The 922,746-nt window shown below is 33.4% G+C and carries 791 protein-coding genes, 1 tRNA gene, 1 pseudogene and 1 riboswitch (2 of these 794 only partly in view); of the genes and pseudogenes, 428 read left to right on the top strand and 365 right to left on the bottom strand.

Annotation, left to right across the window (positions count from 1 at the left end):
• The 6 genes from FN795_RS04725 to FN795_RS04700 all read right to left on the bottom strand — a co-directional run.
• A protein-coding gene (locus tag FN795_RS04725) for a DUF5107 domain-containing protein (RefSeq protein ID WP_142449593.1) crosses the window boundary here: on the bottom strand, positions 1-3,070 show its 5' portion. The gene continues 26 nt to the left of window position 1, outside the view; the window shows 3,070 of its 3,096 coding nt (coding positions 1-3,070); the start codon lies at positions 3,068-3,070; its stop codon lies off the left edge, out of view.
• 199 nt (positions 3,071-3,269) lie between these two features.
• Positions 3,270-6,266 carry a glycoside hydrolase domain-containing protein gene (locus FN795_RS04720; protein ID WP_244289942.1) on the bottom strand — a complete coding sequence of 999 codons (2,997 nt, stop codon included), beginning with the start codon at positions 6,264-6,266 and terminating at the stop codon, positions 3,270-3,272.
• A gap of 45 nt (positions 6,267-6,311) precedes the next feature.
• The gene (locus FN795_RS04715; protein WP_142449592.1) at positions 6,312-7,313 is read right to left on the bottom strand and encodes a c-type cytochrome; all 1,002 of its coding nucleotides are present in this window, start codon (positions 7,311-7,313) and stop codon (positions 6,312-6,314) included.
• 12 nt (positions 7,314-7,325) lie between these two features.
• Positions 7,326-8,738 (bottom strand): aryl-sulfate sulfotransferase, encoded by a 1,413-nt coding sequence (locus FN795_RS04710; protein WP_142449591.1) that lies wholly within the window; start codon positions 8,736-8,738, stop codon positions 7,326-7,328.
• 101 nt (positions 8,739-8,839) lie between these two features.
• On the bottom strand, positions 8,840-10,351 hold the full coding sequence (locus tag FN795_RS04705; RefSeq protein ID WP_142449590.1) for a RagB/SusD family nutrient uptake outer membrane protein: 1,512 nt from the start codon (positions 10,349-10,351) through the stop codon (positions 8,840-8,842).
• Positions 10,352-10,389: 38 nt separating this feature from the next.
• A complete protein-coding gene (locus tag FN795_RS04700; RefSeq protein ID WP_142449589.1) occupies positions 10,390-13,476 on the bottom strand; it encodes a SusC/RagA family TonB-linked outer membrane protein in 3,087 nt (1,028 codons plus the stop codon).
• Between the two features lie 676 nt (positions 13,477-14,152).
• Here FN795_RS04700 and FN795_RS04695 point away from each other — a divergent pair.
• Complete coding sequence (locus FN795_RS04695) at positions 14,153-14,791, top strand: sugar-binding protein (RefSeq protein ID WP_142449588.1); 639 nt, start codon at positions 14,153-14,155, stop codon at positions 14,789-14,791.
• A gap of 113 nt (positions 14,792-14,904) precedes the next feature.
• Here the strand turns inward: FN795_RS04695 and FN795_RS04690 are convergent, their stop codons facing one another.
• Positions 14,905-15,942 (bottom strand): LacI family DNA-binding transcriptional regulator, encoded by a 1,038-nt coding sequence (locus FN795_RS04690; RefSeq protein WP_142449587.1) that lies wholly within the window; start codon positions 15,940-15,942, stop codon positions 14,905-14,907.
• Between the two features lie 232 nt (positions 15,943-16,174).
• Here FN795_RS04690 and FN795_RS04685 point away from each other — a divergent pair, with 232 nt between their 5' ends.
• The 7 genes from FN795_RS04685 to yidC all read left to right on the top strand — a co-directional run bounded on the left by FN795_RS04685 (position 16,175) and on the right by yidC (position 26,140).
• Positions 16,175-17,266 (top strand): mevalonate kinase family protein, encoded by a 1,092-nt coding sequence (locus FN795_RS04685; protein WP_142449586.1) that lies wholly within the window; start codon positions 16,175-16,177, stop codon positions 17,264-17,266.
• Between the two features lie 10 nt (positions 17,267-17,276).
• Complete coding sequence (locus FN795_RS04680; RefSeq protein WP_142449585.1) at positions 17,277-18,152, top strand: sugar phosphate nucleotidyltransferase; 876 nt, start codon at positions 17,277-17,279, stop codon at positions 18,150-18,152.
• 174 nt (positions 18,153-18,326) lie between these two features.
• A complete protein-coding gene (locus FN795_RS04675; RefSeq protein WP_167498051.1) occupies positions 18,327-19,700 on the top strand; it encodes a sugar MFS transporter in 1,374 nt (457 codons plus the stop codon).
• 32 nt (positions 19,701-19,732) lie between these two features.
• On the top strand, positions 19,733-21,661 hold the full coding sequence (gene nagB, locus FN795_RS04670) for a glucosamine-6-phosphate deaminase (protein ID WP_035648869.1): 1,929 nt from the start codon (positions 19,733-19,735) through the stop codon (positions 21,659-21,661).
• A gap of 224 nt (positions 21,662-21,885) precedes the next feature.
• Positions 21,886-22,122, top strand: a complete 237-nt coding sequence (locus FN795_RS04665) for a DUF3820 family protein (protein ID WP_035648867.1) — start codon at positions 21,886-21,888, stop codon at positions 22,120-22,122.
• A gap of 411 nt (positions 22,123-22,533) precedes the next feature.
• Entirely contained in the window at positions 22,534-24,147 is a 1,614-nt protein-coding gene (locus tag FN795_RS04660; RefSeq protein WP_035648853.1) for a CTP synthase, read from the top strand.
• A gap of 79 nt (positions 24,148-24,226) precedes the next feature.
• On the top strand, positions 24,227-26,140 hold the full coding sequence (gene yidC / locus FN795_RS04655) for a membrane protein insertase YidC (protein ID WP_142449584.1): 1,914 nt from the start codon (positions 24,227-24,229) through the stop codon (positions 26,138-26,140).
• Positions 26,141-26,199: 59 nt separating this feature from the next.
• Here yidC and FN795_RS04650 read toward each other — a convergent pair whose 3' ends face one another.
• The gene (locus tag FN795_RS04650; RefSeq protein WP_142449583.1) at positions 26,200-27,174 is read right to left on the bottom strand and encodes a fasciclin domain-containing protein; all 975 of its coding nucleotides are present in this window, start codon (positions 27,172-27,174) and stop codon (positions 26,200-26,202) included.
• Positions 27,175-27,481: 307 nt separating this feature from the next.
• Here FN795_RS04650 and FN795_RS04645 point away from each other — a divergent pair, with 307 nt between their 5' ends.
• Positions 27,482-28,186: a toxin-antitoxin system YwqK family antitoxin gene (locus tag FN795_RS04645; protein ID WP_142449582.1), complete on the top strand. Its 705-nt coding sequence runs from the start codon at positions 27,482-27,484 to the stop codon at positions 28,184-28,186.
• Positions 28,187-28,308: 122 nt separating this feature from the next.
• A complete protein-coding gene (locus FN795_RS04640; protein WP_142449581.1) occupies positions 28,309-28,866 on the top strand; it encodes a DUF4956 domain-containing protein in 558 nt (185 codons plus the stop codon).
• Here the strand turns inward: FN795_RS04640 and FN795_RS04635 are convergent, their stop codons facing one another.
• Positions 28,867-30,744: a PEP/pyruvate-binding domain-containing protein gene (locus FN795_RS04635; RefSeq protein ID WP_142449580.1), complete on the bottom strand. Its 1,878-nt coding sequence runs from the start codon at positions 30,742-30,744 to the stop codon at positions 28,867-28,869.
• Positions 30,745-30,887: 143 nt separating this feature from the next.
• Here FN795_RS04635 and mnmA point away from each other — a divergent pair, with 143 nt between their 5' ends.
• The 4 genes from mnmA to FN795_RS04615 are packed head-to-tail and all read left to right on the top strand — an operon-like array spanning position 30,888 to position 35,109.
• A complete protein-coding gene (mnmA, locus tag FN795_RS04630; RefSeq protein WP_142449579.1) occupies positions 30,888-32,075 on the top strand; it encodes a tRNA 2-thiouridine(34) synthase MnmA in 1,188 nt (395 codons plus the stop codon).
• A gap of 45 nt (positions 32,076-32,120) precedes the next feature.
• Entirely contained in the window at positions 32,121-33,722 is a 1,602-nt protein-coding gene (locus tag FN795_RS04625; protein ID WP_142449578.1) for a S8 family serine peptidase, read from the top strand.
• Positions 33,723-33,733: 11 nt separating this feature from the next.
• Positions 33,734-34,678, top strand: a complete 945-nt coding sequence (locus FN795_RS04620) for an NAD(P)H-dependent flavin oxidoreductase (RefSeq protein WP_142449577.1) — start codon at positions 33,734-33,736, stop codon at positions 34,676-34,678.
• Positions 34,679-34,698: 20 nt separating this feature from the next.
• Positions 34,699-35,109, top strand: coding sequence for a hypothetical protein (locus FN795_RS04615; RefSeq protein ID WP_035648834.1), 411 nt, complete (start codon positions 34,699-34,701; stop codon positions 35,107-35,109).
• A 140-nt stretch (positions 35,110-35,249) separates the two neighbouring features.
• On the opposite strand, the gene FN795_RS04610 is transcribed toward FN795_RS04615, so the two are convergent.
• Entirely contained in the window at positions 35,250-35,687 is a 438-nt protein-coding gene (locus FN795_RS04610) for a DUF4268 domain-containing protein (RefSeq protein ID WP_035648832.1), read from the bottom strand.
• Positions 35,688-35,778: 91 nt separating this feature from the next.
• On the opposite strand from FN795_RS04610, the gene FN795_RS04605 reads away from it, so the two are divergent.
• Together FN795_RS04605 and FN795_RS04600 are read left to right on the top strand one after the other, a co-directional pair.
• A complete protein-coding gene (locus FN795_RS04605) occupies positions 35,779-36,429 on the top strand; it encodes an NUDIX hydrolase (RefSeq protein WP_142449576.1) in 651 nt (216 codons plus the stop codon).
• 126 nt (positions 36,430-36,555) lie between these two features.
• Positions 36,556-37,365, top strand: coding sequence for a lysophospholipid acyltransferase family protein (locus FN795_RS04600; protein ID WP_035648828.1), 810 nt, complete (start codon positions 36,556-36,558; stop codon positions 37,363-37,365).
• A gap of 103 nt (positions 37,366-37,468) precedes the next feature.
• On the opposite strand, the gene FN795_RS04595 is transcribed toward FN795_RS04600, so the two are convergent.
• The 3 genes from FN795_RS04595 to FN795_RS04585 are packed head-to-tail and all read right to left on the bottom strand — an operon-like array spanning position 37,469 to position 39,708.
• Positions 37,469-38,101, bottom strand: a complete 633-nt coding sequence (locus FN795_RS04595; RefSeq protein ID WP_142449575.1) for a hypothetical protein — start codon at positions 38,099-38,101, stop codon at positions 37,469-37,471.
• A gap of 8 nt (positions 38,102-38,109) precedes the next feature.
• A complete protein-coding gene (locus FN795_RS04590) occupies positions 38,110-38,604 on the bottom strand; it encodes an RNA polymerase sigma factor (protein WP_035648824.1) in 495 nt (164 codons plus the stop codon).
• Positions 38,605-38,646: 42 nt separating this feature from the next.
• Positions 38,647-39,708 carry a DUF3810 domain-containing protein gene (locus tag FN795_RS04585; protein WP_142449574.1) on the bottom strand — a complete coding sequence of 354 codons (1,062 nt, stop codon included), beginning with the start codon at positions 39,706-39,708 and terminating at the stop codon, positions 38,647-38,649.
• A gap of 197 nt (positions 39,709-39,905) precedes the next feature.
• On the opposite strand from FN795_RS04585, the gene FN795_RS04580 reads away from it, so the two are divergent.
• Positions 39,906-41,366: an aminoacyl-histidine dipeptidase gene (locus FN795_RS04580; protein WP_142449573.1), complete on the top strand. Its 1,461-nt coding sequence runs from the start codon at positions 39,906-39,908 to the stop codon at positions 41,364-41,366.
• 253 nt (positions 41,367-41,619) lie between these two features.
• Here the strand turns inward: FN795_RS04580 and FN795_RS04570 are convergent, their stop codons facing one another.
• Positions 41,620-42,186 carry a hypothetical protein gene (locus FN795_RS04570; protein WP_142449571.1) on the bottom strand — a complete coding sequence of 189 codons (567 nt, stop codon included), beginning with the start codon at positions 42,184-42,186 and terminating at the stop codon, positions 41,620-41,622.
• A 137-nt stretch (positions 42,187-42,323) separates the two neighbouring features.
• On the opposite strand from FN795_RS04570, the gene FN795_RS04565 reads away from it, so the two are divergent.
• The gene (locus FN795_RS04565) at positions 42,324-43,214 is read left to right on the top strand and encodes a winged helix-turn-helix domain-containing protein (RefSeq protein ID WP_142449570.1); all 891 of its coding nucleotides are present in this window, start codon (positions 42,324-42,326) and stop codon (positions 43,212-43,214) included.
• A gap of 62 nt (positions 43,215-43,276) precedes the next feature.
• Here FN795_RS04565 and FN795_RS04560 read toward each other — a convergent pair whose 3' ends face one another.
• The 8 genes from FN795_RS04560 to FN795_RS04525 form a co-directional block, all read right to left on the bottom strand.
• The gene (locus tag FN795_RS04560; protein ID WP_142449569.1) at positions 43,277-44,011 is read right to left on the bottom strand and encodes an ankyrin repeat domain-containing protein; all 735 of its coding nucleotides are present in this window, start codon (positions 44,009-44,011) and stop codon (positions 43,277-43,279) included.
• A gap of 161 nt (positions 44,012-44,172) precedes the next feature.
• Positions 44,173-44,874 carry a hypothetical protein gene (locus FN795_RS04555; RefSeq protein ID WP_142449568.1) on the bottom strand — a complete coding sequence of 234 codons (702 nt, stop codon included), beginning with the start codon at positions 44,872-44,874 and terminating at the stop codon, positions 44,173-44,175.
• A gap of 190 nt (positions 44,875-45,064) precedes the next feature.
• Positions 45,065-45,454 (bottom strand): hypothetical protein, encoded by a 390-nt coding sequence (locus FN795_RS04550; RefSeq protein ID WP_142449567.1) that lies wholly within the window; start codon positions 45,452-45,454, stop codon positions 45,065-45,067.
• 146 nt (positions 45,455-45,600) lie between these two features.
• The gene (locus FN795_RS04545) at positions 45,601-46,257 is read right to left on the bottom strand and encodes a hypothetical protein (protein WP_142449566.1); all 657 of its coding nucleotides are present in this window, start codon (positions 46,255-46,257) and stop codon (positions 45,601-45,603) included.
• A 322-nt stretch (positions 46,258-46,579) separates the two neighbouring features.
• Positions 46,580-47,353, bottom strand: coding sequence for a carboxypeptidase-like regulatory domain-containing protein (locus FN795_RS04540; RefSeq protein WP_035648807.1), 774 nt, complete (start codon positions 47,351-47,353; stop codon positions 46,580-46,582).
• A gap of 208 nt (positions 47,354-47,561) precedes the next feature.
• A complete protein-coding gene (locus FN795_RS04535; protein WP_142449565.1) occupies positions 47,562-49,466 on the bottom strand; it encodes a DEAD/DEAH box helicase in 1,905 nt (634 codons plus the stop codon).
• A gap of 194 nt (positions 49,467-49,660) precedes the next feature.
• The gene (locus FN795_RS04530; protein ID WP_142449564.1) at positions 49,661-50,239 is read right to left on the bottom strand and encodes a non-canonical purine NTP diphosphatase; all 579 of its coding nucleotides are present in this window, start codon (positions 50,237-50,239) and stop codon (positions 49,661-49,663) included.
• Between the two features lie 12 nt (positions 50,240-50,251).
• On the bottom strand, positions 50,252-50,608 hold the full coding sequence (locus tag FN795_RS04525; protein WP_142449563.1) for a ribosomal maturation YjgA family protein: 357 nt from the start codon (positions 50,606-50,608) through the stop codon (positions 50,252-50,254).
• Positions 50,609-50,731: 123 nt separating this feature from the next.
• Between FN795_RS04525 and FN795_RS04520 the strand changes: the two genes are divergently transcribed.
• The 3 genes from FN795_RS04520 (at position 50,732) to FN795_RS04510 (ending at position 52,970) form a co-directional block, all read left to right on the top strand.
• Complete coding sequence (locus FN795_RS04520; protein ID WP_142449562.1) at positions 50,732-51,910, top strand: glycoside hydrolase family 88 protein; 1,179 nt, start codon at positions 50,732-50,734, stop codon at positions 51,908-51,910.
• Between the two features lie 10 nt (positions 51,911-51,920).
• Positions 51,921-52,322 (top strand): hypothetical protein, encoded by a 402-nt coding sequence (locus FN795_RS04515; RefSeq protein ID WP_035648801.1) that lies wholly within the window; start codon positions 51,921-51,923, stop codon positions 52,320-52,322.
• Between the two features lie 210 nt (positions 52,323-52,532).
• Positions 52,533-52,970, top strand: coding sequence for a hypothetical protein (locus FN795_RS04510; protein ID WP_035648799.1), 438 nt, complete (start codon positions 52,533-52,535; stop codon positions 52,968-52,970).
• Between the two features lie 78 nt (positions 52,971-53,048).
• Here the strand turns inward: FN795_RS04510 and FN795_RS04505 are convergent, their stop codons facing one another.
• On the bottom strand, positions 53,049-54,563 hold the full coding sequence (locus FN795_RS04505) for an FMN-binding glutamate synthase family protein (RefSeq protein WP_142449561.1): 1,515 nt from the start codon (positions 54,561-54,563) through the stop codon (positions 53,049-53,051).
• 37 nt (positions 54,564-54,600) lie between these two features.
• A complete protein-coding gene (locus FN795_RS04500) occupies positions 54,601-55,380 on the bottom strand; it encodes an NYN domain-containing protein (protein ID WP_142449560.1) in 780 nt (259 codons plus the stop codon).
• A 200-nt stretch (positions 55,381-55,580) separates the two neighbouring features.
• On the opposite strand from FN795_RS04500, the gene FN795_RS04495 reads away from it, so the two are divergent.
• The 7 genes from FN795_RS04495 (at position 55,581) to FN795_RS04465 (ending at position 63,090) form a co-directional block, all read left to right on the top strand.
• Positions 55,581-56,027, top strand: a complete 447-nt coding sequence (locus FN795_RS04495; protein WP_035648793.1) for an RrF2 family transcriptional regulator — start codon at positions 55,581-55,583, stop codon at positions 56,025-56,027.
• Between the two features lie 45 nt (positions 56,028-56,072).
• Positions 56,073-56,600 carry a plastocyanin/azurin family copper-binding protein gene (locus FN795_RS04490; RefSeq protein WP_142449559.1) on the top strand — a complete coding sequence of 176 codons (528 nt, stop codon included), beginning with the start codon at positions 56,073-56,075 and terminating at the stop codon, positions 56,598-56,600.
• 90 nt (positions 56,601-56,690) lie between these two features.
• Entirely contained in the window at positions 56,691-58,925 is a 2,235-nt protein-coding gene (locus FN795_RS04485; protein ID WP_142449558.1) for a nitric-oxide reductase large subunit, read from the top strand.
• 23 nt (positions 58,926-58,948) lie between these two features.
• Complete coding sequence (gene ric / locus FN795_RS04480; protein WP_142449557.1) at positions 58,949-59,680, top strand: iron-sulfur cluster repair di-iron protein; 732 nt, start codon at positions 58,949-58,951, stop codon at positions 59,678-59,680.
• 117 nt (positions 59,681-59,797) lie between these two features.
• Positions 59,798-61,003: a hypothetical protein gene (locus tag FN795_RS04475; protein WP_142449556.1), complete on the top strand. Its 1,206-nt coding sequence runs from the start codon at positions 59,798-59,800 to the stop codon at positions 61,001-61,003.
• Positions 61,004-61,228: 225 nt separating this feature from the next.
• Positions 61,229-62,488: an aminotransferase class I/II-fold pyridoxal phosphate-dependent enzyme gene (locus tag FN795_RS04470; RefSeq protein ID WP_035648775.1), complete on the top strand. Its 1,260-nt coding sequence runs from the start codon at positions 61,229-61,231 to the stop codon at positions 62,486-62,488.
• Between the two features lie 119 nt (positions 62,489-62,607).
• A complete protein-coding gene (locus tag FN795_RS04465; RefSeq protein WP_142449555.1) occupies positions 62,608-63,090 on the top strand; it encodes a hypothetical protein in 483 nt (160 codons plus the stop codon).
• A gap of 314 nt (positions 63,091-63,404) precedes the next feature.
• Here FN795_RS04465 and FN795_RS04455 read toward each other — a convergent pair whose 3' ends face one another.
• Both FN795_RS04455 and FN795_RS04450 read right to left on the bottom strand, forming a co-directional pair.
• A complete protein-coding gene (locus tag FN795_RS04455; RefSeq protein WP_142449553.1) occupies positions 63,405-64,523 on the bottom strand; it encodes a GTP cyclohydrolase in 1,119 nt (372 codons plus the stop codon).
• A gap of 49 nt (positions 64,524-64,572) precedes the next feature.
• Positions 64,573-65,541 carry a transporter gene (locus FN795_RS04450; protein WP_142449552.1) on the bottom strand — a complete coding sequence of 323 codons (969 nt, stop codon included), beginning with the start codon at positions 65,539-65,541 and terminating at the stop codon, positions 64,573-64,575.
• Positions 65,542-65,665: 124 nt separating this feature from the next.
• Here FN795_RS04450 and FN795_RS04445 point away from each other — a divergent pair, with 124 nt between their 5' ends.
• The 5 genes from FN795_RS04445 to FN795_RS04425 all read left to right on the top strand — a co-directional run bounded on the left by FN795_RS04445 (position 65,666) and on the right by FN795_RS04425 (position 71,944).
• Positions 65,666-65,953 (top strand): DUF4834 family protein, encoded by a 288-nt coding sequence (locus tag FN795_RS04445; protein ID WP_026729181.1) that lies wholly within the window; start codon positions 65,666-65,668, stop codon positions 65,951-65,953.
• Positions 65,954-66,003: 50 nt separating this feature from the next.
• Positions 66,004-68,445, top strand: coding sequence for a YfhO family protein (locus FN795_RS04440; protein WP_142449551.1), 2,442 nt, complete (start codon positions 66,004-66,006; stop codon positions 68,443-68,445).
• A gap of 36 nt (positions 68,446-68,481) precedes the next feature.
• Positions 68,482-69,768 (top strand): glycosyltransferase family 4 protein, encoded by a 1,287-nt coding sequence (locus FN795_RS04435; protein WP_142449550.1) that lies wholly within the window; start codon positions 68,482-68,484, stop codon positions 69,766-69,768.
• A gap of 30 nt (positions 69,769-69,798) precedes the next feature.
• A complete protein-coding gene (locus FN795_RS04430) occupies positions 69,799-71,268 on the top strand; it encodes an oligosaccharide flippase family protein (protein ID WP_142449549.1) in 1,470 nt (489 codons plus the stop codon).
• Between the two features lie 376 nt (positions 71,269-71,644).
• On the top strand, positions 71,645-71,944 hold the full coding sequence (locus tag FN795_RS04425) for a hypothetical protein (RefSeq protein WP_026729185.1): 300 nt from the start codon (positions 71,645-71,647) through the stop codon (positions 71,942-71,944).
• Positions 71,945-72,055: 111 nt separating this feature from the next.
• On the opposite strand, the gene uvrA is transcribed toward FN795_RS04425, so the two are convergent.
• A complete protein-coding gene (gene uvrA, locus FN795_RS04420) occupies positions 72,056-74,851 on the bottom strand; it encodes an excinuclease ABC subunit UvrA (protein ID WP_142449548.1) in 2,796 nt (931 codons plus the stop codon).
• A gap of 195 nt (positions 74,852-75,046) precedes the next feature.
• On the opposite strand from uvrA, the gene FN795_RS04415 reads away from it, so the two are divergent.
• The 9 genes from FN795_RS04415 to FN795_RS04380 all read left to right on the top strand — a co-directional run bounded on the left by FN795_RS04415 (position 75,047) and on the right by FN795_RS04380 (position 89,444).
• Positions 75,047-77,842, top strand: coding sequence for a triple tyrosine motif-containing protein (locus FN795_RS04415; RefSeq protein ID WP_317131754.1), 2,796 nt, complete (start codon positions 75,047-75,049; stop codon positions 77,840-77,842).
• A gap of 241 nt (positions 77,843-78,083) precedes the next feature.
• Positions 78,084-81,149: a SusC/RagA family TonB-linked outer membrane protein gene (locus FN795_RS04410; protein WP_142449547.1), complete on the top strand. Its 3,066-nt coding sequence runs from the start codon at positions 78,084-78,086 to the stop codon at positions 81,147-81,149.
• Between the two features lie 11 nt (positions 81,150-81,160).
• Positions 81,161-82,660 (top strand): RagB/SusD family nutrient uptake outer membrane protein, encoded by a 1,500-nt coding sequence (locus FN795_RS04405; protein ID WP_142449546.1) that lies wholly within the window; start codon positions 81,161-81,163, stop codon positions 82,658-82,660.
• A gap of 12 nt (positions 82,661-82,672) precedes the next feature.
• Complete coding sequence (locus FN795_RS04400) at positions 82,673-84,286, top strand: hypothetical protein (protein ID WP_142449545.1); 1,614 nt, start codon at positions 82,673-82,675, stop codon at positions 84,284-84,286.
• 11 nt (positions 84,287-84,297) lie between these two features.
• Positions 84,298-85,968: a family 16 glycosylhydrolase gene (locus tag FN795_RS04395; RefSeq protein WP_142449544.1), complete on the top strand. Its 1,671-nt coding sequence runs from the start codon at positions 84,298-84,300 to the stop codon at positions 85,966-85,968.
• Between the two features lie 82 nt (positions 85,969-86,050).
• The gene (locus FN795_RS04390; RefSeq protein ID WP_142449543.1) at positions 86,051-86,809 is read left to right on the top strand and encodes a glycoside hydrolase family 16 protein; all 759 of its coding nucleotides are present in this window, start codon (positions 86,051-86,053) and stop codon (positions 86,807-86,809) included.
• A gap of 291 nt (positions 86,810-87,100) precedes the next feature.
• Entirely contained in the window at positions 87,101-87,685 is a 585-nt protein-coding gene (locus tag FN795_RS04385) for an RNA polymerase sigma factor (RefSeq protein ID WP_035648741.1), read from the top strand.
• Between the two features lie 49 nt (positions 87,686-87,734).
• Positions 87,735-87,878, top strand: a complete 144-nt coding sequence (locus FN795_RS21405) for a hypothetical protein (RefSeq protein ID WP_167498050.1) — start codon at positions 87,735-87,737, stop codon at positions 87,876-87,878.
• Positions 87,879-88,382: 504 nt separating this feature from the next.
• Entirely contained in the window at positions 88,383-89,444 is a 1,062-nt protein-coding gene (locus tag FN795_RS04380; protein ID WP_142449542.1) for a tetratricopeptide repeat protein, read from the top strand.
• 129 nt (positions 89,445-89,573) lie between these two features.
• Here the strand turns inward: FN795_RS04380 and FN795_RS04375 are convergent, their stop codons facing one another.
• Positions 89,574-90,230, bottom strand: a complete 657-nt coding sequence (locus FN795_RS04375) for an endonuclease III domain-containing protein (RefSeq protein WP_142449541.1) — start codon at positions 90,228-90,230, stop codon at positions 89,574-89,576.
• Positions 90,231-90,505: 275 nt separating this feature from the next.
• Here FN795_RS04375 and bcp point away from each other — a divergent pair, with 275 nt between their 5' ends.
• Positions 90,506-90,958, top strand: coding sequence for a thioredoxin-dependent thiol peroxidase (gene bcp / locus FN795_RS04370; RefSeq protein WP_142449540.1), 453 nt, complete (start codon positions 90,506-90,508; stop codon positions 90,956-90,958).
• Between the two features lie 142 nt (positions 90,959-91,100).
• On the opposite strand, the gene FN795_RS04365 is transcribed toward bcp, so the two are convergent.
• Positions 91,101-92,561: a TonB-dependent receptor gene (locus tag FN795_RS04365; protein ID WP_142449539.1), complete on the bottom strand. Its 1,461-nt coding sequence runs from the start codon at positions 92,559-92,561 to the stop codon at positions 91,101-91,103.
• Between the two features lie 90 nt (positions 92,562-92,651).
• On the opposite strand from FN795_RS04365, the gene FN795_RS04360 reads away from it, so the two are divergent.
• The 3 genes from FN795_RS04360 to FN795_RS04350 are packed head-to-tail and all read left to right on the top strand — an operon-like array spanning position 92,652 to position 94,414.
• Positions 92,652-93,416, top strand: coding sequence for an MBL fold metallo-hydrolase (locus FN795_RS04360; RefSeq protein ID WP_142449538.1), 765 nt, complete (start codon positions 92,652-92,654; stop codon positions 93,414-93,416).
• A 12-nt stretch (positions 93,417-93,428) separates the two neighbouring features.
• Positions 93,429-93,932, top strand: coding sequence for a hypothetical protein (locus FN795_RS04355; RefSeq protein WP_142449537.1), 504 nt, complete (start codon positions 93,429-93,431; stop codon positions 93,930-93,932).
• A gap of 47 nt (positions 93,933-93,979) precedes the next feature.
• Entirely contained in the window at positions 93,980-94,414 is a 435-nt protein-coding gene (locus tag FN795_RS04350) for a hypothetical protein (protein WP_154275318.1), read from the top strand.
• 72 nt (positions 94,415-94,486) lie between these two features.
• On the opposite strand, the gene FN795_RS04345 is transcribed toward FN795_RS04350, so the two are convergent.
• From FN795_RS04345 to FN795_RS04325, 5 genes are all read right to left on the bottom strand, one after another.
• Positions 94,487-95,053 (bottom strand): cysteine hydrolase family protein, encoded by a 567-nt coding sequence (locus FN795_RS04345; protein ID WP_142449536.1) that lies wholly within the window; start codon positions 95,051-95,053, stop codon positions 94,487-94,489.
• A gap of 40 nt (positions 95,054-95,093) precedes the next feature.
• Positions 95,094-95,738, bottom strand: a complete 645-nt coding sequence (locus FN795_RS04340; RefSeq protein ID WP_142449535.1) for an alpha/beta hydrolase — start codon at positions 95,736-95,738, stop codon at positions 95,094-95,096.
• 29 nt (positions 95,739-95,767) lie between these two features.
• On the bottom strand, positions 95,768-96,094 hold the full coding sequence (locus tag FN795_RS04335) for a membrane protein (protein ID WP_026729205.1): 327 nt from the start codon (positions 96,092-96,094) through the stop codon (positions 95,768-95,770).
• 4 nt (positions 96,095-96,098) lie between these two features.
• The gene (locus tag FN795_RS04330) at positions 96,099-97,349 is read right to left on the bottom strand and encodes a dihydroorotase (protein WP_142449534.1); all 1,251 of its coding nucleotides are present in this window, start codon (positions 97,347-97,349) and stop codon (positions 96,099-96,101) included.
• Positions 97,350-97,417: 68 nt separating this feature from the next.
• Positions 97,418-99,346, bottom strand: coding sequence for a vWA domain-containing protein (locus tag FN795_RS04325; RefSeq protein WP_142449533.1), 1,929 nt, complete (start codon positions 99,344-99,346; stop codon positions 97,418-97,420).
• A gap of 260 nt (positions 99,347-99,606) precedes the next feature.
• Here FN795_RS04325 and FN795_RS04320 point away from each other — a divergent pair, with 260 nt between their 5' ends.
• Positions 99,607-100,719 (top strand): lactonase family protein, encoded by a 1,113-nt coding sequence (locus FN795_RS04320; RefSeq protein ID WP_142449532.1) that lies wholly within the window; start codon positions 99,607-99,609, stop codon positions 100,717-100,719.
• A gap of 110 nt (positions 100,720-100,829) precedes the next feature.
• On the opposite strand, the gene FN795_RS04315 is transcribed toward FN795_RS04320, so the two are convergent.
• From FN795_RS04315 to FN795_RS04280, 9 genes are all read right to left on the bottom strand, one after another.
• Positions 100,830-102,182, bottom strand: coding sequence for a DEAD/DEAH box helicase (locus FN795_RS04315; RefSeq protein ID WP_142449531.1), 1,353 nt, complete (start codon positions 102,180-102,182; stop codon positions 100,830-100,832).
• Positions 102,183-102,292: 110 nt separating this feature from the next.
• The gene (locus tag FN795_RS04310; protein ID WP_142449530.1) at positions 102,293-102,661 is read right to left on the bottom strand and encodes a response regulator transcription factor; all 369 of its coding nucleotides are present in this window, start codon (positions 102,659-102,661) and stop codon (positions 102,293-102,295) included.
• A 16-nt stretch (positions 102,662-102,677) separates the two neighbouring features.
• Positions 102,678-104,888, bottom strand: a complete 2,211-nt coding sequence (locus tag FN795_RS04305) for a DUF4838 domain-containing protein (RefSeq protein ID WP_154275317.1) — start codon at positions 104,886-104,888, stop codon at positions 102,678-102,680.
• Between the two features lie 5 nt (positions 104,889-104,893).
• Positions 104,894-106,153, bottom strand: a complete 1,260-nt coding sequence (locus FN795_RS04300) for a YaiO family outer membrane beta-barrel protein (RefSeq protein WP_142449529.1) — start codon at positions 106,151-106,153, stop codon at positions 104,894-104,896.
• 7 nt (positions 106,154-106,160) lie between these two features.
• The gene (locus tag FN795_RS21530) at positions 106,161-106,502 is read right to left on the bottom strand and encodes a hypothetical protein (RefSeq protein WP_244289941.1); all 342 of its coding nucleotides are present in this window, start codon (positions 106,500-106,502) and stop codon (positions 106,161-106,163) included.
• Positions 106,486-107,595 carry a glycosyltransferase family 2 protein gene (locus FN795_RS04295; protein ID WP_244289940.1) on the bottom strand — a complete coding sequence of 370 codons (1,110 nt, stop codon included), beginning with the start codon at positions 107,593-107,595 and terminating at the stop codon, positions 106,486-106,488. The genes FN795_RS21530 and FN795_RS04295 overlap by 17 nt, the downstream gene beginning before the upstream one ends.
• Positions 107,592-108,653: a HEAT repeat domain-containing protein gene (locus FN795_RS04290; RefSeq protein ID WP_142449528.1), complete on the bottom strand. Its 1,062-nt coding sequence runs from the start codon at positions 108,651-108,653 to the stop codon at positions 107,592-107,594. Before FN795_RS04290 ends, FN795_RS04295 begins: the two co-directional genes overlap by 4 nt.
• A gap of 72 nt (positions 108,654-108,725) precedes the next feature.
• Complete coding sequence (locus FN795_RS04285; protein WP_142449527.1) at positions 108,726-109,490, bottom strand: TIGR02757 family protein; 765 nt, start codon at positions 109,488-109,490, stop codon at positions 108,726-108,728.
• The gene (locus FN795_RS04280) at positions 109,483-110,169 is read right to left on the bottom strand and encodes an ABC transporter ATP-binding protein (RefSeq protein WP_142449526.1); all 687 of its coding nucleotides are present in this window, start codon (positions 110,167-110,169) and stop codon (positions 109,483-109,485) included. The genes FN795_RS04285 and FN795_RS04280 overlap by 8 nt, the downstream gene beginning before the upstream one ends.
• A 221-nt stretch (positions 110,170-110,390) precedes the next feature.
• Between FN795_RS04280 and FN795_RS04275 the strand changes: the two genes are divergently transcribed.
• Positions 110,391-110,690, top strand: coding sequence for a hypothetical protein (locus FN795_RS04275; RefSeq protein WP_142449525.1), 300 nt, complete (start codon positions 110,391-110,393; stop codon positions 110,688-110,690).
• Here FN795_RS04275 and FN795_RS04270 read toward each other — a convergent pair.
• From FN795_RS04270 to FN795_RS04245, 6 genes are all read right to left on the bottom strand, one after another.
• Entirely contained in the window at positions 110,687-110,989 is a 303-nt protein-coding gene (locus tag FN795_RS04270; RefSeq protein ID WP_035648689.1) for a DUF6787 family protein, read from the bottom strand. The two genes, FN795_RS04275 and FN795_RS04270, sit on opposite strands and share 4 nt — an antisense overlap.
• 32 nt (positions 110,990-111,021) lie before the next feature.
• On the bottom strand, positions 111,022-111,462 hold the full coding sequence (locus FN795_RS04265) for a DUF6146 family protein (RefSeq protein ID WP_142449524.1): 441 nt from the start codon (positions 111,460-111,462) through the stop codon (positions 111,022-111,024).
• Positions 111,463-111,635: 173 nt separating this feature from the next.
• Entirely contained in the window at positions 111,636-112,199 is a 564-nt protein-coding gene (locus FN795_RS04260) for a DUF937 domain-containing protein (RefSeq protein WP_142449523.1), read from the bottom strand.
• Positions 112,200-112,302: 103 nt separating this feature from the next.
• Complete coding sequence (locus tag FN795_RS04255; protein WP_111286641.1) at positions 112,303-113,253, bottom strand: D-2-hydroxyacid dehydrogenase; 951 nt, start codon at positions 113,251-113,253, stop codon at positions 112,303-112,305.
• A gap of 138 nt (positions 113,254-113,391) precedes the next feature.
• On the bottom strand, positions 113,392-114,462 hold the full coding sequence (gene serC / locus FN795_RS04250) for a 3-phosphoserine/phosphohydroxythreonine transaminase (RefSeq protein ID WP_142449522.1): 1,071 nt from the start codon (positions 114,460-114,462) through the stop codon (positions 113,392-113,394).
• Between the two features lie 93 nt (positions 114,463-114,555).
• Positions 114,556-115,620, bottom strand: coding sequence for an acyl-CoA reductase (locus tag FN795_RS04245; protein WP_142449521.1), 1,065 nt, complete (start codon positions 115,618-115,620; stop codon positions 114,556-114,558).
• A gap of 136 nt (positions 115,621-115,756) precedes the next feature.
• Here FN795_RS04245 and FN795_RS04240 point away from each other — a divergent pair, with 136 nt between their 5' ends.
• Both FN795_RS04240 and FN795_RS04235 read left to right on the top strand, forming a co-directional pair.
• On the top strand, positions 115,757-116,107 hold the full coding sequence (locus FN795_RS04240) for a 4Fe-4S dicluster domain-containing protein (protein WP_035648673.1): 351 nt from the start codon (positions 115,757-115,759) through the stop codon (positions 116,105-116,107).
• Positions 116,108-116,267: 160 nt separating this feature from the next.
• The gene (locus FN795_RS04235) at positions 116,268-117,431 is read left to right on the top strand and encodes a peptidase associated/transthyretin-like domain-containing protein (protein ID WP_142449520.1); all 1,164 of its coding nucleotides are present in this window, start codon (positions 116,268-116,270) and stop codon (positions 117,429-117,431) included.
• A gap of 170 nt (positions 117,432-117,601) precedes the next feature.
• Here the strand turns inward: FN795_RS04235 and FN795_RS04230 are convergent, their stop codons facing one another.
• Complete coding sequence (locus FN795_RS04230; protein ID WP_142449519.1) at positions 117,602-120,235, bottom strand: TonB-dependent receptor; 2,634 nt, start codon at positions 120,233-120,235, stop codon at positions 117,602-117,604.
• Between the two features lie 298 nt (positions 120,236-120,533).
• On the opposite strand from FN795_RS04230, the gene ychF reads away from it, so the two are divergent.
• The 9 genes from ychF to FN795_RS04185 all read left to right on the top strand — a co-directional run bounded on the left by ychF (position 120,534) and on the right by FN795_RS04185 (position 131,941).
• Positions 120,534-121,628 carry a redox-regulated ATPase YchF gene (ychF, locus tag FN795_RS04225; RefSeq protein ID WP_142449518.1) on the top strand — a complete coding sequence of 365 codons (1,095 nt, stop codon included), beginning with the start codon at positions 120,534-120,536 and terminating at the stop codon, positions 121,626-121,628.
• Between the two features lie 353 nt (positions 121,629-121,981).
• Positions 121,982-122,659, top strand: coding sequence for a TIGR02117 family protein (locus FN795_RS04220; protein WP_142449517.1), 678 nt, complete (start codon positions 121,982-121,984; stop codon positions 122,657-122,659).
• Positions 122,660-122,666: 7 nt separating this feature from the next.
• Positions 122,667-123,347 (top strand): hypothetical protein, encoded by a 681-nt coding sequence (locus tag FN795_RS04215; RefSeq protein WP_142449516.1) that lies wholly within the window; start codon positions 122,667-122,669, stop codon positions 123,345-123,347.
• A gap of 91 nt (positions 123,348-123,438) precedes the next feature.
• The gene (locus FN795_RS04210) at positions 123,439-124,356 is read left to right on the top strand and encodes a YihY/virulence factor BrkB family protein (RefSeq protein WP_142449515.1); all 918 of its coding nucleotides are present in this window, start codon (positions 123,439-123,441) and stop codon (positions 124,354-124,356) included.
• A 21-nt stretch (positions 124,357-124,377) separates the two neighbouring features.
• Complete coding sequence (locus FN795_RS04205; RefSeq protein ID WP_142449514.1) at positions 124,378-124,902, top strand: NADPH-dependent FMN reductase; 525 nt, start codon at positions 124,378-124,380, stop codon at positions 124,900-124,902.
• Positions 124,903-125,883 (top strand): transglutaminase domain-containing protein, encoded by a 981-nt coding sequence (locus FN795_RS04200; protein ID WP_142449513.1) that lies wholly within the window; start codon positions 124,903-124,905, stop codon positions 125,881-125,883. It abuts the gene before it with no gap.
• Positions 125,884-125,963: 80 nt separating this feature from the next.
• Positions 125,964-127,139 (top strand): nicotinate phosphoribosyltransferase, encoded by a 1,176-nt coding sequence (gene pncB, locus FN795_RS04195; protein ID WP_142449512.1) that lies wholly within the window; start codon positions 125,964-125,966, stop codon positions 127,137-127,139.
• Positions 127,140-127,302: 163 nt separating this feature from the next.
• Positions 127,303-129,171, top strand: coding sequence for a DNA topoisomerase IV subunit B (locus FN795_RS04190; protein ID WP_142449511.1), 1,869 nt, complete (start codon positions 127,303-127,305; stop codon positions 129,169-129,171).
• Between the two features lie 52 nt (positions 129,172-129,223).
• Positions 129,224-131,941, top strand: coding sequence for a DNA gyrase/topoisomerase IV subunit A (locus tag FN795_RS04185; RefSeq protein WP_142449510.1), 2,718 nt, complete (start codon positions 129,224-129,226; stop codon positions 131,939-131,941).
• 56 nt (positions 131,942-131,997) lie between these two features.
• Here FN795_RS04185 and FN795_RS04180 read toward each other — a convergent pair.
• Positions 131,998-132,663 (bottom strand): annotated as a pseudogene (locus FN795_RS04180) (AAA family ATPase); the annotation flags it as partial.
• On the opposite strand from FN795_RS04180, the gene FN795_RS04175 reads away from it, so the two are divergent.
• On the top strand, positions 132,664-134,430 hold the full coding sequence (locus FN795_RS04175; RefSeq protein WP_167498049.1) for a type VI secretion system baseplate subunit TssF: 1,767 nt from the start codon (positions 132,664-132,666) through the stop codon (positions 134,428-134,430).
• Between the two features lie 18 nt (positions 134,431-134,448).
• Here the strand turns inward: FN795_RS04175 and FN795_RS04170 are convergent, their stop codons facing one another.
• The 7 genes from FN795_RS04170 to murQ form a co-directional block, all read right to left on the bottom strand.
• A complete protein-coding gene (locus FN795_RS04170; RefSeq protein ID WP_142449509.1) occupies positions 134,449-135,075 on the bottom strand; it encodes a 3'-5' exonuclease in 627 nt (208 codons plus the stop codon).
• Between the two features lie 2 nt (positions 135,076-135,077).
• The gene (locus FN795_RS04165) at positions 135,078-137,000 is read right to left on the bottom strand and encodes a DUF294 nucleotidyltransferase-like domain-containing protein (protein WP_142449508.1); all 1,923 of its coding nucleotides are present in this window, start codon (positions 136,998-137,000) and stop codon (positions 135,078-135,080) included.
• Between the two features lie 176 nt (positions 137,001-137,176).
• Positions 137,177-137,548 carry a DNA topoisomerase IV gene (locus FN795_RS04160; RefSeq protein WP_142449507.1) on the bottom strand — a complete coding sequence of 124 codons (372 nt, stop codon included), beginning with the start codon at positions 137,546-137,548 and terminating at the stop codon, positions 137,177-137,179.
• A gap of 282 nt (positions 137,549-137,830) precedes the next feature.
• On the bottom strand, positions 137,831-138,406 hold the full coding sequence (locus FN795_RS04155) for a DinB family protein (protein WP_142449506.1): 576 nt from the start codon (positions 138,404-138,406) through the stop codon (positions 137,831-137,833).
• A gap of 2 nt (positions 138,407-138,408) precedes the next feature.
• Positions 138,409-138,981 carry a pentapeptide repeat-containing protein gene (locus FN795_RS04150; protein ID WP_142449505.1) on the bottom strand — a complete coding sequence of 191 codons (573 nt, stop codon included), beginning with the start codon at positions 138,979-138,981 and terminating at the stop codon, positions 138,409-138,411.
• Positions 138,982-139,007: 26 nt separating this feature from the next.
• Complete coding sequence (locus tag FN795_RS04145) at positions 139,008-139,229, bottom strand: DUF6095 family protein (protein WP_142449504.1); 222 nt, start codon at positions 139,227-139,229, stop codon at positions 139,008-139,010.
• A gap of 58 nt (positions 139,230-139,287) precedes the next feature.
• A complete protein-coding gene (murQ, locus tag FN795_RS04140; protein ID WP_142449503.1) occupies positions 139,288-140,100 on the bottom strand; it encodes an N-acetylmuramic acid 6-phosphate etherase in 813 nt (270 codons plus the stop codon).
• A gap of 169 nt (positions 140,101-140,269) precedes the next feature.
• Here murQ and FN795_RS04135 point away from each other — a divergent pair, with 169 nt between their 5' ends.
• The 3 genes from FN795_RS04135 (at position 140,270) to FN795_RS04125 (ending at position 145,152) form a co-directional block, all read left to right on the top strand.
• A complete protein-coding gene (locus tag FN795_RS04135) occupies positions 140,270-141,418 on the top strand; it encodes a helix-turn-helix domain-containing protein (protein WP_142449502.1) in 1,149 nt (382 codons plus the stop codon).
• Between the two features lie 54 nt (positions 141,419-141,472).
• Positions 141,473-142,618, top strand: a complete 1,146-nt coding sequence (locus FN795_RS04130; protein WP_142449501.1) for a helix-turn-helix domain-containing protein — start codon at positions 141,473-141,475, stop codon at positions 142,616-142,618.
• A gap of 152 nt (positions 142,619-142,770) precedes the next feature.
• Positions 142,771-145,152: an outer membrane beta-barrel family protein gene (locus tag FN795_RS04125; RefSeq protein WP_142449500.1), complete on the top strand. Its 2,382-nt coding sequence runs from the start codon at positions 142,771-142,773 to the stop codon at positions 145,150-145,152.
• Positions 145,153-145,326: 174 nt separating this feature from the next.
• Here the strand turns inward: FN795_RS04125 and FN795_RS04120 are convergent, their stop codons facing one another.
• Together FN795_RS04120 and FN795_RS04115 are read right to left on the bottom strand one after the other, a co-directional pair.
• Positions 145,327-145,995, bottom strand: a complete 669-nt coding sequence (locus FN795_RS04120) for a ZIP family metal transporter (RefSeq protein ID WP_142449499.1) — start codon at positions 145,993-145,995, stop codon at positions 145,327-145,329.
• A 92-nt stretch (positions 145,996-146,087) separates the two neighbouring features.
• A complete protein-coding gene (locus tag FN795_RS04115) occupies positions 146,088-146,852 on the bottom strand; it encodes a class I SAM-dependent methyltransferase (RefSeq protein ID WP_142449498.1) in 765 nt (254 codons plus the stop codon).
• 135 nt (positions 146,853-146,987) lie between these two features.
• Between FN795_RS04115 and FN795_RS04110 the strand changes: the two genes are divergently transcribed.
• From FN795_RS04110 to FN795_RS04100, 3 genes are all read left to right on the top strand, one after another.
• A complete protein-coding gene (locus FN795_RS04110; protein ID WP_142449497.1) occupies positions 146,988-148,145 on the top strand; it encodes a THUMP domain-containing class I SAM-dependent RNA methyltransferase in 1,158 nt (385 codons plus the stop codon).
• A 145-nt stretch (positions 148,146-148,290) separates the two neighbouring features.
• Positions 148,291-148,527, top strand: coding sequence for a hypothetical protein (locus FN795_RS04105; RefSeq protein WP_142449496.1), 237 nt, complete (start codon positions 148,291-148,293; stop codon positions 148,525-148,527).
• Between the two features lie 17 nt (positions 148,528-148,544).
• The gene (locus FN795_RS04100; RefSeq protein ID WP_142449495.1) at positions 148,545-149,237 is read left to right on the top strand and encodes an aspartate/glutamate racemase family protein; all 693 of its coding nucleotides are present in this window, start codon (positions 148,545-148,547) and stop codon (positions 149,235-149,237) included.
• A gap of 73 nt (positions 149,238-149,310) precedes the next feature.
• Here the strand turns inward: FN795_RS04100 and FN795_RS04095 are convergent, their stop codons facing one another.
• Genes FN795_RS04095 through rlmD form a run of 3 tightly spaced genes read right to left on the bottom strand, consistent with a single transcriptional unit; the run spans position 149,311 to position 152,078 of the window.
• Complete coding sequence (locus FN795_RS04095) at positions 149,311-150,126, bottom strand: DUF6048 family protein (RefSeq protein WP_142449494.1); 816 nt, start codon at positions 150,124-150,126, stop codon at positions 149,311-149,313.
• Positions 150,098-150,655, bottom strand: coding sequence for a DUF6452 family protein (locus tag FN795_RS04090; protein WP_142449493.1), 558 nt, complete (start codon positions 150,653-150,655; stop codon positions 150,098-150,100). Before FN795_RS04090 ends, FN795_RS04095 begins: the two co-directional genes overlap by 29 nt.
• A gap of 10 nt (positions 150,656-150,665) precedes the next feature.
• Entirely contained in the window at positions 150,666-152,078 is a 1,413-nt protein-coding gene (gene rlmD, locus FN795_RS04085; protein ID WP_035648611.1) for a 23S rRNA (uracil(1939)-C(5))-methyltransferase RlmD, read from the bottom strand.
• 334 nt (positions 152,079-152,412) lie between these two features.
• Here rlmD and FN795_RS04080 point away from each other — a divergent pair, with 334 nt between their 5' ends.
• The gene (locus FN795_RS04080) at positions 152,413-153,288 is read left to right on the top strand and encodes a sensor histidine kinase (protein ID WP_244289939.1); all 876 of its coding nucleotides are present in this window, start codon (positions 152,413-152,415) and stop codon (positions 153,286-153,288) included.
• A 15-nt stretch (positions 153,289-153,303) separates the two neighbouring features.
• Here the strand turns inward: FN795_RS04080 and FN795_RS04075 are convergent, their stop codons facing one another.
• From FN795_RS04075 to FN795_RS04060, 4 genes are all read right to left on the bottom strand, one after another.
• Positions 153,304-153,708, bottom strand: a complete 405-nt coding sequence (locus FN795_RS04075) for a hypothetical protein (RefSeq protein WP_142449491.1) — start codon at positions 153,706-153,708, stop codon at positions 153,304-153,306.
• A 148-nt stretch (positions 153,709-153,856) separates the two neighbouring features.
• The gene (locus FN795_RS04070; RefSeq protein ID WP_142449490.1) at positions 153,857-154,843 is read right to left on the bottom strand and encodes an aldo/keto reductase; all 987 of its coding nucleotides are present in this window, start codon (positions 154,841-154,843) and stop codon (positions 153,857-153,859) included.
• 118 nt (positions 154,844-154,961) lie between these two features.
• Positions 154,962-155,849, bottom strand: coding sequence for a cysteine synthase CysM (gene cysM, locus FN795_RS04065; protein ID WP_142449489.1), 888 nt, complete (start codon positions 155,847-155,849; stop codon positions 154,962-154,964).
• A gap of 1 nt (position 155,850) precedes the next feature.
• Entirely contained in the window at positions 155,851-156,642 is a 792-nt protein-coding gene (locus tag FN795_RS04060) for a serine O-acetyltransferase (protein ID WP_142449488.1), read from the bottom strand.
• Positions 156,643-156,824: 182 nt separating this feature from the next.
• Here FN795_RS04060 and FN795_RS04055 point away from each other — a divergent pair, with 182 nt between their 5' ends.
• Positions 156,825-157,526: a DUF1003 domain-containing protein gene (locus FN795_RS04055; protein ID WP_142449487.1), complete on the top strand. Its 702-nt coding sequence runs from the start codon at positions 156,825-156,827 to the stop codon at positions 157,524-157,526.
• 12 nt (positions 157,527-157,538) lie between these two features.
• On the opposite strand, the gene FN795_RS04050 is transcribed toward FN795_RS04055, so the two are convergent.
• Complete coding sequence (locus FN795_RS04050) at positions 157,539-157,823, bottom strand: DUF2752 domain-containing protein (RefSeq protein WP_142449486.1); 285 nt, start codon at positions 157,821-157,823, stop codon at positions 157,539-157,541.
• Between the two features lie 106 nt (positions 157,824-157,929).
• On the opposite strand from FN795_RS04050, the gene FN795_RS04045 reads away from it, so the two are divergent.
• Complete coding sequence (locus FN795_RS04045) at positions 157,930-158,115, top strand: hypothetical protein (RefSeq protein ID WP_142449485.1); 186 nt, start codon at positions 157,930-157,932, stop codon at positions 158,113-158,115.
• Entirely contained in the window at positions 158,105-158,656 is a 552-nt protein-coding gene (locus tag FN795_RS04040) for a Smr/MutS family protein (protein ID WP_142449484.1), read from the top strand. Before FN795_RS04045 ends, FN795_RS04040 begins: the two co-directional genes overlap by 11 nt.
• Positions 158,657-158,804: 148 nt before the next feature.
• On the opposite strand, the gene FN795_RS04035 is transcribed toward FN795_RS04040, so the two are convergent.
• On the bottom strand, positions 158,805-159,800 hold the full coding sequence (locus FN795_RS04035; RefSeq protein ID WP_142449483.1) for a hypothetical protein: 996 nt from the start codon (positions 159,798-159,800) through the stop codon (positions 158,805-158,807).
• An 86-nt stretch (positions 159,801-159,886) separates the two neighbouring features.
• On the opposite strand from FN795_RS04035, the gene FN795_RS04030 reads away from it, so the two are divergent.
• Positions 159,887-161,011 carry a cysteine desulfurase family protein gene (locus FN795_RS04030; RefSeq protein WP_142449482.1) on the top strand — a complete coding sequence of 375 codons (1,125 nt, stop codon included), beginning with the start codon at positions 159,887-159,889 and terminating at the stop codon, positions 161,009-161,011.
• Positions 161,012-161,082: 71 nt separating this feature from the next.
• On the opposite strand, the gene FN795_RS04025 is transcribed toward FN795_RS04030, so the two are convergent.
• Complete coding sequence (locus FN795_RS04025; RefSeq protein ID WP_035648591.1) at positions 161,083-161,643, bottom strand: L-threonylcarbamoyladenylate synthase; 561 nt, start codon at positions 161,641-161,643, stop codon at positions 161,083-161,085.
• A gap of 189 nt (positions 161,644-161,832) precedes the next feature.
• Here FN795_RS04025 and FN795_RS04020 point away from each other — a divergent pair, with 189 nt between their 5' ends.
• Together FN795_RS04020 and FN795_RS04015 are read left to right on the top strand one after the other, a co-directional pair.
• Complete coding sequence (locus FN795_RS04020; RefSeq protein ID WP_142449481.1) at positions 161,833-162,606, top strand: DUF5672 family protein; 774 nt, start codon at positions 161,833-161,835, stop codon at positions 162,604-162,606.
• Between the two features lie 15 nt (positions 162,607-162,621).
• Positions 162,622-163,389, top strand: coding sequence for a protein kinase family protein (locus FN795_RS04015; RefSeq protein ID WP_142449480.1), 768 nt, complete (start codon positions 162,622-162,624; stop codon positions 163,387-163,389).
• Here FN795_RS04015 and FN795_RS04010 read toward each other — a convergent pair.
• The gene (locus tag FN795_RS04010; protein ID WP_142449479.1) at positions 163,370-164,137 is read right to left on the bottom strand and encodes a glycosyltransferase family 2 protein; all 768 of its coding nucleotides are present in this window, start codon (positions 164,135-164,137) and stop codon (positions 163,370-163,372) included. The genes FN795_RS04015 and FN795_RS04010 overlap by 20 nt on opposite strands.
• Positions 164,138-164,148: 11 nt before the next feature.
• A complete protein-coding gene (locus FN795_RS04005; RefSeq protein WP_142449478.1) occupies positions 164,149-165,213 on the bottom strand; it encodes a glycosyltransferase family 9 protein in 1,065 nt (354 codons plus the stop codon).
• 127 nt (positions 165,214-165,340) lie between these two features.
• On the opposite strand from FN795_RS04005, the gene FN795_RS04000 reads away from it, so the two are divergent.
• The 3 genes from FN795_RS04000 to FN795_RS03990 all read left to right on the top strand — a co-directional run bounded on the left by FN795_RS04000 (position 165,341) and on the right by FN795_RS03990 (position 167,852).
• Positions 165,341-166,090, top strand: coding sequence for a glycosyltransferase family 2 protein (locus FN795_RS04000; RefSeq protein WP_142449477.1), 750 nt, complete (start codon positions 165,341-165,343; stop codon positions 166,088-166,090).
• A gap of 350 nt (positions 166,091-166,440) precedes the next feature.
• Entirely contained in the window at positions 166,441-167,097 is a 657-nt protein-coding gene (locus tag FN795_RS03995) for a polysaccharide deacetylase family protein (protein WP_317131753.1), read from the top strand.
• Between the two features lie 8 nt (positions 167,098-167,105).
• Complete coding sequence (locus FN795_RS03990) at positions 167,106-167,852, top strand: glycosyltransferase family 2 protein (RefSeq protein ID WP_142449475.1); 747 nt, start codon at positions 167,106-167,108, stop codon at positions 167,850-167,852.
• Positions 167,853-167,915: 63 nt separating this feature from the next.
• On the opposite strand, the gene FN795_RS03985 is transcribed toward FN795_RS03990, so the two are convergent.
• On the bottom strand, positions 167,916-168,731 hold the full coding sequence (locus tag FN795_RS03985; RefSeq protein ID WP_035648576.1) for a 2,3,4,5-tetrahydropyridine-2,6-dicarboxylate N-succinyltransferase: 816 nt from the start codon (positions 168,729-168,731) through the stop codon (positions 167,916-167,918).
• 279 nt (positions 168,732-169,010) lie between these two features.
• Here FN795_RS03985 and FN795_RS03980 point away from each other — a divergent pair, with 279 nt between their 5' ends.
• The 3 genes from FN795_RS03980 to FN795_RS03970 all read left to right on the top strand — a co-directional run bounded on the left by FN795_RS03980 (position 169,011) and on the right by FN795_RS03970 (position 171,836).
• Entirely contained in the window at positions 169,011-169,643 is a 633-nt protein-coding gene (locus tag FN795_RS03980; protein WP_142449474.1) for a PAS domain-containing protein, read from the top strand.
• Positions 169,644-169,796: 153 nt separating this feature from the next.
• On the top strand, positions 169,797-170,213 hold the full coding sequence (ruvX, locus tag FN795_RS03975) for a Holliday junction resolvase RuvX (RefSeq protein WP_142449473.1): 417 nt from the start codon (positions 169,797-169,799) through the stop codon (positions 170,211-170,213).
• A gap of 126 nt (positions 170,214-170,339) precedes the next feature.
• Complete coding sequence (locus FN795_RS03970; RefSeq protein WP_035648569.1) at positions 170,340-171,836, top strand: malate:quinone oxidoreductase; 1,497 nt, start codon at positions 170,340-170,342, stop codon at positions 171,834-171,836.
• Positions 171,837-171,875: 39 nt separating this feature from the next.
• Here FN795_RS03970 and FN795_RS03965 read toward each other — a convergent pair whose 3' ends face one another.
• Positions 171,876-174,098: an FUSC family protein gene (locus FN795_RS03965; protein WP_142449472.1), complete on the bottom strand. Its 2,223-nt coding sequence runs from the start codon at positions 174,096-174,098 to the stop codon at positions 171,876-171,878.
• A gap of 203 nt (positions 174,099-174,301) precedes the next feature.
• Here FN795_RS03965 and def point away from each other — a divergent pair, with 203 nt between their 5' ends.
• The 3 genes from def to mazG all read left to right on the top strand — a co-directional run bounded on the left by def (position 174,302) and on the right by mazG (position 176,305).
• Positions 174,302-174,892: a peptide deformylase gene (gene def / locus FN795_RS03960; protein ID WP_035648563.1), complete on the top strand. Its 591-nt coding sequence runs from the start codon at positions 174,302-174,304 to the stop codon at positions 174,890-174,892.
• 61 nt (positions 174,893-174,953) lie between these two features.
• A complete protein-coding gene (locus FN795_RS03955; RefSeq protein WP_142449471.1) occupies positions 174,954-175,436 on the top strand; it encodes a DUF5606 family protein in 483 nt (160 codons plus the stop codon).
• 98 nt (positions 175,437-175,534) lie between these two features.
• On the top strand, positions 175,535-176,305 hold the full coding sequence (gene mazG / locus FN795_RS03950; RefSeq protein WP_142449470.1) for a nucleoside triphosphate pyrophosphohydrolase: 771 nt from the start codon (positions 175,535-175,537) through the stop codon (positions 176,303-176,305).
• On the opposite strand, the gene FN795_RS03945 is transcribed toward mazG, so the two are convergent.
• Positions 176,306-176,986, bottom strand: a complete 681-nt coding sequence (locus FN795_RS03945; protein ID WP_142449469.1) for a Crp/Fnr family transcriptional regulator — start codon at positions 176,984-176,986, stop codon at positions 176,306-176,308.
• Between the two features lie 204 nt (positions 176,987-177,190).
• On the opposite strand from FN795_RS03945, the gene FN795_RS03940 reads away from it, so the two are divergent.
• The 8 genes from FN795_RS03940 to FN795_RS03905 all read left to right on the top strand — a co-directional run bounded on the left by FN795_RS03940 (position 177,191) and on the right by FN795_RS03905 (position 185,824).
• Positions 177,191-179,578, top strand: coding sequence for a heavy metal translocating P-type ATPase (locus FN795_RS03940; protein WP_142449468.1), 2,388 nt, complete (start codon positions 177,191-177,193; stop codon positions 179,576-179,578).
• Positions 179,579-179,695: 117 nt separating this feature from the next.
• Entirely contained in the window at positions 179,696-179,887 is a 192-nt protein-coding gene (gene ccoS / locus FN795_RS03935) for a cbb3-type cytochrome oxidase assembly protein CcoS (protein ID WP_035648550.1), read from the top strand.
• A 2-nt stretch (positions 179,888-179,889) separates the two neighbouring features.
• A complete protein-coding gene (gene ccoN, locus FN795_RS03930; protein ID WP_142449467.1) occupies positions 179,890-182,088 on the top strand; it encodes a cytochrome-c oxidase, cbb3-type subunit I in 2,199 nt (732 codons plus the stop codon).
• Positions 182,089-182,092: 4 nt separating this feature from the next.
• The gene (locus FN795_RS03925) at positions 182,093-182,269 is read left to right on the top strand and encodes a CcoQ/FixQ family Cbb3-type cytochrome c oxidase assembly chaperone (RefSeq protein ID WP_035648546.1); all 177 of its coding nucleotides are present in this window, start codon (positions 182,093-182,095) and stop codon (positions 182,267-182,269) included.
• A gap of 18 nt (positions 182,270-182,287) precedes the next feature.
• Positions 182,288-183,229: a cbb3-type cytochrome c oxidase N-terminal domain-containing protein gene (locus FN795_RS03920; protein WP_142449466.1), complete on the top strand. Its 942-nt coding sequence runs from the start codon at positions 182,288-182,290 to the stop codon at positions 183,227-183,229.
• 5 nt (positions 183,230-183,234) lie between these two features.
• Complete coding sequence (ccoG, locus tag FN795_RS03915) at positions 183,235-184,653, top strand: cytochrome c oxidase accessory protein CcoG (RefSeq protein ID WP_142449465.1); 1,419 nt, start codon at positions 183,235-183,237, stop codon at positions 184,651-184,653.
• 12 nt (positions 184,654-184,665) lie between these two features.
• Complete coding sequence (locus tag FN795_RS03910; RefSeq protein ID WP_142449464.1) at positions 184,666-185,115, top strand: FixH family protein; 450 nt, start codon at positions 184,666-184,668, stop codon at positions 185,113-185,115.
• Between the two features lie 7 nt (positions 185,116-185,122).
• On the top strand, positions 185,123-185,824 hold the full coding sequence (locus FN795_RS03905; protein ID WP_142449463.1) for a sulfite exporter TauE/SafE family protein: 702 nt from the start codon (positions 185,123-185,125) through the stop codon (positions 185,822-185,824).
• Positions 185,825-185,842: 18 nt separating this feature from the next.
• Here FN795_RS03905 and hemN read toward each other — a convergent pair whose 3' ends face one another.
• The 5 genes from hemN to FN795_RS03880 all read right to left on the bottom strand — a co-directional run bounded on the left by hemN (position 185,843) and on the right by FN795_RS03880 (position 190,563).
• Positions 185,843-187,207, bottom strand: a complete 1,365-nt coding sequence (gene hemN / locus FN795_RS03900) for an oxygen-independent coproporphyrinogen III oxidase (protein ID WP_142449462.1) — start codon at positions 187,205-187,207, stop codon at positions 185,843-185,845.
• 123 nt (positions 187,208-187,330) lie between these two features.
• Positions 187,331-187,807 (bottom strand): hypothetical protein, encoded by a 477-nt coding sequence (locus tag FN795_RS03895; RefSeq protein ID WP_142449461.1) that lies wholly within the window; start codon positions 187,805-187,807, stop codon positions 187,331-187,333.
• Between the two features lie 115 nt (positions 187,808-187,922).
• Positions 187,923-188,270 (bottom strand): hypothetical protein, encoded by a 348-nt coding sequence (locus FN795_RS03890; protein WP_142449460.1) that lies wholly within the window; start codon positions 188,268-188,270, stop codon positions 187,923-187,925.
• Between the two features lie 118 nt (positions 188,271-188,388).
• The gene (locus FN795_RS03885) at positions 188,389-188,811 is read right to left on the bottom strand and encodes a DoxX family protein (RefSeq protein WP_035648523.1); all 423 of its coding nucleotides are present in this window, start codon (positions 188,809-188,811) and stop codon (positions 188,389-188,391) included.
• Between the two features lie 123 nt (positions 188,812-188,934).
• Entirely contained in the window at positions 188,935-190,563 is a 1,629-nt protein-coding gene (locus FN795_RS03880) for an acyl-CoA carboxylase subunit beta (protein WP_142449459.1), read from the bottom strand.
• 186 nt (positions 190,564-190,749) lie between these two features.
• Here FN795_RS03880 and FN795_RS03875 point away from each other — a divergent pair, with 186 nt between their 5' ends.
• The 4 genes from FN795_RS03875 to FN795_RS03860 all read left to right on the top strand — a co-directional run bounded on the left by FN795_RS03875 (position 190,750) and on the right by FN795_RS03860 (position 192,394).
• Positions 190,750-191,340 (top strand): TetR/AcrR family transcriptional regulator, encoded by a 591-nt coding sequence (locus FN795_RS03875; protein ID WP_142449458.1) that lies wholly within the window; start codon positions 190,750-190,752, stop codon positions 191,338-191,340.
• Positions 191,341-191,409: 69 nt separating this feature from the next.
• Entirely contained in the window at positions 191,410-191,868 is a 459-nt protein-coding gene (locus tag FN795_RS03870; protein ID WP_142449457.1) for a hypothetical protein, read from the top strand.
• A gap of 2 nt (positions 191,869-191,870) precedes the next feature.
• Positions 191,871-192,182, top strand: coding sequence for a DUF3817 domain-containing protein (locus FN795_RS03865; RefSeq protein ID WP_142449456.1), 312 nt, complete (start codon positions 191,871-191,873; stop codon positions 192,180-192,182).
• A gap of 5 nt (positions 192,183-192,187) precedes the next feature.
• The gene (locus tag FN795_RS03860; RefSeq protein WP_035648515.1) at positions 192,188-192,394 is read left to right on the top strand and encodes a hypothetical protein; all 207 of its coding nucleotides are present in this window, start codon (positions 192,188-192,190) and stop codon (positions 192,392-192,394) included.
• Positions 192,395-192,447: 53 nt separating this feature from the next.
• Here the strand turns inward: FN795_RS03860 and lpxD (FN795_RS03855) are convergent, their stop codons facing one another.
• From lpxD (FN795_RS03855) to prfB, 3 genes are all read right to left on the bottom strand, one after another.
• Positions 192,448-193,446 (bottom strand): UDP-3-O-(3-hydroxymyristoyl)glucosamine N-acyltransferase, encoded by a 999-nt coding sequence (lpxD, locus tag FN795_RS03855; protein WP_142449455.1) that lies wholly within the window; start codon positions 193,444-193,446, stop codon positions 192,448-192,450.
• 340 nt (positions 193,447-193,786) lie between these two features.
• Positions 193,787-194,230: a peptide-methionine (R)-S-oxide reductase MsrB gene (gene msrB, locus FN795_RS03850; protein ID WP_142449454.1), complete on the bottom strand. Its 444-nt coding sequence runs from the start codon at positions 194,228-194,230 to the stop codon at positions 193,787-193,789.
• An 83-nt stretch (positions 194,231-194,313) separates the two neighbouring features.
• A protein-coding gene (gene prfB, locus FN795_RS03845) for a peptide chain release factor 2 (RefSeq protein ID WP_142449453.1) occupies positions 194,314-195,412 on the bottom strand; the annotation gives its coding sequence in 2 pieces (ribosomal slippage) (positions 194,314-195,348 and positions 195,350-195,412; 1,098 coding nt in all).
• A 396-nt stretch (positions 195,413-195,808) separates the two neighbouring features.
• On the opposite strand from prfB, the gene FN795_RS03840 reads away from it, so the two are divergent.
• Positions 195,809-196,828 carry a threonine aldolase family protein gene (locus FN795_RS03840; RefSeq protein WP_142449452.1) on the top strand — a complete coding sequence of 340 codons (1,020 nt, stop codon included), beginning with the start codon at positions 195,809-195,811 and terminating at the stop codon, positions 196,826-196,828.
• A 152-nt stretch (positions 196,829-196,980) separates the two neighbouring features.
• Here the strand turns inward: FN795_RS03840 and FN795_RS03835 are convergent, their stop codons facing one another.
• The gene (locus FN795_RS03835; protein ID WP_035648504.1) at positions 196,981-197,301 is read right to left on the bottom strand and encodes a YbaB/EbfC family nucleoid-associated protein; all 321 of its coding nucleotides are present in this window, start codon (positions 197,299-197,301) and stop codon (positions 196,981-196,983) included.
• Between the two features lie 144 nt (positions 197,302-197,445).
• Here FN795_RS03835 and FN795_RS03830 point away from each other — a divergent pair, with 144 nt between their 5' ends.
• From FN795_RS03830 to FN795_RS03815, 4 genes are all read left to right on the top strand, one after another.
• A complete protein-coding gene (locus tag FN795_RS03830; protein WP_142449451.1) occupies positions 197,446-199,506 on the top strand; it encodes a S9 family peptidase in 2,061 nt (686 codons plus the stop codon).
• Positions 199,507-199,576: 70 nt separating this feature from the next.
• A complete protein-coding gene (locus tag FN795_RS03825; RefSeq protein ID WP_142449450.1) occupies positions 199,577-200,617 on the top strand; it encodes a PLP-dependent cysteine synthase family protein in 1,041 nt (346 codons plus the stop codon).
• A 381-nt stretch (positions 200,618-200,998) separates the two neighbouring features.
• Positions 200,999-201,919 carry a LamG domain-containing protein gene (locus tag FN795_RS03820; RefSeq protein ID WP_142449449.1) on the top strand — a complete coding sequence of 307 codons (921 nt, stop codon included), beginning with the start codon at positions 200,999-201,001 and terminating at the stop codon, positions 201,917-201,919.
• Positions 201,920-202,244: 325 nt separating this feature from the next.
• The gene (locus tag FN795_RS03815) at positions 202,245-203,159 is read left to right on the top strand and encodes a LamG domain-containing protein (RefSeq protein WP_142449448.1); all 915 of its coding nucleotides are present in this window, start codon (positions 202,245-202,247) and stop codon (positions 203,157-203,159) included.
• 62 nt (positions 203,160-203,221) lie between these two features.
• Here FN795_RS03815 and FN795_RS03810 read toward each other — a convergent pair whose 3' ends face one another.
• The 4 genes from FN795_RS03810 to gcvT form a co-directional block, all read right to left on the bottom strand.
• Entirely contained in the window at positions 203,222-203,437 is a 216-nt protein-coding gene (locus FN795_RS03810; RefSeq protein ID WP_142449447.1) for a hypothetical protein, read from the bottom strand.
• 144 nt (positions 203,438-203,581) lie between these two features.
• The gene (locus tag FN795_RS03805; RefSeq protein ID WP_026729302.1) at positions 203,582-204,295 is read right to left on the bottom strand and encodes a YebC/PmpR family DNA-binding transcriptional regulator; all 714 of its coding nucleotides are present in this window, start codon (positions 204,293-204,295) and stop codon (positions 203,582-203,584) included.
• Positions 204,296-204,450: 155 nt separating this feature from the next.
• A complete protein-coding gene (locus tag FN795_RS03800; protein ID WP_142449446.1) occupies positions 204,451-206,481 on the bottom strand; it encodes a carboxy terminal-processing peptidase in 2,031 nt (676 codons plus the stop codon).
• A gap of 184 nt (positions 206,482-206,665) precedes the next feature.
• Positions 206,666-207,748 carry a glycine cleavage system aminomethyltransferase GcvT gene (gene gcvT, locus FN795_RS03795; RefSeq protein WP_142449445.1) on the bottom strand — a complete coding sequence of 361 codons (1,083 nt, stop codon included), beginning with the start codon at positions 207,746-207,748 and terminating at the stop codon, positions 206,666-206,668.
• 405 nt (positions 207,749-208,153) lie between these two features.
• Between gcvT and FN795_RS03790 the strand changes: the two genes are divergently transcribed.
• The 3 genes from FN795_RS03790 (at position 208,154) to FN795_RS03780 (ending at position 210,455) form a co-directional block, all read left to right on the top strand.
• Positions 208,154-209,011 (top strand): NAD(P)H-hydrate dehydratase, encoded by an 858-nt coding sequence (locus tag FN795_RS03790; protein ID WP_142449444.1) that lies wholly within the window; start codon positions 208,154-208,156, stop codon positions 209,009-209,011.
• 288 nt (positions 209,012-209,299) lie between these two features.
• The gene (locus FN795_RS03785) at positions 209,300-210,082 is read left to right on the top strand and encodes a HipA family kinase (RefSeq protein WP_142449443.1); all 783 of its coding nucleotides are present in this window, start codon (positions 209,300-209,302) and stop codon (positions 210,080-210,082) included.
• On the top strand, positions 210,072-210,455 hold the full coding sequence (locus tag FN795_RS03780; protein ID WP_142449442.1) for a DUF3037 domain-containing protein: 384 nt from the start codon (positions 210,072-210,074) through the stop codon (positions 210,453-210,455). The genes FN795_RS03785 and FN795_RS03780 overlap by 11 nt, the downstream gene beginning before the upstream one ends.
• A gap of 135 nt (positions 210,456-210,590) precedes the next feature.
• Here the strand turns inward: FN795_RS03780 and FN795_RS03775 are convergent, their stop codons facing one another.
• The 12 genes from FN795_RS03775 to thrA form a co-directional block, all read right to left on the bottom strand.
• Entirely contained in the window at positions 210,591-211,139 is a 549-nt protein-coding gene (locus tag FN795_RS03775) for a HutD family protein (RefSeq protein ID WP_142449441.1), read from the bottom strand.
• Positions 211,140-211,155: 16 nt separating this feature from the next.
• A complete protein-coding gene (locus FN795_RS03770) occupies positions 211,156-211,662 on the bottom strand; it encodes a GNAT family N-acetyltransferase (RefSeq protein WP_142449440.1) in 507 nt (168 codons plus the stop codon).
• 47 nt (positions 211,663-211,709) lie between these two features.
• Positions 211,710-213,242, bottom strand: coding sequence for a S10 family peptidase (locus tag FN795_RS03765; RefSeq protein ID WP_142449439.1), 1,533 nt, complete (start codon positions 213,240-213,242; stop codon positions 211,710-211,712).
• 530 nt (positions 213,243-213,772) lie between these two features.
• Positions 213,773-214,408, bottom strand: coding sequence for a hypothetical protein (locus FN795_RS03760; RefSeq protein ID WP_142449438.1), 636 nt, complete (start codon positions 214,406-214,408; stop codon positions 213,773-213,775).
• A 52-nt stretch (positions 214,409-214,460) separates the two neighbouring features.
• Positions 214,461-216,977: an FAD-binding protein gene (locus FN795_RS03755; protein WP_142449437.1), complete on the bottom strand. Its 2,517-nt coding sequence runs from the start codon at positions 216,975-216,977 to the stop codon at positions 214,461-214,463.
• Between the two features lie 17 nt (positions 216,978-216,994).
• On the bottom strand, positions 216,995-217,936 hold the full coding sequence (locus FN795_RS03750; RefSeq protein ID WP_142449436.1) for a class I SAM-dependent methyltransferase: 942 nt from the start codon (positions 217,934-217,936) through the stop codon (positions 216,995-216,997).
• Between the two features lie 261 nt (positions 217,937-218,197).
• Positions 218,198-219,019: a hypothetical protein gene (locus FN795_RS03745; RefSeq protein WP_142449435.1), complete on the bottom strand. Its 822-nt coding sequence runs from the start codon at positions 219,017-219,019 to the stop codon at positions 218,198-218,200.
• Between the two features lie 599 nt (positions 219,020-219,618).
• Positions 219,619-220,188 (bottom strand): hypothetical protein, encoded by a 570-nt coding sequence (locus FN795_RS03740; RefSeq protein WP_142449434.1) that lies wholly within the window; start codon positions 220,186-220,188, stop codon positions 219,619-219,621.
• 144 nt (positions 220,189-220,332) lie between these two features.
• The gene (locus tag FN795_RS03735; protein WP_142449433.1) at positions 220,333-221,565 is read right to left on the bottom strand and encodes a DUF2971 domain-containing protein; all 1,233 of its coding nucleotides are present in this window, start codon (positions 221,563-221,565) and stop codon (positions 220,333-220,335) included.
• A gap of 247 nt (positions 221,566-221,812) precedes the next feature.
• Positions 221,813-223,102, bottom strand: a complete 1,290-nt coding sequence (thrC, locus tag FN795_RS03730) for a threonine synthase (protein ID WP_142449432.1) — start codon at positions 223,100-223,102, stop codon at positions 221,813-221,815.
• A gap of 160 nt (positions 223,103-223,262) precedes the next feature.
• On the bottom strand, positions 223,263-224,186 hold the full coding sequence (locus FN795_RS03725; RefSeq protein ID WP_142449431.1) for a homoserine kinase: 924 nt from the start codon (positions 224,184-224,186) through the stop codon (positions 223,263-223,265).
• Positions 224,187-224,370: 184 nt separating this feature from the next.
• Entirely contained in the window at positions 224,371-226,818 is a 2,448-nt protein-coding gene (gene thrA, locus FN795_RS03720; RefSeq protein WP_142449430.1) for a bifunctional aspartate kinase/homoserine dehydrogenase I, read from the bottom strand.
• Positions 226,819-227,380: 562 nt separating this feature from the next.
• On the opposite strand from thrA, the gene hutH reads away from it, so the two are divergent.
• The 4 genes from hutH to FN795_RS03700 all read left to right on the top strand — a co-directional run bounded on the left by hutH (position 227,381) and on the right by FN795_RS03700 (position 234,101).
• Positions 227,381-228,895 carry a histidine ammonia-lyase gene (hutH, locus tag FN795_RS03715; protein WP_142449429.1) on the top strand — a complete coding sequence of 505 codons (1,515 nt, stop codon included), beginning with the start codon at positions 227,381-227,383 and terminating at the stop codon, positions 228,893-228,895.
• 48 nt (positions 228,896-228,943) lie between these two features.
• A complete protein-coding gene (locus FN795_RS03710) occupies positions 228,944-229,588 on the top strand; it encodes a DUF47 domain-containing protein (protein ID WP_035648449.1) in 645 nt (214 codons plus the stop codon).
• A gap of 30 nt (positions 229,589-229,618) precedes the next feature.
• Complete coding sequence (locus tag FN795_RS03705) at positions 229,619-230,965, top strand: inorganic phosphate transporter (protein ID WP_142449428.1); 1,347 nt, start codon at positions 229,619-229,621, stop codon at positions 230,963-230,965.
• A 253-nt stretch (positions 230,966-231,218) separates the two neighbouring features.
• Entirely contained in the window at positions 231,219-234,101 is a 2,883-nt protein-coding gene (locus tag FN795_RS03700; RefSeq protein ID WP_142449427.1) for an ankyrin repeat domain-containing protein, read from the top strand.
• 60 nt (positions 234,102-234,161) lie between these two features.
• Here FN795_RS03700 and FN795_RS03695 read toward each other — a convergent pair whose 3' ends face one another.
• From FN795_RS03695 to FN795_RS03685, 3 genes are all read right to left on the bottom strand, one after another.
• Positions 234,162-234,680, bottom strand: coding sequence for a DUF421 domain-containing protein (locus tag FN795_RS03695; RefSeq protein ID WP_142449426.1), 519 nt, complete (start codon positions 234,678-234,680; stop codon positions 234,162-234,164).
• 99 nt (positions 234,681-234,779) lie between these two features.
• On the bottom strand, positions 234,780-236,147 hold the full coding sequence (rimK, locus tag FN795_RS03690; RefSeq protein ID WP_035648442.1) for a 30S ribosomal protein S6--L-glutamate ligase: 1,368 nt from the start codon (positions 236,145-236,147) through the stop codon (positions 234,780-234,782).
• A 140-nt stretch (positions 236,148-236,287) separates the two neighbouring features.
• Entirely contained in the window at positions 236,288-238,834 is a 2,547-nt protein-coding gene (locus tag FN795_RS03685; protein WP_142449425.1) for an ATP-dependent Clp protease ATP-binding subunit, read from the bottom strand.
• Positions 238,835-239,092: 258 nt separating this feature from the next.
• Here FN795_RS03685 and gyrA point away from each other — a divergent pair, with 258 nt between their 5' ends.
• Together gyrA and FN795_RS03675 are read left to right on the top strand one after the other, a co-directional pair.
• Entirely contained in the window at positions 239,093-241,735 is a 2,643-nt protein-coding gene (gyrA, locus tag FN795_RS03680; protein ID WP_142449424.1) for a DNA gyrase subunit A, read from the top strand.
• A 41-nt stretch (positions 241,736-241,776) separates the two neighbouring features.
• Positions 241,777-243,045, top strand: coding sequence for a tetratricopeptide repeat protein (locus FN795_RS03675; protein ID WP_142449423.1), 1,269 nt, complete (start codon positions 241,777-241,779; stop codon positions 243,043-243,045).
• 74 nt (positions 243,046-243,119) lie between these two features.
• Here FN795_RS03675 and FN795_RS03670 read toward each other — a convergent pair whose 3' ends face one another.
• The 7 genes from FN795_RS03670 to FN795_RS03640 all read right to left on the bottom strand — a co-directional run bounded on the left by FN795_RS03670 (position 243,120) and on the right by FN795_RS03640 (position 252,148).
• Positions 243,120-243,539 carry an OsmC family protein gene (locus FN795_RS03670; RefSeq protein WP_142449422.1) on the bottom strand — a complete coding sequence of 140 codons (420 nt, stop codon included), beginning with the start codon at positions 243,537-243,539 and terminating at the stop codon, positions 243,120-243,122.
• A 181-nt stretch (positions 243,540-243,720) separates the two neighbouring features.
• On the bottom strand, positions 243,721-245,709 hold the full coding sequence (locus tag FN795_RS03665; RefSeq protein WP_142449421.1) for a DUF349 domain-containing protein: 1,989 nt from the start codon (positions 245,707-245,709) through the stop codon (positions 243,721-243,723).
• A 282-nt stretch (positions 245,710-245,991) separates the two neighbouring features.
• Entirely contained in the window at positions 245,992-246,741 is a 750-nt protein-coding gene (locus FN795_RS03660; RefSeq protein ID WP_142449420.1) for a lipid A phosphoethanolamine transferase, read from the bottom strand.
• 66 nt (positions 246,742-246,807) lie between these two features.
• Entirely contained in the window at positions 246,808-247,557 is a 750-nt protein-coding gene (locus FN795_RS03655) for a shikimate dehydrogenase family protein (protein WP_142449419.1), read from the bottom strand.
• Positions 247,558-247,559: 2 nt separating this feature from the next.
• Positions 247,560-248,954: a tetratricopeptide repeat protein gene (locus FN795_RS03650; protein WP_142449418.1), complete on the bottom strand. Its 1,395-nt coding sequence runs from the start codon at positions 248,952-248,954 to the stop codon at positions 247,560-247,562.
• A 261-nt stretch (positions 248,955-249,215) separates the two neighbouring features.
• Positions 249,216-250,409, bottom strand: coding sequence for an aspartate aminotransferase family protein (locus FN795_RS03645; protein WP_142449417.1), 1,194 nt, complete (start codon positions 250,407-250,409; stop codon positions 249,216-249,218).
• Positions 250,410-250,504: 95 nt separating this feature from the next.
• Positions 250,505-252,148, bottom strand: a complete 1,644-nt coding sequence (locus FN795_RS03640) for an OstA-like protein (RefSeq protein ID WP_142449840.1) — start codon at positions 252,146-252,148, stop codon at positions 250,505-250,507.
• Positions 252,149-252,546: 398 nt separating this feature from the next.
• On the opposite strand from FN795_RS03640, the gene FN795_RS03635 reads away from it, so the two are divergent.
• Positions 252,547-254,415, top strand: a complete 1,869-nt coding sequence (locus FN795_RS03635) for an alpha-amylase family glycosyl hydrolase (RefSeq protein WP_142449416.1) — start codon at positions 252,547-252,549, stop codon at positions 254,413-254,415.
• A 58-nt stretch (positions 254,416-254,473) separates the two neighbouring features.
• Here FN795_RS03635 and FN795_RS03630 read toward each other — a convergent pair whose 3' ends face one another.
• The 8 genes from FN795_RS03630 to rsfS form a co-directional block, all read right to left on the bottom strand.
• Entirely contained in the window at positions 254,474-255,532 is a 1,059-nt protein-coding gene (locus FN795_RS03630; protein ID WP_142449415.1) for a glycoside hydrolase family 130 protein, read from the bottom strand.
• A 66-nt stretch (positions 255,533-255,598) separates the two neighbouring features.
• Positions 255,599-256,381, bottom strand: a complete 783-nt coding sequence (locus tag FN795_RS03625; RefSeq protein ID WP_142449414.1) for a superoxide dismutase — start codon at positions 256,379-256,381, stop codon at positions 255,599-255,601.
• Between the two features lie 7 nt (positions 256,382-256,388).
• Positions 256,389-256,658, bottom strand: coding sequence for an acyl-CoA-binding protein (locus tag FN795_RS03620; protein ID WP_035648415.1), 270 nt, complete (start codon positions 256,656-256,658; stop codon positions 256,389-256,391).
• Positions 256,658-257,311, bottom strand: coding sequence for a phosphatidylserine decarboxylase family protein (locus FN795_RS03615; RefSeq protein WP_142449413.1), 654 nt, complete (start codon positions 257,309-257,311; stop codon positions 256,658-256,660). Before FN795_RS03615 ends, FN795_RS03620 begins: the two co-directional genes overlap by 1 nt.
• Positions 257,301-258,191 carry a phosphatidate cytidylyltransferase gene (locus FN795_RS03610; RefSeq protein ID WP_142449412.1) on the bottom strand — a complete coding sequence of 297 codons (891 nt, stop codon included), beginning with the start codon at positions 258,189-258,191 and terminating at the stop codon, positions 257,301-257,303. The genes FN795_RS03615 and FN795_RS03610 overlap by 11 nt, the downstream gene beginning before the upstream one ends.
• A gap of 1 nt (position 258,192) precedes the next feature.
• Entirely contained in the window at positions 258,193-258,798 is a 606-nt protein-coding gene (locus tag FN795_RS03605) for a lactate utilization protein B/C (RefSeq protein WP_035648408.1), read from the bottom strand.
• A 114-nt stretch (positions 258,799-258,912) separates the two neighbouring features.
• Positions 258,913-260,838: an ATP-dependent zinc metalloprotease FtsH gene (gene ftsH / locus FN795_RS03600; RefSeq protein ID WP_035648406.1), complete on the bottom strand. Its 1,926-nt coding sequence runs from the start codon at positions 260,836-260,838 to the stop codon at positions 258,913-258,915.
• Positions 260,839-260,853: 15 nt separating this feature from the next.
• On the bottom strand, positions 260,854-261,225 hold the full coding sequence (rsfS, locus tag FN795_RS03595) for a ribosome silencing factor (protein WP_007809313.1): 372 nt from the start codon (positions 261,223-261,225) through the stop codon (positions 260,854-260,856).
• 93 nt (positions 261,226-261,318) lie between these two features.
• Between rsfS and FN795_RS03590 the strand changes: the two genes are divergently transcribed.
• A complete protein-coding gene (locus tag FN795_RS03590) occupies positions 261,319-262,059 on the top strand; it encodes a biotin--[acetyl-CoA-carboxylase] ligase (RefSeq protein WP_142449411.1) in 741 nt (246 codons plus the stop codon).
• A gap of 69 nt (positions 262,060-262,128) precedes the next feature.
• Here the strand turns inward: FN795_RS03590 and FN795_RS03585 are convergent, their stop codons facing one another.
• The 3 genes from FN795_RS03585 to pyrE form a co-directional block, all read right to left on the bottom strand.
• Positions 262,129-262,788, bottom strand: a complete 660-nt coding sequence (locus FN795_RS03585; RefSeq protein ID WP_142449410.1) for a hypothetical protein — start codon at positions 262,786-262,788, stop codon at positions 262,129-262,131.
• Positions 262,789-263,046: 258 nt separating this feature from the next.
• Positions 263,047-263,439 carry a hypothetical protein gene (locus FN795_RS03580; protein ID WP_035648399.1) on the bottom strand — a complete coding sequence of 131 codons (393 nt, stop codon included), beginning with the start codon at positions 263,437-263,439 and terminating at the stop codon, positions 263,047-263,049.
• 105 nt (positions 263,440-263,544) lie between these two features.
• Positions 263,545-264,189 carry an orotate phosphoribosyltransferase gene (gene pyrE / locus FN795_RS03575; protein ID WP_142449409.1) on the bottom strand — a complete coding sequence of 215 codons (645 nt, stop codon included), beginning with the start codon at positions 264,187-264,189 and terminating at the stop codon, positions 263,545-263,547.
• A gap of 7 nt (positions 264,190-264,196) precedes the next feature.
• Between pyrE and FN795_RS03570 the strand changes: the two genes are divergently transcribed.
• Positions 264,197-264,835, top strand: a complete 639-nt coding sequence (locus tag FN795_RS03570) for an NUDIX hydrolase (RefSeq protein WP_142449408.1) — start codon at positions 264,197-264,199, stop codon at positions 264,833-264,835.
• Between the two features lie 90 nt (positions 264,836-264,925).
• Here FN795_RS03570 and FN795_RS03565 read toward each other — a convergent pair whose 3' ends face one another.
• From FN795_RS03565 to FN795_RS03450, 24 genes are all read right to left on the bottom strand, one after another.
• Positions 264,926-265,822: a hypothetical protein gene (locus FN795_RS03565; protein WP_142449407.1), complete on the bottom strand. Its 897-nt coding sequence runs from the start codon at positions 265,820-265,822 to the stop codon at positions 264,926-264,928.
• A 249-nt stretch (positions 265,823-266,071) separates the two neighbouring features.
• Complete coding sequence (locus FN795_RS03560; RefSeq protein ID WP_142449406.1) at positions 266,072-266,293, bottom strand: hypothetical protein; 222 nt, start codon at positions 266,291-266,293, stop codon at positions 266,072-266,074.
• A 103-nt stretch (positions 266,294-266,396) separates the two neighbouring features.
• On the bottom strand, positions 266,397-266,765 hold the full coding sequence (locus FN795_RS03555) for a hypothetical protein (protein WP_142449405.1): 369 nt from the start codon (positions 266,763-266,765) through the stop codon (positions 266,397-266,399).
• Between the two features lie 95 nt (positions 266,766-266,860).
• Complete coding sequence (locus FN795_RS03550; RefSeq protein ID WP_142449404.1) at positions 266,861-267,751, bottom strand: hypothetical protein; 891 nt, start codon at positions 267,749-267,751, stop codon at positions 266,861-266,863.
• Between the two features lie 226 nt (positions 267,752-267,977).
• Complete coding sequence (locus FN795_RS03545) at positions 267,978-268,379, bottom strand: hypothetical protein (protein WP_142449403.1); 402 nt, start codon at positions 268,377-268,379, stop codon at positions 267,978-267,980.
• Positions 268,379-269,020: a hypothetical protein gene (locus FN795_RS03540; RefSeq protein ID WP_142449402.1), complete on the bottom strand. Its 642-nt coding sequence runs from the start codon at positions 269,018-269,020 to the stop codon at positions 268,379-268,381. The genes FN795_RS03545 and FN795_RS03540 overlap by 1 nt, the downstream gene beginning before the upstream one ends.
• A gap of 6 nt (positions 269,021-269,026) precedes the next feature.
• Positions 269,027-270,871, bottom strand: a complete 1,845-nt coding sequence (locus FN795_RS03535) for a hypothetical protein (RefSeq protein ID WP_142449401.1) — start codon at positions 270,869-270,871, stop codon at positions 269,027-269,029.
• Positions 270,871-271,683 carry a hypothetical protein gene (locus FN795_RS03530; RefSeq protein WP_142449400.1) on the bottom strand — a complete coding sequence of 271 codons (813 nt, stop codon included), beginning with the start codon at positions 271,681-271,683 and terminating at the stop codon, positions 270,871-270,873. The genes FN795_RS03535 and FN795_RS03530 overlap by 1 nt, the downstream gene beginning before the upstream one ends.
• Positions 271,680-272,048, bottom strand: a complete 369-nt coding sequence (locus FN795_RS03525; RefSeq protein ID WP_244289938.1) for a hypothetical protein — start codon at positions 272,046-272,048, stop codon at positions 271,680-271,682. The genes FN795_RS03530 and FN795_RS03525 overlap by 4 nt, the downstream gene beginning before the upstream one ends.
• An 85-nt stretch (positions 272,049-272,133) precedes the next feature.
• The gene (locus FN795_RS03520) at positions 272,134-272,973 is read right to left on the bottom strand and encodes a nucleotidyltransferase (RefSeq protein WP_142449398.1); all 840 of its coding nucleotides are present in this window, start codon (positions 272,971-272,973) and stop codon (positions 272,134-272,136) included.
• 1 nt (position 272,974) lies between these two features.
• Positions 272,975-273,265: a hypothetical protein gene (locus tag FN795_RS03515; RefSeq protein WP_142449397.1), complete on the bottom strand. Its 291-nt coding sequence runs from the start codon at positions 273,263-273,265 to the stop codon at positions 272,975-272,977.
• The gene (locus FN795_RS03510) at positions 273,243-273,611 is read right to left on the bottom strand and encodes a hypothetical protein (RefSeq protein WP_142449396.1); all 369 of its coding nucleotides are present in this window, start codon (positions 273,609-273,611) and stop codon (positions 273,243-273,245) included. The genes FN795_RS03515 and FN795_RS03510 overlap by 23 nt, the downstream gene beginning before the upstream one ends.
• On the bottom strand, positions 273,612-274,115 hold the full coding sequence (locus tag FN795_RS03505) for a hypothetical protein (RefSeq protein WP_142449395.1): 504 nt from the start codon (positions 274,113-274,115) through the stop codon (positions 273,612-273,614). It lies immediately after the preceding gene.
• Complete coding sequence (locus FN795_RS03500; protein WP_244289937.1) at positions 274,115-274,993, bottom strand: DUF3568 domain-containing protein; 879 nt, start codon at positions 274,991-274,993, stop codon at positions 274,115-274,117. The genes FN795_RS03505 and FN795_RS03500 overlap by 1 nt, the downstream gene beginning before the upstream one ends.
• An 86-nt stretch (positions 274,994-275,079) precedes the next feature.
• Positions 275,080-275,679 (bottom strand): DUF6046 domain-containing protein, encoded by a 600-nt coding sequence (locus FN795_RS03495; RefSeq protein WP_142449393.1) that lies wholly within the window; start codon positions 275,677-275,679, stop codon positions 275,080-275,082.
• Positions 275,679-277,511 carry a hypothetical protein gene (locus FN795_RS03490; RefSeq protein ID WP_142449392.1) on the bottom strand — a complete coding sequence of 611 codons (1,833 nt, stop codon included), beginning with the start codon at positions 277,509-277,511 and terminating at the stop codon, positions 275,679-275,681. The genes FN795_RS03495 and FN795_RS03490 overlap by 1 nt, the downstream gene beginning before the upstream one ends.
• Positions 277,512-277,734: 223 nt before the next feature.
• Entirely contained in the window at positions 277,735-278,319 is a 585-nt protein-coding gene (locus FN795_RS03485; protein WP_142449391.1) for a hypothetical protein, read from the bottom strand.
• A 79-nt stretch (positions 278,320-278,398) separates the two neighbouring features.
• Positions 278,399-278,818, bottom strand: coding sequence for a hypothetical protein (locus FN795_RS03480; protein WP_142449390.1), 420 nt, complete (start codon positions 278,816-278,818; stop codon positions 278,399-278,401).
• Entirely contained in the window at positions 278,818-279,993 is a 1,176-nt protein-coding gene (locus tag FN795_RS03475; RefSeq protein WP_142449389.1) for a DUF2586 family protein, read from the bottom strand. The genes FN795_RS03480 and FN795_RS03475 overlap by 1 nt, the downstream gene beginning before the upstream one ends.
• A gap of 3 nt (positions 279,994-279,996) precedes the next feature.
• Complete coding sequence (locus FN795_RS03470) at positions 279,997-280,509, bottom strand: hypothetical protein (RefSeq protein WP_142449388.1); 513 nt, start codon at positions 280,507-280,509, stop codon at positions 279,997-279,999.
• On the bottom strand, positions 280,478-280,891 hold the full coding sequence (locus FN795_RS03465; protein ID WP_142449387.1) for an N-acetylmuramoyl-L-alanine amidase: 414 nt from the start codon (positions 280,889-280,891) through the stop codon (positions 280,478-280,480). The genes FN795_RS03470 and FN795_RS03465 overlap by 32 nt, the downstream gene beginning before the upstream one ends.
• A gap of 1 nt (position 280,892) precedes the next feature.
• A complete protein-coding gene (locus tag FN795_RS03460; RefSeq protein ID WP_142449386.1) occupies positions 280,893-281,189 on the bottom strand; it encodes a hypothetical protein in 297 nt (98 codons plus the stop codon).
• A gap of 1 nt (position 281,190) precedes the next feature.
• Positions 281,191-282,033, bottom strand: coding sequence for a hypothetical protein (locus tag FN795_RS03455; RefSeq protein WP_142449385.1), 843 nt, complete (start codon positions 282,031-282,033; stop codon positions 281,191-281,193).
• A gap of 31 nt (positions 282,034-282,064) precedes the next feature.
• Positions 282,065-283,066, bottom strand: a complete 1,002-nt coding sequence (locus tag FN795_RS03450; RefSeq protein ID WP_142449384.1) for an HK97 family phage prohead protease — start codon at positions 283,064-283,066, stop codon at positions 282,065-282,067.
• A gap of 175 nt (positions 283,067-283,241) precedes the next feature.
• Here FN795_RS03450 and FN795_RS03445 point away from each other — a divergent pair, with 175 nt between their 5' ends.
• From FN795_RS03445 to FN795_RS03410, 8 genes are read left to right on the top strand one after another with little or no spacing between them, the layout of a single operon-like run.
• Complete coding sequence (locus tag FN795_RS03445) at positions 283,242-283,529, top strand: oxidase (protein WP_154275396.1); 288 nt, start codon at positions 283,242-283,244, stop codon at positions 283,527-283,529.
• 13 nt (positions 283,530-283,542) lie between these two features.
• Complete coding sequence (locus FN795_RS03440; RefSeq protein WP_142449382.1) at positions 283,543-284,001, top strand: terminase gpP N-terminus-related DNA-binding protein; 459 nt, start codon at positions 283,543-283,545, stop codon at positions 283,999-284,001.
• Positions 283,994-285,589: a hypothetical protein gene (locus FN795_RS03435; protein ID WP_142449381.1), complete on the top strand. Its 1,596-nt coding sequence runs from the start codon at positions 283,994-283,996 to the stop codon at positions 285,587-285,589. Before FN795_RS03440 ends, FN795_RS03435 begins: the two co-directional genes overlap by 8 nt.
• A complete protein-coding gene (locus FN795_RS03430) occupies positions 285,586-286,062 on the top strand; it encodes a hypothetical protein (protein WP_142449380.1) in 477 nt (158 codons plus the stop codon). The genes FN795_RS03435 and FN795_RS03430 overlap by 4 nt, the downstream gene beginning before the upstream one ends.
• 1 nt (position 286,063) lies before the next feature.
• Entirely contained in the window at positions 286,064-286,495 is a 432-nt protein-coding gene (locus tag FN795_RS03425; protein ID WP_142449379.1) for a phage protein Gp36 family protein, read from the top strand.
• Positions 286,485-286,985 carry a phage morphogenesis protein gene (locus tag FN795_RS03420; RefSeq protein ID WP_142449378.1) on the top strand — a complete coding sequence of 167 codons (501 nt, stop codon included), beginning with the start codon at positions 286,485-286,487 and terminating at the stop codon, positions 286,983-286,985. The genes FN795_RS03425 and FN795_RS03420 overlap by 11 nt, the downstream gene beginning before the upstream one ends.
• A gap of 1 nt (position 286,986) precedes the next feature.
• Positions 286,987-288,258, top strand: a complete 1,272-nt coding sequence (locus FN795_RS03415) for a phage portal protein family protein (protein ID WP_142449377.1) — start codon at positions 286,987-286,989, stop codon at positions 288,256-288,258.
• Between the two features lie 11 nt (positions 288,259-288,269).
• On the top strand, positions 288,270-289,058 hold the full coding sequence (locus FN795_RS03410; protein WP_142449376.1) for a phage head morphogenesis protein: 789 nt from the start codon (positions 288,270-288,272) through the stop codon (positions 289,056-289,058).
• Here FN795_RS03410 and FN795_RS03405 read toward each other — a convergent pair.
• From FN795_RS03405 to FN795_RS03390, 4 genes are all read right to left on the bottom strand, one after another.
• A complete protein-coding gene (locus FN795_RS03405; RefSeq protein ID WP_142449375.1) occupies positions 289,055-289,285 on the bottom strand; it encodes a hypothetical protein in 231 nt (76 codons plus the stop codon). The genes FN795_RS03410 and FN795_RS03405 overlap by 4 nt on opposite strands.
• Positions 289,286-289,366: 81 nt before the next feature.
• Entirely contained in the window at positions 289,367-289,843 is a 477-nt protein-coding gene (locus FN795_RS03400) for a hypothetical protein (RefSeq protein WP_142449374.1), read from the bottom strand.
• Positions 289,844-289,971: 128 nt separating this feature from the next.
• Positions 289,972-290,784: a hypothetical protein gene (locus FN795_RS03395; RefSeq protein WP_142449373.1), complete on the bottom strand. Its 813-nt coding sequence runs from the start codon at positions 290,782-290,784 to the stop codon at positions 289,972-289,974.
• A 16-nt stretch (positions 290,785-290,800) separates the two neighbouring features.
• Positions 290,801-291,640 (bottom strand): hypothetical protein, encoded by an 840-nt coding sequence (locus FN795_RS03390; RefSeq protein WP_142449372.1) that lies wholly within the window; start codon positions 291,638-291,640, stop codon positions 290,801-290,803.
• A gap of 126 nt (positions 291,641-291,766) precedes the next feature.
• Here FN795_RS03390 and FN795_RS03385 point away from each other — a divergent pair, with 126 nt between their 5' ends.
• Both FN795_RS03385 and FN795_RS03380 read left to right on the top strand, forming a co-directional pair.
• Positions 291,767-292,195 carry a hypothetical protein gene (locus FN795_RS03385; RefSeq protein ID WP_142449371.1) on the top strand — a complete coding sequence of 143 codons (429 nt, stop codon included), beginning with the start codon at positions 291,767-291,769 and terminating at the stop codon, positions 292,193-292,195.
• Positions 292,196-292,206: 11 nt separating this feature from the next.
• Entirely contained in the window at positions 292,207-292,578 is a 372-nt protein-coding gene (locus tag FN795_RS03380; protein WP_142449370.1) for a hypothetical protein, read from the top strand.
• Between the two features lie 63 nt (positions 292,579-292,641).
• Here the strand turns inward: FN795_RS03380 and FN795_RS03375 are convergent, their stop codons facing one another.
• The 12 genes from FN795_RS03375 to FN795_RS03325 form a co-directional block, all read right to left on the bottom strand.
• Entirely contained in the window at positions 292,642-293,076 is a 435-nt protein-coding gene (locus FN795_RS03375) for a hypothetical protein (RefSeq protein ID WP_142449369.1), read from the bottom strand.
• 136 nt (positions 293,077-293,212) lie between these two features.
• A complete protein-coding gene (locus tag FN795_RS03370) occupies positions 293,213-293,545 on the bottom strand; it encodes a hypothetical protein (RefSeq protein ID WP_142449368.1) in 333 nt (110 codons plus the stop codon).
• A 162-nt stretch (positions 293,546-293,707) separates the two neighbouring features.
• The gene (locus FN795_RS03365; RefSeq protein ID WP_142449367.1) at positions 293,708-294,058 is read right to left on the bottom strand and encodes a hypothetical protein; all 351 of its coding nucleotides are present in this window, start codon (positions 294,056-294,058) and stop codon (positions 293,708-293,710) included.
• Positions 294,059-294,184: 126 nt separating this feature from the next.
• Complete coding sequence (locus FN795_RS03360) at positions 294,185-294,880, bottom strand: DUF3164 family protein (protein ID WP_142449366.1); 696 nt, start codon at positions 294,878-294,880, stop codon at positions 294,185-294,187.
• A gap of 15 nt (positions 294,881-294,895) precedes the next feature.
• Positions 294,896-295,225 (bottom strand): hypothetical protein, encoded by a 330-nt coding sequence (locus FN795_RS03355; protein WP_167498048.1) that lies wholly within the window; start codon positions 295,223-295,225, stop codon positions 294,896-294,898.
• Entirely contained in the window at positions 295,219-295,362 is a 144-nt protein-coding gene (locus tag FN795_RS21400; RefSeq protein ID WP_154275397.1) for a hypothetical protein, read from the bottom strand. The genes FN795_RS03355 and FN795_RS21400 overlap by 7 nt, the downstream gene beginning before the upstream one ends.
• Positions 295,363-295,364: 2 nt before the next feature.
• Positions 295,365-295,766, bottom strand: coding sequence for a hypothetical protein (locus tag FN795_RS03350; RefSeq protein ID WP_142449364.1), 402 nt, complete (start codon positions 295,764-295,766; stop codon positions 295,365-295,367).
• Between the two features lie 21 nt (positions 295,767-295,787).
• Complete coding sequence (locus FN795_RS03345; RefSeq protein ID WP_142449363.1) at positions 295,788-296,432, bottom strand: hypothetical protein; 645 nt, start codon at positions 296,430-296,432, stop codon at positions 295,788-295,790.
• The gene (locus FN795_RS03340) at positions 296,407-296,856 is read right to left on the bottom strand and encodes a helix-turn-helix domain-containing protein (protein WP_142449362.1); all 450 of its coding nucleotides are present in this window, start codon (positions 296,854-296,856) and stop codon (positions 296,407-296,409) included. The genes FN795_RS03345 and FN795_RS03340 overlap by 26 nt, the downstream gene beginning before the upstream one ends.
• A complete protein-coding gene (locus FN795_RS03335) occupies positions 296,856-297,701 on the bottom strand; it encodes an ATP-binding protein (protein WP_142449361.1) in 846 nt (281 codons plus the stop codon). Before FN795_RS03335 ends, FN795_RS03340 begins: the two co-directional genes overlap by 1 nt.
• A gap of 43 nt (positions 297,702-297,744) precedes the next feature.
• Positions 297,745-299,628: a hypothetical protein gene (locus tag FN795_RS03330; RefSeq protein ID WP_142449360.1), complete on the bottom strand. Its 1,884-nt coding sequence runs from the start codon at positions 299,626-299,628 to the stop codon at positions 297,745-297,747.
• Positions 299,629-299,704: 76 nt separating this feature from the next.
• Positions 299,705-299,938, bottom strand: a complete 234-nt coding sequence (locus tag FN795_RS03325) for a hypothetical protein (RefSeq protein ID WP_142449359.1) — start codon at positions 299,936-299,938, stop codon at positions 299,705-299,707.
• Between the two features lie 56 nt (positions 299,939-299,994).
• Between FN795_RS03325 and FN795_RS03320 the strand changes: the two genes are divergently transcribed.
• Positions 299,995-300,813 carry an XRE family transcriptional regulator gene (locus FN795_RS03320; RefSeq protein WP_142449358.1) on the top strand — a complete coding sequence of 273 codons (819 nt, stop codon included), beginning with the start codon at positions 299,995-299,997 and terminating at the stop codon, positions 300,811-300,813.
• A 587-nt stretch (positions 300,814-301,400) separates the two neighbouring features.
• On the opposite strand, the gene FN795_RS03315 is transcribed toward FN795_RS03320, so the two are convergent.
• From FN795_RS03315 to FN795_RS03290, 6 genes are all read right to left on the bottom strand, one after another.
• Entirely contained in the window at positions 301,401-301,904 is a 504-nt protein-coding gene (locus FN795_RS03315; protein ID WP_142449357.1) for a hypothetical protein, read from the bottom strand.
• 386 nt (positions 301,905-302,290) lie between these two features.
• Positions 302,291-302,764, bottom strand: a complete 474-nt coding sequence (locus tag FN795_RS03310) for a hypothetical protein (protein ID WP_142449356.1) — start codon at positions 302,762-302,764, stop codon at positions 302,291-302,293.
• A 3-nt stretch (positions 302,765-302,767) separates the two neighbouring features.
• Positions 302,768-303,007 carry a hypothetical protein gene (locus tag FN795_RS03305; RefSeq protein WP_142449355.1) on the bottom strand — a complete coding sequence of 80 codons (240 nt, stop codon included), beginning with the start codon at positions 303,005-303,007 and terminating at the stop codon, positions 302,768-302,770.
• A 346-nt stretch (positions 303,008-303,353) separates the two neighbouring features.
• The gene (locus tag FN795_RS03300) at positions 303,354-303,701 is read right to left on the bottom strand and encodes a hypothetical protein (protein WP_142449354.1); all 348 of its coding nucleotides are present in this window, start codon (positions 303,699-303,701) and stop codon (positions 303,354-303,356) included.
• A 10-nt stretch (positions 303,702-303,711) separates the two neighbouring features.
• Positions 303,712-304,242 carry a hypothetical protein gene (locus tag FN795_RS03295; protein ID WP_142449353.1) on the bottom strand — a complete coding sequence of 177 codons (531 nt, stop codon included), beginning with the start codon at positions 304,240-304,242 and terminating at the stop codon, positions 303,712-303,714.
• Between the two features lie 107 nt (positions 304,243-304,349).
• The gene (locus FN795_RS03290; RefSeq protein ID WP_142449352.1) at positions 304,350-306,077 is read right to left on the bottom strand and encodes a M14 family metallopeptidase; all 1,728 of its coding nucleotides are present in this window, start codon (positions 306,075-306,077) and stop codon (positions 304,350-304,352) included.
• A 242-nt stretch (positions 306,078-306,319) separates the two neighbouring features.
• Here FN795_RS03290 and FN795_RS03285 point away from each other — a divergent pair, with 242 nt between their 5' ends.
• Together FN795_RS03285 and FN795_RS03280 are read left to right on the top strand one after the other, a co-directional pair.
• Entirely contained in the window at positions 306,320-307,681 is a 1,362-nt protein-coding gene (locus FN795_RS03285; RefSeq protein WP_142449351.1) for a DEAD/DEAH box helicase, read from the top strand.
• 177 nt (positions 307,682-307,858) lie between these two features.
• The gene (locus FN795_RS03280; protein WP_142449350.1) at positions 307,859-308,305 is read left to right on the top strand and encodes a hypothetical protein; all 447 of its coding nucleotides are present in this window, start codon (positions 307,859-307,861) and stop codon (positions 308,303-308,305) included.
• 115 nt (positions 308,306-308,420) lie between these two features.
• Here FN795_RS03280 and FN795_RS03275 read toward each other — a convergent pair whose 3' ends face one another.
• The 4 genes from FN795_RS03275 to FN795_RS03260 all read right to left on the bottom strand — a co-directional run bounded on the left by FN795_RS03275 (position 308,421) and on the right by FN795_RS03260 (position 311,311).
• Positions 308,421-308,999 carry a PhnA domain-containing protein gene (locus FN795_RS03275; protein WP_142449349.1) on the bottom strand — a complete coding sequence of 193 codons (579 nt, stop codon included), beginning with the start codon at positions 308,997-308,999 and terminating at the stop codon, positions 308,421-308,423.
• 72 nt (positions 309,000-309,071) lie between these two features.
• Positions 309,072-309,674 (bottom strand): zinc-ribbon domain-containing protein, encoded by a 603-nt coding sequence (locus tag FN795_RS03270; RefSeq protein WP_142449348.1) that lies wholly within the window; start codon positions 309,672-309,674, stop codon positions 309,072-309,074.
• A gap of 74 nt (positions 309,675-309,748) precedes the next feature.
• Positions 309,749-310,207: a pantetheine-phosphate adenylyltransferase gene (gene coaD / locus FN795_RS03265; protein ID WP_035648368.1), complete on the bottom strand. Its 459-nt coding sequence runs from the start codon at positions 310,205-310,207 to the stop codon at positions 309,749-309,751.
• Between the two features lie 132 nt (positions 310,208-310,339).
• Positions 310,340-311,311 carry a D-alanine--D-alanine ligase gene (locus FN795_RS03260; protein ID WP_142449347.1) on the bottom strand — a complete coding sequence of 324 codons (972 nt, stop codon included), beginning with the start codon at positions 311,309-311,311 and terminating at the stop codon, positions 310,340-310,342.
• A gap of 417 nt (positions 311,312-311,728) precedes the next feature.
• On the opposite strand from FN795_RS03260, the gene FN795_RS03255 reads away from it, so the two are divergent.
• Positions 311,729-312,346, top strand: coding sequence for a PASTA domain-containing protein (locus FN795_RS03255; protein WP_142449346.1), 618 nt, complete (start codon positions 311,729-311,731; stop codon positions 312,344-312,346).
• The gene (locus FN795_RS03250; RefSeq protein WP_035648359.1) at positions 312,336-313,379 is read left to right on the top strand and encodes an RluA family pseudouridine synthase; all 1,044 of its coding nucleotides are present in this window, start codon (positions 312,336-312,338) and stop codon (positions 313,377-313,379) included. The genes FN795_RS03255 and FN795_RS03250 overlap by 11 nt, the downstream gene beginning before the upstream one ends.
• 114 nt (positions 313,380-313,493) lie before the next feature.
• Here FN795_RS03250 and FN795_RS03245 read toward each other — a convergent pair whose 3' ends face one another.
• The 5 genes from FN795_RS03245 to FN795_RS03225 are packed head-to-tail and all read right to left on the bottom strand — an operon-like array spanning position 313,494 to position 317,872.
• Positions 313,494-314,735, bottom strand: coding sequence for an ATP-binding cassette domain-containing protein (locus FN795_RS03245; RefSeq protein WP_142449345.1), 1,242 nt, complete (start codon positions 314,733-314,735; stop codon positions 313,494-313,496).
• 23 nt (positions 314,736-314,758) lie between these two features.
• Entirely contained in the window at positions 314,759-315,607 is an 849-nt protein-coding gene (locus FN795_RS03240; protein WP_142449344.1) for a sulfurtransferase, read from the bottom strand.
• Between the two features lie 8 nt (positions 315,608-315,615).
• Positions 315,616-316,458 carry a ThuA domain-containing protein gene (locus tag FN795_RS03235; protein ID WP_142449343.1) on the bottom strand — a complete coding sequence of 281 codons (843 nt, stop codon included), beginning with the start codon at positions 316,456-316,458 and terminating at the stop codon, positions 315,616-315,618.
• 11 nt (positions 316,459-316,469) lie between these two features.
• Positions 316,470-316,859 (bottom strand): DUF1398 domain-containing protein, encoded by a 390-nt coding sequence (locus FN795_RS03230; RefSeq protein WP_142449342.1) that lies wholly within the window; start codon positions 316,857-316,859, stop codon positions 316,470-316,472.
• Between the two features lie 20 nt (positions 316,860-316,879).
• Complete coding sequence (locus FN795_RS03225; protein ID WP_142449341.1) at positions 316,880-317,872, bottom strand: alpha/beta fold hydrolase; 993 nt, start codon at positions 317,870-317,872, stop codon at positions 316,880-316,882.
• Between the two features lie 282 nt (positions 317,873-318,154).
• On the opposite strand from FN795_RS03225, the gene FN795_RS03220 reads away from it, so the two are divergent.
• On the top strand, positions 318,155-318,847 hold the full coding sequence (locus FN795_RS03220) for a hypothetical protein (RefSeq protein WP_142449340.1): 693 nt from the start codon (positions 318,155-318,157) through the stop codon (positions 318,845-318,847).
• A 1-nt stretch (position 318,848) separates the two neighbouring features.
• On the opposite strand, the gene FN795_RS03215 is transcribed toward FN795_RS03220, so the two are convergent.
• The 9 genes from FN795_RS03215 to FN795_RS03175 form a co-directional block, all read right to left on the bottom strand.
• Positions 318,849-319,685: a mechanosensitive ion channel family protein gene (locus FN795_RS03215; protein ID WP_142449339.1), complete on the bottom strand. Its 837-nt coding sequence runs from the start codon at positions 319,683-319,685 to the stop codon at positions 318,849-318,851.
• Between the two features lie 88 nt (positions 319,686-319,773).
• Positions 319,774-320,211 (bottom strand): acyl-CoA thioesterase, encoded by a 438-nt coding sequence (locus FN795_RS03210; RefSeq protein ID WP_026982233.1) that lies wholly within the window; start codon positions 320,209-320,211, stop codon positions 319,774-319,776.
• A 152-nt stretch (positions 320,212-320,363) separates the two neighbouring features.
• A complete protein-coding gene (locus FN795_RS03205) occupies positions 320,364-321,146 on the bottom strand; it encodes a peroxiredoxin family protein (RefSeq protein ID WP_142449338.1) in 783 nt (260 codons plus the stop codon).
• A 91-nt stretch (positions 321,147-321,237) separates the two neighbouring features.
• Positions 321,238-322,341, bottom strand: coding sequence for a nuclease-related domain-containing protein (locus FN795_RS03200; RefSeq protein ID WP_142449337.1), 1,104 nt, complete (start codon positions 322,339-322,341; stop codon positions 321,238-321,240).
• A gap of 43 nt (positions 322,342-322,384) precedes the next feature.
• A complete protein-coding gene (locus FN795_RS03195) occupies positions 322,385-322,846 on the bottom strand; it encodes an SRPBCC family protein (protein WP_142449336.1) in 462 nt (153 codons plus the stop codon).
• A gap of 31 nt (positions 322,847-322,877) precedes the next feature.
• The gene (locus FN795_RS03190) at positions 322,878-323,345 is read right to left on the bottom strand and encodes a hypothetical protein (protein ID WP_142449335.1); all 468 of its coding nucleotides are present in this window, start codon (positions 323,343-323,345) and stop codon (positions 322,878-322,880) included.
• Between the two features lie 82 nt (positions 323,346-323,427).
• Entirely contained in the window at positions 323,428-324,708 is a 1,281-nt protein-coding gene (locus FN795_RS03185) for a Na+/H+ antiporter (RefSeq protein ID WP_142449334.1), read from the bottom strand.
• A gap of 40 nt (positions 324,709-324,748) precedes the next feature.
• Complete coding sequence (locus FN795_RS03180; RefSeq protein WP_142449333.1) at positions 324,749-325,504, bottom strand: hypothetical protein; 756 nt, start codon at positions 325,502-325,504, stop codon at positions 324,749-324,751.
• 36 nt (positions 325,505-325,540) lie between these two features.
• Positions 325,541-327,031 carry a TlpA family protein disulfide reductase gene (locus FN795_RS03175; RefSeq protein WP_142449332.1) on the bottom strand — a complete coding sequence of 497 codons (1,491 nt, stop codon included), beginning with the start codon at positions 327,029-327,031 and terminating at the stop codon, positions 325,541-325,543.
• 301 nt (positions 327,032-327,332) lie between these two features.
• Here FN795_RS03175 and dnaK point away from each other — a divergent pair, with 301 nt between their 5' ends.
• On the top strand, positions 327,333-329,216 hold the full coding sequence (gene dnaK, locus FN795_RS03170) for a molecular chaperone DnaK (protein ID WP_142449331.1): 1,884 nt from the start codon (positions 327,333-327,335) through the stop codon (positions 329,214-329,216).
• 62 nt (positions 329,217-329,278) lie between these two features.
• On the opposite strand, the gene FN795_RS03165 is transcribed toward dnaK, so the two are convergent.
• A complete protein-coding gene (locus tag FN795_RS03165; protein WP_142449330.1) occupies positions 329,279-329,929 on the bottom strand; it encodes a carboxypeptidase-like regulatory domain-containing protein in 651 nt (216 codons plus the stop codon).
• Between the two features lie 159 nt (positions 329,930-330,088).
• Between FN795_RS03165 and corA the strand changes: the two genes are divergently transcribed.
• The 13 genes from corA to FN795_RS03100 all read left to right on the top strand — a co-directional run bounded on the left by corA (position 330,089) and on the right by FN795_RS03100 (position 352,003).
• Positions 330,089-331,162, top strand: a complete 1,074-nt coding sequence (gene corA / locus FN795_RS03160; RefSeq protein ID WP_142449329.1) for a magnesium/cobalt transporter CorA — start codon at positions 330,089-330,091, stop codon at positions 331,160-331,162.
• Positions 331,163-331,215: 53 nt separating this feature from the next.
• Positions 331,216-333,309, top strand: a complete 2,094-nt coding sequence (pta, locus tag FN795_RS03155; RefSeq protein WP_035648315.1) for a phosphate acetyltransferase — start codon at positions 331,216-331,218, stop codon at positions 333,307-333,309.
• Between the two features lie 145 nt (positions 333,310-333,454).
• The gene (locus FN795_RS03150; RefSeq protein WP_142449328.1) at positions 333,455-334,639 is read left to right on the top strand and encodes an acetate/propionate family kinase; all 1,185 of its coding nucleotides are present in this window, start codon (positions 333,455-333,457) and stop codon (positions 334,637-334,639) included.
• A 102-nt stretch (positions 334,640-334,741) separates the two neighbouring features.
• Positions 334,742-337,486, top strand: a complete 2,745-nt coding sequence (locus FN795_RS03145) for a helix-turn-helix and ligand-binding sensor domain-containing protein (protein WP_142449327.1) — start codon at positions 334,742-334,744, stop codon at positions 337,484-337,486.
• A gap of 244 nt (positions 337,487-337,730) precedes the next feature.
• The gene (locus tag FN795_RS03140) at positions 337,731-340,769 is read left to right on the top strand and encodes a SusC/RagA family TonB-linked outer membrane protein (protein WP_142449326.1); all 3,039 of its coding nucleotides are present in this window, start codon (positions 337,731-337,733) and stop codon (positions 340,767-340,769) included.
• Between the two features lie 4 nt (positions 340,770-340,773).
• Entirely contained in the window at positions 340,774-342,228 is a 1,455-nt protein-coding gene (locus FN795_RS03135) for a RagB/SusD family nutrient uptake outer membrane protein (RefSeq protein WP_142449325.1), read from the top strand.
• A gap of 19 nt (positions 342,229-342,247) precedes the next feature.
• Positions 342,248-343,147: a LamG domain-containing protein gene (locus FN795_RS03130; protein ID WP_142449324.1), complete on the top strand. Its 900-nt coding sequence runs from the start codon at positions 342,248-342,250 to the stop codon at positions 343,145-343,147.
• A gap of 68 nt (positions 343,148-343,215) precedes the next feature.
• Positions 343,216-344,601: a glucoamylase family protein gene (locus FN795_RS03125; RefSeq protein ID WP_142449323.1), complete on the top strand. Its 1,386-nt coding sequence runs from the start codon at positions 343,216-343,218 to the stop codon at positions 344,599-344,601.
• 9 nt (positions 344,602-344,610) lie between these two features.
• Entirely contained in the window at positions 344,611-345,324 is a 714-nt protein-coding gene (locus FN795_RS03120) for a carboxylesterase family protein (protein ID WP_142449322.1), read from the top strand.
• A 10-nt stretch (positions 345,325-345,334) separates the two neighbouring features.
• Entirely contained in the window at positions 345,335-347,635 is a 2,301-nt protein-coding gene (bglX, locus tag FN795_RS03115; protein ID WP_142449321.1) for a beta-glucosidase BglX, read from the top strand.
• An 81-nt stretch (positions 347,636-347,716) separates the two neighbouring features.
• Positions 347,717-348,502 (top strand): glycerophosphodiester phosphodiesterase family protein, encoded by a 786-nt coding sequence (locus tag FN795_RS03110; protein ID WP_142449320.1) that lies wholly within the window; start codon positions 347,717-347,719, stop codon positions 348,500-348,502.
• A 31-nt stretch (positions 348,503-348,533) separates the two neighbouring features.
• Positions 348,534-350,459, top strand: coding sequence for a discoidin domain-containing protein (locus FN795_RS03105; protein WP_142449319.1), 1,926 nt, complete (start codon positions 348,534-348,536; stop codon positions 350,457-350,459).
• 152 nt (positions 350,460-350,611) lie between these two features.
• Positions 350,612-352,003, top strand: a complete 1,392-nt coding sequence (locus tag FN795_RS03100; RefSeq protein ID WP_142449318.1) for a M20/M25/M40 family metallo-hydrolase — start codon at positions 350,612-350,614, stop codon at positions 352,001-352,003.
• 72 nt (positions 352,004-352,075) lie between these two features.
• Here FN795_RS03100 and FN795_RS03095 read toward each other — a convergent pair whose 3' ends face one another.
• The 16 genes from FN795_RS03095 to FN795_RS03020 all read right to left on the bottom strand — a co-directional run bounded on the left by FN795_RS03095 (position 352,076) and on the right by FN795_RS03020 (position 365,418).
• Positions 352,076-352,753 (bottom strand): YiiX family permuted papain-like enzyme, encoded by a 678-nt coding sequence (locus tag FN795_RS03095; protein WP_142449317.1) that lies wholly within the window; start codon positions 352,751-352,753, stop codon positions 352,076-352,078.
• 125 nt (positions 352,754-352,878) lie between these two features.
• A complete protein-coding gene (locus tag FN795_RS03090) occupies positions 352,879-353,784 on the bottom strand; it encodes a hypothetical protein (RefSeq protein WP_142449316.1) in 906 nt (301 codons plus the stop codon).
• A 20-nt stretch (positions 353,785-353,804) separates the two neighbouring features.
• Positions 353,805-354,623 carry a 3-deoxy-8-phosphooctulonate synthase gene (gene kdsA / locus FN795_RS03085; RefSeq protein ID WP_142449315.1) on the bottom strand — a complete coding sequence of 273 codons (819 nt, stop codon included), beginning with the start codon at positions 354,621-354,623 and terminating at the stop codon, positions 353,805-353,807.
• 252 nt (positions 354,624-354,875) lie between these two features.
• Positions 354,876-355,298 carry a hypothetical protein gene (locus FN795_RS03080; protein WP_142449314.1) on the bottom strand — a complete coding sequence of 141 codons (423 nt, stop codon included), beginning with the start codon at positions 355,296-355,298 and terminating at the stop codon, positions 354,876-354,878.
• A 53-nt stretch (positions 355,299-355,351) separates the two neighbouring features.
• Complete coding sequence (locus tag FN795_RS03075; RefSeq protein ID WP_142449313.1) at positions 355,352-355,804, bottom strand: 2-dehydro-3-deoxyphosphooctonate aldolase; 453 nt, start codon at positions 355,802-355,804, stop codon at positions 355,352-355,354.
• A 96-nt stretch (positions 355,805-355,900) separates the two neighbouring features.
• The gene (locus FN795_RS03070; RefSeq protein WP_142449312.1) at positions 355,901-356,578 is read right to left on the bottom strand and encodes a lysoplasmalogenase; all 678 of its coding nucleotides are present in this window, start codon (positions 356,576-356,578) and stop codon (positions 355,901-355,903) included.
• The gene (locus FN795_RS03065) at positions 356,575-357,858 is read right to left on the bottom strand and encodes a sterol desaturase family protein (protein WP_142449311.1); all 1,284 of its coding nucleotides are present in this window, start codon (positions 357,856-357,858) and stop codon (positions 356,575-356,577) included. The genes FN795_RS03070 and FN795_RS03065 overlap by 4 nt, the downstream gene beginning before the upstream one ends.
• Before the next feature lie 64 nt (positions 357,859-357,922).
• Positions 357,923-358,198 (bottom strand): ATP-dependent Clp protease adaptor ClpS, encoded by a 276-nt coding sequence (locus FN795_RS03060; protein ID WP_035649330.1) that lies wholly within the window; start codon positions 358,196-358,198, stop codon positions 357,923-357,925.
• Between the two features lie 32 nt (positions 358,199-358,230).
• Positions 358,231-359,064 (bottom strand): 50S ribosomal protein L11 methyltransferase, encoded by an 834-nt coding sequence (prmA, locus tag FN795_RS03055; protein ID WP_142449310.1) that lies wholly within the window; start codon positions 359,062-359,064, stop codon positions 358,231-358,233.
• A 153-nt stretch (positions 359,065-359,217) separates the two neighbouring features.
• On the bottom strand, positions 359,218-359,970 hold the full coding sequence (tpiA, locus tag FN795_RS03050) for a triose-phosphate isomerase (protein ID WP_035648280.1): 753 nt from the start codon (positions 359,968-359,970) through the stop codon (positions 359,218-359,220).
• A gap of 45 nt (positions 359,971-360,015) precedes the next feature.
• On the bottom strand, positions 360,016-360,516 hold the full coding sequence (locus FN795_RS03045) for a TlpA family protein disulfide reductase (protein ID WP_035648277.1): 501 nt from the start codon (positions 360,514-360,516) through the stop codon (positions 360,016-360,018).
• Positions 360,517-360,824: 308 nt separating this feature from the next.
• Positions 360,825-361,277: a hypothetical protein gene (locus FN795_RS03040; RefSeq protein WP_142449309.1), complete on the bottom strand. Its 453-nt coding sequence runs from the start codon at positions 361,275-361,277 to the stop codon at positions 360,825-360,827.
• A gap of 73 nt (positions 361,278-361,350) precedes the next feature.
• Entirely contained in the window at positions 361,351-362,019 is a 669-nt protein-coding gene (locus FN795_RS03035) for an alpha/beta hydrolase (RefSeq protein WP_142449308.1), read from the bottom strand.
• Positions 362,020-362,087: 68 nt separating this feature from the next.
• A complete protein-coding gene (locus FN795_RS03030) occupies positions 362,088-363,572 on the bottom strand; it encodes a hypothetical protein (protein ID WP_142449307.1) in 1,485 nt (494 codons plus the stop codon).
• A gap of 108 nt (positions 363,573-363,680) precedes the next feature.
• The gene (locus FN795_RS03025; protein ID WP_142449306.1) at positions 363,681-364,802 is read right to left on the bottom strand and encodes a BT_3928 family protein; all 1,122 of its coding nucleotides are present in this window, start codon (positions 364,800-364,802) and stop codon (positions 363,681-363,683) included.
• A gap of 76 nt (positions 364,803-364,878) precedes the next feature.
• A complete protein-coding gene (locus tag FN795_RS03020; RefSeq protein WP_035648267.1) occupies positions 364,879-365,418 on the bottom strand; it encodes a DUF1599 domain-containing protein in 540 nt (179 codons plus the stop codon).
• Positions 365,419-365,643: 225 nt separating this feature from the next.
• Here FN795_RS03020 and folP point away from each other — a divergent pair, with 225 nt between their 5' ends.
• Together folP and FN795_RS03010 are read left to right on the top strand one after the other, a co-directional pair.
• Entirely contained in the window at positions 365,644-366,468 is an 825-nt protein-coding gene (folP, locus tag FN795_RS03015; protein ID WP_142449305.1) for a dihydropteroate synthase, read from the top strand.
• 146 nt (positions 366,469-366,614) lie between these two features.
• Positions 366,615-367,262 (top strand): hypothetical protein, encoded by a 648-nt coding sequence (locus tag FN795_RS03010; RefSeq protein WP_142449304.1) that lies wholly within the window; start codon positions 366,615-366,617, stop codon positions 367,260-367,262.
• 40 nt (positions 367,263-367,302) lie between these two features.
• Here FN795_RS03010 and rlmH read toward each other — a convergent pair whose 3' ends face one another.
• The 7 genes from rlmH to FN795_RS02975 all read right to left on the bottom strand — a co-directional run bounded on the left by rlmH (position 367,303) and on the right by FN795_RS02975 (position 372,782).
• Positions 367,303-367,776, bottom strand: a complete 474-nt coding sequence (gene rlmH, locus FN795_RS03005) for a 23S rRNA (pseudouridine(1915)-N(3))-methyltransferase RlmH (RefSeq protein ID WP_026729408.1) — start codon at positions 367,774-367,776, stop codon at positions 367,303-367,305.
• Positions 367,777-367,778: 2 nt separating this feature from the next.
• The gene (locus FN795_RS03000; protein ID WP_142449303.1) at positions 367,779-368,081 is read right to left on the bottom strand and encodes an antibiotic biosynthesis monooxygenase family protein; all 303 of its coding nucleotides are present in this window, start codon (positions 368,079-368,081) and stop codon (positions 367,779-367,781) included.
• An 86-nt stretch (positions 368,082-368,167) separates the two neighbouring features.
• Positions 368,168-369,583, bottom strand: a complete 1,416-nt coding sequence (locus FN795_RS02995) for an amidohydrolase family protein (protein WP_142449302.1) — start codon at positions 369,581-369,583, stop codon at positions 368,168-368,170.
• Between the two features lie 253 nt (positions 369,584-369,836).
• Positions 369,837-370,121: a GNAT family N-acetyltransferase gene (locus FN795_RS02990; protein WP_142449301.1), complete on the bottom strand. Its 285-nt coding sequence runs from the start codon at positions 370,119-370,121 to the stop codon at positions 369,837-369,839.
• Positions 370,122-370,125: 4 nt separating this feature from the next.
• Entirely contained in the window at positions 370,126-370,521 is a 396-nt protein-coding gene (locus tag FN795_RS02985) for an OsmC family protein (RefSeq protein WP_142449300.1), read from the bottom strand.
• Positions 370,522-370,523: 2 nt separating this feature from the next.
• The gene (locus FN795_RS02980; protein WP_142449299.1) at positions 370,524-371,405 is read right to left on the bottom strand and encodes a pirin family protein; all 882 of its coding nucleotides are present in this window, start codon (positions 371,403-371,405) and stop codon (positions 370,524-370,526) included.
• 276 nt (positions 371,406-371,681) lie between these two features.
• The gene (locus FN795_RS02975; protein WP_142449298.1) at positions 371,682-372,782 is read right to left on the bottom strand and encodes a DNA alkylation repair protein; all 1,101 of its coding nucleotides are present in this window, start codon (positions 372,780-372,782) and stop codon (positions 371,682-371,684) included.
• Between the two features lie 204 nt (positions 372,783-372,986).
• Between FN795_RS02975 and nadC the strand changes: the two genes are divergently transcribed.
• The 5 genes from nadC (at position 372,987) to priA (ending at position 378,521) form a co-directional block, all read left to right on the top strand.
• A complete protein-coding gene (gene nadC / locus FN795_RS02970; protein ID WP_142449297.1) occupies positions 372,987-373,844 on the top strand; it encodes a carboxylating nicotinate-nucleotide diphosphorylase in 858 nt (285 codons plus the stop codon).
• Between the two features lie 84 nt (positions 373,845-373,928).
• Positions 373,929-374,852, top strand: a complete 924-nt coding sequence (locus FN795_RS02965) for a YihY/virulence factor BrkB family protein (protein WP_035648244.1) — start codon at positions 373,929-373,931, stop codon at positions 374,850-374,852.
• 1 nt (position 374,853) lies between these two features.
• Positions 374,854-375,279 (top strand): DUF2147 domain-containing protein, encoded by a 426-nt coding sequence (locus FN795_RS02960; RefSeq protein WP_142449296.1) that lies wholly within the window; start codon positions 374,854-374,856, stop codon positions 375,277-375,279.
• Between the two features lie 16 nt (positions 375,280-375,295).
• Positions 375,296-376,042 carry a subclass B1 metallo-beta-lactamase gene (gene bla-B1-FLAV / locus FN795_RS02955; RefSeq protein ID WP_142449295.1) on the top strand — a complete coding sequence of 249 codons (747 nt, stop codon included), beginning with the start codon at positions 375,296-375,298 and terminating at the stop codon, positions 376,040-376,042.
• Between the two features lie 28 nt (positions 376,043-376,070).
• Positions 376,071-378,521, top strand: a complete 2,451-nt coding sequence (priA, locus tag FN795_RS02950) for a replication restart helicase PriA (protein ID WP_142449294.1) — start codon at positions 376,071-376,073, stop codon at positions 378,519-378,521.
• On the opposite strand, the gene FN795_RS02945 is transcribed toward priA, so the two are convergent.
• Complete coding sequence (locus FN795_RS02945) at positions 378,518-379,216, bottom strand: LytR/AlgR family response regulator transcription factor (protein ID WP_026729423.1); 699 nt, start codon at positions 379,214-379,216, stop codon at positions 378,518-378,520. The genes priA and FN795_RS02945 overlap by 4 nt on opposite strands.
• Before the next feature lie 178 nt (positions 379,217-379,394).
• Between FN795_RS02945 and rpsF the strand changes: the two genes are divergently transcribed.
• The 9 genes from rpsF (at position 379,395) to FN795_RS02900 (ending at position 399,366) form a co-directional block, all read left to right on the top strand.
• A complete protein-coding gene (rpsF, locus tag FN795_RS02940) occupies positions 379,395-379,736 on the top strand; it encodes a 30S ribosomal protein S6 (RefSeq protein ID WP_026729424.1) in 342 nt (113 codons plus the stop codon).
• 5 nt (positions 379,737-379,741) lie between these two features.
• Positions 379,742-380,038 (top strand): 30S ribosomal protein S18, encoded by a 297-nt coding sequence (rpsR, locus tag FN795_RS02935; RefSeq protein WP_002987043.1) that lies wholly within the window; start codon positions 379,742-379,744, stop codon positions 380,036-380,038.
• 69 nt (positions 380,039-380,107) lie between these two features.
• Entirely contained in the window at positions 380,108-380,548 is a 441-nt protein-coding gene (gene rplI, locus FN795_RS02930; protein ID WP_035648232.1) for a 50S ribosomal protein L9, read from the top strand.
• Between the two features lie 140 nt (positions 380,549-380,688).
• Positions 380,689-381,162 carry a DUF6495 family protein gene (locus tag FN795_RS02925; RefSeq protein WP_142449293.1) on the top strand — a complete coding sequence of 158 codons (474 nt, stop codon included), beginning with the start codon at positions 380,689-380,691 and terminating at the stop codon, positions 381,160-381,162.
• Positions 381,163-382,359: 1,197 nt separating this feature from the next.
• Entirely contained in the window at positions 382,360-393,501 is an 11,142-nt protein-coding gene (locus FN795_RS02920; protein ID WP_142449292.1) for an Ig-like domain-containing protein, read from the top strand.
• A 47-nt stretch (positions 393,502-393,548) separates the two neighbouring features.
• Complete coding sequence (locus FN795_RS02915; protein WP_035644976.1) at positions 393,549-394,481, top strand: PorP/SprF family type IX secretion system membrane protein; 933 nt, start codon at positions 393,549-393,551, stop codon at positions 394,479-394,481.
• 11 nt (positions 394,482-394,492) lie between these two features.
• Positions 394,493-396,430 carry an OmpA family protein gene (locus FN795_RS02910; RefSeq protein ID WP_142449291.1) on the top strand — a complete coding sequence of 646 codons (1,938 nt, stop codon included), beginning with the start codon at positions 394,493-394,495 and terminating at the stop codon, positions 396,428-396,430.
• 247 nt (positions 396,431-396,677) lie between these two features.
• The gene (gene ligA, locus FN795_RS02905; RefSeq protein WP_142449290.1) at positions 396,678-398,684 is read left to right on the top strand and encodes an NAD-dependent DNA ligase LigA; all 2,007 of its coding nucleotides are present in this window, start codon (positions 396,678-396,680) and stop codon (positions 398,682-398,684) included.
• Positions 398,671-399,366, top strand: a complete 696-nt coding sequence (locus FN795_RS02900) for a lysoplasmalogenase family protein (protein ID WP_142449289.1) — start codon at positions 398,671-398,673, stop codon at positions 399,364-399,366. The genes ligA and FN795_RS02900 overlap by 14 nt, the downstream gene beginning before the upstream one ends.
• Here FN795_RS02900 and FN795_RS02895 read toward each other — a convergent pair.
• Both FN795_RS02895 and FN795_RS02890 read right to left on the bottom strand, forming a co-directional pair.
• Complete coding sequence (locus FN795_RS02895; protein ID WP_035644967.1) at positions 399,352-400,263, bottom strand: bifunctional metallophosphatase/5'-nucleotidase; 912 nt, start codon at positions 400,261-400,263, stop codon at positions 399,352-399,354. The two genes, FN795_RS02900 and FN795_RS02895, sit on opposite strands and share 15 nt — an antisense overlap.
• 52 nt (positions 400,264-400,315) lie before the next feature.
• Entirely contained in the window at positions 400,316-401,095 is a 780-nt protein-coding gene (locus tag FN795_RS02890) for a 5'-nucleotidase C-terminal domain-containing protein (RefSeq protein ID WP_142449288.1), read from the bottom strand.
• A 47-nt stretch (positions 401,096-401,142) separates the two neighbouring features.
• On the opposite strand from FN795_RS02890, the gene FN795_RS02885 reads away from it, so the two are divergent.
• The 15 genes from FN795_RS02885 (at position 401,143) to FN795_RS02815 (ending at position 416,218) form a co-directional block, all read left to right on the top strand.
• Positions 401,143-401,655, top strand: a complete 513-nt coding sequence (locus tag FN795_RS02885) for a DUF6913 domain-containing protein (RefSeq protein WP_142449287.1) — start codon at positions 401,143-401,145, stop codon at positions 401,653-401,655.
• Between the two features lie 15 nt (positions 401,656-401,670).
• Positions 401,671-402,552 carry a 4-hydroxy-tetrahydrodipicolinate synthase gene (dapA, locus tag FN795_RS02880; RefSeq protein WP_142449286.1) on the top strand — a complete coding sequence of 294 codons (882 nt, stop codon included), beginning with the start codon at positions 401,671-401,673 and terminating at the stop codon, positions 402,550-402,552.
• Between the two features lie 135 nt (positions 402,553-402,687).
• Positions 402,688-403,482: an outer membrane protein assembly factor BamD gene (locus tag FN795_RS02875; protein WP_035644955.1), complete on the top strand. Its 795-nt coding sequence runs from the start codon at positions 402,688-402,690 to the stop codon at positions 403,480-403,482.
• Positions 403,483-403,490: 8 nt separating this feature from the next.
• Positions 403,491-403,808: a DNA-directed RNA polymerase subunit omega gene (locus tag FN795_RS02870; protein WP_007807938.1), complete on the top strand. Its 318-nt coding sequence runs from the start codon at positions 403,491-403,493 to the stop codon at positions 403,806-403,808.
• Positions 403,809-403,818: 10 nt separating this feature from the next.
• On the top strand, positions 403,819-405,030 hold the full coding sequence (gene coaBC / locus FN795_RS02865; RefSeq protein ID WP_142449285.1) for a bifunctional phosphopantothenoylcysteine decarboxylase/phosphopantothenate--cysteine ligase CoaBC: 1,212 nt from the start codon (positions 403,819-403,821) through the stop codon (positions 405,028-405,030).
• 57 nt (positions 405,031-405,087) lie between these two features.
• Positions 405,088-405,972 (top strand): type IX secretion system protein PorD, encoded by an 885-nt coding sequence (gene porD / locus FN795_RS02860; protein WP_142449284.1) that lies wholly within the window; start codon positions 405,088-405,090, stop codon positions 405,970-405,972.
• 60 nt (positions 405,973-406,032) lie between these two features.
• Entirely contained in the window at positions 406,033-407,685 is a 1,653-nt protein-coding gene (recN, locus tag FN795_RS02855; protein ID WP_142449283.1) for a DNA repair protein RecN, read from the top strand.
• A 103-nt stretch (positions 407,686-407,788) separates the two neighbouring features.
• Positions 407,789-408,979 (top strand): enoyl-ACP reductase FabV, encoded by a 1,191-nt coding sequence (gene fabV / locus FN795_RS02850; protein ID WP_142449282.1) that lies wholly within the window; start codon positions 407,789-407,791, stop codon positions 408,977-408,979.
• A 125-nt stretch (positions 408,980-409,104) separates the two neighbouring features.
• Positions 409,105-410,103 carry a glycosyltransferase gene (locus tag FN795_RS02845; RefSeq protein WP_142449281.1) on the top strand — a complete coding sequence of 333 codons (999 nt, stop codon included), beginning with the start codon at positions 409,105-409,107 and terminating at the stop codon, positions 410,101-410,103.
• Position 410,104: 1 nt separating this feature from the next.
• The gene (gene coaE / locus FN795_RS02840) at positions 410,105-410,701 is read left to right on the top strand and encodes a dephospho-CoA kinase (protein ID WP_142449280.1); all 597 of its coding nucleotides are present in this window, start codon (positions 410,105-410,107) and stop codon (positions 410,699-410,701) included.
• Positions 410,702-410,760: 59 nt separating this feature from the next.
• Entirely contained in the window at positions 410,761-412,347 is a 1,587-nt protein-coding gene (locus FN795_RS02835; RefSeq protein ID WP_035644937.1) for a sensor histidine kinase, read from the top strand.
• Positions 412,348-412,350: 3 nt separating this feature from the next.
• The gene (locus FN795_RS02830; protein ID WP_035644935.1) at positions 412,351-413,067 is read left to right on the top strand and encodes a response regulator transcription factor; all 717 of its coding nucleotides are present in this window, start codon (positions 412,351-412,353) and stop codon (positions 413,065-413,067) included.
• Between the two features lie 543 nt (positions 413,068-413,610).
• A complete protein-coding gene (locus tag FN795_RS02825; protein ID WP_142449279.1) occupies positions 413,611-415,014 on the top strand; it encodes an RtcB family protein in 1,404 nt (467 codons plus the stop codon).
• Positions 415,015-415,017: 3 nt separating this feature from the next.
• Positions 415,018-415,707, top strand: a complete 690-nt coding sequence (prfH, locus tag FN795_RS02820) for a peptide chain release factor H (protein ID WP_142449278.1) — start codon at positions 415,018-415,020, stop codon at positions 415,705-415,707.
• The gene (locus FN795_RS02815; protein WP_142449277.1) at positions 415,694-416,218 is read left to right on the top strand and encodes a tetratricopeptide repeat protein; all 525 of its coding nucleotides are present in this window, start codon (positions 415,694-415,696) and stop codon (positions 416,216-416,218) included. The genes prfH and FN795_RS02815 overlap by 14 nt, the downstream gene beginning before the upstream one ends.
• Before the next feature lie 74 nt (positions 416,219-416,292).
• Here the strand turns inward: FN795_RS02815 and FN795_RS02810 are convergent, their stop codons facing one another.
• From FN795_RS02810 to FN795_RS02770, 9 genes are all read right to left on the bottom strand, one after another.
• Positions 416,293-417,039 carry an acyl-[acyl-carrier-protein] thioesterase gene (locus FN795_RS02810; RefSeq protein ID WP_142449276.1) on the bottom strand — a complete coding sequence of 249 codons (747 nt, stop codon included), beginning with the start codon at positions 417,037-417,039 and terminating at the stop codon, positions 416,293-416,295.
• A 42-nt stretch (positions 417,040-417,081) separates the two neighbouring features.
• The gene (locus FN795_RS02805; protein WP_142449275.1) at positions 417,082-417,675 is read right to left on the bottom strand and encodes an outer membrane beta-barrel protein; all 594 of its coding nucleotides are present in this window, start codon (positions 417,673-417,675) and stop codon (positions 417,082-417,084) included.
• 2 nt (positions 417,676-417,677) lie between these two features.
• The gene (locus FN795_RS02800; RefSeq protein WP_142449274.1) at positions 417,678-418,367 is read right to left on the bottom strand and encodes a peptidase associated/transthyretin-like domain-containing protein; all 690 of its coding nucleotides are present in this window, start codon (positions 418,365-418,367) and stop codon (positions 417,678-417,680) included.
• 50 nt (positions 418,368-418,417) lie between these two features.
• Positions 418,418-419,341: a tRNA (adenosine(37)-N6)-dimethylallyltransferase MiaA gene (gene miaA / locus FN795_RS02795; RefSeq protein ID WP_142449273.1), complete on the bottom strand. Its 924-nt coding sequence runs from the start codon at positions 419,339-419,341 to the stop codon at positions 418,418-418,420.
• Positions 419,342-419,494: 153 nt separating this feature from the next.
• Positions 419,495-420,334 (bottom strand): ion transporter, encoded by an 840-nt coding sequence (locus tag FN795_RS02790; protein ID WP_035644914.1) that lies wholly within the window; start codon positions 420,332-420,334, stop codon positions 419,495-419,497.
• Positions 420,335-420,364: 30 nt separating this feature from the next.
• Positions 420,365-421,726 carry an exonuclease domain-containing protein gene (locus FN795_RS02785; RefSeq protein ID WP_035644912.1) on the bottom strand — a complete coding sequence of 454 codons (1,362 nt, stop codon included), beginning with the start codon at positions 421,724-421,726 and terminating at the stop codon, positions 420,365-420,367.
• A gap of 60 nt (positions 421,727-421,786) precedes the next feature.
• Positions 421,787-422,446, bottom strand: coding sequence for a YggS family pyridoxal phosphate-dependent enzyme (locus FN795_RS02780; RefSeq protein ID WP_142449272.1), 660 nt, complete (start codon positions 422,444-422,446; stop codon positions 421,787-421,789).
• Positions 422,447-422,458: 12 nt separating this feature from the next.
• Positions 422,459-423,346: a 3-hydroxyacyl-CoA dehydrogenase family protein gene (locus FN795_RS02775; protein WP_035644908.1), complete on the bottom strand. Its 888-nt coding sequence runs from the start codon at positions 423,344-423,346 to the stop codon at positions 422,459-422,461.
• Positions 423,347-423,437: 91 nt separating this feature from the next.
• Positions 423,438-424,403, bottom strand: coding sequence for a Gfo/Idh/MocA family protein (locus FN795_RS02770; RefSeq protein ID WP_035644905.1), 966 nt, complete (start codon positions 424,401-424,403; stop codon positions 423,438-423,440).
• A gap of 190 nt (positions 424,404-424,593) precedes the next feature.
• Between FN795_RS02770 and FN795_RS02765 the strand changes: the two genes are divergently transcribed.
• The gene (locus tag FN795_RS02765; protein ID WP_035644903.1) at positions 424,594-425,235 is read left to right on the top strand and encodes a protein-L-isoaspartate(D-aspartate) O-methyltransferase; all 642 of its coding nucleotides are present in this window, start codon (positions 424,594-424,596) and stop codon (positions 425,233-425,235) included.
• 28 nt (positions 425,236-425,263) lie between these two features.
• Here FN795_RS02765 and FN795_RS02760 read toward each other — a convergent pair whose 3' ends face one another.
• From FN795_RS02760 to smpB, 3 genes are all read right to left on the bottom strand, one after another.
• The gene (locus FN795_RS02760) at positions 425,264-426,313 is read right to left on the bottom strand and encodes a Fic family protein (protein WP_142449271.1); all 1,050 of its coding nucleotides are present in this window, start codon (positions 426,311-426,313) and stop codon (positions 425,264-425,266) included.
• 87 nt (positions 426,314-426,400) lie between these two features.
• Complete coding sequence (locus tag FN795_RS02755; protein WP_142449270.1) at positions 426,401-427,039, bottom strand: DUF4136 domain-containing protein; 639 nt, start codon at positions 427,037-427,039, stop codon at positions 426,401-426,403.
• A 79-nt stretch (positions 427,040-427,118) separates the two neighbouring features.
• Positions 427,119-427,574, bottom strand: a complete 456-nt coding sequence (smpB, locus tag FN795_RS02750; RefSeq protein WP_026729458.1) for an SsrA-binding protein SmpB — start codon at positions 427,572-427,574, stop codon at positions 427,119-427,121.
• A 140-nt stretch (positions 427,575-427,714) separates the two neighbouring features.
• Between smpB and FN795_RS02745 the strand changes: the two genes are divergently transcribed.
• Entirely contained in the window at positions 427,715-428,353 is a 639-nt protein-coding gene (locus FN795_RS02745; protein WP_142449269.1) for a porin family protein, read from the top strand.
• Positions 428,354-428,461: 108 nt separating this feature from the next.
• The gene (locus tag FN795_RS02740) at positions 428,462-428,692 is read left to right on the top strand and encodes a VF530 family protein (protein ID WP_142449268.1); all 231 of its coding nucleotides are present in this window, start codon (positions 428,462-428,464) and stop codon (positions 428,690-428,692) included.
• Here the strand turns inward: FN795_RS02740 and FN795_RS02735 are convergent.
• The 3 genes from FN795_RS02735 to FN795_RS02725 all read right to left on the bottom strand — a co-directional run bounded on the left by FN795_RS02735 (position 428,687) and on the right by FN795_RS02725 (position 430,781).
• Positions 428,687-429,247, bottom strand: a complete 561-nt coding sequence (locus FN795_RS02735; RefSeq protein WP_142449267.1) for a DUF3575 domain-containing protein — start codon at positions 429,245-429,247, stop codon at positions 428,687-428,689. The genes FN795_RS02740 and FN795_RS02735 overlap by 6 nt on opposite strands.
• Before the next feature lie 128 nt (positions 429,248-429,375).
• A complete protein-coding gene (locus FN795_RS02730) occupies positions 429,376-429,924 on the bottom strand; it encodes a GNAT family N-acetyltransferase (protein ID WP_142449266.1) in 549 nt (182 codons plus the stop codon).
• A gap of 5 nt (positions 429,925-429,929) precedes the next feature.
• Complete coding sequence (locus tag FN795_RS02725; RefSeq protein WP_142449265.1) at positions 429,930-430,781, bottom strand: aldose 1-epimerase family protein; 852 nt, start codon at positions 430,779-430,781, stop codon at positions 429,930-429,932.
• A gap of 186 nt (positions 430,782-430,967) precedes the next feature.
• Between FN795_RS02725 and FN795_RS02720 the strand changes: the two genes are divergently transcribed.
• The 11 genes from FN795_RS02720 (at position 430,968) to argH (ending at position 444,616) form a co-directional block, all read left to right on the top strand.
• Positions 430,968-433,235: a M1 family metallopeptidase gene (locus FN795_RS02720; protein ID WP_142449264.1), complete on the top strand. Its 2,268-nt coding sequence runs from the start codon at positions 430,968-430,970 to the stop codon at positions 433,233-433,235.
• A gap of 469 nt (positions 433,236-433,704) precedes the next feature.
• Complete coding sequence (locus tag FN795_RS02715) at positions 433,705-434,352, top strand: GNAT family N-acetyltransferase (protein ID WP_142449263.1); 648 nt, start codon at positions 433,705-433,707, stop codon at positions 434,350-434,352.
• A 54-nt stretch (positions 434,353-434,406) separates the two neighbouring features.
• On the top strand, positions 434,407-435,600 hold the full coding sequence (locus tag FN795_RS02710; RefSeq protein ID WP_035644876.1) for an argininosuccinate synthase: 1,194 nt from the start codon (positions 434,407-434,409) through the stop codon (positions 435,598-435,600).
• Positions 435,593-436,570, top strand: a complete 978-nt coding sequence (gene argC, locus FN795_RS02705; RefSeq protein WP_142449262.1) for an N-acetyl-gamma-glutamyl-phosphate reductase — start codon at positions 435,593-435,595, stop codon at positions 436,568-436,570. The genes FN795_RS02710 and argC overlap by 8 nt, the downstream gene beginning before the upstream one ends.
• Before the next feature lie 151 nt (positions 436,571-436,721).
• Positions 436,722-437,861: an aspartate aminotransferase family protein gene (locus FN795_RS02700; RefSeq protein ID WP_111423420.1), complete on the top strand. Its 1,140-nt coding sequence runs from the start codon at positions 436,722-436,724 to the stop codon at positions 437,859-437,861.
• A 96-nt stretch (positions 437,862-437,957) separates the two neighbouring features.
• Positions 437,958-439,151: a glutamate-5-semialdehyde dehydrogenase gene (locus FN795_RS02695; RefSeq protein WP_142449261.1), complete on the top strand. Its 1,194-nt coding sequence runs from the start codon at positions 437,958-437,960 to the stop codon at positions 439,149-439,151.
• Between the two features lie 99 nt (positions 439,152-439,250).
• On the top strand, positions 439,251-440,012 hold the full coding sequence (gene proB / locus FN795_RS02690) for a glutamate 5-kinase (RefSeq protein ID WP_142449260.1): 762 nt from the start codon (positions 439,251-439,253) through the stop codon (positions 440,010-440,012).
• A 31-nt stretch (positions 440,013-440,043) separates the two neighbouring features.
• On the top strand, positions 440,044-440,991 hold the full coding sequence (locus tag FN795_RS02685; protein ID WP_142449259.1) for an N-acetylornithine carbamoyltransferase: 948 nt from the start codon (positions 440,044-440,046) through the stop codon (positions 440,989-440,991).
• Positions 440,992-441,089: 98 nt separating this feature from the next.
• Positions 441,090-441,863, top strand: coding sequence for an acetylglutamate kinase (argB, locus tag FN795_RS02680; protein ID WP_142449258.1), 774 nt, complete (start codon positions 441,090-441,092; stop codon positions 441,861-441,863).
• Between the two features lie 270 nt (positions 441,864-442,133).
• Positions 442,134-443,204, top strand: coding sequence for a M20 family metallo-hydrolase (locus tag FN795_RS02675; RefSeq protein ID WP_142449257.1), 1,071 nt, complete (start codon positions 442,134-442,136; stop codon positions 443,202-443,204).
• Positions 443,205-443,335: 131 nt separating this feature from the next.
• Complete coding sequence (gene argH / locus FN795_RS02670; protein WP_142449256.1) at positions 443,336-444,616, top strand: argininosuccinate lyase; 1,281 nt, start codon at positions 443,336-443,338, stop codon at positions 444,614-444,616.
• A gap of 83 nt (positions 444,617-444,699) precedes the next feature.
• Here the strand turns inward: argH and FN795_RS02665 are convergent, their stop codons facing one another.
• On the bottom strand, positions 444,700-446,013 hold the full coding sequence (locus tag FN795_RS02665; RefSeq protein WP_142449255.1) for a pectate lyase family protein: 1,314 nt from the start codon (positions 446,011-446,013) through the stop codon (positions 444,700-444,702).
• Positions 446,014-446,261: 248 nt separating this feature from the next.
• Between FN795_RS02665 and FN795_RS02660 the strand changes: the two genes are divergently transcribed.
• Together FN795_RS02660 and FN795_RS02655 are read left to right on the top strand one after the other, a co-directional pair.
• A complete protein-coding gene (locus FN795_RS02660; protein ID WP_142449254.1) occupies positions 446,262-447,281 on the top strand; it encodes a DUF2157 domain-containing protein in 1,020 nt (339 codons plus the stop codon).
• Complete coding sequence (locus FN795_RS02655) at positions 447,278-448,441, top strand: hypothetical protein (RefSeq protein WP_142449253.1); 1,164 nt, start codon at positions 447,278-447,280, stop codon at positions 448,439-448,441. The genes FN795_RS02660 and FN795_RS02655 overlap by 4 nt, the downstream gene beginning before the upstream one ends.
• A gap of 82 nt (positions 448,442-448,523) precedes the next feature.
• On the opposite strand, the gene ytxJ is transcribed toward FN795_RS02655, so the two are convergent.
• Entirely contained in the window at positions 448,524-448,913 is a 390-nt protein-coding gene (ytxJ, locus tag FN795_RS02650) for a bacillithiol system redox-active protein YtxJ (RefSeq protein ID WP_142449252.1), read from the bottom strand.
• Between the two features lie 205 nt (positions 448,914-449,118).
• Here ytxJ and clpB point away from each other — a divergent pair, with 205 nt between their 5' ends.
• From clpB to FN795_RS02630, 4 genes are all read left to right on the top strand, one after another.
• Positions 449,119-451,722, top strand: a complete 2,604-nt coding sequence (clpB, locus tag FN795_RS02645; RefSeq protein ID WP_142449251.1) for an ATP-dependent chaperone ClpB — start codon at positions 449,119-449,121, stop codon at positions 451,720-451,722.
• Positions 451,723-452,077: 355 nt separating this feature from the next.
• Positions 452,078-452,968, top strand: coding sequence for a DUF808 domain-containing protein (locus FN795_RS02640; protein ID WP_142449250.1), 891 nt, complete (start codon positions 452,078-452,080; stop codon positions 452,966-452,968).
• Between the two features lie 334 nt (positions 452,969-453,302).
• Positions 453,303-453,716: a hypothetical protein gene (locus FN795_RS02635; RefSeq protein WP_142449249.1), complete on the top strand. Its 414-nt coding sequence runs from the start codon at positions 453,303-453,305 to the stop codon at positions 453,714-453,716.
• A gap of 184 nt (positions 453,717-453,900) precedes the next feature.
• A complete protein-coding gene (locus tag FN795_RS02630) occupies positions 453,901-454,791 on the top strand; it encodes a carbon-nitrogen hydrolase (RefSeq protein ID WP_035644835.1) in 891 nt (296 codons plus the stop codon).
• A 76-nt stretch (positions 454,792-454,867) separates the two neighbouring features.
• On the opposite strand, the gene FN795_RS02625 is transcribed toward FN795_RS02630, so the two are convergent.
• Together FN795_RS02625 and FN795_RS02620 are read right to left on the bottom strand one after the other, a co-directional pair.
• Entirely contained in the window at positions 454,868-456,133 is a 1,266-nt protein-coding gene (locus tag FN795_RS02625) for an OmpA family protein (protein WP_142449248.1), read from the bottom strand.
• A 201-nt stretch (positions 456,134-456,334) separates the two neighbouring features.
• On the bottom strand, positions 456,335-457,852 hold the full coding sequence (locus FN795_RS02620) for a choice-of-anchor I family protein (protein ID WP_142449247.1): 1,518 nt from the start codon (positions 457,850-457,852) through the stop codon (positions 456,335-456,337).
• Between the two features lie 187 nt (positions 457,853-458,039).
• On the opposite strand from FN795_RS02620, the gene FN795_RS02615 reads away from it, so the two are divergent.
• On the top strand, positions 458,040-459,080 hold the full coding sequence (locus FN795_RS02615; protein WP_142449246.1) for an agmatine deiminase family protein: 1,041 nt from the start codon (positions 458,040-458,042) through the stop codon (positions 459,078-459,080).
• A gap of 178 nt (positions 459,081-459,258) precedes the next feature.
• Here FN795_RS02615 and fahA read toward each other — a convergent pair whose 3' ends face one another.
• Complete coding sequence (gene fahA / locus FN795_RS02610) at positions 459,259-460,542, bottom strand: fumarylacetoacetase (protein ID WP_142449245.1); 1,284 nt, start codon at positions 460,540-460,542, stop codon at positions 459,259-459,261.
• A gap of 109 nt (positions 460,543-460,651) precedes the next feature.
• Here fahA and glyA point away from each other — a divergent pair, with 109 nt between their 5' ends.
• The 4 genes from glyA (at position 460,652) to FN795_RS02590 (ending at position 464,453) form a co-directional block, all read left to right on the top strand.
• A complete protein-coding gene (gene glyA / locus FN795_RS02605; RefSeq protein WP_142449244.1) occupies positions 460,652-461,926 on the top strand; it encodes a serine hydroxymethyltransferase in 1,275 nt (424 codons plus the stop codon).
• Between the two features lie 136 nt (positions 461,927-462,062).
• Positions 462,063-462,656, top strand: a complete 594-nt coding sequence (gene miaE, locus FN795_RS02600) for a tRNA-(ms[2]io[6]A)-hydroxylase (RefSeq protein WP_142449243.1) — start codon at positions 462,063-462,065, stop codon at positions 462,654-462,656.
• 256 nt (positions 462,657-462,912) lie between these two features.
• Positions 462,913-463,953 carry a GMP reductase gene (locus tag FN795_RS02595; protein ID WP_142449242.1) on the top strand — a complete coding sequence of 347 codons (1,041 nt, stop codon included), beginning with the start codon at positions 462,913-462,915 and terminating at the stop codon, positions 463,951-463,953.
• Between the two features lie 2 nt (positions 463,954-463,955).
• Positions 463,956-464,453, top strand: a complete 498-nt coding sequence (locus tag FN795_RS02590) for a GNAT family N-acetyltransferase (protein WP_142449241.1) — start codon at positions 463,956-463,958, stop codon at positions 464,451-464,453.
• A 1-nt stretch (position 464,454) separates the two neighbouring features.
• Here the strand turns inward: FN795_RS02590 and FN795_RS02585 are convergent, their stop codons facing one another.
• Both FN795_RS02585 and FN795_RS02580 read right to left on the bottom strand, forming a co-directional pair.
• Positions 464,455-464,925, bottom strand: coding sequence for a hypothetical protein (locus FN795_RS02585; RefSeq protein WP_142449240.1), 471 nt, complete (start codon positions 464,923-464,925; stop codon positions 464,455-464,457).
• Positions 464,926-464,953: 28 nt separating this feature from the next.
• Positions 464,954-465,532 carry a pentapeptide repeat-containing protein gene (locus FN795_RS02580; RefSeq protein ID WP_142449239.1) on the bottom strand — a complete coding sequence of 193 codons (579 nt, stop codon included), beginning with the start codon at positions 465,530-465,532 and terminating at the stop codon, positions 464,954-464,956.
• Positions 465,533-465,689: 157 nt separating this feature from the next.
• Here FN795_RS02580 and aspA point away from each other — a divergent pair, with 157 nt between their 5' ends.
• The 6 genes from aspA to FN795_RS02550 all read left to right on the top strand — a co-directional run bounded on the left by aspA (position 465,690) and on the right by FN795_RS02550 (position 472,772).
• Complete coding sequence (gene aspA / locus FN795_RS02575) at positions 465,690-467,099, top strand: aspartate ammonia-lyase (RefSeq protein WP_142449238.1); 1,410 nt, start codon at positions 465,690-465,692, stop codon at positions 467,097-467,099.
• Between the two features lie 150 nt (positions 467,100-467,249).
• On the top strand, positions 467,250-468,521 hold the full coding sequence (locus FN795_RS02570; RefSeq protein WP_142449237.1) for a BamA/TamA family outer membrane protein: 1,272 nt from the start codon (positions 467,250-467,252) through the stop codon (positions 468,519-468,521).
• Positions 468,522-468,748: 227 nt separating this feature from the next.
• Positions 468,749-469,423 carry a response regulator transcription factor gene (locus FN795_RS02565; protein WP_142449236.1) on the top strand — a complete coding sequence of 225 codons (675 nt, stop codon included), beginning with the start codon at positions 468,749-468,751 and terminating at the stop codon, positions 469,421-469,423.
• A gap of 1 nt (position 469,424) precedes the next feature.
• Positions 469,425-470,828, top strand: coding sequence for a sensor histidine kinase (locus FN795_RS02560; protein ID WP_142449235.1), 1,404 nt, complete (start codon positions 469,425-469,427; stop codon positions 470,826-470,828).
• Between the two features lie 77 nt (positions 470,829-470,905).
• Positions 470,906-471,628 carry an adenine nucleotide alpha hydrolase family protein gene (locus tag FN795_RS02555; RefSeq protein ID WP_142449234.1) on the top strand — a complete coding sequence of 241 codons (723 nt, stop codon included), beginning with the start codon at positions 470,906-470,908 and terminating at the stop codon, positions 471,626-471,628.
• 196 nt (positions 471,629-471,824) lie between these two features.
• Positions 471,825-472,772, top strand: a complete 948-nt coding sequence (locus FN795_RS02550; RefSeq protein WP_035644804.1) for a bestrophin family protein — start codon at positions 471,825-471,827, stop codon at positions 472,770-472,772.
• A 70-nt stretch (positions 472,773-472,842) separates the two neighbouring features.
• Here FN795_RS02550 and FN795_RS02545 read toward each other — a convergent pair whose 3' ends face one another.
• Positions 472,843-474,270: an aminotransferase-like domain-containing protein gene (locus FN795_RS02545; protein ID WP_142449233.1), complete on the bottom strand. Its 1,428-nt coding sequence runs from the start codon at positions 474,268-474,270 to the stop codon at positions 472,843-472,845.
• Positions 474,271-474,368: 98 nt separating this feature from the next.
• Here FN795_RS02545 and FN795_RS02540 point away from each other — a divergent pair, with 98 nt between their 5' ends.
• From FN795_RS02540 to FN795_RS02515, 6 genes are all read left to right on the top strand, one after another.
• Complete coding sequence (locus FN795_RS02540) at positions 474,369-475,286, top strand: EamA family transporter (protein WP_142449232.1); 918 nt, start codon at positions 474,369-474,371, stop codon at positions 475,284-475,286.
• 135 nt (positions 475,287-475,421) lie between these two features.
• Positions 475,422-477,683, top strand: coding sequence for an acyl-CoA dehydrogenase family protein (locus tag FN795_RS02535; RefSeq protein WP_142449231.1), 2,262 nt, complete (start codon positions 475,422-475,424; stop codon positions 477,681-477,683).
• A gap of 126 nt (positions 477,684-477,809) precedes the next feature.
• Entirely contained in the window at positions 477,810-479,450 is a 1,641-nt protein-coding gene (locus FN795_RS02530) for a DUF6377 domain-containing protein (protein WP_142449230.1), read from the top strand.
• 208 nt (positions 479,451-479,658) lie between these two features.
• Positions 479,659-481,875 carry a glycoside hydrolase family 3 C-terminal domain-containing protein gene (locus FN795_RS02525; RefSeq protein WP_142449229.1) on the top strand — a complete coding sequence of 739 codons (2,217 nt, stop codon included), beginning with the start codon at positions 479,659-479,661 and terminating at the stop codon, positions 481,873-481,875.
• Positions 481,876-481,997: 122 nt separating this feature from the next.
• Entirely contained in the window at positions 481,998-482,645 is a 648-nt protein-coding gene (locus tag FN795_RS02520) for a DUF1349 domain-containing protein (RefSeq protein ID WP_142449228.1), read from the top strand.
• Between the two features lie 63 nt (positions 482,646-482,708).
• A complete protein-coding gene (locus FN795_RS02515) occupies positions 482,709-483,836 on the top strand; it encodes an acyltransferase family protein (RefSeq protein WP_142449227.1) in 1,128 nt (375 codons plus the stop codon).
• Between the two features lie 233 nt (positions 483,837-484,069).
• On the opposite strand, the gene FN795_RS02510 is transcribed toward FN795_RS02515, so the two are convergent.
• A complete protein-coding gene (locus FN795_RS02510) occupies positions 484,070-485,176 on the bottom strand; it encodes an NADH:flavin oxidoreductase (protein ID WP_142449226.1) in 1,107 nt (368 codons plus the stop codon).
• A gap of 7 nt (positions 485,177-485,183) precedes the next feature.
• Positions 485,184-485,486, bottom strand: coding sequence for an ArsR/SmtB family transcription factor (locus FN795_RS02505; RefSeq protein WP_073414322.1), 303 nt, complete (start codon positions 485,484-485,486; stop codon positions 485,184-485,186).
• Between the two features lie 310 nt (positions 485,487-485,796).
• On the opposite strand from FN795_RS02505, the gene FN795_RS02500 reads away from it, so the two are divergent.
• The gene (locus FN795_RS02500; RefSeq protein WP_142449225.1) at positions 485,797-486,288 is read left to right on the top strand and encodes a TlpA family protein disulfide reductase; all 492 of its coding nucleotides are present in this window, start codon (positions 485,797-485,799) and stop codon (positions 486,286-486,288) included.
• 139 nt (positions 486,289-486,427) lie between these two features.
• The gene (locus FN795_RS02495; RefSeq protein ID WP_142449224.1) at positions 486,428-487,519 is read left to right on the top strand and encodes a hypothetical protein; all 1,092 of its coding nucleotides are present in this window, start codon (positions 486,428-486,430) and stop codon (positions 487,517-487,519) included.
• 109 nt (positions 487,520-487,628) lie between these two features.
• Here the strand turns inward: FN795_RS02495 and FN795_RS02490 are convergent, their stop codons facing one another.
• On the bottom strand, positions 487,629-488,012 hold the full coding sequence (locus FN795_RS02490) for a hypothetical protein (protein WP_142449223.1): 384 nt from the start codon (positions 488,010-488,012) through the stop codon (positions 487,629-487,631).
• Positions 488,013-488,233: 221 nt separating this feature from the next.
• Between FN795_RS02490 and galA the strand changes: the two genes are divergently transcribed.
• From galA to FN795_RS02465, 5 genes are all read left to right on the top strand, one after another.
• A complete protein-coding gene (gene galA, locus FN795_RS02485; protein ID WP_142449222.1) occupies positions 488,234-491,059 on the top strand; it encodes a beta-galactosidase GalA in 2,826 nt (941 codons plus the stop codon).
• A 144-nt stretch (positions 491,060-491,203) separates the two neighbouring features.
• The gene (locus FN795_RS02480; RefSeq protein WP_142449221.1) at positions 491,204-492,076 is read left to right on the top strand and encodes a helix-turn-helix domain-containing protein; all 873 of its coding nucleotides are present in this window, start codon (positions 491,204-491,206) and stop codon (positions 492,074-492,076) included.
• Positions 492,077-492,381: 305 nt separating this feature from the next.
• A complete protein-coding gene (locus tag FN795_RS02475) occupies positions 492,382-492,789 on the top strand; it encodes a cupin domain-containing protein (RefSeq protein ID WP_142449220.1) in 408 nt (135 codons plus the stop codon).
• Positions 492,790-493,044: 255 nt separating this feature from the next.
• Entirely contained in the window at positions 493,045-494,097 is a 1,053-nt protein-coding gene (locus FN795_RS02470) for an NAD(P)-dependent alcohol dehydrogenase (protein ID WP_142449219.1), read from the top strand.
• A 154-nt stretch (positions 494,098-494,251) separates the two neighbouring features.
• Positions 494,252-495,235: an aldo/keto reductase gene (locus tag FN795_RS02465; RefSeq protein WP_142449218.1), complete on the top strand. Its 984-nt coding sequence runs from the start codon at positions 494,252-494,254 to the stop codon at positions 495,233-495,235.
• 209 nt (positions 495,236-495,444) lie between these two features.
• Here the strand turns inward: FN795_RS02465 and FN795_RS02460 are convergent, their stop codons facing one another.
• Entirely contained in the window at positions 495,445-496,032 is a 588-nt protein-coding gene (locus FN795_RS02460; RefSeq protein WP_142449217.1) for a DUF4142 domain-containing protein, read from the bottom strand.
• Positions 496,033-496,321: 289 nt separating this feature from the next.
• On the opposite strand from FN795_RS02460, the gene FN795_RS02455 reads away from it, so the two are divergent.
• The 9 genes from FN795_RS02455 to FN795_RS02415 all read left to right on the top strand — a co-directional run bounded on the left by FN795_RS02455 (position 496,322) and on the right by FN795_RS02415 (position 501,759).
• A complete protein-coding gene (locus tag FN795_RS02455; RefSeq protein WP_142449216.1) occupies positions 496,322-496,942 on the top strand; it encodes a hypothetical protein in 621 nt (206 codons plus the stop codon).
• Positions 496,939-497,202, top strand: coding sequence for a phage holin family protein (locus FN795_RS02450; RefSeq protein ID WP_142449215.1), 264 nt, complete (start codon positions 496,939-496,941; stop codon positions 497,200-497,202). Before FN795_RS02455 ends, FN795_RS02450 begins: the two co-directional genes overlap by 4 nt.
• Positions 497,203-497,218: 16 nt before the next feature.
• Positions 497,219-498,091 carry an XAC2610-related protein gene (locus FN795_RS02445; protein WP_142449214.1) on the top strand — a complete coding sequence of 291 codons (873 nt, stop codon included), beginning with the start codon at positions 497,219-497,221 and terminating at the stop codon, positions 498,089-498,091.
• A 25-nt stretch (positions 498,092-498,116) separates the two neighbouring features.
• Entirely contained in the window at positions 498,117-498,512 is a 396-nt protein-coding gene (locus tag FN795_RS02440) for a hypothetical protein (protein WP_142449213.1), read from the top strand.
• 8 nt (positions 498,513-498,520) lie between these two features.
• Complete coding sequence (locus tag FN795_RS02435; RefSeq protein ID WP_142449212.1) at positions 498,521-499,207, top strand: hypothetical protein; 687 nt, start codon at positions 498,521-498,523, stop codon at positions 499,205-499,207.
• 209 nt (positions 499,208-499,416) lie between these two features.
• Positions 499,417-499,656 carry a DUF7218 family protein gene (locus FN795_RS02430; RefSeq protein WP_142449211.1) on the top strand — a complete coding sequence of 80 codons (240 nt, stop codon included), beginning with the start codon at positions 499,417-499,419 and terminating at the stop codon, positions 499,654-499,656.
• A 10-nt stretch (positions 499,657-499,666) separates the two neighbouring features.
• Positions 499,667-500,752: a DNA topoisomerase IB gene (locus FN795_RS02425; RefSeq protein WP_142449210.1), complete on the top strand. Its 1,086-nt coding sequence runs from the start codon at positions 499,667-499,669 to the stop codon at positions 500,750-500,752.
• Positions 500,753-500,861: 109 nt separating this feature from the next.
• Entirely contained in the window at positions 500,862-501,023 is a 162-nt protein-coding gene (locus FN795_RS02420; protein ID WP_073481941.1) for a DUF1328 domain-containing protein, read from the top strand.
• An 88-nt stretch (positions 501,024-501,111) separates the two neighbouring features.
• Positions 501,112-501,759, top strand: coding sequence for a DUF5661 family protein (locus FN795_RS02415; RefSeq protein ID WP_142449209.1), 648 nt, complete (start codon positions 501,112-501,114; stop codon positions 501,757-501,759).
• A gap of 100 nt (positions 501,760-501,859) precedes the next feature.
• Here FN795_RS02415 and FN795_RS21395 read toward each other — a convergent pair whose 3' ends face one another.
• Positions 501,860-502,399, bottom strand: a complete 540-nt coding sequence (locus FN795_RS21395; RefSeq protein WP_154275345.1) for a hypothetical protein — start codon at positions 502,397-502,399, stop codon at positions 501,860-501,862.
• 187 nt (positions 502,400-502,586) lie between these two features.
• Between FN795_RS21395 and FN795_RS02405 the strand changes: the two genes are divergently transcribed.
• The 3 genes from FN795_RS02405 to FN795_RS02395 all read left to right on the top strand — a co-directional run bounded on the left by FN795_RS02405 (position 502,587) and on the right by FN795_RS02395 (position 504,669).
• Complete coding sequence (locus tag FN795_RS02405; RefSeq protein ID WP_142449208.1) at positions 502,587-503,159, top strand: YciE/YciF ferroxidase family protein; 573 nt, start codon at positions 502,587-502,589, stop codon at positions 503,157-503,159.
• A gap of 68 nt (positions 503,160-503,227) precedes the next feature.
• Positions 503,228-503,959: a DNA-formamidopyrimidine glycosylase family protein gene (locus FN795_RS02400; protein WP_142449207.1), complete on the top strand. Its 732-nt coding sequence runs from the start codon at positions 503,228-503,230 to the stop codon at positions 503,957-503,959.
• Entirely contained in the window at positions 503,956-504,669 is a 714-nt protein-coding gene (locus tag FN795_RS02395) for a DUF72 domain-containing protein (protein WP_142449206.1), read from the top strand. Before FN795_RS02400 ends, FN795_RS02395 begins: the two co-directional genes overlap by 4 nt.
• A 105-nt stretch (positions 504,670-504,774) precedes the next feature.
• Here FN795_RS02395 and FN795_RS02390 read toward each other — a convergent pair whose 3' ends face one another.
• Positions 504,775-505,278 (bottom strand): pyridoxamine 5'-phosphate oxidase family protein, encoded by a 504-nt coding sequence (locus FN795_RS02390; RefSeq protein WP_142449205.1) that lies wholly within the window; start codon positions 505,276-505,278, stop codon positions 504,775-504,777.
• Positions 505,279-505,479: 201 nt separating this feature from the next.
• Between FN795_RS02390 and FN795_RS02385 the strand changes: the two genes are divergently transcribed.
• Positions 505,480-505,911 carry a response regulator gene (locus FN795_RS02385; RefSeq protein WP_142449204.1) on the top strand — a complete coding sequence of 144 codons (432 nt, stop codon included), beginning with the start codon at positions 505,480-505,482 and terminating at the stop codon, positions 505,909-505,911.
• A 62-nt stretch (positions 505,912-505,973) separates the two neighbouring features.
• Here the strand turns inward: FN795_RS02385 and FN795_RS02380 are convergent, their stop codons facing one another.
• Complete coding sequence (locus FN795_RS02380; protein WP_142449203.1) at positions 505,974-509,180, bottom strand: PAS domain S-box protein; 3,207 nt, start codon at positions 509,178-509,180, stop codon at positions 505,974-505,976.
• 226 nt (positions 509,181-509,406) lie between these two features.
• Here FN795_RS02380 and FN795_RS02375 point away from each other — a divergent pair, with 226 nt between their 5' ends.
• The 3 genes from FN795_RS02375 (at position 509,407) to FN795_RS02365 (ending at position 512,309) form a co-directional block, all read left to right on the top strand.
• Positions 509,407-509,745: a hypothetical protein gene (locus tag FN795_RS02375; protein WP_142449202.1), complete on the top strand. Its 339-nt coding sequence runs from the start codon at positions 509,407-509,409 to the stop codon at positions 509,743-509,745.
• A 273-nt stretch (positions 509,746-510,018) separates the two neighbouring features.
• Positions 510,019-511,287, top strand: coding sequence for a hypothetical protein (locus tag FN795_RS02370; protein WP_142449201.1), 1,269 nt, complete (start codon positions 510,019-510,021; stop codon positions 511,285-511,287).
• Between the two features lie 227 nt (positions 511,288-511,514).
• A complete protein-coding gene (locus tag FN795_RS02365; protein WP_142449200.1) occupies positions 511,515-512,309 on the top strand; it encodes a hypothetical protein in 795 nt (264 codons plus the stop codon).
• A 159-nt stretch (positions 512,310-512,468) separates the two neighbouring features.
• Here the strand turns inward: FN795_RS02365 and FN795_RS02360 are convergent, their stop codons facing one another.
• A complete protein-coding gene (locus FN795_RS02360; protein ID WP_142449199.1) occupies positions 512,469-512,729 on the bottom strand; it encodes a SemiSWEET family sugar transporter in 261 nt (86 codons plus the stop codon).
• A 148-nt stretch (positions 512,730-512,877) separates the two neighbouring features.
• Positions 512,878-513,726 (bottom strand): SDR family oxidoreductase, encoded by an 849-nt coding sequence (locus FN795_RS02355; RefSeq protein ID WP_142449198.1) that lies wholly within the window; start codon positions 513,724-513,726, stop codon positions 512,878-512,880.
• 289 nt (positions 513,727-514,015) lie between these two features.
• Here FN795_RS02355 and FN795_RS02350 point away from each other — a divergent pair, with 289 nt between their 5' ends.
• Genes FN795_RS02350 through FN795_RS02330 form a run of 5 tightly spaced genes read left to right on the top strand, consistent with a single transcriptional unit; the run spans position 514,016 to position 520,628 of the window.
• A complete protein-coding gene (locus FN795_RS02350; protein ID WP_142449197.1) occupies positions 514,016-515,230 on the top strand; it encodes a hybrid sensor histidine kinase/response regulator in 1,215 nt (404 codons plus the stop codon).
• A 16-nt stretch (positions 515,231-515,246) separates the two neighbouring features.
• Complete coding sequence (locus FN795_RS02345; protein WP_142449839.1) at positions 515,247-518,816, top strand: response regulator; 3,570 nt, start codon at positions 515,247-515,249, stop codon at positions 518,814-518,816.
• Between the two features lie 60 nt (positions 518,817-518,876).
• The gene (locus tag FN795_RS02340; RefSeq protein ID WP_142449196.1) at positions 518,877-519,242 is read left to right on the top strand and encodes a response regulator; all 366 of its coding nucleotides are present in this window, start codon (positions 518,877-518,879) and stop codon (positions 519,240-519,242) included.
• A 7-nt stretch (positions 519,243-519,249) separates the two neighbouring features.
• Complete coding sequence (locus FN795_RS02335; protein WP_142449195.1) at positions 519,250-520,059, top strand: CheR family methyltransferase; 810 nt, start codon at positions 519,250-519,252, stop codon at positions 520,057-520,059.
• Positions 520,041-520,628, top strand: coding sequence for a chemotaxis protein CheB (locus FN795_RS02330; protein WP_142449194.1), 588 nt, complete (start codon positions 520,041-520,043; stop codon positions 520,626-520,628). The genes FN795_RS02335 and FN795_RS02330 overlap by 19 nt, the downstream gene beginning before the upstream one ends.
• 1 nt (position 520,629) lies before the next feature.
• Here the strand turns inward: FN795_RS02330 and FN795_RS02325 are convergent, their stop codons facing one another.
• On the bottom strand, positions 520,630-521,400 hold the full coding sequence (locus tag FN795_RS02325) for a porin family protein (RefSeq protein ID WP_142449193.1): 771 nt from the start codon (positions 521,398-521,400) through the stop codon (positions 520,630-520,632).
• 12 nt (positions 521,401-521,412) lie between these two features.
• A complete protein-coding gene (locus tag FN795_RS02320; protein WP_142449192.1) occupies positions 521,413-522,534 on the bottom strand; it encodes a hypothetical protein in 1,122 nt (373 codons plus the stop codon).
• A 299-nt stretch (positions 522,535-522,833) separates the two neighbouring features.
• Here FN795_RS02320 and FN795_RS02315 point away from each other — a divergent pair, with 299 nt between their 5' ends.
• The 5 genes from FN795_RS02315 (at position 522,834) to FN795_RS02300 (ending at position 531,247) form a co-directional block, all read left to right on the top strand.
• A complete protein-coding gene (locus FN795_RS02315; RefSeq protein WP_244289935.1) occupies positions 522,834-523,157 on the top strand; it encodes a DUF6660 family protein in 324 nt (107 codons plus the stop codon).
• Between the two features lie 105 nt (positions 523,158-523,262).
• Entirely contained in the window at positions 523,263-526,406 is a 3,144-nt protein-coding gene (locus FN795_RS02310; protein WP_154275346.1) for an efflux RND transporter permease subunit, read from the top strand.
• Positions 526,407-526,427: 21 nt separating this feature from the next.
• Positions 526,428-527,675 (top strand): TolC family protein, encoded by a 1,248-nt coding sequence (locus FN795_RS21525; protein WP_154275347.1) that lies wholly within the window; start codon positions 526,428-526,430, stop codon positions 527,673-527,675.
• Between the two features lie 2 nt (positions 527,676-527,677).
• On the top strand, positions 527,678-528,949 hold the full coding sequence (locus tag FN795_RS02305; RefSeq protein WP_142449191.1) for an efflux RND transporter periplasmic adaptor subunit: 1,272 nt from the start codon (positions 527,678-527,680) through the stop codon (positions 528,947-528,949).
• Positions 528,950-529,246: 297 nt separating this feature from the next.
• Positions 529,247-531,247, top strand: coding sequence for a heavy metal translocating P-type ATPase (locus FN795_RS02300; protein ID WP_142449190.1), 2,001 nt, complete (start codon positions 529,247-529,249; stop codon positions 531,245-531,247).
• Positions 531,248-531,251: 4 nt separating this feature from the next.
• Here the strand turns inward: FN795_RS02300 and FN795_RS02295 are convergent, their stop codons facing one another.
• The 10 genes from FN795_RS02295 to FN795_RS02250 form a co-directional block, all read right to left on the bottom strand.
• Positions 531,252-532,523, bottom strand: coding sequence for a DUF6624 domain-containing protein (locus FN795_RS02295; RefSeq protein WP_142449189.1), 1,272 nt, complete (start codon positions 532,521-532,523; stop codon positions 531,252-531,254).
• A gap of 81 nt (positions 532,524-532,604) precedes the next feature.
• Positions 532,605-533,255, bottom strand: a complete 651-nt coding sequence (locus tag FN795_RS02290) for a VOC family protein (RefSeq protein ID WP_142449188.1) — start codon at positions 533,253-533,255, stop codon at positions 532,605-532,607.
• A 268-nt stretch (positions 533,256-533,523) separates the two neighbouring features.
• Positions 533,524-534,978, bottom strand: a complete 1,455-nt coding sequence (locus tag FN795_RS02285) for a sulfatase family protein (RefSeq protein ID WP_142449187.1) — start codon at positions 534,976-534,978, stop codon at positions 533,524-533,526.
• A gap of 168 nt (positions 534,979-535,146) precedes the next feature.
• Positions 535,147-536,289, bottom strand: a complete 1,143-nt coding sequence (locus FN795_RS02280) for a cytochrome-c peroxidase (RefSeq protein ID WP_154275348.1) — start codon at positions 536,287-536,289, stop codon at positions 535,147-535,149.
• A gap of 106 nt (positions 536,290-536,395) precedes the next feature.
• A complete protein-coding gene (locus FN795_RS02275; RefSeq protein ID WP_142449186.1) occupies positions 536,396-537,868 on the bottom strand; it encodes a hypothetical protein in 1,473 nt (490 codons plus the stop codon).
• On the bottom strand, positions 537,855-539,336 hold the full coding sequence (locus tag FN795_RS02270) for a RagB/SusD family nutrient uptake outer membrane protein (RefSeq protein WP_244289934.1): 1,482 nt from the start codon (positions 539,334-539,336) through the stop codon (positions 537,855-537,857). Before FN795_RS02270 ends, FN795_RS02275 begins: the two co-directional genes overlap by 14 nt.
• Positions 539,337-539,340: 4 nt before the next feature.
• Entirely contained in the window at positions 539,341-542,697 is a 3,357-nt protein-coding gene (locus FN795_RS02265; protein WP_142449184.1) for a SusC/RagA family TonB-linked outer membrane protein, read from the bottom strand.
• Between the two features lie 10 nt (positions 542,698-542,707).
• Entirely contained in the window at positions 542,708-543,811 is a 1,104-nt protein-coding gene (locus tag FN795_RS02260) for a FecR family protein (RefSeq protein WP_142449183.1), read from the bottom strand.
• A gap of 66 nt (positions 543,812-543,877) precedes the next feature.
• On the bottom strand, positions 543,878-544,477 hold the full coding sequence (locus FN795_RS02255; RefSeq protein WP_142449182.1) for an RNA polymerase sigma-70 factor: 600 nt from the start codon (positions 544,475-544,477) through the stop codon (positions 543,878-543,880).
• Positions 544,478-544,730: 253 nt separating this feature from the next.
• Positions 544,731-545,165, bottom strand: a complete 435-nt coding sequence (locus FN795_RS02250) for a DUF1810 domain-containing protein (protein ID WP_035644592.1) — start codon at positions 545,163-545,165, stop codon at positions 544,731-544,733.
• Between the two features lie 411 nt (positions 545,166-545,576).
• On the opposite strand from FN795_RS02250, the gene FN795_RS02245 reads away from it, so the two are divergent.
• Positions 545,577-546,326, top strand: a complete 750-nt coding sequence (locus FN795_RS02245; protein WP_142449181.1) for a 4-hydroxy-tetrahydrodipicolinate reductase — start codon at positions 545,577-545,579, stop codon at positions 546,324-546,326.
• A 62-nt stretch (positions 546,327-546,388) separates the two neighbouring features.
• Here the strand turns inward: FN795_RS02245 and FN795_RS02240 are convergent, their stop codons facing one another.
• From FN795_RS02240 to FN795_RS02225, 4 genes are all read right to left on the bottom strand, one after another.
• Positions 546,389-547,135, bottom strand: coding sequence for a succinate dehydrogenase/fumarate reductase iron-sulfur subunit (locus FN795_RS02240; protein WP_142449180.1), 747 nt, complete (start codon positions 547,133-547,135; stop codon positions 546,389-546,391).
• 70 nt (positions 547,136-547,205) lie between these two features.
• Positions 547,206-549,113 (bottom strand): fumarate reductase/succinate dehydrogenase flavoprotein subunit, encoded by a 1,908-nt coding sequence (locus tag FN795_RS02235; RefSeq protein ID WP_142449179.1) that lies wholly within the window; start codon positions 549,111-549,113, stop codon positions 547,206-547,208.
• Positions 549,114-549,324: 211 nt separating this feature from the next.
• Positions 549,325-552,246 (bottom strand): PQQ-dependent sugar dehydrogenase, encoded by a 2,922-nt coding sequence (locus FN795_RS02230; RefSeq protein ID WP_142449178.1) that lies wholly within the window; start codon positions 552,244-552,246, stop codon positions 549,325-549,327.
• A 76-nt stretch (positions 552,247-552,322) separates the two neighbouring features.
• Positions 552,323-552,694 carry a winged helix-turn-helix transcriptional regulator gene (locus FN795_RS02225; protein WP_051951324.1) on the bottom strand — a complete coding sequence of 124 codons (372 nt, stop codon included), beginning with the start codon at positions 552,692-552,694 and terminating at the stop codon, positions 552,323-552,325.
• A 111-nt stretch (positions 552,695-552,805) separates the two neighbouring features.
• Between FN795_RS02225 and FN795_RS02220 the strand changes: the two genes are divergently transcribed.
• Entirely contained in the window at positions 552,806-553,417 is a 612-nt protein-coding gene (locus tag FN795_RS02220; protein ID WP_142449177.1) for an FMN-dependent NADH-azoreductase, read from the top strand.
• A 93-nt stretch (positions 553,418-553,510) separates the two neighbouring features.
• Here FN795_RS02220 and FN795_RS02215 read toward each other — a convergent pair whose 3' ends face one another.
• The 3 genes from FN795_RS02215 to FN795_RS02205 form a co-directional block, all read right to left on the bottom strand.
• Positions 553,511-554,791, bottom strand: a complete 1,281-nt coding sequence (locus FN795_RS02215; protein WP_142449176.1) for an acetyl-CoA C-acetyltransferase — start codon at positions 554,789-554,791, stop codon at positions 553,511-553,513.
• 84 nt (positions 554,792-554,875) lie between these two features.
• A complete protein-coding gene (locus tag FN795_RS02210; protein WP_142449175.1) occupies positions 554,876-555,796 on the bottom strand; it encodes a bifunctional helix-turn-helix transcriptional regulator/GNAT family N-acetyltransferase in 921 nt (306 codons plus the stop codon).
• A gap of 242 nt (positions 555,797-556,038) precedes the next feature.
• Positions 556,039-559,968, bottom strand: a complete 3,930-nt coding sequence (locus FN795_RS02205; protein WP_142449174.1) for a hybrid sensor histidine kinase/response regulator transcription factor — start codon at positions 559,966-559,968, stop codon at positions 556,039-556,041.
• Between the two features lie 390 nt (positions 559,969-560,358).
• Between FN795_RS02205 and FN795_RS02200 the strand changes: the two genes are divergently transcribed.
• From FN795_RS02200 to FN795_RS02160, 9 genes are all read left to right on the top strand, one after another.
• The gene (locus tag FN795_RS02200; protein ID WP_142449173.1) at positions 560,359-563,364 is read left to right on the top strand and encodes a SusC/RagA family TonB-linked outer membrane protein; all 3,006 of its coding nucleotides are present in this window, start codon (positions 560,359-560,361) and stop codon (positions 563,362-563,364) included.
• An 18-nt stretch (positions 563,365-563,382) separates the two neighbouring features.
• Positions 563,383-564,906 (top strand): RagB/SusD family nutrient uptake outer membrane protein, encoded by a 1,524-nt coding sequence (locus tag FN795_RS02195; protein ID WP_142449172.1) that lies wholly within the window; start codon positions 563,383-563,385, stop codon positions 564,904-564,906.
• 85 nt (positions 564,907-564,991) lie between these two features.
• The gene (locus FN795_RS02190; protein WP_142449171.1) at positions 564,992-566,167 is read left to right on the top strand and encodes a cellulase family glycosylhydrolase; all 1,176 of its coding nucleotides are present in this window, start codon (positions 564,992-564,994) and stop codon (positions 566,165-566,167) included.
• Between the two features lie 144 nt (positions 566,168-566,311).
• The gene (locus FN795_RS02185) at positions 566,312-567,349 is read left to right on the top strand and encodes a glycoside hydrolase family 43 protein (protein WP_142449170.1); all 1,038 of its coding nucleotides are present in this window, start codon (positions 566,312-566,314) and stop codon (positions 567,347-567,349) included.
• Positions 567,350-567,568: 219 nt separating this feature from the next.
• On the top strand, positions 567,569-569,377 hold the full coding sequence (locus FN795_RS02180; RefSeq protein WP_142449169.1) for a glycoside hydrolase family 2 protein: 1,809 nt from the start codon (positions 567,569-567,571) through the stop codon (positions 569,375-569,377).
• A gap of 98 nt (positions 569,378-569,475) precedes the next feature.
• A complete protein-coding gene (locus FN795_RS02175) occupies positions 569,476-570,498 on the top strand; it encodes a glycoside hydrolase family 43 protein (RefSeq protein WP_142449168.1) in 1,023 nt (340 codons plus the stop codon).
• Between the two features lie 21 nt (positions 570,499-570,519).
• Positions 570,520-571,698 (top strand): aldose epimerase family protein, encoded by a 1,179-nt coding sequence (locus tag FN795_RS02170; RefSeq protein ID WP_142449167.1) that lies wholly within the window; start codon positions 570,520-570,522, stop codon positions 571,696-571,698.
• A gap of 72 nt (positions 571,699-571,770) precedes the next feature.
• Positions 571,771-572,748, top strand: a complete 978-nt coding sequence (locus FN795_RS02165; protein WP_142449166.1) for a glycoside hydrolase family 43 protein — start codon at positions 571,771-571,773, stop codon at positions 572,746-572,748.
• A gap of 178 nt (positions 572,749-572,926) precedes the next feature.
• The gene (locus FN795_RS02160) at positions 572,927-575,338 is read left to right on the top strand and encodes a TonB-dependent receptor (protein ID WP_142449165.1); all 2,412 of its coding nucleotides are present in this window, start codon (positions 572,927-572,929) and stop codon (positions 575,336-575,338) included.
• A 144-nt stretch (positions 575,339-575,482) separates the two neighbouring features.
• On the opposite strand, the gene FN795_RS02155 is transcribed toward FN795_RS02160, so the two are convergent.
• The 4 genes from FN795_RS02155 to FN795_RS02140 all read right to left on the bottom strand — a co-directional run bounded on the left by FN795_RS02155 (position 575,483) and on the right by FN795_RS02140 (position 578,972).
• Positions 575,483-576,505 carry an LLM class flavin-dependent oxidoreductase gene (locus FN795_RS02155; protein ID WP_142449164.1) on the bottom strand — a complete coding sequence of 341 codons (1,023 nt, stop codon included), beginning with the start codon at positions 576,503-576,505 and terminating at the stop codon, positions 575,483-575,485.
• Positions 576,506-576,656: 151 nt separating this feature from the next.
• Positions 576,657-577,046: a DUF1634 domain-containing protein gene (locus FN795_RS02150; RefSeq protein WP_035645172.1), complete on the bottom strand. Its 390-nt coding sequence runs from the start codon at positions 577,044-577,046 to the stop codon at positions 576,657-576,659.
• 4 nt (positions 577,047-577,050) lie between these two features.
• A complete protein-coding gene (locus tag FN795_RS02145) occupies positions 577,051-577,887 on the bottom strand; it encodes a sulfite exporter TauE/SafE family protein (protein WP_142449162.1) in 837 nt (278 codons plus the stop codon).
• Positions 577,888-578,057: 170 nt separating this feature from the next.
• Positions 578,058-578,972: a DsbA family protein gene (locus tag FN795_RS02140; RefSeq protein WP_142449161.1), complete on the bottom strand. Its 915-nt coding sequence runs from the start codon at positions 578,970-578,972 to the stop codon at positions 578,058-578,060.
• A gap of 164 nt (positions 578,973-579,136) precedes the next feature.
• Here FN795_RS02140 and FN795_RS02135 point away from each other — a divergent pair, with 164 nt between their 5' ends.
• The 3 genes from FN795_RS02135 (at position 579,137) to FN795_RS02125 (ending at position 580,646) form a co-directional block, all read left to right on the top strand.
• Positions 579,137-579,454, top strand: coding sequence for a winged helix-turn-helix transcriptional regulator (locus FN795_RS02135; RefSeq protein ID WP_142449160.1), 318 nt, complete (start codon positions 579,137-579,139; stop codon positions 579,452-579,454).
• A gap of 100 nt (positions 579,455-579,554) precedes the next feature.
• Positions 579,555-580,031 carry a TlpA family protein disulfide reductase gene (locus FN795_RS02130; RefSeq protein ID WP_035644566.1) on the top strand — a complete coding sequence of 159 codons (477 nt, stop codon included), beginning with the start codon at positions 579,555-579,557 and terminating at the stop codon, positions 580,029-580,031.
• Positions 580,032-580,034: 3 nt separating this feature from the next.
• Positions 580,035-580,646, top strand: a complete 612-nt coding sequence (locus tag FN795_RS02125) for a thioredoxin family protein (RefSeq protein ID WP_142449159.1) — start codon at positions 580,035-580,037, stop codon at positions 580,644-580,646.
• A 59-nt stretch (positions 580,647-580,705) separates the two neighbouring features.
• Here FN795_RS02125 and FN795_RS02120 read toward each other — a convergent pair whose 3' ends face one another.
• The 3 genes from FN795_RS02120 to FN795_RS02110 are packed head-to-tail and all read right to left on the bottom strand — an operon-like array spanning position 580,706 to position 582,793.
• Positions 580,706-580,999: a DUF3861 family protein gene (locus FN795_RS02120; RefSeq protein ID WP_142449158.1), complete on the bottom strand. Its 294-nt coding sequence runs from the start codon at positions 580,997-580,999 to the stop codon at positions 580,706-580,708.
• A gap of 19 nt (positions 581,000-581,018) precedes the next feature.
• Positions 581,019-581,750: a LytR/AlgR family response regulator transcription factor gene (locus FN795_RS02115; protein ID WP_142449157.1), complete on the bottom strand. Its 732-nt coding sequence runs from the start codon at positions 581,748-581,750 to the stop codon at positions 581,019-581,021.
• A complete protein-coding gene (locus tag FN795_RS02110) occupies positions 581,750-582,793 on the bottom strand; it encodes a sensor histidine kinase (protein ID WP_142449156.1) in 1,044 nt (347 codons plus the stop codon). Before FN795_RS02110 ends, FN795_RS02115 begins: the two co-directional genes overlap by 1 nt.
• 267 nt (positions 582,794-583,060) lie before the next feature.
• Between FN795_RS02110 and FN795_RS02105 the strand changes: the two genes are divergently transcribed.
• From FN795_RS02105 to FN795_RS02090, 4 genes are all read left to right on the top strand, one after another.
• Positions 583,061-584,224, top strand: coding sequence for an efflux RND transporter periplasmic adaptor subunit (locus tag FN795_RS02105; RefSeq protein ID WP_142449155.1), 1,164 nt, complete (start codon positions 583,061-583,063; stop codon positions 584,222-584,224).
• Positions 584,225-584,230: 6 nt separating this feature from the next.
• Positions 584,231-587,395 (top strand): efflux RND transporter permease subunit, encoded by a 3,165-nt coding sequence (locus FN795_RS02100; RefSeq protein ID WP_142449154.1) that lies wholly within the window; start codon positions 584,231-584,233, stop codon positions 587,393-587,395.
• Positions 587,396-587,412: 17 nt separating this feature from the next.
• Positions 587,413-588,819, top strand: coding sequence for an efflux transporter outer membrane subunit (locus tag FN795_RS02095; protein WP_142449153.1), 1,407 nt, complete (start codon positions 587,413-587,415; stop codon positions 588,817-588,819).
• Positions 588,820-588,992: 173 nt separating this feature from the next.
• The gene (locus FN795_RS02090; protein WP_142449152.1) at positions 588,993-589,436 is read left to right on the top strand and encodes a hypothetical protein; all 444 of its coding nucleotides are present in this window, start codon (positions 588,993-588,995) and stop codon (positions 589,434-589,436) included.
• 78 nt (positions 589,437-589,514) lie between these two features.
• Here FN795_RS02090 and FN795_RS02085 read toward each other — a convergent pair whose 3' ends face one another.
• The 5 genes from FN795_RS02085 to FN795_RS02065 form a co-directional block, all read right to left on the bottom strand.
• Entirely contained in the window at positions 589,515-591,863 is a 2,349-nt protein-coding gene (locus tag FN795_RS02085) for a mechanosensitive ion channel family protein (RefSeq protein WP_142449151.1), read from the bottom strand.
• Between the two features lie 165 nt (positions 591,864-592,028).
• Complete coding sequence (locus tag FN795_RS02080; protein ID WP_142449150.1) at positions 592,029-593,036, bottom strand: FAD:protein FMN transferase; 1,008 nt, start codon at positions 593,034-593,036, stop codon at positions 592,029-592,031.
• A gap of 12 nt (positions 593,037-593,048) precedes the next feature.
• A complete protein-coding gene (locus tag FN795_RS02075; RefSeq protein WP_142449149.1) occupies positions 593,049-595,232 on the bottom strand; it encodes a PepSY domain-containing protein in 2,184 nt (727 codons plus the stop codon).
• A 48-nt stretch (positions 595,233-595,280) separates the two neighbouring features.
• On the bottom strand, positions 595,281-595,763 hold the full coding sequence (locus tag FN795_RS02070; RefSeq protein ID WP_142449148.1) for a DUF2271 domain-containing protein: 483 nt from the start codon (positions 595,761-595,763) through the stop codon (positions 595,281-595,283).
• A gap of 88 nt (positions 595,764-595,851) precedes the next feature.
• Positions 595,852-597,330, bottom strand: coding sequence for an ankyrin repeat domain-containing protein (locus tag FN795_RS02065; protein WP_142449147.1), 1,479 nt, complete (start codon positions 597,328-597,330; stop codon positions 595,852-595,854).
• A 330-nt stretch (positions 597,331-597,660) separates the two neighbouring features.
• On the opposite strand from FN795_RS02065, the gene FN795_RS02060 reads away from it, so the two are divergent.
• From FN795_RS02060 to FN795_RS02030, 7 genes are all read left to right on the top strand, one after another.
• Positions 597,661-599,262, top strand: a complete 1,602-nt coding sequence (locus FN795_RS02060) for a Na+/H+ antiporter (protein ID WP_142449146.1) — start codon at positions 597,661-597,663, stop codon at positions 599,260-599,262.
• Between the two features lie 103 nt (positions 599,263-599,365).
• Positions 599,366-600,406 carry a LacI family DNA-binding transcriptional regulator gene (locus tag FN795_RS02055; RefSeq protein ID WP_142449145.1) on the top strand — a complete coding sequence of 347 codons (1,041 nt, stop codon included), beginning with the start codon at positions 599,366-599,368 and terminating at the stop codon, positions 600,404-600,406.
• Positions 600,407-600,932: 526 nt separating this feature from the next.
• A complete protein-coding gene (locus tag FN795_RS02050) occupies positions 600,933-604,100 on the top strand; it encodes a SusC/RagA family TonB-linked outer membrane protein (protein WP_142449144.1) in 3,168 nt (1,055 codons plus the stop codon).
• 13 nt (positions 604,101-604,113) lie between these two features.
• Positions 604,114-605,745: a RagB/SusD family nutrient uptake outer membrane protein gene (locus FN795_RS02045; protein WP_142449143.1), complete on the top strand. Its 1,632-nt coding sequence runs from the start codon at positions 604,114-604,116 to the stop codon at positions 605,743-605,745.
• 36 nt (positions 605,746-605,781) lie between these two features.
• Positions 605,782-607,146, top strand: coding sequence for a glycan-binding surface protein (locus FN795_RS02040; protein WP_142449142.1), 1,365 nt, complete (start codon positions 605,782-605,784; stop codon positions 607,144-607,146).
• 12 nt (positions 607,147-607,158) lie between these two features.
• Positions 607,159-609,360: an endo-1,4-beta-xylanase gene (locus FN795_RS02035; RefSeq protein ID WP_142449140.1), complete on the top strand. Its 2,202-nt coding sequence runs from the start codon at positions 607,159-607,161 to the stop codon at positions 609,358-609,360.
• An 89-nt stretch (positions 609,361-609,449) separates the two neighbouring features.
• A complete protein-coding gene (locus FN795_RS02030; protein WP_142449138.1) occupies positions 609,450-611,078 on the top strand; it encodes a GH35 family beta-galactosidase in 1,629 nt (542 codons plus the stop codon).
• 142 nt (positions 611,079-611,220) lie between these two features.
• Here FN795_RS02030 and FN795_RS02025 read toward each other — a convergent pair whose 3' ends face one another.
• On the bottom strand, positions 611,221-611,652 hold the full coding sequence (locus FN795_RS02025) for a DoxX family protein (protein WP_142449136.1): 432 nt from the start codon (positions 611,650-611,652) through the stop codon (positions 611,221-611,223).
• Positions 611,653-611,728: 76 nt separating this feature from the next.
• On the opposite strand from FN795_RS02025, the gene pdxR reads away from it, so the two are divergent.
• Both pdxR and FN795_RS02015 read left to right on the top strand, forming a co-directional pair.
• The gene (gene pdxR / locus FN795_RS02020) at positions 611,729-613,195 is read left to right on the top strand and encodes a MocR-like pyridoxine biosynthesis transcription factor PdxR (protein ID WP_142449134.1); all 1,467 of its coding nucleotides are present in this window, start codon (positions 611,729-611,731) and stop codon (positions 613,193-613,195) included.
• Positions 613,196-613,275: 80 nt separating this feature from the next.
• Entirely contained in the window at positions 613,276-613,713 is a 438-nt protein-coding gene (locus FN795_RS02015) for a GNAT family N-acetyltransferase (protein WP_142449132.1), read from the top strand.
• Positions 613,714-613,782: 69 nt separating this feature from the next.
• On the opposite strand, the gene FN795_RS02010 is transcribed toward FN795_RS02015, so the two are convergent.
• Positions 613,783-614,145 carry a winged helix-turn-helix transcriptional regulator gene (locus FN795_RS02010; RefSeq protein WP_142449130.1) on the bottom strand — a complete coding sequence of 121 codons (363 nt, stop codon included), beginning with the start codon at positions 614,143-614,145 and terminating at the stop codon, positions 613,783-613,785.
• An 80-nt stretch (positions 614,146-614,225) separates the two neighbouring features.
• On the opposite strand from FN795_RS02010, the gene FN795_RS02005 reads away from it, so the two are divergent.
• Entirely contained in the window at positions 614,226-615,104 is an 879-nt protein-coding gene (locus FN795_RS02005; RefSeq protein ID WP_142449128.1) for an NAD(P)H-binding protein, read from the top strand.
• 236 nt (positions 615,105-615,340) lie between these two features.
• Here the strand turns inward: FN795_RS02005 and FN795_RS02000 are convergent, their stop codons facing one another.
• The 6 genes from FN795_RS02000 to FN795_RS01975 form a co-directional block, all read right to left on the bottom strand.
• Positions 615,341-616,390 (bottom strand): alpha/beta hydrolase, encoded by a 1,050-nt coding sequence (locus tag FN795_RS02000; RefSeq protein WP_208743570.1) that lies wholly within the window; start codon positions 616,388-616,390, stop codon positions 615,341-615,343.
• A gap of 79 nt (positions 616,391-616,469) precedes the next feature.
• Positions 616,470-617,342, bottom strand: coding sequence for a helix-turn-helix domain-containing protein (locus FN795_RS01995; RefSeq protein WP_142449126.1), 873 nt, complete (start codon positions 617,340-617,342; stop codon positions 616,470-616,472).
• A gap of 20 nt (positions 617,343-617,362) precedes the next feature.
• The gene (locus FN795_RS01990) at positions 617,363-618,610 is read right to left on the bottom strand and encodes an RNA polymerase sigma factor (RefSeq protein WP_142449124.1); all 1,248 of its coding nucleotides are present in this window, start codon (positions 618,608-618,610) and stop codon (positions 617,363-617,365) included.
• Between the two features lie 9 nt (positions 618,611-618,619).
• On the bottom strand, positions 618,620-618,958 hold the full coding sequence (locus tag FN795_RS01985; RefSeq protein WP_035644505.1) for a YciI family protein: 339 nt from the start codon (positions 618,956-618,958) through the stop codon (positions 618,620-618,622).
• A 350-nt stretch (positions 618,959-619,308) separates the two neighbouring features.
• Complete coding sequence (locus tag FN795_RS01980) at positions 619,309-619,761, bottom strand: carboxymuconolactone decarboxylase family protein (protein ID WP_035645151.1); 453 nt, start codon at positions 619,759-619,761, stop codon at positions 619,309-619,311.
• A gap of 84 nt (positions 619,762-619,845) precedes the next feature.
• Positions 619,846-620,418, bottom strand: coding sequence for a GNAT family N-acetyltransferase (locus tag FN795_RS01975; RefSeq protein WP_142449122.1), 573 nt, complete (start codon positions 620,416-620,418; stop codon positions 619,846-619,848).
• A 750-nt stretch (positions 620,419-621,168) separates the two neighbouring features.
• Between FN795_RS01975 and FN795_RS01965 the strand changes: the two genes are divergently transcribed.
• Together FN795_RS01965 and FN795_RS01960 are read left to right on the top strand one after the other, a co-directional pair.
• Positions 621,169-622,182: a zinc-binding alcohol dehydrogenase family protein gene (locus tag FN795_RS01965; protein WP_142449118.1), complete on the top strand. Its 1,014-nt coding sequence runs from the start codon at positions 621,169-621,171 to the stop codon at positions 622,180-622,182.
• A gap of 125 nt (positions 622,183-622,307) precedes the next feature.
• Complete coding sequence (locus tag FN795_RS01960; protein ID WP_142449116.1) at positions 622,308-624,521, top strand: TonB-dependent receptor; 2,214 nt, start codon at positions 622,308-622,310, stop codon at positions 624,519-624,521.
• An 83-nt stretch (positions 624,522-624,604) separates the two neighbouring features.
• On the opposite strand, the gene FN795_RS01955 is transcribed toward FN795_RS01960, so the two are convergent.
• The 5 genes from FN795_RS01955 to FN795_RS01935 form a co-directional block, all read right to left on the bottom strand.
• Entirely contained in the window at positions 624,605-625,417 is an 813-nt protein-coding gene (locus FN795_RS01955; RefSeq protein ID WP_142449114.1) for an SDR family NAD(P)-dependent oxidoreductase, read from the bottom strand.
• Positions 625,418-625,512: 95 nt separating this feature from the next.
• Positions 625,513-626,100, bottom strand: a complete 588-nt coding sequence (locus FN795_RS01950; RefSeq protein WP_142449112.1) for a TetR/AcrR family transcriptional regulator — start codon at positions 626,098-626,100, stop codon at positions 625,513-625,515.
• A gap of 69 nt (positions 626,101-626,169) precedes the next feature.
• Positions 626,170-627,720 carry a DHA2 family efflux MFS transporter permease subunit gene (locus FN795_RS01945; RefSeq protein ID WP_142449111.1) on the bottom strand — a complete coding sequence of 517 codons (1,551 nt, stop codon included), beginning with the start codon at positions 627,718-627,720 and terminating at the stop codon, positions 626,170-626,172.
• 55 nt (positions 627,721-627,775) lie between these two features.
• The gene (locus FN795_RS01940) at positions 627,776-628,222 is read right to left on the bottom strand and encodes a PaaI family thioesterase (RefSeq protein WP_167498047.1); all 447 of its coding nucleotides are present in this window, start codon (positions 628,220-628,222) and stop codon (positions 627,776-627,778) included.
• A gap of 153 nt (positions 628,223-628,375) precedes the next feature.
• Positions 628,376-628,966 (bottom strand): TetR/AcrR family transcriptional regulator, encoded by a 591-nt coding sequence (locus tag FN795_RS01935; protein ID WP_142449109.1) that lies wholly within the window; start codon positions 628,964-628,966, stop codon positions 628,376-628,378.
• 258 nt (positions 628,967-629,224) lie between these two features.
• Between FN795_RS01935 and FN795_RS01930 the strand changes: the two genes are divergently transcribed.
• The 5 genes from FN795_RS01930 (at position 629,225) to FN795_RS01910 (ending at position 634,795) form a co-directional block, all read left to right on the top strand.
• The gene (locus FN795_RS01930) at positions 629,225-630,091 is read left to right on the top strand and encodes an AraC family transcriptional regulator (protein WP_142449107.1); all 867 of its coding nucleotides are present in this window, start codon (positions 629,225-629,227) and stop codon (positions 630,089-630,091) included.
• A gap of 103 nt (positions 630,092-630,194) precedes the next feature.
• Entirely contained in the window at positions 630,195-631,523 is a 1,329-nt protein-coding gene (locus FN795_RS01925; protein WP_142449105.1) for a TolC family protein, read from the top strand.
• A gap of 25 nt (positions 631,524-631,548) precedes the next feature.
• On the top strand, positions 631,549-632,589 hold the full coding sequence (locus FN795_RS01920) for an HlyD family secretion protein (RefSeq protein ID WP_142449104.1): 1,041 nt from the start codon (positions 631,549-631,551) through the stop codon (positions 632,587-632,589).
• Positions 632,586-634,178 (top strand): MFS transporter, encoded by a 1,593-nt coding sequence (locus tag FN795_RS01915; RefSeq protein WP_142449102.1) that lies wholly within the window; start codon positions 632,586-632,588, stop codon positions 634,176-634,178. Before FN795_RS01920 ends, FN795_RS01915 begins: the two co-directional genes overlap by 4 nt.
• An 11-nt stretch (positions 634,179-634,189) precedes the next feature.
• The gene (locus FN795_RS01910; RefSeq protein WP_142449100.1) at positions 634,190-634,795 is read left to right on the top strand and encodes a TetR/AcrR family transcriptional regulator; all 606 of its coding nucleotides are present in this window, start codon (positions 634,190-634,192) and stop codon (positions 634,793-634,795) included.
• Between the two features lie 64 nt (positions 634,796-634,859).
• On the opposite strand, the gene FN795_RS01905 is transcribed toward FN795_RS01910, so the two are convergent.
• The 4 genes from FN795_RS01905 to FN795_RS01890 form a co-directional block, all read right to left on the bottom strand.
• Complete coding sequence (locus tag FN795_RS01905; RefSeq protein ID WP_142449098.1) at positions 634,860-635,495, bottom strand: carbohydrate-binding protein; 636 nt, start codon at positions 635,493-635,495, stop codon at positions 634,860-634,862.
• A gap of 15 nt (positions 635,496-635,510) precedes the next feature.
• A complete protein-coding gene (locus FN795_RS01900; protein WP_142449097.1) occupies positions 635,511-636,974 on the bottom strand; it encodes a glycoside hydrolase family 30 protein in 1,464 nt (487 codons plus the stop codon).
• A gap of 24 nt (positions 636,975-636,998) precedes the next feature.
• Positions 636,999-637,994: an L-glyceraldehyde 3-phosphate reductase gene (mgrA, locus tag FN795_RS01895; protein WP_142449095.1), complete on the bottom strand. Its 996-nt coding sequence runs from the start codon at positions 637,992-637,994 to the stop codon at positions 636,999-637,001.
• Positions 637,995-638,068: 74 nt separating this feature from the next.
• The gene (locus tag FN795_RS01890; RefSeq protein WP_142449093.1) at positions 638,069-638,494 is read right to left on the bottom strand and encodes a GlcG/HbpS family heme-binding protein; all 426 of its coding nucleotides are present in this window, start codon (positions 638,492-638,494) and stop codon (positions 638,069-638,071) included.
• Positions 638,495-638,693: 199 nt separating this feature from the next.
• On the opposite strand from FN795_RS01890, the gene FN795_RS01885 reads away from it, so the two are divergent.
• Positions 638,694-639,287 (top strand): Crp/Fnr family transcriptional regulator, encoded by a 594-nt coding sequence (locus FN795_RS01885; RefSeq protein WP_142449091.1) that lies wholly within the window; start codon positions 638,694-638,696, stop codon positions 639,285-639,287.
• A 4-nt stretch (positions 639,288-639,291) separates the two neighbouring features.
• On the opposite strand, the gene FN795_RS01880 is transcribed toward FN795_RS01885, so the two are convergent.
• Positions 639,292-639,639: a winged helix-turn-helix transcriptional regulator gene (locus tag FN795_RS01880; RefSeq protein WP_142449089.1), complete on the bottom strand. Its 348-nt coding sequence runs from the start codon at positions 639,637-639,639 to the stop codon at positions 639,292-639,294.
• Between the two features lie 143 nt (positions 639,640-639,782).
• On the opposite strand from FN795_RS01880, the gene FN795_RS01875 reads away from it, so the two are divergent.
• From FN795_RS01875 to FN795_RS01865, 3 genes are all read left to right on the top strand, one after another.
• Entirely contained in the window at positions 639,783-640,274 is a 492-nt protein-coding gene (locus FN795_RS01875) for a GNAT family N-acetyltransferase (protein WP_142449087.1), read from the top strand.
• 2 nt (positions 640,275-640,276) lie between these two features.
• Positions 640,277-640,762 carry a MarR family winged helix-turn-helix transcriptional regulator gene (locus FN795_RS01870; RefSeq protein WP_142449085.1) on the top strand — a complete coding sequence of 162 codons (486 nt, stop codon included), beginning with the start codon at positions 640,277-640,279 and terminating at the stop codon, positions 640,760-640,762.
• A 273-nt stretch (positions 640,763-641,035) separates the two neighbouring features.
• The gene (locus tag FN795_RS01865; RefSeq protein WP_142449083.1) at positions 641,036-642,004 is read left to right on the top strand and encodes a hydrogen peroxide-inducible genes activator; all 969 of its coding nucleotides are present in this window, start codon (positions 641,036-641,038) and stop codon (positions 642,002-642,004) included.
• 134 nt (positions 642,005-642,138) lie between these two features.
• On the opposite strand, the gene FN795_RS01860 is transcribed toward FN795_RS01865, so the two are convergent.
• Together FN795_RS01860 and FN795_RS01855 are read right to left on the bottom strand one after the other, a co-directional pair.
• Positions 642,139-642,909 carry an alpha/beta hydrolase gene (locus tag FN795_RS01860; protein WP_142449081.1) on the bottom strand — a complete coding sequence of 257 codons (771 nt, stop codon included), beginning with the start codon at positions 642,907-642,909 and terminating at the stop codon, positions 642,139-642,141.
• Between the two features lie 51 nt (positions 642,910-642,960).
• Complete coding sequence (locus FN795_RS01855; protein ID WP_026729627.1) at positions 642,961-643,377, bottom strand: OsmC family protein; 417 nt, start codon at positions 643,375-643,377, stop codon at positions 642,961-642,963.
• Positions 643,378-643,658: 281 nt separating this feature from the next.
• On the opposite strand from FN795_RS01855, the gene FN795_RS21390 reads away from it, so the two are divergent.
• Positions 643,659-643,799, top strand: coding sequence for a hypothetical protein (locus FN795_RS21390; protein WP_167498046.1), 141 nt, complete (start codon positions 643,659-643,661; stop codon positions 643,797-643,799).
• Between the two features lie 100 nt (positions 643,800-643,899).
• Here FN795_RS21390 and FN795_RS01850 read toward each other — a convergent pair whose 3' ends face one another.
• The 7 genes from FN795_RS01850 to FN795_RS01815 form a co-directional block, all read right to left on the bottom strand.
• Positions 643,900-644,361 carry a TIR domain-containing protein gene (locus FN795_RS01850; protein WP_142449079.1) on the bottom strand — a complete coding sequence of 154 codons (462 nt, stop codon included), beginning with the start codon at positions 644,359-644,361 and terminating at the stop codon, positions 643,900-643,902.
• Complete coding sequence (locus tag FN795_RS01845) at positions 644,330-646,432, bottom strand: COR domain-containing protein (RefSeq protein WP_142449077.1); 2,103 nt, start codon at positions 646,430-646,432, stop codon at positions 644,330-644,332. Before FN795_RS01845 ends, FN795_RS01850 begins: the two co-directional genes overlap by 32 nt.
• A 13-nt stretch (positions 646,433-646,445) precedes the next feature.
• A complete protein-coding gene (locus tag FN795_RS01840; RefSeq protein WP_142449075.1) occupies positions 646,446-647,345 on the bottom strand; it encodes a hypothetical protein in 900 nt (299 codons plus the stop codon).
• A 460-nt stretch (positions 647,346-647,805) separates the two neighbouring features.
• Positions 647,806-648,975, bottom strand: coding sequence for a DUF2931 family protein (locus tag FN795_RS01830; protein WP_142449073.1), 1,170 nt, complete (start codon positions 648,973-648,975; stop codon positions 647,806-647,808).
• Positions 648,959-650,893 (bottom strand): phospholipase effector Tle1 domain-containing protein, encoded by a 1,935-nt coding sequence (locus tag FN795_RS01825; protein WP_142449072.1) that lies wholly within the window; start codon positions 650,891-650,893, stop codon positions 648,959-648,961. The genes FN795_RS01830 and FN795_RS01825 overlap by 17 nt, the downstream gene beginning before the upstream one ends.
• A gap of 2 nt (positions 650,894-650,895) precedes the next feature.
• A complete protein-coding gene (locus FN795_RS01820) occupies positions 650,896-651,240 on the bottom strand; it encodes a hypothetical protein (RefSeq protein WP_142449070.1) in 345 nt (114 codons plus the stop codon).
• Between the two features lie 5 nt (positions 651,241-651,245).
• Positions 651,246-653,054: a type VI secretion system Vgr family protein gene (locus tag FN795_RS01815; protein WP_142449068.1), complete on the bottom strand. Its 1,809-nt coding sequence runs from the start codon at positions 653,052-653,054 to the stop codon at positions 651,246-651,248.
• 349 nt (positions 653,055-653,403) lie between these two features.
• Here FN795_RS01815 and FN795_RS01810 point away from each other — a divergent pair, with 349 nt between their 5' ends.
• The 12 genes from FN795_RS01810 (at position 653,404) to FN795_RS01755 (ending at position 664,274) form a co-directional block, all read left to right on the top strand.
• The gene (locus tag FN795_RS01810) at positions 653,404-654,147 is read left to right on the top strand and encodes an SDR family NAD(P)-dependent oxidoreductase (protein WP_142449066.1); all 744 of its coding nucleotides are present in this window, start codon (positions 653,404-653,406) and stop codon (positions 654,145-654,147) included.
• A gap of 405 nt (positions 654,148-654,552) precedes the next feature.
• Complete coding sequence (locus FN795_RS01805) at positions 654,553-655,494, top strand: nitrilase-related carbon-nitrogen hydrolase (RefSeq protein ID WP_208743569.1); 942 nt, start codon at positions 654,553-654,555, stop codon at positions 655,492-655,494.
• 31 nt (positions 655,495-655,525) lie between these two features.
• Positions 655,526-656,809: an epoxide hydrolase family protein gene (locus FN795_RS01800; protein WP_142449062.1), complete on the top strand. Its 1,284-nt coding sequence runs from the start codon at positions 655,526-655,528 to the stop codon at positions 656,807-656,809.
• 115 nt (positions 656,810-656,924) lie between these two features.
• Positions 656,925-657,344 carry an organic hydroperoxide resistance protein gene (locus FN795_RS01795; RefSeq protein WP_142449061.1) on the top strand — a complete coding sequence of 140 codons (420 nt, stop codon included), beginning with the start codon at positions 656,925-656,927 and terminating at the stop codon, positions 657,342-657,344.
• Positions 657,345-657,414: 70 nt separating this feature from the next.
• Positions 657,415-657,633: a DUF2798 domain-containing protein gene (locus FN795_RS01790; protein WP_142449059.1), complete on the top strand. Its 219-nt coding sequence runs from the start codon at positions 657,415-657,417 to the stop codon at positions 657,631-657,633.
• Positions 657,634-657,806: 173 nt separating this feature from the next.
• Positions 657,807-659,117 carry an epoxide hydrolase family protein gene (locus FN795_RS01785; protein WP_142449057.1) on the top strand — a complete coding sequence of 437 codons (1,311 nt, stop codon included), beginning with the start codon at positions 657,807-657,809 and terminating at the stop codon, positions 659,115-659,117.
• A 34-nt stretch (positions 659,118-659,151) separates the two neighbouring features.
• Positions 659,152-659,565, top strand: a complete 414-nt coding sequence (locus FN795_RS01780) for a cupin domain-containing protein (protein ID WP_142449056.1) — start codon at positions 659,152-659,154, stop codon at positions 659,563-659,565.
• 204 nt (positions 659,566-659,769) lie between these two features.
• Positions 659,770-660,786, top strand: coding sequence for an alpha/beta fold hydrolase (locus FN795_RS01775; RefSeq protein ID WP_142449054.1), 1,017 nt, complete (start codon positions 659,770-659,772; stop codon positions 660,784-660,786).
• Between the two features lie 80 nt (positions 660,787-660,866).
• The gene (locus FN795_RS01770; protein WP_142449052.1) at positions 660,867-661,277 is read left to right on the top strand and encodes an organic hydroperoxide resistance protein; all 411 of its coding nucleotides are present in this window, start codon (positions 660,867-660,869) and stop codon (positions 661,275-661,277) included.
• 93 nt (positions 661,278-661,370) lie between these two features.
• Positions 661,371-662,132: a DUF1223 domain-containing protein gene (locus tag FN795_RS01765; RefSeq protein ID WP_142449051.1), complete on the top strand. Its 762-nt coding sequence runs from the start codon at positions 661,371-661,373 to the stop codon at positions 662,130-662,132.
• Positions 662,133-662,509: 377 nt separating this feature from the next.
• Positions 662,510-663,526 (top strand): sensor histidine kinase, encoded by a 1,017-nt coding sequence (locus FN795_RS01760; RefSeq protein ID WP_142449049.1) that lies wholly within the window; start codon positions 662,510-662,512, stop codon positions 663,524-663,526.
• Complete coding sequence (locus FN795_RS01755) at positions 663,507-664,274, top strand: LytR/AlgR family response regulator transcription factor (protein ID WP_142449047.1); 768 nt, start codon at positions 663,507-663,509, stop codon at positions 664,272-664,274. The genes FN795_RS01760 and FN795_RS01755 overlap by 20 nt, the downstream gene beginning before the upstream one ends.
• Positions 664,275-664,581: 307 nt before the next feature.
• Here FN795_RS01755 and FN795_RS01750 read toward each other — a convergent pair whose 3' ends face one another.
• Entirely contained in the window at positions 664,582-666,171 is a 1,590-nt protein-coding gene (locus tag FN795_RS01750) for an ABC-F family ATP-binding cassette domain-containing protein (protein ID WP_142449045.1), read from the bottom strand.
• 211 nt (positions 666,172-666,382) lie between these two features.
• Positions 666,383-666,781, bottom strand: a complete 399-nt coding sequence (locus FN795_RS01745) for a DoxX family protein (RefSeq protein ID WP_142449043.1) — start codon at positions 666,779-666,781, stop codon at positions 666,383-666,385.
• Positions 666,782-666,944: 163 nt separating this feature from the next.
• On the opposite strand from FN795_RS01745, the gene FN795_RS01740 reads away from it, so the two are divergent.
• The 16 genes from FN795_RS01740 to FN795_RS01665 all read left to right on the top strand — a co-directional run bounded on the left by FN795_RS01740 (position 666,945) and on the right by FN795_RS01665 (position 682,988).
• Positions 666,945-667,517: a Crp/Fnr family transcriptional regulator gene (locus FN795_RS01740; protein WP_142449041.1), complete on the top strand. Its 573-nt coding sequence runs from the start codon at positions 666,945-666,947 to the stop codon at positions 667,515-667,517.
• 187 nt (positions 667,518-667,704) lie between these two features.
• Positions 667,705-668,259, top strand: coding sequence for a YceI family protein (locus FN795_RS01735; RefSeq protein ID WP_142449039.1), 555 nt, complete (start codon positions 667,705-667,707; stop codon positions 668,257-668,259).
• A 4-nt stretch (positions 668,260-668,263) separates the two neighbouring features.
• Entirely contained in the window at positions 668,264-668,482 is a 219-nt protein-coding gene (locus FN795_RS01730; RefSeq protein ID WP_026729644.1) for a tautomerase family protein, read from the top strand.
• A 5-nt stretch (positions 668,483-668,487) separates the two neighbouring features.
• Positions 668,488-669,219 (top strand): SDR family NAD(P)-dependent oxidoreductase, encoded by a 732-nt coding sequence (locus FN795_RS01725; RefSeq protein ID WP_035644419.1) that lies wholly within the window; start codon positions 668,488-668,490, stop codon positions 669,217-669,219.
• 5 nt (positions 669,220-669,224) lie between these two features.
• Complete coding sequence (locus tag FN795_RS01720) at positions 669,225-669,674, top strand: nuclear transport factor 2 family protein (RefSeq protein ID WP_142449038.1); 450 nt, start codon at positions 669,225-669,227, stop codon at positions 669,672-669,674.
• Positions 669,675-669,691: 17 nt separating this feature from the next.
• Entirely contained in the window at positions 669,692-670,777 is a 1,086-nt protein-coding gene (locus tag FN795_RS01715; RefSeq protein WP_142449036.1) for an NAD(P)H-dependent flavin oxidoreductase, read from the top strand.
• A 271-nt stretch (positions 670,778-671,048) separates the two neighbouring features.
• A riboswitch (SAM riboswitch) is annotated at positions 671,049-671,149 on the top strand.
• Between the two features lie 285 nt (positions 671,150-671,434).
• Positions 671,435-672,433 carry a TlpA disulfide reductase family protein gene (locus tag FN795_RS01710; RefSeq protein ID WP_142449035.1) on the top strand — a complete coding sequence of 333 codons (999 nt, stop codon included), beginning with the start codon at positions 671,435-671,437 and terminating at the stop codon, positions 672,431-672,433.
• Between the two features lie 42 nt (positions 672,434-672,475).
• Positions 672,476-673,957 (top strand): aminotransferase class V-fold PLP-dependent enzyme, encoded by a 1,482-nt coding sequence (locus FN795_RS01705; protein ID WP_142449033.1) that lies wholly within the window; start codon positions 672,476-672,478, stop codon positions 673,955-673,957.
• A gap of 261 nt (positions 673,958-674,218) precedes the next feature.
• The gene (gene metN / locus FN795_RS01700; protein ID WP_142449031.1) at positions 674,219-675,250 is read left to right on the top strand and encodes a methionine ABC transporter ATP-binding protein MetN; all 1,032 of its coding nucleotides are present in this window, start codon (positions 674,219-674,221) and stop codon (positions 675,248-675,250) included.
• On the top strand, positions 675,243-675,896 hold the full coding sequence (locus FN795_RS01695) for a methionine ABC transporter permease MetI (RefSeq protein WP_142449029.1): 654 nt from the start codon (positions 675,243-675,245) through the stop codon (positions 675,894-675,896). The genes metN and FN795_RS01695 overlap by 8 nt, the downstream gene beginning before the upstream one ends.
• Before the next feature lie 97 nt (positions 675,897-675,993).
• Positions 675,994-676,812, top strand: a complete 819-nt coding sequence (gene metQ / locus FN795_RS01690) for a methionine ABC transporter substrate-binding lipoprotein MetQ (RefSeq protein WP_142449027.1) — start codon at positions 675,994-675,996, stop codon at positions 676,810-676,812.
• Positions 676,813-677,332: 520 nt separating this feature from the next.
• Complete coding sequence (locus tag FN795_RS01685; protein ID WP_035644401.1) at positions 677,333-677,584, top strand: hypothetical protein; 252 nt, start codon at positions 677,333-677,335, stop codon at positions 677,582-677,584.
• A 584-nt stretch (positions 677,585-678,168) separates the two neighbouring features.
• A complete protein-coding gene (locus tag FN795_RS01680; protein WP_154275350.1) occupies positions 678,169-679,392 on the top strand; it encodes a DcaP family trimeric outer membrane transporter in 1,224 nt (407 codons plus the stop codon).
• A gap of 49 nt (positions 679,393-679,441) precedes the next feature.
• Positions 679,442-680,890 (top strand): aspartate ammonia-lyase, encoded by a 1,449-nt coding sequence (locus FN795_RS01675; RefSeq protein WP_142449025.1) that lies wholly within the window; start codon positions 679,442-679,444, stop codon positions 680,888-680,890.
• 23 nt (positions 680,891-680,913) lie between these two features.
• The gene (locus tag FN795_RS01670) at positions 680,914-681,981 is read left to right on the top strand and encodes a type II asparaginase (protein WP_142449024.1); all 1,068 of its coding nucleotides are present in this window, start codon (positions 680,914-680,916) and stop codon (positions 681,979-681,981) included.
• Between the two features lie 263 nt (positions 681,982-682,244).
• On the top strand, positions 682,245-682,988 hold the full coding sequence (locus FN795_RS01665) for a ZIP family metal transporter (RefSeq protein ID WP_142449022.1): 744 nt from the start codon (positions 682,245-682,247) through the stop codon (positions 682,986-682,988).
• 11 nt (positions 682,989-682,999) lie between these two features.
• Here the strand turns inward: FN795_RS01665 and FN795_RS01660 are convergent, their stop codons facing one another.
• Positions 683,000-684,073 carry a BamA/TamA family outer membrane protein gene (locus FN795_RS01660; protein ID WP_142449020.1) on the bottom strand — a complete coding sequence of 358 codons (1,074 nt, stop codon included), beginning with the start codon at positions 684,071-684,073 and terminating at the stop codon, positions 683,000-683,002.
• 258 nt (positions 684,074-684,331) lie between these two features.
• Between FN795_RS01660 and FN795_RS01655 the strand changes: the two genes are divergently transcribed.
• From FN795_RS01655 to FN795_RS01635, 5 genes are read left to right on the top strand one after another with little or no spacing between them, the layout of a single operon-like run.
• Positions 684,332-685,666: a TolC family protein gene (locus tag FN795_RS01655; RefSeq protein WP_142449019.1), complete on the top strand. Its 1,335-nt coding sequence runs from the start codon at positions 684,332-684,334 to the stop codon at positions 685,664-685,666.
• Between the two features lie 11 nt (positions 685,667-685,677).
• Positions 685,678-686,739 carry an HlyD family secretion protein gene (locus tag FN795_RS01650; protein ID WP_142449018.1) on the top strand — a complete coding sequence of 354 codons (1,062 nt, stop codon included), beginning with the start codon at positions 685,678-685,680 and terminating at the stop codon, positions 686,737-686,739.
• A gap of 3 nt (positions 686,740-686,742) precedes the next feature.
• The gene (locus tag FN795_RS01645; protein WP_142449017.1) at positions 686,743-688,311 is read left to right on the top strand and encodes an efflux MFS transporter permease; all 1,569 of its coding nucleotides are present in this window, start codon (positions 686,743-686,745) and stop codon (positions 688,309-688,311) included.
• Between the two features lie 41 nt (positions 688,312-688,352).
• A complete protein-coding gene (locus FN795_RS01640) occupies positions 688,353-689,045 on the top strand; it encodes an ion channel (protein WP_142449015.1) in 693 nt (230 codons plus the stop codon).
• 36 nt (positions 689,046-689,081) lie between these two features.
• Positions 689,082-690,176 (top strand): AI-2E family transporter, encoded by a 1,095-nt coding sequence (locus FN795_RS01635; RefSeq protein WP_051951312.1) that lies wholly within the window; start codon positions 689,082-689,084, stop codon positions 690,174-690,176.
• An 85-nt stretch (positions 690,177-690,261) separates the two neighbouring features.
• Here FN795_RS01635 and FN795_RS01630 read toward each other — a convergent pair whose 3' ends face one another.
• Positions 690,262-690,882 carry a conjugal transfer protein TraF gene (locus FN795_RS01630; RefSeq protein ID WP_142449013.1) on the bottom strand — a complete coding sequence of 207 codons (621 nt, stop codon included), beginning with the start codon at positions 690,880-690,882 and terminating at the stop codon, positions 690,262-690,264.
• A 225-nt stretch (positions 690,883-691,107) separates the two neighbouring features.
• Between FN795_RS01630 and FN795_RS21385 the strand changes: the two genes are divergently transcribed.
• Genes FN795_RS21385 through FN795_RS01620 form a run of 3 tightly spaced genes read left to right on the top strand, consistent with a single transcriptional unit; the run spans position 691,108 to position 692,886 of the window.
• Complete coding sequence (locus FN795_RS21385) at positions 691,108-691,245, top strand: hypothetical protein (RefSeq protein WP_154275352.1); 138 nt, start codon at positions 691,108-691,110, stop codon at positions 691,243-691,245.
• 39 nt (positions 691,246-691,284) lie between these two features.
• Positions 691,285-692,529 carry a hypothetical protein gene (locus FN795_RS01625; RefSeq protein ID WP_142449012.1) on the top strand — a complete coding sequence of 415 codons (1,245 nt, stop codon included), beginning with the start codon at positions 691,285-691,287 and terminating at the stop codon, positions 692,527-692,529.
• Positions 692,530-692,886: a hypothetical protein gene (locus tag FN795_RS01620; protein WP_142449010.1), complete on the top strand. Its 357-nt coding sequence runs from the start codon at positions 692,530-692,532 to the stop codon at positions 692,884-692,886.
• A 353-nt stretch (positions 692,887-693,239) separates the two neighbouring features.
• Here the strand turns inward: FN795_RS01620 and FN795_RS01615 are convergent, their stop codons facing one another.
• From FN795_RS01615 to FN795_RS01600, 4 genes are all read right to left on the bottom strand, one after another.
• Positions 693,240-693,815 (bottom strand): phospholipid scramblase-related protein, encoded by a 576-nt coding sequence (locus FN795_RS01615; protein ID WP_142449008.1) that lies wholly within the window; start codon positions 693,813-693,815, stop codon positions 693,240-693,242.
• 199 nt (positions 693,816-694,014) lie between these two features.
• Positions 694,015-695,943, bottom strand: coding sequence for an OmpA family protein (locus FN795_RS01610; RefSeq protein WP_142449006.1), 1,929 nt, complete (start codon positions 695,941-695,943; stop codon positions 694,015-694,017).
• Positions 695,944-695,954: 11 nt separating this feature from the next.
• The gene (locus FN795_RS01605; protein WP_142449004.1) at positions 695,955-696,878 is read right to left on the bottom strand and encodes a PorP/SprF family type IX secretion system membrane protein; all 924 of its coding nucleotides are present in this window, start codon (positions 696,876-696,878) and stop codon (positions 695,955-695,957) included.
• 20 nt (positions 696,879-696,898) lie between these two features.
• Positions 696,899-708,520, bottom strand: coding sequence for a PKD domain-containing protein (locus tag FN795_RS01600; RefSeq protein ID WP_142449003.1), 11,622 nt, complete (start codon positions 708,518-708,520; stop codon positions 696,899-696,901).
• Between the two features lie 486 nt (positions 708,521-709,006).
• Here FN795_RS01600 and FN795_RS01595 point away from each other — a divergent pair, with 486 nt between their 5' ends.
• From FN795_RS01595 to FN795_RS01545, 11 genes are all read left to right on the top strand, one after another.
• Entirely contained in the window at positions 709,007-709,411 is a 405-nt protein-coding gene (locus tag FN795_RS01595; RefSeq protein WP_142449001.1) for a hypothetical protein, read from the top strand.
• 112 nt (positions 709,412-709,523) lie between these two features.
• A complete protein-coding gene (locus tag FN795_RS01590) occupies positions 709,524-711,179 on the top strand; it encodes a peptidase domain-containing ABC transporter (protein WP_142449000.1) in 1,656 nt (551 codons plus the stop codon).
• Between the two features lie 2 nt (positions 711,180-711,181).
• Complete coding sequence (locus FN795_RS01585) at positions 711,182-712,537, top strand: HlyD family secretion protein (protein ID WP_142448998.1); 1,356 nt, start codon at positions 711,182-711,184, stop codon at positions 712,535-712,537.
• Positions 712,518-713,936 (top strand): TolC family protein, encoded by a 1,419-nt coding sequence (locus FN795_RS01580; RefSeq protein WP_142448997.1) that lies wholly within the window; start codon positions 712,518-712,520, stop codon positions 713,934-713,936. The genes FN795_RS01585 and FN795_RS01580 overlap by 20 nt, the downstream gene beginning before the upstream one ends.
• Before the next feature lie 380 nt (positions 713,937-714,316).
• Complete coding sequence (locus FN795_RS01575) at positions 714,317-716,302, top strand: GAF domain-containing hybrid sensor histidine kinase/response regulator (RefSeq protein WP_142448995.1); 1,986 nt, start codon at positions 714,317-714,319, stop codon at positions 716,300-716,302.
• 75 nt (positions 716,303-716,377) lie between these two features.
• Positions 716,378-716,743 (top strand): response regulator transcription factor, encoded by a 366-nt coding sequence (locus FN795_RS01570; RefSeq protein ID WP_035644357.1) that lies wholly within the window; start codon positions 716,378-716,380, stop codon positions 716,741-716,743.
• Positions 716,743-717,957, top strand: coding sequence for a YaiO family outer membrane beta-barrel protein (locus tag FN795_RS01565; RefSeq protein WP_142448994.1), 1,215 nt, complete (start codon positions 716,743-716,745; stop codon positions 717,955-717,957). Before FN795_RS01570 ends, FN795_RS01565 begins: the two co-directional genes overlap by 1 nt.
• A 1-nt stretch (position 717,958) precedes the next feature.
• Complete coding sequence (locus FN795_RS01560; RefSeq protein ID WP_142448992.1) at positions 717,959-718,780, top strand: hypothetical protein; 822 nt, start codon at positions 717,959-717,961, stop codon at positions 718,778-718,780.
• Between the two features lie 10 nt (positions 718,781-718,790).
• Positions 718,791-720,224: a glycosyltransferase family 2 protein gene (locus FN795_RS01555; protein WP_142448991.1), complete on the top strand. Its 1,434-nt coding sequence runs from the start codon at positions 718,791-718,793 to the stop codon at positions 720,222-720,224.
• Between the two features lie 42 nt (positions 720,225-720,266).
• Positions 720,267-721,079: a helix-turn-helix domain-containing protein gene (locus FN795_RS01550; protein WP_142448989.1), complete on the top strand. Its 813-nt coding sequence runs from the start codon at positions 720,267-720,269 to the stop codon at positions 721,077-721,079.
• Between the two features lie 79 nt (positions 721,080-721,158).
• Positions 721,159-721,779, top strand: a complete 621-nt coding sequence (locus FN795_RS01545; RefSeq protein WP_142448987.1) for a DUF417 family protein — start codon at positions 721,159-721,161, stop codon at positions 721,777-721,779.
• Between the two features lie 60 nt (positions 721,780-721,839).
• On the opposite strand, the gene FN795_RS01540 is transcribed toward FN795_RS01545, so the two are convergent.
• Complete coding sequence (locus FN795_RS01540; protein ID WP_142448985.1) at positions 721,840-723,783, bottom strand: glycoside hydrolase family 97 protein; 1,944 nt, start codon at positions 723,781-723,783, stop codon at positions 721,840-721,842.
• Positions 723,784-724,070: 287 nt separating this feature from the next.
• Here FN795_RS01540 and FN795_RS21380 point away from each other — a divergent pair, with 287 nt between their 5' ends.
• The gene (locus tag FN795_RS21380) at positions 724,071-724,247 is read left to right on the top strand and encodes a hypothetical protein (protein ID WP_154275384.1); all 177 of its coding nucleotides are present in this window, start codon (positions 724,071-724,073) and stop codon (positions 724,245-724,247) included.
• A 125-nt stretch (positions 724,248-724,372) separates the two neighbouring features.
• Here the strand turns inward: FN795_RS21380 and FN795_RS01535 are convergent, their stop codons facing one another.
• The 5 genes from FN795_RS01535 to FN795_RS01515 form a co-directional block, all read right to left on the bottom strand.
• A complete protein-coding gene (locus tag FN795_RS01535; protein WP_142448983.1) occupies positions 724,373-725,596 on the bottom strand; it encodes a sensor histidine kinase in 1,224 nt (407 codons plus the stop codon).
• 20 nt (positions 725,597-725,616) lie between these two features.
• Complete coding sequence (locus tag FN795_RS01530; protein ID WP_208743568.1) at positions 725,617-731,991, bottom strand: HAMP domain-containing protein; 6,375 nt, start codon at positions 731,989-731,991, stop codon at positions 725,617-725,619.
• A gap of 63 nt (positions 731,992-732,054) precedes the next feature.
• Complete coding sequence (locus FN795_RS01525; protein ID WP_142448981.1) at positions 732,055-732,486, bottom strand: response regulator; 432 nt, start codon at positions 732,484-732,486, stop codon at positions 732,055-732,057.
• A complete protein-coding gene (locus FN795_RS01520; RefSeq protein ID WP_142448980.1) occupies positions 732,473-733,933 on the bottom strand; it encodes an ATP-binding protein in 1,461 nt (486 codons plus the stop codon). The genes FN795_RS01525 and FN795_RS01520 overlap by 14 nt, the downstream gene beginning before the upstream one ends.
• A gap of 84 nt (positions 733,934-734,017) precedes the next feature.
• Positions 734,018-734,395, bottom strand: a complete 378-nt coding sequence (locus tag FN795_RS01515) for a response regulator (protein ID WP_142448978.1) — start codon at positions 734,393-734,395, stop codon at positions 734,018-734,020.
• A 741-nt stretch (positions 734,396-735,136) separates the two neighbouring features.
• On the opposite strand from FN795_RS01515, the gene FN795_RS01510 reads away from it, so the two are divergent.
• The 21 genes from FN795_RS01510 to FN795_RS01410 all read left to right on the top strand — a co-directional run bounded on the left by FN795_RS01510 (position 735,137) and on the right by FN795_RS01410 (position 772,935).
• On the top strand, positions 735,137-737,320 hold the full coding sequence (locus tag FN795_RS01510) for an alpha-N-acetylglucosaminidase (RefSeq protein ID WP_142448976.1): 2,184 nt from the start codon (positions 735,137-735,139) through the stop codon (positions 737,318-737,320).
• 242 nt (positions 737,321-737,562) lie between these two features.
• Positions 737,563-740,571, top strand: a complete 3,009-nt coding sequence (locus tag FN795_RS01505; RefSeq protein ID WP_142448974.1) for a SusC/RagA family TonB-linked outer membrane protein — start codon at positions 737,563-737,565, stop codon at positions 740,569-740,571.
• A 19-nt stretch (positions 740,572-740,590) separates the two neighbouring features.
• A complete protein-coding gene (locus FN795_RS01500; protein WP_142448972.1) occupies positions 740,591-742,201 on the top strand; it encodes a RagB/SusD family nutrient uptake outer membrane protein in 1,611 nt (536 codons plus the stop codon).
• Positions 742,202-742,325: 124 nt separating this feature from the next.
• Positions 742,326-744,632, top strand: coding sequence for a GH92 family glycosyl hydrolase (locus tag FN795_RS01495; protein ID WP_142448970.1), 2,307 nt, complete (start codon positions 742,326-742,328; stop codon positions 744,630-744,632).
• A gap of 66 nt (positions 744,633-744,698) precedes the next feature.
• Entirely contained in the window at positions 744,699-746,975 is a 2,277-nt protein-coding gene (locus tag FN795_RS01490; RefSeq protein ID WP_142448967.1) for a GH92 family glycosyl hydrolase, read from the top strand.
• A gap of 12 nt (positions 746,976-746,987) precedes the next feature.
• Positions 746,988-747,554 (top strand): hypothetical protein, encoded by a 567-nt coding sequence (locus tag FN795_RS01485; protein ID WP_142448966.1) that lies wholly within the window; start codon positions 746,988-746,990, stop codon positions 747,552-747,554.
• Positions 747,555-747,638: 84 nt separating this feature from the next.
• Positions 747,639-749,435, top strand: coding sequence for a hypothetical protein (locus tag FN795_RS01480; protein ID WP_142448964.1), 1,797 nt, complete (start codon positions 747,639-747,641; stop codon positions 749,433-749,435).
• 163 nt (positions 749,436-749,598) lie between these two features.
• A complete protein-coding gene (locus tag FN795_RS01475; RefSeq protein ID WP_244289933.1) occupies positions 749,599-750,369 on the top strand; it encodes a DUF4861 family protein in 771 nt (256 codons plus the stop codon).
• 220 nt (positions 750,370-750,589) lie between these two features.
• Positions 750,590-752,419 (top strand): metallophosphoesterase family protein, encoded by a 1,830-nt coding sequence (locus FN795_RS01470; protein WP_142448960.1) that lies wholly within the window; start codon positions 750,590-750,592, stop codon positions 752,417-752,419.
• A gap of 58 nt (positions 752,420-752,477) precedes the next feature.
• Positions 752,478-756,515: a hybrid sensor histidine kinase/response regulator transcription factor gene (locus tag FN795_RS01465; RefSeq protein WP_142448958.1), complete on the top strand. Its 4,038-nt coding sequence runs from the start codon at positions 752,478-752,480 to the stop codon at positions 756,513-756,515.
• 122 nt (positions 756,516-756,637) lie between these two features.
• Positions 756,638-757,510 (top strand): inositol oxygenase family protein, encoded by an 873-nt coding sequence (locus FN795_RS01460; RefSeq protein ID WP_035644309.1) that lies wholly within the window; start codon positions 756,638-756,640, stop codon positions 757,508-757,510.
• Between the two features lie 97 nt (positions 757,511-757,607).
• Positions 757,608-760,754, top strand: a complete 3,147-nt coding sequence (locus tag FN795_RS01455; protein ID WP_142448956.1) for a glycoside hydrolase family 2 TIM barrel-domain containing protein — start codon at positions 757,608-757,610, stop codon at positions 760,752-760,754.
• A gap of 67 nt (positions 760,755-760,821) precedes the next feature.
• A complete protein-coding gene (locus tag FN795_RS01450; protein ID WP_142448954.1) occupies positions 760,822-761,967 on the top strand; it encodes an acyltransferase family protein in 1,146 nt (381 codons plus the stop codon).
• 75 nt (positions 761,968-762,042) lie between these two features.
• Positions 762,043-763,680 carry a sodium:solute symporter family transporter gene (locus FN795_RS01445; RefSeq protein WP_142448952.1) on the top strand — a complete coding sequence of 546 codons (1,638 nt, stop codon included), beginning with the start codon at positions 762,043-762,045 and terminating at the stop codon, positions 763,678-763,680.
• 46 nt (positions 763,681-763,726) lie between these two features.
• Complete coding sequence (locus FN795_RS01440) at positions 763,727-765,277, top strand: glycoside hydrolase family 28 protein (protein WP_142448949.1); 1,551 nt, start codon at positions 763,727-763,729, stop codon at positions 765,275-765,277.
• A 34-nt stretch (positions 765,278-765,311) separates the two neighbouring features.
• On the top strand, positions 765,312-766,754 hold the full coding sequence (locus FN795_RS01435; protein WP_142448947.1) for a glycoside hydrolase family 28 protein: 1,443 nt from the start codon (positions 765,312-765,314) through the stop codon (positions 766,752-766,754).
• A 51-nt stretch (positions 766,755-766,805) separates the two neighbouring features.
• Entirely contained in the window at positions 766,806-768,794 is a 1,989-nt protein-coding gene (locus FN795_RS01430; RefSeq protein WP_142448945.1) for an alpha-L-arabinofuranosidase C-terminal domain-containing protein, read from the top strand.
• Positions 768,795-768,926: 132 nt separating this feature from the next.
• Entirely contained in the window at positions 768,927-770,108 is a 1,182-nt protein-coding gene (locus tag FN795_RS01425; protein ID WP_142448943.1) for a serine hydrolase domain-containing protein, read from the top strand.
• A gap of 133 nt (positions 770,109-770,241) precedes the next feature.
• Complete coding sequence (locus FN795_RS01420; protein ID WP_142448941.1) at positions 770,242-771,237, top strand: SDR family NAD(P)-dependent oxidoreductase; 996 nt, start codon at positions 770,242-770,244, stop codon at positions 771,235-771,237.
• A 93-nt stretch (positions 771,238-771,330) separates the two neighbouring features.
• Positions 771,331-772,152 carry an AraC family transcriptional regulator gene (locus FN795_RS01415; protein WP_142448940.1) on the top strand — a complete coding sequence of 274 codons (822 nt, stop codon included), beginning with the start codon at positions 771,331-771,333 and terminating at the stop codon, positions 772,150-772,152.
• Between the two features lie 15 nt (positions 772,153-772,167).
• A complete protein-coding gene (locus FN795_RS01410) occupies positions 772,168-772,935 on the top strand; it encodes a methyltransferase domain-containing protein (protein WP_142448938.1) in 768 nt (255 codons plus the stop codon).
• A 26-nt stretch (positions 772,936-772,961) separates the two neighbouring features.
• On the opposite strand, the gene FN795_RS01405 is transcribed toward FN795_RS01410, so the two are convergent.
• On the bottom strand, positions 772,962-774,104 hold the full coding sequence (locus FN795_RS01405) for a PepSY-associated TM helix domain-containing protein (protein WP_142449833.1): 1,143 nt from the start codon (positions 774,102-774,104) through the stop codon (positions 772,962-772,964).
• 225 nt (positions 774,105-774,329) lie between these two features.
• Here FN795_RS01405 and FN795_RS01400 point away from each other — a divergent pair, with 225 nt between their 5' ends.
• Entirely contained in the window at positions 774,330-776,732 is a 2,403-nt protein-coding gene (locus FN795_RS01400; protein WP_142448936.1) for a TonB-dependent receptor, read from the top strand.
• A 91-nt stretch (positions 776,733-776,823) separates the two neighbouring features.
• Here the strand turns inward: FN795_RS01400 and FN795_RS01395 are convergent, their stop codons facing one another.
• The 5 genes from FN795_RS01395 to FN795_RS01375 form a co-directional block, all read right to left on the bottom strand.
• Positions 776,824-777,603, bottom strand: coding sequence for a bestrophin-like domain (locus FN795_RS01395; RefSeq protein ID WP_142448934.1), 780 nt, complete (start codon positions 777,601-777,603; stop codon positions 776,824-776,826).
• A gap of 142 nt (positions 777,604-777,745) precedes the next feature.
• Positions 777,746-780,958, bottom strand: coding sequence for a TonB-dependent receptor (locus FN795_RS01390; RefSeq protein WP_142448932.1), 3,213 nt, complete (start codon positions 780,956-780,958; stop codon positions 777,746-777,748).
• A gap of 297 nt (positions 780,959-781,255) precedes the next feature.
• Positions 781,256-782,623, bottom strand: a complete 1,368-nt coding sequence (locus FN795_RS01385) for an ATP-binding protein (protein ID WP_142448931.1) — start codon at positions 782,621-782,623, stop codon at positions 781,256-781,258.
• Positions 782,613-783,305, bottom strand: coding sequence for a response regulator transcription factor (locus FN795_RS01380; RefSeq protein ID WP_142448929.1), 693 nt, complete (start codon positions 783,303-783,305; stop codon positions 782,613-782,615). The genes FN795_RS01385 and FN795_RS01380 overlap by 11 nt, the downstream gene beginning before the upstream one ends.
• Before the next feature lie 36 nt (positions 783,306-783,341).
• Positions 783,342-784,064: a polysaccharide deacetylase family protein gene (locus tag FN795_RS01375; RefSeq protein WP_167498045.1), complete on the bottom strand. Its 723-nt coding sequence runs from the start codon at positions 784,062-784,064 to the stop codon at positions 783,342-783,344.
• Between the two features lie 338 nt (positions 784,065-784,402).
• Between FN795_RS01375 and FN795_RS01370 the strand changes: the two genes are divergently transcribed.
• Both FN795_RS01370 and FN795_RS01365 read left to right on the top strand, forming a co-directional pair.
• A complete protein-coding gene (locus FN795_RS01370; protein WP_035645111.1) occupies positions 784,403-785,038 on the top strand; it encodes a hypothetical protein in 636 nt (211 codons plus the stop codon).
• Between the two features lie 140 nt (positions 785,039-785,178).
• On the top strand, positions 785,179-785,631 hold the full coding sequence (locus tag FN795_RS01365; protein ID WP_035644277.1) for a hypothetical protein: 453 nt from the start codon (positions 785,179-785,181) through the stop codon (positions 785,629-785,631).
• Between the two features lie 76 nt (positions 785,632-785,707).
• Here FN795_RS01365 and FN795_RS01360 read toward each other — a convergent pair whose 3' ends face one another.
• Positions 785,708-787,315: a class I SAM-dependent methyltransferase gene (locus FN795_RS01360; RefSeq protein WP_142448925.1), complete on the bottom strand. Its 1,608-nt coding sequence runs from the start codon at positions 787,313-787,315 to the stop codon at positions 785,708-785,710.
• 205 nt (positions 787,316-787,520) lie between these two features.
• Between FN795_RS01360 and FN795_RS01355 the strand changes: the two genes are divergently transcribed.
• The 4 genes from FN795_RS01355 to FN795_RS01340 all read left to right on the top strand — a co-directional run bounded on the left by FN795_RS01355 (position 787,521) and on the right by FN795_RS01340 (position 791,977).
• Positions 787,521-789,245: a tetratricopeptide repeat protein gene (locus FN795_RS01355; RefSeq protein WP_142448924.1), complete on the top strand. Its 1,725-nt coding sequence runs from the start codon at positions 787,521-787,523 to the stop codon at positions 789,243-789,245.
• An 84-nt stretch (positions 789,246-789,329) separates the two neighbouring features.
• Entirely contained in the window at positions 789,330-789,908 is a 579-nt protein-coding gene (locus FN795_RS01350; protein ID WP_142448922.1) for a Crp/Fnr family transcriptional regulator, read from the top strand.
• Between the two features lie 164 nt (positions 789,909-790,072).
• Positions 790,073-790,930, top strand: a complete 858-nt coding sequence (locus FN795_RS01345) for an SDR family oxidoreductase (RefSeq protein WP_142448921.1) — start codon at positions 790,073-790,075, stop codon at positions 790,928-790,930.
• 42 nt (positions 790,931-790,972) lie between these two features.
• Entirely contained in the window at positions 790,973-791,977 is a 1,005-nt protein-coding gene (locus FN795_RS01340; RefSeq protein WP_142448919.1) for a VOC family protein, read from the top strand.
• Positions 791,978-792,048: 71 nt separating this feature from the next.
• On the opposite strand, the gene FN795_RS01335 is transcribed toward FN795_RS01340, so the two are convergent.
• From FN795_RS01335 to FN795_RS01325, 3 genes are all read right to left on the bottom strand, one after another.
• Positions 792,049-792,921, bottom strand: coding sequence for a helix-turn-helix domain-containing protein (locus tag FN795_RS01335; protein WP_142448917.1), 873 nt, complete (start codon positions 792,919-792,921; stop codon positions 792,049-792,051).
• Positions 792,922-792,923: 2 nt separating this feature from the next.
• On the bottom strand, positions 792,924-793,394 hold the full coding sequence (locus FN795_RS01330; RefSeq protein WP_142448916.1) for a nucleoside deaminase: 471 nt from the start codon (positions 793,392-793,394) through the stop codon (positions 792,924-792,926).
• Between the two features lie 168 nt (positions 793,395-793,562).
• The gene (locus tag FN795_RS01325; RefSeq protein ID WP_142448914.1) at positions 793,563-793,928 is read right to left on the bottom strand and encodes a DsrE family protein; all 366 of its coding nucleotides are present in this window, start codon (positions 793,926-793,928) and stop codon (positions 793,563-793,565) included.
• A gap of 237 nt (positions 793,929-794,165) precedes the next feature.
• Between FN795_RS01325 and FN795_RS01320 the strand changes: the two genes are divergently transcribed.
• Entirely contained in the window at positions 794,166-795,254 is a 1,089-nt protein-coding gene (locus tag FN795_RS01320; protein WP_142448913.1) for an NADH:flavin oxidoreductase, read from the top strand.
• A 70-nt stretch (positions 795,255-795,324) separates the two neighbouring features.
• Here FN795_RS01320 and FN795_RS01315 read toward each other — a convergent pair whose 3' ends face one another.
• Positions 795,325-796,113, bottom strand: coding sequence for a polysaccharide lyase (locus FN795_RS01315; RefSeq protein WP_142448911.1), 789 nt, complete (start codon positions 796,111-796,113; stop codon positions 795,325-795,327).
• Positions 796,114-796,805: 692 nt separating this feature from the next.
• Between FN795_RS01315 and FN795_RS01310 the strand changes: the two genes are divergently transcribed.
• From FN795_RS01310 to FN795_RS01290, 6 genes are all read left to right on the top strand, one after another.
• The gene (locus FN795_RS01310) at positions 796,806-797,936 is read left to right on the top strand and encodes a hypothetical protein (protein WP_142448910.1); all 1,131 of its coding nucleotides are present in this window, start codon (positions 796,806-796,808) and stop codon (positions 797,934-797,936) included.
• Positions 797,937-797,960: 24 nt separating this feature from the next.
• Positions 797,961-798,413: a hypothetical protein gene (locus tag FN795_RS01305; RefSeq protein WP_142448909.1), complete on the top strand. Its 453-nt coding sequence runs from the start codon at positions 797,961-797,963 to the stop codon at positions 798,411-798,413.
• A gap of 276 nt (positions 798,414-798,689) precedes the next feature.
• Positions 798,690-798,845, top strand: coding sequence for a hypothetical protein (locus FN795_RS21375; RefSeq protein ID WP_167498044.1), 156 nt, complete (start codon positions 798,690-798,692; stop codon positions 798,843-798,845).
• A 65-nt stretch (positions 798,846-798,910) separates the two neighbouring features.
• Complete coding sequence (locus tag FN795_RS01300) at positions 798,911-799,426, top strand: PRC-barrel domain-containing protein (protein ID WP_142448907.1); 516 nt, start codon at positions 798,911-798,913, stop codon at positions 799,424-799,426.
• Between the two features lie 51 nt (positions 799,427-799,477).
• Entirely contained in the window at positions 799,478-799,855 is a 378-nt protein-coding gene (locus tag FN795_RS01295; protein ID WP_142448905.1) for a nuclear transport factor 2 family protein, read from the top strand.
• A 261-nt stretch (positions 799,856-800,116) separates the two neighbouring features.
• Entirely contained in the window at positions 800,117-800,923 is an 807-nt protein-coding gene (locus FN795_RS01290) for a DUF2490 domain-containing protein (protein ID WP_142448903.1), read from the top strand.
• 150 nt (positions 800,924-801,073) lie between these two features.
• Here FN795_RS01290 and FN795_RS01285 read toward each other — a convergent pair whose 3' ends face one another.
• The 4 genes from FN795_RS01285 to FN795_RS01270 all read right to left on the bottom strand — a co-directional run bounded on the left by FN795_RS01285 (position 801,074) and on the right by FN795_RS01270 (position 804,402).
• Entirely contained in the window at positions 801,074-801,718 is a 645-nt protein-coding gene (locus FN795_RS01285; protein WP_142448902.1) for an FEKKY domain-containing protein, read from the bottom strand.
• 26 nt (positions 801,719-801,744) lie between these two features.
• On the bottom strand, positions 801,745-802,971 hold the full coding sequence (locus FN795_RS01280) for a hypothetical protein (protein WP_142448901.1): 1,227 nt from the start codon (positions 802,969-802,971) through the stop codon (positions 801,745-801,747).
• A 7-nt stretch (positions 802,972-802,978) separates the two neighbouring features.
• Complete coding sequence (locus FN795_RS01275; protein ID WP_142448900.1) at positions 802,979-803,407, bottom strand: hypothetical protein; 429 nt, start codon at positions 803,405-803,407, stop codon at positions 802,979-802,981.
• 116 nt (positions 803,408-803,523) lie between these two features.
• Entirely contained in the window at positions 803,524-804,402 is an 879-nt protein-coding gene (locus FN795_RS01270) for a helix-turn-helix domain-containing protein (RefSeq protein ID WP_142448899.1), read from the bottom strand.
• A 213-nt stretch (positions 804,403-804,615) separates the two neighbouring features.
• Here FN795_RS01270 and FN795_RS01265 point away from each other — a divergent pair, with 213 nt between their 5' ends.
• The 3 genes from FN795_RS01265 (at position 804,616) to FN795_RS01250 (ending at position 808,313) form a co-directional block, all read left to right on the top strand.
• A complete protein-coding gene (locus FN795_RS01265; protein ID WP_142448898.1) occupies positions 804,616-806,259 on the top strand; it encodes an alpha-L-fucosidase in 1,644 nt (547 codons plus the stop codon).
• A 414-nt stretch (positions 806,260-806,673) separates the two neighbouring features.
• Complete coding sequence (locus FN795_RS01260; RefSeq protein ID WP_142448897.1) at positions 806,674-807,396, top strand: DUF2278 family protein; 723 nt, start codon at positions 806,674-806,676, stop codon at positions 807,394-807,396.
• A 218-nt stretch (positions 807,397-807,614) separates the two neighbouring features.
• Entirely contained in the window at positions 807,615-808,313 is a 699-nt protein-coding gene (locus FN795_RS01250; RefSeq protein WP_142448896.1) for a DUF1826 domain-containing protein, read from the top strand.
• Positions 808,314-808,344: 31 nt separating this feature from the next.
• Here the strand turns inward: FN795_RS01250 and FN795_RS01245 are convergent, their stop codons facing one another.
• From FN795_RS01245 to FN795_RS01235, 3 genes are all read right to left on the bottom strand, one after another.
• Entirely contained in the window at positions 808,345-808,725 is a 381-nt protein-coding gene (locus tag FN795_RS01245) for a hypothetical protein (protein WP_142448895.1), read from the bottom strand.
• Positions 808,726-808,876: 151 nt separating this feature from the next.
• Complete coding sequence (locus FN795_RS01240; RefSeq protein WP_142448894.1) at positions 808,877-809,572, bottom strand: LytR/AlgR family response regulator transcription factor; 696 nt, start codon at positions 809,570-809,572, stop codon at positions 808,877-808,879.
• Positions 809,569-811,281, bottom strand: a complete 1,713-nt coding sequence (locus tag FN795_RS01235; RefSeq protein WP_244289932.1) for a histidine kinase — start codon at positions 811,279-811,281, stop codon at positions 809,569-809,571. Before FN795_RS01235 ends, FN795_RS01240 begins: the two co-directional genes overlap by 4 nt.
• Before the next feature lie 58 nt (positions 811,282-811,339).
• Here FN795_RS01235 and FN795_RS01230 point away from each other — a divergent pair, with 58 nt between their 5' ends.
• Positions 811,340-813,715, top strand: a complete 2,376-nt coding sequence (locus FN795_RS01230) for an outer membrane beta-barrel family protein (RefSeq protein WP_142448893.1) — start codon at positions 811,340-811,342, stop codon at positions 813,713-813,715.
• Positions 813,716-814,587: 872 nt separating this feature from the next.
• On the opposite strand, the gene FN795_RS01225 is transcribed toward FN795_RS01230, so the two are convergent.
• The 5 genes from FN795_RS01225 to FN795_RS01205 all read right to left on the bottom strand — a co-directional run bounded on the left by FN795_RS01225 (position 814,588) and on the right by FN795_RS01205 (position 818,841).
• Positions 814,588-815,379: an SDR family NAD(P)-dependent oxidoreductase gene (locus FN795_RS01225; protein WP_142448892.1), complete on the bottom strand. Its 792-nt coding sequence runs from the start codon at positions 815,377-815,379 to the stop codon at positions 814,588-814,590.
• Positions 815,380-815,429: 50 nt separating this feature from the next.
• Complete coding sequence (locus tag FN795_RS01220) at positions 815,430-816,011, bottom strand: TetR/AcrR family transcriptional regulator (RefSeq protein WP_142448891.1); 582 nt, start codon at positions 816,009-816,011, stop codon at positions 815,430-815,432.
• An 83-nt stretch (positions 816,012-816,094) separates the two neighbouring features.
• Positions 816,095-817,009 carry a helix-turn-helix domain-containing protein gene (locus FN795_RS01215; RefSeq protein WP_142448890.1) on the bottom strand — a complete coding sequence of 305 codons (915 nt, stop codon included), beginning with the start codon at positions 817,007-817,009 and terminating at the stop codon, positions 816,095-816,097.
• A gap of 17 nt (positions 817,010-817,026) precedes the next feature.
• A complete protein-coding gene (locus FN795_RS01210) occupies positions 817,027-817,860 on the bottom strand; it encodes an SDR family NAD(P)-dependent oxidoreductase (protein WP_142448889.1) in 834 nt (277 codons plus the stop codon).
• A gap of 351 nt (positions 817,861-818,211) precedes the next feature.
• Entirely contained in the window at positions 818,212-818,841 is a 630-nt protein-coding gene (locus tag FN795_RS01205) for a nitroreductase family protein (protein ID WP_142448888.1), read from the bottom strand.
• A gap of 268 nt (positions 818,842-819,109) precedes the next feature.
• Here FN795_RS01205 and FN795_RS01200 point away from each other — a divergent pair, with 268 nt between their 5' ends.
• The 4 genes from FN795_RS01200 to FN795_RS01185 all read left to right on the top strand — a co-directional run bounded on the left by FN795_RS01200 (position 819,110) and on the right by FN795_RS01185 (position 822,956).
• Positions 819,110-820,162, top strand: a complete 1,053-nt coding sequence (locus FN795_RS01200; RefSeq protein ID WP_142448887.1) for a DUF1852 domain-containing protein — start codon at positions 819,110-819,112, stop codon at positions 820,160-820,162.
• A 31-nt stretch (positions 820,163-820,193) separates the two neighbouring features.
• Positions 820,194-821,225: a methionine synthase gene (locus FN795_RS01195; RefSeq protein WP_142448886.1), complete on the top strand. Its 1,032-nt coding sequence runs from the start codon at positions 820,194-820,196 to the stop codon at positions 821,223-821,225.
• A 58-nt stretch (positions 821,226-821,283) separates the two neighbouring features.
• Complete coding sequence (locus tag FN795_RS01190; protein WP_142448885.1) at positions 821,284-822,276, top strand: bile acid:sodium symporter family protein; 993 nt, start codon at positions 821,284-821,286, stop codon at positions 822,274-822,276.
• A gap of 227 nt (positions 822,277-822,503) precedes the next feature.
• Positions 822,504-822,956, top strand: coding sequence for an Lrp/AsnC family transcriptional regulator (locus tag FN795_RS01185; RefSeq protein WP_035644147.1), 453 nt, complete (start codon positions 822,504-822,506; stop codon positions 822,954-822,956).
• 326 nt (positions 822,957-823,282) lie between these two features.
• On the opposite strand, the gene FN795_RS01180 is transcribed toward FN795_RS01185, so the two are convergent.
• Positions 823,283-823,356, bottom strand: a tRNA-Arg gene (locus FN795_RS01180).
• A gap of 114 nt (positions 823,357-823,470) precedes the next feature.
• On the opposite strand from FN795_RS01180, the gene FN795_RS01175 reads away from it, so the two are divergent.
• Positions 823,471-823,983, top strand: a complete 513-nt coding sequence (locus tag FN795_RS01175; protein WP_142448884.1) for an adenine phosphoribosyltransferase — start codon at positions 823,471-823,473, stop codon at positions 823,981-823,983.
• Position 823,984: 1 nt separating this feature from the next.
• Here the strand turns inward: FN795_RS01175 and FN795_RS01170 are convergent, their stop codons facing one another.
• The 4 genes from FN795_RS01170 to FN795_RS01155 all read right to left on the bottom strand — a co-directional run bounded on the left by FN795_RS01170 (position 823,985) and on the right by FN795_RS01155 (position 826,472).
• The gene (locus tag FN795_RS01170; protein WP_142448883.1) at positions 823,985-824,635 is read right to left on the bottom strand and encodes a response regulator transcription factor; all 651 of its coding nucleotides are present in this window, start codon (positions 824,633-824,635) and stop codon (positions 823,985-823,987) included.
• On the bottom strand, positions 824,625-825,284 hold the full coding sequence (locus FN795_RS01165) for a sensor histidine kinase (protein ID WP_244289931.1): 660 nt from the start codon (positions 825,282-825,284) through the stop codon (positions 824,625-824,627). Before FN795_RS01165 ends, FN795_RS01170 begins: the two co-directional genes overlap by 11 nt.
• 98 nt (positions 825,285-825,382) lie before the next feature.
• Positions 825,383-826,030, bottom strand: coding sequence for a hypothetical protein (locus FN795_RS01160; RefSeq protein ID WP_142448881.1), 648 nt, complete (start codon positions 826,028-826,030; stop codon positions 825,383-825,385).
• A 10-nt stretch (positions 826,031-826,040) separates the two neighbouring features.
• The gene (locus FN795_RS01155; protein ID WP_142448880.1) at positions 826,041-826,472 is read right to left on the bottom strand and encodes a hypothetical protein; all 432 of its coding nucleotides are present in this window, start codon (positions 826,470-826,472) and stop codon (positions 826,041-826,043) included.
• 270 nt (positions 826,473-826,742) lie between these two features.
• Here FN795_RS01155 and FN795_RS01150 point away from each other — a divergent pair, with 270 nt between their 5' ends.
• From FN795_RS01150 to FN795_RS01120, 7 genes are all read left to right on the top strand, one after another.
• A complete protein-coding gene (locus FN795_RS01150) occupies positions 826,743-827,588 on the top strand; it encodes a hypothetical protein (protein WP_142448879.1) in 846 nt (281 codons plus the stop codon).
• Positions 827,589-827,606: 18 nt separating this feature from the next.
• The gene (locus FN795_RS01145) at positions 827,607-828,011 is read left to right on the top strand and encodes a hypothetical protein (RefSeq protein ID WP_035643967.1); all 405 of its coding nucleotides are present in this window, start codon (positions 827,607-827,609) and stop codon (positions 828,009-828,011) included.
• An 18-nt stretch (positions 828,012-828,029) separates the two neighbouring features.
• Positions 828,030-828,764 (top strand): hypothetical protein, encoded by a 735-nt coding sequence (locus tag FN795_RS01140; protein WP_142448878.1) that lies wholly within the window; start codon positions 828,030-828,032, stop codon positions 828,762-828,764.
• 63 nt (positions 828,765-828,827) lie between these two features.
• Positions 828,828-829,418: a hypothetical protein gene (locus FN795_RS01135; protein ID WP_142448877.1), complete on the top strand. Its 591-nt coding sequence runs from the start codon at positions 828,828-828,830 to the stop codon at positions 829,416-829,418.
• The gene (locus tag FN795_RS01130; protein ID WP_142448876.1) at positions 829,415-829,876 is read left to right on the top strand and encodes a hypothetical protein; all 462 of its coding nucleotides are present in this window, start codon (positions 829,415-829,417) and stop codon (positions 829,874-829,876) included. Before FN795_RS01135 ends, FN795_RS01130 begins: the two co-directional genes overlap by 4 nt.
• 10 nt (positions 829,877-829,886) lie before the next feature.
• Positions 829,887-831,560 carry a S8 family serine peptidase gene (locus FN795_RS01125; RefSeq protein WP_142448875.1) on the top strand — a complete coding sequence of 558 codons (1,674 nt, stop codon included), beginning with the start codon at positions 829,887-829,889 and terminating at the stop codon, positions 831,558-831,560.
• Positions 831,561-831,572: 12 nt separating this feature from the next.
• Complete coding sequence (locus FN795_RS01120) at positions 831,573-832,802, top strand: peptidoglycan-binding domain-containing protein (RefSeq protein ID WP_142448874.1); 1,230 nt, start codon at positions 831,573-831,575, stop codon at positions 832,800-832,802.
• 52 nt (positions 832,803-832,854) lie between these two features.
• Here FN795_RS01120 and pheT read toward each other — a convergent pair whose 3' ends face one another.
• The 5 genes from pheT to FN795_RS01095 form a co-directional block, all read right to left on the bottom strand.
• Positions 832,855-835,275 carry a phenylalanine--tRNA ligase subunit beta gene (pheT, locus tag FN795_RS01115; RefSeq protein ID WP_142448873.1) on the bottom strand — a complete coding sequence of 807 codons (2,421 nt, stop codon included), beginning with the start codon at positions 835,273-835,275 and terminating at the stop codon, positions 832,855-832,857.
• Between the two features lie 183 nt (positions 835,276-835,458).
• Positions 835,459-836,322 carry a bestrophin family protein gene (locus tag FN795_RS01110; RefSeq protein WP_035643951.1) on the bottom strand — a complete coding sequence of 288 codons (864 nt, stop codon included), beginning with the start codon at positions 836,320-836,322 and terminating at the stop codon, positions 835,459-835,461.
• Positions 836,323-836,351: 29 nt separating this feature from the next.
• On the bottom strand, positions 836,352-837,662 hold the full coding sequence (locus FN795_RS01105) for a TolC family protein (protein ID WP_142448872.1): 1,311 nt from the start codon (positions 837,660-837,662) through the stop codon (positions 836,352-836,354).
• 65 nt (positions 837,663-837,727) lie between these two features.
• On the bottom strand, positions 837,728-840,826 hold the full coding sequence (locus FN795_RS01100) for an efflux RND transporter permease subunit (protein WP_142448871.1): 3,099 nt from the start codon (positions 840,824-840,826) through the stop codon (positions 837,728-837,730).
• Between the two features lie 111 nt (positions 840,827-840,937).
• A complete protein-coding gene (locus FN795_RS01095; protein ID WP_142448870.1) occupies positions 840,938-841,996 on the bottom strand; it encodes an efflux RND transporter periplasmic adaptor subunit in 1,059 nt (352 codons plus the stop codon).
• Between the two features lie 541 nt (positions 841,997-842,537).
• Between FN795_RS01095 and FN795_RS01090 the strand changes: the two genes are divergently transcribed.
• From FN795_RS01090 to FN795_RS01080, 3 genes are all read left to right on the top strand, one after another.
• Positions 842,538-843,134 (top strand): peroxiredoxin family protein, encoded by a 597-nt coding sequence (locus FN795_RS01090; RefSeq protein WP_142448869.1) that lies wholly within the window; start codon positions 842,538-842,540, stop codon positions 843,132-843,134.
• Between the two features lie 25 nt (positions 843,135-843,159).
• Positions 843,160-844,026 (top strand): hypothetical protein, encoded by an 867-nt coding sequence (locus tag FN795_RS01085; protein ID WP_035643943.1) that lies wholly within the window; start codon positions 843,160-843,162, stop codon positions 844,024-844,026.
• A gap of 61 nt (positions 844,027-844,087) precedes the next feature.
• A complete protein-coding gene (locus FN795_RS01080) occupies positions 844,088-844,690 on the top strand; it encodes a PAS domain-containing protein (protein ID WP_142448868.1) in 603 nt (200 codons plus the stop codon).
• Positions 844,691-844,975: 285 nt separating this feature from the next.
• Here the strand turns inward: FN795_RS01080 and recG are convergent, their stop codons facing one another.
• The gene (recG, locus tag FN795_RS01075) at positions 844,976-847,084 is read right to left on the bottom strand and encodes an ATP-dependent DNA helicase RecG (RefSeq protein WP_142448867.1); all 2,109 of its coding nucleotides are present in this window, start codon (positions 847,082-847,084) and stop codon (positions 844,976-844,978) included.
• A 295-nt stretch (positions 847,085-847,379) separates the two neighbouring features.
• Here recG and FN795_RS01070 point away from each other — a divergent pair, with 295 nt between their 5' ends.
• The 3 genes from FN795_RS01070 (at position 847,380) to FN795_RS01060 (ending at position 851,721) form a co-directional block, all read left to right on the top strand.
• Positions 847,380-847,790: a hypothetical protein gene (locus tag FN795_RS01070; protein WP_142448866.1), complete on the top strand. Its 411-nt coding sequence runs from the start codon at positions 847,380-847,382 to the stop codon at positions 847,788-847,790.
• Between the two features lie 81 nt (positions 847,791-847,871).
• Positions 847,872-848,420, top strand: a complete 549-nt coding sequence (locus FN795_RS01065; RefSeq protein WP_142448865.1) for a DUF1697 domain-containing protein — start codon at positions 847,872-847,874, stop codon at positions 848,418-848,420.
• A gap of 16 nt (positions 848,421-848,436) precedes the next feature.
• Positions 848,437-851,721, top strand: coding sequence for a T9SS type B sorting domain-containing protein (locus FN795_RS01060; RefSeq protein ID WP_142448864.1), 3,285 nt, complete (start codon positions 848,437-848,439; stop codon positions 851,719-851,721).
• A gap of 27 nt (positions 851,722-851,748) precedes the next feature.
• On the opposite strand, the gene FN795_RS01055 is transcribed toward FN795_RS01060, so the two are convergent.
• A complete protein-coding gene (locus FN795_RS01055) occupies positions 851,749-852,492 on the bottom strand; it encodes a Dph6-related ATP pyrophosphatase (protein ID WP_142448863.1) in 744 nt (247 codons plus the stop codon).
• A gap of 95 nt (positions 852,493-852,587) precedes the next feature.
• Between FN795_RS01055 and FN795_RS01050 the strand changes: the two genes are divergently transcribed.
• Positions 852,588-854,648, top strand: a complete 2,061-nt coding sequence (locus FN795_RS01050; protein WP_142448862.1) for a M1 family metallopeptidase — start codon at positions 852,588-852,590, stop codon at positions 854,646-854,648.
• A 123-nt stretch (positions 854,649-854,771) separates the two neighbouring features.
• Positions 854,772-855,671 (top strand): patatin-like phospholipase family protein, encoded by a 900-nt coding sequence (locus tag FN795_RS01045; protein ID WP_142448861.1) that lies wholly within the window; start codon positions 854,772-854,774, stop codon positions 855,669-855,671.
• A 70-nt stretch (positions 855,672-855,741) separates the two neighbouring features.
• Here the strand turns inward: FN795_RS01045 and FN795_RS01040 are convergent, their stop codons facing one another.
• A complete protein-coding gene (locus FN795_RS01040) occupies positions 855,742-856,263 on the bottom strand; it encodes a DUF7935 family protein (protein WP_035643924.1) in 522 nt (173 codons plus the stop codon).
• 126 nt (positions 856,264-856,389) lie between these two features.
• Between FN795_RS01040 and FN795_RS01035 the strand changes: the two genes are divergently transcribed.
• From FN795_RS01035 to FN795_RS01020, 4 genes are all read left to right on the top strand, one after another.
• Complete coding sequence (locus FN795_RS01035; protein WP_142448860.1) at positions 856,390-857,157, top strand: sulfite exporter TauE/SafE family protein; 768 nt, start codon at positions 856,390-856,392, stop codon at positions 857,155-857,157.
• Positions 857,158-857,451: 294 nt separating this feature from the next.
• Positions 857,452-859,788, top strand: a complete 2,337-nt coding sequence (locus FN795_RS01030; protein WP_142448859.1) for an ATP-dependent helicase — start codon at positions 857,452-857,454, stop codon at positions 859,786-859,788.
• Positions 859,789-859,868: 80 nt separating this feature from the next.
• Positions 859,869-860,489 (top strand): L-threonylcarbamoyladenylate synthase, encoded by a 621-nt coding sequence (locus FN795_RS01025; protein ID WP_132991064.1) that lies wholly within the window; start codon positions 859,869-859,871, stop codon positions 860,487-860,489.
• A 78-nt stretch (positions 860,490-860,567) separates the two neighbouring features.
• A complete protein-coding gene (locus FN795_RS01020) occupies positions 860,568-861,605 on the top strand; it encodes a carboxypeptidase-like regulatory domain-containing protein (RefSeq protein WP_142448858.1) in 1,038 nt (345 codons plus the stop codon).
• 225 nt (positions 861,606-861,830) lie between these two features.
• On the opposite strand, the gene FN795_RS01015 is transcribed toward FN795_RS01020, so the two are convergent.
• Genes FN795_RS01015 through FN795_RS01005 form a run of 3 tightly spaced genes read right to left on the bottom strand, consistent with a single transcriptional unit; the run spans position 861,831 to position 864,191 of the window.
• Complete coding sequence (locus tag FN795_RS01015) at positions 861,831-862,664, bottom strand: OmpA/MotB family protein (RefSeq protein WP_035643915.1); 834 nt, start codon at positions 862,662-862,664, stop codon at positions 861,831-861,833.
• 34 nt (positions 862,665-862,698) lie between these two features.
• Positions 862,699-863,718 carry a glycosyltransferase family 2 protein gene (locus FN795_RS01010; RefSeq protein WP_142448857.1) on the bottom strand — a complete coding sequence of 340 codons (1,020 nt, stop codon included), beginning with the start codon at positions 863,716-863,718 and terminating at the stop codon, positions 862,699-862,701.
• A 20-nt stretch (positions 863,719-863,738) separates the two neighbouring features.
• Entirely contained in the window at positions 863,739-864,191 is a 453-nt protein-coding gene (locus tag FN795_RS01005; protein ID WP_142448856.1) for a type I restriction enzyme HsdR N-terminal domain-containing protein, read from the bottom strand.
• Between the two features lie 94 nt (positions 864,192-864,285).
• Between FN795_RS01005 and holA the strand changes: the two genes are divergently transcribed.
• The 3 genes from holA (at position 864,286) to ettA (ending at position 867,285) form a co-directional block, all read left to right on the top strand.
• Positions 864,286-865,290, top strand: a complete 1,005-nt coding sequence (gene holA, locus FN795_RS01000) for a DNA polymerase III subunit delta (protein ID WP_142448855.1) — start codon at positions 864,286-864,288, stop codon at positions 865,288-865,290.
• A gap of 63 nt (positions 865,291-865,353) precedes the next feature.
• Positions 865,354-865,536, top strand: a complete 183-nt coding sequence (locus tag FN795_RS00995; protein WP_035643908.1) for a CAL67264 family membrane protein — start codon at positions 865,354-865,356, stop codon at positions 865,534-865,536.
• 57 nt (positions 865,537-865,593) lie between these two features.
• Positions 865,594-867,285 (top strand): energy-dependent translational throttle protein EttA, encoded by a 1,692-nt coding sequence (ettA, locus tag FN795_RS00990; protein ID WP_111291005.1) that lies wholly within the window; start codon positions 865,594-865,596, stop codon positions 867,283-867,285.
• A gap of 94 nt (positions 867,286-867,379) precedes the next feature.
• Here ettA and FN795_RS00985 read toward each other — a convergent pair whose 3' ends face one another.
• Both FN795_RS00985 and FN795_RS00980 read right to left on the bottom strand, forming a co-directional pair.
• Positions 867,380-867,793 carry a thiol-disulfide oxidoreductase DCC family protein gene (locus FN795_RS00985; protein WP_142448854.1) on the bottom strand — a complete coding sequence of 138 codons (414 nt, stop codon included), beginning with the start codon at positions 867,791-867,793 and terminating at the stop codon, positions 867,380-867,382.
• A gap of 276 nt (positions 867,794-868,069) precedes the next feature.
• Positions 868,070-870,235 carry an endonuclease MutS2 gene (locus tag FN795_RS00980; protein ID WP_142448853.1) on the bottom strand — a complete coding sequence of 722 codons (2,166 nt, stop codon included), beginning with the start codon at positions 870,233-870,235 and terminating at the stop codon, positions 868,070-868,072.
• A 112-nt stretch (positions 870,236-870,347) separates the two neighbouring features.
• On the opposite strand from FN795_RS00980, the gene FN795_RS00975 reads away from it, so the two are divergent.
• The gene (locus FN795_RS00975) at positions 870,348-871,019 is read left to right on the top strand and encodes a uracil-DNA glycosylase (protein WP_142448852.1); all 672 of its coding nucleotides are present in this window, start codon (positions 870,348-870,350) and stop codon (positions 871,017-871,019) included.
• An 11-nt stretch (positions 871,020-871,030) separates the two neighbouring features.
• Here FN795_RS00975 and FN795_RS00970 read toward each other — a convergent pair whose 3' ends face one another.
• The 5 genes from FN795_RS00970 to porX all read right to left on the bottom strand — a co-directional run bounded on the left by FN795_RS00970 (position 871,031) and on the right by porX (position 875,273).
• Entirely contained in the window at positions 871,031-871,417 is a 387-nt protein-coding gene (locus FN795_RS00970; RefSeq protein WP_142448851.1) for a DUF4258 domain-containing protein, read from the bottom strand.
• 36 nt (positions 871,418-871,453) lie between these two features.
• Positions 871,454-872,653, bottom strand: a complete 1,200-nt coding sequence (locus FN795_RS00965; protein WP_035643897.1) for an alanine dehydrogenase — start codon at positions 872,651-872,653, stop codon at positions 871,454-871,456.
• Between the two features lie 85 nt (positions 872,654-872,738).
• Positions 872,739-873,212 carry a GNAT family N-acetyltransferase gene (locus FN795_RS00960; protein WP_142448850.1) on the bottom strand — a complete coding sequence of 158 codons (474 nt, stop codon included), beginning with the start codon at positions 873,210-873,212 and terminating at the stop codon, positions 872,739-872,741.
• 37 nt (positions 873,213-873,249) lie between these two features.
• On the bottom strand, positions 873,250-873,657 hold the full coding sequence (gene tsaE / locus FN795_RS00955) for a tRNA (adenosine(37)-N6)-threonylcarbamoyltransferase complex ATPase subunit type 1 TsaE (protein WP_142448849.1): 408 nt from the start codon (positions 873,655-873,657) through the stop codon (positions 873,250-873,252).
• Between the two features lie 62 nt (positions 873,658-873,719).
• Positions 873,720-875,273 (bottom strand): T9SS response regulator signal transducer PorX, encoded by a 1,554-nt coding sequence (gene porX / locus FN795_RS00950; RefSeq protein ID WP_142448848.1) that lies wholly within the window; start codon positions 875,271-875,273, stop codon positions 873,720-873,722.
• A gap of 211 nt (positions 875,274-875,484) precedes the next feature.
• On the opposite strand from porX, the gene FN795_RS00945 reads away from it, so the two are divergent.
• The 12 genes from FN795_RS00945 (at position 875,485) to FN795_RS00890 (ending at position 891,265) form a co-directional block, all read left to right on the top strand.
• Positions 875,485-876,714 (top strand): HD domain-containing protein, encoded by a 1,230-nt coding sequence (locus FN795_RS00945; RefSeq protein WP_142449831.1) that lies wholly within the window; start codon positions 875,485-875,487, stop codon positions 876,712-876,714.
• A 39-nt stretch (positions 876,715-876,753) separates the two neighbouring features.
• Positions 876,754-877,797 (top strand): UDP-3-O-(3-hydroxymyristoyl)glucosamine N-acyltransferase, encoded by a 1,044-nt coding sequence (lpxD, locus tag FN795_RS00940; protein WP_035643888.1) that lies wholly within the window; start codon positions 876,754-876,756, stop codon positions 877,795-877,797.
• Positions 877,790-879,178, top strand: a complete 1,389-nt coding sequence (locus tag FN795_RS00935) for a bifunctional UDP-3-O-[3-hydroxymyristoyl] N-acetylglucosamine deacetylase/3-hydroxyacyl-ACP dehydratase (protein ID WP_142448847.1) — start codon at positions 877,790-877,792, stop codon at positions 879,176-879,178. Before lpxD (FN795_RS00940) ends, FN795_RS00935 begins: the two co-directional genes overlap by 8 nt.
• 72 nt (positions 879,179-879,250) lie before the next feature.
• Positions 879,251-880,036, top strand: a complete 786-nt coding sequence (lpxA, locus tag FN795_RS00930) for an acyl-ACP--UDP-N-acetylglucosamine O-acyltransferase (RefSeq protein ID WP_029270176.1) — start codon at positions 879,251-879,253, stop codon at positions 880,034-880,036.
• A gap of 95 nt (positions 880,037-880,131) precedes the next feature.
• Positions 880,132-880,698, top strand: coding sequence for an elongation factor P (gene efp, locus FN795_RS00925; RefSeq protein ID WP_142448846.1), 567 nt, complete (start codon positions 880,132-880,134; stop codon positions 880,696-880,698).
• A gap of 134 nt (positions 880,699-880,832) precedes the next feature.
• On the top strand, positions 880,833-881,762 hold the full coding sequence (locus tag FN795_RS00920; protein WP_142448845.1) for a UDP-3-O-(3-hydroxymyristoyl)glucosamine N-acyltransferase: 930 nt from the start codon (positions 880,833-880,835) through the stop codon (positions 881,760-881,762).
• A 64-nt stretch (positions 881,763-881,826) separates the two neighbouring features.
• Positions 881,827-882,126 carry a nuclear transport factor 2 family protein gene (locus FN795_RS00915; RefSeq protein WP_238567930.1) on the top strand — a complete coding sequence of 100 codons (300 nt, stop codon included), beginning with the start codon at positions 881,827-881,829 and terminating at the stop codon, positions 882,124-882,126.
• An 84-nt stretch (positions 882,127-882,210) separates the two neighbouring features.
• Positions 882,211-883,083, top strand: coding sequence for a succinate--CoA ligase subunit alpha (gene sucD, locus FN795_RS00910; protein ID WP_035643878.1), 873 nt, complete (start codon positions 882,211-882,213; stop codon positions 883,081-883,083).
• A 143-nt stretch (positions 883,084-883,226) separates the two neighbouring features.
• Positions 883,227-883,655: a hypothetical protein gene (locus tag FN795_RS00905; protein WP_142448844.1), complete on the top strand. Its 429-nt coding sequence runs from the start codon at positions 883,227-883,229 to the stop codon at positions 883,653-883,655.
• 122 nt (positions 883,656-883,777) lie between these two features.
• A complete protein-coding gene (locus tag FN795_RS00900) occupies positions 883,778-886,306 on the top strand; it encodes a DUF7619 domain-containing protein (protein ID WP_142448843.1) in 2,529 nt (842 codons plus the stop codon).
• Positions 886,307-886,414: 108 nt separating this feature from the next.
• Positions 886,415-888,769: a T9SS type A sorting domain-containing protein gene (locus FN795_RS00895; protein ID WP_142448842.1), complete on the top strand. Its 2,355-nt coding sequence runs from the start codon at positions 886,415-886,417 to the stop codon at positions 888,767-888,769.
• A gap of 96 nt (positions 888,770-888,865) precedes the next feature.
• A complete protein-coding gene (locus FN795_RS00890) occupies positions 888,866-891,265 on the top strand; it encodes a T9SS type A sorting domain-containing protein (protein WP_142448841.1) in 2,400 nt (799 codons plus the stop codon).
• 54 nt (positions 891,266-891,319) lie between these two features.
• On the opposite strand, the gene FN795_RS00885 is transcribed toward FN795_RS00890, so the two are convergent.
• Positions 891,320-894,421 carry a T9SS type B sorting domain-containing protein gene (locus FN795_RS00885; protein ID WP_142448840.1) on the bottom strand — a complete coding sequence of 1,034 codons (3,102 nt, stop codon included), beginning with the start codon at positions 894,419-894,421 and terminating at the stop codon, positions 891,320-891,322.
• Between the two features lie 151 nt (positions 894,422-894,572).
• On the opposite strand from FN795_RS00885, the gene FN795_RS00880 reads away from it, so the two are divergent.
• From FN795_RS00880 to FN795_RS00820, 14 genes are all read left to right on the top strand, one after another.
• A complete protein-coding gene (locus FN795_RS00880) occupies positions 894,573-897,035 on the top strand; it encodes a DUF7619 domain-containing protein (protein WP_142448839.1) in 2,463 nt (820 codons plus the stop codon).
• A gap of 262 nt (positions 897,036-897,297) precedes the next feature.
• The gene (locus FN795_RS00875; RefSeq protein WP_142448838.1) at positions 897,298-897,912 is read left to right on the top strand and encodes an RNA polymerase sigma factor; all 615 of its coding nucleotides are present in this window, start codon (positions 897,298-897,300) and stop codon (positions 897,910-897,912) included.
• Between the two features lie 89 nt (positions 897,913-898,001).
• Complete coding sequence (locus FN795_RS00870) at positions 898,002-899,114, top strand: FecR family protein (protein WP_142448837.1); 1,113 nt, start codon at positions 898,002-898,004, stop codon at positions 899,112-899,114.
• A gap of 241 nt (positions 899,115-899,355) precedes the next feature.
• Positions 899,356-903,063: a SusC/RagA family TonB-linked outer membrane protein gene (locus tag FN795_RS00865; RefSeq protein ID WP_142448836.1), complete on the top strand. Its 3,708-nt coding sequence runs from the start codon at positions 899,356-899,358 to the stop codon at positions 903,061-903,063.
• Between the two features lie 11 nt (positions 903,064-903,074).
• Positions 903,075-904,562 (top strand): RagB/SusD family nutrient uptake outer membrane protein, encoded by a 1,488-nt coding sequence (locus FN795_RS00860; protein WP_142448835.1) that lies wholly within the window; start codon positions 903,075-903,077, stop codon positions 904,560-904,562.
• A gap of 19 nt (positions 904,563-904,581) precedes the next feature.
• Positions 904,582-905,442 carry a zinc-binding metallopeptidase gene (locus tag FN795_RS00855; protein ID WP_142448834.1) on the top strand — a complete coding sequence of 287 codons (861 nt, stop codon included), beginning with the start codon at positions 904,582-904,584 and terminating at the stop codon, positions 905,440-905,442.
• Between the two features lie 12 nt (positions 905,443-905,454).
• Positions 905,455-906,798 (top strand): DUF4302 domain-containing protein, encoded by a 1,344-nt coding sequence (locus FN795_RS00850; RefSeq protein WP_142448833.1) that lies wholly within the window; start codon positions 905,455-905,457, stop codon positions 906,796-906,798.
• 642 nt (positions 906,799-907,440) lie between these two features.
• Complete coding sequence (locus tag FN795_RS21370) at positions 907,441-907,596, top strand: hypothetical protein (protein ID WP_154275386.1); 156 nt, start codon at positions 907,441-907,443, stop codon at positions 907,594-907,596.
• 184 nt (positions 907,597-907,780) lie between these two features.
• A complete protein-coding gene (fabG, locus tag FN795_RS00845) occupies positions 907,781-908,527 on the top strand; it encodes a 3-oxoacyl-[acyl-carrier-protein] reductase (RefSeq protein ID WP_142448832.1) in 747 nt (248 codons plus the stop codon).
• A gap of 98 nt (positions 908,528-908,625) precedes the next feature.
• The gene (locus tag FN795_RS00840; RefSeq protein WP_142448831.1) at positions 908,626-910,653 is read left to right on the top strand and encodes a hypothetical protein; all 2,028 of its coding nucleotides are present in this window, start codon (positions 908,626-908,628) and stop codon (positions 910,651-910,653) included.
• A gap of 66 nt (positions 910,654-910,719) precedes the next feature.
• Entirely contained in the window at positions 910,720-911,553 is an 834-nt protein-coding gene (locus FN795_RS00835) for a DUF4846 domain-containing protein (protein ID WP_142448830.1), read from the top strand.
• Positions 911,554-912,300, top strand: coding sequence for a M15 family metallopeptidase (locus tag FN795_RS00830; protein ID WP_142448829.1), 747 nt, complete (start codon positions 911,554-911,556; stop codon positions 912,298-912,300).
• Positions 912,301-912,369: 69 nt separating this feature from the next.
• A complete protein-coding gene (locus FN795_RS00825; protein WP_142448828.1) occupies positions 912,370-913,266 on the top strand; it encodes a LysR family transcriptional regulator in 897 nt (298 codons plus the stop codon).
• Positions 913,267-913,341: 75 nt separating this feature from the next.
• A complete protein-coding gene (locus FN795_RS00820) occupies positions 913,342-914,307 on the top strand; it encodes a YeiH family protein (RefSeq protein WP_142448827.1) in 966 nt (321 codons plus the stop codon).
• A 4-nt stretch (positions 914,308-914,311) separates the two neighbouring features.
• Here the strand turns inward: FN795_RS00820 and FN795_RS00815 are convergent, their stop codons facing one another.
• Positions 914,312-915,265, bottom strand: coding sequence for a hypothetical protein (locus tag FN795_RS00815; RefSeq protein WP_142448826.1), 954 nt, complete (start codon positions 915,263-915,265; stop codon positions 914,312-914,314).
• 175 nt (positions 915,266-915,440) lie between these two features.
• On the opposite strand from FN795_RS00815, the gene FN795_RS00810 reads away from it, so the two are divergent.
• A complete protein-coding gene (locus tag FN795_RS00810) occupies positions 915,441-916,439 on the top strand; it encodes a zinc dependent phospholipase C family protein (RefSeq protein WP_142448825.1) in 999 nt (332 codons plus the stop codon).
• Positions 916,440-916,569: 130 nt separating this feature from the next.
• On the opposite strand, the gene FN795_RS00805 is transcribed toward FN795_RS00810, so the two are convergent.
• Positions 916,570-918,702 (bottom strand): LTA synthase family protein, encoded by a 2,133-nt coding sequence (locus FN795_RS00805; protein WP_142448824.1) that lies wholly within the window; start codon positions 918,700-918,702, stop codon positions 916,570-916,572.
• A 204-nt stretch (positions 918,703-918,906) separates the two neighbouring features.
• On the opposite strand from FN795_RS00805, the gene FN795_RS00800 reads away from it, so the two are divergent.
• The 4 genes from FN795_RS00800 to hisD all read left to right on the top strand — a co-directional run.
• Positions 918,907-919,572, top strand: a complete 666-nt coding sequence (locus FN795_RS00800; protein WP_142448823.1) for a response regulator transcription factor — start codon at positions 918,907-918,909, stop codon at positions 919,570-919,572.
• Entirely contained in the window at positions 919,573-920,958 is a 1,386-nt protein-coding gene (locus FN795_RS00795; RefSeq protein WP_142448822.1) for a sensor histidine kinase, read from the top strand.
• A 325-nt stretch (positions 920,959-921,283) separates the two neighbouring features.
• Entirely contained in the window at positions 921,284-922,141 is an 858-nt protein-coding gene (hisG, locus tag FN795_RS00790) for an ATP phosphoribosyltransferase (RefSeq protein ID WP_035643834.1), read from the top strand.
• 102 nt (positions 922,142-922,243) lie between these two features.
• Positions 922,244-922,746 carry the start of a histidinol dehydrogenase gene (gene hisD, locus FN795_RS00785; protein ID WP_142448821.1) on the top strand. The gene runs 781 nt beyond the window's last position, so 503 of the gene's 1,284 nt are visible here — the first part of the coding sequence; it begins with the start codon at positions 922,244-922,246; the stop codon falls past the right edge of the window.

The following is a 922,746-nucleotide window of genomic DNA, read 5'->3' as shown; positions in this document are numbered from 1 at the left end:
CACCGTCTTTTTCATCTTCGCTTAAAATATTCGATTGTTTTTTGGTGTAAGCCAATAAACTCCACTGAATTATTTTATTTGTCGGATACAAATCTGCCTGAGTTTTAATCCATTTTTCAGCTTCCTGAGCAGAAGAAGTTTTTTCGATAGCCCAAGCCGAAACCAATTGATTTGCAGGAAGAAAGTTCATAACCGTATTATCTACTTTTGGATGAAAAGCCACGATTTTCTCTAAAGATTTTGAAGCCATTTCTTTGTTTCCAAGATTGGTATAACATTGATAATCCAGCCAATTTTCTAATCTTTCATCGATATTTTCGTCATAAGGTTTTCCTACGCCTAAATTTTCTGGGAACAGTTTGGCATCGGCAATAAATTGTAATGCTTTTTTGTACTGTTTATTTTTCATTTCAGCTAAAGCCTGCATTAATTTGGCTTCGTGATACAATTGTCTGCCCGCCGTTGCACCTTCGAAAGGAAGGATTTGCAATTTGGTTAAAAACGCATCAGCTTCACGATATTTTTTGTTCAGTAATAAAGTTTTAGCGTAAAGCATTCCAATCAAATAATTGTCTTGATGTTTTTTATAAAAAGATTCAGCGGTTGTAAGCGCTTTGTCAAATTGTTTTTGAGCGATATAATGTTCTGCCAGCATTTTATGATATCTCCAGCCTTGCGGATCCAATTTTATTGCTTGTTGAAGACTTGCCAATACTATTGAAGCATCGTTTTTAAATAAAGAAGCTTTTGCGCCGTAAAAAGCAGGATCATTTAGTTTTGTACCGCATTGCGAAAACAATTCTTTAGCTTCTGAAATATTGTTGCGATTCCATTCAATTAAACCTAAATGATATTTTAATTGATACTGATCGTTTGTTTTTATTAATGATTTCAGGATTTCAGCCGTTTCATTTCTGAAAGGGAAACTTATTCCAGGTTTGATTTTGCTTACATCAACTGGTTTGTTTTCTAAGAAAGCTTTCCAATAAATGATTTCAGCAGTTGGTTCTGCAATAGAAAATACTTTTAAAGCTTCTTCTTTTCGGCTAAGATTATTATACCAGATTCCGAGTTCAAGAAAAGTCTGTTCTGGCATTTCGTTTTGAATGGCAGCAGTAAAAGTGTTTTTTGAATCGTTTGAATTGTTCCAAAGGTATTTTTCAAAATCGGCAAAATGATTCAGAGGATCAAGTGCTGTAATTGTTTTTAAAACAGAAGTTGCTTTATCTGAATTATTTTGAAGACGATATAAAACGGCTAAAACTTGTAAACCTTCTACATTGTATTGATTATAGATTAAGCTTTTCTCGGCATATTCAACTGCTTTAGACAGATCGTTTTCGGCCAAATAAATTTTGCTTAAAGCAGTGTAAGCTGGGCTTCTAAATTCAACACTTGCAGCCGCAATATCAAAACCATCTTTTGCATCGGTATTATTTCCTAAATGGAAATTTGCCAAAGCATAAAAATAATTTGCAGCAGGATCGTAAGTGTCTATTGATAGGGCTTTGCTTGCCGAATTTATAGCTGCTTTGTATTCCAATTTTCTAATTTGTAAAGAAGCCAATGCAGAAAGGGCAGGAGCGAAGTTTGGATCTTTCTGTAAACAAGCTGTAAGGTTTTCTTCTGCTTTTACATAATCTTTAAAGCTTATATAGTTTTTACCTTGCTGATACAATCCGTAAACCGAATTATGATCAAAATCTTTTGGAATTTCGACAGGGCGATTGATATTTCCATCTTCTGGAGCTGAATTCCAAACGAGTTTATTGTCTCCTAAAACAAATTTCAATTTATTAGAATCGACTTTTATCTGAATAGAATCTTTAAAAGTTTGCATCGTATTCAAAGCAATATCTTTAGAATACACTTTTTTATCGTTGTCAAAAACTTCAATTTTTTCATTTAGCTTTTGAAGCGGAGAAAAATAGATTTTCAGCCAGCCGTTTTCGTTTTTAATATTGACAGAACCATAATTATTGGCTTTTACAAAACCTTTTGTCTGTTTTACAGGAAACCAATATTCGGTCCAAGTATCAGTTTGATAAGGTGCAAATGAACGCTGTTTGAAAGGTGTGAGATTACTGCCTTCGCTTGCTTGATTAAACAATCTTCCGCTTTGTACTTCTACATATTGTCCGTCAGTATCGGTTAATAATTTTTTCCAAATCATTCCTTGCTGTGACAATCCCCAAATCCAGATTTTTTTACCTGGTTTATCGTCGTGATTGCCATATCTTCCCATTCCGAAATCTTCGTCATGATAATATCCTCCAAAAAAATCATCGTATTTCCCGAATACGTGATATGATTTATAACCACCAAAATTGTTGTTTTTGTAGAATGACAAATCTTTGCCGTTTTCTTTGTCAATTGGCCACGAATTGTATTCTCCGTTATGACCAATATAAGTTTGTCCCGGATAAATAAACTGTAGATTTTCGGCAGCTTTAATTCCTGTATTCATCCAAGTATAATATGGCTGTTCGAATTCGGTTGTGTTCGACCAAAACGAATTTGTAGTAAAATAAGCTTTGTCTTTTGGCAGATTGATGTCTAATTTCCAAGAAGTTCTCGTTAATAAATCCAAAACTCCGATCACACAACTGATGCTTCCGTCTTCTCTGTTTATGATTTTATAATCGACAGGAGTTGCGCAATTTGGCGTGTGGCCAATAATTCCATAATTGCCTTCAACACCGCCGCTTGTCCAAGGGCCGCGCATCGCAATATCTCTGAATTTTACAACATGATTATTGTAAACAATGTCTTTTCCAGTTGATTTTTCTATAGCCGACCATACTTTTCCACCAATTTCTGGCAGAATCATTAGTTTGATATAATCGTTTTCAATTTCGATTACTTTCCATTCTTTTTGAACGGGTTTGTCTGTAAAACCGTCAAAACGGAAATAAGGATAAAACTTAGTATCTGGTTTCGGAATCGGGTCAGGATCTGAGAATGGATATGTGGTAAATACTTTTTTGTATTCTTTTACAGTGGGTTTGTTTTGTGCTGTGACAAAGAGGCTTCCAAAAAGTAGAATTGATAATAGTGGTCTAAATTTCATGGTGGAGAGCTAGTTTTTGTGGTTTTTTTTGCCACTCCCGATAGCTATCAGGAGTGGCATTAAATTTTTTGCATTTTTGTCATTTCGACGAAGGAGAAATCACACTCGTAAATCGATAAAGATTGGCGATTTTCTGTATGGAATTTCTTGTGTGATTTCTCCTTTGTCGAAATGACAAACAGTACGAGGTAATTGTTGATTATTTAATAATCAACAACCAGCCTTTTCCTTTAGAAACTGGTATTTCGTCTTTAGCTGTAAACGTTTTTGCGGATTGGAAATTGGTAACTTCCGGAGCTGTAATTGTTGCTTTTGCAGGATTGATTCCTAGTTTTTTCCAATCGATATTTAATTTCACATTTACATCAGCATCTGCCCAGCTTGCAATTGAAATTAAGGCTGTTCCATTCTTTTTGTAAACTGTCGCCAATACTTTATCGTTGTTTGTTTTTACAGGACAGTTTTCGCTCCAATATCCAATCATTTCAGAACCTTTAATTCCGAAAGAATCCCAAACTTTCCAGATATTTCTTGGGTCAGCACCGTCGCTCCACGGCAATCTGTTTGTCATTCCGTAAACCATTCCTCTCCATGGATTTCCACCATCTTGAAGCATTTCTCCCATTAATCCAAACGGAATTCCGCTTACTTCGGTCAAGAAAAAGTCAGGTTGATTTTTCTCGTAATCGAAATATTCTCCAAACCATAATTTGTTGATGTACGGAAAGTGCTCCATGTATAAATTGGCACTGTTATTAAATCCGTCGCTTTTGTTGTATTGATTCGCACTGTGCAAATCGATAATTCCCGGATGACCGTCTTTAGTTAAAACTCTTTTGATACGTTTCATTGTGATTCTGTCGAAGGCAACGTCGTCCAGATAAATTCCGTCAATACCAACATTTTGAGTTAACCAATTCATTCCTTCCACATAATAATTATGCCAACGGTTCATGCCGCTGTTTACGATTGCAGCATCTTTAATTTCTGGCACAAACCAAGCTGCGATATAATCGTCGCCAACGTGTTCTTGCAACCAAGAGAAACCGCCTCCTTTTCCTGGAGAATAAATTTCGTGACCTAAACTTCTTAAAGCGAAAGTTTCATAAGCTTTGTTTGAAACTTCTCTAACCGTATTATAGATTTTCACTTTTAATCCTTTTTCATGGGCTTCATCAATATACGATTTCATCTTTTTAAATTCGATAAAAGGATAATTGATATATGGATTAATTGCATTTGCGTGGTGAATATTGATTACCGTTGCACCAGTTTTAGCAATAGAATCGATTGGGCTGTATTTGTGATAAAACTTTGTATCCCATTGAAAATCTGTATTGATAGTATGGAAAGGCGTAATCAACAAGTTGAAGTTATAATATAAAACTTCACCTTTTTTCATTGTTCTAGCTCCGCTGTACGCATTTACTAAAACTGATTTTTGATTAGGCGTAATCGTAATTCCTCCTTTATTATCGTTACCCCAAGAAGTTGGCAATAACAAAGGTTTTTGCAAATAGAAATTTGTGTTTAACGGACGGCTGTATTTTTCGTCTCTCAAAGAAAACTGCAATCCAGAATTTACAGCGCCAATCCAAGCGCCATCTTGATTTTTATGAGCGACATCCCATTTCCAGTCAAAAGTTGCAGGACGATCTCCACCTTTTTGGCCTAATCCCATCATGTATTTTGCAGAAGTTGGCTGTATTGGCATTTGGAAATTAATGTCACTGAAAGAAACATCTTCAAGAGCAGTAACTTTTACAATATAATGTACGAAACCATCAAATTCAACAGAAGCATTTACATCCATTTGAACCGATTTTGAAGTCGAAGTATTTTCCCAAGAAACGGTTCCAGCTTCTTTTTTAGTGAATTTTATACCGCTGTTTTTCCATTGTGCTTCTTTTCCAGATGCATCAACAAAATGAAAATCGATTGGTGAGCTTAAAACATCATTTGCTTTTGCTGTTACAGAAGTCATTTCTGGAGTAAAGAAAGTCTGGATTTGTGCAGGGAATCCATTCGCTGCCAAAATCAGTTTTCTTCCTAATAATGAAATTTCAGAATTGTTTATTGTTAATGGAGTATAAGGAGCAATAACTGTATTTTCCTGTGCTAACGTTGAGTTTAACCATTTTAAACGCGTCATTTTTTCTGGACTGTCTATTCCTCCGTTTTTTGTTACTTCGTTAGAAACCGTAATTTGAAGTTCAATTTCTTTTGATTTTCCGTCAGCAGTAACTGTCGCTTTTCCTTTGTAAGTTCCAGCCGTTGCAGTTTGAGGAACATCAATTCCGCACCACATTGCCTGAATTTTTCCTTTTGAAACTGAAACAGTGTTGGTAAAAGGATTACCATCATATTTAGTTCCGTCAGTGTTGATACAACTAATATTTTTTGCATCAATTGTTCCTGTTGGGCTAACTAAATTTGAAAAAGTCACCTTGACATTTTTGATATCTTCAAGAGCATAAACACCTAATTGAAAAGCTAAATATTCACCTTTCATTGCCGTATCAGAAAAGCTATTTTGAACACCTTTCTGAATCCATCTTTGCGGTAAATCCGATTTTAGTTTGATAGAATGTTCTCTGTCTTCTGGAAAAACTAAAAATGAATTTCCACTGTTTTTTGCCACAAGAGCTGAAGTTTCAGATGCTGTTGCAATCACTTCCATAGGATAAAAACTATTGAAAGCATTTACACTCTGAATTTCAGTTACTGATGTATTGTCTTTTAAGTTTGCTTTTATATTAGAAAGCCATTGTGCATCAGCTTTGTTTTCAGGTTTTTGATAAATTCCTTTCGGATAATTAGCAGTTCCTTCATCAACATAAGGCATGTAATAAACGTAATATGTTCCTTTTCCTGAAATAGGTTCAAAGAAAATAGTTCCGTTTTCTCTATTGATGTTTTCTGTTTTTATATTCTGAATTTCCTTTCCAGATGCATCCTGAACAATAATTTTTTTAAGTTCCGGATTTGTGTCTCTTCTTCGCCATTCGATTGTTGTTTTAGCAACATTTCCTGAACCAGAAAAGGTAACTACAGCGCGGTGATTTCCTAATTGATTCGGATTCCAGCTGTCATTTCCATCTGAATATTTTATTTGTGCAGTCAATGAAATACTGAATACGAAAAAGCACGCAATCAATATTTTATTTATGAGTTGTTTGTTTAGGTTTAGTTTCATTTTGTTTTTTGTTCAGATTATAATAGTGTAGTAAGATTTTTGAGATTAATAAACGGCTTTCCAACCATTTTTCTGCCAATACGCGATTATTGGTTTGTAAGGCCCGTATTTGTGTTGTTCTTCAGTAAAATTGTCCTGAAAAGGACTGTGTGAATAGTCGATTGGTTTTCCCATTTTATTTGGATAATCAAATGTTTTTGGGTTTGGTCTTGTATGTTGAGAATCGTCATTTACATAAGCTGCAATGTCTAGTGCTTCTTTATCAGTTAAATATGGTTTTCCAAGTTGTACTTTATCATAAGGCATATTGCTTTTCAGCCACTGCGCTTGTTTGATTACACGGTGCATGCTTGAACCTGGCTGATAACCGTATTCGCCCCAAAGTGGAGGATAAGTATAACCTGATTTATCGGCATTATATACGCCTTCACCGTTATTTCCGTGGCAACGTGCACAATTTTCTACAAATAATGCTTTTCCTCTTTCCGGACTCGCCGCAACATCTGGAAATTCGATTTCTAGATTTTTAGCTCCTTTAAAATTACCATCTTTTGGAACAAATTTGCTGATCCATTTAAAATAAGATAAAAATGCAACCATTTCTTTGCTATCCAACGGAAGCGGTTTTCCAGAATGTGGGCGCATAATGCAGTTATTAACTCTTTCTGCCAGTGTAAGCACTTTATTTTCTCGCCCGCGATATTGTGGATAATTATCATGTGAAGACATTAAATTGAACGCATGCGGTTTTGTTCCCGCATCCTGATGGCAGTTTGTGCAATTCATTTTATTGCCTAAATATTTTCCGTTTTTTCCGTTTGGACCAATATAATAAGCGGTTTTCATCATCAATTCTCTTCCGTAACGAACCGATTCTCCAAATTGATCGTCTGGGATTTTCGATGTATCAATTGTGATATAACTTTCATCTTCTTCACCTTCTTCAGTTGTTTGTGAAGCTAAAGTTTGAGAATTTGATTTGGTACAGGAATTGAAAACAGTCATTGATAATGCTGAAAAAAGTCCGATTAGAATTGTTTTTTTCATGGTTACTATTTTTTAATTTAGAAGAAAAGGTTTTAGTTTTTCTTCAGGAATAAAGATTGTTCTGTATGGCGGAATTTCAGATTCTAAAGCCCAAAACAAAACGCCTTTTTTATTGGTTAAAACCGTAATATGTCTTTTTGAACAGCAAACTAAAAAGAGATCTTTATTGATCATGTAAGCGCTTCCCATTCTATCATTATAAATATCTTTTGGTAGTTTTATTTGGAAATCCAGTTTAACTGAATTCTCTTTTTCATTTACTTTTAAAGCAAAAACTGAAGATTGTTTTTTGTCAACACCATTATCAAAAAACAACAAGCTTCCTTCTTGATCAATATGCGCGGCATGAGCCTGAGAGAAATTAGTATCTGGAGCCATTTTCATATTGCCGCCTTTTCCTAATTTCCAGATTACTTTTCCAGTTTTAGAATCGATTTTCCAAATTTGGCCGTTGTTATAGAAAGAAATTAGAAAATTTCCATCTGTATCATAATTCAGACTGTTGGCGTGTGTCCAATCTTTTTTGGTTTTTAATAAATCTTTATCTTTCAGTGGATCTAAATCGTCAAAAACACTCCATTTCCAAAGTTGTTTTCCCTTTTTATCCATAATCAGGATTCCGTCACTGTTAATAGTATCTTGTTTTTTTCCTCCAATAGAAGTTAAATCGATTATTTTTTGGTCAACGGTTATAGTCACAAGTTCGTTAGCCGATTTTTTTAAAATTTCATGATGAATAGTTTGTTTAAAATCGCCCTGACCTTTTTTGATATGTGTTAATGTATCTCCTTGAAGATTGATTTCCAAGATTTCACTTCCGTAACTTGTTGGTTCGTCATTTGTTCCTAAAATAGAAAGAATCGTTTGGTCTTTTGTAAAGTGAGTAACTTTAAATCCAGTTCCTTCAAGCGTATGATACCATCTTAGGTTTCCTTTGTAATCAACAATATAGGCTGTTCCCGGAGTTTCTCTTTTTGCCAAAAGCATAAAACCTTTTTTGAAATTTGCTGGCAATAATTCTGGTTTTGGACAATTGGCTTTGAATTGTTTTTGAAGCCATTCTGGAAGTTTTCTTGATTTGAAAGTGTAAACTTTACTTGGTTTTTTTTCACCATCCTGAATCGTAATTAATTGATAGCTATAATTCGTTTCTGGAATAATATTGCATAAAACCAAAGAATGCTCAAGACCAGCTTTTGAAATTGGAGAAGTTATTTTATTCGTAATTCCATTTTTATCCGACCAATATTCTGCATATACCTGAACATTGTCCTTCGTAGTAACATCGATCTGAATTTTCAGTTCGTTGTTGCTATGAGTCCCAATATTGATATTTGTGATACCATTGCCCTGATTTTTGGAACAGCTTGCCAAAACAAGCAAAACCAAAATAAAACTCCATTTTAATACTATTTTTTTGATCATCTTAAAGGCTTTCTTTGTGAAACAGAAAAGTGCTTTTTTTGTTTAAAAAATCAAGAATAGACAGACAACTTTAACTGTCTATTCTTGATTTAAAATTTTATTTATTGTCTGTCGGCATTACTTAATTTAGGGTTAAGATTTACCTGACTTTGTGGATAAGTGTAATACTTATTTTGTGGCATTTTGATTTGTGCTGCTTCTCCAACTCTAAGGTGGTAAGCGTTTACAAGAACATCATATTTGTTCATTCTGATCAAATCGGCACGACGTTTTCCTTCATAGAAAAGTTCCCAGCCTCTTTCTTGTAATATCGCATCTCTTAGCGTTTCTTTCGTCAAACCTGCTAAAACCAATAATTTAGCGTGTGATCTTCCTTTTACCTGATTAATCAAGTTAATAGCTTCAGGAGTAGGACCGTTGATTTCATTTAAAGCTTCAGCTCTGCTTAACAAAACATCAGCATAACGTAAAATATTCACACTATGTCCGTCATAATAGGTTGTTGTTTCATCATCAGCATATTTTCTTGTTGATACGTCTGGCATATAAAATTCACCAGCTGGTGGCTGAGCTCCTAATGATGGCGCTTGTTTATGAAGAAGACCGTCAGTTCCCATAAATTCTGGGAAGAAACATTTTTTTCTATCATCTTCGTCACCAAAAGTGTTGTAGAAATCCCAGTTTACCGTATAATACTGCCATCTGTTTTCGACAACTGGGTGATCAATTGGTCCAAAATGATTCAATAATTCTGTTCCGTTTGTGTTAGCATCACTCAAAGAAGAGAAGATGTTTTCACTGCACCATTTATTACTTTCTTTGAATAAACCTAAGTAAGAAGGATATAAACTATATTCGTTTAAAGCCATTACTTGTTGTGTCAATGTCACTACTTTTTGCCAATCGTGGCTGCGCATATAAAGTTTTGCCAATAAAGTAAGTGCGGCTCCTTTTGTAGCTCTACCAACGTCATTTGTACTATAAATAGCATTGCTTTTATAGTTTACTGGCAATACATCAGCAGCTTCAGTTAATTCTTTTACAAGGAAAGCATCAATTTCTTCAACAGATGATGGTGGTGTCTGATCTAAATAACCAGGACTTCCTAAATTGGCCTCAGTGATTAAAATTACAGGCCCCCAAGAATCAGTCAAATCCATATAAGCAGAAGCTCTCAAAAATTTAGCTTCAGCTATAAATTGTGCTTTTTCTGCTGCTGTAATTCCAGACATTGGTGTAATGTTGAAAATTGCGTTGTTTGCATTGGCAATCAATTTGTACATCGCGTTCCAGTCTTCAGCCAGCAATCCGTTTGTCGAACTCCATGTTCCTAATGATAATTGTCCTGGATCTCCTCCATATTGACAATGTCCTAAATCTGTAGCTATATCAGTCAAGGCGAAGTGTCTTGTTGCCCAGTATGAAAAGTTATCGCCTACAGCAGGACCTTTCAGTCTTCCGTAAATGGAATTGATTGACGCAATAGCATCTGACTTGGTTTGATACCCATTCGTATTAGTCAAATTGCTATATACTGTTGGATCCAAATCTTCGTTGCACGAAAATTGTACTCCTGCAGCGAGTAAAAGGAATAATATTGTATATTTTTTCATTTTCATAAATTTAATGTTACTTAAAAAAGCTTTTTAGACTAGTGAATTGCTACTTTAATACCAAGTATAAAAGTTCTTGAAGCTGGGAACGAGTTAAAATCGATTCCACCGCCTAAATTGTTTCCTGAGTGCCCATTAACCTCTGGGTCATTTCCAGAATAATTTGTGATCGTCAATAAATTTTGTCCGATAGCATATAATCTAATGCTGTCAATAAATTTTACTGTTTTTAAAGCGCTTTCAGGAATCGAATAGCCAATAGAAACATTTTTTAAACGCAGGTAAGACGCTTCTTCAACAAATTTAGAATTCACATAACTTCCATATTTGCTTTTGTAGTAACCATCTCTCGGAATATCAGTGTTTTCATTTGTTCCGGCAACCCAACGGTTCAAGGCATCTGTGCTTGTAGATGATTCGCCCACCATTGCAGTCATATTATATACTGAATAATCAAAAGCACCTTGGAAAAAGATATTCATATCAAAGTTTCCATATCTGAAATCATTATTGAAACCAGCAATATAATGCGGAATAGAATTTCCTAAATAAGTTCTGTCTGCAGCAGTAATTGTACCGTCTCCGTCAACATCCACATATTTTGGATCTCCTGGTTTAGAAAGCGGTTGTGGAGCATAAGTTTCTCCAGTTTTGATAACTCCTGCATATTTATAACCGTATAAAACGCCCATTTCTTTTCCTGGTTCTAATCTTGTGAATTCCTGTCCAGAAACAGTTCCGCTTGGATTTGAAGTATTTGTACTGATGATTTTTACGTTATCAGCAAGAGATACAATTTCTTGTTTGTTGTAAGCTAAGTTTAAAGATGAACTCCAAGTGAATTTATCTGTTTTAAAGTTTACTGTGCTGATTCCTAACTCAATTCCGCTGTTGTCGATAACTCCAGAGTTAACTCTTTGCGTTCCGAATCCCCACCATCCTCCAACAGGAACGTTCAAAAGAGCATCTGAAGTTCTTTTTTTGTAGGCATCAATTGTAACTGTAACATTGTCATTAAAGAATCCCATGTCCAAACCTAAGTTCGTTTGAGCTGTTTGTTCCCATTTTAAATTCGGGTTTGCCAAGTTGGCTGGTTCAGTACCTGCAACAAATTGATCAGGTGCAATTGTTACGCCCCATGATTGCAGTCTGCTCATGTAAGAGTAATCACCAATACCGTCACTTCCTGTAATACCGTAGCTGGCTCTTAATTTAAGATCAGAAAAAGTGTTCAGATTTTGAATGAATGATTCATTAGACAATTTCCAAGCCACAGCTCCTGATGGGAAAATACCAAATTTGTTGTTTGGCCCAAAACGAGAAGAACCATCTTTTCTTATTGTAAAAGTGAAAAGATATTTGTCATTGAATGCATAATTTAGCCTTCCAAAATAAGAAGTAAGTTTTGTTTCTGTTTTTTCAGTTTCTGGTTTTAAATAAACTGCAGCTCCCTGAAGATTGTAATATGTAAGCAAGTCACTTGAGAAACCAGTTCCAGACGCTTTTACTCTTTCGTAAGTATCTTTTTGATTTGAAGTTCCAATCATTGCAGTAAATGCATGTTGCTCTGCGATATTAAATTTATAAGTCAAATATTGTTCCGTACTCCATCTGAAATACGTTCTGTTTTCCTCAGATCCAGATCCTTTTAATGCAGCTCCGGCTACTAAAGTACTTGGTGTATATTTTCCCTGAATAACTTCCTGCCATTCAGCACCAGCACCAAAGTGGTACGTTAAACCTTTAATGATTTCATAATCTAAAAACATATTTCCGTTCACCATTCTGTTGATCGTGTGGTCAGTAGGTTCTAGTAAAAGCGCCAAAGCATTGTCTTTACCTTGATATTTGTAATAAGAACCATCAGCATTATAAATAGGAATTGTTGGAGGTGCAGTCTGGATAGAGAACATCGGAGATAAAATATTGTCTCCAAAATCACTGTTATTTCCTTCACTCACAGCGCCATAAACATTCGTTCCCATGTTTAATTTGTCATTAAATCTTTTCTCGCCGCCCATTCTTACAGTATATCTTTCAAAATCTGTATTTTCAATAGCTCCGGTTTGTTTTAAATAGTTTCCAGAAAGGAAAAATTTAGACGTTTTATCGCTTCCACTGAAAGTAAGCGTTCTGTTTAAAACCTCACCAGGACGCGTTGCAGCTTCAAACCAGTTTGTGTTTGCAATAGGAAAACTTGCAGGGAAAACCGGTGGTCTTCCGTTTTCTAATGCAATTGCGTTTTGAATATCAGCATATTGTTGTCCCGTAATTAAAGATGGCTCTTTGATGATATTTTGAAAACCATCAGAAATTTCAGCCTCAACCTGCATTTTTCCTGATTTTCCTTTTTTGGTAGTAATCAAAATAACCCCATTTCCACCTCGTGCACCATAAATTGCTGTAGAAGCGGCATCTTTCAGGATCTGGATATTTTCAATATCATTTGGACTGATAGATCCTCCGGTGCTGGTAATAAACCCGTCAACTACGTACAAAGGCGCATTTGAAGTATTAATAGAGTTTCCACCTCTAATTACAACAGAAGGATTAGTTCCAGGCGCGTAGCTGTTTTGCTGTACCTGAACTCCAGAAGCACGACCTTGTAAAGCCTGCCCAACGTTTGAAACGGTTCCGCCTAAGTTTAAGTTGTCTTTACTGATAGAAGCAACAGAACCAGTAAGATCTTTTTTCTTTGATTTTCCGTATCCAATAACAACTTCGTCTAATTTTTGTCCTGCTTCTTTCATGACAATTTTTAGAGGAGAGCTTCCTACTGATACTTCCTGATCTTCCATACCAATGTAGGTTACAACAAGTTTAGTAACGTTGTCTGCTACAGTAATCGAGAAACTTCCGTCAACATCTGTCTGAACTCCTTTTGTGGAACCTTTTACGACAACATTTGCACCAGGAAGAGGCAGTCCGTTTTGATCTGTTACTGTACCTTTTACTGTTTTCTCAAAAAATAATGAAGTATAATTTTTGTTTGAAGTGCTTATTGATGTAGCTGCCGAAGCTTGAAATGTCAAAGCTAATAGTGAAAGAACTGTTAGTTTAATTTCTTTACGGGATAAATTGTTAATCCGAAAATCTCTTGGCTTTTTTTGGGTTAATAATTTCATACGAAAATTGGTTTTGGTTAATGATTAATTTGTTTTTTGTTGTTTGTAGGTTTTAGACTTCTTTTTTGATTCTCAAATTCATTTTTGTTTTTTATTTGATTTCTGTTGTATTGTTTTCTTCTAAAAAAAACCGTTTAATTTTTCAGTCGAAATACAGCTTGTTCACTTCATTTTTGATCATTTTTTAGGCTTCAAAATCACCAAAAATTTTACTGATTTAACTCAGTTTTAAGATTAATCTCTGACGAAACTATAGATTATATTTTTATAAAACAAGAAAAAACATAAAAAATGTGCTCGAACACACAAAATTTATGTTCTCGAGCACATAAAATTGTGCGATACATTTTTTTTACGCTAAAATGATGTGATATTTTAAAAAAAAATTAGAAATTAGCAGACATTTAAAAAGTGTGCTTTTTTAAATAATAAATGGTGTTTTTAAAAATAGTTATGAATTTCGCAATGACTGACTCAAAATCGTATAAATTAAGCAGGGTTTTCTGATGTCTTTTTAAAAGGAATTTTTCGGTTTATTTAAGAAAAGCAAAAGTTTTTTATTCATCTTTAAAGCAGATTTAGTTTCTTTAAAAATGAATAGTTTCAGAAGCGGAGTTTAAAGATGTTTTCGGGTTTTTTAAAAATCAAAAATTAACAAAAATTTTAAATCAAAATCATGAAAGAATATCAAGTAGTTTTAATCACAAAAAATGTGAAAAATGAAATGGAAATTTTGGATCAGTCAATTTGGGAAAATGCAAATTGTCTGACTGATTTTTCATCGCCATGGAATAATGATTTGGTTTCTAAAATTGAGTTTCGTGCACTTTGGAATGCTCAAAACCTCTATTTTAATTTTAGGGTTTTTGATACTGATATTTATATTGATGAAAAAGACAATAGTATTGATAGTATTGGAAACTCAGATCGTGTTGAGCTTTTTTTTAGAGCAAATGATTCTCTGAATCCGTATTATTGCCTTGAAATAGATACTTCGGCAAGATTAATGGATTTTGAGGCAAAGCCGAATAAAGATTTTGATTTCAGCTGGAAATGGCCAAAAGAAGATTTAAGCATAACAGCTTCAAAAGATGAAGTTTCTTTTACTGTTGAAGGGAGAATTAGTATTGAATCATTGAACAAATTGAATTTGATTCAGAACAATATAATTGAAGCGGGTATTTTTAGGGCAAAATTTTCTAAAGATGAAAATCAAAACTACGAACCAACATGGATTTCATGGGTAAATCCAAATACCGAAACTCCAAATTTTCATATCGCTTCGTCTTTTGGTAAGTTGATTTTGATCAAATAGTTTAGATAAAGTGATAAAGAAACAGAGGAGCAAAGGTTTAGAAGTTAATTTACCAGAAATAAAAAACCTTAGAATCTTAGTGTCTTAGTCCCGATAACTATCAGGATAGCAGCTTAAAAATAAAAAGATGCATTTTCAGAATTGATAATATCAATTGGAAGCAAAATAGTGTCCGGAAACTCTTTTCGGAATAAAAAATGCTCCACTAAAGTGCTGACCCCCAAATAAGCCTGTCTTTTTTGATTTTGATGAATTAAAAAATGAACTTTTCCCTGATTTAAGAAATTTACATTCTTTTCAATTAAATCGTAACCAATAAGTGCAATTTTTTTGGTTGTTGCCAATGATAAAACAGAGGCGATTTGATACGCTTTTGAAGTAGTAATAAAAATCCCGCTCAAATCTGGATTTTCTTCCAGAAATGCGGTAAACTTAGTTTCAATATTAGAATATTTGAGTTTCAGAGTGGTTAAAGAGAAATCAGAAAGTTCTTTTTCGTCAAAATAATTTCTGAATCCTTTTTCCTTTTCCTGCATGTGAACTGCGTTTTTAAGACTTTCGTCAATGTGGATAATCGCAATTTGGCCTTTGTTTAAAATTAAATTCATTAAACTCGCCGCAACGCGTCCGCTTTTGTGCAAATCCTGTCCAACAAAACTTTTAACAGATGAAGATTCAACCTGGTTGTTGAAAGTATTTACCATAATTCCCAATTCATCGTACTGTTTGATGATCTCGACAGTTTCTTTGTGAAATAGCGGAGTTAGTAAAACAGCATCAGGAGATTGTGAAATAATGGTTTCGTTAACCTTTAAAAATGATTTAGTACTTTCTGGATTAAAATAATGAGTTTCAATAATAACGCTATATGCTTTGAATTCTGTAATGGCATCTTGAATTCCGTTCACGCAAGGAAGCCAATAGGGGTCAAATGCCGGATCAGGAAGCAAAACACAAACGCGATAAATTTTAGTGCTCTTTAAATTGCGTGCAATTAAGTTTGGTTCGTAGTCAATAACATTCAAAACTTCATTGATTTTCTCAAGCGCAGCCGGAGAAACTTTTCCTCTATTATGTAAAACGCGATCTACAGTTCCCTTAGAAACACCAGCCATTTGCGCAATATCCTTGATTGTGTACTTTTTATCCATATAAGCAAATATAAAAACTTTGATTTAATTATCGGAAAAAAAATTGATTGATTTGAATTATGTGCTCGAGAACATAAATTTTGTGTGTTCGAGCACATTTTTTGTTTTTTTCTTGTTTTATCAAAATTTAATATATAGTTTCGTAGAATCAAAACCGGAAATATCAAATAAATTTATAACCAATAAATATTGTAAATTACTGATTTATAATATTCTAATGTAAGTTGTTTACATGAAAAAAATTACTTCACTCGCCCCGGGCCGTACTTGTCTCTTTGGAGATCATCAGGACTATTTAGGATTGCCTGTTATAGCCTGCGCGATAGATCGAAATATAAAACTGACCGCAGAGCAAAATAACACAAATACATTTATTATTAATATGATTGATATCAATGAAATTAGAGTCATTGATATTAATGCATCTTTTGAAAAACTCGAGCCAAGAGATTATTTCGCTTCATCATTGCGTGTTTTGCGCAGGCATGGCTGTATTCCTACAAGTGGATACACAATTACGATTACAGGAGATATTCCAATAAATTCTGGTACATCAAGTTCATCGGCATTATTAATGGCCTGGATTCGGTTTTTAATCGAAGCCTTTGGAGTTAATGAAGAAGTCACTCCGGAATTTATTGCCAAAATAGGATATGCATCTGAAGTTTTAGAGCACGGAGAACCTGGCGGAATGATGGACCATTTTAGTATTGGAGTAGGGAATATTGTTTTTATCAATACAAAAGATCCTTTTTCCTATCGTTCTATCGGCACAGAATTAAAAGGTTTGATTACAGGAGTTTCCGGAGTTCCAAAAGAGACTATCGGATTAATTGGAGAGTTAAAAGGAAATGCTTTAATGGCTATTGATCTCGTAAAACAAAATTATCCTGATTTTGATTTGAATGCTTCTGAAATTGAAGATATTGGCCGTTATAAAAATTGTCTTCCAGATCGTTTGATTCCGTTTTTTGAAGCGGCATTGAAAAATTATCATTATACTAAAGAAGCATTAAAAGAATTTGAAAAACCCGTTTTAGATCTGAAAAAAATTGGTTTTTGGATGAATCAACATCATGAAGTTTTACGTGACTTATTGAAAATCACCGTTCCACGAATTGATGCTATGATAAATGCGGCTCTTCGCGCGGGCGCATTCGGAGCAAAAATTGTAGGTTCTGGAGGCGGAGGAAGCATTGTTGTAATTGCAGATCCTAAAAATGAAGCTTCAGTTATTGAGGCGATTTTGAATGCTGGCGCACAAGAAGCTTATAGTGTAACTGTTGATCCAGGCGTGAGAATTATTGAAAATATTGAAATTTAGAGAAAGAAATATGCACAACAATTTAGTTATTCTTGCGGGCGGAGCATCGTCGCGTATGAAAAAAGAAGCCGTTACAGATAATTTATCTGCTGAAGAAATAGCTCAGGCAAATGAAAGAAGTAAAGGTTTGATTGGCGTTGGATCAAGTGGAAGACCTTTACTGGATTACCTTTTATTGAACGCTAAAAAAGCAGGTTATCAAAATATTTACATCATTATAGGAGAACAGGGCGAATTGTTTAAAGAATTTTACGGAAGTCATGATACTGATAATGATTTTCATGGATTAAATATTTCATTTGCAGTTCAATATATTCCAGAAGGAAGGATTAAACCTTTTGGTACTGCCGATGCGCTTTTTCAGGCTGTTGAGCAATTTCCCGAACTGAACGAATTGGAATATTCTGTTTGTAATAGCGATAATTTGTATTCTGCAGAAGCTTTGTTGGCTTTAAGAGAAACGACCAGTCCGAATGCATTTATAAGTTATGATCGTGATGCTTTGGAATTTCCTTTGGAAAGAATTTCGCGTTTCGCCATTGCAAAATTGGATGAAAATAATCAGTTATTGGATATTTTAGAAAAACCAGAAGCTTCTGATTTGGAACATTATAAAGATGTGGAAGGGAAAATAAGAGTAAGTATGAATGCTTTTAAGTTTACTGGAAAGACTTTATATAATCATCTTAAAAATTGTCCGGTAAATCCTGAAAGAGATGAAAAAGAGTTACCTACAGTTCTTTTGAATACTGTAAAAGCAAATCCAAACACCACAATCGGAATTCCATTTTCAGAGCATGTTCCTGATTTGACGGCAAAAGAAGACATTGCCGACGTCAAAGAATATCTTAAAAAGCACTATCCAGTACTTAACTGGGAGTCTTAAAAATATTAACAAAAATTTCATATCTATTTTAGGGATTAGTACAACTTATTACATTACTTTTGTATTGCAAAAAAAACGCAAATTTTTGCGTAAAAAACGCAAAATAGTTTGATAGTGTTGATTCTACTATAGATTGAAAGCAAATAATCTATTAACAATCAACCCAAAAGTATTATGTCGAACATTGAAAATGTTATCCAGGTAGAAAAAAGGAATTCAATAATTCCGATGGTTATTTTGACCGCATTATTTTTTATTCTCGGATTTGTAACGTGGCTTAACGGACCATTAATTCCATTTTTTGAATTAGCATGTGAGTTATCTCCATCTCAGGCTTACTTTGTAACTTTTGCTTTTTATATTGCATATTTTGTTATGGCTGTGCCATCATCGTGGGTTATCGAAAAAGTAGGCTACAAAAATGGTATTTCGCTCGGATTATTGATTATTGCTTTAGGAGCATTTTTATTTTATCCAGCCGCCGAAAGCCGTACTTTTTTATTGTTTTTAATAGCGCTCTTTGTCATGGGAACTGGTTTAGCGATTTTACAAACGGCTTCAAATCCGTATGTAGTTGTAATTGGTCCAAGGGAAAGTGCTGCAGCAAGAATTAGCGTTTTAGGAATTGCTAATAAATTAGCAGGATTTGTAGCGCCAATTATATTAACAGCTTTGGTTTTGTCAAATATGCAAGAGTTCACGGCAGACAAAATTGCAATGCTGGATTCTGTTTCAAAATCAAATGCATTAAATTCCCTTGCTTTGCAATTACAAAGACCTTACCTTTATATGGGGTTGATTATTATTGTGTTGGCTTTGTTTGTGAAGCTTTCACCTCTCCCAGAGATTGATTTGGATGAAGATGGAAATGTAACAAATTTGAGTGTTTTTAAGCAAATTAAAAACGCATTCAAACGCCCTCAATTGGTTTTAGGAGTTGTAACTTTGATGCTTTATTTGGCAGCCGAAGTTTTGGCGGGAGATTCAATTGGAGGTTTTGGAAAACAATTAGGTGTTTATGGAGATGAAGGGAATTTTTACTTAAAATTAACTTCTTTCACAATGTCGGCGATGGTTGTGGGCTATATTTTAGGAATAACTTTGATTCCAAAATACCTTTCGCAAGTAACAGCTTTAAAAGGATCTGGAGTTTTAGGAATTATTTTGGTTCTGTCAATTGTTCTGATTTCACCAAAATTAATGATTCAGTTGCCGGGAATTCCAAATTTGCCAATTGTAATTCTTTTGGTAGCTTTATTAGGTTTAGCAAATGCACTTTGCTGGCCGGCGATTTGGCCAATGGCATTAGAAGATTTGGGTGGATACACTAAAATAGGAAGTGCTATTTTAATTATGGGAATTATTGGAGGTGCAATCTTTCCTTTGTTTTATGGCTTGATTACCGAAACTATAAATACATCAAATATTGCAGCCGGGACAGAAGCAACTTCAAGAAGTGGCAATCAGCTTGCATATTTAATGCTTTTACCATCTTATGTAATGATTCTTTTTTATGCTGTAAAAGGACACAAATACCGAAAATGGTAAAATAAATTAGAGAAATTAAAAAAAACTATATCATGTTAAAAAGTAAAATCGACAAGGCAACGGGATTCGAAAAACGATTCGAAAACATCAACACGGTTGTTTTTGAAAATTCTTCAGAAGCTTCAAAAGCAGTTGCTCAGGAAATTGCAGCTTTAATTCAGTCAAAACAAAAAGAAAATCAGCCTTGCATTTTAGGTTTGGCAACCGGTTCTTCTCCAAAAGGACTTTATGCTGAATTAGTTCGTTTGCATAAAGAAGAAGGTTTGAGTTTTAAAAACGTAATCAGTTTTAATTTGGATGAATATTATCCGATGGAACCAAACTCAATCAACAGTTATGTTCGTTTTATGAAAGAATTGCTGTTTGATCATGTCGATATTTTGCCTGAAAACGCTCATGTTCCAGACGGACTTTTAACAAAAGAACAAATTGCAGATTATTGCCATGAATATGAAGCTAAAATTGAAGCTTTAGGCGGAATCGATTTGCAGATTCTTGGAATTGGAGGAAACGGACATATTGGTTTTAACGAATCAGGTTCGCTACAAAACTCTAAAACCCGTTTAGTGGCTTTAGATCATATAACAAGAGTTGCAGCAAGCAAAGATTTCTTCGGATTAAATAATACGCCAAGAACAGCAATCACGCTTGGAGTTAAAAAAATCATGGAAGCTAAAAGAGTAATTTTATTGGCTTGGGGAGAAGGAAAAGCAAATATTGTAAAAAGATCTGTTGAAGATGAAGTTACAAACCGAGTTCCAGCTTCGTTTTTGCAAGAACATGATAATGCTGTTTTTATTTTGGATAAGGAAGCTTCTTCAAAACTTACCAGAATTAATAAACCTTGGCTGGTTGAAAAAATTGTCTGGACAGATAAATTAACTCGTAAAGCGGTTTTAGGATTGGCATTAGATCTTAAAAAACCAATTTTAAAGCTTACTGATGCTGATTACATCGAAAACGGAATGAGCGATTTATTGGCAGATTCTGGTCCGGCGTATGACACTAATATTAAAATTTTCAATAAACTTCAAAATACAATTACAGGTTGGCCAGGTGGAAAACCAAATGCAGACGACACAAATCGTCCTGAAAGAGCTGAGCCGGCTAAAAAACGTGTATTGATTTTCAGTCCGCACCCAGATGATGATATTATCAGTATGGGTGGAACTTTCATGCGTTTGCAAGAGCAGGGACATGAAGTGCATGTGGCTTACCAAACTTCAGGAAATATCGCTGTCGCGGATGATGAAGCGTTGCGTTTTGCAAGATTCGTAATTGATTACAATGAGAAATTCGGAATCAAAAGCGCAGAGGCTGACAACATTTATCAAAAAGCACACACCTTTTTAGAGAATAAAAAGAATAGTGAAATTGATATTCCAGAAGTTCGTTACATTAAAGGATTGATCAGAAAAGGAGAGGCGAGAGCAACAAGTCATTTTGTTGGTTTGCCAGATAGTCAAATTCATTTTATGGAATTGCCTTTCTATGAAACGGGAACAATTGAGAAAAAACCAATCGGACCAGAAGATATTCAACTAACGGTTGATTTAATTGAAAAAATCAAACCACATCAAATTTATGCAGCTGGAGATTTAGCAGATCCACATGGAACGCATAAAGTTTGTTTGGACGCTATTTTTGAAGCTGTAAAAGTTCTGAAACCAAAATCATTTATGGATGATTGTTGGTTATGGTTATACCGCGGAGCTTGGCAGGAATGGGGAATTGATGAAGTTGAAATGGCAGTTCCAATGAGCCCGGATCAAGTTTTAGCAAAACGTCACGGAATCTTCAAACACCAATCTCAAAAAGATGGCGTTGTTTTCCAAGGAACTGATGCCAGAGAATTTTGGCAAAGAGCTGAAGACAGAAACAGCGAAACAGCAGCTTTGTATCAACAATTAGGTTTAGCGACTTATGCAGCAATGGAAGCTTTTGTGAGATGGCATTATTAAGATGCTAAGGTTCTAAGGAGCTATCCCGATAGCTATCGGGACTAAGATTTTATATTCGCCACTATTTACGAATTGATTTAAATATAATTCGTGAATAGTGGCGAAATCTTTTAAATCCTTTTAATCTGTAGCAAAAGAAAAAATAAGTGATAGTTTTGTATTCAATTAAATTAAGCGGAATAATCTATTTTCTTTGTTCTAGCTTCTTTCTTCTCTAAAAAAAAATGGAACAAGACAAAAAACTTCTCATAAAATTAGCACATACTAAAATGCCTTTCGGAAAATATGAAGGACGTTTTTTAATTGATTTACCCGAATATTATGTCGTTTGGTATCATAATAAAGGTTTTCCAAAAGGAGAATTAGGGCAGCAATTGCAGCTTATTTATGAATTAAAACTAAACGGATTAGAAGAATTAATACGTAATATTAAGAAGCAATATCCGAAACCGATTAAATAGTAGGAAAAATCTTTGCAAGTTTGATTTTTTTTATTTAAGTTTGAAATACAAAAATATTATAATTTCCAAAAACAAAGTGATACCACAGAATTCAAGCCTGAATTCATAAATGTGTACAAGTCAGTGTTTTTTAAATTATAATATTTTTTTTTTGCTTTAAAAACTGCCTTATAGTAACGTTCATCAATATGCTTCTTTATTTTAAAGCCCTTTCTAAATATTTTAAACTCAGAAATAAGGACATTCTTCAAAAATATTCCCAATTAAAACTTAAAATTATCGATTACAGAAACAACTAATCGATTTGTTTAAAAATTTACAAAATTATCTCATTCTCTATTTGATAAATTGTCTAATTAAATTTGTACTTTTGCCAAGTTTTTTACACAACTACTTACAAACAACAACAGAATGAATCAAACAAAATATATTTTTGTTACAGGAGGTGTGACCTCTTCATTAGGAAAAGGAATTATCGCGGCATCTTTGGCAAAATTGTTACAAGGAAGAGGATACCGTACAACTATTCAGAAATTTGATCCATACATTAACGTTGATCCGGGGACACTAAACCCATATGAGCACGGAGAATGTTATGTGACAGATGATGGAGCTGAAACTGACTTAGATTTAGGACACTATGAGCGTTTTTTGAACGTTCCTACTTCTCAGGCTAATAACGTTACTACAGGAAGGGTTTATCTTTCGGTTATTGAAAAAGAAAGAAGAGGCGAATTTTTAGGAAAAACAGTTCAGGTCGTTCCTCATATCACTAACGAAATCAAAGACAGAATGCAATTGCTGGGTAAATCTGGCGATTATGATATTGTAATTACTGAAATTGGAGGAACTGTTGGTGATATTGAATCGTTACCTTATATAGAATCTGTTCGTCAGTTAGTTTGGGAATTAGGAGAAAATAATGGAATTGTTATTCACTTAACTTTAGTTCCTTATTTGGCTGCTGCTGGTGAGTTAAAAACAAAACCAACACAGCACTCTGTTAAAACTTTGATGGAAAGTGGTATCAAAGCTGATATTTTAGTTTGTAGAACTGAGCACGAATTATCTCAGGAATTACGTCAAAAACTAGCTTTGTTTTGTAATGTTAAAAAAGAAGCGGTTATTCAGTCAATTGATGCTTCTACTATATATGAAGTTCCAAATTTAATGCTTGAAGAAGGATTAGATGTTGTAGCTTTAAAGAAATTAGATTTGCCTAAAAAAGCTTCTCCGGATCTTAAAAACTGGAATACTTTCTTACGCAGATTAAAAAGTCCAAAACATACCGTTAACATTGGTTTAGTTGGTAAATATGTTGAAATGCAGGATTGTTACAAATCTATTTTAGAAGCATTTATTCACGCAGGTGCAGCAAATGAAACTAAAGTAAATGTAATTTCTATCCATTCAGAGCATATCAATGCTGATAACGTAGAAGAAAAATTAGGAACTCTTGACGGAGTTTTAGTTGCTCCAGGTTTTGGAGAAAGAGGTATTGAAGGAAAAATTGAAGCAGTTCGTTATGTGCGTGAAAACAATATTCCGTTTTTCGGAATTTGTTTAGGTATGCAAATGTCTGTTATCGAATATTCTAGAAATATTTTAGGTTACGCAGAAGCAAATTCTACTGAGATGAACGATAAAACGCCTCATCCGGTTGTGAATTTAATGGAAGAACAAAAAACAATTACTGATAAAGGAGGAACAATGCGTCTTGGTGCTTGGAAATGTGATATTAAACCAAACACTTTGGCACACAAAATTTACGGTCAAAAAACAATTTCTGAGCGTCACCGTCACCGTTATGAGTATAACAATAAATATGCTGATGAATTACAAAAGGCTGGTTTAAAAGCTTCTGGAGTTAATCCTGATACAGGTTTAGTAGAAATTGTAGAGCTTGAAAATCACCCATTCTTCATCGGTGTACAATACCATCCGGAATATAAAAGTACAGTTGCAAATCCGCACCCTATTTTTGTAAACTTTGTGGCAGCTGCTGTAAATGCGCATAAAAAATAATAATTATATTCTAAGAGACTGTAACTTTTAAATTAAACGAATACTAATAGCCTCAAACGAATAACTTTTTTAATTAATAATGGAAGAAAAAAAATTAGACCTTAATTCAATCATTGGTTTTGTATTGATATTTGGAATTTTGATTTGGATTATGTACCAAAATCAACCTTCTGAGAAGGAAATTGCTGCTGAAAAAGCCAAGAAAGAATTAGTTGCTAAACAAGAAGCTCAAGCAAAAGCTGATAAAGCTAAAACTGTTGTTGCACCAGTAACAGCTGCAACACCTGGTGATACTGTTCAATTAGCGCAATTGCAAAAAACTTTAGGTGGTTTTGCTTATTCTGCAACGCTTCCTTCTGCAAAAGAATCTTTTACAACAATCGAAAACGAAAAGATTAAATTAAAAATTGCTAATAAGGGTGGTTACATCGTTGAGGCAACTTTAAAAGAATTCGAAAAGTTTAAAAAAGGGTCTAAACAATTAGTTGAGTTAATTAAAGACAATAATTCAAACTTAAATATTCAGTTACAGACTGCTGACAACAGAACTTTAAATTCTAAAGATTTGTATTTTGAGCCAACATTAGAAAAAGTTGGAGCAGATCAAGTTTTGTCAATGCGTTTGAAAGCAGGGGCTAATGAATTTTTAGAGTACAAATATGTTTTAAAACCAAATGATTATTTAGTTGGTTTTGACGTTCGTTCTCAAGGATTGAATAAAGTTTTAAATTCTTCTAAACCATTGGATTTACAATGGGATTTAAGAACATACAGAAACGAAAAAAGTATTTCGTATGAGAATCGTTTTTCTCAGATTGATTACAAATACGAAGAATCAAAATACAGTAATGTAAATTCTACAGGACAAGGAAAAGAGGAAACTCCTGAAAAAGTTAGCTTTGTTGCTTTTAAACAGCATTTCTTCACTACAATTCTAGCAACTGAAAAGCCTTTTGAAACTTCAAAATTGCAATCAGATAACTTAGTTAAAGACGAAAAAATTGATACTGTTTTTACAAAACAATTCAGAGCTAATTTGCCTTTAGCATTCTCAAATGGAGAAGTTGACTATAAAATGAGCTTGTATTTTGGTCCGGCAGATTATAAAACATTAAAAGCTTACGACAAAAATTTTGAAAAAATTATTCCATTAGGATGGGGGATTTTTGGATGGATCAACAAATGGATTTTTATTCCATTGTTCGGGTTCTTAAGTTCAACAATCGGATTGTCATTAGGTATTGCGATTATCATTTTTACGATTATCATCAAATTGGCTATGTCGCCAATTACCTATAAATCTTTCTTGTCTCAGGCAAAAATGAAAGTTTTAAGACCTGATATTACAGAGTTGGGAGAAAAATACAAAAAAGACCCAATGAAAAAGCAACAGGAAACAATGAAACTGTACAACAAAGCAGGAGTAAACCCAATGGCAGGATGTATCCCGGCTTTGATTCAGCTTCCTTTTATGTATGCATCGTTCCAGTTTTTCCCGGCAGCTTTTGAGTTGAGACAAAAAGGTTTCCTTTGGGCAGACGATTTATCATCATTTGATGCTGTTGTAAAATTACCATTTACAATACCTGTTTATGGAGATCATATTAGTTTATTCCCAATCTTAGCTGCGGTTGCAATTTTCTTCTATATGAAAATGACTTCTGGAGATCAGCAAATGGCTGCGCCTCAACAGGAAGGAATGCCGGATATGGCGAAGATGATGAAAATCATGATTTATGTTTCGCCATTAATGATGTTGCTTTTCTTCAATAATTACGGTGCTGGTTTGAGTTTGTATAACTTTATTTCAAACTTAATTACAATTGGAATTATGTTTGTGATTAAGAATTATATCGTGGACAGTAATAAAATTCACGCTCAAATTCAGGAAAACAAACAAAAAGAGCCAAAAAAGCCAAGTAAATTCCAGCAACGTCTTCAAGAAGTTATGGAACAGCAAGAAGCAGCAAAAGCTCAGAATAAAAAGAAATAATTTTACTTATTATATAAAAAAAACCGTCTCGTTTTTTTAACGAGACGGTTTTTTTGTGGTTAAAATTTAGGCAATAGGACTTTATCAATTACATGAATAACTCCATTTGAACATTGTACATCAGTAGCTATAATATTACTGACTCTGTTGTTTGCATCAGTAATTTTTGCTCCGCCGGTTAATCCAATCGTAAAATTCTGTCCAGCAAAAGTGCTTACGATTTGTCCGTTTGTCAAAGAACTTGATAATACATTTGCACCGGCAACCACATGATATTTTAGGGTTGTTTCTAAAACATTAGCAGGTATGGCAGCAAGTCCAGAATATCCAGTTTCAGTTAAAAAACTCGAAAAAGCAGTATTAGTTGGAGCAAAAACAGTGAAAGGTGAACTAGGAGTTCCTGATAAAATTCCGGCAAATCCTGACGATGGATTGTAAGTTAAAGCCGCTACAAGAGTAGTGAAATTTTTATTGGCAATTGCATGATTTACAATAGTTGGCAGACCAATTACGCCATCTACAACATGTATAATGCCATTAGAAGCAGGGATATCAGCAATAGTCACCGTTGCTCCGCCATTTGTTTTTCCACCATTAATATCAACACCAGAATTTTTTTCGAGATACATACTTATGTTGTTTGTGGTTGAAGCACCTCCTTTGGCCAGAGTTTTTACATAACCTGTTGCAATTTCAGTTGATTTTACTTTAGTACTTAAAACATGATTTAATAATATTTCCTTAAGTATAGGAACAGGCACGGCATTGAGGTCGGCATATCCGTTTGCAGTTAAAAAAGCACTAAAGGCTGCATTTGTTGGGGCAAAAACAGTGAAGGAACCAGAAGATTTTAATGTTGTGGCTAAATCTGCTTTTTGTAAGGCAGCAGTTAAAGAGCTTAAATTTGGATTTGCTTGCGCAATTGATACAATTGTTTGGGGAGTCTGACTGGAATCGTCATCATTGTTGCAGGAAACAGTGACGAAAGTAATTAACGCTAAAAAAGCAATTAATTTAATTTTAATTGTTTTCATGATATTGTTTTTTTTCGTTTGTCTGGCTAAATTATAAATTTTGTTTAACATTTTTGATAAAATATTAAACAAATATTAAATTTAATAAAGATTTAACTCTTTTGTTTAAAAGTTTAAAATGTTGATTATTAGTAATTTGGTTGTGTTTTGTGCTGTTGTGTAGTTTTTGTGTTTTTAATTAACCAAATAAAAAGTAAACAATATTTAAAATAAATTTTGAGCCTTTAAAAATCAGGATAAAAGTAAAATTGGTTATACTTTTGCAATACTAAAACTGAATATTTGTTGTTATAAAGAAAAACGAATTATGAAAAAATTTTGGATATTATTTTTAATAAGTAGTGTAGCTTTTTCTCAGGATTTTAATAAAGTTGATTCTAACGGAAAAAAGGATGGGGTTTGGAAAGGAACATATGAAATCTCTAAACGTCCTCGTTATGAAGGAACTTTTGATCACGGAAAAGAAACCGGAATTTTTAAGTTTTTTGATGACACTAAAAAAGGTGACGTAATTGCAAGTCGTGATTTTACTGCAAATGACGGAAGTTCGTACACGATTTTTTACGATCAAAATAAAAACAAAGTAAGTGAGGGAAAAGAAATTGGAAAATCGCGTGAAGGCGAATGGAAATATTACCACAAAGCATCAAAGGTTGTGATGACACTTGAAAATTACAAAAATGGAAAGCTCGAAGGTATAAGATCTGTTTATTATCCAGATGCGAAAATTGCCGAAGAAATGACCTATAAGAATGGTTTGAAAGAAGGTATTTATAAAAAATATGGGCAAAATGCGATTCTTTTAGAGCAATCAATTTTTAAAGATAATTTATATAATGGCGACGCAATTTTTTATGATTCGGATGGTGTAATGGCTTCTAAAGGGAAATTTCTGAATGGAAAAAAAGTCGGAAGATGGCAGTTTTACTTAAAAGGAAAATTAACCAAAGAAGTTAATATGAGCGACCCAAAAAGCAATTACCAGGCAGACTCTAAGCCTAAAATGGAATAAATTAAACTGCTGGAAAGAAAAATATTTTTTTGCCACGAATTCACGAATTAATTTTAGAATGAAAAAAATCGTGAATTCGTGGCAAACTTTTTTTAAATTTGATTGTCTAACACTTTGAAAAAATGAATTTAAACGAACTAATAGGTAGATTTTTATTATTGTTTTTTTCAATTTTGGTTTTGTATTTTTTCTCAAACAGAAAAGATAACGAAACCATAAATCCATTGATGGTCATTGTTGGGTTGTGTACTTTTTCACTGTGTTATTTGTTTACCAAAATTGAAATTGGAGTTGGAATAGGTTTTGGCTTATTTGCTATTTTTTCCATTTTACGATTCAGGACACAATCTTTTACCGTAAATGCAATTATTTTTCTTTTTGCGACAATCACGCTTTCGATTTTAGATATCATGTATCCGTATGAAAAAATCGAAGTTCTTTTGTTTTTTCAGTTGATCATTATCGGATTTTATATTGCAGCTTCACTTATTGTCAACAGGAAAGTTTCAAAATATTTGAACACAGTCGATTTGAAAATTTCGGTTGAAAGCAATTTTTCATTGAATAATGGAAACATAAGAAAAACAATTGAAGAAAAGATCCAAATCTCTGATTTTGAATTCAAAATAATTCTCGTAAATACGATTACAAACGAAATCGATCTACAAGTTTTTTATTGATTATTCATTAAAAGGCCTAACTTGTTTGATATATAAATCCCTGTTTTCGCCAACAATTTTAAACTCAATATCTACAGGATGAAATTGGTTTTTGCGCCAATATCGATACATTTTTGATTCGATTGTTTTGCTGACAATATAAAGCCGGTTCATCTCTTTTCGTGTTAGTAATGGCTCGTTATTGTTTAAATTTGAGTTTGAGGTATAATCAATTTCAAAATCTTCATCATCGTTTCCTTCGTTGATATGATAAGCAGTAAATTGTTCGCAAACTTCTCCTTTTTCAGGTTTTACAACTGAATTTTCTCCCTTTTGAACATTGACCGTAAATCCGGGAAAGTTTCTTCGGAATATATTTTTTGTAATTACAACTCCATTGGCAATTTCCTCAGGAAAAGAACGATGTACTAAAACTCCCATTGCAATTTGTTGTTGATCGATTCCAAAAAGTTCTCTTTCATTATAAGAAGCTTCGTTCCATACACTCGCCCAAACTTGTTTGATTGCTTTTTCGAAACTTTTTATGCTGTCGCCTAAAATTCCCGTTTTAGAATCATACAATCCGGCGCCATTAAAATCATCTAAATCTTCTGCATTTGTTGATGATCTGAATCTGAAATTTTTAAAAGAAGCATTTTTAAAAGTCTGATTTAGTTTTGCAATTAACTCTGGATCAATTTTTTCTGTTTTGATAGCTTCCCGAATTTCTTTTAGCTTTTTATTTCTCCAAGCTATTGAATCCTTTTTCGGATAATTAAGCAACTCATTTATTAAAACAGAAATAGAAGGTTTCTGAATATGTTTTGTATAATAATAAAAAGGAATGGCATGAGCATTTTCAGGAGTTTTAAAAGGCGTATCTTTTGAAATAGCAATTAAATATGCCATATTTTGCGCTTTTGAACCAATATAATTTACTCCTTTTTTTGGAATCGAAGAAAGATCAATTATGTCAGTTACTGAATTGTCGATTGTTAGTATTTTCTTTTTTGAAGTATTTTTTTGAGTGATTTTTTTTGTTGTTTCTTTCAAATAAAAAGTATCAATTTCAGTTTTGAATTCTACTTTTTTAGAAAGCAATCTTTTGATAGTGTTGTCTTTATCAATGTTTTTATAAGCCATTATGGGGATTTTTCGGTTTTTACCCAAAAGCACTAAATGACTCAGCGGAGTTTGAAGTTCGTTTACAATCATGCCCTTCGCCTCTGGTAATATGTTTGGAGTTCCGTCAAGGATAATAATTTCATCCGGATTGGGTTTAATTTTCTCTAAATCCTTTATTTTGTATTGTTTGAGGATTCCAATTGCTGATCCGCCGGCAACTTGCTGATAGGTAATTTCGTTAAAAATATAATCTGATTTTACACAGGGAATTTTAAATTTTCCTTCTTGAAATAAGGCTATTTTCTCAGGATCATTCAAATAAAATTTAAGATTGTCGCCAATAAAAGAGCTATTTTTTACCTGATTATAAAACCATTCAATTTGTGAAACTTTCATATGATCTGAAGCTGCAAGCTCAAAAATCCATTTTTCTGTTCCTTTAATGTGATTTAAATTCCCAAGCAAATAGTCTCTGTCTTTTTCACTATCGCTGTAATTTTCATTATTAAATACGTCGATATCTTTGTCATAACCCAGATACTCAGTTGCAAATTGATAATGATGCGAAATAAGTTGGCTGTTAAAGTAGTACATTTTTTTCTGCCTCAAATCGTAAACAATTTTAACAGACTCAATATTGGAGAATTTATCAGATAGTGGTTTACCTTTAAAAGCTTTATAAGATTCATAATCTGGTAACGAAGCACGGAATCGCTGAGCACTCAAAGATGCGGTCAAAAAGAGAAAAATTAAGCTGTAAACAAGTTTTTGCATGACATTTTTATTGATTATTAAAAGTAATTAAAAAAAACGATAGGTTTTGTCTACTGCGGGATTATATAAACTAATCAAAACGACTATAATTTTCTATTATTTGGCTTATCTTTGCACCCTTGTAAAAATATAAACGATTTAGAATGAAACGTGTAGTTGTTGGACTTTCTGGTGGAGTAGATTCTAGTGTTGCTGCTTACTTATTGCAGCAACAAGGATACGAAGTTATTGGCCTTTTTATGAAAAACTGGCATGATGATTCAGTTACTATTTCTAACGAATGTCCTTGGTTAGAAGATAGTAATGATGCTTTATTAGTAGCAGAAAAACTTGGAATACCGTTTCAGACTGTTGATTTAAGCGAGGAATACAAAGAAAAAATCGTTGATTATATGTTCAACGAATACGAAAAGGGAAGAACTCCAAATCCTGACGTGCTTTGTAACCGCGAAATCAAATTTGATGTTTTCATGAAAATTGCCTTAAGTCTAGGTGCTGATTATGTGGCAACTGGACATTATTGTCAAAAAAATGAAATTGAAGTTGATGGCAGACCTGTTTATCAATTAATTGCAGGAAATGACATTAATAAAGATCAATCGTATTTTTTATGTCAGTTGTCGCAAGAGCAATTGTCAAAAGCATTGTTTCCAATTGGAGCTTTAACTAAACCAGAAGTACGAGAAATTGCTGCTGAAATGGAATTGGTAACCGCTGAAAAGAAAGATTCACAAGGATTATGTTTTATCGGGAAAGTTCGTTTGCCGGAATTTTTGCAACAGAAATTACAGCCAAAAGATGGCAAAATCGTTCAGATTGATAAAAATGACCCGATTTATGAAGTTGAAGATATTTCTGGATTATCTTTAGAAGAGCAATTAAAAATCGAATCTAGAAAACTGAATTATCTGCCAACAATGGGCAAAATAGTTGGAAAACATCAAGGTGCTCATTATTTTACTGTAGGACAAAGAAAAGGGTTAAATGTTGGAGGAACCACAGATCCTTTATTTGTAATTGCTACTGATGTTGATACAAATACCATTTATACAGGTTTATCGAGTAATCATCCAGGTTTATTTAAAAAAGCATTATTTGTTGGAAATTCTGAAATTCACTGGGTTAGAGAAGACATGACTTTAAAACCAGGTGAAACAAAAGAAGTAATGGCAAGAATCCGTTATCGTCAGCCTTTGCAAAAAGCTATTTTGTATCAATTTGAAGACGGAATGTATGTTCGTTTTGATGAACCTCAATCTGCGATTACTGAAGGCCAATTTGTTGCATGGTATTTAGATAATGAATTAGTTGGTTCGGGAGTAATTTCTTAGCTTTATACTTTTTTACAGGGATTTTCCCTTTTTAAAAAGTAGGCTATGAAATACTGTTTCACCTTTTTTCTATTACTTTTTTTTTCTGTGATGTTTTCGCAAGAAGATGCATGGGTTTATTTTAAAGATAAACCGAGTTCGCAATCCTTTTTAGACAAACCTTCTGATATGCTGACACAGCGTTCTTTAGCTCGAAGAACAGCTCAAAATATTGCTTTAGATATTGCCGATGTTCCTGTTGAAAAAAGTTATATTTCACAAATAAAATCAAGCACAGGAATTACGGTTTTGGCTAAATCAAAATGGCTGAATGCGCTTCATATACGAGGAACTCAAACTAATGTTTCGGTACTTAAATCATTATCATTTGTTGATAAAATAGTTTTCACAAATAAAACGCTGAATACAGGAAAAAAGGTTAATCAAAATAGCACCGTTCAAACAAAAAATAAGCTTAAAACGACTATTGATTATGCGTATGGAAATTCGGCAAATCAAATCCAGATGCTTAATGGACAGGCTTTACATAAGCAAAATTACACCGGATCAGGAAAAATTATTGCGGTTTTAGATGCTGGTTTTCCTGGTGTGAATACAGCTCAGCCTTTTCAGAATCTTCAAACAAATAACAGAATTTTAGGCGGATACGATTTCGTTAATAGAAATACCAATTTTTATACTGGCGATGATCACGGAACTTTAGTACTTTCGACAATGGGCGGCTATAAAGAGAATTCTTTAGTTGGTACAGCACCAGATGCTTCCTATTATTTATTTATAACTGAAAATGATGCATCAGAAAATCCTATTGAAGAATCGCTTTGGGTTGAAGCTGCTGAAATAGCAGACAGTCTTGGAGTTGATATTATTACAACTTCTTTAGGTTATTTTGAATTTGATAAAGCCGGTGAAAGTCATACATACAGTGATATGAATGGTAGTACAACTTTTATTTCAAGAGGGGCAGAAATCGCCTTCAATAAAGGAATGATTATATTGGCTTCGGCAGGAAATGAGGGAAGAACTCCCGAACCGCATATTGGCGCTCCGGCCGATGCAGTTTCAGTGCTAGCTATTGGTTCAGTCACTGCGGCAAAAGTAAAATCTGATTTCAGTTCTATTGGACCAAGTTTTGACAATCGGGTAAAACCAGATATTATGGCGCAGGGAAGCGCAACAACAGTTTCGGATGCTTCTGGAAATATTGGCACTGCAGACGGAACCTCTTTTTCATGTCCTGTTATGGCAGGAATGGTTGCATGTCTTTGGCAAGCGTTTCCAACAAAAACAAACAAAGAAATCAGGCAAATGATTTTAGAATCATCTGATCGTTATACGGCTCCAAATTTTAATTACGGTTACGGAATTCCAAATTTTGGCGCTAATTTAGGCATTAATGATTTTGTCATAAATTCGACTTTTTCAGTATTTCCGAATCCAGCAAAAACAGTAATTTCGTTTTCATTTCCTGAGGAAAATTACAGTGCTTCAGTTGCAATTTTTTCGGTTTTAGGCCAAAAAGTAATTGAAAAACAAATTACAAATCAAAATCCATTTCTTTCTGTAGAAACATTAAACAGCGGTCTTTATTTTTATACTTTTGATGCCGATGGTTTACATAAAACAGGAAAAATAATCAAACAATAATAGCATATTGCATGAATAAAATTACGCAGCTTTTTAATATAAAATATCCAATAATACAAGGCGGGATGATTTGGAACAGCGGTTACAAACTAGCTTCTGCGGTAAGTAATTCGGGAGGTTTAGGCCTTATTGGCGCTGGATCAATGTATCCGGAAGTTTTGAGAGAACATATTCAAAAATGCAAAAAAGCTACTGATAAACCTTTTGGAGTCAATATCCCGATGTTATATCCTAACATTGAAGAAATTATGAATATAGTTGTGGAAGAAGGCGTGAAAATTGTTTTTACTTCGGCTGGAAATCCTAAAACATGGACTTCATTTTTGAAAGAAAAAGGGATTACGGTTGTTCATGTGGTCAGCAGCAGTGCTTTTGCTTTGAAAGCTCAAGATGCTGGCGTTGATGCTGTTGTAGCTGAAGGTTTTGAAGCAGGAGGACATAACGGGCGTGATGAAACAACAACATTAACGTTGATTCCGATGGTGAGGGAAAAAATCCAAATTCCGCTTATCGCAGCGGGTGGAATTGCAACCGGAAGAGGAATGTTAGCAGCGATGATTCTTGGTGCCGATGGCGTTCAGATAGGAAGTCGTTTTGCAGCATCATTTGAATCTTCAGCCCACAATAATTTTAAAGAAACGATAGTTAATATCAAAGAAGGTGATACTCATTTAACTTTGAAAGAATTAGCTCCTGTACGATTGGTAAAAAATAAATTTTATCATGACGTTCAGGCTTTATATGAAAAATGTCCATCTAAAGAAGAATTGGTTCAGCTTTTGGGCAGAGCCAGAGCCAAAAAAGGAATGTTTGAAGGAGATCTTGAAGAAGGCGAGCTTGAAATTGGACAAATTGCAGGACTTATTCATGAAATCTTGCCTGTTGAGCAAATTATGCAGCAAATGATAGCTGAATTTGATGCTGCATCCAAAGAAAAGTCTAAATTTGAATTTTAATTACCTGTAAGAAATATTTCATGAATTTTATTCGCATCTCTATATTGCTATTGTTTTTTGGTTTTGGACTGCAAGAAGCTCAAAGTCAGTCGTATAATTTTAAGACATCTGGTTTTAGTGTTTTAGAGAAAAATCAAAAAGGAAAGTGGGGCGAATGGTCTAACCTGGATTTGGTAAACCTGAGTGTTGTTTTAGATACAAATAAACACAGAATTGTAGTTTATTCTCAAGAGATTCAGCTTTTCAATATTTTGGATTACATCGAAAGAGAAGAAAATGACACTGATATTGTCTATTCTTTCATGTGTAAAGACAATGACGGAAAAGAATGCAAACTTTCAATTATTACCCGTAAAAAACAAGATTTCCGAAAACAACTTTATATCAATTACGACGATCATATTATTGTTTATAATATTTTTAGTGTGTAATTAGATTTTAAGGTGCTAAGGTTCTGAGATACTGAGGGACTAAGTTTTTTTGAACTTAAATTAAATAATAAACCCGACAGATTTAAAAAACCTGTCGGGTTTGCTATATAAATTACTTAGTACCTTAGCATCTTAGAACCTTAGTTTTCAATATCCTTAATAAACTCATCATACTCCAAATAAAACATTTCCAGAGCGTGCATGTTTTCGTTGAAGAAATCAAAAATCGCATCCCAGTTATTTCGATTGCTAAAACCAACTCCTAGTTTTTCAACCCAGATTCGGCTGATGGTTTTGCCACTTTCCAGCGTGTAATTTTTTTCGAAAACCAAATCTTTGATAAATTCTTCTTCCAGAATATTTTTTAGCGCTTCAATCTTTTCAAAATAGGCAGTTCGTTTTTCATCACTTCGGTGTTCGATGTCAATTAAAACTTGTGCTTTTTTATTATCTACAAAAAACTTAAAAGAGAAGTCTTTGATTTTTGTATCATAAAGAACCCATTTTCTCGGATACTTTTCTGCAAAAGCTACCCAAAATTCTCTTTTTATTCGTTGTGATTCTTCTCTGCTGTACATTATTTATGGCTTTGTCTTAGAAAATTTGTAGAACCGCATTTTCTAGAGTATATTTATATTTTATTTGAAAGTACAAAAATAAACTTTGAATATGGATTTTCAAGATTTTTTGCAATATGTTCCTAATTTAATTCCTGTTGAACTGCCAGCGACGACATCGCATATAAAAATGGCACCCAAAGAACGAATGCAAGAGCTTAAAAATCTTGATTTAAGCGCTAAAAACCCAAGGATTGCTGCTGTTATGATGTTGTTTTATCCTAAAAATGGAGAAACACATTTAGTTTTGATCGTTCGAAATGCATACAATGGAGTGCATTCTTCACAAATTGCATTCCCAGGTGGAAAATATGAAATTTCAGATTTTGATTTTAAAGATACCGCTCTCAGGGAAACCAATGAAGAAATTGGTGTTCTTCCTGAAAAAATAGAAGTTGTAAAACACTTTACCCCAATGTACATTCCGCCAAGTAATTTTTTAGTGCATCCTTATATGGGAATTGCAAAAGAAGAGCTTTCATTTTATCCGGATATTCGGGAAGTTGCTGATATTATTGAGTTGCCTTTGTCTGTTTTTTTAAATGATGAAATTATTATTGAAGCCACATTGTCAACTTCTTATGCAATAAATGCCTTGGTTCCGGCTTTTAGTATTCAAAATCACGTTGTTTGGGGCGCGACAGCGATGATATTAAGTGAGCTGAGAGACGTTCTGAAAAGTGTTTTAGACGAAAATTCGTAAAAATGAAAAATTAACGATTTGATATTCATTATTATAACGATTTATTTCCGAAATTGCTTTATAGTATTGCTAAAAGAATAATTTTTGTATGTTTGCGAACTAACAAAAAAAATACAATAAACAGCTATGGGATTGTTTAAACGAAATCCTTTTGGACATATTTTATTCATCAAGAAATGGTTAATCCGTGTCTTGGGAGCCATGACGCACCGCAGATACAGAGGATTTAATGAATTGCAGATTGAAGGATCTGAAATTATTAAAACATTGCCTGATACAAATGTGCTGTTTATTTCCAATCATCAAACTTATTTTGCTGATGTTGTGGCAATGTTTCATGTCTTTAACGCAAGTTTAAGCGGACGTCAAGATACTATTAAGAACATTGGTTATTTGTGGCAGCCAAAAATGAACATTTATTATGTCGCTGCCAAAGAAACAATGCAAGCAGGTTTGTTGCCAAGAATTCTTGCTTATGTTGGAGCAATTACGGTTGAAAGAACATGGCGTTCAAAAGGCGTAGATGTTACTGAAAAAAGAGATGTAAATCCAAACGATACTGAAAATATCAGAATTGCACTTGAAGATGGCTGGGTAATTACTTTTCCGCAAGGAACCACAAAGTCTTTTAAGCCTGTTCGTAAAGGAACTGCACATATTATCAAACAGCATAAACCAATTGTAATTCCTATTGTTATTGACGGTTTCCGACGATCATTTGATAAAAAAGGTCTGCGAATGAAGAAAAAAGGAATTCTACAGTCTTTCATTATCAAAGAACCTCTTGATATTGATTATGAAAATGATACAATTGAAGAAATTGTTGAAAAAGTAGAATACGCAATCGAACAACATCCATCATTCTTAAAAGTTATTCCAGCCGAAGAAATCAAAGCGCAAGAAGAACTTAACAGATTAAGACAATGGGAATACTAAGAAGTTTAGTTTTTTAGAGTTTCAAGTTTCAAGTTTCAAGTTTGAAAAAACTTAGAATCTAGCACCTTAGAGCCTTAGCACCTTAGAACCTTAGTATCTTGAATTAGAAATCAATTTTCTTCAACTCTTTATAATTCGAATACAATCTTCGTAATAAAGTTCCGTACAATAATCTGTAAATACACCAGAATAAACCCAATATTCCTAATATTATGAGAAATAAAATTCCGACAGTAAAAAACATTGTTTTCCCGCTTTCGGCAAGTTGTTCTCTAAAAAATGCCATATCTGGATTGTAAACAAAAGCAATAAAGTAGCTTAAAATAGTTATTAAAACTAGCATTCCAAGATTATACCATACATAATACTGAACTGTTTTTCGAGTTCTTAAAATCGCACCCATGAGAGATTTCGTCGCTACTGTAGTTGAGATTGTTTTATAGTTTTTATAAAAAATAACGATAAAAACCAGAACAACTACGTAGTTAAAATAGGTAAGTATTTCCATGGCTAGGACAATCTCTGGATGATTCATTTTTTGTAATAAATCATCGGTATTGATGAATAAATTTGAGAAAGTCCAAAAGCATACTTCCAAAATACTGATAATCAAAATCCACTTCACAATGGAAGATGATTTTTTGTGAATCATTTTGTAGATTTCTTTTTCAGAAATTTGCTCAAAAGAATCCGAGTTCTTTTTCCAGTCTTTTTTTAATAAATCCAGTTCTTTCATAATAATTTTTAAGGATTTAGTATTTTTTTAAGTTTCCCTTTAATTCTGTTCATTTTCACGCGCGCATTCACTTCACTGATTCCTAAGGTTTCAGCTATTTCTTGATAATCTTTGTCTTCTAAATACATAAAAACTAATGCTTTTTCGATGTCGTTGAGCTGATAAACAGCTTTATACATCAATTTAATCTGTTCTTCCTCTTCATAATTGTAATCAACATCTTTTACAAAATGCTGATGACTTTCATATTCAATAGTCGATATTGTTCGTTTGGTTTTTCGGTATAAGGTAATTGCAGTATTTAAAGCAACACGGTAGGTCCAGGTCGAAAATTTACTGTCGCCTCTAAATTTTGGATAAGCTTTCCAGAGCTGAATGGTAATTTCCTGAAACAAGTCTTTATGAGCATCTTCACCAGCAGTATATAATCTACAAATTTTGTGGATTATATTCTGATTTGCCTGCAATTGCGCAACAAATGACTGTTCTAGATTTTCGCTCATATAAGTATTAGTAGTTATGAAATCATTTTTGTTACAGTTGGATCAAAATTTTCTCGTTTTATAATAATTTATCATCAAGTCAATAAACTTGCTGTAACTTTCCATTCCGTCTTTTTGATTATTGGTTTTTAAGAAATTATCCCATAAAAAATGAAAACCTTTATCAATAAATGTGTCATATTTTTTCCAGAAATCCTGACTTTCCTGATAGTTTTTTAAGATTCCGATATGAACTGATTTCTTCAATTCGTTAAAAACTTTTTCGTTTTTAAATTGCCAGATTCCAAGACAATAACGCAAAGCGAAGCTATATCCTGAATATTGATAATAAAGATTGTCGTTTTTAACCGAGGCTAAAACACCAATAAAATTGCATTCGTTTTCACTGGCAAAACCAATTTGATGGGCCATTTCGTGTGAAGTTGTTATTGGGAAATTATACATTGGCAGCAAATCATTTACTTGAGCCTCATTTGTAAACGGATTCAAATAACCGCCAAATCCCATATAAGTAAGAGGAACGCTGAATAAAGATTTTTTGACGCTCAATGTTTCATATTTAAAATAAGGATGTTCTTTAGCCAAGTTATTATAACCATTTAAAATCATGTGAAATGATTCTTTTTGAGAATATGGAAAAACTACTTTTGAACTATCGTTTTTTGTAATTTGAAACTGAATTTCATTCGTTTTTGCAATCAATCTTTTTGTAAAAGCTAAAAGTTCAGCATCAGAATATTCTCTTTTGATTTCCATTTTTTCGAAAAGCGGTTCACGATAATAATTGAAAGCCCAAAGCACGTGGAAGAGGAAATAAAAAATAGAAATTTTGCCTAAGATTTTCAATAGATGATCTTTCCAATTAGTTTTCCAACTTTTTCTGATTTTCCAAAACCAACTGATAATCGAAAGAATTAATAAAGCATAAATACAATCTCCAACAGAGAACGGAACTTTACCTAAAAGTGTTCTTAAAAAATGTGAAATTCGAACAAATAAATTGTTGCTGTAAAATCCTTCGACATAATCTGGGAAGTATTGCAGAATTTTTAAAAAGATAATCTGAACTAAAAGAAATAGAGGTAGAATATATTTTGATTTCACAGTATATTTTTTGGATACGTAAATATAAATACAATTAAAAAAAGTTTGCCACGAATTCCACAAATTTTCACTAATTGCTGATTTGTTTAATTTTAGAGCCATTATAATTTGTGCTAATTCGTGCAATTTGTGGCGAAAAAAGCATTTAAACTTTGTAACTTTGGGACTCTTAATTGTTAAACTTCAAACAAAATATAATGAGTCAGGAAATTAGAAATCTGGAGCCAAAAGCACTTTGGAACAAATTCGCAGATTTAAATGCTGTTCCGCGTCCGTCAAAAAAAGAAGAACGTGTTATCGAGTTTATGAAAAACTTTGGAAACAGTTTAGGTTTAGAAACTTTTGAAGATGAAATCAGAAATGTAATCATCAGAAAACCTGCAACTCCAGGAATGGAAAACCGTAAACCAATCGTAATGCAGGGACACCTTGATATGGTGCACCAAAAAAATGCAGATACTGTTTTTGATTTTGATACGCAAGGAATCGACATGTATGTAGATGGTGATTGGGTTCGCGCGCGAGGAACAACTCTTGGAGCTGACAATGGGTTAGGAGTAGCGACAATTATGGCTATTTTAGAGAGTACAGCTATTCCGCATCCGGCAATTGAAGCTTTGTTTACAATTGATGAAGAAACTGGAATGACAGGTGCTTTAAACCTAAAAGGAGGAATTCTTCAAGGTCAGATTTTATTGAATCTGGATACTGAAGAAGATGACGAAATTGATATTGGATGTGCTGGTGGAATTGACGTTACTGCAACAAGAACGTATCACGAAGAAGAAGTCCCGGAAGGATCTGTTGGATATACGATTACAGTAAAAGGCTTAAACGGAGGGCATTCAGGAATGGATATTCACAAAGGTTTAGGAAATGCTAACAAAATAATGAACCGTTTGTTGTTTGATGCTTTTGAAAACTTCGGTTTGCAGATCGTTGAAGTTAACGGAGGAAGTTTAAGAAATGCGATTCCGAGAGAAAGTGTTGCTAAAGTAATTATTTCTCAAATGTTTGATGAAGCTTATGTGTACGATATGCAAGAAATAATTGCTGATATCAAAGCGGAATACAAAACAACTGAACCGAACTTATCGATTGAAATCGTAAAAGGTGATTTACCTGAAAAAGTAATGGATTTAGGAGTTCAGGAAGGAATTATCAGAGCCATTTACGCAGCACACAATGGCGTTTACAGAATGAGCGCTGATATGGCCGATTTGGTTGAAACTTCGAATAATATTGCTCGTGTTGTTATTAAAGACGGAGAAGTGTTAATTGGATGTTTGACACGTTCGTCTGTTGAATCTTCAAAATTTGATTTGGCTAATTCTTTGCGATCGGCTTTTGAATTAGTAGGTTGCGAAGTTGAACTTACAGGTTCTTACCCAGGATGGACGCCAAACGTAAATTCTGAAATCTTAGAAGTTTTAAAAGAGATCTACGAAAAACAAAATGGAGAACAGCCAAAAGTTGTAGCTTGTCACGCTGGTTTAGAGTGCGGAATTTTAGGAACAAATTATCCAGATATGGATATGATTTCTTTTGGTCCAACTATTCACGGAGCCCATTCTCCAGACGAAAGAGCAAGTATTTCATCTGCTCAAAAATATTGGAAATTTGTATTGGAAATTCTTTCGAATATTCCGGTTAAATAAAGTTCTCAGTTTTTAGTCGCAGTTTTCAGTTTCCTTTGAGATTGAAAACTGCGACTGAAAACTAATTAATCCCTTTTAGGAGAATTTTTCTTTTCTCTTTTTTCTTCTTTCTTCTCTTTTGCCGTTTTTAACGGTTCTTTTTTTACTGTTTTTTTAGCATCTTGACCTTTTGACATGATTTGCTTGTATTAGAGTTAATTACAAGTAAATATAGTGTTTTATGGTATGTAAATGTATTTCATGATTTATTTACTTAACAACCATCTTTGCTAGGTTCACGCATATAAATTGTTTTATTATCTCGTTCTACATAGTCACCCATTATTATTGGGTATGAATATTTTGGCGCTTGCGATATGTGATGACTTCTTATAATTATTTTGTCGTTAACTTTTAGTGTATGCAATTGCTCAAAACCGTTGTTGAAATTAAACATATTCTCACCAGACTTTTCTGGTCCAAAAGCAAGAATATAATCGTCACTATTAATCCTCACCATCATACCGAAACCTAACCTTGCGCCAGCCGGAAGAGAAAGAGAGGTTACAACTGCTTCCATATTGGTATAATTCTTAATGGATTTGCTTATTTTAATAGCACTGTTATGTACTTTCTGACCCGCCTCAGAGGCTTCCCATTTTTTGTACATTATACCATCAGGTGTAGCTTCCCATTTTTTTAATGCAGCTTTCCTTTCTGCAACAGAGAGAGGTTTTGAGATTGTATTTTTAATGGTTTCATTTTTAATTTTACGATTAGCAAATACCACTCCGCTTACTACAACCAATAATAAGATCAGCAAATAAATGATTTTTTTCATGTTTTTTGATGTTTTAATTAATACTCTAATTTTATCTCTTTTTAAAGTTTATGAAGCAAATTACTTTATTATTTTGCGGATTATGAGCTTAAAATTGTAAATAAAAATGTAAACTTTGTAAATAAAAACTTGATACTATGTTTAATAGCAGAAATTTACTTTCAGGAAAACGCAAATACGTGTTGGGATTGTTATTTCTCTCCTTTATCTGTGTAATCTGTGCTGCTTTTAGCGGTAAGGATAGTGATGACTTTGACTATGCCAGAAGAGAAATTTTGCTCCGCAGAATTGGACATGAAATATTGCTACAGTCGGGCGATAGTATTTCAAGAGTGCTGCCTGTGAAAAAAATCGCAGAAAATGAGTATCTGATTAGTTTTGAGAATGACTTTACTTTTCAACCGGACAGTTTAATGGCTGCGACGAGTCGTTTTTTGGACAACTCCCCGTTTGGAAGTAATTATATTGTTAAGGTTCTGAACTGTAACGATTCAAGTATAGCTTATGGATATGCCATATCCAAAAACAAGAAAGATAATATTATAGCCTGTATAGGAAGAAAGCAGCCCAAAGCTTGTTATATGATTAATATTAAGTTTGAATCAACAAGCATAAATATAGTTAAGAATGGATATCTTCTGGGTGGTCTGTCTTTTTTAGGATTTTTAGGTTTTATTCTTTTGAGATCTTTTAAGCCGCAAAAGGCTTTATCTTATAATGAACATAAAGACAGTATCGTTTTGGGCTCGGCGTTGTTTGATGCGATGAACAAGAAACTTTTTGTAAACGGAAAGCCAATTGACTTAACTGGAACGGAAACCCGTTTACTGCTCATTTTTGCATTGTCTCCCAACGAGATTATAGAAAAAAACCGTATTCAGAAAGAAATATGGGAAGATGAAGGTGTTATCGTGGGACGTAGTCTGGATATGTTCATATCAAAACTTAGAAAAAAACTGGAATTTGATCCTAATCTAAAAATTGTTGTTGTGCGTGGGAAAGGGTATAGGCTTGAAATCAGCGCTTAATAAAAAATACAATTATAACTTTGATTGAGCCTAAAATTCAAATCTTGCAAAAATCGCTGTTATTATTGATTTAGTATTTCATAAATTTCAGTATGGTTAAATTTTTTAGAATAGAATAAAGCATCATTACTGAAACTGTCTTTAATTTCTTTTTTTGCACCTTTTTCCAATAAAAATTTCACTACCTCTGCATGTCCTTGTATTGAAGCTCTCATTAATGCAGTTTCCCCATAAGTATTTTGATGATTAATATCATCTGTTTTTTGAAGTGTTTTTTTTACTAATTCAATATCTCCAAAATTAGAAGCCATAATTAATCCATTCAAGCCAATTGCATTTTTGTTTGTATTTAGATCGATTCCTCTATCAACTAATAACAGAGCTACTTTATTTTGTTGAGCAGAACAAGCTTCCATAAAAGCATTTTCGCCTCCTTTCAAATACAAATTCATATTTGCATTGTTATCTAGCAGTAATTTAACAGCCTCAAAACTTCCACTTTTAGATGCATATATTAGAGCTGTCCATCCTGATTGTGTCTGTTTGTCAATCTCTGCTTTATACTTGATAAGTAAGTTGATGATTTCTGTTCGGTTGTATAAAGAAGCTGTCATAATTGGTGTAACTCCTGAATTTATTTCACAATCGACATTAAAATTATTTTCGAGATGATAGTTTACTTCAGAAATATTATTACTAGCAACTAATTGATGAAATTCTTCATTTGAAATAGGTTTGTATTTACAGCCAAAAAGAGATAAAAACATAATAAAAAGGAGTATGATTTTTTTGTTCATATAATGGAGCTAACATTTAGGTGCTGCATTGTGTTTGGGACTAAATTAAGTTCTATTTTCGGATTTGCCAAATAATCCCAAATACAAAACTAACTTTCCATTAATCCATTTGCCTAAATCCGTTGTAGTAGCTATTTGGCGTAGTGTTTTCGGCATTATGTTTATTCTAACTCAGTTTTCTTTATTATGTGAATTCCGCCAATACTATATGCAACATCAATAGGAATGGGTTTATCTTTCAGTTGAAAATTTCCGTTTTTAAAAGGAGTAATTCTTTCGTCGATTAGAAAAAAGTAATCTTCTTTGTTTGTCAATATGTCTAAATTGTCATCTGTTAGTTCTATGGGTTCAACATATTCAACCATCCCAAGTTTATTTAATTCAGGAATCGTTATTTTTTGACCATTTATTTCGCAAACGCATTTCTCTCCAAGTCCTGGCATTCCAAACCAAGGCATTGCTTGTGCAGTTTGTAATGAAATGTTTGAAGTATTGCCAACAAAAAGAAAGTTTTTAATTTTAAAAGTTTCAAATACGGGAGGCAATGATTTTTTAGGAAACGGTTCTTCGGCTTTCCAAAAGAACATAACTTTATTTAGCCATTCTTGATCGTTTAGGTCCGTACAAACTAAATTTTCAGTCCAATAGTGCATATATAGTTGGCTTGCTCGAAGTAAAATTGTTGATTTGTCAACACTTTCTCTTTGTTTTTCGGTTAATTGTCTAATGACTTTATATCCATAATTATCTCCAGTCGAAATAAATTTGTCGCCTTTTTCTAATTGAATAGTTTCAGTTTCTGCTAAATTTTGCGAATTGTCTTCTGTTTGTTTCTTTCCAAAAAGATTGTCTAAAAATCCCATATTATATTTTGTTGTAAAATGTCTTATTTTCTCAGTAGTTCTGTAGTGTTATGCCCAACGTTCTTGAACTACAGTGTATTTTAGACTAAATTAAGGCCATTATTTGGATTTGTCAAATCATCCCAAATATTAAACCAAATTTCCATTAAGCCAATTGTCTAAATCTGTTGTAGTAGCGGTTGGCAATAGTTCATCTTTTAACTCGTGTACTTTCTAGTATTCTTCCATTTTCCAAGTCCTTCAATTCAAGTTTGTTGTCGGTAAGTTTCTCTATTTGAAATTTCTTTTTGATTTTTTTATCAAGGATAATTTCCAAGGTATTCTCGATCGTATCTAATTTATAACTCATTCTGATGGTTCCTTTCTGTTTGTTTTTTTTTCGTCTATCAGTTATATATATTTCGCTGATAATAGAACCATTTTTGAAATAAGTAGTTTTGTCTGTAACATTTTCATCTGGAGAATTAGAAGCATTTACCATTATCCAAGTCCCTAATATTTTATCTTTTTGAATCTGTAATTTTGAGCATTCTAGGAATAAAAGTGAAACAATTAATAATATAGTTACTTTCATCTTCATACGATTGTTATTTGAATTATTGCCAACGTTCTAGTACTACAGCGTGTTTGGGACTAAATTAAGCCCATTATTCGAATTTTTAAAATCATCCCAAATGCAAGATCAACTTTCTATTAAGACAAGCGCAAAATTTTTTGTAGTAGCTCTTAGGCTATGTGTTTCTTTTTTCGGTTTCTAAATAATAAAAAAATAATTCCACCAACTATTACTGTGTAAAAAAATAAGGAACCTATAAGTTCACCCCATTTAGTTGCTCTTTTGCTATTTTCGTAGTGATTAAATTGATTATTAATATTTAATCCCTTTTGGAATTTAATTGATGAAATTATTTTCTCTTTTTGAATTTTAAAATTTTTATCCTCATTGATAGAATGAATGAAAGAAAAGGTATATGTATAATTATCTAAGAATAAAATATAATTTTCGTATAATTTTTGTTCATCATTTATTGATACTTCGGTATTAAGATTTAAAATTTTCAATCCTTCAATATTAATAATATCTTTTTTTAATATTTTACCTTTAAGACTTTCATAAAATCCTTTTTGTGCGCCTTCATAAAATTTCAGTAAATCTTCTTCACTTTCAATGGTAACTATAGTATCTTTTTGAATAGTTTTTGTTATTATAACTACATTATCTCCTAAAAATCCTTGGATTGTCTTTAATTGCAAAGTATCGGATACTTCCAAGTTTTGAGGCATCCTTAGAGAAATATTTTTATCTATCTGGTAATTCTCTAAACCCTGAGCAAAATTATTTGATATAAAAAGAAGTGAGAATAATAAAAATACTTGTTTCATAATTTATTGTTTTTTTTTGGATGTCTGCCAGTTTTTATATAAGTCTCATGAAACCAGACTTATTATCCTTAAATAGGATGGCTTTGTCTTATAAGTGTCAGTTTTTATTTATTTTATAAAATTCAAATATAGAATATTTGTCTAATAAACAATCTTATGAATTTTCAATTTATTAAATACTTTTCGTGCTAATTTTTATGAGTTTTCATAGTTTTACTACATGACTAAAAGTAAAAATCCCTGACCGTTTTAACAATCAGGGATTATTTGTATATAGTTCAGTTATTAATATTACTGAAAACTGTGACTGCGACTGAAGACTTTAATTACGCTTCAACACTTTATACTGTTCATAACAACCACTAATAGCATCAAGAATCTGCAAGTCATTTGCTTGCTGAACAAACGATTCTGAGTAGTTGCAACGCTGTAAAATCTCCGGAATTTCTTCTTTTGTGATTCCTAAAAGCAAAGCAAGAGTTTCTCTGTCGTATTTTGTTTCAAGAAGATTTCTGATGGTATCATCTTTCTTCATGTCTTTAAGTTTCTTGAGCTCTTTTCCATTTTTTCCAAAGAAATTATAGAGCATATCGGCTGGATTGAAAATCGAACCTAATACTTTTCCAAATGCATTTGGAGCATATTCACCAGCTTCATAACCTTGAGTAAGCCCAGAAATACTGTAACGATAATTTTCCTTGGTCGGAATTAATTTTGAGTCGATTTCAAGGTACCCAGTCAAGCTGAAAGGAGCAATAACAACTTCTTCAAGTGCAATTGCTTTTTCAGTAAGCTGAATTCTTGTGATTTTGTTTTTTATCCAGTCATTGGTAACTCTGATACGTAAAGATTGGAATCCTAGAAGAGAGAATTGCAGTGTGTCATTTTGTTGCACATCAATTTCAAAATAACCTTTAGCGTCAGACTTTGCGCCTAATACTTTGTTTTTGTTGATGATATTTACGTTTGGAAGAGGTTGTTTGCTATTATCATTAAAGATATAACCTGAAACTCTTTGTGGAGTTGTTGATTCTGTTTCTTGGGCAAAACCAATACTCGTAAGTAATACAAAAAAGAAAACTGCGAAATATTTCATATCCTGATTTAAAGCACTAAAAGTAGTAAATCGGGATTAAATATTTTGTAGTCTTGGAATATAATTATAAGAAAATTAACAAAGCAAAAAAGTCTTGCTTTAGTATTTAACTAAAAAGAGGCAAGGAGAAAGGTTTTTGGTATAAAAAAATCCCAAATTCCAATTATGTCTGGAATTTGGGATTTTATATTTATAAGATATTAAATAATTAATCTCTTCTTGGTCTTCTTGGTCTTGATGAATCACCAAAGCTTTCAGAACGTCTTGGAGCTCTGTCTGAACCACCTTCATTTCTTCTGAAACCACCTTCTCTTGGAGCAGAATTTCTTTCACCTCTGAATCCTCCGCCAGAACCTTCACGTCTTGGAGCAGAATTTCTGTCACCTCTGAAGCCACCTCCAGAACCTTCGCGTCTTGGAGCAAAGTTTCCTTCTCTTCTTGGTCCGCCAGAATTTCTTCCACCACCACGGTTGTTGTGATCGCGTCTTCCGCCACCATCATTTTTAGAAATTTCAACATTAATACGACGTCCTTCTAATTGAACGTTGTTTAAGATTTCCATTACTTTATCAGTATGTTCAGGATCAGTGTTAAAGAAAGAGAATCCTTCTTTTACATCCACTTTGAAAACGTCATCACGACCTAAGTCTAATGTTTCTTTCAAATAATCTTTAAGAGACATCCAATCGAAATTGTCTCTTGAGCCGATATTTACAAAATAACGAACTGCTCCATTATTATTGAATTCTCTTGGCTCAGAATCATTTCTTTCGCGTCTTTCTCCTGAAGATTGAGCAGAAATATCTCTGTTCTTTTTGTAGTAAGCAATAAAACGGTTAAATTCTACTGAAACCATTTTCTTAATCAATTCTTCTTTAGATAAATCTTCAAGAACATTGTTGATTGCTGGCAAGTAGTTGTCAATTTCGTGATCAACTTCAGTATCTTTAATTTTGTTTGCTAAGTGCAATAATTGAATTTCGCAGATTTCGATTCCAGATGGAATAGTTTTTTCTTCGAATTTTTGTTTGATGATTCTTTCGATAGAAGAAATTTTACGCAACTCACTTTTTGTAACGATAACAATAGAAGTTCCTAATTTTCCAGCTCTACCAGTACGTCCAGAACGGTGGTTGTACGTTTCGATTTCATCAGGTAATTGGTAGTTTACAACGTGTGTTACGTTGTCAACGTCAATACCACGTGCAGCAACGTCAGTAGCAACAAGCATCTGAATTTGTCTTCCACGGAAAGATTTCATTACCCCATCACGTTGTGCCTGAGATAAATCTCCGTGTAACGCAGCAGCACTATATCCATCTTCAATTAATTTTTCAGCAATAGCCTGAGTGTCTCTTTTTGTACGACAGAAAACTACAGAGAAAATATCTGGATTAGCATCAGCTAAACGTTTTAAAGCTTCGTAACGATCACGTGCATTTACTAAATAAAATTCGTGAGAAACTGTAGATGAACCTGAATTTTTAGTTCCAACAGTAATTTCAACTGGTTCGCTCATGAATTGTTTTGCAATTCTTGCAACCTCTTGTGGCATAGTTGCAGAGAACAACCATGTGCTTTTTTGATCCGGAGTATCTGATAAAATCGATACGATGTCTTCATAGAATCCCATGTTCAACATCTCATCTGCCTCATCAAGAATACAGTAATCTATATTTTTAATGTTAACCAAACCTCTGTTGATCATGTCTTGCATTCTTCCTGGAGTTGCCACAATAATTTGTGCTCCTCTTTTAATCTCTCTAGCTTGCTCTGTAATACTAGCCCCGCCGTAAACTGCTACCACATTAATACCTTTTTCGTATTTTGAGTAGTTTTTAAGTTCGTTGGTAATCTGTAAACAAAGTTCTCGTGTTGGCGATAAAACTAATGCCTGTGTATTTCTGTTGTCAGCATCAATTTTTTGAATTAGCGGAAAACCGAAAGCTGCCGTTTTCCCTGTCCCTGTCTGAGCCAACGCAACCATATCTGTGTCTTTTTCCAATAATAGGGGAATCGCCTTTTCCTGTACCTCTGACGGATTTTCAAATCCTAGATCTAAAATCGCCTTCAGTAACGATTCATTCAATCCTAATTGTTCAAATTTGTTCATATGTATTTTTAAAATAGGGTGCAAAATTACTGTTAATTATTCAGATAAACTAATGCATTTTTAAGATTTATGGATTTGTTATGATTTGATTATCAAAAAGTTATGTTTGAAGTAAAATCATTTTCCAAAAGAAATCAAAAAAAATACGTCGTGAAATATCAATTTTACTCAATAAAATGTTGTATTTTAAACAATTATTTTGTTGAGTTCAGAAAATCAATTAGTTGTTCTATTGCTTTTGCGCGATGGCTTATTTTATTTTTGATTTCTGAAGATAATTCAGCAAAAGTCTCTGAATAATTTTCCGGCTGAAATATCGGATCATATCCAAAACCTTGATTTCCAGTTTTATTTAAAGTAATAGTTCCTTTGGCTAAACCTGTAAATAGATGTTGTTTTCCATCTAAATTTAAAGCAATAACGGTCTTAAACTGAGCGCTTCGATTTTCTTTATTTTTTAAAGCTTCCAAAAGCTTATTCATATTATCGTCAGCATTTTTTTGTTCGCCCGCATATCGTGCTGAATAAACTCCGGGTTCTCCATTTAGGGCTTTAACTTCTAATCCTGTATCATCAGCAAAACAGTCATAACCGTATTTTTCAGTTACGTAGTTTGCTTTTAAAATAGCATTGCCTTCAATTGTATCTGCTGTTTCTGGAATTTCTTCATGACAGCCAATATCTTCTAAACTTAATAATTGTATAGAACCGTTTAGTATGCTTTGAATTTCTTTGATTTTATTTTTATTGTTTGATGCGAAAACGAGTTTCATATATAGTATTTTTTAAATAGTTTTTTCGATTAAAAAAATGAATAGTATTCCGAATGTATAAGCTAAAATATCTGACCATAAAAAGCCCTGGCCTAAAACATATCGGCCAAAAAGTGTTTTTCTGAGTTCAATAATCCATTGTGCTTGATAAAGCTGTAAAAATTCAATTGCGTAACAAATCAATAAAGAAAGAAGTGCAATTTGAAAGATTTTTTTATTAATCAATATAATTCGTACAAGAACATAAATCATTACAGCATATAGAAAATCACCAATCCATAAAGGTACAAAGGAAATTTTTCTTGAAATGATCCCGAGAAAAATAATCGACAAGAATAAAATGAAATATTGAAACCGGGATTTTTTCAAACGTAAATTTTTGTTGGTAGTATTAGTCCTTTATTGGGTAAACAAAAATACAAAGATTCGTATAGGTTTACTTTATTTTATAAATTTATCGATTCAAAAAACTATTTATTTAAAAATAACCACATGAATGTAAAATTTTTCGCTTTGATTTCAGCTTTGTTTTTGCTTGGAAATCAGAGTTATGCTCAAAAAGACAATTCGTTTAATATTAAAAATCAGTTAAATTATTGCGCTGAACAGGCTTCAAAAACATTAAAAGTGATTCCGAATGACGGAAGTTCGCCAAGAACAGTTCCGAATGGAAGCAATGAATGGAAATTTGTTGGTTATAAAGATTGGACGAGCGGATTTTGGCCAGGAGAATTGTGGTATTTATACGAAGCAACTCGTGATAAAAAATGGGAAAAAGAAGCCGATAAATTCAGCCGATTTTTAACACCTTTATCTGTGAGTAAAGCCGGAGATCATGATTTAGGTTTTCAGGTTTTCAATAGTTTTGGAAACGGATATCGTTTGACAAAAAACAAAGAATACAAAGAAATTATTCTAAAAACAGCAGATACATTAGCAACGCTTTTTAATCCGAAAGTAGGAACAATTCAGTCTTGGCCTCACAATAAAATGGGCGGTCATAATACTATTATTGACAACATGATGAATTTAGAAATGCTTTTCTGGGCTTCTAAAAACGGAGGAAGTAAAAAATTGTATGATATTGCTTTGAAACATGCCGAAACAACAATGAATAATCATTTTAGACCAGATTATACTTCTTACCATGTTGTAATTTATGATTATGAAACAGGAAAAAAGATAAAAGGAAGAACGGCTCAGGGATACAGTGACGACAGTATGTGGGCGAGAGGTCAGGCATGGGGAATTTATGGATTTACAATGGTTTACAGAGAAACAAAAGATCCTAAATTTTTAGATTTTGCACATAAAATAACCCGAGTTTATTTGGACAAATTAACAACAGAAGATTTGATTCCGTATTGGGATTTTAACGCGCCAGATATTCCAAATGCACCAAGAGATGCTTCAGCGGCAGCGATTGTGTCTTCAGCACTTTTAGAATTGAGTTCTTATACAAAAGATAAAAATCTGAAAAAAGAATATCTGACAAAAGCTAAAAAAATGATTGTTTCGCTTTCAGATAATTACCAAAGTCATGATATTAATTCTGCATTTTTGCTTCATTCAACAGGTCATAAACCAGCGGGAAGCGAAATTGATTGTTCTATTAATTACGCAGATTATTACTATCTTGAAGCGCTTTTAAGACTTCAAAAAATAAAATAATTAAAAAACTATGAAAAGAATAAGCCAAATTTTATCGGCAATTATAATTGTATTGATGTTGGTGAGCTGCAAAAATGCCAAACAAAAATTGCAAGAATACGTTGCAGCATATAATGCAGCTGCGCCAAGTTTTAAGGCAGATAATGTTACGTTGACAACTGCAAGAGGTTATATTAATGATGATAAAATTGAATTGCGATTTGAGACTGGTTTGGAACAAAATAAAGCAAATATGATGGCCGGAGATATGGCGTTTTCAAAACTATTAAAGGAAATGATAAATAAAAATCAAATCCCAAAAGATTTAGTTGAAGAAGGAATTCGGTTTGATGCTTATTTTTTGGCTAATGACAATACAGTACTTTCAAAAAAGATTATCGACAAAGAATCTATTTCGGAAATATTAAAATAAAGAAATTCCCAATATATTAGGCATTTCAAAATAATCAAGAACCTCTTTATGTTTTTAAAGAGGTTTTTTTATTTAATGTATTTAGTCTTATTTGACCGCAGTGTATTTGTAATCAAATAATTACTAATTTTATTTTTTCGTTCTAATGTTGTTTTTGTGTTGGAAGTTTGTTATGTTTGAGTTAAAAAATAACCAAAAACCTAAAAAATTATGAAAAAAATTACCCAAATCGCATTTGCATTTATTTTAATTTTAGTATTGGCCAGCTGTAAAAACACGAAGCAAAAAATTCAGGAGCACGTTAGCAATTACAATACGACAGCTTCTATAAAAGGAGGAAATGTTGTATCGACAAGTGCAAAAGCATTTTTAAATGATAATAAAATTGAAATTAGAATTGAAACAGATTTAGAAGGGACTGAAGAAAATAGATTAGCCTATCAGCAGACTTTCCCAAGTTTGCTTGCAGAAATGATTAAAAATGATCAAATCTCTAAAGAGTTAATTGAAGAAGGAGTAAAGTTCGATGTATATTTTATCTCTTATAATAATGTCATTCTGGCAAAACAATTAGTTGATAAAGAAGAGTTAGCAACTATAGAAGGTTCTGAAGGTGCTGGAAACGGAAAAGAAACTGCAAAACTTTAATGCCTGGAAAATAAAATTACTTTTAAAAATTGATAAAATTTAAAAAGCCTCTCTGATTATTCAAAGAGGCTTTTTAATTTAATTTCGTTTAGTAACGTTGGTTAAATTATCTGGAAAATATAATTCTGAAAGATTCGTAAATTCATCACCTCGCATAAATATATTAATGTCAACATCAGCAAAAGAAGTTTTTCCGGCTGCAGCCAAAAGTTCGTTTGCCGAATGAAGTGTGTTTTTATGAAAATGATATACACGTTCTGACTTATCGGTAACAACCAAACCTTTCATCAACATTTTGTTTTGTGTTGCAACTCCTGTTGGACATTCGTTATTATGACAACGTAGCGCCTGAATACAGCCTAAAGAGAACATAAAGCCTCGTGCGCTGTTGCACATATCAGCACCTAGAGCAATAGCATGTAAAATAGAATATCCAGAAATAATTTTTCCGCTTCCAATAATTCTGATTTTATCTCTGATGTTTAATCCAATTAGCGTTTTATTGACAAAAATCAAAGCAGGTTCAAACGGCATTCCAACGCCATCGGCAAATTCTAATGGCGCAGCGCCTGTTCCTCCTTCAGCTCCGTCAACGGTAATAAAGTCAGGATAAATATCCTCGGCAATCATTTCGTGGCAAATCGCTTCAAATTCTGCTGTATTTCCAATACATAATTTAAATCCGATTGGTTTTCCATTCGATAAATCACGTAATTTTTTTATGAAGTGAATTAAACCTTTCGAATCAGAAAAAGCATGATGACCAGGAGGAGAAAGAATCATGGTATGTGGCTGAACACCTCTTATTTTTGCAATCTGTTCGGTATTTTTTCTGGCTGGAAGAACACCTCCATGACCTGGTTTTGCACCTTGAGAAAGTTTGATTTCAATCATTTTTACATTTGGAAGATTGGCTTTTTCTGCAAAATTTTCCGGACTGAAATTCCCTTCTGCATCTCTGCATCCAAAATATCCTGTACCAATCTGCCAGGTAATGTCACCGCCACCAGCCAAGTGGAATTCGGTTAAACCTCCTTCACCGGTGTTTTGGTAAAAATTCCCTTTTTGCGCGCCAATATTTATAGCACGAACTGCATGCTCGCTCAAGGAACCAAAACTCATTGCTGATACATTAAATAAAGAAGCTGAATAAGGCTGTTTACAATCTTTTCCGCCAACTAATACACGAGGCAATTCTTCATTGACTTTTGCCGGAAAAATAGAATGTTTGATTCCTTCGTAGCTTTCTGTATTTAGATTTTGCTGCGTTCCAAATGGCGTGCTCGAATCTATATTTTTGGCTCTTTGATAGACTAAAGAACGTTGGTTTCTTGAGAAAGGTTTTCCATCTGTAGATCTTTCGATGAAATATTGTTGGATTTCCGGAGCAATCATTTCAAATAAATATCGGAAATAGCCCAAAACCGGAAAGTTTCTTAAAATAGCATGTTTTTCTTGTGATGCATTATAAACTCCAACGATTAGGAGTATCGGAAGAATGATAACAAGCAAAAATCCGCGTCCAGTGTAAAAATAAATTGCTACAACAATTAGAAACAATAAGAATCCGTAAATGAAGAATTTTTTTCTCATGTTTTTAAAAATTTAAATAGATAATAAATGCGATAATTTAGTTGAATCGTAAACGTACGTAGACGTGCTTGATTCCTTTTTTGTCTGATTCTCTTTCATCGATTTCAAGAAAATCTGTCAATGATTTCAGCATTGGCGTAAGCTTGGAATAACCATAATTTCTTGGGTCAAATTCTGGTTTTTTCTTTACAATCAAATTTCCAACGTCGCCTAAAAAAGCCCAGCCATCATCATCTTCTAAGTCTTCAATTGTGGTTTCGATCAATTCAATAGTTTGTTTGTCTACTTTATGTAAAGCTTTTTCTGCAGGTTTTTCAATTGGTTTTTTAGTATCTGCTACGGCTGTTTTAGGTTTTTTCTTCTGAGTTGCACCATCCAAAACTTCAATATAAATAAAACGGTCACAGGCAACAATAAAGGAATTTGGTGTTTTCTTTTCACCTATACCAATGACTTTCATGCCCGATTCTCTTAAACGAATTGCCAAACGTGTAAAATCACTGTCGCTGGAAACAATACAAAAACCATCTAATTTTCCGGAATACAGCAAATCCATTGCGTCAATTATCAAAGCAGAATCCGATGAATTTTTCCCAACCGTATAACTATATTGTTGAATAGGAGTAATGGCATGTTCGAGTAAAACGCCTTTCCAGCCATTTGCATTTGGTTTTGTCCAGTCGGCATAAATTCGTTTTGTAGTTGGTGTTCCTAGTTTTGCAATTTCTTCCATCATACCTTTTACATTGCTGTAGGGAACATTATCGGCGTCTATAAGAACAGCTAATTTTAAATCTTTTGAAGTGCTGAATGCCATTATTTTGATATTAGAAAATTAAGTATCTCAAAGTTAAAATTAAAATTTGTTTTTATATGATTTTAGTAGTGAATTAGTGTTTTTGGCCTACTTAATTATTTTGGTTATAAATAAGTTTGTCCGTTTGTAAAATTAATTAAAGATAAATTTGTCTTTTATTGCAAACCTGTATATCTTTGTATGGAATTAATAAAAGAGATATGTTTTCAAAAGCGTGTGAGTACGGAATTAGGGCTTCGATTTTTATTGCCACAAATTCTTCAAAAGGAATTAGGGTTGGAATAAAAGATGTTGCCAAAGAAATTGATTCGCCTGAACCTTTTACGGCCAAGATCATGCAGATTTTGACCAAAAACGGAATCATACATTCGGCCAAAGGAGTCGGAGGTGGTTTTGAAGTTTCTAATGAAGCTGTAAAAACAATTAAATTAATTCAGATCGTCGATGCAATTGACGGCGATAAAATTTACAGAGGCTGTGGAATTGGATTAAAAGAATGTTCTGAAGCACATCCGTGCCCAGTTCATTTCGAATTTAAGAAAATTAGAGGACTTCTTCACGAAATGCTTTCAAAAACAACTTTAGAACAACTTGCTTCCGGCGTAAAAAAAGGAGATTTTTTTCTCAAAACATTAAATTTAGAATAAATAGCAACTATTATAAAACGATTAACATTTAATTATTATCATAAAATGAATACAAAGACCAAAATTTCAATACTAATCCTGATGGGATTTTTTGCAGTTACTTCTTGCGGTAAAAAAGAAACACCACCCGCTGATCAAACAGAAACGACTGAACCATCTACAGAAGGAGAAAAAGCACCAGCAACACCAGCAGCTGAAGAAAATGTACTATTGATTGAAGGAAATGACCAGATGCAATATAATGTAAACGAACTAAAAGCCGTTGCTGGAAAACCAATTAAACTGACTTTGAAACATGTTGGAAAAATCCCAAAAGAAGCAATGGGACATAATTTAGTGATTTTGCAAGAAGGAACTGATCAGGCATCGTTTGCTTTAAAAGCAAACGATGCCAAAGCAACAGATTATATTCCGGAATCTGAAAAAGCTTCAATCATTGCTCACACTAAATTATTAGGTGGCGGAGAAGAAGATACAATCGAGTTTACAATTGATAAAAAAGGATCTTATCCATTCATTTGCTCTTTTCCAGGTCACGTAGCAATGATGAAAGGTGTATTAATTGTTGAGTAAATAACGAAGACTCCAAATGCTGAAAATAGGTTTGGAGTTTTTTTAAAAACTAATAAAGGATAAAATTATCTTTTATTGAATTAAAGTAAAATGAAAAGAGAAAAAAAATTATGGATTGTTTTTGCATTGGTAATGAGTGTTTCATTTGCAGTGCTGGGTTATTATGGTTATGAGATTTATCAGCAGGCGCCACCGATTCCAAAAGAAATTGTAACCGATTCTGGAAAGATTGTTTTTAGCGAAAGCGAAATTAAAGATGGACAAAATATCTGGCAGAGTATAGGCGGCCAGGAAGTGGGATCTATTTGGGGGCACGGCGCCTATGTGGCTCCAGACTGGACCGCAGATTGGCTGCATAGAGAAGCTGTATTTATACTAAATATTTATGCCCAAAAAGATTTTAATAAAAAGTATGATGAATTGGATGCCGAAAAACAATCGGCTTTGAAGGTTCGACTTCAGAAGGATTTAAGAACCAATCGTTATAATTCAGATACAGGTGTTCTTACCATTTCTGAAAACCGTTTGGCTGCGATCGAAAATTTAAGCGAATATTATAAAGGCCTTTTTACAAATGATCCGAAATTCGATAAACTGAGAGAAGAATATGCAATTCCGAAAAACTCGATTAAAAATGCTGAGAGAATGCATAAAATGAATGCCTTTTTCTTTTGGGCAACTTGGGCAACAGTTACGAATCGCCCAGATAATACTATTTCTTATACACACAACTGGCCGTCAGATGAATTGGTTGGAAACACTGCAACAACTGAACTTTTGGCTTGGTCTGGAGTAAGTATTATTTTATTGATTTTAAGTGTCGGGATTTTAGTTTTTTATCATGCAAAATCGGGTGAAGAAGAAGAATTTCCGCTTCCAAAAGAAGATCCAATTATTAAGCAGGGCAAAACAAAATCAATGGGATTGGTGACCAAATATTTCTGGGTTGTGAGTCTGCTGATGGTTTTACAAATGGTTTTCGGAATTATAACAGCGCATTATGGCGTTGAAGGAAATGGTTTGTACGGAATTCCGATTGATAAAATTCTTCCTTACGCTGTAACACGTACATGGCATACACAATTAGCTATTTTCTGGATTGCAACGGCTTGGCTGGCAACAGGATTATATATTGCGCCGGCAGTTTCGGGTAAAGATCCTAAATTTCAATGTTTTGGTATTAACTTCTTATTTGTGGCTTTACTGATTATTGTTTTAGGTTCAATGGCAGGCCAATGGTTTGGTGTCATGCAAAAACTGAATTTAGTTCAAAATTTCTGGTTCGGACATCAAGGTTACGAATATGTTGATTTAGGTCGTTTTTGGCAGATTTTCCTTTTAGTAGGTTTGTTTTTATGGTTGGCTTTAATGATTCGACCTTTACTTCCGGTTTTAAAGAAAAAAACAGAAGAGAAAAACTTAATCATTTTGTTCTTAATTTCTTGTACTGCAATTGCCATGTTCTACGGAGCAGGATTAATGTGGGGAAGACAAACCAATTTGGCCATTGCCGAATATTGGAGATGGTGGGTTGTTCACCTTTGGGTAGAAGGTTTCTTCGAAGTATTTGCAACCGTTGTGATCGCTTTCTTGTTTGTTCGTTTGGGATTATTGAAAACGAAAACTGCGACTTTAAATGTTCTTTTTGCAACAATTGTTTTCATGTCTGGAGGTATTTTAGGAACATTCCATCACATCTATTTCGCAGGAACACCAACTGCAATTATGGCGCTTGGAGCAACTTTCAGTGCCTTAGAAGTTGTGCCTTTAACCTTAATCGGATTTGAGGCTTATCAAAACTATAAAATCTCAAAATCAACACAATGGATTGCCGATTACAAATGGCCGATTTATTTTATGATTTCCGTAGCGTTTTGGAATTTCCTTGGAGCCGGAATCTTCGGATTCATTATTAATCCGCCAATTGCGCTTTACTACGTTCAAGGCTTAAATACGACACCTTTACACGGACATACTGCTTTATTTGGAGTTTACGGAATGCTTGGAATTGGTTTAGTATTATTCGTCTTGAGAAGTTTATACAGAAATGTAAACTGGAATAATAAACTGCTTAAAATCACTTTCTGGTCATTAAATATTGGATTATTTCTGATGGCAATTTTGAGTTTGCTTCCAATTGGAGTTTGGCAAGCCATTGAAAGTATTAATCACGGAATGTGGTATGCTCGTTCATCAGAATTAATGCAACAACCAGAAATGATTACGCTCAAATGGCTTCGTGCGATTGGAGATTCAATATTCGGAATCGGATTTATTACAATGGCTTGGTTTGTATTTGAACTCACATTAAAAAACAAAAAATAAAAACATATTTAAAATTGATTATCATGGAAAATTTAAAAAACAAAACAATAGGATCTTTCGTAGCAGAAGATTTTAGAACAGCTGCAGTTTTTTCAAAATACAAAATAGATTTTTGTTGCAAAGGAAATCGAACAGTAACTGAAGTTTGTGAAAAACAGAATATTGACGCTGATATTTTATTAGAAAATGTATTGCAGGTGGCACAATCAGAAAACAATGGAAGCATCGATTTTAATTCATGGCCTTTGGATTTATTGGCAGATTATATCGAAAAAACGCATCATCGTTATGTCGAAGAAAAAACAAATGTGTTGCTTCCGTTTTTAGACAAACTTTGCAAAGTGCACGGTGCCAATCATCCTGAATTGTTCAGAATTAATGAATTGTTTATTGGCTCTGCAGGTGAATTAGCACAGCATATGAAAAAAGAGGAATTGGTTTTATTTCCTTTTGTAAAACGAATGGTAAAAACTAAAGATTCTGATGGAATTTTATCTCAACCAGCTTTTGGAACTGTTTCAAATCCGATAGCGATGATGATGAATGAACACGACAATGAAGGCGAACGTTTTAGAGAAATTGCCGAATTGACTAATAATTATACTCCGCCAGTAGATGCCTGCACAACTTACAGAGTGACTTTTGCGATGTTAAAAGAGTTTGAAGCAGATTTGCATAAACACATTCATTTGGAAAATAATATTCTATTTCCAAAAGCAGTTGTTTTAGAAAAAGATTTTGTTGTAGTAGAATAAAGGTTGATTTAATAGTTCGAAAAACACCGATAACAATCTTTTTAACATGATAATTATCGGTGTTTTCTATTTCAAAAAATGGTTTTGTAATTATTCTATTTGTTTAAGAATCACACTATGAATTCTCAAAAAGCCTGGATTATTTGCTGTTTTTTTAATTTTCTGATTGCCTGTTTTTTCGGATTATTAATGCGGTTTATGTATCTGTTTCCTTTAGATTTTTTGAACTACAGTTTTTTGCTTCATGCGCATTCACATGTGGCGATGTTGGGCTGGGTTTATATGATTGTGTATGTTTTGATTGTTCTTTTTTTTATCCCAAAAGAAAAAAGCCAAAAACCAATTTATAACCGTCTATTTTGGCTGACAGAATTTTCGGTTGTCGGAATGATGATTGCTTTTCCAATTCAGGGATATGCTTTGTTCTCGATTGTTTTCTCAACTCTTCATATTTTACTGAGTTATGTTTTTTGCCGTTTGGTTTGGAAAGATTGTTCCAAAGATAAATCACCCTCACAAAGACTTTTACTGACTTCAATTCTGTTTATGATTTTATCAACTTGCGGAGTTTGGTGTTTAGGTCCCGCGGTGAGTACATTAGGAAAACAAAGTGCTTTTTATCAGATTGCGATTCAGTTTTTTCTTCATTTTCAATTTAATGGTTGGTTTATTTTGGCAATTTTAGCTTTGTTTTTAAAGCAGTTTCAAGATGAAATTGATGCGCTAAAGTTTAAGAAGTTTTACTTTTTAATCATTATTTCGGTATTATTAACGTTTGCTTTTCCAGTGCGATGGTTCATAGAAAATGACGTTTTGAGTTATATCAATATTTTTGGAGTTTTACTTCAATTAGGGGCTTTTATTTATTTCTATAAAATGCTAAAACCTCAAATTAATCATTTCAAAAGTACTTTGGACAAAACCACAAAAATCGTTTATGGGTTAGCCTTGTTTTCTCTGTTTTTGAAAGTTGGAATTCAATTGCTGACGATTTTTTCAAATTTGGCCGAAGTTTCGCATCAAATCAGAAATTTTGTAATCGGATTTATTCATTTAACGACTTTGGGAATTATCACAGGATTTTTGCTTGGAATTATGCTTCAGAATAAAATACTTTCTGTTAATTCTTTCTTATTAAAAATAGGAGTAAAGTGTTTTATTTTAGGATATATTTCGACTGAAGTTTTATTGTTTCTTCAAGGTGGACTTATCTTTTTAGGAGAAGAAAGTATTCCAGTATATTTCCAAAGTGTTCTGATATTCAGTATATTTCTGGTTTTAGGGCTTATTTTAATTATGGCATCTATCATAAATAAAAAATAAGAACTGTCTATTGTTTAAAATTTGCTTTTTATTATGATGAATATGATGCTTAAAGAGCAAGTATCTCACTAAATTTGAAAGGATTGACAGTTTTAAATAAGATTAGTCTTGCTAAAAAAATCAAAACGAATTATTTTCAATAAAAATAATTGAGGTTCTTCATTTTAAATTAATAATGATTATTTTTGCTCGCTGATTAAGTTAAAATTATTACTACACTATATTATGGTAAAAGATTTATTCGAGAGAATTCAGGACAATAAAGGACCTTTAGGAAAATGGGCTTCTCAAGCAGAGGGCTATTATGTTTTCCCAAAGTTAGAGGGTGAGTTGGGTCCTAGAATGACATTTCACGGAAAGAATATTTTAAACTGGAGTTTAAATGATTATTTAGGTTTAGCTAATCATCCAGAGGTTCGTAAAGCAGATACAGATGCCGCAATTCAGTTTGGTGCCGCTTATCCAATGGGAGCTCGTATGATGTCTGGACACACAACGTATCACGAACAATTAGAAAATGAATTGGCTGATTTCGTAATGAAAGAATCTGCTTATTTATTGAATTTTGGTTACCAGGGAATGGTTTCGATCATTGATGCTTTGGTAACAAAAAATGACATCATTGTATATGATGTTGATTCACATGCTTGTATCATTGATGGTGTTCGTTTACACATGGGTAAACGTTTTACATACAAACACAATGATCTTGAAAGTATGGAAAAAAACCTGCAGCGTGCTACTAAAATGGCCGAAGAAACAGGCGGAGGTATTTTATTTATTACCGAAGGTGTTTTTGGAATGCGCGGACAACAGGGAAAATTAAAAGAAATTGTTGCTATGAAGCAAAAATACAATTTCCGTTTATTAGTAGATGATGCACACGGTTTTGGTACACTTGGTAAAACAGGAGCTGGAGCAGGTGAAGAGCAGGGAGTTCAAGATGATATCGATGTTTACTTCTCTACTTTTGCAAAATCTATGGCTAATATTGGTGCTTTTGTAGCGGCTGATAAAACGGTAATTGATTATTTAAAATACAACTTGCGTTCTCAAATGTTTGCAAAAGCGTTGCCAATGATTCAAACAATTGGTTCTTTGAAACGTTTAGAATTGTTGCGTAATTCTTCTTCAATAAAAGATAAACTTTGGGAAAACGTAAATGCATTGCAAAACGGTCTTAAAGAAAAAGGATTCAATATTGGAGATACAAATACTTGTATTACTCCAGTTTACCTTGAAGGAAGTATTCCTGAAGCAATGGTAATGGTAAACGATTTAAGAGAAAACTACGGTATTTTCCTTTCGATTGTGGTTTATCCGGTTATTCCAAAAGGAATTATTTTGTTGAGAATGATCCCAACAGCTTCTCATACTCTTGCTGATATTGAGGAAACTTTAACTGCTTTTGAAGCAATTCGCGAGAAATTAGTTAACGGAACTTATAAAGAAATTGCAGAACGTACAACTGTTGACGTTTCGTAATTCATTATAAAAATAAATTCTCAGAAGTGGGAATTATGTAAAAAAATCCATTTGTTCTACGAATGGATTTTTTTTATTTGGGCTAACTTTATCTCATCAACAAAGTAAAATAATGAATTATGAAAAAAGTATTAGCAATATCAACTCTTGTTTTGACTGTTCTTATTTCTTGTAAAAAAGCGACTGATACTGAGCCAATCCAAATTGAACCAAAAGCTCCAAAAGAAGCTGAAATTGTAGAACCTGCAGGCGATCAATGTTATGCATCAAATGCAGATGGAAATGCAATTGAATTGAGTTTTAACGTCAATTCGCATCAGGAAGTAAACGGAAAATTGAGTTATAACATAACAGGAAAAGATAAAAACGAAGGAACTTTAATTGGTAATATGAAAGGTGATACGCTGATTGCTGATTACACCTTTATGTCGGAAGGCGTTTCATCTGTTAGAGAAGTTGCTTTTCTGCAAAAAGACGGAACTTTAATCGAAGGATTTGGAGATGTAGTTCAGGTAAATGATAAGTTTGCTTTTAAAGACAAATCAAAATTGAAATTTGATGCAAAAAATACCTTGAGTAAAGTTGACTGTAAAGTAGAATAAATATAGTTTATAAATTGAAAAATCCATTCGTTTGGGGGCGAATGGATTTTTTTATTTTTAGAATTACTTCTTAATCTTGTTTGCATAATCGCTAGAATTTCCATTCCAATAGCAATTTTTACAGCGATTATTTATAAATTCATGATTACAATTTTCATAGCCATATAAAATATGTGCACATTCAGGACATAAGTTTTTCATTATTGATGATTTCTCGTAAAACTCGCTTTTACATTCATCACAAACAATTATTGAATGTTTAATATCCATTTTGATTATAGCTTGGCTACTCACTTTTTACTAATCACTTAGAACTAAAGATGTTTCAAATACGTTTTTCTCTGACAGTGAATTTTTGGATCAAAGTTTTTCCATAATAAATGTATCGCATTATTTTCTAGTAATTCAGGAGTTCGGATACAATTTCTAATTCCTTTTTCTGAAAAAGTCTTGTAATATTCGTCAAAAATTAATGCAGTAACGCCTTTATTCTGATAATCAGGATGAACTCCAATTAAGTAAAAAACAACATCTTTGCTGTGTTTTTTAGCTTTCAACAATTGTAGAAAGCCAAACGGAAACAATTTTCCTTTTATTTTTTGCAAAGCTTCTGTAAAACTTGGCATTACAATACTAAAAGCTACCAAATTATCATCTTTATCAACAATAAACTTAATATATTCAGGGTTGATGAAACTGATGTATTTCTTTTTAAAATATTCTTTCTGAACATCTGAAATAGCGACAAAAGAAGCTAGTTTTTCATAAGATTCATTAAACAAATCAAACATTTTGTCTACGTGAGGCATAATGTCTTTTGTTTTAGTAAAAGTAAGGGATCTTACTCCGTAACGTTTTTTGATTAGCTCCACAGCTTTCTGAAAAAACTCTGGTTTTACATTCGAAAAAGGGAAAATACTTTCGATATATTGTTTCTCAACTTGAAAACCTAATTGTTCAAGATGCGTGACATAATAAGGATGATTGTACCATGTAATCATAGTCCCAACCTGATCATATCCTTCTGTCAAAACACCAACTTTATCTAAGTTAGAAAATCCCATTGGACCTTCTGCATGTTCTAAATTGTGCTTTCTTCCTAATTCAAAAACTTTTTCAAGCAATGCTTTTGTCACTTCAATGTCATCAATAACGTCAAACCAGCCAAAACGAACTTTCCTTTTATGCTGATTATTAACTTCAGCCCAATTGATGATAGCAGTTATGCGCCCAACAGGCTCATTGTTTTTATATGCAATATAAAAATAAGCCTCTGCATTATCAAAAGCCGGGTTTTTAGTTTTATCAAAAGATTCCAGTTCATCAGCAATGATAGGAGGTACCCAATAAGGACTGTCCTTATAAAGTGAAAAGGGGAATTTTATATATTCGGTTAATTCTTTTTTTGTTTTGGCTTCTTTTATTGTGATCATTAAGTTGGAGTATAAGTTTCTCTTTTTTGAAGAGACTTAGTTATAAAATTTATTCGTATTTAGATTTTCGTTTTCTTTCTTTTTCCTGATAATCAATTTCTTTCTTGTTGTCAGAGTTCTTATCTGCTTTTTCCTTGCTTTTGATTGCCGTCAATTTTTCTTTATACCAACCATCATAACGCCAGGAAACTCCAATTCCGCCATATAATAATGAAGGAGTATTTTTAAAATTTGTGCTTATAGAGGCATCGACCTGCATATTTGATGAAAGAAGATAAGCTGCACCGCCACGAACAATTGCGTCACTGTAAAAATCGCTTTTGTAACCTTGATTTTCAATAAATCCGGACCATTTATCGTTAAATCCATGGGTCAAAGTTAATACATATCCGTAACTTGGGTAATCTGTTCCAATATAATCTGCAATAATATTCGTTACAAAAACCCATCTTCCTCCGCCGAATAAATTTTGGGTAACCAAAGCTACTTTAGGAGAAATAGCGCTTTGTGGAGAAAAATAATAAGGATTGTCGGCCCCAACAAAATTTGCTCCTGCAAATATAGAAACTGCCGGAATTAATTCACGCCAGTTAAAAGCATGATTTGCTTTGTAGCTGTAAATATTGGCTTCTTTTTTATAATTTTTATAAGGATCGTAAATTAAATATTTCGCTCCTAAAACCGTTTGTCTGAAATTGTTTTTTTTGTAGCTGGTGTACGGGGTATCAAAGTTTTCCATTTGATATTGCACATCCAGAATAAATTCTAATTGTTCTAGAAAAGCACCATATCTAAGCGTGAAATCGGTTCCGAAACCGCTGGCATCATAATCAAGTAAATCGTGTTTTTCTTTGATTGCGTAAATGCCAAGTTCACCTTGAATTACTGATTTTCCGACTGCATAAGCCGACATGGTTTCGCCGGGGCGGTTAGAATTTATGACATCAGTGTATTGTCCGAAAAAGAAATGGGGCACAAGAAAAAGAGCTGTGATAAATAATTTTTTAACTTTTAACATAAATGTATTTTTGGATTAAAAAGTTATAACGCATTTCAAATGTACTATATTTTATTATTTATTTAAGATTGATATTTTAATTTTAAACAGCGGATTTACTAATTTTGGCAAAAATTATATAGTTATGCAAGAAGCATCTTTTACAAATTTGTTTAAAACGATAATGTGGATCATTGCGTTTTATTATATTTTTAAATTTTTAGCTAGAATCTTTTTGCCAGTATTGGTGAAAAAAGCAGTTGAAAAAGCAGGCGAAAATTTTCAGAGACAACAACAATATAGCCAGGACAACTCTTGGCAAAGAACTCAAAATAACAACAATGATGAGATAATCATCAACACTGCTAATGCAAAAAATCCTCGCGAAACCAAAAAAGTGGGCGATTATGTTGATTACGAAGAAATAGATTAAGTTTGTATCCTGATAAAATAGGATTCATCATTTAACCAAACCTGCCAAAATTGAAAATAGTAAATAAGTTCATTCCGCACGCCCTTGTTGTACTGGGTTTTATTCTCGTTTCATTAATTTATTTTTATCCAGTTCTGCAAGGAAAACAAATTTTCCAGTCAGATATTGCTCAATACACCGGAATGGCAAAAGAGCAAAACGACTTCAGAGCTGCTGAACACGCGGAACCTTATTGGACAAATTCTGCTTTTGGCGGAATGCCGACTTATCAGTTGGGAGCTAATTATCCATACGATTTTGTGGGTAAAATAGATGATGTACTTCGTTTTCTGCCTCGCCCAGCAGATTATCTGTTTTTATATTTCTTAGGCTTTTATGGATTGTTATTAGTACTAAAAACAGATCCGTTAAAAGCTTTTATTGGCGCGATTGCGTTTGGATTTTCTACTTATTTGATTATCATTCTTGGTGTTGGACATAACGCAAAAGCGCATGCTATTGCTTATATGCCCCTCGTTATCGCCGGATTTATACTTGTTTTTCAGAAAAAATACATTTGGGGAGGTTTACTCACCATGTTTGCGGTTGCGTTGGAAGTTAATGCGAACCACTTTCAAATGACCTATTATTTATTGATTTTCTTATTGATACTTTCAGGTTATTACGCCTTTACTTTTATAAAAGAGAAAGAATACAAACCGCTTTTAATTTCGATCGGAACTTTAGCGGTAGCAGGTATTTTTGCTATTGGTGCCAATGCAGGAAATTTATTAGCAACAAGTGAATATGCTAAATACAGTATTCGTGATAAAAGCGAGCTGACTTTTAATCCTGACGGAACTAAAAACGAGACAACCGCAGCAATGACGACAGATTATATCACAGAATATAGTTATGGAATTGCAGAGAGTTTAAATTTAATTGCTCCAAGAATTTTTGGAGGTTCAAGTCATGAAAATGTAGGTACAGACAGCCGTATGTATTCGTTTATGATGGAACAAGGCGTTCCTTCAGATCAGGCACAGGATTTTGTTTCTGGAATGCCGACTTATTGGGGAGACCAGCCGATTGTTTCAGCTCCGGCTTATATTGGAGTAGTAGTTTTCTTTTTAGCCGTTTTAGCATTGTTTATTGATGACCGAAAAATAAAATACGTTTTTCTTTCAGGAGCATTATTTACTTTGGTTCTTTCTTGGGGTAAGAATTTTTCATTATTGACTGATTTCTTCATTGAATATGTTCCAATGTATGATAAGTTTAGAGCTGTATCGTCAATTCAGGTGATTCTTGAATTATGTTTTCCAGTTTTGGCGGTTATGGGACTTCAGTCATTTTTTAAAGCAAAAGATGAACCTAAATTACAGCAAAAGGCACTAATTCAAACAGCCGTTTTTGGATTGGGAGTTTTATTGATTTTATTATTTGCAAAAGGTTTCTTCCATTTTACAGGAATGAGCGATAAGAGTTATTTGGAAGCATACGGGCAAGCTTTTATTGATGCGTTAGTTGAAGATAGAAAGAGTCTTTATTCTGCAGATTTATTACGTTCAGGATTCTTTATTGTAGTCACTTTTGGTATTTTATGGTTATTTATCAAAAACAAATTTTCGCAAACAACAGCATTAATTATTATTGGAATTTTAATGATTTTTGATTTGTTTTTTGTTGATAAAAAATATGTTTCAGCAAAAGATTTTGTGAGTCCTGTTCAAATAGCAGCTCCATTTCAGGAAACTCCAGCCGATACTAAAATTCTAGAGGATAAATCAATTTATCGTGTATTTGATTTACAAGGACAACTGCAGGGAAGATCTTCTTATTTTCATAAAACTATTGGTGGTTACAGTGCTGTTAGACCAAGAAGAATGCAGCAATTGTACGATTATCAAATTGCAAAAAATAATTTAGAAATACTTAATATGTTAAATGTTAAGTATGTAATTCAGGTTGATAAAGAAGGAAATCAAATTCCAACAATAAATCCTGAAGCAAACGGAAATGCTTGGTTTGTAAGTACTGTAAAATTGGTAAACAAACCAGATGATGTTATGAAAGCTTTAGATCATATTGATACTAAGCAAGTAGCTGTTTTTAACGTTCACGAACATGAAGCGAAGTTTAAAAACGCTCGTATGAAAAAACAATGGGATACAACCGGAACGATTAAAGTTGTGGAGTATAAACCAAATTACATTAAATATCAGTCTGATAACAAGAATGACGGTTTAGCTGTTTTCTCTGAAATGTATTATAAAAATGGATGGAATGCTTACGTTGACGGTAAGTTGACAGATCATTTCCCTGTTGATTATGTTTTAAGAGCAATGGAAATTCCTGGCGGAAAACATACAATTGAGTTTAAATTTGAACCTCAGGTAATCAAAACAGGAGGAACAATTACTCTTGTTAGTTCAATTGGAATGTTTTTGCTTTTAATTGGAGGTGTTTATTTTGAGAGAAAGAAATTGTTTGGTAATAATCAATCAGTTTAATTTCGGTACAACTTTTAAATATTAAATCCATTTTTCTTGGAACAAAAAAAGCTCTTAATAATTACGTATTACTTCCCGCCAGCAGGAGGTCCAGGCGTTCAGCGTTGGTTGAAATTTGTAAAATATTTGCCTGAATTTGATATTCAGCCAATAGTTTATATTCCTGAAAATCCGACTTATCCAATTGTCGACGAAGGATTGGTAAAAGAAATTTCAGATAAAGTAATTATTCTTAAAAATAAAATATGGGAGCCTTATCAATTGGCTTCCATATTTTCAAAAAATAAAACCAAGAAAATCAGTTCTGGAATTTTTCCACATAAAAAAAAGCAAACATTTTTAGATAAAACTTTTCTTTGGATTCGTGGTAATCTTTTTATTCCAGATGCGCGAGTTTTTTGGGTGAAACCTTCTGTTTCTTATCTTGAAAAATACATTAAAGAGAATAATATCGATACTATTGTAACTTCTGGGCCGCCACATAGTTTGCACTTGATTGGTTTAGAGTTACAACAAAAATTAAACGTAAAATGGTTCGCCGATTTTCGTGACCCTTGGACAACAATTGGTTATCATAAAGCGCTTCGTTTATCATCTCATGCTGAAAAAAAGCATAAAAATTTAGAGCATAAAGTTCTTAATTCAGCAGATGAAATTATTGTAACAAGCAAAACTACAAAGACCGAATTTGAGGCAATTACCAATAAACCAATCACGGTAATTACAAATGGTTATGATGTTGAAACAGTTGATAAACAAACTTTAGACAGTAAATTTACTTTAGCGCATATTGGTTCTTTTTTATCTGATAGAAATCCGCCTTTTTTGTGGGAAGTTTTAGTTGAATTGTTGAAAGAAGTTCCAGAGTTTAAAACTCATTTAGAAATTAAACTTATAGGAGCTGTAAGTCAGGAAGTCTTAGATGCTTTAAATGAAAATCAATTAAATGATTATTTAAATTTAGTTGGTTACGTTTCTCATAAAGAAGCGGTTGAACACCAAAGGAAATCTCAGGTTTTGCTTTTAATAGAAATTAATTCAGATGATACAAAAAGTATTATTCCTGGAAAATTATTTGAATATATGGTCTCAAACCGACCAATAATTGCGATTGGACCAGAAGGTTCTGACTTCGCAGATATTGTTACACAGACAAATACTGGAGTATTTTTTGATTATTCTGAAAAAGCGAAATTAAAAAGTGTAATTTTGGACTTTTATAATCAATTTTTAGAGGGAAAATTACAGTCTAATGGCGTTGGTTTACAACAATATTCACGAAAAAACTTGACAAAACAATTAGCACAGCTGATTAAAAAATAATTCATAAAAATCTACATCTAAACTCAAGAAATGGGTATTGTCTTAAATCAGTCTTTTAAAAATACAATTATAACTTATATAGGTTTCGCAATTGGAGCCATTAATACGCTTTATTTGTATCCTGTTTTTTTGGGTGCAACTTATTATGCCTTAACAAATTACATTACTTCGGCAGCGAATGTTATTATGCCTTTGTTTGCTATCGGGATGCAAAATACTTTGGTCAAATTTTACTCACAGTATAAAACCGAAGAAGAAAGGGAACAATTTTTGTCGTTTACGGCTCTTTTTCCAGTTTTGATGTGTATTCCATTAGGAATTATCGGAATCTTCTTTTTTGATGATATTACGGCTTTTGTTTCAAAAGAAAATCCTGTTGTAAAAGAGTTTATGTACCTGATTCCGTTTATTGGAATTTGTATGGCTTATTTTGAGATTTTTTATGCTTGGGCAAGAGTTCATATGCATTCTGTTTTTGGAAATTTTATAAAAGAAGTCGGTTTAAGACTGCTTTCGACGATTGCTTTAATCGGATTGTATTTTAAATGGATTTCATTGGTTCAGTTCGTGTATGTTACTGCTGCAATCTATTTTCTGGCTTTTATGATAACAATGTTTTATGCGTTTTACATTAAAAGACCAAATTTCCAGATTTCAATTCCAGAAAATGTAAAAGCCGTAATGGAATATACATTTTACATTATCTTGTCAGGAAGTGTCGCTAATTTGCTTTTAGATGGTGATAAGTTGATGCTGAATCAATACATGAAAATTGAGAATATTGCTTATTATTCCGTGGCGACCTATATTGCTCTGGTAATTTCGGTTCCAAGTCGTGCCATGCACCAAATTGTTTATCCAATTACAGCAAAACTGATGCATGAGAATAAACATGATGAATTGAATTCGTTATACAAAAAAACATCGATCAATTTGCAAATGGTTGGCGGATTTGTAATGCTGTGTATTTTTGTGAATATCCGTCAGCTTTATGAATTGGTTCCAAAAGAATATAGCGGTGGTATTGCCGTTGTGTTTATGATTGGATTGTCAAAATATTTTGATTTGATTTTAGGAAACAACAATGCGATTATTTTTAATACCAAATATTACCGAATGGTGCTGTATTTAGGTTTGATGCTTGTGGTTTTGACAGTGATTCTAAATATGATTTTTATTCCAATTTTTGGAATTTTCGGATCTGCATTTGCGACTTTATTGTCTATCACGTTATACAGTTTGGCAAAATTGCTTTTTGTGGTTAAAAAACTGCATTTGTATCCTTTTACAAAAGAAACCATCTATTCAGCATTGCTGACTTTCGTTTTGTTTTTAGTGTTTTACTTTTGGGAATTCCCATTTTTTCAATTAATCAGCATTGCTTTGAAATCTATTTTAGTTACGATTTTATATGTATATCTGAATTATAAATTTAAAATCTCTCCAGATATTAACAAGGTGATTGATACTATTTTAAATAAAATAGGAATTAAAATTTAACTTCTTTTTTGTTAAAATAAGAACTATATATAATTGTCGGCCAATAATTTTATTGGCCGATTTTTTTGTTTCATAACACCTTCAAGTTTTGATATGAAATTTTAAGTTTTTACTGTTGAAAAAATGGGTTAAGGTATTGATACTAAGTTGTTAAGTTTGAAACTTTAACAGTGTTTTACTTTGCAGTTAATTTTATTAAAACTAACTTTAGCTAAGAATTCAGCAATACTTTGTTGAGAATGATAAAAAAATACGTTCATAAAGCAATAAAGTTAGCTGATTTGTGTTTTATTGAGGTTGAAATACTTTTCAGAATCTGAAATGTATTAAGTAGTTGTAGTAGTATAAATTAATATTTTAAAATTAATTAATGATTATGAAAGGCAATCCACTTAGTCAAGAACAAAGCTTACAAGTATTTTCTAATATGATCTCAAACAAAGTTCATAATGGATTTACACTAGAAGAGAGAAATGATGAATTGCTTTTTGCAGTGCTTTCAAAAGGCGGAAAAGCAGTAAATCATGGTTTGAATTTTATTATTTTTTGCTTGACTTTAGGATTGTGGTCGTTCGCGTGGCTTTATCTTACTTTAGAAGCTTCAAAGCAGAAAAAAATATTAGTTGCCATCGATGAAGATGGTGTTCCTTTTGAAGAAAGATGTTTAGTCGCTTAGTGCTATAGGCTTTACGCCATAAGTTATAAGCAGAAGTAACTTAAAAAAAAACAGCCATATGATTATCATATGGCTGTTTTGTATTATTATGAAATGCTCACTGCATAAGCATTAAAGTTTGTCTTTCAAATAAACTCCAGTAACAGATTTTTTTACTTTTACAATATCTTCAGGGGTTCCTGTGGCTAATAAATGGCCTCCGTTTTCGCCACCTTCAGGACCAAGATCAATAATCCAGTCGGCACATTTTATTAAATCCAGATTGTGTTCAATTACAATAATAGAATGTCCTTTTTCAATTAAAGCATCAAATGAAGCCAATAATTTTTTGATATCATGAAAATGAAGTCCAGTTGTTGGCTCATCAAATACAAATAAAGCTTTGTCTTTTGTGGCTCCTTTTACTAAAAATGAAGCTAACTTAATACGTTGAGCCTCACCACCAGAAAGAGTAGAAGAAGATTGTCCTAATTGTACGTATCCCAAACCAACATCTTGTAAAGGTTGTAATTTTTGAGTGATTTTAGATTGTTTATTTTTTTCAAAAAAAGCAATGGCATCATCAATAGTCATTGTCAGAATATCATTGATGTTCTGATTGTCAAAAGTAACTTCTAAAATCTCTTTTTTGAATCGTTTTCCACCACATGTTTCACACGGCAGAGAAACATCGGCCATGAAAACCATTTCAACGTTTATAGAGCCCTCTCCTTTACAAGTTTCGCAACGGCCTCCATCAACATTAAAAGAAAAATGTTTGGCTTGATAACCTCTTATTTTTGATAATTTTTCTTTTGCATACAAATCTCGAATATCATCATAGGCTTTGATGTATGTTACAGGATTTGATCGCGAACTTCTTCCTATCGGATTTTGATCTACATATTCAATATGTTTGATTTGAGAAAAAGAACCTTTTATTTCACTAAACTGACCTGCTTTTTCGGCAGCGCTTTCCAGTTTTTTCTGCATGGCAGGAAACAAAATCTTTTTGATCAAAGTACTTTTTCCGCTTCCGGAAACTCCGGTAACAACTGTTAAAACATCAAGTGGGAAAGTAACATCAATATTTTTTAAATTGTTTTCTCTTGCACCAATAATATCAATATGATTTTTGAATTTTCGTCTTTTTTTCGGAACAGAAATTTCCAGATCACCGTTCAGATATTTTGAAGTCAATGAATCCGATTTTAATATTTCGGGATAAGTGCCTTGAGCCACCAGTTTTCCTCCAAAAGTTCCTGCTTCAGGACCAATGTCGATAATCATATCGGCTGCTTTCATGATATCTTCATCATGTTCAACGACAATTACTGTATTTCCTAAATCACGAAGAGAAAGTAAAACTTTGATGAGTCGCTCTGAATCTTTTGGATGCAGACCAATACTCGGCTCATCTAAAATATACATAGAGCCAACCAAACTGCTTCCTAACGAAGTTGCAAGATTAATACGTTGTGATTCACCTCCTGATAACGTTGACGAATTTCGGTTTAACGTTAGATAATCCAGACCAACTTCTGTCAAAAAAGATAATCGATTATTGATTTCAACCATTAAACGTTTTGCGATTTGTGTTTCATAAACGTTTAATTCAATATTTTTGAAAAAAGTAACCAAATGTCTGATCGGCAAATCAACTAATTCTGAAACCGTTTTGCCATTTATTTTTACGTAAGAAGCTTCTTCGCGAAGACGTCTTCCGCGACAAGAGTGGCATTTTGTTTTTCCGCGGTAACGCGATAACATTACGCGGTTTTGTATTTTATAATTTTTTTCTTCTAATTCTCTGAAGAAATCGTTTAGCCCTTGAAAATACTGATTCCCTTTCCAAATCAAATCTTTTTGATCATCTGTCAACTGGAAATAAGGTTTGTGAATTGGAAAATCAAATTTATAGGCATGTTTTACAAATTCATCTTTGTACCAACTCATGCTTTCGCCACGCCAAGGATAAATTGCACTTTCAAAAACAGATAAGGAAGTATTTGGAACTACTAAATCGGCATCAATGCCAATGATATTTCCGTAGCCTTCACAAACCGGGCAAGCGCCATACGGATTATTAAAACTGAATAAATGAACATTTGGCTCTAAAAATGTAATGCCATCAAGTTCAAAATTATTGGAATATGAAAAACGTTTTTCTGAACCTAATTCTTGCAGAAAACAAATTCCTTTTCCTTCAAAAAAAGCAGTTTGTACCGCATCAGCCAGACGATTGTAGAATTCCTCTTCCTCTTTGACAACAATCCTGTCAATAATTAACAATATATCTTTATTGTCTAACGAATGCATTTCTGAAGCTGTAAAATCATCCAGACGAATCATTTCGTTGTCGACCAAAATACGCGCAAAACCTTGCTGCAAAAGTACTTTTAGTTTGTCTTCAAGTTGTCGTCCTTCTTCTAAATGAATAGGAGACAATAAAAGCCATTTGCTGTCTATTTCTAATGATTTTACATCTGAAATGACATCGCTTACCGTATTTTTTTTGACTTCTTGTCCAGAAATTGGAGAAAAAGTACGCCCAATTCTGGCATATAAAAGTTTAATATAATCGTAAATCTCAGTTGACGTTCCAACAGTCGAACGAGCATTTGTAGTATTTACTTTTTGCTCAATTGCAATTGCAGGCGCAATACCTTTTATGTATTCGACTTTTGGTTTATCCAAACGCCCTAAAAACTGACGCGCATATGACGATAAACTTTCTACATAACGGCGTTGTCCTTCGGCGTACAAAGTGTCAAATGCTAAACTGGATTTTCCTGATCCTGAAAGCCCTGTAATCACAACAAGTTTATTTCTCGGAATGGCAACATCTACATTTTTTAAATTATGTACCTGTGCTCCTTTAATGATTATATTTTGTTTCGGGTCGAGTGTAGAAAGATCAATTTGCATAAAAAAAGTCAATTTTTACAAAAGTAATCAATTTTGAATTGAGTTTAGTTAAGGAGATTGTTCCAAATTTTAACTAATTCAATAAGTTAAGCTTCGTTTCTGGCATTGATGCTTTTTTTACTAAAAACTTGTTGTTTCAACATAAAATAAGCTATTTTAGGACTGTTTTTGTAATAAATTAATACCCCGATAGATTTGAAAACAAAACTTTCTGCCTTGTTTATTTTGATGAGTTTTTTCCTGTCAGCGCAGGAATTTCCGCCAATTATTAAATATTCTTCAGCAGTTTATGGCGCTGGAAATCAAAGTTGGATGATTTCGCAGGATGATCAAAATTACTTGTATTTTGCTAATAATGACGGACTTTTAGAATATAACGGAACGAATTGGCAGTTATATCCAGCGCCAAACGAAACGATTTTGCGTTCTGTAAAAGTAATTGGGAATAAGATTTATACGGGAACTTATATGAATTTTGGTTATTGGACAAGAAATGCCGATGGAAAACTGAAATACAAGTCCTTAAGTGACGCAATCAAAAACAAAATCCTGGATGATGAACAATTTTGGAACATCTTAAAATACGATCAATGGATTTTGTTTCAGTCGCTTAACCGCATTTATATTTACGATACCAAAACGGGACAATTCAAAATTATTGCACCAAAAAATGGTGTCATTAAATCATTTGCGCCAAAAAATGCCATTTATTTTCAAACCATGAAAGAAGGTCTTTTTGAAATTGAAAGTGGAAAAGCAAAATTAGTTTCAGATAATCCAATTCTTAAAAAATTTACGATTGCCAATATTTTTATCATTGATGACGGTTTGCTAATTCAAACACAACTTGACGGAATGTATAAACTTACTGGAAATACATTGACACCTTTTTTGACTGATGTTGATTCGGAATTAAAATCGAGTTTTGTTTATAGTAGCCAGCGACTTCAGAATGGAAGTTTTGCTTTGGGAACGGTTTCGAATGGAATTTTTATTTTATCTGATAAAGGAAAATTAAGATACCATCTTTCGCAGAGCAAAGGATTGAGCAACAATACAGCTTTGTCGCTTTTTGAAGATAAAGATCAGAATTTGTGGGCAGGACTTGATAACGGAATTAATTGTATTAATATGCAGTCGCCAGTGCACAGTTTTACTGATGATTCGGGTGTTTTAGGAACGGTTTACGCTTCGGCAGTTTATAAAGGACTTTTGTATATTGGAACAAATCAGGGCCTTTTTTGCAGACCGCTTCAAAGCAACAGCGATTTTAAATTTATAAACGGAACAAAAGGGCAGGTTTGGTCGCTTTTTGTTTATGAGGATACGCTTTTCTGCGGCCATGATTCGGGAACATTTGTTGTGGTAAATGATACGGCTAGAAATATTTTCGCTGCTTCCGGAACATGGAAATTTGAACCGGCTCCAAACAATAAAAATCTTTTGTTTCAGGGGAATTATTACGGGATTTCGGTTTTAGAAAAAATAAACAATCAATGGGTATTTCGGAATAAAATTCACGGATTTGATTATTCTTCGCGCTATTTTGAAATTTCAAACCATTTAGAAATTTATGTAAGTCATGAATACAAAGGTATTTTTAGATTAAAACTTGATAATTCATTACAGAAAACAAATGGTTTTTATACTTATAAATCGCCTAAAAATGGGACGCGTGCGAGTTTGACTAAGTTTAATAATTCTATTTATTATGCTTTTAAAGGCGGGATTTTTAAACTGAATTCAAAAACCAAACAATTTGAAAAAGATGCTGTTTTGAGTTCGATTTTTGAAAAAGACGAATATACATCGGGTAAATTAATTGTCGATAACTCCAATAAAATCTGGCTTTTTTCAAAAAACTATATTCATTATTTCTCGGCGAGCAAGCTAAGCAATCAGTTGAAGCAGAATGTAATTCCTATTCCGGCATCTTTGACCAATTCGATGCTTGGTTATGAGAATATTACACAGATTTCCAAATCCAATTATTTGATTGGTACAACAGATGGCTATTATACTTTAAATATCGATGATTTAGTTTTTAAAAATTATAGCGTTCATATCACTGATATCGCGATTAACAAACAAAACGAAGTTTTAAAAGATGTTGCTATTCAGGAGGAAGGAAGTTTTCATTCAAATGATAATAATATAACGTTGAATTATACGGTTCCGGAATACAATAAATATATCAATACAGAATATCAATATTTATTGGAAGGTTTTCAGAATGAATGGAGTGAGTGGAGTACAAAAGCAACAGTAAATTTCAAAAATCTTTCTCCGGGAAAATATACGTTTAAAGTTCGCGCGAAATATGCCAATAGTATTCTTGAAAATACAGCAGTCTATACTTTTGTAGTTTTAAAACCTTGGTATTTAACTAATCTGGCTGTTTTTATTTATTTCTTGTTGATGCTGGCGATTGCTTATTTTATCAATAAGGCATACCGAAATTATTATCAGAAACAAAAAGAAAAATTAATCGAAGAGAATAATCTTTTGCTTGAAATCAAAGAATTAGAAAACGAACAGCAATTGATGAAATTGAGAAATGAACAGCTTTCTCAGGATGTGGATACAAAAAGTAGAGAATTGGCAGTTTCAACAATGAGTTTGAATAGTAAAAATGAATTGTTGGCTTTTATTAAAGAAGATTTGCAGAAAACGGGTGAAGGTAAAAACATCAAATCGGTAATTAGTACGATTAATAAAAATATTACGGAAGAAGATTCCTGGAATGTTTTTAAGGAAGCTTTTGATAATGCAGATAAGGATTTCTTAAAACGCATCAAACAACAGCATCCTTTATTAACTCCAAATGACCTTCGTTTGTGCGCGTATCTTCGCTTGAATCTTTCTTCAAAAGAAATAGCGCCATTGTTTAATATTTCTGTTCGAAGTGTTGAAATTAAAAGATACCGTTTACGTAAAAAAATGGATTTACAGCACGAAATCGGTTTAGTTGAATATATTTTGGCTGTATAGTAGAACAAAAAATGGCGCAAAAAAACTATACATTACCACAACATTCTGCATTTGTAAGGGTTTTGTAATGTAAATGTTAAGAAAATTAACATTCGTAAATATTAGTTAATTCGAGATATTTTTTACGATATATTGAATTTAGTAACATTTTTTTTGTGATGTATGTTTTTTGTTGAGGTTAAATTTAACGGATTCCTAATAGGAACGAATAAATTTATCTTTCAATAAAAACTAACTAATTATGAAATCGAAATTGTTACTAATTGTACTATCGTTGTGTACATCATTTGCCTTTGCGCAATCCTATGATGTAAGCGGAACGGTAGTAGATGGGTCAGGATTATCATTGCCTGGCGTAAATGTAAAAGTTAAAAGTTCGTCGCAAAGTACAACCACAGACTTTGACGGATCTTTTAAGTTAACCGGAGTTCCAAAAGGAGCTTCAATTATCTTCAGTTATATAGGTTACAGAACGCAGGAAATTGCAGTTTCTGGAACTAAAATGACTGTAAAAATGGCCGATGATGCAAAATCACTCGAAGAGGTTGTTGTCATTGGTTACGGTACTCAGAAAAAAAGAGAAATTACCGGAGCAGTATCAGTAGTTGATAGTAAAACACTGGACATCTTGAAACCAGCAAGAATTGAACAGGCTTTACAAGGAACAGTTTCAGGTGTAAATGTAACCACGCAATCTGGGGCGCCAGGTGCGGGATTAGATATTCGTATTCGTGGTATTGCTACAAACGGACAAAATTCACCAACTGCAATTATTGATGGTTATGTGGGAGATTTTAGTTTGCTAAATCCAAATGACATTGAAACCATTACTGTTTTAAAAGATGCTCAGGCAGCAATTTACGGAACAATTGGAGCAAACGGAATTATTTTGGTAACAACCAAAATGGGTAAAAAGAACTCAAAAACAAAAGTTTCTTTCAACAGCTACGCAGGATTTCAAGAAACTTCTAGAAAGCTTCCAACGCTAAATGCGACAGAATATGCACTTTTGTTAAATGAAAGTTATGCCAATGGAGGAAAAGCACTTCCTTATCCAAATGTAAGCGGACTAGGAAAAGGCACAAACTGGCAAGATGAAGTTTTCCAAAAAGGAGCTCCTATTATTAATAACGATTTAACCATCTCCGGAGGTTCAGAAAATATTACGTATTCTATCAGTGGATCACATTTAGACCAGGAAGGAATTGTTGGCGGAGATAAATCGGGCTATTTGAGAAATACGGCAAGAATTGGTTTAGGCGCTGATTTAAGCAGTAAAATTAGATTAAAGACAAACGTAATTTATACTTATTTCACCAGAAGAACATTAAATGAAAATGGTCTTGGATCTGTATTATTTAATGCGTTAAACGTTCCGGCAACTTTAAGTCCATATAATGCAGATGGCAGTTTTACGCTTGTGCCAAACACTACAGGATTAGGAAATGAAATTATTAATCCATTGGCGCAAATTGAAAATTCATATAACGATTATAACTATAAAAAAATAAACGGAAATTTTGGACTAGATTATAAAATTTTCAAAGGATTTACTTTAGCAAGTGCTATTGGTTTCAATACTTCAAACAGCGAGTCAAAAACATTTAATCCACAAATAAGCTACGGTGGAAAAGTTTTTGATGTACAAAGAAGTTCGGTTACTCAAGGTGCGGTAAATGATAACAATTATTCATTTGATCTTTATGGTACCTATACAACAAAAATTGCCGAGGCTCATAATATTACAGGAACTGTAGGGACAACAATTTTCAAAGAATGGGGTAACGGACTTACAGCAACTGGTTTTGATGTTCCAAATAACTCATGGCAATTTGCGGATATTTCTTTAACCAAAGGAATTTCAGAAACATTGACAAACAGTTCTTATAATTATGATCAAAGAAGATTGTCATATTACGCAAGACTTCAATACGATTATAAAGAAAAGTATTTATTGTCTGGAATGACGCGCCGTGATGCTTCGACTAAATTTGGACCAGGAAATAAAATCGGATATTTTTCATCTGTTACTGGTGGATGGATCGTTTCTAAGGAAGAATTTTTTGGTGAGCCTAAGTTTATCAATTTCTTAAAGCTGAGAGCTAGTTACGGAACGTTAGGAAATGACCAAATTCCGAATTATGGTTATTTGGGACTTTTGAACGGTGAAGCAACTTATGTTTTTGATGGAGCAATTGTAAATGGAAGCTCAACAGGACAGGTTCCAAATCCGGACTTAAAATGGGAAGAAGCGAAAAAATTCGATGTTGGTTTGGATATGAAAATCTTAAACGACAAAGTGTATATCGTTGCTGATTATTTCAATGATGTTAGAAAAGATTTATTGGTGCCAAATATTCCGGTTTCAGGAATTAACGGAACAGGCGCTCCGGGCGCAAGTGCTCCAACTTTAAATGCTGGATCGGTTAAAAATTCAGGTTTTGAATTTGCAATTGATTACAAAGATAAATTCTCAGATTCTTTCAATTTTAGTGTAAGTTATAATGTTACTTTACTTAAAAATGTTGTACAAGAAGTTAACAATGGTACAGGATTTATTGAAGGCGGTGCCTTTGGAGTTGGACAGCCAGCGCCTTCGCGTATGGAAGTTGGAAAACCAATAGGATATTTCTACGGATATAAAACAGATGGAATTTTCCAAAATCAAGCAGAAATCGATGCGCATCCATCTCAACTTGCTTTAGGTGCAAATGCAGCTCCTGGAGATCTTCGTTATGTTGACGTAAATGGAGATGGAAAAATCGATACAAATGATAAAACCAATATTGGAGATCCAATTCCATCTGCTACAATGGGTTTCAATATCCAAATGAATTATAAAAATGTTGATTTTGCCATGTACACTTTTGCATCTGTAGGAAATGATATGGTTCGCAATTACGAAAGAACACTTTCTGACGCCAATCGTTTAAATTATGTTTTAGACAGATGGACAGGTGAGGGATCAACAAATTCAACTCCAAGAGTTACAACTGGAGCAACTGCAAACAATGTTTTTTCTGATTATTTTGTAGAAGATGCATCTTATTTAAGAATCCAAAATATTCAATTAGGATATTCTCTTAATCCAAATGTGGCGCAAAAAGCGGGACTTACAAAATTAAGACTTTACGTTGGGGTAAATAATTTATACACATTTACAAAGTATAGAGGTTTTGATCCTGGTGCTTCATTTGGTCCTGGAAATCGTGATAATGTTTCTCAGTCTCCTATTGGTGCAGGAATCGATTATGGTTTCTATCCAATTCCAAGAACCTATTTAATGGGACTTAACCTTAATTTTTAATTTCAATTAAAATGAAAAAATATTTATATACAACCGTTATAACGCTTACTCTGTTTTCGACTTTATGTATTTCTTGTTCGGATGAGTTTGTAGATCCTACACCAGAATATTCTATCGATTCTGAGAACTATTTCAACTCAAAAGCAGATTACGATCAGGCGCTTATTGCTGCATATGATCTATTGCAGGCTTCATATGCAAATGTCATATTGGGAGAAATTGCATCTGATAATACATTATGTGGAGGGGAAAGTCCAACAGATGTAATTGGCTGGCAACAAATTGACGACATGATTCATACTCCGGTAAACAGTAATTTAAGAGATATCTGGAATTGGATGTTTGCAGGAGTTCAAAGAGCAAATTACATTCTTGAATTTAAAGATAAAACTGATTTTCAGGGAAAAAACCAAGTTATAGCCGAAGCACGTTTTTTAAGAGCATACTACCAGTTTGAGTTAGTGAAATGGTTTGGTGGCATACCAATGAAAGGCGATGCGAGGTTTAAAATTGGAGATGAAAAAACAATCCCGCGTTCAAGTAAAGAAGAAGTTTTCGCTTCAATTGAAGCTGATTTGACTTTTGCGGCTGCTAATTTATCTCCAATTGCTTCTCAAAAAGGGCGCGTAACAAAAGGAGCAGCTTTGGCACTTCTTGGAAAAGCGTATTTATATGAAAACAAATTTGCTCAGGCAGCAACTGCTCTTGATGGTGTAATTACATCAGGAAAATATTCTTTAGTTACTGATTACAATTCTATTTTTGAAATGGATGGAGAAAACAATGCTGAATCTGTTTTTGAAGTGCAATACACAGATGTTGAAGGAGCTGGATTTGGCTGTCTGCAATGTAGTGAAGGTAACGTTGCCGTTGGATTTAGTGGTGTAAGAAATTTTTCGGGACCACTTTTCTCTTCAGGATTTAGTTTTAATGTTCCAACAAAAGAAGGCGCCGATGCTTTTGAAGCAGGTGACAAACGTAAAGATGTTGCTATCCTAGATATTGCTGCTTTTGCTGCTGCAAATACTAATTATGATGGAGGAAAAGGTGTTAGCTACGGAAAAGGAAATGAAGACACAGGATATTTCAACAGAAAATATATTCCAAGAAAAAGAAGTTCAGCTGCAGCTGGAGATTTGAATCTAACAAATCCAAACAACTACAGAGCTATTCGCTATGCAGATGTTTTATTGATGGCAGCCGAAGCTTACAGTCGTGCAGGAAATAATGACGCGAAAGCAAGAGACTATTTAAATCAGGTGAGAAGACGCGCTTTTGGAGATAATAATCACGATATAACAGCTTCTGGACAAGCGTTGACTGATTTTATTTATGCTGAAAGAAGAGTGGAGCTTTTTGGTGAAGGACATCGTTTCTTTGATTTGGTAAGAACTGGAAAAGCTGTTGGAAAAATTCCTGGTTTTACAGCGAATAAAAACGAATTATTTCCGCTTCCAATAGAAGAAATTCAATTTGCAAACGGAAACTGGCAACAAAATCCTGGATACTAAAAAAATACAATTATGAAAAAAATATATTTAATATTAAATCTTTTCGTTTTGGCAACGCTGATTGCTTGCGCAAACGATGATGCCCTTGATGTTGATTTAGACAGTGCGGCAGCGCCGACTAATGTTTCGGCATTGACGACCGTTACACAGGATAATACCGGGAAAGTAACTTTTATCCCTACGGGAGAAGGAGCAACGCAGTACAAAATCAATTTTGGAGATGGAACTGCGGAATCTGCTTATATTGCTTCGGGCGGTACAGTTGCACATACATATAAAGAAGGAACATATAAATCGAAAATTACAGCGATGAATGTGAACGGAAAAACAACCGAAGTAACACATGATGTTGTGGTTTCATTTAGAGCTCCGGAAAATTTGGTAGTTGAAATAACAAACGATTTATCAGTATCTAAAAAAGTAACGGTTAAAGCAACTGCAGATTTTGCTTTATTTTATGATGTATATTTTGGAGAAGCTGGAAAACCAGATCCAATTTCGGCAAACAACGGCGAATCTGTTTCTTATACTTATAAAGAGGCTGGAGTTTATACAGTTCGTGTGGTTTCAAAAAGTGCTGCAATCAAAACAACTGAATATACAGCTCAGGTTACTGCAAAATTAGTTGTAGCACCTTCAGCATCAGCACCAACACCTCCTAACAGACAACCGGCAGATGTTATTTCGATTTACGGTACGAAATACACTAATGTTGCAGGAACAAACTATTTCCCAGATTGGGGGCAGGCAGGACAAGGAAGCAGCTGGGCAGAGTTTGATTTGAATGGAGATAAAATGCTGAATTATATTAAACTAAGTTACCAAGGAATCGCATTGGCAGACAATGTAACAATTGATGTTTCAAAAATGGAATATTTACACATGGATGTTTGGACAGCTGATTTACAAAAAATTGAAACTTCATTGATTCAGACTGGGCCTTCAGAAAAACCTGTAGTAAAAGATCTTACAGCTAATCAATGGACAAGTATTGATATTCCAATTTCGGCATTTACAAGCCAAGGATTGACAGTGGATAAAATTTTCCAATTGAAATTTGTTGGAACGCCTTGGGCTGGTGGAACGGTATTTATTGATAATATCTATTTCTATAAAGCGCCTGCAGAATCAATCGCATTGCCTATTGATTTTGAATCGGCAAACTTGACTTACAATTGGGGCGGTTTTGGAAATGTTATTGCTTCTATGGCAACAAATCCTGATAAAACCGGATCGAACGTATCTGATAAAGTGGTTAAATTGGAAAAAAAATCAGGTGCAGAAACTTGGGCGGGAGCAAGTTTAAACCTTGATGCTTCACCGGATTTTTCAAAAGGAACTAAAGTAAAAGTAGCAGTTTGGTCCCCAAAAGTTGGCGCTGATATTTTATACAAAATGGAGCTTTCTACTTCTCCAAAAGACGGAAACGGAAATCCAAGCGTTAATTTTGAAGTACATGCATCGACAACAGTAGCAAATGCCTGGCAGATTTTAACTTTTGATCTAACAAGTGCCGCGAGTTTTGATGCTAGTGTAAAATACGACAGAGTAATTTTGTTTCCAGATTTTGGACAATCAGGAACGGGAGCGACTTATTATTTTGACGACATAAAACAATCCAATTAATACAAGAAATCATGAGCAAAAATATAATTATAAAAATAGTATCCATATTTACGATTCTCTTGATGATGGGATGTCAAAAAGACGATTTTACTTTTGGATCAATAGATTCACCAACGAATCTGAAGGTTACAGCCGAGATTATTGGTAAAACTGCCACAGCTCCAAACGGAGACGGTTCAGGAACTGTAAAATTTACGGCTACAGCAGATGATGCAATATCATACAAATACGTGTATAGCGACGGAACATCTGACAATGCGCCAAATGGAGTAGTAACAAAACGTTTTACAAAAACTGGAGTTAATACCTATACAGTAACAATAATCGCTTCTGGAAAAGGAGGGGTGAGCAGTACAATTACAACTGATGTTACGGTTAAAAGTGATTTTAGTGATGCCGAAGCTGTGCAATTCTTGACTGGTGGTACTTCTAAAAAATGGTATTGGTCGGCTTCAGAAGCAGGACATTTAGGAGTTGGTCAAAATGACGGAGATGCAACTAAAAACTATTATGGAAACTATTATCAGGCTGGAGCTTGGGAAAAAGCAGGTTCGCCAACCAGCAGCTGTTTATACGAAAACGAACTGACATTCTCTCTTGAAGGTGGCCAGCTTAAATTTCAGTTAAACAATGGTGGAGCAACATTCTTCAACGCTGCATTTGAAAGTGTAGGAGGAGGAAGTTCAGGATCTGATGCTTGTTTGGCTTATGATACTTCCGGAAAGAAAACAGTTTCATTGAGTCCTTCAGAATCTGTTGTAATGCAAAATCCAAATCATGCAACACAAACAAGAGGAACAATGATGAATTTCTCTGATAACGGATTTATGGGTTACTATATCGGTCAGAGTTCATATGAGATTTTATCGATTACAGCAAATAGAATGGTTGTAAGAGCTGTTATGGGCGGAAATGCATCATTGGCTTGGTATCATATTTTTACGACTACAAAACCAACGCAAAACCCAACAACGCCAGATAAAGATTATACTAATTTAGTTTGGTCGGATGAATTTAATACTGATGGAGCGCCAGATGCTTCAAAATGGGTTTATGATTTAGGACGTGGCGATAACGGATGGGGAAATAATGAAAAACAGAATTATACTAATTCTTCAACAAACGTAATTGTTCAGGGAGGTAATTTAAAAATTACGGCTAAAAAAGAAGCTTCTGGTGGAGCTGATTATTCTTCAGCTAGATTGAAATCTGAAGGAAAATATAAATTCACCTATGGAAAAGTTGAGGTTCGTGCAAAACTTCCAATAGGAGGAGGAACTTGGCCTGCAATATGGATGCTTGGCGCAAATTATGCAACAAATGCATGGCCGGCGTGCGGAGAATTAGATATTATGGAACATGTTGGAAACAGCCAGAATGTAATTCATGGAACGCTTCATTATCCTGGTCATTCGGGAGGAACAGCCAATACAGGTTCTAAAACTATTGCAAATGTTTCTACAGAATTCCATATTTATAAAACAATTTGGAGTCCTGAGGCAGTAAAAATATATGTAGATGATGAGTTAATTCATTCGGTTCCTAATGATGCGAGTTTACCTTTCAACAAAGACTTTTTCTTAATTTTGAATGTTGCTATGGGAGGTAATTTTGGCGGTAATATTGATGCGGCTTTCACACAATCTTCTATGGAGATTGATTATGTAAGAGTGTATCAATAGAATATAAATTAATTAGTAAGAATGAAATGAGAAGGTCAGTTTAGGCTGGCCTTTTCAATTTTTATAAATTTAAAAGTAGACTATGAAAAAAGTGTTTATACTGCTGTTAATCAGCAGTGCTTGTTTTGCACAGGAAGTAAAAAGAAAACTTGTCTGGGAAGAAAATTTCAACAAAAAAGAATTAAATGAAAAAGATTGGAATTTTGAACTTGGAGACGGTTGTCCTAATCTTTGCGGCTTTGGAAACAATGAAAGACAAATTTATACCAAAACAAATCATGAATTTAAAGACGGAAATTTAGTTATAGAAGCCAGAAAAGAAGGTCCTAAATACACCTCGACTAAAATTACAACTAAAGGGAAAAAAGAATTTAAATACGGCCGAATTGAAGCCAGAGCAAAATTGCCAGTTGGTCAGGGAATCTGGCCTGCATTCTGGATGTTAGGTGCTAATATTGATGAAATTCATTGGCCAAAAGCAGGCGAAATTGATATTTTGGAATATATCGGGCGTGATCCAGGAATGGTTTATACCACTTTGCACACACAGGATAGTCACGGAAACACAATAAATACCAAAAGAACACCATATCCTAATATTGAAGAAGGTTATCATGTGTACGCAATTGAATGGACAAAAGAAAAAATGGATTTTTTTGTAGACAAAACTTTGGTTTATACATTTAATCCTCCAATCAAAAATGAAGATACATGGCCTTTTGACAAACCTTTTTATATTATTGTCAATTTAGCAGTTGGAGGAAATTTTGGCGGACCAGAAGTTGATGATAAAATTTTTCCGCAAAAATACTATGTTGACTACGTACGCGTTTATCAATAAAAAATTAATAAAAGAGATATAAATAACTATAAGTGTTTAATTGTAAGTTATTTATGTCTTTTTTTATTTGCACATTATTTAATGATTTAACGGACTTTTCCAATAAAAATTAACTTATGTGTCTATTTTTTAAGTTTTTATTGTTAATTATTCTGTCTTTTATTTGCTTTTTAAAATAATAATTTGTTAAATTTGATGACTTAATTAACATAACTAAAAAAAGAGAAGCCTATACAATAAAATTACTTTTTAGAAAATTACTCCAAATTAAAAACCTAAAAAAGTAGTATTATGGCTCATCTGCACATTCCAGACGCTCTGTTAGTCAAAAATTATATCGATGGCAATGAAGTTGCGCTGTCGACATTAATTAAAAGGCACGAATCTAAGATATATGGTTTCATATATTCCAAGATCGCCGATAGAGATATTTCAAATGATATTTTTCAAGACACTTTTATTAAGGTAATCAAAACCTTAAAAAGTAATTCCTATAACGAAGAAGGTAAATTTTTGCCTTGGGTAATGCGTATATCTCACAACTTAATTGTAGATCACTTTCGTAAAACCAAAAAAATGCCAATGTACAGAGAAACAGAAGAGTTTTCAATCTTTTCTGTAATGTCTGATGATTCATTGACTATTGAAGGAAAAATGATTCTTGATCAAGTCGAAATTGACTTAAAAAAACTAATTGAAGAACTTCCGGATGATCAAAAAGAAGTATTGGTAATGCGTATGTATCAAGATATGAGTTTTAAAGAAATCTCTGAACTGACAGACGTTAGCATAAATACAGCGTTAGGAAGAATGCGTTATGCGCTAATGAATTTGAGAAAAATAATTGATAAACATCAAATTATTTTAACCAACTAATACTATTTTGAGTATTAACTCGTTATACTGTATATAAACATTTTACAGTATGGCAAAAATTTACTCTAAAAAAGCGTTAGCTTCTAAAAATTTAAAACCTAAAAAAGAAGTTGTTTCTTTTTTACTTAGCTATTCACAAGCGTTAACTGTTGTGAAAATTGAAAATAAAAGTTTTGATATTATAGCAAATTAAATAATAGGCTCTCTAGGCCGAAGGTTGATGCTAACGAAAAAGCCAAATGGTCGTTTTGGTTAAAAAGCTCACTATCTGTATATAAAATATTGATAGTGAGTTTTTTTTATGCTTTTTTTTTAATCTTCAATAATTATGATATATTAGCAACGTTAAAAAAATGTTATATTTTAACAAAAAAAAGAATGGTATTCTATTGCGTATTCACTTTTTAATTCTATTTTAGATAAAAAATTAGATTCTTTGCAGAAAAAAGAGAAAATAATGATATTTATAATGTAAATACTGTTAAAGTTTGATTTTTTAAAAAACAACAAAAGAAATGTTTAATTCTCCTAATATGTTTAATTATGATAAAAAACTACTCTAACTAACTATTCAGTTTGATAACTTTTGAATCCATGGCGAGGATGTCAAAAGTGCAATTTTGTCCAATTTCATGGATAACCAGCAAAATTGCTCAGAGAAGAACCCAATCTATTTAACTATCAAACTTGATCTACAATGAAAATGAAACTTATGATTTTATCAATAGTATTGATAAACGTTGCGGCTTATGCCCAAAAAGCACAAATAAAGGATGCACAGGCTATTTTTGATAAAGGTAATTCGCAAGAAGCGATAGCTATTTTAAATAAGACAGAATATCTTATCATAAATGCACCAGATGAAGATAAATCTGATTTTTATTTTTTGAAAGGAAATGTATTAAAGGATTTAGCTAGTAAAAATGTTGATGCAGCAAACAACTTCAGCCTTGCTTCACAAGCTTATCAGGACGTATTTTTATTCGAGAATGAATCTGGAAAATTCAAGTATACGGTAAAAGCTGGTATTGCTTTGAAGGATATGAAATCTAATTTAGTGAACGGTGCAATGGCCGATTTTAAAGCAGGTAAATTTAAAGAAAGTGCTGAAAAAAGCTACAAAGTATATTTGTTTGACAAAAAGGACACATTAAATTTATTCAACGCGGCTTCATCATCAATAAATGCAAAAGACTTTAGTTCTGCAATTAAATATTATGAAGAGTTGAAGAAAAAGAATTATTCTGGACAAGGTGTTATTTATTATGCTACGAACAAAAAAACAAAAGAAGAGGATGCCTTTATTTCACCAAAAGCAAGACAATCTGGAATTGATCAAGGTCTTTATGAGAAACCAAGAACAGAATCTGTTCCTTCAAAAAGAATAGACGTAATCAATAATTTAGCCTATTCTTATATGGAAAGTAAAGATTACGCTAAAGCAGAAGCGACATATAACTCTCTTTTAGAAGTAAACCCAAATTATATTGATGCTTATATTAATCTTGCTTATTTAAAATTGGAGCAAAAAAAGGCTTTGGCTGATGAAATTGCTAACTTAGGAACTACTCCAAAAGAAATGCAGCAATACGATAAACTAAATGCTAAAAAAGATGATATAGCAAGAAGCGCAATTCCGTTTCTTAAAAAAGCACTTACTATAGAGCCTAAAAATGCAGACGTAACAAAAACGCTTTTAGGAGTTTACAGGTCTCTTGATATGACAAATGAATACAATGCTTTAAAAGCGGGGATGTAATTAAAATTAGAAAATTAGATAATTAGAAAATTGATAATACTAGTTCGTCTTAAACACATTATCTAATTATTAAATTGGCACATTAAAAAATAAAAAAAGGCACAAAGTTTTAAATCTTTGTGCCTTTTTTTATTTTATTGCTTTTGTCATTTCCTCAATTATAGATTTCTTTCCTACAGTTCTTGTTATAATATCTTTTTCAAGACTCCAACCTCTTGCAGGGGAATATTCTCGTCCGTACCAAATAATTTGCAAATGAAGATCGTTCCAAATTTCTCTCGGAAATAATCGTTTTGCATCTTTTTCGGTTTGCACAACATTTTTTCCATTAGAAAGATTCCATCTGTACATTAATCTGTGAATATGTGTATCTACCGGAAAAGCAGGAACACCAAAAGCCTGAGACATAACAACACTCGCTGTTTTGTGTCCAACTGCAGGCAAAGCTTCAAGTGCTTCAAAACTTTGAGGAACTTCGCCGTTGTGTTTCTCAATCAAAATTTCAGATAAACCGTGAATTCCTTTAGATTTCATCGGAGACAATCCGCACGGACGAATAATTTCTTTGATTTCCTCCACAGACATCTTCACCATATCATACGGATTATCTGCTTTAGCAAACAACAAAGGCGTAATTTGGTTCACACGAACATCGGTACATTGTGCCGAAAGCAAAACAGCAATTAATAAAGTATAAGGATCTTTATGGTCAAGCGGGACAGGTATTGTAGGATAGAGTTCTTTTAACGTATTTATAACAAATTGTACGCGAGCTTCTTTATTCATTTCCGTATTTTTAATCCCGTAAAAATAGTATAATTTTTATGATGTGCCTAATCCAGCTTTCCGTTACAACTCCTCATTATACCAGTAACATTTTTAAGTATTTAAAAGAGCTTCCGTTGGTCGCTTTTTAAATACAAAAAATGTAAACTGTCATAATTCCGGGGTTTTCACTGCAATCTGGGGCATGTAAAAAGTTATGAATTATGAGTTTTGAGTTATCTTTATTCTTTGCTCTTCATTCTAAAATCAACAATCTAAAATCTAAAATAAAACATATGACAACATTAAAAGCAGGCGATAAAGCGCCAAATTTTTCTGGAGTAGATCAAGAAGGGAAAACGCATAAATTGGCAGATTACGCTGGAAAAAAATTAGTGGTTTTCTTTTATCCCAAAGCAAGTACGCCAGGTTGTACAGCTGAAGCTTGCGATTTAAGAGATAATTTTCATCGTTTTCAGGCGAATAATTATGAGCTTCTTGGAGTAAGTGCCGACAGCCAGAAAGCGCAGACAAAATTCAAAGAAAAATACGAATTGCCATTTCCTTTATTAGCAGATGAAGATAAATCTGTTATTAATGCTTTTGGAGTTTGGGGACCAAAGAAATTCATGGGAAGAGAATACGATGGAATCCATAGAACAACATTTGTAATCAACGAAAACGGAATTATAGATGAGGTAATTGAAAAAGTAAAAACAAAAGAACATGCAGAGCAGATTTTGAAATAGTTTTTTTTGTTTCAAGTTTCATGTTTCAAGTTATCTTGACGAGTAAAATTAACCGCAAAGCATGTAACTTGAAACTTGAAACATGAAACTTGAAACATGAAACTTGAAACAAAAAAAAGCCCCTTTAACTGGGGCTTTTTTATTAAGAATTTTGTTCTACTTCTTTTTGTGGATGATATCCAAAAAGATGATGTTCTTTTATAATCTCAGCAACTCCAGAAGGAAGCATTGGTTCCCATCCCGATTGTCCTTGGCCAATCATTTTCAATACCTGACGAGAGAATACATTTAATATGTCTGGATTGTAGTCTTTAATGTCAACCACTTTTCCGTTGAATTTAAAGAATTTGTACAATTCCTTCATTCTAGGATGCACTTTTAAGTTGTCTGAAGTAATAATTTCGCCATTATCACCTAACATTGGATACAGGAATACTTTCATGTCTCGGTAGAATAATTTTCCGAAGGCTTCCAAGATTCCACCACTTAAATGACGGTAATATTTCTCATCAAAAATATCAACAAGGTTGTTTACACCCATTGCTAATCCCATTCGGGCTTTGGTATAATTAGAGAAATATTCTACTACTTTATAATATTCCTGGAAATTCGAAATCATTACAGTCTGACCTAGCGAACAAAGTAATTCGGCTCTGTCCATAAAATCACGTTCGTCAATTTCACCGTCAGAACGCAGATTCGAAAGTGTAATTTCAAAAACGGTTAATGTATTGTCTTTGTCAACTTTATTCTCGCTGAGAAACATTTTTAATGATTTCTCATACATGTCAAGATTTACATTCGTAACAGGACGGAAACTTCCTCTAAAAGCAAGAAGATTCTTTTTGTATAAAACAGCAGCTGGTAATACGTTTTTCCCCTCTGGATTAAACATTACGGCGTCTGTCATTCCGTTTTTAACTAATTGCAAACTCATCAATCGGTTGTCAACATCAGCAAAACGAGGTCCAGAGAAGTTGATTGTGTCAATTTCAAGTTGATCTTTGTCTAAGTGATCGTATAAATAACGAAGTAAACGTTTTGGATCATTGTATTTGTAGAATGCGCCGTAAATTAAATTTACACCTAAAATTCCAAGGGTTTCTTGTTGTAATCTAGCGTCAGTTTCTTTAAAACGAATGTGAAGTATGATTTCGTTGTAAGCTTCGTCTGGTTCAATTTGGTATCTGATTCCTACCCAGCCGTGACCTTTAAATTGTTTAGCGAAATCAATTGTTGCTACTGTATTGGCATAGCTAAAGAAAAGTTTATTTGGGTGTTTTTCGCGACTCAAACGTTCTTCGATCAATTCTCCTTCAAACGTTAGCATTTTTTTGAGTCGATTTTCTGTCACATAACGGCCGTCACCTTCAATACCGTAAACGGCGTCACTAAAATCTTTGTCATAGGCAGACATCGCTTTTGCAATTGTTCCCGATGAACCTCCGGATCTGAAAAAGTGCCTAACGGTCTCTTGTCCAGCGCCAATTTCGGCAAATGTTCCGTAAATATTCTCGTTTAAGTTAATGCGTAACGCTTTGTCTTTTATAGAAGGAATCTGTTCGATGACCTTGTCACCTTTGAGTTTTATTTCTGTACCCATTTTATTTTAAATAGATTTGTTACAAAGTTAGTAAATTAGGCTTCTAATGAAAGAGAAATAATCCTATTTTTGTAAAAAAATTAAGTTCAATTGAAGGTCTATTTTTTAGGTACAGGTACTTCTCAAGGTATCCCGATTATTGGGGTTGATCATCCCGTTTGCAAAAGCACTGATGCTAAGGATAAAAGGCTCCGCGTATCCATCTGGATTTCGTGGGACGACCATTCTTATGTTGTAGATTGCGGTCCGGATTTCAGACAGCAAATGCTTTCCTGCGGATGTCGAAAACTCGATGCTATTTTATTTACTCATGAACATGCCGATCATACAGCTGGTCTGGATGATATTCGCCCGTTTAATTTCAGACAAGGCGAGATTCCGGTTTATGCACATCAGCGTGTGATTGATAATTTACGTCGCCGTTTTGATTATGTTTTTGAAACTGTGAACAAATATCCGGGCGCGCCAAGTGTCAAAACAATCGAAGTTGTAAATGATAAACCTTTTGCTGTTGGAGATAAATTGGCAATTCCAATAAATGTTATGCATGGTGATCTGCAGGTTTTTGGTTATCGCATTGACGATTTTGCTTATTTAACCGATGTCAAAACAATTGAAGATGCTGAAGTTGAGAAACTGAAGAATCTGAAAGTTTTAGTTGTAAATGCACTTCGTGTTGAACCTCACGATACTCACTTTAATTTACAGGAAGCACTTGATTTTATAAATCTGGTAAAACCTGAAAAAGCTTATTTAACCCATATTAGCCATGTTTTAGGTTTTCATGAAGAAGTTCAAAAAAGCCTTCCTGAAAATGTTTTTCTGGCTTACGATAATTTAGAAATTACAATTTAATTATACCACAAAATGAAAAAATCCTTAATGCTTTATCTTTTTCTCCTTGCAATATTAATGAATGTTTTTACTTATACGTTTTACAGCGGCCAAGTAAAATTTGAGCAGGAAAGATATGATAAAACAACTAAGAAACTTAGAGACAGCATCAGTCTGGTTTCTGAAAAACTAGCTGAAGCTGATTATTTTTCGCTGGAGCATAACGAAAATGCACAAAATTATTTTGACAACAGTGCTTCTGGCGGGAAAGTGATTTTATATGAAAAACTGATTCCGGTTGTAACTGAAAAGTTATTAGATTTAAATGCAAATCCGAAAGGAAACCCATATACAGGTCAGGATATGATTGGAGGAAAGAAATTCATCATCAACAAAATAAAAATTTTAAACCATAGATGGATTATTGCAGATTATAGTAATGGTGAATTGTGGGGAGAAGTCTTGTTAAAATACTTTGTTGATAATGATGATAATATTACCTTTGAAGTAAATCAAACTTGGTTATATCAAAAATAGGATTTTTTAATCCTATTTTTTTTGCTCAATTTTAAAATTATAGGATTATGAAAAAGATTATTTTGTTTGCAATTATGCTCACCGCTGCATTTTCTTGTGCAAAAAAAGTATCACCAGAAAAAACCGATTCTCAACAGTCAAAAAGTGAATCTAAAAAAGAAACTTTAGTTGGTGCTGATTCTGATGTTCACGATTGCAAAGCTTCAGCCGGATATACCTGGTCAACGCTTAAAAAAGAATGTGTCAGAGTTTTTGAAGGAACAAAACTATCTCATTACGATGACGGAAAAGAATATACTACAGCATCGTATGTAATTTTTGAAGGAAATAAAGCTGAACTTTTCTTAGATACTCAAAAAGAATCTATCATTTTAGAGAGAAAATCGGAAGGTGATTCTTGGGTAAATGGTGATTGGCAATTAATTCCTTGGAAAGGATATGTTTTGAAAAAAGGAGAGAAGATTCTTTATACAGGACAATAAAAAGTAAAATGTAAAAAAGTGAAATGTAGTCTGGTTTATCCATTTTACATTTCACTTTTTTATTTCAAATATTTAAATAATTTCCTTAATAAAATCAGAAGTAACAACCTGAGCAAATTCTTCATTTAAACTTGCTAAAGCGGTTTGATGAATTATTTCCGCAGAAAACGCTTCGCCATTTATGCCCTTTTTGTTGAAAGTTGCAGTTGCATCAGAAATCAAATGTACAGAATAACCAAAATTTCCAGCCATTCTGGTTGTGGTCGAAACACAATGATCTGTTGTTAATCCAACAATAATAAGATTTGTGATTTTGGCATCATCAAGAAGCTCTTTTAAATTTGTTCCGATAAAAGCGCTGTTTACATTCTTTTTAATGACAGTTTCATTTTCAAGTGGCTTCACAACATCCTGAAATTCATTTCCAGGATTTGTTTCATTCAAAATCGAATTTGGATTTGAAGAACAATGTTGAACATGAAAAATGGGCCACTTTTTTGATCTCCAAATTTTCAAAAGTTCACTAGCTTTTTCTTCTGCGGTAACATTATTTCGGTCTCCGCCCCAATATTCAACATCATGAAAACCTTTTTGGATATCAATTAAAATTAATGCTGGATTATCAAGTTTTGTGCTCATTTTTAAAGGTTTAAGTTGCTGTTAAATGGCGACTGAATACTTAATTCCCTAGCCAATTCTTAAAATCAAAGAAATTCTGTGGCGCAACACCGTGTCCTATAGGGTATTCCTTGTAAGTTGCCGGGATATTTAATTTCTCCAAAATTGCTGGAGTTTTTCTTGCCCATTCAATTGGAATAACTTGATCTACAGTTCCGTGTGAAGCAAATATTTTTAAGTTTTTAAAATTGTTATTTTCAAACCCTTCTTTTATGATTTCTTCATTGAAATAGCCGCTCATTGCAACTACTCGCTGAATTTTTTCCGGATAAGAAAGTGCAGTAGCATAACTTAAAATTGATCCTTGGCTGAAACCGATCAAAGTTACATCATTAGCATCAATTGGATAATTTGCAACTAATTCATCTATAAAAGAAGCAATTATATCACGAGAAGTTTTTGCTTGTTCGTTATCTGAAAATTTATTCTGATCGGCATCAAAATTAATTGCGTACCAAGCATAAGCTCCGTATTGTAGATCATAAGGCGCTCTTGCAGAAATGATATAATAATTATCTGGAAGTTCAGAGGCAAAAGAGAATAAATCGGCTTCGTTGCTTCCGTATCCGTGTAATAAAAGCAATAACGGATTTTTATCTAAAATTACTTTTGGTTCTTGTATTTTGTATTCTAAAGATAGATTCATTTTTAATTATTAATTATGAATTGTAAATTTTATCCAATGCTTTTAAACCATTTTTGAAATAAATTTCCAACTAATGGAATTGGTCTCATTTGTCCCTGAATAGCATTAAAAATACCAAAAGTCCACAGAATTGAAATACAAATCCACATTGGGAAAGTGATAAAAAAGCTGTCGAAATTGCTGATGATAGCTCCGAAAGAAATAAAAGTCAGCGATAAACCTAAAGCCTGACGGATATGAAAAGAAGCAAAACTGTTTTTGTTTTCAGAATTCATGCTCATGGCAATCAAAACACCAATAATTAAAATGTAACTGGTAATGGCAATTGATTTTCCTTCTTCGACTGTATTGTTCATTTTATTATTTTGTAACAAGTTGATTTTGATTGAAAATTCCGTAAACAGAACCTTTGGTTTCAGTTCCTAAAAAAGCAGAATTTTTAGATTTTGAAAGAATGTTTTCTTTCGTAAAAGTTGATTTTCCTTCAGTTGTAAATAGAGTGAAATTAGCTTTTTCGCCTTCTTTAATTGGATTGTTTTCTAAACCGAAAACAGCTCTTGCTGAAGTTAGTTTTGCAATAATAGTTTCAACTGGTAAAACTGTTAATAAAGCTCCAAAAGCACTTTCTAAACCAATAGTTCCATTTTTGGCCATATCAAATTCCATTTTTTTGAATTCAATATCTATCGGATTGTGGTCTGATGTTATCATGTCGATGGTTCCATCAGCAATTCCGTTAAGTAAAGCTTGTCTGTCAACTTCAGTTCTTAATGGTGGAGTTACTTTAAAACGTGTGTCAAAACCGTCTAGTTTTTCATCGGTTAAAACCAAATGATGTACAGAAACACTTGCAGTTACGTTTAAACCTTTTGTTTTAGCTTCTCTAATCAGTTGAACCGATTTTGCTGTAGAAATTGTTGGAATATGAAGTTTTCCCCCTGTATATTCTAATAAAAATAAGTTTCTTGAAATTTGCAGTTCCTCCGCTAAATTCGGAATTCCTTTTAAACCTAATCTTGTAGAAACAATTCCTTCATTTGCAACTCCGTTTCCTTTAATATTTGGATCTTGCGAATAGGCGATTACTAATCCGTCAAAATCTTGCACATATTGCAAGGCAATTTTCAAAATATTAGCGTTGTCGATACTTTTGTTGTAATCTCCAAAAGCAATTGCTCCAGAATTTTTCATGTCAAAAAGTTCTGCCATATCTTTTCCTTCGCTGGCTTTTGTTAAAGCTCCAATTGGGAAAATTTCAGTTGCAAAACCATTTGCTTTATTTTTTACAAAATTTACTTGAGATTGATTGTCAATAATAGGTAAGGAGTTTGGCTGTAATGCAATTGCCGTAAAACCGCTTTTTGCTGCAACATTTAATCCGTTTGCGATAGTTTCTCTGTCTTCATAACCTGGCTCTCCGAGAGAAACGCTGCTATCAAACCAACCTTGAGAAATGTGAAGATTGTCAAATCGTACTACTTCGGCATCATCGTTTGGAAGTGAAACACCAATTTTTTCTATTAAACCATCTGCAATTAAAAGATCAACTGTCTGATTATGAAACGGACTTTTTGAGTCGATAATTTTGGCGCTTTTGATGATTAGTTTCATATGTAGATTATTTTATATCGTAAAATGATTTTGTAAAATGTCCCATGTTTTAAGAATCAAAACAGGTTCTATTTTACAAATTTTATAATTGCCATTTCTAATGCTAAAAATAACAGTGCAAAGATAACAAACCATTTCCAAATTTGGCTGTCTGTTCGTTCAGTTTGTAACGTATTAAAAATGGTCGAAATTGTATCGGCTGTTTTGAAATCGGAAACTACATTTGTGTTTACCTGACTCAAGTCGCTTTCCGTTCTTTTGTAATTAAAACTCAAGTTTTCAACCCATTCTTTTTTGTCAAAAATGCTGTAATTTCCTGCAGTTTCCGGGAAATCATTAAATGTTAATTTGACTTTATTGTTTAATATTTGTTGAATTGGAATAAATGAATCTTCTGTTCCTTTAACCTCTAAAATGGCATCTTTTGTCAATAGAACATCCACAAAATAAGGTTGATTATTTCCAATTGTCAATGCGTTTACGCCAGTTTTTTGATTGTTTTGCGCTATTTTATAGAATAGCGGAACAATCAAAGGCGACTGCTGAAAATTCGAATTCACACTATTTATTGGTGCCGAAAAAATAGTAATTCCGGAAACCGAACTTTGAATTTCCGTTACAAAAGGACTTTGATCTTCATAAGACAAAACAGCCGGATATGGACTTGAAACCGCAAATGAAGAATTTGTTTTTGGATATTGGAAATTCGTTATTTTATTCTCAAAAACACCAGAGAATAATGGATGATCGAAGTTGATTTTCGTAATCAGTTTACTTTCAGTTTTTAAATAGTTAAACTGAATTTTTCCAAAATTCCCTAAGAAAGAATTAAAGTTCGAAACTGAAGTTTTTTCAGAAGGAATGATGACCAAATTTCCGCCTTTTGAAACAAAAGCTTTTAAAGTAGTTTGCAGCGCCTGAGGAATTTCAATTAATTCATTTAAAATGATTGTATTTTGTTTTTCTAAACTATTATAATCCAAAGAACTAATTGAATAATTGTTGTAATTGAATTCGGCTGGCGTATAAATTCTAGATAAGAAATTATTTTTTTCCGGTTCGCCAATACTGATTACGTTCGTTTTTTTGTTTTTAGAAATACTGAAATACAATTTGTTATCGTAAGTCAAGCCATTATCTTCAATGGAAACATAACCGTGAAAAGCTTCTTTTGGAATTGTAAAATTGATTTTCTTTTTCTTTGCATCAAAATTGATGATCGTTTTGGCAATTAATTTATTTTGATTATATAAAGCGGTTGAAATCGGACTAAAATCATCGCCGTAAGCAGATAAACTTACGCCAATTTCATAGAAATTTTCTAAAGTCTGATTAATATAAACGCTGTCAATTGAAACGTTATTTTTTTGTTCGGCTTCAGGAATTATGAAATATGGTTTTTCCTCAAAATCAATATTTTTCACGTCTTTTTCAGCCAGTCCAACTGCATCAGTAATAATAACGATGTCTTTTTTATAGGCCGATTTGTGCGCTTTTATCTTTGCCAAAATAGAAGAAAGTTCAAAAGGAGTAGCACTGTAATTTAGATTTTGCAACCCACTCTTTGAAGCTTTAATATCAGTATTCCAATAATTTTCGGTGTTTGTTAAAAGAGAAAATTGAGTGTTTTCCGGCGTGTTTTCCAGTAATTCCTGAACGGCACGTTTTAGTAATTCTCCTTTTTTTCCTTTTGCCTGCATACTGAAGGAATTATCTAAAACGATATACATTTCATTTGTAGCATTTTTGCTGTCTTTGGCCTCAAAAAAGGGTTGTGCAAAAGCAATAATTACACATGTCAGAAGCAATAATCTTGTGGCAAGTAATAATCGTTTTTTGATTTTTGAGCTTTTACGAGTCTGAATAGCAAGTTCTTTCAGGAAACGAACATTGGTAAAATAAGAAGTCTTAAAACGTCGTAATTGAAATAAATGAACCAAAATTGGAACAATCAATAAAAACAGAAAGTATAGAATTTCGGGATGTTTAAAATGCATTCTGGCTTCGATTTACTTCGCTACGTTTTGTTTTTCGCGAAGATGCAGGTCAAAAATACAAATTAATGTCCAAAGTCGAAAGTCATAAAGTGGAAAGTGAATAATTGATTAAATGAATGCAGTTTATATAACTTATTTAACTTATATGTTTTACGGAAAAACATCAAAAAAATGTAACTTTTGTAATTTCTTTTGTAACAAAGAAGCTATATAAAAAAGATATTAATGCGTATTTTAGCCTATTCAAAAAATAATGGAATATGAAAAAAATATATGTAATCTTATTTTCAGCTTTGGCAGTGGTAACTGGAAAAGCTCAAAATAAATTCAACTTATTAGTTGGAACTTATACCAATAAATGCCAAAGCAACGGAATTTATGTTTACGAATTCAATGCTGCATCAGGAGATTTTAAGCTTAAAAGTTCTTCTGAAAATGTAATAAGTCCAAGTTATTTATCGGTTTCTGCGAACAATAAATTTGTATATGCTGTAAATGAAAACGGAACTCAAAGTGCAGTAAGCGCATTTGGCTTTGACTCGGCTTCGGGAAAACTTAAATTTTTAAATACAAACGACGCTTTAGGAGCTGATCCTTGCCATTTAATTAATGACGATAAAAATGTGATTGTTGCGAATTATTCTGGTGGAAACATCGTGGTTTATAAAAAAAATGCTGATGGAAGTATTTCGACTGTACAGCAATTGATCCAGCATGAAGGAAAAGGTCCAAATGTGGCGCGTCAGGAAAAAGCGCATGTGCATCAGGTTGTTTTTTCTCCAGACAAAAAGTTTGTTTTGTCGAATGATTTAGGACTTGACAAAGTTTTTATTTATAAATACAATCCAAGTTCTAAAAATGAAATACTGACTTTAAAAGGAAGTGTTGATGTAAAACCAGGAAGTGGGCCAAGACATTTGACTTTTAGTAAAGATGGTAAATTTGTATATCTGGTTCAGGAATTGGATGGAACGCTTACATCATTTAGCTATGATAAAACTGGAGTTTTAAAAGTAATTGCTGAAACGAGTATTTTGCCACAAGGTTTTAAAGGCGGAACAGGAGCAGCAGCAATCAAGATTTCTCCAGACGGAAACTTTTTATATTTAACAGATCGTGTAGATGCAAACGCTATTTCGGTATATAAAATTCAAAAAAACGGAAGTCTTGAATTAGTGGAGCAACAAAGTACACTAGGAAAAGGCCCAAGAGATTTTGCGATTGATCCAACAGGAAATTATCTTTTAGTTGGACATCAATACACAAATGATATTGTTATTTTTAAAAGAGATAAAACGACAGGAAAACTTACTGATACTGGAAAACGAATTGAATTATGTTCGCCGGTTGGTCTTGTGTTTACTAAGATTTAAGTTGCTAAGGCTCTAAGGAACTAAGATACTAAGAAAAAAGGCTCAAATATTCTTTGAATATTTGAGCCTTTAATTTTTTAAAAACCTTAGAACCTTAGAATCTTAGCACCTTATTTGTTACTATCTTTTCTCTTTTTATCTCTCGTTTTCAACATATTTCGATTGACAGAGCCATGAGTTTTCTTTTTTGTTTTAGAAGGTCCACCCAAGTTGACTTTTTTATTCTTTTTAGATTTTTCATGAAAAGCACCTTCACCTTCAAGTTTTACTTTTTTCATTAAAAACTTAATCGGTTGTCTGTCTTTTTCAGGTTCAATAAGTTTGGTTGAAACTTCAACTTCTTCAGGAAAATCAGAGACTTCAAGTTCCTGATCCATCAAAAGTTCGGTTTCGATTTTGTATTCTTCTTCTCTTGGAGCAACAAAACTAATTGCAGTTCCGGTTGCGTCTGCACGACCTGTACGACCAATTCTATGCATGTACAATTCTGGTAATTCCGGAAGCTCGAAGTTGATAACGTGTGTGATATTAGAAATATCCAAACCTCTCGCCATAACGTCGGTGGTGATTAAACCGCGAAGATTTCCTTCCTGAAATTCAGCCATTGTGCTCAAACGGTAATTTTGAGATTTATTCGAGTGAATTACGCCAAATTGTCCTTCAAAAAGCTCATCAATACGATTGAAAAGCATATCTGAAATCTTTTTATTATTTACGAAAACCAAAACACGACTCATACTTTCGTCTGTTTCTAATAAATGTTTCAGCAGATTTACTTTCGTATTGAAATTAGGAACATTGTATGTAATTTGAGTAATTTTTTCAAGAGGCGTTCCTGAAGCTGCAAGCGTAACTTCTTCAGGGAAATCAAAATAATCATTTAAAATATCATCAACTTCATCTGTCATCGTTGCAGAAAACAGAATGTTTTGACGTTTCGTTTTCATCATTGCCAAAAGTGATGTAAGCTGTGGTCTGAAACCCAAATTCAGCATTTCATCAAATTCATCAATAACTAATTTTTGTGTTTCGTCAAAACGAACAACTGCGTCTAAAGCTAAATCCATCGTACGTCCAGGAGTTCCAACTAAAATGTCAACGCCTTCATAAACGGCTTTCTTTTGTGTATTGATGTTTACACCTCCGTAAATTCCTAAAGTTTTAACCGACATATATTTAGTCAATTTCTCAACTTCATCGACAACCTGAACTACTAATTCACGAGTTGGAACAAGTACAACAATTTTTGGAGTATTGGTATTGGTAAATTTATATAATTTTAAAAGAGGCAATAAATAGGCAAATGTTTTACCAGTTCCGGTTTGTGCAATTCCCATCATATCACGTCCAGACATGATTACAGAGAAAGATTTTTCCTGAATAGGAGTTGGTGTAACAAAACCTAATTCGTCTACAGCTTTTTGTAATGATTTTGGAAGATTGAATTTTTCGAAAGTGCTCATTTGCATTAAATTTTGCGCAAAGATAGCTATAAATAGCTGAAAAATTGGCATCTGTTAAAAATTACAACCGATTAATGCTTTGGTATTTCTCAAAAACAGACTTTAAAAAGCTATAATAATCGCTTTATTCGCAATAAAAGTTCATTTGGATTAAATGGTTTTGCAATAAAATCATCAACGCCCAATTCAAAAGCTTCTTCTACTGTATTTTCCTCTTCGCCAAGTGATGAGAGCGCAATAACACGAATATTTGGGAAGTTTTTTTTAATATGATTGATAATCTCCAATCCAGATTTGAGCGGTATAATAATCGTTGTAATGACCAAATCAGGCAAAATAACAGGAATGCGTTCCAATGCATTCATGCCATCTTTGGCAACACTTATTCTGTAACCTTCTTTTTTTAAAATGAATTTTAGAATTTCAATTGCCATATCATCATTTTCGATGATCATAACTTTTTTCTCGTTGGTATTCATTCTGTTTTTTCGGCTTTTATTTTTTGTAAAGTTCAATTTCGTCAATCATTACCATTGGTTTTTTGTTTTTTCTGATTCTCCATTCCGGCAATTTGGATTGATTTTCTACAAGTACTTTTATTTTAGCAAAACTACTAAAGCTCAGATCTTTAAATTCCCATGATTTTGTTGTAATTTCATAGTCTTCTGTTAAAATATCATAAATTTTCTCTTGTAAGAGCTTCCATTTCTGATCTTTAAAACCGTAAATTTTTATTTTTTTCGGTGGAAAAATCCAATGTCGCTGATCTTCGAGGAAATTCAATTTTAGAATATTAAAATTCAATTTTTTGGTTTCAATTTCAAAAGAAGGATTAGTTCCATACCAGCCAATCCAGTTGATGTTGAAATCTTTGTAACCTCGATTTCCATCAACGAGTCCGTAACTTCCTTTACCTTTAAAATCCTCAGAAGGTTCAGTTAAAAAATTTACTTTCAAATCTTCGCCTAAATGTGTTGTTGTATTTTCGCAAATTTTCAGCCATTCCTGATAATATTTATCGGGCGAAATCCCGTCTTCACTAAATTCGTAAATTCCAAAATCATTACAAGATTTGCTGAAATTCAAAACTCTTTCTGTCAATTTTTCTTTGACTTCTTTTTCTCCTTTATTATTTACGGTAAACATCCCATGTTGGTTTTTTCCGTAAAATTTAGATTGTTCAAAATAAACAAATTCGAGAGCCAAACGAAGTTTTAGAACTCTAGCTTTTAATGTAGTATCATTAGAAACAGCATCTGCAGCTAGTTCAAGCAATTTATCATATTGATCCATTGCATCGGGCCTCAAAAACGTATTTCGGGCTTGAACCGGACCAGAATAAATGTCTAAATAAGAATTGCTTTTATTTTGGTTTTCAGTCAAAAGTTTCAGATAATCGCTTACGTGTGGTGCGGCTTTTCCGTAAAAACCTCTTAAAAAATCAGCTGTGACGGCTTTGATATCAATGTTTGTGTCCCAAAGCAGTTTTGCTAAAAGATATTGTCTTAATTCTGAAAAATCTCCCGGAACATCAGCGTAACCCTGAACAAATAAACCTCTCACTTTGTTTTTTTCAAAAAGTTTATAATTGTTCTGAAATGATTCAAAATTTGGAAAAGGTGACATATAATTAGAAAACTGAACAGTGTAATCCCAAAGGAATAAATGTGGAGAAGTTTTGTTCCAATTTTCTAAATTTTTCACAAATGAAGGAGCGCTTTGTGCGGAAATTGCTTTGCTGCGGTTTAATTCAATTGGACATAAAATAGTATAAATATTTGAAGCTATTTTTAAATTAACGGGAGGTTTGAAAGTATACAGATAGGCGAGCGTCGTAATTTTTGTTTTTGGAAAATGAGAAGCAATTTTATTTAAAAAATAATAAAATGAGCCTTGAGGGCCACCATATTTCTCGTTTAGCTTTCGACATTCGGTACATTCACAATATACAACATCGTCATTTTGGCTTATAGAATAAAATTGTGCGTCTGGTTTTTCGGCAATAATTTTGGCCATTTTTTTCTCTACTAAATCAACAACCGTATCATTTGTCATGCATAAAGATTCGCCGTTTCTTTTTCCTGCATATAAAGCAAAAAGTTTTGGATTACTTTTAAAATATTCTTTTGGCGGCACAAGAACGCTAAAAGAATGTCCCCAAATACCAAAATCATCAATGTGCCAGTCGAGTTTATGCCAGTCCCGAAAAGCTTCATCATAGCAATCTGGAAAAAATAATGCGCGATAATCAAAAGAAGGTTGATATCGTTTTATGGAGTTTTTAGGAAATGAAAATTCAGTGACTTTTGGAATATACGTTTCTGTAGCAGTGAATTTTCTGAATTCCCAAATTTCCAGTAAAGTATAAACAGCATAACGCAGGTATTTTGGATTTTGAGCGATCAGATAAATGGATTTTGAATCGCTTTTGATTAGAAACTCAGTTGGTTTTAATTTTTCTTCATCAGAAATTTGCAGAATTATTTCAGACGCATCGTCATTTTTGTTTTGCGAAATATTTTCAAATTCTTTTGCAAAAGCCTTGTTGATGTATTTTTTTAGAATCAAAGCGGCATCACGACTTTCATCAGATTTAGAAATAATGCTGTTTTTGTGCGTTATAATAATTTCAGACTGAGCCATTATATTTAGGTTAAAAAGGGAAAAGAAGAGGAGCAGTAATTTGATGTAAAGCTTCTTTTTCATGATTTTTAAAATTTGTATTGCAGTAAAAATGCAAAATCAAGTTCTGTTTGAAATTTATTTGCTGTGTATTCCTGTTCATTGTCAGTAATCATAAATCCTGCGATGTAATGACTTTTTATCAGCTTAAAAAAACCGGCGCTTAATCGGTATGATTTTAAAGACAATCTACTTTCATAATCTGCTGACCTAGTTTTGTCATCTGGGGAAGTTCCGTAACCAGCAATTAGTGTAATATAATCAAATTTTGTTTTATAATAATATCGCGAAGTCAATGTTAGTGAAGTTCCTTCGCTTTGAATATAAGATCTTAAATTAACCCAATAAGAACCAAAATATTTTCCGAGGCCGATATTTAAAGTTTTTACGTCGCTATCATCATTCATTAAAATATAACGAACGCCTAAATCAGCTTCCCAGCCTTTGTTGAAATTGTGAAAATAGGAGTAGCCTAATCTCAATTTCGGAAACGCATTATCCTGACTGTAAGCGACATCAATATAAGAATAATTATTTCTTTTTGCAAAAAGATAGGATTCGGCTTCAAACTGTAGTCCGCTTGTCATTACAGAATTCGCCGAAAGTCTTTTGGCATAACTGACTTTCCCAATTAGACTTCCCCAAGAGCGCTGTCGCAAATAATCAACACTTCCTAAATGCCACGGACCAATGCCATCGCGACTGATTGTAGTATAATTATAATACACGCCAACACGATCCATGTTGATTTGCGAATACAATTCATAAAGCAATTGTTGAATTTCCGGATCATTTGGGAATTTTGCCTTGATTGATTTTAGATATTTGGCTTCATTTTCAGTGTCGTTCTGCAAAGAATAAAAAGCAATTCGTTTAAGCCGATACACTTTTTCATCAGGATATAATTCGATAGCTTTATTTGCGACTGTAATACCTTCATCATATTTTTTTTCATCAATATTCAGGTTAATCAAATAAATAAAAGCTTCCTGATATTTTGGGTTTTTCTCAATTACATAATTGTAATAATATCTTGCGCTGTCTTTTGCATTTGTTAAATCATAATTGCGTCCTAAAGCCAGATAAAAATCGAGATAATCCGGAGCTGTCTTTTTTCCTAATAATGCTCTTTGAATATTGAGTTTATAGTCAGGATGTGCATTTTTCATGTTGTTGGTTATGACAGTCAAAAGGCTGTCAGTATCTATCTTCTGTGCTTTAATATTTTGAACAGAAAACAGGGTCATCCAGATCATCAGGCTTGTATGTAAAATTCTGTCGTATTTCATAATCACATTATTTTTTATTTGGCTGATCAAAACCTTTTCGGACCATAACGCCCCATTTTTGTTCTTTTTTTCCAAAGAAATACCAATATCCTTTCAAAGCTGCATAAACAGTAACAGGATGATAGACAAACGGTTCAATTGCCGCCATTCCGATTAATGTAAGGAGCTCTTTATAATTTGAATACGTCCGATATAATGTTTCATCAATCAATATCGAAATGATGGTTATTGAGAGATAAAAAAGATAAATCAAAAGACTGACAATCAGTAAAAACTGAAAATTAATCAATCCTAATACAAAGCTGACAATCAAAGTTATAATGCTAATAAATTCAATAATAGGAACCATGAATTCGAAGGAAAAAAAGAACGGTAAAATTAAAAATGCAGTTTTTCCATATTTTGGATTCAAAAACATTTCTATGCAGATAAAGTGTTTGAATGAGTCCGCGTGCCCAGCGTATTCGTTGTCTTAAAAAAACGGTTTTTGTACTTGGAACTTCAGTCCAACAAAGCGATTCGGGAATGTATTTGATTAAAAACTTTTTATTGTTGTCATGCATGTATCTTCGCATGCGGGTAATTAATTCCATGTCTTCGCCTAAAGACTGATGCCAATATCCTCCTGCATTCACCACAATCTCTTTGTCAAACATTCCGAGTCCGCCAGAAACTAAAAGCAATCCGTTGATTTGGCTCCAAGCCATTCTTCCAAACAAAAAAGAGCGCACATATTCCAATTCCTGAAAACGCGGATACCATTCTTTTGGATAATGAACTTTAAGCAAAAAACCTTCTTTGACATCACACGAATTTGAAATTCTGATTCCCGCGCCACTTGCAATAACACGTCTTGGACTTTCCATAAAAGGTTTTGCAAGTTTCAAAATAGTATCCCGTTTTAAAATGCAATCTACATCGGTACATAAAAAAAGAGGATATTGCGAGGAATTTATGCCAGCATTTGAGGCATCTGCTTTGCTCTTTCCGTTGATTTTATCTACAACGAGCAATTTAGAATAAACAGGGTTTTTGGATCTATAATGTCCTCTTACAGGCTGAGTTGGAATTTTTTCCTGATAATAAAAATCGATTTTGGCTAAATCAAATTCGGAGATTAATTTTTCAAGTGTATCATCTGTACTTCCATCATTTACAATAATAACTTCATACTTTGGATAAGTCAACGAAAGCAGTGATTTTACGTTATAAACAATATTGACTCCTTCATTGAAGGCAGGAGCTACAACAGAAACGCCTAAAATATGATTGGAACGAAGTAAAACTTCCTCCTCAAGATAACGCTGATATTTGACGTGTTTGATGATGGCGAAATAAGATAGTATGGCCAAAAAAACATAAAATAAAATGTAAGCAATAGAAAATATACCCGCAAAAATAGCATAGCAATGAATCAGCAGGTATAAAAAATCTATTATCATAATTCTATTTTTCTAATATGATTAATCATTTTTTGCGTGTCAGCATCCTGACTTCCTAATTGATCTGCACCAGCAGGGTCTAACGTATTGTAACAAAAAACCATTTTCAACTTTAAATCTTTTGTTTCTTGTTTTGGAATTTCATTCTTTAAAAAAGAAATTGTTTTTTCTGATCCAATCACAGCTAATGTTTCTAGTATTTCTAATTGAACATCAATAGCTTCTTTGTCAAATAAAGAGAGAAGTTCTTCTTCAGCCTCATTTAAATAAAGATCGCGAATGGCGATAATAACATCAATCCTTAACGCTTTGTGTTTGTGGTGAAGGAGTTTTATAATCTCAGCCGATTTGTTTCTGTAATTGTAAAATACCATCGTCATGACAGCGAGTTTTAAAATGGCTTTTTTTTCTGAATGTATCCAAAGATCAATGTCTTTCGGAATTGGGATATTTTCAGAATGCAGCACATCCATTACTTTTATGGTTGTGATGCGCGATACTTTTACCGGAATTTTATCCAAAGCCAGCCAGTTGCCTTTTGAAAGTGCTAAAAAGGCGATATTGGCATTAGAAAGAATAATTTGGTTGGGATGTAGCAAATATTTTTTAATCATATGTATTCCGGGTCTATATCCTATAGCCTGAAAATGATAAAACCCAAGGCATTTTTTATATTTTCTGAAGTCCCGAATTAAGCTGGCAGAATAATGGTTTAGTTCGAGCTGTTTGTAGATGGAAAGAATATTTTTTGCCGTTTTTCCTTTTAAATTGCTTTTCATGAGAATCATATTGCTGATCAGCATGTCTTTGCACCAGTTTTTATGTATCGGAATTTCAGATTTAAATTTTGAAATTTTGTATTTTAAAGTATTTTTATCTGGGTTTGAAAGGGTAATTTCAGTTAAAAAAATTTCTGATTTTCGAATAATTTGAGATCGATAAGGCAATGTGTATTGATAACGTATTCTTTTAAAAAGCAGAATTGCGATCAGAGATAAAGTTATGATTAAGAAAAATGGAATGACAAAATGTTTGATATAACCTATAAGTTGCTCCATACCAATAGCTTTATACTGTAATATTACGAAAAAAAACAGAAAAAAGCTAGGGAAAAAGAACTCAGTTTCGGATTAAAATCCTTCAAAAACACCTAAACCGAAAAGCGCAAAATCATATTTTACAGGATCGTGTTTGTCCATTTCTCTAAGTTTTGAATCTAGTTCGGCCAAAGCTTTTCCGTCGTTTTGTTTTCGCGAAAGCAATCCTAATTTTCGGGCAACATTTCCAGAATGCACATCTAAAGGGCAAGATAAAATAGAAGGAGAAATAGTTTTCCAAATACCAAGATCAACGCCTTTAGCATCTTGACGTACCATCCATCTCAGGTACATGTTGATTCTTTTTGCAGCCGAATTGTTCAGCGGATCTGAAATATGTTTTTGAGTTCGAGGTAAATGATCAATTTGGAAAAACAATTTTTTGAATTCGTGAATACTTTTCTGCAAACTGTTTTCTTCCTGATTTTTGGCAAAAACAGCTTCGAGGCCATTATGGTTTTTGTAAATGTGTTGAAGCCCCTTTATGAAACCGCCCAAATCTTTTCCGTTAAAAGTACGATGTACAAAATTTTCTAAACGCGCTAAATCTTCTTCAGAATGTGACATGACAAAATCATAAGGCGTGTTGCCCATTAATTCCATCATTTGATGCGAGTTTTTAATGATCATTTTGCGATTTCCCCATGCAATTGTTGCGCTCAGAAAACCAGCAATTTCAATATCTTCTTTTTGGGAAAATAAATGTGGAATTTGTACAGGATCACTTTCAATAAAATCCTGATTGTTATATTGAATGACTTTTTCGTCAAGAAAATCTTTGAGTTCTGTTTTATTCATTTTCAGCTGTTCCTGTGTTGCTGATCTGACCATCAACCATTACCAATTTTCTGTCGGCCATATTTGCCAATTCTTCGTTGTGAGTTACAATTACAAAAGTCTGCCCAAATTCATCTCTCAATTGAAAAAATAATTGATGCAGATTTTCGGCTGAATGTGTATCTAAATTTCCCGAAGGTTCATCGGCAAAAATCACATCAGGTTTATTGATTAAAGCTCTGGCAACGGCTACACGCTGTTGTTCTCCGCCCGAAAGTTCATTTGGTTTGTGATTGATACGATGTGATAATCCTAAAAATGTTAGCAATTTTTTAGCTTCCGCTTCAGTTTCCGATGGTTTTTTACCAGCGATGTACGCCGGAATACAAACATTTTCTAAAGCTGTAAACTCAGGCAAAAGCTGATGAAACTGAAAAATAAAACCTAAATTCAAGTTTCTAAAACTAGATAATGCTTTATCGTTCAGTTTAAGAATATTTTCTCCATTTATAGTTAATGAAGTATCTGTATTGCCATTTGAAGGTTTGTCTAATGTTCCTAAAATGTGCAGCAAAGTAGTTTTTCCGGCACCTGAAGCGCCTACAATCGAAACAATTTCTCCTTTTTTAATATGCAAATCAACTCCTTTTAAAACCTCAAGCTGATCATAGAATTTATGTATATTTTTTGCGTGTATCATTTTTTGAAACTGTTTCTACAAAGAAACGAAGATTATAGTCAAAATTCAAATTCCTAATAGAAGTTAAAAGTTAAAAGTGAGAAGTGAAATTTCTAAATCCAATTAAAAACCTCAATTCGGTATGTTTATTGATTATGGGAATTTAGAAATTAAAATCAAAAAAGAAATAATTGAGTTTGATCAATTATTTTTAATTTAGATGAACTAAAAATAAATGTAACATGCAGGATTTGAAAGTAATAGATGAAGATGATAAAAGCAGAAAACTTATAATCGGCTTGATTTTGGATGGAATTGGTATGGCAACTTCAGCAATTACAATTTTCGGCGATGTTGCCGATGTAATCTGGGCTCCGATTGCCGCTTTTATAATGACGAGAATGTATAAAGGAAGAGTAGGGAAAGTGGCTAGTATTTTAACTTTTATTGAAGAAATTCTCCCTTTTACAGATATTGTTCCGTCATTTACACTTACTTGGATTTATACCTATTATTTCCAGAAAAGAAACAAAGAAGATTAGTCTTTAAACAGAAAACCTAATCCCATGTTTTTAAGCATTTTCTTTTCGAAACTCCAAAAGAATTTGAATTGGCCAAAAATAGTTCCAATGGCAACCAGTAAAACTTGATAAATAGGAAAAATAATAAGTAGACGAATTAAAGTAAACCAACCTCCAAAATCTTCTTTTGTAATTCCGAGCCAAACGCAGAAAGGTTTAGACAGCCACGCAGATGCCGATCCGGTGATGGCAAAAACGATAAGAATGATAATGGCTTGAAAATTTGAGGTTATTCCCCAGCGTTGCTTTAATTTATTCATTGCTATTTGTAATGATTACAAATATAATAACATTATCTAGATGGAACGTACCCCCAAAGCTTTTGTTTATAAGTATTTTGAAAATAAATCATGTAGTTGTAAATAAGGTAATTCACTTCATAGCCATAATGAATCTCAGGACGATAGTCAATCAACATTTCATATAAGTTCGGATTGTAAAGCTGAGGCTGGCGTACACGATTATTCCATTCAGTTATATACAAGAAGTTTTTGTTTTCAAGATAAGGTAAAGAATAATAAAAACGAGGTTGTGCGACTGATGCCAACCAGGTCGAAAAGCCATTGTCGATAATAATTACTTCATATTCAAGAGAATCATTTGCAATTCGGACAGTATCATTTACGCCAGAATTTGGCTTTGACGAATTTTCTGCAACTGCATTATTTTTTGAAGCTGTAGAACACGCTATTACTGTAAACAAAACAATCAATATGTAAATGAATTTCTTCATGATTTTTGTTTTAAACAATTAAAGTTACGAATTTTTTTTGAGGTTTTGAGATTCTAAGGTTCTAAGATGCTAAGTTATTCGCGACTATAAAAAAAGCTGTTTATTTTAATAAACAGCTTTTTGAATATTTTACAAAGAGACTAAAACCTTAGAATCTTAGCAACTTAGAGCCTTTACTTGCTTCCAAACAATTTACCAATAAAACCAGCAATGCCTCCTTTGCTTTTAGTGACAACAAGAACATCTGCTACATCAACTTTTCCATCGCTGTTTTGGTCAAGGCCAAATTGCATTCCATATTTAGAAATCGTATCCATTATTCCTGAAGCTTGTCCGCTGTTGCCAGAAATCGAATTGATAATATCAGAAATTTGAAAACTACTGTCATTAGGATCTTTTGCTTTATTCACTAATGAACCTAAAATCTGGGGAATCAAATTGGATGCAACTCCATTTGAATCGGCACTGCTTAAACCAAATTTTTCGCCAAGGCTTCCGCTTAATTGTTGCTGAATTTGTTGTACGACAGGATTTGAGCTGTCAATTGGTGAGTTTCCATTAAATAAACCGGCAATTTGATCAGTTCCACCTTCAGAAACAATCTTTTTTAATCCTTCAAAAATAGAATTGCTGGTTTCGCCAATTACAGCTTCATTATGCTCATTTGGGACAGCGGCATTATTTACAACAGCATCGCCTCCGTATTGTTGTACTAATTGGGTTAATTGTTCAAACATAATATTTAAGGGTTTAAATTATACACCAAAATTAATAAAAAAAGAAAGGGATTTACTACAAATAAGTAGTAAATCCCTTTAAAGATAATCTATTTTTTAATTACTAGCTTAACAAAGTAATAATTTGTGATGCTAATTCAGTACCAATTCTGTCTTGTGCTTCTCCTGTTGCAGCTCCAATGTGTGGAGTCAATGAGATTTTAGAATGCATTAAGATTGCCATTTCTGGTTTTGGTTCGCTTTCAAAAACGTCTAAACCTGCAAAAGCAACTTTTCCTGAATCTAAAGCTTTTACTAAAGCTACTTCATCAATAACACCACCACGAGCACAGTTTACGATTCCAACACCATCTTTTAAGATTTCAAATTCTTTTTCTCCAATGATGTAACCATCCTGAGCAGGAACGTGTAATGTAATGAAATCAGCTTCTTTGAATAAAGACTCTAATGATTGAGAAACTATTTTAGTTGTGATAGATTGTCCGTCAAAAAACTCAACTTTTACATCTACTTCAGGAATAAAACTATCTGCAGCGATAACTTTCATTCCTAAACCAAGAGCCATTTTTGCAGTAGCTTGTCCGATACGACCAATACCAACAATACCTAAAGTTTTTCCTCTTAATTCAGTTCCGTTAGCGTACGCTTTTTTCAAACCGTCAAAGTTTGAATCTCCTTCTAAAGGCATGTTTCTGTTTGAATCATGCAAGAAACGAACACCAGAAAATAAGTGACCGAATACCAATTCAGCAACAGATTCTGAAGATGAAGCAGGAGTATTGATTACATGGATTCCTTTGCTTTTAGCATAATCCACATCGATGTTATCCATTCCAACACCACCACGACCGATGATTTTGATTCCAGGACAAGCGTCGATAATATCTTTACGAACTTTAGTTGCGCTACGAACTAAAATTACGTCAACATTATTTTCATTAATATAGTTAGCTACTTGTTCTTGAGCTACTTTTGTAGTTATAACTTCAAATCCACCTTTTTCTAAGGCTAGAATTCCGCTTTTAGAAATTCCGTCATTTGCTAATACTTTCATTGTGTGTTTATTGTTTATTTGGTAAATCGTTTAATGTTTAATCGATAACCAGCTATTTGATTTTTCTTTTTTGATATTTTAAAGAACCACTTTTACGATTAAACAGTTAAACAAATTAACGATTAACCGAAAAAAAGATTAAACTTTAGATTCTAATGCTTTCATTACATCAACCAAAACCTGAACGCTTTCAATTGGCATAGCGTTGTAGATAGAAGCTCTGTAACCACCAACAGAACGGTGTCCTGGCAATCCTGAAATTCCTGCAGCTTTCCATAAAGCATCAAAAGTTTCAGTATGTTCCGGATTGTTCAATAAGAAAGTTACGTTCATTTTAGAACGGTCTTCAATATTTGCAGCCCCTTTGAAAAGTGGGTTTCTGTCGATTTCAGCGTAAAGTAAATCTGCTTTTGCGTTGTTTAATTTTTCAACAGCAGCAATTCCGCCTTTTTCTTTAATCCATTGTAATGTTAATAAAGAAACGTAAACTGAAAATACAGGAGGAGTATTGTACATACTTTCTGCTTTGATATGTTTAGCGTAATCTAACATACTCGGAATTGTTCTTCCGTTTTTCTCTAAAATTTCTTCTTTGATTACAACTAAAGTCGTTCCTGCAGGTCCCATATTTTTTTGAGCTCCAGCATAAATCAAATCAAATTTAGAGAAATCCAACTGACGTGAAAAAATATCCGAACTCATATCGCAAACTACCGGAATAGACGTTGAAGGGAATTCGTGCATTTGAGTTCCAAAAATGGTATTATTACTTGTACAGTGAAAATAATCAGCATCACCAGGAATTTCGTAACCTTTTGGAATATGAGTATAATTGTCTTCTTTTGAAGATCCTACAATAACAATCTCTCCAAAAAGCTTAGCTTCTTTAATAGCCGCAGTTGCCCACGTACCTGAATCTAAATAAGCTGCTTTTCCGTCTTCTTTCATCAAGTTATAAGGAGCCATTAAGAATGCAGTACTTGCACCGCCTTGTAAAAATAAAGCTTGGTATCCTTTTCCTTGTAGTCCTAATAATTCTAAAGCAAGGGAACGAGCTTCATCCATAACAGCAACGAAATCTTTACTTCGGTGCGAAATTTCAAGGATAGATAATCCTGAATCATTAAAATTTAAAATTGCTTTTGATGCTTTCTCAAAAACTTCCTGAGGTAAAATACTTGGTCCTGCGCTGTAGTTGTGTTTTTTCATGGTTGTTGTTAATAGTCGAAAATTTTAAAGACGCAAATTTCGGCAATAGGAGACGAAAAAGCGATAAATTATTCGAAATAATTAAACATATTTTTACTTTGTTGTTAACAAAAACGTTATAGTATCAACGTTATCTGCGTAATCCCACAATTGCGGTTTTTGAGTTTCCCCGAATGTGATACTATTTTCGATTAAATCGTTGCTAACGATACACTGAATTTGTTCAGAATCAGTTTCAAGACGCGACTGTAAATCTTCAATATTTTCATAGAATTCATAGAAAACGCTCGAAATAGGAGAGGCATAACTCGAATCTTCTTTAATAGTCAAAAATCCGTTATCTAATAATTTGAAATTACTCATTAAAAATACTGCTTTATTATAATCATAATTATTAGCATATTTTTCATAATGAATAACATCCTGATATTTGAACATGGCTTCAAAAAATCCATCAAACGAATATCCTTTTGGAACAAAAAGTTTGGAGACATTTCGGCATCCTAATCCGAAATATCTGAAAATATCTTCACCTAAATTTTCTAATTCTTCTTTAGATTCTTTTCCGTTCAAAACAGCAACCGAATTTCTATTTTTTCTGATAATAGAAGGTTTATCCTTAAAGTAATATTCAAAATAGCGAGCCGTATTGTTGCTTCCGGTTGCGATTACAGCATCAAAGTTTTCCAGTTTTCCTTCAACGAAAGTGATTTTATCTTTTAAATTTTCATCGACAGCAATTAGATATTTTGCTAAAAAAGGAAGCAAATGCTGATCGTTTGAAGAAGTTTTAACCAAAGCTTTATTTCCAGTAATTAAAACAGATAAAAAATCATGAAACCCAACTAATGGAATATTTCCGGCCAAAATCAAAGCGACTGTTTTTTCACTTTGAGCAGAATCGATAGAATAAGCTGAAAGCCATTTGTCAATGTTTTCTGCAGTCAAAGCTTCTGCCCAGGAATTTAGAGCAAAATAAACCTGTTCAGGTGTGTACCAGCCATTATGAGATTGTGATAAATGAATCAGATTTTCAAAATCATCAAAAAAAATGTCGTTATATAAAACGTCAGATTTTTTCACAGATTCCTTTTCAGAGAACTGACCTAAAAATTTTCCTAATTCAACAAAAACACTTTTTTTTGTTTCTAATGTCATAATGTTTGCTTATGAATTGTTTTGATTGTAATTTTGCACAAAAATAAGCTATATTAAGTTATAAGGCAAAGCCGATTAAAATGTTTGGCATTTTTAACGTAAAACCTATAACTTTTAACACGTAATCAAGAAAAAGATGGCAATTATTATAACTGACGAATGCATTAATTGTGGGGCTTGCGAACCAGAATGCCCAAATACAGCAATATATGAAGGAGCAGATGATTGGAGATATAAAGACGGAACAAGCCTTAAAGGAAAAGTAGTTTTACCTGACGGAACTGAGGTTGACGCTGAAGATGCACAAACTCCAATTTCTGATGAAATCTATTATATCGTTCCTGGAAAATGTACAGAGTGTAAGGGTTTCCATGATGAACCTCAATGTGCTGCTGTATGTCCTGTTGATTGCTGTGTACCAGATGATAATCACGTAGAAGATGAAGAAACTTTGTTGAATAGACAAGCGTTTTTACATGGCGAATAATATTCAGAATATTTAAATTTAGATATTTTGAAAATCCTGAGTATTGTACTCAGGATTTTTTTTATCTTATTTTTCGCATATTTTTATTTTTTATTGCATAAAATACTGTAACTTAATGATTTATTTTGTTAATTTGATGATAATATTCTAAAAACAGCCTATGAGGAGACTGGTACTTTTATTTATTGTATTATTTAATTTTGCCGCCTTTGCACAAAATGCAGAGTATTCAATTGTTGTTAAAGATATTGAGACACAATTACCTATCGAAAATGCTACCGTTTTTATCATGAAAACAAAGCAGACATTACTAAGTAATGCCGACGGCAAGGTGACTTTTATGCTAAGCGGGTCTTCAAGTCTAGAAGTTACTCAAACCGATTATGAAAAAATAACACTTCGTTGGGGACCTTTGAAACCAGATATGTTTGTGGTTTATCTTAAAAGCAACAATACTAAATTAGACGAAATTGTAGTCTCTAAAGAAAATCCGCAAAAAATCCTCCAAAAAATTGTTGTCAATTCACGACAAAAACTATCTTCATCTTACAGATTAAAAGTATTTGTAAGAGAGTTTTTTATGCTTAACAATAAATATTCATATTATAATGACGGATTAGTAAATTTTCAATTTACGGCAAATCAGAAAAAATCAACTACAACATTATTAGTCGAGCAAAACCGTTCTTACGGACTTCTTGATACCGATGTCAGTGAAGATTTAAAAGGTTATAATCTGAATGATATCATGGAAAATTATTGTAATTTGAAATATTTTGATCCTCTTTTAGATTCTAAAACCAGAAAAGAATATGATTTTATTACGCGGGGTCATCCAAATAATAAAAATTATTACATAATGGCAATCACGCCTCGGGATAAATCAAAAAAAGCATTAGATACTTTTGAAGTTATTTATGATCCTGTAAAAAAACTAATTGTTGAATTTAGTATTATAATTACGCCGCAAAACTTGCTTCAGGTTGAAGAACAAACAAAAGTGGGATCAAAAAATGTGACCAGATCAATTGTTAAAGTTAATTATAGAATCGACGGGGAAAATTATTATTTGTTGAGTTCAAATGAAGAAATTGCTTATGATCTTATTTTAAAAGATCTCATTAAAAATATTCAGGTGCGAAATAACTTTGTTACAACTTTTTTTAACCGACAAAATTTCACTTATAAGGAAAGCGATGTTTTCAAAGAAAAATCACTTTTCAATAAAAAGAATAAAGTTATGACCAATTATTGGGAAATATCCGGATTTACTCCTACTGATGAAGAAAAAGCTATAGTAGATTCATTAGAATTTAAACTTTAATTTTAGTATTTAAGCATAAAAAAAATCCTGAACGATTGTTCAGGATTTTTTGTTTTATAATTTCAGGCTGAGTGAAGTCTAAGCCCGGAAAAGATTCGCAATTTATATTGTGGAGCTATTCGTGTGTCCTTCGACTTCGCTCAGGATGACATATCTAGAGATAAGTTCCATTAGAAATTAAACCCAAGTCTTGCGTAGTAATAAGCTCCGCTGAATCCCATTTGAACTGCATCCCAGTAACCTCCGGCTTCTGTATTGCCTTGTTCATCTTGTTTAGTTGGGTAAACGTTGAACAAGTTATTGCTTCCAATACTTACTTTTAAATTTTTAGAAATTCGGTATCCTAAAGTCAAATCGGTTACTAATCTTGGGTTGTAAACGTCTTCTTCATCAGCATAATCAACTAAAACTACTTTGCTGAAACGCGTAAATGCTAAACCTCCGTCAAATTTATTTTTAGCGTAAGTAAGATTTAAACCAAATTTGCTGTCTGGAGCAGAAGCCAATAAAAAGGCTTTCTCACGATTTCCAAAGAAAGTATCAGCATCAAGAGAACCATTTTTTACATTATCAATTTTCATATCGTTAATATTTCCAACTAAAGTTGCTCCGATATTTCCGAAATCATACGTTTTTTTCCAAGAAAAAACCAAATCTAAACCGTGTGTACTTGTATCTACACCATTAGCAAAAAACTGCGCTTCAGAAACACCAAGATTCAGTGAACTTGCATCAAAATATCCAGTAAGGACAATACGGTCTTTTACTTTAATATAATATCCATCAACAGTTGCCGTGAAATCGCCATAAGTTGCCGTAAAACCTAAAGAGGCATTAACTGCTTTTTCTTCATTTAATTTTTCAATTCCGAAAGCTTTTGTAACCGGGCTGTCATTTGGCGCTAAAAGAACTTCTGTAGCACCGCTCGCATTAAAGTTGGTAAAACGTAAATTATAATAAATTTGAGCCAATGAAGGTGCGCGGAAACCTGTACTTACAGAACCTCTTAAGTTGATATGGTCATTAATTTTAAGTCTGGATGCTAATTTTCCGTTTACGGTACTTCCAAAATCACTATAATTTTCAAAACGTACAGCGCCACTTACCATAAAAGCTTTGGTCACATCTAATTCGGCATCAGTGTATAAAGAGAAATTGGTACGACTTTCATTTACTTCATTTGCAGGACTGTATCCAGGAAAACCTTGTGAACTTCCAGGTCTCGGATTTCCAGAAATTGGGTCAATCGGTGCACTTTGAGTTGTTGGATCAGTAATTGGTTTTCCATTTGTATCGTAAGTAGAATAAGAACCTTCTTCACCAGCAAAAATTTCAAATTTCTCTACTCTGAATTCTGTTCCAAAAGCAATATTAAAACCATCCATGATATCATCATAGTTTTTAGAAATATCAAAATTGGTTGTATTTTGAAGCAAACTATGTCCGCCAGCATCAAATTCTGTTGGAGATTTTGCTTCAAGTGAAGCGTTTAAAGTCCCTTTAATATCGTATTCAAATTTATTTTTTCCAAAAGTATTACTTAAGTCAAATTTCCATCCGCCTCCAGTTGTTGTTCTAATTCCTGCAGCTAATGAATTATCGGTAATATGCGAGGTGATTCTTGGAGTGTAACCGCCAGGATAAATTTCTTCTACAACTCTTTCTCCGTCATTTCTTGTAAAAGCGTATGCATCAGTATCTCTAAAGTTAGTACCACCAAAAGCATAAAGTTCAGTTTTGTCAGACAATGGAAGAGAAAAATTTCCAAAGAAATTTAAACCTCTAATTTGTGCATCACCAAAACCTTTTCTGAAATCGTACGCAGGTCTTAATGTTTTGTCTTTATTAATAAATTCTCCGGTAAAGTTGGCATAACCACCTTTGCTTCCTACCGAAATTCCATAATTTGCTGCAATTTTTAACGATTCTCCGTCAAAAGATTTGTCTTTTCCATACGAGTTTCCAAAACCTTTTCGATCCAGTCTGAAACCATCAGTATTTGGTGTTCCCGGTAGGAAATCTCCTTTTGCATTCGTGTTAAAAAAGCCATAAGTAACAGAACCGGTTAATTCTTTTACATTATCATTCGTAATAATATTGATAACCCCAGCAATCGCATCAGAACCGTATTGTGCGGCTGCACCATCTCTCAAAATCTCAATTCGTTTGATTGAAGAAGCTGGAATTGCATTTAAATCGGTTCCTGTATTTCCGCGGCCACGAGTTCCAAATAAATTGATAAGAGAAGATTGATGTCTTCTTTTTCCATTGATCAAAACTAAAGTCTGGTCAGGTCCCATACCTCTTAAAGAAGCCGGATCAACGTGGTCAGCTCCATCAGAACCGGATTGTTTGTTGGCATTGAAAGATGGAGCAACATATTGTAATAGTTGATTAATTTCGATTTTACCACTTTGAGTTGTAACATCTTTTACATTGATTACATCAATAGGTACAGCCGAATTTACAACGGTTCTTTTAGTGCTTCTGGAACCTACAACCACTACATCGCTTAAAACTTGCCCGCCGCTTTCGTCTAGTGTAACGTCAATTTTTCCGCTTAAAGCCGGTCTTTCAACAGTTGTATAACCAACATAAGTAAAAAGCAAGGTTGCGCCTTCTTTTACTTTAATGATATAGCCGCCTTCAAAATCAGTTGAAACGCCATTAGTTGTTCCTTTTTCTACAACATTTACACCTGGTAATGGTGCGCCCGATTTATCTTTCACAACACCTGAGACTTCTTTTTGCGCAAAAAGAAACGCCGTATTCAGTAGAAATAATAATAAAATAATTTTTTTCATCTTAGTTTGGTTTTTTGGTTTGTTTTTCATTGGTTTAGTTTATAAAAGTAGTATTTTTTAACAAAAATTTAATTAAATGTTTAAAAATTTTCAAGATTAGCCTTAAAATTATATTATTGAACATTTTTACTTCGTGCAAGAGCTATTAAATCTTATATTTGCAAAATTTTAAAGCCGAAAAATATCATTTTGGCAGAAATCAATAAAAGAACATTTAAATTACAAAACATTAAAACACAATATTTAATGTTTTAGGCCGAAGCATAAAAGGTCGAATAAATAATATAGAAACAAACAGATGAAAGCAGGAATTGTAGGATTACCAAATGTTGGAAAATCAACATTATTTAATTGTTTATCTAATGCAAAAGCGCAGAGTGCAAACTTTCCGTTTTGTACAATCGAACCTAATATTGGTGTTGTAAACGTTCCAGATCCAAGAATCAACAAATTAGAAGAGTTGGTAAAACCAGAGCGTGTACAAATGGCAACTGTTGATATCGTTGATATCGCTGGTTTGGTAAAAGGTGCAAGTAAAGGTGAAGGTCTTGGAAATCAGTTTTTAGGAAACATTAGAGAGTGTAATGCTATTATTCACGTTTTACGTTGTTTTGACAATGATAATATCGTTCACGTTGACGGGAACGTAAACCCAATTCGTGACAAAGAAACGATCGATATCGAATTGCAGTTGAAAGATTTAGAAACAATCGAAAAACGTTTAGAAAAAGTAAAACGTGCTGCAAAAACAGGAAATAAAGAGGCTCAAACTGAAGAAGCTTTACTAAACAGAATTAGAGAAGCTTTGTTGCAGGCAAAATCAGCAAGAACAATCATTCCTCAAACTAACGACGAAGAAGTTTTAATGGAAGGTTTCCAATTGATTACTGCAAAACCAGTTTTATACGTTTGTAATGTTGACGAAGGTTCAGCTGTAAACGGAAATAAATATGTTGATCAAGTTCGCGAGTTAGTTAAAGATGAAGATGCTGAAGTAATTATTCTTTCAGTAGGAGCAGAGGCTGATATTACAGAATTAGAAAGTTACGAAGAGCGTCAGGTTTTCCTAGAAGATATGGGATTAACTGAGCCGGGAGCATCAGTTTTAATTCGTGCAGCTTACAAATTATTGAAACAACAGACTTACTTTACGGCTGGTGTAAAAGAGGTTCGTGCCTGGACAATCAACATTGGAGCTACAGCGCCTCAGGCAGCAGGAGTTATCCACACTGATTTCGAGAAAGGTTTCATTCGTGCAGAAGTTATTTCATACGAAGATTACGTTCAATATGGTTCTGAGGCAAAAGCAAAAGAAGCTGGAAAATTCAAAGTAGAAGGAAAAGAATATATTGTGAAAGATGGTGATGTAATGCATTTCCGTTTTAACGTTTAATCTTTTTTTTAGAATAAAGAATAAAGAGTAAAGAACAAAGAATAAAGAATAAAAACTAAAACTGCTGGAGAGATTCAGCAGTTTTTTTTATGTCTAATACTTAAGTTCTAGATCGTCAGGCTGAGCGAAATCGAAGCCCGCGCAAAGATTGGAGATTTAGATTGTGGAGCTACTTGTGTGCCCTTCGACTTCGCTCAGGGTGATAAAAAATAGAAAAAAATCCGTTTAAATCTGCGCTTTCACGAAAGCGAATCTGTAAAATAGGTGTGCAATTTCAGGAAGTGAAAATTTTTGGCTTAAAAATTGGTTACAGAAAAATCAACCAATTACTAATCTAAAATCAACCAATCAAAATGTTAAAAAAATCTTTCAAATTTCTAGGCTGGATACTCTTCGGATTTTTCACTTTCCTTGCTTTGTACATTTCATCTGTTTTGATTATTTCCAGAATCACAGTGAATTCAGATATTGCTCAAGTTGATGAACAAGATGCTATTCCAATTTACATTCTTTCAAATGGAGTTCACACTGACATTGTAGTTCCCATTAAAAATGAAATTAAAGACTGGCGAAATCAAATTCAATTCAGCCAAACTCAATCTAAAGATTCTTTAATGAATTATATTGCTTTTGGTTGGGGCGACAAAGGCTTTTATTTGGAAACTCCAGAGTGGTCAGATTTAAAAGCAAGTACAGCATTCAAAGCTGCTTTTGGTGTTAGCTCATCAGCTATGCATACAACATTTTTTAAACAATTGAGAGAAGGCGACGACTGCAAACGGATTCTGGTTTCAAAAGAAAATTATCAAAATTTAGTCAATTATATTTCTAACAGTTTCACAGATCCAATTCATCCACAATGGATTGAAGGTCATAGCTACGGAAAAAAAGATGCTTTTTATGAAGCAAAAGGAAGTTACAGCCTTTTTAATACCTGCAATACTTGGGCAAATAGTGCGCTAAAAGCCGCCAATCAAAAGGCGAGTTTGTGGACAGTTTATGATAAAGGGATTTTTTGTCATTATAAATAATTCTGCTATGAAAAAGATAGTTTTAATTTTAGTGATAATAGCACTCAGCATTTCCTGTAAAAAAGCAGATGCAGCAGCAGAATGCGTAGAAGGTTGTGCCGTTTTTTATTTTGAAAATCCGCAACCTGATAATGATGCTGAGTTGGATCATTTTCCGAATAAATTTAGAGGATTATATGTCAATAACGATTCGACTTTTATCAGAATTGATGAAGATAGAATTCTTGAAGAATACTTTTATAAATTCAAAATTCATAAGCTTAAATTAGATTCACTAAAAGCTGATTGTGATATTGTTGATGGCAAATTAATGGTAAAGGATACAAAATATTGCTATGACATGTTTCCAAAAGGAGATTCGATAGAGTTAGTTCAAAAAAATATCGATACGCTATTTAGGTTTTCTCTTTATCAAAAAGCAAAGCGCATTGACGGACAATTAATTTTGAGCAGAAAAGATTCAATATTTTGGAAAATTCGATTTGTTTCGCTTGATAAAAATATACTCAAATTTAAAAATATTTATGATCTAAAAGACTTGAAAAAGCTTGATTCTGTAACTAAAATAAAAGCAAAAAAGCTTGATTCTATTTCTTATTTAATGAAACCAGCAAGAAGCGAATTTAAAAAGATATTCAAAATTAAACATTTAGGATACGATCAGGAATATAAAAAGGTATCTAAATAAACATGGTAAAAATATAAAATTCGGTTAAAAATCAAGAATTTAAAATTTTTCAAGATTGCGTAAATTTGAGAGAATATCAAAAAATAAGCAAATGAAAAATCAAAATATATTTTCAAAATCTTGGTATTTATTAAAAACCACATTTTTCGAATTCAATGATGATAATGCCATAAAATTAAGTGCGGCGTTATCCTATTACACCATTTTTGCTTTGCCTCCTTTATTAATAATTATCATTACTATTTGTGGCGTCTTTTTTGGGGAAGAGGCAGTCACAGGTCAATTATACGGCCAGATAAATAGATTGGTAGGAAATAATGCTGCAGTACAGATTCAGGAGGCAATCAAGAATGTTCAATTATCAGACAGTAATGTTTTTGTAACTGTTTTTGGAGTTATCATGCTATTAGTTGGGGCTTCAGGAGTTTTTGCAGAAATTCAGAGTTCAATAAATTACATTTGGGGATTAAGAGCAAAGCCCAATAAAGGGTTGAAAAAATTCATTCAAAATCGTATCATGTCGTTTTCAATGATTGTTACAGTTGGATTTTTAATGCTCGTTAGTTTAATGGTAAATGCCACGCTTGATGTGATGAACGAGCGTTTGAAAATGTATTTACCAGATAGTACTGTTTATCTGTTTTATGTCATTAATTTAGTAATCGTTTTTGCAAGCATTACATTGCTTTTCGCGATTATATTCCGAACTTTACCTGACGGAATTATCAAATGGAAAGACGCTTTTATTGGCGCTTCATGCACGGCAATTTTGTTTATGATTGGTAAATTTGCAATCGGACTTTATTTAGGGAATTCAACAATTGCAAGTGTTTATGGTGCGGCAGGTTCTGTAATTATAATATTGGTCTGGGTGTATTATTCGGCTATTATTTTGTATTTTGGAGCAGAATTTACAAAAGTTTACGCAAAAGCTTTTGGCGGAAGTATTTCACCAAATGACTATTCCGTAGAAATACAAAAAGAGATTTTTGAAATCGAAAGTGTCTAAAAAAAACAAAAATACCACGATATGAAAATAATAGCCTTTGGAGGAAGCAACAGTACACAGTCAATCAATAAACGTTTGGCAACCTACGCATCAAGTTTATTTGATAATGCAGATGTTGAAGTTTTAGATTTGAATGATTTTGCAATGCCGGTTTTTAGTGTTGATCTTGAAAAAGAAGTAGGACAACACAAAGTCGCGCAAGCATTTTTAAACAAACTCAAAGAAGCTGATATTTTGGTTGTTTCAATGGCAGAAAATAATGGAAATTATTCAGTTGCTTTCAAAAATGTTTTTGATTGGAGTTCCCGAATCGAAAAAGATGTTTTTCAGCATAAACCAATGTTATTGTTGGCAACTTCTCCAGGAGGAAGAGGTGGAAGTTCTGTTTTAGGAATTGCCCAAAATCTTTTTCCTCGTTATGGCGCAGAAATTAAAGGAAGTTTCTCATTACCAGCATTTGGCTCGAATTTTGATTTACAGGAAAATAAAATATCTAATGTTGAGTTAGATAATGAACTGAAAAACATTATTAAATCAAATTTCTAAATGCCACCAAAAAAGATTGCTTTTATTTTCCTTTTTCTAAATGTTATTTTACTGAATTCTACTTTTGCACAAAAAAATACTGAAGTGGATAAAATTGTTGCAAAGTATCCAAAAAGCTTTGCCAGTACCGAGAAGTTAGCTGATAAAATTGAAGGAGATTTTTCATCTGATTATGATCGTGCACGAGCAATTTATAGCTGGATAGCTTTCAATATAAAATATGATTTCAACGCTTTTTTGAATCCACCGAGAACACAAGGTTTCAGTTATTCTTCTGAAGCAGAAAAGCAACGAAAAATAAAACAGATTAATGATAATCTGATTCAAAAAACTTTTACTTCTAAAAAAGCGGTTTGTGAAGGTTTTACAGCTTTATATCAGCATTTGGCTTCATTAATGGGGATAAAATGTGAAATTATTCGCGGAGATTCTAAAATTTCCGTAAGAGATATTGGCCGTAAAACAACTTCTTCAAACCATGCATGGAATATGGTTTTAATTGATAAAAAATGGCGTTTGGTTGATGTTACTTGGGGACAGGGTTATTATGACAGCAGTAAAGGCCGAATGGTAAATGATTTTTCTCCAATTTACTTTGATACAGATCCTGATTATTTCTTTGCGAAACATTTTCCCGATTCAGGAACTTTTTTAGGAGATGGATTAAGTAAAGATGATTTTTTGAATGGGCCATTGATTTATAATAAAACCATAGAAAACGATTATCGAATCAAAACTCCGGATTCTGGAATAATAGAAGCCAAGAGAGGTGATAAAATTACTTTTGAGATTAAAAATGTCTCAAAATCAAATCAGGTTTTTTATTTGAATAAAAGAAACCAGCCTGTAAAAATTCAAAATGCGAAGGAAAAACGTGGAGGTTTAGAATTTCAGATTCTTTATGATACTAATGTAGGCGAATACATTACCATTTTTGTAGACACAAACAGCATTGTATCTTTTAAAATTATTTCCAAATAATTAAATATGTTCCTTGTTGGGATTTTCTTCTTTTATTGAATTGGCGTATCTTAGCAATTCAAGATTTGAACTAATATGCCATGGAAACAACTTTTTTGAAGTCGATCTTAGACAATGATTTCTATAAATTTACGATGCAGCATGCCGTAATTAGGCTTTTTCCGAAGGCAAAAGTTCGTTATGGATTTATAAATCGTGGGAAACATGTTTTTCCTGATGGCTTCGCAGATTTACTTAGAAAGTCTGTAGATGAAATGGCTGATCTTCGTTTAACAAAAGAAGAAAAAAATTATCTGTCGCATTATTGTCCTTATCTCGATCCAACTTATTTAGATTTTCTGCAAGGCTATAGTTACGATCCATCTGAAGTTCAAATCAGTCAGGAAGGCTCAGAAATAAAAGTTACTGTTGAAGGTTTTTGGTACAGAACTATTTTATGGGAAGTACCGTTAATGGCTTTGATTTCGGAACTTTTTTATAAATCAAATCATTTAATTCGACTAAATGACGAAGCGATTAAAAAGCTCACTAAAGATAAAATTGATAATTATAATAAATTAGGTGTTTCTATTTTAGAATTTGGAACAAGACGCCGTCATTCTTATGATGTACATGTTTTAGTCAATGAAACTTTACAGGAAAATGGCGGACAAAGCTTTATTGGAACAAGCAATGTGCATTTTGCAATGGTTAATAATAGAAGACCTTTGGGCACGCACGCGCACGAATGGTTTATGTTTCATGCGGCGCAATATGGCTTTAAAATGGCCAATTTGATAAGTCTCGAACACTGGACACAAGTGTACGGAGGAGATCTCGGAATTGCCCTTACAGATACTTATACTACAGAAGTATTCTTCAATCAATTTGATAAAAAATATTCCAAACTTTTTGACGGGGTTCGTCATGATAGCGGTGACCCGATAGAATTTGCCCAAAAAGTGATTTCGCATTATACAAAAATGGGAATCGATCCAAAATCGAAAGCGATTGTTTTTTCAGATTCTTTAAATTACGATAAAGTAAAAATGATAGTTGATTTCTGTCATGATAAAATCAAAATGTCTTTCGGAATTGGAACAAATTTCACAAATGATGTTGGTCTTCCTGCCATGAATATGGTGATAAAATTAACCGATACAAAACCTGATAATACACATTGGCAAGGTGTTGTAAAACTTTCTGACGAAAAAAATAAAAACACGGGAACGCCTGAAATGATTGCGCTAGCAAAAGAAGTGCTTGGAATCAAATAGTATTTTTTTGTTTCATCGCTTCTTTTTTATATTTTTAACGGTTGTATTTTTTTAAAATCAATTTAAATAGATTGAAAAACTGTTATTATTCGTAACAAAAGAAAAAATACGCTTTCATTTTTTGCCGATAAATGGTACATTAGCCAAAAATCCAATTCACCTTATGCTAGAGCAAAATCAATATACCGAAGATAATATCCGATCACTCGACTGGAAAGAACATATCCGTATGCGTCCGGGAATGTACATCGGAAAATTGGGAGATGGTTCTTCTCCAGATGATGGTATTTATATTCTTTTAAAAGAGGTTTTAGATAACTGTATCGACGAGTTCGTAATGGGCTCCGGAAAAACTATTGAAGTGACTATCAAAGATAAAACGGTTTCTGTTCGTGATTACGGACGTGGAATTCCGTTAGGGAAAGTTGTTGATGTAGTTTCGAAAATGAATACAGGTGGAAAGTACGATTCTAAAGCTTTCCAGAAATCAGTTGGTTTGAACGGTGTCGGAACAAAAGCGGTAAATGCACTTTCGAATTATTTCCGTGTAGAATCGGTTCGTGATGACAAACAGAAAGGAGCAGAGTTTTCTGCCGGAAATTTGGTTTTAGAAGAAGATATTGTTGATACAACAAAACGCAAAGGAACAAAAGTAACTTTTACGCCAGATGAAACGATTTTCAAAAACTATAAATTCCGTTTAGAATATGTAATCAAAATGGTCAAAAACTATTGTTATTTGAACAATGGTTTGACTATTATTTTCAACGGAGAAAAATATTATTCTGAGAACGGACTTCGTGATTTATTAGAAGAAACAATTAGCGAAGAAGATTTAGAATATCCAATTATTCATTTAAAAGACCATGATATCGAGGTTGCGTTAACACACAGTAAAACGCAATATAGTGAAGAATATCACTCTTTTGTGAATGGTCAGAATACAACGCAGGGAGGAACGCACTTAGCGGCCTATCGTGAAGCCGTTGTAAAAACAATCCGTGAGTTTTACAATAAGAATTTCGAAGCATCAGATGTTCGTAAATCGATTGTGAGTGCGATTAGCATTAAAGTAATGGAACCAGTTTTTGAGTCTCAGACCAAAACAAAATTAGGTTCTACCGATATGGGTTCAGATGATGGAACGCCAGCGGTTTCTGTTCGTACTTTCGTAAACGATTTTATCAAGACCAAATTAGATAATTACCTGCATAAAAATCCAGCAACTTCGGAAGCCTTATTACGTAAAATTCTTCAGGCAGAACGCGAGCGTAAGGAATTATCAGGAATTAGAAAACTGGCAACAGATCGTGCTAAGAAAGCGAATCTTCACAATAAAAAATTAAGAGACTGCCGTGCGCATCTTCCAGATACCAAAAACCCAAGAAACTTAGAAAGTACGCTTTTTATTACCGAGGGAGATTCGGCTTCCGGATCGATTACAAAGTCACGAGACGTAAATACTCAAGCGGTTTTCAGTTTGCGTGGTAAACCTTTGAATTCATACGGAATGACCAAGAAAATTGTGTATGAAAACGAAGAATTCAACTTACTTCAAGCGGCATTAGATATTGAAGATGGATTAGAAAAATTACGTTACAACAACATCGTAATCGCAACCGATGCCGATGTCGATGGAATGCACATTCGTTTGCTTTTAATCACTTTCTTTTTACAGTTTTTCCCTGAGTTAATCAAAGAAGGACATTTGTATATTTTGCAAACGCCACTTTTCAGGGTTCGAAACAAAAAAGAAACGATTTATTGTTATTCTGAAGATGAAAGAAAAGACGCGATTGAAAAACTAAAACCAAAACCAGAAATCACCCGATTTAAAGGTTTAGGAGAGATTTCTCCAGATGAGTTTAAAAACTTTATTGGAGATACCATTCGCCTTGATCCGGTTATGATGGATAAACATACTTCAATTGAGCAATTGCTATCTTTCTATATGGGTAAAAATACTCCGGACAGACAAGAGTTTATTATCAAGAATTTGAAGGTGGAGATTGATGAGCTTGAGGAAGCTTAACAATTGAAAGAATTATAGAAGAATTTTTTAGTAGTTATACTGAACAAAATATATGAAAGACGAAGAAGACGATAACATAATTCCAAACGACGAGGAGAATAACTCAGATGAAAATCAATTTGATGAAAATCAAGATGATTCAGATGAGATTATAAATTTAGATGCAAAACATTTCGAAGGAGCACATTTTTACGAAAATCAGGAAGAAGAAGGAGAGGACGTTATTACCAAAGTAACGGGAATGTACAAAGACTGGTTTTTGGATTATGCTTCGTATGTAATTCTAGAACGTGCAGTTCCTGCTATCGAGGACGGATTTAAACCAGTTCAGCGTCGTATTATGCACTCTTTAAAAGAGCTGGATGATGGTCGTTATAATAAAGTTGCCAATGTTGTTGGTCACACCATGCAGTATCACCCACACGGAGATGCGAGTATTGGTGATGCAATGGTTCAGATTGGTCAAAAAGATTTATTGATTGACTGCCAGGGAAACTGGGGAAATATCTTAACGGGTGATGGAGCTGCAGCTTCGCGTTATATTGAGGCACGTTTATCTAAATTTGCTTTGGAGGTTTTGTATTCTCCAAAAATTACAGATTGGGGTGTTTCGTATGATGGCCGTCGTGCAGAACCAAACAATCTTCCGGTAAAATTTCCATTGCTTTTGGCACAAGGAGCAGAAGGTATTGCAGTTGGACTTTCGACAAAAGTTTTGCCTCATAACTTCAATGAATTAATTGACGCTTCTATCAAGATTTTAAAAGGAAAACCTTTTACATTATATCCTGATTTTATGACACAAGGTATTGCTGATGTGTCAAATTATAATGACGGATTGCGTGGCGGACGTGTGCGTGTACGTGCTAAAATTTCACAATTAGACAAAAATACACTGGTAATTACGCAGATTCCGTTTTCGACCAATACATCGAGTTTAATTGATAGTATTTTGAAAGCCAATGAAAAAGGTAAAATCAAAATCAAGAAAATTGAAGACAATACCGCTGCTGATGTTGAAATCTTAATTCATCTTTTTCCAGGCGTTTCTCCAGATAAAACAATTGATGCTTTATTTGCTTTTACTGCCTGCGAGACGTCTGTTGCGCCTTTAGGTTGTGTTATCGAAGACAATAAACCATTGTTCATTGGAGTTTCTGAAATGTTGAAAATTTCAACGCACAGAACGGTTGATTTGCTTCGTCAGGAATTAGAAATTCAGTTAGAAGAATTAAAAAATAAGTGGCATTTCTCTACATTAGAAAAAATCTTCATTCGTGAAGAAATGTATATTGATTTCAAATTATACGGAGATAGAGAATCACTTTACAAATATTTATACGATCGTTTTGAGCCTTTCAAAAAATCATTCGTCAGAGAAATTACCGACGATGATTTACAGCGTTTGACTCAAATTCCAATGATTCGTATTACGCGTTTCGACTCTGATAAAGCCGATGAATTGATTTCAAGGTTAGAAGAAGAAATGAAAGAAGTAGAGCATAATCTGGAACATTTAACCGATTTTGCAATTGCTTATTTTACAAAATTAAAAGAGAAATACGGAAAAGGCCGTGAACGTCAAACAGAACTTCGTGTTTTTGATAATGTTGAAGCAACAAAAGTAGTTTTAAGAAACACAAAACTTTACGTAAACCGTGAAGAAGGTTTTGTCGGAACGAGCTTAAAGAAAGACGAATATGTAGGCGATTGTTCTGATATTGATGATGTTATCGTGTTTTTACGAGACGGAACATTGATGATTACAAAAGTTGATGCCAAAACTTTTATTGGAAAAGACATTATACACGCCGCCGTTTTCGATAAAAACGATAAACGTACTATTTATAATATGATGTATCGTGATGGAAAATCGGGACCATCTTATATAAAACGTTTTAATGTTACTGGTGTAACACGTGATAAAGCTTACGATTTAACAAATGGAACAAATGGTTCTCAAGTGGTTTATTTTTCACATAATCCAAATGGAGAAGCTGAGGTTGTAACTATTTTACTGCGTCAGGTTGGAACTATTAAAAAGCTTAAATTTGATATTGACTTCGCTAAATTAGCGATTAAAGGTCGTGCATCTAAAGGAAATTTGGTTACTAAATATCCAATCAAGAAAATCGAATTAAAAGAAAAAGGAATTTCAACTTTACTACCAAGAAAAGTTTGGTTTGATGATACTGTAAAACGTTTAAATGTTGATGCGAGAGGTGAATTGTTAGGTGAATTTAAACCAAGCGATAAAATCTTAGTAATTAGCCAAAGTGGTAAGCTAAAAGTTATTATTCCGGAATTATCGACTCACTTTGAGGAAGATATGATTGTTTTGGAAAAATGGAAACCTAAAAAACCGATCTCAGCCATTTATTACGATGGAGAAAAAGAGCGTTATTTCTTAAAACGTTTCCTAGTTGAAAATGAAGGAAAAGAAGAAAGCTTTATTACAGATCATCCAAATTCGCAATTAGAAATTGTATCTACAGATTATCGTCCTGTTGCGCAATTGGTTTTTGCGAAAGTAAAAGGTGTTCAAAAAGAAGATCTTCACATTGATGTAGAAGACTTTATAGCCGTAAAAGGTTTTAAAGCTTTAGGAAATCAATTAACAACTGATAAATTAAAACAAGTGAATTTGTTAGACCCGCTTCCTTATGAAGAGCCAGTCGAAGAAATTCCTGAAAAACCAGAAGTATCAGAAGATGATCCTGTGGAAACAGAACTAGATGACGACGGACAAATAGGTTTGGTTTTAGACTAAAATAGAAAACGCTAAGATTAATTTCTTAGCGTTTTTTGTATAAGTGATTTAGAGAATTAATTTTCAATGATTGAAATGATTTCTTCCTTAATCCATTTAACTTCATTGTTTTCAATACTAACAGAAATGATATCTCCGTCTTTTACTTCTCCAGAAATTATTTTTTTTGCGAGAGGTCTTCGTAAATGCGTTCTAATAATACTTTTAATGGGTCTTGCTCCATATTTGGCATTATAACCATTTTCGGCGAGATAAAGTTTCACTTCCATTGGAATTTCAACTTGGATATTAATGTTTTTCAATAAATCAGTAAACTCTTTTTTAAGATGGGTCTCGAAGATCTTCAATGCATTTTCTTTACTGATAGGAGCAAAAGGCACTATTTCAGTCAAACGTCCCAAAAATTCAGGCCTGAAATAATTTCCCATAATCTCCATTAAAGAATTTGAAGTCGGAATTTCACCCTTATTGAAAGTATCAACAATATGATCTGCACCAATATTCGAGGTAAAAAGTATGATTGCGTTTGAGAAATCGCCTTCTTTTCCTAAGCGGTCATGAAGTTTTCCTTCATCCATTATTTGCAAGAAAATATCAAAAATAGAAGGGTGTGCTTTTTCAATTTCATCAAATAAAACAATTGAATAGGGCTTTTGTCTGATCTTGTTTACTAGCAAGCTGCCCTGCTCATATCCGACATAGCCAGGAGGCGCCCCTAAGAGATGGAAACTTCCTTCGATCCAGTTGTGGCCATGATGCTGAATGCATTATCGTATGAACTCGAAAAAGTAGCACACGAACTCGAGGATTCAAAAACACGTGTAGTCGAAAGAGTTTTAGAAATTATGTTTCCGGAAGTTACTTCAGCTGCAAAGCCAGCAAGAGCAATTTTGCATGCTTTGCCAATAGAAAATAATATAAAAGTTTCTTTGCAAAACCAAATGCTAACAAACAGGAGAATTCATAATATTTACAATCCGTTGGCGCCTATTACAAAGGAGATTGCTCTTGCACCAACTTTGGAAGTAAAGTTATCCGCCTGTGAAGTTAAATATATTGCATACGAGAGAAGTTTATATCAAATATCGAATCTTTTTTATAAAGATGAGGTTAGAAATTACAATCACACTTTGCCATCTGGAGAGATTGTTTTAGGAATAGAATTAAGCAATACTGATGTATTGGAATTGGAAGATTTGATGTTTTACATTGATATCAAAAATACACATCAGAAGGAAATGTTTCATTACTATTTAAAACAAATGAAATGTTTTCATGATGATAAAGAAATAAAAGTAGAGGAAGGTTATAATGTATCTCTTAATAATATTGATATTGAGAGTATTATCAATCGGAATTATGCTAATTTGAGCGAAATCATGCAGGAGGTAAATGAATATTACTTTGATAATTTTTATACTTTAAAAGGAATTTTAAAATATAAAAACATAAATGAATATACCACAGAATATAAACATTTTGACTATGCAGCTAATAAAGACGGTAATTCGATTATTTGGCTAAAAATGATATTTCTAGAATCATTGACTCCGCAAATTATTGATAACGTTTCTTTTACCGCAAATTGTTTTCCTGCAATTAATAAAAAGAAGCATGTTTTTATCAAGACGCTTGATACTTTTCTGTCGTATGTTGCTTTAGATACTAAAAATGATATTTTTCTGGATATTGATTCAGTCGTCGATGGATTACATAAACATTATGAGATAAAAGAATTTAAAGATGGTATTCTTGAAGAAGGAAATGCGGTGTTGAGAACTGGAGGAGTTTCAAGATTTGATTCTCGAAGTGCTTCGGAATTATTGCAGAACTTATTAGATCTCTTGAAAGATGAAAGTTCCTCATTTGCGGGCTTAGGAAAGGACTTTATGAACAGTTCACTGGTGCAAATCAACCAACTTTTAGCATCGGTTTCTCAACAAGCAAAGGAAAGCAGTTTTTCTAAAAATAATGATCCTTACTTGATGATTAAGCCTACAGCAGAAGATTCGGCAGGAAAATCATTTACGATTACTTATTGGTCAACTTGTGCTGAAGAAGGAAATGATATAAAAGCTGGAACTGTTTTAGAATCTAAAGATGATTTATTTTTCATTGGAAAAACGGTTACTTTAATGACAAATACCGTTGGCGGTTTAAACAAACAGAATAATAAAGATAGAATACTGGCTTACAGAAATGCATTATTAACCAGAGGCCGAATTGTAACTTTTGCAGATATTAAAGCATTTGGATTTAATCATTTTAAAAATTCGATAGAAGATATTAAAATTGAAAAAGGAACACGCAAAGAAATCTCTATGAAAGCAGGTTTCAGCCGAACAGTTGACATTTATATTAGGACAAATACGGAAGAAAAGCAGCATTTATCTAATTCAGAATGGGATTATTTGTGTGATAGCTTCATGAGAAATTTGAAAAATAGATCATCAAATGTATTTCCGTATCGATTATTTATAGATAATTGAAATTGAGAAAAACGTTTTCTATTTAAAAAGATAATTCAAATTGATCTTTTTTTTCTCTTTCAGTTTTTTTACAATTTTCAGGAAAGCGATTGCTGTAATATACGCGTCGCCCAACGCCGTGTGACGATCTTTTTTAGAAATATCAAATTTATCTGCAAGATCGTCTAAAGTATAATGATCTTTTCTTTCGAATAAATGAGATTTGATTAATGTCTTTTTGTATAAAATTGCTGTATCTAATCTTTTGTTGGTTAGTTCTGGTAAACCGTTTCTTTCTAGCGCTTTATTAATCATTGTAACATCAAAAATAGTATGATGTGCAATAATAACAGAATCGCCTAAAAAAGATAAAAACTGTTGTAAAGCTTCTAATTCCGTTGGACGCTGAATTACAAATGCTTTTAAAATACCATGAATTTGAGCCGTTGATTTATCATAATGGTCTTGTTCGATATAGACTTCAAGACTATTTTGTACAGATATAATTCCGTTTTGTAAAATTAGTGCTCCAATGCATAAAATTCGATCATTTTCATAGTCAAAACCAGTTGTTTCAGTATCTAAAACTACAAATCTTGTTTCTTCAATCGTAGTATTTTCATCAAATAGATTTTCTTCTTTTTTCCAAAAATTAAATAAACTCATAATTAGACCAGATTTGAGATATTAAAACGAACCGAAATAAGCTCTTGAAGTTCTTTAATAGTTTTGAAAGTACGTTTCAGCTTAATTTTTTCCATTTTAGTTAAAGATTCTAATTCGATAAATTGTCCAGAATCATGATGTAGAAGTCCTTGTTTCGTTCTAAATTTTAATAACGCTTTAAAGGAATAAGAACATGATAAATACAATTCTCGGTTATTAGGTTCAAGTTCAGCCAGTTTTTCAAAACGTTCTGCAGTGTTACTGATTCCTTTTATTGAATGTGATAAAATCAAAACACGCGCAGCATCTGTTAAAGGCATTAAAGCTCTTCTTTTAATATCAAAATTATCTTTATTGGCACCATCTTGTTCAACCAAAAATTGCCTGAAGAATCCAGTAGGAGAAGGGCTTTGCAAAGCTCCACTCACCAAATGCATGTAAAAAATCGGATTGGCTTTTACATCTTCAAAAATAGAATCTGATAACTGATTTACAATTTCTGAATCGCCATAAGTTTTACTATAATCAAAGAAAATGAATGAAAGCAAAACTTCATTTTTCCCCGGATTTGTAATCCAGTGATGTACCTGGTTTTTCCATTCATCAAGACTCATGCACCATTTTGGACTTGAAGCCATCATATCGGCCGGACAATAATCATAACCGATATCAAAAAGTCCTTTGTTGACTAGAGAGGCAAATTTCAAAAAATAAATTCTCGTTTCATCTCTAAAAACTTCTGAGACATTTTCATAAACAATTGCATTATCCTGATCGGTGTGAAGCATTTGTTCTCCACGACCTTGACTTCCCAACGCAAGCCAGGCAAATTTTACCGGCGGCGGACTGCTCATTTTTTCTAAACAAATCTCAATTACACGAGTGGTGCAGGCTTCATTCAATTCAGTTATGATTTTTGAAATCAAAGTCATCGGAATATTTTGGTCTAAATATCCCTGAAGCAATTGCATGATGCGGTTTCTAATTGGTTTTATTTCCTTTGTTTTTTTAGCTCTTTTTAATGCTTTTATTAAAACGGCAGGATTATTTCCCAGCGCGACCATTACATCATGTTTGGATAAAATCCCAACAGCTTTTGTATTGACCGTACCATCTTTTGTTAGACATAAATGACTGATATTACTTTTCATCATTGCCATTTGCGCCTCTGTAACCGTCATTTTTTTAGGATACGTAATAACGGGTTTTGTCATTATGGTTTCGGCGGTTGTCATAATAGAATATTCGCCAGTAACTATTTTGTTTCGAAGATCTTTATCTGTCAAAATACCAATCGGAAGCATTTCATCAACAATCAAAATGGCTCCGACTTTCTTTTTATTCATAATCTTAGCAACTTCCTTAACCGTTGTTGACGGACTGCAGGTCACAATTTTTTTTGAATATTTTATAGGAGTTAAATCAAATGAATCATTATTAGAATGTCTGTTTTCATTTAATAAATCATCATCGCCATACAATTTATCTTTATGAATATCTGAATATGGATTTCTTGTATTCGAAGCATAACTTTCGATTAAGAAATTTCCAACATTTCTGTTTTCAAGTGCGTAAGGTTTAAAAACTGCAATCGGAATTGCATATAAAATTGTTTCTTCATGTGCCACAGCTTCCATGATGTAATTTTCCTGTGCCAAAAGCGGACGTAATCCAAAAATGTCGCCTTCATCGCACATGTCCAGAACCGTATTTTTAGTGCTTTTTTTCAAAGCAATAGCTCCTTTGTGAACCACATAAAATGAATCGTGAGTTTTATCATTTTCTGCAAAAATCACCGCGTCTTTTTCTTTATAAATAATAGAAATCTGTTCCGATAATTTTTCTAGATCCATTTGATGAAGAAAATTAAACGGCGGAAAGCTCTTTAAAAAGTCGGCAACTCTTTGCGAAATGGTATTTTTCATTTTACTAGATTTAGGTTCTAATGTACTATTTAAAATAGAAATGTAAAAGAAACATTTTTATTTTTTGAGGTGCAAAGAAACAAAGGAACAAAGGTTCAAAGGTTTTTTGTTCGTACGATAATGAAGTGACAAAAAAAAAGCTCCTAAAAGGAGCTTTGTATATTTTAAATACAGTTTTAATCAACTTTAAAAACTTTACCGCGCTGTTTTTCTTCAGAACCAACCAATCCAAACTCAAAAGTATAAGAATCTTTCGAAGTCGTTAAAATTTTCATGCTGATTGCTTTTTCCTCAGCCATGTTTTTTGGATGTTTTTTCTGCAAAACATATTCACAATCACTTACCCAGCGAATTGTTGCTGTATCTGTTTTTCCTTCAAAAGTCTCGATTTCAATACTGTCTTTTCGCTCAAAGAAAGTTGTTTTTTTAACTCCATTGACTTCGGTTTCAAATTTGAACTTTCCGGTTTTGAAATCTTTGCAATTGTGTTCGGCGTTATAGCAAGATACTAAAGCCAGAAAAGGAAATAAGAATATAATTTTTTTCATTTTGAATTAAGTTGTTTTTTAGGAGCTAATCCTGCTGTCCGCTAAATCTTTTCCTTGCTAAAGAAGCAAGAAAAAGGATACCACTTCCATCAGGGCTAGGGCTCTAGTTTTCAAGAGCTCTTTTTTAATTAAAGAACAAGAAGAAAATTACAAGAGTTATAAAAGTTAGAAAAAGCAAATTCCGTTTTTTGTTTTTAGAACTCTGCTCTTCAGTTAAATTTGTCTTGCAGAATTTAATTAAGATCCACCAACATGTGCCACCAAAATTTGCATAATATTCTATCATTTCAATCTTTTTAATTCATCATCGGTAAAGTTCTTGATTTCTTTTTCTTTGGCAAACTTTTCAGCATTATAATTTCCTGATTTATTCTTCGGAATCGATAAACTTTCCCAAGAACTATTTTTTAGTTGTTTAGCATAAAATACAATTTGTCCAACATGATAAGGATAATGTGCCAATTGTCTGTTTATTGCTTCAATAACCGTGTGACCTTCATTTCGGATATAAATAATATCCGAAAGTTGTTCTGGGTTTAAACTTTCCAAAGCATTTTCTAAGCAATCCCAACCTTTTTTCCAGATTTCTAAAACTTCTTCTTTTGATTGCAAATCATTTTCAAATTCTGCATCGCGGTTTCGCCATTCTTTTTCGCCATCAGAAGTTAAAAAATCAGTCCAACGCGAAAGCATATTTCCTGAAATATGTTTTATAATTGTAGCAATACTGTTGGTGTCTTCATTTGTTTCGGCAAAAAGTTGTTCAGGTTCTAGTTGAGCTATCGCTTTTTCGCCCAACATTTTATAGTATAAAAACTGTTTTTTTGCACTTTCTAAATAAGAGGAATCGGCACTCATAATTATACAATTTTAATATCATATTTATCTAAAAGTCCTTCGATTCCCTGAGTCGAAAATTGTGCTTTTTTCATTGGGTTGAACTCAGGATCGATTTTGTAATTGTAAGCCGTTTTAAAATTTACTCCGGCCAATTGCGTTTCGTTAAAAATAGCACCGTCGAGATCACAATTATCAAAAAGCGAACTTGTTAAATTAGTTCCAATGAAAGTTACTTCGCGCACTGAAGAATTGATAAACTTGGTTTTAGGCATTTTTTTGTTCGAAAACAAAGCATAATCCAAAACACATTCTTCAAAATGAACCTGAAACAAAAAATCATCACATTCATTAAAAGCAATTCCAAGAAGTTTGCAGTTTCTAAAAGTGACGTTTTTTAAACTCGTTCCTGCTAAACCTGTCATCGATAAATTGCAGTCAATGAATTCGCAGTCAAGAAAAGTGTTAGAATTAAAATTACTATTCGAAAAATCGCAGTTTTTAAAAACACAATCTTCAAATTCACGATTGTTGATTTTTTTACTGATGTAAACAACCTTTTCGAATGTTTTTTGAATATGGATTATATCTTCCATGAATGTTTTTTTAAATATTTCATTTATTAGTCATTAAATAAACCTTTCATGATAGTTTTCAATCCATAAAAAATCAAAAACATCGAACTTAAGCAAGCCACAATTCCAATTCCTAAAACAAGATAATGCCAATTTGTATGCTGATTCTGAAAAGCATTATAAATCAGTGATGGACCAATAAACATTAGAGGCAATGCGCCTGTTAAATATTTAATTCCTTTTCCTAGTAATTGTTTGTTTGTTGCCATCTTTTTTGTTTCAAGTTTAAGGTTTCAAGTTTTTAAATTATCTGAAACAAAACTTTTTTTATTTATTATAATTGTCAACAGCATTTCTTACGCTGCCATATTTTTTTAATAATTCTGAAGCTTCTTCATATGAAACCGGAATTTCTTCCATAATCATTTTTACGCCGCGATCAACCAATTTTACATTGCTCAATTGCATGTCGACCATTTTATTTCCTCTAACTTTTCCAAGTTGAATCATTGCTGCTGTCGAAATCATGTTTAAAACTAATTTCTGAGCAGTTCCGGCTTTCATTCTGGAGCTTCCTGTAATAAATTCTGGCCCCACTACTACTTCAATAGGGAATTGAGCAGTCAATGCCAGCGGACTTCCTGCATTACACGTAATGCAACCTGTCACAATATTATTTTGATTGCAAGTTTCTAAACCACTAATAACATAAGGTGTTGTTCCAGATGCTGCAATACCGATTACAACGTCATTAGAGTCAATTTTATATTTCTGAAGATCAATCCATGCGTTTGTTGTACTATCTTCAGCGTTTTCTACTGCACGTCTTATGGCTGTATCGCCGCCAGCAATAATTCCGTTTACTAAATCAAAAGGAACCCCAAATGTTGGAGGACATTCTGAAGCATCAACAACGCCAAGTCTCCCGGAAGTTCCTGCTCCAATATAAAACAATCTGCCTCCCAGTTTTAATTTTGCAACTATTTGCGGAATCAAAGCTTCTATTTGAGGTAGGGCTTTTTCTACTGCATAAGGAACAGTTTTGTCTTCTTCATTAATATTGATGAGCAGTTCCTGAACTGACATTTGTTCTAAATGCTGGTATTTTGAGGCTTGTTCTGTTGTTTTTGTAAATGTCATTTTATCGTTATTTAGACTGGTCAAAATTAATATTTTTTTCTCTCAATCTCGAAATTTAGATTGCAAAGTCACAAAGATTTAAAGTTTTGTTTAGGAAGTTGCGAATCCTGTCTTACAACCCTATAAAAAGAACGAAAATATTATATTTGTTGAAATATTAAAAAGATAAATGGATAAACTAGTTTTTTTGGATAGTGTTGCTCGCATTGCTGTCTTTGTTTCATTATTACTTGCACTTTTTTTACTTACGGTAAAAACGGAAAATAAATTAGCTAATAGACTATTTGCTTGTTTTATTATTTTTTCAGCAATTGATTTTAGTGGGCTTTTAACTTATTCATTTCCTTTGGAATATATAAATATCGAGTTTTTCAGAAGTACAGTGTGTTTGCTGGAAATGCCTTTAATTTATCTTTATGTTTTGGCAGTCTGCTATTCTGATTTTCGATTAAAATGGAAACATTTGATTTATACAATTCCTTTTATTGTTATGAATCTTGTTTTTATGCCGAGAGTTTATTTGAAATCCGGCGCTGAAAAGCAATATGTTTTAGCTCATTTTAATGAAATGTCTGAGATTTACTTTTTTCAGATTTTAATTGAATTTCAATATTGGTTTTATATTATCAGTATATTTTTAATTTTAAGAAAATACAAAAGAATTTATCTGGAAAATTACACGAACCCAAGTACTTCTACCTATAAATGGCTTTTTCAGATGACTTGTGTTTTTGTGGTTATGCATTCTATTACAGCTTCAAAAAATCTATTGCGTTATACTGCGTCACGGGAAATTTTTCTATGGGGAAATGTTCTTATGGTAGTCATGGCTTTAAGTGTAATATGCTGGTTTGTCATGAAAGCGTTAAATCATCCGGAACTTTTTAGAGGAATTAATTCTAGATTGCAATCAACAAAAGAGTTTCTTTCAAAAGAAAAAGAAGACGTCACTGAAAAAGCAATAATTACTGAAGATAAAGTCATTTCTTCTCAAATTTTGGCATTAAAAAATTATATGAAAGAGAAAGAACCTTATCTTGATCCTTCGCTTACGATTCAGGATCTCGCAAATCAATTTAATTATCCAGTTCGTGATTTATCGATTTTGATTAATCACCATATGAAGCAACATTTTTTTGATTTTGTGAATGAATATCGCATTCAGAAAGCGATGGATATTTTAAAAGATCCATCAAAAAATCAATTTACTGTGTTGGAAATTTTATACGAAGTGGGTTTTAACTCTAAATCTTCTTTTAATACTTCTTTCAAAAAACATACAAATTTAACGCCCACAGCTTATCGAAATGCGTCATAATAAATGAATAGTTAAAGATCTAAATATTATATTTCTTAAATAATCAAAAAAATAATGGATATAGGTAGCCTTTTAAGTGTTTTGAGCGGAATGTCGGTTTTTGTTTCGTTATTGCTGGCTTTTTTTCTATTCACAGTAAAAACCGAAAATAAATTAGCAAATCGCTTATTTGCTTTCTACTTAATATTTTTTGCAATTGATAATGTCGGAATTTTTATTAATGAAGATTTCATCAAGAACCATTTTAATCTGGAATTTTTCAGATGGAGTACTTGTGCTTTGATAATTCCTGCTTTCTATTTGTATATTATATCAGTTTGTTTTACTGATTTTAGATTACAGGCGAAACATTTACTTCACGCTATTCCATTTTTAATCACAAATGGAGTTTTTCTACTTAGATTATATTTTTTAAATAATGCAGAAAAGCTACAATTTTATGACCATCGAAATCAAATGCCCGAATTGTACGGTTTTCAGTTGATGTTAAGCATACAAATTGTATTTTATAGCATTACCGTATTTTTGGTTTTAAAAAAATACAAAGAACTTTATCAGGAAAATTATGCGAATCCTAAAACTTCTATTTTTAAATGGTTATTTCAAATATCGATTGTGCTCTTTATTTTGTATTATTTATCAATAGCGAAGAACGTTTTAAGATATATTGATCTTGAAGTATTATGGATTTGGGCCAATGTAATAATGCAGGTTTTCGTTTTAACAATAACCTGTTGGTTTGTTTTAAAAGCGCTGAATCATCCTGAGCTTTTTAGAGGTATCGATTCAAAATTGCAATTAGCTCGTGATATCGTGCATGAAGATGAAAGTATTGTCGAAGTTAAAGACAACCAAAGCGAAGAAGTTATAGCTAAAATAGCTGTTTTGAAACAATACATGACAGAGAAAGAACCTTTTCTGGATCCGTCGCTTACAATTCAGGAGCTTTCTAACCAAATCGATATTCCGGTTCGGGATTTATCAATTTTGATTAATCATCATATCGACCAGCATTTTTTTGATTTTGTAAATGAATATCGCATTCAAAAAGCTATGAGTATTTTAAAAAATCCCTTAAAAAGTGATTTGACCGTTTTAGAAATTTTATACGAAGTGGGTTTTAATTCAAAATCATCTTTTAATACTTATTTTAAAAAGTACACTAATTTAACGCCTACAGCTTTCCGAAATGCTTCATAATTAAAGGTTTGTAAAAAGTCGTACTTTGTAGAGAATAAAGTCGAACCAATTTCTTTCAGAGAAAATGGTTCGACTTTTTTTGTCGGTCGCACAGGAGGATTTTCTAAGGCAACTTTGCTTCAAATTAATCGAACAAGTTAAAATTAGAAACCATGAAAAAATTAAATCTCCTTATCTTTTTAATATTGCCTTTATTTTGTTTGGCACAATCATTTCAGTTAAAAGGAAAAATATCTGACGAAAAATCTCCATTAGAATGGGCCGATATTTCGATTTCAAATGTAGAAGGAAAAATTATTGACGGAACAACAAGTAAACAAGATGGTAGTTTTGAAATCAGTCTTAAAAAAGGAACTTATAAAATAAACATCAGCCTTTTAGGATTTACAGATTATGAAAAGGAAATCTCCTTAGAAAAAGATACAGATCTTGCAATAATTACGCTCAAAGAAAATGAAACAAAATTAGTTGAAGTTGTTGTTCAGTCTAAAAAGAAAACAATTGAGCAAAAAATAGATCGTTTAGTTTACAATCCTGAAAATAATGCAACAACAGTTGGGGGAGATGCTTTGAGCGCTATAAATACAGCTCCTGGCGTTGTGGTACAGAATAATGCGATCAATATATTAGGAAAAGGAACTTCGCGCGTCATGATTGACGGAAGAATGATCGAATTAACAGGTGAAGAACTGAATAATTTCTTGAAATCTATTTCGGCAAGCGATATTAAGAACATTGAAATTATAAGTAATCCATCTTCAAAATATGAAGCCGAAGGAACTGGCGGATTAATTAATGTTGTGATGAAAAAAGGTGCTCGTGATTCCTGGAAAAATACAACCACAGCTTCTTATGATCAAAATAAATATGGAATTTTTGCTTTAAGAAATAATTTCTTTTACAATAAAAATAAGTTTAGGTTTTCGGCTACAATTAATGGAAAAACGGGTTATAGAAATATTGAGGAAAATCTGGATATGTATTTCGTTGAAGGCCCATCAAAAATGAAGGCAGTAACAAAATTAGATGAAGATAATGTATCGGGAAAAATAGCCTTAGATTATGATTTTTCGGAGAAAACGACAATCGGGTTTCAAATTTTAAAAGATAAAAGCAATCCTAATTTTAATACCGATATTAGAATTGACAACTACAATGCGCAAAATGAATTAAATAACTATATACTTAATGAAAGTTTCTTAGATAGAGAATCGGGCAATGAAACCTATAATTTGCATTTGATTACTAAACTTGATCCATTAAACCGTAAATTATCTTTTGATGTGGATTTCTTTAATTATAATTCAAAATTTGACAGAGAGTTTATTGCAAATAATTATGCACCAGACGGCACTTTTATAGATGTCAATCAATCTGGACGAAATATTTCGAATCAGGATATTGATAATTTGAGTTTTAAGGCTGATATGGAACATCCGCTTAAAGCGTTGAATTTATCATATGGAGCAAAAGTAAGTTTTACAAACAGTAAAAGTGATGCACTTTTTTATAATACCATTACCGGAACTCCAGTATTAGACACAAATCAGTCCAACCAATTTGAATATACAGAAAATAATCAGGCGATTTATATTAGCGGAGATAAAAAAATCAATGAAAAATGGAATTTTCAATTAGGATTGCGATTAGAAAATACACAAACGAGCGGCTTCTCTAAAACTTTAAACCAGGAAACGATAAATAATTATTTTAAATTGTTTCCAACTCTTTTTGCTTCTTATCAGAAAAATGAAAACAATAGTTTTAGTTTTAATTATGGAAAGAGAATTCGCAGACCTAGTTTTTCTTTACTAAATCCGTTTCGAGTTTATATTAGCAGCAATAGTTATTCAGAAGGGAATCCATTTTTGAAACCTTCTTTTAGTGACAATTTTGAATTTGCATATTCATATAAAAAGATATTGAGAACCAGTGTTTTTGCAAATTATATTACAGATGGTTATGGCGTAATATTTACTTCGAATCCGGAAACATTGACACAGGTTGTAACGCGAGAAAATTATTTTAAAGGTCTTAATTATGGAATTGGAGAAACATATTCTGCGACTTTTGCAGATTGGTGGGAAAGCGAAAATTCATTGTATTTTTCAGGTTCAGATATTAAATTCATAAAAGATATTAATGCAACACCAGTAAACGGTCTTCAAGTTGATTTTTCGACAAACAATACATTTTCATTTGGCAAATCAAGTAAATTACAAGTTGATTTTAATTATACTGCGCCTTATAAAAGTGGTTTGTATGAAACGGGTTATACTTCTAGTTTGAATATTGGTTTTAAGCAGGATTTGTTGAGCAAAGCAATGCAGATTTCCTTTTTAATAAATGATATTTTCAATACATCTTATTTAAAAAATGATGTTTCGGTTGTAAATGGTGTAAAACAAGTTTATAGCCAAAACGAAAGCAACAGATTTGCTCGTTTAACAGTTGTTTATAATTTCGGAAATAAAAAAATCAATATGAAGGAACGCGCTTTCGGAAATCAGGAGGAGAAAAAGAGAGCGAATTAGATAAAATTATGAATTTTTAATTGTGAAACTTGAAACTTGAAACCTGAAACGTTTTTTTGCGTGAGGGATAGGAGCTAGCTACCGAAGTAGCGCGGATAGCCCGACAGCATTTAAGAAAAGGCCCAATGAACGCAAAGTTTATTGGGCCTTTTCTTAAATGGTGGCACGCCCAGATTATAAAAAGAATGCCAATAGAATTCCGAGAACGATCATTGAAACTTTGGCAACATTAAATTTATGTCCTTCACTGCTTTCAAAGATAATTGTGGATGAAATATGGAATAGAATTCCGATAACGATAGCCGTTATTTCGGTGTAATATTCGTTTAGAAAAGCTAAATATTCAGAAGCGATTGTTCCAAGTGGCGTCATGATTGCGAAAGTCAACATGAAGGCAAAAATGGCTTTTTTATTCAAATCGGCATTAATGAAAAAAGTGGTTAGAATCACAGCAATTGGCAAATGATGAATCGCAATTCCGATTGCTAAACCATGATGATGACTCACTGGAAAACCTTCTAAAAAGGCATGGATGCACAAACTAATGAATAACAACCATGGAATTTGTGACATTTTTGCATGGCCGTGTACGTGGCCATGTTCAGCACCTTTGGAGAAAAATTCCAATACAATCTGGAATAAAATCCCGACCATAATGAAAATCCCGATATTATGATTATGCGATTCGTAAACTTCCGGCAAAAGATGCATTACGGTTAAAGACAACAAAAATGAACCGCTAAAGGCAAGCAGTAATTTTAAATTGGTTTTGTTATTTGGTTTAATAAACAAAGCCACGCTATATCCTAAAAGTACAGAAAATAAGGGTAATAGATAATTCATTTTTTAGTTTGTTTAATCGTTGATTTGTTTAATCGGTTAATTGTTTTTTTGTTTAGCGATTAAACGGTTAAACAATTAAACGATTCACCAATTTATTTAAAAATCATGATTAATCGTTCACTTTCGGTTTTATGGAATTTTTTGAGTTTGTAATCGCCAAAAATATCTAAAAGATAAATTCCTGCTTCATCCATTAGATCCTGAAAATCTTTTAAAGTTAAGGCTTTTACTTTTTCAGTAAAATGAAATTTTCTGCCTTGATCTTCAAAATCAATTTCTTTAAAAATATGTCCATCTTCTACATATCTTTTGATATGAAAATCGATTCCTTCAACTGTTTTTACTTCTTGCGGAACCAAAGTTTCAATAACCTGAGTCACATTCATAAAATCAATTACGGCAAAACCATATTCAGACAAACTTTCTTTGATTGCTCTTAAGGTCGTTAAATTGTCGTCATCGCTTTCAAAATAGCCAAAACTGGTAAACAAATTAAAGATTGCATCGAACTTTTCTTCAAAAGGTTCGCGCATGTCGTGTACTTTAAAATGTAGGGTTTCGTTGCTGTTTTTGCTGGCTTCGGCAATGCTGTTTTCAGATAAATCAGCGCCTAAAACATCAAAACCAAGTTGGTTTAGATAAATTGAATGACGTCCTTTCCCGCAAGCTAAATCTAATACTTTTGCTTTTTCAGGAAGATTTAGATAATGAGTAAGATTATCCATAAAAATCTGAGCTTCTCTGTAATTTCTGTCTTTATAAAGAATGTGATAATACGGAGTGTCAAACCATGAAGAGAACCAGTTTTCGGTGTTACGCTCCTGATTTGGTGTTGATGAGTTTGGTGCTTCAGACATTTATTCTATTTCAATTAATTCAAAGTACCGCAAATTTAGTGTATTTTTGCCGAAAAATAACTATTTCGCGAGGATACCTAAATAAACGTTTGGATACAGCTGCGATTGGGGTTGTTTTTTAATACAAAAATAAAGATGGAAGAAAATTTTAGAATGATAGCCAAATGTTTTTTTGGTTTTGAAGAAATATTGGAGAAGGAATTGCGTGCTCTAGGCGCTCAGGATATTGAAAAGGGAGTAAGAATGGTGAGCTTTAAAGGCGATAAAGGTTTTATGTATAAAGCCAATTTGTCGCTTAGAACAGCGCTTAAAGTTTTAAAACCTATTTATTCTTTCAGAGCCAATAATGAGCAGGCATTATATAAAGGAATTTCGGGTGTAAACTGGTCTAAATTGTTAAATGCGAATCAAACTTTTGTGATTGATGCGACAGTGCATTCGACTTATTTTAATCATTCTGAGTTTGTTTCTCAAAAATGTAAAGATGCTATTGTTGACCAATTTAGAGAAAGAACGGGTCAACGTCCAAGTATTGATAAACAATATCCAGATTTGAGAATCAATGTTCACATTGATAAAGATCAGGTTTCAGTTGCTTTAGATACTTCTGGAAATTCACTTCATCAACGTGGATACAGAACGGCAACGAATATTGCACCAATAAACGAAGTTTTGGCAGCTGGAATTCTGTTATTATCAGGTTGGGACGGACAAAGCCATTTTCTTGACCCAATGTGCGGATCTGGAACTTTTCTTGCTGAAGCTGCAATGATTGCTTGTAATATTCCGGCAAATATCAACAGAAAAGAATTTGCTTTCGAAAAATGGAAAGATTGGGACAATGATTTGTTCGATACTATTATCGAAAGTCTGATGAAAAAAACAAGAGAATTTCATTATACCATCAAAGGTTTTGACAAGGCGCCAAGTGCAGTGAGTAAAGCTAAAGATAATATCAGAAATGCCAATTTAGAAGATTATGTAACAGTTTCTGAAGATAACTTTTTTGATACTGAAAAAGAAGTAGAAGGAAAACTTCATATTGTTTTCAATCCGCCGTATGATGAGCGTTTAGATATTCATATGGAGAAATTCTACGCTAATATTGGCGACACTTTAAAGAAAAATTATCCTGGAACAAATGCTTGGTTTATAACCGCAAACCTTGAAGCTTTGAAGTTTGTAGGATTAAAACCTTCAAGAAAAATCAAACTTTTCAACGGAAGTTTAGAAGCACGTTTGGTTAAATACGAAATGTACGAAGGAAGCAAGAGAACGAAATTTCAACAATAAGATTCTAAGGAGCTAAGATTCTAAGGTACTAAGAAATTTAGCTATCAAATTAATATTAAAATAATTTAGGTTCAAAGTTTAAGTTCAAGAAGGAAAAAAACCTTAGAACCTTAGTGCCTCAGAACCTTAGCAACTTTAAAAAAAAATGACAAAACTACAAGTAAGAGCTTTTTTATATCAATTAGGAACATTTGCAATTCTGTTTATTGCAGGGAGGTTTATTATTGCGCAATACACTGGTTTAACAGGGTTTTGGATTCCAATGACTTCATTTGTTGTTGCAACGATAATTGGACCTAAATTTCAGGCTGTAAAAACAAAAGATGGAGAAAAGCTTTTTATGAAATGGATTTTTATAAAAGGAATTAGAGAAATTGGATAAATTTTTAAATTGGCAATATGAGGAAAATTGGTCTTATTGGAGGAATCAGTTGGGTTTCAACAGCAGATTATTATAAACTTATTAATGAGGGAATAAATGAAAAATTAGGAGGATTGAATTTCTCTGAATGTTTGATTTATTCGTTCAATTATGCTGATATAAAAAAAAATAATGAAAACAACGACTGGGATTCGACTTTCAATATGCTCTTTAAAGGATGCGAATCCTTAAAATCGGGCGGGGCAGAAGCGATTGTTTTATGTGCCAACACCATGCATTTTATTGCTGACCGATTAGAGAAAGCAATTGATCTTCCAATTATTCATATTGCAAGTGAAACTGCAGCTGAAATTCAAAAACAAAAAATTAAAAAAGTTGGATTATTAGGAACCAAGTTTACAATGGAATTGGATTTCTTTAAAGATAAATTGACACAAAAAGGAATAGAAGCTATAATTCCAGAAAAACAAGAAGATAAAGATTTTATTCACCACACTATTTTTGAAGAATTAGGCCGCGGACTTGTAACTGATGAAACAAAAAAACGTTATTTAGAAATTGCAGAAGAATTAATAAAAAAAGGTGCTGAAGGAATTATTTTAGGTTGTACTGAAATTCCATTAGTGATAAAACCTGAGGATCTTTCGGTTCCGGTTTTTGATACTGCTTTAATTCATTCAAAAGCGGCTGTCGATTTTCAGCTTTCATAATTTTCATAATAAAATAAAAAAGCGACGGATTCTCAATTTGAATTCGTCGCTTTTTTATATTTAATGATTTATCTTATTTTTTAGGCGCAGTTTTAGCAGATACAGGAATTATTGTTTTTTTCTTGTAAATTGGTATGAAATAAGAAACAGTATAGTTAAAACCTATTCCGAAACTTCCATCGTAAGTTCTATTAAAACCAGGAATGTACAAATTGTCAAAACTAGCAGGTTTTGAATTGGCAACCAACATTTTTAGCTGAACACCAAAACCTACAAACACATTATTGAATACTTTTGCTTTTATGCCCGTTGCAACTTCAATCCAGCCAGCTGTAAGTCCGTTGTATTTTTGATGATCTACAATTACAGGTTGTTCACCCCAATACGGATTCGGATTGTAAATTTTATAACTGTTTAATTCCTGGCTAAAAGTACTAAAACCTCCACGTAAACCTATTGTAATTAAATTTTCCATATCTAGCCAGTTTTGATACAAATTGTAATCAAAACCGCCTTTAATATAGGTTCCTGTTGCCGTTGAATTTAGTCGGTCGTCATCAGTAGTTTTGTCTTCAAAACCAAGTTCTGCAGCTAGATAGTATTTTTTTGTTAAACGCCAGTCAGCAACAAATTCAATTCCTTTGTAATCCTTGTCGTAAAAACCACGAGTCAATTTATACAAATCAACTCCAACACGAAGTCCATAGCGATCAGTTTTGATGCTATCTGCTTTAACTTCCTGAATTGCTGGTTTCGCTACAACAGTTGTTTTAGGTTTTTCGGGAACAATTTCTTTGGTTACTGTAGTTGTTGGTGTTTCCTGAGCTTGTGCCAAGAACATTGAAAACAATAAGCAAAAACTAGAAATATACTTCAATGTGTGTTTCATTTTCTGTTTCAATGTTATATTCTTTTACATAAATTTGTTTCATCCAAAAGCCTTTAGAATCACTGTCTACCTTAATAAATGGTGAGGAAACTGGAGGTCCATCTGAAAGCGGATCAAGTGCGAAAATAGTTTTAAAGCCACACGCTCTTGAAACATAAAGATCTTGATGTGTATAGTTAAATCTTACTTCATCTGAATTTATAGCTGCTGCATTTTCATTACCAGAATCTAGAGTAAAAGTAAATGTCGAAAAATTTTCATTTGTTCTTAATGGAATAGAAATAGAGCTGCCGTTTGTCAGATATTTTGCTTCACCAGTTGCAGTTTCATTAAAAATAATCGCTTCAGGCATATCCTTTCCGGTTATTTTTAAATTAGTAACATTTTTAGGTGTTGATGGACTATCAGCATTAAAAAATTTAATGACTAATCGAGGTGTTGTTGGAGTAGCTGGATCACAAATGTCATCTTTTTCACAACTTGATAAGCCAAAAGTAAAAAGCAATAAAATTGAAATTATTTTTCTCATTTATATTTTATTATCGAAGTTCTAAAAGTACAACATTTTCAACATGATGCGTTTGCGGAAACATATCGACCGGGCGTACTCGGGTAACCTTATATTTTTCGTCCATTAAAGCTAAATCACGCGCTTGTGTAGCCGAATTACAGCTTACATAAACTACTTTTTTTGGAGCGATTTTCAGAATTTGGTCGATTACTAATGCATGCATTCCGTCTCTTGGTGGATCTGTAATAATAACATCTGGTTTTCCGTGCTGCGCAATAAAACTTTCGTTGAATACCACTTTCATGTCTCCAACAAAAAACTCACAATTTGTAATATTATTGCGTTCTGCATTTGCTTTAGCATCTAAAATAGCTTCAGGAACACTTTCTACACCAATTACTTTTTTTGCTTTTTTAGAAACAAACTGAGCAATAGTTCCCGTTCCGGTATATAAATCGTAAACGGTTTCATTTCCGGTTAATCCTGCAAAATCACGTGTAATTTTGTATAATTCGTAAGCTTGATCTGAGTTTGTCTGGTAAAATGATTTAGCATTAATGCTGAATTTCAAACCTTCCATTTCTTCAAGAATGTAATCTCTTCCTTTGTAAAGTTTAATGTCCTGATCATAAATCGTGTCGTTTTGCTTGGCATTGACAACGTACTGTAATGAAGTAATTTGAGGAAACTTCTCGTATAAATTATCTAAAACCAACTCGCGATTTGCTTTGTCATCTTCAAAAAACTGAATCAAAACCATGATTTCGCCTGTTGAAGCAGTACGAATCATCAACGTTCTCAATAATCCAGAATGTTCTCTTGGATTAAAGAAAGCCAGATTATGTTCATTGGCAAAAGCTCTAATTTCGTTTCTGATGGCATTTGAAGGATCTTCTTGTAAATGACATTTTTGGATGTCCAGAATTTTATCCCACATTTTTGGAATATGGAATCCCAAAGCATTTCTATTTCCTAAGTCTTCCGTGCTTCCGATTTCTTTTTCAGTTAACCAACGGCTGTTTGAAAACGAAAATTCCATTTTATTTCTATAGAAAAATTGTTTTTCTGAACCTAAAATATCTTCAAATTCAGGAAGTTCAACTTTTCCTATTCGTTGCAAATGATTTTTTACCTCATTTTGTTTGTAATACAGCTGTTGGCTGTATTTCATATTTTGCCATTTACATCCGCCGCAAACGCCAAAATGATCACAGATTGGTTCGATACGGTGTTTTGATAATTCATGAAACTTTACGGCTTTTCCTTCGTAATATGCTTTTCTTTTTTTGAATGTTTGTACATCCACTACATCTCCAGGAACAACATTTGGAATAAAGATTACTTTTCCATCTGGTGCTTTTGCTACTGATACACCTTTTGCTCCTGCGTCTAAAACTTCAATTTGATGAAAGACAACTTTGTCTGTATTTTTTCTTCCCATAGCGCAAAAATAAGGGTTTGTAAACTTTTATAAATTTAATTTTCAAAATATTTTATCAAATTGTGTAATTTAACACATAAATCAAGTTTAAAAGTTACCTTTGTTTTTTGGTAAATACCCCAGTTACCAGATTTTTAACCTATAGTATTGTTATTTTTTTATGAAGTTATATCATAATCTGTCACAAATAAGCTTTCTTAAAAAAAGCTATTCTTTTAAATTTTTATTTGTTGCATTTATTGGAATTCATATCCCTTTAATAGGTATATTATTTTTTGTACTCTTTTCATCTTACGATATTTCTTCTGTTTCTATTTTGATTTTCGCTTTAATAATGACATTACTGGCAACTCTGGTAACGTTATTGGTTTTGAGACAATTGATAAAACCAATTTCTCTTGCTTCAAAATCTTTGGATGATTATAGAAACAACCGAAAACTTTCTGTTTTACCTACTGAATATACTGACGAAGCTGGTTTGTTGATGTGTAACATTCAGGAATCAATTTATGAATCTGAAAGTTTTATCAACGAAAAACAAGATTTGATTTATATGCTTTCGCATGATTTGAAAAATTTTGCCGGAAATCCACAAGGATTAGCAAGATTAATTTTAAGCGAAAACCCGTCAGAATCTGTTAAACATTTAGCCGAATTAATTTGTGAATCGACTAATTTGCAGTTTCGATATATTGAAAATTTCATAAAACTCCTGAAAGAACAAGATCAGGTGGTGAAAATAAATCAGGAAGCTAAAACTGTTGTTTTTCCGAGTATTGTGCCGTTTATTAACGAACAAGTTGAACAGCGCTTGATAGACAAAAATATTACGTTAGATTTAAATTTGGAGATTTCTGAAGCCGATCTTAGAATTGATGAAGGTTTGCTAGTTCAGGTTTTGGTAAATTTAATTAGTAATGCAATAAAATTCTCTTATTTCGACAGCGAGGTTAAAGTTCGTATTTACAAAGAAGAGTCTAAATTAGCGATTGTTGTAGCTGATAAAGGTATTGGTTTCGATAAACATCAAATTGAGGAATTATTCAAAAAATTCACTAAAATGAGCCGATTAGGAACTGCTAATGAGTTGTCAACCGGAATTGGTCTTTATTTATGTAAAAAAATAATTGAACGCCATAAAGGAACATTGAGCGCAGCCAGCGAAGGAAAAAATAAAGGAGCTGAGTTCAAAATTGAATTTGAACTCTAGCTTTATATTACACTTTTAAAAAGCCGTATTTTTTAAGAATACAGGTTTTCCCTCAACGCAACCAATTCCATCTGGTGGAACGGGAACATCACAGGTTGAAGAAACATTCCATTTTACATTAAATGCTGCTTTTGCATCAGTATAGGTTTTTACTTTTGCCAGAAATTCAGCTGTGTTTGTTTTTTTAGAATAAATAATGAATTTTTCTGGTCCGCCACAAGCTTTTGCGCCAATTGCAGTGAAATCCCAATCTTTAGAATCTGTACAGGTTTGTGAATTCACTTGGGAAAGTGTTACAATTTCCTGATACATTTTTTCTAATTTTTGGACGTCTTCTTCTTGGTTATTATTACTTTCATCATTGTTGCAGGACATAAATAGTGCACAAAGCGTAGCTAGTATAAAACTTAATTTTTTCATGGTTAGTGATTAACGGTTAGTTATATACATAGATGTGTGAATTCGAAAAAGGTTGCGTGAATTTTAAAAAAGGGGCTAAGTTGCTAAGGTACTAAGATAAAAAAAAACTTAGAACCTTAGTACCTTAGAACCTCAGTGCCTCAAAAAATCACCATAAATGATGAACAGATGGTTTTATATACTTTTCATAAATCGCATTCATTGCGATGATTTTTTCCGGACTTATTTTAGGAAGATCATAAACCGATAAATTCGATAATACATGATCTGCTTTTGAAGCGCCAGGAATAATACAGCTGATTTCTTCAAAATTCAAAATCCATTGCAACGCAATAGGTGCAAGGTTTGGATTTTCTGGAAATAATGCTTTTAATTCTTCAACAGCTTTTAATCCTAATTCATAATCAATTCCTGAAAATGTTTCGCCTTTATCAAAAGCATCTCCGTTACGATTAAAATTACGATGATCTTGAGGGTCAAAAGTAGTTTTCGTATCAAATTTACCCGTTAAAAGACCGCTTGCTAATGGAACACGTGCAATGATTCCGATATCTTTTTTCTTTGCTTCAGAGAAAAATAATTGAGAAGGTCGCTGACGAAACAAATTGAAAATAATCTGAACCGTAGTTACATTTGAATATTCGATTGCTTTCAAAGCTTCCTCAACTTTTTCAACACTTACGCCAAGATTTAAAATTTTCCCCTGATCTTTTAATCGATCAAAAAGTTCAAAAATTTCCGGACGATAATAAACTTCGGTAGGAGGACAGTGTAGCTGAATCAAATCGAGAGTTTCTAATCCTGTTCTTTTTAAACTGTCTTCAACAAATTTTTGAAGCACTTTTGGCTGATAGCCATCGTTTACATGCGGATTAATTTGGCGTCCGCATTTTGTAGCCACATAAATTCGTTCTGATCTTGAGCGTACAACACGTCCAACGGCAGTTTCACTTAAACCATTTTCATAAACATCAGCTGTGTCAATAAAATTAACGCCATTGTCAATTGCGGTATTTATAAGCGCATCGGCTGTTTTATCATCAAATCCTGATCCCCATTTCCCTCCAACTTGCCAAGTTCCAAGTGAGATTTCTGAGATATTAAAGTTCGTTTTTCCTAGTTTTCTGTAGTTCATTTCTTTTTAAGGTGCTAAGTTGCTAAGGTTTTTTATTTTAAGTTGCTGAGATGCTTAAATTGTAGATAAAGTATGGAAACCTTAGAATCTTAGCAACTCAGAACCTTAGAATCTTTTTTTAATCAAATAAATCCGAAGACAAATAACGATCGCCGCGATCGCAGATAACTGCAACCACAACACCGGATTCTAATTGTTCAGCGATTTTAAGGGCAACGGCAACAGAACCACCACTGCTCATTCCAGCAAAAACACCCTCTTCAAGTGCTAATCTTTTAGTCATTGCTCTGGCTTCTTCTTCGCTTACATCTATAACGCTGTCTACTTTTGAAGCGTCAAAAATTTTCGGCAAATATTCCTGAGGCCATTTGCGGATTCCTGGAATTTGAGATCCATCGCTTGGTTGTGCACCAATAATCTGAATTGCTGGATTTTTTTCTTTTAGATAAGTCGAAGTTCCAATAATCGTTCCTGTAGTTCCCATTGCAGAAACAAAATGCGTTACGGTTCCGTCAGTATCATTCCAAATTTCAGGTCCGGTTGTTTTATAATGTGCTTTCCAGTTGTCATCATTTGCAAACTGATTTAGCATTAAATAACCGCCTTCTGCAACTTTTTTGTCGGCATAATCTCTTGATCCGATAATTCCGTCTTCGGCAGGCGTTAAAATTACTGTAGCGCCATAAGCACGCATTGTTTGAGTTCTTTCTTTAGTAGAATCTTCAGGTAAGACTAATTCGATTTCTATACCAAATAATTGTGCAATCATTGCCAAAGCGATTCCAGTATTGCCGCTGGTTGCTTCGATTAGTTTATCGCCTTTTTTAATTTCGCCTCTTTCTAGGGCAGATGCAATCATATTGTATGCAGCTCTGTCTTTTACACTTCCGCCAGGATTATTTCCTTCGAGTTTAAGCAAAAGTTTTACGTTTTTATTTTTAACCAAATTGACAGTTTCCATCAATGGAGTATTTCCAATTAGGTTAAGCAATTTCTGTGGACTCATTTTATTTTTTTTCTTTTATTTTTACTTCAGTTGTAGTGGTATTTAAAACAATAGAATCTGCCGGAATTGATTTTGTAATCCAGGCATTTCCGCCTACAATACTATTTTTTCCAATAATAGTTTCTCCGCCTAAAATTGTAGCATTGGCATAAATGCAAACATTTTTTTCTACAGTTGGATGACGTTTTGCATTTTTCATGTCTTTGCTAACACTCAAAGCACCAAGAGTTACACCTTGATATATTTTTACATGTTTTTCGATAACAGTTGTCTCGCCAATAACAATTCCCGTCGCGTGATCGATAAAAAATGGCGATGCGATCTGAGCGCCTGCATGAATGTCAGTTCCAGTAATTCGGTGCGCGTATTCGCTCATTAATCTGGAGAATAACAATAAATCAAGCAAGTATAATTCGTGGCTTAATCTGTAAATGGCAATCGCGTAAAACCCCGGATAGCCTAAATAAACTTCATTAATACTGTTTGATGCCGGATCATTTTCTAAAATATAAGCTGCATCGTGATTTAGTTTTTCTAAAACCGCAGGAAGCTTTTCCAGAAACTTGTCCCAAATTGATTCGCATAAATTTTCAGGTTTTTGACAGGCCAAAACTGCGATCTCTTTAAAACGAATTTCAAGATCATTAATACTTTCGTCTAAAGCGGCATTCGAATCAAAAAGGGTATAAAAAAGCTTCTCGGTAAAGTCTTCTGTTTTAGTTTTGATTCCGTAATTTATGTTTGAATGGCTTTTTAAAGCTTTGATATTTTGTATGATAGTGTCTTTTGTCACAATTGATTAAATTGATTGGATATTTTGAAACGTTAAAAGTAAGGCGTTTTTTGTAAATACAGACAGGTTTTAACTAAAGAAATTTTGTATTGATTGCCGTATTTGTGATAAATCAGCGAAAGATAATTTATTGTAAAACTTAAAAACTTAAATGCTTAAATTAGCATGTAAAATTTATAAAAATGAAAAACAATTCAAGTTTTAAAAGCGCTATTTCTGGTATTGAATTTTCGGAAAACGAGAAAATCTATGGAAAATCAATTCATGATCCGATTTTAGGTCTAATTATAAAAGATCATCCCGATTTTTGTGATGATGATTGTATTTCGGTACAGGAATTGAGTGAATATCGCCAAATGTATATTTCGAACTATTTGTCCAGAGAAATCGGAATGCTTTCAGATCTTGAACAAAGCGTTGTTTCCTCTTTAAAAGAAGATAAATCGATTGTGAGCATTGTTGAAGATGAAGACGAATCTCGAAATTTTGGACAAAAAGTGGCCGATCAAGTGGCTGATTTTGGAGGAAGCTGGACATTTATAATTTCGTTTGTTGTTTTTATCGTAATCTGGATTGGCGCAAATGTTTTTGTTTTGATGAACAAAGGTTTTGATCCGTACCCATTTATTTTGCTGAATTTAATTTTATCCTGTATTGCAGCATTGCAGGCGCCGGTCATAATGATGAGTCAAAACCGTCAGGAAGAAAAAGACAGAAGCAGGGCAAAAAAAGATTTTATGATTAACTTAAAATCAGAATTAGAAATCCGAATGATTCATGATAAAATCGATCATTTAATAATGCATCAGCAACAGGAATTGATCGAAATTCAAAAAGTGCAAATCGAAATGATGAACGATATTTTAAGTCAGATCAAAAAATAATTCTTACAAAAATTACAAGTAAAAGTGTTTAAGGAAATAGCCAGCAATTACAAAAACAAGATTCAGCAGAGCGAAATTCCAAACCAGTTTTTTATTTTTTTTTGATTTGTTTAAAAAATAAAAAACAACAAAACCTAAAAATAAAAGAGTAGAATAAAGTGCAGGATACATTTTGAAAGCGGCTAAAAACTCACCCTGAAAAAGTAAGAATAAAGCACGCTGAAAACCACAGCCGAGACAGTCAAATCCGAAGTGGGTTTTGAACAGGCAGGGGATCATATAATTTTCTAAATTCAAGTGGATGTTTTTTGCAATTTTACAAAAAAATATTGGATAACATTTTGGGAGAACCAAACTGCTATTTTAAAGTTTTATACTTTTGAATTCTTATAAGCTAAAAAAAATGAAAGTTTTTAAAATTTTAATAATGATTCTTGCGATTGGAGTAGCGTTGTATGAGCAAGTTTCTGAAGACAAAAATATCTATATCATGATTATTGCAATTGTAGTTTTCATGTATGGAATGATGCAGTTGAGTGCGAAAACACCAAGTAAAAATCAAGATAAAGAAGAAGACGATGTTGAGTAAAGGAGATAAGGTTTCGGTTTTAGACGAAGCTATAAACGGAACGGTTGTTTCTGTAAAAAATAAGGAAGTTTTGATTGAAACTGAGGATGGTTTTATGATGACATTTTTTGTCAACGAATTGATTAAAATTCAAGAAACCAGTAATTTAATGAATTCTATTAAAAGAATTGATTTAGATTCTGTTTCAAAAGAAAAAGCAGAGCCAAAACCAAGAAGTTTTGTGAAAGAAAAGAAAGATAAACGCGAAATTTCGGCTCCAGAATTTGATTTGCACATCGAAAAACTGGTTCCAAATAAACGTGGAATGTCAAATTATGATATTCTGACTTTGCAAACTGAAACAGCAAGAAGGCACATTGAATTTGCAATCAAAAACAGGATTCCAAAAATCGTTTTTATTCATGGTGTCGGCGAAGGAATTTTAAAAGCCGAACTTGATTTTTTATTAGGCCGTTACGACGGAATAGATTTTCAGGACGCCAATTATCAAAAATATGGACTTGGCGCAACCGAAGTTTATTTTAGACAAAACAATAAATAAGTTGTTTTTTATGTTTTAAAATTGTTGTTTTAAATGCATAAAAAAACTTCCGTTTTTCTTTCTGATTCTGTTGTGAAATCAGTTTGAAAAACGGAAGTTTTTTTGTAGGAATTAAAAAGTGGTTTTTATCCTTCTTTTTAAATTACTTTTAAGGTTTAATAGTTGTCACTGTTCCTAGAACAAATTCGGTTGCCAGTTTAAAAGTACTGTTTCCTTGTTTCATACTTGCATTTCGTAATACGACTTTATGCTTATAAACTTGATTTGTATGTGTTGTAGTGACTTCAATAATACCACTTACATTTTCTTTACCTGTAACACCTATCCAAGTTTCTTTTACAGTTGGGCTTGTTGGTGTAACATCGTTACAATAATAATCTTTTACTGGTTCAGGTAAATTGTTGTTGTATGTTCTGTAATAAACATTATTTGACACAACTGCCGGACTGCCACTGCTTAAATTGATCAAGCTTTTTCTTGGTTGTCCAATAGGAGTATCTACATCTTGAATTAAGTTTTTATCTAAATTTTCAATTACTAATGAATTTGATAAATTGTTATTGTAAACTTTTTTCTGAACATTACAATACTTTGCAACTTCATCTGTAAAAGCAATAACGACTGGAGAAACTGTAGTTTTAAAATCTCCAAAAACAAAATTATCTTCAACCTGAGTTGGTCCCGGTTTAGAAAAAGTTATTCCGTTGAAAGTAATATTATGATTATAACCTTCAATTTCTGTATGTCCGTCTGAAGGAGGAGGAGTTTTGTAAATTGCTGAAGTAATAATTTCTATTTCTCCGCCAATTGCGTACCATTCCTGATTAATATTTGGAGTTGCTGGTGGTATTGCATCACAAATATTTGATTTTGTTATCGCGCCATCATAAGTTCTGTAAAAAAAGCGATAAGTACTATTGTTAAGATTGTAAGTTAAAGTATCAGGTTGAGTTGCAAGTGTGCCTGTTGGCATTTGCAAAATTATAGCTTCCTGAGGCTTAAGTTTATAGATCAATGTATTGGTATTAGGGTCACAACTTGTTGCAGTGACATCTTTAAAATCAATCGTTTCTACAGTTAAATCACCATCATCACAACCGTTTAGTAAAAACGCAAAGAACAGAAGGCTTACATATTTTTTCATCGTAATTTTATTTGGGTCAAAAATAGTGAAAATTTTGGCAAATGATATTGAAGATTGGACAATTGATATTTCATAACTTTGCAGTAATGAAAAAAGTATATCTAGACAACGCCTCTACAAGCGCAATGCGCCCTGAAGTAATTCAGGAAATGACAAAAGTTATGACTGAAGATTTTGGAAATCCATCTTCTACGCATAGTTTTGGGCGAAATGGAAAAACGATTTTAGAACTTTCCAGAAAAAGCATTGCAAAACACTTAAATTGTTCGGCTCAGGAAATTATTTTTACTTCTGGCGGAACTGAAGCTGATAACTGGATTTTACGTTCAGCAGTTGAAGATTTGAAAGTGGAGCGAATTATTACTTCAAAAATTGAGCATCACGCTGTTTTATATACAGTTTTAGCGCTGGAATCAGATTATGGAATTCAGGTTGATTATGTGAATGTAAATCCGGATGGAAGTATCGATTTAACGCATTTGTCTAATTTATTGTCTGAAAATAAAAAGACGATTGTTAGTTTGATGCATGTTAATAATGAAACTGGAACAATTTTAGATTTGGAAAGAGTTGGAGTAATCTGTAAACAATATAATGCTTTATTTCATTCAGATACTGTGCAATCTGTTGGAAAAACGGAGATTGATCTTCAAAAAATTCCTGTTGATTTTATAGTTGCAAGTGCGCATAAATTTCATGGTCCAAAAGGAATTGGATTTGCTTTTGTTCGCAAAAATTCAGGTTTGCAGCCTCTTATTTTTGGCGGTGAACAAGAAAAAGGACTTCGTGCCGGAACCGAAGCCGTTCATCAAATTGCGGGCATGGCAAAAGCATTAGCTGTTTCTTATGAAAATTTAGATCAGGAAAGAGCTTATATTTCAAATTTAAAAACATACCTGATCGAGCAGTTAGAAATTCATTTTCCTGGTTTTAGAATTAATGGAAAAAAAGAAGATTTCTACAATATCATCAATATTATTCTACCTTTTTCTTCAGATAAAACTTCGATGCTGTTGTTCAGTCTCGATATGAAAGGAATTGCGGTTTCAAGAGGAAGTGCCTGTCAGTCAGGAAGTATTAAGCCATCACATGTTTTAAAAGAAATGTTATCGGAAACGGATCTAAAATTACCAAATCTCCGAATTTCATTTAGTCATTATAACACCAAAGAAGATATCGATTGGCTTATTGAGAGTCTTAAAACTGTTTAAAAGTTTCAAGTTTCAGGTTTCAAGTTTCAAGTTTTAAGCGAACTTGAAACTTGAAACCTGAAACAAAAAAATTATTTACGAATCACTTTTACCTGTGAATCGTTTGTCAATTTGATGATTGTAGAAGATTTTCCGTTGATTTTATCCTGGTTCAGTTTTACAACATAATCTACACCATTAATAATTTCGGGACTAATATCTTTAAAACTTAAAGGCGTTGGTTGTCCTGAAATATTGGCTGAAGTTGAAACTAAAGGTTTTTTCATTCTTTCCATCAATTTGAAGCAGAAAGGTTCTTTTACCAAACGTACTCCCAGAGATTTGTCGGCAGCAATAATATTTGGAGCAACATTTCTGGCATCGTCAAGAATTAAAGTTGTTGGTTTTTCAGATAAATCCCAGATCTGCCAAGCAACTTCGGGAATGTTTTTGAAAACATTGTATATCATTTTTTCTCCGTTCATCAAAACAATCATACTTTGAGTTTCGGCACGTTGTTTTAATTTATAAATTTTTGCAACAGCTTCAGCATTAGTTGCGTCACATCCAATTCCCCAAACTGTATCAGTTGGATAAAGGATGATACCGCCTTCTTTGATAACTTCGTAAGCTTTGATTATTTCTTCGTTCATTGTAAAAAAAGAGTATTATTATAATGCAAAAATAATCTTTCTAGTTGGTAAAAAGTTGAAATTTAATTCAGAATAATGAAGTTTTTGTAATTTATAAGGTTATTTTTGTTGCTCGAGTTAGAATTCGCAAATAAGACGCTTGATGAAGCAACATTTGAGGTTCAATTTAATATCAATTTTAAACAAAATATGTCTAAAAATCTAGTAAAAGTTGCTATTCCTGTGTATAAGGAATATTTTGGTGAACTTGAAGAGAAATCATTTTTGCAATGTTGTAAGGTCTTAAAAGATTATGAAATTGTAATTGTGCATCCTGAAGGATTAAATCATTCTTATCTTTCGGAGAAACATCAAAATTTGACTTTTAAAAGCTTTTCTAAAGATTATTTTGCGACTATAGATGGTTATAATGAATTATTATTACGACCAGTATTTTATGAAAGCTTTTTGGATTCAGAATATATTTTAATTTATCAGCTGGACGCTTTTGTTTTTAAAAATGAGTTGACAGAATGGTGCAATAAAGGTTATGATTACATTGGAGCGCCTTGGATTGCAACTTCAAAAAATGCTTTGTCAAATAAAATAGCAAGTTTGTTTTGGTCAAAAAAGAAAAAAGAACGTCAGCAGATTTTCTTTAAAGTTGGCAATGGAGGTCTTTCTTTACGTAAAGTTGCTTCACATTTCGCTATTGCAAAAGAACAGGAGCAATTTATCTCTGAGTTTTTAGCTGAAAAAGAAAAAAAAATATATGCAACTGAAGACGTTTTTTGGTCTTTGAAAGCAAATGAATTTGATTCTGATTTCAAAATTCCAGATTATAAAGAAGCCGTTTATTTTGCAATAGACAGAAAACCTGATTTGGCAATGAAATTAACAAACAACGAACTCCCGTTTGGTTGTCACGCTATAAATAAGCCAAAAGTGATTGATTTTTGGAAACCAATACTAAATCAATATTAATTTTTTTAATTAAGTATGATTACAAAATTTAAATTTTCTGATTCAATAGTAAGTTCAAAAGATGTTCTTTCAGCTATCAAAAATTTTGATTCTGAGGGTGAACTTTTTGGCTATGGCGTTCGAAATAAAATTAAATTGATTCCTGTAAATGGGAAAACAATTAATATCAAATCGTTCAAAATTCCGAATATCATCAATAAAATTGCTTACAAGTATTTCCGAAAATCAAAAGCAAGACGTTCGTTCGAATATGCTACAATTTTGCTGGAAAAAGGAATTGGAACGCCTATGCCGATTGCTTTTCTTGAAAACTTCAATTTTATTGGTTTGAAAGACAGTTATTATGTAAGCGAGCATTTGGTTACAGAATTAACGTATAGAGAATTGGTCGAAATTCCTGATTATCCGGATCGTGATAATATTTTAAGACAGTTTACAAAGTTTAGTTTTGATTTGCATGAAAAGGGAATTGAATTTTTGGATCATTCGCCTGGAAATACGCTAATTAAAAAAAGAGATGAAGGTAAATATGATTTCTTTTTAGTGGATTTAAACCGAATGAATTTTCATGAATTCATGCCTTTTGAAATGCGCATGAAAAACCTTTGCCGCTTAACTCCTCTAAAAGAAATGGTTGCCGTTATGAGTAACGAATATGCCAAATATTATCCTGAATCTGAACAAAAGATTTTTGATACTTTATGGAAAATGACAGCCGATTTTCAAGAACAGTTTTATAGAAAAAAACGTCTAAAAAAGAAACTTAAATTCTGGAAGAAGTAATTCTGTCAAGTTCTTTATAACGCACAAAAATACTATAAGCATTTAGGTAACAAATCGTAATTCCTTTAGCACCATCTAAAATGCCAAGCCGAATTAGATATTGATATAAAAAAGTATAAACAGGATGGAAAACCATTAAAAAAAGAGATGGTTTCTGTCCTTTTTTTAATTTTTCATTAGCCTTGAAAACTCCATATTTATACATTTTTTCTTTATAATCCTGAAAAGAAATATAAGAGAAATGAATAATTTTATTTTTTAATACAGCAATTTTGCCATTTACAATAAGCTTTTCGTGCACCATTCTTTCTTCATTGTATCTGCATTTTGATTTATTGAAAAGCCTAAAAATTTTATCAGTTTGCCAGCCGCTGAAATTCAGTTTTCTATTTTTGAACATAAAAGTTCTGTATATCAAATACGCGCTTGCAGCATTTTGATTATTAATTGTAGAAAGAATTTCCGTTTTTAATTCAGGCGTTAATTTTTCATCTGCATCAAGAAATAAAATCCATTCATTTTTTGCCTGATCTAAGGCAAAATTACGCTGAGAAGTATAGTTTATAAATTGATTTTGAATGAGTTTAACATTTGTAAAAGACTCCACGATAGCGACAGTTTGATCATTGCTGAAGGAATCTACAACAATTATTTCATCCGCAAAATCAATATCTTCTAAAAGTGATTTTATGCGATGTTCTTCATTTAGCGTAATAATCAGAACGGATAATTTTTGCTTTTCATTCATTTGAATGCTTTTCAATTTTTATATTCCTGAAAATAAGCTTCCAATTTTTTTAGCATAAGTTCTAAAGGATATTCCGCATAATATTCAAATGTATGCTCTTTAATATATTGTTCTGTGTGCTGCGCGTAAATTTCTGGTTTTAAATCTTTTAAATGGATTGATACATTTTTTGCTTCATTTTCAAATGTTTGCCAGGTTTCTTTTCGTACCGATGGCGTAAAAATAGAGAAAGTCGGGATTTCTAATGCTTTTGCCATATTTACGGCTCCGCCTTCGTTTCCTATTAACATTTCACATTGAGAAAGCAACGCTAAAAATGGACGAAGTTCAGTGCAATACAAATCAAAAATAATGTGTTTTTTCGTTTCTTCAGAACAATTATTATAAACTTCTAAAGCTTGTTCTTTCTGATCCGGGATATAATTGAAAATAATCGTCGCATTCGTTTTAGCAACAGTAAAGTCGATAATTTTAGCCATTCCGTCTAAAGGATATGTTTTGTAGAATTCGCTTCCTAAAATACCAAACATAATTAATGGTTTTTCAGTATCGACATTATAGCTTTTTAGTAGATTTTTAGCTTCATTAATTTCAGATTCTTTTAAAAAGATTTTTGGTTTTACATCTGTAATTTTTTCTGAAATGAAAGGTTTTAGAAGCATTAATCTGTTTTCAATTGCCAATCCAAATTCTGATTTTACGGCATCTAATCTTTCGTAGCTATAATTATAAAATACATTAGAATACCATTTCGAATACGAAACTTTATACTTCGCACCAGAAAATAAGGTAATCAAATTCGTTTCTAATTTACTGTAGACATCAATTACAGCATCGTATTTTTTTCTTCTAATTTGAAAAATAAATTTAAATAAAGATGGAATTGCTTTTCGTACCGTATTTGTCAACGGAATAATAGTATCAATATTCGGATTTTCCTTTAGTACATCCACAGAATTTGGATAACACATATAGTCTATCTTTGATTCTGGAAACTTGGCTTTTAAGTTGTTACAAATTATTGTACTTGTTAATACGTCTCCAATTCTTTTCTGCTGAATAACTAATATCCTCATTTATTTCTATGTTCAATTTGTAGGCTAAAGTACAAACAATTTTATCAAGTGTACAAATCGAATACCGAATAAGGATAGACAAGTTTAAAAAAAGACGTATTTTTGCTTTCACCAAATCAGATTTAGAATGAAAATTAGCGGCCTTGTCATTACATTTAATGAAGAAAAGAATATAGGAAAATGTATTGATGCTTTGTTTAAAGTATGCGATGAAGTTATTATTGTAGATTCTTTCAGTAAGGATCGTACAGTTGAAATTGCCAAAGAAAAAGGCGCAACAGTAATTGAACAGGCTTTTTTGGGCGACGGACCACAACGTACTCATGGTTTACCTTACTGCAAAAATGACTGGATTTTAAATCTCGATGCCGATGAGTTTTTGGATAAAGATGCTGAGCAATTCATTCTCGATGGAAAATATTTAGAAGGAAATTATGATGCTTTCAGTTTTAGAGTAAAAAACTTTTTAGCAGACAAATTAATTGATTTTTCGGGCTGGTATCCGGATAACAAAGTTCGTTTTTTCAACAAGCAAACGGCTCATCCTTCTGAATCTAAAGTACATCAGAAAATCATCACTCAAAATGAAAAAAAAGTAGCCGTACATATTTTGCATTATGGCTGGGATTCTTTGGATCAGATTATTGCCAAGAAAAATCAATATTCAGGCTGGCACGCACAACAATTATTTGATCAGGGAAAAAGAATTAATGCTTTTAAACCCATAATTAACGGTGTAGTATCTTTTGTACGATGTTACTTTTTTAAGAGGGGAATTTTTAACGGAATAGACGGGTTATCCATCGCAATGATTCAAAGTTTTTTCTCTTATATGAAATATGCTAAGCTTTTAAAACTTCAAAAAAAGCTAAAATAAAATACAGACAACTAATATTTTATTTTTTGCGTAAAATGTTTCTTTACTAGAGTAAAAAAAATTTAAGTGTATCTAAAACATTATTTAATTTCTCCTAAATAAAGCTATTTAGTTTTATTATTGGTTATTTTTTTATTGAGTATATTTTTTTTTAATTTGCTGATTATTAGTGTTTTTGTAAAATAAAATGGAGCTGACAAACGCGTATTTTGCATCAATATTATTTTTAACATAATTTTTTAATTTTTGTTATAAATAATGCTATTAATATATAGATTTGCAAAAAAAAATACATGTCAAAGTTACCAATCTTAATGTACCACAACGTAGTTGAAGATGAAGCTAAATCTTTGAACTTAAGTATTTCTGTGTCAAAGTTAGAATCGCAATTAAAGTTTCTTCGCGATAATAATTATACAACATTTCATTTTAAGGATTTAGAGAATTTAAAAACTCTCCCTTCAAAAAGCATTATTATCACTTTTGATGATGTTACAGAGTGTCAGCTTTTGTTCGCAGTGCCTTTGCTTGAAAAGTATCAAATAAAAGCTTCTTTTTTTATACCATTTTCGTTCGTTGGAAATTTTGATTACTGGATTGAAGGGAAAGAGAAAATAATGAGTGTTGAGCAGTTGAAAGGTTTAGACGGTAATTTAATCGAGTTAGGATATCATTCTTTTGAGCATAAAAGATATAGTTCATTATCAAAAGAGGAATTAGAAGCTGATTTTATAAAGTCAAATAATTTTATTAAAGAACATCAATTAGATATAAAACCTGTTTTGGCGTATCCATTTGGTAACTATGCTAAGAAAGAGGCTCAATTTGCTGTTTTTGAAAAAATTATGCATGAAAATGGCATAAAATATGGTTTAAGAATTGGAAACAGAGTAAATAAATTTCCTTTTAAAAATAATTATTTGGTTAAAAGAATAGACATAAAAGGAGAAGACAGTCTGTTTAGATTTAGGTTAAAATTGAAGATTGGTAAACTTAAATTATTTTAAAGAAAAACATGGAAATCAGCGGATTGGTAATAACCTATAATGAGGAAAAAAATATTGGGAAATGTATAGATGCTCTGTTTAGAATTTGTGACGAAGTAATTGTTATAGATTCATTAAGTGCTGATAATACTGTAAAAATTGCAGAAGAAAAAGGAGCTAAAGTTATCTCTCAAATGTTTTTAGGAGATGGACCGCAAAGAATTCATGGACTTCAATATTGTAAAAATGACTGGATTTTAAATCTGGATGCTGATGAGATTTTGGCCGAAGACGCCGAAAATTTTATATTGTCGAGAAAATACGAAAATCAAGATTTTGATGTTTTTACTTTTAGATTGTATAATTATTTAGGCGGAAAGAAAATTGACTTTGCAGGTTGGTATCCTGATAAAACAGCACGATTTTTTAATAAAAAAACAGCTTCTCCGTCAAAAGACAGAGTGCATCAAAAAGTTTCAGGAAATAATAAAGCACATTTAAAAGTGCATATCAATCACTATGCGTGGGAAAGTTTTGATCAATTTATAAATAAGAAAAATTTATATTCAACCTGGCATGCACAACAGCTTTACGAGCAAGGAAAAAGAATAAATAGTTTTAAACCGATATTAAACGGAACGGTAGCTTTTGTAAGATGTTATTTCTTTAAAAAAGGTTTTGTAAATGGATTAGATGGGCTAACATTTTCAATGATTCAGGCTTTTTTCTCCTATATGAAATATGCTAAGCTTTTAAAACTTCAGCGAAAAAAATAAATGATAATAAAAAAACGGAATGAGTAAATATTCATTCCGTTTTTTTTTATTTAAGACTGTAAATTAAACAGCAACATCGTATTCACGAAGTGCATTATTTAATGAAGTTTTCAAATCTGTAGATGGTTTACGAGTACCAATAATTAATGCGCATGGAACTTGGAATTCTCCAGCAGCAAATTTCTTAGTATAACTTCCAGGAATCACAACTGAACGTGCAGGAACAAAACCTTTCATTTCAACTGGTTCATCACCAGTAACATCAATAATTTTTGTTGAAGCAGTTAAACAAACGTTAGCGCCAAGAACAGCTTCTTTTCCAACGTGAACACCTTCTACAACAATACAACGTGAACCAATAAAAGCACCATCTTCAATAATTACCGGAGCAGCTTGTAATGGTTCTAAAACACCACCAATTCCAACACCACCACTTAAGTGAACGTTTTTACCAATTTGTGCACAGCTTCCAACAGTTGCCCAAGTGTCAACCATAGTTCCTTCGTCAACATAAGCACCAATATTTACATAACTTGGCATTAAAATAACACCGCTAGAAATATAAGCTCCGTAACGTGCAACTGCGTTTGGTACTACACGAATTCCTTTTTCAGCATAATTTCTTTTTAGTAACATTTTGTCGTGGTATTCAAAAATACCAGATTCCCATGTTTCCATTTTTTGAATTGGGAAATACATTACAACAGCTTTCTTCACCCATTCGTTTACTTGCCATCCGTCACCAACTGGTTCAGCAACACGTAATTTTCCCGCATCTACTAATTCGATAACTTCTCTGATAGCATCAGTTGTAGCAGTTTCTTGTAATAAAGCTCTGTTTTCCCAAGCTTGTTCAATTATAGTCTGTAAAGAATTCATAAGTTTTAATTTTTGGCAAAGATAACGTATTTGTAGAAAAGCGGAAAAGTAAAACCTTTTTGAAAATGTTATATATGTAACATTTTGTTTTTAATTTGATAAATTAAAGAGTTTGATTCATGTTTTTATTTTCATACGAGTTATTAAACGTTTTTTTATATCAAAGTATGACAAAAATCAGATTTTACCTTTTTTCTTCGGACTACTTTCGCGGCGTTAATTCTGAAAAAACAGAATTAATAAAAACCATTCCAAAACAAATTATATAAGCAGTAGATCATGAATCAGGAAAATCAGCTCCAGAATAAAGTTACAGTAATTGACAAAGAAGTTACTTGGGATAAAACGCAAGTCATAATGAGTAAAACAAATGCTTTTGGTATTATTGAATATGCCAATGAAGTATTTGTTGATGTTTCAGGTTATGAAGATTATGAATTGATGGGGCAGCCACATAATATTATTCGGCATCCAGATATGCCAAAAGTTATTTTTAAAGTGCTTTGGGAAAATCTTAAACAAGGAAAGAATTTTCATGCCATCGTGAAAAATTTAGCAAAATCTGGAAGATACTATTGGGTGATTACCGATTTTGAAATTGCAAAAGATGAAAATGGAATAATTGTCAATTATTTTGGTAGAAGACAATCTGTTCCGCACGAAGTGGTTTCTTTACATATTGAACCTTTATATAAAAAGCTTTTGCAAATTGAAGCAGCAAGCGGTGTTGAATTTAGTGAAAAGTATTTAATTGGATTTCTGGAAGAGAAAAAGAGAACATATGTTGAATATATTAAGGAGTTAATTCTTGAACATGAAAAATCTCAATCTAAATTTTTGCAGTACGAACAACAAACGGAAGAGGAAGAAGAGGAGGAAAGAGGTTTTTTTAGAAGACTATTTAATAGATAACTGAATTTTTAGGTTTTTGAATATTTTGGAAAAGATCCGCTTTGAGTTTTTAAAGCGGATTTTTTTATTTTCTTTTTGAAATAAATAAAAAGCTTGCTTTTGATATTCTTGAAAAGAAAAAACTAAAATGATTACCTTTGAAAAAAATATAAAATGCCAAGAATCCTTTCCATAGATTACGGACAAAAACGTACCGGAATTGCTGTTACCGATGAAATGCAGATTATAGCATCGGGCTTAACTACAATCCCGACCAATACCGTAATTGATTTTTTAAAAGATTATTTTGCCAAAGAAAAAGTTGAAGCCGTCTTAATTGGTGAACCAAAACAAATGAATGGTCAGCCATCTGAAAGTGCTTCCATAATAAAAGGTTTTGTTACTCATTTTTCTAATATTTTTCCAGATATGAAAGTGGTTCGCGTCGATGAGCGTTTTACTTCAAAAATGGCTTTTCAGACCATGATCGACAGCGGACTGAGCAAAAAACAGCGTCAGAACAAAGGACTGATAGATGAAATTTCTGCAACGATTATGCTTCAAGACTATCTTTCTTCTAACCGATTTTAAGTTTACGGCTTAAAAATTTCACTTTATTTAGAAAAAAATATGATTTCCTAACTTTTATCATGCAAATTTTAGTTTTTTTTTGCGATTGAAAAAAGTACCTTTGCATTTTTAAAAACAATTACTGTTATGCCTGACAATACAATACGTTCTAATAGTGAAGTAGTGCTTATTGGAGCTGGAATTATGAGTGCAACTCTTGGATTAATTTTGAAAGAGTTGCAACCTGATATTAAAATTGAAATTTACGAAAGACTTGATGTTGCTGCAGCAGAAAGTTCTGATGCATGGAACAATGCGGGAACCGGACACTCGGCTTTTTGTGAATTAAACTATACACCAGAAAAGGCGGATGGAAGTATCGATCCTAAAAAGGCAATCAGCATAGCAGAATCATTTGAAGTTTCACGCCAGTTTTGGTCTTATTTGGTGCAAGAAAAGAAAGTGCCATCTCCTGAAAATTTTATAAAAAGTGTTCCTCATATGAGTTTCGTATGGGGTGATAAAAATGTCGAATATCTAAAAACAAGATTTGAGGCATTGCAAAGCAATCCAATTTTTTCTGAAATGGAATTCAGTACTGATTTTGAGCAGTTGAAAAAATGGATGCCATTAGTGATGGAAGGCAGAGAAAATAACGAAGCATTAGCTGCAACTCATATGGAAATTGGTACCGATGTTAATTTCGGGGCTTTGACCAGAAGTATGTTTAATTATTTGGAGAAACTTGATGGTGTAAGTTTGTATTTTAATCATGAGGTTAAGAAATTAAAACAACGTGAGGACAAATCATGGAGAATTAAAATCACAGATCTTTCTACAGGACAAAAACGAAAAGCCTATACTAATTTTGTATTTATTGGAGCTGGTGGTGGTTCATTGCCATTATTGGAAAAAGCTAACGTTCCTGAAGGAAAAGGTTACGGCGGATTCCCAGTAAGCGGTCAATGGTTGAAATGTACAAATCCAGAAGTTATTGCAAAACATCAGGCAAAAGTTTATGGAAAAGCCAGTGTTGGAGCCCCTCCAATGTCTGTTCCACATATTGATACTCGTGTAATTGATGGTGAAAAAGCATTGCTTTTTGGACCATTTGCAGGTTTTTCAACTCGTTTCTTAAAAAATGGTTCTTATTTGGATTTACCATTATCGATAAAATCAAATAATTTAATCCCGATGTTGGCTGCAGGATATCACAATATTCCGTTGACAAAATACTTAATCGAGCAAGTGCGTCAGTCTCCAAAAGACAGAATGAAAGCGCTTAGAGAATATTTGCCTTCTGCACGTTCTAAAGACTGGAAACTTGAAAAAGCAGGTCAACGTGTTCAGGTTATTAAAAAAGATGAAAAAGAAGGTGGGGTTTTAGAATTTGGAACTGAAGTAATCAATACGCATGACGGTTCTCTAGCAGTTTTGTTAGGAGCTTCTCCAGGAGCGTCAACTGCTGTGGCAATTATGGTAGATTTAGTAAGCAGATGTTTTACAAATCAAATTAAAACACCAGAATGGGAAGCGAAACTGAAAAAAATGATTCCTTCTTATGGCCAGACATTAAATGACAAACCAGAGCTTTTGGCTAAACTTAGAAAAGAAACTTCTGAAGTTTTGAAACTAAATAATTAAGCTTTAAAATTGATATAAAAAGCAGCAAATCCAGATGAATTAATCTGGATTTGCTGCTTTTAGTTCTTTCGTAATTTTTAAAATCTTCTCGGCCAGATTGCTCATCCAAATTAATTGTTCAATAACCAATTGAGCCTCTTGCATTTTCGCCTGACGCGTTTCTTTATCAAGTTCGTCATCTTCGGCAAGACGAGTAAAGTTTTTACGTTTAAGTTCTTCAAATTGAAGTGTTACATCTTCTTTATCGAAAAAAGTATCTTTAAGGATTATCTCATTTTTCAGAATAGAAATTGACTGATCTAAATTAGATAAGATTGTTTTAATGATATAATTAAAAGAGTCTGAAGCTCGTGTTGTTTGATGTGACTGGATATAAGTTGATAGAGAAGCTAAAGCTGATAAAATAGAATGATTCAGCACAACTAATTTATTGACTAATGGCAATGTTTTTTGCTTGGATTTTGGCTCCTGCATCATTCGCTGAAAAGAAGTCATTAAATTACCAATTTCTACAAAAGCATGTTTTCTGGCTAAACGGTAGGAAGTTGGTATTTCTCCTTTTTTATTATAAAAATCTGCAATTTCTCGCAAATAATTTCGGTTAGCTCGAATGGAATTTTCAATGTGAATTGGTGTATTGATGAATTCCCAGGCAGGCCATAAAAACTGATTGGCCAAAAAAGCCAAAATTGCTCCTGCCAATGAATCCAAAATCCTGAATTGGATTACTTCAACAACATCTGGCGTCAAAATTCCATAAATAAAAACGACATACATCGTTACAAAAGTCGCACTGATTTTGTAATTAATTTGCGTAAACGAAATTCCCAAAAGCATACAGACAATTGAAAATATGCTCAGTGCAACATGATTTTGGATGACAGACACGATTCCGAAAGCAATCAATCCACCCAAAATAGTTCCGAAGATTCTATTGTAAGAACGTTCTTTTGTCAATCCATAGCCCGGACGCATAATCACAACGATCGTCAATAAAATCCAATACACATTTTGGAACGGAAGAATTTTTCCGATCAAAAAACCAATTAAAATGGTAATTGTTAATCTGATAGAATGTCTGAAAATTGATGATGAAAAAGTTAAATTTTCAGTCAGAGTTCGCAACGGATAATATTGTGGCGTAAGGAATTTTTCTAGTTCTTTATCTTTGTCTTTTAGTTTATAAGACTGCATTGCTAATGAAAAAGCACGCTGAATAATTTTGATTTTTCCAACTTGGTTTTTAGCATAATTCAGCATATTGGTGAGCATCAAAACGCCTTCTGAAGATTCTTCTTTTCCTAAAGTTTTTTCATAATCAAAAATGGCGAATTCAAGTGCGTCTAACTCATTTTTCAAATCATTTTTGTCGACATAAACCGCAATGTGATGTACATTTTTAGAAAGTTTTTTCAAAGTTGAAGCCAGTTTGTAGGCTACATTTTGATACGTTCGGAGTACTTCTGGATGTTTTGCGAATTTTTCATGAAGTTTGCTGTGATCAAAAGAAGTATATAAAGCAAGTTCCTGAATTTCGACTAAAGTGATAAAAACCAAAAGCATTTTTCGGTTTTGAGCCGTTGCTGCCGAAGTGTTTTGATTGCCAATAAGCATTTTTCGCAAATCTTCGTGAATCAAATTTAGTTCGACCTGAACTGCTAATTGTTTTTCTGTAATAGCATCTCTATTGGCTTCGGGATTCCATAAGTCACCTCTTAATTTCAGGTATTTAGCGGTAAGTTTTATTCCTTCTGCAATTTCTAATTCAACATATTTATAAGGTTGTATAAAGTGAAAAACAAGTGATACAATTAAGTATAGAATTCCTCCAATAAAAATGAATCCAGCATATTCAAATGCTTCCAAACCTTGATGTAAATGCCCGAATGATAATGAAATCGAAAGTAAAGCAGAAAAAGATACTAATGTTGCACGCTGTCCGTAAACCGAAATCATCGAGCATAAAAACAATAAAAATCCTAAGAATGGATAAAATAAAATCGGATATGGATATGTAAAGTTTACTAGCAAATTAACTCCCGAAACAATAAAGGATGCAACAACAAGTCCTTTTATTTTATGGCTTAATGAACTCGGAATATCGCTGGGATAGGTATAAAAAGCCCCAAGCGCAATGGTAAACCCTATTTCAAAATGCCCCAAGAAGTTTAAAATCAGCACAGGAACTACAGAAGCAATAGTTACTTTAGACGCGTTTAAGAAAGAAGTACTGTTCGTGAATTTCGTGATGCGGTCAAACATATATAGAGGTTTACTAACAAAGGTAAGAATTGTACGAATCAATTTGGCATAATTATAGATGAGATTTTAACATACTGTCAAAAAATAAGATATAATATGCGGTTTAGAATTATTCGTAGACTATTTTTTATTATTTTTGCCAGCTGAATTATAGGAAACTAAAATTCAGTTTTTACAATAGATAATGCAATAAAAAAATACAAATGATTTTACCAATTGTAGGATATGGTGATCCTGTTTTAAGAAAAGTGGGAGTGGATGTTACACCAGAATATCCAAACCTAAAAGAAACAATAGCAAACATGTATGAGACCATGTATAATGCATACGGTGTTGGGCTTGCTGCTCCGCAGGTAGGTTTAGCAATTCGTTTGTTTGTTATTGATACAACTCCTTTTAGTGAAGATGATGATTTAGAATCTGATGAGGCTAAAGAATTAAAAGGATTCAAAAAAACTTTTATCAATGCTAAAATTGTTAAGGAAGAAGGAGAAGAGTGGAGTTTTAACGAGGGTTGTTTAAGCATTCCTGATGTTCGTGAAGATGTTTATAGAAAGCCAACGGTTACGATTGAATATTGCGAAGAAGATTTTGTAATGAAAACAGAGGTTTTTGACGGATTGATTGCAAGAGTTATTCAACATGAATATGATCATATTGAAGGAGTTTTGTTTACAGATAAAATATCTTCATTGAAAAAGCGTTTGATTCAAAAGAAATTAAAAAATATTACAGAAGGCAAAACTTTTCAAGAATATAGAATGAAATTTGCTGCCGCTAAAAAAGGAAGATAATTGTTCAGAAAAAGAACAAAAAAAGACAATAAAAAATTCTTAATACTAATATTAATACAACATGAATTTAGACAAAATTTTAGCCATTTCAGGGAAACCAGGTTTATATGTACTAAAAGTGCAAACTCGTACAGGTTTTGTGGCAGAATCATTAACAGACGGAAAAAAAATTACAGTAAACTTAAAAAGCAATGTAAGTTTATTGTCGGAAATCTCAATTTATACATACGAAGGAGAAAAGCCACTAACTGAAGTAATGCAAAAAATTGCGACTAAAGAAAATAAAGGTCAAGCTATTTCACATAAAGAAGATAATGCAACTTTAGCAGCTTATTTTAAAGAAATTTTGCCTGATTATGATGAAGAAAGAGTTTATCCTTCTGATATCAAAAAAGTATTAAACTGGTACAACACACTTCAGGCAAAAGGATTGGTAACTGATTTAGCTCCTGCAGCAGTAGAAGCAACTGAAGAAGCTCCAGTAGCTGAAGAAAAACCAAAGAAAGCGCCAGCTAAAAAAGCAAAAGCTAAAAAAGAAGAATAGTAGTTCGTACTTTTAAATATATTAATCCTGTTGAGATGTTTTCTTGACAGGATTTTTTACTTTTACACTATTCGGTTACAATTCAAAATAAAATTAAAATGAGCAAAGAACTTCAGCTAAAAGCTTTCGAAAGATTATTAATAATAATGGATGAACTTCGTGAGCAATGTCCGTGGGATAAAAAACAAACGCTACAGACTTTGCGCCATTTGACAATCGAAGAGACGTATGAGCTTGGAGATGCTATTTTGGATAATGATTTAAATGAAGTTAAAAAAGAATTGGGAGATTTATTGCTCCATATTGTTTTCTATGCTAAAATAGGCTCAGAAACTAATGATTTTGACATAGCTGATGTCTGCAATGAAATCTGCGATAAATTAATTCACCGTCATCCTCATATTTATAGCGATACTGTTGTAAAAGATGAAGAAGAAGTAAAACAAAACTGGGAAAAACTTAAACTTAAAGAGGGTAAAAAATCAGTTTTGGAAGGTGTTCCAAGAAGTTTGCCGGCATTAGTAAAAGCGAGCCGAATTCAGGACAAAGTAAAAGGCGTTGGTTTTGACTGGGAAGAACCACATCAGGTTTGGGATAAAGTTCAGGAAGAACTGGAAGAACTTCAAGTTGAAGTGAAAACAGGAGATCAGGATAAAATTGAAGCCGAATTTGGAGATGTTTTATTCTCCATGATCAATTACGCCCGATTTTTAAATGTAAATCCCGAAGATGCATTAGAACGCACGAATAAAAAATTCATTAAGCGTTTTCAATACTTAGAAAGCAAAGCAGGTGAATTAGGAAAACCTTTATCAGAAATGACTTTGGCAGAAATGGATGTTTTTTGGAACGAAGCTAAAAAGCTTTAATTATTCTGCTATTTTTTTTAATGCTTTTACGTTTTTCAGCATAATTTTTTTTCCAACAAGTTCAATTAGTTCCAATTTATTAAAATCAGATAAAAGTCGAATACAGCTTTCAGTTGCAGTTCCAATTATTCCTGCAAGTTCTTCTCTTGTAAGCTGGACTTTAAGGGTTTTATCGGCATTTTCGCCAAATTCATCATGCAAATGCAGCAAAGTTTCTGCCAAACGTTGTTTTACTGTTTTTTGAACTAAAGCAATTTTATCGTTTTCTGATTCTTTCAAATCTTCACAAATTGATTGCATCAAATTCAATGAAAATTGATTGTTGTTATTAAAGAAATGTATGATTTCAGATTTCGGAATAAAGCAAACTTCCATATCGGCGATCGCTTTTGCAGATAAATTAGCAGGTTCATTACTGATCATAGAACGCTGTCCTAAAAGTTCACCAGATTTTACCAACTTTACAATTTGGTCTTTTCCGTTTGCACTCAATTTTGATAATTTGCCAACACCGTCTTTTATACAAAAGACACCATTAGTAACTTCTCCTTCTTCAAAAATAGCATCTCCTTTTTTAATTGAATAACTCGTTTTGCTATTGGCTAACTTTACAACTTCTTCTTTATTAAGGGCTTTTAAAGACGACAACTGGCGTACAATACATTGATCACATTTATTCATCGCAATATAATTTAGTGCAAAATTAACCAATATTCGTATTGTAAGGCATTGTTTTTTCTTAAAATATGCAGAAAAATTTTACGGATGTAATTCGCCCATTTTATTTTATTAAATTAGAATTTGATTTCATTTTCATATGATAAATATCATATTTATAGTTAATTCTTATTTGGAATATTTGTTACATTAAAAAAGAAACAAATTATGACTGAGCAGAGCTGTTTTCATTGCGGGATTGACATTCCTAAAAATGAAGAAATCAATTTTGATGAAAAAAAGTTTTGTTGTGCCGGCTGTAAAACCGTGTATGAAATTTTTAGTCTTCATGATTTAACCTGCTATTATGATTTCGAAAAATCGCCAGGTGCAACTCCTCAGGATATTCAAGGGAAATATGATTTCTTAGATAATGAGGCTATTACGTCAAAAATAATCGATTTTCAGGAAGGAAATACTTCTATTGTTTCTTTAAATATTCCGCATATACACTGCAGTTCTTGTATATGGATTCTGGAAAACTTAAACAGAATTCAGCCGGGAATTTCAATTTCACAAGTTAATTTTCCACAAAAAAGAGTCCGTATTACTTTTAACTCTGAGCTTGTATCTCTTAAATCAATTGCTTATTTATTGAGTTCAATAGGTTATGAACCTTATATAAGTCTTGAAAACTATGAAACCGGAAAAAACAATGTTGATCGAAGTCTTACTTATAAACTTGGTGTAGCCTTCTTTTGCTTTGGAAATATTATGCTGCTTTCATTTCCGGAATATTTTGAAATCAAAGAATTTTGGTTGGACAATTACAAGCCTTTTTTCAGGATTTTGATTTTTCTGTTGGCTTTACCGAGTTTTTTATATTCAGCGAGCGGTTATTATGTTTCGGCTTATAAAAGCATCAAATCAAAAATGCTAAATATTGATATTCCAATCGCATTGGGAATTATTGTCATGTTTATTAGAAGCACTTTTGATATTGTAATGAATTATGGCGGAGGTTTTTTTGATAGTTTAACAGGTTTGGTTTTCTTCATGCTTCTTGGAAAAATGTTTCAAACTAAAACCTATAGTTTTTTAAGTTTTGAAAGAGATTTTAAATCCTATTTTCCAATTGCGGTTACCAGAATTAATTCGGATACTTCCGAAGAAAGTGTGCCGATTTATGATGTTTTGAAAGGAAACAGATTATTGATCAGAAATCAAGAATTGATTCCGGTTGATGGAATTTTGATCAGTGAAAAAGCGGATATTGATTACAGTTTTGTGACTGGTGAAGCAGTTCCGATTACGAAAAAATCAGGAGATAAAGTATTTGCCGGCGGAAAACAGATTGGAAAAGTTATTGAAATGGAAGTATTGCATTCGGTTTCCCAAAGTTATCTTACCCAACTGTGGAGCAATGAAATTTTCCAGAAAAAAGTAGATCAAAAACACAAAACAATTACCGATAAAATAAGCCGTTATTTCACTCCTATACTATTATTAATCGCTTTTGCAGGATTTGGCTATTGGATATTTATTGATGCCAATACTGCTTTTAATGTTTTTACAGCAGTTTTAATTGTCGCCTGTCCATGTGCGTTGGCGCTTACTGCACCATTTACTTTTGGAAATATTCTAAGAATTATGGGCAAGCAAAAAATGTATCTTAAAAATGCTTTAGTAATCGAACAATTAGCAAAAGTTGATACAATAGTTTTTGATAAAACGGGGACAATTACGACAAATAAAAAATCAAATATTCTTTACGAAGGAACGACGATTTCTGATGAAAATATGATTTTACTGAAAAATGTTTTGCGAGCTTCAAATCATCCTTTGAGCAGAATGCTTTATGATTTCCTGCCAGAAACTAAACGAATCAAAATTGAAGAATTTGAGGAGATTACAGGAAAAGGATTATGGGCTAAAACGGAAAATAAGACGATAAAAATCGGTTCAGTTGCATTTGTTGAAAGCCCGGATTTGGATTCTTCTGAAATTGAAAAAACGGCATTGCATATTAGAATTGGAGAAATCTATTTTGGCCGATTTAATTTCCAAAATCAATATAGAGATGGTCTTGCAACGTTATTTTTAACTTTAAGTAAAAAATACAAATTAAAAGTTCTTTCAGGAGACAATGACGGAGAAAGAGCAAATCTCGAAAAAATTCTGCCAGAAGGTACAGAGCTTATTTTTAATCAAAAACCAGAGCAAAAATTAGAATTCATTAAAAACCTTCAAGATGAAGGTCAGAATGTCATGATGGTTGGAGATGGTTTAAATGATGCCGGAGCGTTGGCACAAAGCAATGTTGGGGTATCTATTTCAGAGAATGTAAATGTCTTTTCACCGGCCTGCGATGCGATTTTAGATGCAACTGAATTTTCACGCTTAAATTACTTTTTAAAGCTTTCTCATAAATCGATTTTAATCATCAAAATGAGTTTCGTTTTATCCCTACTTTATAACGTGGTCGGACTTGCTTTTGCAATAACTGGAAATCTTCTTCCGTTAGTTGCGGCCATTATTATGCCATTGAGTACAATTACCATCGTAAGTTTTGTGACTTTCATGTCTAACTACTTCAGTTCTAGTAATTTAAAATGATTTTAAATAATTCCGAAGTATTTTTTTACTAAATTTAACATAAGTCTTTTGACTATGATAATTATCATATTTTATGCGATACTAACCTGTTAATTTTGTTAACATAATTTTAAAGGTATGAGTGTAATTTATCTATTAATTTCAGTTAGTATTTGCGTAGCAATTGGCTTCTTCATTGCTTTTATCATCGCTGTCAAATCTGGACAGTACGATGATGATTATACGCCATCCGTCCGAATGCTTTTTGATGACGAGACAAAAAACATCCCTCAAAAAAATAATCCACCAACCGAAGAAAAACAAGTTTAATTATGGAAATGGAACAGTTTTATTACGACAACAAAATTGTAAAAAAATTCATTTATGCCACTATTCTTTTTGGAGTAGTAGGTATGTTAGTAGGGCTGACCTTAGCGGTTATGTACCTTTTTCCCAACATGACAGATGGGATTTCGTGGCTAAGCTACGGCCGATTAAGACCTTTGCACACTAATGCAGTTATTTTTGCCTTTGTCGGAAATGCCTTTTTTGCGGGTTTGTATTACTCGCTCCAGCGTTTGCTGAAAGCCAGAATGTTCAGTGATTTTTTAAGTAATCTGCATTTCTGGGGCTGGCAGTTAATTATTGTTGCTGCTGCTATTACCTTGCCATTAGGTTATACTTCATCAAAAGAGTATGCCGAGTTAGAATGGCCTATTGATATTGCAATTGCCTTGATTTGGGTAGTGATGGGAATCAATATGATAGGTACAATGCTTCGCCGAAGAGAAAGACATTTATATGTTGCTATTTGGTTTTATTTAGCCACTTTCGTAACTGTTGCTGTTTTACATATCTTTAATAATATTGAGTTACCGGTTTCTGCTTTAAAAAGTTATTCAGTTTACGCAGGTGTTCAGGATGCGCTTGTACAATGGTGGTACGGGCACAATGCGGTTGCGTTTTTCTTAACAACTCCGTTTTTAGGATTGATGTATTATTTTATTCCTAAAGTAGCAAATCGCCCTATTTATTCGTATAGATTATCTATTATTCACTTTTGGTCATTAATCTTTATCTATATCTGGGCTGGGCCTCACCACTTGTTATATTCAGCTTTGCCAAACTGGGCTCAGAATTTAGGTGTAGTATTTTCAGTAATGCTTATCGCTCCTTCTTGGGGAGGTATGATCAACGGACTTTTAACTTTAAGAGGTGCATGGGATAAAGTTCGTGAAGAACCCGTTTTGAAATTCTTCGTTGTGGCTATTACCGGATACGGAATGGCAACTTTTGAAGGTCCAATGCTTTCTTTCAAAAATGTGAATGCTATTGCACACTATACAGACTGGATTATTGCACACGTACACGTTGGAGCTTTAGCATGGAATGGATTTATGTCATTTGGTATTATCTATTGGCTGATTCCACGAATGACAAAAAGTACTTTATTTTCTAAAAAACTAGCTAATTTCCATTTCTGGATTGGAACTTTAGGAATTATATTGTACGCATTGCCAATGTACGTTGCAGGTTTCCAACAAGCTTCTATGTGGAAACAATTTAATCCAGACGGAACTTTAACCTACGGAAATTTCCTTGAAACAGTTACCGCAATTATGCCTTTATACTGGATGAGAGCAATTGGAGGAAGTTTATACTTAATTGGGATGCTGACTTTGGTTTACAATATCATAATGACAGTAAAAGCGGGAAATACAATTGAGGATGAATTAGCACAGGCTCCAGCATTAGAAAGAATTAGCAGCAATAGATTAAGTGGAGAAAAATTTCATACTTGGCTAGAAAGAAAACCTATTCAATTAACCATATTGGCTACGATTGCAATCTTGATTGGAGGAATTATTCAAATTGTACCAACAATTATGGTTAAGTCAAATATCCCGACAATTTCAAGCGTAAAACCTTATACGCCTTTAGAACTTGAAGGACGCGATTTGTATATCAGAGAAGGATGCGTAGGTTGTCATTCGCAATCAGTACGTCCATTTAGAAGTGAAGTTGAAAGATATGGGCCACAAGCAAAAGCTGGAGAATTTGTTTACGATCATCCATTTTTATGGGGATCAAAACGTACAGGTCCAGATTTGTTGAGAGTAGGAGGCAAGTACAATGACAACTGGCACTTCAATCACATGTGGAATCCGCAAAGCACTTCTTTCGGTTCAATTATGCCAGGTTACAAATGGTTGTTTGACAACAAACCGCTGGATATTTCCTTGATTGAAAAGAAAATGCAAGCGATGAAGACTCTTGGAGTTCCTTATGATAAGCCAGGTCAGGCACAAATTGCAAATGCATTGAAAGATTTAAGAACTCAAGCTCTTGCTATTGAGAAAAGCTTAGAAAATGATCCTGATTACGTAAAAAGTTATGCTGACAGTAAGAAGAAAGCAGCAGCAAAAGGCGAAAAATTTGTTCCAATGAACGAAAGAGAAATTGTTGCTTTGATCGCTTATATTCAAAGACTTGGTACTGATATAAAAGTAAAAGATACTGCTAAAAAATAAGGCTATGTTTGAACAGATAAAACACAATATGGAGACAATATCGGGTATAGAAATTTACCCGATTCTTTCTCTCTTGATCTTCTTTTTATTTTTTGTTGGATTAGCCTTTTGGGTGTTTTCATATAAAAAAGACAAGATTAAAGAAATGAGTGAAATTCCTTTAAATGAGGACTTGGTATAATTTCTAAAGATAAATAAAATGAAAAAATTTTTCCCAGTATATGTAAGAGTACCACTTATTTTCTTCATCGGTTTTGCTTTGATGGAGTATTTTATTGATTCAGGTGATAAACCAGCTTTTATAAAATTCCCAATGGTTTCTGTCTTTTTGATTATATTTCTATTTGTCTTGGTTGCGATTGAAATTACATTAAGTGCAGTTAATCGAGTGATGTACCATTTGATGTCGCCTGAAGAAAAAGCAAAATTGGATTACGAAAATAGCCTAAGTTTAAGCGAAAGCACTTGGTTCAAAGAGTTGATGCACAAGCTGACAAAAACTCCACCAATGGAGAAAGAAGGCGAGTTGCTAATGGATCATGATTATGACGGAATCAAAGAGCTTGATAATAATTTACCGCCTTGGTGGGTGTATTTATTCTATATCTGTATCATTTTTGGAGCTGTTTATCTTGTTCATTATGAAATTTTAGGAGGAGATGACCAGGAAACAGAGCTTAAAAAAGAAATGGCTCAGGCTAAAATTGATGTTGATGAATACCTAAAAACAGCACCAGATTTAATGGATGAAAAAACAGTTGTTTTACTTACAGATGAACCAAGTTTAGCAGCCGGTAAAGAGATATTCATGACAAATTGTGCGGCTTGCCACAGAGCAGATGCGGGAGGACAAATTGGCCCAAACCTGACCGATGATAAATGGATTTTAGGAGGAGGAATTAAAAATGTTTTCCACACTATTACAAATGGAGGTCGTGATGGAAAAGGTATGGTTTCCTGGAAAACAAATGGTATGAAGCCAAAAGATATTCAAAAAGTGGCAAGTTATATTTTGTCTTTACAAGGAAGCAATCCTAAAGATCCAAAAGAAGCGGAAGGAGAAGTTTGGGTTGATGAAAGTGCTCCAAAAAAAGATGCGGCAACAACTAATACAAAAGATAGTACAGAAGTTAAAAAATAAAAATCATGTCAAATTTACCAGACGAAGCTTTTAGAGATACCATTGGAACAATCGATGACAGTGGTAATAGAAAATTTATTTTTCCTAAAAAACCGTCTGGTAAGTTCTATAATTACAGAAAGATTGTCAGCTATGTTTTATTAGCTATTCTTGTCGCTAATCCTTTTATAAAAATCAACGGTAACCAATTTATGATGTTCAATGTTTTAGAACGTCGTTTTAATATTTTTGGTTTTCCTTTTTGGCCACAAGATTTTTATCTTTTTGTCATTTCAATGCTGGTTGGCGTTGTTTTCGTAATCTTGTTTACAGTTGTTTTTGGAAGGATTTTTTGCGGCTGGATTTGTCCACAGACTATTTTTTTAGAAATGGTCTTTCGCCGAATCGAATATTGGATTGATGGTGACAGAGGCTCTCAATCACGTTTAGCTCGACAAGAATGGAATGCCGAAAAAATTAGAAAAAGACTTTTTAAATGGACTGTTTTCTTTTTGATTTCGTTCGGTATTGCAAATGTGTTTTTAGCTTATTTAGTTGGCAGTGATCAATTATTTTTAATGATTGAACAAGGTCCTGTAAAACAGGCAAGTAATTTTATAGCATTGCTGATTTTTACGGGTGTTTTTTATTTTGTTTTTGTTTGGTTCCGGGAACAGGTTTGTATAATTGCTTGTCCATACGGCAGACTTCAGGGAGTTCTTCTCGATAATAAATCGATCAATGTTGCCTATGATTTTGTTCGAGGCGAAAAGGAGGAGGGACGCGCAAAATTCAATAAAAAAGAAGACCGTGCATTAACCGGAAAAGGTGATTGTATTGATTGTCTTCAATGCGTGCACGTATGTCCAATGGGAATTGACATTAGAAACGGAACACAATTAGAATGTACAAACTGTACGGCTTGTATTGACGAATGTGATAATATAATGGAAAGCGTAGGTTTGCCAAAAGGCCTTATTCGTTACGCTTCAGAAGATGAAATAGCTAAAAAAGAAACTTTTAAATTCACAAATAGAATGAAAGGCTATACAGCCGTTTTATTCATTTTATTAAGTGTTTTTGTTGGAATGCTATTTTTAAGAACTAATGTAGAAGCGATTATTTTGCGTTTACCAGGGCAATTATTTCAGCATAAAGGAGATAAAATAAGCAATGTTTACACTTACAAAATCGTTAATAAAACAATGAATGATTACAACGATATTCATTTTGAGTTAATCGACCAGAAAGGTGAAATCAAAAATGTAGGGAATAAAAACTTCAAAATTAAAAGAGAAGAAACTGCTCAAGGAACTCTGTTCATAGAAATCAACGAGGCAATTTTGGAAAGCGATAAAACCACAGTGAAAATTGGTGTCTACAACGGAAAAGAATTGCTTGAAACCACAAAAACAAATTTTTTAGGTCCTAGAAGTTTTAATTAAAATACTATTATCATGAAAATAAATTGGGGAACCGGAATTGTTATAGCTTTTGCTCTTTTTATGAGTTTTATATTGTATTTCGTTTTTGAAGTTCAGTCTAATGCTAAATACGACAATGATTTGGTTGTAGAGGAATATTATAAACACGATTCACATTTTCAGGAAGAAATGGCTCGTGTTCAAAACGCACATGATTTACAGCAAAAACCTTCAATTACTTTTGGAGAAGAAGGTGTAAAGGTGGCGTTTCCATCAACTTTTGAGAGCGATAAAATCACGGGAAATGTTTTATTATATCGCCCTTCAAATAAGAAATTTGATTTTAATACTAAAATTGCCTTGACAAACTCAGCTTTATTTATTCCGAAAGATAAATTGATTAAAGGACGTTGGGACGTTAACATGGAATGGCAGTATAACGGAACAAAATACTTGACTAAAGAAGTGATTTACGTAAATTAATTTACATATGTTGTATTCTGCATTCATATTAGGTATTATCAGTAGTCTGCATTGTGTGGGAATGTGTGGGCCAATTGCTGTAATGCTTCCAGTTGATCATCAGAATGAGGCAAAAAAAGTAACGCAAGTTATCACTTATCATTTAGGGCGTTTGACCGCTTATGCTACAATAGGTTTAATTTTTGGTTTATTAGGACGTGGTTTTTTTATGGCAGGAATTCAACAGAAAATATCAATTTTTATTGGTTTAGCAATGATTGCTGTGGTTTTGATTCCTGAAAAAACATTTGCTAATTACAACTTCTCAAAACCGGTTTATAAAGTTATCTCAAAAATTAAATCAAGTTTAGGAAGCCAGTTTAAAAAGAAAAGTTACAAATCACTTTTTATAATTGGTTTGTTAAATGGTTTTCTTCCTTGCGGAATGGTATATGTGGCTTTATTTGGTGCAATTGCGATGCAAAGTGCCAGTTTAGGCGTTCTCTATATGTTGCTTTACGGATTAGGAACCATTCCTTTAATGACCATTGTGGTCTATATTCATTCATTATTAAAATTACCGTTTCGAAATAAAATTCAAAAGGCAATTCCTTATGTTGCCGTTTTTATTGGTGTATTGTTTATTTTAAGAGGTTTGGGATTAGGAATTCCGTATTTGTCTCCTTCAAATATGAGTTTGTTTGTTCAGCAGACACCAAATTGTCATTAAACTGTCATCAAATAATGATTAAACTGTCATCGAAAACAAGTTCGTTTCAGGTGATTTTCTTTTTAAATGTAAATCAAAAGCCATACAAATATTGCGGACGAAAGGTCTTCCGGCTTCTGTGATTTTAATTTTGTTTTCTTCGATTACAATCAACTCATCATTTTCAATTTCTTTTAAAGCCAATAAAACTTCTGGCAATTCTTTGAAATATAAAGAATCTTGATTCCAGGAAGTTTCAAGTTCGCAGGTTAGATTTAAAATGTGTTTTCGAATAATCAGATCTTCATCATTTAAAATATGACCTTTCACAACAGGTAATTGATTACTTTCTAAAATTTGATAATATTCTTCCAGATTTTTAGTGTTTTGGGCAAAACTATACCAACTGTCACTTATTGAAGAAACACCTAAACCAATCATGAGTTGTGTTTTTGAAGCGCTGTAACCCATGAAATTTCGATGCATCTTTCCGTTGTGTGCAGATTGAAATAAGCTATCTGAAGGCAATGCAAAATGATCCATACCAACTTCATGATAACCATTTGCAGAAAGCAATGTTTTTCCGATCTCATAAAGCATTCTTTTTTCGGCATCTTTTGGCAAGTTTTCTTCGTTAAAACCGCGTTGTCCATTTCCTTTTATCCACGGTACGTGTGCGTAACTGTAAAAAGCTAATCGGTCTGGTTTTAATGAATTTGTTTTTTCAATTGTATCGACAATATTTTCTAAAGTTTGGAACGGAAGTCCGAAAATAATATCATGGCCAATTGATGTATAACCAATTTCTTTAGCCCAAAAAGTTACTTTCGCAACATTGTGGAAGGGCTGAATACGGTGAATGGCTTTCTGTACTTTTTCGGCATAATCCTGCACGCCAAAACTTACTCGGCGAAAGCCTAAATCATATAATTTTTTAAGTTGCTCGTAAGTAGTATTATTAGGATGTCCTTCAAAACTGAATTCATAGTTTTCGGCTTTATCTGCTAGTTTAAAAATACCATTTATAAGATTTTCTAGATTTGAAATTGAAAAAAAAGTTGGAGTTCCTCCGCCTAAATGAATTTCTTTTATAAGCGGTTTTTCAGGAAGAAGTTCGCAATACAGTTTCCATTCTTTTAAAACCGCGTCGATATAAATTTCTTCAACAGAATGATTTTTTGTGATTCGTTTGTTGCATCCGCAAAAAGTACACATGCTTTCGCAAAAAGGCAAATGGATATATAAACTGATTCCGTTTTGCGTATTACTTTCTAAAAATGATTTTTGAAAAGATGCTGTCCATTTTTCCAAAGTAAAATCGGTTTCTTTCCAATACGGAACGGTTGGATAACTTGTATATCTTGGACCAGGGACGTTGTATTTCTGAGTCAGTGAAATTTTCATAAATAAAACATTTAGAGAGGTATCAAAATTACTTTACTGTTTCAAAAATTAAAATGATAAATATCATATTACTGACAAAAAAAAAGAGACTCAAAAATTGAGCCTCTTTACTGAATTAAATAACTAACGTGAAATAGAATCTTGGATGATTTTAAGCCATTTTTTTGCAAACATATGATCTTGATAAGCGCTAATTTGTTTGATGCGATCATCATCAAAATCATAGAATGGTATGGTGATTTTTTGAGAAGTTTCGTTTTGCTGAAATTCGAAATCTATTTTTAGAATAGTATCAGAATTTCCGTCTGTTGTTAAAATTAATTTACAGGAAGAAACACTTTTTAAGTCTACAAAAGTTGATTCTTGCTGATTTGGATTGAAATTCATTAAAATGAATCTTTTGTTTTTCTGATCCAGAGTTAGCGTTTTATTGCTTTGAGATTCAGTCAAATCAAAATCTTCAGGATGAGTTGAGTTGAATTTCTTTTTGATATTTAGGATTTTAGATTTGTTTGCAGCGTTCGTTCGTGCTGAAAAATAAATTGGAATTGCGACTATAATTGCAATCACAACACCAATTATGGTTACACTTGTTTCCATTTTTGATTTTTTATTTGATAAATAATATGAAATTATAAACAGTTTTCAGATAGAAAACGGTCTTAAGACTTGTGAAAGAAAAGATTTCTTTCGAATAAAAATTTCACGGATTTATTTACCAGAAAAAATGGAAAGCGTAGAGCATTAAAGAGATTTTCTTGCTCTGAGTCGAAAATTGACGTGTAAAATTAAACGCTGATTTAACAGCTTTATGTTGAGGAATAACTGACAGTAAAGAATCAAACCATCTTAGTACTGCAGGGTACTCTGTTTTAATACTTGCCGCAAATTGATAACTTGCCTGCGGTTGAATAAATGCAGAAGAATCAGGAGTATCTTTGGAGAAGTTAGTATCTTTTTTTTGACTTTCAATTTGTTGCATAGGAACATCGCTTGCCTGTGTGGCAAAGAATGCTATAATCAAAAGTGATATAAACAAGATGGTCTTACGAATCCAATTCATGGTGGCGAATTTAGTTCATAAAACACAATAAATAAAATTTTGAAGTGCTAATTAAGTCTTAAAAATGCTTTTTTGTTTTATCCTCAACCTAAATAGATAAGTTGAGGATAAAAGTATATTATTGTTGCATTTTAAAATAATAATCGGCGGAATGCTTTCCCCCGCCATAAAATAGAAAGAAAATGCAAAGCAGCAAAACTGCGATTGCAAGAATTAGGCTTTCAGAATGCATTCGTCCCATGAAGTTTACTAAAACAGCTCCAAAAAGAATAGGTAGCTGTGCGGCAATAGCCCAACGGGTGAGCAGACCGAAAACGATCATTATTCCTCCAATCATATGTGCTGGCGCAATATAATGCAGAAGGAACATTCCGCCTCCAAACTGATCGATTGGAGAAATTAAATCATGCAGATATTGAACGTTAGTTACAAATGAAACTCCTTTCATAAATAAAAAAACACCCAATACGATACGTACTAAATCTACCGGTAAATAAGTGTGCGCATTTGCCCATTTATTCAAGCTTTTTACATTTTCCATGACATTGCGTGATTAAAAATTGTTTATTAAAATTACGAAATTTTAATAACATATTTAATAATAAGTCGTTGAAAATGAGTTTTTTGGTGTTTATTTGACTTAAAATGAGAATTTCGGAATGCTTTAAACCTGAATAACACCTAAATTGAATGGTTTTTGAATGGGAGCGTGGTTTGCAGCTTCGATTCCCATTGAAATCCATTTGCGTGTATCGAGCGGATCAATGATTGCATCTGTCCATAATCGTGAAGCAGCATAATAAGGCGAAGTTTGTTCGTCATAACTTGCTTTTATTTTATTGAAGAGCTCTGTTTCTTTGGCTTCATCTACAACTTCTCCTTTTGCTTTAAGCGAAGAAGCTTCAATTTGTGCCAAAACTTTAGCAGCTTGCGTTCCACCCATCACGGCAAGTTCCGCGCTTGGCCAAGCAAATATTAATCGAGGATCATAAGCTTTTCCGCACATTGCGTAATTTCCTGCACCATACGAATTTCCAACAATTACAGTAAATTTCGGTACAACAGAATTACTCACAGCGTTTACCATTTTTGCACCGTCTTTGATTATTCCTCCATGCTCAGATTTTGAGCCTACCATAAAACCAGTAACGTCTTGTAAAAAAACTAATGGAATTTTCTTTTGATTACAATTGGCAATAAAACGAGTTGCTTTGTCGGCACTATCAGAGTAAATTACACCTCCAAACTGCATTTCGCCTTTTTTAGTCTTAACCACTTTTCGCTGATTGGCAATAATTCCAACTGCCCAGCCGTCAATTCTGGCATAACCTGTAATAAGAGATTGTCCGTAACCTTCTTTATAAGCTTCAAATTCAGAATTATCAACCAAACGATTGATGATTTCCATCATATCGTATTGTTCTGTACGTGCTTTTGGTAAAATTCCGTAAATATCTTTTGGATCCAAAGCAGGTTTTTCAGCTTTGATTCGGCTATAGCCAGCTTTGTCGAAATCGCCAATTTTATCTACAATATTTTTGATTTTGTCTAAAGCATCCTTGTCATCTTTAGCTTTATAATCAGTAACTCCAGAGATTTCACAATGTGTTGTTGCACCTCCTAAAGTTTCATTGTCAATCGTTTCACCAATTGCAGCTTTTACCAAATAACTTCCGGCAAGGAAAATACTTCCGGTTTTGTCTACAATCAAGGCTTCATCACTCATAATTGGCAAATAAGCGCCACCAGCAACACAGCTTCCCATTACGGCGGCGATTTGCGTAATTCCCATACTGCTCATTTGGGCATTATTTCTAAAGATTCGTCCAAAATGTTCTTTATCTGGAAAAATTTCATCCTGCATTGGCAAATAGACTCCTGCGCTGTCAACAAGATAAATTATTGGAAGTCTGTTTTCTATAGCGATTTCCTGTGCGCGAAGGTTTTTCTTTCCTGTAATTGGAAACCATGCACCAGCTTTTACAGTAGCATCATTAGCAACAACAATGCATTGTTTGCCTTTGATGTAGCCAATTTTTACCACGACGCCACCAGAAGGACAACCGCCATGTTCTTTGTACATTCCTTCGCCGGCGAAACCTCCAATTTCAATATTTTCTGAATTTTCATCCAATAAATAAGCAATGCGTTCACGAGCTGTCATTTTTCCTTCGGAATGAAGTTTTGCAATTCGTTTTTCGCCTCCGCCCAGTTTTACTTTGGCAAATTTTTGTTTTAATTCTGAAAGTAGTAATTTATTGTGATCTTCGTTTTTATTGAAGTTTAAATCCATGATATAATATTGATTTTACAAAATAGTGTTGGCTAATTTACAAAATCAATTGAAATAAATGAGTTGCTTTACGAATTAAGAAAAAAGTTTGTAAATGTTTTTTTAGATTTTTTCAAAACGACTTCAAGAATCATAAACCGATTATTTTTCTTTAATTTGCTTTTTCATACTAATTAGTATTTTTTTATGTCTAAAGCTGCAAACACCCGATTAAACATTCTTCATAAAGCATTTGAATTGATCTATACAAAAGGCTATCAAACCACAAGTATAGATGAAATTATTGCGACAACTCAAGTTACAAAAGGTGCTTTTTATTACCATTTTAAAACCAAGGATGAAATGGGAGTTGCTATTATTGAAGAAATTCTAAAACCGACAATGCAGGAACATTTTATAAAGCCTACAGAAGCCTCCCAAAATCCAATAGAAGATTTTTATAATATGATTTCATATTTATTGCTCGATGATCCTTTTTTACAAGTAAAATATGGCTGTCCAGTTGGAAATCTTACGCAGGAAATGACGCCTTGGAATAATAAGTTTAGTGAAGCTTTGGCAGAATTGGTCGATTTATGGAAAGCAACGATTATAAATTCAATTGAAAAAGGGAAAGAATATGGTTTGATTAGAAAAGATGTTGTGGGCGAACAAGTTGCTTTTTTCATCCTTTCGGGGTATTGGGGAATTCGAAATTTTGGAAAACTTCAAAACGATAATTCTTCTTATCTAGTTTATTTAAAGGAACTTAAAAGTTATTTAAATGGTTTGAAATAAAATTATTTTCCAAAAACATACTACTTAGTATGTTTTTAAATATATTTGCATTGTCTTAATCAAAAAACAATGTATCAAACTATTTTAGAAGGCCATTCTTTTATAAGATGGCTCGTATTGGTAAGCTTGTTATATTCTATTTATATCGCTTACAAAGGTTATTCTCAAAAACTTCCTTTTACTAAAAAGGATAATCTCATCCGTCACTGGACGGCTACAATTGCTCATATTCAGCTTATTTTTGGAATATTAGTTTATGTACAAAGCCCAATTGTAAAGTATTTCTGGAAAAATTTTAATGAAGCGATTCAAAATGTGAATGCTTCATTTTTCGGAATTATTCATATTTTTTTGATGTTAATTGCAATAGTTTTGATAACGATTGGTTCGGCTTTGGCCAAAAGAAAATCTTCTGATGAACAAAAGTTCAAAACTATGCTTATTTGGTTTTCTCTTGCCTTATTAATCATTTTTATTGCCATTCCGTGGCCATTTTCTCCTCTTGCAAACCGACCTTATTTTAGATAATTATGAAAAATTTACTGAAGACAAATACTGGAAGATTACGAATTATTGGATTCCTTGAAGGAACTTCGCTTCTGATTTTGCTTTTTATAGCAATGCCTATGAAATATATTTTTGAAATGCCTTTTTTAACACGGCCGGTAGGAACAATTCACGGTGCTTTATTTTTACTTTTTATTTTTAATACATTGAGTGTTGGGGTAGAGCAGAACTGGAAATTTGCCACCACAACATGGAAAGTACTTTTGGCGTGCATAATTCCGTTTGGTACTTTTTATATCGATTCTAAAATTTTAAGTAAAATTCAAAACCAGTAAAAATTATGATTTTTGTGTTCAAGACAAATGTTGACAGCATTTCGAAAGTGAAGAAAGTTACACCAAAACTAAATAGATTATTTCCTAATTCTAAATGGAATTTTGATCTCGAAGACTGCGATAATATTCTAAGGTTTGAATGTAAAGATGATATTATCGAAAAAGTAATTTTTTTAATGAAAGCTATTGGCTTTGAATGTGAAGCTTTATAAAAACAAAAAACATCCGTTACAGCGGATGTTTTTATATATAAAACAAAGTATAATTATTTTTTAGGAGCGCAAACCATTCGTTTTAGCATTGCCCATTGTTTAAGAGCATCTCTGGCTTCAACTGCAGGATAACCAAGCATTGTTTTTCCTGCCGGAACGTCTCCAGTGACACCTGATCCAGCGCCAATTACGGCTCCATCTCCAATATTTGTATGATCTTTTATTGATGCGCTTCCGCCAATGATAACGCCGTTTCCTAAAGTTACAGAACCTGCCAAGCCACTGTTTCCAGCCATAATGCAGAATTTACCTAATTTACTATTATGTCCAATTTGAACTAAATTATCAATCTTACAGCCGTCTCCTAAAACTGTTGAACTGAATTTTCCACGGTCAACACAAGTATTTGCACCAATTTCGACACCGTTTCCAATAATAACATTTCCAATTTGCGGAATTTTTACAAGTCCGTTTTCTTTGCAGGGACGGAATCCAAAACCATCAGCGCCAATAGTTGCATTTGGATGAATAATAGAGTCACTACCAATATGACAACGTTCGCGAACCACTGTTCCAGACCAAATAACGGTGTTTTTTCCGATAGTGCATTCGTCTAAAATAGTAACATTTGGGTATAAAGTAACATTTGCACCAATTTCTACTTTTGGACCAATATAACAGCCAGCACCAATTTTTGCACCTTCAGCAATTACTGCGGTTTCATCGATATTGGCTGTTTTGTGAATATTACTGCGAAATATTGGCGCAGGAGGAGCAAAAAGGGCAAGTATTTGAGACATTGCCAAATCAGCATTTTTTACTTTGATAAAAGCACGATTTTCGCCAGGCTCGATCGAAATATCTTCATTTACAACTGCTATTGATGCATTTGATGCAGACCAATGTTTTTCATACTTTTTATTTCCTATAAATGAAATTTGCGAAGTAGTTGCCTTTTCCAGTTGCTCGGTTGCATTAATGCTTTGAGAAGTTGAGCCGTATATCACGCCATTAATCACTTCGTTAATTTCTTGAATTGAATAGGATTTCATTTAATGTATTTAAGAGTATTTGGGATTAATTTTTGCCAAATAAAATAAATTACATTTTAATTACCTAATATTATTAGCGTGTTTATTGAAAGATATTTAAAATAATAGTTTAAATATTACAAAATTAACACTTTAGATATTAAAATTTTGTTGGTTTTCTAATTTTTAGACAAGTCCAAGTGTTGGTTTATATTGCTTAAAACGAAGTGTTTAGTTTTTTTGAAGCAATAAGAAAAGTTATTTTTTATTGATAAGCAGTAACTTACATTTTTTTTGTTAATGGTGTAAATGCAAAAAAAAACGATTCACTTTTAAAGGAATCGTTTCTTACTGTTTTTTATTATTTAGTTTTAGAAAGAGAAACTGCATTTATGCAATAACGCAGACCGCTTGGTGGCGGGCCATCTGGGAAAACATGTCCTAAATGTGCATCACAGACATTGCATACAACTTCAACTCGAATCATTCCGTATGATTTATCGGCATGATATCCAATTGCATTTTCTTTAATTGGTTGTGTAAAAGAAGGCCAACCAGTTCCTGATTCAAATTTTTCACTTGCGTCAAAAAGAACCGTTCCACAGCATTTACATTCGTAAATTCCGGGATCAAATAAACTGCATAATTCTGAGCTGAAAGATCTTTCGGTTCCTTTTAAGCGAGTTACCTGAAATTCTTCTGTCGTCAGAATTTGTTTCCATTCTTCTTCCGTTTTTTCTACTCTTTTATCTGGAGCAGGATTTCCTTTGTTTGTAAAATGAATTACATCGGCCCATTTTATCATAACTTCCTCTTTTAGGTTTAAAGTTGTTTCAAGTTTCAGGTTTGAAGTTTACTATGACTGCAAACTTCGGCTTTGATCGAAAACTATTCTTCCTCCTTTTGTCCCATCATCATTAAATATGCTTTAAGAAATGGGTCTATATTTCCGTTCATTACACCGTCAACATCGCTGGTTTCGTAGCCTGTACGAACGTCTTTTACTAATTTATAAGGTTGCATAACGTAGTTACGAATTTGCGAACCCCATTCAATTTTCATTTTTCCGGCTTCAATATCGGCGCGTTGTGCTTGTTGTTTTTTCAATTCAATTTCATACAATTGAGAGCGAAGCATTTGCATGGCACGTTGTCTGTTATCTTGTTGCGAACGTGTTTCAGAACATTGAATTTGAATTCCGGTTGGTTTGTGAACCAACTGAACTTTTGTTTCAACTTTATTTACATTCTGACCTCCGGCACCACTCGAACGAGAAGTCGTAATTTCGATATCGGCAGGATTAATATCGATTTCAATACTATCATCAACAAGCGGATAAACATAAACCGAGACGAATGAAGTATGACGTTTTGCATTACTATCAAAAGGTGAAATTCGAACCAAACGATGAACTCCATTTTCTCCTTTTAAATAACCAAAAGAATAATCACCTTCAAATTCTAAAGTCACGGTTTTGATTCCGGCAACGTCGCCTTCCTGAAAGTTAAGTTCCTTGATTTTATAACCATAACTTTCACCCCACATCATGTACATACGCATCAGCATTCCAGCCCAGTCGCAACTTTCAGTTCCGCCCGCTCCAGCGGTAATTTGAACAACTGCGCTCAAACTATCACCTTCGTCAGAAAGCATGTTTTTGAATTCGATGTTTTCAATATGCGATTGCGCACCGCTGTATTGTTCGTCTAATTCCTCTACAGAAAGTTCGCCTTCTTTATAAAAATCATAAGCAAGTTGAAGCTCATCTGTAAGTTCGACGGCTTTATCGTAATCTTCAATCCATTTTTTCTTGTTTCGAAGATTTTTTACGATGTTTTCGGCTTCTTTTGGGTTGTTCCAAAAATCTGGCGCAAAAGTCTTTTCTTCTTCGTTTGCAATTTCGATTAGCTTGGCATCAACGTCAAAGATACCTCCTCAACGCACCAAGGCGCTCCACAATACCTTTTACTTGTTCGGCTGTTGTCATAAATTAATAACTGTTGTCATAAATTAATAAGTAGTTTTGTTTGTTTTTTGCAGAAATTACATTCAGTTGTTTGTATAATTTCGTTCTACAAAAATAAGATTTAGTTTTTAGAATACAGCAATAAATTTAACATACAATCATTTGTGTGTAAATGATTAAAGCTTAGTTGTTTTGCATTATTTTTTATTTTCTAAAAGATGCTATTTCTTGTCAAATAAGATAGTTTCTAAGCTTGGAAATCAATTTTTGAATTATTAATACTAGTTTTATATGTTTTTTATAAATATTACGTTAATTTGGTTCTAGGTAATCCGCAAGTTAAAATTTATTAAAACTTGGGATTAATAACAAACAGTAATACGTAATTTTGCTGTCCAAAAAAGATATAAGTTTTATATGGAAATAAATTTAATTAGCGATACCATTACAAAACCAACATATGAGATGCTGCAATATATGTTCAACGCACAAGTTGGCGACGATGTATACAAACAGGATCCTACGGTTATTGAACTAGAAACAAGAGTAGCCGAATTTTTTGGTATGGAAGCTGGACTTTTTTTTCCGTCTGGAACTATGGCAAACCAAACTGCAATTAAACTGCATACGCAACCAGGTGAACAATTAATTGCCGATAAATTTGCACATGTTTACAATTATGAAGGAGGCGGAGTGTCTTTTAACAGTGGTGTTTCATGTTGTTTGTTAGATGGTGATCGAGGCATGATCAATGCATCGCAAGTCGCTGCAGCAATCAATGACCCAGAATTTTATCATAGTCCGTTAACGAGTTTGGTTTGTGTGGAAAACACAACAAACAAAGGTGGTGGTGCTTGTTATGAATTGGAAGACTTGAGAGAAATCAAAAAAGTATGCGATGCTAATAATTTGAAATTCCATTTAGATGGAGCGAGAATTTGGAATGCATTAGTTGCTAAAAGACAAAATCCGAAGGAATTCGGAGCAATTTTCGATACAATTTCGGTGTGTTTGTCAAAAGGATTAGGTGCGCCAATTGGTTCAGTACTTCTTGGAAGTAAAGCTGATATTCATAGAGCATTAAGAATCAGAAAGATATTAGGTGGTGGAATGCGCCAAGTTGGTTATTTGGCTGCCGCTGGATTATATGCTTTGGCAAACAATATAGAAAGATTGGCCGAAGATCATAGAAGAGCTAAAGAAATTGGGGCGATTTTAAGTACGAAATCATGGATTGCTTCTGTTGAACCAGTAGAAACTAATATTCTGATTTTCTCATTGGCAGAAGGTTACAGCGATACACTTTTAATCGAAAAATTAAAACAAAAAAATATTTTAATAAGCTCGTTAGGTCATAATAAACTAAGAATCGTTACTCACTTAGATTATAAAGAAGTCATGCATACATATGTAATGGAGATCTTCTCGAAGATTTAGAAAAAAGATACTAAGGTTCTAAGTTACTAAGATTCTAAGGTTTTTGAATTGCTAAAAAAAAGACGCACAATTTGTGCGTCTTTTTTTTTTTTTTAAATCTTGCTATGAAACTTAGTAACTTAGAACCTTAGTATCTTAGTATCTTAGAATCTTTACTTAAAAAGATTATCCATTCCAGGAATCATTGGCATATCCATTTTTGCTACTGCATCAAGTTCTCTTTCGTTTATGTTTGTAGCTTTTTCAATTGCTTTATTTAACGTTACGATTAGATAATCTTCTAATTGTTCTTTATCTTCTAAAAGAGAGTCGTCAACAGAGATTGTTTTTATTTTTCGGCTTGCTGTAATCGTAATTTTCAATAATCCGTCAGCGCTTTGTTCATCAATTAAAACAGTATCCAAGCGCTTTTTTGTATCTTCAATTTTTTGTTGGGTTTCTTTAAGTTTCCCCATCATTCCCATTAAATCCATTTTCTTGATTTTTTAAATTATTTCAGACAAAATTAGTATATTGCTATGGTAAATCAATAGAATATTTTATGAAAAAATTAATTTTCGTTCTCTTTTGATTGTAGTACTTTTGCCACTTCGTATTTAAAAATAAATGCTCAATCAATGCAAAACAATATAATGGCTCCAAAAGCCACAGAAATTCCAAAGAAACTTAAAAAACATAAAGAGACTAGAATTGATAATTACTTTTGGCTGAATGACCGTGAAAATCCAGAAGTTATCGATTATCTGAATAAAGAAAACGATTACTATCAAAACATGACCTCTCATACTAAAGGTTTGCAGGAATCTTTATATGAGGAAATGAAAAGCCGAATTAAAGAAGATGATTCTTCAGTACCTTATTTCTACAACGGTTATTTCTACATCACACGTTTTGAAACCGGTCAGGATTATCCAATTTTTGCCAGAAAAAAAGCAAGCCTTTCGGCAGAGGAAGAAATTCTCTTCAATTGCAATGAAATGGCAAAAGGACATGCTTATTTCAAATTAGGAGGCTTAAGTATTAGTCCGGATAATAAGTTTGCCAGTTTTGGGGTAGATATAGTTGGAAGAAGAATTTACACAGTTCAAGTCAAGAATCTGGAAACAGGAGAAATTCTTTCAGACAAAATTGAAAACGCTACCGGAAGTTCAGTTTGGGCAAACGACAATAATACATTGTTTTATACCAGACAAGATGAAGTTACTTTAAGAGCAGATAAAATTTTCAGACATAAATTAAATACAGAGTCTAAAGATGATGTTTTAGTTTATAATGAAACAGATGATACATTTAATGTTTCTGTACACAAAGAAAAATCTAAAAAATACATTGTAATCAGTTCTGGAAGTACTTTAACGACAGAATACAGAATTTTAAATTCGGATAATCCAGACGGAGAATTTGAAGTATTCCAAACACGCGTTCGTGGATTAGAATATAGTATTTCACATTTTGAGGATTCGTTTTATGTTTTAACTAATAAAGACAAAGCGACGAATTTTAAACTGATGAAAACGCCAGAGAATAAAACGGGCAAGAGAAACTGGGTAGATGTAATTCCGCACAGAGAAGATGTTTTGTTAGAAGATATTGAAATCTTTAAGAACTATTTAGTTGTAGAAGAGCGCTCAAACGGATTGAATCATATTAGAATCATGCCTTGGAATGGCGAACCAGATTATTATTTGCCTTTTGGAAGCGAAACTTACAATGCTTACACGACAACAAATATTGATTTTGACACCGATATTTTACGATACAGTTATCAATCGCTTGCAACGCCTTCGTCTGTAATTGATTTTAATATGAAAACTAAAACCAAAGAGATCTTAAAAGAACAGCAGGTTTTAGGTGGAAAATTCGATAAAGAAAATTATGTAGAAGAACGAGTTTGGGCAACTGCAAGAGACGGTGTAAAAGTGCCAATTTCGATGATTTATAGAAAAGGATTAGAGAAAAATGGCAAAAATCCGCTTTTGTTGTATGCATATGGTTCATATGGAATTACAATGGATACTTATTTCTCGTCAACAAGACTTTCGCTCTTAGACCGCGGATTTGTTTACGCTATCGCTCATATTCGTGGCGGCGAAGACTTAGGAAGACAATGGTATGAAGACGGAAAACTGTTAAAAAAGAAAAATACCTTTACAGATTTCATCGATTGCTCTAAATTTGTAATAAACGAGAAATACACATCTTCTAAACATTTGTACGCAGAAGGCGGATCAGCAGGAGGGCTTTTAATGGGAGTTATAACAAATGAAGCTCCAGAATTATACAACGGAGTAATTGCTCAGGTTCCTTTTGTGGATGTCATAACAACAATGTTAGATGATACCATTCCGTTAACAACAGGAGAATACGACGAATGGGGAAACCCAAACAATAAAAAGTATTATGATTATATGTTATCGTACTCACCGTATGATAATGTAAAAGCGCAAAATTATCCAAATATGTATGTATCTACAGGATTGCACGATTCGCAGGTACAATATTGGGAGCCTGCTAAATGGGTAGCTAAATTGAGATATATGAAAACAAATGAAAACCTTTTGTTTTTAGATACCAATATGGATGCCGGACATGGCGGAGCTTCAGGACGTTTTGAGGCTTTGAAGGACTTAGCAAAAGAATTTAGTTTTTTATTAGATTTAGAGAAAATTAAAAGCTAATTAGAAAAATTTTGTTAAATTTGCAACCTATCGGGGGTTTTAAAAAAAACCTTTGATTAACTATTTTTTTATGAAAGAAGAAATAAATGCTTATAATAATGTTTTAGAATTAATAGGTAACACCCCGCTTATTAAGCTAAATAAAATCACCGAAGAGTTAGAAGGAAATTTCTATGCAAAGGTAGAAGCTTTTAATCCAGGTCATTCCTCAAAAGATAGAATCGCGTTATATATTATTGAAGAAGCTGAGAGAAAAGGAATTTTGTCGCCAGGTGATACTATTATTGAAACTACGTCAGGAAATACAGGATTTAGTTTAGCAATGGTCAGCATTATTAAAGGATATAACTGTATTTTAGCAGTAAGTTCAAAATCATCTAAAGATAAGATTGACATGTTGAGAAGCCTTGGAGCAAAAGTTTATGTTTGCCCGGCGCACGTTTCAGCAGATGATGAAAGATCTTATTATAACGTAGCCAAGCGCTTACACGAAGAAACAAAAGGCTCTGTTTATATTAATCAATATTTTAATCAACTGAATATTGATGCACACTACAATACTACAGGTCCTGAAATCTGGGAACAGACAAAAGGAAAAATCACACACTTAATTGCTTGCAGCGGAACAGGAGGAACAATTTCTGGAACTGCAAAATTCCTAAAAGAACAAAATCCTAATATTAGAATTCTGGGTGTTGATGCTTTTGGTTCGGTATTAAAAAAATATCATGAAACAAGAGAATTTGACAACAAAGAAATTTATCCATACCGTATTGAAGGTTTAGGTAAAAATTTAATACCGTCAGCGACTGATTTTGATATCATTGATAAATTCATGAAAGTAACGGACGAGGAAAGTGCGCACTCAGCAAGAGAGATTACTCGTAAAGAAGGATTATTTGTTGGGTATACATCTGGAGCAGTAATGCAGGCGATTAAACAATATGCCGAAGAAGGTGAATTTACTAAAGATAGTAATATCATTGCTATTTTCCCAGATCACGGTTCGCGCTACATGAGTAAAGTATTTAGTGATGACTGGATGAATGAACAAGGATTCTTTGATAGCATCAATGAAGAAGAAGTTCAGAAAATTGAATTTGTTAAGTAATTAAAATACTTTTCCATATATAAAGCTCCATCTTATTGATGGAGCTTTTTTTTGGAGTAATTCAAGTGTATAATTTTCATAAATTATGAGTTCATAAGTCAAATTATGTCTTTTGTAATGAATGGTTATAATCTCTTAATTATTGTAAATACCGTATTTATACGTAAGAAACTTTATGTTTGATTGAAGTAAATTTAAAAATTTAATATTATTGTTAAGAGTATAAATAAATACAATTAAGTGTTTGAAATCATCAATTTTTGTTATTTAAACGATTATTTAGGTTAGTTATCGAAAAAATTTCTGCTGAAAAACATAAAAATATAGTTTAGCAGTGTTAAAATGACACAATGTTTTTTAATAACCCTTAAATCTATCGCTATGAAAAAATTACTACTCTCTTTAATGTTTGTAAGTTATTTGAATGCTACTGCGCAGAATCCTATTCAGGAGTTTAACTTCAACGGAACCTTAAACAATACTCAAAATACAATTACTTTCATGGGAGCGAATAATTTCGTTTCTGATCGTATGGGAAATCTTAATGGGGCTCAGCGACTAAATAACAAAGCTATGGAAGCTGTTATTGACGATTTGCCTCAAAATAATTCAGCAAGAACAATTAGCGTTTGGGTAAAACTGAATGATATTTCTAAAGCAAATTATATTTTGGGATATGGTACAGCTTATAATGCACAATATTATGGATTATTGCAGCAAGGTACGTCTTCTTCAAATTCAGATTTAAGTATGGCAGGATGGGGAGCAAGCAATGATGTGATTGTTTCTACTCCTTTGGCAAAAGCGACCTGGTACCATTATGTTATTACATTTGATGGAAAAATATCTAAAATTTACCGTGACGGAATAATGTTGAAATCCGTAACTGGAATTGAGCGTTCTACGAAAGGTACTATTTTTAGACTTGGAGAAATAAATACTACCGTAGGCATTAATGCTGATATTGACGACTTAAAAATCTACAATGTTGCAATGACAGATGAACAAGTTACAGCTCTTTATGAAGAATCTAAACCTATAGTTGCTATTGTTGCGGAAGTTACAGCGTCGAAAACTGTGTCAGCCAAAACGGTTACAGGAAAAACTAAAGTTGCTGTTAAAGCGGCGCCATCAAATGCAATTATTGCAAATAGTGATGTAAATGGAGATAAAAATGTTGAAGTTTATTCACAAGGACAGAAAATCATTGGAGATAATTCCATGAGCATTAGTGATTTGCCAGAAGGTACTTATTTGTTGAAAATTACAAATGCACCATCAAAAAAAATCACATCAAAGTAAAGAAATTTGGTTAATAGAAATAGTTAGTTAGTTTTTAGTTTTTTTATCATGTTGTTTAGTGAGCAATTTATTTTGGATAGTAGAAAAAAGCCTTCTGTATCTCAGAGGGCTTTTTTTAAAGTTGTTTTGTAAAAATGTTTTTACAAATTCCGAAAACAAATATTGGCTAATTTTTATTTTCATAATTTTAATAAGAATATCTTATTTTTTCATGTAATGTTTTTTGTAGCTTTGAATTAAAATTATATTTTTAACAAAATATTTGAAATAACAGAATACTTTATAAGTGTTAAGAAATACCCTAAATCCCCCTAAAATATTAAATATGAAAAGATTATTACTTACGTTAATGTTTGTAACTTTTTTGACTACTAATGCCCAAAATCCTGTGCAGGAATTCACATTTAATGGAAATTTAAATAGTACTGATAATTCCATTTCATTGCTGGGTGCTCCAAATTTTGTTGCTGATAGAACAGGGACTCCCAAAGCAGCTCAGCGACTTACAAATAAATTTTTGCAAGGTGTAGTAGGAGAACTTCCTCAGGAAAATAAACCGAGAACTATATCTTTTTGGGTAAAATTTAATACGGTTGCTTCAGCAAATTATATCTTGGGTTACGGAGCTCCAACAAATTCTCAATTTTTCGGATTATTGCAGCAACCTGCAGTTTCAGGAAATTCAGATGTAAGCCTTGTTGGATGGGGTGATGCTAATAACGTTATTGTTTCTGTTCCCCTTCAAAAAGAAATTTGGTACCAATATAGTATGACATACGATGGTACTAATTCTAAATTATACCGTAATGGAGAATTGTTAAAATCGGCAACAGGAATTGCGCGAGCGACGAAAGGTTATATTCTTAGATTAGGACAAATAAATGGAACAACTACGATTAATGCTGATATAGATGATCTAAAAATTTATAATGTTGCTATGACTGATGAGCAGGTATTGGAATCATATAATAGCTCAAAACCAGTCGCTGGACGTGTCGCTGAAGCTGCTCCGGTTTCGAGTGGAGTGAAAAAAGTTGCAGTTGCTGCGCCACCTGCAAAAACTGTAGCGCCTTCAAAACCAACAACATCTGTAGCAACGCCTTCAACAGATAACAATACAACTACAACTAAAACTGTAGAGGTTTTTTCTCAAGGAAGAAAATTAACTGGAAGTAATGCTTCTAACATTGGGGATTTACCAGAAGGAACCTACTTATTGAAAATAACAAATAAAAAATAATACGTTTAACTTTTAGTAACGTCAAATAAAAAAGCCTTCTGAAATTTCAGAAGGCTTTTTTATTAGTGTTTTTTCTGTTGTCCTGGTGCATAAGCTTTTGCGCTTTTGTCTCCATTCATTTTTTTTGCTTGCCCTGGCGGTACTTTTTTACCTGTTGGTGCAGGCCCCCCCGGCCCCAGACCTGTATGTACATGAGTGCTACAGCTTATTACGCTTAGTACTAAAAATAAAAGTACCATTACAATTACCGCTATTTTTGTGTATTTTGATGTTTGCATTTTGATGATATATTTTTTTTGTTTGAGGTGTTGCAAATATAACGGTTAAAATGTTTTTCGGAAAAATTGACTCTAGTTTAAAATCATTACAAACAAAAAAGCTCTGGAAAAATCCAAAGCTTTTAAATATTTTTCAGAAAGAAATTATTCTTCTTTCATTGTATGATAAACGTTCATAACGTCATCATCTTCTTCGATTTTCTCGATTAGTTTTTCAACGTCAGCGATTTGAGCTTCTGTCAATTCTTTAGTTATTTGCGGAATACGCTCAAAACCAGAAGATAAAATTTCTAAACCTCTATTTTCTAATTCTTTTTGCAAAGCACCAAAACTTCCAAAAGGAGCATAAATTAAGATTCCGTCTTCGTCTTCAAAAACTTCTTCAGCACCAAAATCAATTAATTCTAATTCTAATTCTTCAGCGTCAAGGCCATTATTAGCAATTCTGAAATTACAAGTGTGATCAAACATAAATTCAACAGAACCCTGAGTTCCCATTGTTCCGTTGCATTTGTTAAAATAACTACGGATGTTTGCTACTGTTCTATTATTATTGTCAGAAGCTGTTTCAATCAAGATTGCGATTCCGTGAGGCGCATATCCTTCAAAAAGAATTTCTTTATAGTTGGCAGTATCTTTATTACTTGCATTTTTAATCGCGCGCTCCACATTGTCCTTAGGCATGTTAGCAGCTTTCGCGTTTTGTATTACAGCTCTTAATCTAGAATTGGCATCTGGGTTTGGTCCGCCTTCTTTAACAGCCATAACGATATCTTTACCAATTCTGGTAAATGTTTTGGCCATCGCTGACCAACGTTTCATTTTTCTTCCTTTTCTAAATTCGAACGCTCTTCCCATTTCTAATTTTTAGTTTTGTGATGCAAAAATACGGTTATTCCTTATTTTTCCAAAAACAATACTATTCTTTTTTTTAATGTTTTAAGTTTCAGGTTTCAGGTTTCAAGTTCAGATTAGAACGTGAAACCTGAAACCTGAAACCTGAAACAAAATAGTTATTTCGAAGCATTAAATTCATTGATAACATTTACAGCTTCATTCAAATACGGATTCGTTTTTAAATTGTCAATCTGATATTGATTTACGGTTTTGTCGTTAGGATAAACTCCAAGCAAAAATTGATTTACAGTCGAATTGTAAACATCCAGCGGATTGTTTTCGTCATTGAAAGTATTGATTTCTTTCCAAAGGGAATTGACTAGTTTTTTTTGCTTGAAAACTGCATCTAAAGTCATCGGAAGTTCAGCTTTTGGCGTATTTACAATTTGATCAATTTTTTGGTTTATTTTTTTGATGTCGTTAAAATAATAATTATCAGCCAGTCGCGCCGCTGAATTTTTAGCTAATTTATCAATCAGCGGACGTTTTGCATATGGTTTGTATTTTAAGAAAGGTTCAATGCTGTCGTTTTTAATCGCGGTTGGGAAATCGCTTTCTTTTTGATAAACGTCTTCATAAAATTCAGGAAGAATCACATCAGGTTTTACGCCAACATATTGATGACTTTTTCCTGTAACACGATAAAATTTGTTAATTGTAATTTTTAAAAAGTCTGTATTTTTTTGCTCATCAAGAGAAAGAATAGTCTGCATAGTTGCTTTTCCAAGAGTAGTGCTGCCTATTAAAAGAGCGCGATTATAATCTTGCAGAATAGAAGCAAAAAATTCACTTGCCGATGCCGTATTGCTGTTTACAAGAATTACGATTGGGCCTTTATAAATTAATCCTCTATAAGGATCGTTTATTACAGATTTCTCTTTTTTATTATCAATTACAATTGAAATCGGACCGTAATCGATAAACATTCCGGCTAGTTTTATCGCTTCTTCCATCGAACCGCCACCGTTGTCAATCAAGTCAATTACTAGACCTTGTATATTGTCTTTTTCAAGTTTCATTACCTCGCGGGCAACATCATCAGCGCAGCCTTTTCGGTTGTTTTCGTCTAAATCAGCATAAAAACTAGGAATTTTGATGTAGCCAATTTTACTGTCTTTTCCGATAATAAAACTGTAAACCGAATTATCTTCATCTTTCATGACTTGTTTTTCAATATAAACATCAAAGCTCTTTCCTGAATTTCGTTTCAGCGTAAGCGTAATACTTTTATTGGATTCCGATAAAATCATGGTCGAAATCGATTCTAATGATGAACAGGAAACCTTTAAAGTTTCTTTTTGGTTTGATATGGAGATAATCTGATCACCTTTTTTAATTAGTCCGGTTTGATATGCAGGTCCGTTAGGATCAATTTCCGCAATAATAATTTCATTTTTTTCATTCAGATTTACGCTCATTCCCAATGAAAGATGTTCTTTAGATAATGAAGCCACAAAACTGGTTTTTGAATCATCACTGAAATAAGCAGTATGCGGATCAAAATAAGTGCAGAAGTAATTATAAAGGTTTTCTTCTTGTTTGATTTTGTTTTCTAACAACGTGTTTATTCTGCAAATTTCATTAGATAAAATCATCTGTTTTGTTGCCGTTTCAATTGATTTGAAGTTGGCTTTTACAGAATCAAGATTTTCACTGCTTTCGGCCATTTCATCTAAAATCTGATAGCGCAGTTTTTTAAGCCATACTTTTTCCAGATCTTCTTTTTTTAAATAAAAAGGAAAAGCTTTTTTGTAAAATCTGATGGTGTCTTTTGTAGTATAATCAATATTTGTTGATTGAATTTTTTCTAAAACCGCTTTCGTTCTCAAAAGTCCGTTTTTATATTTTGAAGTAATATCGTCTAAAAAACTACAGTCGTTGTTCAGAATTAAATCATCTAAATTAAAACGATATTTTTTAGACATTTCGTCGTATTCGGTTTTAAAAAAGATGTTTCGTGACGGATCTAATTCATTGATTAGGTTATCAAAAACAAAAACCGACAAGCTGTCGTTTACAGGTTTTGGGCGAATATGCTCACTCTGGACAAGCGCATTAATTTTATTTAAAATCTCGCATGTCTGAGTGCTATTTTGACTAAATAGAACAGTTGAAGTCAGCAGAAATACTAATAATAGGCTTTTCATAAATCTGTAAATCATCGGTTACATTAAAATTACGGTAATTTTTTGATAAAAGACAGTAATTTCTCAAGAATATCGATGACTAAAAGATTTTATCTATGAATGACATCTTATGAATAAAATTCGGCATAAAAAAAATGCATTGCAATTTATATCGCAATGCATTTCTGTATTATTTAGTCAAAAATTATTTTTTGTAAAAAGGCAATTTCACCACTTTAGCAGCAACATCATTTTTTCTGATTCTGATAAAAATATCGCTATCAATAGCACTATTTGCAACAGTAACATATCCTAAACCAATTCCTTTATTCATAGAAGGTGACATAGTTCCAGAAGTTACAATTCCAATAACTTCGCCAGAAGCGTCAACAATTTCGTAATCGTGTCTTGGCACTGCACGTTCCTGCATTTCAAAAGCAACTAATTTTCTTGTAACACCAGCTTCTTTTTGTTTTTTAAGTGCTTCAGAATTCGTGAAATCTTTAGTGAATTTCGTAATCCATCCTAAACCAGCTTCAAGTGGAGAAGTAGTATCATTAATATCGTTTCCGTAAAGACAGAATCCCATTTCCAGACGTAAAGTATCACGAGCAGCAAGACCAATAGGTTTAATTCCGAAAGCCGCTCCAGCTTCAAAAACTTTGTTCCAAATTGCTTCAGCATCTGCATTTTTGCAATAGATTTCAAAACCTCCTGAACCTGTATATCCTGTAGCAGAAATGATTACATCACTGAATCCTGCAAAATCAGCCACTTCAAAATGATAATAAACAATAGAAGACAAATCAACTGAAGTTAATGATTGCATAGCTTCAACCGCTTTTGGTCCCTGAATCGCCAATAAAGAATAATCATCAGAAAGATTCTTCATGTCAACTCCTAAATCATTATGAGAAGAAATCCAGTTCCAGTCTTTATCAATGTTCGAAGCATTTACCACAAGTAAATACTCTTCTTCTTTCATTTTATAAATAATCAAATCGTCAACAATTCCGCCTTCATTATTTGGAAGACAAGAATATTGTGCTCTTCCAATTGTCAAAGTTGATGCATCGTTAGAAGTTACTTTCTGAATCAAAGCCAATGCATTTGGACCTGTTAACAAAAATTCACCCATATGCGAAACGTCAAAAACGCCCACACCGTTACGAACTGTTTCATGTTCAGCATTAACTCCTTCATAAGTAATAGGCATGTTATAACCAGCAAAAGGAAGCATTTTTGCTCCTAAACCTTCATGTATGTGCGTAAGCGCAGTATTTTTCATTGTGTTGTTTTATAAAATTGTTTTGCAAATCTATTCAAAAAATATCTAATTTGAATGGCTTAAATTATAAATTTCGCAATAATTAGGAGCAATTCCAGCTTTTCGTTACATCCCGATAGTTATCGGGACATAAAAAAAATCAAAGTTTCTAATGTTCTAAAAAGAGCTTGCGTTGGTCGCTTTTTTAGAACAAGAAACTTTTGCTTTTTTTACTCCGGGCTTTCCTCTTCAATCTGGGCTAGGGTCGTCAGTTTCAAAAGAAGAATTCGTGATTTCGATTTTTTACGTAATTTTAATGTTGAATTATGCTTTTCAGGTTTAGCTATGTTTATTTAAACAAGTGAAACTCCTTTATTCGCAAAGTAAAGCTATGATTCTATGTGTTTAAAATAAAAAGCTATTGAAATGAAATCACCGTATTTAATCACAAAAGAAGAAATTCTAAAAATATACAAACCTGTAGATTCCAAAGCACATAAAGGAACACAAGGTCATGCCGTGATTATTGCCGGAAGTTATGGGAAAATTGGAGCAGCCGTTTTAGCATCAAAATCCTGTTTAAAATCGGGTTGCGGACTCGTAACGACTTTTATCCCAAAATGCGGTTATCAAATTCTTCAAATCTCGATTCCCGAAGTGATGACTGTAACCGATGAAAATACAAATTTCATTACCAATATTCATTTACCATTAATTCCGCAAGCCATCGGAATTGGTCCGGGAATAGGAAAGGAGCTCGGAACACAAAAAGCCTTATTTGAATTTTTACGGATTAATAAAATGCCTTTGGTTTTAGATGCGGATGCGCTAAACATTATTTCCGAAAATTTATCTTGGTTAGAATTAGTTCCCGAAGACACCATTCTGACACCTCATCCTAAAGAATTAGAACGTTTAATTGGTAAATGGAATTCGGAATCAGAGAAATTTCAAAAAACAATTACATTTTCAGAAAAATACAAAGTCATTGTTGTCATGAAAGGCGCGCCCACATTTATCATAAACAGAAATTCAATTTACGAAAACACTACTGGAAATGCTGCGCTAGCAACCGCGGGAAGTGGCGACACTTTAACGGGAATCCTGACAAGTTTGCTCGCTCAAGGTTACGAACCTAAATATGCGTCTAAATTAGGAGTTTATCTTCATGGATTAACGGCTGATTTAGCTCTACCAAAAACAGGTTATGAATCTTTTACCGCTTCAACAATTATTAAATATTTAGGAAAAGCTTTTATTGAATTAGAAAATGTGTCAATTTGATCATTAGATAATTTTTTATCGCGGAGCTTGTCACCCTGAGCGAAGTCGAAGGACAGCAGGTAACTCGACAAAGTAAATAACTTTGAGGCATATCTTTGCGGCACTTCGACTTCGCTCAGGATGACAAAAAATGAGAATAAATCGGCTTAGATCTGCTTAAATCTTTTTAAATCTACGTGAAACAATTTTGTGACCACAAAAATCTAAAATCAAAAAAACGTAAGTTTGTAATATCAAAGATTGAAAACTTAGCATCTTAGTTTCTTAGCATCTTTGAATCTTTAAAAAATGAAAAACAACTTCGATCTCAGAACGGTAAACGTCATGCGATATATAACGCCACTGCGCGAAGGCGGATCATTACCCGCTTTGGCAGAAGCCGATGACGATTTTAAATACGTATTAAAATTTAGAGGTGCCGGACACGGCGTAAAAGCCCTTATAGCCGAATTAGTTGGCGGACAAATCGCAAAAGCTTTAAAATTACAATTACCAGAATTAGTATTCGCAAATCTGGATGAAGCTTTCGGAAGAACCGAAGCTGATGAAGAAATTCAGGATTTACTACAAGGTAGTCAGGGATTAAATCTTGCACTTCATTTCTTATCTGGCGCAATCACTTTTGATCCTGCAGTAACAACAGTTGATCCTAAATTAGCGTCGCAGATTGTTTGGTTGGACGCTTATATCACAAACGTTGATAGAACTTTCAAAAATACCAATATGCTAATTTGGCATAAAGAATTATGGCTAATTGATCACGGCGCTTGTTTATACTTTCATCATTCTTGGAACAATTGGGAACAACATTCAAAAAGTCCGTTTGTATTGATAAAAGATCACGTTTTATTACCTCAAGCCTCACTTTTGAAAGAAGTCGATGCCGAATTTAAAGCAATTCTAACTCCAGAAATTTTGGAAGAAATTGTAAATACGATTCCTGTAGACTGGCTTCAATGGGAAGATGCGGATGAAACGCCGGAAGGATTGCGAAACGTTTACTTGCAGTTTTTAAAAACAAGATTAGAGAATTCAGAAATATTTGTAAATCACGCTCAAAATGCAAGATAACCACTTATACGAATATGCTGTGATTCGTGTTGTGCCAAGGGCAGAGCGCGAAGAATTCCTGAATATCGGAATCATTTTGTTTTGCAAAAAAGCCAAGTTTATAAAAGTTCTTTTTCATTTGAATAAAGAAAAAATTCAAGCACTTTCTAGCGATTTTGACATCGAACAATTAGAGTGCAATTTAACTTCATTAGAAAAAATCGCAAACGGAGTCAAAGATGGCGGTCCAATTGCTGAATTTGAGATTCCGGAGCGTTTTAGATGGTTGACGGCAATTAGAAGTTCTGCGATACAAACGTCGAGACCTCATCCTGGTTTGTGTCAGGATTTGGAGAAAACGATTCAGCGTTTGTTTGAAGAACTTGTACTTTAATTATATAAGATAATTAAGTTTTGACTTAAAATAATCTCGTAAAGACGTGAAGTCGCAAAGAAAGATAAAACTTTGCGACTTCGCGTCTTTACGAGATTAAAAAAAAACTTAGATTCTTTTTCAATGATAATCGGATTAAAAATCCAATATTCCAGAGAGACATTCATTAGAAAAATGAAGCATTACATTTTCCTTTTTCTGATTTTCAATAACTAATAAATCATAAGGTTTTAGATCGAATGGCTTCTCATTAATTTTAATAACTGTCGTATCTAAAGAAAATAGAATTATTATTTGAGCATTATAATGCTGCTCACTTTTAGTTATTATCAGTTTGTGATGACTTATTTTTTCAGAAACCATCCAATTAAAATCAATCCCTTTTGTATAAGAAATCACGTCATCATCCGAATTAAATTCCATGATTTCATATTTCTCATATTTTTTTTTCTCTTTGTTTATCTCAATATCTAAATAGTTATCAAGCATAACCAAGTATCGGTGATAGCCCTTAAATTTGGTAAAACCTGAAGGCACTTCCTCTATTGTAGCACTGCTTATTCTGAATAGAAAATCTCTATCGGTATAGATAGCAGTTTTCGGATATATCATATATTCATATGTCAATCCGCCACTCCAAACAGAGGCTGTACTATTTTTTTTAGGTAAAAGATGTATGTTCATTTTGTTTTCTAAATTCTCAAAGCTGTTTCTCCAAGAAAATAAACTCTAAAGGTTCTTCAGAAACCGTAACATGAATTCCGCTTTCAGGAAAAGCTTCTCTTTCGCCAGTATCAACATAGCCATGACGTTTGTACCATGCAATAAGCTCTTCACGAACCGAAATAACTGTCATAATAATACTTGACAAATTCAAGGATTTAGCATGATTTTCGGCTTCGGCCAAAAGCTTTTTCCCGATTCCGCTATTTTGAAGTTCTGGTGAAACCGTCAACATTCCCAAATACAATTGATGTCCTTTTTCAACTAATAAAACCGAACCAATAATTTTGTCATTTTCAGTGAATTTCAGAATCGTATTTTTTGGATTCTGGAAAATTTCCGTCATTTCTTGTTCGTCGGTTCTTTTTCCTTCTAATAAATGTGCTTCGGTTGTCCAGCCTTTTTTAGAAGTTTCTCCTCTGTATGCAGAATTGATTAATATATTCAAAGCAGGAATATCTGCTAATGTTGCTTTTGAAATCATGAATTATTGTACTTGTAATTTAGTCTCTTTATGATTAGAAATCAGATTTAATATTTTGCTGGTTCGCTAGCTTTAGGTAATGATTGTTTTATGAATGTTCTGATGTCTTCATTTGCAGTTTCCAGGTCAGCTTTTCTCAAATACATCATGTGACCGCTTCTGTAGCCTTTCCATGACATTCTATCCGTTAGTCTTCCACTTGGATCCATTTGCCATAAATCGTATTTAGCATTAAAGTAGTCACAAGCACCATCATAATATCCTGATTGTACCATTACATGCAAATATGGATTTTGAGCCATGGCTTGTCTTAGGTTTTCACCTGTTTTATCATTAGATCTGTCCCAAGGATGTACAGGACCAAACATATTGTATTTAAAATCCGTTTTGTAGTTAAGATTATTACGTACATACATATTGATAGCAGGCGTAAACGAGTGTAACCAAGACGTAAGTTCTGCATTAAAATCAACGCTTTCTCCAGCGTCTTTACGGTCAATTCCTTTGTATCTTGAATCAAGTCTTCCTACTGTGTAACCTTTATCTCTTAAAAGTTCTTTCCAAAAATAATCATAAGGAACATCTAAATTGTTTTGCAGAATAACTTGTTCTGATATACCAGAATAACGTGCCATTTTAGAGGCAATTTCTTTTCTTTTTTGTTCCTCCAAAAATCCTCCTTTACTCAATGCAGGAAGAAGTTCGTTGATAGTAAAATCTTCAACCTCGGGTAACATATCAGTTAAGTCTTTATTTTGGAGTTCAGGACTAAGTTTTTTGTGATACCAGGCAGTCGCTGCAAAATAAGGTAATTTAAGAGCGGCATCAGAAACAACTCCACGCGTTATTCCTAAATCAGTTGGAGACACTAAAATTACTCCGTTAAGATACATCCATTGATTGTTTTGTAATTGAAGCGCTAATCCTGAAACACGAGTTGTACCATAGCTTTCACCTATTAGATATTTAGGTGAAGCCCAACGATTAGTGCGGGTTACAAAACCATTAATCCAATCGGCTAAGTATTTAATGTCGGCATTTGTGCCGAAAAATTTTGCAGCAGGGATTTCTTTGCTTGTAGGTCTTGAGTAAGCTGTATTAACAGGGTTTACAAAAACGATATCGGCAACATCTAAAATAGAATATGGATTTTCTTTTATTCCGTAAGGCTGCAAAGGATATCCTTCGTCATCAATATTTAACAAACTTGGTCCCGTATAAGCAATCTGCATCCAAACTGAAGCAGATCCAGGACCGCCATTAAATGAAATAACTAAAGGACGTGAATCTCTATCTTTTACATCAGAACGCTCATAATACGTATAAAATAATCCGGCGATTGCTTTTCCATCTTCGTCCCAAACAGGCATAGTTCCGGTTGTTGCTTTATAAGAAACTTTTTGTCCTTTTATTGTGGTTGTATGATTTGTGACAACTTGAGAGTCCGGATTGAAAGTAAGGTTAGCAGGTGAATTTTCTTCTTTTGCAGCCGGTGTTTTTGGTTTCGAATCCGGTTTTGATTCCTGAGCGTAGGCAGTTAAAAATCCAGCTAAAAGAAATGAAAGTACTGTTTTTTTCATAGAATTAGGGTGTGTTATTGATTTGCAACGTTCTAAATAGATGATTATAATTAGAGTTTTTAAAGATATAAAAAAATTGTAAGTGATGATTTCTAAGTTGAATAACAAAGAAAGCTTTAATGGGAAGTTGGAAAAGTAAAATTTGGATCGGCTAAGATTTTGTATTTGTTGGGAACGAAAAAATGATTTTATTGTAATAAACCTTTTCCAGTTGTCTTATACATAAAGTATAAAACAAAAAATACAATTAGAATTGAAAACAGAACAGATACAACTATTTTTACTGATTTTGCAACCTTCCAAGTTTTTAAAAGTTGAAAAATAAATATAGCAGGCAATATTGTAAATAGAAAAAAAAGTAATAATACTAATAAGATAGTTGAATCATTAATGTCTAGTGAAATCATTTTTTTTCAATTAATATTTTGGGGTATTACTATATGCTTTACGAAGTCTTCAGACTTCGTAAAGCGATTTTAATTCATGAGAAAGAACTCCTCGTTGAATTTGGGTCTTAAATAATTTAATAACTATTGTTTGAATTTTTTAGTAAATTTTGAATTTTTAAAAGCATCCAACATTGCTTTTTTATCCTCATCATTATTGTAGTTAATATTTACACCAAAATCAAAACCATTTATTAGTCTGTTGTACATTATTTGGTTGAGAATTACTTTTCCGTCTGGAGCGTAAATAGTGGTACGAAAAACATTAAACTCAAGTCCTTGAATAATTTCTTTTCCTGACGAAGAATCGGTTTTAATTTTGTTATCAATATAAGTCTGATAAATCATATTACACAATTTCTTACTGTTTTCCTGATATTCTCCCGGATACTCTTCTTTAAAGGGTTCTGATGTCGAAGCAAAAAGATTAAACTGATTCTTTTGAAAGCTGATAAGATGTTTTAATTGACTCATATCTACTTTTTGCCCTGATGATTTTTCAATTGCCTCTTTGCCTTTTGATTCTTGACTATCAATATGATCTTTTGAAATTACTGACCATCCTTTCGGAATTTCTATGGTCCAGCCAATATCACTGCTCTTATAAGTTTCACCTTTTATAGTGCCTTCATCAATTTGTTTGTTTGGATCTTTTTGTCCGCAGGAAATAAATATAGAAAGGAGAAAAAATAAAATTGTTTTTGTAATTCTTTGGATCATGGTTTTTTATACTGTTTTGGTTTAAAGAAATAATGTGATTTAAAGTTTTGACTTAATAATCATAAACATGTTCAATGGTAATCTTGTTCTTTTTCGAATCTTTTATAAAAGGCAATAACTTTTCAACAGATAAAAGATAAATATTTCGTGTCAAACTATCATCCGTTACAATTTTAGATTGATATAATAGTTTTACATCTTTTAAATTTGGTTTATTTAAAGCATTCTCGATTGTTGAAACCGCAATTTCATCGTTTCCAGAAATCTCATAGATTTTCACATTCTGATTCGAAAGTTTTATCATTTCTTTTGTGAAAATTTCCCAACGTGTAACGGCAATAATCATTTTATCACGATCTCTACTGATGATTTTTAAGTTCGGATTTTCTTTGATGGTATCAACATTCGAAACAATTAAATAAATCAAATTAGAAGGCGTTTCGTAGCTTGATTTTGCGCCCCACTCAATAAGTTTCGAATAGAAAGCTTTAAATGAAAATTCTAAAGTAAAAATAAAAGTTCGTTCCCATTTGCGAAGAATGCTGTGATCTGAATTTTCAGAAGCCGTCCAGACTTTTTTAACCCACGGTAAAAATTTAAACTCGTACCAAGCCGTTTGATAAATAAAATCACTATACGCGCGTTGTGCTTCAATAATTGTTTTTTCAGTCTCAGAGTTTTTTTCTTCGGAAAATAAATTAAAGAACCTTCCAATAGTATTTTCATAAAGGATTTTCGCGCCATATTCCATTGTCATGCTTACGCCAATAACCTGTAACATGGTTTTGTATTCGCCGTTTTCAGGATACGCTTCAGAAGTCAGTTTTATCGATCGGTCATACAATTTCCAATATTCATCAATCGATTTGTAAAAAGGAAAATCAGACGGATTTTTACCACTTTCCAGATAATCCGCATATTCTTTCGGATTGTACACTAAATACCATTCCGGAACCGTCAAAACAGTTTGTTCTTCGGCTCTGAAATAATCTTTTATCTTTTTCTTTTCTTCAGCAATTTTACTTTTTGCGTAAGGATTATATTTATCTAAAAGTTTGTTTGTAAATCGCTGCTCAGGATCTAATTTGTTTTTTAGAGCAAAATATTTATCGCTGTCTGGATATCCTTTTTTAAACTGTTCAACCGTTGCGTGTGGTTGATACGGAAGATACCAGGTTCCGTTTTCGCTCAAAATGGCATCCGTCATTTCAAGTGTCCATTTTTTTACCTGATCTTTTGCTTTCTGATCGGTATTTTGCTTGTAATAAACCACAAAGGCAAATACTTCTTTCCTTGCCCACGACAAATAACTTTCATGATCTGGAAGCGCATGTCGCAAGGAAACATTAATCACATTTACTTTATTCTTCTGAAAAACTTCAGTCATTTTCGGAATAAAAGATTTTATATTCTCCACCGGAATAAAATATTCCTGCAAAACATAAGTATCTTTTTCGCGTGACGAAGGTTCTAATTCTTTTACATCATAACTAGCTTCTTTATTTCGCCATCGCACTGTTTTCGGAATAAAATATAAAGGATCAATAGCATATTCGCGAATCCATTTTCCTGAATTTCCCCAGGAAACCACTCCAGCTAAATGCGATTCAACCCAATAATTTTCATCTTCAGGAATTAATCGATCGGTATCTGTTAATGGGTTTGTCGTTTTTTGCCACGAAACGCTCATTATTTTGTCATATTTTGGCGGATACAAATTACCATTCTGAAAAACGACATCTTTGTTGTTTCTGATGTTTTTATCGAAATACGCTTTGTACTCTTCAATTGGCATTACCTCATGAAATCGTTCTACTTTTTCATTATCAACCAATTGCAAAGTAACTTCGGCTATAACGCCAATTCCGCCATAACCGCCAATTACAGCGTTAAAAATATCCTGATTTACTTCGCGGTTCGCAGTGATAATTTCGCCGTTTGCCGTAATAATTTTAACTTCTAAAACCGATGAAATAATCGGGCCGTGACCAATGTATCTTCCGTGACAATTTACAGATATCGCGCCTCCAACCGTAAAATTAGAATACGTCTGCATGATTTTTATCGATAAATTCAAAGGGTCGATTACCTTTTGAATATCTCGCCAACGAATTCCGGCTTGTACCGTAATTTGTTTTTTCTCTTTATCAATGTTGATGATTTTATTGAAAGAGCGCATATCGATGTGCAGACTGTTTTCAAAAGCAGTTTGTCCGCCCATGCTGTATTTTCCACCGCCAATAGAAATTGGTCCCGTTGTATTTTTTATGGCAGAGACAATTTCGTTTACCGTTTTTGGTTTGATAATCTGATTGACTTGAATCGGATTTAATTGCGTGACATCGTTTAAGGTTTTGCTTTCTAAAGTAGTATCAAATGCTGAATCTCCCGAAAACTGAATCAATAAAAAGATATAAATCGCAAAGGCAATAAAACTGTAAAACGGAATGAATAAGCGTTTTTTGCTATTAATATATCGGATTGACTTTTTGATTCCGGCGTATATAAATTTTAGGATTTTTAGAATATAGACGAAGAGAAGCTTAACCAAACGGTAGATTTTTTTCATAGAAGAAAGTACAATGATTAGATTTTGGTGAAAAGCATTAATGCATTTTTGGTAGGATCGCCTTTTTGATACAAGGTTTTTTTATGAAATTTAAACCCGATATTTTCCACAAAAGCAATGATGAAATCCAGAGAATAAAAGTTTCGAACTTCTTTTTCATTGTATTCCCAGGTTTCGTTTACGCCTAAATTGAAAACATCATGCGCCAATGCCACCAATATTTTTTGATCTTCGGTATCGCAATTATGATCTCTTAAAATCATTTTTCCGCCAACTCGCAAAGTATCGCGAATCGAAGAGATATACTGCGTTCGCAACTCTAAAGGGCAATGATGAAAACCAATATAAATCGTAACCAAATCAACACTATTGTGCGGGACATGATCGCCAAACTTGGTTTTGTAATTCGTAAACGGAATATATTCTGCACCAACGGCAATTTGACCGCGATCGACCATTTCAGAGAAAGAATATTTGGGTTTTCGTCCATCAGCATAATATCTTTTTCCTTTGATGGAAACACTTTCTTCCAGATAATCTAAATAGCGCCCCGAAGAACCAATTTCTAAATAACCATTATATTTAGTGCCTTCGCCAAGCAAAGAAACCGTTTCGACAGACATTTCGTTTTTTTGATGCATCAAAGCCGGAAGTTGATAGCGAAAACTTGACATAAAAGGAGTAATGTCGTCAAGTTTTGCCTGCGTTGCCAAATAAATCTCTTTATCTGTATTTTTCGAAATGGTATTTTGGTAAATCAACTCGTGGAATTCCTTTTCAGGATATAAATTGAAAACGTTTTTTAAAAACAAAAAGAACTGATTTTTAAGCTTCGCATTGGTATAAATATATTTGAAGTTGTTTCGAACTTCCGTCGCGAAATTCAATACTGTATTAGGAAACATTTGCGCTGAGGCAACAAAAAGTAGTGTTGTTTTGAGAAAATTGCGTCTCTTCATAAGTAGGTTTTGGTCTTTCAAACATAATGATTTTGCTTACAAAATGCTAATTCAAAATACATAAAGAAGCATGTTAGATTTTATTTCTATTTTCATCATATCACGTTGTTATATTCCGATAATAGAAAAGAATCTCGATTGAGTAAATATTTAGGCAACGATAGCGCAGATTACAAATCTGCGCTATCGATTGAGAGTAGATCTGCGCGAGCAGTTTTTTTGCTCATGCTAGCAGAGAACTGCTGAAAGCGTTATTTAGTCCTATTGTTTAGCCAGCGGAGGACTTTTTTTTGCTCTCTTTTTTAATTGCTCATTAATGTTAATCACAACATATTCGCTAATATTTATTGTAGCATATCTTAAAAAGCTTTTAGCCATTACAATTGCTGTTTTATCCGTTTTTTGAATATAGTTTTTGGGATTGTAATTGTTATTACTAGTTTGTACCGAAATTTCTTCAGGTATTTCCTCGTTGAGATCATAGTCCCAGGTCTTTTCAATAAAGATATTACTTGCGCCAATTTTTTTGAATCCATAAAAAGAAGCCGTTAAATCTTCATCATAATAAGACGAATAGTCGCGATCATGATAAGACGTTTTGTAATTTCCGTTTTTGCTCACGGCGATAGAATCTAGAACTAAATTCAGTTTATTGGTATCTTGTAATTCCTTTTCAAATATTTTTTTGCAAATCAAGAAAGAATCAATTTTAACATAGGAATCAGCATGTATTTCCAGTGCCTCCATAGGATTCGCTTCTGTTCCATCCGATTGAAATTCCACGTTGAATAAGATGAATTCATTTTTAGAAGTATTTAAAATTCCGTCTTTATCAGAAACTCTAAATTTTAAAGGTTTTGAGCCGTTGATTGTAACTTCGTGATTACTATAAGAAGAAAGCCTGATTGTGTCTAAAACGCCATGCGTAATCAAAGTGTCTTCGGAATTAAAAATTAACGTGTCCGATTTGCCATTCCCTACAATTGTGATTTTGGGGTTATCTCTTCTGCAGGAAACCAAAGAAATAAAAAAGATAATAATTAAGGAATTAAGAATGGTTTTTTTGAGTAATTTTTGTTGCATTTCTTTAAAAGGATTTATTAAATTTTAGTTTATTGGTAGTGTCAAACATAGCAATTTTACTTACAAAAAACTAATTTGTTTAAAATTAAAAAGCCACTAACAAAGAGCGTAAAAATCTCTTTATTTGTGGCTTAAAACTATTTTAAAAGGATGAAATATTATTAGATTGCTAACACGAGCGTCATTCTTTTGAACGTTTTCGATTGGTTTTGAGTTTCTTTGTGTTTACGAGCGGGACGCTTGCGGTAGCTGGGGGATAAATCTGTGTGATCGGGGTATACAATATAAAACCAATGAAGATAATTGCTAGTATTATGACTACGATTGTAACTATAATGTGCATATAATTTTTAAGGCTTATTTTAGTTAGGCTGAAAGATTTTTCGGGGGTATTTTTCTTTTAAAGATAATAAAAGTGATGGAAAATAAATGCTTATTTGTGGCTTCGCTTTTTATTTTAATATTCCTTCTGCTAGCGCGAACGTCTCGCTCGTGCCTGTTCCAATGGTTTTTTGAATTTCTTTGTTATTACGAGTGGGACGTTCGCGCCAGCAGGAGATCATAATTAGAGTTTTTAAAGGTATAAAAGAATAAAAGTTTTATTCATTTATACTTTTTAGTTTTAGTATCAATGTACCTGATATTATTTCTTTCGTCCAACCAAAATTCATATCCGGATTTCTTTCTACAACAATAAGTTTTATCTCTTTTGGTAGTTTTGTATATCTTAAAGTTTTTCTGTTATCATTAATTCCACCATTTTGATTGTCTTCTATATTATTAATCATAGGGATGAAATTGAAAAGAAATTCATCTGTAGATTTTTTAAAATCTATCACAATATTATAACCATGGTTATTAACTACCTTGGTGTTGTAGTCGTCGCTAAAGCAATCATCAGTATTGTAACGCCATACTTTTTCAATCCAGATATTTCCGATTTCTATTTTTTCGGTATTGTATTTTAGATTAAACTCAGAAATATCACAAGTATAATATCCATAATAAAATTTATTTTCTTTTGATTCTTTTTCTGACTTAGAAGTTTGATCACAGTCTTTGCATTTAACGCTAATCTCGCATATAAATATTGTTCCATAATAATATATAGCTCCCAAAAGAGTTAGTATTATCATGATAATTAAAGCGATTTTTAGTTTTCTATTCATGCTTAATTTTTCGAATTTCTTTGTGTTCACGAGCGGGACGCTCGCGCTAGCGGAGTGGGTACGAAGTCAGGAGACTTTGCACAGCGGTCGCAACACTTTATAGATCTGAGGCTGGCAGCTGGTTTTTTGTTAATTCTATTTTAATTATGAATTGTCTTTGACAGCTTTTATTGCACCAAATATTTCATCATCAATTTTCATCTGATAAAATTCAATATCTTTTTCTTCTTTTATCTTTTCTGTTTTATCACCCGTCCATTGATGTTTAAAAGATATGCATTTTCTGCCTTTCAATATGCTTTTTATTGTTTGCTTATCCTTGTCAGAACATTTAACACCAAAATAAACTGCTTCTATGCAATTTGATATTGGCAAAGAAATGTGGGAATCAGAGCTAGTCGGATTGTAATATAAAAGCCGTAATTCATTTTCATATTTCCAAGATTCTCCTTTTGCAAAAAAAGCATCATTCGTATTTATTGAATTTTGTTCTGAGTGTTTTTTCAAATCTGAAGTGTACTCGACGTCTTTGAAGTAAGATACATAGTTTTTATTATCATTGCCAGCGGTCGTTACATCGCTAGGAAACTTATATCTTATACAGATGCCATTATGTGAATCAGCATAATGAGCCCACATTAATTCGTTAAGATATTCATCTTTGTCGCTATCATTCTTTTTGTCATTAGTTATTGGAGCGTCCGATATATTATTTGAATATGGTAACTTTTCATTTTTTACAAAACATGCCACTTTTACACCACTTAAATATGCTTTTCTTATCAATTGTGAAATTTCATCGTCATTATTCATCAATTCTATTATAGGGCAATCAAATATATCGTTGAATGTCGAGGGTGACGAAAGATTTAAAGATTCATTTACTAATGATTGAAAAAGAAATTTAGAACAATTACGAAATGAATAACAAGTTAAACCATTATAACTTGTATGATTAGAAAGTGTTAATTGGTAAAATATATATTTTTTGAATGCTTCAATAGCCAAATTATCATATAACTGACCTAATTTATGCCAACAAATTCCAAGATTAGAATAAAGTGCTAATTTTATTTCAAACATATATTTAACCTTGCTTTCGTAATCTTGTATTTCTTTAAATAGAGTATCAATAATACCTTCTGTTATAGAATTTATCTCAGAAATTGCTACTGAAAAAATGATAAGGACATTTCCATACTCTTTTTCACCGTCTTTTGTCTTTCCATCTTGGTCGTTCACTAAATGACCAACAACATTCTTCCAAGTAGAATAATCTTTCAAAAATTTATCTACAGCTTGTTGTGCATTTGAAGCAGTTATGTTTTCGTTGTAATTATTGATATATGTTTGAATATTATTCATTTGTGTTTGCATTCTCTGTCATTTTTTAGGTTTATTTAATCGGGATGAGTCGTCCGTAAACTTGTTGCCAACTCATTTATAGGCGAAACAAACCTGCGCATGTATGCCTAAAATCGGGTAGATAAGCGAAAGTTTGTTTCGTTTTCTTACTTTTCAAAAGTATGGGTTTTTTATTGCCAATTTTTACGGATTTCCGTACTTGATATAAAAAAAGCGAGTAATTTTTTTTACTCGCTTTAATCATTTTTGTATATGTTTTTTAACCCAAGAACTCTTTCAACTCCTCATAACTCCCAATCTTCACACTAACTTTCTTCTCATTAATAACACTCTCAATTTGAGCAGGAATCGGAAGCGTAATTCCCAAAGCAGGTTCAACAACATCCAAAAATTTAATAGGATGTGCCGTTTCTAAGAAAATACCAATCGCGTTACTATGTTTCTCTAATTCTTTTTTCAAACCTAAATAACCAACAGCGCCGTGTGGTTCTGCGATATAACCGTCTGTGTTATAGATTTTCTTTAGAGCAACTAATGTTTCTTCATCAGTATAACTATAAGAAGAAAAGTCTTTTTCGAAAGCTTTTAAGTCGTTATTGTATAATTCCTGAATTCTAATAAAGTTACTTGGGTTTCCAACGTCCATGGCGTTAGAAATAGTTGCTTTAGAAGGTTTTGGATCATATTTTCCGTTTTCTAAGAATCTTGGCACCGTGTCGTTCACGTTTGTAGACGCAACAAAATGCTCAATTGGCAAACCTAATTTCTTTGCCATAATTCCAGCGCAGATATTTCCGAAGTTTCCGCTTGGGCAAGAGAAAACTAAAGGTTTGTTCTGGCTTTTCAGTGCTTTGTAAGCAAAGAAGAAATAAAACATTTGCGGTAACCAGCGCGCAATATTAATAGAGTTTGCCGAAGTCAGGTTTTTATGCAGTAAAGTTTCATCTAAAAACGCTTTTTTCACCATATCCTGACAATCATCAAAAACGCCGTCAACTTCGAGCGCTTTAATGTTTTGCCCTAAAGTAGTCAATTGTTTTTCCTGAATATCGCTCACTTTTCCTGACGGATATAAAATGACAACATCAACACCGTCAACGCCTAAAAATCCGCTGGCAACTGCTCCACCTGTATCTCCGGAAGTGGCTACTAAAACTGTGTTTTTAGCGTCTTTTTTATCTTTATTGAAATATCCCAGACAACGTGACATAAAACGCGCTCCCACGTCTTTAAATGCCATTGTTGGTCCGTGAAATAATTCTAACGAATAGATTCCGTTTTCGACTTTCACGACCGGGAAATCAAAAACTAAAGTTTCAGTAATGATTTCTTTTAGTTTTTCTGCAGGTATTTCATAGCCAACGAATTGTTTGATTGCTTCAAAAGCGATTTCTTCGTGGCTTAAACTTTCGATTTTATCAAAAAATGATGGATCTAAAGCGGTAATGTTTTCTGGGAAATATAATCCTTTGTCACTCGCTAATCCTTGTATTACGGCTTCTTTGAAAGAAACTTTTGGGGCATTATGGTTTAAACTGTAGTATTTCATTTTTTTTTTTTTGGCTTTAGGCAGTAAGCTTTAGGCTTTAGGCTTTTTCCTAATGTTGCGTATAGCTTCTTTCTCTTTTTTCTTTCTTCTTTTGGGTTCTATTTTTCGCAAAGGTTTTAAGCTTATTGCCTAAAGCCTATTGCTTATAGCGCACGAAGTGCTAAAGTATGCGGACACCGTCAGGGTTTATCTTCGAAACGTGAATTTCATACGGTAAATTCATTTTTTCGTAAACGTCGCTCATGGCTTTTGCGATTTTTTCAGCGGTTTCTTTTCCTCTGCTTAAAGCGAAAATCGATGGACCCGAACCTGAAATTCCAGAACCTAAAGCACCGTTTTCGTAAGCCGTTTGTTTGATTTGATCAAATCCCGGAATCAAAACACTTCTTAAAGGCTCCACGATTTCGTCGTGAAGCGATCTGCCGATTAATTCATAATCTTTTGTGTAAAGACCAGCAACCAATCCTCCAACATTTCCCCATTGCATGATGGCGCTTTTTAGGGAAACATTTTGCTTTAAAACCGAACGCGCATCTGAAGTTTTTAATTCAATCTGTGGATGGACTACCGTTGCGTACAATTCTTCCGGACTGTCAATTCTGATAATATCCAGTGGCACATAACTTCTTACCAACGTAAATCCGCCTAAAAGGGCAGGAGCAACGTTGTCGGCATGCGCGTTTCCGCTGGCTAATTTCTCGCCCTGCATCGCAAACTGCACCAAATCTTTACGAGAATATGGTCTTCCTAATAATTCATTAATTCCGAAAACCGCTCCGGCAGAACTTGCCGCACTGCTTCCGATACCGCTTCCAGCCTTTATATGTTTATAAATTTCGATTTCGAATCCAAAATCCAGTTCGTCTAAAGTTTCCAACATTGCCAAAGCCGCAACTCCGGAAACGTTTTTCTCGGTTTCCAAAGGCAAATCGGCACCAACAATTTTAGTGATTCGAACTCCTTTTTGATCGACTTTTCGAACAATCATTTCATCGCCCGCATTATCTAAACAAAGTCCAAGTACGTCAAATCCGCAAGAGAGGTTGGCGATTGTAGCGGGACAGAATAATTTTATTTCTTTCATTTTTGGTTGTTTCAGGTTTCAGGTTTAAAGTTTCAAGTTGCCAAACTTTGCGAGCTTAACCGCAAAGTTCGCAAGGTTTTTTCGCAAAGGGCACAAGAAAAAACAAAGCTTTGCGAACCTTGTGTTCCCGATAGCTATCGGGATTGCGTGCTTTGCGGTTAAACTTTAAGCCTGAAACAAAAATTTATATGTTTCCGATTCTAATAACGTCTGCAAAAATTCCAGAAGCAGTAACAGCAGCTCCAGCTCCGGCTCCTTTGATCAATAAAGGCTGATCTACATAACGATCTGTGTAGAAAAGAACGATATTGTCTTTTCCTTCTAAATTGTAGAAAGGATGATCTTTTGGAATGAATTGCAGACCAACGCTTGCTTTTCCGTTTTCGAATTGTGCCACGTATTTCAATCTTGAATCTTTCGCTAAAGCTTCGTTGTAAATGCCTTCAAAATGAGAAGCATGTTTGGTTAACGATGCGAAGAAATCTTCGTTATTTGTTGTTGCTAAACATTCGGCAGGTAAAAACGATTCGTTTGCAATGGCGTCAATATCCATTTCGTAACCGCTTTCGCGAATTAGAATCAGGATTTTACGAGCTACGTCGATTCCGCTTAAGTCGATTTTTGGATCTGGTTCTGTGAATCCCTGAACTCCTGCTTCTTTAACCACATCGTGGAAAGAATTGTCTTTATCGAAATTGTTGAAAATGAAATTCAAACTTCCTGATAAAACCGCCTGAATTTTATGCACTTTATCGCCAGAAGCAATAAGGTTTTTTACAGTATCAATAATTGGTAATCCCGCACCAACATTCGTTTCAAACAAAAACGGAGCGTTGTATTGACGAGATAAGCTTTTTAGTTTTTTATAATTGTCGTAAGCAGATGAGCAGGCAATTTTATTACAAGTAACAACGGCAATACTTTCTTTTAAGAATTTCTCATACATTTCAGAAACGCTTGAATTTGCTGTAATATCTACGAAAATACTGTTACGTAAATTCAATTCTTTGGCGCGTGCAATGAATTCTGTCGGAATTGCTGCTTCACCTTTGTCTAAAGTTGATTGCCAATCTTTTAATGAAATTCCGTCTTCGTCAAAAAGCATTTTTCTTGAGTTTGATAACGCAATTACACGAACATTAATCTTTAAATTATCTTTTAAAAACTTTTTTTGATTGTGAATTTGCTCGATGAATTTTTCTCCGACATTTCCAACTCCCATTACGAATAAATTCAGCTGTTTAGTGTTTTCTTCGAAGAAATTTTCGTGTAAACTATTCAGTGCTTTTTTAACATCTCTTTCGTTAATTACAGTCGAAATGTTTCTTTCAGAAGCACCTTGCGCGATGGCACGAATGTTTACGTTGTTTTTTCCTAAAGTACTGAACATTCTTCCGCTTAAACCTTGGTGATTTTTCATGTTTTCACCAACCAAAGCAATAATGCAAAGGTCTTTTTCTACATAACAAGGGTCGATTTTGTTTTGGGAAATTTCGATTTCAAAAGCTTTGTTAATCGCAGCTTCGGCATTATCAGCATCCGAATTTAAAATTCCGATACAAATCGAATGTTCAGATGAAGCCTGAGTAATAAAAATCACGTTGATTTTTTCTTGAGATAATACTTCAAATAAACGTCTTGACGAACCTGCAACTCCAATCATTCCTGGGCCTTCAAGAGTCAGTAATGAAATATTATCGATATGGCTGATTCCTTTTACAACAGTATCTTTTGATAAAACGGTATCAGAAATTAAAGTACCTACAGCTTCTGGTTCAAAAGTATTTTTGATCATAATTGGAATGTTTTTTCTTAAAACAGGTTGAATTGTTGGCGGATACAAAACTTTTGCACCAAAATGCGATAATTCCATCGCTTCCTGATAAGAGATATTGGCAATTGGCTGCGCTTGTTTTACGATTTTTGGGTTGGCAGTAAACATTCCGTTTACGTCAGTCCAGATTTCAAGTTGTTCCGCATCGATTGCTCCGGCGATAATTGCTGCAGTATAATCAGATCCGCCACGACCTAAAGTCGAAGTAATTCCGTCTAAAGTTTGCGCAATAAATCCAGGAAGAATATTGATTTTTGATTCATTTGAAGCAAAATATTCCTGAATTAATCTGTTTGAAATTTCGAAATTCACAACCGCTTTTCCAAAATCAGCATTTGTTTTAATTAACTCACGGCTGTCTTTGTAAATTGCGTCATTGTTAATTTGCTCGTAGGCTTTAGCAATAATGAATGAAGATAACAATTCTCCAAAACTTAAAATAGTATCGGCAGTTCTTGGAGATAATTCGCCAAGCAAGAAACAACCGTCTAATAGAGTTTCTAAATGATTGATAATTCTTTTTACGTGACTCAGCAAGCTGCTTTGTTCACTTACCGGAATCAATTCTTTTAAAGTGTCAAGGTGTTTTTTCTCGATTTCGGCAACAACTTCTCTAAAGCTTTCGTCATTTGCTGCTGCTTTAGCCGCTGCTGATTGAAGTAAATCGGTTACTTTACTAAGTGCAGAAACTACAACAACTAATTTATCTTTTTCAGCTTTTTGTTTAACAATTTCGAGAACGAGTTTTATATTTTGAGCATTGGCAACCGAAGTTCCGCCAAATTTTAATACTTTCATTTTGATATTTTTTTCTTTTTATGCAAATATTTTTATGTATCCAATAACTCTCTTCTTTCATGAAAAAAGTATAGGTAACCTAGGATTATATGTGAAAATGTATACCCCTAAGGGGTAGTAGTTGTTGTAGTAGAAATAATGGTAGCAGCAATTGCAGTTCTAGTTTGAACTGTCATTGTAGATTGATATTTTGTGCTGTTACTTTTCATTTTTGATTTTTCAAAAGTACAGCTTTTAAGTAGGATTAAAAACTCTGAAAGGCTTTTTGCGAATATTTTAATAATTCAAATTTCAAAAAATCAATATTGAGTATTTGTTAAAATTCTATAAGCTAAATTGAGGTTTTGACATATTTAAGATTGGTTCTTTTGCGGATAAAACATATATAATGAATTGATTTTTAACAAAAGTCTTGTTGAAAAATCTTGATTTTGGCCAAATTTCGGATTGCTGAATAAATAAAACTTAAGAATTGCTCTGATGTAATTTTTAATTATTGTGATAAAATGTTGCTTTTTAATATTGATTTGTTGAATTTTGACGTCTTAAATTTAAAATAATCATGAGAGAGATTCATTATATAAGTACTGAAACCATAACTTTAGAAACATTACAAGAGATTTTAGTTAATGATAAAACGCTTGAATTATCTGAAGAAGCAAAAGTTAATGTTCAGAAATGCCGTGATTATCTAGACAAAAAAATGTCGACGCATTCTGCACCTATTTACGGAATCAATACTGGTTTTGGATCGCTTTACAGTGTAAAAATCTCAAATGAAAATCTTTCTAAACTTCAGGAGAACTTAGTAAAGTCACATGCTTGCGGAACAGGAGAAGAAGTTCCTTCAGAAATCGTAAAAATAATGTTGCTGCTTAAGATTCAATCTTTAAGCTATGGACATTCTGGAGTACAGTTAATTACTCTGCAACGTTTAGTTGATTTTTATAATAATGACATTCTTCCTGTTATTTATACACAAGGTTCGTTGGGAGCTTCTGGCGATTTGGCACCTTTGGCACATTTATCATTGCCTTTACTAGGTGAAGGCGAAGTGCTTTTTGAAGGAAAGAAAATGGCTTCTGCCGAAGTTTTAAAACATTTTAACTGGGAACCAATTGTTTTACAGTCAAAAGAAGGTTTGGCTTTGTTAAATGGAACTCAGTTTATGAGTGCTTACGGAGCTCATATTTTAATCAAAGGTTATAAATTATCTTATTTAGCCGATTTAATCGGAACAATTTCGCTTGAAGGTTTTGATGGAAGAATCGAACCTTTTAATGAATTGATACATTATATACGTCCGCATAAAGGGCAAATTGTAACCGCGCAGCGAATTGCAGAATTTTTAGAAGGAAGTGAAATTATTGCTCAAGAAAAGAAACATGTTCAAGATCCGTATTCTTTCCGTTGTATGCCACAGGTTCACGGGGCTTCAAAAGATGCGATCGATTACGTTCGAAAGGTATTCAAAACCGAAATTAACTCGGTTACAGATAATCCAAACATATTTGTTGAAGCTGATCAGATTATTTCGGGAGGAAATTTCCACGGACAGCCATTGGCTTTAGCTTTAGATTTTATGGCAATTGCTTTGGCAGAATTAGGAAGTATTTCTGAAAGAAGAACGTATCAATTAATTTCAGGATTGCGTAATCTTCCTGCATTTTTAGTTGATAATCCGGGATTGAACTCAGGATTTATGATTCCACAATATACTGCGGCAAGTATTGCGAGCCAGAATAAACAACTTGCAACTCCGTCAAGTATTGATAGTATTGTTTCGAGCAATGGTCAGGAAGATCACGTAAGTATGGGAGCAAATGGAGCTACAAAAGCTTTACGTGTTTTAGATAATTTAGAGCGAATTTTAGCAATCGAATTAATGAATGCATCACAGGCAATTGCGTATAGAGAGCCTTTGAAATCAAGTGATTTTATCGAAATGTTTTTAAGCAGTTATCGTGAAGTTGTGCCTTTGGTTAAAGAGGATAGAATCTTACATTATGATATTGAGAATACAATTTCGTTCTTAGACAGTTTTCAAATTGAAAACGATTTGTTAACAATGGCTTAACATTATAGAATATTATTGAAGTAATTTTGCACTATCAAAAATATAAAAATGTCAATAAACAGTATTTTCCAATTTTTAGTGCCGAAAGACAAGAAATTCTTTCCACTTTTTGAAGAGGCTTCAAGCAATTTAATTGAATTAGCATCTAACTTACACGAAGCTGTAAACTTACCATTAAAAGAAAGAGAAGTTCTTTTTCAGAAAATTGATGAATTAGAGCAAAAAGGAGAAGATATTACACGTCAAACTAATTTGGAATTGAGTAGAAACTTTATTACTCCATTTGATAGAGAAGATATTCACACCTTAATTACTTCAATTGATAACGTTGCAGATTACCTTCATGGAGCTGCAAGCCGTATGAGATTATATCAAGTTGATAAAATTACGAAATCGATCAGAAAAATGACAGAAATCAACCTTGAAGCTTGTCAAAATATTGATAGTGCAGTAAAAGAGTTGAGCAACTTGAAAAACATGAAAGTTATTAAAGATTCATGTGCTAGAATAAACAAGCTAGAAAACAAATCTGATAACGTATATAACAAAGCAGTTTTTGAAATTTTTGAAAACGAAACAGACGCTAAAAATATCATTAAATATAAAGAAGTGTTATCTGTTTTAGAATCAGCAACAGATAAATGTAAGAGTGTTGCGAATATACTAGAATCTATTTCTGTAAAACATTCTTAATTCAATTTTTCATTCTGAAGTTATAATTTTATGACGCTACTTATATTAATTATAGTATTAGCTTTAATTTTTGATTACATCAACGGTTTTCATGATGCGGCAAATGCTATAGCGACAGTTGTTGCAACAAAGGTTTTAACGCCTTTTCAGGCGGTTCTTTGGGCAGCATTTTTTAACTTTTTAGCTTATTGGGTTTTCGGATTTGGTGTTGCAGATACTGTTGCTAAAACAGCGCACACAATGGAAATTAACCTGGTTGTTATTCTTGCCGGAGTTATTGCGGCAATCTGCTGGAACTTATTGACTTGGTGGTTAGGAATTCCTTCAAGTTCTTCACATACACTTATTGGAGGTTTTGCGGGAGCGGCGGTTGCGCATGCTATTGCAGTTCACGGTTTTTCTGGATATGTTGGTGAAGACGGAGCTACTCATTACTGGTATCAAATTGTAAGCTGGTACAAAGCCGGAAAAGATGGAGGAATGCCTTCAGGAGTTCTTATTATTATTGCTTTTATTGTTTTAGCACCGCTTTTAGGAGCTTTGGCATCGTATTTAATTTCTATTTGGTTGTTGAATGCTTCTCGTAAAAGTATTTGGCCTAAAGTATTTACTGTAGCTTTAATGATTGCAACTGTTTGGTTTGTATATGCGCAAATGGTTCCTTATGAGGAAATTATAAAAGATGGTCATAAAGGAAGGTTTGATTCTCATTTTTGGAGCGTAGCTTTTGATCCTCATAATATTAAATGGTTTTTAGTAGCATTTATTATATTAACTGTAAGTGCATTTTGTTTGATATTTAGCAGTTTAAATCTTCATCAGGCTGATGCTGCTTTGAAAAAAATGCAATTATTATCTTCTGCGGCTTTTAGTTTAGGTCACGGAGGAAATGATTCTCAAAAAGTAATGGGTATTATTGCTGCGGCTGTAGCAGTTTATATCAATACAAATCCTGGAGTTCATATGGATTCTTGGTTAGATGTTGTTCTTCCAAATGATGATTTGGGAATAAAAGGAGTGATGCCGGGATGGATTCCGTTAGCTTGTTATTCTGCAATTGCAGCGGGAACTTTAAGTGGTGGATGGAAAATTGTAAAAACAATGGGATCTAAAATCACAAAAGTAAGTTCATTTGAAGGAGTTGCTGCTGAAACTGCCGGAGCATTGACGCTTTATTTTACAGAGCATTTGAAAATTCCGGTAAGTACAACGCATACTATCACAGGATCTATTATTGGTGTTGGATTAACAAAACGTGTTTCTGCAGTTCGCTGGGGAGTTACCGTAAGTTTAGTTTGGGCTTGGATTTTGACTATTCCAATTTCAGCTATATTAGCAGGTTTGGTTTATTTTGTGCTTAGCGTGTTTATTTCGTAAAACGATTATTGTGAAATGTGAATTGCATTTCTTTTAAATATTAAAAAAGCCGATTTCAATTTGAAATCGGCTTTTTTTTTATGTAAAATATTTGTCTTAAAGTGATGTTTTTAAAACTTTTACTAGATATGAGTTAAGTTTTATAAAAAGACTTTTGTGAAATTATTTAATAACAAATAATAATCTTTGAAAGATGAAGAAGAGTATGTGGAATTAATTTATTAAGAGTAAATAATTAAAAAAATATAATAGAATGAGTGCGGATTTTTTTAAATTATGTTCAAATAACAAGCTAGAAGAAGTAAAAATGTTATTTAGTGAAGATGTCAATTTAGAATGTACAGATGGAGCTGGTAGAACTGTACTTTCAATTGCAGCTGCTAAAGGATATGATGATATGGTTATTTGGTTAATAGAAAAGGGGGCATTAGTTGATTCTCTTGATTCAAATGCCCGTACACCATTAGCAAGAGCTTCAATGATGGGACATTTATCAACCGTAAAAATATTATTAAGTGCGAATGCAAATATAAATTCGCTTAATAATAATTTACGATCTGTTTTATCAGATGTTATTACAGAAAAGAAAGAGGAAGTAGCATTTTTTTTTATTGAAAAAGGAGCTGAACTTAATTCTAGTGACTATATAGGAAAAACAGCAATGCATTTTGCTGTACAAAATGATCTTTTAAGCATTGTTAAAAAACTTCTTGAAAAAAATGCTCTTTTTAATAAACCTGATAAATACAATGTTACTCCATTAAATTATGCAATACAAAGTCAAAGACTTGATATGGTATCAATACTAGAAAAAGCCGAAATTGAATTGACTGATGGGAAAAAAGTGATTGAAAATGAAGATGAAAGTTCTTCTAAAGAAGTAAGTGATTTAGTTTCATTAAATGAAAGTAAATCGTTAAATAGTCAATTTATTGAAGCAATAAATAATAAAAACATTAAACTCATAAGATTATTAATTGATCTAGGTGTCGACATAAATGAAAAATTTATTTATGAAGATAAAGATCGTAGTTATGACTATAAATTTGATTATCTTACTAGGGCTATTTCTTCCATGCAGTCTAAAGTAATTGAAATATTACTTGAAGAAGGCTTCAAACTTAAAAATGTTCAAAATGATATAAATGCATTTTTTTACATTAAAAAAATTTTGGAAATCTATTGCTTTAATGATCTGCATGATGATTTGATGGAGTTACTACCTCTTTTCTTCAGAGAAAACATTGTTTTTGATTATGAGGAAATTTGCACTTTGAAAAGATTTAATTTGAATCAGTATCAAAGGGTTTTTTATGATATGATTTTAGAAAAATGTTCTGATGTAAATGAAATCGAAACACATACAGGTAAAACATTATTGCATGATGCTTTAAATGATTTTAAAAACTGCTTTGATTCAAGAGGAAAAGATAAAGTTGTTCCGCCTGAAGAAAACAAGGACGATCTTTTTATTGATGCTTTATTGAATTGCGATAGTATTGATATTAATAAATTTGATTTTTCGGATAATTCACCTTTATATTATGCTTGCGAAAATACTACTGGAAGGATCGTTCGTCATCTTTTACATAAAGGTGCAGATTTAGAAGTTTTATGCGGTGAAAAAAGTGTTTCATTTGCTATGACTGCTTGTAAAAATTCTAATATCGAAGTTTTGGATGTTCTTTTTGAATTTGGGGCTGATTTTAATGTTGCAGATGATTATGGGAAAACTTTATTGCATATTGCCTTTGAGAAACAAGATTTTAAGTTAATAGATTATCTTATTGAAATTGGTGTAAATGTTAAGGCAATGGATAAATATGGCAATACTGCTCTTCATATATTGAGTTGTTGTAATATGTCAAATACGATTAATAGTATAAACCTACTTGTTGAAAAAGGAGCAGATCTAGCTGCTCTCAATAACCATCTGCGCACACCGTTTTTTAGCAGTAGCTCTACGGTAAGTTCTCAATATTGTGAAAATATTCCAATTTTGAAACATTTGATTTTATTAGGCGCTAGTGTAAATATACAAGACAAAACAGATTGTACACCATTACATTATGCTGTAATGTATGATGATATAGAACTTGTTAAGTTTTTAATTGCTAACAATGCTGATTGTAATATTGAAGATGATCAAGGAAAAAGCCCTTACAAAATAGCTTTAACATCTAACAAGAGGAGTATTCTTTCAATTATAGAAAAATCAAATGTTAGTATTGTAATGGATGGTGATGATTTAGACGCAGCGTTCATGCGCGCTTGTAAAAATGGTTGCCGTGGTATTGCTGAAACATTGGTGAGAAGCGGGAACATTGATATAACATATGTTGATGATATGGGGAGGACTCCTCTGCATTACATTGCTAAAATGGGTATGATAGCATTGGCTAAGTTTGTTGTTAAAAATGGAGTAAATGTTAATTATACAGACAAACATAATCAAACTGCTCTGCATTTGGCGGCATCTAATTTTCAAAAAGAAATGTTTAAGTTTCTTGTAAGTAATGGTGCTGATTTAAGTATCGCAGATGCTGATGGATTACTGCCAATTCATTTTATTGCTAATAATGGACAGCATGATCTTTTAGAATTGCTACTTCAAAATGGCGCAAATATCAACACAATGAGTAATGAAGGTGAGTCATTGCTGCATATGGCTTGTTATACACGTAGTAAAGAATGTGTTCGTATCTTACTAGAAGAAGGAATTAATCCTAATGTTTTAGATAGCAGTGGCATTACTCCATTAGTATTGTGTGCAAACTTGAATCAGAAGGAAATGGTTAAAATGTTGATTTCGAATGATGCCGATATTAAATCAAGAGACCTAGATGGAGACGAGGCAATACATATTGCTGTAATGAAAGGCTTTAAGGATATGATATCGTTACTTGTTGATTTAGGAAGTGATATTAATTCATTAAATAATAAAGGTTTGTCTCCATTACATTTGGCTGCTTATTTTGGATTTAAAGATATCTTTAAGTTTTTATTAGATAAAGGTGCTGATTTTGAGATAAAAACTGGAGCTGGAAAATCTTGTATCGACATTGCATCAGAAAATAATCAGAAAGAACTTGTCGAACTTATTGGTATAATTCAAAAAAGAAGACAATTATTGTAAAATATATTATAGTATAGTTTAGATTAAAAGCTGATTTCAATTTGAAATCAGCTTTTTGTATTAAAAATTCTGAAGGTTTTTACGATTATGTTTTCGTTTGTAATGTGTTTGTTTTAGATTTTTTTCATCCTCAGAAATAATACTGATTGTTCCGTCAATTTCGAGCATTGCCAGTTTTACATTTTTAAAGAATTCTATTCCGTGTTCTCTCATGGCTTCTTTTAATTCGTCATGCGAAATGTCTAGTTTGCTAAGTGCTTTGAAGTCTAATTTTCCGTCGTGAATTAAGATTTCAGGTTTGTCCAATAATAAATCTCCAAAAACCTTGTATTTGTGAGTCAGTTTTTTGATGATGAAGTTGATTATGAATAATACTAATGCTGCAATTAAACCGCCAGTCAAACTTGTATCAGGGCCGACCATGGCATTCTGAACGGAGTTGCTAATTAATAAAATCAGAATTACATCGGCGGTATTCAATTGCGAAAGTTCTTTTTTTCCAAAGATTCTTAAAGCAATCGTCATGAAAAAATAAACGGCGATACTACGTAAAACAATATCTAAATAAGGAAAAGCCATATTTTTTATTTTAAAATTAAATAAAAAAGCTTTGCCAAAGTTAAAACTTCGACAAAGCTGCTAAATTATTTATACAGAATTAAGTTTAAATGAACTTAATTATAGTTTAAAATTCTTTTCAATTGCTTTGATCATTTCTCCGGCAACGTCTTTGTTTGTGGCGCCTTCAATTCCTTCAAGACCAGGAGAAGAGTTTACTTCAAGTAATAACGGTCCTTTAGAAGAACGAATAATATCAACACCGGCAACTTTTAAATCCATTGCTTTTGCTGCTTTAATTGCGATTTTTTTCTCTTCTGCGGTTACTTTTATAACTGATGCCGTACCGCCCAAGTGAATATTGGCTCTAAATTCGCCAGGCATGGCTTCACGCTGAATCGCTGCAACTACTTTTCCGTCAATTACAAAACAACGAATATCTTTTCCATTGGCTTCTTTAATGAATTCCTGAACCAGAATATTTGCATTTAAACTTTTAAAAGCATTGATAACACTTTCTGCAGCTTTTTTGGTTTCGGCCAAAACAACCCCTTTACCTTGTGTTCCTTCTAATAATTTTACAATTAGAGGTGAACCGCCAACCATCTTGATTAAGTTGTCTGTATCAAGCGGAGAATTAGCAAATCCGGTTGTTGGGATATCAATTCCGCTATTCAAAAGTAATTGTAACGAGTATAATTTATCTCGTGATTGTGTTATAGCTGTAGCCGAATTTAAAACGAAAACCTTCAACGCTTCGAATTGGCGTGTTAATGCGCAACCATAAAAAGTAATGCTTGGTCTTATTCTAGGAATGATTGCGTCAAATTGATTTAATATTTTTCCGCCTCTGTAGTGAATTTCCGGAGTTTTAGCGTCCAGTTTCATGTAACATTCCTTGATGTTTAAAAAATGCATTTCATGACCGCGCATTTCGCCGGCTTCCATGATTCTTTTATTACTGTACAATTCTGGATTGCTGGCTAAAAGTCCAATTCGTAAACCAGAACTGGCTTTTTCGGAGTTTTGATATAATTCCTTAAGAGATTCTGGTGTAGGTTGTCCTAATAGATATTTTTCTTCAGGATCAACTAATACGCGTCCGCTCATGGCTTCACGCCCTAAAAGCATGCGAAAACCCATCGAATCTCGATTTGTCAAAGTCATTTCGATCGGCCATTTTGAATCGCCAATTTTAATGCTTGTCTGAATTACATAACGATGTTCTCTAAAACCGCTTGAGCTTTTTACAATTCTTTTATCCACCAGCGGCGCTTCGCAATGAATGATAGTTTTAATATTATTCTGAATTGGATTAATATCGAATTTTACCCAATTGGCATCATTTTTTATAAAAGGAGCTATGTTGATAGCGTGCATTGCCGAAGTTTTGGCACCAGAATCGACACGAGCTTTAATCGTTGGGATTCCGAGTTCAGGAAATGAGCACCATTCTTCGCTGCCTAAAATGACTTTGTGTTGAAGCATACGTTAATTTTTATTATAGAATTTAAATTCAAAAGTAGCTATTTGCTTTTACTAAAGATAGTGATTTTTACAAAAAAAAATACCCGTTATGTTATGAAAACGTAACGGGTAAGTTATTTGTGTTATAAATTTTAACTAATTTATTGATTTGTCGGCTCTTCAGCTTTATGAATTTCTACCGATAATTCTTGTGAATCATCTTTTAAATCCATCATGATTTCATCACCAGAATGTATTTTTGAAGTGATGATTTCTTCAGCTAACAAATCTTCAACGTATTTCTGAATTGCTCTTTTCAATGGTCTGGCTCCAAATTGCTTATCAAAACCTTTTTCAGCAATAAATGCTTTTGCTTTGTCTGTTAAGCTTAATTTGTAACCTAACTCAGCAATACGAGAATAAAGTTTTTTCAATTCGATTTCGATAATCAAATCAATATCAGCTTTTTCCAATGCATTAAATACGATTACGTCGTCAATTCTGTTTAAGAACTCAGGAGCAAAAGTTTTTTTCAATGCATTTTCGATAATGCTTTTTGAGTTTTCATCAGCCTGAGCTGTTCTTGCTGCAGTACCGAATCCAACACCTTGTCCAAAATCTTTCAATTGACGTGCGCCAACGTTAGATGTCATGATAATGATAGTGTTTTTAAAGTCAATTTTACGACCTAAACTATCTGTCAAATATCCGTCATCTAAAACCTGAAGCATCATATTGAATACATCTGGATGCGCTTTTTCGATCTCATCTAAAAGAACAACACAATATGGTTTTCTACGAACTTTTTCGGTTAATTGACCACCTTCTTCGTATCCAACATATCCCGGAGGAGCACCAACTAAACGAGAGATTGCAAATTTTTCCATGTATTCACTCATGTCGATACGAACTAATGCATCTTCAGAATCAAATAATTCTTTTGCTAAAACTTTCGCCAATTGTGTTTTACCAACACCAGTCTGACCTAAGAAAATAAACGAACCAATTGGTTTGTTCGGATCTTTAAGTCCGGCTCTGTTACGTTGAATAGAACGTGCAATTTTAAGAACAGCTTCATTTTGTCCAATTACTTTATTCTGAATCAATTCAGGTAATTGAGCCAATTTGTTGCTTTCCGTTTGTGCAATTCGGTTAACAGGAATTCCGGTCATCATCGAAACAACATCGGCTACATTGTCTTCTGTAACTTCAATTCTGTTGTTTTTAGAATCTTCTTCCCATTGTTCCTGAGCTAAAGCAAGGTCTTTCTCGATACGTTTTTCATCATCACGAAGTTTGGCAGCTTCTTCATATTTTTGTTTTTTAACTACCATGTTCTTCATTTCGCGAACTTCTTCCAATTGACGTTCTAAATCCAAAATTTGTTTTGGAACATCAATATTAGTAATGTGAACACGAGATCCAGCTTCGTCCATAGCATCAATAGCTTTGTCTGGTAAGAAACGCTCAGACATATATCTGTTTGTTAGCTTAACACAAGCTTCAATAGCTTCTGGAGTATACGTTACATTGTGGTGATCTTCGTATTTGTCTTTTACATTGTTCAAAATAGCGATTGTTTCTTCAACAGAAGTTGGTTCTACAATTACTTTTTGAAAACGTCTTTCTAAGGCGCCGTCTTTTTCGATATATTGTCTGTACTCATCAAGAGTAGTAGCACCAATACATTGAATTTCGCCTCTCGCTAAAGCAGGTTTGAACATGTTTGAAGCATCAAGCGAACCTGTTGCTCCACCAGCACCTACAATAGTGTGAATTTCGTCAATGAAAAGAATAATGTCATCATTTTTCTCAAGCTCGTTCATTACGGCTTTCATTCTTTCCTCAAATTGGCCTCTGTATTTTGTTCCGGCAACTAAGCTGGCCAAATCAAGAGTCACAACACGTTTGTTGAAAAGAATACGAGATACTTTCTTTTGGATGATACGTAAAGCCAGTCCTTCTGCAATAGCAGATTTACCAACTCCAGGTTCTCCGATAAGAAGCGGGTTGTTCTTTTTTCTTCGGCTTAAAATTTGAGAAACGCGTTCAATTTCTTTTTCGCGTCCTACGACAGGATCCAGTTTTCCTTCCTCAGCCATTTCTGTTAAATCTCTCCCAAAATTATCTAACACCGGAGTCTTAGATTTTTTGTTTGACTTATTGGCGGGATTATTAAAACTGCTTTCTTTAAGACTGTCATCTTGTCCTGAATCGTCATTGTATGACTCGTTTCGTGGCAAGTTTTCTAAAAATTCTTCTTCGTTTGGCGTCATGTTTAGATATTGTTCTTTAGCTATGTCATAATCTATTTTTAGTTTATTCAATAGCTTGGTTGTTGGATCGTTTTCGTTTCGTAAGATGCATAGAAGCAGGTGTGCCGTGCTAATCGATGAGCTTTGAAATACTTTTGCTTCAAGAAATGTTGTCTTAAGGGCTCTTTCGGCCTGGCGTGTAAGATGAAGGTTTTTCTTTTCAGTGTTTATCTCAATGCTGTGATTGGCTGGACTCAGTATTTCTACTTTCCTGCGTAAATGATCTAAATCAACTGCTAGGTTATTAAGTATATGAATAGCTTTTCCGTTACCATCTCTTAAAATGCCTAGCATCAGATGTTCAGTACCAATAAAGTCGTGCCCCAGACGCAGAGCTTCTTCCTTACTGTATGTAATAACATCTTTTACTCTTGGTGAAAAATTATCATCCATAATATAGAATTCGTAATGTAAATTTAATTATTTACTGGTTGAAAAACAAAAATCATACCTATTGAGATCTGTTGTCAGCTAATTGACAAAAAAAATAACAATAAAAGAGTTAAAAAACGCTTAATTTATTAACTAAAACCGAAAATAAAGTTGTTAATAAATCATTGAAATAAGTGTAAGGAAATAGCTGAAAAAATTTCAAAAAAACGTATCTTGGCACGCTTTGAAACTAATATAATTATTTAAACATAACAACTTATGTCTGAAGGAGAAAAGTTAATTCCTATTAACATTGAGGATGAAATGAAATCAGCTTACATCGATTATTCGATGTCAGTAATTGTATCGAGAGCACTTCCGGATGTTAGAGATGGCTTAAAACCAGTGCACCGAAGAGTTCTTTACGGAATGTATGATTTAGGTGTAACTTCAAGATCTGCCCACAAAAAATCTGCAAGAATCGTAGGAGAGGTTCTGGGTAAGTATCACCCACACGGAGATACTTCAGTTTATGATGCGATGGTTCGTATGGCTCAGGAATGGAGTATGCGTTATTTATTAGTTGATGGTCAGGGTAACTTTGGGTCTGTTGATGGTGACAGTCCGGCAGCAATGCGTTATACTGAGGCTAGAATGCGTAAGATATCTGAGGATATTATGGCAGATATCGAAAAAGAAACAGTTGATTTTCAATTGAACTTTGACGATACTTTATATGAACCAAAAGTAATGCCTACAAGAGTTCCTACTTTATTAGTGAACGGAGCAACTGGTATTGCAGTTGGTATGGCAACAAATATGCCTCCACACAATTTAACAGAAGTTATCAATGGTACATTAGCGTATCTTGATAATAACGATATTGAAATTGATGAATTAATTACACATGTAAAAGCTCCAGATTTTCCAACTGGAGGTGTAATTTATGGATACGAAGGTGTTCGTGAGGCTTTCAAAACAGGAAGAGGACGTATCGTAATGCGTGCTAAAGTTGGTTTTGAGGAAGTTGACGGAAGAGAATGTATCATTGTTACTGAAATTCCATATCAGGTCAATAAAGCCGAAATGATCAAACGTACGGCTGATTTGGTTAACGAGAAAAAAATTGAAGGTATTGCCAATATCCGTGATGAATCGGATAGAAATGGTATGCGTATCGTTTATATCTTAAAACGTGATGCTACGCCAAACGTAGTTTTAAATACCTTATATAAATATACTTCATTACAATCTTCTTTCAGTGTAAATAACATTGCATTGGTTAAAGGACGTCCTCAATTGTTGAATCTAAAAGATATGATTCACTATTTTATTGAGCACCGTCATGAGGTAGTTGTGAGAAGAACGCAGTTTGAATTGCGTAAAGCCGAGGAAAGAGCGCATATTTTAGAAGGATTAATTATTGCTTCTGATAATATTGATGAAGTAATTGCGTTAATCAGAGGGTCTAAAAATACAGATGAAGCAAGAGAGAAATTAATCGAAAGATTTAAGTTGTCTGATATTCAGGCTCGTGCAATTGTTGAAATGCGTCTTCGTCAGTTAACTGGACTAGAGCAGGATAAACTAAGAGCTGAGTTTGACGAATTAATGAAATTAATTGAGCATTTGAAAGCTTTATTAGCAGACGTTAATTTAAGAACAGATTTAATTAAAGAAGAATTAATTGAAATTCGTGATAAATATGGTGATGCTCGTCGTTCTCAGATTGAATATTCTGGTGGAGATGTAAGTATTGAAGATTTAATTGCCGATGAAAATGTGGTAATTACGATTTCTCACGCAGGTTACATCAAACGTACAAATCTTACTGAATATAAAACTCAAAATAGAGGAGGAGTTGGACAAAAAAGTGCAGGAACAAGAGATCAGGATTTTCTTGAGCATATGTTCGTTGCAACCAACCACCAATATATGATGTTCTTTACGCAAAAAGGAAAATGTTTCTGGATGCGTGTTTACGAAATTCCGGAAGGAAGTAAAACAGCTAAAGGAAGAGCAATTCAGAATTTAGTAAACATTGAAAGCGATGATAAAGTAAAAGCTTTCATTTGTACACAAGATTTAAAAGATAAAGATTATATCAATACACATAATCTTGTAATGGTAACTAAACAAGGACAGGTTAAGAAAACTTCTTTAGAGAAATATTCTAAACCTCGTGTGAATGGTGTTGCTGCTATTACAATTAAAGAAGGCGATGAGTTGCTTGGTGCTCAGTTGACAAATGGAGAAAGCCAAATTATCTTAGCTGTTAAATCTGGTAAATTAGTTCGTTTTGAAGAAACTAAAACACGTCCGATGGGAAGAACAGCTTCTGGAGTTCGTGGAATTACATTGAAAGACGAAACGGATGAAGTAATCGGAATGGTTACAGTTGATAAAAATGATATTTCTGAATCACAAATTTTAGTTGTAACTGAAAACGGCTACGGAAAACGTACAAAATTAGTTGACGACGATGGTGAAGATGTTTACAGAATTACAAACCGTGGAGGTAAAGGGGTTAAAACGCTTAATATTACAGAAAAGACAGGTAAGTTAATTTCTATTAGTGCTGTAACAGATGCTGATGATTTAATGATTATCAATAAATCAGGATTGACAATCAGAATGGCGATTGAGGATTTACGTGTTATGGGACGTGCAACTCAAGGTGTTAGATTGATCAATTTAAAAGGAAAAGATTCTATCGCAGCAGTTACAAAAGTAATGAAAGATGATGCTGAAGAGGTTGTTGTTGATGAAGATGGAAATATTGTTGAGTCTGGAATAGAAAGAGTTAAGCCAGATCTTGATGAAGTTCTTGAGGATGACGGAACAGCAGATGACGATGATGATGCTGATGATGTAGTTGAGGACGAAGAAGAGGAATCTGATGAGGAGGAATCTGAAGAATAATAAAAAAGAAAAATTAAAATTAAATATACAAATTGAATATTATGAAAAGTAAATATCTATTACTTGCTTCAGCATTATTGATTTCAGCAGCAACTTTTGCTCAGAAAGATCAAATCAAAAATGCTGAGAAAGCTTTAAAAAGCGGAGATGCTCAAGGAGCAATTGCAATATTAAAAGATGCTGAAAATTTAGTAACAAATGCTAAAGATGTTGAGCAGGCTCAATACTATTTTGTTAAAGGGAATGCTTACTTGGATTTAGCGAATAAAAAAGTTGAAGAAGGTAAAAATTTATCTGCTGCTGCTGAAAGCTACAAAACATTGATTGACGTTGAAAAAGCTTCTGGAAAACAAAAGTATTCAACTCAGGCTGCTTCTTCAATTACAGAGATTAAAGGAAAATTAATCAATTCAGCTATTGCTGATTCGCAAGCTAATAAACACAATGAAAGTGCAAAAAAATTATATGATGCTTATCAATTAGATAAAAATGATACAATTAACTTGTACTACGCAGCTTCTACAGCTGTAAATGCTCAAGATTATGATACTGCTTTACCAATGTATGAAGAATTGAAAAAACTAAATTACTCAGGAAAAGGAACTCTTTATACTGCAGTAAATAAGATTTCAGGAAGCGAAGATGGTTTTGCTAATGCAAAAGATAGAGATTTAGCGGTAAAAATAGGAACTCACGAAAAACCTAAAACGGAAGCAGTTCCTTCTAAAAGAGGAGAAATCTACAAAAACTTAGCTTTAATTTTAGTTCAAAAAGGAAAAATTGAAGAGGCTAAAAAAGCAATTGCTGATGCAAGAAAAACAAATCCAGAAGATACTTCTTTGATTCTTACAGAGGCTAACTTGTATCTTGAAACTAAAGATTTCGATACATACAAGAAATTAGTTAGCGAAGCTTTAGAGAAAGATCCTAACAATGCGGATTTGATTTTCAATTTAGGAGTAATCAGTGCTAATGCTAAAAATACAGCTGATGCTGAGAAATATTATGCTAAAGCAATTGAAATCAAACCTGATTATGTAAATGCTTATATTAATATAGCTGCTTTGAAATTAGAGGCTGAAAAACCAATCATTGACGAAATGAATAAATTAGGTACTTCAGCTAAAGATATGAAGCGTTATGATGTCTTAAAAGCGCAAAGAGAAGGTGTTTTCAAAAGCGTAATTCCTTACCTTAAAAAAGCGAACGAATTAGATCCTCAAAATGATGATGTTAAAAAGACATTATTAGGAGTTTACAGTGCGCTTGAAATGACAGCTGAAGCTAAAGCATTGAAAGCTAAAGGATAATAAAAAACCTGAATTTATATAAAAAAAAACCATCGGCTTAGGCCGATGGTTTTTTTTATGCATTAAAATTTTATTTAACTTTCTAAAGTTGCATTCAATGTTATTGTCGTATTTAAAAGCTTGGAAATTGGACAAATTTCCTTTGCTTTTGCCGCTATGGTGTTAAATTCTTCTGAAGAAATTGAAGGTACTTTTCCTTTTAATTCCAAGTGGATTAGTGTTATGGTTCCATCTTCAAAAGTTACTGTCGCTTCTGTGGTTAAATCATCAGCTGTAAAACCTGCCTCATTCAGCAAAAAGCTTAATTGCATCGTAAAACAGCCCGAATGAGCAGCAGCAACAAGTTCTTCTGGGTTTGTTCCAACACCATCAGCAAATCTTGTTTTAAATGATAATTGTGCATTATCTAAAGTTGTGCTTTGTGTACTTATTGTTCCTTTTCCTTCCATGCCAGTTCCCTGCCAGTTGGCGTGTGCTTTTCTTGTAAATTTCATTATTTGAGTATTTTGATTAATAAAATATATTTAAAGTATTGATTGTCAGTTGTAATCAATCTATCAAATATAAGCATTATTTCGAAGTGTTGTTTTATCAATTTGTTATCAGAAAGTCAACTGCAAAAAAAAAGTGTAATGAATTTATCACTACACCTTTTATAATTATTTAAATCGAGTTTTATTCTTGATTTAAATTACGAAGCTGTTTTAATTTGTCTTTCCATACATCAAGGCTTTCTTTATGGATTGCAATGTTTTTACGCACTTCAAGAACAATTGAGTTTTCTTTTTTAGCGTTTTTAGTATTCGTAAAGAACTGAATGTTGTTTTCTAATTGAAAAATTTCATTTTGAACTTCTTCGATTTTACGCATTATAAAGATCTTTTCATTATCTAATTTGCGTGTATCATTGCTGTCAGAAAGCGAATCAATACGATTAGAAAAACGCATCATCTCGCTTTCTTTTTTGCTTAAACTTAATTTTTCAAAAAGCGCATCAAGGATTTTATTGAATTTTCCTTCGATATGACGTCTTGAAAAAGGTACTTTTCCGTAACCTTTCCAGATTTCAATGTGTTGTTTAATGGCATCTAGATCTGTTTTGTGGTCTCCAGTAAGTTGGTATGCTCGTAAAATGTCTAAATAAGCCTTTTTGTTGTCAAAAGCCGCAACTTCATCCTGATTTTCCTCAGATTTATGTTCTTTTAATTTGTCAAAATAATGGTTGCAGGCATCTTTAAATTCTTTCCAGATTTTATCTGAATATTTTTTTGGAACGTGACCAATTTGTTTCCACTCTTCCTGTATTTGTTTCATGATCGGAGTAGTGCTGCCAAAATCAGTACTTTCCTGTAATTCTTTGGCTTTTGCAACCAAAGCCATTTTTTTATTTAAATTATCGTTTTGATCTTTTTTAATGTCTTTGTAAAACGAATTTTTAAATGCATTGAAATTTCTAACAGCAGTTTTAAATGCTGCCCAGGTTTCTTCATTTACATCCGAAGGCACTTTTCCGGCTGCAAAAAACTCATTTCTCAATGCTTCAACTTTTTGAATCTGTACAAGCCATTGCGAGTGAGAATTGACTTTTTCAGTTCCTAAAACTTCAATTTTGCCTATTATTTCTTTTTTAATTTCAAGATTTTGCTGTTCGTTAGCTCTTTGGCTTTCAAACAATACTTCTCTCTTGTCGTGAATTTTTTTAGTCAGTTCACTGAATTTGTTCCAAATGACATCACGGTGTTCTTTTGAAACAGGACCAATATCTTCTTTCCAGATTCTGTGTAAATCCTGCAATTCACGAAATGCTTTGCTGATATCAGTTTCGTTAGCTAATTCTTCAACACGTGTGATGATTTTTTGTTTTTGTTCCAAATTGTATTTGAAATCTAAATCTCTCGCTTCGCGGTCTAAATGCAAATAATCATAAAAATTTTCTACGTGAAAATGATAATTATTCCAAACATGATTGTATTTATCTTTTGGAATTGCTCCGGCATTTTTCCATCTCTCTCTAAGTTCATTAAAGTGCTTAAGAGTATCTTTGATGTTCTCCTGTGGATTTATAAGTTCTTTGAGTTCTTCAACAATCGCAAGTCTGTTTTCTAAATTTGCTTTTAAATTAGTTTGTAAATGTTTAAAATGAACATTTCTTTTTTCTCTAAAAACATTATAATATTCATCAAATTTAGATTTTAAAGGAGAATGATATTCAAATTCTTCATTCGGATCTTGTTTTGAAGCATTGAATTCCTCTTTTTTCTCTTCAATTAAATGATTGTATTGTAGTAAAAATGATTTTTTAATTTCTTCGATATGATCTTTAACAGACATTACTTTATCTGTCTGAATCAGTTTTTTTAGCTCATCAACAAGTGCATCTAATGAAAAAGTATCATAATCCTGCATAGGAATATCATGACGCTCTTTTAGCGTCTCATCTTCACCTTCTTCAGCATTAGAATTTGTGATGGCATCTAACGCATCTTGATGATCATCTTCGGTTGTTATTTCTTCTGCTGCAGTTTCTTTTTCTGAAACTGAATTTTCAGTAGTTTCTTCTGTACCCAATGTTTCTTCAATTGCGTTCTCTTGAATAGAATCAGTAGTGTCGATTCCTAATTTTCCGTCTGCTTCTTGCAGGTTATCATTCTTTTCTTCTAACATTTTAAATGTATAAGGTTTTTACTTTTAACAGTGCGAAAGATAGTAAAGGTGTTTCTAAATACAAAATAAATCACTTGTTTATAACCTATTTTACGATGAAATCCTTAATTTATAGAATTACATTGTATAGATGAGACAGTCTTTTTATCCTTTTCTTGAAATATATGTAAATTTAAAATAAAGAATAAATTAAGTTAAAAAACAGATTAAGCTTAATGAATGCCAAAATGATTATATCTTAAATGAAATCAGACTTTAGTATTTGCTATAAATAAAAACAGTTTAAAATAAAATAAGAACTCCGCCTTCGAGCCCCCAATTGTAGGTTTTATCACCTCCAAATGCAACACTTGGATGAATGTACACTAAATTGGTTGGAGTTATTTTTCTTCCATATTCTACATAAGCATTATTTTGATAGCCTTTTATAGTGCTATTGTATCTTAATGCTACGTCACCAGCTACCCAGTTTTTTCCAAAAAAATGAAAAAATACGCTTTCTAGAACACCAATGCTGACATCCTTGCGTTCACTTGATCCAGCAAAACTCTGCTGGTATTCAATAGATGAAATCCATAAAAATTTTTTGTCATTAAAATAACGACCATAAAAAAAGGCTGGCATAAATACCCATTTTCCGGATCCAAAGGCCGGATCTGTGGCGGAATTGGAATAAACTCTCGCTCTTACCGCTATACCTTGGTGATTCTGCATATAAGGTATGTAACTGATACCTGCACCAACATCACCTAGTCCTGTTTTGTTTTGTTCGTTTGTATTTGCTGATACAACAGGAAGATCAAATCGTAAATTCCATGCTTTACTGCCAATAGGGACTAAGGCACGGACTTGGGTGGTATTAAAGGAACCATTATCGGTGTCCAAGTATTCATTATAAAAAAGCAGTGTTTGGAGATAGTATCTAAAACGCGGTTCAGTAAACGGAATTTTTTCCTCAACTTCTGTTCCCTGAGCATATGCTCCGATATTTACAAAAAAACCTAATAAGAAAAGTGGTAGAATATTTTTCATAACTAGCTATTAATGAGTAGTCTAAGTTATGAAAAATACTTTAATATTTAATTTTGAATGTTTTTTTTATTTGTTCCAAATTTTCCAGGCTTTTTCGGCTTGAAAAATTAACATATCATAACCATTTTTTATGATTGCGCCTTTTTCTTTAGCGTTTTTCATAAACTGAGTTTCAGCTGGATTATAAATCAAATCGTAAGCAATATGCTTGTCGGTAAAGAATTCATAAGGCAAATCTGGACAAGCTTCAATATTTGGGCTTGTTCCTACTGGTGTACAATTGATTATGATTTGAAAATTATCAAAAGTGGTGGCATTGATTAAATCATAATCGATGATATTTTCTTTGGCTTCTCTGGAAACAAAAGTATAAGGAATATCAAGCTCATCAAGTGCAAAAGCTACGCCTTTTGATGCTCCTCCAGTTCCAAGAATTAATGCTTTTTTATGATGAGGCTCCAAGAGAGGTTTTAATGATTTTTTAAAACCATAATAATCTGTATTGTAGCCTTTTAATTTTCCTTTTTTGGTGAATTTAATTGTATTTACTGCACCAATCAGTTTTGCTTTTGTTGAAAGTTTGTCTAAAAAAGGAATAACTTGCTCTTTGTACGGAATCGTTACATTTAAACCTTTCAAATCAGGGTTGTTTTTAAGCAAACCCTTGAAATGGCTGATTTCAGAAATGTCGAAATTTTCATAGGTATTTCCGGCAAAAACTTCATTATTAAATTTTTCGGTAAAATATCCTTTAGAGAAAGAGTAGCTTATATTACGGCCTAATAAACCGAAACGTCTTTTTAAAGTATCAATCATTCTTATTTCTTATGTTTTTCAATATAATTTTTAACCATTTTTTTCGACCAGACAACCGGAAATAAATCTTCGATCAAAATATAATTATCAAAGTTTAATCGCAAGCCATTGCTTAAATGAAATTTTGCTTTTGTATTGTCCTGAATCATGAAATACAGTCCTGCCAAACGATATTCGATTTCGTTTTCTTCAGGAAAATATTCAGTTGCTTGCAATAAAGTCTGAATAGCGCTTTCAAATTCACCTAAAAACTGAAGAATATCAACCCAAAATAACCAGGTGTCTAAAGCATAATCTCCAAATTCCACGGCTTTTCTGTATCCAAATTCAGCTTCTTCAAAAAAGTTCATTTGTTTGTTAATCGTTGCGTAACGTTTCCAATACAAACGATTTTGATTGTCGATTGCCAATGCTTTGTTTACAAAAAATAAAGCTTTTTGAAAGTTTTTCTGGCGAACATAAAAATCGGTAATGGCAATCCAGCCTTTGTCTAAAAGCGGATCTTCATGAACGGTCTGATTATAGTATTGAAGTGCTTTTATAGCATTTCCAAGTTTTTCATAACATTTACCAATACGCAATAATGCATATGAAGTCGCATCATCTAACTCGATTGTACGATTGTAGCTTTCAATTGCTTCATTGTATTTTTTAAGGCGTTCGTAAGCTTTTGCTTTTTCCATAAACGCACCTAAAAATTCGTCATCAATCAGTGTGGCATAATCAAAAGCTCGAATGGCAGCTTCGTATTCTTTTATGCCATAATGAAGGCGTCCCAGCTGATGCCAGGCAATTTCGCTATACGGATTTCTGTTGATGTATTCGTTAAGATAAATGATAGCTTCCTGATTTTGATCTAAAAATTCAAAACAGTAAACTACGTTATATAAAGCCGATTGATCTTCTAAGTCTTCTTCAAGACATTTGATGAAGCTGTCTTTAGCCATCTCAAGATTATCCATAAAAAGATATTCCATTCCAATCAAGTTGTACACATCAGCATAGTCATCTGTATATTGCAGGGCAATTTTAAGTAATTCTACGGCTTTTTCGTGTTGATCTCTTTTGGAACAAATATTAGCTTTCTGGATATAAATTTCCTCGTTGTTGGGTTCAATTGCATACAACTCGTTTAAAAGCTTTTCAGCGATGTCGAGTTTATCGTCGTAAACCAGCATTTCTACTTGTACTAATTTTAAGCCTGTAGATTTTGGATGCTGATCTAATGCAAGTTTTAAGGCCTTTTTTGCTAAATTAGCCTTACCTATGTCTAAATAATGAAGAATAATTTCTTCGAATTCTTCAGAATCAAAAAAGAGTACTTTGTTAGTTTTTAACATCGACTCAAATTTAGATAGGGATAGGTTATAATCTTCTTCTTCGTTGCTTAATTGCATACTTTCTCTATTTGAAATTAGCCTGTTATAAATTTAGGCAACCATATAATTGTTGTAAGGAAAGAGAATTAATTGTTTTGAACAATTTAATTAACAAAATATGGTGTTTTTTATTCTATTTTGGGAAGAAATCTCCTTTGTTCTTAAGGGATTAGCTTCGTTTTAATTATTTTTTAGATTGCAATCTCGATTTTAATAGATTGTAAATCTGTTGTTTAATATTCTGTGTCGATTAACAAAAGCAAAAAAACGAATAAAATTTTATTTGTTATTCTTTTTTAAAATTTCGTCCATAACTGCCAGTATTATTGAACAGCCTTCTCTGATTTCATCTTCAGAAATAGTTAAAGGAGGCGTAATTCTAATTGCACATCCTTCGAATAAAAGCCAAAATAAAATCAGTCCTTTGTCCTGACAATTTAAAATGACTTCGTTGGTAATTTCAGCCGATTCTGTCATAGCTGCCAACATTAATCCTTTTCCTCTTACTTCTGTAATCAAAGGATGTACCAAAAGTGATCTGAACAATTTTTCCTTCTCCAGCGTTTCTGCCATTAAATTTGTTTCAGTTAATTCCTGCAAAGTGGCTAAACAGGCTGACGCAATGACAGGATGACCTCCGAAAGTAGTAATATGACCGAGTTTAGGATTTTCGGTTAAAAGATCCATTTTTTCTGCTGATGCTGTAAAAGCTCCTACAGGCATTCCGCCACCCATACCTTTTCCCATTACGACAATATCTGGAACAACATCATAGTTTTGAAAACCAAAAAGTTTTCCTGTTCTTCCAAAACCAGGCTGAATTTCGTCCACAATCATTAATGCGCCAACTTCATCACAGCGTTTGCGGACTTTTTGCAGATAATTATCATGAGGCTGAATAAATCCAGCACCTCCCTGAATGGTTTCTAACAGAATTGCTGCAGTTCTGGTGGTTATTTTTTGTAAATCTTCTTCATTGTTGAAAGTTACAAAATCAACATCTGGCAATAAAGGTCTAAAGGCTTGTTTGCGTTCTTCAAATCCCATAACGCTCATTGAACCCATTGTGTTTCCGTGATAAGCATTATGACAAGAAATCAATTGACTGCGTCCTGTGGTTCTTTTTGCTAATTTTAAGGCTCCTTCGATAGCTTCTGTACCTGAATTTACCAAATACGTTTTGTTTAACGATTCGGGAAGGAGCGAAGCCATTAATTTACAATATTGTACAGCCGGACTTTGCGAATATTCGCCATAAACCATTACGTGCGAATATTTGTCCAACTGATCTTTTATCGCTTGATTTACACGCGGATGCTGATGTCCTAGTGTACAGGCAGAAACGCCTGCAACAAAATCTAAATATTTTTTATCGTTTGTGTCGTAAATATAAGAGCCAATGGCGTGAGAAACTTCCATTCCTAAAGGATAAGGAGAAGTTTGTGCCTGATATTTTATAAAATCTGGATTCATTTTTTTAAGGTGCTAAGTAGCAAAGGTACTAAGGTTCTAAGGTTTTAATTTTAGGCTTAGGTTAAGTTTTGTAAACTGAAAATTGCGAGTGAAAATTATTTTTTCTTAGGTTTTGCCTCTGTCTTTACAGTCGGTTTTTTCTTGTCATAATTCAAAGTCTCTTTCCTGACTTTCATTGGGACATTTTTATCTTTTTCTTCCTGATCTTTTCCTTCCTGAATTAATTTTTCATTCAGTTCATTATCTTCGGCGGTAAAAATATCGTCTTTGGATTTAATACGTTCGTCACCACGCCAACGCATTCCTCTTAGTTTACGAGCATTTTCGGGCAAGTCGGCCTCTGGGTATAAATCACCGTCCACATTGTTAAACAGTGTAAGTGTTTCAATTTGATTGTCTTCTAAAATCAGATTGATTTTACTGCTGACACTTTTATCAATTCCAACAAGCTCGTTTTGCTCATTTCGGCTGTAATAAATAACTTCGGTATTTTTGACTATATCTACATCATGAAGTTTTCCGTCTTTAAATTTTCCAAATAAGTTAAGCCCTTTTACTTGATTGTATCCGGTGCCTAATGTATCTTTAGAAATCAGGAAAGTATTATTGAGCACTTTTAAAGAATCTATTTTTTTTGTGTTGTTGTCGCCAATTAAATGCATAACATCGCCTGTTATCTGGCTTTCTCCACTCCATAAAATCGGATTTCCAATCAATTTTGTCAATGCTGTTTTTGAGTTCGAATGAATAGAATCGCATTTACCGCTCATATCGGTTTTATAAAAACGGACATTTTTGAATGCTCTCAAAATTCTTTCGCCTTCTTTTCCAGTCACCATTAACTTTTGTCCATGAATGTAAACTGAATCATTTTCAACAAAATTCACTGCTACAGCTCTTTTGGTCACAAACATTGAATCTTTCAATTTGAAAATCTCAGCATAATGACCTTTTACGATACCGCGATTTATGGAATCGGTTATTTTTACATTTCGCGTCGCCGATGCAAATTCGGTATTTCGGTTATAATACAAACTATCGCCTTCAATGCGTCGGTCATCGTATTTTATGTATGATTTTCGAAGGAAGTGCGCAAGGTTCTTTTTGGTATCATAAAAACCTTTTTCAGTATAAATATAATTGGCCTTGCTTGTGATTGTCGAAGGACCAAGTAAATAAGTATGTCCGGAATTACTGTAATAATCCAAATGATTGGATTTAATAACATATTTAGGGTTTGTAATTGTTACCTCAGTCAAAAACTGAAACTTTTTCTCTGCAACAAAATAACGCCCTGATTTGCTTACTAAAGTATTGTCTTTATTGACGATTGTCCCTTTGGTGTTGTAAAAAACCTGTTGAACATTTCGATCAAAATTAATAGTATCAGTTTGTAAAGTTGCATCTGGCGAAGTCATTACTGCATCTCCCGTTGCAAAAGCTTTCTTAAAATTTCCGTTATATTCAGCATATTTACTGTTCAGATATAAAGTGTCACCTTGCACCAATTGTACATTTCCAAAAGCTTTTAAGTAATTTTCTTTTTGAAAAAAATAAGCCTTATTACAAGTTAAAACTACTCCGTCGTGATTTATTTTTACATTTCCAGTTAATAAAACCGCATCTGGCGCTATTTCCTGGTTGACATCAGAAAAGTCAGCGTTCTCGATAATTATTTTTTTAGTTCCCGGCTTATTTTTTGATGCCTGTGCAAAACCAAATTGCGCAGTTAAGAACATCAGACAAAAAGATATGAAAAAGAGTGATTTCTTCAATTGATTAAATTTTTGTCAAATTTATGAAAAAGGATACAACCTTAGATTGTTATTAGGATTAATTTATATTTTTAGGTTCAGAGGTACAAAGGGGAAAAGTTTTAAAGTTTAAAATTGATTTTTTATTGCATTTTTAATGCTATTTAAGAGTTTTTGTGTCTTCCTTATTCTGGAATTCTGAATCTTTAAATTTTATCAACAAAACATCAAACTCTCACGTTGTAGTAAACTATTTTTCCGTGATTTTAAAACAATTTGAAATCACTTTTATTTCAGTTTTAAAAATTAGACTAAATTTAGTAAATGGTTTTAGAAGCCAAATTTATTCTGAAATCTCAAAAAAGCCTGATTATATAAAGAATATGATAAATAAACGAATTTTTGTTGCAGGAATGGCAGCAAGTGTGCTTTTTTCGGCATGCAAAACAAAAGATTTAAAAATGAGTACGTCAAAAGAAGAAAATGCTCCAACGAATAAAGTTGTGGTTTATCAAGTTTTTACACGTTTGTTTGGAAATAAAAATACGACAAACAAACCATGGGGGACAATTGAAGAAAATGGCGTTGGAAAGTTTAATGATTTTACAGATAAAGCGCTTCATGAAATAAAGGATTTAGGAGTAACTTATATTTGGTACACAGGCGTTCCGCATCATGCATTGGTTCGTGATTACACTGCTTTCGGAATTTCTAATGATGACCCAGAAGTGGTTAAAGGACGTGCCGGTTCTCCTTATGCAGTAAAAGATTATTATAATGTAAATCCAGATTTGGCAGAAAATCCGGCAAACAGATTGCAGGAATTTGAAGCTTTAATTTCGCGCACGCATAAAGCAGGCTTGAAATTGATTATTGATATTGTTCCAAATCATATTGCCAGAAAATATGAAGGAAAAAACAATCCAGAAGGCGTGCGTGATTTCGGTGCTGATGATGATGTTACCGTTGAATATAAAAGAGATAATAATTTCTATTATATTCCAAATTCTCCTTTTGAAATTCCAGATAACGATGTTCCTTTAAACGGAGAAAAAAATCCGCTTATTGATGGGAAATTTTTAGAAAATCCGGCAAAATGGACAGGAAATGGCTCCCGAAAAGCAAGACCAGACCAAAACGATTGGTATGAAACTGTAAAAGTAAATTATGGTGTTCGTCCAGATGGCTCGAAAGATTTTCCTGAACTTCCAGCAGGATATGATCAAAAATCGTATCAAGAACATTTTGCTTTTTGGCAAGACAAAGATGTACCAAATTCATGGAAAAAGTTCAGAGATATTGCTTTGTATTGGACGGCAAAAGGTGTAGATGGTTTTCGTTATGATATGGCCGAAATGGTTCCGTATGAATTTTGGAGTTATATGAATTCTGCGATCAAAATGAAAAATCCGGATGCTTTTTTATTGGCTGAAGTTTATAATCCGAACGAATATCGAAATTATATTCGTTTAGGAAAAATGGATTATTTATATGATAAAGTAGAAACGTATGATAAATTAAAAGATGTAATTCGAGGAAAATCGTCGCCAGATGGTTTGTCAGATATTCAAAATAGAATGTCAGATATTGAACATCATATGCTTCATTTTTTGGATAATCACGATGAACAGCGTTTATCAAGTCCTGAATTTGCAGGAACTCCAGAACGCGGAAAACCTTTAATGGTTGTTTCGGCAACGATTAGCACTTCACCAACGATGATTTATTTTGGACAAGAAGTAGGAGAGGCCGGAAATGAGGACGCTGGGTTTGGAAAGCGTTCCAGAACTTCGATTTTTGATTATATTGGAGTTCCCAATCATCAAAAATGGATGAACGACGGAAAATTTGATGGAGGGAAATTATCTGATTCAGAGAAAAGCTTGCGCGATTTTTATAAAAGACTTTTAAATTTTTCGATTAAAAGTTCGGCTTTGATGGGAAGTTTTCAGGAAATACAATCTGTAAACCGTCAAAATAATAGTTATGGCGAATTGATTTACTCGTATGTTCGTTGGTCTGAAAAACAAAAACTGATTGTTGTTACTAATTTTTCTTCAGAAAAAACAAGTGAATTTGAGTTAAAAGTTCCAGCTGATGTTATTTCAAAATGGAAATTGAAAGACGGTTCTTATGTACTGGTAGATAAATTATATTCAAAAAGCAAAACGTATTTTACCGTAAAAAATGGAGAAGGAACAGCGCTAGTAAAAATAGGGCCTTCGGAATCATTTATTTATGAAGTAAATTAATTTAAAAATTTAAATAAAAAACTGGTTTAGAATGGGTTAATTTCTAAACCAGTTTTTTTTATATATCTATTAAAAGCGATAGTATTTCTTTAATTGAAAAGAGAGCGCCGCAAACAAATTCATCCGAAGCGCCATAATAAATCGTTAGAGTATCTCCGTCTGGCGCGATAATATGACCATTTGTAAAAACAACATTTCCAAAAAATCCGCTTAATTCGTAATCTGTTTTCGGATACATAATTGGATTTTCAGTTCTTGAAATTACTTTTGAAGGATTTTCAAGATCCATTAAAAAAGCTCCTAAGCAATATTGATGATGTTCATTGGCTCCGTGGTAAATTTCCAGCCAACCTTTTTCTGTTTTTATTGGTGCAGCGCCGGCACCAACACGTTTACTGTCCCAGAGTTCTTTTCTTGTCTTGATAATACATTTGTGATTTCCCCAATGAATGCCATCAGGTGACGAGGCGATCCAGATATAATTTCCACCAATATCAACACTACTTGGACGGTGTAGTGCGTAAAATAACCCGTTTATTTTTTCTTCAAAAATCGCACAATCTTTATTATGAGGAGGCAAAATCATTCCGTGTTTTTGAAAAACTTTCCAATCAGTCGTTGTTCTTAAGCCAACTCCAACGCCGTTTCCTGACACTGAGGTAAAAGTTAGGTAATATTTTCCTTCGATAAAAGAAACACGGCAATCTTCAATTCCGAAAGTTTCGAGAATTCCTTCTCCCACTAAATGCGGATAATCATCCGGTTCATAGAAATGTTTTCCATCATCACTGCATAATAATCTAATATGCGATAATGTTGTCAGAAAATCAATTCCTTGGTAATTAATAACACGGGCATCGTTAGCAATTAATTCGGGATGATCTTTTAGGATTTCTATGATTTGAATTGTACCTGTTTCAGTTAAAATTGGAAACGAAATGAGGTTTTCTATTTGTTTTGGCCTTTCTGCAACCCTTACTGCCAGCCATATTTTATTTTGAAATTGAAATACGCCAGGATTCAACAGGCAACTAATTTCTAATCCTTCTCTGCTTGGAGGAATATCTGTAGGCGACAGCAGCGGATTTTCGATAAATCGATTGGCAATATCTTTCATGTTCTTTAAATCAGAACATTAAGTTATAAAAAAAAGCTGATACTTATTTTAGTATCAGCTCTTTAATTATACTTTTTTAACTTTTTTCAAAGCTTCTTTGTAGTTTTCGTTTGCTTTTTCCCAATTTATATGTTTGTAAAAAGCATCAATATAACTTCCTTTTCTGTTTTGGTAATCAAGATAATAAGCATGTTCCCATAAATCGATTCCTAAAATTGGAGTTCCGCGAATCACGGCATTTTTCATTAAAGGGTTATCTTGATTCTCTGTTGTTGTTACTTGTAGTTTTCCATATAGGTCAACTACCAACCAAACCCAGCCCGAACCAAATTGTTTTTCGGCTTGACCTTTAAACTGATTAGTAAGATTGTTAAAAGAACCAAATTCTTTATTAATTGAACCTGCCAACGTATCTTTTGGGGTCTGTTCTTTTTGCGTCAGTAAGTTAAAATACATAGTGTGATTGTAATAACCACCAGCATTTTGACGAAGTTTAGCATTACTTAGATCCATCTTTTTTAAGATATCCTCAATCGGCATATTTTCATACTCGGTTGAAAGAATTTCTTTATTTAGATTATTCGTATAGGTGACATAATGTTTTGAATAATGTGTTTCTAAAGTAAGAGAACGAATATCCGGGGCTAATCCATCATAAGAAAAAGGCAGTTTTGTAAGCCCAAAAGAACCTGGCGCTACCGTTACTTCATCAGGAGATCCGATAGTAATTTTTTCTTCTTTAGTTGGCAAAGGAACCTCAACAACTTCAGTCAGTTTATTACTGTCGTTACAAGAAAATAATACAAAAAATGAAGCTAAAATGCCAAAACGAGTAATGTTTGCCTTCATAATTAATTTATTTTGATGTTAGTGAATTAATGATTTCGATATAATTTTCTTTCGCTTCATCAATTGAAATGTGACTTATTTGCATCCATGCATTTGTTTTGAATGCATCTCTTAAATCAAAATTTTGTGATTGATTATAAACCGCTGTTCCAAAAGTAGCTTGTTTATAATACGCATAAAGTCTTAACTGCACATCTTGTGGCAATGATGCCTGAGTCATATGCATTGCAGCTTCAACAGCTTCAGAAAAACGTGTATCTAAATCTTTTTCAGTCATTAAGCTTTTGTAGCTATAATCGTTTTTCCACCAATTGCTTTTTGGCCTAAGACCACATCAATTGGAGTACCTAAAGGTAAAAATAAATCTACTCTTGAACCAAATTTAATAAAACCGGCATCAGTTCCCTGAACAACCTGCATTCCTTCTTTAGCATAATTTACAATTCTTCGTGCCAAAGCTCCTGCGATTTGTCTGTAAAGAACAGCCCCAAAAGTATCATTTTCGATTACAACAGTAGTTCTTTCATTTTCCTCGCTTGCTTTTGGATGCCATGCAACCAAAAATTTTCCAGGATGATATTTACTGAATTTGATAATTCCGTCCATTGCGTAACGCGTAACGTGTACGTTTATTGGCGACATAAAGATTGAAACCTGTAAACGTTTGTCTTTGAAAAATTCACCTTCGTAAACTTCTTCAATAACCACAACTTTTCCGTCAACAGGAGCAAGAATATGGTCGCTGTTGCGAATCGCAATTCTTTTAGGGTTTCTAAAGAATTGTAAAATAATAATCAAAACTACTACGCCAAAAATTTGAACTAGCATTCTAAGCCATGTAATATCAATGAACTTTTCAGCTATTAAAAGCAAGGCTACTGCAAAAACGGTACCTAATAAAATGGATGGTCCTCCTTCTTTATGAAACATAATATAAAATTTGATAAAATAAAAATATAATTGGTGCTACAAATATAACACTATCTAAGCGATCTAGAATACCTCCGTGTCCCGGCATTATTGAGCCACTGTCCTTTACGCCAGCAATTCTTTTAAATTTGGATTCAATTAAATCGCCAATTGTGCCAAAAATACTCACAATTACAGCAATTATAGTCCAGATTAAAATGGATCTGCTGCTAAACTCAGGATTAGGCTGAATGTATAATTTTGATATTAAATAACCAGCAAAAGCTGCAAAAACAGCACCGCCCAAAAATCCTTCGATCGTTTTTTTAGGAGAAACTCTTTCAAACAATTTATGTTTTCCCATTGATTTTCCAACCAAATAAGCAAATGTATCATTTGTCCAAATCAAGATGAATAATCCAAGAATAATTTTTGGATTGTAATCATTTGTTCCAAATGAGATTTTAACAATAAAAATAAATGGAAGTGTTACGTATCCTAGTAAATATAAATATTTTGAAGAGGTACTTATTTTTTGAACCGAATCATAAAATAAAAATAAAATACATTTTATAGAAATTACAATTGTTACAGCAAGTAAGACTAAATCCAACTGCTGAATATTGGTAGTTAAATCGAAATCTGAATTAAAGGTTTTGTTCAGAAATAAAGTAGTTTCTTTATTGTAATGACTAATTAATAAAACTGTTGAATACAGCAGAATTCCAAAGACAATTGAAAATGCTTTATTAAGATTCACAAGATTGCAAAATTCATAAATTGTAATAATCAAGAAAATTCCAAAAAGAATGATAAAGCTTTCAGTAGAAAACAGAATAGAGGTAAGCAGTAAAGCGATATAAACAGCACCAGAAATGGTTCTCTTCAATGTTTCGTTCATCTTAAAGATCTTCTAAAAGCAGTAAATAAAGATTTTTGGCAACACTTCCGTATTGGGTAAAATCTTCCTCTTTTGCCTTTTCGAAATATTTTATAGTGGTAATGTTGGTTGGGTAGTCTCTTTCGTATTTGCGTTTAATTGCGCTTAATCCGTCGCTTTTCATTGGCAGAATCTGGCTTGTAGTAGCAATTATTACAATGTTTGCAGGAAGTTCGTTAGGTTTGTCCTGTCTGATTTGTTTTGATGAAAATAAAATAGAACCTTCATCGGCAATTAAGTTTTCGCAGGAAGCCAATAAAAATTTAGGGTTTCTAGGTGAAATATAAAGTAATTTATTTTCTTCTAATAAATGAAAAAGAGCAGGTTCATAACACAGAACTTCATTTTCAAACCAATCATTTTCTTCTAAAATATTTTCAAATTGTTCAGCAACTTCTTGTGTGTTTTCACAATACAAAAATTTACCGCCATTTTTCTTGAAATTAAAAATGAATTGCTCATCTATAGATAAATGACTGTTTTGAATAGGATTCCCTCCATATTCGCTTTCATTCTCCTCATCAGAAGCGGCATCACTTGAGCCAAATATTTTTTTGAAAAAATTCATTTTTATATGAAATACTTTACATGTTAATTGAAAACGTTCAAAGATAAAAAAATCTTAATTCAAAAGGCTATTTTGAATTAAGATTTTAAAAAATATTACATATTTCTGAATAATTTACGAAACCACTTCTTCTAGATTTTTATCAAAAGTGCGTTTTCCGAAAATTGTTTCTAAGTCATCTTTAAAAATAACTTCTTTTTCTATTAAGATATCAGCAAGCTGATTCAATTTGTCTTTGTTTTCCTCAAGAATTTGAATAGCTCTTTGGTATTGGCCTTCAATTAATTCTGAGATTTCAGCATCGATAATTTTTGCAGTTTCATCAGAATATGGTTTTGAGAAATTGTATTCACTTTGTCCTGTTGAATCGTAATAAGTAACATTTCCGATTTTATCATTTAAACCATAAATAGTTACCATCGCACGAGCTTGACGTGTTACTTTTTCTAAATCGCTTAATGCTCCCGTTGAAATTCGGTCAAAAGTTACTTTTTCAGCAGCTCTACCGCCCATTGTAGCACACATTTCGTCTAACATTTGATCTGTTCTTACGATTTGTCTTTCTTCTGGAAGGTACCATGCAGCTCCTAAACTTTGTCCACGAGGAACGATTGTTACTTTAATAAGTGGAGCAGCGTGCTCTAACATCCAGCTTACAGTTGCGTGACCCGCTTCGTGAATTGCAATTGCTCTTTTTTCGTCTGGAGTAATGATTTTATTTTTCTTTTCAAGACCACCAATGATTCTATCAACTGCATCAAGGAAATCTTGTTTGTCAACAGCATCTTTATTGTTACGAGCAGCAATTAATGCAGCTTCGTTACATACATTTGCGATATCTGCACCAGAGAATCCTGGAGTTTGTTTTGCTAAGAAATCAAGATCTAAACCTTCAACTTTTTTGATTGGTTTCAAGTGAACTTGGAAAATTTCAGCTCTTTCGCGAATGTCTGGTAAATCAACAAAAATTTGTCTGTCAAAACGTCCAGCACGCATTAATGCTTTATCAAGAACATCAGCTCTGTTTGTTGCAGCTAAAACAATTACGTTTGAGTTTGTACCAAAACCATCCATTTCTGTCAATAATTGGTTCAAAGTATTTTCTCTCTCGTCGTTTCCTCCAGACATATTACTTTTTCCTCTTGCTCTACCAACAGCATCAATCTCATCAATAAAAATAATTGCTGGAGATTTTTCTTTTGCTTGTTTGAATAAGTCACGTACACGAGATGCACCAACCCCTACGAACATTTCAACGAAATCAGAACCTGATAAAGAGAAGAAAGGTACTTGAGCTTCTCCTGCAACTGCTTTTGCAAGCAAAGTTTTACCAGTTCCCGGAGGTCCTACAAGTAAAGCTCCTTTTGGAATTTTACCTCCAAGATTCGTATATTTTTCTGGATTTTTAAGGAATTCAACGATTTCCTGAATTTCTTCTTTTGCACCTTCTAAACCTGCAACATCTTTAAATGTTGTTTTGATATCTGTTTTTTCATCAAAAAGCTTTGCTTTAGATTTTCCGATATTGAAAATCTGTCCGCCTCCGCCAGCGCCTCCGCCAGACATTTTACGCATAATGAAAATCCATACACCAATAATGATAATGATAGGAAGTAGGCTGATTAAAATATCACTCCAATTGTTTTTTTGAAGAAAATTAAAATCTTTCAGTTTTCCTTCACCAACCGCTTTTTCAAGTTTGGTTTGGAAAATCTGATCGTTACCGATTTCTAAGGTATAATGAGGTCCTTTGTTTGGATTTTTAAAAATATCTTTTGAAACCTTTTCGTTTGCTTTGTCTTTTAATGCAGCAGCAGTAAGGTATACTTCAGCTTCAGCTTTATTATAAACGATAACTTTTTCAATTTGTCCTTTTTCTAAAAGCGTATTGAATTTAGAAGAAGTCAATTGAGCAGGTTCGCTTAAGTTAGATCCTCCGGTTGCAAAACTTATAAATAAAAAAACTAAAAGTATTGCGGTATATATTAACCAAGGACTTATTTTAAATTTATTCGGATTTGGATTATTATCTTTAGCCATTAGAAAATTTTTTCTTTAGTATTTGTTTTCGATTGTAGTTATTTTGGCGTCACCCCAAAGGCTTTCGATATTATAGTATTCACGAATGTGTTTTTGGAAAACATGTACCACGATATGCACATAATCCATCAGAACCCATTCCGCGTTATCGGTTCCTTCTACGTGCCAGGGTTTATCTTTTAAGTCTTTAGATACTGTTTTTTGAATTGAGTTTACAATGGCGTTAACTTGGGTATTTGAGCTACCGTTGCAAATAACAAAATAGTCGCATACAGCCGTGTCAATTTCTCTTAAGTCAAGAATATCGATATCATTTCCTTTTACTTCCTCAATCCCTTTGATTATGTTCGCCAATAGAACATCATTATTAATAGTCTTTTTCGCCATGAATTATTTTTATGAATTTGTAAAGTTACCAAAATTTGTGATTATTTTTGAACCTTAACAAAATATTAAATTAAGTTAATTTAAATTACCTGAATGAAACTAATCAAACTCGATGCCATAGATTCTACAAATGACTTTCTAAAAGCAATATCAAGCAAGGATGATTTGGATAATTTTACTGTGGTAACGGCTGAAAATCAGACAAAAGGAAAGGGGCAAATGGGCTCGAAGTGGCAGTCGGAATCAGGTAAAAACTTAATTATGAGTGCCTTGATAAAGGATTTCATGTTTGACAACGAACAGTTTTTTAATTTAAGTTTAATAGTTTCATTAAGTGTTATTGAAGCCCTGAAATCATTAAATATTCCTGATTTAAGTATAAAATGGCCAAACGACATTATGTCATACAATAAAAAAATTGGTGGCATACTAATTGAAAACACCATCAAAAGTGATGGCAGAATCGTGTCAGTTGTTGGCTTGGGTCTGAATGTTAATCAGACTAATTTTGATGAATTGCCAAATGCCTCTTCTTTGGCCGTAATTTTAGGAAAACCTCTTGATAAGACAGTATTGCCTGAATTGATTATCGAAAAAATCAAAGAAAAAATCAATTCCTGGGAAACCTCAGCATCTGTTTTTTGGAGTGAATATTATAATACATTGTTCCGAAAAGGTATTCCAATGCCATTTAAAAATCTTAATTCTGATAATTTTGGACAAAATTTCATGGGAATTATCCAAGGTGTTTCATCAACTGGAAAATTGCAAGTTTTGCTTGAAGATGATTCAGTTTCAGAATTTGAGATTAAAGAAATTCAGATGCTTTATTAAAAAAGGCGCTTAGTTTCTAAGATGCTACCCCGATAGCTATCTGGACTAAGGTTTTCCTAATGAAACCGCTTAACTTGGGTTGATTATTGTTTTTGCTTTTGGCTCTATTTTTCTGTTCCAGTAAATGATATAGAATGTGCCTAAAATTGATGGCATTATCCATGCAATTAAACTGCCAATTCCTAATCCGGCAACTATGTAGGCTGTAATTGAAGCGATTAAAGCGCCAACCATTTTTCCAATGTGTTTTGAAAGCCAATTTCTATTGGTTTCTGAAAAATTTCTGAAAAAGATAAAATCCTTTACGGTCATGAAAAGCCCAAATCCGCCGAAAAATGTGAATAATATTCCGTTTGAAATGTTGTTTAGCTGACAGTATAAACCAATTGAAATCATTATTATAGAAAAGAAAAGCATAGTTCCCGAGATTATTCTGTCCAATAAATCAGCTTTCGTTTTTGTTTTAAAACTCAAAGCTCTGTTTCCTGAAATAACTAAATAGATTGTAAATAATCCGATAAGGAATAAAAAGATATTTTGATGTTTTGGCATCCAGCAAATTGGCAGTGAAATTAAGGAGCTGGTTATCATTCCGATGGAAAATAATTTTCCCATTCTTTTATGAAGTTTTCCGCCTTTTTTAACAACGATACTTCCAATTCCTGTAATTAGTCCAATTCCGCCAAAAAAAGCATGAATGTAAATTAAAATCGTAATAGCTGGTTCCATTTTGATATGTTTTAGTTTGATGATTCAAACTTCGATCAATATTTCAATGGAGAATAATTTTTGTTTCTGAACTGTAATTTTTTACGGATGAAGTGTTTTTTTTGGAAGGTTCTAAGATGCTAAGATTCTAAGGTTCTAAGTTTTTTAGCTATACTGGGAAATAAATCTCCTTAATCTGCAAGATCTGCGTGAAACAAAAAAATGCCCGATTTTAATCGGGCATTTCATTTATAATTCACAATTAATAATTCACCATTATTAAAGTTTATTCATATTGTTAGCAAGAGTTTCGATAAACTTGCTGATTGGTCCTTTGATCATCATGGCCATCATCGCATTGAATTCACCTTCAAAAAATAACTGAACCGCACTTTCTGAATCAGAAATACTATCAATATTTGAAGTCAAAGTAAACGGAAGTTTATCACTCGCAGCACCTAAAACAATTTTGTTTGGAGCCACTTTGTCTTTCATTTTTAATTTGATTTCCGGCATACCTTTCAATCCAAAAATAAAAGCGTCTTCGCCAGTCACTTCAAATTTAGCAATGTTATCCGGCATTAATTTTTCAAAATTCTTTACGTCAGTCAGTTGGTCAAATAAATCCTGAGCTGATTTCTGAACTGTAACTTTTGGACTTTCTAAGTTCATATTAAATTTGTTTTTTATTTGTTTTAAAGAATGACAACAAATTAAATTCCAAAATTTTAAATCGTAAATTCTAAAAATCAGAAATCGACGATTTAAAACCTGAATTTATTCCTGTCCCCAAGTTGATGGACTTGCGTTCCATTCAAGTAAGGTAGATTGTTGATCTTCTGTTATATATTGTTTTTGAACGGCCAAATCAAGAAGATTTTCGTAGTTGCTTAATGTGAATAAATCAATATTAGCTTCTTTAAAATTTTCTTCGGCAACACTAAAACCGTATGTGAAAATTGCAGCCATACCTTTAATGTTTGCACCTTCACTTCTTAAAGCTTCAACAGCCATCAAACTGCTTTTTCCGGTACTAATCAAATCTTCAACAACAACAACATTTTGTCCTTTTTGTAAAAAACCTTCAACTTGGTTTTGTCTTCCGTGTTTTTTTGGCTCCGGACGCACATATACGAAAGGAAGACCTAAACTTTCGGCAACCAAAATTCCAACACCAATGGCTCCGGTAGCAACACCAGCAATTACATCAGGCTTTCCAAATTGTTTTTCAATGTTTTTAGCAAATTCATCACGAACATAGTTTCTGATGCTCGGAAATGAAAGAATTAACCTATTATCACAGTAAATAGGAGATTTCCAACCAGAAGCCCACGTAAAAGGATTTTCGGGATTCAATTTAATTGCATTTATTTGCAAAAGCAATTCGGCTGTTTTTTCGGCAGTATCTTTATTAAAAATCATAATACAAATGTATAAAGTTTTTGTAAACGACAAACCACTTTTTTTGACAAATGAAATCTCGAAAGAAACAGATTTCCAATTGTTCTTGTTGGAGAGTATTGATATCGAACAGCTTATCATAAAAATTTTTCAAAATAAAATTCAAAAAGCTATTCTTTATCATCCAGATGAAAGTGAGATCATGAAGACCCTTAAAGCCAAAATTCCGGTTAACAAAGCCGGTGGAGGTTTTGTATACAATAAGAAAGGAGAGGTTTTATTTATTTTCAGAAACGGAAAATGGGACCTTCCAAAAGGCGGAATCGAGAAGGGCGAGGACATTGAAGCCACAGCAATGCGTGAGGTAGAGGAGGAGACAGGGGTAAACAAGCTTCGTATTACGAATAAACTTCAAAAGACCTATCATATCTTTAAACGTAACGGAAAATACAAACTTAAAATTACGCATTGGTTTGAAATGCAATCTGATTTTGAGGGAACACCACACGGACAACTTGAAGAAGGAATAGAAAAAGTTGCCTGGCTAAACCCAGAACAAATCAAGGAAGCGCTTAAAAACTCCTATGAAAATATTAAATTATTGTTTCAAGAAGAAAATCGCGCTTCGGTAGATATTAAAAAAAAAGAAGAAAATTTAGAATCTTAAATTCCTAAACAAAAAGCTACAAAAAAGCCCGGTAACAAATGTTATTGGGCTTTTTTAATATCTTAAAATGTTAAAGACTCATAAAAAGAGCTATTCATATTTATATGAAATTTCAGTTCGTGAGTTAACATCAACGATTCCGTTAGTTGTTGCCGTACGTAAGACAGTCTGTTTCTCCATTTGATTTTTGTCATTCATGTTATAAATGAACTTTGTGATATCTGTTTGTTTATCAGGATTTATCGGGTTTCTAAAAGTAGTCAAATATTCAGAAATCAAGTTTTCAGAAATCCCAGTTAAAATAGAATTACCAGGATGTAAACGACATAAAAAACTATTTAGCTTCCATTCTTTTCCAAAAATGAATTGATTGATCTGAAGTTCATTTTTTAAATTGCTATACTTGTAATTTACAGAAGTACCTTTACTATTTTTATTAAATTCAGAAGCCTCTGTGAGATTGCCATTTTCATATGTAAAAATGTAGCTATAGTCGCTATTTGCTATTGTTTTTTTGATAATATTATAGTTTGCATCGACGAAAAACTCGATTGTTTCGGAGTATCCTGATTGGGATTTAAATGCACGAAGTATTCTATCTGAAAGATATGTAAAGGTATATTTAAAAGCACTTAAATTAAGATCAACGTTACCTGGAATCTGGTTGTATTCAATTATTCTGCCTTTATCATCGTATGTGTATGTTGTTGTTTTTAAAACTTTGCCAATGTCTACATTTTCAACTACTTTAGAAACTAATCCTTTTTCATTATAAGTATATTCATCGCCAAAATCAGAGTTTTCATATTTAATATTTATCAATTTATTGTCATCAAAATTGTAAACTTTATGTATCCATAATTCATTATCCAGATATTGATTTTCCTCAATACTAATAAGTTTACTTTTAATTTCAGAATTACCCAATTCTTCATTCGAGCATGAAATCATGCAAAGTCCAATAAGTAATATTGCTATTTTTTTCATTTTACTTTTTGTTTACGTTATATTTTATAAGTACAAAAAGCTTGAAAAGGTTGCGTTGCGGTTGATGATTAAAATTTGAAGTTTAAATAGTTGGGCGTGCCACCATCCCGATAAAAGGGCTAATTCTCTTTGCGCGTATTCGCCCTTTTATCGGGATGCTGTTATAATCGGAAAAACCAAAAGTAAGGTTTTACGAAGCCAAAAGTATCAAAAAAAACTAAAAGCCAATACATTTGTATTGGCTTTTAGTTATCCTCTTATTTTTATGGTATAATGCTCTTCTAGACCAGCAGTTATTTGTTCTATATGATCAATCATCAAAGGTTTTTCATCTAAGCCAAACTCATTGATTAGATCACGATTATTTACTGGGTCATTTATTCTATATAAACGCAAATTGTTTTGGATTTGATCTCTAGTTGCATGCGAGGCATTTTCCACTTCTATTGTAAGATGTAATGTAATTTTCATATGTATGTTTTTTAAGTATATACTAAAAATATATAAAAGTTTAGTCAATTGGTAAAAAAAATTAAAAACCGATACATTGTATCGGCTTTTAAATACAGTTTAATCATTGTGTAAATCGTCTTTCGTTCCAACCAAGTTTTCCTTCTTCTGAATCCATTTTCCCTAAGCGATGTTCTTTACTTTCTTGCTGATATACTTTAGGTTTTGGTTTATTCCTGTACATAACTAAGTAATAATAATCTAATTTGCTGTTCTCACGCAATTGTAGACCACCGCTTACATGTTCATATCTAAAATTCAGGTAAATCAACACTTTTGCTAATTCAAGAGTATTGTCCTTGCCTAGACACCAGTACAATAAATTTCCTTGCTCTAGTAAGATTTTAAGTGCTTTATAACCTCGTGAAGTTGTTTTTAACCGAGATGATGCAAGTATATATGCATCAACCTCTAATTCTTGTGATGATGTCATGATCGTAATTTTTTGAACAGTAAAATTACGTTAGATTTTAATTGTCAATTAAGAAATGTATGTGCTAAATTGGAACAAAAATATATTTATTTTTTTTAGGTGGCATTTTCCTTGTTGGTAATTATAGTATGGACGTAGCTTATAATCATAGTAAGTAAAAATGAAAATATAAATATATTATGAATAAAAAATATTGTGTTAGCAATTTTGCTTTTTGGGACTAAATTACTAGTAATGAAAATATTCATCGAATACGGTAGTACGTTTTTATAAGACCAAAATTTATTTGAATTAATTTCATCGATAGCCTTGTTTTTTCTAACTTCTAAATCTTTAAGATTAGCTATTTCACTAATAAGTAAATTCTTTAAGTTAATATAATCAATATCTGCATTCACAGATAACAAGAAAGATCCATTTTTCTTATAAATATTAAAACAGTTTATTGGTTCTGGTGGGTGTTTACCACCTCTGTCTATCGTTCTGAATGTCGAAATTACAATATAGTTTGACAAAATAAACATTTGATTTTCGCTTATCTTTTCTTGTGTTAGATTTATAAAATCTTTTTCATTTTTAATTAAATCATTAAGAACTCTTTGTTTAACAATGTTAGATTTTCCATAAATTTTCCTAACCAGCAGATATTGATTTGATTTTTCAGATTGTAATATGTCTTGTTCAATTTTTAAATTATTTGGATTTGAGTTAAGTAAGAAAGTATAACAAAAAGGGAAGACAACAAAATGAAAAAAAACGAAAATAGAAATAAGAAGATACAGTATATTTTTCTTAATTAGGTATAGATAAATAAATGCTCCTGCGAGTGCAACGAAGACAATAATAATCATTATGTCAAATATATACTCTTCACCTTCTTGTTTTGTATAAATAATATAAGGCAAAGTAGTTGCTAAACCTATCATTGCCATTATTAAACTAAGGATAGGTTCTATAGCTTTCAGTCTGTTGTGAATTGAATTCATTTTTTAACTATTTGTACGAAATTATCTTTTTAAATTGAATCTGCATAAAATCTTTTCTTTTATTTTGAATTAAAACTAATTATTTAAATCTTTTGCGCAACTAAAAATACAGCAAAGCCAGCGTTAGAAGACTTATTGTCATCCAACGCTGGCTTTGTGCTAAATTAAATTACTCTGAGAAAGTATTAATTTGTTGGAGGACTTTTTTAAGTTCCGTCCCCTGAAACTATCTTTTTAAAAACTCTTCAATTTCCCTATCTAGCATAATTGAAGCGATACAATGTCCTTTATTTTTCCATTGGCTGAAGTCAATTGCATACAGGATGTAATACAATAGTAAACCTGACCATGAGAGTGTTTTTTCTATTTTCTTCTTTCCTATACAGCTAGACAATGTTTCACCAAAGCGTCCAAACGCATATCCGCCTGTTGAAAAAATTAGCGTCCAAAAGTCACTAAACAAATAATTTGCAAAAACATCAATCTTAAATGCCTTTGTAAACTTTCTTTTTGATATTACTTTAAACCATTTTCTCTTACGAACATTTATAAATAAAGATGTTAATTCATCCAAAATGTAAATAATTACAAAAAGGATTAACGCTATAATTGACAGTAAAAAACCCATTATTGAAGATTTAAGATAATAAGTTCTTTCACCGTCATCGGCTCCATACCAAAAACCTGATTATTAAAAACAGTCAAGATTGCAGGATCAGTCTCAGAATCAAAAGCGTTTATTAATTCATCTTTATATCCTGTTCGCAAATATGCTTGATAAATCACACCGTATTTTGCATATAGCATGGCATATAATTTCGGGTTTTGAGCATTTAACCATTCATCAGCCGAATAACGTTCCTCTTTTAAGATTTTACGCTGTTTTTGACTTGAAAAACCACTAATCGTTTCAGTTCCGTCTCCAACAAAAACAGGTTGCAAACTGAAATAATAAGGCTGTAACTTTTTAGTATACGCAATTTCACCCGCCCAATCATAATAGTGAATGGATTTACCCATACCAAGGAAAATATTATTGTATGTCGTTTCTTCGAATGTGAAATCACCTAGAATTTTTTCATATATAATACGAACCGCCTCGCGTCCGCTTTTATCATAGTATGATTTTGAAACCTTACAGCCTTTCATGTTGTAATCCGGTTCCTGAGCATATAAAAATGGTAAACAGTCAAAGCTAATGTCTGTACTCATGTTTCCCATTGTTTGAAATTTCTCTAAGTAGTATTCAATAACTATTTTTGCACTCATATTTTTTTAAGTCGTTTCTACGTATTTAATATTAAAAATGTCTAACATCTTTGTTCTAAATTGTATTTTAAGATTGTTAGGAAATGATGTTGTCAAGGTTATACTTCCTTTAAGTACACCATTGGCATAACTTGATAATATTCGAGTTGAAGCGTTGTAACGATACTCAATAATTACATGTGTATTCCAAAATTCTATAAAACCTGTACCGCTAAATAAAAATGCATTTGAAGGAGTATATGCACCAGCCTCTAAGTAAGAAGTTGAATTACCGACAAACACATGACGCATTTGTAATGCATTATTTGTGACATCCAAAAAACATAAATTCATAAAAGCATCTACACCAGTATTTGGAACTTGATTGTTGGTAAGGTTTCCATAGTAAGGAGAAACACCAACATAGAAGGAAAATCTCCAATTTTTTGTTACATCAAGAGCTTTAGATGATATTGCCTGATTTACAACTGTTACATTTGAAACAATTAAATTAGAATCTACTGACGAAATTGCGCTAGTTAATGAAGGAAAATCACTTGATGAATAATTGTAAACATTTCCTAAAACAATTAGCATTCTGCCCGGAAAGGTTGCACTCAAACCATTATTCAAAATGACATCAAAAAAGCCTTCCGCACTTCCGGTTGTAACATTAACACGAACCTCATTATCACTAATAAACGTTTTGTTGTTGATCGTTTGTCCAACAATTTGAACAGTCATTGATGGTGTAAAAAAAGCGCCTTTTAAAATGAAGTTACCTGTGTTTGTTGGTAAATAACTATCCGGTATTAACATATCTAAATATGGTGCCGGAGCTGTGGCAATAGTGTACATTCTTAAATTACCATTAGCGTCGGCACTTAAAACTTTATTGGTAGGCAATTGTCCATCATTACGAGTATTGGGATAATTGCTCAATGTTAAATCTTTGTTCATCCATAAAGTTACGGCTTCAACATTCGAAGTTGTTATAGCAGGTTGTCCTATTCCAAAACTACGCCCATTTAAAAGCAGCTTAAAAGTACGTCCAGTGTCTGATAATTGATATTCCACAATTTCATTTGAAGCAACAACCAATACGGGATTTAAAGCATTAATGTAAGATACAAAACCAGCAACATCTTGCGTTGTTAAGTTCGCTGATGTAATCGTTTTCAATGTTTGGGTTAACCCAATACTCATATCACCACTGCCTAATAATGAATTCCCATTGATGGTTTTGATATTGTTACCTGAAATCAAAGAAGCTTGTTTTCCTGATAAACCTGTTGTTAATGCATCTACTGCAATCTTCAAACTTTTCCCCATTTCAGCCGTCAAGGCTTTGGTTACACCTCCTGTTGTTAAATCATTAACTAGTATCGTATTAAGTGAAGTTTGCACCACTTCAATTGCATCAACTATCTCCTGAACTGTGTCAAGATTTACATTGTCTGAGGTTAAAAGATTATTAATTGTATTGATTTGATTTTGTAAAATCTTACCCTGTTCTGCTGACAACAAAGCATGTTCACCTCCTGAAATCAAATCATTAGTAATTGTTAAATATTCAGAGGCAATTTTGACAACTTCATTTAAAGGAGCATATCCATTTGCAACACCTCGTTTTGACTTATCTTCTTTTAAATTAAACTGTTCACTATGAGAATTTGGATTTGAAATATGGTCTTCAAAAATTTCATTCTCAACTTTGTTTAATAGAAGTTCATCTATTCCATCCATATCAGTTAAAGAAATTTTTTCGCTTTTATGGCGAAAACTATCCCATGTGTCCCAAAACTGTTGCTGAGTTGGAACAAAACCGGTTTTGAACCAGTTTTTAATTGTGTTTAAAGCTGTTATTGCCATTATCCTTTGTATATAATAAAATGTACAATTCTGTACGGATTCATAATGCTAAATGGTTGATCTCCACCTATTGTATTTGTATTGGCTTCTTCAAATTGCTGGAAAGGAAAATCGTCTGATGCGGTTCTGTAACCACGTCCTGCTTTAGCCTTCATATATTTAAAGAAATGGCTTGGCAATTCACCGATAGACAGTGTTTTTGATTTCGAACCGTTTGCACTTCCTAAATTGGCAAAATCAGGATCATCAGGATTTAAACCGACTGGCATTCGTCCACGCAAGTTTACATATTCTTCCCATCCGGCTGGAATTTCTGCCAATGGTCTGCCCCAAATAGCAATTAAGCCTAATGGGATATTACTTGGTTTTGCTTCGAGTATTGCGATTCTTGAAATCAATGAGTCTAAAGCTGTTTGAGTTGCTTTTTCTGCTAATGCTTTAGGAATATTTTTAGTTTCAAAACCTCGCTTAAAATCAGCCCACGGATACTGCGTTGTTGCACTTCCAAATTGGGCATGCCTGATAAATTTTACTTCGTGTGAGTTACCATCTTCAAATTCGAGAGACTGTTTTGTTTCAACAATTATAACATTTGTTGTCGGCACACCTCCCTTAAAAGGTAGAGGTTCGCCATTAATAAAAACCACACCATCCGAAATACCGTTTCCGTTCGCCTCGCAACCTTGTATAATTGAAAAATTCCCAACAATCCAGCCAAAGGCTTTAAACAGCTCATAGGCTGTCTGCATATCTGCTAGAATATCAGTTTCAAATGGAAATCCAACACTTTGATTAAAATTGAATCTATTCATATTGGGTAAATTTTATATCGTTTTGATGCCAGTTTGTAAAAAACAATTAAGGCATCTAATTGATGTTTTGATTGATTAATAATTTCAGACGGAACATAGACGTTAAAATCTGCTCCTGTATTTAGGTATTCGGCATTTTGATAAATGAACATTTTACCTAAAAACACAGGCTTTTTTTCTGCTCTTGTATAAATGTATTTTCGTCTGAAGGAATTTCCTTCGTCAATGTAGATCCGTCTAAGTGAAGGGTCTAGATTGTCGTTAAGCACTTTCCTTAAATAACAGACCTGTCCGGTATGTTTAAGTTTGTACCAATCACTTAACCTTTTTACTTTCCATTGATAGTGAAGGTTTGAAATAGGCAATACGAGTGAATTTAGATAAGCTATAAGACCCTTTTTCCTTAGAAAAGTTGGTGTTAAAAGCAATACCAGTTTTTCAAAATTTATATTAAACCACATAGCTTACAGAATCAAAGTTTACAATTTCAAAATATCCGGCAATTGGTATCGTCTTTATATTAATTGGTGTAAACTCTGTATATTGCGAGGTCAAAACATCGTAATAACTTGAAGTTGCTGTAACTATATGTGCATTGATTACACCTGATACAGACCTTAATTTTTCTATAAGGTCGTTTATTACTAACTCACCATCAAAAGGCAGGGATTTCATGTAACTTTTGATTTCAGCTTCAACTGGCTTTCCACCATTTAATATACTGCTGCCGTTTTCATCAAGTACCAAAACATCCCTGTAAATTATCATGTTTAGAAGCAATTTATCTGCTGGATTGTTAACGACGGCTATTTTTACACCTGCGTACTTAATCTCATTTAAGTATTCTGTAAAACTTGCTATTTGTGTATTATCTAAAGGCGTTAAGAAATCGCTTTCCTCGCTTGCAACTTTTATGATTAGTCTGTTGCTTTCTGTAGATTCTTTCACAGAACAGTATTTTATAATTTTAGATGCTTCAATGGCATCATCATTAAATCCGGTATTATCAAACTGATCACTATCAGCTATTAAATCAAATCCGTACTGAAATGCTAACGACATGTTTCTATACCATCTCGGTGTTCCTGATTTCTGCTCGTAAATTGCAGTGTCAATTTCTTTTTTGTGATTATCAAAAACTACTTCAAGCGCCCATATTGAAAACGAGATTACATGAGCATATAAACGATATATAGCTACTTTACTGGTCGAATTTAAAGCTGATAACGTTTCATCTGAAGCAACCCGATCTAAAATTTCTTTTTGTATTAATTCGATTTGTCTTGCCATTTTATCCTACTATAAAATCATTTTGGATTATCATAAAACCAATTCCGGTTGGTCGAACCTCTAAAGTATCGATACCGCCTGTAGCGACTACCTGTTCTTTTACTGCTAAATAATCAACCAGTTCAGGAAACACTAAAGGGCTTTTTACAACTTCTATTTTTTGTGCTGGCTCGATATTATCGGTGATCGACATTCCATTTAATAATGCTAATTCAAAAACGGTCAAAACATTGCCATTCTCCTGAATAGCAATGTCAAATAAGTTTTGATTATGAAGTACGGTTAATTGCATGTTTTCTTAAGGTTCTGTTTTCTCGTTTGAGTTCAATAATTTCCTGCTGTTGAAGCTTAATTTTTCTGTCTTTTAGCTTTAGTTCTTCTTCCAACTGTAAAATTTTACGATTCATAAGATCTTCAAACTCTTTGTATCTTGTTTCATACCTGTTTTTCAGATCGTCTAAAATTTCTTTATAATGACCTGATAACTTAATATCATTATCAATTGCAGTGGACTCAGCATTTTCTTGGGCTTGTAATACTTCTACTTTATATTTGCTTTTTGCAAAAAGGAAAGTAAAATAACCTGTGCCACCTATGGCAGTTAGAATTGAAGAGATATAAACTAAAATATTATCCATTTAAACATCATTTAAAAACTGATTAAACTTTTCTTTAACTGCCGAAAATTGTGATGCATTTATTAATGTTGTAGTATTTCCAGCTCCGGCACTTGTAGTTACAACAAAACTCATATTTTCAACTGCTGTTATTAATTCAGCAATTAAACTTTTGAGCGTTTCATTCTCTTTTTTTAATAAAAAGCCTTTTTCAGAAACTTTAAATTGTACTGCTTTTATATTCAGATCTAAACTTTCTATATCTGAATAAGTTTCGATGTACAACCTTTTAAGATCTTCATTAATCGGGCTGACTAAAACAGAACTTCCAACCACTGGAAACAAAAAAAACTTATTTTCTTTTCCATCAATGATAGAGCATAATTGTACGTCTGTATATTCAATCTCGTCATCAGAAACAATACATGTACCTTGCGTTTTATTTACTGAAATCACTGTTACTGGAAAAGTGTCTACATCTCTTTTTTTAAGTTTTCTTAAAGCGTCTTGTAGTTCCTTTTTCATTATAAACGATTTCCAATTGTTACTTTTCTTCTTGCGCCTCCTGTACTTAATGTTGTCACAACTTTTTTAATAAAATAATTGCCTTCACGGTTTTGGTGGTCACTATCAATAAATTTGGCTTTCATTCCTCTTGTTGCATAGGGAATTAAAAAACTTGTAATATCACCATCAAAGCCATCGTATTTAAGCTTTTCAATTTCAGCTAATGCCATTTCTTCAAGTTTTTTCAAATCCGAAATCACAGAAGTATGGTATTCTCGTTGCTCGCCATCAGGATCACCAACCTCAATACTTTGACGCTTATTTTTTGTATCTATATAAGTGTATTTGATCTTTATTTTCCGATCATCTTTACTCTTAAATTCTAGATTATTTTCAACAAGGTTATAATTCAAATCGTAAACAACTGTTTGCCCAATGTTCGTTAATTGTTGTAAGCCACAATAAAGTTTTCCTTCATCTGTAATGAAAACAGACATCAAAAGATCTTTTTTTAAACTTTCTAAAACTTGTGCACCATTTGCATTCCTTATAATCCATTTATTAAGTTGAACAGCCGGAATACGATCGGCAAGTTTCACAGGAGTGTCTTTAACTACCTCCTGTAAAATTTCCTTCATTGTGGTTTTTTCCCAAGTTTTAGTAATTTTTTTTCTTCTTAAAAGCCAAATAGCGTCTTCACAATGAATTTCGAGAGGAACTTTAGGACTTATCTTTTTTACAAATCCGGTAAATTCGACACCTGAATATTTACCTTCATATCCTAAAGTGATTGTTACTGGATCGCCAACCTTAATTGCATTTTCAGTAAACTTTTGTTCGCCATTCTGTTTTACTTTAAATCGTGTAGGAAGCTTAATAACTGCGGTATCTCCCATTTCCTCAACTGATTTTGTTATTTCAATATCATTTACGGCATTAAAAGTAAAATCGCCTATTTCAACCTTTCCCTCGAGTATAAACATTATGCTAATAAGTTAATTTTTGTTTGATCCTTTTCGTTTAAATCAGCAAAGAAATCAGTATCGCTGATTGCTTTAATTGTGTATCTCTGCATTCCTGATTCGCCTATCATTTCATCAAATTGGATATCTTCAATGACGATACTTCTAATCCCGAAAAGCTCGAAAAAAGCATTTTCCTCCACTTGAAGCGCATCATTGATATTTACCAATTCATCAAGAGCCTTAACCTGATCTGAAGGGTAAACTTCAGGATCATACTTGTCGACACAAACACCTTTTATTGAGATTATGTAATCATCTGTATTGATGTATTCTTTTACAGTTCCTTTTTTGTATTTACCAACTGTAACAGTCTTGACAATTGTTTTAGTCAGTCCAATAGAAACTAATGGCTCATTTGGAAGCATGTACATTTGTCCTTTATAGGACAACTTTAATTGCATGAAATACTTTGCACCTAAAAGCTGTTTTGAGTTTATTGCACCCAAATCCGGCAAGCCATATTTTATTTTGTTCTTTTTCCACCATTGTGGAAAATGTGGTCCGACATAATCAAATGCCGCTCTTATCAGGATTTCTTTAATATTAAATTCAGCCATTAGTCAGTTTGCATTTGGTTTACACTATTGACAGCTCTCAAAATCATTTCTTGAATTTTTTCGCCTAAGCTTTCAATTCCTTTCTCTGTATTTTCAACAAAGATTTTTGTATCGTCCTGAAGCTTGCCAATGTTAACCGTTATGTGTGTCATTTTAGAACCTCCCGATACGATAGTATCTTTTTTGTCCTTTGTGTCCGTACCTTTGCCAGCTCCACCAGCCAAACCTTTATTTTTTGCTAAATAATCGTCATAAGCTCCTGTTCCGGTATCCTTTTTCCCGCCAGCATTACTGAAGCGGTCTTTTAAAGATTGGAAGTCTTTTTTTATGCCGTTAGTATCAACTTTGATCCCGACCTGACTAAATTCATTTTTGGCTTTTGATGCGCTGTCAAGCATTTTTTTGTAGCCGTCTGAAATGGCTTTTTTTCTTGCTTCAACATCGTTGTTTATTTGAGCGATCATTTTTTGATTCTCACCTGAATCGCCCATCCCTACGGCATCTTTGAATTTATACCAGCCAAGTTTAATTTTATCAATACCAATCATTAAAGTATTTACCAGTGCTGTAAAGTTGAGTTTAACGTAATCGGTATAAGTCTGCCAAAGAAATTTTGCGCCGTTAACGGTATGCTTCCAGCTTTCGCCCCAACCGCTAGTATATTTTGTTACCATTCCGATAACAAGAATCAAAGCCATAATTCCCAATACAATCCAAGTAACCGGATTGACAAGCATTAAAGCGTTAAAAACTCCAATTGCATTATTCCACAACCACCATGCACCAGTTACTATTAATATCTCTCTGCCAAAAGGAGAAAGAATATCAATTACGGTTCTCAGTCCAGTTGTTAACCAGTCCACTACAAGCAAAACACCAACCATAGCATTTCCAAACATTCCAAGAGCGTCACTTGCTTCATTAATGCCGAAAGCTACTCTTAGAAATTCGCTTAGTGCTATAATAACAGGCTGTATCATTTCAAAAAGTATCGAAAACCATTCTGAGATGTAACTTAAATTGTCGCTTAAAAAAGCTAGTCCAACACTCAAAACTGTCAGTACTCCGGTAAATATTTCGCCCGATTCTCCTCCGACCTGAACTAAAAATGTATTCCATTGATCACCGAGATTTGAAATCTTGCCGCCTAATGTTTTAGACACGGCTTCCATTGATCCGGCAACTCCTTTCATTTGTCCATACTGTAAAAGTGCCTCTGTAATGGCATCGGAATTGTTTTTTACTTCCTTTGTAACACCTTTGAAAGATAACTTGACCATATCACCACTTTTAGAAGCTTTAATACCAAACTCTTTCAATCTTTCAAATTCGCCCGTTTGAGCATCAAGCATTGCTTCGGTTAACTGGTCAAAGCCTTTTCCTTGTGATGATGCTAAATCACCCAGCTTTGTCATTTCGTCTTGAGTGGGTAGTACACCACGGTTGACGAGTTTGACGAACGATCCGGTTAACTCATTAAGCGCAAAAGGTGTTTTAGTAGCGAAGTCATTCAACATATTTAAAGCTGCTGCTCCAACCTTATCCGATTGAAATGTATTTACTAATACGGCATTAAATTTTTCATACTCACTCCGAGCCTCCACGACTTTATTAGTAAATGACCAAATCGCTGTTATCGCAAAAATGCTAGTGACCAGACTTTTTAATTTATTCCAAGAATTTTTTAAATTATCGGAAACCTTTACAGTATTATTAAGACCGTTATTTAAATTGTTTACATTGTTGACGCTCTGACCAACTGATGAAGCAATCTGCCTTAATCCGTTGCTGGCATAATCTTTTAATTTAACCATGAATTCGTAAGCAGTCATAACATCTAACTTTGTGAGGATTCTTTTTCTTTTGTTCTTATAAAATGCAGATTTTGAATTTCCTCACACCAAGTAGAATCGCTCAGTTTTTCAGGTTTTCTTATGTGCATATAATATTTTAAATAGGCATCAAACAGCCTTATATTTATGTGAATTTTTCCTTCAGGACTTGTATTAGCAAGTTCATAAGACGAGGTGTCACGAGGATCAATAACAGCCCCGTCTAAAGCTTTTTTAGCAGGGCAAATTTTTTGTTCTGCAACTTCTCAATAGCCTGATATAATGGGAATCTAATCGATGCATTATCTCGATCATTAAAAGCTTCGTCTTTTTCAAGGCATACAGCTTCAAAAAGTTTTTCCTGAGTTACGAAAGGCTTATCGCTTGGGTTTTTCTTCTCAGCAAGTTTGATATCATTTCTTGTAATGATTCGCACCTTACATTTGTATTCGCCGATTGTGATAATTGAATTGTTGCCTTCTGATTCGATCTCAGCTTCATCAAAATTGAAGAAATCTTTCATCTCTTTACGTGCCGGAAGAAAGTAATCATCATTTGTTTTGATCTCTTCATCACCGCCAATAAATAAAACATTGATCATTTCTTCACCAAAGGCTAAATTTCCGCCGTTGGTCATAGCCGTAAAAGCTCTTTTGAAATCTTTCATTTTTGGCTCACGCAGATAAGCGGTTTTGTCATCAACTGGTAATTCGTAAACAGCTCCGTGTTTTTCTTTCCATTCTGCAATTATAGCTGGTGTAATTGTCGGTTGACCTGCTGCAATTACTGCAATATTTTTTGTACTCATAATTTCTGTTTGTTTTTTAAAAAAAACCATTCTTTCGAAAAAGAATGGTTTTTAAATGTTTGAATGATTAATTTTTAGATTACTGCTGGTGTTTAACGTCAAGGAAAATAATCGGTAATTCAACAAGCATATTTTGATCTCCTTGTTTCATTCCTTTCTTGTATTCCTTAACCTCACAAGTTGTCAGAACATCTGTTACTGTTGCTCCACCGTCATTTGGCGTAAAACTCCAAATAATATCGAAGCTTAAGGCTAGAAGATCCTGATTAGGAGCGTCGGCAATCATAGCCTCAATTTCGCTTTGCCATAAAGTAATTTTTCCTTCAAAATCCTTGTTACCTCTTGTGATTTTATGACCTTTTCCACCACGACCACGGAGAACGTTTTTTTCTTGTTTTGCAGTGTATTCGATTTCCTCTATACCTTCAACGATTCTACCACCAAAAGCTATTGAAATATCATTCCAAGAATAGTTTTGACTTTTGTATGTTCCTGCCATTATTCAAGTGTTGTTGTGAATCCTATGTTCACAGTTATGAAATCGCTATATCCAACTGGTAAAAGCTGAAGCTGTACATCAACATTGTTAGATGTTAAAACGTCTTGATTTTGGTCGATGTATGCCTTAACGCCTGAAAGTTTCCCTTCTTCAACCATAAGCCCTTTTAGTTGCTGTTCAATTGAATTTTGCCAGCCTTTAATAATTGCAGGATGAATAGTTCCAGTTTCCGTTACGGGAATTTCATCAGAAAGCTCTTCAACAAGAGTTGTATAAGCGATCAAAACAGCTTCATCCATTACCAAACCTCGTGCAAGACTGTTGAAATCGTCAGTTGATTTGGTTAATGTTTTATCGCCTGTAAAGTAAAAGCCGGACTTATTTGCAAAGCTTCTAAGGAACGTGTAATTTTTGGTATCGATAGCATCCCAAGCGGTGTCAAGAGTCGAAATCGATTCGCCATTTGTAAAGTATGCGGCAAAAGGTTCTACAGCACCATCTTTTACACGGCTAATTTTTCTTTGTGTTGGAATACTTGCTAATCTTCCCAATGCTAAACCGACAGAAGCCTCTTTTGAGCCGTCGTTGTTTGCAATTAGAATCGAAACCTTATTATATTCAGTTGTTGAATAATCTTTAAGGTTTGCAACTGTTCCATCAAACTTATTTCCTGATAATATGACACGTACAGGGAAATAACGATCGCTGAAGTCTTGTGCTAATGCATGAGCTTTTGGAACTGCTAAATGAACATCATTATCAAGACCGTTTGTAATGGTTTCGGTCGTTCCTGATTTTTTCAACAGACCAAGGATTCTGATTTTACCGCCTGAATCAGATAATAATTTTTTTGCAAAGCTTTCGGTTAAATCGGCTTGATCTTCCAAAGTAACTGTTGAAGCAACAAGCATAAACCATAATTCAGCACCTTTCTTTGCTTCATCATAAAAGCTCTTGATGTGTTTGTAAGCAAAGGCATTTGTTCCGGTTTCTTCTATACCAAGATTTACAGCTTCTTCAAGTGAAAATATTTGATAAGAATTGCCTACAGTAACCTTGTTTGATCCGGTAACAGTTGAACCAGTCAAAACGATTCCTGGTATTTTCTGAATGTCCGATTGTAAAAGCCCTAAGCCACTACTGGAGATATTAAATTTTATATTTGGTAAACTCATATCTTATATTAATTTGAGCCATTTCAATGCATAACAAACCGCAAATCCGATTATAAACATCAACAGCATATTTAAGAAAGTAAAACCTTTTTGTTTGGAGCTTTGGGTATTATCTCTTAATAATTTATTCCGGTACTCTTTTTCAAACTGATTTTTTATTTTGGCTACAATTGCTAAACTATCGCATGTGGCAGTAACAGAAATATGATCGGGCAGAATTTCTACTTTGGCAGTTGCATTGCCGTTTTTCTGAGTAAATATTTTAGGCTTTTCAACCTTATTTAAACGGGGTTTAAACACTAATTCAGAAGAAGCAATTTTTAAGCTGGTTTCTGATTTTGGAGTAAATAAAATTGTGTCCTTATAAGTCACAATTTTTTCGTGATTTGTTTCGATCGTGGTCTCAACTTTTTGAGTTTCCTGTCGTTTGGAACGACAGGAAGTCAAAAAGCAAAAACAAACTAACGTAATTAACAGTATTGTCTTATACATCTTTATATTCTTTAATGGCATCAAAACTCGGACATGCTTTGTGAACATTTGGGAAATCCCTGTGACCTTGAATTTTTGCGAGTGGATATTTTACTTTTAACTCTTTTAGCTTTTTAAGCAGTGTTGCTTTTTGAGCAGGTGTCCGGTTGTCAACGGGTTTATTATTTTGATCTACGCCTCCGATGTAGGAGATATTTATAATTTGACTATTAAAACCTTGGACACCGTTTGAAACCTGCTCAATTGGCAACAGCTGAACTAATTCGCCATCGGGCTTGATTATAAAGTGATAGCCGGGCATTTTCCAGCCTAATTGCTTTTGCCAATAGCTTTGAATTGCGCTAATGCTCGTAGTTTGAGAAGTTGCCGTACAATGCACGGCTAAATACTTTATATTTCTTGCCATTTTATTGTGTGATTTTTTGTGTTGCCGCAACTCCTGAAGGCGGAGTCGGATCTTCTTCTTCTTCCTCTTCTTCAATCGTTACATCAATTTGAAGTGGATTCTTTGCGGTTATAATCTCTTTATCTTCTAAAGTGTCACCGTGATTGGTTGCGAACTTTTTAACTTCAAAAAGATAGCCGTCTGAAGAAACATATACTTTTTTCTTCTTTGGATTTTCAGCAAAATAGTTTTCTACTTTTTCGGCAAATGCATCACTAATTATTGACGCATTTACTTGATTTTTTTTCTTGTCTGACATCTTAGTCCAAAATTGCTCCTAAATATTTAGGATTGGTTGCACGAATATTACCTACTAAAGCTCTTTGAGCAAAAGAAATTTCGTCAGCCTGAGTTGCGGCAGTTGCTAAAGTTTCGTAAACTTCAGTATCTCCTAAGCATCTGAAAGTCTCATCTGAACACCAAGTAAATGAGCACATTTTATCGCCAGCCTCTAATACAGAACCGAATGGTTTTTTTACACCAGCGGAAGTGTAAATCGCATTTTTGTTGTAACGGAAAACTTTAAAGCCATACATTACATTAGTATTCAAAATTTCTTTATGAAGTTTCGCATCTTCTTTTTTGATTTTTGCCATGTGGGAAGCAGTCAGACAGATGTTTAGATTCTCAAACATATCCAAGCCATTGTAAAACGCTTCCATATCAATGATTGTATCAATGATAGAACCTGAGCCAACAAGTGCAATTTTGTTGAAGGTATTGTTCTGAGCTGGTGACCAAGAATGCGCTGCTCTTAAACCGATGTTCTTTGCTAAAGCCTTTTTATGGCGCTCTAAAACTGACTGACGTTTATTGTAAGACAATTCGATTTCTTGAAGCTTTCTGTGTCTAGTTCTTTCAGTAGAATAGGTTTTCAATAAAACCTCATTCGGGATATCTTCAATTGTTGCTAACGGTAAATCGTCTTCATTACCAGCAAAATAATCTTCGTGAACGCCCGGCTCTAAACCTGCTTCAGCAAGATGTAACTTATTGTTTTCCACGTACTCTGATTTGTCAGTAGATGCGAAAACAAAACTATTATTCGGGATTGGATTCTCTTGAATACCTGCTACCCATACTTCTTTTTGTAAACCTGCCATTTATATTTTTTTTTAATGATGATTAATTGATTTATTTCTTCTCAGGATGTCTAACCCCATTGGCATAATCCTTTGCTAACTGAGTATATTTCGTTGGATCTTCGTCTCTGATTTTGCCCAATTTAACAGTATCAAATTTTTGCAAATAGTCAAATGTTTCTTCTGTATCAGTTACAGCACCAAAAGCAGTTTTACCTTTAAGGACTACCTCCTTAATTACAGTATGGTTTCCATTTTTGCCAGCTTCCGATTCATGATCAGTGATAAGTTTGCTTAAAATTGCTTTTTGTCCAATTGGATCAGCCTCATAAGCTGATAATTGAACAGCTTTTAAAGCTTCATTCATTAAGCCTAATGAAATGACTTTTTCAATTAAACTTGTACCTTCGTCTTTAGCAAGCTGAGTAATTTTAGTTTCAAGATCCTTAACCTTTGCTTCCGCAGTTTCTTTGGCTAATTTCACAGTTTGAAATGTTTGAATAATGGCACTTTCATCAGCATCAGCGCCTAATGATAATGCAATAGCAATTGTTTTAAAATTTGACATATTTTCAGTTTTATTAGTATTTACTTTGTTTAGTTTTACCGGATCAAACCCAAACTTTGAAAGCTTAAGTGCATCATCATTTCCGCCAATCGGCACAATTGATATTTCAACCAGTTTTGATTTCGTTACGGTTGCATAAAGCTGACCTTCTAAAATCAGTTCAGAATCCATTGAGGTTTCAATAACATCAGCATATATTGAAGTCATTCTTAGATAACCTCGCTGAACTTTTCCAGCAATCTTTTTAGCGAAAGGATCTTCTTCATCAAACTCGATCGTAGCAATTAAATCTGTGCCTTTTACTTTTAGCGCAATGCATCTGCCGACAACCTCACTGCCTCTGTTTTCATCGTCCTTATTTTCTCTTGTGTGTATATAAAGAACTACGGGGTTTCGTAGATACTGTTGGTAATCAATACCGCTTGTGAGAACCCTGAATTTATATTCATTAACATTTTCTGTATTAACTACAAAATCGTACGTCATTGGCAATTATTTTACGTGTTTCTGATTGTTTGATGAGGCAAAATTGAAGCGTTTTTGAAGCAAAAAAAAATACGGGATCAATGGTTGTACTAAAAACAAACAAGCTTTGTATCAAAACTTTACAAGGCTTGGGAAGTAAATTTTTAGAGCCTTATTATATATCGAATTTTGCCTCATGACTGATATATTTTTAAACAAAACAGGGGATTTAGATATTCAAAACGGGGATATTGTAATAGACTATTCAGACAACCAGCATCAAGAGCACATTTTATTGGCAAATAAGGGAGATTACAAAGAGTTTCCTGAGCTGGGTGTGGGAATCAACAACATGCTAAATGAAGATGATTTTTTGCCCTTCTTAATTGAAGCCAAAAAGAATCTTCAGTATGACGGAATGAAAATTAATAACATAAAGTTTGAAGAAAACGGAAATCTAAACATTAATGGGGACTACCAATAAAACAAAAGGCAGAATGACAGCCTCCGAAAGTGATTACAAAAAAAGTCAGGGAAAAGATTTATTTGTCAAGGGTTTTTCTATGACAAATATTGCTGAAATCATTGACGTAGGGATTAAAACATTATCGAAATGGCGTGAGGATTACAATTGGCAGGATGAAAAAGATTTAAATAGTTTAAAACCTTCAACCATTCGAAATCTTACACTTAAAATGGCATTAGCCATTGAAAAAGGAGAGCCACTACCATACAAAGCTGATGATGTTTCAAAAATTGTTGCTGCATTTGACCGTATTTCCGATTCAAAAAAGAAAGCGGTTTATACTATGGAAAGTATAGACGGTTTTAGTCAATGGATGATCGTACAAGCAGGTAACAACACAGGTAAAAAACGAGATGAATTATTGGAAGAAATTAAGACAATTAGACCATACTTCGACAGGTATGTAACCGAACTACTTCAAAATGACTAAAACGGAACTAAAAGAAGCGAAGGAAAGATATTTCATGCTTTCCAAAATGATTAAAGATAGTACGTCTAAATCTTTAGAAAATGAGACTGTAGATCAACAGGAACATAGAAAAAAACATCTATTAAAACCTGAGAACTATGTTGAATTTTTCGATTACTATTTTGGAGTTAATTCAGGAATGCCTTTGGCTGATGCGCCAAGTTCAAAATTTCATCAGGCGAGTTATGAGAAGGTTTTTCATGATAACAAAATTAGACAATTTCGTCAATGGTTTAGGGGTGCGGCAAAATCGATTCATACAAATGTTGGTAACATATTACACCTAAAAGAAAATGACGAATTATTCTTTGCAGTGTTAATTGGTGCTAATGAAGGGCTTTCCAAAATCCTTTTAAGTGATTTACAAATGCACTTAGAAAGTAATGAGCGAATTATTAAAGATTTTGGATCTCAGTTGAGTTATGGTAATTGGGCAGATGGCGAATTTCAAACTAAGGACGGCAGATTTTTTAAAGCATTAGGTTTAAACCAACCTTTTAGAGGACTTCGTTTCGGTCAATATCGTCCTGATTTCGCAAGTGTTGATGATTGTGAAGACAGAGATCGAGCCAAAAACCCTGTTATGATTAGAAAGTACGGCGAAAAAATAACTGGAGATTTAAAAAAAGCTTTTCACAAACAAAGAGGTCGTCTTATAATTCCAAACAACTATATCGTAAAAGATGGTTTAATTGATTTTCTAACAGATAAATTCAAAGAAAGTAGTCATTATGATTTAAGTAAAGTCGATTTGGCTACAAAGAATATAACGAAAGAAAATTGTCGAAAATTAACTAATTGGAAACCTTCATGGGATGAAAGATATAGCAGAGAAGACGTAATAAACATTGTTGAAGATGATGACTTTTACACATCTCAAAGAGAAGATTTTAATAACCCAGTTGAGGAAGGAAAGTTATTTAAAGCTGATACCATAATTCATACTCGTATAGCTGAAAACGAAGTTTTTGACGGTCTTTTGGATCACTGGGATTTATCATATACAGGTACAGGAGACTATAAAGCAGGAGTTCTTTTAGGAATCAAAGGAATTAAGCTGTTTGTTTTAGAAGTTTTTTGCCAAAAATGTGAAATAAACTCAGCAATGGAAGTCAGATACAAATGGTTTAAAAAGTATTTAAAGAGAGGTTATAACATGATGGGCTTCTTTGATGCAACAGCGGCTCAACAGGCAGTTTATACACCAATTATTTTGCAGTCTGCTGAAGACAATAAATGTCCAAATATTCCAATGCCAATGCATCAGGATGGCGATAAACATAATAGAATTGCAGCAGGTATTGGTAATGCTTTATTTAGAAAAATACTTTTTTGGGATGAGACTTTAAAGGAACGTTCAGATGATTATGAACTATTCATGAAATTGATTTTAGCATTCGAAAAAGGAATCGCCACGGGTGATGATCCTGCTGATACTTTAGAAAGAGCAATCACTTTAGCTCAAACTTTTTTTGGGTACTCTACAGAAGAAAACAACAGCAGTACGAAACCACTTATAGGTAAACAAAAAAAGAAACGCAGAGTATGACACCACGTAAAGAATTATTCATAAAAGTAAAAGAAAGTCTCGCAACTTTATCCGAATTAGAACTTATCGATTTACAGCGAAAACAGTTCAGTAATGGAAAAGAAAACTATCCAAGTTATTTTACGGCGGCACTTATAGAAATAAGGTCAATTACATGGGCAATGATGGTTGAGCAAAAGCAGGAAGGAAATTGCACACTCGATGTTACATTTTATTGCAAAGATGGCTGGATGGAACAGTACAACAATACCTCAGATCCTGAACACGGTTTAATTGAAATTGACATTATTGACAAGATAGTCGAAAAACTTCAAGGTTTTCAAGGGGATCAATTTAAACCATTGAATCTTGTAAATGAAGAACCAGTCGAAGAAGGAGAAGAAATAATGAGCTACAGACTTTCTTTTGAAACTATGATTTACAGATCCGTAAATCCCAAATACAATTATAAAAAACTCAAAATAACTGAATGATATGTTTTTAGAAAAATCCGAATTACAAACTGTGGGAGTTGAGGAAATCATTAATAAAATTATCAATAGTGATGATGCTATTGTTAATGAAATAATTGAGGAAGATATCGACCTCGCAAGCGGTTATTTATTCCAGTATTACGATGTTGAGGCAATATTTAACGCAACAGGAGATGATCGAAATAAAACATTATTACGACACTTAAAAGGGCTGGTTATTTTTGACATATACACCCGAAGAAACAAGGCAATTAACGAGGTTACAAAATTACGTTATGATGAAGCAATGTTGTGGCTTGAAAAAGTTTCTACAGGTAAATTAAAGCCGGACTTACCGCCAAAGAAAATAGATACTGACGGAGATGGAAATCCCGATAGTCCGGCTACATTTTTGAAATTGGGAAGCCGAAAAAACTATCAAAATGGCTGGTAGTTTAACTGATCTGCAAAATCTGCTTAATCAAGCCGCTAAAGAACTGCCCGATAAAGCACTTAGAATTATAGGCGTTGAAGGTTTAAAGTTTATTAAGAAGAATTTCAGGGATCAGGGTTTTAATGATACCGGACTTGAAAAATGGCAGAAAAGAAAAACCACTGATAAAAACGGTAGGGATTTAACGAGGTATTCAACAAATAGAAATGGAAGAAGTGCCGGAAGCTTAACCAAATTTGGACTTCGAGATGTTAATCGGGCAATTTTAGTTGGACATGATACCGGAGGCGACAAACTTATAAACTCCTTTAAATACAATATAATCAGAGCCAGCAGTCAGGTAAATTTTAGAACTACAAAGAAATATGCAGGACGTCACAACGAAGGTCTTGACGGAATGCCTAAACGTCAATTTATGGGTAAGTCCAAATATTTAGATAATCAAATAAGCCAAAAAATAAAAAAAGAACTGGACAAACTCCTAAGATAATATGAAATCAATTTTTAACAAATTACAAGAGAAAGCAAAAATAGCTATCAGCAACAGCAGATTAAATTTTTCAGGAAATGCCTTTGGTAAAACGGTAAGTTTATCCGGTAAAGATTCAGAAAATATAAGTAAGATCACAAATCTTATGGTTGATGTAATTAGAAGACAGCGCCGTTTGTGGCGAAAAGAAATTACAGATTGGCAAGCGGCAAGATATGCCTTCTATCAATCAGAAATACCTAAGAACTACCAAATGCAGGAAGTTTATGATGATACCTTATTAGATGGACATTTAACGGCTGTTACAGAAGATCGCACTTTAAGAACAACAAATAAGAATTATATCTTTACTATTAATGGAATTAAAGATGATAGACTATCAGAATTCATTGAAGACAAGGAATGGTTTGATATGGTTCTTGATGAGGCGCATAAATCAGTCTACAGAGGTGAAACCTTTATTTTTATTAAAGATTTTGATAAAGGTAATATTAGAGAGGTCGAATTGATTGATCGAGGTCTCCATATTCCTGGACAAAAAATACTTTTATCTGATATCAATGCTAACAGCGGAATTGATGTTTCTGAGGTTAATGACGTTTTGCTATATGCCAAATTTTACAACAATATTGGAATACTTGAAAAAGCTGCAGTTTATACAATATTAAAACGCCATAGTTGGGGAAGCTGGGATGAGTTTGAAGAATTATTCGGTGTGCCAATTAGAATTGCAAAGATAGCTTCACAAAGTGATGCTGTAAAAAATGAAGTAGCTAATTGGCTTGAAGAAATGGGAAGTGCCGCTTACGGAGTTTTCCCAATTGGTACAGAAGTCGAAATAAAAGAGAATTCTAAAACAGATGCTTTTAATGTATTTTATATGAAAATTCAAGCATTAGACAAAGAATTGTCAAAATTGATTTTGCATCAAACAATGACTACTGAAAATGGTTCTAGCAGATCTCAGGGTGAAGTTCACGAAAACACATTGGAAGAAGTTGTAAAATCTGATAAAAAGAAAATGCTGTCTTTTTTAAACAAAAGACTTGTTCCGGCAATGCGGATGATTGGTTACAAAATTCCCGAAAATGCAAAGATCACTATTGAAAAAACTGTAGATCCAAAAGAGCAGATAAAAATCGATACTGAATTAATGGGTAATGGTTACGTTCTTAAACAACAATATGTTGAGCAAACTTATGGTGTCGAAGTTGAAAGAATGCCGTCTGAAGATAAACCGCTAAAAGAAAAGACTGCCACGGGAAAGGCTTAAGCCTGCTAAAAATGCATTATCGTTCCCACTGCTGTGATCACGAACACAGCTCAATTGAATTGAAAAGTGATAATATTTTTAGCAGGCTAATTGAAAGCTACATTCGTGAAGTATTTGACGGTGTATTGGGAAGCAAAGGAGCTACAAACAAATTATTTCAATATTACTTCGATCATTTAAGCGAGGCTTTAAATGTCGGTTATAATACTGATTCAGTATTTTATGATACAGATCTTGCACGCTCTTTAAAAAATGATATTGCATTATTTTCCGCATTTAAAGAAACTAGCTTCAGAAAACAATTAGAATCATTTCTAACTGAAAGTGGCGAAGTTGTTCCTTGGAATAAGTACAGAAAAAAAGCATTAGAAGTAAGCGAGGAATATAATGTGCGCTACTTAAAAACGGAATATCATCATACAGTCGCAACCGCCAACAATGCAGAAAGATGGAAAAGTTTTGAAGCTGATTCGGATTTATATCCAAACTTGAAATACGTCGCAATACATGATTCGAGAACACGTGAGAAACACCGTGCTTTAGATGGTATTATATTGCCAATAAATCATCCATTTTGGAAAACGCATATGACTCCGATTGATTGGGGTTGTCGATGCGATGTTGAGCAAACAGACGAAGAACCTAGTGATTTCGTACCTGATTTTGATATTAAAAACAGCTTCAAAAACAATGCAGCTTTAACTGGAAAAATATTTGGTGAAATTGCTTATAAAGAAACTTTAAATAGTGATGAAATAAAAGAAGCCGAAGAAATGGCAACTACACTATTAAGTTCTTAAATAAACTGAAATAAGGAAATTTGAGAAGTTTCTACTGGTTTTGCATTATCATTGTAGATCCCTTCATAATTGATTATAGCTTCAACAGTTCTGTTGGCTAAAAAGGTTTTGTTGCCAACCTCTTCAATAATAGCATCAATACGCCATTTAGGATTTTTTGCCTGTAGATCGTAGAAAAGCTTTCTTACTTGGTTGTTTCTTTGGGTAAGTCTTTCTTTGCGTGTCATGTGGCAAATATATGTAAGTTATTTCTATTTTCAAACGGACTTAAACCCCAAAAAAAAAACCACTTTTTACAGTGGTTTTTTTTATACCTTAAGCTTTTCAAAGTACACTTTAAATTCGTCTATCGATTTAAATGTATTATTTATGACTGCAATGTATGGTTTACCATTATTAAAGTAAAACTTTGCTACATCTTGACCAGTTAAGAGAGAAACATCTGCATTTCCGGCGGGAGCTGTAAAATTTTTACTTGTCTGCCAAAACTCAACAAAAAATGAAATCAATCGATCCTTTGAGCCTGTTATTTTTAGATTCTTAATTGTATACACATTGTCAATCAATCCGACATCGTAACTAAATATCAGTTTCTCATTTCCTGATTGACTGATTTTGTCTGTATAAGTTATTGAGTATGTACCGCCATTGTGAAGTAATTTTGTGTTGTCACTTTTTGTGACTGTCATATTCATTCTATAAGTTAAAAATTCACTTATATTATTTGAAATGTAATTCATGTCGAAATAAGTGATTTGACTTGTAAAGGCGTATGGATCATTCACAACATTTTTAGCCGGATAGTATGGTGAGACATCTTGAGCTTTGCAAGTTATTGAAATTGTAAAAATGCCTATAATTATTATCCTATTCAGAAAAATATTTATTTTCATGTTATTATTTTATTGATTAATTATTCTATTGTCATTTCTTTGATTACTGAATATAATTGTTGTCCTAAAGATGTTAGAGTGTAATTATTATGCTTCATTTCAACTAACCCTAATTCTGTTAGAATAGGAAGTCGGTCTTCAGGAATGTGAGTTACATAATTTAAATTATAATAACTTTCTCCCATCTGCTTAATAATTCGAATATCAAACTTATCTAGTTGTACTATAACTTCTAATATAATTTTAATTGAAGTGAAATTACTCTGACTTTCGTTCAGACTTACAAGTAAGTCTGAAATTTTTTGATTTTTTGATTCTACAGTTTCACTAAATGTATTATTAGCCTCCTCTAATTTTTCCGTAAGGTTTGAAACAATTTTATTATTAGTACCTTCTATTTGATTTTTAGATTCTTCTAAAGATTTTATTTGATCCAAAAGAGCTTGTCTATCTTTATTTCCACTTTCAGCACTTTTTAATTGAAATTCTTTTTCAGCATGCACGATTTTTTTATCCGTAGTAAAACCTTTATTTTGGTAGATATTAGCTATTCGCTTTCGCTTCATTGGCATTAATATATAGTCTAAACCGATCATAATTAAAGGGATTAATACTGTATAACCAATTGAAATACATATTGGAAGAAGTATTTTCCATTTGGTATTCATGAACTCAATTCTTTCCTCAATTGACATGTCAGAAAAAGACAAAATAAAAATCGGCTGCCAATTGCATACAAGAAAGGAGCAAATAAAAGCACCTATAATTGGATTTTTTATTCGTTCTTTTGCTGTATCATTTAATTCTTTAAATAAATCTGGAAATGTCATCATTAATTTAATTTATAAATCAGAATAATTTTGCTGATTCAATTATATCTAAAATGTTCTGACCATTAAATGTTATAGAGTATTTACTTAATGATACTTCTTCAATTAATTTATGCTTTTTTAATCTTTCTACAGAAGTATAGTCATAAATCGAGTGGACTGTTTTCTCTTTCTGATCAGGTTTGTCACGGAGTTCATCTAAAATTTTAATATCCTCGGCATTTAAATCACTTATTATGCGAATACTATTATAAGCGTTATAGAGATCATTACTGACTGTCCTTTGAGAATTTTGTAGTTTTTGAATCTGTTGTGTGTTTTCTCCAATAGTAGCTTGATAAGAATTAATGGTTGAGTTCAAATCCTTTATTATTTTTGAATTACCGTCATTTGAATCAAGAAGTTCATTTTTTAAAACCGTGATTTCTTTCTTTAGTAAATCTTTTTCTTTTATCATTTCTTCACGATCCTTATTTCCACTTTCTATGCTTTTAAGTTCAAATTCTTTTTTTGCTAGTTCAATTTGCTCTTCAGTTTTATGGTTTTTATGAATATAAAAATTTGTGATTTTTTCCTTTTTTGGATCTTCTAGATTTTTGTCAATTAGTACCATTAATAATGGTACATAATTCGTATAAATAACTCCGAATAATATTGGTAGTAGAATAGCTAAGGGATAACAATAAACATGATTGATAACTATAATTTTCTCTTCTATAGGTTGCTCAGAAAACAAAAGAAAGATAATTGGTCTCCAATTGTAAATGAGGAAAGAAAAAAGGATTGAACTAAAAAGCGGATTTTTTATGCGTTCTTTCGATGATTCTATTAAATTACTAAATAAATCGGCAAATGTCATTCGTTAGTTTTTTTTGAAAACAAACATAATAAAAACAGCTTAATAATACTATTATTATTACAAATACAAAATACAATCATTCAGTTTTAAGAATATTGCTTATGTTTGCTGGATAGATAAAATATTATGGTTATACTCGATTTCATCATTAATTTCATTGCAAATGCAATGACGATTGTCACAGCTGGTCTGGCAATCTATATTTTCATAACCAATAAGGATAAAATCAAAACTGCATTTAACTTCATACTGAATTATTCAAATCAAATCACTTTATCTGATTTGAAATACAAAATTGAAAAAATTAATGATTTTAGAACGACAATTCCTGAGCAAAAGGAAGAAGTTATAAACCTTCTCCATGATATAGAAGGTCATATATTAGGAAACAAGTTTCTAAAAGACAAACTACCTGATCAACTTAAAAAAATTAATAATTTTACTCGTAATCCAGCAAAATTAGAAGAGCCTCAGAAAAGAAGCTTAGTAAGTGAACTTAAAGAATGTGTACGTAATTTAGATGTCTCCAATTTTGGCGACACAATATCACAATAATTTATAAGAATATGAAAATAGTTTTAGTTTTAAACACCATTATAGCTCAAAGAGAAAAGATTTCAAATGTAATTCCTGAGGAGAATGAATTTTACTTTTTGTATGATAATAAATATAAGTGGTCTATCAAAAAAATTCTTGGTGATTGGGATGATGAATTCATAGTTGATTTTTTTCCTGATGCTAAAAATGAAATAATACCAGACACTATAGATCAAATTGCGAGTAATCGCAAATGGGGTATAAAAGTAAATTACGCTAGATATAGTACTAAAGAAATAGGAACGAAAGAAGCCTACGAGACTTTCAAAGATTTGTATGATATTCTATTTAATGTGGTTTACGGAATTGATGATATCTTTAATGATATAATTGATATTTAGTAATTCACAATCAGTTAAAATTAAGCAATAAAAAAGCGACTCACCTAATTGTGAGTCGCTTTTTTATTGATCCCACCAACGCTGGTGAATATAAACTTCAGCATAAGGAAACCTTTCATTTTGCTTGTTTTTTTCCTTTATATATTCAGGTGTTCTTAAAAATAGCCTAATTTTTTCTGCTTCTTTTAATTTGTTAAATCTTTCAGTAACTATCTTCTTTTTTGATAAAGGATTGTATGGATACAATTTTAAAAAGTTTGCAACAGATAGATCCGGCTCGCCAATTTCAACCGTCGTTGTTTTATAATTTTTTGACCACAATTTAATATGATCTTCTTTCCATGGAAATTTACCATCGAGATAAAGAAACTTCTCTTGTTTAGTTGTTAAATCACCATCTAAAACACTGAAGAATATTAAAACACCGTTTAAATTGTATTTAAACTGCCAAATATCGCCTGATTGCATTTTTACGGTATATGTTCTAACAAGACTCATTTCAGTAAGTATTTAATTGGTTTAACATGTACGAAATTTTGCGCAATGGCTACAGCTTCTTTTCTTAGTCGCGTGTCAGTTTCAAAAATCGTTTCGGTCTTTGATACCGGTCTTCTTTTCTTGATATTCTTATGCATTACACTAATTTTTGATTTAAAAGATTAATTGTGTTTTGAATTTGAAGCCTCATAAAATCATCTTGAACATATTTAATTTGATCAATTAAAATAATTTCTAACATATCAGCTTCATGATGTTTGAAAGTGATCTTTACCTTTTTTTTTGCATCAAACAAAGTCGATTGTTTTTTAAATGAACTCGCTTTTGATTCGATTTTATCAAGTACATCAATTGCAATTGACAATGTTGATTTTTCCTTTCTTGTTTGTGGTTTTGTATTGTTTATTGGTTGTAATGTTGCGCTTATTATAATATACACTTCCGGCGCAAGTTTCAAATCTATTTTCATATACAATCTGTTTTAGGTTCTGATAATTGTTTTTCACAATCTTTACAAATGAGTACTGTTTTTTCAGAGGTTGCGACACTTTCAATAACTCTCAGTACTCGATTATTGTGTGGGCATTTTTCTACTTTAAAACTGTTCATGATATTACAATTGCATTCATAATTATTTAAATTTTTTATTTATAATTGAATCGAAGCATGAAATGATAGTTGAAAGCTCGACGACTGTCATTTTTTTAAGGGGCTTGCTAACTGGTGAATTTTCGCTCTTTAAAAAATCACTCAATCGCTTGATATCAGGTATTTCACTATTGTTTTTTGACTTTGTAATCCATTGTAATGTCCGCAATTGTGACAGTATTGTTCTGTGTTGTTTATTCTTATTATCAAAGAATCCCCAATTATTTTCTTGTAATGTTTGATTTCCTAGAACTATATTTGCCAGTTCTGTTTTAGGCTTATTGTAATCATCAATTGCGGAACCTGAACCAGTATATATGTATGCTTTTTTCATAATTATTTTTTACTGTTTTGATGATGTTTGTAAAGCATTTTAATTCGGAAGAAAAGCCACTCCTTAAAAGTGGCTATTCGTGTCCAATTTGTTAGCACAATTACGATTACTAACAAAACGATTGTACTAAGATTTGACTGGTTCATTATGAAAATCGAATTGATAACCTGAAACAAAATCGACTGAACTTAAAGAAAGTGGAATCGATACTTTAGAACCATCATCTTTAATGGTTGAAGCTTCGCAGAAATAAACCGATTTTTGAGGCTTATAAGCTTTCGAAATAATATCAACGCCATCAGTAAATTCATCATTATTAAATTCTTTTGTAAGTTTTTGAAGTTCTAAAACCCTACTACCTTTTAAGTTTCCTTTTGAGTCTTTTTTAAGGAGATTAAAAACCATTTTAACAAGAGAGCCTGACGCTTCATCCTTTGCTAGAGAAGATATATAATTTTCAACTTTTGCTATTCCAGTGTTAACTGTATCATCCCAGCCGTCATTGATTCGGAAACCTAATGTTATTTCGCCTTCTTCACTTGAAAATGTATGAGACATTTGTTTTTCTTTAATTCCATAGAGATTAGCTTTAATTTGGAGTACATTTTCAAAATATTTAAAAGCTTCTGTTTTTGCTTTTGACAATGTTTCCGATGCTATAGCCAGTTCAAAAAGCACTTTAGGAACAGTTTGTTCAACAAGCTCTTTATATGCTGTTCTGTCTTCTGCTGTTTTAGCCGCTTTTTCAGCAAGTGCCGCTTTTAGTTGTGCAGGGGTAAAACTTGATAAATTTATATTTGATTCTATAGTGTTTGAATTCATATTAATTAGATTTATTTAGTAATTTCTTTTATAGGTTTTATGCCAGTTGGTTTGTTTTATGATAATAACACAGGCGTTTATCTTGTCTTCAATTTTTTGAGAAACTTTGTAATTTCTTACTTGTTTTTCATTGATTTCACCGTTTTTGTGTGAGATAAAATCTCTTAGGGATGCTCTTTCCTGACTTATGCAAATTTTTTCACCATCGGTTAGAATGTTTCGTTTTCTATATAGTGTCACGCCTTTAATTTCAACTGGAATATCTTCGAAAAGAAAAGAGTTTATTACATCTAGGAAGTTTAAGCGGTTTTGAACTTCGTGTTCGGTCATATAGGTGTTTAGCATTTTGTCTTTTGTTCTATTAGTTTATCAATAATATTTCTTAAGTCTCGTTGTATTTCTAACTGATTTGGGTGAGTTGGATTATCAATTAACCATTGCTCTAATTCTGCTTTTTTGTTTTTCAATTGTTGTGTTGTCATAATTAATTTTGTTGTTCGATTGGGATTAAAATTTTACGACCATTGATTTTTATTGGTTGTTCTTTTTGTTCTCTTTTTTTAGCAAAATCAACTAATGATTTGGGGAAGCGAGACATTAATTTTGCAATACATTTACAATAAAGCCAATCTCTATCACGTCCTTTGATTTCAGGATCTTCAGATATTGTCATTTTAAAAATTAATTCTTGTTTTCTTAGTTCAAGTAAAAACCATTTATTTACTGCTGAACTCGATAAAACCTTTTGAAATTCTACCGCATTCGTTACGACGCTGTCAACCCAATACATCCAAAAAGCGAGAATTAGGTCTTCTTTACTTTTGCATATTTCTAAATGGCTCATTAAATAATCTTCTGGTGTTTCTTTTTTAATTGTTAGTTTCATTTTTAAGTGTTTAAATGCTGTTTAAATAATTTCTTTCCAATATTTAGCCGCTTTCTGAGCCCATATAACAAATGGCTCACCGCCTCCGTTTAATCTTCCATCAGGAAATAATTTGAATCCTTCAACCCATAATTTCAAATCGACATCAAACATTATATCGTCAGCCAGTGATCCTTTGGGTAGTTTTCCTTTAGCTTGTGAAATCCAAATAATTCCTTTTCCTTTTTTGAGCATCAGTTCTTTTAATTGATAGTACTGTGCTTTAGTTATTCGTGTGTACTGGACAGAGTCGATAAAAAGAAAATCCGGTGATTTCGGTTTGCTCATTCGTTCAATTAAGTCATCAAATGGCTCACGATCTAACAGAATGAACGAATTTCCTAGAGTGTCCATGTGATTTCTTATAAGAGCTTGCTGAATAGTTGCCGAAAGCCCTTGTTCCAAAGAATCGTATGCAACCTTTCCAAAATTTGTTAAATACTTAGCAAGTTTTATCGCTGCTTCGGTTTTACCATTCGTTGTATTTCCCCATATAATTGCTGAAAAGGCTTTGTCAGGTTTTCCAAGTGTTGCCTCCCAATCGCCTGAGAAGGAAAGCGGATTAAATTTTTTAGAAAGAACATTTGAAACTGAATAAGCTCTATTGATCTTCTTTATTTTGGTCATATTTTCTTTTGATTCTATAAATTGTTGCATCATGTACTCCGTAAGCGCTTGCGATCTCTTTTATTGGTTTATTACTCTTAATTAGTTCAGTAATTTCCTCCGTATCTTCAAGCTTTAATTTCTGTTTAAATACACCTACACCATTGGAAGAACCTTCTTTCCATTCTAAATTTGAATAATGATTATCTGCTAGATCATTAATTTTACTTACTCTTAAACCTGTATTCGCTCTTAAACCATTCCAAGCTTCACAAACCAATTTTGAGACTGAATGAGCTTTGTTTATAAAATTTACTTTTAAAGTGGGATTCTTGCGATTTTTATCATTTACAAAAGGTTTTAATAAAACACCTTGATAGTAAATTTCAGTGCCATCTTCATTTATTCTAAGTCCAGCGATAAGGGGGTGATTTCTAAATTCCATTAAGATGCTCTTTTATGTGAAAAAATTAATCTTCTTACTCTACGTACATCACCATCGCATTCTTTTGATATAGTTCGGATAATGTCTTTTTCTTCAATACCGTTAGCAAGGCAAATGTTTTCAACATCACTATAGCCAGTTCCTTCTAATTCAATAAAGCGAAGTCCAACACGGCTATAAATTTCTCTGTATCCTTTTTTCTCCATTGCAACACCTCTTTTAATTCGTTTCTCTAAGAAGTGAGTTGCCATAAGTACAATTCCACAATGATTTTCAAGTGCGTTGTAAAGAGTGATAAAGAATAAAAGAACATTGTCCGCAAGTTTATCAGCTTCATCTAAAATGATAACCGGAGATTCTAAAGACTTCAAAAGTTGTACTGCTTTATGCATCATTTCTGGCAACGTCAATCCTGCATGATCTTTTCCCATTTTACCCAGTAACTCACGAAGAAACCAACGCTTATCCCAGTATTCATTGCATGATAAAACAAAGGCGTTTTTGTTTTCTTCTTCATATTTTTTTGCTGTTTCCGATTTTCCAGCTCCCGCTTTTCCAGTTATAGCCATTACAAGGGCGAATTGTTGACTATCATTAAAAAATTGTAATAAATCTTTTGAGTTACGTGTTTCAGCATAATTCCAGCCATTGGCAGTCACTCCAACGTACTTTGCCACTTTTCTCCACATTTCGTCTGAAATCAAGTCCCAATTGTGATTTCGCATTTGTGATAATAATGCGGCTGATACTCCAGCCATCCCTGCTGCAACTTTATTTGCAGATCCTTTTTGGATAATAAATCTCTCTAATGCTTCTACTGTTTGTATTTTGTTTTGATGTGTCATTTTTATAGGTTTAATAAGGGTTTAAATAATGTTTAAAAGGTTTTTAATAGCGTGAATAAAAGCTCGATGCGTCCGCTTCCATCTGTTGTTCTTTTGGTAAATGCCCTTGGAACTTGACTAATAATTCCTGTTCTTCAATCAAGCTTTCTCGACTGATTCCGGTACGCTGAATTAATCTTTCATATGCTTCGTGGTCTCGCTTCAATTCTAAATCACGAACAGAAATGTCTTGAAGGAGTAAAGCTTTTGAATTATCTTTCATTAAGACAGGGATTGATTCATGCATTCGTTTAGATTGAGCATAAGCAATAAATTTCTTTTCTCCTGAGTGAGTCAATTCGTATAGTCCAACAAATTCATCCAGTCGTTCGGGGTCATATCGAACTATGAGGTTTTCGCCAACATATTTTTGTCTAAAATTCAGATCAACGTTATTTGTTTCGTCATAAACTTCATAGATGTAGTCTTTACCTTCAACAGTTAGAGGCATGCCGTGAGCGTAATACTTTTTAGCCTTAGTTTCGTCAATCCAAAACATTGATAACTGATCCATAATTCCAATTTCTTCACGGTGTTCAGTTTCTTGGTTATACATCTCTATTCTGCTATATTCCCAATCTTCCTGTTTTCCTTCATTCCATTTGTTAACTAATGTTTGGAATATTTTATTAAATTCTTCAACAGTTGGTAAAGCTGATTTGTACTCGACGATAAAATCTGTGTTTGGCTTGTTTGTTGTTTTTTTGACCTTAATACTCTGTTTGTCAGAAAACCACATTTTAGAAATTACTTGCTGTTGCAAACGGTTAAAAATTTGTTCTGCCGGACTTGATTTTCTTCCAACCTTGTGACTGTAATGAGTACCGCCTTGCGCTGGTAGTTTATCATATAGATCTTGCATTCGTCCTGAAGTGTGACCCGATTGTTTATCGTATGTAAACAAAAATGGTCGACAACCGGCATCATTTACAGCCATTTTAAGCGCTCTAAAGTGTGAAGCGTGATTTTCAGTGTAAGCAATATCCCAACCAATAATTTTTTCGCTGTAAACATCGAAAACAACGTTTATTTTCAATTCCGCAGCCATTTTCTGTTTGTTGTTTGCAAAGTGTACCAAATCCAGCTTCGTACCGTCAATTGCCCACCATGCATTTGGAAACCATTCTGAACGTTTTCGTGAAACTGTGTGACCAAAGTGTTTCATGTATTCATCTCGACCATCACGTGCTAACATCCAAATTCTTTTTTGCTCTGTTTTATCTAACCATGTACCTATAGCACGTTCAGTCAAAGTTTTCCAACCTTTAGATTCACGAACAGAATCATAAATTTTTAATACTTCAGAAATGGTATATTTTACAGGTAGACAATATTGAGACATTATGAAATCGGCTACGTCATCGATAATTTTAGATGGATTATTATTCATCCATTTACCTGAAACTATTGAACTATAACCTTCAAGGTCATATTTTTGGATTGCTCTTTTGAACGAAATAACATTTTTATAGCGTGTGTGCATCCATGTTTCAGGCAAATTGCTAATTGCTTCTAACATTCGTTCCCACATTTGTTTTCTTCCTCCGAAACGTTTTTGAACAACCACATTTGTAGAAATGTGCTTTACAGTGTTAAACATTATTGCTTGATGTGTGTACTCTTTTTGTTTTTCTTCCGGTAAATGAGATCCATTTTCTAAGAGATAATCACGAAAATATTGCTCTGCTTTATGATCCCAGTCCATATAATCACTAAACACGATGTTTTTTACACTGGCGTATGGATCAATTCCTTTTTCACGAATCACCTTTTTAAAACGATCAGGAATCGATTCGTAAGCTACTAATGCTTTACGTCCATTTCCGCCAGTAGTTACTTTTTTTATTTTTCCCTGAGAACACAAGTATTTATAATTAGCTTCTGACATTATGCCTTCATTATAAAGCCAAGTACTAGCTACGCAGAGAGTGTTGTGCTGAAACTCAAACATACTTTTCGGGTAATTAAATGTTATTTTTTATGTCTTGGATAGCTTGTTCTCTACTGGTTATTATTTTATCCAGTGCATTGTAAGCTTCAACATTTCCACGAAAGAATCTTTTTTTTGCTGTGTCTGGACTACAACTCATTGCAGTTCCGAGTGTTGTAAAATCTCCGTACTGCAATCTTTTCTCTAGAGCATTAATTTCTTCCTTAGTTTTTAGTCCGTTTGTTAGGACATTGTTTTTTTTCTCCATAGTTTTGTCTTGTTGTCGTGACAAATATAGATAAAATATTATCCCAAAAACAAAATATGGATAAAAATATATCCCTTATAAAGGAAAGAATATTACAATTCGCTGAATTTAAAGGAGTTGGAAAAGAAAAATTTATTGAAAATTTAGGTATGACCTATGGAAATTTCAAGGGAAGACAAAAATTAACTTCCGTAAATTCTGACTTATTAGATACACTTTTATCTAAATACCCTGAAATTAACATGGAATGGTTGATTTCAGGACATGGAAGTATGCAAAAAAGTACAAGCATTAAAAATTTTAATGATGAGGATCGTGATTTCGACTTTACCATTAAATTAAGTGATGAAATTCATAGCGAAGCAAAACTTTTTGATGACAATCAAGAACCTGAAATCCTTCAAAATTCAAATGGAAATAAATATTTTGTTTATCCTGATGGCACAATTAGAATTGAAGTTTTAAAAATACCATTTCAAGCATATGCCTCTTATGTAGAGTGTTATCATGATGAATTAGTCCTTAAAGATGAATTTTCAACCATGACCTTTAAGGTTGATCACATTGGTAGAGGGCATTATTTGGGATTTGAATCAGTAGGGGATAGCATGTGGAATGGTGGAGGCTATGACACACCTTCCGGCGCTGATATGCTGGGTCGAGAAATAGGTAAACATTTATGGTCAAATGGATTCCATAGTACAAAGTATGGCTTTGTAATTATCGGAAAGAAAGGGATTTGGCACAAAGATATAACCGAATTAAAAGAAAATGGAAAGATTACGTTATCATCTAGAAATCCTGACTCTAAATCATTTGATTATCCTTTAAATGATGTATTTCAGATATTTCACGTAATAAAACGATCTTTTTAAGCGTAATTACTTGTAAATTAATACTTTAAATAAATGCTTATCTGTACTAAAAAGGGCATTATCCCCTATGGTACGGATATTTTTTTATCCATAAAAGACATGTTTTAGTTAACATCTGTATTTACATAGATAGAAAAATATCTTTTATCCTAACTGCAACACTAACCCCAACACTAACTGCAAAACTATTTGTTTATGATTTTAATAATATTTAAATCAGTCTGCTATTAGTGCAAAAAAAGCTGTTTAAAATTAATTTAAACAGCTTTTAAATGGTTTTTAAACCTTATTTTATGGTATTTAAGGGCTTTATTATGCTATAATTTGAATTAGTAGCACTTTACTTCGTTTAAGGTGTTTAATTATGGAAATAAAAAGGTATATAAAAGGTACTTATTTTACTTTTCGTTTTGAGTTGGCTTCAGGACTATTTGGCTCTAACAACCTTATTTTACTGGTTTTTTTGGGTTTTTTATGTTTTGACTATTGATACTTTTGGTTATACCCCCTATACTGTCGGGCTTTCGCCTCCGCCGCGGCGGATTAGCTCTATCCCTCACGCGGTACCAAGTTACACGAGTAATTTTCTATTTCATTGATTTGAACTGAAGCAAAGTATCATCAATTATATGCTCAATCTCCAAAAAGTTGTCGCAGATTTTTAAAATTTCTGCCTGATAATTTTCCAAATCTAAACGAATCCAGCCTTCCATTAAAGTCAGCGGACCGTAATTTGTGCTGACATTCGGCCATTTTTGGCTGTAATTTTCAAAAAGATTCCTAAATTTTTCAGCAAATTTTCGGCTTTCTATAGCATAACCTTTTAGCTTTCTCAACTTTAAGGCATGAATATTATACATGATTTTTTGTTTCTGAATACTGGAATCATTAACCCAAACAGAAAAGAAAATTCTCGATTCAGCTGTCAAAGCTTCCTTTGGATCATTTGCCCATGGTTTTTTGTATAATTTTATAAAAACAGAATCCAAATAAACACCAACAGAAACCTCAACTGATTTTTCGTTTAGAAGCTTTCGATCAAGTTGATCTGCTATTTTTTGAAAGTTTTCCAGATAAAACGGAGTGTCCATTTATGTTGTTTTGGTTTCTGAAATATAGTATTTATTCTAATTAACTCAACATCAGTTTAGCATACGCAAATCCAAACAGAAATAAAGATAACATAATATCAATATTTCTTATCAACTTCCAATTTTCTGAAAAAAATAATGCAAAACTAGTCAACGGCCTAAGAATCAATTGTGAGGCAAAAGCAATAAACAATAGCAAAAATCCAATATTCAAATCAGAAAAATCATTGTTTATGATTTTCCGAAATGAAGTCGTAAGTCCGCAGGTTTTGCATTTTATTCCAATTTCAGAATAAGGACATTTAATGCTGATGATATTTGCTTTTAAATAGAAAATCAAAAACAAGATTGCCACAAATATCAAAAGATTGAAAAAATGATATTCTTTATTTTTTCGAAATAGAGTCTTTTTGGATAGAATCATTTTTGGCTTCTTGTATCGAATCTTTTCTTAGTTCTTCTTCCAATTTTTCTCCCACTTTTTCCAAAACCTTTTTTTGAATCGTATCGATAACATGTTTTTCAGTATTGTTAAGCGATTGTTCGATTTCGGCTTTAGTTTCAAAAACTGTTTGATATTCATAATATTGGTAAGCTCCAATTGAAATGGCAGCAGCTCCAACGATCAAACCTGCAAGCGAAACAGAAGTGTTTTCGTTTCTTTGTTTTAAGCCAGCGTATGAAATTCCGCTAAAAGCCAAGGCGAATAAACTCGGGCCAACGGCATAAAATCCAATGCATGGAATCATGGAGAAAAGAAAAGCAATAATGGCAAATACTAAACCTATAATAGCAAAAGGTTTCGGGTTTCCTGAAGATGAGTTTCCTGGAGATGAATTTCTTGAAGGTTGTGGATTCATTTTTTAGTTTTGATTTAGGTATTTTTTGATTAGATAAAGGATTAAATGTAAAACTTCATTTTTGAAGAGAATAACAATCAAAACGAGAACAATAATTCCGATTATTGAGTTTATAAAACCGCTTTCAAGCACTTTTTGAAACGATTTTCTACCGAAGAAAGCGAGCCAGTGAAAAAGCGCTCCCAAATAATTTAATCCGTAAAAGATTCCCTCAACAATAGTGTCGCCGGTTTGGTTATTCATAGTTTTTGGTTAAGCAGGTTGGAATTGGGTAATAAATTCTAAAACCAAATATAGAATGTTGGAATTGAATATGGTTACGGGAAGCCGTAAAAAAATGAATTATTTCGTAATTATTAAATAACCATAACGTTAGCGCGGATTTGCAATCCGTGCCCGCAAAGTATATGGTTTTAGTGTTTTGATATTGCTTCTCTTTGCAAGCACGGATTGCAAATCCGCGCTATCGGGAAAATATTGAAAGATAAATAACTTTCTTTCTTAAAAATTAAAACCCTAATAAAATTGTTTTTTATTAGGGTTTTAATGTAGTTTGACTTTTCTTTTTTGCTCATTTCTAAAGGATATTTTAAATATCTTTTAGGATATCACTTAAAATGTCTAATCTTTCAAAATCAAAATATTCTTTTGTAGTGTTATATAATTCTAAAATCTTGCCTTTTGTTTTTTCGTCAGAATTTTCTGTATGAACTTCAAGTAAAGCAATTTGATTATTGACATCCCACATTCTAAACATTATATTTCGAGAATTGTTAACATTACTATTAATAGTTTTAGGTTGTAACACAATGTTAATTGGTTTTTTTGATGAGTCAAATGTTTTCCAAATAAAATTTTCTTTCATTTTCTCCCATTTAATTTTTCCATTTTGAGTTCCTGATATTAATTTATCAATATTCTGTATTAAGCTTTCCATTTTATCATTTTTATAAAGTACGTTGTTCTAGTAAGCCAGCTAAATCAGCTAGATGACCACTTAAATTTGAAAATTCGCCTTCTATTGCGTAAAAAATATTAATCCCATCTGCGGTAGTATTATTTTGTCCTACTTGTCTAACCTCGTCTAAGTTGTTTTTAAGTGCTGCTAAAGTTAGTAATATTTCAGATGTTTTCTGAGTATAAGATGGCTCAACGGTTAAAACTGATGTAATTCTACGCAATCGTCTATTGATTTCACTATAAAAATCACGAGCATCACTATAAGTTAAATCAATACTAATTTTATCTAATCTTTGAGTAATTTCGGTTAAATCAATAGTAATTGATTGAATTTTTACAATATTTCCAGCTGCTTTGGCAGCTTTTTTTGCCTCCTTAGCTTCCCTATAGGCAACTATTGAAAAATAAATACCAATAATACCAATAATTGTTGATATCCAAAAAGACCAATCTTGATAAAATGGGGTTTCAATATCTTTTATATTATTAATTAATGTATGATATTGTTTTTCGTTCATTTTGATTCAGTTAAAATTAAAATTCAATAGTATTCATAAATGGGAGATAAAAAAGGGTCTTCAAAAATAATAAAATATCACTATTTTTATAATGATTTTCAGAAATGTTACAAAACCCTATAAACAGGATACTGTAAATGCGCCTTCTCATAATAAACAGAATGCTTATAAATCCAATCCAATTGCGCTTCAGAACTTTTAGCAAATTCACGATCGTTTTGTTTTTTGGTTTCTAATTCTGCTTTTAAAGCTGGATTATCTTTTAAAAGTTGTGCTGCAGTATCTTCAAAAATATATTCCGAATAATGTTCTTTTTGCTGTAAAATCGGATCAAAGAAATTCCAATTAAAAAACGAATCAACACCTTCTGGTTCAAAAGCTTCAATTAAATATTTAACGCCTTTTTGGTTTGTTGGAACATAATAATCACCTTTGGCGAAAGCCATTTTTACTATTTTAGAAGTTACTTTTGTGTTTCTATGTGTATAATGTCCTTCATAAGCTGACGGAACCGTTTTAAAATCAGCAATTTTGTAGCTTTCGACTTCTATAATTGTATCGTTTTTAAGCTGACGAAACGAAATATTATTGTTTTTCAAAAGATCAATAATATTCCAATAACCTCGCGGAACTATATACGCCGTAGGAATCACAACTTCTTTAGCCGATTTAAATTCTTTGATATACGGAACATCTTTTTTATATGGTTTGCTTCGGTCATAATACAAACGATCTCCCGTTGTGGCTTCGCTTTTTTTGTAACCCGCTTCGTAGCCTAGAAAAGTAAATTTTGTGGTTTTTGTGCTATCCATTTCCCATTGTAAAGTGTATTTTTTCTTAGGCTGATATTGCTCTAAATTTTTTACACGAAGTTCTTTGATTTTCTGATAATTGGCATCAGTAAAATCTAGAGTCGATTTCATGTATTCGTAGGTCATTTTTACACGCTCGGCATATTTTTTTAGCATGTGCGTTTCTACCACAAAACCAATAGTATTAAATAGGGAAGTGTAGCCCGTAGTATATCTCGGACTGTCAACAAATTGTCCAAAACCTTTGTCTGGTGTATCTTTAAATGAATCTACATAAGGCGTCGTTTCGATTTTTTTGTTTTGAAGATCTTTTACCAAAGCCGGCATCATTTCGTTATTCATAAAATCACCCAAAACCGTTCCGAGTTTATTATGTTGTGTCATAATGTACGTCAGTTTGTATTGATAATCAGAACCGTTGCTTACGTGATTATCGATAAAAACATCGGCATTTATTTTCTGGAAAATTTCTACAAAACTCTTTGTATTTCGAGTATCCGATTTCATTAAATCACGATTCAAATCGTAGTTTCTGGCATTTCCTCTAAAACCATAAATTTCGGGTCCGTCCTGATTCGCACGAGTTGTCGAATTTCTGTTTAAAGCTCCGCCAATATTATAAACCGGAATCGTAACCAAAACGGTGTTTTTTGGAGCTTTCATTTTTCCGGTTGCTAAATCTCTGTAAAACTGCATTGTTGCGTCGATTCCATCTGGTTCTCCGGCGTGGATTCCATTATTTACAAAAAGAACGGCTTTTGTTTTCTGAATTTTATCAAAATCAAATTCTTTGTCCGGATTAAAAGTTATCATGTGTAATGGTTCGCCAGAATCGGTCAATCCCATTTCTTTCATTTGAATTGTTGGAAAATCATTCGCCAACATTTTAAAATAAGCTATAGTTTCCTGATAAGAAGCCGATTGATTTCCGTTTCCTTTTTCGAAAAACGTATCGTATTTTTTGTTGTTTTGAGCGAAAATGCTGATTGTGAAAAGTGAAAGGAGAAGGGTAAAAAGTTTCATGAGTTTAATTTTAATAGGAATCAAATATAAGTTTTTTTGTTTCAAGTTTCAGGTTTAAAGTTGATGTGCTTTGTGGTTATTTGTTTCACGCAGATTTTGCAGATTTTGACTGATTTATTTTTTTAAATTAAAATTTGATCTGCTTAAATCTGCAAAATCTGCGTGACACAAAACTTTTGCGTTAAATAACTTGAAACTTGAAACCTGAAACTTGAAACAACTTTTTTCCCTACTTTTGCAAAATGAATAAAAAACACCATTCCAACAACATACTTTCGAATTTAGGGATTGAGAGCCTAAACGAAATGCAAGAAATGGCACAAGATGCTATTTTGAACGAAAACAATGTTTTATTGCTTTCTCCAACAGGATCAGGAAAAACATTGGCTTTTTTGCTTCCGGTTTTAGAAATGTTGCAGCCTGAAATTCTATCTGTTCAATGTTTGATTTTGGTTCCTTCGCGCGAACTTGGGCTTCAAATCGAGCAAGTTTGGAAGAAAATGGGAACACAATACAAAGTAAATATCTGCTACGGCGGACATTCAATTGATACCGAGATCAAGAATTTAAGCAATCCGCCTGCAGTTTTAATTGGAACTCCTGGAAGAATTGCCGATCACATTGACAGAGAAACTTTCAGAACCGATAAAATTCAAACTTTGATTTTAGATGAGTTTGATAAATCGCTTCAGTTAGGGTTTCATGAACAAATGTCTTTTATTATTGGAAGATTGCCGAAAGTAAATAAAAGAGTTTTGGTTTCTGCAACTTCAGATATTGAAATTCCGAAATATACACGCGTTATAAATCCAACTGTTTTAGATTTTATTCCAGAAGAAGAGGAAAAAGCGAATCTGTCGATGAAAATGATTGTTTCGCCAGCAAAAGACAAATTAGGGAGTTTATTCAATTTGATTTGTTCTTTGAAATCAGAATCGGCTATTATTTTTTGCAATCATAGAGATGCCGCAGAACGTATCAGTGATACTTTGAATGAAAAAGGAATCTATTCAGTTTATTATCATGGTGGAATGGATCAGGACGAACGCGAGCGCGCTTTAATTCAGTTTAGAAACGGAAGTATTAGTTATTTGGTCACAACAGATTTAGCGGCGAGAGGTTTGGATATTCCAGAAATGAAACACGTTATCCATTATCATCTGCCATTAAAAGAGGACGAATTCACACACAGAAATGGTCGTACAGCGCGTATGCAAGCAAGTGGAACGGCGTATGTGATTATTCATGAAAGTGAAAAACAGCTGGATTATATTGATTATGAAATGAATGTTTTAGATGTCGAAGGAATTGTTTCGTTGCCAAAACCACCACAATTTCAAACCATTTACATAAGCGGCGGAAAGAAAACAAAACTGAATAAATTTGATATTGTTGGTTTCTTTTCTCAAAAAGGAAAATTAGAAAAAGAAGATTTAGGATTGATCGAGGTAAAAGATTTTGTTTCGTTTGCAGCTGTAAAATACAATAAAGTCAAAGATTTGTTGAAGCATATCAAAGACGAAAAAATGAAAGGTAAAAAGTTTAAAATTGAAGTGGCCCGTAATGTCGTAAAGAAAGAAGACGAAAAAAACAAAAAATACTAGATTGAGGAAAAATAGAACAGTTGAGTAATTTTTGTTCTATTGTATTGTTTGTCAGTATTTTATAAAATTAAAATTAAGTTTTACAATTTTGTGTTAAAAAAATAATGATTTGATAGCGATTTTTTCATTATTTCTATGTTTTTTTGCTACAGTAAAATTGTAAACCCCAAATACGTTATGAAAAACATTATTACCATTGCTACTTTGTTCTTAAGTTTCGTTTCATTTGCACAAATTAAAGTTCTTGAAACAGTTCCGGTTGAAAAATTAGGAAAAGTAAATAACAATTACATTCAGAAAATTGGAGACGAATATACTGTGTATTACACTAGTATTCAGAATGATGACGATTCTTCGGCTTTGAGAAAATTTTCATTCAAAAATGTAAACAATGATTACGCAAGTCTTTACTCTATTATCATGAATGGTTTTACTGCAAGCCCATTATATGATATTAAATTAGAATTGCCTAACAACTATATCTGGTTGCATTACACAGGAAGTGTAATTCCAGAGAAAGCTACAGTTCAATTTATGGTTTCAAGCAAAGAAGCTACTTCAGCAACAAGCAGTGTTTCTGAGCCATTTGTAAAAGATCAAATCAATAAATTATTCCAAAAATAATTTATTTAAACATAAAAAAAGCTGTTCAATCGAACAGCTTTTTTTATGTTTAAAAGTTATGAGTTATAAATTATGAGTTTAAAAAAAACTTAGAATCTTAGTAACTTTATAATCTTTAAATCTTCTTTACGTATTGCGTGATAATTACAATTTGCTGACCATCGACTTTTCCTTCAATATATTCAGCGTTTTCGTGGTCTAAACGAATGTTTCTAACGGCAGTTCCTTGTTTGGCTACCATACTAGAGCCTTTTACTTTAAGATCTTTAATCAAAACTACAGAATCTCCGTGTTGTAAAACAACGCCGTTGCTGTCGCGGTGAACGAGTTTGTTTTCGTCATCTTCACCTTCTCCTGTTGCTTGTGCCCATGCCAGCGTATCTTCGTCTAAATACATCATGTCAAGTAATTCCTGAGGCCAACCTGCAGCGCGCAAACGGCTTAGCATTCTCCACGCCACAACCTGAACCGGAATATTTTCGTTCCACATGCTGTCGTTTAGACATCTCCAGTGGTTTAAATCAACATTATCTGGGTTTTCAATTTGGTCAATACAGGTGTTACAAGCTAAAATGCTTTCGTCAAGTCCGCCTTTTTGAGTTGGTAAAACTTGATATACTTTTAGATTTTCCTCGGCGCCACAAAGTTCACATTTAGATCCGCTTCGCTTGTTTAATTCTCTCTCGATGCTCATTATTTCTTGTTTATTTTAAAAATGCGAAATTACTTATAATTTGCTTCGCTTACAAATTTATGGTTTGAAGTGTTAATGCCTAACTACTTCATAAATTTTATTTTCGGTGAAAAGTTTTTGCAGCTCTTTTTTGGCTATAGTTTTTTTGTTTACATAATTTTCTTTCAGATCAATTTTTCCAGTTTCCTCTTTGTTATCAATTTCCATATTATTGACTAGCAATACCAAACTGTCTTTTGAAATTTCATCCAGTTTCATTGTTGAATAAAATCCAGTTGAGCTATTAATCAGGTAAACGTCACCAATTTTTGGGCTTTGAATAAAATTTTCAGTGTCTTTTGTTGTTTGAACTGAACTGTAAAAACCGTATAGAACAAAAGCTCCTATAATCATTAATCCTGAAAACATCCAAAAAGGACTGTTTACTTTTCCTTTTGATCTGTCAATTTTTTGCTGAGTCGGCGTTGGAAGTTCGTGTCTTTCAAATGTCTTTTTACAGGAATTGCACTCTGCAAAAATTAATTTTTTGATTGGAAAAAAAGGAATCCAATAGATGTGAACATATTTTTCAAATATGCTGTATCTCATGGAAACTTTCGAATCGCAATGTGAGCAATCTACGTTTAAAACTTGGTCATTTTTGATGTTTGCAGCTTTGGTTCCGTAAAAAATCATTATTTAGGTTTTAAGGGTTAGGTAAACAAAAATAACGATTTATCTTACCTGTGCAAATAAGTTTGTTTATTCCCTTATTTCGTAACTCTTACAGCGTCTGGAACTAACATTTCATATTCGCCGCCATTTCTTAATACATCACGAACAATACTCGAACTGATGAAAGAAGTTTTTGCAGCGGTCAATAAAAATACCGTTTCAATTTTTGAAAGTTTTCTGTTGGTGTGAGCAATTGCTTTTTCAAATTCGAAATCAGCTGGGTTGCGCAAGCCTCTCAAAATGAAATTGGCTTTTTCTTTTTTTGCCAAATCAATTGTCAATCCTTCATAAGTTATTACTGAAATTTTCGGCTCGTCTTTGAAGGTTTCTTCGATGAAACGTTTTCTTTCTTCTAATGAAAACATGTATTTTTTCTCGGCATTTACACCAATAGCAATTACGATTTCATCAAATAACGGAACTCCTCTTTTGATGATATCTTCGTGTCCTAACGTAATTGGGTCAAATGATCCTGGGAATATGGCTTTTCGCATTTTTTTGAGGTTCTAAGGTTCTAAGTGGTTAAGGTTTTATTCTAAGGTTGAAAAAGGTTGATAAGCTAAAATCTTGAGATAAAAAAAGATGCTAAGATCTTAGAACCTTAGCATCTCAGTATCTTAGCACCTTTAAGAAAGCGCTAGCTCTATCGCGTTTGTGAATAAATCTTCCAGAGAAATTCCTGCTGCTTTTGCTTGTTGCGGAATCAAACTTTCGGTTGTCAATCCTGGAATCGTGTTCATTTCAAGCATGTATGGTTCGTTGTTTACAATAATGAATTCGCTTCTTGAGAAACCTTTCATTTTTAAAACTTCGTAAGCACGTTTTGCTGTTTCTCCCACTTTTTGTGTCAGTTCGTCAGAAATTCTCGCTGGAGTGATTTCCTGAGATTTTCCTTCGTATTTAGCTTCATAATCGAAGAAATCATTGTCAGATACAATTTCTGTGATTGGTAAAACTTTGATTTCGCCTTTGTAATTGATTACGCCAACAGAAACTTCAGTTCCGTCAAGGAAACTTTCAATGATGATTTCGTTATCTTCTTTATAAGCAACTTCAATTGCGATTGGAAGTTCAGCTTCAGATTTTACTTTTGAAATTCCGAAACTTGAACCTGCTTTATTTGGTTTTACGAAACAAGGAAGCCCTACTTTTTTAACGATTTCGGCAGTATTGATTTCGTCGCCTTTGTTTAGATAATATGAAATTGCCGTTTTGATTCCGTATGGTTTTAAAACCGATAATAAATCTCTTTTGTTGAAAGTCAAAGCCGATTGATAATAATCGCAAGATGATTGTGGAAGACCAATTAATTCAAAATAAGCCTGCATTAATCCGTCTTCGCCCGGAGTTCCGTGAATGGCATTGAAAACACAGTCAAAAGTGATTTTTTCTCCGTTTACGGTTACAGAAAAATCGTTTCTGTCAATTGGGAATTCGGCGTCGTTTGCGTCTACATAAACCCATTTTTCTTTGAAAATATGAATTCGGAATCCGTTGTATTTTGTTTTGTCAAGATATTGGTACACAACGTTTCCGCTGATAAGCGAAATTTTGTATTCGCTTGAATATCCGCCCATTATTATGGCAATGTTTTTCATTGACTTTTTATTTATTTGTTTAATCGTTTATTTGTTTAATCGTTTAATCGTTTTGTTTGTCAGGCTGAGCGAAGTCGAAGCCCCGTTTGCTGCATCACTTTACGTGGGCTTCGACTTCGCTCAGCCTGACAATATTGTGATTAGTTTAATAAAATAAAAACAAAATCTTCTTTTGAAACCGAGTGCCCTAGCCCTGATGGTAGCGACATCCTTTTGTGCCGGGGTTCGGCGCAAAAGATACAGCGGACAGCAGGAAATAGCTCCTTAAAATTGAAATTTTAAATTCTAAAATACCAAATTCCAAAGATTTTAGTTTTTAATAGAAATAACAATCGCAGGGCATTTTTGTTTTAAACAAAATTATCATTTTTTTTGAAATGAAATACTTTATCTTTGCGTTCAACTAAAAATTAATTTATGAGTTTACGTAAGTATTTAACTAGCCGCGTATTTTTTTTACAATTATTGGGTGCGGCTGCTATCATTGCAGTTTTGGGTTATTTGTTTATGCATTGGCTGACTTTTACAACTGATCATGGACATGAAATTGCGGTTCCGAATTTAGCAAGATTAACTGAAGAGCAGGTTGAAGAGAAATTAGACGAACTGGACTTAGATTATGTGCTTTTGGATAGTGTTGATTACCGAAGTGAATTTCCGAAATTCAGTGTTGTTGAGCAAGATCCATTGCCGGGAACGAAGGTGAAAGTTGGAAGAAAAATATATATTAAAATTAACGCTTCAGGATTTTCATCTGTTAAAATTCCTGATTTGATTGAAAAAACATATCGTGAAGCGGTTCCTACTTTGAAAGCTTTAGGGCTTGAGCCGGGAACGATTACTTATATTCCAAATCTTGGAAAAGATATGGTTTTGGAAATGCGTTACAAAGGAAGAAACTTAAAAGTAGGAGACCGCGTATTGAAAGCTTCTAAAATTGATTTGGTTTTAGGAGACGGAAAAGCGAGTTATGTAGATGATAGCCAGGCAGACAGTACGGCAGTGCCTGTAGAAACCCCACAAGATGAACAATAATATTGAAGAAAATTTAGATCTGGAAGACGAATTATTCGAGCATTACAGATTTGAAGTCCCTAAAGGTCAGGCGTTTTTGCGTATTGACAAATATTTAATGTATTTGATTCCGAATGCTACACGAAATAAAATTCAAAATGCAGCAACTAATGGAAATATCTTTGTAAATGATATTCCGGTAAAATCAAATTATAAAGTAAAACCTTTTGATGTGATAACGGTAATGTTGTCACATCCTCCATTTGAAAATCATATTCTTCCTGAAGATATTCCGTTGAATATTGTTTATGAAGATGATGCACTTTTGCTAATCAATAAAGAGCCAGGAATGGTGGTTCACCCAGGTCACGGAAATTACACGGGAACGCTGGTAAATGCTTTGGCACATCATTTTGATAATTTGCCAATGAACAGCAGTGAACGTCCGGGATTGGTTCACCGAATTGATAAAGATACGTCAGGACTTTTGGTTGTTGCCAAAACTGAAGCGGCAATGACGCATTTAGCGAAGCAATTTGAAGCTAAAACTACCGAACGTGAATATATTGCTCTTGTTTGGGGAAATGTAGCTGCAGAAAGTGGAACAATTGAAGGAAACTTAGCAAGACATTTGAAAGATCGTATGCAAATGGCTGTTTTTGCTGATCCAGAAATCGGAAAACCGGCTATTACGCATTATAAAGTTTTGGAGCGTTTTGGTTACGTGACTTTGATTTCATGTAAACTTGAAACAGGAAGAACACACCAAATTCGTGCACATATGAAACACATTGGGCATCCATTATTCAATGATGAGCGTTACGGTGGACATTTGATTTTGAAAGGCACGACGTTTACTAAATACAAACAGTTTATTGAAAATTGTTTTAAAGCATTGCCACGTCAGGCGCTTCATGCTAAAACGCTTGGTTTTGTTCATCCAAATACAGGAGAATTGATGCGTTTTGATACAGAATTGCCTCAGGATTTTCAGGATTGTATTGAAAAATGGCGTACTTACGTGAAGTCGCATAATACTGAAGATGAAGAATAATTAGATAATTTGTCAATTAGATAATTTCTTTAATAGAAATAATAAAAAAGCTCCTTATTGGAGCTTTTTTATTTTGGACATGAATATCAAGTAATTTTCTAATTTACACATTATCTAATTAACTAATTTTTGAAATTTTATTTTTCCAATTGAGCCTGTTTCTGATGGCAAAAGCTCGAAAACAGAAGTAGGAGCGAGACCGACTTCAATTCGGTGTGAAACGTATAAAATAGCAACATTTGTTTCTTGTTTTATCGTATTGATAAGCTGAATTACTAAATCTACATTTTCGTCGTCTAAACCTTCTACAGGTTCATCTAAAATCAATAATGGCGGATGTTTTAAAACGGCGCGAACAATCAAAGCAACTCTTTGCTGCCCGATTGAAAGGTCGATAAAGCGTTTTTTGCGTAAATGAGTCATTTCAATTACATCAAGCCATTGATTTACAATTTGCAGTTGATGTGTTGTCGGTTCGTTATAAAGTCCGATGGAATCAAAAAAACCGGAAAGAATCATTTGTTCCAAAGTATGACCTTTCTGAAATAAATCGGTCATAGAAGTGGTGAAGATTCCGATTTGTTTTTTGATGTCCCAAACGCTTTCTCCGCTTCCTTTTTTTCTTCCAAATAAATACAAATCCTGACCAAAACCTTTTGGGTTGTCGCCAGTAATCAATGATAAAATAGTACTTTTTCCAGAACCGTTTGGGCCGATTAACTGCCAAAATTCGCCTTGCTTTATTGTCCAGGAAATTTTGTCTATAATTTTGCGTTCTTCGTAACTTACCGAAACTTCCTCCATTTTGATCAGCACACTTTCATGGAAAGAATGTGGTTCAATTGCTTTTGGAATTGCAGCTGTATTTAAGGTTTTAAAATGATTTTCGGTTTTTGAAATAGGATGTAATTCAAATGAGTTGTCTTTTATTTGCGCTTTATTAGGAACAAATTCTAAAACATCTGAAACGCGATTTACGATTTGGATTATGGCAATTTCATCCGTCAGCTTTTTTAGGGATTCTGCTAGCACAACACGCGATGCCTGATCCAAATGATCAAATGGATTGTCAAAAATGATAAAATCAGGTTTTTGGCTTATGCAGTATTTTAAAAACTCTTTTTTACGTTCGCCCGAAGAAAAAGTCCTCAATTGACGATGCGATTCCGGAGAAGCTTCTACGATGTCATATTGATACTCTTTTTCAATGAATTTTTCAATTGCGATATCTGAGAACAGAATTCCTTTTTTATTGTTGAAAAAGGCTAATTCTCCTTTTGCTTCGCTATTGATTATATTGTCTATAAAAGCTTTTTTGTTTACCTGGTTAGATAAAAGTATGTCCCAGTGTTGCATTATAAAATCTTAAAATAATTATTCTAGTTTTTTGTTGCCATTTCGCGGCCATTTCTTGACCATTCGCTCCATGAACCTACATAAAGTTTTGGAATTGGAATTCCGGCATAATCCATTGCAAGTAAGGTGTGGCAGGCTGTTACGCCTGAACCGCAATGTACGATTACATTTTCGGAATTAATATCGCCTAAAATGGCATTGTATTTTTCTTTTAAAATTTCAGGAGATTTGTATAATCCATCTTCATCTAAATTTTCACTAAACGGAACATTAATTGCACCTGGAATATGTCCGGCGATTAAATCAAGTGGTTCTGTTAAGCCATCAAATCGATTTTTGTCTCTTACATCTATTACGATATTTTCATTGCTTTTTCGGGCTTTTTCAACTTCTTCAATATCGGCTAAAGCTAATTTCCAATTTGAAACTGGATAATGGCTTTGTTCAAATTGTTCAATTTCTGAACTTGTAGAAAATCCTGCTTTTACAGCTTCTTGCAAACCTCCATTTAAAACCTGAACTTTTTCGTGTCCAATTGCTCTTAACATCCACCAAAATCTCGATGCTGCATTGGAGCCGTTTTTGTCATCATAAATTACGATATGACTTTCTGGCGAAATTCCTATTTTAGAAAGTACATCAGCAAATTTTTCTAACGATGGAAGAGGATGTCTTCCGCCATTTTTCGGATTACAATCAACTGTTGCTAAATCTTTGTTCAAATCAACATAGCGAGCGCTTTTTAAATGCTCTTTTTGATAATTTTCCTGCGCATTTAGTCCGGCTCTGGCGTCGATTAAAACAATAGATGTTGAATGTGACAACTGAATTAATTCTTTAGAATTTATAATTGGAGAAAGTTTGTCTGACATTTTGAAATTTATTTACTTTTTTTATTTCCAAACAAAAGCAAAGCATTCAAAATTACTTTGTTTTGTGTTTCATTTTCAAATGTATACGAAAGCGTTTTGTTTGTTTTTCCTTCATAATCAATATCATTATGTCCCATATTTACATAAAGCATTTTGTACTTTTTATTCGTCCAAACGACAGGATAATAACCGCTATGCCAAATTTCATGTGCTTTTGGGCCCGTTCCTAACGGAAAACTGCTTTCGTCAATTGCTAACAGAATTTTGATGTCTGGATTTTTTGTCAAATCATTACCCCATCGATACCATTCGTTTGGCTGTGATTTGAAAGTTTTAGGAATGCCTTTAGTTATCGGATCCTGATTTTCAACTCTTAAAATTGCCGATGTCGGTCTCCATGTATTACTTCCATATTCTCCTGATCCCAGAAAAGTATTATGGTACCAATCCCAGTTTTGTGGGTAAGAAGAATTATTTAATGCAAAAGCTGAAAAATGAAAACCAATAAAACCTCCGCCATTTTCCATATATTTCTGAAAAGCTTCGCGCTGAGAGGGAGTTTCTGGTCTTGTGTCTAAAAACAAAACGACTTGATAATTAGCTAAAAACTTTGCGTTCAGATTGTCCCAATTGCTTGTTGAATCGTATACAAAATGATTTTCTTCGGCAATTTTTGGAAACCATTTATTGGCTTCGTGCACAAAACTAATGTGTGCCTGATCATTTTTGCCTGTATAAAATGCAATTACTTTAAATTTTGTTTTTTCTTTTTTATGTTGTGAAAAACCTGTTAAACAAATTAGAAAAAGTGCTGCTAAAACTAAATTTATTCTTTGATTAAAAATCTTCATATTTTTAAAAATTAACTAGGGATTTTTTCGATTAGAATTTCGTTCTCTGATTTATCAAAATAAGTACAAGTCATTTCGACAATATTAACACGCCATTTTGCGATTCCGCATTGTGCACAATGTGTACAGAAAGTCATATAATCGGTTTCACCATGTTGATGTTTTACTAAAAGTTCGATGAAAAGTTCTTTGTTAGGAAAATCAGCGACTTTTATTTCAGGATATTTTTCTTCAGCTGAAGCAGTATAGTTATTTAATCCAAAATAAACAACACTTCCGTCATGTACAAAAGTATCATAACCTTTTACGCCAAGAATGATTAAATCTTGAATATAGTTTGGAAAATCAGCACCGCTTTTTACTTTAGAATGTGCTTCTTTGATTTGGTCGATAGTAAACATAATAGTGTGGTTTTAATTAATTATTCTTTCAAAAATACGATTAATGGTTTTATAAATTGATCAAAAGATTCAATATGTGGCAAATGTCCCGTATTTGGAATTTCAACCAGTTTTGAATTCGGAATTGCTTTTTGAGTTCGTTTGCCTAATTCGGCGTAATTTCCCATTGTTGCCTGAATATCTTCTGAAACTAAAGGTTTTCCTAAAGCCGTTTTGTCTCTCGTGCCAATAATTAAAAGCGTAGGAACCTGAAGGTTTTTGAATTCATATAAAACGGGCTGTGTAAATATCATTTCATATAAAAGTGCCGAATTCCACGCAACTTTTTCATATTCCGGATCTGTTGTCCAACCGGCACTGAGTTCGGCCCATTTTTGATAATTGGCGTTCCATTTCCCGTTATAATAATTAGCCATTTGATAATTTTTGATGGTCTGAAAGTTCTGTTTCAATTCTGACTCGTACCACCAATCTACAGGCTTGTAAGGAACTACTAATTTCCAGTCTTCCAAACCAATTGGGTTTTCTAAAACTAATTTTTCCGTCATTTCAGGATACATCAAGGCGAAGCGAGTTGCCAGCATTCCGCCCATCGAATGTCCTAAAATAGTTGCTTTCCCAATTCCAAGATGATCTAATAATTTTTTGGTGTTTTCTGCCAATTGCTGAAATGTATATTGAAAATTATCGGGTTTAGATGATTTTCCAAAGCCAATCTGATCGGGAACAATTACTCGAAAACCTGCTGCGTTTAAAGCTTTTATAGTAGTTTCCCAATATGCTCCGTTGAAATTTTTTCCGTGAAGAAGTACCACATTTTTGTTGTTGTAATTTTCCGGAGTTACATCCATATAAAACATTTGCATGTATTGGCGCTGGCTGGTCAATTCTAAAAATTGAACGGGATAAGGATATTCGTAATTCGTCAAATTAATATCTAGAGGTTTAATATTGGCATCTTGCGCGAAAACCAAAAAAGGAAACAGGAACAATAAAAGCTTTGCAATTTTCATTTCAGGGCCAATTATGGGTTAAGAACTATAAAATTACCGTTAACCATTTGGAAATGCAAAAATTAATGTCTTAAAGTTATCAGAAAAAGAGCATTCGGAATAATTTAATGATTTTTAATGTTAATAATCGATGATTTTTTGAAATTTTATCGATTAAATGATGCTGATTTTGAAAATAATGCATTTTGACGGGTAATGTAGCATTTTAGGGAAGTTCTTTTATTAATAAGGAAAATGTATGTAATTTAGTATCAGAATGTTGTAAGCTAAAAAAATAGTATTATGAAAAAAACGATACTTTTATTCCTGCTCACAGTCCCCACATTTGCCCAAGAAATCAACACATTTGATTTCGCCGTTATAAACTCAACCTTAATTTCTGCAAATATCGATCTGGATAAAGGCCGAAGCGTTGTCGCGGCCAATGAAAATCAATATTCGGCTTATTTTCAGTATGCTTTTAGTATGTGTGATGATGACATTATTTTTGGCGCTGGAATTGACAAGTCGGAAATTGATCGGACTTACATTGGCTACATCGGAAAAATTTGCGGTAATTTCAGAGCCACGATTGGTGTGGGATATCTCGAATCGCGGAGTGGTTACGACGGAACTTTTACAGGTTTTAGTGTTTCATGGCATTTTTCTGAAAACACTTATATTGGCGGAAATCTTGAAAATCTGCATTCAACAAGTGTGGATTATGAAACCGATGAAAGTTTTGATTATTATAAAAAATTGGTTCCGAAAGTTTTTGGAAGTTATGAAATTATACCCCATGTGATTGCTTTTGGGCAACTTAGTTCAAGAGTGAATGATATTGCTTTGAAATATCAGCTTCATCGATTTTCAGCCGGCGGATTTTATTCAGGACATTCAGTGGGAGGAATCTTCGGAACTGTAAATGTTGGCCGATTTGCCTTTTCATGCAGTACGACTTTTGAGAAAGTAAACTTCGGACTTAAGTTTGAGTAAATTACTGCTTAATTGTCACCACTCTTTGCTGATACGGAATATCGATTTTGGCTTCATCAAAACGTTTTTTAATGCTTTGCAGTAGATCACAATACATTATAAAACCGTCTGTAGAGTTTTTTGCCCAAGCCCAAGCTTTTAAATTCACGCTTGAATCGGCGAGAGCTACAACTCGCGCCACAACAAGAGGTGCTTTTTGACTTTTGGCTTCTTTAGTGCGTGTATCAATAAAAAACGGATGTTTGGCAATTTCATCTTTCATGATTTCCAATGCTTTTTCGAGATCAGAATCATAACCAATTCCAATTTCAATTATTTTGCAACATTTGGTATCGTGCATGTTTGTATTGACAATAATTTGGTTACTGATAACGGAATTTGGAATTATAATTCGATTGTTTTCAGCATCTTTCAAAACGACTTGTCTTAAATTGATATCTTCAACTGTTCCGACAAAATTGTTGATTGTGATTTTATCGTTGATTTTGAAAGGTTTAAAAATCACCAAAAAGATTCCGCTGACAATATTGCTTAAAGCTTGTTGCGAAGCTAAACCAGCGACGAGAGAAATAACACCGGCGCCAGCTAAAAATGAATGTCCGATGATTTTAAATTCAGGAATTTGGATTAAGGCAAAAGCAAATCCAAGAATGTAGATTACGGTTATAACTAAATGTTTTAAGAATCTAAAACCAGTGGCATCATATTCTTTGTCGTTTAGTTTTCGGTATAAAAAATAACGAAGAATTTTATCTGTTAAAGCGCCCAAAACTATAGTTACAATGGCGATAATAACGATAAAAAATACAATTCTAAAGTCTTTTACGTAATCAATCATAGATTTTGATTTTGAGAAAAAAAATCCAAAAAACAATTGTCAATATTGTTTTTTGGATTTTATAAAGTTAAATAAATTTTGCTAGTTTTTATAGTCCAACAAAATCATCGCTTTTTGGAAAGATACTTAACGCTTCGATTGCAATTTCTGGTGTTGGAGAAGCCAGTTTTCTCAATTTTGTGTCCATCCATGCACCGTCAACAGTAATGGTTGCGCAAAGTGTATCGTCTTCTCTTCTAAATTCATGAATGATGGACCAGCGTGAAGCATCGGCTTTCATTTTTGAAGTTTTGGTATGAATGAAAATTTTATCCGAAAGTTTTAATTCTTTTCTAAAAACACATTCTTCTCTAAATAAAACTGGACCAAAACCTTGCGTTTGCATTACTCTCAAAGTCAATCCCAGTTCTTCAAGGATTTCGATACGATGTTGTGCACCAAAATCGTAATAAGCACTATGACGAACGTGAAAATTTGGGTCTAAATCTGACCAGCGAAAAGAAATTTCTTTAATAAATGAAGCCATTTTGTAATTGTAATTTAAATTTTATTGCGATTGCCTGCCTATTTTTTTCATCTAAAAAGACAATCATTTTTTAAAAATCGAAATTACGAATAAAAACAAATGGAATTTCCAGCAAGCAAAATTTTATGAATATTTAAAGAAAGTACTTTGGCTTATTTTGAAAGTAGTTTTTTGATTTCAGCGGCAAGATTATCTAAGTTTTCTTCTACATTTCCAGTTGTTGCAAATTTTATAACTCCATTTTGGTCAATAAGGAAGTTTTTTGGAATTGAATTTGTTGCATAATCATTCCATATTTTTTTATCTGGATCGATTCCATAATTAAAATCAAGACCATCTTTTTTTAGTTTTGTTGCTTTTTTTACAACGAGATTTTCAGCTTCGCCACTTGAGATCGCCAAAAATATAAAATTATCGTTTTTAAATGGTTCTGTAATTTTTGCCGGGACATCATAAAATTCCTGAAGACATGGTGCGCACCAAGTTGCCCAAAAATTGACAAGAACTACTTTTCCTTTTAAATCAGAAAGTTTTATTGTTTTGCCATCAAGGAGTTTCAAAGTAAAATCTTTAGCAGTATCATTTATGTTTAAAAGATATTCTTCAGTTTTCTTTGGAATTTCATTTTTTGGTGCATCAGCAACGCTGCTTTTTTTTCCAAGGTTTTCTTGTTCGGTAAAAACTTCAACAACCGTTATAAATTCTCTGTCTCCAATTTTATCACCATATTTTTCGGCTAATTTGTTTCTTTCTTCTTCTGTAACGCCTTTATTCATTGATTTGATTCTGCCTTCCTGAGCATATTTCTCAACTTGTGCCATTGTTACAATTTCATTGTTGATTATAATGACAGTTTCAGGTTTTTTGGCAACTTTATTTTGTGCGTAAAAGAATGGTGTAATTAACAGAAGAGTGAAATAAATTAATTTTTTCATGTGGTTTGATTTGATAGTTTTTTGATAAATATACTATTTTTTTTAAAGAGAATTTTTAAAATTTATGGAGTAAAACCAAATGACATTTGCGTTAAGCACTTAATCTAGAGCGGTTTTTTCTTTGTTCAGAAAATTTAAGAAGAAACTCAGCAACCATTTCAATCTCGTCATTTAGAAAGCTTGCGTCAAAGTATTTTATATAAGGAAGTAATTCGTCTAATGTGACAATTTTTACAAATTCAAATTGCTCAATAGGTTTATTGTTGGTAAAAACAATCACGTTTTTGATAGGCACTTTTCTGTTTCCCCAATATTGCCGGGCAAAATTTTTATTTAAGCTGCCTAATTCATTATTAAGCATTTTATATAATGCAAAATTAGTTCTGAGAATTTGCTGAACAGGAGATCGAAAATCTGGATTATTTATGGAATTGTTGTTCCAATTTTTTGTTTCAATTAAAAAGATACCAGCTGGCGACAAAAGCAGATGATCAATTTGAATAGAATGGATATGATCTTTATTGTTTTTATTATAGATTGGAGGATTGAAAGAGCAACAAAAATCATTTATCAAAATATAATCGTTAGAGAGTTTTTTGAGTGCGGTTTCTACTTTTTGCTCTCCAATTGCGCCATAAATTGTGTTGTTTAAATTTTCAACGATTTCTTTTTTCTTTTCGAGTGCTTGTATATCAGGGAAACAGCTTTCATTTACAGCATCCTGAAAATGTGAAGAAAGGTATTCTAACTGTTTGCTTTTTTTGGAAAGTAGTTTTTTTGCCTGATAATTAAAATGTAAAATATCAAAATGGAATTTAAGTTGTACCAGCCAAAATTTTATGCAAATGACAAGGTTGAACCAATAATCTTTTATTGTTGGAATAATTCTGGAATGGGTTTCGGGGAGGTATTCAATTTCCAGATTTAAATCGTCAAGTTTTTGTTTTAGTTGTTCTTCAAGATCAATTTTCTTTTGTGGAATAGCAAGGTTTAGTTCAGCAATATCTTTTTCGAGGCTTGTTTTTTCTTCTTCTATAAATAGAGAATGATCAGCAATAATCTGTTCTTCATTTGCACGATAATTTTTCCGAAAATTAATCAGCTCATTTAATGTGTGAAAGTGATCAGCATTATATCTGATAAGTTGAATTTGTAAAGTATTCAGACATCCAATGGTATTATAAACTCTACACATAATCTTTCTCGATTAATTACCATATGATATATTTTATAGATGTTTATGACTTCATTTTCGATAATTCAACTTCGAGTTTATCAAAGTTTTCTTCATTTTTATCGACAACGTAAGGTTTCAGTTTTTGGCATTCTTCAACAGTTTCAAAAAGCATTTTAAAAACTACTTTCGTTTGATTTTCGGCAACGGTTTCAAATGTTGTCAGAATTTGGAACAGCGGTTTAGAATGGCGTTTCCACGCAATAAGATTCGGTTTGTCTATTTTTATGAATTCGCATTCATTGGCATAATTTCCAACTTCGGGACCGTGCATAATAAAGCTCCATTTTCCGCCTTCGCAAAAATTAAATTCATGAAAAGTATTGGTAAAACCTTTTGGTCCCCACCAATTTTTTAAATGATCAGGATCACTCCAGGCTTTAAAAACCAGTTCTTGCGGAAAATTCAGAATTCGTGTCGTAACAATTTCTGATTCTGGTGTGGTTACTGTAATTTCTGATTCCATTTGATATAATTATTTAATTAAAAAGATAGCATCAGGCTCTTTCTAAGTTATCCCATTCATATTCAATTTTATTAATTTTAATGAAATAAGGAATTAATAATAGAAGTTCTAAACGTAATTGAATATGTCCGTCTCCAGAAGTAAATGGAAGTACAAACATCGAAATAACACAAATTACAACACCAATAATCGCATCAATTTTGGCAATTGAAATCGCATTTGCTTTTTCGAACCAAAGAGAATATCCTGCATAACCTTTTAAGGCCATAACTGCTATAAGAAAAATTCCGATACCAGAGTAGGCAGTGTTGGTTTCAAAGCCATATAACGAAAGTTGAACATTTGTAGAAAAAGCACTTCCTATCAAGGTTCCTAATCCGCAAACTGCTAAAATCATAAAAATCCAGGAAAATGTTTTAATCCACCAAGGAAGTAGATTTCTTCGGATGATTTCTGGTTTGTCAAACTCGTCAAATTTGCTTTGTAATTCTTCGCTCATTTTTTTGTTTTTGGGGCGTTCGTAAATGGATTATCGAAAGTACGTAAAATATTAAAATTCGTAAGCGTATTTACTTATAAAATTACTTCTGAGTGAGCTCTTTATCTTTATTGGTTGAATTTATTTTTTTAACTACCCACGGTAAAGTGAGTCCTTGTCCAATTATAGTGATTAGTACAACTGCTACAGAAATGAAAATAATGGCATTTCGTTGAGGAAAAGCAGTTCCGTCATCTAGAAATTTTGGTAAACCTAAAGCAATTGCCAGCGAAACAATACCGCGCATTCCTGACCAGCTTATAATTAAACTATTGCCAAAATCAAGCAAGGCATTCTCACTCACTTTTCGTTTTCCTTTTTTGTTCTTTTGAAAAGCCTTTTGTAGATTCTTTTTTTGAAAAAATACCCTCACCATTCTGGTTAATAAGGCAACAATGGTAATTATTGCAGCATAACCAATGTAAGGTAAAATCATGCCGTCGTCAATATCTTTCAGAATATATCTAAAATTGAGTCCGATTAATATAAAAATCAAACCATTAAGCAGAAAAATGATAACATCCCAAAGACTTCGGGCATTGTTTTTTAAATTTTCAGGAAAGATTTTATTACTTAAACGTGCCATTGCCAAACCTAAAACCACAACTGCAATTACGCCCGAAACATGTAAATGCTCGGCAATAAGGTAAGTGACAAAAGGCATAAGCAGCATAAAACTAACCGTGACATTTATATTATTGCGGACTTTTTTTAGAATAAAAGCTAAAATTTTGCCCGTAACAAAACCAATTAAAAATCCGCCTCCGAGCAAGAGCACAAATTGAAATGTAGCTTTCCAAATAACAAAAGCCGAGCCCATTACTGCAGCAACAGCAAAACGATAGGCAACAAGGGCAGAAGCATCATTTATAAGACTTTCGCCTTCGAGTATCGTAATTGTTTTTTCAGGAATGTCAAGACCTTTTGTAATGTTTACTGCTGCAACGGCATCAGTAGCTGAAAGTATGGCGCCGAGAACAAAAGACAATGGCCAGCTCATTCCGGGAATCATATAATGTGAAACCACTGCAATCCAGAAAGTAGTCAGAAAAACCAAAGGAATAGCTAATGTACTGATAGTACTAAGGTTTGTTTTGAAATGTTTAGGCGAAATATTAAAGGAAGCATCATACAATAATGGCGGGAGAAATATCAGGAAAATAATTTCCGGATTAATCTCGATTTCATTCATTGTCGGAATAAATCCAATGGCAACTCCGACAATTACCAAAAGAATAGGGAAAGGTAGTTTTGATTTTTCGGCAAAAGCAGAAATACCAATTACAATGGCTAATATGAAAATGATTATGGTGTAGTTTTCCATTTTTTAAAGTTTAAAAAGATAGTAAACATATTGTAAAATTTTAAGATTCGTCACTATCTCCGTTATAGAATTCGGTAAGGGCAGTGTCTTCAAAAATATGAAGTTCTTTTTTTACTGGGAAAGTTTCAGATGTTGACGGCATATTTTCTTCCATTGTATTGGTTTCCTTTGTTGTGCTTTCACTTTTTTCAAAATCATAAGACATTTCGACGATACTTCCAGCACCACCAGAATATGCAGTTAAAGCGTTTAAAACAAGATCTTTTTCTATATATTTAAATGTACTGGAAATGGCATTATGCGGCCCACCAAAGAGATAGATACGAAGCTCCTCTTTTTCTATACTGATAGTTTCAGTGTACATTTTAAAATCATTTTCGTTATATTCAGGGGGCATCACAATATTGGATATTTTATCTAAACGATATGATTTATCTGCATTTTGTAAAAGGATTAACATTGGTCTTTTTAATGTATAGTTTTCTTTGTGTTTTAATACAACAGCGATATCAGGTAAATTGTCATTATTCAAATCTCCCTCAGCTTTATATTGCACTTCATAAACGTCGGGTTTAGGAAGAAAGTCTGCAATTTTATTTCCTGTTTCAGGATAAGTGACATTATCAGGTTCTCCGGAAGTGCTTTCCTCATATTCTTCTTCTCCTGTACAGTCATGCTCTGGGAGGCTGTCGATTACAGAAGTATTTTTCTTAGCGCTTATTGTTTCTTTTTTGTTGCAGGACAGAATTGTTAAAGCAAGTGAAATTGAAAGGATAAAAAAGACTTGTTTTCTCATTAAATTTATTTGATTTCTAGGTTGTAAAATTTCCGGTTAATTTTCGTTAAGCTGTTTTTCTAAATTTTCAATTTCAGATGGCCCGCTTAGTCTTTTTTTAATGATATTTCCATTTTCATCTGTCAAAAAATGCCACGGAATTCCCATTGACTGACTGCCATATAATTGTCTTAAATCGGCATCTAATTTTTCATTTGCTCTTATGTGAAAACCTTCTAAATTATAAAAATGAATCATTTCCAGCCATTGTTTTTCGCGATTATCTTTGTCGATTGAAACGTAAACCATTGTCATGTTTTTGGATTTCAGCAATTCATACAATTTTGCATTATCTTTAAATTCTTCTTTGCATGGCCCGCACCAAGTTGCCCAGATATCAACATAATATTGTTTACCATTTAATGTTTTTAGTGCATCTTTTACCGAATTGAAAGTTGTTGTATTAGTGATGAATTTTATTTTTTCATTTAATGGTTCAGCTTGTTTTTTATGAAAAGCAATAATGGGAATAATTACAGGTTCTAAGAAATGGGTGTACGAACTTGATGAATATTCCTTTTTGAATTGCTCAAAAAGCGTTATCAGTTCTTTTTCATAATTATTATTAATGGCTTCGTAATAAATGTACGCAGCGAAGTAATATTCTAATTGAAGACCTGATAAATGTTTTTTAGCGTAGTCAATATTGTGCGTATGAATAAGTCCTTGTTTATTAAATTCAGTTAAAGTTGACCTGTCTATCGCATCTATTATTAACTCGTTATAACGCAAATAATTTTCAACATAAAAATAAAACCAAGGCGAGCTTAAAAGATTAAGATTTGTTACAGGATTTGTTTCGAAAATTCCTTCCCAAAGCTTTTTATATTCAGTAGGAGAAAGTGAATTGTTTTTTTGTGCTGAAATCAAATAATTTATAAAAGCAAGACTTCCTTGCATACCTTTATAGAAATAATCTCGGTCTGATTTTACCAGATTATAAAAATCTTTAGAAATGGTTTTGTCTTTTAATAATTGTTGAAATCCGGCAATTTCGAGTTCTCTTTGGTATTCAATTTTTTGTTTTGCTTCAGAGGAAATACTGTCATTTTTATATTTTTTTGTTTCGGATTCAAAATGACCATCACCAGTAATCATGTTTCTGGTTTTAATTTGATTATATAAAGCTTGTCCTTTTTCATTTTTGGAAGCAACCCTAAATTTATTTTCAGGAGATTCAGTATTGATGGAAATATTATAAGTCATTTCAGGTTCTACAATTACAGTTCCGAATGATTTATAACTATTTGATAAATCTATGAAACAAGCTTTACTAGAATAAACATTAATTTCAAAATTTCCTGCCGAATCCGGCTGTATAGAATTGGTAAAACCAAAATATTCAATTCCGTTAATGGGTAAAGTATATTCAATTGTTTCAGGGATTTTACCGGCTATTTTTCCAATTATCTTAATATTGTCCTTTTTGGTTTGGCAAACTGCAAAGAAGGGGAGCAGCAGTACAAGTATTAATTGAAACAACTTCATGGTTTAAGGTTTAATTAATTTTGAATATCTCAAATATAGATTTTTTATTCGGAAAAGAAAGAGCTTTCAAAGAGATAACTCCCTTGTAATTATACCATAACCGGAAAGTTTGTCGAATATAATGACAGCTGAAATACTAATATGCCATGCATGTCAGGTATTTAAAATGTCATGTTGTCAGATGATTTTTAAGGCACTGACGCTAAAACTGACAATTTTATTTAGTTTTTTATATTGGCACAAAGATTGACTTATGCCACCTGAGTTAATAAAATTAAATCAAAAATTAAATATATAAAAAATGGGTAAAATAATCGGAATTGACTTAGGTACGACGAACTCTTGTGTTTCTGTAATGGAAGGTAACGAAGCAGTTGTTATCCCTAACGCAGAAGGAAAAAGAACTACACCATCTATCATCGCTTTTGTTGAAGGTGGAGAAATTAAAGTAGGTGATCCTGCAAAAAGACAAGCAGTAACGAATCCTACAAAAACGATTGCTTCTATTAAACGTTTTATGGGACACACTTTTGCTGAAACTCAAGATGAGGCAAAAAGAGTTCCTTACAGTGTTGTAAAAGGTGACAACAATACTCCACGTGTGGATATTGACGGTCGTTTATACACTGCTCAAGAATTGTCTGCAATGACACTTCAAAAAATGAAAAAAACTGCTGAAGACTATTTAGGTCAAACAGTTACTGAGGCAGTTATCACTGTTCCTGCTTACTTTAACGATGCGCAACGTCAAGCTACAAAAGAAGCTGGTGAAATCGCTGGTCTTAAAGTTATGCGTATCATCAACGAGCCAACTGCTGCTGCACTTGCTTACGGATTAGATAAAAAAGGAACTGATCAAAAAATTGCTGTTTACGATTTAGGTGGAGGTACTTTTGATATTTCTGTTCTTGAATTAGGAGACGGTGTATTCGAAGTATTATCTACAAATGGTGATACTCACTTAGGTGGTGATGATTTTGACCAAGTTATTATTGACTGGTTAGCTGACGAATTCAAATCTGAAGAAGGAATTGATTTACGTTTAGATCCAATGTCATTACAACGTTTGAAAGAAGCTGCTGAGAAAGCTAAGATTGAATTATCATCTTCTGCTGAAACAGAAATCAACTTACCATACGTAACTGCTACTGCTTCTGGACCAAAACACTTAGTGAAAAAATTATCTAGAGCTAAATTTGAGCAATTATCTGATTCTTTAGTAAAACGTTCTATGGAGCCAGTTGCTAAAGCATTAAAAGATGCAGGTTTATCTACATCTGATATCGACGAAGTAATCCTTGTTGGAGGTTCTACTCGTATGCCAAGAATCGCTGACGAAGTTGAAAAATTCTTCGGTAAAAAAGCATCTAAAGGTGTTAACCCTGATGAGGTTGTTGCTATTGGAGCTGCTATTCAAGGTGGAGTTTTATCTGGAGATGTTAAAGATGTATTGTTACTTGACGTAACACCTCTTTCTTTAGGTATCGAAACTATGGGTGGTGTTATGACTGTTCTTATCGAAGCTAATACAACTATCCCAACTAAAAAATCTCAAGTATTCTCTACTGCATCTGATTCTCAGCCATCTGTTGAGCTTCACGTATTGCAAGGAGCTAGAGCAATGGCTGCAGATAACAAAACTATCGGTCGTTTCCACTTAGATGGTATTCCACCAGCACCAAGAGGAGTTCCTCAAATCGAGGTTTCTTTTGATATTGATGCAAATGGTATCATCAAAGTAACTGCTACTGATAAAGGAACAGGAAAATCTCACGATATCCGTATCGAAGCTTCTTCTGGATTAACAGCAGATGAAATCGAAAAAATGAAGCAAGATGCTGAGGCTAATGCTGAATCTGATAAAATTGCAAAAGAAAGAGCTGAGAAATTGAACGAAGCTGACAGTACTATTTTCCAAACTGAAAGTCAATTGAAAGAATTGGGAGATAAATTGACAGACGATCAAAAAACAGCTATCGAATTTGCTTTAACTGAATTAAGATTTGCTCACCAATCTCAAGATCTTGAGGCAATCCAAAAAGGATTAGACAATGTAAATGCAGCTTGGAAAACAGCTACAGAAGCAATGTATGCTCAAGGTGGTGAAGGACAACAAGCTGCTCCACAACAAGAGCAGTCTTCTGGAGACAATGTTGAAGACGTTGAATTCGAAGAAGTAAAATAATTTACTCTTAAATTGAATATAAAACCGAGTCAGAAATGGCTCGGTTTTTTTATAAAAAATGATTATTTTTTAGGTTTAAACACTCCGTAACCCATAATTAGATTAAAATTATTAGAATCATTATGAGATTTTAGCGTAATTTTTATATTTTTTAGTTCAGTGACTATGAATTCAATTTTGTCGTAATCGCCATATGAAAACTCTAAAATATCTCCTTCTTTAGCGTCTATAAAAAAAATCCCATCAAAATCTGTTTGTATTATATTTTTAGATGTTTTTTGCATCACATTTACTCCAGGTATAGGAATATTATTTTCGTCAAACACAATTCCTGAATATTTACCAGTAGATTTAACTTTAACTGAATCATTAAGCTGTTTTTTATCAGTTTGTTCAATTCGTGCTTTTCCTTGCGCTTGCGCAGTTTGGTTTCCTAAACCTAAAAATGTAATTATTGAAGCCGCTGCAACCATCCAGATTGATTTTTTTTCTTTAGGAATAATCATATCACGGTCTAATTGCGATATTCTAAATCGGCCGCATAGTTTTTCTTCTTTTTGATAAGCTAAAATAATTTCTCGATCTGAGGATTTTGTAAAATCAATTACATTTTTTTGACAAGCACTGCAGAATTTCCCCTTTTCTATAGGTGACATTTCTAACCAATTTTCATGACAAGGTTCTGGGATTGAGATTTTAATTTTGTTTGTCATTTTATTTTGCACCGTTTAAATGTATTTTTAAAAGAAATAAGTGTTTTATAAATGTAATTATTATTTTGAATTTTCAGACAATAGATTCCTATCAAAATGATAAATGTCATTTCTCAATCCGATTCTTTTTCGTAATATTACTATTGTAAATTTTCATGAATGAGAAAGATTAAATACAAGAAAGGACGTAAAGTTCAGCATATAACATTAGAGTATACAGGATCACATAAAGAGCATGAAACTGAAATGCAACTTTTTGTTTATGATGATGCAGATGTTGTTGAATATGACAAGTTTACGGTTTTAGCATTAAATTCTTGTTTTGATTATACAAAAAACAATTGGTTAAATGTTCATGGCTTAAATGACATTGGCTTGCTTAAAACAATTGGGACACATTTTAAGCTTGACGATTTCCTTTTAGCAGACATTTTAAACACAACCAAGAGAACTAAATTAGAAGAACAGCCAAATATTTTATTTTTCAATATAAAATCACTTTTGCCTTCTGAATACTCTGATAATATTAGTGTTGAGCAGCTTAGTTTTATTTTGAAAGATGGAATCTTAATTTCATTTCAAGAAAAACGAAGTGATTTCTTTACACATATTCGTGAGCGACTTCGCACACATGCAGGAATCGTAAGAACTAAAAAAGTAGATTATCTTTTGTATTTGCTCTTAGATGCCGTTATGGAAAACTTTTACATTACCATTGAAGATGAAGAGGACAAAATCGAAGAATTAATTAATCAGGCCAAAAAAGGGGCGCATCCGGTTATTCTGGAAAAAATTGAGAATCACCGAGATAACTTTAATTTTTTAAAACGTTCAATTGTGCCGCTTCGAGATTCGTTGTATTATCTGAAAACAATTAAAGATGATGATGAAAATAATGGCTTGATTCAGAAGGAAACATTTAATTTCTTTATTAGACTTCATCAAAAGAGTTTAGAGCTCTTAGAACAAATAGAATCGGATATGAGTGCATTAGAAAGCGCATCCAATTTTTATTTTTCGGAACAAAGCCGAAAGATGAATGAGATTATGAAAACGCTGACTATTATTTCGGCGATATTTATTCCGCTTACCTTCATAGTTGGAGTTTATGGAATGAACTTTGAAAATATGCCAGAACTCAAAACCCAAAACGGCTATTTTATAGTCATGGGAATCATGTTTTTATTAGTTGTTGCCCTGATTATATATTTCAAAAAAAGACGTTGGTTTTAATGCCAATTAATAGAACATCAGCAAATTAAAAATTTAGTTTAAAAATATAAATTATGAGCAAAGCAATTTATATTGCCACAAGTGATCACAATAGCGGGAAATCGATTATTACGCTGGGAGTGATGAGCATTTTGATTGGCAAAACGGCCAAAGTGGGATATTTTAGGCCAATAATTGAAGATTTTGTAGACGGAGAAAAGGATAATCATATTGAGACTGTTTTGTCTCATTTTAATCTCGATATTAAGTTTGAAGATGCTTATGCGATTACAAAAAGCAAACTGATCAAGAAGAAAAATAAAGGCAAAATTGGAGAGGTTTTAGACCTGATTATTGAAAAGTATAAAAAACTCGAAGATCGTTTTGATTTTGTTTTGGTCGAAGGAACTAGTTTTACTGGCGAAGGAACATCAATCGAATTAGATTTAAATGTTTTAATTGCTAAAAATCTTGGAATTCCAACGATCATCATTGGTTCAGGAGTTGGAAAAACACTTGAAGAACTAGTAGATAGCTTATATTTGGTTTATGATTCTTTTAAAGTAAAAGAGGTTGAGGTTTTATCTGTTTTTGCTAATAAAGTACAGCCAGAAAACATCAAATTGGTAACAAAAAGTCTGCAAAAAAGCCTTCCACCAAATGTTTTGGTTAATACAATTCCGCTAATATCAAGCTTGGACAATCCTACAATGCAGGAAATTGTAAATGAGCTTGGTGCCAAAGTCTTGTTTGGAGAAAATTATCTAAATAATGAAATTGGACATTATAGCGTTGGAGCCATGCAATTGCATAATTATTTGGTTCACTTGCATAATAATGCTTTAGTAATTACTCCAGGAGACAGATCTGATATTATTTTGGGTGCTTTACAGGCCAATGAATCGGCAAATTATCCAACAATTTCCGGAATCATTTTGACGGGAAATATTGTTCCGGAGGAAAGTATTTTAAAACTAATTGAAGGACTTTCAGCCATTGTCCCAATTATTGCGGTTGATGGCGGAACGTATAATATTACAAATAAAATCGGTTCGATAAAATCAGAAATTTATGCTAATAACACGCATAAAATTGAAACTTCGATAAGTACATTCGAAAAATACGTTCAAATAGAAGCTTTATCTGAAAGGGTAATTACATTCGAACCAGAAGGAATGACGCCAAAAATGTTTCAGTACAACATGGTAAAAAGAGCCAAACAGCACAGAAAACATATTGTACTACCAGAAGGAAATGATGACAGAATTATTACTGCTGCATCAAGATTATTGGATATGAATGTAGTTGATATTTCTATAATTGGCGACAAAAAACAAATTGAAAGCAAAGTGGCAGAACTCGGACTAACGTTTGATTTCTCAAAAGTCAATATCATCAATCCAAAAGAATCTCCATTGTATGAGGATTATGCCAATACGTATTATGAGCTTAGAAAAGCGAAAAACGTAAGTATTACCATGGCAAGAGATTTAATGGAAGATGTGTCGTATTTCGGAACTATGATGGTCTATAAAGGTCATGCAGATGGAATGGTTTCAGGAGCAGCACATACTACTCAACATACTATTTTGCCCGCTCTGCAGTTTATTAAAACAAAACCAAATTCATCTGTAGTTTCTTCTGTATTTTTTATGTGTCTGGAAGATAGGGTTTCTGTTTTTGGTGATTGTGCTATCAATCCAAATCCAACTGCGGAACAATTGGCAGAAATCGCAATTTCATCTGCAGAATCAAGCTCTGCATTCGGAATCGAACCTAAAATTGCCATGCTTTCGTATTCATCTGGAGCGTCTGGAAAAGGTGACGAAGTTGATAAAGTAAGAACAGCAACTGAAATCGTAAAACAAAAACGCCCAGATTTAAAAATCGAAGGTCCAATTCAATATGATGCCGCAGTCGATCGCGCTGTCGGAAAAAGCAAAATGCCAGATTCAGAAGTTGCAGGACAAGCGAGCGTATTGATTTTCCCAGATTTAAATACAGGAAATAATACCTACAAAGCCGTTCAGAGAGAAACCGGAGCTTTGGCAATTGGACCGATGCTTCAAGGTTTAAACAAACCCGTAAACGATTTAAGTCGTGGTTGTACAGTTGACGATATTATTAATACAGTTGTAATTACAGCCATTCAGGCGCAGGGATTATAGCTAATTGTAAATTATAAATTGTTAATTGTGAATTTATACTTTGTCTTGAAAATTGCTTTTATTTCAATCTAAATTCATAATAAAAAGAAGTCTTAAAAAAAAGCTCAGTACCTTAGAAACTTAGCACCTTAGTACCTTAAAAAAAATGAAAATACTAATTATAAACTCAGGAAGTTCATCAATCAAATATCAATTAATGGTTATGCCGGAAAATGAAGTAATTTGTTCTGGTATGATTGACAGAATTGGTTTAGAAACTTCAAATATTACTTTTAAAACTTCGGCTAATTCACATGAAGAAACATTGCCGATTCCGAATCATAAAGTAGGTCTGCAAAAAGTAGCCAACATGCTTTTAGATGCTGAAAAAGGCGTTATAAAATCAACTTCAGAAATTACAGCAGTCGGGCATCGCGTGGTGCATGGCGGAAGTGATTTTAGCGATACTGTAAAAATCGATGAGAAAGTAAAAGCAAAAATTAAACAGCTTTTTGAATTGGCTCCTTTACACAATCCGGCAAATTTAGAAGGAATTAATGTGGCAGAGGAAATTTTCAGTTCGGCAGAGCAAATTGCAGTTTTTGATACCGCTTTTCATCAAACAATGCCAGAAGTAGCTTATAAGTATGCAATTCCGAATTATCTTTTGACAGAAAACAAAGTTCGTGTTTACGGTTTTCATGGAACAAGCCATAAATATGTTTCTGAAAAAGCAATTAATTATTTAGATCAGAATTCTAAAATAATTACGATCCATTTAGGAAATGGCTGTAGTATGGCTGCAATTAAGGATGGAAAATGTATCGATACTTCAATGGGATTTTCGCCTTCAAATGGTTTGATTATGGGTACACGTGCGGGCGATATTGATCAGTCAGTAGTTTTTTATATGATAAAAAATCTAGGTTATACTCCAGATGAAGTAAATTCGGTTTTGCTAAAACAAAGCGGTATGCTCGGTCTTACTGGTTACAGCGATTTGAGAGATATTGAAGCGGAAGCAGAAAAAGGAAATAAAGACTGCCAATTAGCTTTATTGATGAATGCTTATCGAATTAAGAAAACAATTGGAGCTTATGCAGCTGCTTTAAATGGATTAGATGCTATTGTTTTTACGGCTGGAATTGGCGAAAATTCTTCGTATATGCGCAATCTGGTTTGTACAGATATGGATTATTTTGGAATTGAAATTGATTCTGAAAAAAATCAAATTCGTTCAAAAGAAGTGAGAGAAATTAACAAAGCCAATTCAAGAGCAAAGGTTTTAGTTGTTCCGACAGATGAAGAATATGAAATTGCGAATCAGGTTTATCAGTTATTGAACAGTTAAGATTTAAGCCAGATTTACATAACAAAGCTTCTCGTCAGAGAGGCTTTTTTTACGCCCAAAATTAAATATTTGTCAGTATCTTTGACTATAAAACCGAATATCTTGAAATCGATACTTTTTAAATTACTCTTCTTCTTTTTCATTGCTTCGAACTTACAAGCACAAGAATTACTTCCTTTTGTCGAAAATTACAATAAATCAGATTACCAGGGCGATAATCAAATCTGGAATATTGTTCAAGGACAGGATAAAGCCATGTATTTTGCTAATAATCATTATCTATTGCGATATGATGGTGTTGTTTGGGAAAAATATTCGTTGCCCAATAAAACAATTATTCGCTCCATTTTAATTGAAGGAGATCGAATTTATTCCGGTTCTTATAAAGAGTTTGGTTATTGGCAAAGAAAAGATGGAAAAATGCATTACGTTTCTATCACCAAAAATTTGCGTTTGTTTGATGAAAAAGATAATGAAGAAATCTGGAAAATTTTTAGATTCAATGGTTCATTGTATTTTCAATCTTTTAATGATGTTTTTATTTATGATGGAAAACATATTAAAAAAATCAAATTTCCTTTTTTAATTTCCTATTGTTTTGTTGTCGATCAAAATCTCTATGTAGCTTCTGTCGACAAAGGAATTTTTAGAATGAACGGATCAAAAATTGCAAATCCAAAAGGGTGGAATATTTTAAAAAACACGGTTGTTCACGCTATCGAAAAATACAAAGGCAAAACTTATATTTTTACCCATAAACGCGGCATTTTTACTGTTGAAAAAAATGGATTATCAGCTTGGAATAATCCATTAAATGAAACGCTGAAAGGGACGGGGATTAATGTTGCAAAATTTATTAAAAACAATAAATTGGTCATTGGAACAGGAAATAAAGGTGTTTTTATTTATGATTTCAGTACTCAGACTTTTAAAAATATTGACCGAAATAATGTTTTGATGAACAATTCGGTTTTGTGCATTGGTTTTGATAAAGAAGAAGATTTGTGGCTCGGACTTGATAACGGAATTGCGCATGTTGAGGTAAATTCGCCAATTTCCTTTTTTTATGACAATTCGGGTATTTTAGGTTCTGTTTATTCGGTTGCCACAATCGATAAAGGATATTTAATTGCCTCAAATCACGGTATTTTTGAATTTGATTCTGGTAACTTTAAAATGTTGCCTAATACACAAGGACAAGGCTGGAATATTACAAAAATTGGAAATAAATATGTTATAGGTCATAATGACGGAACTTTTGTTTATGAAAATGGTGCATTGACGAAAATCAATAATGTCAGCGGTGGATGGAATTTATCAAAAAGTATTATTAATGACACTTATTTCCAATCTACTTACAGCGGAATTTTAGTTTACAATGATGCTTCGAAATTGACAGAAAGTTCCAAGTTTAATGATCTTTCAAAACCAATAAAATATGTTGCTCAGAACAAAAGAAATGAAATTTGGGCCGCAGATAATTACCGCGGATTATATAGAGTTCTTTTTGATGACAATTTTAAAACTACTAAAGTTGAAAATATCACTCAACAAAGTAAAATTGAAAATGACTTTGGCGTTAAGATTTTTGAATTTAGAGAAGAAATTCTTTTTTTGATTAATAATGTTTGGTACACTTTCAATTCGATTTCAAATAAATTAGAAGAGAATGAATTGTTTAATACAAACTTTAAAAATATTTCTGATGTCGTTGCTATCGACGAGAACCATTTTATAGTACTTCAGGAAGGAATCTTATATCATATTTATGCAAATGGAAATAAGTTTGTCTGGAATATGATTCAAGAAAAATATTATAAAGGAAAATTAATTAATGAAAACCTGCGCATCTTCAAAAGCAAGAATCATTATTTAATGAATCTTGATGATGGTTTTATTTCGTTGCAGCTGTCATATGAAAACAAGCAAAACAAAGGAGTAAAAGTTGAAGCATTCAACAATAATATTTTGTTGCCGAATGAAGGTAAAATAAAACATAATACTGAATTACGTATTAATGTGATCTCAGGAATTTATGGAGCAAGCAAGCCAAATTTGTTTTACCAGATAAATGGAAGTAAAAATTATATTCCAATTTCAAATGGAACAATTGTCTTAAATAACCTTAACAGTGGTTTTCATTCTGTCGAAATTTTTAAACACGACGGAGCGAATTATGATAATGTTGCAACATTTGAATTCAAAGTTGCTCAACCATGGTATTTTTCCTTTTGGATGATTCTGCTTTATTTATTGGTGATAGGAGCCGTATTGTTCTTTTACTACAAATGGAATAAACTTCGATATACTCAAAAACTAAAATTGCAGGCAGAAGAGTTGAAACACCAGCGTGAAATTCTTGAAATGGAATTGAAAAAGGAGAATGAATTGAATGTTCAAGAATATGAGAAACATATTTTAGAATTAGAATTGCAAACAAAATCCTCAGAAGTTGCAGGTAAATCACTGTCTATTGCAAAGCAAAGTGAAATGATTGAGAATATTCAAAATATTCTGGACTCTGAAAAAGATTTCAATAAGCTTAAAAGCGAAATCAAAAAAGCGATTAAAATTAATGAAGTAAATAAACACGAATGGGAGATCTTTGAAACCAATTTGAATCAAATCCATAATGAGTTTATTATAAATCTTTCGAAGAAATTCCCAAATCTTACTCCAAAGGATATAAAGCTGTGCGTTTATCTAAAAATGAACCTTTCTTCAAAGGAAATTGCCCCTATGATGAACATCTCTTTTAGAGGTGTAGAATTACACAGATATCGTTTAAGAAAGAAGCTAAACCTTACTCAGGACGAAAATCTATCAAAATTTTTATTAACTGTGTAAGATTCGTATTTAAATTTTAAAGATATTCTATTTTTTCAGTTCTTTTTTTATATAATTCCAATACATCATTACTACATCATAAGGTTATGTTAAAGAAAATAAATTAACATTTATATTGTTGATTTTTAGAAGTATACATTAAGTTTTTAACATAATGATGTAGCTGTGTAGTAGTGCTATTTGATGTACTACAACGTTGTAATTGTTTAATTTGGCTCTACTAACTTAAACGATTACATACTGTATGAAAAATTTTATTTTTAGCTTTTTAGCGCTATTGCTGCTTCCGGCTTATATGTCTGGACAAGTGCAAGCAATTAAAGGAAAAGTAGTTGACAGCAGCGGAATGGGAATTCCTGGCGCAGTTATAAGTGCTGCCAATTCACGTACATCTGCTGATGCTGATTTTGATGGAAATTTTACAATCAATGCCAAAGCGGGAGAGACATTAAAGGTCTCAATGTTAGGTTTCGACGCTGTCTCTGTTGCGGCAACTTCGACTCCTATGACAATTACCCTAAAAGAAGCAGGCGATACTGCTCTTAAAGAAGTAGTGGTAATTGGTTACGGAACAAGAAAGAAAGTAGATAACACTACTGCTATTTCATCTATAAAAGCAGAAGAAATTACAAAAACCAAAGTATTGAATGCTTCACAAGCTATTCAAGGTAAAGCGGCTGGTGTACAAGTAATTTCATCTGATTTGCCAGGAAGCACTCCTTCTGTTGTTATTAGAGGTTTAGGAACTGCATTAGGGGGAAGAAATCCTCTATATATAGTTGATGGTATGCAAACGGAGAATATCAACAATATCAATGCAAATGATATTACTTCTTATGAAATCTTAAAAGATGCTTCTGCGTTAGCAATTTACGGAACTCGTGCTGCAAACGGAGTTATTATTATTACAACTAAAAAAGGTACGGGAGATAAAGTTTCTGTAGAAATTGAAAGTTTTGGAGGTGTAAGACAGCCACTTAAAAAAGTTAAGATGGCAGGAAGTAATAATTATTCGTATTACTCAAATGCTGCATTACAATCTACAACTTTTTCTCAAGATCAGCCTGTAAATACAGACTGGTTTGATGAAATTACAAGAACTGGAAGTTATACTCAAAATAATATCTCAGTTTCTGGAGCTACAGAGAGCGTCAAATACTTCTTTAGTTTAGGAAATTATTCAGAGAAAGCTGTTTTAAATGGCTTGGATTACGGAAGAACTACGTTTAGAAATAATAATGAATATAAAATTTCTAAAAAACTTACTTTAAGCCAAAATTTCAGCATTACATCTGCTAACTCAACTCCAAAACCATTAAGTGCATTTACAAATGCTTACAAACAATCTCCTATTGTGCCGGTTTATTTTCCTGATGGTAAATATGGTGTTTCTCGAGTAGGCGATAATGGCTTTGCAAGTGAAACAGGTTCTTCATTTAACAACGTAGGAAACCCAGTTGCTCAATTAAATTTTTATGATGAACAGCAAAAAAGTGTTACGTTGCAAGGAGGATTGAAATTAGATTACGAAATTTTGAAAGGATTAAAATTCACTTCACAATTTAATGGTGAATATTATACTTGGAAACAGTATAATTATGATGATACTAAAAATATTTGGTTAGCTGCTAACCCTAATAAAGTTGATAGCGATTATGCTAAAGAATTTCCTAATAGCAATATAAATTTATTAACTCAAGGAAGATCAGATTATTTTAACTGGAATTTATCAAATTATTTAACTTATAACAAGGTATTTAATGAGATCCACGATGTTGAAGTGACAGGTGGTATTGAAACTTCGGTAAAAGGCCCTAGAGAAACGCTTACTATTGCAAGAAAAAATGTTAATGCGAATTCTAATTACTGGTCATTAAATGATCCTGTTGCTAATCATGGAGTAGAATATGCTCCAACTGTAACAAGTTTTTATGATGTTGTTTATAATGAAACGAAATTAGCATCTTATTTTGGACGTTTTCAATATAAATTAATGGATAGATACTTAATTACCGGAACTGTTAGACGTGATGGTTCGTCAAATTTTGGTAAAGATTATCGTTGGGGAACTTTCCCAGCTTTTGGTTTAGGTTGGATTATTACCAAAGAAAGTTTTATGGCTGATGTAAAAGCTATTAATTTATTGAAATTAAGAGGAGGCTGGGGAAGATTAGGAAATCAAAATGTTCCGCTTAATGATCAATCATATACTTCTGGAGGTAATGCTTACCTAGGAGGTTCCCTTCTATATAACGGTACTACAATTAGTTCTCAAATTGATCCTAGCTTATCGTGGGAAATTACAGAAGAGTCTTCTGTAGGTTTAGATTTCGAACTTTTAAATAACAGATTAAAAGGAACTTTTGATGTGTACGACAAGAAAACATCTAATGTAATTTTAAATACAAAACCTTATTTTACATCTGGACTAACACTCCCATCACCTGCACATGTTGGAGAAGTATCTAATAGAGGTTATGAAATTTCATTGCGTTGGGATGATAAAATAGGAGAAAACGTTAGATATTGGGTTGGAGGAAATTTCTCTAACAATAAGAATGAACTTACAGGTTTAAAAAATGTTATTTTAACGGATCTTATTGGTGGAGGTTTAGGAAATGGACAAAATACGAAATTGCTTAATAATACTACAATTGGCCAACCTTTAGGAAGTTTTTATATTTATGATTATGCTGGTTTTGATGCTACTAATGGAAAAATGCTTTATTACAATGCTGCAGGAGATAAAGTTACTCAAGATGCATTAGATGCTAATAAAGATAGAAAGTATGTGGGGTCTAGCTTACCAAAAACGAACTATGGTGTTACTTTAGGAATTACTTATAAAAACTTTGATTTTTCTGTTGACGGATACGGAACAGGCGGCGCTAAAGTTTACAATGGTAAAAAAGCACAACGTTTTTCAGGAGAAAATATTGAAAATTCACTTGCTACTGATTTCTGGACACCAAATAATTTAACAGCTTCAAACCCTGCACCTTTTAATCAAGTACCTGTTGCTTCTACTTACTATTTAGAATCAGGAGATTTCTTCAGAATCAATAATATTACATTAGGTTACAAATTGCCAATACAAGAAAATAATTTTATCAGCGCTTGCAGAGTGTATGTAAATGCTATTAACCCATTTATTACACAAAAATTCTCAGGATTTTCTCCAGAATTAAATGGAGATGGAAATCCTTATGGTTCTCAGGGAATTGAGCTTGATGCTTATCCAACAATGAGATCATTTGTAATTGGTGCTAATTTAAAATTTTAAAAAGATGAAAAAGATATATATTACCGCGTTTGTTCTTTCGACATTCTTTTTTACAGGATGCGCAGACGATTATTTAGATGTTCAGCAAACCGAGACTGTTTCGACAAAAGATATTGAGTTATACAATAACAACACAGGAGCAGAAACGTTTGTTACTTCGATTTATAACAAATTTTTAAATTGGGATATGACCTCTTTTGGTTGGATCGGTTTATCAAGTATTACATCTGATGATGCTGATAAGGGATCTTCTCCTGGTGATACAGGAACAGATAAAGACGTGTTGGATGCTCTGACTTATAACGCTTCTAATCCTTCTTGCGAAAGTACTTTTATTGCCAACTATGATGGAATTAATAGATGTAACCAGGCTTTAAACATACTTCCAAAATTAGATAAAGCAGATGCTGCTTTGAGAAATAGATTAGCTGGTGAAGCTAAATTTTTAAGAGCTTTTATGTATTTTACTTTAGTAAAATGTTATGGAGGAGTACCAATTGTAGATCATTTACCAGTACCAGCTTTAGAAGCTGATAGAGTTATGCAGTTAACACGTAAAACATCTGCAGAAGTTTATGCTTTTATCGAAGCTGATTTAAATGATGCTATTGCGGCATTACCTGAAAAAACAGCTTATTCAGCAAATGAAAAATCAAGAGTTTCAAAGGGTGCTGCTTATGCTTTATTAGCGAAAGTAAGTTTATACCAAAAGAAATGGCAGCAAGTAATTGACAATTGTAATAAAGTTACGGGCTATTCTCTTGTAAGTGATTATGCATCTATGTACAAAGCAACAGGAAAGTTTGACTCTGAATCTATTTTCGAAATCTATGCACAAGGAGCAGTACCTGCAAAAGGAATCGAAGGTTACTCTAATACGCAAGGCGCTCGTGGTACTGGAGGCTGGGGCTGGGGTTTCAATACACCATCTCAAAGTTTAGTAAATGCATACGAAACAGGCGATGTTAGAAAAGCAGCAACGATCATTTTTAGAGGACAAACTTTATATGATGGAAGAGTAGTGCCAAATACTGTTGAAAACGAAAGATACAACTACAAAGCATACTCATCAGCCTATACAGATGCTTGGGAAACTGATGTTGATATTAAGTATTTAAGATATGCTGAAGTTATATTAATGAAAGCTGAAGCATCAAATGAATTAGGCCAAACCTCTGCAGCGATTCCGTTATTGAATCAAATCAGAAACAGAGCTGGTTTAGGAAATACAGGTGCAAGTTCTCAGGCTGATGTTAGAACTGCAATCTGGAAAGAAAGAAGAGTAGAAATGGCTTTTGAGCACGACAGATTCTTTGATTTAGTTCGTACTGGTCAGGCTAAAGCTGCTTTTGCAATTGATGGAAAAACTTTTACAGAAGGTAAAAATGAATTATTCCCAATTCCGTCGTCATTCCTTAGTCAAGCAGGTGGGTTATCATCTCAAAACCCAGGTTACTAATCCTTAAATAATAAATAAAATGAAAAAAAATAAATCTATTTTATTACTTTCTTTTGCTTTGGCTTCACAAATTTTTGTAAGCTGTGAGGATAGTATAGATAAAGTTAACAGTCCAGTTCCATACGAGTCAATTGGCGGATATGAGAATTCAGATGATATTGCACCAAGTCATTTGCTTGCGAAGTTCAGTTTTGATGGTAATATCAATGATTCGAAAGGCGGAATAACTGGTGGTACAGGAACAAACGTTTCTTATGACACAGGTGTAAAAGGTAGTGCTTACAAAGGTTCTGCAACTTCATTTATTGCTTATAACAATGTTGCAAGTTCTGTATCAGGCTTAAAAAATATAACAGTTTCAATGTGGATCAAAACTGATCCGCATACTGCAGGAGCTCAATCATTGTTTATGCTTCCAAAGAAAACAGATTTCTGGGGTAATATTTTTACACTTATTGAAGGAACTGGACCAGCAACAACAATGTTGATGAAAAACCATATTCAAAGAGATGTAACTCCTAGTATTCCTTGGGCTGGACAATTTATAGAACATAGTGGTGCAAATGTTTTGCCTAATATGTTTGGTGCATGGAAACATGTTGTTTGGTCATATAATGGTACAAGCTCTACTTACAGCCTTTATATTGACGGACAAAAAATAACTTTACCAGCATCGATTTCAAAAAGATACGCAAGTGATCCTGCAACGGGCGGTGGTCCTTTTGGAGAATTAGCTAGTTCTGAAGTTTCTAAATTTATCATTGGAGGGTATCAGCAGCATTTAGGTGCTCCATGGGGCGCTCCTGATAGCTGGATGCTTAACTATACAGGATTAATGGATGAATTCAGAATATATGATGCTGCTCTTTCAGATAATGAAGTTACAGCTTTATATAAACTGGAAAAGGACAAGAGATAAGTATTTTTCAAATACACCTGGAGGGTTTCCTCCAGGTGTATTATTTAGTTAATATTATTTAGAATAAAATGAAAATTTCAATATACATAGTTGCTTTTTTGAGCTTTTTTAATTCATGCTCATCATCGACGCCAGACGGAAAAGGAGGAGGAACTCCATTACCAACAAATCCAACTACACCAACAAAGCCTCTGACAGACGCTGAAGCAATGGATCAGGTTCAAAAAGATGCAATAAAATATTTTTGGGATTATGCTGATCCTAATTCAAAATTAGCAAGAGAAAGATACTTGACAGAAGATCCAAATTTTGAGTCAAACATTATAACTACAGGAGGTTCTGGATTTGGTTTGATGACAATTGTTGTAGGCGTAGAAAGAGGTTTTTTGCCAAGAGCTGAAGCTGTTTCTAGACTTACCACAGCATTAAATTTTCTTGAAAAAGCCGACAGATTTCACGGTGCTTGGCCACATTGGATGGACAATAAAGCGGGAAAAGTTATACCATTTGGAACAAAAGATAATGGCGGAGATTTAGTGGAAACTTCTTTCGTTTGTCAAGCTTTAATTACGATTAGAGAGTATTTTAAAGATGGAAGCACATCTGAAAAAGCATTAGCTGCAAAAGCAGATGAACTATGGAAAGGTGTAGAGTGGGATTGGTACACAAAAGGAGAAAATGCGTTATACTGGCATTGGTCACCAAATTATGGTTGGGAAATGAATTTCAAGCTTGAAGGTTATAACGAATGTTTGATTACGTATGTAATGGCAGCTTCATCACCAACGCATCCAATTTCTGCTGAAGCTTATCACCAAGCTTGGGCAAGAAATGGTGCTATAGTAGACGGCAGATCTCAATATGGAATTCCGGTAGTTTTAAACTATAATGGAGCTTCAGGAAATGTAGGACCAATGTTCTGGTCACATTATTCTTATTTAGGTTTAGATCCAAATTCATTAAAAGACAAATATGCAGATTACTGGCAATTGACGCAAAATCATGCTAAAATTATGGTTCAATACAGTGTTGCTAATCCAAAAGGTTTTAAAGATTATTCAGATAAATGCTGGGGATTAACAGCAAGTTACACTCGTAATCCTGATGGAACAACGGGTTATACAGCGCATCAGCCAAATAATGATAACGGTGTAATTTCACCAACTGCGGCATTATCATCTTTCCCATATACTCCAGTAGAATCTATGAAGTTTTTGCATTATATATATGATGATAATAAAGCAAAACTTGTTGGAATTGCAGGGCCATATGATGCTTTTTCACCACAGTTTAATTGGGTAACAGCTCGTTATTTGGCAATCGATCAAGGAACTATTGCTCCTATGGTCGAAAACTATAGAACTGGCTTGTTATGGAAGTTGTTCATGAATGCATCTGACACGAAACAAGGTTTGAAAAAACTTGGATTTACATCAGGTAAATACGGAATTTAATTCAGAAAAATGAAACAAAAAATAACGCTTCTAGTCTTATTGTTTTCTGTATTTGGTTTTGCCCAAAGTGAAACAACGGGAAAAATAAATACAGTAATAATGACAAAGTATGAGCTGGGTTATGCACTGCATAAACCTGCAAATACAAAAGAGAAGAAGCCTTTGATAGTTTTTATTTCTGGAGATGGAGAAAAAGGAACCGATATTGAAAAGGTAAAAATTCATGGACCTTTTAAGTATTTAAAAACACATCAATTAGATGCTTACGTTCTGGCTCCGCAATGTAAAGAAGATGAAAATTGGGATATAGAATCGATTTATGAGTTGATTTTAAAAATTCAGAAGGAAAATAAAATTGATTCAGAAAGAATATATGTTACTGGTTTGAGCTCAGGAGGCTGGGCTTCGTGGAATTTGGCTTTTGCACATCCGGATCTATTTGCCGCAAACGTACCTGTCGCTGGTTTTGTAGATTTAATTCAATTAGAAAAAGCTTGTGAAATAGCCAATATTCCAACCAGAATTTTTCACGGATTGCTGGATGATGTCGTAAATGTAAATTATGCAATGACGATTTACAAAGAATTGAAAAAGTGCAATGCAAAAGATGTAAAGCTTACCATCTTTGATGATGCAAATCACGACAGCTGGACAAGAGTTTATGATAATGCAGCTATCTACGATTGGATGTTGCAACAGAAAAAAACGAATACAAACAAATAAATTAAATAGAATGAAAAACAAATTAGTCTTACTTTTTTTAGGATGTGCTGTTTTGGGTTACGCTCAAAAAAAGAGCACAAAAAGTACAGTGAAAATTAAACCTAAGTCAGAGTTTGTGGCAGAGTTAATGTCAAAAATGACATTAGATGAAAAATTAGGACAGCTAAATTTACCAACCTCTGGTGATATTACAACTGGTCAGGCAAATAGTTCAAATGTTGCAAAAAATATTGCTGAAGGAAAAGTAGGCGGTTTGTTCAATATAAAATCAGTACAGAAAATTAAAGAAGTACAAAAAATTGCTGTTGAAAAAAGCCGTTTAAAAATTCCATTGCTTTTTGGAATGGATGTTATTCACGGTTACGAAACAACATTCCCAATTCCGTTAGGATTGTCTTGTACTTGGGATATGGCATTAATTGAAAGAAGTGCTCAAATTGCGGCAAAAGAAGCAAGTGCCGACGGAATCAACTGGACATTTTCTCCAATGGTTGACATTTCTCGTGATCCAAGATGGGGAAGAGTTTCTGAAGGTTCAGGAGAAGATCCTTACTTAGGAAGCCAGATTGCAAAAGCGATGGTTAATGGTTACCAACAACATGATCTTTCTAAAAATAATTCAATTTTAGCATGTGTTAAGCACTTCGCATTATATGGAGCGCCAGAAGCCGGACGTGATTATAATACAGTTGATATGAGTCATATCAGAATGTTTAATGACTATTTCCCACCTTACAAAGCAGCAGTTGATGCTGGTGTAGGCTCAGTTATGGCGTCTTTCAACGAAATTGACGGAATTCCGGCAACTGGAAACAAATGGTTAATGACAGATGTTTTAAGAAAACAATGGGGATTCAAAGGTTTTGTGGTAACAGATTTTACTGGAATTCCAGAAATGATCGAACACGGAATGGGGAATCTTCAAGATGTTTCGGCTTTAGCTTTAAATGCTGGTGTTGAAATGGATATGGTTGGAGAAGGTTTCTTAGGAACTTTGAAAAAATCTCTAGATGAGAAAAGAGTTTCTATGGAAACAATCGACAATGCTGTTAAACTTATTTTAGAAGCAAAATACGATTTAGGATTATTCGAAGATCCATATAAATATTGTGATGAGAAAAGAGCTAAAACTGAAATCTTTACAATGGATAGCAGAAAAGAAGCACGTCAAATTGCAGCTCAATCATTGGTTTTATTAAAAAACCAAAACCAATTATTACCGCTTAAAAAATCGGGGACTATTGGTTTAATTGGACCATTAGCAGATGCTAAAGAAAACATGCCAGGAACTTGGAGTGTTGCCACTAAAATGGAAAACGCGGTTTCATTATTGGCTGGAATTAAAGAAGTTGCCGGAGCAGGAACGAAAGTTTTATATGCTAAAGGAAGCAATTTAGATTACGACGAAACTTTTGAAACTAACGCGACAATGTTTGGAAAAACATTACATCGTGATGGCCGTTCAAAAGAAGAATTATTAGCAGAGGCTTTAAAAGTTGCTAATCAGTCAGATGTAATTGTTGCGGCACTTGGAGAATCTGCAGAAATGAGCGGAGAATCAAGCAGCCGTACAAATTTACAGATTCCACAAGCACAGAAAGACTTATTAAATGCTTTATTGAAAACAGGAAAACCAGTTGTTTTAGTTTTATTTGATGGTCGTCCGTTAGTGATTACAGACGAAGAAAAAACAGTTCCAGCTATTTTAAATGCTTGGTTTGCTGGTACAGAAGCTGGATATGCAATTGCAGATGTTTTGTTTGGAGATGTTAATCCTTCAGGAAAATTGACTTCGACTTTTCCAAGAAGTGTTGGGCAGTTGCCAATTTACTATGCACACAAAAATACAGGAAGACCACTTTCTAACACAGAAGGGAAATTCGAGAAATTCAGATCAAACTATATTGACGAAAGAAATGAGCCTTTATTTCCATTCGGATTTGGTTTAAGTTATACCACTTTTGATTATTCAAACTTGAAAATTTCTTCTGATAAAATGGATTCAAACGGAAAATTGAAAGTAACGGTTGATGTAACCAATACAGGAAATTTTGACGGAAAAGAAACGGTTCAATTATACATTAGAGATTTAGTTGGTTCTGTAACAAGACCAGTTAGAGAATTGAAAGGTTTCCAAAAAATAGCACTTAAAAAAGGTGAAAAACAAACAATAAGTTTTGACATTACTGTTGAAGATTTAAAATTTTATAACTCTGATTTACAATTCGTAGCAGAGCCTGGACAGTTTGATGTTTTCGTCGGAGGAAATTCAACTGCCGACAAGAAAGTTAGTTTCGAGTTAACTAAATAGTTGGTTTATTGGTTAGTTAAAAGCCCTTCATTTGGAGGGCTTTTTTTCTAAAAGACGAAATCTTTTTAATCTTTAAATGTTATGAATGTTTTCAAAAAATCCCATGCTTTCTTTTTTTTAAGTTTATTATTCGCGTTCTCTTCTTGTTATGCGCAGAAGAATGCAATTGTAGCGCATAGAGGTGCGTGGAAAAAAAATAATCTTCCAGAAAATTCGATTGCTTCCTTAAGACATGCAATTGATTTAAAATTGCCTGGATCAGAATTTGATGTTTGGCGCACTGCCGATGATTCACTGGTAATTAATCACGATGCTCATTTTAATAAATTATTGATCGAACAAACCAATTACGCTGATTTAATTAAGTTTAATTTATCGAATGGTGAAAAGCTGCCAACACTTTACGAATATATTTCAGAAGGAATAAAAAAGAACAAACACACGCTGTTGGTTTGTGAAATAAAACCTTCAGAAATTAGTAAAGAGCGCGGAAAAGAAACGGCTATAAAAACTGTAGAAACAATCAAAAAACTTAAAGCCAATAAAAAAACATGCTACATAAGTTTTGATTACGATATTCTAAAACAAATTAGAGCTATAGATTCTAAAACTTCGCTTCAATATTTAGAAGGAAATAAGTCTCCGAAAGAAGTTAAAGTAGACAAGATCAATGGTGTTGATTATCACTATTCGGTATTTAAAAAACATCCTGATTGGATACAGGAAGCTAAAGAAAACAAAATTATATTAAACGCCTGGACTGTAAATGAAGCCGCAGATATGGATTGGATTATCGATCAAAAATTCAATTATATCACGACAAATGAACCTGAACTTTTAAAGGAAAGATTAAAAGCGAAAAAATAATCTTTTAGCCTTTATAAATACAAATCAAATCATGAAAAAAATAAATAAACAACTGAGACTGCCAATTTTATTGTTTTTGATCGTTTTCAATAACAGTATTTTGGCTCAAAATGCAACTGGCAAAACAGAATGGTTTGACCCTAATAAACCTGCAACGACTTATTGTAATCCGATTAATATAGGCTACAATTATACGACTTTCAATCATAATGGAATTCCGTATTCACGCCGTTCTAGCGCCGATCCCGTTATTATTACATATAAAGGTGAATATTATTTATTTGCTACCAATCAGGCAGGATTTTTTTGGAGTAAAGATATGTCAGACTGGAATTTTGTTTACGGAAGTTTCCAAAGACAGCCTGGCGATGATGATCAATGTGCTCCGGCAGCCTGGGTTGTGAATGATACATTATTTTATGTGGGTTCAACTTGGAAAAGAGATCATCCAATCTGGAAAACAGCAAATCCAAAATCAGGAAGATGGATTCGTCATGTTGACAAAGCAATGTTGCCAACTTGGGATCCTGCGATTTTTCAAGACGATGACAAAAAAGTATATATGTACTACGGTTCAAGTGGAAAACTACCGCTTGTAGGAACAGAAGTAGATTATAGTACTTGGCTTCCAAAAGGAAATCAGGCGGATTATGCACAATTATACAAAGCCACAGAAGTAGAAGATATTCAGCGTCCTTATGGGCAAATTAAAGAAGTTGCAATTCTAGATCCTTCAGCTCATGGATGGGAACGTTTTGGACCAAATAATGATATGGAACCAGCGCCTTGGGGAAATTTCATTGAAGGTGCCTGGATGACTAAACATAACGGAAAATATTATATGCAATATGGCGCACCAGCAACTGAATTTAAAGGTTATGCAAATGGTGTTCACGTAGGTGATAATCCTTTAGGACCTTTTACGTATCAAAAACACAATCCAATGTCATATAAACCGGGTGGATTTGTAATTGGTGCCGGTCACGGAAATACGTTTGCAGATAATTATGGAAATTATTGGAATACAGGAACGTGTAAAATTTCGATTAAAGATCGTTTTGAGCGTCGCATTGATATGTTTCCTGCTGGATTTGATAAAGATGACGTAATGTATTCTATTACAGCTTATGGAGATTTTCCGATTGTGCTTCCAACAAGCCAGCGTGATCAAACAAAAGGAGCTTCATCTGGTTGGATGTTGCTTTCATACAAAAAGCCCGTAACCGTTTCTTCTTCTGAAGAATGTATGGAAGTAGAAACACACAGAATGGATAATGGTGGTAAAAAAGTATATGAAAAGTTCTGTTACGGACCAGAAAACTTAACAGACGAAAACATTCAAACCTATTGGTCGGCTAAAACAAGTAATCCAGGAGAGTGGCTTCAAATGGATTTAGGCAGAAAAATGGAAATAAATGCGCTGCAAATTAATTACGCAGATCATAAAGCAACGCAGTACAATAAGGCAATGGATATTTATTATCAATATAAAATATTTATGTCTGATGATGCCATAAACTGGACTTTGGTTGTAGATAAATCCCAAAATGACAAAGATGTACCGCATGATTATGTAGAGCTTTCAAAATCGATAAAAAAGCGTTATATCAAAATGGAAAATATTCATAATGCATCTGGTTTATTTGCAATCTCTGATTTTAGAGTTTTTGGAAATGGTTTGTCAGAAAAACCAAAAGCAGTTTCCGGATTTAAAGTTGACAGAAACAAAACGGATTCTCGCAACGCTATGATATCATGGAAAAAGCAGTCAGATGCAATTGGGTATAATATTTTTTATGGCATAACTCCTGATAAACTATATAACAGTATTATGGTTTACGGAGAGAACTCATATGATTTTAGAGGTCTTGACAAAGGCACAAAATATTATTTCACGATTGAGCCTTTTAATGAAAACGGGATCGGTACAAGAAATAAACTTATTGAAGTAAAATAAATTTTATTTAATAAGATATAAAAGCTCTGATTTGCAAATCGAAAGATAATTGCAATCAGAGCTTTTTTTTTGACAAAAGTCTGCAAAAAAACTCTGACAGTTATAAAGATTTTTGTTCCTTTGTAAAACAACCCAAAAATGCTATAAAAAACATGAAAAAAACCATTCTTTTAACTGCTTTAGTTTTAAATGGATTGACCGCATCGTTTGCACAATCAAATGATGAAAAAAACATTAAATTATTTTACAAAAAAGCTTTAACCGAAGCTAAATGTTATTCTTGGTTAGAATATTTATCAAATGATATCGGAAGTCGTTTATCTGGATCAAAAGGTGCTGCAGAAGGTGTAGAATACACAAAAAGACAATTAGAAAGTCTTGGTCTTGATAAAGTTTATTTACAAGAAGTTATGGTCCCTCACTGGGTTCGCGGCGAGAAAGAAACTGCTTTTATCGTAGACGGAAAAGTAAAAACTGCTGTACCAATCTGTGCATTGGGAGGTTCAGTTGCAACTCCAAAAACTGGAATTACAGCTGAAGTAATTGAAGTACAAAGCCTTGATGAATTAAAAGGATTAGGCGATAAAGTAAAAGGTAAAATTGTGTTTTTTAATAGACCAATGAATCCTGAATATATTGGAACTTTTAATTCTTATTCTGAAGCAGGAGATCAAAGAAGAAGTGGTGCAAAAGAAGCAGCTAAACTTGGTGCAGTTGGAGCGATTGTACGTTCTTTAAACTTACGTTTAGATGATTTCCCACATGCAGGGGCTCAAAGCTATGGTGATTTGCCAAAAGAACAATATATTCCGGCGGCGGCAATTAGTACAAACGGAGCAGAATTATTGAGTAAAACTTTGAAAGCCAATCCGGGGATTAAATTATATTTCAAACAATCTTGCGAGACTTTGCCAGATGTATTATCTTATAATGTGATTGGAGAATTAAAAGGAACAGTAACTCCAGAGAACATTCTTGTTGTTGGTGGACATCTAGACTCTTGGGATTTAGCCGATGGTTCGCATGACGATGGAGCAGGAGTGGTACAAAGTATGGAAGTAGTTCGTATCCTGAAAAACTTAAACTATAAACCTAAAAATACGATTCGTGTTGTATTGTTTATGAATGAAGAAAACGGTGGAAAAGGTGGAGCAAAATATGAAGAAGTTGCAAAACAAAAGAACGAGAATCATATTTTTGCTTTAGAAAGTGATTCAGGTGGATTTACACCAAGAGGGTTTTCAATCGAAGCTGATGATGCTAACTTCAAAAAATTGCAAGAATATAAAAACCTTTTTGAGCCTTATTTGATTCATAATTTCACAAAAGGACACGCAGGATCAGATATTGAGCATTTAACTTCAAAAACAATTGTAAAAGCTGGTTTACAGCCAGATTCACAGCGTTATTTTGATTATCACCACGCAGCAAACGATAAATTTGACGCAATCAATAAAAGAGAATTAGAACTTGGTGCAGCAACTATGACTTCATTAATCTATTTAATAGATCAAAACGGAATCGTTCTTCCTGCTTCAAATTAATTTTTGATAATTCTAAAAACAAAAAAGCTATGAGTTTTGCTCATAGCTTTTTTGTTTTAATATCTATATAAGTTAATAAGTGTCAATAACTGTTTTCAATAAATCAGAATCTGCAAGGTCAGAAGGCGCAACTACTTTTTCTTCCAGTGGAATTTCATTTCCATATCTTTCCTTTAATATTTTCTGAACTTTTTCATCAGTTAAATTAAAATCTTTCAGCTGTTTGAGTTTTGATAATTCGATGCCGGCAGCGTTTTTGTATATTTTCCAGATTAATTCAGAACAATAAATTCTAGTATCTGTCCAGTCAAAATAAGCATCATATTCTTTACCATTAAATTGCTGACTGTAATCTTTCATTTTTTGCAAAGTTGAAGGAGTCAAAATTTCAGCAGCATTTTTCAATCTTTTTATAAGATATTTATTGTCTTTTCCATGCTGGATCCAATCTTCCAAACGAGTTAATTTTACAGGCTGTACGGCTTCAAAAACAAATAGATTTCCGTTTATTTTGTAGATAATGCCACAATGAGAAAATTTAGAATTTGTGGCAATTCGTACTGCTTCGCATTGTGGAGATTCTGAAGTTTGAAAAATAATATCGCCATCCTGAATTTTATCTAAAACTGTATTTTGAGGCTTATTTCCCGAAAATGGATTGTTCGGAAAAACTTTCATCGCGACAAATAACGCGCAACCAAAACTCAGTAAAAAGGTAATTATCAGAAAGAGGTATTTTGATTTTTTCATATTCAAATTTTAAAAATTTAAAAGTATAATTTATTCTTCAGTTTTCATTCGGAATTAACACAAACAAAAAAGCAGAATTTCAAATGAATGAAATTCTGCTTTTATTATTTTATAAAGTAATCTTTTTAGATTCTGAAAATTCCTCCAACAGCAATAATTCGTTGAAAATAAGTAAAGTGCTGAGAAGCCTTATCATCATTGCTCATTGTAGTTTTAATATCTGGCATATTGATATAACCACCTTTTAACTCTCCCTGAACATAGAAATGTTTAAAAAAGGTAATGTTTAAACCAGCTTTTGCAGAAACACCATAACCAGAAACGTGAAAATCATCGTGACGTTCTTTACCTAAAATTGTAGTATTGGTTTTAGGATATAAAACTCCAGCACCAATACCTTCGGTTAAGTTAATCTGAACTTTATCAATATTTGGCAATCCAAACCATTTTGAAACATCATCAAATCTCGCCACCTCAGTATTAATGTAGTTTAAACCGTCTGTATGTTCATACATTAAAAAAGCAGGACCGTTTGGATTTATTTCACCTTTGTTATAACCGCCTTCTATAGCTCCTCCCTGAGACATATCTACAGGTGTGTTATTGTAATTTCCATTGTAAATTGATGCAGGATCATCTGCAGGTAAATTGATGTTTCCGTTCACGTTAGCAATTTGATTTTGTGACATTACATATTTCATGTGGTCAACACCAATTGTAACACTATAATGATCACTAAAAAAATAACCCAATCTCAAATTCGTTTGAGGAATAGTCATATTTGCAGGATTGATATAATCTACATGCCATCCTTTTGGTTTATCATGAGCTTGCATGTTCTCAACTGTAAAGTTGTAATCTTTACCTCTGAAATTTACATCAGATTTAGAGTAACTTTCTCTGTTACCACCCCACATCACAAAGAATTTTCCTTTATTGTGTGCAGCGTATTTTTGTACCGGAATTTCTTCCTGAGCAAAAGCGCTTAGTGAAACGCAAGCCAGAAGGAAAAATAAAATTTTTGTTTTCAAAGAACTTAAGTATTATAAATTTAGAATGAGTTAACTGTTTTTCTAATAGCAACTAATTTTGTCATCAAACCTTCAAAATAGTCTAAATGAAGCATATTGGCACCATCACTTTTTGCATTAGCAGGATCAAAATGTGTTTCGATAAAAATACCGTCAACACCAACTGCAATACCCGCTTTAGCAACCGTTTCAATCATATCAGGTCTTCCGCCTGTAACACCTGCAGTTTGATTTGGTTGTTGTAGAGAATGCGTTACATCCAAAACTGTAGAAGCATATTGCTGCATAGTAGGAATACCTCTAAAATCAACAATCATGTCCTGGTAGCCAAACATAGTACCACGATCAGTAACCATTACGTTTTCATTATTACAGTCTAAAACTTTTTGAACAGCATGTTTCATGCTTTCCGGACTCATAAATTGCCCTTTTTTCAAGTTAACCGTTTTTCCTGTATTTGCCGCAGCAACAACAAGATCAGTCTGACGAACCAAGAAAGCCGGTATTTGCAATACATCAACGTACTGCGCTGCCATATCAGCATCTTCGTTTGTGTGAATATCAGTTACAGTTGGAACGTGAAAAGTTTCTGAAACTTTTCTTAATATTTTTAAAGCTTTTTCATCTCCAATTCCAGAAAAACTGTCAATTCTAGAACGGTTTGCTTTTTTAAAAGATCCTTTAAACACATAAGGAATCTGAAGATTGTCGGTAATACCAACTAATTTTTCAGCAATTCTCAGCGCCATTTCTTCTCCTTCGATAGCACAAGGCCCCGCCAATAAAAAGAAATTTCCGCTGTCAGTATGCTTAATTTGTGGAATATGTTGTAAGTTCATAAAATTATTTTTTTGCACTGCAAAGGTAGTTATGATTTATGAGTTTAGGATTAAGATTTAAGATTATTTTATGAACCCCGATAGCTATCGGGGCTGCTATTGGTTTCAATATTTTTTTCTACAACTTTTTTTCCAAAGTCTGTTCAGGAGCTTCCTCCGGTCGCTCTGCCCAACCAGGAAAAAATAAGTTTTAGAGAAAAATGATTTCCACTTCTATCAGGGCTAAATTTAGTAGAATTATGAGAAATTAAGTTAATTTAAGTTTTGGATAAGCTGTTTTTTGGAGTTTATCTTAGTTTGAATTTCTTTCAATTCTTCTTCAGCAGGAATTCTATTAGCAATAGTTTTAATAATTAAAAAATCATTATCAGAGACAGCTATAATCTCACAGTATTTTTTTTCATTTTTATGAATACTCAATTCTTTAATATCACTTAATGCCATTCGTTTTTTTATTTTTATAAAACCAAATGGAGAAAGATGAATTCCACGAATTATTTCGCTTCCTTTTAATTTCACAGAATCACTACTATTTAGGAAAATTAAAATGAAACAAACAAACAATGCTTTTTCAGAAAAATCAGAATGATAATCAAAAATCAGCCCAATTATTGGAGCTGAGATAAATAGTAAATGAAATATTGGATGTATTAATTCTTTTCTATTTAATGTCATAAATATTTTATGAGAGAATAACTTTCTTAAGTATAAAATTCGAATAGTAATATTTAATTCTGTTTCAAACTCAATCCCATCGGAACCATTAGAATTCCTTTTTCATAAATGTTTAAATAAAGTATCACAGGTTTTTTTTGTCCTTCCCACGTTAATTCATAAACATTTAAAAATCCTGCACCCATATCGCTTCTTTTTGTTGGAAACGGACAACATGTTTCTAATCGTTTATAAGTGATTTTTTCACCTGCAGGACCAGCAAGCGCATTTAGAAAACGAGTTTCATTCAAAGCTTCGTCTTTAGTATTTCGGTAGAAAATATTTATGGGATAATCAGGATCGTAGCCATATTTTTTGTCTTTGGCAAAAAGTGTAATGGCAAACGTATTGTCTTTCTTCAAAATTAAATCAGGAGCATTATCATCTACATTTTTTAATGTCGATTTTGTACTAATACAAGAAGTTGCACTGATTAATAAAATTAAAAAGATGAATATTTTTTTCATGGTTATGCTTTTTTTGTCATGCAAATTTAAAAGGTTTTTCCGTCACTGCTAACAGCTATCAGATAAATCATTTTAAAGATTTTAAATCTATAAATGTTATTCTGCCTTTTTGGGATTCAGTTTCAATATTCCAATTACAATCAGATATTGTGCCACAAGATAAGTAAGCATAATGAAAAATGAACTTTTTTCAATTGGTGTGTAGAATTTGTTTATGGCCAAAATACTATCAGAAATGACAAATACCGCTGCTCCTGAAAAAACATATAAACTTCCTCGTTTTTCCCAGATTAAGTAGCCATTAAAAGCAAATAAAAGCATAATTGAAATGACACTTGCATATACTATTACCGGAATTTGCAAATCGCCTAAAGTGGGTAATAAAAGCGAAAGCATTCCAACTAAATAAAGGGCAATTACAACACTTCCAATTCCAAAAAATACTAAGTTTCTCTTGACTTGCCTTCTATTCTGTTTGTTGAACAAAACGCAATAAGTAATATGTGAAATAAGAAAAGCAATCAATCCTAAAATAAAGTAAATTTCGCCTAAATCAGTAAAAAGTAAAATTACATCACCTATCCATGAAAAAAGCAGCGCAAGCAACAGAATGTTTTTTGTTGGGAATGTTCTGTAAAAATAAATTCCGAAACTCAATAGCGGAATTAAAATTGGTTTTAAAAACAAATCTAAGTTTTCATACCCCAAAAGTAAAACAATGAGGTATACGAGGCAAAATGCGATGTAAATTTTAAAATAGGTAGCGTTTCTCATAAGGGGTTGAGTGAGTTTATGGTTTGGTTTTGGTTATTTTTAAAATCAACGGTTACAAAATATATTGTGGTTAAAAATGATAAACCTAAATAAATTAAAATGACAAAATTACTTAATGAAAAAACTGTATTTAAGCCAAACCAGTCACCATTGTAAACTATAATTGCTGCAGCTGTACTAAAACGAAATCCTTCCCAAAAAACTGCATATTTACTTTTGTCCATTAACTCGCTGTAGCTATAAATTGTTATAAAAATAAAAAATCCATAAATGAAGATGTTTGGTAAACCAATTTTGGCAATATTGTCAAAAAGATAACTCACAAACAAAAGCGTAATCAAGACTTGTGCAACCGACCAATAAATAAGTTTTTGAGAGTTTTGAGTTCCGTATTTTTCAAAGTCGAATACATTTTCGATTTTATTTACGGGATATTTTTCTTCAAAATTTTCTGGTCTCCAGCCAGTTGGTTTAAACCAAATTGTTAATTTGTCTTTCCAGTTTTCGGCACGCCAAGCATCTTTGATAAGAAGCGTTAAATGCTGAAAGTTAATTTTAATTGGATTCCAGGTATTTGCTGGCCTGGTAATTCCAAAAACCGGTGGAACCTCGTCTAATTCTGCTTGGAAAGTGCCAAACAGTTTATCCCAAAAAATAAAAATCTGCGAATGGTTTTTATCTAAATATTCCGGGTTTATAGCATGATGCACACGATGATGTGATGGCGTCACGATAATATGCTCCAAAAATCCCATTTTGTTGATGTGTTTGGTGTGATACCAAAACTGCAAAAATAAATGCAAAGGAAGCGTAATGGCAATTACAGAAGCCGGAACTCCCAAAAGCGCTGCAGGAATCAGCAAAAAAGTAAACAGATTTACCAAGCTTGCAATTGGCTGGCGAAGCGCACAGGCAAGATTAAACTCTTCACTGCTGTGATGAATTGCATGTTTGTTCCAAAGAAAATTGATTTGATGTGCTAAGCGATGACTCCAGTAACCATAAAAATCAATTACAAAAAAAGCAATAAAATAGGAGAGAACACTTGGTTCTAAATGTTGTAAAGCAATTTTAGAAACCAGCCATTCATAGGAAAGAAAAGTAATGCTAAGTCCCAAAACATCTTTTACTGAATTTGTGATTCCGGAACTGATGCTCGATACGCTGTCAATTAAAGGCGCAGTGTCATTTTTTTTATAAATGCCGTAAATTTTTTCAATAATAATTAAGGCCAAAAAAATAGGCATCGCAATGATTAATATTTTTCCGTATTCTTCCATAAAAAAAGCATTCTATTTTATCCAAATATAGAATAAAATAGAATGCTTTTTAAATTATTTGCGATTAAACAATCTCGGCGCTCAATCCAGCTTCTAAAAGTTGTGTGCATTGCGGTTTTAACTTGTCAAGCGGACCCGTTTTTACAGTGCATTTTCCGTTGTAATGTACAATTAAGGAACATTGTTCTGCTTGTTCTGCGGTATGGCTGCAAACACGCATTAAAGTATCAATTACATGATCAAAAGTGTTTACATCGTCATTATAAACAATAATTTCGTTATTGAAAACTGTTGCTTCCTTCTCGCGAACTCTTTCTTTTACTTTTTCTTTAGTACTCATCTCATTTGGTTTTTGTACTTTGTAACTTGTGACTAATTTACGTATTTTAATGAAACCCAATTATTTCTTTGAAATTTTTTAACATACGTTAACCCTTTTTCAACGCAGGATGCATCGATAAACGGAATGTCTTCTTCATAAAAACCGCTGAATAATATAATTCCTTTTGGGTTCAAAGAATCGACATACGCTTGCATATCATTTAGTAAAATATTTCTATTGATATTGGCAATAATCAAATCGTATTTTTTACCTGCTAATAAAGCTGCATCGCCCTCATAAACGCTGATATGTTTGCAATTATTGCGTTCAGCATTTTCGATAGAGTTTAAATAACACCAATTGTCAATATCAATTGCATCAATTGGTTCAGCGCCTTTCATTTCGGCTAAAATGGCCAAAATAGCTGTTCCGCATCCCATATCAAGAGTTTTCAGACCTTTAACATCCATTTCTAATAAATGTTGGATCATCATGTGAGTTGTCTCGTGATGACCAGTTCCAAAACTCATCTTTGGTTCAATTAAAATATCAAATTCGGCATCTGTTTTTGGGTGAAAAGGAGCGCGAACATGACATTTTCCGTCTACATCAATTGGTTCAAAATTCTTTTCCCATTCTTCGTTCCAGTTTACCTGATCGATTTCTTCAATAGTATATTCAATTTTAAATTCTTCAGACTGTAAAATATAAATATCATCCAGAATATTTTCGTCCCATAAATCTTTCTTCACAAAAGCCGAAATTCCGTTTTCTGTTTCTGTAAAACTTTCAAACGCTTTTTCGCCTAATTCTGCCACTAAAATTTCTGATCCTAGTTCTTTTGGCTCAATCGTAAAATGATATCCTAAATATATATTTGACATAAAAAAAATTTTTGCAAAGGTAAGAATAGAAAGCAGAAGTTGTCTAAAAAACTCAAAGAACATTCTTAATTTAAGAATAATTTAAAAAACAAAAAGCGTACGCCGTGGCGAACGCTTTTTTATAAAGCTTGATTTTAAAATCTAAAATTTTAATTAGATAGCCGTTACAATTGCTAAGAAATCATCAGCTTTTAAAGCTGCACCTCCAATTAAACCTCCGTCAACGTCTGGTTTAGAGAAAATTTCTTTAGCGTTGTCTGGTTTAACTGAACCACCATATAAAATAGAAACTTCATCAGCGATTTCAGCTCCAAAAGCTTTACGGATAACTTCTCTGATAAATTCGTGCATTTCCTGAGCTTGCTCTGGTGATGCAGTTTCTCCGGTTCCAATAGCCCAAACTGGTTCGTAAGCCAAAACAATTTTCGACCAAGATTCTTTTGCAATATGGAAAACACCATCACGTAATTGGTTTTCAACAATATTGAAATGATTTCCAGATTGACGATCTTTTAATTCTTCACCAAAACAGAAAATTACTGTCATATCATGTTTCAATGCAGTATCAACTTTGTTTGCGATTAATGCATCAGTTTCGTGGAAAATAGCTCTGCGCTCAGAGTGACCTAAAATTACTGTATTAACACCAATGCTTGTCAACATATCTGCAGAAATTTCTCCAGTAAAAGCACCACCTTCAGCTTGGTGAACATTTTGAGCAGAAACTCCGATAGTTGTATTTTTTAATTTTGTAGCAGCAGCTTGTAAGTTTACAAAAGTTGGCGCTACAATTACTTGTGCATTCGTTTTTGCTGGAATTTTAGCAATTAATTCGTTTAATAATTCTTCAGTCTGTGCAGCATTTTTATGCATTTTCCAGTTTCCTGCAACAATCGATTTTCTCATTTTGGTAGTTTTTATTATTCTTTTAATTTTTTGTTTTTAAAGTAATTAAGCTTGTTTTAAACCTTTCAAAGCTTCGTTGATTTTATCAAAATCAGTTTCAATAGCGCGGTAAAGCACTATATTTCCTTTTTTATCAACGATGATGTAACGTGGAATCCAATCTAAGTCGATCGCTTTTCCGAATAAGCCTTTCATTCCGTCATTCATCATGTAATGATCGCCTTTTAATTCATGTTTTTCGATTCCAGCTTTCCATTTATCAGCTGTTTTATCAGCAGAAATGAATAAATAAGATACATCTGGATTATTGGCTTGTAATTCTTTTACTTTTGGCATTGCTTTTACACAATCACCACACCATGAAGCCCAAACTTCAATAACTAAAGTTTTTCCTTTGTATTTTTTCAAAATGCTTTTGAAGGCAACCTGGCTTCCATCTGAAGCTAATAATTTTTCAGACAAGGCTTCTTTTGAAAATTCTTTTTTCTGAGCCTGAGAGCATGAAAATGTAATAAACGCAATAACGACTAGGGCTAATTGTTTCATATTATATTAAAATTATTTTTATTTAGTACTGAATTCACAAAGTTAAACAAACAAATTGAATGCCAATTGTACATTAACAAAATTTGAAGAATCGTTTATTTTGTAACAAAATGTGAAATTTGGGTTACAAAAAACAGAATGAAATCGTAATAGTAGATAATCAAAATTGAAGATTCTATTAAAGAGGTCTTCAAAAGATTTAAAAAGGAGTAAATTTAGATTAAAATAAAATGCGTTTTGGGCAAAAAAACGTCGTGCTTTTATTCTATTCAAAGAAGAAAAGCATTTTGTTTTTTAGAATGATTTTATTATCCAGCTTTGAATAAAATTTTATAGCTCCCAGTTTTGTCATCAAATCGATATGAGGCATTTTTAATTTCAATAGATCTAATTTTGGTTCCAGAGCAATGATTATCTTTTATTTTTTCTGTAGTAACATGCAATTCGAAAATATTTTTGTCATCGTAACGTATACCGTAATTAAAAGTTCCGACTTCAAATCCTATGGAATTTATTACAAGACGATTTAATTCATCGGTTTTCATGTAAGCAGTTTGTATGATTTTATTTGTATCCAAATCAGTTACAGTAATCGCTTTTTTTGAATCAAAAGCACCATTCGTAAATAAATTTTGACCAGAATCAACATCAACAAATTCAAAATTAAGAGAGACAGGAGGTGTTGTACAATCAACAGCGTTGTCGCAACCAAGCGTTGTGATAAAGAGAAATATAAATGATAATTTTATGATTTGTTTCATTGAGTTGAAATTGTTTTTGTTTTCGTTAAATAATTAAGATGGTTACCAGTTTTTAAAGTTGCCAATTAGATCCTTAATTCAAATCATAATTTCCATTTGCCCATTTTTTGCTTGGAGCAATCCAGTTATCGGCAGCTTTATATAAAAATCCATGTTTTAGTCCTGTATTGAGTTCAATTTCTTTAAAGTGATTTATTTTCAGTTTTGAAGTTTCTTTCCTTTTAATCGCCGAAACACCATAAATATCTGATTTTTCATAAATTGTCAAAATGTTTCCGCAGAAATTAATCTCTGGGAATTCTTGAATATCTACATCTCTGAAACAGCCAATAAAAACAAAATTTACATTTGGATTAGCTAAATAAGTAGAAATAAATTGCGCGATATAACCGCCTTTTGAAGTTCCGATTACGGTTATTTTATCTGGAGAAACACCTTTTTTTAATAATGCTTTTACTTGTTTTACAATTTTTTCAGCGTATTTAGAGGTATTGGTGTTTTTCTTTCTGATTTCGCTGTAAACTATGAAATTATCTTTTCTGAAAGAAGCCAAAATTTCGTTATATTCAGCTTTTCCATATTCCGGATGTGGAACATTTAATGGATTTTGCTCTACATATGCATTGTGCAAAAAGAAGATGTAACGTTGGTCTTTGTTTGATGTTTGAGTTTGGCCGAAGCTTAATTGGCTGAATAGAAAAGCCGCTAAAAAAGTAAATAAAAACTTTGAGATTTGTTTCATAGAAATGTTTGGTTTCTTACAGTTGGTTTTAACAAATGTAAGAAAGAAAACCGTTTGGGAAATACTTTTTATTTAGCTGATTGTTTTACAATTAATGGCTGTGGAGTATCATTGTAAAAACTCAAAACTTCTTCTGCCTCTTTTTTAGAAAGGTATTCTAAATTGGCGTTTTCTAAAGTTTCTTGAGAACTCATCATAGAACGAGATAAAATCAGTTTAAAAACTTCTTTCTTTTCATCTATATTCTTTTTGTTTTTACTAAGATAGCCTTTGTATGCGTCTGCCATCTGCATCCAGATTTCGATTTCATTTTCGGGGTGTAAATCTCTCTTAAAATCAGTTATAGTTTGCTCTAAACTGCTTTTGTCAACTTCCGCAAAAATGGCATGTATAGTTTTGATTTTTTCAATTTGTTCTGGACTTAAATCCGAAACAACTTCATTTAAGTTGATATTCTCGGGATTGATTTTTATATTTTTTTCCTCTTTATTCTGGCAAGAAATAAACAGAACTAAAAATAGGAGATAAGCAAATCTTTTCTTTCCTGTAACACGATTAAAAAGATTTAGAATCACAGGAAAAATTACAAAGCTTATCCAAATTATAAATTGTCTGGAAACAAACTCATAGTAATAGTTTAAATAGAAAACAGAACCTATAAGAACAATGCAGAAAATGGAATCTAAATAATTTACCTGTTGTTCAGAATATCGATCAATATGTTCGTCTTTGAGTTCTTGTAGTTCTCTAAAATATCTTGAATTGAAAAACCTTTTCCATCTTGGCAGAAAACCAATAAGCATCATGAAATTCTGAATCATATAAATACTTGAAATTCCTAAAAGAAAATATTGAATTGCAATATATATTCCCTGCAAAATATCATTTGAATTGATAATGTTTTGATTATAAATTGAATTTAAATTATCTACGGCAAAAAACATCATGATTATTGAACTCCAAATACTTAGGATAAGTTTGTTTCTATCAGATAAATAAGTTCTTGTAAAGGCATGGAAAAAAGAAAATAATGAAAATAAAATACCAATAACCATTAAGGTTTGGGAGATTATATTGTCAAAGTTGATTAATCCGTTATCAGCTACCCAGTATATCATGGCAATCGAGAGAAATAATGTTATACCCTCGGTTAATTTTGGCGTTATATTTCGTTCATTAAATATGCGTGAATACATAACATAAAATATAAAGAAAATAAAAGGCCAAAACGTAAGACTTCTATCCAAAATGAATGAAAAATTACAATCTGATTCACCAACTATGGTGCATAAAAAAACACCAAATAAAAATATAAAAACAAAAGAAATGATCCCTATAAGAACTGATGTTGTCCATTTATTTGAAATTCTTTTACTTTCAAAAATTACACCAGCAATTAACGCCAAAACCTGAAGAGAAACTAAGTGTGTACCAGAAGATTTGTGAACAGAATAATCATAACCGGCATAAATAAGTAAAAATACTATAAATGAAAAAAGGAAAGGATTTTCATAAAACGTTTTGGTCAAATTTTTTCTTATCGCAGTTATCATTCTATTTTGTTTTTAATTGGAATTGGTTTAGTTTGATTTTCAAAAAATAACGCCAATATATCTAAAAAAAAATAGAAATATTGGCGTTATTTATATTGTTAAGATTTTTTAAATCCCATAAGCTACATCAGATAACTTTAAATCATCAACATCGTTGTAATGTACTTTTTGAACAATTGTTCCTTTGTGCAACACAACAATACTCGGATTTGCTCTTTCAACCGTTTTTAAAGCTGTTGCATCGCAGAAATAGAAATCAACATCTAAATTATATTGTTTTTTAGCTTTTGTAATTTCTTCAGTTCCAGAAGCCGTCATTCCAATAACTTTATAACCTTTAGCTTTTGCATCCGCAGCAACTTTTGCTAATTTTTTCATTCCTTCAGGATTTGACAAAGCCAAATCGTAAGTAACAAAAATTACTAATTTTGGTTCTTGCAATAATTCTGCTTTATAATCAGAATCGTCTTTTGTCATCGTGAAATCGTGAATTGGCGGTACAAAACCTTCAGTGATCACTTTGTCTTTTCTATCCACGAAAGTTGCACCTTCGGGAATATTCATTAAATCTTTTTCTGTAAATTCTTTGTCAACGCCGTTTACTTTGTAAATGAAAATCATTTCTACAACCGATTTTGGTGCGCCTTCCGGAATTTCCATTCCTTTCTCGATGTTTGTTCCAACTTTATACGGACGGAAATCTTTTATCGGATTATGGTTTAAAACCCAAACTGCCATGAAAACACATAAAACAATGCTTAGCAAGGTAAGAATGTTGGTCACCATTTTTGAAAATAATGGTTTTACTAATTTTTTATTGATGAATAAAATCAGGATAAAGAAAAGCAAAACAACATCTTTTGTGAAGGATTGCCAAGGTGTTAAGTGTAAAGCATCTCCAAAACATCCGCAATCTTTTACTACATCAAAATAAGCAGAATAGAAGGTAAGGAAGGTAAAGAAAACAATTAAAAGCAATAATGCCCAAATGGTTAATTTTGATTTATAACCAACCAACAACATTACACCTAAAACTACTTCCAGAATTACTAAAAAGATAGCTAATCCTAAAGCCAATGGCTCTAAAAAAGGCATATTAAAAACCGGTTCGCTAAAATATTCTGCCAATTTATAAGAGAAACCAACAGGGTCATTTAGTTTGATTAATCCGGAAATGATAAATAATACACCGACAAATATGCGGGAGAATTGGGTAAGGATGTTTTTCATAACAAATATTTAAGTATTAAAATTCTAAACTCCAATTTTAGCATTGGAATCTAAAATTTCTTTTTTTGAATTTGATTTATTTTATCGGATTTAGAATTAACGCAAAAACAGAATAATTAATCATATCCTGATAATTAGCATCAATGCCTTCAGAAACTAAAGTTTTTCCTTTGTTGTCTTCAATTTGCTTAACGCGAAGGAGTTTCTGCAGAATCAAATCGGTTAAAGAACTCACGCGCATATCACGCCAAGCCTCACCGTAATCGTGATTTTTCGCTTCCATTAAGTCTTTTGTCAGTTTTACTTTAGCGTCATACAATTCTGTTGCTTTTTCAACGTCAAGATCCGGCTGATCAACAACGCCTAATTCTAACTGAATCAAAGCCATAATCGAATAATTGATAATTCCGATGAATTCTCCTTTTTCATCTTCATCAACTTTACGGATATCGTTTTCCTGTAAACTTCTGATTCGTTGCGCTTTTATGAAAATTTGATCGGTTAGAGAAGGAAGTCTTAAAATTCTCCATGCACTGCCGTAATCTTTCATTTTATTGATGAACAAGGTTCGGCAAACCGCGATAACATTATCAAATTCTTGGGAAGTATTCTTCATTTATATGCTGTATATTTGCTTAAATTTTTCCAAAAATAAGGATAATTTTTTAAGAGTTTCAAGTTTCAGGTTTTCTTTGTTCCAAGTTTTTTCTAAACAAAGTGTTAACGGTTATAACTTGAAACTCGAAACTAGTTTAAAAAGTTTCAGGTTTCAGGTTTCAAGTTCCAGAACTTTCGCAATCTGTATCAACTTGAAACTTGAAACCTGAAACAAAATAAACAAATGACAATTAACTGCAAAGGCGAACTTATAGATTTATCGATTCCTAAAGTAATGGGGATTTTAAATGTTACGCCAAATTCTTTCTTTGATGGAGGAAAATATAAAAACGAAGACGAAATCATTTCACAAGTCGACAAAATGCTTTCTGAAGGCGCTACATTTATTGATATCGGCGCTTATTCAAGTAAACCAAGTGCCGAATTTGTTTCGGAACAAGAAGAAATCGACCGTATTGTTCCTGCGATAGAATTGATTTTAAAGCATTTTCCAGAAACATTATTGTCAATCGATACTTTCAGAGCCGAAGTTGCAAAAGCAAGTATTGAAAGCGGTGCAGCGATTATAAATGATATTGCAGCGGGAGAACTTGATGATAAAATGTTTGATGTTATTGCAAAATACAATGTTCCTTACATTATGATGCATATGCGTGGAAATCCGCAGACAATGCAGAGTTTGACGCAATATGATGATATTGTAAAAGAAATGCTTTTTTATTTTTCGGAAAAAGTAAAAAAAGCAAGAAGTTTAGGAATCAATGATTTGATTCTCGATCCTGGTTTCGGTTTTGCTAAAACAACTGATCAGAATTATGAAGTGATGCAAAAAATGGAACTTTTTAATTTGTTGGAATTACCTGTTTTAGCAGGGATTTCCAGAAAATCGATGATTTATAAAACGCTTGATATTACAGCGCAGGAAGCTTTAAACGGAACAACGTTTTTAAACACAATTGCTTTGACAAAAGGCACGAAAATTTTGCGTGTTCATGATGTGAAAGAAGCTGTGGAATGTGTTGCTTTATTTAATAAATTAGATTTATAATTAAAATAATCGCTTGGTTTTGTCATTTCGACGAAGGAGAAATCACACTCGAAACTCGACAAAAATTGGCGAATTTCTTTGAGGAAATACTAGTGTGATTTCTCCTTCGTCGAAATGACAAACTGTATGTGAAAATTAATAATAAAATGAAATATTTTACCTTAATTATTGCTTTTATTCTTTTCTCCTGCGGAGAAAAAAAAGACGTTTTACTCCCAAAATCAAACGTTACAATCGTAAAAGACATTCAAGATCATTCTCCAATTTACATCTTTTTTAAGGTAGAAGCAAAAGATACAATTGCCGACGTAAACAGAAAAAACAGCATCATTTCAACGAATTGGATTTTCAATATTGACAAACGTTTACCATTGAAATTGGTAATTCCTGAAGTGATGAAATTACAGGAAAAAAAGCGTGGCGACAGCGCGCATAAAAATGAAAACGCACAAAATTACTATTCCTACGCAGATTCAATCGGAAAGAATTTAGCCTTTCTACCTTTCACGAAAGTGCATTATAAAATGGAAATTGCGAATAATAGAAGCCAGCTGTATTTTAAAAAGAATGGAATGATAAAATACAGTGGAGGGAAAGCTTATGATTTTCCAAAAAGTAATTTAAAACCATTTTTAGATAGTTTAGTTATCAACCCAAAAGCTCAAATTACATTTTCATATGATAAAAACATGAGCTATGAAGAATATATTCAATGTAAGATTTTAGTAAAAACTATAATTGATAAAAAGATTCCATTCGTTTTTATAAATGAAGACGAAGAATTCATTTTTTAGAAACTGCGATTAAACAATTAAACAAATTAACGATTAACCGTTACTGATGATGATAAGGTTCATTTCGTAAAATCGTAAATCCGCGGTATAATTGTTCGATAAAAAATAAACGAACCATTTGATGTGAAAACGTCATCAGCGAAAGCGAAACTTTTCCTTGCGCTTTTTTATAAACCGTTTCAGAAAAACCATAAGGGCCTCCAATAACAAAAACCAACGTTTTTACACCAGAATTCATTTTCTTTTGCAATTCTTCAGAAAAACCAACGCTGGAAAAGTTTTTTCCGTTTTCATCCAATAAAATCAGTTGATCTGTTGCTGAAAGTTTTGACAAAATCAATTCGCCTTCTTTTTCTTTTTGCTGACTTTCAGATAAGTTTTTTACGTTTTTGATATCCGGAATAATCTCTAAATCAAATTTGATGTAAAACGACAAACGTTTGGTATAATCGTCAATTAAAGTCTGAAGCGATTTATTATCTGTTTTGCCTATTGCGATGAGTTTGATGTTCATGTCTATTTTTTATTTTCAAAAACGGTTTCAAAATGTTCTACAACAGGAAATGGTTCATAATAATGATGCAAAATCTTTTTCCATTCTAAATATGCCTCAGAATTTCTAAATCCGATTGTATGATCTTCTAGTGTATTCCAATCAACTAATAAAAGATATTTATTTTCGACTTCAATACATTTCTCCAAACGATGCCCTGAATAGCCATCAATTGAAGAAATGTATTGACTTGCTTTTGTAAAATCAGTTTCAAATGTTGATGCTAATTCTGGTTTTATAAAAAGATATACTGCTTCTAAAATCATATTTAATTAATTTTTTATTTACCAGATCTGCTAGATCTGCTAGAAAAAATTATACTCTCGCAGATTTAGCAGATTTTATGTTTTTATTAGTTTTTAGAAAACTTCGATTCAAAAACCTTAAATCTATTATCAAGATCTTTAATTAATTGTTTTTTAACTGATTCATCCTGAATAAAACTATAATTGATACTATTGTAAACATATTTTTTTATAGCAGCATACGAAACGTCCTGATATCTTTTTGCTAATAAAACATATTGCTCTGTCATATTACTTCTTAAAATTCCTGCATCGTCTGTACTGATTACAATTGGCACATTGAATTCTTTGTAAAGCGTAAACGGATGTCTGTTTTCTTTTACTTTTAAAATGAATTCGTTGCTAGCTAAATTAATCTCAATCGGAATATTATTTTTCGACATATATTTCAATAAATCATACGAATTAGCTTCGTAAGCGATATCAACGCCATGACCAATTCTGTTAGCTCCGGCAACATAAATGGCATCGTTAATATGCCAGGTCAATTCTTCTGGCTGAACCAAACCTAAAGTTAATTCGCCCGCGTGCAGCGTGTATTTTACATTCGGAAATTTATCGTGGCAATATTTAAACATCACCATATGAAGCCAGTAATCTTTCATAGAATTCTCGCCATGTTCCGGAGAAACAATGTTCACTCCTGCAGTTAATTTACTTTCGTTAGAAGAAATAAAAGCAATAACCAGATTTTTGAATAAATCTATAGGTTCCATAAAACGAAGCACAAAATTTTGATAACGCATCGTGAATTTTTCGTCATCAATTTTTAAGTCTTTGTGAAGTTTTGCTAAGAAATTTGTATTGAAATCTTCGGCGTATTTTTTTGCATCTTTTTTCTGAAGCGATTTGTATAAATCGTCTAAAAGTTTTAGAACTGCTTTTTCATCTTTTTGAGAAGATGCCTGACGCAATTTTGAATTAAAATCCGATAAATCTGAAACATTCATGTTACAAGGAATTGTAGATAATTGTGTTTCGATATAACTTACATTTTCTGCAATGGCACGTTTTTTCAATTCGAGCATTCCTTCTGCAAAATGTCCTTGAATTGTCGGTTCGAATTTCATAAAAGAGTCAAAAAATTGATCGTCAGAAGGAACATAACCATTATAATCTTTTATTGACCAAGTCTGCATAACTTGTTGTTGATAATGGTCTAATTTGCCTTCGTTTTTTATAGAAGAAAAAGTCTGCCAATTTCCGTTTGCAGGTTTTGTTTTAGAAACTGCCATGGTTTCTACATTCAAATAAAAGTCTTCAGAAATTGCTCTTTCTAAAAGTGGCTCGGCGTAAATTGATCCTGAAAAATGGTGGTGTAAATCGCCTCCTTTTGGCATTTGTTGAAAAAAAGCTGTTAAGAGAGCTTCATTATTTCTGATTTTTTCTAAATAACTTTCAGCCGATTGAGAAAAGCCGATTTGTGCTATAAAAATACAGAAAAACGTAATTATCCTTGTCATACTCTAAGTTTAAATTACGCGCAAATATACGAGTTTCTGCGGAGATTTTAAAATTCAATTTTTTGATGAGGGAATTTAACCGCAAAGAACGCAAGGTTTTTATTATCTGTAAGACTTAATATAAACGCAAAGTTCGCAAAGCTTTATCAAAAAAAACTTTGCGAACTTTGCGTAATCTTTTGCTTCCGATAGCTATCGCGATTGCGGTTTAAAAAAAAACTTAGAACCTTAGGATCTCAGAATCTTAGAACCTTTAAGAAAAAAGTACATCACGAATTTCTTCAACCTTATCAAAAACGCTTTTGGCAAAAGGACAAAGCGGAATAATTTTCAAATTATTAGCCCTTGCATAATCTACAGCGGCCATAACTAATTTTTTCCCAACACCTTTTCCGTTAAAATCAGGACTTACTTCCGTGTGATCAATTATAAATTTTGTATCTCCTGCCCATGTATAGGTCATTTTGCCAGCTTCTTTTCCGTCCTCTACAGCTTCAAAATAGCCTCTTCTTGTATCGTTTATTTGTTGAATTTCCATGTTTTTAAATTAATGTAGTTTTAATTTCGATTGAATGCGTTAGTGTTTTGTGAATTGGGCAGCTGTTTGCGATTGTTTCTAAACGTTGTCTTTGTGTTTCGTCAACTTCGCCAATTACTTCAATTCTTCTGGTAAATGAGGTACAATTTCGCTCTGAATCTCTTTCAAAATCAATTTTGATATTGATTTCTTCGACATTCCATTGTTTGCGATTAATGTACATTCGCAAAGTAATCAATGTGCAAGAAGCCAATGATGAAGCCAAAAGCTCTGTTGGATTTAAACCCAAATTTTTCCCTCCAAGTTGTTGCGGTTCATCTGAAATTAAAATATTTCCGCTTGCAGAAGTAATTTCGGTACGATACAAACGTGTATCTATTTTTGCTGAAACTGTATCCATAATTATTTGATTCTTGGTTCAGGTAATGGAACAAATTCGGTTTCGCCTGGAACTTTCGGGAAAGTTTGTTCTGTCCAGTCTTTTTTTGCTTTTTCGATTAATTCTTTATCTGAAGAAACGAAGTTCCAAAAAATAAAATGTTCCTCAGGAAATGGCTGTCCACCAAAGATATAAACCGTTGAGTTTTCAGAAATTTCAAACTCACAAAGAGAAGCTTCAGTTGTAATTAAAATTTGTCTCGGATCATAAACATGTTCGCCGTTTTTAATACTTCCTTCCAAAATATACAAACCACTTTCGCCGAATAAATGGCTTCCAATATTGATTTTCTTCGCTTCCTTACTTTTAATTTCAATAAAATAAAGCGGACTATAAACAGGTACCGGTGATTTTTTACCAAAAGCTTCTCCGGCGATTAATTTGTACGAAACGCCATCTTCTTCCCAAGCCGGAATATCGTCTGCTTCGACATGCGTAAAATTAGGGTCCATTTGCTCTAATTCTTTTGGAAGCGCCACCCAAATCTGTAATCCGTGAAGCATTTTGTCTGAATGTCTTAAGTATTCTGGAGTTCTTTCAGAATGAACAATTCCTTTTCCGGCTGTCATCCAGTTTACAGCGCCGGGTTTTATTTCTAATTCTGTTCCTAAACTATCGCGGTGCATAATGCTTCCTTCAAACAAAAAAGTCAATGTTGAAAGTCCGATATGTGGATGCGGCGGAACATCCATATTTTCATGATCACTTAAATGCGCAGGCCCCATATGATCGATAAATACAAATGGTCCAACGGCTCTTTTTTCGCGGAAAGGCAATAAACGTCCCACCATAAAATTGCCAATATTGGCTGAGCGTTCTTCGATAATTAAACTGATATTTGACATGTGGTATTTTGATTTGATTTGATTTGAAAACAAAATTACAGTTGTGATAGAAATCTGTAACTTAATTTAGATTAAGAAAAGTTGTTTTTGGTATTAACTATAAAAGTAGTGAAAATGTGGAATAATTCAAATGCTTCTTTTTATGCAGTTCTGTTTATCATTCCGAGGAACGAGGAATCTCCACGAGAAGCTCGACAAAGATTGGAACTTTAGATTGCGGAGATTCCTCGTTCCTCGGAATGACAAACTAGCTCGTTAAACTGGAATAATTTGTGTTTAATCAATCAATTCAAACTCCAAAACCTCACTCTCCGTTCCATTAATAATAATCGATAATTGATGAATTCCAGTGTGAAAAACTCTCGTTGTAATTAACTTAAAAGATTGATTTCTTTCAATCTTAGTCAATTGATTCGGATGATAAACTTTCTCACTGATTTTAAAGACTTTTTTTGCTAAATGTCCCTTTGCTTTTTTGTAATGAACGGCATATTCTAAACGAATCGTTTTAGCTTCTTCGTTTTTATTATTTAAATGAAATTGAAACTGCAAATAATCTCCAATTTTCACTAGAGGTGTTTTAATTTCAAAAGAAGAAAGTTCAATATTGGTGCTTTCTAAACCGTAATGACTTAAAATTTCTGGATGTCCTTGTTTTAATAAAGTTCTGCATCCGTGTTTTATAATTCCGTCCGTTTCTTTGCTGTGATTTTTCCATTTATTGGCAATTTCTAATACAATTTGTGGATTATCTTTTGCAATATCATTTAAACTATTGGCAACGCTTCGACGGACATATTCTGAAGAATCATTTTTTAGATTCTCTAAAATAGGAAGAATAGAAGAAGGATCTTTTTTTAGAAACGGAATCGCCATTGCCCACGGTAATCTCGGGCGTGAACCTTCGCTGGCTAATCTTCGAACATGATGATTCTTGTGTAAAGACCATTTTATCATTTCATCAATCATTTGTTCTTTATACTTTAAAATAAAAGGGCGAACGGCAAATTCACAGCTTATAAACTGTGTGATAGAAACAAAGGCTTTCGCCGAAGTTTTAAAATCGTCTAAACCATATATTTCGATATAATCAGCAAAAAATATGAACGCCAGATTGCTGTCTGCAAAGTTGTTTTTCTTTAAATTTTCGATGATTTTATCAATTGCAGCAACAGCTTCGGGAAAATTTTGAGGCATAAATTGGTGAAACACAACAGTTGTATGTTTCATTCTTTCTTTCCATTCTTTTTGTGCAAAATCGCCTTCGTAAATGGCTTCAATAAATTTTTGCTTGTTGAATGTTGGATGCACTTCGGCGACAGCCTGACTAAATTTTTCGTAAAAAGAAACCGAATAAATATCTTTAATTAATCCCATGATTTTGTTTGAATGAACCTCAAAGGTATTTAATTCAACGCTTATTAAGGGAGTAAGTCTTGTTAAGAATTGTAACTTTTTTTTCTGAATATTTTAATGGTTAAAAAAGAAAATTTTAATGTTTTGAAAAATTTTTCATGTTAATGAAATTTTCAAATCCATAAAATATGTGCTACTTTAGCATCTTATAAAATTTAGAAAAAAATGATTAGCGAAGCACAATTTCAAACCGAATTACAGTTAATGATTAGTAATGCAATTCGAGAAGATGTAGGTCCGGGAGATTATAGTTCATTGGCTTGTATTCCTGATACGGCGCACGGACAGGCTAAATTGTTAGTGAAAGATCAGGGAATTATTGCGGGTGTTGCCTTGGCGAAAATGATTTTTGAATTTGTCGATCCAAAATTAAAAATAAAGACTTTTATCGAAGACGGAACACATGTAGAATACGGCGATGTCGTTTTTGAAGTTTCCGGAAGTTCGCAGTCTATTTTAAAATCTGAAAGAGTGGTTTTGAATACCATGCAACGTATGTCGGCGATTGCAACAAAAACCAATCATTTGATGCAACTTTTAGAAGGAACGGGCGCTAAAATTTTAGACACACGCAAAACAACTCCAAATTTCAGAGTGGCAGAAAAGTGGGCGGTAAAAATTGGCGGAGGCGAAAATCACCGTTATGCTTTGTATGATATGATTATGCTGAAAGATAATCATATCGATTTTGCTGGCGGAATTACGCTTGCAATCAAAAAGACTAAAGAATATTTAAAAGCAAATAATTTAGATTTAAAAATTATTGTTGAGGCTCGAAATCTAGACGAAATTCGTGAGATTTTGTTAAGCGAGGGCGTTCACAGAATTTTGATCGATAACTTTAATTATGAAGATACTAAAAAGGCTGTGGATTTAATTGGCAAAAAATGTCAGACAGAATCTTCAGGAAATATCAACGAAAAAACAATTCGCGAATATGGTCTTTGCGGTGTAAATTACATATCTTCAGGAGCTTTGACGCATTCTGTTTATAATATGGATTTGAGCTTAAAAGCGTTTTAGTTAAGTTATGAGTTTTGAGTTATAAGTTATGAGTTGAATTTTGTGATCTAAAATTTAAACTCAGAAATCTAAAATCAAATAAATATGTCGCAAGAGATAGAAGCTCGGATTGAGAAATTGCCTGTGGTGCGTTCTTTCGCCCGACTTTTAAAGAAAATAAAATTGCCTTGGCTGGAAGGTTTTTCGCTGTATGATTTGATCGAAATGTACGTTATCGGTATTATTGATGGTGCATTTTCTTATCATGCGAGTGCGGTTTCTTTTAGCTTTTTTATGGCTTTATTTCCGTTTGCTTTATTTATTTTAAACTTAATTCCCTTTATCCCAATTGATAATTTTCAGGAGGATTTTCTTCAGTTTGTACAGCAAGGAGTTCCTCCCAATACGTACGATGCTATTAGCAAAATTATCAGCGATATCTTAAATAATAGTCACTCGGGATTATTGTCAACCGGTTTTTTTCTTTCGATTTTTTTGATGGCAAATGGTATTAACGGAATCTTGAGTGGTTTTGAATCTTCCAAACATGTTTTTGATAAACGTGGGTTTTTGCATCAATATTTAGTGGCGTTGGCAATTTCACTTGTAATGACCATAATTTTGTTTGTAACGGTAGCTACGATTGTCGTTTTTGAGGTATTTATCCAAAAAACAATTATTCAGGATGTACTTAGTGATCGAATTCCGTTGATTATTTTGGGCCGATATTTGTTTGTTCTTTTGATGATTTTGATAACATCTTCAATATTATTACGTTATGGTACAAAACAGTATAATAAAGTGCCTTTTATTAGCATCGGATCTGTTTTTACAACGGTCTTAATTGTTATATCTTCGTTCTTTTTTGGGATTTGGGTTATAAAATTCTCAAAATATAACGAACTTTATGGCTCAATTGGGACATTATTAATTCTAATGTTTTACATTTGGATAAACTGTATGATTCTGCTTTTAGGGTTCGAATTGAATGCTACTATCAGAAAATTAAAACAAAAAAAAAATAAATAGTATGAAAAATTGGATGTTAGCAATTGGTGTTTTTTTCTTCGCGATGAGTGTTCAGGCTCAAAGTGTTATTGGGAAATGGAAAACAATTGACGATGAAACTGGAGAAGCAAAATCAATCGTAGAAGTTTACGAAAAATCAGGAAAAATTTACGGTAAAGTAGTAGAAATACTTCGTGAAAATCATAAAAAAGATGTCTGTTCTAAATGTGACGGTGCTGAAAAAAACAAACCAATTTTAGGAATGGTGATTATTAACGGACTTAAAAAAGACGGAAACGAATATAACGACGGAACTATTTTAGACCCAACAAACGGTAAAAAATACAAATGTTATATCACTTTAGAATCTGCTGATAAATTAAAACTTCGCGGTTATGTTGGGATTTCTTTAATGGGAAGAACACAATATTGGACACGAGTGAAATAATTAATTCAAATAATACATGCGAAAATTAGCTTCGATAATTTTATTCTTAGTTTTAGTTTCAAATAGCTTTGGACAATCTAAGAATTCTCCATTACAAATAAGTCATCTTACAGGTGACTTTTATGTTTATAAAACGTTTCATGATTATAAAGGAACGATGATTTCTGCCAATGCCATGTATCTGGTTACTGATAAAGGTGTTGTTCTTTTTGATGCTCCTTGGGACGAAGCGCAATTCCAGCCTTTGTTGGATAGCATAAAGATAAAACATAACAAAGAAGTTGTAATGCTTTTTGCTACGCATTCTCATGATGATCGCGCAGGCGGATTTGATTTTTATAGAAAAAAAGGAATTAAAACATATTCTATTAAGTTGACTGATGATATTCTGAAAAAAGAAAAGAAACCGCGAGCTGAATTCATAATTCCTAATGATAAAACTTTTACAGTCGGCCAACATACTTTTGAGGTTTATTATCCAGGAAAAGGACATGCGCCAGACAATATTGTGGTTTGGTTTGATAAAGAAAAAGTGCTTTATGGAGCTTGTTTTATCAAAAGTGCCGATGCTCAGGATCTTGGTTATTTAGGCGATGCTGATGTCAAAGAATGGAAAACATCTATAAAAAAAGTACAAACGAAGTTTAAAAGTCCAAAGTATATTATTCCGGGTCATGAAGATTGGATAAATATTCAATCTTTAAATCATACTCAGAAATTGGTTGATGAGTATTTGGCTCAAAAATCTTTAGGAAAAAAATAGTTTTCCAAATCATATTTAAAATTGTTGCATGTTTTTTATCGAAGTTATTTTACCGCTTTCCTTAGCAAAAACGTTTACTTATCGAATTTCTGAGGCTGAATATCATTTCATAAAAAAAGGAATGCGAGTGGCGGTACCTTTTGGTAAAAATAAAATTTACACAGCACTTGTTCTGGATATTCATGAAAATGCGCCGACATTATATGATGCCAAAGAAATACATCAAATTCTGGATGAAAAACCAATTGCAACCGAAATTCAGATAAAACACTGGCTTTGGGTGGCTAATTATTATATGTGCGGAATTGGCGATGTTTATCGCGGTGCCTTTCCAAGTGGATTATTATTAGAAAGTGAAACAATCGTTTCGCATAAACCAGAAGTTATTGTAAATGACAGTGAACTTTCAGATGACGAATTTTTGGTTTATGAAGCTTTACAACATCAAAGTTCGTTGAAGGTTCAGGAAATTGCTTCAATTTTAAATAAGAAAAACATACTTCCGGTTCTTCAAAAATTGATAAGTAAAGACATTATTGTTTTAGAAGAAGAAATTAAAGAGAGCTACAAGCCAAAATTGGTTCGGTATGTAAAACTACATTCCAAATACGATTCTGATAATGGTTTAGCAGAATTGCTTGAAGTATTAAAAAGTGCCAATAAACAAAAAGAAATTGTTTTGGTCTATTTTCAGCTTAATGCCTCAGAAAAAAAGCCAATCACAGTAAAAAAACTTACTGAAGTCGCGAATGTGACATCAGCGGTTGTTAAGGCTTTAATCGAAAAAGAAATCTTTGAAGAGTATTATTTGCAACACGATCGAGTTTCATTTAATGGAGAAAAATCAGAAAAAGAACTTCATTTAAGTGAAGCGCAGGAAAATGCTTTTAAAGCTATAAAATCGAGTTTTTCTGAAAAAGAAGTTTGTCTGCTTCATGGCGTTACTTCAAGCGGAAAAACTGAAATATACATCAAATTAATTGAAGAATATCTGCAGACAGGAAAACAGATTCTGTATTTGCTTCCTGAAATTGCACTGACAACTCAATTGGTTTCTCGTTTAAGACTTCATTTTGGAGATAAAGTGGCTGTTTTTCATTCGAAATATAGCAACAACGAAAGAGTTGAGGTTTGGAAACAAACGCTCGAAAATTCTGAAAAAGCTCAAATTGTAATAGGAGCGAGGTCGGCTTTGTTTTTGCCTTTTAATGATTTAGGACTATTAATTGTTGATGAAGAACACGAGCAAACTTTTAAGCAAACAGATCCTGCGCCGAGATATCACGCAAGAGACAGTGCAATAGTTTTGGCTAATTTTCATAATGCCAAAGTTTTATTAGGTTCAGCTACGCCAAGTATTGAAACTTATTTTAATACACAGAATGACAAATACGGTTTAGTTACACTAACAGAACGTTATAAAAATGTTCGTATGCCTGAAGTTGTTTTGGTTGATTTGAAAGACAAGCATTTCAGAAAAAGAATGACCGGACATTTTAGTGATCTTTTAATTGAAGAAATTGCAGAAGCGTTGTCTTTGGGCGAACAAGTCATTTTGTTTCAAAACAGAAGAGGATATTCTCCTATAATAGAATGCTTAACTTGTGGGCATGTTCCGCATTGCCAGCAGTGCGATGTAAGTTTGACTTTTCATAAACATAAAAATCAGCTTCGTTGTCATTATTGCGGATATTCGATTGCAAAACCAACAAATTGCCACAGTTGTTCAAGTATAGATTTGACAACAAAAGGCTTTGGAACCGAACAAATAGAGCAGGAGTTAGTATCGCTTTTCCCAAAAGCTAAAACGGCCCGAATGGATCAGGATACAACGCGAGGAAAATTTGGTTTTGAGAAAATCATCGATACTTTTAAAAATAGAGAAATTGATATTTTAGTTGGAACACAAATGCTGGCCAAAGGTTTGGATTTTGACAATGTAAGTTTGGTCGGGATTATGAATGCCGATAACATGTTACATCATCCGGATTTTAGAGCTTTTGAGCGCAGTTTTCAAATGATGACGCAAGTTGCTGGAAGAGCTGGAAGATCAGAAAAACAAGGGAAAGTTGTGATTCAGACATACAATCCAAATCATAATACAATTCAGCAGGTTACCAATCATAATTATATAGGTATGTATAAGGAGCAATTATACGACCGTCAAATTTATAAATACCCACCTTATTTCAGAATTATAAAACTTACTATAAAACATAAAGATTTTGATAAATTGAAAGAAGGATCAATGTGGCTGTATCAGGTTTTGAGCCAAAACTTGAATATGCCAGTTTTAGGCCCGGAAGAACCAGCAATAAGCCGAATCAGAAATGAATATATCAGAACTATATTAATTAAGATTCCGCAAAACCTGCATTTAGGAAACACAAAAAAAACTATTCAGAAAATGCTGAATAGTTTTGAAGCTGTTGCTCAATACAGAGCTATAAAAGTTGTTGTGAATGTCGATTTTTATTAAGACGAAGTAGATAATGCTTTTACTAAATCTTCTTTTTTGTTTCGGCTTAAAGGAATTTTTGTAATTCCAATTTCAGCAAATTTGCTGTTGAAACGCTCTACTTTGTCAATATTAATAATATAGGACTTGTGCACACGAATAAATTTATCTTTTGATAAATCGTTTTCAAAAGATTTCATAGTAGAAAGAACCAAATTACTATCATCTTCAGTAACCACTCTTACATAATCTCCAAATGCTTCGATCCATTTGATTTTAGCGGTGAAAATTTTAAGTTTTTTAAGATTACTTTTGATGAAAATATGTTCGCCTTCTTCTTCTTTGACTTCTTTTTTAAGCAAGTGCATATCGATTGCCCTTTTGACAGAAGCGTTGAATCGATCGACGGCAATTGGTTTTTGCAGATAATCGGTAGCATCATAGTCAAAGGCTTTTAAAGCGTATTCAGCTTTAGAAGTGATAAATATAATTTGAGGCTTTGATTTTAGTCCGTCAAGGAAGTCAAAACCATTAATAACAGGCATTTCGATATCAAGAAATATTAAATCGATATTATTTAAAGAGATACAGCTTTTTGCTTCTATTGCATTAGAAAAGTCCCCGATTAAGTGCAAACCTGGGTGATTATTAACTAATTTTGCAATAATGGTCCTTTGTATAGAACTATCATCTACAACAACACAGTTTAGTTTCATAACATTTAAATTTAGAATAAATTCAGGATAGCATTAGTAAAAGTATTATTTTTTTTGTAAAAAAAACTAAACTGAGCATATATTTTTTGCAGTATGACGAATAAAAGCAAAAATGTGTTGTTTATTTAAATTTTATGATTACTTTTGCACCCAATTTTAACAAATAAATATTGTATTTATGAATCATTATGAAACTGTTTTCATTTTAAATCCCGTTTTATCTGAGGTTCAGGTGAAGGAAACAGTAACGAAATTTGAAGAATTTCTTACTAGTAGAGGAGCTGAAATGGTATCGAAAGAGGATTGGGGTCTGAAAAAAATGGCTTACGAAATCCAAAACAAAAAAAGTGGTTTTTACCATTTATTCGAATTCAAAGTAGCTGGAGAAGTTCTTGTAGCTTTTGAAACTGAATTTAGACGTGACGAAAGAGTTATGCGTTTCTTGACTGTAAGTTTAGATAAACATGCTATTTCATGGGCGGAGAGAAGAAGAGCTAAATTAAAATCTACTAAAGCGTAATTATTATGTCTACAATCGAACAATCTGCAAAAGGAAAAAAAGACGGAGATATCAGATATTTAACGCCTTTAAACATTGAAACTAACAAAACTAAAAAGTATTGCCGTTTCAAAAAATCAGGAATCAAATACATCGATTATAAAGATGCTGATTTCTTATTGAAATTCGTTAATGAGCAAGGGAAAATTCTTCCTCGTCGTTTAACTGGAACTTCATTAAAATACCAAAGAAAAGTTTCTGTAGCTGTAAAAAGAGCTCGTCACTTAGCTTTAATGCCATACGTGGCCGATTTATTAAAATAGTATAAAAAAAATCTAGTCGCTGGTTTCTGCTTGATCAGAACCTAACTTCTAAAATATAAGGACAACAACATGGAAATTATTTTAAAACAAGACGTACAAAACCTAGGGTTTAAAGATGATGTAGTATCTGTAAAACCTGGTTACGGTCGTAACTTTTTAATTCCTCAAGGTTTTGCTACTTTGGCAACTCCTTCTGCTAAAAAAGTTTTAGCTGAAAACCTAAAACAAAGAGCACACAAAGAAGCTAAAGTTGTTGCTGATGCTAAAGCATTAGCTGAAACTTTAAAAGCTCTTGAAATTAAACTTACTGCAAAAGCTGGTGGAGAGAAACTTTTTGGTTCTATCACTAACATCGATATTGCTGAAGCTTTAGAGAAATCTGGTAATGCTATCGATAGAAAATTCATCACTAGTGGTGTTGTAAAACGTTTAGGAAAATACAATGCTACAGTTCGTTTACACAGAGATGTAATCGTTGAATTAGCTTACGAAATTGTTGCTGAAAAGTAATAGTTTTAAAAACGATATAAAAATCCCGATGAAAATCGGGATTTTTTTGTTTAGTGAAATATTGGATTAACAAACTTAAGGTTATTTGCATAAGTGTTTAGCTTATTGCTTATAGCGTAAGGCATAAAGCCTAAAATAAAATGAAATACGCAAGATTAACAAAAGAGCAATTTGATGAATTGCATGCTGAATTTGCCAGTTTTTTGGCGACACAAGCAATTGATAAAGCAGAATGGGATTCTCTTAAAGAAAATAAACCTGAAGTTGCTGAACAGGAATTGGATGTTTTTTCAGATTTGATCTGGGAAGGTGTTTTGTCAAGAGCTGAATTTTTGGAGCATTTTTCTAAAAATCATATTTTCTTATTTCAGTGTTTTGAAACGCATGTTCAGTCAATAGTATTGAAATCGTTAGTGCCGGAAACAGATTTCTTAACTCAGGAAGGTTTGCAGTGGCTTAGTGATAATATGTTTACAGAAACAATTGAGATGAAAGTTGGTAAAAAAGTTTTTACAGAGGACAGAAATGCTTCTATTTTTGAATTGATTCAGCAAGGTGCTTTTTTAAGTGATGGACAATTATTTAAACAGATTAATTTGATTATAGAATCATAATAGGTAAAATCTGTTTTAAAAATTGATTAAAGGTTAAACGATTTGTGTTCTAATTGTTTAACCTTTTGTTATTTTTTTAACATTTGTTTAATCTTTAAAATTTTTATCAGCACGTACTTTTACGCATTTATTTGAGATTTCTCAATATTTTAAGATTTTGGACTTAAAATTGTAGGTTTTTACGGCCTGTTTGTCTTTATTGTTAAATCTATATCGTTTGAAATATATTAAATATAGGTTTTGTATTACTTTTTTTAAATTTAACGTTAAATAAACGTATTTTTTACACACCTTATGAAATGCTTTTTTTGTACTAAAAACCCGGTTTTTTCTTATATTATTTGATGCTTTTGGTAGTTGAGCTGCTTATTACTTCAAAAAAAATTAAAAATATTAGATTGTTTTTTGTTTTTATTTTATTTATTTTTGATATAGAAATGTTAAACAAAATAATTTGGCCCTGTTTTGATAAACCTATTTTTACAGTGTTTTGTTTAATGTTTTGCTTTGACAGAAAATATTTGCCTAAATGTTTTAAGTAACTTAATTATATGCGTATGGAATTGACAATTACTCTCATTATCAAGTTTGCATTAAGTGTTCAAGTTATTTTTGCTTTATTTAATGCCGCGAAATTTGTTCGTAAAATTTCTTTCTATTCAAATCTAAGTTTATTTCAAAATCATAGTCGAGACATTCATTTATTATCATTGCCCAGTTGGCGGCTAGGTTAATAAATGATGATTTGTCGTGTTTAATTTTTAGTGAATGCGATAAATAATTATTTATTAAACACTGTTTCAATTTTTTTAAATCTTATAAAAAACCTTGAGAGTCTAATCAGCTTTCTTGATATATTGAACCAGTATTTTTTTATTCCCCCACAACATAACGTTTAAATTTTCTTAATAGAAAATTATGCAACAAACAAATCACTTCATCAGGAAGATTGGTCTAGATCAGTATTTCCTAAAAGTTTTGAGGGATTTTTTATTCAGGATGAATAAGAGTACTCTTTGGTATACATAAAAATGTCTACCCTATATTTTTTTTTTTAATAAAACAAGATTTTAAAGTCAGCCCCAAATGCTTTATATTTTGTATTAACTAGTTGATTATTAACGTTTTTTAAATTGCCTAAGCATTCGTGCTTATCGCAACAGGTATTTTATTGTCCATTTTCTAATCTTCCAAATTATGAAAAAAATCTTTACTTTTTGTAATCTCATTATTCAGAAGAGATTATTGGGGCTATTATTTTTATTCCTATTATGTAGTAATGCTTTTGCTCAGACTGTTTGTAGACCAGTGTCACAAACAAACAGTCAGGGAGGCTTATTGTGTGTAGGTTTAGATGTAAGTAATCCCACGTTGGCCTATGACAACGATCCGGGGCTAACGACATTTGCGACTTTGCAAAATGCGGTCGGACTTCTATGTGTGGTTGAAGAGACCATGACGCTGAATCAGACCGTGAAAGCAGGAGACGAAATTGTACTTTATTTAGGTACAGGAAATGGTTTGCTTGATGTTGGATTATTATCCAATGTATCAATTCAAACAAAGCTTTCAGGCACAGATGTAGGTCCAAGAGTGGCGCTTAACAGCCCAGTTTTGAACCTAAGTTTGTTATCTGGAAATGCTATTGGAGAAGTCCGATATACAGTTCCTGGCGACGCCAATCAAGTGCAAATTCAGGTAGGTGGTCTTTTAAGTCTGCTTGTTAATTTACGAGTTTATGATGTTCGTCTTGATTTTGCAAAACCAACTGTAACAGGTGGTTTAAATCAGACGATTTGTTCAGGAACTTCAACGACTCTAACTGCTACTCCGGCGGCAGGAACAAATTTAGCATGGTATAGCTCTGCTTCTTCTACTACGGCACTTGCAACTGGAAATACTTTAGTTACTCCAACTTTAACTGCGAATACTACCTATTATATAGGAGTAGCCCGAGCAGGTGGCTGTGAAGGAAATAATCGAGTGCCAGTTGTTGTTAATGTGTCTAATCCTGTTGCTCCCGCAATTAGTTCTTCTGGAACTGCTGTATGTTCTTCAGGAGCAACACAACAAACTACTTTATCATTAATTAATCCAATTCCGGGAACAACTTATAATTGGTATTCAGTATCATCTGGAGGAACAATATTGGCTTCAGGAACTTCGTATTCTCCAACAGTTCCTATTGGTACTACTACTTTTTATGTTGAAGCTGTAATAGGAAGTTGTGTAAGTCCAAGTAGAGCACAGGTTGATGTAGTATCAGTTGCGATTCCGGCAGCGGCAGCGGCTTTGACGCAAAATGTAACGATTCAATCTGGTCAAAATGCCACTTTGAATGCATCAACATCTGAAGCTGGAGTGACGCTGAATTGGTATGATGTAGCAACAGGAGGAACAGCTCTTGCGACAAATACCTCAACCTTCACAACTCCGATTTTAACTGCTACAAAAACTTATTATGTAGAAACTCAAAGTGCAACTGGTGGTTGTGTAAGTACTTCAAGAACTCCAATCACAGTGAACGTAGTGAGTACTCCACTTGGAGGATGTTTACAAGCAAACAGTCAGCAGACTAATATTAATGGTCTTTGTTTGTTATGCAGTAGTACAAATCCGGATTTATCTGTTGACGGAGATATTAATACTGCAGCGCGCTTAACCGTGCCTGTTGGTTTAGTAAATGGATGGATTCAACAAACATTGCAATTCAATAATCCAGGAAAAACTGGTGATATTGTTGATGTTGAATTGGAATTGCCAGGCGGCGTTCTGGATTTAAGTTTATTGAATTATATTAGTTTGGCAACTTATAACGGAGCCACTTTTAATAATGACAGAGTTTCGATAAATAACCTAGTAAGTGTTCAATTATTAGGAGGGAACCGTTTTAGAGCTAGTATAACTGCAGGAGCAAATTTTGACAGAGTTGAAGTTCGCTTGGGTGGTTTAGTATCAGCATTGACGAGTTTGGATATTTATCAGGCAAGTTATCACTATGGTAAAACAAATGTTACTGGAAATACAAATATTTGTAGTGGACAAAATACAGTATTAACTGCAGGCCTTGCTGTTGGAGAAACCGTTAATTGGTATTCTGCAGCCACTGGCGGTGCTTCATTGGCAAGTACTGCAGCTTTTACCACACCAAATTTAACTGCTGATACAACGTATTGGACAGAAGTAACCCGAAATGGTTGTGTTAATACTGTGCGTTATGCCGTACCAATTACGGTAAATAATCCTGTAGTAGCAACTGTGACTGCAGCTTCTTCAAGTATTTGTGAAGGACAATCTACGACAATAACAGTTCAGTCTCCAGTTGTAGGTACCACCTATAATTGGTACGATGCAGCAACAGCTGGAAATTTATTGTTTACAGGAACTACTTTTACAACTCCAGCTTTAACTTCTTCAACAAGTTATTATGTTGAATCAGTAATTGGAAGTTGTACTACTTCAAGCAGAGCGCAAGCGAATATAACAGTTAATCCACTGCCAGCATTGCCAACAGTGGCTGCTTCAACAGTAATTATTCCTTCAGGACAAGTTGTTACTTTGCAAGTTTCAAACCCTGTGGCAGGTATCGCTTATGATTGGTACGATGTACCAACAGGAGGGACAGCTTTAGTGACGGATAATCCAAGTTATACTCCAAGTCCAGCTTTGATAGTAGACAAAACGTATTATATTGAAGCAAGAAATGCCTCAAATTGTGTTAGTGCATCAAGAACAATAATCAATGTTGTTGTAACGCCACCAGCACCAGTAACTACATGTTTACAGGCAAATGCACAAACCATTTCAACAAGCGGTATTGCTTGTGTTGGTTGTGGTGCTGCTTTAGGAACAGCTAATTTATCTGTTGACGGTGATAATAGTACTGCGACTACTCTTCAAAATCCTGTTGGAGTAGCAGGCTATGTACAACAAAGATTAGATTTTGCGAGTTCTGGCTTTGCAGGTGATATAATAGAAGTTGAGCTTGGATTACCAACCGGACTTTTAGACGTAAGTGCCCTTTCTTATATTACTTTAGAAAGTTATAATGGAGGAATTGATAATGGAGATGGCGCAGCTATTAATTCATTACTTAATGTACAGTTATTAGGTGGAAACCGTTTCCGAGCTACTTTTGCAGCAGGCGCAAATTTCACAGGTGTACAAGTTAGATTAGGAGGAGTACTTTCGGTATTAAGTGAATTAGATATTTATGGAGCTTCATTTAGATATAAAGAAGCTACAATCACTGGAGCATCTTCACCAATTTGTTCGGGAGCATCTACAACATTGACAGCTTCAACTACAGGAGGAGATGTACTTAGCTGGTATGATGTTGCTAGCGGAGGGACAGCTTTGGCTTCAAATACAAATACTTATACAACGGGTCCTTTGACAGGTTCTAAAACCTATTATATTGAAGCTGTTCGAAGCGGTTGTATAAATAGTGTTCGTCAGCCAGTAACAGTAACGGTGTTGCCTTTATCAGTTGCAGCAGATATAACTATTGCAAGTCCAGTAACATCTTCTTGTGATGGAACAGCTGTTTTGAATCCAACTTCTGGTTTAGCGGGAGCACAATTTAAATATTACACAGATCAGGTTAAAACACAAGAAATTATTACAGGATCAACAGTTGTTGCTCAGCCTGGAATTACTTTTTCTAAAGATGCATCAACTGGAGCACTTACCATAAACGGACTTGCTTCAGGAGTGTCATATACTTATTATATCGCTGTCGGAAATACAGCAAGCTGTGATAATGCAATAAATACTTTAAAACCAGTCGTTGTTAATTTCCCGGCAACTACTACAACTTTGGCAGTAACATCGCCACTAGTTGCCTGCGGAAGTGCTAATCTAAAAAATGCAATCACAGGACTTGATACAAGCGGAAATACAACTTATACTTTTTTCGATCCTTCAAATACAATTATTACAGATGAAGCAGCATCGAATATAACGATTAGTGGTGTTTACTCAATTCAGGCTCAAGGCAGCGGAGTCGATTGTCCATCTGCAAAACAAGCAGTAACAGTGACAATTAATACGCTGCCAAGCTTGACTGTCGATCCAGCACAGTCTGTAGCTCAAGGCACGAATGTAACGCTGAATGCAACTTCAACAGGTACATTAGCCTGGTATGATCCACAAGGAAATGCAATCGCGGGACCTCCGTTTAACACAGGAGCGCTTAATGTTCCTGGAATTTATACTTATACAGTTGTAGCGACATTAGGAACATGTTCAGTTACAGGAACACTTTCTATAAATGTTAAAGATCCAGACAATTGTCAATTATTAACTGAAAGAGTATATGCAACAGGACAAAGCTCAGGATCAATTATTACGGGAGGTGTGACAAATGGGCCAAATGCTATTGATGGAAATCCACAAACATTTTCAACTATTACTACCGGAGTAGGGCTTTTAGGAATCGGTACAACTTGGCAAAACTTAACTTGGCCTTCAAATATTGCAAAAGGAACACCAGTAACTATTAAATTGGGTTCTGAATATAGCGTATTAGGAGTAGCACAGGGCGTTTCAGTAATTGGAACTAAAGCAGGTGTTGATATTGGTACATTGCAATCTATCTCAGGAGCGTTATTGAATGTACTTCCAGGAGACAATGCTTATGAGTATACTTTTGTACCATCAAATGCTGCAGGTCCACAGGATTACGACGGAATCCGAATTGTGTCAGGTGCAGTTTTAAGTGTTGCTCAAAACACTAAAGTTTATGAAGCGTATTATAATAAATCTGTTTCTACAGTAACTTGTACACCAGGAGATATTCAGGATATTTTTTATGGAACAACTGATTTAGGGCTTCCTGTAGGAGCGCTAACTGCGACAGTTGGAGTAAGTGATGCCTGGAATATAGCTGATAATGATGTTACGACTTATGCTACAATGTATAGTGGTGTTGGTGCTCTTGCAGCAGCAGATATGACAGTACAATTCAAAACACCTTCAGTAGTAAGTGATACTTTAAGAATAGTAATTTCAAAACCAGGTACGTTGTTAAATGTTAATTTGTTAACTGGTTTTAGTATTCAGCGTTATTTAGGAAACGTTGCAGTTGGAGCTCCTATTCAAAATAATAGTACATTATTAAGTTTAAAATTATTATCTGCGAATACTATGGCAATGGTGTTGGTATCTTCTCCAACAGAATCATATGATAGAGTCAGAATCCGTTTTGGCGGAGTAGCAGGTGTTTTAGAATTCTTAAGAGTTCACACAGTAGAGCGCGTTGCTAATACTTCGGTTATAGGCGGAGGAACTGATAATAAGGTTACGGTTTGTCCGGGAAGCACCGTTACACTTCAAATACCAGAAGAAGCTTGTTCAACCTATGTTTGGTATGATTCACCTACGGGAGGAGCAATTGTGGCGAGTGGTATTACTTATACTGTGCCAGCAAATTTAGCGGCAGGTATATACAAATATTATGTTCAGCCAGTACGTTATGGTTGTGAGGCAATGACCCGAGGCGAAGTTACTGTTGAAGTTAGAGCAACAAGTCCAGAACCTACTTTGACAGATATTACTCTAAATGGTGCTGCAACAACTGCGATTTGCGCTCCTTCAGGAACTGTGACTTTAGCCACAAGTTTAGTCGGTACTTTTACAAATCCAGTTTATCATTGGTATAAATTTGATGGAAGTGTAAGTCAGCCAGTAGCTAGCGCGACAGGACCATCATTAATAGTGAATGGTTTAGTTCCGGGAACTTATACTTATTTTGTTGGCGTTAGTTCAGATGAATTTTGTGAAACGGCTGAAGCGGATAGAAAGCAAATAACTTTTACTATTTTGCCTCCTTCTGTAGCAACTGATATTGTAGTTGATGATTTAACAGTGTGTAATGGTGTTGCTGCATCATTGACACCAACTGCACCAACATTGACAAATCCTATTTTCACTTGGTATGCAGATGCTAGCAAAACTCCTCTTGTAAATGGAACACCAACAGGTGTATCTTATACAGTAAGTTCAACAGGAGTCTTGACAGTTACTGGTTTAACACGAGCAGTGAGTCCAATAACTTATTATGTTGCTGTTTCTAGTGATACAACTTGTGAAAATCTAGCAGGAACATTACAAGATGCTGTAATTATTATAAGTGATCCTAATACACCAACGACAACAAATTCTACTCAGAATTTTTGTTTAATTGATAATCCAACTGTTGCAAATATTCAGGTAAATGAATCGAATGTGGTTTGGTACAGTACAGATACTTCTACAACGCCTTTGTTGTCTACTGACGCTTTAGTTACGGGTACCTATTATGCCACAGCAAAAGATCCAGTTACTAATTGTGAGAGCAGTGTTCGTTTGGCGGTTGCAGTTAATGTAAACGATGCGGGAACACCGACATTGGTGACAGCAGGAACACAAAACTTCTGTTTGGTAAATGCTCCAACATTTGCAAGCGTTCAGTTTAATGAGACAAATATTGTTTGGTATACTGCCTTGACAGGAGGAACATTGATTCCATCAACTCAGGCATTGACTAACGGAACTTATTTTGCAACAATCAGCGATCCTGCAACAGGATGTGAAAGTGCAACAAGATTAAGCGTAACAATCAATGTAAACGATCCTGGCACACCGACATTGGTGACAGCAGGAACTCAAAACTTCTGTTTGATTAATGCACCGACTTTTGCAAGTGTTCAATTCAACGAAACGAATATTGTTTGGTACACAGCTTTGACAGGAGGAACATTGATTCCATCAACTCAGGCATTGACAAGCGGAACATATTTCGCTTCAATTAGTGATCCTGCAACAGGATGTGAAAGCGCAACAAGATTAAGCGTTACCATAAATGTAAATGATCCGGGAACACCTACACTAGTAACAGCAGGAACACAAAACTTTTGTTTGATCAATGCACCGACTTTTGCAAGTGTTCAGTTCAATGAGACAAACATTGTTTGGTACACAGCTTTGACAGGAGGAACATTGATTCCATCGACTCAGGTATTGACAAGCGGAACGTATTTTGCTTCAATTAGCGATCCTGTAACAGGATGTGAAAGCGCAACAAGATTAAGCGTTACAATAAATGTAAACGATCCTGGCACACCGACACTAGTAACAGCAGGAACACAAAATTTCTGTTTGGTTAATGCACCGACTTTTGCAAGTGTTCAGTTCAATGAGACAAATATTGTTTGGTATACTGCCTTGACAGGAGGAACATTGATTCCATCAACTCAGGCATTGACTAACGGAACTTATTTTGCAACAATCAGTGATCCTGTAACAGGATGTGAAAGTGCAACAAGATTAAGTGTAACAATAAATGTAAACGATCCTGGCACACCGACACTAGTAACAGCAGGAACACAAAATTACTGTTTGGTAAATGCTCCAACATTTGCAAGTGTTCAATTCAATGAAACGAATATTGTTTGGTACACAGCTTTGACAGGAGGAACATTGATTCCATCAACTCAGGCATTGACAAGCGGAACTTATTTCGCTTCAATTAGCGATCCTGCAACAGGATGTGAAAGCGCAACAAGATTAAGCGTAACAATAAACGTGAGCGATCCGGGAACACCGACATTGGTGACAGCAGGAACACAAAACTTCTGTCTGATAAACGCACCGACTTTTGCAAGTGTTCAGTTCAATGAGACAAACATTGTTTGGTACACAGCTTTGACAGGAGGAACGTTGATTCCATCTACTCAGGCATTGACAAGCGGGACTTATTTCGCTTCAATCAGTGATCCTGTAACAGGATGTGAAAGTGCAACAAGATTGAGCGTAACAATAAACGTAAATGATCCGGGAACACCGACATTGGTAACAGCAGGAACACAAAACTTCTGTTTGGTTAATGCGCCAACATTTGCAAGCGTTCAATTCAATGAGACAAACATTGTTTGGTATACAGCTTTGACTGGAGGAACATTGATTCCATCGACTCAGACCTTGACAAGCGGAACGTATTTTGCTTCAATTAGCGATCCTGCAACAGGTTGTGAAAGTGCAACAAGATTGAGCGTTACAATAAATGTAAACGATCCTGGCACACCGACATTGGTGACAGCAGGAACTCAAAACTTCTGTTTGGTAAATGCTCCAACATTTGCAAGTGTTCAATTCAACGAAACAAATATTGTTTGGTACACAGCTTTGACAGGAGGAACATTGATTCCATCAACTCAGGCATTGACAAGCGGAACATATTTCGCTTCAATCAGTGATCCAGCAACAGGATGTGAAAGCGCTACAAGATTGAGCGTTACAATAAATGTAAATGATCCGGGAACACCTACACTAGTAACAGCAGGAACACAAAACTTCTGTTTGATTAATGCACCTACTTTTGCAAGTGTTCAGTTCAACGAAACAAATATTGTTTGGTACACAGCTTTGACAGGAGGAACGTTGATTCCATCTACTCAGGCATTGACAAGCGGGACTTATTTCGCTTCAATCAGTGATCCTGTAACAGGATGTGAAAGTGCAACAAGATTAAGCGTAACAATAAATGTAAACGATCCGGGAACACCGACCCTAGTAACAGCAGGAACACAAAATTTCTGTTTGGTCAATGCACCGACTTTTGCAAGTGTTCAGTTCAATGAGACAAATATTGTTTGGTATACAGCTTTGACAGGAGGAACATTGATTCCATCGACTCAGGCTTTGACTAACGGAACGTATTTTGCAGCAATCAGCGATCCAGCAACAGGATGTGAAAGCGCAACAAGATTAAGCGTTACAATCAATGTAAACGATCCTGGCACACCGACATTGGTGACAGCAGGAACTCAAAACTTCTGTTTGATTAATGCACCGACTTTTGCAAGTGTTCAATTCAATGAGACAAACATTGTTTGGTACACAGCTTTGACAGGAGGAACATTGATTCCATCAACTCAGGCATTGACAAGCGGAACATATTTCGCTTCAATCAGTGATCCTGTAACAGGTTGCGAAAGCGCTACAAGATTGAGCGTTTCAATAAATGTAAACGATCCGGGAACACCGACATTAGTAACAGCAGGAACACAAAACTTCTGTCTGATTAATGCACCTACATTTGCAAGTGTTCAGTTCAATGAGACAAATATTGTTTGGTATACAGCTTTGACAGGAGGAACGTTGATTCCATCTACTCAGGCATTGACAAGCGGGACTTATTTCGCTTCAATCAGTGATCCGGCAACAGGATGTGAAAGTGCTACAAGATTAAGCGTTACAATAAATGTAAACGATCCTGGCACACCGACACTAGTAACAGCAGGAACACAAAATTTCTGTTTGGTTAATGCACCGACTTTTGCAAGTGTTCAGTTCAATGAGACAAATATTGTTTGGTATACAGCTTTGACAGGAGGAACATTGATTCCATCGACTCAGGCATTGACAAGCGGAACTTATTTCGCTTCAATCAGTGATCCTGTAACAGGTTGTGAAAGCGCAACAAGATTAAGCGTTACAATCAGTGTTACAGATCCATTGACTCCTACAACTACAAATGCATCTCAAGTTTTCTGTTCTGGAAACGTACCTACAATTGCCAATATCCAAGTGAATGAAGCAAATGTAGTTTGGTACAGTGCCGCGACAGGCGGAACAGCAATTCCTGCAACAACAGCTTTAGCAAATGGTACCTATTACGGAGCAATAAAAGATCCAGTTACAGGTTGTGAAAGCAGTGTAAGATTGGCGGTTAACGTGACTGTTGGAAACACAATAAATCCGACTACAACAAACGCATCGCAAAGTTTCTGTTCTACAACAGCGCCTACTATTGCAAATATTCAAGTAAACGAAAGCAATGTTACTTGGTTTAGTTCAGCAACAGGCGGAACAGCAATTCCAGCGACAACTGCATTAACAACAGGTGTTTATTACGGAAATATTGTTGATCCAGCAACAGGATGTGAAAGCTCAACTCGTTTACAGGTAACGGTTACGGTAACAAACCCAAGTCCGACGCCTACAACAACGAATGCAACTCAAAACTTCTGTACTTTAAATTCTCCTACAGTTGCAAATATTCAAGTAAATGAAGCAAATGTAGTTTGGTATAGTACAGCAACAGGAGGAACAGCAATTCCGGCAACAACGGCATTGGTTACAGGAACATATTACGGAGCTATTTCAAGTGCAATAGGTTGTGAGAATCCAGTACGTTTAGCAGTTGTGGTAAATGTAAATACTCCAGGAGTGATTACAACACCAAGAACAGCGCAAACATTCTGTTTGTCAAAATTGCCAACACTTGCTAATATTTTAGTAAATGAACCAAACGTAGTATGGTATTCTTCTGCAACAGGCGGAACACCTTTAGCAGCAAATACACAATTAACAGCTGGAACTTATTATGCTTCGGCTCTTGCCAATACAACAAATGGTTGTGAAAGTGCAACGAGATTAGGAATCACAATTGCTTTCGAAAATGATGCTTTGGTTCCAATTACTACAAGCGATGATACGCCATGTGTTTTCCAAGGTGTAACTTATTCAGTAGCAAATGGTAAATCAAATTATGTTTGGTCAGTTACCAACGGAACAATTATTTCTGGCGGAGGAACTGCTGACGGGAATGTAACAATTTCATGGTCTGATATTGGTTCTGGTCAAGTAAAAGTTACATACATCAACACTTGTGATGAAACAACTACTAAAACATTGAATGTTACAGTAGCAACTTGTTCAGATTTAACAATTACCAATACAGTGAGTAATCCAACTCCAAATTTTGGTGAACAAATAACATTTACAGTAACAGTAAACAATGTTGGACAAGGAAATTTCATAAATACACTTGTAAGCGACTTATTGCCTAACGGTTATGAATTTATAAGTTCAAGCACGACTCAAGGAACATTTGATCCAACAACACAGCTTTGGACAATTCCAACGCTAAATGCAGGTCAGAGCGTGGTGCTTACAATTGTTGCCGAAGTAGTTCATGGTACCGATTATTTATCTGTTGCAACTATTGAAATATCAACTCCTTTAGATGTTTCTGCAGCAAACAACTCGGCTTCAGTTTCAGTCGAACCAATTTGTTTAACAGTTTATAATGAGTTCACTCCAAATAATGATGGAGCTAATGATCTCTTTAGAATTGACTGTATCGAAACGTATCCAAATAATGAATTGAAAGTATACAACAGATATGGCGCATTAGTTTACAGTAAACAACATTATGAAAATGATTGGAACGGAACTGCGAATGTATCTGGAGTTATAAGTAGAGGAGATATGCTGCCAACAGGTACTTATTTTTATGTGATAGACATTGGAGACGGAACGGTTAAAAAAGGATGGTTATCTATAATGAGATAAGCAGACAATGTTAATCATCTAATTAATTAAACTAAATAAGTATCGTTATGAAACTATATATAAAATCATTAGAAGCATATTTTATTTTAATATGCTCTTTTATCACAGTCTGTGCCAGTGCGCAGCAAGATCCGGAGTACACGCAGTATATGTACAACACAATGGCGGTAAATCCAGCATATGCTGGGTCTACCGGAACATTAGAAGCGACACTTTTGCACCGTTCTCAATGGGTTGGAATTTCTGGAGCACCAGAAACTCAGTCTTTTTCTATTCACGCACCGCTTCGAAATGAAAAAGTTGGTTTAGGACTTAGCGTTGTTAATGACAAAATTGGTCCATCAAGCGAACTTTATCTTGACGGAAACTTTTCTTATTCAATTCCGCTAGGATATGAAAAAAGATTAGCCTTCGGTTTGAAAGCAGGTATGAGAATGCTGAATGTAGATTGGTCAAAAGGGAGATATTACGATCCAAATGATGTTTTGCTAAACCAAAATATCGACAATCAGGCAAAATTAGCCGTTGGAGCAGGAATCTATTACTATACTGATAAATGGTATGTAGGTGCTTCAGTTCCTAGCTTCATCGAAAATAGTTATTACGATGATGTTCAGGAGTCTATTGACTATGATCGTTTGCATTATTATTTCATGGGAGGTTACGTTTTTGATTTGAATCCAAATTTAAAATTCAAACCTGCATTTTTAGTGAAAGCAGTAAGTGGGGCTCCACTTACTGCTGATATATCGGCGAATTTTATGATTGCTGAAAAATTCGTGATAGGAGGTTCATACAGAACAGATGATTCTGTGAGCATCTTGGCAGGTTTTCAGATTTCTAAAAGTTTTTATGTTGGATACGCTTTCGATTACACCGTTAGTGATCTGAATAAATACAACGACGGATCGCACGAAATTATTCTGCGTTATCAGTTTAATAAAGGCGAAAGTAAAATCAAATCTCCTCGATTCTTCTAAATCTAAAACCTATGAAAAAACTATATATCCTAAGTTTAGTCTTGAGCATTACATTTAGTTTTGCTCAAAAGACTAATTTAAAGAAAGCCGATGCTTTGTTTAGAAATTTTGCTTATGCAGATGCATCAAAGGCTTACGAAGAAATTTTGCAAAACAGCAAAAATCCTTCAGCACAAACGTTAAAAAACGCAGCCGACTCGTATTATTTTATTTCAGATGAAAGAAATGCATTAAAATGGTACAAAAAATTGTACGAAGCGCAAGGCAATAATTTAACCGATATTTACTACCTGCGCTATATTCAGTCGCTGAAAGGTGTAATGGATTATGATGATGCTGATAAAATGACAAAAGAGTATTTGACTAAAAAAGGCGATCAAAAAGAGGTGAACCGTTATCTTGCCCAGAAAAAACTGCTTGATAGTTTGTCTAAAGCGAAACCACTTTACACAATCAAAAATCTTGACATTAATACAAGTAAATCTGATTTTGGTGCTACTTTTTTTCAAGACAGAATCGTGTTTACGTCTGCTAGAGATACAACAAAATTTAGTGAAAAACTTTATACATGGAACAATCAGCCTTTCTTGAATCTTTATTTATCAGAAAGAAATCCAGCTGACGGAAGTTTGTTCAACGAAACATTATTTCTTCCAAATGTAATGACAAAGTATCACGAAGCAACAGCGTCTTTCGATGCGAGCGGAAAAACAATTTATTATTCGACAAACATTGTCAAAAAGAATAAATTAGTTATTGACGAAAGCAAAACCAATAATTTTCAGATTGTTAAAGGAAGTATTGTCAACAATAAATTAGAAAATCCGGAAAAACTTTTCTTTGACAATGACGATTATTCAGTAGGGCATCCATCTTTAAGCGAAGACGGAAAATGGCTTTTCTTTGCTTCTGATATGACCGGTGGAATTGGTGAAACCGATTTGTATTATGTAAAAATTGCTGATGATGGAACAATGAGTTCTCCAGTAAATCTTGGACCAAAAATCAACACGCTTGGAAATGAGGTTTTTCCATATTTCCGAAACGGAAAACTTTATTTTTCTTCTGATGGGCATTATGGCTTAGGAGATTTGGATGTTTACGAAAGCAAACTTTTACCTGACGGCACTTTCTCGGATCCAGTAAATTTAGGTGCTCCAATTAATAGCAATAAAGATGATTTTACTTTTATAATTGACAGCGCTGAAACTTATGGTTATGTTTCATCAAACAGAGCAGGAGGTAAAGGCGATGATGATATTTACTCATTTGTCAAAGGAAAACCAGTTTGCAACCAGAGTATTTCGGGTATGGCAATAGATAAAAAGACTAGATTGCCGCTTACAGATGTTTCAATCATGGCATATAATTCATATACCGAAATTCTTGGGGAAACTAAAACAAATTTTGAAGGTAAATACGCCATCGAAGTGCCATGCGGAAAAACAGTAAAAATGATTGCCGCAAAACCAAACTATGCAAGCGATGAAAAAACCGTTGAAACTACTAAGGAAAATGGAGGTGAAATTAAAGACGTTAATTTTGAATTGAGTAATTATGACGATTTGGTAGTGAAAAGCAAAGGAGTTGAAAAAGTCGATGTAAAACCTATTTACTTTGATTATGACAAACATGATATTACGCCATTGGCAGTTGAAGAATTGACAAAAGTAGTTTTCATCATGCAAAAATTTCCAAACATCAAAATCAAGATTGAATCTCATACAGATTCACGCGGAAAAGATTCGTATAACTTAAAGCTTTCAGATAATAGAGCCAAATCAACTCGTGATTATATTGTTTCTCAAGGAATTGATGCTTCTCGAATTGAAAGCGCAAAAGGTTACGGAGAAAGTAGGTTAATTAATAAATGCAAAAATGGTGTAAAATGTACCGAAGAAGAGCATTTGTTAAATAGACGTTCTGACTTTATCATTATCCAAAAATAGTTTTATATTTGCATGCTAATTATTTGATTATCAGTGCAAAAATATAAAACGAAGAAACCATTTGGAAGTTGGTTTTGTTTAATTCTTTTTTAAGAATAGTGGACAAGAAGAAAATCAAGTCGCATTTTTTTGTGACTTGATTTTTGATTTTTTAAAACTTTTATTTTTTGATGTTTTTCAACGAAAATAATTATCTAATTTTGATGTTTCAGTATTTCTAAATTAATTGGCATCATTTTAATATCCTATGAGTATTCAAGAAACTATTCAAACTTTAAGAGACGAACTTAACCAGCACAATTACAATTATTATGTGCTTGATAATGCTACTATTTCGGACTATGATTTCGATAGAAAACTAAAAGAACTTCAGGATTTAGAAAACAAACACCCCGAATTTTTTGACGAACATTCACCTACGCAGCGAGTTGGAGGAGCAATTACTAAAAATTTTAAAACAATTGCACATCAATATCGCATGTATTCTTTGGATAATTCATATTCTAAAGAAGACTTGCTGGATTGGGAAAACCGAATTCAAAGAGTTTTAGGTAACGTTAAATTAGAATATACCTGCGAATTAAAATATGACGGAGCTTCAATAAGTATTACTTACGAAAACGGAAAACTGGTTCAGGCATTAACACGTGGAGATGGTTTTCAGGGTGATGAGGTAACAAATAATATCAAAACGATAAAATCAGTTCCGTTGCAATTAAAAGGAAATTATCCTGAAAAATTTGATATTCGAGGAGAAATAATTTTGCCTTATGCAGGTTTCGAAAAGATGAACCAGGAATTGATTGAAATTGGAGAAACGCCTTATTCAAATCCAAGAAATACTGCTTCTGGAAGTTTGAAACTTCAAGATAGTGCTGAGGTTGCTAAACGCCCATTAGAATGTTTGCTATATTTTGTTACCGGAAATAATTTGCCGTTTTCTTCTCAGTTTGAAGGATTGGAATCGGCTAGAAAATGGGGATTTAAAGTTCCGAAAGAAGCAAAATTGGTCGATAATATGAATGAAGTTTTTGATTTTATCGATCACTGGGATACGCACAGACATAATTTGCCATACGAAACAGATGGTATTGTAATAAAAGTAAACAATATTCAATTTCAAGAAGAATTGGGTTATACAGCAAAATCTCCACGTTGGGCAATTGCGTATAAATTTAAAGCAGAACAAGTATCGACGAAATTAAATTCAATTTCTTATCAGGTTGGACGCACAGGAGCGATTACTCCAGTAGCCAATTTAGCGCCTGTTCAATTAGCGGGAACGATCGTAAAAAGAGCTTCTTTGCATAATGCAGACCAAATTGAAAAATTAGATATTAGAATAAATGACACTGTTTTTGTTGAAAAAGGAGGAGAAATCATTCCCAAAATTATTGCAGTAGATTTTGATAAAAGACCTGAAAATTCAGAAAAAACAGAATATATTACTCATTGTCCGGAATGTCAGACGGAATTAGTTAGAAATGAAGGCGAAGCCAATCATTATTGTCCAAATTTCTACGGATGTCCTCCACAGATTATTGGACGTGTGCAGCATTATATTTCAAGAAAGGCAATGGATATTGAAGGTCTTGGAGGAGAAACAGTTGCTTTATTGTTCAAAAACGGATTAGTGCATAATTATGCTGATTTGTATGAATTAAAAGTTGAAGATATTTTGCACCTGGAAAGAATGGCGCAAAAATCGGCAGAGAATTTAGTAAACGGAGTTGAGAAATCGAAAGAGATTCCTTTTGAAAGCGTCCTTTTTGCACTCGGAATCCGTTTTGTAGGTGAAACCGTTGCTAAAAAATTGGCAAAACATTATAAAAATATCGATGCTTTAAGCCAGGCTTCTTTAATGGATTTGATTTTAGTGGATGAAATTGGAGAACGAATTGCCAAAAGTGTAATCGAATTTTTTGAAAATGAAGAAAATAAACGAATAATTGAGCGCTTAAAAAATTATGGTGTTCAATTTGAAATAGTAGAAAAAATTAACCCCAACGCTACAGAAAAATTCATCGGAAAAACATTTGTCGTTTCAGGCGTATTTGATAAGTTTTCAAGAGATGAACTAAAGAAAACAATCGAAGATAATGGTGGAAAAGTAGGAAGTTCAATTTCCGCGAAAACTGATTTTGTTGTCGCAGGTGATAATATGGGGCCGGCAAAATTAGAAAAAGCCAATAAATTAAATATTCCTATATTGTCAGAGGAAGAATTTATAAGTAAATTAAATGAAAGCGAATAAACCGTCTTTGATTTTATTCTTTGTAGCATTATTGTTTACAATTATTTTGGATTGCACGAGACAGGATATTTTGGCAATTTATGCTAAAGCTGTTGTGCTGCCAGCTATTTTTTTCTATTTTATTATCAGCAGTGATTTTAAAATAGGAAAAACAGAAGGCTTGATCTTTTTCTTTTGTTTTATCGGACAAGTTTTCGATCTCATGGATGTTGAGATTTCTGAACTGGGAGGAGTAATAAGCTTTTTAATTGTTTATTTGTTGATTTTAAAGCTTTTTATAATAGACCACGAAAGAATAAAATTAAGAAGAAAAGATATTCTTCCGGTTTCCATCGTGGTCATATTTCTTGTCTATTTGTTGGTTTCCGTACTAAGTCTTCAATTGGATAACATGAAAAAGTTTAATTGGCTTTATACTTTTTACGGAATAGTACTGAGCGTCATGAGCTATTATTCGTTTGTAACGTATATTACCAAAGGAACTCATTTGGCTCTTTTAATGTCTTTGATGGCTGTCAGTTATATTTTCTCGGACATTTTTTATATTTTCAATGAATATTTTTCCTATTCAGTAGTTTTAGTTTTGATTCGTGATGTTACACAAATTTTAGGCTACTATTTTATGGTCGAATACTTTCTTGAAAAAACAAAAATGCACAAAAAAATGCTATACAATAATTGATTTTCCTTGGTTCGTGTGATTTTTGTTTTTATCAAAATAAAAATCAATTCGGCCTAAGTTTATTCCATAGCAACCTACCTGATTAACTAAAACTTTCTCACCAGCTTTATTTTTTACAATAGTTGGTTTATCAAGAAAAGTATGCGTGTGGCCTCCAATAATCAAATCAATATCCTGAGTTAATTCAGCTAATTTTAAATCACAAATTTTCTTTTCATCATCTTTGTAATTATAGCCAAGATGCGACAAGCAGATAACCAAATCACATTTTTCTTCTTTCTTCAATAATTGCGTCATGTCCTGAGCAATTTCTACAGGATCATTATATACAGTTTCTTTGTACATCTGTTTGTCAACCAAACCGTCAAGTTCAATTCCTAGACCAAAAACGCCAACTTTAATTCCGTTTTTATTGAAAATTTTATAAGGCTTCACAAGTCCATTCATGACCGTATTTTTAAAGTCATAATTAGAATTGATAAATTCAAATTTAGCATGTGGCATTTGAGCATATAAACCATCCAAACCATTGTCAAAATCATGATTTCCAATAGTTGAAGCATCATATTTCATCATGCTCATCAATTTAAATTCCAATTCACCTCCATAATAGTTAAAATAAGGAGTTCCTTGAAAAATATCTCCGGCATCCAATAAAAGCACATTTGGATTTTCCTGACGAATGGTCTCTATAAGAGCTGCACGTCGAGATACACCTCCTTTATTTGCATTACGAGGATCATCAGCAGGAAAAGGATCTATATGACTATGAACGTCATTCGTATGCAAAATAGTCAGGTGTTTTATATCGTTAGTTTCAAAACTGCTTAATGACAAACCTAAACTTAATAAGGCTGTACTTGCAGCAGTTTTTTCAATAAATTCTCTTCTTTTCATTGGATATATTTTTTGCGTAAACTCTAGTATAATTTTATTTTTTCTTGGATGCTTATTCTTCTGTAATTCTGATGTCTTTTGGAACCGGAATTGTGTCAACTTCTTTGAAATAATCGATTAAAACATTTCTAAGTTTGTAGTTTAAATCATATTTCTCAACACTTTTGCCAAAGAAGTTCATATTATCACCTCTATTAGCAAGGTAATCGTTAGTAGCAACATAATAAATTTTATTTAGATCAAGAGGTTTTCCCTGTACCATAATATTTTTAGCTGTTTTGTCTTTTGCAATTGTAAACGTCATTCCAGACAACGGCTGTGCTTTTTTCTCCTTAATAATATAAGTAGCTATTTCTTGAACTTGTTCTCCTTTTAAACCTAGAACAACCAAATTATTTTCAAAAGGCATAATTTCAAAAGCAGTTCTTGTGGTCACATTTCCTTTTGGTAAAATAGCACGAATTCCGCCATGGTTTAATAAACAAAGATCAATTGTTTTATTTTCACGTGGCTTAAAAACCAAATTTCCTCTTTGTACGCAAACGTCTGCCATTAAGGATCCAATTGCTGTTTGCCATTTTCCGTTACTTTTATCCAGAGTCTCAGGACAATAAGCTAAAACACTGTCTAAATCCTTATTGATATGATCGCGATAAGGTTTGATAAAGTTTTCAATTTCAGGAGTTTGAGCCCCTTTTTCTGTTATAGGAAGCTGTTTTCCTTCGATCTTAGTTAAACTGTAGTTTTTTGGGCTACATGAAAAAATAAAAAATAGTGTTAAGAATATAACAAAAAGTTTTAAAAATCCGTTATACTTTTTTAGTTTTACCATCTTAAATGCGACTTAAATAATTAATTTTGTAATCTGGTAAAAATACTATGTTTTTAAATTATATAAAGGAATTATTTGTAAAAAAATCATTAAAAAATAATCTGAATATTGTCAAAAACGAAGTTTTTACAAGCGACATACAAACAATTGGTTTATTGATAGATGAAAGTAAGTTTCGTCATTCAAAAGAGTTGTTCAATGAACTTTCTCTTTGCGGAATTGCTTCTGAAAACATAAAAATTGTAGCGTATAGAGATAAATTGAAGAAGAAAAAAACGTACTCGAGACCAACTTTTAGTAAAAAACAGATTAATTGGAGGGGAGAAATTACAGAAAGTTTTTTGAATGAATTTATCGAAACAGAATTTGATCTTTTGATTAGTTATTATGAAATCGAGAAGCCGATTTTGATGATGGTTACCAGTAAGTCAAAAGCAAAATTCAAAATTGGATTTTCAGCGGTGGATAAAAAATTAAACCGATGGATGATAGAGACGGAAATGGAGAATTATAAAGTATTTGTTTCCGAATTATTTAGGTATTTAAAAAGTTTAAAATAAAATATAAATTAAAATATGCAATCATTAATAGGAACTGGTGTTGCGCTTGTAACTCCATTTAAAAAAGACTTTTCAGTTGATGTCGAAGCTTTGCAGCGTATCGTTAATTTTTCGATTGACGGAGGAGTTGAATATCTTGTAGTTATGGGAACAACAGCAGAAAATGCGACCTTGACTCAAGCCGAAAAAGAGTTGGTTATCAATACAGTAATCGATGTAAATAAGGGAAGATTGCCTCTAGTTCTTGGAGTAGGAGGAAATAATACAATGCAAATTGTTGAAGAATTGAAAACAGGTGATTTTTCAGCGTTTGAAGCTATTCTTTCTGTTTCTCCTTATTATAATAAACCGACTCAGGAAGGAATTTATCAGCATTTTAAAGCAATTGCTGAGGCTTCTCCAATTCCAGTAATTTTATATAACGTACCGGGAAGAACTTCTAGTAATATGCTTCCGTCAACAGTAATTCGCCTGGCAAATGATTTCAGCAATGTGGTCGCTATAAAAGAAGCTGCCGGAGATATGGCGCAGGCTTTACAATTGATTAAAAATGCACCAAAAGATTTCTTGGTAATTTCTGGAGATGATATGATTGCGTTGCCGATTGTTTTAGCAGGTGGGGCAGGTGTAATTTCAGTAATTGGACAAGGATATCCTAAAGAATTTTCTGAAATGATCCGTTTAGGACTGAACAGAAAAGTAAATGAGGCATTCAAAACACAATATTTTTTATCAGATTGTATCGATATGATTTTCGAGCAAGGAAATCCTGCCGGAATCAAGCAAGTTTTTCAAGCCCTTGGAATTGCTGACAATACAGTGCGTTTGCCTTTAGTTTCTGTTGATGATTCTTTAGCAGCAAGATTAAATGATTTTGTAAAAAACAGCATTAAATAATTGTTAAAGTGTTAGTATTTTAAGATACTAAAAAATTATTTTGCAGTCGCTAAATTAATGACTAAATTTGCCACCGAAACTTCGGTGTGATTTAGCTTTGGCAATTGTCTGAGAAATCATAATAAAAGTAAGAAAATGAAAAAAATAGTATCATTATTAATTGTTGTTGCCCTTTTTTGTTCTTGTAGTGATTACCAAAAGGTATTAAAAAATGAAGATGTTGCAGCAAAATTTGAAATGGCAACAAAAATGTATGATGCAGGGAAATATTCAAAAGCAATTCGTCTTTTTGAGCAATTAGCGCCTTCATATAGAGGTAAGCCACAGGCTGAAAAGCTTTTTTATATGTTTTCACAATCTTATTATAAGACTCATCAGTATTATTTAGCTGGTTATCAATTTGAAAGTTTCGTTTCAGGTTATCCTCGTAGTGAAAAAGTACAGGAAGCAGCGTTTTTAGGTGCGTATAGTTATTCAAAATTAGCTCCTGTTTACAGTTTAGATCAGGCAGATACAGTAAAAGCTTTAGAGAAATTACAGGCTTTTATTGATAATTATCCAAATTCTGAGTATATAGCTCAGGCAAATGAGTCTGTAAAAGTTTTAAATGGTAAATTGGAGAAAAAAGCATATGAAAATGCTAAAGGATATAATACAATTTCAGATTATAAGTCAGCCCTAGTTGCATTTGATAATTTTATTGCTGATTTTCCTGGAACTCCATTGAAAGAAGACGCACTGTTTTATAAGTATGATTCAGCTTATAAATTGGCTATAAACAGTATTCCACAAAAAATGGAAGAACGCTTAAATGTTGCAAAAGTGGCTTACAATAACTTGATTAAGTTTAAAAGCGATACAAAATATAAAGAACAGGCAGACGAAATGTATGCCCGAGTTGAAACAGATTTACAAAAATATACTAAATAAATAAAGTCATGGATTTAAAAAAGACGAATGCTCCTGTAAACACAATAACTTACAATAAAACAGTTATTGAAGAGCCAACAGGAAATGTGTATGAAGCAATTACCATTATGGCTAAAAGAGCAAATCAAATTAATTCTGAAATTAAAAAAGAATTAACTGAGAAATTAGAAGAGTTTGCGACTTACAATGACAGTCTTGAAGAAGTTTTTGAAAATAAAGAGCAAATTGAAGTTTCTAAATTTTACGAAAAATTACCAAAACCACACGCTTTAGCTGTTCAAGAATGGTTAGACGGTAAAACTTACCACAGAGGTTCAAACAAATAATATAGTATAAATGTCAGTTTTAAACGGGAAAAAAATTTTACTAGGAGTTTCTGGTGGAATTGCAGCCTATAAAACAGCCTCATTAGTACGACTTTTTATAAAAGCAGGTGCACATGTCCAAGTGATAATGACACCTGCTTCTAAGGATTTTGTAACTCCATTAACGTTATCTACGTTATCAAAAAATCCTGTACATTCCAGTTTCTTTAATGAAGATGATCAAGACGCTGTCTGGAACAATCATGTTGATTTAGCACTTTGGGCTGATTTCATGTTAATTGCTCCGGCAACTGCCAATACGTTGTCGAAAATGGCAACAGGAAATTGTGATAATTTATTAATTGCTACTTATTTATCGGCTAAATGTCCTGTCTATTTTGCACCCGCAATGGATTTGGATATGTATAAACATCCTTCAACTTTATCTAGCTTTACTGCTTTAAAACAATTTGGCAATATTATGATTCCTGCTGAAAGTGGTGAGTTGGCAAGTGGTTTGTCTGGAGAAGGCCGAATGGCTGAACCTGAGAATATTGTGGCTTTTCTTGAAGCTGATTTGCAAAGTAAACTTCCGTTAGTAGGAAAAAAAATACTAATTACTGCTGGCCCGACATACGAAGCGATAGACCCCGTACGTTTTATAGGAAATCATTCATCTGGAAAGATGGGTTTTGATATCGCGTATGAAGCTGCAAAATTAGGTGCGCAAGTAATTTTAGTTGCTGGTCCAACTCATTTTAAAGCAAAAAGCAGTTCAGTTAAAGTAATAAATGTTGTCTCAGCGCAGGAAATGTATGATGCATGCCATTTGCATTATAATGATGTAGATGTTGCTATTGCGGCAGCAGCTGTGGCAGATTATAAGCCAAAAGTAGTGGCTACGCAGAAAATTAAAAAAGCTGCGGAAGAATTTTCAATAGAACTTGAGAAAACAAAAGACATTTTAGCTTCATTAGGAGCAATAAAAAAAGAGCAGTTTTTAATTGGATTTGCTTTGGAAACTCAAAATGAAATTGAAAATGCCAAGCTGAAAATTCAGAAAAAAAACTTAGATTTGATAGTTCTTAATTCCTTACAGGATGAAGGCGCAGGTTTTAAAAAAGAAACCAATAAAGTTACTTTTATTGATAAAGATTTTAAAATTGAGCCAATGGAATTAAAATCAAAGGAGTCTGTTGCTGTTGATATTTTAAACAAAGTGATTTTGCATTTTACGAAATAATAGCTTTTTTAAAATAGAGTATCAACATCAATTTTACATCAACACAAATCTTTTTTTATGAATAAAGCAGTTACATTTTTAATGTTTTTAATTTTTAGCTTTACTCAGGCGCAACAGCTGAATTGTATTGTAACAATTAATACTGAAAGGCTTCCAAATCCCAATCAGCAAGTTTTTAAAACGCTTCAGACTTCATTGTCAGAATTTGTAAATAAAACAGATTGGACAGGCTCAGTTTTAAAACAAAATGAGCGTATCAACTGCTCGATGTATATTACTTTGTCTTCAAACAATTCTGATCAGTTTACTGGAACTATTCAGGTTCAATCTTCTCGATTAATTTTTAATTCGACATATTCTTCTCCGGTACTAAATTATAATGATAAAGATTTTAGTTTTAGGTATACTGAATATGAACCTTTGCTTTTTAATCCAACTACTTTTGAATCAAATCTGGTTTCTGTTGTTTCTTTTTACAGCTACTTGATTTTAGGAATGGATGCTGATACATTTCAATTGGGAGCCGGAAATCAATATCTTCAAACGGCACAAAATATAGCAAATGTTGCTCAGCAAGGCGGTTTTAAAGGTTGGAGTCAAGCTGACGGAATTCAAAATCGTTATTATTTGATAACAGATATGATTTCACCAATGTATAGCGATTTGCGCCAAGCTACTTTTATGTATCATTCTGGATTAGATACGATGAGTGATGATTTAAAAGGAGCAAAGGAAAAAATAAAAGCATCTTTAATGTTGATTGGAAAATTCAATAGTGTAAAACCGAATGCTTTTTTGACCAGAGTTTTTTTTGATGCAAAATCAGATGAGATTACTTCGATTTTTTCAGGAGGTCCAAGTATCACGGTTACAGATTTAACTGATGTTCTCAATAAAGTTTCGCCATTGAATAGTACAAAATGGTCGCAAATTAAGTTTTAGTTGGTTTTTTAGTCTTACTTTTACTTTCTACAATAACTTTTATATCCTCAAATTTATTTTATGATTACTTCGCTGTCGATTAAAAATTATGCTTTGATTGAAAAACTCTCTATTGATTTTTCAAAAGGATTTTCAATAATTACAGGTGAAACAGGAGCTGGAAAATCTATTATTTTAGGAGCTTTAGGACTAGTTTTAGGAAAAAGAGCCGATTTAACTTCTTTAAAAAATAAAGAAGAAAAATGTGTAATTGAAGCCCAGTTTGAAATTTCAAAATACAACTTAAAGGAATTTTTTGAAGCAAATGATTTGGATTATGAAGATGAAACAATCATTCGACGTGAAATTTTGCCTTCAGGAAAATCCCGTGCCTTTATAAATGATAGTCCCGTAAATTTGCAGGAATTGCAAGATTTAAGTCTGTTTTTGATAGATATCCACTCACAGCAACAAACTCAGGAATTATCTGACGAAAGTGTTCAGTTTAAAATAATTGATGCCATTGCAGATAATGGTGATGTTATTTTGGATTATCAAAAATTGCTTAAAACATACAAATCAGATAAATCAAAATTGAATGCTTTATTAAAAAAACAAAGCGATTCAGGAAAAGAGCAAGAATATAATACGTATTTATTAAATGAATTAGTTTCAGCTAAATTAAAATCAGGAGAACAAGAAGAGCTTGAAGCCGATTTTGAAAAGTTGAATAATGTTGAAATTATAAAAGAGTCCATCGATAAATCCCTTGCAATTGCAAATGAAGAGCAATTCGGGTTATTGCATAATTTAAATGAAGTGAAAATATCGCTTCAAAAAATAGCACCATTTTCTGCTGAATATCAAGGTTTGTTTGATAGAATTTCAAGTTTGACAATTGAGTTAGATGATGTTTCAAAAGAGCTTCAGAATTGTTCGGAAAAATTATTGAACGATCCAGCGCAATTAGAACTGATTAGCCAAAAACTGCAATTGATTTATAATCTTCAAAAGAAACATCAGGTTTCTTCAGTAGATGAATTGATTCAAATTGAAGCTGAATTAAGCAATACGGTTTTAGAATTGGGTAATATTGAAGAAGAAATAGCTTCATTATCAAAAATAATTGAGCAGAAAATAATTGAATTAGATGCTTTTTCTAAAACAATTAACCAAAATAGAGCAAATGCAATTCCGATTTTATCTAATAAATTGATTTCTATTTTAGAAACTTTAGGAATGCCGAATGTGCGTTTTAATATCGAGCTATTACCATCAGAATCATATTTTTTAAATGGTAAAGACGAACTGCAGTTTTTGTTTTCGGCAAATAAAGGAACCGATTTTGGATTGCTTAAGAAAGTAGCATCAGGCGGTGAAATGTCTCGTATTATGCTGGCTGTAAAAGCAATTTTAGCACAATATTCAAAACTTCCAACATTAATTTTTGACGAAATTGATACAGGAGTTTCCGGTGAAATTGCTATTAGAATGGGAGAAATAATGAAAGAAATGAGTACAACGATGCAAATTTTTGCCATAACGCATTTACCTCAAATTGCGGCAAAAGGGGATTCGCATTTTAAAGTTTTCAAATCAACAGTTGATGATGATACACAATCAGAATTAAAGCTTCTGTCTCAGGACGAAAGAGTTATCGAAATTGCTCAAATGTTATCTGGTGCAGTTGTTTCTGATTCGGCTTTAAATCATGCTAAAGCCTTGTTGAACTAAAGAAATACTTTATATTTGTCATCTAAAAATGAATTAAACAAAGCTAAAATAAGTTAATCAATTGTCTTAAATTGGCAATTGCTATAACGAAAAACAAGAAAATATGATTATAGAACCTAGAATGAGAGGCTTTATTTGCTTGACAGCACACCCAGATGGTGCCGAGCAAAATGTTAAAAATCAAATAGAATATGTAAAATCAAAAGGATCAATTGCTGGTGCTAAAAAAGTATTGGTTATTGGAGCTTCAACAGGTTTCGGATTGGCTTCAAGAATCACAAGTGCTTTTGGATCTGACGCATCAACGATTGGAGTATTTTTTGAAAAACCACCAGTTGAAGGAAAAACGGCTTCTCCAGGTTGGTACAATTCTGCAGCATTTGAAAAAGAAGCTCATAAAGCAGGTTTATATGCAAAAAGTATCAACGGAGATGCTTTTTCAAACGAAATTAAAAGAGAAACGCTTGATTTGATTAAAGCTGATTTAGGACAAGTAGATCTTGTAATCTACAGTTTAGCTTCGCCAGTGCGTACAAATCCTAACACAGGAGTTACACATCGTTCAGTTTTAAAACCAATTGGGCAAACGTTCACAAATAAAACAGTTGATTTTCACACAGGAAAAGTTTCTGAAGTTTCAATCGCTCCTGCAAATGAAGAAGATATTGAGAATACAGTTGCTGTAATGGGCGGTGAAGATTGGGCAATGTGGATTGATGCTTTAAAAGCGGAAAATTTATTAGCTGATGGTGCTACTACAGTTGCATATTCTTATATCGGACCTGGATTAACAGAAGCAGTTTACCGTAAAGGAACAATTGGACGTGCTAAAGATCATTTAGAAGCTACTGCATTTACTATTACTGATAGCTTACAGTCTATTGGAGGAAAAGCTTATGTTTCGGTAAACAAAGCGTTGGTAACTCAGGCGAGTTCTGCGATTCCGGTAATTCCATTGTATATTTCTCTTTTATATAAAATTATGAAAGAAGAGGGAATTCACGAAGGTTGTATTGAGCAGATTCAACGTTTATTCCAAGACAGATTATATAACGGTTCTGAAGTTCCTGTTGATGAAAAAGGAAGAATCAGAATTGACGACTGGGAAATGAGAGATGATGTTCAGGAAAAAGTGGCTAAACTTTGGTTGGAAGCTACAACTGAAACGTTGCCAGAAATTGGTGATTTAGCTGGATACAGAAATGATTTCTTAAACTTATTTGGATTTGAATTTGCTGGAGTTGATTATAAGGCTGAAGCAAATGAAGTAGTTGATATTGAAAGTATCAAATAAGGATATTGAAAAATATAAAATCAAAACCATCAATCAAAAGTTGATGGTTTTTTTATGAATATAGCCTATCTTTGTTAAAATTTTGAAATTTAAAAAATTGCCATTCTAATACCGCATATCCCATTATGATTTTTTCTTTAATTATACCCGTGTATAATCGTCCAGATGAAGTTGATGAACTTTTAGAAAGTCTTGCAAAATCTGATTATAATGAACCTTTTGAAATTGTTCTTGTTGAAGACGGCTCTTCGATTCCGTGTAAGGATGTTGTGATGAATTATCAGGGAAAGTTGAATATTTCCTATTATTTTAAAGAAAATTCAGGCCCGGGAGATTCAAGAAATTTTGGAATGCAGAAAGCGCGTGGTGATTATTTTATCATTTTTGATTCAGACTGTATTATTCCTTCGAATTATTTAACTGAGGTTAGAAAAGCATTAGATAAAGAATATGTAGATTGTTTTGGTGGTCCGGATAAAGCATTAGACAGTTTTTCAAGCATTCAGAAAGCAATTAATTTTGCGATGACTTCATTTTTAACAACAGGAGGTATCCGCGGAGGTTCTGAAAAAATTAATAAGTTTCAGCCAAGAAGTTTCAACATGGGAATTTCTAAAAAAGCATTTCAGATTTCAAAAGGTTTCGGCAATATTCATCCAGGTGAAGATCCAGATTTATCAATTCGTTTATGGAATTTAGGTTTTGAAACGCGTTTGTTTTTAGAAGCTTATGTTTATCATAAACGTAGAATCGACTGGGAGAAATTCTCTGTTCAGGTTCATAAATTTGGAATCGCACGACCAATACTAAATAGTTGGTATCCAGAGCATAATAAGTTAACTTTCTTCTTTCCGACATTCTTCTTGTTCGGATTATTATTAGCTTTTTTATTGTTAATTTTTAATATTGATATTTTATTACAATTATATTTTGTATATTTCGTTATAATTTTTCTTACAGCAAGTATTCAAAATAAAAGTATTAAAATTGGATATCTTTCTATAATTGCAGTATGGAAACAATTTTATGGCTATGGAACGGGATTCTTAGAATCATTTATAAAAATTATTCTTTTAAAGAAAAAACCACAAGAAGCGTTTCCACGTATGTTTTTTAAAATATAAAATGACAAAAGTTATTGGCTTAACGGGTGGGATAGGAAGCGGTAAGACAACTGTTGCAAACTATTTCAAAGAAATGGGAGTTCCGGTTTATATTGCTGATGATGGAGCAAGAGCAGTAATGCAATCTGATACGGTCATAAAAGAAATAAAAGAAACATTTGGAGAAGCTCTTTTTGAAAACAATATTTTAAATCGTGCCAAATTAGCTGATATTGTATTTAATAATGCTGATAAATTAGCTCAGCTTAACGCAATTGTTCATCCTGCAGTAAAGAAAGATTTTGAATTGTGGCTTTTAAATCACAGAGATAAGGAATATGTAATTTATGAAGCTGCAATATTATTTGAAAGCGGCCGATATAAAGATTGTGATAGCATAATTACGGTTACTGCCCCAGAAGAAATTAGAATTGAAAGAGTCTTAAAACGCGATAATACTACCCGTGAACAAGTTTTAAGCAGAATGCAAATGCAATGGAAAGATGAAGATCGTATTTCCAAGAGTAATTTTGTTATTAATAACGTAAATCTTAAAATTGCTAGAGAAGAAGTTGTTAAAATTCTTAAAATTTTAAATATTAAACAAAATCAGTCTTAAATGTTAATATTTGGTTAATGTATTATTTAGTATATTGTTAAAATATTAATTTTGTTTCGATGAATAAATTATTTTTTAGAATACTTGTTTTGCTTATGAGTTTGTCCTTAATAGGGATAATTCTGGTTCAGGTATTTTGGTTCAATTCTTCGTTCAAAAACAATGACGAACAATTTAAATACCACGTTACCCAAGTAATTGGTAATGTTGCTGATAAACTTGAGCAGCAAGAAGAGTATAGTTTTTATGACAAATATAATCGTATAAAAGACAGCACTGGTAAAATCCCCAAAAAAGAGGATTTACTAGAGGTTTTATATGTTCAGAGAAATACAAAAACAAATAAAACAATTGTTTATTCAAATACACTGACTTCTGAAGATTATGATATTAGCGGCTCGCTTTTTGATAAGAAATTCAGTAGTGAGCGATTTAAAAATTTTAGTTCAAAGCGTGTAACTGAAGTTTATAATAACAATAATAGAATTGATAATAATTCTTTAGGGCAGACGATCATTCCAGATTTAAGAATTGAAAAATCGGGAAGTTTAGATATCTTAAATAAAGTACAGCAGCAAATTCAATACAAAGATATTGCTTCGTTGACTCCTATAGAAGGCAGAATAACAAAAGACAAACTTTATAAACTTTTAAAGAAAGAATTAGAAGAATATGGAGTTAAAACAAAATTTGAATTTGGTGTTCTTAATAGTGGTTTGCCAACAAAAGTGAAATCTGATGGCTTTCATTATGATAAAGATTTAAGCTATCATGTGCCGATATATACAGATAACGAAGGAAATAGTAAATATGATTTATTCCTGACTTTTCCGTATAAAAAGAAATTTTTACTGTCAGAATTATTAAGCATTACAATATTATCAATTGTTTTTACACTTATTATAATAATTGCTTACACAAGTGCATTGAATCAGTTATTGCGTCAAAAGCATATTTCAGAAATCAAAACAGATTTTATAAATAACATGACGCATGAGTTTAAAACTCCGATTGCGACTATAAATTTAGCACTCGATGCAATAAAAAGCCCGAAGGTTATTGAAGATAAAGAAAAAGTATATCGTTATCTTCAAATGATTAGGGATGAAAATAAAAGAATGCATGCGCAGGTAGAAAATGTTCTTCGTATTTCTAAACTAGAAAAAAGAGAATTAGATATTACAAAAGAACCAACTGCAATTCATGATATTATCGATGATGCAATCGAGCATGTAAATTTGATTTTAGAAGACAGAAATGGAACTGTGGTTAAACACTTAAATGCTTCTAGAACAACATGTTTGGTTAATGAAGTTCATTTTACAAATGTTCTGGTTAATATTTTAGAAAACGCAATAAAGTATTCGCCTGATATTCCTGAAATTGAAATTTTTACAGAAAATGTCAAAGACATGATTCTGATAAAAGTAAAAGATAATGGTCTTGGTATGAGTAAGGTAGCTCAAAAACGTGTTTTTGAGAAATTTTACAGAGAGCATACAGGAGACTTACATAATGTAAAAGGGCACGGTTTGGGTCTTGCTTATGTAAAAAGAATTGTGGAAGATCACAATGGTCAAGTATATGTAGAAAGCGAAAAAGGAAAAGGTAGCACCTTTATAATAAAAATACCATTAATAAATTAAAATATGGAAAATAATAACAAAAGAATACTTTTAGTAGAAGATGACCTAAATTTTGGGGCAGTTCTTAAAGATTATCTAATGTTAAATGACTTTGAAGTTACTTTAGCTAAAAACGGTATGGAAGGTTTCGAAAAATTCAAGAAAGATGTATATGATTTATGTATTCTTGATGTAATGATGCCTTATAAAGATGGTTATACTTTAGCCAAAGAAATTAGAGAGAAAAACAGCGAAGTGCCAATTATTTTCTTGACAGCAAAATCTATGAAAGAGGATGTTTTGAAAGGATATAAAGCTGGTGCTGACGATTATTTAAATAAACCTTTTGATTCAGAGGTTTTATTAATGAAAATTAAAGCGATTATTCAAAGAAAATCTGCTGATAATAAAGCAGAACAAGTTCAATTTGAATTCAATATTGGTAAATTTCATTTGAATTCAAAACTTAGATTCTTGACTTTTCAGGATGAAGAGCCAATCAAATTATCTCCAAAAGAGAATGAATTACTTAAAATGTTAATTCTTCATGAAAATGATTTAATGCCAAGAGAATTAGCTTTAACTAAAATTTGGAGAGATGACAACTACTTTACGTCAAGAAGTATGGATGTTTACATCGCTAAATTGAGAAAATACCTTAAATCTGATGAAGATGTTGAAATCTTAAACATTCACGGAGAAGGATTCAGATTAGTTGTAAAAAGCAAAGTTACTGAATAATAAATTCACTAAAAATATATAAAGCTCTGAGAAATCAGGGCTTTTTTTGTGCTGAAAAGATAAAGACTTTTTTTTTTTTTTGAATAATATTTGTTTTTAATTTATTGATATTTACTTGTTTAAGTTTTTGTTTTTGGAAATTGAAAAATAAGGAAAAATTTATTTTGATGAATTTTCTTTAAAATAATTTGGAAAATCAAAAAAGTATTCTGAATCTTTGCTCACGAAAAAAATAATAACCCTTTAAAAACGAAGAGAAATGTTTGTACTTACATCGACATCACAAAGCTTCACACCAAACGGATTTGGTGCAGCAATTCTTCGTGGCTTATTTCAATCTTAGAAATACATTTTTAGATATATAAAAAAGCCCGAAGACAATAAGTTTCGGGCTTTTTTTATTCTAGACACTTCAAAATTTTCCCGAAAAAAGATTTAAAAATTTATCCTAACAGGATAGAAGTTACCGCGCATCATTATTTCATTTTAAACTTTAATATGATCTTCATTGATGTGCCCAAAATAAAAATTATTTAAAAATTTATGGGAAATAAATTATCTGGAAAAGACCTGATTAAATTAGGTTTTCCAAAGAACAATTCAATAAACATAGCCTTAGGGCAGATAAACAGATATAGAAAAAGAGAAAAAAAGGAATCTATTCTAACAGAGGCGAAAGATGTTTTGTTACATCCTGAAAAATACGAAGGAAACGGAACATGGGGAAAAGTTGCGGAAGGTTTGATTAAACCAGTTCAGGTAAGAATGCATCAGCTTAAGGCAACCAGAGCACCTTTTACAATTTTTGGAGAAAACGAAATTGATCAGCAAGCAAAATTTCAATTGTATGATTCTTTGAAATTACCAATTTCAGTTGCTGGAGCTTTGATGCCAGATGCACATTCGGGTTATGGATTGCCAATCGGTGGTGTTTTAGCTACTGATAATGCCGTAATTCCATATGGAGTTGGAGTTGATATTGGATGTCGAATGAGCCTTTCAATTTTTGATTTACCGGCTTCTCATTTCAAAGGAAAAGAACATCAATTAGAAGCAATTTTGAAAGATAATACAAAATTCGGAATGTATGAAACGCACACTTCACGAGTAGATCATGAAGTATTTTATAAAAGTGAATTTCAGGATATTCCGTTACTGAAGAATCTTTTGCCAAAAGCTTATAAACAATTAGGAAGCTCAGGCGGAGGAAATCATTTTGTGGAATTTGGAATCGCTAAAATAGAAAATCCGGAGAATGAATGGAAATTGGAAAAAGGTGAATATTTTGCTGTTCTTTCGCATAGTGGATCTCGTGGTTTGGGTGCAAATATTGCAAAGCATTACACGTATTTAGCAACAAAACAATGTCCGTTACCAAAAAATGTACAGCATTTGGCTTGGTTAGATTTAAATACTCATGATGGTCAGGAATATTGGTTGGCAATGAATTTAGCCGGAGAATATGCGAAAGCCTGCCATGATGATATTCATAGACGAATTGCCAAAGCGATTGGAAAGAGAGTAGTAGTAACGATTGAAAACCACCACAATTTTGCATGGAAAGAAATGGTAAACGGTCAGGAATGTATTGTTCACAGAAAAGGAGCAACTCCTGCAAGTGATGGTCAATTAGGAATTATTCCGGGTTCGATGACTGCACCAGGTTACATTGTAAAAGGAAAAGGAAATGCCGAAAGTCTAAATTCTGCTTCACATGGTGCCGGACGTTTGTTTTCAAGAGCGAAGTGCAAAAGTAATTTTACTCAAAGCGAAATTAAAAAGGTTTTGAAAGCAAATGATGTGACTTTGATTGGAGGTAATATTGATGAGGCTCCGATGGCGTACAAAGACATTACGAAAGTAATGGCAAACCAAAAGGATTTAGTTGAAGTTCTGGGAACTTTTACGCCGAAGATTGTTAGAATGGACCGCCAAAAAGAGATTTAAAAAATGGAAAGAATTATTCAAATAACTGCAGGTCGCGGACCTGCAGAATGCACTTGGGTTGTTGCCCAAGTGCTTAAAAAAGTTTTGGAAGAAGCACAAGGTCAAAATTTAGAAACTGTTTTGTTGCAGCGTGAAGCAGGGCAGGAAAATGGAACGGTTGAAACAGCATCGATTTCTGTAAAAGGAAAAAATACTGACAGTTTTGTAAATTCCTGGATTGGAACTATTCAATGGATTGGTCAAAGTCAGTTTAGGAAAATGCATAAACGCAAGAACTGGTTTATTGGAATTTTTGAAATCGAAGCGCAGAAAAATGCTTCAGTTTCAGAAAATGATATTCAATATCAGGCTATGCGAAGTTCTGGCTCCGGTGGTCAGCATGTAAACAAAGTGAGTTCTGCAATTCGTGCGACGCATACTCCAACAGGAATTGCTGTGGTAGCAATGGATAGTCGTTCACAGCATCAAAACAAAAAATTAGCAACAGAAAGATTATTAAAAAAATTAGAAGACGAAAAACTAATTCAGCTTAAAAATCATGTGGGGAAACAATGGGAAAATCAGCTTAATATTGAGCGTGGAAATCCTGTTAGAGTTTTTACCGGAAGTGATTTTAAAAAGAATAAAGTAGAGAAAAGCTACAAAGGAATTCGTCAGAAACTAAAAAACGATTTACGAAATGAAAACAATTGATAAATATCTTTTTCAGGCTTTGGATAATTATCCGTATTCGCTTGAAGAAACGATTGAATCTTTAGATTACGCTTTTTCATATGATGATAAAAACACGATGGTTTTGTGTTTGTACGGAAGAATTCAGGCAGAACAATTATTGAATTACGAAGAAGCGAAATCTTATTTTCAGCAAGCTTTAGCCATTAATATTCACGCGTTGGAAGTATATCCACATTATTTGCAGACTTTAATTTTGAATGAAGATTATGAAGAAGCTCAAAAATTAATCGATTTTGCTTTGACGATAAAAGGGATTAATAAATCTGATATTTATGTAAAAAAAGCGATTCTCTATGAAGCTCAGCAAGAGTTTAAAAAGGGATTAAAAGAAATTAAAAATGCAAAACTTCATACTTTGCAATTCTCTTTTGAGTGTAATATAACTGACGTTGAGAAAAGAATAGAAAACAAAATAGATTTACTAAAGAAAAAGAAATCTAAAAAAGATTCTAAAAAGAAATCGAAATGATTTTGATAAAGTGAAAAACGATGCAATTTGCATCGTTTTTTTATTAATTACAATTTCTTGAATGGAGTTGCAGTTTATTTCCAATGCAATTCTAAAGCAAAACAATTTTTGTCTCCTTTTGTAATGCTAAATGTTGTTGCAGATTGATCGTCATTATCACTTTCGTGAATAACAACCTGATCATTTAAAGAAAGCTCTTTCAGAAAATTCATTTCAAAGCTTTTAACTTCTTGTTTTAGAATTTTTTTTGCGTTAACGTGATCCAAGCACCATTCTAGATATTTCACATTATTAGCATGATTGACAATGTCTAAATCTGATAAATAAACGGTTTTTTCGAAAACCGATTCTTTTTCAGGATTGATATTTATTTTAGAGAAACCTTCGGTAGTTGCTCTGTTTTCAGGAAAAAGTTCAAAATGTTCATAAGGCAAAGCTAAAGCTTCCGGGCGACGTGCTTTTGTATTAAAAACTGCCCAATACGTTTCGCTTCCCACAATTTTTTCTCCATTTACATACATTTCAAGCGCACGCACAGATCGTGAATTTTCAAGACTATTAATCCATGTTTTTACTGTAACCACATCCTGCCATTTTGGTAAAGCTGTAATTTCGACACGCATTCTGCTTAAAACCCAAGCCTGATCAAATTCCTGCATATCAGTAAAACTGATTCCGCCAACTTCTGAATGTGCTGCAGCTGTAAGTTGCAAAAGATTACACAAATCGGTATATTTTAAATAACCAGTTGGTGTACATTGCGTGAAATTGATTTCCCAGTTTTTACTTAAAACTGATGTGAAATTTGGAGATATTGGCATGGGATGGTATTCTTTTAATTTTGTATTTAAAGAAATACAAAATTAATGAATTTTTATTCCAAAATTAAATTGAAATAGCTCCGTATTATCATAAAATGAGACAAATTCAGGAGAAGTGTTGATATCCAGATTTGATTTTAGATAGCAAAAACCAAAATATACCGAAAATCTTTTGGCTAGTTTGTAATCAGTATTAAAACCAATTCTGAAATTATTTCCTTTTTGATTTCCAAAACTTCTGCCATCTGATTCGAATTTGAGTTTTGCGCCTCCATAACCAAAATAAGGTTCGAAGTTGAGTTTGTCTGTTATTTTGATTTCATAAGAAACATCGCCGTAAAGAGTATGAAATTCAGAAGATTTAATATTTCCTGCCATGGAAATATCAGTTGTGGAATAAGGTATAAAATCGTAACCCGCTCCCAATTTAAAATTATGAATTCTTAAAAAACTGAAATTTGTTCCAATTCCCAAGTGACTGTCACTAGCTTTCGCTAGAAAATTATCGCCAAAAGTGGAAGGGATTATAAGATTTACGCGAATGTCGTGATTGAATTTTACTAAATTTTTGTTTTCAGTTTCCTGGCTATATGATAATTGAAGAAGGAATAAAAAGAATAGAACTTTTAATTTCATAATTAATAAGTTAAAAGATGGATTACTTTTTCAGAATTGATTGGAATAATAGTTTCGTGATTAGTTGTAACCACTTTTGTAGGATCTGAGTAATCTGCGATCGTATAACTTAAGCGTACATTCTGATTTTTAACAACATTAAAATTTGTTTCAAGATAATGATTTTCATTTTTATAATTTAAATCGGTAAAGTCTTTTGACAAAACTCCTTGAACATTAAGTGCTGTGACTGTTTTGTTAGTTGATGTTTTGTTTAACTGTATTTGAAGCTGCGTGATTTCATCATTCTTATATAAAGTTACCTGATTGAGGTCTAATTTATAATTTTTGAAATTTTTCTTTAGAGCCGTTATGCTTTTATTTTGAAATCCAGTAGCATAGTTTAGAGTAGCATAATCATCATCAAAATTATAACCATTGAGTGTAGTGATTATTTCGATATCCTCACCCTTTGGTGCGGGAAAGATCATTAAAAATTTCCCTTCGGAATCTGTTTTGGTATAACTTATTAAATCACTTGGAGTGTAAGTTCCATCGGAAAAATTATTTATTTCAATTCTTTTATTCGGAATTGGATTACTGTTTCGATCAACCACTTGTCCCTGAACTACAAGTCTTGTTTCTCCATCGTATTGAATTTCACAAGAATAACATGTAAAAAGAATAAAAAATAGAAATATAATTTTTCTCATTTAGAACAGATTTAGGTAAGTCTAAATATATATAAAATTGTTTAAGAAAATTATACTTTCAATTTTAAATTTATGTAATCAAATATTTTTTGTCTGTCTATATTGTAGTCAAACCATCTGGTATCTTCGTTTCGTTTGAACCAGGTTAATTGTCTTTTTGAGAATCTTCGTGTGTTTTTTTTGATTTCTTCAATTGCGAAAGGTAAAGTGAATTCTCCGTCTAAATAACTAAATAATTCTCTATAACCTACGGTCTGTAACGCATTGAGTTCTTTATTAGGGTAAAGAGCTTTGGCTTCTTCTAATAATCCGGCATTCATCATTATATCTACACGCTGATTGATTCGATTGTAAATAACTTCTCTGTCAGCATCTAAACCAATTAAAATAGGAGTGAAGTTTCTGTTGTTTTTCTTCTGATTTAAGAATGAAGAATATGGTTTTTGTGAACCAATACAAACTTCTACAAAACGCATCATTCGTTGTGGATTTTGTAAAGTCTGGGGATTTTCGATAGTTATTTTTTGATAATAATCAGGGTCTAAATTTTTAAGTTGTTTTTGAAGATACTCAATTCCGAGTTTTTCATAGTTTGAATTTACTTCGGCACGAATTTCTGGAGCGATTTCTGGAAATTCATCAAAACCTTTTAAAACGGCATCCACATACAAACCTGATCCGCCAATTAGAATGGCAAAATCATTATTTTGATAAAATTCTTCCAGTTTTAAAAGTGCTTCTTTTTCGTAATCGCCAACTGTATAATTTTCAAAAATGGATTTATTTTGAATGAAATGATGTTTTGCTGCATTTAATTCTTCCTGACTTGGAACTGCAGTTCCGATCGTCATTTCTTTAAAAAACTGACGACTGTCACAGGAAATTATCTCGCATTTAAAATGTTGTGCCAAAGCAATACTTAAGGCTGTTTTGCCTATGGCTGTTGGTCCGACAATGGTAATTAGGTATTTCATATTTTTTAGCCCAGATGGAAATGGAAACCCCGGACTTATATTTGTTTGTTTTTTTTGGAATAAAAGAGCGACCAACGGAAGCTCCTTTTATGACTTTAAAAAACAACAAATATAAGGAGGAGTTGTAATGTACAGCTGGATTGGCTTCATAAATTAATTATTAGGCAATTCTGTTCCGCATTGATAGCAATATTTTGCGTTATCAAAATGGATTTGAGATTGACATTTTTTGCATGTTTTTTTGCTATTAACTGCATTGTTTTTTAGACTGCTTTTTGCAAATTCAGCTGTTACAATTCCTGTAGGAACTGCAATGATTCCGTAACCTAAAATCATTACAAATGCTGCAATGAATTGTCCTAGAGGAGTTTGTGGTGAAATGTCGCCATAACCGACAGTGGTCAAAGTAACAATTGTCCAATAAATTCCCATTGGAATACTTGTAAATCCAGACTCTTTTCCTTCGACCAAATACATTAGAGAACCAATAATTATCGTGCTGATTAAAACGAAGTAAATAAAAACCAGAATTTTTTCTTTGCTGGCATCAATGGCTTCTTTTAATTGTAGTGATTGATGATTGATTTGCGGAATATGTAAAATCTTAAATAATCGAAGAAAACGCAATGCTCTTACGATTGATAAAATACTTGCACCAGGAAAAAATATGGATAAATACATTGGCAGTACGGCAAGTAAATCAATGATTCCGTAGAAACTGATAATGTATTTTACTGGTTTTTGAATGGAGATAATTCTAAGAATATATTCAATCGTGAAAAATACCGTAATTATCCATTCGCAAATTAGCAATTGGTCGTGATATTTGGAGCTAATTCCTTGAACGGTATCGAGCATTATTAAAAGAACACTCAGCAAAATCAAACCTAAAAGAATTAAATCGAACATTCTTCCTAAAATGGTATCTGTTCCATAAAGGATAATTTTGATTTTTTCTCTAAAGATTTCGTATTGTGATTTTTGCTTTTTCATTTCCTTAAAGATAATGAAAGTATTGATTTTTTAAAAATGCATTATTTTCAATGACTTGCTTTTGCGGATGTAGCTCTGAATAATATTTTTTACATCTCGGTTGTGCTGCATTGGAATCAGAATGTTTTTAAGAATATCAATATTGGTGATTTGATAGTTTAAATCGTAATAAGCATATCCTTTATAGATTCCATTTTCGATTAAAATAGCGCTTCTTTCGTTTATATTTCGTCCACGGTCAATCAAAATCATGCTTTTATTTTCAAAACTATTATCAGAAATGAATTGCTGCACGCGCAAATTATAAACTTCAGGAGTTACTTCGCCAATGCATGCACCATCACATTCTTTGATTTTGTATTGAAAACATTCCTTTTTAGTGATGTATAAGCCAGTTAATTTTTGGCACAAATGGTATTTTGATGTATATCTAAAAAGTGCATTTTTTCCTTCTTGCAAACTAGCATATGAAGTAATTTCCTTTTTTCGGCCATCGGCTTTTTCAAGTTTTAAGTTAAGATAACCGTTTGCATCTTTTTCAGCATAAAGAGCATACTGAAAAATTGTTTTTCGTTGGGCGCGGTTGTATCTAGGTCTGTTTACTTTTATTTCCTCGCTTTCTTTTAAAAGCGCAATTAATTCACTTCCGGTTTCATCATAAGTTATGGTAAAAACTTCAGCCTGAATTTTTTTGCTTTTGGTTGTGATTCCGGTAAAATGCTGATTGATTCTTTTTTTGATGTTTTGGCTTTTGCCGATGTAAATCAAAGTACCGCCTTCATTGTAAATATAATAAACGCCTGTTTTAGTTGGCATTTGGTTTAAGAGATCTAAAAATTTTGGTGCAATCCCTTTTTCGATTTCTAACTTTATAAAATCTTTTACGATGGTTTTTTCGATATCTTTTTCCAAAAGCATTTTGAACAACTTTGTAGTTGCCATAGCATCTCCGCTTGCACGATGTCTATCTGCCATTGGAATTCCTAATGCGCGGACTAATTTTCCTAAGCTGTAAGAAGGTTGTTCCGGAATTAGTTTTTTTGCTAATTCGACTGTACAGAGCGTTTTGGCTTCAAAATCATAGCCTAAACGTCTGAATTCAGTACGAAGGATTCTGTAGTCAAAAGAAGCGTTATGAGCGACAATTACGCAATCGGAAGTAATTTCGATAATACGTTTTGCAACTTCGTAAAACTTTGGCGCCGACTGTAACATAGCATTATTGATTCCGGTCAGTTTTACTACAAAAGGCTGAATCGGAATTTCGGGATTGACAAGGCTGATGAATTGGTCAACTACTTCATGCCCGTCAAATTTGTAGATGGCGATTTCAGTAATTCCTTCTTCATTAAATTGTCCTCCAGTGGTTTCTATGTCTAATATCGCGTACAAATTCAGTATTCAGTTCAGTTTTTAGTATTCAGTAAATCTACAATCTTTAATCTACAATTATTAGCGTCCTCCAAAAATGCTGCTTCCAATGCGAACCATTGTACTTCCGCATTCAATGGCTAGTTGGTAATCTCCGGACATTCCCATTGATATAGTATTCAATTCGCTGTTTTTAGTTTTCAGTGTCTGAATCGAATCAAAAATAGATTTTAAATGTGTAAATTCTTTTTTTATCTGGTTTTGGTTTTCTGTGAAAGTTGCCATTCCCATCAAACCCAAGATACGAATATTTTTCAACTCTTTAAACTCAACAGAAGTTAAAAGTTCATTTAGTTCTTTTTCGTCCAAACCAAATTTAGTTTCTTCTTCGGCAATGTAAATTTGAAGAAGACAATCAATAATTCTGTTATTTTTTAAAGCTTGTTTGTTGATTTCCTGTAATAATTTCAAACTATCAACACCATGAATCAAAGTCACATAAGGCGCCATAAATTTGACTTTATTGGACTGAACATGACCAATCATATGCCATTGAATGTCTTTTGGCATTTGTTCCCATTTCTCCGTCATTTCCTGGATTTTGTTTTCTCCAAAAATGCGTTGCCCAGCTTCATAGGCTTGTAATAAGTCTGAAACGGGTTTTGTTTTTGAAACGGCAACCAGAGTTACGTGTTCAGGTAAACTAGCTTTGATAGTACTTAAATTCGATTGAATCGACATGATATTTCTTTTTTATAAAAACTGCTTCGAAATTTTCTCTGCTTTTTTACTTTCGCTGTAATCGTAAAAGCCTTCGCCAGATTTTACTCCAAGTTTTCCGGCTCTCACCATGTTTACTAAAAGTGGGCAAGGAGCATATTTTGGATTTTTAAATCCGTCGTACATTACATTTAGTATTGCTAAGCAAACATCAAGACCAATAAAATCAGCTAATTGAAGCGGTCCCATAGGATGTCCCATTCCTAATTTCATTACCGTATCAATTTCATAAACTCCAGCAACTTTATTGTATAACGTTTCGATTGCCTCGTTTAGCATCGGCATTAAAATTCTGTTTGCTACAAAACCAGGATAATCGTTTACTTCTACAGGAACTTTACCTAATTTCTCAGATAAATTCATAATAATTTTAGTTACTTCATCGCTTGTATTGTATCCGCGGATGATTTCAACCAATTTCATAATCGGTACCGGATTCATAAAATGCATCCCGATAACGCGCTCAGGATGTGCTACAACAGCTCCAATTTGGGTAATCGAGATTGAAGATGTATTTGTTGCCAAAATTGTATTGTGTGAGCAATATTCATTTAATTGTTTGAAGATGTTCAATTTTAATTCAACATTTTCTGTTGCTGCTTCAACGACTAAATCTGCACCTACAACACCATCTTTTATATCAGTATAAGTAATAATATTAGTTATCGTTTTGGCAACATCGTCTTGTGTAATCGTTCCTTTAGATAACATACGATCTAAATTAGCCGCAATAGTTGCCATTCCTTTATCTAATGATTTTTCAGAAACGTCTATTAATTTTACGGTAAATCCGCTTTGCGCAAAAGTATGTGCAATTCCGTTGCCCATTGTTCCTGCTCCAATTACAGCTATTGTTTTCATTTTAATGTAATATTATATTTATAATTTTAGCCACGAATTCACTAATTTGGTGTGAATTGCGTGGCTAATGTATGTTTGAAAATCTTTTAAATTATTTATTGAAACAATCAATAATTTGATAAGCAACACGCAGTGCATCTGTTGCTTGCTCAAGCGTTACAACCGGAGTTGTATCTGTATTAATTGCATTTGCAAAAGATTCTAATTCATCCAGAATGGCGTTATTTTGCTCCACATCCGGATTCGTGAAATAGATTTGTTTTTTTACACCTTCGGCATTTTGAAGAATCATATCAAAATCTCCAGGAACTTCTGGTGCATCTTTCATACGAACAACTTCGCATTTTTTCTCCAAAAAGTCAACCGAAATATAGGCGTCTTTTTGAAAGAAACGAGATTTCCGCATGTTTTTCAACGAAATTCTGCTGGCAGTTAAATTAGCAACACAGCCATTTTCAAATTCGATTCGGGCATTGGCAATATCCGGAGTATCACTAATTACCGATACACCGCTAGCGTGAATATCTTTTACTTTTGAATTAACAACACTTAAAATGGCATCAATATCATGGATCATTAAATCTAATACTACAGGAACATCAGTCCCACGCGGATTAAACTCAGCCAAACGATGTGTTTCAATAAACATCGGGTTTTCGATCATATTTTTTGTAGCAATAAAAGCGGGATTAAAACGCTCAACATGACCAACTTGTCCTTTTACATTGTATTCTTTGGCTAAAGCAATAATTTCTTCAGCTTCTTCTACAGTATTGGCAATTGGTTTTTCAATAAAGATATGTTTGCCAGATTTGATTGCAACCTTAGCGCATTTATAGTGTGAAAGCGTTGGAGTAACAATATCAATCACGTCGACAGCGTGAATAAGTTTTGCAATTGTGCTGAAGTTTTTATAGCCAAACTCTTTTGAGATTCTTTCGGCATTTTCTTGATTTTCGTCGTAAAATCCAACTAATTCGTATTTGTCAGATTGTTGCAATAAGCGTAAATGTATTTTACCAAGATGACCAGCACCTAAAACTCCTACTTTTAACATGAGAATGTATTTTAAACAAAAATATAATTTATTTGTTTAACGTGAAAATGAATTTAGCTAATTGTGAGTTGTTAGTTGTGAATTCTAAATTATCAGTTGTGGCTTTTGACTTTATTAATTTAATATTTAAAAATCAATATTTGAAATCCTGTTTTGTTTCTTATTTTTGCCAAAATAAAACCAACCCATTTTGAAAGACACTGCCAAACATCAAGGACTTCGTAATCAATTAGTAAGCACTTTGGAACAAAAAGGAATTACTGACAGAGCGGTTTTGGATGCGATAAAAAAAATTCCAAGACACCTTTTTTTGAATTCAAGTTTTGAAGATTTTGCTTATCAGGATAAAGCTTTTCCAATTGGAGCAGGGCAAACCATTTCACAACCTTATACAGTTGCTTTTCAGTCGCAATTGCTTGAGGTTAAAAAAGATCATAAAATTTTAGAGATTGGAACTGGTTCTGGTTATCAGACTGCCGTTTTATTTATGCTTGGTGCTAAAGTTTATACTGTTGAAAGGCAAAATGAGTTATTTAAGACAACATCAAATTTATTTCCGAAATTAAATATTCGTCCAAAACATGTTACTTTTGGAGATGGATATAAAGGATTACCAAATTTTGCGCCGTTTGACAGTATTATAGTTACAGCGGGTGCACCATTTATTCCACAACCTTTAATGGCTCAGTTAAAAATAGGAGGAAGGCTAGTTATTCCGTTAGGGGAGGATGTTCAGATTATGACATTGTTAATCAGGAAAAATGAAACGCAATTTGAAAAACATGAGTTTGGAGAGTTTCGATTTGTTCCTTTATTAGAAGATAAAAATTAATAAGAAGCCCAGTTAACGCTGGGCTTTTTTATTGAGTAAGAATTGTGATATATCTTTCTAAACTCTCTTTTTGTGTTTTAGCAATAAAAAGCAGAAAATCTTCTTTATCTTTTTTTGTCTGAGCAATTTCCAGAGATTGATAATAACGCATTCGATTTTCGTAATCACCTTTTATGTTGGCAATTAAATAGCCTTTTTGCATTAAAATTAAATTCATAATCAATCTTGAAGTTCTTCCGTTTCCATCAATAAAAGGATGAATTGTTACTAATCTTTCATGCATTTCAGCAGCCAAAATAACTGGATGAAGTTTATTTTTGTTGATTTCGTACCAAGTGAAATATTCTTCCATTTCCTGCGGAACTAACGAAGGCTGTGGTGGCATATTACTGCTTCCTTGTGTCCTGACCTGAACTTTTCGATAACGTCCTGCATCTTCAGGAATTATTCCCCTAAGAATTAAATTATGAATAGATAAGAGATCACGTTCGTTTAATGAATTGTTTTTATTCATCAAATCTTTAATAAAACCAATTGCTTCCTGATGATTTATTGCTTCGAGATGTTCTCGCATGCTTTTTCCAGAAATTGTCAATCCTTCATTTATCACCATATCAGTTTCACGCAGGGTCATTGTGTTTCCTTCAATTCTATTGCTTTCAAAAGTATATTCAAGTTCTAAAGCTTGTTTAATTTTGAAATTATCGAATTGTCTGTAAGAATCTAATTTTTCTTTTAGAAGATCAATTTCGTTTAATATTTTTTCTAATGAAGTAGATAATTTAAGACTTGAAACTGTTTTGTTGTATTTGATTTCGTCTTCCGCAACTTTTAAAGCCTTCAAAGCAAATTCATCATTAGCAATTTCGTAAAGGATCTTTTCTTTAAGCCAGGCAATCATTAAAGTTTCGTAATCAATTTCTAAAAGCTGAGACAATTTACTGACTTGATCTTTTGTTGGTTTTCGTGTTCCTGATTCAAATTTGCTGATTAATGCCTGATCTATACCGAGCAGTTGTGCTACCTCGCGGGTTTTTAAACCTTTTTGTTCTCTGGCATTTTTTAAAAGTGATTTCATTGTGAGAAACATTTTGTCTTGACAAAATTAGTCAATTTTTTAAATAAAAATAAAGCAGCATTTTTAGAAACGCTGCTTTTTATTATTTTATTTTGGAGGTAAAGAACCGTCTTTTCTCATTTCCTTGACTACGGCTTGCATTATCGCATCAATTGTTTGACCTAAATCAGTAACGTATTGCGACTCTGTAGTTCCTGTCCAGATTAGTTTGTTTTGTTTTAATGAAAAAATATTGGTTTCAACCATATAAGATGTTGTTTCTTGATAATATCCCGGATCATAGAAATTTGGAGAATACATTCCGTACCAGTTGCCAAAGCCATATCCGTACATTCCAGTATACATTCCGTCAAATCCTCCATAATACATTCCGGTATAAGTGCCAGGTACATAAGTGGTTTCTTTTTCTTTGCTGACTAAACGCATTGTAACAACCCCATCAAAGTTCTCATCCTGCAATATTTTTAATTTTTGCTCCTGAGTTAGTTGTGATGTTGCAGTAAGATATTGATATGAAGTTTTAAAAACCGGATTGCTTGCTGCAATTCTGTTTTCAGTAATTCTTCTTGAAGCTTCGTCCTTGACCAAAGCAACAACTAAAACTTTTTTAAATTCTTCCTGAGCAACAGTTATGTCTGGATCTCTCCAGCTGTTTACTATAGAAGTATTACTGCCACAACCAGAAAGTGACAGTACGGCGATTAAGAAGACTAGGTACTTTTTCATATTTTAAGGTTATATTGTTTGTAGTAAAAATAACGATAAAATATTTATAAACTCATCATTTTCAGAAAATTAAAGCTTATTAATTGTAAGCTTTTTTGATTCTGTCTAAATCTCGTTTTGTATCCTGTTCCTTTAAAGATTCACGTTTGTCGTAGTTTTTCTTTCCCTTGCAAAGGCCGATTTGTAGTTTGGCTAATCCTTTTTCGTTGGTAAATAATTTCAACGGGACAATAGTAAGTCCTTTTGCCTGAACGCTTTTATGAAGTGTTTTTAATTCTTTTTTATTGAGAAGTAATTTTCTTTCACTTCTGGATTTATGATTGAATTGATTTCCAAACGAGTATTCTTCAATATAAGTATTGATTGCAAAAAGCTCCATACCGCTGAATTCACAAAAACTCTCTGTAATATTTGCTTTGCCTAGACGTATAGATTTGATTTCGGTACCTGCTAAAACAATTCCAGCAGTATAAGTATCGATTATCTCATAATCAAATCGAGCTCTTTTATTTAGTATGTTAACTGATTTTATCATAACTGCAAATGTAAAACAAAATTGAAAAATTTTAATGCGATATAAGATAATTAAAGATTTTTTTTAATCTATGATTTTAATCAGTATTAAAGAAAAAGCTTACAGCTAAGTTTGTTTAATAATTTAAAAACAAACTCAAAATGAAAAAGATTTTTACACTAGTAAGTATTGCGTTTATTGGATTTGCAGCTCAAGCTCAAGATTCAAATCAAGGCTTAAAAGGTGCATGGTTTGCAACTTCCCAATTTGGATATCAACAGACAAAAACTGCTGACCTCAAAAATACTAGTTTATCTGTATTGCCAATAGTTGGAACATTTGTTACACCATCTGTGGCAGTTGGAGCAGGAATTGGATATATTAATATAAAAGCCGATTCAGATAAAGGAACAGCAGCAAAAACCGATTTATTTGTATTTCAGCCATTAGCAAGAAAGTATTGGAATGTTGCAGGCTCACTTTATTTCTTTGGACAATTAGCATTGCCGGTTATTACAGGAAAAGAAAAAGAAAGTGAATTAAAAGTAAATCAGGTTGGTTTATCTCTTTCAGGTGGATTTGATTATTTTGTTACAAAGAATTTCTCTGTTGAGTTTTCTTATGATTTAGCAAATTTTACCTCTACAACACTTGATCCTAAAACAGGAGAAAAAACGACTGTTACAAATTTCGGCCTAGCTCATGCAGCAAATGTAGACCCATTTTATAATACTGCGTTAGGTGGCAGCAATCCAAATTTGACTTCGCCAATTTCAGTAGGATTTAAATTCTTATTCTAATATTCATTATTTGATTAATGTCAAATTCTATTTTGTAATTTTGCAAAAAAAGAAAGACCGTACTTTTTTATAGTACGGTCTTTTTTATATAATTTTAAAAGTATAAAAATGGAAAATAAATCAAAAGATCCTTTACACGGAATTACACTTCAGAAAATTGTTGAGACTTTAGTTGATTTTTATGGTTTTGATACTTTAGGAGAATTAATTCCGATAAAATGTTTTATTTCAAATCCAAGTATTAAATCTTCGCTTACTTTTTTGAGAAAAACAGATTGGGCTCGTAAAAAAGTGGAAGATTTATATGTAAAATCATTAAGTAAATTTGATAAATTATAATTTATAAGAAATCATTACACCTCCTCTATATGGCATCCACTCTCCACTTTTGTTGTATTCTGTAGCATGGTCTTCAGGATATCTCCCTGGTGTTCCGTCATTGTATAGACCATGATAAAAACCTTGATGCCATCCACCGCCGGCAAAAATATCTAGTAAAAATTTATCGCTTAATTTGATATTGTAACCAACAGTAACTCCTAAACGATATCCAAAACCTTTTTCATAATAATTACTATCCCAGTAATTCCATTTTTGAATTCTGTAAATATCTGGTCCTGCATGACCTCCAACATAAAATCCATTGTATTTTTCTTTAAAATGATAACGAACTTCAGGAGTGAAAGTATAAAATTCCATTGGATTGTGTCCGTTAAATGATTTCCAGAAAGATGCCATGACATCAAAACTAAAAGTTGTCTTTTCTCCAATACTGGTTTCGATACCAACATTTGGAACAGCTAAAAGTGCTGTAGCTCCATTAAATTTGATAAAAGTTTGACTGTGTGATTGAATTGAAAAGAAGAAAATGGCGAATATTAATAATTTTTTCATAAATATGTTTTTGAGCGAAATAGATTAAGTGGTTAATTTCGCGTGCAAATATAACGTATAAACGCATTTTGGACATTAATAATATATGTTTTAACAAATATTATTTTTTTGTCAGAAATTAACAAAAACTATCGTTCTAATAATGAGTAAATTACTTTGTCTAAAAATCGCCCTTCATAAAATTCGGATTCTTTGAAATGTGCTTCTTTAACAAATCCGCATTTTTGCAGGACTTTTTCCGAAGCTTGGTTTTCAGGGTCAATAACTGCTTCAATTGAATGCAGTTTCATATCGTTAAAACCGTAAGCTATTAATCGGTTTACAGCTTCGGGGATGATTCCTTTTCCATGAAATTCAGGCAAAAGCATATAGCCAATTTCGGCGCGGTAATTTTCAGGTTGCATTCTGTAATAGCCAATGATTCCCAGAAGTTTTGAGTTGCCTTTTAATGTAATTCCCCAATTGATTCCAATATTTGTTTCGATTTTTTCATCAATCATGGCAATATGCGCCAATGCGTCTTCATTGTTTTTAACCAACGGTCGAGGAATATATTTCATAGTTTCTGGATTCGAACGCAATTCAAAAACTTCATTGACATCATCGTTTGTTATTCTTCTCAAAAGCAAACGATCAGTTTCAATTATTGGAAATGGATGAAAGTTAAATTCTAACATTTTATTTATAAGATTTTAATACTAAATTGAGAATGAAAAGTTTGATCATCGTCTAAAACAATAATCCCTTCTTTTTTAAACAAATCGCCTGAATTGTTTGCAGTGTCAGAATAACCAAACCAAGGTTCAATGCATACAAATGGTGCTTGGTCTTTGGTCCAGATTCCTAAACTTGGAAAATCCTCAAAATCCACCTGAACATAAGGCTTTGAATTTTCAAGAATAGTCAACGAATTTGATTCTAGCGTTTTGAAAACAAGCGCATCATTTTCGAAAAGTTTATAATTCAACGGTACTAAATTTCCGGTCGTTTTTAAAATTTCGGTTTTATTCGAAATCAAATCATTTTCAAGAAGATTATATTTTAAAGGCTCTTCTTTTTCAAATTTAAAAGAATAGTTTTCAAAATTTTCAGGAAGCGAAATTGCAGGATGAGCTCCAATTGAAAAGGGCATTTTATTATCTCCTGTATTAATTACAATATATTCGATTTTTAGAGAAGTGCCTTCTAATGTGTAAATAAGCTGTAATTCGAACTCAAAAGGATATTTTTTTAAGGTATCATTATTTGATTTTAAAGAAAAAACAGCACTATTTCCAGTTTTTTCAATTAATTCAAATTCCATATCTCTCGCAAAACCATGTCTTGGCAAATGATATTCATTTTCATTAATTGTATAAGAGTTGTTTTTCAATGTGCCAACAATCGGAAAAAGAACAGGTGAGTGTTTACCCCAAAAATCAGGGTTTCCTTCCCAAATATATTCCTTGTTTTGATTGTTTTTTAATGAAAATAATTCGGCTCCGGCATGCTTAATTGAAGCTGTTAATATTGAATTTGATATAGTTGTCGTCAAAATAGTAATATTGAAAAGGTTTATTTTTATGTAAATGTAAAGGTATTTGAATAATTTTTATTTTTTAAGGAAAATCGCTCAATTTATTTTATTTATAAAATTTTGCTAAAATTAAATTTAAGCTTGATTATTTCTCTGTAAATAGCTTTTTTTTTCATTAATTTGCTACATAAACAGCTAAAAAATATGAAGAAGCAATCTGCAAAAGCCATTTTAACCGCGGCTTTATTTTTTGGGATTTCTTGTTCCTGGGCGCAACAAACACCTTCAGGGACAGCAACAAATCCAGTAAATAATTATAATTACCATGATGCCTTTGCCCCGCATTTTTACACTAAAAACGGAACATCTACACGCACAGCCAGTGGTCAGCCTGGTGTAGAATATTGGCAAAACAGAGCCGATTACCAGATAACGGCAAAATTAAATGCTACAACAAATGAAATTGTAGGTACAGATCAAATTACATATACGAACAATAGTCCTGATAAATTAGGATTTCTTTGGTTGAATTTAGATCAGAATTTATTTAAAGATGATTCTAGAGGAAATTCAGTCGTTCCGTTGTCTGGAAGCCGTAACGGAGCCCAAGGACAGGTTTTTGACGGAGGAAATAAAATTAAATCTGTAAAAGTAGTTTCATCAGGGAAAAATGCTGTAGAAGTTGAGGCAAAATACATTGTTACAGATACCAGAATGCAGATTTTCCTTCCACAGGAATTGGCTGCAAAAGGAGGTTCTGTAAAAATCAAAATTGAATTCTCTTTCATTGCTCCTTTTGAAGGATCAGACAGAATGGGGGTTTTAGAAACTAAAAACGGAAAAATCTTCACAATTGCACAATGGTACCCACGTATGTGTGTGTATGATGATGTACGTGGCTGGAATACAGCACCATATTTAGGAGCTTCTGAATTTTATTTAGAATATGGAGATTTTGACGTAAAGCTTACTGTTCCCGGAAATCATTATGTTGTTGCTTCTGGCGAGTTATTGAATGGTCAGGAAGTTTTTTCAGCTGAACAATTAAAACGTTACAAAGATGCTTCTCAAAGCGATAAAACGGTTATGATCCGTACTGCAGATGAAGTAAATTCGACAGCAAAAACAAATGCAGGAACAGAGAAAACATGGCATTATAAAATTAAAAATGCTCGTGATTTTTCTTGGGCTTCATCTCCAGCTTTTATTCTTGATGGAGCAAAAATCAATTTGCCAAGTGGTAAAAAGGCTTTAGCATTATCAGCTTATCCTGTTGAAAGTAATGGAAACGACGCTTATGGACGCTCAAGTGAATATGTAAAAGGAGCAATTGAACATTATTCAAAACAATGGTTTGAGTATCCTTATCCGGTCGCTACAAATGTGGCAGGAAACGAAGGAGGAATGGAATATCCTGGAATTGTGTTCTGTGGATGGAAATCAAAAGGACAAGATTTATGGGGAGTTACAGACCACGAATTTGGTCATATTTGGTTTCCAATGATTGTTGGTTCAAACGAAAGATTATTCGCTTGGATGGATGAAGGATTTAATACTTTTATTAACTCATTGAGTACAGCAGCATTCAATAACGGCGAATACAAAGAAAAACCAACAGATTTGCATGAAGAAGCAGAATCTTTTACGCGTCCGGATTTAGAAACTATTATGAGTTCTCCTGATAATATGAAGGAAGCAAATATTGGTATGTTGTGTTATTTTAAACCAAGTGCAGGTTTGATTCTTTTAAGAGAGCAAGTTTTAGGAAAAGAGCGTTTTGATACTGCTTTTAGAACTTATATTCAGCGTTGGGCTTTTAAACATCCTCAACCAGATGATTTTTTCAGGTCAATGGAAAATGTTGCAGGTGAAGACTTAAGTTGGTTCTGGAGAAGTTGGTATGTAAATAATTGGAGATTTGACCAAGGTGTAAATTCGATTAAATATGTAAAAAATGATCCTGCAAAAGGTGTAATTATTACGGTAGAAAATTTTGAGAAAATGCCAATGCCAATTATTTTAGATGTTAAAACAAAAAGCGGGAAAGTAACCAGAGTTAATTTGCCTGTAGAAATTTGGCAACGCAATAATGACTGGTCTTTCAAGCATAATTCTACTGAAGAAATAGAGAGTATTACTTTAGATCCGGATCACGCGTTTCCTGATTTCAATGAATCAAATAATGTTTGGACTGCAGGAAAAGGCAAAGTAGAACAAGATGTTATTTTAGATGGTTATTTAGGAAATTATTCTACATCTAAAGCGCCTATAAAAATTGAGTTTACAGAGAAAAACAGTGCTTTATATGCAGAATTGACTAATTATCCGAAATTCTCAGTGAAAGCTGTAGCTGGAGAAAAAGATGCATTTGAATCAAAAAGAGCAGGTGTGAAGTTTAAATTTAATGAAACTAAAACTGCTGTTGATATGATTTTGTCTGATGGAAAAGCAATTCCTTTTACTAAAAATTAAAAAGTAAACATTTTAAATCATTTAAAACCCGATAGTTATCAGTAACTATCGGGTTTTGTTTTTCTGTATATTCACAAAACGTAAAAAAAATGTTAGAATTTTGATTTTTTGTTTTCTAAATAAAAAATTAATGTACTTTTGCACCGATGAATAAAATAAGTTTACATATAACTTCTTTGTCACGGACAAACTCACCGATTACTTCTCCCGAAGTACGGACGCTATCTCTATAGTGTTCACTGAGTTTTATAGCCGTATATTTATTCATATCCATTTTTCATTTTGAAATCACATAATTTGTCCATTGGACAAACATATCCTAAAAGTATTTATTATTTTGCAAATTTTCTTAATCAAGTTTTTGATTTTGAGGGTATTACTTCTATTTTGCTTAATTTTATTGGATTCAATTCTGGATTTCAAGCTAAACAATATGCTTTAATTTTTAACTCTAACTTCAATTATTGAAATGAAGATCTCTATTGTTGTTACCCAGGAAGAACACTTCAAATTCGCACAAGAAATATGCGATACGATAGAATCATCTGCCTTGTTAAGAGGTACGGGGATTGCTAAAAGAACTCCTGAGTATATTCAGAAAAAAATGTCGAATGGTGATGCGATGATTGCTCTGGCAGACGGGAAATTTGCAGGTTTTTGTTATATCGAAAGCTGGCAACACGGAAAATTCGTGGCACATTCGGGGTTAATTGTACATCCTGACTATAGAAGTTTAGGATTGGCAAAAAAAATAAAATCTAAAGTTTTTGATTATTCTTTGCAGAGATATCCAGATGCTAAAATATTTGGAATAACAACTGGTTTGGCTGTAATGAAAATCAATTCTGATTTAGGTTATAAACCAGTTCCTTTCTCAGAACTTACAACCGATCCAAGTTTCTGGGCCGGCTGTAAAACCTGTACAAACTTCCCGATTTTACAAAGCAAAGAAAACAAAATGTGTCTTTGTACTGGAATGTTATACGATCCAAAAGAAAAACAAAAAACACCGCCTAGACATCCTTTTAACGAGGCTGTATTAAGCAGACTTAAAAAAATTAAACAGGCTTTATTTTTAAATAAATTATTGTCGTTTGTTTTTTTACTCAAAATTTAATTAAAAGAAATCTCAAACTGCTAAATACGAAAGTATTAGCCAAAATTATAAAAAATGAAAAAAGTAGTATTAGCTTATAGCGGAGGATTAGATACCTCGTATTGTTTGAAATATTTAAAAAATGAAAAAGGATACGAAGTTCATACTGTACTTGTTGACACAGGAGGATTCGACGCAGAAGAATTATCAGCCATTGAAAAAAGAGCTTACGAATTGGGAAGTGCACAACACGCAAATCTTACTATCGTAGACAAATATTATGATAAAGCTATAAAATATTTGATTTTCGGAAATGTATTAAAAAACAATACTTATCCGTTATCAGTAAGTGCAGAGCGTGTTTTTCAGGCAATTGAAGCAATTAAATATGCTAAAAAAGTGGGAGCAAGCGCGATCGCACACGGAAGTACAGGTGCTGGAAATGATCAAATTCGTTTCGATTTGATTTTCCAGACAATCGCTCCGGAAATCGAAATCATTACGCCAATTAGAGATTTAAAATTGTCAAGACAAGAAGAAGTTGATTATTTGGCTCAAAACGGAGTTCATTATTCTTGGGAAAAAGCACAATATTCTATCAATAAAGGACTTTGGGGAACAAGTGTTGGAGGAAAAGAAACTTTAACTTCAAGCCAGCCATTGCCAAGTGAAGCTTATCCTTCGCAATTGCAAAAAGAAGGAGAAGAAAAAGTAACACTTCATTTTGAACAAGGAGAATTGGTTGCATTAAATGGAAAGAAAGATGTTCCTGAAAAAAATATCGTAAAACTTGAAAAATTGGCCAATGCTTACGCAATTGGTAGAGATATTCACGTTGGAGATACTATTATCGGAATCAAAGGAAGAGTTGGTTTTGAAGCTGCTGCTCCGTTAATTATTATCAAAGCTCACCATTTATTAGAGAAACATACTCTTGGAAAATGGCAACAATATTGGAAAGAGCAATTAGGAAACTGGTACGGAATGTTATTCCATGAAGGTCAGTTTTTAGATCCTGTTATGAGAAATATTGAAACTTTCTTGCAAGACACACAAAAAACAGTAAATGGAACGGTAACAGTTTCATTAAAACCATACCATTTCTCACTTGACGGAATCGAATCTAAAAATGATTTGATGAACACAGGTTTTGGTCAATACGGAGAAATGAACAATGCATGGACATCTGACGATGCAAAAGGATTTATCAAAATTCTTGGAAATGCACAAAACATATTTTCATCTGTAAATCAATTAGATCATGATTAATGTCGGAATTATTGGTGGTTCAGGCTACACAGCTGGAGAACTCATCAGAATTTTAATGTATCACCCAAAAGTAAACATTGATTTTGTTTACAGTACTACAAATGCTGGAAAACCGCTTTCTATAGCGCACCAAGATTTGATGGGAGATATCGAAATGAATTTTACTGATGTCATAAATCCTGATGTAAATGTTGTTTTCTTGTGTTTAGGTCACGGAAAATCAATTTCATTTTTGAAAGAAAATCAGTTCGCAAGTCATACTAAAATCATTGATTTAGGAAATGATTTCAGACTGAATAAAGATGCGCATTTTGAAGGGAAAGACTTTATTTACGGATTGCCTGAAATCAATAAAGCCGAAATCAAAAAAGCAAATTATATCGCAAATCCAGGTTGTTTTGCAACAGCTATTCAGTTGGCTTTATTGCCTTTAGCCGAACATAATTTGTTGAATAATGATGTACATATTAATGCTACAACAGGAAGCACAGGAGCAGGAGTAAGTCTTTCTGAAACTTCTCATTTCAGTTGGAGAAACAACAATATGTCGCATTACAAAGCTTTTGAACACCAACATTTAGGAGAAATTGGAGAAAGTTTAGTTCAATTGCAAGATGATTTTGACAGCGAATTGCTTTTTATTCCAAATAGAGGAGATTTTCCAAGAGGAATTTTTGCAACCTTATATACATTATGCGATGATAGTTTGGAACAATTGGTCGCTAAATATGAAGAGTTTTATAAAAACGAACCTTTCGTAACCGTTACCACAACAAACATCAACATGAAACAAGTGGTGCAAACGAATAAATGTATCATCAGTTTATTGAAAAAAGGAAACCGGGTTCTCATAACATCAATTATCGATAACTTAACCAAAGGTGCTTCGGGACAAGCAATTCAAAACATGAATTTAATGTTCGGTTTAGAAGAAGCCACAGGTTTACATTTGAAACCAAGCGGATTTTAATTTTTAGTTTCAAGTTTAAAGTTTCAAGTTCTGTTCGTTACTTGAAATAGATACGAAGAAACATAACTAGTTTTAAGGTTTGAAGTTTTAGTTTTCACGTCCAGTGAGTAACTTGAAACATGAAACATGAAACAAAATAAACAAAACACAAATGAACTTATTCAACGTTTACCCATTATACGACATAACTCCAGTAAAAGCAGTAGATTGTACAATTATTGACGACAAAGGAGTAGAATATTTAGATTTATACAGCGGACATGGTGTGATTTCTATCGGACACACGCAACCGGATTATGTAGCAAAATTGAAAAATCAGATCGATAATTTAGGTTTTTATTCGAATGCCATTCAGAATCCTTTGCAGGTTGAATTGGCTCAGAAATTAGGAAAACTTTCTGGTCTTGAAGATTACGAATTGTTTTTATGCAGTTCTGGAGCTGAAGCAAACGAAAATGCTTTGAAATTAGCTTCTTTCCATAACGGAAAATCTAGAGTTGTAGCTTTTGATAATTCCTTTCACGGAAGAACTTCTGCAGCTGTTGCTGTTACTGATAATAAAAAAATTGTTGCGCCGATTAACGCACAGCAAGTAGTTACTTTTTTACCCTTAAACCAAATCGAATTAGTTGAAGCTGAACTAGCAAAAGGTGATGTTACAGCAGTAATTATAGAAGGAATTCAGGGTGTTGGAGGATTAGACCAAGGAACAACAGAATTTTTCCAGGCTTTAGAAAAAGCATGTAAAAAACACGATGTGGTTTTGATTTTAGACGAAGTACAATCAGGATACGGAAGAAGCGGGAAATTCTTCGCTTTCCAACATCACGGAATTAATGCTGATATTATCTCTGTAGCAAAAGGAATGGGGAACGGTTTTCCGGTTGGAGCGATTTTGATTTCTCCAAAATTCGAAGCAAGTTTCGGATTATTAGGAACAACTTTCGGCGGAAGCCATTTGTCTTGTGCAGCAGGAATTGCAGTTTTAGATGTAATTGAAAAACTTGATTTACAGAAAAATGTAAACGAAGTTTATGAATATTTCTTAGAAAAAATCAAAGAAGTAGAAGGAATCAAACAAGTAAAAGGAAAAGGATTAATGCTTGGAGTAGAATTTGATTTTGATGTAGCGGCTTTAAGAAAGAAATTAATCATCGAAAAACACATTTTTACAGGAAGCGCCAACAATAAAAATCTGTTAAGAATTTTACCGCCTTTAACTGTAAAAAAAGCTGATATTGATACGTTTGTAAAAGCTTTAAAAGAAAGTTTAGAAGAATTAAAAAACTAAACACACAATTATTCTAACAGGTCTCCAAAACCTGTTAGGTATTAATAAGTTTCTATAAAAAGAAACAACCAAAAAACAACCAACCCACTTGAAACTATGACTCCATTATCAATTGAAAAACGAAATGCGGTTTTGCGGTCCATGGCAAAGCTGGTCGAGCAGGAGCGGAATGAGATAATCCTAACTAATCAGGAAGATCTCGCTGATTACGATGGCTCAGATTTAGCGATGGAAGAACGCCTGAAAGTAGATGATAAAAAAGTCGATGAGATGATTTTATCATTAAACCAATTGGCTTCTCAGGAAGATCCAGTTGGAGTAGAGCGTTTTCATTTTACTCATGATAATGGAATAAAAGTTATAAATAAAACAGCCGCTTTCGGAACGATTTTAATTATTTATGAATCTCGCCCAGATGTTACAATTGAAGCAGGAGGAATCGCTTTTAAATCCGGAAATAAGATTTTATTAAAAGGAGGAAAGGAATCTCTAAAATCAAACTTAAAAATCGTAAGTCTTTGGCATAAAGCTTTAGAAGAAAACGGAGTTTCAAAAGATTGGGTGGAATATCTGAATTACAACAGAACAGAAACTCAGGCATTTTTAGAAAAACCAACTCAAAAAGTCGATTTAATTGTTCCGAGAGGCGGCGAAAAGCTAATTGAGTTTGTAAAAGCGCATGCAACTTGTCCGGTAATTGTAAGCGGACGCGGGAATAATTTTGTTTACGTTCATGAAAAAGCAGATACAGATTTAGCGTTAAAAGTGATTTTGAATGCCAAAACAGCTAAAATTTCGGCTTGTAATTCTTTGGATAAAGTTCTAATCGATTCTAAACTGCCAAATTTTGAAGGTTTCACAGCAATGTTGATTGAAGCTTTAATAGAAGCAAAAGTGGAGGTTATTGTAGATAAATCTTTAGAGAATTTTGAAAATACCAAAACAATCCAAAACGAAGATATTTGGTACGAAGAGTTTTTAGATTATAAAATCGTAATTGGAACAATTGATTCTCAGGAAAATGCGATCGAAATGATCAATAAGTATTGCGGAGGACATTCTGCAGCAATTATTACCAGAGATAGCGAAGTCGCACAACAGTTTATGGAATCGATAGATGCAGCAGCAGTTTATCAAAATGCATCAACAAGATTCACAGACGGAGGACAATTTGGTCTTGGCGGAGAATTAGCAATAAGTACAGATAAATTGCATCAAAGAGGACCAATCGGACTTCAACATTTGGTAACGAACAAATGGTACGTGTACGGAGAAGGACAGATTAGGTAATTTAGATAATGTGAAAATTGAGGCAATTAGAAAATTAGAAAATTCTAAAGAAAAAACTTAGAATCTCAGCATCTTAGAACCTTAGTATCTTTAAAAGAAATGGCAAAAAAAAGGATTTTATTAAAAATAGGAAGTAATACTTTAACCAAAGAAACCAATCATATTTCGCGGGGAAAGATTGAAGATCTTGGGATACAGATTGCAACTTTAAATGACGAATATGAGTTTATCATAGTAAGTTCGGGAGCAATTGCGGCAGCAAAACAGTTTGTGAAGCTGGATAATCAGGATAAAGATGTTTTTGTAAAACAGGCTTTGGCCTCCATCGGACAGCCTCATTTAATGCGGATTTACAATGAAAATTTTAAGGATTTAGGATTAAATACTTCGCAGTGCTTACTTTCTTATTCTGATTTCGAAAAAGAACAGACTAAAAAGAACATTGTAAATACCATTAATGTATTAGTCAAAAACAATTACATTCCGATTATTAATGAAAATGATACTGTTGCTACAGATGAGATTCGGTTTGGAGATAATGATAAATTAGCGGCTTTAACAGCAGTTCTTTTAAATGTTGATATTCTGATAATTGCTACCAATACAAACGGAATTTATACGAAAGATTCAATTCATGATGAAGTTCCGGAAACAATCAAATTGGTAGATGATTTGAAATCGCTTGAAAAAGAAATCGGCGAATCAAAATCATCACACGGAACAGGAGGAATGCAGTCCAAAATAGAAGCAGCAGGAATTGCGAAAGCAGCGAATATTGAAACCTGGATCGTAAATGGATTGAATGATAATTTTATTCTGCGGGCATTAAAAGACGAAATTCCGTTTACTAAAATAATCTAATTATTACATTATCTAAATTAATAAAAAAGACATGAACTATATTTCAATAAAAGATATCGACTCATTATCAAAATGGGTAAAAAGTGCAATAAAGATCAAAAAAGATCCGCTTAAAAATAAAAAATTAGGTAAAAACAAAACCTTAGGAATGTTATTCTTCAATCCAAGTTTAAGAACGCGTTTGAGTACTCAAAAAGCAGCTTTAAACTTAGGAATGAACGTTATGGTAATGAATTTTACCAACGAAGGCTGGACATTAGAATTCGAAGATGGAGCAGTAATGAATTCAGGTGCTTCAGAACATATTAAAGAAGCTGCAGAAGTAGTTTCTCAATATTGTGATATTATCGCAATCCGTGCTTTTGCAGGTTTGGTTGATAAAGAAAAAGATTATCAGGAAACTGTAATTTCTGGATTTCTAAAATACGCTACAGTGCCAATTGTAAATATGGAAAGCGCTGTGCGTCATCCAATGCAATCTTTGGCTGATGCGATTACGATGGAAGAACACAAAACAAAACACAAACCAAAAGTAGTGCTTTCTTGGGCACCACATCCAAAAGCGTTGCCACAAGCAGTTGCGAATTCATTCGTAGAAATGATGCAAATGCAAAAAGACATGGATTTTGTAATCACACATCCAGAAGGTTACGAATTAAGTCCAGAAATCACAAAAGATTGTAAAATCGAATACGATCAAAACAAAGCTTTTGAAAACGCCGATTTCGTTTACGTTAAAAACTGGAGTAATTTCAACGATTATGGAAAAGTAACCAACAGTGATCCAAATTGGACAGTAACAGCTGAAAAAATGGCTTTAACCAACAACGGAAAATTCATGCACTGTCTTCCAGTTCGTCGTAACGTAATTGTAAGCGATGAAGTTCTAGACGGAGAAAATTCAATCGTAATCGAACAAGCGAATAATAGAACTTACTCGGCACAATTAGTTTTGCAAAAGATTTTGAAGAAATTGTAATTTTTGAGGTACTAAGGTTCTAAGTTTCTAAGATGCTAAGAAACTACGAATAAAAACCTTAGTCCGTTAGAACCTTAGCATCTTAGAACCTTAAAAAAATGAAAGTATCAGTAATAAAAATAGGTGGAAACATCATTGACAATCCTGCAGAATTAGAGCAATTCTTAACCGATTTTTCTAAAATTGAAGGTTATAAAGTTTTAGTTCACGGCGGTGGAAAATCGGCTACAAAAATGGCGCAAAGTATTGGTTTGGTTCCGCAAATGATTGATGGACGCCGAATTACAGATGCTCCAATGCTTGATGTTGTGGTTATGATTTACGCAGGACAAATCAACAAACATATTGTGGCGCAATTACAGTCGAAAGACAATAATGCAATTGGTTTTTCCGGAGCTGACGGAAATTTAATTCAGTCAGTAAAAAGAAATCATCCAACTATCGATTACGGGTTTGTAGGAGATGTAAAACAAGTGAATACCAAATTACTGGCAACTTTATTAGAAGCTGGAGTTGTTCCTGTTTTCTGCGCGATTACACACGATAAAAATGGACAATTACTAAACACAAATGCTGATACAATTGCAAGTGAATTATCAATTGCATTATCTGAAGTTTTTGACGTTACACTAACATATTGCTTTGAAAAACAAGGTGTTTTACAAGATTCAGAAGACGATTCATCGGTGATAACAGAAATCAACGAAACATTATACAATAAACTAAAAGAAGAAAAAGTAATTCATTCCGGAATGATTCCAAAACTGGATAACTGTTTCAATAGTTTATCAAGAGGCGTACAGAAAATCAAAATTGGGCACCATAAAATGCTTCAAAACTCAGATATTCCGCATACAACGATTACATTATAAAAAATGGTGCCACGAATTGACTCTAATTTTTTCTTTTAAAAGAGAAAATAATTTTAGACGTACATTAAAAAGTTTATTTTGATTTTAAATCTTTGACAAAAAGATAATTTGTGAAAATTCGTGCAATTAGTGGCAAAAAAACAGAGCTGCGCAGTACTTTTAAAATTTAATTTTAGAAATTTGCGCCAATTAAAAATGTCACGGATTTAATTAAAAACTTTGTGACTTCGCCCCGATAGCTATCGGGATCATGGCAAAGAAACCAAACCTATGAAAAGTATAGATACGCTTACTCAGGAAGCAATTAGTTTATTGAAAAGTCTTATTGAAACCCCTTCATTTTCAAGTGAAGAAGATCAGACGGCTCTTTTAATCGAAAATTGGTTCAATCAAAATGAGATTCCTTTCAAGAGAGAAAACAATAATGTGTGGGCTTTCAACAAATATTTCGACGAGAACAAACCAACACTTTTACTAAACTCACATCACGATACTGTAAGACCCAATCAGGCGTACACCAACGATCCGTTTAAAGCGATTGAAAAAGATGGTAAATTATTCGGATTAGGAAGTAATGATGCAGGCGGATGTTTAGTTTCATTACTGGCAACATTTGTACACTTTTATGAGAATCAAAACTTATCACATAATATTGTAATTGTGGCTTCCGCCGAAGAAGAAAGCAGCGGAAAAAATGGATTAAACAGTGTTTTAAAAAGCTTGCCAGAACTAGATTGCGCTATTGTTGGAGAACCAACTTTAATGCAATTGGCAGTTGCCGAAAAAGGTTTATTAGTTTTAGATGTAAAGGTAAAAGGAACTGCAAGCCACGCCGCACATCAAAACGATGATAATGCATTATACAAATCAATTCCGGTAATGGAATGGTTTAAAAACTATAAATTTGACAAAATCTCAGATGTTTTAGGTCCTGTAAAAATGACCGTAACACAAATCAATGCAGGAAAACAGCATAATGTGGTTCCGTCAGAATGTGATTTGGTTGTAGATATTCGAGTAACAGATCGTTATACAAATGCTGAAATTTTGGAAGTTGTAAAAGCAAACGTAAATGCCGAAGTTACGCCAAGATCAATGCATTTAAATGCATCGTCTATTCCAGTTGCACACGGTTTAGTTCAGGCAGGAATTGCTTTGGGAAGAACAACGTATGGTTCACCAACGCTTTCAGATCAATCCGTTTTAAGCTGTCAGTCTTTGAAATTAGGACCTGGAGAAACGTTGCGTTCGCATTCAGCAGACGAATTTATTTTTGTAAATGAAATTGAAGAAGGAGTCGACTTGTATATCAAAATACTAACCGATTTCTTTAAATTATAAGAAAAGAAAAACCGCCACGAATTCACGAATTATTTTTTTACTATACTAAACGAAATATTAATTCGAAAAAAAATAATCGCAAAGATTTGAAAAAATAATTCGTGAATTCGTGGCGAAAAAAAACATGACCTATGAAACTTTGGGAAAAAGGAATACCAACAGATAAACAAATCGAGCAATTCACAGTTGGAAACGATCGTGAATTAGATTTGGTTTTAGCGAAATATGATGCTTTAGGTTCAATCGCGCATGCCAAAATGTTGGGTCAGATTGGTTTGTTAACTCAGGAAGAAACAACTTCTTTAGTTGATGCCTTAAACGAAATTATTGCAGATATCGTAGTTGGAAATTTTGAAATCGAAAATAGTTTCGAAGACGTGCATTCTAAAATAGAATATCTTCTAACAGTAAAACTAGGCGATGCAGGAAAGAAAATCCACACCGCGCGTTCTCGTAACGATCAGGTTTTAGTAGATGTTCATTTGTATTTAAAAGACGAATTAAAAGCGATAAAAGAACAGGTTAAAACATTGTTTGACTTGTTAATGGAATCGGCAGAAAAACATCAAAACGTTTTATTGCCAGGTTATACGCATTTACAAATCGCAATGCCATCTTCATTCGGAATGTGGTTTTCTGCTTACGCCGAAAGTTTAATTGATGATATTACAATGTTGAACGCAGCTTCAAAAATTGTAGATCAAAATCCGTTAGGATCAGCTGCAGGTTACGGAAGTTCATTTCCAATCAACAGAACATTTACAACCAAAGAATTAGGTTTTGAGACGTTAAAATACAATGCTGTTGCAGCACAAATGAGCCGTGGAAAAGCAGAAAAAACAGTTGCTTTTGCGATGACAAGCGTTGCAGGAACGTTATCAAAATTCGCCATGGATGTTTGTTTGTATATGAGCCAGAACTTTGATTTTATTGGTCTTCCAGCGCACCTTACTACAGGTTCAAGTATTATGCCTCATAAAAAGAATCCAGACGTTTTCGAATTGATTAGAGGAAAATGCAATAAGATTCAAGCGCTTCCATACGAAATCACTTTGATTACAAATAATCTTCCAAGTGGATATCATAGAGATTTACAGCTTTTAAAAGAAGGTTTATTTCCAGCGATTCAAAATCTAAAAGCTTGTCTTGACATTGCAATATTTTCAATAAAAGATATTACAGTTAAAGATCATATTTTAGAAGATAAAAAATACGATTATCTGTTTACAGTAGATACTTTAAATGAAATGGTGGTGGAAGGAATGCCGTTTAGAGATGCTTACAAAGCCGTTGCAGAACAATTGGAAGCAGGAACGTATAAATCTCCAAAAGAAACAAAACATACTCACGAAGGAAGCATTAACAATCTTTGCCTAGATGCTATAAAAGATAAAATGAAAGCAGCTTTCTAATCCATTTCGTTAGATGTAAAAAGTGAGCTGTAAAAAGTAAAAAGGTCATTGATTTTTCAATGACCTTTTTTATTGGATAATGTTTATATTTTCAAAAGCTTAAAAGTTTTACTGCGATTTTCAATCTGAACTTTGCAGATGTAAATGCCTTTTGCAAGATTTCCAACATTCAACTCTAGTTTTTCATCAGAAACAATATTTTTTGATTCCGAATATACTTTGGCGCCACTGGAAGAAAACAAATTAACATAAGCTAATCCGTTGTCAATTCCTGAAAACTCAATATTTAAAAGACGATTAATTTTGGTTGGATAATATTTAAGTTCTAAATCATTTTTGTTTTCTTTTAAGCCTAAACCATTACAACTTGATGCTATTTTTCCATCAGTAGAAACTTGAAGTGTTGCACCTGCACCACACGAAGCATTAGTTATATATCCAGCAATATCATTTACTGCAAGAGCCGTATAGGTATATGAAGGTTTTGAGACTGGGTCCCCATAATCTGCTCCGGCTTTTAGGCAGTTAGAAAATGTAATTCCAACAGTTCCGCCGTCTGTACTGATGTAATTTTTAAAAGCAGTTCCAATTTTAGCAAAATCAGTTCCTTCAACATAACAAGTCGAATTTTTATCGCCTCCGCCCAAACCGATTGCCAAAGAACCTGAAACTGACGTATTGTAATAGCAATTCAAAATATGAAGTTCAGTATTTCTACCTCTTGGCATTCTTTCTTTGCATCCTTCTGCCCAATAACAGTTTTTAAAAGTAATGCTAAAGTGACCATCAGCAGGAGCATCACTTTTATTTGAACCTACAAGATTGGTAAATCGGTGATCATCGGCTCCGCCAGAACCACCGGCTTTTGGCGTTTTTAAGTACGTAAACTTTGTCCACGAAATAGTCACATTGTCAGCAGCTCCTTTATTATCAAAATTGCCATCCATTCCATCCTGAAATTCGCAATGATCTACCCAAACATTTGTAGCTTCAGAAGTAAGATTATCATGTCCATCCACATCATAGGCGCCAGGGCCTTCAAAAATTAGGTTTCGGATAATAATATTGTCTGATCCAGATTTTAAGCTTAAAATCCCCGAACCCGCCGCAGTTTGATCAGTGTTTACTAATCGGGCTCCTGGAAGGCCAATAATAGTTTTGTTTGTGACTAACAAACTTGTGTAACTACAGTTGATTGTTCCAGAAACTAAAATAACTTGCGGCGTTGTCAGTTTTAGCTTCGCAGTTAAATCGGCATAAGTGGTCACGGTAACAGGAGTTGTGGTGCCACCTCCAGTAGCAGATGCTCCAAATCCCTCAGGAGACGTCATCACATAATTTTGTGCAGAAAGAGACAGGCTCATGAGGAAAAGAAGTGAAAACAAATTCTTTTTCATTTTAATATTTGGTTTAAGTGGTTTTGATATCGTTTTAATGTAATCGATTACACGAATGTAATTAATTAATTTTAAAGTCAGTAATATTTGTGATTTTTTTACATTTTAAGACTTTCTTTTTATAAAGAATTTGGATTTCAAAACTGTACTAAGTTCTGTTTTACAAGAATAAAGCCGAATTTATTTACAAATAAAAATCAATTGCATTAAAAAAAAACTATTTTTGATTGTACTATTAAATACAAAATATGAATAAGTTCGATGAGAAGTTTACAGAATTGCTTCGGGATAAAAATCTAATTACAGAAAATCAATACAAGGAAATTACAGCTTATCGTAATTTGGGTGTTTTTTCATTAAATGCAGAATTAAAACTGTTTTTGTATTTGTCTGTTTTACTTTTTACTTCTGGAATTGGAATCTTGATTTATGAAAATATTGATACAATTGGTCACATTGCCATTCTTTCTATTTTACTTATAGTCATTGTAGTTTGTTTTTATTATTGTTTTAAAAATTCAAAAGGTTTCCAAAAATCAGAAACCGTTTTTGAACATCCGGTTTTAGAATATTTGGTGCTTGCTGCCAATATTCTGACCTGTATTTTTATTGGTTATTTGCAGTTTCAGTACAAACCCTTTGGAGAACATTACGGATTAGCGACTTTAGTTCCAACAATTGTGAGTTTCTTTTGTGCTTATTATTTTGATAATAAAAGCGTTTTGACGATTGCAATTACTGGTTTAGCGGCTTATATAGGACTTTCGGTCACACCACAAGATATTTTTAATGACAGTAATAATTTGTATGCAAGTCAGAATTTGTATGCAAGTCAGAATTTGAGTTATTCTGCTGTAATGCTAGGTGTCTTATTAATTTTATGGACGATTTATAGTCGCAGAATTTCCTTAAAAACGCACTTTGGCTTAATTTTTCTAACTTTTGCTCTGCATATCATAAGCATAGCTTCAATTAGTAATTTAACCAGTTATGATACGCTTAATTGGATGTTATTTGCTATTGTTTTAATCGGTTCTACGTTTTATTTCTATAAAGCTAGTTATGAGAATAAAGCAATGTCTTTATATGTTTTTATGATTGTCTATGGCTATATTGGCGGAAATATAATTTTGTTCAGAATATTTGAGAATATTGATTTTTCTGATATTTGGGAGCTCTTTGTGTTTCTTTTGCCGGCTTATTTTATCGGTTCAATAGTACTGTTTATAAAATTGATTAAAAAATTCAATAAAGAAATTAGAGCATGATAGTGTACGATAAAAAAATGTTAGATAATGGAGCTTTAGTTAATGAAGCAGATACTTTATATAATGGAGGTTTTATAAGTAAGGATCAAAAGAAATTTATAGAAAAGGAATTGCCAGTTTTAAAAAGTCAAAGCAATATTCTGGTCAGAATTGGATTTTTCTTGCTGGGTTGTTTATTATATCTTTCAATTTGTGGAGCAATTTCTATATTTGGTTTAAGTGGCGAAAGTGTTTTTTTTCAAATTTGCTGTTATATTTTTGCTGTAGTTGGATTTGTCGGAGTAGAATTATTAGCAACTCAAAATTATCACAATCATGGTTTAGATGATGCGTTTATTTTAGGAGCACTGCTAAATGTCGGAATTGCAATTGCTGTCACAACAGAAGGTTATGAAGCTGTAATTGCTTTTTTTGTTTCAATTGCAGCACTTTTTATGTTTTTAAGATATCTTCATTTAGTATCAATGTTAGTTTTCTGTATAGCTACAACGGGATTTTTGTTTTTTGAAATGTTTGAATTTGGTGATATAGGAAAAACAATTTTGCCTTTTGTAGCAATGATTTCTGCAGCAATTTTATATTTTGTAACAAAAAAAACAATCTTCAATCTAAAAGAAAGTTATTATTACAACGGACTTTTATTAGCCAATAGTTTTTGTTTAATATTGTTTTATCTTTCCTGTAACTATTTAGTAGTTAGAGAGCTTTCCGCAGAATTATTAGGGAATGAAGTAAAACCAGGAACTGACATTCCGTTTGCATTTTTCTTTTATGCATTTACAATTATTGTCCCAATAATTTATTTGATTCAGGCTTTAAAAACAAAAGATAGAATAATGCTATGGATCAGTTTTTTGGCAATTGCATTTTCAATTTACACAATCCGATTTTATTATTCCGTTTTGCCAATTGAAGTTGCACTTACACTTGGCGGAGCAGTTTTATTCGCAATTGCTTTTTTTTCAATTAAAAAATTAAAAGAAAAAGAAAGTGGTTTGACTTTTAAACCAGATAGAATCAATCATTCAGATAATTTCTTAAACGCCGAAGCTTTAGTTGTAGCTTCAACTTTCGGAATGAAACCAGAAGTTAAGATAGATTCTCCAATGGAGTTTGGAGATGGAGGTTTTAGCGGAGGAGGTTCTGGAGGAAGTTTTTAGTGATATGAAAAGTTAGATGTAAATTGTAAAATGTGAAATGTTTGAATCCATCTCACATTTTACTAAAATCATTTTACAAAAACTACACTTTACTTTTTAATGCATCGGCATCAATATCGCTATGCGAAACATCGTAAACGGCTTTTCCGTTTTTGATTAAAATTAATTGTGGTGATTCATGATAAACGCCAAATTTATGTGCGATTTCATTTGAAATATCACGATACGCAATTAAATCCAGGAAATAAGCATCAACAACATCTTCAAGATCATATTCTCTTTCAAATTGTTTCAATGCCATTCGACTGATACTGCATCTTGTGCTGTGCTTAAAAATTACAACTGGCTTTTCGTTTGATATTGCTTCTATTTCCATTAATTGAAGAAGATCGGTTAATTCTGTCCAGTTCACTTTACTTTTTGGAGCTTCTGAGTTCTCTGAACTTCCGAAGATTGAATTAAAAAAACTCATATTTGACTTGTTTTATGACTTTTTGACAGCTAAATCTGATAAAAATCATGATTTTCAGGTCATTTTGTCTTTATTTTTACTATGGAATATAATTTGTCTATTCGAATACAAAGTTAGATTATTTGAGTTAAAAATTTAGCCCTATAAATCGTAACTTTAATCATATTGAATATCAAACAAATAAAATCAATCAAATCATAAAAATATGAACATAAATAAATTTACAATTAAATCGCAGGAAGCCATTCAGTTGTCGCAGCAATTAGCGCAACGAAATGGTCAGCAACAAATAGAAAATGAACACATTTTCAAAGCTATTTTTGAAGTTGATGAAAACGTAGCGCCATTTATTTTAAAAAAATTAAATGTAAATGTGCCTTTGTTTTTGCAAATTTTAGACAGTACAATTCAGAGTTTTCCAAAAGTTTCGGGAGGCGATATTATGCTTTCAAGAGACGCAAATAAAGCTTTGAACGAAGCTGAAATTATCGCACAAAAAATGAACGACGAATATGTATCGATCGAGCATTTAATTCTAGCTATTTTTGATTCCAAAAGTAAAGTTTCTCAGATTTTAAAAGATCAGGGAGTTACGGGAAAAGGTCTTAAGGCAGCTATTGAAGAATTACGTAAAGGCGAAAGAGTAACATCAGCTTCGGCTGAAGAAACTTATAATTCGTTAAATAAGTACGCAAAAAACTTAAACGAATTAGCAAGAACAGGAAAGTTAGATCCAGTAATTGGCCGTGATGAAGAAATTCGTCGTGTATTGCAGATTTTAACTCGTAGAACAAAAAACAATCCAATGTTAATTGGAGAACCTGGAGTTGGTAAAACTGCAATTGCAGAAGGTTTAGCTCATAGAATTGTTGACGGAGACGTTCCGGAAAACCTAAAAGATAAAATCGTTTTCTCATTAGATATGGGAGCTTTAATCGCTGGAGCGAAATTCAAAGGAGAATTTGAAGAGCGTCTAAAATCGGTTGTGAAAGAAGTTACAGCGGCAGAAGGTGATATCGTTTTGTTTATTGATGAAATTCATACGCTTGTAGGAGCGGGTGGAGGTGAAGGCGCAATGGATGCAGCAAACATTCTGAAACCAGCTTTGGCTCGTGGAGAATTAAGAGCAATCGGTGCTACGACTTTAGATGAATATCAAAAATATTTTGAAAAAGATAAAGCACTTGAAAGACGTTTCCAAAAAGTTTTAATCGATGAACCAGATACCGAAAGTGCAGTTTCGATTCTACGTGGTATCAAAGAAAAATACGAAACGCATCATAAAGTTCAAATTAAAGATGAGGCAATTATTGCCGCAGTTGAACTTTCACAACGTTATATTACCAATCGTTTTTTGCCAGATAAAGCAATCGACTTAATGGATGAAGCTGCTTCTAAGTTGCGTATGGAAATCAATTCAAAACCAGAAGAATTAGACGTTTTGGATCGTAAAATCATGCAATTGGAAATCGAAATTGAAGCTATCAAACGCGAAAAAGAAGAAAGTAAATTGAAAATCCTTCGCATGGATTTGGCAAACTTAAAAGAAGAACGCAACGAAATCTACGCAAGATGGAAATCTGAAAAAGATATTGTTGACGGAATTCAGGCTGTAAAACACGAAATAGAAGATTTTAAATACGAAGCAGAACGTGCAGAACGTGATGGCGATTACGGAAAAGTAGCCGAAATTCGTTACGGAAAAATAAAAGAAGCGCAAGAACGTCAGGAAACTTTGCAAAAACAATTGCAGGAATTTCAATCTGGAAATTCTTTAATTAAAGAAGAAGTTACCAGAGAAGATATTGCAGAAGTAGTAGCAAAATGGACAGGAATTCCAGTAATGAAAATGCTTCAAACAGAAAGAGAGAAACTATTGCATTTAGAAGACGAATTACATAAACGTGTAGTAGGTCAGGAAGAAGCGATAGAAGCCGTGAGTGATGCCGTTCGTAGAAGCCGTGCCGGTTTACAGGATATGAAAAAACCAGTTGGAACATTTTTATTCTTAGGAACAACCGGAGTTGGTAAAACAGAATTAGCAAAAGCGTTGGCCGAATATCTTTTTGATGATGAAAATGCCATGACACGTATCGATATGAGTGAGTATCAGGAACGTCACAGTGTGAGTCGTTTAGTTGGTGCGCCTCCGGGATATGTAGGTTATGATGAAGGAGGTCAATTGACAGAAGCAGTTCGTAGAAAACCATATTCTGTGATTTTGTTAGATGAGATTGAAAAAGCGCATCCGGATACTTTCAATATTTTATTGCAGGTTCTTGATGAAGGCCGATTAACGGACAATAAAGGGCGCTTGGCCGATTTCAAAAACACGATTATCATCATGACTTCTAACATGGGAAGCCAGATTATTCAGGAAAAATTTGAAAATCTAAAAGGCGGAGTGGAAGCGGCAACAGAAGCAGCAAAAACAGAAGTTTTAGGATTGTTGAAACAAACAGTACGACCAGAATTCATAAACCGTATTGACGAAATCGTAATGTTTACGCCGCTTACAGTCGATAATATTTCAAGAATTGTAAGTTTACAATTGAAGAGTGTTACCAAAATGTTGGCTCTACAAGGCATTACAATGGATGCAACTCCGGAAGCAATCGCCTATTTATCTGAAAAAGGATTTGATCCTCAGTTTGGAGCAAGACCGGTAAAACGAGTAGTTCAGAGAGAGGTTTTAAATCAGTTGTCAAAAGAAATTTTGGCTGGAAATATTACAACAGACAGCATTATTTTAATTGATGCATTTGACGGAAAATTGGTTTTCAGAAATCAAACTCCAACAATAGAATAATTTTTTTTTAATATTTTAATGTTTCTCAAAAACATCAAATCAGAAATGATTTGGTGTTTTTTTTTGTTCAAATGCGTAAATATTGAAACATTTTTTTTAAGTATTATAAATGAAGTTTTAAGTATAATTCTCAAATTTACAATAACTTAAAAAACATACACTTATGAACAATATATTTAGAGGATTAATCGCAGGATATGGCGCGAAAAAATTAGGAGGAGGATGTTTCGGAACTATATTAGTTTTTGTAATTATCTGGCTATTATTAGGGCAATGCAGTTAGAATTTATCCAATATTCGGCTTAGAAATTAGCAGAAAAGTGGTAGATTCGCGCAACTAAAAATAATTAAAAAGATGGGTTCAGGTTTTTTCGCTCTATTAGATGATATCGCAGCAATTATGGATGATGTTGCAGTAATGAGCAAAGTTGCAGCAAAAAAAACAGCTGGAATTTTAGGAGATGATTTGGCTGTAAATGCCGAAAAAGCTTCAGGTTTCGCATCATCGAGAGAGCTTCCGGTTTTATGGGCAATCAGCAAAGGTTCTTTATTGAATAAAATCATTATTCTTCCAATTGCATTTTTGTTAAGTGCGTTTTTTCCAGTTGCTATCATGGTAGTTTTGGTTTTAGGAGGATTGTTTTTAGCTTATGAAGGAGCCGAAAAAATCTATGAATTTATAGTTCCTCATGCACACGAAGAATCTGAAGGAATTACAGATGAAGTGCTTACTGAGGAAGAGATTTTAATAATCGAAAAAGACAAAGTAAAATCGGCAATTGTTACTGATTTTATTCTTTCTGTAGAAATCGTAATTATCGCTTTAGGAACCGTAATTGGTAAACCATTAATGTCACAAATCATCACAGTTTCAATCATTGCGCTGATAGCAACAATTGGAGTTTACGGAATTGTAGCACTTATCGTTCGTATGGATGAAGTCGGTTTTAAAATGATTCAAAGCAGTAAAAAAGAAAAAAGCCTATTAAAATTTATTGGAAATATTTTGGTTCAAGCGCTTCCAAAAGTGATTAAAGCATTAACTGTTATTGGTACAATTGCTCTGATTTTAGTAGCTGGAGGTTTGTTTGTACATTATATCCCATTTATTCATCATTTCGCTGAAGAAATTAAGATTCCATCAATTATTAAAGAATTTATTGTTGGCCTTGTTTTTGGGTTTATTGTCCTGCTAATCGTAAATCTTTTCAAAAAAATATTTAAAAAGAAAGAGCCAGTAGTTTAAATACTGATTTTAAAAATAACAAAAAACACTAGTCAAAAGGCTGGTGTTTTTTTTTGAAGCAGAAATATCAGTTTTCAGTTCAAATTCAGTCCCGCTCTCCGCTATATCTTTTCCCTGCTAAAGAAGCAGGAAAAAGGATGCCGCTTCGATCGGGGCTAGTCGAGAAGTTTTTATTTTCATAAGAAATATCGGCATTTTGAAAAAAAATATTAAAAAATAAGTTTCTGATTTATAATGATTTGAATTTTTAATCAAACTATTTAACATTTCCTCAAAGCAACCTTTGCAACGCCGCCGCATCTTCATAGTAATTAACAATTAATTATTATTTTATATGAAAAGGTTTAGATTAAAATCAGTTTTAGTAGTATTATTTTTATCAACTGCATTAATTTCATGCAGCAACGACGATGACAACGCAGAATCAGCAGTTAAAACAAAAACAGCGTTTGTAACTAAAATTGAAGGTCCGGCGACAGGAAAAGTAAACGACGAATTGAGTTATGATGTTACTTATTTAGTAGACAATGCTTGTGGAGAATTCGATAAAATTGCTGAAACTACAATTGGTGAAGCAAAAGGATTGCAAGTTGTGGCAAAATATCCAGTAGATGGAGTTTGCACACAGCAAGTTCCAGATCCTAAAAAGACAGTTTATAAATTTAAGGCAACTGCAAAAGGAACTATCGAAATCAAATTCAAAAAATCAGAAACTGAATTCCTTACTCAAAAAGTCGTAATCGAATAACAACCTTCTTAGTTGATATTTTTTTAGGTTGAAAGCCATTTTGCAAAAGTTTGAATTTTAAACTGATGTGAAATGGTTTTTTGTTTTGATTAATTGCATTGCTTTCTTTCTTCATGTTATATAAAAGTTATAGACTTTGCCAATCCTTTAAAAAGTATTATTTTTGCACTCTAAATTTTATGTCATGCCGAAAAGAAAATATAAAATATCAGTAATTCAGTTAAATCTGAATGATGTTGCTGAAAATAATCTTAAAAAATGCATCAGTTGGGTAAGAGATGCTGCAAGCCAAGGTGCAGAGGTAATCTTGCTTCCTGAATTATATAGCAGTCATTATTTCTGCCAAAGCGAAGATGTCGATAATTTTGCATTAGCAGAACCCCTTTATAGTACTTCATTTATTGCTTTCAGTGAATTGGCAAAAGAATTAGGAGTTGTGATCATTGTTCCTTTCTTCGAAAAAAGAATGGCTGGAATTTACCATAACAGTGCTTATATCATCGATACAGACGGTACGGAAGCAGGTTTGTACCGTAAAATGCATATTCCAGACGATCCTCATTTTTATGAAAAATTCTATTTTACGCCAGGTGATTTAGGATTTCAGGCAATCGAAACTAAAAAAGGAACTGTTGGAACTTTAATTTGTTGGGATCAATGGTATCCGGAAGCAGCACGTATTACAGCTTTAAAAGGTGCAGAAGTTTTATTTTATCCAACAGCAATTGGATGGCATCCAAAAGAAAAAGAACAATACGGTGAAAATCAATACGGCGCTTGGATGAACGTAATGAAAGGCCACGCAGTAGCAAACGGAGTTTTCGTAGCAGCTGCAAACCGAATTGGTCTTGAAAAATATCTTGAAGGAACTGAAGGAATTCAATTCTGGGGAGCGTCTTTCATTGCTGGGCCACAAGGTGAAATTTTAGCTCAGGCTTCACACGATAAAGAAGAAATCTTAATTGCAGAAGTTGATTTGGATTTACAGGAAAATGTTCGTCAAAACTGGCCATTCTTTAGAGACAGAAGAATTGATGCTTTTGGAGATATTACAAAAAGAGCAATTGATAAATAATTAGATTTATCTTGATATAAAGAGAAAAGGCGGTTTCAAACTATTGAAACCGCCTTTTTAAATTTAGTTATAATTGTTATTTCACCTGGAAAGTAACTCTTCTTACGATTTGTCTCGCTTCTTTAGAGTTTTTGTTAACTGAAGTATCTTCTCCGTTAGCAATTACATTCAGTCTTGAAGCATCGATTCCAGCATTAGTTGCTACTTTTTTCACAGCTTCAGCTCTTTTTCTTGATAATTCAGTATTATAATTTGAATTTCCAATTTCATCAGCATAGCCAATAATATCAGCTGATTTTCCTGGATTGTTTTTCAAGTATTTTACTAAGAAATCAACCCCAGACAAAGAAGCATTTGTAGGTTTAGAAGAATTGAAGTCGAAATAAACATTTACGTAACCTCCGTTGATCAATTCCTCAACTGTACTGTTTGTAAGACTTCCACTTCCAGCGCCTTTCTTTTCGTAAGTTTTATCTAAATAACTTTCTAGCTCATCAGGTACACCGTTTTGATTGGTATCAATAGATTGACCTTTTGTGTTTACCGCAACTCCTGCAATACTATTTGGTTCTAAATCGTATAAATCAGCAACGCCATCTTTATCAGTATCTAAAAGTCCGGTTTCTACTAAATCAACTCTTTTTTCCAATTCGGTGATTCTGTCTTCTTCTCCAACCCAATCAGCATGCTTTTCATTTTTACCTAAATAGAAAGTCAAACCAACAGAGGCATTCAATAAAACTCCGTCAAAGGTACCAGATGAAGTACTTCCCATTCCGTCAAAGTTCCAGTTTTGTTTTGCGTTTACAATTCCTGTTAGATCACCTGTTAGTGCAACTCTGTTTGATAATTTTACTTGTCCGGTTAGACCCACAATTCCGTGTCCCATATAATCCTGACCTCCAAATCCAGTTTCCGTACTAATTTGCGAAACTCCAAAACCTCCGTGTGCTAAAACGCCAATAGTATTTGTCCAAGTTTCAAAATTTAAAGCACGTCCAATGTTTACAACACCCTGGATACTTGCTCTGACATATCTGCTTTCAAAATCTGGCGTGTCATCACGTTCTGTAAACTGATCATATCCAACATCTAATTTTACTCCAAACTTTGGACTAAACATGTATCTCACACCCAAGTCAGCATGAAATGGATTTAAAGTTGAAGTCGAATAACCCGGAGTCATTGTTCGCGTTGGTTTATTAACCCCGCCATTTAATTCTATAGACCATTTGTTGTATTGTGATTGATCAACAGTTGGAGTAGTAGTGGTCGTCATATTTTGTGCGCTTGCTGAAAACGCTAATATTAAAAAGGACAGAGAGCATAATTTCTTTTTCATGATATTCAATTTTAGTTTGGTTTTTGTTTTAAACTCATGACAAAATTATGCGGTGGTTTTTAGAATGTGTTCTATTTGGTCTTACATAATTTCCACGTTTTGGCTTTTTATTATGTAAAATTCTTAACGAAATCAAAAATATAAGCATAAAAAAAGGACAAAATATATATTTTGTCCTCTTTGTGTTTTTTATAAAAAGATTTATTTCAAGTCTGGCTGATATATTTTTATACTTCCGTCACCTTCACTGCTCACTACTAGTAAGCTTCTTTTGGTTGGGCTTTTTGAAGCCGGGATAAAAAGAATTCCTTCTGGCGCATCTCCAGTTTTGACAGTTTGTAAATATTGCGGAGAAACAGGATTTGTAGCGTCATAAACCATAAAAGCGTCAGATCTTTCTAGGCCAACAAATAAAATGTTTTGATTTCCCATTTTTGCTGCAACAACAGCTTCCGGTTCAGAACCTTTATCGTCGCTTCGTTTGTCATCATAAGTTCCTAATTCGTTGGTTTTTTTGTCCACATCATTTTTACTGTCAAAAACAATTTTTCCAGTGTTTCCATTCCAGATTGAGAATGATCTTGCACCAAAACTTACCATTTCGTCTAAATCTCCATCGCCATCAGTATCGCCCATATCAGCAACAAGATTTAATCTTCCTAAATTCGCATCTAGTTTTAAAGTAGCTGCATCAGGGAAAACTGTAGCATCAAGCTTTAAGCTTTTCATACGTTTGATGTCAGTATTAGCTGTATATTCTCTTGCATCTCCTTCATTTGCAGTGACAAAATAAGGTACATTGTTAGCAGAGAAATGACTTATAGCATCAGGCATATACATTCCTTTTACTTTCCACGGATTAAAAGCGATTTTATCATCAAGATCACTAACATCAATAGCATTTTCAGCTGTGTTGTAATCTTTTAAACCTAAAGGATAAATTGCTGTAATTGTTTTAGAAGTTAAATCAACTTTTGCAACACCATTATTTTCTTGTAAAGTTACCCAAGCCGTTTTAGAATCATCTGAAATAGTAATGTATTCTGGTTCAATATCCTGAGCAAAGCTTTTAGCAACTTTTGAAATTCTAAATCCGTCTTTTGCTAATGTTGTGGCCTGACCAGCAAATGAAGCAAAATCAAGTGTTGTAACATTGTATGTACTTGTTTCTATGATAGAAATTGTTCCGTTAGGATCTTGCGAATAATCAGTATTTGGTTCGCCTTCATTAGCTGTCATGATGTATTTTCCGTCAGGAGAAAAAGTAATCATATCTGGCAAAGCACCAACTGTAACTTGTTTGATTAAGCTATAATCTGATGTGTTGAAAACAACAACTTTTCCATTTCCTTGTTTGTTTACAGTTGATTCTAAAGCAACTGCTAGTTTTCCATCAAAAACGGAAACGCTATTTGAAGCACCTTCGTAAGCAGTTAAATCAATTTTTCCGATTTTTAAAGGTTTTGTGGGATCAGAAATATCGATAACATCAATTTGATTTGTACCACTGTTGTTTACAGTGAAAAGTCTTTTTGTTTTTTCACAATAAGCTGAGATTTCAGCGGCAGCTTCACCTCCAATAGTAATAGAACCAATTTCTTTAAAAGTTCCCGGGTTTTCGTTTACAACAACTTCTGGTTCGTTGTTAGAATTTTCATCATTATTACAGCTTGTCATAATAAGCATCACTGTTAATAATGAGATAGTTAATTTTTTCATTTTTTATTAGTTTTTAGTTTCGCAAATGTAATTCCATGATTTCTGCCAAATATTAAGCCTTCATTATTTAATCTTTAACTTAATTTTTGCAGGATATTCTTTGTGAAATTAAGCACGAATTTCAATCAAATGTTTTATAGTCCTAACGAATGCTTATCTTTGCATTTTCTAAATTAGAACCTTTTTTATGTCAACAAATAATAGAAGATTTCCAGCAGAATGGGAAAAACAGCAAGGAATAGTATTGTGTTTTCCGCATAATGGTAACGATTGGCCGGGAAAATATGAAGCTGTTCAATGGGCTTTTGTAGAATTTATAAAAAAAGTAGCCACTTTTGAAACTGTTTTTTTGGTCGTAGCCGATGAAAAACTGAAAGAAAAAGTTGCAGATATGCTTGAAAGAGCACGCGTAAACACTAAAAACGTTTCTTATATAATTCATAAAACAAACAGAAGCTGGATGCGCGATTCGGGGCCAATTATTGTAAAAAATGGTTCTAAAAGAGAAGCGCTTAATTTTAATTTCAATGGCTGGGCAAAATATAAAAATTATCAGCTAGATAAATTTGTACCAGGAAAAATTGCCGATTTTATTGATGTTCCACTAACTCAGGTTATATACAAAGGAAAACCTGTAATAGTTGAAGGTGGTGCAATCGACGTAAACGGAAAAGGTACTTTACTGACTTCAGAAGAGTGTTTAATGCATCCTACAATTCAGGTTAGAAATCAAGGTTTTACAAAAGAAGACTACGAAGCTGTTTTTAAAGAATATCTTGGAGTTACGAATGTAATCTGGCTTGGAGATGGAATTGAAGGTGACGACACACACGGTCACATTGACGATTTATGCCGATTTGTAAATGAAGATACAATCGTAACAATTGTAGAAACGGATAAAAATGATTCAAATTACAAGCCTTTGCAGGATAATTTGAAACGTCTTCAAAATGCAAAATTAGAAAACGGAAAATCTCCAGTAATTGTAGCATTGCCAATGCCAAAACGTGTTGATTTCGAAGATTTAAGATTACCAGCAAGTTATGCTAATTTCTTAATTCTGAATAATTGCGTTTTAGTTCCAACATTCAATGACAGCAATGATCGAGTAGCTTTAAATATATTATCAGAATGTTTCCCTGACAGAGAAGTAATCGGAATAAGTTGTATTGATTTTATTTGGGGATTCGGGACATTACATTGCTTAAGCCAGCAGATTCCGGCTTAACGAAGACCATATAAGTTGATATAAGAAAATTTTAAGATTGTGTTTTAAATGAACTTAAATTACTTTATATGGTTAAAAAACTTTGCGTCTCTGCGGCTTTGCGAGATTAAAAACATAAAAAAACCTTGGTGAAAGCCAAGGTTTTTATTTTTTATATCTCTTCAGATTTATCTTCTCTTCATTGTCTGATAAATGGAGGTAATAATTGACTTGAAACTTCGCCAAAACCAATTCTTACTTCAGCATTTTCGCAAAAACCACGAATAATTACTGTATCGTTATCTTCGATAAACTTACGTTCGCTTCCGTCGTTCATTTTCAATGGATTTTTTCCACCCCAAGTTAATTCAAGCATAGAACCAAAACTATCAGGAGTTGGGCCAGAAATAGTTCCAGAACCCATCATGTCACCAGAATTTACACGACATCCATTAGAAGTATGATGCGCTAATTGCTGTGCCATTGACCAGTATAAGTATTTGAAATTTGATTTCGAAACTATTGTTTCTTCTTGATTTTCAGGTTGTATTGAAACTTCTAAATGAATATCAAACGCTTTTTTTCCTTTTGTCTGTAAATAAGGGAGTGGAGTAGGATCTTGTTTTGGTCCTTTTGTTCTAAAAGGCTCCAAAGCATCCATAGTTACAATCCATGGTGAAATAGAAGTAGCAAAGTTTTTAGCTAAAAACGGTCCAAGAGGCACATATTCCCATTTCTGAATATCACGCGCGCTCCAATCATTCAGTAAAACCATTCCGAAAATATAATCTTCTGCTTCGTAAGTTGGAATATTTTCGCCCATTACATTCACGTCGGTTGTAATAAAAGCAGTTTCCAATTCGAAATCAACTAAACGAGAAGCACCAAAAACTGGCGTGTCGTGTCCTGCAGGCAAAGTTTGCCCCATTGGTCTGTGAACTGGGATTCCTGATGGTACAATTGTAGAGCTTCTTCCATGATATCCAACTGGAATATGAAGCCAGTTTGGCAATAAAGCATTTTCTGGATCGCGGAACATTTTCCCAACATTTGTTGCATGTTCTCTACTTGAATAAAAATCAGTATAATCACCAATTAAAACAGGCAATTGCATTTCGACATCGTCAATATTAAAAATAACAATATCGCGATCTTTTGTTGAATCTCTAAGTTGCGGGTTGGTTTCGTCGAAAATATCAGCAATACGATTTCGAACCAAACGCCATGTTTTTTTTCCGTCAGAAATAAAATCATTTAGCGTGTCCTGCATAAACATATCATCGGTCAAATCTATTCCCTCAAAATAGTTTAACTGTTGTAAAGCCCCTAAATCTATAGCGTAATCACCAATTCTTGTTCCTACTGTAACGACATTTTCTTTAGTAAGAAATACACCGAAAGGAATATTTTGAATAGGGAAGTCGCTATTATCTGGTACTTCTAACCATGATTTTCTTTTGGTATCGTTGGCGGTTATTGGCATGTTAGATGTTAATTATTTGTTGAAAAATTACATGTCAAATATATCATAATCTAACTGTATGACAAACGTTTTTTTGTATTTTTGCATCAAATTAACGAAAAACGAAAAAATGCAACGCGACGAACAAATTTTTGATCTTATCCAAGAGGAAAAAGAAAGACAAATTCACGGACTAGAGCTTATCGCTTCTGAAAACTTTGTAAGTGATGAAGTAATGCAGGCAGCAGGTTCTGTTTTAACGAATAAATATGCTGAGGGTTATCCTGGCAAAAGATATTACGGAGGCTGCGAAGTAGTTGACGTTATTGAGCAAATTGCGATTGACAGAGCTAAAGAATTATTTGGTGCTGAATATGCAAACGTACAGCCTCACTCAGGTTCTCAGGCAAATACAGCTGTTTATCACGCTTGTTTGAATCCTGGAGATACTATTTTAGGTTTCGATTTATCTCACGGTGGTCACTTGACGCACGGTTCTCCTGTAAACTTTTCAGGACGTTTATATCGTCCGGTTTTTTACGGAGTAGATGCTGAAACAGGTCGTTTAGATTATGATAAAATTCAGGAAATTGCAACTAAAGAACAACCAAAATTAATCATTGCTGGAGCTTCTGCGTATTCTCGTGATATGGATTTTGAGCGTTTCAGACAAATTGCTGATAGTGTAGGAGCAATCTTATTTGCTGATATTTCTCACCCAGCAGGTCTTATTGCAAAAGGTTTATTGAATGATCCAATTCCACATTGTCATATTGTTTCTACAACAACTCACAAAACATTAAGAGGACCACGTGGAGGTTTGATCTTAATGGGGAAAGATTTCCCAAATCCACAAGGATTAACAACTCCAAAAGGAGAAATCAGAATGATGTCTTCATTATTGGATTTAGCTGTTTTCCCAGGAAATCAAGGTGGGCCTTTAATGCACATTATTGCTGCTAAAGCGGTTGCTTTTGGTGAAGCGCTTAAAGATGAGTTCTTTACTTATGCAATGCAATTACAAAAGAATGCAAATGCAATGGCTGACGCTTTCGTAAAAAGAGGTTACAATATTATCTCTGGCGGAACTGACAACCACATGATGCTTATTGACTTAAGAAATAAAAACATTTCTGGTAAAGAAGCTGAAAATGCATTAGTAAAAGCTGAAATTACAGTAAATAAAAACATGGTTCCTTTTGACGATAAATCACCATTTATTACTTCTGGAATTCGTGTTGGAACAGCTGCAATCACAACTCGTGGTTTAGTTGAAAAAGATATGGAAACTATTGTAGCTTTAATTGATAAAGTTCTTGCAGATCACACAAATGAGGATCTTATCGAAGAAGTTGCTGAAGAAGTAAACGAATTAATGAGCGAAAGACCGATTTTTGCTTACTAAAAAATAGTTTCAAGTTTAAAGTAAAGTTTCAAGTTTAAAGTTTTGGACCGTTCAAAAGACGGTTTAGAACTTTAAACTTTTTTCGTTCCTAAAAGAACCTGAAATCTGAAACTTGAAACAAAATAAATAAAAGAATATGGGCGTACTAAGATTACAATTGCCAACCGACCCAAGATGGGTAAATATTGTTGAGAAAAACATCGAAGAAATATTGACAGATCACGCTTGGTGCGAGCAAAAAGCAGCAACAAATGCGATTACAATTATTACCAATAATTCAGAGCATCAGGATTTAGTAAAAGATTTATTGGCTTTAGCCAAAGAAGAAATCGATCATTTTGAGCAAGTTCATAATATCATCATAAAACGCGGATTAAAATTAGGACGTGAGCGCAAAGATGATTACGTAAACGAACTATATCAATACATGAAGAAAAGCGGTGACGGAAGCCGTGTTTCAGGCCTTGTAGAAAGATTGTTATTCTCAGCAATGATTGAAGCCAGAAGCTGTGAACGTTTTAAAGTGCTTTCTGAAAATATTCAGGACGAAGAACTAGCAGTTTTCTACAGAGAATTAATGGAAAGTGAAGCAGGGCATTACACAACTTTCATTACTTATGCTCGCAAATACGGAACAGGAATTGACGTTGAAAAACGTTGGAGAGAGTGGCTGGCATTTGAAGAATCTATCATTACCAATTACGGAAAAGGAGAAACGATTCACGGATAATTTTCTTGTTTCTCTTGTATAGAGTTTCAAGTTTCAAGTTTCAGGTTTGTCACGTCTGTCACGTTGAGCAATTCCGATAATTATCGAGAGAAATGCGTTACAATTAGAAACTTTGTGAATCTTTGTAAAATAAAAACGCTTTTGCGAAAGCGAATCAGTATCATAATTGTTCACAAGTTCAAGTTTTTGTTAATCTAAAATCTAAAGTCTACAATCTAAAATTTCCTATATTTGAGAGTAACCAAAATCTCGAACTATGAGAATAGAAATGGACCTGAAATTAGGTTTTAAAGATGTAATGTTTAGACCAAAACGATCAACGCTCAAAAGCAGATCGGAAGTTTCTCTAGAACAAAACTTTAAATTTTTGCACAGCACAGCATCTTGGACAGGAATTCCAATTATGGGTGCTAACATGGATACGGTTGGGACTTTTGAAATGGCTCAGGTTTTGGCAAAAGAAAAGCTTTTTACGGCCATTCATAAACATTATACTTTAGATGAATGGAATAATTTCTTGAAAAACGTAACCCCTGATTTCTATAATTATATTGCTGTAAGTACAGGAACAGGAAAAGAAGATTTTGAGAAAATTGGCCAAATTATTTCGGCAAATCCGTTATTAAAATTTATTTGCATTGATGTCGCAAATGGCTATTCAGAGCATTTTGTTCAGTTTCTAAAGAAAACCAGAAAACAATATCCAGATAAAATTATCATAGCGGGAAATGTAGTTACAGGAGAAATGACGGAAGAACTTCTGTTAGCTGGCGCTGATATTGTAAAAGTCGGAATTGGACCGGGTTCTGTATGTACAACTCGTGTAAAAACAGGCGTGGGTTACCCGCAATTATCTGCAATTATCGAATGTGCCGATGCAGCACACGGTTTAGGCGGTCATATTATAAGTGATGGCGGCTGTACAACTCCAGGTGATGTTGCAAAAGCTTTTGGAGCAGGAGCAGATTTTGTTATGTTAGGAGGAATGTTGGCAGGACATGCTGAAAGCGGTGGAGAACTAATCGAAGTGAAAGGCGAAAAATTCAAACAATTTTACGGTATGAGTTCTAAAACTGCTATGGACAAACATGCTGGAGGAGTTGCAGAATACAGAGCAAGCGAAGGAAAAACAGTTCAGGTTCCGTTTAAAGGTGATGTAATTTATACGGTTTTGGATATTTTAGGAGGAATTAGAAGTACCTGCACTTATGTGGGAGCTTCAAGATTAAAAGAATTGACTAAACGAACGACTTTCATCCGCGTAAGCGAGCAGGAAAATCAAGTTTTTAAAAAATAAATATGATTAAGATTACTGAAGCATTTGTTGAAGATATTGCTAAAATTCAAGAAATTGCACACATAACTTGGCCAATAACGTATGGCGAAATTTTGACCTCAGAACAATTAGATTATATGTTAGATTTAATTTATTCTGATGAGGCTTTAACACGACAAATTCAAAATAAAGAACAGTTGTTTTATTTAATTTCAGATTCAGAATCGATAATTGGTTTTATCGGAATTGAACACAATTATAAAAATGAAGCGATAACTAAAATTCATAAAATTTATCTTTTACCAGAAACACAAGGAAAAGGTTATGGTAAAATAGTTTTTGAAGAAATCGGAAAAATGGCTTTAGAAAATAATTCAAAAGAACTTTTGTTAAATGTAAATCGTTTTAATACGGCTTTGAATTTCTATAAAAAATTAGGTTTCGAAATTACGGAAACGGTTGACATAGAAATTGGAAATGGTTATTTAATGGAAGATTATGTTATGGGAAAGAAACTTTAATTTAACCAAGCGTATTTACACGGAAATTAAAGAAAGTTTTATTGGTTAAATTATATTTTATATTCCAGTAATAACTGCCTCCATCTGCAACATCAGACCATTCCGTTTTCCATTTTTCTTCTTTATTCCTTTTGTAAGGATGATTTGGGTTTTCTCTCCAAAGAAAATTTATATAAATAACTTTTTCACCTTTTTCGTTAAAAATACCAATATATTGTCTATTGTAGTTATTTAAGTTTTCGTGGATTAATGGAGTGAATTTGTTGGTATTGATAACTTCAATATTTTTGTTTAATAAAATTTCTAGTTCGTTGATTTCGTTTGCAGTAGGAGTGAAACGTTTCAAATTATCAAAAAAGTAGCAATCATAATCTTTTGGAAAAATTACTCCAATATTTTTGAATGAAACTATTTTTTGGGAATATGTTATTAGATGAAAGAATAAAAAAAGAAGAATACATATTTTTTTCATTTGATATATTTTTACAAGAATTATTAATTCAGCTCACTACCACATCATGTTTAAACAATAAACCTTTTACTTCATTCAAAGAAAAAATAGCTTTCTTCAGTTTAGTTTTTGATGGATCAATAGTATAATTATAACTCGTTTTGAAATCGGCTTTGTTGGCGATGGCTTTGTCGAATTCTGAACGATATAAATCGCAGTTGTCAAAAATAACATTCGTTAAATCTGCCGACATAAAATCTACCGCTATTAAACTGCAATTCGTAAACGGAGTTCCTTTTATTTTTAAAGTATAAAATTTGGAAAAATCTAAAATACAGTCATTAAACCGAACTTCAAAAATCAGTTTGTCACACATTGCAAAATTCACTTCTTTAATTTCGCAATTATTAAATGTTACTGTTCTAAAAGCAACATAATTTATCTTGGCTTCGCTGAAAATACAGTCGTTAAAAACGCAGTCAATAAAAGTAACAGCGAGAAAGGTACAGGCAGAAAAATTACAATTATTAAAAACGCAACATTCAAAATCCTTGAAATTGAGATCGTCTTTGGCGTAAATAACCGTATTGTATTCTTTATCAAGAAAATATTCGCTTTCTTTTTTCAACTTTGTTCTGATAATTATTTGAGGTTGAAAAGGTAATAATTTGTGCCAAAATATTCGATTTAAAATCTTAAAACATTTTAAAAACCTATCTGCTTTCGTGTAAAAATAATGTAGCTTTACACTTATTTTTAAGCTAAAACATATCAATTTTTATTATATGGAACCAACAAGAAAAGAGCATGATTTTTTAGGAGAATTAGAAATTCCGAATCATTTATACTACGGAATCCAAACTTTTAGAGCGGTAGAAAACTTTAATATTACCGGAATTCCAATTTCAAAAGAACCATTATTTATTAAAGCTTTAGGTTATGTAAAAAAAGCTGCGGCATTGGCAAACAAAGACTGTAATGCAATCGATCCTAAAATTGCAGAAGCAATTTGTTATGGAAGTGATCAAGTAATTTCGGGTAAATTTGATAAAGAATTTGTAAGCGATTTAATTCAGGGAGGAGCAGGAACGTCTGTAAACATGAATGCCAATGAAGTTATCGCGAACATCGGATTGGAATATCTTGGACATAAAAAAGGAGAGTATAATTTCCTTCATCCAAATAATCATGTAAATTGTTCTCAGTCAACAAATGATGCTTATCCATCAGCTTTTAGAATTGCTTTGTATTTAAAAATGGAAAGCTTTATTAAAACTTTTGCAGGTTTAGAAGTTGCTTTCGCTAAAAAAGGCGAGGAGTTCAAAGAAGTTTTAAAAATGGGAAGAACGCAATTACAAGATGCCGTTCCGATGACTTTAGGACAGGAATTTAAAGCTTATGCCACAACAATTGGAGAAGATATTCAACGTTTGAAAAATGCTCAGGAATTACTTTTGGAAATCAATATGGGCGCAACAGCCATTGGAACAAAAGTAAATGCGCCAGAAGGTTATCCGGAAATCTGTGTAAAATATTTGGCAGAGGAAGTCGGAATTCCGTTAACGCTTTCACCTGATTTAATTGAAGCGACAGTTGATACAGGGGCTTATGTTCAAATTATGGGAACTTTAAAGCGTTCTGCGGTTAAGATTTCAAAAATTTGTAATGACTTGAGATTGTTGAGTTCTGGGCCAAGAACCGGTTTAAACGAAATCAATCTTCCTGCGCGCCAGCCAGGTTCATCAATTATGCCTGGAAAGGTAAATCCGGTAATTCCTGAAGTGGTAAATCAGACTTGTTTTTATGTAATTGGCCAGGATTTAACAGTTACAATGGCGGCAGAAGCGGGACAATTGCAATTGAATGTTATGGAACCCGTTATTGCTTTTGCGATGTTTACTTCGTTGGATTATCTTTCAAATGCGATTCAGACTTTAATCGATAAATGTATAAACGGAATCACAGCGAACGTTGATCATTGCTATAATATGGTAATGAACAGCATTGGAATTGTAACGCAATTAAATCCAATTATAGGTTACGAAGAAAGTGCTAGTATTGCCGGAGAAGCTTTAAAAACAAATAAAAGTGTACATCAAATTGCTGTTTTAGAAAGAAAGCTTATTACACAGGAAAAGTGGGATGAAATCTATTCGCTAGAAAATTTGATCCATCCTAAATTTATCACAAAATAGATTTGTTATAAAAAATATCATTACAAGCCTTCATTTATATGACGGCTTTTTTTTATTTCAATTTTGTTGAGATGTTGTTCTAATATGTTGAAAATAAGCTATATATTTACATATGAATTGATTATTGCTTCAAAAAATTAAAACTTTCACATGGTAAAATTTTTAAAAAATAATTATTTTCAGAATACATTTAAAATCTTATGGTTGCTCTTCTTCATTCAATTTAATTTGAATGCTCAAACCGAAATAGACAGTTCAAAGATTTGTCCTCCTAAAACAATATTAGAAATCTTTAAAAAAAAGGATTCAGTTTATGTTGTTAAACCTATAAAAAACAGTTTTTTTCTTGTCATTCCGGCAATTGGTTCCCAGCCTGCAACGGGATTTTTTTATGGTGCTGTTGCACAATATACTTTTAAAGGAAAAGAAAAAGCAGATAAATATTCTATTGCAAATGTTGGAATAACATATACTACAAAAAAACAATGGCTGGTAAATGTCAAAAACAATATTTTGCTGAAAAACAACAATATTTTCTTGAGTGGCGATTATCGTTTGTATATATTTTCGCAGCCCAATTATGGTTTAGGAACAAATATTATTCCGCCTCGACGCAATCAGGAACCCGGCTTCAGTATTGATTCTATTGCAGAACCAATGGATTATAATTATTTCAAATTTCATCAATCCGTTTCTTTTCAGGTTCGTCCAAACTTTTATGTTGGTGGTGGTATTAATATCGATTGGTATTCCAGTATTGTTGATAAAAATCTTGATGTTGCCAACGGAAATTTGACTTATCATTATAATTATAGTCAACAATACGGATTTAATGATAAAGAATATTTTTTGAACGGAATGAGTCTTAATTTAGTTTATGATTCAAGAGACAATCAAGTAAATGCAAGTCACGGATGGTTTGCTAATATTAATTATCGTTTTAATCCGGTTTTGTTTGATAATCAAGATGTAAGTAATGTTTTGTATGCTGAGTACCGAAACTTTATTCCGGTTTCGCAAAAAGATAAAAGATACATTTTGGCACTTTGGACATATGGACAATTTGTTACGAAAGGAAAAGTTCCGTATTTGAATTTGCCAGCAATTGGCTGGGATCAACGCAGCCGAAGCGGGGAGGGTTATACGCAGGGATTATTTAGAGGAACAAATTTGGTTTATCTGGCAACCGAATTTAGATTTCCAATTACCTGTAATCAAATGTTTAGCGGTACCGTTTTTACAAATTTTGTTACTACAAGTAATCCAGATACTAATACAAAGCTTTTTGAATACGTACAGCCGGCTTTTGGTTTCGGACTTCGTATTTTAATAGACAAAGCAACAAGAACCAATCTTATCGCAGATTATGCCTGGGGAAACAATTCAAAAGGCTTTTATTTGAATGCAGGCGAAACTTTTTAATTTTATTTTTTGGAAAGAACTTAAGAAAGAAACTAGTTTCTAACACATAGTTAACTATGTTCATTTAAAATAAATGAAACGCCTTTTTTAAGCATGCTAAATCTATGTTTCTATGTGTTTGAATAAATAGCAGTAAATGAGTTGTTCATAATTAAATCATAATTTTTAACTATTCTGATTTACATTTTTAATGTCAATCCCTATTTTTGTTGTATATCCAAATTTAAATGAAGTTACTAATAGTCGAAGACGAACCAAATCTTTTGTCGATTTTACGAAAAGGATTTGCGGAAAACAATAACGAAGTAAGTGTTGCACTCGATGGCAAAACGGCTATCGAAATGATTCACAATTACCATTTCGACGTTGTAGTTTTAGATGTAATGCTTCCGGATATTAACGGAATCGAAATTTGCAGAAGACTTCGTGCCAGCAAAAATTTCGTACCAATTTTGCTATTAACGGCTTTAGGTACCTCAGAAAACATTGTTACAGGACTAAATGCAGGTGCAGATGATTATCTTGTAAAGCCTTTTAAATTTGGCGAACTCGATGCCAGAGTAAATGCTTTACATAGAAGAGCAAATCAGGATACAGAAAGAATCGATAAAATCATAATTGGTGATTTAGAAATAGACGGAAAAGCCAAATCTGTAAAAAGAGATGGAGAAGCAATTGTTTTGACCGCTAAAGAGTTCAAATTATTGTATTATTTAGCTAGAAATGCCGGCAGAATTGTTTCTCGTGATCAAATTCTGGATAATGTCTGGGATATTAATTTTGATATGAACACAAATGTTGTAGATGTTTATATCAATTATTTGCGAAAGAAAATTGATAAACCTTATAAAATCAAACTGATTCATACTATGAAAGGTTTAGGTTATGTTATACAGCTATAAAATGGATATAAGAAAAAAAATTACGTTCAATTATGTAGCTTTATCGACCTTTAGTACGTTATTGTTATGCATCATTGTTTTTGTTTTATTTAGAGAAAATAACCGTTATCACTTTTTAAAAAGGTTGGAAGATCGTGCTAAAATTGTGGCTTCGATCCATTTTCAAAAAGATCCCGAAAAAATAAAATACTACAGCAATCTAAAAAAAAATGGGCTGGAAGAACTTATTGAAGAAGAAGAATATGTTCTTAAAATAAACAGTGCCAATAGTTTTGATTATAATACAAAACTGAATTTGCCTAACGAGTTTTACACCAACATTCTAAATACCGGAAAAGATTATTTTGAAGTCAATAGCAAGTATTATTTAGGTCAGGTTTTTACAGAAAGTAATCAAAAATATATTGTGATTATTGGTGCGAGAGATCGAAGAGGAAAAACAACGAGTATTTATATTATAAAAATTTTACTTTTTGGCGGTATCGGATTTGTGCTTCTGGCTTTCTTTTTAGGTCGTTTTTTAGCAAAAAGAGTCATTGATCCTGTAGCGAGAATTACAAAAGAAGTAAACCGAATCAGTGCGTCAAACCTTCATAATAGATTGCCTGAGGTCAAAAATTCAGATGAAATTTCAGATCTGACACATACTTTTAATGATATGTTAGATCGATTGGAAACTTCATTTGAAATTCAGGCCAATTTCATAAATAATGCTTCACACGAATTAAAAACGCCAATTACGACTATTATTGCCGAGTCGGAAATTATGCTTTTGAAAGAGCGTCAGGTTTCTGAATATATTGAATCTTTGCAGAATATATACAGTCAAGCTTCAAGATTAGGAAATTTGACAGAAAGTTTACTGAAATTGACTCAAACTGGCTACGATGGGAAAAAACAGGTTTTGGATATTGCCAGAATCGATGAACTCTTATTGGATGTAAAATCTGATTTGGATAAAATTTATCCAGACAACCGCGTGAGCATCAAACTTAATTTTGCGCCAAAAGATTCTAATTTGCTTTTAATTCCGTGCAACAAACCGCTTTTAGAATTGGCAATAAATAATATTATTACCAACGGCGTAAAATATTCTGATAATAATGAAGTTTTTGTAACGCTTTCAGCTAATAAGGAATCGATTAAAATTGCGATCAATGATATCGGAATAGGAATTCCTCCAGAAGATATTCCGCATTTATATGAACCTTTTTTCAGAGGAAAAATTGCAACGAAATATATTGGCTATGGTTTAGGACTTCCTTTGGCATCTAAAATAATTCGCATGCACGATGGCGAAATTCAGGTGCAGTCTGAACAAAATAAAGGAACAATCGTTACCATTATTTTCAATAAATCAAAAATCAAGAAAAACAACATTAAAAATTCTAATGTTGAATCTTAGAAAATTCTAATTTAAGATTAATACCCTTCTAATTTACAGGAAGTTATTTTGTACGTATAAACTAAAAGATTATACTTATGAAAAATATCCTTATACCCACTACTTTAAAAAATGATACAATTTGCGCAGTAAAATCTGCCGTAAACCAAAGCAAAGATTCGGCTTGTGAAATCATTTTATTGATGGTTGCCGAAACTCCGGATTCATTTTCTTCTTCATTTTATTTGCGTGAAATGAAAACCGGACTTACCATCAGTCAGGAAGAAGTTTTGGAAACTTGCAGATATATAGTAGAGCATACGCCAAACTGTAAAATAAAAGTACACAATCAATACGGACTTTCATCGCCAATTTTCAAACGCGTTATTGAGCATTTCTCCGTAAAATTAGTTGTTCTGACTAATTCTTATAAACAAGAAACAAAACGTATTCACCAATATTTGATTCAATTGGCTGGAAATCAAAAATGTCCAATTCTGCATTTAGGAAATGAGAACTTAAAAGAAGATTTCACAAAAGCACTTTATATTGAAAATGGAAGAGCCAATATGCATGTTAAAGATGTGCAGCAATTTTTAAATGAGAATTTCTCATATGAAATTGTAAGTCAGACTTCTAAAATTGATGATGATTACGAAAATCTTGCTCCGTATTTATCTGAAGCAATTTCGAAATATGAAATCGATTTATTAGTTGAAACGCGAAAAGGTGAGAAAATCAAATTCAAAAAGAAGAAAAAAGAAAACATCAATGAAAAACTTGGACTTCCGGTTCTTTCACTATACGAAGAGATGGCGTAAAAAGTGATTAGTTCTTAGTAATTAGTAAAAAGTAATTAGTAAAAAGTAATTAGTAAAAAGTAATTAGTAAAAAGTAATTAGTAAAAAGTAATTAGTGAAAAGTGAATAGTTACAAAAACTAAACATAAAGTGCTAATCACTAAGGACTAATCACTAATCACTAAAAAGAAGAAAACATTAATTTAAAACCGAAAATATGTTATTAAAGAAAAGAATACCAATGAAGTACGTTCTCGGGAAAATTAAAGTAGAAATTGTACTTGTGTTAGCTTACACAATTTTATTTGAGATTTTTCATTACTATTTCATCAATTTGCCCGTAGATATTCCTATTGCAATTCCAACAATGATTGGAACAATCATATCATTATTGTTGGCTTTTAAATCAAATCAGGCGTATGACAGATGGTGGGAAGCCCGAATTGTATGGGGTGCAATTGTAAATGATTCCAGAACATTGATTCGTCAGGTTTTGACATTTTATAAAGATCCTGATTTTTCTGTTGAAGCAAGCGAATTCAAAGAAAATTTCGCAAAAAGACAAATTGCTTGGTGTTATAGTTTAGGGCAGGCGCTTCGAAACAAAGATGCCGTAAAACCGCTAGAAGGTTTGATGAGTGATGAAGAAATTAGATACATCAAAAATCACCAAAACATTCCGAATGCGATTTTAATGTTGCACGGAAGAGATTTGCGAAATGCTAAAAATGATAAGCGATTTAATACATACCAGCAAGTTGAAATCGACAATACTTTATCGCGATTATGTGATCACATGGGTAAATGCGAAAGAATTAAAAACACGATTTTTCCTACTACTTATAGCATGTACATCAGATTGACTCTATGTTTATTTATTCTGTTATTGCCGTTTGGGTTAACGAGTGTATTAAGCTGGTTTGCAATTCCGTTGATTACAGCAATCGGCGCGGCGTTCTTTTTGATAGAAAGAATGGCAATTCATTTGCAAGATCCGTTTGAAAACAGGCCTACAGATACTCCAGTAACTGCAATTGCAAATACAATTGAAAAAAATATTAAGCAAATGCTGAACGAATACCAAAGTGAATTTGATATTCTGAAAGAATTTGATTTAAATGAAGTACCAAAAAAGGCAGATAAAAATGCCTATTATGTTTTATAAAATAATTGACTTGGTTTCTCAATTTGTTCCAGGCAGCGTTTTAATTAGTGGCGCTGTCTGGTTTTTTATTTTAAAGCGAATGTTGTTTAAGTAAATTTCCCAAAGTTTGAATCGATAAACGCAATTCATTTGTCCACGGAAGACCAAAACTCAAACGCATACAATTTGAAAATTGATCCTGAAAAGAGAAAATTCTTCCCGGTGCAATACTAATATTGTGTTTCATAGCCAAATGATAAAATGCTGCTGTATCAATTTTTTTATCCAATTCAACCCAAAGAAAAAATCCGCCTTGAGGCTGGCTGACTTTTGTTCCAGCCGGAAAGGATTCTAAAACTGTATTGATATAATTATTGCAGTTTCGATTTAAAATCTGACGTATTTTTCGGAGGTGATTTTCATAACGGCCATTTTTCAGGAAATCACCAACAACTTCATGCGTAATTGTAGTTGCAGAAATGGTGTGATACAATTTAGTTCGCAATATTTCTTTTTTGAATTTTCCAGGAGAAACCCACCCAACACGATATCCCGGCGCCAATGTTTTAGAAACCGAACTGCAACATAAAACAATACCGCTTTCGTCATAGGTTTTGCAGTTTGTAGGTCGGCTTGCGCCAAAGTACAAATCGCCGTGAATATCATCTTCAATTAATGGGACATTATAAAAATCCATTAAACGTACAATTTCTTTTTTATGTTCGGCTGGCATCATACTTCCCGACGGATTACTGAAGTTGCTCATTAAAACACATGCTTTTACTTTGTTGGTTTTCAGTGTTTTTTTAACAGCTTCCAGTTCTATTCCGGTTGTCATATTGGTTGGAAGTTCCATTACATATAAACCTAAAGATCTAGCCAATTGCAGAATACCAAAATAAATCGGACTTTCAGTAATAATGGTATCTCCGGGTTTTGTCAGCGTTAACAAACAATCAGAAATGGCAGATATACAACCCGGAGTCGTAATAATATCTTCTTCAGTCAAAGAACCGCCCCAAGTAAATGACCAACGCGCAATTTCTTTTCTCAGATTGCTGTTTCCCTGAATTTCCTCATAACTTGTACCGCTGTTTGGCAATTGGCGCATCGCCTGAACCATTCCTTTATTCAGTTTAGCAATTGGCAATAATTCATTTGAAGGAAAACCAAGTGAAAGCATCGTAACATCTTTCACTCCCATGTCGCCATAAACCAAATCAAGCAAATCTTCGCGATCGATATTTTCAACTTTTAAAATTGGCTTGCTTGCAGAAGGTTCTGCAATAACTCTGGCAGAAACATTGCTTACATAATAACCAGACTGAGGGCGCGATTCAATCAGTGATCTGCTTTCGACTTCGTAATAGGCTTTGCTGACTGTACTCATGCTATAGCCAGTTTCGGCACATACTTCTCTTATCGACGGCAATTTGTCGCCAACGTTTAAAAGTCCAGACTTTATCTGCTTTTCAATAACATCTGCAAACTGTAAATACAAGTAATTGGAACTTTTCATAAAATAAACTGTTACGCTGCAATTTACAAAAACTGTATCTGTATTGCTATTTTTTTTTTAAGAAATTTGTCTCAAAATAAAAAGAAGAAATAGAAATCGTGAAAACAACAAAATATTATACTGCCGCGATTACCGCTTATACTGTCTGGGGATTTTTCAGTTTGGTTTTAAGACCAATTCATGATTATCAGTCTCTAGATATATTATTTTTTCGAGTTTTCAGCTGCAGTATTTTAATGCTACTGATCGCTTTTCTTTTTAAAAGAAGCAAAATAAAAGAAACCGTGGGGAGTTTCAGAGCGCTTTCTTCTTCAGAAAAGAAGAAAGCAGTTTTGCTTAACATTGGCGGAAGCTTTTTTTTAATGGCAAACTGGTTCACTTTTATTTATGTAATGAATCATGTGAGCGTTAAAGCAACTTCTTTGGCCTATTTAGTTTGCCCGATTTTAACAACTTTATTGGCTTATTTTTTATTGAAAGAAAAACTGGCTAAAACACAATGGCTTGCCGTAGGATTAAGTATTTTAGGTTGTTTGTTGTTGTCTTATGCAGATATCATGGATATGTTTTTCAGCATCATTATAGGATTAACGTACGCTTCTTATTTAGTAAGTCAGCGAATTAATAAAGGTTTTGATAAATTCATTGTGCTGACATTTCATATTACCTTGGCGGCTTTGGTTTTATTACCTTTTTACCCAGCATACAGCGGACCAGTTCCTACTGAATTTAAATTTTATTTTTTCATTGAAACAATTGCAATTGCGTTTACCATTATTCCGTTGTTTTTGAATTTATATGCGCTTTCAGGGCTTCCATCTTCAACTGTGGGAATGTTGCTAAATATAAATCCAATGATTGCTTTTATGCTCGCGGCTTTTGTATTTAATGAAAAAATCAGCACTTTGCAGATTGCAGCTTATAGTATAATTTTTATAGCGGTGTTAGTTTTTAATTCACATCATATTTTTGCTCTAAAACAAAAATATATCCTGTCATCTAAAGATTCTCAATAAAGTAATCTTGCATTTTTTATTGGTTTAAAACACAAAATTACGAGAATCTTAACAGGGTTTTAAAACAGGAATGATTATTTTTCATTCCTGTTTTTTTTTATGAAAAAAACTATTTCCAAATCGATTCTATAATTTATGAAAAATACCAAACTTCAAGCCTTTATTCCGTTGTTTTATCTTGTTTGGTCAGATGATTTACTGACTCAAAAAGAATTTTCAACTTTAAAAGAATTCATCAATTCACTTTCTGCTTTATCTTCAGAGGAAAAAGAACTTCTTCTTTCAAAAGTTGATGTTTCAAATCCGCCTTCGCGAAATGAACTCACACAATGGAAATTAGATATTGAAAAAAGTATTCAGGATAAATCTTCTATAAAATCGGTTTTTGATATTGCAAAAGCGCTTTCTGGCAATGATTTGGATTTAACGCCAATAGAATCAGATTTTACAAAATTGGAGAATGATCTTGGGATTTTAGGCGAAGAAGCATTACAAAACTTCAAAACAAAAGCAAATTCGTTTACAGCAAATTCGCAGACATCTGAAAATTTTGATATTAATAAAATAACAGAATTATTAGACGGAAAAGAAGCTCCAATTATAAAAAGAGTAAAATCAATTATTTCCCGACCTGAATTTGCTTATGAAACTTCGACAGATATAAATGTTTTTCGTCAAACCGTTTACAATTGGTGTAAAATTTTAGCCGAAGAAAACTTAGGAAACATGGCCTATCCAAAGGAATATGGCGGAGGAGGGAATGTAGAAGATTATTTTGCGATTATGGAAACGCTGAGTTATCACGATTTGAGTTTGGTGATAAAATTTGGTGTTCAATTCGGACTTTGGGGAATGAGCGTTCAGTCTCTTGGAACCGAAAAACATTATGCTAAATATTTAAAAGATATTGGTTCTCTGAAACTTCCCGGATGTTTCGCCATGACCGAAACTCATCACGGATCAAATGTAAAAGGATTAGAAACCACTGCAACTTATAATCACAGTAATCAGACTTTTACAATTCATACGCCGAATAAAAATGCCCAAAAAGAATATATCGGAAACGCTGCTGTTCACGGCCAAATGGCAACTGTTTTTGCTAAATTAATTATTGACGATCACGATTATGGCGTAAATGCTTTTGTGGTGCCTTTGCGTGATTCAAATGGAAATGTTTTAAACGGAGTTACAATTGGAGATTGCGGCCATAAAATGGGTTTAAACGGCGTTGATAACGGAACAATCAGTTTTGATAACGTTGTAATTCCGAAGGATAATATGTTGGATCGTTTTGCTTCTGTAAATGAAAAAGGCGAATTCGAAAGCCCTATTCCGAGTGATAATCGAAGATTTTTCACCATGTTGGGAACTTTGGTAGGAGGAAGAATCGGAATTCCGAGATCCGCATTGGCTGCAGCCAAATCAGGATTGACCATTGCCATTCGTTACAGCGATCAAAGAAGACAATTTGGACCAGAAGGCGGATCAGAAGTTCCGATTTTAAATTACAGAATGCATCAGCGAAGATTATTGCCGAATTTGGCCAAAACATATGCAGTTCATTTTGCACTTCAATACCTTACCAACAGATTTTTGAATCGAACAGAAGCCGAAATGCAGGAAATTGAAGCTTTGGCCGCCGGATTAAAATCATATTCAACCTGGAGCACAAGAGATATTTTGCAAGAATGCCGTGAAGCTTGTGGTGGAAAAGGATATTTATCTGAAAATAGAATCAATGCCCTTAAAAACGATACCGAAATTTACACGACTTTTGAAGGAGATAATACCGTTTTAATGCAATTGGTAGCTAAAAACCGTTTGTCTGAATTCAGAAAATCTTTTGGAGAAATGGGATCGCTTGGCATCATCAATTATGTTTATGAAAATGCTAAAACGGCATTGTCAGAGAAAAATCCAATCGCAACCAGAAGGACGGAAGATGAACATTTGTTAGATGCCGAATTTCATCATCAAGCTTTTGTACACAGGGAAAAAACAATATTAGCATCGGCAGCAAAACGTATCAAAAAATTAGTTGACGGAGGATTAGAAGCTTATGATGCCTTTAATGTCGTACAACATCAAATGATAGATGTGGCGCAGGCATATTTAGAACGTATTGTTTTAGAGCAGTTTCAAGAAGCTTTGAAGACAATTTCAGATGAAAATTCAAAACAAATATTGACCAAATTGTACCAGTTATTTGCGCTTTCGCAGATCGAAAAAAACAAAGCTTGGTATCTTGAAGACGGTTATATGGAAGCAGTTAAAACAAAAGCGATCCGTAAAATAGTAAATCAGTTATGCTGGGATATTCGCCCAGATGCTGTGGCTTTGGTAAATGCTTTTGATATTCCAGAAAGTTGTCTTTCAGCTCCAATTGCAGTTAAATAATAAAGTTTCTGCCACGAATAAGCAAAGCAAATTCGTGGCAACTAAAAAAAACTTAGAACCTTAGCATCTTAGAACCTTAGTATCTCATTATATTTGCTTTTCTAAAAACTATCGACCACCACCACATTGAAAAACCTTTTATTGTTTTGTGCTTTATTGCTTAGCTTTCCAATATTTGCTTTGGATAGCGAAGATATTATTTTGGATAAATTAAATGATGCTTTAAAAAATAAACAGCATTATGTGGAGCTTAAAGAAGAACGAATTTTAAACTTCAAAAGAATAAAATCGGAAAGCTTAACTCCAGAACAGGAATACAGTTACAATAAGACGTTGTATTTAGAATATCAGAAATTCAATTCGGATTCGGCTATTCGTTATGTAAAAAAGAATATCAAAATTGGCGAAGAGCTTCAGGATAAAAATCTCCTCAATTTAGCACAATTAGAATTGGTTACGCTTTATTCTTCTTCAGGAAAATATCGCGAATCTGAAGCTATTTTAAAAAGTATCAATAAAAACAAACTGGCTTTAAGCTTATTGCCAAATTATTACATCGCCTATCGCGAATTTTTCGAACACTATGCTGCAAATAGTTATAATGACGAATACCGCCAGCAAATTGGAAAATATCGTGATTCGCTTTTATTGGTTTTAAAGCCTAATACTTTAGATTACAAAATCACGAAACTTACGCAGGATCTTTTTCATAAGAAATATATCAACACGCAAAAAAAGCTGGAGAACTTACTAAAAACTACGACTGAAGACAATCCGCAATATGCTATTATTACCTATCTCTTAGGAAAAATTAATGAAGCAACTCACAATCTGGAACTTCGAAAAAAATATTACGCACTTTCTGCAACGGCAGATCTAAAAAACGCGAATAAAGACAATGCTTCTTTGCAGGAATTGGCGTCGGTTTTTTATGAAATTGGCGATGTCGATATGGCATATAAGCTTACGCAATCCGCAATTGAAGATGCGCTTTATTGTAATGTTCAATTTAGGACCCTCTTGATGTCCGAAGTGTATTCGATAATCAATACCGTTTATTTGGAAAAAGAAGCAAAACGAAAAACAGAATTACAATTTTATTTGATGTGTATCAGTTTATTGTCTGTGTTCTTGATCGTTGCGATAATTTACGTTTACAAGCAAATGAAAAAGGTTTCGAGAATTCGTGGAGAGCTTTATGAAACCAGCCAAAAATTAGCCGAATTAAACAAAGATATTACTCAAACAAACGAGCAACTCAAGGAAACAAATTCGCAATTGTCTGAATCTAATCATGTTAAAGAAGAATATATAGCACACTTTTTTAGTCTTTGTTCGACTTATATCAATAAGCTGGAAAACTATCGCATTATTTTGAATAAAAAAGCGACGGCAAAACAGTTTGATGAAATTTATAAAATATTAAAATCCACGACTTTAGTCGATAACGAACTTGAAGAACTTTATAAAAACTTCGATATTATCTTTTTGAATCTTTATCCAACATTCGTAAAAGATTTTAATACGCTTTTAATTCCTGAAGAACAAATTGTATTAAAACAAGGCGAATTGCTAAATACCGAATTAAGAATTTTTGCTTTGATCCGACTTGGAATTACAGATAGCGTCAAGATAGCAGCATTTCTTCGCTACTCTTTAAGCACAATTTACAACTACCGAACCAGAGCTCGAAATAAAGCTGCAGTTTCTCGAAATGATTTCGAAGAAATGGTGGCGAAAATTGGTTCAATGGCCTTGAAATCATAAGGAAATATTTTAAAAGCACTACTTTTTTTATGATACTTTTTTTGTTATTTAATTGATAATCAAATATTTGAATTTTTAATTCACTACTTTTTTGCGTTTAAAAATGTAACATGTACGATAACGTTTTAGTTTTACAATATTATTAAAAGGTACAAATGACTACTAGAGTATCTTTAATTAAAATTGAATGCTTAAATAAATAATAGTTATGTTTAAAAACGTTAAAACAATCGTTGTTTTAGTTTTATTGAGTTCATTCGGATTGAATGCACAAAATAAAGTTCCGGTTTATCTTGATGATAAAAAGCCAATTGATGAGCGTGTAGAAGATGCGCTTAAAAGAATGACAACTGACGAAAAAATCGCCATGATTCATGCGCAGTCAAAATTTAGTTCGCCAGGTGTAAAACGTCTTGGAATTCCAGAAAACTGGATGACTGATGGACCGCACGGAATTCGTACCGAAGTAAAATGGGACGAATGGGATCAGGCAGGTTGGACAAACGATTCTTGTATTGCTTTTCCGGCACTTACGGCGCTTTCTGCAACTTGGAACAAAGAATTGGCTTCTTTATATGGTAAATCTATTGGAGAAGAAGCACGTTACCGTAATAAAAATGTACTATTAGGACCTGGAGTTAACATCTACAGAAGCCCATTAAACGGAAGAAACTTCGAATATATGGGAGAAGATCCGTTTTTAACTTCAAAAATGGTTGTTCCTTATATTAAAGGAGTTCAGTCGAATGGAGTTGCTGCTTGTGTGAAACACTTTGCATTAAACAATCAGGAAACAAATCGTAATACTGTAAATGTTGTAGTTGATGACCGTGCTTTATACGAAATTTATCTTCCAGCTTTTAAAGCGGCTGTACAAGATGGAGACGCGTGGGCGATTATGGGATCTTACAACAAATACAAAGGACAGCAATGTTGCCACAATGAGTTTTTGTTAAACGATATTCTTCGTAAAGAATGGGGTTTCAAAGGCGTTGTAGTTTCTGACTGGGGCGGTGTTCATGATACTAAACAGGCTATTTATAACGGTTTAGATATGGAATTCGGTTCTTGGACAAACGGACTTTCTTGGGGAACAAGCAATGCTTATGATAATTATTATTTAGCAAAACCTTATTCAGAAATGATTAAAAAAGGTGAAGTTGGAACTAAAGAATTGGACGAAAAAGTACGTCGTATTCTTCGTTTGGCTTTCTTGACGACAATGGATAAAAATCGCCCATTTGGATCTTTCGGAACACAAGAACATGCTGATGCAGGACGTAAAATCGCTGAAGAAGGAATTGTATTATTGCAAAACAACAACAATATTTTGCCAATCAATCTTTCTAAAACTAAGAAAATTGCTGTAATTGGTGAAAATGCAATCAAAATGATGACTGTTGGAGGAGGAAGTTCTTCTTTGAAAGCAAGATACGAAATTACACCTCTTGAAGGATTAAAGAAAAAAATTGGCAATCAGGCTGAAATCGTTTACGCTCGTGGTTACGTTGGAGACCCAACAAGTAACTATAATGGAGTTGTGGCTAAAGTAAGTTTAGAAGAAAAACGTTCACCAGCTGAATTGACTGCTGAGGCTTTAAAAGTAGCGAAAGATGCTGATATTGTTCTTTTCATTGGAGGTTTGAACAAAAGCCCAAATCAGGATGATGAAGGACACGATCGTAAAGGATTGGAGCTTTCTTATGGTCAGAATGAATTAATCAGCCAATTAGCGAAAGTAAATAAAAACATCGTTTTCATTAATATTTCAGGAAATGCTGTGTCAATGCCTTGGATTAAAGAAGTTCCTGGAGTTGTTCAAGGATGGTTTTTAGGAACTGAAGCAGGAAATGCTTTGGCAAATGTTTTGGTTGGAGATGTGAATCCGTCAGGAAAATTGACTTTCACTTTCCCAGTAAAATTAACTGATAACGGAGCGCACGCTTTAGGTCAGTTTCCAGGTGGAGACGAAGTTGTTTATAATGAAGGAATTTTTGTTGGATACCGTTGGGCAGACAAACAAAAAATCAAACCATTATTCCCTTTTGGACATGGATTAAGCTACACAACTTTTGCTTATGGAAAAGTTACTGCTGACAAAAAACAAATTTCAGCTGGAGATAAAATCACATTCTCAGTTACTGTAAAAAATACAGGAAGCCGTGAAGGATCTGAAACTGTACAGCTTTATATCAGCGATTTAAAATCTTCTTTACCTCGCCCGGTAAAAGAATTAAAAGGTTTTGAGAAAGTTTCGCTTAAAGCTGGAGAAGAAAAAACTGTAACTTTTACAGTTGATAAAACAGCTTTAAGTTTCTTTGATGATAAAAAACACGACTGGGTTGCTGAGCCAGGAGCTTTTGAAGCTTTAATTGGTGCATCTTCAGCCGATATAAAATCTAAAGTGGGCTTCTCACTTCAATAATTTCATTATTTCTAAATTGGTTGGTTTGTAAAGCTGCAAGTGTAAAAATTTGCAGCTTTGCTTTATAAAAAAGTTAGAAGTAAAATGTTCTTTGTCAGAAGTTTATTTTTAATAAAAATGTTATGAAAAAAATACTGCTCTTTACTTTTGCCTTCGTTTTGTTTCAAAATTTATCGGCTCAGAGTTTAAATAAAATGCAATGGTTTAATGAACCAGAAAAATGGGAAATTAAAAACAATGCACTAATCATGAATGTAACGCCAAATAGCGATTATTGGCGAATTTCACACTATGGATTCACAGTTGATGACGCGCCATTTTACTACGCAACTTACGGCGGTGAATTTGAAGCAAAAGTAAAAATTACAGGAAATTATATCGCTCGTTTTGACCAAATGGGATTAATGATTCGTGTAGATGAGAAAAATTATATTAAGACTGGAGTTGAATTTGTTGATGGAAAATTTAATATCAGTACAGTTGTAACGCACGACAAAAGTGATTGGAGTGTAACAACGCTTGAAAAAGCGCCACCGTTTGTATGGATTAAAGTGGTAAGAAAACTAGATGCTGTAGAAGTATTTTTCTCTTATGATGATAAAAATTATATCATGACCAGAAATGCGCCGTTACAAGATAACACACCAGTTATGGTTGGATTAATGGCAGCTTCTCCAGATGGAAATGGTTTTGAAGCTAAATTTGAAAATTTCACCGTAAAACATCTTCCAGATCAAAGAAGATTAGAATGGCTAAAAAACCACCAATAATAATTGTGAATTACAGATTATCAATTAAATTCACCATTAACAATTTATAATTAACCATGTAATATGACCGATATTAAACCAAAAAAACATTACGAAATTCTGGACGGTCTGCGCGGAGTTGCTGCAATATTAGTTGTAGCTTTTCATATTTTTGAAACTTTCGCAGGCGGTAACCGATTTAAACAAATTATCAATCACGGTTATTTAGCCGTTGATTTCTTTTTTCTTTTATCCGGATTTGTTGTCGCTTACGCGTATGATGACCGTTGGGGGAAAATGACACAATGGGAATTTTACAAACGCCGATTAATCCGTTTGCAGCCCATGGTAATTATGGGAATGATCATTGGCGCAATCTTTTATTATTTTCAGGCTTCAGATATATTATTTCCAATGATTGCAAATATGGAAGTGTGGAAAGTGATTGTAACAATGGTAATCGGATTTACGTTATTGCCAATTCCGCCTTCATTAGAAATCAGAGGCTGGGGCGAAATGCATCCTTTAGATGGTCCGGCATGGTCACTTTTTTTCGAATATATTGCAAACATCTTGTACGCCCTAATTTTTCGCAAATTTTCGAAAAAAGTATTATCAGTTTTTGTAGTGATATTTGCCGGACTGCTAATTAATTATCTTGTTTTTGGACCAAAAGGCGATGTAATAGGAGGCTGGTCATTAAACTTGGACCAAATGAGCATTGGTTTTACTCGTTTGCTGTATCCATTTTTTGCTGGAGTTTTACTTTGCCGTTTAGGAAAATTAATTCATTTAAAAGGCGCTTTCTGGATTTGCAGTATTTTGATCACCATCGTTTTGGCTTTGCCAAGATTTGGAGACGAAAACTCTTTGTGGATGAATGGTTTATATGAATCTTTCTGTATTATTTTAGTTTTCCCACTGATTGTTGCTATCGGTGCCGGCGGACAGATTAAAAGTGCTTTTTCACTTAAAATATGCAAACTTTTAGGTGATATTTCATATCCAATTTACATCACGCATTATCCGCTTATTTATTGGTACACAGCTTGGGTTGTAAACAATAAAGTTTCGCTTGAAGATGGATTCCTTCCTGGAATTGCACTTCTGGTAGCAAGTATTGTTTTAGCTTTTGTATGTTTAAAATTATATGATGAACCAGTTAGGAATTGGCTTGTAAATAAGTTTCAAAAGAAAAAAGTTTTGAGTTAAGTGACAAAGAAACAAAGTGACAAAATTTTAGAGAAAAACCTTTGTCACTTTGTAACTCTGCAACTTTGATACTTGCATAAAAATATTGAATTTCTAATTTTGTTAGTTATAGATATTCAAAAAAGGGATAAACAATTAAGTTTATCCCTTTTATATTTAAAGTTATTCCAAGAATCGTCATAAAAATTAAGAATAGAAAGCTTAGAATCTTAGAAACTTAGAGCCTTAAAAAATTATTCTAAAACCAAAGCTCCCAAAGCTTCTTTACTGAAACCTTTTAATTCCTCAGTTTTTCCAGCTTTAATTTTAGCAACCCAATTTGGATCTGATAAAAGTGGTCTTCCTACTGCAACCAAATCAAAATCGCCTCTGTCGAAACGTCTGTTTAATTCTTCTAAAGAAGTTGGTTCAGAACTTTCTCCGGCAAAAGCTCCGAAGAAATCGCTTGATAGACCAACAGAACCAACCGTAATTGTTGGAGCTCCTGTGACTTTTTTAGCCCATCCGGCAAAGTTCAAATCAGAACCTTCAAATTCAGGTTCCCAGAATCTGCGTTGTGAAGCGTGAACAATATCAACTCCGGCATCAACAAGAGGAGTAAGCCAAGCTTCTAATTCCTGTGGATTTTTAGCTAGTTTATAGTTGTAATCAGAAGGTTTAAATTGAGAAAAACGCATAATAACAGCGAAATCATTTCCAACTTGTTTTCTAACTTCTTTTACGACTTCAATTGCAAAACGATTACGTTCTGGCAAAGTTTTTCCACCATAAATATCTTCACGTAAATTTGTTTCGGCTCTAAAGAATTGGTCAATTAAATAACCGTGCGCGCCGTGAATTTCGATCGTATCAAAACCAAGTCTTTTTGCATCAGCAGCAGCTTTTCCAAAAGCCAAGATTGTATTTTCAATATCTTTTTCTGTCATCGCAACTCCATTTCTGAAATCAGGACGGTTTAAACCAGACGGACCTTCAAAAGGTACAGGAGGAACCCAACCAGAATGATGGTTGTCCATAATTCCCATATGCCAGATTTGTGGCCCCATTTTTCCGCCAGCAGCATGAACTTCGTCAATAACTTTTTTCCAGCCATTTAAAGAAGATTCTCCATAAAAATGCGGAACGTTTGCATCATTTGATGATGAAGGTCTGTCAATTACAGTTCCTTCAGATAATATTAATCCAACTTCGCCTTCAGCTCTTTTTTGGTAGTAAGCTGCTACATCATCAGTTGGAACTCCGTTTGGAGAAAAAGAGCGCGTCATTGGCGCCATTACGATTCGGTTTTTCAGGTTTAACGATTTTAAGTTAAATTCTGAAAACAGGTTGTTTGTACTCATAGTAATTTTACAAATTAGATTGAATTAATTTACTAAGTGCTTCAAAGGCACCTTCGTTGCGTTTATAATAAGTCCATTGCCCAACACGCTTGGCTTCGATAAAACCGGCGCGCTGTAAAATAGACAAGTATTCAGATACTGTAGATTGTGTCAAACCAGCTTTGGCTTGAATTTGTCCCACGCAAACGCCGTGTTCAAATCCGCCATGTTCCAGCTGACCTGGAAAGTTTATTTCAGGTTCTTTCAGCCATTCCAGCATTTGCAGTCTGGACTTGTTTGATAGTGCTTTAAAAAGTTCTATATTTTCCATGATGCAAATATATCGACTTTTCCCGATATATCAATTAAGATAAAATTATTTAGGATAATTTTATGATTGGAGGAGTAAAACTGGCTGTTTTATGAAAGAAAATTTATATTTGCTTATAGATTAATCTCGCAAAGACTCAAAAGCGCAAATTTTTTAAAAATGAATTGACTCCTGCTTTAGCTGGAGGTTTAAAAGATAGGATAATAAGGCTTTAGCCAAAATAAATATCTGATCCACAATTAGAATTGAGTGACTCCATGCCTTTGCAAGAATAAAATAGCCCCAATTATCTAAATAAACTTAATCAATTATGAAAAAAACTTTACTAGTTCTAGGATTTTTATGTTGTGTAATTACCAGTTCAAAAGCACAAGTTGTAGGTGTCGATGTTGGAAATATCGCTCCAGAAATTGAACTTCCAGATACAAAAGGAAATGTCGTTTCGCTTTCGTCATTTAGAGGCGCTTTAGTGTTAGTTGACTTTTGGGCTTCCTGGTGCGGACCTTGCATCAAAGAACAACCAACTTTATTAAAACTGCATAATGCTTATCCGGAGAAATTATTTATTTATGGTGTTTCTATGGATACAAAAAAGCCATTATGGACAGGCGCAATTGCAAAAGGTAAATTGCCTTGGACAAACGTAAGCGACTTGAAATATTGGAGCTCGCCAGTTGTAAGCGCGTATATGTTACAATCTGTACCATTGAATTTTTTAATTGATAAAAACGGAATTATTTTAGCTAAAAACATTCACGGAAAAGCTTTAGAGGATATGGTCAACGGCTTGTTGACTAAATAATTTTTTGTTTCAAGTTTCAGGTTTCAGGTTCAAACCCGACAGGTTTTCGAAACCTGTTCGGTTTAATTTGCAACGAACCTGAAACCTGAAATAAGCCTTTAGGAAAACAAGTCTAAACAAACTCCTTAAAAAAAACTAAATGGAAGATAATTTAAAAATTTACGAAAAGACAATTAAGAAAAAACATAGTTTCGGTTCGCCAAAATTTACAGAAGAATTTCGTACCGCTTTAAGTAAAACAGTTTTCATTCCCATTGCTGAAAAAACAATTTTAAAATTAGACTGGGATATTGTTTTTAAAAATGAAAACTCAATCGAGGCCAAAAGAAAAGTGAGTTCGTTTGGGATTGATCAATATACTGAAGCAATTACGATAACGTATAATCACGGAAATGTTGAAGTTAAAAGCGAGTCTTTAGGGAGTGAAATTTGGGATAATGGACGTAATTCTAAAAGGGCAAGATTATTCATTTATGCTTTTAAAGAAACTGAAAATGAATTTGATAAAGAGGCTTTAAATGAACTTGAAAGAGAAACGGAAAAGAAAAATAACTGGGACGATTATATAATTCCAGAAGATTTGCCAAAACCAAACGAAATAAGAAAGAAAAATTTCCCAATTTTAATAGTGGGAGGTTTGCTTATCTCTTTACTTCTTGGTTTTGTAGTGGCTGAGCTTTCAATACATTTTATATATTTTATTGGAGTTTATGAGGTTTTAGTTGGAATTTCCATCTCACTTTTATTGAAACATCTAATCAAATGGTCCAATTTTACAGAAATACCTAAAATTGAGTATTTGCTCATCGGGATGATATTCTTGATATACCTTTCTAATCAATATTTTCAAATGGAAATCATTTTAAATGAAAATAATTATGAGCGAATCAGTTTTTTTGAATTTTTAAAAATCAGATTTGAAGAAGGTTTAACAATAAAAACGTTAAACACAGGATGGATCGGTTTGATTATAAGTTGGATTATTCAATTAGTTTTGACCTATTATGTTGCGCTGTTGCGAGTAGTTTCTGTTGTAACTACTTATCAGCTTGAGAAAATTCCTGTTGAGGTTTTAGATTTCACTACTTATTACTTTGTAAAAGGTAAATCTGAAACTGAAGTTAGAAATGAACTTTCGCAAAAAGGGTGGACAGCTAACGAAAATCAAGATGAAGTTTTTGAGGCACTTGGAGCAGTTTATGGAAAAATAGAATTGATTAGACTAAAATAACATTATGGTTTCAAGTTTCAAGTTTTTGAAATGCGATTAACTTGAAAACAAAGAAAAACTTGAAACTAAAAAAAAGCCCATTCGTTAGAATTGGGCTTTTTTTAGTTAGTTATTCATTTTCTGCGTTTGCCTTTTTTACGCCTCCAAAACTCGTTTTCATCATTTCCCTAATTTGAAACTGCGATTTGTTTCGTGTAACATTTTTCCATTCGTTAAAATCATAAATATGGATTTTATCGGCATAGGGATTTGTTACAAAGAAAAGCCTTGATATAGAGAATTTGTAATATTTTAATTCATGCGAAATGTGGCGATCAGGTACAACAATAAGAATCGTGTCCCAATCCAGAAAATTCTTGGGAACGTCTTCTCTTTCTGTTAATCCGAGAGAATCAAAAAAGGCAACTATCTTTTGATCATTAATCTTATCAATTTTTTCATCGATACGTTTAATGGTGCTCAGAAGCTTTTTTTCATCTTTAATAACACTCATAATAATCCTTGTTTTTTTTTTATTTTAATATAAAATTACATCAAAAGAAAATCATTTTTGAAAGTATAGCCAATAGAATGATTCTAAATTTTTGTTAGTCTTTTTCAATCAGTCGTACAATGTTTATACTTTATGTTTTTGATAAAATACTATTAATTTAAATCGTTTTTAAAACCTAATTTTATCATTTCACGCTTTTAATCTAACCAAACCATTTTTTCATGAAAATATCTTTTTTCAAAAATTTTCTTTTGTTTTTAAGCTTCTTGATTCCGATTTTGGCTTTCGCCCAAAGTAAATCAGACAGAGAATTGATTTTGATTGATAAAGATTGGCGTTTTTCTTTCGGACATTTATTTGACACCGAGAAAGATTTTGGCCATGCCACAGGATATTTTTCTTATTTGACAAAAACAGGCTTTGGAGATGGTTCAGCAGCAAAAGATTTTGATGATCGCGCCTGGAGAAAACTTGATTTGCCACATGATTGGGTAGTAGAGCAACCTTTCAGTGAAAATGGAAGCTTCAGTCACGGATTTAAAACGGCGGGAAAAGGTTTTCCAGAGAAAAGCATTGGTTGGTATAGAAAGAAAATTTCTATTCCTGAATCTGATAATGGAAAAATCATTTCTCTGAAATTCGACGGTGTTTTCAGAAATTCAAAAGTGTTTTTTAACGGCTATTATCTTGGAACAGAAGAAAGCGGTTACAACGGATTTGAATATGATGTTACCGCTTATGTGAATTATGGCGGAGAAAATACTATAGTTGTTCGTGCCGATGCATCAATGGAAGAAGGCTGGTTTTATGAAGGCGCGGGTATTTACAGACATGTTTATCTGCAGAAAACAAATCCGATTCATGTTATAACAAACGGAACATATGTCACTTCGGAAATTAAAAATAATGAAGCAGAAATTAGCGCTGAAGTTTCAGTTGAAAATAAAGGAAATTATAAAGGTTCGATTGAGATAATCCAGATGATTTTTGATGCGTCAGGAAAACAAATCGCAAGTGTTTCGGAAAATGTAAATACTCCTGAATTTTATAAAAGCAATGTTTATGCTTCAAAATTAAATGTGAAAAATCCGCTTTTGTGGGATATTGAGAATCCAAATTTATATCGTTTGGAAACTCAGATCAGAAAAGATGGAAAACTAATAGACATTTACGAAACTTCTTTCGGAATTAGAACCGTTAAGTTTGACCCAGAAAAAGGCTTTTTTCTAAATGGAAAATCTTTAAAATTAAAAGGAACAAACAATCATCAGGATCATGCCGGAATTGGAACGGCTTTACCAGATGAAATTCAGTATTATAGAATTCAGAAATTAAAAGAAATGGGAGCGAATGCCTATCGTTGCTCGCATCATCCGCCAACACCTGAACTTCTGGAAGCCTGTGATAAACTCGGAATGCTTGTAATTGACGAAACTCGTTTAATGGGAATTAATGATTATCATTTGAATGATTTAGAGCGAATGATGAAACGAGATCGAAATCATCCGAGCATAATTTGTTGGTCAGTTGGAAATGAAGAATGGAATATTGAAGGGAATATCGTTGGCGAAAGAATTACAAATGTCATGCAGGATTTTGCAAAAAGAATCGATCCAACAAGACCTGTAACTGTTGGAATCAGCAGTGGATTTAGAAGCGGAATTTCATCTGTTGTTGAAATAATGGGCTACAATTACCTTGGAAATGGGGATATTGAAGCACATCGAAATGAATTCAAACAACAACCCGGAATGGGAACAGAAGAAGGTTCAACTTTTACAACGCGTGGCGTTTATTTTACAGACGATGCCAAACATTATAAAAGTGCCTACGATCAAAAACCGAGACCCACTTTTTATAGTATTGAAGAAGGTTGGAAATTTTATACGGAAAGGCCCTATTTGGCAGGAATGTTTATCTGGACAGGATTTGATTATCGCGGTGAACCAACACCTTACGGATGGCCATCGGTAACATCATATTTCGGAATGATGGATGTGTGCGGTTTTCCAAAAGACAATGTTTTTTATTTGAAATCATGGTGGGGAAACAAACCGGTTTTGCACATTATGCCACACTGGAACTGGAGTGGAATGGAAGGCAAAGAAATCGATGTTTGGGTACAGTCGAATTGTGATGAAGTTGAACTTTTTCTAAACAAAAAAAGTTTCGGCAAAAAGAAAATGAAAATCAACAGCCATTTAGAATGGAAAGTCAAATATACTCCCGGAACTCTTGAAGCTGTTGGTTATATAAATGGAAAAAAAGTTTTGACAGAAATTCAAAAAACAACTGAAAAGGCTGAAGCGATTAGACTTTCTCTAGATAAAGAAAATCCTTCCAAAGGAAATGTTTCGGTTATTACGGTTGAAGTTATAGACAAAAATGGCCTGCATGTTCCAAGAGCAAATGATGAAATCATGTTTTCAATAAAAGGCGGAAAAATTCTAGGTGTAGGAAACGGCGATCCGACTTCACTGGAAAAAGATCAGTTTATTGATGATGTTTCATTAGCTGCAATAACCAATTTTAAAGAACAAAAAGGATCGACAGCTAATTTGCCTCAGGAATTGCAAAATTATCCTGAAAACGATTGGAAAACAGCTTTTAAGGACCGAGATTATAAAAATCAGGCGCCTTCTTATATTTATAAAGGAGAATTTAATTTGAATACTATTTCGAAATCAAATATTGTAAGTTTCTTTTACAAGAAAATTGGGGTTGAAACAGTTGTTTTTATTAACGGAAATAAAGTAAATCCAAGTCCGGAAGATTCGCAAAAGTATATTTTAGATCCTGCTATTTTAAAAGAAGGTAAAAACACAATTCATATCGTAGCGACACCATTGCAAAAAGTAAAAGACTGGGATGTTATGAACACAGATCCCGGAATTATTCAGGTTGTAACACCCGCTGAACCTTGGAAAAGAAAACTTTTTAATGGTTACGCTCAAATTATCATTCAAAAAGAGGATAATGCTAAAGAATTTATTTTATCCGCTTCCGCGAAAGGATTACGAAATGCAAATTTAGTTTTGAAAAAATAGTTTCAAGTTTCAAGTTTCAGGTTTCAAGTCTTTTTGCGTCGCGTTAAACCTGAAACCTGAAACCTGAAACCTGAAACCTGAAACCTGAAACCTGAAACAAAAAAATAACAAAATAATATTGTTTGATTTTCATAACTTTGCAAAATGAATAATCAGACAGAAAATATTAATAATTGCGATTTTACTTCAGATTTACAACTGAAAGGTTTTAAGGTTTATCAAATAAATGGAGATCAAAGTAAGATTCCTGTTTACAGCCGAAGAGATTTTTACAAAATTTGTATAAATACGAGTAAAAGTATCATACAATATGCTGACCGCGGAATAGAAACAGACGGTACGATTTTGTTTTTCGGTAATCCAATTATTCCATATTCATGGGAAACCATTTCAGGAGAATATGAGGGATATGCTTGTGTTTTTACAGAAGAATTCTTAAAATCAAAAGAACGTTCAGAAGCACTTCACGAATCGCCGTTGTTTAAAATAGGAGGAACGCCAATCTTTTCTTTAACAGCTGATCAGAAGGGTTTTATAGATTCATTGTTTCAAAAAATGATTCAGGAATATGAAACGGATTATGCTTTTAAAGATGATTTAATGCGCAATTACATCAATTTGATTTTGCATGAATCTATGAAAATGCAACCTTCAGAAAACTTTTTCAAGCCGAAAAATGCTTCTTCCAGAATAACTTCTTTGTTTTTGGAATTATTAGAAAGACAATTCCCTATTGAAACAAAAGATCAACCCCTTTTATTAAAAACACCTCAGGATTATGCGCAAAGTCTTGCTGTGCACGTAAATCACTTAAATCGTTCGGTTAAAGAAGTTACAGGAAAACCAACCACTTCGCACATTACAGAAAGAGTTATTAACGAAGCAAAAGCACTTTTGCAACATACCGATTGGAGTATTTCTGACATTGGTTACTCATTAGGATTTGAATATCCTAGCTACTTCAATAATTATTTTAAAAGACTTACAGGAACGGTTCCAAAATCGTTGAGAATGTAAATTGTTTCATTTTCATAATTTTTTGTTTGAATATTGTTATTTCTGGACTTTAGTATTGCACTACATTTGTCCCAGATTAATAAACAAATCATTTATCGGTTTTTAAAGATTAAAAAATACTTCATAAAAGCGAGGTCCCAGCTTTACGGTTTAGTTTTAAATGCTTGATATAAAATAATATAAAATTTTAAAGAATAAATAAATCCGAAATCTCTTTTAAAGAGGTTAGACACTTTGATTTTGCTATCGAAAGATAGTTTGTACAATAACTTTTAAAATAATTATTAACCTAAAACAACTAAATTATGTCGACACAATACACCACAGTGACCGAAGAAGGAAAAGTTCCAAATACTTATATGACAGGTGAAGTGTCATATAAAAAGCAAACCAGTGAAATTCATCCTGAAAATACAGTAATTAAAGAAGTTTCATTTGAACCAAGCGCACGAAGCAATTGGCACAGTAATGTTAGTCTTCAAATGCTGATTGCTACAGGCGGAATTGGTTATTATCAGGAAAGAGGAAGCGAGATCAGAATGGTTCAAAAAGATGAAGTTGTGACTATTTTACCAGGTGTTGAACATTGGTATGGCGCAACTCCGTTCAATAAATTTTCATACATCGCTATTATCACAGAAGTTGATAAAGGTTTTGGAACCTGGCTTGAAAAAGTGACAGACGAAGAATATTTTTCTTTTCAAAGCGCTTAATTTTTTTTAAGATACTATCCCGATAGCTATCGGGACTAAGAGGCTAAGGTACTAAGCTTTTTTATGTAGATTTTGCAATGATTTTTTAATATTAATGAAAGAATATTTTTGTAACTTTCATGTTTTCAATTTTTTACAGAAATAAATCTGTTTAAATCTACATGCAATTTTTCGTTCCAAAACCTGTCCCGATAGCTATCGGGATGAAACCTGAAACTTCAAACTTCAAACTTCAAAAAACAACGAAATAAAATTATGGAAACAAAAGACATCAAAGCCTTTGGTACAGAAGCTGCCGAAGCACCGTTAAAAACATTAGATATTAAAAGAAGAGCTGTACAGGCGCATGACGTAGAAATTGAAATTTTATACTGCGGAATTTGCCATTCTGATTTGCATTCAGCGAGAAATGAGTGGCACGGAACAATGTATCCAATTGTACCGGGACACGAAATCGTAGGACGTGTAACGAAAGTTGGTGATCATGTTAAAAACTTCAAAGTTGGTCAGTTAGCCGGAGTTGGCTGTATGGTAGATTCTTGCAGAGAATGCGACCACTGTAAAAATGATTTGGAGCAATATTGCGACGAAGGAAGCATATTGACTTTCAATTCACCAGACAAACATTTAGGGGGACATACTTTTGGAGGATATTCTCAAAGCATTGTCGTTGATGAAAATTATGTATTGCATATTTCAGATAAACTAGATCTTGCAGGAGTTGCGCCATTACTTTGCGCTGGAATCACAACGTATTCGCCATTAAAACACTGGAAAGTTGGTCCTGGACAAAAAGTTGGAATTGTTGGTATTGGTGGTTTAGGACATATGGGAATCAAATTAGCAAAAGCTATGGGAGCTCATGTAGTGGTTTTCACAACATCTATATCTAAATTTGATGCTGCAAAAGAACTTGGAGCTGATGAAGTAGTTTTATCTACAGATCCGGCACAAATGGCAAAACATGCTAAAAGTTTGAACTTCATTTTGGACTGTGTTTCTGCAGAGCATAATATCGATTCGTACTTAAATTTACTAAAAGTTGACGGAACTCTAACGCTTGTTGGAGCACCAATGGAACCACTTCCTGTGACATCGTTCAGTCTTTTATTAGGAAGAAGAAGTTTTGCTGGTTCAGCTATCGGAGGAATTGCCGAGACTCAGGAAATGCTTGATTTTTGTGCGGAACACAACATTACTGCCGATATCGAATTAATTGGTGTAAACGAAGTAAACGACGCTTATGAAAGATTATTAAAAGGGGATATTAAATACCGTTTTGTAATTGATATGGCTTCTTTGAAATAAGATACTAAGTTGCTAAGGTTCTAAGATGCTAAGAAATTAGAATCTTTGAACTTTGGCAATTTTAAAATTAAAATTAAATAGGTGCTGAGATTTAAGACAAAGAAAAAAACCTTAAAACCTTAGCATCTCAGCACCTTAGAACCTTAAAGAGAAAATGCAAACACGTAAACTAGGAAATAGCGATCTTGAAGTCTCAGCATTGGGACTTGGCTGTATGGGAATGAGTTTTGGATACGGTCCTGCTCATGACAAAAATGAAATGATAAGTCTTTTGCGTTCAGCGTATGAAAAAGGAATTACTTTTTTTGATACTGCAGAATGTTACGGACCGCATTTAAACGAAGAACTTTTAGGAGAAGCTTTAGCGCCTTTTCGCGATAAAGTTGTAATTGCTACGAAATTTGGTTTTTTGGAAGGCGATTCTAAAAAAGGATTGGATAGTCGCCCTGAATGGATTCGAAAAAGCATTGAAGGATCCTTAAAAAGATTAAATACTGATGTGATTGATTTGTATTATCAACATCGTGTTGATCCGAATGTTCCTATCGAAGATGTTGCTGGTACTATAAAAGATTTAATCCAAGAAGGAAAAGTGAAACATTTCGGACTTTCAGAAGCGGGAGCAGAAAGTATTCGTCGTGCACATGCCGTTCAGCCAGTTACAGCACTTCAGAGCGAATATTCACTTTGGTGGAGAACTCCAGAGGAAGAAATTTTCCCAACTTTAGAAGAACTCGGAATCGGATTTGTGCCTTTCAGTCCGCTAGGAAGAGGTTTTCTTACTGCAAAAATCGATGAGAATACGCAATTCGACAGCACTGATTTTAGAAATTCATTACCTCGTTTTGCTCCCGAAGCCAGAAAAACAAATCAAGCTTTTGTTGAATTATTAGGAAAAATGGCTGCCGACAGAGGCGTAACAAATGCACAAATTGCATTAGCGTGGAATTTAGCTCAAAAACCTTGGATTGTACCAATTCCAGGAACAACTAAATTGCATCGTCTAGAAGAAAATCTTGGCGCATTAGATTTAAAACTTTCTGCCGCTGATCTTTCAGAAATCAACGAAGCAGCTTCAAAAATAACGATAGAAGGCTCAAGATATCCAGAACATCTACAGAAAATAGCTGGGAAATAAGGTACTAAGCTGTTAAGGTTCTAAGAAAAAAAAACTTAGCTTCTTAGAACCTTAGTATCTTAGCCACTTTTAAAAAAAACAAACCCCTCAAGCAATTCAACTCTTGAGGGGTTTTTAGCAAAGATTTGGGGTTCTTAGATGCTCACTTAATAGTATCTCAGAATCTCAGAATCTTCGTTTAAAATAAATAATAACCAATTAAATCTATTTTATTTTTTGTCTAAATTCTGTTTCAGCATTTTAGCATGTTCTAAATGTGCTGTTAAACCAGCAATATTATTTGAAGCCCATAGTTTCACATCTTCATCTGTGGCATCTTTAGAAGCTTTTTGAAGTTTATCAATTGCTTTTTCGTGACCGTCTATCATCATGTCGGCAAATTTTTTGTCAAAATCCACACCCGATTTTTCGCTCAGTTTATTGTATTCATCCTGACCTTCTTCTGTTAAAGAAGTTGGCAATGTAAAATTTTTGGTTTTTGCCAAAGCACTAACTTCAGAAGCCGATTTAGTATGTTCATCAACAAGCATTTTCCCGAATTTTTTCACCTCAGGATTAGTACTTTTTTGTTGTGCCAATTTTCCAATTTCTATTTCAGCTAAATTAATTTCAGCCTGATCCACTAAAAACTCCGAATCATCTTCTTTGCTGTCAATTGAGTCAAATTTGGCCTCATTAGCATCTTCTGCAACTTCTTTCGGATCTTCTTGTTTCGTTTCATTTTTGCAAGAATTCAAGAATATAATGATAAGTCCTGCTCCTAAAATTACTTTTCCGGCTAATAGTATCTTTTTCATGATTTTAATTGTTTGAATGTTATGATGTAAAATTATTCACGAAGCAGCAGAAATGCCTTACAGGATTTTTAGAGATTGTTATATGATTTGGATATGATACAATTATTGTAAGTTATTTTGTAATAGAAATAGTTTTATATTAGCTGATAAAATTTCATTTAAAAACAATTTCATTAATTACTATTTATTAAGAATGCCAAAAACATTTCAATTTTTTTTTCTGTCAACTGTATTTTTGTTTGTGAGTTGCAACAAAAAAATTAGTGATATAGAATTTGAAAAAAATGTGATGACAGAAATTTTTCCAGATTTGATTGATTCACTTTGTATTGATTATAGAACATTCCCTAGTAAACCTCCTATTTATGGGGAAGTTATTTATGATAAAGTAGGCAATTATGTAAGTATTGATTCAACAAAAGGTACTGAAAAACAAAAACAAGAAATACTAGATTGGGAGCGTAATCAGGACTCCATCGATAAAGCAATTGAGAAAGATACTTCAAAATTAATTGTAGCATTCAACCCTAAAATAGAGAAAAGCAGTAAAGATTTAAAAGAATATTTAGGAGAGCATTTTAAAGGCGTTAAAATTCTAAATCCCAAAATAGAAGGTGATTCAACTTATACGATAGATTATAAAAATATCCCGCTTAAAGGTAAATTTGAAATAAGAAACATTTCGGAGTTTCCAAAAGACAGATACGAATTTTGGAGAAAGAAATATGATTTTATTTTTGCAGGCGCAGTTTATTTTACAAGAATCCAATTTGATAAAGAGCGAAAATATGGTGTTTTAGACGGAGGTTTTTCTTGTGGAAGACATTGTGGAATTGGCGTGAGGATTTACATCAAAAAAATAAATGACAAATGGATAATTGATAAAATTGATAATACTTCGGTGTCATGAATGTACTTAAAAAAATTACAGGTTTGTTTTTGCTTCTTATAGGAGGTCTATTGTTATTTGTGTCGTATGGAACTTTGTTCACAGCAATAAAAAATTTTATAAAAGCATCGACAAATAAAGAATTATGGTATTTAATAATCTTTGCAGTAATAGTTGTTTTTCTCACTATAGGAACAATTTATATAATGAGGTTTGGTTTGAAGTTACTAAAACCGAAAGCTTTGCCAGAAGACTCTATCGAGGATATCGGAAAGATTTAATTCAAATATTTACTAAATGAAACAAAAAATTACTTTACTATTTCTTCTCGCAACAACTTTTCTTTCTGCCCAAATAAGCTACACAGGATTTATCGATAAGTATCCAATAGAATTTGTGACCTATCTTTATTCTGATGGCGTGGGAACAGCAATTTATGCTTATTCTAATTTTGACACTCCAATTGTATTAAGCGCCAAACTTGCCGGAAAGACTTTGGTCTTCACCGAAAAAGATAAAACGAATAAAGAAACTGCAAAATTGACTTTTCAGAATTATAACGAAAAAAGTCAGCATTTAAATGGAATATGGAAAGATTTAAATTCAGGAAAAGAGCTCAAAATTACTTTATCTAAAGAATTTGTGATCGATTATGGCGATAATGTTGAATGGACAGATAGAGAAATTCTGCAACCGGAATCTTTTAAGGACAAATATTTCAAGTTGATTGTGTCGAAAGAAAAAGGTCGTTTTTATGCCCAAGTTACTGGTGTAAAAATCATTGAGAAAAAGACGGATAAACTGATTCAGAAAATAGATTTAGAATGTCAGCTTTGGGGATTGAATAACATAAGTATTGGCGATTATAATTTTGACGGAATTCCTGATTTCTCTGTTTTTGAAAGCAGTTATGCCGGACCAAATACATCAAGTTTATATATCCTTTACAATCCAAAAACAAAAAAATATTTTCAGAGCAGTTTCAGCGGAACTTCTTTAGATTTTGATTCGAAAGCCAAAAGAATTTATGAGCATAATCAATGTTGTGCCGGAAGTAGTCACATGAATGCTGAATATAAAGTGGTCAATAATAAAATGGTTTTAATAAAGAAAACTTGCCTGGAATTAGATGAAAAAACTGGTGATTTGGTGGAAAGCAAATGTGATTAAATGTTTAAGATAAATTCAATTTTAAATGAAAACAATTAAGGTAATTTCAGTAGTACTATTTTTAGGAATGTTTTTTCTTTACTTAAATTTCTTTTCGTCATTTGTTATGCCCTGGCAAAAAGAAGATGCGATTAATGCCGCATTAAGCTGGGGACAATTAAATGAAATTCCTAAAGATGCTGCTATTTTTCATCTAGAAAAAAGAGGAAGTATGTTTACAAGACAATTTATTATTGAATTCACAAGTTCTGAAGATTCAATTAAAAACTGGATTTTAAAAAGTAGAGGTTTTAGAAATGTTAAGCCTGAAATAAAAAATGGAATTAAAACGTATGAAATTCATCCAAGAGATAGTGATGCTTTGGGAGGGAAAGTTGAAATAGAAGGAAATAGAGTTTTAATAAATATGAGCTGGAGCTAATTAATTTAATGATGAAAAAAAATTTCCTTTTTATATTGTTTCTTTTAAATCTTAGTGTTTCTGCGCAAGGATATTCATATTATCCAAGATTTACGGGTTTATTTTTAAACGACCCTGATGAATCTCTATTTAGTCCGGAGCTTAATTATTTTAGAGAAGAATTAAAAGTTGTTAGCAATACTCTTTTTGTAGGAGATGTACAAATATCTACTAGTAGATCTAGTGGTTTTTATGCTTTTAAAGTTATACCAAGTTCTGTGCGTGAGTATAATTTTTTAAATTCGGGAGTGTTTTTAAGATTCAACATGAGTTTAAGAGAGAAATCTGCTTCTTTTCCTGTTACTTTTGAGGAGCTTGTAGATAGAGATAATGAAGAAGGAAGTGGCAGAATAGAGATTGGCACACAAGGAGTTTCTTTGGGTTTTGATCAAAAAATAATTAAAATACTAAATCCCGCATCTATTAAAAATAAAGCAGATTTTACAGTTACCAAAATTGAATATAAAATCAAAAAGACAAATCTGGAAATTGAATTTAAAGGTTATTTTGGTACTGATATAATTATTAAAGGAAAGAAAATTAAAAAAGATGAAATTTCTCTGTTGACATTAAATGCAGATAAAACAGGATTTGATATTTCTTATGAAACTCAGATAAAAAAGGAAAAATTATTTAGTTTTAAAAAAGTTAAATAATCTCACTTTTAAATTAAAAAATCCCAATTCCAAAAGAATTGGGATTTTTTTTGCTCTGAACTTTATGACTTTCCAACTTTCGATTTTATGACTTACAACTAACTCAAATTATGAAAGTTAAATCAAAAATTATATAACAGAAAAATCCTGCTTTTCGATGAACTTTGGAATACCATACATCTTAAATCATTAACCTAAATTTTAAAATCATGCCTAATCCAAGAATTAAAAATGAAAAGCAGTATCAGGCTTTAGTAGAAAAAGGATACAGCAAAGAGAAATCGGCTAGGATTGCCAATACGCCAGATGCTGGAGTAAAAGGCGGAAAAGCAAAACCGTATGAAGAATGGACAAAAGAGGAATTGCTGAAACAAGCAATCAGAGTTGGAATAAAAGGACGTTCCTACATGAACAAAAAAGCGCTTATTAATTCTTTACGAAACAATTAAAATTTAAACCATGCCAGTAAAAATCGCTCAGCAAAAACTTATGAATCAATTAATCAGGTCGCCACATTTGGTACTTGAAAAATTGGATTTGGTTTATGTCAGCAATCAAAAACTGCCAATTGAGCGATTGCAGGAAAAGGATGGGTTTGTTTATAAAAAGAACGGACGATATATTAAACAGAAAAGCGAATTAAAGCGTTTCAGTAGTTTGGTTTTACCGCCGGCTTGGGAAAATGTAAGGATTTCAGATTTAGCAAACGGACATTTACAGGCTGTTGGTTTAGACGTAAAAAACAGAAAGCAATATCGCTATCATCCAAAATGGAATCAAATCCGAAATCAGACCAAGTTTTATAAAATAGCCGAATTTGGACAAAAACTGCCTGCAATAAGAAAACAAGTCGATCAGGATTTAGAAGAGAAAGAATGGTCTAAAAACAAGGTTATAGCGCTCGTAATTCGGTTAATGGAAGGAACGCATATTAGAATTGGAAATGAAAAATATGCCAAAGACAATAAATCATACGGACTTTCGACCTTGCGTAAACGCCATATCAACATCAATAAAAATTCCCTCCGGTTTGAATTTATTGGAAAAAAAGGAAAACAACATACCATTACAACCCGAAACAAACAATTAATAAAGTTGGTGAGTCGCTGTGAGGAAATTCCAGGTTGGGAGGTTTTCAAATATTATGATAATAATGGAGAACGAAAAGTTTTGGACAGTCATATGGTTAATGAATATCTACACCAAATTTCAGGTGAATATTTCAGTGCCAAAGATTTTAGAACCTGGGCTGCATCGATATTATTCTTTGAAAATTTAATGGAAATCGGAATTTCATCTGACGAAAAAGAAATTAAAAAAAACATTTTAACTGCCTATGATGCCACTGCCGAAGCACTCGGAAACACTAGGAATGTTTGTAAAAACTATTACGTTCATCCGTTATTGGTTTCCACTTATGAAGATGGTTCGATTCAGCAGTATTTTGATCAGGTCAAAAAAAGCAGGAGTACAAAAAAGTACTTTTCAAGATCAGAATCTGCTTTTGCAGAATTGATTACAAAGTATCAGGTAAGTTTGGTTTAATCAGCAATTTATCGCGATATAAATAAAATATTTTGAGTCAATGCATCTCTTTAAAAAGCATGAAATTTGAGTAACAAACAAAATCGTTATTAACTAAAAATCAATTATTATGTTACGTTGGACAGTCATATTTATTATTTTGGCAATAGTTGCCGGAATATTTGGTTTTGGTGGCATTGCCGCTGGAGCCGCTAGTATAGCAAAAATTTTATTTTTTATATTCTTAGTATTATTTATCATTTCGCTAATCAGCGGAAGAAGAAGTGTTTAGTACTGATAATCTCAGTGAATTAGATTAAATTATAACGGCACATATATTTCGGTAAATGTGTCGTTTTTCCTTAAAAAAAGAAAATATCATGGGAACAAAAAGTGGTGCTTATCAGGATGTCTACGTAAAAAGAGAAGACGAAATGGTAAGCTTGAAAAATGATGTAACAGATTTTTGTGAAAAATATATCAAACCTGTACATCCTCAAAACTGGGACTGGTCGGTTCGTGATTTCGAAAACCCTAAAAACGACCCTACAAATGCCGAAGCACGAGCGATTGCAAATGTAGTTTACAAAGATTTAATGGATAATAAGCATACTGAAGTTGATTTATCAACAATGAATAATGTCGAGGCAATCAAGGCCTATTTAAATCCGAAAAGTAAACATGCCGAATTTAATATGGAAGAATTCGCATATGCCTTAAAGGTCGAATTAGAGCACGGAAAAATTAAAGATGTAAATGTGACGAACAATCATCCGTTTCTAACGGCGATGATTGCACTTGCGCATATGACCGAAAGTCTAACCTATTACAAGCGTCTGCAAGTAATGGAGGCCGAAGGTGAGATTTATGAAATTATGCGAAAAATTGAAAACGCATCAACAGGAAAAGAAGAATGGTACAAAGAATTAGGCAAAGCCGAACTCGAATTAACCGAAGCCAGAGCCGGCTTAACAGAGCGTCTTCAAAAAATGGATGATATTCCAACGCTGGAAAAAATAGGCGATTAATACTAAAATTAAACATCTGATTTACTCAATAAAAAACATAAATAAAAAAGCCGTTAAGAATATCTAATCTTAACGGCTTTTCTTTTTAAAAGTATAAACTTTATCTTCTTAAATCGTCATCTGAGTACGCGTCATCATCTTCTTGAACGTCGTCCTCAACATAAGTAGTATCATCATCGTTATCATCGTCTTCGTCATTAAAATCGTCGTCATCTTCATCTAAATCTTCCAAGTCGTCTTCGGTTTCATTAAAATCATTTTCAAAAGTGTCGGCGGGGTTATCAAATTCATCGTTTTCTTCTTCTTCGTCAAGATCTTCGTCTATATACTCATCGTCGTTTTCTAAGTCAATTTCGTAGACATCATCGTTATTGTCTTCTAAATCGCGATCGGTATGAAAATCATCATCTAGATCATCCAAATCATCATCGCTGTAATTATTAGCGTTTTCATCAGGATTTGGCTTATCAGGATTATGTCCGTTTCTTACCGTATAACCACGATTTGCAGTTTCTTCAATACTGTTATCGGTATCTTTTTGATCATTAAAATCATATAACTCTTCATTCATGACCGTATTTCGATTTGCGGCGTTAGGATTTCTATTAAGAATGCTGTTGTTTTTATTTATAGTATTCATGATATCTGATTTTATAATTTCTATAAAACAAATCTACTTCGAAATGCAAGAGAATTCTTTATAGAATTGTTTTGTGTAATTGTATAATTATCAGATGTGTAGAATAGAATTTAATTAAAGAATGCTATAACCCTGCTGGAATTTCGAATGGTAATTTTATCATCTATTAATCATAAAAACAATTACCATGAAAACGACGGATAAGAAAAAAGAAGCTCCGGCTAAGCAAGAAGTGAAAAGAGGCGTTACAAAACCAAAATCAAATGCAGCTGCGGGTTTGACAGAATTATTTGAAGATGGACTGAAAGATGTTTATTGGGCTGAGAAAGCTTTAACGAAAGCACTTCCAGTAATGGCAAGAAACGCAACATCAGAAGAATTGATTTCTGCTATCAATAATCATTTGGTTGAGACAGAAGAACATGTTACTCGTCTAGAAAAAGTTTTTGAACTAATTGGCAAAAAAGCAACTGCTAAAAAATGTGATGCAATGGAAGGTTTGATTGAAGAAGGAAAAGGAATTTTGGAAGAAACTGAAATCGGCGTTGTCAGAGATGCCGGAATTATTGCCGCAAGCCAGAAAATCGAACATTATGAAATTGCGACTTACGGAACTTTGAGACAGTTTGCCGAAACGCTTGGTTTAGAAGAAGCCGCATCTTTATTAGAATTAACGCTCGATGAAGAAAAAGGAGCCGACAAATTATTAACAGAAGTTGCGGTAAATGCTGTAAATCTTGAAGCTGCCGAAGCGGATTAAGATTATAAAGTCAAAATCTAAAAGTGCAGTGTAAGCTGCACTTTTTTAATAATTTAAAAAGAGAAATCATGCCTGAAGGTCCATCAATATTAATATTAAAAGAAGAAGTACAACAGTTTACAGGCCAAAAAGTTATTGAAGTTTCAGGAAACAGCAGCATTGATATTCAGCGTTTAAAAAATAAAAAAATAGTGTCGTTTAAAACCTGGGGAAAACATTTTTTAATCTGTTTTAATGATTTTACTGTAAAAATTCATTTGTTGATGTTTGGTACTTACAGGGTCAACGAACAGAAAGAAACGAAGCCGAGATTGCATTTACAATTTGCCAATGGCGAAATCAATTTTTATACCTGTTCGATTAAAATTCTGGAAGGCGATATAAATCAGTATTATGTTTGGAGCGAAGATGTATTGAATGAAAACTGGAATCCGAAGAAAGCAAAAGAAAGCCTGGATAAAATTCCGGAAGTTATGATTTGCGATGCAGTTTTGGATCAGAATATATTTTCGGGAGTAGGGAATATCATTAAAAATGAAGTTTTGTACCGATGTTTTGTTCATCCTGAATCATTGGTAGGGAAAATTCCATCAGAAAAAATTACTGAAATTATCTCGGAATGCTCTGTTTATAGTTTCGAATTTTTGTATTGGAAGAAGAAATTTGAATTAAAGAAACATTGGCTTGCTTATACTAAAAGTACCTGCTTGCGCTGTAATTTACCGATCGTCAGAAAGAAAACAGGAAAATGGAATCGCAGAAGTTTTTTCTGTACTAATTGTCAACAACTTCATATATGAAAAATGATATTTTAATAGGATGTTCAAGCTATAATAATCGATTTTGGAAAGGCGTTTTTTACCCTGAAAATTTGCCTTCATCAAAATGGTTTGATTTTTATTGCCAACATTTTAATACGTACGAATTCAACGGAAGTTTTTATAAATTTCCAACTTTAAGAATTTTTGGAAATTGGTACAATAAAACACCAAAAGACTTCTTGTTTTCTGTAAAAGCGCCAAAAGAAATCACGCACATCAGGAAGTTTATAGATTGTGAAGATTTATTAAAAGATTTTTATTTGTGCTGCGCAGATGGCTTTAAAGAAAAGTTGGCTTGTGTTTTATTTCAGTTTCCGCCAAGTTATTCTTTTACTTCTGAGCGATTGCTCCATATTATTCAGAATTTGGATTTAAATTTCAAAAATGTAATTGAATTTCGTCATGAAAGCTGGTGGAATCAGGAAGTTTGGGATCTATTTTTAGAAAAAAATGTTACGTTTTGCAGTGTCAGCCATCCAAAACTGCCAGAAACCATTTTTACAGATTTCCCTCTCATTTATATTCGGTTTCACGGTGTTCCTAAAATGTTTTATTCTAGTTATTCCTTCGATGAATTATTTCGTATAAAAAGAGAAATTGTCCTAAAATCCGGGTTTGTGTATTTTAACAATACGGCAAGTGATGCAGGAATTTTAGATGCTTTAGAGATGAAACGCATTATGATTTAACTGCATTATGATTTAACCGCAAAGGACGCAAAGATTTACGCAATCCCCATAATTATCGGAAGCAAAGTATAACTTTCTTTGCGTGCTTAGCGGTTAAATTTAAATTTACTGCAATTGCAAATTTCCTTCAATTCCGTCATCCATGGTTTTTCCGGTTACTAGTGCTGCAGTCATTTTAGCAATCGCTACCATTTTGCCATGTTTGTTATTCCAATAATAACCATCTTCAGGAACTACTTTTATAGCACTTAAATTTGGATCATCAATACCGCCAGGCATCCAGACTTTTACAATTGGATCATATAAATCTTTGATAATTTCTCTTTCATAAGAAATAGTAGCTGATCCGTGCAGCGTCAGGAATTTGTCGTGTGGTTCAGAGAAAAATATTTCTACAGTTGGATTCAATGTAATTTCAGCATTCTGGCTGCTGTTTCGATCGGATAAGAACCAGAGATTACCTAAATCATCAACTTTTTGAACAGACATTGGTCTTGATTGAAGACGATCGCTGTTGTACGTACAGAACATACAGGTTTTAATATTCTCTGCCAAGTCTTTTATTTTGTTTACCGCTAATTCCTCGGTAAGGTTTTTATGATCTCCCATGACTTTTATGTTTAATGTTGTTGTAAATGTTTGATAGTATTAGTTTTAAACAAAGTTGGGATTTTTGAATCTGAAAAAATTATAGAATTGCCTTTTAAAATTATCAGATTTCAATTTCTCAGTTTTTGTCAGAATATAGCACCTTATCACTTCATATAATTTTTTTTTCTATCTTTACGAAACAGTTTTAACCCATTCTACATGAACGATTTGTTAATTTTCTACACAGATGATGATGAAGACGATTTAAGCATTTTTGCTGATGCCGTTGACTCATTAGCAAAAGATGTCATTTTGCAGACTTACTCGGGTGGAGAAAAGTTACTGAATGCAATCGCGCATTCACCTCCAAAACCCAATGTCATTTTTTTAGACCTGAATATGCCAGGCAAAAATGGCTTTGATGTTTTAACAGAACTCAAAGGATCTGAAGAAAACAATGATATACCGGTTATCATTTTTTCAACTTCAAATGAACCAGGTATTATTGAAAAATGCCTCGCTTTAGGAGCGAATTTTTTTATTACAAAACCGGTTTTGATGAAAGATATCATTAAGGCTATCGAACATGCTTTAACCATCAATTGGAAAGAATTTACTCCAGACCGAAAAACTTTTGTTTACAGATTATAATCTCAGCACACATTACAAAAGAAACACCAGATTTATTTACTAAAATGAATCTGGTGTTTTTTTTATAACTCAGGCAAAAAGATTTCAAAAGTTGCTCCTTTGTCTTTTTCACTGTGGGCTTTAATAATTCCTTTGTGGTTTTCGACAATTTTTTTTACAATCGCCAATCCAATTCCGGTTCCTAAAAATTCACTTTCAGTATTCAGTCTTTGAAAAACTTCAAAAATACGTTCTTTGTATTCGTCATCAAACCCAATTCCATTATCGGAGATTCGTAGGCAGAAATACATTTTATCCGGATAGTCGACTTTAAAATTTAATTTGTCACCCATAACTCTTTTCGCTTTAACCTGAATATGAGGCGGGATATCTTTGCGGGAAAATTTCAAAGCATTCCCAATTAAGTTATGTAGCAATTGTCTGAATTGAAAAGGCATTACAGTTCCTTCGCCAATTGGATAAAGATCAATAACGGCATTTTTTTCTTCGATACGATCCGAAAAGTCCATTAGAACTTCTTCTGCAATTTCATCTAGATTTGTTTTTACAAAAGTCCGGTCAGCCGAATTTGTTCTGGAATAGGTAAGAAGATCTTGTATTAACGCCTGCATTCTTTTGGCCGAAAATTCAATACGTTCTAAATAAGTTTTGGCTCTAGCCGAAATATTCTGTTCGTCCAAATCGGTTAATCGGCTGGCAAAAGTCTGGATTTTTCGAAGAGGTTCCTGCAAATCGTGGCTTGAAATATAGGCAAAAGACTGAAGTTCAATATTCATGTTAATTAGATCTCTGTTTTTGCTTTCTAATTCTTCTGTACGCTGTAAAACCTGTTTTTCTAAAAGAGTAGTAGAATCTTTTTGTTCCTGGATGTCAGTACTTGTTCCTACCCACATTTGGATTTTTCCATCGGCATCTTTTTGCGGAATGGCATGACTGGCGTACCATCTGTATTTTCCATCATGACGCTGAAATCTATGTTCGAGTAAAAATTCATTGCCCGTTTTTATGGATTCCATCCAACGGTTGATATTTTCTTCGCGATCGTCAGGATGAATAATTTGGAGCCATCCGTTTTGGTTGATATTGATTTTTGAAAGACCAGAAAAATTATAAAGCGACTGATTAAAATAGTTCATATTTCCCATCGCATCACTTGTCCATACAAATTGCTGAATAGAGTCGGCGAGGAGTCTGAATTTTTCCTGACTTTTCATTAAAACTTCCTGACTGTTTTTCTCATCTGTAACGTCCATCACAATTCCGAGCATTTTTGCAGGATTTTTTAGTTCATCAAAAAACATTTTGCCATGAACGCGAATCCACGCAATTGAATTATCGGGTTTGATAATTCGGGCTTCATATTTATAAATAGTTGTTTTTAATGCTTTTGCATATGCTTTTTCGATTACAGGAATATCTTCTGGAATAATTTGATTTAAAATCTGTGAACGCGCAATTTTTTTGTTTTTTTCAAGTCCGAAAAGAGATAATAAATTTTCAGAATAAATTAATTCCTGTGTGGGAACATTCAAATCCCAAGTTACGATTTCGGCAATTTCTGAAGCTAATCGAACCCGTTCTTCTGCATCTTCTACTTTTTTTCGGGTTTCTACTTTATCTGTAACATTATTGACATTAATCATTACACCCGAAATTTCACCATTTGGTTCATAAAGAGGCGTGTACTGATAATCCAGATAAAATTTTTCTAATTTGCCTTTAATATCAATATAAGCAACAGATTCATTTTCGCGAACAATTTTTCCATCATTCAATACATCATTCAACAGTTTGGGATATTTTTGATCTAATAATTCCGGAAAAACTTCTAAGGCGGGCTTGCCAATTGTCTCACTTTCTTTTTTCTGCCAAATATCATTTAGCATTGTAGTATTTGCCAATTCGATAATATGCTCTTTTCCTTTAAAAATCGTCATAGCAATTGGCGACTGCATCACTAAATTCCTGAAAGCTTTTTCTTGTTCTGCTAAAAGATATTTAGCTTTTACAGATTCTGTTACTTCATAACCAACAACAATAACGCCAGAAACTTCATTATTTTCTTCTCTCAAAGGGTGAAAAACGATATTAAAATAGCATTCTTCTTTTCGGCCATATCGATTTATAATGACGGGCAATTCATCTGTAAAAAAAGGAATTCCTTCTTCATAAACTTTAGAAATAAGCGGATAAACAGTATCTTTAGTTTCAGGAACCGATTCAAAAACGGGTTTATTGAGCGTTTCTTCTTCTGTTTTATCGACAATTTGATAATAGGTGTCATTTGCTAATTCGACAATATGATAAGGACCTTTAAGAATTGCAATTCCTAATGGTACTTGACGTACGATATTTTTAAATTGCTTTTCGCTTTCTTCAATTGCATTGCGCGCAATAACTTGAAGTGTGACATCATTTGCAATTGCCACAATTCCAGAAATAGTGCCGTCAGGCTCTTTAAAGGCTTCATAAACAACATTAATAAAAGTATTTACAACTTTGCCATTTCGGGTTAATTTTACCGGAAGTTCATTTGCAGTAAAACGTTCGCCCGTTGTAAAAACATTCAGCAAAATATCTTCTATACCTTGTCCAGCAGCTTCTGGCAATGATTCAAAAATGGGTTTATTAAGAACTTCTTGTTCTTTACGGTTCCAAATTTCAAGCATTAACTGGTTGGCAATTTCAACGACGAAATCTTTTCCCCTCAAAATACACATTGCATTTGGTGACTGTAGTATATTATCACGATAGCGTTTATTGCTTTCTTCAAGTCTTTTGAGGATATTTACTTTATCAGTTGTCTCGGTGCATACAACTAAAACTCCTGTAATTTTGCCATTGTCATTGATTACGGGGCTATAACTAAAGGTCCAGTAAACATCTTCTAAACTCCCATTTCTGTAAATAGGAACCAATTGATCTTCATGCCAGGTAGCTTCTCCATTTTCCAGAACCTGAGTTATTAACGGACCAATGAAATCCCAAATTTCTGGCCAATATTCGGCTCCTTTTTGTCCCAAAATATCAGGATGTTTTCCTTCGTTGCCGAGACTCGGACGATAAGCATCATTGTAAAAGCATATATGTTCTGGTCCCCAGAATAAAAACATGGGAAATTTTGAATTCAGGAGAATTCCTAAAGTTGTTCGAAGACTTTGTGGCCAGGTTTCGACTGCACCAACAGCGGTTTTACTCCAATCTTTGGCACGGGTGAGGGCCCCCATTTCGCCTCCTTTTGAAAGAAAATCGTAATTTGAATTGTTCATTAAAATTTGTTTTTGCGCTGAGTTGAAAAAATAAATTTTATGTAATAAATGTAGTACTTTTTGCTTTATAAGTACCTAGAAATTAAAAGTAATAAAAAATTTCAGGACTGAAAAAGCACTTTTTTGAATGAGCTAATTTTAAAATCGTTTGAGTTAATTTTATTTATAAGGTATGATGAAATTTGATAAACCAAGATTACAGAAATTGTAATTCAAATTTAAAATCATGAAAAAAGAGCAAAAACACGAAACCGATTATATTCAGAAATATCAGGATGAAGGCTATACCACAAATTTTTTATTTGACAACGGCTCTCTGATCGATACTGATTCAAAATATGCTTATCAGCCCGATGAAATTTATATTGTCGCGCATCATAGATATGAAGGTATGAGCAATCCTGACGACATGTCGATATTGTATGTAATCGAAACAAAGGATCATATAAAAGGAACACATTTATTAGGATACGGCCCTACGGCTGACTTAGATGAAGCGGAGTTTTTTAAAGATATTCCTAAAAAGAATTATTCAAAAAACGCCGATATCAGTGAACTTACATAAGATAAAATAAATAGGTATTTTTATTTTGCTGAGGAGCAGTTGTTCCAGATTTATTCTGGGGCAGCTGTTTTTTTTAATGCAGATAATCAAGGTATTAAAGTTTTCTAGTCTTTTAGAATATATTGTAAGTAGACATTTGAAGTTATAGTGTTCTTCTGGAGTATCTGAATTAAGTAATGCGAATTTGTAAATATTTTGTATTAGTTTAAAAATCGAAGCAGTTCTTTATGTATGTTTGGTTTACTATTTTTTAATTGCCTTTTCTAATAACTAATGAAACAAACATTTTATCTCGCATCCTTTTTAATTTGCATAGCACAATTTTTTTTAAGTAGTTGTTTTAACAATTCTAAGGAAAAAATAATAAGTCAAAACAAAACAGAACAGCTTATCTGGAGTCAAAAATGGTTTCCCGATAATGCTGCACGATTAAAAGGAGCTGTTATTATTGATGATAAAGGTACTTTAATTGCAGTTGGACAGAATTTCACAACTACTGATTCCATCGATCACCCAACGACTATAGCTAAAATTTCTTCTGATGGAATCATGCTTCAGAATAAACCGATAGGAAAAACGGGGCTTTATAAAGGAAAGTACAAAAAGAATAGACCCTACAACGATTATGAAGATAGACTGATAGAAATATTAAAAACTAATGATCAGCGTATTCTGCTATTTGGATATAAGACTTTTCCAGGTTTTACCAAAAAGTTATGGATGTTAGAGATAGATAGTAACTTAAATATTTTAAAAGATACAGTTTATATGAATCTCGGTGTAAGTAATATTGCAAAGATGAAGGCTTTTAATACTTCAAAAGGTTGGTATGTTATTGCAGGAAATTATTTTAAAGAAAAGGGATTTTCGAGATATAGAATACCAATTTATGAATTTACAAAAGATAATGCTTGTGCAAATACAAATTCCTATGTGACGGCTCCAACTAAAGAAGGTTTATTACAGATGCAATCCATTAATAGCGTTGCAGAGTATAAAGATGTTCTGATTTTATGTGGTAGAGCGGCAGTAAGCGGCGAGAAAGTCCATGATGACGATCTAAAACCGAAAGGGTATATTTTTCAATATGACAGAAATAGCAAACAGGGTAAAGTTTTGCTTCAATGTGAAGAAAATATGTATCCAATGTACATAAAGGCAAATGACGGGCAGTATTGTGTTCTATATACTTTCTATGACAAAAAAGATCAAAACAATACGAGAGTTTATAATATAATGGTGTGTTATGATTCTAAATTTAAAGAATTATGGCGTGACAAACAATTTGTTGGTAAAGGTGTTGCTCCTAGTTATATTACTTTTTCTAACGAAAATTGGCATGCTTACGGCTCTTGCTTTAAATCTAATTTTATGAATTTTTATGAGCTCGTTTATGATAAGAAAGGAAAACTGTTAAATACAAAATATTCTGAGAATTCTTTTGAAGCTGACGTAGTTGGCGAAATTTTTTCTAATGAGCAGATTTTTCGAATGTATACGGATAATGGCTGGAGAATAGATAAATTAGGATTTATAAACTAACTATTAATTAAAAGTATATAGTTAAGTGTATTTATAAACGTTGATTTTATTTGTCTTTAAAACCTTTGTCCCTTACAAAATAAAAATTATGAAATATCTGACTGAAATTGTGTAAGAGTTTGATTTGCAATTAGTACGAAATTTGAATTATAGAAAATGAGAATTGTTATTCAAATCATTTTTATAAAACTAATCAAGTATTGACTACTTTGTAAAACCAAACTAAAATGAAAAAACTATACTTAAACAATGGTGAATTTGATACTGTTTTTAATGATCTTAAAGATAGTTTTCATGGTACGTTGAGCGCCAAAGACAATAATTATAATTTAGATATTCAGTCAAAATGGACTAAAGGTTCTATTAAAGGCACTCGCTTTGATAACAATATTTTGTTTATGCACTTTGACTTGGTTTTTCATCAGGATGTAAGTTTGAGTATAGAAGCATTCCAGTCGGCGCCGGTATTTTTTGTGTACTGCGAAAACGGAAATGTATGCCACAGTTTTGGTTCAAATGGAGAAAAGAAAGTTCTGCATAAAAATCAATCGGCAGTTTTAAACAATTCTTCTGTTATAAATAGTGTTTTATACTTTGAGAGTCATAAACGAATCCAATTTACTTTACTAGGAATGCCAACAATGGACAATAAAAATGTGCCATTAGTATCTCAGGTAAAACAGCATTTCACAAACGATTCGGGAAATTACATTTACATTGGAAAAGAGAATTCCCGGATTTCAAAAAAGATTGAGCAATATAAAACAATGTCAGAAAAAGGTATTGTGGCTACAATTCTTAAAAAAAGCATTTTGAGTCATATTGTAGAAATGGAGATAGAACAACATGCTTTCAATTATTTAAAAACATTCGAGCCAATTGCGGATATAGCCGTAAAACAAATTAACGAAATCAAACGAATTTCGGCTATGAGTTTTTCTGATGTAATGGCTTCTGTCAAACTTTTCAGAGCCAAACATCATTGGTCATTTAAATTATATAACCAGAAATTAGCTAGCTAGCAAGCATTATATATTTTATCTTGAGATACTAAGATGCGGGACTGAGATTCTAAGTTTTTAACTTGGTATCTCAGTTTTTTTTAAGGACTAAGGTTTTTGTTTTTTTTGCTTAGAACCTCAGAACCTTAGTCCCGATAGCTATCGGGATAGCCCCTCAGATTACTCTTTTTCATAGTAAATTATAAAATAGATCATCACTAAATTCAGGAATAAGGAAACACTATTGGTTATTATGATTGGAAGATCTTCTTTCAAAATTCCATAGATAATCCATACAATGATTCCAAAAGTCAGAATTCCAAAAGTTTTTAGCGAAATATCCTTTACTTTTTTTGTTTTCCAAACTTTTAAAATCTGTGGAATTGTCGATACTGTAATGCAGGTTCCAGCAAATAATCCTATGATGTCTATGTAGCTCATTTTTTTAAGATTCTAAGTTGCTAAGTTTTTTTTAACCGCAAAGTGCGCCAAGGTTTACGCAAGGTTCACTAAGTTATTTGCATACAGATTTTAAAGATATGTTTCTTGCGTTCTTCGCGTAAACCTTGGCGTACCTTGCGGTTAATTTTTAGCCCCCAACTAATTCCCCGCCATTAATGTGAATAAATTGCCCTGTAATATAGCTGCTATCCGCGCAGCCCAAAAACACATAGGCTGGTGCAACTTCTGATGGTTGCCCGGCTCTTCCCATCGGATTATCTTTTCCGAAATCAGATAGTTTGTCGAAACTCGCTACAATCAGTGGTGTCCAGATGGGACCTGGCGCAACGCCGTTGACTCTGATTTTTCTTTTTGCAAGCATAGCCGAAAGTGATTTAGTAAAACTTACGATGGCGCCTTTTGTACTGGCATAATCTACTAAATGTTCGCTGCCTCGGTAAGCCGTTACGGAGCTTGTATTGATAATAGTGTCATTTTCATTTAGAAATGGCAACACCGCTTTTGTTATATAGAAATACGGATATATATTAGTTTCAAATGTTTTTTTAAGCTGTGCCGCAGTGATTTTTTCTAATTCGTTTTGCGGATATTGAACCGCAGCATTATTAATTAAAACATTTATTTTTTTAAATAAACTGATGCATTTCTTAACGGCACTTTTACAGAATTTTTCCTCTTTTAAATCACCGCTTATCAAAAGACATTGCTGCCCTTCTTTTTCAATTAATTCTTTAGTAAGTAGCGCATCTTTATCTTCTTTTAAATAAACAATTGCAATGTTGGCGCCTTCTCTGGCAAAATGAACAGCAACGCTTCTTCCAATTCCGCTGTCACCACCCGTAATAAAAGCAACTTTTCCGAGAAGTTTACCGCTTCCAATATAATTTTCCCGAATGATTTCAGGCTCTGGATGCATTAAATATTCATTTCCGGGAAGTTCCTGTTTTTGTTCAGGAAATGTTTTTCTCTTTTCCATATTAATTTCATTTAAAACAATTCAATTCTAATTTAAATCGTTTTATATAAATGAATTAACCTAAATAATTTTTTGATTGCCTCAATAAATGATTTTATATTATTTCAATCAAGACATGGGAATTATATAACGAATTAGATTTCTGATGAAATATAATTTTAACTTTTCTTTATAAATTTGAAAGTTGCGCTAAAGCTATTCAAAATAGGATCAGATGTTTTGAAATCCTTTGCGACAATGCATTTAAACCAAAATATTTTCATTTCATAACACTTTTACCCCTAAACAGATGGTATTAATTGTAGACGATATAAAGGCAAATATTATTGCCTTAAAAAAAACATTAGAGCTGCATAATATTGATGTCGATTCTGCCGAATCTGGGGAAGAAGCACTGAGGAAAATTTTAAAGACAAATTATTGCCTCATTATTATGGATGTTCAAATGCCGGGACTTGACGGCTTTGAAGTAGTGAAAATTCTCTCTGGAAATAAACGCACAAAAGACATTCCCGTTATATTTCTTTCTGCTTTAAATATTGAAAAAAAATATATTTTTAAAGGTTATGAAACTGGCGCCGTAGAATATATCACAAAACCTGTAGATACTGATTTGCTGATGCTAAAAGTGAAAACTTTCATCAAAATTTACGAACAGCAAAACGAGTTAAAAGGCATTAAAGATCTTCTTTCGAAAGAAATAAAAATCAGGAAAGAAGCACAGGATAATCTTGAAATTAAAATTGCCGAGAGAACAAAAGAACTGGTTTTAAAAAATGAAGAATTGGAGATGAAAAACCACGAATTACAGCAATTTGCCTGGGTGGTTTCGCATGATTTAAATGAACCAATTCGGAAAATTCAGATTTTCATAAAAATCATCAAAGATCTTTATTTAACAACCGATGCAAAAGCAATTGATTATGTTGACAGAACGATAAAATCGGCAGAGCGAATGCAGACTTTGATTACCGATCTTTTGGCTTATTCGCGATTATCGGCACAAGTTAAACCAGAAACTACAGATCTTAATGTGGTTTTACAGGAAGTGCTCTCGGATTTTGATTATTTAATTGACCGGAAAAACGCGACGGTCAAAACCTCTGAACTTCCAACTATAGATAGTATTCCAAGCCAATTGCGACAGGTTTTTCAAAATCTGATAGGAAATGCGATAAAATTCTCCGGTGCAAATGAACCGCCTTTAATTGAAATTACTTCGGAATTTATTGCCGAAAAATCATTTGATAGTCCAACTTCTCCCGATGGAAAGTTTTGCCGCATTGTCGTAAAAGACAACGGAATTGGTTTTGACGAAATTTATCTTGATCGCATATTTATTATTTTCCAAAGCCTGAACGATCGTCAGACTTATGAAGGAACAGGAATTGGACTTGCAATTGCTAAAAAAATCATAGAAAAACACAACGGATTAATCACTGCTAAAAGCGAAGTAGGCAAAGGCGCAAGCTTTATCATTGTACTTCCTTTAAAATATGAATAAAACAGTATCAACAAATATGAAGAATAATTTTAAAAGAAATCTGCTGATTAGTTCTTTAGTTTCGTTACTAGTACTTACAATCAGCTCTGTTGCTTCGTTTATTAGTATTAAAAGTTTATTACACAGCAATTTTTGGGTCAATCATACTCAGGAAGTTATTTATAATTTAAACGAAGGTTCGGCGATTATTACAGAAGCACAAACTAGTATGCGAGGTTATTTAATCACGGGTGACGAACAGTTTGTGGACAGATACAATGAATCTGAAGCTAAATCAAATACTTATTTTGACAAATTAGACGAACTTACCGTTGATAATGTTTCTCAGCAAAAACAATTGAAAGAATTACGAATAATGCGCGCCAATTTTTTCAAATATTTAAACAATCAGATAGTCAAAAAACGTCTCGGAAAAGATACCGTGATTTTCGATTTAAATGAAGGCAGGCAAATGATGAACGATTTGCGTACTGTGATTAAAAAAGTTGAAACTACAGAACAAGGACTTTTGGCAGAACGCAATGCCAATTCAGAACGATATGGAAATTACAGTTTAATATTGATTATTGTTGCTTTTTTAATTGCATTTATTATTTCAATTGTTTTCTTGATCCGAATTCTGAAAGACTTTAATGAACGTTCTGCGTTACAACTGGAATTAGAGAAAAAAGATTTTGAAACTGCTCAAAGAATCGAAGCAATCAGCACTATTGCTAATAATATTTCAAATGGAAATTATGATATTCGTGTAGACGACACAAAAGCGGATGCGCTTGGAAGTGTAGGTGAATCATTGAATACAATGGGAATTAATCTTAAGAATTCATTTGATTTATTATCTCAGAAAGAATGGCTACAAACAGGTATTGCCGATTTGAATAATACAATGTTGGGCGAAAAACCATTGCAAAAATTATCAAAAGATGTAATCGAATTTTTATGTAATTATACCAACAGTAGCGCCGGTGTCATGTATGTGGTGGATGGAGATGAACTTGCCGCTACTGCGGGTTACAGTTATATTCCGAGCAAAAATAGGGAACGCATTAAAAAAGGAGAAGGGCTTATTGGTCAGGCTATTACTTCTGGTAAAATGTTAGAATTAAAAACGTTAACGCCAGATGATATTCAGATTAATTATGCTTTAGGACAAATTAAGCCAACTCATATTGTAGCATTGCCATTGTATGATAATAAAATTGAAGGCGCACTCGAACTTGCCAGTATTTATGGATTTTCAGAACTGCATTTGGAGTTTTTGAAAACGGTTTCAAACAACATTGGAATTGCATTACGATCAACTCAAAACAGAAGAAGAGTAATGGAATTGCTTGAAGAAACCAAAGCACAATCTGAAGAGTTACAGGAGCAGCACACTGAATTGGAAGCAATTAATGCCGAATTGGAAGCACAAACCGAAAAACTTCAGGCATCTGAAGAAGAATTAAGAGTGCAACAAGAAGAATTGGAACAAACCAACGAAGAATTGTCGGAAAGAAGTGTTTTATTGGAAGAAAAAAACAATGAAATTCAGAAAAAATCGGAAGCTCTGGAACTTACAACACGATATAAATCAGAGTTTTTAGCCAACATGTCGCATGAATTGCGAACTCCGTTAAACTCAATTCTGCTTTTAAGTCGATTATTATCTGAAAATAATAATCAAAGCATGAACAATGAAGAAATTGAATTTGCAAAAGTGATTCAGAGTTCAGGAAACAGTTTATTAGGTTTGATCGATGAAATTCTGGATTTGTCTAAAATTGAAGCCGGAAAAATGGAATTAGAGTTCCTTGATGTTTCGACCAAAGAAATTACGGATTCGCTTTGGAACTTATTTAATTTGGTTGCAAAAGAAAAAGGAATTGAGTTCGAAATTATTTCGAAAGATGCGCCAATTGTCATTAAAACAGACAAAATGCGATTGGAGCAAATTCTGAAAAACCTGATTTCAAACGCCATTAAATTTACCGAAAAAGGAAAAGTTAGTCTGGAAATAAAAATCAGTACCGATGATGAAAAAATCATTTGTTTTATTGTAAAAGATACCGGAATCGGAATTCCATTAGAAAAACAGCCACTTGTTTTTGAAGCTTTTCAGCAAGCAGATGGCTCAACAAAACGTAAATATGGCGGAACTGGTTTAGGGCTTTCAATCAGCAGAGAATTGGCAAAATTGCTTAGAGGAGAAATTATATTGCACAGTAAAGTCAATGAAGGAAGTTCTTTCACTTTATGCCTTCCGGTTTTTGGAATGGCTTACAATAAAATTAATGTGGAAAAAATTCCGCCTACTGAATTTGCAGAAGTAGAATCTGAGGCAGAACCAGTTCAAGAAAAAAAATACATTAGTTCTGTAATTCCTGATGAAATTGATGACGACCGAAATTCAATTAAAACAGGCGATAAGGTAATTTTGATAATTGAAGATGATGTTAATTTTGCAAAATCACTTTTGGCTTTTACACGTCAAAAAGGATACAAAGGAGTCGTTGCGGTTCGTGGCGATTATGCATTGAATTTTACATTGCTGTATAAGCCAGTTGGAATTTTATTAGATATTGAACTTCCAATAAAAAGCGGCTGGGAAGTTTTAGAAGAATTAAAAAATAATTTTGAAACCAAGCATATTCCTGTGCATATTATGTCATCTCATAAATTGAAACAGGAAAGTTTGCTGAAAGGCGCAGTTGATTTCTTAGATAAACCGGTGGCTTTCGAAAAAATTCCGGATGTATTTTTACGAATCGAACATATCATCAATAAAGAAGCGCAAAAGGTATTAATTATTGAAGATAATCCTAAGCACGCCAAGGCTTTGTCTTATTTCTTGGAAACATATAATATTAATTCAGAAATTAAAAGTGAAGTTTCCGAAGGACTTCAGGCTTTAAATAAAAGTGAAGTCGATTGTGTAATTCTCGATATGGGAATTCCGGACAAACAAGCTTATCAGATTTTGGATGGTGTGAAGAAAAACCCAGGATTAGAGAATTTGCCTGTAATCGTTTTTACAGGAAAAAGTTTATCACTTAAAGAAGAAGTAAAAATCAAAAAATATGCCGATTCGATTATTGTAAAAACGGCACATTCGTATCAAAGAATGTTGGATGAGGTTTCTCTTTTTCTGCATTTGGTTGAAGATAAAAAAGAAGGTAAAAACAAAAATGACGGACATAAAAAGCTAAATTTACTGAACAACATTCTGCACGAGAAAAAAGTGTTGATAGTTGACGATGATGTTCGAAATATTTATTCGCTGACAAAAGCGTTAGAGGTTTTTAAAATGAATATTATTACGGCTTTTGACGGAAAAGAAGCCATCAAGATATTAAATGAAAATCCAGATACTGATATTGTTTTATTAGATATGATGATGCCGAATATGGATGGTTACGAAACAGCAGAGAAAATTAGGGCAAATCCGAAATTTTTGAATTTACCGTTGATTGCCGTAACCGCAAAAGCCATGACAGGAGACAGAGAAAAATGTATTAAAGCAGGAGCGTCAGATTATATTACAAAACCGGTTGATGTGGACCAATTATTATCATTGCTGCGAGTTTGGCTGTATGATAAAGTTTAAAAATAAAAAAGTTATGCCATTTTCGATAACTATCGCGAGTGAAAAAAATAGAACAGAAATATGAGTAAAAAACGACTTTTAATTGTTGATGACGATTCCAGAAATATCTTCGCATTAGAACATACTTTGCGTGTCAAATCATACGATTGTTTGTCATGTACAAGTGCAGAAGATGCTTTAAAGCTATTAAAATCTGATGAAAAGATTGATGCCGTTTTACTGGATATGATGATGCCCGAAATGGATGGTTATGATGCAATTCCGTTAATAAAAGCGATTCCGTCAAGAACATCTATTTTTGTTATTGCGGTAACAGCTCAGGCAATGACGGGCGATAAAGAAAAATGTTTAGAGGCTGGGGCAGACGATTATATTTCAAAACCAGTTGATGTTGATAAGTTACTGCTTGTTTTAAGCAAAATTTGAATGGAATATGATTGAGGATATTGAGTTAGAGATGCTTATCAATGAAGTTTATGAATACTATGGTTTTGATTTTGGAAGTTATTCCAGAGCTTCGCTCAAACGTCGTGTAAACCGGATTTTTCATTTAGATGGTTTTACGCATTTTCACGAATTTCTTTCAAAAGTTCGTTCAGATCCCGAATATTATAAAAGAATGGTAGACGAAATTACGGTGAATGTAACCGAGATGTTTCGCGATCCCGCATTTTATAATGTTTTGCGAACCCAAATTCTGCCTTTATTAGGAACGAAACCATTTATTAGATTGTGGCATGCCGGATGTTCTACAGGTGAAGAAGTATATTCGATGGCAATTATGCTCAAAGAGGCCGGTTTGCTTCATAAATCTTTAATTTATGCAACCGATATAAATGCAACGGTTTTAGAAACAGCCAAAAAAGGAATTTTCCCGCTCCGAATGATGAAAGAGTATTCACAAAATTATCGTGATGCAGGAGGTCAGGAAGATTTTTCAAGTTATTATACTGCCAATTATGGTATCGCAAAATTTAATGGCGATTTGGGAGCGAAAATGGTTTTTTCACAGCACAATCTCGTTTCAGATAATTCATTCAATGAATTTGATATGATTTTGTGCCGAAATGTTTTAATCTATTTTGATGCCGATTTGCAAAAACGTGTTATTAATTTGTTTGATGAAAGTTTAGCTGTTTTAGGTTTTTTAGCTTTAGGAACTAAAGAAACTATAAAATATTCGATTGCTTCAAATAAATACAAACAATTGGATAAAGATAAGATATGGAGGAAATTAAAATAATATCAGATTGTAAAGTAGTGATTATTGGAGGATCTGCGGGAAGTCTGAATGCTTTAATGCAGATTTTGCCGGAGCTTATAAAACTCAATGATTTTGCACTTGTAATTGTTCTTCACAGAAAAAGTACAGATGAAGAGACTTTAGAGGATTTAATTACACTGAAATCAAATATAAAAGTAAAGCCCGTTGAAGATAAAACACCGCTTTTGCCTGGGTTTATTTATATCGCGCCATCCAATTATCATTTACTGTTTGAAAAAGAAGGAATTCTGGCTTTAGATACATCAGAAAAGATAAACTACAGCCGTCCAAGCATTGACGTTTCGTTTGAATCGGCGGCAGAGATTTATGGATCTTCCTTAATCGCCATTTTATTATCGGGTTCAAATTCAGACGGAACAGAAGGTTTAAAATCGATTAAAGCAGCAGGTGGATTAATTGCGGTTCAAAATCCTCTTTCAGCCGAAATGCCTTTTATGCCTAATAACGCCATTTTATACACAAATCCTGATTTCATTTTAAATATTCAGGAAATACTTCATTTTATTGTTTCAATAAATAGTCAATGATTTAGTTTTTGGGTTTTTGATCTTCAGGAAGGATAACTTTGTTTAATTCAGCTTCTTCTGCCGCTCTTTTTTTAGCCGCTTTTCCTTTTCCAATTGGTAATCCAGCCGTAATATACCAAGATCTGTTAAATTGATTATTTGGCCCGTCACCTTTCATTACAGTAACCAGACCATAATAATATTGAACAGTAAAGTTAAGTCCGTTTCCAACATTTAAATGATAACCTAAACCAGCAGCAAGTCCGGCATCAATAACATGAATTTGATCGCGGATATTTCTTTTGTAGATTACATCATCTTTTTCATATTCAGTTTTGAATTCATCAAATGCTTTCGCCAATAAACCAAACTGAGGTCCCGCTTTAACATAAATATTGTTTTTGAATTGATATTTGATTAAAATCGGAACATTAAAATAGCGTATTTCACGGTTCACACTTCCTCCAACAAAAGTATTGTCTAAATTAACATCGCCCGTAGGATAAACGGGAATTCCCTGCGCACCCATAGGAGATTTTACGATTACACCAGTATTAATCATCCAGGCAGGATTTTTCCTTGATCTAAGGTCAAAATAAAACCCAAGATTAAAACCAGGATTCGTTCCTGAAGACTCCATGTTTGAAATCGTAGAAAAATTAACGCCACCTTCTAAGCCAAATTCCAAAAACTCAGAATTAAGTTTGTCTCCAAAAATCAAGGAAATTAAAACTTGTGACCGTGCCGATGAAATGCAAAAGAAAGTGAAGACGATTAATAAAATCTTTTTCATAAAATGGATGAATTACAGTCCAAAACGATATTGTAAACTTCCCAATACTTGAGTACGACTTGCTAAGAAGCCACATTCTGCACGAAACATAAAATGTTTATTGAATTGATACTGCGACCCAATGATAAAGTTCCACATATCTTTTGGTCTTTTTTGAAGCGAATACTGTACAGATGAATCTGAGGCTGTGCTCAACGCTCCGTCCAGGGTAGCCAAGAAAGTTCCTGCTCTTTCTAAAGCTCTGTCTGCAGTATTATGTTTAGCTATATTAACCGGATTTTTTTGTTCAGCTGGGCTTAAACCGTCCCACCAGTTATCTACTTTTGTTTGGTTTTCAGATACTTTTTGAAGTCCGCTATCCACTTTAGCCTGAGCGCTACTTAAATCAATAAAATCAGACAAAGGTAAATCTCCATTAGTATCTCCAGAGATATGAACTCTGAAGCCTCCAACCCAAACTGCTATATTTTGTTCTGGTTTATTGAATTTAAATGTTTTTCCTAATCTCGGCCCAAAAACATAAGAAAATGCAGGTTTATCAAGCGAACTGATATCTGTCCATGCCATATTCATATCAAGTGCCAGCCAGCCTCCGCCAATACCAATTGTTGGCGTCATTCCAATACCAAAAGTCGTAGCGTCAAAATTTGCTTTGGTGCTAAAATTTGCAATTTCAGACCAGTTATTATCGGCATCTGGAACCCAAATTCCGGCATTAATTTTAGTGGAAGTATTTGCTTTTCCAAAAATTCCATAAATGTTTAAAAATGGAAGGAGCCAAATATCGGGACGAATAGTTAATGCACTTGCTTCTACGGTTGATTTATCAAATCTTACGATTTCATCTAAGTTATATTGGGGGCCATGATTAAAACCAATATTTAAATCATTGATAACAATTTCTGATTCCTGCCAAAAATAATTAACAGAAACTCCAGCAGAATAAGGAAGTTTGTATCCTTTTTGGGCTACTTTTTCTCCCCAGATGGGCAAAGCATAAGGATATTTTTCGACAGCTAGACTGTCTTTTAATTCTGCATTTTTTTTTCCTACAATTTTGTCGGTATAAACCTGCCCGAAAATTTGTATGCTAAATAATAATAAAAAGGCTGATATTAATGTTTTACATTTCATTGATTAGAGTGTTTTAATGTTAATTAATAAACTGCGAAAAATAAATATGCACTAATAAATATGGGGTAATCTTTTTATCTGCTATACGTAGTGTAGGTTTTAAAATTATGCTTAAGGCTTCATAATGTGTTAATTAATGTTAAAGTTAACGAAATTTTCTTACCTCTTGCAAAATTTCTTAATAAAGTATCAATTCACTTAAAAAATAAGTCAACAGTTGTTAAAAGCTAGTTTGCTGTTTTTTACATTTATCAATATCAATAATTTATATTTTTAAAAAATAATAGTATTTTTACAACATGAAATGGATTACAGTATTATTGTCAATTTATTTGATGGCACTTTCAAATATGCCTTGTGCAGATATGGAAGTGAATAGTGCTGCGCATAAAACAGCTCAGTTTTCTTCTGAAGCAAATCATTCTCATGATAAAGACAACGATTTATGTTCGCCATTTTGTGCTTGTAATTGCTGTGGAGCTCAGGTATTAAATTATCAAAATGTTGCAGTTTTTGAGTTTCCTTCAGAAAATCATCTTATTTCAATTCCTTTACCAAGTTATAATTCTGTTTTTGCTTCCAATTTCTATGGAAGTATTTGGCAACCCCCTCAAATAGCATAATGATACCTGACCTAATTTAAATTAGGATCAGGATAGAGAGTTGCGGACTTTCCGCACATTTAGGGCAATATTCTGCCTAATTTCTCATATCATTATATTATTCAAATGCTAGATAAAATCATTCAATTTAGTATAAAGAACAAATTCGTTATACTATTATTTACCCTCGTGCTTATTGCATGGGGAAGTTATTCGCTTAAAAAATTGCCACTTGATGCTTTGCCGGATGTCACAAACAATCAGGTGCAAATTATTACTACGGCGCCCACTTTGGCAAGTCAGGAAGTAGAACAATTAATTACTTATCCGTTAGAAAGAGCTGTAAAAACAGTTCCGGAAGTAATTGAACTCCGCAGTATCTCCCGTTTCGGATTATCAGTTGTAACCGTTGTTTTTGAAGACGATGTAGATATTTACTGGGCTCGTGAGCAGATATTTCAACGTTTAAAACAAGCCGAAGAAAATATTCCTGATTATGTAAATTCTCCCGAATTAGCGCCTATTTCTACAGGCTTAGGCGAAATTTATCAATATGATGTTTATGCCAAAAAAGGCTATGAAAACAAATACAGTGCGATAGAACTGAGAACAATTCAGGACTGGATTATTATTCCACAACTACAAGGTGTTCGTGGCGTAGCTGAGGTAAGTGCGTGGGGCGGAAAATTAAAACAATACGAAATCGCCGTTAACCCGAATATGCTCAATAGTTTAGGTGTTACCATTACCGAAATTTTTGATGCTTTAGAAAAAAACAATCAAAACACAGGTGGCGCTTATATTGAAAAAGATCAATATACCTACTTTATTCGCGGAGTAGGAATGGCGAAAGGCATTAAAGATCTTGAAAATGTTGTAGTAAAAAACAGAAACGGTTCACCGGTTTTAGTACGTAACGTTGCTCAGGTGCGTGAAGGAGTTGCATTACGTTATGGCGCTTCTACAAAAGACGGAAAAGGCGAAATTGTTTCAGGTATGGTTTTAATGCTGAAAGGAGAAAATTCCAGTGCTGTTGTAAATCGTGTTCATGAAAAAATGGCCCAAATCAACAAAAGTCTACCAGAAGGGGTTGTTGCAGAAGCCTTTATAGACAGAGGGAAACTCGTGGATAATTCGATTAAAACTGTTGCAAAGAATTTATTAGAAGGAGCCTTAATCGTCATTTTTGTACTGATTTTATTTTTAGGAAATCTTCGTGCCGGATTAATAGTTGCTTCGGTTATTCCGTTGGCGATGTTATTTGCTGTTATTCTGATGAATGCTTTTGGCGTAAGCGGGAATTTGATGAGTTTAGGTGCAATAGATTTCGGAATCATTGTCGATGGCGCCGTAATTATTGTCGAAGCCACAATGCATCATCTTCAGAAATTGAAAAACAAAAAAGAATTAACGCAGGAAGAAATGGATTCCGAAGTCTATAATTCGGCTTCAAAAATCAGGAATAGTGCCGCTTTTGGAGAAATAATCATTTTAATCGTTTATCTGCCAATACTTGCTTTAATTGGAACCGAAGGAAAAATGTTTAAGCCAATGGCAATGACAGTTGGTTTTGCCATTATTGGAGCTTTTATTCTTTCCCTGACTTACATTCCAATGATGAGTGCTTTGTTTCTTTCCAAAAAAACAGATCATAAAGAAAACATCAGTGATCGAATGATTGCTTGGTTAGAAAATAAATATACGCCTTTGTTAAATAAAGCTTTGGAATTTAAAAAAGTGGTTCTTTCTATCGCTTTAGGATTGTTTGCTTTGGCATTTATTATTTTCCAAAACATGGGAGGCGAATTTATTCCAACAATCGAAGAAGGTGATTTAGCGATAAATGCCACAATTATGACGGGAAGTTCGCTTACGCAGATGGTAGAAACCACTACAAAATTCGAACAGATTTTAAAAGCTAAATTCCCTGAAATCAAAACCATTGTAACCAAAATAGGAAGCGGCGAAATTCCAACCGACCCAATGCCAATTGAAAGTGGTGATTTGATTATTGTTTTAAAAGAGAAAAAAGAATGGAAGGGTAAATATCATAATTGGGAAGAATTGGCAAATGCTATGAAAGAAGAAATGGAAATAATTCCTGGTGCCAATATTGAGATTTCACAGCCAATCCAAATGCGTTTTAACGAATTAATGACCGGAAGCCGATCTGATATTGCTATTAAGATTTTTGGCGACGATTTGGATATTCTGGATTCGAAAGCAACAGAATTGATTTCGAAAATCAAAAACATTGAAGGAATTGGCGACTTAAAAGCAGATAAAGTAACAGGATTGCCTCAAATTACGATTAAATACGATTACAATAAAATTGCCCTTTACGGATTGAATATTTCGGATATCAATCAAATCATTCGTTCGTCATTTGCTGGCGAAAGCGCCGGAAAAATCTATGAAGAAAACAAAAGATTTGATGTTGTTGTAAGAATGAATGAAGACAATCGTGGTGATATTACAGATGTAAGCAATTTGTTTATTCCGCTTCCAAATGGCCAACAAGTGCCGCTTTCTCAAGTGGCTTCGGTTGAATACGAACAAGGTCCGGTGCAGGTTATCCGCGAAGATGGAAAACGAAGAATTACAGTTGGACTTAATGTGAGAGGAAGAGATATAAAAAGCGTTGTTGAAGAAATCCAGGCAAAACTTGATAAAAATTTTAAACTTCCCGTAGGTTATTACGTAACATACGGCGGACAATTTGAGAATTTAATTGAAGCTTCGAAAAGACTTTTTGTCGCGTTGCCAATTGCTTTGGGATTGATTTTAGTTTTACTCTATTTTACTTTCAAAAGTGTAAAACAAGCGCTGTTGATTTTTACCGCCATTCCATTATCAGCCATCGGAGGTGTTTTTGCGCTTTCGCTGAGAGGAATGCCGTTTAGCATTTCAGCCGGAATTGGTTTTATTGCTTTATTCGGAATTGCGGTTTTAAATGGAATCGTACTGATTTCATATTTTAATCAATTAAAAACAGAAGGAATTTTAGATCCGTTGCAACGTGTTTTAATCGGAACCAAAACAAGATTAAGACCGGTTTTAATGACAGCTTCTGTAGCTTCATTAGGATTTTTGCCAATGGCATTATCAACAAGCGGTGGGGCAGAAGTTCAAAAACCATTAGCAACCGTGGTTATCGGCGGATTAATCTCGGCAACTTTATTAACCCTGATCGTTTTGCCGATTTTTTATTTAATGCTAGAACGTAGGCTGAACCGCAAAGAGCGCAAAGATTTACGCGAAGAACGCTAATAAATTTTAAAAGAAAGAAAAATGAATTCAATATATAAAACTCAAAATTTAACTTTTGCGGACTTTGCGAAAAAAACCTTGCGAACTTTGCGGTTAAGTGTGTTTCTATTGGCAAGTACAGTAATATTTGCACAGCAATCTATAACCTTAGAAAAAGCAATTGAACTAGCCAAATCAAACAATATCGACCTAAAAATCGCTGATAAAGAAATTGAAAAACAAACGATTTTGAAAAAAGCAGCTTTTCAGCCAGATCCACTTCAGGTGCAATATCAAGGCGGTCAATTCAATAGTGCCGATTATGATCATAACGTTTCTGTACAACAATTTTTTCCTTTAGGAAATATTACAAAAGCCAATCGGCAATTGCAGGAAGAATTGGCAAAATTGGCTGAAAAAAGAAAAGCTTTGTCTTCTTATGAAATTGAAAAAGCCGTGACTTTAGCCTATTATCAATATTTGTATGGCATTTCGATTCAGAAATTGAACGCTGAACTGAATGAGATTTATACCAAATTCCTAAAGAATGCTGAACTTCGTTTTAAAACTGGAGAAAGCGGAAATATTGAAGTAATTAGTGCAAAAGCCAAAGTAAAAGAAATTGAAACGCAGAAAGCACAATTAGAATACGATTTGGCGATTTATCAGAAACAATTGCAATTTTTTATTCAAACGAATGAAAATATAGTTCCGGATCAAAATACAGCTTTGCAATATACTTTCATAGAAAATCAGCAAAACACAAAGGCAGAAACTTTAGTAACGGATTTGTATCAACAACAGATTTCAGTTTATCAAAAAGAAGCTCAAACTTTTAAAGCGTTAAGAACACCAAAAGTTGGCTTAGGTTATTTTGCACAAACCATTAATACAGAATCTCTTTTTCAGGGTTTTACAGCAGGATTACAGATTCCGCTTTTTGGAGGTGTAAATACGACGAAAGCCAAAGCGGCAGAAATCAGTATTTCGCAATCACAATTGGCTTTAGACAAAAATAAAATGATTTTAAACCTGCAAAGAGATGAATTGCAGAATAACTTCGAAAAGCAGCAGAAAAATTTAGCTTATTTTCAGAATGAAGGCTCGCAATACGCCAATCAGATTATTGAAACGGCGCAGAAAAGTTACGCAAATGGCGATATGAGTTATTGGTCGTATATCAGTTTTTTAAATCAGGCAATTGATATTAAAAAACAATTTGCAGAGGCTACGCACAGCTACAATCAAAGTGCAATCGAACTTCAATTCCCAACCATCAAAAACAATTAAAAATGAAAAATATATTTAATTATTTAACCGGAAAGAGCGCAAAGATTTTAACGCAAAGTTCGCAAAGTTTAATTTCCTTGCGTGCCTGGCGCTTTGCCTTTGCGATCCTTGCGGTTAACATTATTCTAACAAGTTGTAATGATAAGAAAACTGAAGAACCGCAAGAAGAAGAAAAATCGACTACAGAAGTTGTTTTAACCACTTCTCAATACAAAACAGTCGGAATTGAAACCGGAATTGTCGAAGATCGAAATCTGAAGAAAATCATTAAAGCGAATGGATACACAACAGTTCCTCCTCAAAATTCAGCTGAGGTTTCGACTTTAATTGGCGGAACCGTAAAAGACATTTATGTTTTGGAAGGAACTTTTGTCAATAAAGGAAAAGTTTTGGCAACAATTCAAAATCTGGAAGTAATTGAAATGCAGGAAGATTACCATTCGGCTACAGCTAATGTAGAATATTTGCAATTGGAATATAACCGTCAGAAAACTTTGAGTGATGAAAATGTAAATCCGAGAAAGACTTTTCAGGAAGTAAAAGCAAAATTAGCGGCTGAAAGAGCACGCGCACAAGCAGCAAAAAATAAACTTGATGCTTTGCACGTAAGTACAAAAGGAACAACGTCAGTAGTTCCAATTGTTTCACCAATAAATGGTTATGTTGGAAAAATCAATATTGCTAAAGGTGCTTTTGCAAATACAGGAGTTTCACTTTTTGAAGTAGTTGATAATAGTCAGATGCATTTGGATTTAAATGTTTATGAAAAAGATTTAGGTTCGATTTCAATTGGTCAGGTAATTGATTTTGTATTAACAAATCAGTCGAATAAATCGATTAAAGGAAAGATTTTCGGAGTCAATAAATCATTTTCTAATGAAAGTAAAACCGTTGCTGTTCACGCTAAAATCGATCCTGCTGACGCAAAAGGTTTAATTCCGGGAATGTATGTTTCGGCGAATATTAATATTACCAATGCTACGGTTCCTGCCTTGCCAAAAGATGCTGTGGTTAAAAACGCAGATAAGTATTTTGTATTTGTGCAAGAGAATGAAAAAACAGAGCAAAAACACGATCATGCAGTTGGCGAAAAAGAAGAAGTTCATGAACAGGAAGTTCATTTTAAAGCTATAGAAGTAGTTCCTGGAACAACAGATTTAGGCTTTACAGAAGTTAAGTTTGTAAATGAAGTTCCTGCGAATGCTAAAATTGTAACGAAAGGCGCTTTTTATCTGCTTTCAGCAATGAAAGGTGGAGGAGAGCATGAGCATTGATTTTTAAAGGTGCTATCCCGATAGTTATCGGGACTAAGAAGCTAAGTCGCTAAGTTTTTTTCTATAGATTTTATAAGATTAATTTGAGTTGCTTCCAGCTTTAGCTGGAGGCAATTCAATTGAAAAACTTTGCAGCTTCGCGCCTTTGCGTGATTAACTCCTTTCAACATTAAAAAACTTTGTGTCTTAGTGCCTTTATGGCAATAAACTTTGCTACAAATTGCTTAAATTTAGGACATTATTTAAACAAAACTTCAGGCATTTAAAACGTGAAACCTGAAACTTGAAACTCAAAAAATGATACATCAAGATAAAGAAGTAAAAAATACAAAAAGCAAGCCTAAAGCTTCCTGCTGCTGCTCGCACGATGAACCAATACATTTAGAAAATGATGGACATGATCACGGAGGTCATGATCATGAACACAATACTGAAGGCGGGCTTTTTAAACTTTTTATGCCGTCAATAATTTCCCTTGTTTTATTGATTATCGGAATTGGATTTGACAACTATTATCCTCAAAATTGGTTTACAGGATATATCAGAATTGCGTGGTACATTATTGCTTATCTTCCAGTTGGGATTCCAGTTTTGAGAGAAGCTTATGAAAGCATTGTAAAAGGCGATATTTTCTCTGAATTTTTCCTGATGTGTATTGCAACAATTGGCGCTTTTGCAATCGGCGAATATCCAGAAGGTGTTGCAGTTATGTTGTTTTATACAATTGGAGAAACTTTTCAGGGAATGGCAGTAAATCGGGCGAAATCGAGTATTAAAAGTTTGCTGGATCAGCGCCCTGATGAGGTTACGATTTTAGAAAATAATGTTGCTCTAAAAGTAAAGGCAAAAGACGTTCAGATTGGAGTGGTTATTCAACTGAAAGCGGGTGAAAAATTAGGTTTAGACGGCGAATTATTATCTGATTCTGCTTCGTTTAATACTGCAGCTTTAACGGGAGAAAGTAAACCTGATACGAAGAAGAAAGGTGAAACTGTTTTGGCAGGAATGATAAACGGAAATACGATTGCTGAAGTAAAAGTTACAACCGCTTACAACGACAGTAAATTATCTAAAATTTTAGAGCTGGTACAAAATGCTACAACCAAAAAAGCGCCAGCGGAATTGTTCATCAGAAAATTTGCCAAAATTTATACGCCAATTGTAGTGTATTTAGCAATCGCAATTTGTTTGATTCCGATGCTTTTCGTAGACAATTACGTTTTTAGCAACTGGTTATACAGAGCATTAGTTTTTTTAGTTATTTCTTGTCCTTGTGCACTGGTTATCAGTATTCCACTTGGGTATTTTGGAGGAATCGGTGCTGCAAGTAAAAACGGAATTCTGTTTAAAGGAAGTAATTTTCTGGACAGTATTTCGACAATCCAGAATGTGGTGGTTGATAAAACCGGAACGATGACAGAAGGCGTTTTTAAAGTTCAGGAAGTTATTATAAAAACTGAATTTGATAAAGGAGAAATTCTGAAAATTGTAAATACCTTAGAAAGCCGAAGTACACATCCTGTGGCAACTGCAATTCATAATCATGTCGGACCAATTGATTCTTCTGTAGAATTGAAAAATATAGAAGAAATTGCCGGACATGGTTTAAAAGCTTCCTTTAACGGAAAAGAACTTCATGTTGGAAACTTCAAACTTTTGGATAAATATACTATTCCGTACGATATTGATCCGTCAGCAATAGTTTATACCACAATTGCGATTGCTTATGACGGAAAATTTGCTGGATATTTAACAATTGCAGATGAAATCAAGGAAGATGCAAAAGAAACGGTTTTAAAACTAAAATCTTTGGGTGTAAAACTAACAATGCTAAGTGGCGATAAAACCAATGTAGTTCAATTTGTTGCTGATAAACTTGGAATTGCAAAATCGTTTGGAGATTTGCTTCCCGAAGATAAAGTCAATAAAGTAAACGAAATTAAAGCTAAAAACGAATCAGTCGCATTTGTTGGTGATGGTGTTAACGATGCGCCTGTAATTGCGCTCAGCACAGTTGGAATCGCAATGGGAGGTTTAGGAAGTGATGCCACTATTGAAACCGCAGATATTGTAATTCAGGATGATAAACCAAGTAAAATTGCAATGGCAATCAACATTGGAAAACAAACCAAAAAAATTGTCTGGCAGAATATTACGCTGGCTTTTGTTGTAAAAGCTTTTGTCTTAATTCTGGGCGCGGGCGGATTAGCAACTATGTGGGAAGCTGTTTTTGCTGATGTTGGAGTGGCGTTGTTGGCGATTTTGAATGCCGTTAGAATTCAGAAGATGAAGTTTTAGAGTATCATAAAGAATCAATAATATCTTTCCATCTTTTTTCGGAATAAAATGTATTAAATTCTTTATTTGATAAGAGTACTTTTTTATCCAAATCTCCTCTGAGATAATTCAAATTTAAAAAATCTAAAGAAATGCTTCTGTACTGTTCGTCATGAGTTTGATTGTAAATTTTTGCAAACAGTTCAGAAGCTTCAAAATTTTGTTCACTTGTCATTCCGCCCAAAATCATGGACGCATTATTATAATTATCATATACTTTCTGAAACTCTTTTGTCTCGTAATACTTTTTAGCCTCATTTATTAGATTTAATGTACTCTCAATATCTTTTTTATCCTTTTTTGACGCTTCTTCAGCTGTTGGAATCGTGTATTTAAAACCATAATTTAAAGCATAAATTTTTAAAGGAAGAAGCTCAAATTCATTTCTTCTTTTATCAGCTTCATTTTCTTTAATTATACCTCTAAAACTTGAAGCTTCACCATTTTGTGTCCAATTTACCTGCGTTCCGTAAACTTGTTTATAATTGAGATTGCATTGCACTCGGTCGTACAAAAAAGCATAGTTTTCCATGTCCAATTCTTTCGTCCCTTTTAATTTGTCCATTTCATGTAAAGCTGCTTTCTGGAATAAAATATCCTGATCTGCATGCTGTACAATTAGCCAGAAATTATGGGCACCATCTTTTCCTATTTCTGATATTTTTGGCCAGTTATAGTTTTTCAGAATCTCTTTTGCTTTCGACAGATTTTTAAAATCTAAGTCGTTAATTTTCTGCTGTAATTCATTCAAGAGAACAGGATCTGAAGTTTGTATTTTCCAATATCTAATTTTCTGATCTGCAATTCCCATTGCGTTGATTTGTTTACGCAATTCTGGAAGTTTTAATTTCTTTTCATATTGCTGCTCTTTCAATTGTGCTTTTTGTTTAATTGTTTTCCACATATATGGATATTTAGCACGTAAAAAATCAAAATACGGATCTATGGAAAGTTGCTCTGCTTCAGTCCATCCTTTATTTAGAGCTATATTTAAATATTTAAAAGCTTCCGTTTTATTTTGAGCTAACGAATACATTCCCGCAGCTTTATAAGCATTTAATGCATCAGGTTCTTCAAGCAAAAAAGCTTTTTCCAGTTTTATAATAGCGTTTTTAAAATCTTTTTGAAGATGAAGTAAAGAAGCTTCTGCGATTAATTTTTCATATGCGAGATTGGTTTGCGCGTTAGAAACGTAAAAGCTCCAAAATAATAATATGAGGAAGAAGTATCTTTTCATACAGGTTAAAACTATATTATAAATATTTTTTTCTGTGATGAAAATACAAATTATATTTTTATCTATTTGATATGAAATGATTTATAAATGTAATTCAATTATATTTTCATCATTTTCTAAAGTTATTTTGATTGGATTCCTTTCAGAAGGAATCTGAGTTGGATACCAATTTCTTGTAGGCTGCACCAGAATCAATAAACCTTCATGATCGCCAATTGCAGCAAATTTTTCGGTATTTGTATTTTGAGAAAAGAAATGAAGTCCATGTTCTTCGATTAATTGGTTTCCTAATTTTAGTGGACTTTCCGTAACAATTCCGATTTCGCTTATGCTTAAAATAGAAGCAGAGTTGAATTCACCAACTTGTTCATTATTAAGATCATGTCTGGCAATGAATTCGAGTAAATTTCCGTTATGGTCAAAGAAATAAATAGAATGTGCATTCCAATTTTCGAAATGAGTAACAACACTTTTGTCATCCAAAACAATTAAATCAACTTTGTCCTGACACCATTGAATAGCTTCTTCAAGCTGATTTTCAGGAATATTAAAGGCAAAATGGTATATGGAATTAAATTCGGGATCTTCAATAAATTTTAAAATAGAAGTTCCAGCCTGAAATGTTATTGATTTTTGATCATTTTCCAGAATAAAAAGCCCAAAAAGGTTCTGATAAAATGTTTTAGTTTTTTGAATATCGTTTGTTGTAATTTGTATTTGATCTATTCTCATGGCGGTAATTTTTATAAAAGAAAAAAGCTTCTTTAGAGTGATAGACAAATTTAAAAAATGCCAGTGATATCTAGGATGTGGCGTTATTTTATGCGTCAATGAAAGAATAAAAAATAATTATTGATTGAAGTTAAATAGCATATCTAAATATTTTATTAAAGTTACAAAAAGAGAAACTATCATAGTGGTAAGATTATCGAAAAAACTTTCCTCTTGTAATCTTCGTGTTTAAATAAAAAAAGCCCGATTACTATCGGGCTTTTGTGTTTTAGTAAGTAGCAGGTTTTCTAACATTTTTTCCCACTTTTTGATTCAAATCATCACCAAGATCTTCTCTCGCTGTATCGGCAATTTTTTGAATTTGGGCTACAATTTCAGGATACAATTGCTGAACATCGCGAACTTCTCCGGGATCATGTGCTAAATCGTAAAGCGCCATTGAAAATTCTGCGGAAGCGCCTTCACCACGAAGTCCATCTTTTCCTTGTAATTTTTTATTGTAAGTAGTGCCTTTATGAGGGAAAACCAATTTCCAGTGTTTGTATCGAATAGCTTCGAGATTATTGCTTCCAACTCCAAAATAATAATAAAAAATCTCTCTTGGTCCATTAGTAGTTTTTCCAGTTAACAAAGGAAGAAAATTCAAGCCGTCTATTTGGTTTTTTGGTAATGAAGCTCCTGTAATTGCTGCAATTGTTGGCAGCAAATCCATGTTTGTCATTAACGAGCTGTTTACGGTTCCGGCATTTATTTTTCCGGGCCAACGAATCAGGAACGGGACTCTTGTGCCACCTTCCCAAGTTGTTGATTTTCCTTCTCGAAAACCGCCCGAAGAACCAGCATTATCGCCAAAAACCAACCACGGACCATTGTCGCTGGTTAAAATCAAAACGGTATTTTTAGCAATTCCTTCTTTATCTAAAGTTTTCATTATTTCACCAATAGACCAATCGAGTTCCATGATTACATCGCCAAAAAGCCCTAAATCACTTTTCCCTTTAAATTTATCAGAAACAGCCAAAGGTGCGTGTGGCAAAGGATGCGTGAGATATAAAAAGAAGGGATCTTTTTTATTTTTTTTGATAAAACCAATTGCTTTTTCTGTAAAAAGAGTCGTCAATTTTGAAGCATCTTTTATATTTTCAATAGTATCAATAATAGTTGTATTACTGATTAACGGAAGCGGAGGGAAGCTCGAACGCATATCTTTAGAATCCGTAACTTTTGAATAACCATCATAATCAATTGGCCAAACATCGTGCGAATAAGGAATGCCATAAAACTCATCAAAACCATAATTTGTTGGCCAGTATGGAAGTTGATTACCTAAATGCCATTTTCCATAATTGGCCGTTTTATATCCGTTTTTCTTCAAAAGTGAAGCAATTGTTTCTTCATTTGGATTTAATGCATGATGCGCTCCCGGAAGCAATACACCCGACATTCCGATTCGGTTAGGATAACAGCCCGTCAATAAAGCAGCTCTCGATGCAGTACAAATGGCTTGTCCGGCATTAAAATTAGTAAATCGCATTCCTTCCTGCGCGATTTGGTTAAAATGAGGCGTATTTACTCCAGTCATTCCATAAGGTTCAGTGTCGCCGTAACCCATATCATCCATGTTGATGATAATGATGTTAGGTTTAGTATTTGAGTTTTTGCTTTGAGCAATACTAAAGGAAGTAATTGCCATAAGAAGAATTAAAAAGAGACTTCTTTTCATAATTTACGGTTTTAGGATTTTAAATAGTGTAATGGCTTGTATAAGTTTGGTTGGCTACAAATATATTCTTAAACCGCGGAATAAAAATAAAAAAGCCTGTTTCATTTATCGAAACAGGCTAGAAAGTTTGTGAACTTTAGGGCACATTCACAAACCTTTACATTTTAATTATTTTGGCATTTCCGGAACTATAATACGTCTTGTAGGCGTACTTAAAGTTTCGATGAAGGCTAATAAATCGTTGATTTCTTCTTTGTTCAAATCTAATTTTCGAAGCATCGGATCTGTTTTTGGAATCAGAGAATCTCTTGCCGTACCCAAATACTTTTTCTGAACCGGAGATGGATTTCCCAAATTATACAATTCCACAACATCTAATAAAGAAGGAAAATGCCCGTGATGCATCCAGGGTTTTGTGTTTACGACTTCGCGAAGTGTTGGAGTTCTGAATTTACCGATGTCTTTTTCATCTTTGGTAACATTATAACGTCCGAAATCTTCATTTTTTGTTCCGAATAAAGTCTGTCCGTCATTATGAAATTGATTATCGCTGAAATAAGGCGTATTATGACAATTAATGCATTGTGCTTTGGTTCGGAATAAATGCATTCCTTTGACTTGTGAGTCTGTAAAAGCATCTGATTTTCCGCTTACAAACTGATCAAATTTACTCTTCGGACTGTTGATTGATCTTTCAAAAGTGGCAATTGCATATTGAATTCTTTCCAAAGTCACTTTTTTATCTCCAAAAGCCGAAACAAACAATGAATTGTAACCTTTAATTTTGGCAATTTTATCAACGGCAATCGTCAGTTTTTCATTCATTTCTAAAGGATCTGCTACTGGAAATTGCGCCTGATTTTCTAAGCTTGAAGCACGTCCGTCCCAAAAAAGAGAAGTGGCATAAGCCGAGTTTAAAATAGTCATAGAATTACGTTTTCCAGTTTGACGATCGTGACCAAAAGAACGTGTCAAATTATCTGTCCAGCCCAATTCTGGATTATGACAGGAAGCGCAGGCAATCTGACCACTTTTTGATAATCTCGGATCAAAAAATAAAATCTTTCCTAAACTTTCTTTTTCCTTAGAATATGGATTATAAGCAGGATAAGGAACAGCAGGAAGCACTCCAATATCCTGAAATTTAGATTTATCTACATTTTCATGTAATTCAGCAGCAGGCCATTTCGAAGAATCTCCACCAGAATAAAGTTTTCGTAATTCCTGAATATCAATGTAATCAGGATTTTCCACACTTTTGTAAGCTGTCAGACAAAGCAGGAAAAGGATTGGAAAGAGTAGTTTTTTCAATTTTGCTTATTTTTTGATTTTGTTTTGATTTGTTTCAGGTTTCAAGTTTCAGGTTTTGCAGTAACTTGAAACTTGAAACCTGAAACTTGAAACCTGAAACTTTATATTAAAGCGCAACTTCTTTGGCACAAGGCTCGTTGATTGGGTTTAATTTTGGATACGTTTTATTGTTGTAAATTTTGTATTGTGAAGTAGCAGTTCCTCCAAATAATTCGTCATTTGTTAATCTTAATTCAAACGAAATTTCAAACAAACCTGTACTTATTTCCTTGTAAGTTCCTTCGCCTGAAATGGCAATAATATGACTGTTTTTTGTTGTGCTGGCGATTGTAATAAATTGCGGAATTACAAGTACTTTTCCGGCAGTTTTACTGTTTCCGTTGTCCGGAAAAAATTCCAATGCCGATGTAATATTGAAACCAGGAGAATTTGCTCCGGCTGTACTTTCGTTAGTAAACCATCTTTTTAGATTAAACGAATTGGTAGTTGAAGTTCCTGAAGCTACATTAAAACCAATTTTAAAAGCATCGTGGTAAATATCATCATTAGGATTTGTTGTGCCTTTATCACTGTATAAAATAGCATTCGGATTGTCTTTTGAAACCACAACCGGAAATGTGAACGCATTAAACGCCTGCCATGCACAAGTGCCACTTTTGTCAAACCAGTTTTCGCCGTAAGTCAAATAAAACTGATTCGACAAATCGTAGAATTTTGATGCCGGATTCGCCAAAATATCTCTTGGAGATTTTATTGGTTTTACAATTTGCAAAATCGTATTTCCTGTTGCAGGATAATCTGTTGTATTGTTCAAAGAAATAGTGCTTTCATAATACACATCGTCATTCTGAATGTCTTCTAAAAGCGTTAAATGATAGGTAATTGAACTTCTGTTATTGCCATAATCATCGTGTGTTAGTTGATATTCAAATCCGTTTAGGAATTTAAACATAGTAAGATTATCAATTTCTGAAGGGAAAAATCCATTAGGAAAATTGACCTTAAAATCGATGACTTCTCCTTTAATTCCTTTGATATCAATTTTGCTGATCGGAAAAGTGTAATTCGTAGAAATAGTTCCCAAATCGATTCTGAAAGTATCGTTTAAAGCTTCCGTATTTAAATTTCCGATATGAATATCAGGATCAGAAGCACTTTCAAGTTTTAGCGTAATACTTTGATTTTCTTTCCATCTTTTATCAAATGAAACATAAATAGTATCGTTCAGTTTATTTGGCAGAAACGAAAGCTCTGTTTTGGGATTTACACTAAAACCATCGCTACTTCCGGTTGTAGTAGCACTGAAATAAGCTGTAACAGCATTTTTTAATGAAAATGAAGTTAAGGCAACAGGCACTTTTAATGTTTTTACTGATTTGTTTTCAAAACTGTTTTTTGGAATAAGATTAGCATTAATTGCCGGATATTCTAAAGGTATATTATCGCTTTTGGTCATAAAATTGAATCTCAAAAACGGATCTGTTTTTTCTCCTCCTAATTTATAATCATCCTTTGAACAGGACGTTAATAACAGGATTACAGCAATACTTAATGTCGATATAAATTTAATACGATTCATTTTGCTTTAAGTTTGAGTTAAGATTGGTATTGTACAATGGTATTGGCAATATAAATTTTGGCGAAGGATAGTTTAGACTGCAAACATTGGAAATACAGCCGTCATTTCTAGTAATTCCTTTTTGATTTCGAACCAGATCAAAAAATAAATGTCCTTCAAAACAAAGTTCTTTTCTTCTTTCCAAAAGAATATTTTCTTTAATATTTGTTGTGTTGGTCAAAAGAGAAGCATTGGCGCGGGCTCTGATAACATTTACATCAGACATTGCAAGCTCAGGTTTGTTGTTTTCGGCAGCAGCTTCGGCACGGATCAAATACATTTCGCTTAATCTAAAAGCAACATAACCCGGATTGTCATGGTATTTTTTAGTGAAATTATAAGGCAAAGGAACCTGATTTCCTGCTATTAAAGTAGAAAGCTGAAGTGGTAAGAATAACTTTTTCCTCAAATCGTTGTTTTCATAAAGATTCAATAAATCATTTGAAGCGACGTATTTTCTGCCTGTATTTGTTATTGTATTCAAAGGTGGAGGCGAAGTAGTATAGCCAAAATAAGCTGCCACAGAACTCGAAGTTGTACCCGAAGCATCTCGGGGAGTTGAAAATTCCAGTAAAATTTCAGAAACAGGTAAATCTGGTTTTTCCCATTGCGCGATCAAATCAGCAGAACTCATCAATGTTACGCCTGAGTTTGTAATGACCTCATTTGCGGTATCATAGGCATTTTGCCAGTCTTTTTTGTACAAATAAACACGGGCAAGCAAAGCCTTGGTATTATTGTTGTTAAAATAAGAATAAGCAGGACCTTCTAAACCTGAAGTGCTTCCGTAATTTTCTAATGCCGTTTTTAAATCCTTGATAATTAAAGAATACGTGTTGGCGACAGTTTCTCTTGCAGGATATTTAACACCACTTTTTATTGAACTGGTATTGTAAACAATTCCTAAATGCGTTGCATCTGGCGTAAATCCATAATTTTGGCTGTACACTAATGATAATAAAAAGTGCGAATAAGCTCGTATTGTTAAGGCTTCAGCGATGATTTGATTTTTTTCAGCCTCAGTTGCGTCGGTTAATTTTGGTGTATATTCTAAAAGTAAATTAGCCTGATTTATATTGTCATAATTGGTATCATAAAATGTTTTAAATTCACTAGTATCAGACTGATCTTCAAAAGAATATACTTTAGCAAAAGCAGTTGGAATTGTGATTTCTCCTTTATTGGTAGTTTCAAAAGGCGTAATTTTTAAATTCCCGCCTTGTAAGTCGGCATACGCTGCAAAACGTTCTCCTCTCACATTTTCTTCAACACTCGTATAAAGTCCTTTTAAAGCGGTTAAAACGCCTTGTTTAGTTTGTAAAAGCTCATCGATCGAAGTTTGTGTTCCAGGTTCCTGTTCTAAAAAATCACTGCAGCTTTGTGCCGAAAAAATCAGGATTACTATGGTTATATATTTTAAATATTTCATGTTTTTAAAATTTGGCATTCATTCCAATCGAGATAGTTCTCGCTTGCGGATACGTATAATTAAACTCTCTTATTCCATTCATGCCTTTCGGGCTTTTTTCTTTGTACCAATACCAAACATTCGAAGCATCAGCAAAAACGGTCAGATTATCAAGGAAAGTCTTTTTTAATGGAACATTGTAACTCAAATTAACATCGCTGATTTTTAAGAAAGTAGCATCATAAATATATTTGCTCAAATTGGCATTAATTGGCGAACTACTTACGGATGATTGTGAAACTAAATCTCCAGGTTGTCTCCAGTGATCATAAGCATTTACAGAAAGATTTCTGTTTAAAGTATTCGAATATTTATCAATAAGCACATCTTGAACCATAAAATCGCCACCAATCTGAAAGGCGCCTCTAATAGATAAAACAATATTTTTATTGATGGTAAAATTGTTGTTGAAACCACCATAAGCATCGGCTTGTTTATCGCCAATTGGCACCCAGTCAGCATTTGTATATAAAGATTTGTAAGTTGCAGCGTCGTATATTTTTCCGTCTTTTTCAAGCAAATCACGTCCGGTTGCGGGATCAACGCCAACCCAATTTATTCCCCAAAGAGTAGTGGTGCTGTAGCCTACTTTTTGTGCAAGAGCCAAAGTTGCCACAGAATAATCGCTTCCTAAACCTTTTAACTCTGTTACTTTATTTTTTACGGTAGAAATATTAAACGAAGTAGTCCATTTAAAGCGATCATTTTTTATCCATTTAATTCTAGTTGTGAATTCGAAACCTTTATTATACATACTTGATGCATTTAACTGCATAGAAGAATAACCCGTTTCGGTTGGAATGTCTCGTGTTGTAATAATATCACTCAGATCATCATAATAATATTCAAGTAACAATTCGATGCGATTGAAAATATTAAAGTCGATACCAGCATTGAATTTGGTATTTTTTTCCCAACCCAAATGCTCGTTTGGTGCCTCGGTTGTAGAAGCTTCGGTACCGCCATTGTAGCCATTTTGCTTGATATTGTACAATCCTTTTGATCGATAAGAACCAATTCTTGAATTTCCTGTAGTTCCATAACTTACTTTAAATTTCAACAGATCTAGCCACGAAGCCGATTTTAAAAAGTTTTCGTTGCTTGTAATCCAGCTAAAACCCGCACCGCCATTGTTGGCAACATCAGAATCATTACCAAAAACGGAACTGTGATCGCGCCTGTAATTGACTAAGAAATAATAACGTTTTTTATAATTGTAATTGATTTGTGAAAATGCTGAAACTTTAGAATTATAACTAATATCGTGCGAATAATTCTGATTTGATTTTGACTCATCGATTTCTGTATCAGGATTATCATCTTTAAGCGCTTCTGAAACTTTATGAATTTGATTTGGATTAACAAATCCAATTCCTGACGCGTAATCAAAATTGGTTTTGTCTTCAGAAAGTTCCATGCCGACAACACCGTCAATGGCATGGTTTTCATTAAGTTGCTTTTCAAATAAAAGTTGTCCTTGCCAGTTCCATTTAGTTGAATTTCGCTGATTGATTAAACGGCGTCCCCAGCCTGGATATGTAATTTGGTCCAAAACAAAACTTCCGTTAAACTGACCGCTTTCGTTTTCACCTGAAAAGTAGCGATCTTGTTCTTTATCAGTATAATCAAGTCCAAAAAGCGTTGAGAATTTCAAGCCTTTAGCAATTTGATAGCCAACACTTAAACTTCCTAAAATGCCATAAGTTTGAGTTTCATTTTTATTTTGTGCAATTGCAGCAAACGGATTTCCGCCGCTAATTCCGGTTAAGCCTATTTTTGAGTAGCTTCCATCAGCGTTGAATGGAGAAATCGTTGGCAAATAAGCGAAATTGTAAAAAATGTTGGGTGCATCTTTTTGACTATAACTTGGATTCAGCATTAAGTTAACGTCCCATTTTCCGCTTCGATAACCTAAATTTAGTCCAAGATTTAGTTGTTTAGTGTTATTGCCTACTTGAGGTTCGTCAATTTTTAAATAACTAAGATTACTGCGATATGAGAATTTTGAAGTAGAACCTGAAACATTCAAATTGTATTTGTTAAAATATCCAGCGTTATTTAGTAGATCAAACCAATCGGTGTTGACACCATTGTAAGGAACATCAACAAATCCGGTTGTGGTGCTTCTCTGAAATTCATTTCTAATTTCATTGTATTGCTCACCATTTAGATATTTAATTTGATTAATGGCAGATGAAATACCAGATTGATTCGAAAACCCGAATTGTGTTTTTCCTTTTTTTCCTTTTTTTGTTGTAATCAAAATAACACCATTTGCGCCATCGGCACCATAAATACCAACTGCTGCGGCATCTTTTAAAACGGTAAATGATTCGATGTTTTCGGGTGCAATTTTCATTAAAGGATTTGAGAAGTTTTCATCTGAATCTCCATTTCCGTCAAAAAAAGAGTTATCGATTCCCATTTCTTCGCTCATTACCAAACCATCAATAATGATTAAAGGCTGACTTGAAGTTCCGGTTTTTGCCCCTGATAATGAAGAAAGTGTACCTTGTCCGCGAATATTTATTTTAACTGGCGTACCAACTCCCGAAACATTTTCGACCAAAACTCCGGCAATTTGACCTTCGACCATTTTATCAATACTTTCAGAAGCTTGCTCTACAGCAATATCTTTGGCATTTAAAGTTGAAATACTACCGACGATTTCTTCTTTTAATTTTTTAGTTCCGTAAGAGGAAGTAATAATAACCGGATTCAGTTCGTCTGTCGTTTCTTCCAGATAGAAAGTAAAAATTTTTTGATTATCAGCTTTTTGTGTTTGTGTCTGCATTCCCATAAATCCCGCTTCAAGAACAAGATTCGGAATATTGTCTCCTGTTAACTGATAAACAAATTTTCCATTAAGATCAGTTATAGCGCCCATTCCGGTGCCTTTTATACGTATTGTTGCGCCAGGAAGAGGTAATTTGTCTTTTGCATTATAAACGGTTCCGCTTATAAATCTTTCCGTTTCCTGAGTAGCAGAATTCGAAGGAGCAGGAGCGGAGCTTGTCAATAAAACTTGTTTTTTCTGAATATAAAACGAAATGTTTTTGTCTTTCAGCAATTGCTTTAAAGTGTTTTCCAGAGTAGCATTATTAACATCTAAATCAGTTAATTGTTCGGCATCAATTTTTTTAGCATTATAAATGATTCTAAAATCAGTTTGTTCTTCAATTGATTTGATAATTAAGCTTATAGATTTATTTTTAGCATGTATTGTGATTAATTTATTTTGTGAAAATCCTTTAAAACCTGATATGAGTAGCGCTAAGAAAAACAGAATTTTTCTTAAAACGGGTTGTATGGTAAATGTCATGTTTATTTATTTATCGCGGATTGGTAATGGTAATGGTTTGTTTTTCAATAGAATAATTAAAAGGCGTGTCACGTTTTAGAAGATCTAAAATGTTCTCGACACTAGATTCGCTGATTTTTATCGTACCAGTAAAGCTCTGTTTGGCCAAATCAGAATTTTCGTTGATAATTTCAACGTCATAAGTACGCTGAATAATTTTAGCGATTGTAGAAAACGGAGTGTCTTTAAAAGCAAGTTCACCTTTTGTCCAGGCAGCATAAAAGGCCGGATCTACTTCTTTTATGACAATTTTTTTGGAATTATTTTGCCACGTTGCCATTTGGTTTGGCACAAGCAAAATGGCGTTTGAAGGATTAACTGCCTCATACATTTGTATACTTCCTTCAAGTAATGTACCGTTAACAGTAGGGTTTTCAGGATAAGCGCTCACATTAAACTTTGTCCCGAGAACTTCAATATTTGCCTGATTGGCATGCACAATAAAGGGATGCGATTTATCTTTTGCAACCTCAAAAAATGCCTCACCGGTCAAATAAATATTTCGGGTTCCGTTAATACCAAACTGCTCCGGATAACGAAGCGTGGTTCCCGAATTTAAGCTCACAACGGTACCATCTGAAAGTTGAAGCTTGAAACGTTTTCCGTACGGAACTTTAAGTGTATTGTAATTCACTTTTTCATCCTGAACTTTACCAAAATAAATAATTTGATCCCGAAATTTTTTTGCTATTAAATCGCCTTTATCATTTAATAGTTTGGTCTGATTTTTTCCTCCAAAATATTCCAATCGGCCGTCGCCGAGAGCAAGAACAATTTCTTTTGAAGTTTCAAATTTGCTATTAAATAAGAAAATCGTTGTTCCGAAGCCTAAAAGCACTAAAAATACAGCAGCATACTGCAGATACTGTCTGATTTTGCCTTTTGGCTTCATTTGGATTACCGAAACACTATCAATTGATAAATCTGTTGCAATTGAGCTTAAAACCCAAGCTTTTTTTGCATTTATAAATTGCTTTTTGTTTTCTTCTGATGCTTCAATCCATTCAAAAAGCGCCTGAACTTCTTGTTCTGAAGCTTCATTAGAAAGGTATTTATTTAAAAGTTCCGATGTCATAATTGCGTTTTAAACTTCTCGCTATACTAAGTACACCTCAGAATTAAAATACCCTATCTTCTGTTTTTAATTATTATAAATAAGGACAAAAATTAAAAATAAATAATCAGATAATTTGGTCTTTAAAATCTTCAAAGCCTTTGTCATATGGGCTTCGACAGCTTTTAAGGTAACACCCATTTCTTCGGCGATTTCTGCATTTTTTTTATTTTCAAAGCGCTTTTTTATAAAAACTGCTCTGGTTTTTGCAGGTAAATCACTGATCGATTCCTGAATTATGCGTTCTAATTCGGTTAATTCTAAAGTGTCGAACTGAATCGAATTTAAAACCTCGATATCCAGTTCTCTTTGTTTGTAGTTTAAGTGGTCATTTTTGAATTTATCCTTCACTTTATTATGACGGATTAAATTCAGACATTTTGATTTGGCGTAAGTAAAAAGAAAAGCCTGAATTCCATTAATAGATTCAATGTTTTCTCTATTTTGCCACAAATGCAGCAAAGCTTCCTGAGCAAGGTTTTCAGCTTCATCAATATCATTTACAAATTGAAAACTGAAAGATTGAATTCGTTTGAAATATTTATCGTAAAAATATTTGAATGCCGTTTCATCGCCTTCCTTAAAGGATTGGAAAAGATTGAATTCGAAACTTGCATTGTTGTTCATTAAACGAAATTTACTTTTGATAAGCGAAATGATAACCGATTTTGCTAAGAAAGCGGCAAATATAAAAGTTTATTTATATTAATTCTAAATAAAATTCAAATAAAGAGTGATTCTATAGAATTTATTCAGAATAGCTTTATTTAAGTGTTTATTTAACCGGAATCCCGATGGATATCGGGAGCAAAGGTATTTGGCTCAACAGAATTTTAGTAATCGCAATCCCGATAGATATCGGGATTGCGATAAAAAAAAACTATAAATTACTGTAAAGCAATTGCAGTGTATGAAAGTCAGTTGATCCGTCAAAATATTTATGAAGTGCTTCCTGAAATACAGGCTCCGTATTTTGTACGCTGGCAAATAAAGTCAGACACGATTGAAGTTTTTCATCATCAGGAGTACCAAATATTTCTTCAGCTGTTTTCTCTTCAGTCTTAATTAATTCTGAAGTAATTTCAATGAGATGTTTTCCTAAAATGGGATGTTCCAAAAAGGCAATTGCTTCATCTGCATTTTTGATTTCATAGAATTTTGAAGTATCACACGATCCTGATCCTTTTATTTGAGGAAATACAAACCACATCCATGGCGATTCTTTTTTACCTTTTTTAATTTCAGCCAAAGCTGATAGGTACAATTTATTTTGTGCGTCTAAAAAACGCATTAATTCATTCGTATTGTAGGCCATTATATGATGATTTTGTTTGGGACAATCACGAGATAAAACTACTGAAAATATGTTTAGTTGTACACTTCAAAATCACTTTTTTTACTCTTAATTTTTAAAGAAATAACAGAAATATAATTATGTAAGGCTTATCCTGCCTACGATTTAGAGATTGCTAAAAAAGACGACTTTTAGAAAACAATAATGGAAAAATGAATTTGAGGCAGTAAATCAATTTAGCAATATTATTCTTATTAAGCATTTTTTTTGTGGTTACTTAAGAGGGATTTTAATGGGATTCCCGTGATATTTTTCCTATTTTAGCAAAAGGCGATAATTAACAGTTTTACTAATTATCGTTTTTAGTCGGCATTAATTTCAATAAAATGCCAATTTCTTCTAACGGGCATTTCGTCCAAAAAACAAAAAAATATGAGAATAGGATTAATCGGATTCGGGAAAACTGGAAAATCAGTGGCATCAATATTACTTGAAAATAAAAAATTCTCACTCGAATGGGTTTTAAGACAAAGCAATGTTTTAGAACACAGATCTGTTCCTGAATTTTTTGGTATTGAGTCAAACGAACCCGGGTTTATTTATTCCAGTTCCAAAACTTCAATCGAAGAATTGCTTGAAAATCATCCGGTTGATGCCATAATTGATTTTTCATCAAATGAAGGAATTTATACTTATGGAGAAACAGCGGCCAGAAAGAAAGTCAAAATTATTTCAGCAATATCACATTATAAAGACAAAGAACTTCAATTTTTAAAAAAGCTTTCCCAAAAAACGACAGTATTTTGGTCGCCAAATATTACGCTCGGCGTTAATTATTTATTGTTTGCTGCCAAGTTTTTGAAGAAAATCGCGCCGTGGGTTGATATTGAAGTAAATGAAGAACATTTCAAAACGAAACAAGGAACATCAGGAACGGCAATAAAAATCGCTGAAGCTTTGGAGGTTGAAAAAGAAAACATCAATTCGGTGAGAGCAGGGGGAATTGTTGGAAAACACGAAGTTATTTTTGGTTTCCCATTTCAAACCGTTAGGTTAATTCACGAGTCTATTTCGAGAGAAGCTTTTGGAAACGGAGTTATTTTCGTAGCCGAAAATTTAAAAGACAAACAAAAAGGACTTTATAATTTTGAAGATATTCTGACGCCGTATTTTACAGTTTAGAAGATATCATTGCCTAATAAAACCCGACAGGTCTTAAAAATCTGTCGGGTTTCTTATTTAGTCTATTTTCTAAGAAGAATAGCTTTGCTATACTCATAATTCATTTTTGCAATAGACAGAACCGAAATACCTTGCGGACATTCAATTTCACAAGCTCTTGTATCTGAACAGTTACCAAAACCTAATTCATCCATTTGCTGAACCATCGTTAAAACTCTTTTTGAAGCTTCAATTTGACCTTGTGGAAGCAAAGCAAGATGTGTAATTTTTGCGCCCGTAAACAAAGCGGCACTAGCATTTTTGCAACTGGCTACACAAGCGCCACAACCAATACAGGCAGCAGCATCAAAAGAAGCTTCGGCGGTTTCGTATGAAATAGGAATACTATTTGCTTCTGGCGCCTGACCCGTTGCGGCACCAATAAATCCGCCGGCTGCAATAATCGAATCAAATGCTTTTCTATCAATTTTTAAATCGCGTAATACAGGAAAAGCTTTTGCGCGAAAAGGTTCAATATAAATGGTATCGCCATCTTTGAAACTTCTCATATGAAGCTGGCAAGTTGTAGTGTTTTTTAACGGTCCATGAGCTCTTCCGTTGATCATTACACCGCATTGTCCGCAAATTCCTTCTCTGCAATCATGATCAAACTCGATAACGCGTTCTCCTTTTTGAACAAGAGATTCATTCAAAAGATCCAGCATCTCTAAAAACGACATATGTTCTGATACGCCATCAATTTCATAATCTGTCATTTCTCCTTTTGATGAAGAGTTAAATTGCCGCCATATTTTAAGATAAAGTTTCATAGTAATTATGAGTTATGAGTTTTGAATTATGAGTTGTTAACTAATAATTTACAATTAACAATTCACCAATTTATTTATAGCTTCTCACTGCAAGTTCTACTGATTCAAAGGTTAAAGGCTCTTTGTGAAGTTCAGGTTCGTTATTTAGCCCTTTCCATTCCCAAGCCGATACATAACAAAATTCATCGTCGTTGCGGACAGCTTCTCCGTCAGCGGTTTGATATTCTTCTCTAAAATGAGCACCGCAGGATTCTTCGCGCTGTAAGGCATCGTAACACATTAATTCGGCCAATTCAATATAATCTGAAATTCGGCCGGCTTTTTCTAATTCGCTATTTAAAGTGTTATCACCAGTAATTCTGAGATCTTTTTCAAATGAAGCTTTGAGCTCTCGAATTTCGATTAAAGCTTCTTCCAATTTTTTTCTGCTTCGCGAAAGACCACATTTCTCGTAAAGAAGGCGTCCGATTTTTTTGTGAAAATAATCAGCGGAAAGAGTTCCGTTGGTATGTAAAAAACGATCCAATTGTCTTCTGACTGTTTTTTCGGCCTCTTCAAAAGCAGGATGCGAAATATCTATTTTTGGCGCATTTAATTCTCCAGAAAGATAATTCGGAATTGTATAAGGGGCAATAAAATAGCCATCAACGCAAGCTTGAAGCAATGAATTTGCCCCAAGTCTGTTAGCGCCGTGATCGGCAAAATTGGCTTCTCCCAAGGCAAATAAACCAGGAATTGTTGTCATTAATTCGTAATCAACCCAGAGTCCGCCCATTGTAAAATGCGCCGAAGGAGAAATCAGCATTGGCTCTTTATAAGCATTGATTCCAGTGATTTTTTCATACATAGCAAAAAGGTTGCTGTATTTGGCTTCAATTTTATCTTTCCCTTGTGATTTTATAGCATCAGAAAAATCAAGATAAATGGCATTTTTCATTGGGCCAACGCCATGTCCGGCATCGATTTGCTCTTTTGCTGCTCTTGAAGAAATATCTCTGGGAGCTAGGTTTCCAAACGAAGGATATTTTCGTTCCAAATAATAATCACGTTCTTCTTCTGGAATTGTATTTGGATTTCGATCGTCAGCCGCTTTTTTCGGAACCCAGATTCGGCCGTCATTTCGCAGTGATTCCGACATCAAAGTTAATTTCGACTGATTCTCACCATGCTGTGGTAATGAAGTAGGATGAAACTGAATCCAGCTGACTCCAGCCATAAAAGCGCCTTTTTTGTGCGCTCGCCAAATAGCCGAACTGTTGCAGCCCATAGCTAATGTTGAGAGATAATATACTTTTCCGTAGCCACCAGAAGCCAGAACAACGGCATCGGCTGCATGACGTTCTAATTTTCCAGTTTCAAGATTTCTGGCAATAATGCCTTTTGCTTTTCCATCAATAACTATTAACTCAAGCATTTCGTGTCGGGTATGTAAATCAACTTTTCCAAGCGAAACTTGTCGAAGCAAACCTTGATAGGCACCAAGTAAAAGCTGCTGTCCGGTTTGACCGCGAGCATAAAAAGTTCTTGAAACCTGAACGCCACCAAAAGATCGATTATTCAAATAACCTGCATATTCTCTTGCAAAAGGTACGCCTTGGGCTACAGCATGATCAATCAGCGCAGCAGAACATTCAGCTAAACGATAGACATTTGCTTCACGAGATCTAAAATCTCCCCCTTTTATGGTGTCATAAAACATTCTGTAAGTGCTGTCGCCATCATTTTTGTAGTTTTTTGCGGCATTAACGCCGCCTTGAGCCGCAACAGAATGGGCTCTTCGGGCAGAATCCTGAAAACAAAATGATTTGATGTTATAGCCTTGTTCTGCCAGAGATGCAGCACATGAAGCACCTGCAAGACCAGTTCCAACAACTATTATGTTTAATTTTTTTCTGTTGGCAGGATTTACAAGTTTAGCTTTTTCTTTGTAATGACTCCATTTATCGGCAAGAGGTCCTTCGGGTATTTTTGATTCCATTCTTTTCAGCTGTTTAAAATAGTTGAGACAAAATTTTAAGAAATCGAAATTGTAAGGGCACTCTAATTTACTATAAATTATTTAATTACGAATAATTTGTCAAAATTTAAACTTCATTTTGTAAAGTGTTTTTTATGATTGAAACAAAAAAACAAACCCGCAAAACCATTCTTTTTTTGGGTTATGCGGGTTTATAATTGTTTTCTAAAATTTATTGCTTGCCGATTGGTATCGCTTTGCTGGTTTCATTTGTTTTGATGAAATAAATTCCTGCAGCATTTTCAGATATCGAAATCAGATTTCCTTTGCCTTGTTTGATTTTAGTTCCCAAAGCAGAAAATACTGTCCATTCCACTTCTTTAGATAAATGGAAAACTCCTTTAGACGGATTTGGAAAAACGATGATTTTATAGGATGCTTCATCCGGATTTTCTACACCAAGATGGCAATCATGAACCATATAGGAAACATCTTTAGTATTGCTTCCGCCAGAATTAGTTACAGTTAAAGAAACTTCTTTATCACCTTCGGTACTGTAAATAACAGAATGCGGACCAATTCCTGTTGCTGTCGCCGGCTGTGCATTTACTCCAAAATTCCAAGTATAAGAGTCTACAGTACCGACAGAAACAGAAGTAAAGGTGACAGCAGTATTTGTACAACCCATTTGAGGCGTAAACTCAAAATCTGCAATAGGAGCTGCAGTGGCTGCTGTGAGAATAAATTCCATTTTATTGACGTTGATGTCGTTTTCATCAAAATACAAAGTGATAACGTGATTGCCCTGCGTTAGCGTAATATTTGGAATAGCGACAGTTTGCCAAGCCTGAAAACCTCCCGTATTTGGAATATTCACAACACCTGTTACATTTGCACCATCAACTTCCAAATGTAATTTTCGGGTATTGTAAGGTGTTGCAATTCTTAAATTAATAGTATAAGTTCCGGTAGTGTTTACTCTTGCGGTATATTTCAGCCATTCATCTTTTGCTACGTAAGACAGATTAAATCCGCCTTCATTACAAACTTCTGTTCCAACGCCGTCGCCGGCTCTGTATGCAGTATCTCCACCGCCATTTTTATCCACAAAAGCACCGGGACCAACATCATAATTTTCGGCTTCAATAATTCCAGGAATCTGAGCCACTAATCCCTGATAAGGTGCATTTTGAAGCTCAGTTGCTGTATAAAAAGCAGTATAAGTTATTGTCCCTGTTGCTGGAGCTTTAAAAGTTTGATTGGCTGTTCCGCCTTGACTCCAGTGATCAAAGTCATAACGGATATTTCCAACATATTGCGGAGTTGGTGCATTTAAAGTCTGTAAAGCCGCGTTTGCAACAACTTGTTTTGTTGAAGGCGCTGTAACTGTTTTTTGATTAAATTCTAAATTAAGTGGTACAGGCGAAGAAGCTGCTGTAACATCAACCAGATTAGGTTTGATATCAACAAAAGCCGTAGCTGTTAAACCATTGCTATCTGTTACTTTTACCGTAAAACGATACCATACATTAGGTGTTTTTTCGCCTTGATTTGATGCTGTAAAATTTCCTGATTTTACACCTTGTGGACTTGCGCCTGGGTGCGAATGTCCAGCTCCTGGAATATCTTCGTGAAAAAGATCCATACTCCATGAAAAAGCGCTTGCAGGTAATGTGCCGTCTTCAATATCTGATGCTGTTGCTTCAAAATAGACAATATCTTCAGCATTCCATTTCAAAGAAGGCAAAGGAGAAACTATAGAAACAGTTGGTGCATTCGTAAAAGGTGTTACTGTTAAAACTGCATTATTGCTGGTTACATTTCCGGCTGTATTTGTCACAATAACTCGATAATTTCCTGCATTTGCAGCGGTCACATTTGGAATTGTATAACTAGCGGCAGTTGCACCGTTAATATTCGCATTGTTATACTGCCATTGATAAGTAAGTCCAACACCACTGGCCGAAACTGTAAATGTTACAGGTTTTGTTGCCATTATGGATTGAGAAAGTGGATGATTTACAATAGTAGGAGCAGCAGTTGCAATATAATCAAGTTTAATAAGCGCACCATTGTTTCCATATGCGCAATAATAAATATAGCCGTCATTACCCAGCATCATTCCGAGAGCCTGCTGTTGTGGAGCCGAATAAAATTCAGTAGAAACGGGATCAGCAATATTTGGGTCAAAATAGCGTATGGCATTTCGAACAAAATCTTTGATAATAAATTTGCCCTCAAGATTAGGATAACGTGGCGTATCAGGATTATATAATACACCATTGGTCAACGCGTTACCAATAGTTCCTGTTCCGTAGGTGAATATCGGATTGGTAAATAAATTAGTTTCTGTCTGCTTTCCGTCACCTCCTTGTGGATGTCCCCAGGCATAATTACGAATGGCCGGATTGCTGATTTCGTTTATTTCTTCCCAAGAAGTTCCCACGTCCAAAACAAATAATTTATTGGCTTTTATGTTTGGAACCAGTCTCCACGGGTTTCTAAAACCATATACCCAGATGCTTTGTCTTTGTAAAGAACCGCTTCCATAAAATGGATTTCCTGGTGCAGGCTGTCCATTTTCTGTAAGTCTGAGGATTTTTCCTTTGTATGTGTCCAAATCCTGAGAATTAGTATTTTGCTGGCTGTCACCAACAGTTACATAAAGAAAACCGTTAAAGAATTTTAAATCACCTCCGTTATGAAAACCACCACCAATAGGTTCTAAAAGTAAAATTTCCTGTCTGTTGACCACCTGATTGGCATTATCGATTTTAATTCTTTCAATACGATGTCTGATTACAGTTCCGTCGTTGATTGAATAAAAAACATAAATATAACCGTTTGTGGCGAAATCCGGATGCAAAGTCAAACCAAGTAGACCTTGTTCATTGTCTGTAACGGTATTTACGGTAAAAACGGTAGAAACAGCATTGTTCTGAAAAACTTTTACAATGCCTCCTCTTTCTGCGATGAAAATTCTTCCGTCAGAAGATTGTTCCAGCGAAAGCCCTTCTTTGATAACTGCTGTAGGAGCAAGATTTTGTGTAATGTACTGACTGTAGGATTTTGAGGTCATTAATAAAATGAAAACAAAAAATAAATGCAGTAATTGTCGCCTTTTTTTAATTCGGACCTGTAAGTTTTTTTTCATAAGTATTTAATAGGATTAATAAATTTGGGTAACCAAATTTAATCTTTTTCCTCTTAATTACTTATTTAACAATTACTTATTTGCCAATAATTTCTTTTCGATGTAAAGTTCCCCATTCATTTAACGCTCCGATGACATTATACAAAGTATGGCTATGTTCTGTTCTTGCGTATTCAACGGTTGGCGGAAAAGTATCATAAACTGTTCTGGTAACCAGTTTGTTCATTTCCAAATCTTTCAACTCTTTAGAAAGCATTTTATCTGTAATTCCGTTTATATCTTTAGAAATCTCTTTGAATCGTTTTGGTCTGTTTGATAATGCAATCAAAATTGGCAATTTCCATCTGCCGCTTAAAACTTCTAATGCATCTCTTACAGGTAATAATGCGGCTAGACATCCTTCTGGCTCACAGCCCATTTCTTTTGTTATTTCGGCTTTTGTTTTCATACGTATTGCTTTACTATCCTCAATGATAGCGCTATCCTCGAGGATAGTACTATAAAATGTATAGCAAATGTAAATAAGTTTGCATAGTAAACAAATAATACTAAAAAAATTATGAGCCAGAAAATTCTAAAAATAATAACAAGTACAAATGGAGAAAATTCATTTAGTACAAAATTATCTAATGCCGTTATCGAAAAATTGGCATTAATACATCCTGAAAGTCAAATTCATACATTGGATCTTACGAAAACGCCTTTGCCATATTTAACCGATTCACATATTAGTGCTATTTATACTCCAACAGAAACGCATACAGCAGAACAGACTGCAGCAATTAAATATTCTGATGAAGCAATCAAAAATCTTTTGGAATCTGATATTATTGTAATTGGCGTTCCTTTATATAATTTCGGAATTCCGGCTGTTTTAAAAGGATGGATTGATCAAATTGCACGTGCAGGCAAGACTTTCAGTTATGGTGCCGAAGGTCCGAAAGGATTAGTCACCAATAAAAAAGTGTATTTATCGATTGCTTCCGGAGCTATTTTCTCTGAAGGACCAATGAAAAGTTACGATTTCTCGGAGTCGTATTTACGAACTGTTTTTGGTTTCTTGGGCATGACAGATGTTACGACTTTCAGAGTTGAAGGAACCGCAATTCCTGATTTTTCTGAAAATGCATTGCCAAAAGCCTTGTCTTCTGTTGAAGAATTTGCTTTTTAAGAAAATCAAAATAAATCTGCTAAATCTGCGTGAAAAAATTACTCCTGCAGATTTAGCAGATTTTTATAGTGACACTCAAGAATGTTTTAAATATTATTTTTCAATAATCATTGTAACGCCTTGTCCGCCAGCAGCGCAAATCGATACAAAACCTTTTCCTGATCCTTTTTCGTTCAATAATTTAGCCATTACACCAATAATTCGACCTCCGGTTGCTGCAAAAGGATGTGCTGCTGCGAGACTGCTTCCTTTTACATTCAGTTTTTCTCTGTCGATTGATCCAAGTGTTTTCTTTAAACCAATTTCGGCACTTAATTCTGGGCTTTCCCAAATTTTTAAAGTTGCTAAAGTCTGCGCGGCAAAAGCTTCATGAATTTCATAATAATCAAAATCCTGAAGATTTAATCCTGCTTTTTCAAGCATTCGCGATGCGGCAAATAATGGTGCCAATAAAAGATTTTGCTGATTTTTGACATATTCGATTGCTGCAATTTCTGCGAAAGTGATATAAGCCAATATTGGAAGTCCTTGCTCTTTTGCCCATTCTTCGCTTGCTAAAAGAATACAAGAAGCGCCATCTGTCAAAGGAGTTGAATTTCCGGCTGTTAATGTTCCGTTTATTTTGTCAAATGCGGGTTTCAGGCTTCTCAATTTTTCAATTGTACTGTCTTTTCTTAAATTGTTGTCTTTTTCAAGACCGTTGAAAGGGCTGATCATATCGTCAAAAAAGCCTTCGTCATATGCTTTTGCCATGTTCAAATGACTTTTCAGTGCAAATTGATCTTGATCTTCTCTTGATATTTTATAATATTTCGCAGTAATTTCGGTATGTCCGCCCATCGAAAGTCCGGTTTGTGATTCTTCGTTTCGAGGAACTAGTGGTGATAAATCTTTCGGACGAATTTTCAAAAAAGATTTAATTTTTCCGCCAAATGATTTTGCTTGTCGCGCTTCCAATAGAATTTTTCGAAGCTTTTCGCTGAACGCCATCGGAATATCACTGATTGAATCGACACCTCCGGCAATTCCACAATCAATTTGTCCAAGCGCAATTTTATTGGCAATATAAACAGCGCTTTCAATTCCGGTGTCACAGGCTTGTTGCAAATCGCAGGCAGGAGTAGCAGGATCCAGAGATGTTTTCATAACACATTCTCTAATCAAATTCATATCATAAGAATGTTTTATAACTGCTCCGCCAGCGACTTCACCTAATAATTGTCCTTTTAAATTGTATTTATCTATAAGTCCGTTTAAGGTTGCGGTCATCATTTCCTGATTTCCAACATTCGAATAAGCTGTATTTGCTCGCGCAAATGGAATTCGGTTATAGCCTACAATGGCGACTTTTCTAATTGTTGAGGTATTGTTCATAACTAGATTTTGTTTCAATTTTCCAGACTAAAGATAATTAGATAATTTAGATAATGTGCCAATTAGAAAATTTAAAAAAGAAAACTATTCTAGTTTAAGATCATAACGTTCGTCTCTAAAAGTTTTTCCCCATTGTTTGACTTCTACTGATTCTGTGAGTGTAAATCCTGCCTTTTTATACATTTCCAAAGCGGTATCTTGCATGCTTGTGGTAAGCAGAAAAACATTTTTAAATTTTTTCTCTCTGCAAAAACCTACTGCATCATTTAAAAGTTTTTTCCCAATTCCTAATCCTCTAAAAGTTGGATCCAATAAAAACCATCTTAATTGCGCTTCTTCATTTGTTTGATGCTGAATCGCAATACAGCCTACAATTTTATTGTTGTATTCAGCCATCCAAATACGATCATATTCAGGAGAATAATTTTCTAAAAAATTGTAAAAAGTTTTTATAACGTATTTTTCAAATTCATTCGAAAAATCAGATTCATTGCCATAAATAAATCCGTGCAGATAAATAATATATCCAATATCGCCCGGATTAATTTCGTGACGATAGGTGATGTCACTTTGAACAGGCTTATTTTCAGACAACAGGTTTTTTATAGTATGCATCGAATTAAGCAAATTCTCTTTTTCAAAGAAATTCAGATTTTCGATTTTATGTTCAATCTGTTGTTCTACTTTATTATTTAAAGATTGAAGCAATTCCTTTCCCGAAGTACTGAGTTCAATATTAAAAGCACGTTTGTCTTCTAATGAAGCAACTTTTAAAATGATGTTTTCTTTTAAAAAGCGTTTTATAATTCGGCTTACATATCCTTTATCTAAATTTAGAATATCAGTAATTTTTTGCGCCGTGATAATTTTGCTTTCGCTGATTTCATAAAGAATTCGAACTTCTGTAAGTGAATAATCACTATCAAGATAATGTTGGCTTAATATGTCTAAATGTGAGGTATAAAAGCGATTGAAACTTCTAATTTTTGAAGTTGTAGTATTCATAATTTTAAATATTGCATTGATAATACAAATATATTAATTTAGTTGCTTTTGTCAACTATTTATTGATTTTTTTGTTTTTAATAGAAAGACATTCGACTTTGCAAGAAGTTTTATATATAAAAAATATACGTTACGCAGATACACTGCTGTGCGACTGCGTAACGTATAGTACGAACGAAGATTATAATTATTTAAGAGCGTTCAATAATTATCTAATTATCAAATTGGCACATTATCAAATTCTACTTATTCATCGCAATATAATCCGAAGGTGACATTGAAAAATGCTTTTGAAAGTTCCTACCAAAGCTTGTTTGCGATTTATAACCCACCATTTCGGCGATTTCGTACATTTTGTAATTTTCGTTTAAAAGTAATTCTGCAGCTCTTTTTAGGCGTACAATGTTGATCAGCTCATTCGGACTTAAATTTGATAAATCTTTGATTTTTCGGTACAAAGTAGAACGACTCATGTTCATGATTTCTGCCAACGATTCAACACTTAAATCAGGATCGGTGATGTTTTTCAGGATTTCATCATCCAGTTTTTTCAGGAATTTTTCATCGGTTTTATTGTGTGCAATGCTTTTGATGTGCGAAAGCGGTGAACTTGCGTAATAATTCATAATCTGCTTTCTGTTTTCGATCAGATTATTGGCTTGAACTTTCAAATAATCCATCGAAAAAGGTTTTGCAACATAAGCATCGGCACCAACTTCAAGACCGTCAATCTGCGATTTTAGCGAATTTTTGGACGTCAATAAAATAACCGGAATATGACTGGTTTCTAAATTTGTTTTAATTTCCTTACACATCGTAATTCCGTCCATAACAGGCATTGAAACGTCGCTGATTACGAGTTGAATGTTTTGATTATGAATTACTTTTAATGCATCTTCGCCATTTTCAGCCTTTAAAATAGTATAAGTCGAAGCCAATTCGGAAGTAATAAAATTTAAAAGATCAAGATTGTCCTCAACGATCAAAATCTGAGGTTTTTCCAGTTTGGTTTCCAACTCTGTTTTTTCGGATTCTGACTGACTAAGTTCTTTTTCTGATTCGGTATAAAACATAAATTCTTCTTCCTGATGTAATGGTACAACGAGTTCAAAGATGTTTAATTTTGGATTTTCAATTAACTGAAGGTTTCCGTTATGAAGTTGCGCAAGCGAATGTGCAAGCGAGAGCCCAATTCCAGTTCCCGAAGTATTATCCATATTGTCAACTCTGAAAAAGGGTTCGAAAATCTTGTCTTTCAGTTGAAACGGAATCAGATTTCCATCATTTTTGACAATTAAAGTCAGTTTTTTATCATCTCTAAAAAGCGAAATGGAAACTTTTTCTTTTGAATATTTTATAGCATTACTAATTAAATTACTCAGGATTTTTTTGAAAGCTTCCTTATCTACAAAAGCAAAAATGTCTTTTTCGCCCAATTCTAATTCAAAATCAATTTCTTTCTCTTCAATTAATGGCGTAAATCTTAAATGCAGATTTCGTACAATCGACGAAATATTTGCTTCAACAAAAGTAAGTTTAAGCCCTCCGATTTCTGATTTTCTAAAATCCAGCAATTCGTTCACCAATTTTAATAATCGGGACGTATTTTTCTTCATAATCGAAAGATTTTGAGGAACTTCAGCCGATTGGTGTTCCATCACTAAAAGTTTCTCTAAAGGTCCTTTAATAAGCGTTAAAGGGGTACGAATTTCGTGCGCTACATTGGTAAAAAAGTCAATTTTTGCCTGATAGATTTCTTTTTCTTTTTCGTCGTTTAGATGCTTTATTTTTCGGTTATTTTTAATCTGAGTCAGATTTTGAGAATAACGAATAATGTAGTAAAACGAACCACAAATCAGAAGAAAATAGAAAAAATAAGCATAAGAACTTGCCCAAAATGGAGGCAGAATGGTAATTTTCATTTTAATTTCTTTGCTCCAAACTCCAAAACTGTTCAACGATTTGACTTTAAAAACATAATCGCCCGGCGCCAGTTCAGTAAAAAACACTTTATTGTTTCTGCCTAAATAAACCCATTCATTATTGACGTTTTCCAATTTGTACCAATATTCGGTAAGTTCTGGCGCAGTGTAATTTAAAGAAGCAAATTCCAGGTTAAATGAAGATTGATCGTTGTTTAATTCTAATTCATCTAAATGTGAAATAGATTGTTTTATTGGCGAATCATTTTCATTGGCATCAATATCTTTGTTATTGATTTGCAAATTGGTAATAAAAATGGAAGGTGTGTATTTGTTTTTGGTGAAATTCTTCGGATTGAAGCTGATCATTCCGTTTAAATTTCCAAAATACATGTCGCCATTTGTATCTTTAAAAGCTGATGCATAATTGAATTGGTCGCTCAATAATCCATTCGCTGTTGTATAGATTTTTATGCTTTTATGATCAGGGCTAAATTTCACTAAACCTTTTGAAGTCGTCAGCCACAGATTTTTGTTGTTATCTTCTAAAATCGAATAAACAACATTACTTGGAAGTCCGTCTTTTGTGGTGAACTTTTTAAAAGTCCTGTTTTTTCTGTTGAACAAATTCAGACCGTTTTCTGTCGCAAACCATAAGTTTTTAGAGCTATCCTCAAAAATATAATTGATAGAATTATTACTGATTCCGTCAGGATTTTTATAATCGTATGTAAAAACTTCTTTCTTTCTGGTTTTTGGATTGTAATAAAACAAGCCGTCACGATAACTTCCTGCCCAGCAATTTCCTTGGCTGTCTTCCTTATATGTTGTATAATGTGTAGTTTCGGGAAAAGTTTTCAGAATATCAAAATTATCACTGAGCTCATTATAGCGATAAAGCCCCATTGTCGTAATCACAATCAGGTCTTTTTTATTCGTTTCATAAAATGAAAAAATAAAATTACTGTGTAATCCAGAAGAAGGATTATTGGCGCTATAATGTTTTATGACAGCGCCAGAATTTCGATCTAAAACATCTAAACCATGCTCAAAAGTTCCCACCCAAATTTTATCTTTTCGAGGCATCAAAGCGTGAATATTATAATAGGAAACAGGATAAGAAGTAAATTGTTGTGTTTTAGGATTGAAACGGTTTACTCCGGCATCTTCTGTTCCAATCCATAAATCGCCGTAATCATCTTTATGAATTTCTCGTACGGCGCTTCCGCTGATCGAATTTTGATTTTTCTGCGGAAAATATTTTTTAAACTGCGTGTATTGTTTTTGGTGGTAATTGATTCCGCCGAAATAAGTTCCAATCCAGATTCCGTTTTCCTTATCAATCGTAATCGAGTAGGCGGCATTATCTGAAATTGCATACGGATCGTTGTAATTTTTTTTCAGATTAATGCTCGTTTTTGTTCTCAGATTATATACATAAACGCCAGATTCGCTCGCAATCCAAACTTCGTTGTCGCCACGTTTTTTGAATTGACGGACAAAAACGGGTTCTTTTGTTGAAAATTGCAATGCAGTTGTAGTTTTATCCTTTTTATTATAAACCAAAACGCCATGATCTTGTGTACCAATCAAAATGCTGTTTTTGTTTAAGGCATAAATAACTGTGATTCTGAAATTGCTTTTATCAGCTGGTGGATTCAGTGTGATATTTTCGAACGAAAGATTCTCTTCAGAATAATGATATAATTTATTTAAAGAAGAAGCCCAGATTTCACCATTTTCATCTCTTGAAATAGAGGTTGTAACAAAATATTTGTTCGGATTAAAGGTCTTAGTTTCTTTTTTGCTGGTCGAATATTTATAAAGTATATTTCCCGAAATAAACCAGATATTTCCCTTTTTATCATGATTGATATCATTGATTCTGTCATTTATGGCTTCGTTCAAAACTGCAAATTGATCCGTCTTTTTATTGTATTGATACAATCCTTTATCTGTTCCTACCCAAATTATTCCGTTGAAAGCATGAATTGACTGTATATAATTGCTTCCAAGGCTGTGAATTGGATCAGATTGGCTTCTGTACGTTTTAAAACGATAACCGTCAAACCTGTTCAGTCCATCTTTTGTTCCAAACCACATGAAGCCATCTTCGTCTTGCGTAGAAGTGATAACCGTATTGTTAGAAAGTCCTTCTTCAACTTGAAAATGTTTAAAATAATATTCCTGAGCCTGAATAAAATTTATTGAAAAAGTGAATAAAAATGAAAAAAGAAAGAATTTACGCATTGCTGTGTTTTTTTATAAAAAAATAAATTTCTTCAAATCGTGTCAATATTCTACCAAATGTTGCAAGGCTATGTTTTTCTGACCTTTTTTATACAATTTGAATCATTTGAGAGAGATATTGACACAAATGAAGCATTTTATTTTGAATTAAAATCATCTACTTTGAATTTTCAAATAAACCATATTGATAATTTTTAGGCTGAAAAAATATAGTATCAATAAAAAAATATTTGAAAAACAAAATCAATCACAATTTTGAAACCAAATGAACACATTATTGTCAATGAGCAAAATCAATAGTTGTTTTGCCCGAATCAGAGATGATTAGAAAACTAACTAATTTATTGTAAAACCAACCAAAAAATGAAAACTATCTAAAATGAAAAATCAATGAAAACAAAGTTCACTCAAATTTTAAAGCAGAGATATTACCTCTTGTTTTTCTTTAGTTTATTATTCCAGCAAACGTATGCACAGCAAATTGCAATTTCTGGGAAAGTTTCTGCCTCTTCTGGCGAATCGATTCCGTTTGCGAATGTTGTCATCAAAGGCACAACAAATGGAGCCGTTACCGATTTTGACGGAAGCTATAAAATTACCGCTGGCGCAAACCAAACTTTAGTTTTTAGCTCTCAAGGCTATAAAACAACTGAAATCGCTATTAACAACCGAACTTCTATAAATATTACGTTAGAAGAAGATGCCATGAAACTCGACGAAATTGTTGTTGTAGGTTACGGTTCTCAACAGAAAAAAGACCTTACAGGAGCAGTTTCTTTAGTGAAGCCAGATGAAATTCAGAAAAGACAAATTACAACAGTTGCCGATGGACTTCAAGGTTTAGTTACTGGAGTAAAAGTTCGCGGTGGCGGGCGTCCTGGACAAGAAGCTAGCGTTGAGATTCGTGGTTTGAAAAATCTTCAAAATACAAATCCATTATATGTTATTGATGGATTGGTAACATCAGCAAACAGAGATTTTAACCCAAATGATATTGAAAGCATTCAGGTTTTGAAAGATGCATCGGCGGCTGCGATTTATGGTTCACGTGCTGCAAATGGTGTAATCATCATTACTACTAAAAAAGGAAAAAAAGGACCACTTCAGGTTGAAGTTTCTGCAAAAACGAGCTTTCAAGTTATGCCTCGTTATGATTTAATGGGAACTGAAGAGTTTGCAAAATACAATAACATGGCGTATGACAATGCTGGATTTACAAGACAAAATTTAAATATGTCTGTTAATACAGATTGGCAAGATGCGGTTTTCAAAACCGGAATGATGCAAGATTACAATGCAAGTTTTTCTGGAGGAAATGAAAATTCAACATTCTTTATGTCTGGAAATTATTTTGGAAACGAAGGAACTGTCATTGGAACTGATTTCGACAGAATTTCCTTCCGTGTAAACTCAAGCGGTACAAAAGGAATTTTCAGTATTGGAGAAAACTTAGCCATCAGCAATTCAAAAACAGATGAAATGTCTGGAAACCCAATTATTGATGTGTACAGAATGACGCCGACAATTCCACTGTATGATCCTGCAAATCCAGGTGGTTACGGTTACGGGAAACAAGGCGTTGCAGATACTTTTGGAACAAATCCTTTGGCGATTGCTGATTTTGCGAATACCATTAATGAGAATTTCAGAATCAGAGGAAATATCTGGTCAGAATTAAAATTTGCTCCATGGTTGAAATACCGTTTCAATTTTGGATATGAAACAAGTTTCGACTCTTATAAATTCTTAAGAAAAGTTGGAAACTGGTCTTTGAATCAGCCAATTGATCAATCGTATACAGATCAAAACAAAGGTCGTTCAGAAACAATGTTGTTTGAAAATACATTGACTTTCAAAAAGGCATTCGGTAAACATGATTTTACTCTTTTAGTTGGTCAAACTTATCAAAAAGATAACTACAACCAAATTTATGGAACAAAGAGAAATCTTCCAATGAATTCTGGAACAGGTCAATATTATGAAGTTTTAAATCAAGGAGATTCGCCAGTTGTTGGTGGTTTCATTAACGAAGCGGCTTTGGCATCTTACTTAGGAAGGTTAGAGTACAATTATGACAATCGTTATTTATTTAATGCTGTTTTAAGACGTGATGGATCATCAAGATTCAGCGACGCAAACAAGTGGGGGAATTTCCCTTCTCTTTCTGCAGGATGGAGAGTAAGCAACGAATCTTTCTTTAAATCAGAATTTATTAAAGATTTGAAATTAAGAGCTAGTTACGGAGAATTGGGTTCTGGAAACATTGGAAATTATGAATATAAAAGCTTCGTAAATAATTTTGGACAGATTGTAATGGGTAACGAACAAAAGTTATATCCATCTGCGGCTCAGGTAAAATTATCAAATTCAGAATTGCGTTGGGAAAAATTAAAACAAACGAATTTTGGAGTAGATCTTGGCGTTTTAAATAATGATTTGCGTCTTACTGCCGATTATTTCATTGCTCGTACAGAAGATGTATTGTTTGGATTCCCAATTTTATTGACAACAGGAAATGATGGAGGAAACCCAATTTCTAACGCTGCAACTGTTGAAAATAAAGGTTTTGAATTAGAATTGGCTTACAACAAAAAAATCAATGATTTCTCATTTAACGCTTCTGTGAATTTCACAAAAGTAAACAACAAATTGGTTTCATTAGGTAACGGACAAAACGAAAACTTTTCTGGAAATACAGTAACAAGAGCGGGTATGCCAGTAGGAATGTGGTATGTTTTAGAAACAGATGGTTTGTTCCAAAATCAACAAGAAATTGACAACTACAAAACTGCAGGTGGAAAAGTAATTATGCCAAATGCTGTTCCTGGGGATATTCGTTTTAAAGATAATAACGGTGACGGACAAATTACAAATGAAGACAAAGCTGTTGTTGGAAGTCCGTGGCCAGAATTTGAAATGGGATTTAATGCAGGAGCAGACTACAAAGGTTTTGATTTTTCTATGAACTGGATTGCTTCACACGGAGCAACTGTTTACGACGGATTTAGAAGTGTTGTTGATCGTTTTGACGACAATAGTAACTACAGAACAGGAATTCAGCCTTGGACGCCAGAAAATCCAAACACTGATTTCCCTAGAATTACAAAAGGTTCAACTTTAAACTCACGTGGAGACAGCGACCGTTTCTTGGAAAGCGGTGATTTTATCAGACTTAAATACATCGGATTTGGCTATAATTTGCCAAGTAGTGTTTTGAAAAACTCTGGTATTACAAGAGCAAGATTAACGCTTTCGGCACAAAACATTATTACCATCACAAAATATCAAGGTTTAGATCCTGAGTTTACAAACGGTAATATTTTTGAAAGAGGTGTTGACAATGGGGCTTTCCCAAATCTTAAGACATATTCTTTTGGTGTAGAGTTTAGCTTTTAATTTAAAAAAAATAGCATAATGAAAAAATCAATCATAATAACCGTAGCTCTTCTAGGTCTCATTTTTGCTTCATGCGAAAAAGAATTGGACCTAAATAGCCCAAATGATATTACAGTAGACCAATATTGGAAAACTGAAAGTGACGCACAAGCCGGAGTAAATTCAATTTATGCCATGTTTTATAAAGATGGCCTTTGGGCAAGATGGATTTATTTCCGTTTGGATTTAACGTCTGATGAAGGATATAGCGTAAGTCCGTGGACAGAATTAGCAGATTGGACAAGATTCAATTACATCAATTATAATTTCTGGGAAGGAAATGCTGTAACATGGAGAGATACTTACAAAGCGATTTTCAGATGTAACCAAGTTTTGGCAAATGTTCCAAATATTACTTTCCAAAATGAAGACACAAAAAAGAGAATTATAGCGCAGGCTAAATTTTTGAGAGCCTTGCATTACTATTATGCAGCAGTAATTTGGGAAGATATTCCGTTGGTTTTAGAACCATCTACGCCAGCAGATTTGCCAAAACAAGTAAAAGTAACAGAAGTTTGGGCTCAAGTTGAAAAAGATTTAAATGAAGCTTTCGCAGATTTGCCAAGAGATTGGTCAGGTGCAGATATTGGAAGACCAGACAAAGGAGCAGCAAAAGCTTTTCTTGCAAAAGTATATATGCAACAACATAAATGGGCTGAAGCAAAAACGTCTTTAGACTATTTGATTTCTGGTGCTGGAGCAAAATACAGCTTACAAGCAAATTACAGAGACAACTTTACAGATTTACATGAAAACAACAGCGAATCTGTTTTTGAAATTCAATTTGGAGATCAAAGAAAAGGCGGAACAGGAGAAGATCAAAATGCTGCAGTTTCTAGCAACCGTTGTCAGTTTTTTGCGCCAAGAGGAATTGGATGGTCTGACGGACAAGCTCGTTTTTGGTTAGTAAATGCTTTCAAGGAAGAAAAAAACAAAGACGGAAATCTTGATATCCGTTTAAGATGGACTTTGTACTATCCTCAATTATTAGCTGATTTTGGAGACAAAACATACAATAGAAACTGGGAATGGAACAATAACGAAGCTTGGTTCAGAAAAGGAAGCCGTGATTATTACAGAGATAATGAAGATTACTATTCTCAAGTAAACTACAGATTAGTTCGTTACGGTGATATTTTGTTGCGCTATGCAGAAGTTTTGAATGAATTAGGAAATACTGCGCAAGCGTATCAATATGTTGACATGGTAAGAGCGCGTGCTAACATGAACACATTAGCGGTTGCACATCCTGAAATTGGAAATAACCATGATTTGTTCCTGGAAAGATTAAAAATGGAAAGAGTTTTAGAACTAGCTGGAGAAAGTGTTCGTTGGGAAGATTTAAAACGTTGGGGAGATTTGAATACGCAAGCTTCTGTTGATAAAATCGCACTTCGTGATTCAGATTTTAAAAACTTTAAAGTGGGTAAAAATCACAGAATGCCAATTCCACAAACAGATGTTGATAATAATCCAAATCTAGATCAAAACTCAGGATATTAAAAATTAAATTTTTTGAGGGAATCAGATGCTTCAAATCTGATTCCCTTATCATAAAGAACAATTGTTCATAATAACAATATTGAAAATGAAGAAAGTAAAATTGTGTCTGACATTAGTGTTGGCAGGGCTAGTATTGCTTAGCTGCAACAATAAAAAAAGTAATTCTGAAGAAAATAAAACAGAAACCACTTCAGTAGAAAAAAGAGAAATCTGGACTAAAGATCAGGCCAATAAATGGTACGCAGAACAACCTTGGTTAGTGGGCGCAAATTATTCTCCTAGCACAGCTATAAATCAGTTAGAGATGTGGCAGGAAGATACTTTTGATCCAAAAAGAATTGATCAGGAATTAGGCTGGGCAGAAGGTCTTGGTATGAATGTAATGCGTGTTTATCTACATGATTTATTGCATCAGCAAGATGCTGAAGGACTTTACAAACGCATGGATACTTTTTTAGGAATTGCAGATAAACATCATATTAAAATACTTTTTGTTTTGTTTGATTCTTGTTGGGATCCGTTTCCGGCTTTAGGAAAACAACGTGCGCCAAAACCGCATACACACAATTCTGGTTGGGTTCAGGCTCCGGGCCAAAAAGCACTTCAGGATAAAACACAATATCCTCGTTTAGAGAAATATGTAAAAGAAACGGTAGCAAAATTTAAAGATGATAAACGAATTTTAGGTTGGGACGTTTGGAACGAACCTGATAATATGACCGGTCCATCTTACGAAAAAGTAGAAATCAAAAACAAAGTTGATTTGATTTTACCACTTTTAAAAGATGTTTTTGCTTGGGCAAGATCAAGCAATCCATCACAACCATTGACTTCTGGAGTTTGGGTTGGAGATTGGAGCGACGAAGCTAAAATGCAACCAATGCATAAAATGCAGATTGAACAGTCTGATGTAGTTTCTTTCCACAATTACAACACACCTCAGGATTTCGAAAAAGTAATCAAACAATTACAACGTTACGGAAAACCATTAATCTGTACAGAATATATGGCAAGACCAAACGGAAGCACTTTCGAAGGATTTCTTCCAATTGCCAGAAAATACAATGTTGGTATGATCAACTGGGGATTTGTTGATGGAAAAACACAAACAAAATACGCTTGGGACAGTTGGACTAAAATCTATACTGCAGAACCAAAATTATGGTTTCACGAAGTGCTTCATACTGATGGAACACCATACATTCAAACCGAAACAGATTTGATTAAAAAGATGACTTCTGAGGCAAATAAGAAAAATTAGATAATGTGTCAATTTGATAATTAGATAATTGCTTTTAGCCACAGATCAAACGGATTAAACGGATTTCCGCCGATCATTTTAAATTACATCAGTGAAAACCTGTTTAATCTGTAAAATCCGTGGGCAATTAAAAACTACACAGCAATGAGAAAAAATACAATAAAACAGCTCTTTTTTCTAGCGATAATTCTAGTTGGATTTTCCGCGAAAGCGCAACAACCAGATCCGCCGGGACAAATAAAAGGAAATGAAAAACCTAAAAACGAAGCCTATCTTTTTGCGCACATGACACATAATGATTACGGCAGATTGTATTATTCTGTTAGTTTGGACGGTTTACATTGGGAAAATCTAAACAATGGAAAGCGCGTTTTTGAAGAATATAAAGGACATCCTGACATTTGCAAAGGTCCAGACGGAAAATATTATATCGCAGGAAATACGGGAGACGATGCAAAGGCTATCAATATTTGGGTTTCGGATGATTTGATTACTTGGAAAAAACATGCAGATTATACACCAGATTTAAAAAGTACTCCTGATTATTCAAATGCTTTACAGAGAATTGGCGCTCCAAAATTATATTACGACAAAGATTCTGAAAAGTTCATTATGACTTGGCACACGCCACATCTTGAAGGAACAAAAGAAGATGGAGAACGTTATTGGGCAAGTCAGCGAACGTTGTATGTTTTGTCTAAAGATTTAAAAACATTCGAAGGAACGCCAAAACGCTTATTCGATTGGGATATGGGAACAATTGATGTTTTTATTCGTAAAATCGGCGATTCCTACTACGCTGTGATTAAAGACGAAACGTACCCAACTTTGTATTGGACAACAGGAAAAACCATCCGAATTGCCAAATCAAAATCCCTTTTAGGACCTTATTCTTTGCCCCAGCAATCTATCAGTCCAAACTTCAGAGAAGCTCCAATGTTGATTCCTTCTCCTGATGACAAAATATGGTACATGTATTACGAACAATACCCAGGAGTTTCATACGGATTATCAATCGCAGATAACCTAAACGGACCTTGGTTTCAGGCCTCAGGCTACACTTTTTTCTCTGATTGGGACAAATATAGTCTTCCAGAAAAAGTGCGCCACGGCTGTATGATTACAATCTCTAAAAATGAATACGACAGTTTGGTGAAGAAATTTGGATTAAGTAAAAAGTAAAATGTCAGAAGTGAAAAGTTGAAACTAAATATTTCTTGAATTCACATTTTAAGTTTCACATTTTACGCATCACATTTCACATCTTACTCAAGAATTGGTTAGTTAAGTTAGTTTGAGAATTTACCAGGCTTATGTTGGTTATAAGTCTGGTAATTCATTTTGATTTAGAAGAAACATTATGGCATTATTTCAAATAAAAATGCCCAACACATATATAGTATGAAAAGAAAAAGCATCCTTTTTTTAGCCTTGATTTCAGTGTTTGCAGCAAATGCGCAATGGAAGCCACAAGGAGATAAAATCAAAACAAAATGGGCAGAGCAGGTTGATCCGAACAAAACGTTACCTGAATATCCCCGTCCGATTATGGAGCGCGATCAGTGGAAAAATTTGAATGGTCTATGGAATTACAGCATTCAAGAATTTGGAAAAACAGCGCCTTCAAAATATGATGGGCAAATTTTGGTTCCGTTTGCGGCCGAATCAAGTTTGTCTGGTGTTATGAAAAATGTTGGAGCCAAAAATGAACTTTGGTACGAAACAAATTTTTCGATTGAATCAAATTGGAACGGAAAAAATATTCTTTTGCATTTTGGTGCTGTAGATTGGAAAACGGAAGTTTTTATAAATGACGTAAAAGTCGGTTCACACACTGGAGGATATACACCATTTTCATTCGATATTACACCATTTATTCAAAAAGGAAAAAATCAAAAATTAGTTGTAAAAGTTTGGGATCCTTCAAATGATGGGCCTCAACCAAGAGGAAAACAAGTCAAAAATCCTGAAGGAATTTGGTACACGCCTGTTACGGGAATTTGGCAAACCGTTTGGATTGAACCTGTAAACGCTAAAAACATTTCAGAATTAAAAACAACGCCAAATATCGATCAAAATACAATCAGTATTAAAGCCGATGTAAATGGAGCTGAAAAAGGAGATGTAGTTGAAATTTCGGTTCTTGATGGAGGAAAAGAAATTGCTAAAGAAAAAGCCGTTGTTGGCGAAAGCAATGATATTGTTTTGAATGCTCCAAAATTATGGTCGCCTGAAAGTCCGTTTTTATATCAGACGAAAATTCGTTTAATCAGCAAAAATAAAGTGGTTGATGAGGTGAAAAGTTATTTTGCAATGCGAAAAATTTCATCAAAAAGAGATGAAAACGGAATCATGAGAATGCAATTAAATAACAAAGATTATTTCCAATATGGACCTTTGGACCAAGGTTGGTGGCCAGACGGATTATACACAGCACCAACCGATGAAGCTTTAAAATACGATATTATTAAAACAAAAGAATTAGGTTTTAATATGATTCGTAAACACGTAAAAGTGGAACCGGAACGTTGGTATACACACTGTGACCAATTAGGAATTTTAGTGTGGCAAGATATGCCAAGCGGAGATGATCAACCAATTTGGCAAAACAGAAAATATTTTGACGGAACAGAATTGCAACGTTCTGCAAAATCTGAAGAAATCTATAGAAAAGAATGGCGAGAAATTATGGATCATTTGTATTCGTATCCAAGTATTGTCGTTTGGGTTCCGTTTAACGAAGCTTGGGGACAATTCAAAACGGTTGAGATTACAGAATGGACTAAAAATCACGATCCAAGCCGATTAACAAATTCATCAAGTGGTGGAAATCATTTTCAAACGGGCGATATTCTAGATTTACACAATTATCCAGGACCAGAAATGTATTTATATGATGCCAGAAGAGTTACAGTTTTGGGAGAATATGGCGGAATCGGACTTCCTCTTGAAGGACATTTATGGAGAGCAAATGACAATTGGGGCTACATTAAATTTAAAAATGAAGCTGAAGTCACTGCCGAATATATCAAGTATGCTAAGATCCTTAAAAACTATGTAAAAAATGGTTTTTCAGCAGCAGTTTATACACAAACAACCGATGTTGAAGGTGAAGTAAATGGTTTTATCACTTATGATAGAAAAGTAGATAAAATGGATTTCAAAGCAATAAATAAGATTAATACTGAAGTCATAAATGCTTTGAATTAGAAGTGTTTTTTCTTCCGCAGATTTGGCAGATTTAGCTGATAAAATAATCTGTGTAATCTGCTAGATCTGCGGGAAAAATTCAAATAAAAAAGCTAAAAATGAAAAAATACCTAATCCTTTTCCTGTTCACAACAATAAGTTTTGCGCAGCAAAAAACATTCACAAACCCAATACTGCCATCAGGTGCAGATCCTTATAGTACCTATTATAAAGGATATTACTACTATACAAATACACTTGGGAATAAATTGGTTTTATGGAAAACAAAAGACTTGTCAGATATTAAAAATGCCGAAAGCAAAGTCATTTGGACACCACCAAAAAACACGAACTATTCAGCAGAAATATGGGCGCCTGAATTTCATATTATTAATGGGAAATGGTACTGCTATTTTGCTGCTGATAATGGCGACAACAACAATCATAGAATGTATGTTTTAGAAAACAAATCATCAGATCCGTTTAAAGGTAGTTTTGAATTCAAAGGGAAAATTGCTGCAAAAACAGACAAATGGGCAATTGATGGAAATGTTTTTGAACACAAGAAACAACTTTATATGATTTGGGCAGGCTGGGCAGGCGACACTAACGGACAACAAAATATTTACATCGCTAAAATGAAAAGCCCGCTTGAAATTGACGGCGATCGCGTAATGATTTCTTCGCCAACAAACGATTGGGAAACACACGGCGCATTGCACGATGATGTAAATCCACCACAAGTAAATGTAAACGAAGGGCCTCAGTTTTTAGAAAGAAACGGAAAAATTTTCATTGTTTTTTCAGCAAGTGGCTGTTGGACGGATTTTTATTCTTTAGGATTGTTAGTATTTAATGGAGGAGATAATTTATTGGATCCAAATGGATGGAAAAAATCCCCAGAACCAATCTTCAAACAATCCGATAAAAACAAGGTTTATGCGCCGGGACATAATTCTTTCTTTAAATCTCCTGACGGAAAAGAAGACTGGATTTTATATCACGCCAATTCAAATCCCGGAGAAGGTTGCGGAAATAAAAGATCTCCAAGAATGCAGAAAATTAATTGGGATTCTAGCGGATTTCCAGTTTTAGGTGAGCCAGTTAGTGAAGGAATCAAATTGGCAATTCCATCAAAATAAAATCATCTTAAAGTTATAAAAATGAAAAATATTCAAATTGCTGCAGTTGTTTTACTGGCACTTTTTCAGTTTAATTGTAAGGACACTAAAAAGGAAAATGCAGCTTCAAAAGAAACTACTGAAATAAGTTCAGATTCGGTAAAAACCGTTTTAGAAACTAAAAATTTTGATACGATTATTGATGGTAAAAAAGTCAATTTGTATTGGATAGAAAACAAAGGAATTAAAGCTGCTTTTACTAATTACGGTGGAAGATTAATCGGGCTTTGGGTAAACGATAAAAACGGAAAACCAACCGATGTTGTAGTCGGAATGAATAGTGCAAAAGGTTTTAAAACTTCGACTGAACCTTATTTTGGAGCAACGATCGGAAGAGTAGGAAATAGAATCGGGAAAGGGAAATTTACTTTGGAAGGAAAACAATACCAAGTTCCGTTAAATAATGGTAAAAATGCTTTGCATGGCGGAGTAAAAGGCTTTCAGGATGTAGTTTGGAATGCTGAAAAAACAAATGAAAACACTTTGGTTTTTACTTATGTTTCACCAGATGGAGAACAAGGATTTCCGGGAAATTTAGCTGTAAAAGTAATTTATACGATTACAGATGATAATTCGGTTAAAATGGAATATGAGGCTACGACAGATAAAACGACACTTGTAAACTTAACAAATCACGCTTTTTTTAATTTGAATGGCGAAGGAAGTGGGACAATTTTAAACCATGAATTGCAAATTTATGCGAATGAATTTACTCCGGTTGACGAAGGTTTGATTCCAAGTGGAGAATTAAGACCAGTAAAGAATACGGTATTTGATTTTACTTCAAAACATACCATCGGAGAAAGAATCGAAACTAAAGACGAACAATTGAAATTCGGAAAAGGCTACGATCATAATTACGTTTTAAACGCAACGAAGAAAAACGGATTAAATCACGCTGCAACAATTTCAGGCGATAAATCGGGAATTAAAATGGACATTTTTACAGAAGAACCAGGATTGCAGTTTTATAGTGGAAATTTCATGCAGTCAAAAAATACATTTAAATCAGGTTCAAAAGATGATTTCAGAACCGCATTTGCTTTGGAAACTCAACATTTTCCAGATGCGCCAAATCAGCCAAAATTTGCTCCGATTGTTTTAAAACCGGGACAAAAATATCATACAGTTTCTTATTATCAGTTTTCTGTTAAAAAGTAGTATTGTTTAACGAATTTAACCGCAATCCCGATAATTATCGGGATTGCGGTTAAATTTAAAACCCAATAAAAAATGAAAAAAATACTATCCATAATAACATTATTGTATGCTTTTACAGCTTGTTCTCAAGAGAAAAGCAAAGACAAACCAAAAGAAGCAAAATCAAATACAATTCTTCTGGCGGACCCAACCATCTTCTATAGTAACGGATTGTATTATTTGTATGGAACTACAAGTGGAGATTTTCCAAATGGTGAAGGTTTTCAAGTTTACACATCTTCTGATTTGAGAGACTGGAAAGGTCCTGTTGGAGCGCAGAATGGTTTAGCTTTGAAAAAAGGCGATTCTTTTGGTGACAAAGGTTTCTGGGCACCGCAAATTCTTTCGTATAAAAACAAATTTTATATGATTTATACGGCCAATGAAAATATTGCTTTTGCGACAAGTGACAGTCCGCTTGGGCCATTTAAAAACGAATCTAAGGAACCAATCATTAAAACAGGAAATCAAATCGATCCATTTATTTTTATTGATGAGGATGGAAAAAAATACCTGTATCATGTTCGTTTGACAAATGGAAACCGAATTTTTGTTGCCGAAATAAATGATGATTTTCAAAGCATAAAAGCAGAAACTTTAACTGAATGTATTTCTGGAGTTTTGCCTTGGGAAAATACGCAAAATGTTAACTGGCCAGTTACTGAAGGCCCAACTGTTTTAAAGCACAATGGTTTGTATTATATGATTTATTCGGCAAATGATTTCAGAAATATTGATTATGCTGTAGGTTATGCAACTGCTAAAAGTCCGCTGGGACCTTGGGAAAAAGCTTCAGAAAGTCCAATTATTAGCAGAAAAAATACGAAACAAAATGGAATAGGGCATGGTGATGTATTTTGGGATAAAGACAATAAAATGAATTATGTACTTCATACGCATTTTAACGAAAGTGCTGTTTCTCCAAGAAAAGCCGGAATTATTTCAATTGAATTTTCAGGAAACAAAATTGTAGCAAAGCCCGAAAGTTTCTCTTTTTTAGAAGTTAAATAAATTGTTTTAAATCAGTGTTTTAAGCTCTTCCGATAAACTTTGGAAGAGCTTTTTTTATTTATCTTATTTCATTTTCAATGAAATAAAAATAACTATTATTATTTAGAATAAATAAAAATAATTTAGGAAATACAAAATTTAGAAAGTATTTTTGCCTGCGAATTTAAAACCAGACAAAATGAATAGCTTAACCATTAAAAAAATCTGTTTTTTTGTGCTTTTCGTAACATCATTAACTATGATGGCGCAAAATCAAAATACAGGTAGGGTAACAGGAAAAGTATCTTTGAGCGGAAATGCTCCAGCGGAAGGTGTATCTGTTGCTCTTAAAGGAACAAAATATAGTGCTATAACCAATGAAAATGGACAGTACGAGATTAGAAATATCAAACCAGGCTCTTACACGATCAGCATTCATTCAGTTGGGATTCATGGTCAAGAAGCTACCATTGTTGTAACAGCAAAGCAAGTCACAACAAAAAACTTTGCACTTTCTGAAAGTCAGGAAGATCTTGATGAAGTTGTTATCACAAAAAACAAATACAAACAAGATAAACCTTCGTTGTCGTTGCGTCTTCAGACTCCAGTTTTGGAAATTCCGCAAAATGTTCAGATTGTAAGCGGTCAAACTTTAAAAGATCAGCAAATTACAAGTATGAGCGACGGAGTTATCCGTAACGTGAGTGGAGCGGTACGTTTGGAACACTGGGGCGATTTGTACACAAATATTACAATGCGTGGTTCTCAAATTCAGGCTTTCAGAAACGGATTTAATGTGGTTTCTTCTTTCTGGGGACCATTAACTGAAGATATGAGTTTTGTAGATCATATTGAATTTGTAAAAGGACCTGCTGGATTTATGCTTTCAAGTGGCGACCCAAGCGGACTTTATAATGTGGTGACTAAAAAACCAACCGGAATTACAAAAGGAGAAGTTTCTGTACTTGGAGGAAGCTATGACTTTTACAGAGTTAGCCTTGATCTTGACGGGAAATTGGATAAAAAAGGAAAATTGCTTTACAGATTCAACGGAACTGCTCAAAATAAAGGTTCGCACCGTGCCTTTGAACATAATAACCGTTATGTAATTGCTCCGGTAATTTCATATCAAATTGATGATAAAACAAAAATTACTGCTGAATACAATTTTCAGTATGCAAACATGACTGAGGTTGGTTCGTACTATGTTTTTGGACCTGCATCTGATGGATATGCAACATTGCCAGTTGGATTTACCATGACACAACCGGGACTTCCAGATACTAATATTCAGGATCACAGCGGTTATTTTACGTTTGAGCATAAGTTTGATGACAACTGGAAACTTACAGCACAGACTTCTTATTTTAAATATATTCAACAAGGATATAGTTCATGGCCAAGCATGGTTGGTTCAGATGATAATGCTCTTGGAAAAGGAAATATTATTAGAAATGTTGGTATTTGGGATGCAGAAAGCAACATGTATTTAGGACAAATATTTGTAAACGGGAAGTTTAACACTGGTTCTGTTAGCCACAAAATATTAAGTGGAGTAGACTTAGGAAGTAAAGATTATATGGCAGATTGGGGACAATCTCATAATTTAGATACAGCAGCTAATCCATTTAATGTTTATAATCCAAATTACGGAACACCATCTAATGGTTTCCCTGCTTTTGACCACGATACACCATTAAGCCAAAGAGCTGGCGGACTTTATGGTTCAGAATATGCGGCGGGTTATATTCAGGATGAACTTGGATTTTTCCAAAACAAATTAAGATTGACCCTTGCAGCAAGATATACATGGATTAAACAGACTAGTAGTTATGATAATCCACAAGAAGATAGTCATATTACACCTCGTGTAGGGGTTAGCTATTCTTTAAACGAAAGCACAGCTTTTTATGGATTATATGACCAGGCTTTTTCGCCTCAATCAGGAGTTGTTAGAGATGGACAGGTAAAACCGCTTACAGGAAATAATGTCGAATTTGGAATTAAAAAAGATTGGTTTGACGGTTCTTGGAATACAAGTTTATCTGTTTATAATATCTTGAAGAAGAATGAACTTACCGCTGATCCTCGAAATACACCAAATGAACAATATAAAATTGTTCTTGGAGAAAAAAGAGCTCAGGGAGTGGAATTTGATGTTAGGGGAAAACTATTTGATGGTTTAAATCTTATCGCAAATTATGCTTTTACAGAATCTATTGTAAATAAAGTTGATCCATTGGTTTCTGATGCAACAGGAATTGAAAAAGGAGATATCGTACCAGGTTATGCTAAACATACAGCAAATGCATGGTTAAACTATACAGTTCAAAATGGAAAACTAAAAGGTTTTGGAGCTTCTATTGGAGGAACTTTCCTTGACGGACGCCAAACGGATACCTGGAGTGAAGGTCTTCAAAAACTGCCTTCTTACTTTAAATTAGATGGAGGCTTATCTTATGAAACTGGTAAAGTAAAAGTAACTGCTAACGTATTTAATATCTTGAACAAATACCTTTACAGCGGTTCTTACTACCAGTGGCTAGATGCTTATTATTGGCAAACTGAGGCGCCAACAAACTTTAGAGTTGGTGTGACTTACAAATTTTGATGGTTTGTTTTAGTTGAAAAATTACAAATCAAAAAAGCATCTGTCTTAATTGGCAGATGCTTTTTTTAAGCTACTAAGTTGCTAAGATTCTGAGGTTCTAAGTTTAAAAAAAAACTTTTAATTTGTGTAATCTGTGGCTAAAAACTATCCTTTTTGAATTAATGGAATCAATTTTGTTCCAATTAATTCTATCGCATTCATTAATTGAGTGTGCGTCAATCCGGCGTTATCCATTTGAAAAGTAAATCGGTCAACGCCTCCTAAAGCTTCGCTGTGTCTTAGGATTTTCTCAGCTGCACGTTCAGGACCACCAACAATCAAAACGCCTAAATCATCAATAAGTCCGTCAAATTTTCCTTTGGTCACTGGAGGCCAACCTCTTTCATAACCTAATTTTGTCCACAATTCGGCGTAGCCTGGATAATATTCTTCGATGGCTTTTTCGGTTGTATTCCCAACATAACCGGGAGAATGTAATCCTACTTTAAGTTCTTCAGGTTTATAACCTGCGGCTTTTCCAGCTTCGCGATATAAATCAATCAATGGACGAAAACGATGTGTTTGTCCACCAATGACGGCAACCATTAAAGGTAATCCTAAACTCCCTGCTCTTATAAAAGATTCCGGAGTTCCGCCAACGCCCAGCCAAACAGGTAATTTTTCCTGCAAAGCTCTCGGATAAACCGGAAGATTATTTATAGCGGGACGAAATTTCCCTGACCAAGTAACAAATTCATTATCTCTGATTTGTAAAAAAAGATCTAATTTTTCCTTGAAAAGTGCATCATAATCGTTTAAGTCAAATCCGAAAAGGGGATAAGCTTCGATAGAAGAGCCTCGCCCAGCAACAATTTCGGCTCTTCCTTTAGAAATTAAATCCAATGTTGCAAAACTTTGATAAACTCTAACAGGATCTGCAGCACTTAAAACCGAAACCGCACTCGATAAACGTATATTTTTTGTTCTTGCCGCGGCTGCGCTTAATATCACAACTGTAGCCGAATCTAAAAATTCTTTTTTATGATGTTCCCCAATTCCGAAAACATCCAAACCTGCCTGATCTGCAAGTTCAATTCTTTGAAGTAATTGTTCCATCGCATCAACACTGCTCAAAGTGTTGTTGTCTCCGTACATTGCCGAAGCAAAACTGTCAATTCCTATTTCCATATTTTTTGAGCTTTAGGCTTTAGGCGATAGGCTTTAAGCTTTTTTTTAAAACCGATAACCTTTAGCAATTATTTTTTTGCTTTAAGCTTTAGGCAATAAACTTTAAGCTTTTTTGAAAGCCTATAGCTTACAGCTTAAAGTATACAGCTATTTAATGAGAAAATCCAAATGAAATACTGGTTATAATAATTAAAATAACAATCAGTGTAATAACAACATAAAGATAATCCCTTTCAATAAGAAAAGAGAATAATGAAAGTAAAACCCTGAAAACAGGCGTCAGAAACAATAATATAATTCCGAAGAAAATCAAAAATTCACCATTTCCCTGAATTACGCCACGATAAACATCGGCAATTACTTCAAATATATTTCGGTCATTTTCTTTGAAAACAGAATAATCTTCAATATCATTTCCGTGATGCATCAAATAAACAATTCCGCCTATAAAAGCTACTGAAAGTGAAATCCAGACGCCATATCGCAATAAATTTCCAACAATAGCCTGAAAATCTTTTTCTCCAAATTTTTCGTGCTGCATACTTTTAGATTTTTCCATTTAGTCCGTTATAAATCATATTAATTGCTAAAACAAAAATTAAGCAGGCAAAAAATATTCTTAGTTTTTTAGGGTTTGTTCGCACTAATACTTTGGCTCCGGCCATGGCGCCAAAAAGAACGCCAATCACAACAGGCATACAAATTCCCGGTTCAATATATCCTTTTTGAATATAAATTACAGAACTCGCCATTGCGGTAACACCCATCATAAAATTACTGGTTGTTGTCGAAACTTTAAATGGAATTCGCATAATATTATCCATTGCAATTACTTTAAAAGCGCCAGATCCAATTCCGAGCAAGCCTGACATCATTCCGGCAAGTCCCATCATGCTAAAACCGCCAATTACATTTTTGGTACCATAGCTTACCACTTCGCCGTCGTGTGTTGGATAAGTCCCATCTAATTTTAATTTTTTTGCCAAAGGACTCGACTCTAAAACAATATGTTCTTCTTTTTTTCGAAGCGAATTTATTGCTGAGAAAATCAAAGTAAGTCCGAATAGAACGGCAATAAAAGAAGTAGGAGCAATAGCTGAAAGCAACGCACCGCCAACAGCGCCAATTGTTGTGGCGATTTCAAGAAAAATTCCCAATCGCATGTTTGTAATTCCTTCTTTTACATACGCTGCCGCAGAACCCGAAGAAGTTGCAATTACCGAAACCAAAGCGGCTCCAATTGCATAATGAATATCAACGCCTAAAATGACAGTTAAAAGTGGAATAATAATGATACCGCCTCCCAATCCTGATAATGAACCAATAAAACCTGCTAAAAAAGCACCAAGAATCATAATCAGCGTAAACGTAAGTACTGTCATTCGAATAAATTTTGTTTTGGCTAATTTACGAATTGATATTTGGCGAAGGAATTTTTAGGAGCTTAAAAAATCCTTAAAAAAGCGAAAACGTTTTTTACAGAAGCATTTAAAATAACTTTTTAAGACAACAAAAAAAGCCACAAAGATTTTTTTGTGGCTTTAAAGAAGTTTTATTTTTTGATATATATCGATCCATTTTTTGTAGATATTTTGTCCAGTTCACCTTTTTCATGCAATTTTCCAAGAATCATTCTGGCATCAAAATAAGATTTATTTAAAATGACAGCATATTCTTTTGGGGTTAATGTGGGGTAAATATCAAAAAGCGATAAAGGGTTTTCATTTGGAATTGGTTTCTTCTTTGCTTCTGGAAATATAGCTAATAAAGCATTTTCATAAGCTTCATAAGATTTTGAGCCATAAACGACAAATCGATTGTCATTTTTATCAGCAAAGAAAAATGTTGGAAAACCTCTTACACCAAGTTTTTTTCCATAATCTAAATCTTTTTGAAAAAGTTCTTCGGCATCGTCATAATCTGCTTTCAGTTTTTCGATGTTAAGATTTGCCAATTTTGCAGCTTCTTCAATGTTGTTCCATTTGGCAATGTTTTTCTTTTCTAAATATAATTTCTCACGAAGTATACGCATGAAATGAACTGCTTTTTCTTTGTTTTGCATTTGAGCTGCTTTCATTGCAATACAAGAAGGATAGGAAGAATCCAGCGGATCTTCGAGCCAGACATCTCCATCAATTGGCATTTCATAATGCAAACTTGCTTCGTCCCAATGATGTGCCACATCTGACGGTTTGCTGATTCCTCCTCTATTATAACTCCAATCCGGAAGCAGGCCACCCATACGGTAATCAATTTCAAAATAATCACCATATTCAAGTTTGAGTTTTCTTAGTTGAGGTTCAATTCCCCAGCAAGAAGAACAAATCGGATCAGTGTAATAAATTATTTTAACGGGTTTATTTTCTGTTTGAATAACGGCTGTTTCATTTGATTTTTCGGTAGAAGGCATTTCACATGTTCCAGTTACGGGATTACACAATAACGGATTTGAATTATTTTCTGTCATTTTTAAATTCGTTTGCGATTTACAGTTTAAACTGCAGATCAGGATTAATAATAGTCCTATTTTCATAAAAACGGGTTGAAAAATTAGCGTTCAGCTTTTAAATTTTCATATTTTTATGACAAAGTTCGCTAGTGTTTAATCAAAAGTCAATTAGTCAAAAAAATATGACTACAGAAAATAAAGAAGAAAAAGAAAGCGGTTGTCCTGCAGAAGGGCTTCTAAAATTATTATCAGGCAAATGGAAACCTCAGATATTTTTATTAGCGGTTGATGGACCAATACGTTTCAACGGACTTTTAAGAGATATGAAAGGCTCTAACAAACAATCAATTGCGGTGGCACTGCGTGAACTCGAAGAATTTGGACTTTTGGATAAGGAAGTTATCAAATTAAAACCGCTTCATATTGAATATAATTTATCAGAGAAAGGAAAATCTTTAATTCCGGTTTTTAGACAATTAGAATCTTTTTTTGAAAAATAATTTTCAGCATTTACATTCATTAAATTTTCATTAACAAAAAGTAAGTTTTCATTAGTTTATATTTGTAAGAGAACAAATTAAATCTAAAGAACTGTTTTTTATGAAAGCAAAGCCTTTTTTAAGCCTCTTTTTATTGGTCGTTTTATCGACAGTTTCTTATGGTCAAAACGTAAAACTTATTACGGTTGACCAACTTCATGAACGAATTAAAAACGGAAAAGACAGCACTTATGTAGTTAATTTCTGGGCAACTTGGTGTGCGCCCTGCGTTAAGGAATTACCTCATTTTGAAAAACTTCAGTCCGAATTTAAATCAGAGAAACTGGCTGTTTTATTGGTAAGTGTTGATTTTAAATCCAAATTAAATTCGGCTGTGATTCCATTCGTCAAACGAAAAAACCTTCAAAATCAAGTATTTTTATTAAACGAAAGCAGTCCGCAGGAATATATTGACCGAATCGATCCTTCATGGTCAGGAAGTATTCCGGCAACACTTTTCATTAAAGACGATAAACGGAAATTTGTTGAAACCGAATTAACATACGAACAACTATTAACTGAATATAAAAAACTATAAATTATGAAAAAGATTATCACTTTATTAGTATTAGTATTTACAGCCTGGTTATCGCAGGCGCAGACAGCAACACTGAAAGCAGGCGATCCAGCACCAGATTTTAAACTTAAAAATGTTGACAATAAAGAAGTTTCTTTTGCAAGTTTTCCTAAAGCAAAAGGATTTATTGTCGTTTTTACATGTAATACATGTCCATACGCAGTTGCTTATGAGCAGCGCATTATTGATTTGGATAAAAAATTCAGACCTCAGGGATATCCAGTAATTGCAATTAACCCAAATGATCCTGAAGCTTCAAAAGCAGATGCTTTTAATAAAATGCAGGATTTAGCAAAAGATAAAAGCTATCCTTTCCCATATTTATTCGATGCAGGACAAGTAGTTACAGATCAATATGGCGCAAAACATACACCACATATTTTTATTGTATCTAAAACTGCAAAAGGAAATGTTATTGAATATGTTGGAGCAATCGATAATGACCCAGAAGGAACAAAAACCGAAAAAACTAAATATGCCGAAGATGCAATTGCAGCTTTACAAAGCAATAAAAAACCTGCAGTTACTCAGACTAAAGAAATTGGCTGTACGGTAAAAAGAAAAGCGAAAGCTTAATTTAGAATCTTAATTTGTTAAATGAAAAACGCCTCAATTATTGAGGCGTTTTTTTGTTTTTATAAGCTTTTCAGTTTCTTCATAAAAACCGGAAAAACTTCGTTTAATTCATCAAATAAAGGGTTTTTACGATATTTTAATTTGATTTCACTGAATAATTTTAGTCCGATTGCAAACTGAGTTGCTTCAGACGGATCATCAAATAAGTTTTTATCTTTCATTTTTTGAATGATGCCAAAAATCTCATCGTGATTTGAAAATTCAATTCCGAGTTCTTTTGCAGGTTTAGTTTCACCGTTTGCGTACTCTTTTAAGCTTAATGTTAAATAATATTTGTTTGATCTTTTTTCCATGATAATTTAAAAATCTATTTTATTTTAACCATTTGTCAACGATGGTTTTGAATGGCTCTTTGTATTGTTCTCCCACTGAGATTTCGGTTTTTCCAATAAAAACAGAATGCTTGCTGATGGCGCTTATTTTGTCAAGCGAAACAATAAACGAACGATGAATTCGCATAAATTTTGACGACGGCAATTTTTCTTCTAAAGCTTTTAAGGAAATCAAGGAAAGAACCGTTTTTTGAGAATCGTCTAGATGCACTTTTACATAATCTTTCAAACTTTCGATATATAAAATATCTTTTAAAGAAATTCTGACCCAATTATATTCTACTTTCAGGAATATAAATTCATCATCAGCTGTAATAGGCTGAAAGTTATTTGAAGATTCTTCGGTTATTTGCAAAATTTTATTGGCGGCACGCAGAAATTCTTCATAACTAAAAGGTTTTAAAAGATAATCGACAGCATTTACTTTATAACCTTCAATAGCATAATGATTATAAGCGGTTGTAAAAACTATTTTAGGCATTAATCCCGGAGTATCCTGCAAAAGTCGGGCAAGTTCCATGCCCGTTAAATTAGGCATATTGATATCTAAAAAGACAATATCAGGCTGTTTTTCTCTAATTAATCCCATTGCTTCGACAGCATTATCGCAACTTGCTGCCAATTCCAGAAAAGGCGTTTGTTGGATAAAGGTTTCCACAAGTTTTAATGCCAGTGGCTCATCGTCAACTGCTATACATTTTAATATCATCATTATTCTAAATTTAGATGCAGTTTTACATTGTATTTTCCATTTTCAGCAACACCGGCCTTCAAACTATGTTTATTCGGATATATCAAATGGAGTCTTCTTTTTGTATTGGTTAAACCAATTCCGCCTTCGACCGCTGTTCCCGATTTTTCGAAATAAGTGTTTTCTACTTCAAAATCAAGATCGCTTCCGTTTTGTCTTAGCTTAATGTAAATCTCGCTTTTATCTGTGGCGTGAATTCCGTGTTTAAAAGCATTTTCTACCAAAGGAAGCAATAACATTGGAACAATCGGATAATCGTGTAATTTTTCAGGAATATCAGTAATAATCGTCAATTTGCTGTTTGCCCGAAGTTTCATCAGCGCTATGAAATCTTTCATAAACTCGGCTTCTTTCAATAAAGAAGTTGTTTCTTCTGTGCTGTAAAGCAAGTAACGCATCATTCGGCTTAAAGTATGAAGTGCATTTCTTGAATCTTCAATATCAGTATAAGTAAGCGAATAAATACTATTTAGCGAATTGAAAAAAAAGTGCGGATTAATTTGTGCCTTCAACATTGCTAATTCGGCCATGGTTTTATCCTGTTCCAATTTTTGTTTGTGTTGTGCCGCTTTTTGCCAATATTGAAGCATTGCCCAGCTGGTACTAATTCCTAAAACTAATAAGGTCAGTGTAAGGACATAATTATCAAAATAGGGATTTTTATATTTTTTAAAACCTAAAACTAAGCTGATTTTATTATGAAGATCTGTTTCTGAAGTATATAAAAAAGCAATAAACTGCATAGCAAAAATGGAAAGAAATGCCCATAGTAAAAACGGCGATGTATTGTCTTTAATAATGGTTTTTGGAACTATGATTTTGGCATTAGTATAAAAAATGACCATTAACAAAAACAATACAATGATCTGCCAAAGCCAAAATACGCCAGGAAGAATTACATTCCATGTTAAAGGGATGTAAAACAGCATGATAAAGCCCAACAAAAGCCACCCGAGAATGTGCAGTCCGATAAATAAATAAGGTCTGTAGATGTTTGAAGCCATTGTAAGTTATGATTTTTTAAAGACAATATTACATTTTATTTGAATATGATTGAGAACCAATCGCCCAAAATACATTTACAGCCATTAAAAACCATTTTCCAGCCGACGAGCCTAAAAATTAAACGCTTGTTTAATTCTGAAAAAAATCCGTCGGGTGTCAGGCTATTTCTATCGATTGTCTTTTGCTCTTCGTCTATTTGAAAAATTTTGCGCATTCAATTTTAGTTCTTTTGCTTATTAATAAATAGATAATTACACATTTTCACAATGAATAAGCAATCGTTTTTAAGCATTTTCGCGGCCTCAGTTATTATCGCCTCTTGCGGTAAGAAAGATGACAAATCGGCTCAGGCCGGCGCTGCGCCACAGGTAAAAGAGTATAAAACGCTGACATTGCAGCCAGAATCTGCAACATTATACAGCGATTATCCTGCGAGTATTCAAGGACAACAAAATATTGAAATTCGTCCTAGAGTTGAAGGTTATATTGATAAAATTTTTGTCGATGAAGGCGCTGTTGTAAAAGTAGGACAGCCATTGTTTAAAATTAGTGCGCCAGAATATGAGCAACAAGTTCGCACCGCAAGTGCCAGCATTAAAAGCGCTCAGGCAGAAGTAAGTGCTGCAAAACTGGCGGTGAATAAAGTGAGGCCTTTAGTTGAAAAAGGAATTATAAGTAAATACGATTTAGAATCAGCACAATATACTTATGAATCGGCTATGGCAACGTTGGCTCAGGCGAATGCAGCTTTAGTTAATGCTAAAACTAATTTAGGTTATACTACTGTAACAAGTCCGGTGAATGGAGTTGTAGGTTCAATACCGTTTCGTTTAGGAAGTTTGGTAAGTTCAAATACCGCAGATCCTTTGACTACGGTTTCTAGCATCGGAAATGTTTATGCTTATTTTGCTATCAATGAAAAAAAACTTTTAGATTTTACAGAAAGCAAAACACCGGGTACAACATTGGCACAAAAAATCCAAAATATGCCTGCAGTTTCATTAGTGCTTTCTGACGGAACACCTTATTCAGAAAAAGGCCGAGTTGAAACCGTTAACGGATTAATTAATACTGAAACGGGTTCGGTTACTTTCAGAGCACGTTTTGCAAATCCAAAAAGTGTTATTAGAAGTGGAAGCAGTACCACTGTTCGAATTCCGAATGAAGTAAAAGAGGCGCTAATTATTCCGCAGAGTGCAACTTATGAACTTCAGGATAAAATATTTGCAGTAACTGTTGGAAAAGATGGCAAAACAAAAAGTACCAATATTACCATTTTAGATAACAGTGCAGGAAATTATTATGTGGTAACAAGCGGTTTGCAGGCAGGAGATCAAATTGTTCTGGAAGGAGTAGCAACACTTAAAGACGGAACAGAAATTAAAAGCCAAAATCAATCTTCAGATAAAGTTTACGCCGATTTAAAATAAAAACAAATGTTTAAAAAATTCATACAACGACCTGTACTCTCAACAGTAATATCTGTTATTATTGTTATTTTGGGTGTTTTAGGATTAATTGAGTTGCCTATATCTCAATATCCGGATATTGCACCGCCAACAGTAAATGTTTCGGCGAGTTATACAGGTGCCAATGCCGATGTGGTACTGAAAAGTATCGTAATTCCATTGGAAGAGCAAATTAATGGTGTAGAAAACATGACCTACATGACTTCTACAGCCACAAATGATGGAAATGCTTCGATCAAAATTTTCTTTAAAGTAGGTACAAATCCAGATTTAGCTGCGGTAAACGTTCAGAACAGAGTTTCGAGAGCGACAAGTTTATTGCCTGTTGAAGTAACTCAGGCAGGTGTTACAGTAACTAAAAGTCAGAGCAGTAACTTGCTGATTTTCTCTTTATACAGTGATGATAAAGCTTATGATCAGACTTTTCTTCAAAATTATGCGAAGATCAATTTGGTTCCTCAAATTCAACGTGTCGTTGGAGTTGGAGATGTAACCGTTTTTGGTGCAAAAGATTATTCGATGAGAATCTGGCTGAAACCAGATGTTATGCAGCAATATAAATTGATTCCGAGTGACATTTCAGCAGCTTTGGCAGAGCAGAATATCGAAGCGGCGCCAGGTAAATTTGGTGAAAACGGAAATCAGGCATTTCAATATGTAATTAAATACAAAGGACGTTTAACCAGTGCTCAGGAATTTGAAAATATAATTATCAAATCTGTTGGGAACGGACAAATGTTACGACTTAAAGATGTAGCTAAAGTCGAGTTAGGATCGTTAAGTTATTCTTCAACAATTAAAACAAATGGTGTAGAATCGGCAGCAATGGCAATCAGTCAAACTCCGGGTTCAAATGCACGTGATGTAATTATCAATTCTAAAAAGTTAATTGAAGAAGCGGCAAAGAGTTTTCCAAAAGGAATGAAATATACCATTATGGTAGATGTCAACGAAAATTTGGATGCTTCGATAGAGAAAGTAATCCATACTTTGATTGAAGCTTTTATATTAGTTTTCATCGTAGTATTTATTTTCCTTCAGGATTTTAGATCGACTTTAATTCCGGCGATTGCGGTTCCAGTTGCGATTGTGGGAACATTTTTCTTCTTGAATTTATTCGGGTTTACAATCAACTTATTGACGCTTTTTGCGATGGTTCTTGCTATTGGTATTGTCGTCGATGATGCAATTGTGGTTGTTGAGGCCGTCCACGCGAAGCTCGATCACGGATATAAATCGGCCAAAAAAGCGACTATTCACGCAATGGACGAAATTTCTGGAGCAATTATCTCAATTACTTTGGTAATGGCGGCGGTATTTATTCCGGTAACTTTCATTAATGGATCAACAGGGGTTTTCTACAAACAATTTGGTATTACATTGGCTGTGGCCATTATCCTTTCGGCCGTAAACGCCTTGACGCTGAGTCCGGCATTATGTGCACTTTTGCTTAAACCACATGCAGATGATCATAAACATAAAAGTTATTTACAGCGTTTTTACACTTCATTTAACGTTGCATTTGATAATGTAACAGAACGATACAAACGTTCGGTGCGTTTTCTTTCTGTCAAAAAATGGATTGCATTGGCATCGATTGTGATTGCTGGTTTGGCATTAGTTTATATGATGAAAACCACGCCATCGGCTTTCGTTCCTTCGGAAGATCAGGGAACTGTTTTTGCTAATATTAGTTTGCCACCATCAGCTTCTATGGAGCGTTCTGATATTATCGCGAAACGTGTTGATAGTATTGCAAAGACGATTCCGGGAGTAAAAAATACACTTCGAATTGTTGGACAAAACTTTACAGCAGGTGCGGGAAGTGCCTACAGTATGGTTATTGTGAAATTGAAACCTTGGGATGAACGTGATTTAAGCGTTGATGATGTAATCGGACAACTTTTTGCGAAAACAAGCGGTATTCGTGAAGCTAATATATTCTTCATTTCGCCTCCAACGATTCAAGGTTTTGGACAAAGTGGTGGATTTGAATTCCAATTACAGGATAAAGGAGGACATACGACTGCTGAATTCTATAAAGTCAATAATGAATTTTTAGCAAAATTATCAGAACGTCCAGAAATTCAATACGCGACAACGCCTTTTAATCCGGGTTTCCCTCAATATATGATGGATATTAATTTGGCGAAAGCCAAAGATGCAGGAGTTTCTATAAACACGATTCTGTCGACGATGCAAGGTTATTATGGTGGATTGTATGCTTCGAATTTCAATAAATTCGGAAAACAATATCGTGTTATGATTCAGGCTTCTCCAGAATTTAGAACAAATACGGAAGGTTTGAATAAAATCTTCGTCCGTAATAACGCCGGAACAATGGCGCCAATTACAGAGTTTGTTAATATGACGAGAGTTTTTGGCCCCGAATCGATTTCAAGATTCAACTTGTTTACGTCCATTTCGATCACAGGAGCGCCAAAACCGGGTTATAGTTCAGGAGATGCTATTAAAGCAATTCAGGAAGTTGCTGCCGAAAATCTTCCTGCAGGTTATGGATATGAATTTTCAGGATTAACACGTGAAGAATTAGCTTCAGGAAGTGAAACGATTTTCATTTTCGTATTGTGTTTGGTTTTCGTTTATTTCTTATTGAGTGCGCAATATGAAAGTTATATTTTGCCATTCGCAGTATTATTATCAATTCCGTTTGGATTGGCTGGAGCTTATTTATTCTCGATTATTTTCAAACTGAACAGTAATATTTATTTGCAGATTTCCTTAATCATGTTGATTGGACTTTTAGCCAAAAACGGTATTTTGATTGTCGAATTTGCTTTGGACAGAAGGCGAAAAGGTTTGCCAATTGTTCAGGCCGCAATTGAAGGAGCCGTAGCACGTTTGCGACCAATTTTGATGACTTCGTTCGCTTTTATCCTCGGACTTGTTCCGTTAATGTTCGCAACTGGAGCTGGAGCGGTAGGTAACAAATCAATTGGTACAGGAGCGGTTGGCGGAATGTTGATTGGAACCATTTTAGGAGTTTTTGTGATTCCGGTTTTATTTATCATTTTCCAGACATTACAAGAAAAAGTAAGCGGTCCGGCAAAGGAAAGTTATGATGATGACGATGATGACGAAGATCATTTATTAGAAGCTCATAAAGCATAAAATTTAATTCAAAAGAAATGACAAATAGTTCAAATAAATATATTTTACTGGTAATGACAGCTGCACTTTTAAGTGCGTGCTCTGTTACCAAAAAGTACGAACGCCCCGCAACATTATCGACAGATAAACTCTATCGTGATCAGACTTCTGCCGATTCGACTACGATTGCTGATATGCCGTGGCAAAGTGTTTTTAAAGATGAAAAACTAAATGCACTGATTCAGAAAGGACTTGATCAAAACTTGAATCTGAAAAATGCAATTGAAAATATTGTGCAGGCAAATGCTTCGCTGCGTCAGAGTAAATTAGCGTATTATCCAACTTTGCAATTGGATGCAAATGCAACGCATACCAAACAATCTGAAGCAGGACTTAATTTTCCGGCAGGAATTAATATCAATACATTAACAACAACGTATAAATTAGGTTTAAGCACTTCTTGGGAAGCTGATATCTGGGGAAAATTAAGCAGTAAAAAAAGAGCTGCATTGGCAACATATTTAGCTTCAGATGCAGCGAAACAGGCAGTTCAAACACAGTTGATTGCTGATATTGCCAATAACTATTTCAGATTATTAGCTTACGACAAACAATTGGCGATAACTCAGGAAACCTTGGAAAGCCGAATCAAAAACGTTCAGACAATCAAAGATTTAAAAGAAGGAGCAATTGTTACAGGCGCAGCTGTGGTACAAAGTGAAGCCAATCAGCATGCGGCTGAGGTTTTGATTCCAGATTTAAAACAAAGTATCCGCGAGACTGAAAATGCAATAAATATTTTGTTAGGACAAGCGCCAGGACCAATTGATAGAGGAGAATTAGGATCACAGATTGTTCCTGAAAAACTGGCTTTAGGATTACCTTCACAATTATTAGAGAATCGTCCAGATGTTCGTCAGGCAGAATTCAATTTCAGAACTGCTTTTGAAATGACGAATATGGCCAAAACCTATTTTTATCCGAGTTTGACGCTTACAGCGAGCGGCGGTTTTTCAAATTTAGAATTAAAAGATTTCTTTGCCAATTCAGTATTTTACTCTTTAATAGGTGGATTGACACAGCCGATCTTTAATCAAGGCGTTAATAAAATGAGATTGACAACAGCGCAGTCTCAGCAAGTACAGGCTTTTAATAATTTTCAACAAAGTCTTTTAACTGCTGGTCAGGAAGTTTCGAATGCGTTGTACACGTATCAAATGGCGGCCGAAAAAGAAGATTCAAGAACCAAACAAATTGAAGCTTTAATAAAAGCGGTAGATTATACAAAACAGTTGTTGGAATACAGTTCTGCTACCAATTATACAGATGTTTTAACATCGGAACAAAACCTTTTGGCAGCGCAATTGAGCGGTGTTAATGATAATCTGCAAAAACTGCAGGCTGTTGTTGATTTATACCGAGCTTTAGGTGGCGGCTGGAAGTAAAACGTTGAAAAAACATCTCAAATTCTGAGATGTTTTTTTTAGAATGTACGTCGGTTGAGAAGCTTTTTTCGTCGATTAGTTTGGTGGTTTTGTATAATGGATGCGGAAAAAAGCATATTTGGCATTACTTTAGATTACTATTTACTGTAATTAATATTTAAAATTAAAAAAAGATGAAAAAGTTAGTATTCGCCTTAATGCTTTTTACAAGTGTTTTTGCTCAGGCACAGGTTTCAGTTAATGTAAATATTGGAACACCTCCAAATTGGGGACCGGTTGGTTATGACAATAGCAGATATTATTATTTGCCAGATATTGATGTTTATTATGATATAAACCAAAGTGTATTTATTTCTGATAATAATGGAAGATGGGTACGCGCAAAAAGACTTCCGGATAGATACAGAAATTATGATCTTTATTCAGGTTATAAAGTGGTTTTGAATGATTACAGAGGAGATGCTCCTTACACATATCATACTAAACACAGAGCAGAATATCCAAAAGGATATCATGGAAAACCTCAGAAAAACAGAGGTGAAAAACCTGAAAAACATAATAACGGAAAACATAAAGGAAACGACAAACATTCAGATAAAAACCACGATCACCATTAATCAAATTTAAACATGACAAAGAAAAACGTCCCGAGTTTCGGGACGTTTTTTGATTTTAATGTGTTTTATTTTAAAGTTTTAAGTAGAAAAAGTTAACCCTTTAGCTTTAAAATTGCTGAACAAAACCTGACGCGCACTGCTTATTGTTTCTTCGGTACGGTAAATGCTGCACCAGAATTTAATCAACAGTTTATATTTCCCGTCTGAAATTGCGGTGTAGAATAGTTGAGGTGCTTTTTCCAGATTAATTAACGGTAAACTTTCAAGTGCCTGCATTACAATTTCGTTTATAGCATCTGGAGTAGTGTCACCATTGATTTCGATTGCAACTTCGACAAGTTTAAAATTGTCTGTATACGTCCAGTTTGTAATGTTTTGAGACAATAAATTTCCATTCGGAATAATGATTTCAGCACCATTTGGCGCATTGATTTTTGTCGTTCTTAAACCCATCGATTTCACTCGGCCGGATTCTGAACTAATTTCGATAACATCTCCAATCTGAATTGGTTTATCGAAAATTAAAATTACACCCGATACAAAATTATTTACCACATTTTGAAGTCCAAGTCCGACACCAACTCCAAGTGCACCCAACAGAATACTTAGTTTATCCAATGGCATTCCTGAAGCTGCTACGGCCAAAAGATAACCTGCAATCAAAACAATAAGTCTGGTAATTAATAACTTAGAATGTTGTCTTTTGTTGACGTTTTCTTCGTTTTCATCATCGATTTCACCAAAAAAGTAAGCTACATACTTTTGAAGAAGATGCGCAATCCAAATAATGATAAAAAACAAAACAATATTTCCCAAAGTAAAAGTAATACTTCCGATAGTGTTTGGATGACTTAGTAAGTTTCCTAAAGAAGTACGAAGTGATTCCCAAATATTTAAATTAGAAGCAATTACCACAAGCCACATATAACTGATTACTATTATAAAAGGCTTTTTTAAGGTATCGGATAAACTTTCATAATCAAAAATCTTTTCTAAACCGCGCTTAATTCTTGTCGTATATATTTGAAGCAGAATAATTTCAAGAATAATCTTCAATAAAACACTCAAGGCAATAATCTGCGTAAGCGAAATAAAAGCGGTAAGCGTCAGCATATTTGAAAGAGAAACTCTTCCAAAAATGTTATAAAGTATTGATAAACCATTAAAACCAATAAAAAGGATACTTGCCCATTTAAAAAATCCTTTGATATACAGTTGATCTTTAATGCTTTTTATTTGCACCAAACCATATCGTATTCCCAGAATATTAATTACAATAAAAGCACAACGCTGGATAAATCCAACTTCTATAAATAAATCCAGAAAACAAAGTGTAAAGAAAAGACCCAAAAGCAGTGCCCAATTTTTCATTGATTGTGCCGACCATCTGTTTTTAAATAGTACAGTAAGAATTCCGAGTAAAATAAGCTGAAGCATTTCTAAAAACAGGGCAGGAGCATACAAATTGCTTACAACGGCAATATTTAGCCCGATAACAAGAACGGGAATGAGAACACCTCGATTTAAGTAATTAAAATTGAAATGACTAAGGTTTTCAACATATCCGTTTTCTTTTAAGTATTTTAAATTACGGGAAATGTACCAAAACAAAATTCCCATAAAGAATAGCAGTGTAATTAATCCGCCAGCACGGTAACTTAGATAATAAGTGGCAACGCTTTTTTCTATAATTACTTTTGCTCTTATATTTTGTGATACGGCTTTTTTAGGTACAGAATCGTTTGTGCTCCATAAAAACGGATATTCTTTTCTAAGAATACTAATTCCGGATTGTTCCAGTTTATCTTCAACCGCAATTAAGGCATTTGATACCGCAATTTTTCTTTCTACAGTCAGTCTTTTTTTGTTGTTTAAAATACCTTGATTTTTAGACATCAAACTGTCTGTCGCCAGATATCTTTTTTTGAGGTTGGCAAACTCTTTTTTGAATTGTTTACGACGAACAGTATCTTTTATGAGTTCCATAAAAGTTTTGTCTTTGTGTAAATCGACAAACCTGTTTTTGATTTTTTCGAGATTGGCATTTCGGGAATTGATAGCCGTATTTTGGTCTTCCAATTCTTGCTGAATCTCTTTCAGAACAATACGATACATTTGCTGATTACGCACATTCGGATTTGCGCCTTTCAGACTCGTTAAAATAAGATCAAGTTTGCTTTGCGTTCTTTTGATTTCACCAAATATATGACGCGTTTCACCATCAAAATCGGCGTCGTTGTAGGCAGATTCCATAACCTCGCCAGCTTTTTCAATTGCCATCAGGTAATCGCTGTCGGTTGTGGTTTTTTCAAATAATTTTGGGCGGTTTTCTTTTTTTTGCGGAGCAGTTTGTGAGTAGGCAATTGGTCCAAAAAACAAGATTGCAAATAAGGCGAATAAGTAAAGGTAACTTTTTTTTAGAATCATAATTTAAGAATGAAATTTGGGTTCTCAAATTTAATTTTTTTTTGCCTATTTCTAAGGTGTAATTAACGAAATATTATAGGAAATATAACTTAGAATATCTAAAAGAATAAAAAGGAAAACCTTTGAAAAAGTATATTCATCCATACTATTTGTTTTTTTAAGCATTTAAAACTTTGCTTTAAAGTGTTTAATATTGAAGTTTTTAGATTTAATAACTTTTCCTTTATCCGTAATCATCAAACAAGAATATTCTGGGTGTTTTTCGAGTAAAATTAAACCTTCTTTTTGCCCTAAGACCATCAGCGAAGTACTTAAGCCATTTGCAGTTTCAGCATTTGGTCCAAAAACCGTTACACTGCATAAACCTGTTACTGGATAACCCGTTGCAGGATTAATAATATGCGAATACCTTTTGCCGTTAAAAACAACAAATTTTTCATAACTGCCAGAAGTAGTAACGGCTTGTTCTTCAAGCGGAACAACAGCCAAAAGTTTTTCAGGATTAAACGGATTTGTAATGCCAATTTTCCAAGGCATTCCGTTTGGTTGTTTTCCCCATGTACTCATGTCGCCCGAACCGTTTATAATTCCAGCTTTGATGCCTTTTGCAAGCATCATGGCGCGACATTTATCAGTTGCGTAACCCTCGCCCAAAGCGCCAAATCCAATTTTCATTCCTTTTAATTTCAGGAAAATTGTCGATTGAACGCTATCTAAAATAATGTTTTTGTAACCCACTTTCTCAACTGATTTTTTTATGGCTTCCGCCGAAGGCATTTCAGTCATGGAACCATCGAATTTCCAGATTCTATCCATTGCTGCGAAACTTACATCAAATCCGCCGTTCGTTATTTTAGATAATTTAATGGCTCTTTGCGCAAGTTCGAAAACTTCTCTATCAACTTTTATCGGTTTTATTCCAGCATTTTGATTGACTTCAGAAACTTGTGAAGTTGCTTTCCAGTCGGATATTAAATTTTCAATTCGTGAGATTTCGGCAATCACCAAATCAATATTTTGCTCTGCTGTTAATGAATCATTTGCTACAATTGTAATATCGAAACGCCCACCCATTAAAAGAGTAGTTCTTTTTCGCAAAACCTGAGCATTGCCTGAAAAGAAACATAAAATTGCAAGAAGCAATAGTATTCGATATAATAATTTCGGCTTCATGATATAAATTTTTTAATAGCAATCGGTTAGTAATTGTCTATTATTTTTATATTCGGATACATTTTTTAGTCCATTTGCCTGACATAATTCATCTAAAATAGTTTCGACGTCTTTTTGCATAGCGAGAGAACCGCAAATCATGATAATGCCATTTTCTCTTAACAAATCAACAAAGAAATTGGCATCTTTTTTAATTAAATCCATCACGTAAAAATGCTCAGCTTCGCGCGATAAAGCCAGATGAAAATTTTGTAGCTGTTTTTTCTGAATCATCTCAGAAGTAAATTTTTTATATCCAGCAACCATTTCTGTTTCCATTCGGAATCCAGCATACAAATGTGTTTCGATTTTTTTCTTGTTTTGTTCAATCATTCCAAGAAAAGGCGCAATTCCAGTACCGTTAGAAATTAAAGCTACTTTCGAAGCTTTTTTTGGAAAATGAAAAGCTTGATTATTGATAATTCTTGCTTTGATAATTTTTCCAGGCGTTAAATCATTTAAGAAGCCAGAACCCAATCCGTGCGGATGAAGTTTGACAACCAATTGTACGTTTCCAGAATGATTTCCAATCGAGTAGAGGCGCTCCCTTGTGTCGTTTGCGGGATAAATCGCCAGTAAATCTCCAGAAGTAAATTTGGCTCTCATATTGGCGCGCAAAGTAACTAAAAAAGTCTGTTCCGATTCAGAAACCAATGTTTTATCTAAAACCATTAATTTCTGAAGTCCTTTTGGGACATGATTATAAACGGATGGCGTTGTTGATAATGAAATTCCAGTTTTGGTACTCCATAACTTAATCCATTCTACAAACTCGGTTGCTGATTTATCGTTTACTGTTTGCAATTCTAAAAAGCGCTCAGCCCAATTTTGCTGTTCTAAAAGCTGATCGATTTCAATAGCAAATCCACAAAAATCCGGATACGATTTTGATCCAAAACCAACAACAGAAAAGCTAATTTTCTGGTTTTGATTGTATTTCTTTAGTAATGAAATAAATTTCCCTCCATTGGATGGGGCATCTCCCAAACCATGAGTAGATGAGAAAACTATAATATGTTCTGCCTTTGGAAAAACAGTGAAATTATTTAATTCCGAAATATGTGCTTTATGCCCGTGATCGATTAATTGTTTCAGAATAGCATTCGCAAAACGCAAAGTGCTTCCGTTTTCTGAACCAACTAAAAGAATAACAGAACTTTCTGCAGCTTTGAATTTGTTTTTAATTCGGCTTGATCTTCTTTTTAAAGTTATTGCAAAACCCGAATAAATGAAAAACAGAATATTTAAGCAAGCAATTGCGAGAATAACAGCCCAAATTGCATTTATTCTTCCTGTATGAATATCAAGGCTCAATGCTGCTAATTGAAGTGACATTGGCGAAAGCTTTTCAGTAATTACAGCACCTGTAACCTGATTCACTTCAATTTCGCGGTCTTTTAATTCAATGATATAATATTCTTCCGGATCATCTGTAAAAGGAAATTCGATTTTTTTCACATCCTTCAAAAGCGTTTTTTCAAAAATTGAAGTTTTTTTAGCTTCTGCTGAAAGTTCGGTTTTTACAGGTTTTGCTTTTTCATCTCCCATGAAAAAATTAAATCTTTCAAGCGAGAGATAAGTTCCGGTTAGAGCAATAATTAAAATCGGAATTAAAGCTAATCTTCCTAAAACAACATGATAATATTGCGCAAAATATTCTTTGATTACTTTCGAAAAGAAATTGCGAATTCCTCTTTGACGGCTCAAAACAAGCATAAATCCTGAAATTGCAATCAGGAATAATAAAAACGAAATTACGCCAACAAAAAAACGCCCCGTTTCATGAAGAAACAAAGAGCGGTGAAGACTTGTAATCCACTGAATAAATTCACTTTTTTTTGCAGGAGTTCCTAATGTTTTCCCTGTTTTAGCGTCAATGTAAGCATTGATGTCATTTCCATCTTCATCAATTGCCTGAAGCGTTACAAATTGATTGTAATCGACACTTAATTCGGTAATCTCAGCATATTTCTTTTTTAAAACAGGAAGCGTTTGACCTAAAGTTAAGGTATCAAAATTTTCTGTTTTGTAGGGCAAAGTTTTTTCCTGTACAGCATCTACGGCTAAAATAATTCCTGTAACGGATGCCAGCAGTAAAAACAAAGAAGAAAACAAAGCCAAGGCTAAGTGTGTGTAGCGCCAAAAAGAAAGAGTCATTGAATGTAAGCTAAAAGGTAATCAAATATAAATCTGGAATGTAAGGTATTAAATTTTGTTTAATCTTACATATCTGATGTAACCTTTACCGTCAGTTTTATCAGCAAGACCAGCTGTCGTCAATGGAATTTCTAAATCAGTTACATAATATTTTTGATCTTCAACAGCCGATTCAAATCGTAATTTGTATCCTTTATTGATTTTAGCATCATCGATTTCAAAAGTGGTAACACTTCGGTCCCCTCCAGTAACTGACGCTCCTGAGATAGCGCTAACATCATCGCCTTTTGCAGTATGAAATTTGTTCCATTCTTTTAATGATTTGTACCATTTTTTATCATCTCCCATTACATAAAGTGTTTTCTCGTAATCGCCTTTTGGATTAATTAAAGAAACCACAATATATGCACCTTCTCCCATATAATTTGCCATTTGAAGCATGCATTTATATTTGCTTGCTTGTGCATTAGACTGAAAAGAGATAAGGCAGATAAGAGCACTTGTAAGTGCGATTTTTAGAATTGATTTCATGTGTTTTAATTATGAATTATGAGTTATGAGTTAAGAATTGTGAGTTACGAATTGAACTCAAAACTCATAATTCATAACTTTTTTAAATTTATTTTAAAAATTCGATTGATATGTTTTGTTTTGTCAAAGACTCATTTTCTTTTGCTAATGCATAAGCGCTTTCGTCAAACTCTGTTGTAAGTTCTTTTTTAGCACCAATTGAAAGCAAGTATTTCAAGATAGTGTCATCTTTTGCAACCATTGCTGCTTTATGAAGTGCAGTGATTCCGTCTTTATTTTTTGCATTTACGTCGATGTTTAAAGAAGCTAATTTTTTAAGCAAAGAAAGATCGTTTTTTGCAGCTGCAAAATGATATAAAGTGCTTCCGTCTTTTTGAGGTGCAGCAAGATTCAATCCTTTTTCCTGTAATAGTTTTGCTTTAGCATCAAAAGTATCTTGTTTAGGGTCTGGTCTGTAAGCTTGAACTAAGTAAAAACCTAAATTATTTCCGTCTTTATCAAGAACGTTAGCATCAGCATTTTTCCCTAAAAGAAGCGCAACAGCCTCAGGAGTTCCTGATTTCACTGCCATTGTCAAAGCCGATTCTCCTTTTGGATTTTGCAGATTGATGTTTTTTGCCGTTGGTAATAACAATTCTAAAGCGCCATTTTCTCTCGCGCCTGCAGCAACCATAAATGGTGTATTTCCGTCATTGTTTATTTTATTTGCATCAACGCCTTTTGAAAGAAAATAAGCGATGATTTCTTTTTGATTTGGTTTTCCAGCCAATAAATGAAGTACATTATCTCCAGATTTTGCAGTTACAGTTGGTTTTAATTTTAAATCTTCAACTAAAAATTTATAAGCTTCAAGCGAAGTCGTTTCTCTACGGCTTCCTTGCGTCGCAAATAAAAGAGCATTGTCAGTAGCTTTTACTTTTCTGTCTAATAATTTTTTCAAAAGAACGATATTACCCGTTCTGGCTGCATAATCAAATGCAGTGCTGCCATTTTTATCAGTATCTTTTAGAGATAAACCTTTTGTCGTTAAAAAATCGGCAAGTTTTAAATCCTTGTCAGATGGAATTCCTAAGAGAAGCAAGTTTTCTCCATCTTTATATTTTTTCTTCGGATCGATTCCTGCTTTGAAAAAAGCTTCGTAAAGCGCTGGATCAGATTGTCCATTGCCTGCAGCAAAAACAAGTGGCGTAGTTCCGTGACTGTCTTCAAAATTAACATCAGATCCTTTTGATATTAAATAGTTTACTAATTCGGTATTGCCTCTGTAAGCTGCCCAGTGCAAATAAATACGATTATCGTGTGTAGATTTGTTTATAGGATTTCCTGGCTGATCTAATAAGAATGTTATAGTAGCGAAAGGCGCATCATTGTTAATGGCTAATGTTGTAACATCAAAAGCATTTGCATTAGCTTCTGCAGGATTGTTTCCTTTTGCAATTTCAGCTTTAACTGTCTCTGTATTTGGAGTTGTTTTCCAAAATGAAGCTTCTAATAATGTGTTTTTTTGCTGAGCATTAACAAATAAAGCGGTAGTTAATGCTAAAGAAAGAAAGATATTCCTTTTCATATTTTGGTATTTGTTGTTTTTCAATTAGTTAAACTTTTTTATTCTTTATGGATTAAATCATTTGTAATAAATGATTCTATTTAGAATAAATAAAAATAACGCAAATGTAAAAATTAATCTCAGTAAATCAATTTATTTGGCTCAGAAACTTTGGTCTTAAGCATATTTTAAGATTTTTTTTCTTCTATAAGACATATAAGATAGATAAAAGTTTAATTCAGTTCAAAATTTATTTTATAAAACAAAAATGGCTATAATTCTCATTAAATAGTAATTTAGTGGCCGTTTCCGAATGGAATTAAAATTCAAAAACCCAAAAACAATTTTTGCATGGAGAATATAACCGTAATTATCATGTTACTGTTTGGAGTCGCTTTTTTAAGCTTAATAAGCAAAAAGTATAATTTTCCAATTCCTATTGTATTGGTTCTTTGCGGTGTGGCAATCAGCACAGTTCCGGATTTGCCGGTCATCGCCCTAAATCCCGAAGTAGTTTTCATTATATTTTTGCCACCGCTTTTATATCATGCAGCCTGGTACACGAGTTGGTTTGAGTTTAAAAAAACAATTCGCCCAATTACACTCGCAGCTGTCGGACTGGTTTTGTTTACCACAATTGCCGTTGCTCTAGCGGCACATATGCTTATAGATGATATCTCTTGGCCGTTAGCATTTTTGCTTGGCGCAATTGTTTCGCCTCCCGATGCAGTTTCAGCAACTTCAATTACAAAAGGACTTGGATTGCATCCGAGATTAATTGCGATTCTTGAAGGTGAAAGTTTACTTAATGATGCGAGCGGACTTGTAGCTTATAAATATGCTCTTACAGCTATTGTAGCGGGAAATTTTGTGCTTTGGGAAGCAGGTTTGAACTTCTTTATCATGTCGACTTTAGGAATTGCAATAGGATTGCTTGTTGGATATGTAATGAGCATTATTCATACAAAATTTGTTTGTGATGATATAATCGAGGCGACGCTGACACTTTTAACTCCTTTTGCATCTTATTTAATTGCAGAACATTTTGAATGCTCGGGAGTGCTTGCGGTTGTGACAACAGGTCTTTTTCTTTCAGCCAGATCTGGTAAAATTTTTACTCATGAAAGCCGTATGATGGCTGGAACGATCTGGAATATTTTGACGAATATTTTAAACGGGCTGATTTTCATTTTAATCGGACTTCAGTTGCGTCATATTATTGGAGGAATCAGTAATTATTCGGGAACTGCATTGTTTTTATGGGGAGCGAGTATAAGTGCTGTTGTTATTTTGGTGCGCTTTTTATGGATTGTTCCGGCAACTTTGCTTCCGAGATTTCTCAGCAAACGAATCCGTGAAAAAGAAGAATTTGATTATCGCAATATGATTATTTTTGGCTGGTCTGGAATGCGTGGCGTGGTTTCTATGGCTGCTGCATTGGCTTTACCATTAATGATAAGCGAGAAAGAAGCATTTCCATTTCGTAATCTAATAATTTATTTAGTTTTCTGTGTGATCCTTTCTACATTGGTCATTCAGGGACTTACACTTCCGTTGCTTATTCGAAAATTAAAATTACAACCTTATTCTATTTTGGCCGAAGAATATCAAATTCGGAATGTGATTGTTTCTGAGACTATTGCGCACATTGAAGATAATTTTTCATTGCTTAATGACGATTTACTCCATAATATTAAAAGCAAATATGAAGTAAAATTTAATCGTTTGCAGAAAACAGAACTTCCTGCAAATTTCTTTGGAAAAGGAAATGTAATGGGAGGGGAGATTTTTAATGATTTTACAAAACTTCAGATTGATCTGTTGAATGTTGAGCGAGCTAAACTAGAAGTAATGCATAAAAATGGTGCTGTAAACGAAGAGATTTTTAGAAAAATAGAAAAAGAGCTAGATCTTGAAGAAACACGACTTTGGATGGAAATGTATGACGAATAAGATAATTTGAAAATTAGATAATTAGGCAATTAACTCAAGTCAAATTTAGAAATCATATAATGTTGTAAAATAACTTATATTTACATCTCATATTATTTATTTCATGGAAGAGAATAAACATGTAACGATCTACGATATTGCAGAGAAGTTGAATTTAGCAACTTCCACAATATCAAGAGCTTTAAAAGACCATCATTCAATAAGTGATAAAACCATAAAAAAAGTCAAAAAGGCAGCCAAAGAAATGGGATTTGTTCCTAATACTCTGGCAGCAGGTTTGCGCGGTAATAAAACAAAAACCATTGGAGTCTTGATTCCAACGGTTACACAGCCGTTTTTATCATCATTAATTAGCGGTATTGAAATTACAGCACAAAAATCTGACTATTCTGTAATTATTATGCAGTCGCATGACTCGTATGCAGATGAAGTAAATATGGCTAAATCACTGTACAGCAACCGTGTGAGCGGTGTGATTTGTTCGCTTGCCATGGAAACCCGTGATACATCTCATTTTGAACAATTTTCAAATAATAATATTCCTCTTGTATTTGTCGACAGGGTTCCAAAAGATTACAATACTTTTAGAGTTGTAATTGATAATTATTCGGCTGGTTATAAAGCGACAAAACACCTTATTGAGCAAGGCTGTCTTAGAATTGCGCATTTGACTGCTGGCGCCGAATTTGGAAATCTGTATAATGAAAGAAGAAGAGGCTATATGGAAGCCCTGAGAGATCATAATTTGCCCATAATTGAGGAATTGATTGTTGATTTGAAATCGGTTACTTATGAAGATGGAGTAAAAGCAAGCAATAAATTATTTGATTTGAAACCAATTCCAGACGGAATTTTTGCATCGGGAGATATTATAGCGGTAAGCGCCGTTCAGACTGCGAAAAAAAGAGGAATAAAAGTTCCCGAAGATCTAGCGGTTATTGGCTTTAATAACGATCCAATTTCTGAAATTATCGATCCTAATTTATCGACAATTACCCATCCGGCAGAAAAAATGGGAAAAGCAGCTGCAGAAATCATCATAAAAAACTTAAAATCACTTAAAGAGAGTGAAGTTCAGGAAATTACATTCTTAAATACCGAAGTTTTGGTTAGAGAATCATCACATCGAAAAGACACAAAGTAATTTAAGGCTTAAATTTCTATACTATAAAATCCCGCTATTACAATAGCGGGATTTTTTGCCTTTATGAGCAACCGATTGCCTTTTAAGTCTATTTTTCTGAATAAAATAGATTCGTTTACAATTTTCCCACAATGCTTAAGTACAACTGTCAGATTACTTACAATTTCCTTTATCTTATAATTGTAAGTAGATTTTAAAAGAAAACAGATTTTTAATTTTTACATTTTTTTTAACTAATCGATTCAATCATTAATTTATCTACAACGTTTTCGTAATTAAATACTGGTGTTTTGTATTATATTTAAAAATTTAGTAAAATAATTATATTATATGTTTTTAAAACGGTGTTTTTTTTAATTATTCAAACAAAAAAATTGCACAACCGGTTGTGTGTTGTTGCATTTTATATATATTTGTTCAAATAAAGATTTGTTTTGGATTCATTATGATTCAAATGTTATACTAAATATAAGTCTGCAAAAAATAACCAACTAACCAAACTATTAACTAATTAAATTAACCATTTATGACTAACTTTTTAATTACTAAAAGCAAATGGAAATACTTTGAAAATCTGGGGATGCTGTTCCTGATGTTTGTATTTTCTGCCGCAGTAAATGCTCAAACCACAGTATCTGGAGTAGTTTCAGATGCAAATGGACCAATTCCTGGAGTTAACATCATTGTAAAAGGAACTAATATTAATACAGTTTCTAATTTTGATGGAGCTTATACCATTCACACATTACCGGCTAACGGTGTTTTGGTTTTCAGCTTCATTGGATACAAAAGCAAAGAAGTAGCTGTTGCCAATCAAACCAAAATAAATGTTACCATTGAAGAAGATTTAAATGACTTGAAAGAAGTAGTGGTAGTAGGTTATGGTACCATGAAAAGAGGCGATTTGACCGGCGCCATATCTTCTATATCAAGCAAAGCAGTTGCGGAATCGGTAACAACTACTGTCGATCAGCTTTTGCAAGGACGTGTAGCTGGGGTGCAGATTCAGGCAAACAGTGGTGCGCCAGGAGCAAGTTCTTCAGTTCGTATTCGTGGAATCAGTTCTTTGAATGGATCAAATGAACCTATATATGTAATTGATGGTGTTATCATCGATGGTACGGCGAGTTCTACGACTTCAAACCCATTATCTTTTATCAATCCTTCAGATATTGTTTCGATGGATGTCTTAAAGGATGCTTCAGCAACTGCGATTTATGGATCAAGAGCGGCAAATGGAGTAATTATCGTTACCACAAAACGTGGAAAAAAAGGAGATTTAGCGCTTAATTTCGACAGTTATGTAGGCTGGCAGGAAATTCCGAAACACTTGGATTTGCTAAATTTGAAAGAATATGGTACGCTTAAAAATACGCGTTCAGATTTAGGCATTGTTCAACGTGACAATACTTTCATCAGACCTGATTTATTAGGAGAAGGAACGGATTGGCAAAAAGAACTTTTCACAACTGCTTTGATGCAGAGTTATAACTTATCAGCTTCTGGAGGTAATGATGCAACAACTTATGCAATGGGAATTGGGTATTTGGATCAGGAAGGTATTGCTATCGGATCTGGTTTTGACCGTTTCAACTTAAGAGGGGTTATTGATTCTCAATTAAAAAGCTATTTTAAAGTGGGTGTAAATTTTGCAATGAGCAAAACAAACCAAAAGACAACGGTTACTGATGATTCTTTGATTCTGACGGCACTTAAGCAAACTCCAAACGTTGCTGTGCGTAATGCTGACGGAACTTTTGACGGTCCAGATACAACTGAATTTGTTCAAAACAACCCAATTGGTCTGGCTTCTATCAAAGACAATCATAATATTAACTATAATATGAGAGCCAGTACTTATGCTGAAATCAGTTTTACAAAAGACTTGAAATTCAAAACACAATACTCTTTAGATTATAGTTTCGTTAATAATTATACTTTCAGCCCTTCTTATACTTTTGGAGCACTTGTAAATGATGTGCGAGAAGGAACAAGAACAAAATCAAATAGTGATTTTTGGCTTTGGACAAATTCGTTGAATTATAATAAAACTTTTGGTTCGCACAATATTAATGCAATGGTTTCTCAAGAGATGCAAGAGTCACATTGGGAAAATCTTTACGGTTATCGTTCAGGATATTTGACTAATGGAGCAACAGACTTAAATGCTGGTGATGCGACAACGGCTAAAAACTCAAATGCAAGTAATACAAGTGCTTTAAAATCTTATTTTGCTAGATTAATATATTCTTTCAGTGATAAATATATATTGACAACGACTATTCGTCGTGACGGTTCTTCAAAATTTGCTGAAGAAAATCGTTGGGGCTGGTTTCCATCTGCTGCTGTAGCCTGGAAAATTTCAAATGAGGAATTTTTAAAAGACAGTAAAGTGGTCAACAATATGAAGTTACGTGTTGGTTGGGGAGAAGTAGGTAACCAAAATGTACCAAACTTCGCTTATACTTCAACATATAATGCTTCTGCAACAAATTGGGGAACAGGACTTCTTGCGGCAAATACAGCAAATAAGGATCTAAAATGGGAAACTTCTTCTCAGACAAACATAGGTCTTGACTTAGGATTTTTGAATAACAGAATTGAATTGACTACAGATGTTTACTATAAAAAGACTAATGATTTGCTTTTACAATTGCCTCTTCCTGCATATGTTGGTACAACAGGACAAGGCGCAACATCTTCTCCTTGGGTAAACGTTGGTTCGCTTGAAAATAAAGGTGTTGAGTTTACATTGAATACTTTGAACATGGACAGAAAAGATTTCACCTGGAGATCAAATGTTACGTTTTCAATGAACAGAAGTAAAGTTCTTGCCTTAAATACTGAAACAGGAATTTTGAATAAAAGCATTCAGCAAGGTTCTGATGTGACGATTGTTACACGTACAGCTGTTGGGGAGCCAATTGGTCAATTCTACGGATACAAAGTAATCGGTCGTTTTGAAAATGCTACTGACTTTTATTATAAAGATAAAAACGGTGTAGTACAGCCAACTGCTTTACCTGAAGGAATGAAAATTGGTGAAAACGGAGTTTGGATTGGAGATTATATTTTTGAAGATATCAATAAAGATGGTGTAATTAATGAAAAAGACCGCGACTATATTGGTAATGCAAATCCTGATTTCACTTTTGGTGTTAATAACTCATTTTCTTTCTTAGGTTTTGATGTAAGTGTTTTGGTAACGGGTTCTTACGGGAATGATGTTGCAAACTACCAAAGACGTTGGTTAGAAAACCCTCGTGAAAACACAAATTTATTGACTTCAGCTTTAGGATATGCACAATTAGAATTAATTGATCCAACAGGACCAAACGATTATCGTAATGTTCACATTGTTGGAGGAGATCCTTATATGCCAAGGATTGCAGCTTCATCAGCGGCTTCGTCATCAAATTACCGTTTCAGCAACCGATTTATAGAAGATGGTTCTTATGTGAGAATTAAAAATATTTCGATTGGATACAATCTGCCTCAGAAATTATATTCTAAATACGGAATTTCAAATATCAGAGTGTATTCAAATGCTCAAAATATTTTGACATTCACGAAATACAAAGGGTATGATCCAGAAGTTGGTTCGTTAAATCAAGATGCTCTTTTAACAGGTATCGATAACGGGCGTTATCCTTCGCCAATGATTACTACACTTGGATTAAATGTTAATTTCTAAAATATTGCTAACGATGAAAACAAAAAAAATATTATACTCGGTTCTTTTGATCGCATTACCATTTGTTTGGACTAGTTGCAGTGATCTTTTAGATGTTGAACCCGAAGATCAAATTACAAAAGAAAACTTTTATCAGTCAGAAGCCGATTTTCAGGCTGCGACTGGACCGCTTTACAATAAAGTTTGGTTCGACTTTAATGACAAATTTTATTATGGTTTAGGTGATGGACGTTCGGATAATTTATATGCACCATATTCAGATTATGTTTATCCTTTTACAGACTTGTCTGAAACAGGATTGACTGGGCCTTTAGTTTCAGCTTGGGGATCATTATATAATGTTGTGCAACAGTCTAATAATGTCATTATTGGTATTTCAGATAGTAACGTAAATACGACTATTAAAAACAAATATATTGCCGAAGCTCGTTTTATGAGAGGAACTGCCTATTGGTATTTGGCATCACTTTGGGGTGACGCTATTATTTCTACAGATCCAAGAGAACTGGTTAAAAATCCAGTTGTAAACAAAAGCCCGATGAAAGATGTTTATGAATTTGCAATTCGTGATTTAGAATTTGCTGCAAAATATCTTCCGGAACAAGCGGGTCAGGCTGGACGTTTGACAAAATATAGCGCTTACGGAATGCTTTCTCGTGTTTATTTGTCTTTTTCTGGAGTAAGCGATAATCCAAACAGCGGTACAAGAAAACAAGAATATCTTGATTTGGCTAAAAAAGCAGCCGAAAAAGTAATCAATTCTGGGCCGTACAAATTATTGGCTAATTATGCTGACTTGTTTAAAATTGACAATAACAATAATCCCGAATCGATGTTTGCACTTCAGTGGGTTCCAAACGGTGATTATGGAGTAAACAATACACAACAGGCGTATTTTGCCTTAGGTTCTGATATTACAGGAGATGACGCAGCTTGGGGTTACTGGACAAGAGCTTCTTATGATGTTCTGAAAGAATATGAATCTAAAGACGCTCGTCGTAAAGCAACGTGGATGGGTGATGATGATTTTTATGCAGAAATAAACAAATCAAATGGAGGCTATACGGTTGATCATACAAAAGATTTCTTAACCGTGAAAAAAGGCGTTGTAGGTTCTACGAAAGACAATCCGAAAACAACTCGTATGAATTCAGGTTTAAATACTTATATGTTGCGTTTAGGAGAGGTTTATTTGAATTATGCTGAAGCTGCTTTAGGAAACAATGCTTCAACTGCTGATGCATTAGCAATTGCAGGAGTAAATGCGCTTCGTTTGCGTGCAGGACTTGATCCAAAAACAACTTTGACTTATGCTGATATTATTCACGAAAGAAGAGTAGAATTATGTATGGAAGGACAATATTGGTATGATTTGGTTCGTAGATCATACTACAAACAACAGGAAGTAATAAACTATGTGACGGCTCAAAATAGAGGAACTATTGTGCCAATTTTGTATGATAGTGCGACAAATGCGGTTTCAATAGATCCTTCAAAAAGCAATAGTACACGTTCTATTGGCGTGATTGATGCCACTATTTTCCTTTTGCCTTATCCGGAATCTGAATTGGTTCAGAATCCGTTGTTGAGAGAAAATCCGGTTCCGTATCAATTTACAGAAGAAAAAATCAAAGACTTATTCTAATCAGACTGAAAATAATAAATCTAAAAGAAAGATTATATGAAATATATTTTAAATAAAAAGTATTGGGCACCCATCGCATTTCTTGGGATGATGGTTTTTAGCATGCTTTTTACTGCCTGCGACAATAGTGACGGTGCAAGTAAACAAATAGTAATAAGCAAAGTATTTCTGGAAGATGTAAATTCAACTGTTCCTGACAGAGAAGTGAGTTTCGCCCGTTTAGGTCAGACATTACGTATTGAAGGTTCTGGATTTACAGGATTAAGAAGAGTATTTATAAACGGATATTCAACCTATTTTAATGTTGTTTTTGTTTCTGATAATTCAATGATTGTTAGTGTTTCTGCTGACACGCCAACAATTGAAGCAGATCCTGCAGCAAGAAATACAATTCGTTTTGTAAATGATAATACTGAAACGACTTTCAATTTTGATATTCGTTCAGGCAAACCTGCAATTACTGCTATTTCGAATACAATGCCTAATCCAGGTGAAATTATTACGGTTTCTGGTTCGGGATTAACAGAGATAAAAAAGGTTGTTTTCCCTGGAAATGTTACGGTAACAACAGGAATTGTTTCAGATCCTGACGGTGAATTCTTTATTGTTAAAATGCCAAGCGGCGTTTCAGATAATGGAGGTTCATTATTTGTTGAAGGTTCAAACGGTGGAGTTTACTCTCCGGCATATTTCAATTTCAAAAAAGGATTGCTTCTTAATTTTGACGGACAAGGACAACACGGATATTGGGGAACAAGCACAAGTATGATTCAGCCAGCAGATTTGGAATCGGCCACAATTGGAACTGGTACAGTTTCACAAGGAAAATATGTTCCGCATCGTCCAGCTCGTATTGCTTCTTTTGATGCTGGAAAAAATCGTCTTTCAGAAGTTTGGACTGCAGGAAACGGAGTAGATAATTGGAGAACACAATTAACACCATATATTCCAGCAAATACACCTCTTGATAAAGTTGCATTTCAATTTGATGTTTTTGTTCCAGATGCATGGAAAGATTCTGGTTTCTTAAAAATATGTATGATTAATAATTTTAATGGAGGAGAATGGGCAGGAGCTGTTTATAATTATGTTCCGTGGATTGTTGACGGAAAATCAGTTGATTTTAAAACAACTGGCTGGCAGACTGTAACAATTCCGTTAAATAAATTCTATGCTTGGTCTAAAGAAGCTTATACTTTCGAAACTGTTTTGGCATTCCGCGAGGCTGCAACTTATCAGAATTTCGGAATCTATTTCGAAAACTCTAATGTGAAGCTTAAAGATGTTACAGGAACTGCAAGTGAAGTAGAATTTGCTGCAAAAGCAACTTCTGTAAAAGTGTACACAGACAACTGGAGAATTGTTTCTTTAAACACACCAGTTTATAACGATTTTAACTAAAAAAGCATCAAAATGAAATATAAAAATATACTTCCAATAGCTGCCTTGTCTTTAATGTTTTTATCATCTTGTGATGATAATTTAATGGACTGGGAAAAAGATCCGGAGCATGGTGCTGTAACTGGCGCAGAGCTTCCATTAGAATTAGTTGAGAAAATTGGCCGTTACGAGCCATTAAAAAACTACACCAATTTCGTTCTAGGAAACGGAATTGGAGCAGATTTATACATGAGCGATGCCGCTTACCGCAAAATTGTAAATGAAAATTTTGACGAAGTGACGCCAGGTTACGCGATGAAACACGGCGCAATGGTAAATTCAAAAGGAGAAATAAATTTTGCCACAATTGATGCTTTTATTGCCGAAACAAAGAAAGCAGGTTTAAAAGTTTTTGGTCACACTTTAGTTTGGCATTCGAATCAAAATGCAAGTTATTTGAACAGTATTATCGCGCCAACGGTAATTCCGGGTTCAAGTGGGACAAATATTTTAGATATTGCTGGTTTAAAAAGCGGTGCATTTACAAACTGGGCAAGAAATAATCCTGGAAAAGGAATTTCGGTGGTTGCAAATTCTGGACTTACAAGTACTTCACAGGCAGTGCAATTGCAGTCGAGCGCAACATCTTCTGCGGCATATAATTTACAGTTGACATCACCAAATGTTCCTATTAATGCTGCTCATAATTATGAAATCTCATTTTACATTAAATCGGATGTTGCTGGAAAAGGCCGACTTTCGTTTAATGCATCTTTGACAAATCAATATCCTTATAAAGATTGGTATGCTACAGGAGGATCTTGGACAGAAGCTTTTGCAACAACTTCATCTTGGCAACAGGTTAAAATTAAACTGGCTCCAGGCGATTTTAAAGCAGGAAGTACTACTTTTCAGTTTAATATCGATTTGGGTTATTTGCCAAATGTGACGTATTTGATTGATGTTAATACTTTGGCAGTTGTTGATTTAGATGCGCCTGTAGGAGTTACAAACTTGGTTTCCAATGGTAAATTTAATACAGATATCAACGGATGGTCAAAATACAATGGAGCAACCGATGCTTTAAGTCTTGCCGGTGCTGCAAATGCATACGAAGGAAACGGCGCAATGAAAGTAGTAAATGCTACAAGCGATGCTGCAAATCAATGGAAAACACAGATCCATTCTGATTTTACTTCTACGCTAACTTTAGACAAAGATTACACAATTTCTTTTATGATTCGTTCAGAAGCAACAGGTTCTGTACGTTGTTCAACAACTGGAACAACAGCGCATTATCAAGGAGATCAAGCAACTTCACCAACTTGGAAACTGATTGAATGGAAGTTTAAAGGTAATGGAACAGAAACTGGATTGAACTTTGACTTAGGAGGAACTGCAGGAACGTATTATATAGATAATGTGGTTGTTTCTGACGGAAGTTCAAGTGGAGGCGCAACTCCTCCAGTAAACATCGATAAAACGGATGCTGAAAAAACAATCATCATTGGTAACGCAATGGCAGACTGGATCACTAAAATGATGGCGCATTATAAAACAAGTGTTTTTGCTTGGGATGTTGTAAATGAGCCAATGAAAGAGGATGGAACTTTAAGAAATGGAACAGAAGGTGATACAGCTACAGATTATTTCTCTTGGATTAAATATTTAGGAAAAGATTACGCTGTAACTGCTTTTAAATTAGCGCGCACAAACGGAAATGCTACAGACAAACTTTTTATCAATGATTATAATCTTGAATCAAGATTAGACAAATGCGATGGATTGATCGAATATGTAAAATATATTGAAAGCAAAGGCGCTACAGTTGACGGAATTGGAACTCAAATGCACATTTCGTTGACAACGGATAAAGACAAAATTGTTCAAATGTTCCAAAAATTAGCAGCTTCAGGAAAATTGATTAAAATTTCTGAGCTTGATATCAGATTAGGAACTGCAACACCAACAGTTGAACAACAGGCTTCTCAGGCAGCAATGTATCAATATGTTATCGATATGTACAAAAAGTATATTCCGGCAGCACAGCAATACGGAATTACAATTTGGGGTGTTTCTGACAGCGTTAAAGAGCATGAATTCTGGCTTCCGAATGAGTCGCCAAATCTTTGGGATGCAAATTATGTTCGTAAACATGCTTACAAAGGAACTGCCGACGGACTTGCAGGAAAAGATGTAAGTACTGGATTCTCTGGTGAATTAGTAAAAAAGTAATAGTTTCATTTTAAAATAATCCATGACACAAATTCCATTTCGGGTTTGTGCATGGATTATTTGTTTTCGTAATTTTTAAAATAATAAGAATGCTATATTTTCTAAAAAAGAGATTTTTTCTGCTTTTTATACTGTTTATTCAGTTTGGATTTTCTCAGGAAAAAATTCCAAATTTTCAAAAAAGAGGAAATAAAACGCAGTTGATTGTCAATGGAAAACCATTTATAATTCGTGGAGGAGAATTGGGAAATTCGTCAGCTACGACTATGGAAAGCATGGAGCCAATTTGGACCAAACTGACCGATATGAATTTAAATACGGTATTGACGCCAATTTATTGGGAATTGATTGAAAAGGAGGAAGGCAAATTCGATTTTTCGTTGGTTGATGATTTGATTATGAGAGCCAGAAAAGAAAATCTGAAATTAGTATTTCTTTGGTTTGGTTCCTGGAAAAATAGCATGTCAAGCCACGCACCAGAATGGATGAAGCTAAATCAAAAAAAATACCCGAGAATCAAAGATGATAAAAATAAAAGTCATGAAATCCTGACGCCTTTCAGCGAAAATAATCTAACGGCCGATGCGAATGCTTTTCAGAAATTGATGAAACACATCAAAGATTTTGATCAAAAGGAGCAAACCGTCATCATGATTCAGGTTGAAAATGAAATTGGAATGTTACCAACTGCCAGAGATTATTCTCCACAAGCAAATATTGCTTTTAAGAAAGAAGTTCCAGTTGATTTATTAAGATACATGCAGTCAAACAAGGAAAAATTAGTTCCTGAGTTTTTAGAAATCTGGAAAAAAAATGGTTCTAAAACCAAAGGAAACTGGGAAGAAATCTTCGGAAAAAGTCTTTCCACAGATGAAATTTTTATGGCTTGGTATTTTTCAGAATTTACAAATAAAGTGGCAAAAGCAGGAAAAGAAGCCTATTCAATTCCGATGTTTGTAAACGCCGCCTTAAATGCACCCGAAAAGAAACCGGGCGAATACCCAAGTGCCGGACCATTACCTCATGTAATGGATGTTTGGAAAGCTGCAGGAAAATCAATTGATTTTTTATCACCCGATTTCTATAATCCTAATTTTAAGCATTGGAATAACTTGTTCACGCGTCAAGGCGATCCATTGTTTATTCCAGAACATCGTTTTGATGCGACTGCGCCGTTCAAAGGTTTGTACGCAATCGGACATTATGAAGCAATTGGTTTTTCGCCTTTTTCGATTGAATCTGTTGCCGATGCGAAGAAAGAACCTTTGGGCAAAATTTATGAATTGGTAAAACAATTAACGCCTGTTATTGAAGCAAATAAAGGACAAGGAAAGATTGAAGGTGTTTTATTGGACAAAGAAAATCAACAACAAATTATTCAGTTGGGAAATTATGAATTTACATTCAAGCATGATTATACTCTAAATTGGTCAGATGGCGCCAAAGAAGCGGTTTGGCCAATGACAAGCGCGATTATAATTGAAATTACCCCAGATGAATTCTATATTTCCGGCTCCGGAATTGTAGTGACTTTTAAGCCTTTAAAAAATAAAGAACTAAATGTAGGAATTCTAAAAATAGATCAGGGAATTTTTGAAAACGGAATTTGGAAAACCATTCGCCATTTCAACGGAGATCAAACACATCAAGGCCGACATTTAAGAATTGCTGTTGACGATTATGAAATTCAAAAATTAAAATTGTACTCATATGAGTGAATTTTAAGGCACAAAGAGACAAAGAGACAAAGTTGCCTAAACTGCGTTTCATATAGCAAACCCTACAGATTTTTAAACCCTTTAGGGTTTATTCCTTTTAAAGGTTTGAGCAAAATCCTTTGTTACTTTGTCTCTTTGTTTGTTACTTTACATCTAAAGAAAAAGTTGTTTTTTCAATAGAAGAAAGCGTCAATGCCGCGGCAAAACTGGTAAAAACCGAATAATCCAAAGGCGCTTTTATAGAAATTGCGATTGTCATAGAAACTGCAAAAAGCAACATTAATCCAGCTGTTCCTAACGCAGCATATCTGGTTTTAAATCCGATGATTAAAAGAAGACTAAAGGTAATTTCGAGGAAAGTAGCTATTACACCCAAAATTTCTGCAAAAGATTTACTTGCAAAAGAATTCAGTGTTTGAGTATAAGCAATAAAGTTTTCCCAATTTCCCCAAGCTACTCCCGGCGCTCCCGGCGCACCCCAAAAACCAAAACGGTCTGCAACAGCAGAAAGCATGGTAATTCCTAAAAAGATTCTTAAAATAAAACCGGCATTTGATAAGGATATATTTTTCATTTGGATAATTTTTATGTAAAAGTAAAAATATGTTGGGTAAATTTGTGTGCCAATTTTTATAAAAACTACAGCCCAGATGTTGCCATATAAATCATTAATTCAAATTGACCGCGAATCTTCTGTAACATTGTATATTCAGGTTTGCAATACTTTTATAACGCTGATTACGAACGGAACTCTGAAACCGTCCGATATATTGCCAAGTTCTCGTGTATTATCGGAACTCATTGGCATTAACAGAAATACGGTAAAATTAGCTTATGAAGAATTAATAAGCCAAGGCTGGGCAGAATCAATTGACAGAAAAGGCGTTTTTGTACTTTCTAAATTACCCATAATTTCAAAAGTAAAATTACCCGAAAACGATAAAAATCAACGTCAGGAAGGTTTTATTTGGGAAAATAAATTTCAGAAAGAAATTATTATCTCAGGAAAAAGCATCCAGAAAGATCAAATCATTATTGATGATGGTTTTCCCGATGTTCGCTTAGCGCCGATTGACCAGCTGATGCGCGAATATCGAAGTTTGTCCAAAAAATTTTATGGCAAAAATTTTCTGAAATATGGCAGTACAATGGGTTCAGAAAATCTACGTTTGTCCATTTGCGGTTATCTTTCAAATACGCGTGGTTTAACAGTTTCTCCCGAAAATATTATCATTACAAAAGGCAGTCAGATGGGAATTTATCTGGCTTCGCAATTGATTTTGAATCCGAATGATACGATTGCTGTAGGCATTTCGAGTTTTACAACTGCCGATGAAACTTTCAAATATTCCGGTGCAAATTTAGAACGAATACCGATTGATGAAAACGGAATGGATACTGATTATTTGGAAGAAATTCTGAAAGACAAAAAAATAAAAGCAGTTTATATTATTCCGCATCATCATTGTCCTACAGGTGTTACAATGAGTATGGAACGTCGTTTGAAATTATTAAATCTTGCTAAAGAATATCGTTTTGCGATTATCGAAGACGATTATGATTTTGATTTCCATTACGAAAACAAACCGTATTTACCTCTGGCAAGTATTGACCACAATCAAAATGTGATTTATATCGGATCTATTTCGAAGACTTTTGCGCCTGCGTTGCGAATTGGTTTTATGATTGCATCTCCCATGTTTATTGAAGCTGCGGCAGCTTTACGAAAAATGATTGACAGACAGGGAGATACGCTTTTGGAGGAAGCTTTTGCAGTACTATTTGAAAACGGAGAAATGGAAAGGCATTTCAGAAAATCATTAAAAATCTACAAACAACGCCGAAATCATTTTTGTGACATTCTTCAATCTGATTTTAAAAATGAAATTGAATTCAAAATTCCAGAAGGCGGACTGGCAGTCTGGGCAAATTTTCATCAAAATATTAATTTGGAGAAAATGTCAAATGATGCTTCTGCAAAAGGACTTTCAATAAGCAATGGAAAGTTTTATAAAAATGATTTTTTCCATACAAATGCAATCAGAATGGGATTTGCTTCTTTAACTGAAAATGAAATGGAAAAAGCTTTTGTAATTTTGAAGAAGGTTCTTCAATAAAACTTCTGGACTAGTATTGATTTTAAAATTGGATTATTTTGGATTTTGATAACAGCTGTAATTTTGGATAAAAACACATTATGGAAACGATTTATCAAATCAAAAAAATTGAAACCGAATTAGAAATTGAGCAATGCTGGGATGTTGCTTTTGTTTTAAGGCCGCATTTGGATAAAACAAAATGGCAATCAACTATAGCCGAAATGATGCAAAACGAAAAATACAGCATCACAGGAATATTGGATCAAAACAAAGTAGTTGCCTTTGCCGGTTATCGAATTATGACTTCGCTACACAGCGGAAATATCATTTATATAGATGATTTGTGCACTTTAGAAACGCATCGCGGAAAAGGTTTTGCAACACAATTATTGAAACATGTTGAAGGAATTGCAGTTTCTCTTGATAAAGATTATGTTGTTCTAGACACTGGTTTCACAAATAATACTGCGCAAAAAGTCTATCTTAAAAATGGCTTTGCATTAACGGCCGTTCATTTATCTAATAAACTGAAATAGGGACAGAGAGGCAAAGTAGCAAAGGGACAAAGCTTTTTACTGCACTTTTAACTTTGTTACTTTGTCTCTTTAAAAAAATCCATTTTCTTTATCAATAAAAGCCCATTCTGCCATTGCTTGAATAACAGGCATCAAACCGTTTCCTGCGGGACTTAAACGATACGTCACAAAAGGAGGAACAACAGGTTTTGCTTCTCTAATGATAAGATTATCAGCTTCAAGTTGTTTAAGATGTTGAATCAGCATTTTTTCACTAACGGCTGGAATCGCTCTTTTTAATTCACTGTAACGCTGACTTCCGCCAGAAAGGTGATATAAAATAATAGGTTTCCAATAACCGCCAATTTTCTCCATTACATACGTTACGGGACATTTTTCTAATGCATATTGCTTATTTTCCTGAATTGTAGAAGATTCTTTGATGGCTGTCATTTGTGCATACTTTAGGGTAAGTACTTGTGTAAAAGTAAGTACAAATATACCTTTGTTTCAGATAATAAAAAAATATACTTATGAAAATTACAATATCAGGTTCTTTAGGGAACATCGGAAAACCATTATTGAAAAAACTTGTTGCTTCCGGACATGAAGTTACCGTTATTAGCAGTAGTTCAGATAGAAGTGAAGCTATTGAAGCTTTGGGAGGAAAATCTGCAATTGGTTCTGTGAGCGATGCAATTTTTTTAGAAAAAGCATTTACAGACGCAGATGCAGTTTATGTAATGACGCCACCTAATATGGGAGGTTCAAATATTCTGGCTAATATGACTGAAGCAGGAAATGCTTTTGCAAATGCAATCAAAAAATCAGGCGTTAAGCGCGTTGTGATGTTAAGCAGTATTGGCGCTGATTTGCCAAATGGAACTGGTCCAATCGCCGGACTTTACAACATCGAAAAAATATACGAAACGTTAGAAAACACTTCAATAACATTTTTACGTGCCGGATTTTTCTTTACCAATTTTTATCATGATGTTCCAATGATTAAAGGAGCGGGAATTATTGGCGCAAATTACCCAGCATCAACAGTAATTCCGTACGTGCATCCAGAAGATATTGCGGCTACCGTTGCAGAAGAATTAGAGAAAACAGGATCAGGAATAAATGTTCGTTATATTGTTAGCGACGTTCGCACGCCAGGTGATGCTGCAAAAGTTTTAGGAGAAGCAATTGGTAAACCAGAATTACCTTGGGTTGAATTTACCGATGAGCAATCCTTAAATGGCATGGCTCAGGCAGGATTGCCCGAAGAAATTGCAGGTTTGTACACAGAAATGGGAACAGGTTTAAGAAGCGGAGCAATTGCCGGAGATTTTCTGAAAAATAAAACCGCTGTTTACGGAAAAATCAAATTGGAAGATTTTGCAAAAGAGTTTGTTTCGAATTTCTAAAAATTAAAAAGATCCAAAACGAAAAATCACTATTTATAGTGATTTTTTCTGTTTTATGACTTGCTACTTTTGCCACAGGATTTTTTTTGTTTTTTTATTTTAATAGTATGCCTGAAGATAAAGTATGGATTATTTAATAAAGATATTTTTTATAAGCCAGTTTCCTATTTTAATTTTTTGAGCAATAAAAATGGGCAGAAATTATTCTGCCCATTTTTTAATTTTATATTCGATTATTATTTCAAAGTCGTTTTGATTACGATTGCAGCTTGTTGAATAGCAGTTTGAATAGCAGGAACATTTGAAATTGGGTTTAAAAGTCCGTAATCGTGAATCAATCCGTTGTATCTTGTCAAGGTTACAGGAACTCCAGCTTCGTTTAACTTTCTTGCATAAGCTTCACCTTCATCTCTTAAAACATCATTTTCGGCAGTTTGAACTAATGCAGGAGGTAGATCTTTAAGTTCAGCTAAACTAGCTTGTAATGGAGAAGCGTATTTTTCAGTTCTTTTTGAAGTTTCTGGTAAATAATTATCCCAAAACCATTTCATCATATTTTTAGTAAGGAAACGTCCGTTTGCGTACAAATTGTAAGATTCAGTTTCAAAATTAGCATCAGTTACTGGCCATAATAAAACTTGCAATTTAATGTGCGGACCTTTTTTATCTTTTGCCATCAAAGTAATTGCGGCAGTCATATTTCCTCCAACGCTGTTTCCAACAACGGCCAGGTTTTTACCGTCAACGCCAATTTCTTTTCCGTTTTCAGAAACCCATTGTGTTGCTGCATAAATTTCATTGATTGCAACAGGATATTTTGCTTCTGGAGAAGGAGTATAATCTGGGAAAACAGCAACTGCACCACTTTCAACAACCAAATCTCTCACTAATCTTCTATGAGTTGGATAATCTCCCAAAACCCAGCCACCGCCGTGAATAAAGATAAATACCGGAGCATTTGCTTTTACGCCTTTAGGTTTCGTAATATGAATTTTTACTTTTAGTCCGTTTTGTGAAATTACTTTTTCAGATTCTTCAATTCCAGAATAATCAACTTCAACCGATTTTTGTGCACCAACTAATACATTTCGTGCGTCTGCGACAGGCAATTGTTCCAAAGGTTTTCCATCACCTGAATTTAATGCATTCAAAAAGCCTCTGATTTCTGTAAAAATTTCCGGGTCATTTTGTCCTTTATAAGGTCTTTCTTGTGCTGAAGCAATTGTACTTACGATTAACAATGCTGCAATAAATAAACGCTGTTGTAATACTTTAATAGTTTTCATATCTTTTATCTTTTTAATTATTTATAATTTGATAGGACAAAGATATGGCGGTTATAAAGCCTTAAAAATAGATAAAAGTCTATTCTAATTGTACATTTTTCCCTTGAAGGTATTTTTTCTTGAAATTCGACGGAGTGTCGCCAACTTTATTGCTAAAAAGTCGGTTAAAATAGGCCGGATCTTCATATCCGAGTTGATATGCAATCTCTTTTACGCTTAAAGAAGAATAGCCCAAAAGTCGTTTTGCTTCCAGAATAATTCGGTCTTTAATAATGTCATTTGGCTGTTGAAGTTCTAATCGATTGAATTTATTCGAAAGTGTTTTTGGGGCAACACCAAGAATATCAGCATAATCAGCAACGGTATGTTTGGTTCTAAAATGAATTTCGACCAATCGGCTAAAATCCCTGAAGAAATCCATTTCTTTTGAAGGTTCATCATTCAAAACGCCCAATTGCTGTATTTTCCAAATTCGGGTTGCTTTGATAATCAATTGTTTTAAATACGTTCTGATCATTTCTTCCTGCGAAGAATCGGGTGAATCAAATTCTTGCTGCAATTGCTTGTAAATGCCGTCGATAAACACAACTTCCTTTTCAGGAATGGCTGTCATTGGCATTTCAAAAATATTATTGAACAATAATCCGTCGCAGGCGACTTCGGCATCATGAATCTGAACACAATAAAAATCTCGGTTATAATACATAAAATAGCCTGGTTTCTGTCCTTCTTTATTAATTTGTAAATATTGATTGCTGTTGATAAAGAATAGGGAAGGACATGAAGTCTGATACTTTTTAAAGTCGATTGTAACCGAATATCCTTCAAGAAGATAAAGGACTTTAATATAAGGTTTGTAAGCTTCACCATTAATTTCTTCAACAAAATCTTCAGTCAAGGCAAAGAAGCCGAGTTTTTTATAATTAGATTCAAAAAAATTATGGTTAAGCATTGGTAAAGCTATTTTAATTTCTATTTCTTTGTTTTGGACGAAAGTTCCAAAATGTTTTTACTGATAATATTTTTATCCGAAACTGTTTTGGCTAATTTAAGAGCCGTTTCAAAATGATTTTTTGCTTTTTGATTATCAATATCAATATATAAATTCCCGAGCAGCGAATAATAAAAATGATTATCAGTCAAATTTAGTTTTTCTGCTTCAATTATAGCTTCTTGTTTGCCCATAACTTTTGATAAGGCAAAAGTGCGGTTCAAAGCCACAATTGGAGAATATTCTAAAATAATTAAATGATTGTAAAGCTCTAGAATATGTTTCCATTTTTCTGAAGTATCACTTTTTAAGGTGTGCCAATACGCTATTCCCGCTTCAAGATGGTATTTTGAAAGTGTATCCCCGATAGAAGATTTACCCAAAAAATAAGTGCCACGGTCAATTAATTCCTGATTCCAAAGTTTTTCATCCTGATCTTGGTATAAAATAATTTCACCGCTTTCTGATGTTCGTGCTTCAAATCGGGAGGAATGAAAACACATTAACGCCATTAAAGCATTGGTAGCGGGCAAATTTGTCGCTTGATTCTGAATTAATAAATAGTTCAGGCGCATAGCTTCGGCACAAAGATCTTTGCGAAGTGTGGTATTTTGTGAAGTCGAGTAGTAGCCCTCAGAAAAAAGCAGATAAATTGTTTTTAAAACGGTATCAATTCGGTCTGAGATTTCAGTTGGATTCGGACTTTGGATTTTGATGTTTTCTTCTTTGAGTTTTTCTTTGGCACGATTTATACGTTTGTAAATCACTTCTTTATTAGATAAAAAAGCATCTGAGATTTCACTTATTCCAAAACCGCATAACAGATTAAGGGCCAATGCAATCTGCGCTTCGTCTGAATTGCAAGGATTACAGACTGTAAAAATCATCGCCAACTGACTATCCACAATATTTTGTTCCGATAAATCAATTTCAATATCCTCACCATTCAATGGTGAATTGTGTTTTATTTCAGAAACGATTTTCTTTTCAAAAATGTCATTTCGCTTAAAATGATTTTTGGTTTTGTTTTTGGCAACAGTATAAAGCCAAGCCGTGGGATTTTCTGGAATTCCTTTTATAGCCCAAGTTTCAGAAGCAGCCAAAAATGTATCGCTTACAATATCTTCGGCAATTTCAATATGATGAATGCCAAACAAACTGCAAAGCACCGAAACAATTTTTTGGTACTCTGTTCTGAATAAATTGGGTATAAGCTCTTTTTCCAAAATTGTTAATTGTTAAACCGCCATTCTAATTTCGACATTGCCGCCGAAATCCAAAACTGGACATCCTTGTGCAATTGCTGCCGCTTCATCATAATCTTTGGCTTTTATAACAATTAATCCGCCAATAGATTCTTTGATTTCAACAAAAGGTCCGTCAGTGATTCCTTTATTTGAGGTAACTAATTTGCCTTTTCCGTCCCAGCGTTGTAAAGGTCTTGCTAATTTATCCTGCGCTGCAAGTCCGCCAAACCAGTTTTGCCATTGTTGTAAATGTTGTTGATATTCTTCTGGCGAAGGCTGGAGTTCTTTTGTTGTAAAATCTCTTCTGAAAATTAATATGAATTCGTTCATTTTGATACGTTTTAATGATTTTATAAAAAAAACTGTTTTTTAATAATAAGCAGTTGGGCGTAACTCAAAAATATTTTCAATACATAGAGACATAGTTCTCAAAGGTTGTCATTCCGAGGAACGAGGAATCTTCGCAAGTAACTCCGTAAAGGTCAATCTTTGTAGAGTTTCTCGTGGATATTCCTCGTTCCTCACAATGACAAGATTGTAAAGGCTATGTTTATTTTAAATAAGTGAAACGCCTTTCCGAGAATAGAAAGTCTATGCTTCTATGTGTTAAAATTAATTTTGCTACAATTTAATGATATAAATTTAGTGTTTTTACCAAATATAAAAACTGCCCAGTTTATTTATCCAAATTGACCCACTCTGTAAGTCCCTGGAGTATTCGCAAAAGCGATGTTAAGACGATTCCACATGTTGATTGTACCGATGGCAAGTGTAAGATCAATTAATTCCTCTTCAGAAAATTCAGCTTTAGCAATATCGTAGATTTCATCTGGAACATCACATGCATTTACGGCTTCTGCGTATGCAAGTGCCACTCTTTCGCGTTGTGTAAAATACGGAGTTTCTTTCCATGCGCTCAAACCAAATAAACGCTGTGTTGTTTCGCCATGCGCCATCGCTTCTTTAGTATGCATATCAAGACAATAAGCGCAATTGTTGATTTGAGAAATTCTAATTTCGACTAATTCGAAAAGTGATCTTTCAAGTTCTGATTTTTTCAAATAACCGCTGATGCCAAATAATGTTGAGATTGCTTTTTGACCTTTTTCGAATACATTAATTCTAGTTTCCATTTTGTATAATTTTAATTGTTTATACTCTAATGACAACTGAAGTTTCAGAATTGGACAAAATTTTGAAAAAAAATATAAAAAAAATTAAAAAACCAATGTTTTCGGGCTAATTTGGAGGTGCTCCAGCTTTTTTCCAACCAAAGTTTTCTCGCCAACAGGCTGAAATCCGAGATTTAAATATAGTTTTTTGGCATTCGGATTACCTTCTTCAACTAATAATCCTAAAGTCTGATTGTTTTTGGTTACAAATTCTTCAATCAAAAACAAAAGTATCTTTGAACCAATTCCTTTTCCCTGATATTTAGGATTCACACCCAAAGAATCAATATAAAATTCACCGGCTTTTGTCTCTAATTCAGGATCGAATTCGGGATTAAAATGTTTTCTGATATATGAAATTATTGGAGTTCTTAAAGCTTCTAAATCAGCGCCGTTATAAATGTTCACAGCACCAATGATTTCATTGTTTTCTTCAGCAACAAAACAATTTTGAAAAGAATATTGATTGTTTTCTCTTCCAATGAAATGCTGCAGGAAATCTTTTGCGGAAGCGTAATCTTCTTTTTTGATGAATTTATAAATGATATCTTCCATTGCCAATAATAAAATAGGAGCGATTTGTTCTGAATCTGATATTTTGGCCTTTCTGATATTCATTTTTGAAGTATTTTAGAATTAGCAAATTTAAGGCTTTATTTTAAACACATAGAAATATAGCTATTGCCTAAAATTTTGTCGAGTTTGAAAAAATTCGAAGCGCTAATGAATTATAAACCAAATTAAATTATTGCAAGCAGTTTAGGGGTACATGTCTATAATTTTCTGTACGTTGCCGATGAAGATTTCGGTGTTTTTAATTTCTTGTTTGATTAATGGCTCATAATGCAATAATTTATATTGCTCCACCATGTAGTTTTTTTGATGTTTAATAATCGATTCAAAACTTCGGATTTCATTTTCATCGTGCCTTTTCAATTCCCTTTGTTTACTCTTTAAATAGTGTAAAGATTTTTTTAACCTTTCAATGTCTAATTTGTCCAAACTGTAATTTCCTAAAAATTAATAAAACAAGCGATAGTCAGAAATGTGATAAATTTCAAAATGTCCAAAAAGCAATGTCATTTGAGTTTACCTGAATCCCAGCTATTTTCTCCTTAACTACGATAAAAGTTGAAACTTGGATTTTGAATTATTAAAAAAAAGTTCGAAATATTTTTAATTTTAAATCAGTTCGAATTAAAGTATTTGTAATTCACTTGTTTATGCTTAAAAAGGATTTGGATCTGTAATCTACGAGAAACCAATTAACAATTGCAAAATTTCTACCGATATTGGATAAAAATATACAACTTCAATAATTTAAACCACTATTATCTTTGTTAGTATATTTATATAAAAATTTAAAAAATGAAAGCAATAGGATTTAAAACATCACTACCCATAGAAGAAAAAGAAAGTTTTATAGAATTTGAAACTGTAAAACCTGTACCCGGCGCACACGATTTATTAGTAAAAATTGATGCGATTTCTGTAAATCCCGTCGATTTTAAGATTCGCCAAAATAGCGCAAAAGATACTGTTCTTGAGACGCCAAAAATCATTGGCTGGGATGCCGTTGGAATTGTGCACGCTGTTGGAGAAAAAGTAACTTTATTTGAAGTAGGTGATCCAGTTTATTATGCTGGAGATATTACAAAACAAGGAAGTAACGCCGAATTTCAGATTATTGATGAAAGAATTGTGGGCAGAAAACCAAAATCATTAAGTATTGAAGAAGCGGCTGTAATTCCGTTAACCGCTTTGACTGCTTGGGAAATTTTGTTTGACCGAATCAGAATTAATGCTGAAAAAGACAAAGGAAAATCAATTTTAATTATTGGCGGAGCAGGTGGCGTTGGCTCGATTGCCATTCAATTGGCCAAGAAAATTGCCGGATTAACGGTTATTGCAACAGCGTCGCGTCCTGAAACAATTGATTGGTGCAAAAAGCAAGGTGCTGATTATGTGGTGGATCATAAAAACCTCATTTCGGCAGTTAGAGAAGCTGGTTATGAACATGTTGACTTTATTTTGGATTTTGTCGATACCAATGCTTATTGGGACATTATGACTGAGTTGATTAAACCTCAGGGGCATATTGCTTCAATTACAGGAAATAGCAATCCTGTTGCATTAAACAGCTTAAAGAGTAAAAGTGTTTCTTTTTCCTGGGAATTGATGTACACACGCTCGATGTTTCAAACCGAAGATATGATTGAGCAACATCACATTCTAAACAAAGTTGCTGATTTACTGGATCACGGAACTTTAAAAACTACTTTAAATCAAACATTAAACGGATTAACAGCTGATAATTTGAAGAAAGCACATCAACTTTTGGAATCGGGAAAAACGATTGGAAAAATTGCCATTAAATTCTAAATTATTTTTTCGAGATTAAACTGAAAACTCTTATTTTTTTTTAGAAATGGGAGTTTTTTTTATGAAAAGTTTATTCGATGGCCTATTTTTGCTCCAAAATTTACAAAATCATTTTCCTTTATCTAATGAAATTTTTATCTGCAATTCTTTTTTTCGTTCTGTCTTATTCAATTCACGCACAATCTATAAATGGAGTTATAAATGATGCAAAAGGAAAACCACTTTCTGAAGTCTTAATTCGTGATTTGGTTTCAAAAAATCATGCACACAGTGACGTAAACGGAAAATTTACTTTAGAAGGGGTTCAATTAAATGATAGTTTAGAAATCAGTAAACAAGGATTTATTACTCAAAAAATCAAATTTATCTCTTTTCTCTCTGTAGATTTTTTGACAATTTCATTAGAAGAAAAACCTTTTTTGCTTGAAGAAGTAACCATTACAAACAATTTGAAATACCTGAATACAATTTCAAAAATTGATTTAGAAATCCAACCGATATCGAATTCTCAGGATTTATTGCGAAAAGTTCCCGGATTATTCATTGGTCAGCATGCTGGTGGAGGAAAAGCAGAACAAATTTTCCTGAGAGGATTTGATTGTGATCACGGTACAGATATTAATATCTCGGTTGATGGAATGCCGGTAAATATGGTTTCGCATGCGCACGGACAAGGATATTCTGATCTTCACTTTGTGATTCCGGAAACAGTTGATAATATTGATTTTGACAAAGGATCTTATTTTGCTGATAAAGGAGATTTTACAACGGCGGGTTATGTTGGTTTTAATACAAAAAATGCATTGGAACATAGTTCTGTTTCTTTTGAAGGCGGTCAGTTTGATACTTTTAGAACGGTTGCTTTGTTTAATTTGTTGAATAAAGAAAATCAGTCGGCGTATTTTGCGGGAGAATACATGATGACCGATGGTTATTTTGATGCGCCTCAAAATTTTAACCGAATCAATTTGTTTGCAAAATATAATGCCAAACTAAATAACGGCGATCGAATTGCATTGTTTGTATCTCATTTTAAAAGCCAATGGGATGCCAGCGGACAAATTCCGGATCGCGCAGTGAATGAGGGCACAATTTCACATTTTGGAGCAATTGATCCAAATGAAGGCGGAAACACAGACAGAACGAATTTCAATTTGCAGTACGACGCCAAAATTGATGAAAATACACAGATAAAAAATACGGCCTATTTGAGCAAATATGATTTTGAATTGTATTCTAATTTTACTTTTTTCTTGAATGACCCTGTAAATGGCGATCAAATCAAACAGAAAGAAAACAGAACCATTGTAGGTTTTCAGTCGGAATATGATCAAAAACTGGATGAAAATTGGCGTTTTAAGTTAGGAGCGGGATTGCGAAATGACAATAATAAAGATGTCGAGTTATCGCACACTTTAAACCGAAAAACAGTTTTGGATTATTTGAGTTTAGGAAATGTGAATCAGACGAATCTTTTCTCTTTTACAAGTTTTGATTTTACTTCTGGAAAATGGCTTGTAAATGCTGGCTTGCGCGTGGATTATTTCAAATTTGGCTATGAAGATCAATTGGCCTCGGTTTATACAAATCAAACAGAAAGCAAAGCCATTGTAAGTCCAAAACTGAACTTTTTATACACACAAAATAACACATTACAATATTTTCTGAAATTAGGTAAAGGCTTTCATAGCAACGATACCCGCGTTGTAGTGGCACAAAAAGGACAGGAAATTTTGCCTGAAACTTACGGAGCGGATTTGGGAATTAACTGGAAACCATTTCCAAGAATGATTGTAAATTCGGCAATTTGGTATTTGTATTTGGCACAGGAATTTGTGTATGTAGGAGACGAGGCAGTTGTAGAACCAAGCGGTAAAACTCAGCGAAAAGGTTTTGATTTTGGTTTCAGATATCAATTAACAAATTGGTTATTCTGGAATACTGATTATACTTATACGCACGCACGTTCGTTTGACGAGCCCAAAGGAAATGATTATTTGCCATTAGCGCCGGTTCATACTTTAATGAACGGGTTTTCGGTAAAAGATTTAAAAGGTTTTTCGGGAAGTTTAAGAACCCGTTTCTTGGGTGATCGCCCAGCCAATGAAGATAATTCGGTTGTAGCAAAAGGGTATTGTATAACAGATTTCTCTGTAAATTATCAGATTAAAAAAGTATCAATAGGAGTGAACATCGACAATATTTTTGACACGAAATGGAAAGAAACACAATTCCTGACGGAATCAAGATTAGCAAATGAAACAGCTTCAGTTGAAGAAATTCATTTTACAGCAGGAACGCCATTTAATGCCCGCTTGATTTTGAAATACAGCTGGTAAAAACGTAAAAATTTAAGCATAAAAAAAGCGAGACTTTCTATACAGAATTGGTCTCGCTTTTTCAATTAAAATCAGAAATCAAATTAACCGTGAGCTGCGACAGAAACGTCTGCCCATTCTTCCCAGGTTTTTAGTTTTTGTTCATAAGTTTGTTTAGCAAATGGTAAAGCTACTTTTCCTAAAAATAGGCGTAAAGGAGGATTTTCAGCTTCGACTAATTTAATGATCGCCGGAACTGTAGCGCTTGTTTTTCCAAAAGTATCAGGATCATGTCCATCAGCAATCGCTTTTTTAATTCCGTCATAAGCAGGTATGCTTTCACTAATGATTCCGTTACCCCAGATATCTGTAACATAACCATTTGGTTCAACCAAAGTAACATTAATTCCGAATTGTTTTACTTCTGAAGCCAATGTTTCGGTAAGACCTTCAACGGCAAATTTAGAAGCGTTATATAAACCAATTATTGGTAAAGTAGCGATTCCTAAAATAGAAGAAACCTGAATAATATGGCCACTTTGTTGTTTTCTCATAATTGGCAATACCGCTTGTGTTAACCAAAGTGTACCAAAGAAATTGGTTTCAAATTGCGCTCTTGCTTCGCTTTCAGTAGCTTCTTCGACAGCTCCATTTAAAGCGTAACCCGCATTGTTGATCAGGATATCTATAGTCCCAAAATGCTGTTGTACTTTTTCTACCACTGCAAACGACTCAGAGCGGTTGTTTACATCTAGTTTAAGAGGTAAAATCGCGTCTCCGTATTGCGCTTTTAAGTCGGCTAGGGTATCAATATTTCTGGCTGTTGCAGCTACCTTGTATCCTTTTGCTAAAAATGCTTCTGTCCAGGCTTTTCCGAATCCTTTTGATGCTCCTGAAATTAAAATTGTTTTTGACATGTTTTCTAATTGTTAATTGTTAATGATGAGTTGTGAATTATTATATTTAATTTTTAAAATTTATGACCAATCGGTCATTTTTTTGGTAAAAAAAATTAGAGGCTGTTTTCCTCTATTATTTTTTTGAGGGTTTTAGCGATAATTTTCATTTTATCGTTGTTGCCTGACATTCTTGAAATGAGATGGCCGCCTTCCATCATGGCAAACATGATGACAGCAAATTCTTCAGCGTTCCAGTTTGATTTGAATTCTCCGTTGGCAATTCCTTTGTTTACGCTATTGGCTAATAATTGTTGATTGGCATTACAACCTTTATTGATTTTCTCTTTTACAATAGGGTTGGTGTCATCAGCTTCAGTTCCGAAATTCAATAACGGACAACCTCCGGTTAAAGGCGGATTCACGGCATTACTAAAAAAATCGATATAAGTAAATAGTTCTTCTTTCGCTGTTTTGCCTTTGCTGACTTCTGAAATCAGTTTATCGCCTAATACTTTCATATTGTGATCAACAGCGGCACAGGCTAGAACTTCTTTATTGTCAAAATGAACGTACATGCTTCCTTTTGACAATTTGGTTGCCTCCATAATATCGCTCATAGATGTTGCTGCAATCCCTTTTGTATTAAAAATAGGTGCTGCTTTTTCTATGATAAATTGTCTGGTTTCTTCTCCCTTTGCCATGATAGCTTTTATTTAACGGTACAAATATATGACCGATTGGTCATAAAAACAAATTTTTTGATGTTTTTTTTAATGATCGGACAAAATTATATTCGTTTTTGGCTTTTTAGACTTGTTCATTACCAGCAATAACAAGGGTAGTGTGATGACAAAAAATAAACCTACAAATAGAAAAGCATCCCGATAACTCAATAAAGAAGATTGTCTGGTCACGATATTTTCCATTAATTTTAAAGCTTTTGACCTTGCTTCGTTATAAGCAAAACCTCTATGCTGGAAATAATTGATGTAACCATTAATTCGGTTCATGGCTTTTGTATTATCCAAAGTTACATTCGAAATCAAAACATTTCTGTGTTCAGCAAAACGATGCGCGATATAAGTATTGATAATAGAAACTCCAAAAGAACCGCCTAATTGTCGCATCATATTATTTAACGCGGCACCTTGTCCAACATCTTTGTCATCGAGTGAAGAAACTGCCAGCATTGTCAATGGGACAGTTAGTAAAGCCATTCCTAATGCACGGAAAATCAAAGCTGTTGAGACTTCAAAAGCGCTGGTGTCTAAAGTGATTTCAGACATTCTCCAATTAAAATAAATAAATAATAGAAATCCCGCTGCAATAATAAGAACTGGAGAAACTCCTTTTTGAAGTAAAGTTCCACAGAGTTTTAAGGCGACCAATGCAAATAAAGCGCCCGGCAACAAAAGTAAACCTGTTTGATATGGTGAAAAACTTAAAAGACGCTGTGCCACAACGGGACTGATATATATCGAAATAAACATCCCAAATCCGGTGACAAAAGTCAGAATTGCGGCAATACTTAGCGATTTGCTTTTAAGAACCTTTAAATTTACTACAGGTTTATCAATCGTTAATTCCCAATAAATAAAAGTCAATAAGGAAATTGAAGCAATGACAGCAAGAACTACAATATAACGTGTTTCGAACCAATCTTCAACTTCGCCGCGTTCTAAAACAGTTTGAAGAGCACCGACTCCAATTGCCAATAAAGCAATTCCAACCCAATCGACTTTGGCGATTTCTGGCTTAACAGGCGGTTCTTTCAGCAAGAAAATACATGAAATCGTAACTAAAATCCCGATAGGAATATTAATCAGGAAAATCCAGGGCCAATCGTAATTTTCAGTAATATAACCGCCAAGCGTTGGTCCAATTGTTGGTCCGATGAAAATTCCTGCTCCAAATAAAGCGCCTGCTGTTGATTGTTTGTCTTTCGGGAAAAGTTCAAATACCACGACTTGAGATATCGATAATAAAGCACCTCCACCAATTCCCTGAAAGAATCTAAAAAAGACAAGCATCCAGATGTTTGAAGAATGCCCGCACATAAAAGAACAGAAAGTAAACAAAATAACAGAGCCAATGTAATAATTTCGACGTCCGAGATTGGCACTTAAAAAACTCGTAATTGGAATGATAATTACATTGGCAATGGCATAAGCAGTTATGACCCAAGAGGTGTCTTCTAAAGTTGCGCCCAAATTGCCACTCATGTGCGAAAGCGCAACATTGACAATTGAAATATCAATAAGTTCCATAATCGCGGCAAGGATTACGGTTAAAATCAGAAGTTTTCGTTGTAAAGGTGTCATATTTATATTTTATACCAATTGGTATATTTTAAAGTAAAAAAAAGGCTTTGAAAAATTAAAGCACTTTTTTGATTACATTGGTTTTGAATAGATTCGAATATGCTCTGGCAATCAGACGAGTTTCAGCTTCGTTCCAGATTTCGCATTGCGCGTTTACAAATTGTTTTCCTTTTTTAATGATAGCGGTTTTTGCCAAAATCGTATCGCCAACATGCGCCGGAGCAAAATAATCAATATTGAGGTTGATGGTTGTGTAAAAATGTTCTTCATCTAAAGAAAATAAAGTTGCACCAATACAATCGTCCGCAATTGCCGCAGTAACGCCTCCATGCAGAGATTTAATCGGATTTGACATTTCTTCTCTCACGACATATTTAAAAGTGACAGTGCCAGGTTGGGCAACCAAAACAATTGGTTTCATCCAAAGCATAAAAGGCGAGGGCGAAGCTGTGAATTCTCTGTCTAAATGATCTTGAAGTACTTGTAGTCTTGTTTTTTGCATTTTATTTTAATTTTAAAGTTTCAGGTTTCAGGTTTAGCGGAGGCTTCGACTTCGTTCAGCCTGGCAATTACATTTATAATTAACAATTTATAACTAGATAATACCGATTGGTATATTTTATTTGCTAAAAAAAAGCAATTTTTTGAAATTACTTTATTCTAAATCGTCTATTACTTTGTAAACTGAAGTCATAATGCTTGACAAATTATCTAAACTGTTTGTCAGTTTGCTGATCATTATAGCGCCTTCAATTAAAGCAATTATGGTTAGTGCCGTTTTCTCTGTATCAATTGCATTGGCTTTAAATTCTCCTGCCAAAATTCCCTGATCAATGAAATACATTATTTTTTCTTTCCAATAATTAAGCGTTCTCTCGGCATACTTTTTTAAAATAGGATGTGTATCATCTGATTCTGTTGCAGTGTTTAAAATTGGACAGCCGCCTTTTGTTACTTGCAAATCAGAATATTCAGAATAAAGCTTTGGATAAACTAATAATTTACCTTTGAAAGTAGTCTGTTTGTCAATTTCTCGTGAAAAAGCATCGTGCAATTTTTTGACATTGTATTTGAAAACCGCAATTGCCACTTCGTCTTTACTTTCAAAATTGCCATAAATGCTTCCTTTCGTGAGTCCGGTTATATCTGTTATATCACTTATCGAAGTACCGCTGTAACCTTTCATATTAAAGATAGGAGCTGTCTTTTCGATAATAAATTGCTTGGTTTTTTCTGCTTTACTCATGATAAGAATCATTTTGATTCTGCAAATATATACCAATCGGTATAATTATTTATTGTTTTTGCGAATTATTTTGATTTGAGACGTTTAAAGTTGAAAATAAGGACTTTTAAGTCCAGAAACAGGCAAATTACAGGCGATTTGTCCATCGATTTTGTAATTTTATGGATAAATAGGTGAATCGTCCACCAAATACCGTATTTAATTAGACAAAATTACGGATTTATAGGGGAACTTTGTCCCATACAAAAAGAGATAAAAATGAAAACGAATATTCCACTTAAAAAACTAAACGAATCAAGTCTCGGTATTATGATCGAAAAGATGAGTGACAGTTTTGTAGATTCCATCAGAAGAGAAGTGACCAGATCGCATCGCAACGATTTCTGTATCTGCATTATACCGGAAAAAGGGAAAGGAACTTTTTTTGTTGATTTTAAAGAAGTTCATCTTAGCAATGGTTCACTATTATTCTTGTATCCTGGCCAGGTGCAGCGCGTAATAGAAACTCAAAAGATTGAAGGTTGGGTGTTGTTTTTTGATAATAACATAATAGACGATTATTCAAGATCAATATTAGAAGAATCCTTATATCACGGCCCGATTTTAGGAATTTCGAAAGAGCAGAAAACATGGTTTTTTCAATTGATGGAGTTGTTGTATTCGACTTCAAAAGCAAATGATATGGCAGCGTTTCATAAACCGGCGATACGATCTATAGTAGTATCATTGATTTATAAAATTACCTCCATTTATCAGGCAAGTGTGACGCAGGATATGAAAGAACATTCGGTTCGCAGTACGGCAATTGTTACTTCTTTCAGAAAACTGCTTCGTGAAAACTTTAAAGAAATCAAAAGTCCGACCGAATATGCGAACAGAATGAATCTTTCATTAGGTTATTTAAACGATACGCTGAAAATGGTTACTGGTAACACCGTTACTTCATCGATTCAGGAAGAAGCCATTCGCGAAGCGCAGCGATTGTTATGGTATTCGGATTTAAGTATAAAAGAAATCGCCAGTACCATTGGTTTTGATGACCCGAAATACTTTAGCCGAATCTTCAGTAAAATAACCGATAAATCTCCAGGCCAGTTTAGAAGAAGCCATCAGGGCGATCAATAGCGTCATTACTTTTTAAGTCCCTCAAATTTTAATGTTTAAAAAAATCTCCCATTGGGAGCAGGCATTCTTTTGCCTTATTTGAAATAATTTAAAACGAATCAAAATGAAAATTTTAAAACCAATTATAGGTTTAATAGTATTGTTTTTGAGCTTTGGCACAAGCCTTATAGCTCAGGAAAAACAGCAGAAATATAATATTTCTTTGAAAGAAGCCATTTCCTTGGCAAGACAAAATAACAAAACAGTTCAGGCTTCTTTAATAGAACAAACTGCCACTGAAGCCGATTTAAATGATGCCAAAAACAGCGTTCTTCCTTCTTTAGCTGTTGGCGGTTCTTACCAAAGATTTTCTAAAGCCACTTTGTATGATAAAGGTTTCAGCGAATCGCGACAAGTGAGCCGTCTGCCAAGTCCAGATGCGATGAATCTTGGACTTGATTTAAGTTTGAATATTTATTCCGGCGGAAAAACCAAATCGGCTATAGAAGAGAGTTCGTATCGAAATGCACTTGCTGCTATAAATGCCAAAGATCAGAGCGGGAATATTGGTTTGCAAACCGCCGTTCAATATCTGGATTTAATTCGCCTTTATCACTTTAAACAATTAATTGCAGATCAGGAGAAAAGGGCAGAAGCAAGGCTGAAAAACATTACATCTTTCTACAAAAACCAGCGTGTAACAAAAAGTGATCTTTTGCGTGCCGAATTGACATTATCAAATGTTTTACTAAACAAAACTCAAAACGAAAATGACATTGAAATTGGAAGTAAAAAATTAGCCTTATTGGTGAACAACGACGAATCTCAAATGCTTTTTCCGAGTGATTCTTTGTTGACTAATGATTTAAAAGAAATTGTGCTTTCGCAGCTAAATGCTGATGTTAACAATTCATATTCGCTTCAAAAAGCAGATATGAATTTGAAAATCCAGTCGGCGCGAATCAAAAATATCAAGTCCAATAATTATCCTTCTTTAAGTTTAATTTCTGCTTACGGATTGAATTATCCGAACTATTTGTTCTTTAAACCAATTGATCAGGCATATTCTGCAGGATTTGTGGGAGTTAAATTCGGTTACAACATTTCTTCCTTATACCATAATTCGAATAAAGTAAAAGCGGCAAATGAAAGACTAAACGCGATTACGATTCAAAAAGACTGGATTAAAGATAACGTCAAAGAAGATATTAACGCCTTAAATATCAAATACGGAGAAGCTTTAAACCGAATTGAAGTAACCGATAAATCGATAGAACAGGCAAAAGTCAATTTTGAAATCATCAATACTAAATATCTAAATCAATTATCACTTTTAACCGATTTGCTGGATGCCGATAATTTATATCAGGAATCACGATACGCTTATGTGAATGCGCAAATCGGTGCTTTAATCATTTACTACAGATTGCTTTATACAACAGGTAATCTATAATTCAAAACCATTAAAAATAATCACAATGAAAACTACAATTAATAAAAAGACATCCATATTATCGATTACAGCAATTGTAATCGGCATTGCCCTAATTTCATGTTTTGTTCTTTATCTCGCAGATGGAGCCAACTACGAAGAAACAAATGACGCGCAAGTAGAATCGTATATCAATCCGGTTTCGGCCAGAGCCAGCGGATACATTACAAAAGTATTGTTTGAAGAACATCAGAATGTTAAAAAAGGCGATACACTGGTGATTCTTGACAACAGAGAATATACCTATAAAGTGCAGGAAGCCGAAGCCGTTTTAGAAGATGCTTATGCTCAAATCAACGTTTTAGAAGCAGGAATCAACGTCGCGCAAACCGGAATTTCGGTGAGTAAAAACCAAATTGCTTCGGCGAAAGCCAGATTATGGCAACAAAAACAAGACAATCTGCGATATCAAAAACTCTTGACAGAAGAAGCCGTAACCGGACAAGAATACGAACAGGTAAAAACCAGATACGATGTAGCCCAAAACGATTACAATGCGACTGAAAATACTTTGTTAAGCACGCAATCCAGAGTCCAGGAATTAAAAACCAGAAGAGCTTTGCTTAACGCCGATATTAAACGTAAAGAAGCAATTCTGGATTTGGCCAAAATTAATTTGAGCTATACGGTAATTACCTCACCATATGATGGTAAAACAGGACGTAAACAAATTCTGGAAGGACAGCAAGTGCAGTTAGGGCAGCCTTTGGTATCCATCGTAAACGAAAACGAAAAATGGATCACAGCTAATTTTAAAGAAACTCAGGTAAATGGTTTTTACATTGGACAGTCCGTAAAAATCACAGTTGACGCTATCTCTGGAAAAACATTTAATGGTAAAATCGAAGCCATTTCAGCTTCAACGGGTGCCAAATTTTCGCTTTTGCCGGCAGATAATTCGACAGGGAATTTTGTGAAAATCATTCAGAGAATTCCGGTGAAGATTGTTTTTGAAAACAATAAAGAAATTGAAGAAATCAAATCAGGAATGAATGTAACGGTAACCGTTTTTCATAAAAAATCATGAAAGCACATCCTTTTTTAAACAGCTTTGCCTTTAAATATAAAAGCTTGTCAATTGGTTTAATGGTTTTTATATTGTTCACCGCTTTGGCACAGTTTGCTTCATTTTCATTGATTCAACAGCACTTGATTTCGTTTTACGGAGTTGAACCGGAAGATATTTCGATGTCGGTTCTGGCGATGTACGCGGGTATTATTACTTTTTTGCCGATACAGTTTCGTTTATTGCGTTATTTTCCGGTTCAGAAGTATTTTATAACCGCAATATTCATTGGAATTTTACTCAATATAGCGAGTTTTATAACGCATGATATTGCGGTGTTTATTGTACTTCGATTTCTTCACGGATTAGCTGTGGCAGTTTGTGTTGGCGGAATGTTGTATATTATTTTATCAACGCTTCCGGGCGAAAAAGGAGCACTTATCGGATCTTCATTTTTATTTACGGCAATATTGACAACGGCTGTAATTATCGGGATTTTATCTTCCTGGGTTGCAGTAAACATGAACTGGAATTTCACCTATTACGGATTGATCGCTTTGCAAATTTTAGCAATACTAGTTGCTCTCCTCATTTTTCAGCCAAAAATGATTTTACGTTCTTTTCCGCTATATCAATTGGATTGGACAGGAGCTTTTTTCTTCGCTAATTTTAGTCTTTCGCTTGCTTATCTGATGATTTACGGACCAAGACAATATTGGTTTTCATCCCATTCTATTCGATTGGTTTCGCTTTATTGTTTTGTAATGTTACTGTTTTATTTGTACAGACAGGCGACTTTAAAAAGACCGCTTATCGATTTGAGAGCTTTTAAATATGGCAAATTTATTCTCGGACTCTTTTTGCTTCTTATTTTTTATGGAATAAAAGATACCATCAATCTTATTTACGGTTATGCCGGCGGTATTTTAGGATGGAGTGCTGAAGATGTGGTGTATTTAGGACTTTACAATAGCGCCGGAGTAATTATTGCCATTTGGATTTCAGTTAAACTGATTCTGAAAAACAAACTTTTTGTGCCTAAATTAATCATTTCCGGTTTTCTGTTGATGATCGTTTACAACCTTTGGATGTACTTTTCATTAACACCCAATATGTCGTTTACAGATTTGGCTGTACCTGTTTTTATGCAGGGAATCGCCGTCGGATTTGTTTTCTTGCCTGTTATGATTTTTACAATGTCGGCGATTCCAAAATTTACCGGATTTACTTCGATTATTGTCTGTGCTTACGCTCGTTTTATTGCTACTTTAAATTCGATTTCAGGATTTTATACCTTGCAATTGCATTATAATCAGGAATATAAAGAAGGCTTTTTGGAATATCTTACAACAGACAATCAAAACTTTGTGCAACGCAGTTCCAGCTATCAAAGTTTATTTCTTTTGAAAGGTTATACTGCCGATCAGGCCAATGCACTATCTAATGTTTTGATCAGCAAAGCAACTGCCATTCAAGGACAATTGCTGACCAACAGAACAATTTTTATGATCGGAGCTTTGTTGATGGTTTTGGCAATTGTCGTTTTACTGACTTTTATTATCATCAGCAAAATTATGGCATCAAAAAATCAACGTCAGCTTGCTGTGTAATTCTATTTCTTATGAAAACAACCACAGCAGAAAGTATCGATAAAAAGGTTTTCATTTTGGATATATCCGAAAAGTTATTCGCCAGATATGGTGCAAGAGAAACAACAGTAAGACTAATTACACAGAAAGCAGGAATAAGTATTGCGATGCTCAATTATTATTTTGGTTCGAAAGAAAATCTCTTTTTGACTGTTTTAGAAAGAAGAATTCAACAGTTTAAAACGGCTAAAAATGCGGTAAATATGGATAACAAAGGCACAATCGAAATGCTTTTGACCTATATGACCGTGTATATTGATTTAGTAGTCGATTATCAGCCGTTTTATAAATTGATGATGATCGAAAAGTTGTTGAATGAAAACAAAAAAGCGGTTGAAATGATTGAATCTTACTTTCAGTCTAACATTCAGACTTTAAAAAATATAATCATTCAAAGCGTTGATGATGAGAAAATTGACGGTGTAAATATTGAAACTTTCGTGATGAACATATCTGGATTTTTAGCCTATTTAATTTTGCAGACCGATTTAACGGAAAGCAGTTTAAAAGAAGAGAAAAAACAGAATCTAAAAAAGCATATTATGAAAGTTTTGCTGGCTTCTTTTTTTGAAATGTAGTTTTTTTAAGAAAAATAAAAGCTCCCATTTGGTTAGTACTGGGAGCTTTTGGGGGCATTATAAATTATTGGGCAGTAAAAGTCAGATAATCAAAATTCATATTTCCATTTGAAACAATATGAAGTCGGAGTATTTGTTTGCCTTTCTTCAATTTAATTGTTCCAATGGAATCTGAACTGTTCCAATGATGCCATTGTCTCCAGTCGATTGGATCTTTGTCATCATGTGTTGAGGTAATTTTCATTTGCCCGGTAGCATCTTTTCCATTCACTTCGATGTTGATTTCGCCGTCGCCGTTTGCGGTATAAAGCGCACCTATTTTATAAGTTCCGGATTTGGTTACTTCAACCGTATAATTTATCCATTCTCCAGGCATTGTCCAGCCAATGTAAAGATTTCCAATGCTTCTCGGAACTTTATTATAGGGATTATTATCAATATCACCGTCTTTCGAATATGAAATATCAACACCTTCGTTTATCCTAAATTCATTCAGCGGATTTCCGTTTACGGGATTTAGTTTTCCGCTTCCATTATTTATGGCATCAGTATCGTGATATGCAATTCCTTCGCCACCTTGATCGTACAATTCGCATTCTATTTTACCCGGAATCTGTTGTGGTTTAAAAGCTTTTGATATTTGTGACGTGCAAACAAAACAATTCAGTAAAACGATATTCAGTATTAAAAATGCTTTCATAGAATTGTATTTAAATTATTGAACTTCCAAAGTAGCAATTGAATGTGCAGCACTCGTTACTTTCGCCGCTTTTCCTTTTATCCAAAGAAAATAGTCAACATCCGTTTCTCCTGAATTCATTACCACAACTTCCAGTTTATTATTTTCATTTACAAAAGCGGTAGATAAAAGTTTATTACTACTTGAATTACAAGCAATACGTTTTGCGCCCGGACGAATGAATTTAGAGAAATGTCCTAAATAATAATAGCCGTTAGTATAAATTAAATTTCCGGTTTTAAGATCAGCGTGAATAGGGGACATGCAGAAATTTTGAACATGGTTTGGTCCTCCTTTTTCATCCAATAAAACATTCCAGTCTGTCCAGGCAACGGTTCCGATATTGAAATCATTGATCATCGACATTCCGTATTTCTCGCCGTAACTCCAGTCGGTTAATAATTTTTGATCAAAATCGGCGGCACAGCCTTCCGTTAAAATCAAAGGTTTATCTGGGAAAGCTTCAGCAACTCGGCGTTCAGCCTCGAAATTCATTCCGTTTTTCATCCAGTCTTCGTACCAGTGATAGCCAACACCCCAAACATATTTTGCTGCATCTTTATCTTCCAAAACCGTACTCACTCGCTGATACATCAAATCGCGATTGTGATCCCACATGATTAGCTTTTTCTTAGAAAATCCTGCTTTCTGCATCGTTGGTCCAAGAAAGTTTTTGATAAAATCACGTTCTTCTTCGGCAGTGAAAATACAAGATTCCCAACGTTGAACCGCCATCGGCTCATTTTGAACCGTATAACCCCAAATCGGAATACCTTCTTTTTCGTATTCTTTTATAAATTTCACAAAAAAGTTAGCCCAGCTTTGGTGGTATTCAGGTTTTAAAGTACCGCCTTGTAAAACATTATTATTGGTTTTCATCCAAGCCGGTGGACTCCACGGCGAAGCGTACAAAGTAATTTTACCTCCAGCTTTTGCAATTACTTCTTTAATAAACGGAATTCTATATTTTCTGTCATGGCTGATATCAAAGGTTTTCAAGTCCTTATCGCCTTCCTGAATATAGCTGTAAATATCGCTCGAAAAATCACAACTTTGCATGTTTGTTCGTGCTAAAGTATATCCAATTCCTTTTTCTGTATCATAATAAGCCGTAAGGATTTCCTGTTGTTTGTCTTTTGGAAGCTGATAAAAAACTTCTGCGGAAGCGTCAGTTAATGCACCTCCAATTCCTAACATGGTTTGATAAGTTTTGGCTGGATCAACAAAAACCGCAATTTCTTTTTCTGTTGTTTGTGGTTTTGCAGAAAAAGAAAGCGTTTCGGTTTTGCTTAGTTTTTTGTCCGTATTTTTAGCCGTTACATAAATGGTAACGCTTTTATAATCTGTTGTTTTACTAGCTTTTTGTTGTGCAAGTAAACCAACAGATAAAAATCCGGATAACATGATGGTCAGGCATGTTTTGTTCTTATTAATAGTCATAATTGAGGTTTTTTGGTTTAGATGTTATGCTAAAATCTGATCAATAGTCTGCAGTTCATATTCTGAAAATGAAGTATTTTGAAGACAGCCTAAAGAATCCATTACTTGCTCTGGTTTGCTTGCGCCAATGATTACCGACGAGATTCGTTTGTCTTTCAGAACCCAAGCCAATGCCATTTGCGCCAAACTCTGACCACGTTCTTCGGCCATTTTATTTAATCGGCGCACTTTGGCAATATTTTCTTCGGTAATGGCATCTTTTTCCATTGCACCGTTTCCACGATTTGCATTTGCTCTTGAATTTTCCGGAATTCCGTTTAGGTATTTATTGGTCAAAAGTCCTTGCGCAAGAGGAGAAAAAGCGATTCCGCCAATTCCGTTTACTTCTAAAACATCCAATAAGCCATCTTCAACAGAACGTTCAAACATAGAATATTTAGGTTGATGAATAACACAAGGCGTTCCTAAATTCTTTAATATGGCATAAGCTTTTTCAGTTTCTGCCGGACTATAACTCGAAACTCCAACATATAAAGCTTTTCCTTGACGAACGATTAAATCCAGAGCAGCCATAGTTTCTTCCATTGGCGTATTAGGATCTGGCCTGTGATGATAAAAAATATCAACATAGTCAAGTCCCATTCGTTTTAAACTTTGGTCTAAACTTGCTACTAAATGTTTTTTAGAACCAAAATCTCCATAAGGTCCATCCCACATTGGCCATCCGGCTTTTGTTGAGATTAAAAGTTCGTCTCTGTAATTTTTAAAATCTTGTTTGAATATTTCTCCAAAAGTAATTTCTGCTGAACCCGGAGGCGGGCCGTAATTATTGGCAAGATCAAAGTGTGTAATGCCATTATTAAAAGCTGTATGCAGAATTTCGCGTGCATTATCAACGTTGTCAATTCCGCCAAAGTTGTGCCACAATCCTAATGAAAGAGCTGGCAAAAGTAATCCGCTGTTTCCGCAACGACGGTATTGCATTTTTTGATAACGGTTTGAATCTGGTATGTAAGTCATTTTTTTAATTATGAATTATGAATTATGAATTATGAATTATGAATTGTTTTTGCTTATGGCTTAAAGCTTAAAGCTTACAGCCCTAGAAAAGCTTTTTCAGCAATTTCTAAATCGGTTGTGCCTCTAAAACCACTGAAACCAACTGATAATTTTGTTCCATTGTTTAACGTTATCGGTTGTCCGCCTTGCCAGCCTATTAAATCCGGAGCTTCGATTCCGTTTGCGTTTTCATCTACAATTCCGTTGAAAACCATTTTCTCATATTCTCCTGTTTTTACGCCGGTTAACCAAACCTGACTTGCTTTTGTCCAGGCAATTTTATAAGATTGTCTTTGGCGCGGTTTGTCGTTTCCGTACATTTTGCCGTGCACACTTCCATTTTCATCAATGATGCAAACCGCTACATTTCCATTTGAAATTTGTCGATCTTCTTCTATTTGAAGATATTCTGGGATTAGTTTTTCAATTTCGGCGAAAGCCAGAGCAATTTGAGAATTCATTTAATTGTAAATTATAAATTGTTAATGATTAATTTTTTTAGCATATTGCCTAAAGCTTAATGCGAAACAAAGTTTCAAATTTGCAGTAATAAATTATTTCATTTCTTAAACTAGATCAAGAAATAATAATAAATAAAACCTCTTATATTTACTTTTTGTTTGTAAATGAAGTTATTGCCAATTCTTAAAAAGAGATAAAATGTTTCAGAAAATTCACGATTACCTTTCCAGATCTGCGCGTCTTTCTAAAGAAGAAGTAAAAATCTTTGAAAAAAATCTTGAATTCAGAATGGTTCCGAAGAAAACGATTCTGCTCAAAGCTGGAGAAATCTGTAATTTTGAAGCTTATATCAATAAAGGATGCATCCGCGAATATTTTATTGACCGTAACGGACAAGAATTAACGCTCCAATTTGCCATCGAAGACTGGTGGGTGAGCGACATTACAAGTTTTGAAGATCAGGTTCCGAGCGACATGTATATTGAAACTCTGGAAGATTGTGAGCTTTTGGTTCTGACAAGGCAATCTAAAGAAAACCTAATCAACGAAATACCACATTTAGAAAGAATGTTTCGTTTGATGATTCAGCGACATTTATCGAAACTACAAAAGCGACTTTTTAAAACTGTTTCTTCAACAGCAATGGAACAATATGTCGAGTTTATTACGCGATATCCAACTATTTCACAGCGTGTTTCGCAACAATATATAGCTTCATATCTTGGAATTACTCCTGAATTTTTAAGCCGATTGCGAACAAAACACTTAAAAAGCGGAAAAGCACAGGAATAACTACTTAGCTTTTTGAAGCTTCTCTATTCTTAATATGATTTCGATGCGAAATTCCCCATTTGATCATTTCAGTAATTATGGGGCCAAAAGATTGGCAATACGACGTTGATTCATAAAGAATCGGGATTAGAGCATCCGGATCTTCAGTTCTTTTGACTAAATTATTCAGTTCCATGTCTTTTAATTCTTTCGATAACATTCTGGACGTAATTCCGGGAATACTTTCTTTGATGTCTTTGAATCGGTTATTTCCGTTACATATCGAATTGATTATAGGAAGTTTCCATTTTCCTCCCAAAACATACAAAGTATCCTGAAGCGCCTGAAATTCTTCTTTTTGATTTCTTGCCATATTTTTTTATAAAATTAAATCTTGTTGTGTCTTTACAGAAAATTTCCAAACAAACAAAAATATAAAAGAAATCATAAAAATGAATAAATATTTTTATTTATGTATTTAACTACGTAGTTTTGTATAATAAAATTTTAAAGCAAATGAAACCTGTAATAATTCCAATAGAAAACAAGTTTGAAAATGTCATTGCCGACTTAATATTAAACATTCAAATTAATGAATTCAATGTTCCGATTACGAGAGAAGATCAGCCCGATTTATTCAATATCCAGAACTTTTATTATGCAGGTGGCGGCGGTTTTTGGGGAGCGTTTATTAATGCTGAATTAGTTGGTACAATAGCTTTGGTTAAATTTGATGAGCATTCGGCCGCAATTCGAAAGATGTTTGTAAAAAAGGAATTCCGTGGAAAAGAGTTTTCAATTGCTCAGAAATTGTTAGAGACTTTAATAGAATATTGCAAAGAAAACGGAATCGATGATTTATATTTGGGAACCGTTGCAATTTTAGAAGCCGCATTGCGATTTTATGAAAAGAATGATTTTGTGCGAATTGAAAAAGAATCGCTTCCAGAAAAATTTCCGTTAATGAAACCCGATAATGTTTTCTGTCATTTAACTTTAAAGAAATAAAGATGAATATTATAGACGAATCAGGAATTTTAGCCATTTCGACGCGATTACAGCGCTTGAGCGAGCAATTGCGAAAAGACGGCGCATTGGTTTACAAATCATACGGAATTGATTTTGAACCGAAATGGTTTCCAGTAATTTATACCTTATATCATAAAGATACTTTAAGCGTTGTGGAGATTGCCAATGAAATTGGATACACACATCCGTCAACGATAAGTTTGTTGAAAGAACTGGAAAAACAAAAACTGATTCGCTCCAAAAAAGACAAAATCGACGAACGAAAAAGACTAATTCAGTTGACTCCAAAAGGGCAGGAGATGATCGAAGAAATGAAACCCGTTTGGGAAGTCATGAAAAATGCTTTAACCGAAATCACCAACAATCAAAATAATCTGCTAAAAGCAATTGAAGAGGCCGAAAATAAAATTTTGCATCAGAGTTTTTTGCAGCGGGCTTTACAGTTGAAGAGCGAGGGAGAGGAATAAAAACAAAAAGCGATCTTACTTTAAGATCGCTTTCCTCTTTTATAATTGGCGTAGAATAAATTGATATTCAGGATATGTGATAAAGTTCGATATGCTCCAAAAACTACTCCATTCTCATTTACCACATACCTAAAAATCGTTTTTATTATGTACGATAAAGTGTATGTTTTGGTTTTCTGATTTTGATGTTTTTGCAAAACTTTAACATCTGGTAAATTTTGATTTATAAATGAAATTGATATTTATGTATCTTTATAAAATAAAATTATAAAGATGACCATTCAGCAGTTAAAATATATTGTCGCTTTAGACGAAGAACGTCATTTTGCAAGAGCCGCCGAAGTTTGTATGGTGACACAACCCGGACTTACGATTCAGCTAAAAAATCTCGAAGAAGAAATTGGAATCAAAATTTTTGACCGAAATAAAGTACCACTCACGCCAACCGTTTTGGGAATTGAGATTATCACTAAAGCCAAAAAGATTCTTCGTGAAGTAGATGAAATTCGGGATTTTGTGATAAATGAAAAAAATCTATTGGAGGGAGAATTAAAACTCGGAATAATTTCGACTTTATCGCCTTATCTGATTCCGTTGTTTATTCAGGCCATGAAAGAAGTGGCTCCAAAAGTACATTTCATTATCAAAGAAGCTTACACCGGAGTTTTAATGAAAGAGTTAGAAACCGGCGCGATTGACGTTGCTATTATGGCGACACCAACGGGAAACCCAAATTTGATAGAACATGTTATTTTTGAAGAACCTTTTGTTGCTTATTTGAATCAAACCCATCCGATGGCGAATGAAGAATTTTATGAAATGCAACCTAGCGATAAAACCGAATTATTATTGCTGCATCATGAATATTGCTACAACGCACAACTTCTGGACATTTGCGGATTAAAAACGTCGGATAAAATAAAGGAACAATTTACGTACGATATCAATTCGATTGAAACCTTAAAAAACCTGGTTCGAGCGCATTTAGGATTTGCGATTATTCCGAAACTTTCGACATTGAATGAATCGGCTGGACTTTTCAAACCTTTTAAAGAACCAGTTCCCGTAAGAGAAATAAGTTTAGTAGTTTCCGATTCGTTTTCAAAAAAGTTATTACTTGAAAAAATGAACGAAGCAATCTGGAACTGTCTTCCTGAATCGCTTAAAAAAGATTTCAGTTATAAAAAAATACGCTGGAACGATTCGCCTTATTTTATAAAGGCAGTTAGTAAGTTTATGTAATGCTTAAATTCCAAAATAAAAATTCCAAATTCCAATTTTGTTAAGACTTGGAATTTGGAATTTTATGTTTTTATCATTTCAACCGAAGGGAGAAATGACAAGCTTATATTGAATTGATAATTAATAATTAATAATTATTTTTTAGAAGCTTCAATAATCACATTAGCAACTTTCTCAGGCTGAGAAATAAATACCACATGGCTTCCTTTTATTTCAGTGATTTTAGTGTTAGAACGTTTGTACATTGCACGTTCGATATCAGGGTTGATACTTTTATCTTCAGTTGCTACGATTCCGTATGAAGGTTTAGTTCTCCATGCTGCTTTGGTAATTGGTGTTCCAAAACCTTGAGCGTGAAATGCACCTTGCGAAGCAAACATAAATTCAGCATCTTCTTTGCTTAAATCACCAGCAAAACCAGCGTGAAATTTAGCTTTGTCATAATAAGCAATTCCTTTATCATCTGGAGCTAAGACACCATTTTCAGGAGCCGGAGGAGCAGTTTGTAACCATTGAATAGAGTTTTCTCCGTTATCAGGTTGTAAAGCTGCAACATAAACTAAAGCAGCAACTTTTGGGTGATTTCCAGCTTCAGTAATTACAGTTCCACCCCAAGAATGTCCAACCAAAACTGTTGGTCCGTCTTGTTTGTCTAGAGCTAAATTAGTTGCTTTAACATCATCTTCCAAAGAGCTTAACGGATTCTGAACGATGGTTACATTATACCCTTTTTTAGTCAAAACCTGATACAAGCCTTTCCATCCTGATCCGTCTGCAAAAGCACCGTGAACTAATACTACGTTTTTAATTTTAGGAGCAGTTTGAGCGTTTACGTTGGCTGTTGTAAATACTAAACTAAAGATTATTACTGCGAATGCTAAAAAGCTTTTAAATATTGTTTTCATTTTATTTAGATTTTAAAATTGATATTGATTTTTGATATTGTTATTGAAGAATTAATTTAAAGTAACAGCCAAAGTAATTTCAGTATTTAGCAATTTAGAAATTGGACAAATTTCTTTTGCTTTTTGAGCTGTTTTCTGAAAATCTTCTTCAGAGATTCCAGGAACTTTTCCAGTAAGTTCTAAAGCAATTAAAGTGATCGTTCCGTCTTCAAAAGTTACTTTAGCTACTGTGTCTAAATCTTCTGGAACAAAACCAGCTTCCGATAATAAAAAGCTTAATTGCATAGTAAAACAGCCAGAATGTGCCGCTGCGATTAATTCTTCAGGATTAGTTCCAACACCTTGCTCGAAACGCGTTTTAAAAGATAATTGTGCATTATCTAAAGTTGTGCTTTGTGTACTAATGGTTCCTTTTCCTTCCATTCCTGTACCTTTCCAGTTTGCGTTTGCTCTTCTTGTAAATTTCATGATTTCTATTTTTTAAAGTTATTTTTAAGATGATCAAATCATTTCTTTGATTTTGATGAAGCAAAGGTATGGTGAAGGTGTTTATTAATCAAATTAATAATTTTTTGTTGTTATAAAAAATATTTATAATTATAAATAAAAATAGGAAGTGAGAAGAAAAGTTCTTTTTGAATATTTTTCAATTATGGTTTTCCATAAATAAACTTTGGATTTATTCATGTTATTTGTTTTAAGATAGTGATGGTCACTACATCTTAAATAATAATTAAAAAAATAAGATTATGGAAGCAGTTGAAGCAATTAAACCTGGTCCAAAACCGAAAAAAGAAGACGGATCATTAGATGAAAGAAGACGTGTAACTCCTGACAAAAAGAAGGATTACCCTCCTTTAAAAGAACATGATCACAAGCCAAAGGATTGATGAATTATGATTTAAAAAAGAGACAGTTTTATACTGTCTCTTTCATATAAGTTTTTCTTCTGCTAGCGCGAGCGGGGACAGTCTATATTAGTAGAGATATTTAGCCCTTCTTGTCAACTTTCCCTTCAACAATACGTTGGTATATTTTTAAAACATCTGCCGGTAGGTGTTCACGGTAAAAATCATCTCCTTTTGGATTTAAATCTTTTTCAATCATTATTCTTAAGCATTCTTCAACAATATACCATGCCATGTTTTCATTATCAAAATCTACAATTGGTTTTGCAGTATATGGTAAACCTGTAAATTGTCCTAAATTATTATTATCTGTCGTCCATCTGCAGAAATCTAATACTATTGGAACGATTTTTAAACTAGGTTTTTCTTCTTTTAATTTAAAAGCTCTTGCAATTTCATGTTCATGTATATATTTAGTTTTCATAAAATTTGGACTTATCATAAAACAAATGATATCGGAATCATCAAAATTAGATTGAATATCTTTATTCCATTCAGAGCCTGCTTCTAATTCACTGCAATACCAAATAAGATACTTTTCCATCTAATTGTAGAGAGGCTAGATGCTCTATGAATTTATTAACAAGCCCTAAGTCTTGTTTAGAATATGACAGAAAAATTTTTTTCATTACAGTTGGTTTTTTTAAAAATTTCTTGAAATTAGTGAGTTTGTAGTATTTATTATCATAGAAAAATGTCCAATTACCGTTATTTTCATTCTCATGAATTACATTAAGCGGTAAGTAATTGCTACCATCAATTGTTATCATTTCATCAACATCATATTTTATGTTAATTTGGTTTATTTTGTTAATCAATTGAAATACAAAAGGTGTATCATTAGAGTTATTGACCTTATAAAGATCAATAGATGCGTTCCCTACTTCATCTCCTAGATTAAATAATATTTTAATAATTTCATTAGTTATAGGATCTTTTATTACTAGTCCGTTCTTCCAATAATAGTAATAAATGTTTGATCCTTTTTTTTCGCTAATTACTAATTCACCGTATTCTTGAAAAATATGTAAAATTACATTCTTATGAATATAGCCTTTATATAAAAATTTTCTGTAAGGTTTGATATTATTATCAATGAACATTTCTACAGATTGAATAGGTTTTTCGGGTAAATACAGAGGAGCTATAAATAAATCATTATATGGATTTTTAAATATGATTTTGAAATCCATCATTAATTTTAGTATGCTATACTTTTGCTCTATAGATAAGATATGTGGGAAAACTTCATCTAAATATTCTTCATTAAATTCACCACCCTTTTCATATAGATCTTCTAATATTTTGTAAACTTTGTCTATTACCCATTTTTTATTAATATATATGATGTCTTTTTGATCAGAGTTAGGATAGTACATAAGTACTCCAACTTGATTTAAATAGTTGGCTAGAAATTTTGATTGTTCTAAGGTGATTTTTACATCTTTAAGTGAATTGCAAAAAATCGAAAACTCTTTAAAAGTAATTATAGGATCTTTATCATAGTTTTTTATAGCGTCTTTTACTTTGCCATAAAAATCAGGTAATTTAACCCCAATAATTGATGTTTTATTTAGCATTTCAAGTAAAATCACATCAAAATAATCAATTTTTCGCTTTTCTTTTATTGAAACACCAATGATGTCATAAATAAAAGGATAAGACTCTTTTAATTTTTGATTATTTAAAAAAATTAAATCTTCTTGTTTAAAAACTTTATTTTGGACTATTAAAACATCACTGTTAAATTCACTTGAAGATTCTTCTTTAAAATCAAATATTTCACTATTATCTTCTTTAATATAATATTTAATTGATTCTAGCCAGTATTTTAAAGGGAAATCTTGAAATTCAACCTCTTTTTCAATTCCTTTTGATGTTTTTTGCATAATTGTTCTTTGATTCAAACAATTACTTTTTTCATCCCATAAAAGAATATATATAGTATTTGAACTAAAAAATAAATGATGTGTATCATGAAAATAGTCATGTCCTCCAAAATCAAACAAGTTTATCGTACATCTTTGATTTAATTTTTCTAACAAATTTTTACTTGAAATCCGTCTTTCTTCCAACCAATGTGTCGAATTATGTTCTTTATCCAAATCCTTTTCATCATCTAAATATTTTGCCAAAGTTGTTTTTCCAACTTCACTATTTCCAACCAGTATAACCTTAACTTCCTTATTAATATAGTTTTTACCTTCGGATATTTCTTCAAAATAATTTAAGACAGCATTTTTTCCAATATTAACTATTTCTATTGGTGGTTTTTGAAGTGAGTTTTTTGCAATATTTACTGTGTTTTTCTGCCATTTTGAGTTAGTAATATTTAAATTTAAAATTATTTCCTTTAAAGGTTCTAAGTCTTTTATTAGATTTCCATGGATATCTAAAGTGGATATTGCTGGCAGTTCAACTTTTTTGAAAAAAACAAGACTTTTTATTAAGTTATTACTTAAATATAGTTCAGCTAGTGAATGTAATTTTCCTTTCAGAGAAATTGAGTCGATTTTATTATTATTTAAGTACAAAAACTTTAAATGCTGTAAATTAAGATTTGGTATTTTTTGTATAATATTATTGCTGAGATTTAAATATTCGAGATTGGTCAATTTTTTTAATGGATCAATTATTTATAATTCTTCCTCTTAACCATTTTTTTTTATCTGTATGCCAGTCACCACCCATAACTAAGTTTCTTAAATTAGTTAGGTTTTTTATTTCCTCGGGAATAAAGCCAATACAGTTATTGCTATTAATATTACTATATTTACTATTAGTATAAAAATTTATATGACTACTATCAATATTATAATTTCTTCTAATATTTTCACTTCGACCTTTTCTCCATCTGTTATTTATAAATTCTCCCCATTCATTGCTTATAATTAAGGTCTCCAAATGGTAACAGGAAAATAACTCAGGGACTTCATAAAGGCTTGTTAAATAAGAATTTCCAATATCAAGATATTTGTCCTTAAACTTAATGCTGTTACTAATTTCTTTTTTTACAGATCTTAATCTGTTTGTACAAAAATTAATTATTATATTATTTAAGATATCACTGAAATTTAATAATTCATCAGTATTTAAATCCGAGATAAAAAAAACATCTCGAATGTTTTTATGTAGTTTTAAAAAAACACTTTGAAGATTTTCATCAATTTCCCCATTAACATAAACTAAAATTATCGAGCTTGGGAATTCTGTATTGATCGAATTAATAGTGCTTTTCTCATAGTCTAAACTTTCATTTTCGAATTGAGAACTAATTAGAATAAAAATAGTCCTCACTTCAAGGTGAGTTTTTAAGTAACTTAATTCTTTATCACTTATTGAATTTATTTCCTTGATGTTTGTTTTAACGTTGTGATAATTATCTGAAACAAGTATATCTACTCCATTATTAACCCATAATGTATCCTTTTTTTTAAAGATCTTATTGATTAATAATGTTTTACCGCTACCTTGTTTGCCGATAAAAATTAGATTGCAGTATCCATTGCTAGAATTCTCAATATCCATTCTCTTTTTTTACTGATTTTCTTTCAAACATTTTTTTAAAATACTTTATTTCAAAATATCACAAGTGTAATGAAAATTAAAAAAGAAACAATGCGTATTTATACTGGATTATTGAGTGAGAACAAATAAAAAAACGAGACCTTCTCTAAAAGAAACATCTTGCTTCATCATTTTTATTCTTCAATAATACTCAAAATAGTCTTTGGAATTTCGGAGAAAGCCTCAAAAGAATAAGATTTTATAAGAAAGGCTTTTACGCCTAGATTATCGCATTTTTCTTTGTATGACGGTTTTATGCTTGTTGAATAAACAAAGCAGGGGATATCTTTTAAGTCTAAATTGTTTTGAATTTGCTGTAAGACCCCTGTTGGCGCGAGCGTCTCGCTCGTGAAAGTAAAGTTGGATTGAAATTAATGTGGACAGGGGCGGGACGCTCGCGCCAGCGGTGTTTCTCATAACTCTACTTTTCCTGCCAATAATCTAATTCCGGAAACTCAATAGGCTCTCTGCCTTGCCATTTAGGAAATACGAAATCTTTTGGAAGCGAATATTGCGATATTTCAAAATCATTTTTTTCTAAATTGAATTTGGCAGCTCTAAATTTCATTATTTCTATTTTTTCTTTAAAATTTTCAATCCATATCCTTCCAAATGTGTATGATTTATCTTCCGATACTTTATCCATTCCTACAGTAAGAAATATATTATTGCCGTATTTTTCTTGAAATTTTAATAGTTGTTTATCTAAATTAGTTGGCAAAACAATTTGTGATTCATACCATTCCTTACCATCTCTTGAATGCCATCGCATCCAAAATTGTACAGGAAGTTTTTTACCTTTTGCAACATTTAGCTTTACATTTTCATTCCATTTTATGTATGGAATCGGATCTTCATTTGAATATATTATACTGCCATCTTTGGTGTAGCCCGCAATGGCTATACTATAATCTCTTTTATCTTCTTCTTGAGTCGTGAAACCAATATCATATGGATATTCTTTTTCTCCTTTTTCCCAGACAGAATAAGGAATACCATGAATTTTCCAATAAATAAAGGATTCCTTAAATCCGTCAGATAAATTTCGATACTCCTTTATATATTTATTATAGTCGGGATCTTTATCTTTCCATATACCCTTATTTTTTGCTTTAAATTTGCATATTTCAGTACTGCCAGTTCCTCCCTGCATCCATATCGTGACATTTCCGCCAGGAGCCATTCCTGCTACAATCAGACTATATTCTTGTTGAACACCATAAGAATCTATCACTTTTTTTTGAAACAATTCGAGCATTTTATTTCTGGGCAATTTAATTCCTGCTTCGTAATAATATCTATCAACTGCACAAATCCAATTTACCGCAATGCTATCGGGAACGGGCTTGTATTTGTCACCGCCAACATAACCACCACTAGTAATGCCCCAGCCTTGATCTATTCCTGCGCCAGAAGATGCGCCAGCAATGCTTTTTCCATGATAATAAAACTCAACAAAAGGTCCAGTTGCTCCATAATATTTTGGTGCGGATAAACCAGCATTCCAGTCAAATGTATCTTTGGGCTGACAGCTTGCAAATAAACCAATGATTAAAAAGCAGTATAAAAAAAATCTAACTTTTTGGTACATAAATTTCTCTTTTATAAATTACTTTATCTTCTTTTGTAATTGGTTCAACTGGCTCATTTACAAAAACATAGTCTGATAAAAAATGATGATCTCCTGTTTGCACTGTTAAAAAATCATTTTCTAAACCGCCGTAATGTGCTGATAAATGAACGTAGTTATGGTGTATGTGTTTGTAGATCTCATAGTTTATCTCGTAGGTTGAATCTTTGTCTTTGTTTTCTTCTTTTGAAGCTACTCGCATGATTTCTAAGTACTCTCGCAATGCATCAAATGATTCGGTTTCGGGAATTTCAAACTCAAAAGGATATTTAACTGGTGGATCTGCTTTTTTATAATTGTTTACAAAAGGCACATCGTTTTCTATTGCCTTTTCCAGCATAAGCTGCATGGGCACTAGCGAATACTTGTTTGAAATATATCTAGAATCTTTTAGTACATAATGATCTGATTTTTTGGTTTGATATACTTGATACATTGTGTTCTTTGAGATGGTTTTTCCTTCATCAGGAAAATCATTGGGTGCTTTTAACTCTCTACTGGATACGCCTGTTTCCATAGAATTTGGCGAAATACTGGTTTCAGTAACGTGATCGTAGGTGTTTATAAATTGCAACTCCTCATTACTGCAGATAAATCTCTCTGTATAAAATTGCTTAAATTTCTGCATTTGGCTGAGGACTTCTGTATTGCCAAGTGGCACATCAAAATAACTTAGTACAGGTTCGTAATGGGTTAACTCTGCATATCCGCCGCCAATATCGGAGTGAGAACCAATCATACCTAGCGTATAACCTTGTTCTGAAGGGGTAAAAGCAAAGTTTTTTCTCCATTCTGTAGAAGCTTTTATATGAAAAACTTTGCCTATTTTCAGACTTCCTATATTAGTTTTTATTTCTGGCAATGCTTCTTGAGCCAAAGGAGCAAGACTCAAAAGAGGTATAATGGGCGCGCCAAGCCCTAATTTATATCCCATATTTTCTTTTACAACCATATCTGATATTACGGTATCAAAAAGACCTAAAAAACGAATTTCTATTTTGTAGGTTTCTCTAACAGGCAGATATCCTTTTGCATTAAGCTCGAATCCTAATTTCCCTCCGGCATGTTTATCAATTATTATTTTTCCAGAAGGGATGGGGTATTTATCATAAGGATCATTGATCATTTCATTTCTGTATGTGGCTTCTTTCATTACTTCATTACAAAAATGCCTTGCCGCAGCAGCTCCTCTGCTAAAGCCAAATACATCAATTACAACTTTATTGATTTTTTTGCCTTTGGGTACTGCACTAAATTGATCTTGTACTACTTTTTCGACACCTTCAGTTACCCGACTTATTACACCCCAAGTGTCTCTGGCTAAGCCTGAGCCCAAAATATCATCTGGCTTTCCTTGTTTTGTACCAATGCCTTCTACATATTGCTTAAGAATTACATGTTTGCCATATTTGGGATAGTTTTTTTTATCTTCATAGTCCTTTGTTTTAATAGTTTTATATAAATCAAAAAGTTTGGCGATATTCGAATAAGGATTCCAGTAGCTATCACGATCTGTAATTTTTACTTTTATTTTTTTACTTTTTTTATCCTTATCTTCTATTGTAATTTCTGTTTCTTTGTTTGCAGGAATATCTTTTGGGTCTATCCTGTCGGTATTATTTCTAATTTTCGAGTAATAAACACTGTCAGAATTGAAACGATTGTTTCCTGTACCGTCAAAAAACATTCCCAAGTATACATTTATGGAGTTTTCGGGCTGTTTGGGCACATATTTTTCTGGTTCGCCATAAGTATAGTTTTCAGCAAAATAATCTATAAATCCGTTGGAGTTATGCTCAATTCCGCCTTTGGCATAAACTCTGGAAGTTCCTCCTGTTTTTTCTGTAATATTTCCTTTTACTCTAATATATTCTGACATAATTATAGTTCTTCGGTTATGGTATAGGTTAAAAAGTCAATAGCATTAAACTGGCCATCTGCGTAAAAAGTTTTGTTGGCAATCTCTTGAATTTGTTCTTTAGGCATCATGATAACTCTAGAGCCATCAGATTTTCTGATTTCATCGCCCATTTTTTCTAACCTGAAAGCTTCAAAATTGATTCTGATATGGCAAGACGAGCTTGTCATATAATTGCCGAAGGGATCACTATAGTTGACAGAGTCCTTTCTAATTAAAAAATAGGCACTGTTTTTCGAATTATGAAAACTATAATTTTCAATGCTGTTTCCCATTATGGTTACACCGCTAATTGTTCTGATTGACATCTTTACTAATTTTGTCTGGTTGCTTCACTGCTGTTGTTTTGTATTCCTTTATCAGAATGAAACTCGTGGCCCAAATCGCTTTGAGTAATAATTTTACTTTCAGAAGCTACATTTCTATCTTTTTTAACTTCTGAATTTGAATCACCATCAATTTGTTTATGACTGTCTCCAGCTACATATAACCTTTTATCCAAGCCTACACTAGTGTCCAGAATTCCGCCAATACTTAAAGTCTTGTTTAAAGTTGCCGTTTCGTTTATATGCGTTCCCGCAGTAGTAGTAATGCTCTCAGAAGCATTAATAATTAAATTTTTGCAGTTAAGCGTCAAAGTTTCAGGCACGGTCAAGGTTGTACTTTTAGTTTCTTCATTCATGTGCAATTCATTACCACTTGGGTCTGAAAGCCAGATGCCAACTTTTTCTATGAATTTAAATAACTGACCAAAAAGAAGTTTCCAACCTTTAATTCTGTTTTTGGAGTCATAAAAATCTGATTTTGCTTGTCCGTTATAATGCGCTCCCATAACATAAGGACACTGAGCATTACCACCTTCAAAACCAACCAATACCTCTTCACCAATTTCAGGTATAAAATAAAATCCTTTTCCGGCTCCTGTATGTGGCTGGATCATTCTGATCCACTGACTTTTTGTACTTCCCATTCCCCAATAAAATTCAACTCTTACTCTCCCAAGTCCTTCAGGATCGTTGTTGTCTTTTATTTTTGCCGGCTGGGTTTCTGCCTTAGCAAAAACTTTTGTATCTGTATAATGCGGTACCGATACATCGGCAGGAATTGCTTTGAATTCACAAGTGTAATTGCCATGTACTTCAGAGTGGTGTGTGGCTTCTATACAAACAAGATGGCGTTCTGTATCTTGGTCTATAATCATAAACATCTGTCCAAGTCCTAACGGAAAATAAGATATTCCGCTATAATACACACTGTTGGCATCGCTTGCTGCTGTCTGCAGTGCGATCATTTCTTCAAGTTCATCTTTGTTTTGTGCATTATTGGTATAAGCTCCGACAGTCAAATCAGGCTGAGCAACGGTTCCTTGATTAAATCCAATATTTGACGCTAAACCGTCTTTGCTTCCTGATGTGGTTCTGGCTGATGAATTTCGGATATTGGTTGCATTATAATAATCATAACCGCCCAGCGAAATTTTATGCGCACTCATATTGGCCTGTATGGTAAAGTCATGGAGTGATGCCCCGTTGATGAGTCTTATTTTTGTGTTTTTGATTTGCCCAAACTGCATGCGCATTCCGTCAAAATAAAACCATTGACCATAACGCTGCGCCAGCCTTTTGAGGAAATTGAAATTGGATTCGTTATATTGTGCCATATAGCTGAATTCCTTCAAATAGGTCGACCTGATTGCATCTCTCTGATAAAACTCAGTTGGGCCTTCAGACAAAAGATCCAGCACAATATCATCCATTCCTCTTTCAAGATAGGTTCTGGATTTTGGCATGCCGTCAATAACAATGCTGTGGCTTGTTCCGCTTACATGAAGGCCGACCGGGCTTCCATTCTTGTCTACTGAAGTCAGTCCGGTTATTATGCCTTTGCTCATCAGTTTTATTCCTGTAAGACTTTTGAAAGTAAAAATAACTTCATTTCCATTGTAGCTTTTCATTGCCTTATCTTGCTCTGCGGGAGGAATGACTGCTTTTGCGTTATATTTCCAGACAAATGAAAAATAATGATGATCTGCCATTTTTTGTGACAGTTTCAAATCATAATAAATAATGTTTTGGGTAAAACCTCCAATCGTAATATGTACTTGGTCAGAGAAATGTGCCATAATTTTATGTGCGTTTTGGTTAGATAAGTGGATACTTAAAAAAAAAAATATTTAGTAAACGTATATTTGTTTAATAGGAAATATTGTATTAAAAAGTTTTATTTTTGATAGGATAAGTTTTTTTTTAAAATATAACCCAATATAACTTCTTATAAAAACGAGTGCTCTAGCCCTGATGGAAGCGACATCCTTTTGTGGTGGTGTTCACCACAAAAGATACAGCGGACAGCAGGAAACAGCTTCTTATTCATGATCAAAAAATAAAGATTAAGTATACTCCATGATACCACCAAAAAACCAACCTAATTTCCAATCTAACTTTGTCCCATTAATTTAAAAACATAAAATAATGGACAATTTAAAAGATAAAGTAGCCGTAATCACAGGCGGAAACAGCGGTATTGGTTACGCCGCAGCAAAACAATTAAAAGAGCAAGGCGCTCAGGTTATTATTACCGGAAGACGAAAAGAAGCTATTGAAAAAGCAGCGCAGGAATTAGGTGTAATAGCATTTACGGCAGACCAGTCAAGTGTTGCAGATATTGAGAATCTGGTTGCTAAAGTGAAAGCAGATTTCGGTGCGGTTGATATTCTTTTTATCAATGCAGGAATTGCGGGCCTGGGAACTATCGAACAAACTTCTGAGGAATTGTATGACAGTATTATGAATGTCAATTTGAAAGGCGCTTATTTTACTTTAAGCAAATTTATTCCAATTTTAAAAGAAGGGGCTTCGGTAGTGTTTCTTTCTTCGAATACTGCGAGTATGCCGGGGCCGGGATCTTCGGTTTATTCGGCAAGCAAAACGGCTTTGAATTCGGTTATGAAATCGGCTGCGTTGGAATTAGCGCCACGAAAAATAAGAGTGAATTCCGTTAGTCCGGGTCCAACAGAAACAGAAGTAATGAAAAAAGTCGGTTTAGACGAAACCACCGTAAAAGGTATTATGGATGTTGTAATCGAAAAAGTACCACTTAAAGAAATGGGCAAAGCGGAAGATGTTGCTAAAATGGTTTCATATTTAACCAGCGACGCAGCAAAATTCATCACCGGCGCTGATTTCATTATGGATGGGGGAATGGTGCTTGCTTAAAAGTTATGAGTTATGAATTATGAGTTGATTTATAACCACAAAATTTTTTAACCGCAAAGCGCGCAATCCCGATAGCTATCGGGATACGCAAAGGTCGCAAAGTTATGATACACATAGCTTTGCGATCTTTGCGTTTTTATAAAGCCAGATGAGTTAAAAATCTTTGCCCCCGATAGCTATCGGGATTGCGGTTAAATCACCAGCATATAAAAACTCATAATTCATAATTCAAAACTCATAACTCCAATTCTGTCCATTTCACCCCAAATTTTGTCCGTTTGGACTATTTTCTGATTTCGTAAGTAGGATTGTCGAAATACTTTTGACCCAGAAATTGATTGATTACCAGTTGATTTAAAAATAATTACAATGGAAAATATTAAAAATTTAGAAACAAGTCGAGTTATGAAAGTTGCTGCCGTACAAATTAGTCCTGTCTTATATAGCAGGGATAAAACAGTAGAGAAGGTGGTTAACAAAATAATTGAACTTGGGAAACAAGGTGTTCAATTTGCCACGTTTCCAGAAACAATTGTGCCCTATTATCCTTATTTCTCTTTTTTGCAGGCTCCATTTACAATGGGAAAAGAGCATCAACGCCTGCTTGAAGAATCAGTAACAATTCCATCTGATGCAACTGATGCAATAGGAAAAGCAGCAAAAGAAGCCAACATGGTAGTTTCTATTGGTGTGAATGAAAGAGATGGTGGAACAATTTACAATACACAACTCCTTTTTGATGCAGACGGAACACTTATTCAGCGTCGTCGAAAACTAACACCAACTTACCATGAAAAAATGGTTTGGGGGCAAGGCGATGGCTCTGGCTTGCGTGCTATTGACAGTGCCGTTGGTCGTATTGGTCAGCTAGCTTGTTGGGAACATTACAATCCATTATTCAGATATGCATTAATTGCAGATGGAGAACAAATACATTCGGCTATGTATCCGGGCTCTATTTTTGGTTCGGTGTTCAGTGAACAAACAGAAGTGAATGTTCGTCAGCACGCTCTTGAATCAGCATGTTTTGTTGTTGTTGCAACGGGATGGCTAGATGAAGAGCAACAGGCTCAAATTGCTAAAGATACTGGCGGTCCAATTGGAGCCATTAGCGAAGGCTGTTTTACAGCGATTATTGGTCCTGATGGACAAGTTATTGGCGAAGCACTTAAATCTGGAGAAGGAGAAGTTATAGCCGAAATTGACTTTGCACAAATAGATGCCCGCAAAAGGCTTATGGATGCAAGTGGTCACTACAGTCGTCCCGAACTTTTAAGTTTATTGATTGACAGAACTCCAAAACCTCATGTTCATGAACGCAATGAACAAACCATTTTGCAAGAATAATTTTTGCAGAATAAAAACAAAAAAAAACAAAATGAAAAATAAAGCAAAAATCATTGCTCATACATTATGGGTGATACTATTCTCGCTTGTGTTGAGTGAAGTTACAGCACAAGAGAAAATAAAAACAGATGAGTCAATTCGTCCTTATCGAATAAATATTTCGAATGCCGATTTAAAAGATCTAAAAGAACGTATTCTGGACACAAAATGGCCAACCAAAGAAACGGTTTCAGATCAGTCTCAAGGAGCAAATCTGTCTAAAATGAAAGACTTAGTACATTATTGGTGTACTAGTTATGACTGGAGAAAAGCGGAAGCAAAATTAAACGCTTATCCGCAATTTGTAACTAAAATTGACGGTGTCGATATTCACTTCATTCATGTTCGCTCTAAAGAAAAGAATGCGATGCCTCTTATTTTAAGTCACGGATGGCCGGGATCAGTATTTGAATTTATAAATGTTATTGGTCCATTAACGAATCCAGTTGCTTATGGAGGAAAAGCTGAAGACGCTTTTGATGTTATTATACCTTCATTACCTGGTTTTGGTTTTTCGGGCAAACCAACAGAAGCCGGATGGGATATTGACCGCATTGCAAAAGCGTGGGCTGTATTAATGAATCGTTTGGAATATAAACAATATGTTGCCCAAGGTGGTGATTGGGGAGCTGGTATTGTGAATTCGATGGCATTACAAGCACCAAAAGGATTGCTCGGTATTCATAGTAATTTACCGGCAACATTGCCAACAGAAGGAGGAAAGGCTCTTGCAAGCGGAATAGCACCAGAAAGTTTTTCTGCAAAAGAACGTGCTTCGTTTAATCATCTTAGTAAATCAATTAAAGATGGCGATTTCACTTATAAAATGACGATGACTACAAGACCTCAGGCAGTTGGTTACGCGTTAAATGATTCTCCGGCCGGTCTTGCTGCATGGCTTCTTTTACATCCCGGTTTTGCTAATTGGTCATACGGAACAGATCCTAAACAATCGCCAACAAAAGATGAAGTTTTAGATGATATTTCATTGTATTGGCTTACAAATAGCGCCACTTCTGCAGCAAGGATTTATTGGGAGAACAGAAACTTTGAGATCGTTGGTTCGGCATCAATGAAAACAGACCAGATCAAATTGCCTGTAGCTATTACAGTATTTCCGGAAGATGTCTTTACATCGCCAGAAACCTGGGCACATAAAGCATTCAAAAACCTAATTTATTTTCACGAAGTTGATAAAGGAGGACATTTTGCAGCTTGGGAACAGCCGCAATTATTTACAGCAGAACTACGTCTTGCATTCAAATCGCTTAGATAATAAAAAAAGAAGCTAAGACACTAAGATGCTGAGTTGCTAAGATTTTTAACTCATAGACTTAGAGTCTTATGTATCTCAGAATCTTAAAAACAACAATAATTTTAATAAATCAAAAATGGAAACAAACAATTCAAAAGTGCTTTACACAGCTGTAACGCATACAACAGGTGGAAGAACAGGCGAATCTCGCAGTTCAGATGGTAAATTAGATATTAAACTTTCAAGTCCGGGATCAACAGGTCCTGGGACTAATCCGGAACAATTATTTGCAGCAGGCTGGTCAGCTTGTTTTATTGGAGCGATGGGAAAAGCAGCAGCAAATTTAAAAGTAACGCTTCCTGCAGAACAGTATGTCAGTACAGAAGTTGACTTAGTTTCAGGTGATGATGGATATTCATTACAGGCGCGTTTAAACATTAGCTTACCTGGCTTAGATCCAGAAATTGCAAAAAGCATTATAGAAGGGGCATCACAAACTTGTCCTTATTCTAAAGCTATAAAAGGCAACGTCAAAACAGAGTACAACCTTATTTAAAAAAAGGAAAATCTTCTTAAAGGTCCTGATTCTATTTTTTTAGAAACAGGACCTTTTTAATTTGAGAATTATGAAACAAAAAGTTATTACCGCTATCATTATGGGCTTTATTATTACAGGCCTTATTTCTTTTACACTCATCAGCATTAATATTGGTTACAATGAAAAGTTTTTATTCAAATGGCTGAAATCTTGGTTGATAGCTTACACTATTGTTATTCCGATTATTTTGGTAATTGGACCGAAAGTAGCTTCATTGGTTTCTTATTGGCTGAACAAAAATGAATAACGAGCATTGATACTGAATCAATACTGAAAAGCATATAAAAATTCAACTTTAAGCCTGTCCATTTCACCCCAAACTTCGTCCGTTTGGACTATTTTCTCATTTCGTAAGAAGGGTTATCGAAATACTTTTGACCAAGAAATTAACTGATAACACAAATTTAAAAATCAAAAAAAATGAAAACACTTCAAAAAAACAGACACAATTTTATAAACGTAATTGCAACCGGCGCTTTTATGTTGGCAGCTTCCGTTTCTTTTGCTCAAAATAAAGAGAAACAATCTTCTCCGTCAGATGCTACTTTAATTCGTCCGTATCATATTAGCATTTCACAGGAAGCGATTACAGATCTTCGCAATCGTGTAAATGCTACCAGATGGCCAGAAAAAGAAACGGTAACAGATCAAGCGCAGGGAGTAAAACTAGATCAGATTCAGAACTTGGTTAAATATTGGGGAACCGATTACGACTGGCATAAAACAGAAGATAAATTAAATGCACTTCCTCAATTTGTAACCAACATCGACGGACTGGATATTCAATTCATCCATATCAAATCAAAACAAAAAAATGCTTTACCGTTGATTATTACTCACGGATGGCCGGGTTCATTTTTCGAACTTTTAAAAGTAATTGGACCATTAACAGATCCAACTGCTTATGGAGGAAAAGCGGAAGATGCTTTTGATTTAGTTATTCCATCAATGCCAGGTTACGGTTTTTCTGAAAAACCAAAAGGAACAGGTTGGGGACCAGAAAAAATTGGAAACGCCTGGGATGTTTTAATGAAACGTTTGGGTTACAAACATTATGTTTCACAAGGTGGTGACTGGGGTTCTGTAATTGCCGATGCTATGGCACGCCAAGCTCCGGAAGGTTTATTGGGAATTCATGTAAACATGCCGGCAACAGTTCCTGCAGATATTGCCAAAGCTTTAAAAAATGGTGATTCAGCTCCCGCAGGATTATCGGTTAAGGAAAAAGCAGCGTTTAATTCGCTTACCAAATTATATACAAAAGGTGGCGGTTATGCTGGAATGATGGTAACGCGTCCGCAGACTTTGGGTTATGGATTGACGGATTCTCCGGTTGGTTTGGCTTCGTTTTTCTTAGACAAATTTAACGATTGGACTTACAGCGGAGGAAATGCCGAAAAATCGCTTACAAAAGACGAAATGCTGGATGATATTTCATTGTATTGGCTGACAAATACAGCTAATTCTTCGGCACAATTGTATTGGGAAAATAACAATAACAATTTCAATGCTTTGGAACAAAAAACAGCCGATATTAAAATTCCGGTTGCGATTACAGTTTTTCCTGGAGAGATTTATCAGGCACCAAAAAGCTGGGCAGAAAAAGCATATAAAAACCTGTCTTACTACAATGAAGTAAGCAAAGGCGGACATTTCGCATCATGGGAAGAACCACAAATCTTTACAGTTGAATTACGCGACGCTTTTAGAGGACTAAGAGGAAAACACTAATGCTAAAAATTAACTAATCACTAAATAAAAAGTTATGGAAACGAAAAAACAAAAAACCTGGGTTATAATCGCGATCATCATTTTAGGAATCATTGCCTTTTTGATTCCGAATCAAATTGCAGCTCAAAACGGAATAAAACGTACCGATTTACAAAAACATGATTTAAGCGTTCCAGGACGCGAAGCGGTTCAGGCCCGAATAGATTTTGAAGCCTATTCGGCTTTCGGGAAACATTTTCACCCGGGCGAAGAGATTATTTATGTACTCGAAGGTTCATTAGAATATGAAGTTGAAGGTCAGGCGCCGGTGACATTAAAAGCTGGAGAAGTTCTTTTTATTCCAGCAGGCGTTGTGCATTCAGCAAGAAATAATACAAATACAAAAGCTTCTGAATTGGCAACATATGTTGTTGAAAAAGGAAAACCGGTTTTGGTTTTGAAAAAGTAGTTTTAAGTTTCAGGTTTCAAGTTTCAAGTTGAAATGCGGTTAAACCAATTTATAATTAACAATTTACAATTCACAATTATTAATTGTCCATTTCACCTCAAACTTTGTCCACTTCACCTTTTTTCTCCTTTTAAAACGGGGATTGTCAAGATACCTTTGACGAAGAAATTAACTGATAATCAACTAATCAAAAAAAATAAAATTATGAAAACGCTATTAAAAATTACAAACAACATTTTTGCAAAATCAATCTTAATTGTCATTCTTTTTATGAATGTGAATATAACGAACGGACAAGCTACAAAACAAACAATTGAGGCAAGCAGTTCACTCGGAACTTTAAAACAAATCGACGCTGGTTTATTAAACGTAGGTTATACCGAAGCAGGTCCGTCAAATGGAACTCCAGTAATTTTACTTCACGGCTGGCCTTATGATATTCATAGTTATAATGAAGTCGTTCCGATTTTAGTTGCAAAAGGATATCACGTTTTTGCGCCTTATTTAAGAGGTTTTGGAACAACAACCTTTCTTTCAAAAGATACCTTCAGAAATGGACAGCAAGCGGCTTTAGCGAGTGATATTATTGCTTTTATGGATGCGCTTAAAATAGACAAAGCCGTAATTGGCGGATTTGACTGGGGAGCGAGAACAGCAGTTGTGGTTTCAGCACTATGGCCAGAACGCGTAAAAGGCTTAGTTTCAGTAAGCGGTTATTTAGTGGTAAATTTAGAAGCAAATTTAAAACCGCTTCCACCAACAGCTGAATTAGGATGGTGGTACCAATATTACTTCTCAACTGAAAGAGGAAAACAAGGTTATACACAAAACACTTATGATTTCAATAAATTAATCTGGAAAATCGCTTCTCCGTTATGGAATTTCGACAAAGCAACTTACGATCAAACAGCGCAATCTTTTGATAATCCAGATCATGTAGCAATCGTAATTCACAATTACAGATGGAGACAATCTCTTGAAGCAGGAGAATCAAAATATGATAATCTAGAAAAACGTCTGGCTTCAAAACCTGCGATTAAAGTTCCAACAATTACAATTGGAAGCGATTTTGACGGCGCTTTCGCGGATGGAAAAGCGTATGCCAGCAAATTCACAGGAAAATACGAACACAGAATATTAAAAGGAATCGGACATAACGTACCACAAGAAGACCCAAAAGCATTTGCGCAAGCGATAATCGACGCGGATAACTTGAAATAGATTTCAATAACAATATTAAAAATCAATAAAACAACAATTAACATTTTACTTTTTACAAATAACATTTTACACAAAAAATCATGGAAACAAAAGTTTTATACACAGGAAAAACACACACAACAGGTGGTAGAGAAGGAGCTTCTCAAAGTTCAGATGAACAATTGAATATTAAATTAAGTTCACCAGGATCTTCACGTCCGGGGACAAATCCAGAGCAATTATTTGCTGCGGGCTGGTCTGCTTGTTTTATTGGAGCTTTAGGAATCGCAGCTTCAAAACAAGGAATTAAACTTCCAGCTGATACTGCGGTAGATGCTGAGGTTGATTTATGTGTAACGGAAGGCGAATATTCTTTACAGGCAAGATTAAATATCAGTTTGCCAGGTTTGGATCTGGAAACTTCTAAAGCATTAGCAGCTCAGGCGCATCAAACTTGCCCTTATTCAAAAGCGACAAGAGGAAACATTAATGTTGAGCTTAATATTCTTTAAAAAGTTATAAGTTATGAATTAGGAGTTATGAGTTGTTTTCGAAACTAACTTTTAACTCCTAACTGATAACGTCTAACTCTTAATTTTATAATCATGAAAAAGATAAAAATAATAAGCGCTTTTATAATGCTGTTTTTCTTAATTGGGAATAGTATTTTCAGCCAAAATAATAAAGATAAAAAAGGTTTTGCCTTTTTAGAACTCTATACTTCCGAAGGCTGTTCGAGCTGTCCGCCGGCAGATGAATTGATGGGGAAAATTCAGCATGAATACAAAGACAGCAATGTTTTTGTTTTATCGTATCATGTTGATTATTGGGACAAACAAGGCTGGAAAGATGTTTTTAGCAATGCAGCAAACACAAAAAGACAATATGATTACGCTAAATTCATGGAAAAAGATCCTATTTATACGCCACAACTTATTATCAACGGCAAAATAGATTATATCGGTTCTCAGGAAACGGCGGTTCAAAATGGAATACGAACAGCGCTTTTAAAACCTGCTGTTACTGAAATAACCTTGGAAGCAAGTAAGCAGGAAAACAAACTGAACTTGAATTATAACATAAATAAGATTTCAAAAAACAATCGTTTGTATGTTGCTGTGGTCCAAAAAGCGGCTAAAAGCAATGTGAAAAGAGGAGAGAATGCCAATCATGTTTTGTCGCATTTTCAAATTGTCAGAAGCCTGAATGGTTTTGCTTTGACTGGAAATCAAAAAGGGAATGTTTCCTTGTCTTTACCAAAAGGTTTTAATTCTAAAGATTTTGAAATTATCGGCTTCGTTCAGGACATGAATTCGGGAATTATTTTGGGTGCAAACCGAGCAGTTTTTACACAAAATTTATTGTAAAATAGAGGAGAGTTTAAGATGGTTTTTGCTGTAAAGTAGAAATATTTTTTAAGAAGATAGTTGAATTATTCTGTCAACTGAAAAACTTCTATTTTGAGCAGAATTAGTCTGGAAAATAGCTTGTTTTTAACTCTGACGAAATGTCAGTACGTGATTATTTTTCAATGTTAAAATATTGAATACCAGTTTTTTTAATATTTTAATATAAAGTAAAAGATTAATATTGATATTTGCTGAAATAGAGATGAAGCTTAATTTTAAATTCTTTGTTTTTTGCTATAAAAACCCCGTTATTTTATCGTTATCTTTGGCAAAGTATATCGAACTTGAAAACTGTCCCGATAGCTATCGGGATAAAACTTGAAACAAAAAAATATATGGAAAAAGTAAAACGCTTTCAGGTTTCCCAACGTGTCATTTGGGGAAGTTCTATAGCACTTGCAATTCTTGCTTCAATACCCAAATTGTTCGACATGGTTTCAACACCTGGCGATCTTGTGATCAATTCTTCGATTACTTTGTTGTTTTCTCTTTTTATTTGGTATTACAACATTTACAGCTTGCCAAAATTTTCGGCACAACGCACTAATAAAAGCTTGTTTAACTGGAAGTTATTGTTGAGTGTTGTATTGGGGATCTTACTTATGGTTGTACTGGTAATCGCGCATCAAGAGCTTTTTCAGGTTTCGAAAATGGATGCGCCAATAATGTTTGAACTGCGCGGTGTTTTGATTAATTTGATTGTGTATATGTTTTTGCATTTGCTTTTTCAGAATTATCAGACCCAACAAATTGGAGTCGAGCTTGAACGAACTAAAGCCTTAAATCTTGGTGCACAATACGAACTTTTGAAGCAGCAGGTTAATCCGCACTTTTTATTCAATAGTTTGAATACGTTAAAATCAATGGTGGATATGCAGGATCCGCAGAGCTCAGATTTTATTTTGAAATTATCTGATTTTTACCGTTTTACGCTAGAGAGCCGAAAGCTTGACTTGATATCCTTGAAAGAGGAAATTCAGATTCTGGATTCGTATATTTATTTGCTTAAAGCACGTTTTGAAGACGGATTTGAAGTGATAAATGAGATTGATCAAAAACAATACGATTGTGCCATTCCGCCTTTTTCATTGCAATTGCTGATTGAAAATTGTATCAAACATAATGTAGTTTCTTTGGATAAACCACTGCGAATTAAATTGTATACCGAAAATGATTTTCTGGTAATTGAAAATCCAATTCAGTTGAAAAGAGGCGCTTTGTCAACAGGCGTTGGCTTGGATAATATTAATCAGCGTTTTATGCATTTGGTTCACAAGGAAATTGAAATTGATAAAAACGAGACGACTTTTAAAGTAAAAATACCGCTTATTTATGAATATCGTAATAATTGAAGATGAAGTAAAAACGGCCAAAGCACTTGGTCAGCTTATTTTGAGTATCAGACCTGATGCCCAGATTTTATCGTACATTCAGAGTATTGACGGCGCGGTGAGTTATCTTATGGAAAATGATCAACCGGATCTTATTTTTATGGATATTCAGCTGGCTGACGGACTTTGTTTTGAGATTTTTAAAAACGTTGAGGTTTTGTCTCCGGTGATATTTTGTACGGCTTTCGATGATTATGCGATTGAAGCTTTTAAATCAAACGGAATTGATTATGTATTGAAACCTTTTTCGAGAGACAGTATTTCACAAGCGATTAAAAAAGCAGGCGAGTTGAAAAACTTCTTCCAAAGAAATAAAAAAATGATGCCTGATTTCGATTATCTTTTAACGAGAACCGGCGAAAATACAGGTAAAAGCAGTTTTTTGGTTTTTAAAAACAATAAATACCAAACAATTCAGACAGAGAATATTGCGTTTTTCTACATCAAAAATGAAACGCCAACGATTATGACTTTTGATAAAAATGAATATCAGATTACACAGTCGTTAGATGAGGTGCACAAGTTGTTGTCACCAATTCAGTTTTTCAGAATGAACAGGCAATATTTAGTGAATTTTTCGGCAATAAGAGAAGCGGAACATTACTTTTCACGCAAGCTGATTATTAAACTTACTATTCCAACAGAGGAAAAATTATTAGTTGGAAAAGAGAAAGCGACGGCTTTTTTAAGCTGGCTGGAAAACCGTTGATAATTGTGAAATGTAAATAGTTTAACCGCAAAGTACGCAAAGGTTTACGCAAAGTTTTTATTAAAGATTGCAACATCCAGTTTGTCACCCTGAGCGAAGTCGAAGGGGCGCAAGTAGCTCGGCAAAGAAATTCTTCAAAAAAATTAAACTTTGAGGAATAATTTTGCGGTCCTTCGACTTCGCTCAGGATGACAAAAAATGAGAATTATTCTTTGTGACCTTTGCGCAAACCTTTGCGTGCTTTGCAGTTAAATTATCTATCTTTTTGCATGAATTATATTTTAAGTTTTTGTTTATATAAATATTTCTAAAGTAAATAAATACAGTTATTTATGTTTGTTTCTTTTAAGAATATTTCATCGTGTGAAACTACAATTAAAGTTCCCTGATATTCATTTAAAGCAGCAGTCAGAATTTCGATATTTTGCAAGTCAAGATTGTTTGTTGGTTCATCTAAAATGATTAAATCCGGGGCTTGATTTGTAATTGTTAAACCGCAAAGCATTAAGCGCATTCTTTCTCCTCCGCTTAAAAACTCGCAAGGTTTATCCCAATCTGATTTGCCGAAAAGAAAACGGTTTAGCCTCATTTTAATATCGTGTTCTTCTAAACCTGAAATATTGCTTTGTTGTGCCTGTTCATAAACCGTTAGTGCATTGTTGATTAAGGAATAATCCTGGTCAATATAAACGCTTTTGCAATCTGCTATTTTAAGATTTCCTGATTTTGGCTGTAATTCTTTTAAAATTAATTTGATCAGCGTTGTTTTTCCGGAACCGTTATTTCCTTTTAAAGCAATTCTTTCGCCCGAAAGGATTTGGAAATTCAAGTCGGTTTTCCAGATGCTTTCTTCACTGTAAGCATAATTCAGCGATTCGGCAGTTACTAGTATTTTTCCTTTATGCAAACGCGAATTATCAAGTCCGAATTTCATTTTGTTTAAACTCGAAACATTTTCACGCAGTTCACGTAATTCCTGTGAAATACCGCCAATTTTTTCTTCGTGAACGCTTTTGGTTTTCGATGTACTGTTTTCGGCTTTATTTTTTAACGTATTCATCATAATGCGGGCAACTCCGGCTTTTTCTTGTTTCTTTTTGCCTTTTGCATCTGATTTTTGTTGTCTTTCGATCGTTTCTCGCTGTTTTTCCTTGGCTTTTTGAAGTGCTTTTTCTTTCGAATGAATATCAAGTGCTAAAGCATTTTTTTCGATATTCTTTTGTTCTAAATAAAAATCATAATTACCACCATACGTTTTGATTCCGTTTGATTTTAGCTCACAAGTTGTATCAAGCAAATTCAGAAGTTTACGATCGTGGCTTACAATCAACATTGTAGTTGTTGAAGTTTTTATGAACTGGTACAATAAATTTCGTCCTTCAACATCTAGATGATTGCTGGGTTCGTCTAGTAAAATAAGTTTGGGCTGATGAATAGCAATTCCGGCAAGAAATACTTTTGTTTTCTGGCCACCGCTTAAAAATTCCATTTTCTGATTTAAATCTAAACCATTTAATTTCCAGTAATTTAAAGCTTCATTGCAACGATCTTCAATTGTCCAGTCGTCGTTAAGAAGGTTTAAATTGGTTTCGCTTACATTTCCTTCGAGAATTTCGCGGAAAGCAGTAAGTTTTTGATCAATTTGTAAAGCCTCGGCAATCGTTAAATGATTGTATTGTCCGAAGATTTGCGGAATAAAATACGGTTCAGTCTCAATTTCGATTGTTCCGCCTGACGGAAATAATTCTTTTGCTATAATTTTAAGCAAAGTTGATTTTCCAGAACCGTTATGTCCTGTTAAGGCGATTTTATTGCCTGTATTTACTGTTAAACTGATTGCGTCGAACAGCAATTCTGTATTAGAATGTGTATATGAAATGTTTTGCAGAATGATCATAATCTCTTTCTTAAGCATTAATAAATCAGCAAAAACCAAGTCTGGCTTGCTGTCTCTATATCTGAAAGAAATTATTTATTCACATTTACGGAAGTATTTTATTTGAAAGTGCAAAGATAATAAATGTTTTAAAAACTCATAACAAAACAAAAAGCGTCTGAGAAGTTTCTTAGACGCTTTTATATTTTTTGAGGCTTAAAAAACCTTAAAATTAGCTTACAATCGCATTTTTAGAATAATTAGCTGAATATAATTCTCTAAACATGGCGTATGTTACGCTCACCATGGCAAAAGCAATAATAGCATCGATTGTTGAAGGAAAGTCCAATACCGCTAATTTTGAAAAGAAAGCAAAAGTGATGTCAAAGAAAATTCCAGCAAAGACCCATTCTTTCAATCGTAATAATTTATTCGGAATCAATAATGTGATTACTCCAGCGACTTTAAATACACCGAGAATGTAAATAAAATGTGCAGGATAACCCAATTGTTGTGTAATTTCCCAAACTAATTTGTTGGTTGTAAGTTCGAAATATCCGCTGGCACCAAACCATAAAGAGGTTAAAATAATTCCTGTCCAATAAATAATTTTTGTCGTTTTTGTGTTCATGATTTTAATTTTTAAGTTGTTAAACAGGACAAAATTGCGTCAGATCCAACAGAAAACATATGAGTTTTTTGGTGAAACGGACAAATTGATTTCTGAAATAGACAATCCGAAAGTTCATCTGATTTCATAACTTTACAGAATACTTTAAAACCGAAATTTAATAATGGAAACCAAAGCCATTTTGCAACAACATATCGCCAAAACTGCTGTATTGACAGAAGAGGAATTCGATTATTTCTATTCTCATTTTAAGCCATTGTCTTTTAAAAAAGGACAAACCATTATTAGCGCCGGAGATAAAGTAAACTGCGAATATTTTGTGATTTCCGGTTGTCTTAAAGCATTTTTTATAAATGATGAAATCAAAATGTACATATTGCAGTTTGCAATGCCAACCTGGTGGACATCTGATTACAGTGCTTTATACAATCAAACTGAAGCAACCATAAATGTTGATTGCATTACTGATGCTGAAGTGCTTTGCCTGTCAAACGAAGACCGTGAAAAACTCTGTAAAGAATATCACCAAGTGGAACATTTCTTCCGCTGGAGAACAAACAAAGGATATATTGCTTCCCAAAAAAGACTTTTATCGTTTATGAATAATAACGTCAAAGCACGTTATGAAGAGCTTTTGGCATTATATCCTCAATTATATAATCTTGTACCAAAGCATTTAATAGCCGCATATTTAGGAGTTTCCAGAGAAACACTGAGCAGACTTTATAATTCGTAGTTTTTTGATTTGTATTGCAATTCAAAATCTAGTTTGTCATTTCGAGAATCCAAAATAAAAACCTTAGCGCCTTAGAATCTTAGCATCTTAGAACCTCAAAAAAGAATGTGATGTAGGTCACGTAACCCATTTTCATAGTCGTCGTTCCTTTGTACTGTAATTTTAAATACACTTAAATACAATCACAATGGAAACAACAAATTATAAAATCGTAAGCTCAAACAGCAACGTAGAATGGACTGGAAGAAAAGTAACCGGTGCACATAATGGTACAATTGGTATCAAAGAAGGTAATTTCATCTTGCAGGATGGAAAAGTAAAAGGCGGGAAAGTTGTAATTGACACCGCTTCTATTAAAATTCTGGACGTAACAGATCCGGCGACAAACACACAATTCGGAGGTCATCTTGCCTCAGATGATTTTTTCTCAATCGAAAAATTTCCAACAGCAACTTTTGATGTTCTTTCTGTAAAAGAATTATCAGACAGCACTTTTTATCTTGAAGGCAATCTTACCATAAAAGATATTACACACGTTGCAGGTTTTGAAGCAACGTTAGAAAACAATCGAAATGCAATCGCCCTTACAGGGAAAATGATTATTGATCGTACCAAATATGATATCAAATTCCGCTCAGGAAATTTCTTTGTCGATTTAGGCGATACATTAATCTACAATGACTTTGATCTTGATTTTAATATCACTGCCGAAGCCATATTTTCAGAACAATCTAAAAACTAAAGCCATGCCTTACGTAAAATTAGAATTGACTCGCGAAGGCGTAACACGCGAGCAAAAACAACAATTAATAAGCGGAATAACCAATTTGATTACCGAGGTTTTAAACAAAGATCCGCATTTGACTCACGTTGTAATTCAGGAAGTTGAATTAGACGATTGGGGTTACGCAGGAGAACAAGTATCAGTATTAAGAGAAAAAGGCATAACTGCCGATAAAAAATAAATATCATGAAAAAACAAACGATAATCGTTACCGGAGCAGCATCTGGTATTGGAAAAGGAATTGCAAAATACTTTTTGGACAGAGGAGATAATGTTGTAATCAATTCGGTAACACCAGCGTCATTAGAAAATGCTTTTAATGAATTTGGCGGAGGCGATAATTTGGCCATGTATGCAGGAGATATCAGCAACAAACAAACAGGAGAACAATTAGTGAAAATTGCAATCGAAAAATTCGGTTCAGTAGATGTTTTGGTAAACAATGCAGGAATCTTTGACAGTAAACCATTTTTGGAAGTTGATGAAGCTTATTTAGATAAATTCTTGACAACCAACTTAAAAGGAACTTATTTCACAACACAAGCGGTAGTTCCTCAAATGTTGGAACAAAAAGGTGGTGTTGTAATCAATATTGGAACACCGCTTGTAAATCACGGTTTGGGTGGATGGCCAGCTTCAGCGCCAATAGCAAGTAAAGGAGCAATTCACGCTATTACGGTTCAATTAGCGGCAGAATTTGGTAAACAAAACATTCGTTTCAATACAGTTGCTCCGGGAGTAATCAGAACGCCAATGCACGGTGATAATGCTGATGCGGCTGCTGGTCTGCACTTGTTAAATCGAGTTGGAGAAATTGACGATGTTGCCGAAATGGTGTACACTGTTGCCAAAAGTAATTTTATTACCGGCGCCATTATCAATGTTGACGGAGGAAAAGCAGCAGGGCACAACTTATAATTAACATGAAAACTATTTTATTAACTGCTTTTATGCTCTGGAGTTTTCAGGGCATAAAAGCTCAAAATACGATCAAAATGGAAAATCAAACTGAAATTGCAGCGATAAGAGATGCAGTTGAAAACTATTATTTTAAAGGAATTTATGAAGGCGATGTACTGCTTTTGGGAAGTATTTTTTATCCGGGAAGTTTTGTTTTTGGAGATGTAAAAGGTCAGCCTTATTTTAAAACTGTGGATCTTTATTTGGATGGCGTAAAAAATAGACAAAGCCCAAAAGATTCAGGAAAACCTTTTAAAGGTGAAATTTTGAATATAAAAGTCGTAAATTCAATCGCTGTTGCAGAACTAAATGTGAAAATGTACGATTTTAATTATCGTGATTTTTTATCTTTCCATAAGATCAACGGAAAATGGCTTATTGTCAACAAAATGTTGACCGATTTAAGCGAATAATTTTAAATTTTAAAGTGATGTGGTACAATACTAAAGCTTCAGAATTATTAGGAATCCAATATCCAATCCTGCAAGGGCCATTTGGCGGAAATCTTTCAACGCCTGAACTTACTGCGGCCGTTTCAAATGCTGGCGGTTTGGGAGGATATGGCGCATATACCATGAGTCCGCAGGAGATTTATGAAGCCGACAAACAGATAAAAGCTTTAACTAATAAACCTTATAATCTAAATCTTTGGGTTTCGGATTCTGATATTGATCCTAGCGGAATAACTGATGAACAATATAATAAAGCAAAAGAATTGTTCAAACCTTATTTTGATGAAGTCGGAATTCCGTTACCAGAAAAACCGGCTCCATTTCAATCCCGATTTGAAAATCAGTTGCAAGTAGTTCTGGATATTCGTCCGAAGGTTTTCAGTTTTATGTTTGGAACGCTTTCACAGGATATTTTGGAACAATGTAAAAAATTAGGAATTGTAACCGTTGGGGCTGCAACCACTTTAGACGAAGCATTGTTTTTAGAAAATGCCGGCGTAGATATGATTATTGCATCAGGTTTTGAAGCAGGTGGTCACCGACCTTCATTTTTGGCTTCCGCCGAATCTTCAGTAACCGGAACCTTTGTTTTGTTGCAATTAATTAGAGAAAAAGTAAAAATTCCTGTTATTGCAGCAGGAGGAATTGCAAACGGAAAAGGAATTGCCGCTGCATTGGCTTTAGGAGCAAGTGCCGCGCAGTTAGGAACCGCTTTTTTGGCAACTGAAGAATCAAACGCATTGCCAATTCACAGAGAGATGTTATTTTCAGATGCATCAAAATATACGACTTTATCGCGCGCTTATACAGGAAGACTAGGGCGTGGCATCACGAGCAGAATTGCAAAAGAAATTATGGGAAAAGAAGCAGCCGTTCTTCCGTTTCCGTTGCAGACTACTTTTATGTCTCATTTGCGAAAAGCGGCACTAGATCAGGAAAAATGGGATATGATACTTTTTTGGGGTGGACAGATTTCGCCAATTCTAAAACACAGAAGGGCAGGAGAGTTGATGCATTCTTTAATTGAAGAAACAACAGCTTATTTTGATGAATTGAAAGCGTAACAATTTATTTGCGCTACTTTTTTAAGATAATAATGAACTCATTTCAGAAGCGGAATGAGTTTTTTTTATGTCTTTTTTGAAATTGAAAAACTAAAATCGGCTTAATTTCATCCATAATAAGCTAATTTTTATGTTTTATAAATGATTGTTTTTGAGTTTATTATTGAGTGAAGTTTACTTTATTCAAAATAAAATTAAAAAAAGTAATTTTAAACTTGACTAATTCGGTAGAATTAATATATATTTGTAGCGCAGAATATTTCTGTAATGATACTTATCCAGAAAGACTGAGGGAGTAGGCCCTGCGAAGTCTTAGCAACCTGTTGCCAAACAAGGTGCTAAATCCTTCCCGCCTTGCGGGACAGATAAGAAAGATTTCTAAAACAAATCTGAATGAGATCATCAGTATTAAAATTTATTAAAAAAAAAATGAAAACCAAGTCAGTTCTATTACACGCCGATTCTGATCGTTTCAATTTGTTCTTTCAAGAAAATAATGTTGAAGTTTTCCGAATGCAAAGGTTTTAGATTTTCATTTTTCTTTTAAAACAAGATTTGCCAAGTCTTTCAGGATTGGTACAGGAATTCTTTTGTTCAATTTAAAAACACAATTTAAAAATCATCATAAACTTATTAATCACTAAAAATCAAAAACAAATGAAAAAAATACTATTAGGTCTTGCTTTATTTTTTGGAACAATCCAAATTCAGGCACAAGAAAATAATTTGCAGTTAAAAGGAACTGTTGTCGATACTGTTGCACAATATGTGTATTTGCAAAAGTTTCATAATAAAATGTTTACCACAATTGATTCGGTAAAAGTGAAAGACGGAAGTTTTAGTTTTAAAACAAAAGTAAAAACACCGGAATTATATGGTTTAAGCGTAAATACTGCAGATTCTCCATTGTATGTTTTTCTTGAAAAAGGACCAATTACAGTTAAATTAAGTCCGAAAAAGTACTATACAAATTCAGTTGTTGAAGGTTCTGCTGCACAAGATTTGTTTGAAACGTATAAAAAATCAAAAGATGTAGAAATCAGCAAATTCATTACAGCAAATCCAAAATCTATTGTTTCAGCTTATGTTTTATATAGAAACTGGTCATACCGATTGACTCCAGAGCAAATCACACAAAATATTGCTTTATTGGATAAGAGCCTTCAGAATATCACTTACGTGAAAGAACTAAAAGATTTGGCTATCGTATTAGACGGATTAGCGGTTGGAAAAAAAGCGCCAGATTTTACAGCCAATGATACAGAAGGAAAACCGGTTCATTTTTCTGAAAACCTGAAAGGTTACACTTTAGTTGATTTTTGGGCTTCATGGTGTGGTCCATGCCGAAGAGAAAATCCAAATATTGTGGCAGCTTACAAAGAATTCCACGATAAAGGATTTAATATAATCGCCGTTTCTTTAGACAAAAAGAAAGAAAACTGGATCAAAGGAATTCAGGATGATAAACTAACATGGACGCACGTTTCTGATTTGCTTTTTTGGAACAGTGCAGTTGCAAAATTATATGGAGTAAGAGCGATTCCAGCGAATTATTTAGTGGATTCTAAAGGAACTATTATAGCTAAAAATCTTCATGGAGAAGAGTTGCAATCTACTTTAAAATCGCTTTTAGATAAAAAAGTCAGCAACAACTAATCAATCGATAATACAATTTGTTAATTTAAAAATGATAGGGAAATGAATGCTATTGAGCCAACAACAAAATCAACAGAATCTGAGTGTTACTTTAATAAGTTTAGAGAAAACACATTAGGAATTGATCATATTTTTGAATCGGTTTACGGAGAACAAAATTTGCTTTATGCAGATTGGGTTGCCAGTGGAAGATTATACGTCCCGATTGAAGATATTATGCTCAATAAAGTTGGTCCGATGATTGCCAATACGCATTCGTTTTCAAGTCAAACCGGAAAAGCTTCGACTTATGCTTATCAGCGCGCAAGAGACATTATTAAAAAGTCGGTTAATGCAAACGAAGCTGATGTTTTAGTGACAACCGGAACTGGAATGACGGCTGCTTTGTCGAAATTACAGCGTATTATCGGCTTGAGAAAGAATCATCAAAAAGAAAATGCAAATGATAAACCAGTAGTTTTTATCACACATATGGAACATCATTCGAATCAGGTTTCCTGGTATGAATCCGATGCCGATGTTGTAATTCTGCCTCCGGATGAAAATAACTTGGTCGATCCCGAAATTCTTTCTTCAGAAATAAAAAAATACGCTGACAGAAGTGTAAAAATCGGCTCATTTACAGCATGCTCAAACGTTACGGGAATTATTACACCTTATTATGAATTAGCCAAAATCATGCATCAAAACGGCGGATTGTGTTTTGTAGATTTTGCAGCTTCGGCACCTTATGTCAAAATCGATATGCATCCAAAAGATCCAGAACAGCAATTAGATGCTATTTTCTTTTCGCCTCACAAATTTTTGGGCGGACCAGGAACTTGCGGTGTTTTGGTTTTTAATGAAAAATTATACCAATCTGATTTTCCTGATAATCCGGGCGGAGGAAATGTAAAATGGACAAATCCTTTAGGGAAATATTCATACAGTGACATAATTGAAGTAAGAGAAGACGGCGGAACTCCGGGATTTTTGCAAGTGATTCGAACTGCTTTGGCAATAGAATTAAAAGAAAAAATGGGAGTGGAGCAGATTGCAAAAAGAGAGAAAGAACTTTTGGATGTTTGTTTTTCGAAACTTCAAAAAATACAAGGTTTGTCCATTTTAGGAGACTTAAAAAGCAAGCGGATTGGCTGTGTTTCTTTTGTAATTGAAAATATTCATTACAATTTAATCGTACGACTTTTAAATGATCGTTTCGGAATTCAGGTTCGCGGTGGCTGGTCGTGCGCGAGTACTTATGCGCATTATCTGTTCAATATTGATGAAAAACGTTCCAGAGCAATTACCAAAGAATTATCGGAGAAAAATCAAATCAATAAGCCGGGTTGGGTACGTTTATCACTGCATCCGATTACTACAAATGAAGAGCTTTTATTTATTTGTAATGCGATTAAGCAAGTGTCTTTATATTATAAAGAATGGCAAAAAGATTACGAATATAATCCTGTCACAAATGAATTTGAAAATCCAAGGCTAAAAGATACAATTTCGAGAGAAGTGAATGATTGGTTTAGATTGTAATAAAAAATAATCTATTATTTTGATAGGGTAATAAAAGTTTTAATGATTTTTGTGCTAAAATTGGAAATTACTACTTAAATTTGCAATCGCAATGAGAAAAAATGACCAGAATATGAAGAATTATTATAACAGCAGTATGATGTGCTGTACTATTGTAATGCAATTCATTGAGCTGGCTTCTATATAAAATGATATTATTTATTTCAAAAAGCCTTTCATGAACATTTGAAAGGCTTTTTTGTTTTTAACCTTGATTGAGAAATGATTGAATTAAAAAATGTAACCAAAACTTTTCATCAGAAAGACAGAGTCGTAACTGCTTTGTATGATGTCTCGTTGAGAGTTCCGGAGGGAAAAGTTTTTGGTGTTATTGGAACTTCGGGTGCTGGAAAAAGTACTTTGATCCGATGTGTGAATTTGTTGGAAAGACCAACTTCGGGTGAAATTATTGTAGATGGAAAAGCGTTGATGCAACTTTCAAACCGAGAGTTGGCAATTGAAAGAAGACAAATCGGAATGATTTTTCAGCATTTCAATTTGCTTTCTTCAAGAACCGTTTTCGAAAATGTTGCCTTTCCGTTAGAATTGGCAGGAACTTCAAAAAGTGAAATCAAAACACGTGTTTTAGAATTATTGCAATTAGTAGGTTTGGCTGAAAAAGCAAACGATTATCCAGCAAGTCTTTCTGGTGGACAAAAACAAAGAGTGGCGATTGCGAGGACTTTGGCTAATAATCCAAAAGTATTATTGTGTGATGAGGCAACAAGTGCTTTAGATCCTGCAACAACACGCTCAATTTTGAATTTATTGAAAGATATCAATAAACGTTTGAACATCACAGTTTTGCTTATTACGCACCAAATGGAAGTCGTAAAATCGATTTGTGATGAAGTTGCCGTTATCAGCCACGGAAAACTGATAGAACAGGGAAGTGTCGGAGAAATTTTCGCTGATCCAAAAGAGGAATTAACCAGAGAATTTATTTCTTCTTCTTTACATATTGAAGTTCCATCGGTTTATCAGGAAAAATTGCAAAAAGAAGATAATGGAAATCTGAATCCATTATTAAAATTAGAAATGACCGGAAAATCAGTTAACGAGCCTGTTATTTCAGAAGTTTCAAGGCTTTTTGATACTGATTTCAAAATTGTAAGCGCACAAATGGATCAGGCTGGCGAAGTAAATTTTGGTGTTATGCTGATTGAACTTTCAGGAAAACGCGAGAATTACAATGCTGCGATTCAATATTTTAATTCAAAACACATTAAAACAGAAATTATAGGTTATGTCTGATTCAATTATAGATTTATTAGTAAAAGGAACATGGGAAACCATAGTTATGACTTTTGTATCGGGCTTTTTTGGCTTTTTACTAGGACTTCCAACAGGAATTTTACTTTTCCTGACCCGTAAAAATCAAATTTTAGACCAGCCTGTTTTAAACAGAACTTTATCGGTTTTGGTGAATATTTTTCGTTCCATTCCGTTCATCATTTTAATCGTTTGGATGATTCCGTTTACACGAGCTATTGTTGGAACTTCAATTGGTGTTAGTGCGGCTTTAGTTCCGTTGGGCATTGGCGCAGCGCCATTTATTGCTCGTTTGGTCGAAAACAGTTTATTAAGTCTTCCTTCAGGATTGATTGAAGCTGCACGAGCTTTAGGTGCAACTCCTTTTCAAATTGTTTATAAAGTTTTGCTTCCGGAAGCTTTGCCTTCTTTAATCAATGCGGCTTCTATTACATTAATTACCCTTGTAGGTTATTCTGCAATGGGTGGAGCTGTTGGAGCTGGCGGATTAGGGCAAGTTGGTTATCAATATGGATATATCGGTTATGATGCGGTAACGATGAATTCAGTTTTAGGTTTACTGGTGATTTTGGTATTCCTGATCCAGTTTGCCGGAGATCGATTATCAAAACGATTTGATCACCGATAGGAATTATGAGTTATGAGTTAGAACCTGAAACCTGAAACCTGAAACCTGAAACTTGAAACTTGAAACCTGAAATTGAACATTAAAAATTAATATAGAAATGAAAAATAAATTAGATATTTTAAAAACTGCCGGAGTTTTGGCTTTGGCACTTGTTTTATCAAATTGTGGAAATGATAAAAAGAATGATCCACATTTTATTAAGGTTGGAGTTGCTGCCGGACCAGAATTAAAAGTGGCTGAAGCTGCTAAAAAAGTAGCGAAAGAAAAATTTGGATTAGAAGTAGAATTGGTTTCTTTTAATGATTATGTAATTCCAAATGAAGCTTTAAGCCAAGGTGATATCGATGCAAATGCTTTTCAGCACAAACCATATATGGATGAACAATCTAAACAACGTGGCTATAAATTGGCCATCATCGGAAAAACATTTGTTTACCCAATCGCAGCTTATTCTAAAAAAATAAAAAACCTTTCAGAGTTGAAAAACGAAAGCACGATTATTATCCCGAATGATCCAACAAACGGAGGTCGTTCATTATTGCTTTTGCAGAAAAATGGTTTATTGAAATTGAAAGATGGTGTAGGCTTATTGCCAAAAGTAACAGACATTATCAGTAATCCTAAAAACTTGAAAATATTAGAATTAGAAGCGCCACAATTACCAAGAGCTTTAGATGATGCAAATGTTTCAATTGCGATTATCAATAATACGTTTGCTTCTCAGGCAGGATTGGTTCCGTCACGAGATGCTTTATTTGTTGAAGACAAAGAATCACCTTATGTGAATTTGGTGGTTAGCCGTGAAGACAATAAAAACGAAGAAAAAGTAAAACAGTTTTTGCAGGCTTTTCAATCTCCAGAAGTTGAAAAAGCAGCTGAACGCGAATTTAGAGGCGGTGCAGTAAAAGGCTGGTAATATATTAATTGCTAAATAACGAAAGACGAATAATATCAACAGTGATATTGTTCGTCTTTTTTTATTTGATGAGTAGAGAAAGAAGATTTTTTTAAGATTTTGACCGTCATTGTTGCATTTTGCTTTTTTAAATGAAACGATTGCGGAAAGTAATTCGTACAATTCTAAAAAAATACACTTTAAGGCCGAAATATAATAATAGCATTCAATTACCATAGACAAATACTTGTTTATACGCTGAAATACAGCTATTAGCTTGTGATTGTTAAAATTTTTACACTAAAAGATTCTTTTTATAAAAATGATGCATTTTAAGCTGTTAAAAAACTTTAGGTTTCATTTTATAATATGGAACAGACTTGCGATAGAAAAAAGATATTTTAAAATTTATTGCTTCTTAACTTTATACTTTGATAAGAGTGCATAATGTTGAAATACAGTTTTTTAGTTTCTTATAAAAGAAGTTGGTTTTCAAAAGTCAGTAAAATCAGAATTCATTTAATTTTATAAATTGTATCGTATGTCTGTTCCCAAAGAGTTATATAATTTAAAATTTTCAGAATACTTAGAATCGTTAAAGGTTTTGTATTTGGTAGATGATAATTTTAAAACGATCTGCGATGACTATTGTTCCAATATGCTTAAAACAGAGAAGTATAAGAAGAAATTTGAAAAATACTTTCAATATAAATTGGAAGCCGAAAACCTGGCTAAAGAATTAGAAGAAGAAATCTTGATTTATTTGATAAGAAATGGATGGGATAAAAAATAAGAATTCATAGAAGTTTGTTTAGTTTATTTAATTAGTAAGTTGTGAAATCTCATTTCAATTGAAATGAGATTTTCTTTTTTTTAAGATTTTCCAATTAAAAAAGTTTAATTTTTTTTCGGAACGAAGGGCATAAAATTAATCCCTGTCTTTAACTATTGTTTAAGGTGTGTTTTTTGAGACATAGTGCTTTTTTTTATCTGTTTTTTAAAATTGCCACTATTTGCAGTGCTTTGCGGTATATGAACTTAAAAATCAGTATACTTTTTAAGATGTTTCAAGTTATAATATGAAACAAAAAAATGTATTCTTATATGAATTTACTTCGTAATTTTATCTTTTATTTAACATAAATCTTTAAATGCAACTACTTGTAAATTAGTGTGTTAATTTTTGTTTTAAAGTTGACTACTACATGAAATGAAAAAAAAATTAAAAGAAATTTTGTAAACGCCGCTTCATAAAATACCGTTGCAAATCCTTTTTTTAAATGCCTAGTTCCTAGAAATATCAGCCAGACTTTTACCCCATAAGAGATAAGTTTTAGTTCATTATTATTAAACAAACAATTTTAAACTATAATCATTATGAAAAAAAAGTTTTTAAATCTGGTTAAGATTAGGTATCTGACCATTTTAATTTGTTTTCTGACCATAAACCTCATGCATGGTCAGGATGATGGAGCCAAAAAAAGCATGGAAATCTACGGATTTATCATGACCGATGTGGGCTATAATTTTAATCAAATTCAGTCTGATTGGTATGATGTTGTTAGACCTACTAAATTGCCCTCTTACAAAGATCAATATGGCGTTGATGGAAACTACTACGCTTCTGTACGTCAGACAAGATTCGGTATAAAAAATTATTTTGATACCGGAATGGGAGAATTAAAAACTCATTTTGAATTTGAATTGTTCGGAACCGGAGTTGATGCCGGACAAACCACTTTTCGTTTGCGCCACGCTTACGCTGAATTAGGAAAGTTTGGAGCTGGGCAAACCTGGAGTCCATTCATGGATATTGATGTATTTCCTAATACATTGGAATACTGGGGACCAACTGGAATGGTCTTTTTCCGAAATATCCAAATTCGTTATATGCCAATTCAAGGCGATACCCGTTTAACTATTGCATTAGAAAGACCAGGAGCAAGTGCTGATCAAGGGATTTATGCTGATCGTATTGAGCTTCAGGGAGTAAATGCAAGATTTCCTTTTCCAGATTTATCTGCAGAATATCGCCATGCATTCAACTGGGGTTATCTTGAATTAGCTGGGATTGTGAGAAAAATAGAGTGGAAAGATCAAAACAATGATCAATACGATTTATCAGGAGATGCCGTTGGATGGGGGTTAAATTTGAGTACAAATGTCAAATTTGGAAAAAATGATGTTTTCAGAGGTCAGGTCGTTTACGGAGAAGGTATTCAGAATTACATGAATGATGCTCCTGTTGATATCGGAATTGAAAACACGGGGAATCCGACAAAACCTATAAAAGGTGTTGCCCTTCCTTTGCTTGGAATAGTTGCTTTTCTTGATCATTCCTGGAATGACAAATTCACAAGTTCATTTGGATACTCAATGATCGATATTGATAACTCTAACGCAATGACTAATGATGCTTTCAAAAAAGGGCAATACATTATAGCGAATGTACTTTATTCTCCAGCAAAAAACTGTTTGGTTGGAGGTGAGTTTCAGTGGGGAGATCGCGATAATTTTAGAGATGGCTGGAGTACTTCGATTACAAAAGTGCAATTTTCATTTAAATACAATTTCTCAGAAACATTCTACAGAAAAAATTAAGATTTGATAGCTTTTTAACGTTACCAAATAAAACAAAAAAATAGAAAACATGTATAAAAAAATACAATACATACTACTGTGCGGTTTGTGTATTACCTCTCTACAAGCTCAAACTCGAACTGAAAAAGATCTTTTGGGCGATAAACAAATTCCCGCAAATGCTTATTATGGAGTCCAAACGGCTCGTGCGTTAGAGAATTTCCAAATTAGCGGAATGACAACACAATTTTACCCAGATTATGTTAGAGCTTTTGCAATGGTAAAATTAGCTGCCGCCAGAGCTAACGCTGATGTTGGCCGACTTAAAAAAGACCGACTTGGGGCAATCGAAAAAGCTTGTCAGGCTGTCATTGACGGAAAATACCACGATCAGTTTCTTGTTGATTTGTATCAAGGCGGGGCGGGAACATCGGCAAATATGAACGTAAATGAAGTTCTTGCTAATATCGCTTTAGAAATGAGTGGTCATAAAAAAGGAGAATATCAATACATAGAACCTCATGATGATTTAAACATGGGACAATCTACAAATGATGTTTATCCAACAGCGATAAAAGTGGCATTATTACTTCATAATGATAAACTTGTAAAAGAAGCAGATTTGCTTGCTCAGGCCTTTCATAAAAAAGGAGACGAGTTCAAAGATGTCTTAAAAATGGGACGTACAGAAGGGCAGGATGCTGTTCCAATGACCGTTGGACAGGAGTTTCACGCTTTTGGAAATCAGCTAGATGCTGAAGTGAATACGTTGCGCAAAGTTGAAGTCTTTTTATGTGAGCAAAATATGGGTGCAACTGCCATTGGAACAGGAATTACAGCTTCGCCGGGCTATGCAGAAAAGGTTGCAACACATTTGGCAAAAATCACAGGAAAACCGATTGTAATGAGTAAAGATCTTATTGCAGCGACAACTAGCCAGCAAGGATTTGTCTTGTATTCTTCGGCACTAAAAAGTATGGCGGTTGCGGTGTCTAAAATTAGTAGTGATCTTATCATTCTGACTTCCGGGCCTCGTACAGGTATTTTTGAAATCAATTTACCAGCACTTCAGCCAGGATCTTCAATTATGCCGGGAAAAGTTAATCCGGTAATGCCGGAACTTATGAATCAGCTTTGCTTTAAAGTAATGGGAAATGATCTTACCGTGACTCTTGCAGCGCATTCCGGTTTATTGCAGTTAAATGCTTACGAACCAATTGAAGCCATTGCAATGATGGAATCACAAGGATTGTTTTTCAAATCTTTTCCTTTATTCAGAAAAAATTGTATTGACGGCATTACGGTAAATAAAGACATTCTAAATCATTATATGGAAAGAAGTGTTGGTATTGTTACTGCGTTGAATCCGGTATTGGGATATGAAAAAACTACTGAATTAGCTAAGGAAGCACTCGCTACAAATAAAGGAATTCTGGAGCTCATTCGTGAAAAGAAATTGCTGACAGAAGATCAAATCAAAAAACTTTTGGATCCTGCAAGCTTAACAGGTCAAAAATAACATCAACTTAAAAAGTAAAAAATATGAAATCAAATATAAATTTTTATAAAGGAATGCTTCTTTTGGTGATGTTGTCACTAAGTATCAGCATGTTTGGACAGGCAAAGCCTAAAGTTCTTATTTTGGCAACCGGAGGTACAATTGCCGGAGCAGCTAAAAGCGGCGTACAATCAGGATATACATCCGGTCAGGTTACTATTGATGCAATGGTAAACGCAGTTCCAGATGCATTGAAATTGGCAGATATAAAAGGTGAGCAGATTGCGAATGTTGGCTCTCAGGATATGTCATTTGAAATTATGATGAAAGTTGCAAACAGAATTAATGAATTGGCTTCGAGCAAAGATGTAGATGGCTTCGTAATTACACACGGAACAGATACTATGGAGGAAACTGCTTATTTTTTAAATCTAGTTGTGAAAACAGATAAACCAGTAGTTCTTGTTGGTTCTATGCGTCCTTCAACAGCAATTAGTGCAGATGGACCTTTGAATTTATACAACGCAATTGCCGTTGCAGCAGATCCTAATGCAAAAGGCCACGGTGTGCTTTTAGTAATGAACGACTGGATACATTCTGCTCAATCATTAACGAAAGTAAGTACTACAGCTGTTCAGACTTTTATGTCACCAATACGCGGACTTATCGGAACAACTGCTTATGGAGTAAATGATTTTTACCATTATCCTGATCAAAAATTTGGAAAGACTTCAGAATTTGATGTAAAAGGTGTGACTTCTTTTCCGCGCGTAGATATTATTTATGCTGATGCTGATATGAAACCGGATTTAATCGATGCTTCGATTGAAAAAGGAGCCAAAGGAATTGTAATTGCGGGAGTTGGAAACGGAAATATGAATAAAGCATCGCTCGATGCCTGTGCCAGAGCCAGTAAAAAAGGAATTATTGTGGTAAGAAGTACACGTGTGGCAACTGGAATAGTTGGGCGAAATGTAGAATGCAATGATGATGAATTAGGGCTTATTGCTTCATATGGATTAAATCCGCAAAAGGCGAGAATTTTATTGACAGTAGCTTTGCTGAAGCCTCGAAAACTAGATGAGCTTCAAAAAATATTTTTGGAATATTAAGAATTTCGAGAATAAAGAATTGTTGAGTATTGGATTGTTTTCTTATCGGAAGAATAGGCCAATACTCAATTTTTGAGCTATATTTTAAATTCATTATTCAGATAAAGAATTAGTTGCCCCTTATAGCACTTTAATTATTGTTTCGTTTTTTTTTATAATTGGTTTAGTTAATGATGGCCTAGTAGGTTTTATTATTTGGGGTTTAAAATAAAACCTATGAAGCTATCTTTACAATCAAGTAACTTGAATTTTAAGCAATTACTATGGCGCAGGCTTTTTTAATGGGTTTATTAGCGACATCTTCTTTAATTCTGGGAGGGATTATTGCCATTCGGTTTAATTTAAGCAATCGTCTTATCGGAAAAATTATGGGTTTTGGAGCAGGAACTTTGATTTCGGCCATTTCTTATGAATTGATTTTTGAAGCGGTAAAACTTGGAAGAGGCACTAATTATCCAGCTTTTGGTTTTTTTGGCGGAGCGTTGTTGTTTTATGGAGCAGACAGGCTTATCGGTCATTTTGGAGCTAAAAACCGTTTGCAACTTGGTGCGGCAAAAGAATCAAATTTAATTGTTCCAATGGTTTTGGCCATTATTCTCGATGGAATTCCAGAATCAATAATTATAGGTTTAGGTTTTTTCAAAAATGAAACAGGAAGTTTGGCAATGCTTGTTGCGGTTTTTATCTCAAATCTGCCTGAAGCTATTGCCGGTTCATCAGGAATGAAAAAAGGAAATTGGAGCAATCTAAAAATTATTTCACTTTGGATATTTATTACGGTTTTATGTGCTTTGGCTTCTTTGGCCGGATATGCATTTTTTGGTGATGCCTCAAATGAATGGCTTTCCTTTATTCAAGCTTTTGCTGGCGGCGCTATCTTGATGATGCTCGCTAATTCAATGATTCCGGAGGCATATGAACACGGACACAAATCGGCTGGAGTGTATACTGTAATTGGTTTTTTTGTTTCAGTTTGTGTTGTGGTTTACGAAAATATGGTGCATTGATTTTGAGCTTTTTAGAAAGCCTCTCCAATTCTAAAATAAATTCCCCAATCACCTTTTCCTACCGCGCCATCGAGTCCCACATTAAATTTTTCATTTTTGAATGCTCTGTATCGGTAACCTACGCCAGCGCCGGGATATAATTTCCAGTCAAAACTAGGTGTATCAGATCCATAAATTGTTGCGACTCCGGCAAAACCAACAACGCCCATTCTTTTATGAAAATTATATCTGTATTCGCCTTGTATCGCCATAAGTCCGTCACCACGGTATTTTCCTTCAGAATAGCCTCTGATATCATCGTTACCAATTGTTACCTGCTGTTCAAAAGCAATATTTCCTAATCCAAATTTGCCGGCAAAACGCGCTGCAATTACATCCGTTTTATTTCGTACAGAAAAATAGGAATTATATTCAGAGATAATTTTATTGGCATTGACTTCATTTCCAAACCATTCAGGATAACTGATCCATCTTGCTCTTATTTTATTTCCTTTGGTTGGATAATAAATTGCATCTCGGGTATCATAGAGCAAAATTGTTTGCAATCCGTTTGTGTGTGAGGTAGAAGCGGGCTGAATATCATCTTGATAAGTGGTGTCATAATGCGCATAAGTATAGCCAAGACCTCCGTAAAATGATTTGAAGATTTTTCGCAGTAAACTCACACTTATTAAAGTTGTTTTAGTACTATAATCATAAAAAGTAGGAGCATCAAAATCATCCATGAAAAATTGCGAATTTTGATTTCCGGTCATAGCAAAAAGTTGAGCCCGCCATTTGTCTTCATTGAAATGCCATTTGTTGAAAGAGCATACAAAATAGGATTTATTTGTTGTATAAATAGCGGTTAGGCCAGAGAGCGATTTTGGCGAAATGGTGTCAGTTTGATCTGTTTTATACATCATCATCGGAATTGCTCCAAACATAAAGTCCAAAGTTCTGTTATAACTGATATATGGCATTATATTAAAGTCAATGTTTTTGCTTTTAGCTTTCGAAGTTTTAGTGCTATCAGTTGTTTTTTCCTGTGCCCAAGAGCATGAAAAACTAAGTAAAAGAAGTGTAATAAAAAGAGTCTTTTGCATGTGATTTTAGAGATGAGGTCGTTACGGCTAATTGTTTGACATCTAAATTAAAACCAATTTATTTTTCGTGAAACTTAAGAGGTATTTAAGACGTTCCATTTTATAAAATGGAACGAGTTATTAAAATTTGGCTTTCAAGAATTCTCTAAATTTAATTCTTAAAATATTCCTAAAAAAGTTAAAATCCTAAATGAATAAAGTTGGCTTCTGAAGGTTTTAAAACAATTCCCAAAAATCAAATTAAATGCATAAAATTCGATGAGGTATTGGCAAATCATAGATTTAAAATCAAAGTTTTTGGCTTTGGCATTTTGCTGTTTCAACTTGAATTTTGCACAGCAGGATAGTCTTGGAAAGGCAAAAATAATTAAGCTGGATGAAGCAATATCATTAGGAATTCAGAACAATCGTCAGCTCAAAATTGCAAATACTGATTTGGCCATTGCCAATGAAAATGTCGATCAGGCAAAAATCGCAAAAATGCCACGCATAGGTGTAAACGGAGGATATACTTACATTGGAAATCCAAAAATTTATGAAGGATTTTATCAAAGTAATATTACAGTCGATTATTATAATCATCAGGCTTTCGCCAATATCATATCATCATTACCCATTTACGCCGGAAGCGCCATTAACAAGCGAATTGATCAGCAGGAACTCTTAAGCCAAATGCAGCAGTCAGCGGTTAAAATGACCGAAGCAGATGTCAAAAACGCCATTACAGAGCAATATTTTACCCTCGAAAAATTATACAGGCAAATTGAAGTAACGAAACAGAATATCATTAATACAGATCTTCGAATAAGACAATTGAAATCGCGTGTAGATAATGGTCAAAATATAAAAAGTGATCTTTTGAGAACCGAATTACAGCAGTCTAATTTTAAAGTTTCGGTTTTTAGAAGCACAAATACGATTGAATTGATTAGCAATTATCTGGATATTTTAATTGGTTTTCCAACGAATACAATTCTGAAACCAGTCGTTGCAGAAAGCATGCTTCCGACCGAAAATATAAACCTTCAGGAAAGCTTGGCAGAAGCTTTTCAAAACAGAGAAGAAATAAAACGTGCCGAAGTAAAAATCAAATTATCTGAATCTTCTTTGAGTTTGACCAAAAGTGGGTTTATGCCCAATATAAATGCCAATCTTATCCTGAATACGGAATATCCGGCACAATGGCCGAATTACGTAAATCTTCTGAATTACTGGGCAGCAGGCGTTTCATTGAATTGGGATGTTTCGAGTTTTTACAATTTAAAGCATCGTATTTCAGGTGATCGTCTGGAAATTGATAAAAGTAACATTGCGCTTCAGGTTACAAAAGATCAAATCAGTACGGAGGTTAAGAATGCTTACGTCAGATATGCAGAAAGCAAGGAAAATATTAAAACGTATAAGAAAGATGTTGAGCTTTCAATGAGCAATTATAAAATCGTAAAAAGTAGATATGACAATGATTTTGCTTTAATCAGCGAAATAGTCGACGCAGAATTACAGCTAAATAATTCCAGAATTTCATTGGTCAATGCCAATTTAGATTTAATTATTCAATATTATTCGCTGCAATATGCAATGGGAAAACTTTAATATAAAATAGTATGAGCGAAGCAAATGCACAAAATGAAAACATTCAGAAAGATAAAAGGAGAAATACCGTTTTGACTGTCCTGTCTTTTGCTTTTTTGATAGCAGGTGGTTTGTGGATTTTGAGTTTGTTTTTTGACTTCAGTACTTATGAAACAACCAATAATGCTCAGGTTGAAGCTTATATCAACAGTGTTGCAGCAAGAGCTACAGGACATATTAAAGAAATCAGGTTTGAAGCCAATCAATCGGTTCATAAAGGAGATACATTGGTCGTTTTGGATGATTCAGAATATGTGATAAAAGTCATGCAGGCCGAAGCAGATTTGGCTATAGCCGAAGGAAATCTTCATTCATTGGAGCAAAATATAACAACATCAGCATCTAATCAGGCTTCGGGAAAAGAAAAACTGGCAGGCGATATGGCGAGTTTAGAAAAGGCTCAAAAAGATTATCAGCGTTTCAAAAATATGTATGCAGATTCGGCCGTAACCCGAAACCAATACGATCAGGTAATTTCAAAATTAAAATCGGAGGAAGCGTATGTAAAAGCCGGTCAAAAAAACCTTGAGGCAAGCACTTCAGTAACGAAACAAAGCACTATTAATCTTGAAGCTGCAAGAGCAACAGTTGCACGTAAAAAAGCAGATTTAGCGGCCGCAAAACTTCAATTATCCTATACAAGTATTATTGCGCCAGGCGACGGATTTGTTGGCGAACGCAATTTGTCAATTGGTGAATTAATCAACACCAATCAGACTGTGGCAACAATTGTTCTCAATCAAAAATTATGGATTTCGGCGAATTTCAAAGAAACTCAAATTGAAAAAATCAAAAGCGGACAAGAAGTTACCATTACAATTGATGCGCTTGATGGAAAAGAGTTTAAAGGAAAAGTAGTTGGATTTTCTCCGGCAACAGGCGCAAAATTTTCAATGGTAGAACCGGACAATTCAACTGGGAATTTTGTCAAAATCACGCAAAGAATTCCAGTTAAAATTGAATTTGAAACGCCAGCAAAAGAGTTGCAGGATGTAAGACCAGGAATGAATGTAACCGTTGATGTAAAAAAATAAGAGATGTTTGCAGGAAAAAAAGGAAGCGTTTTTACTCTCATAGGATTATATATCCTTACGATTCCTTTTTTTAATGGCCTCAATGTGACAACTTACGATAATTCTCAAGTCATGGGCCATTTTGGAGCTTCGACTACTGTATTTACATATTCGGTTTATATTCCAATTTTTGTGATGCTTGGTTTTATGCCTTTGGGCTTAAAATTAGGAAAACAGATAAAAGTTCGCACCATGATTTTATCTGCAGGTTTTTTGTCGTTGATTTTTAATTCGGCTTTATTATTTGTGCCAAGTATCGAATGGTTTGTTTTTTTTAGATCGCTTTTGGCGATTGTTTCTGTAATTGGAATATTTGCTTCAATGGTGCCTATTCTAATAAAATATAATCCGGCATTTAATATGGCTTTGTTGTATGGAATACTGCAGTTTATTCAAAAAGGAAGTCAGCATCTTTATCAATATTTTGGAGCTCATTTTACCAGTTTTCACAATTGGACATTCGGAATTTATTTTTTGAATGTCAACTTTTTGATTTGCATTTTACTGGCATGGTATTTTTATAAAGTTGATGTTGCTCCAATGAAAACACCCTTTCAATTTGATTGGCGAGGTTGGATTGTCATGCTTTTATTTTTTCTGATTATTCTTTTTTTATGCGCCGAAGGACAAACCAGAAACTGGCTCAGTGATCCGAAAATTGTATTAGCAATTGGTCTTTTATTTATAATGGCAGGAATTTATCTGTTGCATGTTCGTTTCACTAACGATCCCATTATTAATCCTGATGTTTATAAATTCAAAAATGTAGTTATAGGTGCTTTTTTGATGTTTTACATCGGAATTATGAACGGAACGGGAAGCGTTGTAACAGGTTATATGACAAACGTTTTAGGTTTTGATTCGGTGCTTAATGCATTAACCCATTTGGCGATATTGTTTGGTTTATGCATTTCGATTCCGCTTTCGACTTATCTTTTGTATAAACGAATCTATTTAGCAACAATTTGGATTATGGGTTTTGCCTGTTATGGATTCTATCATATTATTCTATTTTTTAGATTTTATCCCGGAGTTGATTCTTCTGATTTTTTTGTTCCTCTGGTTTTTAAAGGTTTAGGAATGGGGTTTCTATTTCCTGTTTCTCTATTATATATTTCTGAAGGCGTGCCGCCACAATTGAGCACTTCAAGAATGATGAGCGGCATTATTGCACAGGCCATTTTTGCGTCATTATTAGGCGGTGCTGTTTTAGGAACTTTTATTTCTAACATGAATGTACAGCATAAAACAGGTTTGAGCCAGCAATTATCATCGGTTAATAAAATGGCAGAAAATCAATTAGAAAGCTACAAAAAGAACTTTTTATACATGGGATTATCAGATGCCGAAGCACAAAAAAAAGCGGAGAAAAGCCTTTCAAACCAAACCTCGCAAGCTTCAATATTATTAGCCTATAAAGACGTTTATCTCGTTATGTCGGCAATATGTTTTTTGCCCATTTTTATAATTCTGCTTTTCAAATTATGGCGAAGACCAATTGGCAGAGTAGAAGTAGAGCCAATACCAATTTGAGGGTTTTGAAGAAAGCAATTGAACTAATAAAATGAGTTATTATGAAAGATAAAGAGAATCGCTTTTTATTTGGCTTATGGAAAAAGGAAAGCGGACTCGGCGGTATGCTGATTTTGTTATGCATTATGCATTTTATTGCCATTCCATTTTTTGGAAGTTATCCGCGTTTTATGGTCGGGCTCAATATTTTTTGGATGCTGTTTTTGTTTGCTGGAATTTTTTCGCTTTCTAAGCACAAAAAGCAGGCGTTTATTATTTCTATCATTCCCATTTTGTTTGTCATCATTCAGTGGATTGATTATTTCAACAGAAACATCATTATTTTATTTGCAGATCTCTTTTTGACTATAGCGGTTATGGGGCTTTTAATTCTGCTGGTTCTAAGAAAGGTTTTAGAGCCGGGACCCGTAACAACATATCGCATTATAGGTTCAGTTGTAGTTTATATGTTGCTGGTACAGCTTTGGTGTACACTGTATTTATTTCTGTTTAGACATATCGAAGGTTCTTTTAACATTGTCAAGTCTCAATTTGAAATTAATAGTGATCAGGCCAGTTTTATGTATTTCAGTTATGTCAGTATTACTTCGACAGGTTTTGGTGAAATAGTACCGTTGCATCCTTTGGCGCGTTCTTTAGTTCAGATCGAAGTTCTTACCGGAGTTTTATATCCCGTAATCTTAATAGGAAGATTGGTTTCCGATGCCAACTTTTCTATCAAAAAGCAAGAATAATCAAATTAAACCAATCATATCTAAATCAAAATAAACATGGAAACTTCAAATTCAATTAAACGCAAAGAGCTCTTTGATACTATTTTACAATTATTTTTCATTTTCCTGATTGTTGGATTTTGTCTCAAATTGTTGTTGCCATTTTTTATGCCGATTCTTTGGGCAGTAATTCTTTCGGTTGTATTTCTACCTTTATTTGAATTTCTGCAGAAAGTATTAAAGGGACGAAAAACGTTGGCATCCGTGATTATAACTATTGTAATTATCGCAATAATGTTAGTGCCATTAATTTATTTTTTAAAGGCAGCAACAGCTAATTTTTTAGAATTGAAAAGCAGTTTTGAAGCAGGAACACTTAAAATTTCGCCTCCGGGACAATCTATAAAAGAGTGGCCGATAATAGGGAAACCTTTGTATGAATTTTTGCTTGCTATGTCAACTGATCTAGAGCAGGGCGTAATTAAATATCAAGACCAAATAAAAGAATTTTCGGCAAAAATTATGGGAAGTATTTTAAGTTCGGGAGCTGCATTTCTGCAATTTATATTATCCGTTATCATTGCAGGAATTTTGTTGGTTACACCAGGCGCTAAAGCTTTTGCTATGAAATTTTTAAGAAAAATTGCTGGTAATGAAGCAGAAGAAATTATGACCATTTCAGTTTCGACAATTTATCAGGTTGTAAAAGGAATATTAGGAGTTGCCGTTATTCAGACCATTATTCAGGCAATCGGATTGTTTTTAGCCGATATTCCGTATGCGGGAATTTTGACTTTGATTTGTTTGATATTTTCAATTTTACAGATTGGACCAATCATAATAAATATTGGCGTTATCGTTTATTTGTTTTCGACCGGAGATTCGGGTTATGCCATTTTTTGGACGATATTTTTCATAATTAGCGGACTTTCAGATAATGTTTTAAAACCGTTATTACTTGGAAAAGGCGCTCTTGTGCCAATGTTAGTTATTTTCCTCGGCGTTATAGGCGGATTTATTATGTCTGGATTTATTGGATTGTTTGTCGGCCCAATTGTTTTTTCAATTGGTTATAAATTATTTATTGCTTGGGTTAACGATCATCAAGAACCTGTAGTTGATCCTTTGGAAATTCCAGAACCTTTGGAATAAGTATGTTTTGAATTAGAATAGAACTAAAAATCCCACTTCAATAAAGTGGGATTTTTGATTTCTGTTTTTATTTCTTAAGCCTGAATTATTCTTTATACAGAACAATTGTGGCTTTGTATCCAGTTCCAACATTCCATTGGCTGGATTCAATTACTGCGCCTTTGTCATCATATACTTGGAATTCCGCAGTATTTGGTGAAGCTGATCCTTCGTTTAAAGCTTCAAAATCAATTTTATTAATTCCAGGAACCAAAGTTATTTTAAAACCCTGATATTCTCCATTCATTGTAACTTCAGGCTCAATTACCTTATCGTTTAAATAGACTTTAATTTTATCGCCATCTACAAAAGCGGCGTCGCGATAACGAATTGTTGAGGTAAAAGTTGATGTTTTAAAACTTCCTAAAAATTGATTTTGTCTGTAAAAAATGCCTTCTACATTTGCAGGTGACTTATACAAATTGGTATCCTTGAATAATTCTTTTGGATCAATTTTCGAAGGATCTGGCTTTTCAACAGGAGCAGGCGGATTAACTTTCGGAGCTTCTTCTTTTGGCGGAACAACTTCTTTTGTTTTTGGAGTCTTCGCCGGAATTGGCTTGTATTTGTTATCCAGTTCTTTTTGCGCATAACCTTGAACCGAAATTCCGATTGCAAGAATTAAAGACAAAAATCCTATTCTATTTTTCAATTGTACTAAATGCATATATTCTTAAAATTAATTTGTTTATCTCTATTATGTATAAACATTTAATTAAAGTATTTATTGCGTTTTAATCCAATTTTAGGCAACTGTAATTGTGTTTCAGAATTGCAAGTACATTTGAAATATAAGAAAAGTCTTATTGTGATATTCTTTGGGCTTTTAGTGTCAAGTGTTTGATTTTTAGAGTCATAATTTGGTTTTAATTAACTATTAAACCTTAAAATTATGATCCACAAAATTAAAATTTTAAAGAAAATTGCGCTTTTCTTGTGTATTATGATGCTTTCCGCTAATTGCACAAATGATGAAAACTTAGAAAGGCAAGACGGAAATTCAAGCGCTAAATTAAAAGAATCACAATAGTGGTTTAGCAAATATGAATCCGAAGGTGAGAATTATTTTTTGATAGATAATTTAAAGTACAACTGGGATGAAGCAAAAATCACAAATTCACAAGATGGTACGGAAACGACAATTGTGCCTATAGTTGAAAAGAAAAAGGACAATAGGGAATTTTGGGAGCAAAGATTGTACATTTACAAGACAGGCGAGAAAGATTACAAGGCGTTAGTTTATGAAATTGTTACTAATAAATATGTTCCACTTAAAAAGCATTCTATAGATGGCGGTGACTTTACAGGTTTTATTAGTGTTTGGGATTTAAAGACTGGTTTTGTGAGAGCAGCCAGATTTGAGAACAATCAAGTTATAGAAACGGGTGTTGTAGAAATTATAGATTACACTACTAGAAACTCAACCAACAAAGCTCCGATTGAAGCTCCTTGTATTTATGCTGATTTTGGTGATGGTGGATGCGGTGGCAAAAGCAACGGAGGCACCGAAACAACATTCAATGGTGGGGCATTAAGAGAAGTTCCTGTAAGTGCTCCAAGTAAAGGAAGTCCTGTTGAGTATTATGGACCACGTTCTCCTGTAATTGGAGGCGGTGATGCAGGAGGTTATACTTCGCCAGGTGGTGGCGGGGCGAGTAGTGGAGGTGGAACTGCGCCTAATCCAATAATTCAGGATGCTTCATTTTCAAAAAACCCGTGTTTAGCAGGACTATATTCCAAATTAGGAGGATCACCAATTTTTCAAAGCTATTTAAAAAAAATTGACAATGATTTTTCTGTGGCAGATTTAAAATTAGCTGCAAGTACCAGTTTACCAGATGCCGTTAATGGTAAAACTGACCCTCCTATTAATTATATTATTACAATAACCTTCAACGAAAATACATTAAGTAATAAGCCTGCTTTAGAGATTGCTAGGACTTTTATTCACGAAATGATTCATGCTGAAATGTTTAAAAAACTTTTATATTTAGCATCAACAAATGGTGCAATTGATGGTGGTAAATTAGCAGAGGCATTAAATCAGCACGACTACCCTGTATTGTATGGTTATTATACAAAATATGGTATAGATGGAATGCAGCATCAACAAATGGCAGATCTTTACAGGGAAACAATAGTCTCATTTCTAAAAGGATTTGATAACACTTTAACACAGGCAGAATACGAGGCACTGGCATGGCAAGGTTTACAAGGAACCGATGCTTGGAATTCAAAAAGCGTAGTTGACAGAATGATTATCAAGGACATATATAATAACTGGCTATTGAAAGCGAAAAAAAATTGTCAATAAATGAAAAAGATATTTTTAATAATTGCGATATTGGTTGGTTTTATGGCTTTTTCTCAGCAGAATGAGACAATCTATATTTTTAAGTTTAATAAAAATACTGATGAAATTCTATATAGGACTGAAAATGGTATTCAAACTATTTCAGGTTTTAGGATATTAGTTAATAAAAAGAAGATTTTTTTCAGCTCTAGTCCTAATCGTAGTGATAAAAAATTAAACTTGAATATTGATAGGGTTGAATTAGATAATATCATTAAAAATGACAACCCTAACAAGCAGTTGATATTTTATGTTTTTTTAGAAGAAAAAAACATGTATTACAATGTTGCTTATATGTTTAGAACAATCTACGATTAAATTTGATCTTTTCTAAGCTCTTTCTACTGCACCTTTGTGATTTTAAATTGTATAATGTTTTTTTATAACAAAAATATATGAAAATACTAAATAGAAATTATTTAATTTTTTTGGCAATCTGTATTTTACTATTTGTCTATTTCTACTTAGTTCAATATTCTTTTACAATTAATATTCATGATACTTATTATATTGTAAGTTACTTTTATTTGATATTCCCAATATTTATTATTGTTGCCCTTTTTATAGGAGGAATTTACTTTATGTATAAACTTTATAAAAAATAAGCAAGTAATTTTAAAGGCTAACTTTTTACAGTTAGCCTTTTTTTATATTTATTTAATAGATATTTTCTAACTTAAAAAGCACATATTAAGAACAATTGCGCTAGATAAAACAGCTATCTTTTCTTCATATTTAGAATAATTTGGCATGACACTTATTTTATAGCTGTCTGTTGATGTAGATTTATTTTTCAGAGTCCCGTTCCAATTGTTGTTTATTGATCCAATCTGATTTTCGGAGGAATCATTAATAATAAAATTAGATTTTTTCCAGACATCACAAATTTCTGCAATGACATGATTGGAAGTATTTAGGATCTTGAATTCAGGTTTAGAAAAGCTGAATTTTGGATTTATTATGCCTATTTTTTTTCCCGTGGCATCCTGAATTACAATTTCCGATTTCAAGAAATTGCCTCTTTTTGAAATAGTGGCTTCTAAACCGCCATTTGCGCTTCTAATTTCAATGTTAAAAGGAAGTATTGATTTGCCAATAGTTGCTGGGAGGATTTTTTGAATAAAACTGAATTTTTGTTTAATTCGGCCTATTCTTTCTCTTTTTTCGTTATAAATATGACAGCTTTCCTGAAAGCCATCTTTTTTGTCCACAAAATAGTTATTAGTTTCAAAGAAATCTGAAATCATAGTTTTGAGCTGGTTGGTTATTTGTTTTTGGAGCTCAAAAATAGAATTTAAGTCACAGTTGGAAACAAGTAAAAATACCTGTTTATATGTTAAAAAATGAAATAAATAACAGTACTGAAAGAAAATAACTACACTGGTAATCAATGTACTAAAATATGCAATTTAAACTTTTTTAAAAAAGCGTCTTTTAAGATCGAAATTACATTTTAGTAATAATAAATTCGCTTCGTCTATTCATTTGATGTTGTGCTTCGGTACACGGAACTCCGTTTGAACAATTGTTCACAAGTTGGGTTTCGCCATAACCAATAGCGCTTTCAATACGTTCTGGAGCAATTCCTTGCGAAATGATATAATCTCGTGTTGCTTTGGCACGTCGGTCAGATAAATCGAGATTGTATTGATCATCAGCTCTAGAATCTGTATGAGATTCAATTTTAATGACAACAGTTGGATATTGGGTCATTAATAAAACAACTTTATTTAATTCTATTGCCGCATCATAACGAACTTCAGATTTATTAAGGTCAAAGAAAATAATTCCGATTTTGATTTTCAGCAAACCATCTTTTCGTTCAATAAGGGCAGGGTCAAGCCCGATAGGAACTTCGGTTATACCAGAATTTTCAGGAGTAACAATTGCTTTTGTACTAGTTGTAAAATTATCTTTTGCAGCTTCAATTGTATATGGTGTTTTGCAGTCGATATTTTCTTCAAATTCAAATTTCCCATCGATTCTGGAAACTGTTTCTTGTAGTTTCTGGTTTTCATTATTTTTAAGTGTAACAATCGCTCCGGCAATATTTTTGTTTGAAATAGCATCAAAAACATAACCATTTATAGATTGAACACAACTTCTTTCGAACGAATAAATATCATCATCACCTTTACCAGTTTTTCTGTTTGAACAAACAAAACCTTTATTGGTATCTTCATTTACGATATAACCAAAATCGTCCATACTGCTGTTTAAAGGCGCACCTAGATTGACAGGCTCGTCAAAAACTTCATTGTTTAAGCGGCTTTCAAAAACATCAAGTCCGCCAAGACCTAGGAAACCATCTGAAGCAAAATAAAGCGCTTTATCGGTTATGTACGGAAACATTTCGCGTCCGCTGGTGTTTATTTTTTCGCCAAGATTTCTCGGATTTGAATATTGATCTTTTCCTAAAATATCAACTACAAAAATATCGGCTGAACCAATTGTTCCGGGCATATCAGAAACAAAATAGAGTCTTTTCCCGTCTTTGCTTACTGTTGGTTGTCCAACTGAATAATTATCACTGTTAAAAGGCAATTCTTTTACATTTTCCCATTTAACAGATCCATTGTCGCTTTCGACAGCAGTTGCAGAATAAATCTTTAAATTATTAACACCTTTGCTGTCTCTTTTTAGTTTTCCGTTATAATTGTTTCGGGTAAAATAAATAGTTTGTTCGTCAGGCGAAAATGCCACACAAGCTTCGTGATACTGCGTTGTGATTTCTTTTCCAAATCGTTCTTTAAAACTCACATTTGTTTGTTGCGGACTAATTTTTCCGAGTTGCATATTTAAATATGGCTGGTCGTTCCATCCGTATTTATTTGTTTTTAAAAAAGAGGAATCTACAGTTGTGGAGTACACTAAGTCGCCTTTGTAAAACATTGGCCCCATATCAGAATAAGCCGAATTAATTTCGAGATTTTCTAATAAAAATTGCGGTTTCAGTTTTTTAATATCTTCAAGTGTTACTGTTTTAAGCGAAAAATTCTGGCCTCTGGAATCAGATGATTTTTGTTTTTCAGAAAAGTTTTTCATCCATTTTTTTGCCAATTCGTAATTTTGAATTCCTTGCAACGATTGTGCATAACGAAAATAATATTCGGCAGAAACTTCAGTTGGATAATCGGCAAGCAATTTTTTATAGTATTTGCTGGCATTTTCCATTTGTGTATTGAAATAATAGGCGTCACCGGCGCGCTGTAGAATTTCTTTAGAAATATCTCCATTATTAATAGACATTTCATACGACTTTGCTGCATCTATATAGTACATTTTATCAAAAAGAGCATCGGCCGTTTTGTTCTTAGTTTGCGAATGAGCCATTTGAATGGCCAGCAATACAAGTATAGTAATTGTTCTTTTCATATAGGTCAGTATTAAAAGAATCTCGGAGATTTTAATCCCTTTTTGCGTGATACTAATTCAAATCGAAGCATAATTTCGTGTGTTCCGCTGTTATAGTTCTGCAATTCGGTTGTTGTATAATCATAAGCGTAACCTATGGTAAACTGTGGTGCTATTTGTAAAGCAGCCATAGCGCTTACAGAATCGGAGGTACGGTATGAAGCGCCAAGCGTAATAACTTCGTTAAACATAAAATTGGCTGAAAAATCGGCAATAAGAGGAGCGCCAGATACATATTTAAGCAATATTGCGGGTTTAAATTTAGTATTGGCTGAAAGGTCAAAAACGATTCCTCCAATTAAATATAAATGCATTCTTTCGTTGACAAGATCATCGGCAATATCATCATAATTATAGCGTTCTCTGGTTAGAAAATTTGGAATTGATAATCCGATATAATCACGTTCGCCGTGCCAGTATAAACCAGCTCCAACTACAGGCACAAATTTGTTGGTTATGTTTTCACGAAACTGAACATCAGGATCACGGTGGCTTCCTTTTGTCCAGTCGATATTTAAAACGCGTCCGCCGCCTTTAACACCAAAAGACAATTTATGCGTTTGCCCAGACTGAATGGTATAAGAGAAATTGGCATCAATATATTGTTCTTCAGAAGGACCAATTTCTTCATTGACTACAGACAATCCAAGTCCTACATTTTTAGCAATTGGCGTGTCAAGTGTAAAAGATTGCGTGGTTGGTGCTCCATCAAGACCAACCCATTGCGTTCTGTAGATTCCTGTTATGGCTAAATGTCCCAATGATCCGGCATAAGCCGAGTTTACCGTGAGTGTATTATACATATACTGCGTGTATTGCGGTTCTTGCTGCGCATAAGTTCCAAATACAGAAAGCATTGTAATTATCGTAAAAAACTTTTTTATATCTTTAATCATAGCCAATTATTTTGGTTATCCTAATTTTTTAAATAAAGCCAGCCAGAAGTTTTGTCAGAACCATCTCCGAGATCCAGAATATAGAAATAGGTTCCTTCCGGAAGTGTTTTTGCAGATCCTTTTTCTTTACCGTCCCAAGTGTTGTCGTATCCTTTTTTGAAGTAAACCAAATTACCCCAACGATTAAATATGGACAGTTCATTATCTGGATACTGTGTAATACAATCGATATAGAAAGTATCGTTTTGGCCATCATCATTTGGTGAAAATTCATTCCAGATTTTCAAGCAATTTGGAGAGACTGTTGCACTGTCTTGGTTATTAGATGAGTTAGTGTCAATTTGATCCATTGAAACCAATTGTGCGATATTCAAGTAGTCTCTAACATCAACAACTTTGACATTTAAAGTAAGCGTTTGACTGCCTTTTGGAGCAACATTTGGAATTGTCCAAATTCCGGTTGCACTGTTATAAGTCCCAGATGTTGCTGTAGCGCTTTCTAATTCATATCCTTTCGGAAGCAGATCTTTTACTTCAACATTTGTTGCCGCTAAATTGCCAAGGTTTCCGGCGGTAATGGTAAAGATTACGCTGCTGTACATGGCGACATCGGTTTTATCAACTTCTTTATTAATTGCAATATCAGTCGATGGAATGTTTATGAATTCAGAATCTTCATCATCTTCACTTTGATCACCATTGTCATTGTTTGGCTTACTGTCAGGGTCAAATTGATTCGAAGCTGTAACCTGTGCCATATTCAAATAATCATCATGGTCAAGTCCTTTCGGATTTGCAACTGTAACTTGGTAAGTTAATGTTACACCTCCAACAGGAACAGTCAAGTTTGCCCATTTGATAGTATTGTTGCTGAAAATTCCTCCATTACTGATGTTCGTGATATTGCGATAACCTAACGGAATTATATCATCAACATTAACGCCGGTTGCTGTACTCGGACCTTCATTATTAAGCTGCAATGTAAATGTGATAACTTCGTTTACATTTGCGTTTTTGTTGCTTACTGTTTTTTCTAAACTTAAATCGGCTACTGCTACATTAATTTGAAGGCTGTCATAATCGTCTTCGGTAACAATGCCATTATTTGGAGTTGAGTCTGGATCAGGCAAATTGCTGGCGATTATTTCAGTTGTATTGGTATATTCACCGGCAACTCCTGTTGGTGGATTTACGGTTGTATAAATATCCAGTGATTCATCGTTACCCGCAGCTACAATACCAACATTCCAAACTCCAGTAATATAATTGTAAAGTCCGCTGGTTGGAGCACTGGTTAAATATTTGAATCCAGGAGGCAGTAAGTCTTTAACAGAAACACCGCTAGCATTTGCAGGACCATCATTTTTAACCGTAACAGTGAAAATAACGGTTGACCCGACATCATACACTGCATTTTGATTGAGAGCTGTTTTTTCTATTGATAAATCAGCCATAACAATTTGAGGAGTTACAGAAATACTATCATAATCGTCTTCTGTAATAATTCCATTTCCTGGAGTACTATCGGGATCATGTTGATCTGAAGTCATTATTTCAGCAGAGTTTAAATATTCGTCTGGAGTTCCTGTTGGCGCTTTTACAAACGCATTTATCAATAATGTATGACTGTTTCCTGGTAAAATAATACCTGGTGTCCATATTCCAGTTGCAGGATTATAACTTCCCGATGTAGAATTGAAAAATGAATATTGATAACCAGACGGGAGAATGTCTTTGATAGTTACACCTGTTGAAACACTTGGGCCATCATTAGTTACTGTTATTGCAAATGTAATTTGAGATCCAACAGCAGGAGTCAAGTTATTACCAACAACAGTTTTTTCTATCGAAAGATCTGTTACAGCTGGAACTGGAGTAAGTAATACAGAATTCATGTCATCTTCTCCCACGACATTATTGTTTGGAGTAGAATCAGGATCAAGCTCATTTGAGGTAAAGACCTCAGCAATATTATTATAATTGCCTGTTGTATTCACTTTAACGCCTATTAATAGAGATTCTGAGCCTCCATTTGGAATTGTTCCAATATTCCATATCCCAGTTGTATTAAAATACTGTCCAGCGGTTGAACTATAAACAACATATTCAAAACCACTTGGTAAAATGTCTTTCACACTTACTCCGGTTGCAGCTTGAGGTCCACTGTTTTTCACGGTTATTTCAAATGTGACAGTTGATCCAAAAATAGGACTTAAATTGCTTCCCAGAACGGATTTTGTAAGCGATAAATCTGCCATCGGAACAACTGGTGAAGTAGTTGCTTCAGCATAGTCATCTTCTGTTGCAATTCCATTATTTGGAGTTGAGTTTGGATCTAGTAAGTTGCTTGCTGTTACTTCTGCAATATTGTTATAATTTCCTATCGCGTTTACAAATGCTGTTACTTGTAATGTTTGAGAATCGCCATTAATTAAAGAACCAATTGCCCATTTTCCTGTAGTTTTATTATAAGTTCCCTTAGTTGCGGTATAATTGCTGAATGTATATCCAGAAGGTAGTAAATCAGTTATTTCAACGCCTGCTGTATTTTGAGGACCATTGTTTGTAACAATAACTTCAAAAGTAACAGAAGAACCTATAATAGGGGTCGGGTTATTCACTGTTTTTGTTAATGATAGATTAGAAGATTGAGGATTTGGTGTTGTTGAGGCAGAAGCATAATCGTCTTCTGTTGTAACACCATTATTAGGAGTAGAATCTATATCATCAATATTTGCTGCAGTAACTTCAGCACTATTAGTATAATTCCCACTAGGATTTACAGTGGCTAAAACTTGCAATGTTTCAGATTTCCCTGCTATTAAATTACCAACAGTCCATAAACCAGTCGTTGGATTATATGTTCCAGTTGATACTGTATAGGCGCTATAAGTATATCCAGAAGGGAGCAAGTCAGTTACTGCCACACCAGTATTATCTAACGGACCGTCATTTGTTACTATAACTTCAAAAGTAACTTGAGAACCCACTAATGGAGTTGCATTATTGACAGTTTTGGTTAATGATAAATCAGAATAAGTACCAACTCTTATTGGAGTTATGATCGCATCTCCATAATCATCTTCAGTTGTAATTCCGTTATTTGGAGTTGAATCAGGATCGGGTAGATCAGCAGCGGTTACTTCGGCAATGTTGAGATAAATTCCTGTATCGTTAATAATTGAGCTGATTTGCAATGTTTCAGATTGTCCATTGGCTAAATTGCCGATATTCCATATTCCCGTAACAGGATTATAAGTTCCAGTTGAATTTGTGTAACTTGTATAAGTATATCCCGTTGGAAGCAAATCTGTAACCTGAACACCAGTATTATCTTGTGGACCGTTATTTGTTACTACAATTTCAAAAACAACAGGAGTACCAACTTTTGAAGTTGTATTGGTAATTTCTTTTGTTAGTGATAAATCAGATGATAAAGCTGTTGGCGTAGTTGTGGCAGTTGCGTAATCATCTTCAGTTGTGATGCCATTATTTGGAGTTGAATCAGGATCTTCAAAATCTGCCGCAGTTATTTCAGCAATATTTAGATAATTACCTGTTGCATTTACTGTAGCTGTTATTTGTAAAGTTTCTGATTTTCCATTAATTATGTTTCCAACTGTCCATAGACCAGTTGCTGGTGTATAAGTTCCAGTTGAAACAGTATATCCAATAAAAGTGTAACCCGATGGAAGTAAGTCAGTAACCTGAACATTTTCATTGTCATCTTTTCCACTATTTGTTATTACGATTTCAAAAGTAACCTGAGACCCCACTAATGGAGTTGTATTGTTTACTGTTTTAGTCAGAGATAAATCAGAAACTGGAGGTGGAGGCGGCGTATCTGCTCTTGTTCCTACAAGTGCAATTGCATAATCATCTTCTAAATTTGCTCCATTATTTGGAGTTGAATCAGGATCTGTCAGATCAGCTGCGGTAACTTCGGCTCTATTGACGAAGTTACCAATCGCATTTGCTATTGCAGCAATTTGCAAAGTTTCTGATTGACCAATCGCTAGATTACCAATGTTCCATAATCCGGTTGTTGCATCATAAGTTCCTGTTGAAACTGTATATCTGGTAAAAGTGAACCCTGCTGGGAGTAAATCGGTTACCTGAACACCTGTATTGTTCTGTGGACCACTATTGGTAATAATTAATTCAAAAGTAATTTCAGTATTTACAATTGGTGATGAATCGCTGACGGTTTTAGTCAAAGATAAATCAGAAGACTGAGCTGTTGGAGTAATTGTTGCTGTTGCATAATCATCTTCAGTTGTAACACCATTATTTGGAGTTGAATCAGGATCAGGAAGATTACTTGCAGAAACTTCTGCAATATTTGTATAATCTCCTGTAGCGTTTACGATTGCTGTTAACTGCAAAGTGTGAGAAGCTCCATTTAATAAAGCTCCGACTGTCCATAATCCTGTTGTTGAATCATAACTTCCTGAAGTTGCGCTGTATGAAACATAAGTGTAGCCGGACGGAAGCAAATCGGTTACGGTTACACCATTTGTATCTTGAGGACCAGCATTACTTACCTGAACACTAAAAATTACTTGTGAACCCACTAACGGAGTTGCATTATTTACCGTTTTTGATAAAGATAAATCAGCTGATTGCGTAACAGGAATAGTTGATACTTCTGAATAATCATCTTCGGTTGTTATGGCGTTATTTGGAGTTGAATCCGAATCTGGAAGATCGCTTGCTGTAACTTCTGCACTATTTGTATAATTACCAGAAGGGTTTACAGTTGCTGTCAACTGTAAAGTTTGTGAAGCTCCGTTCAATAAAGCGCCTATAGTCCATAATCCTGTTGTTGAGTCATAACTACCGGCAGTTGCGCTGTATGAAACGTAAGTATATCCAGTTGGAAGCAAGTCAGTCACAGTCACACCAGTTGTTGCTTGTGGTCCTGCGTTACTTACCTGAACGCTGAAGATTACTTGTGAACCTACTAATGGAGTTGCATTATTTACAGTTTTAAGAATTGATAAATCAGCTGATTGAGGGACAGGGACTGTTGTTACTTCAGCATAATCATCTTCTGCATTAGCTCCGTTATTTGGAGTTGAATCCGGATCTGGAAGATCGCTTGCTGTAACTTCAGCACTGTTTGTATAATTACCTGAAGGATTTACTGTTGCAAGTAATTGCAATGTTTCAGAATCTCCAGTAACTAAACTTCCTACTGTCCAAACACCTGTAACCGAATCATAAGTTCCAGTCGATATTCTGTATCCTGTAAAAGTATAGCCTGACGGAAGTAAATCGGTGACTTGTACGCCATTATTATCTTGCGGACCATTATTGGTTACAATAATTTCAAAAGTCAATTCAGAGCCTACAACTGGAGCTGCATTATTTACTGTTTTTGTCAGCGACAAATCTGACGATTGTTGGACAGGAACTGTTGTTGCAGTAGCATAATCATCTTCAGTTGTAACTCCGTTATTTGGGGTAGAATCAGGATCAAGTATGTCACTGCTTGTTACCTCTGCAATATTCGTATAATTTCCCGTTGGGTTTACACTTGCCGTTATTTGTAAAGTTTCAGATTCACTGTTCTCAAGTATATCTAGCGACCAGATGCCTGTTGTGCTGTCATAAGTACCGCTGGTTGCGGTAAAACCTCTATAGGTATAACCAGACGGAAGCAAATCGGTTACAGTTACATGAGCAGTATCTTGTGGTCCGCTGTTTGTAGTAATGATTTGAAAAGTTACAAGAGAACCAACTAACGGTGTCGTATTATCAACAGTTTTAATTACTGATAAATCTGCTAATGGTGAAATAGGAGTTACGACTGCATTAGCTTCATCATCTTCGCTTTGATCACCGTCGTCATTATTTGGTGTACTATCTGGATCAGGAAGATCACTCGCTGTTACTTGTGTAATATTTAAATAATCGCCTGTTGGAAGTACTTTTGCATCAATAATAAGAGATTCAGAAACACCATTATCAACAGTTCCAACACTCCATATACCTGTAGTTTCATCATAAAGACCAGCTGATGAACTAAAATTGACAAATTCATAACCTGATGGAAGTAAATCAGTAACCTGAACCCCTGTCGCACTGTTTGGTCCGTCATTTTTAATAACGAGTTCAAATGAAACCTGACTTCCTACAACTGCACTTGTATTTCCGGCAACCACATTTTTAGTTAAAGACAAATCTGCAGTTGGTCCTATAAAAGTAAAAGGAGAATTATCTTCATCATCTTCACTTTGGTCTCCATCGTCGTTGTTTGGTGTACTGTCTGGATCAGTAAGATCACTGGCTGTGATTTGTGCAATATTGAGATAACCACCTAACGGATTTACAATTGCTCTAAATGTCAAATTCAAAGTAGCTCCATTTGCTAACGCTAAATTTTGCCAACTAATAGTAGCAGTTGCAATATTATAAAACCCTGCATTTGAAACTGAGCCTGGAATTAAAGTAAAACCTTCAGGTATTATATCCTGTACAGCAATTCCTGTTGCATTTCCGGGACCTTTATTGAGAACAGTAAGTGTAAAATCTACTTGATCTCCTGCAGCTCCGCTTGTTGGCGTGACAGTCTTTGTCAATTCTAAATCGGCCGATTTTAAAGTTACATTCGCACTTGCCATATCATCTTCTGGTAATCCATTGCCTGGAGTACTATCGGGGTCTTTTTGTTTTGCTGTTTGTATTTCAGCAGTATTTACATAATCAGCGGCAGATGCTACATTGACTTTTGCGGTAATTTGTAAAGCAAGAGAGTTTCCATTATTTAGATTTCCAACATTCCAGATACCGGTTATATTATTATATTTTCCTGCTCCGTTATCACTTACATAAGTATATCCTGGAGGCAATTGATCTGAAACGGTTATTCCTGTTGCGTTGCTTGGACCGCTATTTGTAACTCTAATGGTAAAAATAACATTGTCATTGATGCTGACCGTAGTGGGAGAGACAGTTTTCTGAAGCGATAAATCGGCTATATCAAGAGTAACTGTAGCATCATCTTGATCATCTTCAGTTGCAATACCATTATTTGGAGTACTGTCAGGATCAAATTGATCTGAAGCAATAACTTCTGCACTGTTTACGTAAGGTCCAACAGCTCTAATAGTAGCGTTAAAAGTTAAATGTAGTATACTGCCACTCGGAATTGTGAGACCAGTCCACGTAATTGTATTATCTCCAACATTATATTGTCCAGCTGAGTTAACAGATCCTGGCACAATAGCAAATCCTAGCGGAATATGATCGCGTACAGAAACATTGGTTGCTGTTACTGTTCCACCTTGAGCATTATTATTGTTAAAGACGTTTATATTGAAAGTTACTACATCGCCAACGCTTCCTGTTGTAGGTGTTACTGATTTAGTTAATTCAAGGTCTGCAACTGCCAATATGGTAAGGTTCATTGTATCTGTTGAAACTGCACAGTTTCCGTTACTAACATTCCATTGCAGGGTGTAGATACCAGGAATAGTTCCGGTAACAGCTGTAGTCGGGCTGGAAGGATCAGTAAATCCTATTGTACTTGGTCCTCCAGTTTGTGTCCAAGATCCTGTACCAATAGTTGGTGGAACAGCATTTAAATTTATAGGAGAAAATTGGGGAACAATTTGGTTTGGACCCGCATCTGCTGTTGACGGATTTTGATAAATAGTTACGAGTACTGAATCTTGAGAAGTACAACCATTATTATTCACAGTAGTAGTTGTCCAGAGAAATTCATAAGTTCCAGGTATTAAACCTAACATTAATGAATTAGCGTTATTTGGCGATGCAATATTTGCTGTATTTGGTCCAGAAACCTGAGTCCAAGTACCTAAACCAGAAGTTACTGGAGTAGCATCCATAGTTACACTGCTTACATTACAATATTCTTGATCAGGTCCAGCATTTGCAATAGATGGAGGTGTGTCATTAAAGATTATTGTAACAGTATCGGATGATGGCTGACATAAAGAAGGATTGGTAAAAGGTCCGTTAGTAACTGTCCACGTCAAGGTATATGAACCTATTATCACATTTGATAATGTAGTAACAGGACTGTTCGGATTGTCAATAACAGCATTCGAGCCGGCAGGTTGAGTTGTAATGGTCCATGTTCCAATACCAACTGTTGGCGGAACAGCAGCGGTTTTATAAGTTGTCTGACAAGCGACTGTATCGTCGGGACCCGCATTTGCGGTACTTGGCGGTGCATTCATTTCAATACGTACAATATCAGATAGAGATCGACAATTATTGCTTTCAAATACCCATTCAAGAATATAAAGTCCAGGAACTGTCAAGTTTGTAACAGTTGTTAATGGTGCAGACGGGGTAGTAATAACAGCGACGCTTCCTGCTGGCTGATAAACAAAACGCCATTCAGCTGTAGTAACATCAGGAGGAGGCATGTTTCCGCTCATTGTTGCAGTTCCAGAAACATCACTAATACATAAAGTTTGATCGGATCCAGCATTTGGATCAATACTTGCGCCACTAAAAATGGTTACGTTTACAGAATCTGACGTTCCAGCGCAAGTACTACCATTTGGGAATGTTGTAGGAATGGTTGTGAATGTAAAAACATAATCATTACCAGGAACGACAGTTGCATTTGCAATATAACTGTTAACCTTTGATTGTGTAATTGTAACATCATTCGGATTTCCGGTTGTGCTTGTAAGCGTCCATGTTCCTTTTGAATTTTCACCCGCCATAAGCTCTATACTGGTGACATCACAATAGGTTTGATTGGTTCCGGCATCAGCAGGTGTATCTACAATTACTACGACATCATCAAATGTACCTTGACATAAAAAGATACTTTTTGCACTTACGGTCCATCTAAAAGTATAAGTACCTGCAATAAGACCATTAATTACAGTATTTGGATTTGATGGATCAACAATTGTAGGCTGATTTGGTGCTCCCGTAAGAACAGACCATTGTCCCAGTTCAAAAAAACTGTCGTAAGTACTTCCAGCCATAGTAACAGTAGTGCTATTGCAGACATTTTGATCTGGACCAGCTAAAGCCTGATGAGGTGGAATTCCAATGGTCAGATTAATGTCATCAAATGCCTGACCACAAACATTTGCATCGACTGTCCATCTGAAAATATAATAACCGCTATAATTAAATGTAAATACCGCATTAGGATCGTGTATATCACTTATAGTATAATTTCCAACACCTGAAATTCTAGACCAAGTACCTGTTGATCCTCCGCTTTGGGTTGCCGCCATTGTTATGGTATTGCCACAAATTTCCTGATCAGGACCTGCGTTGGCTGCAGGAGGCGTATCTGCAACAGTTACTGAGACACTGCTCTCACTTGAAAGGCAAGTTCTAACTCGGGGAACAATAGACCATGTAAAAACGTAGGTTCCATTTCCAGGAACAGTAACCATTGTATTAGGATCAATTTCATCAGCAAAAACAACTCCAGTAGAAGGTTGTGCAGTCCAAGTACCAATTTCATTGGGTTGTGGTGTATTACCGCTAAGATTAAAAGTTGTTGTTCCCGAAGAATAACAAGCATCGGGTCCTGCGTCTGATGGTGTTGGAGCAAGAAGATTGTTGGTCAAGATGGATACATTATCTGAAACGGCTGAACCGCATGAAGGGCCTGGATGCAAATAAGAAACGGTCCATTGTAACTCATATAATGATGAAGGAGTGAGAAAACCACTCGCAATAGCATTTGGATCATTGACATTAGAAAACGTGATGGTATTAGGCCCAGAAACCTGACTCCAAGTACCAATTTCACCTGGATCTGGCTGTACTGCTGCAAGAGGAACCTGTGAATTTGTACAGACTAACTGATCTTGTCCAGCATTTACGTTATTGATTGTACTGTCAGAAACATATACTGTTACCGTAGCAACCGAGAATCCGCAGGTAGCACCACCACCTTTTGTAATATATTGAAAAACGTAAGTTCCTGAAATAAGGCCACTTACTTGTGTATCAACCGCAAAATTGTCGGCAACGACGGCTGTATTTGGACCACTCAGCTGACTCCAAAAATGCAAGCCGTCATCTGTAGTGACACCAGAAAGAATAGTACTGGTATCGCCACATGGTAAACTGACATCGGTTCCGGCATTAGAAGGGGTAGGCTCGCCAGAAACTAAAACATTTATAGTGTCAAAACCGTAATCACATTCCACAGTTAATGCCCCGGTTTGTTTTCTAATAAATTCAACAGTATAATCGCCTGGTGCAGTAAGTGTTAAAGTCAGAGAATTTCCGGTATCTTTCAAAGCAGAAGGAAATGGTCCAAGTGGTGAAAGTGCAGGACCACTCACAATTCGGTATTGATTAGATCCTGTTCCTGTAACAGCAAGCGGAATTGTAAATACAGTTGCGTTACAGCTACCTACAATATCATTTCCATTATTAGCTACAATTGTTCGGGTTGGGCCATTATATTGAACAATATAATCTTTAGTAAAAATACAACCTGTATTGTTATTTGTAAGTGTGTAGCGGAATCGGTATGGACTTCCTGAATCGGAGATATTGGTTACTAATGTGGTTGGGTTTGTAGGTGAAACAATTACTGCGCCTGAACCACCTGAAACTTGAGTCCACTGAACCGTTTCTCCTGCGTATAATGGAGTTTGAGCTACAAGAGTAACCTGATTTATTGTATTGTCACAAAAGAATATATTTTCGTCTCCTCCAGGCAGCTGCGTTACATCTTGCGTTGCAGGCGGTACAGTAATTACAACCAAATCATTGCCAGATGCACAAGGTCCGGTAACGGTCCATCTAAAAGTATATGTTCCCTCTGTCAAATTTGAAATACCGGTATTATTTGCATTCGGATTAGCTATAGTTGGTGTATTTGGCCCGGTAACAAATGTCCATTGTCCATTTTGTCCGTTAAGACCGCATCCGCCATAAGTAGCGTTGAGGTTCGTTGATTGTGTTGTAGTATAACAATTGCTTAAAGTCTGATCTGGACCAGCTGAAACGGGTTTAACACCACCATAATTGGTAACAGTAATTTGAGATGTGGTTCGGCATCGCTGCCCTGGTGCAAATTCAGGTCCCTCAATAACCCATTGAAGTGTAGTAACGCCACAGCTTGTATCTGGTAAAGTTATGGTTGAGGTTGCTAAATTTGGAAAATTAATTACAACTCCGGCGTTATTTGCTCCAACGATCTCCCAATAACCAGTTTCGCCTGTATTTTGCGGAGTATTTGCAATAATTGCCAGTGTACCATTATTATTAGGACAGCTTGCTATATTGCCACCAGCATTAGCTCTTGTTATTGGCTTAACATTAACAACTTTATCTTGATAAGATAAAATTCCGTCACCGCAGGTTGCGCTATATCTAAATATATAAGTATTCCCTCCAGTATAACCAGATATAGTTGTGGTGCTGCTGTTAGGAGAATTGATTACAACTGCAGGCCCTGATATTTGCGTCCATAAAACTGTTCCAATGATCGGACTAGGATTATTTCCAGTCAAAACTAAAGCATCGGTTTCGCAAATTGTAGTGTTAAGTACTCCCGCATTTACTGTACAGTTTTGCGCTTTTGAGCTTACTGCACTCAGGATTATTAAAATAATTGCTAAATACAGTTTTTTAGAAAAATTAGTAACCGCAGAATAAAAGTAAAATTGTGGCATAAGCAATCAGAATTTTAAAGGCAGTAAAATGATTATGGAACTACCTTAAATTAATAATTACGTCGTGTGATTTGCAGGTTGCGATTGAATTGTAGGGGGGCGGGTGATCCAAAGTTAGAAAAAGTAAATATGTGAAGTAAGGTTTTTAATGTTTCAAATTATAAAATGAAACAATAAATTAGATGTTGCAACATGAAAATTAGTTGTAAATAAAGGTTTTAATGAAATTTTGAATCAAATGAAGGCCGTTATGCAGCAAATCAAACCAGATATAATTTTGATCAAGACAATTTGTTTTTACCCTGAAAAGTGATAAACCTTGATATAAAAGTGTAGATAAATTGAGATAGAAATGTAATTAAAATCAGTTTTTGAACATTCATTTTTCTTTAAGAAAAAAATAACAGAAAGACATTCAATTCTAATGTTGTTTTAATGTAGCACCGAAAATTTCGTTCTAACTTGCGCCACTTTAAGAACAGAAAAATGTTGAGTAAAATTAAAAATAGTATCTTTTGTAAATGCGTTCACGCATTGCTGATTGGCTATTTTTTAATGAATAGTATTAATTTCTCCGGGACATTTGTCAGGATTGTAAATAACAATACCGAACAGGATTCTGTAAAAGGAATCACATGCAATTTCTTAAAAAAAATATTCAAATGCGATGGCATTTCGGAAGAATTGGATGATTACGAAACAAAGGAAACCAAATCAACAAAACAGGCAAAAGGTATTCCGATGTTTGAATATATAATTCCATTTGATTCCTCAATGGCTAATCTGTATTTTCAGGTTCATGCCAAAGGAAAAAACGATATCAATAATCCAATTTTCTCTTTTGGATTTCATGGCAAAATTCATCTGAGACCTCCTCAAAATATTGCATAAATATTATTTTTTTTTTGATGCTAAAAAAAAATACACATACTTGAAATCCAGTGTATTACTTTTTTTTGTAAATTAATAATTATTTATTAATGTAATATTTATACATAAATTCATGACACCTTTTAAACGTTTTTACAACTTACTCACGCTCGATAAGCGCGATGTATATCAAATTATATTTTACGCCGCATTTGCCGGTTTAGTAAATCTTTCACTTCCTCTGGGAATTCAGGCAATTATCAATTTTATTCAAAGCGGACAAGTCAGTGTTTCCTGGATTATTCTTGTAATTCTGGTAACAATTGGAGTTGGTTTTGGTGGTGTTTTAACCATTTTGCAGCTTCGAATTGTAGAGAATTTGCAACAGCGAATTTTTGTGCGTTCATCGTTTGAATTCGCATACAGAATGCCTTTGATTAAATTTAAGGAAATGTATTCTGAATATGCGCCCGAAAAAGCGAACCGATTTTTCGATACATTAATGGTTCAAAAAGGAACTGCAAAATTGCTTCTGGATTTTTGTACAGCCTTTTTGCAAGTCGGACTCGGAATCATATTATTGGTTTTGTACCATTCCTTTTTTATGGTAATCGGACTTTTGTTTATTGCCATTTTGTATATCATTTTTAAATTTTCTTATAAAGATGGTCTTGAAACAAGTCTTAACGAATCAAAATTCAAATATAAAGTGGCAGCCTGGATTCAGGAGATAGCCCGTAACCGTGAAAGTTTTCGAAGAAAAGGAGGTTTTGAATATGCGCTGAAACGTAATGATGGCTATGTAACGAAATATGTAGATAACCGTGAGAAGCACTTTCAGGTAATGAAAAAACAATACATTCAGCTTACTATTTTTAAAGTTATTGTTACGGCTGCCTTATTATCTATTGGTGGTTTTCTGGTAATTCACCATCAAATGAACATCGGGCAGTTTGTAGCAGCTGAAATTGTTATTGTATTGCTGATCAATTCGGTAGAAAAAATCATTTTCGGACTAGAATCTTTTTATGACGTATTGACATCTGTAGAAAAAATCGGGCAGGTAACTGATATGGAAATTTCATGTATTCCTGAAAAATCAGCTGTAAATGAAGAAGGAATCACAATCGAAACTGAAAGTGTTGCTTACAATTATCCAAATCATAATAAAAAGTCCCTTAAAAATATCAATCTGAAAATCAATCAGGGTGAAAAAATAATTTTGAGAGGAACAAACGGAGCAGGAAAAAGCACATTACTTCGATTACTTGCAGGTTTGCTAGAGCCAGAAAGTGGTGCTATTTATGTGACCGATACTTTTATGAACCGACTTGATGAAGATAATTATAGAGCTCAGGCTGGAACCTATTTACAAGGTGATACGCTTTTTGCCGGTACAATTAGAGAAAATATTCTTTTTGGAAATGAAGAACTAAATAATGATGACCTAAAATGGGCTTTAGATAGTGTTGGCTTAACGCCGGACATCAAAACTTTTCCTAACGGTCTGGAACATCAAGTTCATCCAGGCGGTAACGAACTTTCGGCTTCAGATATTCAAAAGATTTTGCTTGCGCGAAGCATCGTTAATAAGCCTAATATTTTGTTCCTTGAAGATCCTGTTGATAAAATGGATGAATTGACATCAGGAAAAATTGTTGATTTTTTACTTTCTCAAGAAAATGACTGGACAGTAATCGTAACTTCTAAAAATGATATTTGGAAGAATAAATGCGACCGAATGATAACCATTGACGACGGAAAAATTATTAACGACATAAAGCTATAATCATGCTCAATATATCAAAAGATAATAATATACTCATAACTCCGGGAAAATACACATCTATAACAAACGTTGCCCGAAGGCCTCATTATAAAATTTTAAACAGAGTCATAATCGGATTTTTATTGTTTTCTGTTGGTTGTCTTTTTCTTCCTTGGACACAAAATATTTCAGGAAGTGGTTCAGTTACAACCTTAAAACCAGATCAGCGACCACAGACGGTTCACAACGCCATTGCCGGAAGAATCGAGAAATGGTATGTGCAGGAAGGAGATTATGTAAAAAAAGGCGATACGATTGTTTTCATTTCTGAAGTAAAAGAAGATTACCTGGATCCAAATCTTGTTGGTAATACAAAACAGCAGGTCGATGCCAAAAAAATGGCGGTTGAATCCTATGGTGACAAAGTAAATTCTCTTGAAGTTCAGGCAAAATCGCTTAACACAGAAAGAGAACTGAAATTGCAACAAGCTCAGAATAAAATAAAACAGTCACAACTTAAAATTAAAAGTGACAGTATGGATTTGGAAGCTGTAAAAACACAGTTAAGAATCGCTAAAACACAATTTGATCGTTCGACCGCTTTAAATAAAGAAGGCTTAAAACCGCTGACAGATGTTGAGCAAAAAAGGCTGAAACTTCAGGAATCTGAGGCTTATATCATCACACAGCAAAACAAACTTTTAAGCAGTAAAAACGAGCTGATAAACGCAAGAGTTGAAATTAACAGAATTACAGCTGAATATGCCGAAAAAATTTCGAAATCAAGAAGCGATAAATTCACTGCCTTGAGCACACAGTATGATACAGAAGCTCAGGTAAATAAACTTGAAAACCAATATGTAAATTACAGTTTAAGAAACGGTTTGTATTACATTACAGCGCCTCAAAGTGGTTATGTAAACCGCGCTTTGTTGGCTGGTTTGGGAGAAACTATTAAAGAAGGAACTCCAATTGTGAGCATTATGCCGGCAATTTATGATATTGCTGTCGAAACTTATGTCGATCCAATCGATCTTCCGTTAGTGCATCGTGGTGCAAAAGTGAGAGTTTGGTTTGATGGATGGCCAAGAATCGTATTTTCTGGATGGCCTGGATTATCTTATGGAACGTATGGAGGAAGAATTGTAGCAATCGAAAATTTCATCAGTTCTAATGGAAAATACAGAGTGCTTATTTCGCCAGATGGTCCAGATAATAAATGGCCAAAAGAATTAAGCATTGGAGCAGGAGCACAAAGTATTGCCTTGTTGGAAACCGTTTCGGTATGGTATGAAATATGGCGAAATCTGAATGGTTTTCCGCCAAATTATTATAAGTCAGATGTAAAAGAGGCAAAATATGAAAAGGACAAAAAATAGATTAAAAAACGTTGCAAGACTGTTTTCTCTTTTGTTTTTATTCGGTTTTCCTGTTTCATACGGTCAGGATTTTAATAAAGAGGAATTAAGTTACAGCGAATTTTTAGGATATGTAAAAAAATACCATCCGCTGGTAAAACAGGCTAATCTTGAGATAAGCAATGCACAGGCGGCGCTTATGGTCGCACGTGGCGGATTTGATCCAAAAATTGAAGTAGATTACAGCAAAAAAGAATTTAAAGGAACTGAATATTATTCGTTATTAAACAGCAGTTTTAAAATTCCGACTTGGTACGGAATTGAAATAAAAGCAGGTTTTGACGACACTGATGGACAATATTATAACCCGCAGAATAAAACTCCAGAAGCGGGTTTGACTTCTTTGGGAATAAATGTTGCTTTAGGACAAGGAATGTTCATCAATCAAAGAATGGCTGACGTTCGGGAAGGAAAACTGCAATTAAAATTGAGCGATGCACAACGAAAATTAAAAGCAATTGAAGTGTTGTACAAAGCAAGCGAAGCGTATTTTGAATGGAGAAAAAGTTATAATGAAGCCGAACTTTATAATCGATATTTAGGCTTTGCAAGCAAACGTTTTGAAGGCGTAAAAAAGTTGATCGAATTAGGCGACGCGCCAGCAATTGATAGTGTTGAAGCGGGAATTACAGTAAGAAACAGACAGCTGAATGTTGAAAATGGAAATCTGAAATTAGCCAAAGCAAAATTGTATTTATCCAATTATTTATGGATTGAAAACGTACCGGTAGAATTGGAAGATAATGTAAAACCAGAAGAAAATCTGATTCAGACATTGGAAACAACTTTAAAAACAGATGCCATGATGGTTAATGTTGAAAGTTTAGACTCACATCCAAAACTTCAGGCTTTGGAAACGAAGATGGATATGTTGGAAATCAACAGAAAATTGAAGGCAAATTCGTTACTTCCTAAGTTGAATGTAGGCTATAATTATATTTCAGAACCTTCTTATTGGAGTTCATTCAACGCTGATGATTACAAGTTTAATGTCGACTTCAGTATTCCGATTTTTTTGAGAAAAGAAAGAGGAAGCCTTAAACTGGCAAAATTCAAAATTCAGGATATACAGTTTGATATCGAACAGCAAAGATTGGAGCTGAAAAATAAAATTAAAGCCCAACAGACTGAAATATCGTCTTTAAAAAGACAAAAAAAGGTAATTGATAATTTGGTAAAGGATTATGTAACAATGCTAAACTCAGAGGAAAAACTGTTTTCATTTGGCGAAAGTTCTATTTTCTTGATTAATTCCAGAGAAAATAATTTAGTGAGCGCAAAACTGTCTCAAATCAGCATTGAAAATCAGTTTTACATTTCAAATGCAGAATTATACAAAATACTGGCAAATCCAGATTAGAAAATTTTATTTGTTCGCTTAGTTGTTGGTTATATTGAAGAAAACAGCAGTAATTTTTTTTACTGCTGTTTTTGTTTTTAGCTACTTGACTCAATTAATTCTAACACATAGAAACATAGATTTGGGTTGCATAAAAAGGCGTTTCACTTGTTTAAAATAAACATAGTTGGCTATGTGTTAGAAACTAGTTTCTTTTTAAGTTCTTTATATTTAAGTAAAATCTATGTTTCTATGTGTTAAATAAAAAACATATCAAGTCTGAAATGGCCTACAATTCTTTTGAATAGATTAATATAAGGCAAAAACATTACTTCATGATTTTAATTTATGCCGAGTTTTGGCCGAAATACTGTAACTTTATAGCCTTTACCACTTAATTAATGAGTACAGAAAATCCAATTCCAGAGAACGAATTTGAACGTTTAGCAGCCTTAAAACGTTATAATATATTAGATACGCTTCCAGATCATGCTTTTGACGATGCTACAAAGCTTGTTTCCTATATCTGCGGTGTACCAATTGCCCATATTTCGTTTATTGATGAAAGCAGACAATGGTTTAAATCTGAAATCGGAATAGGGGTTTCTGAAGTTCCCCGCGATATCAGTTTTTGCAAATACACGATTATGGAGTCAAAAATGATCGAAATTAACGACACATTTTTGAACGATCGTTTTAAAGATGATCCTAATGTTACCGGAGGTTTTAAAGTGAGATTTTATGCTGGAGTTCCACTTACAACCCCAGATGGATTCAACATCGGAACCATTTGTGCCATCGATCATGTTACAAAGAAATTGGATGAAAATCAACGAAATGCACTTTCGATTGTTGCAAAACACGTAATAAATCAGCTGGAAGTTCGAACTAAAAATATTGAGTTGGCCGCTCAGAAAAAAATTGCGGAACGTGCTGTTTTTGCAAAAGACAGTTTTTTGGCCAATATGAGTCACGAAATCCGTACGCCATTAAACGCTATTATCGGTTTTACAGATCTTTTAGCGCAGACAGAATTAGATGAAACGCAGCGCGATTATATTGAAAGTGTTCAAATTGCAGGAGAAAATCTGCTTTTGATTGTAAATGATATTTTGGATCTTTCTAAAATTGAATCAGGAAATTTAACAATCGATTCCGAGCCTTTTAATCTGAAAAAAACGCTTAAGCATGTTTATAATTTATTAAAAGTTAAAGCGCATAAAGAGGTCGAATTCAATCTCTTTTTAGATGCCGATATGCCTGATATGGTTATTGGCGATCAAGGAAGATTAAATCAGATTTTAGTAAACCTTATCGGAAATGCGCTAAAATTCACGCATGATGGCGATGTGACGGTTTCTGTAAAAAAGATTGAAGAAACAGAGGATCATTATTCGCTTCGATTTTCTGTAAAAGATACCGGAATTGGAATTCCAGAAGATAAACTTAACTCCATTTTTGAACGTTTTACACAAGCTGAAGAAAGTACAACACGAAGATTTGGCGGTACCGGACTTGGATTAAACATTGTAAAACAATTAATAGAACTTCAAAAGTCTGAAATTCAGGTAAAAAGCAAAGAAGGACGAGGTTCAGAATTTTCTTTTGTCCTTTCCTATAAAAAAGCAGATGCGAAAGTAGATTCAGTTAAAACAATATCAAAAAATGAGCTTGGAAATCTAAAAATTTTGCTTTGTGAAGACAACGTACTGAATCAGAAATTAGCAAAAAGTGTGGTGCAAAACTTTGGTTTTGAATTGGATATAGCTGAAAATGGGGAAGAAGGCATTGAACTTTTATCGAAGAACAACTATGATTTAGTTTTGATGGATCTTCAAATGCCAATAAAAGATGGTTATCAAACAACGGAATACATCAGAAATGAAATGAAATCAGATGTTCCCATCATTGCCATGACTGCACATTCTCTTGTTGGAGAGCAGGAACGTTGTTATAAAGTTGGAATGAATGCCTACGTGCCAAAACCTTTTAAACAGGCCGTGCTCTTAAAAGCGATAAAAACGGTTATGAGTCAAGATGCTGATCATGGAAGAAGAAGAATTATTGATTTTTCTATTTTGGATGAAATGGCATGCGGAAGCCCTGATTTTAGAAAAGAAATGATTGATCTTTTTTTAGATAAAATTCCGAGTCAAACGGCTCAGCTTGAAGAAGCATTTAAAAATGAAGATCATGATACAGTTAAGAAATTGGCGCATAATATGAAATCCAGTTTGGATATTTTCATGCTTACTGATCTGACAAATTGCTTGTCGACTATTGAAGAAGAAGCTTCACTTGGAGAATTTACATCAGAAAGTGCCGATAAAATAAACATTTTGCATTGCGGCATCGAAGAGACCGTTAAAATCCTGAAGGAGCTTTGATAAAAAAGAAATAAGCCTTAGCTTTACATATAAGCCTAATATAAATAGCATTTTTTGCCTCAAAATATCATAACAATGAGAATCATTTTAGCCGAAGATAATGATATCCTACGCAAATCATTATCATTTTTCTTAGAATCCAAAGGATTTGCTGTTGATCAGTTTTCTGATGGAAAAGATGCGCTTGAAGCCATCGAAAAAAACAATTACGATTTGATTTTAACCGACATAAATATGCCTGGCATCAGCGGAATGGAAATTACGCAGTATGTTAGGGAAACGATTAATTCGGACGTTCCTATAATAATACTTACTTCTTCTGGTGTTGAACAGACAGAATTGGATTCTTTTGATATTGGTGCAAATGAATTTATTGCAAAACCAATCAGTCCTGCCGTTCTTTTAGTTCGAATTAATAAGTTGCTAAAAATCAAAGCTTAATGAAATTTCTATATTATTCAATAGTTTTGCTTTTTGTTTCTTCTATTTCTTTTGGACAAGAAGTAAATATCGATGCAGTTTTAGCTCAAGCGAAACAAGAAACTGAAAAGGGAAATTTTGATAAAGCGTTATCATTAGTTGAGCCTTTGCGTGCAAAATTCCCTGAAAATGAAGATATTCAGGTGTATACAGGACGAATTTACAGCTGGAAAAAAGACTATCCGTCATCCATAAAAATATTAGCACCATTAACAGACAGATCAAATCCGAATCCTGATGCTTTGCAGGCAATTATCAATACTTATTTTTGGTCGGAACAGTATGAAAAATGTATTTCATATTGCGATAAATATTTAGCAATTGACCCAAAATCGGTAGATGTAATAAAGACAAAAGCATTTTGTCTTGAAAAACTGAATCGCGATCAGGAAGCGTTGGAAGTTATTGAAAAAGCATCAATTGCAGATAATAGCACTCAGCCGTTTAGAAGCATTCGAACACTTATTGGTAAAAAAGCTAAAAATGCAATTGCAGCGTCTTATCTTAATATTTCTACTTCGGAACCAGGACAATCGCCTTTGCATTATGGGTATGTTGAATATTCACACAAATTCAGCAAATCAGCAATTGTGGGTCGCGCAAACATTGGAAACACAGGAAATGATACACAAATGCTTTTTGAAACTGATTTCTACCAAACATTTTCCAATAAAAGCTATTTATATGCCAACGCCGGACTTTCAACAGGAGAAACGCTATTTCCCGTTGGAAAGGCTGGTTTAGAATATTATTTTGCTCCAGTTAAAAAATTTGATTTTGCATTTGGAGCAAGATTTATGCATTTTGAATCGGATGATATAACATTGCTTACGGGGCAGGTTGCATACAATACTGGAAGTTATACATTAGCGTACAGACCGTATTATGATACAGGAAATTCGTTGTTTTCTCATGTTTTAAGTTTGCAGAGAACAAATGAAGAAAAAGAAAGAATCATAAGATTGGAACTTCAATACGGAACAGTTCCGTACTTGTATCTTTATAACGGTTTTACACAACCATTAGAAGCTTTTAGAGTTGGATTACAATATCAGCATCGTTTAGGCGATTCTTTTTTCGTGCGCCCAATTTTTCTTTATGAACGTGAGGAATATACGCCTGGAGAATATAGAAACAGATTTAATGTCCAGTTAATTGTAACTAAACGCTTTTGATATGGAAAAAGTTTGGGAATTATATGAAAAAGGCGACTGGGTTGTACCGTTTCTCATCTTTTCAATATACTTATTTATTGGAGCTTCTTTTGCTTTATATCTGGTAATTATTTGGAGCCGAAATAAAAATATAAACAGAGAAAAACGCAGAATTGAATACAGTCAATTAATTGAAAAATTAATGTCGGCTGTTGTTTTTGAAGATGTTACTTTTTTTGTTATTAATAAAGATAAGGATTCGGCAGCGCTTTTCAAAAAAGCCTTTTTCAGAGAAGTTGTAATGGAGACGATTATAAATCTTCATAAAAATTACGATGGTGTTTTTGCTCAAAAACTGGAACAATTTTATCAAGATTCGGGTTTAATAAAAGATTCTTTCAAAAAACTACGAAACTTCAGATGGGAAATAAAATGCAAAGGAATTACAGAATTGGCTGAGTTTAATATAAACGAAGCGTTTGAAACAATCATAACATTTTCAAAAGCCAGAAAAAAGACGTTGAAAATCACGTCAATTAATGCTTGCATAAAACTTGCCGGAACAAAAGGCATTGTACATCTTGCCGAGCATCCAGATCCTATTGATGACTGGACGCAGTTGAATATTATTGGTGCTTTTAAAAAGCATGATATTGGCGATACAAAAGGAGTAGAGCTTTTGTTAGAATCCAAAAACACAACGGTTATTACACTTGGATTAAAACTTATAAAAGAGCTGAAGCTTACGCAAAAACTTCCGTATGTATCGCAACTGATAGATCACGCACCAAATAAATTAATTCAATACGAAGCGCAAAACGTGTTTCAGACATTAACAGTTTAATTAAAAGCCAATGAGTTTTTTAAATAACGAATTAATATGGTTTTTGGATATATACATAGTGCTTATTTTGGGCTATGCTATATTGATCATGTCTTCGTATCTTATATTAGCCTATCTTTCTACAAAAGAACTTCGAAGTTATCTTAAAAAAAATAGTTTTGTTGATTATGAAGTGCTTCTTACAAGTGAGTTTGCGCCTAAACTTTCTTTGATAGCTCCTGCTTACAATGAAGGTTTTACAATTGAAGAAAATGTAAAATCATTACTTTCATTAAATTACAATAATTATCAGGTTATTGTAGTAAATGACGGAAGTAAAGACAATTCGATGGAAATCCTGATCAAGAAGTATGATCTTGTTTTGACCGATTTTGATTTTCACGAGCAAATTGAAACCAAAAAACTGAAAGGAATTTATACGTCCAGAAATGCCGCTTTCAAAAAACTGATTGTAGCCGACAAAGAAAACGGAGGAAAAGCCGATGCCTTAAACGTAGGATTAAATATTGCACAAAATCCGTATGTAGTTTGTATCGATGTAGATTGTATTTTGGACAAAGATTCTCTTTTGAAACTGGCAAAACCTTTCTTAGAATCGCACGGGAAACGCATTATTGCAACAGGCGGTGTAGTCAGAATTGCAAATCAGTGTATTATTAAAAATGGCCGTTTAGTCGAAGTAAATATTCCAGACAGCATGATTCCGAGAATTCAGGTTTTAGAATACCTGCGCGCTTTTCTTTTAGGAAGAATGGCTTGGGGAAGACTGGACGGATTATTATTGATTTCCGGCGCATTCGGTGCATTCGATAAAGAAATTGCGTTATTGTCTGGAGGTTATAGCACAAAAACTGTTGGCGAAGACATGGAATTGGTCGTTAGAATGCGCCGTTATATGCTTGAAAACAAATTGCCCTATTCGGTAAGTTATATTCCTGATCCGCTTTGCTGGACTGAAGCCCCTGAAGATTTCAAAATATTCAAAAAACAGCGCAGCCGCTGGATGCGAGGAACAATCGAAACCCTTAGCTTTCATAAAAGAATGTTCATGAATCCTAAATATAAATTATTGGGAATGATAAGTGTTCCGTATTGGACATTCTTTGAATTTTTGGCACCTGGAATTGAGTTTATTGGCCTTTTAATAACGGTTATATTTATACTTTTTGGTTTGCTGAACTGGCATTTTTTCCTTTTGTTATTGCTTTTTGTGTACACTTTTGCCGTTTTCTTTTCCGTTTTGGCATTGTTTAGCGAAGAACGTACTTTTCATAAATACCCAAAACATGCCGATTTTTTCAAGCTTCTTTTAGCGGCTTTTATTGAACCTTTATATTTTCATCCTATGACCGTTTATTCGGCTTTAGTAGGATATAAAGAAAAAATAATGGGAACGCACAGCTGGGGCGAAATGACCAGAAAAGGTTTTACTAAAAAAGAATAAGTTATTTTTATATTATCCGATTTCTGAAAAAGGAGTTCCGCTATGAAAATTGAATTAAAGAAAACCGATTTTGTTGGAAAAGAAATAAACGAACCGTATTATTATATTCTGATATTTGACGGAAATGCTTCTTTTTCAGTTGATTTAACGGATTATGAATGTAGCGGAAAAAGTCTCATTTTCTTATCTCCATATCAATTGTTTAAATGGAATAATTCTTCAGCGCCTTTTATAAATCAAGTAAGTTTTCATGGTGATTTTTATTGTATTGAATATCATAAAAAAGAAGTTGCCTGCAACGGAATTTTGTTTAATGATATTTACAGAGAACCTTTTGTAAACATTTCTGATTTTATTTACGAGGAAATTATCAGCATCATTGAAAGAATGAAAAAGGTGGAAGATTCCAAACTTGATTATGACGATTCGATACTAAAATCCTATTTGCAGGTTGTTTTGGCATTGAGCAGCAAAGAAAAACAGTTGAAAATGCCTTCTGAAATTCAGGAATCGATTGGAAATGCTACTATTTTACAGTTTCAGCAGTTACTTGACGAACATTTTCGAGAAGCCAAAGAAGTGGCTTTTTATGCTTCTAAATACAAACTTACGGTCAATACATTCAGTAAAAGAATCAAAAAGCATTTCGGAAAATCACCTTCACAACTTATACAGGATCGCATTGTTTTGGAAGCCAAAAAACTTTTGCATTTAACGGTCAAACCGATTCGGGAAATTGCCGTTGATCTTAATTTTGAAGATGAGTTTTACTTCAGCAGATATTTTAAAAAGAATGTCGGAATTTCCCCGAAGGATTTCCGAAAGGAAGTCGGTATTTCTATTGTGGCAAAATAGTCCATGTAAACTCCTTTACGTCCATTTTTATCCAGGCACTTCTAAACTAATTTTGGTGTGTATTTAAAACATAATCAAAATGGAAAAATTTATAAGATTTATTGCTGGCGGACAAAACAACTTTGTTCACTTTTTAAGAATAGCTATTTTCATTGTAATGGCTTGGATTGGAGGTTTAAAAGCCTTTAAATATGAAGCCGATGGAATTGTCCCGTTGGTCGCAAACAGTCCGTTTATGGGTTTCTTTTATAAGGATGCCAATAAAATGGTTGCCAGTGATGAAGGTAAACAAGTGAAAGCGTACACTTTATATAAAAATTTAGAAGGTAAAACAGTAGAAAAAAACATAAAATGGCACGAAGAAAATGGCACTTATATTTTTTCGTATGGACTTGGAACTGTAATCGTTTCGATTGGTTTATTGGTTCTTTTAGGAATTTGGTTTCCAAAAATTGGATTTTGGGGCGGTCTCCTAACTTTCGGAATGTCATTTGTCACTTTATCATTTTTAATCACAACGCCTGAAGTTTATGTCCCAAATTTAGGAGGAGATTTCCCGACACCAGAGTTTGGTTTTCCGTATCTTTCTGTCGGAGGACGATTAGTCTTAAAAGATATAATTATGATGAGTGGTGGTTTGATTATCGCATCTGATAGTGCAAAGAGAATTCTTGGCAAAGCAAAAACGTTTATTCAGTAAAAAATAAAAAAAAATCCCTGTGCATTTAATACACAGGGATTTTTTATTTTTTCGGAAAAATTAAGGCATATACAAAACCGTTCCGCCATTTGCAGAAAGTTCCAAATTGAATGAAGCGTTATCCAATTTCTTTGTACTGAATTTTGATTCCTGACCTTCACCATCATTTATAATAGAAACATTTTTTCCTTTTAGCATTGGTAAGTTTACCGTGATATTTTTTGGTGCATTTTCACCATTAATGGCCGCGATATACCATTTTGTGTTTTTTCTGCGGGCAATGACACAATATTTTCCAGGATAACCATCTATATAAACTGTTTCATCCCAAACGGTTGGAACATTTTTTAGATAATCAAATAAGTAAGAAGGTTTTTCTTTTAAGTTTTCCGGCGTTAATCCCCAATGTTGCACTGCCGAAAAGAAAACAACTGCCGTTGCCATTTCAAAAGCATCTGTAGTTTTGCGTATCGTACCTTTGTTTGCTTCACGATGCAGGCGTTTATTCAGAAAAACGGGACCAAAATCCATTGAAGCTACCGCATTTCTTGTAAAAGGATAAATCGTAGCTGTTGATGGATATCGATCACTAAATCCTTGTTGGAAAACCAAATTTTCAGAAGCCAAAACAGCCTCGCTTGTCATATAGTTTGGATACATTCGTTCCCAACCGCGTGGAAGTGTAGCGCCGTGAAAATTGATGTTCAGACCAAATTCTGCCGCATCGACAAGTATATCGTGATACAGTTTCATTGTAGCTTGTTTATCTCCGCCAAAGAAATCAATTTTTAATCCTTTCACGCCAATTTCTTGAAGCCATTTCATTTCTGAACGTCGGGCTTCTGAAGTATTCATTTTGTTTTTTGGAGTTTGCGGAGCGGTATTCCAATTTCCATTTGAATTGTACCAAAGCAAAACGCCAACATTTTTTGATTTGGCATAATTAACCAATTCAGCCATTTTTTCTTTACCGATATTAACATCCCAAAGCGCATCGATTAAAATGAATTCGCATTTCATATCAGCCGCAAGATCTATAAACGTTTTTTGGTCGTTATAGTTGCAACTTTCATCTTGCCAAACAATCCAGCTCCAGCTTGCACGGCCAGAATCGAATATTTTTGAAGTTTTTACAAGCGGTTTTACAACATCTGTAGCTGCGGTTGATTCCACAATTGGTTTCAGCGTTTTTCCTATTGTTATTGTTTTCCATGAAGTCTGCATTGGAAGTAGAGCAGTAGCGGTAACAGGTCCATCATGGTTGTTTTCTCCTTCTTGCGGAAAAGTAATCGTATAAATTCCCTCCGAACTTGCATCGCTTAATCGGGTTCCGACATAATTTCCACTGATTCCAGTTTCAGAAATCAAAAGCCAGCCTTTATTTCCCAAATGAAAAAGCGCAGGAAAAGTAAAACCTAGTCCGTATTGTGATTTTGTTCCAATTGGCTCTTCTCTCGTATATTCTTCTTCATAAGATGGTTTTGTTTTTTCCCATCCACTTAACGGCGGCGCTTGAGGTGTGATAAAAGTGGTCGTTTTTGAAGGAAGTTTAAAACCAGTAATTTCTTTTTCAATAATACAATTTCCAGTGTTTTTTTTGCTTTTCGGAATTAAATAACCGAAAGCAACATCGGTATTTGTAACTCTGAAAATGATGTTTATTATATCATTAGCAGTATTTGTAAACGTGCAATTTATTTCATTTGCTTTATAACTTACCTGACTTACTTTAGAGCGATTCAGTTGATACGATTCCTGAATTTTATTTGTTTTGTTTGCAACTAATTTGAGTCCTTTGGTAAAATCACCAGCAGAACTTATTAATCCTAGCGGAGACTTGGCAAGGAATTCTTCATCTTGGAAAAATACTTGGTAATAAGCAAAGCCATTATCGACAGAAATTTCAAGTTTTATATTTTTATCTGGACTAAATGTAGAAAGTTGTTGCGCTCGAAGCGAATTTGAAATGATGAATAGGAGAAAACTAAGAAAGAAATATCTCATTTTTTGTAGTATTTTGGTCGGTTAGTAAAGTTTGATGTTCAAAAAACAGTAATAAGTGTAAAAATAACACTATTTTTGAAAATAAAAATTTTGAAAAGGAAAGTATTTGTAAAATTTCAAATATTTCGAACAGAATACAGTAAAGAAAAAGGAGGAATAATTAAATCAATTTTTTCGTTTAAAAAAAACAAACACCTTTTGCAGTGTTTTTTTTGAACCATAATTGAGATGTTTTCGTATATAAGAATGAGTTAAGTTTTCTTTTTTCAAAATCTTAAAATAAAGATATGATAAGTAATATACCAGAAAACAGTTTAATAATAGAGCTCATTTTAATATCAATTATTTTTTTAGGATTATCGGTTTGCTTTTTTATTGTCAAAAGCAAAGTCTTAACTTTTAAAAAAGAAAAAATAACTGATGAGGAGTATGATAAAAGTACTGAAAAAACAATAAAAATTTAAGGCAATAATGCTTAATAACAGCAATAAATTCTCAGTTACAGGCTGAATTTAGTTACTTTAAAGATATCCCAATTTGGAGGGATATCTTTAATTTGTTTTTCTTTTTTTATTTTATTTGAAAAAAATTATTGCGGAATAAAAATGTCAAAAGTGGCACCTTTCATAGGCTGAGATGTAGCCATAATTATTCCGTTATGATTTTCAACTATTTTTTTGACAATGGCGAGGCCAATACCGGTTCCATCATAAACATCTCTGCTGTGTAGTCTTTGAAAAACGCCAAATATTTTTTCGCTATGCTCGGGTTCAAAACCAATTCCGTTGTCCTGAAAACTGATATGACAATAGTTTTCCAAAGGGATTAATTTGTCATTATGCAAATCTTTTCCAGTGGCAATTCGGCTTTTAATAGTAATTTGAAGCGGAACTTCTTTCTGAGAAAATTTCAGTGAATTATTGATCAGATTTTCAAGAAGCTGAATAAACAAAAACGGAATAATATTGATTTTTCCGTGTAAGTCGGTGATAATTAAAGCATTTTTTTCTTTGATGTTTTCTCTTAGTGCTTCTTTTACATTTTCAATTATAGTATCAAGATCTGTATTTTCATAGATGCGATCAATAATATTTGTTCTTGAAAAAGCCAAAAGATCGTTGATTAATTCACGCATTCGATTGGTCGAATACAAAATACGATCAAATTTTAATCTTCCGTCAGGACTTAAATTTTCATATTCCTTTGCGAGAATAATATTTGAAAACGTCTGAATTTTTCGCAGCGGTTCCTGAAGATCATGACTTGAAATGTGCGTGAAAGCATCTAATTCAGTATTTTTTCTTTTTAATTCGTTTGCATATTTTTCGATTGCTACATATTGGGCGGCCAAATCTTCATTGGCTTTTATAATTTTAGCGTTAAGTGCATTTGTTTCTTCTTCTTTAAGCTGTAATTCTCTTGTTTTTTTATACAATTCAGTAAAAACCATCACTTTTGCCTTCAAAATTTCAGCAGATAATGGCTTAATCATATAATCAACTGCTCCTGATTGATATCCTTTAAAAATATAATCGGATGTATTCATATTGGCAGTAAGAAAAATAATGGGCACATGTTTGAGTTTGTCGCTTTGCCGAATGAGTTCGGCCGTTTCAAATCCATCCATAAGAGGCATTTGCACATCCATCAGAATAATAGCAAAATCTTGGCTTTTCAAAAGTATTCGCAAAGCATCTTTGCCTGAAGTAGCTTCAACAAATTGATATCCGAGATCAGCAAGAATAACCTGCAGCGAAAGTAAATTTTCCTTTTTGTCGTCTACTAATAATATTTTAACTGGAGCTTTTTCCATGATGTTTTTTATTTAAAATATTATTTCAGCCAAACTCTCATTAATGAAGATAATTGCTCCACATTAACGGGTTTTGTAATATAATCAGAAGCGCCAGATTCAATGCATCTTTGTCGGTCGCCTTTCATTGCTTTTGCCGTTACGGCGATAATGGTCAGATCTTTATGTTTTGCATTTTGTCTGATCATTTTCATGGTTTCATAACCATCAAGTTCAGGCATCATAATATCCATCAAAACAATGTCCATTTTGACATTCTGATTTAGAATTTCAATAGCTTCATGACCACTTTCAGCACTGATAACATCCAATCCGAAACGCTCGAGTGCAGTTGTAAGCGCAAATAAATTTCGGACATCATCATCAACAAGAAGTACTTTTTTATTGATAAGTACATCTTCTTTCAAATAATATGTTTCAATTCGTTCCCTCATGCTGTCAGGCATATCTTTATGCACACGATGAAGGAATAGGGCAGTCTGATCGACCAATTCATCAATTGAAACGGCACTTTTTGTTATAATACTATATGCAAAACGACTGAGTTTACTTCTTTGTTTTTTATTGACATCGCCTGCAGAATGGATAATTATGGCGGTTTCCTGACTGTTTATATTATTTTCGAGATCATTAATTAAGTCAAGGCCATCAGCATCTGGAAGAAATAAATCCAATATAATACAGTCGAAGGATTTTTCTTTTATGAGTTCTACAGCTGCTTTTGCTGTTAAAGCCGTTGAAATTGAAATGTCATCACCTTTTACAGCCTCGACAATTCGCTTTAAATCCACTGGATTATCGTCAACCACAAGAAGGTTTTTTTCTTTTTTGTTTTTGAAATCATGAATGTCATTAAATAGCGCAGTCAATAAATCATTTTTTACTGGTTTCACAAGAAAGTTTCTGGCGCCGCGTTTTAAGCCTTTATTTCTTTCATCTTCTCCCGAAATGATATAAACGGGAATGTGTCTCAAGGTAAAATCAGTTTTCAGACGATCGAGAATTTTCCAGCCACTAGTATCAGGCATATTCAAATCCATTGTGATGGCGTGAGGCTGAAACTGATTGATATAATCAATTACATCATTTCCTTTAGTTGTTACAACAGCTTTAATATCATGCTGATGCGCTCTTTCCAGAAGGATTTTGGCAAAAGTGATATTGTCTTCAGCAATTAAAAGAATTTTGTCATTTGGTCTAATATTAGCGCGGTCGTCACCAACCTCATCCACAAAATACAAATCAACATCTGATTTATTGAAACTAGCTGACGGAAGCGATTTTAAACGGCTTTTTCCGGCGTGAATTACATTTGTTTCTTCATTGACACTTATGTCTTCAATTTCAACAAGATGAACGGATTTTAGTGGCAGAAATAAAGTGAATTTACTTCCAATATTGGTGTCACTTTCGAGTTCGATACTTCCGCCCAATAAATCAGAAAGTCCACGGCTGATGGATAATCCTAAGCCGGTTCCGCCATATTTACGGCTTGTAGAACCTTCTGCTTGCTGGAAAGCTTCAAAAATGATGTTTTGTTTTTCTTTTGAAATTCCGATTCCGGTATCTGAAATCTCGAATGCTACTACAGCTTCTGCATTTTCCAGATTATTGTTTTTAGTTTTCCAATTATTATCTGCTTTGTAAATGCTTAATCGGACTTGACCTTTTTCGGTAAATTTGAATGAATTCGATAATAGATTTTTCAGAATCTGATTTAATCGCTGTGAATCGGTTTCCATTAATTCAGGAAGATTGTCGTCCATCAAAATTTCAAAATCAAGATGTTTTGCCTGCGAAATAGGATTGAAGGTTGATTCCACAAATCGGCTTATTTCAGCAAAACTAATTGGATTGTAATCCACAGAAATATAACCAGATTCAATTTTAGAAAGATCTAGAATGTCATTGATCAACTGAATAAGGTCATCACCGCAGGAATTGATTGTTTTGGCAAACTGAATTTGTTTTTCAGATAAATTTCCGTCACGATTGGCGATTAATTCATTAGCCAAAATCTGCAAACTGTTCAACGGCGTTCTTAGCTCATGCGACATATTGGCAAGGAATTCCGATTTGTATTTGGATGTTAATGTAAGCTGATCGGCTTTTTCTTCCAATGCTTTTCTCGCAACCTCAACTTCCTGGTTTTTCTGTTCAACTTCTTCTTTTTGATTGGCCAATAAAATCGCTTTTTCTTCGAGTTCCTCATTGGTATTTTTCAATACTTCCTGCTGGCTTTTCAGCTCGTTTGCCAACGATTGCGACTGAACCAATAATTCTTCGGTTCTCGAATTAGATTCAATGGTATTCAATACAATTCCGATACTTTCCGTTAAACCTTCAAGGAAATCTAAGTGTGTCTGATTAAAAGTATCAAGTGAGGCTAATTCAATTACCGCTTTAAGTCTTCCTTCAAATAAAACTGGAAGAATGATAACATCTTTTGGTTTAGCATCTCCAAGTCCGGAGTTTATACGGATATAATCTTTCGGAACATTGCTTAAAATTACGCGTTCCTTTTCAATCGCAACCTGACCAATAAGTCCTTCACCCATTGCATATTGCGTAATAGAATCTTTTCTTTTAATGTAAGCATAAGAAGCGATCAGATTCAATTTTGAATCCATAAAATCTTCGCCTTCTTCTAAAATATAGAAAAGTCCGTGCTGCGCAGTAACAACCGCAGCAAGCTCGGAAAGGATTTTTTTAGTAACTGCATTCAATTCTTTTTGACCTTGAAGCATTTGCGTAAATTTAGCTAAATTCGATTTCAGCCAGTCTTGTTCCTGATTTCGTAAAGTTGTTGCTTTAAGATTTGAAATCATTTGGTTGATAGTATCTTTAAGCGCTTCAACTTCGCCTTTTGCTTCAACACCAATTGTTCTCGTCAAATCTCCTTGCGTTACCGCCGATGCAACCTCAGAAATTGCACGTACCTGAGTCGTAAGATTTGCCGCTAACTGATTTACATTTTCCGTCAAGTTTTTCCAGGTTCCAGAAGCTCCGGGAACGTTTGCTTGTCCTCCCAGTTTTCCTTCGGCACCAACTTCACGCGCCACAGTTGTAACCTGATCGGAGAAAGTCGCGAGCGTATCAATCATTTCGTTGATTGTATCAGTTAATTGTGCTACTTCACCTTTAGCATCAATAGAAAGTTTTTGTTTCAGATTTCCTTTTGCTACAGAAGTTACAACTTTTGCGATTCCACGAACTTGTCCCGTTAAATTCGACGCCATAACGTTAACCGAATCCGTTAAATCTTTCCATGTTCCGGCAACACCTTTTACTTCCGATTGTCCTCCTAATTTTCCTTCCGTACCCACTTCACGCGCTACACGCGTAACCTCAGAAGAAAAGGAATTCAACTGTTCCACCATCGTGTTGAAAGTGTTTTTCAAATCCAGAATTTCACCTTTTACGTCAACAGTAATTTGTTTAGAAAGGTCACCATTTGCTACAGCTTTCGTAACATCAGCAATATTACGAACCTGACCGGTTAAATTCGATGCCATTTGGTTCACCGAATCCGTTAAATCTTTCCATGTTCCGGCAACACCAGGAACGAACGCCTGCCCGCCCAGTTTTCCGTCAGTACCTACTTCACGCGCCACACGAGTTACCTCAGAAGCAAAAGCACGAAGCTGATCCACCATAGTATTTACAGTTTCTTTTAATTGAAGAATTTCTCCACGAACGTCTGCCGTAATTTTTTTAGACATATCTCCGTTGGCAACGGCAATTGTAACTTCGGCAATATTACGAACCTGCGTAGTTAAGTTACCCGCCATTTGGTTCACCGAATCGGTTAAATCTTTCCAAGTTCCGGCAACGCCTGGTACATTTGCTTGACCTCCCAATTTTCCTTCAGTACCAACTTCACGCGCCACACGAGTTACCTCAGAGGCAAATTCACGAAGCTGATCCACCATTGTATTTAGTGTTTCTTTTAATTGTAGAATTTCCCCGGCTACGTCAACCGTAATTTTTCGGGACATATCGCCGTTGGCAACCGCAATCGCCACATCGGCAATGTTACGCACCTGAGCGGTTAGATTTCCTGCCATTTGATTAACAGAATCTGTTAAATCTTTCCAAGTTCCGGCAACTCCGGGAACGTTTGCTTGTCCTCCCAGTTTTCCTTCGGTACCAACTTCACGCGAAACCCTTGTAACCTCCGAAGCAAAGCCTCGAAGCTGATCCACCATGGTGTTAATTGTATTTTTTAATTCTAGAATTTCTCCTTTTACGTCAACCGTAATCTGGAGTGATAAATCTCCTTTTGCCACGGCAGTTGTAACTTCGGCGATATTACGAACTTGTCCGGTTAAGTTGGATGCCATTTGGTTCACAGAATCCGTTAAATCTTTCCATGTTCCGCCAACACCTTCAACCTGGGCTTGTCCTCCCAGTTTTCCTTCAGTACCTACCTCACGCGCTACACGAGTTACCTCAGATGCAAAGGAATTCAGCTGACCCACCATCGTATTAATAGTGTTTTTAAGTTCCAAAATCTCTCCTTTGGTATCAACGGTAATTTGACGTGATAAATCTCCTTTTGCTACGGCTGTTGTTACTTCGGCAATGTTACGTACTTGTCCTGTTAAGTTGGATGCCATTTGGTTCACAGAATCCGTTAAATCTTTCCAGGTTCCGCCGACACCTTTTACTTTTGCCTGACCGCCTAGTTTTCCTTCTGTACCAACCTCAAGCGCCACACGCGTAACCTCAGAAGAGAAGGAGTTCAGCTGGTCCACCATTGTGTTAATGGTTTTTTTCAATTCGAGAATTTCACCTTCAGCAACAGCTGTAATTTTTTTCGAAAGGTCGCCATTTGCTACGGCTGTGGTAACTTCGGCAATATTTCGTACTTGTCCGGTTAAGTTGGATGCCATTTGGTTCACCGAATCGGTTAAATCTTTCCAGGTTCCGCCAACACCTTTTACTTTGGCCTGACCACCGAGTTTTCCTTCTGAACCAACCTCACGTGCCACACGAGTTACCTCGGCACCAAAAGAGTTCAGCTGATCCACCATGGTATTGATGGTATTTTTTAATTCGAGGATTTCTCCCTCAACGTTTACGGTAATTTTTTTCGATAAATCGCCTTTTGCAACGGCGGTTGTTACTTCGGCAATGTTACGTACTTGTCCGGTTAAGTTGGACGCCATTTGGTTTACCGAATCTGTCAAATCTTTCCAAACTCCGCCGACACCACGCACACGCGCTTGTCCTCCAAGTTTTCCTTCGGAACCCACTTCACGAGCCACACGGGTTACTTCGGAAGAAAAGGAGTTCAACTGATCCACCATCGTATTAATGGTATCTTTTAATTCCAGAATTTCCCCTTTTACGTCAACCGTAATTTTTTTGGATAAATCTCCTTTTGCTACGGCTGTTGTTACATCGGCAATATTACGTACTTGTCCAGTAAGGTTCGATGCCATTTGGTTTACCGAATCCGTTAAATCTTTCCAGGTTCCACCAACACCTTTTACCTGAGCCTGACCGCCCAGTTTTCCTTCGGTACCCACTTCACGCGCCACACGGGTTACTTCAGAAGAAAACGAGTTCAGCTGATCTACCATCGTATTGATGGTATTTTTTAATTCCTGAATTTCTCCTTTTACGTCAACGGTAATTTTTTTGGATAAATCTCCTTTTGCCACCGCGGTTGTTACATCGGCGATATTTCTAACTTGTCCGGTAAGATTGGAAGCCATTTTATTTACTGAATCGGTCAAATCTTTCCAAACTCCACCAACACCGCGAACTTTTGCTTGGCCGCCCAGTTTTCCTTCGGTACCCACTTCACGCGCCACACGCGTAACTTCCATAGAAAAAAGGTTCAGCTGTTTTACCATTGCGTTTACCTCTTTTGCAATTCTGAGGAATTCTCCCTGCAGCGGATTTCCCTCAATAGCTAAAGGCATTTCCTGTGATAAATTTCCTTTTGCAACTGAGGTAATTACGTGCGCAATTTCAATTGTAGGGTGAACTAAATCAGAAATTAGGGTATTTACAGAATCGACACAGGAACTCCAGGAACCCCGTGCGCCATCTAAAACTACTCGGTTCGTTAGTTTTCCTTGTTTACCGATACTTTTTCCAACCTTCTGAAATTCAAAAACCATTCTTTCGTTCAGGTCAATAATTTCATTTAACGTATCGCAGATAGCTCTTTTTGTCCCATCCTGATCGGTAGGGAAACGTTGGGAGAAATTACCATTTTTTACTTTCAGCAAAATTTTCAGAAACTCAGCGTCACTAAGAATTGATTCCTCAGTTTTGGTTTTCTTGCTTTTGCTGTTAGGTTTTATTTCATCTGTAATAACAGGCAGAGCAACCAGCATGTCATTTTTTAATATTTTATCGTTATGCGTCTTATTTTTCATAATTGGTAAATCTTTGCTGAAGGATTTGTTTTTGGTGATTCGAGGTTAATTATTAATAATTGTTTAAACGTTTTCATTGAGTAAAATCTTCCTAAGATGAAACTGTACGAAAGCATCCATAGAATCTGATCTTTTGGTGTTGTCGGTGTAATTTAAAGGCTTTATAATATATCCTGAAATGCCTAATTTTTCGGCAGTAATACGATCACTGCTTTCAGAAGAAGTCGTCATGATGAATACTTTTAAATCTTTTAAATTTTCATCGGTTCTCAGGATTTTCAGAAATTCAATTCCATTCATTTTTGGCATATTGATATCCAGCAAAATTACATCTGGAACAAGCGGATTTTCCGTATTTCTTAGCATTTGAAGAGCTTCAAGTCCATTATAAGCCGTATGGAGAAAATATTGGATCTCTAGCTTTTTTAATGAACGCTCAACCGAAATTGTATCGAGTTCATCATCTTCAATTAATAAAATATTAGGCTTTCTCATACTGTTTGTTATTTCTCCAGGTAAAAGTGAATTTAGTTCCTTCACCCAGTTTTGATTCTACATGTATACTTTCTCCCTGATCATCGATAATTTTTTTAACAATGGCGAGTCCAACTCCGGTGCTTTCCATTTCGTTTTTCTCTCTCAGCGTCTGGAAAATTTCAAATATTTTTTGATGATATTCTTCATCGATTCCAATTCCATTGTCTGTTACTGAAAATTCATAATAGTTGAGTACTTTCTGGCACTTTATTTCGATATAAGGATTTTCAGGTTTTGAATATTTGACTGCATTGCTTATTAGATTCGAAAAAACCTGTTCCAGTTTTAGACGCTCAGTAACAAGTTCAGGTAGATTTATGATTTCGAGTTTGAATTCTCTCGGAACAATAGATTGAGCGATTTCTTGAACAAGCGTATTTGTATCAACAATTTCGGGAGAAGTTTTTCTGTTGATGCGGGCGTAATCCAAAAGTCCGTTAATCAAAGCTTCCATGCGCTGTGTCCTTTTCGGAATAATATTCAGATAATTTCTTAAAGCGGGAGAAAGTTCGCTTGACAAATCTTCCTCAATCCAGCTTATTACATTGTAAATTCCCCTAAGCGGTGCTTTTAAATCATGGGAAACAACGTAGGCAAATTTGTTAAGTTCTTCGTTTTTGTTTTCTAGTTCCTGAATATTCTTTTCGAGTCGGCGTGACATAATATTCAAAGATGCCGCGAGTGCGCTTAGTTCATCATTTTTAAAATCCCGAACAATAGTGAAACGTCCTTTTGAAATCGTGTCGGCGACCCGAACCATCGAATTTATTCGTTTTGTAATCATAATTACGATGTAAGTCGTGCTACATATTCCAACAAAAATGGTAAGTGATAAAAAAACCAGTGAATAACTTCGCGCTTTGTTTAGAGAATGCAGCAACATTTCACTGTGATGGGCTCTGGTTTTGTATTCGATTTTCTCAAATCTTTTAAATTTTTTTGTAATCGAATCGTTAATGTTTTTACCAATATGTTTCTTAAGTTTAGTGTCTAAAAGATATTGGTACGTTTTAGGATTTTCTCTTCGTGCCCGAATTAATTCGGATGTAAAAGAGAGCCATTCCGAATGAAGAATACTTATCGAATCTAAAATAGAAGACTGAATCGTATTGCTGTCAATGAGCGTATGTTGTTCTACAAAAAAGTCCGGAACTTTTTCTATTCCGCTATAATAAGGTGCCAGATAGGTTGTGTCATTAGTCAGTAAATAGCCCCGAACGGCATTTTGCATTTGTAAAATGGCGCGATGGGTTTTATTTGAATTTCGAATGACAGCTTCTGATTTTGAAAGAAACTCTGAGTTTTGATTAACTTTGAGAGACAGCCTGTAATTGGTATACGAATCTGCAGCAGAAAGCAAAATGATGAGCGTAAAGGCTAAAATTATTTGAGTTGATAACTTCATTGTCTTTCTATTAAGAAAATCGCATTAAATAATAAAAAATGACTTATTTTAAAATGGGCATATTTTGCATTTTTGAAAAATTCACTATACCGTAAAATCACTTATAATCTTCTTTAATTCGTTAAAATCACTCGGTTTTGAAATAAATTCTTTTGCACCATAATTTCTGGCCTTTAGTTTTGTTTCTTCAAATTGAGAAGTAGAAAAAATAACTACTGGAATATCCTGAATAATCTTCTGTGTTTTAATAGCGACTAAAAATTCAAAACCTGACATAATTGGCATATTCAAATCAAGAAAAATAATGTCTGGAATAAGTTCTTGGCGAATTAATCTGTTGAGCGCTTCAACCGAATTATGCATTGCAGTATAATCAGCATCGGAAACTGCCTGAAGTGCTTCCATGAAAAATTCGCAATCGTCAACATCATCGTCAATTTGCAGTATATTTTTATAAATCATATGTGTTTTTGGTTTTGTTAAAAGATGATAATCCTTCGCACTTATTATTTTGGTGAATTAGGAAGTGCGATTCAATAAATCTGTCACATAATAAATGGGGAATTTATTATCGAAATTGAAAAAACAGCAATGTATATTTTGAAGTAAAAATGTTTCATAGAATTCAGAATTTTTGGTGTTAATTCATCTATGAAAGTAGAAATAAGATTTTCCTTTCTTTTACATGATTTCAGATTAATGTTATATAATTAAGATGTTTTGAGTTTTCATTTACTCATTAAAGAACAAAAGATTGTAATGTTTAAGCTTAAAGATTTTTTATAAAATAGCTTGATTTTGGTCAAATTGATTGGAATTCAAATAATCTTCATGGTTTTTTAGCTTGTATTTGTACAAAATGTCTATAATAATGAATAATGTGTCCATTCGTTAAAAATTCAATATCTATAATTTTACTTCAAGTGAAAATCTAATGAGTCTGCAACTCACAGACACAAGAGAAGCATTGGTTTTTTATCTAAAGGATTAAGTTTGTTTTTATGGTTTTACTAAATGGGAGATTAATAAAATAATCTCCTATTTTTTATAAGTACAAATCCGAAATATAATTTTTAGAGCTCATTAGAACAAATTTTAAAATTCATGAGATTTAGCTCATAGCCAAGTAAATTGCGCTTGCGCGGAGAATAGTAAACTGAGTTTTATTAATGATAAATAATAATTTTTTAAATGTGTTATAATATGAAAACTGACTGTTCGAGAATTAAAAACGAGACTGCTTCAGCTGGTGGTTTTACTTATTTTATGGTATTATTTTTTTTAATTTTCAATATGTATTCTCAAAATGGAGAAAAAACAAAAAGTTCGTTTGCTGTAATCGAAAAGCTTATTGGTAATCGCGCAAATGATTTTCAACTGGAAATTATAGAAAGTAAAGAAGGAGATGATTCAGATTGGTTTGAAGTTGAAACAACAGCAAATGCAGTAAAAATTAAAGCAACATCAAATACAGTAATTTGTTATGCGGCTTATAATTTTTTGAGAGATATTGGTGCTGTTTTAGTCAGTTGGGAAGGAAATAGAATCAATTTGCCTAAAACGTGGCCTTCTTATTCAAAGAAAGGAGCTACTCCTTTTAAATATAGAGAATATTTAAACGCCTGTACTTTTGGTTACACGACTCCATGGTGGGACTGGGAGCGCTGGGAAAAAGAAATTGACTGGATGGCTTTGCATGGTATTAATTTGCCTACCGCATTAGAAGGGCAAGAGGCAGTTTGGCAATTACTTTGGAAAGAATATGGTGTAACAGACGAACAATTACAAAAGCATTTTGCGGGACCTGCATTTTTGCCTTGGCAGCGAATGGGAAATATAAACAGTCTAGATGGTCCATTGCCACAAGAATGGATCAATAAAAAAGAAATTGTTCAAAAGAAAATTCTGCAAAAAATGAGAGCATTGGGAATGCATCCGGTTGTGCCCGCTTTTAGTGGATATGTTCCGAAAGCGTTTGCAGAAAGACACCCTGATTCAAAAATAAGCGAACTAAAATCCTGGTCGGGTGGAGGTTTTGAAAGTACTTATTTATTAGATTCTAAAGATCCTTTGTTTAAAGAAATTGGAAAACGCTTTATAGAAATTTATACAAAGTTATATGGAGAATCTGATTTTTATCTGGCCGATTCTTTTAATGAAATAGTACCGCCAGTTTCAGAAGGACATAAAAATGAAGAATTAGCCGATTACGGAAAAACTATTTTTGAAGCTATTAATGATGCGGCACCCAAAGCAAAATGGGTAATGCAAGGCTGGCTTTTTGGCGATAATAAAGAATTTTGGACGAAAGAAGCAACAAAAGCCTTCCTGAGCAAAGTTCCTAATGATAGGATGATTATTCAGGATTATGCAAATGATAGGTATAAAGTGTGGGAAAATCAAGAGGCATTTTATGGAAAACAATGGACATACGGTTATGTTCATAATTACGGAGGATCAAATCCTGTTTATGGTGATTTTAATTTCTACAGAAATGAACTTATTAGCCTGATGAGAAACACAAACAAAGGGAATGTTGTAGGTTACGGAGTCATGCCGGAAGGATTGAATAATAACTCATCGGTTTACGAATATATTTATGATCTTCCATGGACGCTGGGGAAAGAATCAGTAAATGAGTGGTTGAAAAATTATTTGAAAGCGAGATATGGTAAAGATAATTCTCCTGCGGTTCTTAAAGCTTGGCAATTATTAGTAGAATCGGTTTATAGTACAAAATATTGGGAAACACGCTGGTGGAATGATAAAGCGGGAGCTTATTTATTTTTTAAGAAACCAACTTTAAAAATAACAGAATTTAAAGGAAATCCGGGTGATAAGGAAAAGCTGAAACAGGCTTTGGATATTTTGAATAAAGAAGCTAAGAATTTTGATAAAAAGAACCTTTTTCAATATGATTTGATTGATGCGTCAAGACATTATTATTCGCTTTGTATTGATGAAATGTTAATGGAATGTGTGGCGGCTTATAATTCGAAAGACTTGAAAAAAGGAGATGAATTATTTTCTAAGATAGAAAAACAAGCTTTTGAAATAGACAATATGATGAAAGGACAGCCTTTAAATAATTTGAAAGATTGGCTGCAGTCGGCATGGAATTACGGAAGTTCTGAATCTGAATCGAAATTGTATTTAAAAAATGCAAAAACAATAATTACGCTTTGGGGAGGCGAGGGACATTTAAATGATTATGCTTCAAGAGCATGGGGTGGTATGTATAAAGGATTTTATTGGCCAAGATGGAAAATGTTTTTACAAGCTCAACGAGAATCGGTTACCAGTAACAAACCATTTAATGAATTGAAAGTGGTTGAATCTATTAAAGAATGGGAAACAAAATGGTGCGAAAGCGAAAAAATGAATTAACTGAAAAAATGCACTATTAAGATTTGTGAGAATTATAAAACAACCCTGATTTAATAACTTTTAACAGAGAGCACTTTAGAATAATTTTAAAGTATAAACTGTGAAGAAATAAGCGTCTAAAGCCTTTGTTTTATTGAGATAAGCAAAAATATCCATGTTTATGAATAATCTGTCCATTCATTAAATAAAGCATAATTCTATCTTCGCTTAACAATTATTTAACTAACTAACTTAAATATAATATGGAAAAACTTAAACTATTATTACTAATCTTTTTTGCAGGCTTCTCAATGAATTGTTGGGCGCAAAAAACAGATGTGTCCGGTGTAGTTTTGGACGACAAAGGCATGCCATTACCAGCAGCCAATGTAATTGAAAGTGGAACTAAAAATAGTGCCATGACGGATTTTGATGGAAGATTCAAACTTACTGTTTCAAATAAAAACGCAAGCCTATTAGTTTCTTTTGTTGGTTTTGTAGATCAAAGTGTCAAACTTAACGGATCACAAAATATCACAATTAGATTAGCCTCAACTACTACAAACTTAGAGCAAGTTGTTGTTGTAGGATACGGAAAAGGATCTCGTAAAAACTTAACAACCGCAGTTTCTTCTGTAAAAGCAGATGATTTAAATAACGGTGTAATTGCTGACGTTGGTCAATTATTACAAGGTAAAGTTTCAGGTTTGAATGTTTCAACAAGTGGTGATCCTACTAAAGCTTCTTCAGTTGTTTTACGTGGAGCGTCGACATTAAATAGTTCTCAAGGGCCATTTTATGTGGTTGACGGAATTCCGGGTGTTGATATTTCTATTATTGCTCCTGACGATATTGTTACAATTGATGTATTGAAAGATGCCGCTGCAACTGCTATTTATGGTAACCGTGCTGCAAATGGTGTAATCATGGTAACAACAAAAAGAGGAAGCAAAGACAGATCTCAAATTAGCTACAGTAATTATTTTGGTTTTGAAAAAGTATCGAATCAGCTGGATATGATGAATGCTACTCAATTGAGAGATTTCGTAACCAAAAATAATTTAAGTTTTACTCCTGAAAATGATAAAGGTGCAGATACTGATTGGCAAAAGGCAATCCTTAGACCAGGTTACACACCGTCAACAACTCAAAATCTTTCTATGAGTGGTGGAGGCGAGCATGGTAATTATTTTGCGAGTGTAAGTTATATCAATAAAGAAGGAGTATTGCAAGGAAATGAATTTTCACGCGTAATTGCGCACTTAGCAATTGAACAAAATGCTTTTGATGATAATGTTAAATTTGGTTTGAATGTTACCAACTCAAATAGTAAATACAATAACGTGCCACAGCGTAACGTGGTATTACAGCAATCGATAAACCACTTGCCGGTTTCGCCGATAACAAATCCAAACGGAACTTATTTTGAAAATTTCATCCAAACTGGTTATTTTAACCCAGTTGCAATGATGAATCATGCAGATGATGATACAAAAACAAATAATCTTGTTGCTAGTTTAACTTCGGAAGTAAAACTTCCTTGGGGATTTACATATAACTTGAATTTGTCTTACCAACAATTAAACTCACTTCACGGTGAATATTATGACAGTTATTATCAGCAATATAATAGTGCAAATTTCTACAACAATCCAGATCCACCTCAAACAAAAGCATTAGTGAATTTTGGTGTAAACGGATCAGCTTTGAGAAATTCATACCAAACCAGCAATACAATTATTGAAAGTTTCCTGAATTGGGATAAAGCTTTTGGCAACCACAAACTTAAAGCAGTTCTTGGTTATTCATGGCAGGAAGATGTTTTAGGAGATGGATTTCAGGCATCAAATACTAATTTTCCGGTAGACAATGTGAGTTACAACAATCTTGCTTTAGGAAATTACAGTTCAGTTTCAGGTTATAGAGTAGATTTTGGAGATAGCAAAGCTTATCAGAAAAAACGTTTGATCTCTTACTTTGGACGTTTAAATTACAACTACAAAGACAAATACCTTTTACAAGGATCGATCAGAAGAGACGGAGGATCAGTATTTGGAGCAAACAATCAATGGGGATATTTTCCATCAGTAGGTGGAGCTTGGAGAATTGATAAAGAAGGTTTTATGGCTAACCAAGAAATCTTTACAGATTTAAAACTTCGTGCAAGCTGGGGTCAAACAGGAAACTCTTCCGGATTTAATGCTTACACGGCCCAGTTTATCTCAGGAAGTTTAGGTACATTTTATTATAACGGACAGCAAGTTGGAGCTTATGGACCAAATCAGGCAGCAAATCCAGATTTGAATTGGGAAAAAACAGCTACAGCAAATATTGGTCTTGACTTTACAGTATTGAAAGGAAAATTATCTGGTTCTGTAGAGGTTTATGACAAAAAAACAACCGATATGATTTACAACTATTCTGTAAATCCAGTCCTTGTACCAGTAGGAACAATCGTTGCAAACGGTGGAAATATGTCAAACAAAGGTGTCGAGGTTACTTTGAATGCAAATGTGGTTAAAACTAAAAACTTCAGTTATGCAACAAGTTTAAATTTCTCACACAACAAAAACGAGATCACTAAATTGACAAATCCTTATTTTATTGGAGGTGATTCAATTAGAAGAGTACAGCCAGATGGAGGCGGACAAACAGGAAGTACTTTACAAATTTTAAAAGAAGGAAAACCTCTTGGACAATTCTTTACACTTCAATACGCAGGAAAAAATGCGGCAGGTATCTCTCAGTATGTTGCTAAAGATGGAAGTTTAACAACTAATCCTCAAATTGGTGTAGATTACCATTATGCAGGAAGTGCACAGCCTAAATTCATGATGGGATGGAACAATAATTTTACATACAAAAAATTTGATTTGAATATTTTCTTCCGTGGTGTATTTGGTAATAAAATTTTCAATGCAACTCGTGCAGATTTGTTTAGGCCGAGTACAGCAATGTCTAATAACATACTTGTAGATGCGGCAAATGAATCGCCAAATGATATTAACGCCTATAAATATTCAACTCGTTTTATAGAAGATGGCAGCTACATCAGATTAGATAATATGACTTTAGGTTATGATTTTGGTAAAGTTGGACGATACATTAAAAAGATTCGTATTTATGAAACCGTAAATAACCTTTTTGTTATCACAAAATACAACGGAATTGATCCTGAGGTGGAACAAGGAGGAACTGCTCCTGGTGTAGATTCAAATAACTTTTACCCAAAAACCACAACATTTTTGTTTGGTATGAACGTGGTATTTTAAAAATTAAATTGTAAAAACTATGAAAAATATACTTAAATATTTAGCACTTCCTCTTCTTGTGGCTGGTGGTTTAGTAAGTTCTTGCGACGATCTTGAGGTGCCAATTACAACACAGTTAACGCCAGACGTATTTCCTCAGAATTCGGCACAATATATTCAATCATCTGGTGCAGTTTATGCTGCTTTTCGCGGAGATTTTGCATTTTCGTGGTGGTGGTCACAATCAATTACTACAGATGAAGCAATTATGCCTGCACGTGGTGGAAACTGGTTTGATAACAGAGCTTATGCTTGTCAGCATTATCATGATTGGACTGCAGATAATGGAGTTGGACCTTGGGATTGGGCAGAAAAAGTTATTGGAACAAGTAATCAAACCATTGCTATTCTAGATAAAAATATGCCTAAAGGTGCAGAAAAATCAACCATGATTTCTGAATTAAAAACAATGCGCGCTATCAGTTATTTTATGTTGATGGATTCTTATGGAGGTGTGCCATTAGATACTGTATTTGGAGAATTTAGTTCTAAAGAGAGATCTAGTAGGACTGAAGTTTTTAACTTCATTGAAAAAGAATTAAAAAATGCTATTCCTAATCTAAATCCTGCATCTGGAATAACGACATATGGTCGACCAAATAAGCAAACAGCAAATGCAATGCTTGCTAAATTGTATTTAAATGCTGAAGTTTATACAGGAACACAACGTTACAACGACTGTATTGCTGCAACTGATGCTGTAATTAATTCTGGTTTGTATGCTATTGAGCCTAGAGCAACTTATCTTCAGATGTTCTATCCAAATAATGGACCGCAAATGAAAGAATTTATTTTTGCTGTACCTTTTGATCCTGCCGCGACATCAGTAGGTTTCAATGGACAAATGTATCATGCACGTTATGATGTGCCACGTTCTGAAAGAACTAAATTTGGTCTTCCATTTACACCTAGCGCACCTAGAAGTACGTTGCCTTCATTTTATGCTTATTTTAATGATGCTAATGACATTCGTAATAAACAATGGTTGACTGGTTTGCAATACATGAATGACGGTGTTACTCCAGTAATGGTTACTACAACAAAGAAAGGGTATGACCAATTCTATACAGGATCAGATGGTGGTGCAACATATACGTATCAGGTAAACTTAACTCCTGATATTGTTCTTCGTCAGAACCCTTCACTGTTTGATTGCGGGAATGATGAAATTGCATGGAATATGGGGTATAGAAATATAAAATTCTATCCTGACAATACTTCAACAAGCCGTAACCAAAATAACGATGTTCCATTTTTACGTTACTCAGATATTATTTTGATGAAAGCCGAAGCTATTCTACGAGGAGGAAATGCTACTCTAGGACATACAGCTGTTTCGCTGGTAAATATGGTTCGTTCTAATCGTTCAACATCTGCGGCATGGACTGCTGTAACATTAGATGATCTTTATAAAGAAAGATCCCGTGAATTTGCTTGGGAAGCATGGCATAGAAATGACATGATTCGTTTTGGCAAATATGAAGGTCAATGGGGCTTTAAAACAAATTCGGATATTACACGTCGTATATTTCCAATTCCAACTTACGCCAAAGCTTTAAATCCTAAGTTAGACCAGAATCCTGGTTATTAAGACAAAAAATAAGCTAAAAACACAAATTGTAATAGTTATAAAAAGGAGAGGAAGAGCAAAAATTCTTCTCCTTTTTTATTAAAAGCAGCAAATCCAAAGTTCAAAACTTTTTTAGGACAAAATAATGGAATTAAGTAAAATTTATAAAATTGGATATTTAGGAATAAGTTTATGTCTTATTTTTTTAGTATCGTGCCAAAGCGAAAAAACAGCTTATCTCCAAAAAAATCAATTGGTAGATAAGGTGTATCCTTTGCTGGATACTCAAAACTCAAGATGGTTTTATTTTTCATCCGCGAGCCGTCCATTTGGTATGGTAAATTTAAGTCCCGATACAGAAATTAATGGTGATTGGGGGTGTGGTTATAAATTTGACAGAGATACCATAAAAGGATTCAGCCATGTTCATGAATGGCAATTGTCAGGACTTTCAGTAATGCCGGTTGTGGTTTCTAACGAAAATAGAAAAGAGATTTTTAAGAATTTTTATTCTAAATTTAGTCATGACACAGAAAAAATAACTCCTGGTTATCACTTGGTAATATTAGACAGATACCAAATTACTTCAGAACTTACGAGTACAAAAAGAGTAGGTTTTCACCGATATACGTTTCCTGCCAATGCTCAAAAAGCAATTCTTTTGAATCTGAATACGATTTTAGGACCATGTGAAAATACAGATGGCATATTAGAAAAGGATAACGATAATGAACTTTCAGGTTCATTGGTTTTAAGCACCAATTTCAGACGTCCAAAACCGTTAAAAGTATTCTTCAAAATTAAATTGAATGTTCCGATAAATTCTGTTGAGAAAGATTCTAAAACTGGAAATTACTTGGTTAACTTCGGTAATTTCGATAAAAAAATATTGATGAAAGTTGGTATTTCTTATACTTCGGTTGAAAATGCTTCATTTAATCTTCAGGAAGAATTACCGCATTGGGATTTTGACAAAATAGTTGAAGCATCACGTGAAGAATGGAACGGTCTGCTCGGAAGAATTAAAATAGAAGGCGGTACAGAAAAGGATCAAAGAAGATTTTATACAGATCTTTGGCATGCTTTGCAAGGGAGAAAAATGATAAGTGATGCAAATGGCGCGTATCCAGATAATACCGGAGAAAAATTCAGAATTGGGCAATTGCCAATCGATGCAAAAGGAAAACCAAAATTCAATCAATATAATTCCGATTCGTTTTGGGGCGCTCAATGGACAATCAATACGCTTTGGGGACTTGCTTATCCTGAAATCATGGATGATTTTGTACATTCCTTAATGCAATATTATAAAGATGGCGGAATGATTCCGCGTGGTCCAGCTGGAGGAAATGATACGTACGTAATGACAGGAGCTTCGACTACGCCATTTATTGTGACTGCCATTCAAAAAGGAATTGTAAAAGACGATTTAGAATCGATTTATATCGCTTTGAAGAAAAATCATATGCTGAATGGTATTATGGGAAAGGCCGGATACGAGCACAATACAAATAGTGGAGGAGGATTAAAATATTATTTAGATAAAGGCTATGTTCCTTATCCGCTTCCTGAAGGACAATTTGGAAGTCATCAGGACGGAGCCAGCCAAACATTAGAATATGCGTATCAGGATTGGACTTTGGCTCAATTGGCAAAAAAGTTAAATCATGAAGAGGACTATAAATATTTTTTAGACAGATCTCAAAATTATAAAAACGTTTTTGATCAATCATCAGGCTGGATGCGCCCTAAAAATGTTGATGGAAAATGGCTAGCTAATTATGATCCGTATAAATATGAAAATGGTTTTATAGAAGCCAATGGCGCGCAAGCAACTTGGTTTGTACCGCATGATATTGAGGGTTTGGTTAAATTGATGGGTGGAAAAGTAAAAGCAGTAGAAAAATTAAATACACAATTTCAAACGGCTAAAAAAATGAAATTTACTTCTGGAACTTCGCATGATGCAGAATTACATCCTGAGTTTAGCCGAATTCCAATTAATTTTGGAAATCAGCCTTCAATACAAACCTCTTTTGTTTTTAATTTGATTGAAAGACCAGATTTAACGCAATATTGGACACGCGAGGTAATAAAAGAAACCTTCAGCGGATTATCTCCAACAACAGGTTACAATGGCGATGAAGATCAAGGTTTAATGGGAAGTTTGAACGTATTGCTCAAGATTGGATTGTTTCAAATGAATGGTGGAACAGATGCAAATCCTGTTTATCAAATAGGAAGCCCTATTTTTAATAAAGTGTTAATTCAATTAAATCCAGATTATTACAAAGGCAAAGAGTTTGTAATTGAAGCCGTTAATAATAGTGCAGAAAATATTTATATAAGCAAAACAAAATTCAATAATAAACCTGTTGAGAATTTCACAGTTTCGCATAATGACATTACAGGCGGAGGCGAATTAATTTTAGAAATGGCGAATAAGCCATAATATCAAATTTTTAAAATAAATATTCTCAATACGATTAAAACAACAATTAAAGTATAAAATAAGCAGATGAAAAAATATACTAAGACTATACTTTTTTTAGGAATATCATCATTTTTTGCCATTACCATTAATGCACAAAATCACGTTCATACTAATGTAGATCCTATGATTGGGTCAGAAGGTGTGGGAAGAGTTTTTGTTGGCCCTTCTTGTCCTTACGGAATGGTAAAACCGAGCCCGGATTGTACTGTAAATTCAAACAGCGGATGGCTTGCTTTGCCAAAAGAAGTTACAGGATTCAGCCAAGTTCATGTTAGCGGTACTGGCGGAGGTCCTAAATATGGGAATATCCAAATTATGCCATTTTCAGGAACTTTAGATAAACTGGATCAAACTTCGCATAGAGCTGAGGAAAATGCAAAATTGGGATATTATGAAACTGTTTTCAAAGAAAATAATATCAAAACAGAAATAACAACAGCCGAAAAAGCTTCATTTTACCGAATTACGTATCCAAAAAATGCATCTAAAGATTTAAAAATCGATCCGGGTTTTTTCTTAGGGGAATCACCTGAACCAGACGGAAGAGAAGCTCAGCAATTTGTAGGTTCGCAAATCGAAATTGTTTCCGATCACGAAGTTAGAGGCTATAGCAGAATTCGCGGCGGATGGAATAACGGGCGCGCTTATACGGTTTATTTCTGGGCTGTTTTTGATCAGCCAATTGCAAAATATGTTACTTGGAAAGATGGAAAATTTTATAGCGATAAATCGGCTCAATTTGATTCTGGAAAAAAAACAGCGGCATTGCTTTCTTTCGGAAAAGAAGGAAAACAAGAACTGAATGTAAAAATCGGAATCTCGTTCCTGAGTGAATTAAAAGCAAAAAATAATGTAGAAGTCGAAATTCCGCATTGGGATTTTAATGCTGTATTAACAAGTTTAGAAAATAAATGGGAGCTTTTGTTGAGCAGAATAAAACTGTCCTCAGATACATCTTTGGAGTATAAAAAAATGTTTTATACAGGTTTGTATCACATGATGCTCGCGCCAGTAAACAGAACAGGCGAAAATCCTTTATGGACGAACGATGAGCCTTATTACGATGATTTTTACTGTATTTGGGATACCTTCAGAAGTTCAAGTCCTTTGATTTCATTAATTGATTCTAAGCGCCAAGTTGAAATCGTAAATGCGATGCTGAACATTTACAAAAGAGACGGTTATATGCCGGAAGGCAGAAGCGGAAATGATAACGGTCGTACACAAGGCGGTTCAAATGCTGAGGTTGTCGTGGCAGATGCTTTTGTGAAAAACCTTAAAGGAATCGATTATGAATTGGCATTAAAAGCAATGCTAAAAGATGCTACAGTGCCTCCTGGAGGAAATGAAGAAAAAGAAGGAAGAGGAGGATTGATGGAATATTTACGTTTGGGTTATGTGCCTTATAATGTTCCTCGAGCAGGAAATATGACGATTGATTTCTCCTATAATGATTACAATATTGCGACTGTAGCAAAAGGATTGGGTTATACGGATTTATATAATCAGTACATGAAACAAGCTGACAGCTGGCAAAATCTATGGCGTTCTGATTATGAAAATAACGGAGCAAAGGGATTTATTATGCCAAAAGACGCATCGGGAAATTGGTTGGATGATATTGTTTTTGGAGAATCAAAAATTCAAAAACCAACATTTAGATATACTCCCGTAATTATTGAGTCGCCGTGGTATGTTTGTCATTGGTGCGTGTTTTTTTACGAAGCAACTTCTTGGGAATACTCCTTCAGTATTCCTCATGATGTACCTGAACTTGTTCGTAAATCAGGTGGTGATGAAGCGTTTAAAAAGCGATTGGATATCTTTTTCGATTCAAAATTGTACAATGTTGCAAATGAACCTTCATTTCTAACACCTTGTTTGTATCACTGGATAGGAAAACCGTATTTGAGCAGTGACAGAATTCACGAAATTATCACAAATAATTTCAATACTTCTGCTGAAGGTTTACCTGGAAACGATGATTCGGGAGCAATGTCTTCGTGGCTTGCTTTTCACATGATGGGATTATATCCAAATGCTGGTCAGCCATATTATTTGTTGAATGTACCCTTTATAAAAGAAACAAGTATTCAGTTGGAAAATGGAAATCAATTTAAGATTACAGCTAAGAATATGAATGCTAAAAATAAATATATAAAGACAGCTTTTTTAAACGGAAAACCATACAACAAAGCATGGATTTCTCATGATGATATTATGAAAGGCGGGGAATTAAGTTATGAAATGGACTCAAAACCTTCAGCTTGGGGAACGACAATTTTACCACCAAAAAAATAAAATATTCAGCACATGAAAAATACAATTTTAGCAATCCTTTTTTGTGCAATATTTCAATTAGGATTTTCACAAAATTACGTTCCTTCAATTAAGAACAATACTGAGTTGAGTTACGTCTGCAAATTGCATGGACAAACACGATCTTTAACACTCTTAACCAAAATGGAAAAAGATACGCTTGTGTTTAATTTGGAAACAAGAGGAGTAAAAAGCAGTATTATTATAAGTCAAAAAGCATTAAAAAATGGAAATGCATTAAGTTTTAATCAAGGCGAATTTTCACCTGTTTTAGCATTAAAACCTAATGAAACATTTTTTATGATTTCTCGATTGGCTTATCAGGATTTGGTAAAAACCAAGAAGTTTATTTACAATAATACTACTTATGTTTTGGATGAAAAAACAGATAATGCCAATGTAATTTTAGATGGAAAAACAATTGATGCTTATCACGTTTTGGCTCAGATTGATAAAACCGAAATGTGGATTATCAAGAATCCGGATTTTCCTTTAATCTGTAAAATAACCGAAAATCCTTTAGGAATAAATTTTACACTTGTGAAAATTGTAGATAAATAATTTATCAAAAAAAAGAACCATCTGACCAATGGTTTTACAATTTGGCACACAAACTATTAACTATCACAACCAAAATGAGATTTTATGAAAAATCAAATGAGCCGTGGAGAATTTCTTAGGCTAGGAAGCCTTTCGTTGGCAGGAACTTTAGTAAGTGACTTAGCTTTTGCCAATGATTTTTTTTCAAATAATAATCCTTCAAAAGAAGATATTTTATTGATGCAAAAGCTCATTTCGAGCAATGATGCCAAAGTAAAAATCATATTAAGTAAAGCGCTGACAGAACCGGGAATCAGAATCAGTAATTTTCGCCCAATAGCCGGTGCTATAACAGTTTTGGCAGCTTCGATATCCAATTCAAAATCTGAATATTACAAATCAGAATCTGTAGCTCAAAAGTTAAATCAGGCTGTAGATATTTTACTGAAAGAACAATACAATGATGGCACACTTGACGCCGGAGGAAACAGACAATCGCCTCCTGATACTGCTTTTATTTTAGAATACATTTGTCCTGCCGCGGTTTTACTGAATGTTTCCAAGCAAAAAGATTTAGCGGAGATAAAAGACAAATTAAAAAAGTTTATACAGAACGCCGGTGAAGCAATGACAACCGGCGGTGTTCATACTCCAAATCACCGATGGGTAATTTGTGCTGCTCTGGCAAGTATAAATTCGCTTTACCCAGATGCTAGATATGTGCAAAGAATTGACCAATGGCTCGCCGAAGGAATTTACCTCAATGAAGATGGCCATTATTCAGAACGTAGCGGAGTATATTCTGCCGTAATCGACAAAGCGCTTATTACGATGGCACGATTGCTAAATCGACCGCAGTTATTAGATATCGTAAATAAAAATTTGACAACATATTTTTATTATACCGAAACAAATGGCGATTTGGTAACAGTTGATTCAAAAAGACAGGATCAATTTATGAATATCAAAGTAAACAAATTTTATCTGCAGTATAGATATATGGCTATTCATACCAAGAATCCAATGTTTGTGTATATGGTTAAACTTATTGAAAGTCTTCCAGAATTTAACAGTGACATTCTTCCAGATTCTTTAGCCTTTTTTATGGAAAATCCAGAACTTCAAAAAGAGATTCCTGTTGAAGGAAAAGTTGCAAATGATTTTGAAAAGTTTTTTGCAGTTTCAAATTTAGCGAGAATTAGACGCGGCAAGTCTTCGATGACATTATTTGGAGGAAATGATAAACCGCTGCAAGTTGTTTCGGGAAGATCCTCAAATCCAAACTTTTTAATGTATCGAAAAGGAGATGCAATCTTAAAATATATGCGGCTTTCGACTTCATTTTTTAGGTTGGGATATTTTAGCAGTGACGGAATTGTAAAAGAAGGAAACAAATATATTTTGAAAGAAATCAAAGAAGGCGATTATTATCAGCCTCTTGCTCCAGAATTCCGTAAAGCCGATGGCGATTATAAATTATCACCTTCGCCAGATGGCCGTTTCTGGAATAAAATGGATTTTGATTCACGAGTTAAAAGCAATGTAAAATTGCAAACGACAATAATTGAGATCACTGAAAATAATGGCGCTTTAAATTTAGATTTTAAAGTAGACGGTCCGCCAAATGTTGAAGTTACAATTGAAATGTGCTTTAGTGAAGGAACTATAATTAAAGGAGCAGAACAGGATGTAAAAAAGAACTATTTTCTAAAATCTGGATCTGGAGAAACTTCATCCACAGTAGACACAATACAATTTGGTCCCGGAAAATGTGAACATTATAACGTTGAAAATTTAGACAGCGAAGAATATACCTATCATCAAGGCAGTCTGCGTACTAGTGGAGAACATGTTTACATTACCGGATTTACACCGTTTTATCACAAAATGACTATTTCTTGAGAAATCGTTTGCGTAATAGTAAAAGTATTAAAATGTTAGTTTAAATTTACGAGAATTAAATTTAAAACTATAAATAATTGAAATTATGAAATTATCATTGATGACCGCCCTTATGTTTAGTTGTGTTTGTTTTGCACAAAATAAAACCGACACAAGTTTGTATATGAAGTCTGATAAAATTACTTATTTAACTGATATTGGCTCAGAATCAGGCGATTTGTATCAAACAATTGGACATCACGGACCAGCAGTCGAAAATGAATGGATGGCATTGAGAATCTATTTTAGTGATAAAGTCGCGATCGATGTTTATTCAAAAGCAAAACCAGGTTTAGAATTGAAAGCGGCACATTGGTATCCAACAGCAGAACAGCAAAAGGAAGGCTGGGGAGCTGATTATTATAAAGTGGCGTCAACTGTAGGATTAGGAGGGGTAAAACTTTGGGATGGAGAAAAATTAGTTCCGTTAAATCCAGTGACGAATCGTTTGGCACGTGTTGGCAAAACAGATACGACTTCATGGATGGAAATGATTTCAAAAGGAGTTCCGTACAAAGGCAAAAAAGTGGATATTTTAGTTCGTGTAACTGTATTTTCAGGAAAAAGAGAAGCTAAAGTTGAAGCAGTTAGCTTAACTGGAGAAAAAGTACAATTTGCGACTGGAGTAAATTATTTTAAAGATTTCCAAACTAAAAAGGGAACAAATTATATTGCCGTTTGGGGAAAACACCCTGAAGATGTTGCCGCCGAAGTTATTGAAATTGGAGCTGCAATTAAATATAATCCTAAAGATTATGAAAAAACGAAAGATGATGGAACACAGTATCTGCTAATTTCTAAACCAACTAAAAATTTAGAAACCCAAATCATTTCTTCAAGCGCCAGAGAACAAGAATTAAATACTTTGGATAAGCTAGAAGCCTACATAAAATAGTGTAGCGATGTTTCGTTGAGCATAATTCATGATTTTTTTAAACACATAGAAACATTGGTTTTTTATAAAAAAGAAAGTAAAAAGAAACTAGTCTCTAACACATAGGTGACTATGTTTTTTTACAAGTGAAACGCCTTTTTTAATCGTTCCAAATCTATGTTTCTATGTGTTAAATAAGTTATCAGCAGATTATCTCCAACGTAAAAAAGAATAAAATTATATGTTTAGAATATCGTGTTTAATATTGCTTTTGTTTGCCTTGCATGGATGTAAAATTAAACAACCAGAAGAAAGAAAACCGCAACAAATTGCTTTTATTGCCGATGCGCATTTAGGTGACATTTTCGGGAAATTTCAAGATAATAATTACCAAGGTATTAAGAATCCTATGACTGGCGAATATGCTAATATTAGGACGATGAACTCACAATTGCATTCGACCCGAATATTCAATGAAAATTATTTCGCCTTTATTGCGGCTCTGGACGATATTGCAAAAAGAGGCATTAAACAAGTGGCACTTCCGGGTGATTTCAGCGATGACGGACAGCCAATTCACATAAGAGGATTACGAAAAATTCTTGATGAGTATTCAAAAAAGTATGGGATATCATTTTTTGTAACAACCGGAAATCATGATGCTCCAAAACCGTTTGCTCAGGACGCAGCTAAGACAGATTTTTTAGGAAAAGATGGCAAAGAACAAATTATCAGCAGTTCTAAAACTATTTTAAAAATAAAAGAAAATCAGTTAGAAGCCATCATTACATCTGATATAAAAAATGGAGGTTATAAAGAGACTTTGAATGAAATGTCTAGTTTTGGCTTCTTTCCAAAAAAAGAATATTTGTATTGGGAAACTCCTTTTTCAGGTTATTCATATGATAATTATAATTTTGATAAAGCAGTAAAAGAATCGGCCTTAGAAAAGCGAATTTATCCTGTAAAAGATACCAATTTATTTCTTCCGGATGCAAGTTATTTGGTTGAACCAACAAAAGGAATATGGCTTTTGGCGATTGATGCAAATGCGTATGTTCCAAATGAAAAGTTATCAGGTTCGCCCAATAATCCGAATGATTTTTCGGGAGCAAGTATAGGTTATAATAACGTTGTTATTTACAAAAAACATTTGATTGAATGGGTTAAAAAAGTTTCGGCGGAAGCCAAACAAAAAGGAAAAATTCTGATTGCTTTTAGTCATTATCCAATGGTTGATTTTAACGATAATGCTTCGACGGAAATGAAGCAACTTTTTGGTTCAGATAAAATGCAATTATCAAGAGTTCCTAAAGAAGAAGTAGCACAAATATTTGCAGATGTAGGTATTAAGATTCACTTTGGTGGACATATGCATATCAATGATACTGGAGTGGAAACATCGGCAAACGGAAATACATTATTCAATATTCAAACTCCATCTTTGGCAGCTTATAAACCAGCCTATAAGATACTTACCATACATTCAAATTCTGATTTTGAGATAGAAACTGTAGTGGTTGGTTCTGTTCCAAAATTTAATAGTTTATTCCCTTTCTATGAAGAGGAATATGCGCATTTACAAGATATAAAAAGCCCAAATATTTGGAATAAAGATATTTTGAAAACCAAAGATTATGAGGATTTTACACAGTGGCATTTAAAAGAATTAGTGCGTCTTCGATTTTTGCCAGAAGATTTTCCAACCGCATTTTTAGCGTCGTTTGTAAATCTTTCAGGTAAAGATTTATTAGAGATCAATAAAAATTCATCAGAAATAGAAAAAAAATTATCGACGAATAATTTAGCACTTGAAAATTTTGAATCATGGAAAGGTCGGGATATGATTTTTGATTTTTACAGATTAAAAAATGCAGATGAATTAGCAGCTCCCGAAATTGGTTTAAACAGATTGAAACAATATGAAATCATCTGCAAACAACTTGAAAAATCTAGTGATGAGAAAATGGTTTTATGGGCAAAAATATTTTTAAAGACAATGAACAGTCAGCCTTCAAATCATTTTAAAATCAACTTAAAAAATAACACAATTGAGCGCATAAAACCTTAAATGAATCTTAAGATTTTTAATGCTGAAAAATAATTAGCTTGCATATATAATTCCTTTTATGAAACAGAATTCCTTTATATTATTCTTTTGTTTGATTATTGGTTATTATTCTTATTCTCAGAATATTAAATTTGATCATTATAATGACAACAATGGATTGTCACACAATTCGGTGCGCCATATTGTTCAGGATAAAAAAGGTTTTTTGTGGTTTGGTACTTTCTCTGGGCTGAATCGTTTTGATGGATATCAGTTTAAAAAATACATGAGTTCTTCACCAAGCGAAAATAGATTGCATAATGATGATATTACGGCTTTAGATCTCGATGAAAGCTCAAACATTTTATGGATTGGTACAAGAAAAGGTCTGACACGTTATAAAATTGACACGAACGAATTTACAACATTTTTGCCTCAGACAAACAATCCAAAAAGCTTACCTGATGAAGAAATTAGAGCGGTACATGTAGATAAATTCAAAAGGGTTTGGGTAGGAACCAAAACCAAAGGAGTTTATATGTTTTTCCAGAAAGAAAACCGTTTTGAGAAAGTTTCGATTCCGGGATTTCAATATGTAAATGAAATTTTTGAAGATAAAAGTGGCGGAATCTGGGTTGGAAGTTATGAAACTGGATCGGTCGCAAAAATTACTTTAGATGCCAAAGGTGAAATTGTTCGTATCAATAATTACACTTTATCGGTTCCCAATTCAGCAGAAAAAAATCCATACATTAATTTTATTTATGAAGATGCAAAGTCGGATATTTTTATAGGAACGCGCGAAGGTCTTTATAAACTCGATAAAGCAGCAAATAAGTTTGTAAATCTTTATATAGAAAATAAAGAAATCAGGAATAATTTAGGACCTTATTTCTTGTCGGTTGCTAAAGCTCCAGATGGAAAATATTGGGTTGGAACACTTGGCGGTTTATTGGTTTGCAATCAGTTGGAAGATATTCAAAAAGGAAATTACAAATGGTATTATTCGATATTGTCTGATGATACTTCGATAGTTGACAATTTGGTTTCGGCACTATATTTTGATGCTTCCGGAGTTTTATGGATTGGAACCGAAGATGGATTGGACAAATATGATCCTTATGAAAACCAGTTTATTCTCAATAAAGATATTTCGCATTATATTGGAAATCAATCTCCTAGAATTAGAGGTTTCGCAAAAACATATGATGGAAAAGTAATTGTCGAAACAAGACACGACGGACTTTTTATATCTACTGCAAAAGGTTTTGCACCATTATACAACAACAAAAAAGACATGGTAAGTATTTATTCTGACGACGGAAAAATATTTTACTGCGGTCTCTGGAATGGGAACGTTTTGGTGTACAATTATATGACGAATTCTTCAAAAGAGGTAAATGTTGGGTTTAATACGACACCAGTTTTTGCTTTTAGCAAGATTGGAGATCAAACCATTATGATTGGCTCTTTTGGAGAAGGAGCTGTGATATTGAATACGCAAACATTGCAAGTTCAATCTGCTTCGGGTAAATTGCTTCCGGGTTTTCAAATTAATGCCATTGAAAAAGACAAAAACAATAATGTCTGGATTGCGACTGAAACCGGCGTAGCAAAATACAATACAAAAACTACGAATATAAAAATCTATAAATCGCTTTATGCTAAAGAAAAAGGCATACCGCATGATGATAATATTAGTGATGTTTTAGTTGATAGTAAAGGAAGAATCTGGGCTTCAACGCGTGTTGGGTTGTGTCTTTATTCAGCTTCAAAAGATAATTTCATTCCGCTTACAAATCCCAAAGAGCTATCCGGAAACTGGATAACAGATATGTTGTCAGACAGCAAGGGAAATTTGTGGCTAAATATTAACAATAATACTGTAGCAAGACTTAATTCGAATTTAAAAGATGTAAACGTTTATCATGTAAAAAGTGGTAACCGACTGGATGTTTTTAGCTCAAGTAGTTTTTTCAATTTCAATAGTTCTAATATTTATTTAGGGACTAAAAACGGGATTATTTATTTTTCTTTGGATAAAATAATCAATAATAAATGGTCGCCATCGCCAGTGATTACCGAATTTAAAATTCAGAATGAAGAGATTGTTCCGGGAACAGAAATTAACGGACAAGTACCACTTTCATCTGATTTGAATTACAGTAAAAAGATAGAACTAAATTATAAAAACCGAGATTTTTCACTTCAATTTTCGACGCCTTCTTTTACAAACGAAAAGCTTAATAAGTTTGAATATATGCTGGAAGGTTTTGATAAAGATTGGATTACGACAAATAGTAGCTCCAGAACGGTGCAATACACCAATCTTTATCCGGGAACTTATACTTTTAAGATCAGATCAAGTAATAGCGATGGACATTGGAGCAAAGTAGTTTCTTATGAAATCGTAATTCAGCCTCCTTTTTGGTTGACGCCATTTGCTTTATTTCTGTTTCTAATACTTTTGTCGGTTATCTTTTATTTTGTTCGAAAAGAAATTAGAAACCGTATTCGCTTAAAACAAGAATTATTGACCGAAAAAATTAAGCGAGAACAGGATATTAAACTCAACAATGAAAAGCTTCGTTTTTTTACCAATATTTCACACGAATTAAGAACGCCTTTGACTTTAATTTTGGGTCCTGCCAAACAATTATTAGAAGAAGGAAATGCAAGCGATTATCAAAAAAGCAGATACAATTTGATTCATCAAAACGCAAGCCGAATGTTGAATCTCGTAAATCAGGTTTTAGATTTTAGGCGTGCTCAGGCTGGCGAATTAAAACTTAAAGTTTCTGAAACAGATATTATTTCGTATTCTAAAAACATCTTTGAATCGTTTAAAGAGCTGGCTTACAATAAAAATATCACATTAAATTTTAATACCGAAAACGAAAGTCTAACGGGCTGGGTTGATAATGATAAGTATGATAAAATTTTATACAATCTATTATCCAATGCTTTAAAGTTTACCAATAAATTCGGAAATGTAGATTTATTCATGAGGCTTAAAGATGGAGAAGAAGGGAAGTTAGTTATCGAAGTTAGTGATGATGGAATTGGAATTCCGTTAAAAAGTCAAGAGAAAATTTTCAAGCGTTTTTATCAGGTTAAAGGCAATAAGGATCAAAATACGGGATCTGGAATTGGGTTATCATTGGTGAAATCTTTAGTGGCGCTTCATAAAGGAACAATTAAATTAGAAAGTACAGAAGGAGAAGGAAGTATTTTTACTGTTGAATTGCCAATCGATCGCAGTTGTTACAGTGATAAAGAAGCGTTTGAATTTGTTTTGAAAAATGATAATCAGAGCATGTCGATTCCGGAGAAAACGGTAAAAAAGATTCTCCAGAATACAGAACTGAAGCAAAAAATAGTTGTGGTTGAAGACAATACCGAACTAAGAAAATATCTGGTTGATTATCTATCTGATTATTACAAAGTTTATGAAGCCGAAAACGGAATGGAAGGTCTGAAATTATGCAGACAAATTAAACCAATCCTTTGTGTGGCAGATGTTATGATGCCAGTAATGGACGGACTGGAATTTTGTGAGGAATTGAAAAGAGATGAATTTATCAGTCATATTCCGGTTATCTTATTAACTGCGCTTTCTGAAAATGATGATAAGGTCCGTGGTTACGGCGTTGGTGCCGACGGTTATATTGTAAAACCGTTTGAGCCTTCATTGCTAAAAACGGTGATTGAAAATATTATTAAATCGAGATTAGAGTTAAAAGAAAAATTCTCAGGCGAAGTTGAAAGTAAAGTTGGTTTGCTTACACATTCTCCTATTGATGAAGAATTTATGGAAAAAATCACAGGTTTGATAAACGATAATCTGAGCGAAGTTGAATTGTCTACAGAATTCCTTTGTGATAAATTAGGTGTTAGCTCTTCAAAACTCTATCGAAAAATTAAAGAGCTTACAGATTTGGCTCCAAACGAATTTATTAGAACTATACGTTTGAAAAAAGCTGCGCAGCTTTTGAAAACAAAAAGATATAATGTTTCTGAAGTTACAGAATTAGTTGGCTTTAATGATCCTCTATATTTCAGCCGATGTTTTAAAAAGCAGTTTGGTTTCCCGCCAAGCAAGTTAATTACAGGGTGATTTTGTAATATGTTGTAAATCAATTAATGTGGTTAGAATCTATCCATGTTTTTGACGAATTAGTCCATTTAATTCCCTAATTGATAGTATATTTTTGTGTAGTAATCTTTAAATAAAACAACATGAAAAAGATAATAGACACAGATAAACCGCTAAAGAATTTGGATGAATGGGAAGACGATTTGTTAATACGTTATCCTGACCCAGCTGAAAATATAAAAGAGAAAGAAGAGTTTAGAAACTATGTTGATTCAGAAAGAGTAGAAACGGTTAAGGAGTTTTACAGAATGAATCATACGTATCAAACCTATGATTTTGTTTGCAGCAAAGAAGAAGAATTTTTGCAGTTTAATAAAAAGAGTTTGTCTATTTGGGAAGCGGTTGAATTTTTAAACACACTTGTTGATGACAGTGATCCAGACATAGATTTAGATCAAACACAGCATCTTTTACAGACTTCAGAAGCTATTAGAGCAGATGGGCACGAAGACTGGTTTGTTTTAACTGGTTTTTTGCATGATCTTGGTAAAGTTTTATGTTTGTTTGGAGAACCACAATGGGCTGTTGTTGGAGATACTTTTCCTGTAGGCTGTGCGTATTCGGATAAAATAGTTTATCCAGAATTTTTCAAAGACAATCCAGATTACACAGATAGTAGGTTTAATACCAAATTGGGAATTTATACTGAAAATTGTGGCCTGGATAAAGTAAAAATGAGTTGGGGCCATGATGAATATTTGTATCAGATCATGAAAGATTATTTGCCAGATCCAGCTTTATATATGATCAGATATCATTCATTTTACTCACAACACAGAGAAAATGCCTACGCACATTTGATGAATGAAAAAGATGTAGAAATGTTTGAATGGGTTAAAAAATTCAATCCATACGATTTATATACAAAAGCACCTGTTAAGCCAGATGTAAAAGCCTTGCTTCCATACTACAAAGAATTAGTTGCTAAATATTTGCCGGAAAAACTGAATTTTTAGAATAAAAATCACAACATTTTTAGAGTAAGAGCTTCTTCCTGCAGGGTTTCAAAACCTTGCAGGTGTAACTCTTTATGGTTTTATAAAAAGAAAAATAATGAAGAAAATTAGAACTAGAATACTTTTATTAACCTTTTTTACGATTTGCAATTCTATTGTTTTTGGACAAGAAAAAAACAGTAGAAACGATTGGGAAAACCCTGAAGTATTTCAGATAAATAGGGAGCCAGCGCGTGCATCATTCCTGCCTTATGCAGATGAAGCATCGGCAATAAAAGATATTTATACTAGTTCGCCTTGGTATTTTTCGTTAAACGGAAATTGGAAATTTTCCTGGGCACCAACACCAGATGAGCGCCCGAAAGATTTTTATAAAGCAGATTTTAATACCATAAACTGGAAAGAGATTTCAGTGCCTTCAAATTGGGAACTTAAAGGATACGGAATTCCAATTTATACCAATATTACATACCCTTTTGAAAGAAATCCTCCTTTTATAAACCATTCTGATAATCCGGTTGGATCTTATAAAAGAGATTTTATTTTGCCGGAAAACTGGAAAAACAGACATGTATTTCTTCATTTTGAAGCAGGAACTTCAGCCATGTATATTTGGGTTAATGGAGAAAAAGTTGGCTACACCGAAAACACAAAAAGTCCCGCCGAATTTGATATTTCGAAATATTTAAAACCAGGAAAAAACAACGTGGCTGTTGAAGTTTATAGATGGAGCGACGGTTCTTATCTTGAAGATCAGGATTTTTGGAGACTTTCGGGTATTGATCGAAATGTTTATTTGTACAGTACAGATCACATTCGGATTTCCGATTTTTTTGCAAAACCAGATTTAGATACCAATTATAAAAATGGAAGTCTAAATGTTGATGTCAGTTTGAAAAACTTGACTTCAATAGCTGTAAACAATCAGAAATTGGAAGCTAAATTAATTGATGTTTCAGGAACAACTGTTTTTGCTAAAGAGTTAAAAGTAAATTTCGAAGGAAATAAAATTCAGACAATCAATTTCTCCCAAGATGTATCAAATCCAAAATTATGGAGCTCTGAAGCACCTAATTTGTACAATTTGGTTCTTACTCTAAAAAATGAAAAAGGAAATGTAGTAGAATCTGTTTCTACTGAAATTGGTTTCAGAAAAGTAGAACTCAAAAACGGGCAATTGCTTGTAAACGGTGTCCGAATCATGTTTCATGGTGTGAATATTCATGAAACAAATCCTATCACAGGACATTATCAGGATGAAGCCACGATGATGAAAGACATCAAATTGATGAAGCAATTCAATATCAATGCAGTTCGCCTTAGTCATTATCCGAACAATGTTTTATGGATGAAACTTTGCAACAAATATGGATTGTATCTAGTTGATGAAGCCAATATCGAAAGCCACGGAATGGGGGTCGAGGGACAACCTCTTATTTGGATGAATCCAAAAACTAATCCAGGTCATCTTCGGGAATGGTACAATGCTCACATGGACAGAATTTATAGTTTGGTCGAAAGGGATAAAAATGCACCCTCAGTGATCATTTGGTCTTTAGGAAATGAAAGTGCAAACGGGCAAGTTTTTCATGATGCTTATAAATGGATAAAAAACAGAGACAAAACCCGATTGGTTCAGTTTGAACAGGCAAAAGAAAATGAAAATACAGATGTCGTTTGTCCGATGTATCCAAAGATTGAATACATGAAAGAATATGCTTCGCGCAAAGAAGTTACACGACCTTTCATCATGTGTGAGTATTCTCATGCAATGGGAAACAGTAACGGAAATTTTCAGGAATATTGGGATATTATTCGTGGAAGTAAAAACATGCAAGGCGGATTCATTTGGGATTGGGTTGATCAGGGATTTGAAGCGAAAGACGAAGTTGGCCGAAAATACTGGGCTTACGGAGGTGATTTAGGAAGCCAAAATTATACGAATGATGAAAATGACTGTAATAACGGATTGCTTTTACCTGACAGAACACCAAATCCGGCGGCATTTGAAGTAAAAAAAGTATATCAGGATATTTTATTTCATGCTGTTGATGTTAAAAACGGAGTAATTAAAATAACAAACGATTTTGGGTTTACAAATTTGAGCAGTTACAACTTTAATTACCAAGTTTTAGAAAATGGAAAAGTTATAAAAGAAGGTCAGATTGAGGTTGATTTAAATCCGAAATCTGAAAAAGAGTTTAAAATTGATTTGCCAAAAATAACGTCTAAACCTGGTTTTGAATATTTATTGAATGTTTTTGCAAATACTAAAACAGGTTCTGAATTAATGCCTCAAAATTTTGAAATAGCAAGAGAACAATTTGTTATCGAAGACGGAGATTACTTTACACAAGCAGTTCAAAGGAATTCATCTTCAAGTATAAAAGAAGAAAAAACAGAATTTGTTTTAAATGCTGCAAATGTTGTAGTTAAGATTAGTAAAACAACAGGACTGATTACATATTACAGCTCAAAAGGCGAAGAATACTTTAAACAATATCCTGAACCTAATTTTTGGAGAGCGCCGACAGATAATGATTTTGGAAATAAGATGCCTATAAAATCAAATGTTTGGCGAACTGCTGGCAATAATTATACTTTAGAATCAATTCAGCAAACAGAGGAAAACGGAAAAAATTATGTTGTAGCCAAGTTGAAACTTAATGACGTTTCTTCAGATTATACCATTAAATATTCTTTAAATAATGATGGCGCTTTAGAAATACTTCCATCTTTCAAAAGAGGGAATAATCCAGTACCAGAAATGCCTCGTTTCGGAATGATTTTTTCTTTAAAAAGTGATTTCGAAAATCTTGATTATTACGGAAGAGGCCCGTGGGAAAATTATCCCGATCGAAAAGATTCGGCATTAAAAGGAATTTATCAAAGTAAAGTTGCTGATCAGTATGTGTCCTATACACGTCCGCAGGAAAACGGATATAAAACTGATGTTCGCTGGTTTAAACTTTCAGATAAATATGGCAACGGACTAGAAATAAAAGGATTGCAGTCTTTAGGAATGAGTACACTGAATAATTATCCGAGTGATTTTGATCCGGGTTTGACAAAAAAGAATCAGCACATCAGTGACATCACACCAAGAAAAGAAATTGTAGTATGTGCCGATTTGACTCAACGAGGTTTAGGAGGAGATACAAGTTGGGGAGCATATCCGCATGAGCAATATTTATTGAAAGAAAGCGAATACAGCTACGGTTTTGTAATAAAACCAATTAAATAATAATAAAGTAAAAAAATAGTCGAGGCTTAGGTCATCGACAGGAAATAAGCATTTAAAGAAGTAACGTATGACTAATAATATCACAAATGGAAGATTAACTTCTTTAGATGCGTTAAGAGGGTTCGTGATGTTTTGGATTATGAGCGGTGAACATATCATTCATGCTTTGGCGAAAGCCGCTCCAATTCCGATTTTTGTCTGGATGTCGTCGCAATTACATCATACAGAGTGGGATGGGATTACATTTTATGATATGATATTCCCTGTATTTCTATTCGTAGCCGGAGTTTCAATGCCGTTCTCGTTCGAAAAGAAAATGAAAGTCGCAGGTGTGACATCTCCAATGGAATTGCCGTCAAGCGAAAAAAGAAAAATATATCTGTCTATGTTAAAACGGACTTGTATTTTATTGATTTTAGGATTTGTGGTCAATGGAATATTGCGTTTTGACGGATTTGATAAAACCCGTTTTGCAAGCGTTTTAGGACGCATAGGACTTGCATGGTTTTTTGCAGGCCTAATTTTTCTGAATTTTGATTTAAAAAAGCAAATATACTGGTTCATAGGTATTTTGATTGGTTATTTTTTAGCAATGAAGCTGATACCAGTTCCAGGTTTTGGAGCTGGTATTTTAACCAAAGAAGGTTCTTTAGAAGGATACATTGACCGACTTTTTTTACCAGGACGACTACATAGTCAGGTATATGATCCAGAAGGTTTATTCTCAACTATACCAGCCATTGCAACAGCTTTGCTTGGAATGTTTTTGGGAACATTTTTGAAATCTAAAAATGATTTTTCGATAAGTCAAAAAATACTGATGATGATCGCCTCAGCAATTATTTTGATTGTTTTAGGACTTTTATGGGATTATAGTTTTCCAATTAATAAGCATTTGTGGTCTAGTTCCTTTGTGTGTTTTGTTGGTGGATTCAGTATTTTGTTTTTTACTTTTTTTTACCTCACAATTGATGTTTTAGGTTTTTATAAATGGGCATTTCCTTTACTATTAATTGGCTCAAATTCGATTTTGATTTATATGGCATCAGAAGGATTGGTAAACTTTAAACATACTGCAGATTATGTATTTGGAGGACTTATCAAATTTTCTTCAATTGATTGGCAGCCAGTTTTTACAACTATGTCTGTCACATTTATACAGCTCGCCTTGCTTTATTTTCTGTATAAAAGAAAGTGGTTTGTAAAGGTCTAAAAAATGATTAAAATAAATTTTATCATTTGATCAAAATAAAGCTTTACTATACTAACCAACAATAACCACCAAATTATGAATACCTTACAAAACGCAGATTACATCGTTTTTCTCATTTATTTTCTCATCGTTGCGTCCTACGGAGTATATATTTATAGAAGCAAGAAAAATGCAGCGACAAGTTCTAATGATTATTTTTTAGCCGAGGGATCACTTACATGGTGGGCGATTGGAGCATCTTTAATTGCTTCTAATATTTCGGCAGAACATTTTATAGGTATGAGCGGATCAGGTTTTGCGCTTGGTCTAGCAATTTCTTCTTATGAATGGATGTCGGCTGCAACATTAATTATCGTTGCCGTTTTTATTCTGCCGGTATATCTTAAAAACAAGATATTTACAATGCCACAATTTTTAGCAAAAAGATACAATGACACCGTAAGTACAATTATGGCTGTAATTTGGTTATTGATATATGTATTCGTAAATCTTACATCTATTATTTATTTGGGAGCTTTGGCAATTTCGTCAATTGCGCCACTAAGCTTCGAATTTTGTATTATAGCATTGAGTTTGTTTTCTGTTATCGTAACTTTAGGAGGAATGAAAGTAATTGGATATACCGATATGTTTCAGGTTATAGTTTTGATATTGGGTGGATTAGTGACAACTTATTTGGCGTTGACTTTGCTTTCAGAACAATTTGGATTTGGAAAAGACATACTTAAAGGATTGGCCATTATAAAAGAAGAAGCGCCGGGTCATTTAAAAATGATATTTGATAAATCAAATCCGCATTATGCTGAATTGCCTGGAACTTCAGTAATCATTGGAGGAATGCTTATTAATAATTTGGCTTATTGGGGCTGTAATCAATACATTGTGCAAAGAGCATTGGGTGCTGATTTAAAAACGGCCCGAAAAGGAATTTTATTTGCAGCATTCCTGAAATTATTAGTTCCGGTTATTGCGGTTTTGCCGGGTATTGCCATGTATGTAATGCATCAAAACGGAATGTTTCAGCATGAAATGCTTGATGCAACAGGAGTTTTAAAACCAGATCGTGCGTATCCAACCTTAATGAATTTATTGCCTCCGGGATTAAAAGGAATAGCCTTGGCGGCTTTAACTGCAGCAATTGTGGCTTCCTTGGCAGGAAAGGCCAATAGTATTTCGACTATTTTTTCATTAGATATTTATAGAAAATACTTTAACAAAACGGCTTCTGAAAAAAAATTGGTACGAATTGGGAGAATCTCTGTAGTGGTCTGTATGTTTATCGCAGCTCTTGTTGCACCAGCTTTAAAAACATTAGATCAAGCTTATCAATTTATTCAGGAATATGTAGGTTTCTTTTCGCCAGGTGTTCTTGCCGTATTCTTATTAGGAATGTTTTGGAAAAGAACAACTGCTACAGCCGGACTTGCAGGTGCATTGCTGACAGTGCCAATTGCGGCAGTCTTGAAATTTTTACCATTATGGACAAATGGCTCTTTTCCAAATTATCCATTTTTAGATAGAATGAGCATCACATTTATTGCAATAGTTTTGATTATGATAGCGATTAGTGTTTTAAAACCAGAGGAGGAACAGGAGCATGAAATGCATAAAATTGTGGTCGATAAATCGATGTTCAAAGTAACTTCAGAGTTTATCATTGGATCATTTATTATTTGCGGAATTTTAATCGCATTGTATACTGTTTTTTGGTAAACAGTTTTATGAGATTTCGGTTTTATAAAAGTAAAAAAACATAAAAATGACTAATAAAAGATTTTTAAAGAAAAGTTCTGCCATATTGCTTTTTCTATTGTGTTATAACATTGGGATTTACGCAAAAGGTAAAGATTACTTAGTTACGGCTTTTGGTGCTGTAGCTGATGGTAAAACATTAAATACAACGGCAATTCAAAAAGCAATTGATGCTGCGTATAAAAATAAGGGAGGAAGAGTTGTTTTTTCAAAAGGAAAATTTCTATCAGGAAGTATTGTATTAAAAGACAACGTCGAATTATTTTTTGAAGAAGAAGCCATTCTTTTAGGAAGTATAAATCCAAACGATTATCCTAAATATGAAGGAATAAGAGCATTGGTTCTGGCTTATAATTCAAAAAATATTGCAATAACTGGAAAAGGAATTATTGACGGTCAAGGGAGGGAATTGGCATTGGCAGTAGATAGTTTACATCATTTTGGAATAAAAATCGATCCCAATTATAATTACAGAAGAATGCGTCCTGCAGATGGTAGAGGAAAATTGGTTTCTTTCGTAAAATGTGATTCCATAAAAATGACTGACATTACATTGAAAAACAGTTCAGGATGGGTGCAATGTTTTGAACAATCTAAAAATATTATTGTCGATCGCATAAAAGTCAACAGCCGAGCCTACTGGAATAATGACGGAATTGACATCAATGGTTGCGAAAATGTAAGCGTAACCAATTGCGATGTAAACGCAGCTGATGACGGTATTTGTTTAAAATCAGATTCTCCAGGTCTGCAAAATAGTAACATTTATATCGCAAATTGTACCGTTAGATCAAGTGCCAGTGCGGTTAAATTTGGAACAGGTTCTTACGGAAGTTTCAAAAATGTTACTATCGATAATATTCAGGTTTACGACACTTTCAGATCGGCAATTGCAATTGAATCTGTAGATGGCGCCGAAATTGAAAATATTAAAGTATCAAATATAACAGCTGTAAATACTGGAAATGCCATTTTAATTCGCTTAGGTCATCGAAATGGGGAAAAGCCAGGTTATATCAAAAATGTTTCTATTAAAAATGTTAAAGCTCAAATTCCGTTTGGTCGTCCTGATATTGATTATGATTTGCGCGGACCAGAAGTTGATTATTTTCACAATCCTTTTCCTGCTTCAATTGCCGGAATTCCTGGATATTCTATTGAAAATGTAGTTTTAGAAAATATTGAAATTACTTATCCCGGAAGAGCTTCAAAAGGAATGGCTTATTTGCCTTTGAGCAGATTAAAAGATGTTCTTGAAAATGAGAAAGGATATCCTGAGTTTACTATGTTTGGAGAATTGCCTTCGTTTGGATTTTACGTTCGTCATGTCAAAGGAATTGAAATGAAGAATATAAAAGTAACTCACGAAAAGGAGGATTTTCGTCCGGCATTTGTTTTTGATGATGTAAAAGGATTGAAAATGGAAAAAATTGATGTTCCTTCAGATAAAACAAATCAGATTATTTTTAAAGATGTTTTGTCAAGCAATCTTGATGCAGAAGCTTTAAAAAGAAAAAGTGAACCTGCTCAAAATACTTATGTATTGCCAGCAAGGTAAATTCAAGAGAATTAGATTTATAAATAAAAAAGAAATGATAAAGAAATCAATAATTACTGCAATTGTTTTTTGTGTTTCACTGACTGCTATCGCACAAAAAGTGTATGATGTGAAAAAATACGGAGCCAAGGGAGACGGTAAAACCAACGACGCTGCAGCGATTCAAAAAGCAATAGATGCTTGTAGTTTAACAGGCGGACAAGTATTAATTCCTGCTCCGTTTACATTTTTAGCAGGACCTTTTAATGTAAAATCAAATGTAGAGTTGCATATTGAAGGAGGTGCAAAAATTTTAGCAAGTCCAGATGAAAAATTATATACAGAAAGCGCTTTTCGAGATAATAAAGGAGAAGGCACAATTTGGATTGGCGGCAAAAATATTGAGAATTTTACCATCAGCGGAAGCGGAAAAATTGACGGAAACGGAATTTCTTTTATGGGAGAAGAACTGGCAGATTCTTATGTTTTGAAACCGTTTAATATTCTCGATCCACGACCACATGTTCTGACTTTAATTGGAGGAAAAAATATCAGAATTAAAGACGTTCATATTGGAAATTCGGCATATTGGACCGTTCATCTTGTTGGTTGTAATGATGTCGTAATTAGTGGGATTACTTTGCTGAACAGTTTAAAAGTCCGCAATAGTGACGGGATTGACATTGATCATTCAAAAAATGTTCGCATAAGTGATTGTTATATCGAAAGCGGTGATGACTGCATTTGCCTTAAAAACAGAAGAGAATTTGAAGAATTTGGAGCGTGTGAAAATATAACTGTGACAAATTGTACGATGACCAGCAGTAGTTGTGCTATCAAAATTGGTTCAGAAAATATGGATGCAATCAGACAAGTGGTTTTTAATAATTGCATTATTAAAAACAGCAATCGTGGAGTAGGAATTCAAAATAGAGATGAAGGAACAGTAAGTGATGTAATTTTCTCTAACATAATTATTGAAGGCCGTTTGACTACAGACACTTGGTGGGGAAAAGCAGAACCCATTTATGTGACAGCCTACAGCCGTGCCAGTGGCAATCACAAAGATGCAAACTGGCGATTTCCGAAAGGAGCAACTGAAGGAAAAGTGGGAACAATAAGCAATATTTATTTTACCAATATTCAATGTACTGGTGAAAATGGCGTTTATGTCAGCGGAGAAACTAAAGATAAAATCAAAAATATTGTTTTTGAAGGAGTTAATGTATCAATTGATAAAACTTCAAATTTTCCTGGAGGAATCTATGATCGTCGTCCTTCAAAAGTTGATGGTTTTATAAAAGGAAGTACTTCAGGATTTTATTTTGATACGGCAGAAAATATAAAAGTTCAAAATTGCTCTGTGACTTGGGGAAACAATAAGCCGGATTATTTTAAATATGCTGTAGAAAGCAAAAACGTAGCGATTTTAAAAGTCACTAATCTAGACGGAGAATCGGCTTTTCCTGAGAAATATGAAGCAGTGAAAAAACAATAATTTTTTTGAAAGAAATTAAAAAGCAGTACATTTCAACATAAAATCTACGCGATGAAAACAAACAGCATTACAAAAATTATCTTAGGAACTTTATTATTTAGTGGTATTTACGGACATGCCCAAAAAACAACTTTAGAAGTTGATGTTACTAAAACCATCACTAAAATTAAGCCTACGATGTTCGGTTTGTTTTTTGAAGATATCAATTTTGCCGCAGATGGAGGTTTGTACGCCGAAATGATTAAAAACAGATCTTTCGAGTTTGATAAACCTTTGATGGGATGGGAACAGCCTAATACCAAAAGATCTTCTTTGAACATGAATTCTGGTGTTGCAACGCCTATTAAAGCGTTGGAAAATAAAAATAATACTAATTTTTGCCGAATTCTTGTAAATGATCCAAAAGGATATGAAATCATTAATGAAGGTTTTCGCGGAATGGGTGTAAAAAAAGATGCAAAATATTATCTTTCTCTAAAAGCGGCGAATCATAATGGTGCGATCAAAAAAATAATTATTCAGTTTATTGATAAAGATAAAAAGGTTATCGGTGAAACGAGTATTGTACCAACATCTGATGAATGGAAAAATTATTCGGCGCAATTTATAGCAACTCAAACGGAAGCAAAAGCAAAATTAAAAATAACTTTTGAAGGAACTGGAACGATTGATTTAGACATGATTTCAGTATTTCCTGAAGATACTTGGAAAAACAGAAAAAATGGTTTGCGAAAAGATATTGTACAACTTTTATATGACATGAAACCGGGATTTTTACGTTTTCCTGGAGGGTGTATTGTTGAAGGGAGAACCTTGGCTGATCGCTATCAATGGAAGAAATCGGTTGGAGAAGTAGAGAACAGAAGAACCATGATCAATCGCTGGAATGTGGAATTCAGCCACAAACAAACACCAGATTATTTTCAAAGCTTCGGACTTGGTTTCTTTGAATATTTTCAGCTTTCAGAAGATATTGGAGCAACACCTTTGCCAATTTTAAGCTGTGGAATGGCCTGTCAGTACAATACAGGAGAATTAGCTCCAATAGAAGAATTAGATCCTTATGTGCAAGATGCTTTAGATTTAATCGAATTTGCAAATGGTTCAGTGAATACCGTTTGGGGTAAATTACGCTCGGATATGGGACACCCGCAACCATTTAATTTAAAGTTTATTGGAGTAGGAAATGAGCAATGGGGACCCGCCTATATTGAAAGATTTGTAGTTTTTGAAAAAGCAATTAAAGCAAAATATCCAAATATTACAATTGTTTCCGGCAGCGGGCCATCGCCAAATGGAGAGTTTTTTGATTTTGGAATGCAGGAACTTAATAAACTAAATGCAGAACTCATCGATGAACATTATTATGAAAGCCCAAAATGGTTTAGAGAAAATGCATCTCGTTACGATAAATACGACCGAAAAGGGCCTAAAATATTTGCTGGGGAATATGCCGCTCAAAGTGTCTCAGGTGCCAATCCGAATAATAGAAATAATTGGGAATGCGCGTTTTCTGAAGCTGCTTTTATGACTGGACTAGAGCGAAATGCTGAAGTGGTAAATATGACTTCTTATGCACCGTTAATGGCGCACGAAGAAGCCTGGCAATGGACACCGGATATGATTTGGTTCAATAATTTAACAGCATTTGGTTCTGCTAATTATTACGTGCAGCAATTGTTCTCAACTAATAAAGGAACTGATTTATTGGCAATCACAAAAAACGGAAAAGCAGTAATAGGCGAAAACGATTTATACGCATCGGCAGTAAAAGATGTTGATAAGAAAGAAGTAATTATAAAATTGGTAAATACTTCAGCTGAGGCGCAAGAAGTTGAAATTGATTTGAAAAATGCAAAATTAGCTTCAAAAGGTTCAGTAATTACGATGACAAGTCCGAATTTACAGGATGAAAATACATTTGGAGAACCTAAGAAAATAAGTCCAAAAGAAACAGAATATAAATTGAAAGGCAAGAAAGCAGTACTAAACCTACAACCTTTTTCTGTAACAGTTTTGAAATTAAAAATGGTTAATTAAAGTAATTTTGATTGTATTGGTTTTTCTATTAAGTTTATAATTAGATTGTTATAGGTTAATTTGCTAGTTAAACTCTTTAAAGTTTAAAAGAAAATAATCCTAAAAATGATAAATAATTTAATAAACTTGACAATGAAAAAACTGTTATTATTTATTTTTTTCGCCGGTATTTTTGGAAGTTCGGCACAAAATTCTGTTTTAATTAAGAAGCTAGATGGGAGTACTATTTCTTCCGATAGTCTGACCAAAAAAATAGAAAAATTGATGAAAAACGGCGACGTCAAAGGTTTGGGCGTTGCCGTTTTTAATTCAAAAAAGCCTGTTTACATTAAAACTTTTGGTTATAGCGATATCGAAAGTAAAAAGCAGTTAGAATTACAGACCAATTTGTATGGAGCATCACTGAGTAAAGCTGTTTTTGCCGTGTTGGTTCTAAAACTAGTCGAAGAAGGAGTTTTAGATTTGGATAAACCGCTTCAAAGTTATCTTCCAAAACCAATTTATGAGTACGAACATAAGGTTTGGCATGAAGACTATAAAGATTTGAAAGACAACCCTCAGTATACAAAAATAACAGCCAGAATGTGTCTCGATCATACAGCCGGATTTCCAAATTGGCGCTGGTTTGAATCTGATGAAAAGCTGCGAGTAAAATTTGAACCTGGAACTCGATACAGTTATTCAGGAGAAGGTTTGACGTATCTTCAGGTTGTAATTGAAAAAATTACTGGAAAACCTTTAGAAGAATTAGCTCAGGAAAAAATATTCAAACCTCTTGGTATGGCTTCTTCCAGTTATAAATGGCAACCGCAATTTGAAAAAGATTTTGCGTACGGATATGATACAGAAGGTAAAAAACAGGAAAAAGATAAAGACAATGCACCCAGAGGAGCAGGAACGCTGGAAACCACTTTTGAAGATTATAGCAAGTTTATTACAGCAGTTTTGAACAAAAAGATTCTGAAAGCAAAATCGTATAAAGAGATGTTCAGTCCACAGATTCGTATTCACTCTAAAAACCAATTTGGTCCCGGAGCTTTGGAAGATGAAAACTGGAATGACGGAATTGAACTTTCATACGGATTAGGTTGGGGAATTCTTAAATCACCCTATGGCGTTGGGGCTTTCAAAGAAGGACAGGGCTCTGGTTTTCAAAATTATAGTATTGTATATCCTGAAAAAGGTATTGGAATGCTGATAATGTCTAACAGCTACAGTACAAGTGGCATAATTAAATATTTACTCGAAACAGGTATTGCAGATACTTACACACCATGGGAATGGGATCAATACATTCCGTATGATGCTAAATAGCCATTCCAATTTTAATTTTCTACGGATTAATTTTGGACGTTTAAACAAAGTGCATTCGGACGTTTGAACAAAATTGAGACAGTGAATCACCAATACCTTTGTTCCATTAAGAATAATTAAAAATTTTCTAACAATGGAACAAAACAATTATCAGGGATTAATGCAAAAATCAGTTAATTCTGGATTTAATGCTGCATCAACAGCAAATGATGTAATAAAAGGCATTGACCTTACGGGAAAAATCGCAATCGTAACAGGTGGAAACACAGGAATTGGATTAGAAACAGTAAAAGTGCTGGCAGGTGCAGGTGCAACGGTTATCGTTGCGGCGAGAGATGTTGAAAAAGCTAACAGAAATTTGGCAGGGATTGCAAACACAGAAGTGGAAGCAATGGATTTAACTGAACCAAAATCTATTGACGCATTTGCCGAAAAATTTTTGGATTCAGACAGACCGCTTCATTTGCTGATTAACAATGCAGGTATAATGTGGGTACCGCTCCGCAGAACAAGCAATGGTATCGAATCTCAATTGGCTACTAATTATTTGGCTCAATTTCAGCTTACTGCAAGATTATGGCCGGCTTTAAAAAAGGCTAATGGTGCTAGAGTAGTAAATGTATCTTCTCAAGGACATCAGTTTGGGGATTTTAATTTTGATGATCCCAATTTTTTTAACCGTGACTATGAAACATTACAAGCCTATGGTCAGTCAAAAACAGCGAGTAATTTATTTGCCTTAGAATTAGATCAAAGAGCAAAAGAACATAAAGTGAGAGCCTATTCATTGCATCCAGGTTCTATTGGAGGAACCGAATTAGCCCGAGAAGCACCACTGGAATTATTCATCAAAATGGGGCTTTGTGATGCAGAAGGCAATATAAAGCCAGAAATTGCAGCGTCTCTTAAAACAATACCTCAAGGCGCTGCAACAACAGTTTGGTGCGCTGTGAGTCCAAAATTGAATGATATTGGAGGCGTTTATTGTGAAGATTCAGAAATTGCGTCCATTGCTAGTGGAGATACTATTGAAAAAGGTATTAAATTGTATTCATTAGATCAGGCGAATGCCAGCCGATTATGGAATTTTAGCGAAGAAATCACAGGCATTAAATTCAATATTAAGTAAACAAAATCAACACTGCTTTTTTATTTTTTAATATCTTTAGAAGAATAAAGATTAAAAGATAAAAGCAGTGTTTTTTTATCAGAAAGAAATACAATGAATTACGAAGCAAAATACATCACCGAAGACATAAAACTTTCCCGATATGAAGATGCATTTTTCAAATCAGATATTATGTTTGAGCATCATATGTTGATATGGTTTATTTCGGGTGAAACGAAAATAGTACAGGCCGATGCTACTTATGTTTTTAAAAAAGGAGATATTTTTTTGATACCAAGAAATCAACTGGCAACGATTATCAATTATCCTAAAGATGGGCAGCCACATAAAACGGTTGTAATGCATTTATCGGTACAAAAATTGCGTGAATTTTATGCTAAATTGGATTTAAAACCAAAACCATTAGAATCACAAAAAATATACAGTTTCAATAATCATCCTTTGCTGGAAAGTTGTCTGGCTTCATTAATTCCGTATTTTGATATGGAAGAACTTCCTGAGGATATTGCTTCTCTGAAAATTACAGAAGCCATTACAATTCTCAGAACAATTGATAAAGATATTGACAATGTGCTGGCAAATTTTGAAGAGCCAGGTAAAATTGATTTGGCAGGATATATGGAGAAGAATTTTATGTTCAATCTTCCTTTGGAAAAATTCAGTTATTTGACGGGTAGAAGTCTAACTACATTTAAACGAGATTTTAGTAAAACATTTGATACTACTCCACAACGTTGGCTTACAAAGAAAAGATTAGAATTGGCACATTATCAATTTGCTGAAAAAAGAAAGAAACCAATTGACGTTTGTTACGAAACTGGTTTTGAAAATCTTTCACATTTTTCGGCTGCATTTAAAAAGAGATTTGGTTATGCGCCAACAGATTTATTGAATAAAGTAAATACTAACAATTAGTAAACAGAAATAAAGATGCCTTGGAATCCTGAAATATATAATAAATTCAAAGATATTCGGTTTAAGCCATTTGTTGATCTAATGGAACTTATAAAGCCGATAGATTCTGGAAAAGCAATTGATTTAGGTTGTGGAACAGGGGAGCAGTCTATTTTTTTAGCCGAAAAATTCAAACAGATTGATTTTCTTGGCGTCGATTCTTCAGTAGAAATGCTGGCAAAATCAAAGGAATATGTGACAGATAATCTTCATTTTGAACAATCTACGAACGAAGGAATTGCGAATTCAGATAAAAAATGGGATTTGATTTTTAGTAATGCAGCTTTGCAATGGTCTGACAATCATGAAGAATTGTTTTCAAAACTGATTAATTTACTTAATTCAGGTGGACAGTTTGCTGTACAAATGCCGGTTCAAAATGAAAATAGGCTGAATCAAATTCTGCATCAGCTTGTAAGTGAAGAACCGTTTAAAAGCTATCTTAAAGACTGGAAAAGAGATTCTCCTGTTTTAAGCATGGATGAATATGCTCAAATATTATTTGATGGCGAACTTGAGGATATTCAGATTATGACAAAAGTATACCCAATAATTGCTCAAGATCACGATGCACTTTTTGACTTTATTTCTGGTTCAGCGTTGATTCCGTATATGGAATTGCTGCAAGAAGATCAAAAGAAGCTTTTTGTCACCGAATATAAAAAGAGAATTGCAGAGAATTTCCCTAAACTTCCCGCTATTTATGCCTTTAAAAGAATTTTTCTTTATGGAATTAAAGCTTAAAAACACTAAAAAAGAACAAGGTGATTTTAACTAAATGCCTTATCCAGTTTTTTGTGAGATAATTTTTTAGAAGGTTTTTTCTTTGCTTTTTTCTTCTTTTTAAGCCAAATAATAAATCCTGTAATTGGTAAACTTGCAGCAATTAAACTAGCAAAAAAAGCAATGATTTTGCCAAATAATCCAAAGAATCGTCCCGTGTGAACTTCATAATTTGATGCTTCTATAATATCAGCAGCATTAAAATCTTTGTACAATTTGTAACGAAGCATTTGCCCGGTTTTGGCATCAAAGAAAAACGTATTTTGATTTCGTGACCATTTGTATGGATAAGTCATTCTTAATCTTACATCTTTGTCTTTTTTTATTGAAAACGTTGCGGTATTTGCACCTGGATATTTCTGATTTATTCTTTTGTAAATTCGGTCATAACGTACGGCTAAAGATTCTTTCGTAATTGTGTTTTCCGATTTTACTTTTATTCCTTCAGTAAGTTCCGTTCCTGTTACAAAAGCAGCTGCATTTTTAACTTCTTTAAAAGCGAAAAATAAACCCGTAAATGCAATTACAATAAGGAAAAATGAAGCGTAAAAGCCTAAAACATTATGCAAATCATAATTCACTCTTTTAAAAGTGCCTTTCCATTTGACGGTTAGAGATTGTTTTAAAGATCTGATTTGCTGTGGAAACCATAAAATCAATCCTGTTAAAAGCATTAATGTAAAAATAACCACAGACCATCTTTGTATAAAACCTCCCGTTTCGCCTAAAAGTAATTCTGTATGAAGCTTTCTAACAACGGTAAGCCAATCTTGTTTATCACTGCTAATTAAACTGGCATCATATGGATTAAAATAAAAAGCTTTCTTTTTTGTCGAAAGTTCTACAGCTGCATTTGGAGTTTGCTGATTTATTTTGATTGAAGTAATCTTTTGTTTCGGAACTTCTTTCTGAAAATTAGTTACGATTTTTTCTAATCCCACAAAAGGTTTTTCCTGAATTGGAACATACAATTTTTCGTCTTTCGAAAAGTCTCTTATTTCTTCTTCAAAAACATAAATACAGCCTGTTATACTTATTATGAAAACAATAATTCCGGTGGCAAGTCCAAGCCATAAATGAACTTGACGAGCTATATTTTTAATCTGTTTTAGACTCGGAACTGAAATCATAATTGAAATATATTTATTGAGAATTGTGGGCTGTGCGCGCAAATATAACTGTATTTTAGAAACAGTCCAAATAATAATTATCGCTTTTCATGGATTTAATTTAGTGTTTTTACTACGCTTATTTTTAATGATTTTTTTCTGAAAAAATAACGTTTTACAGTTGATAGATTGAAATAAATATTGTTCATTTGCGCCATATTTAGAATAAGTATAAATAAGAATAGTATGAAAGTATCTTTACATTTAATTTCCTCTTTTATAAAATCTTCCAGTTTAAAAATATCAGGTTTAGTAAGCAACTCAACAGTTTTATTAATTGCTTTGTTTTTTAGTTTTGGATTTACTCAAGCTCAAACGGGACAAATCTCAGGAAGTGTAATTACAAATGAAGGAAATGCTGGTCAGGGCGTTTTGGTAAAATTGGTTGAAATCAATAAAACTGCGGTTACAAATTCTGCAGGTAATTATGAATTTAAAAAAGTTCCTTTTGGAAAATATACGTTAGAAGTTACAATGTCTGGCTATGAATCTTCACTTGAAACGGCTGAGCTTACAGAACAAATTCCAACTATTTCAGTTGATATAAAAGTAAATTCATCAATCGAAAATTTAGATGATGTTGTGATCCGAACAGGAGGAAACCGATTTGCAAAAAAAGAAAGTTTTGATGTTGCCAAAATGCCTTTGAAAAACATTGAAAACTCTCAGGTTTACATCGTAGTAAGCAAGGAATTAATGAAAGAGCAAGTAGTAACAGATTACAACAGCGCTTTTAAAAACGTTCCGGGAGCAGGTATTGCAGAGGTTAGAAATCAGGGACGCACCACTTCAATGTCTCGTGGCTTTCCTACTCCACAAGTAGTTAGAAACGGTGTTGGAAGTTTTACGTATACTACAATTGATCCTTCAAATTTAGAGCGCATCGAAGTAATTAAAGGACCTTCAGCAACACTTTTCGGAAGTACTTTATCATCATTTGGAGGCTTGTTTAATCGTGTTACTAAAAAACCTTTTGACACTTTCAAAGGTGAAGTTTCCTATTCGGCAGCCAGCTGGGACTTAAACCGATTGACTTTTGATGTAAATACACCAATTAATCAGGATAAAACAGCTTTGTTGAGAATCAATACGGCGCTTCATAGTGAAAGAAGTTTTCAGGACGCTGGTTTTAACAGAAACTTCTCAATTGCGCCAAGTTTTTCATATAAAATCAATGACAGATTAGATCTTTTAATTGATATTGAATTTAGTATGTACAAAGCAACTTCGCCAACCCGACTTGCTCCTTTTGTGGTTGCTAATACGCAAAGCAGCATTGAGGCACTTGATATACCTTATAAATTATCTTTTGCTAATAATACGATCAATTATACGAGTCAGCAATACAATGTTTTTACACAGTTAAAATATAAAATGTCTGATGAATGGACTTCTCAAACTATATTGTCAAGAACAAGATCATCGTCTGATGGTTATGTAGTGGCTTTGCAAATGAGATCGCCTACAACATTAAGACAACAGGTAACGTATCAGGAATCACCATTTTATGGAACTGATATTCAACAAAATTTTATAGGAGTATTTAATATTGGAAAGCTTAAAAACAGAGTAGTAGCAGGTTTGGATTTTTACAGTTTGCGCGCTACGAGAAATGATGCGATAGTGAATATGCCGGCAATGGATTATAAGAAGCCTGGTGCGGCTTATGATAACTTTAATATCCAAAAAGTGGAACCAATGTTTGCCAATGCTACTTTTACAAATTTTGTATCTAACGATGAAGATACTTACAGCGCTTATGTTTCTGATGTTTTAAATGTGACGGAGAAATTATTAGTAATGGGTGGCGTTCGTATTGACAAATATGAGAATCATGGTACTTACTATCCTAGTAAAGATTCTATTGCTGGAAATTATAATCAGACAGCTGTATCTCCAAAATTTGGAGTGGTTTACCAACTTGTAAAAGATAAAGTGGCGGCTTTTGGTAATTATATGAATGGTTTCAGCAATGTTTCTGGTTCTGATTTCAATGGTAATACTTTTAAACCAAATCAAGCGAATCAATGGGAAGGTGGTTTTAAATTTGATCTTCCTAAAATATCGGCAACACTTAGTTATTATGATATTGCTGTGACCAACATAACACGTGATGATCCGGATCATATTAACTATTCGATTCAGGATGGAACTCAGGTTAGCAAAGGTTTTGAGGCAGAATTGATTGCCAATCCAATTTCGGGATTAAATATTGTCGCTGGTTATACTTATAATGACAGTAAATATGAAAAGAGTAATGCAAGTGTTCAAGGTTTACGACCAAGTACCGCAGGATCGCCAAGAACAGCAAATTTATGGGCTAGTTATAGGATTGTCACAGGACGTGCGCAAGGTTTAGGAATTGGTTTTGGTGGAATTTACGGAAGTGAATATTATCAGACTAATACAACAACTTTCAAATTTACGATTCCGGCTTACACCGTTTTGGATGCTTCTCTTTTTTACGATCAGCCAAAATATAGAATTGGTTTGAAGGTTGACAATTTAACAAATGAAAAATATTGGTCATACCGACTTGCTGCTCAAAACCCAACACGTGTAACAGCAAATGTGACTTTTAAATTCTAATTTTTATTTCGAAAAAAGAATTTTACAGTATAGAAAAGGGATGATTTCAGTTATTTGAAATCATCCCTTTTTTATTGATTTACTTTTTTAATCACTCAAAATTTTTCCTTAAGTCGATTATGGTTTGGTTTGGAGCATCCAGATTTACAAAACCTCTGCGTGGTCGGTCTAAATCAAGTGTGAACAATACAACCAATGAAACTAGCAAACAAAAACCAATTTGTATCAGCCAATCGATTCTGCCATTGCGTCCTTCTGAATAACCACCATAAAATGCTGTTATAACTGATAGAAAAAATAACATTATTAAAATACTTTGCGGAACTTTTGCTTTTTCTCCGGAAAGGCGGGTAGTAGTTACATCAATCATCGTGTTTAAGGCAGGAATCATTTGTTGCGTTGCAGCAAGATTATTTGGATCTTTGGAAAGATCTGTTGCTCTTTTCCACAGTTTTGCTGAAATTACTTGAGATAAACTATCGGCTTTTAAAATTCCTTTTATATTTGGTCCTGTTTCATAATAGGAAATTCGGACTTCAACATAATCTTTAAAATCTTTTCGGAACAAAGCTCTTGTTGAATCGGGATATAAATCACTTCGCAGTATAGCTGTACCAATATCATTTGCTTCTTCCACAACAACTTGTCTTCGTGAATTGTATCGGTCACTGCTCATGCCAAAAGTGAAGGCCAATAAGAAAAAAAGCAGTGCAACAAGTGTTGAAGTTTCAGTAGATTTCTCTGTGGGAGGTCTTTTATTCCGAATATAGTTTCCTATTTTTATTCCAATAAAACTCGAAATAATCATTAAAATAAAAAGCAAAAGTGCAATTACTCCAGCATCCGTCTGGTTTAGTGTATTTGTTTCCATATAATTGATTTAATATTATGTTTTTGAACATTTTATCTTTAAGTCAATATAAAGGTATTGTTTTATTTTGCTTTAAAAAAAAGTCTCCGAGTTTCCACTGAAAAGAAACTCGGAGACAAAATAAAAAATAAACACAATCTTTTTAGAATAAATATCTAACTCCAAATTGTCCTTGGAATCGTGAGGCCAACTGATCAACAGTATATGGCGCTGATGTAGGTTTTTGGAAAGTATAAGTTGGATCTCCTGTAGCAACTCCGCCAAGATTTCCTGATTTTGTTAAACCAATGCTTGCTGTTGAATTGTAAGTATTTGGAACGAAATAACTTCTTCCCCAATCTTTATTGATTAAGTTTCCAACGTTTGCCATGCTGAATGAAATTTGAAAAGTTCCAACTTTAGTAACTTTAATTTCATCCATTAATTTCAAATCGGCTTGAATGTTCCATGGTGTTGTATCACCATTTCTTTGTGTAAAAGTACCTCTTCTTGACTTTAGGTAATCATTTCCATTAATGAAAGCTTCATAATCAGCAACTTGTTGAGCAGCTGTTGCCGATGGAACACCAGTCGAACTTACTCCAATATATTTTGCAGCTTCTGCAACATCTTTAAAGATATACGCTAAACCGGCAGCTTGTCCTGTTCCTGCAATGGTTGAGTTAACAAATCCCCAAGAAAATGGATTTCCTGATTGTGCGTTAAAATAAACATTTGCAGAAAACGTATTATTATCAGCAACTTTTACCGCGTAGCCTACATTAGAAACAATTCTATGTTTAATGTTAAAGTTAGAGGTTGCTAATTGTGGATCATTTGGTGTCAAAGACTGATTCATTTGGAAGTTACTTTCCATTGAGTTACGAATACCATTTGTAACATCACGAGAATCTCCGTAGGTGTAAGCTGCCATGAAATTAAAACCAAAATCGTAAGTTTTAGAAATCATTTCAGTAATACTGTAACGGTATCCTTTATTTGTATTTGATAGCAAATAAGCATTTGAGAAAGCTGAATTTATGTTTGCTGCATAAATTGGCATTTCATGTTTTGTGTCATAAGAAAAATAAGTAGGATTATCTGTTTTATTAACTTGTTGAAATTCTAAATCACGGATAACTTTTGTGTAAATTCCTTCTACAGTAAATTTATATCCATTAATAGTTTTGTCAAAGGCTAATGAATTTCTTAAAACAGCAGGCATCTTAAATTTATTGTCAACTAAATCGGCTTGTACTTTTGGAACAGCATCATGGTATCCGTTTAATCCTCCGTTTGCAAGTGGGTCTCCAGCGGCTGCAACCTGAGCCGGAGTAAGATTGTTTTTGTCGTAGCTTCCATATCCTACGCCATCATTATAATAAGCATAACCTAACCAGGCAAAAGGAATTCTTCCTGTAAATACTCCAGATCCACCTCGTATTACAAACGTTTTGTCTTCGTCTACGTTATAAGTAAATCCAAATCTTGGAGAAACAAGTGCTGTGCTGAAAAAGTTGTTTTTAATTTGGCTTAAAGGCGTGTAGGTATAAGTTGTACCATAATTTGGATCAGCAGGAGAATTTTGTACTTGCGGACTTAATTTTGGTTTATTTGGAATGTCTGTATAATCAACACGAACACCAGGAGTAACCTTAAGTTTATTTCCGATTCTGATTTCATCCTGCGCATAAACACTATAAAGATTTACTTTGAATTTTGCATAAGGATCATTAAAAATTTCATCTCTTGTAGAACCGTCAAACGGATAAGTACCGCGAACACGAGTAGGAAGCTTATTGAAAAAATCAGCAAGTGATTTATAAGAAACTCTTCCATTAAGTGAATTTACAAAACCGTAGTTAATGTCGTAAAACTCATTGTGAGTACCAAACAATAAAGTATGATTACCTGTTTTAAAAGTAAGGTTATCAGTAATTTCTGCAGTATTCTGTTTCATATTAAATACAGTAGCTTCACGATCATTTCCTAAGAATATTGTTCCTCCGTTGTAACCAATTTCTGTTTGGGGGAACATAATATTGCTTGATTTTGGATCACGATAATCTTTAATGGCTGAATAACTCGCAATAAACGAATTTGACCATTGGTTGTTAAAATGACTTTTAAGTTCTAAAACCGTACTAATTGATTGGTTTTTTTGCGTAAAATCCATGCTTGAAAATCTGAAATTTGCAGCATCACGTTCCAAGTTTGTTGCCTGAGAAACTACTGTATTATTTCGTAATGAAATAGAATGTTTGTCGTTTATTTTCCAATCTAATTTGTTGAAATACTTTCTGCTCATTGCAAAATTGTTGTAAGATCCATAAGTTCCTGGATCAAATCCGTAGTTTGTTTTTACAAAACTTGAAATTTGTTCTGCTGTTGCATTATCTATTAATGATGTAACTTTTCCGTTTGCATCAGTTTGACCTGCATTATAAAACAAAGGATCTGTTCTTTCAGCATATTCCATATTAGTGAAGAAGAATAGTTTATCTTTAATAATAGGTAAACCTAATCTGAATCCAATTTGGTAATCATCAAAAGAACCAGGCATTTTAGAACCATCTCCAGCGTTGTTTGGACCGGTAATAGCGGCACTTCTGCCATAGCTGTAAATAGATCCGCTTACAGTATTTGTTCCGCTTCTAGTGACAGCATTGACGCTTCCTCCAAGAAAATTTCCTAATTTGATATCATACGGAGCAATATACACCTGAATATCCTGAATTGCGTCAAGACTTATTGAATTCGAGCGAGTACTGCTTCCTGGCATTCCAGAAGTACCAGACTGACCACCTAAAGAAGGGCTGAAACCAATTGCATCATTATTGATAGAACCATCAATAGTTACGTTATTGTATCTAAAATTTGTTCCCGCGAAAGAGTTATTTGAGCTTTGTGGTACTAGTTTAGTAACATCCTGAATTCCTCTGTTAATTAATGGAAGGCCGTTAACTTGTTTTTCACTAATATTTGTACCATTATTTTTAGAAGATGGTTTAGAGCTGGTAATAACAACTTCTTCCAATACATTTTCTTCTTTGCTTAGTACAATAGCCGGCAAATCATTTTCGCCTAATGATAACTGAATTTGTGCATTTGAATATTCTTTCGATTCTTTACCTTTAACGATAAGCTCATAAGGGCCACCGGCATTTAAATTTTCAAAACTGAATCGGCCTTGTTTATCCGTTTTAGCTCTATAAACTGCATTAGTTGGTAAATGTGTCAATGTCACTTCAGCATCAATAACGGGACTTGTTCCGTCATTAACTTTTGCTGTTAAAGATGAAGTCGTAATCTGAGCAAAAATACTTCCAAAAGTCAGAAGCATCAATGCCGAAAAAAAGAGTTTTAGTTTTGTCATGTTATTTTGTTTTTATTTTTGACAAAGAAACTCTCTTTACTTCGTTTCGATTTAAGGCTTTTGTTAACCTAAAATCAAAAAAATAGTCGATGTTAATTTAAGATGATTTGTACGTTATTTAATAAATAAACCAATAAAGCTTTAAAATCAATACTTTGTGTAAAACGCCGAAAATATTGGGATTAGAGTTAGATATAAACAACATTAGAGATAGATTAGAGTGTTATGAAAATGTTACCGATTGAAGAAATGAGCATTTTGCAATTTGAAAAAATCTATTTTTTTAATAAAAATGATTTAAGGAAATAATAGAGAAAAACGGGTACCTTTTTCAAGTTCCGAATCTAATGTAAGGCTAATGTCGTGACGTTTAAGAATCTGCATAGTTATAAAAAGCCCTAATCCCTGACCTTTAATATGTCGCGTACGATCGCTTCTAAAAAAGAGATCAAAAACAGATTCTTTATCTTTTTCTGCAATTCCAGAACCTTGGTCAACAATTTCCAAGAGTAGCTTTCCATTTTTTTCAAATGCAAATACATTAACTTGAGAAGGAAAAGAAAATTTTATTGCATTATCTATAATATTGTGCAATGCAATAAACAGCATATGTTTGTTGGCATTAACTGAAAGTAAATCTTCATTTTCAACAATTGATTCAAAGTTTACAGAAACTTTAGATTCAGGATATTCTATAGCCTTCTTTTCCAGTATATTCCATAAAATTTCATCAATTCTGACAGTTTCCATTTGTTCTGGTTCTGAAACCTGCAATCCGGATAAAATAAGCAGTTCGTCTAATATTGATTTAAGTTGAAAAGTATCTTTTCTCAGTGATTGCAATACTTCTTCATATTGCTCATTAGTCCTTGGCTGTTGCAAGGAAACATCAATATCTCCAATAATAATAGTAAGTGGCGTTTTTAGTTCATGCGATGCATTTTTAAGAAAATTATTCTGTATCGTAACACCGCTTTCTAGCCTTTCCAAGAGATAATTAAAAGTTGTGATTAGTTCTTTAATTTCATCTTTACCGCTTACAGTTGGCATTTCGAGTCTGGAATGAAGATTTTCGGTCGTAATCGTATTTACTTTTGCAATAACATCTTCAAAAGGTCTGAAAGTCTGTCTTGCCAAAAATCTGGCTAATAGGAAATTAAGAGGTATTCCTAACAAATAGCAAAGAATAAACATTAAACCCAGTACATCTAATTGTCGGTCTCCTACAGTATCAACTCCAGATACGACAATAATAAAATCACCTTGATTGTCTTTATAAAACAAACCTGTAAATTGTCTGTTTTCTTTTGTAAAATGCAATACTCCCTTTTTAGAAATTGCTTTTAATTCGTTATTGCTTAATTGGATATCAATACCATCTCGCAAATATAATTCCTGCGTTTTAGCATTGTAAATTCTGATGGTTTGATTGGTTATTTTTTTATACTGAATTTCAATTCTTTGATACCGGGAACTATCAATCTTAGTAATTTCGTCTTTTTCAAAATAAAAGAAAGCAGTTATAAGTGCACTGTCTTCTAGTCTTTCATAATAAAGATCCTGTCTGTGAGTTTTAAAAAGTACAAATGATCCTGCCAGAACCAGTCCAACTGTAAAAGCAAATAGCAGTGTAGAATTTACCGATAATTTGGTTTTAAGATTCATTGACCTTTTTTTTAAGCATATAGCCAGTTCCTTTTATAGTATGTATAAGTGGAATAGGGAAGTTCTTATCCAGTTTATTTCTTAAATAATTGATGTAAACATCAACGGTGTTAGAGTTCATATCGAGATCAATACTCCAGACAGCCTCGGCAATTGCGATTCTGGATAAAGCTCTTTCACGATTTTTCATGAAAAAAATCAAAAGTTTCAGTTCTCTTGAAGATAAGTTAAGTTCTTTTCCATCTCTGGAAGCACTTTGTTCTTTCATATTGATTTCAATTCCGGCATACGATTGAAAATCTAAAATCCCGTTACTGAATTCGGAGCGGCGAAGCTGTGCATTTATTCTAGCTAAAAGTTCTTCAAACAAAAATGGTTTTGCAAGATAATCATCAGCACCCGCCTGAAGACCTTTTACTTTTTCATGTGGAGTATCTAATGCGCTCAAAATAAGTATTGGAACAATTATTTTTCGGCTTCTTAAAATTTCACAAACTTCAAAACCCGTAATATCGGGTAGCATAATATCTAAAATGATAATATCATAACTATTATCCATCACTTCATTAATAGCATCAAAACCTCGGGTAATATTTTTTACCTGATAGAGTTGTTCTTCAAGTCCTCGTATAATAAAAGAGGCAACTCTTGGGTCGTCTTCAACTAATAATACTTTATTCATAGGGATTTGAAATAAATTTTCGACTGCTAAAATAAATTATAATTTAGCCAAATCATCAATAGTGTAAAATTTCAGACCATTATTTTTGGCATATTTGCAAAGATCTTCTAATGCAGAAAGTGGAGTTTCTAACTTTTCATCTGCGTTTGCGACAGTTTTATGGCCATAAAAAATGACTATTTTATTATGTGCTTTGGCATAATCCAATAGAGTTTTATAATAAGGAATATTGAATTGTTTGTAATCGTCATCAATTCCTAAACCGTAAACTACTCTGTTACCTTCATAATAACAAAATTGAGATTCTGGTCGAATTTCTTCATAAGTTGTACCTCTAATGATATCAAAATGTTTGAGTAATTCAGTATCTAATTCTGCATCTCGTGCTCCATCAGGATAAGCAAAAGAATGAATACTAAATCCATCTTTCTTCATCGCAGCTTTTAAGGGCAAAATATCATCATTAATATATTTTTCGATGCCAAATTCCTTTGAATATTTTAGCGCATTCAGATGATTATAGCCATGACCTGCAATATCATGTCCTCTGTTTTGTAAAAAATGGAGTTTTGATTTTTGGTCTTTAGTTAAGCTTCCATACCAGCAAACAAAGAAAGTTGCTTTCCAGCCGTAAGGATGTAATAATTGATCAGCTTGGTACCAATCTTCTATATAATCATCGTCAAAAGTAAAAAGAACACCTGGCGGATAGGATTTTTTTGGTGGTTTTGCAGCAGAAGTTTTTTCTTCTGAATACATTTTAAAAAATAAAACAAAAATGGAAATAACAACAATTAGGATTAGTGCTATTTTTTTTGAAAATAAGTTCTTCATAAAAAGAAAGTTCGATTAGTTCTTAAACGGCAATTTTATTGTTTTTTTGTCCTTTTCATGCTCTGTTTGAGTAGATATAAAGATAATTTTTAAAAATTAATTTCATAACTTTTAAGTTTTCTTTTTTAAGAAACCGATAAAGAATTTATATTTTTTAATAAAATTTGAAAAGTAAATTAGACTATGAGTTGATTTTTTTTAGATTTGTAAACCCAATTTTATTTTCAAAGATGTATTGGGGTACAATTATAAAATCCAAAGGCATGAAATCTTATACGTCAATATTTTTATTTTTAGTGTTTGTCTGTTCAAATTCTTATGCACAGCTGAGTTCAGATAAAATATTTGAAAGCTTTAAACAAGGAGAACGTACAAATTGCTCATCGATTGCTTTCATTAAAGCTTCTCTCAATATTTATGGATTAGATAATCTTTTTGTTACTGAAAAAATAGATGATAATGTACAAAAGATAACACTAAAGAATAATGATTCGTTCCATCTTAATAGTGAGGAAATAAGCAAAGCAAAAGTATCTGCTGATTTTGTTTGCATCAAAGACAATTGCGAAAACGAAAAAATTATCGAGTATGCAATTTTGACTTACGCAGTTATGGCTAAGTACAAACAAATTATTGACAAAGAAGATACTTTTGACAGAGCATTAGAAGATTTAGAAAGCGGAGAAGTTTATACGCCAACGATTTACAAATATTTAGGTTTTCAAAAAGGCAAGCAAATCGAAAAACTAAAGAGAGAGTCGGGAAGTGAATTCTGTGGTGTTGTTGCCTGGTCTACAGCGCACGCTGTATTTGTTTGCGAAGACTATATGGATTATTACGGCAATAAAAAAAGTATCTGGATAAAGTATCCTGGACGCTTCAGAATAATTAAATCATAAAAATTTACATTAATTGTAGTTTTTTGGCTACAATATTTTAAGAATAAAAATTTAATTGCAAAAAAGAAATTAATTAAGTTGCAATTTAAGTTAATTTATATATTTTTGTTTCCATCACAATTAACCAAATCTACTAACAAATGAAGAGCAAGATTTTCTTACTAAGTTTCCTTTGCTTCTTGGCGACTGTAGCTGTATCAGCACAAGCAAAAAATGCTCCAAGAAGTATTATCAGTACAACAGCATTAATCCGTAAATACCACGATCAAAAAGAATTGAGCGGTATGCAAAAAGGAGAGCTTTTAGAATTGTACATTGAGCGTATTAAAGTATTGGTAAAAACTTTGCCTTATATTGCTTTGGTTACTAAACCAGGTGTTACTATGGCAGACTTAGGTATTCCAGACGATAATGAGCACAAAAAAGTATTAGACGGTCAAGCGTTAGGAACTACAACTTTCTTGGATACGACAGTAGAGTTTCAAAGAAAGATGATGCCATATTCTGATAAAGGAAACCTTATCGCGGCTATCTTATTTTACGAAAGTACATTAAAATCTTTACACGAATTCAACGACTTGAACGAAATGTAATATTTTGAGATATCATATAAAAAACTCCAAAGTCATTTGATTTTGGAGTTTTTTTATTTTAAGAAATATTTGAAATTCAGTTTCCTTTCAACAAATTAATGCTTACAGTCGCGGTGTCAGCATCTGGGAATCGTCTGAAGAAGGATTTATCTGGAAATAATCCGGCTTCAGCAGCGATTTTATTAAAAACATCAATTTCAACAATATACTGATCAGAAAAACCATGAGTTGCATCATAAGCCGTTGCAGCAGTTTTCCCAAGATTATTAGCTGTTAATTTTGGATTTATGGTATGCAATTCAATTAAAAGCAAACCAAATTTACGTACATAAGGCGACCATTTTTGCAGATGTTCCAAGAGATTATCTTCGACCAAATTGTTGCTGAGTCTTTTTCCCCTAAAAGCAAATGCGCCAGTAGAATTGCTATTTCTATCTTTATTGCTGCTTTTTGGATCCTCCCAAATTCGATTATGATCTAGAAATGTTCTTACGTTTAGTAAATCTTTTAAATCAATATTATAATTTTCTCTCAAATCATCTGAAAGTAAATCCGGACGTCCAATATCACCCCAAATTACTTTTGCCCAAATATCGGCTTTTATAAGATTTGCGCGGGTTACTTTCAGCGCAGCTTGGTTATAATCAGCTCCGACTAAAAATAATGGGTATTCGTCAAGTATTTTTCCTCTTAAAGTTTGTCTGTCAATTACTTCAAAAATATGCTGAAGGAAAGCACCATTTCCGCAACCCATGTCCAAAATGCCTTTTGGTTGTTCCGCAATCGGCAAATTGAAAAGCTTGATTATTATCTCATCGACAATTTTAAAGTAAGTTTCGTGTGCGCCACCGCTTCCCCAAACATTCATTTCGCGGTCAACGTGAATTTCGTTTTCGCCATCGGCTATCATTCTTAAAACAGCGGGATCGCCAAACATTAGCTCTTCAATTTTGGCAAAAGTAGGCAAGTAAGAAACCGTAACGCCATAAGCACTGGCTCTTTTTGCGAAAAATAAACCAACATCAGTAAATTGATAATTTCCTTTTTTTTCCAAAAACCAGCCAAGATGGACAAAAAAATCTAATATTTTTTTGAAATTTTCCGGTGATTTATGAAACTCTTCTGGTTTAAAAGATGTCTCCATAAAATATTTATGAAACATTCCTTTCATCGCCAGGCGTACTATTGTTGGGCCAATTAAATAACCTTCGATATGTTTCAAAATTTGGTTTTGAATTTCATTCGTCAAGTTATTATCCGAAGATTTAAGGTTGTAATTTTTTTTATATTTTTCAAAAATACTGTCGAGTTTTTCAAAAGGTGCATCTTCAAAAAGACGCGGATGAAAATGCGCCGAAAATTGAAGCAAATCGACAACATCTTCATAAAGATAGAATAGTGAAAAAGCAATTTCTGATTTTTCATTTACAGAAATCGTAATTTGCTGTGTTTTGTTATCGACATCGTATTCTAAAAATCCTTGTGAAGCCAAAATTCTTAAACCGACATTCAGATAGCCTTCATTTGCTTTAAAAATTGTAGCAAGTTCCGCCAGTTGTATTTGCTTTTTGTCAAGAATGAACGCTAAAACTTCTTTTTTCTTTAATGCTATTGCTACCGGAGCAACTGCTAAACCGTCAAGGTGTCTAAAAATGGAGCTTCGGAGTTGTGATGTATCTGTCATAGTACAAAAATGAAGGTTAGTTAAAAATAGTGATTTTTTTAATATTGATTTGAAAAGATTTGTAGTAGTTGTAAATTAAATGATATAACACTATTTATTTGAAAAACAGTTATTTAGTGTAAATTTTGTAAGTTTGTTTAGAGAAAACTCGACTTTTTTTCTTACGAGCTTTTAACACTGATTTATTAAATAAAATATTCTTCTGATGAAACATTATTATTTAATTTTTGCTGTTTTTTTTCTTTTTGCTTGCAATAAAAATAAAAATACGGACACGAAATCAACTCCGATAACGTCTAATCAGGGTTGTTATGTTCCCAAAACAACAGACAAAGATTGGTATTCGCTTAATAAAAAAGCACCAAAGTTTGAAGGTCTTAAAGGAATCGATTTTAAAATTTCGACCAATAATCAGGAAGTTCAACACTATTGTAATCAGGGAATGATGTTGGCGTATGGTTTCAACCATGCTGAAGCTGCAAGATCATTTTATGAAGCGTCTCGTTTGGATCCCAATTGTGCAATGGCATATTGGGGTTTTGCTTATGTTTTGGGCCCAAACTACAATGCCGGAATGGAAGAAGATAATTTTCAGCGGGCATACGCTGCAGTTCAAAAAGCGAAAAAACTTTCTGCAAATTGTTCTCCAAAAGAAAAGGCACTTATTGATGCACTAATGGTAAGGTATGTTGCAAATCCGCCTTCAGATAGAAAACCATTGGATATTGCTTACGCAGGAGCAATGAAAAAAGTGTATGTGAAATTCTCATCAGATCCTGATATTGGTGCACTTTATGCCGAATCCTTAATGAATCTTCATCCTTGGGATTTATATGATAAAGAAACTGGCGCAGCAAAGGAGTGGACTCCTGAAATAGTGAAAGTTTTAGAAGAATTAATGATTAAAAACCCAAAACATCCCGGAGCTCATCATTTTTATGTACATGCAATTGAAGCTTCTGCAACTCCTGAGAAAGCTTTGAAAAGTGCCAAATTGCTTGAAACTTTGGTTCCCGGATCAGGGCATTTGATTCACATGCCGTCGCACATATACATTCGCACCGGAGATTATCATGAAGGATCACTTTCAAATATTGAGGCGGTAAAAGTGGATAGTCTTTATACAACATTATGTCACGCGCAGGGTGCTTATCCGTTAGGATATTATCCACATAATTATCATTTTTTAGCGGCAACAGCAGCTTTGGAGGGGAATTCCAAATTGGCTTGGAATGCCGCAAAAAAACTTCAGGAACACACTTCAGTCGAAATAATGCGTCAGCCAGGATGGGGGACTTTGCAGCATTATTATACTATTCCGTATTATATCGCCGTAAAATTTTCGATGTGGGATACTATAATTTCGCTTCCCAAACCAGACAAAGATCTAATTTATCCGGAAGCTGTCTGGCATTATGCAAGAGGAATGGCCTATCTGGGCAAAAATGATTTAACAAATGCTGAAAAGGAATTTGTTACTCTTGATAAATTATCAAAAAATGCAGTATTAAAAGAGATTACAATTTGGAACATCAATACGACTGAAGATCTTGTGAAGATTGCTTCAAAAGTTCTAGCTGCGGGAATTGCTTCAAAGAAAAATGATTTAAATAAAGAGATTTCACTATTAAATGAAGCCGTTGTTATTGAAGATCATCTTAATTATAATGAACCACCTGATTGGTTTTTTTCGGTACGGCATTATTTAGGAGCGGTGCTAATCAAAGCTGGAAAATACAGCGAAGCAGAAAAAATCTATCGAAAAGATTTGCAAATCTGGCCAAAAAACGGCTACGCTTTAATTGGACTTTATAATTCCTTAATAAAACAAAAAAAAGAGAATGAGGCTTTGAAAATTAAATCGGCTTTTGATAATTCATGGAAATATGCTGATTATAAAATTGTTTCATCGGCTTCAATTATGGATTAATCAGCATAGTTTTTGTGTTTCTAATAGTTATGTAGCGTTTGAAAAGTTTGTTCATCAAATGTCTTTTATATAATTTTACATTCTATGTATGAAATATTCCAAAAATACCTTGAAGAAAAATCAGAACTGACGCCGGAAGAATCTGAACGTATACAATCATTCGCTATTATTAAAAAACTTCGTAAAAGACAATATCTGCTTCAGGAAGGAGATGTTTGGAAATACGATGCTTTCATTACTCAAGGCTGTGTACGGACTTACACTGTTGATGAAAAAGGAAGTGAACATGTAAATAGTTTCAGTATTGAAAATTGGTGGACAGGAGATCGTGAAAGTTTGATGATGCAACAGCCGTCCCGTTTTAACATTGATGCCATTGAAGATACAGAACTTGTACTTTTTACTCATGAAAATTTTGAATTGCTTTGCAGAGAAATTCCAGCTTTTAATAATATGGTGAACATGATTTTGCAAAGAAGTTTTATCGCAGCTCAAAACCGAATTCAGGCTTCGCTGACTTTAACCGCTGAAGAAAAGTATCTGAACTTTGTAAATAAATATCCGGGCTTTGCTTCCCGAATTCCTCAAACTATGATTGCTTCCTATCTTGGAATGACCCCAGAAACATTAAGTCGCATTCGAAAACAGACGGCAAAAAAATAAATAACATCAGGAGCTTTTAAAGCTCCTTTTTTTATGCCTATTCCAAACTCTTGATCTATATCAAGTTTTTACTTATTTCTAATCAATGTGCAGGTTTTGCATTAAGCGCAACTTTGTAATGTTCAAAAGAAACAAACATTATAAACATTTAAATATTAGAAATCATGTCAAAAACAATTTTTATTACAGGAACAAGTACAGGCTTTGGAAAACTTACAGCAATAACGTTAGCAAATGCTGGTCATTCTGTTATTGCAGGAATGCGCAACACAAAAGATAAAAATGCTGCTCCGGCAAAAGAACTGGAAGCAATAGAAAACATTGAAGTAGTCGATATTGATATTACAGACGATGCATCGGTTCGTGAAGCTGTCGAAAAAATCCTAATTAAATACGGAAAAATTGATGTTCTTATCAATAACGCAGCAGTAAGTGGTTTTGGTTTGCTTGAAGGTTATTCAATTGATCAGGTTCGTAAAATGTTCGATGTGAATGTTTACAGCGTACTTCGTATGTATCAGGCAGTTCTTCCTTCTATGAGAAAAGAAAAAAACGGACTTGTCATCAATATTACAACCGGAGCAAGCGGACATACACTTCCTTTTATGATTCCGTATATCGCATCAAAATTGGTGGTTGAAAGTTTTACAGAAGGATTACAAGATGAACTTGCAGCTTACGGAATTGAAAATGTAAGCATTCAGCCAGGAGTTTATCCAACTGAAATGAATAACGGTTCTAAAGCAGGTATTCATGCCGATAAAGCTGAAATTATAGAAGAATACGGAGAAGCTGCAACAGAAAAATTCAACGCTTTAGGTACAGCATTATTTGGTAAAATGGCTCAGTTCGATATGAATCCGCAAACTATTGCTGACGGTATTTTAGAATTAGTAAGTATGAAAAAAGGGGAGCGACCACTTCGTTTTCCACTTGATGCCATTGCTCAGGGAACTGACAAAGAATTTATTGAAGCGCGTGCCAATATTAAAGCAAAATGGGTAGCAGCTTACACTAATTAATTTTTAAACATCAAATAATTTATTCAAAACAGTTTTATAAAAATGAAAACAAATCATAAAAAATCAAATAGAAAAGTGCAGACTTCAGCTGCAGCAATGCTGAATGTATTAATACTTTTTTCAGCTTCAGAAAAAACAATAGCTCAAAATAAGATTGATATCGTGGGAATAGATCATGTCGGAATTAATGTTCCGGATCTCAATAAAGCCGTTACATTTTTTGATGATGTACTTGGTTTTAAACCAGTAACACAATTAGGACCAATTCCGCTTGACGCTGATTGGAAGAAATTAAATAACATCAATCCTAACACAGGTGCTGTTACCATTAAAATGATAAATGCCGGAAATGGAGCCAGTATAGAAGTATTTGAATATGCCGAAAATAAAGGAAGTATTAATCATCCAAATACCGATGATATTGGAGCATCACATATTGCATTTTACGTGAATGATATTAATGCAGCTGTACAATATTTAAAAAGTAAAGGTTTAAAAATATTGGGAGAACCTTTTACAACGCCATCTGGCGATACAGCTGGGGAATCATGGGTTTATTTTGAAACGCCATGGGGTTCTAAAATGGAATTGGTTTCTTATCCGAATGGAAAAGGATACGAAAAATCACATCCAAAAACGGTATTATGGTCGCCAAAGAATAATGCAGTTAAAAAACTTTCTGGAGATGATTTCGATGCCAAAAAGAATACAGTTATAGTTGAAAATCATCTTAAAATTTGGAATGAAAAAGATGAAGTAAAACGTAAAGCTTCATTAAATGAAGTTTACGCATCGAATGTAGAAATGGTAGACCATCATTTTATTGCCGAAGGAACAGAGGATATCAGCAAATTTATTGTAGAACTTCAGAGTAAAAATCCTGATTTTAGATTTACTGCAAAATCAGTAGAAACGAATCACAATGTAGTTAGATTGTATTGGCAGTTTGGTTCAAAAGTAAAACCAGCAGTTGTGAGCGGAATGGATTTGTTTGTAATTGAAAACGGAAAAATACAAAAGCTGTACGTTTTTGTTGATCAGAAATAATCGAATTAATTCATTTTATAAGTTTAAAAAGCCAGAATTTATTGTTTTGGCTTTTTAATTTTAAATCAGGGTTAACCTTTGTTAAAACCTATTGTATCTCTATATAATTGTGGCGATGTATCCGTTTTTCCTTTAAAAACTCTGCTAAAATAGTATTCATCATCATAACCCAATTCATAGGCAATTTCTTTTACTGTTTTGTTTGTGAGATATAATTCTCTTTTTGCTTCAACAATGATTCTTTCTGTTATCAAATCTGAAAGCGTCATATTGAAATGATTTTTCGCTGCTCGCGCAAGTACGACTGGCGATACGTGTAGCATATCAGCATATTCGCTGGCAGAATGTTTTGCTCTGAAGTTTTCTTCAATGGCATTTCTTAAGTTCTGTACCATCAAAAGCTGTTTTTCATTGCCATTTACCTCTTTGATAGATTGCTGTTCCAATTTTATTCGCGTAGCAAAAACGAGGAATATCTTCAAATACGAAACCAGAACTTCATCTTTCCTTAAAGCTTCCATTTTCAATTCATTGACAATTTCTCTGACGATATTCATTAATGTCTGCTTAGTATTTTCATCAAGAAGAATAAAAGGCTGTTGGTAGATATTATTGAATAAAATCCCGTTTGCGGCAATCTCTTTATGATGTCTGTATATGCAAAAGAATTCATGATGAAACTGAATGGAGATGCCTGTAAGTGGTCCATCTGAAGCGAGCATAAAAGGCTGATAAGGATAAAACGCAAATAAAGTATTCTCTTTGAATGAATACTCGCAAAGATCCACTTTAGCTAATCCCTCGCCGGAAGTAATAATAATTATAGTGAAATAATTATTTCGCTGAATATGATCAAAATAACTGCTGTTGTCAAACTCAAATACTTTAAATGACAAATTCCCATTTTGTTGATTAACCAGTGTATGTACAGATTGTGACAACATAATTATTTGAGATTGTTTAATAGTTCTACAAACTCAGCATTAAGTTTATCACATTCTTCAACACATACATTTGCTGTTATTTTTGGTTTATTTCCCCATTTTGGTACATCTTCTGTCGCCAGAACATTATATTTTGAGGTGAAACCACCTACATAAGGAACAGCTGTACCATAAATAATTTTAGCTATTTTATGATGACGAATCATATAAGAACACATAATGCAAGGTTCGTGCGTGGTATACATTTGTGTTAGATGTAATTTATCCGAATATCCATTTTTTAATGCATCTCGAACTGCCATTATTTCTGCATGATTCGTAATGTCTCCCGTTGATTTTCCTGATTCAATTCCGGTTCCAATTATTTTGCCGTCAAGTACAATCAATGCGCCTACAGGAGGATTTCCTGTTTGTAGCGCGGTTTTGGCAAGATCCAAACATTGATGCATAAAATAGTGTAAATCCTCTTTCATAATTTAGAGCTCATATTTTGATTGGCGAATGTATTCCGGTTGCGCTAATTTACTCAAAAAAGAGCATTATTTTAGACGATTACTAGTCGCCGGAAAACAGCTCAAATCTATTTTCATAAAATTAATAACTGCCCTCTAAATGAAAAAGAGGGCAGTTATCAAGTTGGTTTAGAAAACCAAAATTTCGTAACCTTCTTTTCTAAGATTTACAAAACTTGGTAAACCCGGAGTCCCCGGTACTGCATTATCATTCAGTAAATCATAGCCTGATATTTCTGTACCAAATACCGCAACACATCCTTTTGAAAGGCCGTGAACATGATCTTTTACTTCATTATAAAGGCCATGAACTGGATGTTTAGGTTTTTCAAGTTGTTCAGGCCATCTTATACCTGTTCCCTGAAAAATAATTTTTACATCTTCACCTTCGTGTTTGAATTCGTATGCTGATGCTAGAGCATTGAATACACGTCCTAAAGCCTCTTCTGAACCCGCTTTTGGATCAGAAAGAATAATAATAGCTGTTTTTTTCATTTTGAATTGTTTTTATTAACAAGGCAAAGATCCAACGACTATACCTGCTAAAGAATGGAGAAAATTTACTTTATAATGGAGATTTTTTTCTCAAAAATTTTTCATCAAAAGTCTTTAAAAACTAAGGTTCAAAACATCCATTATAAAGTAAAAAACATCCATTTTTCATGAACGATTATCGGGACAATTTTGCATCAAATAATAATCGATAGAAGTTGAACTTTAAAAAATATAAAAATGTCTGTTTCTGATTTATTTAAACCACTTACGTTGCTGCATGGCCCTGCAATGAGAAACCGTTTTATGCTGGCACCCTTAACCAGCCAACAAAGTAACTATGATGGTACGGCATCTGAATATGATCAATATTGGATGGAACAGCTTGCGCAAAGTGGTTACGGATTGATTCAAACGAGTGCTTCTACAGTAGAGGCGGGAGGTATAGCGTTTGAAAGGCAATTAGGTATTCATAGTGATGATCATTTGCCAGGATTGAACAAAATGGCATCAGCTATTCGTGATGGCGATGCGTTATCGGCAGTACAATTGCATCATGCCGGACATCGTGCTAAGCCTTCAATTGGAGGAATACCAGCTCCAGCCTCTGGTAAAACAGTAGAAGGAATTAAAGCAATTACAACCGAAGAGGTAGAACGAATTCGCGACAGTTTCATCGCTGCCGCAAAAAGAGCGCAATTGGCAGGATTTGATGGAATCTCAGTCCATGGAGCTTTTGGATGGATACTTTCAGAATTCATGTCACCAAATTTGAACGATCGTACGGATAAATACGGAGGAAGTCTGGAAAATCGTGCTCGTTTTACGATTGAAGTTATTGAAGGAATTCGAAAAGCTTGCGGGCCTGATTTCCAGATTGGCTGGCGATTGTCCATTGAACGTTACGGACTTCTTTTAGAAGAATTACGCGAAGTTACCGCTGATATTTTTAATCGGGAATTAATTGATTATTTGGATTTAGCGCTTTGGGATTCGGCACAAATAGTTCGTCAAGGAACTTTTAAAGGAAAAACCATGCTCAGTGTTTTTACAGAACTTCCGCGTAAAGGTGTGCGTTTAGGCGCGGCAGGAAAAATTATGAGTGCACAACGCGCCGGAGAACTTCTTGATGAAGGTTGTGATTTTGTGCTTATTGCACGTGCAGCGATTCTTCAGAGGGATTTTCCTCTTCAAGTAAAAGCAAACCCAATGTACGATAGTCCACAATTGCCTGTAATGGCTGATTATCTGAGACAAGGAGGATTAAGTGAACGTTTCATCGATACCATGAGAGGTTGGCAGACTTTTGTAAAGGCAGGCTCTTTGTAAAAGTTTTCAATATTAAAAAAAAGAAAGCCGCCTAATAAGGCGGCTTCAATACAACAAACTAAATTAATTATTATTGCGCATCCCAAGACGCACTAGGATAGTAAATAGAACTTGTTACAGGAGCTTTCCAATATTCTTGACTTCCGCCACGGAAAGTATGCAAACTTACTGCATTGACATTACGCTTAGCATCATTAGTCACCCAACGAATTTTTTGATTTAGGATTTCTGTACCATTTACATAGTATTTCACATATCCATCAGTATTTGAACCTGTATTTAATTTAACAGATATCTGACAGTTGTATGTTACGCCTTCTTGGATGTAATATTTTTTTCCAAAATCATTACCAAATTGTCCAGGCTGATCTCTATAATAAACGTAAGGTTGCAAGTAAGCACCGCTTCCTTTAGCAGTATTTGAACCATTTGGACAATACCACATAAATCTTGCGCTACCGCCATTTCCATCCCATCCTGGATCGCCACCTGTATTCTGATCACCAATTAAGATACCGTATCCGCATTTTCCGCCACGGCTCCAATAAAAACCGGAATTAAATTTCATTTGGAACCAAACAGTGTAAACGCCCGTTGACCAAACACCGAAAGATGTACATAAACCACCAGGACAAGATAATGTATTTGTTCCCAATGTAATTGTTCTGGCTCCGGCGCCACCACCTGCTAGCGCGGCAACGTTTTCTGCTGCGGCTTTAGCGGTAACAGAATTGTTGACGATTTTAAGCTCATCTTTAACAGCAGATTCCGCCACATTTAGATTTTGTTCCTTTTCGCAGGAAGCAAATACTAATGCTGTAATAAATAGTAAACTTGTTAATTTTAGGATTTTTTTCATTTTTTAAGGGTTAAAGGTTAGTAAATAATTTATGGTTAGTAAATAATAGATAGTCATTATATTATTTGACACTGAAATACATTACATGTTTTCTCATTCTCATAATTGCATGCAATTGAAACAACTTTTTTTATATGTTTATTCAATGTGTTGAAATTTATATAGTTGTGTTTTTAATATTAAGATTGTACTTGTTATTATGTTTGCAACTGATAGTGTAAAGGTGATTAATTATTGTTTTGAGAAGGAGTAATAAAGTACGGTTTTACGTACACAATAATCCAGTGTACAGATTTTGCGTTCAAATTAATTGTTTTTATAAATAAAAACTTGTTAAATTTTTAAATTAAATATAAAATATCTAAAAATCAGTTAATTATAATTTTGATTAAATAATGTTATTTTTTTCAAATTGGGAAAGAGAATAAGGATTATAGGGAAAAATAAAAGATTTTTAAAATCAAGATTTGAAGTATTTACTAGATTTCATTAAAATAAATTGATTAAACAACTAATTCAAATATTTAATTAAATTAGCGAAACCATTTTACGACATCAAAATACAAAACTGACCTTAAAAATGATTTTTTTTGGATATTATTCAAATCGAAAAGGCGTTGCAGAAAAGCATTAAATTGATTGAAAGTAAATAAGATACAATATTTTAAAAATTAGTTGTAAAATTCCAATAAATGCTAAAAAACTACACTGCAATTTTTTGTTTGTTATTTTTCAAACTTTCTGCTCAAACTTACTTTACTCCGCAATTAGATAAAAACAGCGACGTTCCGCTAGCAGAATATGAATTAGGTATTGCGACGTATTTCAATACAAATGTTGAAAATGAATACAAAAGGCAAGAATATTATCTTACTTTTAATGATTTTGGTTTAAGAAAAGATAAACCCGTTAAGGAGTTAACTATTGACACCAATACAGATGGTACGATAGAATATTATTACCAATTCAATCAAGACGGTACAATTGCGCACTTTAAGGATTATGTGGATGAAAACAATAGATCATACGAATATTTTGAGAATTTGATAGTGATAAAACAAGAGTCACTTGTGAAATATAAAGATCGAGTGTTTTCCACTTCCATTGATTCTATATTTTTTGACCATAACAGGAATATAGTTAAAGAATTATATTCATCCGCACTTCATGGTACTGGCGGAGTAAATACTTTTAGGAAAGTTGTTGAGTATCAATTTTCAAAATCCAATCAATTAGAGAAAAAATATTATTATTCTGTTAGAAAGAGACCGGGATATTCAAAAGATTTTATCGACGGAAAGGAGATTTTTTATGAAAATTACAAAGATTCCATTGTAGAAAAAGGGTATTATGCCAAAGAACAAAAAACGGAATTAGCTGATAAAACAGATGAGGAAAAAGGATTAATTTCAAAGTCGGTTTATTATTTAAATAATTCAAATATCGTAGATAGAGTTAAAGTTTTCTACAGTTATAGTAGTAGTGATGTTAAATACGATTTTACTATAAATTATGATAAATTGGGAAGAGTTGCGAATTACCAGGATCGCGATAAAGAAAGCTGTTCTTTTAGTTATGACAAAAACGGTAAAATAAACCAAATTAAGAGAAAAAATAAGAAAGAACCAGAAGTAGTTATCAATTACATTTATGACAATAATGGCAGGTTTATTTATAGTCAAAAGAAAGGCGAAAAGGAAAAAATCAGGCCACGTTATTTTACCTATGAAAAGTTTGGCAACTGGGAAACAGAAACTTGGGATACAGTTATAAAAGGTGTAAAATTTACAACCCTTATAACTCGTAAAATTTCTTATTATTAAAAGTTAGCGATAGCTATAGAAAATATGAATTTTAAAATTTTAATCTTTTTACTTTTTCCAATATTGCATTGTTTTTCGCAAGATTTAAATGTTCGATATAGTGATACATTAGCCATGTTTAAAAATGATTTGCAACAATGTATAAAAGAACATCCAGATCATGAACTTGATTGCCGTAAAGAATATTATCATGTTTTGCAGGATTATCAGGCCGATGTGTTTTTTGCAGTAAGGAAAGTTCTTGAAAAAAGCAATACTCCTTCAAAAATGAAAGAAATGGATCTTGTTGAGGGCGAATGGAAAAGATCATCGTATTGGTATATTGCTAAATTGATGAAAGAATTTCAACAAAAACATCCTGGAAAATTTGTGTGGGATAAAGATAAAAACCTTGTAGATGATCAACGGATATTTTATATAAAAACTGCCCAGTATTTTATAGATAGAATGAATGTTTTATTGGGTTTATTGAAATAAATAAAAACTGAAAAATCGTTGCAACAAAGTATTGAACTAATTGAAAATAAATAAGATCTGTAATCTAAAATTTTAGAGTTTTAAAAAAAAAAGCAAAAAACGCTAAACCTTTGGTTTAGCGTTTTTTATTTAGTACCGATTTCTTAAAATAATCTTCCAAATTTATCTACTGGGAATTTTGTAACATCCTGCTGAAATTAAATACGTCTTACTTTTCTCTCCTTTGTAACTTTAATGATGTATTGAAACTATTATAAAATTAAAAAAAATAGAGTTATGGCAGAAATTAAAATTGAGAAGAAAAAACCGGTATGGCCCTGGGTTGCTTTGCTGTTATTAATCGCAGGGATTATATACTACATCTATTTTTGTGACCATACCGTTCACAATGAAAACAGTGTAGAAATTGAAAACACTACAAGTGCACAATAGAGCACAATAGCCAGGAAACACCAAAGTTAAATTCGGCAAAAAATATATAATCAAAATTAGAAATTATGGAAAATAAAAACAGAAACCTATATAGATTGGACGAATTATCTGATTATAAAATTGCGTCAAATTATTCTGATGTAAGAGGATGGAAGATAGTAGATGCTGACAACCGCACCATAGGTACAATTGATAATCTCTGGGTGAATAAAGATATGCAGCGTGTTGTTTATCTGGATGTGAAAGTAGCTAAGGAACTAATTGAGGACAAACACAATGAGGTACATGACGTTATTGCGAACGATAATGGAAGGGAATTTCTCTATAAAGACGGAGATAGCCATATTATCATACCAATTGGATCTGTTAGCATAAATAAAGACACGAAAATCGTTATGGCAAGTAGCATAGGATATGATACATTCAGAAATACAAATAGATATAACAGGCAACACAATTTCGATAGAGACTATGAAAGAAGAGTAATGAATTCGTATTATCCTGAAAGAAATGATCCTGATTCTGTGTATTATAGCGATGATGATACCTTTTATGACCGCAGAGAATTTGACCACAAATAATTTTTTTTATCAGATTTTTTGTAAATTGTTTGATCAATTAAAAAGATGATTATGGAAACGCAAATTATTGAACTGGAAAAAAGATATTGGCAGGGAATGGAAAATCATGATTATGAAACGGTAAAAAAACTTACGTTGTTTCCTTGCATGATAGCCGGTAAAACTGGGTTACAAAGTGTAGACGAATCTATGTTTAAAAAGATGTTTGAATCTGTTGATAGTGGTAAAATAAAAGTATTGAATATTTCTGATGTGGAAGAAAAGTTAATTACCGAAAATACTACAATAATTGGATATTTAATAGAATTAGAAATAGCAGATGATAAAGAAAATTCGCCAATGAAATGTGTGTGTACTTCTACTTGGGTTAAAAAAGATAACAATTGGGTTTGTGCACTTCATACAGAGACAGAATTGTATCAGCAATAGATTGCAAGTACAAGACATAAAAAACCGCTAAACCTAAAGTTTAGCGGTTTTTTTTAAGCGTATCTCTAAACTTAGAAAGTTTGTTTCAGATTATAATTTGAAACATGTTTAAAAAAAATGATTTTTCTATTAATTGTAATTTTCGGATGAATTGATAAAAAGCGATGTAATCTTTCAGTTTTAAGGCATTTTTTAATCAATAAGTGTTATAAATGTTGACACAAAAAAAGAAATAATACACAATACTTTATTAGAAAGGCTATGAGTAAAATTAAGAAGGCGATTATTATACTGTTTTCTATTATTTCTCAATCAATTGTATATGCACAACAAGATGCACCGTACACTATGGGATTTATTCCAGCTTCTATTACAGAAGGCGATATCGCTTTTCCGATATACGATAAATGGCATTTGAGTGGTCAGGTCGATTTTCAATTAGTTACGCAAGGAACTTATGAAAGCACTAATCCGTTTGAATATACGCAACGCAAAGTTATAAGACCGTGGATTGTTTTTTCGGGTTTGAAGAATATGAAATTGTGGCTTGGATATGCACACAATCAAAAATATGCCTTAGCAGAAATGGGCAATTACGAAACGCTTGAAAACCGTTTAATTGTAATGGGAACTTATACACAGGAAATGCCGAAGGGTTCGCTTTTTGAGCAAGTGCGTTTTGAAACGAAATTTTTTGATGACAGAACCGGACAGCAACAAGTAATTCCGCGATTAAGGGCAAGATTTGGAGTAAATCATTATCTCCGTCAAACTAAAGAGAAACCACTGTTTCTCGCGCCAAACATAGGATATTATACAGAATTGATGCTAAAATTCGCCAATAAAGATTATGCCGAAGAACATTTTGATATTTTCAGATTATCGGTTTATTATACGGCAGGAATTACACCAAATATTCATTTTCTGGCCGGTATAATTGGCCAGATGCAACTTCGTACAAACGGAACTCAATTTGATGTTTACTACGGACCAATGGTTTCTGTTAAATACAGTATCAGACCTAAAGAAAGAGAAACTTTTGACAGTGTTGACGGCGGTGCAGATTAATTTACAACAAAAGAAGAAAGCCAAAGTCATGATATTGTTGTAGGTGTAGATTTGATGGCTAGATTTGCAAGTCTTGCTGGTGTTGAACTGCTAAAAAATGACAGAGAAGGCAAACCAATGGTTTTTGACAGTTATGAAATGTCGAATGTTTTATTCTAAAAAGGCATCTAACCCGATAGCATCTTTTTTGATTTCAGATTGCCAGGTTTTTTTATATTTCTTCTTCAAATATTTAAAAGTAAGTTTATTGTAAACTTTTGCATATTCCACACTATAATTTAGGATTGAGCAATAACTTATTTTGTACTTTATTTGAAATTCTAAGTCTGCTTTTTTTAGCGTATAATCTGAAATAAAGATTAATAATTTATCGTCATAATCCTTTTTGAAATTGTATTTTGGATCATTGTTATTTTTTATTTCTTCTGCTGACAGCGTTTTAACTGCATTAAGAAAACTTCTTTTTTTTTGAGTTGTGAAAACAGGCCCCATCATATTTTTAAGCTCAACAGGATCTATTTGTAGGACTACATTAATTTTATCTTGGGCTGCACTAACTCTTTTAGGTTTCATGCCTACTAAGGTGAAAATTAAGAACTGATCTGGTTTTACATTAATAGAATACCAACCATTAAAATCGGTTTGAGTATATTTTTTTGTTCCTTCAATTGAGATAGTTGTTCCCGGAATTGGAAGTCCGGTACTATCAGTAACAACGCCCAAAACAATTCTGTCCTGAGAGAAAGATAATTGTGAAAACAGTAGTAGAATAAGAATTATTGTTAGGTTTTTCATAGTTAACTTTTTACTCAATTTTTTTTTTAGTTCTTACCAATTTCATCTACTGTCCAATGAAAAAGAGGTTGTAGTAAAGGAAGTTTTTTCCATGGCAATGTTTTTGAATAAATCCTAATACCTAATTCCGGAGAATATAGTTCTAATGTTTTTGAAGATTTAGAGTATTTGTATTGCAGTTTTATTTTCTCAGCATTGTAATCGGTTAATATAAATTGATTTTGAATCGGGTTGATTTCTAAATAAAAATCTTCCATTGTATCATCTGCATATTGAAAAATAAAATAATTATTTCGGTGAACGAAAATGCGTTTTATCTTTTGATTTACATTGTTTTTCTGCGTTTCATTCTTTTCAATTTTTACGACTTCATAAGCACCATGCAATGGATTTTGGATAATAGTTTCATTGTTATAAGTTTCTTTTTGCAGATACGGAAAAAGCGATTCAGTGAAAAAGAAAAAAATCACAATTGTTTTGATACACCATTTTATTGTTTTTGAAGTTATTAAATCTGAGCCTTTAAGTCGGGCTGATGCAGTTGGTTTATTGAATATGAAAAACTGAATGATCTTTTTCAAATTCGGAGCAAGCAACAAAAAGCAAATCAGAAGTAAAAACAAGGAATATAATTTTACCGAAATATCAAATCCAAAATTGATAAAAACAACATTCAGTAAAACTCCCGAAAGTATAAAAAGACCAAGAATTCTCGTTTTGTTATACAGTAATAATAGGGCAGGAATAACTTCCATTAATCCCATAAAAACATTATAGCTGTAAGAAGTTCCCATACTACTCCAAAACAAAATATCCTTATCCAACATTCCTAAAGGCGTGTATAAAATATTGGGTTCCGGAAGATAAAACTGAACCTTGAAGACTTTATCAAAACCATATTTGAGCATTATAAAGGCAAGATAATAAGTCAAAATGATTTGGATTGCCCTGAAAATTAAATCTTGATTAGTCTTCCAAAAACTGAAAAAAGAAAGTACTGCAGTAAAAATTACTGCAAGAAGCAATAGGATAAAAAACAGTATATAAAGTGTTGTTGAATCTGAAGTAATTTCAGCATTTACAACAAGAAAATTTTTAAAATTTGAAGTAATAAGATGTATTAAATCTTCAAATAAAAATGCTGTTATTTTCGATTGAAAATCAAGATTCCGAAAAGAAAAAGGCACAAATAATACTCCTAAAAATGCAAATATTAGAAGTGCCTGATAATTAAAAAGTATTGATTTTCTCATCTAAAAATTAATTGTTTTTGAAACCAATAAAAACAACCTCATCTATAGGAGTATCAAACAATACGGGAGAAGATTTTTTTATAAACTTCACCGTATTTTTTTTATTCAATATTTGATTATTGGATATAGTATCTGTTTTATGAATAAAATCAGATTTTTCTAAATCCTCAAATTTGGTATGCAAATTGTATTCGGCAATAGACTCTCTATATTTAACCAACGTTATAGAATTGTTCACGGCAATAATAGTATCTAGCCTGCGAATTCTTACGGTGACTATACCAAAGTTAGAATGCTTTAAATCAAATAAATTATTTCGATATGCTTTTGCAAATGAGCTCTTAGAACCGCTGTGGCTCTTATATGAGATTACTTTGGTTTGCGCCTGACACATAATGCCAGTAAAGAATAAAAGAGATAAAATTGCTGTTTTCATAAGGTATGTTTTGATTTTATAAGCTTGATGTTTCAGTTACCCTGTGTTATATTAAAGAGTGTAGTTTAACAAAAAAGGTTGGGAGTGAAGATAAAATTATTTTGGCTCATATCGATTCAATTCAAAAAAGTGTTTTTATTGCGATATTCACCGGGAGTTACTTTTACGATCTGTTTAAATATTTTTGAAAAGTGTGGCAAATTAGAAAAACCGGTATTTAAAGCAATTTCGAGGAAACTTTTAGTTGTGGTTGTAATAAGATATTGCGCCCTTTCTATTTTTTTCTCATGAATGTAATTTAATGGTCTTTGTCCGGTGTGATTTAGAAATTGCTTTGAAAAATAATCCTGATTTTGATTTACTCTTTTAGCAAGTTCAGAAACCGTAATATTCTTGCTTAAATTGAGCTGAACGTAGCTCATTGTATCTAGTATTTTAGAAGAAATAGATTTTGTTTCGTCTGCTTTCAAATTCGTTAACTTCAGAAATTTAGAAATTAAAAGAATAAGAGTTCCCTGATTTTCAAAAGCTAAGTGTGGTTTCATTCTATTGTTTAAAGACAAATATTCCTTGTAATACACCTCTTTTTCGTAAACTTCCGGATTCTCGGATCGATTAATTCCTCTTCCGGGATTACTCTGAAGTAATCTTTTAATAAGGGCAATGTCAATTTCTTCCGCAGGTAATTTCATCACAGATCTATTGTTGCTAAAAAGCGAGATTCCATCTGGTGATTCTTCAAAAAATTGAATAAAAAATTGACTTAAATAATCGTCACAATTTAGATTACATATTGTAAAACTGGGAATAAGATATAGATTTCCGGGTTCTAAAGTTAAGCGCCCATACTGGTCAGAAATAAATCCTTCGCCTTCGTCGATATAATACAAGCGATAATACGGACTAATTACATTATTGTAATTCCAATTTTGATACAATTTCACATAATCTACATGCAATAAAGAGAATGAATGTTTAAAAGTGCTTTTGAACATGATAAAAAGTCGTTTTTAAATAATATAAAATCGGATTTAGATAAAACAAATATATCACTTATCCGATATATTTGCTTTTGGGATAATTTAAATTTTAGCATTAAAACAAATAATTTTTAAGCTTTTAGAATAAAAAAATACAGAAATTTTAATCTGAATTAAGATTATTAGAATTGGTAAAAAAAAGCTAAGAAGTAAAAAAATAAGAATAAAATGAATAGACGTAACGCCATAAAATTAGCAGCATCAGGAATTGTTGGTTTGTATTTATCGCCTTTGTTGGCTCAAAGAAACCTTTTAGGTTCACCAGATTTCAAAGGTCCTTTTGAACCCACTTGGGATTCACTTGCCAAATATCAGGTTCCGGATTGGTTTCGCGATGCTAAATTTGGAATGTGGGCGCATTGGGGACCGCAGTGTGAACCTGAAGCTGGTGATTGGTACGCAAGAAGTATGTATCAGGAAGGTTCTCGTCAATATAAATTTCATTTAGAAAAATACGGACATCCTTCTAAATTTGGTTTTAAAGATATAATCAACGTTTGGAAAGCTGATAATTGGAATCCGGAAGAGTTAGTCAGTTTATATAAAGACGCGGGAGCTAAGTATTTTATGGCTATGGCAAACCATCATGATAATTTAGATCTTTATAACAGCAAATATCAGCCAAATTGGAATTCGACCAAAATGGGGCCTAAAAAAGATATTATAGCCGGATGGGAAAAAGCTGCCCGAAAAGCGAATCTTCCTTTTGCTGTAAGTGTTCACGCTGCGCATGCCTGGAGTTGGTTTGAGACAGCACAGCGTTCTGATAAAAATGGCCCTTTGGCAGGTGTCCCTTATGATGGAAAATTGACAAAAGCCGATGGAAAAGGAACTTGGTGGGAAGGTTTAGATCCACAGGAATTGTATGCGCAGAATCATCCGCTAAGCGAAAAAAGTGATGACAATAATGGTATACACAGCCAATGGAACTGGGGTAACGGCGTGGCAAAACCGAGTGAAACTTACGTCGAAAATTTTCATAACAGAACCATTGATTTAATCGATAAGTATAATCCTGATATGCTTTATTTTGATGATACAGCGTTGCCACTGTGGCCAATTAGCGATGCGGGTTTGCGTATTGCTGCGCATCTGTATAATAAAAGTTTTCAAGAAAATAAAAGCGTTCAAACCGTAATTACAGGTAAAATTTTAACCGAACAGCAGAGAAAAGCCTTGGTTTGGGATATTGAAAAAGGACAAAGTAATGAAATTGAACCATTGCCTTGGCAAACAGATACTTGCATTGGCAACTGGCATTACGACCGAAGTGTTTATGAAAATAAGCGCTACAAATCAGCTAAAACGGTTGTTCACTCGCTAATAGATGTAGTAAGCAAAAATGGGAATTTAATGCTTAATATTCCGGTAAGAGGTGATGGAAGTATCGATGAATTAGAACGACAAATTGTAAAGGAAATTGGAGCTTGGATGAAGCTTAACGGTAGTAGTATTTATGGTACACGTCCGTGGAAAATATTTGGGGAAGGACCTCAACAGGAAAGTGCCGGAGCATTAACAGCGCAGGGTTTCAATGAAGGAAAAGGAAAACCTTTTACATCACAAGACATTCGTTTTGTCCAAAAAGACAATGTTCTTTATGCGACCGTTATGGATTGGCCAGAAAACGGAATTGCCGTTATTAAAAGTTTAGGCACAGAAATGTCTTATTATACCGGAAAAATAAAACAGATTAAACTTGTTAGTACAGGAGAAAAACTTAATTTTAAACAAAACAGTCAAGCACTCGAAGTGTATTTTCCTAAACAAAAAACAGAAGCTTCATTTGCTAATGCTTTAGAAATAAGTTAAAAATGAGTTGTTTGAGAATGACTGTTAAAAATTAAAGATCGAACCCAGTTTCCGGAATGGAGTTGTAGGGTTTTTTTTGACAACTTATATTTTTATTTAAAAAAAAATGCCTCTTTAAACGGAGGCATTTTATATTTAGATAAATAAGGCCAGATGAGTGGATTTTTATTTGATATTGATCTTAGATAAAGAACTTAATTTGAGATATATCTGAAATATGTCTTTAAAATCTACTTAAGGATTATGTATTTGAAAAACAGGTAGTTGTACTTGTTTTTGATTGAGTGAATTTTCTTATTTTTGTTTATGAAGACATATTGTTTATACTCCCGTTGTTTTTCTGTTAAACGCCACTTATTAAAAAATATGTTATAAGCCCCGATCAGGGAAAATTAACCTAATAAAAGTTGAGCTATGCCATTAGACAAATACGGAGTACTTAAGGGTACTAAATTTAAATATTATCGAGATCAACCGGATAATTTTGGAAAATTTTATCATGGAAATGTTGAAATTCTGGCTAACGGAATTAATTATCGTTGTGCTATAGATGTTGATAGTCAGTCAACACAAATACAATGGAGGATTATTAATCTTTCTGCCAGCGATGTAGCTATGATTGCATCAAAGCCAGATGGATGGACTCATTTGGTTTCTAATGAATCGAGTGGTGCTATTGATTATATAAGATGGAAACCAATGTGGGTGACCATAAGAATACCAATATTGTTTTATTATAATTGGATTATAAAAATACCGCCATGGATTTATCCAACGAAATTGAAACAATTTGAGAAATCAGAAATAAGATCCAATGCACCTTTTAAAATTATAGTTCTGGAGCAATCATCGTTTTGGAAAATAGGAAGTAATATTGACGCTATAGAACAATTAGAATCTGTATTGGTTCAGGGAGATAAATTATTGATTTTAGGTCAATTTTTTAATACAGGTAATGGTGTGCACGATATCCATCAAAATCAGGGCGATCCTATAAATGGAGGCCATTCTGCAGATAACGCAATATGGCAGGATGGAGCCACGATAGTTCAAAAAGCAGATGGAAGTTATGTAGGTTTCTTTAATAAATTTGCAACACAATCTTTCAAAACGGATGATTTTGGCCACCCAATATAGTAACTGTTTTCGCTGAGCTTGTGCATACCGATATTTTAAGGGTAAAATAAATTCGTTATTTTGGTACAGAAATTTAGATGGTAATTTTAACGAGATTGCATCTAAGTTATTTATTATTTATGAAAGCAATTAAAAAGCTTGGCTTAAATAAAAAAACAGTTTCCAGAATGGAACTAAACTAACGTTTTACCAGTAATTTATCGCTGCAATATTATACTATGAACAATACCTTTTCTGATAACAACCAAATTGGAATAGTATCTACTTTTTCTGATCTTGTGCATATTGATTTCAAGGGAGAAAAGAATGCATTATGCTGGTACAGAAATTTGGATGGCGATTTTAATGAGATTGTAGCCAAATTATCTTTAAAAGAAAATATAACCGAAGTTTTTCCTGAAAATCTGATCGCACTGCAACTTTCAGAAAAGGGCAATATAGCAAGACAAATAATTTTAAATGATTTAGAATTATTAACCGATTTTGGAGCTTCGCCTTCTCTTAACTTACTGAAATGTTATGAGCGCGATGATGAATTTGATTTTATATCTACTGATGTGTATTCGTTTCATGTTGACCGTTCTCCTATTGCAACAGATACTTTTTTATGTACTTATCACGGAGCGGCAAGTGATATCGTTTCTAATTCGCAGGCAGATCAAAAAATTCTAATTCCAGAAATCCGAGCAAAGCTGAAAGAGCTTTATGATGGAGCAGAGAAAGAATTCGAAAACTTTTTAAAGGAAAATTATTTTGATTTGCATTACCAACTACATGCAGATGCAGTACCTATTAATTTAGGTTTAGGACATCTTTGGAGACTGGCTGTTGATCATCCAAAGCAACAAGTATTGCCTTGTATTCATAGGGCACCAATAGAGAATGATGGTGAATATAGGTTGTTGTTAATTTGTTAGAGGAAATTGTTTGGATAATGTTGTTGAAGAATTATTTAATACTGGCATAAAGTTCCTTGTTGTCTGAATACTGTTCAATCCATTTATAATCATAATTTTTTGCAAATAAATTATCCGTATCAGTATTGGTTTTAATTTTGCTTTCTGGAATCGATAAAATAAAATTTAATAAAAATGCATTGAGGTTTGTTTGCGAAGTTACGCTTTCAAGTTTATCAAAATTTTCAACAAATTTTTCGTCCCAATTGTATTTTCCATTACTTACTTCAGAATGCTGGTATTTCATCAATCCCCAAACCAAACCAAATTGTTTGTATTTTTCAGTATTATTAATAATTTGTTTTTCTTGAGAAATCATTTGCATTATAAAACAAATGCAAATTGTAATGGTAAAAACATTTTTTTTGTTCATGAATGGGTTTTAATTTTAAATTATCAATAGCTCTTCTTATAATTTACTACTGTAATATAGATTGATAATAAGATTTTGGAGTAAATAACGTACTTTTTTGTGAATGAAAAAATCCAGTTTGTGTTATTTAAATCTTAAAATAAAAGGAAAACTAAATCAATTTAGGCCTAATTTCCTTGTATTTTGAACGGCCTACAGGTAATAACTCACCATTTTTAAGTAATATATTATATTTTCCGCCGGTTTCTACAATAAGTTTATCAGCTTCTTGCCAGCAAAGAATATAAGATTTATGAATTCGCTCAAATTCTGCTGGCAATAATTTTTCTAAAGATTCCATAGACTTATCATGTAGTTCTACGTGGCCATTTGCTAAATGTAATTCGGTATAAATTCCAGCGCCTTTTATATATCTTATATCTTTAATGGTGATGAGTTTGATCGTTTTTCCTTTTTTTACGGCCAAAAACTGAATATCCTGCCCATTTGTTTTTTCTGGTGTTGTAAAACGTGTAAAGGCCTGAGCAAGTCGGTTGGCATCAAATGGTTTTGGAACAAAATCCAAAACTCCATAATGAAATGCCAGAATTGCTTTATCCGTATAAGCGGAAATAATAATGGTTTGAAACGATTTTGCGACAACAGTCTGCAGTACTTCAAATCCATCTTCGCCATTCAAATTCAAATCGAGAAGAAGTAAATCAATTGATTGTTTTTCAATTGTATTTAATCCATTTTCAACAGAATCACTAAGCAAAATCTGCACCTCTTTATCAAAAAAATCACGCGTCATTCTTTCGATCCGCTTGGCAATTCGGGCCTCGTCTTCAATAATTAGAATTTTCATTTTTTAGCAAAAATTTTAATTGTTGTACACCATCCTTCTTCTACAGCAAACGAATCAAATTCCCAGTTGCTGCCATAATTTTCATTTAATCTGGCTTTTATGTATTTAAAACCTGTTCCGTTGCTGTTTTCTCGCTTTCTGTTTCTGTTTTTTGCGATCGTAAACAATGTATATTGCTTGTATTGTTTTTCTCGGTTAAAGCTTAGCGAGAAAGTAATACAACCTTGTTTTGGAGGCAAGCTGTGTGTGATTCCGTTTTCTATAATCGTATGAATAACAGCAGGCGGAATTTCTTCATTTGCATCAATATTTTTTTCTTCCCAGTTGTAACATACTTCTTTTCGAAAAGACATTACTTCTAAATGTTTTCGGCATAATTCTATTTCCTGCTGAATAGGAATTAATGTGTCTTCAGCAATAGAATTCATTATATCAAATTCATCTGCCAGCGCACGAATAAAGACAACACCTTGTTGCGGAGATTCTTCGATCCAATCGATTAATGAAGTCAGTGTATTACGAAGAAAGTGCGGCTGAATATTTTTCTTGACCAGTTCTAACTGTAATCTTGATGAAAGTAATAACGATGCATTATGCGCTTCTTCAAGAGCTTTTGCCCGAATAGTATGCAGATAAAGCATTAACAAAACAATAATCGTAAATGCTATGAACAATCCAAAATCATAAAAAATATATTTGTTTACAATCACGCTTACCAATAAACCAATCACAACGATTAAGCCGCCTTTAATTTTTCGGAATGCGGCATCAATGGCAACAATAAAGGAGACGATGCACATTGCATAACTAAAATAGATGGCTGTCCTATCATATTCGCCGTAGTAAACGATATAGATTGTTATAAGACTTGCTATCAAAAGAAATAAAAACAACTGTTTTCTTTTAAAATCAAATTGCAGCATAAAATACCAAGGGACGAGTATTGAAATTATAAATGTCAGCAAGCCAACAATCTGTAATCGGGTATAAAAATGTGTATAGGGAATATCAATATAAAATTTTACGTATTCTACAATAAGAAGACAGAAAAAGAGAAGGCAAATTATCCCAAAAAGCAAAACAGTTGCTTCTTTACGCGTACTGTTTATGTAGAGAAAAAAGTAATAAATAGAGGCAATAAGAAATGCTCCAGCCATGAGATTCATAAAAGACATGACAACAAGCGGTGCACGATGAAGCCTTAAAAAGCTTTCAAGTTTGACCTTCATGCCTCGCTGAGATTCTCTTAAATAAACTTGAGTTCCGATTACAGTTACAGTATGCTTGCCTAAATTGGCTAATTTTTCGGGAATTTGATAATATGTCATTTCAGTTCCCGGAATTTCGGCTTGGCCGGATTTCACCATTTTGCCATTTCTTCCCACAAAAACGCCATCCCAATAAACATCAAAAGCACCAAAACCAGTCACTTGTATGCCCAATGGACTGGAAATGTTTTCGCGTTTAAGCAGTTCAACATCGATAATAACTTTAAATATAGAATCTGTTGATTGACCAAGAAAATTCTGCGGTTTATCATCGTCAACATAATACGTTACATCAGATTTAATGAACTCTGTGTATTGTTTGCATGATGAAAACAATAATAGTAATAAAACTATAAAAATGGATGATTTGTGCATGATATAAAGATAAAATAAATATCGAATACAGAAATGCATTTCGAAAGCTCCTAGAGCCGTTCGCATGTTTTAAAAGGTAAGATTTTATTTTATAAAGTAATCTTGTATCATAAAACCAACAAATATGAAAGTCTTAATAACCAGTATTTTAATTTTATTTATTCCGATATTTAGCTTTGCGCAGAAAACAACTGTTTCCGGGAAAGTTCTGGATAATGTAACGAACGAAGCAATTCCGTATGTTACAATATCAATACAAGATAATAATTCAAAAACAGTAGCTGTTGGTGTAACAGACGATCATGGAATCTTTAATTTCGAAGGACTGCCAAGCGGTAAAATGACAATTTCTTTTAGTTATATTGGATATCAAAATTATTCTCAAACATTCGAAATCATTTCGGCAAAACCAAAAATAGAACTGGGAACGATTGTTTTACATGCCGATGCGGTAGAATTAAATGCGGTAGAAGTGACGGGACAAAAATCAAGTGTTAGTTTAAAACTGGATAAAAAGGTTTTTGAAGTAGGTAAAGATGTGCTTTCGCAGAATGGCTCTGCTCATGATGTTTTAAACGGAGTTCCATCGGTAACAGTTAGTCCAACAGGAGGAATAAGTCTTCGTGGAAACAGCAGTGTATTGATATTAATTAATGGACGTCAATCTGGCTTAACACAAAGTAATTCACTCGATCAAATTGCTGCTGATCAGATTGAACGTGTTGAGGTAATAACAAATCCTTCGTCCCGGTATGATGCTTCCGGCTCGGCAGGAATTATCAATATTATATTAAAGAAAAACAAAAAAAGCGGTTTCAGCGGTCAGGTCCGATTAGTTGCCGGATCCCCAAATGACAGTCGATTTAATCCAAGTATCAATTTTAAATCAGATAAAATCAATATTTTTTCCAATTTTGGTATTCGTTCCTCAGATTACGTTGGATTATATACTACAAATCAATCAACTATAAATAATGGTACTCCAAATTATCTTAACCACGTGCAGAACGAAGACCGCCATGATGATGGAAAATTGATGTATCTGGGTGCAGATTATTATATTGATGAGCATCGCACAATTACTGCCGCTTTCTTGAAAAATGCCACGCAGGATGATGATAAAACCTATTTGCTATATGATTACAGTAATGCAAATCATGCACGCGACAGTCTTTTAACAAGAGAAGGAAAATCATTGGAAAAAAGAGATTACAACCAATTTGAGTTTAATTATACACAGACTTTTAAAAAACCTTCAAAAAAATGGACTATCGATGTTCAGTATGATTGGTGGAACAGCGACAAAAAGTGGAATCTTTTGACACAACGTATATATCCAGAAATGATAGCTTATCCCGGCATTAGAACCAATTCAATAGGAAGTAGCAAAGATTTACTTATGCAGAGTGATTTTGTTCAGCCAATTGATTCTGTTTCTGTATTTGAAATGGGTGTTAAGACAGAAATTCGTAAAGTTTCGAGTCAGTTTTTGGCTGAACAGCAAGAGGAGAATGGTTGGTCAATTTATCAGAATATTGATAATGATTTAAATTATACTGAGACCATTTCAAGTGCTTATGCGCAATACAGCAACAAACTCAGAAGATTTAATTATATGCTGGGACTTCGTACGGAATTCACCAAAATTTCTATTACAGATATTAAAAATACCTATAGCGATGACAAAAAATACAACAGATTATTTCCGACCGTTAATTTAAGTTATAAGTTCGAAGCTTCTACTTTGCAGTTAAATTACAGCAAGCGCATTAACCGTCCACCTTTGTATGCGTTGTATCCTTTTAACGAATTAACCGATTTGAATGCCCAATATATTGGTAATCCGGATTTGAATCCTTCTTATTCTGATGTATTTGAATTGGCTTTTCTTAAAACATGGAAAAAATTTACGCTGAATCCTTCCGTTTATTATCAATGGGAAAGCGGTTACATTCAGGATTTTACTTATCGCGAAAATGATATTTTTTATACAACGCCCATCAATATTCAGCATGAAATACGAAGAGGTATAGAACTTTCGACATTATATAATCCGTTAAAATGGCTTCAGGTAAATTTGGAAATGAATTTTTATCATTTTACGCAAAAAGGAAGTTATCAAGAAGAAAACCTTGACTATGAAGGAGAAACGTTTACAGGACGTTTAAGTACTCAGGTTAAATTGCCATCAAAATTTAGTTTTCAGGGACGTTATAACTTTCGAGGCGCACAACAAAATGCACAAACAAAAAACGAGGCATTGCAATCGCTTGATTTTGGTTTAAGCAAAATTTTATTGAAAGACAAAGCTACCATTGTATTTGATGTATCAAATGCTTTTGACTTACGCCAAAATAAAAGTACCACAACCGGAACAGATTATTATATTACTGAAAACAGTATGCCAAATGCAGCCCGCTACCGTCTTAGTTTTGTGTATCGTTTTAATTTAACTGATCCAAAAGCGATTAGACAAGCGAGTAGTGCTAATCGTAATTAATAGTTGAAAATAAGACTTTCAGAAAAAAACGGTAAAAGATGATTTTTGTCTTTTGTCCTGTACAATGACGTTTACTTCAAAACTTACAACCATTTTATGAAGGATCAGAAGGCTTTTTGTGGCAAATTTGGAGGTAACTCCAATAAGAATTAATCAATTTTTTGCCTCAATCAAGCAACAATTAATAATCGAAGATATTAGATTGGAAAATTCAAGTAATGATGAAAAATTACACCATTTTTAAATGAAATTTCATCATTTGCTATTAAAGAAAAATTTTAAAAAAGATATTATGAAGCCATAATTTCCGTTCCATTCTTGCTGTTCGAATCCTGTTGAGTTATCAAACGCTAAATTTTAAATTTATCTTTTTTTTCATGCAAATACTTGTTGTTTTGCTATTTGCTTCTTTATTTTAGTATGATTCTAAAAATTAAAGCAAAAACGAGCCAAACTCATTTTATTAATAGGGGCGATAAAAAAGGTGCCAATTGAAGACAATTGGCACCTTTTTGCTTTAATTAAGTTTAGTTCACAATTCACAAATCATTTTATGCATGATTTAAAGAAATTGGCTTATTTTCAAATGAATTTTGTATGATAATTATTTTAAATTTTCATTTTTAAGCGGTTTGCATGTATCGTAGGAGGTAAATGTTAAAAGTCGTTAATTAAACGAAAAATATGATTTCTATAATAATATTTGTGTGTAAATTTTTCTAATAATTTTTGAATATTTAGAATCAATTTCTATAAATAAATTTGAGTTATTAATCTGAAAATATTCACATCAAAAATTATCAATGATAGATTCTGGGAAGTAACAACCTTGAATTTTTGTGACAAAAAAAGTTATCAGCCGCTTCTATAATTTAAATCGTTTTTAAGGTACCACCATCCGCTCGAAGGCACGCGCCGTTTGTAGCAATTGATAATGGGCTTGATAAATAAGCGACCAAAGAAGCAATTTCTGTAGGATCTATAAAACGCTGTAATAAAGAATGCGGATTGGTTTGCTGTATAATGACGCTCTTCATTTGCTCGATTTCTATGTTTTGTAAAGAAGCAATATGTTCGATTGTCGAGGCAACTCCATCAGAATAAGTTGGACCGCCTAAAATAGTATTAACAGTAATTTCAGTTCCTAAAGTTAGTTTGGATAAACCATTGCTAACGGCCATCATAGCCGCTTTCGTCATTCCGTAATGAATCATGTTTGCCGGAATATTCACGCCCGATTCACTGCTAATGAAAATAATTCTTCCTGATTTTTTCTGAAGCATTTGTGGTAAAAGTTTCTTAGAAAGTTTGATACTACTCATTACATTGATATCAAAAATTCGATGCCAGTCTTCGTCTTCGATTGATTCAAAATCTTTTAATTCGAAAACTCCAACATTATTTATTAAAATATCAATACCGTTTAATTGATTTAGTAATTCGTTTACTTCTTCTTTATTTCCAAAATCACATACAATTCCTGAAATTATAGCTTGAGGAAATTCATCTTTTAGTTTTTGAACAGACAGATTGGTTTTTTCTTCATTTCTCCCGTTAATAATGACTTCTGCTTTTTCATTTAGTAATTGTTTCGCAATTGCAAAACCAATGCCTTGTGTAGAACCGCTTATAAAAGCTCTTTTTCCTTCTAATTTTAAATTCATTTTTTATTGTTTTATTTTTGTAATGATTGATACATAAATAATCAAAAAAATTAGCTGATAACAGCTAATTGCATTTCGATTTGTTTTTTTAAGATATTTTTGTCAGGATACATTCTTCGCAGTGTATTGAGTCCGCACCAAAATGTTATTAAATATCTGCCTAGTATTTCAGGATCTGTTTGCGTTTTTAAGTTTCCTATTGTTTGTTCATTTTTAATGGCTTCAGTAAACATTTGTTCCACTTCTTTTAAAATCTGAACAGCATTAGCTTCCAGATTTTCATCTATAAAGGTCATTTCTACAACTGTATTGGCAATAATACAGCCTTTAAGATGTTCGTTTTCCTCCGCGGAAGCGATACTTCTAAAAAAATCTTTAATCAATTCTAGTGGAGATTCGCTTTTGCTTAGTTCAATTTTAAAGGCATCAAAAGCCAATCGTCGTTCTTCAATTGCTTTTTGGAAAACCTCTTTTTTACCACCTTTAAAAGTATTATAGAAACTTCCGGCTCCGGCTCCGGTGGCTTTTTGCAAATCACTCAATGAAGTGGCGCTGTATCCTTTCTGCCAAAAAACTTCCTGTGCTTTTTTTACAATATTAGCGTCTTCGTAGATGGTTGGTCTTCCTCTCATTGTTGATTTTTATTTTGTAATGAACGATACAAAATTATATAAAAAATAAGTTTACTCCAAATTTTAAAGCATTTTTTCTTTCTTTAGTTAAAAGATTGCCTGAATTGTAAAGGGGTTAAATTGGTTTTCTTTTTGAAGAGTTTGCTAAAAGATTGAGCATATTCAAAACCCAATGAATAAGCAATTTCGTTTACACTTAAATTTGAAGAAGCGAGTAATTGTTTTGATTTTTCAATTATATGATTATGAATGTATTGCTGCGTATTTAAACCCGTAATATTTCGGAGTAAATCACTTAAATAATTGGCAGAAATATGGAGTTCCTGCGATAAATATTGAACGGTTGGAAGTCCTTTTAGAGTCCCGCTTTCATTCTCAAAATAATCTAATAGAGTTTGTTCTAACTTACTTAATAAATCATGATTTGAAGTTTTTCTGGTAATGAATTGACGGCCGTAGAATCGATTAATATAATTAAGAAGTAAATCCAGATGCGAAACAATTAAATCCTGACTGTAATGATCGATATTATTTTTTAGTTCGTCCTGCATTTGTTTTAGAAGACCGGAAATAATTACATCTTCCTTATCAGAAAGATGTAATGCTTCTGCAATCGAATAAGAAAAAAAGCCATAGTTCTGAATCGTTTTTCCTAAAGGATAATTTCGAATTAAATCAGTTTTAAAAACCAGAATATAGCCTGTAACCGGATTGTCATTGGTCTGCGTAACCGAAAATACCTGATCTGGTTTTGTCAAGGTCATCATTCCTTCATCAAAATCATAATCGCGCTGACCGTATTTAAACTTTCCGTTAATGCCTTTTTTTATGGTAATACAGTAAAAATCATTCGTAAAATGTTTCCAGATATCAGCGTGTTTGTAACTCAATAAAGCAAAATCAATTACACTAACCAAAGGGTGATCTGGTTTTGGAAGTGCAAATAACTGATGCAGTTCTGAAATCGTTTTGATTTTATGCGGGACTGAGTTTTTCATTTCAACAAATTTACAAATTAATCGAAATTAGTAGAGAAGGAGAGATGCTGCCAGGTTTCCATTTCCTGTGCTTCATTTTTTCGTTGTTCTATAATCGAATTGTAACTGTCGTTTCCTAACGGAAGATGCACAGGTGGATTTGGCAATTCTGTAAGAGCAAGTAAAACTTTAGCAAGTTTTGTTGGATCTCCTGGCTGGTTTCCGTCAAAACTTTTCAGCATATTTACATGTTGTTCTACATTGTAAACAGCTATTTTATTTTTAGCTTCCGCCAAAGTGCTGTCGCTCATAAAACGCGTGCGAAACATTCCCGGAGCAATTGCCGTAACTTTAATGTTGAAAGGTTTTGCTTCTTGTGTCAAAGCTTCTGAAAGCCCAATTACGGCAAATTTAGCAGCATTATAACTTCCGGTATTGGCATAACCAATATATCCCATATTTGAAGCAATATTGAGAATATGTCCTGATTTTTGCTGACGCAGAAAAGGCATTGCATTTCGGATAACATTTACGGTTCCGAATAAATTGACGTCGATTGTTTTGCGGAATTCTTCATCGCTGATTTCCTCAATACTTCCTACCAGATAATATCCTGCATTGTTTACTATAACATCAATTTTTCCGAAAGTTTCAATTGTGGTTCCAATGGCCTTTTTTACTTCTTCATTATTTGTAATATCAACCTGAAGCGGCAGAAAATTTTCATTTTGATTTCCAATTTGATCGATTAGTTCTTTTAAATTTCGGGAAGTGGCAACAACTTTATCGCCATTTTTTAAAACTGCATTTACGGTTTCAAGTCCCATTCCTTTTGATGCACCTGTAACAAACCATACTTTTTGATTGCTCATAATTTTTATATTTAACTATTTAAGTCAAAATTCAGAAAGTTAAAGGTTTAAAAAGTGCTCAGATTCAGGATTTATGTGTTCAAATTTAAGTTATTTCCAAGTTCTTCAGTAAGTATTCTTTGGGCGTTATAAAGTGTATTTTATCTTTATATTCTTCTTTATAGTTATAGTAAAAGTGGGTTAAATATTGTGAAAAAAACATGGAATAAACGCTAAAACTGATGCTTTAACGTTTATTTAAAAGTGACTCTACGATACAAATTCCAAATCATTTCATGTAGGATTTAAAGAAATTAGCTTGTTTTCAAGTGAATTTGTATGAGTATATTATGGGGAGTAAACTAAATAATATTAGTAAACTTTAGTTATCATTTCATCTATAGGTAAACGAACTTTTTTCGTAGCTGCCATATAGTCTTTTTCCGAATCCCGATATCCTAAAGCGAGGATAACTGTAGAATGCAACCCTTTTTCTTTCAAACCCAAAACCTCATCAATAGTGGCTGCATTAAATCCTTCGATAGGAGTGGCGTCCACTTTCAATTCTGCCGCCGCAATAAGTGCAGTTCCTAGTGCAATATAAGCCTGTTTGGCCGCCCAAACGGCTTTTTGCTCTGTGTTAATAGCGCTGAAATACGAATGCAATCCATTTCTAAATCCTGATAAGGCACCAGCATGAAGACCTCTTTGTTTTTCTGTCATTGCCATGTAATCGTCAATGTAAGTCGAAGTCATGTCAGTGAATGCAGCAAAAACCAACAAATGAGAGCAAGAGCTAATTTGTCCATTATACGAATCAGCGCCTAATTTTTTTTGGATTTCTGGATTGCTTACGACAAAAACACGGTAAGATTGCAGACCACAAGAAGATGCTGAGAGATTTATAGCCTCTAAGATCTGATCGACCTTCTCTTCTGTAACTTTAATGTTAGTGTAAGCTTTTGTGGCGTAGCGCCATTTTAAATTTTCTATCAAATTCATTGCTATGTCTATCTTAAATTTTGGCAAATATAAATTTATTTGTTTTGTTTTTCGAGGCCTGAATTGCTATGGGAAATTTCAAATGGGTCATGTCCTAGCTCTCCAAAGAATAATTATCTGTTTTCTTTCAATATTTTATTTGTAAAAAGATTAATAATCTTTAAAAGTATATTAAAAAAGAATGATTAACTGTATTTTTTAGTTTAATAGGATATTAAATCTTTTGTTTTAAAATTTGCAGGGTAAAAAAACTAAACCTTGTCATCAGATGAAAGCGAACATACAAGAAGATTTAAGAATAAGCGAAAAGCAGGATATTGAAAATAACGAGAATACTATCAATAATGATTTTGTATTCACGCTAAAAAGCACGTGTTTAGATGAAAATTATCACCCCTCAAGTAAAACGCGTTTGACAACCAATTTTGCCAACTTGGCTAGAGGAGCTAATCGCGAGCAAAACTTACGCAATGCCTTAAATATGATTAACAATCGATTCAATGCATTGGCTCATTTGGATAATCCAAAGGCGGATCGTTACCATGTGGAACTTGAAATCCTCACAGTAACAATGAGTATTGATGATAAGAATGGTAGTAACGATCTACCGATGATTGAAGTTTTAAAAACAAATATTATTGACCGTAAGACTGGCCAGCAAATCGAAGGTGTTGCCGGAAATAATTATTCTTCTTATGTTCGGGATTATGACTTCAGTATTTTATTGATCGAGCACAATAAAAATAAATCTACTTTTTCTATTCCTGAAAATTTTGGTGATTTGCACGGAAAACTTTATAAGTGCTTTGTGAGTTCAGCCACTTATAAAGAGCACTTTAAGATGTCGCCGATCATTTGTCTAAGTGTATCGAGCAACAAAACTTATACCCGCACTGAGTATCAGCATCCGGTTCTGGGTTTTGAATATCTGCAGGATCAGTATTCTATCACTGATGAATATTTCTCTAAAATGGGCTTAAAAGTTCGTTTTTTTATGCCCCAAAATAGTGTGGCACCGATGGCTTTTTATCATTCCGGAGATCTGCTTGCTGATTATACTGATCTTGGATTAATCAGCTCAATTAGTACGATGGAGACTTTCCAGAAGATTTATCGCCCTGAAATTTACAATGCAAATTCAGTGGCTGGAAAAATCTATCAACCTAGTCTTAAACACGAAGATTATTCACTGACTCGCGTGGATTATGATCGCGAAGAGCGCAGCCGATTGGCTGTTGAACAAGGTAAATATGCAGAAGAGCATTTTATTAAGCCTTACAAAAGTCTCCTGGAACAATGGTCTGCTAATTTTACCCTTTAATTGATTTACAACGCATTAAATTTATACTCTTATGAAAAAATTATTATTACCCACCTCTATTGTTGGAAGTTTACCCAAACCTGTTTGGCTTGCACCACCTGAAAAACTTTGGTCACCATGGAAATTAGAAGGCGATCATCTGCTTGAGGGAAAACAAGATGCGTTGCGCATTTCTCTGCAAGAACAACAATTGGCAGATCTAGATATCATTTGTGATGGCGAGCAGACACGTCAGCATTTTGTAACGACTTTTATCGAGCATTTAAGCGGTGTAGATTTTGAAAATCGTAAAACAGTAAAAATCCGTAACCGTTATGACGCGAGTGTTCCAGTGGTTGTAGGTGAAGTTGCACGTCAAAAAGCAGTTTTTGTTGAAGATGCTAAATTTTTACGTAAACAGACTAACAAGCCTATAAAATGGGCATTGCCAGGCCCGCTGACAATGGTAGACACCTTGTACGACGACCATTATAAAAGCCGTGAAAAATTGGCTTGGGAATTTGCGAAAGCACTCAATGAAGAAGCAAGAGAACTTCAAGACGCAGGAGTAGATATTATCCAGTTTGATGAACCTGCATTTAATGTGTTCTTTGATGAAGTAAATGATTGGGGAATGGCAGCATTAGAAAGAGCTATTGAAGGTTTACACTGCCAAACTGCGGTTCATATTTGCTATGGTTATGGAATACAGGCAAATACTGATTGGAAAAAGACATTAGGCTCTGAGTGGCGACAATACGAAGAAATTTTTCCGAAAATTCAAAAATCTAAAATTGATGTGGTTTCTTTAGAATGTCACAACTCCAATGTGCCTTTAAATTTAATGGAACTTGTTCGCGGTAAAAAAGTAATGGTCGGTGCCATTGATGTAGCAACCAACACTATCGAAACACCAGAAGAAGTAGCTGCTACCCTGCGTAAAGCTCTTGAGTTTGTAGATGCCGAAAATCTTTACCCTTCTACAAACTGCGGTATGGCCCCGCTATCTCGAAACATAGCTAGAGGCAAGTTAAGTGCTTTAAGCGCAGGAGCAGAAATTATACGTAAAGAACTTGGGGTTTAGTCTCAATATATTAATAATAGAGTCCGTGCCTCCACGGAGGAATAATATTTAAAACACATTGAAGAAATTATTAGAAGTATTAAAAAAAGCAGGTTTCGACGGTTTCCTGTTAATGATAGCCACCATGATTCTGATGGCTTATTTTTTGCCAAAGCCAGGCATGGTCAAAGAACCTGTTTCGCTGGAAGAGATTGCTAATGTTGGCGTTTCCTTTATTTTTTTGTTTTATGGCATGCGACTGAGTGTTGAGAAACTAAAAGCCGGACTTTCCAACTGGAAAATGCACATTATCGTCCAGTTGACAACCTTTTTATTTTTTCCGCTCATTGTTTTGGCATTTCGCCCTTTGTTTGTTAATAACGGCTTCGAGCTGCTTTGGCTGGGTGTATTTTTTTTGGCCGCATTGCCGTCCACAGTTTCCTCTTCGGTGGTCATGGTTTCCATCGCCAAGGGAAACATTCCGGCAGCCATTTTCAATGCGAGTATTTCCAGTTTGATAGGAGTAGTGGTTACGCCGCTCTGGGTTGGGCTGTTTATAGCTTCTGCGACAGGCGATTTCGATGTTACTCAAATCGTCATAAAGTTGATTCTGCAAGTTTTACTACCTGTCATTATTGGCATAAGCCTCAATTCCCGCTTCGGCGCCATTGCCGAAAAATACAAAAAACAGCTCAAATATTTCGATCAGGCAGTTATTCTAACGATTATTTACACGTCGTTTTGCAAGTCATTTTCCGAACATCTTTTTGAAGGTTTCAGCGCCCTTGAACTTGCTGGACTCGCTGCAGGGATGATGGCATTGTTTTTTGCCGTATTCTTTTGTGTCGGACTACTCAGCCGCCTGCTTGGTTTTTCAGATGAAGACCGTATTACTGTTTTATTCTGCGGATCTAAAAAGTCATTGGTACACGGCACCGTTATGTCAAAAGTACTTTTTCAGCACAGTACTATCACCGGCATCGTATTGTTGCCGCTCATGCTTTACCATGCCTTGCAATTGATTGCCGCTAGTATCATCGCTCAAGGTATGGCTCGACGAAAAGAAGTATGATTTTATTTATGGCTTGGCCCTTTATCTTTTTTTGATAAAGGGCACCAAGGATAACGCTACCGCTATAAAATAACGCTTTTTAGATTTTTATACTGTGAGGATAAACGTTGTAGTATTTTATATTTTTAACTTGTGTAAAATAAGATTTTTGTATTGTTTTTGGTTATATTTGAAGAATTTTATTCTGATTTAAAAATAAATTAAACCTGTTTAAAATAAAATATACAATGGAACAAATAGACGATATTGATCTTCAGTTATTAAATATACTACACGATAATTCTAAATACACTGTAAAAGAGCTTGCTAAAATGGTAAATCTTTCGGCATCGCCAGTTTTTGAGCGAATTAAAAGATTGGAGAATAACGGTTATATTAAGAAATATATAGCTTTGTTGGATGCAGAAAAACTAAACAGAGGGTTTATTGTTTTCTGTAATATTAAACTTAAACAGCACGATCGTAATATCGGGAATCAATTTGTTAGTGATATTATGAAAATAGAAGAAGTTGTGGAATGTTATAATATCTCAGGTGATTACGATTTTTTAATGAAAGTTTCTGCCAAAGACATGAAGCATTATCAGGATTTTGTGTTTAATAAATTGGGATCAGTTGAAAGCATAGGGAGTACCCAAAGTACCTTTGTTATGTCGGAGATAAAAAATTTGTACGGATAGTTCCACGATGGTTTATTTATTTGAAATTCGTCTTAGCTTTTGTGATTGAAAATGTATTAAGTCCATTTTGGAATTATTTTATATTTAACATCAAAAAACTACGATAAACCAAGAGAAAAAAATCCTATATCCATAAAGGGGACTTCGAATAATCGTTCAGCTTCGATTGAATCTTTAATGAAGCCTCTCTTAGATTGTTTATTTCAAACAGTCTAAGTATTTCTTGTGAAAATTCGAACCGTAAAATATTAGGCTGTGAAGGCTTGAAAAATCTACATTTTTGTGTATAAAAAAAGAGACAACTATATAATAGTTGTCTCCTTAAGTGACCTCGACTGGATTCAAACCAGTAACCTTCTGAGCCGTAATCAGATGCGCTATTCAGTTGCGCCACGAGGCCTTTTTGTTATCATTAAGCTAATTTTTATTAGCTTTGTTGATTGCTTATTGCGGGTGCAAAGATAGACATAAATGTGAGATATACAAACATAAAATACGATAAAAATAAAAAAAAATGAAGATAGAAAATTATATACGTGATATTCAAGGTTTTCCAAAAGAAGGAATTTTGTTTAAAGATATCACACCGCTCTTAAATGATCCAATTGCAAGACAAGAATGCCTTTCGGTTTTGGTAAATTCTTTAAAAGATCAGAAAATTGATAAGGTTGTTGGCGCTGAAAGTCGCGGTTTTTTCTTCGGAATTTTATTGGCGCAGGAATTAAATGCTGGTTTTATTCCGGTTCGAAAGCCTAAAAAACTGCCTTATGAAACGATTGCAGCTTCTTATGAACTTGAATATGGCACAGATAGCTTAGAAATGCATACCGACGCTATTAAAAAAGGAGACCGTATTTTAATTCACGATGATGTACTAGCAACTGGCGGAACAGCAAAAGCCGTTTGCGAATTGGTTGAACGCTTGGGAGGCGAAATCGTGCAATGCAATTTCCTGATGGAATTATCTTTCCTTAATGGTAGAGAAAAAATAAATGAATATCCAATATTTTCGGCCATTACGTATTAATCTAAACCAAAACGATTTTATTTTTGATTGCGTAAAGTACCAATCCAATTCGGGTTTTGATTTCGAGTTTGTCAAATAGACATTCTCGATATCCATCGATTGTTTTGGGACTTAAGCACATTTCTGACGCAATTTCTTTATACGTTTTTTCAGTACAGGCATGTTTTATAAAAACAATTTCCTTTTCTTTTAAATTGATTTTTTTTGAATCGTTGTTTGCTTTTTTGACCAGCATGCCTGAAACTAATTCGGTAAAATAAAAACCTTTTTCAATAACAGAAATTATAGCTTCTTTAAATATTTCAGGCGAAGTATCTTTCAGCAAATAACCTTTGGCGCCATTTGTAATCATTTTGATGATAATTTCTTCATCGTCATTTACAGAGAGCGCAATCACTTTTAAGTCAGGTCTGTTTTCTTTAATCCATTTCATGGTGCTTACGCCATCTAAAACAGGCATATTCACATCTAATAAAATTAAATCGACATTGGCATCGGCATGATCTTGCAAATAAGAAACAAATAATTTGCCATTTTCAAAGCGGTTAATTACTTCAAAATCTTTGAAACTGTTGATTAAAAGTTCCAGAGATTGCGAAAAAAGCTGATGATCATCTACAATAATAATTCGATTTTTAGTGTTAGGTTTCATTGGTTAGGGTTAAGGGGTATTCTAAAGTTACAGTTGTTCCTGATGAATCTGATTCCATAATTAAATTAGCGCCAATTAATTTGGCTCTTAATTTCATGTTGTTTAAACCTATTCCAGAATTTATCTGACTTGCATCATAACCAATCCCGAAATCCTTTATTTCTAATCGGAAAACGGTGTTAACAGTGCTGATGTTTACTTCAAATAAATCACTGTGCGAATGTTTTAAGCTGTTGTGCAATGCTTCCTGAAAAATTCGGTAAATGAACAAATCATGTTCTCGACTGATCTTCGGAATTTCGCCCGTAAGATTGTATTTATACTGTATATTTTTCAGCTTTTTTATGCGCTCTAAATCCTGTTTAATGGCTTCGATGAAATTGCTCTGTAGTAAATTGTCTTTATTAATGATTCGGGATAAAATTCTTATTTCATCTAATGATTTGGCGAGTATTTCTTTAAGATCTTGTAGTTCATTGGCTTTAATAGATTTTCCGCTGTCCAAATAGATATTAAGCTGCATAATGCCTACAGAAATGATTTGGCCTATATTATCATGAAGTTCTTTACTTATTTCGCTGAGTGTCTGATCTTTTATCTCAATTCGGGTCTTAATCAATTCCGATTGAAAATACAGTTCTGATTCCATTTTTTCAACCAAATAAGTGTTTTTCTTTTTAAGGAAATAAAAGAATATCACAAGCAAAATGATCAGTAAAGTTAGAAAAACTATACCTAACGAAATGACTAATAATTGTATTTCTTTTCGCTCCATAAAAATCCAATAATATAGCAACTCTGCGCTAATAGGTTTAAAATAAAAACTACTAAACTAAAAACTGATTCATCGTGTTTGATTAAAAACCAATTCAAAGCCAGCATAAAGGGTAAAAAAGGTACATGAAAAACTAATATTCCAAGTATGTACCAAAAAAAGACCGATTTTTTAAAATTCAATATTTTATCCGAATTAAAAATTTCTACCAAATACAAACAGGACAAAATCATAATCAATAATACTCCAATGGCAAAACTGTAAGTATAGGAATGATTCACATCTTCTTTGAAATATAAAATATTCAGAAAAAAGGATATTATAAAAAGTACTAAACTTAAAGATCCTGTTATTCTGTAATTTGTTTTAGATAACAGACTTCTTAAGAGCAATATATAGGCAGAAAAACTGACTAGCATATAAAAATTAAAAACATAGTAATTTAGTAAGCCTGTCCACTCTGTAAAATAATAACCTACTTTTTCTATAATAACAGAAAACCAAATTAAAATTACGAGCGATTTAGCTTTATATCCAGGAAGTTTGTGCCATGAAATCAGGCCTATAATTCCAGAAAATAAAGCTAAATAGAAAATATAAAATCTTAAAAATTCGAACATAATTTTTTAATTAATAGTCTAAGCTAGGCGGTCTTCCGATGCTTCCGTAATTCATTGGTTCAATGCTTGCTATGTCAGAGGTTCCGTCACTTATCAAGGCAAAAGTCTGTATTTCTCCAGCTTTAGGTGTTTTGATTTTTTTGCCCGTTGCGGTTAAAAATACGGTCATCAAACCAGCTTTTTCTTCATATTTTCTATCTTCTGGATATACTCCAAAATAAATGCGAATTCCATTTACATTATAACCTGTTTTTTCTCCTTTAGACTTGATATAATGAATGTAATTTTCGAGTTCTTCTACAGAAAACCAAACCGCATTGGCGTCTTCTTTTTTAATGTATTTAGCAATAATACTGGCTCTATACTTCATAAAATTCGTGTGTAATTCTTTCGCGAATTTTTTAGTAATCAATTGTGTTGGTCTTTCAGGTTGTCTTTCCATGATTATTAATAGTTTATGGGTTAATTGTTTGAAAAATAGTGTTTTGATGAAAAACATTGAGAGCAAAAATATTTTAAACCCCAAAAATGGGCAAGGGGAAATGTACCCTTTTTCTTAGGGTAAATTTATTTAAAAAATTGGGTTAAAGTACTGTTTTGTAGTAATTTATAAAAAATCAATTTTACATCGTTCCTTTTTGTGCACAAAATGGATAGGCGAAATCTGAAAAGCCTGTTAAAAGAGTAAGAGTTAATTGTAATACTAAAAATTATGAGTTTATATCATGAAGTTTTTCAGGGAGAATCATTCAGCGAAGACAATTATTTTGAAGCTGTACGATATGTTTTGGGACCAGAATATTCTAATTTAAGCGAAAGTGAATTAGAAGATGTCCTATTATCACGAGTAGATCAAATGTCTGAAAGTGAAGCAGAAGGATTTTGGTCAAGTTTAGGAAATGTAGCCAGCAGTATTGGTTCTGGAGTTTTGCGCGGTGTTTCTGCCTTAGCTCCAATTGCAGGAACTGCTATTGGTACTTATTTTGGCGCACCTCAAATTGGCGGTGCTGTTGGAGGTTTGGTTAGCAATTTAGCCGGAGCCGGTAGTACAGCTTTAGACAATAGTCGTCAGCCACAACGCAGACCTGCACCACCACAACGCAGACCACAACCACAATACAGACAGCAAACACCCGTTAGACAAGCTTTTGGTGATGCAGGACGTTATTTGGCCAATGCCGGTAGAGCAGCTCTTCCAGCCATTCAGCAATATGTGCAGGACAATCCGGTGGCACTTCGCCCACAGGCAGCGCAGGATATTGGCAGAATACAAGGTTTGTACAATCAGCTGGGCGGTGTAATCAATAATCCTCAGTTTCAGGCAGGCCAGGCGCAGCAAAGTTTAGGTACTGCAAGTCCAAATGCACCAATTGAAAGTCACTCTTTTGCTGAATTGATTGAAAATGTTAATTATCTAACAGAGAATATTTTGTATGAATATTACAACGGAGGATTAATTCCTACTGAAGATTATTACGTGGATCAATATGGCCAGTTTGTTGGCACAAATACTCCTAACCGAATCAATAGACTTGAAAATTCTATTGCAAGTTTATAAAACCTAAATGTTATACCAATGGATGCTTATTTAGAATATTTGAAAGAACATAATCCTGAAATGGCTAAATATTTTGAGCTTATGCAGCCCATGATGGAAAAAAAAGAGCCTGAAGAGGAAAAAGAAATCCCAAAAGTTGATTTAGAACTTGAGGAAAGAGTCAAGAAACTAAAAAAAATCAATCATAAACTTTTTACCATAATTGAAGGGCTGAAATTTCAATTGGAATTTGAATTAAATCAAAATGATGATTTAGCAAAAGCTATTGGCGCCTGTACAGAATGTTTTGGAGAAAATCCAGACTGTCCAGAATGCTTCGGCACTGGAAAACCAGGCAACAATGTTCCAGATTTTATTCTTTTCAATAAATATATTCAGCCAGCCATCCAGAAATATAACAAACATTATTTCAACAAAAATTAACCATTAAAAATTAAAATTATGAGCTATTTTGAAAGTTATTTAGACGAAGATTTATTGAATGAAGATTATTTCAACGAAGATCTTTTAAGCGAAGATTTATTAGAAAGTTATGACGAAAGTTATGATGAAGCTGCAAAACGCAGAAGACCTTCAACACGCGGCATTAGACCTAATGTAAGTTCAGCCGTAAAACAAAGATCAAATTTTGGAAAAGCATTGAGCGGAAGGGCTAATGATTACGCTACTAAAAGCGAACTTAAAAAATCATTAGATGCTATTTCTAACCAAGTTAATGAGCTTAAAAAGACATCATTAGCAACAAACAAAGCATTGGTTGCATTAGATCAAAAACATACTGAATTTGCAAAAATCGACGCCCGAAAAGGTGATAACCAGACAAAGGTTTTAAAAAATATGCAAATGATGAGTATGGTGGGATCATTGTTAAATCAGCCAAAATTAAAGGCTGAGAATTTACAATATATTCCGGCTAAAGCTGCGGAAGGTAATAATCCGGCTGTGGAAGCTAAAATCATTGAAAAACCAAATACGAGTGCCATTTATGTAGATCCAACTATGTCTTTATTATTGCCAATGATGACTACAATGGGTGATTCTGGTTCTGGAAAATCAGACAATTCAAACATGATGTTGCCTTTAGTACTTATAATGTCACAGCAAAATCAAAACAATGCTGGAAACACTAACAATACTATTTTGCCTATTGCATTGATGATGATGATGAATAAGTAAATTATAAAAAGGGCAGTTGATCCTCAATTGCCCTTTAATTTCTATTAACCTTAAAATTATGAAATGATGAATCCATTTAATTTATTAATCAATTATGTGATTGCAAATAGCAGAGCCAGTTTCTACAATGTTTCAGGAAATCAGGAAATTACAAATACAGCACTTTTAGCTGGCGTAGTTTCCGAAAACCCATTATTGAGTTATCTACTTATAGAGAACAAAGCTAAAGCCGAAGGAGATAAATTTAATGCTTCAGCTGACGTAACATCTGTTGCAGGAAGTGCTCCGGGTTTACCAGCTCCTAATACAGCTCCTATAGTAAATCCTCCAACAAGTACAGAAACACCAACTGGCGCGCCAACTAACGGAACGACAAATGTTGTAACCTTAGAGAATGTAAGAAACGAGATTTCAATTAGCAATAATCTCTTAAAAGAAGAGATCGCTAAAATTGCAGCAAGCAATAACGCAGAATTGACTAAAGCAATTGCAGAAAAATTGGATGCTAAAATCGCTTTAATAGAAAAAAGTACTGGTACTCTAAATGACGCTATTCAGGAAATTAAAAATCGATTGGAAGCATTTTCTAAAGGTGTTCCAGCTCCAGACAGTGTTTCTAATCAAAAAGCACCAGCTAAAAACGAAAAGAGATGAAAACTGCAGCAACTGACCTAGAAAGCGTGCGTTTAAACAGAATTGAAGAAAATACAACTCAAATTCTGAAAAAAATAAATGCTATTCGTCCAAGTTTTTATTCGAAAAACCTAAAATTTTCAAAAAAAGCTGAAGAGGAAAAGACAAAGCTGTTTCAGGAATTAATTCCGAAAAAGATTTTTTCGATTGATAAAACGCTGGAATTATTGAATAAAATATTAGCAGATTCTGATTTTTCAAAACTGGATCAAAAAGATCAAAATTTTATTTTAGGATTAAAAAATATTGATCTTAAAAATAGTCATTATGTTAATGAAATAAACAGTTTTGTATCGCAAGGAAATGAGTTGGACGTAGTCTTCAATTCTTTGGCTGAAGAGATGCTTTATTTCAATTATTTAAATTCTGAGCTTTTTGAAATTGATGGCAAGTTAATTACAATTCGTTTACAACGCTAAATTCGAGAATATGGATCCAAGACTCAAAGTTATATTATATGGTAATCCAGACGAAGAATTATCACTTTTAATGCGTTTAGAAAAAGAAAAAGATTATCCTGATCATTGCAAAATCATTTCAGATTTTGGCAAGGTCGTGAGTATTAGAACACAACGACGATTTTTATGTTCGATTTACCAAAGCAAAAAGGTAAAAAGCCTTAAAGCTCCAAGTGTTGTTCCTGCAAATGATAATGCTGAACTTGCTCCTGAAACCCAAATTCTAGACAAAAAAAATGATGTTTTAGACGATGCTGTATCAAATGTTGTATTCGGAATTATTGATTTTGGATTTGATTTTACTCATCCAGATTTTATAAGCAATGGAAAAACGCGCTTCGAGAAAATTTGGGTACAATCTGATCGCTATGACGGAAATAGATTTGGTTATGGCAGAATCATTACAAAAGCACAGATAAATGAAGCTTTATTAGATGAGTTTCCGTTCAAAAAACTCGGTTATCATCCAGGGAAATCGGATTTGTTTGGTAATGGAACACATGGTACGCATGTACTCGGAATTGCTTGTGGCAATGGAGCTGTTGCGCCAAAAAGCTTTGCTCCAAATGTGCCAATAATTGCTGTAGATATGGGAACTAATCTAGTTAACGGATCTAATTTGTCACTCGGAGATTCTGTAAAAGGAGCTGAAGGTCTATGTTTGATTACAAATGAAGCTGGCGAAAGACCTTTGGTAATCAATATGAGTTTGGGCGGTCATGGTGATGCGCATATGGGAAAAACTTTGTTTGAACAAATCATCGATCATATTGTAACGACACGTAAAGGAACGGCGATTGTTCAAAGCACAGGAAATTATCATCAGTCAAATGCTCATACCTACGGAGATATCAAATTGAATCAGAAAATTAAAATTCCGTGGATGTTTAAAAAACACGATCGAACGCCCAATGAAATGGAAATTTGGTATCATGGAGATGATATTTTAAGCGTTGATATTTATGATGATAATATGAAATTGTTACTTTCGTCAACTCCTTTTAAAGATGAATTAATTTTAAAAGATAATGATGAAGTCGGAATTTGTCTGCACAGATCCAACGAACCAAATACAGGAAAAAATCAAATCAATATTTTGGTTAATGGCAAATTAAATTCAAAATTTTGGACAATTGAATTGGTTGGCAGAAAGGTGAAAAACGGGCGCTATCATTGTTATATTGAACGCGATGATGGCGGACAATCAATATTTTTGCCTGCAATTGCAAACAAAACGCATACAACAAATTCAATCTGCAATTCAAAATACAGTATTGTTGTGGGGGCTTATAATCAAAATGATGACTCAAAATCTATTTTGTCTTTCAGTAGTTCTGGGCCAACAGCAGATGGCCGCATGAAACCAGAACTTGTTGCGCCTGGTTTTAAAATAAAATCATCGTGTTCGTCTTCAAGCAGAGAAAATAGAGCATCAAATAAGCTAACTTCTAAAAGTGGCAGCAGTATGGCGGCGCCGTATGTAGCTTCTTTGGTAATGAAAATTCTAGAAAAAGAGCCTGATCTTGATATTTTTTCAATACGAAAAAAACTTTTTAAGGCCTGTGATACAGCATCTTTTAAAGAAAATAATTTTGAGGTTTTTAGAGCCGGACATGGCTATATCAATCCAAATAAAATAACATAAATCTAGAATATTATGGAAAATTTAGTTTCGAATTCACCAGTTATTAATCAAAATCCTCCAGCAACAAGCGTGCTCGCGAACAGTGTAGGATTAAATGCTATAAATAATAGATCTGACGTACTGCAAATACAAAATTATTTAAAAGCATTAGGTTATCCCGTGCAGACCAGCGGAAGTATAGTAAATAATCAAACGGATAGCACCATTATTTCTATTCTTAATTTTCAGGCTAATAATCGAATTCAGGTCACTGGGAACATTAATCCGGGTGATGTGACTTATAATGCCTTGAAGCAACTGAATAGTGTAAATACTTCGCTGGTTGAATCGGAAGACGAATCCCTGCATCAGCCTTTTTTGACTAACTCTTTTTTGTTTAGAAGAAATGCAGGAAACGCAAATACATTGAATGTTATTTTTGAAGGTGATTCCTGGCTGGATTACCCTGTTCCGACAATTTTGGATTTGTATGATACCATTACTGACCGAAATCAAAGGCTTAATTTAAATTGTTTGCATTTAGCGAAATTTGGAGAGACAACTTCGCAGATGTATGCTGACAGAGCTCATTTTGTGCAATATGTAAGCGGTTATCGCATCGACCGAATTTATTTTAGCGGAGGCGGAAATGATGTTTTTCCGCAACTGGGCAGAATATTGAACTCGGGAATTACTTCTTTCGATCCAAGTTTCTTTACTGATCAGGCTAAATTAAATGAGCTTAGAAGTTTATCTGGCGATGCTTTGTATCAAAAATGTATTTTATACAAGAGATATTTAAATACAACTACTTTCGATCGTGCACTTTTTAATTCAGCTAATCTTAGTTCTATTTTTAGTATTATTATGCGAAATTATCTGGGTTTTGGGAGTATTATAAACGCACATTCAACGCCAAATACAATATTTTACATGCATACTTACGATTATCCGTTATTCAAGCTTGGTGTAAGACCTTCGATTGTTGGTGTTGATTTGCCTTTAGGACCTTGGATAAAACCTGTTTTTGATCGTTTAGGAATTACCGATGAAATTTTAAGATCATATATTATTATCCGATTATTGGATAAGTTTTATGCTCTTTTATGCCAAATTAAAAATCATTTTACCTACTATGGCTATCGTTTTCAAAGCCGAATTATAGATTATCGTGGTCTATTGAATTCGTCAGAACTTTGGAGAGATGAAATTCATCCAAACTCGGCAGGAGCGAGGAGATTATCAACGCGTGTTACTTTTTAAAATAGAAAAACCCGACTTTTGAAGGTCGGGTTTTTTATTAAATAAGATTCTTTTATCTTAAGCTTGCGCCAAGTTCAGTTTCAAAAGTTTGCTGCAATTTCAACATGATTTTGTCAATTTGAGCGTCTGTAAGCGTTTTTGTATTATCCTGAATCGTAAAACTCAAAGCATACGATTTTTTACCTTCCGGAAGTTTGTTTCCTTCATAAACATCAAATAAATTGATGTCTTTTAAAAGTGATTTTTCAGTCTGTTTTGCCAAATTAAAGATGCTTTCGTAAGTTGTAGCTTGGTCAATCAACAATGCTAAATCTCTTCGTACTTCAGGATACTTCGGAATTTCAGTATATTTAATTTTACCAGTTATAATTTTTAGAACTAAATCCCAATTAAAATCAGCATAATAAACATCCTGTTTGATTCCGAAATTCTTTAAAATTGATTTTTTAACTACACCCATTTCTACTAAAGTATCATTGTTGTAGCAAATCGCAGTTCCTTCAGAAAAAATATCAGACTGAACTGGAGCATTTGAAATTTTATCAATTCCCAAACGAGCTAAAACCGCTTTTACATATCCTTTTAATAAAAAGAAATCGGTTGTTTTTTGAGGATTTGTCCAGCTTTCTTTGTTTCTGTTTCCAGAAATCAATAAAGTCAGGTGTTTGTGTTCCTCATATCCAGTAAGATATTTATGATATGTTTTTCCGAATTCAAATAATTTTAAATCAGAATTCTTTCTGTTGATATTGTATGAAATAGCTTCTAATCCAGAAAATAACAATGATTGGCGCATTGTTGACAAATCACCACTCAAAGGATTAAGCATCGTTACATTATGTTCTTCTTTTAACGAAGCAGAAAGTTTTGCGTAAGCTGCAGTTGTCAAAGAGTTGGCCATCATTTCATGGAAACCTTGGGAATTCAACTGAGAAGCAATTACGTTTTGTACTTTGTAATCTTCCGTTCTTGGCGAATTTGCTACAGTTGCATTGAATTTTTTAGAAAAATTAATGTTGTTATAGCCATAAACACGCAAGATTTCTTCAATTACATCAATTTCACGCTGTACATCTACACGATATGCAGGAATAGTCAATCCTAAACCAGAATCTGAAACGCTATTGACTTTAATATCTAACGAAACTAATATTTTTTTGATTGTATCTTTCGGAATTTCCTGTCCGATAATTTTGTAAACATGGCTGAAATTCAATAAAACAGAAAAATCTTCTACTTTTTTAGGATATACTTCAACCACATCAGAAGTAATTTTTCCACCTGCTACTTCCTGAATCAAAAGAGCGGCACGTTTCAAAGCATATTCAGTAATAGTTGGATCGATTCCTCTTTCAAATCTAAAAGAAGCATCTGTGTTTAATTGATGTCTTTTTGCGGTTTTACGAATGCTTACAGGATCAAAATAAGCGCTTTCTAAGAAGATTGTAGTTGTTCCGTCAGTAACTCCAGATTTTTTTCCTCCAAAAACTCCGGCAATACATAATGGCCCTTTTTCATCACAAATCATTAAATCTTCTTTATGCAATGTTCTTTCAACATCGTCTAAAGTGATGAATTTTGTTCCTTCCGGAAGTGTTTTTACAATTACTTTTCCGTTGATTTTTGCAGCATCAAAAGCATGCAAAGGTTGTCCTAATTCGTGTAAAACATAATTAGTAACATCGACAATATTATTTTTTGGAGTTAATCCAATCGCTTTTAATCGATCTTGAAGCCAAGCTGGAGATTCTTGAACTGTAATACCAGAAATGGTTACACCGCAATATCTTGGAGCTAAATGTGAATCTTCAACGTTAACGTCAATTTTTAAAGTACGCATATCGACTCTAAAATTACTTACAGATGGCGTGATTAATTCAACGTTTACACCACGTTGCAACATTCCGGCTCTTAAATCACGAGCAGTCCCGTAATGACTCATTGCATCAGCACGATTTGGCGTTAAGCCAATTTCGAAAACTTCATCATTAGCAATTTTAAAAACTTCTGCAGCTGGAGTTCCAGGAACTAAATTTTCATCAAGAACCATAATTCCGTCATGACTTGTTCCAAGTCCTAATTCATCTTCAGCGCAAATCATTCCGTGGCTTTCCTGACCGCGAATTTTGCCTTTTTTTATTGTAAATTCAGCACCTTCTTTATCATACAAAATGGTTCCAATAGTAGCAACCGGAACTTTTTGACCCGCAGCAACATTGGCTGCACCACATACTATCTGAACAGGCGCTTCTAAACCAATATTTACAGTTGTTACTTTTAGTCTGTCAGCATCTGGGTGTTTTTCACAAGTAAGTACGTGTCCTACAACAACTCCTTCTAAACCACCTTTTATAGATTGGTATTTTTCTACAACTTCAACTTCCAGCCCTAAATCAGTAAGAAGTTCTGAAGTTTGTTCTGAAGTCCAGTCGGTTTTAATAAATTGTTTTAACCAGTTGTAAGATATTTTCATGTTAGTTTGATTATTCTTGTATGAGGATACAAATATAAGAATTGCGGATTGGAGAAAGAAAAAAAATATTTGGTTTTTTATCCCAAATTTAAGGCGTTTATCAGAATTTAAAAGTAATAAGCAATTTTCTTGGGAAGACAATTGTCTTTTATGAAATTTTCAAACAGCTTATATATTGAAGATTTAAATCAATTCTTCAACATGTTTTTTGATATTCTCTGATATTTTTTTAATTGGAAGATCGTTCTCATCATCTCCAAAAGGATCTTCAATTTCTTCGGCAATTAATTCTAAACTGGCCAAAACATAAAAGATAAAAACAACTACAGGAACAACATAATAACCCAAACTCAAGGAATAACCAAAAGGCAAAGTCATAATATAAAAGAAAATAAATTTCTTTATAAAAGCGCTGTAAGAGTAGGGAATAGGTGTGTTTTTTATGCGTTCACAAGCGCCACAGATGTCTGTAAAAGCAACTAATTCGGCGTTTAAAATGATAAGCTGGTCTCCGGTTATTTTTTTTGATTCATACAAGGCATTGATTTTATTGTACATCATTTGCTTAACCTGATTCGGTTTGTGTTTATGATGATCCAATTCTAAATCAACGTCTTCAAAAAGCTGTTTCGCAGTTTCGGAGTTGTTCAAATGTTTGTATAAAATAGAAGCGTATCCAGGGATAAACTTTCTGAAAAACTTTCGGTCATTTTCATCTTTTAAAATAGCCGAAAGTTTTATCGCAAAGTTACGGCTGTTGTTAACTAAGCCACCCCATAATTTTCGGGCTTCCCACCAGCGGTCGTATGCAGTATTTGTTCTAAAAACCAATAAAAGTGAAATCACAAAACCTAATATTCCGTGCATTACGGGAATATTTTTAAGATAATGGTTTTCATCAATTCCAAAGTAAATTACTTCAACATAACCAACAATGCCCGCATAAATACCAATGCCAATCATTACAGGGAATAATTGCCTGATAGTGTCTGATTTATGAAAATGAAAGATAAAACTAAACCATTCTTTTGTATTGTATGCGATCATTTATATTTGTTTTTTGAAACAAATTTAGATTAAAAATTAATATTTCCGGCTAATTCTCTCAAGGCAATTTCAGATAATTTTGCTTGATATTGAGCATTGCTGTAACGCACTTTTGCGTTGACATAATTTAATTGTGCCGTTCTGAAATCTAGTGTTGTGATAGTTCCAATTCTAAATTTATCTAACGTAATATCCAAGTTTTGTTTAGCAATTGTTACGTTATCTTCTTCTAAATCAATTAATCCTAAGTTTGTTTGATAGGTTTGAAATGCAGTGCTCAACTGTGTGTCTAAAATCATATTTTGTTGATCAATAGCAATCTGTGAATTTTCGATTTCGATTTTAGCGACTTTTTCATTTCTGTGCTGATTCAGACCATCAAATATATTTAATCGTGCATTAAAACCGTAATTAAAACCTTTCGAAGACGATTGGCTCGTAAATCCTAAACTTGACTGATTCTCTGAAAAATTATAACCAGATGTTAAGTTTACAACCGGATAACGGTCTGCTTTTATTTGTTTTAATTGTAATTCAGCAATACGTTTATTAATAATTTGAGCTTCTACTGCCGGATTTTGTTTATGTGCCAAATCAGATAATTCAGCTAGATTCATCGCATTGTCAACCGTAACTAAATCGGTTACAGTGAAATCAATTTTAGGGTCACGTGCTAAATATTGGTTCAGTAAAATTTTAGCATTTGCGTATGTTTCTTTTTGGCGTAATAAAGCAACCTGATCTGAGTTTAGATCGACTTGAGCGTTTAAAACCTCTAATTTTGAGGCTTTTCCAATACTGAAACGGTTTTGTGCCAATGTTAATCTTTGCTTAGAAATTACGATTGTCGTATCTAAAGCAGCCAATTGATGCTGTTGTTGTACAAGATCATAATAAGCTGAATTTACCTGTACAATTTTGATCAAAACGGTTCTTCTTAATTCAGAATCACCTAAGTTTTGAAGTTCTTTTAATTGATCCAGACGCGCAAACATTTTCATTCCGTCGAAAACAGTCCAGTTTAAACCAACTCCGTAAGTTAAAGTGTTATTTTTTGCATTGTTTAAAGAAGTTGTAGTTCCATCCTGACGTGTCTGCGATGAATTTGTAACGCTATTGTTATCGTTTACCGTAGCCGCGACAGTTGGAAGTAATCCTGCATTTCCAATTGTAACATTTGTTTCGCTAATTTTCGAATTATTCTTTGCAATTCTGATTTCAAAGTTGTTTTCTAAAGCGATTTTTGTAGCATCTTCAATAGTCAAAACTCCTTGCGCATTTGTTTTAATAATGCAAAAGAAGAGAATTAGTAAAGTGCTGTATATATTCTTGATGTTCATATTTATATTCTTTTACCAGAAAATCATGAATTTTACATTTTGTAAAATTCATGATTTTTTAGCTGCTATTTTATACTTTCTTTTTCGTATTCGTCGATATGATCAAATTCTGGATAATGTTTTCTTTGTTTTGACCACATTAAATAAATGGCAGGAATTACAAAAAGTGTCAATGCAAGAGAGAAAATTGTTCCTCCAACAATTACAACTCCCATACCAATTCTACTTGTAGAAGCTGCTCCAAGTGACATCGCAATTGGTAAAGCTCCTAATGCAATTGCTAAACTGGTCATTAAAATTGGGCGTAAACGCGCTTCTGAAGCTTCTAAAATGGCTTCTAATTTTGGTTTTCCTTGTTCTCGAAGCTGATTCGCGAATTCGACAATCAAAATACCATTTTTAGTTACCAATCCAATAAGCATTACGGTTCCAATCTGGCTAAATATATTCCAAGTCTGATTGAAAAGCCATAGCGAAAATAAAGCTCCTGCAACGGCCATTGGTACCGTTAAAATAATAATGAACGGATCAATAAAACTTTCAAATTGTGCAGCCAGAATTAAAAAGATTAAAAGCAATGCCAATCCAAAAGCGAAAGATGTATTTGAACTACTTTCTACGAAATCTCTAGATTCTCCACTTAAATCAGTTGTGAAGCTTTCGTCCAAAACTTTTGCTTTAATACGATCCATTTCCTGAATACCGTCGCTGATACTTTTTCCTGGAGCCAAACCGGCAGAAACTGTAGCCGACATATAACGATTATTGTGATACAATTGTGGCGGATTACTTTGCTCTTCAACATCCACTACGTTGTCCATCTGAATTAATTCGCCTTTGTTGTTTTTAACGAACATCGAAGTTAAATCCAATGGCTTAGAACGGTCTTTTTGATCAAATTGGCCAATAACCTGATATTGCTTTCCGTTTTTGATAAAATAACCAAAACGTTGTCCGCTCAAAGAAAGTTGCAATGTTTGAGCAATATCTAAAATAGAAATTCCTAAACTCTCGGCTTTTTCGCGATTGATGCTAACATTGATTTCAGGTTTGTTGAATTTTAAGTTTACATCTGTTGTTGAGAAAACATCACTTTTACCAACTTCTTCCATGAACAAAGGAATTTTTTCTCTTAGTTTTTCAAAATTTGGCGCCTGAATAACATACTGAATTGGTAAACCTCCACGTCTGTTTACAGCAATTGTAGGCTGCTGAAGAACGGCAGTTTTAGCTTCAGGATATCTTTTAGTCCATTTTGTTAATTTATCAGCAATGTCTTTTTGTGCAGCTTTACGTTCATCTGGTTCTTTCAATGAAAGTCTGATAAAACCTGTATTGGTAGCCGAAGCTCCAAAACCAGGCGCTGTAATAACCAAACTCACTTTTTTCTCCGGAATAGAGTCATCAACTAATTTTGAGATTTCCTGCATAAAGCGGTCTGTATATTCGTATGATGAACCCTCAGGCGTTGTCATACGCATTGTTACAGAACTTCTGTCGTCAAGTGGAGCGGTTTCTTTTGGAAGAATTGTAAAAAACAAATAAATCAATCCGAAACAAGCAATAAGAATTGGGAAACTGATCCATTTTTTGTCCATAAATTTTGAAAGTGATTCTGCATAACTGCTATTCATCTTTTCAAAAAATGGTTCGGTTTTAATATAGAATTTTGATTTTTTCTGCTCGCCGCCTTTCATTAAATAAGCGTTCAACATTGGCGTAAGCGTTAAAGATACAAATGCAGAAATTAGTACTGCAGCACCAATTACAACTCCAAATTCCCTAAAGAGTCGACCTACGAAACCTTCTAAGAAAATTACAGGAAGGAATACTGCAGCCAAAGTTACCGAAATCGAAATTACAGCGTAAAAAATTTCATTTGAACCTTTGATAGCAGCTTCAATTGGAGACATTCCTTCTTCTACTTTTTTGAAGATATTTTCGGTTACAACAATGCCGTCATCTACCACCAAACCTGTTGCTAACACAATTGCCAATAAAGTTAATACGTTGATCGAGAATCCAAAAAGCCACATAATGAAGAATGTAGCAATCAATGAAACCGGAATATCAATTAAAGGTCTAAATGCAATCGCCCAGTCTCTAAAGAAAAGGTAAATAATAATGATTACCAAAAGAATTGAAATCCCCAGTGTTTCAGCAACTTCAAGAACTGATTTTTTTACGAAAATAGTATTGTCTAGAGCAATATTAAGTTTGATATCTTTTGGAAGATCCTTTTTTAAGGCTTCATATTTTTTGTAGAATTCTGCCGAAATATCCAGGTAATTTGCACCAGGCATGGGAACAATTGCCAAACCAATCATTGGCAAACCAGACTGACTTAATTTTGTTTCGATATTTTCTGGTCCTAATTCAGCTCCACCAATATCGCTAAAACGAACAATTTTATCTCCGTCGGTGCGAATAATAATATTGTTGAACTCTTCCGGTTTAGATAAATTTCCAATTGTTTTTACAGTAAGTTCAGTGTTGTTTCCTGTAAGTTTTCCTGACGGAAGTTCAACGTTTTGAGCGTTTAATGCACTGCGGACTTCAGCAACTGTACAGCCATATGCCGCCAGTTTTGCCGGATCAATCCATAAACGCATTGCGTAACGCTTTTGTCCCCAAATTTGCACGCCACTCACGCCCGGAATAGTTTCTAAACGTTGTGAAATTACATTTTCGGCATAATCACTTAATTCAAGTGAATTTCTTGAATCACTTTGAACTGTCATCGAAATAATGGCATCACTATCTGCATCGGCTTTTGATACAACTGGAGGTGCGTCGATATCTTGCGGTAAACTTCTGATGGCTTGTGAAACTTTGTCACGAACGTCGTTTGCCGCTTCTTCTAAGTCTTTATCTAAGTTAAATTCGATTGTAATATTACTGCTTCCCTGATTACTTGACGAAGTAATATTTCTAATTCCGTCAATAGCATTTACAGCTTTTTCAAGAGGTTCTGTAATTTGCGATTCAATAATGTCTGAATTGGCTCCGGTATAATTTGTTCTAATCGAAACTTGCGCCGGGTCAATAGAAGGGAATTCACGAACACCCAAAAAGGTATAACCAATGAAACCGAACAGAATAATCAAAAGATTCAGTACAATCGTTAAAACGGGTCTTCTTATACTTGTGGTTGATAAACTCATATATGCTTTTATTTTAGATTTTAAATTGTTGATTTAACTTAAAATCTATAATTATTTTAATTGATTTAGATTTCGTTTTTTAATTTGAAATCCAAAGTCTGAAATCTAAAATTATTTCACGATAACTTTAATTGGTGCTTCATTTTTTAGAGACATTACACCGCTTGTTACCAGAGTATCACCAGCTTTTAGTCCAGATAAAATTAAGATTGACGAATCTGTACGAGTAGTTGCTTCAACCATAACTTCTTTGGCTTTCCCCATATCTGAGATATAAACTTTTTTTCCGCTTTGTACAGGAACAATAGCTTCAGATGGAACCACAATAGCATCTTTTATAATGTTTAGAGGAAGTTTTACATCGGCAAATGTTCCTGGGAAAAGTTTTCCGTCAATATTATCTGCAATCGCGCGAATTTGCAAAGTTCTTGTTGCTACAGCGATTTCTGGTTCTATTGCATATATTTTAGCATTGTAAACTTTGTCTGAGCCAGAAACGGTGAAGTCAATGTTCGATCCATTATTTACTTGTGTAGCATATTTTTCAGGAATTGAAAAAGTGATTTTTAATTTTCCTGTGTTTACTAATTTTGCAACTAAAATTGTTGGTGTAATGTACGTTCCCGGAGAAATATTACGCAAACCAATTTTTCCTGAGAAAGGAGCTTTAACTGAAGTCTTCGAAATTTGCGCTTTTATTAATTGTGTTTGTGCTTTTGCTGAAGCATAATCTGCGTTTGCTACATCAAATTCTTCTTGACTGATGGCTTCTTTTTGAAGAAGTAATTTTGCTCTTCTTTCGTTTTCACCAGCCAAACCTTCTCTGGTTTGTGCCTGACGAAGCTGAGCTCTTAATTCAATATCATTAACTTTGAAAAGCACCTGACCCTTATTTACATAACTTCCTTCGTTGAAGTAAATACCTTCGACAATACCTGACACTTCACTTCTGATTTCAATTTGTTCATTTGCCTCAATTGATCCTGACAAAGATAAATTGTTGTCAAAAGTGGCTGTTTTAACAACAATACCAGTAACAGTTGTCGGCTTGTCTTTGTCACCAGATTTTTTTGATTCGTCATTTTTGCTTTTATTGGACATTACCCTGTAAGCAATGAATCCTCCTAAAACAATAATAATCAAGGCATAAATTAGGTTTTTTACTTTCATAAAATTAAAGTGATATATTTTTTGGTTTTTTGTTTTTGTAGCTAACAAATTTAACTTTTTGATGCGAAAACGAAAGAGCTTACTCTTAATTTAACATTTGTATGTACAAGTTTTTACTTAGCTGCGAAGTTTAGACTATTTTTCTTTACAATGGTTTAACGCTGTTGAGAAAAAATATCAAATTTTATTCTCAAAATTAGCTTTTAATCTGAACTTGTGGTTTTTATCTAAAAAGAACAATTCTTAAAGTAGGTTTTTGTTTACAAAAAAAGTAAAAATACGCGGAAATAATTACAGAAAAAACGTACAGTATTTTTTTTTGAATGCATTTTATCTGAATTATTTTGTGCTTTATCGATTTTATTTGTAACATTGATAAGGTTAAACAAAACAACGGTATTTTAGTATGAATCATATCGTTTTTCTGTACTTAGCATTGATATTTGTAGGTTTTTTATTTGTTTAGAGTTGATTTTTTGCGCATTAATAAAATTTCAAAATTAACAACTGTTTATATTTTTAATTCAAAATCTATTTATTTATGAAGAGAAAACTACTTCTGGGTTTATGGCTTTCTTTGCTTTTTGCTGCTATATCGGTTTTGTTTTGGAAAAATGAATTTCAGTACAGTCTTCCAACCCCCATTCCTAAGGATTATGTGGCTGTCGCAACAGGAGCTAAAATTGATCTAAAATGTTGTACAATGGATCAAAAACCAGTTTTTATCCATTTTTTTAATCCGGAATGTCCTTGTTCCCGATTTAATGCTCCTCATGTAAGCGAACTGATAAAAAAATATGGTGACCGCGTTAATTTTAAAATAGTAGTCATTAACAATGAAAAGAGCGTTAGTATTGAAGAAATTCAGAAGAAATTTGATGCCAGAATTCCTGTTTATTTTGATCGGGAAATTGCAAGAAGTGTCGGCGTTTTCTCTACACCGCAGGCCGCATTAATAGATAGTTCACAAAAATTATATTTTCGGGGGAATTACAATAAAACAAGATATTGTACCGATTCTGAAACCAATTATGCCCAGCAGGCAATAGAATCTTTATTAAAACATACAAATGCCCCATCATTTGATGCTTTGGCACTAAGAGCGTACGGATGTTCATTACCAAAATGCACTAAATAAATCTAACCCCTTAATTACCTAATTTATGAAAAGAAAAGCTAGTTTGAATGAGCAGGACTACCTGCACAGTTTTATGTCTACAATGACAGAAAAATCCGATACAATTATTAATTATGTTCTTGCGGTCTACTTTCTTCTTGGTATCGCCTTATCCTTTAAATATGATACTTGGGAGATTGGAGCAGGAGTAGGAACACTGAATTTACTGGCTTATTATTCGGCTAAATTTTTTCTTAAAAATTCTAAGTTTTATCAATATGTGCTTTCAGTGGTACTAGCCATTTTTATGGCGCAATACATTTATCAAATGCATGGTTTGTTTGAAATGCACTTTACCGTTTTTGTGGCGAGTACAATTTTAATTATTTATCAAAACTGGAAATTACAAATACCTTTGACTCTTTTGGTTATATTGCATCACGGTGCTTTAGCCTATCTTCAAAATTATGTATACAACGATGCAAATGGCTTGCAAATTTATTTTTCGCAAGTGAATTTTGATATGGAAACTTTTTTAGTGCACGTTGTATTAGCAGGTGCTGTGTTTTTTATGAACGGATATTGGGCTTATTATTTTAAAGCACATAGTCAAAATCATATTTCAAAAATCTCTGACGAATATGAATTGGAAAATATCAAATTGGCTTCTGCAAAATTCAGCTCTATGTCGGCTACTAAAGAGTATAATGATTTTATTCACAAAACAACTTTAGATTTAAAAATGCCTGTGAGTTCGGTTTTAAAACTAATTGATGTTTCAAAAGGGCATACTGATAACGATCAGCTTTTAAATTATCTAGAAATGATGAAAGAAAGCGCTAAAAAAATTGATGATCTTGTGAATGATATTCATTTTAAGTCAGTTAGTGGAAAAACAAATCCAAATCATTAACTCAATTTTAATACTACCCGCAACAATGTAAACATATATTAATTTTAAATGCAGAAAATTTATGGATACCAGAATTACCCGCCCAACGCCATCAGAAAGAGAAGTTGATTGGAATAAAAATAAAATATTACTTAGCAAAACGGACACAAAGGGAACTATTTTATATGCCAATGAAGATTTTATTGACGTATCTGGCTATGATGAATTTGAATTGATTGGACAAGCTCATAATATTATACGCCATCCTGATATGCCCAAAGTAATTTTTAAATTTTTGTGGGACAGTATCAAATCGAATAAGAATATTCATGCCATCATCAAGAATATGTCAAAAACGGGCAGATACTATTGGGTAATTACCGATTTTAAAATTATAGCCGATTCTGATGGTCAAATCGTTGGTTATTTTGGAACTCGAAAATCTGTTCCGGAAGATATTGTAGTTAAATTTATTGAACCCTTGTACAAAAAACTTTTGCATATAGAGGAAGCCAGCGGCATGTTAGCATCTGAAGAATATCTGATTGGTTTTCTGGAAGAGCGCAAAAAAACATACATGGAATATATTGATCATCTTATTGCAACAGGAAAAGATGACAAAAATAAAGTAAGTAAAGGTTTGTTTAGCGGACTTTTTGAAAAGAAAGAAACTCCTAAAAAATAAGTATAAAATTCAAAAAACTTTGCTGTATCAATCAAGATATTCAACCTTAAATTTGTCCCCCAACAAATCTAATCACCAAGAAAAACTAATAGAATATTTTAAAGTTTGATGCAGTGAAGTTTTTTAAAAGTTGCTAAGATTCTGTGGTACTAAGGTTCTAAGTTTTTCCATTAGCTTTCTGCTTCGCTCAGGATGACAATCAAATTTGATTGTCATTTTAATCTTTGTACTTTGAACATAAAAAAAACTTAGAGCCTTAGTACCTCAGAATCTTAGCATCTTAAACTAAGAAATATAATTCCAAATATTCTTCTTTTTTGTCAACTCAATAAAAACAGCTTTTAGAACGGCATGTTCTGGTTTTTGCAGTGCGCTGTCTTCTTTCAGAATTTTCATTGCATAGTTTCGGGCCAAAGATAAAATATCTCGATCTTTTACAATATCAGCAATTTGTAGATTCAAAACACCACTTTGTTGAGTTCCCATTAAATCACCAGGACCACGAAGTTTAAGATCTACTTCGGCAATTTCAAAACCGTCATTGGTTCCAACCATAGTCTCCATTCGGGTTTTACTATCGGTGCTAAGTTTATGGCTGGTCATTAAAATACAATAACTTTGTTCGGCACCACGACCAACTCGTCCTCGTAATTGGTGTAATTGTGATAATCCAAAACGCTCTGCACTTTCAATAATCATAACGCTGGCATTCGGCACGTTAACCCCAACTTCAATAACAGTTGTAGCTACCATGATATTGGTTTTTCCTTCAGAAAATCGTTTCATTTCAGCATCTTTATCTGCTGGTTTCATCTTTCCGTGAAGTATCGAAATCGAATATTGTGGCAACGGAAAATCTCTCGAAATACTTTCGTAACCATCCATTAAATCTTTGTAATCCATTTTTTCAGATTCCTGAATCAACGGATAAACAATATAAATTTGCCTTCCCAGTGCAATTTCATCACGAAGGAATTTCCATACCTTCAATCGGTTTGTATCGTATCTGTGGACGGTTTGAATAGGTTTTCTGCCCGGCGGTAATTCGTCAATTACAGAAATATCTAAATCTCCATATAAACTCATGGCTAAAGTTCTCGGAATTGGTGTTGCTGTCATGACCAGAACATGTGGCGGAATATCATTTTTCTTCCACAATTTTGAACGTTGCTCCACGCCAAAACGATGCTGCTCATCAATAACAGCCAAACCTAGATTTTTAAACTGAACTTTGTCTTCTAATAAAGCATGCGTTCCAATTAAAATTTGCAGGTTTCCGTTTTCAAGTTCTTCATGAATAATTTTTCTTTCAGAAGTTTTAGTTGAACCCGTCAATATCCTAATATTGATATTTAAGGTATTTGCAAATGCCGATAATCCTATAAAATGTTGATTGGCCAAAATCTCTGTAGGCGCCATCAAACAAGCCTGAAAACCGTTGTCAATTGCTAAAAGCATGCTCATAAAGGCAACAATTGTTTTTCCGGAACCAACATCACCTTGGAGCAAACGATTCATTTGAGCGTTGCTTCCCATGTCAGTTCGGATTTCCTTGATTACTCTTTTTTGAGCGCCAGTCAAGTCAAAAGGCAAGTGATTTTGATAGAAGTCATTAAATAATTCACCAACTTTAGAAAACGGATGTCCTTTTATTTTATGCTTTCTGATTAAGTTTTTGGTAATTAATTGAAGCTGAATAAAAAACAATTCCTCAAATTTTAGTCGGAATTGGGCTTTTGCCAAAATATCAGTGCTTTTTGGAAAATGTATATTAAATAAGGCGGCTCTTTTAGGAATTAATTTCAATTCCTCTATTAAATAAGGAGGAAAAGTTTCAGTAAATAAAGCCTGTGTTTCAATAAACAATTGTTCCATCATTTTATTGACGGTTCTGTTGGAAATTCCACGGTTGGCGAGTGTTTCTGTAGAAGGGTAAACCGGTTGCATGGCAGAACGGAGGCTTCTTTCGTGTTCTGTCAAGAGTTCAATTTCCGGATGTGCCATACTGAATTGGCTTCCATATAAAGAACATTTTCCAAAAATCACTAAAGTTTCATTCAGTTTCAAACTTTCACGAATCCATTTATGTCCTTGAAACCAATTCAGTTCAATTTGCCCCGTATCATCAACGAAACTGGCAACCAGACGTTTTTTGTTTTTAGCAAATTCAACGGTTTTGATATTGATTATTTTTCCGATAATCTGAACTTCTGTTCCTGTATTCTGAAGTTCATTAATTTTATAATAACGGGTTCTGTCAATATATCGATTCGGAAAAAAATTGACTAAATCTCCATATTTATGAATTCCCAATTCCTTACGAAGCAATTGACCACGACTCGGGCCAACGCCTTTTAAGTATTCGATTGGGGTTTCAAGGAGATTGTTTGACATTTTTTTAGACTTCTTAGATTTTTAGACTGGCTTAGATTTTATAAAATAGAGCAAAGAAGAAAGAGTTTAGACTAAAAAAACATCTATATTCTTTACTCTTGCTTCTATTTTCTTTGTGAAAGCGAAGATAGATTTTAATTAGGAAATTTTAAAATGTAATGTCTATTCCCTTTTTTTATTTTGATAACGTTTTGAAACTTTCAATATTATCTTACTGTTAACTTAATAGCTTATGACGCAACTATTTTTATAAAGTTAAGTCTTACTAATAATTAACCTTAAAACTTTAGAAAAAATGAAAAAATTTGTACTATTATTTAGCTTGGTTCTGACGCTTATTTCTTGTTCAAACAATGATTCTGATGATGTAGTAGTTTCTGATTATTATGGAAAATGGAATCAGTATGCAGATCAGCCGTACGCAAACGATCCATCTTCGACACAATTTTCGTATCAATTTAATAAAGATAATACTTTTACAAAAACACGAAATTATGATAATAAGATCACAACTTTATCAGGAACTTTTGAAATAAAAACTACCGAAAACGCAACTACTTTTGTTTTAACATACACAGAGCAAAATTTTTTAATATCAAGTTGTACAGGTGGTTTAGTTGAGAGTTTAACTTTAGATAAATCAGGTCATTTAAATGATAATGCGAGTATGTGTGATCGAGGCTATACATATAAAAAAGCAAAATAAAAACCGTAAGTTTGCTAAACAATTAAAAGTATTCTGTTTTTTTAAATTGAATACTTTTTTCTTTTTTAATAAACTTTGAATATGAAAACGCACTTAGCACTTTTACGCGGCATCAACGTTTCTGGTCATAATATGATGAAAATGGAGGCTTTGAAAACAATGCTGGAAAACATCGGATTTCAAAATATCAGAACCTATCTGCAATCTGGAAATGTTTTTGTCGATAGTGAAGAAGAAGCTTCGAAAGTTGGTTTTATGATTAAACAGGAAATTTTTAAAGTTTTCGGACATGAAGTTCCTGTAATTGTTATTGCAAAAGAAGATTTAGAGCTATGTTTTAAAAACAGTCCGTATTTCAAAGAAAAAGATTTAGACACCAAAAAACTTTATGTTGCTTTTGTTTCGACTGTTTTGAAAAGTGAAAATATAAACGATTTAAAAATCAGTCAGTTTAAACCAGATGAAGCAAGTATTGACGGCAACAGAATTTTTATTAAATATGCCGTTGGTGCTGGAAAAACTAGGCTTGAAGGTAAATATATTGAGAAAAAACTAAATGTTATTGTAACAATTCGAAACTGGAATACAGTTACAAACCTTTTAAAAATGTACTCTGAGGAGTGTAATTAATATACGACCTATTCTTATGCTTAAAAAAATACTTTTTCTATTTTTTATTCTTTTTTCTTTTTCATCAAAATCTCAAAATTTTAAACTAGTAAACTCAACGACAGATTTTAAAGGCGGTTATCTGGGCTTTTCATCATTTGTTGATTATAATAAAGATGGTTTATTAGATGTTTTTGCGACTGGACTTGATCTTGGTCCTGCTGGTGATTTTAGACATGCCGTTTTTTACAAGAATAATGGAGATAAAACATTTACAGAAAGTCCAATCTCAAATATACCAAGAACAATTTACGGATGGTATGCTTGGGGAGATTATGACAATAATGGAACACTGGATTTAATCTATACGGGAACTACAAGTGGTTATAAAGAGGATTATATCACAAAGATTTATAAAAACATAAATAATGGCTGTGAATTTGTAGAGATCCCGCATTCGCTTCCTAAATTAGGCAACTGTTCGGTTGATTGGGTTGATATAGATAACGATGGGAAATTAGATATTCATTATGTAGGTATAAATTCTCTTGGTAAATTTGATTTAGGAATTTTTAAAAATACAGGCAATGATACTTTTACAAAAGTGGAAAATACCGGTATTTATGCTATTAGCGGAGATCTTGGAAATCTGACAGCTAATACAGCTAAATGGGTTGATTTTGATGGAGACGGATTAAAAGATGTGATCATGGGATCATCAACTCTTACCGAAAGAAGATTTGAAATTTATAAAAACCTTGGTAATTTTAAGTTTAAGAAAATAGATTTAGATCTTCCTCAATTAAGCTATGTTAGATTAGATGTTGGGGATATAAATAATGATGGTAAACCAGACTTTGTATTCACAGGAACGACTAAACTTAACCTGCAAAGTGAAGATAATGATGCAAAACTTTATTTCTATGTTAATAATGGAAATATGAATTTTACCAATACAAAGGTTTTAAGCAATCCAATGGTTCTTTTATGTCAACTCCATTTACAGGATTTAGACAATGATGGTTTTTTAGACTTTATTAATTATAGTGGTTCTATATATAAAATTACTACAATTTATATGAACAACAAAAATGGTGATTTTATTGAAAAGCCTCATGCTCTGCCCGTGAATTATAGTGGCGGAATTGATTTTGGAGATTATGATAATGACAAAGATTTAGATATATTGTACTATGGAAGAACCGAAAATCCAAGGGATGATGAAATAAGTTATGTATATGAAAATCTTGCAACGCAAATTATTTACCCAGATAAAATAATGTTGAACAATTCGTGCGATTGTAATTTTGATGCTTCATTTTCGCTCAATAATGATGTAGATAATGTGAAATGGAATTTTGATGATAATTCAACAGCTGCTTTAAACGAATCACTTTTACCAAGACCAACACATACTTTTTCAAAAAAGGGTACTTATACAGTTTCCGCGACTTACACTAAAGGCGCTAAAGTCGAAACATTGACAAAAATTATTACAATAATCGGGAAACCAGTCGTTGCAGAGCCTTCAGATATATCAACTTGTGATAAAAATGCACAGTTTGATTTTCATGCTCTAAAAGATGCTGAAATATTAAACGGTTTGCCATCTGATCAATATGAAATAACGTATTATTTATCTCAAATTGACGCTCAGAATAAAACCAATAAATTACCTAATTTGTACACGATTGCAAGTACTCAGCAGAATATTTTTGCTAGAATTCAAAGTACAGAGAAGTCAATTTGCTATACGATAAAAGATTTTACTATTAATGTTAAGGCGGCACCTATTGCAAATAATATTAATGATATTGTTGTTTGTGATATAAATAATGATGGATTTTCTTTATTTGATTTGACTAATGTTGAAGGCATACTTTTATCAAATCAGATGAATGTGAAAATTAGTTATTTTGACAGTTCTAATAAAAGTATTGCTGTTCCGCTTTCATCAAATTATAGAAATATAATTAAGCAAAATGATTTTATTAAAGCAAAGATTTCAAATATTGATAATGAGTGTTTCATTGAAACGAAAATCAATTTAATCGTTAGCCCATTACCAATTGCTAATAATTTAAGTAGTTTGATTGGTTGTGATGATAATAATGACGGAATATCGGAATTTTTTGATACTTCGGAAATAGAAAAAAATGTGCTGAAAGGACAGGTAGATATGCAAGTTTCATACTACAACAGCCAAGGAATTCAAATGAGTAACCCTTTACCTAATCCTTTTACCAATACCACTCCTTACAATCAAAACATTAAAGTTCGTGTAACAAATAAAATGACAAATTGTTATTCTGAAACAAATTTAGAGCTTAAAACGTCATCAAAACCAGTAATCAATCAGCCAGAAAACTTATATTCTTGTGATGAAGGAAGTGGAATTGCAAGTTTTAACACAACTGGTATACAGAGTCAATTAATAGGAAATCAATCTGGTTTAACAATTATATATAAAGACGAGAGAGGAAATGTTTTGCCTAGTCCGCTTCCCGAAATCTATAAAAATACAACTGCAAATAAACAGACTATTTTTGTGAAGGTCCAGAATAGTTTAAATGCATTATGTTTTTCAGAAACTAGCTTTGATTTAATTGTAAATGCATTGCCGAAAGTCAGTTTACATGAAAAATATGCATTGTGCGATTTAGAACCATATTTGTTGCTTTCTGTAGATTCAGATTTTGATTCATACGAATGGAAATCTGAAAATGGGAATGTTGTTTCAATTACGAACGAAGCAAAAATTGTAAATGAAGGTAATTATATTATCAAGATTAAAAAGAAACAAAATGGAATCACTTGCGAAAATAGTTTTCCTTTTAGTTTGTCACGATCAAAGCTGCCTAAGATTGAAAAGCTTATTTACGACGAATTTGACAGCAGTAAAATTGAAGTTATAGCATCTGGAGATGGAGTTTTTGAATATTCTCTTGATGGAATAACCTATCAGCAAAGTAATATTTTTACTAATCTTTTAGGAGGTAATTATAAAATACACGTACGAGATATGAACGGGTGTGGCGAATATGTTGAAGATGTAACATTATTGGATTACCCAAAATTTGTAACTCCAAATGATGATGGTTATAATGATTTCTGGCAAATAAATGGTCTTGAGAAATATCCAAATGCTAAAATATATATTTATGACAGATATGGAAAATTGCTGAAAGAGCTAAACTCAAAAGATATAGGATGGAATGGAAAATTTAATGGCGAAAATCTAGCAGCTGATGATTATTGGTTTACGATAAATTTAGACAATCAAAGCAAAATTTTTAAAGGACATTTTTCTTTAAAAAGATAAAATAAAATAATGTTTTGTTATTAAATATTATTTCGGAATCAAATCACAATACCAAAAACCAAAATCAAAAGCAGTTTCGTCGTTTGTGTCGCAAGCTGTGTTTGAAGTGTTTTCAGTCTTTGGTTTTTCATATTTGCGGTAAACAATTTCGCCAATTTCAAAGTTTATTGGTTCAGAGAAAATAGGTCCGTCGAAAGCAAAAGTGTGAAATTCGCCGTTTTCTCCACACACATCAACATTTTCGGGCAAATCATTTATAAAATCCTGATCGATAATTCGGCCAACAAAACTTTTGTCTAAATATTTTTCATTAACACAAACCACAATAGTTTTAAACCCTAACGAAATAAATTCCTGTATTAAATCGCTCGTTGGAATTTTCCAAATTGGGAAAACACCTTCAAAACCCAATTTTGCCAATTGATCTTCACGATATTTTCGTAAATCTTCTAAGAATATATCACCAAAAACAGAATGAGAAATACCTTGTTCTTTTAATTCGGTTAAGGCTTTTGTCATTACATTTTCATAAACTTCCATTGTTGGCATTTCAGGAATTTGCAAAATATTCAATGGAATTCCGATACTTTTAGCTTGCGCTTCTAATAATTCAACACGAACGCCGTGCATCGAAATTCGCTGGAATTGCTGATTTACGCTCGTAACTAAGCATTCGATTTTATATGCAGAATTTTGTAGAATTTTATATAAGGCAATAGCAGAATCTTTTCCGCTGCTCCAGTTGAATAAGGCTTTTTTAGGTGTAGACACGATTTGGAATTTTAAATGGTAAACTTACAAATTTCATTCTATTTGTTGACGAAACCTTTGTAACTTTGGATTTTTCGTATAAATTCAAATCTTTAATGAAATACATTTTTCTCCTTATAACTTCCTTTGCGTTTGCACAACAAACTCAATTTGTTGATTTTAAAACCGCTTCCGGACTATTAACTTTAAATGCCAAAGAAAAATCAATTTCAGGTATTGTAGATTACGGTTTTACGATTTTAAAACCAATTGATACAATAAAAATTGATGCTAAAAACATGGAATTCTCCAAAGTGCAGATTGACAATAAAGACGTTGTTTTTGTTAATTCAGGCAAGCAACTACAGATTATTGGAAATTTTCAAAAAGGAGATAATCATTTGACTTTTGAATATACTGCAAAACCAAAACAAGCTTTGTATTTTATTGATATTGAAGACAAAGAAGTTCAAATTTGGACACAAGGTCAGGGAAGATATACAAGTAATTGGTTTCCGAGTTTTGATGATGTCAATGAAAAAGTGATTTTTAACTTAGGAATAACTTATGATTCAGCATATCAGGTTTTTTCGAACGGAATTTTAAAAGAGAAATCACAAAATGGAAATTCATATCGTTGGCAATATGAAATGAAAAAACCAATGAGTTCTTATGTGCTGATGCTTGCCATTGGAAAATATGATAAAAAAAGTTCTAAATCGAAATCGAATGTTCCGCTTGAATATTATTTAGAAAATAAAGATGTTTCACGTTTTGAACCCACATTTCGATATTCAAAACGCATTTTTGATTTTCTAGAAAAAGAAATTGGTGTTCAATATCCGTGGGAGATTTATAGAGAAATTCCGGTTCGGGATTTTTTGTATGCTGGAATGGAAAACACAACTTCAACACTTTTAGCAACGCGATATGTTGTTGATTCAATTGGATTTGTGGATCGTAATTACACAAATGTCGATGCTCATGAGTTAGCGCATCATTGGTTTGGCGATTTAATTACGGCCGAAAGTAGTAAACATCACTGGCTTCAGGAGGGTTTTGCGACTTATTATGCGGCTTTAGCGGAAAGAGATATTTTTGGCGATGACTATTTTTATTCCAAACTGTATGACACTGCACAGCAAATAAAATTTGCATCAAGAACCGATTCAATTCCGGTTTTGAATCCAAAAGCGAGTTCGCTTACTTTTTACGAAAAAGGAGCGTGGGCGCTATTTGTGCTCTACGAATCAATTGGAGATAAAGCATTTAAAAAAGCGATAAAAAGTTATCTCAAAAAATATGCGTATCAAACAGTAAATTCGGAAGATTTCTTTAACGAAATAAAAAAAGTATCTGATTTTGACTTGGAAAAATTTCAAAAAACCTGGCTAGAATCGACTGTTTTTGATACACCAGTTGCGAATGCTTTGTTGAGCAAAAATAAATCTATTCAGGTCAGACTCGAAGTTGATAAATTGAAGAAAACACCATTGGCAGAAAAGAAAGATTTCTTCATTAAAACTTTAAATTCAGATGTTTATCATACGGTAAAAGAAGCGATTATTGATCAATTAGAAAATGAGAAATACGAATCAAAAAAAGAATTGCTTATTCTGGCTATGAAAACCAATAATATTCAGATTCGTCAAACAATAGCTGAAAGTTTAACTAGGATTCCAGAGGATTTTAGGGCAGAGTACGAAACTTTGTTGAACGATAAATCCTATCAAACGCAGGAAATAGCGCTATATTGGTTGTGGAGAAATTTTCCAGAACATCGAAATGAATATTTAGATAAATCAAAAGACTGGATTGGTTTTAACGACTATAATCTTCGTACAATGTGGCTTTCTTTGGCATTATCTACACCAAATTATGCATCAAATCCAGATGAACTTGTTGCTGAATTAATTGATTTTTCTTCAACTAAATATGAGGCAACAACGCGACAGAATGCACTCGAAAAACTGATTGCTTTTAAAATCATCAACGATCAGGTTCTGAGTAACTTAGTTGCTTCAACTACACATCATATGTGGCAGTTTTCAAAATTTGGAAGAGACACAATAAGAATGTTATTAAAAAATTCTGAAATGCGTGCTTCGTTTGAAAGAATTTTGCCTAATTTGACCCCCGATGAACAGTTTCAATTGAATCGTTTGCTGAAAGAGTGAAAAGAGAATAAAATATAGAGAATAGAGCAAGAAGCAAGAGTAAAGATTTAAGCAAATATAAATGTCTTTGTTCTTGCTTCTTTCTTCTATTTTCTAATAAAAATAAAACCTACAATACCACATATGAGAGCATTAGTTATTTCTGGCGGCGGAAGTAAAGGCGCCTTTGCCGGAGGAGTTGCGCAGTATTTAATAGAAGAAAAAAATCATGAATATGATTTGTTTTTGGGCACTTCCACCGGAAGCTTGCTAATCCCACATTTAGCTTTAGGACATATTAAAAAAATTCACTCTGTTTATACGAATGTTACAATGGCAAGTATTTTTAATATTTGTCCGTTTGTGGTTAAAAATAAAGAAGGTGTTGATATTGTAACGATTAATCATTTCAATGTATTGCGCCAGTTTTTTAAAGGAAAAAGGACTTTTGGCGAGAGTAAAGGTTTAAGAAAATATATTCGGAATAACTTTTCGTTGTCAGATTTCAATAAACTAAAAAAACTGAAAACAGATGTTATTATAACGGTAACCAATTTCACCAAAAACGAATCGGAATATAAATCTGTAAAAGATTGCAGTTATGAAGAGTTTATAGAATGGTCTTGGATTTCAAGTAATTATGTTCCGTTTATGAGTTTGGTGGAGAAAAATAATTACGAATATGGCGATGGCGGATTCTCGAGTTTGGTTCCAATTCGTGAAGCAATTAATCGCGGAGCTACTGAAATTGATGTCATTATTTTAGAAACCGAAGTAAATATGGATAAAACAGTTATTGGTAAAAATCCATTTTCATTAATGATAGATTTGTTCCGAATTGCTTTGGATCAAGTAGAAAAACATGATATTGCTATAGGAAAACTTATGGCAAATAATAAGAATGTCAAACTTAACTTATATTACACTCCAACAAAACTTACTGATAATGCCTTGATTTTTAATAAAGAAGTAATGAAAGAATGGTGGGAACAAGGATATGAATATGCTCAGAATAAGTCAGAAGTTATGAGTGACAATAGGTGATTTTAGAATTCTGATTTTAGATTACAAGAGATAAATCTAAAATCAGAATTCTTAATCTAAAATACTTTTTCTACCAAAGATCAGCAACTTCATTTTTAATATATCCTAAAGCAGCGTTACTAGGCGATTGTTTTTCTAATAAATCATTTAAAATTACTTCACGCAATTTATCAGCATTTTCTACTTTGTCGCTCATTGCAGCTTTTCGAATCATTTGGATTGTAGCATTTTTTGCCGTTGTAATAATCGTCCAGCACTCATCAGACATGTAAATCTGTTGCGTTAAATTGTGTTCAAATTCCTGCTCAATCTGATCGATTATGTAGTTTTCGTAATCGTGTTTATTTTGAGAAATTGGGGCAATTCGAATCAATAATTTGGTCAGGTTTATACGTTCCAAAAATAAAGTCATACGCTCATAAGCTTGTAAACGTATTGGTAGTGATTGCTTTTGGTAATCTCTATTCAATAAAAAAGCACGCTTTTTATCATTATTTTTAATATGCAGTTCAAAAAAACTGTAGGCAACAAATCCTGTAACAATTGCAGGAAGTGTATAACTGGCTAATTCTATAATTCTTGTAAAATCCATTTGGGTTAAATTTTTTAGCAAAAATATACTTTTTGAGGAGAAATCCGTTTTAAATTTTCGGTAATAAACAAAACGGAAAACTTACTTTTGTAGCTGTTTTTTAAATTCTACACAATTTTACTTTTAATGGATTCATACATAATACTTTTTCTTTGTCTAGCCGCGTTTGCTGCAGGATTTATTGATGCAATTGTTGGTGGAGGCGGTTTAATCCAAACTCCAATGGGATTAATTTTATTGCCTAATTTGCCTGTTTCTACAGTAATTGGTTCTTTAAAGATCCCAGCTTTCAGCGGAACTGCATTTGCTGCTTTTCAGTATTTAAAAAAAGTAGTTATTCAATGGAAATTATTAATCATAATGATGTGCTTGGCAGTTCCATCGGCATTTTTGGGTTCTACCATTTTGACAATGGTTAGCAACGATTTTATGAAACCGCTTTTGCTTGTAGTTTTATCATTGCTGTTTATTTATACGTACGCAAAAAAGAATTTTGGTCAGCATGTTGCGAAAGATCATTCAGAAGTAACTCAAATTATTTATGCGGTTGTAATTAGCGTTATTGTTGGTTTTTATGACGGATTTATCGGGCCAGGAACTGGAAGTTTTTTTGTAGTTGCATTTATAGCGCTTTTAGGTTTTGATTTTCTTCACGCTTCCGCGAATGCTAAAATGGTAAACCTGGCTACAAATTTTGGTTCGATTTGCTTGTTTATGATTAAAGGGAAAATAATCTGGTCAATCGCGATTCCGATGGCGATCAGCAACGGACTTGGAGGTTGGCTTGGCGCAAAATTGGCTATTAATAAAGGAAATGGGTTTATTCGAATTTTCTTTTTGGTGGTTGTTATTGGGACTTTGATTCGATTTGCTTACGATGTGTTTTTCAAGTAAGCTTCTAAGTTACTAAGATGCTAAGGTTCTAAGCTTTCTCTCTTTGTCGAAAGAAAAAAATAAAGTCTTAGGAACTAGGTAGCTTAGTATCTCAAAAATGATGTTTGTTTTCTAGCCCCGATAGAGGCGATATCCTCGTTGCGGAGCGAAGAGATAAAGCCGAAAGCGGGAAACCATGTTCAATAAAATGCCTTTTCTTCGGCTTCAAAAAAGAAAAAAAACTTAGTGTCTTAGAAGCTTAGTAGCTTATTAAATCATTAATTCTTATTTTTGCATATAAAGGAGATAAATTACATGCAGAAATATATTGACCAGCTCAACGAAGCGCAGAGAGCGCCTGTTTTAAAGAAAGACGGGCCAATGATTATTATTGCTGGTGCAGGTTCGGGAAAAACCCGTGTTTTAACAATTAGAATTGCTTATTTGATGGCTCAAGGTGTTGATGCCTTCAATATTTTGTCGCTGACTTTTACCAATAAAGCAGCGCGTGAAATGAAGCACAGGATTTCGGATATTGTGGGAGCATCTGAAGCTAAAAATCTTTGGATGGGAACTTTTCACTCGATTTTCGCTCGTATTCTTCGTGCAGAATCAGATCATTTAGGATATCCTTCCAATTTTACTATTTATGATTCTCAGGATTCGGCGAGATTGATTTCTTCGATTATTAAAGAAATGCAGTTGGATCGTGATATCTATAAGCCAAAACAGATTTTAGGTCGTATATCAAGCTATAAAAACAGTTTGATTACGGTTAAAGCCTATTTTAATAATCCAGAATTGGTTGAAGCCGATGCTATGGCAAAAAGACCAAGATTAGGCGAAATTTATCAGCAATATGTAGAGCGCTGTTTTAAAGCTGGCGCAATGGATTTTGATGATTTGTTATTGAAAACAAATGAATTGCTGACTCGTTTTCCTGAAGTTTTAGCTAAATATCAAGATCGTTTTCGTTATATTTTGGTTGATGAGTACCAAGATACAAATCACTCACAATATTTGATTGTTAGAGCTTTATCAGACAGATTTCAGAATATTTGTGTGGTTGGTGATGATGCGCAGAGTATTTATGCGTTCCGTGGAGCGAACATTAATAATATTTTGAATTTTCAAAAAGATTATGAAGGTGTAGTAATGTTTCGTTTGGAACAGAATTATCGTTCGACACGAAATATTGTAGAGGCGGCAAATACGGTAATGGAGCATAATAAGACCAAACTGGATAAAGTGGTTTGGACTGCAAATGAATTTGGGCCAAGAATTAAAGTCCACAGAAGTTTGACAGATGCAGAAGAAGGTCGTTTTGTTGCGAGTACAATTTTTGAGCAGAAAATGCAGAATCAATTGCATAATGGCGCTTTTGCTATTTTGTATCGTACAAATGCACAATCGCGTGCGATGGAAGACGCTTTAAGAAAACGCGATATTCCGTATAGAATTTATGGAGGTTTGTCTTTTTACCAACGTAAAGAAATTAAAGATGTTTTGTGTTATTTGCGTTTGGTTTTGAATCCAAAAGATGAAGAAGCTTTGATTCGTGTAATCAATTACCCTGCAAGAGGAATTGGAGATACAACTGTAGAAAAACTGACTATTGCGGCAAATCATTATAAACGTTCGATTTGGGAAGTAATGGTGAATATCGATAAAATCGACTTGAAATTGAATGCCGGAACTAAAAATAAACTAAAAGATTTTGTTACGATGATTCAGAGTTTTCAGGTTATCGATCAAAATCAGGATGCTTTTTATATTACAGACCACGTTGCAAAGAAAACAGGTTTGGTTCAGGAATTGAAAAAAGATGCTACTCCGGAAGGAATGGCAAAAATTCAGAATATCGAAGAACTTTTAAACGGTATTAAAGATTTTACCGAAGGTCAAAGAGAGATTGATGGAGCAAGAGGTGCGCTTTCTGAATTTATGGAAGATGTAGCTTTGGCAACTGATTTGGATAAAGATACAAATGATGAAGATCGTGTAGCTTTGATGACGATTCACTTAGCAAAAGGACTTGAATTTCCGCATGTTTTTGTTGTGGGAATGGAAGAAGATTTGTTTCCGAGTGCTATGAGTATGAGTACCAGAAGCGAATTAGAAGAAGAACGTCGATTATTTTACGTAGCTTTAACTCGTGCTGAACATCAGGCGTATTTAACTTATGCACAGTCGCGTTACCGTTGGGGAAAATTGACAGATAGTGAACCATCTCGTTTTATTGAAGAAATTGATGGCCAATATCTAGAATATTTAACTCCGTCTGAAAGTAATTATCGTTATAAATCACCAATTGACGGCGATATTTTCGGAGATGTAGATAAATCTAAATTAAGATTGGCAAAACCAGTAGGAGGAACGCCTCCAAAACATGTTACAGATAATAATCCGAAACCGGATTTGAATATCAGAAAACTAAAACCAGTTGGAGGAACAAACCCAAATGCTGGCGCTCCAAATTTATTTGATAGCAAATTAACGGTTGGAAATGTGGTGATGCATGAACGTTTTGGAAAAGGCGAAGTGATTAATCTAGAAGGTGTTGGCGCTGATAAAAAAGCCGAAATTAAATTTGAGGTAGGCGGAATTAAGAAATTGTTGTTAAGATTTGCTAAATTAGATGTTGTAGGATAAGAAATGTTTCAAGTTTAAGGTTTCAAGTGTTGAAGCGTAAACCTGAAACCTGAAACAAATATAAACTTGAAACAAAAACGATGGCTGAATTCATAAAAATATATCCAGATAAACCTAGTGAAGCTGCAATTGCAAAAGTTGTAAAAGTGCTTCAGAATGGTGGATTGGTAATTTATCCGACAGATACTGTTTATGGTTTAGGTTGTGATATTACCAATTCTAGGGCTTTAGAAAAAATTGCAAAAATAAAAGGTGTTAAATTAGAGAAAGCAAATTTTTCTTTTATTTGTCATGATTTGAGCAATTTATCAGATTATGTACGTCAGATTGATACATCGACTTTCAAAATTCTGAAAAGAGCTTTACCAGGTCCTTACACCTTTATTTTGCCAGGAAACAATAATTTGCCAAAAGAGTTTAAAAAGAAAACAACAGTTGGTATTCGTGTTCCTGATAATAATATTATTTTAGAAATTGTTCGTCAATTGGGAAATCCGGTAGTTTCAACTTCTATTCGTGATGAAGATGATGTAATTGAATATACTACAGATCCCGAATTGATTTTTGAAAAATGGCAAAATCTAGTAGATTTGGTAATTGATGGTGGTTATGGTGACAACGTTGGTTCGACAATAATTGACCTTTCAGAATATGAACCAGTTATCGTGAGAGAAGGAAAAGGCGATATTGATATTTTGTAAGAAAAAATATAGATTGTTTAGGATAATACAAAAAGGTTTGGTTAATTAGCTACTAATTAATCAAACCTTTTGGCTTTAATGAAAAAACTATTTACTCTTTTATTTTTATTTTCTGCGCTCACTATATTTTCGCAACATAATCTTAATGGTAAAATTACAGGTAAAGGTAATATTCCGTTAGAAGGAGTAAATGTTTATTATGATGGTACAACAATTTCAACAGTTTCAGATGCTGATGGAAAATTTTCTATCAAGTATGAACCTAATGCTAATAGTATTTTAGTGATTAGTTCAATGGGATATCAAACGGAGTATTTGTCGGGATTAGATGTTTCGAAGCCCTTAAATATTGCGATGAAGATTTCGGAAAATGAGCTTAAAGAAGTTGTTGTTAATAATAATAATGAGTTTACAAGAGCTCAGAAATTAAAGTTGTTTAGAGAATACTTTTTAGGAAAAACTAGTAATGCGAAATCAGCTATTATTAAAAATGAAGATGATATTAAATTTAATTATGATAAAAAGAATTTACTTTTTACAGCCTCTTCAGATAAACCTTTAGTAATTATAAATCCGGCCTTAGGATATAAAATTGATTTTGAATTGGTAATTTTTGAAGTTTATTTTAATAGGTTTAGTATTAATTCATTAGATGCTTATAAGAATTTTTATGGAGGCGTGAGCCGATTTGAAGAAATTGATAATAGCGCTAAAGTTTTAAAAAAACGAGAAAAAACATTTCAGGGATCTCAAATTCAGTTTTTCAGAAATTTAGCAAATACGGATTGGGAGGCCAAGAAATTTTTACTGTTTAAAGGTAAGTATAATCAGGATCCAACTAAATGCTTCAAAATAACTAAAGAAGGCGATTTTGCAAAAGTAGAATTAATTGATCAGGATAAAAGTGAAAATATAAATCTAAACTCAAAAAAAATTGTAGCTGTTTATAATCTTATCTTCGACAAAAAGGAAGTATCCAAAATAACTTTTGAAACAAATAGTTTTTATATTTACAAGTATGGAAATAATTCAAATATTGAAGACATACTTTTTTCAGGGAAAATATCGGAAAAAAGAGTTGGAGATATGTTGCCTTTAAATTATGGGGTAGAATAATTATAATACTGGGAATAGTAATATGGTATATTTGTAAAAAAAAACTGAAATTGTGTAAATGTTAAAAAATAATCACTAACTTTAGTATAGTTAAAATTTAGTTAGTTGATTAAAAATAATGCTATTCTTGATTTATATTTAATTGGTTATTAAAAAAATTAAGGATACATAAAAGCAGGTCGTAAGACCTGCTTTTTCTGTTTTTTATGATATGTAAAACAAGGATTATTTCGCTTGTTTTTTCATTTCTTTTTCAATCATATCATAGAATTGATCGATTTTTGGCATAACCACAATACGAGTTCTTCTGTTACGAGCTTTGTTGTCTGGAGTATCATTTGCAACTAATGGTACATATGAACTTCTACCAGCAGCAATTAATTTTGCAGGGTTAACACCAAGATCATTTGTTAATACACGAACGATAGAAGTAGAACGTTTAACACTTAAATCCCAGTTGTCTAACAAAACTCCGTTGCTTTTGTAAGGAACGTCATCTGTGTGTCCTTCAACCATACATTCAAAATCAGGCTTGTCGTTTACAACTTTTGCAACTTTCGCTAAAACAGATTTTGCTTTGTCGCTTACGTCATAACTTCCGCTTTTGAATAATAATTTATCAGCGATAGAAATAAATACAACTCCTTTTTCAACATTGATTTCGATATCTGGATCGTTGATTCCAACAGCTCCTTTTAAACTTGTAACTAATGCTAAAGTTACACTGTCTTTTTTTGTAAGAGCATCTTGAAGTCTTGAGATTTTCAAATCTTTCTCTTTTAAGCTTTCTAGAGATTTTTCAAGGTTTTCAGCTCCTTTAGTAGTTAAAACCGTTAAATCTTTTGAACTGTTGATTAAGTCTTGGTTATGTGATTTTAAGCCTTCAACTGTAGCAGCTAAACCAGCTTTTTCTTCTAAACAAGAATTTAATTTAACAGTGCAAGAGTTTAATAAATCTTGGGTCTCTTTGTTCTTAGCTTCAAGTGCAGCATATTGCTTTTTCGATACACACGAAGTTAAGGCCATTAATACTGATAGTGCGATAACTATTTTTCTCATAGGTATTATATTTAATTAAACGTTGATTACAAATTTAGTTTTTAATATTTTGATTACTGTTAAAGATTTCTTTAAAAACCAGTAATTTCTTTATGTAATAGAGGTAAACGATACTTTTTACGGTATAGTATTGCTGTATTTGAAAATCTTTTCGCTTTTTTAGATATTTTAAAGATAGGCAATAAAAGGAGAAATGTGCTTTCAAAATAGCAAAAGTATGGGTGAATTTCCCTTGTGTAAGAAAACGGATACCTGCTATGCCATCTAAAACCATTCTGAAGAAAATCACAAAGAATAAACCTTTCTTAGGTAAATTTTTCACAAGCATTAGTAATGAATTTCTGAAATTCAAAAATGTTTTTCGTGGATTTCCTTGTTGTAAAGTTGCCCCTCCAACATGGTAAACAACAGATTGCGAATTATATTTTATGATTTGCCCTTCATTTGCGGCGCGCCAGCATAAATCAATTTCCTCCTGATGTGCAAAGAAGCTTTCATCAAAACCTCCCAACTCATCATAAACCTCTTTTCGGATAAAGAAACAAGCGCCTGACGCCCAAAATAATTCACAATTGTCGTTGTATTGCCCATTGTCTTTTTCAACAGTATCAAAAATACGTCCGCGACAAAAGGGGAAACCATATTTATCGATGAATCCACCAGCACCGCCTGCATATTCAAAATATTCTTTGTTTTTAAAATCAAGAATTTTTGGCTGAATGATGGCAGTTTGTTTTTCAGACTCAAAAGTTTCAAGTATTGGCTTTAACCAATTTTCGGTCACTTCAATATCCGAATTTACTAAGGCATAAATTTCAGCGTCAATATGTTTTAAAGCATCATTATAGCCTTTTGCAAATCCATAATTGCCTGTATTTTTTACAATTTTAATTGTAGGGAAATTTTGTTGAACAAATTCAACGGAATTATCTGTAGAATCATTGTCGGCAACATATATTGTCGCGCCTTCCGAAAATTGAATAACTGATGGTAAAAATTGCTCCAACAATCTTACTCCGTTCCAATTTAAAATGACAACTGCTATTTTATCCAAAAGTTCTTAAATTATTTATTTTAATGGTTTTCTTTATAATCAGGCAGGTTTCTCAAAAACTGATATTTTTCGTTTTCAAAATCCATTTGACAATAAAAATGGTTTAGTCCGTTTGTGACATTCAAAAACCGTGCCTGCATTGTCATATTATAACGAGCAATTTGATCAAAAGTTGCCTGAGAGATTTTCACCTCGGGTGCTTTACATTCTACTAGTATATGTATAGAACCGTCAGAATTAAAAACAACAACATCATATCGTTTTCTTAATCCGTTGACTTTTAAAACTTTCTCAACATTGATTAATGATTTGGGATATTTTTTTTCATGTAATAGATAATGAACAACGTGCTGGCGAACCCATTCTTCTGGGGTAAGAATGATAAATTTTTTTCTGATTTCATCAAAAATAGACACTTTATTTTCGCTATTTTTGAATCGAAAACTATAAGTTGGAAAATTTAATTGCTGCATAAAGCAAAAATATAAAATAGTTTTAGGTTTCAGGTTTAAAGTTTCAAGTTATTGAACGATGAACATGAAACCTGAAACTTGAAACAAATTTTAAATGGACGAAGTTGTAAAAATTGTCAATGATATCAAGGCCGGAAATATAAAACCAATTTATTTTTTAATGGGGGAAGAACCTTATTATATAGATAAATTATCTGAATATATTGAGGAAAATGTGCTTGCAGAAGAAGAGAAAGGTTTCAACCAGACTGTTTTGTATGGAAGAGATGTTTCTGTAGAAGATATTGTTTCAACGGCCAAGCGCTATCCTATGATGGCTGATCGTCAGGTTGTTATAGTAAAAGAGGCCCAGGATTTGTCTAGAAATATTGATAAATTAGAAGCCTATGCCAATAATCCAATGGAAACTACGGTTTTGGTTTTTTGCTACAAATACAAAACGCTGGACAAACGTAAAAAAGTTACTAAAGTATTGGCACAAAATGGTTTGGTTTACGAAAGTAAAAAACTTTACGAAAATCAGGTTGGTGATTGGATAAAACGTGTTTTGGCGGGAAAGAAATATACAATTGATCCAAAAGCAAATGCAATGTTGGTTGAGTTTCTCGGAACAGATTTAAGCAAAATCAATAATGAGCTTGAAAAACTGCAGATTATTTTGCCACAAGGTACAATGATTACGGCTGAGCATATTGAGGAAAATATTGGTTTCAGTAAAGATTACAATGTTTTTGAATTGCGAAAAGCAATTGGAGAACGTAATCAGTTGAAAGCGTATAAAATCGCAGAAAACTTTGCTCACAACCCAAAAGAATATCCATTAGTAATGACAACAGGATTGGTATTTGGATTTTTTGTACAACTCTTAAAATACCATGGACTTAAGGATAAAAACCCAAAAAATGTTGCAGCTGCAATTGGGGTAAATCCTTATTTTCTAAAAGAATATGATCTGGCTGTAAAGAATTACCCAATGCGAAAAGTGAGTCAGATAGTTGGAGCATTGCGTGATATTGACGTAAAGAGCAAAGGTGTTGGAGCAAATGCGCTTCCACAATCTGATTTGCTAAAAGAAATGCTGTACAAAATATTTAATTAAGCCGTAATAATTCACGATATTTGCCTTTCTAAAAAATAATCAGATTAAAATAATTACACAATTATGGGAATGAATAAAAATACCATTTTAGGATGGGCTACTTTAATAATGGTACTTATGGGATTGTTGCTTATAGGTTTAGGAATTTTTAGATACAGTGATGTTTCGGGCTGGGGATTTGCTGCCGTTGGAGTTGGTTTTTTTGCTAATGCTTGGGTATTCAATGCTTTGAAAGGCAGGGTTTAATCTGTTTTAATTGAAATAGAGATCATAATAAAAACAATATAAATAAAAATAAAACAAATGTCAGACGATAAGAAAGTAATTTTCTCAATGCAGAAATTGAGTAAAACCTATCAGGGAGCAGATAAGCCTGTTCTTAAAAACATTTATCTAAGTTTCTTTTACGGAGCTAAAATTGGTATTTTGGGACTTAACGGTTCTGGAAAATCTTCACTTTTAAAAATTATTGCTGGAGTTGATAAGAACTATCAAGGAGATGTGGTTTTTCAGCCTGGTTATACAGTCGGTTACTTAGAGCAGGAACCAATTCTTGATGATTCTAAGACAGTAATCGAAATTGTTCGTGAAGGAGCTGCAGAAACTATGGCTGTTTTAGAAGAGTATAATCAAATTAATGATTTATTTGGTCTTGAAGAAAACTATTCAGATCCAGATAAAATGGATAAATTGATGGATCGTCAGGCGGCATTGCAAGATAAAATTGATGCTCTTGGTGCTTGGGAAATCGATACAAAATTAGAAATCGCAATGGATGCATTGCGTACGCCAGAAGGTGATACGCCGATTAAAAACCTTTCTGGAGGTGAGCGTCGTCGTGTAGCTTTATGTCGTTTGTTATTACAACAGCCTGATGTATTACTTCTGGATGAGCCAACCAATCACCTTGATGCTGAGTCAGTTCTTTGGTTAGAGCAGCATTTAGCACAATATTCAGGAACTGTAATTGCTGTAACGCACGATAGATATTTCTTAGATAACGTTGCTGGTTGGATTCTTGAGTTAGATAGAGGAGAAGGTATTCCATGGAAAGGAAACTATTCTTCTTGGTTAGACCAAAAATCAAACCGTATGGCTCAGGAGGAAAAAGTGGCTTCTAAACGTAGAAAAACGTTAGAGCGTGAGTTGGAGTGGGTTCGTCAAGGTGCTAAAGGTCGTCAGACTAAGCAAAAAGCACGTTTACAGAACTACGACAAATTATTAAATGAAGACCAAAAACAATTGGATGAAAACTTGGAAATCTACATTCCAAATGGTCCACGTTTAGGTACGAATGTTATTGAAGCCAAAAATGTTGCAAAAGCTTTTGGTGAAAAATTACTTTATGATAATTTGAACTTTACTTTGCCACAAGCCGGAATTGTTGGAATTATTGGACCTAACGGTGCTGGTAAATCTACCATTTTCAAAATGATTATGGGTGAACAAGCTACTGATAGTGGAGAATTTTCAGTTGGTGAAACAGTAAAAATCGCTTATGTAGATCAGTCTCACTCTAACATAGATCCAAATAAATCGATTTGGGAAAACTTTGCTGATGGTCAGGAATTAATTATGATGGGTGGAAAGCAAGTGAATTCTAGAGCTTATTTATCACGTTTCAATTTTGGTGGTGGTGAGCAAAACAAAAAAGTGTCTATGCTTTCTGGAGGAGAACGTAACCGTTTACACTTGGCCATGACTTTGAAAGAAGAAGGAAACGTACTTTTGCTGGATGAGCCTACGAATGATCTTGACGTAAATACACTTCGTGCTCTTGAAGAAGGTTTGGAGAATTTTGCCGGTTGTGCCGTAATTATTTCTCACGACAGATGGTTTTTAGATAGAATTTGTACGCACATTCTAGCTTTTGAAGGAGATTCTGAAGTTTATTTCTTCGAAGGAAGTTTCTCTGATTACGAAGAAAATAAAAAGAAACGTCTTGGTGGTGATTTAACTCCAAAACGTTTGAAATACAGAAAATTGATTAGGTAATAGGTCTAATAAATTTTAAATAAAAAAAATCCCAAATTCCAATTTAAGTGAATTTGGGATTTTTTTTGAGAAAATATTGTGAGAATTAAAAAAATTAAAGAAACTTTGATTTTAATTCAGGAGTTGGAATCATACAGCTTTCTTTTTTGCCGTACCAATTATACCTGTTTTTAGCAACATAATCATAAATTCTGTCACTGATGAAAATAGGAACGATTCTAAAAATTGGTACTAATTTCCAAAAACCACCAAAATTTTTGGTTATTTCAATTACAGCTGAAGATTTGTAAAAATAAGCAGTTCCAGGTTCATACAAAATAATGCTATCCATTTTAGAAAAACTAATTCCTAAATGTTTACAAATTGAAATTCCTAATTCTGACTGCAATGCCACAAACCTAAAAATGTCTTTTTTATCATGTTTAATAATAAATTGAACAGCAGAATCACAAAGGTTGCAAACTCCATCAAAGAGAATTATTTTTTTATTTTTTGGAAGAGTTTCCATTATTAATGTAGATCAGGTTTCGTATTTAAGTATTAACGCAGAAGATTTATAAAATTGTATTCTGTTTTAGTAATCGCAAGCCTATTTGAAAAATCTATTGATTTCTTAATTTTGATAAATTTTTCAAATTCAAAATGACTTAAATAAACTATTTAGAATCCGATTTTAAAATTTATCTATATTTCGAATCGTAATTTTTAAAACAATTGCTTAAATCGCCTTATTTTAATTCCGATCAAATTTTCATGTTTTTTTAAATAAAATTTATAGAAAAGATTACTTCTTAACAGCTTCCACTAATTCCAATTCATCCAAGCTTACTTTCGAAGTAAAAATACCATAATTGACAGTTGCTTTATTTTTTTCGATAGAATCTATACTTCCAACAGATTTTCCATCCAGCATTCTTACTCGATCACCAACTTTCAAAATTGGTTTTGGTTTTTCGATAACAGGTTTAAGTTTTTTCTCTTTTTTCTCTTTTCGAATTTCTTCAACTTTTACTTGAACTTCAGCAATAATTTCTTTTTGTTTTTCAACTTTTGCTTTCGTTTCTTTTGGGGTTGCTTTTTTTCGTTTCGAATTTTCTATTTCAACAATTTTTAAAAATTCACCAATAAGCTCTTTCTTGTTTTTATTGTTGAAATATTTTTCGGCTATATCATCAATTTTTTGTCCAATATAAATTATCTTTTGATTGCTGTCATATAATTCCTGATAGCTTTCTAATTTTTGTTGGATTTTTGTATTGATGTTTTCCATCTTTTTGCTTTCCTCGCGCGCTCGGGTTTCTTCTTCTTTTAAATTCAAAGAAGTTTTTTCCAGTTTCGATCTTTCTTTTTGCAGTGTTGCAATAGTCTTGTCAAAACGAACTTTTCCAACTTCGATTTTCTTTTTTGCGCGATTAATCAATCCAAATGGAATCCCATTTTTTTGAGCAACTTCAAATGTGAACGAACTTCCTGCCTGACCCAAAGCTAGTTTGTACATTGGCTCAAGAGATTTTTCGTCGAACATCATATTCGCATTTGTTGCGTATGGCAATTCGTTCGCCAGAATTTTCAAATTAGAATAATGCGTTGTAATAATTCCGAATGCTTCACGATGATAAAATTCTTCTAAGAAAATTTCAGCCAAAGCTCCACCCAATTCAGGATCAGAACCTGTACCAAATTCATCAATTAAAAACATGGTTTTCTTATTGCATTTTTTTAAGAAATAATTCATGTTTTTTAATCGATAACTATATGTACTTAAATGATTTTCAATAGATTGATTATCTCCAATATCCGTTAAGATTCTGTCAAATAAGAAAGTTTCACTACGCTCATGAACCGGAATCAAGATTCCAGATTGCAGCATCAATTGCAATAAACCAACCGTTTTTAAGGAAATGGTTTTTCCTCCGGCATTAGGCCCAGAAATTACAATAATTCTGTTTTCTTGTTTAAGCTCAATAGTTTGCGGATATGTAACTTCCTTTTTTTGCTTGTTGTTCAAATACAAAATAGGATGATAAGCTTCTCTAAAAAACAATCTTCTTTCTTCAGTAATTGCAGGTAAGATTCCGTTAATGCGATTGGCATATTTTGCTTTTCCGGCAACTACATCAATATCACTTAAAAAATCCTGATATTCAATTAATAAAGGAAGATATGGGCGAATTACATTGGATAGATTTTTTAGAATTCTTGTAATTTCTTCTTTTTCTTCGTATTCTAAATTGGCTAATTCTCTCGAATATTTTAAAGTAGCTTCTGGTTCGATATAGGCAATACTTCCGGTTTTGGAACTTCCTAAAATTGAACCTTTTACTTTACGTCGATACATTGCCAAAACCGCTAAAACTCTACGGTTTTGAACAAAACTTTCTTTAATATCGTCCAAATATCCTAAACCATTGTATTGCGTTAAAGCCACACCAAAACTTTGATTTACTTTACCGCGAACTAAGTTCATGTTTTGACGAATTCCAGAAAGAGCCGGAGAAGCATTGTCTTTAATTTCTCCGTATTTATCTACAATTGAATCGATTGCAGTTATAATATCTTTCGTTAATTCTACTCGAGAAGCTCTTGCATTTAAATTTGGATAATAATCGTCGAATTTTTTTAAGAAATTCAATAAGACATTTGTTGTTGCAGAAAGATTAGCAATTTTTCTAAAACTTCCTACTTCAAGAAAACTGTCTTCAATTGCTAAAAATTTGATTTCATGCGTGATAGCGTCAAAACCGTGATTCGGAATTGCGTTATTATTTTGAAAAGAAGAAACATATTCTGATGTCTGCATCAGCGATTGCATCAATTCTTCTTTATCTCTAAATGGTTTTATTTGTAAAGCCTTTTCTTTTCCTATATCAGTGTTACAGCCATCTGAAATGGTTTCAAGCACGGTTGGAAATTGTAAATCTTGTAATGTTTTTTCTGTAATAGATACCATTATATATCGTAAGTTGTAAAGATTTCAAAGTTACAAAGTTTTAAAACTAAATAGCACTAATAATTTGGCAGTTTGGATAAAACTTTGCGTAATTTGTAATAAAATTTTTAAAATGAAAATTAATTTAGCTCAAGATTGGCAGAATGTTTTAAAAGACGAAATCCAGAAACCCTATTTTAAAGAATTAATGGATGCGCTGGATATTGAATATAAAACACATACCTGCTATCCGCCAGCCGAATTGATTTTTGCAGCGTTCAATAATTGCAATTTTTCAGACTTAAAAGTTGTAATTATTGGCCAGGATCCTTACCATGGTGAAGGAGAAGCGAATGGCTTAAGCTTTTCTGTAAATGACACAGTTAAAATTCCGCCTTCACTTCGCAATATTTTCAGAGAAATAAATACTGATTTTGATTCGATTTTTATGCCGACATCTGGGAATCTTGAAAAATGGGCGCAGCAAGGAGTTTTACTTTTAAATGCTTCTTTAACCGTTCGAAAAGATAGTCCAAATAGTCATAAACATTTAAAATGGAATCTATTTACAGATGCTGTCATTCAGGCTATTTCTGACCAAAAAGAAAATGTGGTTTTCCTTTTATGGGGCAGCTTCGCTCAGAAAAAAGGTTTGAAAATAGATCGCTCAAAACATCATATTTTAGAATCTGGACATCCATCGCCAATGAGTGCTAATCAAGGGAAATGGTTTGGAAACAAGCATTTTAGTCAAACGAATTCTTTTTTAAAGTCAAAAGGAATCGAAGAAATAGAATGGTTTTAAAATTTTTAAAACTACTTTTCAGTTTCTTTTTTGATGATTTCTTCTAAAACAGCTTTGTTTTCAAAATTCACTACTTTTAAAATAATCTCTTGATTTTTAGCTGTTTTTCCTTCAATGATGTATAATTTTCCTTTTTTAAACGGAACATTGCTTTGGTCAAAATCAACATCTCCGTAAGTTAAAGTGTTTTTAATATCGGCAGTATCAACCCATTTTTCGTTTAAAGTCTGAATTGCTTTATCTGAATATTGAAAAGGTTTTGTTCTTAAATTATTTAAAACTCGGGCATTTGGAAAATAGTTGCAACGAGTGTCTTTACCACTAAAAACTAGAGCTACAAAAAAGCATCCCATCACTAAACCAATCAAATAATATGCAAAACGGTGTACGAACTTCATGAAATAAAATTTTTGCAAAGGTACATTAAAGTTCCTTTAAAATACAAGTAAATTAATATCGTTGTCTGGCAAATCAAACCAGTCGCCAATTGCTTTATTTGTTAAAATTCCATGGTAAAGATAAATTCCGTTTTTAAGCCCTTTGTTGCATCGAATTGCGCTTTCGATACCACCATCTTCGGCTATCTGATGTAGATAAGGTGTTAGGATGTTACTAATTGATAATGAGGCAGTTTTTGAATATCTTGAAGGAATGTTTGGTACACAATAATGCAAAACATTGTTTTTAATGAAAGTTGGTTTTTCATGAGTTGTCACTTCAGAGCTTTCAAAACAACCACCTGTGTCAATACTCACGTCTACAATAACGGCACCTTTTTTCATGTGTTCTACCATGGTTTCAGTAACTACAATCGGGCAGCGTTCTTTGCCGCGCATCGCGCCAATTGCTACATCACAACGTCTTAAGGCTTTCAATAAAGCTTTTTGCTGAATAGTTGAAGTAAAGATTCTTTGACTTAAATTATTTTGTAAACGACGCAATTTTGTAATCGAATTATCAAAAACTTTTACGTTTGCACCCAATCCAATTGCAGTTTTTGCAGCAAATTCGCCAACAGTTCCAGCTCCAAGAATTACAACTTCAGTAGGAGGGACACCGGTAATATTTCCAAATAAAAGCCCTTTTCCAAATTCATCTGTAATCATTAATTCGGCTGCAATAAGGATTGATGCAGTTCCTGCAATTTCGCTTAAAGATTTTACCGCAGGATAAGATCCGTCTTCATCTTTAATATATTCAAAAGCGAGTGCTGTGATTTTCTTTTGTGCCAAAGCTTCAAAGTAAGTTTTCTTTTTTGTTTTGAGCTGAATCGCCGAAATAATAACCGTTTCAGGATTGATCATTTCGATTTCAGCTAAAGTTGGCGGTTCTACTTTTAATAAAAACGGACAACCAAAAACTCTTTTTGTGTCTTTTGTAATTTCTGCACCTGCATCTGCATATTCTTTGTCTGTGTAACTTGAACTTTCACCCGCACCAGATTCAATCATAACTCTGTGACCTTCATAAGTTAATGAGTTCACAGCGTCAGGGGTAAGGCAGATACGACGTTCCTGATAACTTGTTTCTTTAGGAATTCCTATAAAAAGTTCTCTTTTAAAACGACCAACCTCAAGCTTTTCTTCCTGTGGCAGCAATTGTTGTTTTGTAAATGGAGTTAACGTGATTGACATGGGTTGTGCAAAAAATTAAAGGTACAAATTACGTAAAAAGATTTAAAATTAGTGTAAAAATTCTGCTAATACTGTAAGGACAATATTAAGATATTTTTTTCTCCATTTTTATGTCGGCTCTTTCGTAAATACCCGATTCTAAAGGGATTTCAACAAAACCAAATTTTCTGTATAGGTGAATTGCAGGAAGTAAAATCGTATTAGAGTATAAAAACAATGTTGTGATGTTGTTTTCTTTGGCAACATTTATACAATGTTCCAAAAGTTTGTTTCCAATTCCTAGTCCTTGAGCATCATCTGAAACCGCCATTTTGCTTAATTCATAAGTTGAATCATTGACTTTCATTAAAGACGCTGTGCCAATAATTTTGTCATTGTGGCGAGCATAAAAAATCATTCCGCCTTTGTCAATAATTTCTTCTTGCGGATTTGAAAGGGTTAATTTGTCTTTTTCTTCGACTTTAAAATACTTTTCAAGCCAGGCAATATTTAAGGTTTTGATATGTTCTTTTAAATCTTGAGAAAAGGGAATTATTTCTATATCTTTTGAGGTATTCATTTTTGTTGTTTTTTCTTTGTGAGTCTCTCGCAAAGTTTTATGCTAATTCTAAATTTCGTTTTCCATCTGCCAATAATTCAATATTTATTGTAGAATACTCATCAGGAAGCAAATTGGCAATTTTTTCAGACCATTCAATAAAACACCAATTTCCCGAATACAAATAATCATCAACACCCATATCGAGTGCTTCGGTTTCTTTGTTTAATCGGTAAAAATCAAAGTGATAAACCGTTTGATTATTGTTGGTTTGGTATTCATTCACTAAAGAAAAAGTTGGGCTGCTGGTTGCATCTTCAACACCTAAAGTTTTGCATAATTGTTTGATTAAAGTTGTTTTTCCAACTCCCATTTCTCCATTAAAAAGGATGATTTTTTTAGGATTTGAAGCGATAATCTTCTCTGCAACTTCTTGAATTTGGTCTAATGAAAAAACGATATTCATTTCTATTTCTGTTTATTTTAATTTCAGTCTTTTCCGATAACTATCGGGAAAGACTGAAAACTTTATTTAGGGTTAAACACCAAAAACGGAATAATCATTTCTTCTAACGAAATTCCGCCATGCTGATACGTGTTTTTGTAATAACTCACATAATGATTGTAATTGTTTACATAAGCCAAAAAGAAATCGTTTTTAGCAAAAATAAACGAACTGCTCATGTTTATTGCCGGCAAGCCAATTGTTTTGGGTTCTTTAACAACATAAACATCTTTTTGTTCGTAAGTCAAACTACGTCCAGTTTTGTAACGCAAATTTAGACTTGTATTTTTATCTCCCACAACTTTTGACGGATTTTTTACATTTATTGTTCCGTGATCTGTCGTCAAGATTAATTTGAAGCCTAAAAGTTGTGCTTGCTGGATAATCTCTAATAATGGTGAATTTTTGAACCAGCTTAATGTTAAAGAACGATAGGCTTTATCATCAGAAGCTAATTCTTTTACGACTTCCATTTCTGTTTTGGCATGCGAAAGCATATCGACAAAATTGTAAACTACCGTTACTAAGTCGTTTCCTTTTAAAGCTTTAAAGTTTTCTGCTAGTTTTTTGCCACCGGCATAATTGGTGATTTTAAAATAATCTTCCTTAATATTTAAGCCCAAACGTTTTAATTGAGCCGATAAAAATTCAGCTTCATAAAGGTTTTTTCCGCCGTCTTCAACATCGTTTTTCCAATATTCAGGAAATTGTTTTTCCATTTCTAAAGGCATTAAACCTGAGAAAATAGCATTTCGGGCATATTGTGTTGCAGTCGGAAGAATAGAATAATAAGGAACTTCTTTTTCAAGTTTGTAATAATTAGAGATGACGGTTTCAAAAGATTTCCATTGATCGTAACGAAGGTTGTCAATTACAACAAATAAAATAGGTTTATCTTTCTTTTTGATTTCCGGGACAACTAATTCCTTAAATAGAGTATTAGATTGTATTGGCTTATCTGCTTTTGGAGCAAACCAATCTTCATAGTTTCTTTCAATGTATTTTCCAAATTGAGAATTGGCTTCCACTTTTTGAGATTCCAGAATTTCAATCATCGCAGTGTCATTGATATCCTCAAGTTTCAGTTCCCAAAAAAGCAATTTTTTATACAATTCAACCCAGTCTTCATAGGAATTAACCATGGCTAATTCCATTGAAATTTTTCTGAATTCCTTCTGATAATCCAAAGTTGTTTTTTCGGTAATCAATCTCGAATCGTCTAAATTTTTCTTTAAACTCAATAAAATCTGATTCGGATTTACCGGTTTTATAAGGTAATCAGCAATTTTAGAACCAATCGCTTCTTCCATAATATATTCTTCCTCACTTTTAGTGATCATAATCATAGGGATGGCTGATTTTTTTTCTTTCATCTCAGAAAGTGTTTCCAAACCACTCATTCCAGGCATATTTTCATCTAAAAAAACAATGTCAAAATTATCCTCTTCGAATAAAGCAACTGCATCAAGACCATTGTTGCAAGTCGTTACCGAATAGTTTTTTTTCTCCAGAAATAATATATGAGGCTTTAAAAGATCAATTTCATCATCGACCCAAAGTATTTTTATCTTATCCATAAACAATTTTAATTTTAATGCAATTTAGAAGTATAGAACTTAAAAAGTATTAAAAATAGTATAAATTTCAGATAAATGAAACCTAATATTGATATAAAATCTTTTTGATTTTTAAGTATTTGCCTCAAAATCAGTTAAATTTAATGTTAACTTTTAAATGAAAAACTATAGTTATTTACTTATATTTGTTGACCTAAAAAATAACCAAATAGTGACTCATATCAATAAGTTAAAAATATTCAATGATCCCATTTACGGGTTTATTACAATCCCGAATGAACTTATTTACGACCTAATCCAGCATCCATATTTTCAGCGTTTACGCCGTATTTCACAAATGGGACTTTCGTATTTGGTTTATCCGGGAGCCAATCATACACGTTTTCATCATGCATTAGGATGTATGCATTTAATGAAAAAAGCAATAGACACGCTTCGTTTTAAAGATGTTGCAATTTCTGAAGAAGAAGAAAATGCATTGTTAATAGCGATTTTGCTTCATGATATAGGACACGGGCCGTTTTCTCACGCAATGGAAAAAAGTATTGTTGAAGATGTACATCACGAGGCAATTTCTTTATTGTTTATGAATCAGTTGAATGAAGAGTTTGACGGAAGATTAAGTTTAGCTATTCAGGTTTTTAAAGGAGAATATCACAGGAAATTTATGTTGCAATTGATTTCAAGTCAATTGGATATGGATCGAATGGATTATCTGAAACGTGACAGTTTTTATACTGGAGTTGCAGAAGGAAATGTGAATTCTGAGCGTTTGATTCAGATGATGAATGTTGAAAATGACGTTTTAGTTATAGAAGAAAAAGGAATTTATTCTGTAGAGAAATTTCTGCTTTCAAGACGATTGATGTATTGGCAGGCGTATTTGCACAAAACAAGCTTGGTTGCCGAATTGATTTTGATGAAAGTATTGAAAAGAGCAAAAGAACTGACATTAAAAGGAATTAATCTTCCTTGTAGCGAACCACTTTTGTTTTTTATGCAAAACAAAATCACACTTGAAGATTTTGATGCCGAAAAACTGGATTTGTTTTCACAATTAGATGATTTTGATATAATCAGTGCTCTAAAAGCATGGCAAAGACAAGATGATTTTATACTTTCGACTTTAAGCAAAATGATCATTAACAGAGATTTGTTGAAAATAAAAATGAGCGCAGAGAAGATTTCGATTGAAGAATCTCAGGCAATGAAAGAGGAGTTTGCGCAAGATCATCATATTTCATTATTAGAAGCTGGTTATTTTATTTTCAGAGGAAAAATTAAAAACCAAGCCTATAGTAAAGCTGCTGAACCGATACGAATTTTGAAAAAAGATAAAACAATTGAAGATGTTGTGGAAGCATCTGATCAGCTGAATTTGAAATCGTTATCTAAATTGGTAACAAAATATTATATCTGTTTCCCAAAACAACTTATCTAAAATTAACATTTAAAATCTATTTTTTATATTTTTGTCGCGATGAAATTTACAGCAGAACAAATAGCAGGAATTTTAGAAGGAGAAGTTGTTGGGAATCCCAATGCAGAAGTTTCTCGGCTATCTAAAATCGAAGAAGGCGAAGAAGGATCGCTTACTTTTTTGGCTAATCCAAAGTATGTCAACTACATATATAGCACAAAAGCGACAGTAACAATTGTTAACGACAGCTTTGTACCAGAACAAGATATCACTACCACTTTAATAAAAGTAGAAGATGCTTATGCAGCTTTTTCTAAGCTTTTGCATTTTTACAATCAGGTAAAATTGAATAAAACCGGAATTGAAGCGCAATCTTTTATGTCTGAAGGAACAAAATATGGAGAAAATCTATATTTAGGGAGCTTCAGTTATATTGGGCAAAATGTGGTTTTAGGAAATAATGTGAAAATTTATCCGAACAGCTTTATTGGTGATAATGTCGTAATTGGCGATAATGTATATGTTTTTGCGGGAGCGAAAATTTATTCTGAAAGCGTAATTGGAAATAATTGTACGATTCATTCTGGTGTCATAATTGGTGCCGATGGTTTTGGTTTTGCTCCAAATGAAAACGGTGAATATAGTAAAGTACCGCAAATTGGAAATGTTATCCTTGAAGATAATGTTGATGTTGGCGCAAATACTACAATTGACAGAGCAACACTTGGTTCTACAATTATTAGAAAAGGAGTGAAATTAGACAATCAGATTCAGATTGCTCATAATGTAGAAATTGGAAAAAATACTGTTATAGCTGCTCAAAGTGGTGTTGCAGGTTCTACTAAAATTGGAGAGAACTGTATGATTGGAGGTCAGGTAGGTATCGCAGGCCATTTAATTATAGGTAATAATGTTAGGCTTCAGGCGCAGTCAGGAGTTGCCAGAAACATTAAAGATGATGAAGTTTTACAAGGGACTCCATCACTTGGATATACTGATTTTAATAAATCGTATGTTCATTTTAAAAATCTTCCTAAAATTGTGGCTGAAGTTGAAGAAATAAAAAAACAAATAATAAACCCAAAAAATGGAAATAATGGTTAAACAGAAGACCATCAAAAATGAAATTTCACTAACAGGCGTAGGATTACATACTGGAAAAGAAGTTACAATGACTTTCAAACCAGCTCCTATTAATAATGGTTTCACTTTTGTTAGAGTAGATTTGCAAGGTCAGCCAATCATTGAGGCTGATGCTAATTATGTTGTTAATACGCAAAGAGGTACTAATTTGGAAAAATTAGGTGTAAAAATACAAACTCCAGAGCACGTTTTAGCAGCAGTAGTTGGATGCGATTTGGATAATATTATTATTGAATTAGATGCATCTGAACTTCCTATTATGGATGGTTCATCAAAATATTTTGTTGAAGCGATTGAGAAAGCTGGAATTGAAGAGCAAGACGCAAGCCGTAATGTTTATGTCGTAAAAGAAGTAATTTCATTTACTGACGAAGCAACTGGAAGCGAAATTCTTGTAATGCCTAGCGACGATTATCAAGTAACAACAATGGTTGATTTTGGTACAAAAGTTTTAGGTACGCAAAACGCAACACTTAAAAGTATTTCAGATTTTAAAACCGAAATAGCAAGTTCAAGAACTTTCAGTTTCTTGCATGAATTAGAATCATTATTAGAAAATGGCCTTATTAAAGGTGGTGATTTAAATAACGCTATAGTTTATGTAGATAAAGAGATTTCAGAATCTACAATGGAAAATCTAAAGAAAGCTTTTGGCAAAGATGAAATTTCTGTAAAACCAAACGGAGTTTTAGACAATCTTACTTTACATTATCCAAACGAAGCTGCAAGACATAAATTACTTGACGTAATTGGAGATTTATCTCTTATTGGAGTTCGTATTCAAGGAAAAATTATTGCAAACAAACCAGGGCATTTTGTAAATACTCAGTTTGCTAAAAAATTGGCAAAAATCATTAAAATTGAGCAACGTAATCACGTTCCAGTTTATGATTTAAACCAAGAGCCATTGATGGATATTCATAAAATTATGGCAATGCTTCCACACAGGCCTCCATTTTTGTTGATTGACAGAATTATCGAAATGTCTGATCGTCATGTGGTTGGTTTGAAAAATGTTACTATGAACGAAAATTTCTTCGTAGGACATTTCCCTGAAGCACCAGTTATGCCAGGAGTTTTAATTGTTGAAGCTATGGCACAAACAGGAGGGATTTTGGTTTTAAGCACTGTTCCGGATCCTGAAAATTATTTGACATATTTCATGAAAATTGATAATGTTAAATTTAAACACAAAGTATTGCCAGGTGATACTTTAATTTTCAAATGCGAATTGATTTCTCCAATCAGAAGAGGAATTTGTCATATGCAGGCAAATGCATACGCAAATGGTAAATTAGTAACTGAGGCAGAATTAATGGCACAAATTGCAAGAAAACAATAATTAATCAAATTTATTGTTTAGGTTTGTTGCCCTCAAATTAGACTATTTTAATTTAAAATATAAAACATACATATGAATCAACCATTAGCATATGTTCATCCTGGCGCTAAAATCGCTAAAAATGTTGTAATTGAGCCTTTTACAACAATTCACAATAATGTTGTTATTGGTGATGGTACTTGGATTGGTTCAAACGTGACCATCATGGAAGGTGCGCGTATCGGTAAAAATTGTAATATTTTTCCTGGAGCGGTAATTTCTGCGGTGCCACAAGATTTAAAATTCGGTGGAGAAGATTCTCTTGCTATAATTGGAGATAACTGTACAATTAGAGAATGTGTTACAATCAATAGAGGTACAGTAGCTTCAGGGCAAACTATTCTTGGAAACAATTGTTTAGTAATGGCTTATGCTCACATTGCACACGACTGTGAAATTGGAAACAATGCAATTATTGTAAATGGTGTTGCTTTGGCAGGACACGTTGTTGTTGGAAATCATGCTGTTATTGGAGGTTTGGCGGCTATTCATCAGTTTATTCACATTGGAGATCATGCGATGATTTCTGGTGGATCATTAGTTAGAAAAGACGTTCCGCCATACACAAAAGCAGCGAAAGAGCCATTATCATATGTTGGGATTAATTCAGTTGGTTTAAGAAGAAGAGGTTTTAGTACTGAAAAAATCAGAGAAATTCAGGAAATCTACAGAATTTTATACCAAAAAAATTATAATACAACTCAAGCTTTAAGTATTATTGAAGCTGAAATGGAAGCGACTCCTGAGAGAGATGAAATTTTAGATTTTATCAGAAATTCATCACGAGGAATTATGAAAGGTTATTCAGGAAATTATTAAAAATTAAAGTTTAATTGTTTATTTGTTGAATCGTTCAATCGAAAAAACAATTAAACGATTAACGTTCAACAAAAAATAAAATAAAACAAATTACAATGGCATCTACATCAGATATTAGAAACGGATTGTGTATTAAATTTAATCACGACATCTATAAAATTATTGAATTCCTTCACGTTAAACCTGGAAAAGGTCCAGCTTTCGTAAGAACTAAATTAAAAAGTTTAACTTCAGGAAAAGTATTAGATAATACTTTTTCAGCAGGTCATAAAATTGATGTTATTCGTGTTGAAACACATACATTCCAATTCTTATATCCAGAAGGTGATGAATTTCACTTTATGAATGCTGAAACATTTGAGCAGATTTCTTTAAACAAAAACATCCTAGATGCTCCAGATTTGTTGAAAGAAGGAACAAATGTAATGGTTCAGATCAATACAGAAACTGATTTACCTTTATCAGTTGATATGCCTGCATCTGTAATTCTTGAAGTTACTTATGCTGAGCCAGGAGTAAAAGGAAATACAGCAACAAATGCTACAAAATCTGCTACGGTTGAAACTGGAGCATCTGTAAACGTACCTTTATTCATCAACGAAGGTGATAAAATTAAAATTGATACAGCTTCAGGTTCTTATATGGAGCGTGTAAAAGAGTAGTTTTTAATTAAGATAATTTGTCAATGAGTCAATTAGATTAGTAGTGAATTGATATAATTTTGAACATTCATAATCTAACTGACTCATTTCTAATTGACATATTTTCTAATTGACAAATTTTCTAATTATAACATATGAAATTTCCAAAGGTTTATTCTTTAGAAGAAATTGCAAATTTGCTTAATTGCGAATTTATAGGCGATAAAAACTTTCAGGTTTTGGGCATGAACGAAATTCATGTTGTTGAGCCTGGAGATATTGTTTTTGTTGACCATCCAAAATATTATGATAAAGCTTTGCAATCTGCAGCAACTATTGTTTTGATTAACAAAAAAGTAGATTGTCCAGAAGGAAAAGCACTTTTAATTTCTGACGATCCTTTCAGAGATTTCAATACTTTGACTAAACATTTCAAACCTTTTCAATTTGCAAATGTAGCTATTGCCTCATCAGCAGAAATTGGAGAAGGGACTTTGATTCAGCCAAATAGTTTTATTGGAAATCACGTAAAAATTGGCAAAAACTGTCTAATTCATTCCAATGTTTCAATTTATGATCATACTGTAATTGGGGACAATGTTATTATTCATGCTGGAACTATTTTAGGTGCCGATGCATTTTATTACAAAAAGCGTCCAGAAGGTTTTGATCAGTTGATTTCTGGTGGAAGAGTTGTTATTGAAGACAATGTTGGTATCGGTGCACTTTGTACTATTGATAAAGGTGTTACAGGCGACACGACCATAAAGGAAGGAACAAAAATCGACAATCAAGTTCATGTTGGACATGACTCTGTAATTGGTAAAAAGTGTTTAATTGCTTCACAAACCGGTATTGCCGGATGTGTGGTAATTGAGGATGAAGTTACTATCTGGGGTCAGGTAGGGACAACTAGCGGTATCACAATAGGAGCGAAGGCTGTTATTATGGGACAAACAGGTGTTACTAAATCGGTTGAAGGTGGCAAATCTTATTTTGGAACTCCAATCGAAGAATCAAGAGAAAAGTTAAAACAGTTGGCCAATATCAAAAAGATTCCTGAAATTCTAAATAAATTGAAGTAATATGTCTATAAAAGAATTTGTTCAAAGATTTTATAAGTCGGATGCCTTGATTGATAGCGAAATTATGAAAATCTACTTGCATCCTGAAGTAAAGTTAGAATGGCACAGCACTAAAGGATTAATCGAAATGGATTATGATTCAATGTTGGATATGGCAAATGAATTAGGTCGTGCTTATGTTCGTTCAAAAGTGAGGATGAGTCATATTATTGAAGAAGATGATTTAGTATCAGTGCGTTATTCTCATTTTGTAAAAACGATTGAAAACCCAAGAGAAGAAATGTTGTTAGCGCATTTTACGGCAATTTGGCAAATAAAAGACGATAAGCTTTATCGCGGTTATCAAATGAGTCAATTTTCTTAATTTTTTTTGATAATAAAAAGGTAAAATACATTACAAAACCTTACTTTTGCATCACAATTTTAAAAACTACATAAAATATATATCATGAGTGTTTTAGTTAATAAAGATTCCAAAATAATTGTTCAAGGATTTACAGGGAGCGAAGGAACTTTCCACGCTTCTCAAATGATTGAGTACGGTACTAATGTTGTTGGTGGTGTTACTCCAGGAAAAGGAGGAACTAGCCATTTAGATCGTCCGGTTTTTAATACAGTAAAAGATGCTGTAGATCAAGCTGGAGCTGATACATCTATTATTTTTGTACCGCCAGCTTTTGCTGCTGATGCAATTATGGAAGCTGCTGATGCCGGAATTAAAGTAATTATTGCTATTACAGAAGGAATTCCTGTTGCAGACATGATTAAAGCAAATAATTATGTTAAAGAAAGAAGCTCTAGATTAATTGGACCAAACTGCCCGGGAGTTATTACTCCAGGTGAAGCTAAAGTTGGTATTATGCCAGGTTTCGTTTTCAAAAAAGGAACAGTTGGTATCGTTTCTAAATCAGGAACTTTAACTTATGAGGCTGCTGACCAAGTTGTAAAACAAGGTTTAGGAATCACTACAGCTATTGGAATTGGTGGAGATCCAATCATTGGAACTACAACTAAAGAAGCTGTTGAATTATTAATGAACGATCCAGAGACTGAAGTAATCATTATGATTGGTGAAATCGGAGGTCAATTAGAAGCTGATGCTGCTAAATGGGTAAAAGCTGATGGTAACCGTAAACCTGTTATTGGTTTTATCGCTGGAGAAACTGCTCCTGCTGGTAGAACAATGGGTCACGCTGGTGCTATCGTTGGAGGTTCTGACGATACAGCTGCTGCTAAAAAACAAATCATGAGAGATAACGGAATTCACGTTGTTGATTCACCAGCTGAAATTGGTAAAAAAGTTAAAGAAGTACTTGGATAATCTTCAAGTTTCAAAATAAAAAATTCCAAAAAAAAAGTCTCAATATCCTGTTGAGACTTTTTTACATTTTAAAATACTGAGGTATAAATAGAAAAAACTTGGCATCTTAGAACCTCAGTATCTTAGAGGCTTAAAAAAGAAATATGTACAAAGAATTAGAAAAGTTTAAAGCAAGCAATAGTTTTGTTTTTACGATTGAAGACAGTTTAGAAGAAGTTTGCAATGCTCCAGAAGGAAGCGCTGGAATTTTTGTAGTATATGCTGTTGAAGGAGCAGAGAAAGAATTGATTATGGTTGGTTCTACAGGAACTGTTCAGAATGATGGAACATTAAAAAGCAAAAATGGTGGTTTATATGATAAAATTGTAAACGGACATCAATTTGCAAAAACAGGAAGAAAATATTCTTGGCCAGCACAAATGAAATTAGAAAATATTACTGAACTTGAAGTAGTTTGGTATGAAACTTTCAATGCTGATGCAAAGGCAATTCCAACAGCTGTTGAAGGACAGGTTTTGCAAAATTTCTTAGATAAAAATGCTAAATTGCCTAGATGGAATGTAGCTTTCTAAAGTTATTTTTCAATATAAAAACATCAAAAAGCCTTACTTTAATTAGTAAGGCTTTTTTTATGAAATTTTAGGTTTTGATTTTTTGATTTTATATATTTAAAAACCAAAACCAAACTAAACTTATGATAAAGAACTACTTGCTATTGCTAGCTTTATGTGTTTTTGCTTCTGTAAATTCTCAAATAATTGATATTCCGGATGCTAATTTTAAGGCAAAATTGCTAGGAGCTGACGTAGATAATTCAATATCGATGAATGATGATGGTACTGCAAGAAAAATAGATATAAACGGTGATGGTGAGATTCAGGAGGCAGAAGCATTATTAATTTCATCATTAGATATTCGAAATAGTAACATATTATCCTTGGAAGGAATTCAAAGCTTTAGAAATTTATTGTTTTTGGAATGTTCTGACAATAAGATAACAACATTGGATTTAAGAAGTTTGTCAAACCTTAAAATAATATCCTGTGATAGAAACAATATGACAAATTTAAATGTTCAACAATTATCAAAACTTCAAACTATTAGTTGTTGGACTAACAAATTAACAGAGCTAAATTTGAATGGATTATCAGGTTTGCAAAATCTGCAATGTGGTGAAAATATCATTACTTCACTTGATCTTAATCAATGCCCTGATTTAATAAATTTAGGAGTTTATAAGAATAAAATATCAAATTTAGATTTAAGCAGTTTTTCAAAACTTGAAAATTTATTTTGTGGTTATAACGAATTGGTCACTTTAGATTTAAGTAACTCCATTCATATGAAAACACTGCATTGTGACAATAATAAAATAACTAGTTTAAAATTACCAGTTACTGATAAATTATGGCAATTAGGTTATAGTCATAATTTTTTGACAAACGTCGATTTAAGTAATTTGTCTGGTCTTCTCGAATTAATGTGCGGATCTAATAATATAAAAAAGTTAGATTTGAAAGGACTTGAAAAGCTTCAATATTTAGATTGCTATAATAATGAAATTGGTAGTTTAGGACTGTCGGATGTGCCGAATCTGACTTTTTTAAATTGTTTTGGAAATTTGTTAACAGAAATTGATGCAACAGAATGTAAAGGTTTACAAAATTTTTATTGTAATGATAACCCATTATTGCAAAATGTTTTCATGAAAAACGGTAGTATTGAAATAGATTTAGACTTTTCGAATAATCCTAAGTTAAAATATATCTGTGTTGATGATGAGCAAATAAGTAGCATTGAAAACATTCTTAGGCAAGAAGGATATACAGATTATAACGTTAATTCCTATTGCTCTTTTGGACCAGGAGGAGAAAGTTTTTCAATTCAGGGGACAAATCGTAATGATACAAATAGTAATGGGTGCGATGCTTTGGATATTCCAGCTTCTTTTATAAAATTTAAAATTGAGGATGGAACGAAATCAGGAAATATTATAAGCAATGAAATGGGAAAATATGAGGTGAAAGTTCCAGCAGGTAATTATAAAATTACACCAGTTTTTGAAAATCCGAGTTATTTTTCTATTTCACCAACTGAAATTCAAGTAAATTTCCCAACAGTTTCAAGTCCGCTTGTGCAGGATTTTTGTGTTAAGGCTTTAGGAATTCATAATGATTTGGATGTTACAATGCTACCTATATGGCCATCAAGACCGGGTTTTGTAGCAAAATATAAAATTGTGTATAAAAACAAAGGAAATAAAACTCAGCCTGGAACAGTAAATTTGGAATTTGATGACTCTGTACTTGATTTAACAAGTTCAAGTCCTTTAGTTTCTAGTGCAACATTAAATAAAATTTCATGGAACTTCACTAATTTAAAACCATTTGAATCGAGAGAAATTATTTTAAATATAAAGGTAAACACTTCAATTGAAACTCCAGCGATTAATAACGGGGACATTCTTCATTACACCGCTTCAATAAATTCTTCTGAAACTGATGAGTTGCCTTTAGATAATACTTTTGTGTATAACGAGACAGTAGTTGGCTCTTTTGATCCAAACGATAAAACTTGTCTTGAAGGAAATGTTATTACTCCAAGCCTAATTGGTGGATATATTCACTATATAATTCGTTTTGAAAACACGGGAACTTATATGGCTCAAAATATTGTTGTTAAAGATATGATTGATCTTTCAAAATTTGATATTTCGTCTTTAGTACCAACTAGCGCGAGTCATTCGTATACGACAAAAATTTCTGATGGAAATAAAGTTGAATTTATCTTCGAAAATATAAATCTTCCTTTTAATAATGTCAATCGAAATGGATACATCGCTTTTAAAATCAAAACATTGCCCACTCTAAAAGTTGGGGATACTTTTGAAAATGAAGCCAATATTTATTTTGACTATAATTTTCCGATTTTAACCAATAAAGCAACTTCAACATTTAAGGCGTTGGGTATACAAGATTTTGAATTTTCAGAATATTTCAATATATACCCAAATCCTGTAAAAGATTTTCTGAATATTAATTCTAAAAAGGAAATAGAAAAAGAAGCGATTTATATTTATGATATGTTAGGACAATTGGTAATTTTTGTGCCTAACGCAACGAATACTTCTAAAATTGATGTTTCGAAACTTCAGACCGGAAATTATATTTTAAAACTAAAATCAGATAATGGGTTTTCAGGGATGAAATTCATAAAGTTATGAAGGTTTTTAAAAAACTCTGTTATATATTAGTAAGGCTTTTTTTGTGAAATTTTACTCCAAATTAGTTTTTGATTTTATATATTTAAAAACCAAAAATTAATTTAACCTATGACCAAAAACTACTTGCTGTTGCTGGCTTTATGCATTTTTTCTTCAGCAAAATCCCAAATTATTAATTTTCCGGATGCTAATTTTAAGGCTCGATTATTAAAATCTAGTTATACTAATGAAATTGCTAAGGACAGTGGCGGAAATAAATTAAAGATTGATTATAATAATGATGGCGAAATTGACCTTAATGAAGCATCAAATGTATCTCAATTAAATATTGACCAGCCTTATTTTGATGAACAGTTTATTACAGACTTATCCGGAATTAATAATTTCACAAATCTTACTGTATTATATTGTCGATCAAATAAAATCACAAATTTAGATTTAACTGGGTTAAAAAAATTAAAGGATTTAGATTGTAATACTAACTTATTAACGAATCTGGATTTAAGTTATTTGTCTGAGCTGCAAAGTTTGAATTGCAATTATAATCAGATAAATAAAATTGAACTTAAAGGTTTTAAGAATTTGATGTATTTGTCTTGTGCATTTAATAAGCTGACAAATATTGATTCTTCATTATTGACTAATTTAGTAGATTTTTCTTTTGATTCAAATTTAATATCCTCTGTAGATCTATCAAATAATTTGAATTTGAAAACTTTTGGATGCTCAAGTAATAAACTTAAAAATCTTGATATTTCTAATTTAAAAAAACTTGAAAGATTATGGTGTTACAATAATGAATTAAGTCAATTGAATTTATCAGCCCAACAAAATTTGATAGACCTACAATGTCATCATACTAAATTAACATCAATTGATTTAAGTAATTTAAAATATGGTGCTTTTGTTGAACTAAGAAATAATGATTTAAGATCAATCTTTTTAAAAAACGGATTTTCTGATAATGCGGGAATGATATTAGATGGAAATCCTAATTTGACTTATATATGTTGTGATGAAAATGAAACTGAAAATTTAAAATTGCAGCTTGGATATTTAGGTTATACGAATTGCGTTGTAAATTCGTATTGCACATTTGCGCCTGGCGGAACTTCTTATACCATTCTGGGAAATCAAAAATTAGATGCTGATAATAATGGATGCAATGATGCTGATTCTAACTATACGAATTTGAATTTTAATATTACTAATGGAGCGATAAAGGGAAATATCATTTCAGATGCTTCAGGAAATTATAGAATTCAAGTAGGAGAAGGAACACATACAATAACTCCGGTTTTAGAAAATCCCAATTATTTTACATCTTTTCCAGAATCGGTATCAGTTACTTTTCCAAATGAAAATAACACATTCAAGCAAAATTTCTGTATAAGTCCAAAAGGAATTCACAAAGATTTAGAAATTACTATTTTAGAAATACTTCCTGCAAGACCAGGTTTTGATGCAAAGTATAAAATTATCTATAAAAATAAAGGAACTCAAACTATGTCAGGTTCTGTGACATTAGATTTTAATGATGCTGTTTTGGATTTTGTTTCTTCTATGCCTGCAATTACAAATCAATCTTTGAACAAATTAGTTTGGGACTATATTCAGTTAAAACCTTTTGAAACTAGAGAAATAGAATTTACACTCAATGTAAATTCTCCAATGGAAACTCCTCCAGTTAATAATAATGACCGTTTGAGTTTTAATGCTTTAATTACGCCAATTACGGGCGATGAAAAACCAGTCGATAACTCTTTTGCAATGCGACAGATTGTTGTTGGTTCTTTTGATCCGAATGATAAAACATGTTTGGAAGGTGATGTTATTACTCCAGAATTAATCGGAGAATATGTTCATTATTTGATTCGTTTTGAAAACACAGGAACATATCCTGCTGAAAATATTGTTGTAAAAGATATGATCGACACTTCTAAATTTGACATTTCAACATTGGTTCTAACAAATTCAAGCCATTCGTACACAACTAAAATTTCAGATGGAAATAAAGTAGAATTCATCTTTGAAAAAATAAATCTCCCTTTTGAAGATGCTCATAATGACGGATATATTGCTTTTAAAATCAAAACGTTGCCTACATTAAAAGTTGGAGATTCTTTTACAAATGAGGCTAATATCTATTTCGATTATAATTTTCCGATTTTGACGAATAAAGCAACTTCAACTTTTAAAACTCTCGGAATTTCAGATTTTGAATTTTCTCAATATTTTAATGTTTATCCAAATCCTGTAAAAGATGTTTTGAACATTAATTCAAAAAATGAAATAGAGAAGCAAACGATGTATGTTTATGATGTATTAGGACAATTGATAATTTCTGTGCAACATGCGGAAAATACTTCAAAAATTGATGTTTCGAAACTGCAATCAGGGAATTATTTCTTAAAAATAAAATCGGATAAGGGAATTTCAGGTAAGAAGTTCATTAAGTTATAAATTTTACAAAGTCTTTTTTAATGAAGTTAGGCTTTTATTTATGATAGGTTTTATTGTTACAATTTTTAATATTAACTTCTTAAGTAAAATTTTTTTATGAAGAAAAACTACTTTTTGCTCTTAGTGTTTTTTGTTTTTTTGCATGTAAATTCACAGAGTATTGTATTTCCTAATGATTTTTTAAGGCAAAAATTACTTCAGGCACAATCGTATTCGCCTTATTTAATTGCAAAAAATCAGGCAGGCATTTTTTTTAAGGTGGATTCAAATAATGATGGCGAAATTGATATTAATGAAGCAAAAGAAGTTTCGCATTTAGACTTATCAAGTTATGGTTTTAATGATTTAAATGGAATAAATAATTTCCCGAATCTTAAAGAATTAGTTTGTAAAGATAATTCTTTAACCCAAATCGATTTGACAACTTTAATAAATTTAGAAAAATTAGATTGTAGTACAAATCGATTAACAGCGTTGGATTTAAAAAATCAATTGAAGATGACAGAGCTTGTTTGTGATCACAATCAATTGACTTCAATTGTTTTAAATGATCAAAATGTCTTAACTAAATTAATTTGCTTCAGTAATCAATTTTCGGATTTTAATTTTAATAAAACGTCAAAACTAAAAGAACTTAATTGTTCAGGTAATAAATTTACAGCTTTTGATTTTACTAGCTTATCTGATTTAAAAATTCTGGATTTTAGTTACAATGCAATAAAAACTATTGATCTTCGAAACTTGATTAATTTGACTTCGTTATATTTTACTAATAATCTTGTGTCGTCAATAGATTTAAGTGAAAATAAATTATTGCAAAAATTATATTGTGACAACAATAAATTAACTTCTTTAGATTTAAAAAATCAAGGTTTGTTAACTGATTTTTATTGTGAAAATAATTTGCTTACAACTTTGGACTTGAGTGGATTAAAGAGCTTGTTTTCTTTAAATTGCAACTATAATCAAATAACATATTTAAATTTAAAGAATAGTGCACATGAGATGTTTACAGCAACTGGTAATGATTTGAAATATGTGTGTATTGATGATGATGAGCGTGATTTTATAGAGCTTCATTTAAAATCAAGCAATATATATAATTGTAATATAAATTCATATTGTTCTTTCAGCCCTGGGGGAGATTATTATGCGATTGAAGGAAATCAAAAATTTGATTCTAATAATGATGGTTGTAATCAATCGGATTCAAGTTTTCGTAATTTAAGTTTTCTCATAAGTAATGGAAGTATTAGCGGGAATTTTATTTCGGATGATTCTGGAAATTATAGAATTTCGGTATCACAAGGAACACATACAATTACTCCAATTTTAGAAAATCCAAATTATTTTACGGTAACACCAGCATCAGCAACAGTAACTTTTCCTGCTGAGTCAACAACTTCTTTACAAAACTTTTGTATTGCGCCAAAAGGTAATCATCAAGATGTAGAAATTTCTATTTTATCGCTTTTGCGAGCAAGGCCTGGATTTGATGCAACGTACAAAATTGTTTATAAAAATAAAGCCAACAAAACAGTTTCAGGATCGGTTGCACTTGATTTTAATGACGCAGTTTTAGACTATGTTTCTTCTGTTCCAAACACTTCAAATCAAAGTACTAATAAATTGGTTTGGGATTATGTTGATTTAAAACCTCTTGAAACAAGAGAGATTTTAATTACTCTGAATGTAAATTCCCCAATGGAAACTCTTCCTGTTAATAATAACGACCGCTTGAGTTTTAATGTTTTAATTACGCCAGTGGTGGGAGATGAAAAACCAGTTGATAATTCTTTTGCAATGCGCCAAACAGTTGTTGGTTCTTTTGATCCTAATGATAAAACATGTTTGGAAGGCGATGTTATTACTCCGGAATTAATTGGAGAATATGTTCATTATTTAATTCGTTTTGAAAACACGGGAACATATTTTGCTGAAAATATTGTAGTAAAAGATATAATCGATACTTCTAAATTTGATATTTCAACGTTGGTTCCAACAAATTCAAGCCATTCCTACATAACTAAAATTTCAAATGGAAATAAAGTGGAGTTTATTTTCGAAAAAATAAATCTTCCTTTTGATGATGCTCATAATGACGGATATATTGCTTTTAAAATCAAAACGTTGCCAACATTAAAAGTTGGAGATTCTTTTACAAATGAAGCTAATATCTATTTTGATTATAATTTCCCGATTTTGACGAATAAAACAACTTCAACTTTTAAAACTCTTGGAACTTCGGATTTTGAATTTTCTCAATATTTTAATATTTATCCAAATCCTGTAAAAGATCGATTAAATATTTCCTTGCAAAATAATGTAGAAATTAAATCTATTGAAATTTATGATGTATTAGGTCAGTTAATTATTGCGGTTCCCAATGCTATTAATGTTTCTAATATTGATGTTTCAAAATTGAAAACTGGAAATTATTTTCTAAAAATTAAATCCGATAAAGGAGTTTCAAGTACAAAATTTATTAGATATTAATAGTTTACAATAAAAAAGAGTCTGAAATTTTCAGACTCTTTTTTTATAATAGGATTATCTTTTTAAAGTAAAATGCGATTTAAATTCTTTTTCAATTTTATTTTCAGTAAAAAGTATTTTAAACCAATAATCGGTTGCCGGCATTTGATGCCCATTATAAGTTCCGTCCCAACCTAAGGTTTTAGATGATAATTGTTTTAGAAGTTTTCCATAACGATCAAATATAAAAATTCTATCATTTTCAATTTCTTCATAAGGAGTAATATTCCAAGTATCATTATGTCCATCTCCATTTGGGGTGAAGAATTTTGGATATCCAATTATTGTAAATTCTTTGCTCAGCGTAATACAACCAGTGTTACTTCTCGCAGTAATAATGTGTTTACCGGGAGTAATATTTGTAAATTCATTTGAAGATTGAAAATTTAGATTGTCTATTTGATATTCAAAAAATCCTAAAGCATTGGTTACGTTAACCGTTACATTAGAGTTTTCAGAAAAAGTATCAGATTGTATAATTGTTAATTCGCCTGAGTTAGTTTTTACACTAGTAACAGTAGCTTCAGAAGTACTTGAAGTGCATATTGTGTTCCTGTCAATGGCAATTACAGCATAATGTCCCGCCTTCTTAGCTTCTAATGTACTATTATATTCATTTTCGATTTTTGTTCCATCTAAAAACCATTCAAAAGTATATAATGAATTGGATAACTGAGTATTCAATAAATAGGATTGAACAACTTTACCCGTTATATCTTCAATACAAATCTGGCCATTTTCAATTTTTGGTTCAATTTTAGAAAATATTTCGACAACTATTTTTCCTATTGTAGCACATTGGCCAGGATCTGGAGTAAAAATGGCTTCTGCATAAGTAGTATTGTATGAAGCAGATGAAAATCTTCCAGTAATTCCGTTAGTTGAAGATAATGGCATGTACATGGCTTCTCCGTAGCATAATGGAGCAATCGGTGCAAAGGTTGGAACTATTTTTTTATTTACAACTACGGTTGTTTTCATGCTTGTGGCACATTCTCCGGAATTCGGTGTAAAAGTATATTCAGTTGTTTGTGAGCTGTTTATAGCTGGTGACCAAGTTCCTGCAATCCCATTATTCGATAGTACTTGGAGACCAAAAGAATCACCTTCACAAATTGCTGCGATTGGATTAAATATTGGAATTGTTTTTTGATTTACTTCAACCGTTAATTTTCCTGAAATGGCACATTCGCCAGAATTTGGAATAAAAGTATATTCAGTTGTCGTTAGATTGTTTATAGCGGGTGTCCATGTTCCCGAAATTCCATTATTAGATTGTGATGGAAGAACAATAATATCACCTTCGCAAATTGGCGCAATAGTATTAAATGTTGGAACTGTTTTGGTTTTTACACTTACCGTTAATTTTGCTGGATTGGCGCATTGTCCAGAATTTGGAGTAAAAGTGTATTCCGTTGTAGTTAGATTGTTTATAGCAGGTGTCCAACTTCCAATTATTCCGTTGTTTGATTGTAATGGGAGCGTGAATAATTCGCCTTCACATATTGGAGCAATAGTTGTAAATAAAGGATCAGTTTTAGCATTGACAATTATAGTTCCTTTTGTTGCACTCGTGCCACAACCACCTTGAGTAGAAATAGTATAATTAAACGTTCCTGATGAAGTTGGAATGCCACTAATGGTAAATGTATTTCCCACTAAACTTGTTGCCACGCCCGCGGGTAGATTTCCAGAAGTAATTGATGCACTTGTGGCTCCTCCACCAATAATATAAACAATGTCTGCTATTGTTGTATTTTGACAAACTTGTTGTGAGATAGCTCCTTGATTATGAGTTAAGGTAGGAGTAACAACACAGGTATCAAGAATACAAGAAATAGAATTTGGCCCATAACATTCTGCAGGTGTTCCAATTGGGGTAACCGTAATAGTAACTGTTTCACCAGCCGGCACATTTTGAACAGTATAGGAATATACTTTGCCTAAAAATCCAACATCTACTTTTGGATTGCTACCTATTTGATAAGCAACAGAAAATTCTGCATATCCTAGTGCCAGCCAGTCAAAAGTAATGGAATTAGACGTTTTTGTTCCACAATAAAGATAGGGTTGAGCAATCGTAGCAAAATCGATTTTTATATCATCAGAAACAGGGCATCCAATTCCGCTAGGAGTTGCTTTTACAGCGTAAGTTCCAGATTGATTAACAGTTATTTCCGGACCAGTTTGAGATGGAATTACAGTTCCATTATATTTCCATTCATGTACAACTGAAGGATCTAATCCCGTTTTTAAAGTATAAGTTGTGGCTGAACATATTTTTAAATCTTCGCCTAAATCAATACCCGAAGATTTAAAACTTGCGCCTTCTATAAAAACTGCCGAGTCATAATTATTATCATCAACATTGGCAATTGCTAGTTTTATATGATAAGTTTGTCCGCATTCAACATCTGAACTTGCCTGAATAACTTTTGTAAATCCGTCGTATTGTATTGTTGCACCATTTGTATTGTCAATATAGTATTGGCAGTATTCACATGGGCCAGTGTTTGATTTTCCGTTATTTAAGTTATTTATTGATACTGGTAATGTGGTAGTTGGAATCAAAGCAATGTTTTTTGCATTTCCGGTATAGGGGCCATTTATTCCCGGGCCACTTAAAAAGAATCCAAAATTATCGTTGTACAGATCATTTACAAATTCAGGATATTCATCAGAAGCAAATACAAAATTGAAAGTCAGTTTGTTTCCTATTGGAACAAAGTCAAATTCTAAAACGGCAACATTTCGAATGAGTTGATTATTGGTTAAAATAGATAAATCCGCATCACCTTCAAAAGAGTTTGATGTTGGGAGAGTAGCTAAGGAACGGTCATTCGGGCCTTTGGCGATAATTGTATTTCCAGTTCCTAAAATTATTCCTTTATTTATTCCAATGTTAGTGGTCGATCCGTTGTCAAAAAGAGCAATTTGGTCACTTATGGTATTAGATCCGGATCCATTAAATTTAATATTTGAAATATTAATTCCTTGTCCAAGCAACACATTTTGTGCTAATTGCTGAGGAGTAAAACTTGTATTGTCAATAATTAATTGTGCTTTTGCAAAGTTTGAAGCAAATAAAAATACAACAGCAAGTAGGAGTTTCTTCATTAGAAATTTTAAAAATAATAGAGATAGGAAAAACAAATATAATTAACCAAATGAACACATTTTAATTTTCTTAATAAATTCTTAATAAAATATTTTTGCACGAATTGGTTTACGAGTTAAAATATTATATTTACGATTCTAAAAACATTTTATGAAGAAAAATTACTTAGTACTAATCGCATTTTTTTTATTTTTCAAATCAAATGCTCAAGTTATTGATTTTAAAGAGGTAAGGTTTAAAGTGGCTTTGTTGCTAGCTAATATTGATAACGATGTAGCAAAAGATTCTCAAGGAAAAGCAATCAAAATTGATGAAAATGATGACGCTGAAATTCAATTATCTGAAGCTTTAAAAGTTAGTGAATTGAATATTTTTTCGAGCAACATTAAAGATGTCTCGGGTATTGAGAATTTTATAAATTTAAAAAAGTTAAATTGCGGTAGTGATTATCTAACAGAGCTAAATGTTAGTAGTTTAAAACAATTGACTTATTTGGATTGTAGTGGAAATTCAATAAAGACTCTTGATGTCAGCGCACTTCAAAATCTTGAAACTTTGGTTGCCGCACAAAATTCGCTTGTCTCTGTAAATGTTGCGGGATTAACGAAACTTCATCATTTACATCTTGATCGTAATGTAGTTGAAAGTCTTAATTTATCGGGATTGACGAGTTTGAAATACGTTGATTTTGGTTATAATAATTTAAAAACTTTAGACCTTACAGGTATTACAAAATTAGAAGACTTGATTTGTAATGACAGTAAAATTGAAAGCCTTACAAATTTAAAAGACTGCAGTAATCTTACCAGGTTGTGGATTCAAAATAACTTATTAAATACTCTTGATTTGTCAAATTGTCCAAAATTGACCGATTTATGGGCAGATAATAATAATTTAACGACAATTGATTTAACAACACCAAAAAACATTCGCAATGCAAGTTTAGGAAAAAATAAACTTACGTCGGTAAATGTTGATGATTATAGCAATATTGATTTTATTCGTCTATCAGACAATAATTTTACTACTATAGATTTATCCAAATTTATTAAACTAACCAGTGTTGAGTGCAGTAATAATAAGCAACTAACAATGATTTTTTTGAAAAACGGTAAAGATGAAGGCGTAGATTTTGAGGGTTGTACAAATTTGAAATATATATGCAATGATGAAATTAAGGATTCTCAAATTGAGAGATATATTAAATATTATAATTACGCAAATATTACTTTAAACTCTTATTGTTCTTTTGGTCCAGGAGGAAATTATTATACTATTGCTGGTATTGTTAAAAACGATAAAAATAACAATGGATGTGATGCTCAGGATAGTACTTTTCGTAATTTAAATTTTAATATAACTAATGGTACATCGAAAAGTACTGCTATTGCTGATGCGTCAGGAAATTTCTCAATGTATTTACCTGAAGGAACTTATACAATTAGTCCTTTTTTGGAAAATCCTACATACTATAAGATTTCACCGGAATCTATCAATGTTAGTTTTCCAACAGCAGCAAGTCCTTATATTCAAAATTTCTGTGTAACTCCGAATGGTTCTCATCAAGACTTAGAAATTACTCTAATCCCAAATGGTGCAAGGCCTGGGTTTGATGCGGCTTATACGCTTGTTTATAAAAACAAAGGAAATCAAACAAAATCGGGTTCTATTTCCTTAGATTTTAATGATGCTGTTTTAGATTTTGTTTCTTCAGTACCACAAATAACAAGTCAGGCAGTTAATAAATTGGTTTGGAATTATGAAAATTTAGAGCCTCTTGAAAGCAGACAGATTCAAGTTGTACTTAATGTAAATTCGCCAATGGAAACTCCACCAGTAAATATTAATGACCGTTTGAGTTTTAATGCGACAATAATGCCAATTGCAAATGACGAAAAACCCGTAGATAACTCATTTGCGTTACGTCAGACAGTAGTTGGTTCTTTTGACCCAAATGATAAAACGTGTTTAGAAGGAAATATTATAAAACCGGAATTGATAGGGGAATATGTTCATTATTTAATTCGTTTTGAAAATACAGGAAACTATCAAGCTGAAAATATTGTAGTGAAGGATATGATTGATTTAGCAAAATTCGATATTTCAACTTTAATTCCAACAAGTGCAAGTCATTCATATACAGCAAAAATTACAGAAGGAAATAAAGTTGAATTTATTTTTGAAAAGATAAATCTTCCATTTGATGATGCTCATAATGATGGATATATTGCTTTTAAAATCAAAACATTGCCAACTCTAAAAGTGGGAGATGTTTTTGAAAATGAAGCTAATATTTATTTTGATTATAACTTTCCGATTTTAACAAATAAAGCAAGTTCAACTTTCAGTACGTTAGGAAATCAGGACTTTGAGTTTTCACAATATTTCAACATTTATCCGAATCCTGTAAAAGATACTTTAAATATCAACACTAAAAAGGAAACGGAAAAACAAGCGATGTATGTTTATGATATGTTAGGACAATTAGTTATTGCTGTGCCACATGCTGAAAATATTTCAAATATTGATGTTTCCAGACTTCAGGCAGGAAATTACATTTTAAAAATTAAAACAAATTCAGGAATTACAGCTGTAAAATTCATTAAATACTAATAAAATCTATAGGTGGTAAAATCTTACAATATAACTATAGTTAGTTAATAGAATTAATTTTAACATTTAGCTATAACCTTAGCTAAATCAACAAAGAGAGACAGTTTTCTATATTAGGAAACTGTCTCTTTTATGTAAAATAATTGTTTTTAAATATTTGCTTTTATATATTTATCGAACAAAAATGAAGGATAATGTTAAAAAACTATAATCTTTTCATTAGATAAAAACGAAACTCTTTTAGAATACTGCCCCAACAAGAATGAATATATCAACTTTAGCTTCCAATCTTTTTGACGATAATGCACTTTGGAATAAATTGAAAGATGGTGATGAAAAATCATTTTCAATGTTATTTGAAAGATATTATGCCGATTTAGTTCGGTATGGTAATTCTCTTTCTCCATTTGAAGAAAAAGTGCAGGACTGTATTCAGGATGTTTTTACGGATATTTGGATTTATCGAAGCTCGCTCCAGAATTCGGTTGTTGTTAAAGCTTATTTATTAGCGAGTGTCCGAAAAAGAATTGCACGTTTGAATGAACGTGATCATATTTTTCGCAAAACTGCCAGTACAGATTCTATTGCATTTCTTCTGGAATTTTCAGTTGATCATGAACTTTTAGATGATGCAGATGATGATGCAAAAGAAAAACTAATTCACTTAAATAAATTACTGAATGATTTGCCTGCTAGACAAAAAGAAGCCTTGTATCTTCGTTATCATCAAGGTCTTAGTGTAGAGCAAATTGCAGAAATGTTGGATGTGAATTATCAATCTGCAAGTAATTTGCTGCACCGCGGATTAATGAGCCTTCGCAAGGATTGGAAAGGGACTTTTTCCTTATTTCTTCTGCTATCTGCAAGTAGTTTTTAGTTTTATTTCAAAAAAAATAAAAAAAATCACAATTTAGTGAGTATATAATAAGAGAGCTGTCCTCTATGTTTTTGTAACCTTATTTTTAGATGCAAAAACGTAACACATATACTCAAATTGAAGACTTCTTGTCAGACGAATCATTCCAATCCTGGATTTTGCTTAAAATTGATCAGGACGGCTGGGAAGAGTGGACTCTAGAAAGTCTGCAGCGCGCTAAACTTGTTGAAGACGCAAGGCTTTTGCTGTTGGCAATGAAAGTTCCAGAATCTGATTTATCAACTTCTGATGTTCAAAAAGCACTACAAAACACCTGGATTAAAATTGAAGAAAAGGAAAATGAAATTCTTTTCAGCAAGAATGCCGGGACAAAGTTTTTCAAAAACTATTTTTTAACTGGTATTGCGGCTAGTTTATTCTTTTGCCTGATTTCGATTTGGTATTATAAAAATTATATTCCTGCAGACAATATTGTTACCTATAAAGAACTGATAGCCGAAAATAGTGAAGGATTAGTTGAGCAAACCAATAATTCTGACAATCCACAAATCATCACATTATCAGACGGAAGTTCTGTTTTATTACAGCCAAATAGTAAATTGAGTTACCCTAAAATCTTTACCGGGAACGAAAGAAAGGTGTATTTATCCGGCGAAGGTTTCTTTGAAATTAGTAAAAATCCTAAAAAGCCTTTTTTCGTTTACGCTAATGAGATTGTTACAAAGGTAGTTGGAACTAGTTTTAGAGTTAAAGCTTATTCTGATCAGCCTGATGTAGAAGTTCTTGTTCGCACCGGTAAAGTGAAGGTAAAATCAAATGATTTGGTTGCCAATTCAAATCAGGAAGAAGTGATTCTTTTGCCCAATCAGGCACTTCGGTTCTTTAGAAGTGATTTAAAATTCAATAAAATCACAAACATCACTCAAGATAAAGAGCTGGTACAGAATGTAGGCAATATTGAGCAGTTGAGCTTTGAATTTAGCGACATTCCGGTTTCACAAATTTTCGAGACAATTGAACAGGCGTATCTTGTTAAGATTGATTATCCAATAAATAAGTTGAAAGACTGTCATTTGACAACGTCGCTCAGCGATCAACCTTTGCCCGAAAAACTGAAAATTGTTTGTAAAAGTATTAGTGCTGAAACCAATTTTGAAATGAATGGTAATCAGATTATTATAACTTCTGAAGGCTGTAATTAATTGTGTTTTATAACTGTAATTATAATTCATTTTTAATTTCTGTCTTTTTTCAACTAAACTAAAAATTAACCAAAACCAAAACTAATATTATAAGCCTATGTAAAAACAATTGCATAAAAAAAGTGCCGAAATGCTGTAACATTATCGACACTTATTAGATTGAATTTCTCTCTGTAAAGAGACGTTCAGTTCGTTTCTTAAAATACACGCGAATCAGTATTAATCAAAACAAACCAAAATTATGAAAAAACCAGTTGGTAAACAACGATTACTCCATCGAATCATGAAAATAACACTATTTCAGTTTGTCTTAGCACTTATATTTTCAAGTGTTACAATGGCAAACAGTGTAAATGGGCAAAAAAAATTAGATACTAAAGTTACAATTACAGTTGAAAATTTGACTTTAGACAATGCATTATCTAAAATTGAAAAGTCTGCACAAGTAAAATTTTCTTATAATTCAAGATTGCCTCAATTAAATCAAAAAGTAAGCATTGAAGCAAATCAAGAAACATTAGCTAGTATTCTTAGCAGAATTCTGGTTCCATTTAATATAACTTTTTCAGAAGTAAGCAATCAGATTGTTTTGCAAAAAAGTGTGTCTACAGACTCATTTTCGAGTGCAGCAAATCATGATGGTTTAACAAATATATTTACGGCAGGTCCTATTATTAAAGGAAAAGTTACAGATGTTACCGGAAGTCCGCTTCCTGGAGCAACAGTAATGGCCAAAGGATCTAAAATTGCCGTTTTAACAGATTTTGATGGAAATTTTTCTATTGAAATGCCTGCAAACAGTACAGCATTAGTGATTTCTTATGTTGGGATGGAAACAAAAGAAATCGGTATTTCAAATACTTCACCAACTATTGTTTTAACTGAATTAGGACAAAATTTAAAAGAGGTTGTTGTAACCACTGGTTACGAAAAAACATCAAAAAGAACATTTACTGGTGCCATAAGCAAAATTTCTGGTGCCGAATTAAAAGTTGATGGTGTAGTTGACGTAAGCCGAATGATCGAAGGAAAAGCTGCCGGAGTTACAGTTCAGAACGTTACCGGGACTTTTGGTACAGCTCCAAAAATTACAGTTCGTGGTTCGTCTTCAATTTTTGGAGATACCAAACCATTATGGGTAATTGACGGCGTTGTTCAAGAGGATATTATCAATCTAACATTTGCCGATTTGGCTTCTGGTAATTCTGAAACTTTACTGAGTTCATCTGTTGCTGGTTTAAATGCAAATGATATTCAAAGCATTGAAATTCTTAAAGATGCATCGGCTACGTCAATTTATGGTTCAAGATCGCTGAATGGAGTGGTGGTCGTGACTACAAAACAAGGACGAAGAGATTCTCCTCTAAAAATAAGTTATGCAATAGAACAAACTGCCAGAACGGTACCAAATTACAGTCAATATGATATTCTGAATTCACAAGAATCAATGAGTATCTTCAAAGAAATGGAAGCGAAGGGATATCTTGATTTGCCATCGACTGTAAACGGAAGATATGGAGGAGCATATAACCTTTTGGGTAGAGCAATCAATACTTACAATCCTGAAACTGGAACTTATTTAGTAAACAACGATCCAGTTAGCCGTAATAATTTCTTGAAAAAATATGAGTTAGCAAATACAGATTGGTTTAGTACTTTATTTAGACCTTCATTGACTCAAAATCACTCTTTGAGCTTTTCTGGAGGAGGAAAAAACAACACTTTTTATGCGTCTTTGGGTTATTACACAGATCCAGGATGGACAATTGCTGATGACGTGAAACAACTTTCATCAAACATCAAAGGAACGTTTTTTATCAACGATAAATTAAATATTACGTTATCTACACTTGCTTCTATTCGTGATCAGGGCGCGCCTGGAAGTTATGAAAGCGAGAAAGATCAAGTTTTCGGAAAAGTTACTCGTGATTTTGATATCAATCCGTTCAATTATGTTTTGAATACAAGTAGAACGCTTAGACCTTATGATGAGAATGGAAATTTGGAATATTACAGAAACAACTGGGCTCCAATGAATATTATCAATGAGTTGGCCAATAACTTTATGGAGATCAAAGTAAAAGATATTCGCTTCCAAATGGATTTAGATTACAAAATAAATTCGCATTGGAATTATAATTTAACGGCTTCTGCACGTTACGCAAATACAACTCGTGAGCATAAAATTTTAGAAGGTTCGAATGTTGTTGGCGCATACAATGCAATGGAAAATACACTTGTAAGAGATGCAAACATCTTTTTATATCAAGATCCAAATGATTTAACAGCACCAAAAGTTTCTGTATTGCCAAACGGAGGATTTTTAAGAAAGTTTACAAATGATATGACTTCTTATAATATCAGAAACAGTGTTAATTACAGAAACACATTTAATGAAAAGCATGAACTAGAGGGTTTCTTTGGAACTGAGATGAGAGTTGTTGACAGAAGCAGTGATAACTTTGTTGCAGCGGGAATTCAGTACGACCGTGGACTAACTGCATTTACAGATCCAAGATTATTGGAGAAAATCATCAATGCCGGAGATTCTTATTATGGTTTTAACGAAGAAAAAGAAAGAACAGTAGGTTTCTTTGGAAAAGTAGGATATACTTATGATCGTCGTTATACAGCTTCTGTTACAGGGCGTTATGATGGTTCGAACAGACAAGGAGACAGCGGTTCGTCAAGATGGCTTCCAACTTACACTTTCAGTGGAAAATGGAATCTTTCTGAAGAAAATTTCATGAAAAATGTTGAATCTGTAAACAATTTAAGTTTAAGAGGATCGTATGGTTTAACTGCAACTGCAGGGCCTGCAACAAACTCTTTGGCTATTTATAAAAGTTTCATCTCAGATCGTTTGAATCTTGATGATAGAGAAACTGGAATTAGAATCGATGAATTGCAAAACGGTGATTTGACTTGGGAAAAACAATACGAAACCAATTTAGGTGTTGATCTTGGAATGTTCCATAACCGAATTGCTTTGACGACTGATATTTACCGTCGAAAAGCATTTGACTTGGTTGATTATGTTGTTACTTCAGGAGTTGGAGGACAAAGAATTAAACAAGGAAATAATGCCAACATGGAAACAAAAGGTCTGGAAGTTGGTTTTACAACAAGAAATATTGTTGCTAATAATTTCAAATGGTCAACAACGCTTAATTTCTCTGTTTATTCTCAAAAAATCACAAAATTAGAGAACAAGCCAACAACATTTGATTTGATCGATGGAAATGGAGGAAATACAATCGGACATCCTAGAAATTCATTGTATTCTTATCAGTTTACAGGTTTGAATGAGCAAGGTTTACCAACTTTCATTATGCCAGAAGGCGAAACAGATAATATTACCGGTGCTGATTTTCAAGATAATAAAGATGTTACAAAATACCTGAAATATGAGGGTTCTATTGAGCCAAATAAATCAATTGGTCTTGCGAATACATTTACATATAAAGATTGGTCATTATACATCTTTTTCGTTGGATCGGGCGGAAACAAAGTTCGTTTAAATCCTATTTACGACAGTACTTATGATGATTTAACAGTATTCACTAAAGATTTTACCAACCGTTGGATTAATCCTGGTGACGAAAACTTTACGAATGTTCCTGTAATTGCTGACCAAAGACTAAATGCAAATTATGGAGGAGAGCGTACGCTTGCAAGAGCATACAACACTTACAACTATTCTGATGTGAGAATCGCGAGCGGTGATTTCGTGAGATTGAAAAATATTTCATTAAGTTGGGAATTTCCAAAGGATTTCAAGAAAAAAATTGGCGTAAGTACTTTTACTTTAAAAGGATCCGCAGTAAATCCGTGGTTGGTTTATTCGGATAAAAAACTAAACGGACAAGATCCTGAATTTAGAAACTCTGGTGGTGTTGCATTGCCGGTTACGTCTCAATACACTTTTACTCTAAACATTTCATTATAATATTTAAAAATATGAAAAAGATAAAAATAACTTTATTTCTATTAGTACTTCTAAGTATTACTAGTTGTGATGATTTTCTTTCTGAAAAACCAGATAATAGAACCGAAATAGATACGCCTGAAAAAATCTCTGAATTATTAGTTAATGCATATCCACAGGACAGTTATTTTGATTTTGCAGAAACAATGACGGATAACGTTTTTGATAGTGGTTTAGCTAACACATTGAGAAAAAATGAGCAAAACTACAACTGGGAAATTCAAAGTGAGACAGATACTGATAGCCAGGCTGCATACTGGGATGCTTGTTATAGAGCGATTGCACATGCTAATAAAGCGTTAGAAGCAATTGAACAATTGGGTAGTCCAAAAAGTCTGAATCCGCAAAAAGGAGAGGCTTTGCTTGCCAGAGCTTATTCTCATTTTATGCTGGTTTCTTTCTGGTCTCAGCGTTACAATCCGGCAACTGCCGCGAAAGATTTGGGAATTCCATACGTGACAAAACCTGAAACAACTTTGATTACAAAATATACAAGAAATACAATGGCTGAAGTATTTGATTTCATCCAAAAAGATATCGAAGAAGGTTTGCCGCTTTTGACAAATGACTATTCTGAACCTAAATTTCATTTTAATAAAGAGGCTGGAAAAGCTTTTGCAAGTCGTTTTTATTTGATAAAAGGAAATTGGGACCGAGTAATTGAATTATCTAATGATTTAGGTTCTAAGCCAGTTGGAAGATTAAGAGATTATGCTTCTTACAAATTAAACGATTTTCAGACTCAAAATATGCGTTATGCAGATAGTGATGAACCAACAAATCTGTTAGTTGCTTCTCCAGAATCCTATTATGCAAGAGCTTCTTACTCAGGATCAAGCGGAAGCAGATTTTTCCTTTCTGGAACAAGATATAATGAAATTATGGGGACTCCGACAAATATTTTTGGAAAAGCTTGGCAATATTCAATTTATTCCAGAAACAGTTTTATTACGGCTTTTGTACCAAAATTTTATGAATACTTCAAGTATACTAACGTAACCGCGAACATTGGAAATGGTTATTTAGCAGAAGTTCTATTGAGCAATGATGAGTTTTTCTTAAACAGAATCGAAGCACATGTTATGAAAGGCCAAATTGCTGATGCAAACGCCGAATTAGAATATTTCTTTGCAACGAGAACAACGGGTTACAATGCAACAACAGATAAGCTGACTGAAGCTAAAGTAGTAGCAAAATATCCGGTAATTGATAATGAGTACACGCCATTTTACACTATGACACCAGTGCAAGCTTCTTATATTAAAGCAATTGCTGAAACAAGAAGAAGAGATTTTATTCACGAAGGAATGAGATATTTTGATGTAAAACGATTCAATATCGTAGTAAAGCATGAAATCATAAATAAACCGACAAACACGCTTGTAAAAGACGATAAAAGAAGAGCAATTCAGATTCCGCTTCACGCTTCAAGCAACGGTATTGAGTCAAATCCTAGATAAAAACTTTAATTCAAAAGACATGAAATTATTAAAATATAATAAAATAGCTGGGTTGTTTTTATTAATAATAACAATGGTTTCCTGTGCCAGCGATGAGCAGCCGGGAGAAAGCCAGTTAGATTTTACTCAGCCTACAAAAACAGCTTTAGATAATTGGATTACAACTAATTATTTAACTCCGTATAATATTAATGTGCAATATAAATGGAACCAGAATACGGTTGATAATAACAGGTATTTATTTCCTCCTTTGATTGAAAAAGTACAGCCTGCGCTAGAAATAGTTCAAAAGATTTGGCTAGAGAGTTATAAAACGATTGGCGGTCCGGACTTTGTAAAGAAAATTGCACCAAGAGAATTTGTTTTGGTTGGAGGTGTAAACTTAAACACAGTTGGTACAAAAACGCTTGGTTTGGCAGAAGGCGGACAGCGTGTTACACTTTTTGAAACCGATTATGTAGATAAAAAAGATAGAGATAATATTAAGCAGTTCCTTCATACGATCCAGCACGAATACATTCATATCTTGAATCAAAATAAACCTTTTGATGAGAAATCCTGGGCAGCAATTACGCCTTCTGGATATACTGCAAGCTGGCATTTGTATACAGATGAAGAGTCAAGAGAAATTGGTTTTATAACCAATTATTCAAGAAGCAATATCAATGAAGATTTTGCAGAAATGGCTTCAATGATGTTGATTAATTCGAAAACAGAATATGCGGCAATTTTAGCAAGTATATCAAATCCAACTGCGGTTTCGCAAATTAAAGCAAAAGAAGCACTTGTCGTAAAGTATTTTAAAGATGCTTACAACATGGATTTTTATGCTTTGCGCGATGAAGCTGAAAAAAACACTAACGCTGTAATAAACAACTAATAAATGAAGATTATGAAAGCAAAAAACATATTGAAGTATCTGGTTTTAATAATAATTTCATTGCAGTTTTTCGGTTGTAGCAGTACCGATGCAGAACAGAAATTTGAACAGACCCCAACAGAAAGATTAAACGCACAGAAAAAGGAATTAAGCGATGTTTTGCTTACTTCTGAGTACGGCTGGAAAGCGGTTTATTTTACAGATAACACGATTTTAGGTGGCTACACACATTTATTCAAATTTGCTGCTGACGGAACAGTGCAAATGGCATCTGATTTTGACAGCGATACTAAAACATACAAAAGTGAATATGCTGTACAATTAGGGAGCACAGTAAGTTTGACGTTTACAACTAGAAACAGAATTCATCTTTTATCTGATTCAGATAGTTATCCTATTGAAGTATTAAGAGGAAAAGGATATTTGGGTGATTTTCAGTTTTTGTATTACGGACAGGAAAATGGCGAAATCATTTTCAAAACAAACAGATCTGTTCAGGAACTTCGTTTTGTAAAAGCAACTGCCGATGATTGGACAAATCTTCCAAAACATACCGCAATGGAGCAGAATGTTATTGGTTCTGATGCGCGTCCGTTATTTAGGTTGTTAGAAACAAATGACGGAACAACAAAGCATCAGTTTGATTTTACTTTTAGTGAAATTACTCGTTTTGCAGAGGCAAATTCAATTGAAGCAGGATTCTCACAAAGTTATGACATGGGAATTGCTTATACTCCAACAGGAATTATTGTAAGTCCTGCAGTTGTTGTAAAAGATCAAAAATTAACGTCTTTTGTTTATGATGATGCAAACGGAAGTTTTACAGCAACAGGTACAAATGGAGTAAGTGCTGTGATAAAATATACTGATAAGCCATTAGTATTAACCGATGATTATAAACTACTTCTTCCAGGAAAACCTTATGCAAGATGGGGCTATTATCCAGATGATTATACAGCTGATGCGCCGACAAATTCAAAATTGTTTTTGGCTGAAATAGATAAAATTAATGCTTCATTACCAGCAGGACAAAGCCTTGCTTATGTACAATTATATGTAAATCATTCCTTAGGTACCTTTATATATTACTATTTTAATGGAAGACCTGCTTTGCAACACTACGTTGATATTGTAGAAGACCCGGTTGGTAAAAAAATCATTCTAAAACATAAATCTTGGAATGGAAATACTACGGTAGCAACTCCAGCATTTTTAGCAAGTTTCGATAAATACTTAATGGATCCAAATGGCCTTTATGTGAAGAAGGAAAGTTTTAAATTATATTATTCAAATACAGTTTACACCTTTACAAGTTCGTCAAGTCCTTTCAGGATGACTACTTGGCAGCTTAATTAATTTTTAGTTTTGTTTTTAATTTTGGAGGAAAAGCAGCTCAGAATGTGAGCTGCTTTTTTTCACTTTTGCAAAGAATGAATATCATTTTTAAATAAATTAAATATCTAGAAATATGATAAAAAAAATTGTAACACCAATAAATGTTATTTTTCTTTTTTGGGGATTGATATTGTTAACATTCTCAGAATCATATCCACAATACACCAGATATTTTTTATATGCATCAATTCTGGTTATTCTTCCAGTAATGATTATCAATCTGATAAAACAGAGAAAAGAAGACAAGCTGAATTATACAACAAATTTTCAATCAGCAGTTTATAGGATAATTTTTATGGCAGTATTACTAGTGATTATGTATTTTATAACAAAACAAAATCACATCTAATTTTTATTTTTGTTTTTATTTTGAATGTAAAGCAGCTCATACTTTTTTTGAGTTGCTTTTTTTTGTTAAATGAAGAAAAATAATATTTTTCGCCGATAATAGAAAATTATTCTTACATTTAAGTTTGGATAATTAGTCTTTTAGGCTTTGTTCTTTGTCTGAAACTCGACAGACATAAAATGATTGAGATATTTAACTTTTGTACTTATTTTATTATGTTAAAAACAATTTTAAACTTTAATGGAGTAGAAGTTTTGACTAGGAATCAACAACTAATTATTTTTGGAGGACAAACTGTGGCTCAATGTAAAAATTGGGCTCCTGCAGGTGCAAATCCTGCAATGTATCCTAATTATCCATGTGCTGAGATATATGAACCTGTAGAGCCATTAGAACCATTCGAGCCTTAAGGCATTTTTTTTTTAATTGATAGTTATAGACTACGGAAAGAATTCTGAATATTAAACCGTTTCATAATTTATGAAACGTTTTTTTTTTAGACTTCATTCACTTATAAATAATAGTATTGTTATTTTATTAAACGGCCAAATAATCTATATTTGTATTTCAAAAAATAAAAACGAATACCTTAATATGAAATTACTAGAAGGAAAAGTAGCAATCATTACAGGCGCTAGCCGCGGAATCGGAAAAGGAATTGCTGAAGTTTTTGCTAAACACGGCGCAAACGTAGCATTTACATATAGTTCATCTGCTGCATCTGCAGAAGCTCTTGAGGCTGAATTGAATGGTTTAGGAGTTAAAGCTAAAGGTTATCAATCAAATGCAGCTGATTTTAATGAAGCACAAGCTTTTGTTGACGCTGTTTTGGTTGATTTTGGAACTGTAGATATTTTGATCAACAACGCCGGAATTACAAAAGACAACTTATTAATGCGTATGTCTGAAGCTGATTTTGACCAAGTTATTGATGTTAACTTGAAATCAGTTTTCAATATGACAAAAGCAATTCAAAAAACATTTTTGAAACAACGCGCTGGTTCTATTATCAATATCAGTTCTGTTGTTGGTGTTTCTGGAAATGCTGGACAAACTAATTACGCTGCTTCTAAGGCGGGTGCAATTGGTTTTACAAAATCTGTAGCACTTGAATTGGGTTCTCGTAATATTCGTTGTAATGCAATCGCTCCGGGTTTCATCGAAACTGAGATGACTGCAAAATTACCTGAAGATGTAGTAAAAGGATGGAGAGAGGGAATTCCGTTGAAACGTGGAGGAACTACTGAAGATGTTGCAAATGCTTGTCTTTTCTTAGCTTCAGATATGAGTGCATACGTTACAGGACAAGTTCTTAATGTTTGCGGAGGAATGCTTACCTAAGATTCTGATCCCGATAGCTATCGGGACTAAATTGTTAAGATTCTGAGATTTTTCTTAAGATCTTTGAATTGTTAAATCTTCCCAATCTATAAATAAATATGACTACAAACACGATTTTTTTATTATTGCTTTCTTTAATAATTGCTGGTGGTTTGTCGTATTTTCAATATTTTTTTAAAGCCAAAAACAAATCGAATCTGATTTGGTTTTTGGCTTTTTTACGTTTTCTGGCAATTTATGCATTATTAGTTTTATTGATAAATCCAATAATTTCTAAAAGTTCGCTTGAAATCACCAAAACGCCATTAGCAATTGCTGTTGATAATTCAAGTTCGATTGAAGCTTTGAAATCAGATAAAAAAGCAGTTGAATTATATCAAAAACTGATTTCAAATCCAGCTCTTAAAGAGAAATTTGACATTCAGTCTTATCAATTTGATGCCGATTTTAAATCTTCTGATAAATTTGATTTTAAAGGAAAACAAACCAATCTTGATGAAGTTGCTAAAAATCTAAAAAGCATCAACAAAAATCTGACTTTTCCAACAGTTATCATTAGCGACGGAAATCAAACTACAGGAAATGATTATGTTTATCGATTTGATCCTGTCAATAAAGTTTATCCTTTGGTTGTGGGAGATACAACCACTTTTTTTGATTTAAAAATCAATCAGCTTAACGTAAATAAATACGCTTTTCATAAAAATAAATTTCCAGTTGAAGTTTTTCTACAGTATTCTGGTGATAAAGCCGCAACTGCCGATTTTACAATTTCACAAGGAAATTCGATTGTAGCAAAAGAGAAAGTTTCTTTTTCTCCATCTAAAAAAACAGCTTCTTTGAATTTGCTTTTGCCGGCAAATAAAGTAGGATTGCAAATTTTTAGAGCTTCAATTTCTTCAAGTACAAAAGAAAAAAACAGCTACAATAATATCAAGAATTTTGCTGTTGAAATTATCGATCAAAAATCTACAATTGCAATTGTTTCGGCTATAAATCATCCTGATATAGCGGTATTGAAACGTTCAATCGAAGTTAATGCAGAGCGTAAAGTGATTTTGGTTAAACCAAATGATGTCAATCAATTACAAGAAGCTTCTGTTTTGGTTTTATATCAGCCAAATGCATCATTCAAAGCGGTTTTCGACAACAATAAAAGTGCAGGAAGAAATACTTTTATAATAACAGGAAACAATACCGATTTCAATTTTTTAAATCAGCAGCAAAATAATCTGATTTTTAAAATGAGCGGACAAACCGAAGATTATTTATCTGAATTCCAATCTCAGTTTAATTTGTTTGCCATTGATAATATTGGTTTTGAAAATTTCCCGCCATTGCAAAATGCATTCGGAACCATTACAACCAATGGAAATGTTTCGGTTTTGCTTTCTTCAAGAATTAGAAACGTTTCTACAAATGCGCCTTTATTGGCTTTCGCCGAAAATCAAGGAAAAAGAACGGCTTTTCTTTTAGGAGAAAACAGCTGGAAATGGCGTTTGCAGAGTCATATCGACAATCAATCTTTTGAAAAATATGATGTTTTTATTGATAAAATAATTCAGTTTTTAGCGACTTCAGCTTCAAAAAAATCATTGGTTGTTACCCATGAAAGTTTTTACAATTCGGGAGATGAACTTGTAATCAATGCACAGTATTTCAATAAAAACTACGAGTTTGATGAAAAAGCCAGATTAACAATTTCGGTTACAAATATAGAAACGAAGCAAAGCAAAAACTACGATTTATTGAAAGGAAATAATTCCTATTCCGTAAATTTAGACGGGTTAACGGCCGGAAAATACAATTTCACTGTAAAAGAATTAAATTCAAATACTTCGTATTCAAGTCATTTTGAGATTTTAGATTTTGATATTGAAAAACAATTTGTAAATCCTGACGTTTTAAAATTAAAACAATTGGCATTACAGACAAACGGAAAAGCTTTCTTCGAAAATCAAGCTGACGATTTGATCAATACACTTTTAGAAAATAAAGAATATAAATCAATAGAAAAGAATGTAACCACCAAAACTCCAATAATAGACTGGGTTTGGTTGTTAATCTTAATTGCTGCTTTATTAACAACAGAATGGTTTGTTAGAAAATATAACGGATTGTTGTGATGGAATATAATCGAATTCCTCCTAGCATTTTGTAATCTTGTGGTTGTAAATCAAAAGTCTAAAATTATGAAAGTTAAATTCTTTTTTATTGTAGCAATTTTAATGGTAATTTTTTGTCTTTTTTCATTTTCAGAGACAAATAATACCAACAAAAGCAATCTTTTGGAAAATACGATTCAGCAACGTTTCCAACTGCCTCAGGGATTTGTGAGAGAGGAGGAATCTAAAACTTCGTTTGATTATTTTTTGCGAAATCTTCCATTGAAACCATTGGGTTCAAATGTTTTGTATTTTGATGGAACTATAAAACCAAATCGGAACGTTTATGAAGCGGTTGTGGATTTACCCATTGGAAAACAGGATTTGCATCAATGTGCTGATGCCGTAATGCGTTTACGAGCAGATTATTTTTATAGCCAAAAACAGTACGATAAAATACATTTTAATTTTACAAATGGTTTTCGAGCTGATTTTAGTAAATGGGCTGCAGGTTTCAGAATTGCAGTTAAAGGCAACAAAACTAGTTGGGTTAAAACTGTAAAACCATCTGACAGTTATGAAACTTATTGGAAATACTTAGAGACGGTTTTTATGTATGCAGGAACAGCTTCGTTAGAAAAAGAACTGAAACCAATTAATGCTTCAGACATAAAAATAGGGGATGTTTTTATAAAAGGAGGCTTTCCGGGTCACGCTGTCATTGTAGTTGACATAGCTGTGAATCCAAAATACAACCAAAAAATTATGCTTTTAGCACAAAGTTATATGCCTGCGCAGGAAATTCAAATATTGAAAAATCCAAATAATAGTTCGTTGAGTCCTTGGTATTCTGTCGATTTTGGAACTTCTCTGAAAACACCCGAATGGACTTTTAGTTCCTCACAATTAAAACGTTTTTAAATGAAACGATTCTTTTTTTTAGTCCTTATATTTCAAAATGTTTTTTCGCAAGAAATTCCATTGAATGTTCAAAAATTAATTAAAGCATATCCAGATCAAATTGTTGGTTATAAAGACAATAAAATTATTTTTAGCGATAAATCAAATTTAATTTATGATGATTTTAAAAATAAAACGAATCAAGAATTATTAGATAATCCTGATATTGAGGATCAATTTAAGTTTGTTTATTATAGAGCAGATAAGAATTTAATTCCAAAGGAAGATGCAGGAAGAATTCGAAATGAAGCTTTTTTTAAGAAAATTTACGGAAATTCAAAATCAGAAGTTGAATCAAAAATGACTGAAATTATTTGGTGCCCGAAATTAGTCAATCAGAAAATAAAAGTGACAACCGTAAATGGGATTGATAAAATAGTGAAAAAACTCTCAGCAGAATTAGATAATAATCCAGAATTTAAAAAATACATTAATGATATTGGAGGTACATTTAATTGGAGAAAAATTTCAGGAACAAATCGTTTAAGTATGCATAGTTATGGAATGACAATAGATATTAATGTCAAAAATTCTAATTATTGGCAATGGGATTGTAATTGTAAAAATGAAGAAGTTACCCTTTCATATAGAAATCAAATTCCCCTCAAACTAGTTTCAATTTTTGAAAAATATGGTTTTATTTGGGGAGGAAATTGGAAACATTATGACACAATGCATTTTGAATATCGACCTGAACTTTTGTTATAAATTTTAAAATTATTTTATTGCAAAAAAAATTACGGAGTAAAGTCGATTACGAATTAAAAATTTATGATTATGGATTTTAGGCTAAAAGTATTTTATACCGTTGCACTCCGCCTTAATTTTACTAAAGCGGCTACTGAGTTGTATATTACACAGCCAGCAGTTTCAAAACATATTCAGGAACTCGAAGAAGCTTATAAAACAAAGTTGTTTGAACGAAACGGTTCTAAAATTGCATTAACTCCTGCCGGGCATATTCTGCTTAAACATACAAAAGATATCTTTGAAATTTATCGCGAAATAGATTTTGAAATGAGTTCATTCATCAGTGAACGTCAAGGTTTACTGCGATTAGGAGCAAGTACAACTATTTCACAATATGTTATTTCTCCAGTTTTGGCTCGTTTTCATCAGAAACAAAAAGATATAAAAGTCAATTTGCTTAATGGAAATACAGAACAAATCGAAAATGCTTTAATCAACAAAGAAATCGAAATCGGAATTGTTGAAGGACAGTCTAAAAACCAGTCGATTAAATATATTCCGTTTTTGAAAGATGAATTGGTTTTGGTTTGCAGCAATAAAAATCCGTTTGCAAAACAGAATGAAATTTCAATAAATGATTTAAGATCAATGAAATTCATAACTAGAGAACGTGGTTCCGGAACACTTGAAGTTATTGAATATGCTTTGAAAAATTTAAATTTAAAACTTTCTGATTTGCAGATTGAAATGCAGTTAGGAAGTACAGAAAGCATAAAATCTTATCTTTTAAATTCGGATTGTTTCGCTTTTATGTCCATTCACGCTGTAGGAAATGAGCTGAAAAACAAAGAATTGATTGTTTTGGATGTTGAAAATTTGACCATCGATAGATATTTCTACATTATTACTTTATTAGGTAAATCAGATCCTTTATCTGAATTGTTTATTCAGAATATTTCATCTCATTATAACTTGAAGTTATAGAGGATTGTTATTTGCGATTGGCGATTGTAATAAAAAGAACTGACCTTTGCAGAGTAAAATATCAATTATCTCATTTTGAAAACGAAACAACAATCAGCATCGCAATTATTTGAAATCAACGAATCTTTACAGCAAGTACTTTTTGCCGTAATAGTTTTGTTGTGCTTATTTTCAATTATTTCTCCACCAATTGCATTGTTATTAGGAGTTGTTTTGGTAAATGTTTTTGGAAATCCATTTGTAGAATTTAATGGAAAAGCAATCACATTTTTACTGCAATTTTCTGTAGTTGGCTTAGGTTTCGGAATGAATGCTTCTAGCGCAATTTCAGCAGGAAAAGAAGGTTTTATACTTACTGTGTTTTCAATTTTCAGCACTTTAATCTTCGGATTCCTTTTAGGAAAATGGTTGAAAACGGAGAAAAAAACATCTCACTTAATTTCATGCGGAACAGCAATTTGTGGCGGAAGTGCCATTGCGGCCATTTCTCCTGTAATCAAATCAAATGAAAATCAGACTTCGATTGCTTTGGGCGTCATTTTTATATTGAATTCAATCGCATTATTTGTTTTTCCGTTTATTGGACATCAATTAGGTTTGTCTCAAAAAGATTTTGGATTATGGTGTGCAATTGCTATTCATGATACAAGTTCTGTGGTTGGTGCAGCTAATAAATATGGTGCTGAAGCTTTGCAAATTGCAACAACAGTTAAATTGGCGAGAGCATTATGGATTATTCCAATTTCTCTCATAACTGCTGCGATTTTCAAGAATAAAAATTCAAGAATAAAAATTCCATATTTCATCGGATTGTTTATTTTGGCAATGTTGTTGAATTCTTGCGTTCCAAATATTTCTCATTTTGCGCCACATATTGTGAATATTGCCAAAATAGGATTGACAATAACTTTGTTTCTTATAGGCACGACTTTAAATTTTAGCACTTTAAAAACAGTAGGAGTGAAGCCTTTGCTTCAAGGTGTTTTTCTTTGGATTTTTATTGCAATACTGGCATTAATTGCAATTATTTTTCTCAAATAATATGCTATTTAATGTTTGAGAATTTCACAATTGGTTTTCCAATCAAATTATAACGTTTTCCATTAAACGAAAACCGTCTTTCAATATCAAAATTAAATTGCTTTTTAGTTTTAGCCATTGCACTTATTTCGGCAGGAAGATTAACTTCAAATTCGTCGTCAGCTTGAGCGACTTTGTCAAATGAGCCGCTTGTTTTAATAATAATATCTTTGAAATATTTTTTATTTGAATCGGGAGCAATTGCATAAGAACTTGTCCATTTTGTGCTTGCAACATTAGTGAGTTGATATTCTGGAACCTCCAAAATAGGCTGATATTTACCTCCAAAACCAGCTACTAAATACAAATAACCTTCAAAAGGTCCGCCCGCACCTCCATTTACATGCAAAAGTGTAAAAGCATATTGATCTTCGCCAATTTGCAAAAGTTTTGGAGTTGGACATTGAGCAAAAGCCCCAAAAGCGGCAACACTAGGTTGAAAGGATTTCATTTCCCATAATGTTCCGTTTTTTGCAAATTTTGCAATCCCTAATAATCCTCCGGAAAATCGTCCAGTCTGTAAACCGTCTTCGTCATAAACAGAATGATTGAAAGTGATAATTTTAAACTGATTTCCTTTCGAATCAGAGTAATCAATATTGGATAGAAGTCTTGTTGCAACCCCTTCAGAATAAGGAAATAATTGGTCGCCTTCAACACCATTAACATCGATAAAGGAAGCTGGTTTACAGTTTTTACAAGTCCAGCTTATAAAAGTGTTTTTATTTGCTAAATGATATAATTTTCCCGGAAATAATTTTTGCATGGTTTTTATACCATCAAAAGGATCAGCTATTTTAAGTGATCGGGAAGTATTTAATATAGTGTCGTTGACATTTTTTAGTTGAACTTCTGGCGTTTGGGAAAAACTGAAAAGATTAAAAACAATAAATAGAAGACTTGTATGAATAAGACGCATAAAAAGGGTTTTGAACTATAACAAACATACAAAGAAAAAATGGTTGAAGATGTGAACTTATTGTAGTTATAGTATTTAAAAACTAAAAAAAGTTAAAATAAGAGAATCTTAAATGGTTCTCTTTTGAATTATCTTTAAAATAAGCTAAATTTGAACCCTCAAATAACAAAAACAAATGAAAAACTTCAAGATGAGACCAAAGTTAATTGCTTTTTTTGCCTTAATTATTGGTTTTTTTACTCTGTCATGGGGAATTGTAGGCCATGAAAGAATTAATAAAGCTGCTGTAATGGCTTTACCAAAACAATTACAAGTATTCTTTTACAATCACATTGATTTTATTACTCAGGAAGCTTCGGTTCCAGACATTCGTAAGTATGCCTTAAATTATAAAGACGAAAATCCAAGACATTATTTTGACATGGAAAATTTCGGAGTTGTGGATAGTATTCCGCAAACAATGGAAGAAGCTAAGAAAAAATATGATGCTAAATTCTTGAATGATAACGGAATTTTGCCTTGGTATATTGAAGATATGATGGCAAAGCTTACTAAAGCTTTTAAAGATAAAAACAGAGCTGAGATTTTGTTTCTTGCTGCAGATTTAGGTCATTATATTGGAGATGCACATATGCCTTTGCATACATCTGCAAATCATGACGGACAATTAAGCGATCAAAAAGGAATTCATTCATTATGGGAAAGCAGATTACCTGAATTATTTGCAAAAAACTATAAATTGAATGTTCCTGAAGCACAATATTATGGAGATGTTCATAAAGCAATTTGGTCAATGATTAATGATACTCACAGTTTAGTGAAGCCGTTATTAGATATTGACAAAAAGTTAAGAACATCAACTCCGGAAGATGCTGTGTTTAAAAAAGATGCAGAAGGAAAAATATTAAAAACGAAATATAATACTGCTGTTTTTGCTGATGAATATGCTGAAAAATTGCATAAAGATTTGAACGGAATGGTAGAAAGCCAAATGAAAAAAGCTATTGCTGCAACAGCAAGTTTTTGGTATACGGCATGGGTAAATGCAGGAAAACCAGATTTAAGTGGTTTAGATTCGCCAGCGGTTACACAAAGAAATTACCAATCTTTGCAGGATGATTTAAAACTGTATCAAAAAGGAGATTTATTCGGGATGAAGAATCAAAACGATTAATTAATTTTTTGTTTCAAGTTTCAAGTTACAGGTTTCAGACTAATATGAAACTTAAAAATAAAAGCCTCAAATTCAAATGAATTTGAGGCTTTTATTTTTTGTCTTCCTTCTTGTTTCTATCTTTTATTCTCTAACGAAGTTTTGCGTATAGCTTAGCATTCTTTGTTTTTAAATCTTCAAACTGATATTGTTTTTCTTTTAAAAGATACGATGCTGATTGATAGAAAGAAATAGCATCATTTACTAAATCAGTTCTTTCTGCTTTCAATGGAGTTTCTTCATACATGATTTGAAATTCAGGAGCAACTCCAGCGGTTGGTTTTAATTTTAAACTATATTGTTTTACTGTTTGTTTAGGCGATAAAACAGTCAAAACATTGTCTTTTATCAATCCTAAATCCTGATAAGTTGCGATAAAAGCTCTTGGCTTGTAATCGGCTTTAAAAACGTCCTGACCGAAAAACTTACTTTGATAATCAAAATGAAGCAGACCGAAAAGTGTTGGCATCAAATCAATCTGAGACATTAATTGATTGTATTGAGCTGGTTTTTCATTTGGTGTATAAATAAAAGCAGGTATTCTGTATTTATCCAACGGAAGTTGTGTTTTTCCAGCACTTGAAGCGCAGTGATCCGCAACAATAACAAAAACAGTGTTTTTAAACCAAGGTTGTTTACTTGCCATTTCGAAGAATTTTCGAAGCGAATAATCAGTATATTTTACACCGCCTTCACGAGATTTAATATCGCCTGGAATGTCGATTTTATTATTTGGATAAGTAAAAGGCCTATGATTACTCACGGTCATAATATGATTGAAGAAAGGCTTGTTTTCTTTAGCTTCGGCATTCATCACTTTTATTGCCTTATTGTACATGTCTTCATCACAAACGCCCCAAACATTTGAAAATGTGATTTCTTCGGGTGAAAAACTTGATTTGTCGACAATTTGATATCCATTTCCTGAAAAGAAATCTTTCATATTGTCAAAAAAAGCATCGCCTCCGTACATAAATTTTACATTATAACCTTTTTGTTTGAAAACAGATCCGATTGAAAACTTGTTTTTATTGTCTTCACGTTTTACAACACTTTCTCCAGCAGTTGGAGGAAGACATAAAGTTACAGCTTCAAGTCCACGAACAGTTCGGTTTCCGGCAGCATATAAATTAGTGAATTGAAGGCTTTTTTGCGCCAAACTGTCTAAGAAAGGCGTTATGTTTTGGTTGTTTCCGTAAGCTTTCATGAAATCGGCGCTGTAACTTTCGATTGTAATCAGAACAACATTTTTATGATTTTCAAGAGAATCACTATTAATTTCACGAATGGTATTGTGACCAGAAATACTAGGAAAGTTTTCTTTTAGATTAGCAAATGCTTTATTGTTTGGCAGCGTTTTGTAAAATTTGAAATAATCTAATTTGTTATTCTGAAATGCTAAATAAAATTTATACAATCCGTTTGATTGTAATTCATTAACAAAAACATTTTTAGAATTCTCGGTTTTTGATAAAGTTGGAACCGCAAATAAAGAAATCAAAAACAAAACTAGGTAAATTCCTGAAATTTTCAGTTTTTCAGTCAGGTTTGGAATATCTTCAATATAGTTTTTAGATCTTTTTAAAATGAAATAAGTTATGGCAGCGGTAATAATAAAAAGTACAGAAAATATTGGAATTACCGGGTAAGACTGCATAATATTTCCGATTACCTCATTCGTGTAAATCAGATAATTAACAGCAATAAAATTATATTTTACACCAAATTCATTCCAAAAGAAATATTCACTTAAACCATTTTGAAGAATCAATAGAACGTAAAGAAAAATTACAAAAGCAAAAAGCCAGTATCTAATTTGATCTCTCCATTTTGGAAGAAAAAGCAACAAAGAAAAAAGAAATGTTTTGATTCCGACGAATATTAAAACAATTCTCGGCAAAGCGCCGCCATATTCATCTAAAATACTTTTTCCAGAAGCGATATATAAAAGTAAAGCAACAAAGCCGCCCAGAATAATATATCCATATGGCTTGTTGTATTTTAAATTAGAAATAAAAATTAAATAAAGCCATAAAAATCCGCTCGCCAATACAAAAACGAAAAGATCAGAAACTAATCCTAAGCTAAAAATTTTTAAACTTTCTAAAACCGTAAAAGAACTTTGCGTTATAGGGTGAAAAAAGAGAACAATTCGCAATAGAAAACTAATGAGAAAATAGAAAATTGCGAGATTGTAAAAAGGTGAAAGCTTTTTGTAAATCATGGTATTATATTTTATGCAAAATTAATTTGCATTAATGAATAAGAGATGAAGAGATGCTTTTACCTTGCTTAGTGTTAACTTAAAGTTGTCTTAAGATGATTAAATTGGTTTATTCTAATGCATTAGCACTATTTCTGAGTGCGAAAATTTTTATCTTTGACAAACTAAGAACAGAGATTAATTTAAAATCTAAATTATATATACATGCATATTTTAATAGTTGAAGATGAATTAGGAATTGTGCAATTTTTGCAACAGGGACTTGAAGAAGAAGGTTATTTGGTAACTACTGCTAATGACGGTTCAAAAGGCTTCGAATTAATTCAGAATCATCAATTTGACTTGATTTTGTTAGATTGGATGCTTCCTAAAATTAACGGATTGGATTTATGCAAAGCCATTCGTATCAAGGATCAGCATACGCCAATAATTTTCCTTACCGCAAAAGATACTGTTCAGGAAACGGTTGCTGGCTTAAAAGCAGGTGCAAATGATTATATAAAAAAACCTTTTAGTTTTGAAGAGCTTGTTGAACGTATTAAAGTTCATTTTAGACATGTAAAAGGGGATAAAGAGTTAACGCTGGGTACTATAAAAATTGATTTATCGAAACATATTGTGCTGAAAAATGACGAAGAAGTTTCATTGACACAGAGAGAGTTTGAATTATTGACCTATTTGATTCAGAATAAAGGCAAAGTCTGTACTCGAAATCAGATTTTAAAAGATGTTTGGGATATTAATTTTGAATATGATACTGGAGTAATTGACGTTTTTATGAATGCAATTAGAAAAAAACTCAATTTAAAAATCGAGGAAGATTATATAAAAACAATTCGCGGAATTGGTTATATCGCTAACGACTTATAAATGGCACAATTATCTTTTAAAAACAGAATTGCCTTAAACTATATTATTACAACAGGTTTGTTGATTTTAGTGGTTTTCTCAGCAACATATTCTACAGTAAAATTCACTGTTTATAAGCACATTGATGAAAATTTGATGATTGAAATTCAGGATCACTTGAAAGAAATCAGAATGGAAAAGAAGAAAGTGATTTTCATGGATGCTGAAGAATGGGAAGAACGGGAGCACAATTCTGTTGATGTAAATCCGGTTTTTGTTCAGTTTTTGGATTTGAATAAAAAAATAATCGAAAAATCACCCAACTTAAAAAATGAAAAACTGGTTTATCATGAAAGTAAAGAGCACTATGAATTATTTGATACCCATTTATTAGGGAGCAAAATCAGACAGATTCAGATTCCACTTCATGTGAAATCAAAAAGAATAGGTTATTTGATTATTGCAATGTCATTGTCAGATTCGGCCAAAGTATTAAAAAATCTTCTTGATACTTTGTTAATTGCGTTTCCAATTATTTTAGTGTTATTATTTTTAATTGCCCGTTTTTTTGCCGGACGAAGTATAAAACCAATTAATGCGATCATAAATACATCCCGAATAATTACAAAAGACAATCTGAAAGCCCGAATTCCATTGCCAAAAACACGCGATGAATTATTTACACTTTCAAAAACAATAAACAATTTATTAAACCGAATTGAAGATGCGATTGAGCGCGAAAAACAGTTTACTTCTGATGCTTCGCATGAACTCCGAACGCCTTTAACTGTAATTAAAGGAACACTTGAAGTATTGATTCGCAAACCTCGTGACAATAAAGAATATGAAGAAAAAATAAACTATTGTATAAATGAGGTTGACCATTTAAATGCACTTGTAGATCAGCTGCTTTTAATGGCGCGTTTTGAGAATCAAAAACAGAATATTAATACAGAGTCGGTTTATTTGAATTCGTTAATTCTGGATGCTCTGACGTTGAATTCGGAGAAGATAAATGCAAAAAAAATAGATGTAAAATTTGATGCTGTTGCAGATTGTTATATTCAGTCTGATACTTTTTTGGTAATAACTATTATAAGAAATATTATTTCGAATGCATTAAAGTATACAGACAAAGGCGGTCATATTTCAATTTTACTTTTAAAGCAAAATGGTAAAACAATATGTAAAATTACAGACAACGGAATAGGAATTGCAAAAGGTGATTTAGAATTAATTTCGAGTCCGTTTTTTAGATCAAATTCTACGGATCATCCTGAAATTAAAGGAACTGGACTAGGATTGTCTATTGTAAAAAGAACCACAGAATTATTGGATATCAAATTTAAAATTGAAAGTGAATTAAATGTCGGAACAACTGTATTTTTAACTTTTAATGATAAATAAGAAAACGTTGTAGTAAATAAAAAATCGGCAGTGAAAACGGCACTTCAATTTTTATTTAACAATAAACTATCGTTAAGTTATATTAAAAATTGCTTTTTTATGAAATTAACTAGTATATTTGCAACCGAATCAAAGAATTATAAAACAAACCAAACAATGATTTCAAATCAATTACATCATCATCATTTTCATTATTGCTCTCAAGCGATGTGTTAATGGTATGTGTGTAAATCATCATATTTTAAAACCCGTTTGAGTACATCAAACGGGTTTTTTTATACCAATTCTTTGTACTCAAACTATTAATCAAACAAACAACTAAAAAATGAGTACTTTAAAAATTGCAATTCAAAAATCAGGTCGTTTAAACGAAGATAGCATTCAGATCCTAAAAGACTGCGGTATCTCAATCAACAACGGAATCGACCAATTAAAAGCCGAAGCTTCGAATTTTCCACTTGAAGTTTTGTATCTTAGAAATTCAGATATTCCTCAATATCTAATTGATGGTGTTGTAGATTTAGCTATTGTTGGCGACAATCTTTTGGTAGAAAAAGGAAAAGGAATTGAAGTCGTTCAGAAATTAGGTTTCTCAAAATGCAAAGTTTCTGTAGCGGTCCCTAAAACATTTGACTATAATTCAGTACAAGATTTGGCAGGTTTGCGTATTGCTACTTCTTACCCAAATACGGTTAACGAATATTTCAGTAAATTTGGTTTAAAAGTCGATATTCACCAAATTTCGGGTTCTGTAGAAATTGCACCAAACATTGGTCTTGCCGATGCAATTGTTGATATTGTTTCAAGCGGAAGTACATTATTCAAAAACAACTTAAAAGAAGTTGAAGTAATCTTAAAAAGTGAGGCAGTTTTAGCAGTTTCTCCAAAAGTTTCTCCAGAAATCCAAAAACACATTGATACTTTAAAGTTTAGAATTCAGGCAGTTTTGCGTGCCAGAAACTCAAAATATATTCTGATGAACGTTCCAAATGATAAAATTGATGCTGTTGGAAAAATTCTTCCGGTTTTAAGAAGTTTAACGGTTCTTCCATTGGCACAAGAAGGCTGGAGTAGTGTTCACTCTGTAATTGATAAAGATACTTTTTGGGATGTAATCGATCAATTAAAAGAAGTTGGTGCAGAAGGAATTCTGGTTTGTCCAATTGAGAAAATGGTTCTTTAGGACTTACGTCCGCTTTAGGCTTTAGGCAGTAAGCTTTAAGCCGAAAAAATATAAAGTAAGGAAAGCTTAAAGCCTATAGCTTATAGCATAAAGCATAAAAAAATGAATAAAATAGATAGCCCAAAACAAGAAATCTGGTCAGATATATTAAAAAGACCAACCCAAACTATTGATGATATTGAGGTTACGGTAAAAGAAATTTTCAGAGAAGTACAGAAAAAAGGAGATGAAGCTGTAGCTAAATATACTTCAATTTTTGATGGTATTTCACAAGATAATTATGAAGTTTCTTTAGAAGAAATAAATGAAGCAATCGAATTGATTCCGAATGAATTGAAAGAAGCAATTCAGTTAGCAAAAGATAACATTTATAAATTTCACAGAGCGCAGAAAACGGATAGAATTGAAGTTGAAACCGTTGAAGGAGTAAACTGCTGGCAGGAAAAAAGACCAATTCAGAAAATTGGTTTATACATTCCGGGCGGAACTGCGCCTTTGTTTTCAACCGTTTTAATGTTGGCTGTTCCTGCAGAAATTGCAGGTTGCAAAGAAATTGTTTTATGTTCTCCCCCAGACAAAAAAGGAAAAATTAATCCGGCAATTTT

The organism is Flavobacterium resistens (assembly GCF_900182645.1).
Classification (GTDB): Bacteria; Bacteroidota; Bacteroidia; order Flavobacteriales; family Flavobacteriaceae; genus Flavobacterium; species Flavobacterium resistens.
Note: the sequence above shows the minus strand (reverse complement) of the source record. Positions and strands in the feature narration are given on the sequence as shown.

Excerpts from the sequence above, each read along its gene's own strand:
- FN795_RS04720 (WP_244289942.1), bottom strand. The coding sequence starts at position 6,266 with ATGAAACTAAACCTAAACAAACAACTCATAAATAAAATATTGATTGCG.
- FN795_RS04715 (WP_142449592.1), bottom strand. The coding sequence starts at position 7,313 with ATGAAAAAAACAATTCTAATCGGACTTTTTTCAGCATTATCAATGACT.
- FN795_RS04710 (WP_142449591.1), bottom strand. The coding sequence starts at position 8,738 with ATGATCAAAAAAATAGTATTAAAATGGAGTTTTATTTTGGTTTTGCTT.
- FN795_RS04705 (WP_142449590.1), bottom strand. The coding sequence starts at position 10,351 with ATGAAAAAATATACAATATTATTCCTTTTACTCGCTGCAGGAGTACAA.
- FN795_RS04700 (WP_142449589.1), bottom strand. The coding sequence starts at position 13,476 with ATGAAATTATTAACCCAAAAAAAGCCAAGAGATTTTCGGATTAACAAT.
- FN795_RS04695 (WP_142449588.1), top strand. The coding sequence starts at position 14,153 with ATGAAAGAATATCAAGTAGTTTTAATCACAAAAAATGTGAAAAATGAA.
- FN795_RS04690 (WP_142449587.1), bottom strand. The coding sequence starts at position 15,942 with ATGGATAAAAAGTACACAATCAAGGATATTGCGCAAATGGCTGGTGTT.
- FN795_RS04685 (WP_142449586.1), top strand. The coding sequence starts at position 16,175 with ATGAAAAAAATTACTTCACTCGCCCCGGGCCGTACTTGTCTCTTTGGA.
- FN795_RS04680 (WP_142449585.1), top strand. The coding sequence starts at position 17,277 with ATGCACAACAATTTAGTTATTCTTGCGGGCGGAGCATCGTCGCGTATG.
- FN795_RS04675 (WP_167498051.1), top strand. The coding sequence starts at position 18,327 with ATGTCGAACATTGAAAATGTTATCCAGGTAGAAAAAAGGAATTCAATA.
- nagB (WP_035648869.1), top strand. The coding sequence starts at position 19,733 with ATGTTAAAAAGTAAAATCGACAAGGCAACGGGATTCGAAAAACGATTC.
- FN795_RS04665 (WP_035648867.1), top strand. The coding sequence starts at position 21,886 with ATGGAACAAGACAAAAAACTTCTCATAAAATTAGCACATACTAAAATG.
- FN795_RS04660 (WP_035648853.1), top strand. The coding sequence starts at position 22,534 with ATGAATCAAACAAAATATATTTTTGTTACAGGAGGTGTGACCTCTTCA.
- yidC (WP_142449584.1), top strand. The coding sequence starts at position 24,227 with ATGGAAGAAAAAAAATTAGACCTTAATTCAATCATTGGTTTTGTATTG.
- FN795_RS04650 (WP_142449583.1), bottom strand. The coding sequence starts at position 27,174 with ATGAAAACAATTAAAATTAAATTAATTGCTTTTTTAGCGTTAATTACT.
- FN795_RS04645 (WP_142449582.1), top strand. The coding sequence starts at position 27,482 with ATGAAAAAATTTTGGATATTATTTTTAATAAGTAGTGTAGCTTTTTCT.
- FN795_RS04640 (WP_142449581.1), top strand. The coding sequence starts at position 28,309 with ATGAATTTAAACGAACTAATAGGTAGATTTTTATTATTGTTTTTTTCA.
- FN795_RS04635 (WP_142449580.1), bottom strand. The coding sequence starts at position 30,744 with ATGCAAAAACTTGTTTACAGCTTAATTTTTCTCTTTTTGACCGCATCT.
- mnmA (WP_142449579.1), top strand. The coding sequence starts at position 30,888 with ATGAAACGTGTAGTTGTTGGACTTTCTGGTGGAGTAGATTCTAGTGTT.
- FN795_RS04625 (WP_142449578.1), top strand. The coding sequence starts at position 32,121 with ATGAAATACTGTTTCACCTTTTTTCTATTACTTTTTTTTTCTGTGATG.
- FN795_RS04620 (WP_142449577.1), top strand. The coding sequence starts at position 33,734 with ATGAATAAAATTACGCAGCTTTTTAATATAAAATATCCAATAATACAA.
- FN795_RS04615 (WP_035648834.1), top strand. The coding sequence starts at position 34,699 with ATGAATTTTATTCGCATCTCTATATTGCTATTGTTTTTTGGTTTTGGA.
- FN795_RS04610 (WP_035648832.1), bottom strand. The coding sequence starts at position 35,687 with ATGTACAGCAGAGAAGAATCACAACGAATAAAAAGAGAATTTTGGGTA.
- FN795_RS04605 (WP_142449576.1), top strand. The coding sequence starts at position 35,779 with ATGGATTTTCAAGATTTTTTGCAATATGTTCCTAATTTAATTCCTGTT.
- FN795_RS04600 (WP_035648828.1), top strand. The coding sequence starts at position 36,556 with ATGGGATTGTTTAAACGAAATCCTTTTGGACATATTTTATTCATCAAG.
- FN795_RS04595 (WP_142449575.1), bottom strand. The coding sequence starts at position 38,101 with ATGAAAGAACTGGATTTATTAAAAAAAGACTGGAAAAAGAACTCGGAT.
- FN795_RS04590 (WP_035648824.1), bottom strand. The coding sequence starts at position 38,604 with ATGAGCGAAAATCTAGAACAGTCATTTGTTGCGCAATTGCAGGCAAAT.
- FN795_RS04580 (WP_142449573.1), top strand. The coding sequence starts at position 39,906 with ATGAGTCAGGAAATTAGAAATCTGGAGCCAAAAGCACTTTGGAACAAA.
- FN795_RS04570 (WP_142449571.1), bottom strand. The coding sequence starts at position 42,186 with ATGAAAAAAATCATTTATTTGCTGATCTTATTATTGGTTGTAGTAAGC.
- FN795_RS04565 (WP_142449570.1), top strand. The coding sequence starts at position 42,324 with ATGTTTAATAGCAGAAATTTACTTTCAGGAAAACGCAAATACGTGTTG.
- FN795_RS04560 (WP_142449569.1), bottom strand. The coding sequence starts at position 44,011 with ATGAACAAAAAAATCATACTCCTTTTTATTATGTTTTTATCTCTTTTT.
- FN795_RS04555 (WP_142449568.1), bottom strand. The coding sequence starts at position 44,874 with ATGGGATTTTTAGACAATCTTTTTGGAAAGAAACAAACAGAAGACAAT.
- FN795_RS04550 (WP_142449567.1), bottom strand. The coding sequence starts at position 45,454 with ATGAAGATGAAAGTAACTATATTATTAATTGTTTCACTTTTATTCCTA.
- FN795_RS04545 (WP_142449566.1), bottom strand. The coding sequence starts at position 46,257 with ATGAAACAAGTATTTTTATTATTCTCACTTCTTTTTATATCAAATAAT.
- FN795_RS04540 (WP_035648807.1), bottom strand. The coding sequence starts at position 47,353 with ATGAAATATTTCGCAGTTTTCTTTTTTGTATTACTTACGAGTATTGGT.
- FN795_RS04535 (WP_142449565.1), bottom strand. The coding sequence starts at position 49,466 with ATGAACAAATTTGAACAATTAGGATTGAATGAATCGTTACTGAAGGCG.
- FN795_RS04530 (WP_142449564.1), bottom strand. The coding sequence starts at position 50,239 with ATGAAACTCGTTTTCGCATCAAACAATAAAAATAAAATCAAAGAAATT.
- FN795_RS04520 (WP_142449562.1), top strand. The coding sequence starts at position 50,732 with ATGAATGTAAAATTTTTCGCTTTGATTTCAGCTTTGTTTTTGCTTGGA.
- FN795_RS04515 (WP_035648801.1), top strand. The coding sequence starts at position 51,921 with ATGAAAAGAATAAGCCAAATTTTATCGGCAATTATAATTGTATTGATG.
- FN795_RS04510 (WP_035648799.1), top strand. The coding sequence starts at position 52,533 with ATGAAAAAAATTACCCAAATCGCATTTGCATTTATTTTAATTTTAGTA.
- FN795_RS04505 (WP_142449561.1), bottom strand. The coding sequence starts at position 54,563 with ATGAGAAAAAAATTCTTCATTTACGGATTCTTATTGTTTCTAATTGTT.
- FN795_RS04500 (WP_142449560.1), bottom strand. The coding sequence starts at position 55,380 with ATGGCATTCAGCACTTCAAAAGATTTAAAATTAGCTGTTCTTATAGAC.
- FN795_RS04495 (WP_035648793.1), top strand. The coding sequence starts at position 55,581 with ATGTTTTCAAAAGCGTGTGAGTACGGAATTAGGGCTTCGATTTTTATT.
- FN795_RS04490 (WP_142449559.1), top strand. The coding sequence starts at position 56,073 with ATGAATACAAAGACCAAAATTTCAATACTAATCCTGATGGGATTTTTT.
- FN795_RS04485 (WP_142449558.1), top strand. The coding sequence starts at position 56,691 with ATGAAAAGAGAAAAAAAATTATGGATTGTTTTTGCATTGGTAATGAGT.
- ric (WP_142449557.1), top strand. The coding sequence starts at position 58,949 with ATGGAAAATTTAAAAAACAAAACAATAGGATCTTTCGTAGCAGAAGAT.
- FN795_RS04475 (WP_142449556.1), top strand. The coding sequence starts at position 59,798 with ATGAATTCTCAAAAAGCCTGGATTATTTGCTGTTTTTTTAATTTTCTG.
- FN795_RS04470 (WP_035648775.1), top strand. The coding sequence starts at position 61,229 with ATGGTAAAAGATTTATTCGAGAGAATTCAGGACAATAAAGGACCTTTA.
- FN795_RS04465 (WP_142449555.1), top strand. The coding sequence starts at position 62,608 with ATGAAAAAAGTATTAGCAATATCAACTCTTGTTTTGACTGTTCTTATT.
- FN795_RS04455 (WP_142449553.1), bottom strand. The coding sequence starts at position 64,523 with ATGATCACAATAAAAGAAGCCAAAACAAAAAAAGAATTAACCGAATAT.
- FN795_RS04450 (WP_142449552.1), bottom strand. The coding sequence starts at position 65,541 with ATGTTAAAAGTTAAAAAATTATTTATCACAGCTCTTTTTCTTGTGCCC.
- FN795_RS04445 (WP_026729181.1), top strand. The coding sequence starts at position 65,666 with ATGCAAGAAGCATCTTTTACAAATTTGTTTAAAACGATAATGTGGATC.
- FN795_RS04430 (WP_142449549.1), top strand. The coding sequence starts at position 69,799 with ATGGGTATTGTCTTAAATCAGTCTTTTAAAAATACAATTATAACTTAT.
- FN795_RS04425 (WP_026729185.1), top strand. The coding sequence starts at position 71,645 with ATGAAAGGCAATCCACTTAGTCAAGAACAAAGCTTACAAGTATTTTCT.
- uvrA (WP_142449548.1), bottom strand. The coding sequence starts at position 74,851 with ATGCAAATTGATCTTTCTACACTCGACCCGAAACAAAATATAATCATT.
- FN795_RS04410 (WP_142449547.1), top strand. The coding sequence starts at position 78,084 with ATGAAATCGAAATTGTTACTAATTGTACTATCGTTGTGTACATCATTT.
- FN795_RS04405 (WP_142449546.1), top strand. The coding sequence starts at position 81,161 with ATGAAAAAATATTTATATACAACCGTTATAACGCTTACTCTGTTTTCG.
- FN795_RS04400 (WP_142449545.1), top strand. The coding sequence starts at position 82,673 with ATGAAAAAAATATATTTAATATTAAATCTTTTCGTTTTGGCAACGCTG.
- FN795_RS04395 (WP_142449544.1), top strand. The coding sequence starts at position 84,298 with ATGAGCAAAAATATAATTATAAAAATAGTATCCATATTTACGATTCTC.
- FN795_RS04390 (WP_142449543.1), top strand. The coding sequence starts at position 86,051 with ATGAAAAAAGTGTTTATACTGCTGTTAATCAGCAGTGCTTGTTTTGCA.
- FN795_RS04385 (WP_035648741.1), top strand. The coding sequence starts at position 87,101 with ATGGCTCATCTGCACATTCCAGACGCTCTGTTAGTCAAAAATTATATC.
- FN795_RS21405 (WP_167498050.1), top strand. The coding sequence starts at position 87,735 with ATGGCAAAAATTTACTCTAAAAAAGCGTTAGCTTCTAAAAATTTAAAA.
- FN795_RS04380 (WP_142449542.1), top strand. The coding sequence starts at position 88,383 with ATGAAAATGAAACTTATGATTTTATCAATAGTATTGATAAACGTTGCG.
- FN795_RS04375 (WP_142449541.1), bottom strand. The coding sequence starts at position 90,230 with ATGAATAAAGAAGCTCGCGTACAATTTGTTATAAATACGTTAAAAGAA.
- bcp (WP_142449540.1), top strand. The coding sequence starts at position 90,506 with ATGACAACATTAAAAGCAGGCGATAAAGCGCCAAATTTTTCTGGAGTA.
- FN795_RS04365 (WP_142449539.1), bottom strand. The coding sequence starts at position 92,561 with ATGGGTACAGAAATAAAACTCAAAGGTGACAAGGTCATCGAACAGATT.
- FN795_RS04355 (WP_142449537.1), top strand. The coding sequence starts at position 93,429 with ATGAAAAAATCCTTAATGCTTTATCTTTTTCTCCTTGCAATATTAATG.
- FN795_RS04350 (WP_154275318.1), top strand. The coding sequence starts at position 93,980 with ATGAAAAAGATTATTTTGTTTGCAATTATGCTCACCGCTGCATTTTCT.
- FN795_RS04345 (WP_142449536.1), bottom strand. The coding sequence starts at position 95,053 with ATGAGCACAAAACTTGATAATCCAGCATTAATTTTAATTGATATCCAA.
- FN795_RS04340 (WP_142449535.1), bottom strand. The coding sequence starts at position 95,738 with ATGAATCTATCTTTAGAATACAAAATACAAGAACCAAAAGTAATTTTA.
- FN795_RS04335 (WP_026729205.1), bottom strand. The coding sequence starts at position 96,094 with ATGAACAATACAGTCGAAGAAGGAAAATCAATTGCCATTACCAGTTAC.
- FN795_RS04330 (WP_142449534.1), bottom strand. The coding sequence starts at position 97,349 with ATGAAACTAATCATCAAAAGCGCCAAAATTATCGACTCAAAAAGTCCG.
- FN795_RS04325 (WP_142449533.1), bottom strand. The coding sequence starts at position 99,346 with ATGCATTTTAAACATCCCGAAATTCTATACTTTCTGTTTTTATTGATT.
- FN795_RS04320 (WP_142449532.1), top strand. The coding sequence starts at position 99,607 with ATGAAAAAAATATATGTAATCTTATTTTCAGCTTTGGCAGTGGTAACT.
- FN795_RS04315 (WP_142449531.1), bottom strand. The coding sequence starts at position 102,182 with ATGAGCACTTTCGAAAAATTCAATCTTCCAAAATCATTACAAAAAGCT.
- FN795_RS04310 (WP_142449530.1), bottom strand. The coding sequence starts at position 102,661 with ATGAATACCAACGAGAAAAAAGTTATGATCATCGAAAATGATGATATG.
- FN795_RS04305 (WP_154275317.1), bottom strand. The coding sequence starts at position 104,888 with ATGAAAAAGAAGCTTTACATCAAATTACTGCTCCTCTTCTTTTCCCTT.
- FN795_RS04300 (WP_142449529.1), bottom strand. The coding sequence starts at position 106,153 with ATGAAATACGACAGAATTTTACATACAAGCCTGATGATCTGGATGACC.
- FN795_RS21530 (WP_244289941.1), bottom strand. The coding sequence starts at position 106,502 with ATGGTTCCTATTATTGAATTTATTAGCATTATAACTTTGATTGTCAGC.
- FN795_RS04295 (WP_244289940.1), bottom strand. The coding sequence starts at position 107,595 with ATGATAATAGATTTTTTATACCTGCTGATTCATTGCTATGCTATTTTT.
- FN795_RS04290 (WP_142449528.1), bottom strand. The coding sequence starts at position 108,653 with ATGGAGCAACTTATAGGTTATATCAAACATTTTGTCATTCCATTTTTC.
- FN795_RS04285 (WP_142449527.1), bottom strand. The coding sequence starts at position 109,490 with ATGAATAAAACAGAACTCAAAGATTTTCTTGACGAAAAAGTCATTCAA.
- FN795_RS04280 (WP_142449526.1), bottom strand. The coding sequence starts at position 110,169 with ATGATACACGCAAAAAATATACATAAATTCTATGATCAGCTTGAGGTT.
- FN795_RS04275 (WP_142449525.1), top strand. The coding sequence starts at position 110,391 with ATGCAGGATTTGAAAGTAATAGATGAAGATGATAAAAGCAGAAAACTT.
- FN795_RS04270 (WP_035648689.1), bottom strand. The coding sequence starts at position 110,989 with ATGAATAAATTAAAGCAACGCTGGGGAATAACCTCAAATTTTCAAGCC.
- FN795_RS04265 (WP_142449524.1), bottom strand. The coding sequence starts at position 111,462 with ATGAAGAAATTCATTTACATATTGATTGTTTTGTTTACAGTAATAGCG.
- FN795_RS04260 (WP_142449523.1), bottom strand. The coding sequence starts at position 112,199 with ATGTTTGAACAATTAACCCAATTAGTACAACAATACGGAGGCGATGCT.
- FN795_RS04255 (WP_111286641.1), bottom strand. The coding sequence starts at position 113,253 with ATGAAAGTATTAGCAAATGACGGAATTTCTAAAAGCGGAATTCTAGCC.
- serC (WP_142449522.1), bottom strand. The coding sequence starts at position 114,462 with ATGAAAAAACACAACTACAGCGCAGGACCAAGTATTTTACCTCAGGAA.
- FN795_RS04245 (WP_142449521.1), bottom strand. The coding sequence starts at position 115,620 with ATGACATTAGAAACAAAAAAAAGTGTTTTTGTTGAATTAGGAAAATTT.
- FN795_RS04240 (WP_035648673.1), top strand. The coding sequence starts at position 115,757 with ATGGCAATTATTATAACTGACGAATGCATTAATTGTGGGGCTTGCGAA.
- FN795_RS04235 (WP_142449520.1), top strand. The coding sequence starts at position 116,268 with ATGAGGAGACTGGTACTTTTATTTATTGTATTATTTAATTTTGCCGCC.
- FN795_RS04230 (WP_142449519.1), bottom strand. The coding sequence starts at position 120,235 with ATGAAAAAAATTATTTTATTATTATTTCTACTGAATACGGCGTTTCTT.
- ychF (WP_142449518.1), top strand. The coding sequence starts at position 120,534 with ATGAAAGCAGGAATTGTAGGATTACCAAATGTTGGAAAATCAACATTA.
- FN795_RS04220 (WP_142449517.1), top strand. The coding sequence starts at position 121,982 with ATGTTAAAAAAATCTTTCAAATTTCTAGGCTGGATACTCTTCGGATTT.
- FN795_RS04215 (WP_142449516.1), top strand. The coding sequence starts at position 122,667 with ATGAAAAAGATAGTTTTAATTTTAGTGATAATAGCACTCAGCATTTCC.
- FN795_RS04210 (WP_142449515.1), top strand. The coding sequence starts at position 123,439 with ATGAAAAATCAAAATATATTTTCAAAATCTTGGTATTTATTAAAAACC.
- FN795_RS04205 (WP_142449514.1), top strand. The coding sequence starts at position 124,378 with ATGAAAATAATAGCCTTTGGAGGAAGCAACAGTACACAGTCAATCAAT.
- FN795_RS04200 (WP_142449513.1), top strand. The coding sequence starts at position 124,903 with ATGCCACCAAAAAAGATTGCTTTTATTTTCCTTTTTCTAAATGTTATT.
- pncB (WP_142449512.1), top strand. The coding sequence starts at position 125,964 with ATGGAAACAACTTTTTTGAAGTCGATCTTAGACAATGATTTCTATAAA.
- FN795_RS04190 (WP_142449511.1), top strand. The coding sequence starts at position 127,303 with ATGCTAGAGCAAAATCAATATACCGAAGATAATATCCGATCACTCGAC.
- FN795_RS04185 (WP_142449510.1), top strand. The coding sequence starts at position 129,224 with ATGAAAGACGAAGAAGACGATAACATAATTCCAAACGACGAGGAGAAT.
- FN795_RS04175 (WP_167498049.1), top strand. The coding sequence starts at position 132,664 with ATGGAAACTTCCTTCGATCCAGTTGTGGCCATGATGCTGAATGCATTA.
- FN795_RS04170 (WP_142449509.1), bottom strand. The coding sequence starts at position 135,075 with ATGAGTTTATTTAATTTTTGGAAAAAAGAAGAAAATCTATTTGATGAA.
- FN795_RS04165 (WP_142449508.1), bottom strand. The coding sequence starts at position 137,000 with ATGAAAAATACCATTTCGCAAAGAGTTGCCGACTTTTTAAAGAGCTTT.
- FN795_RS04160 (WP_142449507.1), bottom strand. The coding sequence starts at position 137,548 with ATGAAAAAAATTATATTCTTATTTCCTTTTCTGGCTTTAGTATCTTGC.
- FN795_RS04155 (WP_142449506.1), bottom strand. The coding sequence starts at position 138,406 with ATGAGTGCCGATTCCTCTTATTTAGAAAGTGCAAAAAAACAGTTTTTA.
- FN795_RS04150 (WP_142449505.1), bottom strand. The coding sequence starts at position 138,981 with ATGGAAGATATAATCCATATTCAAAAAACATTCGAAAAGGTTGTTTAC.
- FN795_RS04145 (WP_142449504.1), bottom strand. The coding sequence starts at position 139,229 with ATGGCAACAAACAAACAATTACTAGGAAAAGGAATTAAATATTTAACA.
- murQ (WP_142449503.1), bottom strand. The coding sequence starts at position 140,100 with ATGACATTTACAAAAACAACAGAACAAGCCTCAAAATACCAGCATTTA.
- FN795_RS04135 (WP_142449502.1), top strand. The coding sequence starts at position 140,270 with ATGGATAAACTAGTTTTTTTGGATAGTGTTGCTCGCATTGCTGTCTTT.
- FN795_RS04130 (WP_142449501.1), top strand. The coding sequence starts at position 141,473 with ATGGATATAGGTAGCCTTTTAAGTGTTTTGAGCGGAATGTCGGTTTTT.
- FN795_RS04125 (WP_142449500.1), top strand. The coding sequence starts at position 142,771 with ATGAAAAAATTAAATCTCCTTATCTTTTTAATATTGCCTTTATTTTGT.
- FN795_RS04120 (WP_142449499.1), bottom strand. The coding sequence starts at position 145,995 with ATGAATTATCTATTACCCTTATTTTCTGTACTTTTAGGATATAGCGTG.
- FN795_RS04115 (WP_142449498.1), bottom strand. The coding sequence starts at position 146,852 with ATGTCTGAAGCACCAAACTCATCAACACCAAATCAGGAGCGTAACACC.
- FN795_RS04110 (WP_142449497.1), top strand. The coding sequence starts at position 146,988 with ATGGAAGAAAATTTTAGAATGATAGCCAAATGTTTTTTTGGTTTTGAA.
- FN795_RS04105 (WP_142449496.1), top strand. The coding sequence starts at position 148,291 with ATGACAAAACTACAAGTAAGAGCTTTTTTATATCAATTAGGAACATTT.
- FN795_RS04100 (WP_142449495.1), top strand. The coding sequence starts at position 148,545 with ATGAGGAAAATTGGTCTTATTGGAGGAATCAGTTGGGTTTCAACAGCA.
- FN795_RS04095 (WP_142449494.1), bottom strand. The coding sequence starts at position 150,126 with ATGAAACACACATTGAAGTATATTTCTAGTTTTTGCTTATTGTTTTCA.
- FN795_RS04090 (WP_142449493.1), bottom strand. The coding sequence starts at position 150,655 with ATGAGAAAAATAATTTCAATTTTATTGCTTTTTACTTTTGGCTTATCA.
- rlmD (WP_035648611.1), bottom strand. The coding sequence starts at position 152,078 with ATGGGAAGAAAAAATACAGACAAAGTTGTCTTTCATCAAATTGAAGTT.
- FN795_RS04080 (WP_244289939.1), top strand. The coding sequence starts at position 152,413 with ATGACATTACTGGCAACTCTGGTAACGTTATTGGTTTTGAGACAATTG.
- FN795_RS04075 (WP_142449491.1), bottom strand. The coding sequence starts at position 153,708 with ATGAAAAAATTAAGTTTTATACTAGCTACGCTTTGTGCACTATTTATG.
- FN795_RS04070 (WP_142449490.1), bottom strand. The coding sequence starts at position 154,843 with ATGAACTACAGAAAACTAGGAAAAACGAACTTTAATATCTCAGAAATC.
- cysM (WP_142449489.1), bottom strand. The coding sequence starts at position 155,849 with ATGAGTCCACAGAAATTGCTTAACCTAATTGGAAATACTCCATTGATG.
- FN795_RS04055 (WP_142449487.1), top strand. The coding sequence starts at position 156,825 with ATGAAAAACAATTCAAGTTTTAAAAGCGCTATTTCTGGTATTGAATTT.
- FN795_RS04045 (WP_142449485.1), top strand. The coding sequence starts at position 157,930 with ATGAAAGTTTTTAAAATTTTAATAATGATTCTTGCGATTGGAGTAGCG.
- FN795_RS04040 (WP_142449484.1), top strand. The coding sequence starts at position 158,105 with ATGTTGAGTAAAGGAGATAAGGTTTCGGTTTTAGACGAAGCTATAAAC.
- FN795_RS04035 (WP_142449483.1), bottom strand. The coding sequence starts at position 159,800 with ATGAAAAAATATGTAAGCCTTCTGTTCTTTGCGTTTTTACTAAACGGT.
- FN795_RS04030 (WP_142449482.1), top strand. The coding sequence starts at position 159,887 with ATGAAAAAAGTATATCTAGACAACGCCTCTACAAGCGCAATGCGCCCT.
- FN795_RS04025 (WP_035648591.1), bottom strand. The coding sequence starts at position 161,643 with ATGAACGAAGAAATAATCAAAGCTTACGAAGTTATCAAAGAAGGCGGT.
- FN795_RS04020 (WP_142449481.1), top strand. The coding sequence starts at position 161,833 with ATGTCTAAAAATCTAGTAAAAGTTGCTATTCCTGTGTATAAGGAATAT.
- FN795_RS04015 (WP_142449480.1), top strand. The coding sequence starts at position 162,622 with ATGATTACAAAATTTAAATTTTCTGATTCAATAGTAAGTTCAAAAGAT.
- FN795_RS04010 (WP_142449479.1), bottom strand. The coding sequence starts at position 164,137 with ATGAATGAAAAGCAAAAATTATCCGTTCTGATTATTACGCTAAATGAA.
- FN795_RS04005 (WP_142449478.1), bottom strand. The coding sequence starts at position 165,213 with ATGAGGATATTAGTTATTCAGCAGAAAAGAATTGGAGACGTATTAACA.
- FN795_RS04000 (WP_142449477.1), top strand. The coding sequence starts at position 165,341 with ATGAAAATTAGCGGCCTTGTCATTACATTTAATGAAGAAAAGAATATA.
- FN795_RS03990 (WP_142449475.1), top strand. The coding sequence starts at position 167,106 with ATGGAAATCAGCGGATTGGTAATAACCTATAATGAGGAAAAAAATATT.
- FN795_RS03985 (WP_035648576.1), bottom strand. The coding sequence starts at position 168,731 with ATGAATTCTTTACAGACTATAATTGAACAAGCTTGGGAAAACAGAGCT.
- FN795_RS03980 (WP_142449474.1), top strand. The coding sequence starts at position 169,011 with ATGAATCAGGAAAATCAGCTCCAGAATAAAGTTACAGTAATTGACAAA.
- ruvX (WP_142449473.1), top strand. The coding sequence starts at position 169,797 with ATGCCAAGAATCCTTTCCATAGATTACGGACAAAAACGTACCGGAATT.
- FN795_RS03970 (WP_035648569.1), top strand. The coding sequence starts at position 170,340 with ATGCCTGACAATACAATACGTTCTAATAGTGAAGTAGTGCTTATTGGA.
- FN795_RS03965 (WP_142449472.1), bottom strand. The coding sequence starts at position 174,098 with ATGTTTGACCGCATCACGAAATTCACGAACAGTACTTCTTTCTTAAAC.
- def (WP_035648563.1), top strand. The coding sequence starts at position 174,302 with ATGATTTTACCAATTGTAGGATATGGTGATCCTGTTTTAAGAAAAGTG.
- FN795_RS03955 (WP_142449471.1), top strand. The coding sequence starts at position 174,954 with ATGAATTTAGACAAAATTTTAGCCATTTCAGGGAAACCAGGTTTATAT.
- mazG (WP_142449470.1), top strand. The coding sequence starts at position 175,535 with ATGAGCAAAGAACTTCAGCTAAAAGCTTTCGAAAGATTATTAATAATA.
- FN795_RS03945 (WP_142449469.1), bottom strand. The coding sequence starts at position 176,986 with ATGAATAAATGTGATCAATGTATTGTACGCCAGTTGTCGTCTTTAAAA.
- FN795_RS03940 (WP_142449468.1), top strand. The coding sequence starts at position 177,191 with ATGACTGAGCAGAGCTGTTTTCATTGCGGGATTGACATTCCTAAAAAT.
- ccoS (WP_035648550.1), top strand. The coding sequence starts at position 179,696 with ATGAGTGTAATTTATCTATTAATTTCAGTTAGTATTTGCGTAGCAATT.
- ccoN (WP_142449467.1), top strand. The coding sequence starts at position 179,890 with ATGGAAATGGAACAGTTTTATTACGACAACAAAATTGTAAAAAAATTC.
- FN795_RS03925 (WP_035648546.1), top strand. The coding sequence starts at position 182,093 with ATGTTTGAACAGATAAAACACAATATGGAGACAATATCGGGTATAGAA.
- FN795_RS03920 (WP_142449466.1), top strand. The coding sequence starts at position 182,288 with ATGAAAAAATTTTTCCCAGTATATGTAAGAGTACCACTTATTTTCTTC.
- ccoG (WP_142449465.1), top strand. The coding sequence starts at position 183,235 with ATGTCAAATTTACCAGACGAAGCTTTTAGAGATACCATTGGAACAATC.
- FN795_RS03910 (WP_142449464.1), top strand. The coding sequence starts at position 184,666 with ATGAAAATAAATTGGGGAACCGGAATTGTTATAGCTTTTGCTCTTTTT.
- FN795_RS03905 (WP_142449463.1), top strand. The coding sequence starts at position 185,123 with ATGTTGTATTCTGCATTCATATTAGGTATTATCAGTAGTCTGCATTGT.
- hemN (WP_142449462.1), bottom strand. The coding sequence starts at position 187,207 with ATGAAAATTTCACTGACTCAGAAATACAACGTCCCTGGTCCAAGATAT.
- FN795_RS03895 (WP_142449461.1), bottom strand. The coding sequence starts at position 187,807 with ATGGAAACAAGTGTAACCATAATTGGTGTTGTGATTGCAATTATAGTC.
- FN795_RS03890 (WP_142449460.1), bottom strand. The coding sequence starts at position 188,270 with ATGAATTGGATTCGTAAGACCATCTTGTTTATATCACTTTTGATTATA.
- FN795_RS03885 (WP_035648523.1), bottom strand. The coding sequence starts at position 188,811 with ATGGAAAATGTAAAAAGCTTGAATAAATGGGCAAATGCGCACACTTAT.
- FN795_RS03880 (WP_142449459.1), bottom strand. The coding sequence starts at position 190,563 with ATGGATTTAAACTTCAATAAAAACGAAGATCACAATAAATTACTACTT.
- FN795_RS03875 (WP_142449458.1), top strand. The coding sequence starts at position 190,750 with ATGTCTAAAGCTGCAAACACCCGATTAAACATTCTTCATAAAGCATTT.
- FN795_RS03870 (WP_142449457.1), top strand. The coding sequence starts at position 191,410 with ATGTATCAAACTATTTTAGAAGGCCATTCTTTTATAAGATGGCTCGTA.
- FN795_RS03865 (WP_142449456.1), top strand. The coding sequence starts at position 191,871 with ATGAAAAATTTACTGAAGACAAATACTGGAAGATTACGAATTATTGGA.
- FN795_RS03860 (WP_035648515.1), top strand. The coding sequence starts at position 192,188 with ATGATTTTTGTGTTCAAGACAAATGTTGACAGCATTTCGAAAGTGAAG.
- lpxD (WP_142449455.1), bottom strand. The coding sequence starts at position 193,446 with ATGAAATCCTATTCAATTCAAGAAATTAACGAAGTGATTAATGGCGTG.
- msrB (WP_142449454.1), bottom strand. The coding sequence starts at position 194,230 with ATGATAAAATGGGCCGATGTAATTCATTTTACAAACAAAGGAAATCCT.
- FN795_RS03840 (WP_142449452.1), top strand. The coding sequence starts at position 195,809 with ATGGAAATAAATTTAATTAGCGATACCATTACAAAACCAACATATGAG.
- FN795_RS03835 (WP_035648504.1), bottom strand. The coding sequence starts at position 197,301 with ATGGATTTAATGGGAATGATGGGGAAACTTAAAGAAACCCAACAAAAA.
- FN795_RS03830 (WP_142449451.1), top strand. The coding sequence starts at position 197,446 with ATGCAAAACAATATAATGGCTCCAAAAGCCACAGAAATTCCAAAGAAA.
- FN795_RS03825 (WP_142449450.1), top strand. The coding sequence starts at position 199,577 with ATGAAAGAAGAAATAAATGCTTATAATAATGTTTTAGAATTAATAGGT.
- FN795_RS03820 (WP_142449449.1), top strand. The coding sequence starts at position 200,999 with ATGAAAAAATTACTACTCTCTTTAATGTTTGTAAGTTATTTGAATGCT.
- FN795_RS03815 (WP_142449448.1), top strand. The coding sequence starts at position 202,245 with ATGAAAAGATTATTACTTACGTTAATGTTTGTAACTTTTTTGACTACT.
- FN795_RS03810 (WP_142449447.1), bottom strand. The coding sequence starts at position 203,437 with ATGCAAACATCAAAATACACAAAAATAGCGGTAATTGTAATGGTACTT.
- FN795_RS03805 (WP_026729302.1), bottom strand. The coding sequence starts at position 204,295 with ATGGGAAGAGCGTTCGAATTTAGAAAAGGAAGAAAAATGAAACGTTGG.
- FN795_RS03800 (WP_142449446.1), bottom strand. The coding sequence starts at position 206,481 with ATGAAAAGCCTATTATTAGTATTTCTGCTGACTTCAACTGTTCTATTT.
- gcvT (WP_142449445.1), bottom strand. The coding sequence starts at position 207,748 with ATGAAAAATACTGCGCTTACGCACATACATGAAGGTTTAGGAGCAAAA.
- FN795_RS03790 (WP_142449444.1), top strand. The coding sequence starts at position 208,154 with ATGAAATCACCGTATTTAATCACAAAAGAAGAAATTCTAAAAATATAC.
- FN795_RS03785 (WP_142449443.1), top strand. The coding sequence starts at position 209,300 with ATGAAAAACAACTTCGATCTCAGAACGGTAAACGTCATGCGATATATA.
- FN795_RS03780 (WP_142449442.1), top strand. The coding sequence starts at position 210,072 with ATGCAAGATAACCACTTATACGAATATGCTGTGATTCGTGTTGTGCCA.
- FN795_RS03775 (WP_142449441.1), bottom strand. The coding sequence starts at position 211,139 with ATGAACATACATCTTTTACCTAAAAAAAATAGTACAGCCTCTGTTTGG.
- FN795_RS03770 (WP_142449440.1), bottom strand. The coding sequence starts at position 211,662 with ATGATTTCAAAAGCAACATTAGCAGATATTCCTGCTTTGAATATATTA.
- FN795_RS03765 (WP_142449439.1), bottom strand. The coding sequence starts at position 213,242 with ATGAAAAAAACAGTACTTTCATTTCTTTTAGCTGGATTTTTAACTGCC.
- FN795_RS03760 (WP_142449438.1), bottom strand. The coding sequence starts at position 214,408 with ATGATCCAAAGAATTACAAAAACAATTTTATTTTTTCTCCTTTCTATA.
- FN795_RS03755 (WP_142449437.1), bottom strand. The coding sequence starts at position 216,977 with ATGAAAAAAATCTACCGTTTGGTTAAGCTTCTCTTCGTCTATATTCTA.
- FN795_RS03750 (WP_142449436.1), bottom strand. The coding sequence starts at position 217,936 with ATGAAGAGACGCAATTTTCTCAAAACAACACTACTTTTTGTTGCCTCA.
- FN795_RS03745 (WP_142449435.1), bottom strand. The coding sequence starts at position 219,019 with ATGCAACAAAAATTACTCAAAAAAACCATTCTTAATTCCTTAATTATT.
- FN795_RS03740 (WP_142449434.1), bottom strand. The coding sequence starts at position 220,188 with ATGAATAGAAAACTAAAAATCGCTTTAATTATCATGATAATACTAACT.
- FN795_RS03735 (WP_142449433.1), bottom strand. The coding sequence starts at position 221,565 with ATGCAAACACAAATGAATAATATTCAAACATATATCAATAATTACAAC.
- thrC (WP_142449432.1), bottom strand. The coding sequence starts at position 223,102 with ATGAAATACTACAGTTTAAACCATAATGCCCCAAAAGTTTCTTTCAAA.
- FN795_RS03725 (WP_142449431.1), bottom strand. The coding sequence starts at position 224,186 with ATGAAAGAAATAAAATTATTCTGTCCCGCTACAATCGCCAACCTCTCT.
- thrA (WP_142449430.1), bottom strand. The coding sequence starts at position 226,818 with ATGAAAGTATTAAAATTTGGCGGAACTTCGGTTGCCAATGCTCAAAAT.
- hutH (WP_142449429.1), top strand. The coding sequence starts at position 227,381 with ATGAGAGAGATTCATTATATAAGTACTGAAACCATAACTTTAGAAACA.
- FN795_RS03710 (WP_035648449.1), top strand. The coding sequence starts at position 228,944 with ATGTCAATAAACAGTATTTTCCAATTTTTAGTGCCGAAAGACAAGAAA.
- FN795_RS03705 (WP_142449428.1), top strand. The coding sequence starts at position 229,619 with ATGACGCTACTTATATTAATTATAGTATTAGCTTTAATTTTTGATTAC.
- FN795_RS03700 (WP_142449427.1), top strand. The coding sequence starts at position 231,219 with ATGAGTGCGGATTTTTTTAAATTATGTTCAAATAACAAGCTAGAAGAA.
- FN795_RS03695 (WP_142449426.1), bottom strand. The coding sequence starts at position 234,680 with ATGGCTTTTCCTTATTTAGATATTGTTTTACGTAGTATCGCCGTTTAT.
- rimK (WP_035648442.1), bottom strand. The coding sequence starts at position 236,147 with ATGCTTCAACACAAAGTCATTTTAGGCAGCGAAGAATGGTGCTCATTT.
- FN795_RS03685 (WP_142449425.1), bottom strand. The coding sequence starts at position 238,834 with ATGGATGATAATTTTTCACCAAGAGTAAAAGATGTTATTACATACAGT.
- gyrA (WP_142449424.1), top strand. The coding sequence starts at position 239,093 with ATGTCTGAAGGAGAAAAGTTAATTCCTATTAACATTGAGGATGAAATG.
- FN795_RS03675 (WP_142449423.1), top strand. The coding sequence starts at position 241,777 with ATGAAAAGTAAATATCTATTACTTGCTTCAGCATTATTGATTTCAGCA.
- FN795_RS03670 (WP_142449422.1), bottom strand. The coding sequence starts at position 243,539 with ATGAAATTTACAAGAAAAGCACACGCCAACTGGCAGGGAACTGGCATG.
- FN795_RS03665 (WP_142449421.1), bottom strand. The coding sequence starts at position 245,709 with ATGTTAGAAGAAAAGAATGATAACCTGCAAGAAGCAGACGGAAAATTA.
- FN795_RS03660 (WP_142449420.1), bottom strand. The coding sequence starts at position 246,741 with ATGAAAAATATTCTACCACTTTTCTTATTAGGTTTTTTTGTAAATATC.
- FN795_RS03655 (WP_142449419.1), bottom strand. The coding sequence starts at position 247,557 with ATGATTGATACTTTAAAAAGACGTTTCGGTTTATTAGGCCGTAATATA.
- FN795_RS03650 (WP_142449418.1), bottom strand. The coding sequence starts at position 248,954 with ATGCAATTAAGCAACGAAGAAGAAGATTATAACCTATCCCTATCTAAA.
- FN795_RS03645 (WP_142449417.1), bottom strand. The coding sequence starts at position 250,409 with ATGAATCCAGATTTTATAAAATATCAGGCACAAACTTCTCCTTATCCT.
- FN795_RS03640 (WP_142449840.1), bottom strand. The coding sequence starts at position 252,148 with ATGTTCTTAACTGCGCAATTTGGTTTTGCACAGGCATCAAAAAATAAG.
- FN795_RS03635 (WP_142449416.1), top strand. The coding sequence starts at position 252,547 with ATGATAAATAAACGAATTTTTGTTGCAGGAATGGCAGCAAGTGTGCTT.
- FN795_RS03630 (WP_142449415.1), bottom strand. The coding sequence starts at position 255,532 with ATGAAAGATATTGCCAATCGATTTATCGAAAATCCGCTGCTGTCGCCT.
- FN795_RS03625 (WP_142449414.1), bottom strand. The coding sequence starts at position 256,381 with ATGAAGGCAAACATTACTCGTTTTGGCATTTTAGCTTCATTTTTTGTA.
- FN795_RS03620 (WP_035648415.1), bottom strand. The coding sequence starts at position 256,658 with ATGACTGAAAAAGATTTAGATACACGTTTTTCTGAAGCTGTTGAAGCT.
- FN795_RS03615 (WP_142449413.1), bottom strand. The coding sequence starts at position 257,311 with ATGTTTCATAAAGAAGGAGGACCATCCATTTTATTAGGTACCGTTTTT.
- FN795_RS03610 (WP_142449412.1), bottom strand. The coding sequence starts at position 258,191 with ATGAACGAAACATTGAAGAGAACCATTTCTGGTGCTGTTTATATCGCT.
- FN795_RS03605 (WP_035648408.1), bottom strand. The coding sequence starts at position 258,798 with ATGAATTTTTTCAAAAAAATATTTGGCTCAAGTGATGCCGCTTCTGAT.
- ftsH (WP_035648406.1), bottom strand. The coding sequence starts at position 260,838 with ATGGCTAAAGATAATAATCCAAATCCGAATAAATTTAAAATAAGTCCT.
- rsfS (WP_007809313.1), bottom strand. The coding sequence starts at position 261,225 with ATGGCGAAAAAGACTATTAATAATGATGTTCTATTGGCGAACATAATC.
- FN795_RS03590 (WP_142449411.1), top strand. The coding sequence starts at position 261,319 with ATGAAACTAATCAAACTCGATGCCATAGATTCTACAAATGACTTTCTA.
- FN795_RS03585 (WP_142449410.1), bottom strand. The coding sequence starts at position 262,788 with ATGGAACCAGCTATTACGATTTTAATTTACATTCATGCTTTTTTTGGC.
- FN795_RS03580 (WP_035648399.1), bottom strand. The coding sequence starts at position 263,439 with ATGAACTTAGAAAGTCCAAAAGTTACAGTTCAGAAATCAGCTCAGGAT.
- pyrE (WP_142449409.1), bottom strand. The coding sequence starts at position 264,189 with ATGATTTTTAATAAAGATACTGCCGAAAAAACAGCCGAATTGCTTTTG.
- FN795_RS03570 (WP_142449408.1), top strand. The coding sequence starts at position 264,197 with ATGTATAAAGTTTTTGTAAACGACAAACCACTTTTTTTGACAAATGAA.
- FN795_RS03565 (WP_142449407.1), bottom strand. The coding sequence starts at position 265,822 with ATGAAAAAAATAGCAATATTACTTATTGGACTTTGCATGATTTCATGC.
- FN795_RS03560 (WP_142449406.1), bottom strand. The coding sequence starts at position 266,293 with ATGAAAATTACATTACATCTTACAATAGAAGTGGAAAATGCCTCGCAT.
- FN795_RS03555 (WP_142449405.1), bottom strand. The coding sequence starts at position 266,765 with ATGACATCATCACAAGAATTAGAGGTTGATGCATATATACTTGCATCA.
- FN795_RS03550 (WP_142449404.1), bottom strand. The coding sequence starts at position 267,751 with ATGAATTCAATTCACAACAGACTGAAAGCTATAGAACCTATCCTTAGT.
- FN795_RS03545 (WP_142449403.1), bottom strand. The coding sequence starts at position 268,379 with ATGGGTTTTTTACTGTCAATTATAGCGTTAATCCTTTTTGTAATTATT.
- FN795_RS03540 (WP_142449402.1), bottom strand. The coding sequence starts at position 269,020 with ATGAGTGCAAAAATAGTTATTGAATACTACTTAGAGAAATTTCAAACA.
- FN795_RS03535 (WP_142449401.1), bottom strand. The coding sequence starts at position 270,871 with ATGGCAATAACAGCTTTAAACACAATTAAAAACTGGTTCAAAACCGGT.
- FN795_RS03530 (WP_142449400.1), bottom strand. The coding sequence starts at position 271,683 with ATGAATAGATTCAATTTTAATCAAAGTGTTGGATTTCCATTTGAAACT.
- FN795_RS03520 (WP_142449398.1), bottom strand. The coding sequence starts at position 272,973 with ATGGCAAGACAAATCGAATTAATACAAAAAGAAATTTTAGATCGGGTT.
- FN795_RS03515 (WP_142449397.1), bottom strand. The coding sequence starts at position 273,265 with ATGCAATTAACCGTACTTCATAATCAAAACTTATTTGACATTGCTATT.
- FN795_RS03510 (WP_142449396.1), bottom strand. The coding sequence starts at position 273,611 with ATGGATAATATTTTAGTTTATATCTCTTCAATTCTAACTGCCATAGGT.
- FN795_RS03505 (WP_142449395.1), bottom strand. The coding sequence starts at position 274,115 with ATGAAAAAGGAACTACAAGACGCTTTAAGAAAACTTAAAAAAAGAGAT.
- FN795_RS03500 (WP_244289937.1), bottom strand. The coding sequence starts at position 274,993 with ATGGGAGATACCGCAGTTATTAAGCTTCCTACACGATTTAAAGTAAAA.
- FN795_RS03495 (WP_142449393.1), bottom strand. The coding sequence starts at position 275,679 with ATGGCTGAATTTAATATTAAAGAAATCCTGATAAGAGCGGCATTTGAT.
- FN795_RS03490 (WP_142449392.1), bottom strand. The coding sequence starts at position 277,511 with ATGACTGCTTACGAATTCATGGTTAAATTAAAAGATTATGCCAGCAAC.
- FN795_RS03485 (WP_142449391.1), bottom strand. The coding sequence starts at position 278,319 with ATGAGTACAAAAAATATTGCAGTAATTGCAGCAGGTCAACCGACAATT.
- FN795_RS03480 (WP_142449390.1), bottom strand. The coding sequence starts at position 278,818 with ATGGCAGGAACATACAAAAGTCAAAACTATTCTTGGAATGATATTTCA.
- FN795_RS03475 (WP_142449389.1), bottom strand. The coding sequence starts at position 279,993 with ATGAGTTTACCAAATATAAAATTTAATATCTCCAGTAGTGGCTTAGGG.
- FN795_RS03465 (WP_142449387.1), bottom strand. The coding sequence starts at position 280,891 with ATGGCAAGAAATATAAAGTATTTAGCCGTGCATTGTACGGCAACTTCT.
- FN795_RS03460 (WP_142449386.1), bottom strand. The coding sequence starts at position 281,189 with ATGTCAGACAAGAAAAAAAATCAAGTAAATGCGTCAATAATTAGTGAT.
- FN795_RS03455 (WP_142449385.1), bottom strand. The coding sequence starts at position 282,033 with ATGGCAGGTTTACAAAAAGAAGTATGGGTAGCAGGTATTCAAGAGAAT.
- FN795_RS03450 (WP_142449384.1), bottom strand. The coding sequence starts at position 283,066 with ATGACGTACGATTTTGTAGTTAATACAGAAAATGTTAATGAATATAAA.
- FN795_RS03445 (WP_154275396.1), top strand. The coding sequence starts at position 283,242 with ATGACTGATATATTTTTAAACAAAACAGGGGATTTAGATATTCAAAAC.
- FN795_RS03440 (WP_142449382.1), top strand. The coding sequence starts at position 283,543 with ATGACAGCCTCCGAAAGTGATTACAAAAAAAGTCAGGGAAAAGATTTA.
- FN795_RS03435 (WP_142449381.1), top strand. The coding sequence starts at position 283,994 with ATGACTAAAACGGAACTAAAAGAAGCGAAGGAAAGATATTTCATGCTT.
- FN795_RS03430 (WP_142449380.1), top strand. The coding sequence starts at position 285,586 with ATGACACCACGTAAAGAATTATTCATAAAAGTAAAAGAAAGTCTCGCA.
- FN795_RS03425 (WP_142449379.1), top strand. The coding sequence starts at position 286,064 with ATGTTTTTAGAAAAATCCGAATTACAAACTGTGGGAGTTGAGGAAATC.
- FN795_RS03420 (WP_142449378.1), top strand. The coding sequence starts at position 286,485 with ATGGCTGGTAGTTTAACTGATCTGCAAAATCTGCTTAATCAAGCCGCT.
- FN795_RS03415 (WP_142449377.1), top strand. The coding sequence starts at position 286,987 with ATGAAATCAATTTTTAACAAATTACAAGAGAAAGCAAAAATAGCTATC.
- FN795_RS03410 (WP_142449376.1), top strand. The coding sequence starts at position 288,270 with ATGCATTATCGTTCCCACTGCTGTGATCACGAACACAGCTCAATTGAA.
- FN795_RS03405 (WP_142449375.1), bottom strand. The coding sequence starts at position 289,285 with ATGACACGCAAAGAAAGACTTACCCAAAGAAACAACCAAGTAAGAAAG.
- FN795_RS03395 (WP_142449373.1), bottom strand. The coding sequence starts at position 290,784 with ATGATGACATTTCCAGATTTATTTAAAGAATTAAATGATACAGCAAAA.
- FN795_RS03390 (WP_142449372.1), bottom strand. The coding sequence starts at position 291,640 with ATGACATTTGCCGATTTATTTAGTAATTTAATAGAATCATCGAAAGAA.
- FN795_RS03385 (WP_142449371.1), top strand. The coding sequence starts at position 291,767 with ATGGTTATACTCGATTTCATCATTAATTTCATTGCAAATGCAATGACG.
- FN795_RS03380 (WP_142449370.1), top strand. The coding sequence starts at position 292,207 with ATGAAAATAGTTTTAGTTTTAAACACCATTATAGCTCAAAGAGAAAAG.
- FN795_RS03375 (WP_142449369.1), bottom strand. The coding sequence starts at position 293,076 with ATGAGTCTTGTTAGAACATATACCGTAAAAATGCAATCAGGCGATATT.
- FN795_RS03370 (WP_142449368.1), bottom strand. The coding sequence starts at position 293,545 with ATGAAAATAGATTTGAAACTTGCGCCGGAAGTGTATATTATAATAAGC.
- FN795_RS03365 (WP_142449367.1), bottom strand. The coding sequence starts at position 294,058 with ATGAAAAAAGCATACATATATACTGGTTCAGGTTCCGCAATTGATGAT.
- FN795_RS03360 (WP_142449366.1), bottom strand. The coding sequence starts at position 294,880 with ATGAATTCAAACACTATAGAATCAAATATAAATTTATCAAGTTTTACC.
- FN795_RS03355 (WP_167498048.1), bottom strand. The coding sequence starts at position 295,225 with ATGCTAAACACCTATATGACCGAACACGAAGTTCAAAACCGCTTAAAC.
- FN795_RS21400 (WP_154275397.1), bottom strand. The coding sequence starts at position 295,362 with ATGACAACACAACAATTGAAAAACAAAAAAGCAGAATTAGAGCAATGG.
- FN795_RS03350 (WP_142449364.1), bottom strand. The coding sequence starts at position 295,766 with ATGAAACTAACAATTAAAAAAGAAACACCAGAAGATTATTTAATGAGC.
- FN795_RS03345 (WP_142449363.1), bottom strand. The coding sequence starts at position 296,432 with ATGACCAAAATAAAGAAGATCAATAGAGCTTATTCAGTTTCAAATGTT.
- FN795_RS03340 (WP_142449362.1), bottom strand. The coding sequence starts at position 296,856 with ATGGAATTTAGAAATCACCCCCTTATCGCTGGACTTAGAATAAATGAA.
- FN795_RS03335 (WP_142449361.1), bottom strand. The coding sequence starts at position 297,701 with ATGACACATCAAAACAAAATACAAACAGTAGAAGCATTAGAGAGATTT.
- FN795_RS03330 (WP_142449360.1), bottom strand. The coding sequence starts at position 299,628 with ATGTCAGAAGCTAATTATAAATACTTGTGTTCTCAGGGAAAAATAAAA.
- FN795_RS03325 (WP_142449359.1), bottom strand. The coding sequence starts at position 299,938 with ATGGAGAAAAAAAACAATGTCCTAACAAACGGACTAAAAACTAAGGAA.
- FN795_RS03320 (WP_142449358.1), top strand. The coding sequence starts at position 299,995 with ATGGATAAAAATATATCCCTTATAAAGGAAAGAATATTACAATTCGCT.
- FN795_RS03315 (WP_142449357.1), bottom strand. The coding sequence starts at position 301,904 with ATGGACACTCCGTTTTATCTGGAAAACTTTCAAAAAATAGCAGATCAA.
- FN795_RS03310 (WP_142449356.1), bottom strand. The coding sequence starts at position 302,764 with ATGAATCCACAACCTTCAAGAAATTCATCTCCAGGAAACTCATCTTCA.
- FN795_RS03305 (WP_142449355.1), bottom strand. The coding sequence starts at position 303,007 with ATGAATAACCAAACCGGCGACACTATTGTTGAGGGAATCTTTTACGGA.
- FN795_RS03300 (WP_142449354.1), bottom strand. The coding sequence starts at position 303,701 with ATGGAAAGCTTAATACAGAATATTGATAAATTAATATCAGGAACTCAA.
- FN795_RS03295 (WP_142449353.1), bottom strand. The coding sequence starts at position 304,242 with ATGAACGAAAAACAATATCATACATTAATTAATAATATAAAAGATATT.
- FN795_RS03290 (WP_142449352.1), bottom strand. The coding sequence starts at position 306,077 with ATGAAACTTTTTACCCTTCTCCTTTCACTTTTCACAATCAGCATTTTC.
- FN795_RS03285 (WP_142449351.1), top strand. The coding sequence starts at position 306,320 with ATGAATAAAAAACACCATTCCAACAACATACTTTCGAATTTAGGGATT.
- FN795_RS03280 (WP_142449350.1), top strand. The coding sequence starts at position 307,859 with ATGAAAAACATTATTACCATTGCTACTTTGTTCTTAAGTTTCGTTTCA.
- FN795_RS03275 (WP_142449349.1), bottom strand. The coding sequence starts at position 308,999 with ATGAGCATCGAGAGAGAATTAAACAAGCGAAGCGGATCTAAATGTGAA.
- FN795_RS03270 (WP_142449348.1), bottom strand. The coding sequence starts at position 309,674 with ATGATTTTTTACGGAACCAAAGCTGCAAACATCAAAAATGACCAAGTT.
- coaD (WP_035648368.1), bottom strand. The coding sequence starts at position 310,207 with ATGCGAAAAGCCATATTCCCAGGATCATTTGACCCAATTACGTTAGGA.
- FN795_RS03260 (WP_142449347.1), bottom strand. The coding sequence starts at position 311,311 with ATGAAAAACATTGCCATAATAATGGGCGGATATTCAAGCGAATACAAA.
- FN795_RS03255 (WP_142449346.1), top strand. The coding sequence starts at position 311,729 with ATGAGTTTACGTAAGTATTTAACTAGCCGCGTATTTTTTTTACAATTA.
- FN795_RS03250 (WP_035648359.1), top strand. The coding sequence starts at position 312,336 with ATGAACAATAATATTGAAGAAAATTTAGATCTGGAAGACGAATTATTC.
- FN795_RS03245 (WP_142449345.1), bottom strand. The coding sequence starts at position 314,735 with ATGCAACACTGGGACATACTTTTATCTAACCAGGTAAACAAAAAAGCT.
- FN795_RS03240 (WP_142449344.1), bottom strand. The coding sequence starts at position 315,607 with ATGTCAGACAAACTTTCTCCAATTATAAATTCTAAAGAATTAATTCAG.
- FN795_RS03235 (WP_142449343.1), bottom strand. The coding sequence starts at position 316,458 with ATGAAGATTTTTAATCAAAGAATAAATTTAGTTTTAGCAGCACTTTTT.
- FN795_RS03230 (WP_142449342.1), bottom strand. The coding sequence starts at position 316,859 with ATGTTTACTATCGACCAAATCAAAGAAGCACATTCTAAAGTAAAAAGC.
- FN795_RS03225 (WP_142449341.1), bottom strand. The coding sequence starts at position 317,872 with ATGAAAATTGCAAAGCTTTTATTGTTCCTGTTTCCTTTTTTGGTTTTC.
- FN795_RS03220 (WP_142449340.1), top strand. The coding sequence starts at position 318,155 with ATGAAAAAAACGATACTTTTATTCCTGCTCACAGTCCCCACATTTGCC.
- FN795_RS03215 (WP_142449339.1), bottom strand. The coding sequence starts at position 319,685 with ATGATTGATTACGTAAAAGACTTTAGAATTGTATTTTTTATCGTTATT.
- FN795_RS03210 (WP_026982233.1), bottom strand. The coding sequence starts at position 320,211 with ATGGCTTCATTTATTAAAGAAATTTCTTTTCGCTGGTCAGATTTAGAC.
- FN795_RS03205 (WP_142449338.1), bottom strand. The coding sequence starts at position 321,146 with ATGAAAAAATTAATTTATTTCACTCTTCTGTTAATTACACCATTCTTT.
- FN795_RS03200 (WP_142449337.1), bottom strand. The coding sequence starts at position 322,341 with ATGTGTAGAGTTTATAATACCATTGGATGTCTGAATACTTTACAAATT.
- FN795_RS03195 (WP_142449336.1), bottom strand. The coding sequence starts at position 322,846 with ATGGAATCAGAAATTACAGTAACCACACCAGAATCAGAAATTGTTACG.
- FN795_RS03190 (WP_142449335.1), bottom strand. The coding sequence starts at position 323,345 with ATGAGCGAAGAATTACAAAGCAAATTTGACGAGTTTGACAAACCAGAA.
- FN795_RS03185 (WP_142449334.1), bottom strand. The coding sequence starts at position 324,708 with ATGGAAAACTACACCATAATCATTTTCATATTAGCCATTGTAATTGGT.
- FN795_RS03180 (WP_142449333.1), bottom strand. The coding sequence starts at position 325,504 with ATGAGAAAACAAGTCTTTTTTATCCTTTCAATTTCACTTGCTTTAACA.
- FN795_RS03175 (WP_142449332.1), bottom strand. The coding sequence starts at position 327,031 with ATGAAGTTGTTTCAATTAATACTTGTACTGCTGCTCCCCTTCTTTGCA.
- dnaK (WP_142449331.1), top strand. The coding sequence starts at position 327,333 with ATGGGTAAAATAATCGGAATTGACTTAGGTACGACGAACTCTTGTGTT.
- FN795_RS03165 (WP_142449330.1), bottom strand. The coding sequence starts at position 329,929 with ATGACAAACAAAATTAAAATCTCAATCCCAGAACCTTGTCATGAAAAT.
- corA (WP_142449329.1), top strand. The coding sequence starts at position 330,089 with ATGAGAAAGATTAAATACAAGAAAGGACGTAAAGTTCAGCATATAACA.
- pta (WP_035648315.1), top strand. The coding sequence starts at position 331,216 with ATGAGCAAAGCAATTTATATTGCCACAAGTGATCACAATAGCGGGAAA.
- FN795_RS03150 (WP_142449328.1), top strand. The coding sequence starts at position 333,455 with ATGAAAATACTAATTATAAACTCAGGAAGTTCATCAATCAAATATCAA.
- FN795_RS03140 (WP_142449326.1), top strand. The coding sequence starts at position 337,731 with ATGAAAAATTTTATTTTTAGCTTTTTAGCGCTATTGCTGCTTCCGGCT.
- FN795_RS03135 (WP_142449325.1), top strand. The coding sequence starts at position 340,774 with ATGAAAAAGATATATATTACCGCGTTTGTTCTTTCGACATTCTTTTTT.
- FN795_RS03130 (WP_142449324.1), top strand. The coding sequence starts at position 342,248 with ATGAAAAAAAATAAATCTATTTTATTACTTTCTTTTGCTTTGGCTTCA.
- FN795_RS03125 (WP_142449323.1), top strand. The coding sequence starts at position 343,216 with ATGAAAATTTCAATATACATAGTTGCTTTTTTGAGCTTTTTTAATTCA.
- FN795_RS03120 (WP_142449322.1), top strand. The coding sequence starts at position 344,611 with ATGAAACAAAAAATAACGCTTCTAGTCTTATTGTTTTCTGTATTTGGT.
- bglX (WP_142449321.1), top strand. The coding sequence starts at position 345,335 with ATGAAAAACAAATTAGTCTTACTTTTTTTAGGATGTGCTGTTTTGGGT.
- FN795_RS03110 (WP_142449320.1), top strand. The coding sequence starts at position 347,717 with ATGAATGTTTTCAAAAAATCCCATGCTTTCTTTTTTTTAAGTTTATTA.
- FN795_RS03105 (WP_142449319.1), top strand. The coding sequence starts at position 348,534 with ATGAAAAAAATAAATAAACAACTGAGACTGCCAATTTTATTGTTTTTG.
- FN795_RS03100 (WP_142449318.1), top strand. The coding sequence starts at position 350,612 with ATGAAAAAAACCATTCTTTTAACTGCTTTAGTTTTAAATGGATTGACC.
- FN795_RS03095 (WP_142449317.1), bottom strand. The coding sequence starts at position 352,753 with ATGAAAAAATCAAAATACCTCTTTCTGATAATTACCTTTTTACTGAGT.
- kdsA (WP_142449315.1), bottom strand. The coding sequence starts at position 354,623 with ATGAACTTACAACATATTCCACAAATTAAGCATACTGACAGCGGAAAT.
- FN795_RS03080 (WP_142449314.1), bottom strand. The coding sequence starts at position 355,298 with ATGACATTAAATAGAAAAGAATTAATACATCCAATATTTCATTTACTA.
- FN795_RS03075 (WP_142449313.1), bottom strand. The coding sequence starts at position 355,804 with ATGAAAAAAATATTCATCTTTTTAATTTTATTAATCAGTGCAACTTCT.
- FN795_RS03070 (WP_142449312.1), bottom strand. The coding sequence starts at position 356,578 with ATGAGAAACGCTACCTATTTTAAAATTTACATCGCATTTTGCCTCGTA.
- FN795_RS03065 (WP_142449311.1), bottom strand. The coding sequence starts at position 357,858 with ATGGAAGAATACGGAAAAATATTAATCATTGCGATGCCTATTTTTTTG.
- FN795_RS03060 (WP_035649330.1), bottom strand. The coding sequence starts at position 358,198 with ATGAGTACTAAAGAAAAAGTAAAAGAAAGAGTTCGCGAGAAGGAAGCA.
- prmA (WP_142449310.1), bottom strand. The coding sequence starts at position 359,064 with ATGTCAAATATATATTTAGGATATCATTTTACGATTGAGCCAAAAGAA.
- tpiA (WP_035648280.1), bottom strand. The coding sequence starts at position 359,970 with ATGAGAAAATCGATTGTTGCAGGAAACTGGAAAATGCATAAAAATGCT.
- FN795_RS03045 (WP_035648277.1), bottom strand. The coding sequence starts at position 360,516 with ATGAAACAATTAGCCCTAGTCGTTATTGCGTTTATTACATTTTCATGC.
- FN795_RS03040 (WP_142449309.1), bottom strand. The coding sequence starts at position 361,277 with ATGAAACAAATCATAAAATTATCATTTATATTTCTCTTTATCACAACG.
- FN795_RS03035 (WP_142449308.1), bottom strand. The coding sequence starts at position 362,019 with ATGAAACAAATCTCAAAGTTTTTATTTACTTTTTTAGCGGCTTTTCTA.
- FN795_RS03030 (WP_142449307.1), bottom strand. The coding sequence starts at position 363,572 with ATGATAACTGCGATAAGAAAAAATTTGACCAAAACGTTTTATGAAAAT.
- FN795_RS03025 (WP_142449306.1), bottom strand. The coding sequence starts at position 364,802 with ATGAAAAACATCCTTACCCAATTCTCCCGCATATTTGTCGGTGTATTA.
- FN795_RS03020 (WP_035648267.1), bottom strand. The coding sequence starts at position 365,418 with ATGAAGAATACTTCCCAAGAATTTGATAATGTTATCGCGGTTTGCCGA.
- folP (WP_142449305.1), top strand. The coding sequence starts at position 365,644 with ATGACAATTAACTGCAAAGGCGAACTTATAGATTTATCGATTCCTAAA.
- FN795_RS03010 (WP_142449304.1), top strand. The coding sequence starts at position 366,615 with ATGAAATATTTTACCTTAATTATTGCTTTTATTCTTTTCTCCTGCGGA.
- rlmH (WP_026729408.1), bottom strand. The coding sequence starts at position 367,776 with ATGAACATCAAACTCATCGCAATAGGCAAAACAGATAATAAATCGCTT.
- FN795_RS03000 (WP_142449303.1), bottom strand. The coding sequence starts at position 368,081 with ATGATTTTAGAAGCAGTATATCTTTTTATAAAACCAGAATTAGCATCA.
- FN795_RS02995 (WP_142449302.1), bottom strand. The coding sequence starts at position 369,583 with ATGACAAGGATAATTACGTTTTTCTGTATTTTTATAGCACAAATCGGC.
- FN795_RS02990 (WP_142449301.1), bottom strand. The coding sequence starts at position 370,121 with ATGGAAATTCAACAAATAAACGATACAAGAAGAGGCTATTTTGAAGCT.
- FN795_RS02985 (WP_142449300.1), bottom strand. The coding sequence starts at position 370,521 with ATGGATACAGTTTCAGCAAAAATAGATACACGTTTGTATCGTACCGAA.
- FN795_RS02980 (WP_142449299.1), bottom strand. The coding sequence starts at position 371,405 with ATGTCAAATATCAGTTTAATTATCGAAGAACGCTCAGCCAATATTGGC.
- FN795_RS02975 (WP_142449298.1), bottom strand. The coding sequence starts at position 372,782 with ATGGGATTAATTAAAGATATTTATTCGGTTTCTTTTTACGAAAAATTT.
- nadC (WP_142449297.1), top strand. The coding sequence starts at position 372,987 with ATGATTAGCGAAGCACAATTTCAAACCGAATTACAGTTAATGATTAGT.
- FN795_RS02965 (WP_035648244.1), top strand. The coding sequence starts at position 373,929 with ATGTCGCAAGAGATAGAAGCTCGGATTGAGAAATTGCCTGTGGTGCGT.
- FN795_RS02960 (WP_142449296.1), top strand. The coding sequence starts at position 374,854 with ATGAAAAATTGGATGTTAGCAATTGGTGTTTTTTTCTTCGCGATGAGT.
- bla-B1-FLAV (WP_142449295.1), top strand. The coding sequence starts at position 375,296 with ATGCGAAAATTAGCTTCGATAATTTTATTCTTAGTTTTAGTTTCAAAT.
- priA (WP_142449294.1), top strand. The coding sequence starts at position 376,071 with ATGTTTTTTATCGAAGTTATTTTACCGCTTTCCTTAGCAAAAACGTTT.
- FN795_RS02945 (WP_026729423.1), bottom strand. The coding sequence starts at position 379,216 with ATGAAACTAAACTGTGTTGTTGTAGATGATAGTTCTATACAAAGGACC.
- rpsF (WP_026729424.1), top strand. The coding sequence starts at position 379,395 with ATGAATCATTATGAAACTGTTTTCATTTTAAATCCCGTTTTATCTGAG.
- rpsR (WP_002987043.1), top strand. The coding sequence starts at position 379,742 with ATGTCTACAATCGAACAATCTGCAAAAGGAAAAAAAGACGGAGATATC.
- rplI (WP_035648232.1), top strand. The coding sequence starts at position 380,108 with ATGGAAATTATTTTAAAACAAGACGTACAAAACCTAGGGTTTAAAGAT.
- FN795_RS02925 (WP_142449293.1), top strand. The coding sequence starts at position 380,689 with ATGAAATACGCAAGATTAACAAAAGAGCAATTTGATGAATTGCATGCT.
- FN795_RS02920 (WP_142449292.1), top strand. The coding sequence starts at position 382,360 with ATGAAAAAAATCTTTACTTTTTGTAATCTCATTATTCAGAAGAGATTA.
- FN795_RS02915 (WP_035644976.1), top strand. The coding sequence starts at position 393,549 with ATGAAACTATATATAAAATCATTAGAAGCATATTTTATTTTAATATGC.
- FN795_RS02910 (WP_142449291.1), top strand. The coding sequence starts at position 394,493 with ATGAAAAAACTATATATCCTAAGTTTAGTCTTGAGCATTACATTTAGT.
- ligA (WP_142449290.1), top strand. The coding sequence starts at position 396,678 with ATGAGTATTCAAGAAACTATTCAAACTTTAAGAGACGAACTTAACCAG.
- FN795_RS02900 (WP_142449289.1), top strand. The coding sequence starts at position 398,671 with ATGAAAGCGAATAAACCGTCTTTGATTTTATTCTTTGTAGCATTATTG.
- FN795_RS02895 (WP_035644967.1), bottom strand. The coding sequence starts at position 400,263 with ATGAAAAGAAGAGAATTTATTGAAAAAACTGCTGCAAGTACAGCCTTA.
- FN795_RS02890 (WP_142449288.1), bottom strand. The coding sequence starts at position 401,095 with ATGGTAAAACTAAAAAAGTATAACGGATTTTTAAAACTTTTTGTTATA.
- FN795_RS02885 (WP_142449287.1), top strand. The coding sequence starts at position 401,143 with ATGTTTTTAAATTATATAAAGGAATTATTTGTAAAAAAATCATTAAAA.
- dapA (WP_142449286.1), top strand. The coding sequence starts at position 401,671 with ATGCAATCATTAATAGGAACTGGTGTTGCGCTTGTAACTCCATTTAAA.
- FN795_RS02875 (WP_035644955.1), top strand. The coding sequence starts at position 402,688 with ATGAAAAAAATAGTATCATTATTAATTGTTGTTGCCCTTTTTTGTTCT.
- FN795_RS02870 (WP_007807938.1), top strand. The coding sequence starts at position 403,491 with ATGGATTTAAAAAAGACGAATGCTCCTGTAAACACAATAACTTACAAT.
- coaBC (WP_142449285.1), top strand. The coding sequence starts at position 403,819 with ATGTCAGTTTTAAACGGGAAAAAAATTTTACTAGGAGTTTCTGGTGGA.
- porD (WP_142449284.1), top strand. The coding sequence starts at position 405,088 with ATGAATAAAGCAGTTACATTTTTAATGTTTTTAATTTTTAGCTTTACT.
- recN (WP_142449283.1), top strand. The coding sequence starts at position 406,033 with ATGATTACTTCGCTGTCGATTAAAAATTATGCTTTGATTGAAAAACTC.
- fabV (WP_142449282.1), top strand. The coding sequence starts at position 407,789 with ATGATTATAGAACCTAGAATGAGAGGCTTTATTTGCTTGACAGCACAC.
- FN795_RS02845 (WP_142449281.1), top strand. The coding sequence starts at position 409,105 with ATGATTTTTTCTTTAATTATACCCGTGTATAATCGTCCAGATGAAGTT.
- coaE (WP_142449280.1), top strand. The coding sequence starts at position 410,105 with ATGACAAAAGTTATTGGCTTAACGGGTGGGATAGGAAGCGGTAAGACA.
- FN795_RS02835 (WP_035644937.1), top strand. The coding sequence starts at position 410,761 with ATGAATAAATTATTTTTTAGAATACTTGTTTTGCTTATGAGTTTGTCC.
- FN795_RS02830 (WP_035644935.1), top strand. The coding sequence starts at position 412,351 with ATGGAAAATAATAACAAAAGAATACTTTTAGTAGAAGATGACCTAAAT.
- FN795_RS02825 (WP_142449279.1), top strand. The coding sequence starts at position 413,611 with ATGGGAAATAAATTATCTGGAAAAGACCTGATTAAATTAGGTTTTCCA.
- prfH (WP_142449278.1), top strand. The coding sequence starts at position 415,018 with ATGGAAAGAATTATTCAAATAACTGCAGGTCGCGGACCTGCAGAATGC.
- FN795_RS02815 (WP_142449277.1), top strand. The coding sequence starts at position 415,694 with ATGAAAACAATTGATAAATATCTTTTTCAGGCTTTGGATAATTATCCG.
- FN795_RS02810 (WP_142449276.1), bottom strand. The coding sequence starts at position 417,039 with ATGCCAATATCTCCAAATTTCACATCAGTTTTAAGTAAAAACTGGGAA.
- FN795_RS02805 (WP_142449275.1), bottom strand. The coding sequence starts at position 417,675 with ATGAAATTAAAAGTTCTATTCTTTTTATTCCTTCTTCAATTATCATAT.
- FN795_RS02800 (WP_142449274.1), bottom strand. The coding sequence starts at position 418,367 with ATGAGAAAAATTATATTTCTATTTTTTATTCTTTTTACATGTTATTCT.
- miaA (WP_142449273.1), bottom strand. The coding sequence starts at position 419,341 with ATGAAATACCTAATTACCATTGTCGGACCAACAGCCATAGGCAAAACA.
- FN795_RS02790 (WP_035644914.1), bottom strand. The coding sequence starts at position 420,334 with ATGAAAAAGCAAAAATCACAATACGAAATCTTTAGAGAAAAAATCAAA.
- FN795_RS02780 (WP_142449272.1), bottom strand. The coding sequence starts at position 422,446 with ATGTCGATTCAATCGAATTTAAGTACTATCAAAGCTAGTTTACCTGAA.
- FN795_RS02775 (WP_035644908.1), bottom strand. The coding sequence starts at position 423,346 with ATGAAAACAATAGCTGTAATTGGAGCAGGAACAATGGGCAACGGAATT.
- FN795_RS02770 (WP_035644905.1), bottom strand. The coding sequence starts at position 424,403 with ATGTTAAAAGTAGGAGTTTTAGGTGCTGGTCATCTTGGTAAAATACAT.
- FN795_RS02760 (WP_142449271.1), bottom strand. The coding sequence starts at position 426,313 with ATGAAATCACTTTTAAAAAATGCCAGAGAACAAAAAGGTTTAAAAACC.
- FN795_RS02755 (WP_142449270.1), bottom strand. The coding sequence starts at position 427,039 with ATGAAAAAGTACCTAGTCTTCTTAATCGCCGTACTGTCACTTTCTGGT.
- smpB (WP_026729458.1), bottom strand. The coding sequence starts at position 427,574 with ATGATAAAATCAGTTAACATACTAAATAAAAGAGCTCGATTTGATTAT.
- FN795_RS02745 (WP_142449269.1), top strand. The coding sequence starts at position 427,715 with ATGAAAAAGATTTTTACACTAGTAAGTATTGCGTTTATTGGATTTGCA.
- FN795_RS02740 (WP_142449268.1), top strand. The coding sequence starts at position 428,462 with ATGGAAAATAAATCAAAAGATCCTTTACACGGAATTACACTTCAGAAA.
- FN795_RS02735 (WP_142449267.1), bottom strand. The coding sequence starts at position 429,247 with ATGAAAAAATTATTAATATTCGCCATTTTCTTCTTTTCAATTCAATCA.
- FN795_RS02730 (WP_142449266.1), bottom strand. The coding sequence starts at position 429,924 with ATGTTAGAATTTAACTTTCATCCATTTCCAATAATTGAAACTGATCGT.
- FN795_RS02720 (WP_142449264.1), top strand. The coding sequence starts at position 430,968 with ATGAAGAAGCAATCTGCAAAAGCCATTTTAACCGCGGCTTTATTTTTT.
- FN795_RS02715 (WP_142449263.1), top strand. The coding sequence starts at position 433,705 with ATGAAGATCTCTATTGTTGTTACCCAGGAAGAACACTTCAAATTCGCA.
- FN795_RS02710 (WP_035644876.1), top strand. The coding sequence starts at position 434,407 with ATGAAAAAAGTAGTATTAGCTTATAGCGGAGGATTAGATACCTCGTAT.
- argC (WP_142449262.1), top strand. The coding sequence starts at position 435,593 with ATGATTAATGTCGGAATTATTGGTGGTTCAGGCTACACAGCTGGAGAA.
- FN795_RS02700 (WP_111423420.1), top strand. The coding sequence starts at position 436,722 with ATGAACTTATTCAACGTTTACCCATTATACGACATAACTCCAGTAAAA.
- FN795_RS02695 (WP_142449261.1), top strand. The coding sequence starts at position 437,958 with ATGACTCCATTATCAATTGAAAAACGAAATGCGGTTTTGCGGTCCATG.
- proB (WP_142449260.1), top strand. The coding sequence starts at position 439,251 with ATGGCAAAAAAAAGGATTTTATTAAAAATAGGAAGTAATACTTTAACC.
- FN795_RS02685 (WP_142449259.1), top strand. The coding sequence starts at position 440,044 with ATGAACTATATTTCAATAAAAGATATCGACTCATTATCAAAATGGGTA.
- argB (WP_142449258.1), top strand. The coding sequence starts at position 441,090 with ATGAAAGTATCAGTAATAAAAATAGGTGGAAACATCATTGACAATCCT.
- FN795_RS02675 (WP_142449257.1), top strand. The coding sequence starts at position 442,134 with ATGAAAAGTATAGATACGCTTACTCAGGAAGCAATTAGTTTATTGAAA.
- argH (WP_142449256.1), top strand. The coding sequence starts at position 443,336 with ATGAAACTTTGGGAAAAAGGAATACCAACAGATAAACAAATCGAGCAA.
- FN795_RS02665 (WP_142449255.1), bottom strand. The coding sequence starts at position 446,013 with ATGAAAAAGAATTTGTTTTCACTTCTTTTCCTCATGAGCCTGTCTCTT.
- FN795_RS02660 (WP_142449254.1), top strand. The coding sequence starts at position 446,262 with ATGAATAAGTTCGATGAGAAGTTTACAGAATTGCTTCGGGATAAAAAT.
- FN795_RS02655 (WP_142449253.1), top strand. The coding sequence starts at position 447,278 with ATGATAGTGTACGATAAAAAAATGTTAGATAATGGAGCTTTAGTTAAT.
- ytxJ (WP_142449252.1), bottom strand. The coding sequence starts at position 448,913 with ATGAGTTTTTTTAATTCAATCTTCGGAAGTTCAGAGAACTCAGAAGCT.
- clpB (WP_142449251.1), top strand. The coding sequence starts at position 449,119 with ATGAACATAAATAAATTTACAATTAAATCGCAGGAAGCCATTCAGTTG.
- FN795_RS02640 (WP_142449250.1), top strand. The coding sequence starts at position 452,078 with ATGGGTTCAGGTTTTTTCGCTCTATTAGATGATATCGCAGCAATTATG.
- FN795_RS02635 (WP_142449249.1), top strand. The coding sequence starts at position 453,303 with ATGAAAAGGTTTAGATTAAAATCAGTTTTAGTAGTATTATTTTTATCA.
- FN795_RS02630 (WP_035644835.1), top strand. The coding sequence starts at position 453,901 with ATGCCGAAAAGAAAATATAAAATATCAGTAATTCAGTTAAATCTGAAT.
- FN795_RS02625 (WP_142449248.1), bottom strand. The coding sequence starts at position 456,133 with ATGAAAAAGAAATTATGCTCTCTGTCCTTTTTAATATTAGCGTTTTCA.
- FN795_RS02620 (WP_142449247.1), bottom strand. The coding sequence starts at position 457,852 with ATGAAAAAATTAACTATCTCATTATTAACAGTGATGCTTATTATGACA.
- FN795_RS02615 (WP_142449246.1), top strand. The coding sequence starts at position 458,040 with ATGTCAACAAATAATAGAAGATTTCCAGCAGAATGGGAAAAACAGCAA.
- fahA (WP_142449245.1), bottom strand. The coding sequence starts at position 460,542 with ATGCCAATAACCGCCAACGATACCAAAAGAAAATCATGGTTAGAAGTA.
- glyA (WP_142449244.1), top strand. The coding sequence starts at position 460,652 with ATGCAACGCGACGAACAAATTTTTGATCTTATCCAAGAGGAAAAAGAA.
- miaE (WP_142449243.1), top strand. The coding sequence starts at position 462,063 with ATGGGCGTACTAAGATTACAATTGCCAACCGACCCAAGATGGGTAAAT.
- FN795_RS02595 (WP_142449242.1), top strand. The coding sequence starts at position 462,913 with ATGAGAATAGAAATGGACCTGAAATTAGGTTTTAAAGATGTAATGTTT.
- FN795_RS02590 (WP_142449241.1), top strand. The coding sequence starts at position 463,956 with ATGATTAAGATTACTGAAGCATTTGTTGAAGATATTGCTAAAATTCAA.
- FN795_RS02585 (WP_142449240.1), bottom strand. The coding sequence starts at position 464,925 with ATGAAAAAAATATGTATTCTTCTTTTTTTATTCTTTCATCTAATAACA.
- aspA (WP_142449238.1), top strand. The coding sequence starts at position 465,690 with ATGGAACCAACAAGAAAAGAGCATGATTTTTTAGGAGAATTAGAAATT.
- FN795_RS02570 (WP_142449237.1), top strand. The coding sequence starts at position 467,250 with ATGGTAAAATTTTTAAAAAATAATTATTTTCAGAATACATTTAAAATC.
- FN795_RS02565 (WP_142449236.1), top strand. The coding sequence starts at position 468,749 with ATGAAGTTACTAATAGTCGAAGACGAACCAAATCTTTTGTCGATTTTA.
- FN795_RS02560 (WP_142449235.1), top strand. The coding sequence starts at position 469,425 with ATGGATATAAGAAAAAAAATTACGTTCAATTATGTAGCTTTATCGACC.
- FN795_RS02555 (WP_142449234.1), top strand. The coding sequence starts at position 470,906 with ATGAAAAATATCCTTATACCCACTACTTTAAAAAATGATACAATTTGC.
- FN795_RS02550 (WP_035644804.1), top strand. The coding sequence starts at position 471,825 with ATGTTATTAAAGAAAAGAATACCAATGAAGTACGTTCTCGGGAAAATT.
- FN795_RS02545 (WP_142449233.1), bottom strand. The coding sequence starts at position 474,270 with ATGAAAAGTTCCAATTACTTGTATTTACAGTTTGCAGATGTTATTGAA.
- FN795_RS02535 (WP_142449231.1), top strand. The coding sequence starts at position 475,422 with ATGAAAAATACCAAACTTCAAGCCTTTATTCCGTTGTTTTATCTTGTT.
- FN795_RS02525 (WP_142449229.1), top strand. The coding sequence starts at position 479,659 with ATGTTTAAAAACGTTAAAACAATCGTTGTTTTAGTTTTATTGAGTTCA.
- FN795_RS02520 (WP_142449228.1), top strand. The coding sequence starts at position 481,998 with ATGAAAAAAATACTGCTCTTTACTTTTGCCTTCGTTTTGTTTCAAAAT.
- FN795_RS02515 (WP_142449227.1), top strand. The coding sequence starts at position 482,709 with ATGACCGATATTAAACCAAAAAAACATTACGAAATTCTGGACGGTCTG.
- FN795_RS02510 (WP_142449226.1), bottom strand. The coding sequence starts at position 485,176 with ATGAGTACAAACAACCTGTTTTCAGAATTTAACTTAAAATCGTTAAAC.
- FN795_RS02505 (WP_073414322.1), bottom strand. The coding sequence starts at position 485,486 with ATGGAAAATATAGAACTTTTTAAAGCACTATCAAACAAGTCCAGACTG.
- FN795_RS02500 (WP_142449225.1), top strand. The coding sequence starts at position 485,797 with ATGAAAAAAACTTTACTAGTTCTAGGATTTTTATGTTGTGTAATTACC.
- FN795_RS02495 (WP_142449224.1), top strand. The coding sequence starts at position 486,428 with ATGGAAGATAATTTAAAAATTTACGAAAAGACAATTAAGAAAAAACAT.
- FN795_RS02490 (WP_142449223.1), bottom strand. The coding sequence starts at position 488,012 with ATGAGTGTTATTAAAGATGAAAAAAAGCTTCTGAGCACCATTAAACGT.
- galA (WP_142449222.1), top strand. The coding sequence starts at position 488,234 with ATGAAAATATCTTTTTTCAAAAATTTTCTTTTGTTTTTAAGCTTCTTG.
- FN795_RS02480 (WP_142449221.1), top strand. The coding sequence starts at position 491,204 with ATGAATAATCAGACAGAAAATATTAATAATTGCGATTTTACTTCAGAT.
- FN795_RS02475 (WP_142449220.1), top strand. The coding sequence starts at position 492,382 with ATGTCGACACAATACACCACAGTGACCGAAGAAGGAAAAGTTCCAAAT.
- FN795_RS02470 (WP_142449219.1), top strand. The coding sequence starts at position 493,045 with ATGGAAACAAAAGACATCAAAGCCTTTGGTACAGAAGCTGCCGAAGCA.
- FN795_RS02465 (WP_142449218.1), top strand. The coding sequence starts at position 494,252 with ATGCAAACACGTAAACTAGGAAATAGCGATCTTGAAGTCTCAGCATTG.
- FN795_RS02460 (WP_142449217.1), bottom strand. The coding sequence starts at position 496,032 with ATGAAAAAGATACTATTAGCCGGAAAAGTAATTTTAGGAGCAGGACTT.
- FN795_RS02455 (WP_142449216.1), top strand. The coding sequence starts at position 496,322 with ATGACAGAAATTTTTCCAGATTTGATTGATTCACTTTGTATTGATTAT.
- FN795_RS02450 (WP_142449215.1), top strand. The coding sequence starts at position 496,939 with ATGAATGTACTTAAAAAAATTACAGGTTTGTTTTTGCTTCTTATAGGA.
- FN795_RS02445 (WP_142449214.1), top strand. The coding sequence starts at position 497,219 with ATGAAACAAAAAATTACTTTACTATTTCTTCTCGCAACAACTTTTCTT.
- FN795_RS02440 (WP_142449213.1), top strand. The coding sequence starts at position 498,117 with ATGAAAACAATTAAGGTAATTTCAGTAGTACTATTTTTAGGAATGTTT.
- FN795_RS02435 (WP_142449212.1), top strand. The coding sequence starts at position 498,521 with ATGATGAAAAAAAATTTCCTTTTTATATTGTTTCTTTTAAATCTTAGT.
- FN795_RS02430 (WP_142449211.1), top strand. The coding sequence starts at position 499,417 with ATGCCTAATCCAAGAATTAAAAATGAAAAGCAGTATCAGGCTTTAGTA.
- FN795_RS02425 (WP_142449210.1), top strand. The coding sequence starts at position 499,667 with ATGCCAGTAAAAATCGCTCAGCAAAAACTTATGAATCAATTAATCAGG.
- FN795_RS02420 (WP_073481941.1), top strand. The coding sequence starts at position 500,862 with ATGTTACGTTGGACAGTCATATTTATTATTTTGGCAATAGTTGCCGGA.
- FN795_RS02415 (WP_142449209.1), top strand. The coding sequence starts at position 501,112 with ATGGGAACAAAAAGTGGTGCTTATCAGGATGTCTACGTAAAAAGAGAA.
- FN795_RS21395 (WP_154275345.1), bottom strand. The coding sequence starts at position 502,399 with ATGAATACTATAAATAAAAACAACAGCATTCTTAATAGAAATCCTAAC.
- FN795_RS02405 (WP_142449208.1), top strand. The coding sequence starts at position 502,587 with ATGAAAACGACGGATAAGAAAAAAGAAGCTCCGGCTAAGCAAGAAGTG.
- FN795_RS02400 (WP_142449207.1), top strand. The coding sequence starts at position 503,228 with ATGCCTGAAGGTCCATCAATATTAATATTAAAAGAAGAAGTACAACAG.
- FN795_RS02395 (WP_142449206.1), top strand. The coding sequence starts at position 503,956 with ATGAAAAATGATATTTTAATAGGATGTTCAAGCTATAATAATCGATTT.
- FN795_RS02390 (WP_142449205.1), bottom strand. The coding sequence starts at position 505,278 with ATGGGAGATCATAAAAACCTTACCGAGGAATTAGCGGTAAACAAAATA.
- FN795_RS02385 (WP_142449204.1), top strand. The coding sequence starts at position 505,480 with ATGAACGATTTGTTAATTTTCTACACAGATGATGATGAAGACGATTTA.
- FN795_RS02380 (WP_142449203.1), bottom strand. The coding sequence starts at position 509,180 with ATGAACAATTCAAATTACGATTTTCTTTCAAAAGGAGGCGAAATGGGG.
- FN795_RS02375 (WP_142449202.1), top strand. The coding sequence starts at position 509,407 with ATGAAAAAAGAGCAAAAACACGAAACCGATTATATTCAGAAATATCAG.
- FN795_RS02370 (WP_142449201.1), top strand. The coding sequence starts at position 510,019 with ATGAAACAAACATTTTATCTCGCATCCTTTTTAATTTGCATAGCACAA.
- FN795_RS02365 (WP_142449200.1), top strand. The coding sequence starts at position 511,515 with ATGAAAAAACTATACTTAAACAATGGTGAATTTGATACTGTTTTTAAT.
- FN795_RS02360 (WP_142449199.1), bottom strand. The coding sequence starts at position 512,729 with ATGAGCTACATAGACATCATAGGATTATTTGCTGGAACCTGCATTACA.
- FN795_RS02355 (WP_142449198.1), bottom strand. The coding sequence starts at position 513,726 with ATGGAAAAGAGAAAAACATTTCCTGAACAAAAACAGGAACTTCCCGGA.
- FN795_RS02350 (WP_142449197.1), top strand. The coding sequence starts at position 514,016 with ATGGTATTAATTGTAGACGATATAAAGGCAAATATTATTGCCTTAAAA.
- FN795_RS02345 (WP_142449839.1), top strand. The coding sequence starts at position 515,247 with ATGAAGAATAATTTTAAAAGAAATCTGCTGATTAGTTCTTTAGTTTCG.
- FN795_RS02340 (WP_142449196.1), top strand. The coding sequence starts at position 518,877 with ATGAGTAAAAAACGACTTTTAATTGTTGATGACGATTCCAGAAATATC.
- FN795_RS02335 (WP_142449195.1), top strand. The coding sequence starts at position 519,250 with ATGATTGAGGATATTGAGTTAGAGATGCTTATCAATGAAGTTTATGAA.
- FN795_RS02330 (WP_142449194.1), top strand. The coding sequence starts at position 520,041 with ATGGAGGAAATTAAAATAATATCAGATTGTAAAGTAGTGATTATTGGA.
- FN795_RS02325 (WP_142449193.1), bottom strand. The coding sequence starts at position 521,400 with ATGAAAAAGATTTTATTAATCGTCTTCACTTTCTTTTGCATTTCATCG.
- FN795_RS02320 (WP_142449192.1), bottom strand. The coding sequence starts at position 522,534 with ATGAAATGTAAAACATTAATATCAGCCTTTTTATTATTATTTAGCATA.
- FN795_RS02315 (WP_244289935.1), top strand. The coding sequence starts at position 522,834 with ATGAAATGGATTACAGTATTATTGTCAATTTATTTGATGGCACTTTCA.
- FN795_RS02310 (WP_154275346.1), top strand. The coding sequence starts at position 523,263 with ATGCTAGATAAAATCATTCAATTTAGTATAAAGAACAAATTCGTTATA.
- FN795_RS21525 (WP_154275347.1), top strand. The coding sequence starts at position 526,428 with ATGAATTCAATATATAAAACTCAAAATTTAACTTTTGCGGACTTTGCG.
- FN795_RS02305 (WP_142449191.1), top strand. The coding sequence starts at position 527,678 with ATGAAAAATATATTTAATTATTTAACCGGAAAGAGCGCAAAGATTTTA.
- FN795_RS02300 (WP_142449190.1), top strand. The coding sequence starts at position 529,247 with ATGATACATCAAGATAAAGAAGTAAAAAATACAAAAAGCAAGCCTAAA.
- FN795_RS02295 (WP_142449189.1), bottom strand. The coding sequence starts at position 532,523 with ATGAAAAGATACTTCTTCCTCATATTATTATTTTGGAGCTTTTACGTT.
- FN795_RS02290 (WP_142449188.1), bottom strand. The coding sequence starts at position 533,255 with ATGAGAATAGATCAAATACAAATTACAACAAACGATATTCAAAAAACT.
- FN795_RS02285 (WP_142449187.1), bottom strand. The coding sequence starts at position 534,978 with ATGAAAAGAAGTCTCTTTTTAATTCTTCTTATGGCAATTACTTCCTTT.
- FN795_RS02275 (WP_142449186.1), bottom strand. The coding sequence starts at position 537,868 with ATGAATCGTATTAAATTTATATCGACATTAAGTATTGCTGTAATCCTG.
- FN795_RS02270 (WP_244289934.1), bottom strand. The coding sequence starts at position 539,336 with ATGAAATATTTAAAATATATAACCATAGTAATCCTGATTTTTTCGGCA.
- FN795_RS02265 (WP_142449184.1), bottom strand. The coding sequence starts at position 542,697 with ATGACATTTACCATACAACCCGTTTTAAGAAAAATTCTGTTTTTCTTA.
- FN795_RS02260 (WP_142449183.1), bottom strand. The coding sequence starts at position 543,811 with ATGACATCGGAACTTTTAAATAAATACCTTTCTAATGAAGCTTCAGAA.
- FN795_RS02255 (WP_142449182.1), bottom strand. The coding sequence starts at position 544,477 with ATGAACAACAATGCAAGTTTCGAATTCAATCTTTTCCAATCCTTTAAG.
- FN795_RS02250 (WP_035644592.1), bottom strand. The coding sequence starts at position 545,165 with ATGGCCTACAATACGAATGAATTAATGCGTTTTTTAGACGCACAAAAT.
- FN795_RS02245 (WP_142449181.1), top strand. The coding sequence starts at position 545,577 with ATGAGAATAGGATTAATCGGATTCGGGAAAACTGGAAAATCAGTGGCA.
- FN795_RS02240 (WP_142449180.1), bottom strand. The coding sequence starts at position 547,135 with ATGAAACTTTATCTTAAAATATGGCGGCAATTTAACTCTTCATCAAAA.
- FN795_RS02235 (WP_142449179.1), bottom strand. The coding sequence starts at position 549,113 with ATGGAATCAAAAATACCCGAAGGACCTCTTGCCGATAAATGGAGTCAT.
- FN795_RS02230 (WP_142449178.1), bottom strand. The coding sequence starts at position 552,246 with ATGAAAAAAAACTTACAGGTCCGAATTAAAAAAAGGCGACAATTACTG.
- FN795_RS02225 (WP_051951324.1), bottom strand. The coding sequence starts at position 552,694 with ATGAAAACAAAAGCCGAAATAACAAAAGAAATGGGCTGTGAGCCAGAA.
- FN795_RS02220 (WP_142449177.1), top strand. The coding sequence starts at position 552,806 with ATGAGCCAGAAAATTCTAAAAATAATAACAAGTACAAATGGAGAAAAT.
- FN795_RS02215 (WP_142449176.1), bottom strand. The coding sequence starts at position 554,791 with ATGAACAATACCTCAACAATTAGAAAAGTCGCCATTGTAGGCTATAAC.
- FN795_RS02210 (WP_142449175.1), bottom strand. The coding sequence starts at position 555,796 with ATGAATACTACAACTTCAAAAATTAGAAGTTTCAATCGCTTTTATACC.
- FN795_RS02205 (WP_142449174.1), bottom strand. The coding sequence starts at position 559,968 with ATGCGTAAATTCTTTCTTTTTTCATTTTTATTCACTTTTTCAATAAAT.
- FN795_RS02200 (WP_142449173.1), top strand. The coding sequence starts at position 560,359 with ATGAAAACAAAGTTCACTCAAATTTTAAAGCAGAGATATTACCTCTTG.
- FN795_RS02195 (WP_142449172.1), top strand. The coding sequence starts at position 563,383 with ATGAAAAAATCAATCATAATAACCGTAGCTCTTCTAGGTCTCATTTTT.
- FN795_RS02190 (WP_142449171.1), top strand. The coding sequence starts at position 564,992 with ATGAAGAAAGTAAAATTGTGTCTGACATTAGTGTTGGCAGGGCTAGTA.
- FN795_RS02185 (WP_142449170.1), top strand. The coding sequence starts at position 566,312 with ATGAGAAAAAATACAATAAAACAGCTCTTTTTTCTAGCGATAATTCTA.
- FN795_RS02180 (WP_142449169.1), top strand. The coding sequence starts at position 567,569 with ATGAAAAGAAAAAGCATCCTTTTTTTAGCCTTGATTTCAGTGTTTGCA.
- FN795_RS02175 (WP_142449168.1), top strand. The coding sequence starts at position 569,476 with ATGAAAAAATACCTAATCCTTTTCCTGTTCACAACAATAAGTTTTGCG.
- FN795_RS02170 (WP_142449167.1), top strand. The coding sequence starts at position 570,520 with ATGAAAAATATTCAAATTGCTGCAGTTGTTTTACTGGCACTTTTTCAG.
- FN795_RS02165 (WP_142449166.1), top strand. The coding sequence starts at position 571,771 with ATGAAAAAAATACTATCCATAATAACATTATTGTATGCTTTTACAGCT.
- FN795_RS02160 (WP_142449165.1), top strand. The coding sequence starts at position 572,927 with ATGAATAGCTTAACCATTAAAAAAATCTGTTTTTTTGTGCTTTTCGTA.
- FN795_RS02155 (WP_142449164.1), bottom strand. The coding sequence starts at position 576,505 with ATGGAAATAGGAATTGACAGTTTTGCTTCGGCAATGTACGGAGACAAC.
- FN795_RS02150 (WP_035645172.1), bottom strand. The coding sequence starts at position 577,046 with ATGCAGCACGAAAAATTTGGAGAAAAAGATTTTCAGGCTATTGTTGGA.
- FN795_RS02145 (WP_142449162.1), bottom strand. The coding sequence starts at position 577,887 with ATGACAGTACTTACGTTTACGCTGATTATGATTCTTGGTGCTTTTTTA.
- FN795_RS02140 (WP_142449161.1), bottom strand. The coding sequence starts at position 578,972 with ATGACAGAAAATAATTCAAATCCGTTATTGTGTAATCCCGTAACTGGA.
- FN795_RS02135 (WP_142449160.1), top strand. The coding sequence starts at position 579,137 with ATGACTACAGAAAATAAAGAAGAAAAAGAAAGCGGTTGTCCTGCAGAA.
- FN795_RS02130 (WP_035644566.1), top strand. The coding sequence starts at position 579,555 with ATGAAAGCAAAGCCTTTTTTAAGCCTCTTTTTATTGGTCGTTTTATCG.
- FN795_RS02125 (WP_142449159.1), top strand. The coding sequence starts at position 580,035 with ATGAAAAAGATTATCACTTTATTAGTATTAGTATTTACAGCCTGGTTA.
- FN795_RS02120 (WP_142449158.1), bottom strand. The coding sequence starts at position 580,999 with ATGGAAAAAAGATCAAACAAATATTATTTAACATTAAGCTTAAAAGAG.
- FN795_RS02115 (WP_142449157.1), bottom strand. The coding sequence starts at position 581,750 with ATGATGATATTAAAATGTATAGCAGTTGACGATGAGCCACTGGCATTA.
- FN795_RS02110 (WP_142449156.1), bottom strand. The coding sequence starts at position 582,793 with ATGGCTTCAAACATCTACAGACCTTATTTATTTATCGGACTGCACATT.
- FN795_RS02105 (WP_142449155.1), top strand. The coding sequence starts at position 583,061 with ATGAATAAGCAATCGTTTTTAAGCATTTTCGCGGCCTCAGTTATTATC.
- FN795_RS02100 (WP_142449154.1), top strand. The coding sequence starts at position 584,231 with ATGTTTAAAAAATTCATACAACGACCTGTACTCTCAACAGTAATATCT.
- FN795_RS02095 (WP_142449153.1), top strand. The coding sequence starts at position 587,413 with ATGACAAATAGTTCAAATAAATATATTTTACTGGTAATGACAGCTGCA.
- FN795_RS02090 (WP_142449152.1), top strand. The coding sequence starts at position 588,993 with ATGAAAAAGTTAGTATTCGCCTTAATGCTTTTTACAAGTGTTTTTGCT.
- FN795_RS02085 (WP_142449151.1), bottom strand. The coding sequence starts at position 591,863 with ATGATTCTAAAAAAAAGTTACCTTTACTTATTCGCCTTATTTGCAATC.
- FN795_RS02080 (WP_142449150.1), bottom strand. The coding sequence starts at position 593,036 with ATGAAGCCGAAATTATTATATCGAATACTATTGCTTCTTGCAATTTTA.
- FN795_RS02075 (WP_142449149.1), bottom strand. The coding sequence starts at position 595,232 with ATGACTCTTTCTTTTTGGCGCTACACACACTTAGCCTTGGCTTTGTTT.
- FN795_RS02070 (WP_142449148.1), bottom strand. The coding sequence starts at position 595,763 with ATGAAATCAATTCTAAAAATCGCACTTACAAGTGCTCTTATCTGCCTT.
- FN795_RS02065 (WP_142449147.1), bottom strand. The coding sequence starts at position 597,330 with ATGAAAAGGAATATCTTTCTTTCTTTAGCATTAACTACCGCTTTATTT.
- FN795_RS02060 (WP_142449146.1), top strand. The coding sequence starts at position 597,661 with ATGGAGAATATAACCGTAATTATCATGTTACTGTTTGGAGTCGCTTTT.
- FN795_RS02055 (WP_142449145.1), top strand. The coding sequence starts at position 599,366 with ATGGAAGAGAATAAACATGTAACGATCTACGATATTGCAGAGAAGTTG.
- FN795_RS02050 (WP_142449144.1), top strand. The coding sequence starts at position 600,933 with ATGACTAACTTTTTAATTACTAAAAGCAAATGGAAATACTTTGAAAAT.
- FN795_RS02045 (WP_142449143.1), top strand. The coding sequence starts at position 604,114 with ATGAAAACAAAAAAAATATTATACTCGGTTCTTTTGATCGCATTACCA.
- FN795_RS02040 (WP_142449142.1), top strand. The coding sequence starts at position 605,782 with ATGAAATATATTTTAAATAAAAAGTATTGGGCACCCATCGCATTTCTT.
- FN795_RS02035 (WP_142449140.1), top strand. The coding sequence starts at position 607,159 with ATGAAATATAAAAATATACTTCCAATAGCTGCCTTGTCTTTAATGTTT.
- FN795_RS02030 (WP_142449138.1), top strand. The coding sequence starts at position 609,450 with ATGCTATATTTTCTAAAAAAGAGATTTTTTCTGCTTTTTATACTGTTT.
- FN795_RS02025 (WP_142449136.1), bottom strand. The coding sequence starts at position 611,652 with ATGAAAAATATATCCTTATCAAATGCCGGTTTTATTTTAAGAATCTTT.
- pdxR (WP_142449134.1), top strand. The coding sequence starts at position 611,729 with ATGTTGCCATATAAATCATTAATTCAAATTGACCGCGAATCTTCTGTA.
- FN795_RS02015 (WP_142449132.1), top strand. The coding sequence starts at position 613,276 with ATGGAAACGATTTATCAAATCAAAAAAATTGAAACCGAATTAGAAATT.
- FN795_RS02010 (WP_142449130.1), bottom strand. The coding sequence starts at position 614,145 with ATGACAGCCATCAAAGAATCTTCTACAATTCAGGAAAATAAGCAATAT.
- FN795_RS02005 (WP_142449128.1), top strand. The coding sequence starts at position 614,226 with ATGAAAATTACAATATCAGGTTCTTTAGGGAACATCGGAAAACCATTA.
- FN795_RS02000 (WP_208743570.1), bottom strand. The coding sequence starts at position 616,390 with ATGAAAACTATTAAAGTATTACAACAGCGTTTATTTATTGCAGCATTG.
- FN795_RS01995 (WP_142449126.1), bottom strand. The coding sequence starts at position 617,342 with ATGCTTAACCATAATTTTTTTGAATCTAATTATAAAAAACTCGGCTTC.
- FN795_RS01985 (WP_035644505.1), bottom strand. The coding sequence starts at position 618,958 with ATGAACGAATTCATATTAATTTTCAGAAGAGATTTTACAACAAAAGAA.
- FN795_RS01980 (WP_035645151.1), bottom strand. The coding sequence starts at position 619,761 with ATGGAAACTAGAATTAATGTATTCGAAAAAGGTCAAAAAGCAATCTCA.
- FN795_RS01975 (WP_142449122.1), bottom strand. The coding sequence starts at position 620,418 with ATGAATATCAGAAAGGCCAAAATATCAGATTCAGAACAAATCGCTCCT.
- FN795_RS01965 (WP_142449118.1), top strand. The coding sequence starts at position 621,169 with ATGAAAGCAATAGGATTTAAAACATCACTACCCATAGAAGAAAAAGAA.
- FN795_RS01960 (WP_142449116.1), top strand. The coding sequence starts at position 622,308 with ATGAAATTTTTATCTGCAATTCTTTTTTTCGTTCTGTCTTATTCAATT.
- FN795_RS01955 (WP_142449114.1), bottom strand. The coding sequence starts at position 625,417 with ATGTCAAAAACAATTTTAATTTCAGGAGCATCAAAAGGATTCGGAAAA.
- FN795_RS01950 (WP_142449112.1), bottom strand. The coding sequence starts at position 626,100 with ATGGCAAAGGGAGAAGAAACCAGACAATTTATCATAGAAAAAGCAGCA.
- FN795_RS01945 (WP_142449111.1), bottom strand. The coding sequence starts at position 627,720 with ATGACACCTTTACAACGAAAACTTCTGATTTTAACCGTAATCCTTGCC.
- FN795_RS01940 (WP_167498047.1), bottom strand. The coding sequence starts at position 628,222 with ATGCAAAAAACAAGACTACAAGTACTTCAAGATCATTTAGACAGAGAA.
- FN795_RS01935 (WP_142449109.1), bottom strand. The coding sequence starts at position 628,966 with ATGAGTAAAGCAGAAAAAACCAAGCAATTTATTATCGAAAAGACAGCT.
- FN795_RS01930 (WP_142449107.1), top strand. The coding sequence starts at position 629,225 with ATGAAAACGAATATTCCACTTAAAAAACTAAACGAATCAAGTCTCGGT.
- FN795_RS01925 (WP_142449105.1), top strand. The coding sequence starts at position 630,195 with ATGAAAATTTTAAAACCAATTATAGGTTTAATAGTATTGTTTTTGAGC.
- FN795_RS01920 (WP_142449104.1), top strand. The coding sequence starts at position 631,549 with ATGAAAACTACAATTAATAAAAAGACATCCATATTATCGATTACAGCA.
- FN795_RS01915 (WP_142449102.1), top strand. The coding sequence starts at position 632,586 with ATGAAAGCACATCCTTTTTTAAACAGCTTTGCCTTTAAATATAAAAGC.
- FN795_RS01910 (WP_142449100.1), top strand. The coding sequence starts at position 634,190 with ATGAAAACAACCACAGCAGAAAGTATCGATAAAAAGGTTTTCATTTTG.
- FN795_RS01905 (WP_142449098.1), bottom strand. The coding sequence starts at position 635,495 with ATGAAAGCATTTTTAATACTGAATATCGTTTTACTGAATTGTTTTGTT.
- FN795_RS01900 (WP_142449097.1), bottom strand. The coding sequence starts at position 636,974 with ATGACTATTAATAAGAACAAAACATGCCTGACCATCATGTTATCCGGA.
- mgrA (WP_142449095.1), bottom strand. The coding sequence starts at position 637,994 with ATGACTTACATACCAGATTCAAACCGTTATCAAAAAATGCAATACCGT.
- FN795_RS01890 (WP_142449093.1), bottom strand. The coding sequence starts at position 638,494 with ATGAATTCTCAAATTGCTCTGGCTTTCGCCGAAATTGAAAAACTAATC.
- FN795_RS01885 (WP_142449091.1), top strand. The coding sequence starts at position 638,694 with ATGTTTCAGAAAATTCACGATTACCTTTCCAGATCTGCGCGTCTTTCT.
- FN795_RS01880 (WP_142449089.1), bottom strand. The coding sequence starts at position 639,639 with ATGGCAAGAAATCAAAAAGAAGAATTTCAGGCGCTTCAGGATACTTTG.
- FN795_RS01875 (WP_142449087.1), top strand. The coding sequence starts at position 639,783 with ATGAAACCTGTAATAATTCCAATAGAAAACAAGTTTGAAAATGTCATT.
- FN795_RS01870 (WP_142449085.1), top strand. The coding sequence starts at position 640,277 with ATGAATATTATAGACGAATCAGGAATTTTAGCCATTTCGACGCGATTA.
- FN795_RS01865 (WP_142449083.1), top strand. The coding sequence starts at position 641,036 with ATGACCATTCAGCAGTTAAAATATATTGTCGCTTTAGACGAAGAACGT.
- FN795_RS01860 (WP_142449081.1), bottom strand. The coding sequence starts at position 642,909 with ATGAAAACAATATTTAAAAGCTTTTTAGCATTCGCAGTAATAATCTTT.
- FN795_RS01855 (WP_026729627.1), bottom strand. The coding sequence starts at position 643,377 with ATGAAATTTACAAGAAGAGCAAACGCAAACTGGAAAGGTACAGGAATG.
- FN795_RS21390 (WP_167498046.1), top strand. The coding sequence starts at position 643,659 with ATGGAAGCAGTTGAAGCAATTAAACCTGGTCCAAAACCGAAAAAAGAA.
- FN795_RS01850 (WP_142449079.1), bottom strand. The coding sequence starts at position 644,361 with ATGGAAAAGTATCTTATTTGGTATTGCAGTGAATTAGAAGCAGGCTCT.
- FN795_RS01840 (WP_142449075.1), bottom strand. The coding sequence starts at position 647,345 with ATGGATATTGAGAATTCTAGCAATGGATACTGCAATCTAATTTTTATC.
- FN795_RS01830 (WP_142449073.1), bottom strand. The coding sequence starts at position 648,975 with ATGTACCAAAAAGTTAGATTTTTTTTATACTGCTTTTTAATCATTGGT.
- FN795_RS01825 (WP_142449072.1), bottom strand. The coding sequence starts at position 650,893 with ATGTCAGAATATATTAGAGTAAAAGGAAATATTACAGAAAAAACAGGA.
- FN795_RS01820 (WP_142449070.1), bottom strand. The coding sequence starts at position 651,240 with ATGTCAATCAGAACAATTAGCGGTGTAACCATAATGGGAAACAGCATT.
- FN795_RS01815 (WP_142449068.1), bottom strand. The coding sequence starts at position 653,054 with ATGGCACATTTCTCTGACCAAGTACATATTACGATTGGAGGTTTTACC.
- FN795_RS01810 (WP_142449066.1), top strand. The coding sequence starts at position 653,404 with ATGGACAATTTAAAAGATAAAGTAGCCGTAATCACAGGCGGAAACAGC.
- FN795_RS01805 (WP_208743569.1), top strand. The coding sequence starts at position 654,553 with ATGAAAGTTGCTGCCGTACAAATTAGTCCTGTCTTATATAGCAGGGAT.
- FN795_RS01800 (WP_142449062.1), top strand. The coding sequence starts at position 655,526 with ATGAAAAATAAAGCAAAAATCATTGCTCATACATTATGGGTGATACTA.
- FN795_RS01795 (WP_142449061.1), top strand. The coding sequence starts at position 656,925 with ATGGAAACAAACAATTCAAAAGTGCTTTACACAGCTGTAACGCATACA.
- FN795_RS01790 (WP_142449059.1), top strand. The coding sequence starts at position 657,415 with ATGAAACAAAAAGTTATTACCGCTATCATTATGGGCTTTATTATTACA.
- FN795_RS01785 (WP_142449057.1), top strand. The coding sequence starts at position 657,807 with ATGAAAACACTTCAAAAAAACAGACACAATTTTATAAACGTAATTGCA.
- FN795_RS01780 (WP_142449056.1), top strand. The coding sequence starts at position 659,152 with ATGGAAACGAAAAAACAAAAAACCTGGGTTATAATCGCGATCATCATT.
- FN795_RS01775 (WP_142449054.1), top strand. The coding sequence starts at position 659,770 with ATGAAAACGCTATTAAAAATTACAAACAACATTTTTGCAAAATCAATC.
- FN795_RS01770 (WP_142449052.1), top strand. The coding sequence starts at position 660,867 with ATGGAAACAAAAGTTTTATACACAGGAAAAACACACACAACAGGTGGT.
- FN795_RS01765 (WP_142449051.1), top strand. The coding sequence starts at position 661,371 with ATGAAAAAGATAAAAATAATAAGCGCTTTTATAATGCTGTTTTTCTTA.
- FN795_RS01760 (WP_142449049.1), top strand. The coding sequence starts at position 662,510 with ATGGAAAAAGTAAAACGCTTTCAGGTTTCCCAACGTGTCATTTGGGGA.
- FN795_RS01755 (WP_142449047.1), top strand. The coding sequence starts at position 663,507 with ATGAATATCGTAATAATTGAAGATGAAGTAAAAACGGCCAAAGCACTT.
- FN795_RS01750 (WP_142449045.1), bottom strand. The coding sequence starts at position 666,171 with ATGATCATTCTGCAAAACATTTCATATACACATTCTAATACAGAATTG.
- FN795_RS01745 (WP_142449043.1), bottom strand. The coding sequence starts at position 666,781 with ATGAACACAAAAACGACAAAAATTATTTATTGGACAGGAATTATTTTA.
- FN795_RS01740 (WP_142449041.1), top strand. The coding sequence starts at position 666,945 with ATGGAAACCAAAGCCATTTTGCAACAACATATCGCCAAAACTGCTGTA.
- FN795_RS01735 (WP_142449039.1), top strand. The coding sequence starts at position 667,705 with ATGGAAACAACAAATTATAAAATCGTAAGCTCAAACAGCAACGTAGAA.
- FN795_RS01730 (WP_026729644.1), top strand. The coding sequence starts at position 668,264 with ATGCCTTACGTAAAATTAGAATTGACTCGCGAAGGCGTAACACGCGAG.
- FN795_RS01725 (WP_035644419.1), top strand. The coding sequence starts at position 668,488 with ATGAAAAAACAAACGATAATCGTTACCGGAGCAGCATCTGGTATTGGA.
- FN795_RS01720 (WP_142449038.1), top strand. The coding sequence starts at position 669,225 with ATGAAAACTATTTTATTAACTGCTTTTATGCTCTGGAGTTTTCAGGGC.
- FN795_RS01715 (WP_142449036.1), top strand. The coding sequence starts at position 669,692 with ATGTGGTACAATACTAAAGCTTCAGAATTATTAGGAATCCAATATCCA.
- FN795_RS01710 (WP_142449035.1), top strand. The coding sequence starts at position 671,435 with ATGAAAAAAATACTATTAGGTCTTGCTTTATTTTTTGGAACAATCCAA.
- FN795_RS01705 (WP_142449033.1), top strand. The coding sequence starts at position 672,476 with ATGAATGCTATTGAGCCAACAACAAAATCAACAGAATCTGAGTGTTAC.
- metN (WP_142449031.1), top strand. The coding sequence starts at position 674,219 with ATGATTGAATTAAAAAATGTAACCAAAACTTTTCATCAGAAAGACAGA.
- FN795_RS01695 (WP_142449029.1), top strand. The coding sequence starts at position 675,243 with ATGTCTGATTCAATTATAGATTTATTAGTAAAAGGAACATGGGAAACC.
- metQ (WP_142449027.1), top strand. The coding sequence starts at position 675,994 with ATGAAAAATAAATTAGATATTTTAAAAACTGCCGGAGTTTTGGCTTTG.
- FN795_RS01685 (WP_035644401.1), top strand. The coding sequence starts at position 677,333 with ATGTCTGTTCCCAAAGAGTTATATAATTTAAAATTTTCAGAATACTTA.
- FN795_RS01680 (WP_154275350.1), top strand. The coding sequence starts at position 678,169 with ATGAAAAAAAAGTTTTTAAATCTGGTTAAGATTAGGTATCTGACCATT.
- FN795_RS01675 (WP_142449025.1), top strand. The coding sequence starts at position 679,442 with ATGTATAAAAAAATACAATACATACTACTGTGCGGTTTGTGTATTACC.
- FN795_RS01670 (WP_142449024.1), top strand. The coding sequence starts at position 680,914 with ATGAAATCAAATATAAATTTTTATAAAGGAATGCTTCTTTTGGTGATG.
- FN795_RS01665 (WP_142449022.1), top strand. The coding sequence starts at position 682,245 with ATGGCGCAGGCTTTTTTAATGGGTTTATTAGCGACATCTTCTTTAATT.
- FN795_RS01660 (WP_142449020.1), bottom strand. The coding sequence starts at position 684,073 with ATGCAAAAGACTCTTTTTATTACACTTCTTTTACTTAGTTTTTCATGC.
- FN795_RS01655 (WP_142449019.1), top strand. The coding sequence starts at position 684,332 with ATGAGGTATTGGCAAATCATAGATTTAAAATCAAAGTTTTTGGCTTTG.
- FN795_RS01650 (WP_142449018.1), top strand. The coding sequence starts at position 685,678 with ATGAGCGAAGCAAATGCACAAAATGAAAACATTCAGAAAGATAAAAGG.
- FN795_RS01645 (WP_142449017.1), top strand. The coding sequence starts at position 686,743 with ATGTTTGCAGGAAAAAAAGGAAGCGTTTTTACTCTCATAGGATTATAT.
- FN795_RS01640 (WP_142449015.1), top strand. The coding sequence starts at position 688,353 with ATGAAAGATAAAGAGAATCGCTTTTTATTTGGCTTATGGAAAAAGGAA.
- FN795_RS01635 (WP_051951312.1), top strand. The coding sequence starts at position 689,082 with ATGGAAACTTCAAATTCAATTAAACGCAAAGAGCTCTTTGATACTATT.
- FN795_RS01630 (WP_142449013.1), bottom strand. The coding sequence starts at position 690,882 with ATGCATTTAGTACAATTGAAAAATAGAATAGGATTTTTGTCTTTAATT.
- FN795_RS21385 (WP_154275352.1), top strand. The coding sequence starts at position 691,108 with ATGATCCACAAAATTAAAATTTTAAAGAAAATTGCGCTTTTCTTGTGT.
- FN795_RS01620 (WP_142449010.1), top strand. The coding sequence starts at position 692,530 with ATGAAAAAGATATTTTTAATAATTGCGATATTGGTTGGTTTTATGGCT.
- FN795_RS01615 (WP_142449008.1), bottom strand. The coding sequence starts at position 693,815 with ATGATTTCAGATTTCTTTGAAACTAATAACTATTTTGTGGACAAAAAA.
- FN795_RS01610 (WP_142449006.1), bottom strand. The coding sequence starts at position 695,943 with ATGAAAAGAACAATTACTATACTTGTATTGCTGGCCATTCAAATGGCT.
- FN795_RS01605 (WP_142449004.1), bottom strand. The coding sequence starts at position 696,878 with ATGATTAAAGATATAAAAAAGTTTTTTACGATAATTACAATGCTTTCT.
- FN795_RS01600 (WP_142449003.1), bottom strand. The coding sequence starts at position 708,520 with ATGCCACAATTTTACTTTTATTCTGCGGTTACTAATTTTTCTAAAAAA.
- FN795_RS01595 (WP_142449001.1), top strand. The coding sequence starts at position 709,007 with ATGTTGAGTAAAATTAAAAATAGTATCTTTTGTAAATGCGTTCACGCA.
- FN795_RS01590 (WP_142449000.1), top strand. The coding sequence starts at position 709,524 with ATGACACCTTTTAAACGTTTTTACAACTTACTCACGCTCGATAAGCGC.
- FN795_RS01585 (WP_142448998.1), top strand. The coding sequence starts at position 711,182 with ATGCTCAATATATCAAAAGATAATAATATACTCATAACTCCGGGAAAA.
- FN795_RS01580 (WP_142448997.1), top strand. The coding sequence starts at position 712,518 with ATGAAAAGGACAAAAAATAGATTAAAAAACGTTGCAAGACTGTTTTCT.
- FN795_RS01575 (WP_142448995.1), top strand. The coding sequence starts at position 714,317 with ATGAGTACAGAAAATCCAATTCCAGAGAACGAATTTGAACGTTTAGCA.
- FN795_RS01570 (WP_035644357.1), top strand. The coding sequence starts at position 716,378 with ATGAGAATCATTTTAGCCGAAGATAATGATATCCTACGCAAATCATTA.
- FN795_RS01565 (WP_142448994.1), top strand. The coding sequence starts at position 716,743 with ATGAAATTTCTATATTATTCAATAGTTTTGCTTTTTGTTTCTTCTATT.
- FN795_RS01560 (WP_142448992.1), top strand. The coding sequence starts at position 717,959 with ATGGAAAAAGTTTGGGAATTATATGAAAAAGGCGACTGGGTTGTACCG.
- FN795_RS01555 (WP_142448991.1), top strand. The coding sequence starts at position 718,791 with ATGAGTTTTTTAAATAACGAATTAATATGGTTTTTGGATATATACATA.
- FN795_RS01550 (WP_142448989.1), top strand. The coding sequence starts at position 720,267 with ATGAAAATTGAATTAAAGAAAACCGATTTTGTTGGAAAAGAAATAAAC.
- FN795_RS01545 (WP_142448987.1), top strand. The coding sequence starts at position 721,159 with ATGGAAAAATTTATAAGATTTATTGCTGGCGGACAAAACAACTTTGTT.
- FN795_RS01540 (WP_142448985.1), bottom strand. The coding sequence starts at position 723,783 with ATGAGATATTTCTTTCTTAGTTTTCTCCTATTCATCATTTCAAATTCG.
- FN795_RS21380 (WP_154275384.1), top strand. The coding sequence starts at position 724,071 with ATGATAAGTAATATACCAGAAAACAGTTTAATAATAGAGCTCATTTTA.
- FN795_RS01535 (WP_142448983.1), bottom strand. The coding sequence starts at position 725,596 with ATGGAAAAAGCTCCAGTTAAAATATTATTAGTAGACGACAAAAAGGAA.
- FN795_RS01530 (WP_208743568.1), bottom strand. The coding sequence starts at position 731,991 with ATGAAAAATAAGACGCATAACGATAAAATATTAAAAAATGACATGCTG.
- FN795_RS01525 (WP_142448981.1), bottom strand. The coding sequence starts at position 732,486 with ATGAGAAAGCCTAATATTTTATTAATTGAAGATGATGAACTCGATACA.
- FN795_RS01520 (WP_142448980.1), bottom strand. The coding sequence starts at position 733,933 with ATGAAGTTATCAACTCAAATAATTTTAGCCTTTACGCTCATCATTTTG.
- FN795_RS01515 (WP_142448978.1), bottom strand. The coding sequence starts at position 734,395 with ATGATTTATAAAAATATACTGCAAATTGACGATGATGTTGACGATTGC.
- FN795_RS01510 (WP_142448976.1), top strand. The coding sequence starts at position 735,137 with ATGAAAACTGACTGTTCGAGAATTAAAAACGAGACTGCTTCAGCTGGT.
- FN795_RS01505 (WP_142448974.1), top strand. The coding sequence starts at position 737,563 with ATGGAAAAACTTAAACTATTATTACTAATCTTTTTTGCAGGCTTCTCA.
- FN795_RS01500 (WP_142448972.1), top strand. The coding sequence starts at position 740,591 with ATGAAAAATATACTTAAATATTTAGCACTTCCTCTTCTTGTGGCTGGT.
- FN795_RS01495 (WP_142448970.1), top strand. The coding sequence starts at position 742,326 with ATGGAATTAAGTAAAATTTATAAAATTGGATATTTAGGAATAAGTTTA.
- FN795_RS01490 (WP_142448967.1), top strand. The coding sequence starts at position 744,699 with ATGAAAAAATATACTAAGACTATACTTTTTTTAGGAATATCATCATTT.
- FN795_RS01485 (WP_142448966.1), top strand. The coding sequence starts at position 746,988 with ATGAAAAATACAATTTTAGCAATCCTTTTTTGTGCAATATTTCAATTA.
- FN795_RS01480 (WP_142448964.1), top strand. The coding sequence starts at position 747,639 with ATGAAAAATCAAATGAGCCGTGGAGAATTTCTTAGGCTAGGAAGCCTT.
- FN795_RS01475 (WP_244289933.1), top strand. The coding sequence starts at position 749,599 with ATGAAGTCTGATAAAATTACTTATTTAACTGATATTGGCTCAGAATCA.
- FN795_RS01470 (WP_142448960.1), top strand. The coding sequence starts at position 750,590 with ATGTTTAGAATATCGTGTTTAATATTGCTTTTGTTTGCCTTGCATGGA.
- FN795_RS01465 (WP_142448958.1), top strand. The coding sequence starts at position 752,478 with ATGAAACAGAATTCCTTTATATTATTCTTTTGTTTGATTATTGGTTAT.
- FN795_RS01460 (WP_035644309.1), top strand. The coding sequence starts at position 756,638 with ATGAAAAAGATAATAGACACAGATAAACCGCTAAAGAATTTGGATGAA.
- FN795_RS01455 (WP_142448956.1), top strand. The coding sequence starts at position 757,608 with ATGAAGAAAATTAGAACTAGAATACTTTTATTAACCTTTTTTACGATT.
- FN795_RS01450 (WP_142448954.1), top strand. The coding sequence starts at position 760,822 with ATGACTAATAATATCACAAATGGAAGATTAACTTCTTTAGATGCGTTA.
- FN795_RS01445 (WP_142448952.1), top strand. The coding sequence starts at position 762,043 with ATGAATACCTTACAAAACGCAGATTACATCGTTTTTCTCATTTATTTT.
- FN795_RS01440 (WP_142448949.1), top strand. The coding sequence starts at position 763,727 with ATGACTAATAAAAGATTTTTAAAGAAAAGTTCTGCCATATTGCTTTTT.
- FN795_RS01435 (WP_142448947.1), top strand. The coding sequence starts at position 765,312 with ATGATAAAGAAATCAATAATTACTGCAATTGTTTTTTGTGTTTCACTG.
- FN795_RS01430 (WP_142448945.1), top strand. The coding sequence starts at position 766,806 with ATGAAAACAAACAGCATTACAAAAATTATCTTAGGAACTTTATTATTT.
- FN795_RS01425 (WP_142448943.1), top strand. The coding sequence starts at position 768,927 with ATGAAAAAACTGTTATTATTTATTTTTTTCGCCGGTATTTTTGGAAGT.
- FN795_RS01420 (WP_142448941.1), top strand. The coding sequence starts at position 770,242 with ATGGAACAAAACAATTATCAGGGATTAATGCAAAAATCAGTTAATTCT.
- FN795_RS01415 (WP_142448940.1), top strand. The coding sequence starts at position 771,331 with ATGAATTACGAAGCAAAATACATCACCGAAGACATAAAACTTTCCCGA.
- FN795_RS01410 (WP_142448938.1), top strand. The coding sequence starts at position 772,168 with ATGCCTTGGAATCCTGAAATATATAATAAATTCAAAGATATTCGGTTT.
- FN795_RS01405 (WP_142449833.1), bottom strand. The coding sequence starts at position 774,104 with ATGATTTCAGTTCCGAGTCTAAAACAGATTAAAAATATAGCTCGTCAA.
- FN795_RS01400 (WP_142448936.1), top strand. The coding sequence starts at position 774,330 with ATGAAAGTATCTTTACATTTAATTTCCTCTTTTATAAAATCTTCCAGT.
- FN795_RS01395 (WP_142448934.1), bottom strand. The coding sequence starts at position 777,603 with ATGGAAACAAATACACTAAACCAGACGGATGCTGGAGTAATTGCACTT.
- FN795_RS01390 (WP_142448932.1), bottom strand. The coding sequence starts at position 780,958 with ATGACAAAACTAAAACTCTTTTTTTCGGCATTGATGCTTCTGACTTTT.
- FN795_RS01385 (WP_142448931.1), bottom strand. The coding sequence starts at position 782,623 with ATGAATCTTAAAACCAAATTATCGGTAAATTCTACACTGCTATTTGCT.
- FN795_RS01380 (WP_142448929.1), bottom strand. The coding sequence starts at position 783,305 with ATGAATAAAGTATTATTAGTTGAAGACGACCCAAGAGTTGCCTCTTTT.
- FN795_RS01375 (WP_167498045.1), bottom strand. The coding sequence starts at position 784,064 with ATGTATTCAGAAGAAAAAACTTCTGCTGCAAAACCACCAAAAAAATCC.
- FN795_RS01370 (WP_035645111.1), top strand. The coding sequence starts at position 784,403 with ATGAAATCTTATACGTCAATATTTTTATTTTTAGTGTTTGTCTGTTCA.
- FN795_RS01365 (WP_035644277.1), top strand. The coding sequence starts at position 785,179 with ATGAAGAGCAAGATTTTCTTACTAAGTTTCCTTTGCTTCTTGGCGACT.
- FN795_RS01360 (WP_142448925.1), bottom strand. The coding sequence starts at position 787,315 with ATGACAGATACATCACAACTCCGAAGCTCCATTTTTAGACACCTTGAC.
- FN795_RS01355 (WP_142448924.1), top strand. The coding sequence starts at position 787,521 with ATGAAACATTATTATTTAATTTTTGCTGTTTTTTTTCTTTTTGCTTGC.
- FN795_RS01350 (WP_142448922.1), top strand. The coding sequence starts at position 789,330 with ATGTATGAAATATTCCAAAAATACCTTGAAGAAAAATCAGAACTGACG.
- FN795_RS01345 (WP_142448921.1), top strand. The coding sequence starts at position 790,073 with ATGTCAAAAACAATTTTTATTACAGGAACAAGTACAGGCTTTGGAAAA.
- FN795_RS01340 (WP_142448919.1), top strand. The coding sequence starts at position 790,973 with ATGAAAACAAATCATAAAAAATCAAATAGAAAAGTGCAGACTTCAGCT.
- FN795_RS01335 (WP_142448917.1), bottom strand. The coding sequence starts at position 792,921 with ATGTTGTCACAATCTGTACATACACTGGTTAATCAACAAAATGGGAAT.
- FN795_RS01330 (WP_142448916.1), bottom strand. The coding sequence starts at position 793,394 with ATGAAAGAGGATTTACACTATTTTATGCATCAATGTTTGGATCTTGCC.
- FN795_RS01325 (WP_142448914.1), bottom strand. The coding sequence starts at position 793,928 with ATGAAAAAAACAGCTATTATTATTCTTTCTGATCCAAAAGCGGGTTCA.
- FN795_RS01320 (WP_142448913.1), top strand. The coding sequence starts at position 794,166 with ATGTCTGTTTCTGATTTATTTAAACCACTTACGTTGCTGCATGGCCCT.
- FN795_RS01315 (WP_142448911.1), bottom strand. The coding sequence starts at position 796,113 with ATGAAAAAAATCCTAAAATTAACAAGTTTACTATTTATTACAGCATTA.
- FN795_RS01310 (WP_142448910.1), top strand. The coding sequence starts at position 796,806 with ATGCTAAAAAACTACACTGCAATTTTTTGTTTGTTATTTTTCAAACTT.
- FN795_RS01305 (WP_142448909.1), top strand. The coding sequence starts at position 797,961 with ATGAATTTTAAAATTTTAATCTTTTTACTTTTTCCAATATTGCATTGT.
- FN795_RS21375 (WP_167498044.1), top strand. The coding sequence starts at position 798,690 with ATGGCAGAAATTAAAATTGAGAAGAAAAAACCGGTATGGCCCTGGGTT.
- FN795_RS01300 (WP_142448907.1), top strand. The coding sequence starts at position 798,911 with ATGGAAAATAAAAACAGAAACCTATATAGATTGGACGAATTATCTGAT.
- FN795_RS01295 (WP_142448905.1), top strand. The coding sequence starts at position 799,478 with ATGGAAACGCAAATTATTGAACTGGAAAAAAGATATTGGCAGGGAATG.
- FN795_RS01290 (WP_142448903.1), top strand. The coding sequence starts at position 800,117 with ATGAGTAAAATTAAGAAGGCGATTATTATACTGTTTTCTATTATTTCT.
- FN795_RS01285 (WP_142448902.1), bottom strand. The coding sequence starts at position 801,718 with ATGAAAAACCTAACAATAATTCTTATTCTACTACTGTTTTCACAATTA.
- FN795_RS01280 (WP_142448901.1), bottom strand. The coding sequence starts at position 802,971 with ATGAGAAAATCAATACTTTTTAATTATCAGGCACTTCTAATATTTGCA.
- FN795_RS01275 (WP_142448900.1), bottom strand. The coding sequence starts at position 803,407 with ATGAAAACAGCAATTTTATCTCTTTTATTCTTTACTGGCATTATGTGT.
- FN795_RS01270 (WP_142448899.1), bottom strand. The coding sequence starts at position 804,402 with ATGTTCAAAAGCACTTTTAAACATTCATTCTCTTTATTGCATGTAGAT.
- FN795_RS01265 (WP_142448898.1), top strand. The coding sequence starts at position 804,616 with ATGAATAGACGTAACGCCATAAAATTAGCAGCATCAGGAATTGTTGGT.
- FN795_RS01260 (WP_142448897.1), top strand. The coding sequence starts at position 806,674 with ATGCCATTAGACAAATACGGAGTACTTAAGGGTACTAAATTTAAATAT.
- FN795_RS01250 (WP_142448896.1), top strand. The coding sequence starts at position 807,615 with ATGAACAATACCTTTTCTGATAACAACCAAATTGGAATAGTATCTACT.
- FN795_RS01245 (WP_142448895.1), bottom strand. The coding sequence starts at position 808,725 with ATGAACAAAAAAAATGTTTTTACCATTACAATTTGCATTTGTTTTATA.
- FN795_RS01240 (WP_142448894.1), bottom strand. The coding sequence starts at position 809,572 with ATGAAAATTCTAATTATTGAAGACGAGGCCCGAATTGCCAAGCGGATC.
- FN795_RS01235 (WP_244289932.1), bottom strand. The coding sequence starts at position 811,281 with ATGCGAACGGCTCTAGGAGCTTTCGAAATGCATTTCTGTATTCGATAT.
- FN795_RS01230 (WP_142448893.1), top strand. The coding sequence starts at position 811,340 with ATGAAAGTCTTAATAACCAGTATTTTAATTTTATTTATTCCGATATTT.
- FN795_RS01225 (WP_142448892.1), bottom strand. The coding sequence starts at position 815,379 with ATGAATTTAAAATTAGAAGGAAAAAGAGCTTTTATAAGCGGTTCTACA.
- FN795_RS01220 (WP_142448891.1), bottom strand. The coding sequence starts at position 816,011 with ATGAGAGGAAGACCAACCATCTACGAAGACGCTAATATTGTAAAAAAA.
- FN795_RS01215 (WP_142448890.1), bottom strand. The coding sequence starts at position 817,009 with ATGAAAAACTCAGTCCCGCATAAAATCAAAACGATTTCAGAACTGCAT.
- FN795_RS01210 (WP_142448889.1), bottom strand. The coding sequence starts at position 817,860 with ATGAGCAATCAAAAAGTATGGTTTGTTACAGGTGCATCAAAAGGAATG.
- FN795_RS01205 (WP_142448888.1), bottom strand. The coding sequence starts at position 818,841 with ATGAATTTGATAGAAAATTTAAAATGGCGCTACGCCACAAAAGCTTAC.
- FN795_RS01200 (WP_142448887.1), top strand. The coding sequence starts at position 819,110 with ATGAAAGCGAACATACAAGAAGATTTAAGAATAAGCGAAAAGCAGGAT.
- FN795_RS01195 (WP_142448886.1), top strand. The coding sequence starts at position 820,194 with ATGAAAAAATTATTATTACCCACCTCTATTGTTGGAAGTTTACCCAAA.
- FN795_RS01185 (WP_035644147.1), top strand. The coding sequence starts at position 822,504 with ATGGAACAAATAGACGATATTGATCTTCAGTTATTAAATATACTACAC.
- FN795_RS01175 (WP_142448884.1), top strand. The coding sequence starts at position 823,471 with ATGAAGATAGAAAATTATATACGTGATATTCAAGGTTTTCCAAAAGAA.
- FN795_RS01170 (WP_142448883.1), bottom strand. The coding sequence starts at position 824,635 with ATGAAACCTAACACTAAAAATCGAATTATTATTGTAGATGATCATCAG.
- FN795_RS01165 (WP_244289931.1), bottom strand. The coding sequence starts at position 825,284 with ATGGAATCAGAACTGTATTTTCAATCGGAATTGATTAAGACCCGAATT.
- FN795_RS01160 (WP_142448881.1), bottom strand. The coding sequence starts at position 826,030 with ATGTTCGAATTTTTAAGATTTTATATTTTCTATTTAGCTTTATTTTCT.
- FN795_RS01155 (WP_142448880.1), bottom strand. The coding sequence starts at position 826,472 with ATGGAAAGACAACCTGAAAGACCAACACAATTGATTACTAAAAAATTC.
- FN795_RS01150 (WP_142448879.1), top strand. The coding sequence starts at position 826,743 with ATGAGTTTATATCATGAAGTTTTTCAGGGAGAATCATTCAGCGAAGAC.
- FN795_RS01145 (WP_035643967.1), top strand. The coding sequence starts at position 827,607 with ATGGATGCTTATTTAGAATATTTGAAAGAACATAATCCTGAAATGGCT.
- FN795_RS01140 (WP_142448878.1), top strand. The coding sequence starts at position 828,030 with ATGAGCTATTTTGAAAGTTATTTAGACGAAGATTTATTGAATGAAGAT.
- FN795_RS01135 (WP_142448877.1), top strand. The coding sequence starts at position 828,828 with ATGATGAATCCATTTAATTTATTAATCAATTATGTGATTGCAAATAGC.
- FN795_RS01130 (WP_142448876.1), top strand. The coding sequence starts at position 829,415 with ATGAAAACTGCAGCAACTGACCTAGAAAGCGTGCGTTTAAACAGAATT.
- FN795_RS01125 (WP_142448875.1), top strand. The coding sequence starts at position 829,887 with ATGGATCCAAGACTCAAAGTTATATTATATGGTAATCCAGACGAAGAA.
- FN795_RS01120 (WP_142448874.1), top strand. The coding sequence starts at position 831,573 with ATGGAAAATTTAGTTTCGAATTCACCAGTTATTAATCAAAATCCTCCA.
- pheT (WP_142448873.1), bottom strand. The coding sequence starts at position 835,275 with ATGAAAATATCTTACAACTGGTTAAAACAATTTATTAAAACCGACTGG.
- FN795_RS01110 (WP_035643951.1), bottom strand. The coding sequence starts at position 836,322 with ATGATCGCATACAATACAAAAGAATGGTTTAGTTTTATCTTTCATTTT.
- FN795_RS01105 (WP_142448872.1), bottom strand. The coding sequence starts at position 837,662 with ATGAACATCAAGAATATATACAGCACTTTACTAATTCTCTTCTTTTGC.
- FN795_RS01100 (WP_142448871.1), bottom strand. The coding sequence starts at position 840,826 with ATGAGTTTATCAACCACAAGTATAAGAAGACCCGTTTTAACGATTGTA.
- FN795_RS01095 (WP_142448870.1), bottom strand. The coding sequence starts at position 841,996 with ATGAAAGTAAAAAACCTAATTTATGCCTTGATTATTATTGTTTTAGGA.
- FN795_RS01090 (WP_142448869.1), top strand. The coding sequence starts at position 842,538 with ATGAAGAGAAAACTACTTCTGGGTTTATGGCTTTCTTTGCTTTTTGCT.
- FN795_RS01085 (WP_035643943.1), top strand. The coding sequence starts at position 843,160 with ATGAAAAGAAAAGCTAGTTTGAATGAGCAGGACTACCTGCACAGTTTT.
- FN795_RS01080 (WP_142448868.1), top strand. The coding sequence starts at position 844,088 with ATGGATACCAGAATTACCCGCCCAACGCCATCAGAAAGAGAAGTTGAT.
- recG (WP_142448867.1), bottom strand. The coding sequence starts at position 847,084 with ATGTCAAACAATCTCCTTGAAACCCCAATCGAATACTTAAAAGGCGTT.
- FN795_RS01070 (WP_142448866.1), top strand. The coding sequence starts at position 847,380 with ATGAAAAAATTTGTACTATTATTTAGCTTGGTTCTGACGCTTATTTCT.
- FN795_RS01065 (WP_142448865.1), top strand. The coding sequence starts at position 847,872 with ATGAAAACGCACTTAGCACTTTTACGCGGCATCAACGTTTCTGGTCAT.
- FN795_RS01060 (WP_142448864.1), top strand. The coding sequence starts at position 848,437 with ATGCTTAAAAAAATACTTTTTCTATTTTTTATTCTTTTTTCTTTTTCA.
- FN795_RS01050 (WP_142448862.1), top strand. The coding sequence starts at position 852,588 with ATGAAATACATTTTTCTCCTTATAACTTCCTTTGCGTTTGCACAACAA.
- FN795_RS01045 (WP_142448861.1), top strand. The coding sequence starts at position 854,772 with ATGAGAGCATTAGTTATTTCTGGCGGCGGAAGTAAAGGCGCCTTTGCC.
- FN795_RS01040 (WP_035643924.1), bottom strand. The coding sequence starts at position 856,263 with ATGGATTTTACAAGAATTATAGAATTAGCCAGTTATACACTTCCTGCA.
- FN795_RS01035 (WP_142448860.1), top strand. The coding sequence starts at position 856,390 with ATGGATTCATACATAATACTTTTTCTTTGTCTAGCCGCGTTTGCTGCA.
- FN795_RS01030 (WP_142448859.1), top strand. The coding sequence starts at position 857,452 with ATGCAGAAATATATTGACCAGCTCAACGAAGCGCAGAGAGCGCCTGTT.
- FN795_RS01025 (WP_132991064.1), top strand. The coding sequence starts at position 859,869 with ATGGCTGAATTCATAAAAATATATCCAGATAAACCTAGTGAAGCTGCA.
- FN795_RS01020 (WP_142448858.1), top strand. The coding sequence starts at position 860,568 with ATGAAAAAACTATTTACTCTTTTATTTTTATTTTCTGCGCTCACTATA.
- FN795_RS01015 (WP_035643915.1), bottom strand. The coding sequence starts at position 862,664 with ATGAGAAAAATAGTTATCGCACTATCAGTATTAATGGCCTTAACTTCG.
- FN795_RS01005 (WP_142448856.1), bottom strand. The coding sequence starts at position 864,191 with ATGCAGCAATTAAATTTTCCAACTTATAGTTTTCGATTCAAAAATAGC.
- holA (WP_142448855.1), top strand. The coding sequence starts at position 864,286 with ATGGACGAAGTTGTAAAAATTGTCAATGATATCAAGGCCGGAAATATA.
- FN795_RS00995 (WP_035643908.1), top strand. The coding sequence starts at position 865,354 with ATGGGAATGAATAAAAATACCATTTTAGGATGGGCTACTTTAATAATG.
- ettA (WP_111291005.1), top strand. The coding sequence starts at position 865,594 with ATGTCAGACGATAAGAAAGTAATTTTCTCAATGCAGAAATTGAGTAAA.
- FN795_RS00985 (WP_142448854.1), bottom strand. The coding sequence starts at position 867,793 with ATGGAAACTCTTCCAAAAAATAAAAAAATAATTCTCTTTGATGGAGTT.
- FN795_RS00980 (WP_142448853.1), bottom strand. The coding sequence starts at position 870,235 with ATGGTATCTATTACAGAAAAAACATTACAAGATTTACAATTTCCAACC.
- FN795_RS00975 (WP_142448852.1), top strand. The coding sequence starts at position 870,348 with ATGAAAATTAATTTAGCTCAAGATTGGCAGAATGTTTTAAAAGACGAA.
- FN795_RS00970 (WP_142448851.1), bottom strand. The coding sequence starts at position 871,417 with ATGAAGTTCGTACACCGTTTTGCATATTATTTGATTGGTTTAGTGATG.
- FN795_RS00965 (WP_035643897.1), bottom strand. The coding sequence starts at position 872,653 with ATGTCAATCACGTTAACTCCATTTACAAAACAACAATTGCTGCCACAG.
- FN795_RS00960 (WP_142448850.1), bottom strand. The coding sequence starts at position 873,212 with ATGAATACCTCAAAAGATATAGAAATAATTCCCTTTTCTCAAGATTTA.
- tsaE (WP_142448849.1), bottom strand. The coding sequence starts at position 873,657 with ATGAATATCGTTTTTTCATTAGACCAAATTCAAGAAGTTGCAGAGAAG.
- porX (WP_142448848.1), bottom strand. The coding sequence starts at position 875,273 with ATGGATAAGATAAAAATACTTTGGGTCGATGATGAAATTGATCTTTTA.
- lpxD (WP_035643888.1), top strand. The coding sequence starts at position 876,754 with ATGAAATTTACAGCAGAACAAATAGCAGGAATTTTAGAAGGAGAAGTT.
- FN795_RS00935 (WP_142448847.1), top strand. The coding sequence starts at position 877,790 with ATGGTTAAACAGAAGACCATCAAAAATGAAATTTCACTAACAGGCGTA.
- lpxA (WP_029270176.1), top strand. The coding sequence starts at position 879,251 with ATGAATCAACCATTAGCATATGTTCATCCTGGCGCTAAAATCGCTAAA.
- efp (WP_142448846.1), top strand. The coding sequence starts at position 880,132 with ATGGCATCTACATCAGATATTAGAAACGGATTGTGTATTAAATTTAAT.
- FN795_RS00920 (WP_142448845.1), top strand. The coding sequence starts at position 880,833 with ATGAAATTTCCAAAGGTTTATTCTTTAGAAGAAATTGCAAATTTGCTT.
- FN795_RS00915 (WP_238567930.1), top strand. The coding sequence starts at position 881,827 with ATGAAAATCTACTTGCATCCTGAAGTAAAGTTAGAATGGCACAGCACT.
- sucD (WP_035643878.1), top strand. The coding sequence starts at position 882,211 with ATGAGTGTTTTAGTTAATAAAGATTCCAAAATAATTGTTCAAGGATTT.
- FN795_RS00905 (WP_142448844.1), top strand. The coding sequence starts at position 883,227 with ATGTACAAAGAATTAGAAAAGTTTAAAGCAAGCAATAGTTTTGTTTTT.
- FN795_RS00900 (WP_142448843.1), top strand. The coding sequence starts at position 883,778 with ATGATAAAGAACTACTTGCTATTGCTAGCTTTATGTGTTTTTGCTTCT.
- FN795_RS00895 (WP_142448842.1), top strand. The coding sequence starts at position 886,415 with ATGACCAAAAACTACTTGCTGTTGCTGGCTTTATGCATTTTTTCTTCA.
- FN795_RS00890 (WP_142448841.1), top strand. The coding sequence starts at position 888,866 with ATGAAGAAAAACTACTTTTTGCTCTTAGTGTTTTTTGTTTTTTTGCAT.
- FN795_RS00885 (WP_142448840.1), bottom strand. The coding sequence starts at position 894,421 with ATGAAGAAACTCCTACTTGCTGTTGTATTTTTATTTGCTTCAAACTTT.
- FN795_RS00880 (WP_142448839.1), top strand. The coding sequence starts at position 894,573 with ATGAAGAAAAATTACTTAGTACTAATCGCATTTTTTTTATTTTTCAAA.
- FN795_RS00875 (WP_142448838.1), top strand. The coding sequence starts at position 897,298 with ATGAATATATCAACTTTAGCTTCCAATCTTTTTGACGATAATGCACTT.
- FN795_RS00870 (WP_142448837.1), top strand. The coding sequence starts at position 898,002 with ATGCAAAAACGTAACACATATACTCAAATTGAAGACTTCTTGTCAGAC.
- FN795_RS00865 (WP_142448836.1), top strand. The coding sequence starts at position 899,356 with ATGAAAAAACCAGTTGGTAAACAACGATTACTCCATCGAATCATGAAA.
- FN795_RS00860 (WP_142448835.1), top strand. The coding sequence starts at position 903,075 with ATGAAAAAGATAAAAATAACTTTATTTCTATTAGTACTTCTAAGTATT.
- FN795_RS00855 (WP_142448834.1), top strand. The coding sequence starts at position 904,582 with ATGAAATTATTAAAATATAATAAAATAGCTGGGTTGTTTTTATTAATA.
- FN795_RS00850 (WP_142448833.1), top strand. The coding sequence starts at position 905,455 with ATGAAAGCAAAAAACATATTGAAGTATCTGGTTTTAATAATAATTTCA.
- fabG (WP_142448832.1), top strand. The coding sequence starts at position 907,781 with ATGAAATTACTAGAAGGAAAAGTAGCAATCATTACAGGCGCTAGCCGC.
- FN795_RS00840 (WP_142448831.1), top strand. The coding sequence starts at position 908,626 with ATGACTACAAACACGATTTTTTTATTATTGCTTTCTTTAATAATTGCT.
- FN795_RS00835 (WP_142448830.1), top strand. The coding sequence starts at position 910,720 with ATGAAAGTTAAATTCTTTTTTATTGTAGCAATTTTAATGGTAATTTTT.
- FN795_RS00830 (WP_142448829.1), top strand. The coding sequence starts at position 911,554 with ATGAAACGATTCTTTTTTTTAGTCCTTATATTTCAAAATGTTTTTTCG.
- FN795_RS00825 (WP_142448828.1), top strand. The coding sequence starts at position 912,370 with ATGGATTTTAGGCTAAAAGTATTTTATACCGTTGCACTCCGCCTTAAT.
- FN795_RS00815 (WP_142448826.1), bottom strand. The coding sequence starts at position 915,265 with ATGCGTCTTATTCATACAAGTCTTCTATTTATTGTTTTTAATCTTTTC.
- FN795_RS00810 (WP_142448825.1), top strand. The coding sequence starts at position 915,441 with ATGAAAAACTTCAAGATGAGACCAAAGTTAATTGCTTTTTTTGCCTTA.
- FN795_RS00805 (WP_142448824.1), bottom strand. The coding sequence starts at position 918,702 with ATGATTTACAAAAAGCTTTCACCTTTTTACAATCTCGCAATTTTCTAT.
- FN795_RS00800 (WP_142448823.1), top strand. The coding sequence starts at position 918,907 with ATGCATATTTTAATAGTTGAAGATGAATTAGGAATTGTGCAATTTTTG.
- FN795_RS00795 (WP_142448822.1), top strand. The coding sequence starts at position 919,573 with ATGGCACAATTATCTTTTAAAAACAGAATTGCCTTAAACTATATTATT.
- hisG (WP_035643834.1), top strand. The coding sequence starts at position 921,284 with ATGAGTACTTTAAAAATTGCAATTCAAAAATCAGGTCGTTTAAACGAA.